Origin of the sequence: Gryllotalpicola ginsengisoli DSM 22003 (assembly GCF_000419445.1) — a bacterium.
Lineage (GTDB): Bacteria > Actinomycetota > Actinomycetes > Actinomycetales > Microbacteriaceae > Gryllotalpicola > Gryllotalpicola ginsengisoli.
Genome location: NZ_AULK01000001.1, coordinates 56,697 through 926,861, shown reverse-complemented (window position 1 = coordinate 926,861; position 870,165 = coordinate 56,697). Strand labels below are relative to the sequence as shown.

At 71.3% G+C, this 870,165-nt stretch carries 826 protein-coding genes, 21 tRNA genes, 2 other RNA genes, 4 pseudogenes and 3 riboswitches (1 of these 856 cut by a window edge); of the genes and pseudogenes, 526 read left to right on the top strand and 327 right to left on the bottom strand.

What is annotated here, in order from left to right; genetic code table 11:
- The 5 genes from H563_RS0104540 to H563_RS14955 all read right to left on the bottom strand — a co-directional run.
- The coding region (locus H563_RS0104540) for a DUF222 domain-containing protein (RefSeq protein ID WP_027479092.1) at positions 1-748 on the bottom strand (748 nt) is incomplete at its 3' end.
- 251 nt (positions 749-999) lie between these two features.
- The gene (locus H563_RS0104535; RefSeq protein WP_022881419.1) at positions 1,000-1,581 is read right to left on the bottom strand and encodes a GNAT family N-acetyltransferase; all 582 of its coding nucleotides are present in this window, start codon (positions 1,579-1,581) and stop codon (positions 1,000-1,002) included.
- Between the two features lie 48 nt (positions 1,582-1,629).
- The gene (locus tag H563_RS18270; RefSeq protein ID WP_022881418.1) at positions 1,630-2,421 is read right to left on the bottom strand and encodes a GNAT family N-acetyltransferase; all 792 of its coding nucleotides are present in this window, start codon (positions 2,419-2,421) and stop codon (positions 1,630-1,632) included.
- Entirely contained in the window at positions 2,418-3,803 is a 1,386-nt protein-coding gene (locus H563_RS18265) for an MFS transporter (RefSeq protein ID WP_022881417.1), read from the bottom strand. Before H563_RS18265 ends, H563_RS18270 begins: the two co-directional genes overlap by 4 nt.
- Positions 3,804-3,812: 9 nt before the next feature.
- On the bottom strand, positions 3,813-4,643 hold the full coding sequence (locus tag H563_RS14955) for a class I SAM-dependent methyltransferase (RefSeq protein ID WP_022881416.1): 831 nt from the start codon (positions 4,641-4,643) through the stop codon (positions 3,813-3,815).
- 100 nt (positions 4,644-4,743) lie between these two features.
- On the opposite strand from H563_RS14955, the gene H563_RS0104515 reads away from it, so the two are divergent.
- Positions 4,744-5,814, top strand: coding sequence for a 3-deoxy-7-phosphoheptulonate synthase (locus H563_RS0104515; protein WP_033209295.1), 1,071 nt, complete (start codon positions 4,744-4,746; stop codon positions 5,812-5,814).
- A gap of 96 nt (positions 5,815-5,910) precedes the next feature.
- Here the strand turns inward: H563_RS0104515 and H563_RS0104510 are convergent, their stop codons facing one another.
- Entirely contained in the window at positions 5,911-6,408 is a 498-nt protein-coding gene (locus tag H563_RS0104510; RefSeq protein ID WP_022881414.1) for a MarR family winged helix-turn-helix transcriptional regulator, read from the bottom strand.
- A 70-nt stretch (positions 6,409-6,478) separates the two neighbouring features.
- Here H563_RS0104510 and H563_RS0104505 point away from each other — a divergent pair.
- Positions 6,479-6,550 (top strand) — tRNA-Gln (locus tag H563_RS0104505).
- Between the two features lie 59 nt (positions 6,551-6,609).
- Positions 6,610-7,134: a universal stress protein gene (locus H563_RS0104500; RefSeq protein WP_022881413.1), complete on the top strand. Its 525-nt coding sequence runs from the start codon at positions 6,610-6,612 to the stop codon at positions 7,132-7,134.
- 25 nt (positions 7,135-7,159) lie between these two features.
- On the opposite strand, the gene H563_RS17225 is transcribed toward H563_RS0104500, so the two are convergent.
- Positions 7,160-7,861: a DUF2306 domain-containing protein gene (locus H563_RS17225; protein ID WP_022881412.1), complete on the bottom strand. Its 702-nt coding sequence runs from the start codon at positions 7,859-7,861 to the stop codon at positions 7,160-7,162.
- Positions 7,862-7,930: 69 nt separating this feature from the next.
- On the opposite strand from H563_RS17225, the gene H563_RS0104490 reads away from it, so the two are divergent.
- Positions 7,931-8,401 carry an S-ribosylhomocysteine lyase gene (locus H563_RS0104490; protein WP_022881411.1) on the top strand — a complete coding sequence of 157 codons (471 nt, stop codon included), beginning with the start codon at positions 7,931-7,933 and terminating at the stop codon, positions 8,399-8,401.
- On the top strand, positions 8,398-9,108 hold the full coding sequence (gene mtnN, locus H563_RS0104485) for a 5'-methylthioadenosine/S-adenosylhomocysteine nucleosidase (RefSeq protein ID WP_022881410.1): 711 nt from the start codon (positions 8,398-8,400) through the stop codon (positions 9,106-9,108). Before H563_RS0104490 ends, mtnN begins: the two co-directional genes overlap by 4 nt.
- A 25-nt stretch (positions 9,109-9,133) precedes the next feature.
- Here the strand turns inward: mtnN and H563_RS14945 are convergent, their stop codons facing one another.
- Positions 9,134-9,715, bottom strand: coding sequence for a type 1 glutamine amidotransferase domain-containing protein (locus H563_RS14945; protein ID WP_022881409.1), 582 nt, complete (start codon positions 9,713-9,715; stop codon positions 9,134-9,136).
- A gap of 118 nt (positions 9,716-9,833) precedes the next feature.
- Here H563_RS14945 and glmU point away from each other — a divergent pair, with 118 nt between their 5' ends.
- Genes glmU through H563_RS0104460 form a run of 4 tightly spaced genes read left to right on the top strand, consistent with a single transcriptional unit; the run spans position 9,834 to position 14,892 of the window.
- Positions 9,834-11,276: a bifunctional UDP-N-acetylglucosamine diphosphorylase/glucosamine-1-phosphate N-acetyltransferase GlmU gene (glmU, locus tag H563_RS0104475; protein WP_022881408.1), complete on the top strand. Its 1,443-nt coding sequence runs from the start codon at positions 9,834-9,836 to the stop codon at positions 11,274-11,276.
- Between the two features lie 13 nt (positions 11,277-11,289).
- Positions 11,290-12,267 carry a ribose-phosphate diphosphokinase gene (locus H563_RS0104470; protein WP_022881407.1) on the top strand — a complete coding sequence of 326 codons (978 nt, stop codon included), beginning with the start codon at positions 11,290-11,292 and terminating at the stop codon, positions 12,265-12,267.
- Positions 12,254-13,642, top strand: a complete 1,389-nt coding sequence (locus H563_RS18260; RefSeq protein ID WP_022881406.1) for a methyltransferase domain-containing protein — start codon at positions 12,254-12,256, stop codon at positions 13,640-13,642. Before H563_RS0104470 ends, H563_RS18260 begins: the two co-directional genes overlap by 14 nt.
- Positions 13,639-14,892: a chloride channel protein gene (locus H563_RS0104460; protein WP_022881405.1), complete on the top strand. Its 1,254-nt coding sequence runs from the start codon at positions 13,639-13,641 to the stop codon at positions 14,890-14,892. The genes H563_RS18260 and H563_RS0104460 overlap by 4 nt, the downstream gene beginning before the upstream one ends.
- A gap of 171 nt (positions 14,893-15,063) precedes the next feature.
- Here H563_RS0104460 and gndA read toward each other — a convergent pair whose 3' ends face one another.
- Complete coding sequence (gndA, locus tag H563_RS0104455) at positions 15,064-16,527, bottom strand: NADP-dependent phosphogluconate dehydrogenase (RefSeq protein ID WP_022881404.1); 1,464 nt, start codon at positions 16,525-16,527, stop codon at positions 15,064-15,066.
- A gap of 58 nt (positions 16,528-16,585) precedes the next feature.
- On the opposite strand from gndA, the gene H563_RS14940 reads away from it, so the two are divergent.
- Complete coding sequence (locus tag H563_RS14940; RefSeq protein ID WP_022881403.1) at positions 16,586-17,146, top strand: gluconokinase; 561 nt, start codon at positions 16,586-16,588, stop codon at positions 17,144-17,146.
- A gap of 3 nt (positions 17,147-17,149) precedes the next feature.
- Here the strand turns inward: H563_RS14940 and H563_RS0104445 are convergent, their stop codons facing one another.
- Positions 17,150-17,743, bottom strand: a complete 594-nt coding sequence (locus H563_RS0104445; RefSeq protein ID WP_022881402.1) for a TetR/AcrR family transcriptional regulator — start codon at positions 17,741-17,743, stop codon at positions 17,150-17,152.
- Between the two features lie 126 nt (positions 17,744-17,869).
- Here H563_RS0104445 and H563_RS0104440 point away from each other — a divergent pair, with 126 nt between their 5' ends.
- The 3 genes from H563_RS0104440 (at position 17,870) to H563_RS14930 (ending at position 20,818) form a co-directional block, all read left to right on the top strand.
- Positions 17,870-18,460 (top strand): DUF6230 family protein, encoded by a 591-nt coding sequence (locus H563_RS0104440; protein WP_022881401.1) that lies wholly within the window; start codon positions 17,870-17,872, stop codon positions 18,458-18,460.
- 6 nt (positions 18,461-18,466) lie between these two features.
- On the top strand, positions 18,467-19,819 hold the full coding sequence (locus tag H563_RS18175; protein WP_022881400.1) for a DUF6114 domain-containing protein: 1,353 nt from the start codon (positions 18,467-18,469) through the stop codon (positions 19,817-19,819).
- A 156-nt stretch (positions 19,820-19,975) separates the two neighbouring features.
- Positions 19,976-20,818, top strand: a complete 843-nt coding sequence (locus H563_RS14930; RefSeq protein WP_022881399.1) for a serine protein kinase RIO — start codon at positions 19,976-19,978, stop codon at positions 20,816-20,818.
- Positions 20,819-20,924: 106 nt separating this feature from the next.
- Here H563_RS14930 and H563_RS14925 read toward each other — a convergent pair whose 3' ends face one another.
- Entirely contained in the window at positions 20,925-21,173 is a 249-nt protein-coding gene (locus H563_RS14925) for an SHOCT domain-containing protein (protein WP_022881398.1), read from the bottom strand.
- Positions 21,174-21,316: 143 nt separating this feature from the next.
- On the opposite strand from H563_RS14925, the gene H563_RS14920 reads away from it, so the two are divergent.
- A complete protein-coding gene (locus tag H563_RS14920) occupies positions 21,317-22,180 on the top strand; it encodes an alpha/beta hydrolase family esterase (protein WP_022881397.1) in 864 nt (287 codons plus the stop codon).
- On the opposite strand, the gene H563_RS0104410 is transcribed toward H563_RS14920, so the two are convergent.
- Both H563_RS0104410 and H563_RS14915 read right to left on the bottom strand, forming a co-directional pair.
- Positions 22,156-22,806, bottom strand: a complete 651-nt coding sequence (locus H563_RS0104410) for a response regulator transcription factor (RefSeq protein ID WP_022881396.1) — start codon at positions 22,804-22,806, stop codon at positions 22,156-22,158. The two genes, H563_RS14920 and H563_RS0104410, sit on opposite strands and share 25 nt — an antisense overlap.
- Positions 22,803-24,008: a sensor histidine kinase gene (locus H563_RS14915; protein ID WP_022881395.1), complete on the bottom strand. Its 1,206-nt coding sequence runs from the start codon at positions 24,006-24,008 to the stop codon at positions 22,803-22,805. Before H563_RS14915 ends, H563_RS0104410 begins: the two co-directional genes overlap by 4 nt.
- A gap of 251 nt (positions 24,009-24,259) precedes the next feature.
- On the opposite strand from H563_RS14915, the gene H563_RS0104400 reads away from it, so the two are divergent.
- From H563_RS0104400 to H563_RS17220, 3 genes are all read left to right on the top strand, one after another.
- Positions 24,260-24,883 (top strand): 50S ribosomal protein L25/general stress protein Ctc, encoded by a 624-nt coding sequence (locus tag H563_RS0104400; protein ID WP_022881394.1) that lies wholly within the window; start codon positions 24,260-24,262, stop codon positions 24,881-24,883.
- A gap of 146 nt (positions 24,884-25,029) precedes the next feature.
- Positions 25,030-25,623 (top strand): aminoacyl-tRNA hydrolase, encoded by a 594-nt coding sequence (pth, locus tag H563_RS0104395; protein WP_022881393.1) that lies wholly within the window; start codon positions 25,030-25,032, stop codon positions 25,621-25,623.
- A gap of 136 nt (positions 25,624-25,759) precedes the next feature.
- Positions 25,760-26,449 (top strand): HAD family hydrolase, encoded by a 690-nt coding sequence (locus tag H563_RS17220; RefSeq protein ID WP_022881392.1) that lies wholly within the window; start codon positions 25,760-25,762, stop codon positions 26,447-26,449.
- On the opposite strand, the gene H563_RS0104385 is transcribed toward H563_RS17220, so the two are convergent.
- Positions 26,450-26,740 (bottom strand): Dabb family protein, encoded by a 291-nt coding sequence (locus H563_RS0104385; protein WP_027479090.1) that lies wholly within the window; start codon positions 26,738-26,740, stop codon positions 26,450-26,452. It lies immediately after the preceding gene.
- Positions 26,741-26,837: 97 nt separating this feature from the next.
- Here H563_RS0104385 and mfd point away from each other — a divergent pair, with 97 nt between their 5' ends.
- The gene (gene mfd, locus H563_RS0104380; protein ID WP_022881390.1) at positions 26,838-30,428 is read left to right on the top strand and encodes a transcription-repair coupling factor; all 3,591 of its coding nucleotides are present in this window, start codon (positions 26,838-26,840) and stop codon (positions 30,426-30,428) included.
- A gap of 110 nt (positions 30,429-30,538) precedes the next feature.
- Here mfd and H563_RS0104375 read toward each other — a convergent pair whose 3' ends face one another.
- Positions 30,539-31,144, bottom strand: a complete 606-nt coding sequence (locus H563_RS0104375; protein ID WP_022881389.1) for a VIT1/CCC1 transporter family protein — start codon at positions 31,142-31,144, stop codon at positions 30,539-30,541.
- 88 nt (positions 31,145-31,232) lie between these two features.
- On the bottom strand, positions 31,233-32,372 hold the full coding sequence (locus H563_RS0104370; RefSeq protein ID WP_022881388.1) for a Na+/H+ antiporter NhaA: 1,140 nt from the start codon (positions 32,370-32,372) through the stop codon (positions 31,233-31,235).
- 76 nt (positions 32,373-32,448) lie between these two features.
- On the opposite strand from H563_RS0104370, the gene H563_RS0104365 reads away from it, so the two are divergent.
- Complete coding sequence (locus H563_RS0104365; RefSeq protein WP_027479088.1) at positions 32,449-33,096, top strand: MazG family protein; 648 nt, start codon at positions 32,449-32,451, stop codon at positions 33,094-33,096.
- Here the strand turns inward: H563_RS0104365 and H563_RS0104360 are convergent.
- Positions 33,093-34,541: an MDR family MFS transporter gene (locus tag H563_RS0104360; RefSeq protein ID WP_027479087.1), complete on the bottom strand. Its 1,449-nt coding sequence runs from the start codon at positions 34,539-34,541 to the stop codon at positions 33,093-33,095. The two genes, H563_RS0104365 and H563_RS0104360, sit on opposite strands and share 4 nt — an antisense overlap.
- A 66-nt stretch (positions 34,542-34,607) precedes the next feature.
- Here H563_RS0104360 and hisS point away from each other — a divergent pair, with 66 nt between their 5' ends.
- The 7 genes from hisS (at position 34,608) to H563_RS0104325 (ending at position 41,427) form a co-directional block, all read left to right on the top strand.
- On the top strand, positions 34,608-35,885 hold the full coding sequence (hisS, locus tag H563_RS0104355; RefSeq protein ID WP_022881387.1) for a histidine--tRNA ligase: 1,278 nt from the start codon (positions 34,608-34,610) through the stop codon (positions 35,883-35,885).
- A 72-nt stretch (positions 35,886-35,957) separates the two neighbouring features.
- Complete coding sequence (eno, locus tag H563_RS0104350; RefSeq protein WP_022881386.1) at positions 35,958-37,238, top strand: phosphopyruvate hydratase; 1,281 nt, start codon at positions 35,958-35,960, stop codon at positions 37,236-37,238.
- Positions 37,239-37,436: 198 nt separating this feature from the next.
- The gene (locus H563_RS14905; RefSeq protein ID WP_022881385.1) at positions 37,437-37,985 is read left to right on the top strand and encodes an FtsB family cell division protein; all 549 of its coding nucleotides are present in this window, start codon (positions 37,437-37,439) and stop codon (positions 37,983-37,985) included.
- A gap of 19 nt (positions 37,986-38,004) precedes the next feature.
- Entirely contained in the window at positions 38,005-38,517 is a 513-nt protein-coding gene (locus tag H563_RS0104340; RefSeq protein ID WP_022881384.1) for a DUF501 domain-containing protein, read from the top strand.
- 52 nt (positions 38,518-38,569) lie between these two features.
- Positions 38,570-40,177, top strand: a complete 1,608-nt coding sequence (locus H563_RS14900; protein ID WP_022881383.1) for an NAD(P)/FAD-dependent oxidoreductase — start codon at positions 38,570-38,572, stop codon at positions 40,175-40,177.
- Between the two features lie 80 nt (positions 40,178-40,257).
- A tRNA-Leu gene (locus H563_RS0104330) sits at positions 40,258-40,331 on the top strand.
- A 565-nt stretch (positions 40,332-40,896) separates the two neighbouring features.
- Positions 40,897-41,427, top strand: a complete 531-nt coding sequence (locus H563_RS0104325; RefSeq protein WP_033209287.1) for a YdcF family protein — start codon at positions 40,897-40,899, stop codon at positions 41,425-41,427.
- A 34-nt stretch (positions 41,428-41,461) separates the two neighbouring features.
- Here the strand turns inward: H563_RS0104325 and H563_RS0104320 are convergent, their stop codons facing one another.
- Genes H563_RS0104320 through H563_RS0104305 form a run of 4 tightly spaced genes read right to left on the bottom strand, consistent with a single transcriptional unit; the run spans position 41,462 to position 46,191 of the window.
- Complete coding sequence (locus H563_RS0104320; RefSeq protein ID WP_022881381.1) at positions 41,462-44,035, bottom strand: DEAD/DEAH box helicase; 2,574 nt, start codon at positions 44,033-44,035, stop codon at positions 41,462-41,464.
- Between the two features lie 24 nt (positions 44,036-44,059).
- Entirely contained in the window at positions 44,060-44,794 is a 735-nt protein-coding gene (locus H563_RS0104315) for an ABC transporter permease (RefSeq protein WP_022881380.1), read from the bottom strand.
- On the bottom strand, positions 44,791-45,513 hold the full coding sequence (locus H563_RS0104310; RefSeq protein ID WP_022881379.1) for an ABC transporter ATP-binding protein: 723 nt from the start codon (positions 45,511-45,513) through the stop codon (positions 44,791-44,793). The genes H563_RS0104315 and H563_RS0104310 overlap by 4 nt, the downstream gene beginning before the upstream one ends.
- Before the next feature lie 60 nt (positions 45,514-45,573).
- The gene (locus H563_RS0104305; protein WP_022881378.1) at positions 45,574-46,191 is read right to left on the bottom strand and encodes a TetR/AcrR family transcriptional regulator; all 618 of its coding nucleotides are present in this window, start codon (positions 46,189-46,191) and stop codon (positions 45,574-45,576) included.
- Positions 46,192-46,351: 160 nt separating this feature from the next.
- On the opposite strand from H563_RS0104305, the gene H563_RS0104300 reads away from it, so the two are divergent.
- Positions 46,352-46,918, top strand: a complete 567-nt coding sequence (locus H563_RS0104300) for a LemA family protein (protein ID WP_027479084.1) — start codon at positions 46,352-46,354, stop codon at positions 46,916-46,918.
- 27 nt (positions 46,919-46,945) lie between these two features.
- On the top strand, positions 46,946-47,860 hold the full coding sequence (locus H563_RS0104295) for a M48 family metalloprotease (RefSeq protein ID WP_022881376.1): 915 nt from the start codon (positions 46,946-46,948) through the stop codon (positions 47,858-47,860).
- Positions 47,861-47,863: 3 nt separating this feature from the next.
- On the opposite strand, the gene H563_RS0104290 is transcribed toward H563_RS0104295, so the two are convergent.
- Positions 47,864-49,102 carry a winged helix-turn-helix domain-containing protein gene (locus H563_RS0104290; RefSeq protein ID WP_022881375.1) on the bottom strand — a complete coding sequence of 413 codons (1,239 nt, stop codon included), beginning with the start codon at positions 49,100-49,102 and terminating at the stop codon, positions 47,864-47,866.
- 61 nt (positions 49,103-49,163) lie between these two features.
- Between H563_RS0104290 and H563_RS0104285 the strand changes: the two genes are divergently transcribed.
- On the top strand, positions 49,164-50,408 hold the full coding sequence (locus tag H563_RS0104285) for an AI-2E family transporter (protein ID WP_022881374.1): 1,245 nt from the start codon (positions 49,164-49,166) through the stop codon (positions 50,406-50,408).
- 9 nt (positions 50,409-50,417) lie between these two features.
- Positions 50,418-51,680 carry a threonine ammonia-lyase gene (ilvA, locus tag H563_RS0104280; protein ID WP_027479083.1) on the top strand — a complete coding sequence of 421 codons (1,263 nt, stop codon included), beginning with the start codon at positions 50,418-50,420 and terminating at the stop codon, positions 51,678-51,680.
- 291 nt (positions 51,681-51,971) lie between these two features.
- On the opposite strand, the gene greA is transcribed toward ilvA, so the two are convergent.
- Together greA and H563_RS14895 are read right to left on the bottom strand one after the other, a co-directional pair.
- A complete protein-coding gene (greA, locus tag H563_RS0104275) occupies positions 51,972-52,463 on the bottom strand; it encodes a transcription elongation factor GreA (RefSeq protein WP_022881372.1) in 492 nt (163 codons plus the stop codon).
- 94 nt (positions 52,464-52,557) lie between these two features.
- Positions 52,558-52,965: a DUF4307 domain-containing protein gene (locus H563_RS14895; RefSeq protein ID WP_022881371.1), complete on the bottom strand. Its 408-nt coding sequence runs from the start codon at positions 52,963-52,965 to the stop codon at positions 52,558-52,560.
- A 90-nt stretch (positions 52,966-53,055) separates the two neighbouring features.
- Between H563_RS14895 and mca the strand changes: the two genes are divergently transcribed.
- On the top strand, positions 53,056-53,913 hold the full coding sequence (gene mca, locus H563_RS0104265) for a mycothiol conjugate amidase Mca (protein WP_033209284.1): 858 nt from the start codon (positions 53,056-53,058) through the stop codon (positions 53,911-53,913).
- A complete protein-coding gene (locus tag H563_RS0104260) occupies positions 53,910-54,179 on the top strand; it encodes a hypothetical protein (protein WP_022881369.1) in 270 nt (89 codons plus the stop codon). Before mca ends, H563_RS0104260 begins: the two co-directional genes overlap by 4 nt.
- A 94-nt stretch (positions 54,180-54,273) precedes the next feature.
- Here H563_RS0104260 and trhA read toward each other — a convergent pair whose 3' ends face one another.
- On the bottom strand, positions 54,274-54,978 hold the full coding sequence (trhA, locus tag H563_RS0104255) for a PAQR family membrane homeostasis protein TrhA (protein WP_022881368.1): 705 nt from the start codon (positions 54,976-54,978) through the stop codon (positions 54,274-54,276).
- 25 nt (positions 54,979-55,003) lie between these two features.
- Here trhA and H563_RS0104250 point away from each other — a divergent pair, with 25 nt between their 5' ends.
- From H563_RS0104250 to H563_RS0104240, 3 genes are all read left to right on the top strand, one after another.
- Positions 55,004-55,798, top strand: coding sequence for an isoprenyl transferase (locus H563_RS0104250; protein ID WP_027479082.1), 795 nt, complete (start codon positions 55,004-55,006; stop codon positions 55,796-55,798).
- A gap of 110 nt (positions 55,799-55,908) precedes the next feature.
- Positions 55,909-57,024, top strand: a complete 1,116-nt coding sequence (locus H563_RS0104245) for an aminotransferase class V-fold PLP-dependent enzyme (protein WP_022881366.1) — start codon at positions 55,909-55,911, stop codon at positions 57,022-57,024.
- 227 nt (positions 57,025-57,251) lie between these two features.
- Positions 57,252-58,601 carry a PhoH family protein gene (locus H563_RS0104240; RefSeq protein ID WP_027479081.1) on the top strand — a complete coding sequence of 450 codons (1,350 nt, stop codon included), beginning with the start codon at positions 57,252-57,254 and terminating at the stop codon, positions 58,599-58,601.
- A gap of 65 nt (positions 58,602-58,666) precedes the next feature.
- On the opposite strand, the gene H563_RS0104235 is transcribed toward H563_RS0104240, so the two are convergent.
- The 5 genes from H563_RS0104235 to xseA form a co-directional block, all read right to left on the bottom strand.
- Positions 58,667-60,067, bottom strand: coding sequence for a class II fumarate hydratase (locus H563_RS0104235; protein ID WP_022881364.1), 1,401 nt, complete (start codon positions 60,065-60,067; stop codon positions 58,667-58,669).
- Positions 60,068-60,136: 69 nt separating this feature from the next.
- Positions 60,137-60,775 (bottom strand): carbonic anhydrase, encoded by a 639-nt coding sequence (locus H563_RS0104230; protein ID WP_022881363.1) that lies wholly within the window; start codon positions 60,773-60,775, stop codon positions 60,137-60,139.
- Complete coding sequence (locus H563_RS0104225; protein WP_022881362.1) at positions 60,775-61,431, bottom strand: DUF4245 family protein; 657 nt, start codon at positions 61,429-61,431, stop codon at positions 60,775-60,777. Before H563_RS0104225 ends, H563_RS0104230 begins: the two co-directional genes overlap by 1 nt.
- Positions 61,428-61,679: an exodeoxyribonuclease VII small subunit gene (locus H563_RS0104220; protein WP_022881361.1), complete on the bottom strand. Its 252-nt coding sequence runs from the start codon at positions 61,677-61,679 to the stop codon at positions 61,428-61,430. Before H563_RS0104220 ends, H563_RS0104225 begins: the two co-directional genes overlap by 4 nt.
- A 1-nt stretch (position 61,680) precedes the next feature.
- Positions 61,681-62,910, bottom strand: a complete 1,230-nt coding sequence (gene xseA / locus H563_RS0104215; protein WP_022881360.1) for an exodeoxyribonuclease VII large subunit — start codon at positions 62,908-62,910, stop codon at positions 61,681-61,683.
- A gap of 77 nt (positions 62,911-62,987) precedes the next feature.
- Here xseA and H563_RS0104210 point away from each other — a divergent pair, with 77 nt between their 5' ends.
- From H563_RS0104210 to H563_RS0104200, 3 genes are read left to right on the top strand one after another with little or no spacing between them, the layout of a single operon-like run.
- Positions 62,988-64,019: a 4-hydroxy-3-methylbut-2-enyl diphosphate reductase gene (locus H563_RS0104210; protein ID WP_027479080.1), complete on the top strand. Its 1,032-nt coding sequence runs from the start codon at positions 62,988-62,990 to the stop codon at positions 64,017-64,019.
- Positions 64,016-64,684: a DUF6264 family protein gene (locus H563_RS0104205; RefSeq protein WP_022881358.1), complete on the top strand. Its 669-nt coding sequence runs from the start codon at positions 64,016-64,018 to the stop codon at positions 64,682-64,684. The genes H563_RS0104210 and H563_RS0104205 overlap by 4 nt, the downstream gene beginning before the upstream one ends.
- 29 nt (positions 64,685-64,713) lie before the next feature.
- Complete coding sequence (locus tag H563_RS0104200; protein ID WP_022881357.1) at positions 64,714-65,154, top strand: GNAT family N-acetyltransferase; 441 nt, start codon at positions 64,714-64,716, stop codon at positions 65,152-65,154.
- Positions 65,155-65,241: 87 nt separating this feature from the next.
- Here H563_RS0104200 and fbaA read toward each other — a convergent pair whose 3' ends face one another.
- The 3 genes from fbaA to H563_RS0104185 form a co-directional block, all read right to left on the bottom strand.
- Complete coding sequence (gene fbaA, locus H563_RS0104195; RefSeq protein WP_022881356.1) at positions 65,242-66,264, bottom strand: class II fructose-bisphosphate aldolase; 1,023 nt, start codon at positions 66,262-66,264, stop codon at positions 65,242-65,244.
- Between the two features lie 40 nt (positions 66,265-66,304).
- Positions 66,305-67,513: a DNA recombination protein RmuC gene (gene rmuC / locus H563_RS0104190; protein ID WP_022881355.1), complete on the bottom strand. Its 1,209-nt coding sequence runs from the start codon at positions 67,511-67,513 to the stop codon at positions 66,305-66,307.
- Between the two features lie 81 nt (positions 67,514-67,594).
- Positions 67,595-68,179, bottom strand: a complete 585-nt coding sequence (locus H563_RS0104185; RefSeq protein ID WP_022881354.1) for an exonuclease domain-containing protein — start codon at positions 68,177-68,179, stop codon at positions 67,595-67,597.
- A gap of 152 nt (positions 68,180-68,331) precedes the next feature.
- Between H563_RS0104185 and ychF the strand changes: the two genes are divergently transcribed.
- Both ychF and H563_RS14890 read left to right on the top strand, forming a co-directional pair.
- A complete protein-coding gene (gene ychF, locus H563_RS0104180) occupies positions 68,332-69,408 on the top strand; it encodes a redox-regulated ATPase YchF (protein ID WP_022881353.1) in 1,077 nt (358 codons plus the stop codon).
- Positions 69,409-69,461: 53 nt separating this feature from the next.
- Entirely contained in the window at positions 69,462-69,809 is a 348-nt protein-coding gene (locus tag H563_RS14890; RefSeq protein WP_155864990.1) for a hypothetical protein, read from the top strand.
- A gap of 87 nt (positions 69,810-69,896) precedes the next feature.
- Here H563_RS14890 and H563_RS14885 read toward each other — a convergent pair whose 3' ends face one another.
- The gene (locus H563_RS14885; protein ID WP_022881351.1) at positions 69,897-70,235 is read right to left on the bottom strand and encodes a hypothetical protein; all 339 of its coding nucleotides are present in this window, start codon (positions 70,233-70,235) and stop codon (positions 69,897-69,899) included.
- A 168-nt stretch (positions 70,236-70,403) separates the two neighbouring features.
- Between H563_RS14885 and H563_RS0104165 the strand changes: the two genes are divergently transcribed.
- The 3 genes from H563_RS0104165 (at position 70,404) to H563_RS0104155 (ending at position 72,440) form a co-directional block, all read left to right on the top strand.
- Positions 70,404-70,703, top strand: a complete 300-nt coding sequence (locus tag H563_RS0104165) for a DUF1905 domain-containing protein (protein WP_022881350.1) — start codon at positions 70,404-70,406, stop codon at positions 70,701-70,703.
- 101 nt (positions 70,704-70,804) lie between these two features.
- Positions 70,805-71,470, top strand: a complete 666-nt coding sequence (locus tag H563_RS0104160; RefSeq protein ID WP_022881349.1) for a CHAD domain-containing protein — start codon at positions 70,805-70,807, stop codon at positions 71,468-71,470.
- A 97-nt stretch (positions 71,471-71,567) separates the two neighbouring features.
- The gene (locus tag H563_RS0104155) at positions 71,568-72,440 is read left to right on the top strand and encodes a DUF929 family protein (protein WP_022881348.1); all 873 of its coding nucleotides are present in this window, start codon (positions 71,568-71,570) and stop codon (positions 72,438-72,440) included.
- A 2-nt stretch (positions 72,441-72,442) separates the two neighbouring features.
- Here the strand turns inward: H563_RS0104155 and H563_RS0104150 are convergent, their stop codons facing one another.
- Positions 72,443-73,291, bottom strand: a complete 849-nt coding sequence (locus H563_RS0104150) for a class I SAM-dependent methyltransferase (RefSeq protein ID WP_022881347.1) — start codon at positions 73,289-73,291, stop codon at positions 72,443-72,445.
- Positions 73,292-73,348: 57 nt separating this feature from the next.
- Between H563_RS0104150 and H563_RS0104145 the strand changes: the two genes are divergently transcribed.
- A complete protein-coding gene (locus tag H563_RS0104145) occupies positions 73,349-74,092 on the top strand; it encodes a class I SAM-dependent methyltransferase (protein WP_022881346.1) in 744 nt (247 codons plus the stop codon).
- A gap of 60 nt (positions 74,093-74,152) precedes the next feature.
- Complete coding sequence (locus H563_RS0104140; RefSeq protein ID WP_022881345.1) at positions 74,153-74,749, top strand: DinB family protein; 597 nt, start codon at positions 74,153-74,155, stop codon at positions 74,747-74,749.
- 54 nt (positions 74,750-74,803) lie between these two features.
- Here H563_RS0104140 and H563_RS0104135 read toward each other — a convergent pair whose 3' ends face one another.
- The 4 genes from H563_RS0104135 to H563_RS0104120 form a co-directional block, all read right to left on the bottom strand.
- Complete coding sequence (locus H563_RS0104135; protein WP_022881344.1) at positions 74,804-75,916, bottom strand: substrate-binding domain-containing protein; 1,113 nt, start codon at positions 75,914-75,916, stop codon at positions 74,804-74,806.
- 79 nt (positions 75,917-75,995) lie between these two features.
- Positions 75,996-77,282, bottom strand: a complete 1,287-nt coding sequence (mmsB, locus tag H563_RS0104130; protein WP_022881343.1) for a multiple monosaccharide ABC transporter permease — start codon at positions 77,280-77,282, stop codon at positions 75,996-75,998.
- Entirely contained in the window at positions 77,283-78,800 is a 1,518-nt protein-coding gene (gene mmsA / locus H563_RS0104125) for a multiple monosaccharide ABC transporter ATP-binding protein (protein WP_033209278.1), read from the bottom strand.
- Positions 78,801-78,996: 196 nt separating this feature from the next.
- A complete protein-coding gene (locus H563_RS0104120) occupies positions 78,997-80,010 on the bottom strand; it encodes a LacI family DNA-binding transcriptional regulator (RefSeq protein WP_022881341.1) in 1,014 nt (337 codons plus the stop codon).
- A 140-nt stretch (positions 80,011-80,150) separates the two neighbouring features.
- A riboswitch (glycine riboswitch) is annotated at positions 80,151-80,245 on the top strand.
- Positions 80,246-80,338: riboswitch (glycine riboswitch) on the top strand.
- Between the two features lie 28 nt (positions 80,339-80,366).
- Here H563_RS0104120 and gcvT point away from each other — a divergent pair.
- Genes gcvT through gcvP form a run of 3 tightly spaced genes read left to right on the top strand, consistent with a single transcriptional unit; the run spans position 80,367 to position 84,809 of the window.
- The gene (gene gcvT, locus H563_RS0104115; RefSeq protein ID WP_022881340.1) at positions 80,367-81,512 is read left to right on the top strand and encodes a glycine cleavage system aminomethyltransferase GcvT; all 1,146 of its coding nucleotides are present in this window, start codon (positions 80,367-80,369) and stop codon (positions 81,510-81,512) included.
- Positions 81,512-81,880 carry a glycine cleavage system protein GcvH gene (gene gcvH, locus H563_RS0104110; RefSeq protein ID WP_022881339.1) on the top strand — a complete coding sequence of 123 codons (369 nt, stop codon included), beginning with the start codon at positions 81,512-81,514 and terminating at the stop codon, positions 81,878-81,880. The genes gcvT and gcvH overlap by 1 nt, the downstream gene beginning before the upstream one ends.
- Before the next feature lie 4 nt (positions 81,881-81,884).
- Positions 81,885-84,809 (top strand): aminomethyl-transferring glycine dehydrogenase, encoded by a 2,925-nt coding sequence (gene gcvP / locus H563_RS0104105; protein WP_022881338.1) that lies wholly within the window; start codon positions 81,885-81,887, stop codon positions 84,807-84,809.
- Between the two features lie 23 nt (positions 84,810-84,832).
- Here gcvP and H563_RS0104100 read toward each other — a convergent pair whose 3' ends face one another.
- The gene (locus tag H563_RS0104100) at positions 84,833-85,579 is read right to left on the bottom strand and encodes a CPBP family intramembrane glutamic endopeptidase (protein ID WP_245556811.1); all 747 of its coding nucleotides are present in this window, start codon (positions 85,577-85,579) and stop codon (positions 84,833-84,835) included.
- A 170-nt stretch (positions 85,580-85,749) separates the two neighbouring features.
- Between H563_RS0104100 and H563_RS0104095 the strand changes: the two genes are divergently transcribed.
- The 3 genes from H563_RS0104095 to H563_RS0104085 all read left to right on the top strand — a co-directional run bounded on the left by H563_RS0104095 (position 85,750) and on the right by H563_RS0104085 (position 90,344).
- Entirely contained in the window at positions 85,750-87,519 is a 1,770-nt protein-coding gene (locus tag H563_RS0104095) for an ABC transporter family substrate-binding protein (RefSeq protein WP_022881336.1), read from the top strand.
- A gap of 204 nt (positions 87,520-87,723) precedes the next feature.
- A complete protein-coding gene (locus H563_RS0104090) occupies positions 87,724-89,271 on the top strand; it encodes an ABC transporter permease (protein WP_022881335.1) in 1,548 nt (515 codons plus the stop codon).
- A complete protein-coding gene (locus H563_RS0104085; RefSeq protein ID WP_027479074.1) occupies positions 89,268-90,344 on the top strand; it encodes an ABC transporter permease in 1,077 nt (358 codons plus the stop codon). Before H563_RS0104090 ends, H563_RS0104085 begins: the two co-directional genes overlap by 4 nt.
- 2 nt (positions 90,345-90,346) lie before the next feature.
- Here H563_RS0104085 and H563_RS14880 read toward each other — a convergent pair whose 3' ends face one another.
- Complete coding sequence (locus tag H563_RS14880) at positions 90,347-91,063, bottom strand: PH domain-containing protein (protein ID WP_022881334.1); 717 nt, start codon at positions 91,061-91,063, stop codon at positions 90,347-90,349.
- Between the two features lie 81 nt (positions 91,064-91,144).
- On the opposite strand from H563_RS14880, the gene H563_RS0104075 reads away from it, so the two are divergent.
- Together H563_RS0104075 and typA are read left to right on the top strand one after the other, a co-directional pair.
- The gene (locus H563_RS0104075; protein WP_022881333.1) at positions 91,145-92,815 is read left to right on the top strand and encodes a dipeptide ABC transporter ATP-binding protein; all 1,671 of its coding nucleotides are present in this window, start codon (positions 91,145-91,147) and stop codon (positions 92,813-92,815) included.
- A 135-nt stretch (positions 92,816-92,950) separates the two neighbouring features.
- Positions 92,951-94,870, top strand: coding sequence for a translational GTPase TypA (gene typA / locus H563_RS0104070; protein ID WP_022881332.1), 1,920 nt, complete (start codon positions 92,951-92,953; stop codon positions 94,868-94,870).
- Positions 94,871-94,987: 117 nt separating this feature from the next.
- Here typA and H563_RS14875 read toward each other — a convergent pair whose 3' ends face one another.
- Positions 94,988-95,974 carry a D-alanyl-D-alanine carboxypeptidase family protein gene (locus tag H563_RS14875; protein WP_022881331.1) on the bottom strand — a complete coding sequence of 329 codons (987 nt, stop codon included), beginning with the start codon at positions 95,972-95,974 and terminating at the stop codon, positions 94,988-94,990.
- An 86-nt stretch (positions 95,975-96,060) separates the two neighbouring features.
- Here H563_RS14875 and H563_RS0104060 point away from each other — a divergent pair, with 86 nt between their 5' ends.
- Both H563_RS0104060 and H563_RS0104055 read left to right on the top strand, forming a co-directional pair.
- The gene (locus tag H563_RS0104060) at positions 96,061-96,756 is read left to right on the top strand and encodes a response regulator transcription factor (RefSeq protein ID WP_022881330.1); all 696 of its coding nucleotides are present in this window, start codon (positions 96,061-96,063) and stop codon (positions 96,754-96,756) included.
- 10 nt (positions 96,757-96,766) lie between these two features.
- The gene (locus tag H563_RS0104055; protein WP_022881329.1) at positions 96,767-97,864 is read left to right on the top strand and encodes an ATP-binding protein; all 1,098 of its coding nucleotides are present in this window, start codon (positions 96,767-96,769) and stop codon (positions 97,862-97,864) included.
- A gap of 53 nt (positions 97,865-97,917) precedes the next feature.
- Here H563_RS0104055 and H563_RS14870 read toward each other — a convergent pair whose 3' ends face one another.
- The 4 genes from H563_RS14870 to efeU form a co-directional block, all read right to left on the bottom strand.
- Positions 97,918-98,523 (bottom strand): VanZ family protein, encoded by a 606-nt coding sequence (locus H563_RS14870; protein ID WP_245556810.1) that lies wholly within the window; start codon positions 98,521-98,523, stop codon positions 97,918-97,920.
- A gap of 101 nt (positions 98,524-98,624) precedes the next feature.
- Positions 98,625-99,911: a Dyp-type peroxidase gene (locus tag H563_RS0104045; protein ID WP_022881327.1), complete on the bottom strand. Its 1,287-nt coding sequence runs from the start codon at positions 99,909-99,911 to the stop codon at positions 98,625-98,627.
- A complete protein-coding gene (gene efeO / locus H563_RS0104040) occupies positions 99,911-101,161 on the bottom strand; it encodes an iron uptake system protein EfeO (protein WP_022881326.1) in 1,251 nt (416 codons plus the stop codon). Before efeO ends, H563_RS0104045 begins: the two co-directional genes overlap by 1 nt.
- Positions 101,148-102,797 (bottom strand): iron uptake transporter permease EfeU, encoded by a 1,650-nt coding sequence (gene efeU, locus H563_RS14865; protein ID WP_022881325.1) that lies wholly within the window; start codon positions 102,795-102,797, stop codon positions 101,148-101,150. Before efeU ends, efeO begins: the two co-directional genes overlap by 14 nt.
- 151 nt (positions 102,798-102,948) lie before the next feature.
- On the opposite strand from efeU, the gene H563_RS0104030 reads away from it, so the two are divergent.
- The 6 genes from H563_RS0104030 to adhP all read left to right on the top strand — a co-directional run bounded on the left by H563_RS0104030 (position 102,949) and on the right by adhP (position 108,421).
- Positions 102,949-103,311, top strand: a complete 363-nt coding sequence (locus H563_RS0104030; protein ID WP_022881324.1) for a hypothetical protein — start codon at positions 102,949-102,951, stop codon at positions 103,309-103,311.
- A gap of 9 nt (positions 103,312-103,320) precedes the next feature.
- The gene (fdxA, locus tag H563_RS0104025; protein WP_022881323.1) at positions 103,321-103,641 is read left to right on the top strand and encodes a ferredoxin; all 321 of its coding nucleotides are present in this window, start codon (positions 103,321-103,323) and stop codon (positions 103,639-103,641) included.
- Positions 103,642-103,650: 9 nt separating this feature from the next.
- Positions 103,651-104,754: a succinyldiaminopimelate transaminase gene (gene dapC / locus H563_RS0104020; RefSeq protein WP_022881322.1), complete on the top strand. Its 1,104-nt coding sequence runs from the start codon at positions 103,651-103,653 to the stop codon at positions 104,752-104,754.
- 60 nt (positions 104,755-104,814) lie between these two features.
- A complete protein-coding gene (locus H563_RS0104015; protein WP_407635312.1) occupies positions 104,815-106,104 on the top strand; it encodes a citrate synthase in 1,290 nt (429 codons plus the stop codon).
- A gap of 233 nt (positions 106,105-106,337) precedes the next feature.
- Positions 106,338-107,183 (top strand): endonuclease domain-containing protein, encoded by an 846-nt coding sequence (locus H563_RS0104010; protein WP_022881320.1) that lies wholly within the window; start codon positions 106,338-106,340, stop codon positions 107,181-107,183.
- A gap of 176 nt (positions 107,184-107,359) precedes the next feature.
- Complete coding sequence (gene adhP, locus H563_RS0104005) at positions 107,360-108,421, top strand: alcohol dehydrogenase AdhP (protein ID WP_022881319.1); 1,062 nt, start codon at positions 107,360-107,362, stop codon at positions 108,419-108,421.
- 17 nt (positions 108,422-108,438) lie between these two features.
- Here the strand turns inward: adhP and dapD are convergent, their stop codons facing one another.
- Positions 108,439-109,377 carry a 2,3,4,5-tetrahydropyridine-2,6-dicarboxylate N-succinyltransferase gene (dapD, locus tag H563_RS0104000; protein WP_022881318.1) on the bottom strand — a complete coding sequence of 313 codons (939 nt, stop codon included), beginning with the start codon at positions 109,375-109,377 and terminating at the stop codon, positions 108,439-108,441.
- A 17-nt stretch (positions 109,378-109,394) separates the two neighbouring features.
- On the opposite strand from dapD, the gene dapE reads away from it, so the two are divergent.
- The 3 genes from dapE (at position 109,395) to H563_RS17600 (ending at position 111,920) form a co-directional block, all read left to right on the top strand.
- Positions 109,395-110,465: a succinyl-diaminopimelate desuccinylase gene (gene dapE, locus H563_RS0103995; protein ID WP_022881317.1), complete on the top strand. Its 1,071-nt coding sequence runs from the start codon at positions 109,395-109,397 to the stop codon at positions 110,463-110,465.
- On the top strand, positions 110,453-111,685 hold the full coding sequence (locus H563_RS14860) for a hypothetical protein (protein WP_245556809.1): 1,233 nt from the start codon (positions 110,453-110,455) through the stop codon (positions 111,683-111,685). Before dapE ends, H563_RS14860 begins: the two co-directional genes overlap by 13 nt.
- A gap of 64 nt (positions 111,686-111,749) precedes the next feature.
- Positions 111,750-111,920, top strand: coding sequence for a DUF3117 domain-containing protein (locus H563_RS17600; protein WP_022881315.1), 171 nt, complete (start codon positions 111,750-111,752; stop codon positions 111,918-111,920).
- 77 nt (positions 111,921-111,997) lie between these two features.
- Here H563_RS17600 and H563_RS0103980 read toward each other — a convergent pair whose 3' ends face one another.
- Entirely contained in the window at positions 111,998-112,630 is a 633-nt protein-coding gene (locus tag H563_RS0103980) for an O-methyltransferase (RefSeq protein WP_022881314.1), read from the bottom strand.
- Positions 112,631-112,719: 89 nt separating this feature from the next.
- Here H563_RS0103980 and H563_RS0103975 point away from each other — a divergent pair, with 89 nt between their 5' ends.
- Positions 112,720-113,121, top strand: a complete 402-nt coding sequence (locus tag H563_RS0103975) for a Sec-independent protein translocase family protein (protein WP_022881313.1) — start codon at positions 112,720-112,722, stop codon at positions 113,119-113,121.
- A 15-nt stretch (positions 113,122-113,136) separates the two neighbouring features.
- Here the strand turns inward: H563_RS0103975 and H563_RS0103970 are convergent, their stop codons facing one another.
- From H563_RS0103970 to H563_RS0103960, 3 genes are read right to left on the bottom strand one after another with little or no spacing between them, the layout of a single operon-like run.
- Positions 113,137-114,270 carry an Mrp/NBP35 family ATP-binding protein gene (locus H563_RS0103970; RefSeq protein WP_022881312.1) on the bottom strand — a complete coding sequence of 378 codons (1,134 nt, stop codon included), beginning with the start codon at positions 114,268-114,270 and terminating at the stop codon, positions 113,137-113,139.
- A complete protein-coding gene (locus H563_RS0103965; protein ID WP_022881311.1) occupies positions 114,267-114,761 on the bottom strand; it encodes a DUF1003 domain-containing protein in 495 nt (164 codons plus the stop codon). Before H563_RS0103965 ends, H563_RS0103970 begins: the two co-directional genes overlap by 4 nt.
- A 3-nt stretch (positions 114,762-114,764) precedes the next feature.
- Positions 114,765-116,060: a magnesium transporter MgtE N-terminal domain-containing protein gene (locus H563_RS0103960; protein ID WP_022881310.1), complete on the bottom strand. Its 1,296-nt coding sequence runs from the start codon at positions 116,058-116,060 to the stop codon at positions 114,765-114,767.
- A gap of 54 nt (positions 116,061-116,114) precedes the next feature.
- Here H563_RS0103960 and H563_RS14855 point away from each other — a divergent pair, with 54 nt between their 5' ends.
- Positions 116,115-116,624, top strand: a complete 510-nt coding sequence (locus H563_RS14855) for a general stress protein (protein WP_051142602.1) — start codon at positions 116,115-116,117, stop codon at positions 116,622-116,624.
- 131 nt (positions 116,625-116,755) lie between these two features.
- Positions 116,756-117,115: a TIGR02611 family protein gene (locus H563_RS14850; protein ID WP_081416106.1), complete on the top strand. Its 360-nt coding sequence runs from the start codon at positions 116,756-116,758 to the stop codon at positions 117,113-117,115.
- A gap of 315 nt (positions 117,116-117,430) precedes the next feature.
- Here the strand turns inward: H563_RS14850 and H563_RS0103945 are convergent, their stop codons facing one another.
- Positions 117,431-118,900, bottom strand: coding sequence for an aminopeptidase P family protein (locus H563_RS0103945; RefSeq protein ID WP_022881308.1), 1,470 nt, complete (start codon positions 118,898-118,900; stop codon positions 117,431-117,433).
- A gap of 140 nt (positions 118,901-119,040) precedes the next feature.
- Between H563_RS0103945 and H563_RS0103940 the strand changes: the two genes are divergently transcribed.
- Complete coding sequence (locus H563_RS0103940; protein ID WP_033209270.1) at positions 119,041-119,892, top strand: PHP domain-containing protein; 852 nt, start codon at positions 119,041-119,043, stop codon at positions 119,890-119,892.
- A 153-nt stretch (positions 119,893-120,045) separates the two neighbouring features.
- On the opposite strand, the gene H563_RS0103935 is transcribed toward H563_RS0103940, so the two are convergent.
- Positions 120,046-121,473 (bottom strand): DEAD/DEAH box helicase, encoded by a 1,428-nt coding sequence (locus tag H563_RS0103935; RefSeq protein WP_022881306.1) that lies wholly within the window; start codon positions 121,471-121,473, stop codon positions 120,046-120,048.
- 94 nt (positions 121,474-121,567) lie between these two features.
- On the opposite strand from H563_RS0103935, the gene H563_RS0103930 reads away from it, so the two are divergent.
- Entirely contained in the window at positions 121,568-122,293 is a 726-nt protein-coding gene (locus H563_RS0103930; RefSeq protein WP_022881305.1) for a ferritin-like fold-containing protein, read from the top strand.
- Between the two features lie 38 nt (positions 122,294-122,331).
- Here the strand turns inward: H563_RS0103930 and H563_RS0103925 are convergent, their stop codons facing one another.
- Positions 122,332-122,637, bottom strand: a complete 306-nt coding sequence (locus H563_RS0103925) for a hypothetical protein (RefSeq protein WP_022881304.1) — start codon at positions 122,635-122,637, stop codon at positions 122,332-122,334.
- A 9-nt stretch (positions 122,638-122,646) separates the two neighbouring features.
- Positions 122,647-122,871 (bottom strand): DUF3107 domain-containing protein, encoded by a 225-nt coding sequence (locus tag H563_RS0103920; protein ID WP_027479069.1) that lies wholly within the window; start codon positions 122,869-122,871, stop codon positions 122,647-122,649.
- 118 nt (positions 122,872-122,989) lie between these two features.
- On the opposite strand from H563_RS0103920, the gene H563_RS0103915 reads away from it, so the two are divergent.
- Together H563_RS0103915 and H563_RS14845 are read left to right on the top strand one after the other, a co-directional pair.
- On the top strand, positions 122,990-126,043 hold the full coding sequence (locus H563_RS0103915) for a UrvD/REP family ATP-dependent DNA helicase (protein WP_245556808.1): 3,054 nt from the start codon (positions 122,990-122,992) through the stop codon (positions 126,041-126,043).
- Complete coding sequence (locus H563_RS14845) at positions 126,040-129,372, top strand: ATP-dependent helicase (RefSeq protein ID WP_022881302.1); 3,333 nt, start codon at positions 126,040-126,042, stop codon at positions 129,370-129,372. The genes H563_RS0103915 and H563_RS14845 overlap by 4 nt, the downstream gene beginning before the upstream one ends.
- On the opposite strand, the gene H563_RS14840 is transcribed toward H563_RS14845, so the two are convergent.
- On the bottom strand, positions 129,297-130,391 hold the full coding sequence (locus tag H563_RS14840; RefSeq protein ID WP_022881301.1) for a phosphotransferase: 1,095 nt from the start codon (positions 130,389-130,391) through the stop codon (positions 129,297-129,299). The genes H563_RS14845 and H563_RS14840 overlap by 76 nt on opposite strands.
- A 37-nt stretch (positions 130,392-130,428) precedes the next feature.
- On the opposite strand from H563_RS14840, the gene nudC reads away from it, so the two are divergent.
- Positions 130,429-131,382 (top strand): NAD(+) diphosphatase, encoded by a 954-nt coding sequence (gene nudC / locus H563_RS0103900; protein WP_022881300.1) that lies wholly within the window; start codon positions 130,429-130,431, stop codon positions 131,380-131,382.
- Complete coding sequence (locus H563_RS0103895; protein ID WP_022881299.1) at positions 131,379-133,082, top strand: ATP-dependent helicase; 1,704 nt, start codon at positions 131,379-131,381, stop codon at positions 133,080-133,082. Before nudC ends, H563_RS0103895 begins: the two co-directional genes overlap by 4 nt.
- Before the next feature lie 977 nt (positions 133,083-134,059).
- Here H563_RS0103895 and H563_RS0103885 read toward each other — a convergent pair.
- Together H563_RS0103885 and H563_RS0103880 are read right to left on the bottom strand one after the other, a co-directional pair.
- Positions 134,060-134,359, bottom strand: a complete 300-nt coding sequence (locus H563_RS0103885) for a GIY-YIG nuclease family protein (protein WP_027479067.1) — start codon at positions 134,357-134,359, stop codon at positions 134,060-134,062.
- Between the two features lie 221 nt (positions 134,360-134,580).
- Positions 134,581-135,927: a zinc-dependent metalloprotease gene (locus H563_RS0103880; protein ID WP_027479066.1), complete on the bottom strand. Its 1,347-nt coding sequence runs from the start codon at positions 135,925-135,927 to the stop codon at positions 134,581-134,583.
- 76 nt (positions 135,928-136,003) lie between these two features.
- Here H563_RS0103880 and H563_RS0103875 point away from each other — a divergent pair, with 76 nt between their 5' ends.
- Together H563_RS0103875 and H563_RS0103870 are read left to right on the top strand one after the other, a co-directional pair.
- Positions 136,004-137,131: a YlbL family protein gene (locus H563_RS0103875; protein ID WP_022881296.1), complete on the top strand. Its 1,128-nt coding sequence runs from the start codon at positions 136,004-136,006 to the stop codon at positions 137,129-137,131.
- A 9-nt stretch (positions 137,132-137,140) separates the two neighbouring features.
- Positions 137,141-140,095 carry a UPF0182 family membrane protein gene (locus H563_RS0103870; RefSeq protein WP_022881295.1) on the top strand — a complete coding sequence of 985 codons (2,955 nt, stop codon included), beginning with the start codon at positions 137,141-137,143 and terminating at the stop codon, positions 140,093-140,095.
- Between the two features lie 134 nt (positions 140,096-140,229).
- On the opposite strand, the gene H563_RS0103865 is transcribed toward H563_RS0103870, so the two are convergent.
- From H563_RS0103865 to H563_RS0103855, 3 genes are read right to left on the bottom strand one after another with little or no spacing between them, the layout of a single operon-like run.
- Positions 140,230-141,255 (bottom strand): agmatine deiminase family protein, encoded by a 1,026-nt coding sequence (locus tag H563_RS0103865; RefSeq protein WP_022881294.1) that lies wholly within the window; start codon positions 141,253-141,255, stop codon positions 140,230-140,232.
- A complete protein-coding gene (locus H563_RS14830) occupies positions 141,252-142,187 on the bottom strand; it encodes a nitrilase-related carbon-nitrogen hydrolase (protein WP_022881293.1) in 936 nt (311 codons plus the stop codon). The genes H563_RS0103865 and H563_RS14830 overlap by 4 nt, the downstream gene beginning before the upstream one ends.
- Before the next feature lie 36 nt (positions 142,188-142,223).
- The gene (locus tag H563_RS0103855) at positions 142,224-142,544 is read right to left on the bottom strand and encodes a hypothetical protein (RefSeq protein WP_022881292.1); all 321 of its coding nucleotides are present in this window, start codon (positions 142,542-142,544) and stop codon (positions 142,224-142,226) included.
- A gap of 72 nt (positions 142,545-142,616) precedes the next feature.
- Here H563_RS0103855 and H563_RS0103850 point away from each other — a divergent pair, with 72 nt between their 5' ends.
- Entirely contained in the window at positions 142,617-144,194 is a 1,578-nt protein-coding gene (locus H563_RS0103850; RefSeq protein WP_155864986.1) for a CHAP domain-containing protein, read from the top strand.
- Between the two features lie 57 nt (positions 144,195-144,251).
- Here the strand turns inward: H563_RS0103850 and H563_RS0103845 are convergent.
- Positions 144,252-144,325: transfer RNA gene (locus tag H563_RS0103845), tRNA-Met, on the bottom strand.
- A 106-nt stretch (positions 144,326-144,431) separates the two neighbouring features.
- Between H563_RS0103845 and H563_RS0103840 the strand changes: the two genes are divergently transcribed.
- Positions 144,432-145,244, top strand: coding sequence for a carbon-nitrogen hydrolase family protein (locus H563_RS0103840; RefSeq protein WP_022881290.1), 813 nt, complete (start codon positions 144,432-144,434; stop codon positions 145,242-145,244).
- On the opposite strand, the gene H563_RS0103835 is transcribed toward H563_RS0103840, so the two are convergent.
- Positions 145,214-146,416, bottom strand: a complete 1,203-nt coding sequence (locus H563_RS0103835) for a pyridoxal phosphate-dependent aminotransferase (RefSeq protein WP_022881289.1) — start codon at positions 146,414-146,416, stop codon at positions 145,214-145,216. The genes H563_RS0103840 and H563_RS0103835 overlap by 31 nt on opposite strands.
- A gap of 160 nt (positions 146,417-146,576) precedes the next feature.
- Here H563_RS0103835 and H563_RS14825 point away from each other — a divergent pair, with 160 nt between their 5' ends.
- Together H563_RS14825 and H563_RS0103825 are read left to right on the top strand one after the other, a co-directional pair.
- Positions 146,577-148,106: a S1C family serine protease gene (locus H563_RS14825; protein WP_051142601.1), complete on the top strand. Its 1,530-nt coding sequence runs from the start codon at positions 146,577-146,579 to the stop codon at positions 148,104-148,106.
- A gap of 74 nt (positions 148,107-148,180) precedes the next feature.
- On the top strand, positions 148,181-149,209 hold the full coding sequence (locus H563_RS0103825; protein WP_022881288.1) for a glycosyltransferase family 2 protein: 1,029 nt from the start codon (positions 148,181-148,183) through the stop codon (positions 149,207-149,209).
- Here H563_RS0103825 and H563_RS17595 read toward each other — a convergent pair.
- Positions 149,206-151,980, bottom strand: a complete 2,775-nt coding sequence (locus H563_RS17595) for a CDP-glycerol glycerophosphotransferase family protein (RefSeq protein WP_022881287.1) — start codon at positions 151,978-151,980, stop codon at positions 149,206-149,208. The genes H563_RS0103825 and H563_RS17595 overlap by 4 nt on opposite strands.
- A gap of 68 nt (positions 151,981-152,048) precedes the next feature.
- Here H563_RS17595 and H563_RS0103810 point away from each other — a divergent pair, with 68 nt between their 5' ends.
- Positions 152,049-153,302 carry a CDP-glycerol glycerophosphotransferase family protein gene (locus tag H563_RS0103810; protein WP_027479065.1) on the top strand — a complete coding sequence of 418 codons (1,254 nt, stop codon included), beginning with the start codon at positions 152,049-152,051 and terminating at the stop codon, positions 153,300-153,302.
- A 40-nt stretch (positions 153,303-153,342) separates the two neighbouring features.
- On the opposite strand, the gene H563_RS14815 is transcribed toward H563_RS0103810, so the two are convergent.
- Complete coding sequence (locus H563_RS14815; protein WP_022881285.1) at positions 153,343-154,125, bottom strand: hypothetical protein; 783 nt, start codon at positions 154,123-154,125, stop codon at positions 153,343-153,345.
- A gap of 120 nt (positions 154,126-154,245) precedes the next feature.
- Here H563_RS14815 and H563_RS14810 point away from each other — a divergent pair, with 120 nt between their 5' ends.
- Positions 154,246-154,515, top strand: a complete 270-nt coding sequence (locus tag H563_RS14810) for a helix-turn-helix domain-containing protein (RefSeq protein ID WP_051142600.1) — start codon at positions 154,246-154,248, stop codon at positions 154,513-154,515.
- Between the two features lie 95 nt (positions 154,516-154,610).
- Here the strand turns inward: H563_RS14810 and H563_RS0103795 are convergent, their stop codons facing one another.
- Together H563_RS0103795 and H563_RS0103790 are read right to left on the bottom strand one after the other, a co-directional pair.
- A complete protein-coding gene (locus H563_RS0103795) occupies positions 154,611-157,256 on the bottom strand; it encodes a site-specific DNA-methyltransferase (RefSeq protein WP_022881284.1) in 2,646 nt (881 codons plus the stop codon).
- Between the two features lie 53 nt (positions 157,257-157,309).
- Positions 157,310-160,387, bottom strand: coding sequence for a BPTD_3080 family restriction endonuclease (locus H563_RS0103790; protein ID WP_022881283.1), 3,078 nt, complete (start codon positions 160,385-160,387; stop codon positions 157,310-157,312).
- 111 nt (positions 160,388-160,498) lie between these two features.
- On the opposite strand from H563_RS0103790, the gene H563_RS0103785 reads away from it, so the two are divergent.
- Positions 160,499-160,822 carry a helix-turn-helix domain-containing protein gene (locus H563_RS0103785; protein WP_022881282.1) on the top strand — a complete coding sequence of 108 codons (324 nt, stop codon included), beginning with the start codon at positions 160,499-160,501 and terminating at the stop codon, positions 160,820-160,822.
- On the opposite strand, the gene H563_RS0103780 is transcribed toward H563_RS0103785, so the two are convergent.
- The 3 genes from H563_RS0103780 to H563_RS0103770 all read right to left on the bottom strand — a co-directional run bounded on the left by H563_RS0103780 (position 160,823) and on the right by H563_RS0103770 (position 162,809).
- Entirely contained in the window at positions 160,823-161,101 is a 279-nt protein-coding gene (locus H563_RS0103780) for a hypothetical protein (RefSeq protein ID WP_027479064.1), read from the bottom strand.
- 92 nt (positions 161,102-161,193) lie between these two features.
- Complete coding sequence (locus H563_RS0103775; RefSeq protein ID WP_022881280.1) at positions 161,194-161,991, bottom strand: ABC transporter ATP-binding protein; 798 nt, start codon at positions 161,989-161,991, stop codon at positions 161,194-161,196.
- Positions 161,991-162,809, bottom strand: coding sequence for an ABC transporter permease (locus H563_RS0103770; protein ID WP_022881279.1), 819 nt, complete (start codon positions 162,807-162,809; stop codon positions 161,991-161,993). Before H563_RS0103770 ends, H563_RS0103775 begins: the two co-directional genes overlap by 1 nt.
- 41 nt (positions 162,810-162,850) lie before the next feature.
- Here H563_RS0103770 and H563_RS0103765 point away from each other — a divergent pair, with 41 nt between their 5' ends.
- Positions 162,851-163,648 (top strand): LLM class F420-dependent oxidoreductase, encoded by a 798-nt coding sequence (locus tag H563_RS0103765; protein WP_022881278.1) that lies wholly within the window; start codon positions 162,851-162,853, stop codon positions 163,646-163,648.
- Here H563_RS0103765 and H563_RS0103760 read toward each other — a convergent pair.
- A complete protein-coding gene (locus H563_RS0103760; protein WP_022881277.1) occupies positions 163,645-164,334 on the bottom strand; it encodes a phosphonatase-like hydrolase in 690 nt (229 codons plus the stop codon). The genes H563_RS0103765 and H563_RS0103760 overlap by 4 nt on opposite strands.
- Positions 164,331-165,101, bottom strand: coding sequence for a GntR family transcriptional regulator (locus H563_RS0103755; protein WP_022881276.1), 771 nt, complete (start codon positions 165,099-165,101; stop codon positions 164,331-164,333). The genes H563_RS0103760 and H563_RS0103755 overlap by 4 nt, the downstream gene beginning before the upstream one ends.
- Before the next feature lie 153 nt (positions 165,102-165,254).
- Between H563_RS0103755 and H563_RS0103750 the strand changes: the two genes are divergently transcribed.
- From H563_RS0103750 to H563_RS0103730, 5 genes are all read left to right on the top strand, one after another.
- Positions 165,255-166,367 (top strand): TIGR03364 family FAD-dependent oxidoreductase, encoded by a 1,113-nt coding sequence (locus tag H563_RS0103750; RefSeq protein ID WP_022881275.1) that lies wholly within the window; start codon positions 165,255-165,257, stop codon positions 166,365-166,367.
- A 49-nt stretch (positions 166,368-166,416) separates the two neighbouring features.
- The gene (locus H563_RS0103745) at positions 166,417-167,592 is read left to right on the top strand and encodes an ABC transporter substrate-binding protein (protein ID WP_022881274.1); all 1,176 of its coding nucleotides are present in this window, start codon (positions 166,417-166,419) and stop codon (positions 167,590-167,592) included.
- Positions 167,593-167,722: 130 nt separating this feature from the next.
- Entirely contained in the window at positions 167,723-168,526 is an 804-nt protein-coding gene (locus tag H563_RS0103740) for an ABC transporter permease (RefSeq protein ID WP_245556807.1), read from the top strand.
- Positions 168,523-169,386 carry an ABC transporter permease gene (locus tag H563_RS14805; protein ID WP_022881272.1) on the top strand — a complete coding sequence of 288 codons (864 nt, stop codon included), beginning with the start codon at positions 168,523-168,525 and terminating at the stop codon, positions 169,384-169,386. The genes H563_RS0103740 and H563_RS14805 overlap by 4 nt, the downstream gene beginning before the upstream one ends.
- Positions 169,347-170,423 (top strand): ABC transporter ATP-binding protein, encoded by a 1,077-nt coding sequence (locus H563_RS0103730; RefSeq protein ID WP_022881271.1) that lies wholly within the window; start codon positions 169,347-169,349, stop codon positions 170,421-170,423. The genes H563_RS14805 and H563_RS0103730 overlap by 40 nt, the downstream gene beginning before the upstream one ends.
- Positions 170,424-170,505: 82 nt before the next feature.
- Here the strand turns inward: H563_RS0103730 and H563_RS0103725 are convergent, their stop codons facing one another.
- Entirely contained in the window at positions 170,506-171,210 is a 705-nt protein-coding gene (locus H563_RS0103725; protein WP_022881270.1) for a phosphocholine cytidylyltransferase family protein, read from the bottom strand.
- A 591-nt stretch (positions 171,211-171,801) separates the two neighbouring features.
- Between H563_RS0103725 and H563_RS18255 the strand changes: the two genes are divergently transcribed.
- Genes H563_RS18255 through H563_RS0103710 form a run of 3 tightly spaced genes read left to right on the top strand, consistent with a single transcriptional unit; the run spans position 171,802 to position 174,472 of the window.
- Positions 171,802-172,554: an ABC transporter ATP-binding protein gene (locus H563_RS18255; RefSeq protein ID WP_022881269.1), complete on the top strand. Its 753-nt coding sequence runs from the start codon at positions 171,802-171,804 to the stop codon at positions 172,552-172,554.
- Complete coding sequence (locus tag H563_RS0103715) at positions 172,551-174,176, top strand: hypothetical protein (protein ID WP_022881268.1); 1,626 nt, start codon at positions 172,551-172,553, stop codon at positions 174,174-174,176. The genes H563_RS18255 and H563_RS0103715 overlap by 4 nt, the downstream gene beginning before the upstream one ends.
- Before the next feature lie 20 nt (positions 174,177-174,196).
- Positions 174,197-174,472, top strand: a complete 276-nt coding sequence (locus H563_RS0103710) for a DUF3039 domain-containing protein (RefSeq protein WP_022881267.1) — start codon at positions 174,197-174,199, stop codon at positions 174,470-174,472.
- Between the two features lie 23 nt (positions 174,473-174,495).
- On the opposite strand, the gene H563_RS0103705 is transcribed toward H563_RS0103710, so the two are convergent.
- Positions 174,496-175,797, bottom strand: coding sequence for a nicotinate phosphoribosyltransferase (locus H563_RS0103705; protein ID WP_022881266.1), 1,302 nt, complete (start codon positions 175,795-175,797; stop codon positions 174,496-174,498).
- Positions 175,798-175,824: 27 nt separating this feature from the next.
- On the opposite strand from H563_RS0103705, the gene murI reads away from it, so the two are divergent.
- The 3 genes from murI to rdgB are packed head-to-tail and all read left to right on the top strand — an operon-like array spanning position 175,825 to position 177,988.
- Complete coding sequence (gene murI / locus H563_RS0103700; protein ID WP_022881265.1) at positions 175,825-176,655, top strand: glutamate racemase; 831 nt, start codon at positions 175,825-175,827, stop codon at positions 176,653-176,655.
- 2 nt (positions 176,656-176,657) lie between these two features.
- Positions 176,658-177,392, top strand: coding sequence for a ribonuclease PH (rph, locus tag H563_RS0103695; RefSeq protein ID WP_022881264.1), 735 nt, complete (start codon positions 176,658-176,660; stop codon positions 177,390-177,392).
- The gene (gene rdgB / locus H563_RS0103690; protein ID WP_027479095.1) at positions 177,389-177,988 is read left to right on the top strand and encodes an RdgB/HAM1 family non-canonical purine NTP pyrophosphatase; all 600 of its coding nucleotides are present in this window, start codon (positions 177,389-177,391) and stop codon (positions 177,986-177,988) included. Before rph ends, rdgB begins: the two co-directional genes overlap by 4 nt.
- Here rdgB and H563_RS0103685 read toward each other — a convergent pair.
- Both H563_RS0103685 and H563_RS0103680 read right to left on the bottom strand, forming a co-directional pair.
- On the bottom strand, positions 177,951-178,655 hold the full coding sequence (locus tag H563_RS0103685; RefSeq protein WP_022881263.1) for a DedA family protein: 705 nt from the start codon (positions 178,653-178,655) through the stop codon (positions 177,951-177,953). The two genes, rdgB and H563_RS0103685, sit on opposite strands and share 38 nt — an antisense overlap.
- Positions 178,656-178,696: 41 nt before the next feature.
- Positions 178,697-178,778: transfer RNA gene (locus H563_RS0103680), tRNA-Leu, on the bottom strand.
- 75 nt (positions 178,779-178,853) lie between these two features.
- Here H563_RS0103680 and H563_RS0103675 point away from each other — a divergent pair.
- The 12 genes from H563_RS0103675 (at position 178,854) to smpB (ending at position 189,101) form a co-directional block, all read left to right on the top strand.
- Positions 178,854-180,869 carry a beta-galactosidase gene (locus tag H563_RS0103675; protein ID WP_022881262.1) on the top strand — a complete coding sequence of 672 codons (2,016 nt, stop codon included), beginning with the start codon at positions 178,854-178,856 and terminating at the stop codon, positions 180,867-180,869.
- Positions 180,870-180,908: 39 nt separating this feature from the next.
- The gene (locus H563_RS0103670) at positions 180,909-182,135 is read left to right on the top strand and encodes a CpaF family protein (RefSeq protein ID WP_022881261.1); all 1,227 of its coding nucleotides are present in this window, start codon (positions 180,909-180,911) and stop codon (positions 182,133-182,135) included.
- Complete coding sequence (locus H563_RS0103665; RefSeq protein WP_022881260.1) at positions 182,132-182,995, top strand: type II secretion system F family protein; 864 nt, start codon at positions 182,132-182,134, stop codon at positions 182,993-182,995. The genes H563_RS0103670 and H563_RS0103665 overlap by 4 nt, the downstream gene beginning before the upstream one ends.
- Positions 182,992-183,924: a type II secretion system F family protein gene (locus H563_RS0103660; protein WP_022881259.1), complete on the top strand. Its 933-nt coding sequence runs from the start codon at positions 182,992-182,994 to the stop codon at positions 183,922-183,924. The genes H563_RS0103665 and H563_RS0103660 overlap by 4 nt, the downstream gene beginning before the upstream one ends.
- Before the next feature lie 17 nt (positions 183,925-183,941).
- Positions 183,942-184,124: a hypothetical protein gene (locus H563_RS0103655; protein ID WP_022881258.1), complete on the top strand. Its 183-nt coding sequence runs from the start codon at positions 183,942-183,944 to the stop codon at positions 184,122-184,124.
- A gap of 2 nt (positions 184,125-184,126) precedes the next feature.
- Complete coding sequence (locus H563_RS0103650; protein WP_033209263.1) at positions 184,127-184,513, top strand: TadE/TadG family type IV pilus assembly protein; 387 nt, start codon at positions 184,127-184,129, stop codon at positions 184,511-184,513.
- The gene (locus H563_RS17850; protein WP_022881256.1) at positions 184,491-184,916 is read left to right on the top strand and encodes a hypothetical protein; all 426 of its coding nucleotides are present in this window, start codon (positions 184,491-184,493) and stop codon (positions 184,914-184,916) included. Before H563_RS0103650 ends, H563_RS17850 begins: the two co-directional genes overlap by 23 nt.
- A 32-nt stretch (positions 184,917-184,948) precedes the next feature.
- On the top strand, positions 184,949-185,395 hold the full coding sequence (locus H563_RS0103640; protein WP_022881255.1) for a pilus assembly protein TadG-related protein: 447 nt from the start codon (positions 184,949-184,951) through the stop codon (positions 185,393-185,395).
- 26 nt (positions 185,396-185,421) lie between these two features.
- Positions 185,422-186,531, top strand: coding sequence for a peptide chain release factor 2 (prfB, locus tag H563_RS0103635; RefSeq protein ID WP_022881254.1), 1,110 nt, complete (start codon positions 185,422-185,424; stop codon positions 186,529-186,531).
- Between the two features lie 125 nt (positions 186,532-186,656).
- Positions 186,657-187,649, top strand: coding sequence for a cell division ATP-binding protein FtsE (ftsE, locus tag H563_RS14800; protein ID WP_022881253.1), 993 nt, complete (start codon positions 186,657-186,659; stop codon positions 187,647-187,649).
- Positions 187,649-188,563, top strand: coding sequence for a permease-like cell division protein FtsX (gene ftsX, locus H563_RS0103625; RefSeq protein ID WP_022881252.1), 915 nt, complete (start codon positions 187,649-187,651; stop codon positions 188,561-188,563). Before ftsE ends, ftsX begins: the two co-directional genes overlap by 1 nt.
- A gap of 61 nt (positions 188,564-188,624) precedes the next feature.
- A complete protein-coding gene (gene smpB / locus H563_RS0103620; RefSeq protein WP_022881251.1) occupies positions 188,625-189,101 on the top strand; it encodes an SsrA-binding protein SmpB in 477 nt (158 codons plus the stop codon).
- A 6-nt stretch (positions 189,102-189,107) separates the two neighbouring features.
- Here smpB and H563_RS0103615 read toward each other — a convergent pair whose 3' ends face one another.
- From H563_RS0103615 to H563_RS0103605, 3 genes are read right to left on the bottom strand one after another with little or no spacing between them, the layout of a single operon-like run.
- Complete coding sequence (locus tag H563_RS0103615; RefSeq protein ID WP_051142597.1) at positions 189,108-189,611, bottom strand: DUF2017 domain-containing protein; 504 nt, start codon at positions 189,609-189,611, stop codon at positions 189,108-189,110.
- 2 nt (positions 189,612-189,613) lie between these two features.
- The gene (gene clpS / locus H563_RS0103610; RefSeq protein ID WP_033209261.1) at positions 189,614-189,910 is read right to left on the bottom strand and encodes an ATP-dependent Clp protease adapter ClpS; all 297 of its coding nucleotides are present in this window, start codon (positions 189,908-189,910) and stop codon (positions 189,614-189,616) included.
- Positions 189,911-189,917: 7 nt separating this feature from the next.
- Positions 189,918-190,436 carry a GNAT family N-acetyltransferase gene (locus H563_RS0103605; RefSeq protein ID WP_027479057.1) on the bottom strand — a complete coding sequence of 173 codons (519 nt, stop codon included), beginning with the start codon at positions 190,434-190,436 and terminating at the stop codon, positions 189,918-189,920.
- 131 nt (positions 190,437-190,567) lie between these two features.
- On the opposite strand from H563_RS0103605, the gene ssrA reads away from it, so the two are divergent.
- Positions 190,568-190,958, top strand: a transfer-messenger RNA (tmRNA) gene (gene ssrA / locus H563_RS17585).
- A 217-nt stretch (positions 190,959-191,175) separates the two neighbouring features.
- Here ssrA and H563_RS0103600 read toward each other — a convergent pair.
- Positions 191,176-191,745, bottom strand: a complete 570-nt coding sequence (locus tag H563_RS0103600; RefSeq protein WP_022881247.1) for a TetR/AcrR family transcriptional regulator — start codon at positions 191,743-191,745, stop codon at positions 191,176-191,178.
- A gap of 84 nt (positions 191,746-191,829) precedes the next feature.
- Here H563_RS0103600 and H563_RS0103595 point away from each other — a divergent pair, with 84 nt between their 5' ends.
- Positions 191,830-192,732, top strand: a complete 903-nt coding sequence (locus H563_RS0103595; RefSeq protein ID WP_022881246.1) for an SDR family oxidoreductase — start codon at positions 191,830-191,832, stop codon at positions 192,730-192,732.
- A 114-nt stretch (positions 192,733-192,846) separates the two neighbouring features.
- Here H563_RS0103595 and H563_RS17210 read toward each other — a convergent pair whose 3' ends face one another.
- Positions 192,847-193,440, bottom strand: a complete 594-nt coding sequence (locus tag H563_RS17210) for a TetR/AcrR family transcriptional regulator (protein ID WP_022881245.1) — start codon at positions 193,438-193,440, stop codon at positions 192,847-192,849.
- Positions 193,441-193,532: 92 nt separating this feature from the next.
- Between H563_RS17210 and H563_RS0103585 the strand changes: the two genes are divergently transcribed.
- The 3 genes from H563_RS0103585 to H563_RS0103575 all read left to right on the top strand — a co-directional run bounded on the left by H563_RS0103585 (position 193,533) and on the right by H563_RS0103575 (position 197,041).
- Positions 193,533-194,600, top strand: a complete 1,068-nt coding sequence (locus H563_RS0103585) for an MBL fold metallo-hydrolase (RefSeq protein ID WP_162138918.1) — start codon at positions 193,533-193,535, stop codon at positions 194,598-194,600.
- A 141-nt stretch (positions 194,601-194,741) separates the two neighbouring features.
- The gene (locus H563_RS0103580) at positions 194,742-195,317 is read left to right on the top strand and encodes a PadR family transcriptional regulator (protein WP_022881243.1); all 576 of its coding nucleotides are present in this window, start codon (positions 194,742-194,744) and stop codon (positions 195,315-195,317) included.
- A 17-nt stretch (positions 195,318-195,334) separates the two neighbouring features.
- On the top strand, positions 195,335-197,041 hold the full coding sequence (locus H563_RS0103575; protein WP_022881242.1) for an ABC1 kinase family protein: 1,707 nt from the start codon (positions 195,335-195,337) through the stop codon (positions 197,039-197,041).
- 35 nt (positions 197,042-197,076) lie between these two features.
- On the opposite strand, the gene H563_RS0103570 is transcribed toward H563_RS0103575, so the two are convergent.
- The 8 genes from H563_RS0103570 to H563_RS0103535 all read right to left on the bottom strand — a co-directional run bounded on the left by H563_RS0103570 (position 197,077) and on the right by H563_RS0103535 (position 203,515).
- Positions 197,077-197,340, bottom strand: coding sequence for a ferredoxin (locus H563_RS0103570; RefSeq protein WP_022881241.1), 264 nt, complete (start codon positions 197,338-197,340; stop codon positions 197,077-197,079).
- Positions 197,341-197,368: 28 nt separating this feature from the next.
- The gene (locus tag H563_RS0103565; protein ID WP_022881240.1) at positions 197,369-198,604 is read right to left on the bottom strand and encodes an NADH-ubiquinone oxidoreductase-F iron-sulfur binding region domain-containing protein; all 1,236 of its coding nucleotides are present in this window, start codon (positions 198,602-198,604) and stop codon (positions 197,369-197,371) included.
- Positions 198,601-199,203: a ferric reductase-like transmembrane domain-containing protein gene (locus tag H563_RS14790; protein ID WP_022881239.1), complete on the bottom strand. Its 603-nt coding sequence runs from the start codon at positions 199,201-199,203 to the stop codon at positions 198,601-198,603. The genes H563_RS0103565 and H563_RS14790 overlap by 4 nt, the downstream gene beginning before the upstream one ends.
- Positions 199,193-200,152 (bottom strand): FAD:protein FMN transferase, encoded by a 960-nt coding sequence (locus H563_RS14785; protein ID WP_022881238.1) that lies wholly within the window; start codon positions 200,150-200,152, stop codon positions 199,193-199,195. Before H563_RS14785 ends, H563_RS14790 begins: the two co-directional genes overlap by 11 nt.
- Positions 200,149-200,499 carry a hypothetical protein gene (locus H563_RS0103550; RefSeq protein ID WP_022881237.1) on the bottom strand — a complete coding sequence of 117 codons (351 nt, stop codon included), beginning with the start codon at positions 200,497-200,499 and terminating at the stop codon, positions 200,149-200,151. Before H563_RS0103550 ends, H563_RS14785 begins: the two co-directional genes overlap by 4 nt.
- Before the next feature lie 93 nt (positions 200,500-200,592).
- A complete protein-coding gene (locus H563_RS0103545) occupies positions 200,593-201,849 on the bottom strand; it encodes a sensor histidine kinase (protein WP_022881236.1) in 1,257 nt (418 codons plus the stop codon).
- Complete coding sequence (locus H563_RS0103540; protein WP_022881235.1) at positions 201,846-202,517, bottom strand: response regulator transcription factor; 672 nt, start codon at positions 202,515-202,517, stop codon at positions 201,846-201,848. The genes H563_RS0103545 and H563_RS0103540 overlap by 4 nt, the downstream gene beginning before the upstream one ends.
- On the bottom strand, positions 202,514-203,515 hold the full coding sequence (locus H563_RS0103535) for a diacylglycerol/lipid kinase family protein (protein ID WP_022881234.1): 1,002 nt from the start codon (positions 203,513-203,515) through the stop codon (positions 202,514-202,516). Before H563_RS0103535 ends, H563_RS0103540 begins: the two co-directional genes overlap by 4 nt.
- Before the next feature lie 89 nt (positions 203,516-203,604).
- Here H563_RS0103535 and H563_RS0103530 point away from each other — a divergent pair, with 89 nt between their 5' ends.
- Together H563_RS0103530 and H563_RS0103525 are read left to right on the top strand one after the other, a co-directional pair.
- A complete protein-coding gene (locus H563_RS0103530; RefSeq protein ID WP_022881233.1) occupies positions 203,605-203,976 on the top strand; it encodes a VOC family protein in 372 nt (123 codons plus the stop codon).
- A 40-nt stretch (positions 203,977-204,016) separates the two neighbouring features.
- Positions 204,017-205,183, top strand: a complete 1,167-nt coding sequence (locus tag H563_RS0103525) for an SLC13 family permease (protein ID WP_022881232.1) — start codon at positions 204,017-204,019, stop codon at positions 205,181-205,183.
- A 33-nt stretch (positions 205,184-205,216) separates the two neighbouring features.
- Here H563_RS0103525 and H563_RS0103520 read toward each other — a convergent pair whose 3' ends face one another.
- The 7 genes from H563_RS0103520 to H563_RS14780 all read right to left on the bottom strand — a co-directional run bounded on the left by H563_RS0103520 (position 205,217) and on the right by H563_RS14780 (position 213,163).
- Entirely contained in the window at positions 205,217-206,680 is a 1,464-nt protein-coding gene (locus tag H563_RS0103520; protein WP_022881231.1) for an NAD-dependent succinate-semialdehyde dehydrogenase, read from the bottom strand.
- A 2-nt stretch (positions 206,681-206,682) separates the two neighbouring features.
- Entirely contained in the window at positions 206,683-207,468 is a 786-nt protein-coding gene (locus H563_RS0103515) for an HpcH/HpaI aldolase family protein (protein ID WP_022881230.1), read from the bottom strand.
- Positions 207,453-208,238 (bottom strand): 2-keto-4-pentenoate hydratase, encoded by a 786-nt coding sequence (locus H563_RS0103510; protein ID WP_022881229.1) that lies wholly within the window; start codon positions 208,236-208,238, stop codon positions 207,453-207,455. The genes H563_RS0103515 and H563_RS0103510 overlap by 16 nt, the downstream gene beginning before the upstream one ends.
- Before the next feature lie 17 nt (positions 208,239-208,255).
- Entirely contained in the window at positions 208,256-209,368 is a 1,113-nt protein-coding gene (gene hpaD / locus H563_RS0103505) for a 3,4-dihydroxyphenylacetate 2,3-dioxygenase (RefSeq protein WP_022881228.1), read from the bottom strand.
- 37 nt (positions 209,369-209,405) lie between these two features.
- Entirely contained in the window at positions 209,406-210,923 is a 1,518-nt protein-coding gene (hpaE, locus tag H563_RS0103500) for a 5-carboxymethyl-2-hydroxymuconate semialdehyde dehydrogenase (RefSeq protein ID WP_022881227.1), read from the bottom strand.
- 75 nt (positions 210,924-210,998) lie between these two features.
- Positions 210,999-211,652 carry a GntR family transcriptional regulator gene (locus H563_RS0103495; protein WP_022881226.1) on the bottom strand — a complete coding sequence of 218 codons (654 nt, stop codon included), beginning with the start codon at positions 211,650-211,652 and terminating at the stop codon, positions 210,999-211,001.
- On the bottom strand, positions 211,652-213,163 hold the full coding sequence (locus tag H563_RS14780; protein WP_022881225.1) for a fumarylacetoacetate hydrolase family protein: 1,512 nt from the start codon (positions 213,161-213,163) through the stop codon (positions 211,652-211,654). Before H563_RS14780 ends, H563_RS0103495 begins: the two co-directional genes overlap by 1 nt.
- A 158-nt stretch (positions 213,164-213,321) precedes the next feature.
- Between H563_RS14780 and H563_RS0103485 the strand changes: the two genes are divergently transcribed.
- On the top strand, positions 213,322-214,698 hold the full coding sequence (locus tag H563_RS0103485) for an MFS transporter (RefSeq protein ID WP_022881224.1): 1,377 nt from the start codon (positions 213,322-213,324) through the stop codon (positions 214,696-214,698).
- Positions 214,699-214,711: 13 nt separating this feature from the next.
- Here the strand turns inward: H563_RS0103485 and H563_RS0103480 are convergent, their stop codons facing one another.
- Positions 214,712-216,355 (bottom strand): thiamine pyrophosphate-binding protein, encoded by a 1,644-nt coding sequence (locus tag H563_RS0103480; protein WP_022881223.1) that lies wholly within the window; start codon positions 216,353-216,355, stop codon positions 214,712-214,714.
- 316 nt (positions 216,356-216,671) lie between these two features.
- Here H563_RS0103480 and H563_RS0103475 point away from each other — a divergent pair, with 316 nt between their 5' ends.
- Positions 216,672-218,588 carry an FAD-binding monooxygenase gene (locus tag H563_RS0103475; RefSeq protein WP_022881222.1) on the top strand — a complete coding sequence of 639 codons (1,917 nt, stop codon included), beginning with the start codon at positions 216,672-216,674 and terminating at the stop codon, positions 218,586-218,588.
- Positions 218,589-218,619: 31 nt separating this feature from the next.
- On the opposite strand, the gene H563_RS0103470 is transcribed toward H563_RS0103475, so the two are convergent.
- Together H563_RS0103470 and H563_RS14775 are read right to left on the bottom strand one after the other, a co-directional pair.
- Entirely contained in the window at positions 218,620-219,324 is a 705-nt protein-coding gene (locus H563_RS0103470) for an IclR family transcriptional regulator (RefSeq protein ID WP_022881221.1), read from the bottom strand.
- A 60-nt stretch (positions 219,325-219,384) separates the two neighbouring features.
- On the bottom strand, positions 219,385-220,515 hold the full coding sequence (locus H563_RS14775; RefSeq protein WP_022881220.1) for a glycosyltransferase: 1,131 nt from the start codon (positions 220,513-220,515) through the stop codon (positions 219,385-219,387).
- A gap of 109 nt (positions 220,516-220,624) precedes the next feature.
- On the opposite strand from H563_RS14775, the gene H563_RS0103460 reads away from it, so the two are divergent.
- Positions 220,625-221,041: a hypothetical protein gene (locus tag H563_RS0103460; protein WP_155864984.1), complete on the top strand. Its 417-nt coding sequence runs from the start codon at positions 220,625-220,627 to the stop codon at positions 221,039-221,041.
- Between the two features lie 269 nt (positions 221,042-221,310).
- Positions 221,311-221,649: a DUF7882 family protein gene (locus H563_RS0103455; protein ID WP_022881218.1), complete on the top strand. Its 339-nt coding sequence runs from the start codon at positions 221,311-221,313 to the stop codon at positions 221,647-221,649.
- A 31-nt stretch (positions 221,650-221,680) separates the two neighbouring features.
- On the opposite strand, the gene H563_RS0103450 is transcribed toward H563_RS0103455, so the two are convergent.
- Positions 221,681-223,147: a helix-turn-helix transcriptional regulator gene (locus H563_RS0103450; RefSeq protein WP_022881217.1), complete on the bottom strand. Its 1,467-nt coding sequence runs from the start codon at positions 223,145-223,147 to the stop codon at positions 221,681-221,683.
- Positions 223,148-223,282: 135 nt separating this feature from the next.
- Between H563_RS0103450 and aceA the strand changes: the two genes are divergently transcribed.
- A complete protein-coding gene (aceA, locus tag H563_RS0103445) occupies positions 223,283-224,596 on the top strand; it encodes an isocitrate lyase (RefSeq protein WP_022881216.1) in 1,314 nt (437 codons plus the stop codon).
- Positions 224,597-224,643: 47 nt separating this feature from the next.
- On the top strand, positions 224,644-226,281 hold the full coding sequence (aceB, locus tag H563_RS14770; protein WP_022881215.1) for a malate synthase A: 1,638 nt from the start codon (positions 224,644-224,646) through the stop codon (positions 226,279-226,281).
- A gap of 98 nt (positions 226,282-226,379) precedes the next feature.
- Here the strand turns inward: aceB and H563_RS0103435 are convergent, their stop codons facing one another.
- Positions 226,380-226,868, bottom strand: a complete 489-nt coding sequence (locus H563_RS0103435; RefSeq protein WP_022881214.1) for an FBP domain-containing protein — start codon at positions 226,866-226,868, stop codon at positions 226,380-226,382.
- A 133-nt stretch (positions 226,869-227,001) separates the two neighbouring features.
- On the opposite strand from H563_RS0103435, the gene H563_RS0103430 reads away from it, so the two are divergent.
- Entirely contained in the window at positions 227,002-227,781 is a 780-nt protein-coding gene (locus H563_RS0103430; RefSeq protein WP_022881213.1) for a sigma-70 family RNA polymerase sigma factor, read from the top strand.
- Here H563_RS0103430 and H563_RS0103425 read toward each other — a convergent pair.
- Positions 227,744-228,304 carry an antibiotic biosynthesis monooxygenase gene (locus H563_RS0103425; RefSeq protein ID WP_322785838.1) on the bottom strand — a complete coding sequence of 187 codons (561 nt, stop codon included), beginning with the start codon at positions 228,302-228,304 and terminating at the stop codon, positions 227,744-227,746. The genes H563_RS0103430 and H563_RS0103425 overlap by 38 nt on opposite strands.
- A gap of 138 nt (positions 228,305-228,442) precedes the next feature.
- Here H563_RS0103425 and H563_RS0103420 point away from each other — a divergent pair, with 138 nt between their 5' ends.
- The 3 genes from H563_RS0103420 to H563_RS0103410 are packed head-to-tail and all read left to right on the top strand — an operon-like array spanning position 228,443 to position 231,398.
- The gene (locus tag H563_RS0103420) at positions 228,443-229,894 is read left to right on the top strand and encodes a purine-cytosine permease family protein (RefSeq protein ID WP_022881211.1); all 1,452 of its coding nucleotides are present in this window, start codon (positions 228,443-228,445) and stop codon (positions 229,892-229,894) included.
- An 18-nt stretch (positions 229,895-229,912) separates the two neighbouring features.
- Positions 229,913-230,470 (top strand): cysteine hydrolase family protein, encoded by a 558-nt coding sequence (locus tag H563_RS0103415; protein WP_022881210.1) that lies wholly within the window; start codon positions 229,913-229,915, stop codon positions 230,468-230,470.
- 4 nt (positions 230,471-230,474) lie between these two features.
- Positions 230,475-231,398 carry an LLM class F420-dependent oxidoreductase gene (locus H563_RS0103410; RefSeq protein ID WP_022881209.1) on the top strand — a complete coding sequence of 308 codons (924 nt, stop codon included), beginning with the start codon at positions 230,475-230,477 and terminating at the stop codon, positions 231,396-231,398.
- Between the two features lie 126 nt (positions 231,399-231,524).
- Here the strand turns inward: H563_RS0103410 and H563_RS0103405 are convergent, their stop codons facing one another.
- The 4 genes from H563_RS0103405 to H563_RS0103390 are packed head-to-tail and all read right to left on the bottom strand — an operon-like array spanning position 231,525 to position 234,418.
- Positions 231,525-232,274, bottom strand: coding sequence for a siderophore-interacting protein (locus tag H563_RS0103405; RefSeq protein WP_022881208.1), 750 nt, complete (start codon positions 232,272-232,274; stop codon positions 231,525-231,527).
- A 4-nt stretch (positions 232,275-232,278) separates the two neighbouring features.
- Positions 232,279-232,677: a type II toxin-antitoxin system VapC family toxin gene (locus H563_RS0103400; RefSeq protein ID WP_022881207.1), complete on the bottom strand. Its 399-nt coding sequence runs from the start codon at positions 232,675-232,677 to the stop codon at positions 232,279-232,281.
- 2 nt (positions 232,678-232,679) lie between these two features.
- Positions 232,680-232,943, bottom strand: a complete 264-nt coding sequence (locus H563_RS0103395; protein ID WP_022881206.1) for a type II toxin-antitoxin system Phd/YefM family antitoxin — start codon at positions 232,941-232,943, stop codon at positions 232,680-232,682.
- 41 nt (positions 232,944-232,984) lie between these two features.
- The gene (locus tag H563_RS0103390) at positions 232,985-234,418 is read right to left on the bottom strand and encodes an NAD(P)/FAD-dependent oxidoreductase (protein WP_022881205.1); all 1,434 of its coding nucleotides are present in this window, start codon (positions 234,416-234,418) and stop codon (positions 232,985-232,987) included.
- Between the two features lie 89 nt (positions 234,419-234,507).
- On the opposite strand from H563_RS0103390, the gene H563_RS14765 reads away from it, so the two are divergent.
- From H563_RS14765 to H563_RS0103370, 4 genes are read left to right on the top strand one after another with little or no spacing between them, the layout of a single operon-like run.
- Positions 234,508-235,665 (top strand): ABC transporter ATP-binding protein, encoded by a 1,158-nt coding sequence (locus H563_RS14765; RefSeq protein ID WP_022881204.1) that lies wholly within the window; start codon positions 234,508-234,510, stop codon positions 235,663-235,665.
- Positions 235,662-236,906, top strand: coding sequence for a polyamine ABC transporter substrate-binding protein (locus H563_RS0103380; RefSeq protein WP_022881203.1), 1,245 nt, complete (start codon positions 235,662-235,664; stop codon positions 236,904-236,906). Before H563_RS14765 ends, H563_RS0103380 begins: the two co-directional genes overlap by 4 nt.
- A 13-nt stretch (positions 236,907-236,919) precedes the next feature.
- Positions 236,920-237,837, top strand: coding sequence for an ABC transporter permease (locus tag H563_RS0103375; protein WP_022881202.1), 918 nt, complete (start codon positions 236,920-236,922; stop codon positions 237,835-237,837).
- On the top strand, positions 237,834-238,688 hold the full coding sequence (locus H563_RS0103370; protein ID WP_022881201.1) for an ABC transporter permease: 855 nt from the start codon (positions 237,834-237,836) through the stop codon (positions 238,686-238,688). Before H563_RS0103375 ends, H563_RS0103370 begins: the two co-directional genes overlap by 4 nt.
- Here H563_RS0103370 and H563_RS14760 read toward each other — a convergent pair.
- Entirely contained in the window at positions 238,666-240,351 is a 1,686-nt protein-coding gene (locus H563_RS14760) for an APC family permease (protein WP_022881200.1), read from the bottom strand. The two genes, H563_RS0103370 and H563_RS14760, sit on opposite strands and share 23 nt — an antisense overlap.
- Before the next feature lie 176 nt (positions 240,352-240,527).
- Between H563_RS14760 and H563_RS0103360 the strand changes: the two genes are divergently transcribed.
- Positions 240,528-241,115, top strand: a complete 588-nt coding sequence (locus H563_RS0103360; protein WP_155864982.1) for a hypothetical protein — start codon at positions 240,528-240,530, stop codon at positions 241,113-241,115.
- A gap of 53 nt (positions 241,116-241,168) precedes the next feature.
- On the opposite strand, the gene H563_RS0103355 is transcribed toward H563_RS0103360, so the two are convergent.
- Genes H563_RS0103355 through H563_RS0103345 form a run of 3 tightly spaced genes read right to left on the bottom strand, consistent with a single transcriptional unit; the run spans position 241,169 to position 243,735 of the window.
- Positions 241,169-242,140 (bottom strand): hypothetical protein, encoded by a 972-nt coding sequence (locus H563_RS0103355; RefSeq protein WP_022881198.1) that lies wholly within the window; start codon positions 242,138-242,140, stop codon positions 241,169-241,171.
- Positions 242,141-242,188: 48 nt separating this feature from the next.
- Positions 242,189-242,959, bottom strand: a complete 771-nt coding sequence (locus H563_RS0103350) for an inositol monophosphatase family protein (RefSeq protein ID WP_022881197.1) — start codon at positions 242,957-242,959, stop codon at positions 242,189-242,191.
- A complete protein-coding gene (locus tag H563_RS0103345) occupies positions 242,956-243,735 on the bottom strand; it encodes a DUF72 domain-containing protein (RefSeq protein WP_027479048.1) in 780 nt (259 codons plus the stop codon). Before H563_RS0103345 ends, H563_RS0103350 begins: the two co-directional genes overlap by 4 nt.
- A gap of 83 nt (positions 243,736-243,818) precedes the next feature.
- Between H563_RS0103345 and H563_RS0103340 the strand changes: the two genes are divergently transcribed.
- The 3 genes and pseudogenes from H563_RS0103340 to H563_RS18440 all read left to right on the top strand — a co-directional run bounded on the left by H563_RS0103340 (position 243,819) and on the right by H563_RS18440 (position 246,157).
- Positions 243,819-243,894: transfer RNA gene (locus H563_RS0103340), tRNA-Lys, on the top strand.
- A 198-nt stretch (positions 243,895-244,092) separates the two neighbouring features.
- A complete protein-coding gene (locus tag H563_RS14750; RefSeq protein WP_051142595.1) occupies positions 244,093-244,575 on the top strand; it encodes an NAD-dependent epimerase/dehydratase family protein in 483 nt (160 codons plus the stop codon).
- Between the two features lie 117 nt (positions 244,576-244,692).
- A pseudogene (locus H563_RS18440) lies at positions 244,693-246,157 on the top strand (SulP family inorganic anion transporter).
- 206 nt (positions 246,158-246,363) lie between these two features.
- Here H563_RS18440 and H563_RS0103325 read toward each other — a convergent pair.
- From H563_RS0103325 to H563_RS0103315, 3 genes are all read right to left on the bottom strand, one after another.
- Positions 246,364-246,555 carry a hypothetical protein gene (locus tag H563_RS0103325; protein ID WP_155864980.1) on the bottom strand — a complete coding sequence of 64 codons (192 nt, stop codon included), beginning with the start codon at positions 246,553-246,555 and terminating at the stop codon, positions 246,364-246,366.
- Between the two features lie 32 nt (positions 246,556-246,587).
- Complete coding sequence (locus H563_RS14740) at positions 246,588-247,520, bottom strand: PfkB family carbohydrate kinase (protein WP_022881195.1); 933 nt, start codon at positions 247,518-247,520, stop codon at positions 246,588-246,590.
- A gap of 172 nt (positions 247,521-247,692) precedes the next feature.
- Entirely contained in the window at positions 247,693-248,337 is a 645-nt protein-coding gene (locus tag H563_RS0103315; protein WP_155864978.1) for a hypothetical protein, read from the bottom strand.
- A gap of 194 nt (positions 248,338-248,531) precedes the next feature.
- On the opposite strand from H563_RS0103315, the gene H563_RS0103310 reads away from it, so the two are divergent.
- The 5 genes from H563_RS0103310 to H563_RS0103290 all read left to right on the top strand — a co-directional run bounded on the left by H563_RS0103310 (position 248,532) and on the right by H563_RS0103290 (position 252,289).
- Positions 248,532-248,756 (top strand): hypothetical protein, encoded by a 225-nt coding sequence (locus H563_RS0103310; RefSeq protein WP_022881193.1) that lies wholly within the window; start codon positions 248,532-248,534, stop codon positions 248,754-248,756.
- 155 nt (positions 248,757-248,911) lie between these two features.
- On the top strand, positions 248,912-249,406 hold the full coding sequence (locus H563_RS14735; RefSeq protein WP_022881192.1) for a ferritin-like domain-containing protein: 495 nt from the start codon (positions 248,912-248,914) through the stop codon (positions 249,404-249,406).
- A complete protein-coding gene (locus H563_RS0103300) occupies positions 249,403-250,860 on the top strand; it encodes a phytoene desaturase family protein (RefSeq protein WP_022881191.1) in 1,458 nt (485 codons plus the stop codon). Before H563_RS14735 ends, H563_RS0103300 begins: the two co-directional genes overlap by 4 nt.
- The gene (locus tag H563_RS0103295) at positions 250,860-251,297 is read left to right on the top strand and encodes an SRPBCC family protein (RefSeq protein WP_022881190.1); all 438 of its coding nucleotides are present in this window, start codon (positions 250,860-250,862) and stop codon (positions 251,295-251,297) included. Before H563_RS0103300 ends, H563_RS0103295 begins: the two co-directional genes overlap by 1 nt.
- Positions 251,294-252,289, top strand: a complete 996-nt coding sequence (locus H563_RS0103290) for an SDR family oxidoreductase (RefSeq protein WP_022881189.1) — start codon at positions 251,294-251,296, stop codon at positions 252,287-252,289. Before H563_RS0103295 ends, H563_RS0103290 begins: the two co-directional genes overlap by 4 nt.
- A gap of 54 nt (positions 252,290-252,343) precedes the next feature.
- On the opposite strand, the gene H563_RS14730 is transcribed toward H563_RS0103290, so the two are convergent.
- From H563_RS14730 to H563_RS0103255, 7 genes are all read right to left on the bottom strand, one after another.
- Positions 252,344-253,888: an alpha-amylase family glycosyl hydrolase gene (locus H563_RS14730; RefSeq protein WP_022881188.1), complete on the bottom strand. Its 1,545-nt coding sequence runs from the start codon at positions 253,886-253,888 to the stop codon at positions 252,344-252,346.
- Complete coding sequence (locus H563_RS0103280; protein WP_022881187.1) at positions 253,885-254,724, bottom strand: SDR family oxidoreductase; 840 nt, start codon at positions 254,722-254,724, stop codon at positions 253,885-253,887. The genes H563_RS14730 and H563_RS0103280 overlap by 4 nt, the downstream gene beginning before the upstream one ends.
- Before the next feature lie 85 nt (positions 254,725-254,809).
- A complete protein-coding gene (locus H563_RS0103275; RefSeq protein ID WP_022881186.1) occupies positions 254,810-255,499 on the bottom strand; it encodes an ABC transporter ATP-binding protein in 690 nt (229 codons plus the stop codon).
- Entirely contained in the window at positions 255,496-256,368 is an 873-nt protein-coding gene (locus tag H563_RS0103270) for an ABC transporter ATP-binding protein (RefSeq protein ID WP_022881185.1), read from the bottom strand. The genes H563_RS0103275 and H563_RS0103270 overlap by 4 nt, the downstream gene beginning before the upstream one ends.
- Positions 256,365-259,067, bottom strand: coding sequence for an FtsX-like permease family protein (locus H563_RS0103265; RefSeq protein WP_155864976.1), 2,703 nt, complete (start codon positions 259,065-259,067; stop codon positions 256,365-256,367). The genes H563_RS0103270 and H563_RS0103265 overlap by 4 nt, the downstream gene beginning before the upstream one ends.
- The gene (locus tag H563_RS0103260) at positions 259,064-261,727 is read right to left on the bottom strand and encodes an FtsX-like permease family protein (protein WP_022881183.1); all 2,664 of its coding nucleotides are present in this window, start codon (positions 261,725-261,727) and stop codon (positions 259,064-259,066) included. Before H563_RS0103260 ends, H563_RS0103265 begins: the two co-directional genes overlap by 4 nt.
- Before the next feature lie 101 nt (positions 261,728-261,828).
- Entirely contained in the window at positions 261,829-262,635 is an 807-nt protein-coding gene (locus tag H563_RS0103255; RefSeq protein WP_022881182.1) for a class I SAM-dependent methyltransferase, read from the bottom strand.
- Between the two features lie 61 nt (positions 262,636-262,696).
- On the opposite strand from H563_RS0103255, the gene H563_RS0103250 reads away from it, so the two are divergent.
- Together H563_RS0103250 and H563_RS0103245 are read left to right on the top strand one after the other, a co-directional pair.
- On the top strand, positions 262,697-263,461 hold the full coding sequence (locus H563_RS0103250; protein WP_022881181.1) for an SDR family oxidoreductase: 765 nt from the start codon (positions 262,697-262,699) through the stop codon (positions 263,459-263,461).
- Between the two features lie 33 nt (positions 263,462-263,494).
- Positions 263,495-264,655 (top strand): AI-2E family transporter, encoded by a 1,161-nt coding sequence (locus tag H563_RS0103245; protein ID WP_022881180.1) that lies wholly within the window; start codon positions 263,495-263,497, stop codon positions 264,653-264,655.
- A 114-nt stretch (positions 264,656-264,769) separates the two neighbouring features.
- Here H563_RS0103245 and H563_RS14725 read toward each other — a convergent pair whose 3' ends face one another.
- The 6 genes from H563_RS14725 to H563_RS0103215 all read right to left on the bottom strand — a co-directional run bounded on the left by H563_RS14725 (position 264,770) and on the right by H563_RS0103215 (position 269,716).
- On the bottom strand, positions 264,770-266,479 hold the full coding sequence (locus tag H563_RS14725) for a class I adenylate-forming enzyme family protein (RefSeq protein ID WP_022881179.1): 1,710 nt from the start codon (positions 266,477-266,479) through the stop codon (positions 264,770-264,772).
- A gap of 35 nt (positions 266,480-266,514) precedes the next feature.
- Positions 266,515-266,709 carry a CsbD family protein gene (locus tag H563_RS0103235; RefSeq protein WP_022881178.1) on the bottom strand — a complete coding sequence of 65 codons (195 nt, stop codon included), beginning with the start codon at positions 266,707-266,709 and terminating at the stop codon, positions 266,515-266,517.
- Between the two features lie 120 nt (positions 266,710-266,829).
- Positions 266,830-267,258 carry a hypothetical protein gene (locus H563_RS0103230; RefSeq protein ID WP_022881177.1) on the bottom strand — a complete coding sequence of 143 codons (429 nt, stop codon included), beginning with the start codon at positions 267,256-267,258 and terminating at the stop codon, positions 266,830-266,832.
- A 9-nt stretch (positions 267,259-267,267) separates the two neighbouring features.
- Entirely contained in the window at positions 267,268-269,052 is a 1,785-nt protein-coding gene (locus H563_RS0103225; protein WP_022881176.1) for a glycoside hydrolase family 15 protein, read from the bottom strand.
- 14 nt (positions 269,053-269,066) lie between these two features.
- Positions 269,067-269,495, bottom strand: a complete 429-nt coding sequence (locus H563_RS0103220; RefSeq protein WP_033209243.1) for a hypothetical protein — start codon at positions 269,493-269,495, stop codon at positions 269,067-269,069.
- A gap of 20 nt (positions 269,496-269,515) precedes the next feature.
- Positions 269,516-269,716, bottom strand: coding sequence for a hypothetical protein (locus H563_RS0103215; protein ID WP_022881174.1), 201 nt, complete (start codon positions 269,714-269,716; stop codon positions 269,516-269,518).
- 123 nt (positions 269,717-269,839) lie between these two features.
- On the opposite strand from H563_RS0103215, the gene otsA reads away from it, so the two are divergent.
- The 6 genes from otsA (at position 269,840) to ilvC (ending at position 277,283) form a co-directional block, all read left to right on the top strand.
- Entirely contained in the window at positions 269,840-271,339 is a 1,500-nt protein-coding gene (gene otsA, locus H563_RS0103210; RefSeq protein ID WP_022881173.1) for an alpha,alpha-trehalose-phosphate synthase (UDP-forming), read from the top strand.
- Positions 271,329-272,111: a trehalose-phosphatase gene (otsB, locus tag H563_RS14720; protein WP_022881172.1), complete on the top strand. Its 783-nt coding sequence runs from the start codon at positions 271,329-271,331 to the stop codon at positions 272,109-272,111. Before otsA ends, otsB begins: the two co-directional genes overlap by 11 nt.
- A gap of 9 nt (positions 272,112-272,120) precedes the next feature.
- Positions 272,121-273,815 (top strand): dihydroxy-acid dehydratase, encoded by a 1,695-nt coding sequence (ilvD, locus tag H563_RS0103200; RefSeq protein WP_022881171.1) that lies wholly within the window; start codon positions 272,121-272,123, stop codon positions 273,813-273,815.
- Positions 273,816-273,862: 47 nt separating this feature from the next.
- Positions 273,863-275,677: an acetolactate synthase large subunit gene (locus H563_RS0103195; RefSeq protein WP_027479042.1), complete on the top strand. Its 1,815-nt coding sequence runs from the start codon at positions 273,863-273,865 to the stop codon at positions 275,675-275,677.
- Positions 275,678-275,679: 2 nt separating this feature from the next.
- The gene (gene ilvN, locus H563_RS0103190; RefSeq protein ID WP_022881169.1) at positions 275,680-276,189 is read left to right on the top strand and encodes an acetolactate synthase small subunit; all 510 of its coding nucleotides are present in this window, start codon (positions 275,680-275,682) and stop codon (positions 276,187-276,189) included.
- Between the two features lie 65 nt (positions 276,190-276,254).
- Positions 276,255-277,283: a ketol-acid reductoisomerase gene (gene ilvC, locus H563_RS0103185; RefSeq protein WP_022881168.1), complete on the top strand. Its 1,029-nt coding sequence runs from the start codon at positions 276,255-276,257 to the stop codon at positions 277,281-277,283.
- Positions 277,284-277,479: 196 nt separating this feature from the next.
- On the opposite strand, the gene H563_RS14715 is transcribed toward ilvC, so the two are convergent.
- A complete protein-coding gene (locus tag H563_RS14715; protein WP_022881167.1) occupies positions 277,480-278,394 on the bottom strand; it encodes a hypothetical protein in 915 nt (304 codons plus the stop codon).
- Positions 278,395-278,618: 224 nt separating this feature from the next.
- On the opposite strand from H563_RS14715, the gene H563_RS0103175 reads away from it, so the two are divergent.
- Positions 278,619-279,491, top strand: a complete 873-nt coding sequence (locus tag H563_RS0103175; protein WP_022881166.1) for a hypothetical protein — start codon at positions 278,619-278,621, stop codon at positions 279,489-279,491.
- Here the strand turns inward: H563_RS0103175 and H563_RS17205 are convergent.
- Positions 279,463-280,692, bottom strand: coding sequence for a sensor histidine kinase (locus H563_RS17205; protein WP_022881165.1), 1,230 nt, complete (start codon positions 280,690-280,692; stop codon positions 279,463-279,465). The two genes, H563_RS0103175 and H563_RS17205, sit on opposite strands and share 29 nt — an antisense overlap.
- A gap of 85 nt (positions 280,693-280,777) precedes the next feature.
- Between H563_RS17205 and serA the strand changes: the two genes are divergently transcribed.
- The 7 genes from serA to H563_RS14705 all read left to right on the top strand — a co-directional run bounded on the left by serA (position 280,778) and on the right by H563_RS14705 (position 287,901).
- Positions 280,778-282,370: a phosphoglycerate dehydrogenase gene (gene serA, locus H563_RS0103165; protein WP_022881164.1), complete on the top strand. Its 1,593-nt coding sequence runs from the start codon at positions 280,778-280,780 to the stop codon at positions 282,368-282,370.
- Between the two features lie 11 nt (positions 282,371-282,381).
- Entirely contained in the window at positions 282,382-283,224 is an 843-nt protein-coding gene (locus tag H563_RS0103160) for a PhzF family phenazine biosynthesis protein (RefSeq protein WP_022881163.1), read from the top strand.
- A gap of 99 nt (positions 283,225-283,323) precedes the next feature.
- Positions 283,324-283,722 carry a hypothetical protein gene (locus tag H563_RS0103155; protein ID WP_155864971.1) on the top strand — a complete coding sequence of 133 codons (399 nt, stop codon included), beginning with the start codon at positions 283,324-283,326 and terminating at the stop codon, positions 283,720-283,722.
- A 25-nt stretch (positions 283,723-283,747) separates the two neighbouring features.
- Entirely contained in the window at positions 283,748-284,794 is a 1,047-nt protein-coding gene (locus H563_RS0103150; RefSeq protein ID WP_022881161.1) for a 3-isopropylmalate dehydrogenase, read from the top strand.
- Between the two features lie 15 nt (positions 284,795-284,809).
- Positions 284,810-285,931 (top strand): branched-chain amino acid aminotransferase, encoded by a 1,122-nt coding sequence (locus tag H563_RS0103145; protein WP_022881160.1) that lies wholly within the window; start codon positions 284,810-284,812, stop codon positions 285,929-285,931.
- Positions 285,928-286,710, top strand: a complete 783-nt coding sequence (locus H563_RS0103140; protein ID WP_022881159.1) for a fumarylacetoacetate hydrolase family protein — start codon at positions 285,928-285,930, stop codon at positions 286,708-286,710. The genes H563_RS0103145 and H563_RS0103140 overlap by 4 nt, the downstream gene beginning before the upstream one ends.
- A 225-nt stretch (positions 286,711-286,935) precedes the next feature.
- On the top strand, positions 286,936-287,901 hold the full coding sequence (locus H563_RS14705) for an Ltp family lipoprotein (protein ID WP_022881158.1): 966 nt from the start codon (positions 286,936-286,938) through the stop codon (positions 287,899-287,901).
- Between the two features lie 90 nt (positions 287,902-287,991).
- On the opposite strand, the gene H563_RS0103130 is transcribed toward H563_RS14705, so the two are convergent.
- Complete coding sequence (locus H563_RS0103130; RefSeq protein WP_022881157.1) at positions 287,992-289,035, bottom strand: aminotransferase class V-fold PLP-dependent enzyme; 1,044 nt, start codon at positions 289,033-289,035, stop codon at positions 287,992-287,994.
- An 82-nt stretch (positions 289,036-289,117) separates the two neighbouring features.
- Here H563_RS0103130 and H563_RS0103125 point away from each other — a divergent pair, with 82 nt between their 5' ends.
- The 5 genes from H563_RS0103125 to H563_RS0103105 all read left to right on the top strand — a co-directional run bounded on the left by H563_RS0103125 (position 289,118) and on the right by H563_RS0103105 (position 293,026).
- On the top strand, positions 289,118-290,089 hold the full coding sequence (locus H563_RS0103125) for a LysR family transcriptional regulator (protein ID WP_022881156.1): 972 nt from the start codon (positions 289,118-289,120) through the stop codon (positions 290,087-290,089).
- Between the two features lie 12 nt (positions 290,090-290,101).
- Entirely contained in the window at positions 290,102-291,619 is a 1,518-nt protein-coding gene (gene gltX, locus H563_RS0103120) for a glutamate--tRNA ligase (RefSeq protein WP_022881155.1), read from the top strand.
- Positions 291,600-292,508 carry an NAD(P)/FAD-dependent oxidoreductase gene (locus H563_RS0103115; protein ID WP_022881154.1) on the top strand — a complete coding sequence of 303 codons (909 nt, stop codon included), beginning with the start codon at positions 291,600-291,602 and terminating at the stop codon, positions 292,506-292,508. The genes gltX and H563_RS0103115 overlap by 20 nt, the downstream gene beginning before the upstream one ends.
- Positions 292,509-292,598: 90 nt before the next feature.
- Positions 292,599-292,670, top strand: a tRNA-Gln gene (locus H563_RS0103110).
- 137 nt (positions 292,671-292,807) lie between these two features.
- Positions 292,808-293,026, top strand: coding sequence for a hypothetical protein (locus H563_RS0103105; protein WP_022881153.1), 219 nt, complete (start codon positions 292,808-292,810; stop codon positions 293,024-293,026).
- Here H563_RS0103105 and H563_RS14700 read toward each other — a convergent pair whose 3' ends face one another.
- Positions 293,027-294,340: a glycoside hydrolase family 6 protein gene (locus tag H563_RS14700; protein ID WP_081416098.1), complete on the bottom strand. Its 1,314-nt coding sequence runs from the start codon at positions 294,338-294,340 to the stop codon at positions 293,027-293,029.
- Between the two features lie 322 nt (positions 294,341-294,662).
- A complete protein-coding gene (locus tag H563_RS14695; protein ID WP_022881151.1) occupies positions 294,663-295,295 on the bottom strand; it encodes a ScbR family autoregulator-binding transcription factor in 633 nt (210 codons plus the stop codon).
- Between the two features lie 191 nt (positions 295,296-295,486).
- Here H563_RS14695 and H563_RS0103090 point away from each other — a divergent pair, with 191 nt between their 5' ends.
- Positions 295,487-296,281 (top strand): alpha/beta fold hydrolase, encoded by a 795-nt coding sequence (locus H563_RS0103090; RefSeq protein ID WP_027479040.1) that lies wholly within the window; start codon positions 295,487-295,489, stop codon positions 296,279-296,281.
- On the opposite strand, the gene H563_RS0103085 is transcribed toward H563_RS0103090, so the two are convergent.
- The gene (locus tag H563_RS0103085; protein WP_081416097.1) at positions 296,278-296,934 is read right to left on the bottom strand and encodes a LysE/ArgO family amino acid transporter; all 657 of its coding nucleotides are present in this window, start codon (positions 296,932-296,934) and stop codon (positions 296,278-296,280) included. The two genes, H563_RS0103090 and H563_RS0103085, sit on opposite strands and share 4 nt — an antisense overlap.
- A 51-nt stretch (positions 296,935-296,985) precedes the next feature.
- Between H563_RS0103085 and H563_RS0103080 the strand changes: the two genes are divergently transcribed.
- From H563_RS0103080 to H563_RS0103045, 8 genes are read left to right on the top strand one after another with little or no spacing between them, the layout of a single operon-like run.
- Positions 296,986-297,885 (top strand): LysR family transcriptional regulator ArgP, encoded by a 900-nt coding sequence (locus H563_RS0103080; RefSeq protein ID WP_022881149.1) that lies wholly within the window; start codon positions 296,986-296,988, stop codon positions 297,883-297,885.
- A 19-nt stretch (positions 297,886-297,904) separates the two neighbouring features.
- Positions 297,905-298,645 carry an HAD family hydrolase gene (locus H563_RS17200; RefSeq protein ID WP_022881148.1) on the top strand — a complete coding sequence of 247 codons (741 nt, stop codon included), beginning with the start codon at positions 297,905-297,907 and terminating at the stop codon, positions 298,643-298,645.
- Positions 298,646-298,668: 23 nt separating this feature from the next.
- Entirely contained in the window at positions 298,669-299,778 is a 1,110-nt protein-coding gene (locus tag H563_RS0103070) for an ABC transporter substrate-binding protein (RefSeq protein ID WP_022881147.1), read from the top strand.
- A 23-nt stretch (positions 299,779-299,801) separates the two neighbouring features.
- Positions 299,802-300,644 (top strand): ABC transporter ATP-binding protein, encoded by an 843-nt coding sequence (locus tag H563_RS0103065; RefSeq protein ID WP_022881146.1) that lies wholly within the window; start codon positions 299,802-299,804, stop codon positions 300,642-300,644.
- The gene (locus H563_RS0103060; protein ID WP_022881145.1) at positions 300,634-301,500 is read left to right on the top strand and encodes an ABC transporter permease; all 867 of its coding nucleotides are present in this window, start codon (positions 300,634-300,636) and stop codon (positions 301,498-301,500) included. Before H563_RS0103065 ends, H563_RS0103060 begins: the two co-directional genes overlap by 11 nt.
- Complete coding sequence (locus tag H563_RS14685; RefSeq protein ID WP_155864969.1) at positions 301,500-302,315, top strand: ABC transporter permease; 816 nt, start codon at positions 301,500-301,502, stop codon at positions 302,313-302,315. Before H563_RS0103060 ends, H563_RS14685 begins: the two co-directional genes overlap by 1 nt.
- Before the next feature lie 20 nt (positions 302,316-302,335).
- Positions 302,336-303,094, top strand: coding sequence for an HAD family hydrolase (locus H563_RS14680; RefSeq protein WP_155864966.1), 759 nt, complete (start codon positions 302,336-302,338; stop codon positions 303,092-303,094).
- Between the two features lie 10 nt (positions 303,095-303,104).
- Positions 303,105-305,348 (top strand): glycoside hydrolase family 3 C-terminal domain-containing protein, encoded by a 2,244-nt coding sequence (locus H563_RS0103045; protein ID WP_022881142.1) that lies wholly within the window; start codon positions 303,105-303,107, stop codon positions 305,346-305,348.
- Here the strand turns inward: H563_RS0103045 and H563_RS0103040 are convergent.
- Positions 305,335-305,793 carry a nitroreductase family deazaflavin-dependent oxidoreductase gene (locus H563_RS0103040; RefSeq protein ID WP_022881141.1) on the bottom strand — a complete coding sequence of 153 codons (459 nt, stop codon included), beginning with the start codon at positions 305,791-305,793 and terminating at the stop codon, positions 305,335-305,337. The two genes, H563_RS0103045 and H563_RS0103040, sit on opposite strands and share 14 nt — an antisense overlap.
- Positions 305,794-305,857: 64 nt before the next feature.
- Between H563_RS0103040 and H563_RS0103035 the strand changes: the two genes are divergently transcribed.
- Positions 305,858-306,907, top strand: a complete 1,050-nt coding sequence (locus H563_RS0103035; protein ID WP_022881140.1) for an aldo/keto reductase — start codon at positions 305,858-305,860, stop codon at positions 306,905-306,907.
- Here the strand turns inward: H563_RS0103035 and H563_RS0103030 are convergent.
- Complete coding sequence (locus H563_RS0103030; protein ID WP_022881139.1) at positions 306,904-307,704, bottom strand: alpha/beta fold hydrolase; 801 nt, start codon at positions 307,702-307,704, stop codon at positions 306,904-306,906. The genes H563_RS0103035 and H563_RS0103030 overlap by 4 nt on opposite strands.
- Before the next feature lie 40 nt (positions 307,705-307,744).
- On the opposite strand from H563_RS0103030, the gene H563_RS0103025 reads away from it, so the two are divergent.
- The 3 genes from H563_RS0103025 to H563_RS0103015 are packed head-to-tail and all read left to right on the top strand — an operon-like array spanning position 307,745 to position 310,583.
- On the top strand, positions 307,745-308,791 hold the full coding sequence (locus tag H563_RS0103025; protein ID WP_027479037.1) for an NAD-dependent epimerase/dehydratase family protein: 1,047 nt from the start codon (positions 307,745-307,747) through the stop codon (positions 308,789-308,791).
- Positions 308,788-309,477, top strand: a complete 690-nt coding sequence (locus H563_RS0103020) for a histidine phosphatase family protein (RefSeq protein WP_022881137.1) — start codon at positions 308,788-308,790, stop codon at positions 309,475-309,477. Before H563_RS0103025 ends, H563_RS0103020 begins: the two co-directional genes overlap by 4 nt.
- A complete protein-coding gene (locus H563_RS0103015) occupies positions 309,474-310,583 on the top strand; it encodes an FAD-dependent oxidoreductase (RefSeq protein WP_022881136.1) in 1,110 nt (369 codons plus the stop codon). Before H563_RS0103020 ends, H563_RS0103015 begins: the two co-directional genes overlap by 4 nt.
- Positions 310,584-310,588: 5 nt before the next feature.
- Here the strand turns inward: H563_RS0103015 and H563_RS0103010 are convergent, their stop codons facing one another.
- Positions 310,589-311,230, bottom strand: coding sequence for an MBL fold metallo-hydrolase (locus H563_RS0103010; protein WP_022881135.1), 642 nt, complete (start codon positions 311,228-311,230; stop codon positions 310,589-310,591).
- 39 nt (positions 311,231-311,269) lie between these two features.
- Here H563_RS0103010 and H563_RS0103005 point away from each other — a divergent pair, with 39 nt between their 5' ends.
- From H563_RS0103005 to H563_RS0102985, 5 genes are all read left to right on the top strand, one after another.
- The gene (locus H563_RS0103005; RefSeq protein ID WP_022881134.1) at positions 311,270-312,211 is read left to right on the top strand and encodes a diacylglycerol/lipid kinase family protein; all 942 of its coding nucleotides are present in this window, start codon (positions 311,270-311,272) and stop codon (positions 312,209-312,211) included.
- 48 nt (positions 312,212-312,259) lie between these two features.
- Positions 312,260-312,332: transfer RNA gene (locus H563_RS0103000), tRNA-Glu, on the top strand.
- Positions 312,333-312,460: 128 nt separating this feature from the next.
- Positions 312,461-313,180: a F420-0--gamma-glutamyl ligase gene (locus tag H563_RS18065; RefSeq protein WP_022881133.1), complete on the top strand. Its 720-nt coding sequence runs from the start codon at positions 312,461-312,463 to the stop codon at positions 313,178-313,180.
- Positions 313,177-314,523, top strand: coding sequence for a MurT ligase domain-containing protein (locus H563_RS0102990; protein ID WP_022881132.1), 1,347 nt, complete (start codon positions 313,177-313,179; stop codon positions 314,521-314,523). Before H563_RS18065 ends, H563_RS0102990 begins: the two co-directional genes overlap by 4 nt.
- Positions 314,516-315,259 carry a hypothetical protein gene (locus H563_RS0102985; RefSeq protein ID WP_022881131.1) on the top strand — a complete coding sequence of 248 codons (744 nt, stop codon included), beginning with the start codon at positions 314,516-314,518 and terminating at the stop codon, positions 315,257-315,259. The genes H563_RS0102990 and H563_RS0102985 overlap by 8 nt, the downstream gene beginning before the upstream one ends.
- A 10-nt stretch (positions 315,260-315,269) precedes the next feature.
- Here H563_RS0102985 and H563_RS0102980 read toward each other — a convergent pair whose 3' ends face one another.
- Positions 315,270-315,851 (bottom strand): GNAT family N-acetyltransferase, encoded by a 582-nt coding sequence (locus H563_RS0102980; protein WP_022881130.1) that lies wholly within the window; start codon positions 315,849-315,851, stop codon positions 315,270-315,272.
- A gap of 211 nt (positions 315,852-316,062) precedes the next feature.
- Here H563_RS0102980 and H563_RS0102975 point away from each other — a divergent pair, with 211 nt between their 5' ends.
- From H563_RS0102975 to H563_RS0102945, 7 genes are all read left to right on the top strand, one after another.
- Entirely contained in the window at positions 316,063-317,055 is a 993-nt protein-coding gene (locus H563_RS0102975; protein ID WP_022881129.1) for a TerC/Alx family metal homeostasis membrane protein, read from the top strand.
- 131 nt (positions 317,056-317,186) lie between these two features.
- Positions 317,187-318,656: a 3-isopropylmalate dehydratase large subunit gene (leuC, locus tag H563_RS0102970; protein WP_022881128.1), complete on the top strand. Its 1,470-nt coding sequence runs from the start codon at positions 317,187-317,189 to the stop codon at positions 318,654-318,656.
- Positions 318,656-319,258: a 3-isopropylmalate dehydratase small subunit gene (gene leuD, locus H563_RS0102965; protein ID WP_022881127.1), complete on the top strand. Its 603-nt coding sequence runs from the start codon at positions 318,656-318,658 to the stop codon at positions 319,256-319,258. The genes leuC and leuD overlap by 1 nt, the downstream gene beginning before the upstream one ends.
- Before the next feature lie 11 nt (positions 319,259-319,269).
- Positions 319,270-320,637 carry a UDP-N-acetylglucosamine 1-carboxyvinyltransferase gene (gene murA / locus H563_RS0102960; protein WP_022881126.1) on the top strand — a complete coding sequence of 456 codons (1,368 nt, stop codon included), beginning with the start codon at positions 319,270-319,272 and terminating at the stop codon, positions 320,635-320,637.
- A 49-nt stretch (positions 320,638-320,686) separates the two neighbouring features.
- A complete protein-coding gene (locus H563_RS0102955; protein ID WP_051142627.1) occupies positions 320,687-321,391 on the top strand; it encodes a lysophospholipid acyltransferase family protein in 705 nt (234 codons plus the stop codon).
- Positions 321,392-321,422: 31 nt separating this feature from the next.
- Positions 321,423-322,511 carry an NAD(P)H-dependent glycerol-3-phosphate dehydrogenase gene (locus tag H563_RS0102950; protein ID WP_155865006.1) on the top strand — a complete coding sequence of 363 codons (1,089 nt, stop codon included), beginning with the start codon at positions 321,423-321,425 and terminating at the stop codon, positions 322,509-322,511.
- A complete protein-coding gene (locus H563_RS0102945) occupies positions 322,414-323,511 on the top strand; it encodes a D-alanine--D-alanine ligase family protein (RefSeq protein WP_033209228.1) in 1,098 nt (365 codons plus the stop codon). The genes H563_RS0102950 and H563_RS0102945 overlap by 98 nt, the downstream gene beginning before the upstream one ends.
- A 46-nt stretch (positions 323,512-323,557) precedes the next feature.
- Here H563_RS0102945 and H563_RS14675 read toward each other — a convergent pair whose 3' ends face one another.
- Positions 323,558-324,049 carry a DUF3515 family protein gene (locus H563_RS14675; protein ID WP_022881122.1) on the bottom strand — a complete coding sequence of 164 codons (492 nt, stop codon included), beginning with the start codon at positions 324,047-324,049 and terminating at the stop codon, positions 323,558-323,560.
- Positions 324,050-324,075: 26 nt separating this feature from the next.
- Here H563_RS14675 and H563_RS0102935 point away from each other — a divergent pair, with 26 nt between their 5' ends.
- On the top strand, positions 324,076-325,050 hold the full coding sequence (locus H563_RS0102935) for a thiamine-phosphate kinase (protein WP_027479034.1): 975 nt from the start codon (positions 324,076-324,078) through the stop codon (positions 325,048-325,050).
- 22 nt (positions 325,051-325,072) lie between these two features.
- Here the strand turns inward: H563_RS0102935 and rsmD are convergent, their stop codons facing one another.
- Entirely contained in the window at positions 325,073-325,639 is a 567-nt protein-coding gene (gene rsmD / locus H563_RS0102930; RefSeq protein WP_022881120.1) for a 16S rRNA (guanine(966)-N(2))-methyltransferase RsmD, read from the bottom strand.
- Between the two features lie 59 nt (positions 325,640-325,698).
- On the opposite strand from rsmD, the gene H563_RS0102925 reads away from it, so the two are divergent.
- The 9 genes from H563_RS0102925 to mutM are packed head-to-tail and all read left to right on the top strand — an operon-like array spanning position 325,699 to position 335,448.
- Positions 325,699-327,885, top strand: coding sequence for an ATP-dependent DNA helicase RecG (locus H563_RS0102925; RefSeq protein ID WP_022881119.1), 2,187 nt, complete (start codon positions 325,699-325,701; stop codon positions 327,883-327,885).
- Positions 327,886-327,928: 43 nt separating this feature from the next.
- On the top strand, positions 327,929-328,417 hold the full coding sequence (coaD, locus tag H563_RS0102920) for a pantetheine-phosphate adenylyltransferase (protein ID WP_022881118.1): 489 nt from the start codon (positions 327,929-327,931) through the stop codon (positions 328,415-328,417).
- Complete coding sequence (locus H563_RS0102915) at positions 328,414-329,421, top strand: AAA family ATPase (RefSeq protein ID WP_022881117.1); 1,008 nt, start codon at positions 328,414-328,416, stop codon at positions 329,419-329,421. The genes coaD and H563_RS0102915 overlap by 4 nt, the downstream gene beginning before the upstream one ends.
- Positions 329,422-329,446: 25 nt before the next feature.
- On the top strand, positions 329,447-330,742 hold the full coding sequence (locus tag H563_RS14670; RefSeq protein WP_022881116.1) for a DUF58 domain-containing protein: 1,296 nt from the start codon (positions 329,447-329,449) through the stop codon (positions 330,740-330,742).
- Entirely contained in the window at positions 330,735-333,017 is a 2,283-nt protein-coding gene (locus H563_RS18250) for a transglutaminase family protein (RefSeq protein ID WP_022881115.1), read from the top strand. Before H563_RS14670 ends, H563_RS18250 begins: the two co-directional genes overlap by 8 nt.
- Before the next feature lie 11 nt (positions 333,018-333,028).
- Complete coding sequence (locus H563_RS18245) at positions 333,029-333,589, top strand: YceD family protein (RefSeq protein ID WP_022881114.1); 561 nt, start codon at positions 333,029-333,031, stop codon at positions 333,587-333,589.
- Between the two features lie 2 nt (positions 333,590-333,591).
- On the top strand, positions 333,592-333,795 hold the full coding sequence (rpmF, locus tag H563_RS0102895; RefSeq protein ID WP_022881113.1) for a 50S ribosomal protein L32: 204 nt from the start codon (positions 333,592-333,594) through the stop codon (positions 333,793-333,795).
- A gap of 5 nt (positions 333,796-333,800) precedes the next feature.
- Positions 333,801-334,517 (top strand): ribonuclease III, encoded by a 717-nt coding sequence (rnc, locus tag H563_RS0102890; RefSeq protein ID WP_022881112.1) that lies wholly within the window; start codon positions 333,801-333,803, stop codon positions 334,515-334,517.
- Entirely contained in the window at positions 334,510-335,448 is a 939-nt protein-coding gene (mutM, locus tag H563_RS0102885; RefSeq protein WP_022881111.1) for a bifunctional DNA-formamidopyrimidine glycosylase/DNA-(apurinic or apyrimidinic site) lyase, read from the top strand. The genes rnc and mutM overlap by 8 nt, the downstream gene beginning before the upstream one ends.
- Here the strand turns inward: mutM and H563_RS0102880 are convergent.
- Positions 335,445-336,494: a GNAT family N-acetyltransferase gene (locus H563_RS0102880; protein WP_022881110.1), complete on the bottom strand. Its 1,050-nt coding sequence runs from the start codon at positions 336,492-336,494 to the stop codon at positions 335,445-335,447. The genes mutM and H563_RS0102880 overlap by 4 nt on opposite strands.
- A 109-nt stretch (positions 336,495-336,603) precedes the next feature.
- Between H563_RS0102880 and smc the strand changes: the two genes are divergently transcribed.
- From smc to H563_RS0102775, 21 genes are all read left to right on the top strand, one after another.
- Positions 336,604-340,119 carry a chromosome segregation protein SMC gene (gene smc / locus H563_RS0102875; protein WP_022881109.1) on the top strand — a complete coding sequence of 1,172 codons (3,516 nt, stop codon included), beginning with the start codon at positions 336,604-336,606 and terminating at the stop codon, positions 340,117-340,119.
- 10 nt (positions 340,120-340,129) lie between these two features.
- Positions 340,130-341,014 carry a signal recognition particle-docking protein FtsY gene (gene ftsY / locus H563_RS0102870; protein ID WP_022881108.1) on the top strand — a complete coding sequence of 295 codons (885 nt, stop codon included), beginning with the start codon at positions 340,130-340,132 and terminating at the stop codon, positions 341,012-341,014.
- Complete coding sequence (locus tag H563_RS0102865) at positions 341,011-341,529, top strand: DUF2004 domain-containing protein (protein WP_022881107.1); 519 nt, start codon at positions 341,011-341,013, stop codon at positions 341,527-341,529. The genes ftsY and H563_RS0102865 overlap by 4 nt, the downstream gene beginning before the upstream one ends.
- A gap of 211 nt (positions 341,530-341,740) precedes the next feature.
- Entirely contained in the window at positions 341,741-343,294 is a 1,554-nt protein-coding gene (gene ffh, locus H563_RS0102860; RefSeq protein WP_022881106.1) for a signal recognition particle protein, read from the top strand.
- A gap of 64 nt (positions 343,295-343,358) precedes the next feature.
- A complete protein-coding gene (gene aroA, locus H563_RS0102855) occupies positions 343,359-346,460 on the top strand; it encodes a 3-phosphoshikimate 1-carboxyvinyltransferase (protein WP_022881105.1) in 3,102 nt (1,033 codons plus the stop codon).
- Positions 346,460-347,638, top strand: a complete 1,179-nt coding sequence (locus H563_RS0102850) for an acyl-CoA dehydrogenase family protein (RefSeq protein ID WP_022881104.1) — start codon at positions 346,460-346,462, stop codon at positions 347,636-347,638. The genes aroA and H563_RS0102850 overlap by 1 nt, the downstream gene beginning before the upstream one ends.
- On the top strand, positions 347,632-348,447 hold the full coding sequence (locus H563_RS0102845; protein WP_022881103.1) for an SDR family oxidoreductase: 816 nt from the start codon (positions 347,632-347,634) through the stop codon (positions 348,445-348,447). Before H563_RS0102850 ends, H563_RS0102845 begins: the two co-directional genes overlap by 7 nt.
- A gap of 33 nt (positions 348,448-348,480) precedes the next feature.
- Entirely contained in the window at positions 348,481-350,622 is a 2,142-nt protein-coding gene (locus H563_RS0102840; RefSeq protein WP_211212361.1) for an oxidoreductase, read from the top strand.
- Between the two features lie 158 nt (positions 350,623-350,780).
- Positions 350,781-351,200: a 30S ribosomal protein S16 gene (gene rpsP / locus H563_RS0102835; protein WP_022881101.1), complete on the top strand. Its 420-nt coding sequence runs from the start codon at positions 350,781-350,783 to the stop codon at positions 351,198-351,200.
- A gap of 12 nt (positions 351,201-351,212) precedes the next feature.
- Positions 351,213-351,449: an RNA-binding protein gene (locus H563_RS0102830; protein ID WP_022881100.1), complete on the top strand. Its 237-nt coding sequence runs from the start codon at positions 351,213-351,215 to the stop codon at positions 351,447-351,449.
- A complete protein-coding gene (rimM, locus tag H563_RS14660) occupies positions 351,449-351,997 on the top strand; it encodes a ribosome maturation factor RimM (protein WP_022881099.1) in 549 nt (182 codons plus the stop codon). Before H563_RS0102830 ends, rimM begins: the two co-directional genes overlap by 1 nt.
- A 121-nt stretch (positions 351,998-352,118) precedes the next feature.
- On the top strand, positions 352,119-352,886 hold the full coding sequence (locus tag H563_RS0102820) for a sirohydrochlorin chelatase (RefSeq protein ID WP_022881098.1): 768 nt from the start codon (positions 352,119-352,121) through the stop codon (positions 352,884-352,886).
- A 14-nt stretch (positions 352,887-352,900) separates the two neighbouring features.
- Positions 352,901-353,596 (top strand): tRNA (guanosine(37)-N1)-methyltransferase TrmD, encoded by a 696-nt coding sequence (gene trmD, locus H563_RS0102815; RefSeq protein WP_022881097.1) that lies wholly within the window; start codon positions 352,901-352,903, stop codon positions 353,594-353,596.
- Positions 353,597-353,747: 151 nt separating this feature from the next.
- Positions 353,748-354,095, top strand: coding sequence for a 50S ribosomal protein L19 (rplS, locus tag H563_RS0102810; RefSeq protein ID WP_022881096.1), 348 nt, complete (start codon positions 353,748-353,750; stop codon positions 354,093-354,095).
- A gap of 98 nt (positions 354,096-354,193) precedes the next feature.
- Entirely contained in the window at positions 354,194-354,970 is a 777-nt protein-coding gene (gene lepB / locus H563_RS0102805; protein WP_022881095.1) for a signal peptidase I, read from the top strand.
- Complete coding sequence (locus tag H563_RS0102800) at positions 354,967-355,620, top strand: ribonuclease HII (RefSeq protein ID WP_022881094.1); 654 nt, start codon at positions 354,967-354,969, stop codon at positions 355,618-355,620. The genes lepB and H563_RS0102800 overlap by 4 nt, the downstream gene beginning before the upstream one ends.
- 13 nt (positions 355,621-355,633) lie before the next feature.
- On the top strand, positions 355,634-355,957 hold the full coding sequence (locus H563_RS0102795; protein ID WP_022881093.1) for a DUF2469 family protein: 324 nt from the start codon (positions 355,634-355,636) through the stop codon (positions 355,955-355,957).
- Between the two features lie 97 nt (positions 355,958-356,054).
- Positions 356,055-356,411, top strand: coding sequence for a YraN family protein (locus H563_RS0102790; RefSeq protein ID WP_027479028.1), 357 nt, complete (start codon positions 356,055-356,057; stop codon positions 356,409-356,411).
- Positions 356,411-357,946, top strand: a complete 1,536-nt coding sequence (locus H563_RS0102785) for a YifB family Mg chelatase-like AAA ATPase (protein ID WP_022881091.1) — start codon at positions 356,411-356,413, stop codon at positions 357,944-357,946. The genes H563_RS0102790 and H563_RS0102785 overlap by 1 nt, the downstream gene beginning before the upstream one ends.
- Positions 357,943-359,217 (top strand): DNA-processing protein DprA, encoded by a 1,275-nt coding sequence (gene dprA / locus H563_RS0102780; protein WP_051142593.1) that lies wholly within the window; start codon positions 357,943-357,945, stop codon positions 359,215-359,217. The genes H563_RS0102785 and dprA overlap by 4 nt, the downstream gene beginning before the upstream one ends.
- A gap of 21 nt (positions 359,218-359,238) precedes the next feature.
- Positions 359,239-360,168 carry a tyrosine recombinase gene (locus tag H563_RS0102775; RefSeq protein ID WP_027479026.1) on the top strand — a complete coding sequence of 310 codons (930 nt, stop codon included), beginning with the start codon at positions 359,239-359,241 and terminating at the stop codon, positions 360,166-360,168.
- Here the strand turns inward: H563_RS0102775 and H563_RS0102770 are convergent, their stop codons facing one another.
- Positions 360,169-360,660: a murein hydrolase activator EnvC family protein gene (locus tag H563_RS0102770; protein WP_027479025.1), complete on the bottom strand. Its 492-nt coding sequence runs from the start codon at positions 360,658-360,660 to the stop codon at positions 360,169-360,171. It lies immediately after the preceding gene.
- A gap of 263 nt (positions 360,661-360,923) precedes the next feature.
- Between H563_RS0102770 and rpsB the strand changes: the two genes are divergently transcribed.
- The 9 genes from rpsB (at position 360,924) to H563_RS0102725 (ending at position 367,597) form a co-directional block, all read left to right on the top strand.
- On the top strand, positions 360,924-361,859 hold the full coding sequence (gene rpsB / locus H563_RS0102765; protein ID WP_022881089.1) for a 30S ribosomal protein S2: 936 nt from the start codon (positions 360,924-360,926) through the stop codon (positions 361,857-361,859).
- A gap of 57 nt (positions 361,860-361,916) precedes the next feature.
- Positions 361,917-362,744 carry a translation elongation factor Ts gene (tsf, locus tag H563_RS0102760; RefSeq protein WP_022881088.1) on the top strand — a complete coding sequence of 276 codons (828 nt, stop codon included), beginning with the start codon at positions 361,917-361,919 and terminating at the stop codon, positions 362,742-362,744.
- Positions 362,745-362,855: 111 nt separating this feature from the next.
- Positions 362,856-363,569 carry a UMP kinase gene (pyrH, locus tag H563_RS0102755; protein ID WP_022881087.1) on the top strand — a complete coding sequence of 238 codons (714 nt, stop codon included), beginning with the start codon at positions 362,856-362,858 and terminating at the stop codon, positions 363,567-363,569.
- 52 nt (positions 363,570-363,621) lie between these two features.
- Positions 363,622-364,176 (top strand): ribosome recycling factor, encoded by a 555-nt coding sequence (gene frr, locus H563_RS0102750; protein WP_022881086.1) that lies wholly within the window; start codon positions 363,622-363,624, stop codon positions 364,174-364,176.
- Between the two features lie 2 nt (positions 364,177-364,178).
- Complete coding sequence (locus H563_RS0102745) at positions 364,179-365,162, top strand: phosphatidate cytidylyltransferase (protein WP_081416092.1); 984 nt, start codon at positions 364,179-364,181, stop codon at positions 365,160-365,162.
- A gap of 28 nt (positions 365,163-365,190) precedes the next feature.
- Complete coding sequence (locus H563_RS0102740; protein ID WP_022881084.1) at positions 365,191-365,730, top strand: DivIVA domain-containing protein; 540 nt, start codon at positions 365,191-365,193, stop codon at positions 365,728-365,730.
- 147 nt (positions 365,731-365,877) lie between these two features.
- Positions 365,878-366,534 (top strand): aggregation-promoting factor C-terminal-like domain-containing protein, encoded by a 657-nt coding sequence (locus H563_RS18170; protein WP_033209513.1) that lies wholly within the window; start codon positions 365,878-365,880, stop codon positions 366,532-366,534.
- A gap of 22 nt (positions 366,535-366,556) precedes the next feature.
- Positions 366,557-366,859, top strand: a complete 303-nt coding sequence (locus tag H563_RS0102730) for a hypothetical protein (RefSeq protein WP_022881082.1) — start codon at positions 366,557-366,559, stop codon at positions 366,857-366,859.
- 12 nt (positions 366,860-366,871) lie between these two features.
- Entirely contained in the window at positions 366,872-367,597 is a 726-nt protein-coding gene (locus tag H563_RS0102725) for an alpha/beta hydrolase (RefSeq protein WP_022881081.1), read from the top strand.
- A gap of 4 nt (positions 367,598-367,601) precedes the next feature.
- Here the strand turns inward: H563_RS0102725 and H563_RS0102720 are convergent, their stop codons facing one another.
- Both H563_RS0102720 and H563_RS14655 read right to left on the bottom strand, forming a co-directional pair.
- Positions 367,602-368,642, bottom strand: coding sequence for an AI-2E family transporter (locus H563_RS0102720; RefSeq protein WP_022881080.1), 1,041 nt, complete (start codon positions 368,640-368,642; stop codon positions 367,602-367,604).
- Between the two features lie 9 nt (positions 368,643-368,651).
- Entirely contained in the window at positions 368,652-370,004 is a 1,353-nt protein-coding gene (locus tag H563_RS14655; RefSeq protein WP_022881079.1) for a DivIVA domain-containing protein, read from the bottom strand.
- 149 nt (positions 370,005-370,153) lie between these two features.
- On the opposite strand from H563_RS14655, the gene H563_RS0102710 reads away from it, so the two are divergent.
- Together H563_RS0102710 and H563_RS0102705 are read left to right on the top strand one after the other, a co-directional pair.
- Complete coding sequence (locus H563_RS0102710) at positions 370,154-371,944, top strand: hypothetical protein (RefSeq protein WP_022881078.1); 1,791 nt, start codon at positions 370,154-370,156, stop codon at positions 371,942-371,944.
- Positions 371,941-372,894 (top strand): tetratricopeptide repeat protein, encoded by a 954-nt coding sequence (locus H563_RS0102705; RefSeq protein ID WP_027479022.1) that lies wholly within the window; start codon positions 371,941-371,943, stop codon positions 372,892-372,894. Before H563_RS0102710 ends, H563_RS0102705 begins: the two co-directional genes overlap by 4 nt.
- Before the next feature lie 24 nt (positions 372,895-372,918).
- Here H563_RS0102705 and H563_RS18360 read toward each other — a convergent pair whose 3' ends face one another.
- From H563_RS18360 to H563_RS0102690, 3 genes are read right to left on the bottom strand one after another with little or no spacing between them, the layout of a single operon-like run.
- Positions 372,919-373,053, bottom strand: coding sequence for a hypothetical protein (locus H563_RS18360; RefSeq protein WP_281169770.1), 135 nt, complete (start codon positions 373,051-373,053; stop codon positions 372,919-372,921).
- 27 nt (positions 373,054-373,080) lie between these two features.
- A complete protein-coding gene (gene glgB, locus H563_RS0102695) occupies positions 373,081-375,285 on the bottom strand; it encodes a 1,4-alpha-glucan branching protein GlgB (protein WP_022881075.1) in 2,205 nt (734 codons plus the stop codon).
- The gene (locus H563_RS0102690; protein WP_022881074.1) at positions 375,285-377,303 is read right to left on the bottom strand and encodes an alpha-1,4-glucan--maltose-1-phosphate maltosyltransferase; all 2,019 of its coding nucleotides are present in this window, start codon (positions 377,301-377,303) and stop codon (positions 375,285-375,287) included. The genes glgB and H563_RS0102690 overlap by 1 nt, the downstream gene beginning before the upstream one ends.
- Before the next feature lie 67 nt (positions 377,304-377,370).
- On the opposite strand from H563_RS0102690, the gene glgP reads away from it, so the two are divergent.
- Complete coding sequence (gene glgP / locus H563_RS0102685; protein WP_022881073.1) at positions 377,371-379,932, top strand: alpha-glucan family phosphorylase; 2,562 nt, start codon at positions 377,371-377,373, stop codon at positions 379,930-379,932.
- A gap of 68 nt (positions 379,933-380,000) precedes the next feature.
- Here glgP and glgX read toward each other — a convergent pair whose 3' ends face one another.
- Positions 380,001-382,046, bottom strand: coding sequence for a glycogen debranching protein GlgX (glgX, locus tag H563_RS0102680; RefSeq protein ID WP_027479019.1), 2,046 nt, complete (start codon positions 382,044-382,046; stop codon positions 380,001-380,003).
- A gap of 19 nt (positions 382,047-382,065) precedes the next feature.
- On the opposite strand from glgX, the gene H563_RS0102675 reads away from it, so the two are divergent.
- Positions 382,066-383,238 (top strand): cysteine desulfurase family protein, encoded by a 1,173-nt coding sequence (locus H563_RS0102675; protein ID WP_022881071.1) that lies wholly within the window; start codon positions 382,066-382,068, stop codon positions 383,236-383,238.
- Between the two features lie 178 nt (positions 383,239-383,416).
- Here H563_RS0102675 and H563_RS0102670 read toward each other — a convergent pair whose 3' ends face one another.
- Positions 383,417-383,950 (bottom strand): EXPERA domain-containing protein, encoded by a 534-nt coding sequence (locus H563_RS0102670; protein WP_022881070.1) that lies wholly within the window; start codon positions 383,948-383,950, stop codon positions 383,417-383,419.
- A gap of 58 nt (positions 383,951-384,008) precedes the next feature.
- Between H563_RS0102670 and mnmA the strand changes: the two genes are divergently transcribed.
- The 6 genes from mnmA to gatB are packed head-to-tail and all read left to right on the top strand — an operon-like array spanning position 384,009 to position 391,559.
- Positions 384,009-385,115, top strand: a complete 1,107-nt coding sequence (gene mnmA / locus H563_RS0102665; protein WP_027479017.1) for a tRNA 2-thiouridine(34) synthase MnmA — start codon at positions 384,009-384,011, stop codon at positions 385,113-385,115.
- Complete coding sequence (locus H563_RS0102660; protein WP_022881068.1) at positions 385,112-385,864, top strand: aminoglycoside 3'-phosphotransferase; 753 nt, start codon at positions 385,112-385,114, stop codon at positions 385,862-385,864. The genes mnmA and H563_RS0102660 overlap by 4 nt, the downstream gene beginning before the upstream one ends.
- A gap of 34 nt (positions 385,865-385,898) precedes the next feature.
- Complete coding sequence (ligA, locus tag H563_RS0102655) at positions 385,899-388,190, top strand: NAD-dependent DNA ligase LigA (RefSeq protein ID WP_022881067.1); 2,292 nt, start codon at positions 385,899-385,901, stop codon at positions 388,188-388,190.
- 38 nt (positions 388,191-388,228) lie between these two features.
- Positions 388,229-388,528, top strand: a complete 300-nt coding sequence (gatC, locus tag H563_RS0102650; RefSeq protein ID WP_022881066.1) for an Asp-tRNA(Asn)/Glu-tRNA(Gln) amidotransferase subunit GatC — start codon at positions 388,229-388,231, stop codon at positions 388,526-388,528.
- Positions 388,529-388,533: 5 nt separating this feature from the next.
- Positions 388,534-390,060 (top strand): Asp-tRNA(Asn)/Glu-tRNA(Gln) amidotransferase subunit GatA, encoded by a 1,527-nt coding sequence (gatA, locus tag H563_RS0102645; protein ID WP_022881065.1) that lies wholly within the window; start codon positions 388,534-388,536, stop codon positions 390,058-390,060.
- The gene (gene gatB / locus H563_RS0102640; protein WP_022881064.1) at positions 390,060-391,559 is read left to right on the top strand and encodes an Asp-tRNA(Asn)/Glu-tRNA(Gln) amidotransferase subunit GatB; all 1,500 of its coding nucleotides are present in this window, start codon (positions 390,060-390,062) and stop codon (positions 391,557-391,559) included. The genes gatA and gatB overlap by 1 nt, the downstream gene beginning before the upstream one ends.
- Here the strand turns inward: gatB and H563_RS0102635 are convergent.
- The gene (locus H563_RS0102635) at positions 391,534-392,346 is read right to left on the bottom strand and encodes an AraC family transcriptional regulator (RefSeq protein ID WP_022881063.1); all 813 of its coding nucleotides are present in this window, start codon (positions 392,344-392,346) and stop codon (positions 391,534-391,536) included. The two genes, gatB and H563_RS0102635, sit on opposite strands and share 26 nt — an antisense overlap.
- A 65-nt stretch (positions 392,347-392,411) precedes the next feature.
- Between H563_RS0102635 and H563_RS0102630 the strand changes: the two genes are divergently transcribed.
- From H563_RS0102630 to H563_RS14650, 3 genes are all read left to right on the top strand, one after another.
- Complete coding sequence (locus H563_RS0102630; RefSeq protein WP_022881062.1) at positions 392,412-392,918, top strand: VOC family protein; 507 nt, start codon at positions 392,412-392,414, stop codon at positions 392,916-392,918.
- 73 nt (positions 392,919-392,991) lie between these two features.
- Complete coding sequence (locus H563_RS0102625; RefSeq protein WP_022881061.1) at positions 392,992-394,251, top strand: RNA polymerase sigma factor; 1,260 nt, start codon at positions 392,992-392,994, stop codon at positions 394,249-394,251.
- Positions 394,248-394,646, top strand: a complete 399-nt coding sequence (locus H563_RS14650; RefSeq protein WP_022881060.1) for a YciI family protein — start codon at positions 394,248-394,250, stop codon at positions 394,644-394,646. Before H563_RS0102625 ends, H563_RS14650 begins: the two co-directional genes overlap by 4 nt.
- A 119-nt stretch (positions 394,647-394,765) precedes the next feature.
- Here H563_RS14650 and H563_RS0102615 read toward each other — a convergent pair whose 3' ends face one another.
- Complete coding sequence (locus H563_RS0102615) at positions 394,766-395,638, bottom strand: alpha/beta fold hydrolase (RefSeq protein WP_022881059.1); 873 nt, start codon at positions 395,636-395,638, stop codon at positions 394,766-394,768.
- A 59-nt stretch (positions 395,639-395,697) separates the two neighbouring features.
- Between H563_RS0102615 and H563_RS0102610 the strand changes: the two genes are divergently transcribed.
- Both H563_RS0102610 and H563_RS0102605 read left to right on the top strand, forming a co-directional pair.
- Positions 395,698-397,227, top strand: coding sequence for a DUF7059 domain-containing protein (locus H563_RS0102610; RefSeq protein ID WP_022881058.1), 1,530 nt, complete (start codon positions 395,698-395,700; stop codon positions 397,225-397,227).
- Positions 397,228-397,261: 34 nt separating this feature from the next.
- Complete coding sequence (locus H563_RS0102605) at positions 397,262-397,711, top strand: DUF3054 domain-containing protein (protein ID WP_022881057.1); 450 nt, start codon at positions 397,262-397,264, stop codon at positions 397,709-397,711.
- Positions 397,712-398,076: 365 nt separating this feature from the next.
- On the opposite strand, the gene H563_RS0102600 is transcribed toward H563_RS0102605, so the two are convergent.
- A complete protein-coding gene (locus H563_RS0102600) occupies positions 398,077-398,736 on the bottom strand; it encodes a DUF1345 domain-containing protein (RefSeq protein ID WP_022881056.1) in 660 nt (219 codons plus the stop codon).
- 34 nt (positions 398,737-398,770) lie between these two features.
- On the opposite strand from H563_RS0102600, the gene H563_RS0102595 reads away from it, so the two are divergent.
- A complete protein-coding gene (locus H563_RS0102595) occupies positions 398,771-399,274 on the top strand; it encodes a PaaI family thioesterase (RefSeq protein ID WP_022881055.1) in 504 nt (167 codons plus the stop codon).
- On the opposite strand, the gene H563_RS0102590 is transcribed toward H563_RS0102595, so the two are convergent.
- From H563_RS0102590 to H563_RS0102570, 5 genes are all read right to left on the bottom strand, one after another.
- Positions 399,245-400,942, bottom strand: coding sequence for a long-chain-fatty-acid--CoA ligase (locus H563_RS0102590; RefSeq protein ID WP_022881054.1), 1,698 nt, complete (start codon positions 400,940-400,942; stop codon positions 399,245-399,247). The two genes, H563_RS0102595 and H563_RS0102590, sit on opposite strands and share 30 nt — an antisense overlap.
- A 10-nt stretch (positions 400,943-400,952) precedes the next feature.
- Positions 400,953-401,540 carry a TIGR03086 family metal-binding protein gene (locus H563_RS14645; protein ID WP_022881053.1) on the bottom strand — a complete coding sequence of 196 codons (588 nt, stop codon included), beginning with the start codon at positions 401,538-401,540 and terminating at the stop codon, positions 400,953-400,955.
- On the bottom strand, positions 401,537-402,205 hold the full coding sequence (locus tag H563_RS0102580; RefSeq protein ID WP_022881052.1) for an SDR family oxidoreductase: 669 nt from the start codon (positions 402,203-402,205) through the stop codon (positions 401,537-401,539). The genes H563_RS14645 and H563_RS0102580 overlap by 4 nt, the downstream gene beginning before the upstream one ends.
- A 38-nt stretch (positions 402,206-402,243) precedes the next feature.
- Entirely contained in the window at positions 402,244-404,019 is a 1,776-nt protein-coding gene (locus H563_RS0102575; RefSeq protein WP_022881051.1) for a MinD/ParA family ATP-binding protein, read from the bottom strand.
- Between the two features lie 132 nt (positions 404,020-404,151).
- Complete coding sequence (locus tag H563_RS0102570) at positions 404,152-405,156, bottom strand: aldo/keto reductase family protein (RefSeq protein WP_022881050.1); 1,005 nt, start codon at positions 405,154-405,156, stop codon at positions 404,152-404,154.
- Positions 405,157-405,205: 49 nt separating this feature from the next.
- Here H563_RS0102570 and H563_RS14640 point away from each other — a divergent pair, with 49 nt between their 5' ends.
- Positions 405,206-406,456 (top strand): DNA polymerase IV, encoded by a 1,251-nt coding sequence (locus tag H563_RS14640; protein WP_022881049.1) that lies wholly within the window; start codon positions 405,206-405,208, stop codon positions 406,454-406,456.
- Between the two features lie 35 nt (positions 406,457-406,491).
- Here the strand turns inward: H563_RS14640 and H563_RS0102560 are convergent, their stop codons facing one another.
- On the bottom strand, positions 406,492-407,409 hold the full coding sequence (locus tag H563_RS0102560) for an endonuclease/exonuclease/phosphatase family protein (RefSeq protein WP_162138917.1): 918 nt from the start codon (positions 407,407-407,409) through the stop codon (positions 406,492-406,494).
- An 80-nt stretch (positions 407,410-407,489) separates the two neighbouring features.
- On the opposite strand from H563_RS0102560, the gene H563_RS0102555 reads away from it, so the two are divergent.
- From H563_RS0102555 to H563_RS0102525, 6 genes are all read left to right on the top strand, one after another.
- A complete protein-coding gene (locus H563_RS0102555) occupies positions 407,490-407,822 on the top strand; it encodes a hypothetical protein (RefSeq protein ID WP_033209209.1) in 333 nt (110 codons plus the stop codon).
- 146 nt (positions 407,823-407,968) lie between these two features.
- A riboswitch (TPP riboswitch) is annotated at positions 407,969-408,069 on the top strand.
- Positions 408,070-408,104: 35 nt separating this feature from the next.
- Complete coding sequence (locus tag H563_RS0102545) at positions 408,105-408,734, top strand: ECF transporter S component (protein ID WP_022881045.1); 630 nt, start codon at positions 408,105-408,107, stop codon at positions 408,732-408,734.
- A gap of 6 nt (positions 408,735-408,740) precedes the next feature.
- The gene (locus H563_RS0102540) at positions 408,741-410,201 is read left to right on the top strand and encodes an ABC transporter ATP-binding protein (RefSeq protein WP_022881044.1); all 1,461 of its coding nucleotides are present in this window, start codon (positions 408,741-408,743) and stop codon (positions 410,199-410,201) included.
- On the top strand, positions 410,198-410,977 hold the full coding sequence (locus H563_RS0102535) for an energy-coupling factor transporter transmembrane component T family protein (RefSeq protein ID WP_027479008.1): 780 nt from the start codon (positions 410,198-410,200) through the stop codon (positions 410,975-410,977). Before H563_RS0102540 ends, H563_RS0102535 begins: the two co-directional genes overlap by 4 nt.
- On the top strand, positions 410,967-411,515 hold the full coding sequence (locus H563_RS0102530; protein WP_245556805.1) for an AAA family ATPase: 549 nt from the start codon (positions 410,967-410,969) through the stop codon (positions 411,513-411,515). The genes H563_RS0102535 and H563_RS0102530 overlap by 11 nt, the downstream gene beginning before the upstream one ends.
- A 32-nt stretch (positions 411,516-411,547) precedes the next feature.
- Entirely contained in the window at positions 411,548-411,805 is a 258-nt protein-coding gene (locus H563_RS0102525) for a hypothetical protein (RefSeq protein ID WP_022881041.1), read from the top strand.
- A gap of 36 nt (positions 411,806-411,841) precedes the next feature.
- Here H563_RS0102525 and H563_RS0102520 read toward each other — a convergent pair whose 3' ends face one another.
- The gene (locus H563_RS0102520; RefSeq protein WP_022881040.1) at positions 411,842-412,192 is read right to left on the bottom strand and encodes a metallopeptidase family protein; all 351 of its coding nucleotides are present in this window, start codon (positions 412,190-412,192) and stop codon (positions 411,842-411,844) included.
- A gap of 22 nt (positions 412,193-412,214) precedes the next feature.
- Between H563_RS0102520 and H563_RS0102515 the strand changes: the two genes are divergently transcribed.
- Complete coding sequence (locus H563_RS0102515) at positions 412,215-413,582, top strand: NAD(P)/FAD-dependent oxidoreductase (RefSeq protein WP_022881039.1); 1,368 nt, start codon at positions 412,215-412,217, stop codon at positions 413,580-413,582.
- A 16-nt stretch (positions 413,583-413,598) separates the two neighbouring features.
- On the opposite strand, the gene H563_RS0102510 is transcribed toward H563_RS0102515, so the two are convergent.
- Positions 413,599-414,228: a response regulator gene (locus tag H563_RS0102510; RefSeq protein ID WP_022881038.1), complete on the bottom strand. Its 630-nt coding sequence runs from the start codon at positions 414,226-414,228 to the stop codon at positions 413,599-413,601.
- Position 414,229: 1 nt separating this feature from the next.
- Entirely contained in the window at positions 414,230-414,577 is a 348-nt protein-coding gene (locus tag H563_RS18060) for a hypothetical protein (RefSeq protein ID WP_022881037.1), read from the bottom strand.
- 75 nt (positions 414,578-414,652) lie between these two features.
- Between H563_RS18060 and H563_RS14635 the strand changes: the two genes are divergently transcribed.
- Positions 414,653-416,128 (top strand): sensor histidine kinase, encoded by a 1,476-nt coding sequence (locus tag H563_RS14635; protein WP_022881036.1) that lies wholly within the window; start codon positions 414,653-414,655, stop codon positions 416,126-416,128.
- A gap of 56 nt (positions 416,129-416,184) precedes the next feature.
- Here H563_RS14635 and H563_RS0102495 read toward each other — a convergent pair whose 3' ends face one another.
- Positions 416,185-416,442 carry a DUF6458 family protein gene (locus H563_RS0102495; protein WP_022881035.1) on the bottom strand — a complete coding sequence of 86 codons (258 nt, stop codon included), beginning with the start codon at positions 416,440-416,442 and terminating at the stop codon, positions 416,185-416,187.
- Between the two features lie 230 nt (positions 416,443-416,672).
- Between H563_RS0102495 and H563_RS0102485 the strand changes: the two genes are divergently transcribed.
- Complete coding sequence (locus H563_RS0102485) at positions 416,673-416,945, top strand: phage holin family protein (protein WP_155864960.1); 273 nt, start codon at positions 416,673-416,675, stop codon at positions 416,943-416,945.
- Between the two features lie 6 nt (positions 416,946-416,951).
- On the opposite strand, the gene H563_RS0102480 is transcribed toward H563_RS0102485, so the two are convergent.
- From H563_RS0102480 to orn, 3 genes are all read right to left on the bottom strand, one after another.
- Positions 416,952-417,569, bottom strand: coding sequence for a phosphoribosyltransferase (locus H563_RS0102480; protein WP_033209206.1), 618 nt, complete (start codon positions 417,567-417,569; stop codon positions 416,952-416,954).
- Between the two features lie 13 nt (positions 417,570-417,582).
- Positions 417,583-417,658: transfer RNA gene (locus tag H563_RS0102475), tRNA-His, on the bottom strand.
- A gap of 46 nt (positions 417,659-417,704) precedes the next feature.
- Positions 417,705-418,325, bottom strand: coding sequence for an oligoribonuclease (orn, locus tag H563_RS0102470; protein WP_022881034.1), 621 nt, complete (start codon positions 418,323-418,325; stop codon positions 417,705-417,707).
- Positions 418,326-418,442: 117 nt separating this feature from the next.
- On the opposite strand from orn, the gene H563_RS17190 reads away from it, so the two are divergent.
- The 3 genes from H563_RS17190 (at position 418,443) to H563_RS0102450 (ending at position 419,590) form a co-directional block, all read left to right on the top strand.
- The gene (locus tag H563_RS17190; protein ID WP_022881032.1) at positions 418,443-419,210 is read left to right on the top strand and encodes a hypothetical protein; all 768 of its coding nucleotides are present in this window, start codon (positions 418,443-418,445) and stop codon (positions 419,208-419,210) included.
- A 4-nt stretch (positions 419,211-419,214) separates the two neighbouring features.
- Positions 419,215-419,475, top strand: a complete 261-nt coding sequence (locus H563_RS0102455; RefSeq protein WP_027479004.1) for a glutaredoxin family protein — start codon at positions 419,215-419,217, stop codon at positions 419,473-419,475.
- A gap of 42 nt (positions 419,476-419,517) precedes the next feature.
- Positions 419,518-419,590 (top strand) — tRNA-Arg (locus H563_RS0102450).
- Here H563_RS0102450 and H563_RS17835 read toward each other — a convergent pair.
- From H563_RS17835 to H563_RS14625, 4 genes are all read right to left on the bottom strand, one after another.
- Positions 419,572-420,018 carry a hypothetical protein gene (locus H563_RS17835; RefSeq protein WP_027479003.1) on the bottom strand — a complete coding sequence of 149 codons (447 nt, stop codon included), beginning with the start codon at positions 420,016-420,018 and terminating at the stop codon, positions 419,572-419,574. The genes H563_RS0102450 and H563_RS17835 overlap by 19 nt on opposite strands.
- A gap of 198 nt (positions 420,019-420,216) precedes the next feature.
- Positions 420,217-420,918, bottom strand: coding sequence for an aldehyde dehydrogenase family protein (locus H563_RS0102440; RefSeq protein ID WP_022881031.1), 702 nt, complete (start codon positions 420,916-420,918; stop codon positions 420,217-420,219).
- Between the two features lie 100 nt (positions 420,919-421,018).
- Positions 421,019-423,082, bottom strand: a complete 2,064-nt coding sequence (locus H563_RS0102435) for an NAD(+) synthase (RefSeq protein ID WP_022881030.1) — start codon at positions 423,080-423,082, stop codon at positions 421,019-421,021.
- 37 nt (positions 423,083-423,119) lie between these two features.
- Positions 423,120-423,848, bottom strand: a complete 729-nt coding sequence (locus tag H563_RS14625; RefSeq protein WP_022881029.1) for a hypothetical protein — start codon at positions 423,846-423,848, stop codon at positions 423,120-423,122.
- A gap of 95 nt (positions 423,849-423,943) precedes the next feature.
- On the opposite strand from H563_RS14625, the gene msrA reads away from it, so the two are divergent.
- The 5 genes from msrA (at position 423,944) to H563_RS0102405 (ending at position 428,072) form a co-directional block, all read left to right on the top strand.
- Complete coding sequence (msrA, locus tag H563_RS0102425) at positions 423,944-424,471, top strand: peptide-methionine (S)-S-oxide reductase MsrA (RefSeq protein ID WP_022881028.1); 528 nt, start codon at positions 423,944-423,946, stop codon at positions 424,469-424,471.
- Positions 424,472-424,603: 132 nt separating this feature from the next.
- Positions 424,604-425,248, top strand: coding sequence for a single-stranded DNA-binding protein (locus H563_RS14620; RefSeq protein ID WP_022881027.1), 645 nt, complete (start codon positions 424,604-424,606; stop codon positions 425,246-425,248).
- 102 nt (positions 425,249-425,350) lie between these two features.
- Positions 425,351-425,830 carry a DUF6993 domain-containing protein gene (locus tag H563_RS0102415; RefSeq protein WP_027479002.1) on the top strand — a complete coding sequence of 160 codons (480 nt, stop codon included), beginning with the start codon at positions 425,351-425,353 and terminating at the stop codon, positions 425,828-425,830.
- A gap of 59 nt (positions 425,831-425,889) precedes the next feature.
- Positions 425,890-427,572: an energy-dependent translational throttle protein EttA gene (ettA, locus tag H563_RS0102410; RefSeq protein ID WP_027479001.1), complete on the top strand. Its 1,683-nt coding sequence runs from the start codon at positions 425,890-425,892 to the stop codon at positions 427,570-427,572.
- A complete protein-coding gene (locus H563_RS0102405; protein ID WP_022881025.1) occupies positions 427,572-428,072 on the top strand; it encodes an acyl-CoA thioesterase in 501 nt (166 codons plus the stop codon). Before ettA ends, H563_RS0102405 begins: the two co-directional genes overlap by 1 nt.
- Before the next feature lie 51 nt (positions 428,073-428,123).
- Here the strand turns inward: H563_RS0102405 and H563_RS0102400 are convergent, their stop codons facing one another.
- Positions 428,124-429,011 carry an acyl-CoA thioesterase gene (locus tag H563_RS0102400; RefSeq protein WP_022881024.1) on the bottom strand — a complete coding sequence of 296 codons (888 nt, stop codon included), beginning with the start codon at positions 429,009-429,011 and terminating at the stop codon, positions 428,124-428,126.
- 22 nt (positions 429,012-429,033) lie between these two features.
- On the opposite strand from H563_RS0102400, the gene H563_RS0102395 reads away from it, so the two are divergent.
- Positions 429,034-429,693, top strand: coding sequence for a hypothetical protein (locus H563_RS0102395; protein WP_022881023.1), 660 nt, complete (start codon positions 429,034-429,036; stop codon positions 429,691-429,693).
- A gap of 55 nt (positions 429,694-429,748) precedes the next feature.
- Here the strand turns inward: H563_RS0102395 and H563_RS0102390 are convergent, their stop codons facing one another.
- The 9 genes from H563_RS0102390 to pepN form a co-directional block, all read right to left on the bottom strand.
- The gene (locus H563_RS0102390; protein WP_022881022.1) at positions 429,749-430,390 is read right to left on the bottom strand and encodes a maleylpyruvate isomerase family mycothiol-dependent enzyme; all 642 of its coding nucleotides are present in this window, start codon (positions 430,388-430,390) and stop codon (positions 429,749-429,751) included.
- Positions 430,391-430,426: 36 nt separating this feature from the next.
- The gene (locus H563_RS0102385; RefSeq protein ID WP_022881021.1) at positions 430,427-432,109 is read right to left on the bottom strand and encodes an FAD-binding dehydrogenase; all 1,683 of its coding nucleotides are present in this window, start codon (positions 432,107-432,109) and stop codon (positions 430,427-430,429) included.
- Entirely contained in the window at positions 432,106-432,516 is a 411-nt protein-coding gene (locus tag H563_RS0102380; protein ID WP_051142626.1) for a globin, read from the bottom strand. Before H563_RS0102380 ends, H563_RS0102385 begins: the two co-directional genes overlap by 4 nt.
- A gap of 68 nt (positions 432,517-432,584) precedes the next feature.
- Positions 432,585-433,682 carry a mechanosensitive ion channel family protein gene (locus H563_RS14615; protein ID WP_022881019.1) on the bottom strand — a complete coding sequence of 366 codons (1,098 nt, stop codon included), beginning with the start codon at positions 433,680-433,682 and terminating at the stop codon, positions 432,585-432,587.
- A 25-nt stretch (positions 433,683-433,707) separates the two neighbouring features.
- On the bottom strand, positions 433,708-434,316 hold the full coding sequence (locus tag H563_RS0102370) for a response regulator transcription factor (RefSeq protein WP_051142625.1): 609 nt from the start codon (positions 434,314-434,316) through the stop codon (positions 433,708-433,710).
- A 42-nt stretch (positions 434,317-434,358) separates the two neighbouring features.
- On the bottom strand, positions 434,359-435,633 hold the full coding sequence (locus H563_RS14610; protein ID WP_022881017.1) for a sensor histidine kinase: 1,275 nt from the start codon (positions 435,631-435,633) through the stop codon (positions 434,359-434,361).
- A complete protein-coding gene (locus H563_RS0102360) occupies positions 435,630-436,499 on the bottom strand; it encodes an ABC transporter permease subunit (RefSeq protein WP_022881016.1) in 870 nt (289 codons plus the stop codon). Before H563_RS0102360 ends, H563_RS14610 begins: the two co-directional genes overlap by 4 nt.
- Positions 436,496-437,407 (bottom strand): ABC transporter ATP-binding protein, encoded by a 912-nt coding sequence (locus H563_RS0102355; protein WP_022881015.1) that lies wholly within the window; start codon positions 437,405-437,407, stop codon positions 436,496-436,498. The genes H563_RS0102360 and H563_RS0102355 overlap by 4 nt, the downstream gene beginning before the upstream one ends.
- 154 nt (positions 437,408-437,561) lie before the next feature.
- The gene (gene pepN, locus H563_RS0102350) at positions 437,562-440,126 is read right to left on the bottom strand and encodes an aminopeptidase N (protein ID WP_022881014.1); all 2,565 of its coding nucleotides are present in this window, start codon (positions 440,124-440,126) and stop codon (positions 437,562-437,564) included.
- A 66-nt stretch (positions 440,127-440,192) separates the two neighbouring features.
- On the opposite strand from pepN, the gene H563_RS0102345 reads away from it, so the two are divergent.
- The 6 genes from H563_RS0102345 (at position 440,193) to H563_RS0102320 (ending at position 445,883) form a co-directional block, all read left to right on the top strand.
- Complete coding sequence (locus H563_RS0102345; RefSeq protein WP_022881013.1) at positions 440,193-440,795, top strand: mycothiol-dependent nitroreductase Rv2466c family protein; 603 nt, start codon at positions 440,193-440,195, stop codon at positions 440,793-440,795.
- Positions 440,796-440,874: 79 nt separating this feature from the next.
- Entirely contained in the window at positions 440,875-441,600 is a 726-nt protein-coding gene (locus H563_RS0102340; protein ID WP_022881012.1) for an ABC transporter ATP-binding protein, read from the top strand.
- Positions 441,597-442,928: an FtsX-like permease family protein gene (locus tag H563_RS0102335; RefSeq protein WP_022881011.1), complete on the top strand. Its 1,332-nt coding sequence runs from the start codon at positions 441,597-441,599 to the stop codon at positions 442,926-442,928. Before H563_RS0102340 ends, H563_RS0102335 begins: the two co-directional genes overlap by 4 nt.
- Before the next feature lie 20 nt (positions 442,929-442,948).
- Positions 442,949-443,437 (top strand): ribose-5-phosphate isomerase, encoded by a 489-nt coding sequence (locus H563_RS0102330; RefSeq protein WP_022881010.1) that lies wholly within the window; start codon positions 442,949-442,951, stop codon positions 443,435-443,437.
- A complete protein-coding gene (locus H563_RS0102325) occupies positions 443,437-444,438 on the top strand; it encodes an Fpg/Nei family DNA glycosylase (protein ID WP_022881009.1) in 1,002 nt (333 codons plus the stop codon). The genes H563_RS0102330 and H563_RS0102325 overlap by 1 nt, the downstream gene beginning before the upstream one ends.
- The gene (locus tag H563_RS0102320; RefSeq protein WP_027478998.1) at positions 444,426-445,883 is read left to right on the top strand and encodes an amidohydrolase; all 1,458 of its coding nucleotides are present in this window, start codon (positions 444,426-444,428) and stop codon (positions 445,881-445,883) included. Before H563_RS0102325 ends, H563_RS0102320 begins: the two co-directional genes overlap by 13 nt.
- On the opposite strand, the gene H563_RS17185 is transcribed toward H563_RS0102320, so the two are convergent.
- Together H563_RS17185 and H563_RS0102310 are read right to left on the bottom strand one after the other, a co-directional pair.
- Positions 445,865-446,527 carry a Pr6Pr family membrane protein gene (locus H563_RS17185; protein ID WP_022881007.1) on the bottom strand — a complete coding sequence of 221 codons (663 nt, stop codon included), beginning with the start codon at positions 446,525-446,527 and terminating at the stop codon, positions 445,865-445,867. The genes H563_RS0102320 and H563_RS17185 overlap by 19 nt on opposite strands.
- 10 nt (positions 446,528-446,537) lie before the next feature.
- Positions 446,538-447,074, bottom strand: coding sequence for a Dps family protein (locus tag H563_RS0102310; protein ID WP_022881006.1), 537 nt, complete (start codon positions 447,072-447,074; stop codon positions 446,538-446,540).
- Between the two features lie 209 nt (positions 447,075-447,283).
- Between H563_RS0102310 and H563_RS0102305 the strand changes: the two genes are divergently transcribed.
- From H563_RS0102305 to H563_RS0102270, 8 genes are all read left to right on the top strand, one after another.
- Positions 447,284-447,354, top strand: a tRNA-Gly gene (locus H563_RS0102305).
- Positions 447,355-447,386: 32 nt separating this feature from the next.
- A tRNA-Pro gene (locus H563_RS0102300) sits at positions 447,387-447,464 on the top strand.
- A gap of 52 nt (positions 447,465-447,516) precedes the next feature.
- Positions 447,517-448,908 (top strand): trigger factor, encoded by a 1,392-nt coding sequence (gene tig / locus H563_RS14600; RefSeq protein ID WP_022881005.1) that lies wholly within the window; start codon positions 447,517-447,519, stop codon positions 448,906-448,908.
- Positions 448,909-449,064: 156 nt separating this feature from the next.
- A complete protein-coding gene (locus H563_RS0102290; RefSeq protein WP_022881004.1) occupies positions 449,065-451,479 on the top strand; it encodes a hypothetical protein in 2,415 nt (804 codons plus the stop codon).
- Positions 451,480-451,579: 100 nt separating this feature from the next.
- A complete protein-coding gene (locus H563_RS0102285; protein ID WP_022881003.1) occupies positions 451,580-452,167 on the top strand; it encodes an ATP-dependent Clp protease proteolytic subunit in 588 nt (195 codons plus the stop codon).
- A gap of 29 nt (positions 452,168-452,196) precedes the next feature.
- Positions 452,197-452,865 (top strand): ATP-dependent Clp protease proteolytic subunit, encoded by a 669-nt coding sequence (locus H563_RS0102280; protein ID WP_022881002.1) that lies wholly within the window; start codon positions 452,197-452,199, stop codon positions 452,863-452,865.
- A 119-nt stretch (positions 452,866-452,984) separates the two neighbouring features.
- Positions 452,985-454,265 carry an ATP-dependent Clp protease ATP-binding subunit ClpX gene (clpX, locus tag H563_RS0102275; protein WP_022881001.1) on the top strand — a complete coding sequence of 427 codons (1,281 nt, stop codon included), beginning with the start codon at positions 452,985-452,987 and terminating at the stop codon, positions 454,263-454,265.
- Between the two features lie 48 nt (positions 454,266-454,313).
- On the top strand, positions 454,314-454,736 hold the full coding sequence (locus tag H563_RS0102270) for a hypothetical protein (RefSeq protein ID WP_022881000.1): 423 nt from the start codon (positions 454,314-454,316) through the stop codon (positions 454,734-454,736).
- Between the two features lie 4 nt (positions 454,737-454,740).
- Here H563_RS0102270 and H563_RS0102265 read toward each other — a convergent pair whose 3' ends face one another.
- Together H563_RS0102265 and H563_RS14595 are read right to left on the bottom strand one after the other, a co-directional pair.
- Positions 454,741-455,031, bottom strand: coding sequence for a hypothetical protein (locus tag H563_RS0102265; protein WP_022880999.1), 291 nt, complete (start codon positions 455,029-455,031; stop codon positions 454,741-454,743).
- A 69-nt stretch (positions 455,032-455,100) separates the two neighbouring features.
- Complete coding sequence (locus H563_RS14595; protein WP_022880998.1) at positions 455,101-457,146, bottom strand: M3 family metallopeptidase; 2,046 nt, start codon at positions 457,144-457,146, stop codon at positions 455,101-455,103.
- An 85-nt stretch (positions 457,147-457,231) separates the two neighbouring features.
- Between H563_RS14595 and H563_RS0102255 the strand changes: the two genes are divergently transcribed.
- Both H563_RS0102255 and H563_RS0102250 read left to right on the top strand, forming a co-directional pair.
- Entirely contained in the window at positions 457,232-457,825 is a 594-nt protein-coding gene (locus H563_RS0102255) for a winged helix-turn-helix domain-containing protein (RefSeq protein ID WP_022880997.1), read from the top strand.
- Positions 457,822-458,031: a hypothetical protein gene (locus H563_RS0102250; RefSeq protein ID WP_022880996.1), complete on the top strand. Its 210-nt coding sequence runs from the start codon at positions 457,822-457,824 to the stop codon at positions 458,029-458,031. The genes H563_RS0102255 and H563_RS0102250 overlap by 4 nt, the downstream gene beginning before the upstream one ends.
- 10 nt (positions 458,032-458,041) lie before the next feature.
- On the opposite strand, the gene H563_RS0102245 is transcribed toward H563_RS0102250, so the two are convergent.
- The 3 genes from H563_RS0102245 to valS form a co-directional block, all read right to left on the bottom strand.
- The gene (locus H563_RS0102245) at positions 458,042-458,305 is read right to left on the bottom strand and encodes a hypothetical protein (protein ID WP_022880995.1); all 264 of its coding nucleotides are present in this window, start codon (positions 458,303-458,305) and stop codon (positions 458,042-458,044) included.
- Between the two features lie 121 nt (positions 458,306-458,426).
- On the bottom strand, positions 458,427-458,771 hold the full coding sequence (locus H563_RS17050; RefSeq protein WP_051142590.1) for a GNAT family N-acetyltransferase: 345 nt from the start codon (positions 458,769-458,771) through the stop codon (positions 458,427-458,429).
- 41 nt (positions 458,772-458,812) lie between these two features.
- The gene (valS, locus tag H563_RS0102235) at positions 458,813-461,413 is read right to left on the bottom strand and encodes a valine--tRNA ligase (RefSeq protein WP_022880994.1); all 2,601 of its coding nucleotides are present in this window, start codon (positions 461,411-461,413) and stop codon (positions 458,813-458,815) included.
- A 345-nt stretch (positions 461,414-461,758) separates the two neighbouring features.
- On the opposite strand from valS, the gene ileS reads away from it, so the two are divergent.
- Genes ileS through ndk form a run of 4 tightly spaced genes read left to right on the top strand, consistent with a single transcriptional unit; the run spans position 461,759 to position 467,161 of the window.
- Complete coding sequence (gene ileS / locus H563_RS14585) at positions 461,759-464,983, top strand: isoleucine--tRNA ligase (RefSeq protein ID WP_022880993.1); 3,225 nt, start codon at positions 461,759-461,761, stop codon at positions 464,981-464,983.
- Positions 464,980-466,377: a bifunctional folylpolyglutamate synthase/dihydrofolate synthase gene (locus H563_RS14580; RefSeq protein ID WP_022880992.1), complete on the top strand. Its 1,398-nt coding sequence runs from the start codon at positions 464,980-464,982 to the stop codon at positions 466,375-466,377. Before ileS ends, H563_RS14580 begins: the two co-directional genes overlap by 4 nt.
- The gene (locus tag H563_RS18055; RefSeq protein WP_022880991.1) at positions 466,374-466,742 is read left to right on the top strand and encodes a DUF4233 domain-containing protein; all 369 of its coding nucleotides are present in this window, start codon (positions 466,374-466,376) and stop codon (positions 466,740-466,742) included. The genes H563_RS14580 and H563_RS18055 overlap by 4 nt, the downstream gene beginning before the upstream one ends.
- The gene (ndk, locus tag H563_RS0102215) at positions 466,739-467,161 is read left to right on the top strand and encodes a nucleoside-diphosphate kinase (RefSeq protein ID WP_022880990.1); all 423 of its coding nucleotides are present in this window, start codon (positions 466,739-466,741) and stop codon (positions 467,159-467,161) included. Before H563_RS18055 ends, ndk begins: the two co-directional genes overlap by 4 nt.
- 22 nt (positions 467,162-467,183) lie before the next feature.
- Here ndk and H563_RS0102210 read toward each other — a convergent pair whose 3' ends face one another.
- Entirely contained in the window at positions 467,184-467,786 is a 603-nt protein-coding gene (locus H563_RS0102210; protein WP_027478996.1) for a vitamin K epoxide reductase family protein, read from the bottom strand.
- Positions 467,787-468,043: 257 nt separating this feature from the next.
- On the opposite strand from H563_RS0102210, the gene H563_RS14570 reads away from it, so the two are divergent.
- Positions 468,044-470,602 carry an Rne/Rng family ribonuclease gene (locus H563_RS14570; RefSeq protein ID WP_022880988.1) on the top strand — a complete coding sequence of 853 codons (2,559 nt, stop codon included), beginning with the start codon at positions 468,044-468,046 and terminating at the stop codon, positions 470,600-470,602.
- 11 nt (positions 470,603-470,613) lie between these two features.
- On the opposite strand, the gene H563_RS0102200 is transcribed toward H563_RS14570, so the two are convergent.
- A complete protein-coding gene (locus H563_RS0102200; RefSeq protein ID WP_022880987.1) occupies positions 470,614-470,880 on the bottom strand; it encodes a DUF4031 domain-containing protein in 267 nt (88 codons plus the stop codon).
- A 212-nt stretch (positions 470,881-471,092) separates the two neighbouring features.
- On the opposite strand from H563_RS0102200, the gene rplU reads away from it, so the two are divergent.
- The 10 genes from rplU to H563_RS0102150 all read left to right on the top strand — a co-directional run bounded on the left by rplU (position 471,093) and on the right by H563_RS0102150 (position 477,159).
- Complete coding sequence (gene rplU / locus H563_RS0102195) at positions 471,093-471,401, top strand: 50S ribosomal protein L21 (RefSeq protein WP_022880986.1); 309 nt, start codon at positions 471,093-471,095, stop codon at positions 471,399-471,401.
- A 20-nt stretch (positions 471,402-471,421) separates the two neighbouring features.
- The gene (gene rpmA / locus H563_RS0102190) at positions 471,422-471,679 is read left to right on the top strand and encodes a 50S ribosomal protein L27 (protein ID WP_022880985.1); all 258 of its coding nucleotides are present in this window, start codon (positions 471,422-471,424) and stop codon (positions 471,677-471,679) included.
- A 68-nt stretch (positions 471,680-471,747) separates the two neighbouring features.
- Positions 471,748-473,286, top strand: coding sequence for a GTPase ObgE (obgE, locus tag H563_RS0102185; RefSeq protein ID WP_022880984.1), 1,539 nt, complete (start codon positions 471,748-471,750; stop codon positions 473,284-473,286).
- A 13-nt stretch (positions 473,287-473,299) separates the two neighbouring features.
- Positions 473,300-474,070, top strand: coding sequence for a glutamate 5-kinase (proB, locus tag H563_RS0102180; protein WP_245556804.1), 771 nt, complete (start codon positions 473,300-473,302; stop codon positions 474,068-474,070).
- Positions 474,071-474,155: 85 nt separating this feature from the next.
- Positions 474,156-474,386, top strand: a complete 231-nt coding sequence (locus H563_RS0102175) for a hypothetical protein (RefSeq protein WP_022880982.1) — start codon at positions 474,156-474,158, stop codon at positions 474,384-474,386.
- Between the two features lie 6 nt (positions 474,387-474,392).
- Entirely contained in the window at positions 474,393-474,995 is a 603-nt protein-coding gene (gene nadD / locus H563_RS0102170; protein WP_022880981.1) for a nicotinate-nucleotide adenylyltransferase, read from the top strand.
- Complete coding sequence (locus H563_RS17180; RefSeq protein ID WP_022880980.1) at positions 474,992-476,035, top strand: hypothetical protein; 1,044 nt, start codon at positions 474,992-474,994, stop codon at positions 476,033-476,035. The genes nadD and H563_RS17180 overlap by 4 nt, the downstream gene beginning before the upstream one ends.
- An 11-nt stretch (positions 476,036-476,046) precedes the next feature.
- The gene (gene rsfS, locus H563_RS0102160; protein WP_022880979.1) at positions 476,047-476,430 is read left to right on the top strand and encodes a ribosome silencing factor; all 384 of its coding nucleotides are present in this window, start codon (positions 476,047-476,049) and stop codon (positions 476,428-476,430) included.
- A 101-nt stretch (positions 476,431-476,531) separates the two neighbouring features.
- Positions 476,532-476,607: transfer RNA gene (locus H563_RS0102155), tRNA-Ala, on the top strand.
- Positions 476,608-476,664: 57 nt separating this feature from the next.
- Positions 476,665-477,159, top strand: a complete 495-nt coding sequence (locus H563_RS0102150) for an SRPBCC domain-containing protein (protein ID WP_022880978.1) — start codon at positions 476,665-476,667, stop codon at positions 477,157-477,159.
- Positions 477,160-477,190: 31 nt separating this feature from the next.
- On the opposite strand, the gene H563_RS0102145 is transcribed toward H563_RS0102150, so the two are convergent.
- The 3 genes from H563_RS0102145 to H563_RS0102135 all read right to left on the bottom strand — a co-directional run bounded on the left by H563_RS0102145 (position 477,191) and on the right by H563_RS0102135 (position 480,636).
- Positions 477,191-478,300, bottom strand: coding sequence for a coiled-coil domain-containing protein (locus tag H563_RS0102145; protein ID WP_155864956.1), 1,110 nt, complete (start codon positions 478,298-478,300; stop codon positions 477,191-477,193).
- Positions 478,301-478,502: 202 nt separating this feature from the next.
- Positions 478,503-479,540: an FUSC family protein gene (locus H563_RS0102140; protein ID WP_022880976.1), complete on the bottom strand. Its 1,038-nt coding sequence runs from the start codon at positions 479,538-479,540 to the stop codon at positions 478,503-478,505.
- A 25-nt stretch (positions 479,541-479,565) separates the two neighbouring features.
- Positions 479,566-480,636 carry an App1 family protein gene (locus H563_RS0102135; RefSeq protein WP_022880975.1) on the bottom strand — a complete coding sequence of 357 codons (1,071 nt, stop codon included), beginning with the start codon at positions 480,634-480,636 and terminating at the stop codon, positions 479,566-479,568.
- Between the two features lie 169 nt (positions 480,637-480,805).
- Here H563_RS0102135 and H563_RS0102130 point away from each other — a divergent pair, with 169 nt between their 5' ends.
- The 11 genes and pseudogenes from H563_RS0102130 (at position 480,806) to holA (ending at position 492,628) form a co-directional block, all read left to right on the top strand.
- The gene (locus tag H563_RS0102130; RefSeq protein WP_245556803.1) at positions 480,806-481,405 is read left to right on the top strand and encodes a TetR/AcrR family transcriptional regulator; all 600 of its coding nucleotides are present in this window, start codon (positions 480,806-480,808) and stop codon (positions 481,403-481,405) included.
- A gap of 66 nt (positions 481,406-481,471) precedes the next feature.
- Positions 481,472-481,777: pseudogene (locus H563_RS0102125) on the top strand (ATP-binding cassette domain-containing protein); the annotation flags it as partial.
- Between the two features lie 81 nt (positions 481,778-481,858).
- A protein-coding gene (locus H563_RS0102115; protein WP_087132324.1) for an IS3 family transposase occupies positions 481,859-483,009 on the top strand; the annotation gives its coding sequence in 2 pieces (ribosomal slippage) (positions 481,859-482,129 and positions 482,129-483,009; 1,152 coding nt in all).
- Positions 483,010-483,022: 13 nt separating this feature from the next.
- Positions 483,023-483,460, top strand: a pseudogene (locus H563_RS14560) (ATP-binding cassette domain-containing protein); the annotation flags it as partial.
- Between the two features lie 2 nt (positions 483,461-483,462).
- Positions 483,463-484,155 carry an ABC transporter permease gene (locus H563_RS14555; RefSeq protein ID WP_022880971.1) on the top strand — a complete coding sequence of 231 codons (693 nt, stop codon included), beginning with the start codon at positions 483,463-483,465 and terminating at the stop codon, positions 484,153-484,155.
- Complete coding sequence (locus H563_RS0102100) at positions 484,152-484,895, top strand: ABC transporter permease (protein ID WP_022880970.1); 744 nt, start codon at positions 484,152-484,154, stop codon at positions 484,893-484,895. Before H563_RS14555 ends, H563_RS0102100 begins: the two co-directional genes overlap by 4 nt.
- Complete coding sequence (locus tag H563_RS0102095) at positions 484,871-485,791, top strand: ABC transporter substrate-binding protein (RefSeq protein WP_027478989.1); 921 nt, start codon at positions 484,871-484,873, stop codon at positions 485,789-485,791. Before H563_RS0102100 ends, H563_RS0102095 begins: the two co-directional genes overlap by 25 nt.
- Positions 485,792-485,905: 114 nt before the next feature.
- A complete protein-coding gene (leuS, locus tag H563_RS0102090) occupies positions 485,906-488,476 on the top strand; it encodes a leucine--tRNA ligase (RefSeq protein ID WP_022880968.1) in 2,571 nt (856 codons plus the stop codon).
- A gap of 95 nt (positions 488,477-488,571) precedes the next feature.
- A complete protein-coding gene (locus H563_RS0102085; RefSeq protein ID WP_022880967.1) occupies positions 488,572-489,240 on the top strand; it encodes a ComEA family DNA-binding protein in 669 nt (222 codons plus the stop codon).
- The gene (locus H563_RS14550) at positions 489,237-491,579 is read left to right on the top strand and encodes a ComEC/Rec2 family competence protein (RefSeq protein ID WP_022880966.1); all 2,343 of its coding nucleotides are present in this window, start codon (positions 489,237-489,239) and stop codon (positions 491,577-491,579) included. The genes H563_RS0102085 and H563_RS14550 overlap by 4 nt, the downstream gene beginning before the upstream one ends.
- Positions 491,576-492,628: a DNA polymerase III subunit delta gene (gene holA, locus H563_RS0102075; RefSeq protein ID WP_051142619.1), complete on the top strand. Its 1,053-nt coding sequence runs from the start codon at positions 491,576-491,578 to the stop codon at positions 492,626-492,628. Before H563_RS14550 ends, holA begins: the two co-directional genes overlap by 4 nt.
- Before the next feature lie 98 nt (positions 492,629-492,726).
- On the opposite strand, the gene rpsT is transcribed toward holA, so the two are convergent.
- A complete protein-coding gene (gene rpsT, locus H563_RS0102070) occupies positions 492,727-492,987 on the bottom strand; it encodes a 30S ribosomal protein S20 (RefSeq protein ID WP_022880964.1) in 261 nt (86 codons plus the stop codon).
- Between the two features lie 151 nt (positions 492,988-493,138).
- Between rpsT and H563_RS0102065 the strand changes: the two genes are divergently transcribed.
- From H563_RS0102065 to hemW, 4 genes are read left to right on the top strand one after another with little or no spacing between them, the layout of a single operon-like run.
- Positions 493,139-494,281, top strand: a complete 1,143-nt coding sequence (locus tag H563_RS0102065) for a pyridoxal phosphate-dependent aminotransferase (RefSeq protein ID WP_022880963.1) — start codon at positions 493,139-493,141, stop codon at positions 494,279-494,281.
- Between the two features lie 15 nt (positions 494,282-494,296).
- On the top strand, positions 494,297-496,150 hold the full coding sequence (lepA, locus tag H563_RS0102060) for a translation elongation factor 4 (RefSeq protein ID WP_022880962.1): 1,854 nt from the start codon (positions 494,297-494,299) through the stop codon (positions 496,148-496,150).
- Entirely contained in the window at positions 496,147-496,812 is a 666-nt protein-coding gene (locus H563_RS0102055; protein ID WP_022880961.1) for a DUF1990 family protein, read from the top strand. Before lepA ends, H563_RS0102055 begins: the two co-directional genes overlap by 4 nt.
- A gap of 2 nt (positions 496,813-496,814) precedes the next feature.
- On the top strand, positions 496,815-498,038 hold the full coding sequence (gene hemW, locus H563_RS0102050; RefSeq protein WP_022880960.1) for a radical SAM family heme chaperone HemW: 1,224 nt from the start codon (positions 496,815-496,817) through the stop codon (positions 498,036-498,038).
- 22 nt (positions 498,039-498,060) lie between these two features.
- On the opposite strand, the gene H563_RS0102045 is transcribed toward hemW, so the two are convergent.
- Entirely contained in the window at positions 498,061-498,447 is a 387-nt protein-coding gene (locus H563_RS0102045) for a DUF4870 domain-containing protein (protein WP_022880959.1), read from the bottom strand.
- A 151-nt stretch (positions 498,448-498,598) separates the two neighbouring features.
- Here H563_RS0102045 and hrcA point away from each other — a divergent pair, with 151 nt between their 5' ends.
- The 9 genes from hrcA (at position 498,599) to leuA (ending at position 507,558) form a co-directional block, all read left to right on the top strand.
- Positions 498,599-499,636, top strand: a complete 1,038-nt coding sequence (gene hrcA, locus H563_RS0102040; protein ID WP_022880958.1) for a heat-inducible transcriptional repressor HrcA — start codon at positions 498,599-498,601, stop codon at positions 499,634-499,636.
- A gap of 43 nt (positions 499,637-499,679) precedes the next feature.
- Positions 499,680-500,789 (top strand): molecular chaperone DnaJ, encoded by a 1,110-nt coding sequence (dnaJ, locus tag H563_RS0102035; RefSeq protein ID WP_022880957.1) that lies wholly within the window; start codon positions 499,680-499,682, stop codon positions 500,787-500,789.
- A 10-nt stretch (positions 500,790-500,799) separates the two neighbouring features.
- On the top strand, positions 500,800-501,528 hold the full coding sequence (locus H563_RS0102030; RefSeq protein ID WP_022880956.1) for a 16S rRNA (uracil(1498)-N(3))-methyltransferase: 729 nt from the start codon (positions 500,800-500,802) through the stop codon (positions 501,526-501,528).
- A gap of 26 nt (positions 501,529-501,554) precedes the next feature.
- On the top strand, positions 501,555-501,905 hold the full coding sequence (locus tag H563_RS0102025; protein WP_022880955.1) for a histidine triad nucleotide-binding protein: 351 nt from the start codon (positions 501,555-501,557) through the stop codon (positions 501,903-501,905).
- 74 nt (positions 501,906-501,979) lie between these two features.
- Positions 501,980-502,987: a PhoH family protein gene (locus tag H563_RS0102020; protein WP_081416129.1), complete on the top strand. Its 1,008-nt coding sequence runs from the start codon at positions 501,980-501,982 to the stop codon at positions 502,985-502,987.
- Positions 502,984-503,445: an rRNA maturation RNase YbeY gene (gene ybeY / locus H563_RS0102015; RefSeq protein WP_022880953.1), complete on the top strand. Its 462-nt coding sequence runs from the start codon at positions 502,984-502,986 to the stop codon at positions 503,443-503,445. The genes H563_RS0102020 and ybeY overlap by 4 nt, the downstream gene beginning before the upstream one ends.
- Positions 503,446-503,451: 6 nt before the next feature.
- The gene (locus H563_RS14545; protein ID WP_022880952.1) at positions 503,452-504,657 is read left to right on the top strand and encodes a hemolysin family protein; all 1,206 of its coding nucleotides are present in this window, start codon (positions 503,452-503,454) and stop codon (positions 504,655-504,657) included.
- Positions 504,650-505,555 (top strand): GTPase Era, encoded by a 906-nt coding sequence (gene era / locus H563_RS0102005; RefSeq protein WP_022880951.1) that lies wholly within the window; start codon positions 504,650-504,652, stop codon positions 505,553-505,555. Before H563_RS14545 ends, era begins: the two co-directional genes overlap by 8 nt.
- A gap of 233 nt (positions 505,556-505,788) precedes the next feature.
- Positions 505,789-507,558 (top strand): 2-isopropylmalate synthase, encoded by a 1,770-nt coding sequence (gene leuA / locus H563_RS0102000; RefSeq protein ID WP_022880950.1) that lies wholly within the window; start codon positions 505,789-505,791, stop codon positions 507,556-507,558.
- Positions 507,559-507,713: 155 nt separating this feature from the next.
- On the opposite strand, the gene H563_RS14540 is transcribed toward leuA, so the two are convergent.
- Positions 507,714-508,487: a trimeric intracellular cation channel family protein gene (locus H563_RS14540; RefSeq protein ID WP_022880949.1), complete on the bottom strand. Its 774-nt coding sequence runs from the start codon at positions 508,485-508,487 to the stop codon at positions 507,714-507,716.
- Positions 508,488-508,556: 69 nt separating this feature from the next.
- Here H563_RS14540 and recO point away from each other — a divergent pair, with 69 nt between their 5' ends.
- The 5 genes from recO (at position 508,557) to H563_RS0101970 (ending at position 511,609) form a co-directional block, all read left to right on the top strand.
- Positions 508,557-509,297, top strand: coding sequence for a DNA repair protein RecO (gene recO, locus H563_RS0101990; RefSeq protein ID WP_022880948.1), 741 nt, complete (start codon positions 508,557-508,559; stop codon positions 509,295-509,297).
- Positions 509,294-510,103 (top strand): isoprenyl transferase, encoded by an 810-nt coding sequence (locus H563_RS0101985; RefSeq protein WP_022880947.1) that lies wholly within the window; start codon positions 509,294-509,296, stop codon positions 510,101-510,103. The genes recO and H563_RS0101985 overlap by 4 nt, the downstream gene beginning before the upstream one ends.
- Before the next feature lie 87 nt (positions 510,104-510,190).
- The gene (locus tag H563_RS14535; RefSeq protein ID WP_022880946.1) at positions 510,191-510,703 is read left to right on the top strand and encodes a GNAT family N-acetyltransferase; all 513 of its coding nucleotides are present in this window, start codon (positions 510,191-510,193) and stop codon (positions 510,701-510,703) included.
- 28 nt (positions 510,704-510,731) lie between these two features.
- Positions 510,732-511,418 (top strand): DsbA family oxidoreductase, encoded by a 687-nt coding sequence (locus H563_RS0101975; protein WP_022880945.1) that lies wholly within the window; start codon positions 510,732-510,734, stop codon positions 511,416-511,418.
- A complete protein-coding gene (locus H563_RS0101970) occupies positions 511,415-511,609 on the top strand; it encodes a hypothetical protein (protein WP_022880944.1) in 195 nt (64 codons plus the stop codon). Before H563_RS0101975 ends, H563_RS0101970 begins: the two co-directional genes overlap by 4 nt.
- 2 nt (positions 511,610-511,611) lie before the next feature.
- Here H563_RS0101970 and H563_RS0101965 read toward each other — a convergent pair whose 3' ends face one another.
- Complete coding sequence (locus tag H563_RS0101965; protein ID WP_022880943.1) at positions 511,612-512,100, bottom strand: aminoacyl-tRNA deacylase; 489 nt, start codon at positions 512,098-512,100, stop codon at positions 511,612-511,614.
- Between the two features lie 43 nt (positions 512,101-512,143).
- Here H563_RS0101965 and dusB point away from each other — a divergent pair, with 43 nt between their 5' ends.
- From dusB to H563_RS0101925, 8 genes are all read left to right on the top strand, one after another.
- Positions 512,144-513,307: a tRNA dihydrouridine synthase DusB gene (gene dusB / locus H563_RS0101960; RefSeq protein ID WP_022880942.1), complete on the top strand. Its 1,164-nt coding sequence runs from the start codon at positions 512,144-512,146 to the stop codon at positions 513,305-513,307.
- Positions 513,297-514,589 carry a deoxyguanosinetriphosphate triphosphohydrolase gene (locus H563_RS0101955; protein WP_022880941.1) on the top strand — a complete coding sequence of 431 codons (1,293 nt, stop codon included), beginning with the start codon at positions 513,297-513,299 and terminating at the stop codon, positions 514,587-514,589. The genes dusB and H563_RS0101955 overlap by 11 nt, the downstream gene beginning before the upstream one ends.
- Before the next feature lie 57 nt (positions 514,590-514,646).
- On the top strand, positions 514,647-516,518 hold the full coding sequence (gene dnaG / locus H563_RS0101950; protein WP_022880940.1) for a DNA primase: 1,872 nt from the start codon (positions 514,647-514,649) through the stop codon (positions 516,516-516,518).
- 153 nt (positions 516,519-516,671) lie between these two features.
- On the top strand, positions 516,672-518,288 hold the full coding sequence (locus tag H563_RS0101945; RefSeq protein WP_022880939.1) for an ABC transporter substrate-binding protein: 1,617 nt from the start codon (positions 516,672-516,674) through the stop codon (positions 518,286-518,288).
- A 72-nt stretch (positions 518,289-518,360) separates the two neighbouring features.
- Positions 518,361-519,461 (top strand): ABC transporter permease, encoded by a 1,101-nt coding sequence (locus H563_RS0101940; protein WP_022880938.1) that lies wholly within the window; start codon positions 518,361-518,363, stop codon positions 519,459-519,461.
- A complete protein-coding gene (locus tag H563_RS0101935; RefSeq protein ID WP_027478983.1) occupies positions 519,461-520,459 on the top strand; it encodes an ABC transporter permease in 999 nt (332 codons plus the stop codon). Before H563_RS0101940 ends, H563_RS0101935 begins: the two co-directional genes overlap by 1 nt.
- Positions 520,456-522,153: a dipeptide ABC transporter ATP-binding protein gene (locus H563_RS0101930; protein ID WP_027478982.1), complete on the top strand. Its 1,698-nt coding sequence runs from the start codon at positions 520,456-520,458 to the stop codon at positions 522,151-522,153. Before H563_RS0101935 ends, H563_RS0101930 begins: the two co-directional genes overlap by 4 nt.
- 9 nt (positions 522,154-522,162) lie before the next feature.
- Positions 522,163-522,978 (top strand): ATP-binding cassette domain-containing protein, encoded by an 816-nt coding sequence (locus H563_RS0101925; RefSeq protein WP_022880937.1) that lies wholly within the window; start codon positions 522,163-522,165, stop codon positions 522,976-522,978.
- A gap of 40 nt (positions 522,979-523,018) precedes the next feature.
- Here H563_RS0101925 and H563_RS0101920 read toward each other — a convergent pair.
- Both H563_RS0101920 and def read right to left on the bottom strand, forming a co-directional pair.
- Positions 523,019-523,091 (bottom strand) — tRNA-Asn (locus tag H563_RS0101920).
- An 88-nt stretch (positions 523,092-523,179) separates the two neighbouring features.
- Positions 523,180-523,743 (bottom strand): peptide deformylase, encoded by a 564-nt coding sequence (def, locus tag H563_RS0101915; RefSeq protein ID WP_022880936.1) that lies wholly within the window; start codon positions 523,741-523,743, stop codon positions 523,180-523,182.
- Between the two features lie 40 nt (positions 523,744-523,783).
- On the opposite strand from def, the gene H563_RS0101910 reads away from it, so the two are divergent.
- From H563_RS0101910 to H563_RS14510, 6 genes are all read left to right on the top strand, one after another.
- Complete coding sequence (locus H563_RS0101910) at positions 523,784-524,698, top strand: DMT family transporter (protein WP_022880935.1); 915 nt, start codon at positions 523,784-523,786, stop codon at positions 524,696-524,698.
- Positions 524,699-524,793: 95 nt separating this feature from the next.
- Positions 524,794-526,056, top strand: coding sequence for a glycosyltransferase (locus H563_RS17175; protein ID WP_245556802.1), 1,263 nt, complete (start codon positions 524,794-524,796; stop codon positions 526,054-526,056).
- Positions 526,047-526,120: transfer RNA gene (locus H563_RS0101900), tRNA-Ile, on the top strand. The genes H563_RS17175 and H563_RS0101900 overlap by 10 nt, the downstream gene beginning before the upstream one ends.
- Before the next feature lie 63 nt (positions 526,121-526,183).
- Positions 526,184-526,570: a VOC family protein gene (locus tag H563_RS17565; RefSeq protein WP_027478980.1), complete on the top strand. Its 387-nt coding sequence runs from the start codon at positions 526,184-526,186 to the stop codon at positions 526,568-526,570.
- Between the two features lie 146 nt (positions 526,571-526,716).
- On the top strand, positions 526,717-527,421 hold the full coding sequence (locus H563_RS14515; protein WP_022880934.1) for a PIG-L deacetylase family protein: 705 nt from the start codon (positions 526,717-526,719) through the stop codon (positions 527,419-527,421).
- Complete coding sequence (locus tag H563_RS14510; RefSeq protein WP_051142617.1) at positions 527,418-528,743, top strand: protoporphyrinogen/coproporphyrinogen oxidase; 1,326 nt, start codon at positions 527,418-527,420, stop codon at positions 528,741-528,743. Before H563_RS14515 ends, H563_RS14510 begins: the two co-directional genes overlap by 4 nt.
- Here H563_RS14510 and H563_RS0101880 read toward each other — a convergent pair.
- Positions 528,715-529,440, bottom strand: a complete 726-nt coding sequence (locus H563_RS0101880) for an SOS response-associated peptidase (RefSeq protein WP_022880932.1) — start codon at positions 529,438-529,440, stop codon at positions 528,715-528,717. The two genes, H563_RS14510 and H563_RS0101880, sit on opposite strands and share 29 nt — an antisense overlap.
- A 51-nt stretch (positions 529,441-529,491) precedes the next feature.
- Here H563_RS0101880 and H563_RS14505 point away from each other — a divergent pair, with 51 nt between their 5' ends.
- From H563_RS14505 to H563_RS0101860, 3 genes are all read left to right on the top strand, one after another.
- Positions 529,492-529,998, top strand: coding sequence for an AAA family ATPase (locus H563_RS14505; protein WP_022880931.1), 507 nt, complete (start codon positions 529,492-529,494; stop codon positions 529,996-529,998).
- Between the two features lie 34 nt (positions 529,999-530,032).
- Positions 530,033-531,709 (top strand): bifunctional 3'-5' exonuclease/DNA polymerase, encoded by a 1,677-nt coding sequence (locus H563_RS0101870; RefSeq protein ID WP_022880930.1) that lies wholly within the window; start codon positions 530,033-530,035, stop codon positions 531,707-531,709.
- Between the two features lie 138 nt (positions 531,710-531,847).
- A complete protein-coding gene (locus H563_RS0101860; protein ID WP_022880928.1) occupies positions 531,848-532,708 on the top strand; it encodes a DUF1684 domain-containing protein in 861 nt (286 codons plus the stop codon).
- On the opposite strand, the gene H563_RS0101855 is transcribed toward H563_RS0101860, so the two are convergent.
- Entirely contained in the window at positions 532,705-533,268 is a 564-nt protein-coding gene (locus H563_RS0101855; protein WP_022880927.1) for a PadR family transcriptional regulator, read from the bottom strand. The two genes, H563_RS0101860 and H563_RS0101855, sit on opposite strands and share 4 nt — an antisense overlap.
- A 164-nt stretch (positions 533,269-533,432) precedes the next feature.
- Between H563_RS0101855 and H563_RS0101850 the strand changes: the two genes are divergently transcribed.
- Positions 533,433-533,945 (top strand): DUF3145 domain-containing protein, encoded by a 513-nt coding sequence (locus H563_RS0101850; RefSeq protein ID WP_022880926.1) that lies wholly within the window; start codon positions 533,433-533,435, stop codon positions 533,943-533,945.
- Between the two features lie 107 nt (positions 533,946-534,052).
- On the opposite strand, the gene H563_RS0101845 is transcribed toward H563_RS0101850, so the two are convergent.
- From H563_RS0101845 to aceE, 5 genes are all read right to left on the bottom strand, one after another.
- A complete protein-coding gene (locus H563_RS0101845; protein ID WP_155864954.1) occupies positions 534,053-535,294 on the bottom strand; it encodes a beta-ketoacyl-[acyl-carrier-protein] synthase family protein in 1,242 nt (413 codons plus the stop codon).
- 110 nt (positions 535,295-535,404) lie between these two features.
- On the bottom strand, positions 535,405-535,653 hold the full coding sequence (locus H563_RS0101840) for an acyl carrier protein (protein ID WP_022880924.1): 249 nt from the start codon (positions 535,651-535,653) through the stop codon (positions 535,405-535,407).
- A 96-nt stretch (positions 535,654-535,749) separates the two neighbouring features.
- A complete protein-coding gene (locus H563_RS0101835) occupies positions 535,750-536,664 on the bottom strand; it encodes an ACP S-malonyltransferase (protein WP_022880923.1) in 915 nt (304 codons plus the stop codon).
- An 86-nt stretch (positions 536,665-536,750) separates the two neighbouring features.
- The gene (locus H563_RS0101830) at positions 536,751-537,971 is read right to left on the bottom strand and encodes a PucR family transcriptional regulator (protein ID WP_022880922.1); all 1,221 of its coding nucleotides are present in this window, start codon (positions 537,969-537,971) and stop codon (positions 536,751-536,753) included.
- Position 537,972: 1 nt separating this feature from the next.
- Positions 537,973-540,699 carry a pyruvate dehydrogenase (acetyl-transferring), homodimeric type gene (gene aceE, locus H563_RS0101825; protein ID WP_027478978.1) on the bottom strand — a complete coding sequence of 909 codons (2,727 nt, stop codon included), beginning with the start codon at positions 540,697-540,699 and terminating at the stop codon, positions 537,973-537,975.
- A 187-nt stretch (positions 540,700-540,886) separates the two neighbouring features.
- Here aceE and H563_RS0101820 point away from each other — a divergent pair, with 187 nt between their 5' ends.
- A complete protein-coding gene (locus H563_RS0101820) occupies positions 540,887-541,372 on the top strand; it encodes a peroxiredoxin (RefSeq protein WP_022880920.1) in 486 nt (161 codons plus the stop codon).
- 42 nt (positions 541,373-541,414) lie between these two features.
- Here H563_RS0101820 and H563_RS0101815 read toward each other — a convergent pair whose 3' ends face one another.
- Positions 541,415-542,314, bottom strand: coding sequence for a phosphotransferase enzyme family protein (locus tag H563_RS0101815; protein ID WP_022880919.1), 900 nt, complete (start codon positions 542,312-542,314; stop codon positions 541,415-541,417).
- Positions 542,315-542,385: 71 nt separating this feature from the next.
- Between H563_RS0101815 and H563_RS14500 the strand changes: the two genes are divergently transcribed.
- A complete protein-coding gene (locus H563_RS14500) occupies positions 542,386-542,916 on the top strand; it encodes a hypothetical protein (RefSeq protein ID WP_022880918.1) in 531 nt (176 codons plus the stop codon).
- 15 nt (positions 542,917-542,931) lie between these two features.
- Here the strand turns inward: H563_RS14500 and H563_RS0101805 are convergent, their stop codons facing one another.
- Positions 542,932-543,222 (bottom strand): (Fe-S)-cluster assembly protein, encoded by a 291-nt coding sequence (locus H563_RS0101805; protein ID WP_022880917.1) that lies wholly within the window; start codon positions 543,220-543,222, stop codon positions 542,932-542,934.
- A 150-nt stretch (positions 543,223-543,372) separates the two neighbouring features.
- Here H563_RS0101805 and H563_RS0101800 point away from each other — a divergent pair.
- Together H563_RS0101800 and H563_RS0101795 are read left to right on the top strand one after the other, a co-directional pair.
- Positions 543,373-543,448, top strand: a tRNA-Val gene (locus H563_RS0101800).
- Positions 543,448-543,828, top strand: a complete 381-nt coding sequence (locus tag H563_RS0101795; RefSeq protein WP_051142588.1) for a TraR/DksA family transcriptional regulator — start codon at positions 543,448-543,450, stop codon at positions 543,826-543,828. Before H563_RS0101800 ends, H563_RS0101795 begins: the two co-directional genes overlap by 1 nt.
- A 10-nt stretch (positions 543,829-543,838) precedes the next feature.
- On the opposite strand, the gene H563_RS0101790 is transcribed toward H563_RS0101795, so the two are convergent.
- From H563_RS0101790 to H563_RS0101770, 4 genes are all read right to left on the bottom strand, one after another.
- Complete coding sequence (locus H563_RS0101790; protein WP_022880916.1) at positions 543,839-544,561, bottom strand: HEAT repeat domain-containing protein; 723 nt, start codon at positions 544,559-544,561, stop codon at positions 543,839-543,841.
- Entirely contained in the window at positions 544,558-545,430 is an 873-nt protein-coding gene (locus H563_RS0101785; protein ID WP_022880915.1) for a universal stress protein, read from the bottom strand. Before H563_RS0101785 ends, H563_RS0101790 begins: the two co-directional genes overlap by 4 nt.
- A 151-nt stretch (positions 545,431-545,581) precedes the next feature.
- The gene (locus H563_RS0101775) at positions 545,582-546,085 is read right to left on the bottom strand and encodes a dihydrofolate reductase (RefSeq protein WP_022880913.1); all 504 of its coding nucleotides are present in this window, start codon (positions 546,083-546,085) and stop codon (positions 545,582-545,584) included.
- A complete protein-coding gene (locus tag H563_RS0101770; RefSeq protein ID WP_051142614.1) occupies positions 546,085-546,846 on the bottom strand; it encodes a thymidylate synthase in 762 nt (253 codons plus the stop codon). The genes H563_RS0101775 and H563_RS0101770 overlap by 1 nt, the downstream gene beginning before the upstream one ends.
- 119 nt (positions 546,847-546,965) lie before the next feature.
- Between H563_RS0101770 and H563_RS17170 the strand changes: the two genes are divergently transcribed.
- From H563_RS17170 to rnpB, 4 genes are all read left to right on the top strand, one after another.
- Positions 546,966-547,934, top strand: a complete 969-nt coding sequence (locus H563_RS17170; protein ID WP_022880911.1) for a hypothetical protein — start codon at positions 546,966-546,968, stop codon at positions 547,932-547,934.
- Positions 547,935-547,944: 10 nt separating this feature from the next.
- Positions 547,945-548,763, top strand: a complete 819-nt coding sequence (locus H563_RS0101760; protein WP_022880910.1) for a Nif3-like dinuclear metal center hexameric protein — start codon at positions 547,945-547,947, stop codon at positions 548,761-548,763.
- A 48-nt stretch (positions 548,764-548,811) separates the two neighbouring features.
- Positions 548,812-549,540 (top strand): zinc ribbon domain-containing protein, encoded by a 729-nt coding sequence (locus H563_RS0101755; protein ID WP_022880909.1) that lies wholly within the window; start codon positions 548,812-548,814, stop codon positions 549,538-549,540.
- Positions 549,541-549,556: 16 nt separating this feature from the next.
- Positions 549,557-549,947, top strand: an RNA gene (gene rnpB / locus H563_RS17230) — RNase P RNA component class A.
- Positions 549,948-550,606: 659 nt separating this feature from the next.
- On the opposite strand, the gene H563_RS0101750 is transcribed toward rnpB, so the two are convergent.
- The 3 genes from H563_RS0101750 to map form a co-directional block, all read right to left on the bottom strand.
- Positions 550,607-551,185, bottom strand: a complete 579-nt coding sequence (locus tag H563_RS0101750; protein WP_022880908.1) for a hypothetical protein — start codon at positions 551,183-551,185, stop codon at positions 550,607-550,609.
- 62 nt (positions 551,186-551,247) lie between these two features.
- The gene (gene ppgK / locus H563_RS14485; protein WP_022880907.1) at positions 551,248-552,042 is read right to left on the bottom strand and encodes a polyphosphate--glucose phosphotransferase; all 795 of its coding nucleotides are present in this window, start codon (positions 552,040-552,042) and stop codon (positions 551,248-551,250) included.
- Positions 552,043-552,073: 31 nt separating this feature from the next.
- Positions 552,074-552,940 carry a type I methionyl aminopeptidase gene (gene map, locus H563_RS0101740; protein ID WP_022880906.1) on the bottom strand — a complete coding sequence of 289 codons (867 nt, stop codon included), beginning with the start codon at positions 552,938-552,940 and terminating at the stop codon, positions 552,074-552,076.
- Between the two features lie 12 nt (positions 552,941-552,952).
- Here map and H563_RS0101735 point away from each other — a divergent pair, with 12 nt between their 5' ends.
- On the top strand, positions 552,953-553,150 hold the full coding sequence (locus tag H563_RS0101735) for an SPOR domain-containing protein (protein ID WP_027478973.1): 198 nt from the start codon (positions 552,953-552,955) through the stop codon (positions 553,148-553,150).
- 7 nt (positions 553,151-553,157) lie between these two features.
- On the opposite strand, the gene panB is transcribed toward H563_RS0101735, so the two are convergent.
- Positions 553,158-553,991: a 3-methyl-2-oxobutanoate hydroxymethyltransferase gene (gene panB / locus H563_RS0101730; protein WP_022880904.1), complete on the bottom strand. Its 834-nt coding sequence runs from the start codon at positions 553,989-553,991 to the stop codon at positions 553,158-553,160.
- A gap of 87 nt (positions 553,992-554,078) precedes the next feature.
- Here panB and glnA (H563_RS0101725) point away from each other — a divergent pair, with 87 nt between their 5' ends.
- The 5 genes from glnA (H563_RS0101725) to H563_RS0101705 all read left to right on the top strand — a co-directional run bounded on the left by glnA (H563_RS0101725) (position 554,079) and on the right by H563_RS0101705 (position 563,499).
- Positions 554,079-555,416 (top strand): type I glutamate--ammonia ligase, encoded by a 1,338-nt coding sequence (gene glnA, locus H563_RS0101725; RefSeq protein ID WP_022880903.1) that lies wholly within the window; start codon positions 554,079-554,081, stop codon positions 555,414-555,416.
- A gap of 28 nt (positions 555,417-555,444) precedes the next feature.
- Positions 555,445-558,432, top strand: coding sequence for a bifunctional [glutamine synthetase] adenylyltransferase/[glutamine synthetase]-adenylyl-L-tyrosine phosphorylase (locus tag H563_RS0101720; protein WP_022880902.1), 2,988 nt, complete (start codon positions 555,445-555,447; stop codon positions 558,430-558,432).
- A 484-nt stretch (positions 558,433-558,916) separates the two neighbouring features.
- The gene (locus tag H563_RS0101715) at positions 558,917-560,482 is read left to right on the top strand and encodes a glycosyltransferase (RefSeq protein WP_022880901.1); all 1,566 of its coding nucleotides are present in this window, start codon (positions 558,917-558,919) and stop codon (positions 560,480-560,482) included.
- A complete protein-coding gene (locus H563_RS0101710) occupies positions 560,475-562,052 on the top strand; it encodes a glycosyl hydrolase (RefSeq protein ID WP_022880900.1) in 1,578 nt (525 codons plus the stop codon). Before H563_RS0101715 ends, H563_RS0101710 begins: the two co-directional genes overlap by 8 nt.
- Positions 562,053-562,089: 37 nt before the next feature.
- A complete protein-coding gene (locus H563_RS0101705) occupies positions 562,090-563,499 on the top strand; it encodes a UDP-glucose dehydrogenase family protein (RefSeq protein WP_022880899.1) in 1,410 nt (469 codons plus the stop codon).
- Positions 563,500-563,567: 68 nt separating this feature from the next.
- Here the strand turns inward: H563_RS0101705 and glnA (H563_RS0101700) are convergent, their stop codons facing one another.
- The gene (gene glnA / locus H563_RS0101700) at positions 563,568-564,992 is read right to left on the bottom strand and encodes a type I glutamate--ammonia ligase (RefSeq protein ID WP_022880898.1); all 1,425 of its coding nucleotides are present in this window, start codon (positions 564,990-564,992) and stop codon (positions 563,568-563,570) included.
- A gap of 143 nt (positions 564,993-565,135) precedes the next feature.
- Here glnA (H563_RS0101700) and H563_RS0101695 point away from each other — a divergent pair, with 143 nt between their 5' ends.
- Entirely contained in the window at positions 565,136-565,543 is a 408-nt protein-coding gene (locus tag H563_RS0101695) for an RDD family protein (RefSeq protein WP_022880897.1), read from the top strand.
- On the opposite strand, the gene H563_RS0101690 is transcribed toward H563_RS0101695, so the two are convergent.
- From H563_RS0101690 to lipB, 3 genes and pseudogenes are all read right to left on the bottom strand, one after another.
- On the bottom strand, positions 565,540-566,250 hold the full coding sequence (locus H563_RS0101690) for a DUF4191 domain-containing protein (RefSeq protein ID WP_022880896.1): 711 nt from the start codon (positions 566,248-566,250) through the stop codon (positions 565,540-565,542). The two genes, H563_RS0101695 and H563_RS0101690, sit on opposite strands and share 4 nt — an antisense overlap.
- A 33-nt stretch (positions 566,251-566,283) precedes the next feature.
- Positions 566,284-567,171, bottom strand: a pseudogene (lipA, locus tag H563_RS14480) (lipoyl synthase); the annotation flags it as partial.
- 47 nt (positions 567,172-567,218) lie between these two features.
- Entirely contained in the window at positions 567,219-567,875 is a 657-nt protein-coding gene (gene lipB / locus H563_RS14475; RefSeq protein WP_022880894.1) for a lipoyl(octanoyl) transferase LipB, read from the bottom strand.
- 108 nt (positions 567,876-567,983) lie between these two features.
- Between lipB and H563_RS0101675 the strand changes: the two genes are divergently transcribed.
- Entirely contained in the window at positions 567,984-569,246 is a 1,263-nt protein-coding gene (locus tag H563_RS0101675; RefSeq protein ID WP_022880893.1) for a protein kinase family protein, read from the top strand.
- 115 nt (positions 569,247-569,361) lie between these two features.
- On the opposite strand, the gene sucB is transcribed toward H563_RS0101675, so the two are convergent.
- From sucB to H563_RS14470, 3 genes are all read right to left on the bottom strand, one after another.
- Positions 569,362-570,807, bottom strand: coding sequence for a 2-oxoglutarate dehydrogenase, E2 component, dihydrolipoamide succinyltransferase (sucB, locus tag H563_RS0101670; protein WP_022880892.1), 1,446 nt, complete (start codon positions 570,805-570,807; stop codon positions 569,362-569,364).
- A gap of 44 nt (positions 570,808-570,851) precedes the next feature.
- On the bottom strand, positions 570,852-572,225 hold the full coding sequence (gene lpdA / locus H563_RS0101665) for a dihydrolipoyl dehydrogenase (protein ID WP_022880891.1): 1,374 nt from the start codon (positions 572,223-572,225) through the stop codon (positions 570,852-570,854).
- Between the two features lie 78 nt (positions 572,226-572,303).
- Positions 572,304-573,779, bottom strand: coding sequence for a leucyl aminopeptidase (locus H563_RS14470; protein ID WP_022880890.1), 1,476 nt, complete (start codon positions 573,777-573,779; stop codon positions 572,304-572,306).
- A 93-nt stretch (positions 573,780-573,872) separates the two neighbouring features.
- Between H563_RS14470 and H563_RS0101655 the strand changes: the two genes are divergently transcribed.
- From H563_RS0101655 to H563_RS14465, 4 genes are all read left to right on the top strand, one after another.
- Entirely contained in the window at positions 573,873-574,793 is a 921-nt protein-coding gene (locus tag H563_RS0101655) for a proteasome assembly chaperone family protein (RefSeq protein WP_022880889.1), read from the top strand.
- A 234-nt stretch (positions 574,794-575,027) separates the two neighbouring features.
- Positions 575,028-576,401 (top strand): RNA polymerase sigma factor, encoded by a 1,374-nt coding sequence (locus tag H563_RS0101650; RefSeq protein ID WP_022880888.1) that lies wholly within the window; start codon positions 575,028-575,030, stop codon positions 576,399-576,401.
- Positions 576,402-576,405: 4 nt separating this feature from the next.
- Positions 576,406-577,383: an alanine racemase gene (locus H563_RS0101645; RefSeq protein WP_022880887.1), complete on the top strand. Its 978-nt coding sequence runs from the start codon at positions 576,406-576,408 to the stop codon at positions 577,381-577,383.
- Positions 577,380-578,498 carry an alanine racemase gene (locus tag H563_RS14465; protein WP_022880886.1) on the top strand — a complete coding sequence of 373 codons (1,119 nt, stop codon included), beginning with the start codon at positions 577,380-577,382 and terminating at the stop codon, positions 578,496-578,498. The genes H563_RS0101645 and H563_RS14465 overlap by 4 nt, the downstream gene beginning before the upstream one ends.
- Positions 578,499-578,577: 79 nt before the next feature.
- Here H563_RS14465 and H563_RS0101635 read toward each other — a convergent pair whose 3' ends face one another.
- Positions 578,578-578,808, bottom strand: coding sequence for a DUF7455 domain-containing protein (locus tag H563_RS0101635; RefSeq protein ID WP_022880885.1), 231 nt, complete (start codon positions 578,806-578,808; stop codon positions 578,578-578,580).
- Between the two features lie 189 nt (positions 578,809-578,997).
- On the opposite strand from H563_RS0101635, the gene H563_RS0101630 reads away from it, so the two are divergent.
- Positions 578,998-581,082 carry a DNA gyrase/topoisomerase IV subunit B gene (locus H563_RS0101630; RefSeq protein WP_022880884.1) on the top strand — a complete coding sequence of 695 codons (2,085 nt, stop codon included), beginning with the start codon at positions 578,998-579,000 and terminating at the stop codon, positions 581,080-581,082.
- A gap of 14 nt (positions 581,083-581,096) precedes the next feature.
- Here H563_RS0101630 and H563_RS14460 read toward each other — a convergent pair whose 3' ends face one another.
- Positions 581,097-583,634 (bottom strand): DNA gyrase/topoisomerase IV subunit A, encoded by a 2,538-nt coding sequence (locus H563_RS14460; RefSeq protein WP_022880883.1) that lies wholly within the window; start codon positions 583,632-583,634, stop codon positions 581,097-581,099.
- A gap of 55 nt (positions 583,635-583,689) precedes the next feature.
- Between H563_RS14460 and H563_RS0101620 the strand changes: the two genes are divergently transcribed.
- Positions 583,690-584,850, top strand: coding sequence for an alkaline phosphatase family protein (locus H563_RS0101620; protein WP_022880882.1), 1,161 nt, complete (start codon positions 583,690-583,692; stop codon positions 584,848-584,850).
- A 31-nt stretch (positions 584,851-584,881) separates the two neighbouring features.
- On the top strand, positions 584,882-585,388 hold the full coding sequence (locus H563_RS14455) for an NUDIX domain-containing protein (protein WP_155864950.1): 507 nt from the start codon (positions 584,882-584,884) through the stop codon (positions 585,386-585,388).
- 3 nt (positions 585,389-585,391) lie between these two features.
- Here H563_RS14455 and sepH read toward each other — a convergent pair whose 3' ends face one another.
- On the bottom strand, positions 585,392-586,426 hold the full coding sequence (gene sepH, locus H563_RS0101610; RefSeq protein WP_022880880.1) for a septation protein SepH: 1,035 nt from the start codon (positions 586,424-586,426) through the stop codon (positions 585,392-585,394).
- A 204-nt stretch (positions 586,427-586,630) separates the two neighbouring features.
- Between sepH and H563_RS0101605 the strand changes: the two genes are divergently transcribed.
- Entirely contained in the window at positions 586,631-586,921 is a 291-nt protein-coding gene (locus H563_RS0101605) for a DUF4193 domain-containing protein (protein ID WP_027478971.1), read from the top strand.
- Between the two features lie 104 nt (positions 586,922-587,025).
- Here the strand turns inward: H563_RS0101605 and H563_RS0101600 are convergent, their stop codons facing one another.
- Positions 587,026-587,469 (bottom strand): DUF3093 domain-containing protein, encoded by a 444-nt coding sequence (locus H563_RS0101600; RefSeq protein WP_027478970.1) that lies wholly within the window; start codon positions 587,467-587,469, stop codon positions 587,026-587,028.
- Positions 587,470-587,523: 54 nt separating this feature from the next.
- Between H563_RS0101600 and dut the strand changes: the two genes are divergently transcribed.
- The 5 genes from dut (at position 587,524) to dxs (ending at position 594,208) form a co-directional block, all read left to right on the top strand.
- A complete protein-coding gene (gene dut, locus H563_RS0101595) occupies positions 587,524-587,979 on the top strand; it encodes a dUTP diphosphatase (RefSeq protein WP_022880879.1) in 456 nt (151 codons plus the stop codon).
- Entirely contained in the window at positions 587,976-588,572 is a 597-nt protein-coding gene (locus H563_RS0101590) for a DUF3710 domain-containing protein (RefSeq protein WP_022880878.1), read from the top strand. Before dut ends, H563_RS0101590 begins: the two co-directional genes overlap by 4 nt.
- A complete protein-coding gene (locus H563_RS14450) occupies positions 588,569-589,312 on the top strand; it encodes a DUF3159 domain-containing protein (RefSeq protein ID WP_022880877.1) in 744 nt (247 codons plus the stop codon). Before H563_RS0101590 ends, H563_RS14450 begins: the two co-directional genes overlap by 4 nt.
- Positions 589,313-589,367: 55 nt before the next feature.
- Complete coding sequence (acnA, locus tag H563_RS0101580; RefSeq protein WP_022880876.1) at positions 589,368-592,202, top strand: aconitate hydratase AcnA; 2,835 nt, start codon at positions 589,368-589,370, stop codon at positions 592,200-592,202.
- Positions 592,203-592,264: 62 nt separating this feature from the next.
- Positions 592,265-594,208, top strand: a complete 1,944-nt coding sequence (gene dxs, locus H563_RS0101575; protein ID WP_022880875.1) for a 1-deoxy-D-xylulose-5-phosphate synthase — start codon at positions 592,265-592,267, stop codon at positions 594,206-594,208.
- Between the two features lie 127 nt (positions 594,209-594,335).
- On the opposite strand, the gene H563_RS14445 is transcribed toward dxs, so the two are convergent.
- The 4 genes from H563_RS14445 to H563_RS0101555 all read right to left on the bottom strand — a co-directional run bounded on the left by H563_RS14445 (position 594,336) and on the right by H563_RS0101555 (position 599,666).
- The gene (locus tag H563_RS14445; protein WP_022880874.1) at positions 594,336-596,528 is read right to left on the bottom strand and encodes a 3-hydroxyacyl-CoA dehydrogenase NAD-binding domain-containing protein; all 2,193 of its coding nucleotides are present in this window, start codon (positions 596,526-596,528) and stop codon (positions 594,336-594,338) included.
- Positions 596,529-596,566: 38 nt separating this feature from the next.
- Positions 596,567-597,760 carry a thiolase family protein gene (locus H563_RS0101565; RefSeq protein ID WP_027478967.1) on the bottom strand — a complete coding sequence of 398 codons (1,194 nt, stop codon included), beginning with the start codon at positions 597,758-597,760 and terminating at the stop codon, positions 596,567-596,569.
- An 81-nt stretch (positions 597,761-597,841) separates the two neighbouring features.
- Entirely contained in the window at positions 597,842-599,071 is a 1,230-nt protein-coding gene (locus H563_RS0101560) for an HRDC domain-containing protein (RefSeq protein WP_022880872.1), read from the bottom strand.
- Complete coding sequence (locus H563_RS0101555; RefSeq protein ID WP_022880871.1) at positions 599,064-599,666, bottom strand: DUF3000 domain-containing protein; 603 nt, start codon at positions 599,664-599,666, stop codon at positions 599,064-599,066. Before H563_RS0101555 ends, H563_RS0101560 begins: the two co-directional genes overlap by 8 nt.
- Positions 599,667-599,733: 67 nt before the next feature.
- Between H563_RS0101555 and H563_RS0101550 the strand changes: the two genes are divergently transcribed.
- Positions 599,734-600,957: an alpha/beta hydrolase family protein gene (locus H563_RS0101550; RefSeq protein WP_033209161.1), complete on the top strand. Its 1,224-nt coding sequence runs from the start codon at positions 599,734-599,736 to the stop codon at positions 600,955-600,957.
- Here the strand turns inward: H563_RS0101550 and H563_RS0101545 are convergent.
- Together H563_RS0101545 and H563_RS0101540 are read right to left on the bottom strand one after the other, a co-directional pair.
- Positions 600,938-601,381, bottom strand: coding sequence for a cysteine desulfuration protein SufE (locus H563_RS0101545; RefSeq protein WP_022880869.1), 444 nt, complete (start codon positions 601,379-601,381; stop codon positions 600,938-600,940). The genes H563_RS0101550 and H563_RS0101545 overlap by 20 nt on opposite strands.
- A 17-nt stretch (positions 601,382-601,398) precedes the next feature.
- On the bottom strand, positions 601,399-602,310 hold the full coding sequence (locus H563_RS0101540; RefSeq protein ID WP_022880868.1) for a sulfurtransferase: 912 nt from the start codon (positions 602,308-602,310) through the stop codon (positions 601,399-601,401).
- 129 nt (positions 602,311-602,439) lie between these two features.
- Between H563_RS0101540 and zapE the strand changes: the two genes are divergently transcribed.
- From zapE to H563_RS0101515, 5 genes are all read left to right on the top strand, one after another.
- Complete coding sequence (gene zapE, locus H563_RS0101535) at positions 602,440-603,507, top strand: cell division protein ZapE (protein ID WP_022880867.1); 1,068 nt, start codon at positions 602,440-602,442, stop codon at positions 603,505-603,507.
- A gap of 159 nt (positions 603,508-603,666) precedes the next feature.
- Complete coding sequence (locus H563_RS0101530) at positions 603,667-604,953, top strand: ammonium transporter (RefSeq protein WP_022880866.1); 1,287 nt, start codon at positions 603,667-603,669, stop codon at positions 604,951-604,953.
- A 165-nt stretch (positions 604,954-605,118) separates the two neighbouring features.
- Entirely contained in the window at positions 605,119-606,804 is a 1,686-nt protein-coding gene (locus tag H563_RS0101525) for a TIGR03767 family metallophosphoesterase (protein WP_022880865.1), read from the top strand.
- A 100-nt stretch (positions 606,805-606,904) separates the two neighbouring features.
- Positions 606,905-608,596 (top strand): TIGR03767 family metallophosphoesterase, encoded by a 1,692-nt coding sequence (locus H563_RS0101520; protein ID WP_022880864.1) that lies wholly within the window; start codon positions 606,905-606,907, stop codon positions 608,594-608,596.
- A 26-nt stretch (positions 608,597-608,622) separates the two neighbouring features.
- On the top strand, positions 608,623-609,210 hold the full coding sequence (locus tag H563_RS0101515) for a CG0192-related protein (protein ID WP_022880863.1): 588 nt from the start codon (positions 608,623-608,625) through the stop codon (positions 609,208-609,210).
- 6 nt (positions 609,211-609,216) lie between these two features.
- Here the strand turns inward: H563_RS0101515 and H563_RS0101510 are convergent, their stop codons facing one another.
- The 3 genes from H563_RS0101510 to H563_RS17165 all read right to left on the bottom strand — a co-directional run bounded on the left by H563_RS0101510 (position 609,217) and on the right by H563_RS17165 (position 612,352).
- Entirely contained in the window at positions 609,217-610,239 is a 1,023-nt protein-coding gene (locus H563_RS0101510) for an NADPH:quinone reductase (protein WP_022880862.1), read from the bottom strand.
- A 9-nt stretch (positions 610,240-610,248) separates the two neighbouring features.
- Positions 610,249-610,734 (bottom strand): DUF2127 domain-containing protein, encoded by a 486-nt coding sequence (locus tag H563_RS14440; protein ID WP_022880861.1) that lies wholly within the window; start codon positions 610,732-610,734, stop codon positions 610,249-610,251.
- Positions 610,735-610,804: 70 nt separating this feature from the next.
- A complete protein-coding gene (locus H563_RS17165; protein WP_022880860.1) occupies positions 610,805-612,352 on the bottom strand; it encodes a glycosyltransferase in 1,548 nt (515 codons plus the stop codon).
- Positions 612,353-612,547: 195 nt separating this feature from the next.
- Here H563_RS17165 and H563_RS17830 point away from each other — a divergent pair, with 195 nt between their 5' ends.
- The 3 genes from H563_RS17830 to H563_RS18130 all read left to right on the top strand — a co-directional run bounded on the left by H563_RS17830 (position 612,548) and on the right by H563_RS18130 (position 614,193).
- A complete protein-coding gene (locus tag H563_RS17830) occupies positions 612,548-612,922 on the top strand; it encodes an ArsR/SmtB family transcription factor (RefSeq protein ID WP_022880859.1) in 375 nt (124 codons plus the stop codon).
- Complete coding sequence (locus H563_RS0101490; protein ID WP_022880858.1) at positions 612,919-613,959, top strand: cation diffusion facilitator family transporter; 1,041 nt, start codon at positions 612,919-612,921, stop codon at positions 613,957-613,959. Before H563_RS17830 ends, H563_RS0101490 begins: the two co-directional genes overlap by 4 nt.
- Positions 613,960-614,052: 93 nt before the next feature.
- Complete coding sequence (locus H563_RS18130; protein WP_022880857.1) at positions 614,053-614,193, top strand: hypothetical protein; 141 nt, start codon at positions 614,053-614,055, stop codon at positions 614,191-614,193.
- A 60-nt stretch (positions 614,194-614,253) separates the two neighbouring features.
- On the opposite strand, the gene H563_RS0101480 is transcribed toward H563_RS18130, so the two are convergent.
- Positions 614,254-614,326: transfer RNA gene (locus H563_RS0101480), tRNA-Val, on the bottom strand.
- 144 nt (positions 614,327-614,470) lie between these two features.
- Here H563_RS0101480 and H563_RS0101475 point away from each other — a divergent pair.
- The 7 genes from H563_RS0101475 to pdxT all read left to right on the top strand — a co-directional run bounded on the left by H563_RS0101475 (position 614,471) and on the right by pdxT (position 619,072).
- Positions 614,471-614,543, top strand: a tRNA-Gly gene (locus H563_RS0101475).
- A gap of 38 nt (positions 614,544-614,581) precedes the next feature.
- Positions 614,582-614,655 (top strand) — tRNA-Cys (locus tag H563_RS0101470).
- Between the two features lie 47 nt (positions 614,656-614,702).
- Positions 614,703-614,777: transfer RNA gene (locus tag H563_RS0101465), tRNA-Val, on the top strand.
- 125 nt (positions 614,778-614,902) lie between these two features.
- On the top strand, positions 614,903-616,906 hold the full coding sequence (thrS, locus tag H563_RS14430; protein WP_022880856.1) for a threonine--tRNA ligase: 2,004 nt from the start codon (positions 614,903-614,905) through the stop codon (positions 616,904-616,906).
- Positions 616,907-616,916: 10 nt separating this feature from the next.
- On the top strand, positions 616,917-617,510 hold the full coding sequence (locus tag H563_RS0101455; protein ID WP_022880855.1) for an HIT family protein: 594 nt from the start codon (positions 616,917-616,919) through the stop codon (positions 617,508-617,510).
- A 60-nt stretch (positions 617,511-617,570) separates the two neighbouring features.
- The gene (gene pdxS, locus H563_RS0101450; RefSeq protein ID WP_022880854.1) at positions 617,571-618,476 is read left to right on the top strand and encodes a pyridoxal 5'-phosphate synthase lyase subunit PdxS; all 906 of its coding nucleotides are present in this window, start codon (positions 617,571-617,573) and stop codon (positions 618,474-618,476) included.
- Complete coding sequence (gene pdxT, locus H563_RS0101445; protein WP_022880853.1) at positions 618,476-619,072, top strand: pyridoxal 5'-phosphate synthase glutaminase subunit PdxT; 597 nt, start codon at positions 618,476-618,478, stop codon at positions 619,070-619,072. Before pdxS ends, pdxT begins: the two co-directional genes overlap by 1 nt.
- Here pdxT and H563_RS14425 read toward each other — a convergent pair.
- Together H563_RS14425 and H563_RS14420 are read right to left on the bottom strand one after the other, a co-directional pair.
- Positions 619,069-620,121 carry a sialidase family protein gene (locus tag H563_RS14425; RefSeq protein ID WP_022880852.1) on the bottom strand — a complete coding sequence of 351 codons (1,053 nt, stop codon included), beginning with the start codon at positions 620,119-620,121 and terminating at the stop codon, positions 619,069-619,071. The genes pdxT and H563_RS14425 overlap by 4 nt on opposite strands.
- A 58-nt stretch (positions 620,122-620,179) precedes the next feature.
- A complete protein-coding gene (locus H563_RS14420; RefSeq protein WP_022880851.1) occupies positions 620,180-620,992 on the bottom strand; it encodes an alpha/beta fold hydrolase in 813 nt (270 codons plus the stop codon).
- Between the two features lie 65 nt (positions 620,993-621,057).
- Between H563_RS14420 and H563_RS0101430 the strand changes: the two genes are divergently transcribed.
- From H563_RS0101430 to H563_RS0101395, 8 genes are all read left to right on the top strand, one after another.
- A complete protein-coding gene (locus H563_RS0101430) occupies positions 621,058-621,819 on the top strand; it encodes a YebC/PmpR family DNA-binding transcriptional regulator (protein ID WP_022880850.1) in 762 nt (253 codons plus the stop codon).
- Positions 621,820-621,825: 6 nt separating this feature from the next.
- Positions 621,826-622,410: a crossover junction endodeoxyribonuclease RuvC gene (ruvC, locus tag H563_RS0101425; RefSeq protein WP_022880849.1), complete on the top strand. Its 585-nt coding sequence runs from the start codon at positions 621,826-621,828 to the stop codon at positions 622,408-622,410.
- 68 nt (positions 622,411-622,478) lie between these two features.
- Positions 622,479-623,123, top strand: coding sequence for a Holliday junction branch migration protein RuvA (gene ruvA / locus H563_RS0101420; protein ID WP_022880848.1), 645 nt, complete (start codon positions 622,479-622,481; stop codon positions 623,121-623,123).
- Positions 623,120-624,184, top strand: coding sequence for a Holliday junction branch migration DNA helicase RuvB (gene ruvB / locus H563_RS0101415; RefSeq protein WP_022880847.1), 1,065 nt, complete (start codon positions 623,120-623,122; stop codon positions 624,182-624,184). Before ruvA ends, ruvB begins: the two co-directional genes overlap by 4 nt.
- Positions 624,185-624,265: 81 nt before the next feature.
- Entirely contained in the window at positions 624,266-624,688 is a 423-nt protein-coding gene (gene yajC / locus H563_RS14415; RefSeq protein WP_022880846.1) for a preprotein translocase subunit YajC, read from the top strand.
- A gap of 66 nt (positions 624,689-624,754) precedes the next feature.
- Positions 624,755-626,497 carry a protein translocase subunit SecD gene (gene secD / locus H563_RS0101405; RefSeq protein WP_022880845.1) on the top strand — a complete coding sequence of 581 codons (1,743 nt, stop codon included), beginning with the start codon at positions 624,755-624,757 and terminating at the stop codon, positions 626,495-626,497.
- On the top strand, positions 626,497-627,513 hold the full coding sequence (gene secF, locus H563_RS0101400) for a protein translocase subunit SecF (protein ID WP_022880844.1): 1,017 nt from the start codon (positions 626,497-626,499) through the stop codon (positions 627,511-627,513). The genes secD and secF overlap by 1 nt, the downstream gene beginning before the upstream one ends.
- Positions 627,514-627,534: 21 nt before the next feature.
- Entirely contained in the window at positions 627,535-629,784 is a 2,250-nt protein-coding gene (locus H563_RS0101395) for a RelA/SpoT family protein (RefSeq protein ID WP_022880843.1), read from the top strand.
- A 26-nt stretch (positions 629,785-629,810) separates the two neighbouring features.
- On the opposite strand, the gene H563_RS14410 is transcribed toward H563_RS0101395, so the two are convergent.
- The 3 genes from H563_RS14410 to H563_RS0101380 form a co-directional block, all read right to left on the bottom strand.
- Entirely contained in the window at positions 629,811-630,350 is a 540-nt protein-coding gene (locus H563_RS14410) for a type IV toxin-antitoxin system AbiEi family antitoxin (protein ID WP_022880842.1), read from the bottom strand.
- Positions 630,351-630,413: 63 nt separating this feature from the next.
- Positions 630,414-631,637 carry a DUF349 domain-containing protein gene (locus H563_RS0101385; RefSeq protein WP_022880841.1) on the bottom strand — a complete coding sequence of 408 codons (1,224 nt, stop codon included), beginning with the start codon at positions 631,635-631,637 and terminating at the stop codon, positions 630,414-630,416.
- Positions 631,638-631,741: 104 nt separating this feature from the next.
- Complete coding sequence (locus H563_RS0101380) at positions 631,742-632,602, bottom strand: peptidylprolyl isomerase (RefSeq protein ID WP_022880840.1); 861 nt, start codon at positions 632,600-632,602, stop codon at positions 631,742-631,744.
- A gap of 121 nt (positions 632,603-632,723) precedes the next feature.
- Here H563_RS0101380 and H563_RS0101375 point away from each other — a divergent pair, with 121 nt between their 5' ends.
- The 31 genes from H563_RS0101375 (at position 632,724) to H563_RS0101225 (ending at position 664,164) form a co-directional block, all read left to right on the top strand.
- The gene (locus tag H563_RS0101375) at positions 632,724-634,046 is read left to right on the top strand and encodes a replication-associated recombination protein A (RefSeq protein ID WP_022880839.1); all 1,323 of its coding nucleotides are present in this window, start codon (positions 632,724-632,726) and stop codon (positions 634,044-634,046) included.
- 160 nt (positions 634,047-634,206) lie between these two features.
- Entirely contained in the window at positions 634,207-634,830 is a 624-nt protein-coding gene (rpsD, locus tag H563_RS0101370) for a 30S ribosomal protein S4 (protein ID WP_022880838.1), read from the top strand.
- A 191-nt stretch (positions 634,831-635,021) separates the two neighbouring features.
- Positions 635,022-635,204: a hypothetical protein gene (locus tag H563_RS0101365; RefSeq protein ID WP_022880837.1), complete on the top strand. Its 183-nt coding sequence runs from the start codon at positions 635,022-635,024 to the stop codon at positions 635,202-635,204.
- A 25-nt stretch (positions 635,205-635,229) separates the two neighbouring features.
- Positions 635,230-637,884 carry an alanine--tRNA ligase gene (gene alaS, locus H563_RS0101360; protein WP_022880836.1) on the top strand — a complete coding sequence of 885 codons (2,655 nt, stop codon included), beginning with the start codon at positions 635,230-635,232 and terminating at the stop codon, positions 637,882-637,884.
- Between the two features lie 6 nt (positions 637,885-637,890).
- The gene (gene ruvX / locus H563_RS0101355) at positions 637,891-638,352 is read left to right on the top strand and encodes a Holliday junction resolvase RuvX (RefSeq protein WP_022880835.1); all 462 of its coding nucleotides are present in this window, start codon (positions 637,891-637,893) and stop codon (positions 638,350-638,352) included.
- A gap of 27 nt (positions 638,353-638,379) precedes the next feature.
- A complete protein-coding gene (gene mltG, locus H563_RS14405) occupies positions 638,380-639,858 on the top strand; it encodes an endolytic transglycosylase MltG (RefSeq protein ID WP_022880834.1) in 1,479 nt (492 codons plus the stop codon).
- Positions 639,855-640,739: a shikimate dehydrogenase gene (locus tag H563_RS0101345; protein ID WP_022880833.1), complete on the top strand. Its 885-nt coding sequence runs from the start codon at positions 639,855-639,857 to the stop codon at positions 640,737-640,739. Before mltG ends, H563_RS0101345 begins: the two co-directional genes overlap by 4 nt.
- Before the next feature lie 9 nt (positions 640,740-640,748).
- Complete coding sequence (gene aroC, locus H563_RS0101340; protein WP_022880832.1) at positions 640,749-641,966, top strand: chorismate synthase; 1,218 nt, start codon at positions 640,749-640,751, stop codon at positions 641,964-641,966.
- Positions 641,967-641,972: 6 nt separating this feature from the next.
- Positions 641,973-642,470: a shikimate kinase gene (locus tag H563_RS0101335; RefSeq protein ID WP_022880831.1), complete on the top strand. Its 498-nt coding sequence runs from the start codon at positions 641,973-641,975 to the stop codon at positions 642,468-642,470.
- Positions 642,467-643,552 carry a 3-dehydroquinate synthase gene (gene aroB / locus H563_RS0101330; protein ID WP_022880830.1) on the top strand — a complete coding sequence of 362 codons (1,086 nt, stop codon included), beginning with the start codon at positions 642,467-642,469 and terminating at the stop codon, positions 643,550-643,552. Before H563_RS0101335 ends, aroB begins: the two co-directional genes overlap by 4 nt.
- A gap of 70 nt (positions 643,553-643,622) precedes the next feature.
- The gene (locus H563_RS0101325) at positions 643,623-644,297 is read left to right on the top strand and encodes a TetR/AcrR family transcriptional regulator (RefSeq protein ID WP_022880829.1); all 675 of its coding nucleotides are present in this window, start codon (positions 643,623-643,625) and stop codon (positions 644,295-644,297) included.
- Positions 644,294-644,818: a hypothetical protein gene (locus H563_RS17825; protein ID WP_155864948.1), complete on the top strand. Its 525-nt coding sequence runs from the start codon at positions 644,294-644,296 to the stop codon at positions 644,816-644,818. The genes H563_RS0101325 and H563_RS17825 overlap by 4 nt, the downstream gene beginning before the upstream one ends.
- A 106-nt stretch (positions 644,819-644,924) precedes the next feature.
- On the top strand, positions 644,925-645,317 hold the full coding sequence (locus H563_RS0101315) for a hypothetical protein (RefSeq protein WP_022880827.1): 393 nt from the start codon (positions 644,925-644,927) through the stop codon (positions 645,315-645,317).
- 5 nt (positions 645,318-645,322) lie between these two features.
- On the top strand, positions 645,323-645,757 hold the full coding sequence (gene aroQ / locus H563_RS0101310; RefSeq protein ID WP_022880826.1) for a type II 3-dehydroquinate dehydratase: 435 nt from the start codon (positions 645,323-645,325) through the stop codon (positions 645,755-645,757).
- Between the two features lie 87 nt (positions 645,758-645,844).
- Positions 645,845-646,135, top strand: a complete 291-nt coding sequence (locus tag H563_RS0101305; RefSeq protein ID WP_022880825.1) for a GlsB/YeaQ/YmgE family stress response membrane protein — start codon at positions 645,845-645,847, stop codon at positions 646,133-646,135.
- Between the two features lie 130 nt (positions 646,136-646,265).
- Positions 646,266-646,829, top strand: a complete 564-nt coding sequence (gene efp / locus H563_RS0101300; protein ID WP_022880824.1) for an elongation factor P — start codon at positions 646,266-646,268, stop codon at positions 646,827-646,829.
- A 20-nt stretch (positions 646,830-646,849) separates the two neighbouring features.
- Entirely contained in the window at positions 646,850-647,269 is a 420-nt protein-coding gene (gene nusB, locus H563_RS0101295) for a transcription antitermination factor NusB (RefSeq protein ID WP_022880823.1), read from the top strand.
- Positions 647,270-647,332: 63 nt separating this feature from the next.
- Positions 647,333-647,878, top strand: a complete 546-nt coding sequence (gene pyrR, locus H563_RS0101290; RefSeq protein ID WP_022880822.1) for a bifunctional pyr operon transcriptional regulator/uracil phosphoribosyltransferase PyrR — start codon at positions 647,333-647,335, stop codon at positions 647,876-647,878.
- The gene (locus tag H563_RS0101285; RefSeq protein WP_022880821.1) at positions 647,878-648,825 is read left to right on the top strand and encodes an aspartate carbamoyltransferase catalytic subunit; all 948 of its coding nucleotides are present in this window, start codon (positions 647,878-647,880) and stop codon (positions 648,823-648,825) included. Before pyrR ends, H563_RS0101285 begins: the two co-directional genes overlap by 1 nt.
- A 1-nt stretch (position 648,826) precedes the next feature.
- On the top strand, positions 648,827-650,137 hold the full coding sequence (locus H563_RS0101280; RefSeq protein WP_022880820.1) for a dihydroorotase: 1,311 nt from the start codon (positions 648,827-648,829) through the stop codon (positions 650,135-650,137).
- On the top strand, positions 650,130-650,681 hold the full coding sequence (locus H563_RS0101275) for a PH-like domain-containing protein (protein ID WP_022880819.1): 552 nt from the start codon (positions 650,130-650,132) through the stop codon (positions 650,679-650,681). The genes H563_RS0101280 and H563_RS0101275 overlap by 8 nt, the downstream gene beginning before the upstream one ends.
- 1 nt (position 650,682) lies before the next feature.
- On the top strand, positions 650,683-651,888 hold the full coding sequence (gene carA, locus H563_RS0101270) for a glutamine-hydrolyzing carbamoyl-phosphate synthase small subunit (protein WP_022880818.1): 1,206 nt from the start codon (positions 650,683-650,685) through the stop codon (positions 651,886-651,888).
- A gap of 8 nt (positions 651,889-651,896) precedes the next feature.
- Positions 651,897-655,178 (top strand): carbamoyl-phosphate synthase large subunit, encoded by a 3,282-nt coding sequence (gene carB / locus H563_RS0101265; RefSeq protein ID WP_022880817.1) that lies wholly within the window; start codon positions 651,897-651,899, stop codon positions 655,176-655,178.
- Entirely contained in the window at positions 655,175-656,038 is an 864-nt protein-coding gene (gene pyrF, locus H563_RS18240) for an orotidine-5'-phosphate decarboxylase (RefSeq protein ID WP_022880816.1), read from the top strand. The genes carB and pyrF overlap by 4 nt, the downstream gene beginning before the upstream one ends.
- Positions 656,031-656,966: a guanylate kinase gene (gene gmk / locus H563_RS0101255; protein WP_022880815.1), complete on the top strand. Its 936-nt coding sequence runs from the start codon at positions 656,031-656,033 to the stop codon at positions 656,964-656,966. Before pyrF ends, gmk begins: the two co-directional genes overlap by 8 nt.
- Before the next feature lie 81 nt (positions 656,967-657,047).
- Entirely contained in the window at positions 657,048-657,308 is a 261-nt protein-coding gene (rpoZ, locus tag H563_RS0101250; protein ID WP_022880814.1) for a DNA-directed RNA polymerase subunit omega, read from the top strand.
- Between the two features lie 19 nt (positions 657,309-657,327).
- Entirely contained in the window at positions 657,328-658,626 is a 1,299-nt protein-coding gene (coaBC, locus tag H563_RS0101245; protein ID WP_027478959.1) for a bifunctional phosphopantothenoylcysteine decarboxylase/phosphopantothenate--cysteine ligase CoaBC, read from the top strand.
- 42 nt (positions 658,627-658,668) lie between these two features.
- Entirely contained in the window at positions 658,669-659,862 is a 1,194-nt protein-coding gene (gene metK / locus H563_RS0101240) for a methionine adenosyltransferase (protein ID WP_022880812.1), read from the top strand.
- A gap of 16 nt (positions 659,863-659,878) precedes the next feature.
- Positions 659,879-661,852: a primosomal protein N' family DNA-binding protein gene (locus tag H563_RS0101235; protein WP_022880811.1), complete on the top strand. Its 1,974-nt coding sequence runs from the start codon at positions 659,879-659,881 to the stop codon at positions 661,850-661,852.
- Between the two features lie 18 nt (positions 661,853-661,870).
- Complete coding sequence (locus H563_RS0101230; RefSeq protein WP_027478958.1) at positions 661,871-662,791, top strand: methionyl-tRNA formyltransferase; 921 nt, start codon at positions 661,871-661,873, stop codon at positions 662,789-662,791.
- Complete coding sequence (locus H563_RS0101225) at positions 662,788-664,164, top strand: RsmB/NOP family class I SAM-dependent RNA methyltransferase (RefSeq protein WP_022880809.1); 1,377 nt, start codon at positions 662,788-662,790, stop codon at positions 664,162-664,164. The genes H563_RS0101230 and H563_RS0101225 overlap by 4 nt, the downstream gene beginning before the upstream one ends.
- 26 nt (positions 664,165-664,190) lie before the next feature.
- On the opposite strand, the gene H563_RS0101220 is transcribed toward H563_RS0101225, so the two are convergent.
- Positions 664,191-664,676 (bottom strand): DUF2087 domain-containing protein, encoded by a 486-nt coding sequence (locus H563_RS0101220; RefSeq protein WP_022880808.1) that lies wholly within the window; start codon positions 664,674-664,676, stop codon positions 664,191-664,193.
- Between the two features lie 424 nt (positions 664,677-665,100).
- Here H563_RS0101220 and rpe point away from each other — a divergent pair, with 424 nt between their 5' ends.
- The 15 genes from rpe to pyk all read left to right on the top strand — a co-directional run bounded on the left by rpe (position 665,101) and on the right by pyk (position 682,126).
- On the top strand, positions 665,101-665,763 hold the full coding sequence (gene rpe, locus H563_RS0101215; RefSeq protein WP_022880807.1) for a ribulose-phosphate 3-epimerase: 663 nt from the start codon (positions 665,101-665,103) through the stop codon (positions 665,761-665,763).
- A 25-nt stretch (positions 665,764-665,788) separates the two neighbouring features.
- A complete protein-coding gene (locus H563_RS0101210; RefSeq protein WP_022880806.1) occupies positions 665,789-666,052 on the top strand; it encodes a phosphoribosyl-ATP diphosphatase in 264 nt (87 codons plus the stop codon).
- A gap of 49 nt (positions 666,053-666,101) precedes the next feature.
- Positions 666,102-666,941, top strand: a complete 840-nt coding sequence (hisG, locus tag H563_RS0101205; RefSeq protein ID WP_022880805.1) for an ATP phosphoribosyltransferase — start codon at positions 666,102-666,104, stop codon at positions 666,939-666,941.
- A gap of 9 nt (positions 666,942-666,950) precedes the next feature.
- Complete coding sequence (gene hisF / locus H563_RS0101200) at positions 666,951-667,715, top strand: imidazole glycerol phosphate synthase subunit HisF (protein WP_022880804.1); 765 nt, start codon at positions 666,951-666,953, stop codon at positions 667,713-667,715.
- Complete coding sequence (hisI, locus tag H563_RS14400) at positions 667,712-668,149, top strand: phosphoribosyl-AMP cyclohydrolase (protein WP_022880803.1); 438 nt, start codon at positions 667,712-667,714, stop codon at positions 668,147-668,149. Before hisF ends, hisI begins: the two co-directional genes overlap by 4 nt.
- Entirely contained in the window at positions 668,150-669,676 is a 1,527-nt protein-coding gene (locus tag H563_RS0101190; RefSeq protein ID WP_022880802.1) for an anthranilate synthase component I, read from the top strand.
- Positions 669,673-670,320: a Trp biosynthesis-associated membrane protein gene (locus H563_RS0101185; protein WP_022880801.1), complete on the top strand. Its 648-nt coding sequence runs from the start codon at positions 669,673-669,675 to the stop codon at positions 670,318-670,320. The genes H563_RS0101190 and H563_RS0101185 overlap by 4 nt, the downstream gene beginning before the upstream one ends.
- 42 nt (positions 670,321-670,362) lie before the next feature.
- A complete protein-coding gene (locus H563_RS0101180; protein WP_022880800.1) occupies positions 670,363-670,599 on the top strand; it encodes a DUF6704 family protein in 237 nt (78 codons plus the stop codon).
- Positions 670,600-670,604: 5 nt separating this feature from the next.
- Entirely contained in the window at positions 670,605-671,375 is a 771-nt protein-coding gene (trpC, locus tag H563_RS0101175; RefSeq protein ID WP_027478957.1) for an indole-3-glycerol phosphate synthase TrpC, read from the top strand.
- 85 nt (positions 671,376-671,460) lie between these two features.
- On the top strand, positions 671,461-672,615 hold the full coding sequence (gene trpB / locus H563_RS0101170) for a tryptophan synthase subunit beta (RefSeq protein WP_407635313.1): 1,155 nt from the start codon (positions 671,461-671,463) through the stop codon (positions 672,613-672,615).
- A complete protein-coding gene (trpA, locus tag H563_RS0101165) occupies positions 672,612-673,409 on the top strand; it encodes a tryptophan synthase subunit alpha (protein ID WP_022880797.1) in 798 nt (265 codons plus the stop codon). Before trpB ends, trpA begins: the two co-directional genes overlap by 4 nt.
- A gap of 102 nt (positions 673,410-673,511) precedes the next feature.
- Positions 673,512-674,495: a prolipoprotein diacylglyceryl transferase gene (gene lgt, locus H563_RS0101160; protein WP_027478954.1), complete on the top strand. Its 984-nt coding sequence runs from the start codon at positions 673,512-673,514 to the stop codon at positions 674,493-674,495.
- 90 nt (positions 674,496-674,585) lie between these two features.
- Positions 674,586-679,160: a glutamate synthase large subunit gene (gene gltB, locus H563_RS0101155; protein ID WP_022880795.1), complete on the top strand. Its 4,575-nt coding sequence runs from the start codon at positions 674,586-674,588 to the stop codon at positions 679,158-679,160.
- Complete coding sequence (locus H563_RS0101150) at positions 679,153-680,610, top strand: glutamate synthase subunit beta (protein ID WP_022880794.1); 1,458 nt, start codon at positions 679,153-679,155, stop codon at positions 680,608-680,610. The genes gltB and H563_RS0101150 overlap by 8 nt, the downstream gene beginning before the upstream one ends.
- Before the next feature lie 70 nt (positions 680,611-680,680).
- Positions 680,681-682,126 carry a pyruvate kinase gene (gene pyk / locus H563_RS0101145; RefSeq protein WP_022880793.1) on the top strand — a complete coding sequence of 482 codons (1,446 nt, stop codon included), beginning with the start codon at positions 680,681-680,683 and terminating at the stop codon, positions 682,124-682,126.
- Here pyk and H563_RS0101140 read toward each other — a convergent pair.
- Positions 682,090-682,578, bottom strand: coding sequence for a phosphoribosyltransferase family protein (locus H563_RS0101140; RefSeq protein WP_022880792.1), 489 nt, complete (start codon positions 682,576-682,578; stop codon positions 682,090-682,092). The two genes, pyk and H563_RS0101140, sit on opposite strands and share 37 nt — an antisense overlap.
- Before the next feature lie 101 nt (positions 682,579-682,679).
- Between H563_RS0101140 and H563_RS0101135 the strand changes: the two genes are divergently transcribed.
- The 6 genes from H563_RS0101135 to H563_RS0101110 are packed head-to-tail and all read left to right on the top strand — an operon-like array spanning position 682,680 to position 686,866.
- The gene (locus H563_RS0101135; protein ID WP_022880791.1) at positions 682,680-683,342 is read left to right on the top strand and encodes a histidine phosphatase family protein; all 663 of its coding nucleotides are present in this window, start codon (positions 682,680-682,682) and stop codon (positions 683,340-683,342) included.
- Positions 683,343-683,346: 4 nt separating this feature from the next.
- Positions 683,347-683,709 (top strand): hypothetical protein, encoded by a 363-nt coding sequence (locus H563_RS0101130; RefSeq protein ID WP_022880790.1) that lies wholly within the window; start codon positions 683,347-683,349, stop codon positions 683,707-683,709.
- Between the two features lie 48 nt (positions 683,710-683,757).
- Positions 683,758-684,594: an aldo/keto reductase gene (locus H563_RS0101125; RefSeq protein ID WP_022880789.1), complete on the top strand. Its 837-nt coding sequence runs from the start codon at positions 683,758-683,760 to the stop codon at positions 684,592-684,594.
- Between the two features lie 46 nt (positions 684,595-684,640).
- Entirely contained in the window at positions 684,641-685,354 is a 714-nt protein-coding gene (locus tag H563_RS14395; RefSeq protein ID WP_022880788.1) for an HAD family hydrolase, read from the top strand.
- Entirely contained in the window at positions 685,351-685,845 is a 495-nt protein-coding gene (locus H563_RS17160) for a DUF5946 family protein (protein WP_051142583.1), read from the top strand. The genes H563_RS14395 and H563_RS17160 overlap by 4 nt, the downstream gene beginning before the upstream one ends.
- 4 nt (positions 685,846-685,849) lie before the next feature.
- Positions 685,850-686,866, top strand: coding sequence for a DUF2804 domain-containing protein (locus tag H563_RS0101110; protein ID WP_027478953.1), 1,017 nt, complete (start codon positions 685,850-685,852; stop codon positions 686,864-686,866).
- Here H563_RS0101110 and rlmN read toward each other — a convergent pair whose 3' ends face one another.
- Entirely contained in the window at positions 686,867-688,108 is a 1,242-nt protein-coding gene (gene rlmN, locus H563_RS17045) for a 23S rRNA (adenine(2503)-C(2))-methyltransferase RlmN (RefSeq protein ID WP_022880785.1), read from the bottom strand. It lies immediately after the preceding gene.
- A gap of 46 nt (positions 688,109-688,154) precedes the next feature.
- Entirely contained in the window at positions 688,155-690,104 is a 1,950-nt protein-coding gene (locus H563_RS0101100; protein ID WP_022880784.1) for a S9 family peptidase, read from the bottom strand.
- Between the two features lie 86 nt (positions 690,105-690,190).
- Between H563_RS0101100 and H563_RS0101095 the strand changes: the two genes are divergently transcribed.
- Complete coding sequence (locus tag H563_RS0101095) at positions 690,191-690,580, top strand: OsmC family protein (protein ID WP_022880783.1); 390 nt, start codon at positions 690,191-690,193, stop codon at positions 690,578-690,580.
- 154 nt (positions 690,581-690,734) lie between these two features.
- On the opposite strand, the gene H563_RS0101090 is transcribed toward H563_RS0101095, so the two are convergent.
- A tRNA-Leu gene (locus tag H563_RS0101090) sits at positions 690,735-690,817 on the bottom strand.
- Between the two features lie 39 nt (positions 690,818-690,856).
- Here H563_RS0101090 and H563_RS0101085 point away from each other — a divergent pair.
- Positions 690,857-691,465, top strand: a complete 609-nt coding sequence (locus H563_RS0101085; RefSeq protein WP_022880782.1) for an ANTAR domain-containing response regulator — start codon at positions 690,857-690,859, stop codon at positions 691,463-691,465.
- A 96-nt stretch (positions 691,466-691,561) separates the two neighbouring features.
- Here H563_RS0101085 and H563_RS0101080 read toward each other — a convergent pair whose 3' ends face one another.
- From H563_RS0101080 to H563_RS0101065, 3 genes are all read right to left on the bottom strand, one after another.
- Entirely contained in the window at positions 691,562-692,131 is a 570-nt protein-coding gene (locus H563_RS0101080; RefSeq protein ID WP_155864944.1) for a hypothetical protein, read from the bottom strand.
- 226 nt (positions 692,132-692,357) lie between these two features.
- Entirely contained in the window at positions 692,358-692,936 is a 579-nt protein-coding gene (locus H563_RS0101075; protein ID WP_022880780.1) for a hypothetical protein, read from the bottom strand.
- A gap of 511 nt (positions 692,937-693,447) precedes the next feature.
- Positions 693,448-694,017 (bottom strand): dihydrofolate reductase family protein, encoded by a 570-nt coding sequence (locus H563_RS0101065; protein WP_027478952.1) that lies wholly within the window; start codon positions 694,015-694,017, stop codon positions 693,448-693,450.
- Positions 694,018-694,130: 113 nt separating this feature from the next.
- Here H563_RS0101065 and H563_RS0101060 point away from each other — a divergent pair, with 113 nt between their 5' ends.
- Complete coding sequence (locus H563_RS0101060) at positions 694,131-694,478, top strand: DUF952 domain-containing protein (protein WP_027478951.1); 348 nt, start codon at positions 694,131-694,133, stop codon at positions 694,476-694,478.
- A 42-nt stretch (positions 694,479-694,520) separates the two neighbouring features.
- Here H563_RS0101060 and H563_RS0101055 read toward each other — a convergent pair whose 3' ends face one another.
- Entirely contained in the window at positions 694,521-694,871 is a 351-nt protein-coding gene (locus tag H563_RS0101055; RefSeq protein ID WP_081416076.1) for a PaaI family thioesterase, read from the bottom strand.
- Positions 694,872-695,015: 144 nt separating this feature from the next.
- On the opposite strand from H563_RS0101055, the gene polA reads away from it, so the two are divergent.
- The 6 genes from polA (at position 695,016) to H563_RS0101025 (ending at position 704,421) form a co-directional block, all read left to right on the top strand.
- The gene (polA, locus tag H563_RS0101050) at positions 695,016-697,676 is read left to right on the top strand and encodes a DNA polymerase I (protein WP_022880775.1); all 2,661 of its coding nucleotides are present in this window, start codon (positions 695,016-695,018) and stop codon (positions 697,674-697,676) included.
- An 89-nt stretch (positions 697,677-697,765) separates the two neighbouring features.
- The gene (locus H563_RS0101045) at positions 697,766-699,430 is read left to right on the top strand and encodes a DUF885 domain-containing protein (RefSeq protein WP_022880774.1); all 1,665 of its coding nucleotides are present in this window, start codon (positions 697,766-697,768) and stop codon (positions 699,428-699,430) included.
- A gap of 180 nt (positions 699,431-699,610) precedes the next feature.
- Positions 699,611-701,065, top strand: a complete 1,455-nt coding sequence (rpsA, locus tag H563_RS0101040; protein WP_022880773.1) for a 30S ribosomal protein S1 — start codon at positions 699,611-699,613, stop codon at positions 701,063-701,065.
- A gap of 66 nt (positions 701,066-701,131) precedes the next feature.
- A complete protein-coding gene (coaE, locus tag H563_RS14385) occupies positions 701,132-701,773 on the top strand; it encodes a dephospho-CoA kinase (RefSeq protein ID WP_022880772.1) in 642 nt (213 codons plus the stop codon).
- 9 nt (positions 701,774-701,782) lie between these two features.
- Entirely contained in the window at positions 701,783-703,264 is a 1,482-nt protein-coding gene (locus H563_RS14380; protein ID WP_022880771.1) for a class I adenylate-forming enzyme family protein, read from the top strand.
- A complete protein-coding gene (locus H563_RS0101025) occupies positions 703,261-704,421 on the top strand; it encodes an acyltransferase (protein WP_022880770.1) in 1,161 nt (386 codons plus the stop codon). Before H563_RS14380 ends, H563_RS0101025 begins: the two co-directional genes overlap by 4 nt.
- On the opposite strand, the gene H563_RS14375 is transcribed toward H563_RS0101025, so the two are convergent.
- The 3 genes from H563_RS14375 to H563_RS0101010 form a co-directional block, all read right to left on the bottom strand.
- Positions 704,372-705,637: an MFS transporter gene (locus H563_RS14375; RefSeq protein WP_022880769.1), complete on the bottom strand. Its 1,266-nt coding sequence runs from the start codon at positions 705,635-705,637 to the stop codon at positions 704,372-704,374. The two genes, H563_RS0101025 and H563_RS14375, sit on opposite strands and share 50 nt — an antisense overlap.
- 162 nt (positions 705,638-705,799) lie before the next feature.
- Positions 705,800-706,501 carry a M56 family metallopeptidase gene (locus H563_RS14370; RefSeq protein ID WP_022880768.1) on the bottom strand — a complete coding sequence of 234 codons (702 nt, stop codon included), beginning with the start codon at positions 706,499-706,501 and terminating at the stop codon, positions 705,800-705,802.
- A 33-nt stretch (positions 706,502-706,534) separates the two neighbouring features.
- Complete coding sequence (locus H563_RS0101010) at positions 706,535-706,879, bottom strand: BlaI/MecI/CopY family transcriptional regulator (RefSeq protein ID WP_022880767.1); 345 nt, start codon at positions 706,877-706,879, stop codon at positions 706,535-706,537.
- Positions 706,880-706,978: 99 nt separating this feature from the next.
- Here H563_RS0101010 and H563_RS0101005 point away from each other — a divergent pair, with 99 nt between their 5' ends.
- From H563_RS0101005 to H563_RS0100965, 9 genes are all read left to right on the top strand, one after another.
- Positions 706,979-708,541 carry a cytochrome ubiquinol oxidase subunit I gene (locus tag H563_RS0101005; RefSeq protein ID WP_022880766.1) on the top strand — a complete coding sequence of 521 codons (1,563 nt, stop codon included), beginning with the start codon at positions 706,979-706,981 and terminating at the stop codon, positions 708,539-708,541.
- Positions 708,542-708,556: 15 nt separating this feature from the next.
- Positions 708,557-709,612, top strand: coding sequence for a cytochrome d ubiquinol oxidase subunit II (cydB, locus tag H563_RS0101000; RefSeq protein ID WP_022880765.1), 1,056 nt, complete (start codon positions 708,557-708,559; stop codon positions 709,610-709,612).
- The gene (gene cydC / locus H563_RS0100995; RefSeq protein WP_022880764.1) at positions 709,609-713,010 is read left to right on the top strand and encodes a thiol reductant ABC exporter subunit CydC; all 3,402 of its coding nucleotides are present in this window, start codon (positions 709,609-709,611) and stop codon (positions 713,008-713,010) included. The genes cydB and cydC overlap by 4 nt, the downstream gene beginning before the upstream one ends.
- 10 nt (positions 713,011-713,020) lie before the next feature.
- The gene (gene uvrB, locus H563_RS0100990; RefSeq protein ID WP_022880763.1) at positions 713,021-715,084 is read left to right on the top strand and encodes an excinuclease ABC subunit UvrB; all 2,064 of its coding nucleotides are present in this window, start codon (positions 713,021-713,023) and stop codon (positions 715,082-715,084) included.
- 107 nt (positions 715,085-715,191) lie between these two features.
- On the top strand, positions 715,192-715,815 hold the full coding sequence (locus H563_RS0100985; RefSeq protein WP_022880762.1) for a DUF4129 domain-containing protein: 624 nt from the start codon (positions 715,192-715,194) through the stop codon (positions 715,813-715,815).
- A 2-nt stretch (positions 715,816-715,817) separates the two neighbouring features.
- On the top strand, positions 715,818-716,303 hold the full coding sequence (locus H563_RS0100980; protein WP_033209126.1) for a hypothetical protein: 486 nt from the start codon (positions 715,818-715,820) through the stop codon (positions 716,301-716,303).
- Positions 716,300-717,283, top strand: a complete 984-nt coding sequence (locus tag H563_RS0100975) for an AAA family ATPase (RefSeq protein WP_022880760.1) — start codon at positions 716,300-716,302, stop codon at positions 717,281-717,283. The genes H563_RS0100980 and H563_RS0100975 overlap by 4 nt, the downstream gene beginning before the upstream one ends.
- On the top strand, positions 717,280-718,638 hold the full coding sequence (locus H563_RS0100970) for a DUF58 domain-containing protein (RefSeq protein WP_051142582.1): 1,359 nt from the start codon (positions 717,280-717,282) through the stop codon (positions 718,636-718,638). Before H563_RS0100975 ends, H563_RS0100970 begins: the two co-directional genes overlap by 4 nt.
- The gene (locus H563_RS0100965; protein ID WP_022880759.1) at positions 718,635-719,153 is read left to right on the top strand and encodes a hypothetical protein; all 519 of its coding nucleotides are present in this window, start codon (positions 718,635-718,637) and stop codon (positions 719,151-719,153) included. The genes H563_RS0100970 and H563_RS0100965 overlap by 4 nt, the downstream gene beginning before the upstream one ends.
- Before the next feature lie 43 nt (positions 719,154-719,196).
- Here H563_RS0100965 and H563_RS0100960 read toward each other — a convergent pair whose 3' ends face one another.
- Both H563_RS0100960 and add read right to left on the bottom strand, forming a co-directional pair.
- Complete coding sequence (locus H563_RS0100960; protein ID WP_022880758.1) at positions 719,197-720,768, bottom strand: ABC-F family ATP-binding cassette domain-containing protein; 1,572 nt, start codon at positions 720,766-720,768, stop codon at positions 719,197-719,199.
- Between the two features lie 189 nt (positions 720,769-720,957).
- Entirely contained in the window at positions 720,958-721,998 is a 1,041-nt protein-coding gene (gene add, locus H563_RS0100955; protein WP_022880757.1) for an adenosine deaminase, read from the bottom strand.
- A 133-nt stretch (positions 721,999-722,131) separates the two neighbouring features.
- Between add and uvrA the strand changes: the two genes are divergently transcribed.
- The 10 genes from uvrA (at position 722,132) to H563_RS0100905 (ending at position 733,465) form a co-directional block, all read left to right on the top strand.
- Positions 722,132-725,062 (top strand): excinuclease ABC subunit UvrA, encoded by a 2,931-nt coding sequence (uvrA, locus tag H563_RS0100950; protein WP_022880756.1) that lies wholly within the window; start codon positions 722,132-722,134, stop codon positions 725,060-725,062.
- Positions 725,063-725,065: 3 nt separating this feature from the next.
- Positions 725,066-726,982: an excinuclease ABC subunit UvrC gene (gene uvrC, locus H563_RS0100945; protein WP_022880755.1), complete on the top strand. Its 1,917-nt coding sequence runs from the start codon at positions 725,066-725,068 to the stop codon at positions 726,980-726,982.
- A gap of 16 nt (positions 726,983-726,998) precedes the next feature.
- Complete coding sequence (gene rapZ, locus H563_RS0100940; protein ID WP_022880754.1) at positions 726,999-727,874, top strand: RNase adapter RapZ; 876 nt, start codon at positions 726,999-727,001, stop codon at positions 727,872-727,874.
- Positions 727,875-727,895: 21 nt separating this feature from the next.
- Positions 727,896-728,873: a DNA-binding protein WhiA gene (gene whiA, locus H563_RS0100935; RefSeq protein WP_022880753.1), complete on the top strand. Its 978-nt coding sequence runs from the start codon at positions 727,896-727,898 to the stop codon at positions 728,871-728,873.
- A gap of 84 nt (positions 728,874-728,957) precedes the next feature.
- Positions 728,958-729,584, top strand: a complete 627-nt coding sequence (locus H563_RS0100930) for a superoxide dismutase (protein ID WP_022880752.1) — start codon at positions 728,958-728,960, stop codon at positions 729,582-729,584.
- A gap of 111 nt (positions 729,585-729,695) precedes the next feature.
- Positions 729,696-730,700, top strand: coding sequence for a type I glyceraldehyde-3-phosphate dehydrogenase (gap, locus tag H563_RS0100925; protein ID WP_022880751.1), 1,005 nt, complete (start codon positions 729,696-729,698; stop codon positions 730,698-730,700).
- A 19-nt stretch (positions 730,701-730,719) separates the two neighbouring features.
- Positions 730,720-731,943: a phosphoglycerate kinase gene (locus H563_RS0100920; protein WP_022880750.1), complete on the top strand. Its 1,224-nt coding sequence runs from the start codon at positions 730,720-730,722 to the stop codon at positions 731,941-731,943.
- Positions 731,940-732,731 carry a triose-phosphate isomerase gene (gene tpiA / locus H563_RS0100915; protein WP_022880749.1) on the top strand — a complete coding sequence of 264 codons (792 nt, stop codon included), beginning with the start codon at positions 731,940-731,942 and terminating at the stop codon, positions 732,729-732,731. Before H563_RS0100920 ends, tpiA begins: the two co-directional genes overlap by 4 nt.
- A 73-nt stretch (positions 732,732-732,804) precedes the next feature.
- Positions 732,805-733,050: a preprotein translocase subunit SecG gene (gene secG, locus H563_RS0100910; protein WP_022880748.1), complete on the top strand. Its 246-nt coding sequence runs from the start codon at positions 732,805-732,807 to the stop codon at positions 733,048-733,050.
- Positions 733,051-733,099: 49 nt separating this feature from the next.
- Positions 733,100-733,465: an RNA polymerase-binding protein RbpA gene (locus H563_RS0100905; RefSeq protein WP_022880747.1), complete on the top strand. Its 366-nt coding sequence runs from the start codon at positions 733,100-733,102 to the stop codon at positions 733,463-733,465.
- 390 nt (positions 733,466-733,855) lie between these two features.
- Here H563_RS0100905 and pgl read toward each other — a convergent pair whose 3' ends face one another.
- The 6 genes from pgl to tkt are packed head-to-tail and all read right to left on the bottom strand — an operon-like array spanning position 733,856 to position 742,035.
- Positions 733,856-734,629, bottom strand: coding sequence for a 6-phosphogluconolactonase (gene pgl / locus H563_RS0100900; protein ID WP_027478942.1), 774 nt, complete (start codon positions 734,627-734,629; stop codon positions 733,856-733,858).
- A 46-nt stretch (positions 734,630-734,675) separates the two neighbouring features.
- The gene (locus tag H563_RS0100895) at positions 734,676-735,617 is read right to left on the bottom strand and encodes a glucose-6-phosphate dehydrogenase assembly protein OpcA (RefSeq protein WP_022880745.1); all 942 of its coding nucleotides are present in this window, start codon (positions 735,615-735,617) and stop codon (positions 734,676-734,678) included.
- Complete coding sequence (gene zwf / locus H563_RS0100890) at positions 735,614-737,155, bottom strand: glucose-6-phosphate dehydrogenase (protein ID WP_027478941.1); 1,542 nt, start codon at positions 737,153-737,155, stop codon at positions 735,614-735,616. The genes H563_RS0100895 and zwf overlap by 4 nt, the downstream gene beginning before the upstream one ends.
- A 10-nt stretch (positions 737,156-737,165) precedes the next feature.
- Positions 737,166-738,779, bottom strand: a complete 1,614-nt coding sequence (locus tag H563_RS0100885; protein ID WP_022880743.1) for a glucose-6-phosphate isomerase — start codon at positions 738,777-738,779, stop codon at positions 737,166-737,168.
- Positions 738,776-739,894, bottom strand: coding sequence for a transaldolase (gene tal, locus H563_RS0100880; protein ID WP_022880742.1), 1,119 nt, complete (start codon positions 739,892-739,894; stop codon positions 738,776-738,778). The genes H563_RS0100885 and tal overlap by 4 nt, the downstream gene beginning before the upstream one ends.
- Before the next feature lie 32 nt (positions 739,895-739,926).
- Positions 739,927-742,035, bottom strand: a complete 2,109-nt coding sequence (tkt, locus tag H563_RS0100875; RefSeq protein WP_022880741.1) for a transketolase — start codon at positions 742,033-742,035, stop codon at positions 739,927-739,929.
- A 259-nt stretch (positions 742,036-742,294) separates the two neighbouring features.
- Between tkt and H563_RS0100870 the strand changes: the two genes are divergently transcribed.
- The 8 genes from H563_RS0100870 (at position 742,295) to abc-f (ending at position 749,964) form a co-directional block, all read left to right on the top strand.
- Entirely contained in the window at positions 742,295-743,218 is a 924-nt protein-coding gene (locus H563_RS0100870) for a heme o synthase (RefSeq protein ID WP_022880740.1), read from the top strand.
- Positions 743,218-744,192, top strand: a complete 975-nt coding sequence (locus H563_RS14365) for a COX15/CtaA family protein (RefSeq protein WP_155864942.1) — start codon at positions 743,218-743,220, stop codon at positions 744,190-744,192. Before H563_RS0100870 ends, H563_RS14365 begins: the two co-directional genes overlap by 1 nt.
- A 143-nt stretch (positions 744,193-744,335) precedes the next feature.
- Positions 744,336-745,754: a Fe-S cluster assembly protein SufB gene (gene sufB, locus H563_RS0100860; protein WP_022880738.1), complete on the top strand. Its 1,419-nt coding sequence runs from the start codon at positions 744,336-744,338 to the stop codon at positions 745,752-745,754.
- A 2-nt stretch (positions 745,755-745,756) separates the two neighbouring features.
- A complete protein-coding gene (gene sufD / locus H563_RS14360) occupies positions 745,757-746,908 on the top strand; it encodes a Fe-S cluster assembly protein SufD (RefSeq protein ID WP_022880737.1) in 1,152 nt (383 codons plus the stop codon).
- Positions 746,909-747,238 (top strand): non-heme iron oxygenase ferredoxin subunit, encoded by a 330-nt coding sequence (locus tag H563_RS0100850; RefSeq protein ID WP_022880736.1) that lies wholly within the window; start codon positions 746,909-746,911, stop codon positions 747,236-747,238. It begins immediately after the preceding gene.
- Positions 747,239-747,240: 2 nt separating this feature from the next.
- Positions 747,241-748,032, top strand: a complete 792-nt coding sequence (gene sufC, locus H563_RS0100845; protein WP_022880735.1) for a Fe-S cluster assembly ATPase SufC — start codon at positions 747,241-747,243, stop codon at positions 748,030-748,032.
- A gap of 4 nt (positions 748,033-748,036) precedes the next feature.
- Positions 748,037-748,366, top strand: a complete 330-nt coding sequence (locus tag H563_RS0100840; RefSeq protein ID WP_022880734.1) for a metal-sulfur cluster assembly factor — start codon at positions 748,037-748,039, stop codon at positions 748,364-748,366.
- Positions 748,366-749,964 carry a ribosomal protection-like ABC-F family protein gene (gene abc-f, locus H563_RS0100835; RefSeq protein WP_022880733.1) on the top strand — a complete coding sequence of 533 codons (1,599 nt, stop codon included), beginning with the start codon at positions 748,366-748,368 and terminating at the stop codon, positions 749,962-749,964. Before H563_RS0100840 ends, abc-f begins: the two co-directional genes overlap by 1 nt.
- An 8-nt stretch (positions 749,965-749,972) precedes the next feature.
- Here abc-f and H563_RS0100830 read toward each other — a convergent pair whose 3' ends face one another.
- From H563_RS0100830 to H563_RS14355, 3 genes are read right to left on the bottom strand one after another with little or no spacing between them, the layout of a single operon-like run.
- On the bottom strand, positions 749,973-750,839 hold the full coding sequence (locus H563_RS0100830) for an SURF1 family cytochrome oxidase biogenesis protein (RefSeq protein ID WP_022880732.1): 867 nt from the start codon (positions 750,837-750,839) through the stop codon (positions 749,973-749,975).
- Positions 750,836-751,060: a hypothetical protein gene (locus H563_RS0100825; protein ID WP_022880731.1), complete on the bottom strand. Its 225-nt coding sequence runs from the start codon at positions 751,058-751,060 to the stop codon at positions 750,836-750,838. The genes H563_RS0100830 and H563_RS0100825 overlap by 4 nt, the downstream gene beginning before the upstream one ends.
- A complete protein-coding gene (locus H563_RS14355; RefSeq protein ID WP_022880730.1) occupies positions 751,057-751,329 on the bottom strand; it encodes a DUF3099 domain-containing protein in 273 nt (90 codons plus the stop codon). Before H563_RS14355 ends, H563_RS0100825 begins: the two co-directional genes overlap by 4 nt.
- 45 nt (positions 751,330-751,374) lie before the next feature.
- On the opposite strand from H563_RS14355, the gene fabG reads away from it, so the two are divergent.
- A complete protein-coding gene (gene fabG, locus H563_RS0100815) occupies positions 751,375-752,091 on the top strand; it encodes a 3-oxoacyl-ACP reductase FabG (RefSeq protein ID WP_022880729.1) in 717 nt (238 codons plus the stop codon).
- A 176-nt stretch (positions 752,092-752,267) separates the two neighbouring features.
- On the opposite strand, the gene serB is transcribed toward fabG, so the two are convergent.
- Positions 752,268-752,927, bottom strand: coding sequence for a phosphoserine phosphatase SerB (gene serB, locus H563_RS0100810; protein WP_022880728.1), 660 nt, complete (start codon positions 752,925-752,927; stop codon positions 752,268-752,270).
- Entirely contained in the window at positions 752,924-754,168 is a 1,245-nt protein-coding gene (gene glgC / locus H563_RS0100805; RefSeq protein WP_022880727.1) for a glucose-1-phosphate adenylyltransferase, read from the bottom strand. The genes serB and glgC overlap by 4 nt, the downstream gene beginning before the upstream one ends.
- Positions 754,169-754,224: 56 nt before the next feature.
- Here glgC and glgA point away from each other — a divergent pair, with 56 nt between their 5' ends.
- The 3 genes from glgA (at position 754,225) to H563_RS0100790 (ending at position 756,596) form a co-directional block, all read left to right on the top strand.
- Positions 754,225-755,409 carry a glycogen synthase gene (glgA, locus tag H563_RS0100800; RefSeq protein ID WP_022880726.1) on the top strand — a complete coding sequence of 395 codons (1,185 nt, stop codon included), beginning with the start codon at positions 754,225-754,227 and terminating at the stop codon, positions 755,407-755,409.
- Positions 755,410-755,478: 69 nt separating this feature from the next.
- A complete protein-coding gene (locus tag H563_RS0100795; protein ID WP_027478940.1) occupies positions 755,479-756,243 on the top strand; it encodes an ABC transporter ATP-binding protein in 765 nt (254 codons plus the stop codon).
- A gap of 95 nt (positions 756,244-756,338) precedes the next feature.
- The gene (locus tag H563_RS0100790) at positions 756,339-756,596 is read left to right on the top strand and encodes a type B 50S ribosomal protein L31 (protein WP_022880724.1); all 258 of its coding nucleotides are present in this window, start codon (positions 756,339-756,341) and stop codon (positions 756,594-756,596) included.
- 96 nt (positions 756,597-756,692) lie between these two features.
- Here H563_RS0100790 and H563_RS0100785 read toward each other — a convergent pair whose 3' ends face one another.
- Entirely contained in the window at positions 756,693-757,400 is a 708-nt protein-coding gene (locus H563_RS0100785; protein WP_022880723.1) for an exonuclease domain-containing protein, read from the bottom strand.
- Between the two features lie 89 nt (positions 757,401-757,489).
- Positions 757,490-759,193 carry a maltose alpha-D-glucosyltransferase gene (gene treS, locus H563_RS0100780; RefSeq protein WP_022880722.1) on the bottom strand — a complete coding sequence of 568 codons (1,704 nt, stop codon included), beginning with the start codon at positions 759,191-759,193 and terminating at the stop codon, positions 757,490-757,492.
- 37 nt (positions 759,194-759,230) lie between these two features.
- Between treS and H563_RS0100775 the strand changes: the two genes are divergently transcribed.
- The gene (locus H563_RS0100775) at positions 759,231-760,088 is read left to right on the top strand and encodes an alpha/beta fold hydrolase (RefSeq protein WP_022880721.1); all 858 of its coding nucleotides are present in this window, start codon (positions 759,231-759,233) and stop codon (positions 760,086-760,088) included.
- Positions 760,085-761,197: a glycosyltransferase family 4 protein gene (locus tag H563_RS0100770; RefSeq protein ID WP_022880720.1), complete on the top strand. Its 1,113-nt coding sequence runs from the start codon at positions 760,085-760,087 to the stop codon at positions 761,195-761,197. Before H563_RS0100775 ends, H563_RS0100770 begins: the two co-directional genes overlap by 4 nt.
- On the opposite strand, the gene H563_RS14350 is transcribed toward H563_RS0100770, so the two are convergent.
- From H563_RS14350 to H563_RS0100755, 3 genes are read right to left on the bottom strand one after another with little or no spacing between them, the layout of a single operon-like run.
- Positions 761,194-761,670, bottom strand: a complete 477-nt coding sequence (locus tag H563_RS14350) for a GNAT family N-acetyltransferase (protein ID WP_022880719.1) — start codon at positions 761,668-761,670, stop codon at positions 761,194-761,196. The two genes, H563_RS0100770 and H563_RS14350, sit on opposite strands and share 4 nt — an antisense overlap.
- Positions 761,667-762,293: a histidine phosphatase family protein gene (locus H563_RS0100760; protein WP_022880718.1), complete on the bottom strand. Its 627-nt coding sequence runs from the start codon at positions 762,291-762,293 to the stop codon at positions 761,667-761,669. Before H563_RS0100760 ends, H563_RS14350 begins: the two co-directional genes overlap by 4 nt.
- Positions 762,290-763,126: a Sir2 family NAD-dependent protein deacetylase gene (locus tag H563_RS0100755; RefSeq protein ID WP_022880717.1), complete on the bottom strand. Its 837-nt coding sequence runs from the start codon at positions 763,124-763,126 to the stop codon at positions 762,290-762,292. Before H563_RS0100755 ends, H563_RS0100760 begins: the two co-directional genes overlap by 4 nt.
- Positions 763,127-763,175: 49 nt before the next feature.
- Here H563_RS0100755 and H563_RS0100750 point away from each other — a divergent pair, with 49 nt between their 5' ends.
- Both H563_RS0100750 and H563_RS0100745 read left to right on the top strand, forming a co-directional pair.
- On the top strand, positions 763,176-763,991 hold the full coding sequence (locus H563_RS0100750; RefSeq protein ID WP_022880716.1) for a TrmH family RNA methyltransferase: 816 nt from the start codon (positions 763,176-763,178) through the stop codon (positions 763,989-763,991).
- A gap of 21 nt (positions 763,992-764,012) precedes the next feature.
- Positions 764,013-765,299 carry a D-alanyl-D-alanine carboxypeptidase family protein gene (locus tag H563_RS0100745; protein WP_022880715.1) on the top strand — a complete coding sequence of 429 codons (1,287 nt, stop codon included), beginning with the start codon at positions 764,013-764,015 and terminating at the stop codon, positions 765,297-765,299.
- On the opposite strand, the gene H563_RS0100740 is transcribed toward H563_RS0100745, so the two are convergent.
- Positions 765,296-766,096 carry an SGNH/GDSL hydrolase family protein gene (locus H563_RS0100740; RefSeq protein WP_022880714.1) on the bottom strand — a complete coding sequence of 267 codons (801 nt, stop codon included), beginning with the start codon at positions 766,094-766,096 and terminating at the stop codon, positions 765,296-765,298. The two genes, H563_RS0100745 and H563_RS0100740, sit on opposite strands and share 4 nt — an antisense overlap.
- Before the next feature lie 126 nt (positions 766,097-766,222).
- Here H563_RS0100740 and H563_RS0100735 point away from each other — a divergent pair, with 126 nt between their 5' ends.
- Together H563_RS0100735 and H563_RS0100730 are read left to right on the top strand one after the other, a co-directional pair.
- Positions 766,223-768,019 (top strand): DEAD/DEAH box helicase, encoded by a 1,797-nt coding sequence (locus H563_RS0100735; protein ID WP_027478938.1) that lies wholly within the window; start codon positions 766,223-766,225, stop codon positions 768,017-768,019.
- Positions 768,020-768,197: 178 nt separating this feature from the next.
- The gene (locus tag H563_RS0100730) at positions 768,198-768,695 is read left to right on the top strand and encodes a DUF6328 family protein (RefSeq protein WP_022880712.1); all 498 of its coding nucleotides are present in this window, start codon (positions 768,198-768,200) and stop codon (positions 768,693-768,695) included.
- 246 nt (positions 768,696-768,941) lie between these two features.
- Here the strand turns inward: H563_RS0100730 and H563_RS0100725 are convergent, their stop codons facing one another.
- From H563_RS0100725 to H563_RS14345, 3 genes are read right to left on the bottom strand one after another with little or no spacing between them, the layout of a single operon-like run.
- On the bottom strand, positions 768,942-772,394 hold the full coding sequence (locus tag H563_RS0100725) for an error-prone DNA polymerase (RefSeq protein WP_022880711.1): 3,453 nt from the start codon (positions 772,392-772,394) through the stop codon (positions 768,942-768,944).
- Between the two features lie 13 nt (positions 772,395-772,407).
- On the bottom strand, positions 772,408-774,021 hold the full coding sequence (locus H563_RS0100720; RefSeq protein ID WP_022880710.1) for a DNA polymerase Y family protein: 1,614 nt from the start codon (positions 774,019-774,021) through the stop codon (positions 772,408-772,410).
- Positions 774,018-774,758 (bottom strand): hypothetical protein, encoded by a 741-nt coding sequence (locus H563_RS14345; RefSeq protein ID WP_022880709.1) that lies wholly within the window; start codon positions 774,756-774,758, stop codon positions 774,018-774,020. Before H563_RS14345 ends, H563_RS0100720 begins: the two co-directional genes overlap by 4 nt.
- A 166-nt stretch (positions 774,759-774,924) precedes the next feature.
- On the opposite strand from H563_RS14345, the gene H563_RS0100710 reads away from it, so the two are divergent.
- Positions 774,925-776,550: a SulP family inorganic anion transporter gene (locus H563_RS0100710; RefSeq protein WP_022880708.1), complete on the top strand. Its 1,626-nt coding sequence runs from the start codon at positions 774,925-774,927 to the stop codon at positions 776,548-776,550.
- Positions 776,551-776,575: 25 nt separating this feature from the next.
- On the top strand, positions 776,576-777,409 hold the full coding sequence (locus H563_RS0100705; RefSeq protein WP_022880707.1) for an undecaprenyl-diphosphate phosphatase: 834 nt from the start codon (positions 776,576-776,578) through the stop codon (positions 777,407-777,409).
- An 88-nt stretch (positions 777,410-777,497) separates the two neighbouring features.
- On the opposite strand, the gene H563_RS14340 is transcribed toward H563_RS0100705, so the two are convergent.
- Together H563_RS14340 and H563_RS0100695 are read right to left on the bottom strand one after the other, a co-directional pair.
- Positions 777,498-777,779, bottom strand: coding sequence for a hypothetical protein (locus tag H563_RS14340; RefSeq protein ID WP_155864940.1), 282 nt, complete (start codon positions 777,777-777,779; stop codon positions 777,498-777,500).
- Between the two features lie 92 nt (positions 777,780-777,871).
- A tRNA-Leu gene (locus tag H563_RS0100695) sits at positions 777,872-777,957 on the bottom strand.
- A 145-nt stretch (positions 777,958-778,102) separates the two neighbouring features.
- On the opposite strand from H563_RS0100695, the gene H563_RS0100690 reads away from it, so the two are divergent.
- Both H563_RS0100690 and mshC read left to right on the top strand, forming a co-directional pair.
- A complete protein-coding gene (locus H563_RS0100690) occupies positions 778,103-779,416 on the top strand; it encodes a M20/M25/M40 family metallo-hydrolase (RefSeq protein WP_022880705.1) in 1,314 nt (437 codons plus the stop codon).
- Positions 779,416-780,648 carry a cysteine--1-D-myo-inosityl 2-amino-2-deoxy-alpha-D-glucopyranoside ligase gene (gene mshC, locus H563_RS0100685; RefSeq protein ID WP_022880704.1) on the top strand — a complete coding sequence of 411 codons (1,233 nt, stop codon included), beginning with the start codon at positions 779,416-779,418 and terminating at the stop codon, positions 780,646-780,648. Before H563_RS0100690 ends, mshC begins: the two co-directional genes overlap by 1 nt.
- A gap of 10 nt (positions 780,649-780,658) precedes the next feature.
- Here mshC and H563_RS0100680 read toward each other — a convergent pair whose 3' ends face one another.
- The gene (locus H563_RS0100680) at positions 780,659-781,609 is read right to left on the bottom strand and encodes a proteasome assembly chaperone family protein (protein WP_022880703.1); all 951 of its coding nucleotides are present in this window, start codon (positions 781,607-781,609) and stop codon (positions 780,659-780,661) included.
- Positions 781,610-781,739: 130 nt separating this feature from the next.
- On the opposite strand from H563_RS0100680, the gene H563_RS0100675 reads away from it, so the two are divergent.
- The 10 genes from H563_RS0100675 (at position 781,740) to lnt (ending at position 792,320) form a co-directional block, all read left to right on the top strand.
- The gene (locus H563_RS0100675; RefSeq protein ID WP_022880702.1) at positions 781,740-782,411 is read left to right on the top strand and encodes an HAD family hydrolase; all 672 of its coding nucleotides are present in this window, start codon (positions 781,740-781,742) and stop codon (positions 782,409-782,411) included.
- Positions 782,408-783,445, top strand: a complete 1,038-nt coding sequence (locus H563_RS0100670) for a tRNA (adenine-N1)-methyltransferase (protein WP_022880701.1) — start codon at positions 782,408-782,410, stop codon at positions 783,443-783,445. Before H563_RS0100675 ends, H563_RS0100670 begins: the two co-directional genes overlap by 4 nt.
- A 56-nt stretch (positions 783,446-783,501) precedes the next feature.
- Complete coding sequence (locus tag H563_RS0100665) at positions 783,502-784,392, top strand: FKBP-type peptidyl-prolyl cis-trans isomerase (protein WP_022880700.1); 891 nt, start codon at positions 783,502-783,504, stop codon at positions 784,390-784,392.
- A gap of 37 nt (positions 784,393-784,429) precedes the next feature.
- Positions 784,430-785,425, top strand: coding sequence for a helix-turn-helix transcriptional regulator (locus H563_RS0100660; RefSeq protein WP_022880699.1), 996 nt, complete (start codon positions 784,430-784,432; stop codon positions 785,423-785,425).
- Positions 785,422-786,420 carry a helix-turn-helix transcriptional regulator gene (locus H563_RS0100655; RefSeq protein ID WP_022880698.1) on the top strand — a complete coding sequence of 333 codons (999 nt, stop codon included), beginning with the start codon at positions 785,422-785,424 and terminating at the stop codon, positions 786,418-786,420. The genes H563_RS0100660 and H563_RS0100655 overlap by 4 nt, the downstream gene beginning before the upstream one ends.
- A 66-nt stretch (positions 786,421-786,486) precedes the next feature.
- A complete protein-coding gene (tatA, locus tag H563_RS0100650; protein WP_022880697.1) occupies positions 786,487-786,735 on the top strand; it encodes a Sec-independent protein translocase subunit TatA in 249 nt (82 codons plus the stop codon).
- A gap of 3 nt (positions 786,736-786,738) precedes the next feature.
- Positions 786,739-787,536 (top strand): twin-arginine translocase subunit TatC, encoded by a 798-nt coding sequence (gene tatC / locus H563_RS0100645; RefSeq protein WP_245556801.1) that lies wholly within the window; start codon positions 786,739-786,741, stop codon positions 787,534-787,536.
- Between the two features lie 134 nt (positions 787,537-787,670).
- Positions 787,671-788,321 (top strand): hypothetical protein, encoded by a 651-nt coding sequence (locus tag H563_RS0100640; protein ID WP_022880695.1) that lies wholly within the window; start codon positions 787,671-787,673, stop codon positions 788,319-788,321.
- A 25-nt stretch (positions 788,322-788,346) separates the two neighbouring features.
- Positions 788,347-790,779: a DEAD/DEAH box helicase gene (locus tag H563_RS0100635; RefSeq protein WP_022880694.1), complete on the top strand. Its 2,433-nt coding sequence runs from the start codon at positions 788,347-788,349 to the stop codon at positions 790,777-790,779.
- A complete protein-coding gene (lnt, locus tag H563_RS0100630; protein WP_022880693.1) occupies positions 790,776-792,320 on the top strand; it encodes an apolipoprotein N-acyltransferase in 1,545 nt (514 codons plus the stop codon). The genes H563_RS0100635 and lnt overlap by 4 nt, the downstream gene beginning before the upstream one ends.
- Before the next feature lie 3 nt (positions 792,321-792,323).
- On the opposite strand, the gene H563_RS0100625 is transcribed toward lnt, so the two are convergent.
- The 4 genes from H563_RS0100625 to H563_RS14335 all read right to left on the bottom strand — a co-directional run bounded on the left by H563_RS0100625 (position 792,324) and on the right by H563_RS14335 (position 794,974).
- Complete coding sequence (locus H563_RS0100625; RefSeq protein WP_027478934.1) at positions 792,324-792,704, bottom strand: RNA polymerase-binding protein RbpA; 381 nt, start codon at positions 792,702-792,704, stop codon at positions 792,324-792,326.
- 96 nt (positions 792,705-792,800) lie between these two features.
- Positions 792,801-793,535 carry a glycerophosphodiester phosphodiesterase family protein gene (locus H563_RS0100620; RefSeq protein WP_022880691.1) on the bottom strand — a complete coding sequence of 245 codons (735 nt, stop codon included), beginning with the start codon at positions 793,533-793,535 and terminating at the stop codon, positions 792,801-792,803.
- Positions 793,536-793,589: 54 nt separating this feature from the next.
- Positions 793,590-794,510 (bottom strand): SPFH domain-containing protein, encoded by a 921-nt coding sequence (locus tag H563_RS0100615; protein ID WP_027478932.1) that lies wholly within the window; start codon positions 794,508-794,510, stop codon positions 793,590-793,592.
- Positions 794,507-794,974, bottom strand: a complete 468-nt coding sequence (locus H563_RS14335; RefSeq protein ID WP_022880689.1) for an NfeD family protein — start codon at positions 794,972-794,974, stop codon at positions 794,507-794,509. The genes H563_RS0100615 and H563_RS14335 overlap by 4 nt, the downstream gene beginning before the upstream one ends.
- A 74-nt stretch (positions 794,975-795,048) precedes the next feature.
- On the opposite strand from H563_RS14335, the gene H563_RS0100605 reads away from it, so the two are divergent.
- The 4 genes from H563_RS0100605 to H563_RS0100590 are packed head-to-tail and all read left to right on the top strand — an operon-like array spanning position 795,049 to position 799,031.
- Positions 795,049-795,813 (top strand): SDR family oxidoreductase, encoded by a 765-nt coding sequence (locus H563_RS0100605; protein ID WP_022880688.1) that lies wholly within the window; start codon positions 795,049-795,051, stop codon positions 795,811-795,813.
- A 2-nt stretch (positions 795,814-795,815) separates the two neighbouring features.
- Positions 795,816-797,810 carry a S9 family peptidase gene (locus H563_RS0100600; protein ID WP_027478931.1) on the top strand — a complete coding sequence of 665 codons (1,995 nt, stop codon included), beginning with the start codon at positions 795,816-795,818 and terminating at the stop codon, positions 797,808-797,810.
- A 25-nt stretch (positions 797,811-797,835) separates the two neighbouring features.
- On the top strand, positions 797,836-798,435 hold the full coding sequence (locus H563_RS14330) for a TetR/AcrR family transcriptional regulator (RefSeq protein WP_022880686.1): 600 nt from the start codon (positions 797,836-797,838) through the stop codon (positions 798,433-798,435).
- On the top strand, positions 798,432-799,031 hold the full coding sequence (locus H563_RS0100590) for a TetR/AcrR family transcriptional regulator (RefSeq protein ID WP_027478930.1): 600 nt from the start codon (positions 798,432-798,434) through the stop codon (positions 799,029-799,031). Before H563_RS14330 ends, H563_RS0100590 begins: the two co-directional genes overlap by 4 nt.
- 28 nt (positions 799,032-799,059) lie before the next feature.
- Here H563_RS0100590 and H563_RS17040 read toward each other — a convergent pair whose 3' ends face one another.
- Entirely contained in the window at positions 799,060-799,725 is a 666-nt protein-coding gene (locus tag H563_RS17040) for a VOC family protein (RefSeq protein WP_027478929.1), read from the bottom strand.
- Positions 799,726-799,788: 63 nt separating this feature from the next.
- Here H563_RS17040 and H563_RS0100580 point away from each other — a divergent pair, with 63 nt between their 5' ends.
- The 4 genes from H563_RS0100580 to H563_RS0100565 all read left to right on the top strand — a co-directional run bounded on the left by H563_RS0100580 (position 799,789) and on the right by H563_RS0100565 (position 803,652).
- Positions 799,789-802,134: an ATP-binding cassette domain-containing protein gene (locus H563_RS0100580; RefSeq protein WP_022880685.1), complete on the top strand. Its 2,346-nt coding sequence runs from the start codon at positions 799,789-799,791 to the stop codon at positions 802,132-802,134.
- Complete coding sequence (locus tag H563_RS14325) at positions 802,131-802,898, top strand: nucleotidyltransferase domain-containing protein (protein ID WP_022880684.1); 768 nt, start codon at positions 802,131-802,133, stop codon at positions 802,896-802,898. Before H563_RS0100580 ends, H563_RS14325 begins: the two co-directional genes overlap by 4 nt.
- Before the next feature lie 240 nt (positions 802,899-803,138).
- Positions 803,139-803,396 carry a type II toxin-antitoxin system Phd/YefM family antitoxin gene (locus H563_RS0100570; RefSeq protein WP_022880683.1) on the top strand — a complete coding sequence of 86 codons (258 nt, stop codon included), beginning with the start codon at positions 803,139-803,141 and terminating at the stop codon, positions 803,394-803,396.
- A 1-nt stretch (position 803,397) separates the two neighbouring features.
- Complete coding sequence (locus tag H563_RS0100565; RefSeq protein ID WP_022880682.1) at positions 803,398-803,652, top strand: Txe/YoeB family addiction module toxin; 255 nt, start codon at positions 803,398-803,400, stop codon at positions 803,650-803,652.
- Positions 803,653-803,671: 19 nt separating this feature from the next.
- Here the strand turns inward: H563_RS0100565 and H563_RS0100560 are convergent, their stop codons facing one another.
- Positions 803,672-803,944 (bottom strand): hypothetical protein, encoded by a 273-nt coding sequence (locus H563_RS0100560; RefSeq protein ID WP_022880681.1) that lies wholly within the window; start codon positions 803,942-803,944, stop codon positions 803,672-803,674.
- A gap of 104 nt (positions 803,945-804,048) precedes the next feature.
- Here H563_RS0100560 and H563_RS0100555 point away from each other — a divergent pair, with 104 nt between their 5' ends.
- Complete coding sequence (locus H563_RS0100555; protein ID WP_022880680.1) at positions 804,049-804,828, top strand: alpha/beta fold hydrolase; 780 nt, start codon at positions 804,049-804,051, stop codon at positions 804,826-804,828.
- A gap of 27 nt (positions 804,829-804,855) precedes the next feature.
- Here H563_RS0100555 and H563_RS0100550 read toward each other — a convergent pair whose 3' ends face one another.
- The 3 genes from H563_RS0100550 to H563_RS0100535 form a co-directional block, all read right to left on the bottom strand.
- On the bottom strand, positions 804,856-805,842 hold the full coding sequence (locus tag H563_RS0100550; RefSeq protein WP_022880679.1) for an NAD-dependent epimerase/dehydratase family protein: 987 nt from the start codon (positions 805,840-805,842) through the stop codon (positions 804,856-804,858).
- A complete protein-coding gene (locus H563_RS14320) occupies positions 805,839-806,279 on the bottom strand; it encodes a MerR family transcriptional regulator (protein WP_033209107.1) in 441 nt (146 codons plus the stop codon). Before H563_RS14320 ends, H563_RS0100550 begins: the two co-directional genes overlap by 4 nt.
- Positions 806,280-806,353: 74 nt before the next feature.
- The gene (locus tag H563_RS0100535) at positions 806,354-806,782 is read right to left on the bottom strand and encodes a MarR family winged helix-turn-helix transcriptional regulator (protein ID WP_022880676.1); all 429 of its coding nucleotides are present in this window, start codon (positions 806,780-806,782) and stop codon (positions 806,354-806,356) included.
- Positions 806,783-806,857: 75 nt separating this feature from the next.
- Between H563_RS0100535 and H563_RS0100530 the strand changes: the two genes are divergently transcribed.
- Complete coding sequence (locus H563_RS0100530; RefSeq protein ID WP_022880675.1) at positions 806,858-807,811, top strand: quinone oxidoreductase family protein; 954 nt, start codon at positions 806,858-806,860, stop codon at positions 807,809-807,811.
- 30 nt (positions 807,812-807,841) lie between these two features.
- Positions 807,842-808,333: a 2'-5' RNA ligase family protein gene (locus tag H563_RS14315; RefSeq protein WP_022880674.1), complete on the top strand. Its 492-nt coding sequence runs from the start codon at positions 807,842-807,844 to the stop codon at positions 808,331-808,333.
- 24 nt (positions 808,334-808,357) lie between these two features.
- Here the strand turns inward: H563_RS14315 and H563_RS0100520 are convergent, their stop codons facing one another.
- On the bottom strand, positions 808,358-809,326 hold the full coding sequence (locus H563_RS0100520; RefSeq protein ID WP_022880673.1) for a helix-turn-helix transcriptional regulator: 969 nt from the start codon (positions 809,324-809,326) through the stop codon (positions 808,358-808,360).
- A gap of 97 nt (positions 809,327-809,423) precedes the next feature.
- Between H563_RS0100520 and H563_RS0100515 the strand changes: the two genes are divergently transcribed.
- Positions 809,424-810,608 (top strand): epoxide hydrolase family protein, encoded by a 1,185-nt coding sequence (locus H563_RS0100515; RefSeq protein WP_022880672.1) that lies wholly within the window; start codon positions 809,424-809,426, stop codon positions 810,606-810,608.
- Here the strand turns inward: H563_RS0100515 and H563_RS0100510 are convergent.
- The 3 genes from H563_RS0100510 to H563_RS0100500 all read right to left on the bottom strand — a co-directional run bounded on the left by H563_RS0100510 (position 810,603) and on the right by H563_RS0100500 (position 812,544).
- Entirely contained in the window at positions 810,603-810,926 is a 324-nt protein-coding gene (locus H563_RS0100510; protein WP_022880671.1) for an ArsR/SmtB family transcription factor, read from the bottom strand. The two genes, H563_RS0100515 and H563_RS0100510, sit on opposite strands and share 6 nt — an antisense overlap.
- Positions 810,923-811,405, bottom strand: coding sequence for an SRPBCC domain-containing protein (locus H563_RS0100505; protein ID WP_022880670.1), 483 nt, complete (start codon positions 811,403-811,405; stop codon positions 810,923-810,925). The genes H563_RS0100510 and H563_RS0100505 overlap by 4 nt, the downstream gene beginning before the upstream one ends.
- Positions 811,406-811,485: 80 nt before the next feature.
- On the bottom strand, positions 811,486-812,544 hold the full coding sequence (locus H563_RS0100500) for an LLM class F420-dependent oxidoreductase (protein ID WP_022880669.1): 1,059 nt from the start codon (positions 812,542-812,544) through the stop codon (positions 811,486-811,488).
- A gap of 176 nt (positions 812,545-812,720) precedes the next feature.
- Here H563_RS0100500 and H563_RS0100495 point away from each other — a divergent pair, with 176 nt between their 5' ends.
- Together H563_RS0100495 and H563_RS0100490 are read left to right on the top strand one after the other, a co-directional pair.
- Complete coding sequence (locus H563_RS0100495; RefSeq protein ID WP_022880668.1) at positions 812,721-814,247, top strand: MFS transporter; 1,527 nt, start codon at positions 812,721-812,723, stop codon at positions 814,245-814,247.
- A 33-nt stretch (positions 814,248-814,280) separates the two neighbouring features.
- Positions 814,281-814,961 (top strand): TetR/AcrR family transcriptional regulator, encoded by a 681-nt coding sequence (locus H563_RS0100490; protein WP_022880667.1) that lies wholly within the window; start codon positions 814,281-814,283, stop codon positions 814,959-814,961.
- 21 nt (positions 814,962-814,982) lie between these two features.
- On the opposite strand, the gene H563_RS0100485 is transcribed toward H563_RS0100490, so the two are convergent.
- Complete coding sequence (locus tag H563_RS0100485; RefSeq protein WP_022880666.1) at positions 814,983-815,798, bottom strand: shikimate 5-dehydrogenase; 816 nt, start codon at positions 815,796-815,798, stop codon at positions 814,983-814,985.
- A gap of 61 nt (positions 815,799-815,859) precedes the next feature.
- On the bottom strand, positions 815,860-816,909 hold the full coding sequence (trpD, locus tag H563_RS0100480; protein ID WP_022880665.1) for an anthranilate phosphoribosyltransferase: 1,050 nt from the start codon (positions 816,907-816,909) through the stop codon (positions 815,860-815,862).
- 45 nt (positions 816,910-816,954) lie between these two features.
- Here trpD and ctaE point away from each other — a divergent pair, with 45 nt between their 5' ends.
- Genes ctaE through H563_RS0100455 form a run of 5 tightly spaced genes read left to right on the top strand, consistent with a single transcriptional unit; the run spans position 816,955 to position 822,117 of the window.
- On the top strand, positions 816,955-817,599 hold the full coding sequence (ctaE, locus tag H563_RS0100475) for an aa3-type cytochrome oxidase subunit III (protein WP_081416074.1): 645 nt from the start codon (positions 816,955-816,957) through the stop codon (positions 817,597-817,599).
- Positions 817,600-817,641: 42 nt separating this feature from the next.
- Entirely contained in the window at positions 817,642-818,469 is an 828-nt protein-coding gene (gene qcrC, locus H563_RS0100470; protein ID WP_022880663.1) for a cytochrome bc1 complex diheme cytochrome c subunit, read from the top strand.
- A 41-nt stretch (positions 818,470-818,510) separates the two neighbouring features.
- On the top strand, positions 818,511-819,602 hold the full coding sequence (gene qcrA / locus H563_RS0100465) for a cytochrome bc1 complex Rieske iron-sulfur subunit (protein WP_022880662.1): 1,092 nt from the start codon (positions 818,511-818,513) through the stop codon (positions 819,600-819,602).
- Complete coding sequence (qcrB, locus tag H563_RS14310) at positions 819,599-821,248, top strand: cytochrome bc1 complex cytochrome b subunit (RefSeq protein WP_022880661.1); 1,650 nt, start codon at positions 819,599-819,601, stop codon at positions 821,246-821,248. The genes qcrA and qcrB overlap by 4 nt, the downstream gene beginning before the upstream one ends.
- A gap of 26 nt (positions 821,249-821,274) precedes the next feature.
- Entirely contained in the window at positions 821,275-822,117 is an 843-nt protein-coding gene (locus H563_RS0100455) for a methyltransferase domain-containing protein (RefSeq protein WP_022880660.1), read from the top strand.
- Positions 822,118-822,178: 61 nt separating this feature from the next.
- On the opposite strand, the gene H563_RS0100450 is transcribed toward H563_RS0100455, so the two are convergent.
- From H563_RS0100450 to H563_RS0100430, 5 genes are all read right to left on the bottom strand, one after another.
- Positions 822,179-822,598 (bottom strand): cytochrome c oxidase subunit 4, encoded by a 420-nt coding sequence (locus H563_RS0100450; protein WP_022880659.1) that lies wholly within the window; start codon positions 822,596-822,598, stop codon positions 822,179-822,181.
- A gap of 5 nt (positions 822,599-822,603) precedes the next feature.
- Positions 822,604-824,328, bottom strand: a complete 1,725-nt coding sequence (gene ctaD, locus H563_RS0100445) for an aa3-type cytochrome oxidase subunit I (RefSeq protein WP_027478924.1) — start codon at positions 824,326-824,328, stop codon at positions 822,604-822,606.
- Positions 824,329-824,343: 15 nt separating this feature from the next.
- Positions 824,344-825,243, bottom strand: a complete 900-nt coding sequence (gene ctaC / locus H563_RS0100440) for an aa3-type cytochrome oxidase subunit II (RefSeq protein ID WP_022880657.1) — start codon at positions 825,241-825,243, stop codon at positions 824,344-824,346.
- Between the two features lie 177 nt (positions 825,244-825,420).
- Positions 825,421-825,780, bottom strand: coding sequence for an iron-sulfur cluster insertion protein ErpA (erpA, locus tag H563_RS0100435; RefSeq protein WP_022880656.1), 360 nt, complete (start codon positions 825,778-825,780; stop codon positions 825,421-825,423).
- Positions 825,781-825,820: 40 nt separating this feature from the next.
- A complete protein-coding gene (locus tag H563_RS0100430; RefSeq protein WP_027478923.1) occupies positions 825,821-827,251 on the bottom strand; it encodes a M20/M25/M40 family metallo-hydrolase in 1,431 nt (476 codons plus the stop codon).
- Between the two features lie 39 nt (positions 827,252-827,290).
- Between H563_RS0100430 and H563_RS0100425 the strand changes: the two genes are divergently transcribed.
- A complete protein-coding gene (locus tag H563_RS0100425; RefSeq protein WP_022880654.1) occupies positions 827,291-827,890 on the top strand; it encodes a DUF3043 domain-containing protein in 600 nt (199 codons plus the stop codon).
- A 10-nt stretch (positions 827,891-827,900) separates the two neighbouring features.
- A complete protein-coding gene (locus H563_RS0100420; protein WP_022880653.1) occupies positions 827,901-828,842 on the top strand; it encodes a ribonuclease HI family protein in 942 nt (313 codons plus the stop codon).
- 1 nt (position 828,843) lies between these two features.
- Here H563_RS0100420 and H563_RS0100415 read toward each other — a convergent pair whose 3' ends face one another.
- The 23 genes from H563_RS0100415 to H563_RS0100300 all read right to left on the bottom strand — a co-directional run bounded on the left by H563_RS0100415 (position 828,844) and on the right by H563_RS0100300 (position 854,213).
- Positions 828,844-829,881 (bottom strand): quinone-dependent dihydroorotate dehydrogenase, encoded by a 1,038-nt coding sequence (locus H563_RS0100415; protein WP_022880652.1) that lies wholly within the window; start codon positions 829,879-829,881, stop codon positions 828,844-828,846.
- Positions 829,882-829,928: 47 nt separating this feature from the next.
- Positions 829,929-830,393, bottom strand: a complete 465-nt coding sequence (nrdR, locus tag H563_RS0100410; protein ID WP_022880651.1) for a transcriptional regulator NrdR — start codon at positions 830,391-830,393, stop codon at positions 829,929-829,931.
- 47 nt (positions 830,394-830,440) lie between these two features.
- Positions 830,441-831,742 carry a histidinol dehydrogenase gene (gene hisD, locus H563_RS0100405; RefSeq protein ID WP_022880650.1) on the bottom strand — a complete coding sequence of 434 codons (1,302 nt, stop codon included), beginning with the start codon at positions 831,740-831,742 and terminating at the stop codon, positions 830,441-830,443.
- A 271-nt stretch (positions 831,743-832,013) separates the two neighbouring features.
- Positions 832,014-835,535, bottom strand: coding sequence for a DNA polymerase III subunit alpha (gene dnaE / locus H563_RS0100400; protein WP_022880649.1), 3,522 nt, complete (start codon positions 835,533-835,535; stop codon positions 832,014-832,016).
- Positions 835,536-835,595: 60 nt separating this feature from the next.
- Positions 835,596-836,513 (bottom strand): RluA family pseudouridine synthase, encoded by a 918-nt coding sequence (locus tag H563_RS0100395; RefSeq protein ID WP_027478921.1) that lies wholly within the window; start codon positions 836,511-836,513, stop codon positions 835,596-835,598.
- Positions 836,500-837,078, bottom strand: a complete 579-nt coding sequence (gene lspA, locus H563_RS14305) for a signal peptidase II (protein WP_022880647.1) — start codon at positions 837,076-837,078, stop codon at positions 836,500-836,502. The genes H563_RS0100395 and lspA overlap by 14 nt, the downstream gene beginning before the upstream one ends.
- A complete protein-coding gene (locus H563_RS0100385) occupies positions 837,068-837,748 on the bottom strand; it encodes a DivIVA domain-containing protein (protein ID WP_022880646.1) in 681 nt (226 codons plus the stop codon). The genes lspA and H563_RS0100385 overlap by 11 nt, the downstream gene beginning before the upstream one ends.
- Before the next feature lie 58 nt (positions 837,749-837,806).
- On the bottom strand, positions 837,807-838,109 hold the full coding sequence (locus tag H563_RS0100380) for a YggT family protein (protein WP_022880645.1): 303 nt from the start codon (positions 838,107-838,109) through the stop codon (positions 837,807-837,809).
- Positions 838,110-838,172: 63 nt separating this feature from the next.
- Entirely contained in the window at positions 838,173-838,664 is a 492-nt protein-coding gene (locus tag H563_RS0100375; RefSeq protein ID WP_022880644.1) for a cell division protein SepF, read from the bottom strand.
- Positions 838,665-838,716: 52 nt separating this feature from the next.
- Entirely contained in the window at positions 838,717-839,406 is a 690-nt protein-coding gene (locus H563_RS0100370; RefSeq protein ID WP_022880643.1) for a YggS family pyridoxal phosphate-dependent enzyme, read from the bottom strand.
- Positions 839,407-839,441: 35 nt separating this feature from the next.
- Complete coding sequence (gene ftsZ, locus H563_RS0100365) at positions 839,442-840,602, bottom strand: cell division protein FtsZ (protein WP_022880642.1); 1,161 nt, start codon at positions 840,600-840,602, stop codon at positions 839,442-839,444.
- A gap of 173 nt (positions 840,603-840,775) precedes the next feature.
- Entirely contained in the window at positions 840,776-841,750 is a 975-nt protein-coding gene (locus H563_RS0100360; protein WP_027478920.1) for an FtsQ-type POTRA domain-containing protein, read from the bottom strand.
- Between the two features lies 1 nt (position 841,751).
- Positions 841,752-843,152, bottom strand: a complete 1,401-nt coding sequence (murC, locus tag H563_RS0100355; protein ID WP_022880640.1) for a UDP-N-acetylmuramate--L-alanine ligase — start codon at positions 843,150-843,152, stop codon at positions 841,752-841,754.
- A 36-nt stretch (positions 843,153-843,188) separates the two neighbouring features.
- Positions 843,189-844,265 (bottom strand): UDP-N-acetylglucosamine--N-acetylmuramyl-(pentapeptide) pyrophosphoryl-undecaprenol N-acetylglucosamine transferase, encoded by a 1,077-nt coding sequence (locus tag H563_RS0100350; RefSeq protein WP_022880639.1) that lies wholly within the window; start codon positions 844,263-844,265, stop codon positions 843,189-843,191.
- Positions 844,262-845,491 (bottom strand): putative lipid II flippase FtsW, encoded by a 1,230-nt coding sequence (gene ftsW, locus H563_RS14300; protein WP_022880638.1) that lies wholly within the window; start codon positions 845,489-845,491, stop codon positions 844,262-844,264. The genes H563_RS0100350 and ftsW overlap by 4 nt, the downstream gene beginning before the upstream one ends.
- A gap of 58 nt (positions 845,492-845,549) precedes the next feature.
- Entirely contained in the window at positions 845,550-847,067 is a 1,518-nt protein-coding gene (gene murD / locus H563_RS14295; protein WP_022880637.1) for a UDP-N-acetylmuramoyl-L-alanine--D-glutamate ligase, read from the bottom strand.
- The gene (gene mraY, locus H563_RS0100335; RefSeq protein ID WP_022880636.1) at positions 847,067-848,182 is read right to left on the bottom strand and encodes a phospho-N-acetylmuramoyl-pentapeptide-transferase; all 1,116 of its coding nucleotides are present in this window, start codon (positions 848,180-848,182) and stop codon (positions 847,067-847,069) included. The genes murD and mraY overlap by 1 nt, the downstream gene beginning before the upstream one ends.
- Complete coding sequence (locus H563_RS0100330; protein ID WP_022880635.1) at positions 848,179-849,603, bottom strand: UDP-N-acetylmuramoyl-tripeptide--D-alanyl-D-alanine ligase; 1,425 nt, start codon at positions 849,601-849,603, stop codon at positions 848,179-848,181. Before H563_RS0100330 ends, mraY begins: the two co-directional genes overlap by 4 nt.
- Before the next feature lie 13 nt (positions 849,604-849,616).
- Positions 849,617-851,401: a peptidoglycan D,D-transpeptidase FtsI family protein gene (locus H563_RS0100325; protein WP_022880634.1), complete on the bottom strand. Its 1,785-nt coding sequence runs from the start codon at positions 851,399-851,401 to the stop codon at positions 849,617-849,619.
- Between the two features lie 43 nt (positions 851,402-851,444).
- Complete coding sequence (locus H563_RS14290; protein ID WP_022880633.1) at positions 851,445-852,113, bottom strand: hypothetical protein; 669 nt, start codon at positions 852,111-852,113, stop codon at positions 851,445-851,447.
- Positions 852,110-853,063, bottom strand: a complete 954-nt coding sequence (rsmH, locus tag H563_RS0100315; protein ID WP_022880632.1) for a 16S rRNA (cytosine(1402)-N(4))-methyltransferase RsmH — start codon at positions 853,061-853,063, stop codon at positions 852,110-852,112. The genes H563_RS14290 and rsmH overlap by 4 nt, the downstream gene beginning before the upstream one ends.
- Before the next feature lie 102 nt (positions 853,064-853,165).
- Positions 853,166-853,597 (bottom strand): division/cell wall cluster transcriptional repressor MraZ, encoded by a 432-nt coding sequence (mraZ, locus tag H563_RS0100305; RefSeq protein WP_022880630.1) that lies wholly within the window; start codon positions 853,595-853,597, stop codon positions 853,166-853,168.
- Positions 853,598-853,829: 232 nt separating this feature from the next.
- Positions 853,830-854,213, bottom strand: coding sequence for a DUF3040 domain-containing protein (locus tag H563_RS0100300; RefSeq protein ID WP_022880629.1), 384 nt, complete (start codon positions 854,211-854,213; stop codon positions 853,830-853,832).
- 93 nt (positions 854,214-854,306) lie between these two features.
- Between H563_RS0100300 and H563_RS0100295 the strand changes: the two genes are divergently transcribed.
- On the top strand, positions 854,307-855,410 hold the full coding sequence (locus H563_RS0100295; protein ID WP_022880628.1) for a polyprenyl synthetase family protein: 1,104 nt from the start codon (positions 854,307-854,309) through the stop codon (positions 855,408-855,410).
- Positions 855,411-855,446: 36 nt separating this feature from the next.
- Here the strand turns inward: H563_RS0100295 and H563_RS0100290 are convergent, their stop codons facing one another.
- Complete coding sequence (locus H563_RS0100290) at positions 855,447-855,788, bottom strand: Rv2175c family DNA-binding protein (RefSeq protein ID WP_022880627.1); 342 nt, start codon at positions 855,786-855,788, stop codon at positions 855,447-855,449.
- Positions 855,789-855,881: 93 nt separating this feature from the next.
- On the opposite strand from H563_RS0100290, the gene pknB reads away from it, so the two are divergent.
- A complete protein-coding gene (gene pknB, locus H563_RS0100285) occupies positions 855,882-857,885 on the top strand; it encodes a Stk1 family PASTA domain-containing Ser/Thr kinase (protein ID WP_022880626.1) in 2,004 nt (667 codons plus the stop codon).
- Between the two features lie 12 nt (positions 857,886-857,897).
- On the opposite strand, the gene H563_RS0100280 is transcribed toward pknB, so the two are convergent.
- The 3 genes from H563_RS0100280 to H563_RS0100270 are packed head-to-tail and all read right to left on the bottom strand — an operon-like array spanning position 857,898 to position 860,968.
- Positions 857,898-859,283 carry a class II 3-deoxy-7-phosphoheptulonate synthase gene (locus H563_RS0100280; RefSeq protein WP_022880625.1) on the bottom strand — a complete coding sequence of 462 codons (1,386 nt, stop codon included), beginning with the start codon at positions 859,281-859,283 and terminating at the stop codon, positions 857,898-857,900.
- Positions 859,284-859,294: 11 nt separating this feature from the next.
- Positions 859,295-859,990, bottom strand: coding sequence for a lysophospholipid acyltransferase family protein (locus tag H563_RS0100275; RefSeq protein ID WP_022880624.1), 696 nt, complete (start codon positions 859,988-859,990; stop codon positions 859,295-859,297).
- Between the two features lie 27 nt (positions 859,991-860,017).
- Positions 860,018-860,968, bottom strand: coding sequence for an ROK family glucokinase (locus H563_RS0100270; protein WP_022880623.1), 951 nt, complete (start codon positions 860,966-860,968; stop codon positions 860,018-860,020).
- Between the two features lie 140 nt (positions 860,969-861,108).
- Between H563_RS0100270 and H563_RS0100265 the strand changes: the two genes are divergently transcribed.
- Entirely contained in the window at positions 861,109-862,929 is a 1,821-nt protein-coding gene (locus H563_RS0100265) for an AMP-dependent synthetase/ligase (protein ID WP_022880622.1), read from the top strand.
- Here H563_RS0100265 and H563_RS0100260 read toward each other — a convergent pair.
- On the bottom strand, positions 862,926-863,417 hold the full coding sequence (locus tag H563_RS0100260) for a peptide deformylase (protein ID WP_022880621.1): 492 nt from the start codon (positions 863,415-863,417) through the stop codon (positions 862,926-862,928). The genes H563_RS0100265 and H563_RS0100260 overlap by 4 nt on opposite strands.
- A 50-nt stretch (positions 863,418-863,467) precedes the next feature.
- Positions 863,468-866,875, bottom strand: coding sequence for a pyruvate carboxylase (locus tag H563_RS0100255; protein ID WP_022880620.1), 3,408 nt, complete (start codon positions 866,873-866,875; stop codon positions 863,468-863,470).
- 76 nt (positions 866,876-866,951) lie between these two features.
- On the opposite strand from H563_RS0100255, the gene H563_RS14285 reads away from it, so the two are divergent.
- A complete protein-coding gene (locus tag H563_RS14285; protein WP_022880619.1) occupies positions 866,952-867,809 on the top strand; it encodes a ParA family protein in 858 nt (285 codons plus the stop codon).
- A 159-nt stretch (positions 867,810-867,968) separates the two neighbouring features.
- Here H563_RS14285 and H563_RS0100245 read toward each other — a convergent pair whose 3' ends face one another.
- The 3 genes from H563_RS0100245 to H563_RS0100235 all read right to left on the bottom strand — a co-directional run bounded on the left by H563_RS0100245 (position 867,969) and on the right by H563_RS0100235 (position 869,830).
- The gene (locus tag H563_RS0100245; protein WP_022880618.1) at positions 867,969-868,523 is read right to left on the bottom strand and encodes a MerR family transcriptional regulator; all 555 of its coding nucleotides are present in this window, start codon (positions 868,521-868,523) and stop codon (positions 867,969-867,971) included.
- A gap of 147 nt (positions 868,524-868,670) precedes the next feature.
- Positions 868,671-869,372 (bottom strand): transcriptional regulator FtsR, encoded by a 702-nt coding sequence (gene ftsR / locus H563_RS0100240; protein WP_022880617.1) that lies wholly within the window; start codon positions 869,370-869,372, stop codon positions 868,671-868,673.
- The gene (locus H563_RS0100235) at positions 869,372-869,830 is read right to left on the bottom strand and encodes an FHA domain-containing protein (protein WP_245556800.1); all 459 of its coding nucleotides are present in this window, start codon (positions 869,828-869,830) and stop codon (positions 869,372-869,374) included. The genes ftsR and H563_RS0100235 overlap by 1 nt, the downstream gene beginning before the upstream one ends.
- An 80-nt stretch (positions 869,831-869,910) precedes the next feature.
- Between H563_RS0100235 and H563_RS0100230 the strand changes: the two genes are divergently transcribed.
- A protein-coding gene (locus tag H563_RS0100230) for a DUF1295 domain-containing protein (protein WP_245556799.1) crosses the window boundary here: on the top strand, positions 869,911-870,165 show its beginning. Its footprint extends 543 nt past the window's final position; the window shows 255 of its 798 coding nt (coding positions 1-255); its start codon is at positions 869,911-869,913; its stop codon lies off the right edge, out of view.

The window sequence follows — 870,165 nt, the reverse complement described above, 5'->3', positions numbered from 1 at the left end:
TCCAGAACCTCTGGTCGGATTCCGGGTCCAGGAGCAGGTCGTAGCGGATCATCCCGTCCGCGCGTTCGGCGCGTTTCAACGACCTCGCCTCGAACCGGGCCTGCGCGTCACGTTCGGCGGTGCGGGCGTCCAGGCTCGCGCGGATGCGGCGGGCGGCGCGGGCGAGCTCCTCGGCCCGCCACCCCGATTCCCACGCTGCGTGGATCAGCTCGAGCACGGCGTCCCGCCACAGCGGGGCATGCTGCGGACCGGGTGGGGTGCCGAGGGCGGTGACGAGCGCGTCGCCGTCCGCGGCCGACAGCCAGCCGTTGCGCACCGCGACCCCCACCGGCGCGTCCCACGAGCCGGGCAGCCCCGCCAGGTACTCCACGGGCCGCTCGCGCGGTTCCGCGTCCGCATCCGGTGCGGCGGGGGCGACGTGCTGCGCGGTCTCCAACAACCCGCCGACCCGCACGAGTCTCGCCGCCTCACCCCGGCTGGTGCCGGTGACCTGCTGCACCAACTCCGCCCCACTGCGTAACCCCGAAGCTTGGGCGAGCCCGTCCTTGCCCAGCTCCCGGGCCGAACGGCGGTCGATCTCCGCCGCGCGCACCGCGATCGCGGCCGACAGGCGGGCCTGCACCCCGGATAGGGCGCGCACCTGCGCGGTCAGCTCGATGCCGGACAGGCCGGCCACTTCGCCGGCATCGGCCAGCACGGCGGCCACCTGGTCGTCCAGGTTCCGCAGCGCCTCCAGCATCGAACTCATGCCACACACTCTAAAAGCACCCACCGACATCCGAGACCCCGAACATCGAAGATGTGTACAACCCCGCGCAACCCCAGTCGAGTGTGCAAAATGACGTCAGCAGCCGCCTCGGACGACGCCGACCCAGCCGCCCCAGCCGCCCCAGCCGCCCCAGCCAGCCCAGCCGACACTGCCGACGCGTTGGCGCACAGCGCCGCCGCAGGGCCCCGCCCTCACCACCGCCACGCGCCGCCCCGCGTCACGACGACGCCTCAGGACCCGAAGAACTCCTCCGCCAGAATCCCCATCAGGATCTCGTCGTGGAAGGCTCCGTCGTGGAACACCACGTCGCGCCGTCGCCCCTCGACCACGAAGCCGGCCTTCTCGTACGCGCGCACCGCCCGGCTGTTGTACGCCCACGTGCTCAGCCCGATGCGGTTCAGCCCGAGTTCCCGGAACCCGTACCCGACCATCAGCCGCGCCGCCTCGGGGCCGTACCCCTGTGAGGCGAACTGCGGACCGAGCATGATGGCGAAGGTCGCCGCGCGCGCCGGCATCCGTGCGCCCCAGAGCGAGGTGTGCCCGATCAGCTGCTGCGTCGCGACCAGCTCGATGCTGAAGCCGGCTCCCGAGCCGTCCTTGCTGCCGCTCCACGTGCGGATCTGCTCGATCACGTCGGCCTGCGGCAGCGGCTGCACCCGCACCTGCTGCAGCACGCCCCACTCGGGCCGGTTGTACCAGTCGGCGAGCACCGGCAGGTCGTCCTCACGCGTCGCGCGCAGCCGCACCCGGTCGCCCACCAACAACTCTTCCCCGTAGCGGTATGCGTCGTCGCTGCCCGTCCACTGCGCCATGCGTCCGACCTTATCTGCGCCGATGCGCGCCGACGCAAGGCGGATCCCCTACCGGCACACGGCCACCGGCAGCGGCCGCTCCTTCCCGATCAGATACCGGTACCTCTCCACCTCGGTGAACCCGAAGCCCGAATACAGCGCGAGCGCCGCCTCATTGCGGGCGAGCACCTGCAGCCACGCATCCGTCACGCCGTGCGCCGCGCCCGCCGCCAACGCGCCCGCGACCACCTGCCGCGCCAGCCCGCGCCGACGGAACCGCGGCAGCGTCGCCACGCAGTACAGGCCGCCCCACGAGCCGACGAGCGCCACGCGCGCCACCGCCGCGACGACGCCGTCGACCGGCAGCGCGGCGTACAGCGCGGGCACCCCGGTCAGGATCGCCCGCGCCACCTCCCGCTCCGCAGGCCCGCCGCGGCCGTCCACGGCCCACCACGCATCGAGCCACTCCTCGGACGGCGTTCGGGTGACAGAGACGGATGCCGCGGCCGCCGGCTCCTCGCGCACCGGCGCCGCCATCACCACCGTCTCGTCGACCAGCGCGTACCCGCGACCGATCAGCCGCCGAGCCGCCGCCTCGTCGGCGCCGGTCAGCTGGAACACCGGGGGCAGGCCGCGCGCGCGGTAGGCCGCCTCGACCTCGGCGATGCCGCCGGCCGAGGCATCCGTCGCACCCGCGACTGCGCCCGAACCAGCACCCGCCCCGGCCTCGCCCGCCCACCACGCCGAGTTCGCCCGCTTGGTCACGCCGTGCGAGAACCGCGCCCGCCATCCGCCGACCTCGGCCCGCTCGAGGGCCGGCCACCCGGCGTCGGCGAGGGCCGCGTACGAGGGCCCGGTCACACCGCCTCCCTGAGCCGCTTCGCAGGCCGTGACGCGGCGACGGCCAATCCGACCGTGACCGCGGCGAGCACCGCCGTGACCCCGAAGCCGAGTGCGAGCAGCGCGGCGGGGGCCGCGCCGTCCGAGACGCCGAGCGAGTAGATGCCGCCGGTCAGCAGACCGCCGACCGCGACCGAGGCCGTCTCGGCGAATGCCGCCGCCGTCGCCACAGGGGTGACGTGGGCCGGGTCGAGCTCGTCGAAGTTGGCCGACGACTGCACGGGGTAGGCGAGGCCCATGCCGACGCCGATCAGCGCCGCCGCGCCGACCGCGACGCCGACGGCCACCGCGCCGGCGCCCCAGACCAGCACCGCGCCGAACGCGACCACGCCCACGAGGGTCAGCGCGGCGCCGATCGGCGCGCGCCCGAAGTGCCCCTGTGCCCGCCGCGCGGGCAGCAGTCCGAGCAGCGACCACGCCGTCGCCGCGACGCCGACCGTCGCCCCGCCGATCAGCACCGTGGAGTGCAGCGCGTCGATGATCGCCAGCGAGAAGACCGCGTCGGCCGAGGTGTACACGACGCACAGGCCGAAGAACGCGCCGAGCGTGACGAGCCGTCGCCGGTCCTCCGCCGCCCGGGCGAGCAGCACGATCGACAGGGCGACGGCCGCGGCGAACGCGACCACGTAGGCGACCAGCGCGGCGACCCCGTGCGCCGACGACGCCCAGGAGGCGACGCCGATCGAGGCGACCACGCCGAGCCCGATCCACGGGCTCACCCGCCGCTGCCCCGCCTGCTGCGGGATCACCGCCGAGTTCAGCGCGATCGCGATCCGCGCTGCGATCACGAGCACCGCGGGCCACACCATCGCCCAGCGCCATCCGACCGAGCCGGCGATCGCCGCGTTCACCGGCGGCCCGACGATCGACGGCACCAGCCACATGAAGGCGAACAGCCCGAACACCCGCGGCCGCAGCGCGTCCTCGTACAGCGAGGCGAGCGCCGAGTAGCCGAACCCGGCGACGACGCCCGCGCTCAGGCCGCGGATGACGCTGCCGACGAGGATCCACACCATCGCCGGCGCGAGCGCCGAGAGCGCGGCGCCGGCCGCGAACATGACCGTCGCGATGCCGAGCGCGCGGTTCAACCCCAGCCGCAGCAGCACGCCCGGCCCGAGCGCGAGCATGAAGACGCTGGCGAGCGTCGCGGCGGCGAGCGTCGCGCCGTACAGCTTCGAACCGTCGAGATCGGATGCCGCGAGCGGCAGCACCGTCGAATACGCGATGCCCTGCACCGCGGCGCCGAACTCGGCCAGCATCAGCGCCATCAGCAGCCGGCCGCGCCGGCCGGCGAAGACGGCACGCAGGCCCGGCGCATCCGTCGTCAGCTGCGGCCCCTCCACACGGCGAGCCTAGGCGCTACGTCTGACGCCACCGTCCCCGCGCCCCTGGCCCGGTTCCGAGCGGCGGCCGCGCGCGAGCTCGTCGAGCGTCGGCACCTCGCGGGTCTGGTCGAACATGTGCGACAGCTCGTCGACGTCGTCCGGCGCGAGCACCGGCGCCTCGGCCTCCTCGGGCTGCGCGGTGTCATACGAGACTTCGGCGTCGGCCGGCACGGCTACCGGCTTCGACCAGCGCAGGCGGTAGCGGCCGAGCAGGCCGCGGCGCAACTGCGCGCCGGGCAGCAGCTCGGCGACGGCGGCATGGACCTCGGCGAAGGTCTGCGTCGTCGCCGGGGCGTCCTCGGTCACGAACTCCGGCCGGTACATGCCGCGCCAGGAATAGAAGAGGCGCAGCCCCTCGGCCAAGGGCTCTGCGGCGGCGGCCCAGGCGGTGTCGAAGGGGGTGGCGGGGCGGGCGGTGCCGACCACGAGCAGCGAGCCGCCCGGCTTGAGCAGTTCCCGGGCGCGGAGCAGCGCCGGTCGTAGCGGCAGCTCCTGCAGCGTCGAGACCATCGTGATGACGTCGTAGCTCGACGGCTCGAGCCCCCACTCCGATGAGAACTCCGACACCTCCACCGCAGCCCCCGGCACGAACTGCAGCGTCTTGCGGGCCTGCCCGACGGCCACCGGATCCCGGTCGATTCCCACAACGGCATGCGACACCTCGGCCAGCCGGGCGACCAGCGTGCCGTCGCCGCACCCGACGTCGAGCACATCGCCGGCGTGCTCCGCGGCGATGCGGACGATCCAGGCGTGGTAGGCGGCGTCGCGGTTCCAGACGCCGCGCTCGTCGTGGGGCATGACCCCCATAGTGGGCACCCGGAGCACTGCGGCGGGCGAGACACGCCGCGCCCGGACGAATGCCTCCTGCGTGATAATCTCGGGCCGGAATCGAGGACCCATGAGCACCAAGGATCTGAACGTGGCCGCCTTCGAGGTGCTGCCCACTCCGCGAGAACTTCAGGCCGAGCTGCCCGTCAGCGCCGCCGCGGCCGCCGGCATCGCCGCCCACCGGGCCGCCATCGACGCGATCATGCAGGAGCAGGACGACCGCCTGCTCGTCGTCGTCGGCCCCTGCTCGGTGCACGACCCGGAGGCCGCCCTCGACTACGCGCGCCGCCTCGCCCCCGTCGCCGAGCGCCTCAAAGACGACATCCTCGTCGTCATGCGCGTCTACTTCGAGAAGCCGCGCTCGACCGGCGGGTGGAAGGGCCTGATCAACGACCCGCACCTGAACGGCACGCACGACATCTCGACGGGCCTCAGGGTCGCCCGCCGGCTGCTGCTCGACATCGTGGAGCTGGGCCTGCCCGTCGGCTGCGAGTTCCTCGAACCGGTCAGCCCCAACTACATCGCCGACCTCGTCAGCTGGGGCGCGATCGGCGCCCGCACCACCGAGAGCCAGATCCACCGCCAGATGGCCTCGGGCCTCGGCATGCCGATCGGCTTCAAGAACGCCACCGACGGCGACGTGCAGGTCGCGATCGACGGATGCACCGTCGCATCCCAGCAGCACACCTTCTTCGGCATCGACGAGGACGGCCGCGCCGCCATCGTCAACACCCGCGGCAACGACGCCGGGCACATCATCCTGCGCGGCGGCCGGTTCGGCCCGAACTACGGCACGAACAACGTCATCCACGCCGCCCGCCTGCTCGCCCGCGCCGGGTTCAGCCCGCGCATCATCGTCGACGCCAGCCACGCCAACAGCGGCAAGAGCCACATCCGCCAACTCGAGGTCGCGCACGAGCTGGCCGCGCAGATCGCCGACGGCGAGCCGATCGCGGGCGTCATGATCGAGAGCTTCATCGAGCCGGGCAGACAAGACCTGACGGATGCCGGGCTCGACGGCCTCACCTACGGGCAGTCCATCACCGACGCGTGCATCGGATGGGCCGACACCGAGGCGCTCCTCGACGACCTGGCCCGCGCCGCCCGGCGCGCGGCACGCTTGGAGCCGATCGACGTATAGGCCGTCGCGGTTCGTCACCGATCGCACGATTCGTCACCGACGCCGCCATGCTGCAGGGTGACAGATCCTGCGATCGGTGACGGATCGTGCGACGTCTTACGACTCGTCGAAGCCGACCGTGAGCTTGCGCAGCAGGGTTCCGAGCCGGGACTGATCGGCGACCGACAGCGAGCGCAGGATCTCGGCCTCGGCATCCACCAGCCGCGTGATGGCCGCGTCGACATGAGTGAGCCCCTGCCGGGTCATCCGCACCAGGATTCCGCGCCCGTCCGCCGGATCCTGCAGCCGCTCGACGAATCCGCGCTCGACGAGCCGGTCGATGCGGTTCGTCATCGTGCCGCTGGACACCAGCGTCTGCTGCAGCAGCGCCTTGGGGGAGAGCTGGTACGGAGCGCCGGCCCGGCGCAGCGCCGCGAGCACGTCGAACTCCCATGACTGCAGGCTCGAGCGGGTGAACGCCGCCTTGCGCGCGTTGTCGAGATGCCGCGAGAGCCGATCGACCCGCGAGAGCACCAGCAGCGGTGCGAAATCGAGGTCGGGGCGCTCGCGCACCCATGCCTCGACGATGCGGTCGACCTCGTCCTCTGCCGGCATGGGGTCATGCTATCCAGCGCCACGCCTCTGGCAGACTTGAGGGGCGCCGCGAGCGAGCGGCCCGGCGCGATCCGCGATGGTGTAACGGCAGCACGACGGCCTTTGGAGCCGTTAAGTCCTGGTTCGAATCCAGGTCGCGGAGCACCCGCACCCGCACCCGCACCCGCACCGCGTTACGCTCGCCGTAGCGAAGGAGCTCGGATGTCTGATCAGCCAGCGCATGGCTCGTGTCTCGTCGTCGGCGTCGTCACGGGCAGGGAGCATCAGCCGGATCACGTCGTGCAGGAGGCGGCCCTGCTGGCCCGGAAGCTCGGCGACGGGCTCGTGATCGCGACGGTCGATCCGGCCAGGTACGAGGTGCGCCGCAATCCGGACGGGTCCGTCGTGGCGTTCGACATCGACCCCGACCTCGGCGAGGAGGTGCGCGAAGAGTTCGACGCGTCAGCGGCGGATCACCTCGCGTCGCTGGTCGAGCCGACGGGCGTCCCTTACTCGTTGCGCGCACTCGCCGGCGAGCCGGCCACCGAACTCGCCGCACTCGCCGACGAAGTGGATGCGGATGCGATCGTCGTCGGCACCCGCAAGCCCGGCCTCCGCACCGGCGCCTACGAGTTCTTCAACGGCTCGGTGGCGGTCCACCTCGCGCACCGCCAGCACCGCCCCGTGATCGTCATCCCGCTCGACCCGGTCGCTCCGGGCGAGAAGCTGCCGTGGCACGAGCGCTGAGGCTCGAGCAGCACTGACGGATGCCTCACCGCCGCACCCGCACCGCCAGGCGGCCAGTGCCGCGCAGCCGCCGGGCGATGAGGATGCCGACGACGAGGTTCGGCACCCAGCCCAGCCATCCGAGCGTCGGGTAGAGCAGCTCGAACGTGCCGGTGCCGAACACCAGCAGCAGGCCGACCCACACCCGCAGCACGACCGCCGCGAAGGTCAGGGAGAAGTTCACCGTCATCCAGAACCGGTGCGCCGTCACCGAGCGGCGCACGGCCATCGCGTGCGCGGCGGCGACGAGCGTCACGACCCAGGTGGCGCCGAGGGTGAGGAATCCGCTCGTGACCATGACGCGCCCGCCCGGCAGCGTGCCGGCGTAAGCATGGAAGGCGACGACGATGCCGAACGCGGCCGAGATCGCCACCGAGCCGGTGTACGTCCATCCGATCACGCGGTGCGCACGCAGCCGCCGGTCCGCGGCCGCCGTCACGATGTTGACGGCCCCCGCGACGAGCGCCACCGAGCCGAAGAAGATGTGCACCGTCAGCGCTGCGTCCTCGGCGCTGAACGTCGCCGCCTGCTGCGAGAAGTAGTACCGGGCGACGACGGGGAAGAGAGGAATGACGACGAGGTGCACACCCCCGAACACGACCGCGACGAGGATGCTGGGCGCGAGGATGAGCGCGCCGGCGAGGGTCGCAGCGCGACGGCCTTTCTCGACTCGGGTGTCGAGTACCACGAGCGGAAGCTAGCACCGCTCCCACGGCGCGCAAAGACCCCGATGACATCGGTCTGGAAGAATCGACGCATGACCGATCAGCCCCGCATGAACGTCGAGTCCTTCAACCTCGATCACCGCACCGTCAAGGCTCCCTACGTGCGCCTCGCCGACCGCAAGCAGCTGCCGCACGGCGACGTCATCGTCAAGTACGACGTGCGCTTCACCCAGCCCAACTCCGGCCACCTCGACATGAAGACCGTGCACTCGGTCGAGCACCTCTTCGCCGAGAAGAGCCGCAATCACAGCTCGCAGGTCGTCGACTTCTCGCCGATGGGCTGCCAGACCGGCTTCTACCTGATCCTGCAGGGCGAGCCCTCCTATGAGGAGGTGCTCGATCTGATCGAGAAGACCCTGACCGACATCACCACCGCCGACGAGGTGCCCGCGGCCAACGAGGTGCAGTGCGGCTGGGGCGCCAATCACTCGCTCGAGGGCGCGCAGCAGGCCGCCGCCGGTTTCCTCGCCAAGCGCGACGAGTGGGCCCAGGTCACGGCGTGACCGACGCGCCCGCGCCGCGCGCCGCGATCCTCGTCGCGATGGAGGAGGAGGCGCAGCCCTTCCTCGACCGCGCCGAGCATCACGGCGAGACCTTCGCCCGCGAGCGGGGCCACGGCATGCGGCGCGACCTGGTCATCGACGGAATCCCCGTCGCGCTGATCCGCAGCGGCATCGGCTTCGCCAATGCGACGGCGGCCGCCGCGTACGCGTTCTACACCTTCGGCGCATCCGTGCCCCTGATCAGCGCCGGCACGGCGGGCGGGCTCGCCTCGGGCATCCGGGTGGGGCACGTGGTCGTGGGCGAGCGGTACGTGAACATGAACGCGGATGCCACGGCCTTCGGCTACTCGCTCGGCCAGGTTCCGGGCATGCCCGAGCACTACGCGGGCGACGAGGAACTGACCGCCCGGGCGATCGCCGCACCGCACGGCGACGACGTCGGCACGGGCGTGGTCGGATCGAGCGAGGTGTTCGTGACGGAGAAGCGTGCGCTGAAGTTCCGCGAGGACTTCCCCGACGTGGTCGCCGTCGACATGGAATCGGCCGCGATCGCGCAGTTCGCGCACACGCACGGGCAGGCGTTCGTGTCGGTGCGGGCGATCAGCGACCTGTGCGCGCCCGACGGCACGGAGTTCCTGACGCACGTCGACGGCGCCGCCGAGCGCTCGGCCGACGTGGTGGTCGGGTTGCTCCGAGCGCTCGGCTGACGCCGCCGAGAGGGCCGCAGGCGGGCTATCCGCTCACCGGCTGCGCGCTGCCCTGACCCACGAGCTCGCGCGCGATCGCCGGCACGAACTCGGACAGGTCGTCGGGGAAGCGCGAGGTGATCAGCGTCCAGCCGTCGGAGTCGTCGCGCACGAGCGGCGCGTCGACCCAGTCGCCGCCGGCGTTCTTGACGTCGGTCGACAGCGACTTGTACGAGGTCAGCCGCTTGCCGCGGGCGAGCCCGGTGTCGACCAGCAGCCACGGTGCGTGGCAGATCGCCGCGATGGGCTTGCCGGCCGCGGCGAACTCGGTCGCGATGCGGCGCGCATTCTCGTCGCCGCGCAGGGTGTCGGCGTTCAGCGTGCCGCCGGGCACCACCAGCACGTCGTACTGCGAGGTGTGCACATCGGCGAAGGTGGCGTCGGGCAGCACGTGCGGCCCCTCCGCGTCGTCCATGATCCGGGTGCGGATCTCCTCCGGGTTCGGCGCGGCGACGGTCACCTCCGCGCCGAGCTTCTGCAGCCCCTCGAGCGGCACCTGGAGCTCGTCGCGCTCGGTGCCGTAGTTGGTCGAGATGATGAGCACCTTCTTGCCGTTCAGTTCGGCCATGTCCAGCTCCTTTCCCTCGAACAGTCCTCGAACGGTTCCCCGGCCGGGCCTCGAACAGCCCCGGCCGATCGGGGCCCATCGGAAAGTGTGCCCAGCCGGAGATGGAATGATTGCCTGCGTGACCGACTCCCGCCTCGCCATCGTCGTCCTCGCAGCCGGTCAGGGCACGCGCATGAGGTCCGCGACGCCGAAGGTGCTGCACGAGCTCGCCGGGCTGCCGCTCATCGGCCACGTGTTGCACACGGCGCAGGCGCTCGACGCGGCGCACCTGCTCGTCGTGGTGCGGCACGAGCGCGACCGCGTCGCCGCCGCCGCGACCGAGCTCGCGCCGACCGCCGTGATCGTCGACCAGGACGAGATCCCCGGCACCGGCCGCGCCGTCGAGCAGGCCGTCGCCGCCATCCCCGCCGGCTTCGACGGCGACCTGCTCGTGCTCTCCGGCGACGTGCCGCTGCTCGACGCCGACACCCTCGCCCGGCTGCTCGAGGCGCACCGCGCGTCCGCCGCGGCCGGCACCCTGCTCTCCACGACCGTTCCCGACCCGACCGGCTACGGGCGCGTGGTCCGCGACGCCGAGGGGGCGCTGCAGCGCATCGTCGAGCACCAGGACGCGAGCGAGGCCGAGCGCGCCATCGACGAGATCAACTCGGGCGTCTACGTGTTCGGCGTGAATGCGCTGCGCGACCAGCTCGCGAGCCTGACCGTCGCGAACGCGCAGGGCGAGAAGTACCTCACCGACGTGATCGGCGCGCTGCGCGAGGCGGGCATGGACGTCTCGGCCGTGCCCACCCCCGACAGCTGGAAGCTCGAGGGCGTCAACGACCGCGCCCAGCTCTCCGCCGCCGCAGCCCGGCTCAACGCGCTGATCGTGCGCGGATGGCAGCTGGCGGGGGTGACGATCCAGGATCCCGAGACCACCTGGATCGACCTGCAGGTGCGGCTCGAGCCCGACGTCACGATCCTGCCCGGCACCCAGCTCAAGGGCGCCACCGTGGTCGCCGAGGGCGCGACCGTCGGCCCCGACTCGACGCTCACCGACACCGAGGTGGGCAGGGGGGCGACGGTGACGAGAACGGATGCCACCCTGGCGGTCATCGGAGACGGAGCATCCGTCGGCCCGTTCGCGTACCTCAGGCCCGGCGCGGAACTCGGCCCGGACGGCAAGATCGGCACCTTCGTCGAGGTGAAGAACGGGCGCATCGGCGCGGGCGCCAAGGTGCCGCACCTCAGCTACATCGGCGACGCCGAGATCGGTGCGGGGGCCAACATCGGCGCCGGCGGCATCACCGCCAACTACGACGGGGTGGACAAGCACCGCACCGTGATCGGGGCGGCGGTCAAGACCGGCGCGCACAACGTGTTCGTCGCGCCGGTTAGGATTGGGGACGGAGCCTACACGGGCGCAGGCACGACGATCCGCAAGGATGTGCCGGCGGGTGCGCTCGCGATCGACGTGGCTCCGCAGCGGAACCTGGACGGCTGGGTGCACACCCATCGACCCGGGAGCGCGGCCGATCTGGCTGCGCAACAGGCGATCGGTTCTGAGCACGCTCAGGACTAGGAGGGCAGAGTCGGTGTCGGGAATCAAGGCGACAGGTCAACGGCGGCTCGTGCTCGTGTCAGGGCGGGCGCACCCCGGACTCGCCGAAGACGTCGCCCGCGAGCTCGAGATCGAGCTGCTGCCCACCGATATCCGCACCTTCGCCGGCAGCGAGGTGTACACCCGCTTCGAGGAGAGCGTGCGCGGCGCCGACATCTTCGTCATCCAGTCGCACACCCGCCCCATCAACGAGTGGCTCATGGAGCAGCTCATCATGGTCGACGCGGCCAAGCGCGCCAGCGCCAAGCGCATCACCGTCGTCGCCCCCTACTACCCCTACGCCCGGCAGGATAAGAAGGGCCGCGGCCGCGAGCCCATCTCGGCCCGCCTCGTCGCCGACATGTTCAAGGTGGCCGGCGCCGACCGCATCATGTCGGTCGACCTCCACGCCGCGCAGATCCAGGGCTTCTTCGACGGCCCGGTCGACCACCTGTTCGCGATGCCGGTGCTCCTGCAGCACTTCCAGAGGTCGCTCGACCCCGAGACGCTCACCGTCGTCTCGCCCGACATGGGCCGGGTCAAGGTGGCGGATGCCTGGAGCGACAAGCTCGGCGCGCCGCTCGCGATCATCCACAAGCGCCGCGACCCGAAGGTGCACAACGACGTCTCGGTGCACGAGATCGTCGGCGACGTGCGCGGCCGGGTCTGCCTGCTCGTCGACGACATGATCGACTCGGGCCGCACCATCGTGAAGGCCGCCGAGGCTCTGAAGGACAGCGGCGCGACGGGCGTCGTCGTCGCCGCGACGCACGCCGTGTTCAGCGACCCGGCGGTGGAGATCCTGCAGAGCGAGTTCATCGACGAGGTCGTCGTCACCGACACGCTGCCGCTGCCGCCCGAGAAGCGCTGGGACCGCCTGACCGTCCTCTCGATCGCCCCGCTGCTCGCCCGCGCCATCCACGAGGTGTTCGAGGACGGCTCGGTCACCTCGATGTTCGATGGAGCCGCGTAGGTCTCGCGCGCTTTCCTGCGCCTACTTCGACGCCGGCGCCTGCCGGTCCTGCACGCTGCTCGACGTCCCCTACGACGACCAGCTGGCCGGCAAGCAGGCCCGCGCCCGCGAGCTGCTCGACCCGTTCGGAGACATCGCGTGGCTGCCGCCCGTCGCGAGCGCGGTGGGCGGGTTCCGCACGAAGGCCAAGATGGTCGTGGCCGGCACGACGGATGCCCCGACCCTCGGCATCCTCGACCACGATGGCCGCGGCGTCGATCTGGAAGGCTGCCCCATCGTCGCTCCTGCGATCACGGCGGTGCTGCCCGACCTCGCCGCGTTCATCACGCTCGCCCGGATCGTGCCCTACGACGTGCCGGCCCGCCGCGGCGAGCTCAAGCACCTGATCGTCACGGCCTCGTCGCGCGCCGAGCTCATGGTGCGCTTCGTGCTGCGCTCGACGGAGTCGCTGCCCCGGCTGCGCAAACACCTGCCGGCGCTCCTCGAGCGCGTGCCGCAGGCCGTCGTCGTCACGGCGAACCTGCTGCCGGAACACAAGGCCGTGCTCGAGGGGGAGGAGGAGATCGTCCTCACCGAGCGCAGCACCCTCGAGCTCCCCACGGGAGATGTGACGCTCGAGCTGCTGCCGAAGAGCTTCGTGCAGACCAACGAGGGCATCGCCGCGCAGCTCTACCGCACCGGCGCCGCCTGGGCCGCCGAGTCCGCCCCGCGCACGGTCTGGGACCTCTACTGCGGCGTCGGCGGCTTCGCCCTCCACGTCGCCGCCCTGCTGGCTGAGGAGGCCGCGCAGTCCTCTCCTTCGTCGGCTGAGGAGGCCGCGCAGCGGCCGTCTCGAAGCCCCCGCCCCCACCTCACCGGCGTCGAGCTCAGCCCCGACGCCGTCGAGAGCGCCCGGCGCGCAGCATCCGTCGCCGGCGTCGACGCCGAGTTCATCGCGGCCGACGCCACCGCCTGGGCGCGCGAAGCCGGCCCACGCTGGTCGACTCACGGCGAAGCCGGCCCACGCTGGTCGACTCACGGCGAAGCCGGCCCACGCTGGTCGACTCACGGCGAAGCCGGCTCGCGCTGGTCGACTCACGGCGAAGCCGGCTCACGCCGGTCGACTCACGGCGAAGCCGTGAATGGAGACCGAGCCCCCGATCTCGTGATCGTGAACCCGCCTCGCCGCGGCATCGGCCCCGAGCTCGCCGGCTGGCTCGAGTCGAGCGGGGTGCCGCGGGTGCTGTACTCGAGCTGCAACGCCGTCTCGCTCGCCCGCGACCTCGCCGCGATGCCGAGCCTGAGACCGGTGCGCGCGCAGCTGTTCGACATGTTCCCGCACACGACGCACTTCGAGACGCTGGTCCTGCTCGAGCGTGTAGCGTCGGGAACATGACCGCCCCCGCCAGACGGATCCTCCGCCTCGCGCTCGCGATCCTCGCCGTCGGCGTCGTCGTCGGCATCTCGTCGGGGCTGCTCAGCCTGCTGCTGCACGGCTTCGAGCAACTCGCCTTCGGCTACGTCGAAGACCACTCCACCCCGGGCGCCGAGGGGGCGCCGTGGTGGCGCCGGGGCGCCGCGGTGATCATCGGCGGCGTCATCGCCGCCGTCGCCTGGTGGCTGCTGCGCCGCGGACCGCGCGCCGTGCCGAGCGTCAAGGCCGCGGTCGACGGCGCCCGCATGCCCTGGTGGCAGACAATCGTGCACGCGGTGCTGCAGATCCTGATCGTCGGCACGGGGGCGCCGGTCGGCCGCGAGGTCGCCCCGCGCGAGCTCGGTGCCCTGGTCGGCGGATGGTTCACCTCCGCCTTCCGCATCGACGGCCGCGAGCGGGCCGTGATCGTCGCCGCCGGAGCCGGGGCGGGCCTGGCCGGCGTGTACAACATCCCGCTCGCAGGCGCCCTGTTCGCCGTCGAGATCCTGCTCGCCGAGCTCACCCTCGAGACCGCCGCCGTCGCCCTCGGCGTGTGCGCCGTCGCAGCGCTCGTCGCGAGCGTCGTCGAGGGCTACGAGCCCTTCTACGTGATCCATGGCGCGACGTCCTCCTGGTCGCTCGCGGTCTTCGCCGCGATCTTCGGACCGCTGTTCGGATTCCTCGGCTACTGGTTCTCGCACTGGGGAGCCTGGGCCGAGCGCCGCCGCGCAAAGGGCGCCACGATCCTGTGGCTGCTGCCCGCGGCATCCGTGCTGACGGCGGTCGTCGCGATCTGGCTGCCCGAGGTGATGGGCAACGGCCGCGCGGTCGCGCAGGCGGGCTTCAACACGGCCGACTACACGATGATCGGATGGCTCGTCGCCGCGTTCCTCGCCAAGGGCGTCGTCACCCTGGTGACCATCCGCAGCGGCGCCGCCGGGGGAGTGCTCACCCCGGCGATCGCGCTCGGCTCGTCGTCGGGGGCCGCCATCGGGGCGCTCTGGGTGCTGCTGTGGCCCGGCTCGTCGGTCACCGCGTTCGCGGTGGTGGGCGCCGCGGCCCTGCTCGCATCCAGCCAGAAGTCGCCCTTCACCGCGATCGCGATCGTGTTCGAGCTGACGCACGCCTCGCTCGAGTTCCTCGCGCCGCTCGGGGTCGCCGTCGGCGGGGCGATCCTGATCCGCCGCCTCCTCGACACCCGAGCCGACCGCATCCGGCAGCTGGACCTGTAGTCCTCCGTTTTCATCCGCCGATTCGTCGATAAGTGCGCCCCGCCCCGGGCCGACGCGCACTTTTCGACGAATCGCCGCCGGCACCCCATGCGATTCGTCGAAAAGCGACGGCGAGGGCGCCTTGACGAGCCGTTTGCGACGAATCGACGGGCGTCCGACCGCCGCCCGAGCCTAGTGCCAGCTGGGCTCGGTCTCGATCTCCGACCGGTCGCCCGACCACAGGGTGTGGAAGGTGCCCTCCTTGTCGACCCGCTTGTAGGTGTGCGCGCCGAAGAAGTCGCGCTGCGCCTGCACCAGCGAGGCCGGCAGGCGCTTCGCCCGCAGCCCGTCGTAGTACGCCAGCGACGACGAGAACGCCGGCGACGGGATGCCCGCCTCCGCCGCCGACACCACGATGCGCCGCCACGCGCCCTGCGCGCCCGCCACCGCGTCGCGGAAGTACGGCGCGAGCACGAGGGCCACCAGGTCCGGGTCCTGCTCGTACGCCTCGGTGATCCGCGAGAGGAAGCGCGCCCGGATGATGCATCCGGCCCGCCAGATCTTCGCGATCTCGCCCTTCTTGATGTCCCAGCCGAACTGCCGTGCCCCCGCGATGATCTCGTCGAAGCCCTGCGAGTAGGCGATGATCTTCGACGCGTACAGCGCCTGCCGCACGTCCTCGATGAACGCGTCGGGGTCGCTCGGCTTCCAGTCCTCGCTGTCGGGGCCGGGCAGATCGGATGCCGCCTGCCGCTGCTCCGGCTTCGACGACAGCGACCTCGCGAACACGGCCTCGGCGATGCCCGACACGGGAACGCCCAGGTCGAGCGCGTTCTGCACCGTCCAGGCGCCGGTGCCCTTGGCTCCGGCCTGGTCGAGGATGACGTCGACGAGGGGCTGCCCGGTCGAGGCATCCGTCTGGCGCAGCACCTGCGCCGTGATCTCGATCAGGTACGACTCGAGGTCGCCCTTGTTCCACTCGTCGAACACGTCGGCGATCTCGGCCGGCGTCTTGCCCGTGCCGCGGCGGATCAGGTCGTACGCCTCGGCGATGAGCTGCATGTCGGCGTACTCGATGCCGTTGTGCACCATCTTGACGAAGTGGCCGGCCCCGTCGGTGCCGACGTGGGTGACGCAGGGCGCGCCGTCGTCGGCGCGGGCGGCGATCGACTCGAGGATCGGGCCGAGGGTCTCGTAGGCCTCGTCCGAGCCGCCGGGCATGATCGACGGGCCGTTGAGCGCGCCCTCCTCGCCGCCGGAGATGCCGGTGCCGACGAAGTGGATGCCCGTCTCGCGGATCGCCTGCTCGCGGCGGATCGTGTCGTGGAAGTTGGCGTTGCCGCCGTCGACGATGATGTCGCCCGGCTCGAACACCTTGGTGAGCTCGTCGATCACCGCGTCGGTGCCGCGGCCGGCCTGCACCATGATGATCGCGGTGCGCGGGGTGGACAGCGACGCGGCGAACTCCTCGTAGCTCTTCGCCGGGATGAAGCCCGCCTCGGGATGCTCGGTGATGAGCGCCTCGGTGCGCTCCCAGGTGCGGTTGAAGACCGCCACCGTGTTGCCCTCGCGGCTGGCGAGGTTGCGGGCCAGGTTGGAACCCATCACCGCGAGGCCGACGACGCCGATGTTCGCTTTCTGCGACTGCTCTGTCATTCCTTCACCCTAGGGCGACGGATGCGCTCACGTCAGGTGCGTGGGGGAGGATGGGGCCATGAGCACCGCCAGCCCCGAGTTCTTCCCGCCCATCGTGCTGATGGGGGTCAGCGGCTCGGGCAAGAGCACGATCGGAGACCTGCTCGCCGAGCGGTCGGGGCGCATCTACATCGACGGCGACGACCTGCACCCGGAGTCCAACCGCGAGAAGCTGCGCGCCGGCATCCCGCTCACCGACGCGGACCGCGAGCCGTGGCTGCACAGCATCGGCCGGCGTCTCGCGGTGGGCGACGGGGTGATCATGGCGTGCTCCGCGCTCAAGCGCTCCTACCGGGACCTCCTGCGGTCCTATGCGAAAAATGCGTATTTTGCGCACCTCGACGGAAGCAGGGAGCTGCTGCTGCAGCGCCTCGGCTCACGGCACCACGAGTTCATGCCGGCGAGCCTGCTCGACTCGCAGCTGGCGACGCTCGAGCGGCTCCAGCCCGACGAGTTCGGGGGAGTGTTCGACATCGCGAAGACCCCGGAGGAGATCGTGACGGCGATCGGGGCCGCGCTCGCCGCGGGGCAGCCGGTCGACATCCAGGCGCCGGCGCCCGGCGACATCATCTGCGAGTGAACATCATCTGCGGGTGATCCGCACCACTTCATGCGCGCTGCGCTCGAGGAAGTCGACGAGCTCCTCCGGCGGCAGCTCGGCGTTCATCGCCCCGTCCACGAGCGCCTGCTCGGCGAGGGCGACCCACGCGCGCAGCGCCACGCGCAGCCGCGGTGTCGGCTCGGTGCCGAGGTCGGCGAACACGGCGAGGACGCGCTCGGTCTGCGCACTGCGCACCTCCTCGACGATCTGGCGCACGTTCTCGTCGCCGGCCGCGGCGCCGCGCACCAGCGAGTAGAAGGTGAGCCGGTGCTCGCGGGCGAACGAGACGAACCGCTCGAGGGTGTCGTGCAGCCGTTCCACCGGCGGCAGTTCGAGCCGCGGCTCGGTGGCGCGCATCAGGCTGTCCCGCGCCGTTCCCACGATCTGATGGTGCAGGCCCGTCTTCGAGCCGAAGTAGTAGAACAGCAGCCCCCGGGAGACGCCCGCCTCCGCGGCGAGGAACTCGATCGTGATCGCCTCGAGCGGCCGATCGGCCAGCGCGTTCACCCCGAGCGTGACGAGTTGCCGGCGCCGCTCGTCGGGGCTCAGCCGCGTGCGGCGGTCGGGGGAGGGCATGCCTCGAGCATATCCAGCGACACTCCGGGGCACCGGACTATTTGACTGACAGTCAGTAGCGTATGTAACCTCTTCGGGGAGTGACGACGACGTCACCCTTCCACGTTCTCAAGGGGGAGAAGATCAATGAAGCTCAGCAAGATGACCCGGTCGCGCGGAGGGCGCATCGCCCTCGCCGGCATCCCGGTGGGCATCGTCGCAGCGGTGCTGATGGGCGGGGTCGCCCAGGGTGCGGTCCCCGTGTCGTTCTCGATCTCGGGCACGTCGTTCACGATGGCCGGCACCGAGCTCGACGGCACCTCGTTCTCGCAGTACGGCGGCATCGCCAAGATGAAGGACGGCAAGGAGACCCCCGTCGCGATCGCGAACATCGGGCACGCCACCATCGCGAACCTCTGCCAGGCCGTGCAGACCGACTCTCCGCTGGGCAAGGTCGGCATCGTGATCACCGCCGGCCAGGACAAGCCGGTCGAGGCGACCGATCTGCAGATCGGCATGACCGACCTGCAGGGCAACGCGGTGTTCAAGAACGTGCGCATCGGCACGGATGCCGCGTCCGTGGTGACCGATGCGAAGGGCTCCGCCGGTGACTTCGCCCAGGATTCCGACGGCATCACGCTGACCGACTTCAAGCAGGTCGCCTACAGCACGACGGCGGCCACGCTGGCGCTGACCGGCATGCACATGAAGGTGGTCACCGACGGCAGCGGCTGCTGACCGATCGTGAACGCCCGTCGCTCGCGCGCTGAAGCGCGCCCGCAGACCAGGCGGTCCGGCTTCGCCGCCTGGCGTCGCGAGCGCCCGTTCTGGGGCGCCGTGCTGGTCGCACTGAGCGGCATCGAGCTGTTCTTCTCCGGCCAGCTCGACATCGGCAAGATCCACATCCAGCTGGGCCTCGAGGGTCTGCAGGCGTTCATCATCCCGATGGTGATCGTGCTGCTGGGCGTGCTGATCGCCCTCATGCCGGTGCACCGCATCTTCTACGGCGTGATCGCTCTCGCCCTGGCGCTGTACTCCCTGATCGGCGTGAACCTGGGCGGATTCATCATCGGCATGCTCCTCGGCGCCATCGGCGGCGTGCTCGCCGTGTCGTGGATGCCGCCGCAGCGCGAGCCCGAGCCCATGACCGCGACCGAGTCCGAGCCCGAGTCCGAGTCCGAGTCCGGTCAGGAGCGCTCCGACCCGCGCCCCGGGCAGCACCTCTACGACGAAGACGCCGAGCACCACGCCCAGCCCGTCATCCCCCCGTCGCTGCGCCGGCGCTCGGGCGTCCTGGCGGCCGTCGCGGCCGTCACGCTGGCTCTGGTCGGCACTGCGCCGCAGGCGGCCCGGGCCGCCGAGCCCGCGCATCCGTCTGCCGCTCAGGCCGGCTGCGTGCTGCTCATCTTCTGCTCGGGCGACGACTCGAGCAGCAGCCCGACGCCGAGCGCCAGCTCCACCCCGAGCCCGAGCGCCTCGTCCTCCTCCGACCCGACTTCCACCGCCGATCCGAGCGGCGGCGGCCTGATCACGACCGACCCCGACGGCGACACGACCGTGCAGGCGCCGGATTCCGACCGCGACTCGGCGCCCGACGACGGGCAGGAGCCGGTGACGAAGGCCGACGACTCGTCGCCCGCAGACGACACCCCGCTGGTCAGTCTCGGCGCCGACAACTCGCACGGCATCTTCACCCTGCCGTCCGCCGACGTGACGGCGAGCACGGCGCAGATCGGCGGCATCAGCAACGCGGGCATCGTCACCGTGCCGCTCGCCGACGGCACGCGCGCGACGGCGATCCGCGTCGAATGCTCGTCCGTGAAGATGGACGGCTTCGAGCTGAGCACGCTGAACCGCGGTGCCGGCGTGCAGCTCGACACCGACATGGTCATGAACGGGCACGTCGTGCTGTGGATCAACCGCGTCGGCACGAAGTGGGGCGACGGCGAGGGGCTCGAGCAGAGCCTGAAGGCGAATCCGCTCACCCTGCACCAGCTGCTCACCCTGTTCGGCCAGGGCAAGACGGTGATCGGGCTGCTCGGGGCTCAGGCCGACACGCTCACCTACACCCAGTTCCACGAGCAGGTGCACGGCTGAGCCGCGCACCTGCTAGCCTCGAGCCGATCCGCAGGCCTCCGACCCGGGAAGGGGTGATGACCATGACTGAGTTCTTCGGCGCCTCCATCACCCTCACTTCCCTCGAGGCCGCGCTCTAGTCGACCGCCGCGGCCTCCGCACTCATTGGAGACCGCAGTGTCCTACTTCGGCGACGACTTCGTCGTCCCCGCCTTCGCCGACGTCGAGCTCGGCGAAGGCCAGCGCTGGTCCACGTGGCCGGCCACCACCCCGACCGAGCGCGGCCCCGAGCCGCGGCCCGACTGGGTCGTCACCTCCGCCGGCGCCGTCGACACCGAGCTCGGCGTCGTCAAGTCCGGCAAGGAGGCCGAGCTGTACCTCATCGAGCGCGCGGTGCCCGGTGCGTCCGGCGAACGGCCGGGCGAGGCATCCGTGCTCGCCGCAAAGCGGTACCGCACCCCCGACAACAGCGACTTCCACCGCTCCTCGGCCTACACGGAAGGCCGCCGGGTGCGCCGCAGCCGCGACCGGCGCGCCATGGAGCGCAAGTCGAGCTACGGCCGCACCGTGGCGGCCGGTCAGTGGGCGGGCGCCGAGTTCGGTGCCCTGTGCTGGGCGTGGCAGCGCGGGCTGCCCGTGCCCTACCCGGTGCAGATCTCGCACACCGAGATCCTGATGGAGTTCATCGGCCGGGACGGGGTCGCGGCGCCCCGGCTCGCGAATGCGCCGCTCGAGCGCGACGAGCTGATCGGATGCTTCGACCAGGTCGTCGCGATCCTGCACGGTTTCGCTTCCGGTCAGTGCGCCCACGGCGACCTGTCGCCGTACAACCTGCTGGTGCACGACGGCCGGGTCGTGGTGATCGACCTGCCGCAGATCGTCGACGTGATCGGCAACCCGAACGGCTTCGAGCTGCTCGAGCGCGACGTGCGCAACGTGTGCACCTGGTTCGAGCGGCGCGGCGTGCCGAACGACCCCGACGCGCTGTTCGCCGAGCTGTGCGCCGATGCCTTCGGGTGACGGGACCCGCTGGTCTCCATTCGCCTGCGGCGAGTCGACCGACGGGTTCCGTCCGTTGGTCGACTCACGCGCAGCGTGAACGGAGACCCGCCGGCCCCGGGGAGACCTACGCCCGCGGCCCCGGCCGGTTCGCCCGCAGCACCTCGAGGCGCGCCCGGTACTCCTGCTCGTCGATGTCGCCGTTGGCGTACCGCTGCGCGAGCGTCTGCTCGGCCGAGGACGTCTGCGCCCCGTAGTGGTATCCCCACCAGGCGCGGCGCCGGCGGCCGAAGACGATCGCGAGCACGACGATGACGGCGATCCAGAACAGCGGGATGAACAGGAAGAAGGGCCAGAAGGCGGCGTGGTACATCATGAGCGTTCCTTTCTCGAACGGATGCCTCCAGCGTCGCCGCCGGACGGGCGCGGCGGATCCGCCGAAAGGAGTGATTCCCGCTACTCCGCCGGGACCAGGAGCCGAGAGCCCCGTAGGCTGTCGGCCGACGGGGGAGGGCGAGGATGCTCACGGAACGGATCGAGCTGCGATCAGGCGGCCGCATGCGCGCGGCGACCGCCGTACGGGCCGAGGAGAGCGCAGGCGGCGCCGTGTTCGTGGGCTTCCACGGCTCCGGCGGCACGGGCGAGCAGCTGCTCGGGGCGATGGCGGGTCAGCTCGACTTCTTCCTGCGGCACGGGGTGGCGGTCTTCCCCGACGCCTACGAGAAGCTGTGGAACGACTCCCGGCGGGGTTGGAACCCGCCGTCGCGCGCCGGCGGCGTCGACGACGTCGAGTTCACCCGGGCGCTCGCCCGCGAGGCGGCCGCGCGTTTCGGCGCCGACCCGGCGCGGCTCTACGTGTACGGGCACTCGAACGGCTCCTCGCTGGTCGTCCGGCTGCTGCACGAGGCTCCGGCCGAGCTCGCCGGCGCCGCGGTGATCGGCGCCGGGCTGCCCGTGCCGGACAACCTGCTCGCCGACGACCGCGGACCGGCGCCGGTGCCCGTCGCGATCCTGCACGGCACCCGCGACCGGCTGGTGCCGTACCGCGGCGGCCGCAACTCGATCTACGGCACCGGCTCCCGCGGCCGCACCGAGTCCATCCCCGAGACCGCCCGCTACTTCGCCGCCCGCAACGGGCTGCCCGTGACGCCCGCCGTCGACACCGTCGCCGGCGACGGGCGCATCGAGGTGGTGCGCACCGCGTACGGCCCGGGCACGGCGCATCCCGTGCACCTGTACACCTTCGCCGGCCTCGGCCACGTCATCCCCGGCGCGGGCCCGGGCAACCTGCTGCTCGGGCGCAACACCCGGGCGTTCCGCACCGTCGACGCGCTCGCCGAGGTGTGGGGCCTCGCCGCTCAGCCGACGAGCCCCGTCTCGTAGGCGGTGACCACGAGCTGCACCCGGTCGCGCGCGTCGAGCTTGGTCATGATCCGCGACACGTGCGTCTTCGCGGTCAGCGGGCTCAGGAACAGCTGCGCCCCGATCTCCTGATTGGTGAGGCCCCGGCCGACCAGGCGCAGCACCTCGCGCTCGCGCTCGGTGAGCGCGGCGAGCCGCGATTCGTCGATCGGATGCCTCCACCCGGCCGACACCCGATCGAGCAGCCGCTTCGTGACCCCGGGGGAGAGCAGCGCCTCGCCCGCCACGGCCACCCGCACGGCGCGGATCAGGTCGACCGGCTCGGTGTCCTTGACGAGGAAGCCCGCCGCGCCGGCCTTCAGCGCGCGGGCGACGTACTCGTCGAGCTCGAAGGTGGTCACGATGACGACGTGCACGGCCGCGAGCTCCGGGTCGGCGGCGATCCGCTCGGTCGCCCACAGGCCGTCGCCGTCGGGCATGCGGATGTCCATCAGCACGACGTCGGGCCGCTCCCGACGCACGACCTCGAGCACCTCGCGGCCGCTTCCCGCCTCGCCCACCACTTCGAGATCGGCTTCCGAGTCGATCAGGCTGCGGAAGCCGGCCCGGATGAGCGCCTGATCGTCGGCGACGACGACCCGGATCATCCCCGGCCCCCGATCGGCAGCCGCGCGAGGACCTCGAAGCCGCCCTCCGGCCGCGGGCCCGCCTCGAGCGCGCCGCCGAGCAGCTCGGCGCGCTCGCGCATGCCGAGCAGTCCGCGTCCGTCGACGGATGCCTGGGCCGCGCCCCCGACGCCGTCGTCGGTCACCCGCACCGCGAGCCGCCCATCCTCCTCGACGACCGCCACCTCCACGTGCCGCGCCCGCGCGTGCCGGCCGACGTTGGTCAGGGCCTCCTGCACGATGCGGTAGGCCGTCTGCTGCACGGGGAGCGGGATGCGCGAGGCATCCGTCACCTCGAGGCGCAGCGCGACGTCCGTGCCCGGCGTGCGCGCGCCCTCGGCCAGGGCGGGAAGGTGCGAGAGCTCGGGTTCGGGCGCGAGCGGCGCGTCGGCGCCGTCGCGCAGCACGCCGAGCACCTGGCGCACCTCGGCGAGCGCCGTCCTGCTCGAGTCCTTGATGCTGGCGAGCGCCTCGGCGGCCTTGCCGGGCTGCTGCTCGAAGAGGTGCAGCCCGACCGAGGCCTGCACGTTGATCTGGCTCAGCGAGTGGGCGAGCACGTCGTGCAGCTCGCGGGCGATGCGCACCCGCTCGGCCTGCGCCTGCTCGGCCTGCCGGGCGGCGGTCTCGCGCCGCCACTGCTCGCGGCGTTCGTGCCGCGAGCGCGCCGCCTCAGGGATCGCGAGCGAGGCGACCGACAGGATCGTCAGCGGCACGAGCCAGAACACCTCGAGCCGGTCGCCCGACAGCAGGGACGCCGCGGCGACCGCCAGCCAGTACGCGGTCACCCCGCCCCACGCCCATGGCCGGGCGCCGTGCAGCACGGCGATCGCGACCGCGAGGAACACCGAGAGGTAGAACGCGGCCCCGAGCCCCTGGGACGCCGAGAGTGTCACGCCGGCGATGGCGGCGGCGGAGACCGCGGCCGACAGCGGGCCCGGCCGGCGGCGGATGACGACCAGCACGGCCGGCCCCGCGAGCGCCAGCAGCACGAGGCCCGCCGCGACCCAGACCGAGACCGGCTGCGACGCGTTCAGGGGGCCGACGCCGGCGAACGACGAGCCGTGCCGCGCGCCCCAGCGGCCCGCGTGCAGGCCGATCGCGCCGAAGGTGCTGCCGAGCTGCACGAGCGCTGCGACGACGACCGGCACCCAGACGCGCACGGCTGATCGTCGCTGCTCCGGCATGCGCCCCAGCGTAGGAGTGCGAGGCGCCCGGCGGCATCCGCCCGCGGTGCGCAGACCGGCTACTCCCCAGGGAGTAGCGCCGCCGCGCTGATAGCATGGGCGGCGAACTTCGGCGAGGGACGCCCGGCTCGGGCATCCGTTATCGACGCGGTGGAGGTGGCTTCACGTCCTTTCCTCACGCTGTCCTGCGTTCGAGTTGAAAACCACATCAGACGTGGGCGCGAAGCCCACCGAATCTACGGAGCATTCACATGGCTGACGAACTCAAGCTGGTCGCGGAGGTCCGCGACTCCTTCGGCAAGGGCGCTGCGCGCAAGATCCGCGCCGCCAACAAGATCCCCGCCGTGGTCTACGGCCACGGCACCGAGCCGCGTCACGTCACCCTGCCGGGCCACGAGACGATGCTGCTCGTGCGCAAGGCGAACGCGGTCATCGAGCTCGACATCGCCGGCACCCCCGCGCTCGCGCTCGTGAAGGACGTGCAGCGCGACCCGGTGCGCCAGATCATCGAGCACGTCGACCTGATCGTCGTGCGCAAGGGCGAGAAGGTCACCGTCGACGTGCCGGTGCACGTCGAGGGCGAGCCGTTCGGCAGCGCCATCGCCGAGCTCGACCAGCAGACCCTGTCGGTCGAGGCCGAGGCCACCAACATCCCCGAGCGCCTGGTCGTCGACGTCGAGGGCAAGGAGGCCGGCACGCACATCACCGCCGGCGAGCTCGAGCTGCCCGCCGGGGTCAGCCTGCTCACCGACGCCGAGACCCTGGTCGTCGGCATCGTCGAGCCCGCCGCCCCGGCTGCGGAGGAGACGGAGGCCGCCGAAGGCGCCGCCGAGGCCGAGGCCGCCGAGGAGCCCGCGGAGGAGTCCGCCGAGTAGGTCCCCCGTTCGCTGAGGAGCGGCCGCAGGCCGCGTCCCCCGTTCGCTGAGGAGCGGCCGCAGGCCGCGTCTCGAAGCGCGCACGAACCCCGCGAAGGCGGTCGCCCCACCAGGGGCGGCCGCCTTTTCGCGTATCTTGGTGAGTCATGGCCCCAGCACGCGACCCGTGGCTCGTCGTCGGTCTCGGCAACCCCGGTCCGGCCTACGCGAACACCCGCCACAACGTCGGGCAGATGGTCGTCGACGAGCTCGCGGCCCGCGCATCCGCCTCGTTCAAGTCGCACAAGACCAACTCGCACGTCGCCGAGGGGCGCACCCGGCCCGGCGGCCCGAAGCTGATCCTCGCCAAGTCCAACGGCTACATGAACACCTCGGGCGGGCCGGTGTCGCAGCTGCTGCGCTTCTTCTCCCTGACCCCCGAGCAGCTCATCGTCGTGCACGACGAGCTCGACATCCCGTTCGACACCCTGAAGCTCAAGTTCGGCGGCGGCCACGGTGGCCACAACGGCCTGCGCGACATCATCAAGGCGATCGGAACGGGTGACTTCACGCGCGTGCGGGTCGGCGTGGGCCGCCCGCCCGGTTCGACGGATGCCGCGGACCACGTGCTGAAGCCGTTCTCGGCCGCCGAGCGCAAGACCCTGCCCATCCTCATCGCCGACGCCGCCGACGCGGTCGAGCTGATCACCACCGAGGGCCTGACCGCCGCCCAGTTGAGGTTCCACACCAAGACGGCGTGACCCGGGGGAGCGGCCCCGCGTAGGAACGGAGATCTCGCGCGACACGCCGTCCGCGGGCCCGGTCGGGACGGCGTGTCGCCCAGAATCTCCGTTCCTATGCATCCCGCTCGGCGAGCTCGTCCGGCAGAATGCCGACGTGACGGGGGAGCGCGCGACGATCTGGTGGGACTTCGACGGAACGCTTGCCTATCGTGACGGCCTGTGGTCGGCCGCGCTCATCGCTGCCCTCGACCGCGTGCATGCCGAGCATGGTCTCGCGGTCGACGATGTGGCCCTCGGTCTGTCGACCGGTTTCCCGTGGCACTCGCCCGAGGCACTTCACAACGAGTTGACGGATGCCGCGGACTGGTGGGCGCGGCTTCAGCCGGTGTTCCTCGCGGCATACGAGAGCGCGCGGGTCGATGCCGAGATCGCTGCAGACGCAGCGTTGCTCGTGCGCGAGATCTTCGTCGACGTCTCTGGCTGGCACCTCTTGGCAGGAGCACGAGACGCAGTGGAAGCGACCGCAGCTGAAGGCGTCCGTAACCTCATCGTCAGCAACCATGTGCCTGAACTGCCCCTGATCGTCGAAGGTCTAGGAATATCCGGCTGCTTTACGGCGATGGTTAATTCGGCGGTCGTCGGAGCTGAAAAGCCGCACCCGTTGATCTTCGAAGCCGCCCGCCGGGCATCGGTTCCTGATGCGCCGATCTGGATGGTGGGCGACAATCCGAAAGCCGACATCGAGGGTGCCGCCATGGTCGGCGTCCCCGGCATCCTCGTCGGTAAGAACTCGGAACTCACGGCGCTGGACGCCGCGCGCCGCATCATCACCGAACTCGGCTGACTACAGCAGCGTGTAGTCGATCTCGAGGAAGTCGGCGACCTCGCTCTGCCAGTGCTCGCGCACGAACGCCTCGTGCAGCGGGTGCGTGAAGTAGCCCTCGTACTCGGCCTGGGTGTCGAACTCCATCGACAGCCCGAAGGTGAAGTCGTTCTTGGCGCCGATCTGGCGCAGCCGCTCGAAGTCGCGCACCCCCGGAACGGCGACGAGCTCCGCGGCGGCGTCGAGGAACGCGGCCTCTTCGGCGGAACCCGCGGGATGGACGAGACGGAAGGCGACGGTGTGCCGGATCATGCCCACACCCTACGGGCGAGCGACCGGGCGCGTCGGCTGCTGCGCGACGAGTTCGCGGCGCAGCGCGGTGTCGGCACCCGCCCGTAGACTTGATCGAGTGGTACTCGAGGGATTGATCGAGGCGCTTTCGCGCGCCCAGACGTTCGACGACGCCCTCGCGTACGCGAGCCGCAGCGCCGACTTCTCGCTCACCGACGGCCTGCGCGCGCCGCTGCTGGCCGGGCTGATCGGCAAGCGCCCGCCCGAGGCGCGCGCGCTGCTCGTCGTGACCGCCACCGGCCGCGACTCCGAGGCGCTGCGCACGGCGCTTCCGCCGTTCCTGCCCGACGCCGAGATCGTCGATTTCCCCGCCTGGGAGACGATGCCGCACGAGCGGCTGAGCCCCTCCGCCGAGATCGTCGGGAAGCGCCTGACCGCCCTGCGCCGGCTGCAGCAATGGAGCAGGCAGCCCGGCGCGACGCATCCGATCGTCGTCGTCGCCAGCGTGCGCGCCGCGCTGCAGCCGGTCGCCGACAACCTCACCGAGATCGAGCCGATCGAGCTCGAGACGGGGCACCGCGGCTACGACCTCGACCGCATCACGCAGCGGCTGGTCGACCTCGCCTACTCGCGCGTCGACATGGTCACCCGGCGCGGAGAGTTCGCGGTGCGCGGCGGCATCCTCGACGTGTTCTCGCCGGTGGCGGAGCACCCGTACCGCATCGACTTCTTCGGCGACGAGGTCGACCAGATCCGCTGGTTCTCCGTCGCCGACCAGCGCTCGCTCGCCGAGCCCGTGCGCACCGCCGTGCTTCCGCCGAGCCGCGAACTGCTGCTCTCGGACTCGGTGCGGCAGCGGGCGCGCGAGATGCAGCACGAGTTCCCCGGGCTCGCGTCGATGCTCGAGAAGATCGGCCAGGGCATCCCCGTCGAGGGCATGGAGTCGCTCGCGCCCGCCCTCGTCGACCGGCTGGTGCCGATCACGCACTACCTGCCCGAGGGCGCCGCCGTCGCCGTCGTCGCGCCCGAGCGCGTCGCCACCCGCGCGGTGAGCCTCGCCGAGACGAACCGCGAGTTCCTGGCCGCCGCCTGGAGCGCCGCCACCGTCGGCGCCGCCGCCCCCATCGACCTCGACGCGGGCGACTTCCTCACCCTCGAGCAGCTGCGCGCGAGCAGGCCCGGCCAGGCCTGGTGGACGCTCTCGCAGTTCCACGCCGGCGAGGCGGCTGACGCCGTGCGCATCGACGCCGACGCGGTGCCCAGCTTCCAGGGCAACGTGTCCGGCGCGCTCGACCACGTGGGCGGGCTGCTCAAAGACGGATGGCGCGTGCTGATCGCCGCCGCCGGCCAGGGCCTCGTGGGCCGGGCCGCCGACGTGCTGGCCGAGGCGGGCCTGGCCGCCCGCGTCGTCGACGACTACCCGGCCGATGCCGAGCCGGGGGTCGCCTACCTGGTCAAGGCTCCGGTCGAGCACGGCTTCCAGCTGGCGGGGGAGGACGGCGGGCCGGGGCTCGCGCTGGTCGGCGAGACCGAGTTCTACGGCCGCACCGTCGGCTACGACAGCCGCCAGGTCAAGAAGCTCGGTAGCCGGCGCAAGAACGTCGTCGACCCGCTGCAGCTCAAGCCCGGCGACATCGTGGTGCACCAGACGCACGGCATCGGCAAGTTCGTCGAGCTGGTGCAGCGCGAGGTGTCCACCGGCGGGCGCAACGCCGTGAAGACCAAGCGCGAATACCTCGTGCTGGAGTACGCGCCGAGCAAGCGCGGCCGGCCCGGCGACAAGCTCTACGTGCCCACCGACCAGCTCGATCTGCTGACCCGCTACGTCGGCGGGGAGGAGCCGGCGCTGTCCAAGATGGGCGGCAGCGACTGGGCGGCGGCGAAGTCGAAGGCGCGCAAGGCGGTGCGCGACATCGCCGTCGAGCTGGTGAAGCTCTACTCGGCGCGGATGGCCGCGAAGGGCTTCGCGTTCCCGCCCGACACGCCCTGGCAGGCCGAGCTCGAGGAGGCGTTCCCCTTCGTCGAGACGCCCGACCAGCTGAAGACCATCCAGGAGGTGAAGGCCGACATGGAGCGGCCGATCCCGATGGACCGGCTGATCTCGGGCGACGTCGGCTTCGGCAAGACCGAGATCGCGGTGCGCGCCGCGTTCAAGGCGGTGCAGGGCGGCAAGCAGGTCGCCGTGCTCGTGCCCACGACGCTGCTCGTGAAGCAGCACTTCGAGACCTTCTCCGAGCGGTTCGCCGGGTTCCCCGTGCACCTGCGCCAGCTCTCCCGGTTCCAGAGCGACAAGGAGGCGAAGGAGACCCTAGACGGGCTCGCCGACGGCACCGTCGACGTCGTCATCGGCACGCACCGCCTGCTCACCCAGGGCGTCGTCTTCAAAGACCTGGGACTCGTGATCGTCGACGAGGAGCAGCGCTTCGGCGTCGAGCACAAGGACGCGCTGAAGAAGCTCAAGACCAACGTCGACGTGCTCGCGATGAGCGCCACCCCGATCCCGCGCACGCTCGAGATGGCGGTGACCGGCATCCGCGAGATGTCGACCCTGCAGACGCCGCCGGAGGACAGGCATCCGATTCTCACCTTCGTCGGCCCGTACTCGGACAAGCAGACCGCCGCGGCGATCCGGCGCGAGATCCTGCGCGAGGGCCAGGTGTTCTTCGTGCACAACCGGGTCTCCTCGATCAACCGGATCGCCACACACCTGGCCGAGTTGGTGCCCGAGGCGCGCATCGCCGTCGCGCACGGGCAGCTGCCCGAGCACGTGCTCGAGCAGATCGTCGTCGACTTCTGGGAGCGCAAGTTCGACGTGCTGGTCTGCACGACGATCATCGAGACCGGGCTCGACATCGCCAACGCGAACACGATCATCGTCGACCGCGCCGACAAGTACGGCCTGTCGCAGCTGCACCAGCTGCGCGGCCGGGTGGGCCGCGGTCGCGAGCGCGCGTACGCGTACTTCCTGTGGGATGAGAACAAGCCGCTGTCGGAGACGGCGCACGACCGGCTGTCGACCCTCGCGGCGAACAACGACCTCGGCTCGGGCATGCAGATCGCGCTGAAGGACCTCGAGATCCGCGGCGCCGGCAACCTGCTCGGCGGCGAGCAGTCGGGCCACATCGCCGGCGTCGGCTTCGACCTGTATCTGCGCATGATCGGCGAGGCGGTGGGCCAGTTCCGCGGCGAAGTGGCCGAGGGGCAGACCGAGCTGCGGCTCGAGCTGCCGGTGGACGCGCACATCCCCGAGGACTACGTCGACTCGGAGCGGCTGCGGCTCGAGGCGTACCAGAAGCTGTCTGCCGCGAGCGGCCCGGCCGCGAAGGACGACGCCATCGACCTCGTCGTCGAGGAGCTCACCGACCGCTACGGCGAACCGCCCGAGCCGGTCGCCAACCTCGTCGCCGTCGCCCGGCTGCGCCGCCACGCCCAGCTCGCCGGGCTGTCGGAGGTGGTCACGATGGGCTCGAACCTGCGCATCGCGCCCGCCGACCTGCCCGACTCGCGCCAGGTGCGGCTGCAGCGGATGTATCCGGGCTCGCGCCACTTCGCCCAGCAGCGGGCGATCTCGGTGCCGATCAAGCAGGTGAACGGGCAGCCGCTGCCCGACGCCGAGCTGATCGCGTGGGTGGGCGAGCTGCTGAACGCGATCTTCCCGCTGCCGGCGAAGGATGCGCAGGACGCCCCCGACGCGAAAGCGTCGGCGTAGCGCCGGCGGGGCCGCGAAGGCGTCGGCGTAGCGCCGGCGGGGCCGCGAAGGCGTCGGCGTAGCGCCGGCGGGGCCGCGAAGGCGTCGGCGTAGCGCCGGCGGTCTGCGACTCAGGCCGCGGTCGTGCCGAGCAGCGCGCCGATCACGAACGTCACGGCGAGGGCGATCGCGCCGCCCACCACGACCCGGATGGTCGCCCGCAGCGGGGGAGCGTCGCCGAACCGGGCGCCGAGCCAGCCGGTCAGCGCCAGGGCGAGCAGCACGGCGCCGAAGGTGACCGGGATGCGCGGCGGAACGGGCACCAGCACGATCGTGAGGAACGGCAGCAGGCCGCCGCAGAAGAACGCCAGCAGCGAGGCCAGCGCGGCATGCCACGGGCTCGTGTCCTCCGGGTCCTCGTCGGTCTGACCGCGTGCGGCGCGCGCCCGCAGTGCGTCGCGCTGCGAGCTCACCGAGACGTACTCGCCGAGCGCCATGGACAGTGCGCCGCCGACGAGGGCGGCCAGGCCCGCCAGGAGGATCGGATGGATCGCCTCGGTGCCGCCGGCGACGCCGACCACGACCGCGGCGACGGAAACGATGCCGTCGTTGGCGCCGAGCACTCCGGCGCGCAGCCAGTTGAGCCGGGAGGCGATGCTCCCGGGCTGCCCCGGCACGGCCTGGGCGGCGGGGGCGGTGCCCAGCAGTGCGCGTATGGGGGCGAGGACGGTCGGCATGCACTCATGGAACCACCGCCGACCGCCGCCTGTATAGCAAGGTGAGGCATGCCTAAACGCCTGGTCAGCGCGCGTTAGTGAGGCTGTCCTAAGACGTGATCGGATGCTCCCGCCGGTTGCGCCTCGCGAGCAGCGCCACGAGCACCGCGCTCACGACGATCGACACCGCGGAGCCGAGCAGTACTGCGAGCGTGCCCTGGTCCGCGACGGTGTGGTCGTCCGAGAACGCGAGCTCGTTCATCAGCAGCGACACGGTGAAGCCGATGCCGCCGAGCGCCCCGACGGCGACGAGCGCCCGCAGCGGCAGCGGTGGGTGCCCGCCGCCCCGGCCGACGAACGAGCCGATCCAGCCGCCGAAGGTGATGCCGATGATCTTCCCCACCGGCAGCGCGACGAGGATCGCCCAGAACGGGGCCGACAGGCCCGAGAGCCCGACGGCGGGCACCGTGACGAGTGCGGCCGAGAAGGCGAACAGGGGCAGCACCAGCCCGTTCGACCAGGGCTCGAGCCGGTGGGTGATGCGCCCGGCCGGCCGGCGTGCCATCACCGCGCCCAGCGCGACTCCTGCGATCGTGGCGTGGATGCCGGACTGGTAGGTGTACCACCAGGCGAGCACCCCGGCGATCACGAGCAGCACCAGGATCGGCAGCCGCAGCCCGCCCCGGCGCACGAGCAGCGAGAGCAGCCCGAAGGCGGCGACGCAGGCGGCCGCGGCGAGCAGCATCCCCGGGTCGACCCCGGTGGTGAAGAACACGGCGATGATGACGATCGCCATCAGGTCGTCGAGCACGGCCAGGGCGAGCAGGAAGACCCGCAGCCGGTTCGGCAGGCCGCGGCCGAAGACGGCGAGCACCCCGAGGGCGAAGGCGATGTCGGTGGCGGTCGGGATGGGCCATCCGTGCCCGAAGCCGTGCGGCGCCGCGATCAGCGCGTAGACGAGCGCCGGCACGACCACGCCGCACACGGCGGCGATCGCGGGCCTGACCGCCTTGTGCCACGAGTTCAGCTCGCCGGCGACGAACTCGTGCTTGAGCTCGACGGCGACGATGAAGAAGAAGATCGCGAGCAGCCCATCGCTGATCCAGTGGCCGACGCTCAGCGCGCCGAGCTGCGCATGCTGCACGTCGTGCAGGAACGGGCCCGCGCCAGTGTTGGCGAGGATGAGCCCGAGGGCGGCGGCCCCGAGCAGGAGCGCGGCGGCCGAGCGCTCGGATCGGATCAGACTCACGCTTGCCTCCAGGCAGGTCGGACGAGCGCCGACCAGACTTCCCGGCTCACCGGCCCTCAGCCTACAGAATGGGCGTATGCCGCAGACCGAGAGCGCCCTCGACGGCTTCGCCGCCGCCATGTCCGAGGTGATGGACCGCTGCGTGTGGACGCAGCGCGAGACGCACGAGAGTCTCGTGCCGTACCTGATCGAGGAGAGCTACGAGCTCGTCGACGCGATCGAGTCCGGCCGCCGCGACGACCTGCTCGAAGAGCTCGGCGACGTGCTGTGGCAGGTGGTCTTCCACGCCGAGATCGCCAAGCGCACCCCCGGCGAGGGCTTCGACATCGACGACGTCGCGGCGAACGTCACGGCCAAGATGGTGCGCCGGCACCCGCACGTCTTCGGCGACGAGGTCGCCGAGACTCCGGAGGACGTGGTGCGGTTGTGGACCGCCGCGAAGGCCGCCGAGAAGCGCGACCGCACGAGCGTGCTCGACGGCCTGCCGCAGCACCTGCCCGCGCTCGCGCTCGCCGACAAGATGATCGGGCGTGCCGGCCAGGTGGGCGTGACCGTGGCGACGGATGCCGCAGCCGAGGCATCCGTCGATGATGAGGCCGCCCTCGGCGACGCCCTGCTCGCCCTCGTCGCCCGCGCCCGCGCGCAGGGTCTCGACGCCGAGCGGGCCCTGCGCACCCGGCTGCGCGGCCTCGCCGACGAGGTGCGCGCGGCGGAGTCGGGCTAGGCCGGAACCGCTTCGGCCGCCTCGGCTCCCGCCTGCTGCCGGCGGTGGGCCGGCATGAAGAACACCGCAACGAGCAGCGCCACCGCGACGGCCGCGATCGACAGGTAGACGAGGTGCATGGCCGTCATCAGCCCCGGCCCCTCGGGCACGCCGGCCGCGTTGAGCCGCACGTGGCCGTTAACGACGGCGCCGAAGATCGCGACGCCGATGGCCGAGCCCATCGACCGGGCGAACATGTTCGATCCGGTGACCGCGCCGCGCTCGCTCCACGACGCGGAGGTCTGCGCGGCGATCAGGGTGGGCACGGCCGTGAGCCCCATGCCGGCGCCGATCACGAAGCAGAACAGCGCGACGAGCCAGATCGACGACTGCGCTCCGAGCGTGAGGGTGAGCAGCGCCCCGAGCAGCACGAGCGACGAGCCGATCACGGAGGTGACCCGGAAGCCGTGCCTCAGGTAGATGCGCCCCGCCTGCGAGGCCGACAGCGGCCAGCCGAGGGTGAGCGCCGCGAGCGCGAAACCGGCGATCAGCGCCGAGGCGCCGAGCACGTCCTGCGCGTAGATCGGCACGTACGTCGACAGCCCCATCACGATCACGCCGATCACGAGCGACGCGATCGTCGAGGCGGCGACGACGCGCCGCTTCAGCAGACCGAGCGAGAAGATCGGATGCTTCACCCGCAGCTCCACCGCCACGAACGTCCCGAGCAGCGCCGCCGCCGCGACGAAGATGCCGATCGAGACGGGGGAGTCCCACGCCCAGGAGGAACCGCCCTCGAGCAGGCCGAGCAGCAGCCCCGTCGTGCCGCCGGCGAGCAGCGCGGCGCCGAGGTAGTCGATGCCCTCCCGCTCGCCCTCGCCGTGTGCCTTCTCGAGGTAGGCGCGGATCAGCATGAACCCGGCGATCAGCGCGAGCGGGATGTTGATCCAGAAGATCCACCGCCACGCGCTGAGCTGGCTGAACAGGCCGCCGAGGGTGGGGCCGACGACCGAGGCGATGCCCCACACCGAGGCGAGGTACCCCTGCGTCTTCGCGCGCTCCTCGAGCGTGAAGATGTCGCTCGTGATGGTCATCGAGATGGGCAGCACGGCGCCCGCGCCGAGCCCCTGGATCACCCGCGCCCCGATCAGCACCGGCATCGACCAGGCGGCCCCGCACAGGATGGAGCCGAGCAGGAACAGCCCGATGCCCACCAGCAGCAGCCGCTTGCGGCCGAGCACGTCGGCCAGTCGCCCGTAGATCGGCACCGACACCGCCTGCGCGAGCAGGTAGACCGAGAACAGCCACGGCAGCTGCTGGAAGTGGCCCAGGTCTTTCGCGATCGAGGACGACGCGGTCGCGATGATCGTCGAGTCGAGGGCCACGAGGGCGGTGGCGAGCATGAGGGACAGCAGGATCGGGCCGCGCTCCGAGCGCAGGCCGACCCCGGCGGGTCGTTCGGGCATGCGACGTACAAGTGAGCGCCCTCCGGCGGATATTCCCGCCTCCGCGGGCCTGCCATCATGGGAGCTATGGCCCCTGACGTGAACCCGCCTCGCGGCATGCGCGATTTCCTGCCGGCAGAGAAGGCCAAGCGGGAGCAGCTGCTGTCCACGATCCGAGACCAGTACCGGGCCCGCGGCTTCGAGGAGATCGAGACGCCGGTCGTCGAGGACGCAGCCCGGCTGCACTCGGGGCTCGGCGGCGACAACGAGAAACTCGCCTTCGGCATCCTGAAGCGCGGCCTCGACGCCTCCGATGTGGCCCGCGCCGCGGCATCCGATGACCTCACCTCGCTCACCGACCTGGGGCTGCGCTTCGACCTGACCGTGCCGCTCGCGCGGTTCTACGCCACCAACCGGGCCAAGCTGCCGCCGGTGTTCAAGTCCATCCAGATCGCGCCGGTGTGGCGGGCCGAGCGCCCGCAGAAGGGCCGCTACCGCCAGTTCGTGCAGTGCGACATCGACATCATCGGCGAGGCCGGGCCGCTGGCCGAGATCGAGCTGATCACGGCGACGGCGGCGACGCTCACCGCGCTCGGGCTGCACGGATGCCGCATCCGCATCAACCACCGCGCGATCCTGCGCCACCTCATCGCCTCGTGGGGGGTCGCCGCGAAAGACACCGAGCGCGCCCTCATCACGATCGACAAGGAGGACAAGATCGGGGTCGACGGCGTCGTCGCCGAACTGACCGCCCTCGACATCCTGCCGGAGAGCACGGCGGAGCAGGCGCGCCTCGACCTCGGCGAACTCGCCGACGACGGCTGGGGGCTCGCGGGGGAGGGCGCGCCCGCCTGGCTCGACCAGTCCGCCTACGCCGAACTGCTCGGCATCCGCGACGCGGTGAAGGCGGCGGCCCCCGACGTGCCGCTGATCTTCTCGCACAACCTGGTGCGCGGCATGGGCTACTACACGGGGGCGATCTTCGAGATCCAGCACCCCGAGTTCGGGTACTCGCTCGGCGGCGGCGGCCGCTACGACGGCATGATCGGGCGCTTCCTCGGCAGCGACGTGCCGGCGGCCGGCTTCTCCATCGGCTTCGAGCGGATCGTCGACCTGATCCCCGACCCGGCGCCCTCGGGCGACGAGGCCGTGGTGCTCGTGCACGACAAGGACGTGCCGCCGCAGCGGCTGATCTCGCTGCAGGCCGAGCTCATCGCCCAGGGCCGGCGCGTGCGGCTCGAGAAGCGGGCGAAGAACGTCAAGGCGCTGCTCGCCCGCGCCGCGGAGTCCGGCTACGGCGCCTTCGCCAACGTGCACGCCGACACGGCCTCGGCCGATGAGCTGCAGCTTCGGCCCCTGGCGTGACCAGGCGCGCTCACTAGAGTTGACAGGGACCTGAGACCCGGGTCCGCCCGCCCCATCAGAAGGAGACGAAACGTGGCTGCAATCGAGGCCGTTGGCGCTCGCGAGATCCTGGACTCCCGTGGCAATCCGACCGTCGAGGTCGAGGTGCTGCTTGACGACGGAACGGTGTCGCGCGCGGCCGTCCCGTCCGGCGCGTCGACCGGCGCGTTCGAGGCCTACGAGCTGCGCGACGGCGACAAGGAGCGCTACCAGGGCAAGGGCGTGCGCAAGGCCGTCGACGCCGTGCTCGACGACCTCGGCCCCGCCGTCGAGGGCATCGAGGCGACCGAGCAGCGCATCGTCGACCAGACCCTGATCGAGACCGACGGCAGCGAGAACAAGTCGACCCTCGGCGCCAACGCCATCCTCGGCGTCTCACTCGCCGTCGCCCGGGCCGCGGCCGACTCCGTCGACCTGCCGCTCTACCAGTACCTCGGCGGGCCGAACGCCCACGTCCTGCCCGTGCCGCTGTTCAACGTGATCAACGGCGGCGAGCACGCCGACAACGGCATCGACTTCCAGGAGTTCTTCCTCGCCCCGATCGGTGCCGAGACCTTCTCGGATGCGCTGCGCTGGGGCGCCGAGACCTACCACGTGCTCAAGAGCGAGCTGAAGGCCGCCGGCTTCGCCACCGGCCTCGGCGACGAGGGCGGCTTCGCCCCCGACCTGCCCAGCAACCGCGAGGGCCTGGACTTCCTCGTCAAGGCGATCGAGAAGGCCGGCTTCACCCCCGGCTCCGACATCGCGGTGGGGCTCGACGTCGCGGCGACCGAGTTCTTCTCCGACGGCGTGTACCGCGTGGAGAACAAGGACTGGACGGCCGCGGAGCTCACCGACTACTTCGTCGGCCTCGTGAACGACTTCCCGATCGTCACGATCGAGGACGCCCTCGCCGAGGACGACTGGGAGAACTGGAAGACGCTCACCGACGCCCTCGGCGACAAGGTGCAGCTCGTCGGCGACGACCTGTTCGTCACCAACCCGACCCGGCTGGCCAAGGGCATCGAGCTCGGCGTCGCCAACTCGCTGCTGGTGAAGGTGAACCAGATCGGCACCCTCACCGAGACCTTCAACGCGGTCGAGCTGGCGCACCGCGCCGGGTACACCACGATGTTCTCGCACCGCTCGGGCGAGACGGAGGACACGACGATCGCCGACCTCGTCGTCGCCGTGAACTCCGGGCAGATCAAGAGCGGAGCCCCCGCCCGCAGCGAGCGCGTGGCGAAGTACAACCAGCTGCTGCGCATCGAGGAGGAGCTCGGCGACGCCGCGGTCTTCGCCGGCCGCACCGCCTTCCCCCGCTTCGGCAAGTAGCACCCGCCCCGCTGGTCGAGTAGCCGCATAGCGGCGTATCGAGACCCCGTTGGTCGAGTAGCCCGCATGCGGGCGTATCGAGACCCGTTGGTCGAGTAGCCGCATAGCGGCGTATCGAGACCTTCGAATTCCCCGAATCAGATCTCGATACGGCGCTTCGCGCCTACTCGATCAGCGGGTGCCCATACTCTGACTGACATGCCGAGCTCAGCACGACCCGCCGCGGATGCGCGCGGCTGGCTGCGAGGCATCCGCTTCTCGTGGTTCGCGTTCGTCATGCTCTGCGTGATCGTCATCGGCGTGCTGATCATCGCGCCGACCGCGCGCCTGTACGCCCAGCAGCAGGACCAGATCGCGAAGCTCGAGAGCCAGAACTCCGCCAAGAAGGCGAAGGTCGAGAGCCTGAAGAAGCAGGTCGACGACTGGGACGACCCGGCCTACATCCGCGCACAGGCCCGCGAGCGGCTGCTGTACGTGATGCCGGGGGAGACCAGCTACCTCATCATCGACGACCTGCCGGCCACCGCGAGCACCGCGAAGCCCACCGTGACCACGCAGGTGCAGGAGAAGACCGGCGACTGGGCGGGCACCCTGGTGCGCTCGATGCTGACCGGACCCGCCGAGCAGTACGCCAAGGAGCAGGCCGCGAAGAAGGCTGCCGCGAAGAAGGCCGCCGCGAAGAAGGCTGCAGAGCAGAAGGCGAAGGCGAAGCAGTCGGCCACGCCCAGCCCGGCGACGACCCAGTGAGTCTTGCGAGAATGGCGGGATGACCGCGCCCCAGTTCGAGCCCGCCACCGAGCGCGACGTCGCCGTCGTCACCGCCCAGCTGGGCCGCCCCGCCCGCGGCGTGCTGGGCATCGCCGCACGGTGCGTGTGCGGCAACCCGACCGTGGTCGCCACGGCGCCCCGCCTGCCGGGCGGAACCCCCTTCCCGACCCTCTACTACCTCACCCACCCGGCCGCGACCGCCGCCATGTCGCGCCTCGAGGCCGACCACGTGATGGCCGAATTCCAGGAGCTGGTCGAGACGGATGCCGCGGTGCATGCCGCGTACGAGGCGGCCCACCGCGCCTATCTCGCCGACCGGGAGTCGATCGAGGCCGTGGAGGAGATCCGGGGCTTCTCGGCCGGCGGAATGCCCGATCGGGTGAAGTGCCTGCACGCCCTCGCGGCCCACTCCCTGGCCGCCGGACCGGGCGTCAACCCCATCGGCGATCTCGCCCTGGAACGTGGGGATTGGTCGCCAAACGTCTGCGAGTGCGCCGATTACGGCCTCTGAATCACGGACTGTAGGCTAGGGCCACACCTGTTCTTCGAGGAGACGCATCACTGTGCCCAAGATCCTGATTGTCGGTGGCGGTTACGCCGGTTTCTACACCGCGTGGAAGCTGGAGAAGTCGCTTCGTAAGGGTGAGGCCGAGGTCACCATGGTCGACCCGCTCCCTTACATGACGTACCAGCCGTTCCTCCCCGAGGTCGCCGCGGGCTCCATCGACCCGCGTTACGCGGTGGTCAACCACCGCCGTCACCTCAAGACCACCAACATCATCTCGGGCCGCGTCACCTACGTGAACCACGCCGAGAAGAAGGCGACCATCACCCCGCTCGTGGGCGAGCCGTACGACGTCGACTACGACCACGTGGTGATCACCGCGGGCGCCGTGAGCCGCACCTTCCCGATCCCGGGCGTCGCCGACGAGGCCGTCGGTATGAAGAACATCGAGGAGGCCGTGTACGTGCGCGACCGCCTCATCACCAACTTCGACAAGGCGGCTGGCCTGCCCAAGGGCGACCCGCTGCGCGAGCGGCTGCTCACCGTCACCGTCGTCGGCGGCGGTTTCGCCGGCATCGAGGCGTACGCCGAGCTGCGTTCGGCCGCCTCGGCCCTGCTCAAGTACTACCCCGAGATCGAATTCGACGACATCAAGTTCCACTTGGTCGAGGCGATGGGCCGCATCATGCCCGAGGTGTCGCTCGAGACCAGCCACTGGGTCGTCAACCGCCTGGCCGAGCGAGGCGCCCCGATCCACCTCGACACGCAGCTCTCCAGCGCGGTCGGCGGCAAGATGGAGCTCTCCAACGGCGACAGCTTCGAGAGCGACCTGCTGATCTGGACGGCCGGCGTCATGGCCACCCCGACCGTCACCCGGCACACCGACCTTCCCGTCGAGGCGCGCGGCCGCATCACCACCGAGGCGAGCCTGCGCGTGATCGACGCCGACGGCACCCCGATCGAGGGCGCCTGGTCGGCCGGCGACGTCGCGGCCGTGCCCGACCTGACCGGGAAGGGCGTCGGCGGCTTCTGCGTGCCCAACGCCCAGCACGCCGTGCGCCAGGCCAAGCTGCTGGCGAAGAACCTCGTGGCCGTGCTGCGCGGCGAGGCGCCCAAGGACTACGTGCACAAGAGCCTCGGCGCGGTCGCCGGCCTCGGCCTCTACGACGGCGTCTTCCAGTCGGGCAACCTCGCCATCAAGGGCTTCGTCGCCTGGCTGATGCACCGCGGCTACCACGGTCTGGCGATGCCGACGTGGGAGCGCAAGTGGCGCGTGATCTTCGGCTGGATCGGCAACTTCTTCCTCGGCCGCGACTTCGCGACGCTCGCCGCCGTGCAGCAGCCGCGCGTGGCGTTCCAGGAGTTCGCGTCGCGCCCGAAGCCGCCGGCACCGGTGGCCGAGACCCCGGCTCCGGCCGCCGCGCCCGCCGCCGCTGCGGCGCCGGCCGCTGCTCCGGCTCCGGCCGCAGCGCCTGCCGCCGAGCCCGCTCCTGCGCCGGCCGCCGAGGCCGCTGCGACCGAGACCAAGCCGAGCGCCGCGACCGAGGAGGCCGCCGCGAAGAAGCCCGCGCCGCGCACGCGCGCCCCGCGCAAGACGGCCGCGCAGAGGGCCGCCGAGGCGGAGTCGGCCGAGAAGACCGAGCCCGCCGAGAAGCCGGCGGAGTAGGCATCCGATCTCACGACCGAGGGCTCGCCCGCTGAGGGCGGGCCCTCGTCGCGTCTAGCCTGGATGCCGGCGCGAGCCACGCCCCCGTAGCCCAATTGGCAGAGGCAGCGGACTTAAAATCCGCCCAGTGTCGGTTCGAACCCGACCGGGGGTACCGTCGGCGCCGCCCGTCGCACGATCGGGCGCACTTCGCACGATATGGCACCCGTTCTCAGCGATTTCGCCTGCGTTATCGTGCGATCTGCGCCAAAACGAGAACGGATGCCCCGCAGCGCCCCGCCCGCGCCGTCTCTCCTTCGGCTCGCGCTCGTAGACCACGGCCGACCAGTGGTTGTCCAGCTCGTCCCAAGCGGCCCGGCCGCCGTAGGTGAGGCCGAAGCGCAGGTTGAGCAGCGGCCCCAGCACGTCGAGCACATCGGGCACGAACGGCGTTCCGGGCGGGAAGCGCAGCCCGAAGCTGTGGATGATACCGTCGTCGGCCGCCCGCAACCACACGCCCCAACCCTGGTCGACGGGCGTGCTGACCACCCGGAACACCAGCGCGGGGTCGAAGTCGGCGGGCACGAGGTCGTCGGCATCGGTCATGCGGCCACGCTACACACCGGCCGCCCGCGACGCGGGTCTGGCGATCCCCGCCGTGCCCGGCGCAGACTGAAGGTGGGGCCGGCCGGCCTCGGCAGGATGCACAGCGCGGTGCCCCGAGCGAAAGGCGCCGTGACATGCCCAGACGTGCGGCCAGGGTGGCCCTGGCGATCGCCGCGACCGTCGCCGCGGTCGTCGCCGCGGGGCTGCCGCTCTACGTCTTCCCGCACAGCGACAAGCCGGCGAAGGCCGACGCCGTGATCATCCTCGGCCCCGGCTACGCCGATCGTCGTGCCGAGGCGCAGCGCCTCGTCGACGAGGGCTACGCGCCACGCATCTACCTGTCGGTGCCCGCCTCGCAGCTGCACGGCGGCGCCTGCTCCTCCGTCGACGTCACCTGCTTCGTCCCCGACCCGTTCACCACCCGGGGCGAGGCCCGCTTCACCGAGCGCATGGCGGCGCAGCAGCACTGGTCGCGCGTGATCGTCATCACCGGCGGCTACCACGCGACCCGGGCGCGCTACATCTTCGACAGCTGCGCCACCTCCGTGGACGTGCGGCTGATCGGCGTGCGCGAAGCGCTCGGCCCGCTGCACTGGGCGTACCAGTACGCCTATCAGACCGCGGCGTTCGGCAAGGCGTTCCTGCTCGGCTGCGCCGGCGCGTGAGCGCACGACTTACCCGGTGACGGATGCGCGCGCGTCAGATCCGCCCGATCCAGTCCACGTGCACCACGGCCTCGCCGGCCTCCTCCGACGCCGCGAGGTCGACCGTGGCGCGGATGCGCCAGTCGTGGTCGCCCGCCGGGTCGGCGAGCGTCTGCTCGACCTTCCACGCGCCGGCCTGCTCGTCGACCGCGAACAAGGCCGCCGATCTCGCCGCGCCGTCGGTGCCGATCTCGTCGTGCTCGGCGTAGTACGCGTCGAGGAACGCCGGCCAGTCCACGTCGGGGTCGAGCTCGGCGAGCTCCTCGTCGCGCTCAAGCGCGGCCAGCTGCACCCGGCGGAACAGCTCGTTGCGCACGAGCACGGTGAAGGCGCGCTTGTTGGTGAGAATGCTCGGGGGAGCGGGCGGCACGACCGGGGTGTCGTCCGTGACGACCGGGTTCGCCAGGTCGGCCCACTCGTCGACGAGCGACGAGTCGACCTGCCGCACCAGCTCTCCCAGCCACTCGATGATGTCGCGCAGCTCGTCGTCCTTGGCCTCGTCGGGCACGGTCTGGCGGATGGCGCGGTAGGCGTCCGACAGATACCGCAGCACGAGCCCCTCCGAGCGGGCCAGCTGGTAGTGCTGCACGTATTCGGCGAACGACATCGCCCGCTCGAACATGTCGCGCACGACCGACTTGGGGGAGAGCGAGAAGTCGCGCACCCACGGCTGCCCGGCCGCGAACACCTCGAACTGCTGCTCGAGCAGCTCCTCGAGCGGCTTGGGGTAGCTGATCTCCTCGAGGCGCTCCATGCGCTCCTCGTAGTCGATGCCCTCGCGCTTCATCGCCGCCACCGCCTCGCCGCGTGCCGCGAACTCCTGCTGCGAGAGGATCACCCGCGGGTCATCGAGCGTCGCCTCGATGATCGAGACCACGTCGAGCGCGTAGTGGCCGGTGCCGACTCCCGTGACTGCCGCTTGGTCTCGGTCTCCATTCACGCTGCGCGTGAGTCGACCCGCCGCATTCGCCTGCGGCGAGTCGACCGGCGGATGCGCCGGCTCGAGCAGCTCGATCGCGGCGAGGGCGAACGGCGAGAGCGGCTGATTCAGGGCGAAGTTGGGCTGCAGCTCGACGGTGAGGTGCACCCGGCCCGAGGCATCCGTCGCCACGACGCCCGCCGCGACCAGCGTGCGGTAGATCCCGAGCGCGCGCCGGGCCAGCTCGTACTGGCGCGCACGCGGCTGGTGGTTCTCGAAGATCAGCCGGCGCATGTTGGCGAGCGGATCGCCGCCGCGGGCGATGACGTTGATGAGCATCGCCGCCGTGACTTCGAAGTGCGGCACGAGCGGTTCGGGTTCGGCGGCGACCAGCCGCTCGAACGAGCCGCGGCCCCAGGTCACGAATCCGGCGGGCGGCTTCTTGCGCACCACCTTCTTGAGCTTCTTCGGATCGTCGCCGGCCTTGGGCAGCGCGGCGGCGTTCTCGATCTCGTGCTCGGGCGCCTCGACGACGACCGTGCCGGCCGTGTCGAAGCCGGCGCGGCCGGCGCGCCCCGCGATCTGATGGAACTCGCGGGCGGTCAGCTGGCGCATCCGCGTGCCGTCGAACTTCGACAGGCCCGTCAGCAGCACCGAGCGGATCGGCACGTTGATGCCCACGCCCAGCGTGTCGGTGCCGCAGATCACCGGCAGCAGCCCGCGCTGGGCGAGCGTCTCGACCAGCCGGCGGTAGCGCGGCAGCATGCCCGCGTGATGGACGCCGATGCCGGCGCGCACGAGCCGTGAGAGGGTTTTGCCGAACGAGGTGGTGAAGCGGAAGCCGCCGATCGCCTCCGCGATCTCGTCGCGCCGCTCGCGGCTCGCGATGCGCAGCGACGACAGCCCCTGCGCGAGCTCGAGGGCCGCCGCCTGCGAGAAGTGCACGACGTAGACCGGCGCCTCGCGATCCTCGAGCAGGCGCTGCACGGTCTCGTGCACCGGCGTGTCGACGTACTCGAACGACAGCGGCACCGGCCGCTCGACCCCGGTCACCTGCGCCACGTCGCGCCCGGTGCGCCGCTTCAGGTCCTCCACGATCGCGGTCACGTCGCCGAGCGTCGCCGACATCAGCACGAACTGCGCCCGCGGCAACTCGAGCAGCGGCACCTGCCACGCCCAGCCGCGGTCGGGGTCGCCGTAGTAGTGGAACTCGTCCATCACGACCTGGTCGACGGGCGCGTCGGCGCCCTGCCGCAGCGCCAGATTCGCCAGGATCTCGGCCGTGCAGCACACGATCGGCGCATCCGGGTTGACGCTCACGTCGCCCGTCACCATGCCCACGTTGTCAGCGCCGAATACCTCGGTGAGCGCGAAGAACTTCTCGCTGACCAGCGCCTTGATCGGGGCCGTGTAGTACGAGCGGCCGCCTTGGGCGACGGATGCCGCGTGCGCCGCCACCGCGACCAGAGACTTCCCCGTGCCGGTCGGGGTGGACAGCACGAGGTGGGAGCCGAGGAAGACCTCCATCACCGACTCGTCCTGGGCCGGGTAGAGGGTGATGCCGCGGTCTGCGGCCCAGGCGACGAATGCCTCGTACATCGCGCTCGGGTCGTAGGGGCCGGTCAGGCGCTCGAGCAGGCTCAGGGGCATCCGTCCCAGTCTAGGAGCGGGGTGTCACGCCGACCGCCGCCGCAGGGTGACCGCGCCCACGACGATCGCGCCGACCACCCAGGCGCCGATGAAGCCGATGCGGGTCCACACCCAGGCGTCGTCGTGGGTGCCCTGGGCCACGGCGGTCAGCGCGTCGATCGCGTGCGAGAGCGGCAGCCAGTCGCCGATCGTGTGCAGCACGTCGGGCATCTGGTCGCGCGGCACGAAGATGCCGCCGAGCAGGATCTGCGGGAAGATCAGCGCCGGCAGGAACTGCACCACTTGGAACTCGGTGCGGGCGAAGGCGCTCGCGAACAGCCCGAGCGCGGTGCCGAGCAGGGCGTCCACGACCGCCACCGCGAACAGCAGCCACATCGACCCGTCGATGTCGAGCCCGCACACCCATACCGCATACGACACGGCGACCGCCGTCTGCACCAGCCCGAGCAGCCCGAACGCGAGTGCATAGCCGACGATGAAGTCGCCCTTGCCGAGCGGCATCGCCAGCAGCCGCTCGAGGGTGCCGGTGCGCCGCTCGCGCAGCGTGGTGATGCTCGTGACCAGGAACATCACGATGAACGGGAACAGCGCGATCATCGCCGGGCCGATCGAGTCGAACACCCGGGTGTCGGTGAAGATCCAGGCGAGCAGCCCGATCAGCAGGCTCGGCACCACCACGAGCAGCGCGATCGTGCGCGGGTCGTGGCGGATCTGCGTCAGCACGCGACCCGCCGTCACGAAGGTGCGCCGGAAGCTCATCGCCCCGCCTCCTTGCTGCGGATGATCTCGAGGAACGCCGCCTCGGCGTCGGGCGCGCCGGTGGCGTGCAGCAGTCCTTGCGGGGTGTCGTCAGCGATGATCTCGCCGTCGCGCATCAGCAGCAGCCGGTCGCAGCGCGTCGCCTCGTCCATCACATGGCTCGAGACGAACAGGCTGACCCCCGACTCGGCCAGCTCGTGGAACAGGCTCCACAGCTCGAAGCGCAGCACCGGGTCGAGACCCACGGTCGGCTCGTCGAGCACGAGCAGCTCGGGCTCGCCGAGCAGCGCCGCCGCCAGCGACACCCGGTTGCGCTGGCCGCCGGAGAGGCTGTGCACGACCTGCCCGGCCTGCCCGGCGAGCCCGGTCTGCTCCAGCACCCGGTCGACGTCGCCGGCGGGCGCGCCGAGCACCCCGCGGAAGTAGCGCAGGTTCTCACGCACCGTCAGGTCGTCGTACACGCTCGCGGCCTGGGTGACGTAGCCGATCCGGCTGCGCAGCGCCCGGCTGCCGGCGGGCCGGCCCAACACGGTGACGCCACCGGCGGCGACGCGCTGCACCCCGACGACGCAGCGCATCAGCGTGGTCTTGCCGCTGCCGCTCGGGCCGAGCAGGCCGACGACCTGCCCGCGGGGCACCGTCACGGTGAGGTCGCGCAGCACCGTGGAACGCCCTCGGCGCACCGAGAGACCGTCGACGGCGATGGCAACGTCGTTCATCACGTGATGAATTATTGACTCGGATGCCCCGGGCGTCAACCCCTCGCCCGTGCCCGCCGCTCAGCCGAACAGGTGCCGCTGCACGACCGGTCCGACCCGCTCGACGAGCTCCTCGGGGGTCGCCGACGCCAACGGCTCGAGCTCGAGCACGTAGCGGGTGACCAGCAGGCCGACGATCTGGGAGGCGGCCAGCGTGGCGCGCAACTCCGCGTCCGGCGCATCCGTCACCCGCGCGAGCCGGCTGAGCACTTCGCGCGTGATGAACGCCTTGGCGAGCGTCGCCACGGGCTTGCCGGCCACGGCGGCGCGCACCAGGGCCACCGCCCGCTGACGGCGACGGCGATCCTCGAGCTGCGTCGTGATGAAGCGGATGATGCCCGCCCCGATCTCGTCCCGCGGCCCGGCGAAGAGCCGGTCGAGCTCCTGGTCGGGCCGCACCGGGAACTGCACGGCCGCGGCGAGCAGCCCCGCCTTGCCGTCGAAGTAGTGGTGCACGAGCGCGGGGTCGACCCCGGCCCGGCGCGCGACGGCGCGCAGCGAGGTGGCGTCGTAGCCGTTCTCGGCGAACTCCGCCATCGCCGCCTTCAGGATGCGACTGCGGGTATCGGCGGATGCGGCGGCCCGCGGCCGCCCACGCCGGCGTGGGGCGGCGGCATCCGTCTCAGGCTCGGCGGTCATGCCAGCAGGGTACGCGCCCGCAGGCGCCGCGCCGGTGAGGCGGGTTTCTTGGAGTGAGCCGACAAGGGCCCGGGAGCCGCCGATGGCATCGATAGGATGTCGCCAGCGCGGGGGATCGAGCCCCCGGGCACATCGTCCGTCCGAGGAGCTGCTCGCCATGCTGTCCTGGCTGATCCCCGTCATCGTCATCGTCGCGATCCTCGTGATCATCGGCATCTGGTACTGGGCCACCTACAACTCGCTGATCACCCTGAACGTCCGCGTGGACGAGGCGTGGAGCGACATCACCGTCCAGCTGAAGAGGCGCGCCGATCTGCTCCCGAACCTGATCGAGACGGTGAAGGGCTACGCCTCCCACGAGAAGTCCGTGTTCGAGGACGTCACGAAGGCGCGGGCGGAGACCCTGTCGGCGCAGGGGCCGGCCGAGGCATCCGTCGCGGAAGGCCACCTGCAGTCGGCGCTGAAGAGCATCTTCGCCGTCGCGGAGGCGTACCCGCAGCTGCAGGCCAGCCAGAACTTCCTGCGCCTGCAATCCGATCTCGTCGACACCGAGGACAAGATCCAGGCCGCCCGGCGCTTCTACAACGGCGGCGTGCGCGAGTACAACACGAAGATCAGGCAGTTCCCCTCCAACATCGTCGCCAAGAACATGCACTACACCGACCGCGAGTTCTTCGAGGTCCCCGACACCGCGGCGATCTCCGAGCCGCCGCGCGTGCAGTTCTAGCCGGCACCGGAGGCCGATCCGCCGCCGATGTACCGCGCCATCGCGCGAAACAAGCGCAACACCGTCTTCTTCATCCTGTTCTTCCTGGTGCTCGTGGGCGCCGTGTCGTACGCCGTGAGCTACCTGATGGGCGGCGGCTGGTCGATCGCGATCATCGCCATGGTCATCGCCCTCGCCTACGCCGTGCTGCAGTACTTCACGGCCGGCGCGCAGGCGGTCGCCATGGCGGGCGCCGTCGAGATCCAGAAGGCCGACCACCCCGTGCTGTGGCAGACGGTCGAGAACATCGCCATCTCGACCGGGATGCCCATGCCCAGGGTGTACATCGTCAACGATCCGGCGCCCAACGCCTTCGCCACCGGGCGCGACCCCGAGCACGCCGTGGTCGCGGCGACCACGGGGCTGCTCGAGATCATGAACCCCACCGAGCTGATGGCCGTCATGGCGCACGAGATGGGGCACGTGCGCAACTACGACATCCGCGTCTCGACCGTCGTGTTCGGGCTGGTCGTCGCGATCGGATTCATCGCCGACATCTTCATCCGCTTCGCCTTCTACGGCGCCGTCTTCGGCGGCGGCAACCGGCGCGACAACAACAACGGCGGCGGGGGAGGCGGCAACCCCGTCGTGCTCGTGCTCGGCCTCGTCGCCGTCGTGCTGGCGCCGGTCATCGCCGCCATGGTGCAGGCGGCCATCTCCCGGCAGCGCGAGTACCTCGCCGACGCGACGAGCGCCGAGATCACGCGCTACCCCGAGGGACTCGAGTCGGCGCTCGCGAAGCTCGGCGACTACGCCCGCCCGATGCGGCGCCAGAACACCTCCATGGCGCACCTGTGGATCGCCGACCCGCTGCGCCCGTCGCTGATGTCGCGGCTGTTCTCCACCCACCCGCCGATCCCCGACCGCATCGCCCGCCTCCAGCAGATCGGTCAGGGCTTTTAGGGGCTACGCCGCCGCTCGGGCGAGCTCCGCGGCGAGGGCGGGGGCCAGGTCGCCGCGGCCGACGACCGCGACATCCGTCAGACCCTGCCACTCGGCCGTCTCGCGCAGCAGCGGCGCCAGCCGCTCGGCGACCGGCCCCGGCGCGCGGCCCTCTTCGACCCACGCGCTCTGCACCCGCAGCACGCCGGCCTGCCGGTCGCTCTTCAGGTCGACGCGGCCGACGATCTCGTCGTCGACCAGCACCGGCAGCACGTAGTAGCCGAACACGCGCTTGGGCGCCGGCGTGTAGATCTCGATGCGGTAGTACATGCCGAACAGCCGCAGCAGCCGGTCACGCTCCCACACCACCGGGTCGAACGGCGACAGCAGCGCCGTCGCCGAGACCGCGCGGGGGGCGCGCGCCCCCGCGTCGAGGTACGCGGCCACGGGCCGCCCGGCGCTCTCCCACCCGCGCACGTGCACCCGCTCGACCTCGCCCGCCTCCACCAACTGCTCGAGCACGGCCTTCGTCGGGGCCACCGCGAGCCGGAAGTAGTCGGCGACGTGCCGCACCGTGCCCACGCCGAGCGCGACCACCGCGCGGCGCACCAGCTCGAGCCGCGCCTCGTCGTCGGGCACCGACGCCTCGAGAACGGATGCCGGCAGCACCTGTTCCGGCAGAGCGTAGCGCCGCTCGAACCGGGTGCGCCCGGCCGTCACCAGCTCGCCGGAGCGGAACATCACCTCGAGCCCCTGCTTCACCTCGGACCAGCCCCACCACGGCCCCTGGCGCACATTGGCGTCGTGCTCGATCTCGCTGGCCGCGAGCGGCCCCTTCTCGGCGAGCTCCCCGCGCAGCCACGCGATCGTCGACGCGCCCGCAGTGAGCCCCCAGCTGTCCTTCCCGGCCAGGTACTTCTCGGCGAATCGGCGCTGCCGGAATCGGAACAGCGGGTAGTCGGCGATCGGCACGAACGCCGCCTCGTGCGCCCACACCTCGGTGTACCCGGACGTCGAGCGGGGCGTCGTGGGCCGGAACAGCATGCGGTCGAGCAGCGCCCGGTCGTACCCGCCCAGGCGGGCGAAGGCGGGCAGGTAGTGCGAGCGCTCGAACACGTTCACCGAGTCGATCTGCAGCAGGCGCAGCCGGTCGAAGAGCAGATTCAGCTGCCGGGTGCCCACAACCGCGGGACGGGGCCGGCCGAAGCCCTGTGCGGCCAGGGCGATGCGCCGGGCGGCGGCCGGGCCGAGCGTCTGAGTCATCGCCGACCAAGCTACCGCGGGGCACCGACATCGCCCTCTCGCGGGGACCTAAGCTTCGAGCATGACCGCTCCTCGGCCATCCGATCGCACGCGCAGCGCGTTCCTCTCCCGCTTCGGCCGCAGCGACCTCGCCACGAGCGCGGACCACGAGATCGACCGCACCCTGCCGCGCGGCGTGCTGCTCGCCTCCGCGTGGTCGTGGCGTCTGCTGCTGATCGGGGCCGCGATCGCCGTGCTCGTCTTCGTCGTCATCCAGCTGCGGCTGATCGTGATCCCCGTGCTGGTCGCGATCCTGCTGTCCGCGCTGCTCGTGCCGCTGAAGGACCTGCTCGTACGCGCCCACGTGCCGCGCTGGGCGGCCATCGTCATCTGCATGATCGCGACCTTCGTCGTGATCTCCGGCCTGTTCTTCCTCGTCGGCCAGCAGGTGCGCGCCGAGTCCCACGAGCTGCGCCGGCAGACCCTGCTCGCTGTCGAGCACCTGCAGGTGTGGCTCACCGGTCCGCCGTTCAACCTCACCGACCAGCAGATCGGCGACTACGTCGACGGCATCACGCAGGCGGTGCAGACCGACAGCAAGGTGCTGATCAGCGGCGCGCTCTCCATCGGCTCGACCCTGGGGCACGTCGCCACCGGGCTGCTGCTGACCCTGTTCAGCACCCTGTTCATCCTGATCGACGGCGCCGGCATCTGGCGCTGGGTGGTCAGCGTCTTCCCGTGGCGAGCCCGTGCCGCCGCCGACGGTGCCGGCCGCGCCGGCTGGACCACGCTGCGCAGCTTCGTGCGGGTGCAGATCCTCGTCGCCTCCATCGACGCGCTCGGCATCGGGGTCGGCGCCTTCCTGCTCGGCCTGCCGCTCGCGGTCCCCGTGGCGGTGCTGGTCTTCCTCGGCTCCTTCATCCCCATCGTCGGTGCCGTCGTCACCGGCGCGCTCGCCGTGCTCATCGCCCTCGTCTACAAAGGGGTGTGGTTCGCGCTGGTCATGCTGGCCGTGGTGCTCTTCGTGCAGCAGCTCGAGGGGCACGTGCTGCAGCCGCTCATCATGGGCAGCGCCGTGAAGGTGCATCCGCTCGCCGTCGTGCTCGTCGTCGCCGCCGGGTCGCTGCTCGCGGGCATCCCCGGCGCGCTGTTCGCGGTCCCGATCGCTGCCGTGCTGAACACGATGATCGGATACGTCGCCGAAGGCCGCTGGAAGACCGAGCACGCACCCCCGCCGGCGCGCTCGCCCGTCGTGCTCTGGCAGGTGGTGCCGCGCGCGAGGGCGCGGCGCAGCGGCGCGGCCGGGTCGCCCGGAGCCCGCCCCTAAACTGTGCTGATGAGCAGCACCCCCGAGCCCTTCGCCGCCGTCTACGCCGGGCCGACGCTCGCCCAGATCGAGCACGCGCGCGAGGTGGTGGCGCAGGTGATCCAGGCCACGCCCATGGAGCACAGCGCCTATCTGGAACAGGTGCTGGGCGTGCCGGTGTGGCTCAAGGCGGAGAACCTGCAGCGCACGGGGTCGTACAAGATCCGCGGCGCCTACTACCGGCTCAGCCGGCTCGCCGAGGACGAGAGGGCGCGCGGTGTCGTCGCCGCCTCGGCGGGAAATCACGCCCAGGGCGTCGCGCTCGCCGCGCACCGGCTCGGCATCCGGGCCACCATCTTCATGCCGCAGGGCGTCGCCCTGCCCAAGCTGCAGGCGACGCGGGCCTACGGCGCAGACACCGTGCTGCACGGCCCGACGTTCACCGAAACCCTCGCCGCCGCCCTCGAGTTCGCCGAACGCACCGGCGCCGTGTTCATCCCGCCGTACGACCACGAGGACGTGATCACCGGCCAGGGCACCCTCGGCCTCGAGATCATGGACGAGGCGCCCGACGTCGACACGATCGTCGTCCCGATCGGAGGAGGCGGGCTGATCGCCGGCGTGGCGCGGGCGGCCAAGCTGCGAGCGGATGCCTCGGGCCGCAGCATCCGCATCGTGGGCGTGCAATCGGAGAACGCCGCCGCCTACCCGCCCTCGCTCGCGGCCGGCGAGCAGGTGGCGGTGCCGGTCGGGCCGACCATCGCCGACGGCATCGCGGTCGGCCGCCCCGGTGACCTGAACTTCCCGATCGTGCGCGAGCTCGTCGACGAGATCGTCACCGTCACCGACGACGACATCGCGCGGGCGATCCTCGTCCTGCTCGAGCGGGCGAAGCTCGTGGTCGAGCCGGCGGGCGCGGCGGGCGTCGCGGCGATCATCGCCGGCAAGGTGCGCGCGAGCGGGCCGACGGTGGCGGTGCTGTCGGGGGGCAACATCGACCCGCTGCTCATGCAGCGGGTGATCGCGCACGGGCTCGAGGCATCCGCTCGCTATCTCACCGTGCGGATCATGCTGCCGGACCGTCCCGGCCAGCTGGCGACGATCTCGCAGATCCTCGCCGAGGTGAGCGCGAACGTGGTCGAGGTGCTGCACACGCGGCACCACAACGGGCTGCAGATCAGCCAGGTCGCGATCGAGATCTCGGTCGAGACGCGCGGCCCCGAGCACCGCGAAGAGGTCATCCGCCACCTGCGCGAGGCCGGCTACGACCCCGAGGTCGAGTACACGGAGTAGGCGTGGCGATCGACCTGGTCGAGCCGGACGAGGAGCGCTGGGCGGCGCGGTGCGGCGGATGCGGCGACGGGCGCACCTTCTGCCGGAAAAGGTATGCCCGTGCGTGGCTTCGCCGCGCGACGTAGTGTGATCGCGTGAAGTGCGCGTCCGTCCCGAAGCGCGCCGGCACGACGTCGATCGCGACGACGCGTAGGGCGCAAAAAATCCGATAGGGCACGCGGATGCTTGGCAATCGCGTGCCCTATCGGACGAAGTGTGCCCGATCGTGCGAGGCGGTCGGGCGGGGCGCTGTTACTGGCCGGTCCAGGTCTCCACGTTCTTGATCTCGACGGAGATCTCCTTGCCGTTGGGCGCGGTGTAGGAGGTCGAGTCGCCGATCTTCAGGCCGAGGATGGCCGAACCGATCGGGCTCTGCTCGCTGTAGACCGAGTAGTCGCTGTCCTTCGCGATCTCGCGGTTGCCGATGACGAAGGTGTCCTCGCTGCCGGCGATCACCGCGGTGACCAGCGTGCCGGGCTCGACCACGCCGCTGCTCTCGGGCGCGACGCCGACCTTCGAGTTCTTCAGCAGGCTCTTCAGCGTCGCGATGCGCGCCTCCTGAACACCCTGCTGGTCCTTGGCGGCGTGGTAGCCGCCGTTCTCCTTGAGGTCGCCCTCCTCGCGCGCCGCTTCGATGCGCTTGGCGATCTCGGCGCGCCCCGTGGTCTCCAGATAGGTGAGCTCCTCGTGGAGGCGGTCGTACGCCTCCTGGGTCAGGAACGTGACCTGGGTCTCCTGGGACATGCTTGCTCCTTGCTCGGCGGCGTCGAGTGACGCCGCCTAGATCGGGATAAATACACGCCCCGACGATGAAGCGTCGAGGCGTTGACCTGAAAGTCTACGGCAACCAGCACTTGTCTAGCGAGCCTGAGACCCCCGGCTCGTACGTGACCAGGGTTTTCGTGACCTCGCGGCGGCCGCTCGCGCCGGTGTCGAGATGCACGACCGCGTACCCGACCACGGTGAAGTCGACGTTCTGCGCCTGCACCGCGCACGAGACCTTCGTGTGCGGGGGAGCGTCGACCGTGAAGCTCACCTGCACGTGGCTCGAGTCGACCACCTGGTTGGCGGTGTCGGTCGCCTGCAGCGACGCGGTGCTCGACCCGAGGCCCGAGCCCCACACCGCCCAGAGGATCATGACGAGCGCGATGAACGCGCCGAGCGAGATCAGCAGCCAGCGCATCCGACGGCCCTGTGCGGCGGTGCGGCCGTAGCGCCGGTCGATGGCAGGGCTGCCAGCGGGCATGTCGCTCCTTCGAAGTAGTCTGGACAACGATACGGCCCGAAGCTGAGGCGCCGATCACGAGCAGGAAGGCGGCGGGTGACGCGACGGCTGATGGCGGTTCACGCCCATCCCGACGACGAGTCGAGCAAGGGCGCTGCGACGTACGCGCGCTACCTCGCCGAGGGCGCCGAGGTCATGGTGGTCAGCTGCACCGGCGGGCAGCGCGGCGACATCCTCAACCCGGCGGTCGAAGACGTCCCCATGGCGCACCGCGACATCGCCGGGCTGCGCCGCATCGAGATGGCCGCCGCGCAGGCCGCGGTCGGCTTCGAGCACCGCTGGCTCGGCTACTTCGACTCCGGCCTGCCCGAGGCCGACGAGCCGCTGCCGGCCAACTGCTTCGCGCTGATCCCCGTCGAGATCTCGGCCGCGCCGCTCGTGCGGCTGATCCGCGAGTTCCGTCCGCACGTGCTCACGAGCTACGACGAGCAGGGCGGATACCCCCACCCTGACCACATCCGCAGCCACGATGTCGCGGCCTACGCGCTCGAGGCGGCCGCCGACCCCGAGCGCTACCCCGAGGCCGGTGAGCCGTGGCAGGTGCTCAAGTACTACTACGACCGGCTGTTCAGCACGCAGCGCGCCCGGGCGATCTACCAGCGGCTCACCGAAGTCGCCCCCGACTCGCCCCTCCTCGAGGAGTTCGCCAAGATGCGCCGCTGGATGGAGGAGACGCCGTACCTCGCCACCACCCGGGTGTACGTCGGCGACCACCTCGAGGCGCGCGACGCCGCGCTGCGGGCGCATGCGAGCCAGGTCGCACCCGACCACCCCTTCTTCTTCTGGCCCAATGACGTCGTGCGGGAGGCCTGGCCGACCGACGACTACCAGCTCATCGACGCGAAAGTTCCCGTAGTGACCCCTGAGACCGATCTGTTCGCCGGCATCCCCGAGGGAGAGGCCGAGTGAACGGCGCATCCGTGCTCACCTGGCTCGCCGCCGCGAGCCCCTCGCCCACGCCGAGCGTTCCCGCCGCCGACTCGGTGACGCCGGGGCCGTGGGGGTTCATCGCCATCTTCGGCGTCGCGCTGGTCGTGCTCGCCCTGATCTGGGACATGGTGCGCCGGGTGCGCCGCGTGCGTTACCGCGCCGAGGTCGCCGAGAAGCTCGACGCCGAGGAGCAGGCCGCGCGTGGCGGGAAGGCTGAGCAGTCGGGCTCCGACCACCGCGCGTAAGGCCGCAAGACGCTCTTAGAGGCGGCGACTTGTTCGCCGCCGAAGGCATGGACTGCCGGGGTCGACCGCGCCGCGCCGGGCGGGGACCGGCGCGCTAACCAGCGTTGAACGGAGGATCCAGCGCCAGCACGAGCATCGCGGCCCAGTGGCAGGAGAACGAGACGGCCGTGAGCGCGTGGAAGACCTCGTGGAAGCCGAAGCGCGTCGCTGTGCGGCCGGGCCACTTGAAGCCGTAGACCACGGCGCCGAGCATGTAGCTCAGGCCCCCGACCCCGATCAGGATGCCGGCCGCGATCGCGGCGGGCGTCACGAACGGGTTGAACCCGGTGGCGGCGCACACCGCGACGCCCACCCAACCGAGCACGAGGTAGAGCGGCACGTACAGCCAGCGCGGCGCGGTGATCCAGAAGATGCGGAAGAAGACGCCGGCGAGCGCGCCGGCCCAGACCACCGAGAGCACGAGGGCGCCCTGCCACACGAGCGGCAGCATGGTGAGCGCAGCCGGCGTGTAGGTGCCGGCGATGAGCAGGAAGATGTTGGCGTGGTCGACGCGTTTCAGCGTCAGCTTGACGGGCGGGCTCCAGTTGAAGCGGTGGTACAGCGCCGAATTGCCGAACAGGACGATCGAGGTCGCCATGAAGATCGCGGCGCCGGTCTTGGCGGCCGCGCCGTGCGCCAGGCAGATCAGCACGATGCCGGCGGCGACGGTGACGGGCGTGGTCGCGGCGTGGATCCAGCCGCGCCAGCTCGGCTTGACGTCGATGAGGGCGGGGGAGGGGCCCTGAGCTGCGGTCGTCATTTCGGCAGCCTAGTAAGTTGGGCCTGTGAGTGAGCGACGCGGTGCGGTGGGACGCGGGCTTCTCTACGGGCTTTACCAGAAACGACTGCGCCGCGAGCTCGCCGCCGTCGGCCCCGACGCCCTGCCGCATCACGTCGCCATGATCATCGACGGCAACCGGCGCTGGGCGAGGCAGCTGGGCTACTCCACGGCGGAGCACGGCCACCGGGCCGGCGCGGCGAAGATGATCGAGTTCGTCGAGTGGTGCGACGAGCTCGGCATCCGTGTCGTCACGCTCTACCTGCTGTCCTCCGACAATCTGAGCAACCGCTCCAGCGCCGAGCTCGACGCGCTGATGCGCATCATCGGCGAGCTCGCCCTCGACCTGTCGGGGTATCGCGACTGGCGGGTGCAGCACGTCGGGTCGTACGCGGGGCTGCCGGACGAGCTGGCCGAGGCGCTGCGCACCGCCGAGCAGGCCAGCCGCGACAAGCCGGGCCTGCACGTCAACCTCGCCGTCGGCTACGGCGGCCGCAAGGAGATCACGGATGCGATGCGCGCCATCGTCGCCGAGCACCACGCCGCCGGCCGCAGCCTCGAGGACCTGGCCGAGACGCTCACGCCCGACCTGATCGGCGAGCACCTGTACACCGGCGGCCAGCCCGACCCCGACCTGGTGATCCGCACCTCCGGCGAGCAGCGCCTCTCGGACTTCATGCTGTGGCAGAGCGCGCACAGCGAGTTCTACTTCGTCGAGGCGCTCGGCCCCGACCTGCGCGAGGTCGACTTCCTGCGCGCGCTGCGCGACTACACCCGGCGCGAGCGCAGGTACGGCGGCTGAGACGCGCGCGGCCCGGCGACGCAGTGGCGACGGGTGTCTGACACCGCGCCCCCGCCCCCGGTTAGGTCGGCTGCCATGGGTTCCGGCACAATCATCGCTGGGAGGCATCTGTGACTGACATCGACGATTACCGAGCGGGGTTCCTGGAAGAGCCGGGTTACCTCGACTACGGGCGGGTCGGGCCGATCTCGCGGGCCGTGCAGGGCGAGCTCCACGCGACCGCCGACATCTTCGCCCGGGCCCGGTTCGGGTCGCTGGCGAGCCTCGCGCACGAGGACGAGCGGGTGCGCGCCGCGGCATCCGCCCTCACCGGGTTCCCCGCCGACCGGATCGCCTTCCAGCCGTCGACGTCGCAGGCGCTGATGCAGGTGATGTTCGGGCTCACGGGCAAGGTGCTGCTGTCTCCCGCCGAGTTCCCGGCGCTGCCCTTCGCCGCGCAGCGGGCGGCCGAGGCGCTGCACGTGCTCGAGCCGGTGTGGCTCGGCACCGCCCACGGCAAGGTGACCCCGAGCGAGCTGCGCGAGCAGCTCACCGACGACGTCGTCGCGGTCGCCGTCAGTCTCGTCGACTCGCGCACCGGCTACGTCGCCGACCTCGACGGCATCCGCCAGGTGATCGGCGACCGGCTGCTCATCGTCGACGCGATCCAGGGCTTCGGCGTCGTCGACGCCCCGTGGGAGGTCGTCGACGTGCTCGCGACCGGCGGCCAGAAGTGGGTGCGCGCCGGGTGGGGCACCGGGTTCCTCGCGCTCAGCGAGCGGGCTCTCGGCGCGCTCACCCCGGTCTTCTCGGGCTGGGTCGGCACCGACGTCGCCGAGCCGTACGACATGCTCGTGCCCCCGGCGCACGCGGCGAGGGCGTTCACCGTGAGCCACCCCGACCGGGTCGCCCAGGCGTGCCTGGCTGCCGCGCTCGAGGAGATCGCCGCGGTCGGGGTGCCCGCCATCAACGCGGCCGTCGCCGAGGGCGTCGCCCGGGTGCTCGAACTGTGCGACGAGTTCAGCATCTACGTCGCCTCCTCCCGGGCGGTCAACGAGCGCGCCGGCATCGTCGTGCTGGAGCCCGAGCCCGAGGCGCTCACCCGGCTCACCGCATCGCTGTTCAACCACGGCATCACGGCGACGACGCGTGGCGGCGCCGTGCGGCTCAGCGTGCACGCGGCGACGAGCGAGGAGACGCTCGGCATGCTGCGCGGCGCGTTCACGTCGTACGGCAGCGCGTACTGACGAGAGGTGGGCGACGGATGCTGCGCAGCATCCGTCTCGCCCGTTAATGCGGGTGTAACAAAAACGTCGCGTGTCGGGGCTGGCGGATCGAATTACACCGACGTAACTTGTACCGCATCGGGCACGGCGCCCGGTCGGAGTGGCCACATAAGTTCACTTCGCGATCCTTACGGCCACTTCGCCAGAACAGTGAACCGAGCGCGGCCCAGGGGTCGCGTCGGACGGGAGTGGTTGTGGCTTCAGTTTCGACCAGACAGCCGGCATCGCACGAGAAGGGGGAGGTTCCGGGGCTCACCCGCCAGACGGAGAAGACATACGTTCTCGACACGTCTGTGCTGCTCTCGGATCCGCGGGCGATCTTCCGCTTCGCCGAGCACTCGGTCGTGATCCCGGTCGTGGTCATCAGCGAGCTCGAGGGCAAGCGGCACGACCCCGAGATCGGGTACTTCGCCCGCCAGGCGCTGCGGTTCCTCGACGATCTGCGCGTGGAGAACGGCAGGCTCGACTTCCCGGTGCCGGTGGGCGACGGGGGATCGCTTCGGGTGGAGCTCAACCACTCGAACATGACCGTGCTGCCGTCGGGCATGCAGCTCGGCGACAACGACTCGCGCATCCTCGCGGTCGCGATGAACCTCTCCAACGACGGGCTCGACGTGACGGTGGTGTCGAAGGACCTGCCCATGCGCGTCAAGGCGTCCTCGATCGGCCTCGCCGCGGAGGAGTACCGGGCCGAGCTGGCCGTCGACTCGGGCTACACCGGCATGGCCGACATCGACCTCTCGGCCACCGAGATGGCCGCGCTCTACGAGCACGAATCGCTCGAGACCGACACCGTCGACGGGCTGCCGGTCAACACGAGCCTCATCATCCACTCCGAGCGCGGTTCCGCACTGGGGCGGGTCACCGGGGAAGGCGCCATCCGTCTCGTGCGCGGCGACCGCGACGTCTTCGGCCTGCACGGCCGCTCGGCCGAGCAGCGGCTCGCGATCGACATGCTGCTCGACCCCGAGGTCGGCATCGTGTCCCTCGGCGGCCGGGCCGGCACCGGCAAGAGCGCCCTCGCCCTGTGCGCCGGCCTCGAGGCGGTGCTCGAGCGGCAGCAGCACAAGAAGATCATGGTCTTCCGGCCGCTGTTCGCCGTCGGCGGGCAGGAGCTCGGCTACCTGCCGGGCGACCAGCAGGAGAAGATGAACCCCTGGGGCCAGGCGGTGTTCGACACCCTCGGCGCACTCGTCTCCGACAACGTCCTCGACGAGGTCGTCGAGCGGGGCATCCTCGAGGTGCTGCCGCTGACGCACATCCGCGGCCGCTCGCTGCACGACGCGTTCGTGATCGTCGACGAGGCGCAGTCGCTCGAGCGCAACGTGCTGCTCACGGTGCTCTCCCGTGTCGGCCAGAACTCGCGGGTGGTGCTCACCCACGACGTGGCGCAGCGCGACAATCTGCGGGTCGGGCGCCACGACGGCGTCGCCGCCGTCATCGAGACGCTGAAGGGCCACCCGCTGTTCGGCCACATCACGCTCACCCGCTCCGAGCGGTCGGCGATCTCGGCACTGGTCACCGAGCTGCTGGAGTAGGGGACCACGAGCGAGGAAGGCCCCGCGCCTCACGCCGCGGGGCCTTCTCCTGTCGCGGGCGGATGCTACGGGTGGGTCATGCTCAGCACGTCGAGCTTCTCGTCGAGCTGCTCCTCCGTGATCTCGCCCCGCTCGACGTAGCCGAGCGCGACGACCGCCTCGCGGATCGTGATGCCCTCGGCGACCGCGTGCTTGGCGATCTTCGCCGCGGCCTCGTAGCCGATGATCTTGTTCAGCGGCGTCACGATCGACGGCGACGATTCGGCCAGCGCGCGGGCGCGGTCGAGGTTCGCCTCGAGGCCGCGGATGGTCTTGTCGGCGAGCGCGCGGGTGACGTTCGACAGCAGCCGGATCGACTCGAGCAGCGCCGACCCCATCACGGGGATCGCGACGTTCAGCTCGAACGCGCCGGATGCTCCGCTCCACGCGATGGTCGCGTCGTTGCCGATCACGCGGCTCGCGACCATCAGCGTCGCCTCGGGGATGACGGGGTTGACCTTGCCCGGCATGATCGACGAGCCCGGCTGCAGGTCGGGGATGTGCAGCTCGCCGAGGCCCGTGTTGGGACCGGAGCCCATCCAGCGCAGGTCGTTGCTGATCTTCGTCAGCGACACCGCGATGGTGCGCAGCGCGCCGGACGCCTCGACGAGCCCGTCTCGGTTGGCCTGGGCCTCGAAGTGGTCGCGCGCCTCAGTGATGGGCAGCTCGGTGTCGTCGACGATGAGCTGGATCACCTTCTGCGGGAAGCCCTTCGGAGTGTTGATGCCCGTGCCCACGGCGGTGCCGCCGAGCGGGACCTCGGCCACGCGCGGCAGCGCGGCGCGCACCCGCTCGATGCCGTAGCGGACCTGCGCGGCGTATCCGCCGAACTCCTGCCCGAGGGTGACGGGCGTCGCGTCCATCAAGTGGGTGCGGCCCGACTTCACCGCGTCCTTCCACAGCTCCGCCTTCTCCTCGAGGGCCACCGCGAGGTGGTCGAGGGCGGGGATGAGCTGGTCGATCAGCGCGCTGGTGACGGCGATGTGCACCGAGGTGGGGAACACGTCGTTGGAGGACTGCGACGCGTTCACGTGGTCGTTCGGGTGCACCGGGCTGCCGAGCCGGCGGCCGGCCAGGGTGGCGAGCACCTCGTTCATGTTCATGTTCGACGAGGTGCCGGAGCCGGTCTGGTACACGTCGACCGGGAACTCGCCGTCGTGCTTGCCCGCGATCACCTCGTCGGCGGCCCACGCGATCGCGTCGGCGATCTCGGGGGCGAGCGTGCCGAGCTCCTTGTTGGCCAGTGCGGCCGCCTTCTTGATCCGGGCCAGCGCCGCGATCTGCGCCGGCTCGAGACCCGTGCCCGAGATCGGAAAGTTCTCGACGGCCCGCTGCGTCTGGGCGGCGTAGAGGGCGTCCTTGGGGACCCTCACCTCGCCCATCGTGTCGTGCTCGATGCGGTACTCGATATCCGTTTCGCTGGCCACTTCTCTGTGTTCCTTCTTCGCTTTCCTTCGTCGTACGGGGCGGATGCCCCGCGCTCGTGTTCCTTGCGGCTACGAGAGCCCGATCAGCACGTCGGGCACGGCCGTGCCCTCGCGCAGCCGGTAGTTCGCCCCCACCACGCCCAGTTCGCCGTCGACCACCTTGCGGCTGATCAGCTCGCTGCCGGTGAGCAGGTCGGTGACGGTGTCGCGCAGGTGCTCGCGGCCCACCTCGTGCGCGTCGAGCGCCGCGGCGTCGACCGGCTCGTCGCCGCGCACCCGGGCGACGCGGCGCACCGCGGGCACGATGGGCGCGATGAGCTGCGAGATGTTGGGGCTGAGGGCCTCGGCATCCGCCGCCTGCGAGTCGATCGCGGCGCGCACGGCACCGCACTCGTCGTGCCCGAGCACGAGGATCAGCGAGACGCCGAGCACGCCGACGGCGTACTCGAGCGAGCCGAGCACCGAATCGGATGCGACCTGCCCGGCGTTGCGCACGACGAAGGCGTCGCCCAGCCCGAGGTCGAAGATGATCTCGGCGGCGAGCCGCGAGTCGGCGCATCCGAAGATCGCGACCACCGGGTGCTGGCCCGAGGCGAGGTCGCCGCGGCGCTCGACGTCTTGACGCGGATGCTGCGGCGTGCCCTCGACGAAACGCCGATTGCCGTCCTGCAGGATCTGCCATGCCTGCGCCGGGGTGGTGCGTGCCATTACTTCGTGCTCCCGCCCAGCTGGCCCGCCAGGGCGGTGGCCAGCTTCGTGAACTCGGACGGCTTGGCGGTGCCGGCGAGCACCGCCGTGCTCACGCCGTGCGTGGCCACCATGCCGTAGCTGAACTCGTCGGTCGTCGACTGACCGTCGCGGTTGTCGTAGACGACCCATTTCACGCCGTCGATGGTGCGCACGCCCGTGGCGCGCGCCTGATCGAGCTCGTCGGCGATCCAGGTGTCGTTCGCCTTGAAGCCCTGGTCGAGGCCGATGTACTGGTCGCTCGGCGTGATGAAGCCGATGTGCCACACGTCGACGCCGCCCGACTGGTCGCTCTCGCGCAGCTCGGCCGCGTTGGCGCTCCAGCTCTTCGGCAGATCCGGGTCGAGCAGCGGATCGGGCTCGGCGCCGGTGCCCTGGCTCGCGACGGAGCGCCAGTCGACCGGCTTCAGAGCGTCGCGCGGGGTGCTGCGCGGCACGAGCAGCACGATCACGAGCACGACGCCGAGGGTGACGATGAGCGAGAAGACGAGGTTGTTGATGGTCTGCCGCTGGCGGTGCAGCCGGCTCGACTCTGCCTTGCGGGCCGCTGTCTCGGCCGGGGTCTCGGGACGCCCGAGTTCGGCGACGACCGGACCGGCCGGCTTGTGGTCACTCATTCGGCCGACTCGACCGCCTCTGCCGGGCTCTGGCCGCTGCGCGCGGCGTCGAGGCGGGCCTTCGCCCCGATCAGCCACTCCTCGCAGCGGCGGGCGAGCGCTTCGCCGCGCTCCCACAGGGCCAGGGACTGCTCCAGGCTCACGTTGCCCTGCTCGAGCTCGGCGACGACGCGCACGAGCTCGTCGCGGGCCTGCTCGTACGTCAGCTCTGCGACGTCGGCGGGGGTGGGGGAGGGCACGGCGTTCATTCTACTTTTCTCCCTTCGAGGGGGCATGGCGCCCGGAGGAGACGGCGTCGAGGGCGCCGTCGGCGAGGGTGATCAGGAGCGGGGAGCCGGCGGGCGCGGCATCCGTGCTCTTCACCACGTGGCCGCCGGTCTGCACGATCGCGTAGCCGCGGTCGAGGGTCGACTGCGGCGAGAGGGCGCGCAGTCGCGCGGTGAGCTCGCGGGTGGTGTTCTCGGCCCGCTCGATCGCACGCTCGGCGAGCTCGGCGCCGCGGGCGACGTAGCGGGTGAGCTCCTCGGCGCGGGTGTCGACGATCCAGCTCGTGGTCGAGAGCGCCGGCCGGCTGCGCAGCTGCGCGAGCCGGTCGATCTCGTGGTTCAGCAGCCCGGTGACGCGCAGCTGCATGCGGGTGCGGGCCTGCTGCACGCGCACCAGCTCGTCGGAGACGTCGGGCACCACCCTCTTGGCCGCGTCGGTGGGGGTCGAGGCGCGCAGGTCGGCGACCTCGTCGAGCAGGGGGCGGTCGGCCTCGTGGCCGATCGCCGAGACGAGGGGCGTCTGCGCGGCCGCCGCGGTGCGCACCAGCGTCTCGTCGCTGAACGGCAGCAGGTTCTGGAAGTCGCCGCCGCCGCGGGCGACGATGATCACGTCGACCTCGGGGTCGGCGTCGAGCTCACGGATGGCGGCGGTGACCTCGGCCGCCGAGCGATCGCCCTGCACCGCCGCGTACACGGTACGGAAGCGCACCGCCGGCCAGCGCAGCAGCGCGTTCTTCTTCACGTCTTTCTCCGCGTCGGAGTCGCGGCCGGTGACCAGCCCGATCAAGTGCGGCAGGAACGGCAGCGGCTTCTTCCGCGCAGCGTCGAACAGCCCCTCGGCGGCCAGCTGCCGCTTGAGGCGCTCGAGGCGCTCGAGCAGGTCGCCGAGGCCCACGTGGCGCAGGTCGTAGACCACCATCGAGAGGGTGCCGCCCTTGACCCAGTAGTCGGGTTTGACGAGGGCGACGACGCGGTCGCCCTGGGAGAAGTCCTGCCCGAGGCGGGCGAACACGCTGGACCACAGGTTGAAGCCGACCGTGACGTCCTGGTCGAGGTCTTTGAGCTTGCCGTAGACGTTGCCGTTGCGCACGTTCCACTGGGTGAGCTCGCCCTCGATCCACACCGTGCCGAGCCGGTCGATGTACTCCTTGAGCTTGGTGGAGAGCAGGCGTACGGGCCACGGCGACTCGAGCGTGGCCGGTGCGTCTGACATCGCCGTCCTTTCTCAGGGTGGTGGTGAGCCCGCGACCTAGACTGAACGCCGTGAGCGACTCTTCGATCAGCCTGGGCATGCCGCGCGTCGCGTCTGCTCCGGGCCGGCTCAAGGATATCCCGGTGGTCGGACAGAAGCGGGTCCTGCTGGCGTCTCCGCGGGGCTACTGTGCAGGAGTCGACCGGGCCGTCGTGGCTGTGGAAAAAGCGCTCGAGCGCTACGGCGCGCCCGTCTACGTGCGCAAGCAGATCGTGCACAACAAGCACGTCGTGGCCACCCTGGAGAAGAAGGGCGCGGTCTTCGTCGACGAGGTCGACGAGGTGCCCGAGGGGGCGCACGTCGTCTTCAGCGCCCACGGGGTCGCGCCCTCCGTCGTCGACGCCGCCGCGGCGCGCGGACTGCAGGCCATCGACGCCACCTGCCCGCTCGTAACCAAGGTGCACCGCGAGGCCAAGCGCTTCGCCCGCGACGACTACGAGATCCTGCTCATCGGCCACACCGGCCACGAAGAGGTCGAGGGCACCGCCGGCGAGGCGCCCGACAACGTCACGGTCGTCAACAGCCCCGCCGACGTGGCGACCCTCGAGGTGAAGGACCCCGAGAAGGTCGTCTGGCTGTCGCAGACCACCCTCTCCGTCGACGAGACCATGGAGACGGTGCGGCGCCTGCGCGAGCGCTTCCCGCTGCTGCAGGACCCGCCCTCGGACGACATCTGCTACGCCACCCAGAACCGGCAGGTCGCGATCAAGAAGGTCGCGCAGGACGCCGACGTCGTCATCGTGGTCGGCAGCGCCAACTCCTCCAACTCGGTGCGTCTCGTCGAGGTCGCCCTGGAGAACGGCGCGAAGGCGGCGTACCGCGTCGACTACGCCAGCGAGGTCAAGCAGGAGTGGCTGGACGGTGCCGCGACCGTCGGCGTGACGAGCGGTGCCAGCGTACCCGAGGTGCTCGTGCAGGAGTTGCTCGACGACCTCGCCGACGCCGGCTACACCGAGGTCACCCCCGTGCAGACCGCCGAGGAGGACCTGATGTTCTCCCTGCCGCGCGAGCTGCGCACCGACCCGTCCGGCAACCGCGACGCCCGAGCCCTGGGCGGACGGGCGCGATGAGCGACGAGCATCCGCGCCCGCGCCCCCAGTACGGCGAGTACGCGACCCCCGAGGAGCAGCGCGCGGCGATCAAGAAGCCGTCGCCCGAGCAGCTGGGTGCGATGCAGTACGGCGAGGTGACGGATGCCGCGCCGCAGGCTCCCGGCACGACGCATCCGCCCCACCCGCCGGCCCCGTACCAGCCCGGCGCCTACCCGCCGCCCCCGCAGCAGAGCCCGTACCACCCGTATCAGCCCTACCAGCGCCCCTACCCCGAGAGCCGCCCGCAGGGCCCCGGCGTCGGCGACCGGATCGCGACGCTCCTGCTGCTGGGCTTCGGCCTGTACACGGTGCTCGACATGGTCGAGGTCGCGGTCGCGGGCGGGCCCCCGACCGAGGACATGGCCACCTCCGGGAGCGCAGAGCTGGCCGCCGCATTGCCCGGCTGGGTGTGGACCGGCGCCGCGGTCGTGTACGTGGTGGTCTGGTTCGTCGGCCTGTTCGCCTCGATCGGCGCGATCCGGGCACACCGGCGCGCGTTCTGGGTCCCGCTCGTCGCCGGCCTGGTCGCCGTGGTGCTGCTGCTCGCGCTGATGACCATCGCGATCGGCCAGGACCCGTCGATCCTGCAGCACGTGCCCACGACGCCGGATCAGGTTCCGAACGACACGGGCATGAACACCTGATCCGGAACGCCCCGGGTAGCGTGAGGCGCATGGCCGAGATCACGATCGAGGAAGTCACGCGGTTCGGGGACGAGATCGCCGAGACGATCGAACGGCTGCTGCCCGCCCTGTCGGAGAGCGCGGTCTACGACCGCGAGCTCGTGCGCCGCATCGTCGAGAGCGAGGCGACGCACCTGTACGCGGCGCGGCTCGACGGGCGGATGGCCGGGGTGGCCTCGCTCGTCGTGTATCCGATCCCCACCGGCATCCGTGCCCACGTCGAGGACGTCGTCGTGGACGGATCCGCGCGCGGGCGCGGGCTGTCCCGCCGGCTGCTCGCGCACCTGATCGAGGAGGCGAACGAGCGCTTCCATGCGCGCACCATCGACCTGACCTCGCGACCGAGCCGCGAGGCGGCGAACCACCTCTACGTGACGAGCGGCTTCGTCAAGCGCGACACGAACGTGTACCGCTGGCAGCCGGGCGCCTGAACAGCGCCGCCTCCCGCCGGTCGACTCGTCGCCGCGCCGGTCGACTCGCCGAAGGCGAATGGAGACCAAGCGGCCCCGACCGGGCCCTTACGCCGCCTTGCCCGCCGAGCCGAGCTGCTGCGTGGCCTCGATGACGCGCTTCGCCATGGCCGACTCGGCGACCTTGCCCCAGGAGCGCGGGTCGTAGCGCTTCTTGTCGCCGACCTCGCCGTCGATCTTCAGCACGCCGTCGTAGTTGGCGAACATGTACCCGGCGATCGAGCGGGTGAAGGCGTACTGCGTGTCGGTGTCGATGTTCATCTTCACGACGCCGTTGGAGACGGCCTCGGCGATCTCCTCCGCGCTGGAGCCCGAGCCGCCGTGGAAGACCAGGTCGAGCGGCTTGGGGCCGTGGCCGTACTTGGCGGCCAGCTCGACCTGGATGTTGCCCAGGATCTCGGGGCGCAGCTTGACGTTGCCCGGCTTGTACACGCCGTGCACGTTGCCGAAGGTGAGGGCGGCCATGTAGCGGCCGTTCTCGCCCCAGCCGAGCGTGTCGACGAGCTTGGATGCGTCCTCGAAGGTCGTGTAGAGCTTCTCGTTGATCTCGCCCTGCACGCCGTCCTCCTCGCCCCCGACGACGCCGACCTCGACCTCGAGGATCGCGCCGATGTTCTTGGTGCGCTGGATGACGTCGGCCGCGATGGCCATGTTCTCGGCCAGCGGCACCGCCGAGCCGTCCCACATGTGCGACTGGAAGATCGGCTCGCCGCCGGCCTTCACCTGCTCTTCGCTTGCCTGGAGGATCGGGAAGAGGAAGTCGTCGAGCGCGGGCTTCGGGCAGTGGTCGGTGTGCAGCGCGACGGTGATCGGGTACGACTTCGCGACCTCGGTGGCGAAGCGTGCCATGGCGATCGCGCCCGTCGCGCGGGCCTTCACGGTGTGGCCGGCGAAGTAGTCGGCGCCGCCCGTGGTGACCTGGATGATGCCGTTCGACCCCGCCTCGGTGAGGCCCTGCAGCACGGCGTTGATGGTCTGTGAGGACGAGACGTTGAAGGCGGGGTACGCGAACCCCTCCCGCTTGGCCTTGTCGAGCATCTCGGCGTACTGATCAGGGGTGGCGATGGGCATCCGCGTCTCCTTCGAACCGTAGTGGACTGCGTTTTTCAGCCTAGGGCGATTCGGTCAGTTCGAGGGCGGTCAGGGGGCGCGGAACTTCGTCGATTCTTTCCGGTTCGGGAAGGTCGGCGAGCTTCGCCGGGTCGATGCCCGGGAACTGGCGGGCGGTGACGAGCACGCGGGTCTCGAGCGCCCCGGCGAAGCGGTTGTACGAGTCGACGGTGCGCTCGATCGCCTTGCGCAGCGCATCGGCGTGGCCGGCGAGCGTGCCGATGCGCGAGTAGAGCGTGTTGCCGAGGTCGAAGAGCTTGCGGGCCTCATCGGTGACGGCCTGCTGCTGCCAGGTGACCGCGACCGTCTTGAGCACCGCCCACAGGTTCACCGGGGAGGCGAGGGCGACGCGCCGGCCGAAGGCGTAGTCGAGCAGCGCCGGGTCGGCCTCGAGGGCGGTGGAGAGCAGCGACTCGCTCGGCACGAACGCGATCACGAACTCGGGGCTCGCCTCCAGGCCCTCCCAATAGGCCTTCTTCGCCAGGGCGTCGATGTGCGAGCGCAGCGCCTTGACGTGCTGGCCGAGCAGCGCCGCGCGTCGCGCCGCATTCTCGCCGCCGGCCGTCTCGGGGATCGCGCTCGCCTCGAGATAGCTCTCCAGCGGCACCTTCGCGTCGACCGCCAACTGCTTCCCGCCGGGGAGACGGATGACCATGTCGGGCCGCAGCGTGCCGGCATCCGTCGTGATCGTCGCCTGCTCGGCGAAATCGACGTGCTCGATGAGGCCCGCCGCCTCGACGACCCGGCGCAGCTGCGTCTCGCCCCACACGCCGCGCGTCGAGTTGGAGCGCAGCGCCCCCGCCAGCGACTCGGTCGTGGCGCGCAGCTGCTCGTCGCTCGCGCGGGCGAGGCGCAGCTGCTCGGCGATCGACCCGTACTGCTGGGCGCGCTCGCGCTCGAGCTCGCCGACCTTCTGCTGCATCGCGGCGAGCGACTCGCGCACCGGGGCGAGCGCCTGCAGCACCTGGTTCTGCTGCCGCTCCCGCGCCTCGCGGGCGGCCTGGTCGGCGCGCAACTGCTCGGCCGCCTCGCGCTGGGCGGCGAGCTGCTCGCGCAGCGCCGACACGGTCGCCTCGGCGGCCGCGAGGTCTTCGCGCAGACGGATGCCGCCGGCGTCGGCCTCACGCCGCCGCATCAGCGCCAGCACCGCCAGCGCGCCGATGACGAGGCCCGCGGCGAGGCCGACGAGCAGGGCGATGGTCGGGTTCATGCCCTCAGTCTGCGGGCGACCGCCGACATCGGTCGTGAGGCGGGCTGGGCGGGCCCACGGTCCGGTTCCGCGGGCCGAGGGTCAGGCGGCGGCCCGCACCGCGCCGAGCTTGCCCACCTTGATGGCGCAGGCGCGGGCCAGCCCGATGATGTCGTCGACCCCGTGGCGCCGGGCGGCGTGCACCATGATCGCCGCGCAGGCCTCGGCGTCGGCGGCGGCGTTGTGGTGCTCGAAGTCCTCGAAGCCGGCGGCCATCGCGGCGCTCGGCAAGCGGTAGGAATCGAGGTGGTAGGTCTTGCGGGCGACCTGCAGGCTGCACACGTAATCGGCGACCGGCACCTCGAGCCCGGTGGCGGTGCACGCGCCGCGGATCACGCCCATGTCGAAGCCGGCGTTGTGCGCCACGAACGCGTCGCCGTCGGCGAAGGCGACCAGGTCGGGCAGCTGCTCGGCCCAGGTCGCGGCGCCGTACACGTCGGCGGCGCGGATGCCGTGGATGCGGATGTTCCACTCGAGGAACTCGTCGTGCCCGGCCGGTGGCCGGATCAGCCAGTAGGCCCGGTCGACCACCTTGCCGCCGCGCACCTTGACGAGGCCGACGCTGCAGGCGGATGCGCTGGAGGAGTTCGCGGTCTCGAAGTCGATGGCGGTGAAGTCCAGGGGCACGCGGTCATGTTCGCACGGGCACCTGACGGCGCCGTGACCGGGTGCGGCGTTTCCGTTCCGCAGGGCCTGACTTCCGCTGGTCGAGTAGGCGCGCAGCGCCGTATCGAGACCTCGGCCGGCTGCCCGGCATCCGCCCCGTAAACTCGTCACACGTGGCTCTCACTATCGGAATCGTCGGTCTTCCCAACGTCGGCAAATCGACCCTCTTCAATGCGCTGACCAAGAACGACGTGCTCGCGGCGAACTACCCGTTCGCGACGATCGAGCCGAACGTGGGCGTCGTGAACCTGCCCGACCCGCGCCTCGACAAGCTGGCCGAGCTGTTCCATAGCGAGCGGGTCGTGCCGGCGACCGTGTCGTTCGTCGACATCGCCGGCATCGTCAAGGGAGCCAGCGAGGGCGAGGGGCTCGGCAACCAGTTCCTCGCCAACATCCGCGAGGCCGACGCGATCGCGCAGGTCGTGCGCGGCTTCACCGACAGCGACGTGGTGCACGTCGCCGGCGAGGTCGACCCGCGCGGAGACCTCGACACGATCAACACCGAGCTGATCCTCGCCGACCTGCAGACCCTCGAGAAGGCCCAGCCGCGCCTGGAGAAGGAGGTGCGCGGCAAGAAGACGGATGCCTCGGTGCTCGCCGCCGTCAACGACGCGATCGCCGCCCTGTCGGAGGGCAAGGTGCTCTCGCACGTGCCCGGCCTCGATCTGGCTGCGCTGCGCGAGTTCGGGCTGCTGACCGCCAAGCCGGTCATCTACGTCTTCAACGTCGACGAGTCGGTGTTGACGGATGCCTCGCGCACGGCCGAACTCGAAGCGCTGGTCGCACCCGCCAAGGCGGTCTTCCTCGACGCGAAGATCGAGTCGGAGCTGATCGACCTCCCCGCCGACGAGGCGCTCGAGCTGCTGCAGTCCACCGGCCAGGAGGAGTCGGGCCTCGACCAGCTCGCCCGTGTCGGCTTCGACACCCTGGGGCTGCAGACCTATCTGACGGCCGGCCCGAAGGAGGCCCGCGCCTGGACGATCCACAAGGGCTGGAAGGCGCCACAGGCCGCCGGCGTGATCCACACCGACTTCGAGAAGGGCTTCATCAAGGCCGAGGTGATCTCGTTCGACGACCTGGTCTCGCTCGGCTCGGTCGCGGAGGCGCGCGCCCACGGCAAGGCCCGCCTCGAGGGTAAGGACTACGTCATGCAGGACGGCGACGTGGTCGAGTTCCGGTTCAACGTCTAGGGCTGGGCTGTAGATCGCATCAGGGGCTCACGTCTTGCGCAAGAACCTGCGCCGTGGGGCGCTTCGTCCGCCGTCACTCATACATCCGCGATGATGCAGCAATGGGATGGTTCGCAGTTCGTAGCGTCATCAAGTTCGACGATGTCTTCGAGGAGCGGATCGTCCTATTCTCGGCGCCCGGATTCGACTCCGCGTTGAAGCGCGCGGAAACCGAGGCACACGAGTATGCCGCCGAGGTCGGCTCCGGCGTCGTTCTCGACCTTCACCAGGCGTATGCGCTTTTCCAGGAGCGCATCGGGGACGGCACGGAGGTGTTCTCACTCATGCGTACGAGCGACCTTGATCCCCAGAGATACCTTTCGACCTACTTCGATACGGGTGACGAGCTCCAGCAGCACTGATACCGGGTCTCCGGAGATCGCTTCGCGAATCCTGCTCCGCCTGGCCTGCACCGCAGTGATCCTGCGTGCTGGTGCCTGACCGCCTCATCAGACGTCCCGCACGTACGCGAACGCCGCCTCGGCGAGCTCGACCGGGTCGAGCGCGGACTCGGGAGAGAGCACGAACCACTCCTTGAGCGGCCGGCTGCGCGTCGGGTCGAAGCGCACGCCCTCGCCGGCCCCGACGAGCTCGGCGACCGTCTCCCGCGGCAGCTTGAAGGTGAGCCCGCCGAACTTGGGCACCAGGGCGAAGATCTTGCCGTCGACCCGCAGCGAGTTGGCACCGAACGACCGCTTCGCCGGGTCGGGCGGGGTGACGCCGGGGCGCGTCGCGAAGAGGGCGACGAGCAGCGCGAGCTGCTCCTCGGCCGCGGCGTCCGTGCTCACCCGATCAGTGTGCTGCCGCCGGGGCGCCGCCGCCAGGGCGCAGACGTCACGATCGGGCACAACGGATGCACGGAAACCGTGCCCGATCGTTCCGTTTGTGCCCGCGCCGCCAGCCCACGGCCCCGCCCGCCTCGCCGCCGCCCGCGCCCCGGGCTAGGGTCACTCCCCATGGAACTGCGCTTCAGCGGCGAGATCATCTACTGGCGCGGGCCGGCGCCGTTCCTCTTCGTGCGCATCCCCGAGGCGGAGAGCGACGACATCGCCGCCGTCGCGCCGATGGTGACCTACGGCTGGGGTGCGATCCCGGTGAACGCGCGCATCGGCGGCACCGACTTCTACACGGCGCTGTTCCCCAAAGACGGCGCGTACCTGCTGCCCGTCAAGGTCGCCGTGCAGCGCGCCGAGGGCGTCGACGTCGGCGACGTGGTCGACGTCGAGCTGTCGGTCGGCGGCGCATCCCGGCGCTGACGCGGGCACCCGTTTGACGAAGGCCCTCGGCGGAGGCAGGCGCGCCTCCGTCCCGACCAACGCCGCTGCCGGCACCACCCCGACCCGGGTACGTTCCCCACATGGCCACCCGCAGCGACGTCGCCACCTGGATCGACGGCGTCATTGAAACCCTGCTCGCCCTCGAGGAACCCGTGCGCCGCGACGAACCCGACGCGGTGCACAAGGCGCGCACCGCCACCCGCCGCCTGCGCGTCGTGCTGCCGCTCGTGCCGGGCGAGGCATCCGCGCGGGCGCAGAAGCAGCTGCGGCGCTACGGGCACCGGCTCGGCGCGGCCCGCGACCTCGAGGTGCGCGCCGCGCTGGCCGAGCGGATGCTTCGCGAACTCGGCCGCACCCGCGGCAAGGCCGATGCCCGCCGCAGACTCGTCGACGAGGTGCGGCGCGAGTACGCGGCAGCGCACGGGCGCGTCGTCGGGTTCCTCGACGGGCCGGGCTACGGCAAGCTGCGGCGTGCGCTCGAGGAGGTGCGGGAGCCCGCGGCATCCGTCGACGAACTCGCCGTGCTACACGCCGCACGCAAGGCCGCGCGCGCCCTGCGCTACCTCGCCGAGGCCTACGGCGACCTGGAGAAGGCGGCGGCGGGCGAGGCCGTGCAGGATGCCCTCGGCGAGCACCGCGACAGCGAGCTGTTCGCCCGCGACCTCGACGGCGCCGACGACCCGGTCTCGGCGGAACTGTGCCGTCGGGCCCGCCGGCGCGCGAACGAGCTGGTCTCGAAGCAGTAGCCGGCCCGGCGGCCGCGCCGTCGGGGGCTCGGGCCGCGCCGCGCGAGTCGAGAGGCGACGCGACTCGCAATACCGCGCGATTGGGAATACTGGGGGAGTGGCCCAAGCCCTCTCCCGCGCCTCCCGCCGGCGCCGCACCGTGCTCCAGATCGTCGTCGGCGTCATCGTGCTCGCCGTCGCCGCGGCCCTCGTGCTCTCGCTGAGCCAGAGGTCCGGCACCACCGGCAGCGCGTCCGGCGCGACCCCGACCGCCACGGCCACCGCCACCGGCACTCCCGCGGCGGCCGCCGTCGCCCGCGACGTCGCCGACGTGCCGGCATCCGTCTTCGACCAGGTCGGGGTGGGAACCGCGCAGGCCGCCCCGACGCCGCTCAGCGACGCACCCGCGCTCACCTCCGACGGCAAGCCCGAGGTGCTCTACGTCGGCGGCGAGTTCTGCCCCTACTGCGCCGCCGAGCGCTGGGGCCTCGCGGTCGCCCTCGAGCGCTTCGGCGACCTGCACGACCTCGGCACGACCACTTCCTCGTCCAGCGACACGGATCCGAACACGGCGACGCTGGACTTCCACGGGGCGAGCTTCACGAGCGACTACCTCTCGTTCACCGGCAAGGAGACCGTCGATCGCGACCGCAACCCGCTCGACTCGCTCACCGGCGCCGAGCAGAAGATCGTCGACACCTACGACGCGCCGCCGTACACCGACCAGAAGGGCACCATCCCCTTCGTCGACATCGGCGGCGTCTACCTGCTGCACGGCGCGCAGTACGACCCGTCGCTGCTGCAGGGCAAGACGCACGCGCAGATCGCCGCCGCGCTCGACGACCCCGACTCGGCGATCGCCAAGGCGGTGATCGGCACCGCCAACACGCTGACGGTCGCGATCTGTGCGGCCACCGGCGACACGCCCGCCGCGGTGTGCGGCTCGTCGGGCGTGAAGGCGGCCGCGGCGGCGATGAAGGCGGCCGAGTAGCCTCAGCCGCGCGCCGCGATCGAGAAGGTTAGCGGCACCCGGTCCCGCCCCTCCGGCAGCACCCAGCGGCCGTCGGGCACGCCGTGCGAGTCGGTGAGCTCCACCATCCACGGCAGATACCGCCACGGCAGCGTGTCCTGCTCGCCGAACCCCTCGATCGCGAGGCCCGCGCCGAGCAGCGCGCCGACGATCTCCGAGAGCGGATGCGGCCACTGGTACGTCGTCGTATTGCGCAGTCGCGCGTCGCCGATGTAGCTGAAGTCCTCGTCGAAGCGCTGCGCGCCGCCCGTGCCGAAGTAGGGGTACCGCACGACGAGCAGCTCGTCGTCGCGCTGGTCGTCGAGCGCCGTCAGCATCGGATGCGCGTCGCGCACGTAGAACAACCCGCCCGGTTTCAACAGAGATCGAATGCTGCGCGCCCACGCCGCGAGATCCGGCAGCCACACGAGCGCCCCGATGCTCGTGTAGACCACGTCGAACCGCTCGCCCACCGCGTCGCCGGCCTCGTCGACCGTGCTGTGCACGAATGCCGCGTCGAGCCCGGCCCTCCCGGCGAGCTCGCGCGCCGCGGCGATGGCCGCGCCGGAGAAGTCCACGCCGGTCACCCGCGCGCCGAGCCGCGCCCAGCTCAGCGTGTCGGTGCCGATGTGGCACTGCAGGTGCAGGAGGGACAGCCCGGCGATCGAGCCGGCGGGCAGGTGCGGGGCCATCAGCGCGAGATCGTCGCGCACCACGGTCGACAGCCGTGTGGGGTCGGCGGCGAAGCCGTCGGCGTCGTAGGCCACCAGGTGCCCCGCCACCCGTTCGTCCCAGTTGAGCCGGTTGACCTCGACGTGTTCGCCGTGCGACATGCTGCGAGCGTATCCGCGCTCTGGCGTGACAGCGCCGACTTCCGTTAACGTCGATCCGTGCCTGACGACCTGGACAGTGACCATAGGGCCCGACTCGCCGCCGTCTACGACCCGCTCGACCCCGACCGGTCCGATCTCGAGGTCTACGCCGACATCGTCGCCGAGTTCCGCGCGCGCCGCGTGCTCGACGTGGGGTGCGGAACCGGCACCTTCGCCCTGATGCTGGCCGGGCGGGGCATCCGCGTCGTCGCGGTGGACCCGGACGAGGCATCCGTCGACCTCGCCCGCCACAAGCCCGGCGCCGACGCCGTCGAGTGGATCGTCGGCGACGCGACCACGCTGCCGGCGCTGTCGGTCGAACTCGCCACCATGACGGCGAACGTGGCGCAGGTGTTCCTCGACGACGCCGAGTGGGAGGCGACGCTGCGGGGGATCCGCGAGGCGCTCGTGCCGGGCGGCGTGCTCGTCTTCGAGTCGCGTCGGCCGGAGCGGCGCGCGTGGGAGGAGTGGACGCCCGAGCGCACCCGGGTGAGCGCCGAGGTCGAGGGCTACGGGCACGTGGAGGCGTGGAACGAGGTGCTCGAGGTCGCCGGGCCGCTCGTGACCTTCCGCTCGACGAACGCGTTCGACGACGGCACCACGCTCGTGGTCGAGGAGACGCTGCGCTGGCGCACTCGGGAGGAGCTCGAGGCGTCGCTCGCCGCCGCCGGCTTCGAGGTGCTCGAGGTGCGAGACGCGCCGGACCGGCCGGGCCGCGAATACGTGTTCATCGCCCGCGCGGTCGAGGGCGCCGAGGACTGAGCGGCGCTCGGAGCGCCCCGGCGCTCGCCGCGGGCCGCGGCGGGCACTAGCGTTCCGCCCATGGACGACGACGAGAAGGCGATGCTGCTGCACTACCTGCAGCGGCACCGCGACGCGATGGTGTGGAAGCTCGACGGGCTCACCGAGCGCGAGGCGCGCTGGCCGGCCACCCCGACCGGCACGAACCTGCTCGGCCTGGTCAAGCACCTCGCCCACGTCGAGTACGGATACTTCGGCCAGGTCTTCGACCGACCCGTCGACGACCCCCTGTTCCGCGATCTCGACGAGGCCGAGGTCAACGCCGACATGTGGGCGACGGCCGACGAGTCGAGGGATGACATCGTCGGCTTCTACCGCCGCGCCTGGGCGAACACGGATGCCGCGGTCGCGGCCCTCTCGCTCGACGCCGCCGGCTTCGTGCCGTGGTGGGGGCCGGAGCGCGGGCACGCGACGCTGCGCCGGGTCCTCGTGCACGTCGTCCAAGAGACCGCCCGCCACGCCGGTCACGCCGACATCGTGCGCGAGGGCCTCGACGGGCAGGCGGGCTTGTCGCCGGCGGTCTCCAACCTGCCGGAGCAGGACGCGGCGTGGTGGGCGGACTACGTGAGCCGGCTGAAAGTCGTCGCCGAGCAGGCGGGGCCGGGCCGCACGGAGTGAGGCCCCGAGCGCGAGGGCGCTCGGGGCCTCAGCACGGCGGCCGCAGCTGCCGGGCTACTCGCCGGCCTTGGCCAGCTTCTCCAGCGTGGCGTTGTTCTTGTACGCCTCGACGGCGTTCTCCTTGGTCACGAGCACGGGGGTGAGCTCGATGGCCGGCACGTTGAAGACGCCGTTGTTGTTGTTCTTGTCGTCGACGGTCTTGGGCTTCTCACCCTTGCTCAGGGTCGACACCAGGTCGATGGCGGCCTGCGCCTCCTTCTGGGTGTCCTTGTAGATCGTCGAGTACTGGGTGCCGTTCATGATCAGCGGGATCGAGTCGGTCTCCGAGTCCTGACCGGTCACGACCGGGTTGGGCAGGCCGGCCGACTTGGTGGCCTGCAGGATGGCGCGGGCCAGGGTGTCGTTCGGCGACAGCACGCCGTCGAGCTTGGTGCCCTTCGCGTAGTTGGCGGTGATCAGGTCGGTCATGCGCTTCTGCGCGTTCTGCGCCAGCCAGCCCTGGGTGACCGCCTTCTGGAACGTGGTCTGACCGGAGACGACCTTGAGGGTGCCGTCGTCGATCTTCGGCTGCAGCACGCTCATCGCGCCGTCGAAGAACACCTTGGCGTTGGCGTCGTCCGGGGAGCCGGCGAACACCTCGATGTTGTAGGGCCCGTCGCCCTTCTCTTTCTTGAGGCCGTCGAGCAGGGCCTGGCCCTGCAGCTCGCCGACGTGGAAGTTGTTGAAGGCGACGTAGTAGTCGACGTTCTTGGTGTTCAGGATGTTGCGGTCCCAGGCGATGACGACGGCGCCCGCCTTCTTCGCCGCGGCCACCTGCGTGCCCAGCTGCGATCCATCGGCTGCGCCGATGATGATGGCCTTCGCGCCCTTCGTGATCATGCTGTTGATCTCGGACTGCTGGCTGGGCACGGGGCTGGTGGCGTCCGCGTACTGGATGATCGACTTGAAGCCGGCCTTCGCGATCGACTTCTTGAAGTCGTCACCGGCGAGCACCCAGTTCTGCGAAGTCTTGGCGGGGAGGGCCACGCCGATCAGCGAGCCCTTCGGGATGGACGAGCCGGAACCGGAGTCCGAACCGGCGTCGGTGCGGCCGGTCGAGCAGCCGGTCAGGGCCAGCGCGGCCGCGGCCGCGACCGCGGCGACGCCGAGCATGTACTTCTTGCGCATGTAATTGCCTTTTCTCTCTTCATCGAGCCGGCGGGCGCCTATGGGCGGCCGCCGTTTTCTCCTGCCGCAGGTCGTGCGATTACGGCAGGGAGACCTTGGTCTGGTCGTCGATCGACTGCGGCTGCACGGCTTCGGCCGGCTCGCCCTCGCGACGACGGAACTGGTTGAACATGTTTCCGATCAGCGACGGACGGCCCTGAGTCTTCGAGTAGACGTCGAACGCGACCGCCAGCAGCAGCACCAGACCGCGGATGATCTGCTGCAGGTTCGATTCCACGTTGATCAGCTGCAGGCCGTTGGCCAGCAGCGCCATCACGAGGGCGCCGACGATCGAGCCGGCGACGGTGCCGATGCCGCCCGACACGGCGGCCCCGCCGACGAAGACGGCCGCGATGGCGTCGAGTTCCCAGCCGGTTCCGTCGGCCGGGCCGGAGGCGCCGGCGTAGCCGACGTAGACCATGCCGGCGACGGCGGCGAGCAGCGACATGTTCGCCATCACGAAGAAGTTGACCTTGCGGATGTTCACGCCCGACAGCGCCGCCGCGTTGGCGTTGCCGCCGACGGCGTACACCTGGCGGCCGAAGACGGTGTTCCGGGTGATGAAGCCGTACAGGATGGTCAGGATTCCGGTGATGATGGCGACGATCGGGAAGCTCGTTCCGGCCGAGCCGGCGGCGAACAGGTAGGTGCCGATCAGGGTGACGAGCACCAGGATGCCGGTGCGCACCACGCTCACCCACAGCGGGGGCAGCTCGGCGCGCATCTTGCGCCGGCGGGCGCGGCCGCGGGCCTCGACCCAGATCAGTGCGGCGATGGTGACGAGGCCCAGGATCAGGGTGCCGTTGCTGAACCCGGTGTTGGGGCCGAAGTCGGGGATGAACCCGCCGCCGATCTGCTGGTAGTCGTCGGGCACGGCGACCGAGGTCGAGTTGCCGATGAGCTGGTTGGCGCCGCGGAAGATGAGCTGCCCGGCGAGCGTCACGATGAACGCCGGAACGCGCACGAACGCGACCCAGAAGCCCTGCCACGCGCCGACCAGGGCGCCGATCACGAGGCCGAGCAGCACGGCCTGCCACCAGTCCCAGTGCCATTCGCTCATCGCCTGGGCGACGATGATGCCCACGAATGCGGCCACCGAACCGACCGAGAGGTCGATGTGCCCGGCGATGATCACCATCACCATCCCGAGCGCGAGGATCAGGATGTAGCAGTACTGCTGGAACACGTTGATGACGTTCGTGGGATTGAGCGTCAGGCCGTGCGTCAGCCCCTCGAAGATCGCGATGATCAGGATCAGCGCGATGATCATGCCGTACTGGCCCGGGTTGCCGCCGCGCGAGCCGAACAGTTGACGGAGGTGTTTCATTTAGATCAGTGCATCCTTCTTGACGCTGGTCATGCTGCGCATGAGGGTCTCGGGGTCCGCCTCCGCCGCGGGAAGCTCGTTGGTGATGGCGCCTTCGAAGATCGTGTAGATCCGGTCGGAGAGGCCGAGGAGTTCGGGAAGCTCGGAGGAGATCAGGATCACGCCCTTGCCCTGGTCGGCGAGCTGCTGGATGATCCGGTAGATCTCGAACTTGGCGCCGACGTCGATGCCGCGGGTGGGCTCGTCGAGGATCAGCAGGTCGGGGTCGGTGAACATCCACTTCGACAGCACGACCTTCTGCTGGTTGCCGCCGGAGAGCTTCGAGACGCCCTCCTCGACCGTCGGCACCTTGGTGCGCAGCCGCTTGCGGAACTCCTCGGCGACGTCGTACTCCTTCAGCGCGTCGACCACGCCGCCGCGCGAGATGCGCTTCAGGTCGGCGGAGACGGTGGAGCGCTTGACGGTGTCGAGCAGGTTCAGGCCGAGCGACTTGCGGTCCTCGCTGACGTAGCCGATGCCGTTCTCGATCGCCTGGCGCACGCTGTTCACCTTGATCTCGCGGCCGTCCTTGAAGATCTGTCCGGAGAGGTAGGTGCCGTAGGAGCGGCCGAAGATGCTCATCGCGAGCTCGGTGCGGCCGGCGCCCATCAGCCCGGCGAATCCGACGATCTCGCCGCGGCGCACGGTGAAGCTCTCGTTCTTGCACACCAGGCGAGACGGGTCGAGCGGATGCTGCACCGTCCAGTTCCTCACCTCGAAGAACACCTCGCCGATGTGGGGCGTGCGGTCGGGGAAGCGGCTCTCGAGGGAGCGGCCGACCATTCCGCGGATGATGCGGTCCTCGTCCACGCCGGTGTGCACGTCGAGCGTCTCGATGGTGCGCCCGTCGCGGAGGATCGTGATGTTGTCGGCCACCTGCTCGATCTCGTTCAGCTTGTGGCTGATGATGATCGAGGTCACGCCCTTCGTCTTCAGATCGACGATGAGGTTGAGCAGGTGCTGCGAGTCGGTCTCGTTGAGCGCCGCGGTGGGCTCGTCGAGGATGAGCAGCTTGACGTTCTTGTGCAGCGCCTTCGCGATCTCCACGAGCTGCTGCTTACCCACGCCGATGTTCTTGATCTGCGTGTCGGGGTCGTCGTCGAGGCCGACACGCTGCAGCAGCTCGCGGGCGCGCAGCTGCGCCTCCGTCCAGTCGATGACGCCGCGGCGCCCGATCTCGCTGCCGAGGAACAGGTTCTCGGTGATCGACAGCTCGGGGATCAGCGCGAGCTCCTGGTGGATGATGACGATGCCCGCCTCTTCGGACTGTTTGACGCCGTTGAAGCGCATGATCTCGCCCTGATAGACGATGTCGCCGCTGTAGGTTCCGTACGGGTAGACCCCGGACAGCACTTTCATGAGCGTCGACTTGCCTGCGCCGTTCTCACCGCAGATGGCGTGGATCTCGCCTTCCGCGACGGAGATGCTCACGTCGGACAGCGCCTTGACGCCCGGGAACTCCTTGGTGATGGAGCGCATCTCCAAGATGGTGGGTGTGGTCACCGTTGCTCTCACTCCTCGTCGTGCACGACCGCGACGGCGGGAGGCGGGTGAGGACTCCGTCGTCACGGTGGGGGTTCCGATGTGAACGATCACACGCAGAACGGTGGAGATATTACGCCGGAATCGGCGCGGCATGTCAATTCCGCATCCCCGGCGCGTCCAGACCGGTCGGTCACCGCCGCCTCGGCGCCGCGGTCGAGGCGCGGACGACGAGCTGCGGCTCGACGTCCCCGGGCGAGGCGTCGGTGCCGTCGACGAGCATGCGCACGCAGCGGCGGCCCAGCTCGTCGAAGTCCTGGCGCACCGTGGTCAGCGGGGGCCAGTAGTGCCGCGCCGACGGCACGTCGTCGAAGCCGACGACGCTGATGTCGCCGGGCACGTCGAGGCCGAGCTCATGGGCCGCGTGCATGACGCCGAACGCCATCTCGTCGTTGGAGCAGAAGAACGCGGTGCAGTCGCGCACGACCATCAGCTCGCGGCCGGCGTAGTACCCGAAGTCGCTCGTCCAGTCGCCCCGGATCGGCGGCAGCGTCGGCAGGTCGCGGTCAGACAGCTCGAGCAGGTAGCCCTGCATGCGCGCATCCGCTTCGATCCAGTCCTGCGGGCCCGCCAGGTGGCGGATGTACTCGTGGCCCTGCTCGGCGAGGTGCGCGACGGCGGCGCGCGCGCCGGCCATCTGGTCGACCCACAGCGCCCGCGGGTCGCCGTCGAGGCCGGAACGCAGCGTGACCGTGGGCGGCAGATCGGACATCGCCGCCAGGGTGTCGAACACCCGCTGCTGAGGCGCGATCACGATCAGGCCCTCGACGTCCTGGTCGATGAGGCGATCGATCGCGGCCGAGATCGTCTCCGTGTCGACCTCGGTGATGTGCGCCGTGCTGACGTACAGCCCCTCGGCCATGGCGGCCGACTCGATGGCCTGGATCGTGAGCGCCGGGCCGTAGGTGGCGCGAACGGATGCGAGAACGCCGATCATCCGCGAACGGCTGGTCTTCAGCGCCCTCGCGGCCCGGTTCGGCCGGTAGTGCAGCTGCTCCATGGCCGCGAGCACGCGTTCCCGCGTCTCGTCACGCAGCGCGGGGGAGTTGTTCACCACCCGCGACACGGTCTGGTAGGAGACTCCGGCGAGCTGTGCGACGTCGCGCATGTTGGGGGCGCGCACGCGCTGCGGCTCCGTGGCTGCCATCGCCCACCCCTCATCGGCTCGGTGCGGGATGTGGTCGTTCACATCCGCACGCCATTATGCACGCTCGCGGATGGCGGGCTTCGGCCCGAGGTTTTCGCTACGATGATCGCGGCAAGACCAGCAACCGAATATCGGGCCTATCGGTCGCCGCGGGAGAGCTCCTCGAACCAGGAGGGGCACCGAAGGAGCAAGTCCTCCCCGTCAATCTCTCAGGTACGCGTACCGCGGCGAACGGGCCACTCTGGAAAGTGGATTCGCTTCGCGGATCCCGCCGATGGTGAAAGCACTGCGGTGCGAATCTCTCAGGCCCAGCTACAGAGGGGGAGTTCCTTCCATTCTTCGGAAAAGAGAACTCTGTGTCTGATCGACTGTCCCCGCTGCACGAGGTGCACGCCGCAGCGGGTGCCGTGTTCACCGACTTCGCCGGCTGGCAGATGCCGGTGCGCTATTCCAGCGACCTCGCCGAGCACAAGGCGGTGCGCGAGGCGGCCGGCATCTTCGACCTCTCGCACATGGGCGAGATCCTGGTGGTCGGCCCCGGAGCGGCGGCCGCCCTCGACTACGCGGTCTCCGGCCGGATCTCGGCGCTCCAGCCCGGCCAGGCGAAGTACACGCTGCTGCTGAACGACGCCGGCGGCGTGCTCGACGACCTGATCGTGTACCGCACGGGGGAGGACCGCTTCCTCGTCGTGGCCAACGCGGCGAATGCCGGCACCGTGGCCGGCGAGCTGCGCGGGCGGGCCGACCGCTTCGACGCGCAGGTGCACGACGAGAGCGACGACGTCGCCCTCATCGCCGTGCAGGGGCCGCGGGCGCTCGAGGTCCTGCTGAACACGGAAGGGTTCGCGCTCGACGGCGGGCACCCCGACGGCGAGGACGTCGCCGACGCGCTCAGCTCGCTGCGCTACTACCGCGCGCTCGCCGGCAACTTCAACGGCAGCGCCGTGCTGTTCGCCCGCACCGGCTACACCGGCGAGGACGGCTTCGAGATCTTCGTCTCGCCCGATGCGGCGCGCGCGCTGTGGGGGGCCCTCGTCGAGGCCGGCGCCCCCTTCCACCTGGTGCCGGCCGGGCTCGCCGCCCGCGACACGCTGCGGCTCGAGGCGGGCATGCCCCTCTACGGCCACGAGCTCGACGCCGAGACGCTGCCCGTGCAGGCCGGCCTCGGCCGGGTCGTCGACCTGGGCAAGCCGGGCGACTTCGTGGGGCGCGCCGCGATCGAGAAGGGGCCGGCGCCCGAGGCATCCGTGCTCGTCGGCCTGCGCGGCGAGGGCAAGCGCGCCGCCCGCGCCGACTACCCGGTGCGCGACGAATCCGGCGCGACCATCGGCCGGGTCACCTCGGGCGCGCTCTCGCCCACCCTCGGCTTCCCCATCGCGATGGCGTACGTCGCTCCGAGCCACGCCGCCGAGGGAACCGTCGTCGCCGTCGATATCCGCGGCACGGCGCATCCGTACCTCGTCACCCCCCTTCCCTTCTACAAGCGAAAGAAGACCAGCTGATGGCCGCTCCGCAGAACCTCAAGTACACCGCCGACCACGAGTGGGTTCGGGTCGACGGCGACGTCGCGACCGTCGGCATCACCGACTACGCGCAGAGCGCCCTCGGCGACGTCGTCTTCGTCGAACTGCCCGACCTCGGCGAGGTGACCGCATCGAGCGTCATCGGCGAGATCGAGTCGACCAAGTCGGTGGGCGAGCTGTTCGCGCCGGTCACGGGCGAGATCATCGAGGTCAACGACGCGGTCGTGGCGAACCCCGAGCTCGTCAACTCCGACCCGTACGGCGACGGATGGCTCGTGCGGGTGCGCGTCGCCGAGCTGCCCGAGCTGCTCGACGCCGAGGCCTACGAGAAGCTCACGGGCGAGTAGCCGCATGACGATCGCCGACGCCGTCCGCACCGCACTTCCGTCCGCCCGCGAGCTGTTCGCCGACCGCCACATCGGCGCCGACGGCGACGAGCAGCGCACCATGCTCGAGGCCGTCGGGTACCCGAGCCTCGAGGCGCTCGTGCGCGCCGCCGTGCCCGAGTCGATCCAGCTCGACGAGCGCGCCGCCGCGCCGGGCTCGATCCCCCAGGCCGCCACCGAGCGCGAGGTGCTCGCCGAGCTGCGCCGCATCGCCTCGGCGAACACGGTGAACCGCTCCTTCCTCGGCCTCGGCTACTACGGCACGGTCACCCCGGCGGTGATCCAGCGCAACGTGCTCGAGAACCCGAGCTGGTACACCGCCTACACCCCCTATCAGCCGGAGATCTCGCAGGGCCGGTTGGAGGCGCTGATCAACTTCCAGCAGCTGGTCTGCGATCTCACCGGACTCGACATCGCGAACGCGTCCATGCTCGACGAGGGCACCGCGGTGGTCGAGGGCATGCTGCTCGCCCGCCGCGCGTCCAAATCGAAGTCGAACCGCTTCGTCGTCGATGCCGACGCATTCCCGCAGACCCTCGCGCTGCTCGAGGGCCGGGCGGCCGCGCTCGGCATCGACCTCGACGTGCTGCCGCTGGCCGAGACCGACCCCGCCGCGCTCGGCGACTGCTTCGGGGTGTTCGTGCAGTACCCCGGCGCGTCGGGGCGGCTGTGGGATCCGGCATCCGTCGTCGCCGCCGCGCACGAGCAGGGCGCGCTCGCCGTCGTCGCCGCCGACCTGCTCGCCCTCGCGCTGGTGAAGGCGCCGGGCGAGTACGGCGCCGACATCGCGGTCGGCACCTCGCAGCGCTTCGGCGTGCCGATGGGCTTCGGCGGCCCGCACGCCGGCTACATGGCGGTGCGCACCGGGCTCGAGCGACAGCTGCCGGGCCGCCTCGTGGGCGTGAGTCAGGACGCCGCAGGCAAACCCGCCTACCGGCTCACCCTGCAGACCCGCGAGCAGCACATCCGCCGCGAGAAGGCGACCTCCAACATCTGCACCGCGCAGGTGCTGCTGGCCGTGATGGCCTCCATGTACGCCGTCTACCACGGCCCGCGCGGCATCCGAGCCATCGCCCAGAAGGTGCACCTGACCGCCGCCCTCGCCGCCGAGCGCCTCCGCGGGGCCGGCCTCGAGGTCGTGCACGAGCACTTCTTCGACACGCTCGCGGTGCGCGTGCCCGGCCGGGCCGACGAACTGGTCGCCGCTGCGCACGAGGCCGGCGTGCTGATCCGGCGATCGGATGCCGACACCGTCGGCCTCTCCTTCGACGAGGTCTCCGCCTCCGACGCGGAGGCCGTGGGCGCGGCGCTCGCCGTGTTCGGGGTGTCCGACGCGGCCGTGCCGCTGACGGCGGCCGCACCCGGCGAGGGCGACGACGCGATCCCGCAGCCGCTCGTGCGGGAATCCGATTACCTCACCCACCCGGTGTTCAACTCGTATCACTCCGAGACGGCGATGATGCGGTACCTCAAGCTGCTCGCCGACCGCGACTACGCGCTCGACCGCGGCATGATCCCGCTCGGGTCGTGCACGATGAAGCTCAACGCGGCGACCGAGATGGCCGCGGTGACGTGGCCCGAGTTCGCCGAGCTGCACCCCTTCGCGCCCGCGTCCGATGTCGCGGGATACCTCGCCCTGATCGGGCAGCTCGAGACGTGGCTCGCCGAGCTGACCGGCTACGACACGGTGTCGCTGCAGCCGAACGCGGGCAGCCAGGGCGAGCTCGCGGGGCTGCTGGCCATCCGCGGGTACCATCGCTCGCGCGGCGACGACCGGCGCACGGTGTGCCTGATCCCGCAGTCGGCGCACGGCACCAACGCGGCATCCGCGGTGCTCGCGGGCCTGCGCGTCGTCGTCGTCGCGACCGACGAGAACGGCAACGTCGACCTCGCCGACCTGCGTGCCAAGGTCGAGCAGCACCGGGACGAGCTGGCCGCCCTGATGATCACCTACCCGTCCACGCACGGCGTGTACGAGCACGACGTGGTCGCGATCACGGATGCCGTGCACGAGGCCGGCGGGCAGGTGTACGTCGACGGAGCGAATCTCAACGCACTGCTCGGTTACGCCGAGTTCGGCCGCTTCGGCGGTGACGTCTCGCACCTGAACCTGCACAAGACGTTCTGCATCCCGCACGGCGGCGGCGGGCCGGGCGTCGGGCCGGTGGCGGCGAAGGCGCACCTCGCGCCGTTCCTGCCCGGGCATCCGATGGCGCAGTCGAACGAGCACGTGGGCCTCGCACACGGCGGCGCGCCGGTGTCGGCGGCGCCGTTCGGCTCGCCGAGCATCCTGCCGATCTCGTGGGCGTACGTGCGCCTGATGGGCGCAGACGGACTGGCGCGGGCGACCGGGTCGGCGGTGCTCGCGGCCAACTACGTCGCCGAGCGACTGCGCGGTCACTACCCGGTGCTGTACGCCGGGGAGAACGGGCTCGTGGCGCACGAGTGCATCCTCGATCTGCGGCCCTTGACGGGCGAGACGGGGGTCACGGTCGACGACGTGGCCAAGCGGCTGATCGACTACGGCTTCCACGCGCCGACGATGTCGTTCCCCGTGGCGGGCACGCTGATGGTCGAGCCCACCGAATCGGAGGACCTGGGCGAGCTCGACCGGTTCTGCGATGCGATGATCGCGATCGAGCGGGAGGCCCGGCGGGTGTTCGACGGCGAGTGGCCCGCCGACGACAATCCGCTGCGCGGGGCGCCGCACACCGCCGAGTCGGTCATCGCGGGGGAGTGGACCCACCCCTACTCCCGCGAGTCGGCCGTGTACCCGGCGGGGCAGGCGCAGGTGCGGGCGAAGTACTGGCCGCCCGTGCGCCGGATCGACCAGGCGTGGGGCGACCGCAACCTGTTCTGCGCGTGCCCGCCCCCGGAGGCGTTCGCGTAAGCGAACGCCTCCGGGGCGCGCCCCTACGTGAACACCCCCGGCCACAGCGCCACGGCCAGCGGGTAGCCGACGAAGGAGACCACGTCGAGCAGGGTGTGCGCCACGACGAGCGGCGCCGTGCGGCCCCACCGCGCGTACGTCCAGCCGAAGACGACGCCCATCACCGCGTTGCCGAAGAACGGGCCGATGCCCTGATAGAGGTGGTACGAGCCGCGCAGCACGGCCGACGCGACGATGGTCGCCCAGGTGCCCCAGCGCAGCTGCCGCAACCGGGTGAAGAGGTATCCGACGACGATGACCTCTTCCTGCAGCGCCGCCCGCACGGCCGACAGCACGAGGATCGGCACGGTCCACCAGTGCGTGTCGAGCGGCGCGGCCTGCACGTCGACGGTGATGCCGACCACCCGCCCGAGCGCATAGAAGGCGAGCCCGGGCACACCGATGCAGGCGGCGAGCAGCGCGCCCGCCCCCAGGTCGCGGCCGGGCCGCCGCCAGGTGAGCCCGATGCGTTCGAATCCGGACCGCCGCGGCTGCCACAGCAGGTACAGCGCGAGCGCGACGGGGAAGAGGTCGAAGAACACCCCGAGCAGCTGGTAGGTGAAGTCGAGCCACTCCACCGGCGACTGCGAGGCGTTGAGCGCGGTGGACTGCTCGGCGAGCGGCTTGCCCGAGCTCAGCAGATAGACGAGATCGACGAGGGCGTAGACGGCGGATGCTCCGAGCGAGAGCCCGAGCACGATGCCGGTCTCCCACCACAAACGCCGTCTCACCTGAGAATTCCTCGCTCCAAAGGGGCGTCTGTGTGCCGCGTTACGCACATGTAACGGTTTGTTCGCTGGTTTGGAGGGGCGGCAAGGGGTTGCATATCTTGCTTTCTATCAAGAGCGCCGCAGGGCCCCCAGGGCTTTGCTGTGTCTGCCGCATTCCTACAGGAGGAACATTGAAGATCAAGCGAATCGGGGTGGCGGCTGCAGCATTGGCGGCGACCGCCGCCCTGGCGCTGACGGGCTGCTCCAACAGCGGTTCGGGCGGTGACGACAACTCCGAGGTCAAGAAGGACGTCTCGATCACGGTCGCCCAGAACCAGCCGTTCGTCTCGTACAACTCAGGGTCCGCCAACGGCAACTCGACGTACAACTCCAACATCACCTACATGACGACGTCGAGCTTCAACTACTACAACAACAAGTCGCAGCTGGTGAAGAACACCAAGTTCGGCACCTACAAGGTCGAGTCGCAGGACCCGCTGACCATCAAGTACACGGTGAACAAGGGTGTCAAGTGGAGCGACGGCGACCAGGTGGGTGCCGCCGACCTGCTGCTCGACTGGGCGGTCGGCCAGAGCAAGTACAACAACGAGAAGGGCGTCAACTTCTCCTCCGCGACCGCGGGTCTGCTCGACCTCGTCTCGGAGGTTCCGACCGTCGGCGATGACGGCCGCTCCGTGACGATCAAGTACGACAAGCCGTACGTCGACTGGGAGACCAACTTCGGCGTCGGCCCCGTGGCCGCGCACGCGGCCTACGAGCAGGCGTTCCCCGGCACCAAGCCGGCCGACGCCGACAAGGCCGTCATCAAGGCGATCCAGGACAACGACACCGCGACGCTCACCAAGCTCGCCAAGTCGTGGTCGACCGCGTTCGACTTCCCCGGCGACCTGCCGAGCGACAAGAGCCTGTACCTCTCCGACGGCCCCTTCATCATCCAGAGCCTGAAGAAGGACCAGTACGTCACTCTGGTCAAGAACAAGGACTACAACTGGGGCCCGAAGCCGAAGGCGAGCAAGATCACGGTGCGGTTCATCACCGACCCGACCGCTCAGGTGCAGGCGCTCCAGAACGGTGAGATCGACATCACCTACAGCCAGGCCGACCAGGACACCGTCGCGGCTCTGAAGAAGCTGTCGGGCGTCACCACCTCGGTGAACTCGGCGTCGACCTACGAGCACATCGACCTGACGATGGACAACAAGGGGCCGTTCGACCCCGCGACCTACGGCGGTGACGCCGCCAAGGCGCTCGCGGCGCGCAAGGCGTTCCTGATGACGATCCCGCGCCAGCAGATCATCGACAACCTGATCAAGCCGATCCAGTCGGACGCCAAGCTCGATGACTCGCTCACCTACCTGCCCGGCTTCGACGGCTACGACGAGTCGGTCGCGCAGAACGGCATGAAGGCCTACGACAAGGTCGACATCGCGGGCGCCAAGGCCGAGCTGGCCAAGGCCGGCGTCTCGGGCTTCAAGGTGCGCTTCCTGTACGCCAAGAGCAACCCGCGCCGTGCGGCAGAGTTCGCGCTGATCAAGGCGTCGGCGGCCAAGGCCGGCATCACCGTGGTCGACGACGGCAACGACGACTGGAGCGAGATTCTCGGCAACGGCTCGTACGACGCCTCGCTGTTCGCCTGGTCGTTCAGCTCGACCGCGGTCACCGGCGGCGAGCAGCTCTTCGAGAGCACCGGCGGCGGCAACTACAGCGGCTACAAGAGCGCGACCGTCGACAAGCTGTACAGCGAGCTGGACGGCACATTCGACAAGTCGAAGCAGCAGGAGATCCTGCAGCAGATCGACAAGCAGCTCGTCTCCGACGGCTTCGGCACGACGCTGTTCCAGTTCCCCGACGTCACCGCGTGGAACAACAACGTCAAGGGCGTGAAGTACGCGCCGCTGACGCCGAACGTGTTCTGGAACTTCTGGGATTGGACCAAGTAGGGCTGACGTACCCTAATTGAGACGCCCGGTTCCGTCAGAACCGATCAGGGGGTGCCGGGGCGAGGACATCGCCCCGGCACCCCCGAATGTCAGCCGTCGCACAACCACCGGACACGATCCTGCAGTGCGTGTGCGCCGGATCGCAGAAAGAACAGCCATGAACACTCTCCTCGCCACTCGGCGTGAAGCACGGGGGATCGCCCCGTGCTGACCTTCCTCTCCCGGCGCCTCGTCGCGTCGATCATCGTGCTTCTGCTCGCGTCGTACCTCGTGTACATCCTCTCGGCCAACGCGGGCGACCCCCTCGCCGAACTCCGCGTCGGAACGGCGAAGAACCAAGAGGCCCTCATCCAGATGAGGGCGCACCAGCTGCACCTCGACATCCCCACGCCGCTGCGCTACTTCCTCTGGCTCGGCGGCATCCTCCAGGGCTTCGTCGGCCACTTCACCCTCGGCGTGAACGTGCAGGGCGAGCCGGTGACCGGCCAGATCGCCGACGCGGTCGTCGTCACCATCCAGCTGATCGTCGCGAGCACGATCCTCGCCATCGTCTTCGGAATCCTGATCGGCATCACGACGGCGCTGCGCCAGTACAGCGGCTACGACTACACCGTCACCTTCCTGTCGTTCCTGTTCTTCTCGCTCCCGTCCTTCTTCATCGCGGTCATCCTGAAGGCCTACGTCGGCATCGCGTTCAACAACTACCTGGCCGATCCGCACGTCGCGTGGTGGGCCTACGTGATCCTGCCGCTGGTCTCCGGCGGCATCTGGACCGGCATCATCGGCGGAAACGCGCGCCGCCGCTGGATGACCTTCGTGATCGCCACCCTCGCGACCCTGTTCGCCGTGGTGTTCGTCGCCGTCACCAATTGGCTCGAGACCCCGACGCTCGGCGCCGCGGACATCCTGCTGGTCGCGATCGTGGCCGGCGGTCTCGCCGTGCTGATCACCGCGCTCACCACGGGTCTCGAGAACCGCAAGTCCCTGTACACGGCTCTCACCACCGTGGCCGTCGGCGTCGCGCTCTACTTCCCGTTCCTCGCGATCTCGGACAGCCTCAACCTGCTGTCGCTGCTGGGGCTCGGCGTCGTCGCGGCAGCGGTGGGCCTGCTGATCGGATGGCTCTACGCGGGCTACGACCGCTGGCAGTCGGCCCGCACCGGCGCCATCGTCGCGGTCGTCACGGGCCTGGTCATCGTCGCGAACCGTCTGATGCGCTCGTGGCACACCTACGTCGAGTACGTCGCCAACGGCCGCCCGATCGCGACCGTCGGCGCCGTCACCCCGAACCTCGACGACATCTCGACCAACTTCTGGATCCACAGCCTGGACACGTTCACGCACCTGCTGCTGCCGACGATCTCGCTGTGCCTGATCTCGATCGCGAGCTACAGCCGGTACGCCCGGGCCAACCTGCTCGACGTGCTGAACTCCGACTACATCCGCACCGCGCGTGCCAAGGGCCTGAACCAGCGCACGATCGTCATGCGGCATGCGTTCCGCAACGCGCTCATCCCGCTGACCACGATCGTCGCGTTCGACATCGGCTCGCTGCTCGGCGGCGCGATCATCACGGAAACCGTCTTCAGCTGGTCGGGCATGGGCAACCTGTTCAACCAGGCGCTGAAGGTCGTCGACGTCAACACGCTGATGGGCTTCTTCGTCGTGACCGCCATCGCCGCGATCGTGTTCAACTTCCTGGCGGACCTCGCGTACTCCGCCCTCGACCCCCGGATTCGAGTCACCGCATGAGCAACATCCCTCCCATCGACCCGCAGTCCAACGAGGCGGCGACCAGCGTCGAGGTCGTCGAGAACCTCGAGCAGGCGCCGAGCGCCATCGAGCTCAAGGAGGTCGAAGGCCTCAGCCAGGGCCGGATCGTCCTGCGGCGCTTCCTGCGCCACCGCGGCGCCATGATCTCGTCGGGCGTGCTGATCTTCGTCATCCTGCTGGCCTACTCGGCGCAGGGGCTGCACCTGCCGGGCATCGACACCCCCGGCTGGTGGCCCTACAAGTTCACCGACACGGGGAACGTGATCAACGGCGGCGTGCCGTCGTGGAAGCATCCGTTCGGCCAGGACTCGCTCGGACGCGACATGTTCGCCATCGTCATGCGCGGCTGCCAGCAGTCCCTCATGATCGTCGCCGTGGTCGGCATCATCTCGACCTTCATCGGCGTCGTGGTGGGCGCGCTGAGCGGCTACTTCCGCGGCTGGATCGACACGCTGCTGATGCGCCTGACCGACGTGGTCATCATCATCCCGCTGATCGTGCTGACGGCCACCCTGGGCCGCAAGTACGGGGCATCCGGCGCCCTCGCCCTCGCCCTCGTGCTCGGGCTCGCCTCCTGGACCGGCCTCGCCCGACTGGTGCGCGGCGACGTGCTCGGCCTGCGCGAGCGCGAGTTCGTCGACGCGGCGCGCGTCGCCGGTGCTTCGCCGTGGCGCATCATGTTCGTGCACATCCTGCCGAACGCGATCGGCGTGATCATCGTGAACTCGACGCTGCTGATGTCTGCCACGATCCTCGTCGAGGCGGCGATCTCGTTCCTGAACTTCGGCGTGCAGCTGCCCGATGTGTCGCTCGGCAGCGTGATCGGCACCTACCAGGCCGCGTTCGCGACGCGGCCCTGGCTGTTCTTCTGGCCCGCCGGGTTCATCGTGATCATCGCCCTCACGATCAACTTCATCGGCGACGGTCTGCGCGACGCGTTCGACCCGCGGCAGAAGCGCCAGCTGAACAAGGCCGCCCGCAGGTCGGCGGCCGCGGCCCGCGAGAAGGCCGCCTCCGCCGCCCGCGCCGAGAAGGCGGCCACCGCCCAGTGAGGTCAGCGCACGAGAGCGAGGCAGAGCACCGTGATCGCCGCGAGGGCGGCCAGCACGGCGGCTTCGCCGCGCAGCCAGTGAGTGCGCACGCCGGTGCCCTCCACCCTTCCGGAGTCGAGGTAGCCGGCGTCGCGCAGCTCCTCCCAGTAGCGGCGCACGTAGAGCGCCGCGAGGCCCGAGTCGCTGGTCGGGATGTCGCTCGGACGGATGCTCCCGCCCGGTCCGAAGGTCGACTCCGGCAGGCCGCGCAGATCGCGCGAGCGGATGCGCGCCGAGTCGTCCTTCAGCATCGCGTCGGGGCGCACCACCGAGCCGCCGTGCGCACCGAACTCGGGGCCGACCGGGCGGGCCTGACCCGCCGCCCGCAGGCCGGCGAATCGGCTCGGCGCGGGGGCCGCCCACGCGGTCACCTTGCCGGCCGTCGTCTCGATCGTCAGGGCGTACTTCGTCTCGACGCCCTCGACCGCCGGCCAGCTGATGTCGTGGCGGCGCAGCAGGTTGCGCACCTCGACGCCCGCCAGCCCGATCGTCACACTCGGCGACCAGAACAGCAGCCACATCAGGAACGCCGCGAGCAGCACGAGCGGACCGAAGCGCAGCAGCTGCAGCCAGTAGCCGTACACGCCCATGCTCACGAGGGTCGCCGCGCAGACGGCCCACACCAGCACCGTGGCCACCAGCCCGAAGCGGGATCTGAGGGTCTTCGACTCTTCGGTCACTCGCATCCCACCATCGTCCCAGATCCGGCCGTGACCTCGGCCCGGCCGCCCCACGAGTAGAACTCCACGAGAGAAACATCCATGGCACACACCGACACTCCCGTCCTCGAAGTCACCGACCTCGGCGTCGACTTCTGGGTGGACGGCACCTGGTACCCCGCCGCGATCGGCATGACCTACGACGTGAAGCCGGGGGAGGTGCTCGCGATCGTCGGCGAGTCGGGAAGCGGCAAGAGCTCCAGCTCCATGGCGCTGCTCGGCCTGCTGCCGTCGAACGCCCGCGTGACGGGGTCGATCAAGCTGAACGGCCGTGAGCTCGCCGGCCTGACCGAGGGCCAGCTGCGCCAGATCCGCGGCAAGGACGTGTCGGTGATCTTCCAGGAGCCGATGACGGCGTTGAACCCCGTGTACACGGTGGGGTTCCAGATCGTCGAGTCGCTGCGCCTGCACCTGCACTTGAGCCCCGCCGACGCGAAGAAGCGGGCGATCGAGCTCCTCAAGATGGTCGAGATCCCGAACCCGGAACTCGCCTTCGACAAGTACCCGCATCAGTTCTCCGGCGGTCAGCGCCAGCGCGTCATGATCGCCATCGCGATCAGCTGCGACCCGCTGCTGCTCATCGCCGACGAGCCGACGACCGCGCTCGACGTGACGGTGCAGGCCGAGATCCTCGACCTGATGCGCAACCTGCGCACGCGGCTCAACAGCGCGATCGTGCTGATCACCCACGACATGGGCGTCGTGGCGGACCTGGCCGACAAGATCATCGTGATGAAGGACGGCGAGATCGTGGAGGCGGCGCCGATCCGGGAGATCTTCACCGCGCCCAAGCATCCGTATACGAAGCAGCTGCTCAGCGCGGTGCCCCGCCTGCAGGTCTCGGACCGCGCGCCGGGCACCGACCCGTTCGCAGGCGCCGAGACCGTGCTGAAGCTCGAGGACGTCGCGATCGAGTACCCGAAGCACGGCCGCATCCCCGCTTTCCGCGCCGCCGACGGCATCGACCTGGAGATCCGCAAGGGCGAGGTGGTGGGGCTGGTGGGCGAGTCGGGCTCGGGCAAGACCACGATCGGCCGTGCCGTCGTCGGCCTGCTGCCCGTCGTCAGCGGACGCCTCGAGGTGGCCGGCCGCGACTTGGCGGGCGCCACTGCCAAGGAACTGCGCGAGATCCGCAAGCAGATCGGCATCGTCTTCCAGGACCCGGGCTCGTCGCTGAACCCGCGCTTCCCGATCGGCCAGTGCATCGGCGAGCCGCTGCTGCTCTCCAAGCAGTTCGACAAGAAGGCCATCGACCGCCGCGTCGAAGAGCTGCTCGACCAGGTCGAGCTGCCCCGCTCGTTCCGCAACCGCTACCCGCACGAGCTCTCCGGCGGCCAGCGCCAGCGCGTCGGCATCGCCCGCGCCCTGGCCCTCAAGCCCAAGCTGCTCGTCGCCGACGAGCCCACCAGCGCCCTCGACGTGTCGGTGCAGGCGCGCTTCCTCGACCTGCTGCAGGAGCTGCAGGAGGAGCTGCAGTTCGGCTGCCTGTTCGTCAGCCACGACCTGGCCGTCGTCGACCTGCTGGCCGACCGCATCGCCGTGATGCACAAGGGCCGCCTGGTCGAGCAGGGCACCGCCGACCAGATCCTGCGCGCGCCGAAGGAGGCGTACACGCAGCGCCTCATCGCCGCCGTGCCGGTGCCCGACCCCGACGAGCAGCGCGCGCGCCGCGAGACCCGCTCGGCGCTGCTGTCGGCCGGGGCCGACGCGTAGAGCGCACCAGCTGTCAGGGCGCCCGGCGCCACCGCCGCTAGAATGAGGCGGCGGGCGCCGGGCGCCCTTTCTGCTGTGCGCCGCACACGCCCCCCATCTTCTTTTCCAGACTTCTTCTTCACGAACGGATGCTTCATGGCTATTCGCCCCCGTCACGATCTGCGCAACGTCGCGATCGTCGCCCACGTCGACCACGGCAAGACGACCCTGGTCGACGCGATGCTGAAGCAGACGGGCTCCTTCGGAGAGCACGCGCACGTCGAGGAGCGCGCCATGGACTCCAACGAGCTGGAGCGTGAGAAGGGCATCACGATCCTCGCCAAGAACACGGCGATCTCGTACAACGGCGCCCACGCCGCCGCCCACAACCCCGACGGCCCGATCACCATCAACGTCATCGACACCCCCGGCCACGCCGACTTCGGCGGCGAGGTCGAGCGCGGCCTGTCCATGGTCGACGGGGTCGTGCTGCTGGTCGACGCCTCCGAGGGGCCGCTGCCGCAGACCCGCTTCGTGCTGCGCAAGGCGCTCGAGGCGAAGCTGCCCGTGATCCTCGCCGTCAACAAGACCGACCGGCCCGACGCGCGCATCGACGAGGTCGTGGCGGAGGCGCAGGACCTGCTGCTCGGCCTCGCATCCGATCTCGCCGACGCCGTGCCCGACCTCGACGTCGACGCACTGCTCGACGTGCCCGTCGTGTACGCCTCGGGCAAGGCGGGCCGCGCCTCGCGCAACCAGCCCGCCGACGGCTCGCTGCCCGACAGCGAGGACCTCGAGCCGCTGTTCGAGGCGATCCTCGAGCACATCCCGGCACCGACCTACGACGACGAGGCGCCGCTGCAGGCGTGGGTGACCAACCTCGACGCCTCGCCGTTCCTCGGCCGCCTCGCGCTGCTGCGCATCTTCTCCGGCACCATCGCCAAGGGCCAGACCGTCACCCGCGTGCACCACGACGGATCGACCTCGAACGCGCGCATCACCGAGCTGCTGATGACGAAGGCCCTCGACCGCTTCCCGGCCGAGAAGGCGTCGGCGGGCGACATCGTCGCGGTCGCCGGCATCGAGGACATCATGATCGGCGAGACCCTCGCCGACCCCGACGATGTGCGGCCGCTGCCGGCGATCCACGTCGACGAGCCGGCGATCTCGATGACGATCGGCATCAACACCTCGCCGCTCGTGGGCAAGGTGAAGGGCCACAAGCTGACCGCCCGCATGGTGAAGGACCGCCTGGACCGCGAGCTGATCGGCAACGTGTCGCTGCGCGTCGTCGACACCGGCAACCCCGACTCGTGGGAGGTGCAGGGCCGCGGCGAGCTCGCGCTCGCGATCCTCGTCGAGCAGATGCGCCGCGAGGGCTTCGAGCTGACCGTCGGCAAGCCGCAGGTGGTCACCCGCAAGGTCGACGGCAAGGTGCACGAGCCCTACGAGCACCTCACCATCGACATCCCCGAGGAGTACCTCGGCGCCGTCACCCAGCTGCTCGCGGCGCGCAAGGGCCGCATGGAGAACATGTCGAACCACGGCACCGGCTGGGTGCGCATGGAGTTCATCGTGCCCTCCCGCGGCCTGATCGGCTTCCGCACCGAGTTCCTCACCACGACCCGCGGCACGGGCATCTCGAACGCCATCTCGCACGGCTACGACGAGTGGGCGGGCACGATCAACACCCGCAACAACGGCTCGATCGTCGCCGACCGCGCCGGCGTCGTGACGCCGTACGCGATCATCGGCCTGCAGGAGCGCATGACCTTCTTCGTCAACCCCGGCGACGAGGTGTACGAGGGCATGGTCATCGGCGAGAACAGCCGCGCCGACGACATGGACGTGAACATCACGCGCGAGAAGAAGCTGACCAACATGCGCTCGTCGACGGCGGACAGCTTCGAGTCGATGACCCCGTCGCGGCAGCTGTCGCTCGAGGAGTGCCTCGAGTTCGCCCGCGAGGACGAGTGCGTCGAGGTGACGCCCGAGACCGTTCGCATCCGCAAGGTGGAGCTCGACGCGACCGCCCGCGGCCGCGCCGCCGCCCGCGCCAAGCGTCAGGACGCGTAACTCTCCGTCTCGCTGGTTGACTCACGGCTACCGCCGACTCCGCTGGTCGACTCACGGCTACCGCCGACTCCGCTGGTCGACTCACGGCTACCGCCGTGAATGGAGACCTGGGACCCTCTACGGCCGCAGCCGCCCCGGCCGCCCCGTGGCCGGGGCATCGGATGCCTCGGCGATCGGCGCCACGTCGTCGGCGAGCTGCTGCGCCGCCTGCAGCCCGGCGCCGATGAGGCTCGACCCGCGCTGGCCGAGCACGACGCCGATGAGAGTGACCGTGCCGTTCGCGGTGTCCCGCTCGGCGCGGAACATGAAGCACCCGCCGGCGGCCTCGTCCGAGCCGGTCTTCATGCCCACGAATCCGTCGTGGCCGAGCAGGGAGTCGGTGTTCGTGATCTCGCCGGCGACGGGGATGGTGTAGCTGCGGGTCGCCATCATGGCGCTGAGCGTCGCGTCCTTCGCGACCACCTGAGCCAGCCGCAACTGGTCGAGCGCGGTGGAGACCGTGCCGGGGTCGTAGCCGCTCGGGTCGGTATACGTCGTCTGCGTCATCCCCAGCTCCTGCGCCGTTTCGTTCATCTCCTCGACGAAGGCGTCGACGCTGCCGTCCAACTCGCGGGCGACGAGCACCGCGACGTTGTTCGCCGATGGCAGCAGGATCGCCATCAGGGCGTCACGCTCGCTGAGCCGCTCGCCTGCGGCGACGGCGACCACCGACTGGCCCGCGCTGCGCCGCGCGGCCGTGTCGGCGACGTCGCCCTGTTCGACCGTGAACGTCACGCCGTCGTCGCCGTCCTGCAACGGATGCTTCTGCAGCACGAGGTACGCCGTCATCACCTTGGCCACGCTCGCGATCGGCACGGGCTTCTGGTCCGGGCTCGCCGCCGGTTCGCCGTTCCCGATCACGTACGCGCCCTGGCCCTCGGCGGGCCATCCGTTCGTCGACGCGTACGTCGTCGGGGCGTCGTGCGTGAGAAGACGTGGCACCGTCACGGCGGCGGCCACGGCGAGGGCAAGAACCAGGGCGAGAGCGAGCGGGCCCCTGGGCAGGCGCGCCGAGCGCCGGCGGTTCCCGTCGGGCCGGCTCGGATCGGAAAGGAGGGAGAGCATGGCCCCAGCCAACGCGGGCGCGTGTTGCCAGGCCGTATGCAGTCGTCGATATGCCGGCGATATGCCGGGCTTGAGAGGATCGGGTCGTGCGTGTGCTGATCGTCGAGGACGAGCTCTACCTGGCTGAGGCGATCCGCGACGGCCTGCGGCTCGAGGCGATCGCCGCCGACATCGCGGGCGACGGCGACACGGCGCTCGAGCTGCTCGACGTCAACGGCTACGACATCGCCGTGCTCGACCGCGACATCCCCGGCCCCTCAGGCGACGAGGTCGCCCGCCACATCGTCGAGTCGGGCAGCGGGATGCCGATCCTGATGCTCACCGCCGCCGACCGGCTCGACGACAAGGCGTCCGGCTTCGAGCTCGGCGCCGACGACTACCTCACCAAGCCGTTCGAGCTGCGCGAGCTGGTGCTGCGCCTGCGCGCCCTCGACCGCCGACGAGCGCAGAACCGGCCTCCCGTGCGCGAGCTCGCCGGGCTGCGGGTGGATCCGTTCCGGCGCGAGGTGTACCGCGACGGCCGCTACGTCGCACTGACGAGGAAGCAGTTCGCCGTGCTCGAGGTGCTGGTCTCCGCCGAGGGAGGCGTCGTCAGCGCCGAGGAGCTGCTGGAGAAGGCGTGGGACGAGAACGCCGACCCGTTCACGAACGCCGTGCGCATCACCGTGTCGTCGCTGCGCAAGCGGCTGGGGGAGCCGGGGCTGATCGCCACGGTTCCCGGAGTGGGGTACCGCATCGACACCGGCCGCGACACCGGCGCACAGCCCGGGCGGCATGCCTAGGCGGCGCGGGGTGAGCGTGCGCCTCAAGCTCACCTTCAGCTACGCCGGCTTCCTCCTGCTCGCCGGCGCCGCGCTCATCGCCGTCGTGTGGGTCTTCCTCCTGAGGTACGTGCCCGCGGAGGCGATCACGCTCGGCCGCGCACCCGGCGACGGGCGCGGGCAGGCCGGGCTGTTCATCCCCGGCCGGTCCGACCTGTGGAACGCGTTCGCACCCAAGGCGGCCCTCATGCTGGCGCTGCTGCTGGTGGTCGGCCTCGTAGGGGGCTGGATCCTGGCGGGGCGGATGCTCGCGCCGCTCCGGCGCATCACCGCGGCGACCCGTGCCGCCGGCAGGGGCGACCTCTCCCACCGCATCGAGCTGGAGGGCCGGCGCGACGAGTTCCGTGAGCTCGCCGACAGCTTCGACTCGATGCTCGCGCGCCTGGAGGCGCAGAACGCGGAGCAGCAGAGGTTCGCCGCCAACGCCTCGCACGAGCTGCGCACCCCGCTCGCGATCACGCAGACCCTGCTCGAGGTGGCGCGCAACGACCCGGATCGCGACAGCGCCGAGCTCGTGGAACGGCTGCACGCGGTCAACGCGCGCGCGATCGAGCTCACCGAGGCGCTGCTCACGCTCAGCCGCGCCGACCAGCGCTCGTTCAACCGAGAGCGGGTCGACCTGTCCCTCGTCGCCGAGGAGGCGGTGGAAGAGCTCCTGCCCCTGGCCCAGAAGCGCGCCGTGTCCATCGAACTCTCAGGGGAGGCCGCTCCCACGACAGGCTCGCAGCCGCTCCTGCTGCAACTGGTGACGAACCTCGTGCACAACGCGATCGTCCACAACCTGCCCCACGGCGGCACCGTGCGGGTCGCCACCGCGGCCGGCGCCCAGGGCGTCGAGGTCACGGTCGAGAACACCGGCGAGGAGCTCGCACCGGAGTTGCTCGCCACCCTCACTGAACCGTTCCGCCGCGGCACCGAGCGCATCCACACGGATCAGGCCGGCCTGGGCCTGGGGCTCGCCATCGCGAAGAGCATCGTCGGCGCCCACGACGGAACGCTGACCCTGGCCGCGCGCCCGGGCGGCGGTCTGCGCGCCACGGCGCGGTTCCCGGCCGCTCCCGCGCCCTGACCGGCGCGCCGGCCGCCGCTGCGGCGGTGCCGAAAGCGGGTGCGCGACCCTGGTTACGGGGCATCCGTCGGCAAAGCGCAGCTCACCTGCTGCGTCTCCGTGGTCCCGCGGTGCTGCAGGCCGCAGCCCGCCGGCCGCGCCGGCCCGCTGAAGCGGATCGGCGAGGCGAGGAAGGCGACGCTCGCCGCCAGCACGAGGGCGGTGCTCGCCAGGCAGATGCGTCTGACGGTCACGGCGCCGCTGATGCCGCGGGAACGCCGGATCAGGGCCACGGCGGCGAGACCCGCCGCGCCCCCGGCGGTGTTGGTGATGACATCCGTCACGTCGCAGCTGCCCACGGCGAACACGTACTGAGCGACCTCCATCGCCACGCTCGCGCCGCAGATCGTGAGCACCGTGCGCCACCACGGCCACGAGGCCCTGAGGTACCCCAGGTAGAGGCCGAACGGCACGAACAGCAGCACGTTCACGACGACCTCGGCGGGCGCGCTGCCGCCATGGCCGCCGGAGGCGACGAACGGCACGAGCTTGAGCTGCCGCGCCCCGTCGTCGCCGAGGTGCGGCACCCCGAGCTTCCACATCACGATCCAGACCAGCAGCACGAGGTAGATCGCGAACGACGCGGTGAGCAGGGGACGGCGGGAGGTCACGGGAGGCACGCGGTCACGCTATCCGGCGGGGGATATCGCGGGCGTATGGAGGCCACGCGTGGGTCTCCATTCACGGCTCCGCCGTGAGTCGACCAGCGCCGGCAGGTTCGCTAGGCGAAGAGGCCCTCGGCGAGGTAGTGGCCCTCGCGGGGCGCGGGCGGCACGAAGAAGATGGCCGATCCGATGTGCGAGATGTATTCGTTGAGCAGATCGGATGCCCCGAGCCGGGCCTGCAGCGTCTCGAAGTGCGCCGGGTCGTTCTGGTATGAGAGGAAGAGAAGGCCCGCGTCGAGCAGCCCGTACTGGTTGAGCCCGTCCGTGTAGTTGTAGCTGCGGCGCAGGATCTTCAGGCCCCCGTTGTTCTCGTGCGCGGCGAGGGCGATGTGCGCGGTGGGCGCGATCTTGGGCGAGCCATCCGATGCCGTCGCCGTGAAGTCGGGGGTGTCGAACTCCTTGGTGCCCGACAGCGGCGCCCCCTCGCTCTTGTCGCGGCCGATCACCCGGTTCTGGTCGCTGACCCGGTCGGCGTCCCAGTTCTCGATGTTCATCTGGATCTTGCGCACCACCTGGTACGTGCCGCCCTGCGTCCACGCGGGCCCGTCGTCGTCGACCCACACGAACTTCCGGTACTCGTCGTCGTCGCGGATGTTCCGGGTGCCGTCCTTGTACCCCATCAGGTTGCGCGGGGTGGTCTGCCCCTTTCCGGCCGAGGCGCGGCCGAAGCCCATCACCGTCCACCGGGTCGCCGCGGTGCCCTTGGCCATCCGGGCCAGGTCGCGGATCGCGTGGTAGGCGACCTGCGGGTCCTCCGCGCAGGCCTGCAGCGACAGGTCGCCGCCGGTGAGCGCAGGGTCGAGCGCGTCGGAGGGCAGCGCCTTCAGCTCGCGCATCAGGGCCGGCTTGCGCTCCGCGAGCCCGAACTCGTCGCCGAACACCTTGGGGCCGAGCCCCACCGTGACGGTGAGCCCGGCGGGGCCGAGGTCGAGCGCCTCGCCGGTGTCGAGGGCGACCCCGTCCGCCCGCGCCGGCTCGACCTGGCCGATACTCTTGCCCTTCATCAGCTGCGCGATCGCCCCCGACCAGCGGGCGAGCAGCACCTGCAAGTCGCCGGCCAGAGTCGAGGAGAGGTCGAAGGTCATGTAGACGCAGTACCGCTGCGGCGGGGTACGGATGCCGGCCTGTTCGGCGCTGCCGTAGAAGGCGTGCTGCGTGGTGAGGTCGACGACCTCCTCGTCGCCGTCACCCCCGGCCCCGCCGGTCGACTCACGCGCAGCGTGAATGGAGACCGCGGCCCCGGCCCCGCCGGCCGCGCCGACGACGAGGCCGCCCGCCGCGGCCGCCGATCCGATGATCAGCCCGCGGCGGGAGAGGCGGTCGTGACGCTCCTCCTCTGCCATCAGGCGGCGGTCGCCACCTTCTCCGCGATCGTCGACAGCGGCTCCTGCAGCGCCTGCACCGCGTGGCTCAGCTTGGAGGCATCCGTCTTCTTCAATGCGGGCGTGTAGTACACGTAGCCGCCGGGGATGTCGGGGTCGCGGTACCCGTCGAGCAGCGTGGTGATGTCGGTGAACCGGGCGCTGATCTGCTTCGTCAGGTCGGGGTCGATCTTCTTCAGCCCCGGCTCGAGGTAGGCGAACGCCTGCTGCGCGCCCTCGACGTTGGCCGCGAAGTCGATCAGGTCGGTGTGGCTGTACGCCTCCTCCTCGCCGGAGATCTTGCCCGACTGCACCTCTTCGAGCAGGCCCGCGGCGCCGTTGGCGAGGTCTTCGGGCCGGTAGCTCAGACCCTTGGCGAGCTGGGCGAGCTTTTGCACGTTCGTGTCGAGCTCGGCGGCCAGCTGCTTGGTCGAGGAGGTGATCTTGCCGCCCTGCCACAGGTCGCGCTCGATCGCGTGGAAGCCGTGCCAGCCCACCGCGGGGTCGAGGTTGGAGGCGCGCATGTCGATCAGATAGTCGAGGTTGCCCTTGTTGTCGGTGGCCTTGTAGCCGGGCAGCAGGAAGCCGTCGACGTCGGATTCGACCTTCTCGTAGAACGGGCGGGCGAGCGCGTACTTCGCCTTCGCGTCGGCGACGTCGCCCGAGTCGACGGCGCTCTTCAGGTTGCCGACGGCGGTGACCATGTCGGCGAGCACGCCGGCGACGTACGTGCCGTAGCCCTTGGTGCCCTCGGCCAGCACGGTCTGCACGCTGCCGGCGGCCTGCGTCGCGGCCTTGCCGGTGACGGTGAAGTCCTGCGTCTCGGTCTTCGCGCCCGGGCAGTACACCTGGTACGTGCCGCCGGTCAGGGTGAGGGTCAGCTTCGCGGCGCCGAGGCCGGGGGCGAGGTTCTCCTTCTCGCCGACGATGCGCTGCCCCTGCAGCAGCTCGACCTCGGTGATGGCGGTCGAGCTGACGTTCTCGACGGTGAACGTCACCGGGCCGGCCTTGGCCGAGGTGCTGGAGAGCTCGCACCGGTCGGCGTCGCCGCCGGTCATGGTGATCTTCACCTGGCTGGCGCCGTCCGACACGGGTGCCGCGGTGGAGCTCCCGCTCGGCGCGGACGACGACCCGCCCTGGTCGCCCGACGCGCAGGCGACGAGGGAGAGGGCGACTGCGGCGGCGAGGCCCGCGGCGGCGACGGCGCGCCGGGTGGCGCTAGTGGGCTGCATAACTCTGGCTCCTGGAGGGCGTCGCGGGCACGGCCGGCGACGTGGACGTGGGCGTGGGGGAGGTGGCGGAGGCCGGCGCGGGCGCGGGGACCGCGGCAGCGAGGGCGCGGCGCCGCGATCGGATGCCGGCGAGCAGCAGCGCCGCGGCGGCGATCGCCAGCGCGAGCGGCACCCAGCCCGCCCAGAGCTGCCGCTCGGCACGAGCCGCGGCGGCGCTCTCGACCGCCTGCTGGGCGGCCTGGGCCGCGTCGGGTGCGAGCGCCCACGCGGTCGGCGCATATGCCGCGGCGGCGGCGCCGGAGAGGCTGAGGGTCCGGCTGGTGGCGAGGCCACCGCCCGAGATCGTGAGGATCGACGTGACGGTCTGCTGCGCGTCGATCAGCACCCCGTCGGCGATCCACGCGGTGCGGGTGCCGTGCGTCGACCAGCTGGCGTGGAACGGGCCCGGGTTCTGCGCCGCGTTCACGCCGACGGGCAGGCGGCCGCCGGTCAGCTCGACCAGCTGATCGAGGGTGAGAGTGCTGGGCGCATCCGTGTCGCCGCCCGTGAGCGAGGTGGTCCACTTCTGTGCGGCGATGCCGTCGTGATCGTCGGCGCGGGCCGTGGCGGGGTCGAGCCGCCAGGTGTCGGTGTCGCCGCCGACCGTGTACCGCAGCGAGTCGCCGACGAGGCGCGCGGAGCCGACGGCCGAGGCATCAGTGCCGTCGCCGGCCAGCAGCTGCGCGCTGCCCGTGCGCGGCGCGGGCACGCCGGGGTAGCAGGCCACGAGGCCGATCGCGATCGCGGCGAGGCCGACGGCCACGCCCCACTGCACGTGCGCGACGCGGATGCCGGTGGCGCGGCGCCGGGCGGGCCAGTACACGAACAGCGCGACCGGCACGAGGAAGGCGGCCCAGCCGACGACCTCGATGAGCCGCGGGTCGGCGGGGATGCCGAGCACCCCGGTGATCAGGGCGGACTGCACCGTGCCCGGGGCGACGAGCCAGCCGAGGTCGATCACGCGCTGCTCGCCGGCGTTGAGCCAGCCCGCCTCGTGCGCGGTGCGCAGGGTGGTGATCACGAGGCCGGCCGCCACGAGGATGAGGAACGCGCCGGTGATGCGGAAGAACAGGGACAGGTTCAGGCGGATGCTGCCGGCGTAGATGCCCACCCCGATCGCCACGGCGGCGACGACGCCGATCACGGCGCCGGAGGCGGCCAGCGCCGCACTGGTGGATGCCGAGAAGGTGGCGAGCAGGAAGACGCTCGTCTCGAAGCCCTCCTTGAGCACCGCCAGGAACGCCATCACGGCCAGGGCGTAGGCGTGCGAGTCGTGCAGCGCCTCGGCGGCCTCGGCCTCGAGCTCGCGCTTCATGTTGCGCGAGTGCGCGTTCATCCAGACGATCATGCTGGTCACGAATGCGACGGCGACGGCGCCGATGATCGACTCCATGCCCTCTTGCGCCGCCTGCGGAAGTGCCCGCTCGACGAGCCGCAGCGCGACTCCGACGGCGATGCTGAGCGCCACGGCGAGGCCGACGCCGATCCACATGCCGGTGAGCGGGCGGCCGTTCTTGCGCAGGAACGCGGCGATGATGCCGACGATCAGCGCGGCCTCGAGGCCTTCGCGCAGGCCGATCACGAGGGTTGCGAGCACGCGGGTTCCTTCGGACGGTTCGGGTCGGTTCTGGTCGGTTCGGATCGAGGAGAAGTTGGTAAGGCTTACCTAACTGAGTAGACCCTAACCCCGGAGGCTGCGGCGCGCAAAGCCGGGATCAGGAGAAGGCCGGGATCAGTAGCATGGCCGCATGAACCGCGCCGCGCCCGCCTTCTTCTCCTTCGTTCTCGGGCTCGTGCTCGGCACGGTGGGCACCTTCGGGCACCGGGGCGTGATCGGCGTGGGAAGCGTGAACCTGTACTGGGGCATCGTCGTGGCGCTCATCGGCGCGGCGTGCTTCCTGGTCGGCCTGCGCCTCTACACCTCGAGCCGGATCGTCACGCTCGCCGGGGCGATCGGGCTGCTGGCGCCGATCGCGCTGTTCAGCGTGCAGGGCCCCGGAGGCAGCGTGGTCATCGCGCAGGGCACGCTCGGCTGGCTGTGGGAGCTCGGCCCGGCCGTCGTCGCCGTGCTGGTGCTCGCCTGGCCGAAGCTGCCGACGCGCGCCGCCTAAACTGAGTCCATGACCTACGTGATCGCCCTCCCGTGCGTCGACGTCAAGGACCGCGCCTGCGTCGACGAGTGTCCCGTCGACTGCATCTACGAGGGCGAGCGCTCGCTGTACATCCACCCCGACGAGTGCGTCGACTGCGGTGCGTGCGAGCCGGTGTGCCCCGTCGAGGCGATCTACTACGAGGACGACCTGCCCGGCGAGTGGGCTGACTACTACAAGGCCAACGTCGAGTTCTTCGACGAGATCGGCTCCCCGGGCGGCGCGGCCAAGATCGGCCCCCTGCCCAAGGACCACCCGATCATCGCCGCCCTTCCGCCGCAGAACCGCTGAGCCGCCGCGATGGCCATCACGGCGCTGCCCGACTACCCGTGGGACCTGATGGCCCCCTTCGCGGCCAAGGCGCGCGCGCATCCCGACGGCGTCGTCGACCTGTCCATCGGCTCCCCGGTCGATGAGACGCCGGCGCTGATCCGCGAGGCGCTCGCCAAGGCGACCGACGCCCACTCCTACCCGACCACGGCCGGCACCCCCGCGCTGCGCGAGGCGATCGTCGCGTGGTACGCCCGCCGGCGGGGCGTGACCGGGCTCACCCCGCAGCACGTGCTGCCGACCATCGGCTCGAAGGAACTGGTCGCCCTGCTGCCCCTGCTGCTCGGGCTGCGCACCGGCGACATCGTCGTGCACCCGCGCGCCGCCTACCCCACCTACGCCGTCGGGGCGGCGATAGCGGATGCTTCGGCCATCGCCTCCGACGACCCGGCGGAGTGGCCCGAGGGCACCCGGCTGATCTGGCTCAACTCGCCGGGCAACCCCGACGGCCGGGTGCTCGACACCGAGTTCCTCGCCGCCGCCGTCGCCCGGGCCCGCGAGCTCGGCGCCGTGATCGCGAACGACGAGTGCTACGCCGAGCTCGGCTGGGACGGCCGCTGGGCGAGCGAGAGAGTGCCGAGCATCCTCGACCCGCGCGTCATCGGCCAGGATCCGAGCGGCGTGCTGTCCGTGTACTCGCTCTCCAAGCAGTCGAACCTCGCCGGCTACCGCGCTGCGTTCCTCGCCGGCGACCCGTCGCTCGTCGAGACCCTGCTCACCCGGCGCAAGCACGCCGGGCTCATGCTGCCGGCGCCGCTGCAGGCCGCGATGGTCGTCGCCCTGGGCGACGACGCCCACGTCGCCGCCCAGAAGGAGCGGTACCGGAGGCGCCGACAGGTGCTGCGGCCGGCGCTCGAGGCATCCGGCTTCACCATCACGCACAGCGAGGCGGGCCTGTACCTGTGGGCGACCGAGGGGCGCGCGGCGTGGGAGACGATCGACCGCCTCGCCGGCCTCGGCATCATCGCCGGCCCCGGGGTGTTCTACGGCGAGCACTTCCCGCAGCACGTGCGCTTCTCGCTGACCGCGACCGATGAGCGCATCGAGCAGGCGGCGGTTCGGCTGAGGCCTTGACTGCCGTATAGGGTGAATGCGCGGGCGCTGCGGCCCGCCGTACCGATGAAGGAGATCTGCGTGCCTGAATCCGACGACCAGTTCGTGACGTTGTCCTACCCGGGGGGAGAGGCGCAGTTCCCGATCCGGAGCGCGGTCGACGGTCACTCGAGCATCGACATCTCGACCCTCACCAAGCAGACCGGGTACACGGCCCTCGACTACGGATTCGTCAATACCGCGTCGACCGCCTCGCAGATCACCTACATCGACGGCGACAACGGCGTGCTGCGCTACCGCGGGTACCCGATCGAGCAGCTCGCGGCGAACTCGACGTTCCTCGAGGTGGCCTGGCTGCTGATCTACGGCGAGCTGCCCACGCCGGAGGAGCTCGCCGCGTTCGACGGCCGCGTGCGCCGCCACACGCTGCTGCACGAAGACCTGAAGAACCTCTTCACCGCGATCCCGTACAACGCGCATCCGATGTCGATGCTGCAGTCGGCGGTCGCCGCGCTCGGCACCTACTACCCGGACGCGCTCAAGGTCGACGACCCCGAGGCCGTCGAGCTCTCCACGGTGCGTCTGCTCGCCAAGATGCCGGTCATCGCGGCGTACGCGCACAAGAAGAGCCTCGGCCAGGCGTTCCTGTACCCCGACAACTCGCTGAGCTACGTGGAGAACTTCCTGCGGCTCAACTTCGGCAACATGGCCGAGCCGTACGAGGCGAACCCGGTGGTGGCGAAGGCGCTCGACCGGCTGCTCATCCTGCACGCCGACCATGAGCAGAACGCCTCGACCTCGACCGTGCGGCTCGTCGGCTCGACCAAGGCGAACATCTTCTCGTCGATCTCGGCCGGCATCAGCGCCCTGTACGGCCCGCTGCACGGCGGCGCCAACGAGGCGGTGCTCGACATGCTCGCCGGCATCCAGGCCTCGGGCGAGGGCGTGAAGAAGTTCGTCGAGCGGGTCAAGAACAAGGAAGACGGGGTGAAGCTGATGGGCTTCGGCCACCGCGTCTACAAGAACTACGACCCACGCGCGAAGCTGGTCAAGGAGTCGGCCGACGCGGTGCTGGAGGAGCTCGGCGTGCACGACCCCCTGCTCGACATCGCCAAGGAGCTCGAGCAGACCGCCCTCGAGGACGACTACTTCGTCTCGCGTCGGCTGTACCCCAACGTCGACTTCTACACCGGGGTCATGTACAAGGCGATGGGCTTCCCGCCGCGCATGTTCACCGTGCTTTTCGCGATCGGCCGCCTGCCCGGCTGGATCGCCCAGTGGCGCGAGGCCAACGCCGACCCGGCGACCAAGATCGGCCGCCCGCAGCAGCTCTACATCGGCTCGCCCGAGCGGCCCTTCCCGCGCGGCTGACGGCGCGGCGGCGGCTCGGCGCGGCGGCTCGGCGCGCGAACACTCCCGAGCGGGCGCCGCGCGGCGACTCGTTCGAAGGGCACACGTTTTCGCGCAGAAGCTGCGCCGCAGCATCCGATCACCGCGCGCGTCCGTCTCGCACTTCCCCCGCACAGGCCGGTTGTCGTCGAGTTGCGCACAGTTGCGGCCGAGACCGGGTGATCGGATGACGCGGCGGCGGCATGCTGCCATGCATGTCTCCCGACCAGATCCTCGACATCAATATCGGCTTCGCGACGCGCGAGCAGCTCCGTGACGCGGGAATGTCGGCCGCGGCGCTGCGCCGTGCCATCGCCGCAGGCGCTCTCGTACCCGTCGGAAAGAGTGTCGTCGCCCGCAGCCGCGCCGATCCCGATCTCCTGCGTGCTGCGCGCGCGGGCGCGAGGGTCGCGTGCGTCTCGGCGGCGTTGAAGCTCGGCCTGTGGGCGGTCGATGACGGCCGCTTCCACGTTGCGCCACGCGTGTTGAACTCTCATGCGGGTGCGGACGGCGCCTCGCCCGACATGCTGCTGCACTGGACGCGGCACCCGGTCGACGCCGTCGGTGACCTCGTGGCTTTGGAATCGATGACGAACCTGCTCATGCACGTGGCGAAGTGCCAGCCCCTCGACTACGCCGTGGCCGTGTTCGACTCCGCGGTGCGCAGGGGGAAGATCATGCTCGGTGAGCTGCAGCAGCTCGCGCGGGTCCACGGCGGCCGTTTTCGGCGGGTCGTCGCGCTGACGACGGGACTCGCGGACTCGGGCGTCGAGTCCATCGCGAGGGTGCGTCTATGGCTGGCCGGGATCGTGACCCGACAGCAGGTGCGGATCGACGGGCACCCCGTCGACCTGCTGATCGGCGACCGCCTGGTCATCCAGCTGGACGGGAAGCAGCACGGCGAGGATCCACAGCTCGCCCGTGACCGCTGGCAGGACCGTCGCCTGCGGCGCCTGGGCTACACCGTGCTGCGGTACGGATATGCCGAGGTGCTTCACGGGTGGCAGCGCGTGCTCGACGAGATCGCCATGATGCTGGCGCAGCGGGCTCACCTGGGCTGAGCGGTGCCCGCACGGACGGGCACACGTTTCCGCCGAAAAGATGCGCCCGCGGCGCGTTCCGCCGCAGTGCTCCGGTACGCGCGGCGGCCTGCCTCGCGCGCCGCTCGGCTGCAGGACCAAGGGCCCTGGGCGCCCCGGCGCCGCAGCGCGATGCTGCTGGCATGTCAGTTGATTGCATGCGCGCCGCTGTCTCCCGCGCCTTCGGCCAGCCTCTCGAGTTCGACGAACGCCCCGTCCCGCTGCCGCACGGCCACGAGGCGCTGGTGCGGGTCGAGTACACCGGCGTCTGCCACACCGATCTGCACGCCATCAGCGGAGACTGGCCCGTCAAGCCGACTCCGCCGTTCATTCCCGGCCACGAGGGCATCGGCCGCGTCGTCGCGGTCGGCCACGAGGTCACCTCGCTGCGCATCGGCGACCGGGTCGGCAACGCCTGGCTGTGGAGCGCCTGCGGCGAGTGCGAGTTCTGCGTCAGCGGCCGTGAGACCCTGTGCCGCAGGCAGCGCAACGGTGGCTACTCCGTCGACGGCAGCTTCCAGGAGTACATGATCGTCGACTCCCGCTACGCCGCGCGGATTCCCGAGTCGCTCGACCCGGCTGAGGCGGCTCCGATCCTGTGCGCCGGCGTCACGGTGTACAAGGGCCTCAAGACCACCGAGGCGCGCCCGGGGCAGTGGGTGACCATCTCGGGCATCGGCGGCCTCGGCCACCTCGCCGTGCAGTACGCGGTCGCGATGGGTCTCAACGTGGTCGCCGTCGACGTGGCCGACGACAAGCTCGCGCTCGCCCGCGAGCTCGGCGCCGCGCTCACCGTCGACGCGACGACGACGGATGCCGCGGCCTATGTGCAGGCCGAGGTCGGCGGCACCCACGGGGTGCTGGTCACCGCGCCCAGCGAGCAGGCTTTCACCCAGGCGGTGGGCATGGTGCGGCGGGGCGGCACGGTGTCGCTCGTCGGCCTGCCGTCGGGCACCTTCCCGGTGAGCATCTTCGACACCGTGCTGAACGGCATCACCATCCGCGGCTCGATCGTCGGCACGCGCGCCGACCTGGCGGAGGCGCTCGACTTCGCCGGACGCGGCAAGGTGCGGGCGACGGTGACGACGCATCCGTTCGACGACGTCAATGCGGTCTTCGACGAGATGCGCGCCGGGAAGATCCTCGGCCGGGTCGTGCTCGAAGTCGGCGGCGCACTGCCGCGTGACGCCGGCTACCGTCCGGCGTACGCGGAAGCCTGAGCCGGGCCGCGCCCCCCTCAGGCGTGCAGCGCCGCGTTCAGTTCGATGCCGGCGCCGGCCCGCTGCACGGCCTCGACCGCGCCGCTGACCGAGTTGCGGCGGAACAGCAGCTTCGGCACTCCGGAGAGTTCGAGCGCCTTCACGGTCACCGGCTCGCCGTTCTCGTCGCGCTGCCCGACCAGGGTGACCTTCGTGCCGGCGGTGACGTACAGGCCGGCCTCGACCACCGAGTCCTCGCCGAGCGAGATGCCGACGCCGGCGTTCGCCCCGAGCAGCGCCCGGGCGCCGATCTCGATGCGCTGCGTGCCGCCGCCCGACAGGGTGCCCATGATCGATGCGCCGCCGCCGATGTCGGCTCCGTCGTGCACGACGACCCCCTGCGACACGCGGCCCTCGATCATCGACGAGCCGAGCGTTCCGGCGTTGTAGTTCACGAACCCCTCATGCATGACCGTCGTGCCGGGGGAGAGGTGCGCGCCGAGCCGCACCCTGGAGGCGTCGGCGATGCGCACCCGTTCGGGCGCCACATAGTCCAGCAGGCGGGGGAACTTGTCGATCGCGTAGGCCTGGATGCCCGCGCGGCGCAACGCGGGAAGCATCCGCTCGTAGTCGTCGACGGCGACCGGGCCCGCGTTCGTGAACGCGACGATCGGCAGGTGGGCGAAGATGCCGTCGAGGTTCACCGTGTTCGGGGCCACGACGAGGTGCGAGAGCAGGTGCAGGCGCAGGTACGCGTCGGAGGTCGAGCCGATGGGCTCGTCGAGGTCGACCTCGACCCGCACCTCGTCCACGTGCACCGCCCGCCGTTCGTCGGGCCCGGCCAGCGCGGTGTGCTCGGGCGCGAGCGCCGCCCCCTCGGGCAGCGGGCCGAGGCCGGGAGCGGGGAACCAGGTGTCCAGCACGGTTCCGGAGTTCGAGACGGTGGCGAGGCCGAGGCCGGAGGCGAGGCGGGGCATATCAGTACCCTAGGACAGTGCCTCTCGACCTCTCCGCGTCCTCGATCGACCTGACCCGCCAACTCGTGGACATCGAGTCGGTGAGCGGCGATGAACGCCGGATCGCCGACGAGATCGAGCAGGCGATGCGACGGATGCCCCACCTCGAGGTCACCCGCGACGCGGACCTCGTCGTCGCCCGCACCGACCTCGGCCGTGCCCGCCGCGTCGTGATCGCCGGCCACATCGACACCGTCCCGGTGAACCGGAACCTGCCGTCGCGCTTCGAGACCGAGGCCGGGGTCGACTACCTGTGGGGCCGCGGCACGGTCGACATGAAGGCCGGCGTCGCGGTGCAGCTGAAGCTCGCCGCCGAGCTCGCCGACCCGGCCGTCGACATCACCTGGCTCTGGTACGACCACGAGGAGGTCACGAGCGACCTGAACGGTCTCGCCCGCCTCGCGCGCACCCGGCCCGAGCTGCTCTCCGGCGACTTCGCGATCCTCGGCGAGCCGTCCGACGGCGCCGTCGAGGGCGGATGCAACGGCACCATGCGCTTCGACGTGGTCACCCGCGGGCGGCGCGCGCACAGCGCCCGCGCCTGGCTCGGCGAGAACGCGATCCACCAGGCGGCGCCCGTTCTGGAACTGCTCGCCGCCTACGAGCCGGAGACGGTCGAGGTGGAGGGGCTCGCGTACCGCGAGAGCCTCAACGCCGTGCTGATCGGCGGGGGAGTGGCGGGCAACGTCATCCCCGACGAGTGCGTGGTGCACGTCAACTACCGCTTCGCCCCGTCGTCGTCCGGCGAGCAGGCCGAGGCCAAGATGCGCGCCCTGTTCGAACCGCTCGGCGAGGTGCGCGTGGTCGACGTGGCGCCCGGCGCCCGCCCGGGCCTCGACGACCCGCTCGCCCGGCAGTTCGTCGCCGCCGTCGGCGCCGAGGCGAAGCCGAAGTACGGGTGGACGGACGTCGCGCGCTTCAGCGCCCTCGGCATCCCCGCGGTGAACTTCGGGCCGGGCGACCCGGGCCTCGCGCACACCGACGACGAGCGGGTGCCGCTCGCGCAGATCACCGCGTGCGAGAGCGCGCTGCGCACGTGGCTGGCCTGATCGGCTTCTGGCGCCGCCTGCCGTGGTGGGCGCGGGTGACGGCCGTCTTCGCGGGCGGCCGCACCATCGACACGGCCCTGCTGCTATGGATGGCCGCCATCGAGGGCCGCAACGCGTGGACCGCAGCGCACCCCGGCTACTTCGCCTTCGCGAACATCTGGGACGGCCGCTGGTACCAGATCATCGCCTCCGCCTACTCGCGCGCGCTGCCCTTCGGCAACTACCCGGTCACGCTGCCGTATGACACCGCCGGGCACGTGCAGCAGAACGCGTGGGCGTTCCTGCCCGGCTACCCGTACGTCGTCAAGGGGATGATGCTGCTCACCCGCCTGCCGTGGGAGCAGTCCGCCGTGATCGTGTCGCTGCTGTGCGCGTGGGGGGCGACGCTCGTCTTCTACAAGTTGATGCGATTGCGGCTGAGGCCGTCGACCGCGATGTACGCGACGGTGCTGTTCAGCGTCGCCCCGGTCGCCGCGCTGTTCCAGGTCGCCTATGCGGAGGCGATGTACGGCTTCCTCCTCGCGCTGATCCTCTACCTGCTGCTGCGTCGGCGCTACTGGCTCATGCTGCCGGTCATCGTCGTCGCCGCGTTCACCCGCCCGAGCGGTCTGGCCGTCGCGCTGACCCTGGGCCTGCACGTGCTCTGGCGGTTGTGGGCGAGGTGGCGCAGGGGCGACGAGTATCGGATGCCGCAGCTGGTGGCATCCGTCGTCGCCGTGCTCGTCGCCCTGGTCTCGGGAGTCGCCTGGCCGCTCATCGCCGCCCGCGTCACCGGCGTGCCCGACGCGTACACCGCGACCGAGCTGTCCTGGCGGGCGGCGTACACGGGCTGGGGCGGGCTCGTGCCGTTCGCGTCGTGGATCGACGGGGCGAAGTGGTGGTTCACGCTCTGGCTCGGCCTGCCCGCCTGGGTCGGCTACGTGGCGCTCGCCGCGCTCGTCGCGCTGTTCGCGCTGCTGCTGCTCTCGCCCGCCGCCAGGCGCCTGGGCGTCGACCTCCGGCTGTGGTCGGCGTCGTACGCGCTGTACGTGCTCGCCGTGTTCTTCCCGCAGTCGAGCACCTTCCGCATCCTGTTCCCGCTGTTCCCGATGCTCGGCATCCTCGCCCAGCCCCGCTCCCGGTGGTACCGGGTGGGCATGGTCGTGGCGTCGATCGCCGCCCAGCTCGGCTGGCTGCTGCTGTGCTGGACGATCGGCGACTACGACTGGTCACCCCCGTGACGGGTGATTTCGCGACCCCCCTGACCGTGCGGGATAATGAGAGAAACCACGAAAGGGGAGCTACATGGCGGCCATGAAGCCGAGAACCGGAGACGGACCCATGGAGGCTGTGAAGGAGGGGCGACTCATCATCGTGCGCGTTCCTCTGGAAGGCGGCGGCCGTCTGGTCGTGTCCGTCAACGACGACGAGGCCAAGGAGCTTCACGACGCGCTGGCTGCTGCCATCGGCAGCTGACATTCGCTTCTCGGTGGGCCGTCCCGGATGGGGCGGCCCACCGGCATGTCCGGGGGCCGTCGGCGAAGGCGCGCGGCTCAGGCGGTGAGCTTGGTGATCTGGAACAGTCCGTCGCCGACGATGGACAGCGCGCTCACCACGGCGCTCGAGCCGGAGATCTCGGTGATCAGGGTGCGGAAGCCGGTCGCCACGTCGTCGCGGTTGGCCGGGTTGCCCACCTTGCCGCCCCACAGGGCGTGCGCGACGAGCACGGTGCCGCCGGGCCGGGCGAGGCGCAGCCCGTGCTCGACGTACTCGATCACGGAGCCGGGATCGGCGTCGATGAAGACGATGTCGTAGGCGTTCTCGTTCATGCGCGGCAGCACGTCGCGCGCGCGGCCGCCGATGAGGCGCACCCGGGCCGGGGCGATGCCGGCCTCGGCGAAGAACTGCCGGGCGTGCTGCTGGTGGTCGACCTCGGTGTCGATCGAGGTGAGCTCCGCGTCCTCCCCGCCCTTGAGCAACCAGAGGCCCGAGACGCCGAGGCCGGTGCCGACCTCGATGATCTTGTTCGCGCCGGTGGCGGCGACGATGACGGATGCCTGGGCGCCGACCGCGGGAGGGATCGGAGTGACCCCGAGCTCCAGCGAATGCTGCCGTGCGCGCGCGATGACATCGTCCTCGACCACGACGTCGTTCGCGAACTTCCAGTTGATGTCGTTGTCTGACACGGTCCTCTTCTCGCTCAAGGCCTTCAGGATACTGAAACCCCGCCCTCGGGCCGGGCAGGCTCACGGTACGCGGGCATTACGCTGTACGCGTGAGCTTCGAGAAGTGGCTGGTGCTGGCCGCGATTGCAGCGATGTTGCTGGGTCCGCAGCGCCTCCCCCTGTACGCCGAGAAGCTCGGCGTGCTGGTGCGCAATCTGCGCAGCTACGCTGACAACGCCCGCGAGCGCATGCGCGACGAGATGGGCGCAGAGGTCTTCGACGAGATCGACTGGAAGAAGCTCGACCCGCGTCAGTACGACCCCCGCCGTATCATCCGCGACGCACTGCTCGACGACGACTCCGAGCCGGTCGTGAGCGCCCCCTCGGCGTCGACGGCCGAGGCGGCGGGCGAGGCGGCGACCGTGGTCGGGCTGTCGTCGGTGGCGACCAAGCCGGCGCCGGCGCGACTGACCGATGGAGAGCGGCCGCCCTTCGACTCCGAGGCCACCTAGCGGGCGCGCGTCGCCTCAGGCCGGGGCGACGCCCAGCTTCCGTCCCGCCAGGCCCCTCGGCCGGGTCGCGAGGCCCTCGGCGATGCGCGCGATGACCGCGGCGGCCGGGTCGGCGGGGTCGGCCAGCACGATCGGCGCCCCGGCGTCGCCCCCGGCGCGCAGCGCGACCGACAGCGGCACCGAGCCGAGCAGCGGCACCCCGAGCCGCGAGGCGACGGCGGCGCCGCCGCCCGAGCCGAACAGCTCGAGCACCGAGCCGTCCGGCTGCGGCAGTCCGGCCATGTTCTCGATCACCCCGTACACCTTCTGCCCGGTCTGCGCCGCGACGGTGCCGGAGCGCACCGCCACGTCGGCCGCCGCCGGCTGCGGGGTGGTGACCACCAGCACCTCGGCGTTCGGCAGCAGCTGGCCGACGGAGATCGCCACGTCGCCGGTGCCGGGCGGCAGATCCAGCAGCAGCACGTCGAGGTCGCCGAAGTACACGTCGGTGAGGAACTGCTGGATCGTGCGGTGCAGCATCGGCCCGCGCCAGGCGACCGCCGACGACTGCCCCTGGCCGCGCTCGGGGTCGAGGAACATGCCGATCGAGATGACCTTCACCCCGTGCGCGACCGGCGGCAGGATCAGCTGGTCGACCCGGGTCGGCCGCGCCGCGACGCCGTCGCGCACGAGCCCCAGCAGCCCGGGGATGGAAAAGCCGTGCACGTCGGCGTCGACGAGCCCGACCCGCAGGCCGCGGGCCGCGAGTGCCACCGCGAGGTTCGCCGTGAGCGTCGACTTGCCGACGCCGCCCTTGCCCGACGTCACCGCGTAGACCCGAGTGAGGGAATCGGGGCCGAATGGCATCGCCCGCGCCTTCCCCCCCCGCAGCCGCTCGGTCAGCGCCGCGCGCTCGGCGGGCGACATCACGTCGACGGCCACGTCGACCCTGGCGACGCCGGCCACGGATGCGGCGGCCCGGCGCACCTCGGATTCGATGCGCTCGGCGGCGGGGCATCCGATGATCGTCAGCTTGATGCCCACCCGGGCGTGCCCGCCCGCGTCGACCTCGACTCCCGAGACCATGTCGAGCTCGGTGATGGGGCGGCGGATCTCGGGGTCGAGGACGCCCGCGAGCGCCCGCGAGACCTCGGCGGCGAGATCGGTCAACTTCCGTCCTTCGCGGTGCCCTCGAGCTCCTCGAGCAGGGCGCGCAGCTCCTGCCGGATGAAGTCCTTCGACGGCACGTCGCGCAGCGCGAGCCGCAGCGCCACCACCTCGCGGGCGAGGTACTCGGTGTCGGCGAGGTTTCGCTCGGCCCGCTGCCGGTCCTGCTCGATCTGCACCCGGTCGCGGTCGTCCTGCCGGTTCTGCGCGAGCAGGATCAGCGGCGCCGCGTAGGAGGCCTGCAGCGACAGCACGAGGGTGAGCACCGTGAAGCCGTACTCCTGCGAGTCGAAGCGCAGCGACTCAGGCAGCACCGAGTTCCAGATCAGCCAGATCAGGCAGAACGCGGTGAGGCCGAGCAGGAACCACGGCGTGCCCATGGCGCGCGCGATCCACTCGGTGAACCGGCCGAAGCGGTCGCTGTCGCGGCGCGTGCGGATGCGCCCGGACAATCCCTTCGGCGCATCGAGATCCCGGTTGTCGGCCCTCGCCATGACTCACCTCCTGCCCGTCGTGCTCGTGCGTGCCGCCGCTGCGCGCCGCAGTGCGGCGTCCTCGCCGTCGCGACTTCGCCAGTCGTCGGGCAGCAGGTAGTCGAGGATGTCATCGATGGTCACCACCCCGACGAGTCGGTTCGCGTCGTCGACGACCGGCACCGAGACCAGGTTGTAGCTGGCGAGCGTGCGGGAGACCTCGGCGATCGAGGCGTGCACCTTGAGCGGCTCGAGGCCCTGGTCGATCAGCGCGCCGAGGCGCTCGTGCGGCGGGTGGCGCAGCATCCGCTGATAGTGCACGACGCCCAGGTAGCGCCCGGTGGGCGGCTCGTAGGGCGGCAGCGTGACGAACACGGCGGCGGCCAGCGCCGGCGCGAGCTCCTCGCGGCGGATCAGCGCCAGCGCCTCGGCGACGGTCGCGTCGGGGGAGAGGATGACCGGCTCGGTGGTCATCAGGCCGCCCGCCGAGTTGGGCGCGTAGTTGAGCAGCATGCGCACGTCCTGCGCCTCCTCGGGCTCCATCAGCTCGAGCAGGTGCTCCCGGTCGTCCTCGGGCAGCTGCGCGATCAGGTCGGCGGCGTCGTCGGGCTGCATGCGGTCGAGCACGGATGCGACGCGCTCATCGTCGAGGGCGTGCAGCAGCTCGACCTGGTCGTCCTCGCTCATCTCCTCGAGCGCGTCGGCCAGGCGGTCGTCGGGCAGCTCCGCGGCGACCTCGACGCGGCGCTCCTCGGGCAGCTCGAGCAGACTGTCGGCGAGGTCGGCGGCGCGCAGATCGGTGAAGGTGGCGATGAGGTGCTCCGCCGACTGGGGCTCGTCGGCCGGGGCATCCGTCTCTGTCACGTCGTCCCAGGCGACGAACTGGGTCGGCCCCTTCGCGAACGGGGATGCGGAGGTCTTGGGCCGGCGCACGAACAGCTGCGTCACGTCCCACAGCCCGCTCGGGCTCTGGGTGATGCCGACGTCTTCGATGACGGCGGTGCCGCTGCCGTCGCGGAAGCGCACCTGCCGGCCGAGGATCTCGGCGATGACGCGGGTCTCGCCGCCGCGCTGCTCGAAGCGGCGCACGTTGATCAGCCCGGTCGTGATCACCTGGCCGGCGCCGATCGAGGTGACGCGGGTGATCGAGACGAACACGCGGCGCTTGCCGGGGATCTCGACGACGAGGCCCACCACGCGCGGGGCGCCGTCGGAGCGGTAGACGACCACCACGTCGCGCACCTTGCCGACGCGGTCGCCGACCGGGTCGAACACCCCGCAACCGGCGAGGCGTGCGACGAAGACCCTCTGCGCGCTCACCCTTAAACCCTACCGTCGCGGCCCTGCGCGACACCCCCGTGGGACAATGCCGGAATGAGCACTCCGAACCCCCTCGGCAGCCGCGGCGCCCTGCCCTTCCCGACGGTTCCGAAGGGCGAGGTCGTCGCCCAGTACGAGAGCTACGTCGAGGCGCAGCAGACCGTCGACGTGCTCGCACACGCCGACTTCCCGGTCGACAAGGTGTCGATCATCGGCAACGACCTGAAGACCGTCGAGCACATCACCGGCCGGCTCTCCTGGGGGCGCGTGGCGCTCGCCGGCGCGGCGAGCGGCGCCTGGTTCGGCATCTTCCTCGGCGTCGTGCTGATGCTCTTCGGCGGCGCGCAGGAGGACTTCAGCCTCGTCATCGCGGCCGTGCTGCTCGGCGCGGGCTTCGGCATGCTGTTCAGCCTGGTCTCCTACGCCCTCACCCGGCGTCGCCGCGACTACACCTCGCAGACGCAGGTGCTCGCCACCAGCTACTCGGTGCTCGTCGACTCCGACATCGCCAACCGGGCGCGCAACGTGCTCGCCGAGAACGGACGCGGCACCGGGCTCGTCTGAGCGGGGTCGGCGGGTCGCTGCGGGCGTGGCGGGGTGCCCGTGCGGGTTGACCCTGGGATCGCTCCGGGGCGCCCCTGATCGCTCCCTGAACTGAAGGCCCGCGCGCCGCGTCACAGGCTTAGCGTGGAGCCATGACCACCGCTCCGCATCCGCTTCCGGGCCGGGACACCCCGGCCGGCCGTGAGGCCGAGCGGCGCGGGCAGCGCCTGCGGCGCCGGCTGCGGCAGCTGCGGGCACGGATGCGCCGCCACCCGGTGCTGCACGTCAGCTACCGCATCCTCGTGGCCGTCATCGGGGGAGCGATCGTGGTCGGCGGTCTGATCCTCGTGCCGCTGCCCGGGCCGGGCTGGCTCGTCGTGTTCATCGGCATCGCGGTGCTCGGCACCGAGTTCGAGTGGGCGAGGCGGCTGGGGCGCTGGGGGCGCAGGCAGCTGGATCGGGCGCTGGCCTGGTGGCGGCAGCGGCGGGCCCGGCGGGCTGCGGGGCGGTAGCCCAGGCATCCGTGCGGGGTGGCCCGGGCACAAACGTCACGATCGGGCACAGCTTCTGCGCAGGACGTGTGCCCGATCGCACCGTTTGTGCCCGGCGCGATTGGGTGCGGCGATGTGGCACCGGCATCCGTGCGGCGGCAGTACGCACGGGCACACGTTTGCGGCGAAAACGTGCGCCCGTGGCGCCGCCCTCCGCGTTCAGCCGGCCGGCTGACCAAGGTCGAAACATCCATCGCAAAACGCACGATGTGTCGCACGGATGCCGCCACCGGAGTGACGCATCGTGCGATCGGCGACCGACCGTGCGGTCGGCGGTCAGCCGCGCAGGCGCCGCACCCAGGCCTCGACCTCGTCGGCCGTCCGGGGGAGCGCGGCGGAGAGGTTCTCGACGCCGTCGGCGGTCACCAGCACGTCGTCCTCGATGCGCACGCCGATGCCGCGCAGCTGCTCCGGCACGGTGAGGTCGTCGGGCTGGAAGTACAGGCCGGGCTCGATCGTGAACACCATGCCGGGCTCGATCACGCCGTCGTAGTACATCTCGCGGCGGGCGGCGGCGCAGTCGTGCACGTCGAGGCCCAGGTGGTGGCTCGTGCCGTGCACCATGTACCGGCGGTGCTGCTGCTGGTCGGACTCGAGCGCCTCCTCGGCCGAGACGGGCAGCAGCCCCCACTCCGCGGTGCGGCGGGCGATCACCTCCATCGCCGCGGCGTGCACCTCGCGGAAGCGGATGCCGGGGCGCACCACGGCGAAGGCGGCATCCGCGGCCTCACGCACGGTCTCGTAGACGAGCCGCTGAGCATCCGTAAATGTGCCGTCGACCGGGATGGTGCGGGTGATGTCGGCGGTGTACAGGCTCTCGGCCTCCACGCCGGCGTCGATCAGGATCAGGTCGCCCGGCACCACCGGTCCGTCGTTGCGGGTCCAGTGCAGGATGCACGCGTGCGGGCCGGCGGCGGCGATCGTGTCGTAGCCGACCGCGTTGCCCTCGCCGCGGGCGCGCGTGTAGAAGACGCCCTCGACGATCCGCTCGCCGCGCCGGTGTGCGGTGATCTCGGGCAGCGCGCGGATCACGTCGTCGAAGCCCCGCTGTGTGGCGGCGATGGCCTCGCGCAGCTGCGCGATCTCATAGTCGTCCTTCACGAGCCGCAGCTCGGAGAGGGTCTGGGCGAGCTCCGCATCGAGATCGGATGCCTCGCCCCGCGCCGCGTCGACGGCGGCGGTGAGAGCCTCATCGGCCTCGCGCAGCAGCACCGTGTCGGCATCCGCCTTCTCGATCACGGCGTCCACCTCGGCGATGCCCGCCGTCGGCAGCGCGAGGTCCCCGGCGACCTGCGCGAGGGAGGGGCGGGCGCCGATCCAGAACTCACCGATCTGCGGGTTGGAGTAGAACTCGTCGGAGTCGCGCCCGGCGCGCTCGCGGAAGTACAGGGTGGCCTCGTGCCCGCCGTCGACGGGCTCCAGCACGAGCACGGAGTCGGGCTCGCTGTCGGCGCCCCAGCCGGTCAGCCAGGAGAACGCCGAGTGCGCCCGGAACGGGTAGTCGGTGTCGTTGCTGCGCACCTTCGCGCCGCCGGCCGGCACGATGATCCGCTTGCCGGGGTAGAGCGCCGAGAGCTTGGCGCGCCGCGCCGCGGCGAACGCGGCCTGCTCGCGGGCCGGCGGCACGACGTCGGCGCGCTCGGCCCAGCCCGATCCGATGTAGGCCTGGAACGACGCCGCAGGCGGCAGCGTCGAGCGGTTCGAGGTGGCGCGGGGCGCGGGGGTCGTCGTCGTGTCGCTGCTCATGGCGACTAGTCTTCCATCGCCGGGCGCTGCCCGGCGCAAATTGGCTCCGGCCCTCCATTGCCGGGCGCCGCCCGGCACGGCGGATCGACCCGGCCATTCCATCGACCGCCGACGCCCGCGCGCCAAACTAAACTGCCGCTGTGGCTTTTCGCACGCCCATCGATCTGCACACGCACTCCAGCGTGTCCGATGGCACGCAGACTCCGGCCGAGCTGATGCGCGCCGCGGCCGACGCCGGGCTCGGCACCGTCGCGCTGACCGACCACGACTCGACCGCCGGGTGGCAGGAGGCCCGCGCCGCGGCATCCGATCTCGGCATCGACCTGGTGCCCGGCATGGAGCTCTCGACCCGGTACGGGTGGAAGAGCGTGCACATGCTCGCCTACCTGTTCGACCCGGCCGACCCGGCGCTGACCGCCGAGACCGAGCGCATCCGCGACGCGCGGCGCACCCGGGCCGAGGCGATGGTCGCCCGGCTCGCCGAGGACTATGAGCTCACCTGGGAGGACGTGCTCGCCCACACCACGCCGGGCGCTTCGGTGGGGCGGCCGCACATCGCCGACGCGCTCGTGACGCGCGGGCACGTGACCAGCAGATCGGATGCCTTCGCGACGCTGCTGCACCCGCGCGGCGGCTACTTCGAGCCGCTGTACGCGCCGAGCCCGCTCGAGGGCGTCAAGCTGATCCGCGCCGCCGGGGGAGTGCCGGTGCTCGCGCACCCGGCCACCCGCGGCCGCGACAACGTGCTCGACCCCGCCTATCTGAAGGCGCTGGTCGGCGCCGGGCTCGCCGGGCTCGAGGTCGAGCATCGCGAGAACACGGATGACGGCAAGCAGTACCTGCTCGAATTCGCGGCGGCCCACGGCCTGATCGTCACCGGGTCCAGCGACTACCACGGCGCCGGCAAGCCGAACCGGCTCGGCGAGAACACGACGACGCCCGAGGCGCTGGAGCGGATCTGCGCGCTGTCGACGCATTCGCCCGTCGAGTAGGCGCGAAGCGCCGTATCGAGACCAGACGACGGTGCGGGTCTCGATACGCGGCTGCGCCGCTACTCGACCAGCGGGGGCGGAGGCTGCGCCGCTACTCGACCAGCGGAGGGCGGTGGGTGCGTCGCGGCCGAGTCGACCAGCGGAGGGCGGCGGCTAGGCGGTGGGGGCGGCGGGCTGACCGCCCGAGCGGCGGCGGCGCCGGCGGCGCTGCGGGGCGGCGTTGCCGTCGCGGTGCTCCGAGCCGTGACCGTCGTGCGTGCCGGCCGCCTCCTTCGAGGCGCCTGCGGCCTGGGCATCCGTGCCGCCCGAAGCCGGGCGGCTGCGCCGGCGGCGACGTGCGCCCTCGCCCTGCTCGCCGCCCTGCCGGGCCGCCTCGCGCTCCACCTTCGGCTTCGGGGTCGGCTTCAGCCGGCCTTTCGTGCCCTCGGGGATGTTCAGATCCGAGTACAGGTGCGGCGACGACGAGTAGGTCTCGGTCGGCTCGGGCTGCCCGAACTCGAGGGCGCGGTTGATGAGGGCCCACTTGTGCAGGTCCTCCCAGTCGACGAAGGTCACCGCGATACCGGTCTTGCCGGCCCGGCCGGTGCGGCCGGCGCGGTGCAGGTAGGTCTTCTCGTCCTCGGGGATCGTGTGGTTGATCACGTGGGTGACGTCGTCGACGTCGATGCCGCGGGCGGCAACGTCCGTCGCGATCAGGATCTCTTTCTTGCCCGACTTGAACGCCGCCATGTGCCGCTCGCGCTGCTCCTGGTTCAGGTCGCCGTGCACGCTGACGGCGGGGAAGCCGCGGTCGGTGAGCTCGTCCTGCAGCTTCGCCGCGGCGCGCTTCGTGCGGGTGAAGATGATCGTCTTGCCGCGGCCCTCGGCCTGCAGGATGCGCGCGATCACCTCGTCCTTGTCGAGGGCGTGCGCGCGGTAGATGAGGTGCTTGATGTTCGCCTGCGTGAGGCCCTCGTCGGGGTCGGTCGCGCGGATGTGGATCGGCTTTGACATGAAGCGGCGCGCGAGCGCGACGATCGGGCCCGGCATGGTCGCCGAGAACAGCATGGTGTGCCGGGCAGCCGGAAGCTGCTGGAAGATCTTCTCGATGTCGGGAAGGAAGCCGAGGTCGAGCATCTTGTCGGCCTCGTCGAGCACGACCTCGGTCACGTTGGAGAGGTTGAGCAGGCGCTGACCGGCGAGGTCGAGCAGTCGGCCCGGGGTGCCGACGACGATCTGCGCGCCGTCCTTGATCGCCGCGATCTGCCCCTCATAGGCCTTGCCGCCGTAGATGGCGACGACCTTGGTGTCGCGCTTCGAGGTCGCGAGCTCCATGTCTTCGCTGACCTGCACGGCCAGTTCTCGGGTGGGGGCGACGATGAGCGCCTTCACGCCCGGCTCGGGGTGGAGGCCGAGGCGCTGGATGACGGGGATGCCGAAGCCGAACGTCTTGCCGGTGCCGGTCTTGGCCTGGCCGATGATGTCCTGCCCGGAGAGGGCCAGCGGGATCGTCTGCTCCTGGATGGGGAAGGGCTCGATGATGCCCTTCTCGGCGAGCGCGTCGACGATGTCCTGGTCGATGTCGAGGTCTGTGAAAGTCACGAAGTCTGATACCTGTTCGGTGGTCGGGGCGCGAGATGAACGTCTGACACGCCGAAGGTGATTCTACCGGCCGCACCTCAATAGACTTTGCCGCGTGGCTTTCGCGTGGTTCCGGCGGCGGCGTCGCACGGCCGACGCCCCGACGCTGCGACCGCGCCGGGAACGCAGGCGGCCCGGTCCGCGGGTCGACGTCGCGGAGATCGCGCCCGAGCCACTGTCGTTCCTCGGCCACATCGCATGCGTGAAGCTGCATGCGTTCCAGACCCTCTCGGCGCTCGTCGCGGAGGTGCCGGACTGGTCGGCGCGTGAGGCGGTCAGCGCCGCCGCGGGCCGCGAGCTCGAGCGGCACCAGCGCGTGGTCGCCGAGATCCGCCGCCGTGACGCGGACCCCGGCGAGTGCATGCAGCCGTTCGCCCCGCTGGTCGCCCGCTTCGGCGAGGCGACCCGCGGCGCCGACTGGCTCGAGCGGCTGCTCGGCGCCCGCATCGCCGGCGGGCTGTTCGACGACTTCTTCGCCACCCTCGCTCCCGGCGTGCGCGACGACGGGTCCCGGGTGCTCGCGGCCCTCGTCGAGGCCGACCCGCACGAGGGCGACGCGCTCGACGCGGTGCTGTTGGATCAGATCGCCGCCGACCCGCAGCTCGGCTCGCGGCTCGCGTTGTGGGGGCGGCGCCTCGTGGGCGACGTGCTGCTCGTGGCGCGCGCGGGGATCAAGCTGACCGGCGACCCCGAGACCGACGAGTATCGCACCGAGCCGATCCTCACCGAGGTGATCGCCGCGCACACCCGCCGAATGGACAAGCTGGGCCTCACCGCCTGACGAGAGCGGGCTGAAGAGATCGGATGCCGCGGGTCGGGCTACTGCGCCGGCAGGCCGTTCTTCATGACGTGCGCCTCGAGCGCTGCATCCGATCGCCGGCGCACCGCGCCCACGAGAAGATCGACGACGGCGACGACCACGCCGGTGCCGATCAGGGCGATCCACCAGATCCAGCCGCCGTCCCACTTGAGGCCCGCCCAGGTGAGCGCCACCCAGAGCACGAGCGCGGCCATCGCGCCCACGCCCGGGACGAGCGCGGCGCCGTGGCGCAGCCGGTTCGGCAGGACGTACCGGCCGGCGAGGCCGATGATGACCCCGGCGAGGCCGATGAACATCAGCTCCATGGCACGGCCCTACGCGACGAAGCCGACGCGGCGCACTTCCTCGGCGCCGATCTGCACGTAGCCGATGTGGGCGACGGGCACGACGTAGACGGCGCCGTTCCGGTCTTTGAGCTCGACGAGCGGCTGGCCCTCGGAGATGGCGGCGCCGATCTTGCCGCTGATGTCGGCGGCCGGCTCGTCGGACTCGAAGCTAAGCTCGCGGGGAGCGTTGAGGATGCCGATGCGGATCTCCACCGTTGGTGCCTTTCGTGTCGTTGCTGGCTTCGAGCCTAGTGGGGTGCGGCGCGGCCGCTCGACGTGTTCGCTCAGAGGAGACCGGGCGGTGTCGGCGGCACGCACTACCGTGGCCACCGTGGATCTCGACCCTTCTCAGCAGGCCGTCCTCGACCTGCCCGCCGACGCGTCGGCGGCGGTGCTCGGCGCGCCGGGGACGGGCAAGACGGCGACCGTCGTCGAGCTCGTCGCCGACCGGGTGCACCGGCTCGGCTTCGACCCCGACGAGGTGCTCGTGCTGTGCGCGGGGCGGTCGGCGGCGACGGCTCTGCGCGACCGGCTGTCGCTGCGGCTCGGCGTCGCGACGCAGGGGCCTCGGGCACGCACCGCCAACTCGCTCGCCTTCGGCGTGCTGGCCGACCGCGCCGCGGCCGCGGGCGCGCCCGAGCCGAGGCTGCTCACCGGCGGCGAGCAGGATCAGATCATCGCCGACCTGATCGACGGCGACGCGGAGGAGGGGCGGATCCCGTGGCCCGAGCAGCTGCCGGCGGACGTGCGGCGCCTGTCGGGTTTCCGGGCCGAGCTGCGCGAGCTGATGGCGCGCATGGTCGAGCACGCCGTCACCCCGGAGCGGCTGCAGCAGCTGGGCCGCGAGCACGATCTGCCCGAGTGGGTGGCGGCCGGCGCGTTCATCCGCGAGTACCAGGACGCCGTGGATGCATTCCGCGACGGCTATGTGACGAGCGCCGAGCTGCTGGCGGATGCGGCGCGGCTGATCGCGGCGGGCGAGGTCGACCCGGGCATCCGTCTGCTCGTCGTCGACGACGTGCAGGAGTTCACGCGCGCCGGGCTCGACCTGCTGGCCGCGCTCGCCCGCCGCGGGGTGACCGTGGTGGCCTTCGGCGACCCCGACGTGGCGACGACGACGTTCCGGGGGGCCGACCCCGAGGCGGTGGCGCGGCTCGGCGAGCGGCTCGGGCTCGGCCGGCTCGAGCCGCTGGTGCTGCGCATCGCGCACCGGCAGCCCGCCGCGCTGCGCCGCGCCACGGCGGCGGTGACGGCGCGCATCGGCGCCGCGCTCGCGGGGCAGCAGCGGCAGGCGGCGGCGCCCGGCGAGGGCGGGCGGCTGCTGCGGGTGGTGGCCGGCAGCGCCTCCGACGAGTACGCCACCCTGGCGCGCGAGCTGCGCGAGCAGCACGTGTTCGCCGGCCGTCCGTGGAGCGACATGGCCGTCATCGTGCGATCCGGGGCGCAGGTGCCGGCCGTCGCGCGGGCGCTCGGCGTCGGCGAGGTGCCGACCCGCACGACGGCGGCCGGGCGGGCGCTGCGCGACGACTATGCGGCGGGGCACCTGATCGCGGCGGTGGGGGTCGTGCTCGGCCTGCGGCCGCTCGACGGGGCCACGGCCGCCGAACTGCTGCTCGGGCCGCTCGGCGGGCTCGACGCCGTCGCGCTGCGGCGGCTGCGGCTCGCGCTGCGGCACGAGGAGCTCGCCGGCGGCGGCTCGCGCCCGGGCGACGAGCTGCTGGCCGAGGCCCTCGCGGACCCGAACGCCCTCGCCACGATCGACATGCCGCCCGGGCATCGGGCGCGCCGGCTCGCCCAGACGCTCGCGGTCGCGCGCGAACAGGCCGCGAAGCGGGCCACGATCGAGGAGCTGCTGTGGACGGTGTGGGATCGCAGCCGCCTCGCCGACGCGTGGCTGGCGCAGACCCGCCGCGGCGGCATCCTCGCCGACGAGGCGAACCGCGACCTCGACGGCGTCGTCGCCCTGTTCACCGCGGCCAAGCGCTTCGTCGAGCGCGACCCCGAGCGCCCGGCCGCCGACTTCGTCACCGAGGTGCTCGGCTCGGCCGTGCCCGACGACACGCTGGCGCCCCAGGCGGCCTCCGACGCGGTGTTGGTGTGCACGCCGTCGGCCGCGGTCGGCCTCGAGTTCGGCGTCGTCGCCGTGGCGGCGCTGCAGGAGGGGACCTGGCCGAACATCCGGCTGCGCGGCACGCTGCTGCGGCCGCAGCTCGTCGGCGAGCTCGTGGCCGGCAGCCCGCACGCCGAGGTCGACGAGCGGCAGGCGGTGCTGCACGACGAGCTGCGCATGTTCGCCCTGGCCGTCTCCCGTGCGAGCGACACGCTGATCGTCGCGGCCGCCGAGGGCGAGGACGATCAGCCGTCGGCGCTGCTGGGGCTCGTCGGCGGCGACGAGGTGCCGCCGGCGCGGCATCCGTACACGCTGCGCGGTCTCACCGGCGAGCTGCGCCGCCGCCTGGCGTCGGGCGACCCGCGCGCCTCGGGTGCAGCCGCCTCGCTCGCGCAGCTGGCCGAGGCGGGCGTCGCGGGCGCGCACCCCGACGAGTGGTACGGGCTGCTCGAGCCGACGACGAGCGAGCCTCTCGTCGACCTGAACGACCCCGACGCGGTCGTCGCGGTGTCGCCGTCGAAGATCGAGGCGTTCGAGAAGAGCCCGCTGCAGTGGTTCGTCGACGTGATGTCCGGCGGCGGGGGCGGCGTGGCGACCGGGGTCGGCACCCTGCTGCACGCGGTCATGGAAGCGGCGGGCAGCGAGCCCGACGGCGACATCAGCGTCGCCCGCATCTGGGGCGACGTCGAGCGTCGCTGGGGCGAGCTGAACCTCGAGGAGGGCTGGGTGACGGAGCGCGAGAAGCGCCGGGTGCGGCAGATGGCCGAGGGCGTGCACGAGTACCTCGCCGACTTCCGCCGCTCCGGGTCCGTGCTGCTCGAGGCCGAGGGCGGCTTCGCGCTGCGGCTCGGCCAGGTGCAGCTGCGCGGCAAGATCGACCGCGTCGAGCGGCACCCCGACGGCACGATCGTGATCGTCGACCTCAAGACCGGCCGGCGCAACCCGCCCGCCGCCGAGATCCCCACACATGCGCAGCTGAGCGCCTACCAGCTCGCCTACCGCGAGGGTGCGATCTCCGTCGACGCGCCGCCCGAGGCGCTCGGCGGGGCGAAGCTCGTCTTCGTCGCGCCCGAGGCGACGACGAGCAGGAAGCGCTACCGCGATGTGCCACAGGCCCCGCTCGACGACGAGCAGGCCGCGGCGTTCCGTGAGCGGGTCGAGGCGGCCGGGCGCGGCATGGCAGGTGCCGTCTTCGTCGGCACCCGGGTGACGGATGGCTCGGGCGGCGGCGACTACACCTACCGCATCCACCTCGTGCCGGAGGTTTCCGCATGACGTTCGAGCAGGGCATGACGGCGTCCGAGCAGGGCATGAGCTCGTTCGGGCAGGCGGCGCACAGCGCGGTCGACGTCGCCCGGCTGCTCGGCCAGGGCTACGAGCCGACGCCGCAACAGCGCGCCGTGATCGAGGCCGGGTCCGAGCCGGCGCTCGTCGTCGCCGGCGCGGGCAGCGGCAAGACCGAGACGATGGCGGCGCGCGTGGTGTGGCTGATCGCCAACGGCATCGTGCGGCCGGGCGAGGTGCTCGGACTGACCTTCACGCGCAAGGCTGCCGGGGAGCTGGCCGAGCGCATCCGCCGCCAGCTGGGCAAGCTCGCCGCGGCCGGCCTCGCCTCCGCCGACGGCGGCGACGACCCGCTGGCGGCGCCCGCGGTGTCGACCTACAACTCCTTCGCCAACACGATCTTCCGCGAGAACGCGCTGCTGATCGGGCGCGAGCCCGACGGGGTCGTGCTGTCCGAGGCATCCGCCTGGCAGCTGGCCCGCCGGCTCGTGCGCGACAGCGACGACCCGCGCCTGCTCGCCACCGACAAGAGCCTCGACACCATCACGAGCGCCGTGGTCGACCTGGCGCACGCGCTCTCCGACAACGTGGTCGAGTCGACCGACGAGGTGCGCCGGCTGGTGCACGACTTCGAGGGCATCCTCGAGTTGCCGTCGGGCAGCCGGGTCACGCCGCTCGCCGACGCGGCGAAGGCGGTCGGCGCCATCTCGGCGCTGCCCGCCCTGCTCGACCTCGCCGACGCGTTCGCCGCGGAGAAGAAGCGGCGCGGCTTCATCGAGTTCAGCGACCAGGTCGCCTTCGCGCTGCAGGCGATCGCCCGGCAGCCGCGCATCGCCGCCGAGTACCGCGGCCGCTACCGGGTGGTACTGCTCGACGAGTACCAGGACACCTCGGTGGTGCAGACCGGGCTGCTGTCGCGGCTGTTCGCCGGGCATCCGGTGATGGCCGTCGGCGACCCGAACCAGTCCATCTACGGCTGGCGCGGGGCGAGCGCGGCGAACCTCGCGCGGTTCTCGCGCGACTTCACCGGCGCGGAGGCCGGCACCGAGGGCGGCGCGCGGGTGTTCGCGCTGTCCACGAGCTGGCGCAACCCGACCCGGGTGCTGGATGCGGCGAACGTGATCGCCGCCCCGCTGAACGCGCAGTCGGCGGTGGAGGTCGACCGGCTGCGCCCCCGCCCGGGCGCCGGCGCGGGCGACGTCGACGCGTACTTCGGCCAGACCGTGCTCGAGGAGGCGGATGCGGTCGCGCGCTGGTTCGCGCGCCGGCTGGCCGAGCCCGGCCCCGACGGCGGGGTGAAGACCGCCGCCATGCTGTGCCGTTCGGTCAAGCGCATCGACGCGTTCACCGCGGCGCTGCGCGAGCACGGGGTGCGCTACCACGTGCTCGGCATCGGCGGCCTGCTCGAGCAGCCGGCGGTCGTCGACCTGGTCTGCACGCTGCGCGTGCTGGTCGACCCGGATGCCGGCAGCGAGCTGCTGCGGCTGCTGGCAGGCGCCCGCTGGCGCATCGGCCCGAAAGACCTGCAGACGCTGCGCAAGCTCGCCGGCTGGCTCGAGAAGCGCGACTACCGCCAGCAGCAGCTCGGCCGCGACGTGGCCGAGGCGCTGCGCGGCTCCATCGCCGACGACGAGGGCGCCTCGATCGTCGAGGCCCTCGACTTCCTCGTCACCGCGAAGGACGACCACAGCGCCCTCGCCGAGTTCACGCCGGAGGGCCTCGCCCGGCTGCGGGCGGCCGGCGCCCAGCTCGCCTCCCTGCGCGGCCGGGTCGGGCTCGACCTACTCGACCTGGTCACGGTCGTGGTGCAGGCGCTGAACCTCGACATCGAGGTCGCCGCCAACGAGAGCGCCACCGCGGGCCGGGCGAGCCTCGACGCGTTCCTCGAGCTTGCCGCCGGCTACTCCATGACCGGCGGTTTCGACCGGGGCGACGCCGCCGAGAGCGGCGGCGGGCTGTCGGCGTTCCTCGGCTGGCTCTACGAGGCCGAGAAGATCGAGCGGCTGAGCCCGCGCACCGACCCGCCCGAGCCGGGCACCGTGCAGATCCTGACCATCCACGGCGCGAAGGGGCTGGAGTGGGACCTCGTCGCCGTGCCGCGGCTGGTCGACGACGAGCTGCCGAGCCGCTACCAGGACGGCCTCGGCTGGGTGCGGTTCGGCCAGCTGCCGAACGAATTCCGCGGCGACGCCGCCGAGCTGCCGGTGCTGAAGTGGCGCACCGCCGAGACGCAGAAGGAGTTCTGCACCGCGCTCGACGCCTTCCGCGACGAGTTGATCGCCCGGCACCTCGACGAGCAGCGCCGCCTGGCCTACGTGGCCCTGACCCGAGCCCGCGAGCGGCTGCTGCTGGCCGGTTCGTACTGGTCGACGCAGAGCAAGCCGCGGCAGCCGAGCACCTACCTGCGCGAACTGATCGACGCCGGCCTCGTTCCGGGCGACGTCGTGCCCGAGCTCGAGAGCGACGCCAACCCGGTCGGCGAGCTGCTCGTCGAGGCGATCGAGTGGCCGAAAGACCCGCTGGGGCAGCGCGCCGCCGGCGTGCGGGCCGCCGCCGACGAGGTGCGGCGCCGGCTCGAGCTCGGCCCGGGCGACCCGGCGCGCGCGGCGAGCGCGTGGGCGAAGGATGTGGAGCTGCTGCTGGCCGAGCGGGCCGCGCGCGAGGCATCCGTCGCGGCCGCCACGCCGCCGCCGCGCATCTCGGCGTCGCGATTCAAGGACTTCGTCACAGACCCGGCCGGCACCCTGGCCGGGCTGCGCCGGCCCATGCCCGAGCGCCCCTACCAGGCCACCCGGCTCGGCACCCTCTTCCATGCCTGGGTCGAGGCGCGCGGCACCGCCGCCGGAACGGTCGAGGCGCTCGACGCGGCGGCGTGGGAGCTCGACGACGAGGCGGCCGGCGGCCTCGACGCGGCGCGGCTGGCCGAACTGCAGGCCACCTTCGAGCGCAGCGAGTGGGCGGGGCGCAAGCCGGTCGACGTCGAGGTCGAGATCCACGCGCCGCTGGCCGGGCAGGTGTTCGTGTGCAAGCTCGACGCGGTGTACCGGCTGCCCGACGGGCGGTACCAGATCGTCGACTGGAAGACGGGCAAGGCGCCCGCGGATGCCGACGACCTGGAGCGCAAGCAGTTCCAGCTCGCCCTGTACCGGCACGCATACGCCAGCTGGAAGGGCGTGGACCCCGAGTCGATCGACGCGGTGTTCTACTTCGTCGCCGACGACCGGGTCATCCGGCCCGAGCGCATCTATTCGTCGTCCGAGCTCGCCGGCCTCTGGCTCTCGACGTTCTCGTCCTCCACGGGCTCGAAGCCGGGGGAGTGACCGCCGGTCGACTCGGCGCCCGGCGGCAGGTTCTCATAGGGCGTCTGGGCGAGCAGCTGCTCGACCTGCGAGGCGTCGAGCACGGGGCCGGTCTCGGCCTCGAGCGGCTCGACGCCGTTCTGGTGCACGCGGTCGACGAGGGTGTCCAGCATCCCCTCGGCGTCGGCGATGATCTGCCGGTCGTGCAGCTCGTGGCCGTGCAGCAGCCAGCGGGCCAGGTCGAGTTCGGCGTGCAGCAGGGCGCGCTGGCGCAGGCGGGGATCGGGCGCCATCTGCCGCGCCGACTCGTACCACGCGAACACCGCCTCGGCCGCATCCGGCTGCGCGCCGAGCGCCCACGCCAGGTCGCGGGCCGGGTCGCCGACCGACAGCGCCGACCAGCCGATGACGGCGACGACGCTGCCCTGATCGACCAGCAGCGAATCGGCCGAGAGCGCTCCGTTGATCACCGTGGGCTGGAAGCGCCACAGCGCCTCGTCGGTCGCCGCAGTGAACCAGCGGCTGCGCAGCGCGGCGGGCAGTGAGCCGGTCTGCTGGGCGCGGTCGATCACGCTCATCACCGTCCGCTGCGCCTCGTCGGCCTCCTGCTGCGGCAGCCCGGCGTCGTGCACGAACCCCGTCGGCAGCGCGTGGATCGCCGCGATCGCGCCGCCCGCCGAGGCGGCCGTGTCGCCGTGCACCTCGTCGAGCTGCAGCGGATGGCCCGGCAGGAAGTCGTAGACGACGGCGCGGGTGCCGTCGAACGGCGTCTGCCCGACCGGCTGCGGCACGTCGAACGGCAGCCTCGAGCGCACGCCGCTGCTGAGGGCCTGCAGCGCGATGAGGTCGGCCGCCTGCTCGGTCTCCGCCGCCTGCGTGCGCGGCACGCGCACGATCAGCTCGCGCCCGTCGCTCACGGTCAGCACCGCCGCGTCGTAATCCCCATGCTCCCCGGTCGTGTGCTCGCGCGTGGCGACCACGTCCAGCTCGGGAACCGCCGCCGTCGCGACCGCGGCTAGAGTGAATGGGGTTCTGGCCATGCCCCTCAGGGTAGGGCCCCCTGGCGGAGAGGAACGGATGACACGTCGCACGGCGCTCGAGCCGCTCACCGGTCTCGTCGTCGACCGCGACGCCGTGCGCCGCACCCGCCCAGAGCTGTTCGACGAGCTGCTCTCCGACCCTGCGACGCGGCTGCTTCCGCTCTGGCACGGCAAGGCTCTGATGACGGATGCCTCGGCCGGCGCCCTCGACCTCGTGACACCCGACCGCCAGTCCGCGGCCCTGGTGCGCGTCTACCTCGGGCGCACGCTGCTGGCCGGCCTCGAACCGGTCGGAACCCCCGTGATCGCGGTGACCCTCACCGACGCGGCGGCGGCCGAGCTCGAACCCGACGAGTCGCGCTGGGCCGACCTGCGCCGCGTCGGCACGGGGCTGTCCGAGCGGGACTACGCGCTGTTCTGCGAGGCCGTGGCCGTCGCCAACTGGCACGAGTCGCACACCCACTGCCCGCGCTGCGGCACCCCCACCGTGGTGGAGGCGGGCGGCTGGGTGCGGCGCTGCTTCGTCGACGGGCGCGAGGTGTTCCCGCGCACCGACCCGGCGATCATCGTGCGGGTGCTCGACGACCGGGACCGCATCCTGCTCGGCAGCAACGCGATGTGGGAGAACAATCGCTGGTCGATCCTCGCCGGCTTCGTCGAGCCGGGGGAGTCGTTCGAGGCGGCCGTGATCCGCGAGGTCGCGGAGGAGGCGGGCGTGCTCGTGACCGAGCCGCGCTTCCTCGGCTCGCAGCCGTGGCCGTTCCCGGCCTCGATCATGGTTGGCTACGAGGCGCGCGCCGTCGACGTCGGCGACGTCGCCCTCACCCCCGACGGCGAGGAGATCCTCGAGGTGCGCTGGTTCACGCGGGAGGAGCTGTGGGCTGAACGCGGCGACCTGCTGCTGCCGGGCGGCGCGTCGATCGCGCACGCCATCATCGCCGACTGGTACGGCGGCCCGCTCGACGGCCCACCGGGAGGCGCCGCGCGGTGACCCCCGACGAGCTGCTGGCGGGTCTCGACGCCGAGCAGCGGGTGGCGGCGGAAGCGCTGCTCGGGCCCGTGTGCATCCTCGCCGGCGCCGGCACCGGCAAGACCCGCGCGATCACCCACCGCATCGCCTACGGCGTGGCGACCGGCGCGTATGCGCCGAGCCGGGTCATGGCGCTCACCTTCACCAACCGCGCCGCCGCAGAGCTGCGCGGCCGGCTGCGCGCGCTCGGCGCCGCGGGGGTGCAGGCGCGCACCTTCCACTCGGCGGCGCTGTCGCAGCTCGGCTACTTCTGGCCGCTCGTGGTCGGCGGCCCGTCGCCCGAGGTGCTGCCCGGCAAGGCCCGCCTGCTCGGCCAGGCCGCGCAGGCGCTGAAGCTGAAGGTCGACACCGCCGCGCTGCGCGACGTGGCGGCCGAGATCGAATGGCGCAAGGTGAGCTCGCTCAGCATCGAGGCGTACGCGCGCCAGGGCCGCGCCGTGCCGGGGAAGCTGCGGCCCGAGGAGCTGCTCGACCTGATGCAGACGTACGAGCGGCTCAAGGACGAGCGCCGGCAGCTGGACTTCGAGGACGTGCTGCTGGTCACGGCGGGGATGATCGAGTCCGAGGCATCCGTCGCCCTGCACGTGCGCGAGCAGTACCGCTTCTTCGTCGTCGACGAGTACCAGGACGTCTCGCCGCTGCAGCAGCAGCTGCTCGAGCTGTGGCTCGGCGACCGCTCCGACGTGTGCGTGGTCGGCGACGCCAGCCAGACCATCTACTCGTTCGCGGGCGCCTCGAGCTCCTATCTGCTGGGCTTCGAGCGGCGCTGGCCGGAGGCGACCGTGGTGCGGCTGGAGCGCAACTACCGCTCCAGCGCGCCCGTGGTGGCGGCGGCGAACGAGCTGATGCGCGGCCGGGCGGGCTCGCTGACCCTGCACGCCGTCGCCGGCGAGCCCGCGCCCGTACCCACGCTCACCCGGCATCCCGACGACGCGGCCGAGGCCGAGGCGGTCGCGCGGCAGATCTCGGCCGCGATCGCCGCCGGGCAGCCGGCCGAGTCGATCGCCGTGCTCTACCGGGTCAACGGGCAGGCGGCCCAGCTCGAGTCCGCGCTGCAGGCGGCGGGCGTCAGCTACCGCGTGCACGGCGCGACCCGCTTCTTCGACCGGCCCGAGGTGCGCCAGGCCGTCATGTCGCTGCGCGCCGCGTCGGTGACGGTCAGCGGCGAGCCGCTGTTCAAGTCGGTCAGCGACGTGCTGCGCGGCCTCGGCTGGACGCAGGACCCGCCCGAGGCGGCCGGCGCCGTGCGCGAGCGGTGGGAGAGCCTGAACGCCCTGATGCGGCTCGCCGACCAGGCGCCGCCGGGCACCAGCTTCCGCCGCTTCACCGACGAGCTGCTCGAGCGGCAGGCGGGCCAGCACGAGCCGACGCTGCAGGCGGTGACGCTCGCCACGCTGCACAGCGCCAAGGGCCTGGAGTGGGACACGGTGCACATCGTGGGCCTCAGCGAGGGCCTGGTGCCGATCAGCTACGCCACCACCTTCGAGCAGGCCGACGAGGAGCGCCGCCTGCTCTACGTCGGCATCACCCGCGCCCGGCGGCGGCTGCACCTGAGCTGGGCCGAGACCGGCGGCCCTCGAGCCGCGCCACGCCAGCCGTCCCGGTTCCTGGCAGAGCTCGGCACCCGCATCGATCGTGGGGCGGGTGCCGCCGCACGCTGACCTCGCCGGTGCACCGGTCGAGCACCCTGCTCGCCCCGACCAGCTCGCTGCTGCCGGCGAGCAGGTGCGCCAGCAGCGCGTCGACGGCGCGCAGGGCGACGGATGCCGCGAACGGCGGCCGCTCGCTCGCCGCCCGCTTCGTGACCAGCTGCGTGCCGATCAGCGGCCAGGCCGGATCGTCGTCGGCGCGGGCGAGGTCGAGGCAGCGCAGGCAGGCGCCCTCGCCGGGGCGCACGAACGGGCCGATGCGGGCCTCGCGCTCGCCGAACACGACCGCCAGCTGCGGCACCTCGCGCAGCTGCCAGCGCCCGTACCGGGCGGGGGCGACGGCGTAGGAGCCGACCAGCACGACCGCGTCGATCGGCGCTCCGCCCGGCGACGGCGGCTCGGAGGCGAGCGCGGCGCCGAGGCCGCGCAGCACGGCGGCGATCGCGCGGGAGGTGGGCCCGTTGCCGTCGACCGCGAGCCGCAGCGACTCGGGGCCGCGCGCCGGCGGCGACGGGGGAGTGCTCAGGTCGAGCAGCGCCGGCCGCACCGCGTCCACGAGGCGCTCTGCCGCGCCCGGGTCGGCGCCGGCGTTCGAGGCGAGCACGGCGAGGGCGGACTGCGGTGTTCCGACGGCGAGCGCGGCGAGCATCCGCTCGGTCGCGGGCGTGGGGTCGTCGATCACGGCGATCGGATGCTCCGCCCCGAGCTGCACCGTCGTCGGGGAGCGCCACACCACCGGCACCGCCGGGTCGAGTCGCAGGATCATGCCCGCCAGTGTGCCCCGCTCCGCCCCACCCCGCCGCCGACTCTCCACAGCCGGTTCGCGCGCGCGTCCCGCCGGCTGAGGAGGCCCGCAGGGCCGTCTCGAAGCCGCCGCACCCCCTGTCCCGCCGGCTGAGGAGGCCCGCAGGGCCGTCTCGAAGCCCGCGCATCCCCCTTCTCGTTGGCTGAGGAGGCCCGCAGGGCCGTCTCGAAGCCCGGGCGACGCGTCAGTCCGGCGTCGCCTGACCCCCGCCCCGTCTGGCCAGCTTCTGCAACTGATTCCAGTCGCCTCTGATCAGCGCTTCCTTCTTCGCCCGGCTCCAGCCGTGAATACGCCGCTCCATGGCCCACGCATCGGCCACGCTGTCGAATTCGGCGACGAACACCAACTCGACGGGCATCCGCTTGCTTGTGTAGGCGGACCCCTTGCCTGCTCCGTGCTGGTCCATTCGCGCGTCGAGGTTGCTCGTACTGCCGACGTAGTAGCTTCCGTCCGCGCAGCGGAGCATATAGGTGTAGCCGCTCATGGCGACGAGTGTGACGGAGGCAGGGACGGGGCGAAGCGCGGTCTCCACAGGGCGGGCTTCGAGACGGCCCTTCGGGCCTCCTCAGCCGGCGGGGGCGCGTGGCTTCGAGACGGCCCTTCGGGCCTCCTCAGCCAGCGGGAGTCGAGGGCGCTTCGGGCCTCCTCAGCCAGCGGGAGTCGAGGGCCCTGGGGTCTCCTCGGCCACCTGCAGCGGCGGGCGCGCTACTCCTCGTGGGGGCGGTCGGTGGTGTCGTCGGCCAGGAGGTCCTCGATCGCCTGGTCGATCGCGTCCATCTCGGGATCGGCGGGGGCGTCGCCCTTGAGCCGCGCGATCAGCCGCTGCGGGTCGTCGATGTCCTCGCCGGTCGGCTGGATGTCGGGGTGCGACCACAGCTCGTCGCGGGCGGCCGGCCCCACCGCATCCGATACGGCTTGCCACATGGCGGCCGCCTCGCGCAGCCTGCGCGGCCGCAGCTCGAGCCCGACGAGCGTCGCGAACGCGCTCTCGGCCGGTCCGCCGGCGGCCCGGCGGCGGCGCACCATCTCGGCGATGCTGTCGGCCTTCGGCAGCCGGCCCGTGGCCTGGGCGGTCACCACGTCGACCCAGCCCTCGATCAGCGCCAGCTGGTTCTCGAGCCGGGCGAGCGCGGCCTGCTGCGCCTCGGTCTTCGGCGGGATCAGCGCGCCCGAGGCGAGCGCGTCGCGCAGCTCGTCGGGGTTGGACGGGTCGAAGGACGCGGCCACCTCTTCCAGGCGATCGGTGTCGATACGGATGCCGCGGGCGAACTCCGTGATGGCCGTGATGACCTGCAGCCGCAGCCACTTCGCGTGCCGGAACAGGCGCGCATGCGCGAGTTCGCGCACGGCGAGGTACAGCGCCACCTGGTCGTCCGGGATGTCGAGCCCCTCGCCGAAGGCGGCGACGTTCTGCGGCAGCAGCGCCGCCTGCCCGTCCTCCAGCAGCGGGATGCCGATGTCACCGCCCGAGACGACCTCCTGCGACAGCTGGCCCACGACCTGCCCCAGTTGCATGGCGAACAGCGTGCCGCCCACCGCGCGCACCATCTGGCCGGCGTTCTGCACCATGCCCTGCAGCTCTTCCGGCGCCTGGTCGCGCAGCACCCCGGTGAGCGCGTCGGCGATCGAGTTGGCGACCGGCTCGGCCAGCTGCGTCCACAGCGGCATGGTGCGCTTCACCCACTCGGCGCGCGTCAGCAGTGCGGGCTCGGAGGGCAGCGGACCCATGCCGGTGGCCTCGTCCAGCCAGAGATCGGCGACGTGGAACGCCTGGCCGAGCGCCGACAGCCGGCCTGGCGCGGTCTCCACCGAGGTCTGCATCGCGAGCTGGCGGCCCTGCTGCAGGGCGAGATCCCAGTTGATGGAGCCGTCGGCGTTGCCGCGCAGGGCTCCCTGCAGTTGCATGATCAGCTGCTGCAGTGCGGCCGGGTCGCTCGGCAGCCCCGCGGCCCCGGCGAGCTTCTGCGGGTCGATCCCGCCCGTGCCCGAGAGCATGTCCCGCAGCATGTCGCGCAGGGCGTCCTCGGGGCTCTTGTCGTCCTCGTCCGCCATTGCTCTCTCGGCCTTTCCTCGTCAGCGGCCCCGGTAGCATCGGGCCTGCTCCCACGCTAACCCGGAAAGAATCGCGATGACCTTGTTCCAGCAGCCCGACGACTACTCTCTGCGCGAACGTGACGAGCGGATGCCTCGCGGCAAGCGCGTGGGATGGTGGCTGCTCACCGCATCCGTCGTCGCCCTGCTGATCCTCGGCTTCGCGCCCTCGCCGTACGTGATCGAGCAGCCCGGGCCGGTGTTCAACACGCTCGGCGTCGACACGGCGATCGGCGCCTCGGGCGAGGGGGCGACCAAGCCCGTGCTGACCATCTCGGGCGCGAAGACCTACGCGACCAAGGGCGCCCTCGACCTGCTCACCGTGAACGTGGTCGGCAACCCGCAGCAGCTGCCGAGCTGGTTCCAGGTCGCCGAGGCGTGGTTCGAGAAGTCGAAGGCGATCGTCCCCGTCGAGGTGGAGTTCCCGGCGGGCCAGACCTCGCAGGAGGCCGACCAGGAGAACGCGCAGGAGATGTCGAGCTCGCAGCAGGACGCGACGGCGGCGGCGCTCAACGAGCTGGGCTACGACTTCACGCAGACGGTCGTCATCGCCGGCGTCGAGTCGGGCACCCCGGCCGACGGCAAGCTGAAGGCCAACGACCAGCTGAAATCGGTCGACGGCACGGCCGTGCACGGGGTGCAGGCGCTGCGCGATGCCGTGCAGAAGTCCGGCGGCAAGCCGGTCGACCTGGAGATCGTCCGCTCGGGCACCACCCGGCACGTCACCATCACTCCCTTCAAATCCGACGGCGCCTGGACGCTCGGCGTGTACGCGGGCATGCAGTACGGCACGATGCCCGTGAAGGTCGACTTCCAGCTGGCCGACATCGGCGGCCCCAGCGCCGGCCAGATGTTCGCGCTGGGGATCATCGACAAGCTCACGCCCGGCTACCTGAACGGCGGCAAGAAGGTCGCGGGCACCGGCACGATCGACAACGAGGGCGACGTGGGCGCCATCGGAGGCATCCGTCAGAAGATGTACGGGGCCCGCGCGGCCGGGGCCACCGTGTTCCTCGCGCCCGAGTCGAACTGCGACGAGGTGGTCGGCCATATCCCCGACGGATTGCACGTGTACGCGGTCTCCACGCTCGACGACTCCCTGAAAGTGCTGAAAGCCGTCTCGGCGGGAACCGGGACGGAATCCCTGCCGACCTGCCATCGATAGGCTGAAGCCGTGAGCTCCGCCGCTGCAGAATCCCGCCCTGCCCGAGGTGTAGATCGCCGCCGCCGTGCCGCGGTCTGGATCACCATCGGCGCGATCGTGCTGCTCGTCGTGCTCTTCTTCATCTTCGCCGGCGTCTTCACCGACGTGCTCTGGTACCGGCAGCTCGGCTACCTGGGCGTGCTCACCACCCAGTGGCGCTGGGGCCTCGGCATGTTCGCGGTAGGATTCCTCGGCATGGGCGCTCCGCTGTGGGTGTCGATCCAGCTCGCCTACCGGCTGCGTCCGGTGTACGCGAAGCTCAACACCCAGCTCGACCGCTACCAGCAGGTGGTGGAGCCGCTGCGGCGGCTCGCGGTGTGGGGCATCCCCATCGTGTTCGGCCTGTTCGCCGGCGTCGCCGCGGCCAGCAGGTGGCAGCTCGCGGCCGAGTGGCTGCACTCGACCCCGGCTGGAACGAAGGATCCGCAGTTCCACCTCGACACCTCGTTCTACCTCTTCCAGCTGCCGTTCCTGCACTCGGTCGTCGCCTTCGCCTCGGCGGTGCTGATCATCGCCTTCCTCGCCACGGTGGCGACCGCCTACCTGTACGGGTCCATCCGGGTGGCGGGGCGCGAAGTGCGGGTGTCGAAGTCGGCCCGGGTGCAGCTCGCCGTCATCGCCGCGGTCTACATGGCGGCGCAGGCGCTGAGCATCTGGCTGGACCGGTACGACACCCTGACCGACTCGAACGTCAACGACACGATCAACGGCGCCGCGTACACCGACGTGCACGCCACGATCCCGGCGCGGGCGATCCTGTCGGGCATCGCCGTGATCGTCGCCCTGCTGTTCGTCGTCACCGCCGTGATCGGCCGCTGGCGCTACCCGCTCGTCGGCCTCGGCCTGCTCATCGTGAGCGCGCTCGTGATCGGCACGCTCTATCCGTGGGGCGTGCAGAACCTCCAGGTGAAGCCGAGCGAGAAGACGCTCGAGTCGACGTATGTGGAGCGGGCGATCAAGGCGACCCGCACCGCGTACGGCGTCGACGACGTCGACGTGGAGAGCTACGACGCGTCGGCCACCGCCGAGCAGGGGGGCCTGCGGGAGGACGCCGACACGACGGCCAACATCCGCATCCTCGACCCGACGGTCGTGAGCCCGGCCTTCAGCCAGCTGCAGCAGTACCGGCAGTACTACCAGTTCCAGACCGACCTCGACGTCGACCGCTACACCGTCGACGGCAAGGTGCAGGACACGGTGGTCTCCGTGCGCGAGCTCGACCAGGACGGCCTCGGCTCGTCGTCGAAGAACTGGTACAACGACACCTTCGTGTACACGCACGGATACGGCCTGGTGGCGGCGTACGGGAACAAGCGCTCCGACGACGGCGCTCCGGAGTTCCTCGAGTCGGGTCTGCCGACCTCGCAGAACCTGGGCGACTACGAGCCGCGCATCTACTTCGGCGAGGACTCGCCGACGTACTCCATCGTCGGCGCGCCGAAGGGCAGCAAGCCCGTCGAGCTCGACTACCCGGCCGGCGAGAACGGCAGCCAGGCGACGTACAACACGTACACCGGCGACGGCGGCCCGAAGATCGGCAACTGGTTCGTGCGCCTGCTCTACGCGCTGAAGTTCCAGGACGAGCAGATCGTGCTCTCCGACCAGGTCAACTCCGACTCGCAGATCCTCTACGACCGAGACCCGGTCGAGCGGGTCGAGAAGGTCGCCCCGTACCTGACCCTCGACTCCGACCCGTACGCCTCGGTGGTCAACGGGCGCATCGTGTGGATCATCGACGGCTACACCACGAGCGACGACTACCCGTACTCGAAGTCGCAGTCGTTCAGCGACTCCATCGCCGACTCGCAGACCGAGAAGCAGCCGTACCCGATGGACGACATCAACTACATCCGCAACTCGGTCAAGGCGACTGTCGACGCCTACACGGGCAAGGTGACGCTGTACGCGTGGGATGCCTCCGACCCGATCCTCAAGACGTGGGAGAAGATCTTCCCGGGCACGGTCAAGCCGATCTCCGACATGAGCGGGGCCCTGATGAGCCACGTGCGCTACCCGGAGGACCTGTTCAAGGTGCAGCGCTCGATCCTCGGCTCGTTCCACGTGCAGGACGCGGGAGCGTTCTTCTCCAACGAAGACGTGTGGAAGGCGCCGCCGGACCCGTCGAAGGACAACACGACGGTGCAGCCCCCGTACTACCTGACGATGAAGCTGCCGGGGGAGACCTCGCCGGCGTACACGCTGTACTCCACGTACATACCGGCGTCGTCGTCGACCACCAGTCGCAACATCCTCAAGGGCTACCTCGCCGTCGACTCGGATGCCGGTGATCAGAAGGGCAAGGTGGCCAGCGGCTACGGCAAACTCACGCTGCTGACCATCCCATCCGACGACAATGTGTGGGGCCCCGGCCAGGTGCAGGCGACGGTCGAGGCCGATCCCACCATCTCTCAGAGCCTGAATCAGTTGCGCATCGGCGGATCCACGCAGGTGACCTACGGCAACCTGCTCACCATCCCCGTCGGCGGCGGCATGCTGTACGTCGAACCGGTGTACGTGAAATCGACCGGGTCCACGAGCTATCCGCTGCTGCAGGAGGTCGTCGTGTCGTTCGGCACGCGGATCACGATGCAGCCGACCCTGGACAAGGCGCTCGACGTGATCTTCGGCGGCAATTCCGGCGCCGATGCGGGCGATGCCGGTACGCAGCCGACGACGCCGGCCACGACCGGCGGCAGCGGTGGCGGCTCGACGTCCACGGCGACACCGACGCCTACGCCCACGCCGACGCCCAGCGCGACGTCCTCGTCCGGCACGGACTCGACCGTCAAACAGGCGATCAAGGACGCGCAGCAGGCCTACGACGACGAGCAGCAGGCCATGAAGGACGGCGACTGGACGGCGTACGGCGAGGCGCAGCAGCGACTCGAGGAGGCGCTGGAGCGCGCCGCCGCCGCGGAGAAGTAGCCCGCGCTTTCGGTGGCTGAGGAGCGCCGCAGGCGCGTCTCGAAGCCCCTCCTCAGGGACCGCCCTTCGAGACCGCCCTGCGGGCCTCCTCAGGGACCGGTGGCTGAGGAGCGCCGCAGGCGCGTCTCGAAGCCTTAGCGCCGGCTCGGCTGCTGCTGCGTGATGCAGTGGATCCCGCCGCCGCGCGCGAACAGCGGCCGCGCCTCGACCGAGACGACCCGGCGCCCCGGGTACGCCTCGGCGAGAATCGCGGCGGCCCGTTCGTCGGCCTCGCGGTCGCCGAACGCGCAGGCGATCACCCCTCCGTTCACGACGGCGTGGTTCACGTAGTTGTAGTCGACGGGCCCGTCGCCGTCGTCGAGCACGGATGGCGCGGGCAGTTCGACGACGTCGAACCGGCGGCCCGCGGCATCCGTCTGCTCGGAGAGGAACGCGCGCAGTGCACGCGTCACCTCGAAATCGGGGTGCGCCGGGTCCGGCTGGTGGTGCACGAGCAGCGTGCCGGCGGAGGGGATCGCGGCGACCATGTCGACGTGGCCGCGGGTGCCGAACTCCTCGTAGTCGCGGGTGAGGCCGCGCGGCAGCCAGATCACCTTGCGGGCGCCGAGGGTGCGGGCGAGTTCCGCCTCGACGCGCTCCTTCGTCGCATACGGATTGCGCCCGGGGTCGAGCTGCACCGTCTCGGTGACGAGCACCGTGCCCTCGCCGTCGACGTGGATCGCGCCGCCCTCGTTGACCAGCAGCGAGGAGACGACGGGCGTGCCGGCGTCGGCGGCGACGGTCTGCGCGATCAGCGCATCCTTGCCCCACGTCGCCCAGGCCGGGGCACCCCACCCGTTGAAGATCCAGTCGACGGCGGCGAGCGAGCCGTCGTCGGCGTGCACCCAGGTCGGCCCGATGTCGCGCATCCAGGCGTCGTCGAGCGGGGCGACCACCGTCTCGATGTCGCTGCGCAGGTAGCGGTGGGCCACCTCGACCTGGCTCGGGTCGACGACCACCGTGACGGGTTCGAAGTCGGCGGCTGCCGCCGCGACGGCCGCCCACGTGGAGCGCGCCTCGTGCGCGTCGGCCGCGGTCTCGCCGAGCGTGTAGCCACCGGTCGGGAAGGCCAGCCACAGCCGCTCGTGCGGGGCCGTCTCGGCCGGCATCAGGCGGCTCACGTGAGGCTCGCGTAGGTGTCGGGGCGGCGGGTGGCGAAGAACGGGAACAGCTCGAGCCATTCGCCGCGGCTCTTCAGGTCGAGGTCCGCCACGAGCACGGCCGACGCGTCGCGCGGCGCCTGGACGAGCACGCGGCCGAACGGGTCGGAGATGAAGCTCGTTCCGTAGAAAGTGAGGTCGCCCTCGTCGCCCCAGCGGTTGGGCACGACCATGAACAGCCCCGAGGTGATGCCGTTCGCCACGATCACCTTCTGCCACAGCGGGGCGGTGTCGAAGTGCGGGAAGTCGGGCTCGGAGCCGATCGCGGTGGGGTAGGCGAGGATGTCCGCGCCCGCCAGGCCGTAGGCGCGCGAAACCTCGGGGAACCACTCGTCCCAGCACGTCGGCAGCCCGAGCGTGGCCCCGCCGAGCGCCTCGACCGGATAGACGGGATACGGGTCGTCGGCGGGCCCGGGGCGGAAGTAGGTGTCTTCGTAGTACCCCGCCGTGACGGGGATGTGCGTCTTGCGGGTGCGGCCGATGAGCCGCCCGTCCGGTCCGAGGAGGATGGCGGTGTTGTAGCCGCGGGGGTCGTCGGGCCGGTCGTCCTCGGCCGGCCGCTCGTACAGGCTCGCGTGCACGACGACGTCGTGGTCTCGCGCCTGTCGGGACGCGAAGGCGAAGGTCGGTCCGCCGGTCAGGTCCTCGGCGGCGTCTTTGGGGGTGCCGCTCGCGCGCACGTTCGCCGGGTACTTCGACAGGGTCAACTCCGGGAGGAACACCGCCCTGGCTCCTGCCTGGGCGGCCGCGGCGATGCCCTCGGCGAGTTCGGCCTCGAGCGCCTCGCGGTCCGGCCGCCAGCGGTGCTGCACCAGGGCGACGCGCACCACTGGCCGGGGCGCGTCGTCGGTCTTCAGGGGCGCCTCGACGGGCCCGGCGGTGATCACGTGCATGGCAGCGATCATGCCAGGGCGGCGGTGACGGCGGTGTTACCGGAGCCCTTCCACGCTGACGCCGGGCAGCTCCCGCAGCCCGTCGAGCACCTTGGCGCGCACCATCCGCTCGACGTCGTGCCGCGGAGTGCCCGCTCGCGCCTGCTCGGTCGCGGCGCTGAGCGCGTCGTCGAGCACGCCGACGACGGCGTGGCGCACGGATGCCGCGGGCGAGTCCGCCTCGTCGATGAGCCGGTCGAGCGTGGCCGTCGCCTGGTCGAGTTTGCGCTGCGGCGCGAGCGCCGGGTCGGTGATGATTCCGACGAGCTTGTTCACCAGATCGCGTGAGACGTGCGCCACGCCGCGGGGTTCGGCCATGGCACCAGTCTGCCGCCACTTCGGGGGCGGGAACTATCGCTGACCGGGGCCGATGCCGCATGCTTGCGTGTTGTGACTACCAACGCATCCGCGGCTGCCGCTCGACGCATCCGTGCCCTTCTCGCCGGTCTCGTGGTCTGCGCCCTGCTGGCGGCCGCGCCCATGCTGCAGCCGCAGCGCGCGGAAGCCGCGAGCGCGGACACCCTGGATCACGTGGTCTCGCTCGCCGAGTCGACCCAGGGCGAGACCCTCGGCGAGCTCGAGAAGCAGTGGAACCCGACGGGATCTTGGGCGAACTTCAGCGCGGACTGGTGCGCCTGGTACGTCACGTACCTGCTGCGCAACAACGGCGTCGCGTTCACCGCGAAGGACTTCTTCGTGTCCGACCTGTGGAACACCTACGTGAAGGCGGGGCGGGCCCACTCGCTGCCCTACGGCGCGAAGCCCACCGTCGGCGCGCTCGTCTTCTACGGCACCGGGAATGCGCAGAGCCTGACCCACGTCGGCCTCGTGGTCGGCGTCTCCAAGTCGGGCCTGCCCCGCACCGTCGAGGGCAACACCGGCTTCTCCGCCAGCCATGTCGGCTATTACGGCGACAGCACCTCGTATGCGAACAGCAAGGTGAACACCTTCATGGGGCCGCACGACACGGTCTACGGATACGCGTACCCACGGTACGGCGCCTACGACTCCCTCTCCTCGACCGGCTCGACCGGGACAGCGATCGCCCAGGTGACCACGACGATGTCCTCGCACGAGGTCGCGCTGACCTCGAGCGCGTCCGACTTCTGGACCGTCGGCTCGAGCCGCAAGGACTGGCGCGCCCGGGTGCGCCCCGGTTCGAGCCCCTCGATCGCCGCCGTCAGCTCGGGCCACGAGACCGCCTTCGCCACGAACACCGACGACCTGTGGAGCCTCGGCGACGCGGGCAGCTACGACTGGGAGATGACGGTCGCGCCGAACACCTCGCCGTCGCTGACCGCGTACGGGTCCGGATACCAGATCGCCTTCGTCGGCAAGGACGGCACCCTCATCTCGGTCGGTGCGGCGGGCACGCGCAAATGGGGCGTCGCGGTGCGCGCCGGCACCAGCCCGGCCATCGCCGCGGTCTCCGGCGGATACGCGATCGCCTACGTCACCAAGGGCGGCGACCTGCGGGTCGTTCTCTCCCGCGACGGCTCGATCAAGGACTGGAACCGCGCGGTGCGCAGCGGCACGAATCCGGCGATCACCGCAACGCCGACGGGATATGAGGTGACCTACGTGACCTCGAGCGGCACGGTCTCCACCGTCGGGGCGCTGGGCACCCAGAACTGGCCCGTCGGCGTCGCGGCCGGAAGCAGCACGGCGGTCACTGCGGTCACCGGCGGATACGTGGTCGCGGTGCGCGCGTCCGGCGGCACGCTGATGACGTCGACCGTCGTGTTCTCCACCTCGGGTGCCACCCGCACGACGGTGAAGTGGGGGGTCGCGATGATGGCGGGCTCGTCGCCGTCGCTCGCCGCGGGCGACGGCACCGGCTTCACCGCCGCCGTGCGCGCCACCAGCGGCAACCTCGTCACCGCCACGGCGACCGCGGCGGGCGCCACCCGCACGGTGACCTGGGCGGCCAAGCTCGGCGCGGGAACCAGCCCGTCGATCACCGGCTGACCCGCCGCCAGGCAAAGGGAAAGGCCCGGAAAACCGTGGTTTTCCGGGCCTTTTTCGTTGCGGGGGCAGGATTTGAACCTACGACCTCTGGGTTATGAGCCCAGCGAGCTACCGAACTGCTCCACCCCGCGGCACAAGTAAAGAGACTAGCACGCGATACGACATGACTGAAATCGAGGGCCCCGATCGCGAGCTCCGTCCGGCCGTCGCGCGCTCTGCCTCTATAGGGTCGGGGATATGGCCGAACTGCAGCTCGCCGTCGCGCAATTCGCCCCCGGCTCCGACACCGAGGCGAACCTCGCGGCCATCCGCTCTCTGGCCCGCGCCGCGGTCGCGCGCGGTGCGCGTCTGGTCGTCTTCCCCGAGTACTCGTCGTTCTTCGTCAATCCGGTCGGCGCGCCGTTCCTCGACGCCGCCGAGACGCTCGACGGCACCTTCGTCACGGCCCTCGGGGCGCTCGCCGACGAGCTCGATGCGACCATCGTGGCGGGCATGGCGGAGCGGAGCGAGCAGCCGGGCCGGTTCTCGAACACCGTCGTCGCCCTCGCACCCGGCTCGGGCCTCGTGGCGAGCTACCGCAAGCAGCACCTCTACGACGCGTTCGGCGCACGGGAATCCGAGTGGGTCGCGCCCGGCGGGCTCGAGGAGCCCCAGCTGTTCGACGTCGACGGCGTGCGGATCGGCCTACAGACCTGCTACGACCTGCGCTTCCCCGAGGTCACCCGCCGCATCGTCGACGCCGGCGCCGAACTCGTGCTGGTGCCGAGCGAATGGGTGCGCGGCACCCTCAAAGAGCACCACTGGCGCACCCTGATCACGGCGCGCGCCATCGAGAACACCGTGTACGTCGCCGCCGCCGACCACGTGCCGCCGGTCGGCGTGGGCGCGTCGCTCATCGTCGACCCGGTGGGCGTGACGCTCGCCGAGCTCGGCGATGAGACGGATGCGGCCCTCGCAAGCCTCTCCACGCAGCGGCTGCACGAGGTGCGGCAGATGAACCCCGCCCTCGAGCTGCGCCGCTACACGGTGGTGCCCAAAGCCGCGAGCTGAACCGCGGCGGCCTCCAGCACTGCGGCCCTCTTGCAGAACGCGAAGCGCACCAGCGAGCGCGCGTCGCCGCGATGCTCCTCGCGGTAGAACGCCGACAGCGGGATCGCGACCACGCCCGCCCGGGCCGGCAGCTCGCGGCAGAACTCGACCGCGTCCGGGTAGCCGAGCGGCGCGGCGTCCGCGACCACGAAGTAAGAGCCGTGCGATTCGAACACGTCGAATCCGGCCTGGCGCAGACCGTCCGAGAGCAGGTCTCGCTTGTCCCGGAGCGCCGCCGCAGCATCCGCGAAGAACGCGTCCGGCAGCGCGAGCCCGGCCGCGATCGCCGGCTGGAACGGCGCCCCGTTCACGTAGGTCAGGAACTGCTTGACCGCGAGCACCGCGGTCACCAGCTCGTGCCGGGCGGTGAGCCATCCGATCTTCCATCCGGTCGTCGAGAACGTCTTGCCGCCGCTCGAGACGGTGATCGTGCGATCGGATGCGCCGGGCAGCGTCGCGACCGGCGTGTGCGGCCGGTCGAAGGTGAGGTGCTCGTACACCTCGTCGGTGAGGATGAGCGCGTCGTGCCGCTCGGCGAGCTCGACGATCGTCTCGAGCACCTCGCGGTCGAACACCGCGCCGGTCGGGTTGTGCGGGTTGTTGACGAGGATGACGCGGGTGCGGTCGGTGACCGCCGCGCGCAGTTCGTCGAGGTCGGGGCGGAAGTCGGGCGCGCGCAGCGGAACCGTGACGTGCCGGCCGCCGGCCAGCGCGATGAGTGCCCCGTAGGCGTCGTAGAACGGCTCGAAGGTCAGCACCTCGTCGCCCTCGTCGACGAGCGCGAGCAGGCTCGCCGCGAGGGCTTCCGTCGCGCCGGCCGTGACGAGCACCTCCCGGTCGGGGTCGACCTCGAGGCCGTAGAACCGGCGCTGGTGCGCGGCGATCGCCTGCCTGAGCTGCGCGGTGCCGATACCGGGCGGGTACTGGTTGACGCCCTCGCGGATGGCCCGGGCGGCGGCCTCGAGCACCTCGGCGGGTCCGTCTTCGTCGGGGAAGCCCTGACCCAGGTTGATCGCTCCGGTCTTCACCGCGAGGGCGCTCATCTCGGCGAAGATCGTCGACGCGATCGATCCGTCAGGGGCGAGCAGGCCGGCGCCGGCTGCGGCACGTTGCCAGGGTCCTCGAATGTGCATGGCCTTCACGCTACGCGCCGGCGCCGGTGCGTCGCTCGGATAGGCTGGCCCGAGCCCTCGGCGGCGTCCTCAACTGCGTTCGAGGGGGCTCTGAGGGCAGTCATAAGTTCCGCACAGCTTCGCGTCGGATGCTGGATGCGCTTGGAAAAGGAGCAGACCCATGAGCGACACGAACGGGCCCACGAATCCCCAGGGCGAGCAGCCGCGACAGGAAGCCCACACCCCTGACCAGGGTTGGCAGGCGCCGGCGGGAGGCGCGTTCGGCCAGCCCCCGCGCCCGGTGTACCACACGCCCCAGCAGGACGGCGCGACCCCCACCCACCCCAATCAGCCCTACCAGCAGGGTGTCGGCTACGGCCACCCCCAGCAGACCCAGCCGACGCAGCCCGTCGGCGGCCACCCCTACTACGCGCCCGGCGCGGCAGCGACGCCGCCGGGCGACACCGCGAAGCCCCGTAGGGAAAAGGAGTCGACCCTCAGCCGCAAGACGATCGTCCTCATCGTCGCCGGGCTCGTCGTCGGCGGCCTGGTCGGCGGCGGCGTCGGCGGCGGCATCGGCGCCGCTGTGGCGCACAACGACAGCACACCGGTGTCGGTCTCCGGCGGCGGCTCCGGCGCGTCGAACATCACCGTCAACGACCCGAAGACGGCCTCTCAGATCACGGCGGTGGCGGCGAAGGCGTCGCAGAGCGTCGTCACGATCAGCGTCACCTCCAGCTCGGAGTCCGGCACCGGTTCGGGCGTGATCCTCAGCGACGACGGCTACGTGCTCACCAACACCCACGTGGTGACCCTCGACGGCGAGGTCTCGAACGGCACCATCCAGGTGCAGACCAACGACGGCAAGCTGTACTCGGCGAAGGTCGTCGGCACCGACCCGACGGACGACCTCGCGGTGATCAAGCTCGAGGGCGCCTCCGGCCTCGAGCCGATCACGTTCGCCGACTCCTCGAAGCTCAACGTCGGCGACCAGGTCATCGCGATCGGCTCCCCGCTGGGCCTCAACGGCACCGTCACCGACGGCATCGTCAGCGCCCTGAACCGCAGCGTCTCGCTCGAGTCGAGCGCCCCGCAGGACAGCAGCGGCAGCGACAGCGACGAGAACCCGTTCGGCGACTGGGGCAACCTCGACCCGACCAACCCCTTCTCCGAGCAGCAGGAGGAGACCGATACGATCTCCGTTCCCGCGATCCAGACCGACGCGGCGATCAACCCCGGCAACTCGGGCGGTGCGCTGCTCAACGACAGCGGCGAGCTCGTCGGCATCAACGTCGCGATCGCGAGCACGGGGTCGTCGGATGGCTCGACCCAGAGCGGCAACATCGGCGTCGGCTTCGCCATCCCCTCGAACGTCGCCAAGCGCATCGGCGACGAGCTGCGCGACAAGGGCAAGGCCACCCACGGTCTGCTCGGCGCGACGGTCAGCAACGCGGCCGCGCAGGAGAACGCCACCACGGTCGGTGCCCGCATCGAGCAGGTCACCAGCGGCGGGGCCGCCGCGAAGGCGGGCCTCAAGGCCGGTGACATCATCACCAACATCGACGGAGTGCCGGTGACCAGCTCGACCGACCTGACCGCGCAGGTGCGCGCCGACGCGGCCGGTTCGAAGGTCAAGCTCACCTACGTGCGCGACGGCAAGACGTATCAGACCGAGGCCACCCTCGGCACGTACAACCCCGACTCGCAGTAGCGGGCGGCCCCGTCGTTCGGCGGGCCCCGGCATCCCCCTCGGTATGCTGGAGGTCCGCCGAACGACTGGACCACATGCCGCACGACCTCCGCGATCTGGGCGAGCTGCCCGGCGTCTCGTACGTGATGCCCGTCCTCAATGAAGCCGCTCACGTGGAAGCCGCGGTGGCGAGCCTTCTGGCGCAGGACTATCGGGGGCCCGCCGAGGTGGTCCTGGCGCTCGGGCCCAGCACGGACGACACCGACGAGGTGGTGGCCCGGCTCGCGGCATCCGATGCCCGCATCGTCAGCGTGCGCAACCCTGACGGGTCCACGCCAGCCGGGCTGAACCGGGCCATTCGCGCCTCGAGCAACCCCGTCGTCGTGCGCGTGGACGCGCACTCGATCCTGCCGCCCGACTACACCCGCCTCGCGGTCGAGACCCTGCGTCGCACCGGCGCCGACAACGTCGGCGGCGTGATGGACGCGCGAGGCGAGACGCCGTTCGAGCGGGCCGTCGCGTTCGCCTACGGCAGCCGGGTCGGCCTCGGCGGCACCCGCCACCACACCGGCGGCAAGGAGGGCCCGGCCGAGACCGTCTACTTGGGCGTGTTCCGGCGTGACAGCCTCGAGGCGGCGGGCCTGTTCGACGAGGGTTTCAAGCGCGGGCAGGACTGGGAGCTGAACCGCCGGCTGCGCACCCGCGGCGGCACCGTCTGGTTCACCCCACAACTGCGCGTGGGCTACCGGCCTCGCGCGAGCGTGGTCGACCTGGCGCGGCAGTTCTTCTCCACCGGCGTGTGGCGCGGCGAGCTCGCGAGGCGCTTCCCCGCCAACAACGGCGTGCGCTACTGGGTGCCGCCGGTCGTGGTCGTGCTGGTCGTGCTCGGCCTCGTCGCCGGCGCGCTCGCCGGGCTGAGCCCCTGGCTGCTGCTGGGCCTCATCGTGCCGGCCGGGTATCTGCTGGTCGTGCTCGCCTCGACGCTGCTCGCCCGCGACCGCGGTCTGCGCACCATGGCGTGGCTCGTGGTCGTGCTGCCGGTGATCCACTTCTGCTGGGGCACCGGCTTCATCCTCGGCTTCCTCAAGCTCACCCGGAACCTGGCCGAGTTCACCGGCCGCTAGAGGTACCCCTCGGCGTAGAGCCGCTCGACCACCCGGCGGCCCGCCTGCCCGTCGTCCTTCGGGTTGAATCGGCGCCGCCACTCGTCGTAACGCTGCGCGTGATCGGATGCGCCGGCTGCCGCCCCACGCACCGCCGCCACCAGCTCGGGCATGGTGGTCGTGATCGGCCCCGGCACCACCGGGAACGGGTCGAAGTTGAAGCCTCGGGTCTGGTCGCGGTACCGCTCGAGGTCCGGCATGTGGAAGAAGATCGGCTTGGCCGTCACCGTGAAGTCGAACATCACCGACGAGTAATCCGTCACCAGCATGTCGGCGGCGAGGTACAGCTCGCTGATGTCGGGATAGGAGGTGAGGTCGATGACGCCCTCGCCGACCACGGCGGCGCCGGGCCCGAGGGTGCGCGAGTGGCCGCGGATCAGCGTGACATACCCGTCGCCCAGTTCGCGCTGGAACTGCGCCACGTCGAGGTGGTCGACGACGCCGGGCCGGTCGTCGCGCCAGGTGGGCGCGTACAGCACCGCGGTCTGCTCGGGCGCGATGCCGAGCCGGGCACGCACCGCGTCGCGGTCGCCGGTGACGACCACGTCGTTGCGGGGGTAGCCCTCCTGCCAGATCGGGCCGCGGAAGGCGTAGGCGGAGCGGAACACGTCGGCGCTGAACGGGTTCTGCGCGAGCATCAGATCCCACCTGCGGCTCTCCCGCAGCACCGCCAGGCGTGCCCGGGGCCGGAAGCCGGGCTTGTCGAGCGCGAGCCGCTTGAGCGGCGTGCCGTGCCAGGTCTGCAGCACGTGCTGGCCGGGCCGCGGGTGCCAGCGCTTGCGCAGCCAGTCGTTGACGACGAGCAGGCGGCTGGCCGCGCGCGCGTGCCACCACTCCTCGCTGCCCTCGATGACGCGCACGGCGCCGGGCGGCACCTCGACGGAGGCGTCGGCGACGCTCCAGTACCGGGTGACCTCGGGGTGCAGCTCGGCCAGAGCGCGGTCGATGCCGAGCGGGTTGCAGGAGACGTTGCGGCCGAAGTAGCTCTCGAAGAACACCGCGTCCTCGAGCGGCGCGAACTCGGCGCGGTACTCGCCGAGCAGCCGGCGCTGGTTCGCGGCGCCCACCTCGTCGTCGGAGAGGGGGGCTGCGAGCGTGACCTGCACGACCCCGCGCTCCGCGTGCGCGGCGAGCCGGAACGCGTCCCCGTAGCGCCGGTCGGGCAGGGCGGCCGCGATCACGTCGAGGGCGAGCGGATGCCCGTCGGCGCCGGTCAGCCGCAGGGCGTAGTCGCCCGACCGCGGCGGCAGCCCCGGGCCGCTCCACCCCGGCACGACGAGGGGAATGCGGGCCCGCCAGCGGCCGCCCGCCTCGTCGACGCTGCCGGGCAGCACGGCGCGCGCGCCGGAGAGGGCGGCGCCGGCCGGCGCCGGGCCGGGGCCGACCGCGGTGAAGACGAAGCCGTCGTCGTGCTCCACGGCCAGGCCGTCCACGGTGAGGGCGTCGGGCTGCGCCGGGGGAGCGGGTGGCATGGCGTCGGCCTCGCCGGCGAGGCGGCGCCGGATCAGCTCGTGCACCCGCTGCGTGTTGCGGCCGTCGCGGAAGGCGTGGAAGCGGGAGGCGAGCCAGGCGGAATGCGCGACGAGCGGAGCCCGCGCCTCGGCATCCGTCAACACGGCGTCGAGTCGCGGCACGAGCGCCGCCCAACTCGACACCTCGCGGCCGCCGGAGAAGCCGTCGTACGGCTCGTAGACGCCGCGGCGGCCGGCGTAGTCGGCCACGTCGGGGGCGAGGAACAGGATGGGGCCGCCGACGAGCGCGAAGTCGAACGCGATCGACGAGTAGTCGGTGATCAGCGTGTCGACGGCGGGAAGCACCGGGGTGACGTCCGGAAGGAGGTCGGAGCCGAGCAGCGCGATCCGGTCGCTCGCGGCGGCGCCGGCGGCGAAGTCGCCGCGCCCGAGCGGGTGGGCGCGCACCAGCAGCAGCGCCCCGGCACGCTCGAGCAGGGCGTCGAGGGCGAGCCACTCCTCGACGGACGGCACGGCCGGGTGCCGTTGACCGTCGCGCCAGGTGGGGGCGTACATCACGATGCGCTCGGTCAGGGCGCGCGGGTCGTTGAGGCGCAGCGCGATCTGCTCGCGCGCGGCGCGCTCGCGGTCCTCCGCCGCGCCGCGCAGCAGCACGTCGTCTCGCGGGTCGCCGGTGATGACCGCCTGCCGCTTCGTGAGGGCGAAGGCGGTGCGGATGCGCGCAGCCGCGGCCTCGGAGGCGGTCGGGAAGAGCGCGATGCCCCGGCCGGCGCGCGCGTACGCGCGCTTCACCAGGGCGCGCACCCCGGGCACCCGGCCGACGAGCGGCACGCGCATCGCCTCGGGCGAGTCGATGCGGATGCGCTTGAACGGGATGCCGTGCCAGAGGTTCACCACGAAGGCGCCTCGCACGGCGAAGCGGTTCACGTCGCCGAATCCGTGCGTGACGACGACGACCTGCGCACGCAAGGTGAGCCGGAAGCCGCGCCAGGAGTGCTTCTGGGCGGCGGGGATGCCGAGGCGGCGGGCATCCGCCACATCGTGCTCGTCGCGGGCCAGCCACACCACCCGCGCCCGCGGGTCCGCGCGGCGCACCTCCTGCAGCAGGGGGAGCGCGCCCTCGCCGACCCCGGTTCCCGAGCCGAACGCCCACAGCCCGGGCCGACGCGGCGTGACGGCGGAGGCGAGGGCGCCGAGACCGTAGAGGGGAAGGGCCGCAATCTTGCGCAGATTGCCTGAGGCGAAGGTGAATCGGCCCATAGTGCTCCCAAGGTAGCAGCGGGCGCGAGGCGGGCCCGCCCAGCCCGGTTCGCTAGCCTGGACGGACCATGGGTATCGCACGCGATGTGACGGCAGCGGCGCGTTTGGTGCGCAATGCATTGCAGCAGCGCAAAGCACGCGCGGAGCTGCGGGAGATTCTGGGCCGGGCGGAACCGCTCCCTGCCGGGCGCTTCCGCATCGCCGTCTACTTCGCCGACGGCGAGGTCAACCTGTACCAGCTGCGGCAGTGGTACAAGCCCCTCGCCGAGCTCGCGAAGCTGTGGCCGGTGGTCATCATGTCGCGCGCGGCCACCGGGGCCGCGGCGCTGCTCAGGGAGAGCCCGGTGCCCGTAGCGTACGTGAAGACGATCCTCGACGTCGAGGAGTTCCTCGACCGGCAGGACATCCGCATCGTCCTCTACGTCAACCAGAACGCGCGCAACTTCCAGATGATGCGCTACGGGCGCCGCTGGCACGTGTTCATCAACCACGGCGAGAGCGACAAGATGTACATGACGACGAACCAGTTCAAGGCGTACGACTACGCTCTGGTCGCCGGCGACGCCGCCCTGAACCGCCTGTCGCGCGTGCTGTGGGACTACGACCTCGACAAGCGCGCCATCAAGATCGGACGCCCGCAGGCCGACCACTACTCGGGAACGCTGCCGTACACCCCCGATGAGCGCACTGTCGTGCTGTACGCGCCCACCTGGGAGGGCGACCGGCCCGCGGCCGCCTACGGCTCGGTGGTCACCCACGGCGTCGCGCTGGCCGAGGCGCTGCTTGCCGACCGGCGCTACCGGCTGATCTACCGGCCGCACCCCCGCAGCGGAGTGGTCGACCACGCCTACGGAGAGGCGAACCGGCGCATCATCCACGCGATCGCCGCCGCGAACCGCGCGGATCCTTCCGCACACCACGTGTACGACCACGGGGCGGAGCTCGGCTGGCAGCTCTCCGCCGCCGACGTGGCGATCGTCGACGTCTCGGCGATGGTCTACGACCGGCTGGCCGCCGGCAAGCCGCTGCTCGTCACCCGGCCGGTCCACCCCGACGCGGAGCTCGACGAGGGCGGGTATCTGTCGGATGCGGAGTGGCTGGAGGCATCCGATGCCCCCGCGATCACGCGGCGCCTCGAGGAGTTGAGCCACGACGAGCAGGCGGCGGTGCGCCTCGCCAAGTGGGTGGAGCACTACTTCGGCGACACGACGCCGGGGGCGACGACCCGCCGCTTCCACCAGGCGATCGCGCGGCTCATGGATGAGTGGGAGGAGTGGAACGCGCGCACCGCTGCGTCGTCGTCCACCCCTTCCGCCGGCTGAGGAGGCGCCAAAGGCGCCGTCTCGAAGCCTCGAAGCCTCGCTACCCCCGCACCTCGCGCTTCCGCAGCCGCTCCTCGTCGAGAACGACGACGTCGCCCTTGGCGGGCGGGAAGGCCGAGCGCGCCGCCTTGGTGATGCGGCGGCCGAGCACATTGTTGCCGACGCCGCCCACGACCGCGCCGATGCCGTAGGGCAGCGCGCGCCCGAGGATGCTGCCGGCCTGGTGCGTCGCGACCCGCTTGAGGAACGCGTTCTTCAGCCGGTTCAGCATCGGCGTGACGATGGCGTTCGGCATCTGCTCGCTGATGATCGTGCCCCAGTAGCCGGCGCGCGTGGCGTCTTCGTTGAGCGCCTCGAGGCCCCACTGGCGGATGATGTCGCTGCCCTCCTTGCCCAGCATGAGGGCGAGCACGAGGCCACGGGTGCGCTCGGGATCCTCCACGGTGATGCCGTGCAGCTCCGCGACCGACTGGGCGAACAGCGCGGTCGCCTCGAGGAATGCGACGGTCTCGGCCGCGGACAGCGCCAGCGCGGTCACGGTGCCGATCGCGGGTACGACCGCGGTCGCCCCCGTCGCGGCCCCGCTCGTCGTCACCGCGGCGAGGTAGCGGCGCTCGAGCACGTACTGCAGCTGCTCGACCGTCGCGTCGGGGTACTTGCGGCGGATGCGCTCGATGTGGGCCACGACCGCGGGGCGGTGGAAGCCCATCAGCGAGTCGACCGCCCGCTCGATGGTGTTGGGCACCAGTTTGCCCTTCACGACCTTGCCCTTGTCGGTCGTCACGATCGTCTTCGTCTTGTCGATCTTCGACTTGCGCGCCATTGCGTCAGTGTAAGTCGGGCGCCGCTGCGCCGCCGGATGATCTCGAAGGGGTTGCGCGATGCCGCCATCCGTGCCCTATGCTCATAGCGCCTTCATAGGGGCGTCTTCGGGGGAAGAGCGATGGCGATGGTGGTCGGGGGACACGACGGCGTGGAGCCGGCGGCGCTGTTCGGGGTGCGGCTGCGCCGGCTGCGGTCGTCGCTGGGCCTGACTCAGGAGCAGCTCGCCCTGCTCACCGGAATCAATCCGTCGAACCTCGGCAAGATCGAGCGCGGCACGGCCAACCCCAGCCTCGCCACGATGACCCGCATCGCCGTCGCGCTCGGCGTCGACCTCGGCACGCTGCTGAGCGGCGTGCCGCCCCTGCCCGAGCCCGACGCCGCCGACTGACCGCGCCCCTCAGCCGCGCCCCCGCCGGTCGACTCGCACGCGTCCCCTCGCTGGTCGACTCGCCCGAAGGGCGAATGGAGACCCGCGCACGCGACCTACACCGAGAACACCTTCATGACCTCATCGCCGTAGTCGTTGATGACCTTGACCGCGATCTTCCCCGTATCAGGTCGGTCGAACGGCATCGAGATGGTGCGATACAGCGCGCTCCACGCGTCCGGGTCGATGTCGGCTTTGAGTGCCGTCTTGAGGTTCTTGTACGGGTCGTTCTCGCCGGTGAAGTACGCGTGCCGCACGAAGAACGACTCCTCGTCATACCGGGTGTCGACCATCCAGAGCGCGATCTGAGTCGGCGCGCTGGAGCGCACCTCGCCGGTGTTCGGGTTGAACACGTCGACCCCGCGCAGTTCGACTTCGAGCTTGCCGTCGGGCAGCTCGCGCACCTCGATGTCGGGCTCGCCGAAGACGGTGAACAGGTTGCCGGCTCCGGTCTTCTTCAGGGCATCGATCATGAGCAGGTCCACGTTCATGCGCACCGCTTCGACACGGATGCGGCCGAGCTGACGCTCGCCCTCGACGTTGGGGTCGAATGCGAAGCCGAGCACGTACAGCACGTCGACGGCCGGGTCGAGCGCGTTGGCTTCCTTGAGCGCTTCTTTCACAAAGCCGGAACTCACCGTCCCGTATTGGGGGCCGATGGCGATGGCGACCCGAGTGGTGGGCGCGTCGACGGATGCCTCGGCCGAGTCGTCATCGTCGACGGCCAGCCGCTCACCCGTCGCCTGGATGAGCCTGCCCGCGTGCGGGTCGAGGCTCGCGAAGGTGAAGCGGCCCGACTTCGACCCGTTCTGGATGCCGGACTTCGCCAGATTCTCGAGAATCGACTGCTCGAAGGTGACAGCCTCCGGATCCTCGGCCGCGTGGCGCTCGCCTATCGACTCGCGGCTCGGGTCCGCCTCGTCAAAGGTGAGCGAGCGGTGCGGGCTGAGGCTCTCCATGGTGAACGGTCCACTCACCCGCACGACGTTCTTGTCGACCTTGGGCTTGTCATAGAGCAACTCGTACTCGGCGTGCCTCTTGATCGCCGCGTCGATCTCCTCGCGGCTCATGCCCTCGTGGATGTCGGGATTGTTCGCGATCGACTTCAGCGTGATGTGCTGCACCCGCTCGTACACGAAGCCCTTGTGGATGTCGCCCTTCGTGGTCGCCGGCGGCAGCCCCTCGAGCTTGCGCCCTTCGTCGGAGTCGGCCAGCACGTAGTACGGGAACCGGCCGCCCATGAGCCGCTGCCGCGCGAGCGCCAATGCAACGCGGGAGGTGTCGATCGTGATCCAGCGCCGCCCCCACTGCTCGGCGACATACGCCGTCGTGCCCGAGCCGCAGGTCGGGTCAAGCACGAGGTCGCCCGGATCGGTGCACATGAGCATGCACCGCTCGATCACCCGAGGTGCCGTTTGGACGACATAGACCTTCGCCTCGCCGAACCCACTCTGGCGCGTGTCATCCCAGGCGTTCGAAAATGCTTCGTACGGAAAGTCTTCGAAGTAGCGCTTGAATCCCAACGTCTTGCCGCTGGACATCAATCGATTGGCGAGCAGCAGGCGCTTCATACCGTCCGCGTTGGTCTTCCAGCCACCCTTTGCCGGCGTGAAGCGGTGCCCGCCAAACTCCACCTCAAAGCGCGTCGTGTCTCCGCCTGACTGTGAGGTCAGGGGATTCTGGCGGAGAAGGCGCGCACCAGTCCCGTACAGCTTGTCCTTCTCTGCTAACTCGTTTCGTGTCAGGGCTCGAACGACCCCGTCAATCTCGATCAATCGATAGTTGGCGTCATCAACCACAGAGCGCTCGACATAGAGGCTTCGGTACTTGGTTGCGTCGCGATTCCGACCGAACCACAGGATGTAGTCGACCGTGCCGGCGAGAAATTCGGAGGTCGCGCCCGTGGTTGTCCGATACGAAATCTGGCTCACGAAGTTCTCCGCCCCGAACACCTCGTCGAGCAGGCTGCGCACGAGGTGCACGTTCTCGTCGCCGATCTGCACGAAGACCGAGCCGGACTCGGTGAGCAGTTCCCGCGCGACGACGAGCCGGTCGCGCAGGTACGACAGGTAGGTGTGGATGCCGTCCTTCCAGGTGTCCCGGAAGGCCTTGATCTGCTCCGCCTCGCGCGCCGAGTCCTCACGCTTGCCGTCCTTCACGTCGCGCCGTGAGGTGCGCACCTGCCAGTTCGAGCCGAACTTGATGCCGTAGGGCGGGTCGATGTAGATCATCTGCACCTTGCCGCGTAGCGCCTCCCGCTCCGCGAGGGAGCCCATGACCTGCAGTGAATCGCCCAGGATCATGCGGTTGGTCCAGCGCGCGTCGTGCCGGTAGTACTCGATCGCATCTAGACCGTCGAGCCCGTCGAAGTCGTCGAACAGCGTCAGCTCGGGTTCCGGCTCACCCGCCTTCGCCGTCTCGCGCAGGTTCTCGATGAGCACCCGCGGGTCGATCTTCTCCTGGATGTAGATCGGGGGAGCGTCGACGACGAGGTCCTCGCCGTCCTCGGCATCCTTGCCGCGCCAGACCAGCTGCGGGTCGAGATCGGGGTTGCGCGGGTAGCGCAGCGGCGGCAGCGCGCTCGACTTCTCGTCGAAGTAGACCTCGGATCCTTCCGCGGTCGGAATGTTTGTGCGGGCGTCTTCGACGTGCCGGATCGCCTCGACGGGGGTCGGACCGCTGGGCCGTGCTGCGCGTGCCATGTCTGCTGTGCCTTACTGCTGTGCGAACGGGTGACGGATGCTTCGCGCCGGCGTCACGGGAACGCCGACAGCAGATCGGGGTCGCCGACGATGGGCTTGTCGGCGTACAAACTGTCGATCGCTTCGCGCAGCTGCACCTCGACGCCGACCATCGAGGTCAGCTCGATGTAGCCCCAGCGGCCGAATCCGCGGTGGTTGTTCACGGCGACGCACCAGCTGTTGCGGGCGGTGTCGGCTTTCTCGATCGTGGGTCCCGGGCTCTTCTGACCGCCGGAGACCTCGATCACGAGCATTCGTTGCACGTCGCCGTCGCGCCGCCGCAGCCGCACGATGAAGTCGGGCACGTACGCGTGCGTGCGCCCCTTGTGCACGTACGGGATCGTGAAACCCAGGTGGTCGTTCTTGACGTAGGCGGCGACATCGTCGATGAGCTCGAGCTGACTCGCCACCAGCTGCTCCCACGTGTTGCCGCCCTGGCCGTCGAGCACGACGTGGCTGATCTCGCTCTTGCGCGTCTCGTAGACCGCCTTGCGGGTGAGAAAACGGATGCCGCTCGTGTCGCCGATCGGATCGAAGCGGCGCAGCAGCGGTCGGATGCGTTGCACCCGGGACTCGTCGTCGCGCGCGCCGTACCGGGTGATGCCGTCCCAGATCGCCTCTGCCGCCTCGTGAAGGCGCTCGGTCGTGCGCAGCAGGTGTCGGATGTCGAAGCCGTCGTCATAGTCGACGCACTGCGTCAGGTACTCCGAAGCGATCTCGCGCAAGCGCGGGAAGGTCCACGGCTGGATGTCTTCGTCGCCGGACATGAAGTGCTGGCGGTAGACGTATTCGGCGATGCGGTAGGCGGCCCGCTGCTCCCGCGGGTCGCGCACGTCGTCTCTCACGACCTCGGACTCGCCGACATAGCCCTCGACGGTCACTTCGTCGGGCACCGTGCTCGGGCCGATGAGCAGGCGGCGGGCGTCGGACGGATCGAAGAAGAGGTGCTCGCTGGGGATCTCGAGGCGGTATCCGTCGAGCTTCGGGAAGGATATGCGGTACTCCTCCCGGCCCTCGACCGTGCCGACCTCGATCGCGGGCGGGGCGGGCGGCTTCTCGGTCGGCACCACGTCGCTCGGGATGAACGCGAACGGAATGCCGTACACGTTCGAGTACTCGGGCTCGAACCTGCCCTCGTCGTTCAACACATAGCTGCGGCGCCGCAGTCCGCGCCCGACAACCTGCTCGCAGAGCAGCTGCGAGCCGAAGGCGCGGATGCCGAGGATGTGGGTGACGGTGTTCGCGTCCCATCCTTCGGTGAGCATTGCGACGCTGACGATGCAGCGCACCTGCTCGCCGAGCTTGCCCTTCTTGCCGACGGTGTTGAGCACCTCGCGAAGGATGTCGGCGTCGCTCAGCTGATCGGCGTCCGCTCCCGGGCTGCTGCGGCGGTATGCATCTTTGAACGCTTCGATCTCCTCAGCGGCGGCGGACTTGAAATCGGCGCTCAGCGCATCGCCAGACTCGAGCTGAACCGAGTCGACGAGGATCGTCTGCGGCCGGGCGCGACGCCGCCCCAGCTCGGCGTTCGAGAAGAGCGGCAGCCTGCCCTCGGTGTGGATCGTCTGCTCGCCTTCGGTGATCTCTCGTCCCGCGATCCACTCGTAGACCAGCTTCGAGACCAGCGTGTTGGGGCAGACCACGATCATCACCGGAGGAGGCTCGCCGAGCGACGCGAGCTCGTCCTGCCAGCGCGCGAACGACTTCTCGTAGCTTCCGTAGAGGTTGTTGAGGGCGCCCTCCAGCTCGGCGGGAGGGTTCCACCCCGACGCATCCGTGATGACCGTGCTCTGCCGTTTCGGCAGCTTGTCGCCGATCTTCTGCCACAAGTCGAGGTAGGTGGGGGTGTCGTCGGCCGAGTCGTCGTTCACGGGAACGCGCGGCACCTTGACGATGCCGGCCTCGATCGCGTCCATCAGCGAGTAGTCGCTGACCACCCAGGGGAACAGGTACCCCTCGGTGTAGCCGGAACCGGAGAGGTAGAACGGCGTCGCCGAGAGGTCGAAGATGCGGGGGATGCGGTGCAGCTTCGCCGCCGCCTGGAGGCCCTTGAACCAGACGCGGGCGTCGGTATTCGCCGCTTCCTGCTCCTTGGTCAGCTTGATTCCGGCGGTGTGCTGGGGCTTGTCCTGGTAGCAGTGGTGCGCCTCGTCGTTGAAGACGACGATCGGCTCGTTCTTGCCGACCTTGCCGAAGTCGCGCAGCACCCGGCTCACGACCTCGCTCTCGCTCTCGTTGTAGAAGCCGGGGTCGTCACTCTCGCTCAGGATGTTCTTGGTGAGCGCGTTCACCCCTTGGAACTCGCGCCGCACGCGCGGCAGGAACGCGTGGTAGTTCGTGATCACCAGCTGGGCGGAGTTGAGCTGCTGACGCAGATCGGGCGGCACGATCTCGCGCTCGTCGTAGTAGTTGCCTTGCAGCGTTGGCTTGAGCACCTGAAGGCGGTCGCGGATCGTGATACCGGGAGCGACGAGCAGGAACTTCTGCGCCCACCGGTTCTGAGCGTTTCCTGACGCGTACTGGCGGTTCAGCGTCTGCCATGCGATGAGCATCGCCATGACTACCGTCTTTCCCGAGCCGGTCGCCAACTTCAGCGCGACCCGGGGAAGGCCGGAGTTGTATTCGGCATTGGCCTCGTCGAGGCTGCGGCTCCAGTCGCGATAGGTGCCCTTGCCTGCCGCCTCGGTGAGGAAGATCGCCGTCTCGGCGGCCTCGCGCTGACCGTAGAGGATCCGGTTCTCGCGAGTGGAGTCGGCCCAGTGCTGCAACAGCTTGCGACTGATGTGCGTGACGTGCTCGTAGCCGCGGGCCCGCCACAGCTCGACATCGTCCCGGAGCTGATTGATCAGCGAGTTGGCCTGGCGGCGCTCGCCGGTGAAGTCGAAATCGATCTCGACCAGGGTGTCGTCATGCGCTGCCTTCTTGCCGCGCTTCTTCGACTGCGGAATGGGAATGAACGACTCGCTCGGACGACGGCCCGCCTTGATCTCGCCCGTCGGCCCGTGCGGGCCGACGACGAAGTAGTGGGTCGGCGGGTCGTAGGGGGAGTTGATCACCGGGTTCTGAAGTGCGGCAGCCGCATCTGACGACATGAAGCACCCCCGGCGGAACGAACAGATAAGCGGGCAAAAACGCCCGTGGCATTAAAAGTAGGGGTGCATCTGCCCTCGGCCAAACGCGCGCGTTCATCCAGGTTTGGAGATATGCCGGATTCGCTCTCTTCTGCCACGAAGGAATTCGGCCGTCGACTGCGAGCGGAACGTGAAGAGCTGTGTGCGACACAACGTCAGGTGTCTGAGGCGGCAGAGATCGACGAGTCCACCTACCGCAAGATCGAACTCGGTCAGCGCAACCCGAACCTGCACAACATGATCCGCATCGCCGATGCCCTCGGAGTGGACCTGGCCGTGTTGACGGAGGGGCTGAACGCCGACATGGTCCCGCCGCCGCGAGAGCGCACTTCCCCGCGCGAACCGCTTGAAGAGTTGAAGCGTAAACGTGACGCCAAACGGCGCGCCCGCGCCTGATCAGAACGCCGCACGCCACAGGTATTCCTCGCCGTTCTCGCGCCGCCACCGCACGACGAGAAGCGTGTCTCGCGCCAGATCGGCTCCATGCACGGGAACCCAGAGCGTCTGGCCCGGCTCCACGTTCACCGGAAGCTGTAGCGGCAATGCGCCCGGGCCGAGAAGCGAACACCACACGTTCCGCAGCGTCTCGAGCGATGCGTTCTTCAACCCATACCGCGGCGCATAGTCGCGGATGAACAACCAGGGCACGGGGTAGGCGAGAGGCAGGTCAGGCATGCGGGGAACGGTAGAACCGGCATCCGACGCCCTCGCGAAAACGGGGGATAACCCGACCCGCACCCTACCTGTGCGGGGGAAGTCGCGCCTCGCTACTCCGCCGCCGGCCGCGACGGCGTGTTGTAGTCGGCGTTGTAGCGGTCGATGACCTCGTCGATGGGCCCGTCCATCACCAGCTCCCCCTTCTTCAGGTACAGCCCGCGCGTGCAGAAGCGCTTCAGGTCGCGCTCGGAGTGCGAGACGAAGAACAGCGTGCGGCCCTCGGAGAGCAGCTGGTCGATGCGGGCGTAGCACTTCTCGCGGAACGCCTTGTCGCCGACTGCGAGCACCTCGTCCACGATCAGGATCGGCTCCTCCAGCTGCGTGATCACGCTGAACGCGATGCGCACCTTCATGCCGGAGGACAGGTGCTTGTACGGCGTGTCGAGGAACCCGGGGATCTCGGCGAACTCGACGATCTCGTCGAACTTCGCGTCGACCTGCTTCTTCGTCATGCCGTGCAGGCCCGCGGTGAGGTACACGTTGTCGCGCACCGAGAGGTCGTCGACGAAGCCGCCGGTGATCTCGATCAGCGGCGCGACGCCCTGGTGCACGCGCACCGAGCCCTCGTCGGGGATGAGCACGCCGGCGATCAGCTTCAGCAGGGTCGACTTGCCCTGCCCGTTGCGGCCCACGACCCCGATCGCCTCGCCCTGGCGGATGCCGAACGTCACGTCGCGCAGCGCCCAGAACTCGTCCGGCCGCGCACGCCGCCGACGGCCGGCGAACAGGTCCTTGAACGACCGCTTGGCGCGCTTGTTGCGTTTGAAACGGATGCCGAGGCCGGAGACCTCGATGACGTAGCCGCTGCCGCCGGTGCCGGTGACGGGGGTGGAGTCGACCGCGACCATCACATCTCCTTCAGCACGGCGGGCACCGACCGGCGGAAGACGAGGGTGCCGACGCCGAGAATCACGAGCGAGCCGACCGCCGAGACGATCACGTGGCCCATCTCCAGCTCCTTCGGCCAGAAGGCGCAGCGGTAGAGGCCCATGATGCCGGTGAGCGGGTTGAGCTCGAGAATGCGGCCGACGGGGAAGCCGTGGAAGTCCTGCGGCCACTCATCCGGCGAGTACAGCACGGCCGAGGCGTAGAACAGCACGCGGAGGATGAGACGGATGGCCCGCTCGAGGTCCTTGTAGAAGACGGTGAGCGGCGCGACGATCAGCCCCAGTCCGTAGACGAGGATCGCCTGCAGCACGATGCCGAGCGGGAACCACACGACGTAGGCGGTCACGGGCGCGTGGTTGAGGACGGCGAAGATGACGAGCACGGCGAGCGAGGCGATGTACTCGATGCCCTTGGACAGCACGATGCGCGCCACCCACAGCGACTGCGGCAGCTTCACCGAGCGCACGAGCTTCGACTCCTTCGAGAACACGCGCGAGGCATCCGTGATCGTGCTGTTGAACCAGGTCCACGGCAGCAGACCCGCCATCAGGTACACGATGTACGGCTGGTCGCCCGTGCCGCCGCGGTGCATGACCAGCACGAACACGAAGAAGTAGATCAGCGACATGAGCAGCGGGTCGAGGATCGACCACACGTAGCCGAGCGCGTTCGTGGTGTACCGCACCGACAGGTCGCGCTTCGTCAGCAGCCACAGCGAATGGCGGTATCTGGCGAAGGGCGTGCGCTGCGCGGGGCGCACGGCCGTGGAGCTGGTCACGGCCTCAATGCTAGGGGTGCAGTCTGGATAAGTTGGGAGGCGTGACCTCCATCAGAATCGGCGTTCAGATCGCTCCGCAGCACGCCGGCTATCAGCAGATCCGCGACACGGTCGTCGAGCTCGAGCAGCTCGGCGTCGACGTGTTGTTCAACTGGGACCACTTCTTCCCGCTCTCCGGCGAGCCCGACGGGCTGCACTTCGAGGGCTGGACGATGCTCGGCGCGTGGGCGGAACAGACCACGCGGGTCGAGTTCGGGCCGCTGGTGACCTGCAACTCGTACCGCAATCCGGACGTGCTGGCCGACATGGCGCGCACCGTCGACCACATCTCGGCGCACGACGGCGGCCGGGGCCGGCTGATCTTCGGCATCGGCGCGGGCTGGTTCCAGCGCGACTACGACGAGTACGGCTTCGAGTTCGGCACCCCGGGCACCCGGCTCGCCGCGCTCGCCGAGGCGATGCCGCGCATCGAGGCGCGCTGGGCGAAGCTGAATCCGCCGCCCACCCGCGACATCCCCGTGATGATCGGCGGCGGGCGAGAGCGCAAGACGCTGCGCATCGTCGCCCAGCACGCCGACATCTGGCACAGCTTCAGCGACATCGAGACTCTGCGCCGCAAGAAGGGCATCCTCGCCGAGCACGCCGCCGCGGTCGGCCGCGACCTCTCCGAGATCTCCCTGTCGACGGAGGTGCGCATGCGCGACACGCTGCCGGAGGCCGAGCTCGCGCAACTGGTCGACGAGGGCGTCACCCTGTTCACGCACGGCATCTCCGCCCCCGACCTCGCGGGCGGCATCGAGCGCGTGAAGCGGCTGCTGGCCTGGCGCGACCGGCTCTAGGAGGGCAGCTCGCCCTCGCTGCGCAGCAGCGCCGGCAGCTGCGCCGCCGACGCCAGCAGATGCGTGTGGCGGTGCGTCCCGAGCTGCTCGGCCGTGTACGCGCCGGTCGTCACGCCGACCACGAAGCGCGCCCCGGCCGCGACGCCGGCGCCGAGGTCGTTGGCGGTGTCGCCCGCGGTGAGCACCTGCGCGACGTCGGTGACGCCGGTGGCCTCCATGGTGCGGAAGATCAGGAACGGAGCCGGCCGCGAGGCGGGCACCTCGTCGGAGGTGACCAGGGCGTCGATGTCGTCGCCGACCGCCCAGCCGACGGTCTCGAGCAGCGGCTCGGCGACGTCGCGCGAGTAGCCGGTCTGCAGGGCGACCTTGACGCCGGCCGCGCGCAGCTCGCCGACCGCCGCGCGCACCCCCGGGATCAGAGTGGGCGGATCGGCGGCGTATTCGGCCGCGAGCGTCTGCTTGAACACCTCGAACAGCGCGTCCTGGCGCGACACGTCTTCGCCGAGTTCGCTGAGCAGCCCGCCGATGGCGGCGTGCTTGCCCGTGCCGCCCCACCTCGAGAGCAGCTCGTCGCTGATCTGGCGGCCGGTGCTCTCCTCCACGGTGCGTCGCAGCACGGCGTAGACCGTGCCCTGCTCGGCGATGGTCGTGCCCGCCATGTCCAGCGAGGCGAGACGGATGGTCATGCCGTGGTCCCTTCTGGTGTGAGCCGGCGTACCTCGCTCGGCGCGGCGACGGCGGAGCGCGAACGGGAGTTGCGGATCGCGAGCCGCGCCCGGTCGGTGCGATAGCGGTCGTCAGCGTACTCGAGCACGACTCCGTCGCTCGAACTGGTGATGCGCTCGACCCGCAGCAGCGGTGTGCCGATCGGCACGTCCAGCTGTTCGGCGTCGAGTTCGTCGGCGGCGATCGCGGCGATCGTGTGGGTGCCGTGATCGAGCGGCACCCCGCGGGCGATGAGCTCGGCGAAGATCGAGCCGGCGTCGGGGTCGAAGGCGAAGATCTCCCGGCCCACCTGCTCGACGTACCAGCTGCGCTCCAGCATGACGGGCTCGCCGTCGATCGTGCGACGGCGCACGACCACGACGGCTTCATCGGATGCCTCGAGCCCCAGCCGCTCGGCGATGGCGGGTTCCGGCACCCGCCTCGCGATCTCGATGGTCTTCTGCCCGGGCGTGCGCCTCGACGACTGCACCCACGCCGTGAACGAGAAGAAGTCGTCGATCGACTGGGCCAGCGGCCTCGCCTGCACGGCGGGCACCCGGCCCTGACTGGTGGCGATCAGCCCCTCGCTGCGCAGCTGCGCGAGCGCCTGCCGCACCGGACCGCGCGACGAGCCGAACCGCGCGCACAACTCCGCCTCCGAGGGGAGCGGGGCGCCGACGGGCAGCGCCCCCGACGAGATCTGGTCCCGGATCCAATCGCCGATCACCGTGTGGAGAGGAACGCGCACCCTGACTATACAAGCGGTGCTCCTCGCACTCACGCGAAGGGTGTCCACGCTTGTTCACCCAGTGTTGTCCGCCGGTTTCGTGCGGTTGAACATCTGTTGACAAGTGCTCTGCCGGCTCGCTTCCGACCCCGTGCCGCCGCCACAGTGTCAAGCGTGGATTTCGACCTCGCGATCGTGGGCGCCGGCATCGTCGGCCTCGCGCATGCATGGCACGCCTCGCGCGCCGGGCTGCGGGTCGTCGTCCTCGAGCGCGACGGGTACGCCGTCGGTGCGAGCATCCGAAACTTCGGCCACATCTGCACGACCGCGCAGGACGACATCGCACTCGAGTACGCGCTGCGCGCCCGTCAGGAGTGGCTCACCCTGGCCCGCGAAGCGGGCATCCCGGTGCGCGCCGAAGGCACCGTCGTCGTCGCGCGGCGCGCCGAGGAGCTCGCCGTGCTCGAGCAGTTCGCCGCCGCGCGCGGCGCAGACCAGGTGACGATGCTCGATCCGGCCGGGGCATCCGATCGCCTCGGCTTCACGCCGCCCGGTCTGCTCGGCGCCGCCCACCTGCCGCTCGACCTGCGCGTCGACTCGCCGACCGCCGTGCCCGCTCTCGCCGCCCACCTGGCCGCACTCGGCGTCGACGTTCGCTTCGGCGTCAACGTCACGGGTGTCGAGAGCGGCCTCGTGCACACGACCCGCGGCGAGGTGCGTGCCGAGCGCGTGATCGTCGCGGTCGGCCACGACGTGGACCGGTTCTTCCCCGACCTCGCCGCCGAGCACGGCGTGACGCGGTGCCGGCTACGGATGCTCGAGGCCGACGCACCCCGCGGCGTCGACGTCGCCCCCGGCGTGCTCACCGGGCTGTCGCTGCTGCGTTATGACGGGTTCGCCCGGACCGCGGCCGCCGCGGAGCTGCGCGCGGCGATCGCGGCCGACGCCCCCGAACTCGTGGCGCGGGGGGTAAACCTGATGTTCACCCAGCGGCTGCCGCACTCCGAGGCGGCCGGCCGCTTGGTGCTCGGCGACACCCACCACTACGAGGACACCGAGAGCCCGTTCGAAGACGAGGAGTCGGACCAGCTGCTGCTCGAGGAGTTCCGTCGCCTGCTGGGCGCCGACGAGCTGCGGGTGCGCCGCCGCTGGCGCGGCGTCTACGCCTCGAGCCCACAGGGCCCGTACCTCGTCGCAGACCCCCTGCCCGGCGTCACCGCCGTCTCGGTCACGAGCGGCATCGGCATGACGACCGCGCTCGGGCTCGCGGCATCCGTTCTTCCCTGACCCAGATCCCCACCCCCGAAGAATCCCCCAACCAAGAGGAGACTCCCTGATGAAGTCCAAGATGCGGCGCGTCAGCACCGCGCTCGCGCTCGTCGCCGCCGCGGCGATCGCGCTCACGGGTTGCGCGAGCAACTCCGGCGGCAGTGATGCCGGCGCCAAGGCGAAGAACTGCAAGACCCTCACCACCGCCCAGGCTCAGAAGGCGACCAGCGCCGACGACTTCGGCGGTTTCGACTGCCTCGTCGCCGCCGCCGAGAAGGAGGGCCACCTCAACGTCATCACCCTGCCCCCGTCGTGGGCCAACTACGGCAAGATCATCGCCGGCTTCGAGAAGAAGTACCCGGGGATCAAGATCAACTCCGAGAACCCGGACGGCTCGTCGCAGGACGAGGTCGACGCGGCCAACAACGACAAGGGCCAGTCCACCGCCCCCGACGTGTTCGACATCGGCACCACCGTGCTCGAGCAGAACATGGACATCGTCACGCCCTACAAGGTGCAGAACTGGGATGACATCCCCACCGACTTCAAGGACCCCGACGGCAAGTGGTACTACGACTACACCGGCGTGATGTCGATCGGCTACGACTCGTCGAAGATCAAGACGGCGCCGAAGTCCCTGAACGACCTGCTCGGCTCGGAGTACAAGAACTCGGTCGCGATCAAGATGTCCCCGGTCAAGGCCAATGAGGCCCTGATGTCGGTCGTGCTCGCGGCGCTCGACAACGGCGGTTCGGCCGACAACCTGCAGCCGGGCGTCGACTGGTTCAAGAAGCTCAAGGACGCCGGCAACTACATCCCGACCGTCGCCTCGCAGGCGACCGTCAACAACGGTGAGACCCCGGTCGTCATCCAGTGGTCGTTCAACAACGTCGGCTGGGGCGACGAATCCCAGGGCGGCAACCCGAACTTCAAGACGGTGATCCCCTCCGGCCCTGCCGTCGGCTCGTACTACAACCAGGCCGTCGCCGCGTGGGGCCCCAACCCGGCGGCCGCCCGCCTGTGGGAGGAGTACCTCTACACGCCTGAGGTGCAGAACCTGTACCTTGCGGCCGGCGCCTTCCCCGCGACGCTCGACGCCATGACCAAGGCGGGCAAGGTCGACGAGGACGCCCTCAAGTCGGCCGGCGGCCAGCCGAGCTCGATCACGCTGCTCAGCGACGACCAGGCGACCAAGGCCGGAACCTTCATCGCGAAGGCCTGGCCGGCCGCGATGGGCCAGTAACGGTCAGCGCGTGTCCGCCGCATCCGCAGCGGTAGCAGGCCGGTCCGCCGGCGCCGGGGCGCGTAAGCCTCGGCGCCGGGGGGCCGGCTGGCTCGGGTTCACCCCCTTCGCCGCATACACCCTCGTCTTCATGGCCGTGCCGACCGTGCTCGCGGTCTGGGGCGGCGTCACCGCGGAGGACGGCTCGTTCACCCTCGCGAACTTCTCCGCGTTCGGCGACCGGTCGATCCTGAAGGCGTTCGAGAATTCGATCGTGCTGTCGCTCGCGGTCGCGGTCGCCTCCGCGATCCTCGGCGCGATCCTGTGCGTGATGCTTCTCGCCGCGAAGCCGAACGGCATCCTGCGGGTCGTGGTCGACGCGGCGAGCTCGGTGCTCGCCCAGTTCGGCGGCGTGATGCTGGCCTTCGCCTTCATCGCCACGATGGGCAGCTCGGGCATGTTCACCCTGTGGCTGCAGTCGACCTTCCACGTCGACCTGAACTCGCTGGCGCCCGACAAGACGGCCGGCCCGCTGCTCTACCAGCCCGCCGGCATGTTTTTCCCCTACCTCTACTTCTCCATCCCGCTGATGATCATCGCCTTCATGCCGGCCGTCGAGGGGCTGCGTCCGCAGTGGGGCGAGGCGGTCGCCACGCTCGGCGGCGGCCGGTTCAGCTACTGGCGCCACGTGGGTGCGCCGGTGCTCGCCCCATCGTTCTTCGGCGCCATGATCCTGATCTTCGCGAGCGCGTTCTCCTCGTTCGCGACCGCCGCCGCGCTCACCAACTCGGGCATCCTGATCCCGGTCGTCATGCAGCAGGACCTGTCGAGCGAGACGGCCTCGGGCGTGACCAACATCCCGGGCGTGCTCGCCATCGGCATGATCGTCATCATGGCGATCGTGATGTGGGCGTACTCGGTGCTGCAGCGCCGCGCCGCGAGGTGGCAGCGATGAGCCGCCGCGGCAGCGCCCGCGTCGGCGCCGCGCCGGGCCGCGCGACGGCCACGGTCGTGCTCGTGATCGCCGGGCTCGCGTTCCTGTACCCGCTCTACGCGCTCGCGGCGTTCGCGTTCCAGCCCGTCGGGCAGCACTCCGGCTTCACGCTCCAGCATCTGAAGGCGCTCACCGACCCTGTGCGCGCCTACCAGTACGACCAGTTGTGGGAGGGCATCCAGAACTCCCTGGTGATCGCTCTCGTGACGGTGCTGCTGATGCTGGTCTTCCTGCTTCCGGCGATGATCCTCGCCGAGCTGCGCTACCGCCGGGTGCGACAGGCGATCGAATTCGTGTGCCTGCTGCCGATCTCGATCCCCACCGTCGTGCTCGCGGTGGGATTCATCCCCGTCTACCAGGTCATGTGGCAGGCGACCGGCTCGGTCGCCTGGATCCTCGCCTTCGCGATCGGCATCATCTCGCTGCCGTACGCGTTCCGCCCCATCCAGTCCAACATGGCGGGCGTCGACATGGTCACCCTCCAAGAGGCCGCGCGCTCCCTCGGCGCCGGGTGGTTCCAGACGGTGTGGTCCGTGATCCTGCCCAACCTGCGCCGCGGGATCCTCTCGTCCGCCCTGCTCACGGTCTCGGTGGTGCTCGGCGAGTACACCATCGCCTCGTTCCTGCAGCAGAACACCTTCCAGACCGGCCTCGCGCTGCTCGAGCACGCCGACCCGTACGTCGCCTCGACGTTCGCGCTGGCCGCGCTGCTGTTCGTCTTCATCATCCTCGTGCTGATCGGCGCCGCGGGCACGATCCGCCGCAATCGAAAGGTTTCGACATGGTCGCCATCGACAGCAACGCTTCCGCCGGTTCGCTGACCGTCACGGGCACGAGCGTCGAGCTCGTCGACGTGGTGAAGACGTATTCGGGCCATGCCGCCCTCTCGGGCCTGGATCTGAAGGTCGAGCCGGGCGAGTTCGTGGCGCTGCTCGGCCCGTCGGGCTGCGGCAAGACGACCGCGCTGCGCGCCCTGTCGGGTCTCGAGGGGATCGACAGCGGAAGCATCCGGATCGGCGGCGTCGACGTCGTGGACGTCCCGGTGAACCGGCGCGACATCGGAATGGTGTTCCAGTCGTACTCGCTGTTCCCGCACATGACCGCGCAGCAGAACGTCGAGTTCGGGCTGCGCATGCGCAAGGTACCGGCCCAGCAGCGGCGCGCCCGCGCGAGCGAGGCCCTCGAGCTGGTCGGGCTCGGGCACCTCTCGGGCCGGTACGCGCACGAGCTCTCCGGCGGTCAGCAGCAGCGCGTCGCACTCGCCCGCGCGCTCGTCACCCGGCCGCGCGTGCTGCTGCTCGACGAACCGCTCTCAGCCCTCGACGCGAAGGTCCGGGTGCAGCTGCGCGAGGAGATCCGGCGCCTGCAGCAGGAGCTCGGCATCACCACGATCTTCGTCACCCACGACCAGGAGGAGGCGCTCGCCGTCGCCGACCGGGTCGCGGTGATGAATGCGGGAGACATCGAGCAGATCGGCACGCCGGAGGAGCTCTACCTGGCACCGCGCACGCCGTTCGTCGCCGACTTCGTGGGGCTGTCGAACAAGCTGGGCGGCACGCTGGTCGGGGGAGTGGTGACCGTGTACGGTCAGCCGCTGAACGTGCTGGGCGAGGCGCCCGAAGACGGTCCGGTGACGGCGTACGTGCGCCCCGAGGACGTCATCATCACGACGGATGCCGGGCTGCCGGCGACCGTCGTGTCGACCAGTTTCCTCGGCTCACTGCGCCGCACCTTCGTGCGCCTCGCGGACGACACGGTCGTCGCCGTGCAGCACGACGTGAGCGACCGCCCCGAGCCGGGGCAGCAGGTGGCGCTGCGCTTCAAGGGGCGGCCGGTCGCGGTCACGCGGCAGGGGTAGTCGGCGCCGTAGGTCTCCATTCACGTCTGCGACGTGAGTCGACCGACGGCGGTCTGCGGCGCCAGTCGACCGACGGGGTGGTTCAAGCGAAGAGGCCGTTGGCCCGCTCGAGGTCCTCGGCGAAGTCCACCTCGACCGCGTACAGGTCGGAGATGTCCATCGGCTCGACAAGGATGCGGTCCTTGGCGATGGAGAGCTCGAGCCCGGCCTCGAAGTAGTCCTGCGCGTCGACCTTGTCGAGGCTGCGGATGAAGCTGGCCTTGTCGCGGCTCGAGATGTAGTTGATGCCGACGGCCTCGCCCAGGGCGACCGCCGTGTCGACCTGCTTCGAGAGCTGATCGATGTATCCCTCGGCGCCGACCGTGTACTTGACCTCCTCGTCGCTCACCTTCGAGGTGTTCACGGTCACGAAGCTCTGGTCGCGGGCGACGAATTCCTTGGCCCGCACGAGCGCCTGCGGGTCGAAGACGACGTCGCCGTTCATCCACAGCACGCCGCCCTTATTGCTGGCGCGCAGCGCGCGCAGCAGGCTCTTGCTCGTGTTGGTCTGGTCGTACTTCTCGTTGTAGACGAACTGCGCGCGGTCGCCGAAGCGCTCCACGATGTCCTCCGCCCGGTAGCCGACGACGATCGTGACCTTGGCATCCTTGCCGAACGCGGTCTCGATGTTGTCGAACTGCTGGCGCATGATGGTGCGCCCGTCGACCAGCTCGGTCAGCGACTTCGGGAGCGCCCGGCCCAGTCGGCTGCCCATTCCGGCAGCCAGAATCACTACCTGAGTCGTCATGTCGTCTCCTCCAGTCAGTAGGCAACAGTTCACCCGCAGTTTACGCACTTCGCCTGAAAGAAGTCGCCTACGCCGCGCGGGGCGCGTGCTTCGTCACAGCGGGCACGTACGGGGCGGGCGGATGCCGGAGGTCCTTGCTAGCGTGGCCGCATGACCTCCCTCCCACAGCCGCCCGACGACGACGCCGCGCGGGAAGGTCGGTCGGCCGAGGCTGCCGGCGGGGAGGAAAAGCCCGCGTCAGATACGAAAAAGCCGGCGCGCAGCAGCTCCACCGCCCGCAAGCCGGCGACCACGCGCAGCGCCTCCGCGCGCAGCACGACGGCTCGTGGCGGTACCTCCCGCACCCGGGCCGCGGACTCGTCCGCGACCACGCGCCGACCGGCGTCCAAGCAGCCTGCGGCGAAAGAGGGGGCGGCCGAACAGGCGGCGACCAAGCAGACGACGGACAAACAGACGGCGGCCAAACAGGCAGCGGCCAAACAGGCAGCGGCCGGCCGCGCTCCGGCGAAGCCGCGCGCGCCGCGGCAGACCAAGTCCAAGGCAGCGGCCCCGCCCCCGCCCCCGCCTCCGCCTCCGCCGCCGAAGCCGACGGTGCTCGGCATCCGTCAGCTCTATAAGAGGTTCGGCACGACGGTCGCGCTCGACGGGGTCACGCTCGAGGTGCCCGAGGGATCGTTCTACGGCATCGTGGGCCCCAACGGCGCCGGCAAGACGACGATGCTGTCGATCGCCACCGGGCTGCTGAGGCCCGACTCCGGGCAGGTGGTGGTGCACGACGTCGACGTGTGGAAGGAACCGAACCGCGCCAAACGGATGATCGGGGTGCTGCCCGACCGGCTGCGTCTGTTCGACCGCCTCACCGGCGCGCAGTTCCTGCACTACGCCGGGGCGCTGCGCGGGCTCGACTCCCAGGCGGTGCGCACGCGCACCGCCGACCTGATCGAGGCGTTCGGTCTCGAGGCCGCGGTCGGCCGGCTGGTCGCCGACTACTCCGCGGGCATGACGAAGAAGATCGCGCTGGCGGCCGCGCTCATCCATTCGCCCAGGCTGCTCGTGCTCGACGAGCCGTTCGAGTCGGTCGACCCGGTGTCGGCGGCCAACCTCATCGAGATCCTGCAGAAGTACGTCGCCGCGGGCGGCACGGTCGTGATGTCCAGCCACAGCATGGATCTGATCCAGCGGGTCTGCGACCGCGTCGCAATCATCGTCTCCGGCGTGGTGCTCGACGCGGGCACTGCCGACGAGGTGCGCGGCGAGAAGACGCTCGAGGAGCGCTTCGTCGAGCTGGCAGGGGGGCGCAGGGCGGCGGAGGGGCTCGAATGGCTGCACAGTTTCTCCGAGTGACGCTTCCCCGCCCGTCCGCCCGGGGGGCCCGCGAACTGCTGCAGGACGCGCCGCTGCTGATGCGGCTCAAGCTCGCGCTGCTCGGCGGCGCGTTCCGGCGCAGCCCCTGGCAGGTGGTGGGGCTCGTCATCGCCTGCCTGTACGGCGCGTTCGCGACGGTGCTGCTGGTGGCGGGGCTGATCGCGGCGCGCCTGTTCGACGCCGACCCGGTGCGCAACGTGATCATCGTCGCCGGCACTGCGGTCACGACCGGCTTCCTGCTGCTGCCGCTCGTCTTCGGCGTCGACGACACCCTCGACCCGCGCCGCTTCGCGCCGTTCGGGATACCGACGGATCGCCTCGCGGCGGGACTCGCCGCGGCATCCGTCGTCTCGGTGCCGGCGGCCGTGACCGCCGTGTGCTCGCTCGCCACGGTCATCACCTGGTCGCGCGGGTTCTGGCTCGCGGTGCTCGCGCTGATCTGCGCCGCACTCGGGTTCGCGACCTGCGTGCTCGCCGCCCGCGTCGCCACGGCGGTCGCCGGGTTCGTGCTCGACACGCGCCGCGCGCGGGATCTCACCGGCGTGATCGGCGTGCTGCTCGTGGTGCTGATCTCTCCGCTCGTGCTCTCCCTCGTGAACGTCGACTGGAGCCGCGACGGGCTCTCGGCCGTCGGCGTGCTCGCGGACATCCTGCGCTGGTCGCCCATGGGCGCGGCGTGGGCGGTGCCTGCCGACACCGCGGCGGGGCACGGGGGAGCGGCGGCCGTGGAGCTGCTCATCGCCCTCGCCACCCCGGCCGCGCTGTGGCTCGCCTGGCGGGCGCTCGTCGCCCACATCATGGTGACCCCGGGCCGCTCCGCCGAGGTGAAGGTGTACCCGGGACTCGGCTGGTTCGGCGTGCTGCCCGCCAGGCCCTGGGGGGCGGTCGCGGCACGCAGCCTGAGCTACTGGATGCGCGACCCGCGGTACTGGGCGTCGCTCGTGATGATCCCCATCATCCCGGTGCTGATCCTCGGGGCCCTCGCGGTCGTGCACGCGGTTCCGACGCCGTACCTCGCGCTGTTGCCGCTGCCGATCATGATGGTGTTCCTCGGCTGGAGCGCGCACAACGACGTGGCGTACGACGGCACGGCGATCTGGCTGCACGTCGTGTCGGGAACGGCGGGCCTCGCCGACCGGGTCGGCCGGCTGTTCCCCGTGCTGCTGATCGGCGTGCCCGTCGTCGTGGTCGGCTCGATCGTGTCGGCTGCCTACTACGGCGACTGGCGCGTGCTGCCGGCCCTGATCGGGGTGTGCGCCGCCGAGCTGCTGGCCGGGCTCGGGCTGTCGAGCATCACCTCGGCGCTCGTGCCGTACCCGGTCCCGAAGCCCGGCGACAGCCCCTTCCAGCAGCCGCAGAGCGTGGGCGCCGCAGCGGCCTTCGTGCAGTCGTTCAGCCTGGTCGTGATCCTGATGCTGTCGGCTCCGGCGATCGTGTTCGCGGTGCTGGGCGTGTTCCAGGACCCGTCGTGGCTCGGGCTGTCGCTCGCCGCCGGCCTCGCGGTCGGCGTGCTGGCGCTCGCCGGCGGCGTCTTCGCAGGCGCGGCGATCTTCAATCGACGTGGCCCGCAGATCCTCGACGCGGCCGTGCGCGCCGCGTGACCCGCTCGTAAACTGGCGGCATGAGCATCTCCGAACCGGGCGGGCCCGCCGAGGGCGGCGGCACCGCGACACTCGACCGCGAGCTCGAGGAGCTGCTGAACTCCGAGCAGATCGAAGACGGCGACCACGACCGCTTCGCGCACTACGTGCGCAAAGAGGCGATCCTCGAGTCGGCGGTGACCGGCAAGCCGGTCAAGGCGCTGTGCGGCAAGGTCTGGACGCCGGGCCGAGACCCGGAGAAGTTCCCGGTCTGCCCGACGTGCAAGGAGATCTACGAGTCGCTGGCCTTGGAGTAGGGCCGGCTTCGGGACTGCTGTCGTCAGACGTAGATCGTCGGCAGGACCGGCTCGTCGGCGCCCAGCTTGAACGCCTCCTCGGGCAGCTCCTCGATGGCCTTCGCACGGTGGGCCCGCGCGGCGGCCACGCCGGAGTGGCCGAGGTACGAGGCATCCGCTTCGCCGTCCTGCATGAGCGTGACGAGCAGTTCGCGCCCCTCCTCGCGCGGCGGGCGCTGGGTGAGCACGTGCACCACCTCCGCCGTTGCGATTCCGGCCGCGTCGAGGTGGCGGATGGGGGCCTTGCGGCCGCCGACGGTCGCCTTGCCGTCCGACTTCTTCGCGACCGAGACCCACTCGCCCGCGTCGTCCTTGTGCGCCACGAGCTTGTACACCATGCCGGCCGCCGGCGCGCCCGAGCCGGTGACGACCGAGGTTCCGACCCCGAATGCGTCGACGGGGCTCGCCGACAGGGCCGCGATGGTGAACTCGTCGAGGTCGTTGGTGACGGTGATCTTCGTGTCTGTCGCGCCGAGCCGGTCGAGCTGGGCGCGGGCCTTGGCGACCAGCCGGGGCAGATCGCCCGAGTCGAGACGGATGCCGCCGAGCCCGGTTCCCGCCACCGCGATGGCGGTCTCGATGCCCTTCTCGACGTCGAAGGTGTCCACGAGCAGCGTGGTGCCGGTGCCCATGGCGGCCACTTGGGAGCGGAACGCCTCCTCTTCGCTCTCGTGCAGCAGCGTGAAGGCGTGGGCCGCCGTTCCCATCGTCGGGAGGCCCCACCGGCGCCCCGCCTCGAGGTTCGACGAGGCCTCGAAGCCCGCGATGTAGGCCGCCCGCGTGGCCGCGACGGCCGCGTCCTCGTTGGCGCGCCGAGAGCCCATCTCGGCGATCGGCCTCCCGAGCGCGGCGTGCACCATGCGGCTCGCGGCCGTCGCGACGGCCGAGTCGAAGTTCAGCACCGAGAGCACGAGCGTCTCGAGCAGCACGCCCTCGCCGAAGGGCGCCTCGACCGACAGCACGGGGGAGCCGGGGAAGTAGACCTCGCCTTCGCGATAGCCGGTGATCGTGCCGGTGAAGCGGTAGTCGGCGAGCCAGTCGAGCGTGGCATCGGAGACCACCTTCTCCTCGCGCAGCCACTCGAGCTCCGCGTCGCCGAAGCGGAACCGCTCGATCAGCTCCAGCAGGCGGCCGGTGCCGGCCAGCACCCCGTAGCGGCGGCCGAGCGGCAGCCGGCGCGCGAACACCTCGAACACGCACTCCCGCTGCGCGGTGCCGTCGGCCAGCGCCGCGTCCAACATGGTCAACTCGTAGCGGTCGGTGAGCAGCGCGGTCGAGGAGGTCACGTTTCTCAACCTACATAGAATCGATTCATGAGCGACGCGCCGATCGGCATCTTCGATTCCGGCGTCGGCGGCCTCACGGTGGCGCGCGCGGTGCGCGATCAGCTGCCCAACGAGTCCATCCTCTACGTGGGCGACACGCTGCACTCGCCCTACGGTCCGAAGCCCATCGCCGAGGTGCGCCGATACGGCCTCGAGGTGCTCGACTTCATGGTCGAGCAGGGCGTGAAGATGCTCGTGATCGCCTGCAACACCGCGAGCTCGGCGCTGCTGCGCGACGCGCGCGAGCGCTACGACGTTCCGGTCGTCGAGGTCATCCAGCCGGCCGTGCGCCGCGCCGTCGCGACCACCCGCAACCGGCGCATCGGCGTGATCGGCACGGTGGGCACGATCGCGTCCCGCGCCTACGAGGACGCCTTCGCCGCGGCCCCCGACCTGCGGCTGTTCACCGCGGCGTGCCCGCTGTTCGTCGACTACGTCGAGCGCGGGGTCACCAGCGGGCCGGAGCTGCTGGCCGTGGCATCCGATTACCTCGCCCCGCTGGGGCGGGCCGGCATCGACACGCTCGTGCTCGGCTGCACCCACTACCCGTTCCTCAAGGGAGCGATCTCGTACGTCATGGGCGACGACGTTTCGCTCGTCTCCAGCGACGCCGAGACGGCGGCCGACGTCTACCGCGTGCTCGTCGGGAGCGGGCTCGAGCGCCGCGCGGCGGGCGACCCCGTGATCCGCTACGAGGCGACGGGCGAGGACACGCTCGCGTTCCAGAGACTGGCTCATCGGATGCTCGGGCTCGACGTCTCCCGCGTCGACCTGGTGAGCACCGGCGTCATCGACCTTCCCCCGATCGAAAGGCATTGACCGTGGCAGAGACGACCCGCGCCGACGGGCGCACCCCCGACCAGTTGCGACCGGTCGTGATCGAGCGCGGCTGGAGCCGCCAGGCGGAGGGCAGCGCGCTGATCTCCTTCGGCGAGACGCGGGTGCTGTGCACCGCCTCGTTCACGAACGGCGTGCCGCGCTGGCTGACCGGGCAGGGCAAGGGCTGGGTGACGGCCGAGTACGCGATGCTGCCGCGGGCCACCAACTCGCGCAGCGACCGGGAGTCGGTCAAGGGCCGCATCGGCGGGCGCACGCACGAGATCAGCCGCCTGATCGGCCGATCGCTTCGCGCCATCGTCGACATCAACGCCCTCGGCGAGAACACGGTCGTGCTCGACTGCGACGTGCTGCAGGCCGACGGCGGAACCCGCACCGCCGCGATCACCGGCGCCTACGTCGCCCTCGCAGACGCGCTCGCGTGGGGCAAAGAGCAGGGCTTCCTCGCCAAGAAGGCGCAGCCGCTCAAGGACTCCGTGTCGGCCGTCTCGGTCGGCATCATCGACGGCGTTCCCATGCTCGATCTGGCATATGTCGAGGACGTGCGCGCCGAGACCGACATGAACGTGGTCGTCACCGGCTCCGGCGCTTTCGTGGAGGTGCAGGGCACGGCCGAGGGCGCGCCGTTCGACCGGGCGGAGCTGGACAGCCTGCTCGACCTCGCGCTCGCCGGCAACGCCGAGCTCGCGCAGCTGCAGCGCCAGGCGCTGGAGGGCTGAGCGTGCGCGTCGTGCTCGCCACCCACAACGCGCACAAGGCGGCCGAGTTCCAGCGCATCCTCGCCGCTGCGGTGCCAGGGCTCGAGATCGTCGCCTACGACGGGCCGGAGCCCGTCGAGGACGGCGCGAGCTTCGCGGAGAACGCGCTGATCAAGGCGCGGGCGGCGGCCCGGCACACCGGGCTGCCGGCGATGGCCGACGACTCGGGCATCTGCGTGGACGTCATGGGCGGGGCACCCGGCATCTTCTCCGCGCGGTGGTCGGGGCGGCACGGCGCCGACCGGGAGAACCTCGAGCTGCTGCTCGCGCAGCTCGCCGACGTGCCGGACCGGCTGCGCACCGGCCACTTCTCGTGCACCATCGCGCTGGTCTCGCGCGGCACCGAGCACGCCGTGGAGGGGGTGTGGCCGGGCACGATCGCCCGCGAGCCGCGCGGCGAGAACGGGTTCGGCTACGACCCGATCTTCCTGCCCGACGGCGAGGGCGGGCGGTCGGCCGCAGAGCTCGACCCGGAGCGCAAGAACGCGGTGAGCCACCGGGCCCGCGCGTTCGCGGCGATCATTCCGTCGCTGACGGCTTCGGCTTCGGCGAGCTGACGCCGCCGCCGCTCTGCGCGCGCTTGGCCTTGCGCTGCGCGTTCAGCAGGTGCAGCCCGGTCGGCACGACGCTGACCACGACCGCGCCGATCAGGATCACGTCGATGTAGTCCTCCACGAAGTGCTGCACCGGCGGGATGAAGTGCAGCACATAGCCGAGGTAGACGATGCCCGCGCCCCACAGCAGCGCGCCGATCGCGTTGTACAGCGTGTACTTGCGGTAGTCCATCTTGCCGACGCCGGCGGCGACCGGGGCGAAGGTGCGCACGACCGGCACGAACCGCGCGATGATCACCGCGGGCGCCCCGAAGCGGCTGAAGAACGCGTTCGTCCGATCCACGTTCTCCCTCGAGAAGAGGCCGGACTCCCGCCGCTCGAAGATCGGCGGACCCACCTTCCGGCCGATGAAGTAGCCGAGCTCGCCGCCGAGGAACGCGGCGATGCAGATGAACAGGGCCACCCAGTACACGTGCCAGTGGAAGGCGAGCACGGCGGGCGCGGACAGCACGCCGCTGATCAGCAGCAGCGTGTCGCCCGGCAGCACGAACCCGACGAGCAGACCGGTCTCGGCGAAGATGATGCCGCACACGACGAGGAGGGCCCAGGGACCCGCGGAGTGGATGATCGTCTGCGGGTCGAGGAACGAGAAGAGTGAGGCCTGGTGCAACGGATTCCTCGTGCTTTGGGTGATGCCTGAGCGGGTGGTCGTACGGGAGAAGGGGCTTGAACCCTCACGCCTTACGGCACAGGAACCTAAATCCTGCGTGTCTACCAGTTCCACCACTCCCGCAGGTGGTGCGAGTCTATCCGGCGGCGATGTGGCGAGTCTTCCGGGACGTCCCTGAGAAACGGCCAAGGTGGAGTCATGGCGGACGATCGGATGGCCCGGCTGCGGGAACGCCTCGGCGGGGTCGCCTTCGGTGGGGACTACAACCCCGAGCAGTGGGATCCCGCGGTGTGGCGGGAGGACGTCGAGCTGATGCGGCGGGCGGGGGTGAACCTCGTCACTGTCGGCGTGTTCGCGTGGGCGTCGCTCGAAGCTGAGCCCGGGGTGTTCACCTTCGACTGGCTCGACGAGGTGCTCGACCTGCTGCACTCGGGCGGCATCGCGGTCGACCTCGCCACCCCGACGATGGCGCCGCCCGTGTGGCTCTCCCACGGCCACCCCGAGGTGCTGCCGGTGCGCGAGGACGGCCAGCGCTTCGGCTTCGGCAACCGGCTGCACTACGACCCCGCGTCGCCCCGGTACCGGGAGGCGGCGGCGCGGATCACCGACGCGATCGCGGCGCGGTACGCGCAGCATCCGTCGGTCGCCATGTGGCACCTCAGCAACGAGTACGGGCCGGTGTCGTGGGGCGGGGCCAGCGCGGCGGCGTTCCGGGACTGGCTGCGCGAGCGCTACGGCGACCTCGAGGCGCTCAACGACGCCTGGTACACGCGGTTCTGGGGGCAGCGCTACACGGCGTGGGAGCAGGTCGAGCCGCCCGAGGTGCCGCGCAGCTGGTCGAATCCGACCCGCCGGCTCGACTTCTTGCGCTTCGCCTCCGACGTGCTGCTCGAGTGCTTCACGACGGAGCGCGACATCGTGCGCCGGTACAGCGAGCTGCCGATCACGACGAACTTCATGCGCTTCTACCGTCGCGCCGACTACTGGCGGTGGGCGCAGGAGGAGGACGTGGTCGCGCTCGACATCTACCCGAACCCGGGGGAGGCCGACTCGCGGGTGGCCGCGGCGCTGAACTTCGACCTGATGCGGTCGCTGAAGGGCGGCCCGTGGGTGCTCATGGAGCAGGCCGCGAGCGCCGTCTCGCAGTGGCCGGTGAACAACGTGAAGCGCCCCGGCATGATGCGCGCCGGCTCCTACCAGGCGATCGCGCACGGCGCGGACACCGTGCTGTTCTTCCAGTGGCGGGCCTCGCGCGGCGGGCACGAGCGCTTCCACTCGGCGATGCTGCCGCACTCGGGCACGCGGTCGCGCACGTGGCGCGAGATCGAGGCGCTCGGCGGCGAGCTGGGCCGCATCGCGGAGGTCACGGGCGCGACCTCGCGCGCCGACGTCGCCCTGGTCTTCGACTGGAACGCGTGGTGGGGGTTGATGGAGACGCACGGGCTGCCTCGCAACGACTTCGACTACGCCGAGCTCGAGACCTCGTGGTACCGCCCGCTGCTCGAGGCGCACCTCGCCGTCGACCTGGCCTCGTTCGAGAGCGCCCTCGACGGCTACCGCTGCGTGCTTGTGCCGAACGCCTACCTGGTCACGGATGCGTTCGCGCAGCGGCTCGCCCGCTTCGCCGAGGCCGGCGGCACGGTGGTCATCGGGTTCTTCTCGGGCGTGGTCGACGAGCGCAACCAGGTGCTCCAGCCCGCCTATCCCGGCGCGTTCCGGCAGTTGATCGGCGCCTACATCGACGAGTACTGGCCGGCGCGGGCCGGCGAGAGCTTCGGCGTGCGCTTCGCGTCCGGCGAGGAGGCTGTGGCCGACTGGTGGCAGGAGAGCATCGAGCTCGAGACGGGCGCCGCGCTTGCCGAATTCCGGAACGGACTGCTCGCCGGCCGGCCCGCCGTGGTGGAGAACCGGGTGGGCGAGGGGCGGGTGGTGTACGTCGGCACGCGGCTCGAGGCATCCGCTCTGGCGACGCTGCTGCTCGACACGGCGCACGCGGCCGGCGTCGCCTCCGTGGTCGCCGACGCACCCGCGCAGGTCGAGGCGACGATGCGGTCCAAGGGCGGCGCCGACTACCTGTTCCTGATCAACCATTCTGAGACGGATGCCGCGGCCGTCCGCCTGCCGCGCGCCGGCGTGGACCTGCTCACCGGCGCCGCCGTGTCGGGCACGCTCGAACTGGAGCCTCTCGGCGTCGCCGTCGTGCGCTGTGGATAATTCCCGCGGCTGATCCGCCCCGGTCGGCATCATGCTCGCATGACCGACGCCGTGCGCCTCATCACCGATCGCGTTCGCGAGCGCGTGCTGCAGGCGGGCGGCGACGGGGCCGGGCGGCCCGAGCGAGCCGCCGAGTACGCGCGCGACGAGGTGCGGCGCTACGCCGAGCTCGCGCTCGGCGGCACGGTGCCGCTGCTCGAGGACGAGCGGGCGGCCGAGGCGCAGGTGGTGGCCGCCGTCAGCGGTCTGGGCCCCCTGCAGCCCTACCTCGACGACCCCACCGTCGAGGAGATCTGGATCAACCAGCCGCACCGCGTGTTCATCGCGCGCGGCGGCGTCTCCGAACTGACTCCGCTGGTGCTGACGGAGGCTGAGGTCCGCGACCTGGTCGAGCGGATGCTTCAAGCATCCGGTCGCCGGGTCGACCTCAGCCAGCCGTTCGTCGACGCGTCGCTCGCCGACGGCTCGCGCCTGCACGTGGTCATCCCCGACGTCACGCGCTCATGGTCGGTCAATATCCGCAAGTTCAATGCCGCGATCCGCGAGCTGCCGCAGCTGGTCGCGCTCGGGTCGCTGACGCAGCAGGCGGCGGAGTTCCTGCGCATGTCGGTGCTCGCCGGGTGCAACGTGCTGGTCGCCGGGGCGACGCAGAGCGGCAAGACGACGCTGCTCGGCGCCCTGATGTCGGCGGTGCGCCGCACCGACCGGGTGGTGACGGTCGAGGAGACCTTCGAGCTCGACCTCGCCGTGCGCGACGTGGTCGGGATGCAGTGCCGGCAGCCCTCCTTGGAGGGAACCGGCGAGATCACGCTGCGCCGGCTGATCAAGGAGGCGCTGCGGATGCGCCCCGACCGGCTCGTCGTCGGCGAGGTGCGCGAGGCCGAGGCGCTCGATCTGCTGCTGGCCCTGAACGCCGGCATCCCGGGCGCCTGCTCCATCCACGCCAACAGCGCGCGCGACGCCCTGGTCAAGCTGTGCACCCTGCCGCTGCTGGCGGGGCGGAACATCGACGCGGGGTTCATCGTGCCGACCGTCGCGAACTGCCTGGACCTCGTCGTGTTCTGCGAGCTCGACCGGTCGGGCGCGCGGCACGTGACCGAGATCCTCGCGCTCACCGGCGCCGTGAACGCGGGAGTGATCGAGGCGAGCCCGATCTTCCGCCGGCAGGGCGGCTCGCTCGTGGCCACGGGCGGTCACCCGGCCAAGCTGGCGAAGTACCGGGCCGCCGGTTTCGACCCCGCGATCGTGCTGGGCGGTGCGGCGTGAACGCCGCCGCGCAGGGCGCGCTGCTCGGGGCGGTGCTCGGCACCGGGCTGCTGCTCATCGTGCTGCCCGCGCCGCGACGGCGGGCGCCCCGCCCGAGCAGGGCGGATCGGCTGCGCACCGTGCTGCTGCAGGCCGGGCTCGCCGACCTGAGCCCCGTCGCGTTCTGGACGCTGACCGCCCTCGGCTTCCTGCTCTGCGCCTCGCTGGCCGCCGCGGTGATCGCGGTGCCGGGCATCGCGCTGGCCGCGGGATGCGCGGGAGCTGCGGCGCCGTGGGCGGTCGTCTCGTGGCGGCTGCGGCGGCGCCGGTCCGCACAGCGGGCCGCATGGCCCGACGTCGTCGACCAGCTCGTCGCAGCAGCCCGCACCGGCATCGCCCTGCCCGACGCGGTGGCGGCGCTCGCCCACGCCGGGCCCGAGGCCACCCGGCCGGCGTTCGAGCGCTTCGGCCGGGAGTACCGCGCGACGGGGTCGTTCTCGCGCTGCGCCGACCGGCTCAAGGACGAGCTGGGCGACCCGGTCGGCGACCGGATCATCGAGACGCTGAAGATGGCCCGCGAGGTGGGCGGCACCGAGCTGGTCGGAGTGCTGCGCACGCTGGGGGCGGCACTGCGTGAGGATGCGGCGGCGCGCGCCGAGCTGCAGGCCCGGCAGTCGTGGATCGTCAACGCGGCCAGGCTCGGCGTCGCCGCACCGTGGGTGGTGCTCGCGCTGCTGACCACCCGCGCCGAGGGCCGGGCGGCCTACGCCACGCCCGCCGGCACGGTGATCGTCATCGTTGCCGCCGTGGTGAGCGTCATCGCCTACCGGGTGATGATCGCTCTCGGCCGGCTTCCCGAGGAGCGGCGGTGGTTCCGATGAGCACCATCGGCTGGGGTGTGCTGTGCGGGCTCGGTCTCGGCCTCGGCCTGTGGGCGATGATCGCCGCGCTGCCGGCGCTGCGACGCCCGCGCCTGGAGGCCCGCCTCGCCCCGTACCTCGTGGACGTCTCGCCCGCCGCGCGAGAGCTGGCGTGGCGGCGCCGGCCCGCCGCGCCGTTGCTCGGCGAGCTGTTCGGTCCGGCGGCGCTGGGGGCGCGCGATGCGGTGCTGAGGTGGATCGGCGGCGAGGCATCCGTCGCCCTCAGACTGCGCCAGGCGGGGTCGGCCCGCAGCGTCGAGGGGTTCCGGCTGTTGCAGCTCGGCGGAGTGCTCGCAGGCGGTGCGGCGGGGCTGCTGTGCGCGGCCGGGATCGCCGCGGCGAGGCCGGTGCCGGTGCTGGCGTGGGTCGCCCTGTCGGCGTCGTTCGCCGTGGCCGGGTTCGTGGCCTGCGACGCACTGCTGACCCGGGCGGCGGCCCGACGCCTTTCGCGCATCGCGGAGGAGTTCCCGACCGTCGCGGAGCTGCTCGCGCTGTCGCTGGCCGCGGGCGAGGGCGTGCACGACGCGATCCGCCGCGTCGCCCGCGCCTCGAGCGGCGAGCTCGGCGCGGAACTGCGCACCGTGGTCGCCGACGTGGGCGTCGGCGTTCCGCTGGCCGACGCGCTCGAACGGATGGCGCGGCAGCTGCGCCTGCCCGCCCTGGTCGGCTTCGTCGATGCGGTCACGGGAGCGCTCGAGCGCGGCGCCCCGCTCGCCGAGGTACTGCGCGCCCAGGCATCCGATGCGCGCGCGGAACGCAAACGCGACCTGCTCGAGCTCGCCGGGCGCAAAGAAGTGGCGATGCTGCTGCCGCTGATCTTCGGCGAGCTGCCGTTGACGGTGCTGATCGCGGTGTTTCCGGGCGTGTTCATCCTGCGCACGGGCATGTGAGCTGAAGGGGAGAAGACATGTTGAAGGTGCTGATCGCGCTGTTCGCGCGCACCCGGGCCGAGGAGCGCGGAGACGTGCCCGGATGGGTGTTGATCACGGCCATGACCGCGGGGCTCGTGATCGCCCTCTGGGCGCTCGCGGGCGACGCGCTCACGCAGGTGTTCCAGCACGCGATGGACTCCGTGCTGACGGGGCCGTGACGATGCGGCGGCTGCTTTCCGACCAGCGCGGCGCCGCACCCGCCGAGTTCGCGCTGGTCAGCGGCCTGCTGGCCCTGCTGCTGCTGGCCGTGCTGCAGTTCACGCTGGCGCTGCTCGTGCGCAACACCGTGCAGGACGCCGCGGCGCAGGGCGCACGGGTCGCCGCCTTCGCCGACGGCTCGCTCGCCGACGGCGCCGACCGCGCCCGCGAGCTCATCACGGCGGCCGTCGGCGCCCGGTACGCCCGGCACATCTCTGCCGACTACACCACGGTCGACGGCCTGCGGGTCGTCGAGATCCGCGTCGCCACGCCGCTGCCGCTCGCCGGACTGCTCGGCCCCGACCGCGGGCTGGAGGTGACCGGCCATGCGGCGCTGGCGGACGGATGAGGCCGGCAACGCCTCCCTCGAGTTCCTCACGGCGGGTGTGCTGCTGCTCGTGCCCCTCGTCTACCTCGCCCTCGCGCTCGCGACCATCCAGGGCGCCACGCTCGGCGTCGAGGGAGCGGCACGTGAGGCGGCGCGCGCCTACGTGCAGGCGGCGACGGATGCCTCAGGCCGCAGCTCCGCCGACGAATCGGTCACCGTCGCCCTCGCCGACCACCGCATCGACCGCGCCCCCGGCGACCTCGAGCTGCACTGCGACACCGGCGACGCCGACTGTCTCGCGGCGGGTCACCGCATCACCGCGACGGTGCGGGTCTCGGTCGCGCTTCCGCTCGTCCCGGTCGCCCGGGTGCCGGTGGAGGCGACGGCCAGTGCCCCGATCTTCCGCCTCGGGGCGGCGCCGTGATCGGGGCAGCACCGTGTGATGGGGGCGGCGTCGTGATCGGGAGGGCGCTGCGCGAACGCGAGGACGGGTCGATCCTGCCCCTGGTGTTCGGGTTCTTCGCCGTCGCGCTCGCCCTGGTGCTCGTCGCCACCGCGGCGACCTCGCTGTTCGTGGAGCGCTCGCGCCTGTACACCCTTGCCGACGGGGCGGCCCTCGCCGGGGCGGAGACCTTCGACGCGGCGGGGCTCTCCGCCGAGAGCGGGGGAGAGGTGGTGCCGCAGCTGGACTCTGAGGAGGTCAGGCACGGGGCATCCGTGTACCTGGACGCCGCGACCGCGGGCCGCAGCACGCCCGTCGCGCTCGTGTGGGCGGGCACCCGCGACGGCCGCAGCGCGACGGTGCGGCTCGCCGAGCAGTGGCGCCCGCCGGTCGTCTCGGCGTTCGTGCCCGCCGGGGTGCGCATCGAGGTGGAGGCAGCCTCGCGACCGGTCTTCTGGTAGCACGCCGCCGGTAGGCTGAGGGGGACATGATCGAACTCGACCTCTCCGGTGAGATCGCCTCCGTGCGCTCCACCTTCTCCGACATCCGCGCCGTCGTCGACGTCGACAACCTGAAGGCGCAGATCGCCGAACTCTCCGAGCGGGCCGGCGCCCCCGACCTGTGGGACGACCCCGAACAGGCCCAGAAGGTGACCAGCCGGCTCAGCCGCGCACAGGCAGAGCTCGCGAAGGTCGAGGGCATCGAGCGGCGCCTCGACGACCTCGAGGTGCTCATCGAGCTGGCGAACGACGAGGCCGACGACGAGAGCGCCGAGGAGGCCAAGCGCGAACTCTCCGAGCTGCAGAAGCTCGTCGGCGACCTCGAGGTGCAGACCCTGCTCGACGGGGAGTACGACGCGCTTCCGGCCGTCGTCACGATCCGCTCGGGAGCGGGCGGCGTCGACGCCGCCGACTTCGCCGAGATGCTGCTGCGCATGTACCTGCGCTACTGCGAGCGGCAGGGCTGGCCGACCAAGGTGATGGACACCTCCTACGCCGAGGAAGCGGGCATCAAGTCGGTCACCTTCCAGGTGGACGCGCCGTACGCCTTCGGCATCCTCTCCGTCGAGGCGGGCACGCACCGCCTCGCCCGCATCAGCCCATTCGGCGGCGCCGACAAGCGGCAGACCAGCTTCGCCGCCGTCGAGGTCATCCCGCTGCTGGAGGAGACCGGCGAGATCGAGATCCCCGAGACCGACATCCGCGTCGACGTGTTCCGCTCCTCCGGACCCGGCGGCCAGAGCGTCAACACCACCGACTCCGCGGTGCGCATCACCCACTTCCCGACGGGCATCGTCATCTCGATGCAGGACGAGAAGTCGCAGATCCAGAACCGCGCGGCCGCGATGGCGCTGCTGAAGAACCGGCTGCTGCTGCTCAAGCGCGAGGAGGAGGCGGCGAAGAAGAAGGAGCTGGCCGGCAACATCACCGCCAGCTGGGGCGACCAGATCCGCTCGTACTTCCTCTACGGCCAGCAGCTCGTCAAGGATCTGCGCACGGGCTACGAGGTGGGGAACCCGCAGACGGTCTTCGACGGCAACCTCGACGGGTTCATCGCGGCGGGCATCCGTTGGCGCAAGCGCAAGACGGAAGAATAGGTCTCCATTCGCCGAACGCGAGTCGACCAGCGGGCGGTGGCGCTGGCGAGTCGGGCGGCGCGATCTCCTCGTTGCGGCGAGTCGGGCGCCGTAATCGCGACGGGCCTGCCTAACCTGGCCCGGTCATGATCCGGTTCGATCACATCTCAAAGCAGTATCGCGGCACGTCGCGTCCGGCCCTCGGCGACGTGTCCTTCGAAGTGCAACGCGGCGAGTTCGTGTTCCTCGTCGGCGCCTCCGGGTCAGGCAAGTCGAGCTGCTTGCGCCTGATCCTCAAGGAGGAGAAGCCGACGAAGGGCAAGATCCACGTGCTCGGCCAGGACCTCGGCGCGATCTCGAGCCGCAAGGTCCCCTACTTCCGCCGCAACCTCGGCGTCGTGTTCCAGGACTTCCGGCTGCTGCCGAACAAGACCGTCTACCAGAACGTGGCCTTCACCCTGCAGGTGATCGGCAAGTCGCGCGGCTTCATCCAGGAGGCGGTGCCCGACGTGCTCAAGATGGTCGGCCTGGACGGCAAGGGGCAGCGGATGCCTCACGAGCTGTCCGGCGGCGAGCAGCAGCGCGTCGCCATCGCCCGCGCCGTGGTGAACAAGCCGCAGATCCTGCTGGCCGACGAGCCGACCGGAAACCTCGACCCGGCCACGAGTGCCGGGATCATGAGCGTGCTCGAGCGCATCAACGCCGGCGGTACCACCGTGATCATGGCCACCCACGAGGCATCCTTCGTCGATCAGATGAAGAAGCGCGTGATCGAGCTGTCGCAGGGCCGGATCGTGCGCGATGAGCGGCACGGCGGATACGGCGTCACCGCCGCCATCCCGATCCAGAAGAAGCGGCAGGAGGAGCCGGCGCAGCCGCAGGCCGTGCAGCTGCCGACCGGCGTCGTCGTCCCGGTCGCCGCGCCGGTGGGGGAGCAGCCGGTCCAGGTGGAGCCGGTCGCCGCGCCTGCCGCGCAGGCGCCTGCCGCGCAGCCCGACAACGTGCGCCCGATCACCCGCTCCAACCCCGTCGTGCGCCCCGCCGAGATCTCGCTCGCCGAGCGCCTCGGCCTGCGCGCGGCGAAGAACGGCACGGACGATCAGGACTTCGAAGACCAGAACGTGGGGCCGGTGAAGTAATGCGATTCGCGCTCATCTGGACCGAGGCGGCCAGCGGCCTGCGCCGCAACCTGTCGATGGTCGTCTCGGTGATCCTCGTCACCTTCATCTCGCTGACCTTCGTCGGCGCGGCCATCCTGATGCAGATGCAGATCGGCCAGATGAAGGGCTACTGGTACGACCGGGCCCAGGTGGCGGTGTACATGTGCACGGCCACCGACCAGAGCCAGACCTGCACGGGCAAGGACGCGACGAGCGCCCAGATCGCCGCCGTCAAGAAGGAGCTCGACTCGCCCGCCCTGGCGAAGTTCATCAAGCACTACGACTTCGAGGACCACAAGCAGGTCTACGCCGAGTTCAAGAAGCAGTTCAAGGACAACCCGGTCGCGGACTACGTCACGCCCGACCTGCTGAACCAGACCTTCTGGATCAACTTGAAGGACCCGAACCAGTCGGCCGTGATCGTGGAGAGCCTGTCGAGCATCCCCGGCGTGCAATCCGTCACCGACCAGCGCCAATACCTCGACCAGATCTTCTCGATGCTCAACGTCGCGAGCTTCACCGCGATCGGCATCGCCGTGCTGATGCTCGTCGCCGCCGCGCTGCTCATCGCCACGACGATCCGGCTCTCCGCGTTCTCCCGGCGACGGGAGCTCGGCATCATGCGGCTGGTCGGCGCGTCGAACAGGTTCATCCAGACCCCCTTCGTGCTCGAGGGCGTCTTCGCCTCGGTCGTCGGCTCCCTGCTGGCCGGCGCCGCGACCTGGGGCATCGTGAAGTTCTTCGTGCAGGGCTACCTGCAGCAGGCGGTTCCGTTCACGAGCTTCGTCGGCACCGACCAGGCGCTGATCGTGGTGCCGATCCTCGTGGTCGCCGGCATCGTGGTCGCCGCGATCGCGAGCAACATCGCGATCACCCGGTACCTGCGCGTGTAACGGCACCGGGTCTTCAGCCCGGTAAACTGGAAGTTCCGCCGAACGACCAGGAGAGTCATCCGTGCCCAGAGAACGTGGCCAGAAGGTCGTGGCCACCAATCGCAAGGCGCGCCACGACTACCTGATCGAAGACACCTATGAGGCGGGCCTGGTGCTCACCGGCACCGAGGTCAAGAGCCTGCGCGAGGGGCGTGCGTCGCTCGTCGACGGCTACGCCTTCATCGACGGCGGTGAGGCGTGGCTCGACGCCGTGTACATCCCCGAGTACCTCGACGGCACGTGGAACAATCACGCGCCGCGCCGCAAGCGGAAGCTGCTGCTGCACAAGCATCAGATCCTCAAGCTCGCGAGCAAGGTCAAGGAGGGCGGCTACACGATCGTCCCGCTGCAGCTGTACTTCAGCGACGGACGGGCGAAGGTCGAGATCGCGCTCGCGAAGGGCAAGCGCGAGTACGACAAGCGCCAGGCGCTGCGCGAGCGGCAGGACAAGCGCGAGGCCGAGCGGGCCATGCGGCAGCGCAACCTGATCGGGGAGTAGGGCGCCTCAGCCGGCGTGCGCTTCGAGCGCACGGATGAGGCGTTCCTGAAGCTCCCCGAGCCACCAGTACGCCGCCTTCGCCGGGGCGAGCTCCGGCGCGTCCGACCCTTCGTCCTCGTCGGTCTCGATGCCGAGCCGCGTGGCGAGCGCCAGCCGCAGATCGGTGAGCGTGCGCAGCCAGGGCAGCACCTCGCTCTCGGTGAGCACGACGGAGCCGTCGGCGGCGCCACGCGCCACGGTCAGCGCGTTGCCGGTCTTGAGCGCCAGCAGGTCGTCCTCGGTGAAGCGGCGGAACTCCGCGGCGGCGTCGGCGTCTTCGCGGTACGCGTCGGGCAGCAGCCGCTCCAGAGCGGGGTCGCGGGGCAGCGCCGGGTCCGCGGCGGCGTCGGGTCCGGCATCCGTCTGGGTCAGCAGGTCGACCAGCTCGTTCGTCAGCTGCGCGAGCATGTCGCGCTCGACCTCGTCGAACTCGGCGCGCACGCGGCCGTCGCGGGTGGGTCGGACGATCACGCTCAGCCCTCCGCCTTGTCGACGGTGGCCCACAGGCCGTACTCGTGCATGGCCTGCACGTGCCGCTCCATCTCTTCGCGGGTGCCCTCCGCGACGACCGCCTTGCCCTCGTGGTGCACGGCGAGCATGAGGCGGGTCGCCTTGTCTTCGCTGAAGCCGAAGTAGGAGCGGAAGACGTAGACGACATACGACATGAGGTTCACCGGGTCGTTCCAGACGACGGTGCGCCAGGGGGTGTCGAAGCGCGCCTCGGCGTCCAGCAGGTGCTCCAGCTCCTCGTCCACCTCGGGAAAAGCCATCACCCTTCTAGCGTGGCACAGGTGCCGGCGGGTCGACCTCGTCGGTCTGCAGGTCGCGCTGCAGCCAGGCGACGTCGTGCCAGGCGCCGTTCTTCCAGCCCACGCGGCGGTAGACGCCGCAGTCTTCGAAGCCGAAGGAGCGGTGCAGTCCGAGGCTCGCGTCGTTGGGCAGCGCCACCCCGGCGAACGCGCGCCGGTAGCCGCGCCGGGCGAGCACGTCGAGCAATTCCGTGTACAGCGCCCGGCCGATGCCGGCCCTGCGCCGCGCCGTGTCGACATAGATGCTCGTCTCGCACGACCAGTCGTAGGCGGCCCGGGCGCTGAAGCGGTGCCCGTAGGCATAGCCGAGCACCTCGCCGCCGCGCTCGGCCACGAGCCAGGCGTGGGCGGCGGATGCCTCGGCGATGCGCTCCTCGAACGCGTCGGCCGTCGGGGGCTCGGTCTCGAAGCTGATCACGGTGTCCGTGACGTAGGGGGCGTAGATGGCGGCACAGGCGGATGCGTCGGCGGCGGTGGCCGGGCGGATCGGGGGTGCGGCATCGGTCGTGCGGGAATCTTAGGGCGACGCATCCGTTGTATATTGGTGAGCCCGCGGCACGATCCGCGGGAGAAGCAACTGCAACAACTCGACAGCGTGTGGCAGCGCCCGCCACTCATGGGGATGATCGGTTTCGACATCGCCTGAGCGAGTCTGAGAAGCGGGCCGAGGATGCGGGGTTATCTCGTTAACGCCCCCTGCAAAATATAAGTGCCGATAACAAGGTCACTGCCAAGGCTGCTGACTTCGCCCTCGCGGCGTAGTTCCCAGTAGCTACTGAAATGGCCGTCAGTCCGGTTACTCGCCTTCAACCCGGTTCTGGCGTCAGCTAGAAGGCTTGCTCGATCGTCGTGTCTCAGGGCGATCGGGGACTTGCACTGAGGCTGGGCCCGTCGGGGTGGTGGCCGCCACCTAGCCCCGGGGCCGAGCAAAACGTCAAGCGCGGCTACGCCCGTAGAAGGCAGACGACCACAGCGATGGACGGGGGTTCAATTCCCCCCATCTCCACCATTCGGCTCTCATGAGAAACGCGGTCCACAAAGAGCGCGTGGAGGAACAGAGCCAGCGGCGCCGTCACACGCTTCGAGACCGAGAGGCGACCCGTTTGGGTCGCCTCTCGTGCATTGCGGGTGGCTTTCCTGCCACGACCGCCGCATGCGCGCTTCGATCGCGTCGGCCTTCTCCTGCCACACGAGCGCCTCCGTGTGCCGAGTGATGAGCCTCCGCGCTACAGCGCCGCGATGCGGCACAGGGAGGCCTGCGCTTCGGCGAGGAGTTCGCGCAGGGGTCGCGACTCGCTGGGCTCTGCCCACTGCTGCATGGCGGACTGGTGAATCGCCATGCCGGCGCGGGCGGCCAGTTGCGCGGTGGCGAGGTCGGTGCCACGGGCGCACAGGGCATCGGCGATCGCCTCGGTGAGCGCGGCGTGCTTCCGCAGTTCGCGCTCGCGCAGCTCGGGAGTGGCTTCCACCAAGTGCCTGCGGCGGATGACCACGTCGCGGCGGGGCTCAAACACCTGGTCCGCGGCGGTCTGGAGGCCGAATACGACGGCCCCCAGCACCGGAAATGCCGAAGGACTGTCGGCTATGCCAGAGACGACTGCGACCCGTTGGGCATCGGCGATAGGACCGAACAGCACCTCTCGCTTGTCAGCGAAGTGGTTGAAGAACGTCCGCTCGGTGAGCCCGGCCCGCTGGGCGATCTGCACGATCGTGGTGCGCTCGAATCCCTGTTCGGAGAACAGTGCGAACGCGGCCTCCTGTAGACGGCCAACCGCGTCCGGCTCCCATCGCGGCATGTCCGTCAGCGTAGTGAGTGCAGAGACTGAATTCGAGTCCTATGGTGATTGCAGATCATGTAATCATCCTGAAGGGTCCCTCGCATGCGCGTGTTCGTCACCGGAGCCTCCGGGCACATCGCCTCGGCCGTCATCCCCGAGCTGATCGAAGCCGGTCACGAGGTCAGCGGGCTGGCCCGGAGCGACCGTAGCGCCCAGGTCGTCGAGGCTCTCGGCGCGCGCACGGTGCGCGGCGACCTCAGCCGCCTCGACGTGCTCCGGCAGGCGGCCGGCGAGGCCGACGGAGTCGTCCACCTCGCCCTGTTCGACGCCGACGAGATGCGCGCCGGCAACATGGCCGGCGCCGGAGCCGCCGGTGCGAAGGCCGTGGCCGCGCTGGGCGACGCACTGGCGGGCACGGGCAAGCCGCTCATCTCCGCGGCCGCCATCGGCGCGCTCGGCCCGCAGGGCCGCCCGGCTGTCGAGTCCGACATCGCCCCGACGCAGGGCCCTGCCGCCGCCGAGTCGGTTGTGCTGGGTCTGGCCGAGCGCAGCGTACGCGCAGCCGTCGTGCGACTCCCGCTGATCACGCACAGCAGGCCGAACCGTCGCGGCTTTGCCGGCGCGCTGATCGACATCGCCCGACGCACCGGCATGTCTGGCTACGCGGGCGACGGCACCAACCGTTGGCCCGCCGTCCACACCATCGACGCCGGGCGCCTGTTCCGCCTCGCCCTTGAAGACGCCCCGGCGGGAACCCGCTGGCATGCCGTGCATGACGAGGGCGTTCCTCTGCGAGACGTGGCGGAGACCATCGGTGAACACCTCGGCCTGCCTGCCGTGAGCATTCCCGACGAGCAACTACCCCAGCACTTCGGCTTCCTCAGTACGCTGGTCGCCTTCGACCTGCCCGCCGTCAGCACTGCGACGCAAAGCCGTCTGCACTGGACGCCGACCCACCCGCGCCTCATGGACGATCTGGCCTACGACGACTTCTACACCGTCTGAGCGGCCGGGGTGTCGGCGGCGACTTCGAACGAGCGCGGACTGACCAGGCTAAAGGTGTTGCGCCGGACGTAGCACTGCGTAACAACACGGCCGATCACTGTCAGGGTCGACGGGTCATGCGAGAGGACCCTTCGCGGCAAGGGTCAGCGCTTCCCTCAGGCGAGAGACCCAGTCGTCGACCTGCCGCTCGGGGGTAAGCGGTTCGTATGCGATGGCCATCGCCGCGAAGAGGGCGAAGAGGTCCACGCGCCGCTTCTGGTCGGTCGTGGCGTGCGGCGGGGTGAGGAGTTCCGCCAGGTCCGCGATGCTGCTGCCGAGTGCAAGCGCGCCGGCGCCCCGGAGTTCCGGTTCGGCAAGGATCACCGCGCGCCGTCGTGCTTCGAGCTCGCGGTCTTCCGCCCTCAGCGCGCGGGCCGCCGCCTCGGTCGCCCTCAATGTGGCGGCGAGGGGGTCGCGGACGCCGGCGTCGGGGTCGAGGTGCTGCACGACCCTGCCGAGGAAAGCGTCTTTCCAGAAGATCCCGGCCTTGGAGCCGAAGGTGCGGAACACGGTGCGCTCCGCGACGCCGGAGCCGGCGGCGATCTGAGCCATCGATACCGCCGGGTAGCCGTGCTGTTCGCACAGCTCGATAGCGGCGCGGCGGATGGCCGATTCCTTGCGCGCGGCGTTGACCGCCCGGCGGCCGACACGTCCCGGAACGTCCTCCATGCTTCCGAAGCTAGCAAAAAGTGGCAGTTCATGACAGCATTGCCGAATCAAGAAAATGTCTGAAACTGTCACTTTGTATGGAGGCGGCAATCGTGAGCAGCAGGTTGAGCGAGTCCGGCGGTGCATCCGGCGGAAAGCGCATCTCCCGGCGGCAGGCGTTGGGAATCGGAGCCGGGGTCGCAGGCGCGGTCGTCGTCGGAGCAGCGGCGGGCGGCTACCTCGCATTCCTCACGCCGTCCGGCGACCTGAAGAACTACGCCGAGTACCTGGTCGACGATCAGCGAGAGCTGCACAGCGGGGAAGTGCGCGTCACATTCCTCGGCACCACGACGCTGCTGGTCGACGACGGCACGACCCAGCTGCTCTTCGACGCGTTCATCACGGACGTGTCACTCACTCGTGCGCTCTTCGGGACCCTCGCGACCGACCGCGCCAAGGTCGACACCGTGCTCTCTCGAGTCGGCGCGGATCGAGTGGAGAACATCTTCATCTCGCACTCGCACTACGACCACGTGTTGGACGCGGCCTACGTCGCCCGGCGCACCGGCGCCACACTGCACGGCTCGCCCTCCACGCTGAATGTCGGACGCGGCGGCGGGGTGCCGGAATCCCGGCTGCGCGGCTATGACCCGGGCGCCCCGATCCGAATCGGCGACTTCACCGTGACCGTCCTGCGCTCCAAGCACTCTCCGGGCACTGTCGGCGGGGACGGCACTCCGATCACGCATCCGCTCACGCAGCCCGCCAAAGCCCGCGACTACCTGGAAGGCGGGTCCTACGACTTCCTGGTCGAGCACGGCGCCGACTCCCTGTTGGTGAAGGCCTCAGCGGGATATCTGCACGGAGCGCTCGACGACGTCCATGCGGACGCCATGTTCTGCGGCACCGCGGGCGCATTCGGCAAGGACGCCGAATTCCGGCGCGCGTTCTACGAGGAGACCATCGCAAAGGTGCAGCCGAAGCTGTTCGTGCCGATGCACTGGAATGACTTCTTCATGCCGGTCACCGACCACCTCACGACCAACTTCAAAGCGATCGACGACGTCGCGGCCGGCTGGGACTTCCTCATTCGCAAGCTCAACGGCAGCCACGCCGAATTCGCTCCCATGGAGGGCTACAGCAGCATCGTCCTCTTCGGCCCGACCGGACGTGCTGCGTAGAGCGCGGCAGCGTCGCAGGTGCGCTTCGCTCCCGCGGAATCGCTGGTCGGCGCGGCCGTTCCCGCGACAAAGGACCGTCACCGGCATATCGTGAAACCGCGGCGACAACCCAGCCGCGTCACGTCAGACCGGGAGGTCGTCATGAGCACGTCGTTCACTGGCGCGGGCACGAGCTCGCGCGGCTTCGGAGGCGGGCGTCCCGGCGCCGGCCCGTCCCTCTCAGACGCATTCGACCAGCTGCGCTCCGCCGTCGAGCAGCGGCTCAGCCCGCGTGGCCGCCCCGGTCACGACGGGGATGTGCGGAGCGCCGTGCTCGCGCTGCTCGCCGAGAGGCCGATGCATGGGTACGAGCTGATCGCCGAGATCGGCGAGCGCAGCAACGGGTCGTGGAAGCCGACCGCCGGCGAGGTCTACCCGACGCTGCAGCTGCTCACCGACGAGGGCGTCATCGAGGCCGACGCAGCGGACGGCCGCAAGACCTACTCGCTGACCGCGGCCGGCAAGGCCGAAGCGGATGCCGCGGCTGAGCGCGCGCCGGGGCCGGAATCGCGCAAGCGTGATCTGTTCGGCATCGGACCGCTGCCCAAGGCGGGCATGGAGCTCGCCCAGGCCGCCGCTCAGGTGCAGCGCTCCGGCACGCCCGAGCAACAGCAGGAAGCCGCGAAGCTGCTCGACGAGGTGCGGCGCAAGCTGTACGCGATCCTCGCGCAGGAGTGACGCAGGGGACTGATCGGATGCCGCCGGCGAGCGGCCCCGGCACCGAGCCGCGCGGGCCCGCTGCCGGCGTCGAGCGCGCCCGGTACCGCCGCATCCTGCGCTTCGCCGGCCGGTTCCTGGTCGAGTCGTGGTGGTTCGAGCTGGTGCTGCCGCGGATCGGCTTCGGCGCGCTCGCCGAGCGCGGCCGCGCCGGGCGGCTGACCCGCATGGCCCAGCGCTTCCACCTGCTCGCCGTCGAACTCGGCGGCCTCATGATCAAGGTCGGGCAGTTCCTGTCGTCGCGGCTCGACGTCCTGCCGCCCGAGATCACGCGCGAGCTCGCCGGCTTGCAGGACGAGGTGCCTGCGGCCGGGTTCCCCGCGATCCGCGAACTCGCCGAAGGCGAGCTCGCCGTGCCGCTCGCGCAGGCGTTCGCCGCGTTCGACGAGGAGCCGGTGGCTGCGGCATCCCTCGGCCAGGCGCATCGCGCGCGCCTCGGCACGCGGGATGCGGCCGAGCTCGGTCAGGACGGCGTCGTCGTCAAGGTGCAGCGGCCGGGCATCCGCTCGATCGTCGACGTCGACCTGTCGGCATTGCGCCGCGTGGCGGGATGGCTCAGCCACCTCGATGTCGTGTCGCGTCACGTCGACCCGGTCGCACTCGTGCGCGAGTTCGCGCAGACGAGCCTCGAGGAGATCGACTACCTGCACGAGGCCGTCGCCGCCACCCGTTTCGCCACGGTCTTCGCGGACGACCCGCGCGTCGTGGTGCCCGCCGTCGTGTGGGAGCGCACGACCCGGCGCGTGCTGACCCTCGCCGACGTCACCGCGATCAAGATCGACGACGTCGACGCGCTGCGGGCGGCGGGCATCGACCCGCGCGAGGTGGCGGCGGTGTTCGCCGAGGTGATGTTCGAGCAGCTGCTCGGGCAGGGCTTCTTCCACGCCGACCCGCATCCCGGCAACGTGTTCGTGACCCCTGCACCCGGTGCGGCGCCCGGATTCCGGCTCACCTTCATCGACTTCGGCATGATGGGCGAGATCACCGACGAGCTGCGCGGCGCGCTGCGCCGAGTGCTGATCGCCGTGGCGGCGCGCGACGGCCGCCGGCTGATCGAGAGCATCAAGGAGGCCGGCATCCTGCTGCCCGCCGCCGACACCTCCGAGCTCGAGCGCGCGATGCTGACGCTCTTCGACCGCTTCGGCGGCATGGGCTTCGCCCAGCTGCGCCGCGTCGACCCGCGCGAGTTCCGCGAATTCGGGCAGGAGTTCGGCCGCGTCGTGCGCTCGCTGCCGTTCCAACTCCCCGAGGATTTCCTGCTGATCATCCGCTCGGCGTCGCTCACGTCCGGCGTCTGCAGCGCCCTCGACCCCGAGTTCAACATCTGGGACGCGATCGAGCCGTTCGCCGCGCGCCTGCTGCGCGAGCAGAGCGGCAACGTCGTGGCGGCCGCCGCCCGCGAGGTCGTCTCTGCGGCCGGCGTCTTCGCGCGCCTGCCCGGGCGCATCGACACCCTGATCACGCACGTGAACGACGGCGTCGTCACCGTTGCGACACCGGCCCTGGATCGCCGCCTCTCCCGTCTCGAGCGCCTGATCCGGCGCGCGGTGGGCGCGATCGTGTTCGCGGGATTCCTCGTCGGCGGCATCCTGCTGCTGGGTGCCGCCGCCCCGCTCGGCATCGTGCTGATGTGCGTCTCGGCGATCCCGCTCGGCTACGCCCTTCTCGGCGGGGGCCGCGGCTAGCGAGGGATCATGAGGCGGCCGGCCAGCGCGAGCCCTCAGCGCCGGGTGAGCCTCAGGGCGATCACCGGGCAGAGCGTGACGGCGTCGAGCGCGGCCTGCTCCAGCTCCGGCGGGACCGGCACATCCGAGCGGTCACTCAGCGAGCGGGCGATCGGGTAGCCCCACTCGTCGCGGTCGAGCAGCTCGGGCAGCAGCTCGGTGCACAGCCCACGACCGTCGCAGCGGGTCCAGTCGATGTGCAGGCGGGCCGCCGGGACGGGGGCGTCGGGGGATGCCCCGCGCGGGTCGAGCCGGGTCATCGTCGCATCCTCTCCTCCCACGGGCCGTTCACCGCGCCGCCCTGGCGCAGCCGCCGTGGGCGTGCAGCCGCAGATCGTCGGCGAACACGCGCTGGGCGCTGCGCACCATGCGGGCGGTGCCGTCGGGGTGGGCGCAGGCGCCGCGGCCGTCGACCGTGTCGGTCAGCTCCCACGCCCGGGCGGCCAGGCCCGAGTCGTGGGAGGCGTAGGCCAGCCGGTTCCACGTCTCCGCCAGCGCCGGCAGGCCGAAGCGGCACGGCCCGCACTGGCGGGCGGACTGGGCGGCGAGGTACGAGACGATGCCCGCCGTCGCCTCGACGCCGCAGCGGGTGCGGTCGAGGGCGAGCAGCACACCGGCGCCGGGGTGGGCGCCGAAGGGGGCGAGCCCGGCCGGCGACAGCGGTGCGTCGAGGGCGTCGGCGGGCAGCCACGCGCCGTGGTAGCCGCCGACCAGCACGGCGGCCAGCCGCGAGGTGTCCGCGCCCGCGGCGCGGAGCACCTCGGCGATGCGGGTGCCGCCGGCCACCTCGAGCACCTGCGGGAGGGCGACGTCGCCGGCGATCGTGACGAGCCTGGTTCCGGGGTCGTCCGCCGTGCCCACCGCGCGGAACCACGCCGCGCCGTAGCGGGCCACGAGCGCCAGCTGGGCGAGCGTCTCGACGTTGTGCAGCAGGGTCGGGCGGCCGCGCAAGCCCGACTCGCTGAGCCGGCGGGTGTGATCCCTGGGCAACGCGACGCCGTTCTCGATCGCGTTCACGACCGCCGTCGCTTGCCCCGCGATGAAGGCGTCCGGTGCGGCGACGAAGCGGATGCGGGCGGCATCCGCCCGCTCGGCCGCGGCGGCGCGCACGGCCTCGAGCCCCGGCTCGGCGGCGTACAGGTACGCGTCCGAGGCGCCGACGGCGGCCGCGGCCGCGAGCAATCCGTCGATCACGAGGTGCGGGGCGTGGCGCAGCAGCGTCGCGTCCTTGTGGCTGAGCGGTTCGCCCTCCGAGCCGTTGGCGATGACCACGGGGCGGGCGCCCGGGCGCCGGCCCGCCTCGAGGGTCGCGGCCAGCTTGCGCCAGGCGGCGAAACCGGCCCCGCCGCGGCCGCCGAGCCCTGAGGCCTCGAGCTCGGCCAGCAGCGTCGGGGCCGCCGCGGCCGCGTCCAGGGCGCCGAAGCGCGTCGCGTGCTGCGCCCAACGGGCGTCCGGGCCGGCCGCCAGCAGGCGGTCCACCCCGATCGCCCCCGACTCGGGCTCCACCATCGCCTCGACCGTCATGACACCCTCCTCAGTTCGGCGTCCGGCCGCTGCGGCGCGCGCAGTCGATCCGGTCCGCGCAGGCTCTGCGTCTCCAGGAATCCGTGCGAGAGGCGCCACGCGACGGCGGCGAGCACGGCGGCGGTGGCCAGGACGGTTCCGACCACGAACCAGGCGTCGGTGCCGTCGGTGCCGTCGAAGACCGAGTGCAGCACGGCGACCGGCCACATCGCATAGGTGAGCCAGTGCACGGCGCGGAACGCCTTCGTGCCGATCGCGCGCTGCAGCAGCGCGGTGGCGACGACGGCGACCAGCAGGTCGAAGGCGACCGTGCCGAGCCCCAACCAGAACGGCTTCTCGGCGCCGGCGAACGGCACGACCACATCGGCGATCGTGAGCTTCGCATACGGGTCGAGCAGCAGGGTCGCCACGTGCAGCACGAGGAACACGACCGCGAGCATCGAGACGTTGCGGTGCGCCAGCGACAGGGCGAAGCGCGGGATGCCCGGCAGGGGGCGGCCGGAGCGGGTGAGGATGCCGCCGAGCACCGCGACGGTCAGCAGCACCAGGTCGACGATGCCGCTGGCGCGGCCGAACGCCCACATCGTGTCATCGAACATCGACGGCCTCCTCAGGTTCGGGCGACGGGGTCGGCGCCGGCCAGGCGCCCGTGGTGTGCACGCGACCGGACGCGTCGACAAGCCGCCCGGCGACGCCGAGCTCGCGCATCCAGGCCAGGGCGCGCGGACCGCGCACGATGGCGGCGGTGCTCACCGCGTTGGCGCGCAGGCAGTCGCGCGCGACCGCGGTCACGCTGCGCCAGGTCTCGGGCGCCGGCAGTCCGCTGCGGGGGTCGAGGATGTGGTGCATCCGCCGCCCGCCGGCGCTCCAGCGCCGCTTCTGCGTGCTCGAGGTGGCGATCGCCCAGCCGGGGGAGAGCGAGACCTGCTGGGCGGGGTCCGCCGGCAGGTCCTGCACGCGCACCTGCCATCCGCCGTCGGGGCCCGGACCGGCGGTGGCGATGTCGCCGCCGAGGCCGACGAACGCCCCGCAGCCCAGCTCGGCCGCCACGCGCGCGGCGGCCCGGTCGGCGGCCACGGCCTTGGCGGTCGCGCCCAGGTCGAGCGCGAGGTCGTCGGGCACGGTGAGGCGGTCGCCGTCGAGACGGATGCGGCGCCATCCGTTTCTGCTCGCCGGCAGTGGGTGCACCTCTACCGCGATCTCCGCGTCGGCGCCCACGGCGGCGAGGTCGCGGTCGTAGCCGAGTTCGGCCAGCCGCAGACCGACCGTCGGGTCGACGTCGCCGTCGGTCCACGCGGCGGCGCGCAGCGCCGCATCGACGAGTGCGGCGAGGGTGCGCGAGACGGCGACTCCGCCGGCCATGCGGCCGCGAAGCAGGCTGAGCTCGGAGTCGGGGCGGAAGCGGCTGCACGCCCGCTCCACCTCGGCGAGGGTCTCGTCCACGAGACGGTGAGCGGTGCGGAGCCGGGACGGCTCGGTGATGACGAGCACGGCCTCGGTGCTCCAGATCGCCCAGCGGTCGCTCGCGGTCGCGTTCGTCGCGATCATGAGCCCGACGAGCTTCCGTGCATGCCGCCCGCGCCGGGGGCGACGCCCTGGGTGCCCTCGTCGCCGAAGGAGCCGAAGCCGCCGCTGTCCGAGCCGGAGTCCGTGGACCCGTCGCCCGTGGACCCCGAGTCCGTCGACCCGTCTCCCGTGGATCCCGAGTCGGACCCCGTCCCGGTGGATCCGGTGCCGGACACCCCGTCGTCGCCGGTGGTGCCGCTCGAGGAGGACTGGCTCGTCTCCTGGTGGAGGAAGAACACGCCGAACGCCGCAGTGGTGGCGAACGCCAGCGCGCCGATCGATCCGACGATCGCCGCCGCCGCGCGCGTTCCGCGGATGCGAAGGTTCATCTCGGCCCCTCTCGGTCGAAGTCTCTCTGACTCAACACTGGGCGGCGGATCTTCCAACATTCTTATTCGGGCTGGGTGGACGCCGAGCAGTCCCTATGCGCGGGCTATCGCGGGCAGCCGCACCCGCACCCGTGCTCCGCGGCCGCCGGTGTCGACGATCGCGACCGCGCCGCCGTGCCGATGCGCGACCTCGGCCACGAGCGCCAGCCCGAGCCCGTAGTGGCGCGGGCCCACGGCGTCCGGTTCCACCGGGCGGGCGCTCGCGAAGCGTTCGAAGGCGCGGTCGGCGACCGCCTGCGGGAACCCGGGACCGTCGTCCTCGACCTCGACCCACGCCTCGCCGGGGTGGGCGGACACCGTGACGGTGACCTGCGAGCGGGCGTGGTCGAGCGCGTTGGTGAGCAGGGCGGTGACGAGCCGGGTGAGCGACACGCGCACGCCGTTGACGAGAACCGGAGCGGGGGCGACGTTCTCCAGACGGATGCCGCGGCCGGCGGCATCCGATCGCAACGCCGCGCACGCCTCGGCCGCCACTGCCGCCACGTCGACCTCGCTGCGCTCGGCGTCGCGGCGCGGGTCGGCGGCGATCAGCAGGTCCTCGAGGATGCCGGTGAGCGTCTTGGCGTCGGCGACGATCTCGTCCAGCCCGGCGGTGAGGGCCTCGCGCGACAGGGGCTCCGACGGCGCCGCCGCGCCGGCCGCATCCGTCTCGTCGGCGGGGGAGGGCAGCGCCCGTCGCAGCAGTTGCGCGCGCGTGCTCAGCAGGGTCAGCGGCGTGCGCAGCTCGTGACCGGCGTCGGCGACGAAGCGCCGTTGCAGCGCGAGCGCCTCGGCCATCGGACGCATCGCCCGCAGCGACATCCACCACGCCGCGAGCGCCGCCCCGACGGCGACCGGCACCCCGGCCAGCGCCAGCGCCAGCAGCACCCGGCGCAGCTCGGCCTCGCTCTCGCTCTTGCCCACCGCCACCTGCACCACCCGGCCGGAGTCGGAGTCGGTGCGCACGACGTAGGCCTGGCCGCCGAAGCTCGCGGTGCGTTCGATCGCGGTGCCGGTGCGCTCCACTTCCTCGAAGTCGGACAGCTCGGGGAAGCCGCTCGGCGCGTCGGCGGACACGGAGACGGTGCCGTGCTGTGCCGCGATCGCGAGGTATGTGCCGCGCGGGGCGTCCCGCGGGGAATCGAGGTGCTCGGCGCTGATCAGCTGCCGCATCAGGGCCTCGTGCTGGGTGGTGGCCACCAGCACGACCACGACGCCGCCGACGATGAGGAACAACGCGACGATCAACGCCGCGAACCGCAGCGCGAGCCGGCGCGAGGCGCTGCGCAGATTGCCGGTCTCGGTGCTCACGGCAGCCGCCCGAGGGCGTAGCCGACGCCGCGCACGGTCAGCACGCACTCGCGGCCGAGCTTCTTGCGCAGGTGGTGGACGTAGCTGTCGACCACGCCGGTGTCGTCGGCGTCGGCGAACACGGAGTCGAGCAGTTCCTCACGGGTGAACACCTGCCGCGGCCGGCGGGCGAGCATCGCGAGCAGGTCGTTCTCCCGCTCCGACAGCACGACCGTGCGGCCTTCGCCGAGGTCGACCTGGTGGCGTTGCGGGTGAAGCACCCCGCCCGGCACCGCGAGCCCGCCGGTCGGCGCCGCGCTCTTGCGGCGCAGCACGCGCAGGCGCGCCAGCAGCTCGTCGATGTCGAACGGCTTGGCGAGGTAGTCCTCGGCGCCTCTGGTGAGGCCCTCGACCCGGTCCGACGGGTTGCCGAGTGCCGACAGGATGAGCGCCGGAACCGCGTTTCCCTGCGCCCTGAGGGCTTCCAGGACGTCGAGTCCGTCGCGCACCGGCAGGCCCCGGTCGAACAGCAGCAGGTCGAACGGCCGGGTCAGCACCGCGTGCAACGCCGCCTGCCCGTCGTGGGCGAGCACCACCTCGTACCCCTCAGAGCGCAGCAGCTGCTCGAGCATCGCCGCGAGGCGTCGATCATCCTCGGCGACCAGGATGCGGGTGCGCTCGTCGGTCACCGTCGCAGTATAGGGACGCGCAGCACGAGGGCCCGGGGCAGCACCCGGATGGAGGCGGCGGCGATGGCGCCCATGTCGTCGCCGTCGAGTTCGACCAGCTGCGGCTCGGTGAGGCGCACGTCGATGCGGCGCGCCCGGGCGAAGCGCAGGGCGCGCGGGCTGCGCAGCGCCCGCCGCAGCCGCATCCCGGTCGCGGTGCGGTGCAGGAACCGGGCGAACACGAGCCGCACGCCCACCTGCGCCCACCCCTTCACGCCCTGGGGGCGAAGCACGACGGCGTCGAGGATGCCGTCGTCGGGCCGGGCGTCGGGGATGAGCAGCACGTTCGCGGTCAGCGTGCCGCAGTTGCCCACGATCACCGTGTGGGCGCGCACGCCGCGGGGCGGGGCGCCGTCCACGGCGTAGTGGAAGGAGAACCGGTGGCCGGACATGATGGAGCGGCTGATCGGATCGGCGTAGGCCACCCAGCCCATCCGGGACTTGAGGGCGGCGCTCGTCTCGGCCGCCATCCGCGCGTCCAGCCCGATGCCGGCCATCACGACGAAGGCGTGCGAGCTGGTGCTGCCGTCGGGTCGGGTGAGCTCGGCGGTGGCCACGTCGATGCGCCGCTCCCGCTCGCTGAAGGCGGCGCGCACCGAGGCCTGCAGATCGTTCATGGGCAGCCCGAGGTTGCGGGCGAGCAGGTTGCCCGTGCCCGCGGGGACCACGGCGACCGGCACGGGCCGCCCGCCCAGTTCTTCGACGACCGCGCGCACGGTTCCGTCGCCGCCGGCGACGATGAGCACGGATGCGCCGCCCGCGAGGGCGCTGCGGACGGCGGAGTGGCCTGGGTCGTCCGGCGTCGTCTCGAACCACGCGGCCGGCTCCCAGCCGGCGTCGGCGGTGCTCTTCTCGACCGCCGCGCGGAGGCGGGGCAGGTCGACCTTGGTCGGGTTGCAGATCACGGCCGCACGCCGGTGCGCCCGCTCCGAGGGGTCGGTCTGCCGGCCATCGCTCACCCTGGGATCGTAAGCACACAGCGCCCGCGACGCGCTCGCCCGCCGACCCGTGTTGCGTGAATGTCGGCGGCGCGGGGCACGATCGCAGCATGAAGGTGAAGAAGCAGATCGTCGTGTTCGACACGGCGGACCTCGAGGCCGAGAGCTCGTTCTGGGCGGCGCTGCTCGGCGGCGAGGCCGAGACCGAGGTCGTCAAGGAAGACGACTGGCACACGCTGAGGGTCGGCGGCGAGCCGCGCATGGGCTTCCAGCTCGCGCCGAACCACGTCCGCCCCGAGTGGCCCGACGGGCAGCCGCAGCAGCTCCATCTCGACCTCTACGTCGACGACATCGCCGCGGCGGATGCGCACGCGCGGCAGGTCGGGGCCGAGCTGCTCAAGGCGGAGTACGAGCTCGACGCTCAGGAGGGCTTCCGGGTGTACGCCGACCCGGCGGGGCATCCGTTCTGCCTGTGCTGGTAGCGCACGGAGCACGGGGCGCGGGCGGGGCGAGACTGAAGGCGTGACCCGCCCGCTGCGCACCGCCCTGCTCGGCACGGTGCTGCTCGGGTGCGGCGCGATCGCGGTGGCGCTCGGCATCCTGCCGGCATCGGATGCCGCGGCCCTCGGCGCGCGCGTCTGGCCGGTGCTGCTCTTCGTCACCGCGATCACGGTGGTCGCCGAGCTCAGCACTGCCGCGGGGCTGTTCGACGCGATCGCCACGTGGGCGGCCCGCGCCGGCCGCGGCCGGGCGTGGCTGCTCTGGCTGCTCATCGCGGCCATCGCCACCGCGAGCACCGCGTTCCTCTCGCTCGACACGACCGCGGTGCTGCTTACCCCGATCGTGATCGTGCTCGCCCGGCGGGTGGGGCTCGACCCGCTGCCGTTCGCGCTCACGACGGTGTGGCTGGCGAACGCGGCATCCCTGCTGCTGCCCGTCTCCAACCTGACCAACCTGCTCGCCGAGCAGCACCTGGGCGGCATCGGCCCGGCCGCCTTCGCCCAGGCTTCCTGGCCGGCCGAGGCGGTCGGCGTCGCCGCGCCGTGCGCGCTCGTGGCGGTCCTGTTCCGTCGTGAGCTGTCCCGCAGCTATGCGCCGCCGACGCGGGTCGAGGTCGTCGATCAGCGCCTCGTCGTCATCGCGGCGGTCGTGCTGGTGCTGCTGGTCGCCGGGCTCCTCTCCGGGGTGCCGGTGTGGCTGCCGGCCGTGGCCGCCGCCCTCGTGCTCGGCGCCGCGTTCGCCGTGCTGCGGCCCCGCGAGCTGACCGTCGAGCTGCTGCCGTGGCCGCTGCTGCTGCTCAGCTGCGGCCTGTTCCTCGCCATGTCGGCCCTGGACGCGGCGGGGCTGACCGCCGTGCTCGAGCGCATCGTGCGCTCCGGCGACGGTCTGCCGGCGCTGCTCGGGGTCGCCGGAGTCGGGGCGGCAGCGGCGAACCTCGCCGACAACCTCCCCGCCTACCTGGCCCTCGAGCCCACCGCGCACGGTGCGGCGGCCACCTTCGCCCTGCTCGTCGGGGTCAATGCGGGGCCGCTCGTCACCCCGTGGGCGTCGTTGGCGACCCTGCTCTGGCACGAGCGGCTGACGCGGCTCGGGGTGCGGCTGCGCTGGGGGCGCTACCTCGCGCTCGGCGCGCTGCTGGCGCCCGTCACCGTCGCCGCGGCCGTCGGCGCGCTGTGGCTTGCGCGGTGACCGGCGGCGTGGACGCGCCGGCCACCGCACCGCTCACTCCACCGGCAGCAGCGTGTACTTCGTGGACAGGAACTCGTGGATGCCCTCGAGACCCCCCTCGCGGCCGACGCCCGACTGCTTCACCCCGCCGAACGGCGCCGCCGCATTCGAGACCACCCCGGCGTTCAGGCCCATCATGCCCGTCTCCAGCCGGTCGATCATGCGGTGCCCGCGGGCGAGGTCGCGCGTGTACACGTAGGAGACGAGGCCGTACTCCGTGCTGTTGGCGAGCCTGACCGCCTCGTCCTCGTCGCGGAAGGTCGCGACCGCGAGCACCGGGCCGAAGATCTCCTCCACGAGGATCGAGCTGCCCGGCTGCACGCCCGCGACCACGGTCGGCTCGTAGAACGTGCCCGGGCCCTCGAGGCGGCGGCCGCCGGTCACCACGGTGGCCCCGCGGCTCGCGGCATCCGTCACCAACTCGTCGGCCTTGGCGACCGCGTCGTCGTCGATGAGCGGGCCGATCGTGACGCCCTCCTCGGTGCCGCGCCCGACGCGCATGGCCTTGACGCGCTCCGTGACGCGCCGGGTGAACTCGTCGGCGACCGCCTCGTGCACGATGAAGCGGTTCGCCGCGGTGCACGCCTGGCCGATGTTGCGGAACTTCGCCGCCAGCGCCCCCTCGACCGCCTTGTCGAGGTCGGCGTCGTCGAAGACCAGGAACGGCGCGTTGCCGCCGAGCTCCATCGAGACGCGCAGCACGTTGTCGGCCGCCTGCGCGATCAGCTTGCGCCCCACCTCGGTCGAACCCGTGAAGGACAGCTTGCGCAGCCGGCTGTCGGCGATGATCGGCGCCGAGACGCGGCTGGAGGACGAGGAGGTCACGACGTTGACGACCCCGGCGGGCAGCCCCGCCTCCACCAGCAGCTGCGTGAAGAACAGGGTGGTCAGCGGCGTCAGCTGCGGCGGCTTGATCACCACGGTGCAGCCGGCCGCCAGGGCGGGCGCGATCTTCCGCGTCGCCATCGCGAACGGGAAGTTCCACGGCGTGATGAAGAACGACGGCCCGACCGGGTGCTGCGAGACGATCATGCGGCCGGTGCCCTCGGGGTTCAGCCCGTAGCGGCCCGAGATGCGCACCGCCTCCTCGCTGAACCAGCGCAGGAACTCGCCGCCGTAGGCGACCTCGCCGAGGGCCTCGGGAAGCGGCTTGCCCATCTCGATCGTCATCAGCAGCGCGAGGTCGTCCTTGCGCTCCTGCACGAGCTCCCACGCCCGGCGCAGGATGTCGCTGCGGGTGCGGGGAGCGGTGGCGGCCCACGCGTCCTGCGCGGCGACGGCCGCGTCCAGGGCACGGATGCCGTCGGCGGCGGTCGCGTCGGCGACCTCGCGCACCACCTCGGCGGTCGCGGGGTCGCGCACGGCGAAGGTGGCGGCGCCCTCGCCGTAGACCCATTCGCCGCCGATGAAGAGCCGGTTCGGCACGGAGGCCAGCAGCCGGGATTCGCGGTCGGTCATGTCTACTCCTTGGAGTCTGTGATGAAGTCGGCGGCGAGGCGCTCGGAGGCGCGGGCCACGAGCGCCACGTCGGCGCCGACCAGGATGAATCGGGCGCCCGCGTCGGCGTAGGCGCGGGCGGCGGCGGGGTCGAAGGCGTTCACGCCGACCGGCTTGCCGGCGGCGGCGACGCCGGCGAAGGCGCGATGCGCCGCCGCGACCACGTCGGGGTGCGTCTGCTGGCCGAGCAGGCCCATGGACGCGGCGAGGTCGCTCGGCCCGAGGAACACGCCGTCGACGCCCGGCGTGGCGGCGATCGCCTCCGCGTTGGCCACGCCCTCCTCCGTCTCGATCTGCACGAACACCGACACGTGGTCGGCGCCGTGCTGCAGGTATCCGTCGACCCGGCTCCACCGGCCGGAGCGGGCCAGCGCGCTGCCCACGCCGCGCACGCCGGCGGGCGGGTACTGCGCGGCCCGCGCCACCTGCTGCGCCTGCTCGGGGGTGGAGACCATCGGCACGAGGATGTTCTGCGCCCCGAGGTCGAGCACCTGCTTGATGATCACGGTGTCCCCGTCGGGCACGCGCACGACCGGCGTGGTGGGGTAGCCGGAGACGGCATACAGCTGGGCGAGGGTCGACTCGAGGCCGTTGGGCGCGTGCTCCATGTCGATGAGCACCCAGTCCAGGCCGGATCCGGCCATGATCTCGGCCATGACCGGCGAGCCGGAGCACACCCAGCCGCCGAACAGCGGCCGCCCGCTGTCGGCGAGGCGGTCGCGCAGGGTGGGGTTCAGACGAAGCGGCATGTCACGGTCCCCATCTCGGCGTAGTCGGCCAGCACGGTGTCGCCCTTCTCGACCCACATGGGGCGGGTGAACGAGCCGGCGAGCACGATCTCGCCGGCCTCGAGCCTGTCGCCGTGCTGCGCGAGCTTGTCGGCGAGCCAGGCCACGCCCATGGCGGGGTGCCCGAGCACCGCCGCGGCGACGCCCGACTCCTCGATCGTCTCGTTGCGGTACAGCAGCGCGGAGACCCGGCGCAGGTCGATCGCGTCGGGCGCGGTCGGGGTGCCGCCGTACACCATCGCCCCCATCGCGGCGTTGTCGCTGATGGTGTCGACGATGGTGCGGCCCTGCATCTCGATGCGGCTGGAGAGGATCTCCAGCGCCGGCACCACGTACTCGGTGGCGCGCAGCACGTCGAAGATCGTGGTGCCGGGGCCCTCGAGCGCGCTGCCGAGCACGAAGGCGAGCTCCACCTCGATGCGCACATTGGAGAACCGGCCGTGCTCGACGACGCGGCCGCTCTCGAACACCATGTCGGCGAAGATCGCCCCGTAGTCGGGCTCGGTGATGCCGGTGGCCGCCTGCATGACCTTCGAGGTCAGGCCGATCTTGCGGCCGACGGGGCGCCGGCCGGCCGCGATGCCGCGCCGGCGCCACTCGTTCTGCACCGCGTAGGCGTCCTCCACGGTCATGTCGGGGAACCGGGCGGTCAGCAGTGGGATCGTGCCCCGCTGCTGCTCCGCCGCCGCCAGCTCATCGGCGATGGCGATGATCTGCTGCTCTGGAAGCATCCGTCTCGTCGCCTCGCTCACAGCTGGTGGCCGAGCTTGTACTCGCCCTGCTTCCAGGACGGCAGCTCCGGCTCCTCCGGTCGCGTGTAGGAGAAGCCGTCGGCGCCGATGGTCACGTCCATCTCCCGATCCTCCGTGCGCGTGGTGAGCGGCTGCGGGTTGCCGTCGAGGTCGAGCACGAGGGATGCCTCGGTGTACCAGCTCGGCACCACCGGCGCTCCCCACCAGTCGCGGCGCTGGTTGTCGTGTACGTCCCACGTGACGACCGGGTTGTCGGGGTCGCCCGTGTAGTAGTCCTGCGTGTAGATCTCCACCCGGTGCCCGTCGGGGTCGCGCAGGTACAGGTAGAACGCGTTGGAGACGCCGTGCCGGCCGGGGCCGCGCTCGATCGCGTCGGAGCGGCGCAGGGCGCCGAGCTTGTCGCAGATCGCGATGATGTTGTGCTTCTCGTGGGTCGCGAAGGCGATGTGGTGCAGCCGGGGCCCGTCGCCGCCGGTCATGGCGGTGTCGTGCACGGTCGGCTTGCGGCGCATCCAGGCGGCGTACACGGTGCCCTTGTCGTCCTGGATGTCCTCGGTGGTGCGGAAGCCCAGGTCGGTCATGTACTTGACCGCGCGCGGCACGTCGGGGGTGACCTGGTTGAAGTGGTCCAGGCGCACGATCGCGCCCGCGCCGTACAGCTCGTAGTGCCAGGCCAGGCGCTCGACGTGCTCGACCTCGTAGAAGAACTCGTACGGGAAGCCGAGCGGGTCCTCCACGCGCACCGCGTCGCCGATGCCCTTGACGAAGCCCTCCTTGCGCCGCTCGACGCGGCAGCCGAGCTCGGTGTAGAACGCGACCGCCTTGTCGAGCTCCTCGGGGCTGCGCACCCGGTACGCGAATGCGGCGGCGGCCGCCACGGGGCCCTGGCGCAGCACCAGGTTGTGGTGGATGAACTCCTCGAGGGAGCGCAGGTAGACGGTGTTCTCGTCCTCCTCGGTGACGACGAGGCCGAGCACGTCGACGTAGAAGTCACGGGAGCGCTTCAGGTCGGTCACCTGCAGCTCGAGGTACGCGCAGCGCAGCACGTCCGGCGCCGGCGACGTCGGGGTGGGGATCGGGTTCGCGGGTGCGGGGATGGGATCGGTCATGGGTTCGTTCTCCTTGTCTGGCGCCTCTTCGCGCCGTTCACGCCTTGCCGAACGTGGGGTTGTGCACCTTGCCGAGCGTGATGTGCACGGCCTGCTGGTCGGTGTAGAAGTCGATCGAGCGGTAGCCGCCCTCGTGGCCGAGGCCCGAGGCCTTCACGCCGCCGAACGGGGTGCGCAGGTCGCGCACGTTGTTCGAGTTCAGCCACACCATGCCCGCCTCGACGGCCTGCGCGAAGTTGTGGGCGCGCTTCAGGTCGTTGGTCCAGATGTAGGCGGCGAGGCCGTACTTGGTGTTGTTGGCGAGCTCGAGCGCCTCCTGCTCGTCGTCGAAGGGGGTGATCGCGACGACGGGGCCGAAGATCTCCTCCTGGAAGATGCGGGCGTCGGGCTTCACGTCGGCGAACACGGTCGGGGCGACGAAGTTGCCCGTCTCGAAGCCCTCGGGGCGGCCGCCGCCGGCGACCAGCCGGCCCTCGCTCTTGCCGAGCTCGACGTAGCTCATGACCTTCTCGTAGTGCTCGGGGTGCACCAGCGCGCCGACCTCGGTGGCGGGGTCGTGCGGGTAGCCGACCTTGACCCGCTTCGCCTGGGCGGCATAGCGCTCGACGAACTCGTCGTACACCTCGCGCTGCACGAGGATGCGGCTGCCGGCGGTGCAGCGCTCCCCGTTCAGCGAGAAGACGCCGAAGATGGTCGCGTCGATGGCGGCGTCGAGGTCGGCGTCGGCGAACACGACGGCCGGCGACTTGCCGCCGAGCTCCATCGACAGGCCCTTCAGGTAGGGGGCCGCGTTGGCGAAGATGATCTGCCCGGTGCGGCTCTCGCCGGTGAAGGAGATGAGCGGCACATCCGGATGCTTCACCAGGGCGTCGCCCGCGTCCTCGCCGAGCCCGTTGACGAGGTTGAACACGCCCTCGGGCAGCCCGGCCTCCTCGAAGATGCCGGACCACAGCGAGGCCGACAGGGGCGTGAACTCGGCGGGCTTCAGCACGACGGTGTTGCCGGTGGCGAGCGCGGGGCCCAGCTTCCACGACTCGAGCATGAACGGCGTGTTCCACGGCGTGATGAGCCCGGCGACGCCGATCGGCTTGCGGTTGACGTAGTTGATCTGGCGGCCGGGCACCTTGAAGGTGTCGTCGGCCTGGGCGACGATCAGGTCGGCGAAGAAGCGGAAGTTCTCCGCCGCGCGCCGGGCCTGGCCGAGCGCCTGGGTGATGGGCAGGCCGGAGTCGTAGGACTCCATCTCGGCCAGCTGCTGGTCGCGGGACTCGACGATGTCGGCGATGCGGTGCAGCACGCGGGAGCGCTCGCGGGGCAGCAGCTTCGGCCACGGCCCCTCGAGGAACGCGGTGCGGGCGGCCTGCACGGCGCGGTCGATGTCGGCCTTCTTGCCGGCCGCCGCCTGCAGGTAGACCTCGTTCGTGACCGGGTCGAGCACGTCGAAGGTGTCGCCGTCGACGGAGTCGACGGACTTGCCGCCGATGTAGTGCTGGATGCGCTTCGGGAGGTCGGCGGGGATGCGCTGCGGGTCCGGTGCGATCTGGGTTTCTGACATGGTCTCCCTCGATTTCTTCTTGCTGACCGGGGTGGTCGGCGCGGGTGGGATGTCTCTGTCGGCTGGCCGCTGCGGTCAGCGCTGGCGGGACGCGAGATAGGTGTTCATGGTGCGCCAGCGGTGCTGGCGGGCGGCGAGCTCGATCTCGAGCGGATCCGCGCCGTCCCGGATGAGCTCGAGGATCTCCCGGTGCTCCCGCACCGAGTCGTGGGCGCGGCCCGGCACGAAGGCGAAGGTCGAGTCGCGCAGCCCGGACAACCTGGTCCAGCCGCGGTGCACGAGGTCGAGGAGGTGCGGGTTGGTGCACCGCTCGAACAGCACCGCGTGGAACTGCTGGTTGAGCCGGGTGAAGCGGTGGGCGTCGAAGTCGTCGAGCAGTCCGCGCAGGCGGCGGTTGACCTTGTCGGCGCGGTCGAGGTCGCTCTCGGTCAGGTGCGGGGCGGCCAGCGCGGTGGCGATCCCCTCGATGACACCGAGGGTCTGCATCGCGAACACGTATTCGTTCTCGTCGACGAGCGTCACCCGGGCGCCGACGTTGCGCTCGAAGGTGACGAGCCCCTCGGCCTCCAGCCGGCGGATCGCCTCGCGCACCGGCACGACGCTCATGTCGAGGTCGCGGGCGATGGAGCCGAGCACGAGCCGGTAGCCCGGCCCGAACTCGCGCGCGGAGATCTGGTCGCGGATCCACTCATAGGCCCGCTGCGACTTGCTCTCCGTGAGGGCCGGCATCACGCCCCCTGCCCGCCGGCGGAGTCGTTCCCGCCGGCCCGGGCGGCCTCGTAGCGGGCGCGCCATTCGGCGTTCATCGGAAACAGTCCGTCGACCGGGTGACCCGCCTCGACCTGCTCGGCGATCCAGGCGTCCTCCTCCTCCTGCGCGAGTGCTGCGTCGGCGACCTCCTCGGCCAGGGCGGGCGGGATGACGATGACGCCGTCGTCGTCGCCGACGATGATGTCGCCGGGCTGAACCGTCGCGCCGCCGCAGGCGACCGTCACGTTCACGTCCCACGGCACGTGGCGGCGGCCGAGCACCGCCGGGTGCGGCCCGGCGCCGAACACGGGCAGGTCGATGCCGGCCACGACGGCGGAGTCGCGCACGCCGCCGTCGGTGACGATCCCGGCCGCACCGCGCGCCTTGGCGCGCAGGGCGAGGATGTCGCCCAGGGTTCCCGAGCCGCGCTCGCCGCGGGCCTCGATGACGAGCACCTCGCCCTCCCCCACGGCGTCGAAGGCGCGCTTCTGCGCGTTGTAGCCGCCGCCGCGGGCGGCGAAGAGGTCCTCCCGGAACGGCACGAAGCGCAGGGTGGCGGCCGTGCCGACGAGCTTGACCCCCGGCCGCAGCGGGCGCACGCCGTCGATGGACACCGCGTCGAGCCCCCTCTTGCGCAGCTGCTGCGAGAGCCCGGCCACGGGCGCCGCCCGCAGCTTCTCCCGCAGGGCGGCCGAGAGCGCCGGGGCCGGGGCGGGCAGCCCGGCCGCCTCGCGCGACCCCCAGGCCTCCTCCCGCTGCAGGTCGTCGACCTGCGGCAGCGAGCCGAGGGCGGGGTCGAAGTCGCCGCGGCCCTCCACCACGGTGGTCACGAGCCGGCCCGAGGAGGGGGCGCCCGGGGCATCCGGTGCGTCCACCTCGACCTCGATCACGTCACCGGGCACGGCGACGGATGACCCGGCCGGCGTCCCCGTGAGGATGATGTCGCCGGGCTCGAGGGTGAGGTGCTGGGAGAGGTCGGCGACGATCTGCGCGAAGGGGAACAGGAGCCCGGCGGAGGTGTCCTCCTGCACGAGCTCGCCGCGCAGCCAGGTGCGCACCCGCACGCCGTCGGGGGAGACCTGCCGGGCGTCGATCAGGCCCGGGCCGATGGGGGTGTAGCCGTCGCGGCCCTTGTTGCGCAGGTTGGAGCCCTTGTCGTTGCTGCGCAGGTCGTACAGCCCGAGGTCGTTCGCCGCGGTGAGCCATCCGATGTGCCCCCAGGCCTCCTCGAGGGGCACGTACCGCGCCGCCGTGCCGACGATGAGCGCGACCTCGCCCTCGAACGCCAGCAACTCGGTGCCGGCCGGTCGCTCGACGACGGAACCGCTCGCCGCGAGCGAGCTCGCGGGCTTCAGGAAGTAGGACGGATGCTGCGGGCGCCGGCCGCGCTGAGCGGCCCGTGACGCGTAGCTGAGGTGCACCGCGATGATCTTGCCGGGAGGCAGGGGGAGTGCGGAGAATCGCGCATCGGCTGCGGTCTCGATGGTCATGGCGACGTTGCCCTTCCGTTCGTATCCGAAATCGTATATCTTCCCGTTTCCTCCGGCAAGCGTTCATCGCCGCCCTCAGGTAACCGCTACCTTTTCTGCAGGCATTGGCTACCCCCGATCGCCACCGCCCTACGCGACATCTCGACAAAGGAGTATTGATGTCAGCCACCCGCGATCCCCTGACCCCCACGGGGACCATCTCACTGAGCACCGACCGCCGGCGCGTGGCCATCGCCACCGTGATCGGCACGACGGTCGAGTGGTACGACTACTTCGTCTACGCCTCCGCCGCGGGCCTCGTCTTCGGCAAGCTCTTCTTCGAACCCGCCGGCCCGGCCGTCGCGACGATCCTCTCGTTCGCGACCGTCGGCATCAGCTTCCTGTTCCGACCCCTGGGCGCCTTCCTCGCCGGCCACTTCGGCGACAAGATCGGGCGCCGCCCTATGCTGATCATGACGCTCGTGCTGATGGGCGCCTGCACGACCCTGATCGGCCTGGTGCCCACCTATTCGGCCATCGGGCCGGTGGCTCCCGTGATCCTGATCCTGCTGCGCGTGCTGCAGGGCATCTCCGCCGGCGGCGAGTGGGGCGGCGCGGTGCTGATGGCCGTCGAGCACGCGCCGCGCGACCGGCGCGGTTTCTTCGGCGCGATGCCGCAGATCGGCGTGCCCATCGGCCTGCTGCTCTCCAGCGGCGTGCTCGCCGTGATGTCGGCGCTGTTCCCGGGCGACGCGTTCTACGGCTGGGGCTGGCGCATCCCGTTCCTGCTCAGCTTCCTGCTGATCATCGTCGGCTACTGGGTGCGGCGCCGCGTCGAGGAGAGCCCGGTGTTCCGCGAGATCGCCGCGCGCAAGGAGCAGACCCGGATCCCGATCGTGCGCGTGTTCGCCCGGTTCACCCCGCTCGTCATCCTCGCCGCGCTCGTCTTCGCCGGCGACAACGGGGTCGGCTACATGACCACCGGCGGCTTCATCCAGAACTACGCCACCGACCCCGACGGCTCCGTGGGCCTCGAGCGCGGGCCGGTGCTCTGGATCGTCGCGCTGAGCGCCGTCATGTGGCTGGTGTCGGCCTGGTTCGCGGGCTGGCTGACCGACAAGATCGGGCGCCGCACCACCTACATCATCGGATGGATCGTGCAGGGCGCCGGCGTGATCGCGCTGTTCCCCCTGGTGAACCTCGCGACCCTCGGAGCCCTCGCGGGAGCCCTGATCTTCCTCTCCATCGGCCTCGGCTTCACCTACGGGCCGCAAGCGGCCTGGTACACCGAGATGTTCCCGGCATCCGTGCGCTTCTCGGGCATCTCGATCTCCTACGCGATCGGGGCGGTGCTCGGCGGCGCGTTCGCGCCGACCATCGCGCAGGCGCTGCTGCAGCACACCCACACCTCGTCGTCGATCACGTGGTACCTGGTGCTGCTCACCGCGGTCGGCCTCGTGGCGACGCTGCTGCTGCGCGATCGGCGCGGCATCAACCTCCGCCCGGAGGCGGAGGAGGAGCAGGAGCGCGGCATCTACATCTGGCAGCAGAAGTAGCGCCCCAGCGCCGTCACGAGTTCACGCGGATGACCTCGTGCTGGTACGGCGCGATGACGCGAGGCGACACCCGCAGATCGAGCACGAGGAACTCGCGCTCGGCTGCGGGTGTCGCTGTCCAGGCGGCCAGGCGGTCGAGGTCGGCCAACTCGCGCACGACGACGCCCTCCGCCCCCACGGCCCGGCCGAGGGCGGCGAAGTCGACGTCGGGGATGAGCATCGGCTCCTCGACCACGCCCTTGAGGCCGTAGAGGTTCACCTCGGCTCCGTAGGCGCCGTCGTTCCAGACCACGCAGACGCCGCGCGATCCGGCCGTGCGCACCGCCGACTCGAGGTCGGCCAGGGCCATCAGCCCGCCGCCGTCGCCCGTGGTGAGCACGATCGTCGCCTCGGGGTCGGCCACGGCCGCGCCCGCGACGCTCGGTAAGCCCAGCCCGATGGACTGGTAGGCGGTGCCGACCATGACCATCCGGTTCGGCGCGGCGACCGGCCAGTACATGTTGGCCCAGGCGATGAAGTGGCCGCCGTCGCTGACCACGACGCGGTCCTGTGGCAGCAGTTCGCCGATCCGCGCCGCGACCGTGCGCGGGTCGAGCCGGCCGTCGGGGGCGACGCCCTCGCCCTGCTCGTAGCGGCGCAGCGCCGCGACGTCGACCCGGTCGCGCCAGCCGGAGGAGGGGCGGCCGGCCAGCGCGGAGGCGAGCGCCTCGGCGACGAGGCGCACGTCGCCGCGCACATAGTCGCCGACGCGCGGATGGCTCGCCGTCGGCGCCGTGTCGACCTGGACGACCCGCGTGGCGGGGGAGAACAGCTCGCCGAAGCGCATCGTGAACTGATTGAGGGAGGCGCCGAACACCACCGCCACGTCGGCCTCGCGCACGAGCTCCATCGCCCCGGGTGCGCCGAAGCCGCCCGCGACGCCGAGGTCGTGGGCGGTGTCGGGGAAGACGCCGCGGCCGAGCGCGGTCGAGGCCGTCACGGCGCCGGTCGCGTCGGCGAGGGCGCCGAGCGCTTCGGAGGCTCCGGCGAGCCAGGCGCCGCGGCCGGCCAGCAGGAGCGGGCGCTCCGCGTCGGCGAGCAGACCGGCCACGCGCTCGAGCGCGGCGGCGGCGTAGCCGGTGGGGGCGAGCGGCGCCGGCAGCCGGGGCTCGTCGGTGACCGGCACGGGGCCCGCCTCTAGGGTCGGCACGTCGTAGGGGATCGCGAGCACCACCGGCACCTTGTAGGTCAGGGCGTGCTCGATCGCGATGACCGTGGTCGCCGCCGCGTCGAGCCGGCCGACCGTGTAGGTGCGCACCCCGACGGCGGAGGCGAGGGCGATCTGGTCGACGTCCCAGGGGCGGGGACCCGAGGTGGGCTCGTCGCCGACGACGAGCACGAGGGGGACGTGGGCCTGCGCGGCCTCGGCCAGCGCGGTCAGCGTGTTCGTGAATCCCGCGCCGTAGGTCGTGGTGGCGGCCGCGAGGCGGCCGGAGACGCGGAAGTGGGCGTCGGCCGCGACGACGGCGCCCGCCTCGTGGCGCATGGGCGTGTACGAGGAATCCGTGTCACGGTGCAGGGAGTCGAGGAACCACGCGTTGCCGTTGCCCATCACCCCGAAGACGTGGTCGATGTGACGGGCGAGGGCGACGGCGACGTGCTGGGAGACGGTGGGCATGCTGCGGCCTTTCGAGACGGGACGGAGCGGATGACGGTTCCGTATGTGTCTCGCGCGTGGCCGGCACGGCTTCGTGCTCCTTTTTCGAGCACGGGCGGCGCGGCCGCCCGACGGGGCCAGCATAGCGAGGACGGCCTTCGAGCACGGGCGGCGCGGCCGCCCGACCGGGCCAGCATAGCGAGGACGGCGTCGGCGGTTGTGGTGGCGGCGGCCACCGCCTATGATCGCTCCGACCGATATACGAACGACCTGTTCGATAATCGAACGACAGCGACGTCGGTGTCCGAGTCGCTCACAAGGAAGTGAGGGATGCCTCGTGCAGTTCCACCACTACGGCTACGTCTCCGGGGACCCGCGCGTGCAGCCGGCGGCCGGCATCGGCCTGAACCGTCCCGACGAGCTGCCCGACGAGATGGACGTGCTCATCGTGGGCACGGGCCCGGCCGGCGTGATCACGGCGGCGCAGCTCGCGCAGTTCCCCGACGTGAACATGCGCATCATCGACCGCAGACCGGGCCGCCTCGAGGTCGGGCAGGCCGACGGCATCCAGGCGCGCAGCGTCGAGACGTTCCAGGCCTTCGGCTTCGCGAACCGCATCATCGAGGAGGCGTACCGGATCACCGAGATGGTGTTCTGGCGGCCGGACCCGGAGCACCCGGAGAACATCGTGCGCTCCGCGCGCACGCTCGACGACGAGACCGGCATCAGTGAGTTCCCGCACCTCATCGTCAACCAGGCGCGCGTGCTCGACTACTTCCTCGAGTCGATGGCGAGCTCGCCCACCCGCGCCAAGCCCGACTACGGCTGGGAGTTCCTCTCGCTCGAGGTCACCGAGGGCGAGGAGTACCCCGTCGCCGTCACCCTGCGGCGCACCGCCGGCCCCGACGAGGGCCGCGAGCGCGTGGTGCGGGCCAAGTACGTGGTGGGGGCCGACGGGGCCAAGAGCCGCGTGCGCCAGGCCATCGGCCGGAGACTCGAGGGCTCGCAGGCGTTCCACGCCTGGGGCGTCATGGACGTGCTCGCCGACACCGACTTCCCCGACATCCGCACTAAGGCGGCGATCCAGTCGCACGACGGCGGCAGCATCCTGCACATCCCGCGCGAGGGCAACTTCCTGTTCCGCATGTACGTCGACCTCGGCGAGGTGCCGCCCGACGACAACGGCGCGATCCGCCACACCCCGCAGGAGGTGGTCGAGGCGCGCGCCAACCAGATCCTGCATCCGTACACGCTGACGGTGAAGCACGTGGCCTGGCGCAGCGTCTACGAGGTGGGCCACCGCGTGACGGATCGCTTCGACGACGTGTCCGAGGCGGAGGTCGGCACCCGGAGCCCGCGCGTGTTCATCCTCGGCGACGCCTGCCACACCCACAGCGCCAAGGCCGGCCAGGGCATGAACGTGTCGATGCAGGACGGCTTCAACCTCGCCTGGAAGCTCGGCCACGTGCTGGAGGGGCGCGCGCCCGAGGCCCTGCTCGACACCTTCTCGGCCGAGCGGCACGAGGTCGCCGTCGACCTGATCGAGTTCGACCGCCAGTGGTCGACCCTGATGGCCGCCAAGCCCGAGGAGCTCGACGACCCCGACGCCGTCGAGGCGTTCTACGTCAAGACCTTCGAGTTCCCCGCCGGGTTCATGACCCAGTACAAGCCGTCGCTGATCACGGGCGAGCCCGCGCACCAGGCGCTCGCCGCCGGGTTCCCCATCGGCAAGCGCTTCAAGTCGCACCGCGTCACGCGCGTGTGCGACGCCAACATCGTGCACCTCGGCCACCACCACCGCGCCGACGGGCGCTGGCGCATCTACGTCTTCGCCGACGCGCCGGCCGCGGGGGAGCCGTCGCGCACGGCCGAGTTCGCCGAGTGGATCACCACCTCGCCCGACTCGCCCGTCGTGGCCTACACGCCCGCCGGCGCCGACGTCGACGCGTGGTTCGACGTGAAGGTGATCTACCAGCAGGACCACACCGCCGTGGAGATGAACCGGGTGCCCGCCGCGTTCCTGCCCAAGGTCGGCCCGTACCAGGTCGTCGACTACGAGAAGGTGTACTCCGCCCGACCCGGCGAGGACATCTTCGACGGGCGCGGCATCTCGCGCGACGGCGCGATCGTCGTCGTGCGCCCCGACCAGTACGTCGCGAACGTGCTGCCGCTCACCGACACGGCCGGTCTGAGCGCGTTCTTCGCGCGGTTCATGAGCACCGCGCGGGCCGCGGCGCAACCCGCGACGGTCTAGTCCGCTCGGGCCGGCTGCGGCCCGGTCATGGTCAGGCGCCCAGGGCGCGGGCCACGGCCCCGGCCGCCGTGCGCAGCCGCGCGGCGATCTCGGCCTCCTCGCGCGGCAGCGACACGTGGATCACCGCGATGGCCGCCGGCGGCTGGCCGGGCAGCTGCAGCGGCACCGCGACCGACCGCAGCGAGGGCACCACCTCGTCAGCGCTCACGGTGTAGCCGCGGGTGCGGGCCTGTGCGATCTCGCGCCGCAGCGCCGCGTCCGCCTCGGGGGGCCAGGCGTCGTCCGGCAGCTGCTGCAGGATCGCCTTGCCCGGCGCGCCGCGCGTGATCGGATGCCGGTGCCCCGGCCGGTACGAGACGACGGCGACGGTGCGGCGCGGTGCGGCACTGGCGAGCGTGACCGCCTCGTCGTGGTCGAGCAGCACGGCCAGCAGGCAGGTCATGCCCAGTTCGTTGGCGACCTCGGTCAGCTCGGGCAGTGCGGCCGTCTGCAGGTCGTGCGAGACGCCCGCGGCGAGCGCCGCGAGCCCGGCGCCCAGCGTGACGCGGCCCGTGCCCTCCCTGGTCACCAGGTCGTGGTCCTCGAGGGTGCGCAGCAGCCGGTAGGCGACCGAGCGGTGCACGTCGAGTGCGGCGGCGAGTTCGTCGATGGAGAGGTCGCGGCCCTCGGCGGCGAGGATCTCGAGAAGACGGATGCCGCGGCTCAGTGTCTGGGATCCGCTGCTGCCCGCCTGCATGCGCTCGATAGTAGAGCACGGCGTTCGATTATCGTCACCGCCGCCGCCTCGAGGGCTCGTTCAGCGGGGGCCATCCGCTCGTGCCGTCTCGCCCACGTCGTCGAACTTCGACTCGTCGATCTCGGCGAGCTGCCGGTAGACGACCTTCTCGTGGTAGGCGTAGCGCAGCAGGAACCCGGCGATGAGCAGCAGCCCCTGCGCGATGATCGAGTGGATGGGGGTGAGCTCGACCACCAGCCACAGCACGAAGGTGCGCACGGCCGTCTCCAGCGCGTTGAACCCCGCCGAGTGCGCGAAGCGCGACCACAGCTTCCGCGCGCCGGCGCGCAGGTCGTGGTAGAGCCACGCCTCCTGCGCGAGGAAGTTGCCGATGATCGTGACGACCCCGGCGACGATCGCCGCCGTCAGGTACCCGGTGCCGGCCGCCTCGAGCGCGGCCATGATCAGCAGGTTCGCGATGGCGCCGCAGAAGCCGATCAGCGCGAAGCCGGGCATGCGGCCGATGCGCAGCGCGACGATCTGCCGGGTCAGCCGCCACACCTGCTTGATGTCGGCCTTCGACTCGCCGCCGCCGCGCGGAGCGAGGGTGGCCGGCACCTCGACGACCTCCATCTGCCGGCGGCAGAGGATCTCGAGCAGGATCTTGAAGCCGCGCGGGTGCAGCTCGTCCAGGTCGATCGCGTCGAGCCGGACGGCGAAGAACCCCGACATCGGGTCGGTCGAGTCCCTGAGCTTGCGGGGGAACAGCAGCTTGGTCAGCCGCGTGGAGAAGTGGGTGAGGAAGACGCGCAGGCCGTCGGAGAGCCCCTCGGCCGAGCCGCCCTCGAGGAAGCGGGAGCCGGCGACGAGGTTCGCGCTGCCGCCGAGCGCCGTGTCGATGAGGCCGGGCAGCATCTCGGGCGGATGCTGCAGGTCGCCGTCCATGACGACCGCCCAGGTGCCGTTCGCCACCCGGAACCCTTCGAGCACGGCCCCGCCGAGCCCGTCGACGGGCTCCGCGCGGTGCACGAGCCGCACCGGCAGCCGGTGCCTGGCTGCGACCTGCCGGATCACCTCAGGCGTGTCGTCGGTGGAGTCGTCGACGAAGACGAGCTCGACGGCGCGGCCGTCGACGGCCTTCTCGGTTCGGGAGACGAGTTCTTCGACGTTCAACGACTCGTTGAAGGTCGGCACGATGATGGTGACGTCCATAGAAATATCCGCCGTTCAGGCTACCCGCCGAGTTCGCAAGAAACGTCCAAGGAACAACGGCGCCGGCTAAGGAGGAGTCGCGGGCGACCGGCGCGCCTACGCTGAGGGCATGAAGGGCGCAGCACGGATGGCTCGCACCTCGGCCGCCGCCGCGCTGGCCGTCGCCCTCGCCGGCTGCGCCCAGGGCGCACCCGCCCCGACCCCGTCCCCGGGAGGCACCGTGCCCGCCACCATCGGCCCCGTCCCGTCGCCCTCCGGCAGCGATCCCGCCGCCGTCGCCCGCTCCTGGCAGAGCCGCCTCGGGCGGCTGAAAGCCCCCGGCGGCGTGAGCGTCGTGCTGCTCTCGGCGGGTGCGACGCGCGTCACGGCGGGCTATCGCCTGCCGGGGTCGGAGACCTGCGAGGGCGACACGGCCGAGCTGCGGGAGCAGGTGGCGGCCGCGCTCGAGAAGCAGCTCGGGGTGCCGGTCACGGCGGTGTGCGTCGGCGCCGTGAAGCATCCGCAGACCGGCGGCGCAAGCGACTGAACCGTCTCCCGCGTCGCCTTGCGTCGGCGTTTGTCAACCCCCGGCCGCTTGGGTGGACATCGGGCGTCACGCGAGTAACGTGCCCAGGGATGTCCACCTTGTCGCCATTCGAAGACCCTGAGGGCGGCGACAGCCGCCTCGGTGAAGACGAGTGTCCCGTCTGTCACGGACCCCTTTCGACCAAGGGCGGATTGCCCTGGTGTCCGGAATGCGATCTGACTTTCACGCCCTGACGGGCTGCCGCGGACAACTCGTGCCATGCTGGGCGAATGGGCTATCTCGTCTACGGACCCGGTAACGAGTACGAGATCGACGACCGTGTGCTCGCGCATCTGAAGATCGCGATCGTCGCCAAGCTGCGGCTGCAGGAGTCGTTCCTCGTCAACTGGACGGTCACGCCCGAGCACGGCTCGGGCCGCATCAGCCTGTGGATGTCGCCGGGGATCCCGCTGCAGTTCCGCTTCTCGGGCAGCAAGCCGCCCGAGCTCAACCGGGTCTGGCTGGACGCGATGGCGCGTTCCTCGCATGGAATCCGCGGCATGGTCGTGATGAGCGAGGAGGAGGCCCAGGCCTACCTCGACGCGGCGGGCGCCCCCTCGGCGATGTGACGCCGGCTCTCCCTCACCCCTCGGGCGCGAGTCACCCCTCGGGCGCGTGCGCCTCGAGGAACTCGTAGACCGCGACCCGATCGACGCCCGTGAAGGTGCCGGTCGGCATCGCCGCCAGCAGCGAGGAGTTGAGCCGGGCGCTCGGCCACGCCTGATCGGCCCAGCGCTCGGCGAGGGCGGCGTCGGGGGTGCGGCAGCACGACGGGTCGGGGCATCCGCTCGTCAGCCGGCGGATGGTGTCGCGCCCGCGGAACCACTTCACGTCGGCGAAGCGGGTGCCGACGCTCACCGAGAACTCGCCGCTCGGGGTCGACTGGATGCTCGAGGTGCACCAGTAGGTGCCGACGGGCTTGTCGGTGTACTGGTGGTACGGCGACAGCCGGTCCTCGATCTCGAACACCTGCCGGGCGCTCCACCACCGGCACACCGGCTGCCCCTCGACGGCGCCGAGCGGGTCGGCGGGGAAGAGCACGCCGTCGTTCTCGTACGCCTTCGAGATGGCGCCGGAGGAGTGCACCTTGATGAAGTGCACCGGGATGCCGAGGTGCTGGGTGGCGAGGTTCGTGAATCGGTGCGCGGCCGTCTCGTAGGAGACCGCGAACGCGTCGCGCAGGTCTTCGACCGACAGCTCGCGGGCCTTCTTGGCTGACTGCAGCAGTTCGACGGCGCTCGCCTCGGGCACCATCAGGGCCCCGGCCAGGTAGTTGGTCTCCACCCGCTGGCGCAGCAGCTCGCCGAAGTCCTGCGGCTCCGGCCGGCCGAGCACGTGCGCGGCCAGGGCCTGCAGCAGCGCCGAGCGCGGGTCGGTGCCCGGCTGCCGGATCGGCAGGTAGATGCGCCCGTTGCGCCGGTCGGTGACGCTCCGGGTGGAGGCGGGCAGGTCGTGCACGTAGTGCAGGGTGAAGCCGAGGTGCGCGGCGAGCTCGGCGCTCATGCGCTGCGACAGCGGGCCGCCGCGGTGGCCGACCGCCTCGAGCAGCTCGCGGGCGGTGCGCTCGAGCTCGGGGTAGTAGTTGTTCCTGCGGCGCTGTTCGGCGCGCAGCTCGGTGTTGGCGCGGCGCGCCTCCTCCGGGGTGGCCGCCCGCTGCCGGTGCAGCCGCTCGAGCTCGCCGTGCAGCGCCAGGATCGTCTCGATCGCCTCGTCGGAGAGGCTCTTGCGCAGCGGCAGCGGCGCGAGCCCCAGCGAGGCGAACAGCGGCCCGCGCTGGGCGCGCTCGAGGGCGATCTCGAGCGCGGCGCGCCGGGTCGGGGCCTCCGGGTTCAGCAGCGTCTCGACCTCGGTGTCGAGGGCGCGGGCGAGGCGGTGCACCTCGCTCAGGCGCAACTCGCGGCGGCCGTTCTCGATCACGGAGAGCTGGCTGGGGGCGCGGCCGATCGCGGCGGCGAGGGCTTCCAGGGTCATCCCGCGTTCGATGCGCAGTTGACGGATGCGCCGTCCGAGGGTCAGGGCGTCGAGCACCTCTTCATCGTCGGTCTGGGCGGCGGCGGTGGCGTCCATGGAACCCAGCTTGCCAGCATCCGTTCTTCACCGTCGCAGAAATCGGGCGGTTTTTCTGTCGAGTCGGTCGGCACCGGCACGGATTGCGCGGCGCAGAGTCGTGACATCCGATCCGTTCCCGTCGAAGGAGACGACATGTTCAACGCACCCCGCCCCGGCGACCAGACCCAGACCGCTGCCGAGTTCGAGGCCGAGTGGGCCGCGGACCCGCGCTGGGCGAACATCCGCCGCGACTACTCCGCCGCCGACGTCATCGCCCTGCGCGGCCCCGTGCGCGAGGAGGCGACCCTCGCCCGGCGCGGCGCCGAACGGCTCTGGGAGCTGATCGAGCGCAACGGTGAGAACCCCGAGGCCTGGGTCGCCGCGCTCGGCGCTCTCACCGGCAACCAGGCCGTGCAGCAGGTCAAGGCCGGCCTCGAGGCGATCTACCTGTCGGGCTGGCAGGTCGCCGCCGACGCGAACCTCGCCGGGCAGACCTACCCCGACCAGAGCCTCTACCCGGCGAACTCCGTGCCCAACGTGGTGCGCCGCATCAACAACGCGCTGCTGCGGGCCGGCCAGATCGAGTACTCCCAGACCGGCGGCACGAGCCGGGAGTGGAACGTGCCGATCGTCGCCGACGCCGAGGCCGGGTTCGGCGGGCCGCTGAACGCGTACGAGCTGATGCAGGCGATGATCTCGGCCGGCGCCGCCGGCGTGCACTGGGAGGACCAGCTGGCCAGCGAGAAGAAGTGCGGCCACATGGGCGGCAAGGTGCTCGTGCCGACCGGCCAGCACGTGCGCACCCTGAACGCGGCGCGGCTCGCCGCCGACGTGGCCGGGGTGCCGACGATCATCATCGCCCGCACCGACGCCCTCGCCGCCACGCTGATCACGAGCGACGTCGACGAGCGCGACCGCCCGTTCCTCACCGGCACGCGCACGGCCGAGGGGTTCTACGAGGTCGAGAACGGCATCGAGCCGGTCATCGCGCGCGGGCTCGCCTACGCGCCCTACGCCGACCTGCTCTGGGTCGAGTCGAGCGAGCCCGACCTCGAGCTCGCCCGCACCTTCGCCGAGGCGGTGCACGCCGAGTTCCCGGACCAGAAGCTCGCCTACAACTGCTCGCCCAGCTTCAACTGGAAGCGGCACCTGGACGACGACACGATCGCCCGCTTCCAGCGCGAGCTGTCGGCGATGGGCTACGCGTTCCAGTTCATCACGCTGGCAGGCTTCCACGCCCTGAACTACTCGATGTTCGACCTCGCCGCCGGCTACAAGGAGCGGCAGATGGCCGCCTACGTGGAGCTGCAGGAGGCGGAGTTCGCGGCCGAGCCGCGCGGCTACACGGCCACCAAGCACCAGGCGGAGGTCGGCACCGGCTACTTCGACCGCATCGCCACGGCGCTCAACCCGGACGCGTCGACCCTGGCGCTGGTCGGCTCCACCGAGTCCGCCCAGTTCCACTGACCCGGTTCGCAAAATACGTATTTTTCGCAGATCACTGGAGAGCCATCATGACCACCACACGGATCGAGGTCGTCGGGCAGGCCACCGGCCGCGCCGACGAGATCCTCACCCCGGAGGCGCTGCGCTTCCTCACCCAATTGCACGACGTGTTCGGCGCCCGGCGCATCGAGCGGCTGCGGGAACGCCGCATCCGTCTCGACGACCTCGCCCGCGGGCAGGGCCTCGACTTCCCGCCCGAGACGAAGGCGGTGCGCGACGACCCCAGCTGGCGCGTCGCCGGCGCCGGGCCGGGCCTCGAGGACCGGCGCGTCGAGATCACCGGGCCGACCGACCGCAAGATGACCGTCAACGCGCTCAACTCGGGCGCGAAGGTGTGGCTCGCGGATGCCGAGGACGCCTCCGCCCCGAGCTGGGCGAACGTCATCGGCGGTCAGGCCAACCTGTACGACGCCATCCGGCGGCGGATCGACTTCACGACGCCGGAGGGCAAGGAGTACCGGCTGGGCGAGACGACGCCGACCATCGTGTTCCGGCCCCGCGGCTGGCACCTGCCCGAGCGGCACCTGCGCTACGTCGACCGCCCCGGCGGCGGTGCGCCGGCCTCGGGCAGCCTGGTCGACTTCGGGCTGTACGCGTTCCACAACGCGCGCGAGCTGATCGCGCGCGGCACGGGGCCGTACTTCTACCTGCCGAAGATCGAGAACCGGTTCGAGGCGCGGCTGTGGGACGACGTGTTCACCTTCACCGAGAACGCGCTCGGGCTCGAGCACGGCACCATCCGCGCGACCGTGCTGATCGAGACGATCACCGCAGCGTTCGAAATGGAGGAGATCCTCTACGAGTTGCGCGAGCACTGCGCGGGGCTGAACGCGGGCCGCTGGGACTACATCTTCAGCATCATCAAGAACTTCCGCGACCGCGGCCCCGAGTTCGTGCTGCCCGACCGGGCGCAGGTGACGATGACGGTGCCGTTCATGCGCGCCTACACCGAGCTGCTCGTGTCCACCTGCCACCGGCGCGGCGCCTTCGCGATCGGCGGCATGAGCGCGTTCATCCCGAGCCGGCGCGACCCGGCCGTGAACGAGCGGGCGATCGCGCAGGTCGCCGCCGACAAGCGGCGCGAGGCGCACGACGGATTCGACGGCTCCTGGGTCGCCCACCCCGACCTGGTGCCGGTCGCGCAGGCCGAGTTCGACGCGGTGCTGGGCGAGAAGCCGAACCAGGTCGATCGGATGCGCGACGACGTGCACGTCGAGCCCCGTCAGCTGCTCGACCTGCGCGTGCCGGGCGGCACGATCACCGACGCGGGCGTGCGCACCAACGTGTCGGTGGGGCTGCGCTACCTCGAGAGCTGGCTGCGCGGCAACGGCGCGGCCGCGATCGACAACCTGATGGAGGACGCGGCGACGGCCGAGATCAGCCGCTCGCAGCTGTGGCAGTGGATCCACCAGGGATGCGTCACCGCCGAGGGCACGCCGGTCACGGCCGAGCTCGTGGAGAGCGTGCTCGACGACGTGCTCGCGGAGCTGAAGCCGTTCGACGGCGACCGCTACGACGACGCCGCGCAAATCTTCCGCGAGGTGACGCTGGGGGAGGAGTTCCCCGCCTTCCTCACCCAGTCGGCCTACGCGCGGTACCTCGCGGCCGACGTGCCCGTCACCGGCGCCGTCCCCATCGCCGCCTGACGCTGGTCGACTCGCCGCGGAGCGGGCTGCGCTGGTCGACTCGCCGCGGAGCGGGCTGCGCTGGTCGACTCGCCGCGAAGCGGCGAATGGAGACCGGCTCAGGCGGTGCGCATCACATCCGCGGTGAAGTTCTGCACCCGCTGCAGCAGGTCGGCGCTCCGGCGCGCCACCTGCTGCGGCGGGTTCAGGTGCGCGGGCGCGCGACGGATCAGCAGCGAGCAGGCGAGGTCCTCGCAGATGTAGGTGCCGATGGTGTTGCCGTTGCGGCCGGCCTCCCCGGCGCGCGGCGTCGAAAACAGCCGCACCTGCGTCGCCGGCTGCGGCGAGTGGCAGAACGAGCACATCGCGGCGATGCCCGCCCGCATGCCGCCGCTCGCGGCGCGCACGACGATGCCCACCGGCGTCTGCTCGGCCTCGTCCCAGTGCACGAGATAGCCGAGGTGCGCGGCCTGCGGGTCGCGCCAGCCGAGAAATTCGCGCTCGTCCCACAGCGTCTCGTGCAACCCGGGAAGAGGCATCCGCTGGAGCTGCTCATCGGTCGCGTTCACGAATGCGCCGCGGATGTCGTCCTCGGTCAGAGCCCTCATGACCGCCCAGCCTAACCCGGGCGATCCGCCGGGCGATCCGCCTGCCCGCAGCCTGCGCGCGCCTGTTTAACCAGAAAAGGAGCGCTTCCGCAAGGCCCTTCTACGGGAGCGGGCGCTTTGGTTCTCTCGTGCCATGGACCTGATCACGAGTGAGCGCCGTGAGCGCAGCGAACGCACCACGCAGGCATTCGACCGCATGCGGGCAGCCGCTGCCTCAGAGCAGCAGCGGATCGGAAACACCGTCGTCGTCGAGCACCTCGAGCTCGCCGACGCCATCGCCCGGCGCTACCGCCGGGGCAACGAGGACTACAGCGACCTGAAGCAGGTCGCGATGCTCGGTCTGGTGAAGGCCGTGCGGCACTTCGACCCGAGCCGCGGCACGCCGTTCGTGCCCTACGCCGTGCCGACCATCAACGGCGAGCTGAAGCGGCACCTGCGCGACCACGGGTGGTTCGTCCGCCCCGGCCGGCAGCTGCAGGAGCTGTGCGCCCAGGTCACCTCGGCGCGCGGCCGGCTCGCCCAGAGCCTCGGCCGGGAGCCGAGCGACGAAGAGGTGGCCGAGGAGCTCGACACCACCGCAGAGGCCGTCGGCCAGGCGCGCACCTGCCTCGACGCGCAGCGGCCCGTGGCCGTCGACGCGCCGACGGACGACGACGACGCGCCGGTCGCGGTGCTCGCGGCGGAGGACGACGACTCCTTCGACCGCGCCGAGTTGCGCGTGACCCTCGCCGCGGCCCTGCAGCGGCTCTCGGAGCGGGAGGCGCACATCGTGCGCCGCCGCTTCGTCGACGACCGCACCCAGGCCGAGATCGGCCGCGAGCTGGGCATCACGCAGATGCAGGTCTCGCGCATCCTCTCGCAGGTGCTGCAGAAGCTCAGGGCCGAGCTGGAGCCGTACGCCCAGGCTTCGTGAGCCACGGTTTCAGCCACCCGGTCACGAGCGGCAGCACGAACGGCACCATGATCGGGCACAGGATCACGGTCGTGATGAGGCAGCGCAACCAGATCGGCAGCGCGCCGAACCCCGGCCAGATCCACGCCATGACATAGGTGAAGGCCGTGTTCACCGGGAAGAACCCGCACCAGATGGCGATCGTCTGCTTCCACGGCGGCGGCGTCACGGCCACCTCGCCGGCCTGAGGCGCGTCGAACCAGCCCTCGATGCCGGTGCGGCGCTCGGTACGCGCGTGCGTGACCAGGTCGCGGCCCTGCTCGAGCCAGGCCGCGCGCTCGGGCGAGTTCTCCCACGCGTCCAGCTGCTGCGGGGAGGCGAAGCGGTACAGCATGTGCCACTCCTCGCCATCCGCGGTGCCGCGCACCCACCCGGAGCCGAGGAAACCCGGGTAGCGGTTGGCGAGGTTCACGCCGGCCTGCACCCAGCGGGTGACCTCCGGGATCTTCTCGGGACGGACGATGCGGGTGATGCTGACGGTCACGGGTAGTGCGTCGACTCGCTGCTCTTGTGGAGGCATGGAGTCAGTATCGCCCGGCCCGATTTCGGGTTCGTTACCCCCGCGTTAGCAGGGCCCCGGCGGGCTATAGGCTTCGGTTGCACTTCACCTCAAGGAGCCGCCATGGCAGACACCCCCGACCCTGCACCCACCGGGCTCGCCGTCGAGCTGAACGCCCTGAACACCATCTCCGAGTCCGAGCGCAAGGGGCGCCCGGCGGGGCTGTTCTGGCCCTGGTTCGGGGCGAACGTGTCGGTGCTCGGCCTCGGCTACGGCGCCTACCTGCTCGGCTACGGGGTCTCCTTCGCGCAGGCGACGGTGGTCGGCATCCTCGGCGTCGTGATCTCGTTCCTGCTCTGCGGCTTCATCGCGGTGGCCGGCAAACGCGGCTCGGCGCCGACCATGGTGCTCAGCCGGGCCGCATTCGGGGTGAACGGCAACCGGCTGTCCTCCCTGATCTCGTGGGTGCTGACGGTGGGGTGGGAGACCGTGCTGGCCGCGCTCGCCGTGCTCTCGACCTCGACCGTGCTCGGCGAGCTCGGCTGGGGCGGCGGAACGCCGACCAAGATCGTCGCGCTCGCGGTGGTCGTCGTGCTGGTCATCGGCGCCGGCGTCTTCGGCTTCGACCTGGTCATGCGCCTGCAGGTCGTGATCACGGTCGTCACCGGCGTGCTCACGATCGTCTACTTCTTCCTCGTCGCCGGCCGCATCGACTGGGGCACCGTGACCGCGCTGCCGTCCGGCGACGCGCCCGCCGTCATCGGCGGGCTCGTGCTGATGATGACGGGCTTCGGCCTCGGCTGGGTCAACGCGGCGGCCGACTACTCGCGCTACCTGCCGCGCCGGGCCTCCGGCGGCGGCATCGTCTTCTGGACCACGCTCGGCGGGGCGGCCGCCCCGCTCGTGCTGTTCTTCTTCGGCATGCTGCTGGCCGGGTCGTCGACCTCGCTGAACAAGGCGATCAACAGCGACCCGATCGGCGCCCTGGCGACGATCCTGCCCACCTGGTTCCTGATCCCCTTCGCGATCGTGGCGGTGCTCGGCCTGATCGGCGGCGCAGCGCTCGACATCTACTCCTCCGGGCTGTCGCTGCTGTCCATCGGGGTGAAGATCCCGCGCTACGCGGCCGCCGGCGTCGACGGGGTGATCATGATCCTCGGCGCGATCTACATCGTCTTCTTCGCCGGCGACTTCATCTACACCTTCGAGGGGTTCCTGATCACGCTCGGCGTGCCCATCGCCGCGTGGGCGGGAGTGATGCTCGCCGACATCCTGCTGCGCCGCCGCGACTACGACGAGCCGTCGCTGTACGACCCGCGCGGGCGCTACGGCAGCGTGCGCTGGCTCGCCGTGGCCCTCGTCGTCGTCGGCACGGCGATCGGCTGGGGGCTCGTCACGAACACCTACGCCTCCTGGCTCACCTGGCAGGGCTACCTGCTCGGCCCGCTCGGGCTGGGCGGCGTCGACGGCGCCTGGGCGTACGCGAACCTGGGCGTGATCGTCGCGCTGCTGATCGGCTTCGTCGGCACCCTGTTCACGGCGCCGGCGATCCGCCGGCAGGAGGCGCGGGCCTGACATGACGACGGGCCTGACATGACGACGGATGCGTGGCTCGTCGTCATCGACGCGCAGAACGTGTTCGCATCCGGCAGCCCGTGGGCCTCGCCCGACTGGGAGGCGGCGGCGGGAGGCGTCCGTCGTCTCGTGCCCGCCTTCGGCGACCGGGTCGCGTACACGCGCTATGTCGCCCCTGCCGAGCCGCAGGGGGCGTGGCGGCCGTACTTCGAGCTGTGGCCGTTCGCGCTCGTGGCCGAGGACGACCCGCTCTACGCCTTCGCGCCCGGCATAGACCCGGGAGGTCACCCGGTGGTGACCGCGACCACCTTCGGCAAGTGGGGCGCCGAGTTGCAGGCGGCCACCGGCGGGGCGGGCGAGCTCGTGCTCGCCGGCGTCTCCACCGACTGCTGCGTGCTGTCGACCGCGCTCGCCGCCGCCGACGACGGCGTGCACGTGCGCGTCGTGACGGATGCGTGCGCCGGCGCCTCCCTCGAGGACCACCGCCGCGCTCTCGACGCCATGGCCCTGTACGCGCCGCTGATCGAACTCGTCACCGTCGACGAGGTGCTGGAGGAGGGCCGCCGCATAGGCTGAGGGCGTGGACTTCCGGATCTTCATCGAACCCCAGCAAGGCGCGAGCTACGAGGATCAGCTGCAGGTCGCCCAGGCGGCCGAGCGACTCGGCTTCAGCGCGTTCTTCCGCAGCGACCACTTCCTCAGCATGGGCGGTGACGGGCTGCCCGGGCCCACCGACTCGTGGGTGACGCTCGGCGCGATCGCGCGCGAGACCTCGACCATCCGGCTCGGCACCCTGGTCACCTCCGCGACCTTCCGCCACCCGGGCCTGCTCGCGATCCAGGTCGCGCAGGTCGACGCCATGTCGGCGGGGCGCGTCGAGCTCGGGCTCGGCGCCGGCTGGTTCGAGCAGGAGCACACCGCCTACGGATTCCCCTTCCCGACCCAGCGCTTCGGGATCCTCGAGGAGCAGCTCGCCGTGATCACCGGCCTGTGGTCGACGCCGGTGGGGGAGAGGTTCTCCTTCGCGGGGACGCACTACGTCCTCGCCGACTCGCCCGCGCTGCCGAAACCGGTGCAGAACCCGCTGCCGGTCATCCTTGGCGGGGCGGGCAAGCCGCGCAGCGCGGCGCTCGCGGTGAAGTACGCCGGCGAGTACAACTCGCCGTTCCTGCCCGACGACCAGCACGCCGAGGTGTTCGGCCGGGTGCGCCGCGCCGTCGAGGAGGCGGGCCGCGACGCCGACTCGCTCGTCTACTCGGTGGCCAAGACGACCGCCGTGGGCACGACGGATGCCGAGGCGAAGGCCCGGGCGGAGAGGATCGGCCGCGACCCGCAGCAGCTGCGCGAGGAGGGCCTCGGCGGCACGGTCGCCGAGGTGGTCGACCACCTCGGCCGCCTCTCGGAGCTCGGCGTCACCCGCGTCTACCTGCAGCTCCTCGACCTGCACGACCTCGACCACCTCGAGCTGATCGCCCGAGAGGTCGTGCCCGCGTTCGCCGGCTGACCGGCCGCCTTCCGCCGGTTGAGTAGCCGCCGCAGGCGGCGTGCGCTTTTCGCCGGTTGAGTAGCCGCCGCAGGCGGCGTGCGGTTTTCGCTGGTTGAGTAGCCGCCGCAGGCGGCGTATCGAAACCTAGTCCGGGTCGCTCGGGTCGACCGGCGCGTGGTGGTCGAGCCCGGCCACGCCGCGCTTCCAGTACCCCTGCACCTGCACCTGCTCCGGCGGCAGCCCCAGCTCGCGGCGCAGGTGCCGGCGCACCGGCACGAGCGCCGTCGCCTCGCCGGCCAGGAACAGGAACGTCGTCTCGTCGAACGGCTCGAGCGCGCGCACGGCCTCGTCGAGACCCTCGGCGGGCACGACGGTGACGGATGCGCCGGCGCCGGTCCCCTCGTCGAAGTAGGCGGTGTTCGAGGCATCCGTCGGCCAGAGCACGGCGTCGGTGCGCACGCCCTCCGGCGCCTGGCTCAGCCACCGGGCGGCGGCCGGGAACGCGGTCTCGTCCGCGGCGACGACCAGGCGCGTCATGCCGTCGGGGACGAGCTGGGAGCCGCGCGGGCCGGCGACGACGAGCGTGTCGCCCTCCCGGGCCCGGCTCGCCCAGGCGGAGGCGGGGCCCTCGTCGCCGTGCAGCACGAAGTCGAGGTCGAGCTCGGGCAGGCGCTCCTCGTCGCCGGCCCGGAACCGCGCCGGGGTGAAGTCGCGGGACTCCCCGGTGGGGAAGAACAGCTTCACGTGGTCGGCCGGCCCCGGGGAAGCGAAGCCGTGTAGCTCGGGGCCGGTGAGCGTGATGCGCGCGAAGCGCGGCGCAAGCCGGTCGGTGCGGGCGACGGTCAGGGTGCGGCGGGTCAGCTCGTGGCGCACCCGTTCTCTCGTGAGGGGCATACCCTCACGCTAACCCGGGCGCGCTGACCGTGACGCCGTTCAGTTGCGCGGCGGATGCCAGGCGCTCGTCGTAGACGACCATCGTCTCGAGGTCGTCGCCGAGGGCGAGGGCTGCGACGAGGTGCAGGGCGTCGGGGAATCGCAGCTCGTCGGGGCCGATGCGCCCGGCGGCGTCGAAGTCCGCCGCCGTCAGGTGCAGCAGGTCGATGCGCTCGAGCACGGTGTGCGCGAGGGCGGCGCGGTCGGGGTGCACGCGGCGGACGGCCCGGAGCAGTTCCGTTCGGGCGAGATCGCTCGAGATCAGCGACACGTCGGACCGCGCCGCCCACTCGCGGAGTGCGGCGGAGCCGGGCTCGTCGATTACGAACTTCACGAGCGCCGAGGTGTCGAGATAGTGCACCACCGTCAGTAGCGTTCCCCGTCGCGCAGCTCGCTCAGCTCGGGGGAGAGCGGGGCCCCCGGCTCAGGAGCGGGAAGATCGGCCACCCGGCCCCGGCCGCGGCGGATGCGGCCCGCGGCGGCAAGGTCGTCGAGCGGCGACGAGGGCAGCGGGCTCAGGCGCGCGACCGGGCGCCCCCGGTCGGTGATCGTCACGGTCTGGCCTTGGGCCACGTCCGCGATCACCGCGGACGCGTTCTGCTTCAGAGCACGGATGCCGACTTCCGTCATGTGCTACAGCGTAGAACACGCTGCGGCGCTCCGCACCGCCGTCAGCTGTCGAAGCCCATTCCCACTGCGTCGAGGGCGCGCAGGAGCATGCCGCGGCGGCCGCCGCGGTGGTCGGCGCGGTCCATCGCCCGACGCGTGGCCTGCACGCCGGCGAACGCGAACGGCTCGGGCGGGAACGGCAGCGGCATGCGCCGCACCATCTCGAGCTCGGTGCGCTCGGTGGCGAGGCCGGCGAGCCGGTCGAGCAGCACCTGGGCGGCGAAGTGCGTGGCGCCGACGCCGAGCCCGGTGAAGCCCGCCGCCGTCGCGACGCGGCCGCCGAGGTCCAGGCCGAAGAAGGCGCAGAACCTGCTCGAGGTGTCGATCGCGCCGGCCCAGCGGTGGCTGAACCGGATGCCCTCGAGCTGCGGGAAGGTGGTGAGGAAGTGCGAGGCGAGCTTGCGGAACGTCTCGGGCCGCTCCTCGTACGCGGCCCGCACCCGGCGGCCGTAGTGGTAGATCGCGTCGTAGCCGCCGAACAGGATGCGGTCGTCGGCGGTGAGCCGGTAGTAGTGGAACTGGTTCGCGAGGTCCGCCACGCCCTGCCGGCCCTCCCACCCGATGCTGCGCTTCTGCTCGGCGCTGAGCGGCTCGGTCATCAGCACGTAGTCGTAGACCGGCACGGTGTGCAGGCGGTAGCGGGCGAGCAGCGAAGGGAACGCGTTGGTCGCGAGCACGACCCGCCGGGCCGTCACCCGCCCGCCCGGCGTCGCCAGCGCGACGGGCCCGGTGCGCCTCTCGGCGCTGAGCGCGGTGACCGGTGAGCCCTCGAAGACCTCCACGCCCAGTTCGGCGGCGGCGCGGGCGAGCTCCTTCGCGAGCTTGGCGGGCTGCACCAGGGCCGTCGAGTCCCGGTGCCAGCGGCCGGCCAGATAGGTGGGCGAGTCGACGAGGGCGCGCACCTGGTCGGCCTCGAGATAGCCCGGAAGCTGCGGCTCCAGCCATTCCTTCTCGTGCTCCTCGACCGCCACGTCGATCGACCCCGTGCGCTCGAATCCGCAGTCGAGGCCGAGCCGGGCCACCTGCCGTTCGATCTCGTCGAGGTTCTCGTCGCCGAGCCGCCGCAGGGTGTCCATCTCGTCCGGCCATCGGGCCTCCCCGTTCGCGTCGCCATGGGTGAGGCTCGCCTCCACGAAGCCGCCGTTGCGGCCCGACGCCGCCCAGCCGACCCGCTTGGCCTCGAGCAGCACGACGCGGGCACCGGGGTCGCGCTGCTTCGCCTGCATCGCCGACCACAGGCCGAGGTATCCGCCGCCCACGACGGCGAGGTCGGCGCGCGTGTCGGCGGTGAGCGCGGGGTGGGCGGGCGCGTCGCCGGCGTCGTCGAGCCAGAACACGCGGTGCACGGATGCCGCGAGCGCGTGCTCCACCGCGGCCGGGTCCGCCGGGCTGCGCTCCCAGATGGTCGAAGTGGCCGGGGACGATGGAATCCGCATCTTCGTAGGCTTCTGACTCACGAATCCGTTGTCAACTTCATTCCGGTGTATTGAGACCGAAACAAACGCATGATTAGGATGCCGTCACCATGACGACAACGCAGCCTCACGGCCGCCCCGAGGGCCCCGGCGCCGCCATCACGCTCACGGGGGTCAGCCGCCGCTTCGGAGACGCCGTCGCCGTCGCGAACCTCGACCTCGAGCTGGCCCAGGGCGAGTTCTTCGCCCTGCTCGGCCCGTCGGGGTGCGGCAAGACCACCACGCTGCGGATGGTCGGCGGTTTCGAGCTGCCGACGACCGGGCGCATCCGTCTCGCCGGCGTCGACGTGACCGCCCTGCCGCCGCACAAGCGCGACGTGAACACCGTGTTCCAGTCCTACGCCCTGTTCCCGCACCTGACCGTGCTCGAGAACGTCACCTTCGGGCTGCGCCGCTCGGGCGTGGCGAAGGCGGAGGCCGTGCGCCGCAGCGAGGAGTACCTCGAGCTGGTCGGGCTCTCCGGCTACGGCCGCCGCCGGCCCGCGCAGCTCTCGGGCGGTCAGCAGCAGCGCGTCGCCCTGGCCCGCGCCCTCGTGAACCACCCCAAGGTGCTGCTGCTCGACGAGCCGATGGGGGCGCTCGACGCGAAGATCCGCAAGAGCATGCAGCTCGAGCTCAAGCGCATCCAGCGCGAGGTCGGCATCACCTTCCTCTACGTCACCCACGACCAGTCCGAGGCGATGTCGATGTCCGACCGGCTCGCCGTCATGAACGCCGGCCTCATCGAAGACCTGGGCACCCCGCAGCGCGTCTACGACCGCCCGGCCACGCAGTTCGTCGCCGAGTTCCTCGGCACCTGCAACATCATCCCGGTGACGACGGATGCCTCGGGCGCGCGCCTGCCCGACGGCAATCTCGTGGAGGCCGACGGGCAGCCGGCCCCGACCGGGGCGGGCTGGAAGGTCGGCATCCGCCCCGAGAAGCTCGACCTCGCCCCCGCCGGAACCGCGGGCGCCGGCCCCAACCGCACCACCGCCACGGTCACCGAGGTCACCTACCTCGGCGCGAGCACCGAGGCGCAGCTGACCACGCCGTGGGGCGGCCGGCTTCAGGCATACCGGCAGAACGCCGGAGCCGACACGATGCTGCGCCCCGGCGACGAGGTGGACGTCTCGTGGCGCGCCTCCCAGTGCTTCTTCCTGCCGCCCGCGCCCGGCGACGCCGTGCCGGCCGAGACCGCCGCACCCGACCACGAGGAGGCCGCATGACCGGCACCGAACGCCCGAGTCCCGCACTGCTGCGCGGACTCACCCAGACGCGGATGTCCCGCCGCTCGGTGCTGCGCGGCGCGGGCGCCGTGGGCGGGGCCGCCGCCGTGAGCGCACTGCTGGCCGCCTGCGGCATCCAGGGCACGAGCTCGAGCAGCAGCAGCGGAAGCAAGCAGATCGACTGGACCTCGTGGTGGGCCAAGCAGAAGAAGGCCGGGGTGCTCGACTTCGCCAACTGGCCGCTCTACATCGACCAGGACGACAACGGGAACAGCGCGTCGCTGGCCGCCTTCACCAAGAAGACCGGCATCAAGGTCAACTACAAGGAGGTCATCCAGGCCAACGACTCGTTCTACGCCAAGATCTCGCCGCTGCTGAAGAACGGGCAGTCGATCGGCTACGACCTGATCGTCATGACCAACGGCTGGGAGCTCACGGAGCTGATCGACAACGGCTGGGTGGCCCAGCTCGACCAGTCGAAGATCCCCAACTTCAAGGCGAACGCCGACCGCACGGTGCTCTCGCCGTCGTACGACCCCGGCGCCGCGCATTCGATGGTGTGGCAGACCGGCTTCACCGGGCTCGCCTACAACGAGAAGCTCACCGGCGGCCCGATCACGAGCTTCGAGGACCTGCTGGACCCGAAGTTCGCCGGGCACATCGGCATGTTCAGCGACACCACCGAGCTCGGCAGCGCCGCCCTCCTCGCCCTGGGCGTCGAGCCGACCCAGTCCACGCACGCCGACTGGAAGAAGGCGGCCGCGTGGCTGAAGAAGGTGCAGCCGGGCGTGGTCAAGTTCTACGACCAGGGCTACACGGATGCCCTGCAGAACGGCGACATCTGGATCAGCCAGGCCTGGTCGGGCGACATCTACCAGGTCCAGGCCGGCGGTCACGAGGAGATCAAGTACGTGACGCCGAAGGAGGGGCAGATGATGTGGCACGACAACATGCTGATCCCCATCACGGCGGAGCATCCGCTCGACGCCCTCACCTGGATGGACTACTACTACCAGCCCGCGGTGGCCGGGGTGATCGAGGACTACGTCAACTACGTGTGCCCCGTGCCGGCGGCGAAGGAGTACATCCTGAAGACGCTCGACGACCCCGCTGTGGCGAACAGCCCGCTCGTGTTCCCCTCCACCAGCGACCTGGCCGACTCGCACGAGTTCTACGTCTACAAGGACTACGACGACTACCAGACGTGGAACTCGACGTTCAACCCGATCGTGCAGTCGTAGCATCCGCTCGCCCATGACGACCGTCGACACCTCAGCCATCCCCGTCGCGGGCCGGGGCGGCGCGTCGGCCTCGCGCCGCGCCGCGCCGTACCTGCTCGCGTTCGTCGGCGCGGCGTGGCTCGTCGTGCTGTTCCTGGTGCCGCTCATCTCCGGGCTGCTCGTCTCGCTGATGACCGGCAACCCGGAGCAGGGCTACGCCCTGACCTGGAACTGGGCGATCTACCGCGACGTGATCGCCGGCGGGAACGTGCCGTACCTGCTCTTCCTCGGGCGGGCGCTGTTCTACGGCGCCACCGCGACGGTGCTGACCATCGTGATCGGCTACCCGATGGCGTACTTCATCGCGTTCCGCGTCTCGCAGCGGTGGAAGACGCCGCTGCTGTCGCTCGTGATGATCTCGTTCCTGGTCTCGTTCGTGCTGCGCATCAACATGTGGAAGTTCCTGCTCGGCAACGACGGGCCGGTGATCTCGGCGCTGCACGCGCTGCCGTTCGTGCCGGCCGACTTCCACATCCTCGGCACCTCGGCCGCGGTGATCGGCACGATGACCTACAACGACCTGGCGTTCATGGTGCTGCCGATCTACGTGGCGCTCGAGCGCATCGACCCGAGTCTGCACGAGGCGGCCCGCGACCTGTACGGCCACCGGCGCAGCGTGTTCCTGCGCGTCACCCTGCCGCTGTCCCGGGCGGGCATCTTCTCGGGCATCCTGCTGGTCTTCATCGACTGCGCCGGCGACCCGGTGAACTCGCAGATCATGGGCGGCACCGGCACGACCGTGATCGGGCAGGCCATCCAGACCGCGTACCTGACCAATCAGCAGTACAACGTGGCCGCCGCGCTGTCGACGATCCTCATGGTCGCGCTCGGCATCATCCTGTTCGCCTACGCCCGCGTGTTCGGCACCGACAACATCGAGGACCTCGTATGACGACCGCGACCTCGTCGCTCGCGCTCGCCGAGGCGGGCGTCGACCCGGAGCGGGTGCGGCCCGCCGGGCTGCGGGCCCGCCGGCGGCCCCTGCTGCCGATCATCTACTGGGTGGTCGTCGGGATCATGCTCGTGCCGATCCTCGCCATGGTGGTCTACAGCTTCAACGTCGCCCCCAACCACCGCATGAGCTACGTGTGGCACGGGTTCACCCTGAGCTACTACGCCCACCTGACCGACCTGTCGGGGCTGTGGCAGGCCTTCCTGCTCTCCATCGTGATCGCCGTGCTCTCGGGCGTCATCTCGGTGATCATCGCCGTGCCGCTGGCGCTCGCGCTGGAGCGGTACCGCTTCCTCGGGCGCACGCTGCTGTCGGGCGTTGTGTTCGTCGACATCGCCGCGCCGTCGATCGTGGTGGGCGCCTCGGCGCTGTCGTTCTTCCTCTCCATCGGGCTGCACACCGGGGTGCTCACGATCCTGCTCGTGCACATCACCTTCAACGTCGCCTACGCGGTGATCACGCTGCGAGCCCGGCTGTCGGGCAACGGCACCGCGCTGGAGGAGGCCGCCGCCGACCTCGGCGCGAGCCCGCTGTCCGCGTTCTTCCGCGTGACGCTGCCGATCCTCACGCCCGGCATCGTGGCGTCGTTCATGCTGGCGCTCGCGATGTCGATCGACGACTACGTGATCACCTCGTTCGTCGCCGGCAGCGCCACGACGTTCCCCCTGTTCGTCTACGGGGTGAAGACCGGGCTGCCGCCGCAGGTGCTGTGCATGGGCACGATCATCTTCGTCGTCGGGCTGCTGCTGGCGCTGCTCAACGGCGCGCTCAGTCGACGGGTGAGGGCGTAGCGCCGGGGCCCGAGGCATCCGTCGGGGCCGTCTCGTGGCCGCGGGCGCGGCGCTGCTCACGCATGTCCTCGATCACGGCGGGGTTGCGGCGCAGGTACGCGACGCCCGACTGGGTGCCCCAGACGTAGAGGGCGGCCGCGATCACGGCGACGATGATCGAGTCCCACGGGGAGGTGATGACCCCGGCGCCGCCGAAGTCGCCGATCGCCGACATGGCGTACAGCACGGCGAGGTAGACGACGAGCCAGATGCCGCCGGTGAGCTCCCCGGCCCCGTGCCGCTGCACCGCGAAGGTGACCGCGTACCAGACCAGCCCGACGGCGACGATCGGGATGGTGAGCACCAGCTCGTCCCACGGCACCCAGTAGATGACCAGGGCGCTGACGATGAACGCGAACGGCGCGATCACACTCATGCCCGGCAGCCGGTCGGCCGCGGCCGAGACGCCGGCGCGGCGGAAGGCGACCAGCGAGACCGAGCCGATGGAGAAGGTGAAGGCGATCAGCGTTCCCGTGACGCCGATGATGGCGTGCCAGCTGGGCAGCGGGAGCAGGAAGAGGATGCCGACGAGGAAGTTCGTCGCCAGCGCGCGGCGTGGCACGCCCGAGCGCTCATCGACCTTCGCGAACCAGGCGGGGAAGAACCGGTTCTTGGCCAGGCCGAACATGTTGCGCGCGTTCGACGCGGTGAACACGATGCCCGAGCCCGAGGGGGAGACCATCGAGTCGGCGATGAGCACCCAGTACAGCCAGGTCATGCCGACGAGCATCGCGAGCTGGGCGAACGGCGAGTCGAGGTCGATGCCGCTCCAGCCCTTGCCGAGCAGGTGCTGCGGCACCGCGAAGATGAACGCGGTCTGCAGCAGCAGGTAGAGCACGATCGCGGCGAGGATCGTGGTGACGAGGGATGCCGGGATGGTGCGGCGCGGATTGCGCACCTCGCCCGACAGCTCGACGATGTTGCGGAATCCCGTGTAGGCGAACACCATGCCGGCCGTGGCGATGGTGCCGAGCGCCGCACCGATGCCGTAGGGGGCGAAGCCGCCGCCGGCCTCGAAGTTGCCGGGGCCGCCGGCGCCGCCGGAGTGGGTGAATCCGCTGATCACGAGCATCACGACGCACAGGGTCGGGATGCACACCTTGACCGCGGTGACGATGTTGTTGCTGCGCGCGAACAGCTGCACGCCGAACCAGTTGACGACGACGAACACCGCCATCAGCGCCACGGCGATCACGATGCCGAGGAAGGTCAGCTCGTCGCCGCGGTACAGGCCGGGGATGTACGAGCTGGCGTACTGCACCACGCCGGCCGCCTCCGTGGGCGGGTTCGCGATGTAGGTGACCCACATGCTCCAGCCCACGATGCTCGCCGCCAGGCGGCCGTTGGAGTACAGCGGGTACCGCACGAGCCCGCCGGACTCGGGGTGGACCATGCCCAGCTCGGCGAAGACCAGCGCCACGGAGAGCATCACCGCGCCGCCGATCACCCAGGCGATCAGCGAGGCGGGGCCGGCCGACTGCGCGGCGTACATCGCCGAGAACAGCCAGCCCGACCCGATGACGCTGCCGATGCCGGTGGCGACCAGCGACCAGTAGCCGAGTCTCTGCTTGAGGTGCCGGTCTTCGTCGTGCGCGGACGAACCGGCCGTCGTGGTGGCACTCATGCCTTCCACGGTACCCACCCTCCGTGCGGGGTCGGGGAGCCGCGGGGCGTGCGGGGCGCGCGTGCTCAGGAACGGAGATCTTCCCCGGCACGCCGCGGCCGGGACGCAGGTCACCGGCGTGTCACGATCGATCTCCGTTGCTGTGCGGCGGCACCTCGCGTCGCTAGCCTGCGAGCATGCGAGGGGGACGCATCCGGGGCGGCGCGGCGGCCATTGCCGCTTCGGCGGTCGTGGCGCTCGCGGCGTGCGGGCAGACGGCGAGCGATCCGCCGCCCGATCACATCGAGATATCGGATGGCCCGTCCGCCGGCCCCTCGGCAGAGCCGCAGACCCTCGCCGCGAAGCTGCTCGCCGCCATCGTCCTTCCCGACGGCGCGCGCGTCGTGACCCGATCGCCGGATCCGCTGCTCGACCGGCCGGCGGAGCAACCGGTGTGCACGCCCCTCGTAGACGAGCACGAGTGGGCGATGGTCGACGACCAGTCGCCGGCCCGGCTGCAGACCTGGCTGCAGCAGGCGCAGCCCGGGGCGCTGCAGCTCGACGGAAGCGGCTCCTTGACCTCCTCGGGCGCCGTCGAACTGTCGACGATCAGCGGGAAGTGGACCGGCGACTATCCCGACTTCGCGGAAGGGCCGGAGACGGTCATCTCGATCGTCGCATCGGGAGGCGGTTCAGCGTTGCGCGCCGATGTCGAGATCGCGCCCGCCGGCGCGGGGTGCGCGCACAGCGGTTCCGGGGCAGGGGCGCAGAGCGGTTCCGGATAGCCGGAACCGACAGGCCGCACCGGCTCCCGCTGAGCGGCTACGCGCGGTTGCGGTCACGCCTGCGCGTCCCACCAGTCGAGCACGCGGGAGGCGTAGAAGGTGAGCCACTTCGACGGCTCGCCCTCGGGAGCGTCGACGTCGAACCAGACCCGGCCGGGGAGGGGCCGGCCCTGCAGCCACCTGCCGTCGGGCTGCCGCTGGGCCCGGATCAGCTCGATGGCGTCGGCCAGGCGCGGGTCGGGCGCTCCGCCGTCGTGCAGCCGCGCGGCACGGAAGTAGTCGGCGGCGGTGAGCACGTTGTAGCGCCAGCGGAACGGGTAGGCGAACTGGGTCACCCACTCGGCCACCGGCTCGCCGGTGCTCTTGCGGCGGATGAGGTGGCGCTCGAGGAGGTACTCCTCGCCGGCGAGGCGCGCCTCGCGCAGCGCATCCGTGCCGCCCGTCAGCTGCTCGTAGGCGAGCAGCCCCTTCAGCGCGTTGAGCGTGGAGTGGAACGATGACACCTGCGACCCGTCGACCCACTCGCAGTTCCAGCCGCCGTCGGCCATGCGGTGCTCGAGGAACCAGTCGGCGAGGCCGGTGACGTCGGCGCCGAGCCAGGCGCCGTTGGCGAGGGTGAAGGCGTTGATGCAGCAGTCGACCTCGCCGGCCCAGTAAGGGGAGCCGTCGTAGTCCCACCGGCTGTTCTCGGCGAGCCGCTCGGCGGTGTCTCCGAGCACGGCGGCGTCGAGCCCCCATTCCCGCAGCGCGTTCAACGACCAGGTGGTCGCCGTCCACGGCTGGCCTGCGCCCGGCTGCGCCTCGGGGCCGTGGAAGTCGAAGTCGGCGGGGAAGTACGAGCCGCCGGCCCACTGGCCGTCGGGATCCTGCAGGGCGAGCAGCCGTGCCCCGAACCCCTCGGTCGCCACCCGCGCGCGGGTCGCGCCCCACACCGGATCGGGCGCGCGTGCCAGGTCGCGCTCGACCTGCCAGCGCAGGACGGGATCGGAGTCGAGCAGCCAGTCGACGACGGCCTGTTCTGTCATGGCCGAAAGCTAGCGCCCACCACCGACATCCGCGACGGCCAGCCGGATTCAGGCGCGGATGCGCGACAGCAGCTCCTCGTGCAGGGCGCCGTTGCTCGCGAGCGAACTGCCGTGCCACGGCCCGGCCTCCCCGTCGGCGGAGGTGAACCGGCCGCCGGCCTCTTCGACGAGCACGACGAGCGGGGCGATGTCGTAGGCCTTCACCCCGAACTCGCTCACCGCGTCGAGGTACCCCTCGGCGACGAGCGTGTACGGCCACAGGTCGCCGTACGCCCGGTCGCGCCACACCGCGCGGCTCACCTCGATGAGCCGGTCGAGGCGCCCGGCCTGGTCCCACTGCTGGATGGACTGAAAACTGACGGATGACTCCTCCAGCGCCGCGACGGTCGAGACGTGCAGCCGGCGGGGCTCGCCGCCGTCGCTCGCCCACGCGCCCTCGCCGCGGGCGGCCCACCAGCGCTGGCCGATCGCCGGCATCGAGGCGACCCCGGCCACCACCTCGCCGCCCACCGCGAGCGCGATCAGCGTGCCCCACAGCGGCACGCCGCGCAGGTAGTTGGCGGTGCCGTCGATGGGGTCGACGATCCACTGCCGGTCGCTCTCGCCCTCGGTGCCGTACTCCTCGCCGAAGATCGAGTCCTGCGGGTGCTCGGCGGCGATCAGCTCGCGGATCGCCCGCTCGACGGCCTGGTCGGCGTCGGTCACGTGCGAGCGGTCGGCCTTCGTCGCGATGCGCAGGTCGTTGGCGCGGAAGCGGGCGGAGGAGATGGCGTCGGCGGCGTCGGCGAGCCGCAGGGCGAAGTCGAGGTCGGCACTCACCCCGTCAGGCTATCGGCGAACTCCTCGGCGTCGAACGGCGCCCGGCCGTCGGCGTCGTTGTCGAAGTAGACGTACGCGTCCCGCGGGGTGCGCCCCGCCCCGTCGGCGGTCGCGGCGCGCCTCACCCGGTCGATCCACCGCCGCATCGGGCGACCCGAGTAGCTGCCGTGGTACAGCTCGTCGGGCCCGTGCAGGCGCACGTAGACGAAGCCCGCGGTGGGTTCGTCGAAGAGGGGCCAGCGGCCCGCGCCATCCGATGTCACCAGCGCGATGCGGTGCCTGCGCAGGATCGCGCGTGCTTCGGGCGCCGAGAACGACGGATGCCTCGGCTCGATCGCATGCCGGATGCGGCGGTGCTGCACCGTGTGCGGCAGCGCGGCGCAGAACGCTTCGAAGCGCTCGGCCTCGAAGCCGCGCCGTTCGGGCAGCTGCCACAGGATCGGGCCGAGCTTGGCGCCGAGCAGCAGCACGCCGGAATCCCAGAAGCGCTGCAGGCCGTCGGCGGTCTGCTCGGGGGCGACCATGTGGGTGAGGTAGCGGCCGCCCTTGACCGCGAAGGTGAAGTCGCGCGGGGTCGCATCCCGCCAGCGCTCGTAGCTGGTCGGGCGCTGCAGGGAGTAGAAGGAGCCGTTGATCTCGACGCTGTTCATGCGGTGCGAGAGGTGCTCGAGTTCGAGGCGCTGGGGGAGGCCCTTGGGGTAGTAGTCGCCGCGCCACCTCGCGTACCGCCAGCCCGACGTGCCGACGAAGACACGGCCGCCTGTGGCGGGGTCGATGAGTGCGCCGCTGATTTTGGCCAGCCTTTCGCGAATGCTAAGGTTGATGCTCGTGCGGTTCCCGATCGGGAAGCCCGCGAAACGCGCCTCTAGCTCAATCGGCAGAGCAACTGACTCTTAATCAGTGGGTTCAGGGTTCAAGTCCCTGGGGGCGCACCACGAAGCCCGAGATCCTCGCGATCTCGGGCTTTTCTCGTGCCCGGGGCGACCGCGTCGGCGGGCGCAAACGGTGCGATCGGGCGTAGCTTCTGCGGCAGGGGCGTGCCCGATCGTGACGTCCGTGCCCGCGAGGGCCTGCGGCCGCCGCCGACTGCGCGCGCAACGGCCCGTGCCCGCGACCGAAGGGGGAAGCATCCGATGAAGCTCGTCATCGCCGGCGGCACCGGAACCGTCGGCCGCCACGTCGTGGCCGCGGCCGCCGCGCGAGGCCACCAGGTCGTCACGCTCTCGAGGCGCAGCGGCCACGACCTGACGGCCGGCACCGGGCTGCGCGAGGCGATGACCGGGGCGGACGCCGTCATCGACGTGACCAGCGTGCTCACGCTCGCGGCGAAGCCGTCCATCCGGTTCTTCGAGACGGTCACGCGCGCGCTCAGCGACGCGGAACGGCAGGCGGGCGTCGGCCACCACGTCGCGCTGTCGATCGTGGGCATCGACGGCGTCGACGCGGGCTATTACGCGGGCAAGCTCGCCCGGCGCCGCATCCTCGAACTCTCACTGCCCGGCCGCTACTGGCGCGCCGCCCGCTCGGGCGTGCTACGCGGAACCGCGGACGCGCCCCGCGGCACGATCACCTTCGACGACTGGCTGGAGTCGCCCGACCACACGCGACAGCGGTAGCAGGGCCCGCGCCCGGTCTGCAGACGGCCACCGCGCCGTCGATACGCTTGACGGATGCCGCCGAAACTGCACTCCTCGCCGCTCGACGCGGAACGCGACGAGCGGGGCCAGGTTCCGATGCGGGCTCTGCTCAGGCATCCGTCGTTCATCACGACCGAAGTGCTCGCCGGCATGGTCACCACGCTCGCGCTGATCCCCGAGGTGATCTCGTTCTCCATCATCTCGGGCGTCGGGCCGGACGTGGCGCTGATCGCCTCGGTCGTGCTGGCGGTGTCGATGTCGTTCCTCGGCGGGCGGCCCGCCATGGTGACCGCGGCCGCCGGCTCGGTCGCGCTGGTCGTCGGGCCGATGGTGAAGGAGCACGGCGTCGAGTACGTGCTGCCGACGGTGGTGCTGGCCGGGCTGATCCAGATCGCATTCGGGGCCGCCGGGCTCGCGCGGCTGGTGCGGTACATCCCGCGCTCGGTGATGATCGGCTTCGTCAACGCGCTCGGGGTGCTGATCTTCACCGCCCAGCTGCAGCACCTGATCGGGGTGCCGTGGGCGGTGTATCCGCTGGCGGCGGCGACGGTGCTGATCGTCGTGCTGCTGCCGCGTCTGACCGCGGCCGTGCCGGCGCCGCTGGTCGCGGTCGCGGTCGTGACCCTCGTCACGGTGCTGCTGGGCCTCGACGTGCCGAACGTCGGCGACGAGGGCGACGTGAGCGGAGGCCTGCCCGGCCTCACCCTCTTGCCTCTTGCACGTGCCGCTCGACCTCGAGACGCTGCGCATCGTCGCCCCGACCGCGCTGGCGGCCGCCTTCGTCGGCCTGCTCGAGACGCTGCTGACCGCGAAGCTCGTCGACGAGCTGACCGACAGCGGCTCCGACAAGGCGCGCGAGTCGTGGGGGCTGGGGGTCGCGAACATCCTCGCCGGGTTCTACGGCGGCATCGCGGGCTGCGCCATGATCGGGCAGACCGTGGTCAACGTGCGCATCGGCCGCGCTCGCACCCGGCTGTCGACCGTGGTCGCCGGGCTGTTCCTGCTGCTGCTCGTGGTCGGGCTCTCGCGCGTGATGGCGTTGATCCCGATGGCGTCGCTGGCGGCGGTGATGATCGTGGTGGCCCTGAGCACGATCGACTGGCACAGCGTGAAGCCCGCGACGCTCAAACGGATGCCGCTGCCGGAGACCCTCGTCATGCTGGCGACCGTCGGGGTCGTCGTCGCCACGAACAACCTCGCGACCGGGGTGGGGGTGGGCACGCTGCTCGCGGTCGTGTTCTTCGCGCGCCGCGTCGCCCGCGTCGTCAGCGTGGAGCGCACCCTCGCCCCCGACGGATCGCGCGCGCACTACCGGGTGCTCGGCCCGCTGTTCTTCGCCTCCAGCAACGACCTGCCCGACCAGTTCCGGTACGTCGAGGATCCGCCGCAGGTCACTGTCGACCTGAGCGCGTCACGGGTGTGGGACGCCTCCAGCGTCGCCGCGCTCGACGCCGTCGAGACCCGCTACCGGGAGCACGGCGCCGACGTCGAGATCATCGGCCTCGACGAGCTCAGCCGCCGCTTCCACGGGCACCTGACCGGGCGGCTCAGCGCGGAATAGGCCCGGGCGGGCGGGCGCGGTGTGCGCGGCGGCTGCCGGGCGCCGGGCGGCTGCGGGGCCCGGGACGGCTGCGGGGCGCCGGGCGGCTGCGGCGCGCAGGGCACAACCGGTGCGATCGGGCACCCGTTTTGCGGCAGGACCATGCCCGATCGTGACGTCTGTGCCCGCGCCGACCGCGATCGGGCGGGCGCCGGATGGGGCATCCGTCACTGGCCGCGGTGGCGGAAGCCGCCGCCGGTGTCGAGGTCGGGGCCGTCTTCGAGAATCGGACCCTCGGCCTGCGTGATGTCGATGTCCCAGTCGTGGGCTTCTTCGTCGAGCGGCTTCTCGCCGGGCTCCACCCGGTCGGCGGCCGTCTCGTACTCGGTCTCTTCGGGTTCGGTGTTCTCGTCGCTCATGCCGGTGAGGTACCCGCGAACAGCGCCGCCGCTCACCGCGCCGCGCCGGGGCGCAGGCCGGCGAGCTCGGGGTGCCCGCCCAGCCGGGCGACCGTGTCGGCCGCCGAGCGCGCGGCGAGCTGTGCGGCCTGCTCGGGGCCGAGGCCGTCGCGCACCCCGGTGACGAGTCCGGCGAGGAAGGCGTCGCCGGCGCCGGTCGGGTCGACCGGGTTCTCCTCCCCGAACGGCAGGAACACGCTTCCGCCCGGCCAGGCGACCAGGTCGCCGGCGCCCGGCACCCCGAGCGCGACCAGGCGCGGCCCCGCGTCGAGCAGGGCGGTCGCGGCGCGTTCGGCGTCGCCGCGGCTCGAGATACGGATGCCGGTGAGCAGCTGCGCCTCCTTCGCGTCGGCGCGCACCACCTCGGCCCGGCGCAGCAGCTCCTCGCGCACGGCGCCCTCCACCGCGCCGTCGAGCACGAGCCGGGCGCCGGCCTCCGAGGCGATGCGGGCGGCCTCGAGCAGGGCGTCGGGCGGCTGCTGCAGCTGCAGGCAGACGGTGTCGGCATCCGTCAGCTCGTCGCGCGCGGCGCGCACGTCTGCGACCGTCAGCAGCGCCTCGTCGGGAACGTGCTCGAGCAGGCGCCGGGTGCCGCCCGGCTCGACGACGTCGACGAGCAGTGCCGTCGTGCCGCGCCGGGTGACGGCCGCCGTGCCGATGCCGCTGTCGGCGGCCTGCTCGAGCACCCAGTCGCCGTCGCGGTCGTCGCCGGCGACGGCGACGAGGTCGACCGCGGCGCCCAGCTGGTGCAGCGCGAGCGCATGGTTGGCGCCCTTGCCGCCGAACAGCTCCCGGCGCTCGACGACGGGAGTGCTGCCGCCTGCCTCGGGCACGCCGCCGACGCAGAGCACGAGGTCGCGGGCGAGCTGCCCGACGACGGCTACGCGGGTGGTCGGGCGGGGCGGAGGGGTCGGGCTGCTGTTCACGTCCGCTCCGGTACCCGCTCGCTCCGAGTCGTCACTTTTCGACGGTGCAGGCCGAGCACGCGACTGAACGCGACGAATGGCACCGCTGCGCCACGGCGAGTGGTCGCTTTCCGCCCAGACCGCGCCGCGTTCCGTCCGACCGTGACGAATGGGCGCCGGGGCACCGCTGCGCTCACGGCCGGCCGAAGGACTCCAGGGCGTCGGCGTAGGCGAGGGGGTCGGCGCGGGTGCTGCGGGTCACGAGCAGGGCCGCCGGCGACAGCATCCGTGTGTAATCGCCCGTCGTCGGCAGCTCGATGATGCGCTCGAGCCCGCGCCGCCACGCCGCGGTCGTCGTGCGCAGGATCTCCCGCTCCGGATCGCGTTCGTGCACGAAGGCGTGCAAGGAGCGCCGCCAGGTCTCGAACGGCCCCCGCCAGGCCTCGAACTGGTCCACGTCACGCGGCCACGAACGGATGCGGTGCCTCCGCCGCACCTCCCGCTCCGCGGCCTGCCGCCCGACCGAGAAGCGCGGCGCGTCGAGCGCCGCCAGTGCTTCTTCCAGCCGACGCCGAGCCGCCAACGCGTCCGCCCAGGCACGCACCCAGCGCTGCTCGAGTTCGGCCCGGTCGTCGCCCGGCCGAACGCCGCGGCGGGCCAGCGGCGGCGGGTTCCAGATCGGCGGCGGCACGTCGCTGCCGCGCGGGTCGAGGTCGTGCGGGTCGAGGTCGAGGGCGTAGCGCACCCAGACGAGCTCTTCGAGGGCGCGGTCGTCGTCGACGGTGAGGACCATCTCGTGCGGCCACAGCGATCTCGGCATCGGGAAAGCGGCGCGCATCTTCCGCAGGCTAGGCCGCGACGCGACGACGCGCCACCCCCGGCCACGCACTCATAGGCGCACGCCAGCAGGACCGGCATCCGTGATCGGGAATCCGCTCCCGGGCACCGTCCCCTCGCGGCATGCGACCCCGTCGGCCGCACGCCGGGCCCGGTTCCCGGGCATCACGAGCAACGACGGGAGGAGGACGGATCATGGCGGACTTCGCAGGAGACATCGCCGACGACGGCGCCGAGGACCAGACCGAGGAGACCGTCGAGCGCGTCGCCGAAGACGTGCTGCAGGACGTCGAGCACGGGCGGCTCGACGGCGACACGGCGCAGGTGCTCGAAGAGCGGCTCGAGGCCGAGGGCGTCGAGCTCAGGGAGGAGGCGATCGAGTCGCTCGCCGACGACATCGAGCAGGAGGGATCCCGCTGAACCGGGCGCCGCCGATTCAGGCGCCCGATTCGGGCCGCCGATTCAGGCCGCCAATTCAGGCCGCTGATTCGAGTTGGCCGCCCCCGTGTCGCACTGCCCGACCACGGGTACCCACCCCGCACAACCGAACACGAACAGTCCAAGGAGGCAACCCGATGTTCGAACATTTCGACAAGCCGCAGGAGCTCTTCGAGTACAAGCTCGGCACCGCCCTGACGATGGAGCACGACTCGCTGAACGCGCTGCGCGAACTGGAGATGGCCTCGCAGTCCGAAGAGGTGCGGAACCTGTTCGCCCACCACCAGGGCGAGACGAAGCAGCAGATCGCCAACCTCGAGCAGGCGTTCCAGCTGCTCGGCGTCGAGCCCGACCAGTCGCCGTCGCCGACGACGAAGGGCCTGATGAAGGAGGGCGCCGCCCTCGTCGCCAAGACCGACAAGAGCCTCGTCGACAGCGTCACCCTCTCGGCGGCGCTCGAGAACGAGCACTACGAGATCGCGGCCTACCAGTCGCTGATCATCTCGGCCGAGGCGATGGGCGCCACGCAGGTGTGCGACCTGCTCAAGCAGAACCTCGATCAGGAGATGCACACCAGCGAGGAGTTGAACCAGGCCGCCCGCATGGCGGCGCACGCGATGCCCGCCGCATGAGCGACGACGAGGCGATCGTCGTCGGCTCGGGCCCGAACGGGCTCGCCGCCGCGGTCACCCTGGCCCGTGCAGGGCTCAGGGTGACCGTGCTCGAGCGGGCCGACCACCTGGGCGGCGGCGTCGCCACGCGCGAGCTGACCCTGCCCGGCTACCGGCACGACGTGTGCTCGGCGGTGCATCCGATGGCGCTCGTCTCCGAGTTCTTCCGCCGCTTCGGCCTCGAGAAGCGCGTGGAGATGATCGTGCCCGAGATCTCGTATGCCCAGCCGCTCGACGAGCGGCACGCCGCCGTGGCCTACCGCGATCTGCAGCGCACTGCCGACGGACTCGGCGCCGACGCCGAGGCGTGGCGGCGCCTGCTCGGCCCGCTGGTCGAGCAGGGCGACGCGCTCGCCGAGACCTTCGGCGACCCCATGATCCCCGTGCCCCGGCACATCGGCACCGCCATCTCGCTGGGCCTGCGCACCCTCGCGCAGGGCTCGCCCGTGTGGAACGCCCCGTTCCGCGAGCGGGACGCGCCGGCCCTGCTCTCCGGTGTCTTCGCGCACACCATCCAACGGATGCCCCGGCTGGGCTCCGCCGCGGCGGGTCTGGTGCTCGCCGCCCTCGCCCACACCGCCGGATGGCCCATCCCGCGCGGCGGCAGCGCCGCCATCGCCGAGGCACTCGCCGCCGACCTGCACGCCCACGGCGGTCGCGTCGAGACCGGCGTCGAGGTGCGCGACCTCGGGCTGCTGCGCAACGCCGGCATCGTCATGCTCGACGTCACCCCGACCGCGTTCCTCAGGATCGCCCGCGGCCGGCTGCCGGAGCGCTACCAGCGCGCGCTGCGCCGGTTCAGCTACGGCAGTGGCGTCGCCAAGGTCGACTTCGCCCTCTCCGAGCCCGTGCCGTGGAGCGCGCCCGAACTGCGCGAGGCGCTGACGGTGCACGTCGGCGGCACCCGCGAGGAGGTCGCCGGCAGCGAGGCCGACGTCGCCGAGGGGCGGCAGCCCGGGCATCCGTACGTGCTGGTCAACCAGCCCACCCTCGCCGACCCGACGCGCGCGCCCGACGGCGGCCACGTGCTCTGGGCGTACACGCACGTGCCCGCCGGAAGCGGGGAGGACCGCGCCGAGGCGGTCCTGGAGCGCATCGAGCAGTTCGCGCCCGGCTTCCGGGACACGATCCTCGCGGTCTCCTCGCGCACCGCGCAGGACGTGGAGCGGGAGAACCCCAACTACGTCGGCGGCGACATCGGCGCCGGCGCCGCATCGGCCTGGCAGCTGCTGTCGCGGCCGCGCCCGTCGGCCTCGCCGTGGCACACGCCGCTGCCGGGCGTCTACCTGTGCTCGGCCTCGACGGTGCCGGGCCCGGGTGTGCACGGCCAGTGCGGCTGGCACGCCGCCCGGCTCGCGCTCGAGCAGCGCGGCGTGGCCGTGCCCGACCTCGCCCCGGCGGAAGGAGCAGCCTGATGGCCGTCGCACATCGACTCGTGCACGCGAGCCCCGAGCGGGTGTTCGCGGTGCTCGCCGATGGCTGGTCGTACCCGGCCTGGGTCGTCGGCGCCTCGCGCATCCGCGCCGTCGACGCCGGCTGGCCGCAGCCGGGGGCGCGGCTGCACCATTCCTTCGGCGTGTGGCCGGTGCTGATCGACGACATCACGGTGATGCGCGAGTGGGATCCGCCGCGCCGGGCCGTGCTGCAGGCGCGCGGCGGCGCGGTCGGGCGCGCGAAGGTCGTATTGGAGACGCGCACGCGCGGCGACGGATGCGTCGTGCGCATGTTCGAGGACGTCGAGGAGGGCCCCGGGCACCTCGTGCCCCGGCCGGTGCGCGACGTGGCCGGCACCCCGCGGCTGGTCGAGACGCTGCGCCGCCTCGCGTTCCTCGCCGAGAGGAGGAGCGGATGACCGGGCGAGGCGTCGCCGTGGTGACAGGAGGCTCGGCCGGGCTCGGCCGGGCCATCGTGCGGGAGCTCGCGGCCCGCGGCTGGGATGTCGCGGTGATCGCGCGCGGCCCGGACGGCGTCGAGGCGGCCGCAGAGGAGGTGCGGGCGACCGGCCGGCGCGGGCTCGCCGTGACCGCGGATGTGGCCGAGTCTGCGCAGGTGGAGGCGGCCGCGGACCGCATCGAGTCGGAGCTCGGGCCGATCGAGCTGTGGGTGAACGACGCCATGACCGGCGTGTTCGCCGAGTTCCTCGACGTCGCCCCCGAGGACTACGAGCGGGTGACCCGCGTCGTGTACCTCGGCTGCGTGAACGGCACCCGGGCGGCGCTGTCCCGCATGGTGCCGCGCGGGCGCGGGCACGTAATCCAGGTCGGCTCGGCGCTCGCGCACCGCGGCATCCCGCTGCAGGCCGCGTACTGCGGCGCGAAGCACGCGATCTCCGGCTTCACCGAGTCGGTGCGCACCGAGCTCGAGCACCGGCGCAGCCCGGTGCGCATCTCGCAGGTCGACATGCCGGCGCTCAACACGCCGCAGTTCGACTGGGTGAAGAGCGCGCTGCCCGAGCATCCGCAACCCGTGCCGCCCGTGTTCCAGCCCGAGGTGGGCGCGCGCGCCGTCGCCGACGTCGCCGACCGGCCGCGCCGGCGCAGCTGGGTCGGCCTCTCCACGGTGGCCACGGTGCTCGGCAACCGGGTCTCCCCGTGGCTGCTCGACGAGTACCTCGCCCGCACCGGGTACCGCGGGCAGCAGGCGCCCGACAAGGGGCGGCAGAGCATGCCGCCGAACCTGTACGAGCCGGTGCCCGGCGACCACGGCGCCCACGGGTCCTTCGACGACAGGGCGAAGGGCGACTCGGTGCAGCAGTGGCTGGTGCGGCATCGCACCGCCCTGCTCGCGGGCGCCGGGGCCACGGCGGCGCTGGCCGCGGGGCTCGCCGGGCGCCGCAGCCGCTGAGGCGCGACGGCCCGGCCGGGCCGCGGGTGCCGGTCGCCGACGCGCCGCCCGCCGTCACTCCGCGGCGAGCCAGGCGAAGCCGTACGGGGCCAGGGTTCCGCCGTCCCACCCTTCGCCGAGCAGCATGCGGCCGGCGGCCTCCGGCACCTGCTGCGGCACGTCGCTGAGGTTGTGCAGCGTCGTGGTGCCGCCCGCGCCCAGGGCGACGACGCCCGGCGCGCCCGGCACGGCCCACGCCCGGGCGGCGAGCACGTCTCCGCACCGTTCGGCCCGCAGCCGGGCGAGCCGGCGGGCGAGCGCCAGGTTCGAGTCCGGGTCGGCCGCCTGCTCGGCGGCGTTCACGTGCGCGACGTCGAACGGCCCGTCGAGCTGCGCCGGCAGGATCAGCGGGGAGTGCGGGTCGTCGGAGAAGCCGGCGCCCGGGGCATCCGCCCACTGCATCACCGGCCGGCACGCGGACCGGTCGGGCGCGCCGAGATCGTCGCCCACGCCGAGCTCCTGGCCCTGCATCAGCAGCGGCAGACCCGGCAGCGCCATCAGCAGGCTGAGCGACATGCGGTAGCGCGGCCGCGGGGCCAGCAGCGGCGCCCACCCGCGGCGCAGCCCGCGGCCGTAGAGCAGCATCCGCTCGTCGGGCGCGAACGCGTCGAACACCTCGCGCCGCTCGTCGTCGTCCAACTGCTCGAGGTCGAGCTCGTCGACGTTGCGCACGAAGTTGACCCGCGCGACCGGCGGCACGTGGGCGTCGAGGCTCGCGAGCGCCTCGCGCAGGGGAGCGGCCTCGCCGCGCGCGAAGGCGAGGAACAGGTGGTTGTTGAGGGTGAAGTCGAGGATCGCGTCCATCCGGTCCGGCCCGAGCAGCGGGCCGACCTCGGCGGGCGGCACGTCCGCCTCCGCGACGAGGAACACGTCGTCGCCGAGTCCCGCGCGCAGCCGCCGGTACACCTCGACCGCGTCGGCCTGCGTGCCGGGCACGGTCTTGCCGCGCACGGCGGGTACGGCCGCGTCGATGCGGAACCCGTCGACGCCGCGCTCGCGCCAGAACCGGGCGATGCCGGTGACCGCCTCGACCACGTCGGGGTTGGCGAAGTTCAGGTCGGGCTGGAACGCGTAGAACTGGTGGTGGTAGTAGGCGTGCGCCTTCTCGTCCCAGTGCCACACGCCGTCCTCCTCGCCGGGGAAGACGTTCCGGTCGTCGGGGTCCTGCACCGGCTCGTCGGCCCAGACGTAGAACCGCCCGAGCCGCGAGCCGCGATCCTCGCGGGCGGCCAGGAACCACGGATGGCGGTCCGAGGTGTGGTGCACGACGAGATCCATGAGCACACGGATGCCTCGCGCATGGCACCCTCGCACCAGCTCGTCGAACTCGGCGAAGGTGCCGAGCCGGGGGTCGATGGCCTGATGGTCGTCGACGTCGTAGCCGTTGTCGCGGCGCGCGCTCGGGTAGATCGGCAGCAGCCACAGCCAGCTCACGCCGAGCTCGGCGAGATGGTCGAGCCGGTCGATGAGGCCGCGCAGGTCGCCGATGCCGTCGCCGTCCGAATCCCGGAACCGGGTGACGTCCACTCCGTAGACGAGGCCGGGCGGGTCGGCCGTCATAGGATCGGGCGGCCTCCGGTCACCGCGACGCGCGCGCCGGAGATGTAGCTGGCCTCGTCGGAGGCGAGCAGCACGTACACCGGCGCGAGCTCGGCGGGCTGGCCGGGGCGGCCGAGCGGTGTGTTGCCGCCGAACTCCTTGACGTGCTCGGCGGGCATCGTCGAGGGGATCAGCGGCGTCCAGACCGGCCCGGGCGCGACGCTGTTGGCGCGGATCCCCTTCTCACCGAGCAGCTGCGCGAGCGAGGCGGTCATGTTCGCGATCGCCGCCTTCGTCGCCGCGTACGGCAGCAGGGTGGGCGAGGGGGCGTCGGAGTTCACCGAGGAGGAGCCGATGATCGACGCGCCGGGCTTGAGGTGCGGCAGCGCCGCCTTCACCAGGTGGAAGAACGCGCTCAGGTTGGTGGCGATGGTGCGGTCCCACTCCTCGTCGCTGATCTCGGTGAGATCCTCGTGCGTCATCTGGAAGGCGGCGTTGTTGACCAGGATGTCGATGCCGCCGAGCTCGCTGACCGCCGTGTCGATGATCTTCCGGCAGTGCGCCGGGTCGGCGACGTCACCGGGCACGAGCACCGCCTTCCGGCCCGCATCCGTCACCCACTTCTCGGTGTCGCGCGCGTCCTCGTGCTCCTCGAGATAGGAGATCAGCACGTCGGCGCCCTCGCGGGCGTACGCGATGGCGACGGCCTTGCCGATGCCGCTGTCGGCGCCGGTGATGACGGCTTTCTTGCCGGTCAGCCGGCCCGAGCCGCGGTAGCTCTCTTCGCCGTGATCGGCCTTCGGGTTCAGCGCCTGCTCGGTGCCCGGCACGTCCTGCTGCTGCGGGGGAAGAGTCATGACCTCACGTCCTTCGGCGTTCCTTCGAAACGGATACGCGGGTCTCGGTACCCGGGCGAGGCCGGGCCATCTCACGCCGGAGCCGCTACGCCGCATGCCGCCCGGAGGCGAGGGCGCCCTCGCGCAGCTGCAGCACCCGGTCGGCGTGCTCGGCCATGCGCGGGTCGTGGGTGGAGACGATCGCGGCCACCCCGTGCTCGTGCACGAGCTCGGCGATCAGCGCCATCATCTGCGCCGCCGTGTGCGAGTCGAGCTGCCCCGTCGGCTCGTCGGCGATGAGCAGCCGCGGCCGGGCCGCGAGCGCCCGGGCGATGCCGACGCGCTGCTGCTGGCCGCCGGACAGCTCGTAGGGGCGCTGGTTGGCGTGGTCCGCGAGCCCGACGGCGGCCAGCAGCTCGGCCACGCGCGCGGTGCGCTCGGGCACGGGGGTGCGCAGGATGCGCAGCGGCACCTCGACGTTCTCGGCCGCCGACAGCACGGGCAGCAGCGCGAAGGACTGGAACACGAAGCCGATGTCGCGCCGGCGCACGGCCGCCAGCTCGTCCTCGCTCGCCGACGACAGCTCGACCCCGTCGAGCACGACCGTGCCGGAGGTCGGCCGGTCCAGGCCGCCGAGCAGGTTGAGCAGGGTCGTCTTGCCGCTGCCGGACGGCCCGCGCAGCAGCACCAGTTCGCCGGGGGAGAGCTCGAGCGACACGCCGGAGACGGCGTGCACCTGCGTCGCTCCGCTGCCGTAGCTGCGCACCAGCTCGTGCGCGGTGAGGATCGCGGTCACTCGTCGTCTCCCTTCCGCACCTCGACCCGGTCGGGTTCGAGGGAGAGCCGCACCCGCTCGCGCAGCTCGAGTGCGGCGACGTAGTCGGGCGGCAGCTGCAGCCGGCCGACCCGGTCGAGCACGGCGAACTCCTCGGCGACGTGCTGCTCCTCGCCGGCATCCGTCAGCTCGGTGCGCCGCAGCGTCTCGGTGGAGGTGCGGCCGTCGCGGATCTGCACCGTGCGGCGCACGTGCTCGGACACCCCGGGGTCGTGCGTGACGATCAGCACCGTCACCCCGAGCCGCTCGTTGACCCCGCGCATCGCCTCGAGCACGAGCGCCGAGTTGGCCTCGTCGAGCTCGCCGGTCGGCTCGTCGGCGAGCAGCACCTCGGGTTCGTTGGCGAGCGCGACCGCGATCGCGACGCGCTGCTGCTGGCCGCCCGACAGCTGCACGGGCAGCCGGTCGGCGAGCTCGCCGATGTCGAGCAGCTCGAGCAGTTCCTGTGCCCGGGCGCGGCGGTTCCGTCGGGGCACGCCGGCGACGGCGAGGGTGAGCGCGATGTTCTCGGTGGCCGTGAGGTAGGGGATCAGGTTGCGGGCGGTCTGCTGCCACACGAATCCGACCGTGTGCCGCCGGTAGGCGACCCGGTCGCGCTCGCGCATCGCGAGCAGGTCGTGGCCGGCCACGTGCGCCTGCCCGGCTGTCGGCACGTCGAGCCCCGACAGGATGTTCAGCAGTGTGGACTTGCCCGAGCCCGACGCGCCGACGATCGCGGTGAGCTCGCCGCGCTCGACGGTGAGGGTGAGGCCCTGCAGGGCCTGCACCTCGACCCCTTCGGCGGCGAAGATCCGCACGAGATCGCGGCACTGGATGGCGATGTCGCTCATTCCGCTCCCATCTTGACCGTGCGCGCCGGGTCGGCCCGGCGGGCGAGCAGCACGGCCACGAGCGTCGCGACGCCCGTCACCGCGAGGAATCCCAGGACGATGAGGCCTGCGCGGCCCCAGTCGGTGTGCACCGCGACCGGGCCCGTGCCGCCGGTGAACGGCGTGAGATCGGTGGTCGCGGTGACGAGCCGCGGCAGCGCGAGCCCGAGCGCGGCGCCGACCGCCGTCGCCGCGCACACGATGGGCACGAGCTCCCAGGCGACCAGGCCGAGCGCGCCGCGCGGCGCGAGGCCCATGGTGCGCAGCATGGCGACGGTGCGGTTCCGCGACGCGGAGGCGGCGGCCGAGCCCGCGAACACGGCGATCGCCGCCAGCAGGGCGCCCGCGGCGGCCGCGGCGAGCGTGCCGGTGAGCAGGCCGCCGTTCGCGGGTGCGGCGTGCGCGGCTGTGACGACGGATGCCGCATCCCTGACGACCGCCGCCGGCTGGGCCTTCTTCACGGCGGCGGCCGCGGCCGTGGCATCCGTCACGCTGTTCGTCGTGATCAGCAGCCGGTCCGGCTGGAAGCCGGTGGAGGCGAGCTCCTTCGCGAAGGCCGCGTCGGCGAGCACCCAGCTGCCGTCGGGGCCGAGCCGGGAGTCGTTCGGCGCCTCGCCGACGATGCGCACGTCGACGACGCCGAGGTGGCCGTCGCTGCCGATCGGATGCGCCTGCACGAGGTCGTGCGAGATCACGACCGGGATCTCCCCGTCGACGCGGCGGCCGAGGCCGCCCGGGACCGCCTGCCGAACGGCGTGCAGCGCGTCGGTGTCGGCGAGCAGGGCGGTGATGCCGTCGCTCTGGCCGTTTGGAACTCCGAGGCTCGTGGCGTCGGCGGGCCCGATCGCGGCCACGTGCGTGACGCCGCTCGTCCGGGCGACGGCGCTGCGGGCCGGGGCGTCGAACACCGCGCCGGTGGCGACCACATCCGCGCCGAGCTCGCTGAGCGCCGCGTGCTGCGTGCCGGCGTCGATGGTGGCGAGCACCCCGGAGGAGAACACGGCGACGCACACCCCGACCACGACGGCGAGGGCGGCGGAGACGCCGAGCGCCGGGTCGCGCACCGCGCGGGCGCTGCCGAGGAATCCGATCAGGCCGCGGCTGCGTCGGGCGGCGGTGTGCGCGACGCGCAACACGACGGGCAGCAGGCGCAGCACGAGCACGCTGACGGCGAGCGCGAGCAGCAGGGGGGTGAGCGCCAGCAGCGGGTCGAGACCGGCCTGGGCGATCGGTCCGCGGCGCACCAGCAGCAGCGCGGCGACGACGGCGAGTCCCACGACGACCGCCTCGACGATCAGCCGGCCCCGGCCCCGCCCGAGCGCGGAGAGGTCGCCGCGCGTGGTGCGGAACCCGCGATGCGCGCCGAGCAGGGCGAACAGCGCGGCGGGCACGAGACCTGCGGCGAGCGGCGCGAGCCAGGCCGCGGCGCCGCCGCCAGCGGGCAGCAGCAGGGCCGCGGCGACGGCGCCCAACACGGCGGCCGGCAGCCCCGTGGCGAGCCCCTCCAGGGCGGCCGCTGCGCGCAGCTGCCGCCCGCTCGCACCCCGCGCGGCGGCGAGCGTGTACGCGGCCGAGCGCCTGTCGACGACGGCCCGCACCCCGAGCGCGAACACCGCGATCACCACCCCGAGCGGCCCGGAGGCCAGCAGCGCCAGCAGCGACTCGGCCGTGCCGATGCGGGCGAGGCTCGCCGTCAGCGCGTCGTCGAGCTCGCTGCTGACGGGCGAGCGCAGCTGGTAGCCGACCGAGTCGGGCAGCTTGATCTGCGCCGCGGCGAGGGCACGGATGCCGTCGACGATGCCCTCCGCGCGCTGCGGCGTGACCGCGGCGGCCGCCACGGGGAACCACATGGTGATGCCGATGCCGAGGTGCACCGCCTCCAGCGCGCGGACCGTCGCCGGGTCGACGAAGCCGGTGCCGGTATACCTGTTGATGTCGTCGCCGTTGTCGTAGTGGTTGGCGACGGTCACCGTCGGCGTGTTGGCCCAGTAATCTCCGGAGGCGTCGACCGGGTCGAACAGGCCGCTCACCCGCACGCGCAGCGTCAGGCCGTCGTTCGACACGGTCAGCACGTCGCCGACCTGAAGGTGCATCGTGCGCGCGGTGGCCTCGGAGAGCACGAAGTCGACAGGAGCGTCCTTGCTGAGGTCGAGCACATAGCTCTGCGCGTCGGCCGCCTCGCTCGGCACCGTCCACGCCTTCGGGAGCTTCCCGCTGCGCAGCTTGATGTGGTCGCGGTAGTCGGGGTCGGCCGCGAACTCGACCTGCAGCTGACCGGGCGGGTCGGTGAGCCGCGCCGGCGGGTCTGCCGGCACGAACTCGCTGCGCATCACGGTGTGGGGGTCGCCGAGCAGCGCGCGCAGCGCCGGTGCCGCCTGCCGGCGCGTGCTCGCCAGGGTGTCGCCGAGCTCGGAGAACTCGGGCAGCGCCGCGCCGGTCGGCAGCGAGGTCGCCGAGGTCACGTCCCGCTGCGGCGCCGAGAGCGAATCGGCGGCATACCGCACCTCGTCGGCGCGCAGCGTGTCGAGGGCGCGCGGCACGAGCCCCGCCGCGCAGGCCAGCACGAGCGTGAGCACGGCGACGAGCACCGAGATCGACACGTCTGCGGCGACCGAGCGCACGAGCAGCCGCATGCCGCCCACATGGGAGCGCCGGGTCATCGCGCCGCCTCCCGCACGACGAGGGTGCGCGCCTGCCGGGCGACGCGGGCGCCGTAGAGCCCGATGACGACTGCGGTCGCCGCCGCCACCGCGAGGCCCGCCGCGGCGAGCCAGACCGGGTCGGCGCGCAGCACGACCGGCACGTACGCGAACGCGTCCGTCACCGCTGCCCGGGCCAGGTCGACGACCGTCAGCCCGGCCGCGAGGGCGCCGCCGGCGGCGCCCACGACGAGGGCCGCTGCGACCACCGCCACGAGCTCCGCGCGGCGCAGCCGGGCGACGCTCCGCGGCTCCAGTCCGAGCGCGCGCAGCACCCCGACCTCGTCGCCGCGCAACCGCAGCAGCTCGCCGGCCACCGCGGCGAGCGCGATCAGGGCGAGCAGCGCGCTGCCCGCGGCGCCGACCCAGAGCGCGGCGGGGGCGATCCGCAGCACGCCGCGCCCGGCATCCACGTCGGGGCCGGTCACCTGGGCGGCAGGCAGGGCGGCACGGATGCGCGCGGCGACCGCCGCGGGAGCATCCGTGCCCACCCACGCCCGCGTCGCCGTGAGCGCCGGCCCGCCCGACTGCACGCGCTGCGCCTGCACAGCCCGCAGGTCGGCGAGGGCCGCAACATCGCCGCTCGCCCCCGGCAGCTCGTCGAGCACGGCCGCGACCCTGCCGTCGAGCTGCCCGCCGGCGTCGAGGCCCACGCTCACGGTCTGGCCGACCTTCACCCCGAGCCGCGCGGCGGCCTGCCGCGACAGGGCGAGCGGCACCGGACGTCCGGCGGGGGAGAGCCTGACGTCGAGCGCGTCGACTGAGCCGCTTCCGACGAAGCCGGCGCCGTGCACGGAAGCCGCCGACGGGTCGCCGCCGGCCAGCACGTTGCGCGCCGTCCACCCCGAGCCGAGGTCGAGGGTGTGTGCGCCCACGGCGATGCCGTCGACCGTGAAGCCCATCTCGGGCTGCGGCAGCCCCACGGAGAGCTCGGCCGCCGACGCCGCCATGCGCACGTCGAGCGCGATCAGGGCGCGGCCCGAGCCGTCCGGCAGCGCGGCCGTGAAGTCGTGGCCGGAGCGGGCGAGCGGCACGCTTTCGACGTCGCCGTCGGCGTCGAGCACCGTGGCGGTGAGTGTCGGCGTCGGCCCGCTCCACGTGCCGGTCACCCGCAGGGCCGCGCCGCCGTCGGGCAGGGCGATGCCGACTGCACGCCCGCCGAGCGCGCTCGCGAGCGCCGCCGGGGCGACCGCCCCGTCCGCGTCCGAGACGGTGCGCGCGAGCTGCGGCGCCGGCACCGCCGTCAGCGGCACCTCCTCGTCGTCGCTGTCGGTCCACGAGGTGGTCACGACCGGGGCGGCCGCGTCGACGCCCTTCAGCGCGGCGAGGCGACGGATGCCCGCGGCATCCGTGCCCGTCACGACCAGGTCCGCGCCCGCGTGCAGCTGGTCCGTGCGCGTGGAGACCGTGCGCCACGTCGGCCCGTAGCTGCCCGCCAGCACGAGCCCGCCGACGGCGAGGGCCACGAGCACGAGCGGCGAGGCGACGAGCCGCACCCGGCGGGCGAGCTGCCGCGCCACCAGCACCGCGCCGAGGCGCGCGCCCCGCTCGGCGCGCCGCTCGACCAGCCCGACCACCAGCGGGAACGCGGCGACGCCGAGCACGGCGACGTCGGCGAGCACGAGCGCGGGTGCGAGCACGGCGATCGGATCCACGGCGCTGCCGGTGCGGGTCGGCGACAGCGGCGACCCGAACTGCAGGAACCGCCACAGCGCGACGGCGGCCGCGGCGGTGAGCACGACCAGCAGCCCGGGGCCGGCCAGGCGGCGGGCGCGGCCCGAGTCGTCGGCGCTCTCGCGCCGGAACGTGGTGCGCGCCGTGCCGTACGCGATGCCGGCGCCGAGGGCCACCGTCACCGCCACGACGGCCAGCACGATCGACGCGAGCGGCGCGAGCCCGAGCGGATGCGCGCCGAGCCCGAGCAGCACCGCCGTGGCAAGCGCCGCCCCGGCCGGTGCGCCGACGCCGGCGATGACGGCGAGCTCGGCCGCGGTGCCCGCCCCGACGCGGGCGGCGGAGGCGCCGCGGGAGCGCAGCAGCGCCGTCTCCCGCCGCCGCACCCCGTCGAGCAGGCGGGCGAGTTCGGCGACGGTCACCACGCCGATCGCGGCCACCAGCAGCAGCGGCACCGGCTCGATCGCCGCGAGCGGGGTGATCCGAGCGTTCAGCAGGCGCGCCTGCGTGGCCAGGCCGCCCGACTTCTCCACGCCCTGCGCCCCGACGACCCGGTCGGCGAGCAGGGCGTCGAGGATGCGCGTGCCGGAGCCGGCCAGCGTGGCGAGATCGGCGGGCACGAGCCGCCCCGACCTCGCCGTCACGGTCCACAGCAGGTCGCCGTCGCGCCGCGACAGGGCCACCGTGACGGGCACGCCGGCCAGCTCGCGGGCGATGATCGACCGCGCCCGCGCGTCCTGCGCCGCTGCATCCGCCCCCTCGGGCGCATCGAAGACGAGGCGGGAGGGCGCCCCGGCCAGCTGGGCGATGCCGCTGCGGGCGCCGTCGAGCGCGGCCGAGGAGAACCCGCCGACGAGCCCCGTGCCGAGACCGGCGAGCAGCGCCGCGACTCCGAGGATCGCGCCGAACAGCGCCGCATGTGCGCGGATGCGGCGGACGGCGATCATCGGCGAATCGTTACCTCGGGCGGGAGACGGACACTGCCGTCACCCTAGCGAGGCGAGATAACGGGCCGATTACGCGCCGCGGCCCGGCGCCTGCCGCGGCCTCAGCGGACGGGGCGGCGCGACAGCGGCTGCGGCGGGATGCGCAGCGGCGGGCCGGACGGCTGCCGGGGCGTCTTGAAACCGACCCAGATGTAGGTCGGGATGAGCGGCAGCAGCGCCGTGAGCACCTCCTTCGACGCGTGTCGCGCCCAGCCGGGCGCGAGGTCGTCGTTGGCGAACGCCTCCGGCTCGACGAGCACCGGGAAGGTGTAGTCCCAGACGTCGAAGTCCTTGACCAGCTTGCGCAGTTCGCCGCGGAACCGGAACTGCTCGTAGTAGTTGTCGCCCTTGCCCGTCGCCTGCATATACAGGTCGGCCGCCTTCTGCGGCAGCCAGGACAGGAACGGGAGCTTGTAGTGCGGCTCGATCACGACGAGCCGCTGCCCGAAACCGAAGTAGGCGATGCCGCTGGGCTTGAGCACGCGGCGGATCTGGGCGACCACGGCCTCGGGCGAGACGACGTGCTCGTAGATGTGGTTGAAGGTGACGAGGTCCATGCTCTCGTCGTCGTAGGGCAGCGCATCCCCGGAGGCGACCTGGAAGTCCACGTGGTGGCCGAAGCGCTGCGCTGCGCGCTGCACCCCCGGCTCGTCGATGTCGACCCCGTGCGCCTGGGCTCCCGCGTCGGCGAGCGAGTCGGCGAGGATGCCCGTCGAACAGCCGACGTCGAGCGCCGAGATGCCGTCGAGGTCGTCGCGACCGAGGGCGTGCTTCACGACCGAGAGGATCTTCTGCGCTTTGCGGCGCCGCGTCTCCTCGTTCTTGATCCGACCCGGAAGCTCGGAGTACCGCAGCTGCTCTTCGCGCATGGCTGCACTATAGAACATCGCCAGGGCGCGCCGGAGAACGCCATCGGTGCACCCTGGAGTCATGCAGATCAGCGGAAACACCATCTTCATCCCCGGCGCGACGAGCGGCATCGGCCTCGCCCTCGCGCTGCGTCTGAAAGACAAGGGCAACACGGTCATCGTCGGCGGGCGCCGCACCGAGGTGCTCGAGCAGCTCGCACGCGAGCACGGCTTCGACACGGTGCGCATCGACACGACGGATGCCGCCAGCATCGCCTCCGCCTCCGCGGAGGTGATCGCGAAGCATCCGTCGCTCAATGTGCTCGTCGCCATGGCCGGCATCATGCGCATCGAGGACTGGCACCGCCCTGACGGGTTCCTCGACGACGCCGAGCAGGTCGTCACGACCAACCTGCTCGGGCCGATCCGCCTCATCGCGGCGTTCATCGAGCAGCTGCAGGGGCAGCCCGACGCGACCATCGTCACGGTGTCCTCGGGTCTCGCGCACGCGCCGCTGCGCGTCACGCCGAGCTACAACGCGACCAAGGCGGCGATCCACATGCTCAGCGAGTCGGTCCGCCTGCAGCTCGCCGACACGAGCGTGAAGGTGATGGAGCTGGTGCCGCCGGCCGTCGCCACCGAGCTGCTGCCCGGCCAGTCCCGCAGCCCCGTTGCCGTGCCGCTGGACGCGTTCGTCGACGAGGTGATGCACCTCATCGAGACGCAGCCCGACGCGCACGAGATCCTCGTCGAGCGAGTCAAGTTCCTGCGCTTCGGTGAGGTGCGCGGCGACTACGACCAGGTCGTGCAGACGCTCAACTCCACCGATCCGCACGCGGCCTCCTGACCGGCACCCGGCGAGCTGGGTACTCTCTTGCGCATGGCACTGATGCGCAGGAGAGCCCAGGTCGCCGGGCAGCCCGAGTCGAACAGCGCGCTGCTGCGAGCCGCAGGGGAGCGGGCCGCGGCGCAGTGGGGTGACGGCTTCGGCCGGATCGCGACCCGGTGCGTGCAGATCATCGCCGTGCTCGTCGTCGCCTCGGCCCTCGTCTTCGTGGTCACCCAGGTCAGCCTGGTCTTCATCCCCGTCACCCTCGCGCTGATCCTCTCGTGCGCGATCCACCCGCTGCTGCACTGGATGCGCCGGCACGGCATGCCGTCGATGCTCGCGACCTGGATCGCGCTGCTCTCGGTCCTCGTCATCATCGGCGGGCTGACCACCCTCATCGTGTGGGCCGTGCGCAGCCAGTGGGACGACCTGGTCTCCTCGGCCACCGACGGCATCGGCGCTCTGCAGACCTACCTGAACCACCTGCCCGGCAACCTGGTCACGCAGCAGAACCTGAAGGACCTGCAGCAGTCGCTCCTGGACTTCCTCACCAGCGCCCAGTTCGGCCGCGGCGCCCTCGCCGGGGTGGGGGCGGCGGCCGAGGGCGTCACCGGGCTGTTCCTCACCATCGTGACGCTGTTCTTCTTCATGAAGGACGGCCCCAAGATCTGGGAGTTCCTGCTGCGCCCCTTCGAGGGCGAGAACTACGAGCGGGCGCGCCGGGTCGGCGACAAGACCGTGTCGGTGCTCGGCGGCTACGTGCGCGGCACGGCGACCGTGGCGGCAGCGGATGCGGTGGGCATCGGCATCGGGCTCGCGATCGTCGGCGTGCCGCTGGCGCTGCCGCTATCGGTCATCGTCTTCATCACCGCGTTCATCCCGATCGTCGGCGCCACCGTCGCCGGCGTGCTGGCCGCCCTCGTGGCGCTGGTCGCCAACGGGCCGCTCGCGGCGCTGATCGTGATCGCCATCGTCGTGTTCGTGAACCAGCTGGAGAGCCACCTGCTGCAGCCGCAGATCATGGGCCACTCGCTCAAGCTGCACCCGCTGATCATCCTGCTCGCCCTGGCGGCCGGGTCGATCATCGGCGGCATCGTCGGCGCGGTGCTCGCCGTGCCGATCGCCGCGACCGCGTGGGGCATCATCAGCGTCTGGAACGGCGAGCACGAGCCGGCCCACCCCGCCGCCCAGAAGCGCCCCGAGGTCGTCTGACCCCGTTCCCTGAGGAGCGCCGGAGGCGCGTCTCGAAGGGTGGTCCCTGAGGAGCGCCGGAGGCGCGTCTCGAAGGGTGGTCCCTGAGGAGCGCCGCAGGCGCGTCTCGAAGGGTCAGCCCCGCTTGCGGGGCGTGAGGAACCGCCCCTCGGCGGCATCCGTCTCGGTCTGCTTCTTCAGGATGAAATGCTGCTTCTTGCCGGTCGCGGTGTACGGCAGCTCGTCGACGAACGCGTAGCGCCGCGGCCGCTTGAAGTCGGCGAGCCCCGGATGCGCCCGGCAGTGCGCGTCGAGGTCGTCGGCCGCGGCCTGCGGATCCTCGAGCTGGCCGGGCTTGCGGCGCACATACGCGACCACCAGCTCGCCCCACTCCTCGTCCGCCAGGCCCGTCACGATCGAGTCGGCGACTCCCGGATGCTCGGCGAGGGCCTCCTCCACCTGCACGGGGTGCACGTTCTCGCCGCCGGAGATGAGCATGTCGTCCTTGCGCCCGACGATGGTCACGATCTCGTTCTCGTCCCAGGTGGCGAGATCGCCGGGGTACATCCACCCGTCGCGGAACTTCTCGGCGGTGCGCTCGGCGTCCGTGTAGGCATAGCCGGCCTTCACCGTGCGCATGATCACCTCACCGACAGTCTTGCCGTCCTTGGGCACGGTGTCGGACGGCTCGGCGAAGCGGTCCTCGTACACGTTCACGACGGCGACGTCGTCGTCGATGCAGGCGCGGCCGGCGCTGCCCGCGTGCTGCGGCAGGTCCTCGGGGCGCAGGAAGGTGTTCCAGAACGCCTCGGTCGTGCCGTAGCCGTTCATCAGCCGCGGGTTGAGGGTGCGCTGGTAGCGGATGGCGGCGGCCTTCTCGAGCGGCGCCCCCATGGTGACGATGCCGCGCAGCGAGGAGATGTCGCGCGGGCGCGCCTCCTGCTCGTCGGCGAGCCGCTCCAGGTTGGTGGGTGCGCCGATCACGTAGGTGAGCTTCGAGTTCTGCACCGCGTCCAGCACGACGGCCTCGTCGAAGCGGCGCAGGCAGACCACCTCCGCTCCGACGAAGAACGCGGGGTTGGGTCCGGCGCAGTACAGGCCGCCGCGGTGGAACCACGGCGACATGTTCATGGTCTTGTCGGTGGCGCCGAGCGGGAACGCCATGATCACGTCGTGCGCCGACAGCGTCTCGTTGAGCCCGGTCAGCGGCACGGCCTTCGGCATGCCGGTGGTGCCGCTCGTGTACAGCCGTGTGGTCTCGTCCCAGACGCTGCCGTCCGCGGGGGCGGTGAACGGCGGTGCGTCGGCCGCGAGCAGCTCTTCGAAGGGGATGGTGCCGGGCAGCAGCTCGCCGGTGCCGACGCCGGCGATGACGGCGGGCCGGTGCTCGGCGAGCTCGAGGGCCTTCGCGGTCTCCTGCGCCGACTCGCGCTCGTAGACGTACACGAGCGGCTCGGTGCGGTCGAGGATGAACGCGGTCTCACCGGGGGAGAGGCGGAAGTTCATCGGCGAACCGACCGCCCGCAGCCCCTGCGTGGCCGCGTAGAGGAACGCGAACTCGGGCCGGTTGGTCAGCTGGTAGGCGACGAAGTCGCCCACACCGACGCCGGCGCTCCGGAGCCCCTCGACGAGCCGCCCCGCGACCCTGCCGAGTTCGGCGTAGGTCCACGAGCGGCCCGTCTCGGGGTCCGAGAGCGCCGGACGGTTCGCGTATCGGTGGGTGTTGCGCTCGAAAGCGGTCGCCCAGGTGAAGTGGTGTTCGAAGACGCCGCGCAGCTGGCTGATGTCGTAGCCGGTGCCGTTCGCGGCGAGGTGCTGTGTCTCGGGTGACAGCGTCGTCGTCATAGCGCGAGTCTATGGCGACGCGGGCGGCGGGCCGCTCAGCGGTCGTCCGAGCCGGTGCCCTTGTCGAACGCCTCCTTCACCGAGTCGCCGGCCTGCTTCAGGTTGGCCTTGAGCTGGTCGGCGCGGCCCTCGTTCTCGAGCTTCTCGTCGTCGGTGACCTTGCCGGCCGTCTCCTTGCCCTTGCCCTGGGCCTCTTCGGCCGCGTGCTTGATCTTGTCGGACATCGACATGTCGCGTCCTCCTCTCGCGTTCCCGCGTTGATCGGTCGATCACGCGTCATCGACGCTACGAGCGGCGACGGATGCCTCGGAAGGGGGTTGACAGATGCGGCGGCGGCCGCCAGGAATGCCCTAGAAGCGCGGCTTCTCCGCGTATGCGGCGGCGGTGAGAGCCACGACGCTGGTCCACGCCATCAGCGTGACGGTGACCGCCTGCAGGATGACCTGCGCGATGGGCACGAGCGGCAGATCGGAGAACAGCACCCACAGCGCGGCGGCGATCAGGGGCAACACCCAGGCGAAGGTGCGGCGGGTGAACACGGCCACGGTGCCGACGAGCAGGGCGGCCACGGTGACCTGGAACAGCGGCAGACCCCAGCCGGGGTGGCTGGACCAGGTGGCCACGAGGCTCCACGCCCACACGAGGAACAGCAGGATGACCAGGACGGTGACGATCAGCGCACCGAGCGCCGCGGGGATGCGGGCGGCGAAGAAGCGGATGAGGGGGCTGTTCTGCTCGCCGTCTTCGTGGGTGACGGCCGGGATCGCGTGTTCGGTCACGTCGAGATCCTATCGGGTGACCCCGTCGGCGAGCGCGTTCACCGCGCGCACCAGCGCGAGGTGCGACAGCGCCTGCGGGGTGTTGCCCGCCTGGCGCCGCTCGGCCGGGGCGTACTCCTCGGAGAGCATGCCGACGTCGTTGGCGAGGGCGACCAGCCGGTCGAGCATCCGCTCGGCGTCGTCGCGTCGGCCGGAGCGCGCGTACTGCTCGGCGAGCCAGAACGAGCACGCGAGGAACGGGTTCTCGCCCGGCGGCAGGCCGTCCACCCCGGTCTCGGTGACGTAGCGGTGCACCAGCCCGTCATGCAGCAGTTCGCGCTCGATGCGGGCGACGGTCGCGAGCATCCGCGGGTCGTCGGGTTCGCAGAACCCGATCTGCGGCAGTTGCAGCAGCGCGGCGTCCACGTGCGATGCCCCGGCGTACTGCACGAAGGCTCCGTCGGAGGGGTCGACGTGGCGCGCGTCGATCTCGGCGCGGATGCGGTCGCGCAGCTCGCGCCACCGCTGCGCCGGGCCCTTCAGCCCGTACCGCTCGACGGCGCGCACGCCGCGGTCGAACGCCGCCCAGCACATCGCGCGCGAGTGGGTGAACTCGCGCGGCGTGCCGCGGATCTCCCAGATGCCCTCGTCGGGCCGATCCCACACCTTCTCGAGGTGCGCCAGCAGCGCCCGCTGCAGCCCCCAGGACACCTCGGACTCCTCGGTGCCCGCCTGCCGGGCCGAGTCGAGGGCGAGCAGCACCTCGCCGATGACGTCGGCCTGGAACTGCTCGCTGGCCGCGTTGCCGACCCGCACCGGCCGCGCCCCCTGGTAGCCGGGCAGGTGCGGCAGCTCCCGCTCGGGCAGATACCGCTCGCCGCCGAGCCCGTACATGATCTGCACGTCGGCCGGATCGCCGGCGACCGCCCGCAGCAGCCACTGCCGCCACCGCTCGACCTCGTCCTCGAAGCCGTGCCGGGTGAGCACGTCGATCGTCAGCGACGCGTCCCGCAGCCAGACGAAGCGGTAATCCCAGTTGCGCGGGCCCCCGAACTGCTCGGGCAGCGAGGTGGTCGCGGCGGCCGTGATGCCGCCCGTGTGCTCGTGGGTGAGGGCCCGCAGCACGAGCAGCGAGCGCTGCACGATCGGCTCGAAGCGGCTCTCCACCGGGTTGCGGTAGTGGCCGAGCCACTCCCGCCACCAGTCGCGGGTGCGCTCGAGCTGCGCGTCGACGTCGACGGCGGGCGGCGGCTCGCGGTGCGAGGGGTACCAGACCAGCGAGATGTCGACCGTCTCGCCCGCGGCCACGGTGAACACCCCGGAGTGCCGGCGGTCCGAGCCGGTCAGCGCCGGCCCGCGCACGATGACCGCGTTGGGTCCGGCGACGGCCACGAGCTCCGGCGGGTCCGCCTCGCGGTTCTGCGACATCCACGGCACGGTGGCGCCGTAGTCGAAGCGCAGGCGCAGCTCCTGGTGCAGCTCGACGCTGCCGGTCAGGCCCCGCACCCGCCGCACGAACTCGGCGCGGTGGTCGCCGACGGGCATGCAGTCGATCACCTCGACCTCGCCGGTCGGGGTCGTCCAGTGCGTCACCAGGGTGAAACCGGCGCCGTCGTAGCGGCGCTCGCTGGAGGCATCCGTCGACGTCGGCGCCAGCAGCCAGCGCCCGTTCTCCTCGCTGCCGAGCAGCGCGGAGAACACGCTGGGGGAGTCGAAGCGGGGCAGACAGAGCCAGTCGATGCTTCCGTCGCGTCCCACCAGGGCGCCGCTGAAGCAGTCGCCAACCAGGGCATAGTCCTCGATCGCCAGGGGCATGGCGCGAGACTAGATCACGCGGCTTTGTCGTCGCCGTCGGCGATCGCGACCGGGCCGGTCACGGGTCGCTTCAGGTCGGCCCAGCGGGTGATCGGCGCCGGCTCCCAGCGCAGGGCGGCCGGTTCGTCATCGGATGCCTCGGGCGCCGGCCTGGGCGAGGCCTTCGGCACGCGCAGTGCGGCGCGGGCACCCTCCTCGGTGTGCAGCGCCTCGCGCGCGGCGGCGACCCCCGAGGTCACGGCCGAGGCGAGGGAGTGCACGAACACGTCGTGGAAGAGCCGGTCGGCCTGCTCGCCGCTGCGGGGGACCACCGTCCAGTCGCCGTCGCTTCCGAACATGGCGTCGACCCGCGCGTGCACGGCCGCGAAGATCACCTCATCGGTGAGCTGCGGCACCGTCGGCGCCGCGACCACCGGGGCGGCATGCTTCCTACGACCGAACATGCCCCGATTTTCGCAAGCGGTCAGGGATTGCTCTGCCCGACACGCCGCGCGGACTCCTCGCGGACCGTCGCGACGGCGAGGGCGAGGCCGCCGGCCCACGCGAGCCAGAGCACCCAGTTGCGCTGGCCGAGCGGCGGACGGCGGGTGGCTTTGATGACGGGCACCACCGCGAGCGCGGACCCGACCAGCCGAGGGCTCAGCACGTACTTGCGAACGCTCATGACCCCACGGTAACCCCGGCCGGGCCGCGGCGGACCGGCTGGGGCACCCTCGCGGCCTGCTGATAGCCTGCGAAGACGGTACGGAGGTGTCTCATTCCCGGAGAGAACGAGCAGTACGAGTTGGTGATCGTGTCGAACCGCCTGCCGGTCGACCACGTCTCGGGCGAGGGGGAGGACGCCGTGTGGCGCACCTCGCCGGGCGGCCTCGTCGCCGCGCTCGAGCCGGTGATGCGCGCCCGCGACGGCGTGTGGATCGGCTGGCCGGGAATGGCCGACAAGAAGGTCGACCCCTTCGTCGCCGACGGGATCGACCTGATCCCCGTGCCGCTGTCGGCCAAGGAGGTCGAGGAGTACTACGAGGGCTTCAGCAACGACACCCTGTGGCCCCTGTACCACGACGTGATCTCCCCGCCCAGCTACCACCGGGAGTGGTGGGACGCCTACCAGCGCGTCAACCGCCGCTTCGCCGATGCCGCGCTCGCCGTGGCCGCCCCGAACGCGATCGTGTGGGTGCACGACTACCAGCTGCAGCTCGTGCCGAAGATGCTCCGCGACGCGCGCCCCGACCTGATCATCGGGTTCTTCAACCACATCCCGTTCCCGCCCTACGGCATCTACTCCCAGCTGCCCTGGCGCCGCCAGATCGTCGACGGGCTGCTCGGCAGCGACGTGATCGGCTTCCAGCGCGTGGCCGACGCCGGCAACTTCGCCCGGGCGGTGCGGCGCCTGTACAACTACGAGACGCGCGGCAACCTCATCTCGGTGCCGATCGACGAGTCGGCCGAGAAGCACGGCCAGCGCCATACCGCCGTCGGCCGCCGCGGGCATCCGGTCAGAACCGTGCTCGCCCGGCCGTTCCCGATCTCGATCGACGCGAGCATGTTCCAGCAGCTCGCGCACGACCCGGGCATCCAGGCCCGCGCGCGGGAGATCCGCGAGGAGCTCGGCAACCCGGGCACGGTGATGCTCGGCGTCGACCGGCTCGACTACACCAAGGGCATCCGGCACCGCATGAAGGCGTTCGGCGAGCTGCTCGCCGAGGGCACCGTGACCAGCGAGGACGTCTGCCTGGTGCAGGTCGCGAGCCCCAGCCGGGAGCGCGTCGAGGCGTACGCCCAGCTGCGCGACGAGGTGGAGATCACGGTCAGCCGCATCAACGGCGACTTCTCCCAGCTCGGCCACCCCGCCATCCACTACCTGCACCAGGGCTACCCGCGCGAGGAGATGGTCGCCCTGTACCTCGCCGCCGACGTCATGCTCGTCACGGCGCTGCGCGACGGCATGAACCTCGTCGCGAAGGAGTACGTGGCCAGCCGCATCGACCAGGACGGCGTGCTCGTGCTCTCCGAGTTCGCGGGCGCCTCCGACGAGCTGCGCCAGGCGCTGCTGGTGAACCCGCACGACATCGACGGGCTGAAGGGGGCGATGCTGCACGCGATCCGCATGCCGAAGCGAGATCGGATGCGCCGCATGCGCGCCATGCGCAAGCGGGTGCTCACCCACGACGTGCAGCGCTGGAGCGCCACCTTCCTCGACGCGCTCGTGCGCGAGGACCACAGTGACCCGGCCAACAACCTCGACATCCCGAAGCGGGTCATGCCCGCCGGCAGCTATGGCGAGTGAGCTGGAGCGCGTCGCGCAGGCCCCCGACCTGCTCGTCGCGCTGGACTTCGACGGCACCGTGAGCCCGCTGGTCGACGACCCTGCCGAGTCGCGCCTCGTGCCCGCGGCCGCCGCCGCGATCGCCCGGCTGCGCGCGCTGCCGCGCACCTGGGTGGCGTTCGTCTCGGGCCGGCCGCTCGCCTCGCTGGCGCGGGTCACCGGGGCCGACGACGACGCCCTGCTGATCGGCTCGCACGGGGTCGAGGTGCGCATCGGCGGCGCGATCGCCGACCTCGGCCTGTCGGCCGAGGAGCGCGGCCGGCTCGTGGCGCTGGAGAGCAAGCTCGCCCCGATCGTCGCCGGAGTGCCCGAGGCGTACCTGGAGCACAAGCCGGTCGGCTTCGGCGTGCACACCCGGCGAGTGCGGGACAAGTCGCTCGTGCCGGGCCTGCACGCGGCGGCCCGGACCGCCGCGGCCGACGTCGGCGGATTCACCGAGCGCGACGGCAAGGACATCCTCGAGTTCTCGGTGCGCGACGTGACGAAGGGCGACGGGGTGCGCGCCCTGCGCGAGCTGCTCGGCGACGAGGCGCAGGGCGACGTCACGGTCGTCTACGCCGGCGACGACGTCACCGACGAGGACGCGTTCGCGGTGCTCGGGCCCGGAGACCTGGGCGTGAAGGTGGGGCCGGGCGAGACCCGGGCGGCCGAGCGGGTGGCCGATGTGCCGGCGTTCGCCGAGTGGCTGACGCGGCTCGCGGATGCGCGCGAAGCATCCGTATCTGCTGACTAAGCTCGTTTCATGTCTGAAATCGACGTGAAACCTCGCAGTCGCATCGTCACCGACGGCATCGAGGCCACCACCAGCCGCGGCATGCTGCGCGCGGTGGGCATGGGCGACGCGGACTGGGACAAGCCGCAGATCGGCATCGCCAGCTCGTGGAACGAGATCACGCCGTGCAACCTCTCGCTCGACCGGCTCGCGCAGGCCGCCAAGGAGGGCGTGCACTCGGGCGGCGGCTATCCGCTGCAGTTCGGCACCATCTCCGTCTCCGACGGCATCTCGATGGGGCACGAGGGCATGCACTTCTCGCTCGTGTCGCGCGAGGTCATCGCCGACAGCGTCGAGACCGTGATGAACGCCGAACGGCTCGACGGCTCGGTGCTGCTCGCCGGCTGCGACAAGTCGATCCCGGGCATGCTGATGGCCGCGGCGCGGCTCGGGCTCTCCTCGGTGTTCCTGTACGCCGGGTCGATCGCGCCCGGCTGGGTGAAGCTCTCCGACGGCACCGAGAAGGAGATCACCATCATCGACTCGTTCGAGGCCGTCGGCGCCTGCAAGGCCGGGCTGATGAGCGAGGAGGACGCGAAGCGCATCGAGTGCTCCTTCGCCCCGGGAGAGGGCGCCTGCGGCGGCATGTACACCGCCAACACGATGGCGTCGGTCGCCGAGGCGCTCGGGCTGTCCATCCCGGGTTCCGCGTCGCCGCCGTCGGCCGACCGCCGCCGCGACTACTTCGCGCACCGCTCGGGGGAGGCCGTCGTGGAGATGCTGCGGCGCGGCATCACCGTGCGCGACATCCTGACCAAGGACGCGTTCGAGAACGCCATCGCCGTCGCCATGGCGCTGGGCGGCTCGACCAACGTCGTGCTGCACCTGCTCGCGATCGCGAAGGAGGCCGACGTCGACCTCACCCTCGACGACTTCAACCGCATCGGCTCGCGCGTGCCGCACATCGGCGACCTGAAGCCGTTCGGCAAGTACGTCATGAACGACGTCGACCGCCGCGGCGGCATCCCCGTCGTGATGAAGGCGCTGCTGGAGGCGGGGCTGCTGCACGGCGACGCCCTCACCGTCACCGGCAAGACCGTCGCCGAGAACCTCGCCGACATCGACCCGCCCGCCCTCGACGGCGACGTGCTGCACACCCTCGAGGACCCGATCCACCCCACCGGCGGGCTCACGATCCTGAAAGGTTCGCTGGCGCCGGAGGGCGCGGTGGTGAAGACCGCCGGCTTCGACGCCGAGGTGTTCGAGGGGCCGGCGCGCGTGTTCGAGCGCGAGCGCGAGGCCATGGACGCGCTCACCGAGGGGCGCATCCACCACGGCGACGTCGTGATCATCCGCTACGAGGGCCCCAAGGGCGGCCCGGGCATGCGCGAGATGCTGGCGATCACCGCCGCCATCAAGGGCGCGGGCCTCGGCAAGGATGTACTACTGTTGACGGACGGTCGATTCTCAGGCGGCACAACCGGCCTGTGCATCGGCCACATAGCTCCCGAAGCGGTCGACGCCGGTCCGATCGCCTTCGTGCGCGACGGCGACCTGATTCGGGTCGACATCGCCGCCCGCTCCCTCGACCTGATCGTCGACGAGGCGGAGCTGGAAGCCCGCCGTTCCGGCTGGCAGCCGCTTCCCCCGCGCTATACCCGTGGCGTTCTCGCGAAGTACTCCAAGCTCGTGCGCTCTGCCGCTCAGGGCGCCGTGACCTGGTGACGCACGTCTTCACCTGATCCTCACGCACCAAAGGGAGCCTCATACCCATGACCACGGATCCGAGGCCCGTGCCCGCGCCGCGCCCCGTGCCGGCGCCGCCCGCCTCCGCCCGCCGTCCCGAGCGGATCACCGGTTCCGCCGCGATCCTGCGCACCCTCGAGATGCTCGGCGTCACCGACGTGTTCGGCCTGCCCGGCGGCGCCGTCATCCCGCTCTACGACGAGCTCATGGCGCAGTCCGCCGTGCGGCACATCCTCGTGCGGCACGAGCAGGGCGCCGGCCACGCCGCCGAGGGCTACGCCGCGGCATCCGGCAAGGTGGGCGTCGCCGTCGCCACCAGCGGGCCGGGCGCCACCAACCTCGTCACCGCGATCGCCGACGCCTACATGGACTCGGTGCCGCTGCTGGCGATCACCGGCCAGGTCTTCTCCACCCTGATGGGCACGGATGCCTTCCAGGAGGCGGACATCGTGGGCATCACCATGCCCGTGACCAAGCACTCGTTCCTGGTCAAGACCGCCGAGGAGATCCCGAGCGCGATCGCCGCGGCGTACCACATCGCCTCCACCGGCCGCCCCGGCCCCGTGCTCGTGGACATCACGAAGGACGCCCAGCAGAACACCCTCGAGTTCTCCTGGCCGCCCGCGGTGGAGCTGCCCGGCTACCGCCCGGTCACCCGTGCGCACGGCAAGCAGGTCCAGGCCGCCGCGCAGCTGCTGGCCGAGGCGAAGCGGCCGGTACTCTACGTCGGCGGCGGCGTGATCCGGGCCAAGGCGTCGCAGGCGCTGTTCCAGCTCGCCGAGGCCACGGGCGCGCCCGTCGTCACGACGCTGATGGCGCGCGGCGCGTTCCCCGACTCGCATCCGCACCACCTCGGCATGCCGGGGATGCACGGCTCCGTTCCGGCGGTGCTGGCGTTGCAGGAATCCGATCTCATCGTCGCCCTCGGCGCGCGCTTCGACGACCGCGTCACCGGCAAGGTGAGCGAGTTCGCCCCCGACGCCAAGGTCGTGCACGTCGACGTCGACCCGGCCGAGATCTCGAAGATCCGCGTCGCCGACGTGCCCATCGTCGGCGACCTCGCCGAGGTGCTGCCCGACCTGACCGCCGCGTACCGGGAGGCGGCGGCGCAGGCCGCTCCCGAGCTGTCGGACTGGTGGACGCGGCTGGGCGGCCTGCGCCACGAGTTCCCGCTCGGCTTCGCTCCCACCAGCGACGGGCTGCTGGCCCCGCAGCAGGTGATCCGGCGCATCGGCGAGCTCACCGGCCCCGACGGCGTCTACGTCGCCGGCGTCGGCCAGCACCAGATGTGGGCGGCGCAGTTCATCTCCTACGAGCGCCCGAACTCGTGGCTCAACTCGGGCGGCGCGGGCACGATGGGCTATTCGGTGCCGGCCGCGATGGGCGCCAAGGTCGCCGAGCCCGACCGCGTGGTGTGGTCGATCGACGGCGACGGATGCTTCCAGATGACCAATCAGGAGCTCGCGACCTGCGTCATCAACGACATCCCGATCAAGGTGGCGATCATCAACAACTCCTCCCTCGGCATGGTCAAGCAGTGGCAGGCGCTGTTCTACGAGGGCCGCTTCTCGCAGACCGAGCTGCACACCGGCGCCGGCAGCAAGCAGGTGCCCGACTTCGTCAAGCTCGCGGAGGCGTACGGCGCGCTCGGCATCCGGGTCACGAAGGAGGAGGAGGTCGACGACGCGATCCGGCTCGCGCTCGAGACGAACGACCGGCCGGTCGTGATCGACTTCGTCGTCAGCTCCGACGCGATGGTGTGGCCGATGGTGCCGCAGGGCGTCAGCAACAGCTACGTGCAGTACGCCCGCGACCACAGCCCGGCCTGGGGGGAGGAGTAGCCATGAGCACTCACGTTCTCTCCCTCCTCGTCGAGGACAAGCCGGGTCTGCTGACCCGCGTCGCCGGCCTGTTCGCGCGGCGCGGCTTCAACATCGAATCGCTCGCCGTCGGCAAGACCGAGGTCGAGGGCCTCTCCCGCATCACGGTCGTCGTCGACGTCGAGGACCTGCCGCTCGAGCAGGTCACCAAGCAGCTCAACAAGCTGATCAACGTGATCAAGATCGTCGAGCTGGAGCCGTCGCAGTCGGTGCAGCGCGAACACCTGCTGATCAAGGTGCGGGTCGACAACCAGACCCGCTCGCAGGTGCTCGAGGCGGTCAACCTGTTCCGCGCCCGCGTCGTCGACGTCGCCACCGACTCGCTCGTGATCGAGGTCACCGGCGACTCGGGCAAGACCGGCGCGCTGCTGCGCGTGCTCGAGCCGTTCGGCATCCGCGAGCTCGCGCAGTCGGGCCTGCTGGCCATCGGCCGCGGCTCCAAGTCGGTCACCGACCGCGTGCTCAAGTCCTGACCACCCTTACGCGGGTCGACTCACGCGCAGCGTGAATGGAGACCCCCAACAGAAGAAGGCAAGCAATGGCAGAGATCTATTACGACAACGACGCCGACCTGAGCATCATCCAGGGCAAGAAGGTCGCGGTCATCGGCTACGGCTCGCAGGGCCACGCCCACGCGCAGAACCTGCGCGACTCGGGCGTCGAGGTCGTCATCGGCCTCAAGGAGGGTTCGAAGTCGGTGCAGAAGGCGACCGAGGCCGGGTTCGAGGTGAAGAGCAACGCGGATGCCGCGGCCTGGGCCGATGTGATCGTGATCCTCGCCCCCGACCAGGTGCAGCGGCATCTGTACGCCGACGACATCGCGCCCCAGCTGACCGAGGGCAAGGCGCTGCTGTTCGGGCACGGTTTCAACATCCGCTTCGGGTACATCCAGGCGCCCGAGGGCGTCGACGTCGTCATGGTCGCGCCCAAGGGCCCGGGCCACACCGTGCGCCGCGAGTATGTGGCAGGTCGCGGCGTGCCCGTGATCGTCGCCGTCGAGAAGGACGCCAGCGGCTCCGCCTGGCCGCTCGCCCTCTCGTACGCGGCGGCGATCGGCGGCCTGCGCGCCGGCGGCATCAAGACCACCTTCACCGAGGAGACCGAGACCGATCTGTTCGGCGAGCAGACCGTGCTCTGCGGCGGGGTGTCGCACCTCGTGCAGTACGGCTTCGAGACCCTCACCGAGGCGGGCTACCAGCCCGAGATCGCCTACTTCGAGGTGCTGCACGAGCTCAAGCTCATCGTCGACCTGATGTGGGAGGGCGGCATCGCCAAGCAGCGCTGGTCGGTCTCCGACACGGCGGAGTACGGCGACTACGTCTCCGGTCCGCGCGTCATCGACCCCGCGGTGAAGGAGCACATGCAGGAGGTGCTCGCCGACATCCGCAGCGGCGCCTTCGCCGAGCGGTTCATCGCCGACCAGGACGCCGGCGCCCCGGAGTTCCTGCGTCTGCGGGCCGAGGGCGAGCAGCATCCGATCGAGAAGACGGGTCGCGAGCTACGCGCCCTGTTCGCCTGGAACTCGAACACCGACGACGACTACATCGACGGCAGCGTCGCACGCTGACATCGACGTAGTCGTAGACGGCTCTGCTCGTCCGGTGCGCCGGTCCTCGCCCGGCGCACCTGTCGACGGCAGCGTCGCACGCTGACGTCGGCGTAGTCGTAGACGGCTCTGCTCGTAGTGCGCGGATGCGCACGCCGAGGCGACCCGTGATGGCCGTCAGCGCGTTCTGAACCCCATCACGGGTCGCCTCGGCAGGTCAGCCGCGCCATCCGCGCGAGACCAGGGCGGCGCGCACCATGCGACCGACGTCGGCGGCACTGTGGTGCTTGCGCACCCGCACGATCGTCCAGCCGAGGATGGAGAGCCGGTTGAACCGGTCGACGTCGATCAGGGAGCGCGCGTCCCGGTGCCATCGTTCGCCCTCGTACTCGATCAGCACCTTGTGCTGCGGGTAGACCAGGTCGCCGATGGCGACGAGCCTGCCGGAGCGGTCATAGATGCGCCGGTTTCGTTCGGGCTCGGGCAAGCCTGCGCGGAGGAGCACGAGACGGGTCCACGTCTCCTTCGGCGACCACACGTTCTCGCGCAGTTGGGGCAGGGCCTCGCGCAGGGCGCGGGCCCCTCGCCCGGAGCCGTGGGCGGCGACGGCGGCCTCGAGATGGTGCCGGGTCGTCAGCAGGAACGGTTTCTCCGACAGCATCCGATCACCCGCGGCGATCAATTCGTCGACCGTCAGCATCGGCGCCAACTCGCACCACAGTTCCGCGGGAACGCGCACCCGGTAGCCGAAGAATCGGCTCGTCTCCGCGTCGGGCGCGCAGTGGCCGTGCACGTCGCGGCCGCGGGGACGCGACCCCGGTGTGCGCGAGGTGACGTGCACCTCCGGCAGCTCGAGGCGGAGGGGCACCGGCACGCCGAGGATGCGGGCCGCGGTGACGTGGCTGAAGAACCAGCCGGGCGGCATCTTCGCGCTGTACGCCTTGCACAACAGCTCGAACTTGCCCGCGTCGTCGGCTGCGTCGAACACGTGCCGGGGGATGCGCACCGCCCGCAACGGGGCGGTCAGGTCGGCGGCCTGTAGGCGACCGCGGGCGATCCCGAAGGCATCGGCGTCCGCGACGGTGAACGGGGCGGCGGTCAGCGGTTCCGGTAGGGGGCGGGGTGTCTTCATAGCCGGCTACCTTGAACCGCTCGCGCGCCGGCGTTCCCCGACGGCGTGGGCAGTTGTGGCGAATCGGCCGCGACGTGTCTCTGTGCGGGGAGAGTGCACCCTGATTAGCTCCCTCGAGGCGACCCGGGAAGGCGTTATCCCGTGGCAAAGCACCATCAGGGGTCGGCTCGGGAGAGCGCGCGGCGACGTCGCGCGAGCGGGGGACCGCACGCTAGAAATGAGGCGTGACGGGCAGCGTGCGGGGGGACGGCGGCACTGACCGGGTGACGGATGCGCCGCCGGGCGGTTTCCGGCACCTCTTCGCCGTCGCGCGGGGCTGGCTCGGGCATCCGTCGCTCGCTGCGCGATGGTGGGTGCTCGCGGTCGCCACGGTCGGCGGCTGGGTCGCCGTCGCGCTGTGGCTGCCGACGCAGCACGGTCGCTTCGAGGGCGAGGAGAACCTCTGGCCGGTGGTGATCACGTGCGCGCTCGTCGGCTGCGCGCAGGCCTTCGCCCAGTTCGGCGGCGATGGCACCGTCGACCGTCGCGGCAAGAAGCACGACGCCCTGCTGCGCTGGTGGCAGGTCGCGCTCGTCATCGTGCTGCACATCGTGGTCACCAGCGTGATGGCCGCGTCGATCGTGCCGCCGGTCACCGCCGACAGCCGCAGCGACGCCGCGCTCGATGTGCTCCTCCTCGGCTTCTTCGCCTGGGCCCTCGGGCCGCTCATCGTGTTGCTGGCCGTGGTGGTGTTCATCGCGGAGATCGCCTTCACCGAGGGCGGCTTCACCGACCTGCAGAAGGCGTACCGGATGCCGCCCGGCCTGCCGCGCGCCCGGCTCGTCTCCAACGGCATCGCCCTGTTCGGTCTGGCGGTGGCGTTCGTCGCGCTGATCGTCGCGATCCCGTGGCTGGGCGTCTCCGGCGGTGGACGCGGCGCCGCGATCGCCGCGATCGTGATCCTGCTGCTGCAGTCGCTGCACGTGATTCCGGCACCGCCCGGCGTGTGGCCGGCGGTCGACCGCATCGCCTACCTGGTCGGCATCGTCGCCGCACTGCAGGCGGTGGTGTTCGCCCTGTGGCGGAAGCTCACCGGCCGCGCGGCAGACGCACCGTGAACACCGTGCCGCGCCCGAGCTCGCTGTCGATGTGCAGCGTTCCCCCATGCGCGGCCACGATGCTGCGCACCACGGTGAGCCCCAGGCCGATGCCGGGGATCGCGTGCGAGGTGGCGCTCGAGGCGCGGTAGAACCGCTCGCTCAGGTGCTCGAGCTCCTCGCGGGCGATGCCGATGCCGCTGTCCCGCACGCTGAGTTCGACGGCGTCCTCGTCCGCCCCGGTCGCGACGGTGACCGTGCCGCCCGCCGGGGTGAACTTGATCGCGTTCGAGATCAGGTTGTCGACGGCCTGGCCGAGACGCTCGGGGTCGGCGACGAGGGCGACGGATGCCGCGAGCTCGGTGCGCACTTGCACCCCCGCCTCCTCGGCCATCGGCCCGGCCGACTCGACCGCCTGCCCGACCACGTCGTTCAGGTCGATCTCCCGCTCGTCGAGACGGAACGCCCCCGCGCCCGCCTGCGCCGTGAACAGCAGGTCGCCGACGAGGTGCTGCAGCCGCTTGGCGTTCCGCTCCGCGACGTCGATGTAGCCGCGCTGCGCCTCCGTCAGCGGGTCGGGGGCGACGCGCAGCAGTTCGAGGTATCCGAGCACGCTGGTCAGCGGGTTGCGCAGCTCGTGCGAGACGAGCCCGAGGAACTCGTCCTTCACCCGCTCCCTCTCCTCGGCGGCCTCCCGCAGCCGGCGGGCCACCTCGTTGATGATCACGGCGGCGACGATGTACACGAACGGGGTGAGGAAGTCGCGGGCGATCGCCCACAGCGGCATCGCGTCGCCGCCCAGGTACTCGGGCACGAGCAGCGCGAAGCAGGTGCCGATGCCGGCGATCAGCGGATTCCACGCGCCGGGCTCCGACGCGACCCAGATCACCGGGATGATCAGCAGGGCCCCGAAGGGCGAATCCCCGCCCCCGGTGGCGAGCCGCAAGAGGGCGATCGCGACGAACGTCGCGCAGGGGATCAGGATCGACCAGCGCACGTCGAGCCGGTGCCAGGGCAGCAGCAGCGCCGCGGCGGTGGCGAGGGCCTCGAGCACGAGCGACCACGCCAGCGCGGGCTCCGACGCCACCGGCATCCGTGTGCAGGCGAGCACGACGAGCGCCGCCGCGAAGGTGACCACCGTCGGAATGTGCTTGACCCACGGCGTGAGCCGCCCCTCCGTCAGGCGGCGGAAGAGGGCGACGAACCATGAGGCGTCGGTCATCGCTCCATTCGTACACGATGGGCGCTCCCGGCCACGGCCGACGCGGCGGTTCAGGGCGATTGTTTCGGCCCGGTAAAGTCGAGGCATGTCGAACCCGGTCGTGCTGATCGCCGAAGAACTGTCCCCCGCCACGGTCGAGGCCCTCGGCCCCGACTTCGAGGTCCGTTCCGTCGACGGAACCGACCGCCCCGCGCTGCTGGCCGCCCTGGCCGACGCGAACGCCGTGCTGATCCGCTCCGCGACCAAGATGGACGCCGAGGCGATCGCCGCCGCGCCCCAGCTGCAGGTCATCGCCCGCGCCGGCGTCGGCCTCGACAACGTCGACATCGCCGCAGCGACGACCGCCGGGGTCATGGTCGTGAACGCGCCGACCTCGAACATCATCTCCGCCGCCGAGCTCACCATCGGCCACATCCTGAGCCTCGCCCGGCACATCCCCGCCGCGCACGCGTCGCTGGCCGCGGGGGAGTGGAAGCGCTCCAAGTACACCGGCGTCGAACTCTTCGAGAAGACGCTCGGCATCATCGGCCTCGGCCGCATCGGCACCCTCATCGCTCAGCGCATGCAGGCCTTCGGCGTCAAGGTGGTCGCCTACGACCCGTACGTCTCGGCCGCCCGGGCCCAGCAGCTCGGCGTCGAGCTGCTGCCGCTCGACGAGCTGCTGGCCGCGAGCGACTTCGTCACGATCCACATGCCGAAGACGCCCGAGACGACCGGCATGATCTCCACCGCGCAGCTGAAGCTGATGAAGCCGACCGCCTTCATCGTCAACGTCGCCCGCGGCGGCCTGATCGACGAGGCCGCGCTCGCCGAGGCGCTGAAGGCCGGCACGATCGCCGGCGCCGGCCTCGACGTGTTCACCAGCGAACCGCCCAAGGACGACACGCTCACCTCTCTGCCGAACGTCGTGGTCACCCCGCACCTCGGCGCCTCCACGGACGAGGCGCAGGAGAAGGCGGGCGTCTCGGTGGCCCGCTCGGTGCGCCTCGCCCTCGGCGGCGACCTCGTCCCCGATGCGGTGAACGTGGCGGGCGGCGTGATCGACCCGTTCGTGCGCCCCGGCATCGGCCTGGTCGAGAAGCTCGGCCAGGTGCTCGCCGGCCTCGCCGGCAAGGAGGCGCTGACCAGCCTCGAGGTCGACGTGCGCGGCGAGCTCGCCGGCTACGACGTGAGCGTGTATCGCTTGGCCGCCCTCAAGGGCTACTTCAGCAACATCGTGAGCGACCGGGTGTCGTACGTGAACGCGCCCCAGCTGGCCGAGCAGCGCGGCATCGAGGTGGCGCTGACGACCGCGGACGAGAGCCGCGACTACCGCAACCGCACCACCCTGCGGGGCATCCTCGCCGACGGCTCCGTCGTGCAGGTCGCGGGCACCCTGTCGGGCACCAAGATGGTCGAGAAGATCATCGGCATCGACGGCTGGGACATCGAGGTGCCGCTCGACCGGCACCACGTCGTCATGGTGTACGACGACCGCCCCGGCATCGTCGCCGTCTACGGTCAGGCGTTCGGCGAGGCGCAGATCAACATCGCCAACATGCAGATCGCGCGCGACGCTGCGGGCGGCAAGGCGCTGTCGGTGCTGACCGTCGACTCGCCGGTGCCCGCCGAGCTGCTCGATCGGGTGCGCACGACGATCGCCGCGGACCGCCTGATCGAGATCGACATCACCGAGTAGCGGGCACACGGATGCCTCGCCTGCGGCGCTACACCGAGGCCGACGTCTTCGGACGCCAGCCCCTGCGGGGCAATCCCGTCGCCGTGGTCGTCGACGCCGAGGGGCTCGACGACGGCGCGATGCAGCAATTCGCGACCTGGACGAACCTCTCCGAGACGACCTTCCTGCTGCCGCCCCAAGCCGAGGGCGCCGACTACCGGGTGCGCATCTTCACCCCGGGCGGCGAGCTGCCCTTCGCCGGGCATCCGACGCTCGGCTCCGCGCACGCGTGGCTCGAGGCGGGCGGGGCGCCCGCGCGCGAGGGCGTCGTGGTGCAGGAGTGCGGCATCGGCCTCGTCACGCTGCGGCGGGACGGCGAGGTGCTGTCGTTCGAGGCGCCCGCGCTGCGGCGCTCCGGCGCGGTCGACGAGGAGCTGCTGCAGGAGGCATCCGTCGCCCTCGGCATCGACCGCAGCGCGATCGTGTCGTCGCAGTGGGTGGACAACGGGCCCGGCTGGTTCGCCGTCGAGCTCGCGACCGTCGACGAGCTGCTCGCGCTCGAGCCGCGCTTCGACGCGTTCGGCGAGCACGGCGTCGGCGCCTTCGCACGCTATCTCGACGGCGACGAGCGCGCGATCGAGGTGCGGGCGTTCATCCCGCAGCTCGGGGTGACCGAAGACCCCGTGACCGGCTCGCTCAACGCGGGCCTGGCGCGCTGGCTGATCGAGTCGGGCCGGCTGGCCGCGCCGTACCTCGCCGGGCAGGGCCACGCCATCGGCCGCGACGGCCTGGTGCACGTATCGCTCGACGACGCGGGAACGATCTGGGTCGGCGGCGGCACCGCCACCGTGGTCGCCGGCGAAGTCGCCCTCTAGCCCGGTTCTCCCCAGCCCGTCGCCGCGCCCGGCTCGGCTTTTCCCCAGCCCCAGCACGAGTCGCCCGGGGCGGTTCGCAAAATGCGTATTTTTCGCAGCGTGCGCGAGCTGAGTTCTACCTGGGTTTCACGGCATTGGGCGGCCACCGCCGATGCCGCCTCCCGCGCGCCCGTCGTGGTGAGGAACCACCAACGGCGGCGCGTCGTCATCATGGACGAGGAACTGGCCGTCGCCTTCCTGAAGTGGTACCGCCAACAGGCGCCGCCGCACGATGCCGTGGAGGAGGCGGCCGCGGCGCTCGAGGAGCAGCAGGCCCGCACCGCCGACGAGCGGGCCGTCAAGCTGTTGCGCGCCAAGTTCAAAGCGCGCATGCCCAAGATCTGGACGGAGGCGCACCAGTCCATCGTGCAGGGCGAGGTGCCCGCCGACCGGGCCCAGTTCGAGGCGGTGATCGCCGAGTACGCCGATATGGAAGAGCCCTGGTGGGCCAACTGGTAGCGCGTGCGCCGATAGCCTGGACGACATGCCACGCACCATCGAACTCGCAGTCATCCCCGGCGACGGCATCGGACCGGAGGTGGTCGCCGAGGCGCTCAAGGTGCTCGACGCGGTCACCGCCGGCGAAGACGTCACCTTCGCCAAGACCGAGTACCGGCTCGGCGCCGGCCGCTACCTCGAAGACGGCCAGGTGCTGCCCGACGACGAGTTCGAGCGGATCAAGGGCGCCGACGCCATCCTGCTCGGCGCGGTCGGCGGCGTGCCGGGCGACCCGCGCCTCAAGGATGCGAACATCGAGCGCGGCCTGCTGCTGCGGCTGCGCTTCGAGCTCGACCACTACGTGAACCTGCGCCCGACGACGATCTACCCGAACGTGAGCAGCCCGCTGCGGGAGCCCGGCGACGTCGACTTCGTCGTCGTGCGCGAGGGCACCGAGGGCCCGTACGCGGGCAACGGCGGCATCATCCGCGCCGGCACGCCGCAGGAGATCGCGAACGAGGTGTCCGTGAACACGGCGTTCGGGGTGGAGCGGGTCGTGCGGTTCGCCTTCGCCCAGGCATCCGCTCGCCGCGGCAAGCTCACGCTCGTGCACAAGACCAACGTGCTCACCCACGCCGGCTCGCTGTGGCGGCGCACCGTCGACCGCGTCGCCGCCGAGTTCCCGGACGTCGCCGTCGACTACCTGCACGTCGACGCGGCGACGATCTTCCTCGTCACCGACCCGGCCCGCTTCGACGTGATCGTCACCGACAACCTCTTCGGCGACATCCTCACCGATCTCGCCGGCGCGATCAGCGGCGGCATCGGCCTCGCGCCGTCGGGCAACATCAATCCCGACGGCACCTTCCCGAGCATGTTCGAGCCGGTGCACGGCTCGGCGCCCGACATCGCCGGACGGCAGCTCGCCGACCCGACGGCGGCCATCCTGTCGGTCGGCCTGCTGCTCGACCATCTCGGGTTCACGGATGCCGCGGCCCTGGTCTCCGCCGCCGTGCGAGCCGACCTCGCCACCCGCGCCCCCGGCCGCTCCACCGCCGAGGTGGGCGACTCGATCGTCCGCCTGCTCGGTTAAGGTTTCATCATGCCCATGTCGCTCCCGCTCACCGACGTCACCGCGCAGCAGTTCGAGGTGCTGCGCAACCCCGCTCCCCGCTCCGACGAAGAGCGCGCCGAGATCCTCGCCGCCCCGGGCTTCGGGCAGTTCTTCACCGACCACATGGTCGAGATCCACTGGAGCGAGCGCGGTTCGTGGCACCGGCCGCGGGTGGAGCCCTACGGCAAGATCTCGCTCGACCCGGCGGCGGCAGTGCTGCACTACAGCCAGGAGATCTTCGAGGGGCTGAAGGCGTACCGGCATGCGGACGGCTCGATCTGGAGCTTCCGGCCCGACCAGAACGGGCTGCGCCTGCAGCGCTCGGCCCGGCGCCTCGCCCTTCCCGAGCTGCCGGTCGAGTTGTTCCTCGAGTCGCTGAAGCAACTCGTCGCGCAGGACGCCGCCTGGGTGCCGGGGGGCGGCGAGACCAGCCTGTATCTGCGCCCGTTCATGTTCGCGGCCGAGGCGTTCCTCGGCGTGCGCGCGGCGCGGAAGGTCTACTACTTCGTGATCGCCTCGCCGGCCGGCAGCTACTTCAAGGGCGGCGTGAAGCCGGTCTCGATCTGGCTCTCGACCGAGTACGCGCGCGCGGCCCACGGCGGCACCGGGGCGGCGAAGACCGGCGGCAACTACGCCGCGAGCCTGCTGCCGCAGCAGGAGGCGTACGAGCACGGATGCGACCAGGTGCTCTTCCTCGACGCGCTCGAGGGGAAGTACCTGGAGGAGCTCGGCGGCATGAACATCGTGCTCGTGAAGAAGGACGGCACCCTGCTCACCCCCGACTCCGACAGCATCCTCGCCGGCATCACCCGGGATTCGCTGCTGCAGCTGGCCGCCGACCGCGGCCACGCGATCGAGCGGCGGCCGATCACCGTCGACGAGTGGCGCGAGGGCGCCGAGAGCGGTGAGATCGTCGAGGCGTTCGCCTGCGGCACGGCCGCCGTGGTCAGTCCGATCGCGCAGCTGAAGGCAAAGGACTTCACCATCGGCTCGCCCGACGCCCCGGCCGGCGAGCTCACCATGTCGTTGCGCAAGGAGCTCACCGACATCCAGTACGGCCGCGCCGAGGATCGCCACGGCTGGCTGTACCGGCTGGATGCGGAGGCCTCGCGATGAAGGTCGGCCGGTTCAGCCACGAGGGCGCGCTCGCCTACGGCGTGCTCGACGAAGAGGCGCAGGAGTGGGTGCTGCTCAAGGGCGACCCGATGTTCGCCGGGTACGACACGACCGGCGAGCGGGCGAAGATCACCGAGGTCACGCTCGTCGCCCCGGTCATCCCGCGCTCGAAGGTCGTCGGCGTCGGCAAGAATTACCACGACCACGTCGCCGAGATGAAGAGCGTGACCGGAGGCGACGCGCCCAAGGAGCCGCTGCTGTTCCTCAAACCGAACACCGCGGTGATCGGCCCGAACGAGCCGATCGTGCTGCCCGCGATCTCGCAGCGGGTCGAGCACGAGGGCGAGCTCGTCGCCGTGATCGGCAAGGTCGCCAAGAACGTGCCCGTCGAGAAGGCGCTGGACTACGTGTTCGGCTACACGATCGGCAACGACGTGTCGGCGCGCGACCTGCAGGTCGGCGACGGCCAATGGGCCCGGGCGAAAGGCTTCGACACCTTCGCGCCGCTCGGCCCTGTGATCGAGACCGAGTTCGACCCGACGGATGCCGCGTTGCAGGTGCGCGTCAACGGCGAGATCCGGCAGGACGGCAACACCGGCGACCTGATCTTCGGCATCCCGCAGATCATCGCCCACGCCTCCGCCGCGTTCACCCTGCTGCCCGGCGATGTGATCATGACCGGCACGCCCGCCGGCGTCGGCCCCCTCGTCGCGGGCGACACGGTCGAGGTCGAGATCGAGGGCCTCGGCATCCTCCGCAACCCGGTCAAGGCTTCCTAGCCCCCGCCGGTCGACTCGCCGCGCAGCCCCTGAGATCGCCGGTCGACTCGCCGCGCAGCGGCGAATGGAGACCCGCCGGTCGCGCCGGTCGACTCGCCGCGCAGCGGCGAATGGAGACCCGCGAGCAGTTGGCACGTGAAGTGGGGGACGTGCGAAAAACACTCTGCGCGTAGCGTTTTCAATGCATTTGCTTAGCAACAAGCAATGTGTATTCGAAAGGCAGCAATGAGTCACACCACCCCCGTCGCCGGGCCGCCCGCACCGCAAGCACCGGTGCCCGAGGTTCCGCAGGCGCCGGAACCGAAGAAGTCCAAGGCCGTGCTCGGAACCTGGGCGGTTGTGCTCGGCGTCGTCGGCATCGTCTTCGCGCTCATCCCGCACGCTGCGGGCTTCGGGATCTTCCTCGCAGCCGTCGGCATTCTGCTCGGCGGCATCGGCCTGCTCCGCAAGGGGCGCCGCGTCCGCGCCGGCACCGGCCTCAGCATCGTCGCCCTCATCCTCGGCATCGTCTTCCTCAACGTGTACAGCGGCGAGGCGGCAAGCGATTCCCAGACGGATGCGGCCGCGACCGGCGCCTCGGCCGCGTCGGCAGCGCCTGCAGCCGAAGAGAGCGGCTCCGCCGCCGAGTCCGGCACTTCGAGCGCGCCGAAGGCGACCTCCGCCGCGAAGGCGACTTCTGCACCGAAGGCGACCTCCGCCGCCAAAAAGGCGAAAGCATCCGGCACCGCTTCCCAGTTGCAGGCGCTCACCGCCGCCGAGGCCTATCTGTCCTCCGGCATGGGCTTCTCCGAGCAGGGGCTGATCGACCAGCTGTCATCCTCGAGCGGCAACGGCTTCGCTGCAGCCGACGCACAGTGGGCCGTGGCGAACAGCGGTGCCGACTGGAATGACCAGGCGGTCACCTCCGCCAAGTCGTATCTGTCCTCCGGCATGGGCTTCTCCGAGCAGGGGCTGACCGATCAGCTGACGTCGTCCGCCGGCAGCAAGTTCACCGCCGCGCAAGCCCAGTACGCGGTGGCGCACTCCGGTGCCGACTGGAACGCGCAGGCCGTGGCCGCCGCGAAGGGATATATGTCCTCCGGAATCGGCTTCTCGCGCACTTCTCTCATCGATCAGCTGACGTCGTCCGCCGGCAGCAAGTTCACCGCCGCCCAGGCCAGCTACGCTGCGGACCAGGTCGGGCTGAACTAGCACGACACGAGCCACGAGCGCCCCGCGGCGAGGTTTCGCGGGGCGCTCGCTCGCTTCGAGGCGGGAAGAGGACAGGCTCGGCCCGAGGGACTACCGCACCGCGTCGACGACGCGGGCGACATCGCGCTCGTCGTTCCACAGGTGGAACGCGACCCGCACGTTGCCCGCGCGGCCCGACGCCACCAGCCCGGCGGCGGTGAGCGCCGCGAGCGCGCGGCCGTCCGGGTCGGCCCAGGTGATGATCGCCTGGCCGCGCTGCGGCAGACCGAGCGCATCGCAGAGCGCGTCGCCGAGTCCGGCGTCGTGGGCGTGCACCGCTGCGGCGTCGACGTCCGCGAACAGCTCGAGCGCCTCGGCGGCGCCCACCCAGGCCTGCCAGGCGGGGGAGACGTCGAACCGCCGGGCGTCGGCTGCGAGCTCGATCGAGGGGCCGTAGCAGGAGTCCCACACCGCCTCGCCCGCGTACCACCCCGCCTGCACGGAGGGGATCAGCGGCAGCATCCGATCGCCCACCGTCATCAGGCTCGCCCCGCGCGGCGCGCACAGCCACTTGTACGCGTGGGTCACGGTCACGTCGGCGCTGCTCGCGTCGAAGGGCAGCCAGCCGGCCGACTGGGTCAGGTCGACGAGCGTGCGGGCGCCGTGGCGAGCGGATGCCTCGAGCACCGCCTCGACGTCGGCGATCGCCCCGCTTGCCGACTGCACGAGCGAGAAGGCGACCAGCCAGGTGTCGCCGGCGACGGCGTCGGCCAGCCGTTCGAGCGGCACGTGCCGCACCCGCACGCCCCGCGCGGCCTGCTGCACGAAGGGGGTGACCACCGAGCTGAAGTCCCCGTCGACGCAGAGCACCTCGGCGCCGTCGGGGACGCCGGCGGCCACCTGGGCGACCTGCACCGAGACCTGCGACCCGATCGCGACCTGCCCGGCGGGCACGCCGACGAGCCGGCCGAACGCGGCGCGGCTGCGGGCGATCGCCTGCTCGTACCGCACCGCGGTGGCGCAGCCTGCGCCCCACAGCTCGAGGTCCTCGGCCAGCGCCCGCCGCACGCGCGCGGCGCCGAGGCCCATGGTGCAGGCGGAGAGGTAGCCCGTGTCGGCGGCGAATTCGGCCCGGGCGTCGGCGAGGGGGATCACCGCTCCAGCGTGACGGACCGGCAACACATCACACAAGAACAGCACCCGCATGGAATCCATAACGCGACGTTATAATCGCGGCATGACCCTCGTCGCCGACGACCTTCCCGAGCTCGACGCCCAGACCCTGCGCATCATCGGCGCGATCGCCGAGCACGGGTCGATCACCGCCGCCGCGGCGGCGCTCGGCTACAGCCAGCCCGCCATCAGCCAGCACCTGCGCCGCGCCGAGCAGCGGCTCGGACTGGCGCTGGCCGAACGGGTCGGCCGAGGCGTGCGCCTCACCGAGGCCGGTCAGGTGCTCGCCCGGCATGCGCGCGCGGTGACGACCGCGTTCGACGCGGCGGCCGGGGAGCTCGCCGACCTCGCCGGGCTGCGCAGCGGGCGGGTGCGCCTCGTCGGCTTCCCGACCGCGTCGGCGACGGTCGTCCCGCGGCTGCTGCAGGCGCTCACCTCGGCGCATCCCGGCCTCACCGTCAGCTACGTGGAGGACGAGCCGCCCGAGGCGGTCGAGGCCGTGCGCGCCGGCACCGCCGACCTCGCCGTCACGTTCAGCTACCCGGGCGACCGGGTGGATCCGCACCGCGACAGCGCGCAGGGGCTCGCCGTCGAGGCGCTCTGGCGCGACGAGATGCTGGCGGCCGTGCCATCCGATCACCCCGTCGCCTCGTGCCGGGCCGTGCCCGTGCGCGAACTGGCCGCCGCGGCGTGGATCGCCGGCTGCCCGCGCTGCCGCGGCCACCTGCTGCAGGTGGCGCAGGACGCCGACTTCGCCCCGCGCATCGCGTACGAGACCGACAACTTCGCCGCCGTGCTCGGCATGGTCGCCGCAGGCATCGGCGTCGCGCTCGTACCGCAGCTCGCGCTGGCGACCACGCGCGTGCCCGAGGGCGTGGTGCTGCGGCCGACGACGAACCGCGATCGGCGCACCATCCACGCGGTCACGACGGATGGCGCGTCCAAGGTGCCGGCGATCGCGGCGGCGCTGCACGCCCTGGCCGCGCTCGACGTCGCCCCGCTCCGGCTGGAGAAGCGGCGGGACGCCGCTCGGTAGACTTCGGGGCGTATGTCTGACACGGCCCCGTACCCCTTCTCGACCGCGACCGGCGCCGAGGTGCGCGTGCGGTTCTGCCCCTCACCGACCGGCACCCCGCACGTGGGCCTCATCCGCACCGCGCTGTTCAACTGGGCCTACGCCCGGCACACCGGCGGCAAGCTGATCTTCCGCATCGAAGACACCGACGCCGCCCGCGACTCGGAGGAGAGCTTCCAGCAGATCCTCGACGGGCTCGGCTGGCTCGGCATCGATTGGGACGAGGGCGTGAACGTCGGCGGCCCGCACGAGCCCTACCGGCAGTCGCAGCGCTACGACATCTACCGCGACGTCGTCGCGAAGCTGCTGGAGTCGGGTCACGCCTACGAGTCGTTCTCGACGGCGGAAGAGATCGACGCCCGCAACGACGCCAACGGCAGGCCGCGCGCACAGGGCTACGACAACTACGACCGCGACCTCACCGATGAGCAGAAGGCCGCGTTCCGCGCCGAGGGGCGGCAGCCGGCCATCCGCCTGCGCGTGCCCGACGACGTCGACTTCACCTTCACCGACCTGGTGCGCGGCGAGATCACCCTCCCGGCCGGGTCGTTCCCCGACTACGTGCTGGTGCGGCCCAACGGGCATCCGCTGTACCCGCTCGTGAACCCCGTCGACGACGCCCTGATGCAGGTCACCCACGTGCTGCGCGGGGAGGACCTGCTGCCGTCGACCGGCCGCCAGATCGCCCTCTACCGCGCGCTCATCGACGTCGGTGTCACGACGTTCATCCCGCAATTCGGGCACCTGCCGACGGTGCTCGGCGAGGGCAACAAGAAGCTGTCCAAGCGCAACCCCGAGTCGAACCTGTTCCACCACCGCGACCGCGGATTCATCCCCGAGGGCCTGGACAACTACCTCGCGCTGCTCGGCTGGGGCTTCTCGGCCGACTGCGACGTGTTCTCGCTCGAGGAGATGGTGGAGAAGTTCGACATCGTCGACGTGAATCCCAACCCGGCCCGCTTCGACCTGAAGAAGGCCGAGGCGATCAACGGCGACCACATCCGCATGCTCTCGGTCGAGGACTTCGCGCAGCGCACCGTGCCGTACCTGCAGGCCGCGGGCGTGCTCTCCGACCCGCCGACCGAGGCCGAACTCGGGGTGCTCGCCCAGGCCGCACCGCTCGTGCAGGAGCGCGTGCAGCTGCTCGGCGAGACGCCGGGCATGCTGGGCTTCCTGTTCGTCGAGTGGGGCGCGCTCGAATACGAGGACGACGCCCTCGCGGCGCTGCCCGCCGGCGCCATCGAGGCGCTCGCCGCCTCGATCGTCGCCCTCGAGCAGCTGACGAGCTGGACCCACGAGGAGATCGAGGTGGTCCTGCGCGCCGCGCTGATCGACGGCCTCGGCCTCAAGCCGCGCGTCGCCTTCGGCCCGCTGCGCGTCGCCGTCTCGGGCCGCCGCGTCTCGCCGCCGCTGTTCGAGTCGCTCGAGATCCTCGGCCGCGACGAGACCCTCGCCCGCCTGCGGAAGCTGCATGACCGACTCGCAGCCTGACGTCGTCGTGATCGGCGCGGGCCCGGCCGGTCTCACCGCCGGGCTCAACCTGGTGCGCGCCCGGCGCCGCGTGCTGATGGTCGACACCAATCGGCCCCGGCACGCTCCGACCCTGCACTCGCACGGCACGCTGGGGCTCGACGGCATCCCGCCGCTCGAGCTGCGCAGGCTCGGCCGCGAGCAGTTCCTCGCCTACGACGGCGCCGAGCACCTGACCGGGCGAGTCACCTCGGTCGGCGCCCGTCTCGAGGTGTCCATCGAGGGCCTGCGCGGCGCCGCCGACCGCACCGTGCGCCCGCGCGCCGTGCTGGTGGCCACCGGCCTGTCGGAGCAGCTGCCCGCCGTCGCCGACCTGCGCGCCTACTACGGCACGGCGCTGCACTCGTGCATCGAGTGCGACGCGTTCGAGAAGACCGGGAAGTCGGTCGCGCTGATCGGCTCGAGCGACGACCTGGCCGAGAGGGCGCGCGAGATCGCGCACTGGTCGCCGGATCTCGTGGTGTTCACGAACGGCGCCGAGGTCGTCTCGGCCGACGAGGAGGCGCGGCTCGCCGCGCGCGGCATCACGGTCGAGCGCGAACCCGTCGTGGCGATCGAGGGCGAGCGGGCCACCATGACCGGCGTGCGCCTCGCGTCGGGGCGGGTCGTCGCGCGCGAGGCCGGCTTCGTGGTGCCGACGTGGGTGCCGCAGGTGGGCTTCCTTGCGGGCACGGATGCCTCGCGCGACGCATCCGATCGCCTGATCGTCGACGCCGGGTTCCGCACCTCCGCGCGGGGGGTGTACGCGGCCGGCGACGTGATCTCGCGCGAGCCGATGCAGATCGCCGTCGCGGCGGGGGAGGGCGCGGTCGTCGCGCGTACGATCCACCGCGATCTGCTCGACGACTGACAACACGCCCGGCGGCCCCGTGCCGATTTCAGGCAGCGCGTCCGCATCGGGTATCGTGGTCTCTCGGCCCGGTCTTCGGGTCCACCGCCCTGGGGTATGGTGTAATTGGCAACACGGCTGATTCTGGTTCAGTTGTTCTTGGTTCGAGTCCAGGTACCCCAGCACTGTGTTGAGACAGTAACGAACCGAGGTTCGATAGCAAAGGCCCGAGAAATCGGGCCTTTTCTGTTGCCTGGGTGAACGCGGCGTTCCGCCCTAGGCGCGTGTCGCGCGGCGGTGCGGGTACCGATGTCAGCGTTATGAGCACCCTGAGGAACACCATCACATCGGCATTGGCGGTCTGCGCCCTCGCGGCGCTCGCCGGCTGCTCCACCGGCAGCGGCAACAACAAGGAGCCGTTCGTCGCCACGGATTCGCCCACCGCCGGCACCCCGACCGAGTCGTCGACCCCGGAGCCGTCGACGCCGACTCCGACCCCGACGGTCATGAGCGGCAGCCCGGCGACGACCGCTCCGTGATCAGCTGACGGCGCGGTTGCGCACGAGGCCCAACGCAGCCTGCGGGAACCAGGTGCCGGCGCCGGGGTCCTGCACGCCCCAGAGCGGGTCGAAGGTGCTGCGGGCGGCATCCGTCGTCGGCCAGCCGGAGGCCGAGTAGGCGGTGTAGTCCCACGCGCGCACCCCGCCGGCCGCGTCACACCGCCCGTCGGAGCTGCCGGGCGTCTTGACCCACAGGTACGCGTCGACGAGCGCGGGGCCGGGCTGCGCCTGCGGGGTCGCGCCGAGGCCCGCGTGGGGCGCGTTGCACCATGCGCCGGAGCGCAGCGTCGTCGTGACCGCGGCCGACTGGTCGTAGGGGGCGGAGGCGTACGCGTCCCAGTCCTCGGCCGCGCCGCCGTTGCGCGAGGTGTCGATCACGACGTGCGCCGTCGGCGTCGTCGTGCCGAGGCGGGCGGCGTACCACGCGTCGACGGTCGGCCAGGTCGACGGATCGGCCATGTTCGCCGGGTAGTACTGGCTCGGGCAGTCGGCGTACGCGCCGGCGTGCGCCGGCAGGGAACCGTAGGCGAGGCAGTCGGAGACCCAGCGGCCGTAGGCCGCCTGCTGCGCGGTCGGCAGGTAGTTGGAGACGTTGAGGAAGAGGCCCTGGGCCGCGGCGACGCCCGCCTGCGCGAGGCGCTGCGCGGCGATGCCGACCTTGAGCCAGTTGCTGTTGGTGCCGTCGAGATAGACGGCTGCGCCCGGCTGCTTCTCGAGCCGCGCGACCGCCGCCTTGAGCATGTACAGGCGGGCCGAGTCGCTCGGGCCGGTGTAGCTCGTGCCGCACGAGGAGGGCAGATTTCCGAGGCTGTCGGGCTCGAGCAGCACGATCGCGTGGGCGCTGCCGAGGCCGCTCGACAGCGCGCCGATCCACCCGGCGTACGCGGTGCCGTCGGTGGCGCCGCCGGCGGAATAGTGACCGCAGTCGCGCCCCGGGATGTTGTAGGCGACGAACACCGGCACGCTGCCCGCGGCCTGGGCCGCGGCGACGGTGGTGCGCACCGTGTTGTAGACCTGCGACTCAGTGCCGCCGGTCAGCCACACGGCCTGCGGCGTCGCGAGCATCGCGGCGAGGCCCGACGCATCGGATGCCTGACCCACGGCCTGCAGCTGCGCCAGCTGCTTCTCGGCGGCGGCCATCGGCGCCTTCACGTAGAACTGCGTGCCGGCCGCGGGGGAGCGGCCCGTGGTCGCCGCCTGGGCGGCGCCGGCCGACTGGGGGCCTGCGGCGAGGCCACCGGCGAACACGGCGACGGCCGCCGCCACGGCGAGGGCAGGGAGGAGTCTGGGCATGGGGGTACTCACAAGGCGCAAAGGGAGGAGGGCCGCGACCGCGGCGCAGGAAGGCGCATCGCCCGGCGCGGGGCGCCAGGGGCGCGATGCCCGTCGAGCATAGGCAGGCGGCTTCGGCGGCCATCATCCCCAGAGCTCGGGGCACCTGAGCGGGGGCGCGTCGGCCCTCAGCCCGCCCCCGCGCCGCGGGTACGACGAAGCCGCCTCCGGCTGGGGCACCCCCAATCGGCCCCAGACGGCGGCGGCCATCCGTCTACGAACCTAGACGGTTGTCTTGATTGATGCCAACCCCTGGAGCCAAATGTGCCCAGGTTGCGGGGGGTCAGTACGCGGCGGCGGCCGCCGCAAGCCGTTCGACGACACCGGCCGGATCGTCGACGCCCAGCCCCGGCAGGAACAGCAGCCAGTATCGGCGCACCCGATCGTCGATGTCGCGCGCGGAGGTGAGGCGGTGCGCGACCTGCTGCACGCCGGTGAACGCCTCGACGAGCACCTCGGCGGACTGCTCGGCATTCAGCGGCGGAGTCACCTGCTTCATCGCGACGGCCTCGGCCAGCAGGGCGCGGGTCATGGAGATCCAGCTGACGAACGGGGTCGGCAGGTCGACCCCGTGCAGTCCCGCGTCGTGCTGCAAGCGGATGCCCGCGCGCACCAGCACGTCGTCACGGAACCGTTTCGCCACGGCGAAGGAGAGCAGCACCATCGCATCCAGGCCGCGATTGCCGTCGCCGCGGATGCGGGTGAGCACGTCCTCCCATTGCGCGTACTGGCTCTCGACGACCTCGCGGGCCAGCGCCCCCTTGGAGGAGAAGTGGTAGCTCATCGCGCCCTTGGTCTTGCCCAGCCGCGACGCGATGCCCGACAGCGACGCTCCTGCGTAACCGTGCTCGTCGAATTCGGCCGCGGCGGCACGCACGATCTCGTCTCGGGTGCCCACGGCGCGCTCTTGTGTCATGACGGGCACAGCCTAGGGCCCGGCGCATATGCGTTCGCCGCATTTCGCTCCGCGGCGCAGACGCGGGTGCGCTCCCGGCTGTGCGCTACTCGCGTCCGCCGCGCGCGCCTCGGATCCGGGTCGCGCACTGCGGATCCGAGTAGCGCAACGCGGCGGGCGCCGGGGAGGGGCCGCACACGTAGGCTCGGGGCATGACGGATCGCGAGCGGCACGAGACGGAGGTGCGCGGCGCGCGCCTCAGCTGGACCGAGGACGGATCAGGCCCGACCGTGGTGTGGGCGCACGGGCTCACCTCGAGCGGCTGGGGTCAGGAGCGCGCCGGCATGTTCGACTGGAGCCCCGTCTCCGCCGCAGGTCACCGGCTGATCCGGTACGACGCGCGCGGTCACGGCCGCTCGCAGGGCACGGCCGACGAGGAGGCCTACACCTGGCCCGAGCTCGCGCAGGACCTGCTGGCCCTGCTCGACCGCGTCGCCCCCGGTGAGCAGGTCGACGGCATGGGCTCGTCGATGGGCACCGCCACCCTGATCTACGCGGCGCTGGCCGATCCCGGCCGCTTCCGCCGCCTGGTGCTCACTAGCGCGCCGACCGCCTGGCAGACCCGGGCGACCCAGAGCGCGGTCTACCTGAGCCTCGCGGCTCTCATCGAGCGGGGCGGTTACGAGGCGCTGCGCGAGGCGGCCGCAGAGGCGCCCGTCCCCGAGCCGTTCGAGGGAATGGAGCAGGTGACCGCGGATCCCGAGATCGACGAGGCGCTCGCTCCCACGGTGCTGCGCGGCGCGGCGCAGACCGACCTGCCGCCGATCGACGAGCTGCGCGGCCTCGACGTGCCCGTGCTGCTGCTGCCGTGGAGCGACGACCCGGGCCACCCGGTCGCCACCTCGGAGGCGCTGCTCGAGGCCTTCCCCGATGCGCGTCTCGAGCTCGGCAGGAGCCTCGCCGAGCTGCGCGCGTGGGGCGTGCGCGCCGCACAGTTCCTCGCCTAAGCCGCGGACACCAGCTTCAGCCCGAGCCCGACCATGAGCACGGCGATCGAGGCGTCGAGGACGCGCCACGCCTGCGGGCGGGAGAAGATCGGCCGCAGCATCCGTGCCCCGAAGCCCAACGCGAAGAACCACGCGAACGAGGCGGCGATCGCGCCCGCGACCCACCACCAGCGCTCGTCGTGGCCCTGCTGGTTGGCCACCGAGCCGAGGAACACGACGGTGTCGAGGTACACGTGCGGGTTGAGCCAGGTGAGCGCGGCGACCGTCGCGAGCGACGACGACAGACGGATGCCGCCGCCGGGCTGCGACGCCACCTGCAGCGCCTCGCCCTTCGGCCGCCACGCGCGGCGCGCCGCCATGAGCCCGTAGGCGAAGAGGAAGGCCGCGCCGACCACCCGCACCACGGTGAGCGCGGTGGGCGCGGCGTGTACGAGCGCGCCGATGCCGAGCGTTCCCGCGGTGATGAGCACGGCGTCGGAGAGGGCGCAGAGCAGCAGGACGGGCACGATGACGCGCGCGGTCGCGACGATGCCGAGGCGCAGCAGGTAGGCGTTCTGGGCGCCGATCGCGACGATGAGCGACAGTCCCGTGCCGAGTCCGAGCAGTGCGGGGAACAAGGTCTGGGAGAGTGTCACGGCCTCAACGCTAGGCATCGGGACCGCATCAGTACAGCTAAAGGATCTGAACATGCATAAGCTCGTCTTATGGTCGACTTCACCCCGGAGCAGCTGCGCACCCTGGTCGCCGTGATCGACGAGGGCACCTTCGACGCGGCCGCCGCACGGCTCCATGTCACGGCGTCGGCCGTCTCGCAGCGGATCAAGGCGCTCGAGCAGGCCGCAGGCCAAGTTCTCGTGCAGCGGGTCACCCCGGTCGAGCCGACGGAGGCCGGCCGGCACGTGCTGCGCCACGCGCGCGAGGTCGCGCTGCTCGGCGCCGAGCTGGAGCGCCGGCTCGCCTCGTCGGGTCGCGACGGCGAGGCCGTGTCCATCCCGATCGCGGTCAACGCCGACTCGCTCGCCACCTGGTTCCTGCCGGCCCTGATCGGCCTCGGCCCGCGCTCCGACGTGCTCTTCGACCTGCGCCGCGACGACCAGGAGCACACCGCCGAGCAGCTGCGCCGCGGCGAGGTGGTGGCCGCGGTCACGAGTGTGAAAGAACCGGTGCAGGGCGCCGTCAGCACGTCGCTCGGCGTCATGCGCTACCGCGCCGTGTGCAGCCCCGCCTATGTGGAGGCGCACCTCGGCGGCGTCGCCCACGTCAGCCGCATCGCCAATGCCCCCGTCGTCGACTTCGACCGCAAGGACATGCTGCAGCTGCGTCTCTACCGCGAGGTGACCGGGCGCGAGACGCGGGCGCCGCGGCACTTCGTGCCCACCTCGACCGACTTCGCCCGGGCCGTCGTCGGCGGCCTCGGCTGGGGCCTGCTGCCCGACCAGCAGTGCGCCGCCGAGCTCGAGCGCGGCGAGCTCGTGCGGCTCGGCGGCGCCCGCTCCGTGCGGGTCGCGCTGTACTGGCAGCGCTGGGCGATCGGCTCGTCGCTGCTGGCGGAGGTGACGGATGCGGTCGTCGCCGCCGCCCGGGCGACACTGCTGCGCCGCTGACGGCGGCTAGCATCGCCGCATGGACGAGCCCGACGCGCTGCTGCTCGACCTCGACGGCACGCTGATCGACTGGGTCGAGGCGCTCGAGGCCGGGGTGGCCGCCGGCGCGGCGCGGATCGCCGAGGCGCACGGACTCGACGCCGCCGAGATCACCGCGGCGACCCTCGCCTTCGAGGCCGAGGTGTACGAGTTGCACGCGACCGGCTGGCTGCTCGGCGGCGTCGGCACCGGCGAGCTGTACGGCGCCCTGTGGCGCCGGGCGCTCGAGGTGTACGGGCTCGACGAGCCGGCGGCCGGGGAACTGGCCGAGGCGCAGTGGGCGGCCGAGCTCGCCGCCTTCCGCGCCTACGACGACGTGGCCGGGCTGATCGAGCGGGCCGCCGGACGGGGCATCCGTCTCGCGCTCGTCACCAACGGCCCGTCCGTGGTGCAGCGCGCCAAGCTGGAGGCGACCGGTCTCGCCGACGCGTTCGATGCGGTCGTCATCTCGGCCGAGGCGGGAGTCGCCAAGCCGGAGCCGCGGATCTTCCGCACTGCGCTCGACGCGCTGGGGGTCGCGCCCGGGCGGGCGTGGCACGTCGGGGACAGCCTGGAGTACGACGTGGCGGGCGCCCAGGCGGCCGGAGTGCGCGGGGTGTGGCTGAACCGGCACGGCTGGGAGCACGGCCGGCACCAGCCCGAGCCCGGTCTCGAGATCCGGTCGTTCGACGAGCTGCTGGCACTGTGCGACAGCGGCAACAGCGCCGAAACCGCTCCGTAACGGGGCGCGGCTAGGTTCGCGCCATGACCTCGTCCGCCTTCACCCGCTCACAGCTCGACCGCCGCGGCTTCCTGCGCCTCGGCGGCGCCGGGGCGCTCGCCCTCGCCGGCTCGTCCTTCCTGGCCGCATGCTCCTCGTCATCCCCCTCGAGCGGCAGCTCGAGCGGCGGGAAGAAGGACTACGGCACGATCGCCCTGCAGCTCTCCTGGATCAAGAACATCGAGTTCGCCGGCGAGTACTTCGCCACCGAGAAGGGCTACTACAAAGACGCCGGGTTCAGCGGCGTCACCCTGATCGCCAACAGCGGCAGCACCACGGCGGAGGACGTCGTCGTCTCCGGTCAGGCGCTCGTGGGGCTGTCGTCGCCGTCGGCGACCGCGCCCGCGATCGCGAAGGGCGCCCCGCTCAAGACGATCGCCACGACCTATCAGAAGAACCCGTTCTGCCTGCTCTCGCTCAAGGAGAAGACGCCGATCTCGACGGTGGACGACCTCAAGGGCAAGACCGTGGGCGTGCAGTCCGGCGCCAACCAGGTGATCTGGGAGGGCTTCCTCAAGGCGAACGGCCTCTCCACCGACGACGTGAAGACGGTTGCGACGCAGTACAGCATCACGCCGCTCGAGTCCGGCAAGTACGACGCGCACTTCTCGTACCTGACCAACGAGCCGATCCTCGCCACCCAGGACGGCTACACCCCGGTCACGCTCGGCTTCGCCGACAACGGGCTGCCCTTCGTCGCCGAGACGTACATCGTCACGCAGGACACGATCGACAACAAGCGCGACCTGCTCAAGGCGTTCCTCGTCGCCGAGATCAAGGGCTGGACCGACGCGGTCAAGGACCCGGCGCAATCGGCCACCTACGCCGTGACCAAGTACGGCAAGGACCAGAAGCTCGACCAGACCGAGCAGACCAGCGAGGCGACCGCCCAGAACGGCCTGATCGTCACCGCGGACACCAACAAGAACGGCCTGTTCACCCTGACCCAGGACCTGATCGACGAGAACATCAAGTCCCTGGCCGCGATGGGCGTGACGACGACGGCCGACAAGCTGTTCGACACGAGCATCATCGACGAGGTCTACAAGGAGAACCCGGACCTCATCGTCTCGCTGCCCGTGCCGTCGGCATGAGCCGCGCCCGTACCCTTTAGAGCATGGCAACACCGTCCGCAGGCGTAGCGCAGGCCGCCACGACCGACCCCGCCGGATCGCCCGAGCTCGCGACCGGCATCAACATCCAGGGGCTGACGAAGACGTTCTCGATGGGCCGCCGGTCGGTGGAGGCGCTCGGCCGCATCGACCTCGGCACCAAGAAGGACAGCTTCCTGGCCCTGCTCGGGCCGTCGGGCTGCGGCAAGTCGACGATCCTGCGCATCCTCGCCGGACTCGAGTCGCCGACCGCCGGGCGGGTGACGATCAACGGCAAGTCGGCCGCCGACATCCAGCGCAGCCACGAGATCGGCATCGCCTTCCAGGATTCGGCGCTGCTGCCGTGGCGCACGGTCGCCAAGAACATCCGGCTTCCGCTCGAGGTGGCCGGCATCACGCCCGCGCCGGGACTGATCGACGAGCTGATCGGGCTCGTGGGGCTGAAAGGCTTCGAGAACGCCAAGCCCGCGCAGCTGTCCGGCGGCATGCGGCAGCGGGTCTCGATCGCCCGATGCCTGGCCGTGCAGCCGAGCATCATGCTGCTCGACGAGCCGTTCGGCGCGCTCGACGACATGACCAGGCAGCGGATGAACGTCGAGCTGCAGCGCATCGTCGGGGAGCGCCCGGCCACCACGCTGATGGTCACGCACGGCATCGCCGAGGCGATCTTCCTCTCCGACGTGGTCGCCGTGATGGGCGCGCGCCCGGGCCACATCGTCGAGATCGTCGAGATCGACCTGCCCCGCCCGCGCACGCCGGAGATCATGCGCACGCCCGAGTTCCACGCGTACCACGACCGGCTCTCCGAGATCCTGTTCGGGGCGCACGGGGCCGCGAATGTCGACTGAGCTCGACCACGAGCTCGGCGAGAGCATCGCGCTCGACGCCGAGACGGCGCGTGGCCGCGGGCGGGCACGGATGCTGGGATCGATGCGCTCTGCACCCCCGTGGGCCGGCGCCATCGTCGGCATCGTGCTGATCGTGCTCGTCTGGTGGGCCATCTCGGCGATCTTCTTCGCCCGCAGCCAGGCCGTGCCCTACCCCTCCTCGGTCGCGGTCGCCCTGGTGCGCGACCTCGCCGATCCCGTGTTCTGGAGCGCGATCGGCAACACGGCCGCCGCCGCGGGCTGGGGCTATCTGTGGGGCAACGTGATCGCCTTCGCACTGGCGTTCCTGGTGCTGCTGGTGCCGTGGCTCGACGGCCTCGCCACCCAGCTGGCGGTGGTGTGCTCGTGCGTGCCGCTCACCGCCATCGGCCCGATCGTCGCCATCATGACGCAGGTCGGCAGCCACGCCACCTCGATCTTCCTCGCCGCCATCAGCGTCGTCTTCACCTCCGTGGTGGGTGCGCTGCTCGGGCTGCGCGCGGCGAGCCGCAGCCAGCTCGACCTCGTGCGCGCCTACGGCGGCGGCGCCCTCACCGAGCTGATCAAGGTGCGCCTGGTCGCAGCCCTGCCGAGCATCTTCGCCGCCCTGAAGATCGCCGCCCCGGCCGCGTTCCTCGGCTCGGTGCTGGGGGAGTACTACCTGCTCAACGTCGACTCGGGCCTCGGCATCCAGCTGCTGGCCGCGCAGTCCGACAACGCGTCGGTGCGGCTGTGGGCGCTCGCGTTCACCTGCGCCGGCGTCGCCGGGTTCGCCTACTGGGCGATCGGGGCGATCGGGCGGCTCGTCAGCCCGTGGTCGAGCGGGGAGGCGCGCTGATGGCGTACGCGCTGCGCCGCATCGGCGTCACGGTGCTGACGATCGCGGCATCCCTCGTCATCTTCGGCCTGCTCTGGCAGCTCGCCCTGACGCTCATGCACGTGAACAGCTACGTCGGCAAGACGCCGCTGGACGTGTGGGACTACCTGTTCGTCGACAACCCGATGACGCCCGACCAGACCGCGGCGGACAACCGGGCGCACCTGTTCGGGCTGCTCTGGGTGACGCTCGGCCACGCCGCGCTCGGGTTCGTGTTCGGGGTCGGCGCATCCGTCGTCGTCGCCATCGTGTTCGCCCTCGCCCGCCCGATCGAGTTCATGTTCATGCCCATCGCCATGCTGCTGCGCACCGTGCCGCTGCTGGCGATGGCGCCGGTGATCTACCTGGTGTTCGGCAACGGGGCGGTCACGGCGGCGTTCATCGGCGGCGTCGTGGTGTTCTTCCCGCTGCTGGTGAACCTCGCGCTCGGCTTCCGCTCGGTCGGAGCCCAGGCGGTAGACCTCGTGCGCGTCTACGGGGGCAGCAGCTGGACGGTCATGCGCAAGGTGGCGATCCCGACCGCGCTGCCGCACTTCTTCGCCTCCATGCGCATCGCCGTGCCGGGGGCGATCACGGGCGCGATGCTCTACGAGTGGCTGTTCACCTTCCAGGGCCTCGGCGCGGGCATCGTCACCGCGAAGTCGCAGTCGGACTACCCGCAGCTGTGGACGATCGTCGTGTTCATCACGGTCGTCTCCATCGTGCTGTACACGATCGCAACCATCGTCGAGGCGGCCGTGCTGGCCAAGTGGGGCCCCGACGCCGGTCGCCGCTGACCGCCCGATAGGGTCGAAGCGTGACCTCTGCGTGCGTGCTGGTGTTCGACTTCGACGGCACCGTGAGCCTCGGCGACGAGCCGGTGGTCGCCTACGCCCGGCATCTCGACGAGGAGGCCGGCAGCGCCACGGGCCTGATCACCCGGGTCGTCTCGCGGTTCCTGCAGTGCGACGGGCGCCTCGACCGCGCCCTGGAGGGGCTCACCGACGCCGACCCGGTGTTCCTCGGCCTGCACGTGATCGACGGCGCCATCGACGGCTACGCGGCGGCTGCGCGCCTGGCGACCCTGATCGGCCTGCAGCAGGCGCAGATCGACGCCGCCTACACCGCAAGCCGCGCCGACCTCGCCGACGGGCTGATCTCGACCCGGGCCCCCGAGGGCTTCGCCTCCTTCCTGGCCGCCTTCCCGCCCGGCGCGCACCGGGTGCTGGTCAGCAACTCTCCGGCCAACGGCCTCATCGAGCAGATCGACAAGCTCGGGCTCACCCGCAGCTTCGACGAGGTGGTCACGAGCGCGAACAAGCCGGCCGGCCTGCCCGCGATCCTCGAGCGGCTGCTCGCCGAGCACGGCCTCGCCGACGCGCCCGACCGGCTGCTGTCGGTCGGCGACATCTGGGTCAACGATCTCGCGCCGGCGGCGCAACTCGGTGCGGCGACCGCGCTGATCGACCGCATGCCGGTTCCGGAGGGGGCCGCGCCGACCGTGCGCGCCCCGCAGATCGAGGAGCTGTACCCGTGGATGCTTGACTGGGCGTCCGGGCGGGCGGATCGCACGTAGGCTTCCGAGCATGGCGCCTTCGCACGATGACGTGATCTCCCGGCTGACCCTCGAGCAGAAGGCCGCGCTCACCGCGGGCGCCGACTTCTGGGGCACCGCCGCCTTCCCCGATGCGGGCGTGCGCCGCATCGTCACCGCCGACGGTCCGCACGGGCTGCGCGTGGTCTCCGACATCGGCATCGGCGGCGCCGCGCCCGCCACCTGCTTCCCGCCCGCGGTCGGCCTCGGCTCGAGCTGGAACCCCGAGCTGCAGCACGCCGTCGGCGCCGCGATCGGCCGGGAGGCGCTCGCCCTCGGCGTCGACGTGGTGCTCGGGCCCGGCATCAATATCAAGCGCTCGCCGCTCGGCGGCAGGAACTTCGAGTACGTCAGCGAGGACCCGCTGGTCTCCGGCGCCTTCGGCGCGGCCCTGGTGCAGGGCGTGCAGTCGGTCGGCGCAGGCACCTCCGTGAAGCACTTCGCCGTCAACAACCAGGAGACCGACCGCATGCACGTCTCCGCACAGGTCGACGAGCGCACCCTGCGCGAGATCTACCTGGCCGGGTTCGAGCGGGTCGTGAAGGAGGCCCGGCCGACGACCGTGATGGCCGCGTACAACCGGGTCAACGGAGAGTACGCGGCGCAGCATCCGTGGCTGCTCACGACGGTGCTGCGCGAGGAGTGGGGCTTCGACGGCGTCGTGGTCAGCGACTGGGGCGCGGTCACCGACCGGGTCGCCTCGCTCCGGGCCGGGCTCGACCTCAAGATGCCGCTGCCGGGCGGCGGCGACGAGGTGGTGCGGGCGGTGCGGGAGGGCCGGCTCGACGAGGCGGTGCTCGACCGGGCGGTCGGCCGCCTGCTCGAGCTCGCCGAGCGCACGGATGCCTCGCAGCACGGCCCCGCGGCCCCGGATCCAGGCGAGCACCACGGTCTCGCCGCATCCGCCGCCCGCGAGTCGGCCGTGCTGCTCAAGAACGAGAACGCCGCCCTGCCGCTGCCCGAGCGCGGCTCGAGCCGCATCGCCGTGATCGGGGAGTTCGCCCGCACCCCGCGCTACCAGGGCGCGGGAAGCTCGCAGGTGGTGCCCACTCGCCTGGACACGCCGCTTGACGCGCTGACCGACATCCTCGGCGACCGGGTCGGCTTCGCGCCGGGGTTCACCCTCGACGGCGACCAGGAGGAGGACGAGCGGCTGCTCGCGCAGGCGCACGCCCTCGCCGCCGGCGCCGACCACGTCGTGCTGTTCCTCGGCCTGCCCGACACGGCCGAGTCGGAGGGCTTCGATCGCACCGCGATCGAGCTGCCGGCGAACCAGCGGGCGCTCATCGAGGCCGTCGCGCGGGCCACCCGGCGCGTCGTCGTGGTGCTGAGCAACGGCGGCGTGGTCGAGACCGCCTCGTGGGAGGGGCGGGTGCGCGCGATCCTGGAGGGCTGGCTGCTCGGCCAGGCCGGTGGAACGGCCATCGCCGAGCTGCTGCTCGGCCGCGCCAACCCGAGCGGCAAGCTCACCGAGACGATCCCGGTGAAGCTCGCCGACACCCCCGCGCACCTGAACTTCCCCGGCGCCGAGGGCGAGGTCGTCTACGGGGAGCGCGTCTACGTCGGCTACCGGTACTACGACACCCTCGGGGTGCCGGTGTCGTACCCGTTCGGGCACGGGCTCAGCTACACGCGGTTCGCGTACTCCGACCTCGTCGTCGAGGGGCGCGGCGACGGGGCATCCGTCTCGTTCACGATCGCGAACACCGGCGACGTCGCCGGGGCGGAGGTGGCCCAGGTGTACCGCTCGGATGCGCACAGCGGCGTGGACCGGCCCGCCCACGAGCTGGTCGGGTTCCGCAAGGTGTTCCTCGAGCCGGGCGCCTCCGAGCGGGTGACGATCGAGCTCGGCTCCCGTGCCTTCGCCTACTGGTCGACCGCGCGCCGCGGCTGGGTCGTGGATGCGGGGGAGTTCACCCTCGAGGTCGGGGCCTCCAGCCGCGACATCCGTCTCACCGGCGCCGTCCACGTCGACGCGAGCGGTCCCGCCCGCCTGCTCACCCGGTTCTCGTCGATCGGCGAGTGGCTCGCCGACCCCGTCGGCGCGCAACTGCTGCAGGGCGCGCTCGCGCAGCTGCCCGGCACCGAGTCGTTCGGGCTCGACCCGAGCACGAACGAGGGCCGGATGTTCCTCGCCATCCCGCTCGGGCACATGCTCGGCTTCCTCCCCGGCGCGCCCGAGGGGGCCGCCGACCAGCTGGTGGCGGCCTACGAGCAGGCGGTCAGGGCTCGATAGTTCCGGGCTCGAGCGGCGTGAGCACGAAGACGGGGATCAGACGGTCGGTCTTGGCCTGGTAGTCGGCGTAGTCGGGCCAGGTGGCGACGGCGCGCTGCCACCACGCGTCGCGCTCGGGGCCGTCCTCCAGCTCGCGGGCCAGGTACTCCTTCTTCACGGCGCCGTCCTGCAATTCGACGTGGGGGTTCGCCACGAGGTTCCAGTACCAGGTCGGATGCTTCGGCGCGCCGCCCTTCGACGCGACGACGGCGTACCGGCCCTCGTGCTCGACCCGCATCAACGGCGTCTTGTAGAGCTTCCCGGACTTCGCCCCCAGGTGCGTCAGCACGATGATCGGGCGGCCGCGCAGTTCGTTCGCCTCGGTGCCGTTCGACGCCTCGTACCTCTCGGCCTGCGTGCGTGCCCACTGTTCCTTGCTCGGTGCGTACTCTCCCTGAAGCGGCATGCCCCCAGCCTAAAGAGGATGCGTCACTGGCAGGTCGAATCGATTCGGCTCTAGGCTCGAGAGCATGGAATACCGTCAGCTGGGATCATCTGGACTGCGCATCTCGACGCTCACCCTCGGCACGATGGGGTTCGGCGGCACCGGCTGGGCGACGCCCGTCGGGAACATCGACGTGGCGGGCGCCCGCCGCCAGCTCGACCTCGCCAAGGACGCGGGCGTCAACATCCTCGACACCGCCGACGTGTACTCGGCGGGCCTGTCGGAGTCGATCATCGGCGAGGCCCTCGCCGGCGACCGGGACGACTGGCTCATCGCGACCAAGGTGCGCATGACCATGGGCGAGGGGCCGAACGACGCCGGCGCCTCCCGCCACCACATCATCCGCGGCGCGGAGGACAGCCTGCGCCGCCTCAAGACCGACCACATCGACCTGTACCAGCTGCACGAATGGGACGGCCGCACCCCGCTCGAGGAGACCTGGGCCGCCCTCGACCACCTCGTGCAGTCCGGCAAGGTGCGCTACACCGGCATCTCCAACTACACCGGCTGGCAGACGATGAAGGCCGTCGCCGCGACCGAGAAGCACGGCTTCGCGAAGCCGGTGTCGACGCAGGTGTACTACTCGCTGCAGGCCCGCGACATCGAGAACGAGATCATCCCCGTCTCCATCGACCAGGGCCTCGGCATCCTCGTCTGGAGCCCGCTCGCCGGCGGCCTGCTGTCGGGCAAGTACCGCCGCGGGCAGGACGCGCCGGAAGGCTCGCGCCGCTTCCTCGGCTGGACGGAGCCGCCCGTGTACGACGAGGAGAAGCTCTACGACACCATCGACCTGCTGGTCGAGATCGGCGACGGGCACGGCGTCTCTGCGGCGCAGGTCGCGCTCGCCTGGACCCTCGGTCGCCCGCAGATCACCTCGCTGATCATCGCGGGACGCACCGAGGAGCAGCTCGCCGACAACCTCGCCGCGGCGAACCTCGAGCTCACCGCCGACGAGCGCGCCGCGCTCGACAAGGTCAGCCTGCCCGAGCTGCGCTACCCGTACTGGCACCAGCGCAACACCGCGACCGACCGGCTGTCGCCGGCCGACTGGTCACTGATCAGCCAGTACGTCTAGCCCTGATCGGCGAGCCACTGCCGCACCGCCGGCAGCGCGTCGGGGTGCCGCGGGGTGCGCCCGTGCGTCGCGCCGTCCAGCAGCCGCACGGGCATCCTGGGCAGCAGCGACTGCACCCGGGCCGCCGCGCGCACCCGGGAGTGGTCCTCGGTGCCGGCGATCATCAGCAGCGGCAGCGTGAGCGTCGACAGGGCGTGCACGGGCACCCCCGGGTCCTCCTCCGTCTTGCGCATGTACGCGGCGAGCGCCTTCCCGTCGTTGGCGAGTAGCGCCGCCTGCGTCGAGTTGTCGAGCGGATGCCCGAGGTGCTCGGCCCACCGGTCGACGAACGCCTGCATGCCCCTGGCCACGATCGTGTCGATGCAGCCGGGGAAGAAGGTGCGGTCGAACACGCCCTGCCCGGTGCGCGGCGACCCGCCGAGGGTAACCAGACTCGCGAGCCGGCCCGGATGCGACGCCGCGAGCTCGAAGCCGACCCGGCCGCCCAGCGAGTAGCCGATGTAGTGCGCGCTGCGCACCTCGAGCGTGTCGAGCACGGTGAGCACGTCGGCGACGAACAGCGCCTGGTCGTAGGCGTCCTCGTCGTAGGGCTTGTCGCTGCGGCCGTGCCCGCGCAGGTCGAGGGTGATGACCCGGTACTGCTGCTGCAGCTCGCGCACCCAGCCGAAGCCCCGCCAGATCGCCTGGCTGAGGGCCGTTCCGTGCACGAGCACGACGGCGGGAGCATCCGTCGCCCCGTCGCCGAACACGCGATAGCTGATGCGGGTGCCGTCCAACGGATTCTCGAGCAATTCCACCCCGCCAAGGTACCGGCACACGGCCGGTAGCATCGGTTCAGTGGCACGCGCTCTCATCCTCGGCGGCACCGGCGTCATCGGCCGCGCCGTCGCAGCGCACCTGCTGAGCCGCGGCTGGCAGGTCGACGTCACGGGACGCGACGCCGCGCACGTCCCGGCCGACCTCGCGGAGCGGGCCGGCTTGTCCTTCCTCGCCTCGGACCGCACGGATGCCGCAGACCTGCGCCGCGCGATCGGCGGCGGCGCCGACCTCGTGGTCGACTGCCTGTGCTTCACGGAAGACGACGCGCGCCTCGTGCTGCCCGTGCTCGCCGAAGCCGACGCGGCGGTCATGCTCTCCACCAAGGCGGTGTACGTCGACGAGTTCGGCCGCCACGCCAACTCGCCGGTTCCGCCGGTGTTCCCGGTCCCGATCCGCGAAACCGACCCGACCGTCGCCCCCGGCCGCGGCGACCCCCGCGGCCGCGACGGCTACGGGGCCAACAAGGTCGCCGCCGAGAACCTGCTGCTCGACTCGGGGCTGCCCGTCACCGTGCTGCGCGCCGGCAAGGTGCACGGCCCGGGCGCCGCACGTCCCCGCGAGTGGGTCTTCCTCAAGCGGGCGCTCGACGGGCGCGAGCAGCTCGTGCTCGCCCGCGAAGGACGCGGCGGCGACCACACCACCGCCGCGGCCAACATCGCGACGCTCGCCGAGGCCGCGGCGGCGCGGCCCGGCACGCGCATCCTCAACGCGGGCGACCCGGATGCGCCGACCGGTCTCGACATCGCGCGCGCCGTCGCCGCCCACGTCGGCCACCGCTTCGAGTTCGAGCTCGCCGACGACGGCGCCGCCCCGCAGTTCGGCGCCCACCCCTGGAACGTCGTGCCGCCGGTCGTGCTCGACCTCTCCGCCGCCCGCGAGCTGGGCTGGCAGCCGGCCGGCACCTTCGCGGAGACGGTCGGGGCCGAGCTCGACTGGCTGCGCGAGCAGCACGAGCAGGGGCTGACCGCCGCCTTCGACGACGACCCGTACTTCGTCCCGTTCCTCGACTACCGCGTCGAGGACGCCTACCTGCTGCTGCGCAGCCTCGAGAAAAGGAACGCATGACCCCCGTCGCACGCCTCACCGTCCGCTCGACCCGCCCCGGCGAGCCGATCTCCGAGCACGGCGGCGCCAACAAGGCGCAACTCGTGCTCGTGCGGCACGGCCAGACCGAGTGGAGCCTGTCGGGGCAGCACACCAGCGTGACCGATCTTCCGCTCACGGAGGCGGGGGAGGCCGAGGCCGCCGCCATCTCCGAGGTGCTCAACGACCACCCCTTCGGGCTCGTGCTCTCCAGCCCGCGCATCCGCGCCCGGCGCACCGCCGAGCTCGCCGGATACGGGCCGCAGGTGCAGATCGACGAGGATCTCGCCGAGTTCGACTACGGCGCCTACGAGGGGCTGACCACGAAGCAGATCATCGAGCAGCGCGGCGCGGCCTGGAACCTGTGGCGCAACGGTGTCCCCGCGGGCGACACCCCGGGTGAGAACGCCGCCGACGTGCAGAAGAGGGCGCAGAAGGTCATCGCCCGCGCGCTCGAGGTGATGTGGAACGGGCAGGACGTCATCTTCTTCGCCCACGGCCACGTGCTGCGCGCGATCGGCGCCGCCTGGCTCGGCCTGCGCCCGGAGGACGCCCAGATCTTCTCCCTCGCGACGGCCACCATCAGCGTGCTCGGCTTCGAGCACGCGATCCCCGTCATCAAGCGGTGGAACACGCCGCCCGGCCTGCTGCAGTTCTCCGCCTCATGAGGCAGCGCGCCGAGGTCGTCGTGGTCGGCGGCGGGGCGATGGGCTCCGCCGCCGCCTGGCACCTCGCGCGCGCCGGGCGGGAGGTGCTGCTCCTCGAGCGCTTCTCGCCCGGCCACACCGCCGGCTCCTCGCATGGCCCGAGCCGCAACTTCAACGTCGCCTACGAGCGGCAGCCGTACGTCGCCCTCCTGGTCGAGGCGCTGCGGTTGTGGCGGGAGCTCGAGGACGAGGCATCCGTGCGCCTGCTCGACCTGGTCGGCATGGTCACGCACGGCTCGAGCGCCTACCCGGAGCTGGATGCGACACGCGCCGCCGGCATCCCCGGCGAGATCCTGCCCGCCGCCGAGGCCGCGCGGCGCTGGCCGGGCATGCGCTTCGAGACCGACGTGCTCCATCAGCCCGAGGCGGGCCGGCTGGACGCCGACGCCGCGGTGGCCGCGCTGCAATCCGCCGCGGTGGCACGCGGGGCCGTGGTGCGGCACGACACCCCGGTGCTGGCGATCGAGCCGCGCGGCGAGGGGGCGGCCGTCGTCACCGAGGACGTGCGGTTCGAGGCATCCGTCGTGGTGGTCGCCGCGGGGGCGTGGACGCAGAAGCTGCTCGGCGGGCGCCTCGCCCTGCCGCCGCTCACGGTGACGCAGGAGCAGCCGGCGCACTTCGCCCTGCGGACTCCCGACCCCGATGCCGCCCGCACCTGGCCCGGCTTCAACCACCGGCCGGGGCCCGGCGACGAGTGGTGGCCGGCCGACATCTACGGCATGTACACGCCCGGCTTCGGCGTGAAGGCCGGATGGCACGGCGCGGGGCCCGTCGTCGACCCGGACCGCCGCAGCTTCCGCCCCGAGGCGGCGCAGCTGCGGCTGCTGCAGCGCTACGTGCGCGAGTGGCTGCCGGGGGCCGACCCGGCGCGGCTCGAGCCGATCAGCTGCATGTACACGACCACTCCCGACCACGACTTCGTCGTCGACCGCACCGGGCCGCTCGTCGTCGCCGCCGGCTTCAGCGGGCATGGTTTCAAGTTCACCCCCGCCATCGGCCGCCTGCTCGCCGACCTGGCGACGGGCGCCGCGGAGCGCGGGCCCGCCGCCTTCCGGCTCGGGCGCTGAGGCGGCTAGAGCTCGACCGTGTCGCCCGGCTCGAGGTCGAGCAGGCTGCCGGCGTTCTGCTCGGCGGCCCACGCGATGCGCGCCTTCGCCATCTGCTTGCCGAGCTCCGAGTTGATCATCTCGTGCGTCGGGAAGGCGCGGCGCGGCTTGACCGCCAGCACGAAGTCCATCGCCTCGCCGATCTTCAGCCACGGCGCGCTCGACGGCGCGGCCAGCACGTCGACCTCGACTCCCTCGGGCACCGCGTACGAGTCGCCCGGGAAGTAGACGGCGCCGCCGTCGATCACCACGCCCACGTTGTCGACGATCGGGATGCTGCGGTGGATCTCGTTGTGGCGCCCGCCGACGAAGTCGAGCTCGAACGGCCCCGCCGTCGCGTGGTCGCCGGGCTTCACGACGGTGACGTCGAAATCGGATGCGGCGTCCTTGACGCCCTGTGTGCCGAAGATCGCCACCCCCGGGTTCGCCGCGACGATCGCCTCGAGGTGCGGCGGATCCCAGTGGTCGGCGTGCTCGTGCGTGATCACGACGCCCGCCACATCGGATGGGTCGGGAACGGGGCGGGAGTAGTTGCCGGGGTCGACGACGAGCTTCGCGCCGTCCTTGTCGAGGACGAATGCGGCGTGTTCGAGTTTCGTGATGCGCATGTCGCCAGGCTATGCCGGGCTGCCCCATAATCAGGAGTCATGCCCACGGAGCCGAAGACGACCCTGCGCCGCATCGTCGTCGCCGTCAACCCGGCCGCCGCATTCGGCCGGCACGCCGGTGCAGGGGAGGCCGTCGCCGACGTGCTGGCCGCCGCGGGCCACACCGTCATCGAGCTGCGCCAACCCAACTACGAGCTGCTGCGGCGCGAGGTCGAGCACGCCGTCGACGCGCGCGGCGAGTGCCCCGCGGACGCCCTCGTCGTCGTCGGGGGAGACGGCATGGTGAGCCTCGGGTTGAACATCGTGGCCGAGACGGGCGTCGCGCTCGGCATCGTGCCGGCGGGAACCGGCAACGACGCGGCCCGCAGCCTCGGGCTGCCGCTCGACGACCCGCGCGACGCGGCCCGGGCGGTCGTCGAGGCGCTGCGCCGCGGCCCGCACGCCGCCGATGCGGGCCGGGTGCGGCACGGGGTGCACACCACCTGGGTGTTCGGCTCCGTCTCCGCCGGATTCGACGCCGCGGTCAACGAGCGGGCGAACCTGATGTCGTGGCCCAACAGCGAGCACAAGTACAAGCTCGCGGTGCTGCGCGAGCTGCTCACCTTCCGCGCGCCGCGCTACCGTCTCGTCGTCGACGGCGAGGCGCGCGAGCTGCGGGCCATGCTCGTCGCGGTCGCGAACCACTCGTCGATCGGAGGCGGCATGCGGATCGCCCCCGACGCACGCGTCGACGACGGATACTTCGACCTGTTCGTCGTCGACCGCATGCCGCGGCTGCGGTTCCTCACGCTGTTCCCGAAGGTGTTCCGCGGCCAGCACGCCGAGGAGCGCGAAGTGCACCTCGAGCACGCCAGGCGGGTGCGCATCGAGGCCGAGCATGTGGTCGCCTACGGCGACGGCGAACGCATCGGGCCGCTGCCCGTGGAGGTGGAGCTGGTGCCCGGGGTGCTGCAGCTGCTCGTCGATTTGGAACAGTCATGAACGTCTTGTAAACTCGAACCTGTTGCGCCGAGCACGGTGCAGCACCACGGCCCCATCGTTTAGCGGCCTAGGACGTCGCCCTCTCACGGCGGTAACGCGGGTTCAAATCCCGCTGGGGTCACATCAGCCCGCTTCCCTTGATCCGTCAAGGGAAGCGGGCTTTTTCGTCGGCCGCGGGGGCGCGCCGCGAGCGCTTCGCAGAGCAGCCAATAGACTTGCCGTGCACACCCGGAGTGATCAGGAGGATAGGTGGAGTTCTACGCCAACGACGGCAAGCAGGTCGAAATCGCCGTCAACGGCGCCACCTACCGGCGCCACGCCGTCAAGACGCACTTCGTGACCCCGAACGAGTCGTACCTCGGCCTGATCGAGCGCTACGTGCTGCCGGTGTTCGAGCGCGGCGACGTGCTGTTCTCGGCCTCCAAGATCGTCTCGATCGCGAGCGGCAACGTCATCGACCCGGCGGACATGAAGGTCGGCCGGCTCGCGAACTGGCTGTCGACGAAGGTCGCCGCAGACCCGAAGAAGGGCGCCGGGGTCGGCGTCCCGCTCAAGATGCAGTACGCGATCGACACCGTCGGCGTGCCCCGGATCCTGGCCGGCGCCGCCGCGAGCGTGATCGGCAAGAAGGTCTTCCACAAGAGCGGATGGTTCTACGTCGTCACCGGCCCGAAGGTGGTCGGCATCGACGGCTTCGGCGACGACTACGGCACCTCCGACGAGTTCCACCGTCAGGGCATCCCGCTGCCCGAGAACGCGCAAGAGCTCTGCGACGAAGTGCTCGTCAAACTCGGCGTCCCCCTCGTCATCACCGACACGAACGACTTCGGCGGAAGCCTGCTCGCCGCCTCCAAGTCGCTTCTGACGGTGCGGAAGGCGAAGGAGCTGCACGAGTTCGTGCGCGACAACCCCTACGGCCAGGGCCACCAGCAGACCCCGTTCGTCGTGGTCAAGGGAGTCGTGGCGTGAGCGCTCGGGACGCGATCGCGTTCCTGGCCGGCAAGACGGTGCTCGCGGGCATGCGGGCGTTCGGCAAATCCGGTTACCACATCCCCGGCATGCTCGCATTCCGCATCTCGCCCAGCGTGCTCGCGTACATCCGCAAGCCGGCCAAGACCGTGTTCATCACCGGAACCAACGGCAAGTCCACGACGACCGCGCTCGTCGGGCACATCCTGCGCGAATCGGGCCTGCGGGTCGCGTACAACACCGAATCCAACAACCAGCCCGGCATCATCGCGAGCCTGCTGAGGTACGCCTCGATCTTCAATCGGTCCCAGGCCGACTTCCTGGTGCTCGAGGTCGCCGAAGAGGCGCTGTCGAAGATCGTCCCGGTGATCCACCCGCAGTACCTGCTGATGACCAACGTCCAGAAGGACGTGCCGCAGGTGAACCAGAGCCCGAACTACGTGCGCGAGAAGATCTCGGGCGTCATCACCGACGACATGGAGTTGATCGTCAACAACGACGACCCGGATGTCTCGTCGATCGGGGCGAAGTGGCGGCGCGTGCACAGCTACGGCGTCGCGCGGAACCCGTACAGCCTGGAGCCCGACACCTCGAGGTTCGCGATCACGCGGCCGTGCCCGGTGTGCAGCGGCAAGCTCGTCTTCGACTACTTCAACCTGCCGAGCGTCGGCCGCTTCCGGTGCACCAAGTGCGGGTTCTCGTCGAAGGCGGATGCCGACTACACGGCCGACGCGTTCGATCTGGAGGCCGGAACCGTCACCATCGGCGGCCGGGTGTTCCCCATGCACTACAAGGCGGCGCACTTCGTCTACGACTACCTGCTCGCGTACGCATTCGCGAAGCAGATCGGCATCCAGGACGACGTGATCGCCCGCGCCTTCGACTCGTTCATCAACATCCAGGGGCGCCTCGAAGACCTGCGCACGGGCGGCAAGACCGTGCACTACGCGCGGTTCAAGCAGGAGACCCCCGACACGCTGGCCTCCGCCATCGAGAACGTCCGTCTCGACCCGAAGCCGAAGACGGTCGTCGTCGCGCTGGACCTGGTCGAGAACGCGTGGGGCCCCACCTACGCGAACACCTCGTACGGATTCGACGTCGACTTCGGCCGCCTCGCCGACGCGAACGTCGAGAAGTTCCTCTGCGTCGGGCGCGTCGTCGCCCATGACACCGCCAACATCCTGCGCTACGCCGGCGTGCCGCGCGAGAAGATCGTGGTCCGCGAGACGGGCGACCCGGAGGAGATCGCGGGACTGATCCGCGCCGAGGCGACCGACGACGTCCATGTGATCACCTGGCTGCACCATTACGAGGAGATCCGGAAGGCGATGAGCAATGGGTGACGCGGGCCGGCAGACCCTGACCGTGAACTGGATGTTCCCGGACCTGCTCTGGCTCAACGGCGACCGCGGCAATCTGATGGCGCTCGACCGGCTCGGTTCGCAACTCGGCCTCGACGTCGTGATCAACCGCATCGAGGACGTCTCCGAGCCGGTGCCGGCCGACCTCGCGGTGTTCGGCTCCGGCGACCTCGATGTGCTCGCCACCCTCGCCGAGGACGGCGACGCCCTGCGCGGATTCCTGTCCGGCAGCCGCCGCATCGTCGTGTTCGGCACCTCCGTCGCCCTCTTCGCGCGGACGACGACGCGGGTCGCGCACCCCGGCTTCGCCGGCCTGGGCCTCATCCCCGCCACGGCCGCCGAGCGCCCCACCGACGGTCACGAGTACGGCGACGACTACCTCGTCGAGTACGCGCCGGGAACCCCGCACCCCGTCGCCGCGGGCGTGTACGTCAAGACCGTCGCGGTCACGCTCGACGAGGGCGTTGCGCCGTTCGGGAAGGTGCTGTTCGGACTGGACAACACCGCGACGCACGTGCACTCCGGGTTCGACGGCGCCCGCCACGGCGGCGTCGTCTGGACCAACCTGCTGGGGCCCGCCTTCGTGCGCAACCCGTGGCTCGCCAGGGCGCTGATCGAGGAGGTGCTCGGGCCCCTGCCGGTCGATCTGGAGGAGGCCTGGGATCTGGAGCTCGCCTCCCTGGACGCCGTCCGCCGCTTCCTCGCGACCAAGCGCTGAGGCGGGAGAGCTACCGGCTGAGCGCCTCAACCTCGCGCCGCATCAGCTGCCGCTTCGTGCCGAGCGGTCGAACGTACTCGAATCCCTCGGCCTCGAACATCGACCGGGTGCCGCTGTACAGGAACGATGCCGAGATCTTCTTCTCCGGGTCGTTCTGCGGGTAGCCCTCGACCGAGCCGCCGCCCGCCGCCGCGACCAGCTGCAGCACGCCGGCCAGGGCGTCCCGTGCGACGCCGGACCGGCGGTGGTCCCGGTCGACGAAGAAGCACGTGATGCGGTACCGGGCGGGGTCGACGACGTTCGCCGCGTACTCCTTGCGGTGGTAGATGTTCGGCAACTCGGCGGGGGAGCCGTACTGCGCCCAGCCGATCGCCGCGTCGCCCTCGAACACGAGCGCCGCATGCGCGGCGCCCTCCTCGACGAAGAGACGCTTCAGGGTGCGCCCGTCGTGTCCGGCCTTCACCGTGGTCGGCGTGTCGCCGTGGAAGCTGCAGCACCAGCATCCGCCGAAGATGCCGTTGTGCTTCTCGACGAGCGCCGCGAAGGCATCCCAGGTCTGCGGCGCGAGCGGCCGGATCTCGCGCGCCGTCACGACTCCGCCGCCTGCATCGCGTCCATGCCCGAAGAGTAGGCCCGGCCGCCGACATCCGGTACGTCGGCTACGCTGGGGGCAGCGAAGGGGAGTATCCCGCAACAGCGCGCTCGTCATCACGGCCCGACTCGGCTCGGCCCGGGCGCGGGGCATCGCAGGAGCGGTGCGGGAGAGACTTTCGGAGCCGCCCAGCGACCCCGAAAGGCATCCGTTGCATCTCGACTTCCCCCTCTGGTTCGAGCTGACCAGCTACGCCGTCCTCGTGCTGATCCTCGCCGCCGACCTCACCCTCGCCTATCTGCGCCCGCACGTGCCGAGCGCTAAGGAGAGCGGGCTGTGGGTCGGCTTCTACGTCGGCCTCGCCCTGCTGTTCGCGCTCGCCCTGTGGGCGGTCGGCGGCCCCGAGCACGCCGGGCAGTTCATCGCCGGCTGGCTCACCGAATACTCCCTGTCGGTCGACAACCTCTTCGTCTTCGTGCTGATCATGGCGCGCTTCGCCGTGCCGCCGAAGTACCAGCAGGAGGCGCTGATGGTCGGCATCATCGTCGCCCTCGTCTTCCGCGGCGTGTTCATCGTGCTCGGCGCCTCGCTGATCGCCAACTTCAGCTGGATCTTCTACCTGTTCGGCGCGTTCCTGCTCTACACGGCCATCCGGCAGGCGACCGAGAGCGAGCAGAAGGAGGCCGAGCAGGAGGAGAGCAAGGACAGCGCGCTGGTGGCCTGGCTGCGCCACCACCTGCGCATCGGCGGCGTCTACGACGGCAACAGGCTGCACACCGTGGTCGCCGACCGGCGGGTCTTCACGCCGATGGTGCTCGTCTTCATCTCGCTCGGCACCACCGACCTCCTCTTCGCCCTCGACTCGATCCCGGCCATCTTCGGCATCACCACGAGCCCGTTCCTCGTCTTCTCGGCGAACGTGTTCGCCCTGATGGGCCTGCGGCAACTGTTCTTCCTGCTCGGCCACCTGCTCGAGAAGCTCGAGTACCTCAAATACGGCATCGCGGTGATCCTCGCGTTCATCGGCGTCAAGCTCGTGCTGCACGCGATGCACGAGAACGAGGTGCCCTTTATCAACGGCGGCCACGGCATCCATTGGGCGCCGGAGATCTCCACCTGGACCTCGCTCGGGGTCATCATCGTCACCATGGCCGCCGCCACCGTCGCCAGCCTCGCCCGCCTGCGCGCCCGCGAGCGAGGGTGATAGCCTCGGGACCGTGCCGGTAGTGCAGCTCCTCCTTAGCCGCCGCGACGGGGCCTAGTTTCATCAGGCCATCCCCGTCGCGGAGTCTCGTGTTGGGCTGAGCCATCCGAAGCATAGGAGTTCGAGCACCGATGACCGATACCACCGCGTCCGCACCGCGCACCCTCGCCGAGAAGGTCTGGGCCGACCACCTCGTCGTGAAGGGCGAGGGCGGCGAACCCGACCTCATCTACATCGACCTGCACCTGGTGCACGAGGTCACGAGCCCGCAGGCCTTCGACGGCCTGCGTCAGGCGGGCCGCCCCGTGCGCCGGCCCGACCTCACGATCGCGACCGAAGACCACAACACCCCCACGGTCGGCATCGACCGCCCCATCGCCGACCTCACCAGCCGCACGCAGATCGAGACCCTGCGGCGCAACGCCGAGGAGTTCGGCATCCGCCTGCACTCCCTCGGCGACCTCGAGCAGGGCATCGTGCACGTCGTCGGGCCGCAGCTCGGGCTCACCATGCCGGGCATCACCGTCGTGTGCGGCGACTCGCACACCTCCACGCACGGCGCGTTCGGCGCCATGGCGTTCGGCATCGGCACGAGCGAGGTCGAGCACGTGCTGGCCACGCAGACGCTGCCGCTCAAGCCGTTCAAGACCATGGCGATCAACGTCGAGGGCACGCTGCGGCCGGGCGTCACCGCGAAGGACATCATCCTCGCCGTGATCGCGAAGATCGGCACCGGCGGCGGGCAGGGCTACGTGCTCGAGTACCGCGGCAGCGCCATCCGCTCGCTCTCCATGGAGGGCCGGATGACGATCTGCAACATGTCGATCGAGGCCGGGGCGCGGGCCGGCATGGTCGCCCCCGACGAGACCACCTTCGCGTATCTCAAGGGCCGCCCGCACGCGCCGCAGGGCGCCGACTGGGATGCCGCCGTCGAGTACTGGAAGACGCTCGCCACCGACGAGGGCGCCGTCTTCGACGCCGAGGTCGACATCGACGCCGACGCGCTCGAGCCGTTCGTGACCTGGGGCACCAACCCGGGCCAGGGCGTCTCCCTCTCCGACGCCGTACCCGACCCGGCGGCCATCGCCGACCCCAACGAGCGCGCCGCCGCCGAGCGCGCGCTCGCGTACATGGACCTCGAGCCCGGCACCCGGATGAAGGACATCCGCATCGATGCCGTGTTCATGGGCTCGTGCACCAACAGCCGCATCGAAGACCTGCGCGCCTTCGCATCCGTCATCGAAGGCCGCAAGAAGGCCGACGGGGTGCGCGTCATGGTCGTGCCGGGGTCGGCGCGGGTGCGCATCCAGGCCGAGGCGGAGGGTCTCGACAAGGTGTTCCAGGAGTTCGGAGCCGAGTGGCGCTTCGCCGGCTGTTCGATGTGCCTCGGCATGAACCCCGACCAGCTCGCGCCGGGGGAGCGCTGTGCCTCCACCAGCAACCGCAACTTCGAGGGCCGGCAGGGCAAGGGCGGGCGCACGCACCTGGTCTCGCCGCTGGTCGCCGCCGCGACGGCGATCAGGGGCACGCTGTCGAGCCCATGGGATCTTGAGACGGATGCCGCGAGCCGCGGCCCCGTGGACGTGAAGGTGGGTGCCTGATGCAGAAGATCTCCGTGCTCACTGGGGTCGCCGCGCCGCTGAAGCGGTCGAACGTCGACACCGATCAGATCATCCCCGCCCAGTTCCTCAAGCGGGTCACCAAGACGGGCTTCGACGACGCGCTCTTCCACGCGTGGCGGCAGGACCCGGACTTCGTGCTGAACCGGCCGGCGTTCCAGAACGCGACGATCCTCGTCGCCGGCCCCGACTTCGGCACCGGCTCCTCCCGCGAGCACGCCGTGTGGGCGCTGCGGGACTTCGGCTTCACCGCTGTGATCAGCCCGCGCTTCGGCGACATCTTCCGCGGCAACGCGGGCAAGCAGGGGCTGCTCACCGCCGTGGTGCCCGAAGATGCCGTCGAGCGCATCTGGGCGGCCATCGATGCGCAGCCGGGAATGGAACTCACCGTCGACCTCGTTTCACGCGAAGTACGCGCCGAGGGCATTGCCGTTCCTTTCGAGATCGACGATTACACTCGGTGGCGTCTGATGGAAGGCCTCGACGACATCGGCCTCACGTTGCGAAACGAATCGCAGATCACCGAATTCGAGTCCCGCCGCGAAAGCTGGCGGCCCCGAACCCTCCCAGTGAAAGCCCAGTAGGTACCAGCGAAGTGAACACCCTCCTCGAAGACGCGCAGGCGGCAGGCGCCAGCGTCGGCCTCTCGGCCGAACGGATCACGATCAACGGCGGACGACCCCTGCGGGGCCGCATCGAGTTGAAGGGCGCGAAGAACCTCGTCACCAAGGCGATGGTCGCCTCGCTGCTCGGCGAGACGCCGAGCGAGCTGCGCAGCGTGCCGATCATCAGCGACGTGCGGATCGTGCGCAGCCTGCTCGAGGTGCACGGGGTGAAGGTCACGAACGTCGGCGAGGACACGCTGATCCTCGACCCGTCCAACGTCGAGAGCGCGCACTTCGCCGAGATCGACGCGTACGCGGGCTCCAGCCGCATCCCGATCCTGTTCTGCGGTCCGCTGCTGCACCGGCTCGGCGAGGCGTTCATCCCCGACCTGGGCGGCTGCCGCATCGGCGACCGGCCGATCGACTTCCACCTCGAGGGCCTGCGCCGCTTCGGCGCGGTCGTCGACAAGCAGCCGAACGGCATCCGCCTCACCGCGCCGAACGGGCTCAAGGGCGCGAAGATCGAGCTGCCCTACCCGAGCGTCGGCGCGACCGAGCAGGTGCTGCTCACCGCCGTGCGCGCCAAGGGCACGACCGAGCTGCGCGGCGCCGCCGTCGAGCCCGAGATCATGGACCTGATCAACATCCTGCAGAAGATGGGCGCCATCATCTCGGTCGACACCGACCGCGTCATCCGCATCGAGGGCGTCGACCGGCTCGACGGATACAGCCACACCGCCCTCTTCGACCGCAACGAGGCGGCCAGCTGGGCGGCCGCGGCGCTGGCCACCGAGGGCGACATCTTCGTCGGCGGGGCTCGCCAGTCGGAGATGCTCACCTTCCTCAACGTGTTCCGCAAGGTCGGCGGCGCGTTCGAGATCCAGGACGACGGCATCCGCTTCTACCACCCGGGCGGCAAGCTCAAGCCGGTCATCATCGAGACGGATGTGCACCCGGGCTTCATGACCGACTGGCAGCAGCCGCTCGTGGTCGCGCTGACCAAGGCGGAAGGCGTGTCGATCGTGCACGAGACGGTCTACGAGCAGCGCTTCGGCTTCACCGACGCGCTCGTCGACATGGGCGCCCAGATCCAGATCCACCGCGAGTGCCTCGGCGGCGCCGAGTGCCGCTTCGGCCAGCGCAACTTCAACCACTCCGCCGTGATCGTCGGCCCGACCGAGCTGAAGGCGGCCGACGTGGTCGTGCCCGACCTGCGCGGCGGATTCAGCCACCTCATCGCGGCGCTCAGCGCGCAGGGCCGCTCGACGGTCAGCAACGTGGGCATCATCGCGCGCGGCTACGAGAACTTCATCACGAAGCTGCGCCAGCTCGGCGCGGACTTCGTGATCGAAGGGTGAGGCGCGGGTGGCGCTGAAGGAGACCCATCGGCCGTCGATCTTCTGGCTGATGGCGCTCGTGTGCTTCGGCCTGCTCGGCGGCAGCGTCAAGTTCCGGGTCGCCCACCCCGAGCGCATCCCGGCGCGCGGCGCGTATGTGATCGCGCCGAATCACTACAGCGAGATCGATCCCGTGATCGTCGGGATGATGCTGTTCCGCGCGGGCCGGCAGCCGCGCTTCCTGGCGAAGGCGAGCCTGTTCAAGATCCCGGTGGTCGGATGGTTCCTGCGCCGCAGCGGCCAGATCCCGGTCGAGCGCACCGGCACGGCCGCCGGTGCGGCGTCGCCGCTCGCCGCGGCCCACGAACTGGTCGAGAAGCAGGGGATCGTCGTCGTCTACCCCGAGGGCACCCTCACCCGCGAGCCCGACATGTGGCCGATGCGCGGCAAGACCGGCGCGGCGCGCATCGCCCTCGAGCAGCACATCCCCGTGATCCCCGTCGCGCACTGGGGCACGCAGCAGCTGATGGGCCGCTACGCCAAGAAGGTCAGCCTGTTCCCGCGCAAGACGATCGACTTCTCCGTGGGCGAGCCCGTCGACCTCTCCGAGTTCGAGGGCCGGCCGATCGACCAGCACGTGCTCGCCGAGGCCACGGAGAAGATCATGGCCGCCATCACCGCCCAGCTCGAGGAGCTGCGCGGGCAGAAGGCGCCCGCCGGCCGGTGGGACCCCGTGGAGCAGGGCCAGAAGGAGACCGGCCGCTTTGAGTCCTAAGACCCCGCCGAAGCGGACGCGGCGCGTGGCGGTGCTCGGCTCGGGCAACTGGGGCACCGCCTTCGCGAAGGTCCTCGCCGACGGCGGCGCGCAGGTCACGATGTGGGCCAGGCGCCCCGAGATCGCCCGCGAGATCCGCGAGACGCACCGCAACACCAAGTACCTGCCCGGCATCAACCTGCCGCGCACGATCACGGCCACCAGCAGCCTGAAGGACGCCGTCAGGGGTGTCGAGCAGCTGTACCTGGCGGTGCCGAGCCAGGCGTTGCGCGACAACCTGGCGGTGCTGCGCCCGATGCTGCCGCCGGACGTTCCGGTGGTCAGCCTGATGAAGGGCGTCGAGCGGTCCACGAACCTGCGCATGAGCGAGGTGATCGCCGAGGTGCTGCAGCTCGGACCCGAGCGCATCGCCGTCGCATCCGGCCCGAACCTCGCCCTCGAGATCGCGAAGGAGCAGCCGACCGCGGCCGTCGTGTCCTCGGAGAGCCTGGAGACCGCGCAGGCGGTCGCGAGCGTGGCGACCAACCGCTATTTCCGCAGCTTCGTCAACACGGATGTCGTGGGCACGGAGTTCGGCGGAGTGCTGAAGAACCTCATCGCCGTCGCCATCGGCATCGTCGACGGCGTCGGCTACGGGGAGAACACGAAGGCGTCGATCATCACCCGCGGACTGGTCGAGATGACCGACTTCGCCGTCGCGTACGGCGCGCAGCCCGAGACGCTCTCCGGCCTCGCCGGCCTCGGCGACCTCATCGCCACCTGCCAGTCGCCGCTGTCGCGCAACAACACGGCCGGCCGGCTGCTCGGACAGGGCTACGCGCTGCACGAGGTGGTCAAGCAGATGGACCAGACGGCCGAAGGCCTGGCGTCGGTGGCGCCGGTGCTGGCCCTCGCGCGGGCGCGCGGCGTCGACATGCCCATCGTCGAGCAGGTGCACCAGGTGCTCGCCGGTACGCTCGAGCCGAAGGACATCGCGCCGCACCTCACCACCGACGACGAGCCCCAGGGCGAAAGGACCACCGATGACTCGCAAGCTCGCACTCGCTCTCCTCTTCGGCGGGCGCTCCAGCGAGCATTCGGTGTCCTGCGCGACGGCGGGGGGAGTGCTCGGGGCGCTTGACCCCGACAAATACGACGTGATCCCTGTCGGGATCACCCGCGACGGCGCCTACGTGCTCGCCTCCGGCGACCCGGCCGACTACGCGATGGACCCGGCGGCGATGCCGGAGATCCTGCCGAACGGCACCCGCGTCGAGTGGCCGGAAGACGCGACGAGTCACGCGCTGGCCGTCACGGATGCCTCCGGGCTGCGCCGCCACGTGCCCGTCGATGTGGTCTTCCCGATCCTGCACGGGCCCTGGGGTGAGGACGGCACGGTGCAGGGCATGCTCGACCTGGTCGACCTGCCCTACGTCGGCTCCGGTGTGCTCGCCGGCGCGCTCGGCATGGACAAGCACTTCATGAAGACGGTCTTCGCCCAGTCCGGGCTCACGGTCGCCCCGTGGGCGACGATCACCCGCGAGCAGTGGCGCGGCGACCCGGGATCGGTGCGCGAGGCGGCGGCCGCGCTCGGCTACCCCGTGTTCGTCAAGCCGGCCCGGGCGGGCTCGAGCGTCGGCGTGGCCAAGGCGACGGATGCCTCGCAGCTCGCCGCCGCCGTCGAGACCGCCCTCGCCGAAGACACCAAGGCGCTCATCGAGCCGGGCGTCGTCGGGCGGGAGATCGAGATCGCGGTGCTCGGCGGCCGCGCGGGGCAGCCGGCCCGGGCATCCGTCGCCGGCGAGGTCGTGGTGACCGGCCGCGACTTCTACGACTTCGAGGGCAAGTACCTCGGCGGGGCCGGCGTCGAGCTGGTCTGCCCGGCGCCCCTCACCGAGGCGGAGCTGGCCGAGATGCAGTCGCTCGCGGTGCGCGCCTTCGACGCGATCGGCGCCGCGGGCCTGTCGCGCGTCGACTTCTTCCTGACCGAGGCCGGCTGGGTGATCAACGAGATCAACACCATGCCCGGCTTCACGCCGATCTCGATGTACCCGAAGTGCTGGGAGGCCTCCGGGCTGCCCTACCCGGCGCTGATCGACGAACTGGTCACCCTCGCGCTCGACGGGCGCGGGCGGGACTGAGCCGGACCGCTCAGGCGGGCGGGCCCGCTTAGCCGGGTGGCCCCGTTCAGCCGGTCTGGCCGCTCGAGTCCACGCAGCTGTGCTGCGCCGACTGCGGGATCTCGGCGACCGCGTCTGCCAGGTCGGGCAGCACCGCCGCGTCGCTCGCGCCGCCGGATCCGTGCTGGATGTCGACCTCGACGGCCGGCGTGCGGCCGTAGGTGACGTAGCTGAGCACCTTGTCGTCGGGGTCGTTCAGCAGCACCCAGTCGATGTCGTTCACGGTGACGCACTGCTTGGTGGTGGGCCCGAGGGGGGTGACGCCGCAGCGCAGCTGCACCACGACCGGATCGCCCCACGCCCCCGTGGACTGCGCGTTGGTCCAGTCCCGCTTCTTGCCGTCGACGGTGTCGGGCAGGCGCACGATCACGTTCGCGCACTTCGGGTTGTTCGCGTCCTTCGCCGCCGTCATCGCCACGGTGGGAGTGCATCCGGCCAGCGCCGCGGTGAAGGCCACGGCCGCGGCGGCGGCGGGCAGGAGGCGGCGGGAGCGGGACATCTCGGCTCAACGCTAGCGTGGAGCGCATGGCAGAAGCTGAGCGCCCGACCGTCGCCGAGGTGGGGGAGGAGGCGGTGCTCGCCCGCATCTTCCCGAGGCTTCCGGCGACGGATGCCGCGCTGCTCGGCCCCGGCGACGACGCGGCGGTGCTCTCCGCGCCGGACGGCCGCTATGTCGTGACCACCGATCTGCTGGTGCACGGTCCCGACTTCCGCTGGGAGTTCAGCTCGCCCGTCGACCTCGGCTGGAAGGCGGCGGCGACCAACCTCTCCGACGTGGCCGCGATGGGCGCCCGGCCGACCGCGCTGGTGGTCGCGCTGGCGGCCCCGCAGAGCACGCCCGTCGCCGTGCTGGAGGGCGTCGCCGACGGCCTGCGCTACGCCTGCGGCGCGCTCGCTCCCGGCTGCGGCGTGGTCGGGGGCGACCTGTCGGCCTCTGAGGTGTTCACGATCGCGGTCACCGCCTTCGGAGACCTCGAGGGGCGTGCGCCGGTGACGCGCTCGGGCGCTCGCGCCGGGGACGTGGTGGCGGTCGCCGGCGAGCTCGGGGTGGCCGCGCGCGGCCTGCGCCTGCTGTTCGAGCGCGGGCTCGAGGCGGCGCGCGAGGCCGACCGGCACGCCGTGTCGCGGCAGTTGCAGCCGATGCCGCCGATCGCGCTGGGCCCGCTGGCCGCGCAGGCGGGTGCGAGCGCCATGCTCGACCTGAGCGACGGGCTGGCGCTCGACGCGCGGCGGCTCGCGCGGGCATCCGGCGTCGACGTCGACTTCGACGCCCGCGCGCTCGGTGACATGCCCGAAGCGGCATATGAGGCGCTCACGGGCGGCGAGGACCACGCGCTGCTGGCGACGTTCCCGCGGGCTGCGGCACTGCCGGCCGGCTTCCGGGCCATCGGCTCCGTCCGCGAGCCGCAGGGGGCGCCGCGGCTGCTCGTCGACGGCGCCGAGTTCGGCGAGCGAGGCGGGTGGGACCCCTACGCGCAGTGGGACGGGCGTCTTAGCTGACCGTCTCGAGAATTCGCCGGTGTCAGTCGTGCACGGCGAACCAGAGCGCGGTCTCGCCGTAGCCCTTCACGCGCTCCGGCACGAGCCCGGCCGGCCATGCGGGTTCGGGGGAGCGCGCGGAGCGCTCCACGACGACGAGGGCCCCGGGGGCGAGCAGGGGTGCGAGCGCGGCGAGGTCGGCGGCGACGTCGCTCTCGCCGAGCTCGTACGGCGGGTCGCTGAACACCAGGTCGAAGGGGCCGGCGGCGGAGCCGAAGTAGGAGCGCACGGGGGTGGTGCGCAGGGCGATCTGAGGGGCATCCGATCGCCCGAACGCCCGCGCCACGAGCCCCGCGTTCGTCTTCGCGACGCGGGCGGCGGCCGGGTTCTTCTCCACGAGCACGACGGATGCAGCGCCGCGGCTCGCGGCCTCGAGCCCTAGCGCGCCGGAGCCCGCGTACAGGTCAAGCACCCGCGCGCCGCGCAGCGCGTCGCGCGCCTCGAGCGTGGAGAACAGCGCCTCGCGCACCCGGTCGCTGGTGGGGCGGGTGCCCGCCTTCGGCACCGCGAGGGCCACGCGCCCGGCGGCGCCCGCGATGATCCTCGTCACCCTCCACACGCTAGCGGAGCCTCCCCGGCCGCGTCGTACCTCTGTTCTAGACTCGCCTCATGGTCGGCCTCGACTCCAAGCTCAGCGGCGCGGTGGGCGGGCGCACGGCCGCGATGCTGCACCGGGCCTTGGGGGTCGAGACGGTGGCCGACCTGCTCGGCATCTATCCCCGGCGCTACGCCCATCGCGGCGAGCCGACGCCCCTCGACTCGGTGCCCGAGGGCGAGGTGGTGACGATCGTCGGCACCGTCGTCTCGGTCAGCAGCCGCGGTTTCAAGAACCGGCGCGGCAGCGTGCAGACGGTCGTCATCGGCGACGGCAGGAGCGAGATGTCGGCAACCTTCTTCAACCAGCCGTGGCGGGTGGAGGCGCTGCCGCGCGGCGCGCGGGGCATGTTCTCGGGCAAGGTCACCCGCTTCCGCGGCGAGATGCAGCTCACCCACCCCGAGATCCGCATCTTCGGCGACGGCGACGACGACGTTCCCGACCCCGCGGTGGACGTGGAGCGCGCCAAGCGCTGGGCGCAGCAGCCGCTGCCGATCTACCCGGCCACCGCCTCGGTGCCGACCTGGAAGGTGGCCGACTCGATCGCCCACGCGCTCGACGTGCTCGAGCTCGACGAGGGCGACGACCCGATTCCGGAAGACGTGCGTGCCGCGCACGGCCTGCTGCCCTACGCCGAGGCGCTCGAGAAGCTGCACCGCCCCGCCGTCGACAACGACTGGCGGCGCGCGCGCGACACGCTGCGCTACCACGAGGCGTTCGTGCTGCAGGCCGCACTGCTGCAGCAGAAGGCGCTGAGCGCGCAGTCGCACACCATCCCGCGGCGGGCGGCCGACGGCGGCTACGCCGACCGCCTCGACGCCGAGCTGCCCTTCGAGCTGACCGCCGACCAGAGCCTGGTCGGGGCCGAGATCGCCTTCGACCTGGCCCGCGAGACGCCCATGAACCGGCTCGTGCAGGGCGAGGTCGGCAGCGGCAAGACCCTCGTCGCCGTGCGCGCCATGGCCGCGGTCGCCGACTCGGGCGGCCAGTCCGCGCTGCTGGCCCCGACCGAGGTGCTCGCCGCCCAGCACCTGCGCTCGATCGTGCGCACGCTGGGCCCCGAGCTGTCGGCCGAGCTGATGCCCACCCTGCTCACCGGCCAGTTGAGCGCCGCCGAGCGGCGGAAGGCGATGCTGCGCATCGTCAGCGGCCAGGCGAAGATCGTCGTCGGCACGCATGCGCTGCTCTCCGACCGGGTCGAGTTCTTCGATCTCGGCCTCGTCGTCGTCGACGAGCAGCACCGCTTCGGGGTGGAGCAGCGCGAGACGCTGCGGGCCAAGGGCAAGACGCCGCCGCACCTGCTCGTGATGACCGCCACGCCCATCCCGCGCACCGTCGCGATGACGGTCTTCGGCGACCTCGACATCTCGACGATCACCCAGCTGCCGGCGGGCCGGCAGGGCATCGACACCTTCGTCGTGCCGCTCGCCGAGCGGCCCGACTGGATCAACAACGTCTGGCGCCGCGCCCGCGAGGAGATCGCGGCCGGCCGGCAGGTGTTCGTCGTGTGCCCGGCGATCAGCGCGAAAGACATCGAGGAGGGCGACGACGTCGACGACGAGGCGACGGATGCCGCATCCCGCCCGCCGCGCGCGAACGTGGTCGAGCTCTACGAGAGCCTGAGCCGCAACCCGGTGCTCGACGGGGTGCGCATCGGCATGCTGCACGGCCGCATGAGCTCGGAGGAGAAAGACGCCGCCATGGGCGCCTTCGGCCGCCGCGAGCTCGACCTGCTCGTGGCGACCACGGTGATCGAGGTCGGCGTCGACGTGCCGAACGCGTCGGTCATGATCGTGCTCGACGCCGAGCTGTTCGGCGTCTCGCAGCTGCACCAGCTGCGCGGGCGGGTCGGCCGGGGCGGCGAGCCGGGACTATGCCTGCTGGTCACGCGGGCGCCGCGCGACTCCTTCGCCCGGGACCGGGTCGAGGCGGTCGCCGGCACGCTCGACGGCTTCGAGCTCGCCCAGATCGACCTCGAGCTGCGCCGGGAAGGCGATGTGCTCGGTGCCCGGCAGTCGGGCGGCCGGTCCTCGCTGCGGCTGCTGCGCGTGGCGACGGACGGGGAGCTGATCGGGCAGGCGCGGTCGGATGCGGCATCCGTGGTCGACGCCGACCCAACGCTCGCCGCCCACCCCGCCCTGCGCCGCGCGCTCGAGCGGCGGCTCGACGAGCAGGAGCGGCAGTTCCTGTCGAAAGGCTGAGTGCTGCTCGGCATCCGGACCGCGCGGCTATCGTAGGAGACCTATGAGCAGGATCGCCGTCGTCCCCGGCTCCTTCGACCCGGTCACCCTGGGGCACCTCGACGTCATCGAGCGCGCGGCGCGGCTCTTCGACCGGGTGCACGTGCTCGTCGTGCACAACCCCGACAAGCCGTCCGGGCTGTTTCCGCCCGAGGTGCGGGCGCAGGTGATCGAGAAGGCGGTGGCGGAGGCCGGGTTGCCCGACTCGATCACGGTCGGCACGATGGGCGGCGGCCTGCTCGCCGACTACTGCACCCGCGTGGGCGCGAGCGCGCTCGTCAAGGGATTGCGGTCCCACACCGATCTCGTCTACGAAACTCCCATGGCGATCGTCAACGAGCACCTTGCCGGGGTGGACACGGTCTTCGTGCTTCCGCGCCCGCAGAACGCCCAGGTCTCCAGCTCCCTGGTGCGGCAGGTGCTCGCCCTCGGCGGCGATGTCAGCCCATACGTCCCGTCCGCCGTCCTCGGCCAGGTGCGACAGCAGCCATGACCAGCATCCCCAGCGTCAGCACGGCGGACGCCCCCGCCGAGCGCATCGAGCTGTCCGAGCTGAGCCGGCTGGCCGGCTCGGTGATCGACAGCGTCGAGCGGGTCATCGACGGCAAGCACGACCAGGTCGTGACGGCGCTCACGGTGCTGCTGGCCGAGGGGCACCTGCTCATCGAAGACGTGCCCGGGGTGGGCAAGACGATGCTCGCCCGCAGCCTCGCCAAGGCGATCGCCGTATCCGTGAGCCGCATCCAGTTCACCCCCGACCTGCTGCCGTCGGACGTGACGGGCGTGTCGGTCTTCAACCAGGCCAGTCGGCAGTTCGAGTTCAAGCCCGGCGCCGTGTTCGCGAACATCGTCATCGGCGACGAGATCAACCGGGCGAGCCCCAAGACCCAGTCGGCGCTGCTGGAGTGCATGGAGGAGCGTCAGGTGTCCGTCGACGGCGGCACTTACGAGCTGATGCGGCCGTTCATCGTGGTGGCGACGCAGAACCCGATCGAGATGGAGGGCACCTACGCCCTTCCCGAGGCGCAGCGCGACCGCTTCATGGCCCGCATCGCGATGGGCTACCCCGATGCCGGCAGCGAGCTCGAGATGCTCGGCGCGCGCGACACGGTGAATCCGCTCGAGGCGCTCGAGCCGGTGATCGACGTGCCCACGCTGCTCGAGATGATGGAAGGGGTGCGGCACGTGTTCGCGTCCCCCGCCGTGAAGCAGTACGCGGTGGCGATCGCCCGGGCAACGCGGGAGGACGCCGACATCCGGCTCGGGGCGAGCCCCCGGGCGACCCTGCAGCTCGTGCGTGCGGCCAAGGCCCGGGCGGCGATCGCCGGCCGCGAGTTCGTGCTGCCCGACGACATCGACGCGCTCGCGGTGCCCGTGCTCGCCCACCGCCTGCTGCCCACGAGCCGGGCGCTCGGCAGGCAGCACGAGAGCGCCGACCTGCTGGGGGAGATCGTGACGCGCATCGTCGAGACGACGCCCGTCCCATCCGCCCGCTGAGACGCCGAAGAGACAGGAGCACCAGGTGCGCGGCCCGATCCCCACCCTGCGCGGTTGGGCCGTGGGGATCTGCGGCCTCGGCATGCTCTTCCTCGCCGGGTGGTTCGCCCGGGTCGACCTGCTGTTCGCCGGGGTGCTGCTCACCGTCGCCCCGCTCGCTGCCATGATCGCGATCGCCCTCGACCGCCCCTGGCTGACCGTGCACCGCAGCTACGCCCCCGACGTGGTGGCGGCCGGGGACGAGACGCAGGTGCGGCTCGAGGTGCGCAACCAGTCGGCGCGGCCGACGCCGGCGCTGCGCTGGGTCGACCGCGTGCCGGCGGAGATCGCGCAGGGTCCTGAACGCTCGCTGCCCTCGCTGGCCGGCCGCAGCGCGGGGCGCGGCGGCCGCTCCGACACGGCGGTGCTGCGGTACGCCGCCCGCACCCGTCGTCGCGGCCGCTATCTGCTCGGACCCATGCAGGTGGTGCGCACCGACCCTTTCGGCCTGGCCCAGACCGGCTACGCCGTGGGCGACCCGCGCGCGCTCACGGTCACCCCTCGCGTCTTCGCGCTCGAGCCCGGCGGCCCGGACGAGGCCAGGGGTGAGGGCGCCGAGCACGAACTGGTGCGGCACTCCATCCCGAGCGCCGACGAGGTGATCGCCCGCGACTATCGCGCCGGCGACCCGTTGCGCCGCGTGCACTGGCGGGCCACGGCCCGGCAGGACCGGCTGATGGTGCGCCAGGAGGAGCAGCGCAGCAACCCGCAGGCGTGGATCGCGCTCGACACGGTGCGGGAGCGGGGGCTGCTCGACCTGGCCCTGACCGCGCGGCAGCCCGGGGAGCCGTTCGAGCGGGCCGTGGAGCTCGCGGCGTCGATCGCGGTGCACCTGCTGCGCCTCGGCTATCTCGTCGGCGTGATCGAGACGGGGGAGCGGCAGCTGTCGGGCAGCTACGAGCAGCCCGGCGGCGACCGCGCCCTGATCGGCCAGCTCTCCGGCCTCGACCAGGTCGCCGAGGCGACGGCCGATCACGTCGGTCTGCTCACCGCCGCCGTGCGGCGCAGCAGCACCGGCACTCCCGTGTTCCTGATCCTGGTCGACGGGCCCGGTCCTGCGGAGTGGGCCGAGCCCGCCGCGATCGTTGCGGCGGCCGACCCCGCGGTCGCGTTCCTCGCCACCCCCGAGGCGCAAGCGGCCAGGCCCGCGCTCGAGGCGGCCGGCTGGCTGTGCGTCGACATCGACGGGCGCACGGATGCCCGGGGCGCATGGTCCGCGGCGACGGCGGCACACCAGGCCCGTCGTTCGCTGCGGCTGGACGGGACGACCGGCCGTGTTTGACCGCCGCCGCTCCGCCGTCACCCGCGTCGCCCGCGGGGCGTGGCCGCTCGCGGGCGCGCTGCTGCTGCTCGTCGCGGCGACCTCGGTGTCGATCATCGGGCTGATCCAGGGGGCCGGCTGGTGGTGGGCGCTGCTGTCGACGGCGGCGCTGATGCTGGCGGTGCCCGCTGCGCTGCGGTCGGCCGGGGTGCCGCGGTGGGCGGCATCCGTCATCGACCTCGCCGTCCTGGTCGCGCTCGTCGACCTGCTCTACGGCGGCGGCCACGCGCTGCTCGGGGTGATCCCCACGCCGAAGTCGGTGCAGCACGTCGCGCTGCTCGCGCAGCAGGCGCAGGCCGCGGTCGTGCATCAGGGCGTGCCCGCGCAGCCGCTGCCCGAGCTGATCTTCCTCGTGGTCGTGTTCGGGGGAGTGTTCGCCCTGCTGCTCGACGTCGTCGCGGTGTGGTTGCGGCTGCCTGCGCTGACGGCGCTCGCGGTGCTGGCCGTGCTCGTCGTGCCGGCGGTGCTGCAGACCGACGGGCTGTCGTTCTGGGCGCTGACGGCCTGCGCCGTCGCCTATTTCGCGGTGTTGCGGGCCGACGGCCGGCTGCGGTTCGGCTCCCGGGGCGGCGGCGCCGTCGCACTGTCGATCGGCGCGGCCAGCATCGTCGTCGCCCTCGTCGTCGCGACCACCGCGCCGGGCTTCGACCGCGTCGGTCGCGCCACCGACGCGGTCGGGCCCGTGTCGCTCGGCAGTTCGGTCAACCCGCTCGTCGACCTCGCGCAGGACCTGCGGCGTCCGGTCACGGTGCCCGTGCTGCAGTACACGACCGACGCGAAGCTGCCCACGTACCTGCAGCTGACCACGCTCGACTCGTTCAACGGCACCATCTGGCGGCACTCGTCGCAGCAGCAGCAGCCGCTGGTCGGCGGCACGCGCGTGAACTCCGACCCTCCCGGGCTCGACGGCGACGCGGACGTCCCCGCCGACAGCTTCACGACCGAGGTGCAGGTGCAGAACCTGGTCAGCTACTGGCTGCCCGCGCCGTACCCGGCCCAGCGCGTCTCCGGCGGCAGCGGCCTGTCCTGGTCGAGCGAGGACCTGACCCTGACCAGCCGCTCGCCGAACCTGCGCGGCGAGGAGTACAGCGTCACGAGCCTGGACGTCGAACCGACGACCAAGCAGCTCGCCGCCACCAGCATGGCCGCCGCCGGCAAGCTCCCCTTCGACGTGCAGCGCGACCTGTACCTGCCGGATCAGGTGCCCGACATCATCACCCGCACCGCACGGCAGGTGGCGCAGAGCGCCGACGGCAGCAGCGAGTTCGCGCTGGCACTCGCCCTGCAGGACTACTTCCAGTCGGCCGTCAACGGCTTCACCTACTCCACCGACACCCCGGATTCGCAGGACGGCTCGAGCCTCGACGTCGTCGCGGCGTTCCTCACGCAGAAGGAGGGGTACTGCGTGCACTTCGCCTCGGCGATGGCCGTGCTCGCGCGCGTGCTCGGCATCCCGAGCCGCATCGCGATCGGCTACCTGCCGGGTTCGGCCGTCTCGGTTGACGGCGACAAGACGACGTACGCGGTCGACTCGAGCGACCTGCACGCCTGGCCGCAGCTGTACTTCCCGGGCATCGGATGGCTCGCCTTCGAGCCGACCGTGACCCGCGGCAGCCTGCCGGCCTACACCATCCCCACCGCCGACCCGACGTCGCCGAGCTCAGAGCCGAGCGAGGCCGCGGCGGCCCCGAGCGCCAGCTCCTCCGCACAGGCGACGCTCCCGGCCGACCAGTCGGAGCAGCAGACCACGACCGCGGTCGCGGCGCAGAACCCGGGACCGGCACTGCTCGGCGGGCTGATCGCCGTCGCGCTGCTGCTCACCCCCTTCGGTGCCCGCCGCGGGCTGCGCGGATCGCGGCTGCGCAGGCTGCGCGAGCAGGGCGGGCCGCCCGCCCTCGCCTGGGCGGAGCTGCGCGACACGGCCAGAGACCTCGGCTACGCGGTCTCGGCCACCGAGACGCCGCGCGCCTTCGCCGCGCGGCTTGCCGCCGAGTGGCATCCGGGCGCCGGGGAGCGGGCCGACCTCGACGCCCTGCTCGAGCTGGTCGAGGAAGGAGAGTACGGACCGCCGCAGCCCTGGGCCCGCCACTACGAGCTGGCCGAGCTGACGGACCGCGTGGCCGTCGCGCTCGAGAGGTCGCGCGGCCGCGGCATCCGTGCCCGCGCCCTGTTCGCGCCCGTGTCGCTGCTCGCGCCGCTCCTGGCCCGGCGGGGGGACGCGCACGCCGCCGGGTAGACTGGAGGGTTGTGACCTCCGTCAAGAGCCCCTACGCGATCCCCGTCTACGACATCGTCCACCAGCCGGGGCAGCACCGCGAGCAGCAGCTCGAGTTCCCCGCTCCCGAGAAGCTGGGCGAGGGCGTCGTCTCCGTGCCCGCCGGAGCCGAGGTGAGCATCGAGCTGCGGCTCGAGTCGCTGCACGACGGGATCCTCGCGTCCGGGCGCGTCAGCACCACCGCCGAGGGGCAGTGCGTGCGCTGCCTGACCGACATCACCGAGGGTGTCGAAGTCGATTTCCAGGATCTTTTCGCGTACTCTAAGGACGAAGCTTTCGACTTCGAGGTTCACGACGACCACGTGGATCTTGAACCTCTGGTCAGGGATGCGGTGGTGCTGTCACTGCCGTTCCAGCCGGTGTGTCGCCCCGATTGCCCCGGTCTCGACCCCGAGACAGGTGAGCGATTGGCGGATCACCCGGATCGCGAGCCCCGAGAGATCACAGACCCCAGGTGGGCTGCGCTTGCGGATTTCCGAGCTTCCGAAGACACCGACGCCGGCGCATCCGGCACCGACACAGAAGAGAGATAGTCATGGCTGTTCCCAAGCGCAAGCAGTCGCGCGCCAACACCCGCGCCCGCCGCTCGCAGTGGAAGGCTGAGGTCCCGACCCTCGTCAAGACCGTCGAGAACGGCAAGGTCACCTACAGCCTCCCGCACCGTGCCAAGGTCGTCACCGACTCGCAGGGCACCGAGCTGTACCTCGAGTACAAGGGCCGCAAGGTCGCCGACGCGTAACCGCAATGCCTACCGGCACCACCGCTGAAGGGCGTCCCGATCTGGACGCCCTTCAGTCGCGTCTGGGCGTCGCCGTCGATCCTGAGCTGCTGACGCTGGCCCTCACGCACCGCTCGTACGCGTACGAGCACGGCGGCCTGCCGCACAACGAGCGCCTCGAGTTCCTCGGCGACTCGATCCTCGGCCAGGCCGTCACCGTGCGGCTGTTCCGCGACCACCCCGATCTCGACGAGGGCGAGCTGGCCAAGCGCCGCGCCGCCCTGGTCTCGGGCGTAGCGCTGGCGGAGGTCGCGCGCAGCCTCGAGCTCGGCCAGTTCCTGCTGCTCGGCCGCGGTGAGCAGCTCTCCGGCGGCCGCGAGAAGGTGTCGATCCTCGCCGACACCGTGGAGGCGATCATCGGCGCCACCTACCTCTCCGCCGGCCCCGACGAGGCGACGGCGCTCGTGCTGCGGCTGATCGGGCCGCTGATGGCCGACCCCGACCGCTTCGGCGCGGCGCTCGACCCGAAGACCGCCCTGCAGGAGCTCGCCGACCGCCGACGCGCCCCGGCCCCCGTCTACCAGGTCACCGGCACCGGCCCCGACCACAGCAAGAGGTTCCACGCCAAGGTGGTCGTGGAGGGGGTCACCACCGGGCTCGGCGAGGGAAGCAGCAAGAAGCACGCCGAGATGGCGGCTGCGCTCGACGCCTGGACCAAGGCCTCCACGCCCGCGGATGCCTGAACTGCCCGAGGTCGAGGTCGTGCGCCTCGGCCTCGCTCCGGCCGTCACCGGGGCGACCGTCACCGCGGTCGACGTGTTCGACGAGCGCGCCCTGACGCGGCACGACCGCGCCGCGGGCGACTTCGCCGAGCTGCTCAAAGGCAGACGGATGCAGGCGCCGCAGCGCCGCGGCAAATTCCTGTGGATCCCGCTGTCGCCGCCGGTCGACTCGGCGCAGCCGGATGCGGCGGGTCGACTTGCCGAAGGTGAATGGAGACCGGACCTGGCCCTCCTCGCCCACCTCGGCATGACCGGGCAGCTCCTGCTGCGCGAGGCGTGGGCGAGGCCGGAGCACGAGCGCAACGTGCGGGTGCGCCTCGAGCTCGAGCATCCGTCGCTCGGCGAACTCGCCGTGTTCTTCGTCGACCAGCGCACCTTCGGCTCGCTCGCCATCGACCGCCTCCAGCCCACGCCCGAAGGCGACGCGGCCCCGTCGCAGGTCGCGCACATCGCCCGCGACCCGCTCGACACGAGCTTCGACGACGTGCGTTTCCTTTCCGCTCTCGGCCGCAAGCGCAGCGCGATCAAGCGGGTGCTCCTCGACCAGACGGTGATCAGCGGCGTCGGCAACATCTACGCCGACGAGGCGCTGTGGGCCGCGCGCATCCACCCGGAGCAGCCGGCGGCGTCGCTGTCGCGCGCGCGAGCCCGGCTGCTGCTGGCCGAGATCCGCGTGGTGCTGGCCAAGGCGCTGACCGAGGGCGGCACGAGCTTCGACAGCCAGTACGTCAACGTGAACGGGCAGGCCGGCTACTTCGCGCACAGCCTGAACGCGTACGGGCGCGAGGGGGAGCCGTGCCCCCGATGCGGCCGGCCCATCGTGCGGGCGGCGTTCATGAACCGCTCGAGCCACTTCTGCCGCCGGTGTCAGCGGCTGCGCGCGCCGCGCTAGTCGAGCCGCTTGTGCCAGTTGCCGAGCAGGCCGCGCGGCGCGAAGCCGAGCGCCCGGTTGATGCGGCGCATCGGCGCATTGCCCGTTGCGGTCCAGGTGAGCACCGTCTGCGCCCGCGGAGCCGCCTCGGCGAGCCGCTTGAGGTTCGCGAGCTTCATCCACAGGCCGAGCCGGTGCCCGCGGTGCGGACCGATGACGAGCGTGTCGTGCTGCTCGACCTTGGCCGCGCCCTGCGGCACGGCGATCTCGGTGTAGCCGACCAGTTCGCCGCTCGCGACGTGCAGCGCCGCGGTGACGAGTGCGGGCCTGCCGCGCTCCGCGGCGCGCGCCTCCACCGCCCGCACCCGGGCGGCGTCCCAGCCGGCCCGTTCCACGACCAGGCCGTCGTGCGGGACATCGCGCGCCATCAGCGAGCGCAGCCGCGCATAACGGTCGAGGAACTCGTTAGGGGTGCGCCGCCACCACTGCACCAGCCGGTACTCCGGGTCGCCCACCGGGGCCTGCCGCCACAGCTCGCGCAGCACGAGCGGCGGCACGGGCAGCGCGAGCTCGTCCATCACCTGGGTCTGCGCCAGGCGGTAGCCGCGCCGGGCGAGGAATCGCGCGTCCCGGTCGCTCTCCGAGATGACGAACGGCGCCGACCGCTCGGTGAGCCGGTGCTGGGTGAAGCCCGCGACGTCGACGCGGCCGCCGGTGGCGATGAACTCCTCGCCGTGGGCCAGCAGCGCCGAGCCGATGCCCCGGCCGCGCGCGACCGGGACCACGTCGACGGCCAGCTCGGCGCCCGTGTCGGCCTCGTCCAGCGGGAAGGTGACGACCACCCGGCCCACCGGCAGCCCGTCGAGCTTCGCGAGCCACACGAAGCGCGAGTGGTGCGCGCTGCCCCGGAACATGCTCAGGGTCGCCTCGGGCGGGTACACGAACTCGTCGCCGCCCCAGGTCTCCACCTCGCTCGCGTTGGCGACGTCGCAGGACTCCACGAAGTCGGATGCCTCGGGCGCCGCCACGTCGGAGGGGATGGACACGCGCGTCACCTCGACCTTCACGCCGTTCCTCCTCCCGTTTGTCGCGAGCGTAATGTCACGCGCCGGGGTGCGTGAAGTCTCCGGTACCGTAAAGCCCAGCATCCGTTCGTGCGGGCGTAAGGAGATCGCGTTGCACCTGAAGAGCCTGACCCTCAAAGGGTTCAAGTCCTTCGCGCAGCCGACCACCTTCGCCTTCGAACCGGGCGTCACCTGCGTCGTCGGCCCGAACGGCTCGGGCAAGTCGAACGTCGTCGACGCGCTCGCCTGGGTGATGGGGGAGCAGGGCGCCAAGACGCTGCGCGGCGGCAAGATGGAGGACGTCATCTTCGCCGGCACCGCGACCCGCGGGCCGCTCGGCCGCGCCGAAGTCGTGCTCACGATCGACAACTCCGACGGCGCGCTGCCGATCGAGTACAGCGAGGTGACGATCTCGCGCACCCTGTTCCGCAACGGCGGCAGCGAGTACGCGATCAACGGCGAGTCCTGCCGCCTGCTCGACGTGCAGGAGCTGCTCTCCGACTCAGGCCTCGGGCGCGAGATGCACGTCATCGTCGGGCAGGGGCAGCTCGATCAGGTGCTGCATGCGACCGCCGACGAGCGGCGCGGATTCATCGAGGAGGCCGCGGGCATCCTCAAGCACCGCCGCCGCAAGGAGAAGACGCTCCGCAAGCTCGACGCGATGCAGACGAACCTCACCCGGCTGTCCGATCTCGCCGGCGAGATCCGCCGGCAGCTCAAGCCCCTCGGCAAGCAGGCCGAGATCGCGCGTGAGGCGCAGACGGTCGCCGCTGTGGTGCGCGACGCCCGCGCGCGCCTGCTCGCCGACGAGGTGGTGAGCCTGCGCCGGCAGCTCGACGACTACGGCCGCGACGAGCAGGCGCGGCACTCCGAGCGCATCGTGCTGCAGGAGCAGGTGGAGCAGAAGCGGCTGCGCATCGCCCGCCTCGAACAGGCCCAGGTCGGCGACGCCGTCGACCGGGCCCGCTCCGTCGCGCACGGCCTCGAGTCGGCGCAGGAGCACCTGCGCGGCCTGCACACGCTCGCCGCGCAGAAGATCGCGCTGCTCAGCGCCCAGGCGCAGGCCCCCGAGACGACGCCCGGCGTCACGCAGGCTGCCGTCGACGAGGCGCGCGCCGAGGCCGAGACGCTGCGCGAGGCGGTCGCCGAGGCGGAGGCCGCGCTCGCGGCCGCCCAGCACCGCACCCGGCAGACCCGCTCCAAACTCGACTCGATCGACGAGGAGATCGCCGCCCAGGCCGAGCTGATCTCGCGGCACGACCTCGAGCTCACCAAGCTGGCCGGTCAAGCGGATGCCGCGGCGCAGCGCCTGGCCGCGCTGCGCGGCGAAGTGCTGCGCCAGCAGAACCAGCTCGAGGCTGCGGCGCAGCGCCGCACGGCGGCGGAGGAGGCGCTCGCCGACGTCGAGGACGCCTCGCCGCTGGGGCCGGAGGCGCAGACCGAGCTCTCCGAGGCGTACGAGCTCGCCCAGGCCGCCGTGTTCGAGGCCGAGGCGGAGATCGACCGGCTGCGCGAGCAGCTGCGCACCCTCGAGCGCGAGCGCGACGCCCTCGCCGGCAAGGTCGGCGCGCTGACCCGCGCCCTCGAAGCACGAGACGGATCGGCCGCGTTGATCTCGGCCGGTCGCGACGGCGTCACCGGCCGGGTGGCGGATGCGCTCCGGGTGAAGCCCGGCTACGAGACCGCCATCGCCGCGGCGCTCGGCACCCTGGCCGACGCCGTGCTCGTCGAGAGCAGGGACGCCGCCGTCGACGCGGCCCGATTCGCCGCCGCCGAGAGGCTCGGGGCAGTCGAGGTGCTCGTCTCAGCCGACGGCACCCGCGACGAGGCGCCGGCATCCGTCGAGTCCCCGCCCGGAGCGCAGCCGGCCGTCGACCTGCTCGTCACCGCCCCGCCGAGCGTCGCCGCGCTCCTCGCCCGCACCCTCGTCGTCGACGACCTCGAGCAAGCGCAGGCGCTGTGGCCGTCCTACGCCGGCAGCGACGCCGTGCTGGTCACCCGGGCCGGCGAAGTGCTCTCGAGGTTCACCCTGCGCGGCGGCAGCGGTGAGGGCGCCGGCCGCATCGAGCTCCTCGCCGAGCGCGACGCGGCGGCGGCCCGCCTGGAGGAGCTCGAGTCCGCCATCGAGCGAGCCCGCCATGAGCACGACGAGCAGCGCGCCGCGCTGCAGTCCGCGAAGGAGTCGTCGGCCGCCGCGCTCACCCAGCTGCGCGCCTACGATGCGCAGCTCGCCGAGCACAGCGAGAAGGTGAGCCGCTTCACCGCGCAGCTCGAGGCCGCGAACGCCGAGTCGGAGCGACTGGCCCGGGGCCTCGCCGAGTCGGAGGCCAAGGTCGCCGAGGCGGAGCGCGCCGCGCAGGAGGCCAAGCGGGCGCACGAGACCGCCGCGTCGAAGCCTCGGCCGATCCTCGACGTGAGCGCCCGCGACGAGGTCGCCCTCGAGGTGGAGAAGGCCAGGGAGGCGGAGGTGCAGGCGCGCCTCGCCGTCGAGACCGCCCGCGAGCGGGTGCGCGCGCAGCTGCAGCGCGCCGAGCAGCTCGCGCAGCGGCAGAAGGCCGAGCGCGCCGCCGCCCAGGAGGCGGCCCGGCGCGCCGTCATCCGCCGTCATCAGCTCGAGGCCGCGCAGTCCGTCGCCGACGCACTGCCCGCCGTGCTCGAGTCGACCGAGCGATCCCTCGCGCAGGCGCGCCTCGAGCTCGCGAACGCCGAGCAGCAGCGCTCCAGCCAGAACGAGGAGCTGCAGACGCTGCGGCGCGAGGAGGCGCAGCTGCGGGAGCGGCTGCAGGCCGTCAGCGAGAGCGTGCACGGGCTCGAGCTGCAGATCTACGAGAAGAAGCTGCACCTGTCGAGCCTGCTCGAGCGTGCGGGCAGTGAGCTCGGCCTCGTCGAGGACGTGCTGATCGCCGAGTACGGGCCCGAGGTGCCGATCCCGGCCGAGGAGGAGGGCGGCGAGCCATCCGTGTTCGACCGTACCGAACAGCAGCGCCGCTACGAGAAGGCGCAGCGCGCGCTCGACCAGCTGGGCCGCGTGAACCCGCTCGCCCTCGAGGAGTTCGCCGCGCTCGAGCAGCGCCACCAGTTCCTCACCGAGCAGCTCACCGACCTGCAGAACACGCGCAAAGACCTGCTCACCATCATCGACGAGCTGGACCAGACCATGCAGACGGTGTTCCAGGCCGCGTTCGAGGACACCAAGGCGGCGTTCGCCGAGGTGTTCCCGATCCTGTTCCCGGGCGGCAGCGGCAGCATCCAGCTCACCGACCCCGACGACCTGCTGACGACCGGCATCGAGGTCTCCGTGCGGCCCGCGGGCAAGAAGATCGAACGGCTCTCCCTGCTGTCCGGCGGCGAGCGGTCCCTGGCGGCGGTCGCGTTCCTGGTGGCCATCTTCAAGGCGCGGCCGAGCCCGTTCTACATCATGGACGAGGTCGAGGCGGCGCTCGACGACGCGAACCTCGGCCGGCTGTTGTCGGTGTTCGAGGAACTGCGCGCCTCGAGCCAGCTGATCATCATCACCCATCAGAAGCGCACGATGGAGATCGCCGACGCGCTCTACGGCGTCTCGATGCGGCAGGACGGCGTCTCGGCGGTCGTCGGCCAGCGGGTCGGCACGGGCACCGCCGCTTAGACTGGCGGCTATGGCAGAAGCTCGTTCCTGGTCCTTCGGCGGCGCGCTGCGCGGCCTGTTCACCGGTCAGCAGAAGCGCCAGATCGACGAGGACACCTGGGACGAGCTCGAGGTCGCCCTCATCGGCGCCGACTTCGGCCCCGACGTGACCGAGGCCGTCATCGACGAGTTGAAGCAGAAGGTCGAGCGGTACCGCACCACCGACTACGCCGACCTGCAACGGATGCTGCGCGAAACGCTCGAGGAGAGGCTGGCGAAGTTCGACACCACCCTCCACCTCTCCGAGCGCCCTGCCGTGGTGCTCGTGTGCGGGGTGAACGGCGTGGGCAAGACGACGACGATCGGCAAGTTCGCCAAGTTCCTCACCAACTACGGGCGCTCGGTCGTGGTCGGCGCCGCGGACACCTTCCGTGCGGCGGCCGTCGAGCAGCTGGCCACCTGGGCCGACCGGGCCGGCGTGGGCATCGTCAAGCCGCAGCAGCAGGGCCAGGACCCGGCCTCGGTCGCGTTCCAGACGGTCGACCACGCCAAGCGCAACGGCGTCGAGATCGTGATCATCGACACGGCGGGGCGCCTGCACACCAAGGGCGGCCTGATGGACGAGCTGGCGAAGATCCGGCGCGTCGTCGAGAAGCAGGCGCCGATCGCCGAGGTGCTGCTGGTGCTCGACGCGACAACCGGGCAGAACGGCCTGCTGCAGGCCGAGGCGTTCCTCGAGCACGCCGGCGTCACCGGGCTGGTGCTCACCAAGCTCGACGGCTCCGCCAAGGGCGGTTTCGTGCTGTCGGTGCAGGAGAAGACCGGGCTGCCCGTGAAACTCGTCGGGCAGGGCGAGGGCATCGGCGACCTCACCGGGTTCACCCCGCACGTGTTCGCGCAGCAGCTGGTGGGGTGACCGCCGTGGCCATCGAGCACGACTTCTTCGGCCTCGTCGACTCGACGACGTCGGGCGGCCTGTTCTGGGACGACACGGTCGAGGTCGGCGACCAGGTCGTCGACGTGCAGCTGAGCGCCGACGACGAGGACGTCGTGAGCGCGGTGTCGCTCGACCTCGCCGCCGCGATGGTGCAGAACCTGGAGGCGTTCGACGACCGCGCCCGGGAGGCGCTCGTCGCCCAGCTCTCGGAGCGCCAGTCGGCGACCACCAGCTTCATCGACCGGCAGGTCGACTCCCGAGGCGAAGACCTGCAGACCCTGCTCGACCTGATGGTCGACAACTCGGGCGACATCGCGATCGACGTGCTCAAATCGCTGCAGCTCATCCGCGTCGCCCTGCTACCCGAGAACACCGAGGGCGACGACGCGTTCGCGATCTTCGACTACGCGATCGACCCCGACGAGTCCGACGAGCTGCTCGTGGTGTCGTTCGGCTCGGACGGCGACGTCATCGCCGTGGAAGACGTTCCGTAGGCGGCGCGCCGCGTTCGCAGCATCCGCCACCACGCAGCCCGGCGCCGCGAGCGGCTACGACCCGGTCAATGTCGGCCCCTGGTACGGCGGCTCCGCATGGGACAACCAGTCGCTGTTCGGCTGGGACGGGGTGCCGCTCGCATCGCTGCGCACCTTCCACGACGTCCGCACCGGCACTCACGGAGGGCGGCCCCGGTAGAATCGTCCCACCATGGCGATCTTCGGCTCACTCTCCGACCGGCTCACCGAGAGCCTCAAGAACCTCCGCACCAAGGGCAAGCTCTCGGCGAGCGACGTCGACGGCACCGTCCGCGAGATCCGCCGGGCCCTGCTCGAGGCCGACGTCGCGCTCGACGTCGTCAAGCGGTTCACCGCCAAGGTGCGCGAGCGGGCGCTCTCGGACGACGTCAACCGTGCGCTCAACCCCGCGCAGCAGGTCGTGCAGATCGTCAACGAGGAGCTCGTGGAGATCCTCGGCGGCCAGCAGCGGCGCCTCGAATTCGCGAAGACCCCGCCGACCGTCATCATGCTCGCCGGCCTGCAGGGCGCAGGAAAGACGACCCTCGCCGGAAAGCTCGCCAAGTGGCTCAAGAAGGACGGCCACACCCCGATGCTGGTGGCCGCCGACCTGCAGCGTCCCAACGCGGTCACCCAGCTCCAGGTGGTCGGGGAGCAGGCGGGCGTCGCCGTGTACGCCCCCGAGCCGGGCAACGGCGTGGGCAACCCCGTCAAGGTCGCCAAGAACGCGGTCGAGGAGGCCCGGCGCAAGCAGTACGACACCGTCATCATCGACACGGCCGGCCGTCTCGGCGTCGACGCCGAGCTGATGAAGCAGGCCGCCGACATCCGCAAGGCGACGAACCCCGACGAGGTGCTGTTCGTGATCGACGCGATGATCGGCCAGGACGCCGTCAACACCGCGAAGGCGTTCCAGGACGGCGTGGACTTCACCGGGGTCGTCCTCTCCAAGCTCGACGGCGACGCCCGCGGCGGTGCGGCGCTGTCCGTGGCATCCGTCACCGGCCGGCCCATCATCTTCGCGTCCACGGGTGAGGGCCTCGACGACTTCGAGCCGTTCCACCCCGACCGCATGGCCAGCCGCATCCTCGACCTGGGCGACATCCTCACCCTCATCGAGCAGGCGCAACAGGCCTTCGACGAGGAGGAGGCGCGTCAGGTCGCGGAGAAGTTCGCGACCGACACCTTCACGCTCGACGACTTCCTCAAGCAGATGCAGCAGCTGCGCAACATGGGCTCGATCAAGAAGATGATCGGGATGCTGCCGGGCGCCGGCGCCATGCGGCAGCAGCTCGACCAGTTCGACGAGCGCGAGATCGTGCGCACCGAGGCGATCATCCAGTCGATGACGCCCGCCGAGCGCCGCACCCCCAAGATCCTGAACGGCTCGCGTCGCCTGCGCATCGCCAAGGGCTCCGGCATGACCGTCACCGACGTCAACCAGCTCGTGAACCGCTTCGAGCAGGCGTCCAAGATGATGAAGACCGTCGCCAAGGGCGGCGTGCCCCAGGTGCCGGGCATGGGCCCGGTGCCGGGTGCTGGCTACGTCGGCAAGCCCAAGCCGCAGCAGAAGAAGAAGTCGCGCTCGGGCAACCCCGCCAAGCGGGCCGCCGAGAACGCGGCGCTCGCGGCCGGCACCCGTTCCGGCGCCGGCGCGCCGAGCGGATCCGGCTTCGGTCTCGGCGGCGCGAAGCAGCCCGCCCCGGCCGACCTCGAGCAGATCCAGAAGCTGTTCGGCCGCGGTTGACCGGGTTCTCGAGACCCCGGCGTGCATGCCCGCGGCGGCATCAAAGCGACGGTAGCGTGACATCGTGCAGTTGATCTCTAGAGGAACCGATCATCGTCTCGAGGGCACGCTGGAGATCCCGGTCTCCAAGTACCATGCGCATCGCGCGCTCGTGCTCGCCGCTCTGGCCGAAGGTACGAGTGTCATCAGAGGCATCTCGACCACTCGCCAGGTCGAATGGACCGTGAGCGTGCTGCGCGCGCTCGGCGTGGGCATCGAGATCACGGATGACTCGTACCTCGTGACCGGCGCCGGCGGGCGGTTCCACGGGGTCGAGCTCAACGAGCGGGGCTCCCGCGGCCTCGACGGCCTGCTCAACGTGGGGTCCTCGGGCACCACCCTGTACTTCATGACGGGCCTCGCGGCGCTCTCCGACCGACCGACCACCCTGACGGGCATGAAGTACTTCCGCCGCCGCCCGATCAAGGCCCTGCTGACCGCGCTGACCGAGATGGGCGTCGAGCTCGAGTCGACGAACGACTGCCCGCCCATCACCGTGCAGCCCAAGCGCCCCACGGGCGGCGACGTCGAGATCGCGGGCACCCTCTCGCAGTGGGTTTCCGGCCTGCTGCTGACGGCGCCGTTCGCCGAGACCGACACGACGATCCACATCACCGGCGGCCAGCTCAACGAGCAGCCCTACGTCGACCTCACCGTGCGCATGATGCGCCACTGGGGCTTCCAGGTCGAGGTGAGCGACGACTGGCTGACCTACACCGTGCCGGCGAACCAGACCGGGACCGCCGCCGACTACACGATCCCCGCCGACATCGGCTCGGCCGCCTTCGGCATCGCGGCCGCCGCCCTGCACCCCGCCGACGTCCTGTTCAAGGGCCTCTCCGCGGCGACCACCGCGGAGGTCGACCACCCCGAGGCCGAGTTCCTCGACATCGCCGCCTCGATGGGGGTGCCGATGACCATCGACGAGCAGACCGGCTGGGTGCGCATCAGGCACGACGGCATCACGCTCAAGCCCTTCGACGTCGATGCGACGCCGATCCCCGACCTGCTGCCGATCCTGTCGGTGATGGCCAACTTCGCCGAGGGCTCCAGTCACCTGCGCAACGTCGGCCACGTGCGGCTCAAGGAATCCGACCGCGTCGCGGCGATGCTGCAGCTCAACAAGATGGGCGGCGACGCCACCCAGGAGCCCACCGAGCTGCACATCAACGGCACCGCCGGCGCACGGGGCACCGGCGCCGCGCTGTCGAGCTTCAACGACCACCGCGTGCTCATGTCGCTCGCGATCGCCGGAACCAAGTGCGACGGCGAGACGAGCCTGACCTATCCGCGCGCCTACCGCATCTCCTACCCGACGTTCCTCGAGGCGATGACCTCCATCGGCCTCGACATCGACGTGGATGCGCCGTCGCGGGACACGGGGGAGGACGAGGAGCGCGAGGCCCCGGCATCCGCCCCGCTCGACGCCGAGCCGCTCGTGCTGCCGATCGCGGTGCGCGAGTACGCGAAGACGCAGCCCGACGCGCCCGCCGTGATCGAGGTGGGCGGCAGCGCGCCCGTCACCATGAGCTGGGGCAAGCTGCAGGACGAAGCCGACAAGGTGTCACAGCTGCTGCTCGAACTCGGCGTGACCAAGGGCGACGCCGTCGGCGTGCAGCTGCCGAACTGGAGCGAGTTCATCGCGATCTCGCTCGGCGCCATGCAGATCGGCGCCGTCGTGACCCCGATCATGCCGGTGTTCGGCCCGCGCGAGGTGGCCATGACGCTGTCGCGTTCGCGGGCGCGGGTGCTGTTCCTGCCCAACCTGTTCCGCAACCGCCGCGCGGCCGTCGAACTGGTGTCGGTCGCCGAAGAGGCGAAGCAGTCGGGTCGCCGGTTGCACCTCGAGCACGTCATCGTGCTGCAGGCCGAGAACCGAGACGGCGCCGAGTCGACGCACGTGCCGCCGATCCCCGACGCGGCTGTGGCGCGCGCCGAGGCGGCGAGCTGGACCTGGCGCTACTACGAGACGGCGCTCGCGAGCGTCACCCCCGACGCCGAGCTCATCGCGAGCCGGATGCCGGGACCCGACGACGTGTGCCAGCTGCTCTTCACCTCCGGCACCACGGGTGAGCCCAAGGGCGTGCAGCATCCGTACCGCACGCTCGGCCTCGCCACCGCGATGCACGTGCAGCGCTCCGGGCTGAACGACTCCGACCGGGTCTACATCCCGAGCCCGCTGGCCCACCAGACCGGCTTCCTGTACGGCATGCTGCTGGCCTGGCGCCTCGGCGTCGCCTCCGTCATCCAGCCCGTGTGGGACGGCAGCGTCGCCCTCGACCAGGCGTTCGGCGAGGCCCGCGCCTCGTTCGTGCAGGCGGCCACGCCGTTCCTGACCGACCTCGTCGACCTCGTCGAGAGCGGGCGGAAGCCGAAGCCGGAGTCGCTGCGCATCTTCGTCGCGACCGGTGCCGCGGTGCCGCGGGAGCTCGCCCGCAAGGCGACGACCGTGCTCGACACCGCCGTGCTCGGCGCCTTCGGCACGACCGAGACGTGCCTCGCGACCCTGTCGGGCCCGAACGATCCGCCCGAGAGCATGTGGGGCACCGACGGCCGCGCACTCGAGGGCATCACGCTGCGCATCGTCGACGACGAGGGCGTCGAGCTGCCCGTGGGCACCGAGGGCAACTACGAGTTCAGCTCGCCCACGCTGTTCGGCGGCTACCTCGAGCGCCCCGACCTCACCGCCGACGTGTTCACCGAGGACGGCTGGTACAAGACCGGCGACCTCGCCTTCATCGACGAGGCCGGCTACCTGCACGTCACCGGGCGGGTGAAGGACGTCATCAACCGCGGCGGCGAGAAGGTGCCGGTGGTCGAGATCGAGAACCTGCTGTACCAGCATCCGCTCGTCGCCGACATCGCGATCGTCGCCATGCCCGACCCCCGCCTCGGCGAGCGCGCCTGCGCCTTCGTCGTCCCCGCGCGCGAGGGTCAGCACCTCGAGTTCGCGGCGATGCAGGAGTACCTGAACGCGCACGGCGTGTCGAAGTACTACTGGCCCGAGCGGCTCGAGGCCATCGACGAGCTGCCGCGCAACGCCGTCGGCAAGATCCAGAAGAACGTGCTGCGCGAGAAGGCCGCCGCCCTCGTCGCCCAGGACGCCAACCAGAGCAAGGAGCGTTAGTGGCTGTCGCCGAAACCGACGAGGCGGAGTTCGCCGCCCTCAAATCCGAGATCGCCGAATGGGTCGCCGGCCCGGGCGAGCGGTGGGCGGAGAAGATCGAGGAGACCGGCGAGGTCCCTGCCGAGCTGTTCGACGAACTCAAGGGCAACGGATGGCTCAGCCTGGCCGCCCCCGTCGAGCTCGGCGGCCGCGGCATCCCGTTCAGCCGCTACCTGGAGTTGCTCGAGATCATCTCCAAGTCGCACGGCTCGATCCGCATGCTGGTGCACGTCATCAACGGCACCTGGCGCGCCATGGCCCCCTACGCGAGCCGCGAGCTGATCGAGGAGGTCGTCAAGCCCTCCGTCGCGGGCGACAAGCTCGTCGCGTTCACGCTCACCGAGCCCGACAACGGCACCGGCGCCGACATCCAGACCACGGTGCGCAGCGAGGGCGACGAGTACGTGATGAACGGTGTCAAGCACCTCATCACCTTCGGCGTGAAGGCGGACTATCTGCTCATCGCCGCCCGCCTCGAGGGCACCAAGGGCAACGACGGCACGGTCGCGTTCGCGATGCCGAACCGGCTGCCCGGCGCCGTCGTGATCGACGACTCCGACACCATGGGCGTGCGCGGCACCGACCACGCGATCCTCGAATTCCATGACACCCGCGTGCCCGCCAAGTACCGGCTGGGGGAGGAAGGGCAGGGCCTCGAGGTCGCCCTCGGCGGCTTCCTGCTGCCCAGCCGCGTCTCCGTCGCCATGAGCGCGGTCGGCCTGGCCGAGCGCGCACAGGAACTCGCGATCGCCTACGCCAACGAGCGCGAGACCTTCGGCAAGAAGCTCGCCGAGCGTCAGGCGATCCAGTTCTACCTCGCCGAGAACTACGCTCACATCGCCGCCGCCAAGGCGCTCATCATCCAGGCCGCCCGGGCCTACGAGAACGACGCCCCCGACGCCAGCGCGCTGTCCAGCGCGGCGAAGATGGTGGCCGTCGAGATGCTCGCCCAGGTGACGGACAACGCGCTGCAGGTGCACGGCGGGCGCGGCTACTGGAAGAAGCATCCGATCGAGCGCGTGTACCGCGATGCCCGAGCCCAGCGTTTCGAAGAGGGCACGAACGAGATCCAGAAGCTCGTCGTCGCCCGCGCCGCCCTGACCGGGCTGGCCAGCACGGAAGGATCCCTGACTTGGTAGAGACCGCTCCCCGCGTCGTCGTCATCACCGGCGCGAGCCGCGGCATCGGCCGCCTGCTCGCCGAGAAGCTCGGCGCCGAGGGCGCTCACGTGGTGATCAACTACAAGAAGAACGCCGACCTCGCCGACGAGAGCCTGGCCGCGGTGCGCGCCGCCGGCGGCGACGGCGTCACGGTGCAGGCCGACATCGAGACCGCCGAGGGCGTCGACGCGCTGTTCGCCGGCGTCGACGAGCACTACGACCGTATCGACGCCTTCGTCGCCAACGCCGCGGCGGCCGCGTTCAAGCCCATCAAGGACCTCAAGCTGCACCACCTCGACCGCAGCTACGCGATGAACGCGCGCAGCTTCGTGCTGGGTGCGCAGCGCGCGGCCGAGCGCATGAAGGACGGCGGGCGCATCCTCTACATCTCCAGCTACGGCTCGTTGCGCGCCTTCCCGACCTACGCCGCCCTGGGCGCCGCGAAGGCCATGGCCGAGCAGTACATGCGCTACATGGCCGCCGAGTTCGGCCCCCGCGGCATCACCGTGAACGCGGTGAACGGCGGCCTGATCGACACCGACTCGCTCGACTACTTCTACAACAAGGTGCCGGGCATGGCCCCGATGGACTCCGTGCTCTCGAAGCTGCCGCTGCAGCGCCCGGCGAAGGCCGACGACATGGCCGACGCAGCGCAGTTCCTGCTCTCGGAGAAGGCCGGCTACATCACCGGCCAGGTGCTCACCGTCGACGGCGGCCTGACGATCATCGCCCCGCCGTTCTGGTCCGACACCACCGGCGAGCTGCGCGCCGCCGTGTTCGGAGAGTGACCCCCGCTGGCTGAGGAGCGCAGCACGCCCGCGATGGCTGAGCAGCGCAGGCCGCCCACCCCGATGGCTGAGGAGCGCAGGCCGCCCACCCCGATGGCTGAGGAGCGCGCAGCGCGTCTCGAAGCCGCCGAGCAGGTGACCGAGCTCCCGCTCGTGCGCACCCCGTGGCGGCTCGGCCCCCTCGAGCTGCCGCACCGGGTGGTCATGGGCAGCATGCACACCGGTCTCGAGACGCGCGACGACGGCGGCGCGGCGCTGGCCGCGTTCTACCGGGAGCGGGTCGCCGGCGGTGCCGCCCTGATCATCACGGGCGGCGTCGCGGTGAGCGACGAGGCGCGGGGCGGCCCCGACTACGCCGTGATGACGGATGCGTCGTGCCGGCAGCGCTTCGCCGCCGCGACCGCGGCGGTGCACGAGGCGGGCGGGGTCATCGCCGCGCAGTTGTTCCACGCCGGCCGCTACGCGGTCGGCGACTGGGCGGTCGCGCCGAGCCCCGTGCCGTGGCGCGCCGCCCGCGGCCTCGTCCCGCGGGAGCTCAGCGCAGCCGACGTCGAGCGCACCGTCGCCGACTTCGCGGCCTCGGCCGCCGCCGCCCGTGAGGCCGGCTTCGACGCCGTCGAGCTGATGGCCTCCGAGGGTTACCTGCTGAACCAGTTCCTCTCCCCGCTGACCAACCTGCGCGAGGACGAGTGGGGAGGGGACGCGGCCGCGCGCATGCGCTTCCCGCTCGCCGTCTTCGACGCGGTGCGCCAGGCGGTCGGCGCCGACTTCCCCGTGACCGTGCGGGTGTCGGCGGCGGACCTGATGCCCGGTTCGACGACCGAGGACGAGGTGGATGCGTTCGCCCTGGCCCTCGCCGAGCGGGGCGTGGCCGCGCTCGGCATGGGGGTGGGCTGGCACGAATCCGTGGTGCCGACGGTGCAGGCATCCGTGCCGCACGGCGCCTGGATCGCCTACGGCGAGCGGCTCGCGGACGCCGTGCACGCCGCCCACCCGGAGGTGCCCGTCATCGCGAGCAACCGCGTCACCGACCTGCGGGACGCCGAGGCGATCCTCGCCCGCGGCAAGGTGGACGCGGTCGCGCTGGCCCGGCCGTTCCTCGCCGACCCCGAGCTCGTGAACCGCTCCTTCCGCGGCGACTACCTTCTCGTCAACAGCTGCATCGGCTGCGACCAGGCGTGCATCGACCGCTCGCTCGTGTTCCAGCCGATCTCGTGCCTGGTGAACCCGCGCGCGGGCCGCGAGCGCGAGTTCCCCGCCGGTGTGACGAACAACCGCCGCCGCGTCGCCGTCGTCGGGGGAGGCCCGGCGGGTCTCGCGGCGGCCGACGCCCTCGCCCGCCGTGGGCACGACGTGACCGTCTTCGAGGAGCGCGCCGCCCTCGGCGGCCAGTTCGCCCTCGCCGCGCGGGTGCCCGGCAAAGAGGACTACCGGCTCACGGTGCGCTCGGCCCAGCGGCGCCTCGAAGCGGCCGGCGCCACGCTGCGCCTCGGCGAGGCGCCCGATGTCGACGAGCTCGCCGGCTTCGACGGCGTGTTGCTGGCGACCGGCGTGCGGCCGCGCGAGGTCGAACTGCCCGGCGCCGAGCTGCCGCACGTGCTCAGCTACGAGCGCGCGATCCGTGAGGGAGTTCCGGACGGCAGCGTCGCGATCATCGGCGGCGGCGGCATCGGTGTCGACCTGGCCGCGTTCCTCGTCGAGAGCCACGACGAGAAGACCCGTGCCCTCGCCTTCCAGGCGCGCTTCGGCCTCACCGGCTCCGCCGAGTTCGCCCGCTCCCGCCCCACCCGGGCGCTGCACCGCCCGCGCCCTGGCGCTCTCGTGACGCTGATGCGGCGCAGCGGCAAGTTCGGCCAGGGCGTCGGCATCACCTCCCGTTGGGTCAACGTGGGCGCGCTCACGCATGCGGGGGTACGGATGCTCGCGGGCATCGCCTACCGCCGCATCACGCCCGACGGGGTCGAGGTGGAGCACCCCGACGGCGCCGTCGAGCTCGTTCCCGGCAGCACCGTCGTGCTGTGCGCCGGGCAGGTGGAGCACGATCCGCTCTCCGCGGAGCTCGAGGCACGCGGCATCCGTCACGAGATCGTCGGCGGTGCACGCGACGCGAGCCGCGTCGACGCGGTGCGCGCGACCAGCGAGGGGATCGCGGCGGCCCGGCGCCTCGCGGATTAGTCCGAGCGTCGGTTCGTCTGGCAGAATGGAACGTCGGGTTCCGTCGTTCCGACCCTCTATCCGAACGCGGGCCCTCCATTCAGACCTCCTGCACGGGTGTGCACCCCACAGCCCGGGCAGTCAGTTCGCTTCCAACATCGAATTCCTACAGGAGAACTGTGGCTGTCAAGATCCGCCTCAAGCGCCTGGGCAAGATCCGTGCCCCCTACTACCGTGTCGTCGTCGCCGACTCGCGCACCAAGCGCGACGGTCGCGTGATCGAGGAGATCGGCAAGTACCACCCCACCGAGCACCCCTCGCTCATCGAGATCGACTCGGACCGCGCGCAGTACTGGCTCGGCGTCGGCGCGCAGCCGACCGAGCAGGTCGCTGCGCTGCTGAAGCTCACCGGCGACTGGGCGAAGTTCAAGGGCGAGAAGGACACCGAGAGCAAGGTGCAGGCCCCCGAGGCCAAGCCCGCCTTCGTCGCCGACGAGAAGAAGAAGCCGGTGCTCAAGCCCAAGGCCGAGACGCCCGCCAAGGCCCAGGAGCCCGCTGAGGCGCCGGCCGAGGCCGAGGCCGCCGAGAGCGCCGAGTAGGTTCCACCCGCGATGCTCGACTCAGCCGTCTCGCACCTCGTCAAGGGGATCGTGGATCACCCGGACGACGTGCAGGTCGCCCAGAAGAGCTCGCCGCGCGGCGAGGTCCTCGAGGTGCGCGTCCACCCCGAGGACCTCGGCCGCGTCATCGGCCGCGGCGGTCGCACGGCCACCAGCCTGCGCACCGTCGTGGGCGCCCTCGCCGGCAGCAAGCGGGTGCGCGTCGACGTCGTCGACACCGACCGCTGATGGCGGGGAAGCAGACCGGAACCCAGCTCCGCGTCGGGCGCCTGACCAAGGCCCACGGGCTCAAGGGTGCGCTGAAGCTCGAGCTCTACACCGACGACCCCGAGCGCCGCTTCACTCCCGGTGCGATCTTCTCGCTGCAGGTGCCGCCCACATCGAAGTGGCACGGCAAGAACCTGGAGCTGAAGGAGTTGCGCTGGTACAACGGCCACCCCGTCGGCTTCTTCGTCGGCGTCGACGACCGTGACGAGGCCGAGTCGCTCGTGAAGGCGATCCTGTGGGTCGACGCCGACGACGACCCGGGCGAGGACGACGCGTGGTACGACCATCAGCTCGTCGGCCTCACCGTGCTGCGTGACGGGGCCGAGGTCGGCCGCGTGGCGCGCGTCGACCACCTGCCCGCGCAAGACCTCCTGGCGATCGAGACGCCCCGCGGCGAGGTGCTCGTGCCGTTCGTGTCGGCGATCGTCCCCGAGGTCGACGTCGCTGCCGGAACGCTCACGGTCACGCCGCCCGCGGGCTTGTTCGAGGACCTGCCCGACGAGGAGTGACCGCGGCTGACCCCCGAGCGGGGGCCGCGGTTTCACGCGCGTGAAACACGTCGGTGCACTCCGGCGAAACACGCCTCTCATAACTTCGGACCATGACCAGGTCGGCCCGGGGGAACCACCAGTGACGCTCGCGCCAGCCCCGTGGGGTCCCGGCGACCGGTCCGGTCGCACACCGTCGCGGCCGGCGCTGCTCGCGGTCGCGCAGGGGCCCAAAGAGCTCACGGATGACCCCGCCGTCGACACCCTGCTGCAGGCGGTCTCCCGCGCGGCGCCCGGACTGCACGTGGTCGGCTCGGTCGTCGACGTGCACCAGCCGGAGCTCGGAGCGACCATCGCCGAACAGCTCGCCCCCGGCGAACCCGTCGTCGTCGTGCCGCTGATGCTCTCGGCGGGCTTCCACGTGCACGGCGACCTCGCGCACGAGCTGGCGGCCCAGCGCACCCGCCGCACCGCGATCTCCCGGGCCCTCGGACCCGACGCCGTGATCGTCGAGCTGCTGGCCGCGAAACTGACCGAACTGGGGCTCGCCGCCGACGACGTGATCGTGCTCGCCGCCGCCGGCTCGAGCGACCACCGCGCCGTGCGCGACTGCATCGCCGTCGGCAGGCACCTCGCGGGGCTTCTGGAGCGCAACGTGACCGTCGGATTCCTCTCGGCGGCGGTGCCGCGCCTGGCATCCGCCGTCGACACCATGCGCCGGCTCCACCCGGGCAGCCGCGTGATCGTGGCGAGCTACCTGCTCTCGCCCGGGCGCTTCGCGGAGGTCACGGCCTCGGTCGGGGGCGATGTGGTCTCCGGTCCCTTGCTCGCCGCCGGACGCAGGCCGCCGCAGGCGCTGGTCGACCTGGTGCTCGCGCGCTACGAGGCGGGGGCGGCGCAACTGGCCTGAATAGACTTCCCGTCATGCGCATCGACATCGTGACGATCTTCCCGTCGTTCTTCGATGCGCTCGACATCTCGCTGCTCGGCAGGGCCCGCACCAGCGGGATCATCGATCTTGCGGTGCACGATCTGCGCGACTGGACGCACGACCGGCATCGCACCGTCGACGACACCCCGTACGGCGGGGGCGCCGGCATGGTCATGAAGCCGGAGCCGTGGGGCGAAGCCCTCGACGCGGTGCTCGAGGGCGCATCCGATCCGCTCGTCATCTTCCCGTCGCCGGCGGGCGAGGTGTTCACGCAGGCACGCGCGCGCGAGCTCGCGACCGAACAGCACCTCGTGTTCGGCTGCGGGCGCTACGAAGGCATCGACCAGCGCGTCTTCGACGAGTACGAGCAGCGTGCACGCGTGAAGCTCGTCAGCGTGGGCGACTACGTGCTGAACGGGGGAGAGGTCGCGGTGATGGCGATGATCGAGGCGATCGGACGCCTGATCCCCGGGGTCGTCGGCAACCCGGAGTCGCTCGTGGAGGAGAGCCACGAAGACGGCCTGCTCGAATACCCGAGCTACACGAAACCGGCCAGCTGGCGAGGGCGCGAGGTGCCGCCCGTGCTGCTGTCGGGCAACCACGGCGCCATCGCGGCATGGCGACGCGAGCAGCAGCTCGAGCGCACGCGGCGCGTGCGGCCGGACCTCCTGGAGCCGCGCGAACCCTGATTTGGCGCGCCGCTCCCCCTCTGGCAGAATAGGCAGTTGTGCCGCGTGCGGCCCTGCCACAGGGGAGCCCACATCCACGCGGAGACTCCCACTCTTACCGATCATCGATCGCGCCCGACCTGTGGCGGACGCAGAGAGCGCAGCTGAAGAAATGAACATCCTCGACCAGGTGGATGCCGCCAGCCTCAAGTCCGACGTCCCCGACTTCCGCCCCGGTGACACCGTCAAGGTGCACGTCAACATCGTCGAGGGCAACCGCTCGCGCATCCAGGTCTTCCAGGGCATCGTCCTCGGCCGCTCCGGCCACGGCGTGCGTGAGACCTTCACGGTCCGCAAGGTGAGCTTCCAGGTCGGCGTCGAGCGCACCTTCCCGGTGCACTCGCCGATCATCGACAAGATCGAGGTCGTCACCCGCGGTGACGTGCGTCGCGCGAAGCTCTACTACCTGCGCGAGCTGCGCGGCAAGAAGGCCAAGATCCGCGAGAAGCGCGAGGCGTAAGCCGCGCCTCTCGGCGAGTCCAGAGCCCCCGTCCCCCTACACTGGAGGGCGGGGGCTCTTCCCATCCGGGGCCTTCGCGGATCGCAGGCAAGGACGAGATGACTGACAGCACGGCAGACGGTCCCCCGACGACGAGGGCGGGATCTGCCGCCAAGCGTCGCTCGCGCAACATCGGCCTGTTCGTGCGCGACATCGTGGTCATCTTCCTGGTCGCGCTGCTCGTCTCGTTCCTGATCAAGACCTTCCTGATCCGCTCCTTCTACATCCCTTCGGCCTCGATGGAGAACACGCTGATGGGCGGCGCGAACGTCGCCGTCGACGACCGGATCATCGTCAACGAGCTCGAGCCGCGCATCATGCCGATCCACCGCGGCGACATCGTCGTGTTCAAGGACCCGGGCGGCTGGCTGAGCGACTCCGACGTGGTGAGCACGCCCGAGCCGACGAATCCGATCGCCAAGGCCGTCGACTGGTTCTTCACCTTCGTCGGACTCTCGTCGGCGGACAGCGACGACCACCTCGTCAAGCGGGTCATCGGCCTGCCCGGCGATCACGTGGTGTGCTGCAACGCCCTCAACCAGATCACCGTCAACGGCGTGCCGCTGAAGGAGCCGTACATCAACGTGCCCGACGGCGAACTTCACGCGGGACAGACTTTCGACGTGAACGTGCCGCCCGGCGAGCTGTGGGTGCTCGGCGACAACCGCCTGAATTCGCAGGACTCCAGCATGAACCAGGGCCTTCCCGACAAGGGCTTCGTGCCCGAGGACGACGTCGTCGGCCGCGCCATCCTGATCAGCTGGCCGATCTCGCGATGGTCGTGGCTGTCGAACTACCCCGAGGTGTTCCGCGGCGTGGAGGAGCGCGAGAAGTGACCCCGGGCCCCGCCGCGGTGCCCGACCTCGCCGTGGAGTTCGAGCTGCTCGCCGGGGGAGCTCGCTACATCGTCGGCGTCGACGAGGTGGGGCGTGGCGCCCTGGCCGGCCCGGTCGCGGTCGGCATGGTGGTCATCGACCGGGAGGTCGGCGAGCACCCGCAGGGTCTGCGGGACTCGAAACTGCTGGCCGAGCCGGTGCGCGAGCAGCTCGCGCCGCGGTGCCGCGAGTGGGTGCGCTTCAGCGCGGTCGGCGAGGCGACGCCCGCCGAGATCGACGAGCACGGCATCATGCAGGCGCTGGGCCTGGCCGGGTGGCGCGCGCTCACGGCGCTGCGCGAGGCGGGTGCGGCGCTCGACGAGGCCGCGCTGCTGCTAGACGGCAATTTCGACTACCTGAACCCCGTGCTCGAGCGGCCGATGACGTTGACCACGCGCGTCAAGGCCGACATGGCGTGCGCGAGCGTCGCCGCGGCATCCGTGATCGCCAAAGTGCACCGCGATCGGCACATGATCGAGCTGCACGGCGACCTGCCCGGGTACGGCTGGGCGTCGAACAAGGGGTACGGCAGCCCGGCGCACCTCGAGGCCATCACCCAGCTGGGGCCGAGCGCCCATCATCGGCTCACCTGGCTGCACGCCGCCGCGTAGACTCGACCTCACGATGGACGAAGACGAGTTCGACGACTACGACCGCGAGGTCGAGCTGGCGCTGTACCGCGAATACCGCGATGTCGTCAGCCAGTTCAAGTACGTGATCGAGACCGAGCGCCGGTTCTACCTGGCCAACGAGGTCGAGTTCGTGCGCCGTGACACCGAGAACGACTTCTACTTCGAGCTCACGATGCACGACGTCTGGGTGTGGGACGTCTACCGCGCCGACCGCTTCGTGAAATCCGTGCGCGTGCTCACCTTCAAGGACGTCAACATCGAGGAGCTGTCCACCAAGGAGTTCGAGCTGCCCAAGGAACTCGCGCTCGACGAGTAGCGCACTTCCCCCGCACAGCCGCGGGACCGGCCGTGTTCTCCACTGATCGGGCATCCGCGGCCCGCCGCGGTCGCACGCCTGCGCCATGCTGCCCGGCATGGCACTCAAAGACACGCTGGGCGCGGCCGGCGAGACCGTCGCGGCGCGGTATCTCGAATCCCTCGGGTACGACATCGTCGACCGCAATTGGCGCGGCACGCGCGGCGAGCTTGACATCGTCGCCCGGCACGGCGGCACGACGGTCTTCGTCGAGGTGAAGACGCGCAGCGGGCTGGGTTTCGGGCATCCGTTCGAGGCGATCACCCCGCGCAAGCTGGCCCGGCTGCGCCGGCTGGCGGCCGAGTGGTGCAGGGCGACGGATGCCGCGGCCGGCGCGATCCGGGTCGACGTCGTCGCCGTCATCGGCGGCCTCGACGGGCCCGCCCGCATCGAGCACCTGCGCGGGGTGAGCTGATGGCCGTCGCCCGCACCCTCTCCGTGGCGCTCGACGGCCTGAACGGCGCGCTCGTCGAGGTGGAGGCCTCCATCACCTCGGGCCTGCCGAAGTTCACGCTCATCGGCTTGCCCGACACGTCGCTCGCCGAGGCCGCGCATCGGGTGCTCGCCGCCACCGCCAACATCGGCTGCTCCCTGGCGCAGCACCGCCTCACCGCCAACCTGTCGCCCGCGATTCTGCCCAAGCACGGCTCCGCCTTCGATTTGGGGATAGCGCTGGCGGCCATGGCCGCCGCGGGCCGGGTCTCGGCGCGCTCCATCGCCGGCACCGTGCATCTCGGCGAGCTGGGGCTCGACGGCAGGGTGCGCCCGGTGCTCGGAGTGCTGCCGGCCGTGCACGCGGCCGTCGCCGCCGGCGCGCGGCGCATCATGGTGCCGGCCGGGAACCTGGCCGAGGCATCCCTCGTGCCGGGCGCCGAGGTGGTGCCGGTCGCGTCGTTGCGCGAGGCCGCGATCCGCCACGGCGGCGACTTCACCCCGCTCGAGGTCGAGCCGATCATGCCCGCGGCCCAGGCGGTGGCGAGCGAAGAGCAGCGCGACCTCTCCGACGTGATCGGCAACAGCGAGGCGGTGCGCGCGCTGCTCGTGGCTGCGGCAGGCGGGCATCATCTGTTCTTCATCGGCCCGCCGGGCTCGGGCAAGACCATGCTGGCCGAGCGGATGCCGGGGGTGCTGCCCGACCTCGACGAGCGCGCCTCGCTCGAGGCCACCGCGGTGCGGTCGCTCACGCAGCTCGGCGCGGTGACCTCGCTCGTCACCCGGCCGCCGTTCGAGGCGCCGCACCACTCGGCGAGCGAGGCGGCGATGGTGGGCGGCGGCAGCGGGCGCATCCGCCCGGGCGCGATCACGCGCGCCGATCACGGGGTGCTCTTCCTCGACGAGGCGCCGGAGTTCGGAAAGCACGTGCTGAACACGCTGCGTCAGCCCCTCGAGTCGGGGCGGATCACCATCGCGCGCGGCAATGGGAAGGCGGAGTTCCCGGCGAGGTTCCAGCTGGTGATGGCCGCCAATCCGTGCCCGTGCGGCTACTACGGGCTCCCGTCCGGGGAGTGCACCTGCCCGCCGCACCGACGGAGGGAGTACCTGGCGCGCGTGTCCGGCCCGCTCGCCGACCGACTCGACATCCAGCTCGTGCTGCACCGCATGTCGGTGGCGCAGCTGCGGCGCGCGGAGGAGTTGCGCGCGCCGACGACCGCCGAGGCGCGGGCGCTGGTGACGCGTGCGCGGGAGGCGGCCCGGCGCCGGCTCTCCGGCACGCCGTGGAGCAGCAATGCGCAGCTGCCGGGCCGCTGGCTGACCTCCGGGCGGTACCGGCTGCCGGACCCTGTGACGAAACCGCTCTACACGCGGATGAGCCGCGAGGGCCTGACGATGCGCGGCTTCCTCAAGATCCTCCGGCTGGCCTGGAGCATCGCGGACCTGGACGGGCTCCCGACGCCCGGCACCGAGCAGGTCGCGGAAGCGACCGCCATGCACGAGGGGGATGCCGCATGACCCGCCCATGGGAGTCCGAGGGCGCGCAGCTGCGATCCCTGCTCGACCGAGTGTTGCCGGCCGGTGTGGCGCGCGACGACGGCGCAGACGCGGAGCGGATCGCCCGCATCGTGTGGAGCATCATCGCCGAACCCGGCGACGGCGTGGTCGGCCGGCTCGTCGACGACCTGGGCGCCCGCGCGTCGCTCGAGGCGGTGTGGGACGACAAGGGAGGTCCCGCGATCGCCGGCAGGGAGCTGCGTCAGGCCGCGCACCTGGCGCAGGAGCGCGTGCTGCGCGCGTACCGCGGCCGCGGATTCGACGAGGCGCCCGACGGCGTCGCCGCGGGCTTCGCCCGCTGGCGCCCGCGCATGGGCCCGGCCGCCTCCGTGCAGGCCGTGCTCGAGATGGCCCGGGCCTCCGACGCGCTGCTGCTCACCCCCGACGACGAAGGGTGGCCGCTGCAGCTGGCGGATCTCGGCGAGCATTCCCCGTTGCTGCTCTGGGCGCGCGGCGACGCCGGCCTGCTGACCCGGGCTCCGATGATCGCCGTCGTGGGCGCCCGTGCGGCGACCGCCTACGGCACCCACGTGGCCACCGACTTGGCGGCCGAGCTGTGCGAGCACGGCTACACCGTCGTCTCCGGCGCCGCGTACGGCATCGACGCCGCGGCCCACCGGGCGGCGCTCGCGGCCAGTGGCGGCACGGTCGCCGTGCTCGCCGGGGGCGCCGACCGCTTCTACCCGTCCGGCAACGATGACCTCCTGCGGCGCATCGTGCGCCACGGGCTCGTCGTGGCCGAGGTGCCGTTCGACTCGCCGCCCACCCGGTGGCGGTTCCTGCAGCGCAACCGCGTCATCGCCGCCCTCGCCCAGGCGACCGTGGTGGTGGAGGCCGGCGAGCGCTCCGGCACGATCAACACCGCGGGTCACGCCGGCAAGCTCGGCCGCCCGCTCGGGGCGGTGCCGGGACCGGTGACGAGCCCGAGCTCTGCGGGATGCCACCGGCTGATGCGCGAGTACGGAGCCGAGTGCGTGACGGGCTGCGCCGACGTGCTGCGGCTCGTGGGCGGGCTGGACGCGGCGGCCGAGCCGCTGGCCGATCCGGAGGACCCGAGGTACATGCGCGCCCTCGACGCGCTGAGCGCGCGGAGCCCGCGGCCGCTCGACGAGGTCGCGCGGCGCAGCGGCATGGCCGCACCCGAGGTGGCCTCCCTGCTCGGAACGCTCCTGCTCGACGGGCGGGTACGCAAGACCGAGCGCGGCTGGGTGTCGGTGCCGCGGCGCAGCTGAGCGGGGGAGCATGCTGGGGGAATGAAGCTGCACTCGGCGATCGCTCGCTTCCTCGACCACGCGCGCTACGAGCGCGGGCTGTCGCCGGCCACCGTGCGGTCGTACCGCTCCGATCTCGCGGAGCTCGAGCGCTTCGCCGCAGAGGCGCAGGCTGCCGGTTCAGACGAGGTCGACCTCGAGGACGTCGACCTGGAACTGCTGCGGCAATGGCAATGGGCCGCCGCGCAGGCGGGCCTCGCGGCGACGACGCTCGCGCGGCGCAGTGCATCCGTTCGCGCGTTCACGTCGTGGGCCACGCGCACGGGGCTCATCCGGAACGACCCCGCCGCGCGCCTCAAGTCGCCGAAGACCGGCCGGCACCTGCCGCGCGTCGTCGCCGCCGAGCAGATGGCCGAGCTCCTGGATCGGGCCGCCGAGCGTGCCCGGAGCGGCGATCCCGGAGCGGTGCGCGACCGGGCCGTGCTGGAGCTGCTCTACGCCACCGGAGTGCGGGTGTCGGAGCTGGTCGGCCTCGACGTCGACGACGTCGACCTCGACCGGCTCACCATGCGGGTGACGGGCAAGGGGGACAAGCAGCGCACGGTGCCCTTCGGCGTGCCCGCCCTCGGAGCCCTCGTCGACTATCTGCGCACGGCCAGGCCCGTGCTGGCCGAGCGCGGGGCGGATGCCGCAGGCGACGCCCTGCTGCTCGGAACCGCGGGCAAGCGGCTCGGCGCCCGCACGGTCTACGCGCTGGTCTCCCGGCTGCTCGCGGACTACCCCGGCAGCGGCCCCCGCGGCCCGCACACCCTGCGGCACACAGCGGCAACGCACCTGCTCGACGGCGGCGCGGACCTGCGCGCGGTGCAAGAGCTCCTCGGCCACGCGAGCCTCGGCACGACCCAGATCTACACGCACGTCTCCATCGACCGGCTCAAGCAGAGCTACGCCCAGGCCCACCCGCGCGCCTGATCACCCGAGCGGCAGCAGCACCGCCGGGGGAACCCCCGAGAAGTACAGCAGCGGGTTGACGTACGCGCCGTTCACGCGCACGCCCACGTGCACGCAGTCGCCGTCGCAGTGGCCGCCCGCGGCGACATGGCCCAGCAGCTGACCGGCGGCGACGGGGTCGCCCTTGTCGAGATCGGATGCCACGGGCTCGAAGCTCACCAGCACGCCCGCCGACGTCTGAACGGTGATCAAAGGGCGATCGACCACCACGCCGGCGAAGGTGACGACCCCGGCCACCGGCGAGGTGACCTCGGTCCCTTCGGCGGCGGCCAGATCGATGCCGCGGTGACCGGCGGCGTAGGCCGACGGCGGCGCCTGATAGGCGGCCGTCACGTGCACCGGGGCCGGGACCGGCCACGGCCAGTGCTCCGCCGCCGCGGCATCCGTCTGCCCGATCGAAAGACCCACGGCCACCGCGGCCGCGACGACGACCCGCACCCATCGCGCTCTCATGCCCGGCAGGGTCGCACGGCCCGCGCGGCGGCCGGCGCCGGAAGGGGCGGAATTGTGCGGAAGAGGCGCCGTCGCGGCCCTGTGCGGAAAGCTCGGCGGGGCCCGCGGAACTGCTAGACTGGCCCGGCACCCCGCTCGTCGGGGTGACTACGCGTGCCCATCTGCCGGACCATCCGGCGGCACACCTTCCTCGGGTCCCGTTCCACGGGCGGAAGGTCGCCGGGCGCCAGGAAAAATCAACCTCAACGACAAAAGGAATCATCATGGCCGTCGTCACCATGCGCCAGCTGCTCGACAGCGGTGTCCACTTCGGGCACCAGACCCGCCGCTGGAACCCGAAGATGAAGCGCTTCATCCTCACCGAGCGCTCGGGCTCCTACATCATCGACCTGCAGCAGTCGCTCAACTACATCGACAAGGCGTACGAGTTCGTGAAGGAGACCGTCGCCCACGGCGGCACCATCCTCTTCGTCGGCACCAAGAAGCAGGCCCAGCAGGCCATCGCCGAGCAGGCCACGCGCGTCGGCCAGCCCTACGTGAACCAGCGCTGGCTGGGCGGCCTGCTCACCAACTTCAGCACCGTCTCCAAGCGCCTTGCCCGCATGAAGGAGCTCGAGGAGCTCGACTTCGAGGGCAACACCAGCGGCTTCACCAAGAAGGAGCTGCTGATCAAGAAGCGCGAACTGGACAAGCTGCACAAGTCGCTCGGCGGCATCCGCAACCTGAGCAAGACCCCGAGCGCCATCTGGATCGTCGACACCAAGAAGGAGCACCTCGCCATCGACGAGGCGCAGAAGCTCGGCATCCCCGTGGTCGCCATCCTCGACACCAACTGCGACCCCGACGAGGTCAACTACCCGATCCCGGGCAACGACGACGCGATCCGCTCCGTCGCGCTGCTGACCCGCATCGTCGCCGACGCGGTGGCCGAGGGCCTCATGCAGCGCCACGGCCAGACCGACGAGGGTGCCGAGGCCGAGCCGCTGGCCGAGTGGGAGCAGGAGCTGCTGGGCGCGGGCGAGACCCCTCAGGCCGCCGAGACCACCGCTGCCGAGACCTCCGCTGAGGAGACCAAGGCCGAGACCCCGGCCGAGGAGACCCCGGTCGACGAGGCCGCGGTGGAGGAGACCGTGCCGGCCCAGTCCAGCGCCGAGACCGAGAAGGTCGCGGACGCCGAGACCGCCGCGAGCGCCGAGTAACCTTCCGCACTTTTCCTCTTCGCCCACCCTCCATCACTCACGAGGAGTTCCATCAACATGGCAGATTTCAGCGTCGCCGACGTCAAGGCGCTGCGTGAGCAGCTCGGCACCGGCATGGTCGACACCAAGAACGCCCTGGTCGAGGCCGACGGCGACATCGAGAAGGCCACCGAGATCCTGCGCCTGAAGGGCGCCAAGGGCAACGCGAAGCGGGCCGACCGCTCGACGAGCGAGGGTCTCGTGGCCGCGCGCGCGAAGGACGGCGAGGCGTGGCTCATCGAGCTGGCGTGCGAGACCGACTTCGTCGCGAAGACCGACAAGTTCATCGCGCTGGCCGACGGTGTGCTCGAGGCCATCGTCCAAGCCGACGCGAAGACGCTCGAGGAGGCCCTCGCGGCCCCCGCAGCGACGAAGACCGTCGCCGAGGTGATCGAGGACGAAGCGGCCATCATCGGCGAGAAGGTCGAGCTGCGCCGCGTCGCCCACCTCACCGGCGACGCCTTCGCGATCTACCTGCACAAGACCTCGAAGGACCTGCCCCCGCAGGTCGGCGTGGTCGTCGCCTACGCCGGCAGCGACGCGGAGACCGCGCGCAGCATCGCCCAGCACATCTCGTTCGCCAACCCGGACTACCTCAGCCGTGAGGACGTGCCGGCCGAGAAGGTCGACAACGAGCGCCGCATCGTCGAGGAGATCTCCCGTCAGGAGGGCAAGCCCGAGGCGATCCTCCCGAAGATCGTCGAAGGGCGGCTCGGCGCCTACTACAAGCAGGTCGCGCTGCTCGAGCAGGAGTACGCGAAGGACAACACCCAGACGGTGGGCAAGGTCGCGAAGGACGCGGGCCTGACCATCCAGCAGTTCATCCGATTCAAGGTCGGGGCCTAGCGCCTCGTGAGGGAGTCCGGATCCGCTATCGGCGGATCCGGGCTCCTTTTTCATGCCCGCCACCCAGTACATTCGACAGCAGACACGACGACGGAAGGATCACACGAGCACATGGCCGACGACAGGAAGCGCAGGGTCCTTCTGAAGCTCTCGGGCGAGGCGTTCGGCGCCGGCTCTCTGGGCGTCAACCCGGACGTGATCGCGCAGCTGGCCCGCGAGATCGCGGATGCGGCGCGCAGCGTCGAGGTCGCCGTGGTCGTCGGCGGCGGCAACTTCTTCCGCGGGGCCGAGCTGTCGCAGCGCGGCATGGACCGCGGCCGCGCCGACTACATGGGCATGCTCGGCACCGTGATGAACGCGCTGGCCCTGCAGGACTTCCTGGAGCAGGCCGGCGCGGAGACCCGCGTGCAGAGCGCCATCGCGATGACCCAGGTCGCCGAGCCGTACATCCCGCGCCGTGCCGAGCGGCACCTCGAGAAGGGCCGGGTCGTGATCTTCGGCGCAGGGGCAGGCCTGCCGTACTTCTCCACCGACACAGTCGCAGCCCAGCGCGCCCTCGAGATCGGGGCCGACGCGGTGCTCGTGGCGAAGAACGGGGTCGACGGCGTCTACACCGCCGACCCGAAGCGCGACCCGAGCGCCACGCGCATCGACACCATCACCTACCTCGACGCGCTACAGCGCGGGCTGAAGGTCGTCGACTCGACGGCGTTCAGCCTCTGCATGGACAACGGAATGCCGATGCAGGTCTTCGGCATGCAGCCCGCCGGCAACGTCGCGAAGGCGATCCGCGGAGAGCGCATCGGCACGGTCGTCAGCAACTGACGGCACCCGGCGCCCCGATAGAATCGACCGAGAGTCTCACAAAGGAGCACACGTGATCGCTGATGTCCTGTCCGACGCGACGGAGCGCATGGCCAAGTCCGTCGACGCGGCGAAGGAGGACTTCTCCGAGGTCCGCACCGGCCGCGCCAACCCCGCGCTGTTCGCCCGGATCATGGTCGACTACTACGGCTCCCCGACCCCGCTGCAGCAGCTCGCCTCGCTGCAAGTGCCCGAGGCTCGCGTGATCCTGATCACCCCGTACGACAAGAGCGCGTTGAAGGACATCGAGAAGGCGATCGTGAACCGCCCGGACCTCGGCGTCACGCCCAACAACGACGGCAACATCATCCGCATCACCATGCCCGAGCTCACCCAGGATCGCCGCAAGGAGTACGTCAAGGTGGTGCGCGGCAAGGCGGAGGAGGCGCGGGTGTCGATCCGCAACATCCGCCGCCGGGCCAAGGACGACCTGGACGCGCTGAAGTCGGAGGTCGGCGACGACGACGTGGCGCGCGCCGAGAAGGAACTGGAGTCGCTCACGAAGAAGCACATCGACCAGATCGACGAGGCCCTGACCCGCAAGGAAGCCGAGCTTCTCGAGGTCTAGTGATGGCGCAGCGGCCCGAGGGTCCCGACTTCAAGGCGCAAGCACAGGCCGCACGCGCCGATCTCGAGCGACAGTTCGCCGAGACCCGCGCGCAATTCGATCAGGCGCGCGCGCAGTTCGACCAGGTGAATGAGCGGATCACCGCGCGCACCGGTCGCAACCTCGTCTTCGCGACGGCGATCGGCGTCGGCGTCGGTGCGGTGGTGCTGGCGAGCCTGATCTTCGTCAGCGCCCTGTTCATGGTCTTCGCGGCGGCCGCGTTCGCGCTGGCCGTCGTCGAGCTCGGCACCGCCCTGCGTGTCGCCGGCCGGGACATCCCCCGCACGGCCGGCGTCATCGCGGCCCTTGCCATGATCCCCGCGTCGTTCTACCTGACGGGGGACTGGCGCTGGTACGTGACGCTCGCCGGGATGGCGCTGGTCGTGATCTGGCGGCTCGTCGAATACGCCTGGCCCGGCCGCCGGGGCGGCGGCGACGCGCTCGTCCGCGACCTCGCCGCTTCCATTCTGGTTCAGGCATATATCCCCTTGCTCGGCAGCTTCGCCGTGCTCCTCGCGGCGCCCCAGAACGCGGATGGCCGGTGGTGGCTCGTCGCGATGCTGATCGTGGTCGTCGCGGTGGACACCGGCGCCTACGCCGCCGGCCTCAACTTCGGCCGGCACAAGATGGCGCCGACGATCAGCCCCGGAAAGACCTGGGAGGGGTTCGCGGGAGCGTTCGTCGCCGCGGCGGCGGCGGGCATACTGCTGTCGATCTTCATGCTGCACGTGCCGTGGTGGTTCGGCTTCATCTACGGCGGCGTACTGCTGCTCACGGCGACCGCGGGCGACCTCGCCGAGTCGCTGATCAAGCGCGACATCGGCGTGAAGGACATGAGCGGATGGCTGCCCGGGCACGGGGGAGTGCTCGATCGGCTGGACTCCATCCTTCCCTCGGCGGCCGCCGCATATGCTCTGTACGTGATCTTCCATCCGATCTTCTTCTGATCGGTTCCCGACGAGTCCGAGGACGACGATGGCCCACTTCCCGACCACCGGTGCGCGCCGACGCGGCTACGACCCGGAGCAGGTCGACCGCTTCCTGGAGAGGGCGCGCGCGGTGTTCGACGGCCGGGAGGACGGGCTGACGGCCGCGGACATCCGTCGCACCGCATTCGACCTGGTGCGCGACGGCTACGACGCGGCCACCGTCGACGCTGCGCTGGAACGGCTCGAGGACGTCTTCGCCGGACGCGAGCGCCGCGCCGCTCGGAGGGAACTCGGAGAGAAGGAATGGTTCGGTCGCGCCCGCGAGCTGGCGCAGGTGATCGTGAACCGGCTGAACCGCCCCGACCGCCAGAAATTCACTCGTGCCGGCTTCTTCACCCTGGGCTACAACATGGCCGAAGTCGACCGCTTCTCCGCCCGCCTGATCAGGTATTTCTCCGAGGGGAAGCCGATCACGGTCGAGGAGGTGCGCACCGTCGCGTTCCGCCCCCAGCTCGGCGGCTACTCCGAGGCGCAGGTCGACCTGCTGCTCGACAGCGTCACCGACGTGATGCTGGCCGTGCGCTGAGCGAAAGCACGTCGGTTTGGTAACCGGCCATGCCTCCGTTATGTTTTTGTGATCGTGGGTAGGCGAGCAACACACAGAATGGCCCCGGCGGCGAAGCGCACGAACCCGAGTGCGCTCGAGCCGGCGACCGGCCGACCCATCTCCACTATGCACAATTCTTTCAAGAACAAGACCCGTCCGATCGTCGTCCTCCTGGCCTTCGCGGCCGCAGCCGGCTTCTTCCTGGTGAACCTCGTGAACCCGAACAGCGGGGCCACCGCCGAAGCCAACATGCAGTTCGCGCACGTGCAGGACCGCTTCGCGGGCCAGCACCCTCAGGCGGTCGGCGTGACCGCCACCTATCAGCCGGTGTCCAACACCCGCGACAGCTACAGCGTCGCGGCGCCGACCCCGACGCCGACCCCCACCCCCACGCCGACCCAGACCGAGACTTCGGCGCCCGCCGCGACGACGCAGGCGGCCGCGCCCGTCCAGCAGGAGGTGGCCGCGGCCCCGACGCCCGACCCCGGCAGCGCGCAGGCGTACGCCAAGACGCTGCTCGCGTCCATGGGCCTCGGCGACGACGAGTACAACTGCCTCGTGCTGCTCTGGAACCGGGAGTCCGGGTGGAACGTGCACGCGAGCAACGCGAGCGGCGCCTACGGCATCCCGCAGGCGCTGCCGGGCAGCAAGATGTCGACCGCCGGTCCCGACTGGCAGAACAACTACGAGACCCAGATCAAGTGGGGCATGGGCTACATCCAGGGCCGGTACAGCACGCCGTGCGGCGCATGGGGCCACTCGCAGTCCACCGGCTGGTACTGATCGGCTCTTCTAGACTGGGCTCATGCCGCGCAGCAACCGTCCCCGAGGCCGAAGGCCCCGGGGCGGTTCTGTATCCGAGGAACTGGACGTCGAGCGCATCCTGCTCGGGGCGCGTCACACCGAGACGCGCCGGGGCACCGCGTGGACGGTGCAGCCCATCTCGGCCGCGAACGCCCAGAAGGACTACGTCTGCCCGGGCTGCGGCCGGCAGATCCCGCCCGGCATCGCGCACGTCGCGGTCTGGCGCGCCGACGGCGTGCTGGGCGACCTTGCGGACTTGGAGGGGCGGCGGCACTGGCACACCCACTGCTGGAGGATCGCATGAGCGTGAGCACGGATGCCTGAGCCGATCGAGATCCGCGGAGCGGTGGAGCTGCCCGCCGTGCGCGAGCCCATCGAGTTCGTCACCCTCGACGGCGTGAAGCTCGTCGGCGAGCTGGCGCTGCCCGAGGCGCGGCCACCCGTCGCGGCGCTCATCACGCTGCATCCGCTGCCCACCCACGGCGGGTTCATGGACTCGCACATTCTGCGCAAGGCGGCCGCGCGCCTGCCGGAACTCGCCGACCTGGCCGTGCTGCGCTTCAACACCCGCGGCACCTCCTCGCCGCGGGGCACCAGCGAGGGCGAATTCGGCGACGGGGTCACCGAACGCTTCGATCTCGAGGCGGCGGTGCGCTTCGCACGCGACCGCGGCCTGCCGGAACTGTGGCTCGTCGGCTGGTCGTTCGGCACCGAGATCGCGATCAAGTACGGGCTAGCGCACGATGACGTCGTCGGGGCGATCCTGCTGTCGCCGCCGCTGCACCGTGCGACGCAGGACGAGCTGGCCCGGTGGGCGGGCAGCGGCAAGCGCATGGTCGTGCTCGTGCCCGAGTTCGACGACTTCCTGCGCCCCGAGGAGGCGCGCGAACGCTTCTCCGCGGTGCCCGAGGCCGAGTTCATCGCCGTCGAGGGCGGCAAACACCTGTGGGTGGGCGAGACTCAGACCAGGCGCGTGCTGACCGAGATCGTGCGGGCCGTGAACCCCGCGGCGCTGCCGCTGCCGGAGACCTACGCGCCCTGAGTCGTCACAGCTCGTTCTGGCGGGGGATCACGACCTGGCGCACGATGAGCAGCACCGACGCGGCGAACGGGATCGCGATGACCGCCCCCAGCACACCGAGGAGAGATCCGCCGGCGAGTGCGGCGACGACGACGAGCGCGCCCGGCACGGAGACCGCGCGGTTCATGATGCGCGGGCTGAGCACATAGGCCTCGACCTGCATGTAGACGAGGTAGTAGATCGCGGCGACGAGCGCGGTGAGCGGAGAGCCGAGCAGCAGGGTGAGCAGCACGATGATGGACGAGCCTGTGAGCGTGCCGACGAGCGGCACCAGCGAGAAGAGCATCGCGATGACCGCGAGCAGCATCGGATACGGCGCGCGGATGATCGAGAGGAAGATGCCGCTCAGCACGCCGTTGACGAGCGCGAGGCTGACCTGCCCGATCACGTACTTGCCGACCGAGTCGGTGACCTGCTCGGCGATGTCGATGAAGCGCCGCCGTTTCGAGGCGGGCACCAGCGCGTAGGCGCCGCGCTTCATGCTGCGCATGCTGGCGGCGAAGTAGATCGTGAGGATGAGGACGATCAGCGCGCCGAAGACGCCGCTGACCAGCCCGATGCCGGCCTGCAGGACGCCGCCGGTGATCGTGCCCAGGTTCTTCTGCAGCTCCGACCACAGCTGCGCGACGGCGTTGTCGACGACGCCCGGTTCGAACTGGTTCTGCAGCCAGGAGTACCAGTCGTTGTAGGTGCCGTTGTTGACGAAGTCGGACACCGCGGTGACGAGAGCCGCGCCCTGTTCCACGAGGACCGGCACGATCGCGAGCACCACGCCGGCCGCGACGCCGAGGATCACGACGAAGACGATCACGATCGCCGCCCACCTGGGCACGCCGCGGCGCTCCAGGAATCCGATCAACGGCTCGATGCCGAGCGCGATGAACAGCGCCGCCCCGAGGTAGGTGATGATCGTCGACAGGGCGACGATCGACGTGAGGATGAGGATCCCGAGGCCGACGCCGAGCGTGCCGACGAGGCCGAGTCGGAACGCGTTCTGGATCTTCACGTGGGCGGCTTACTCACCGTGGGAGGTCGTGACGGCCTCGGCCTGCTGCAGCGCGCTGCGCAGCGATTCGAAATAGGCGGCGACGGACTCGCGCTCGGCGCGGATCTGCGCCAGCCGGTCCTCCGCGTCGTCGATGAGCTTCTTGCTGCGCGACTCGGCGTCTTCGATCAGCGCCTTGGCGCGATCCTCGGCGTCGCGGATGAGCGCGGAGGCGTCCTCCTCGGCCTGCCGCCGCTTCGCCCCGACCTCGGCGCGGGAGTCGCGCTCGATGGCCTTGGCCTCCTCGCGCGCCTCGGCCGCGCGCTGCAGCGCCTCGGCGAGCTCCTGGTTGGCGTCGTCGACGAAGCGCTGGGTCTGCGCCACCGCCTCCTCGTGGCGCGCGAGGTGCTCCTTCTCGGCCTCGTCACGCCGGGCGGCGAGCTCCACCTCGAGATCGATGCGGGCCTGTTCGGCCTCGCGGCGCTGCTGCTCGATCTCGGCCAGCGCCGCCTTGCGCGCCTCGGCGAGCTCCTCCTCGTGGGCGCGGCGGTCCTGCTCCTTCGCGGCGCGATGCTCGGCCAGTTCGGTCTGGATGAGGGTCGTCTGCTCCGCGTGCTGCTTGGCCAGCTGCTCGCGCTGGGCGATGGCCTCGGCCTCCAGCTCGGCCGCCTGGGCGGCGCGGGCCTCGGCGAGCTCCCGCTCGAGCTCGGCCCGGCGGCGCTCGGTCTCCACGTCGAGAGCGGCGGCGGCGGCGCGAGCCGCCTCGGCTTCGCGCTGAGCGGCCGCCCGCAGCTCGGCGGCCTCGCGCTCGGCATCCGATCGCGCAGCGGCAGCCTCGCGCTTGCTCGTCGCGCGCACCTCGGCGGCCTCGGTGGCGACCGCCCCGCGGATCGCGGCGGCCTCGCGCTGCGCGTCCTGCACGAGCTGCTCGGCGTCGCCGCGGGCGTCGGCGATGATCGAGTTCGCCTCGATCTGCGCGTCCTGGAGGAGCGAGGCCGAGCGCGCCTTCGCGTCGGCGATGAGCCGGTCCGCCTGATCCTGGGCCGCGGCGCGGATCTTCTCGGTCTCGGCGGCGACCGACGCGCGCAGCTTCTCGGCGTCGATGTCGGCCTGCGCGATCATGCGCGTGGACTGCTCCTCGGCCACGCGCAGCGTGTTCTCGAGCTTCGTGCCGAGGCCCGAGAAGGTCGGGCTGCCGACCTCTTCGATCTCGGCGTTCAACTCGTCGATGCGGGTGTTGAGGCGCTTGATCTCCTTCGCGGCGTCGGAGGCTTGCGTGTTCGCCTTGATGAGCTCGCGGCGCAGCTCTTGCATCGCCTTGTCCACCTCGGCCTTGTCGTAGCCGCGGAAGACCTGCGTGAACTCTGACTCCTCGGTGGTCACAAGGGAATCGTACAAGCCGCGCGGGCGGCCCCGGTCCGGCGCGCTCAGGCTTCGTCCTGGGTTCGCCCAGGGGGCATCGACTAGCCTGGAGTGTCTTTGACCTGGCCGGCGTACCGACGCCACTTCGCCGGCGGTCAGGAAGGATTCACGTGCGTTTCGTCTTCGCCATCGCGGCCTTCGTCGCCGCTGCGGCCCTGATCGGCCTGGGCTTCGCCCAGCGGACGATCTGGGCGCCGCCGCCCACCGTCTCAGCCTCCGCGTCCGTCGACTCCGGCGCCAAGTACGTGATCGTCGGGGGGAAGACCCTGAACTCGATCGAAGGGCAGCAGACGCTGTCGGTCTCCGGCGGCGCCGGCACCCCGTTCGTCGCCTACGGCCGCACGGCCGACGTCATCGGCTGGCTCGGCGACTCGCCCTACGAGCGACTGACCTACGACAAGACCGACGGTGACCTCAAGGCGCACCTCGTCAACGGCCCCGTCGACCAGGACGCGGCGACGCCGGACCCGCGCGGCTCGGATCTGTGGCTCGAGGAGTTCAGCGGCCAGGCGGCCGAGAAGACCCGCATGAACGTGCCCGACAGCGTCAGCGTGATCATCGCGACCGACGGCAAGAACCCGGCCCCCTCCCACGTTTCGCTCACCTGGCCGACCGACACGGCCACCCCGTGGGCGGGCCCGCTGATCGTGCTGGGCGGGGTGCTGCTCGTGGTCGGCATTGTGCTGTACGTGCTGGCGATCCGCCACGTGCGCCGCTCGCACGGCCCGCGCCGCGGCCAGCGCCGCGGCCGGCGGCTGCGTGCGCCGAAGCCGACGCCCGCGCTCGACGAGGCGGGCGGCATCCGTGGCCGCCGCGCCATCGGGCGCGCCTTCGTCGCGGTGCCGATCGTGCTGGCCGGCGCGCTCACGCTCGCCGGGTGCTCCTCCGACTACTGGCCGTCGTTCGGCGAGGCGTCGCCGTCGGCGACGGCCACGGCGACGCCCATCGCCACCGACGTGCCCGGCGAGGACAGCGACGACCCGGCCCCCGCCGTCACCGTGGCGCAGCTGAAGAACATCGTCGCCCGCATCTCCAAGACGGCCGCGGAGGCCGACAAGACCCGCGACGCCAAGCTCGCCGCGACCCGGTTCACGGGCGCGGCCCTGGCCGAGCGCACCGCGAACTACAAGATCCGCGCCAAGAAGACCGACTACGCGAAGCCGCAGGCGATCGCCGACGGAGAGTTGTACCCCGTGCTGCCGCAGGCCACGAGCAGCTGGCCCCGCTCGGTCGCCGTGCTCGACACCGACAAGACGAAGAAGAATGCGGCGCCGCTCTACCTCGTGCTCACCCAGGAGAGCCCGCGCGAGAACTACAAGATCGCCTACTCGGTGGTGGTGCTCGGCGGGGCGCGGGTTCCCGAGCTGCCGCCCGCCTCGATCGGCACGCCCCTGGTGAGCACGGACTCGAAGCTCGTCACGGTTCCGCCCGGCCGTCTCGCGCAGGACTACGCCGACGTGCTGGCGCGCGGGAAGCAGAGCAAGTCGTACTCCGAGTTCGATGAGAGCGACGACGCGCTGACCAAGATGAGCGGCGCCGACTACAAGGCGCAGCAGATCCGCGCGCTGCTGAAGGCGAAGAGCGCCGGCAGCCTGGCGTTCGCCGACCGGCCGGGCGACAGCGACCCGGTGGCCCTGGCGACCAACAAGGCGGGTGCGCTGGTGGCGACCTCGGTGCAGGAGTCCTCGTCCATCCGGCCCACCGACCCGCAGGCGACCGTGAGCGTGAAGAGCGACACCGCCACCGCTGCCCTGATCGGGAAGACCCAGAGCAGCACCGGCTTGGAGACCACCTACGGCTACCAGCTGCTCTTCTACGTGCCTCCCGCCGAATCCGGTGACAAGGTGCAGCTACTAGGCTTCACCCAGGCCGTGATCGGTGCGAGGGAGCTTCCGAAGTGAGTGATGAGAAGGTGAGCGCCGCCAGCCTGCGCGGCGCCGTCGACCTGTCCGCATTGGTGAACAACCGCGCGCAGAACCAGACCGGGGCGACGGATGCCTCAGCCGGGGCATCCGGCGGCAATCGGCTCGTCGTCGAGGGCACGGACCAGAACTTCGCGCAGCTGCTGGAGCTGTCGCGCCAGGTGCCCGTGCTCGTCGACCTGTGGGCGTCGTGGGCCGAGCAGAGCACCCGCTTGTCGGCGACGCTGACGAAGATCGTGACCGAGTACGCCGGCCGCATCGTGCTGGCCCGCATCGAGGCGGAGCGCAACCCGCAGCTCGCGCAGGCGTTCCAGGCGCAGCAGGTGCCCACCGTGGCCGCTGTGATCGGCGGCCGCCCGGTGGGGCTGTTCGTCGGCGAACTGCCCGAGGAGCAGGTGCGCGACGCGATCGAGCAGGTGCTGGCCTTCGCGGCGCAGAACGGGGTCACCGGCACGGTCGACCCGGGCGAGGCATCCGATGCCCCCGAGGCCGGAGGCGAGCCGGAGCCCGCGCCGCTGCCGCCGCTGCACCAGGAGGCGTACGACGCGATCGAGCGCGGCGACCTCGCGGCGGCGGTGGAGGCATACAAGAAGGCGATCGCGCAGAACCCCGCCGACGAGGACGCCAAGGCGGGACTCGCGCAGGTGAGCCTGCTGCAGCGCCTCCAGGGCAAGACCCTGGAGGGGATCCGGCAGGCCGCGGCGGACCGGCCGGACGACCTCGACGCGCAGCTCGACGTCGCCGACGCCGACCTCTCCGGCGGTCACGTCGAGGACGCCTTCGACCGGCTGTTGACGCTCTTCCCGAAGCTCGACGCGGCCGGCCGCGACCGGGTGCGCGAGCGCCTCGTGGAGCTGTTCGAGGTCGTCGGCACCACCGACCCGCGCGTCATCAAGGCGCGCGGGCGGCTGGCCAGCCTGCTCTACTGAGCGCCGCCCGAGCGGGCGCGGGCCTCAGCTGCCGCCGATCTCGCCGGCCGGGCCGAACCACCCCCAGGCGCGCGGCCGCACCTGCTCGAACGGCGTGAGCGGCGGCAGCTCGTCGGCTCCGGCCACCTCGTCGGCGGGGGTGTGCTCCGGCTCCGCCATCGCCGCCATGCGCTGCTCGGCGGCTCTTCAGGTCGGCTCGGCGGCCGCCGGTCGCAGGTAGACGACCCCCAGCGGCGGCAGGGTGAGCGACGCGGAGGCGGGGCGGCCGCCCCAGGGGCGGTCCTCCGCGCGCACCCGGCCGAGGTTCCCCACGCCGGAGCCGCCGAAGTCGGCGGCATCCGTGTTCACGATCTCGTCCCAGTCGCCGGCCTGCGGCAGCCCGATGCGGTAGTCGTAGTGCGGGTGCCCGGCGAAGTTCGCGACCACCGCGACAGGCCCGTCCTCGGCCCAGCGCAGGAACGCGATCACGTTGTGCTGCGCGTCGCCGCCCGCGATCCACTCGAAGCCGCGCGGCTCGGTGTCGTGCCGCCAGAGGGCCGGGTTGTCCCGGTAGACGCGGTTGAGCTCGCCGACGAGGGCGGCGAGCTGCGCGTGCTCGGGGCTGTCCATCAGGTGCCAGTCGAGTGAGGCGTCGGCGTTCCACTCCGCGTACTGCCCGAACTCCTGCCCCATGAACAGCAGTTGCTTGCCGGGGTGCGCCCACATGAACGCGAGGAACGCGCGCACGTTCGCCCGCTTCTGCCAGTGGTCGCCGGGCATCTTGCCGATCAGCGAGCCCTTGCCGTGCACGACCTCGTCGTGGCTGATCGGCAGGATGAAGTTCTCGCTGTACGCGTACACCATGGCGAAGGTCATCTCGTTGTGGTGGTACGCGCGGTAGGCGGGGTCGCGCTCGATGTACTGCAGCGAGTCGTGCATCCAGCCCATGTTCCACTTGAAGCCGAAGCCCAGCCCGCCCCGGCTGGTGGGGGCGGTGACCCCGTTCCAGCTCGTCGACTCCTCGGCGATCATCATGATGCCCGGGTTGCGCTTGTAGGCCGTGGCCGTGGTCTCCTGCAGGAACGCGATGGCCTCGAGGTATTCGCGCCCGCCGTGGATGTTCGGGATCCACTCGCCGTCGGCGCGGGAGTAGTCGCGGTACAGCATCGAGGCGACCGCGTCGACGCGCAGCCCGTCGACGTGGAACTCCTCGAGCCAGTACAGCGCGTTGGCGTAGAGGAAGTTGCGCACCTCGGTGCGGCCGAAGTCGAAGACGTAGGTGCCCCAGTCCTTCTGCTCGCCGAGCCTCGGGTCGGCGTGCTCGTAGAGCGGCCGGCCGTCGTAGCGGGCCAGCGCCCAGTCGTCCTTGGGGAAGTGGCCGGGCACCCAGTCCATGATCACGCCGATGCCGGCCTGGTGCAGGCGGTCGATCAGGTAGCGCAGGTCGTCGGGGTGGCCGAAGCGGCTGGAGGCGGCGTAGTAGCCGGTCACCTGGTACCCCCACGAACCCGAGAACGGATGCTCCGCGAGCGGCAGGAACTCGACGTGGGTGAAGCCGAGACCGGTGACGTACTCGATCAGCTGGTCGGCGGCCTCGCGGTAGCCGAGGCCGGGCCGCCAGGAGCCGAAGTGCAGCTCGTAGATCGACACGGGCCGGTCGTGATGGCTGTCCGGCCGCGACGCCATCCACTCGTCGTCGGCCCACTCGTGCCGGCTCACCCCGACCACGGAGGCGGTCGCCGGCGGAACCTCGGTGTACTGCGCAAGCGGGTCGATCTTGCGCACCCAGTCGCCCTCCGGGGTGCGCAGGTCGTACTTGTACAGCGCGCCCTCGCCGAGGCCCGGGACGAACAGCTCCCACACGCCCGAGGGCCCCATCGAGCGCATCGCGTGCATGGTGCCGTCCCAGCCGTTGAAGTCGCCCACCACCCGCACGGCCGTGGCGTTCGGCGCCCACACGGCGAAGGCCACCCCGGAGACGGGCGCGGAGACGCCCCAGTGCTCGCGCACGTGCGCGCCGAGCGCGTTCCACAGCTGCTCGTGCCGGCCCTGCTGGATCAGCCAGGTGTCGGCCTCGCCGAGGGTGGGGGAGAAGCGGTACGGGTCGTCGGCGGTATACACCGAGCCATCCGCGTACCTGGCCTCGATCACGTAGTCGGTCATGCCCGTGATCGACACGCCCTGCCAGATGCCGTGCCCGACGTGTGCGAGCGCGAGCCGGGCGCCCGAGGCGAGCACGGCGCTCACCGACTCGGCGAGCGGGCGCAGGGCGCGGATCACGGTGACCGGGTCGCCAACCTCGCCCGAGGCGAGCGGATGCTGGCCGAGGATCGCGTGCGGCTCGTGATGCCGCCCCTCGGCGACGGCCGCCAGGGTCTCCTCGGCGATGCGGGGCAGCGTCAGCTCGGTCATCAGCCGTTCTCCTTCACGTGCAGGATGTGCACCGGCTCGTAGAACGCGTCGAGTCGCACATAGTTGTGCGCGCCCCAGTTCCAGCGCTGGCCGGTGACGAGGTCGCGCACCTCGAATCCCTGCCCGTCCGGTACCCCGAATGACGCCGTGTCGAGGTGCACCATCGTCTCGCGCACCGAGTGCGGGTCCAGGTTGGCGACGACGATGATGGTGTCGGACTTGCCGGAGCGGGTGTACGCGCCGCCGAGGTGCTTCGAGTACACGAGCACCGCGTCGTCCTCGCTCGAGTGCAGGGTGAGGTTGCGCAGCTGGCGCAGCGCGGGGTGTGCGCCGCGCGCCTGGTTGAGCATGGTCAGGTAGGGGGCGAGCGAGTCGCCGGAGACGAGGGCGCGCTGGTAGTCGCGCGGTTTGAACTCGTACTTCTCGTTGTCGAGGTACTCCTCCGCGCCGGGCCGGGCGACCGACTCGTACAGCTCGAAGCCCGAGTAGACGCCCCACAGTGGGCCGGCCGTGGCGGCGATCGCGGCGCGGATCTTGAACGCGGGCCGGCCGCCGAACTGCAGGTACTCGGTGAGGATGTCGGGGGTGTTCACGAACAGATTGGGCCGGTAGTAAGCGGCCCAGTCGCGCGTGATCGTGGTGAGGAACTCCTCCAGCTCGGCGCGGGTGTTGCGCCAGGTGAAGTAGGAATACGACTGCTGGAACCCGGCCTTGGCGAGCGTCTGCATCACCGCGGGGCGGCTGAACGCCTCGGCGAGGAAGACGACCTCGGGGTGGGCGGCGTTCACCTCGTGGATCAGCCACTCCCAGAAGTACAGCGGCTTGGTGTGCGGGTTGTCGACGCGGAAGATCTTCACGCCCACGCCGATCCAGTACTCGACGATGCGCAGGATCTCGGCGCGCAGGCCCTCGTAGTCGTTGTCGAAGTTGATCGGGTAGATGTCCTGGTACTTCTTCGGCGGGTTCTCCGCGTACGCGATCGTGCCGTCGGGCAGGGTAGTGAACCACTCGGGGTGGGTCTTCACCCAGGGGTGGTCGGGGGAGGCGTTCAGGGCGAGGTCCAACGCCACCTCCAATCCCGACAGCTCGGCCTTGCCGAGGAAGTACTGGAAGTCCTCCACGGTGCCGAGCTCGGGGTGGATGGCGTCGTGGCCGCCCTCCTCCGCGCCGACCGCCCACGGCGAGCCGGGGTCGTTCGGGCCGGCGGTGAGCGCGTTGTTCGGCCCCTTGCGGAACGACCGGCCGATCGGGTGGATGGGCGGCAGGTAGACGACGTCGAAGCCCATCGCGGCGATCTCGGGCAGCCGCAGGGCGGCGGTGCGGAAGGTGCCCGACTGCCACGAGCCATCCGCTCGCTTCTTCGCGCCCACGGAGCGGGGGAAGAACTCGTACCAGGCGCCGACGCCCGCTCGGGTGCGTTCGACGACGATGCGGCGGGTGGCCGACAGGGTCTGCAGCGACACGACGGGGCGCTCGACCATGATCTGGGTGAGGCGGTCATCGGATGCCTGGGCCAGCCGCTCCTCCGCCGGCGTGGCGTCGTTCGCCAGCGCCTCGGCCACCTCGGAGAGGTAGCGCCGCTCGGCCTTCGGCCGCCGGGTGTCGCGGGCGGCGCGCTCGGCCAGCAGCGCGCCCTCTTGGAAGGTGACCGCGATGTCGACGCCGGCGGGGATCTTCTTGCCGGCGACGGCCCGCCAGGTGGCCCACTCGTCGGCCCACGCCTGCATGCGGAACCGCCACTCGCCTTCGGCGTCGAGCCGCACCAGGGCGCCCCAGCGGTCGGGGTGCTCGGGGCCGAGCGGGTGCATGCGGTGCGCGGTCTGCGCCCCGGTGGGGTCGAGCAGCAGCACGTCGACGCCGATGAGGTCGTGGCCTTCGCGGAACGCGGTGGCCTCGAACGGGACGACTTCGCCGGCGAACGCCTTCGCCGGCCACACGCCGCCGTCGACCTCGGGGGCGAGCTCGAGGATCGGGATCCTGCCCAGCACCGGTGAGAAAGCATCCGTGTCATCAGCCACGATGCGAACCTATCGCGTCCGCTCCGGGTTACCCCACGGAAACGTGCCGTCGCTAGGGTGAGGCGGTGTGAAGGCCATCCGCAGATTCACCGTCCGCGCCGTCATCCCCGAACCGCTCTCGGCACTGGAGGAACTGGCCCTCAACCTGCGCTGGTCGTGGCATCAGCCCACCCGGCGTCTGTTCCGCTCCATCTCGGCGGAGGCGTGGCATCAGACCCACGACCCGATCGCCGTGCTGGGCGCCGTGGAGCCGCAGCGGCTGGAGGAGCTCGCCGCCGACGACGCCTTCGTGCACGAGGCCAACGCGCTGCGCGACGAGTTGCGGCGCTACCTCTCCGAGCCGCGCTGGTATCAGGAGCAGGAGGGGGCGCCGGAATCCATCGCGTACTTCTCACCCGAGTTCGGCGTCGCCGCCGCGCTGCCCCAGTACTCGGGCGGCCTCGGCATCCTCGCCGGCGACCACCTGAAGTCGGCCAGCGACCTCGGCATCCCCCTGATCGGCGTCGGGCTGTTCTACCGCTCGGGCTACTTCGCCCAGTCGATCTCCGGCGACGGCTGGCAGCAGGAGTCCTACCCGGTGCTCGACCCCGACGGCCTGCCGCTGTCGGTGCTGCGCCAGCCCGACGGCATGGCCGCCCGCGTGAGCCTCGCCCTGCCCGACGGGCGCGACCTGTCGGCGCGCATCTGGCTCGCCGCCGTCGGCCGGGTGAAGCTGCTGCTGCTCGACACCAACATCCGCGAGAACGACGACGAGCTGCGCTCGGTCACCGACCGGCTGTACGGCGGCGGCGGCGAGCACCGGCTGCTGCAGGAGCTGCTGCTCGGCATCGGCGGCGTGCGGGCGCTCGGCCTTGCCACCGAGCTGCTCGGCGTGCCCACGCCCACCGTGTTCCACACCAACGAAGGGCACGCCGGGTTCCAGGGCCTCGAGCGCATCTCCGACCTGATCGGGGAGGGGCTCACCTTCGACGAGGCGCTGCAGGTGGTGCGCGCCGGCACGGTGTTCACGACGCACACGCCGGTTCCGGCCGGCATCGACCGCTTCGAGAAGCCGCTCATCGAGCGCTACTTCGCCACACCCGAGCTGCTGCCGGGCGTCTCGCTGGAGCAGGTCCTGGCGCTCGGCGCCGAGACGCAGCAGGGCGGCAATCCCGACGTGTTCAACATGGCGATCCTGGGGCTGCGGCTCGGCCAGCACGCCAACGGGGTGGCGAAGCTGCACGGCCAGGTGTCGCGGGCCATGTTCGCGAACCTGTGGCCGGGCTTCGACGTCGAAGAGGTGCCGATCACCTCCGTCACCAACGGCGTGCATGCGCCGACCTGGGTCGACTCGACCCTGGTCACGCTCGCCGAGGTGAAGCTCGGCACCGCCGACACCACGCGCGCCGACTGGCAGAGCGACGCTTTGACGGATGCCGAGCTGTGGGCCGCCCGCAACGAGATGCGCGCCGCCCTCGTCGCCGACGCGCGGCGCCGCGTCGCGGCGGCGCACGAGGTGACCGGCGGCCTCGCCCCGTCCTGGACCCAGCAGGTGCTCGACCCGAACACGCTGACCATCGGCTTCGCCCGCCGCGTGCCCACCTACAAGCGGCTCACCCTGATGCTGCACGACAAGGAGCGGCTCAAGCGCATCCTGCTCAACCCCGACCGGCCCGTGCAGATGGTCATCGCCGGCAAGTCGCACCCGGCCGACGACGGCGGCAAGCGGCTCATCCAGGAGCTGTACCAGTTCGCCTCCGACCCCGAGGTGCGCAGCCACATGGTGTTCCTGCCGAACTACGACATCACCATGGCGCAGACGCTGTACCCGGGCACCGACATCTGGCTGAACAACCCGCTGCGCCCGCTCGAGGCGTGCGGCACGAGCGGCATGAAGGCGGCGCTGAACGGGTCGCTGAACCTGTCCATCCTCGACGGCTGGTGGGACGAGTACTACGACGGCGAGAACGGCTGGGCGATCCCCTCCGCCGACGCGGCCGGCGACGCGGCCGAGCGCGACGCCCTCGAGGCCGCCGCGCTGTACGACCTGATCGAGAACCAGATCGCCCCGCTGTTCTACGACCGCGACGCCGACGGCACGCCGTCCCAGTGGCTCGGGCACGTGCGCTACTCGCTGAAGACGCTGTCGCCCGAGCTGTCGGCCGACCGCATGGTCAAGCAGTACGTGACGCGGCTCTACACGCCGGCGCACGGCTACGCCGTGAGGCTGACGGATGCCTCCTACCAGGCGGCCCGGGAGCTGGCGGCCTGGAAGGCGAGGGTGCAGGCGGCGTGGCCGCAGGTCGCGGTGTCGCTCGTCGAGTCCGGCGGGCTCGACGCGGTTCCCCAGGTCGGCGACGAGCTGCACGTGCGCGCCCACGTGGCGCTCGGCTCGCTCCAGCCCGACGACGTGCACGTGCAGGTCGTCTACGGCCACAGCGAGACCAGCGACGAGATCACCGGGCTGCGCTACCAGGACCTCGACCTCGACACCGCCGCCGCGGCGCAGGACGGCGCCGGCACCACGCCGTTCAGCGGCACGGTCGTGCTCGACCGGGCCGGCGCCTTCGGGTACACGGTGCGGGTGCTGCCGAAGAACGAGCTGCTCGCCTCCGACGCCGAGCTGGGCCTGGTCGCCTCGGCGACCTGAGGGCTGCGGCCTTCAGGCATCCGTCACACGCAGCCGCGCGTCGGGCGCAGCCGCACGCCAGGGACGCGTCAGGAGCAGCGGAACAGCTGCATCGACGCGGGCGAGACCGCGACCCGGTCGCCCGGCGCGTAGTCGCGCGTCTCGGTCTTCGGGGTCTCCTCGGCGCTGTCCCACAGCAGCGTGTAGCACCGCACCCCGGGGTGCACCGGGAGGGTCACCTCGATCGGGTCCTCGACGCCGTGCACGACGAGCAGGATGCGGTTGGGCGCCTCGCGTTCCGGCGTCGAGGAGGCGAGGTACTGCAGGGTGCGCGCCGACGGGTCCTGCCAGTCGTCGAGCTCCATGGTGTTGCCGCCGGCGTCGTACCAGTCCATCTGGCTCGCCTGCGGCACGTGCTCGCCCAGCTTGGCGTAGCGCCTCGGCCGCACGGCCGGGTTCTCGCGCCGCAGCCGGGTGAGCTCTGCGGTCACGGCGGTGAGGTGCTCGGCATCCGTGTCGCGCTCCCAGCTGACCCAGGTCAGCTCGTCGTCGTGGCAGTAGGCGTTGTTGTTGCCCTGCTGACTGCGGCCGAACTCGTCGCCGGCCGAGATCATCGGCACTCCGGCCGACAGCAGCAGGGTGCCGAGCAGGTTGCGCATCGCCTTGCGCCGGTCGGCGCGGATCTTCTCGTCGGTCGTGGGGCCCTCGGCCCCGTGGTTGAACGAGCGGTTGTTGTCGGTGCCGTCGCGGTTGAATTCGCCGTTGCCGAGGTTGTGCTTGGTGTCGTAGGAGACGAGGTCGGCGAGCGTGAACCCGTCGTGCGCGGTGACGAAGTTGACGGATGCGAGCGGGCCGCGCTCCGCGCTGAAGGTGTTGGCCGAGCCCGCGAGCCGGGTCGCGAAGCCGCCGATGCCCGTCGTGGCCTGGCCGCTGTGCCGGGCGTCGGCGATGTCGCGCAGCCAGAACTGCCGCACCCGGTCGCGGTAGCGGTCGTTCCACTCGCTCCAGCCGTCGGGGAAGTTGCCGGTCTGCCAGCCGCCGAGGCCGACATCCCACGGCTCGGCGATGAGCTTGACACCCTGCAGCTGCGGGTCGTTCACGAGGCCGTTCAGCAGCGGGTGCTCGCGGGTGTAGGCGCCCGTCTCGTCGCGGCCGAGCGTCGCGGCGAGGTCGAAGCGGAACCCGTCGACCTGGCAGGCGTTCGCCCAGTAGCGCACCGAGTCGAGCACCAGCTGCGGGGCGGCGTCCTGCCCGAAGTCGACCGTGTTGCCGCACCCGGTGACGTCGTAGTACGTGCCGTCGTCGAGCTGGCGGTAGTAGCTCGAGTTGTCGATGCCGCGGAAGCTCGTGCGCGGGCCGCCGATGCCCTCCTCCGAGGTGTGGTTGTAGACCACGTCGAGGATCACCTCGAGCCCCGCCTCGTGCAGCAGCTTCACCATGCCCTTGAACTCGCGCAGCACCGCGGTGGCGCCGGCGGCCTGGGCGGCCTTGGTCGCGTAGAGGGCGTGCGGTGCGAAGAATCCGACCGTGTTGTAGCCCCAGTAGTTGGTCAGGCCCTGCCGCACCAGGCGCTGCTCGCTGGAGAGGCTGTGGACGGGCAGCAGTTCGACGGCGGTGATGCCGAGGTTCTTCAGGTACTCGATCGTGACGGGGTGGGCGAGGCCGGCGTAGCTGCCGCGCAGCTCCTCGGGCAACTCGGGGTTGAGCTTGGTGAGGCCCTTGACGTGCGCCTCGTAGATGACGGTGCGGTCGAGGTCGTGGCCGGGCTTCGCGACGCCGCCCCAGTCGAAGGCGTCGTCGACCACGACCGCCCGCCACTCCTTGGCGCGCAGGCGCTGCACCCCGCGCGCGTACGGGTCGAGCAGGAAGGTGCTCGGGTCGAAGGCGTGGCGCGGGCCGTCGGGGCCGTCGACGCGCAGCGCGTAGCGCCGACCCGGCGTGAGCTTGGGCGAGGACCCCGACCAGACGTTCCCGGCCCCCTTGGTCAGCGGCACCGACTCGACCAGCCAGTCCGGATCCTTGTCGTCGAAGAGGCACAGCTCGATGCGTGTCGCGTTCGCGCTCCAGACGCCGATCGTCGCGCCCGTCGCGGTGCGCGTGACCCCCAGCGGCACCACGGGTGCGTCTTCAGCCATGGCGTCTACAGTAACGAGCATGCCGGTCTATCTTGACCACGCGGCGACCACCCCGATGCTCCCCGAGGCGATCGACGCGTACGCGCGAGCGCTCGCCGAAGTGGGCAACCCGTCGTCGATCCACTCGGCCGGGCAGCACGCGCGCCGGGTGCTCGAGGAGGCCCGCGAGCAGGTCGCCGCCTCGCTCGGCTGCGACCCCATCGAGGTCGTCTTCACCTCCGGCGGCACCGAGGCGATCAACCTCGCCCTGAAGGGCACGTTCTGGGCGCGGCCCGGCCACCGGGTGGTCGCGCCCGAGGGCGAGCACCACGCCACCCTCGACACGATCGAGTGGCTGGTCGCGCACGAGGGCGCCGAGGCGGCCCGGGTGCCGCTCGACGCCGACGGGTTCGTGCGCACGGATGCCTGGGCCGAGGCCCTCTCGACGGGCGACGTCGCCGTCGCCACCGCCCTGTGGGCGAACAACGAGGTCGGCACGATCGAGCCGGTGGATGCGTTGGCGGCGGCCGCCCGGGAGGCGGGGGTGCCGCTGCACCTGGACGCCGTGGCCGCGTACGGGCACCTGCCCATCGACTTCCGGTCGCTCGGGGTCGCCGCCCTGAGCGTCTCGGCGCACAAGATCGGCGGGCCGGTCGGAATCGGCGCGCTGGTGCTCTCCCGCACCGCGCCGGTCGTGCCGCTCGTGCACGGCGGCGGCCAGCAGCGCGGCGTGCGCTCCGGCACGCAGGACGTCGCGGCGGCGAGCGCGTTCGCGGTCGCGGCATCCGTCGCCGTGCGCGAACTCGCCGAGCGCAACGCGCGCCTCGCCGCCCTGCGGGACCGGCTCATCGCCGGGGTGCGGGCGGCCGTGCCGGCGGCGCGGCTGTCGGGGCCGGAGGGCGACGACCGGTTGTCGATGAATGCGCACTTCACGTTTCCCGGCGCGCAGGGCGACTCGCTGCTGTTCCTGCTCGATGCGGCAGGCGTCGCCGTGTCGACGGGGTCGGCCTGCCAGGCGGGCATCCCCGAGCCGTCCCACGTGGTGCTCGCGATGGGCCGCTCGGAGGAGGAGGCGCGCGGGGCGCTGCGCATCACTCTGGGGCACACCTCGACGGAGGCCGATGTCGACGCGTTCCTCGCGGCGCTGCCGTCGGCCTACGAGCGGGCGGCCGCGGCCGGGCTCTCGAACCGCGAGACGGTGCTCGGGCGGTAGCCGGGGTGGCTCGGGTCAGCCGGGTGCTGCCGGAGGGCTGGGTGCTGCCGGAGGGCTGGGTGCTGCCGGAGGGAAGGGAATCCGTGCGACACGCGGCGCCCGGGACGCAGGCATGGGCGCGTCGCGCTGATTCTCTTCCCTCGGTGCGATCAACAAGATCGGTTCACAGGAGCACCCGTCACCACCCCCGGGTGAAGGGGAGCGGCTTGCGCATGCGGATGAGCAGCAGCAGCGGGAACAGGATGTAGGGCGCGTTGAAGGCGAGGAACACGGCCGGGTTCGGGGTGGCCTGGCCGGCGGGGCCGAAGAACTCGACGCCGAAGATCGGGATGCCGGTGAGCGAGATGATCATCGTCGCGTAGATCACGCTCGGCAGCTGGATCCAGTTCCAGCCGCGCACGATGGCGAAGTCCAGCAGCACGTAGAAGATCACGTAGACGAACGCCGAGGTGCCCGAGATGAACCTCAGCCACAGCGGGTGCGACTGGTACAGCGGGTCGAAGTTGCTCGCGTACCAGTAGTTCCAGCGCACGAGCAGGTTCGGCGAATTCGCGACCTGGTCGAGGCCGAGCCCTTCGACCGAGTCGCTGATAATGCACGTCACGATGAAGACGCTGAAGATCACCAGGAACAGGATGTCGACGGGGCGCTCGCGCAGCGGCAGATTGGCGGGGCGCGCGGGGCGATCGGATGCGGCGACGGCGGTGCTCACGAGGCGACGCTAGTACGGGCTCAGGCCGCGTGCGGGCAGCGAAACGTACACTCGAGGCATGCGTGTTCTTGCAGCCATGAGCGGGGGAGTCGACTCCTCGGTCGCGGCCGCCCGCGCGAAGGACGCGGGACACGACGTCGTCGGCGTGCACCTCGCCCTCTCGCGCATGCCGGGAACCCTGCGCACCGGCAGCCGCGGCTGCTGCACCATCGAGGACGCGATGGACGCCCGGCGCGTGGCCGACCTGATCGGCATCCCCTTCTACGTGTGGGATTTCTCGGAGCGGTTCAAGGAGGACGTCGTCGACGACTTCATCTCCGAGTACCAAGCCGGCCGCACCCCGAACCCGTGCATGCGCTGCAACGAGCGCATCAAGTTCGCGGCGTTGCTGGAGAAGGCGCTCGCGCTCGGCTTCGACGCGGTGGTCACCGGGCACTACGCGTCGATCGTGACGGATGCGCACGGCAACCGTGAACTGCACCGCGCCGCCGCCTGGGCCAAGGACCAGAGCTATGTGCTGGGCGTGCTGACCGCCGAGCAGCTGAAGCACGCCATGTTCCCGCTCGGCGCCACGCCGTCGAAGGCCGAGGTGCGCGCCGAGGCCGAGGCCCGCGGCTTCGCGGTGGCGAAGAAGCCCGACAGCCACGACATCTGCTTCATCCCCGACGGCGACACCCGAGGCTGGCTCGGCGAGCACGTCGGCATCTCGAACGGCGCCATCGTCGACCGGTCCGGCGCGGTCGTGGGGGAGCACCAGGGCGCGCACGCCTACACCGTCGGCCAGCGCCGCGGGCTCAACCTCACCGTTCCCGCGCCCGACGGCCGGCCCCGCTTCGTGCTCGAGGTGAAGCCCCAGACCAACACCGTCGTCGTCGGACCGAAGGAGGCCCTCGACATCGCGCAGCTCGCCGGTTCGCGGTACACCTGGGCGGGCCGGGCGCCCGAGCACCCCGAGCGGGAGTTCGCCTGCGAGGTGCAGATCCGGGCGCACGCCGACCCGGTGCCGGCCCGCGCCGCCGTCCTCGGCGGCGAGCTGGTGATCACGCCGGAGCATCCGATCAACGGGGTCGCGCCCGGTCAGACGGCGGTCGTCTACGTCGGCACGCGCGTGCTCGGGCAGACCACGATCGACCGCACCGTCAGCGCCGTGCCCCTCGGCGCGTGACCTCGAAGGCCCTCGCCGGGCCGCCGCCCGCCGAGCCGGCTGTGCCGCAGGCGGTGCTCGCCTTCGCCGCGGGGGCGCCGCTGCGGGCCGTGTGGCAGAACGAGGCCGGCGGGCTCACCTACCGCGTCGACGCTCCTGAGGGCGCGCGGTTCGTGAAGTGGGATCCGCGCGGCTCGAGCGAGTCGCTGAGAGACGAGCGCGAGCGTCTCGAGTGGCTCGCCGGCCGGTTCCCGGCGCCTCGCGTGATCGCCGCCGGCGTGGACGAGACGGGGGAGTGGCTGGCGACGGAGGGCCTGGACGCGCTCTCCGCGGTCGTCCCGCCCTGGTCGCAGCGGCCCGAGCTCGCCGTGCGCGCGATCGCACAGGGCTTGCGGATGCTGCATGACACGCTCGACCCTGCCGAGTGCCCCTTCTCGTGGTCGGCCGAGCAGCGCGTCGCCGCCGCCGCACGCCGGGGGAACCCGGTGCCGGCCGAGCTGCGCCGCGCCCCCGGGATCGACCGTCTGGTGGTGTGCCACGGCGACCCGTGCTCGCCGAACACGCTCGTCGCGCGGAGCGGTGAATTCGCGGGCATCGTCGACGTGGGCCGCCTCGGCACGGCGGACCGCTGGGCGGACCTGGCGGTCGCGTCGGCGAGCCTCGAGTGGAACTACGGCGTCGGCTGGGACGGGCTGTTCTTCGAGACCTACGGCGTCGCACCCGACGCCGAACGCATCGCCTACTACCGCGCGCTGTGGGACGCCACCTAGCCCGGGCGTCGGCGGTGCTCGGTAGCCTGAGCACGTGGCAGAACTGACCCAGCAGCAGGCCGCCGCCGAGGTCGCAGAGCTGACCGAGCGGATCACCGCAGCGCGCGACGCCTACTACGGCGCGGACGCGTCGCTCGTCGACGACGCGACGTACGACGCGTGGATGCGGCGCCTGGAGGAGCTCGAGCGGCTGTTCCCCGAGCTGGCCAGCCAGGACTCTCCGACGCAGACCGTCGGCGCGGCCGAGGCGACCGAGCTCGAGACCATCGTGCACGCCGAGCGCATGCTCAGCCTCGACAACGTCTTCTCGATCGACGAGCTGCGCGAGTGGTGCGCCAAGACCGAAGAGCTGGCCGGCCGCAGGGTCGACTGGCTGACCGAGCTCAAGATCGACGGGCTGGCGATCAATCTGCGCTATGAGAACGGCGTGCTCACCTCCGCCGCCACGCGCGGCGACGGGCGGATCGGCGAGCTCGTGACCGAGAACGCGCTGCGCCTCGACGACATCCCCGAGCGGCTGTCGGGGTCGGGGCATCCGCCCGTCGTCGAGGTGCGCGGCGAGGTGTTCATCCCGGTGGTCGAGTTCGAGAAGCTCAACGAGCTGCAGGCGCAGCTGCGCGAGCGCTACGTCGCCGAGCTGCGCGCGCGACACGAGGCGCGGCACGGGGCGGGGCAGTTCGACGAGGAGAAGGCGAAGACCGCCGCCGGGCGGCGGTTCCCCGCGTTCGCCAATCCGCGCAACGCGGCCAGCGGGGGGCTGCGGCAGCAGCTCGACAAGAAGAAGACGGCGCTCGAGCGCGAGGCATCCGTCGCCCGCATCGAGTCGCTGCGCCTCTACGTGCACGGCATCGGCGCCTGGCCCGACCCGCCGGTCGCCGCGCAGAGCGAGATCTACGACCTCCTGAAGTCCTGGGGCCTGCCCACCAGCCCGCACACGGAGATCTGTCACAGCGTCGACGAGGTCGCCGCGTTCGTCGAGCGCTACGGCGAGAGGCGGCACTCGATCGAGCACGAGCTCGACGGCATCGTCGTCAAGGTCGACGAGCTCGCCCTGCACGACGAGCTGGGCGCGACGAGCCGGGCGCCGCGGTGGGCCATCGCGTTCAAGTACCCGCCGGAAGAGGTGCAGACCAAGCTGCTGAACATCGTCGTCTCGGTCGGGCGCACCGGGCGGGCGACGCCCTACGCCGTGATGGAGCCGGTGCGGGTCGCGGGCTCGGTCGTGCGGCAGGCGACGCTGCACAATCAGGACGTCGTGAAGGCGAAGGGCGTGCTGATCGGAGACACCGTCGTGCTGCGCAAGGCCGGCGACGTGATCCCCGAGGTGCTCGGGCCGGTGATCGAGCGTCGTGACGGCACCGAACGCGAATTCGTCATGCCCGCGAACTGCCCCGAGTGCGGCACCCCGCTCGCCCCCGCGAAGGAGGGTGACGTCGACCTGCGCTGCCCCAACGGCAAATCCTGCCCTGCGCAGGTGCGCGGCCGCGTGGAGCAGATCGGCAGCCGCGGCGCGCTCGACATCGAGGCGCTCGGCGAGGTCTCCGCCGCGGCACTCACCCAGCCCGAGCGCCCGGCCGTGCCGCCGCTCGTCACCGAGGCGGGCCTGTTCGACCTGACCGTCGACGACCTGCTGCCGGTCGAGGTCGTGGTGCGCGACGTCGAGACCGGCCTGCCGAAGCTCGACGAGGACGGCGAGGCGAAGCTGCGCACCCCGTTCCGCCGCAAGGACGGCCAGCCGTCGGCGCAGGCGCTCACCCTGCTCGACGAGCTCGAGCGGGCCAAGACCAAGGAGCTCTGGCGCATCCTCGTGGCCCTCAACATCCGGCACGTCGGGCCGGTCGCGGCCAGGGCGCTCGCGAGCTATTTCGGGTCGCTGGATGCGATCCGGCAGGCGAGCCTCGAGCAGCTGGCCGAGGTCGAGGGCGTGGGCCCGATCATCGCCCAGGCGGTGCTGGACTGGTTCGAGGTCGACTGGCACCGCGAGATCGTCGAGCGCTGGGCGGCCGCCGGGGTGCGGTTCGCCACGCCGGGGCACCCGGGCCCGGGGGCGAACGCGACCGAGGGCGGCGTGCTGTCCGGCCTCACGGTCGTGGCGACCGGGTCGCTGGAGGGCTTCACCCGTGACGAGGCGAAGGAGGCGATCATCGCCGCGGGCGGAAAGGCGGCTTCCAGCGTCTCCAAGAAGACCGACTTCGTGGCCGCCGGGCCCGGCGCCGGCTCCAAGCTCGCCAAGGCCGAGGAGCTCGGCATCCCCATCCTCGACGCCGCCCAGTTCGCCGTCCTCGTCACCCAGGGCCCGGCCGGGCTGAGCCGTCCCGCCGAATAGGATGGTGGGGTACCCGCCCGCACATCCGACGGAGCTCCATGTCTGAAATCAGCACCGATCTGGTGCGCCATCTCGCCTCGCTCGCGCGCATCGACCTCTCGGAGGGCGAGCTGCAGAGCCTGACCGGCGAACTGGCCCAGATCGTCGACAGCATCGCGAAGGTCAGCGAGGTCGCGACCCCCGACGTCCCCGCCACGAGCCACCCGATCCCGCTGCGCAACGTGTTCCGCCCCGACGAGGTGCGCCCCTCGCTCACCGTCGAGCAGGCGCTGTCGGGTGCCCCCGAGCGCGAGGGCGACCGCTTCAAGGTGAGCGCCATCCTGGACGAGGAGCAGTGAGACGGATGCCTGAGCTGATCCACCTCTCGGCCGCAGAACTGGCCGCCAAGCTCGCCTCCGGCGAGGTCACCAGCGTCGAGGCGACCCAGGCGCACCTCGACCGCATCGCCGCCGTCGACGGCGACGTGCACGCCTTCCTGCACGTCAGCGACACCGCGCTCGACACCGCCGCCGCGATCGACGCCCGCCGCGCCGCCGGCGAGGAGCTGGGGCCGCTCGCCGGAGTGCCGGTGGCCATCAAGGACGTGCTGGCCACCAAGGACATGCCCTCCACGTCGGGCTCGAAGATCCTCGAGGGGTGGCTGCCGCCCTACGACGCGACCGTCGTCGCCCGGCTGCGCGCGGCCGACCTGGTTCCCCTCGGCAAGACCAACATGGACGAGTTCGCGATGGGCTCGTCCACGGAGCACTCCGCGTTCGGGCCGAGCCACAACCCGTGGGATCTGACGCGCACCCCGGGCGGCTCGGGCGGCGGGTCCGCCGCCGCCGTGTCCGCCTTCGAGGCGCCGCTCGCGCTCGGGTCGGACACCGGCGGGAGCATCCGTCAGCCGGCGGCCGTGACCGGATCGGTCGGCGTCAAGCCCACCTACGGCGGGGTGAGCCGCTACGGCGCCATCGCGCTGGCCAGCTCGCTCGACCAGGTCGGGCCGGTCAGCCGCACCGTGCTCGACGCGGGCCTGCTGCACGACGTGATCTCAGGCCACGACCCGCTCGACTCGACCTCGCTCACCGACGAGTGGCCGTCGATGGCCGACGCCGCCCGCCGCGGCGGCACCGGGGAGGCGCTGACGGGCCTCAGGGTCGGCGTCGTGCGCGAGCTGTCCGGCGAGAACGGCGGCTTCCAGGCCGGCGTCAAGCAGCGCTTCGACGAGACGGTGGCCGCCCTCACCGCCGCCGGCGCCGAGGTCGTCGAGGTCGAGGCGCCCAGCTTCGAGTACGCGGTCGCCGCGTACTATCTGATCCTCCCGGCCGAGGCCTCCAGCAACCTCGCCCGCATGGACTCCGTGCGCTTCGGGCTGCGGGTGCGCCCCGACTCGGGCCCGGCGACCGTCGAGCGGGTGATGAGCGCGACCCGCGACGCCGGCTTCGGCGCCGAGGTGAAGCGCCGCATCATCCTCGGCACCTACGCCCTGTCGGCCGGCTACTACGACGCCTACTACGGCAGCGCGCAGAAGGTGCGCACCCTGATCCAGCAGGACTTCGCCCAGGCGTTCGACAAGGCCGACGTGCTGATCAGCCCGGCCGCGCCGACCACCGCGTTCGAGCTCGGGTCGCTCGTCGACGACCCGCTGGCGATGTACCTGAACGACGTCACCACCATCCCCGCCAACCTCGCCGGCATCCCCGGCATGTCGATCCCCATGGGCCTCGCCCCCGAGGACGGCCTGCCCACCGGACTGCAGCTGCTCGCCCCCGCGCACGCCGACGCCCGGCTGTACGAGGTGGGCGCCGCGATCGAGACGATGCTGACGGATGCCTGGGGCCACGACCTGCTCAGCCAGGCGCCCCTTCTCAAGGAGGCCGTGAAGTAATGGCGAAGGACAAGCTGCTCGACTTCGACAAGGCGATCGAGCTGTACGAGCCCGTGCTCGGCTTCGAGGTGCACGTCGAGCTGAACACGAAGACGAAGATGTTCTGCGGCTGCGCGAACGCGTTCGGGCAGGGTGCCAACACCAACACGTGCCCGACCTGCCTGGGGCTGCCGGGCGGGCTGCCGCAGGTCAACGAGAAGGCGATCGAGTCGAGCATCCGTCTCGGCCTCGCGCTCGGCTGCGAGATCGCGGAGAACTGCCGCTTCGCGCGCAAGCAGTACTTCTACCCGGACCTCGCGAAGAACTTCCAGACCTCGCAGTACGACGAGCCGATCGCGTTCGACGGGGAGCTCACGCTCGAGCTCGCCTCCGGCCGCGAGATCACGGTGCAGATCGAGCGGGCGCACATGGAGGAGGACGCCGGCAAGCTCACCCACGTGGGCGGCGCGACCGGGCGCATCCAGGGCGCGGAGTACTCGCTGGTCGACTTCAACCGCGGCGGCGTGCCGCTGGTCGAGATCGTGACGAAGATCATCGAGGGCGCCGAGGCGGATGCTCCGGAGGTCGGCCGCGCCTACGTGGGCGCCATCCGCGACATCGTGCGCGCCCTCGGCGTCTCGAACGCGCGCATGGAGGAGGGCAACATCCGCTGCGACGCGAACGTGTCGCTGCGCCCCCGCGGCTCGACCGTGCTCGGCACCCGCACCGAGACCAAGAACGTGAACTCGCTGCGCTCGGTGGAGCGCGCGGTGCGCTACGAGATCCAGCGTCAGGCGGCGATCCTCGAGGCCGGCGGCACGATCACGCAGGAGACCCGGCACTGGCACGAGGACACCGGCACCACGAGCGCCGGCCGGCCGAAGTCCGACGCCGACGACTACCGCTACTTCCCCGAGCCCGACCTGGTGCCCGTGGCGCCGAGCCGCGAGTGGGTGGAGGAGCTGCGCGCCACGCTGCCGGAGCCGCCGATGGCGCGCCGCAAGCGGCTGCGCGAGGCGTGGGGCTTCACCGCGCTCGAGTTCCAGGACGTGGTGAACGGCGAGCTGCTCGACGCGGTCGAGGCGACCGTCGCCGCCGGCGCGAGTCCCGCCGACGCGCGCAAGTGGTGGACGGGCGAGCTCACCCGCATCGCCAACGCGCGCGGCGTCGCCGCCGACACGCTGGTGACCCCGCAGCAGGTCGCCGAGCTGTCGGGCCTGATCGCGAGCGGCGAGCTGACCGACCGGCTGGCGCGGCAGGTGCTCGAGGGCGTCATCGCCGGCGAGGGCTCGCCCGCCGAGGTCGTGGAGAAGCGCGGGCTGAAGGTCGTCTCCGACGACGGCGCGCTCATCGCCGCGATCGACGAGGCGCTCGCCGCGCAGCCGGACGTGCTGGCGAAGATCCAGGACGGCAAGGTGCAGGCCGCCGGCGCCGTCATCGGCGCGGTGATGAAGGCGATGAAGGGCCAGGCCGACGCCGCCCGGGTGCGCGAGCTCATCCTCGAGCGCGCCGGGCAGTAGCGGCGAACGCGCGCGGCGTCGCCCCGACCGTGGCGGCGAAGTCGCGGCTGAAGTGCGGGTAGTCGGCGTAGCCGAGCTCGGCGGCGAGGGCGCTGAGGTCGGCGCCGGGCCGCGCGCGCAGTCGGTGCGCGGCCTCCTGCAGCCGGCGGCGCTGGATCAGCCACTTGGGCGACAGCCCGATGTAGCGGGCGGCGAGCCGTTCGAGGCGCCGCTCGCTCAGCCCGAACCGTGCCGCGAGCTGGTCGACGCGGGTGACGCCGGCGTCGGCCTCGACCCGCGCGCAGATCGCATCGATCAGTTCGTCGTCGGGCTGCGGGGCGGGCAAGCGGGCGAGCAGCCACCGCTCGAAGGCGGCGATGGCGAGCGGATGCCGCGCCGCGGCGTCGCCCGCACCCGCCAGCGCCGCCCCCACCTCGGCCGCCGGGCCGTCGTCGAGCGGCAGGGGTGCGCCGGCGAGCTCGGACAGTAGGCGGCCCGCGAGGCGGTGCCCGGCCGACGGCTGCAGCAGCGCACCGAACGCGCGGCCTTCGCCGCGGAGCTGCTTGACCGACAGCTCGGCCACCGGCGGGTAGAGGGTGACGGCGCCGCCTTCGACGACGAGGTTGGAAGCGGGGTAGACGAGGACCGGGATCTCGACGCTCCCGCCCTCGGGCAGCGACCACTCGGGGATCCAGTAGTGCCGCACGAGAGCCGCCGCCGCGCCGGCGGCCGGGTAACGGGCGACCCGCACCGGCCCGGCGACCGGGGCGAGCGGGCCCTTGCTGACCACGTCCTCGTGCTGCGCCATGGGAGCCAGACTAGGTGTCGGAAAAGTTCAAGACGAGGCATCCGTCGCCTGCCTAGCGTGCACGCATGAGCAACTCGAACGCCGGCCGCCCGCCCGGCTACACCGCACTCACCCCCTACCTCGTCGTCGACGGCGCGGACGCCGCGATCGCCTTCTATCAGCAGGTGTTCGGCGCGACCCTCGTGAACCGGCTCGACGGCGTCACGCCCGACGGCACCCCGTATGTCGGGCAGGCCGAGCTCGACTTCGGAGGATCGGGCCGCCTGCAGCTCTCCGACCCGCAACCCGGGTTCGGGCTCGTCGCCCCCGACCCGGCCGCCGAGGGCGTCTCGCAGTCGATCGTCGTGTACGTCGACGACGTCGACGCGGTGGTCGCCCGTGCGCTCGAGCGGGGCGCGGAGGTCAAGGAGCAGCCCTCCGACTTCGTCTCCGGCGACCGCTTCGCCGCCTTCGTCGACCCGTTCGGCCGCCGCTGGAGCGTCATGACCCGCGACCCGGCCGTCTCTCCGGAGGAGTCGTGGCGCCGCGTCGAGGACTGGTGGCGCAGCATGATCGGCGGCACAGTGTCGTAATTGTCGATCCGCCGCTGTCGGCTCCGACCCTCACGTGACAGCCTGAATCGCTGACACGCAAGGGAGGGCGCAGATGGCCGCCGGAACCGACACGATCTTCGACGCCAACGTGCGCGCCGTGATCCCGCTGGTGACCGGCGCCCTCGCGCGCCGCTACGGCAACCTCGCCGACTGCGAGGACGCCGTGCAGGAGGCGCTGGTCGAGGCATCCGTCAGCTGGCCCGTCGACGGCCGGCCCCGCGACGTGCGCGCCTGGCTGCTCACGGTCGCGCGCCGCCGCTACATCGACGCGGTGCGATCGGATGCCGCGCGCCGCGCTCGCGAGGAGCGCGATGCCGTGCTCGACGTCGGCGGCGCCGAGGGCTCCGCGCGCGACGACTCCCTGGCGCTGCTGGTGCTCTGCTGCCACCCGGCGCTGCGGCCCGCCGCGCAGGTCGCGCTCACGCTGCGCGCGGTCTGCGGGCTGACCACGGAGCAGATCGCGGCCGCCTTCTACACGACGCCCACGACGATGGCGCAGCGCATCACCCGCGCCAAGCGCACCATCGACGAAGCGGGCCGGCGCTTCGTCTGGCCCGGGCCCGGCGAGGTCGCCGAGCGCGCCGCTGCGGTGCGCACCGCCCTGTACCTGATGTTCAACGAGGGCTACGCGCCCACCGGGGGAGAGCTGCCGGTGCACGGCGAGCTCGTCGCCGAGGCGATCCGCCTGACCCGCCTGCTGCATGCCGCGCTGCCCGCCGACCCGGAGACGACGGCGTTGCTCGCGCTGATGCTGCTCACCGACGCGCGCACGGCCGCCCGGGTCGACGCGCACGGCGACCCCGTGGCGCTGCCCGACCAGGACCGCGCGCTGTGGGACGCGGCGAAGCTCGCCGAGGGCCGCCGCCTGGCTGCGCGGGCGCTGGTCGGAGGACCGGCGTCGCCGCTCGCGGTGCAGGCCGCCGTCGCCGCCGTGCACGCCGCGGCACCGAACGCGGCGGCGACCGACTGGGAGCAGATCCTCGGCCTGTACGACGTGCTGGTGCGGCTGCAGCCCGGGCCGGCGGCCCGCCTCGCCCGCGCCGCGGCGGTCGGTATGGCGCGGGGGCCGCTGGCCGGGCTGGCGGAACTCGCCGAACTCGAAACCGACGAACGCCTCGCCCGCAGCCACCGGCTGCTCTCCGTGCGGGCCGGGCTGCTCGAGCAGGCCGGCGCCCTCGAGGCCGCAGGGGCCGCGTATTCCGAGGCGGGCATGAAGACGTCCAACGCCGCGGAACGGCGCTGGCTCGAGGCGCAGGCGCGCCGGCTGGACCACCAGAAGGATCGACCGAAAGAAGAGGAGGGCGCATCATGACCGACGCCACCACGCACTACCTGCTGCTCTACACGGATGCGCCGGACGGCGAACCGTGGAGCGAGGAGTCCGACGACATCGCCGACTGGCTCGAGTCCGTCGCAGACGGCATCCGGATCACGGGCGAGCGGCTGACCGGCGCCACCGAGGCCCGCCGCATCACGAAGCGGGCCGGCGAGGTCACCCAGGTCGACGGGCCGTTCCCCGAGTTCAAGGAGTGGTTCGCCGGCTTCGACCTCGTCGCCGCCCCCGACCTCGAGACGGCGAGCGAGATCGGCTCGCGGCATCCGTGCGCCCGCTTCGGCCGGGTCTACGTGCTGCCGCTCAGGCACGTCCTGCAGCCCAACGAGCTGCTGCTCGCGACCGTGCGGGCGCGCGGAAGCGCCGCGGTCTGAGCGGGCGGGGTGACCGGCCCGAGCCGGCCACCCCGGCAGCTGGCGGCGGTGGCCGCGCATCGGTACCGTGCTGGACCCGGACCGCTGACGCAGCGACGGGCGGAACGGCGCATGCGACGTCACGCCCGGGTTCGCGCGGCGAGCCAGGCGAGCGCCTCCGGTGCGGTGTCGAGCGCCGTGATGTGTCCCGCGTCGGCGACGAGACGCAGTTCGGCGGTGGGACAGTGCGCGGCGAGCCACCGGCCGTGCGCGGGCGGGACCATCCTGTCCGTCTCGCCGTGCACGATCAAGACCGGCACGCGGATCGCCTCGGGCCGGAAGCCCCACGGCCGGACGCCGGCCAGGGTGTCTTCCAGCTGGCCCTCGTCGCCCTGCTCCATCGCCTGACCGGCCACGCCGGCCAGCCACTCCCAGTCGCCGCCGAGGGCCGCCACGTCGGCGTCGGTGAAGAAGGCGCTCATCTCCTCGGGTTCGGCCGCCGCCCAGTGCGCCGCCAGCGCCGCGCGCCCCTGGATCGCCGCTCGGTTCTCCGCCGCGATGCCCGGCGACCAGCCCGCGAACCAGTCCAGGCCGTCCGCATCGATCGGCGCCGGCGCGGAGACGCTCACGGCCGCGGTGACCCGCTCCGGCAGCAGCGCGGCGCAGGCGAGCGCGTGCGGGCCGCCGCCGGAGTGCCCGAGCACGGCGAAGCTGTCCAGGCCCAGCGCGTCGGCGATCGCGGCCACATCCGCCGCGGCCGAGGCGACGGTGCGGCCCTCGTGCGGGCTCGACCCGCCGTAGCCGGGGCGGTCGTAGGAGACCCAGCGCAGGCCGAGCGCCTCGGCCGCGGCGAACAGCGGCTCGGGCGGCGACCCGAGGTTGGGCGAGCCGTGCAGCCAGAACACCGGGAACGGCGATCCGGCCGCGCCGTCGCCGCGGCCCGTGCCGGTCAGCGCGTCGTAGACGCGCAGGATGCGGCCGTCGGGCAGCGTGAGGTCGGCTTCGGTCACCACGTCCGGCAGCCTAGGGGCCGCCCGGCCCGCGGCCCAGCCCGGCCTGGGATGATCGAAGGATGCCGAGACTCGACGACGCCCTGATCACCCCGCTCCGCGACGACCTCGGGGCCGCCGGCTTCACCGTCGACGGCGTGCGCGCCCTGTGGAGCGACGCGGCCGGGGCCGCGCTCACCCGCTCGCACCGGCTGCCGGCCGAGCGGGAGCTCGCGGCGGGCCGGGAAGCGGGGGAGCTTTCGGCCGCCGGCACCCTGGCGTGGCTGTTCGTGCTCGGGCTGCAGGTTTCGGAAGCGGAGCTGGAGGGGGCGCTGCCGCGCACCGGGGTGCGAGGGGCTCTCGGGCTCGGGCTGGTGGCGGCCGAGGCATCCGATCGCCTGCGCCCGCTCGTGGACCTGCGGCCGTACGCCTTCACCGACGGCGTCGGCTCCGCGCAGTGGTGGGTCTCCAGCGACCTCGGCGAGCTCGCGCTCGGCCACGCGCTCGAGGCCGACCACGTGCTCGGCATCGGGGGAGCCTCGAGCACCCTGTCCGGGCTGATCGTGCCACGGCCGGCCCGCCGTGCCCTCGACCTCGGCACCGGATGCGGCATCCAGGCGATGCACGTCGCCCGGTACGCGGGCAGCGTCGTCGCCACGGACATCTCGCCGCGCGCCCTCGAGTACGCCGCGTTCAACGCGGCGCTGAACGGCATCGGCAACATCGAGTTCCTGCTCGGGTCGCTGTTCGACCCGGTGGCGGGGGAGCGCTTCGACCACATCGTCAGCAACCCGCCGTTCGTGATCACTCCGCGCGTGGAGGAGGTGCCCGAGTACGAGTACCGCGACGGCGGGTTCGCCGGGGACGAGCTCGTCGAGCGGGTCGTGCGCGAGACGGGCGCGCACCTCGAGCCGGGCGGCATCGCCCAGCTGCTCGGCAACTGGGAGTACCGCGCCGGCGCCGACGGCCTGGACCGGGTGCGGCGGTGGACCGAGGGGCTCGACGCGTGGGTCGTCGAGCGCGAGCTGCAGGACGCGCCGCAGTACGCCGAGACCTGGATCCGCGACGGCGGCACCCGCCCGGGCGACGCCGCCTACGAGCGCTGGTACGCCGCCTGGCTCGACGACTTCGCCCGCCGAGACGTCGACTACGTCGGATTCGGCTATCTCACCCTGCGCCGGCCCGCCGACGGCGCGCCCACGCTCGCCCGCTTCGAGCAGGTCGAGACGAGCGGCGCGAACGAGGCCGGGCTGGGCGCGCACCTGGACGGTGCACTGGCCGCGCACGACCGCCTGGCCGGCATGACGGATGCCGCGCTCTCCGCCGCCCGTCTCGTCGTGTCGCGCGACGTCACCGAGGAGCGGCACTCCTGGCCCGGAGACGAGAACCCGACCGTGATCGTGCTGCACCAGGGCGGCGGGTTCGGCCGCGCCGTGCAGGCCGACCCGGCCCTGGCGGGGTTCGTCGGCGCCTGCGACGGGGAGCTCGCGGCCGGGCAGATCGTGGACGCGTTGGCGACGATCTTCGAGGTGGACGCCGGGGAGCTCGGCGCGCAGCTGCTGCCGGCCGTGCGCGAGCTCGTCTTCACGGGGTTCCTGGGCTTCGCCGAATGACCGACGCCCAGCCTGGGTCTGTGAGGATGGGAGCATGAGTTCTTCGCCCGCCGCCCGCCCCGATCCCCTGACCGACGACCCGCAGCGCTGGGTGTTCCTGTCGATCGTGCTCGACGTGGTGCTGGTGCTGCTCTTCGTGGTGATCGGCCGCGTCAGCCACGGCGAAGACCTCGGCGTCGCAGGGGTGATGCAGACGGCGTGGCCGTTCCTGGTCGGCGCGCTGCTCGGCTGGGCCGTGTCGCTCGCCTGGCGGCGCCCGATGGCGCTGCTGCGCACCGGTGTGCCGGTGTGGGTCGCCGCCGTCGCGATCGGCATGCTGCTGCGGGTCGCGAGCGAGCAGGGCGTCGAGACGAGCTTCGTCGTCGTCGCATCGATCGTGCTCGGCGTGTTCCTGCTCGGGTGGCGGGCGCTCGTCGCGCCGCTGATCCGCCGCCGCGCCCGCCGGGCCGCCGTGACCCGGGCCTCCGAGCGCGCGCGGCAGTAGCGCCTCCGCCCCGGCACGTCTGCCAGCCCCTGCTCCGCTCCCCATTCGTCGATTTGTGCTGCGCCAGGCCCGGTCTCGCGCCTCTATCGACGACTCGCCACCCCGGTCGCCGGCCATTCGTCGAATTGTGCTTGCCATGGTCGACCGGGGGACCATTCGTGACGAATGACCTGCAGGGCCGGCGGTTCGTCGATTCGTGCTCTGTCTGGGCCGACGCTGCGCCATTAGTGACGAATGGCTCGCGCGAGCACGGATGATTCGTCGAACTGTGCTCCCGCACCGCCGATCGCGCGCAGAAAGTGACGAATCGGCGGCGGGCGCGTCGGTTAGCGCCTCCGCCCCGGGCCGCCGGGCCGCGCCGCCCGTCAGCTGCCGAGGCCGACGACGAGGTTGATCGTCGAGGCGAGGATCACCGTGCCGAACAGGTAGGACAGCAGCGTGTGCCGCAGCACGATCGCCCGCAGCTTGCGCGAGCGCAGCGTCGTGTCCGAGATCTGGTACGTCATGCCGAGGTCGAAGGACAGGTATGCGAAGTCGGTGAAGACCGGGTCCTCGTCTTCCTCCGACGGGAAGTCGATGCCGCCCTCGGGGTGCCCGTAGTACTCGCGCGCGTACCGCTGCGCGTACAGCGTGTGCACGAGGAACCACGAGAGCGCGACGCTCACCAGCGCGACGGCCGCCGACACCGCCTGCACGGCCCCCTGGTCGTGGCTGGCGCGCAGCAGGATGATCGCCACCGCGCCGAGCGACGCGATGCTCGCTCCGATGATCAGCAGGTCGCCGACGACGATGCCCGGGTCCTCCCGGGTGGCGTGGTCGCGCAGCGCATCCGAGTCCATCCGGTACAGGTGCAGCCAGACCCACAGGGTGTACACCGTGCAGGCCGCGATCCAGCCGACGACCCCGGCGTACCACCACGAGGAGAGCAGCCCCGTGCCGACCCCAACGACCGCTCCGACCGCGAGCATCACCCCGACGCGTCGCGCGGCGAGGCTGCTGGGCCGGTCGTGTCTCGTCGAAGTCACGACACGATGCTCCCACCTGCCCTAGGCTCGGCTCATGACTGACACGGGGGTCGATCGCAAGCTGCTCGTCGAGTGGGAGGACCCGGCACCCGCCGCGGCCCGCATCCCGACCATGCCGGGCATCGACTACGTCAGGGGCTTCCTCGACGGCAGCTTCCCGATGCCGCCCATCGCGCGCCTGCTGGGCTTCGAGCTGACCGAGGCCGAACCGGGCCGGGTCGTGCTCGAGTGCGAGGCGGGCGAGCAGCACTACAACCTGATCGGCACCGTGCACGGGGGCCTCGCCTGCACCCTGCTCGACTCGGCGCTCGGCTGCGCGGTGCAGACCACGCTGCAGCAGGGCCAGGGCTACACCTCGATCGACATCGACGTGCGGTTCCTGCGCCCCATCCTCGCCGGCAGCGGCCGCCTGCGCTGCGAGGGCACGGTCACCAAGCCCGGCAGCCGGGTCGCCTTCGCCGAGGCGACGCTCGTCGACGGGCAGGGCCGTCTGGTCGCGACCGCGACCTCAAGCCTGGCGGTCTTCGCGCTGCAGTAGCAGCTCGCGCACCTTCTTGCGCAGCACCTTCCCGATCAGGTTGCGGGGCAGCTCGTCGAGCTGCACGATCTCCCGCGGCACCTTGTACGGGGTGAGCGAGTCGCGCAGGGCCGCCCGCAGGGCCGCCGGGTCGAACGGGGCGCCCGGCGCCATGACCACGGCGGCGACCACCCGTTCGCCGCTGTGCTCGTCGGGCAGGCCGACGACCGCGGCATCCGTCACGCCCTCGAGCGCGATGACCGCCTCCTCGACCTCCGACGGCGACACGTTGAAGCCCCCGGTGATGATGAGCTCCTTCTTGCGGTCGACGATGCGCACGAAGCCCGACTCGTCCATCACGGCGAGGTCGCCGGTGCGGAACCACCCGTCGCGCAGCGCCGCCGCCGTCTCGTCCGGGCGCTTCCAGTACCCGGCGAAGACCTGCGGGCCGGAGACGACCAGCTCGCCCTCCTGTCCGAACGGCAGCTCCTGCTCCGGGTCGTCGCGGTCGACGATCTTCGCCATGGTGCTCGAGACGGGGATGCCGATGCTGCCGCCCCGGCGCTCGTCGGTGAGCGGGTTGATGCACAGGATCGGCGAGGTCTCGGACAGCCCGTAGCCCTCGATCAGCATGCCGCCCGTGGCCTGCTCCCACTTCGCGACCATGGCCGGGTCGAGCGACATGCCGCCCGAGATGCCGAGGCGGATGCCCGCGAGCGACACCTTCTTCTCCGCCGCGCGCGCCAGCAGCCGGGCGATGATCGGCGGCACCGCGGGCAGGAAGGTGGCGGGGTGCCGTTTGTGCGCCTTCAGCACGAGGTCGGGGTCGAAGGCGGGGAACAGCACGAGGCGGGCGCCCATCGTCATCGCGAAGGTGAGCCCGAGGGTGAGCCCGTAGGCGTGGAAGACGGGAAGCATCGCGTAGACGACGCTCTCGCCCTTCTTCACGTCCGGGATCCAGGCGCGGCACTGCAGCGTGTTCGAGATCAGGTTGGCGTGCGTGAGCATCGCGCCCTTGGGCGTGCCGGTCGTGCCGCTGGTGTACTGGATGACGGCGAGATCGGATGCTCCGGGCCCCGGCACCTTCTTCGAGATGCGCCGGTGCTTCAGCAGCTCCGGCCAGGCGATCGCCGCCTTGGGCTTCTTCGCCCACAGCTTGTCCTTCGCCTCCCTGGCCTTCGCGACGGGAAGCTTCAGGGCGAGGCGCTGCGAGCGGGGCATGCCCTGCGTGATGTCGATCGAGACGACGGCGCGCACCTCGAGGTCGGCCGGCAGATCGAGCACCTTCTGGGCGACCTTCTGCCACACGATCGCGAACCTCGCGCCGTGGTCTTCGAACTGGTGCCGCAGCTCGCGGGCGGTGTAGAGCGGGTTGTGCTCCACCACGACCGCGCCGAGGCGCAGCACGGCGTAGAACGCGGCGATGTGCTCGGGGCAGTTGGGCAGCACGAGGGCCACCCGGTCGCCCTTCTTCACCCCGAGCCTGCGCAGCCCCTCGGCGGCGCGGTCGATCTGCTCGCCAAGCTGCCGGTACGTCGTCTCGCGTCCGAAGAAGTCGAGCGCGACGTTCCTCGGCCATTCGGCCACGGTGTCGGCGATGAGGTCGGGCAGGGATTCCGTCACGGGCGGGATCTCGGTGACCACGCCGGGGGCGTAGTGCGCGATCCACGGCTTCTGGGCCGAAGTCATGGCCCCCAGCCTATTGGGGCGGCTCTGCGGCGGCGACCGCGATGCGGCGACCGGTGAGGGCGAGCAGGCGGGTCTGCAGCGGCGCGTCCTCGGGCACCGGCACGGCGGGCGCGTAGAGACCGGATGCCTGCAGCGTGTCCTGCTGCGGTTCGAGCACGCTCCAGGCCGCCTCGACGAGCTCGCCCGGCAGCTGTTCGTCGGCGCCGATCGCCCGCGCCAGATCCCAGGTGTGCACCGTCACGTCGCAGACCTGCTCGGCGAGGTACTGCCGGGCGGGCACGGCGTCGTAGCTGAGCTGCACCACGGCGTCGAGGTCCGCGGCGGCCCAGGCCTCGGCGGCCCGGGCCGAGTACCGCGCCCACTCGGCGACCAGGTCGGCGCGCAGCGGCTCGATGCGGCTGCGTGCCTCGGCGATCGTGCGTCCGGCCAGCAGCGGCGGCACCCACTGCTGCTCCTCGATGACGTGGCTGACCAGCTGGCGCACGTTCCACTCCGTGTCGGGGGTCGGCGCCGTCCAGTCGGTGACGCGCGCGAGCCGGTCGGCGAAGGTGCGGTGCGCGAGGGTCTGCAGGGCCCGCCAGTCGGGGGTGTCGCTCATACCGACCTCGCAACGGCTTCGGCGATCGGGGTGTTCCCGCCGGTCAGCTCCCACTGCTTGCCGATGCTGCCGTCCTCGCCCAGCACGGCGATGATCGTGGCGGCGACGTCGGCGCGGGGGATGCGCCCGGACTCCCGGTCCACGTGCTCGCCCAGCTCGATCAGCCCGGTGCCCTCGTCGAGGGTCAGCGCCGTCGGGCGCAGGATCGTCCACTCCAGCCCGCTGTCGCGCAGCGCCGCGTCCGCGTCGCGCTTGGCCTCCACGTACGCCGCCCACTGCGGGTCGGGCGAGGCCTGGGCGGTGGCCGGGTCGTCGACGCCGGCCGCCGACACCTGCACGAAGCGACGGATGCCCGCCGCCTTCGCCGCCTCGATCGACAGCACCGAGGCGCCGTAGTCCACGGTCCGCTTGCGCGGCACCCCGCTCCCGGCGCCGGCGCCCGCGGTGAAGACCAGCGCGTCGGCGCCGCGAATCGCGTCGGCCAGGGCTGCGGCATCCGTCGCCTCGAGGTCGAGCCGCACGCCCTCGCCGCCGAGCCGGTAGATGTCTTCGGCGTGTTCCTCGCCGCGCACGATCCCGATGAAGTCGTCGCCCGCGTCGTACAGCTGCCGCATGAGCTGCTGGCCGACCTTGCCGTGTGCGCCGATGATCGCGATCCTCGCCATGCCTCCATCCTGGCACCGGCGTGTGCGGGTCAGGCGGGTCAGAGCCCTTCGGCGACCGTCGCGGCCACGTCGAGCCACGCCTCCCGGGTGTTCCTCGACAGCAGGTCGAAGTTGATCGCGCCGCCGTCGACGAGCGCTACGTCGTGGGGCACGTCGAGCACCGCGCGGGTCAGCGAGCCGAAGTGGCCGTGCAGGCGACGGGAGAGCTGCGGGTCGGTCTGGGCCGAGGTGGCCGACAGCACGGTGACCGCGTCGCGCACCTTGTCGCCCAGGCCCTTCTCGCGCAGGCCGTCGACGAGCCAGGCGGCGCTTGCCGCGGTGTCCTCTCGCACGGTCGAGACGATGACGAGCTGGTCGGCGGCCTCGACCGCGGCCAGCCAGTTGGCGGCGCGCATGTTGTTGCCGGTGTCGATCAGGATCACCCGGTAGAAGCGCTGCAGCGTCTCGTGCAGCCGCCGGAACGCGTCGGCGTCGATGCGGTCGGTGGCCATCGGGTCCTCGTCGGAGGCGAGGACGTCGAACTGCGCGGAGCCCTGGGAGCGCACGTAGTCGTCGAGGTCGCCCACGCGGGCGCGGGTCGGATCGGCGAAGCGGTCGAGATCGTGCAGCAGCGACACGGCGGTGTTGCTGTGCGCCGCCGGCAGCGCGCGCCAGCCGAGCGTGCCGCGGGTCTCGTTGTTGTCCCAGGCGAGCGTGTAGCCGCCGCGGTACTGGCCGAAGGTGGAGGCCAGCAGCATCGTCGCGGTGGTCTTGTGCGCGCCGCCCTTGGGGTTGATCACGACGACCGTGCGCGGGCCGGAGAAGGACCGCTGCACCGCCTCGACGGCCTTGCGGTGCGCGAGCTCGGCGGCGCCGGGCGCCGGGTTGATCAGGCCGCCGCTGAGGCGGCGCAGCGCACCCTGCCAGCCGCGCTCGGCGGGGCTCATCGGCGACTCGGGGCGGGTGGCCATGAAGTCGGAGAGCGTGGGCAGGTGCTCGGGCGGGGTCGGCGTGGCGGGCTCGGGCTCGCGCAGCCGGGCGACGGGGTCGAAGGACGGCGTGCGGTCGGTGGTCGGGGCGGCGGGGGTCGTCGGGGTCGCGGCCGCCGCGGGGGTCGGGGTCGCGGCCGGGGTCGCGGGGGCGGCACTCGAAGCGGAGGCGGCCGTCGCACCCGCTGCCGCGGCCGGGGCGGCCAGCGCCGGGGCGGATGCCGCGGGCGGCGGCGTCGTCGCGGCGGAGTGCGCCGGGGCCGCCGTCGGGGTGACGCGCGGTGCGTAGCTCGGCATCGTCGGGATGCGGGTGGTGGGCTGCGGGTCGGCCGCCAGGCTCGTCGCGGCGCTGACCGGGGAGGCATCCGTGACCTCGTCGACGTCATCGTCGTCGTCGTCCTGCGAGTGGAACAGGTACTCGAGGTCGGGGATCGCGGAGCCGCGCCGCGAGGACCGGGGCAGGGTGTCGTCGTCGGAGACGGGCCCCTGGCCGGTGTTGCGGCCCGGGTCGACGATCGCGTCGAAGTCGAGCCCGCCGTCGGGGGCGGAGGTGGCGGGGGCGGCGGGGGTGACCGGGGTGAGCGCCTCGGTGTAGCCGTCGGGGTTGACCGACACGGTCTGCACCCCCAGGCTGTCGCGGGCGACGAGCCGCACCGGGTGGGACAGGCGCTGGGCGACGCCCGCCACGGCTCGGATGATGTCGCGGCGGACGCCGTCCTCCGTGCGTCCCTCGACCGTCGAGACGGCGCCGTCGACCGAGATGTGGCCGATGTACGGCCCCTCGGCGCTGCGCACGACGGTGGCTTCGATGTGAGGCGACTGGGTGGTGGGCGTGGTGTCCGTCATCGGGTTCCCTCCGCTTCGGCTCGGGCACAGGCGGAACGGGGGTCGCGGCCCTGTGCCCCTAACGGGGGTCGATCGTACCCGATCAGACGGGATATCCCTAAGTCGGCCTCACTATCGCTGCCGGCGCCCCGGTCAGGCGACGCGCGTCGCCGGCGACTGCGTGAGGGTCGGGTCGGTCTCCGCCACGCCGCCGAGCAGTTCGTCGATACGGCCGAGCACGGATGCGTCGAGCTTGATGCCCGACGCTGCCGCGTTGGAGGCGATCTGCTCCGGGCGGCTCGCGCCGACGATCGCGCCGGCCACGTTCGGGTTCTGCAGCACCCACGCCACGGCCAGCTGCGCCTGGGTGATGCCCAGCTCGTCGGCGATCGGCTTCAGCCCCTGCACGGCGGTGAGGATGTCGTCGCGCATCCACCGGGCGATCATGTCCTTCCCGCCCTTGTCGTCGGTCGCGCGGCTGCCCTCGGGCAGCGGCTGGCCCGGCACGTACTTGCCGGTGAGCACGCCCTGCGCGATCGGGGAGAAGACGATCTGCGAGATGCCGAGCTCCTGCGAGGTCGGCACGACCTCCTGCTCGATGACCCGCCAGAGCATGTTGTACTGCGGCTGGTTCGAGATGAGCTGGAACCCGAGCTCCTTGGCCAGCTTGTGCCCGGCGCGCAGCTGGTCGGCGTTCCACTCGCTGACGCCGATGTACAGCGCCTTGCCGGCGCGCACGATGTCGGCGAAGGCCTGCATCGTCTCCTCGATCGGCGTCTCGTAGTCGAAGCGGTGCGCCTGGTAGAGGTCGACGTAGTCGGTGCCGAGCCGGGAGAGCGAGCCGTCGATCGACTCCATGATGTGCTTGCGGGACAGGCCGGTGTCGTTCTTGCCCTTCGGGCCGGTCGGCCAGTACACCTTGGTGAAGATCTCCAGGCTCTCCCGGCGCTGCCCCTTGAGGGCGTCGCCGAGCACGACCTCGGCGGCCGTGTTCGCGTAGGCGTCCGCCGTGTCGAAGGAGCTGATGCCCGCGTCGAGGGCGGCGTGGATGCACTTCGTCGCGGTGTCGTTGTCCACCTGAGAGGCGTGCGTCAGCCAGTTGCCGTAGATGATCTCGGAGATCTTGAAGCCGGAGTTGCCGAGGTATCTGAATTCCATGCTGCAAACCTACCCACCGGCGGCACGGCGCAACCGCGACAATGGGGGAGTGGGAAAGGCGGACGGCAGCGACCGGCAGGTGACCACCGGGCCCGTGGACGACACCGGGGCGCACATCCTGCACGTCGACATGGACGCCTTCTACGCCTCCGTCGAGGTGCTCGACCACCCCGAGTACGCCGGCAAGCCGCTGATCGTCGGGCACGCCACCGGCCGGTCCGTCGTCTCCAGCGCGTCCTATGAAGCGCGCCGCTTCGGCGTGCGCTCGGCGATGCCGGTGGCCCAGGCGCTGCGGCTGTGCCCGGACGCGATCACCGTCGGCCCGCGCATGGAGCGCTACGCCGAGCTGTCGAGGCAGGTCATGCAGATCTTCCAGCGCGCCACGCCGCTCGTGGAACCCGTGTCGATCGACGAGGCGTTCCTCGACGTCGCCGGAGCGCGGAAGCTGCTCGGCAGCCCGGCGCAGGTGGCCGCGCGGGTGCGGCAGTGGGTGCGGGAGGAGACCGGGCTGCCCTGCTCGGTCGGGGTGGCGGGCACGAAGTTCGTCGCCAAGCTCGCCTCGGGGCGGGCGAAGCCGGACGGCCTGCTCGTGGTTCCGGTCTCCGAGACGCTCGGGTTCCTGCATCCGTTGCCCGTCGGCGCCCTGTGGGGCGTCGGCCCCTCGACGCAGTCCACCCTCGCGAATCTCGGGCTGCGCACGGTCGCCGATCTCGCCGCCACCCCGGTCGAGGTGCTCGAGCGGCGGCTCGGCGCGGGCGGCCGGCGCCTGTGGGAGCTGGCGAACGGCATCGACGTGCGCCCCGTCGAGACGCAGCGGGTCGAGAAGTCGATCGGGCACGAGCAGACCTTCGAGCACGACGTGACGGATGCCTCGACGCTGCGGCGCGAGCTGCTGCGCATGTCGCAGCAGGCGGCGCACCGGCTGCGCTCGGCGGGCGCCGTGGGGCGCACCATCTCGCTCAAGCTGCGCTATTCGGACTTCCGCACCATCTCGCGCTCCCGCACCATCGGGGAACCGACGGCGGTCGGCAAGCGGATCTACGAGGAGGTCGCCGGCCTGCTCGGCGAGGCGTGGCGGCCCGGCGACCGGGTGCGGCTGATCGGGGTGCGTGTCGAGCAGCTGGAGCCGGACGCGCGCAGCCCGCTGCTCTGGGACCCGGACGAGGACTGGCGCGATGCGGAGCGCGCCGTGGACGACGTGAGCGCCAAGTTCGGCCCCGGCGTGGTCGCCCCCGCCTCCCTGCTGGGCACGAGGCCCCGGCAGGTCGGCGAGAGCGACCACTACCGCGACCGCGGATAGGGCGCCGGGCGGCGGGCGCTCCCCGCCGGCGGGCCTCAGCGCAGCCCGACCTCGATGCCGCGGTGGTCGCTGCCGTTGGCCGGCAGCACCCGGCTCGAGACGACGGTCAGACCCCGCTCCAGCACGTGGTCGACGCGCGCCACGGGCAGGGCGGCCGGCCAGGTGAAGCCGAAGCCGAACGACGACGTGTGCGGCTCGTGCACCGTGCTGAGCAGCTCCGTGAACGCGCGATCCGTGCTGGCCGCGTTGAAGTCGCCGAGGGCGATCAGCCGCTTGGCGTCGTCGGCGCGCAGGGTGCGGCCGAGATTGTCGAGCATCTCGTCGCGCTGGCGGAATTCGCCCGGGCGCAGCGAGGCGGCGTGCAGCGAGTAGAGGCGCACCACGCCGGCGCGGGTGACCACGTCGACGCGCAGCGCCCGCTTCCAGCCGAGCCCGAGGGTCAGGGACTGCTCGCCGGTCAGCGGCAGGGTGCTCCACACGCCGACCGTGCCGACGAGCACGTGATGCGGGTAGCGCCCCTCGAGCGCCTTCACGACGACGGGGCTCGTGGCCGAGGTCAGCTCCTGCAGGGCGATGACGTCGGGGTGCCGGTCGGCGATGGCGCGCACGGTGGCGGCCGGGTCGCCGTTGCCGGCGTCGAGGTTCTCGCTGATCACGGTGACCGATGCGCGCCCCGAGTTCTCCTCGGGCATCAGCTGCGGCACGAACACCGCCGCCCACACGATCGCCGACACGAGCGCGCCGACCCCGATGAACGCCGAGCGCCGCACGGCGGCCAGCACGCCGAAGAACAGGATCACCAGGGCGAACCAGGGCAGCACCGACTCGAGCAGCCCCATCACCCCCTCGACGTCGGGGATCGCCCGGTGCCACAGCAGCAGGGCGCCGACGGCGAGGGCCACCAGACCGAGGCAGGCGTTGGCCGAGAAAGCGGCGCGTCGTCTCGCAGGCATCATCTGATTATCCCGAACCGTCGGACCCCCGCCTGGGAGCGGGCCTGGTGTGCACCGGGCGCGACGCGTAGCGTGACGGCATGAGCCTTGTGGAGAGATTGGCCGATACCGTCATGGGCATCGGAGTGAAGAACGTCTACGGCGAGCCGACCGAGCTCAACGGGGTCCACATCGTCCCGGTCGCACTGAGCGTGCACAGCTTCGGCGCCGGCGAGGGCAAGGGCCCGAAGGACACCGGCGAGGGCGACGGCGGCGGGGGGTTCGTGGCGAGCGTGCCGATCGGCGCGTACGTGCGCGACATCCGGGGCTTGCGCTTCGAGCCGAACCTGGTCAGCCTGCTGGCCGTCGGCATCCCGTTCGTGTGGGTGACGGGCCGGGTGCTGGCGCGGCTGCTGAAGATCGCGAAGAAGTAGCGGCCCGCGGCATCCGTCGTCAGCGTCGCCGTCGCCGACGGCGCTGCTGCCAGATGAGCACGCGCAGCAGCACCAGCAGGGCGATCACCAGCGCGATGACCGGGGCGAACGGAGCCACGCCGCCCAGCCTATAATCGGGCTCAGTACACGGGAGTCCGGTGAGCCGGGCTGAGAGGAAGGTTCTCAACCTTCGACCGTCGAACCTGATCCGGGTCATGCCGGCGCAGGGAGGCTGACATTCTCTTTTCCCGTGCCTCGTTCCACGACGGAAGGATAAGACGAGTGCACGCAACGATCTCTTCGACGACGGATGCCGCGGCGCGGCGCACCCCGGACCCGCGCTGGCGCCCCGTCGACATCATCGTGGCCGCCGTGCTGGCGGTCGCGGCGGGTGTCGTGTTCTGGGTGTGGGATCTCGTATCCAACCCCGTCGGCGCCCCCATCGAGGCCGCGCTGCCCGGCCTGCAGGGCATCATCAACGGGCCGTGGCTGTTCGCCGGCGTGCTCGTGGGGCTGGTGGTGCGCAAGCCAGGCGCCGCGCTGTTCGGCGAACTCGTGGCCGCGAGCGTCTCGGCGCTGCTCGGCACGGTGTGGGGGCCGCTGACCCTCGTCTCGGGCCTGGTGCAGGGCGCCGGAGCCGAGGCGCTGTTCGCGCTGCTGCTGTACCGGCGCTGGGGGCTCGGCGCCGCCCTGCTCGGCGGGCTCGGCGCCGGCATCGGCGAGTCGATCCTCGACCTGACCGTGTGGTACCCCGGCGCGAAGCCGCTGTTCGACGTGCTCTACGCCGCGACCACGATGCTGTCGGGAACCGTGATCGCCGGGCTCGGGTCGTGGCTGCTGGTGCGGGCCTTGGCGAGGACCGGGGCGCTCAGCCGCTTCGCCTCCGGCCGCGAAGCCCGGGCGCGGGCCTAGCCGCCGGTGACGGCCGCACGGGCCGCCGGGGTGCGCGCGGCCGGCTGGGGGTGGCGGCACGCCGGCCGCCGGGCGTGGGCGGTGCGCGAGCTCGACCTCGACATCGCGCCGGGCGAGCGGGTGCTGCTGCTCGGCGCCTCCGGCTCGGGCAAGTCGACGCTGCTGGCCGCTCTCGCCGGCGTGCTCGGCGGGGCGGACGAGGGCGAGGAGCGCGGCGCGCTGCTCGTCGACGGCCGCCGGCCCGAGGAGCAGCGCGGGCGGATCGGACTCGTGCTGCAGGACCCGGACGCGCAGCAGGTGCTGGCGCGCGTCGGCGACGACGTCGCGTTCGGGCTGGAGAACCTCGGCGTGCCGCGTGACGAGCTGTGGCGGCGGGTGCAGGACGCGCTCGACGCGGTCGGCCTCGCGGTGCCGCTGCGCCGCTCCAGCGCCGAGCTCTCCGGCGGGCAGAAGCAGCGGCTGGCGCTGGCCGGGGTGATCGCGATGCGGCCGGGGCTGCTGCTGCTCGACGAGCCGACCGCGAACCTCGACCCGCACGGCGTCGCGGAGGTGCGCGAGGCGGTGGAGCGGGTGGCCGACGACACCGGGGCTACGGTCCTGGTGGTCGAGCACCGGGTGGAGGTGTGGCAGGACTTCGCCACCCGCGTCATCGTGCTCGGCGGCGACGGTGAGCTGCAGGCCGACGGCGACCCGGCCCGTGTGCTGGTGGAGCGCGCCGACGAACTGGCCGCCGCGGGCGTCTGGCTGCCCGGGCGGCGCGTGCTGGACGAGCCGTCGCAGCGCCCCGTCGGCGCGCCGCTGCTGACCGCGCACGCGCTCGCCGTGGGCCACGGGCGCACGCCGGTGGCGTCCGGGCTGTCGCTCACGCTCGGCGCGGGCGAGGCGGTGGTCGTCACCGGACCGAACGGGTCGGGCAAGAGCACCACGGCCCTCACCCTCGGGGGGCTGCTGCGCCCGCTCGGGGGCGAGGTGGCTGCTGCGCCCGCACTCGCCGGAGACGCCGGACCCGCGCCGATCGCCTGGTCGTCGCGGCAGCTGCTGACGCGGATCGGGAGCGTGTTCCAGAATCCGGAGCACCAGCTGCTCGCGGCATCCGTGCGCGGCGAACTCGCGGTCGGCCCGCGTGCGCTCGGCCTGCCCGATGCGGAGGTCGCTTCCCGCGTGGAGGAGCTGCTCGCGCGCCTGCGGCTCGACCCGCTCGCCGACGCGAACCCGTACACCCTCTCGGGCGGGCAGAAGCGGCGGCTCACGGTCGGCACCGCGCTCGCGACCCGCCCGCAGCTGCTGCTGCTCGACGAGCCGACCTTCGGGCAGGACGCGGTCACCTGGGCCGAGCTCGTGCTGCTGCTGCGCGAGCTCGCCGACGCCGGCGACGCGATCCTCGCGGTCAGCCACGACCCCGAACTCGCGCGGGCGCTGGGCGCGCGCGAATGGCCGCTGGCCGCGCGAGAGGCGGCGGCCCGATGAGCCTGCTGCCCGCGCTGCGCACCGGCGCCCTCGCCCGCGTCAACCCCGTCACCAAGCTGGGCTGCGCCCTGCTCGTCGCCTTCACCCTGCTCGCCACCGTCGACTGGGTCTCGGCCGCCGTGGCCGCCGTGCTCGAGACGGCCGTACTCGCCGCGACCCGGCTGCCCTGGCGCACGGTGCTGCCGCGGCTCGCGCCGCTCGGCGTCGCCGCGCTGCTCGCCGGCATCACGACCACCCTGTACGGCGTCCCCGCGGGACGGGTCTGGTGGCACTGGGGCGTCGTCGAGATCACCGACGGCTCGATCGCGTTCGCCGTGGCCACCGCCCTGCGCATCGCCGCGATCGGGGTGCCCTCCGTGGTGCTGTTCCTCACCATCGACCCCACCGAGCTCGCCGACGGGCTGGCCCAGCTCGTGCGGCTGCCGGCCCGCTTCGTGATCGGGGCGCTGGCCGCCCTGCGGCTGGTCGGACTGTTCTTCGACGACTGGCGCGCGCTCGAGCTGGCGCGCCGGGCCCGCGGGGTCGCCGACCGCGGCCGGGTGCGCCGCTGGGCGGGCCTCGTGTTCGCGCTGCTGGTGCTCGCGATCCGCCGCGGCAGCAAGCTCGCCACCGCGATGGAGGCCCGCGGCTTCGGCGCCCCCGGCCCGCGCAGCTGGGCGCGCCCGTCCACGCTGGGCCGCCCCGATGCAGCGGCCGCCGCGATCGGCATCGCGATCGCGGCGCTGGCGGTCATCGTCTCCGTCGCCACGGGAAGCTGGCACTGGGTTGTCTCCTGAGCAGCGGGTGCTCGCCGCCGTGGCCGCGCTCGACGCACCCGCGCCGGTGGTGCTGATCGACGGGCCGAGCGGGGCCGGCAAATCGACGCTCGCCGACGCGCTGGTCGCGCACTGGCCGGGCGATCGGATGCCGCAGCTCGTGCGCCTCGACGACCTGTACCCCGGCTGGTCCGGGCTCGAGGCCGGCAGCCGGCAGGTCGTCGACGAGCTGCTGCGGCCCTTGCGTGAGCACGGGACCGGCCGGTGGCGGCGCTGGGACTGGGCGGCGGGGCGGCCCGCGGAGTGGCACGAGGTCACCGCGGCCGCGCCGCTCGTGGTGGAGGGCTGCGGCGCGCTGAGCCGGGCGGCCGCCGCCTGCGCCGAGCTGCGGGTGTGGCTCACCGCCGACGACGAGGTGCGCAAGGCCCGCGCGCTGGCACGCGACCGGGGGGCGTTCGACGCGCACTGGGAGATGTGGGACCGGCAGTTCGATGAGTTCGTGCGCGCGCAGCATCCGATCGCCCTCGCCGACCTCGTGATCGACCAGGCCGCGCCCTGACCGGCACGGACGATCCGGGTACCGTCTCAGGCATGAGCACCGAGAAGCAGTACATCACCGAGTTCGTGGACGGCCCGCTCGCGGGGACGACGGAGGGCCGCGACTACATCGACGGGGAGTACGAGAAGGAGCTCGACGTCTACGTCGCGGTCGAGGGTCTGCCGTCGCAGATGCACTACGTCGCCTCAGACACCCGGCAGGTGGGCGACACGCTGTTCGTGCGCTACCGCTTCGACCGGGCCGACAGCGACCCGATCGAGACCGACGACCAGGACAGCAACGCCATGTAGCGCCGCGGTCTCGACCCCGCGGCCCGGGCCCGCGGCTCACGCCCAGCCGAGGCGGTGCAGCTCGGCGTCGTCGATGCCGTAGTAGTGCGCGATCTCGTGCACGAGGGTCACGTGGATCTCGTCGCGCAGCTCCTCCATGCTCTCGCACGCGGCCAGGTGCGGCTCGCGGTAGAGCACGATGCGGTCGGGCAGCTCGCCGAAGCCGTACCGGTCGCGCTCGGTCACGTCCACGCCGTCGTACTCGGCGAGCAGGTCGAGGGATCCGTCGGGCGGACGGTCCTCGACGAGGAACACGACGTTCTCGAGTCCGTCGACCATGTCGTCCGGCAGCTGATCCAGCTCCTCCACCACGAGCGCCTCGAACGCGTCGCGGGTCAACTCGAGCACGCGCTCACGATACCGTTGGCCGATGAGGAACGGCGAGGTCTCGTTCTGGTGGTCGCAGCTCGGCCTGCCCGCCCCGACCGAGCCGCTCGACGGCTCCATCCGGGCCGATGTGTGCATCGTCGGCGGCGGCTACACGGGCCTGTGGACCGCGTACTACCTGAAGCGCGCGCAGCCGGGCCTGCGCGTGGTGGTGCTCGAGCAGCGCTTCGCCGGCTACGGCGCCTCGGGCCGCAACGGCGGCTGGCTCGCCAACTCGATCACGGGGGGCCGCGAGCGGTACCTCGCCTCGCACGGGCGGGAGGCGGTGGCGCGGTTCCAGGCGGCGGCGAACGACGCCGTCGACGAGGTGATCCGGGTCGCCGCGGCGGAGGGCATCGACGCCGACATACATAAGGGCGGCGAGTTCCTCGTCGCGTACGACGCGCCGCAGCTCGAGCGGCTGATCGCCTTCGCGCGCTCCGAGCAGCAGTGGGCCGAGACGGACCTCGAGCTGTACTCGGCCGAGGAGGCGCGGCGGCGCATCGACGTGGCCGGCACCATGGGCGCCGCGTGGCATCCGCACACTGCGCGGCTGCACCCGGCGAAGCTCGCCGCCGGCCTGCGCCGGACCGTGCTCGAGCTCGGCGTCGAGCTGTACGAGGGCACGTGCGTGACCGAGCTGCGCCCTTTCGCCGCCATCACCGACAGGGGGGTCGTGCAGGCGGCGGCGATCGTGCGGGCCACCGAGGGCTTCACGGCCGGGCTCGCCGGGGCGCACCGCGACTGGCTTCCGCTGAACTCCTCGCTCGTGGTCACCGAGCCGCTGCCCCCGCAGGTCTGGGAGGACATCGGCTGGGCGGGCCGCGAGACCCTCGGCGACATGGCGCACGCGTACATGTACGCGCAGCGCACCGCCGACGACCGCATCGCCTTCGGCGGTCGCGGCCGCCCCTACCGGTACGGCTCCAAGATCGACACGGATGGCGCCACGCCCGGCTCCACGGTGCGCCGCTTGCGCGAGCTGATCGAGAGGTTCTGGCCCGTGCTGCGCGGGGTGCGGCTGGACCACGCCTGGTCGGGCGTGCTGGGCGTGCCGCGGGACTGGTCGGCCACCGTGGGCCTCGACCGCGCGACGGGCATCGGGTGGGCCGGCGGTTACGTCGGCACCGGCGTCGCCTCGACCAACCTCGCCGGTCGCACCCTCACGGACCTGATCCTCGAGCGCGACACCGAGCTCGTCACCCTGCCCTGGGTCGACCACCGGGTGCGGCGGTGGGAGCCGGAGCCGCTGCGCTGGGTGGCGGTGCAGGCGCTGTACGCGATGTACTACGCCGCCGACCGCGCGGAGCTCGACCGCCGCCAGACCACCTCGCCGCTCGCGCGGCTCGCCGACCTGGTATCCGGCCACTAGCCGGGCGCCGGCGAGGTCAGCGGGCCGTGCCCTGCACCTGCAGCAGCGCCGCCTGCGTGCGGCTCTCGAGGCCGAGCTTGGCCAGCAGCGATGACACGTAGTTCTTCACGGTCTTCTCGGCGAGCCCGAGTTCGGCGCCGATCTGCCGATTGCTCAGGCCGTCGGCGACGAGCGAGAGCACCTGCTTCTCCCGGGTGGTGAGCATGTCGAAGCGGGGGTCGTCGGCGCCGTGCCGCATCCGCTCGGTGACCCGGTGGCGGGTCGCGGCGTCGATCAGCGTCGCGCCGGCCGCCGCGCGGCGCACGCTGTCGACCAGCCGGTTGCCGCGGATGTCCTTGAGCACATAGCCGACCGCGCCCGCCAGCACGGCGGCGTAGACCGCCTCGTCGTCGTCATACGCCGTGAGCATGATGCATCGCGCCTGCGGCATGGCCGCGAGGACCTCCCGGCACAGGTCGATGCCGTTGCCGTCCGGCAGCCGCACGTCGAGCAACACCACGTCGGGCCGGGTGGCGAGAATGCGGCCGAGCGCGTGGGCGGCGCCGTCGCACTCGCCGACCACCTCGATGTCGTTCTCGCGATCCAACAGGTCGGCGACGCCGCGCCGCACCACCTCGTGGTCGTCCACGAGGAACACCCTGGTCATCTCACTCCCTCCCGCCGGTGGCCCGGTCGCCGGCGGCCGCCGCGAGCAGCAGCGCGGCCGCCTCGTCCCACAGCAGCGAGTGACCGCAGTCCTTCGCCTTCTCCGGCACGGTCCCGGCGAGGGCCACATAGGCGTGCCCGTCGCGGTGGATCCAGCCGCGCATCCGCCCGTCGACGTAGATGGCGCAGGTGTCGAGATCGACCTCCCGCGCGACGAGCTCGACCGACTCCGTGCGTGCGGAGGAGGAGTCCGCGCGGTCCTGCGCGGGCACGCGCACCGTGGCCAGCATGCTGCCGTGGGTGCCGAGCACCTCGGCGCTGCGCGGGTGCGGCGGCTCGAGCATCAACATGGCGCCAGCCTTCCTCCGGCGAAGGGGACTCCACAGGGCAGAAAGTCCCGCTTCCCGCAGGCTACGCTTCGGCACGTGCCCGATCCAGCCCCGCGCGCCGACGCGGAACCCGCCCTGCCCGAGCAGCGGCTGCGCGCCCTGCTGCGCGCCAACGCGCAGGTCGTCGGAGAGCTCGACCTGTCGGCGGTGCTGCGCCGCGTCGTCGAGGTCGCCATCGAGCTGGTCGGCGCGCGCTACGGCGCGCTCGGCGTGATCGGGCCGGACCGCCGACTCGAGCGGTTCATCTACGTGGGCCTGAGCGAGACGGATGCCGCGGCGATCGGCCACCTGCCCGAAGGGCACGGCCTGCTCGGCGCGCTGATCGCCGACCCGCGGCCGATCCGCATCGACGACATCGGCGCCGACGCCCGCGCCTCGGGCTTCCCGGCCCACCACCCGCCGATGCGCGAGTTCCTCGGGGTGCCCATCCGCTCCCGGGACACCGTCTTCGGCAACCTGTACCTGACCGGGCGCGACGGCGGGTTCACCGCGCAGGACGAGGAGATCGTGATCGGCCTCGCCGCGACGGCGGGGCTCGCGATCGAGAACGCCCGGCTGTTCGGCGAGGTCGCCACCCGGCACGCGTGGGCGGCGGCGTCGGCCGAGCTCACGGCCCAGCTGCAGCGGGTCGCGCCGGAGGCGCAGCTGGAGCTGGTGCGCAGCGCCCTGCAGGAGCTGGCCCCGGGGTCGCGCATCAGCGTGAGCCAGCACCCGCCGCGCACACCGGCGGGCCTGCTCCTGCCGGTGACGGCGGGCGAGCAGGAACTCGGCGTGATCGAGCTCGTGCCCGAGGAACGCGGCCGGGAGTACACGGCGACGGAGGTCGAGGTGGCGAGGGACTTCGTGCGCCAGGCGTCCGTCGCCATCACCCTCGCCCGGGCGCGCGACGCCGAGGCTCGGCTCGCGCTGATGGAGGACCGGCGGCGGATCGCCCGCGACCTGCACGACCACGTCATCCAGCAGCTGTTCGGGGCGGGGCTCGCGCTGCAGAGCCTCGCCGCCGCGGACGCGCCGGAGCACTACGTCGACAGGGTCCGCGCGATCACCGAGGCCCTCGACGACGCCATCGGGCGCATCCGCCTCGCGATCTTCGCCATCACCCCGGCGCAGGGCGGCGCCCCGTCGGTGCGGCACCGCCTGCTCGACCTCGTCGAGGAGTACCGCGACGTGTGGCCCTCCGCGCCCCGCGTCGAGTTCCGCGGCGTGATCGACAGCGCCGTGACCGGCGCCCTCGCCGACGACGTCGAGGCCGTGGCGCGCGAGGCGATGGCCAATGCGGCACGCCACGCGCAGGCGAAGTCGGTCACCGTCACGGTCACGGCCGACGGCGAGCGCGTCGACGTGGAGGTGGCCGACGACGGACGCGGGGGAGTCGCGGCGGTCTCACGGCGCAGCGGGCTCGCGAACCTCGCGGAACGGGCGGCCGCGCGCGGCGGCGAGCTGCAACTCGACTCCTCCGACGCGGGCACGCGGCTGCGCTGGTGGGCGCCGCTTTCGGCTGCCCGGGAGTGAAGAAGGCCCTGCCCGGCCGGCGTGCGCCGGCGCGGGACGAATGCGCGGCCGAAGCGCTACACCATCGGGTCGATGTCGTCGCTGCGGTCGGCGCGCGAAACGCGCTGCCCGTCGGCGGTGTAGCCGTCACGGGTCACCACGGTGGACCGGCGGCGCCGGAACAGCAGGGCGATGCCGATGATGAGGATGACCAGGCCGGCGAACATGAAGATGTAGCCGACCAGGTCGAGGTTCAGCCACGCCACCTGCACGTTCAACGCGAACGTGAGGATCGCGCCGACGACGATCAGGAAGATTCCGCCTCCGATACTCATGGCGGTGCCGGTACCCGGACCGCGGGAGCGGCATGAGCAGCCCGGGCCCTCATGGGCGGCCGCGATCGCGGGTACGCCCCGGGCGAGACGCGATAACCCGCGAGGCGAAAGGGGAGGCCCGATGAGCGACGAGCGTGCGCAGAACCAGGAGCAGGAGCACGAGGAGGACATCGGCGAGGCGCCGACCGAGCAGAAGCCGTCGCAGGCCGAGGGCGACGAGGGCGACAGCGATGACGGGTGACCCCAGGCAGCAGGGCGCGCCGCGCCCGAGCAACGGTGTCGCCATGTTCGTGATCGGCGGCGTCCTGCTGCTGATCTGGCTGGTGTTCACCGTGCTGTTCTGGGTCGACCGTCCCGACAGCGCCGCGGGGCGCGCCGCCTGGGAGCTGATCACCTGGTGGGGCGCCAACATCGCCGGCGCCGTGGGCGTGCTGCTGATCGCGCTCGGGTTCACGCGACGCGCCCGGCTGCGGGCGCGGCAGCGGCAGGAGCGGCCGGATTGAGCCGGATCAGCCGGCCAGCAGCCGCCGCACCTCGGCATCCGTCGTCTGCGTGAAATCTGCGTAGGCCTGCCCGACGCCGAGGAACGTGGGCGGGAACCACCGGCAGATCAGTTCGTCGACGGATGCGCCGAGCAGTTGCCGCGCGCCCGTGAGCGCCACCGGCACCGCCGCGACGACGCGCGCGGGCTCGAGCGTGCGCACCGCGTCGGCGGCGGCGCGCATGGTCGCCCCGGTGGCGATGCCGTCGTCGACCAGCACGACGGTGCGGCCCTCGACATCGAGCGGCGGCCGGTCGCCGCGGTACTCGCGCACCCGGCGCCGCAGTTCGGCGGTCTCGTGTTCGAGCACGTCCTGCCAGCCGTCGTGCGGCACGTCGTCGTTGGAGACGACGGCGAGCTCTCCGCCCACCGAGGCGATCGCGCCCATGGCGACCTCGGGGGAGAGCGGCATGCCGAGCTTGCGCACGACGACGACGTCGAGCGGCGCGGCGAGGGCCCGCGCGACCTCGGCGGCGACCGGGACGCCGCCGCGCGGCAGGCCGAGCACCGAGGCATCCGTGCCGCCCAGGCGCTCGCGCACCGCTTCGGCCAGCACCCGGCCGGCGTCTACTCGGTCGGAGTACATCGCGACTCGCAAATGGGGTGAATGACGGGGCTTGAACCCGCGACCCCCTGGACCACAACCAGGTGCTCTACCAACTGAGCTACATCCACCATGGGCTTCCGCTGACGTCATCGAGCGGGCAACCAGACAAGTGTATTACATGCGTGAAGACCACTCGTCCACGACGCGGGCGGCCACCTCGTGGGCCTCGTCGGAGGTCGGGCCGGGCTCGGCCACGAACACCGCCTTGCGGTAGTAGTCGAGCTCGCGCACCGACTCGAGGATGTCGGCGAGCGCCCGGTGGCCGCCCGCCTTCTCCGGCGCCTGGAAGTAGACGCGGGGGAACCAGCGCCGGGCGAGCTCCTTGATCGAGCTCACGTCGATCGACCGGTAGTGCAGGTGCTGGTCGAGGCGGGGCATGTACTTGGCGATGAACATGCGGTCGGTGCCGATCGTGTTCCCGGCCAGCGGCGCGCGGCCCTCTTCCGGCACCCGGGCGAGCACGTACTCCATCACCTCGTACTCGGCTTCCGCGAGGCTCTTGCCGTGCGGGATCTCGTCGATGAGGCCGCTCGTCGTGTGCATGCCCACGACGAACTCGCCCATCCCGGCGATCGCCTCGTCGCTCGCCTTGATGACGATGTCGATCCCCTCGTCGACCGGCTTCAGATCGAAGTCGGTGATCACCACCGCGATCTCGACCAGTTCGTCCTTCTCGGGGTCGAGCCCCGTCATCTCGCAGTCGATCCAGACGAGTCGATCGGTGGCAGTTGACATGCTGTCGATCCTATTCGGCCTGCTCGGCCTGCTCGGGTTGATCGGCCTGCTCGGTCTGTCCAGCCTCTTCGGCGCAGGCGGCCTGTCCAGCGCAGGCGACCGATAGCCTTGTCGACCATGGAGCCGCATGCCGTCGTCGCTCAGCTCATCGCATGGGCGGAGCGCACGGAGTGGGTGGAGACGCTGGAGCTCGGCGGCTCCCTCGGCCGCGACGCCGGCGACGCCTGGTCCGACGTCGACGCGGGTGCCGGTCTCGCCGCCGGCGAGACGGTCGCCGGCCGGCTCGACGAGGTGCGAGCGGATGTCTCGCGCTTCGGCCCCGTCGCCGGCTTCGCCATCGAGGAGTTCGGCGCCGGCGCCGTGCACCTCTCGGTGCTGTACCGCGCGGGGCTCGAGCTGTCCCTCGTGGTGACGGAGGCGGGGGAGCGGCGGGGACTGGCGCCACAGACGCGGGCGCTGGTCGATAAGTGCGGCAGGCTCGCCGAGACGCTGCCGGCTGAGCGGTGGCAGCCGTCGGAGCAGACCGCCGCCCTGTGGGGCTATCAGGCGTGGACCCTGTGCAAGGACGCGGCGCGGCACGCGGTGCGCGGCCGAGGGTGGCGCTCGCTCGACGCGCTCACGAAGGCGCGGGAGCGGGTCTGGCGGCTGTGGGCGGCGCGGCAGGGGCTCGTGTACCCGCAGTTCGGCGCGGTGACGGTCGAGAACGCGGACGCGGCGGAGCCGGAGGGCATCGCGGCGACGCATCCGTCGACCCTGGAACCGGTCGAGCTCGTGCGCGCCACGCGCGCGGTGACGGCCCTGCTGCGGGCGCTGTCGATCGGCGAGCCCGCGGTCGCGGATGCCGTCGAGCGGCGCATCGCGGAGGTCACCGCGGGCGTAGCCTGAAAAGGTGCGACTGACCCTCTACACCTCCGCATTCTGCGGGCCGTGCATGGCGACGCGCGCCGTCGTGGCCGAGGCCGGCCGGCTGATCCCGGGCGCGCAGGTCGTCGAGAAGGACGTGGTGCGCGACGAGGCGGAGGCCGCCGCAGCCGGCATCCGCTCGACCCCGACGGTCGTGGTGACGGATGCCTCGGGCGCGGAGGTCTTCCGCGCCGAGGGCGTGCCCACCCTGAACCAGGTGCTGGCCGCCGCCGCAAAGGCGGTGTGACGGGGGTTCGGACCTGCGGTCGGATACGCTATTGGCGACCTTCCCCCCGTAGCTCAGTGGACAGAGCAGGCGGTTTCTACCCGCTTGGTCGGGGGTTCAAATCCCTCCGGGGGGGCCGTTCAGGTACGCGTTGTGCCAGTCGTGCTCACGTCGCTTCACCGTCTCGATCATGTGGCAGTTCGCGCACCGCACTTCGCACTTCGCGATTTCGGACTCGATAGTTCTGAGCGACGCGCCGCGACGGATCATGGTGCTGATCGCCATCACTTTCGTTCCTCGCACGTGGTCGAACTGCAGGGCGCGGATGTCGGAAAAGCCGCAGTCGACGCAACCCTGTTTCAGGTGCTCGTAGACGACCGATCGGATATGTGCCAAGCGGAGGACTGCCGTGCGCCTGACGTTGCGATAGTGGCGCTCGTAGTTGCTTCGATAGTGCGCCTTATGGCAGTCGCGACAGTAGCTGTGAAGACCGTCCTTGTTCTTGGAAGACCGATTGAACTCGGAATGAGGCTTGCATTCTTTGCACCGCGCGCACGTTTTCATGCGCGCATGATGCCGGCCACCACCGACATCAGCCGATGCGGGTCGCCTGACGGACCGTGCCCGGTGCGGCCAGTCGCCGAGACGACTCGAGATGACGTTCTGCCCCCCACGATAAGGCCGTTTCTGAACGCTTCGATGGGGACAGCCGAGGCGGACGACGTGCCGTGATCGGCGAGAGGGCCGCCGATCACCTGCTGGCTACCGGCTCGTGATGACGACCGGCACCGAGACCGACTTCAAGCCCTCGATGCCGAACTCGAGCCCGTACCCCGAGCCCTTGATGCCGCCGAACGGCACGAGCGGGTGGATGCCGCCGTGCTTGTTGATCCAGACCGTGCCCGCTTCGAGCCGCAGCGCCACCTCGCGCGCCGCTGTCGCGTCGTCCGACCAAACGCTCGCGCCGAGGGCGGCCTCGAGGCGGTTCGCGGAGCGGATGGCGTCGTCGAGGTCGGTGTACTTGATGATCGGCAGCGCGGGGCCGAACTGCTCCTCGTCGACGATGGGGTCGCCGTCCTTGACATCCGCGATGATCGTCGCCTGGAAGAAGAGCGGGCCGAGCTCGGTCGCCGGTTCGCCGCCGGTGACGATGCGGGCGCCGCGCGCCCGCGCGTCGTTCAGCGGTTTGCCCTGCTCGCGGGAGACGAGGGCGGCGAGCTCATCCGCATGCGCCTCGATCCGTTCCGCGGCGGCGTGCAGCAGTTCGCCGCGCTCGGCCATGCTGCGCGCGGCCCAGGCGGGCTGCGCGGCGGCGGCGCGTTCGACCATCTCGTCGAGGTCGTCGACGCTCTGCTCGACGGTGCGGCCGATGATCTCGCCGGTCGCGGCGTCCGGGATCTCCCGGCCGTCGGCGACGCTGACGCGGTCGAGAAGGCTGGTTGACGTGGTCGTGGGGGTGCTCATCGGTTCTCCTCGTGGCGAAAGCTCTGGTGCACAGTCTGGGCGAACGGATGCCGCAGCGGTTGGTCCTCGGTGCACGTCGGCTGCCTCCGCGCGCAGAACCTCAGGCGCCCCGCGGGTACGCCGCGCGCAACTCGTCGAGCCACGCACGAGGCGACGAATCGGATGGCGCCCGCCAGTCCCCGCGCGGAGACAGCGAACCGCCCGCCGCGACCTTCGGCCCGTTCGGCATCGCGGAGCGCTTGAACTGGGCGAAGCCGAAGAACCGCTTCAGGAATACCTCGAGCCAGTGCACGATCTCGTCGGTCGTGTACGCGACCTTGGCGTCGTCGGGGAAGCCGGGCGGCCACTCTCCCGAGGCGGCGTCGTTCCACGCCCAGGAGGCGAGCCACGCGATCTTGCTCGGCCGCAGCCCGTAGCGCAGCACGTAGTACAGGGCGAAGTCGTGCAGCGCGTACGGCCCGATCGTCTTCTCCGTCGACTGCGCCTCGCCGTCCTCGCCGACCGGCACCAGCTCGGGCGTGATCTCGGTGCCGAGCACCCGGTCGAGGATCTCGGAGACCTCGCCCGAGAACAGGCCAGAGCCGCTCACCCAGCGGATCAGGTGCTGCATCAGCGTCTTCGGCACGCCCGTGTTCACGGCGTAGTGCGACATCTGGTCGCCGACTCCGTAGGTGGCCCAGCCGAGCGCGAACTCGGACAGATCGCCGGTGCCCACCACGATGCCGCCGCGCTGGTTGGCGATGCGGAACAGGAAGTCGGTGCGCAGACCGGCCTGCACGTTCTCGAAGGTCACGTCGTACACCGGCTCGCCGCCGGCGAACGGGTGCCCGAGGCGCGAGAGCAGCTCGGTCGCGGCCGGTTTGATGTCGAGCTCCTCGAAGGTCACGCCGAGGGCGTGCGCGAGCGCGGTGGCATTGGCCTTGGTCGCATCCGATGTCGCGAAACCCGGCATCGTGAACGCGAGGATGTCGCTGCGCGGCCGGCCGAGCCGGTCCATCGCCTGCGCGCACACGAGCAGCGCGTGCGTCGAGTCGAGGCCGCCCGAGACGCCGATCACGAGCTTGGGGCCGCCGATCGCCGCCATCCGCTGCTCGAGGCCCGAGACCTGGATGTTGTACGCCTCGTAGCAGTCCTGGGCGAGCCGGGCCGGGTCGTCGGGCACGAACGGGTAGCGGTCGACCTGCCGCTCCAGCCCGATCTCGCCGCGCGGCGGGGCGAGCTCGAAGCGCACGGTGCGGAACCCGGCGATGCGATCCGCGTGGGTGCGCCGGTTGTCGTCGAAGGTGCCCTGGCGGATGCGCTCCTGCCGCAGCACGTCGAGGTCGATGTCGGCGACCGCCGCGCGCGGCCCGTCGGGGAACCGGTCGGTGGCCGCCAGGCGCGTGCCGCGCTCGTAGACGAGGGTCTGGCCGTCCCAGGAGAGGTCGTTGCTCGACTCGCCCATGCCCGCCGCCGCGTACACGTACGCGGCCAGGCACCGCGCCGAGGCGGATGCCGCGAGCAGTTCGCGCTCGTCGGCGCGGCCGATGGTGATGGGGGAGCCGGAGAGGTTCGCGAGCACCGTGGCGCCGGCGAGCGCGGCCTCGGCGCTCGGCGGGATCGGCACCCACATGTCCTCGCAGACCTCGACGTGCAGCACGAGGCCGGGCAGATCGGATGCCTCGAACAGCAGGTCCGTGCCGAAGGGGGCCGCGCGCCCCGCCACGGCGATCGAGCCGCCGCGCTGATCGTCGCCCGGGGCGTACCAGCGGCGCTCGTAGAACTCCCGGTAGGTCGGCAGGTACGCCTTGGGCGCCACGCCGAGGATCTCGCCGCGGTGGATCACGACGGCGCAGTTGTACAGCCGGGTGCCGTGCCGCAGCGGCGCGCCGACCACGAGCACGGGAAGCAGCTCGCGGCTGGCGTCGGCGATGCGGCCGAGCTGCTCGTCGACGGCGTCGAGCACGGGATCCTGCAGCACGAGGTCGTCGATCGCGTAGCCGCTGAGGCACAGCTCCGTGAAGACGGCGACGCCCACTGCGCGGTCGTGCAGTTCGCGCGCCTGGGCGAGCAGCCGGTCGGCGTTGGCGACCGGATCCGCGATGGCGATCGGGAACGTCGCGGCAGCCACCCGCGCGAATCCGTGCGCGTACGCGCCGAGCGCGCCCAGCCAGTCGTCGGTCATGCAGCCAGTCTGTCAGACCGGGTGGCGCAGGCCGCGGCTACGCGCTGTACCGCTGGGCGTGCTGCTGGTTCTGCTCCTCGCGGGCGTGCAGGAAGTCCGGGGCCTTGGGCAGGTCGCCGGTGTCGGGCTGCGGCACCGGCGCCGGCATCGCCGCGGTGGGCAGCTCGGCGGCGGCCGCGCGGGCCGTCTGCTGCGCCGGAGCGCGGGTGTCGTTCTGCTGCCGGGCGGCCCAGCTCTGCTGCTCCGCGTCGCCGGCCGCCTCGGGCGCGTCCGGGGCGAAGCTCCACCGCTCCAGATCGGCCGCGAAGATGCGCTTGGCCCGGCCGGGCTTGTTCTGCCACTCGATCAGCCGGTCGCGGAACTCGGCGACCGCCGGGTCGAGCTGGTAGCCGAAGGTGGCGGAGGCCCGCTTCAACTCGGCCAGCTGGTGGGAGGCCCAAGTGGCGGCGAGCGCCGCCCCGCGCACCGGCAGCAGACGCACCTGGATGTCGGCCTGGCCGACCGCCCGGTCGCTCATCACCTGCTCGGCCGGCGTGAGCGAGTTCCAGACAGATGCCTCGGTCGCGGCGTCCACCAGGGCCGCGATGGCCGCGGCCTTCTGCTGCCGGTCGGTGCGCTGCAGCAGTCCGCGGACGGTGCCTCGCGCGATCCAGGCGGCGATCAGGCCGGAGACGACGATGCCGACGAACAGCACCACCGTGACGAAGACGACGGGCTCGGCGTCCTGTGACGTGAACCAGTCCACGAAGTCGTTCCATAGCTGCATGCGGCGAGAGTAGGTCGGTCTCCCGATCCGCCCGGGGAACGAACGGCGGCGCGCCGCGGTTTGGAAGTATGGATTCGATAACGAAAGGGGTCCACATGCAGACCTTCGTCCTCGCCGGCGGGTGCTTCTGGTGTCTCGATGCCGTCTACCGCACGCTGCGCGGCGTCACCGATGTCGTCAGCGGCTACACCGGCGGCACGGTCGCCGACCCGAGCTACGAGCTCGTGTGCACCGGCACCACCGACCACGCCGAGGCGGTCGCCGTCACCTTCGACGAGACCGTCATCCCGGCCGACATCATCCTCGACGCGTTCTTCACCCTGCACGACCCGCGCCAGCTGAACCGGCAGGGCGCCGACGTCGGCACCCAGTACCGCTCGGCGATGTTCTATGCCGACGAGGAGCAGAAGAAACTGTTCCAGGCCGCCATCGAGCGGGCGAACGACATCTGGGGCGGCGGCGTCGTCACGCAGCTCGAGCCGCTCGGCCCGTTCTACCGGGCCGAGGAGTACCACCAGGACTTCTTCGCCAAGAACCCGGGCCAGGGCTACTGCCTCGCGGTGGCCGTGCCCAAGGTGAACAAGGTGCGCAAGGCGTTCGCCGAGTACGTGGCGGCCGCCTAGCCACTTCCCCCGCACAGGCCGCCGATCGTGTCCGTTCTCCACGATCGGCGGCCTTCGTCGTACGAGCGGATGCCTCGGCCGGTCACACTCGTCGCACGCGGCCGCCCGGCCGCACCGATGAGGAGGAAACAGATGAGCGCCACCATCACGCTGCGCGGCTTCGTCGCCACGCCGCCCAAGTTCACCGCCACGAGCAAGCCGGCCCCGGACGGCACGGCGCGCACGCTCGAGATCACGAGCTTCCGGGTCGGGGCATCCGATCGCCGCTTCAACCGCGTCACCGGTCAGTGGGAGAGCGGGCCGGTCAGCTGGTACAGCGTCTCGTGCTTCCGCAAGCTCGCGCTGAACGTGTACGCCTCGATCCACAAGGGCGAACCGGTGGTGATCACCGGCCGGCTGCGGGTGCGCGAGTGGTCCGCCGGCGACAAGAGCGGGCTCGATGTGGAGGTCGAGGCCGAGGCCGTGGGGCACGACCTGACCTTCGGGAAGGAGCGCGGCTTCGACCGCAACCCGCAGTCCGGCTCCGCGGGATCGGGCGACGACGAGCACGGCGAGATCCAGCCGAGCGAGCCCGACGACGCCCTCTCCGCGGCGGCCGCGCCGCTGACGCCGGGGTGGTTCTCGGCGACGAGCGCGGAGGCCGGCTCGCCCCTGACGTTCCCGGAGTCGGCGGATTCGGCCGGGCCCGCCGAGATCGACCTCGACCTCGGCGACGAGGCGGACGACGAGGCGACCGAGGTGGACGAGTCGACGGGGGAGGTGCGCGCCCCGTTCTGACTCCGGGCCGATGCACCCGGCACGATGCAACCGACCCGATGGGCCCGACCCGTAGACTCGTGGCGAGGTCCGCCCCCGGCGCGGACCGGCGAAGGGGGTTGCGTGCGTTCGGTTCGCGCAGGCGCTGCGGCGCTCGTCGCACTGGGGGTCGCAGCCTCGCTCGCAGCCTGCACGTCCGCGGACGACCGGGCTTCGACCCAGCCGACGCCGTCGGAGTGGAGCTACGGCTCGAGCACCTCGACCGCGTCCGCATCCGCAACGCCGGCGCCTGCGACGTTCGACCCGAAGGCGTCGGCTGCGGCGAACCGCGCCTTCTTCGACAGCGTGAACCGCAAGACGCTCTCCGGTCACCCGACCGCGTCGGGCAAGTCTGTGACCCGCGCGCTCGTGGCGGCCGGGTTCCCGTCGTCGGCTCTCGAGGTGAGCGCCAGCAAGACCTCGGCGAACCTCGAGCCGGGGTCGATCCTCGTCGCCGTGAAGCTGCACGGGCAGTGCCTGATCGGGCAGTGGGGCTCCGCCGTCGACGGCTACCACTCCACGGTCGCGAAGCCGCTCGCGACGGGCAAGTGCCTGGTCGGGTGAGCCCGAGCCGGGGGCCGGGTCGGGTCCTGGCCGTCGTGGCGGCCAAATAGACTGGGCGCATGGCCGAATACATCTACTCCATGGTCCGCGCCCGGAAGGCCGTGGGCGACAAGGTGATCCTCGACGACGTCACGATGGCGTTCCTGCCCGGCGCGAAGATCGGTGTGGTCGGCCCCAACGGTGCCGGGAAGTCCACGATCCTCAAGATCATGGCCGGCCGCGACCAGCCGAGCAACGGCGAAGCGCGCCTCTCGCCCGGCTACAGCGTCGGCATCCTGATGCAGGAGCCCGAGCTCGACGAGGACAAGACGGTGCTCGAGAACGTGCAGCAGGGCGTCGGGCCGATCAAGGCCAAGGTCGACCGGTTCAACGAGATCTCCGCCGCCATGGCCGACCCCGACGCCGACTTCGACTCCCTGCTCGCCGAGATGGGCACGCTGCAGGAGGAGATCGACGCGGCCGACGCGTGGGATCTCGACTCGCAGCTCGAGCAGGCGATGGACGCGCTGCGCTGCCCGCCCGGCGACGCGCCGGTCAGCGTGCTCTCCGGAGGCGAGAAGCGTCGCGTCGCTCTGTGCAAGCTGCTGCTGGAGAAGCCCGACCTGCTGCTGCTCGACGAGCCGACCAACCACCTCGACGCCGAGAGCGTGCTGTGGCTCGAGCAGCACCTGGCCAAGTACCCCGGCGCCGTGCTCGCCGTCACCCACGACCGGTACTTCCTCGACCACGTCGCCGGCTGGATCTGCGAGGTCGACCGCGGCCGCCTGTACCCGTACGAGGGCAACTACTCGACCTACCTGGAGAAGAAGGCAGAGCGCCTCGAGATCCAGGGCAAGAAGGACGCCAAGCTCGCCAAGCGGCTGAGCGAGGAGCTCGACTGGGTGCGCTCCAACGCGAAGGGCCGCCAGGCCAAGTCGAAGGCGCGCCTGGCCCGCTACGAGGAGATGGCGGCCGAGGCCGAGCGCACCAGGAAGCTCGACTTCGAGGAGATCCAGATCCCCGCGGGTCCCCGCCTCGGCGACATCGTCATCGAGGCGCACGACCTGAAGAAGGGCTTCGGCGACCGGATGCTGATCGACGGGCTGAGCTTCACGCTGCCGCGCAACGGCATCGTCGGCGTGATCGGCCCGAACGGCGTCGGCAAGACCACCCTGTTCAAGACCATCGTCGGCCTCGAGCCGCTCGACGGCGGCACCCTGAAGGTCGGCGAGACGGTCAAGATCTCCTACGTCGACCAGACCCGCTCCAACATCGACCCGAACAAGACTCTGTGGGAGGTCGTCTCCGACGGCCTCGACTACATCCAGGTCGGCAAGACGGAGGTGCCGAGCCGGGCATACGTCTCCACCTTCGGCTTCAAGGGCCCGGACCAGCAGAAGAAAGCCGGCGTGCTCTCCGGCGGCGAACGCAACCGGCTCAACCTGGCGCTCACCCTGAAGGAGGGCGGCAACCTGCTGCTGCTCGACGAGCCGACCAACGACCTCGACGTCGAGACCCTCTCCAGCCTCGAGAACGCGCTGCTCGAGTTCCCCGGCTGCGCCGTCGTGATCACGCACGACCGGTGGTTCCTCGACCGCATCGCCACGCACATCCTCGCCTACGAAGGCACCGAGGAGGAACCGGCGAAGTGGTACTGGTTCGAGGGCAACTTCGAGGCCTACGAGGAGAACAAGGTGCAGCGGCTCGGCGCCGACGCCGCGAAGCCGCACCGCTCGGTGTACCGGAAGCTGGCGCGCGACTGATGGGGGAGCGCATCCACGTCCCCACGGTCATGCGCTTCTCCGACCTCGACGCGTACGGGCACGTCAACAACGTCGCCATGCTGCGCTTCTTCGAGGACGCGCGCGTGCAGGCGTTCTGGGCCGGCGACCCCGACCACGACGGCGACGACGTGGGCCGCTTCGCCGACACGGCCGTGCTCGACTCGAAGCCGGGCGCCGGCACCTTGACCGTGATGGCGCACCAGGAGATCGAGTACCTGGCGCAGGTGCCGTTCATGCGCGCGCCGCTCGACATCCAGCTCTGGGTGGGCCGCATCGGCGGCGCCAGCATCGAGGTGTTCTACGAGGTGTACTCGCCGGTGACGGCGAAGGAGAAGACCCTGTACGCCCGGGCGGCGACGACCCTCGTGCTCGTCGACGCGGCCACCGGCCGGCCCCGGCGCATCACGGACTCGGAGCGAGCGGCGTGGGAGCCGTACGTCGGCGAGCCGGTCCGGTTCCGCCGCGGATCCGGCAGCTGAGGATCGGGCAGCTGAGGATCGGGCAGCTGAGGATCGGGCAGCTGAGCAGGGCTACCCGCGGCCGGCGTCGCCGGGCACGCGCAGCATCCCCTGCTGCGAGACGGATGCGACGAGCGTGCCGTCCTGCCGGAAGATGCGGGCGTGCGCGAGTCCGCGCCCGCCCTCCGCGCTCGGCGACTCGCCCACGTACAGCAGCCATTCGTCGGCGCGCGCCGGCCGGTGCCACCACATCGCGTGGTCGAGGCTCGCCATCTTGAGCCCGGGCGTGGACCAGGCGACGCCGTGCCGGCGCAGCACCGGCTCGAGGATCGTGTAGTCGCTGGCGTACGCCATGGCGGCGCGGTGGATCACCGGGTCGTCGGGGAGGGGCGCTTTCGACTTGAGCCACACCGACTGGTGGGCGATCCGCTCACCCGTGTCGCCGGTGGGCAGGTAGACCGGCTTCTCCACATAGCGGATGTCGAAGGGGCGCGCCTCGGTCCAGAACTGCGCGGCCGGGTGCTGGATGCCGGCGAGATGGTCGCTGACCGTCGGCAGCGACTCGGGTTCGGGCACGCCCTCCGGCATGGGGACGGCGTGGTCGACGCCGTCCTGCTCGACCTGGAACGAGGCGATCAGCGACATGATCGGCACGCCGTCCTGATAGGTCTGCACGCGGCGGGTGGAGAACGAGCGGCCGTCGTGGATGCGGTCCACGCCGAGCGTCACCCCGAGCGCCACGTCGCCGGGCCGCAGGAAGTAGCCGTGCAGCGAGTGGATGAGACGGTCGTCGGGCAGCGTGCGCGAGGCGGCGACGATCGACTGCGCGAGCACCTGGCCGCCGAAGACCCGGCCGTGCGGCATCCACTGGCTGGGCCCGGTGAAGATGTCCTCGCTGGTGCGCGCTCCGGTGTCGGTGAGATCCAGGGTCTGCAGCATCGCGGTCACCGGGTCGGCCATGGAAAGTAGTCTAAAGGGGCCCATGGATCAGACGTTCTCGCTGGTCGACGGCCTCGCCGTCTCCGACCTCCAGGTGTACCTCTCACGTGCGGGCCGGGTCGAAGACGGCTCGGTGCGCCTCGTCGCGCGCGGGGGAGTGCTCGCCGCCTACACCGCGGTGCTCTACCCGCACGGCCTGCTCGACCGCACCCCCACGGTGCTCGGCCTGCGCACCTTCGAGACCGCCCCCGACGCGGAGTTCGACGCGGTCGTGCCGACCCGCTCGCTGCTGGACCGGCTGGCGCGCGCCGGCGACCCGGCCGCCATCCGGCTGCCGCTGGAGGTGTCGACGGTGACCTGGGCGGGCATCTCGCCGCCGCGCGGCGGGTGGTCACAGGTCGGCGGCACCACCTCGGCCGTGCTGCGCCGGGTCGCCTCCGAAGGGGTCGCCGAGGTCGCCCGCGCGGTGCCGGAGGGCACGGGCGAGCAGCTGGTGTGGCGGGTGCGCGGCTCGGTGTGGGGCGCCCCGATCGAGGAGGTCGGGGACGTGCCGGCCGGGGTCGCGTTCGCCGCCGACTCGCTCGGCTTCCTCGGCCCGGAATTCGAGCCGGTGCCCATCTTCGAGACCGGCACCTGGACGCGCCTCTCCCTGCGCCGCGGGCACGTGCTCGTCAAGCGCGCCGCCTGGTCGCTGCGCGGCTGACGGGCGTGCCGCGCGCCCCGCCCCGCGCGCCCTGCCCCGCGCGCCGGTCGGCGGCTCAGCGGTGCAGGCGCCCCTCGAGACCGGCGACGCCGGGGCCGTCGAGCTCGGCGAGGTAGGCGCTGCGCCCGGCCATGACCATCACCAGCGCGAGCGTCGACCCGCGCACCAGCGGGCCGTCCCCGGCGGCGAAGTCGCCGTCGCTCGCCTCCACGCGGAAGCCGGACACCACTTTGCGGCTCGGCACGGCGAAGTTCGTGGTCGCGTAGAACCGGGCGACGGTCTCGGTGACCTCGGCGGGGAACGCGCGCGTCAGGCCGAGCGGCCGCCGGATGTCCTCGGAGTGCACGACGATCTCGCCGAGCCATGCCGTCACGGGCCCGGGCGCCGCGGTCGTGCTCGTGACGACGGCGCGGAACCGCGCGAGCGTCTCAGCCGGGGAGGAGCCGAGGTGCTCGAGCATCCGCCGCTGATTGTGCAGATCGAAGTCGAAGCGCGCGCCGACGACGCTCGCGAACCAGCGCGCGGGACCGAGGGTCGCGGACGCGGTGAGGTGGGCGACGACCTGCTCGACGCTCCAGTCTGAGCACAGCGACCGCGCCTGCCACTGATCGCCGTCGAGCCCGGCGACGTCGTCGGCGAGTGCGGTGCGCTCGGCGTGGATCGCCGCCCACAGCGCGCTCCGGGTCGTGAGCGTCACGGATGCGCCTCCCGTCCGTCCCTCATCACACGGCCGTCACACCGCGGCCGCGGCGGCGCGCCCGGCGGTGCGCCCGCTGAACAGGCAGCCGCCGAGGAAGGTGCCCTCCAGCGACCGGTAGCCGTGCATGCCGCCGCCGCCGAAGCCGGCCACCTCGCCCGCGGCGTAGAGCCCGTCGAGCACCTCGCCCGCGGGCGTCAGCACCCGGGCGTCGAGGTCGGTCTCGAGCCCGCCGAGGCTCTTGCGGGTGAGGAGGTGCAGCTTGACCGCGATGAGCGGGCCGGCCTTGGGGTCGAGGATGCGGTGCGGCGCGGCCACCCGCCCGAGCCGGTCGCCCGGGTACCGGCGCGCGTCGCGGATCGCCGCCAGCTGCGGATCTTTGCTGTACGGATTCGCCAGCTCCCGGTCGCGCTCGACGATGTGCCGCTCGACGCGGGTGACGTCGAGCGGCGCATCCGTCTTGGCCAGCATGCCCGTGAGCAGTTCGGGCAGCGTGTCGGCGACCACGAAGTCGGCGCCGTTGCGCTTGAACGCCTCCACCGGGCCGGGCGCCCCGGGCAGCACCCGCCGCAGCACCTGCCGCACGCTCTTGCCGGTCAGGTCGGGATTCTGCTCGCTGCCGGAGAGCGCGAACTCCTTCTCGATGATCTTCTGCGTGAGCACGAACCAGGTGTGGTCGTACCCGGTGCGGCCGATGTGCTCGAGCGTCGCGAGCGTGTCGAAGCCGGGGAAGTTCGGGGCGGGCAGCCGGTTGCCGACCGCGTCGAACCACAGCGACGACGGGCCGGGCAGGATACGGATGCCGTGCCTGGCCCAGATCGGATCCCAGTTGGCGATGCCCTCGGTGTAGTGCCACATGCGGTCGCCGTTGATCGGATGCGCGCCGGCCCCCTGCGCGATTGCGAGCATGCGCCCGTCGACGTGCGCCGGAACCCCGGAGAGCATCTCCTGCGGCGGCGACCCGAGCCGCTCCGGCCACGCCGCGCGGACGAGGTCGTGATTGCCGCCGATGCCGCCCGTGGCGAGGATCACGGCGCCGGCGCGCAGCTCGAACTCGCCCACGACCTCGCGGCTGGAGGCCTCGCCGCGGCGGATCGGCGCGTCGGCCAGCACCGCGCCGCGCACGCCGCAGGCACGGCCCTGTTCGACGATCAGCTCGTCGACCCGGTGCCGGTGGCGCAGGGTCAGCAGGCCGGCCCGGGCGGCAGCCATGATGCGCTCGGCGAAGGGCGCGATCACGCCGGGGCCGGTGCCCCAGGCGATGTGGAACCGGGGCACCGAGTTGCCGTGGCCGCCGGCGGAGGAGCCGCCGCGCTCGGCCCAGCCGACCAGGGGGAAGATGCGGATGCCCTTCTCCCGCAGCCACGCGCGCTTCTCGCCGGCGGCGAACTCGAGGTACGCCTCGGCCCAGCGGCGCGGCCAGGCGTCCTCCTCCCGGTCGAAGCCGGCGGAGCCGAACCAGTCCTGCCGGGCCAGTTCTAGCGAGTCGTGCACCCCGAGCCGCCGCTGCTCGGGAGAGTCGACGAGGAACAGCCCGCCGAACGACCAGAACGCCTGCCCGCCGAGGGCGACCGCGGGCTCCTGGTCGACGATGGTCACCCGCTTGCCGCGGTCGAGCAGCTCGCAGGCGGCGACCAGGCCGGCCAGGCCGTGGCCGACGATGATGGCGTCGGAGGTCAGATCGGGGGAAGGGGAGCTCGTCGTCGAGGCATCCGTCATGCCTCGAAAGTATTCACCATCGCGTGTGCGGCGCGCTCGAGGTAGCCCCAGAGAGTCGCATCCTGCAACGGCGGCAGGTGCAGCTCGTCGACGGCATGCCGCATGTGCCCGAGCCAGCGGTCGCGCGCCTCGGGGTTCACCTTGAACGGCAGGTGGCGCATGCGCAGGCGCGGGTGGCCGCGCTGCTCGCCGTACGTGCCGGGGCCGCCCCAGTACTGCTCGAGGAACATGCGCAGCCGCTCCTCGGCGGGGCCGAGGTCGGCCTCGGGGTACATGGGCCGCAGCACCTCGTCGCCGGCGACGCCCTCGTAGAAGACGTGCACCAGCTTGGCGAAGACGGGCGCGCCGCCGACCTGCTCGTAGAACGAGCCGCCCGCCTGCTCGCCGCCCTCGCTGCGCCGCAGCATGAGCGGCTGGGCGGCCGGCGGCTGGGCGGCCGGCGGCTGCGCCTCGGGTGCCGGAGGGGTCTCGTCGGTCACGGCTGCTCCTCCTCGCCGGGCACCTGGCCCAGCAGCGGCTTGCGGCGCAGCACGCGGCCGCGCTTGGGCTTCGGCTGCTCGCCGACGGCGGGCGTGGGCCGGGTCTGCGGCGGGTTCGCGCCGTTCACCGACGAGGCGGTCTCGAAGCCCTGGAGGATCGGATTCTCCAGCTTCGGCACGCGCACGCCGAGCTCCGTGGCGGCGGCGAACAGGCGGCGGTTGAGCTCGCGGGCCACGTCGTCGCGGGCGTTCGGGCCGGTCTTCGCGACCACCCGAAGCACGACGATGTCGTCGGAGATCGACTGGATGCCCCACACCTCGGGCCGCTCGACGATGCGCGTGCGCCACTTCGCCTCGGAGGCGAGGCCGACGGCCACCTCGAGCAGCTTCTGCTGCACCGTGTCGATGTCGGTGTCGTACGGCACGGCGACGTCGGTGATGACCCGGGTCCAGCCCTGGGACATGTTGCCGACGCGCAGGATCTCGCCGTTGCGCACGTACCAGATCGTGCCGTTCACGTCCCGCACCTGGGTGATGCGGATGCCGACCGCCTCGATCACGCCCGTCGTGGGCATGCCGGCGACCCCGGCCTCGACGATGTCGCCCACGCCGATCTGGTCCTCGATGACGAGGAAGATGCCGTTCAGCACGTCCTTCACGATGTTCTGCGCGCCGAAGCCGAGGCCGGCGCCGACGGCGGCCGAGAGCAGCGCGAGCGAGCCGAGGATCTGCTGGTTGAGCGTGTTGACGATGAGCAGCAGGGCGATCACGGTGATGGTCACGTTGGCGACGTTGGTGAGCACCGTGCCGAGCGTGCGGGTGCGCTGCACGATGCGCACCGAGGTGATGGGGGAGATCTGCAGCGCCTGCGTCGTCTCGACGTTCTGGGCGCGCTTGACCGAGTTGACGATGCGCGCGACGACGTGCCGGATCAGGATGTGCACGATCCAGGTCGCCAGGATCGCGAAGGCGATGATCAGTGCGACGCCGATCGCCTTGCCCAGGATCTCGCCGAGGAACGTGCGGGTGAAGAAGTCGTGCACCTCGTCGAGAACATCGGTCGCGGTCGTGGTGAGGGCGCCAGTGATCTTCATCGGCCCCATCCTAGGAAGGCGGCCCTTACAGGCCCCTGAGCAGGCCGTGCTCGTAGGCGTAGATGACCGCGTGCACCCGGTCGCGCAGCCCGAGCTTCGCGAGCACCCGGCCCACGTGCGTCTTCACGGTCGACTCGGTGAGGAACAGCTCGGCGGCGATCTCGGGGTTCGACAGCCCCCGCCCGATGGCCACGAGGATCTCCCGCTCGCGCGGCGTGAGCCCTTCGGCCGGGTCCGCCCGTCGGCCCTCGGGCAGCTCGTGCCCGAACAGCTCGAGCAGCCGCCTGGTCACGCGCGGCGCGACGACGGCGTCGCCGGCGGCGACCGCGCGGATCGCGCCCAGCAGGTCCTCCGGCCGCGCATCCTTGAGCAGGAACCCGCTCGCGCCGGCCCGCAGCGCGCCGAACGCGTACTCGTCGAGGTCGAAGGTGGTCAGCACGAGCACGCGGGTCGCGGGCAGCTCGGCGAGGATCGCGGAGGTCGCGGCGATGCCGTCCACGTTCGGCATGCGCACGTCCATGAGCACGACGTCGGGCCGGGTGCGGCGGGCGAGTTCGATCGCCTCGGCCCCATCGGATGCTTCACCGATCACCTCGAGATCGGGGTGTGCGTCGAGCACCATGCGGAACCCCATCCGCACCAGCGCCTGATCGTCGGCGATCGCCACTCGGATCACTCAGACCTCCTCCTTCTGCGCCGCCCGTGCGGTACCGCGGGCGCCGGGCAGCACCGCCGAGACCCGCCAGCCGCGGCCGTCGCGCGGACCGGCGGCGAGCGAGCCGCCGAGCGCGGCGACCCTCTCCGCCATGCCGATGATGCCGCGGCCGGCGCCGACCGACGGCGTGGGGATGCCGGGCAGCCCGTCGTCCTCGACGGTGATGACGACCGGGTCGCCGTCGGCGTCGATGCGCACCGCGACCTCGGTCGGGCCGTGCGCGTAGCGCAGCGCGTTGGTCAGCGACTCCTGCACGACCCGGTGCACGGCCAGCTGCACCGCCGGGTCGGGGGCGAGCTCCCCGTCGACGCGGAGCGTGACCGGCAGCCCGAGGTCGCGGAAGCGCTCGGCGAGCGCCGGCAGCTCGGCCGCCGTGGGCTGCGGGGCGAGGGCGGCCTCTCCGTCGCCGCCGAGCACGCCGAGCATCCGTCTCATGTCGCTGAGCGCGGCGCGGCCGGTCTCGGCGACCTGGCGCATCGCGTCGGCGGCACGGCGCGGGTCGGCCTCGGCCGAGAACGCGGAGCCCTCGGCGAGGGTCACCATGACGGTGAGCGAATGCGACACGACGTCGTGCATCTCGCGGGCGATGCGCGCCCGCTCGGCGGCCGCGGAGAGCTGCGCCTGCTGGTCGCGCTCGCGGGCGAGCTGGTGGGCGCGGTCGATCAGGGCGGCCAGGTAGCGTTTGCGGCCGCCGACCGTCGTGCCGAGCAGCAGCGCGACGAGCAGTTCGATCGCCAGCACGGCGGCCCACTGCAGCGGCGAGCGGGCGAGCGTGTGCTCCTGCAGGCCCGGCCACGCCGCCCACGCGTAGAGCGTCGAGCCGAGCTCGAGGGCGGCGGCGCCGATCCAGGCGGTCGCGTTCGAGCGGTACACCGCCAGGCTGTAGATGCCGAACACGGGCAGCAGCTGGCCGGGGCTCTGGGCGGTGAACACCGACGGCAGCAGGGCGATCGCGAGCAGACAGACGGCGAGGATCGGCCGGGTGCGGCGCACGAAGAAGCCCACGGATGCCCCGGTGATCGCGAGCGCGCCGATGAGCGCGCCCCACGGCCCGAGCGTCGCGGCACGGCCGCCCGTGGGCAGCAGGGTCGCGACCGTGATGAGCAGTGCGGGCAGCCCCCAGAACAGCGCGATCAGCGCGTCGGCGAGCCGCGGGTGCCTGGCCCAGAACTGCCGGACGACCCCCGGCGGCCGCGGCAGCCGGAGGTCGTCCTGATTCGACGGGGGAAGGCTCACGCGTCCCGGCGCTTGGCGAGCACGGTGGCGACGGCCCCGACCAGGAAGGTCAGCCCCGCGGTGACGCCGAAGGCGGACCATCCGTTCAGCTGGATCACGTCGCCGCCGGTGTCGGCGCCGGACGCGCCGCTGCCGGCGTCGTAGCTGTACAGCTCGCGGCCGGCCTCCGAGGGCAGGAACTGGTTCACGTCGAGCAGCCAGTTCGCGTCCATCAGCCCGCCGATCACCTGCAGCATCGTCGGCACCACGAGCAGCAGCCCGAGGGTGATGGCGATGCCGCCGGCGGTGGTGCGCACGAGCAGCCCGATGCCGAAGGCGAGCAGCGCGAGCAGGGTGACATAGACGCTCGAGCCGAGGATCGGCAGCACCACGGCGGACTCGCCGAGGTTCACCGCCACGCCCTTGCCTTCGAGGGTCGGCGCGGCGAGCGCGACCCCGATCCAAGTGGAGGCGGCACTGAGCACGAAGGTGGTGACCGCGAGCACGAGCGCCTTGGCGAACACGGCGCCGAGCCGGCCCGGGTCGGCGGTGAAGGTGGCGCGGATCATGCCCGTCGTGTACTCACCGGTCATGATCAGCACCCCGAGCACCGCGACGACGAGCGAGGTGAGGTTCACGCCGAGCGTGGCCACCTGCACCACGACCGCGTTGGCGGCGTCGCCCGTGAGGCCCTTCCCGTCGCCGAGGTGGCCCACGGCGGAGACGAGCACGGGCAGGCCCACGTTCAGCACGAAGAGGATCGCGAAGCACCAGACCGTGGAGCGGATGGTACGCAGCTTGATCCACTCGCTGCGCACGAGGCGGGGGAAGGTCAGTCGCACACCGGTCAGGTCTGCGGGCGCCTGCGGCGCGGCCACTGCGGTCATCGGGTCACCTCTGAGTGGTATTCGACCTCGTCCTGGGTCAGTTCGAGGTAGGCCTCTTCGAGGCTTGCGGAAACGGGGGTCAGCTCGTGCAGCACGACGCCGGCGCCGGCCGCGGCCTCGCCGATCTGCGCCGCGCCGATGCCGGCGACCGAGAGCGAGCCGTCGGCTCCCTGCTCGACGGTCACGTCGGGGCCCGAGATCACCTCGACGAGGCGCTGCGGGGTCGGCGTGCGCACGGTGACGCGCTGCCCGGTCGCGCCGGAGAGGATCGATGCGATCGGGGCATCCGCCAGCACGCGGCCGCGGCCGAGCACGATGACGTGGTCCGCGGTCTGCGCCATCTCGCTCATCAGGTGGCTGGAGAGGAAGACGGTGCGCCCCTGCGAGGCGAGGTAGCGGGTGAGCTGGCGCACCCACAGCACGCCCTCGGGGTCGAGGCCGTTGACGGGCTCGTCGAGGATGAGCGTCTGCGGGTCGCCGAGCAGCGCGGCGGCGATGCCGAGGCGCTGGCCCATGCCGAGGGAGAAACCGCCGACGCGCTTGCCGGCCACCTTCTCGAGGCCGGTCATCTCGATCACCTCGCCGACGCGCGCCTTCGGGATGCCGTGGGTGGCGGCGAGGGCGAGCAGGTGGTTGTAGGCGCTGCGGCCGGTGTGCACCGCCTTCGCCTCGAGCAGCGCGCCGACCTGCCGCAGCGGGTCGCGGTGCTCGGGGTAGTGCTTCCCGTTCACGGTGACGGTTCCGGTCGTCGGCCGGTCGAGACCCATGATCATGCGCATGGTCGTCGACTTGCCCGCGCCGTTGGGGCCGAGGAACCCGGTCACGATGCCGGGGCGGACGGTGAACGACACGTCGTCCACCGCGAGCTTGGATCCGTACCTCTTGCTGAGGTGCTGGAGTTCGATCATGCGGGCAACGCTACGGAAGAAGGGCCTCGGCGCACATCGTGCGCGAGGCCCTTCTTGCGGTACGGATGCATCAGACCCAGGTACTACGCCGCCCGCTGGTCGACTCACGCGCCGCCGCTGGTCGACTCACGCGAAGCGTGAATGGAGACCAGTGCTACGCCGCATCCGCCGCCTGCACCTTGAGCGCGCGCTCCACGCGCGCGAGGTTCTCCACGACGAGGCGGCGCAGGGCGGCCGGCTCGGGGTTCTCGGCGAGCCAGGCCCGGGTCGCCTCGGCCAGCTCCTCGTTCGCGAGCGTGAACGGGTACATGCCGTTGATCAGGCCGGCGGCGATCGCGTAGCTGCGGGTCTCCCAGAGCTCGCGCAGCGCGGCGAAGTACTTGCCCACGTACGGCTCGAGCAGCCCGTGGTCGCGGGCCCGCTGGAAGCCGAGGCCGGTGGCGCGCACGATCAGGTTCGGCGCGCCCGCCTGCTCGACCACCGACGCCCACGCGGCGGCCTTGCCCTCGGCGGTCGGCAGCGCCGCGCGGGCGTGCGCGGCCGACTGCTGCCCGCTGGCGGTGTTGTCCGCGTCGAGGGCCGCGTCGATCTCGTCGGCGCCGGCCTTGCCACCGACGACCAGCGACTGCAGCAGCTCCCAGGCGAGGTCGGTGTCGACGCTCAGCCCGGCCAGCTCGACCGAGCCGTCGCGCAGGCCCGCCACCGCGGCGAGCTGCTCGTCGGTCTGCGCGAGCTGCGCGAAGGTCTTCACGAACTGGAACTGGGCGTCGCTGCCCGGCTCGGCCTGCTGCGCGAGCGCCCAAAGCGCGTCGGCCGCGGCGATTCCGGCCGCCTGGCGCTTCTCGGGCGCGACGTACGCGCCGACCGACAGCACCAGCTGTCCGAGCGCGGTGCGCATCGTGGTCGAGCCGGTTTCGGCGCCGATGTTGTTCAGCACGAGCCGCACGAAGTCGCTGGCCTTCGCCTCGGCGTCGCGCGTGGCGTCCCACACGGCGCCCCAGATCACGGCGCGCGCCAGCTCGCTGTCGATCTTGCCGAGGTGCGCGACGGCGGTGGCGAGCGAGCGCCCGTCGAGGCGGATCTTGGCGTAGGCCAGGTCGTCGTCGTTGAGCAGCACGAGGTCGGGCTGCTCGAGGCCGACGAGCTCGGCGACCTCGGTCCGCTCGCCGTCCACGTCGAGTTCGACGCGGTGCGTGCGGCTCAGGGTGTCGCCCGAGAGGGTGTAGAAGCCGATCGCGAGCCGGTGCGGGCGGATCGTCGGGTAGTCGGCCGAAGCGGACTGCAGCACCGCGAATGAGGTGATGCGGCCGGAGGCATCCGTCTCGATCTCGGGTCGCAGCGTGTTGACGCCGGCGGTCTCGAGCCACTTCTTCGACCAGTCGCCGAGGTCGCGGCCGCTGGTCGCCTCGAGCTCGACCAGCAGGTCCTTCAGTTCGGTGTTCGAGTAGGCGTGCTTCTCGAAGTACTCGTGCACGCCGGCGAGGAACGCGTCCTGCCCGACCCAGGCGACCAGCTGCTTGAGCACCGAGGCGCCCTTGGCGTAGGTGATGCCGTCGAAGTTGACCTGTACGTCCTCGAGGTCGCGGATGTCGGCGACGATCGGATGCGTCGATGGCAGCTGGTCCTGGTTGTACGCCCAGCTCTTCTCGGTCGAGGCGAAGGTCGCCCACGCCTCGGTCCACTCGGTGGCCTCGGCCGTGGCGAGGGTGGAGGCGTACTCGGCGAACGACTCGTTGAGCCACAGGTCGTTCCACCATTTCATGGTGACCAGGTCGCCGAACCACATGTGCGCGAGCTCGTGCAGGATCGTGACCACCCGGCGCTCGCGCACCGCGTCGGCGACCTTGGAGCGGAACACGTACGCCTCGGTGTGCGTCACGGCGCCCGCGTTCTCCATGGCGCCCGCGTTGAACTCGGGCACGAACAGCTGGTCGTACTTGGCGAACGGATACGGCCGGCCGAACTTCGACTCGAAGAAGGCGAAGCCCTGCCGGGTCTTCTCGAAGATGTAGTCGGCGTCGAGGTAGGGGAACAGCGACTTGCGCGCGTACGCGCCGAGCGGGATGGTGCGGCCGTCGGTGCTGGTCAGCTCGCTGAACGCCCCCTGGTACGGGCCGGCGACGATCGCGGTGATGTATGAGGACAGCGGCGGGGTGGGGTCGAACACCCAGGTGCGGGTGTCCTTCAGCGAGGCGCCGTCGACCGGGCCGGAGAAGATCGGCTCGGGGGTGGGGGAGTTGCTGACCACGACCCAGTCCGCCGGCGCCGTCACCGTGAACCGGTAGGTCGCCTTGAGGTCGGGCTGCTCGAACACGGCGAAGACGCGCCGCGCGTCGGGCACCTCGAACTGCGAGTACAGGTACACCTCGCCGTCGACGGGGTCGACGAAGCGGTGCAGGCCCTCGCCGGTGTTGGTGTACATCGCGTCGGCGACCACCACGAGCGTGTTCTCTGCGGCCAGCTCGGGAAGCTGGATGCGCACGCCGTCGTTCACGGATGCCACCTCCAGCGCCTGCCCGTTGAGCGTCACCGAATGCACCGTCTTGGAGATCAGGTCGATGAACGTCGAGGCGCCCGCCGTGGCCGAGAACGTCACCTTGGTCTCGCTGCGGAAGACCTCCGGCCCGGTCGTGAGGTCGAGCTTGATCTCGTACGAGTGGGGCGAGACGACGGCTTTGCGTTCGGCGGCTTCGACGCGGGTGAGGTTCTCTCCGGGCACGGTTCTCCTTCGGCGTGGGGCGGGCGGCGCGCCCGCGGATCCCACCTTACGGAGTAGAACTGGGGCATGCCGACTTCCGTTGACTTCTGGTTCGACCCCTCCTGTCCGTGGGCCTGGATGGCCTCCCGCTGGGTGGACGAGGTGAGCGCGCACCGCGACCTCGAGGTCACCTGGCACATCATGAGCCTCGCCGTGCTGAACGAGGACAAGGACGTGCCCGACAGCTACCGCGCCAACTTCCCGCGCTATCTGAAGTACGCGCGCCTCGTCACCGCGGCCTGGCAGCTGCACGGGCAGCAGGCGGTGAAGCCGCTCTACGACGCGCTCGGCACCCGCATCCACCCCGGCGGGCAGAAGGACGCCGACGCGGTGATCCCCGCCGCGCTCGAGGAGGCCGGGCTGCCGGCCGCCCTCGCCGGCTACGCCGACTCCGACGAGTTCGACGCCGAGCTGCGGGCCAGCCACAACGACGGCATCGAGCGCGTCGGGCAGGAGGTCGGCACCCCGATCATCTCGGTCGAGGGCACCGCGTTCTTCGGCCCCGTGATCTCCCCGGCCCCGACCGGCGAGCAGGCGCTCGCCCTCTGGGACGGCGTGGTCGCGGTGGCGGCGTACGACGGATTCTTCGAGCTGAAGCGCACCCGCACCCGGGGCCCGATCTTCGGCTGAGAGAAGTCCCCCTGCGGTACGACCGCAGTCGGCACCGGCGGCCGATGTGCGCGGCCGGCCCGGCCGTGAGGCTGGGAACATGCGAACCCTCATCGAGGCCCGCGGCCTCACCAAGACCTTCGGAGCCACCCCGGCGCTGCGCGGCGTCGACCTCGACGTCTCGACCGGCGAGTCAGTGGCCGTGATGGGCCCCTCCGGCAGTGGCAAGACGACTCTGCTGCATGTGCTGGCGGGCATCACGCGGCCCGATGCCGGAACCGTGCGCCTGCACCGCGGCGCGGGCGTCGTCGACCTCGGCGCCGCGGGGGAGAAGCGGCGCTCCGAGCTGCGGCGCACCTCGTTCGGCTTCGTCTTCCAGCAGGGCCTGCTCGTGCCCGAGCTCACCGTGCTCGAGAACGTGGCGCTGCCGCTGCTACTGAACGGCGTGGCGAGAACGGATGCCGCGGCCGAGGCGCTTCGCCTGCTCGCGTCGCTCGGTATCGGCGAGACGGGCGAGCGTCGCGTCGGCGAGCTTTCGGGCGGTCAGCAGCAGCGCGTGGCCATCGCCCGCGCCCAGGCGGTGCGACCGGCCGTGGTGTTCGCCGACGAGCCGACCGGCGCACTCGACTCCGTCACCTCGGGCGAGGTGATGACGGCGTTGCTCGCGTCCACCGTCAACTCGGGGCGTGCGCTCATCGTGGTGACCCACGACGAAGCGGTCGCGGCCCGCTGCGGCCGCGTGCTGCGGATGCGCGACGGCATGGTCGTCGCAGAGTCGGGCGCGCCCGCGCCCGCAGCTGCAGGCGAACAGGAGCCGGTGCGATGACGCTCGTGAGCCTGGTGCGGCTCTTCGGTCGGCGCGGCGTCGGTGACCCGGCGACGGTAGCGCTGCCCGCGATCGCCTTCGCCGTGGTCACGCTCTGCGTCACGGTCGTGGCAGGGGGAGTGCACGCGTTCTTCGCGCTTCCGGGCGACCAGGCGCTCGTGTACCGCATCCTGTCGCTCATCGCGCTCGTGCTGCTCGGGGTGCCGCTTGCGACGCTGGGCGCCTCGGCGGCCCGCCTGGCCGCGCGCCGGCGTGACGAGCGACTCTCCACGCTGCGGCTGCTCGGCGCCTCCACTCGACTCGTCTCTGCGCTGACGGTGGTCGAGGCCACGACGGTGGCGCTCGCCGGCGCCCTCGCGGGGGCGGTCGCCTCTCTCGCCGCGCTGCCGTTCGGGGCGCTGCTGCGCTTCGACGGCCAGGCGCTCGGAGCTGCGATCTGGCCGCCGCTATGGGCATACCCGGGCGTCGTCGCCGGCGTCATGCTGCTTGCAGCCGCCAGTGCCGCGATCGGCCTGCGCCGAGTGATGCTCACCCCGCTCGGAGTGCGCACGCGCACGGTCGTGCCGCGTGTTCGACGCATCCGTGCGGTCATCGCCGTCCTCGTCATCGCGGCCGCCGCGGCGGCGATGTCCCGGCTCGGCCTGTTCGGCAGCATCGCAGTCGTGATCGCGGTCATGCTCGGCTGCTTCGCCGCCGTGCTGGCGGTGCTCGGCCTCGTCGGCCCGCTCGTGCTGCGCGGCTTCGCCCGCGGGTGGTTGCGCCGCGCCCGCACCGCGGGCAGGCTGCTGGCCGCCCGCAGCGTGCTCGACGACCCCAAGGCCGCGTGGCGGCAGGTGAGCGGCGTGGCGATGGTGAGCTTCGTGGCGGTGTTCGCCGGAGTCGGCGCAGCATTCGCCGAGGCGTCGGCGAGCGGGGGCGACCCGGTCGCCCGCACGCTCGCGGCAGACATCCGTTCGGGCGTGCTGATCACCCTGATCATGTCGTTCGCGATGGTCGCCTGCGCGGTCGGCGTGAACCAGGCGGCGGCGGTGCTCGACCGCCGGGCGCTCTACGTCGCCCTCGACCGAGCGGGCATGCCTGCGCGCGTGATGCACGCGGCGCGCTCGCGGGCGGTGCTCGCTCCGCTGCTGGTCGTCACGATCGGCGCAGCGGTCTGCGCCGCCGTGGTGGTGCTGCCGTTGACGGGCATCGCGCTGTTCCTCGAGCCGCTCACGCTGCTCGTGATCGCGGGCTGCTTGGCGGCCGGCATCGGCCTCGTCTGGGCGGGGCTCCTGGCCACTCGGCCGGTGCTCGCCGGCGTGCTCGCCGCCGGGCTCGTGGAGGTTTGAGCCTCAATAGGATTGACGGCATGCGCATCCACATCGCCACGGACCACGCCGGACTCGAGCTCAGCCAGCACATCCAGACGCATCTGCGCGAGCAGGGTCACGAGGTCGTGGACCACGGGCCCACGTCGTACGACCCGCTCGACGACTACCCGGCGTTCTGCATCAACGCAGCCCAGGCCGTGGTGAAGGATCAGCGGGCCGGGGTGCGCTCCCTCGGCGTCGTCTTCGGTGGCAGCGGGAACGGCGAGCAGATCGCGGCGAACAAGGTCAAGGGCATCCGCGCCGCGCTGGTGTGGAACGAGTCGACGGCGCTCTTGGCCCGGCAGCACAACGACGCCAACGTGATCTCGATCGGCGCCCGCCAGCACACCGAGGAGGAGGCGCTGCGCTTCATCGACCTGTTCATCGCCGAGCCGTTCAGCGAGGAGGAGCGCCACGTGCGCCGCATCGCCCAGCTGGCCGAGTTCGAGGCCACCGGCGACATCGCCGGCAAGGGCGTCGATCACTGATGCCCGAAGGGCATTCGGTCCACCGCATCGCCCGCCAGTTCGCGCGCAACTTCGTGGGCAAGCAGGTGGCGGTCTCGAGCCCGCAGGGCCGCTTCGCCTCGGGCGCGAAGATGATCGACGGCGCCGTGATGAAGCGGGCCACCGCCGTCGGCAAGCAGATGTTCCTCGAGTTCGACAACGGCCTGTGGCTGCGCGTGCACCTGGGCCTGTACGGCGCGTGGGATTTCGCGGGCGAGATCACGACGGATGCCACGATCCGATCCGCCGGCGGACGGATGGGCCAGACCAACCAGCGCGGAACCCTGCTCGAGACCGACGCCGACTACCTGAACGACCGCGCGGGGGAGGACTCGGTGCGCTCCATCGGCGCCCCGCGCCGCGCCCGGCTGCACATGGCCGAGTCTGAGAAGGAGAACGACGAGCCCGACTTCGAGTTCCCGCCGCCTCCGGTCGGACAGGTGCGGGTGCGCCTCCTCACCGACACGGCCTGCGCCGACCTGCGCGGCCCCACCAAGTGCGAGGTGCTGAGCCCGCACGAGGTGCAGCAGGTCATCGACCGGCTCGGCCCCGCCCCGCTGAACGACGCGTCGCCCGAGGCCGAGGAGCGTGTCGTGGCTGCCATCCGCCGCAGCGGCCAGCCGATCGGGCAGCTGCTGATGGACCAGTCCGTGGTCAGCGGCATCGGCAACGTGTACCGGGCCGAGCTGCTGTTCCGAGCCAGGCAGAACCCGTTCACGCCGGGCAAGCAGGTGCCGGAGGAGACCGCGCGGGCGCTGTGGCGCGACTGGGTGCACCTGCTCGACGTCGGGGTGCGCACCGGCCAGATGATGACCATGGACGACCTGAGCGACGAGGACTACCGCAAGGCCATGGCGAGCCGGGCCGACCGGCACTGGGTGTACCACCGCACCGGCGAGCCGTGCCGCGTCTGCGGCACCCCCATCGCCATGAAGGAGATGGCGAACCGCAAGCTGTACTGGTGCCCGACATGCCAGGCCTGACCTTCACCGGCGCGCGCCTGCTCGACGGGCGCCTCGTCGACGTCACCGTCACCGGCCCGGTGATCTCCGCCGTGACGCCGGCCGGCGAGCTGGACGCGCCCGGCGAGCACATCCCCCTCGACGGGCACCTGCTGATCCCCGGCCTGTGGGACCGGCACGTGCACTTCACCCAGTGGGCGCTGGCCGCTCGCCGCGTGCCGCTCGATGGTGCGCAGTCCGCCGCCGAGGCCGCGTTCATCCTCCGCGAGTGGGCCGACGCGCACCCCGACGGCGACGTGATCGGCGTCGGCTACCACGACGGGCTGTGGCCGGATGCCCCGCACGTCGCCCTCCTCGACGACGTCGCCGCGGACCGCCGCGTGATCGCCGTGAACGGCGACCTGCACAGCGTCTGGCTGAACTCCGCCGCGCTCAAGGCGCACGGCCTGCACGACCACCCGACCGGGGTGCTGCGCGAGGAGGACGCCTTCGCCGTGGTCCGCCGCCTGGCCGGAGAGCCCGACGAGGCGCGGCTCGACGAGTGGGCGCACCGGGCCGGCGAGGAGGCGGCCGCGCGCGGCGTCGTCGGCATCGTCGACTTCGAGATGAGCTGGAACATTCCGGTCTGGCAGCGCCGCTTCGCCGCCGGGTTCGACGAGCTGCGGGTCGAGGCATCCGTCTACCCGGCCGAGTTGGAGCGCGCGCTCGAGCTCGGCCTGCGCAGCGGTCAGAGCCTCGACGAGTCGGGGCTGCTCACCATGGGGCCGCTCAAGGTCATCAGCGACGGATCGCTCGGCACCCGCACCGCCTACTGCTTCGACCCGTACCCGGGCCGTACCGGCGCCGACGCGCACGGGCTGCTCACCGTGCCGCCCGATCGGCTCGTCCCGCTGCTGCGGCGCGCGCACGGCGCCGGGCTGCGCGCGGCCGTGCACGCCATCGGCGACCACGCCGCCTCGCTCGCGCTCGACGCGTTCGCCGTGACCGGTGCGCAGGGCTCGATCGAGCACGCCCAGCTGCTGCGGCCCGACGACCTCGGCCGCTTCGCCGAGCTCGGACTGGTCGCGAGCGTGCAGCCCGAGCACGCGCTCGACGACCGCGACATGGCCGAGACGCACTGGCCGGGGCGGTCCGACCGCGCCTTCCCGCTGCGCTCCCTGCTCGACGCGGGCGCCGTGCTCGCGCTCGGCTCGGACGCCCCGGTGGCCCCGCTCGACCCGTGGGTCGCGATCTCCGCCGCCGTGTTCCGCACCCGCGACGACCGGCCCGCGTGGCACCCGGAGCAGAGCATCACCCTGGCCGAGGCGGTCGCGGCCTCGACGCGCAGCACGATCGCGGTGGGCCGGCCGGCCGACCTGGTCGTGCTCGGCTCCGACCCGCGCGAGGCCGATGCCGCCGCGCTGCGCGAGCTGCCCGTGGCCGCGACGATGGTCGCCGGCCGGTTCAGCTACGACGCGATCCGCTGAGGGGCCACGAGCCCGGCCCCGCTCGGCTCGGGCGCACCCGTGAGCACCAGCCCCCGGTAGCGGCTCGCGCCCCACGCGGCGACTCCGACGGCCCCGGCGATCGCGACGATCGCACCGCAGTACACCGACACACTCGCGTACCCGCTCGCCGGATCGAGGAACGGATACGGCACCCACCCGTCGCTCGCGCCGCGCGTGAGCGTGACCGCGAGCCAGAGCAGCCCGTACGGGAAGATCACCCAGTAGTTGCGCCACTTGAGCGGCGCCCGGTCGCCGACCAGCAGCCAGTCCAGCACCGCGTACGCGGGCACGATGCCGTGCACGACGTCATTGGTCCACGGGATCGGGTTGGGGCTCGTGGCGGCCAGCAGCGTCCAGTACACGACGCCCACGATGAAGATGTACGTGGTCACCGCGCCGCGCAGGTATTCGACCCAGCGGATGCGCCGCCCCTGCAGCATCCCGATCGCGGCGGCGACCAGGCCGAAGCCCTCGGCCAGGTTGTTCTGGTTGGTGAAGTAGCCGAAGTAGTCCCACGGCCAGGTGTCGCCGTGGGTGAACCACGTGTGCAGGTACGAGGTGGTCACCGCAGACAGCATCAGCGCCGCCACGGCGAACCGGGCGGCGCTGATGCTGTATTTCACGTGACGGATGCTACGCCGCGATGTGCGCGACGAGGAACCATCGGTCCTTGGTGAGTCCGCGCTCGATCTCGGTGGCCACATCCTGGCTGTTCGGGTCGATCTCGTCGAGGCCCTCGACGGCCTTCCGCACGGTGGCCAGGGCCGCGTCGATCGAGTCGACGAGGGTGGCGATCACGTCATTGGACTGCTGGAAGCCGTCGGCCATGGGCGGCAGGGTGTTCTTCGCCGCGACCGTCTCGATGCGGGCGTCGACCGGCAGCCCGAGGGCCACGACACGCTCGGCAGCGAGGTCGGCGAACTCGCGGGCGTGGTCGACCACGTCGTCGATGAGTTCGTGCACGGCGATGAAGTTGAGCCCGCGCACATGCCAGTGCGCCTGCTTGCCGTTGATGGAGAGCGCCTCGAGGTCGATGACGACCGGGCTGAGGTACTGGGCGACACTGCTGGCGGTCTCGGTGTCGACGCTGGCGACGGTCGGCTCGGCGACGGCGACGTCGGACTTGGTGGCGGTCTCGGCCTTGGTGGACTTGGCGGTCTTGGTGGCCATGGTGCTCCTTCCGATCCGAGCCGGCGGGGCACGCCGGCTGCTGGTTGATCCAACGCTAGGAGGGCGGTGCCATTCCGCAAGGGGGTTCAGCTGCGCGCATCCGTTCTGCTATGCGGCACGCGGGCCCGACGGGCCGCCCGGGTTCGAGGGCCGAGAGGCCATGCCGTATGCTGGAGCGGCTGCCTTCGGGCGGTCAGAAACACCTTTGCGGGGGTGTAGCTCAATGGTAGAGCCTCAGTCTTCCAAACTGATTACGCGGGTTCGATTCCCGTCACCCCCTCGCGGTCATACCGTGCGGATCCTCCGGCGATCCGGGGCGTAGCTCAGCTTGGCTAGAGCGCCCGCTTTGGGGGCGGGAGGTCGCAGGTTCGAATCCTGTCGCCCCGACCATTCGGTCGGGCACGCACGCCGTACGAAACGTCCACCAACAGGAGATCCACGAGTGACAACCACGGTCGAACAGCTGAGCCCCACCCGCGTGAAGCTCACCACCACGGTGACCCCGGAGCAGCTCAAGCCCAGCATCACCCACGCGTACGAGCACATCGCCGGAGAAGTGACCATCCCCGGTTTCCGCAAGGGCAAGGTGCCGCCGGCCATCATCGACAGCCGGGTGGGCAAGGCGACCGTGCTCGAGCACGCGATCAACGACGCGCTCGAGCCCGCCTACCGCGAGGCGATCACGGAGACCAAGGTGCGCCCGCTCGGCCGCCCCGAGGCCGACATCGCCTCGGTCCCCGACGCCAAGACCTTCGAGGGTGACCTGGTCGTCACCTTCGAGGTGGACGTGCGGCCGCAGATCACGGTTCCCGACTACGACAAGCTGCCCATCACCGTCGAGGCGGCCGAGGTCACCGACGAGGACGTCGAGGCCGAACTCGACCGTCTGCGCAGCCGCTTCGGCACGCTGGTCACCGTCGACCGCCCCGCCAAGGCCGGCGACTTCGTGCAGATCGACCTCTCGGCCAAGATCGGCGACGAGACCGTCGACACCGCTGAGAACATCTCCTACGAAGTCGGCAGCGGCGAGCTGATCGAGGGCATCGACGAGGCGATCGACTCGCTGACCGCGGGGGAGACCACCACCTTCACCTCCAAGCTGCTCGGCGGCGACCACGAGGGCGAGGACGCCGAGATCACCGTGACGATCAATTCGGTCAAGGAGCGCGAGCTGCCCGAGGCCGACGACGACTTCGCGCAGATCTCCAGCGAGTACGACACCATCGCCGAGCTGCGCGAGGGCCTCAAGGCCGAGGCGGCGCGGGCGAAGGCCTTCCAGCAGGGCAACGAGGCGCGCACCAAGCTCGTCGACACGCTGCTCGAGAAGGTCGAGATCCCCGTGCCCGAGGCCGTGATCGAAGACGAGATCCACCGCCACCTCGAGGCCGAGAACCGCCTGGAGGACGAGGAGCACCGCGCCGAGGTCAAGGAGGCGAGCGAGAAGGCCCTGCGCACGCAGATCCTCTTCGACGAGATCGCCGAGGCCGAGAAGGTCACCGTCAGCCAGAACGAGCTGACCAGCTACCTCGTGCAGGCCAGCCAGCAGTACGGCATGGATCCGAACGAGTTCGTGAAGATCCTCTCCGACAACGGCCAGATCCCGCAGATGGTCGGCGAGGTGGCCCGCAACAAGGCCATCGCGATCGCCCTCGGCAAGGCGACGGTCACCGACACCAACGGCGCGCCGGTCGACCTGAGCGAGTTCACCGCCGTGCAGAACGACGACGACTCCGACATCATCCTCGAGGCCAGCGACGAGACCGAGGCGACCGAGGAGGGCGTCGCCGAGACGACCGAGACGCTCGAGAAGCTGAACGCCGATCGCGGCGAGTAGGCGCTCGGCTCTTCGCGAAGGGGGCGGTCCGCTGCGGCGGGTCGCCCCCTTTTTCGCGCCTGCCGCCGGGGGTTGCCTATTGCGCGATCGGATGCATCGCCGATTGAATGGCGCCCACGGGGGAATCGACCGTTCCGGGGGGAAACGATGAGCGATGTGAGCGACGCGCAGCCGCAGCCGGAATCCGAGGCGGCGGCGGCGCCGCCACCGGCGCCCGAGGCGCCGGCATCGACCGCGGAGGCGCCGGCATCGGGCGTGCCGCCGACGGCGCCGCCCGCGCCGACGGGCGGCGGCTGGACGCGGCCGGAGTGGGCCGGCCCCCGGCTGCTCTACTCGGGCCTCATCCACGCCGGGGTCGGCCTCGGCGCCGGCCTCGTCATCTCCATCGTGGTGGCCGTGCTCGTCGCGGTCGCGATCGCCGCCGGCGCGTTCTCCTCGCTCGGCGCCGACTACTCCGGCCTCGTGGGCGGCAGCGATTCCGGCACGGATGCCTCGGCCGGCTCCTCCTCGTCCGTGGCGTTCAACCCGCTCTCGGTCTTCACCGGATTGTTCCTGATCTTCGGCATGAGCCTGTGGGGGCACGTCTCCGCGAAGTTCACGGCCGACATCTCCGGGGTGCACATCGAAGCCCACGGGGGAGTGACGGCGGTGCCGATCGTCGTGACCGTCGCGCTGCTCGCCGCTCTCGTGGTGTGGGGCTGGCTCGTGGAGCGACGCAGGCCCTCCGGCGGCGCGCCCGCGCGCATCGCCGCGGCCCTGATCACGGGGGCCGCCTACGCGATCGTGCTCACCCTGCTGTCGCTCGCGTGCAGCTTCTATCTGAAGGTCGACCCGGTCGCGCTCTGGCTCACCACCGCCGGGTGGCGCCTGCTGCTCGGCGCCTTCGTGCTCGGCACCGTCTCGGCCTGGCTCGGGCGCGAGTTCGCCGCCGCCGGCCCGGGCGGGGGGTTCTGGGCCGCCGGCCGGGCCTGGCTCGGCGGCGTGCACCCGCTGGTGCGGGAGGTCACCGCCGTCGCGGCCTCGGGCACGGTGCTGTTCGGTCTGGCCGTGCTCGTGGCAACGGCCGTCGCCGGCGCCCACGTCGGCTACGCGACGCTGCTGCCGACCCTGCCGCTCTGGTTCGGCAACGCCGTGGTCTTCGCCGCCTCCCTGGGCCAGCTGGGCGGGATCCGCGGCAGCTCGACGGGCTCGCACGCCGAGACCCTCTCCGTCTTCAACCCCGGCGACTTCGCGCCGTGGCTGTGGGTGACCATCGTCCTCGCCGTGATCGCGGCCGTCATCGCCGGCGTGCGCATCGGCCTGGAACGCCCCGCCGAGTCGCGACGCGAGCTGCGTTCCGCGTGGCTGCTGCCCACCGCGATCGCCGTGCTCTGGGCGGCGCTGCCCTGGGTGTTCGACGCGCCGGGGGTGAGCATCACCGGCATCCCGGTCATCGGCGACCTGCACGCGGGCGTCACGGTCGCATGGTGGACCTTCCTCACCTCGCTCGTCTTCGGGGCGATCACCGAGGCGACGGCCCGGTTCGCGGTGCCGGTGCTGCAGGCATCCGCCCCTCGCCTGGTCGCCGTGGTCGGCGCGGGCCGCACGACCGCGGCAGGCGGCGTCGTGCCGCTGTCGCGGGTCGGCCGCCGCGTCGTCGCCGGCTCCGCGATCGGCCTCGGCGTCCTGTGCGTGCTGGCGATGGTCGGCTCGCTCGTCATCACCGGGGTGGCCAACACGCTGTACTCGCCCAAGGTGGTGGCCGAGCGGTACCTCGACGACCTCGCCGCCGGCCACGTCGACGCGTCCGCGGCCGACGACGCGGGGATTTCGAAGGCCAAGGGCGTGCTGCTCACCGAGGACGCCCTCAAGGGCGCGAAGTCACTGCTGAAGAACCCGAAGGTGACCTCCGTGTCGACGAGCGGGAACAGCGCCTACGCCTCGGTGTCGTTCACCGTCGGAGGGAAGAAGGAGACCGGCGAGGTGCAGCTGAAGCGCGACGGCACGGTCGGGCTCCTCTTCCCGGACTGGAAGATCAGCAAGCCGCTGACGACCGCCGTGATCGTCTCCGCGCCGGACGTGTCCAAGGTCACCATCGGCTCGGTCTCGGTCGACGTGCCGGACTCCGGCCAGGTCGACGTGTACGCCTATCCGGGCGTGTACGAGGTCGACGCGGACGCGGGGAAGTACTTCGCCGCTCCGACGCAGGAGCTCGTCGCCGGCGGCAGCTCGGCGATCGTGTCGCTCGAGGTCCAGCCCACCGACGCGCTGGCCGACGAGCTGAACGCGCGGGCCAAGAAGCTGCTCGACGGATGCGCCGCGCAGCACGTCGTCGCACCGACCGACTGCCCCTTCGAGGAGTACGCCTTCGGCGACACCTCCCACGTGACCTGGAAGATCACGAAGTACCCGACCTTCACCATCAACGCGGACGGCACGTTCTACCCGGACGACGTGGGCGAAGCGCACGTGGAGTACACCGAGAGCTACTTCGGCGAGACCGAGCAGGAGTCTGACGACGTGTCGATCTATCTGGGCGGCAAGGTGACCGTCGACGGCGACGACCTCACGGTCGAGTGGGAGTCGTACTGAGGCCTCCCGCACCGGCCTCTGCCGTGGGCGAACAGCGTCCGTCTGCCGTGCGCGGCCCCGATAGATTCGTTTCCAGGCACAAGGAAACGGAGCATCACACATGGCCGAACCGACACTGCAGCCCAGTGTTTTCGATCGACTGCTGAGGGACCGGATCGTCTGGCTCGGCGAGGAAGTGCGCGACGACAACGCGAACGAGATCGCTGCGAAGCTGCTGCTCTTGGCCGCTGAGGATCCGAAGAAGGACATCTACCTCTACATCAACTCGCCCGGCGGCTCGATCACGGCAGGCATGGCGATCTACGACACGATGCAGTTCGTGCCCAACGACATCGTCACCGTCGGCATCGGCATGGCCGCTTCGATGGGCCAGCTGCTGCTGACCGCGGGCACGAAGGGCAAGCGGTACATCACCCCCAACGCGCGCGTGCTGCTGCACCAGCCGCACGGCGGCTTCGGCGGCACCGCGAGCGACATCCAGACCCAGGCGCAGCTCATCGTCGACATGCGCACCCGCCTGTTCGAGATCACCGCCGAGGCGACGGGCAAGACCGTCGAGCAGGTCACCGCCGACGGCGACCGGGACCACTGGTTCAACGCCCAGGAGGCGCTCGAGTACGGATTCGTGGACCACATCCGCGACACCGCCACCGAGGTCTCCGGCGGCGGCGGCACGGACCAGCAGTAGGACTGACGGCGAGAGACAAGGAACCCCAGATGGAAACCCCCACCTTCACCGCCGGCGGCAACGCTCTGCACCTGCCGTCGTCCCGGTACATCCTGCCCAGCTTCGAGGAGCGCACGGCCTACGGCTACAAGCGGCAGGACCCGTACGCGAAGCTGTTCGAGGACCGCATCATCTTCCTCGGCGTGCAGGTCGACGACGCGAGCGCCGACGACATCATGGCGCAGCTGCTCGTGCTCGAGAGCCAGGACCCGGACCGCGACATCGTCATGTACATCAACTCGCCGGGCGGCTCGTTCACGGCCATGACGGCGATCTACGACACCATGCTGTACATCCGGCCGCAGATCCAGACGGTCGTGCTCGGCCAGGCCGCGTCGGCGGCGGCCGTGCTGACCGCCGCGGGCACGCCCGGCAAGCGCCTCGCGCTGCCCAACGCGCGCATCCTCATCCACCAGCCGGCGATCGGCGAGGCCGGTCACGGCCAGGCCTCCGACATCGAGATCCAGGCCGCCGAGATCCTGCGCATGCGCACCTGGCTGGAGGAGACGCTGGCGAAGCACTCCAACCGCTCCCCGGAGCAGGTCAACAAGGACATCGATCGGGACAAGATCCTGTCGGCCGAGGAGGCGCGGGACTACGGCCTGATCGACCAGGTGCTCTCGAGCCGCAAGACCGTGCCGGCGGCGCTGACCAAGTAGCGCGAGCCGGGCGACGCAGCAGGGGCCGACATCGGGGCGCAGATCCCCGCCGATGTCGGCCCCTCGCGTTAGGCTTTCGAGAAAGCGGACCCCGCGAGCCCCGCAGACGGAGGAGACGAATGGCACGCATCGGAGAGAGCGCCGACCTGCTGAAGTGCTCGTTCTGCGGCAAGAGCCAGAAGCAGGTGGTGCAGCTCATCGCCGGACCGGGTGTCTACATCTGCGACGAGTGCGTCGAGCTCTGCAACGAGATCATCGAAGAGCGGATGGCCGACGCCGAGGCCGCCGGGTCCGGTGAGTTCGAGCTGCCGAAGCCCAAGGAGATCTACAACTTCCTCGAGGAGTACGTGATCGGGCAGGACGCGGCGAAGCGGGCTCTCGCCGTCGCCGTCTACAACCACTACAAGCGGGTGCGCGCCCGCAACAGCATCGGCCCGGCCGACGTGAAGGCGGACGAGGTCGAGATCGCCAAGTCCAACATCCTGCTGATCGGTCCGACGGGCTGCGGCAAGACCTATCTGGCGCAGACCCTCGCGAAGCGGCTCAATGTGCCGTTCGCCGTCGCCGACGCGACCGCGCTCACCGAGGCGGGCTACGTCGGCGAAGACGTCGAGAACATCCTGCTGAAGCTGATCCAGGCCGCCGACTACGACGTCAAGCGCGCCGAGACCGGCATCATCTACATCGACGAGGTCGACAAGATCGCCCGCAAGGCCGAGAACCCGTCGATCACCCGCGACGTCTCCGGCGAGGGCGTGCAGCAGGCGCTGCTGAAGATCCTCGAGGGCACGGTCGCCTCCGTGCCGCCGCAGGGCGGGCGCAAGCACCCGCACCAGGAGTTCATCCAGATCGACACGACCAACGTGCTGTTCATCGTGGCGGGCGCCTTCGCCGGGCTCGAAGACATCATCAGCGCGCGGGCCGGGAAGAAGGGCATCGGCTTCGGCGCCCCGCTGCACTCCAAAGGCGACGATCTCAATCTCTTCAGCGAGGTGCTGCCCGAAGACCTGCACAAGTTCGGCTTGATCCCTGAGTTCATCGGCCGCCTGCCCGTCGTCACGACGGTGACGCCTCTCGACCGCGAGGCGCTGATGCAGATCCTCACCGTTCCGAAGAACGCGCTGGTGCGGCAGTACCAGCGCATGTTCGAGCTCGACGGGGTCGAGCTGGAGTTCGAGCCGGGCGCGCTCGAGGCGATCGCCGACCTCGCCGTGCTGCGCCAGACCGGCGCGCGTGGGCTGCGCGCCATCATGGAAGAGGTGCTGGGCCCGGTGATGTTCGAGGTCCCCTCCACCGACGAGGTGGCGCGGGTGGTCATCACCCGCGAGTCCGTCGAGTCGAACGCCGCGCCGACCATCGTGCCGCACCGTGCCCCGCGCCGGGAAGAGAAGTCGGCGTAGGCCGAGGGCCCCCTTCCGGCCTCGCGCAGGCCGACCTACCATGCCGACATGACCACTATGAGCGACATGATGACGAGCATGTCCCACGACATGGAGGGCATGGACATGCCCGCGATGCCGATGGACACGGCGATGGTTCAGTCCTGTATCGAGGCGTGCTCCGCCTGCGAGATGGCGTGCACGATGTGCTCCGACGCCGACATGGGGGAGGGCATGGCGCGCTGCGGCTCGCTGTGCTCGACCTGCGCCGACATGTGCAACACGACCATGCGCATGCTGATGCGCCCCATGGGGTTCGACGCCACCGCGACGAAGGCGATGCTGCAGGCGTGCGCCGCCATGTGCTCCGCATGCGGCGACGAGTGCGCGAGCCACGCGGACATGAGCGAGAGTTGCGCGATGTGCGCTCAGGCGTGCAAGACGTGCATGGATGCGTGCATGAAGCTCGCCGACGCGATGACGATGGCGTGACGGCTTAGCGGGCCACCGCCACGTTGTACCGCTCGCCGCCCGCGGCGAGCACGTGGAAGGCGTCGTGCAGCGCGACCGGCGCTCCCGCCTCGACGTCGACACCCTCGTGGTTCCACACGCGCAGGCGCGACCGGCCGTCGAGGGTGGCCAGCGTGAGCCATCCGTCGCCGTCGACCTGCGTCACGATCGCGTCGATCCATCGGCTCGGCGTGGCGCGCGCCAGCCGGTCCTGCATCACGGAGAGCCCGTGCCCGGCGTGGACGGATGCGCAGAGGTGCTCGGTCGGCGTGTCCATGGCCGCAACGCTACGGGCCGGCTCCGCTGCGGCGGAAGCCGGCCCGTAACGTTCGGTCACACGCGCCGCTCAGTCCTCGGTGAGGCCGCGCCGACGCAGCAGCGGCTCCAGTTCCGCGGTGCGGCCGCGGAAGTCGACGAACGCCTCGATCGGATCCTTGGTGCCGCCGACGCCGAGCAGCCGCGAGCGGAACCGGTCGCCGTTCTCGCGCGTCAGGCCGCCGTTCTGCTTGAACCACTCGACGGTGTCGGCGTCGAGCACCTCGCTCCAGATGTATGAGTAGTACTGGGCGTCGTAGCCGCCGGAGAAGGTGTGCGCGAAGTAGGTGCTGGAATAGCGCGGCGGCACGGGTGCGAAGTCCAGGCCGACGTCGGCGAGAGCGGATGCCTCGAACGCCGCCACATCCGTCACCTCGTCGGCCTGCTCGGCCGAGAGCACGTGCCAGGCCTGGTCGAGCAGCGCCGCGCCCAGGTACTCGCTGGTCTTGAAGCCCTCGTTGAACGTCTCGGAGGCGTGGATGCGGTCGACGATCTCCTGCGGGATGGGCTCGCCGGTCTGGTAGTGCTTGGCGTAGTTGGCGAGCACCTCGGGCCAGAGCATCCACATCTCGTTCACCTGAGAGGGGAACTCGACGAAGTCGCGGTGCACGCTCGTGCCCGCGAACCGCGGGTACGTGGCCGAGCCGAAGAGGCCGTGCAGCGCGTGGCCGAACTCGTGGAACAGCGTGCCCACCTCGTCGAAGGTGAGCAGCGTCGGCTCGCCGGGGGCGGGCTTCGGCACGTTGTGGTTGTTGACGACCACCGAGTGCTTCACGCCGAGCAGCGCCGACTCGTCGACGAGCGAGTTCATCCACGCCCCGCCCCGCTTCGAGTCGCGGGTGTACAGGTCGTACAGGAACAGCCCGAGCGGCGAGCCGTCTTCGTTGAACACCTCGAAGACGCGCACGTCGGGGTGGTATCCGGCCAGGTCGTGCCGCTCGGTGAACGTGATGCCGTACAGCTTCGTCGCGGCGAAGAACACACCGTCCTTGAGCACCCGCTCGGCCTCGAAGTACGGCCGCAGTGCGGCGGTGTCGACGTCGTACTCGGCGGAGCGCACCTTCTCGGCCCAGTAGGCCCAGTCCGCCGCGGTGACCGGTGCCCCGGCCAGCTTCTCGAGCGCGGCGTGCTCGCGGCGCGCGTTGCGGGCGGCGGGCGGGGCGAGCCGTCCGAGCATGTCGGCGACGTTGGCGGCGCTGCCGGCGGTCTGGCCCGCGGTGACGTAGTCGGCGTGGCTCGCGAAGCCGAGCAGCCGGGCGCGCCGGGCGCGCAGCTTCACCAGCTCCAGCAGCACCTCGCGGTTGTCGTTCGCGCCGCCGCGGCCGCCGCGGGAGCGTGAGGCTTCCATGATCCGCGCGCGCACCTCGGGCCGGGTCAGCGAGGCGAGCCACGGATGCCCCGTCGGCAGCACGAGCGTGACCAGGTACTTCCCCTCCAGCCCCCGCTCCCGCGCGGCCTCGGCGGCGGCCGAGAGTTCGCCCTCGCCGAGCCCCTCGAGCTCCGCGGCGTCGTCGAAGACGACGGCGAGGTCGTTCGTGTCGGCCAGCAGCTGCTTTTCGAAGCGCGCCTGCAGGGCCGAGATGCGCTGGTTCAGTTCGGAGAGCTGCGACTTCGCCGCGTCGTCCAGGCCGGCTCCGGCGAGCGTCATGTCGATGTGGTACCGCTCGACCAGGTAGCGGGATTCGGGGTCGAGGTCGAGCTCGTCCAGGCGCTCGTACACCGCCTCGATGCGCGCGTAGAGCGCCGCGTTGAGGGTGATCGCGTCCTGATGCGCGGCCAGCTTCGGCGCGAGCTTCTCCTCGAGCGCATTGGTCGTGTCGTTGCTGTCGGCGGAGCTCTTGTTGAAGAACACGTATGCGGCGCGGCGCAGCGTCTGCCCCGAGCGCTCGAGGGGGATGAGCGTGTTCTCGAAGGTCGCCGGTTCCGGGTTCGAGGTGATGGCCTCGATCTCGGCCAGTTGCTCGGCGAAGCCGACCTCGAAGGCCGGTTCGTAGTGCTCGTCGGCGATGGAGGCGAACGGCGGCAGGCGATAGTCGAGGTTGCTCTCGGCCAGCAGCGGGTTGGGTGCGTCGGACATGTCTGCACCCTATCGGGAATCCGAGCAAAGAATGCGCTGCAAAGAAACAGTTGCAAAGCTGTTTTTGCGAACGTATGCTGCTGCCATGACTCCCCAGCCGGCCTCGCCCCGGGTTCTCGACCTCGCGGCGATGAAGGGCCTCTCCCACCCTTTGCGCGTGCAGCTCTTCGATCGCCTCTCGTCCCTGGGGCCCGCGACCGCGAGCATGCTCGCCGAGCAGCTCGGCGAGTCCAGCGGTGCCACCAGCTATCACCTGCGCCAGCTGGCCAAGCACGGGCTCGTGCGCGAGGTCGAGGGCAAGGGCACTGCCCGCGAGCGATGGTGGGAGCGCGTGCCCGGCTCGGTCAGCCTCAACGACCGCGGCGAGAACGACACCCCTGCCGCGCGCCAGGCGGTGGCCGAGATCTCGCGCCAGTGGAACGAATTGCACGCGCAGAACATCCGCGACTACCTGCGCTACGCCGAGGAGAGGCTCCCCGAGGAGTGGCAGGAGGGCGAGTTCAGCACCGCGAACCAGTACCTCCCCATCGACGTGTTCCGAGACTTCATCGACCGCTACACCGCACTCGTCGAAGAAGTGCTCGGGCCCTATCGCGGCACCCGCCTCCCGGGCACCCGCCCCGTTCAGATCCAGTTCAACGCATTCGCCCTCGTCGACGGAGAGGAGGTGACGGAATGACCGCCATCACCCTCCGCAGGGCGCAGGCCGCGCCATCCGATCGGATGCTCGAGCGCATCGGCATCGCCATGGTGCGCTACGCGCGCACCCGCTCCGAGCGCCGTGCCCGAGCCATCCGCCGCGAAACGGCCCTGCTCGCCGACCAGCGGCGACGCGAGCGCTATGCCGAGCTCGCCGCCCGCGAGTCGCGACTCGGTCTGCGCTGAACCCCCGACCTCAGGCCAGCGCGTCGGCGTCGTCGTCGAACGCCGTCGACCCGGTGGTCGCGGTGTCGTAGACCGGGTCGTAACGGATGACCGTGCCGTCGTCGAGCTCGACGACCGGCCGCCCCTCCAGCCAGGTGAGGGTCCACCGCCAGGTCGAGGCGTCGACGCCCTCGGCGTCGAGCTCCTCCTCCACGGCGCGGATCGCGCCGCGCACGACGCCGGGCAGTGACGGGGGAGTGACGGACCCCACCGGCCAGCGGGTGCCCAATTGCATGTCGGCTCCGTTCAGGCGGGCTGGGCGACGGCCTGCAGCTCGTGCACGACGAGTTCCGTGGGCCGGTCGCTGTCGGCGAGGGGGGCGGGGGTCTGCTCGCCGGGCGCCGCGGTCCACTGGATCACGGTTGCGCCGAGGCCTGCGGCGGCCTCGCGCAGCGCGGCGAGCAGCTGGTCCCCGGCTCCTCGGGAGCATCCGGCGCCACATGGAAGGCGTCGACGAACACGCCGAAGTCGCCGTCGAGGGGCCGGGGGAACGAGCGGAAGTGCGCGAGGCCGACGAGGCCCGCTTCGTCGTCGACGGCGACGAGGGCGCGCTCGACGTTGGCGGGGTCCGTCAGCCAGGTCCACAACAGGAGGGCCTTCTGCTCGGTGAGCTCGACGCCGCGGGCGGCGGCGTACCCCTCGTACAGGGTGAGCCACGGGAAGAAGTCGCTGTCCCGGGGGTCACGGATCACGATGGACATGTCGGGCCTCCTTAGTGCCGAGCGTAGCGCGATTGTCCTGATCAGGCGAGATCTCCGAGCACCACGTCGCGCACCCCGACGGTCTCCGCCTCGGCGTAGCTCAGCTCGCCGATCCGCCCGACCGCCCTGAGGTCGGCCTCGGCGGCGCGGATGGCGGCGAGCGCGTCGGCCGGGCCCGCGATGGTGGCGGAGACGATGGGCGTCTTCTGCGAGACCTTCGCGTCGGTCTTCGCGCGACGGATGCCGACGAGCGCGGCGCCCGTCTGCGCGAGCACGGGCAGCTCGGAGCCGGCTCCCGCGGCGAGCTCGGCGGCGGCCGGCCACGGCGCGGTGTGCACCGAGCCGGAGTTGAACCAGCTCCAGGCCTCCTCCGTGGCGAAGGGCAGCACGGGGGCGAACAGGCGGAGGAGCACCGACAGCGCCGTGCGCAGCGCGGCGGCCGCAGACGCCTGGCCCGCGGCATCCGTCGCCCCGTGCGCCCGCTCCTTGACCAGCTCGAGGTAGTCGTCGCAGAACGTCCAGAAGAAGGTCTCGGTGACCTCGAGGGCGCGCGCGTGGTCGTACGCCTCGAACGCGGCCGTGGCCTCCTCGACGACGCCGGCGAGGTCGCGCAGCATCGACCGGTCGAGCTCCTCGGTCACCTCGGCGTCGTCGGCGTGCGAGAAGCCGAGCGCGAACTTCGCGGCGTTGAGGATCTTGATCGCGAGCCTGCGCCCGATCTTGATCTGGGTCGGGTTCTGCACGTCGAAGGCGGCGTCGGAGCCGAGCCGGCTCGAGGCCGCCCAGTACCGGGTCGCGTCGGAGCCGTGCTGCTCGAGGATCGCGGCCGGCGTGACCACGTTGCCCTTCGACTTGGACATCTTCTTGCGGTCGGGGTCGACGATGAAGCCGGAGATGGCCGCGTGGCGCCACGGTGCTGCGCCCGTCTCCTGCAGTGAGCGCAGCATGGTCGAGAACAGCCAGGTGCGGATGATGTCCTGCCCCTGCGGGCGCAGGTCGAAGGGGAACAGCGCCCGGAACAGCTCGGGGTCGCGCTGCCAGCCGGCCGCGATCTGCGGGGTGAGCGAGGAGGTCATCCAGGTGTCCATGATGTCCACCTCGCCGACGAAGCCGCCCGCCTTCCCGCGCTGCGACTCGTCGAAGCCCGGCGCCGGGTCGGAGGACGGGTCCACCGGAAGCTGCGCGGCGTCGGGCAGGATCACCTCGTCGTAGCGCGTCTCGCCGCTCTCGTCCACCCGATACCAGACCGGGATCGGCACGCCGAAGAAGCGCTGCCGCGAGATCAGCCAGTCGCCCGCGAGCCCGTTCACCCAGTTCTCGTAGCGCACCCGCATGAAGTCGGGGTGCCAGCCGAGCTGCCGCCCGGCCTCGATCAGCCGCTCGCGCAGCTCGGCGTCCTTGCCGCCGTTCTTCACGTACCACTGGCGGGTCGAGACGATCTCGAGCGGGCGGTCGCCCTTCTCGTAGAACTTCACCGGGTGCTGGATAGGCTTCGGGTCGCCGATCAGCTCGCCGGTCTCGCCCAGCAACTCGACCACCGTCTTCTTCGCCGTGAACACTGTGGTGCCCGCGATCTTCGCGAACGCGGCGCGGCCCGCCTCGCTCGTGATCGCCTCCGGCGCCTCGGCCACGATGCGGCCGTCGAAGCCGAGGATCGCGCGGGTGGGCAGCTGCAACTCGCGCCACCAGGTCACGTCGGTGACGTCACCGAAGGTGCAGACCATGGCGATGCCCGTGCCCTTGTCCGGCTGCGCCAGGTGGTGGGCCAGCACCGGCACCTCCACGTCGAACAGGGGGGTGCGGACGGTCTTGCCGAACAGCGGCCGGTAGCGCTCGTCGTCGGGGTGCGCCACGAGCGCCACGCACGCGGCGAGCAGCTCGGGGCGGGTCGTCTCGATGAACACATCGCCCTCCGGCCCGTGGAAGGCGAGGCGGTGGTAGGCGCCGGGCTGCTCCCGGTCCTCCAGCTCGGCCTGCGCCACCGCGGAGCGGAAGGTCACGTCCCACAGCGTGGGCGCCCAGTCCTGGTACGCCTCGCCGCGCTCGACGTTGCGCAGGAACGCGAGCTGGGAGGCGCGGATCGACTCCGGGGCAATGGTGCGGTACGTCTGCGACCAGTCGACGGACAGCCCCAGCATTCGCCACAGCGCCTCGAACTGCTTCTCGTCCTCTTCGGTGAGGCGCTCGCACAGCTCGATGAAGTTGCGCCGCGAGACGGGCACCTGGTCGGCGGGCTTGACGGCCTTGTCGGTGCCCTGGAACGGCGGCGTGAAGTCGGGGTCGTACGGCAGCGACGGGTCGCAGCGCACGCCGTAGTAGTTCTGCACGCGGCGCTCGGTGGGCAGGCCGTTGTCGTCCCATCCGATCGGGTAGAACACCGTCTTGCCGCGCATCCGCTGGAACCGCGCGATGACGTCGGTGTGGGTGTAGCTGAACACGTGGCCGATGTGCAGCGAGCCGCTCGCGGTCGGCGGCGGGGTGTCGATCGCGTACACGCAGCTGCGATCGGCGGCCTCGAGCGCCGCCCTGCGGTCGAACGCGTAGGTGCCCTGCTGCTGCCAGACCTCACCCCACTTGGATTCGAGGCCCTCCAGCGCGGGCTTGTCGGGAATGGTGCGCGTGGGCGCGTCGGTGTCCGTCATGAGTGCCTCGTTCCGATATGTGCGGCACCGCGTCATAAGGGTGCCTGAGTGTGGGATGTGCGCCCAGTCTACGGGCTAAGATGGCCGCAACGACAGCGATCCGGCCATCACCGGGGAGTCTTCGGAAGAACGGTGTCTTCCGTTGGTCGACTCAGGCGCAGCCTGACCGGAAACCACGGGAAGCCCAAGTAGAACCGAACGGGTCGGGCCCGTCACAGCCTAGGAACGAGGGGATGCGGACGGGATTTCTTCGGGAATCCCCGCCCCGCATCAATCGAGGTGGTACCGCGCGGCACGTGTCGCGTCCTCGGCTTCAGACGCCCACGCATTTTCAGGAGCCGAAAGTTGCCGTACCCCAAGTCCGACCAGCCCGAGGTGTCGCCGAGCCCGCGCTTCCCCGACATCGAGCAGCAGGTGCTCGCGTTCTGGAAGAAGGACGACACCTTCCAGGCGTCGATCGACCAGCGCGACGGATGCCCCGAGTGGGTGTTCTACGACGGGCCGCCGTTCGCGAACGGCCTGCCCCACTACGGGCACCTGCTCACCGGCTACGCCAAGGACCTCTTCCCCCGCTTCCAGACCATGCGCGGCAAGCAGGTCAAGCGCGTCTTCGGCTGGGACACCCACGGCCTGCCCGCCGAACTTGAGGCCGAGCGGCAGCTGGGCATCAACGGCAAGGCCGACATCGAGAAGATGGGGCTCGCCGCGTTCAACCGCGCGGCGCGGGAGTCGGTGCTCAAATACGTCGGCGAGTGGCAGGAGTACGTCACCCGTCAGGCGCGCTGGGTCGACTTCGAGCACGGCTACAAGACCCTTGACCTGAGCTTCATGGAGAGCGTGCTGTGGGCGTTCAAGCAGCTCTTCGACAAGGGCCTCGCCTACGAGGGCTACCGGGTGCTGCCGTACTGCTGGCGCGACGAGACGCCGCTGTCGAACCACGAGCTGCGCATGGACGACGACGTCTACAAGATGCGCCAGGACCAGACGGTCACCGTCACCTTCCCGCTCGTCGGCGAGAAGGCCGAGGCGCTGGGGCTGACCGCCGTGCGGGCGCTGGCCTGGACGACCACCCCGTGGACGCTGCCGACCAACCTGGCCCTCGCCGTCGGGCCGGAGATCGAGTACGCCGTCGTGCCCGCCGGGCCGGCCGGCGCCGCCGACACGCCGGAGGAGGCGGGGGAGTACCTGCTCGCCCTCGACCTCGTCGGCGCGTACGCGAAGGACCTCGGCTACGCCGACGCCGAGTCGGCGCGCGCCGCGGTCGTGAAGACCGTCACCGGCGCCGAGCTCGCCGGGGTGCAGTACGCCCGGCTCTGGGACTTCTACGCCGACGCCGAGACCTACGGCACGCAGAACGCCTGGCGCATCCTGGTCGACGACTACGTGTCGACCACCGAGGGCACCGGCATCGTGCACCAGGCCCCCGCCTATGGCGAAGACGACCAGCGCGTGTGCGAGGCCAATGGCATCCCGGTCATCGTGTCCGTCGACGACGGCGGCCGCTTCCTGCCGCAGGTCGCGCCCGTCGCCGGGCAGCAGGTGTTCGACGCCAACAAGCCCCTCACCCAGCTGCTGCGCGCCGAGCGCCGGCTGCTGCGCCAGGCGAGCTACGAGCACTCGTACCCGCACTGCTGGCGGTGCCGCAACCCGCTGATCTACAAGGCGGTCTCCAGCTGGTTCGTCCGCGTGACCGAGTTCCGCGACCGGATGGTCGAGCTGAACCGGCAGATCGACTGGGTGCCGGAGAACGTGAAGGACGGCCAGTTCGGCAAGTGGCTCGAGGGAGCCCGCGACTGGTCGATCAGCCGCAACCGGTTCTGGGGGTCGCCGATCCCGGTGTGGAAGAGCGACGACCCGGAGCATCCGCGCATCGACGTGTATGGTTCGCTCGCCGAGCTGGAGCGCGACTTCGGCCGCCTGCCGCGCAACGAGCAGGGAGAGGTCGACCTGCACCGGCCGTGGATCGACGAGCTCACCCGGCCCAACCCGGACGACCCGACCGGCAGGTCGACGATGCGGCGCATCACCGACGTCTTCGACGTGTGGTTCGACTCCGGCTCGATGCCGTTCGCGCAGGTGCACTACCCGTTCGAGAACCGGGACTGGTTCGACACCCACAACCCGGCCGACTACATCGTCGAGTACATCGGGCAGACCCGCGGCTGGTTCTACGTGCAGCACGTGCTCGCCACGGCCCTGTTCGACCGGCCCGCGTTCCGCAGCGCGCTCAGCCACGGCATCGTGCTCGGCTCTGACGGGCAGAAGATGTCCAAGAGCCTGCGCAACTACCCCGACGTCAGCGAGGTGTTCGACCGCGACGGGTCCGACGCCATGCGCTGGTTCCTGATGTCGAGTTCCGTGATCCGCGGCGGCAACCTCGTGGTCACCGAGGAGGGCATCCGCTCGGGGGTGCGCGAGCTGCTCCTGCCGCTGTGGAACAGCTACTACTTCTTCACCCTGTACGCGAATGCGAGCGGATACGAGGCGAAGCGGTCCACCGCATCGACCAACGAGCTCGACCGGTACATCCTCGCCAAGACCCGCGACCTGATCGAGGCGGTCACCGCCGAGCTCGAGGGGCTCGACAGCCCCATGGCCGCCGCCAGGCTGCGCGACTTCGCCGACGTGCTCACCAACTGGTTCGTGCGCCGCTCACGCGACCGCTTCTGGGTCGGCGTCACCGACGACGGCGAGAACGCCGGGGCCTTCGACACGCTGTACACGGTGCTCGAGACCCTTTGTCGGCTCGCCGCACCGCTGCTGCCGCTCGTCTGCGAGCACGTCTGGCAGGGCCTCACCGGCGGCCGCAGCGTGCACCTGACCGATTGGCCGGAGGCGGCGGAGTTCCCCGCCGACGACGCGCTCGTCGCCGCCATGGACCGCGTGCGCGAGATCTCCTCGGTCGCCCTCTCGCTGCGCAAGGCCAACGGCCTGCGCGTGCGCCTGCCGCTGGCCAGGCTCACGGTCGTGGTGCCCGAGGCCGAGGCGCTGGCCGGCTTCGAGCCGATCCTGCGCGACGAGCTGAACGTGAAGGCTATCGAACTGGTCCCCGAGTCCGAGACGAGCGCCGCCGACTACGGCATCACCCGCCGCCTCGCCGTCAACGCGCGCGCGGCGGGGCCGCGTCTCGGCAAGCAGGTGCAGGAGGCGATCAAGGCCGCCCGGTCCGGCGACTGGGCGGAGGTCGACGGCCTCGTGACCGCGGGCGGCATCGCCCTCGAACCCGGCGAATACGAGCTCGTGCTCGAGGTCGCCGACGCCGCCGCGTCGGGCGAGGCGCTCGCCCTCCTGCCCGGCGGCGGCTTCGTGCTGCTCGAGACCACGCTCACCCGCGAACTCGAGGCCGAGGGCGTGGCCCGCGACCTCGTGCGCAGCGTGCAGGACGCGCGCAAGGCCGCCGGGCTCGACGTGAGCGACCGGATCCGGCTCACGCTGGCCGTGAGCGAGACGGATGCCGCGGCGGCGCGCGCCCACAAGGACCTGATCGCCGCCGAGACGCTGGCCCGCGAGCTGACGGTCGAGGTCACCGCCGGCGAGCCCCGCATCGAGGTCGAGAAGGTGGACGCATGACCGACGCCGACGCACACCGCCAGGCCGCCGACGCGGTCTACGCCGAGCTCCTCGAGCGCCTCGGCGAGGCGCATCCCGAGCGCCGGCTCGAAGCCACGCGCCGCGCCGTCGAGGTGCTCGGCGACCCGCAGAAGGCCTTCCCGATCATCCACGTCACCGGAACGAACGGGAAGACCTCGACGAGCCGCATCGCCGAGAGCATCCTGCGCTCCTACGGCCTGCGCACCGGGCTGTTCACGAGCCCGCACCTCGAGCGGTTCAACGAGCGCTTCCTCATCGACGGCGAGCCCATCTCCGACGAGGCGCTCGCCCGCAACTGGTCCGAGATCAAGCCCTACATCGAGATCGTCGACGCCGAGCTGAAGGCGGCCGGAAAGCCCCGGCTCACCTTCTTCGAGGCCGTCACCGTGCTCGGCTTCGCCTGCTTCGCGGATGCCCCGGTGGACGTCGCGGTCATCGAGGTCGGCATGGGCGGGGAGTGGGACTCGACCAACGTCGCCGACGGACAGGTCGCCGTCATCACCCCGATCTCGCTCGACCACACCGCGAGCCTCGGCGGAACCGTCGCCGAGATCGCCCGCACCAAGGCCGGCATCATCAAGGAGGGCGCCACGGTCGTCACCGCCGCTCAGGAGCCCTCCGCGATGCGCGAGCTGCAGGCCGCGGCATCCGCTCGCCACGCCCAGCTCGTCGCCCAGCCGGCGCAGTTCGACGTGGTCTCCGCGCAGGTCGCGGTCGGCGGGCAGCTGGTGTCGCTGCGCGGCCTCGCCGGCACCTACGAGAGCCTGACGCTGCCGCTCTACGGCGAGCACCAGGCGCAGAACGCGGCCGTCGCCGTCGCGGCCGTCGAGGCCTTCCTCGGCGGCGGCGCCCAGCCCCTGAACGGTGAGCTGCTCGAGGAGGGACTGAGTGCCGCCTCCTCGCCCGGCCGTCTGCAGCTCGTCGGCACCGAGCCCACCGTGCTGGTCGACGCCGCCCACAACCCGGCCGGCGCCGGCAGCCTCGCCGCCGCCCTGCGGACCTTCTTCGACTTCGACGAGATCGCGTTCGTGCTCGGGATCCTGAAAGACAAGGACGCCCGGGGGATCGTCGCACAGCTCGCGCCCATCGCGGCCCAGCTGTTCGTGACCCAGTCGCACTCCGAGCGGGCCCGCCCGAGCGAGGAGCTGGCCGAGGACGTCTACGAATGGACCGGCGCCCGCGCCGAGGAGACCGACGACCTCGGCGACGCGATCGAGGCCGCGCGCGCCTGGGCGGCGGAGGGCGAGAAGCGGGCCGTCGTCGTGACCGGATCGATCACGCTCGTCGGCGAGACGATCACGATGGCCGCCGACCGCGGCTGGAAGGCGCCGCGCGTCGACGAACTGCCCGAGCAGCCGGAGGGCGAGGCGTGAGCCGCGAGCGGGGCATCCGCGAGTCGCTCGGGTCGATCGTGCTCGGTTTCGAGCTCGTCATCCTGTTCCTCGGCGCGCTCGTCGCCTTCGGCCTCAAGGTCGCCCCCGCACCGGTCGCGCTCGGCGGGGGAGCGGTGCTGATCGTCCTCTCCGTCGCCGCCATCGCCCTGATGCGGCACCTCGTCGGCGTTTGGCTCGGCTGGCTGGTGCAGCTTCTCGCACTCGTCAGCGGCATCTGGGTGCACATGATGTTCGTCGTGGGGCTGATCTTCCTCGCCATCTGGACGTACTGCATGGTGACGGCTGGCAAGATCGAGAGGCAGAAGTCCGCACAACGGAACGACCGAACGGAGAACCCCACGTGAGCACCCCCGTCGAAGAGACCCTCGTCCTCGTCAAGCCGGACGGCGTCGCCCGCGGCTTGACCGGCGAGATCCTGCGCCGCATCGAGGCCAAGGGCTACAGCCTGGTCGACATCAAGATGGTCGAGGCCGACCTCGAGCTGCTGGCGAAGCACTACGAGGAGCACCAGGGCAAGCCGTTCTACGAGCCGCTCGTCGAGTTCATGCAGTCCGGGCCGATCGTCGCCATCCGCGTCGCCGGCGACCGGGTGATCGAGGGCTTCCGGTCGCTCGCCGGAACCACCGACCCGACCACCGCCGCGCCCGGCACCATCCGCGGCGACCTCGCCCGCGACTGGGGGCTGAAGGTGCAGCAGAACCTCGTGCACGGCTCGGACTCGCCCGAGTCGGCGCAGCGCGAGCTCGCCCTCTGGTTCGGCTAGAGCGCCGCGCCGGCCGTCGCCGTCACAGCTGGCTCAGCCAGTTCAGCTCGAGCTGGGCCAGCACGGCGACGACCACATAGCTCACCAGCGTGATCACCGGCGTCCACGTGTACGCGGCCGCGAAGAACGCGCGCACGGATGCCGGCAGCGGAATGGTCCCCGACTTCAGGTTGTACAGCGTCGTCGCCCAGAACGTCGGGATCGTCACACTCCAGGTGAGCATGCACCAGGGGCACAGCGTGTGGATGTCGTAGACGCTTGCGTGGATGAGGTAGATCACCAGCACGAGTGCGCCGACCACGCCGAGGTTGAAGAGAAGCCAGAACCAGCGCGCGATCGTGCCCCGCACCGCCCAGACGATCGCGCCCATCGCGACGGTCGCCGTCCACCCGCCGAGCCCCAGCAGCGGGTTCGGGAAGCCCAGCACCGCGCCCTGGTGCGACTGCAGGTTCGCGGTGCACTGCACCAGCACGCTGTAGTTGCAGTCGAGCGAGGCCTTCGGGTTCTCCAGCACGTCGAACTTGTCGAGGGTGAGCCGGAAGGCCGCCCACAGGCCGATGAGGCCGGCGATGATGAGCCAGGTGGCGAGGGCGTACGGGGGTCTCGCGGGGCGCGGGTCTGACACGTCGTGCAGTATCGCACGGCGGCCGATGGGCACGGCGGCAGCTCTGACACGCCGTGCGATAATGGAGCGCAAGCCACTCCGCCGGGCGGACGATGGCGAGGAAAGAACAAGGTTTTCGCGACCACCTGAGTCGGCCGCGAGCGGACGGGCCGAGATGGCCCGTCGGACGAAGGATTTCCGGTGCGGCACGCGCCCACCGCAGAGAGTTCCCGGGCGAAGGAGCGTTCCTGCCGCTCGGTACAAGGAGTGCACCAGAGATGGTGGAAAAAGATGAATATGCAGGCAATCAGGAGTCACCGAAGCGCCGCGGGCGCCTGTTCGGCGGGCGTCGCAGGCGGAACGAGCCGGAACTGACCCCCACCGGTTCGCACGAGGAGACGCCGACCACCCCGGCTTCGACCGACACGCCGGCGGGTTCCGCGGACGCACCGGCCGCACCCGCCGACCCGGCGGAGGCACCGTCCCGGTCGGCTCCGGAACCGGCCCAGCCTGCACCGGCACAGTCGGCACCGGCTACGACAGCCCCGGTGCCCCCCGTGGTCGACGCCCCCGCGCTGCCGCAGCCTCTCACCAGCCCGGTTCCGGTCGTGGGAACGCAGAACCTCGACGCCTTCGCCGGCTCGATGTCGACCACGACCCTCCTCTTCCAGGCCCCGCCGGTGCTGCCCGAGGCGGCGTTCGACGAGCCGGACGAACCGGAGGAGCCCGCCGGCGGCCGCAAGCGCCGTCGCCGCGGGGGGAACGGCGGCGGCGAAGCATCCGATGACCAGCCACGACAGCGGCAGAAGCCCAAGCCCGAGCCCGAGCTGATCACCGAGCCGCAGAAGGTGAAGGGCTCGACCCGCCTCGAGGCCAAGAAGCAGCGCCGCCGCGACGGCCGCGACGCCGGCCGGCGGCGGGCCGTGATCACCGAGGCCGAATTCCTCGCCCGGCGCGAGGCCGTGGACCGCACCATGGTGGTGCGCTCCCGCGGCGGTCGCATCCAGATCGGGGTGCTGGAGGACAAGGTGCTCGTCGAGCACTACGTGGCCAAGAGCCAGGAGGCCTCACTCATCGGCAACGTGTACCTGGGCAAGGTGCAGAACGTGCTGCCCAGCATGGAGGCCGCCTTCGTCGACATCGGCCGCGGCCGCAATGCCGTGCTCTACTCCGGCGAGGTCGACTGGGAGGCCGCGCAGGCGGAGAGCGGAGAGAAGAACCAGCCGCGCCGCATCGAGCTGGCGCTTAAGCCCGGCGACAAGGTCCTCGTGCAGGTCACGAAGGACCCGGTCGGCCACAAGGGCGCCCGGCTCACCAGCCAGATCTCGCTGCCCGGCCGCTACCTCGTCTACGTCCCCGGCGGGTCGATGAACGGCATCAGCCGCAAACTGCCCGACACCGAGCGCGCCCGGCTCAAGAAGATCCTCAAGGAGGTGCTGCCCGAAGGCGTGGGCGTCATCGTGCGCACCGCGGCGGAAGGCGCAACCGAGGAGCAGCTGAAGCTCGACGTCACCCGTCTTACCGCCCAGTGGGCCGAGATCCAGCGCGCCGTCGAGAAGGTGCAGGCGCCCGCCCTGCTGCACAGCGAGCCCGACCTGCTGATCAAGATCGTGCGCGACGTGTTCAACGAGGACTTCCAGCGACTCGTCATCCAGGGCGACGACGCGCAGCAGACGATCGAGACCTATCTCGGCCAGGTCGCCCCCGACCTGCTCGACCGCGTCGAGCGGTACGCCGGCGACAAGGACGATGCGTTCGACGAGTTCCGCATCAGCGAGCAGATCGAGAAGGCCCTCGACCGCAAGGTGTGGCTGCCCTCCGGCGGCTCCCTGATCATCGACCGCACCGAGGCGATGACCGTGATCGACGTGAACACGGGCAAGTTCGTCGGTTCCGGCGGCAACCTCGAAGAGACCGTGACGAAGAACAACCTCGAGGCCGCCGAGGAGATCGTGCGCCAGCTCCGGCTGCGCGACATCGGCGGCATCATCGTCGTGGACTTCATCGACATGGTGCTCGAATCCAACCGCGACCTCGTGCTGCGCCGACTCGTCGAGTGCCTGAGCCGAGACCGCACGAAGCACCAGGTCGCCGAGGTGACCTCGCTCGGTCTCGTGCAGATGACGCGCAAGAAGCTGGGACTCGGGCTGCTCGAGACCTTCAGCGAGCCGTGCGAGGTCTGCGCCGGCCGCGGCGTCATCGTGCACCACGACCCGGTCGTCAAGCACCGCGCGCAGCAGCCGGAGCGGGGTTCGTCGCGCCGCCGAGGCGGGAACGGCAACGGCAGTGGCAACGGCAACTCCGGCGGAAACGGTGGCGCGCCCGTGCATGAGGGCACCCACCAGATCACCGAGGAGGTCAAGAGCTCGCTGGCCCGCATCGCCGCGAGCACGATCGGCCACCCGACCACCGGCCAGGTCGCGGTCGTCACGTCGGAGACCACGGCGACGACGGAGACGACGGAGAGTTCCGAGCCGGCTCGAGAGGCGGGACCGGCGGACGATCGCACGGACGAGACGCGGCCGCGCCGGTCCCGTTCCCGCCGGGCGCGGTCGTCGGGCACGGATGCGGGCGCCCAGCCCGCCGACGAGGCATCCGTCGCCCCCGCCCCGGTCGCACCGCTGGTCGACCTGCCGCCCGTGCCTGCGCGCGAGCCGCGGGAGATCGACCGCGAGGCCGCCGCGCACCTGCTCGACTCGGTGCTCGAGGCCCTGCCGCCGGGGCCCGGAAGCGAAGCTCCGGCGCCCAGTCGCCCGCGGCGCCGTCGCGTGACCACGAGCGCTCTGAGCGGAACGATCGTGACGCCAGAGGAGCCGCGACCCGGCGACGACGCCTGAGCGGGCTGCGGTCAGCGCCGGTCGACGGCCTTCACCCGCAGCCCGCTGGCGCGCAGCCGGAGCACGAGTTCGCGCATCGACACCGGCACCGCACCCCGTTCGACGAGTTCGTCGTACCGCTCCGCCGGCACGTCGTAGTGGTCGAGATCGAACGCGCGGCGTGGCACGCCGGCCGCGTCGGCGAACTCGTGCAATTCTGTCAGTGACGCATCGCTGACCAGGTGCGACCAGAGCGTGCCGTGTGCCGGCCACACGGGTCGGTCGATCAGCACGGTCACGGGCGTCAACCCTATCGCGGCGAGGTCGGAGCCGGTTTGACCGCCCTGCCACCATCAAGTAACCTTGAGTGTTGGCGTGCGCGGCCGTAATCGGGCCGAATGATCGCCGCGGTTTCCCGGGCCCATGCGAGTTCGTCTCGCCCTGTCAGAGGCCGGCACCCCAGAAATCAAGCATCGGAGCGACTTCGCTCCCCGGAGAAGTAGGTACTGAAGTGGTTTACGCAGTTGTGCGCGCCGGCGGGCGGCAGGAGAAGGTCGAGGTCGGCACCATCGTGACCCTCGACCGCATCCAGGCGGACGAGAACGGCACCATCGAGCTGGCCCCCGTGCTGCTCGTCGACGGCGACAAGATCACCTCCGCAGCCGAGGAGCTGGCGAAGGTGAAGGTGACCGCTGAGGTGCTCGGCGACCTCCGCGGCCCGAAGATCGTCATCCAGAAGTTCAAGAACAAGACCGGCTACCGCAAGCGTCAGGGCCACCGTCAGGACCTGACCCGCGTCAAGGTCACCGGCATCAAGTAAGTCGCGAGAGGCACACAGAGATGGCACACAAGAAGGGCGCGAGCTCGACTCGCAACGGCCGTGACTCGAACGCTCAGCGCCTCGGCGTGAAGCGCTTCGGCGGCGAGAAGGTCAACGCCGGCGAGATCATCGTCCGCCAGCGCGGCACCCACTTCCACCCCGGGGCCAACGTCGGCCGCGGTGGCGACGACACCCTGTTCGCCCTCGCCGCCGGTTCGGTCGAGTTCGGCACCAAGGGCCGCCGCAAGGTGGTCAACATCGTCGCCGCCGAGGCGTAAGCGGCGTCGCATTAGCATCGGAAGGGCGGGCTTCGGCCCGCCCTTCCTCATTTCACCCAGGAGACCCCATGGCGACATTCGTCGACCACGTGACATTGCACCTGCGCGCAGGTCACGGCGGCAACGGCTGCGTCTCCGTGCGCCGCGAGAAGTTCAAGCCGCTCGCCGGCCCCGACGGCGGCAACGGCGGACACGGTGGCGACATCGTGCTCGTCGCCGACCCGCAGGTGACGACCCTCCTGGCCTATCACCGTCGCCCGCACCAGGCCAGCGAGAACGGCGGCTTCGGCATGGGCGACAACCGTCACGGTGCGCGCGGCGCCGACCTCGAACTCCCGGTCCCCGTCGGCACCGTCGTCAAGTCGGCCGACGGCGAGCAGCTGGTCGACCTGAACGAGCCCGGGATGCGATTCGTCGCGGCGGAGGGCGGTGTCGGCGGGCTCGGCAACGCGGCGCTCGCGAGCCCGAAGCGCAAGGCCCCCGGTTTCGCACTGCTCGGCACTCCCGGCTGGGAGGGCGACGTCGAGCTCGAACTGAAGACGATGGCGGATGTCGCGCTCGTCGGCTTCCCGTCGGCCGGCAAGTCATCCCTCGTGGCGGCGCTCTCCGCGGCGAAACCGAAGATCGCGGACTATCCGTTCACGACCCTCACCCCGAATCTCGGCGTCGTGCAGGCCGGCGACGTGCGTTACACCATCGCCGACGTGCCGGGCCTGATCGAGGGCGCGAGCGAAGGCAAGGGCCTCGGTCTCGAATTCCTGCGCCACGTGGAGCGGTGCAGCGCACTGCTGCACGTCATCGACTGCGCCACTCTCGAGCCGGGCCGCGACCCCTTGAGCGACCTGGACGTGATCCTGAACGAACTCGGCGACTACCCGGTGCCGGCCGGTCAGACGCCGCTGCTCGACCGCCCGCAGCTCGTCGCGCTGAACAAGCTGGACGTGCCCGAGGCGCGCGACCTCGCCGAGTATGTGCGGCCCGAACTCGAGAAGCGCGGCTACCGCGTGTTCGAGATCTCCACCGTGAGCCGCGCCGGCCTGCGTGCGCTCTCGTTCGCCCTGGCCGAGGTCGTCGCCGCCGAACGCGAGCGCACGGCCGAGGCCGAGCAGACCGCACCGCGGATCGTGCTGCGCCCGAAGGCGGTCGACGAGGCACCCTTCACCGTGCGGGCCGAAGGCGGCAGCGACGGCACCTACTACCGGGTACTCGGCCGCAAGCCCGAGCAGTGGGTCGCGCAGACCGACTTCCAGAACGACGAGGCCGTCGGATTCCTCGCCGACCGGCTCGCGAAGCTGGGCGTCGAAGACGGACTGTTCGCGGCGGGGGCGGTCGCGGGCGACACCGTCGTCATCGGGCCGGGCTCGGGCGTCGTGTTCGACTGGGAGCCGACGCTGACCTCCACCGCCGAGCTCATCGCCGCACCGCGCGGAGCCGACGAGCGCATCTCCGGCTCCAGCCGCGCCACGCGACGGGAACGGCGCCAGGAGTACTTCGACCGCATGGACGGGAAGGCGGCGGCGCGCGCTGAACTGGAATCCGAGCGTGCCGCCGGCCTGTGGCGGGAGGACCACGACGGAGAGAACGACGCGGACGGGAGCGACGACTAGGGTGCGGGAGCTCGTGGCGGACGCCAAGCGCGTCGTGGTGAAGGTCGGCTCATCGTCGATCAGCGGCGACAACGCCTGGCAGATCGCTCCGCTCGTGCTGGCCCTCGCCACCGCTCATCGCAAGGGGGTCGAGGTCGTGCTCGTCTCCTCCGGAGCCATCGCAACCGGCATGCCGTTCCTCGAGCTCTCCAGTCGGCCGACCGACCTGGCGACGCAACAGGCGGCCGCCGCCGTCGGCCAGAGCGTGCTGGTGCACCGCTATCAGGCCAGCCTCGACCCGTACGGCATCGTCGCCGGCCAGGTGCTGCTCACGGCGAGCGACATCGACAACCCGACGCACCGAGGCAATGCGAAGCGCGCCATGGAGCGCCTGCTGGCGCTGCGCATCCTCCCCATCGTGAACGAGAACGACACGGTGGCCACGCACGAGATCCGCTTCGGCGACAACGACCGGTTGGCCGCGCTCGTGGCGCGCATGATCGGGGCGGACGTGCTCGTGCTGCTCTCCGACGTGGACGCGCTGTACACCAAGCCGCCGCAGCAGCCCGGAGCCGAACCGATCGCCCACGTCGCGCCGGACGATCCGCTGGCCGAGGTGGAGATCGGCTCGATCGGATCCGCCGGCGTCGGCAGCGGGGGAGCGCGGACCAAGGTGTCGGCCGCCCGCCACGCAGCCGAGGCCGGTACGGCGGTGGTCATCACCTCCACGGCCCTGGTGAGCGAGGCGCTGGCCGGGGCGGAAGTCGGGACGTATTTTTCCCCCGCGCCTCGCGCAGGCGCGTGACCGCAGCGCGGGGGAGTGACGTCGGCCCCTCGCATCCGTCGATAGACTGACGGGGACGCCCGCCGTCGAAAGGATGACCCACGACATGACGCTTCTGTCCGCCATCGCCGCAGCCGAGGCCGAGCACCCGCTGCCGATCCCCGCCATCGCCTACGGCATCATCGCCGCGATCGTGTTCATCTTCCTCGCGGTCGTCCTGTGGAGCTACCGCGATGTGTCGGCGCGGCACCTCGATCCGGCCGATCCGGATGCGGCCCAGCACATGACGTCGACCGGGTCCGAGACGCACGGCAGCGGCCACGGGGTCCGCCACTAGCGCCGGATGGTAGCGCCGAGCAGCGGCCGCCGACGAGTGGGGGTGATGGGCGGCACCTTCGATCCGATCCATCATGGCCACCTGGTCGCCGCGAGCGAGGTCGCGCAGTCGTTCGGTCTGGACGAGGTCGTCTTCGTCCCCACCGGGCAACCCTGGCAGAAGGGCGCAGTGACCCCGGCGGAGCACCGCTACCTGATGACGGTCATCGCGACCGCATCCAACCCGCGCTTCACCGTCAGCCGGGTCGACATCGACCGGCCCGGCCCGACCTACACGATCGACACGCTCCGCGACATCAAGGCGCAGCGGCCGGATGACGAGCTGTTCTTCATCTCCGGCGCCGACGCCATCGCCCAGATCCTCACCTGGCGCGACGTGGACCGGCTCTGGGAGCTCGCGCACTTCGTCGCTGTGAGTCGTCCCGGACATGAATTGAGCATTACGGGATTGCCGCGCCGGGACGTAAGCTTGTTGGAGGTTCCGGCGCTGGCGATTTCGTCGACGGATTGCCGCAGCCGGGTGAGAAGGGGATTCCCGGTCTGGTACTTGGTGCCGGACGGAGTCGTCCAGTACATCACCAAACACCATCTGTATCGGAGCGTGGCATGACGTTGAGGCAGGATCAACAGCAGCCGCTCACGCGACGCCAACTGCGCGAGGCCGAGCGTGCCGCGGCAGCAGCCGCCGCCGCACAGGCCCAGCAGGTCCCCCCCGTCCAACTGCCTTTCACCGGCACCAGCGTCGACGAGGTGCCCGCGACGTTCCGCGGACCCGAGACGCAGACCGAGCAACCCGCATCCGCGGCGCCCACCATCCCGGCACCGGCCGATGTGCGCCCTGTGCTTTCCGAGCAGAAGTCCGACGAGCAGACGGCCGGCGGCGCCCCGAGCAGCGAGCAACCGACCGGCAGCCCTGCGGCGGCGCCGGTGCAACCCTTGACCCGCCGCCAGCTGCGGGCGCTGCTGCAGGCACAGCAGAGCGCGAACAGCGGGTCGGCGCAGGCCCCCGCCCCGATCGCACAGGCTCCCGTCGAGCAGCGGGCGCCAGAGACATCCGTGCCCACCCCGCCCGTCATCGCCGAGGCGCCGGCGCCCGAGCCGACCCCGCCCACGGTGGCATCGCCCCCCGTCATCGACGAGGCGCCGGTGCAGCCGACGACCGGCGAGATCCGCGCGTACCAGCCACCGGCCGGGCACTGGTCGCTCGGGAACACCGACGACTTCGACGAACTCGTCGCGCCCGACACGACCGGCGGGTCCTCGACCTCGAGCGCGCTGATCATGCCGGTGGTGCCGTCCGCCGCCGACATGACCGGCCCGCTCAACGCCACCGGCGAGATCCTGCTCACCGGCTCGATCGACCTGCCCCGTTCACTGGGTTCGACCGGCCAGATCCAAGGGCGCTTCGACGGCGTCGAGCTCGACCGGATGATCGACCAGCACGAAGGCGACGCCCCCGACTCCTCGAGCGTCGAGCCCGTCGCCGCCACCCGCGCCATCAGCACGCACGCGCCGGCCAGCTCGGTCATCACCCCGCCGAAGCAGACCGGCCACCGGGTCGGGGCCATCGTCGGGTCCGTCGCGGGCGGCGTCGCCGCCCTCGCCGCGGCGGGGCTGCTGGTCGCCGGCTTCGTCTTCCACGCCTTCTGAGAGGTCACTGCATGACGGCATCCGAACACGCCAAAGAGTTGCTGCAGCTGGCAGCGGTCGCAGCGGACTCGAAGGCGGGTGAGGATCTCGTCGCCCTCGACGTGAGCGAGCCGCTGCCGTTCGCCGACATCTTCCTGCTCGTCTCCGGCAACTCGGAGCGCAACGTCGTGGCGATCGCGGGCGAGGTCGAAGACCGGCTGACGGAGGCCGGCGCCAAGGCGCTGCGCCGCGAGGGCCGGGAGCAGGGGCGATGGGTGCTGCTCGATTTCGGCGACCTCGTCGTCCACGTCTTCCACCAGGAGGACCGGCAGTACTACTCGCTGGAGCGGCTCTGGCGGGACTGCCCGGTCGTGCCGTTCCAGCTGCCGCAACCCGCCTCCGCAGAGCACGCGTGAGCCCGTCTCGATTTCACCGGCGCCGCGTTCGTGTAGTACTCTGAACGGGTTGCCGCGAGAGCGGAAACACCGCCTGAACGGCCCGCCGTTCGAGCGAATCCGGGTCTGTGGCGCAGCTGGTAGCGCACCTGCATGGCATGCAGGGGGTCAGGGGTTCGAGTCCCCTCAGATCCACCACGGGAAGCCCCGGCCGGTCGGCCGGGGCTTCTTGCGTCTCCGTGGCAGAGTGATCGGATGACGCATCCGATCGCCCCTCGCACCGTCATCGGCACGGTCGAGGAGAGCGTCCTGGTCGGCGTGGAAGCCGGCGACGTCTGGGCCGCCTTCGCCGAGCTCGAGCGCCGCGCGCAATGGTTTCGCATGCCCGGTACGCAGGAGACGCACGTGCTCGACTTCCGCATCGGCGGCGAGGAGCGGCTCGAGGCGGTCTTCTCGGCCGCGGAACGCGTGGAGCGCATCGACTACCGCAGCCGGTTCCTCGACCTTGTGCCGCAAGAGCGCATCGTCGCCGCCACCGAGCTGCGGCTCGACGACGTGCTGCGCGTCGTCACCCTCGACGCCGTCGAATTGGACAGCGCGGACGACGGCACGCGGATCCGCCTCACCCAGCAGTACCAGTCGCTGCATCCCGTGGGGGACGGCCGCGACGATCGCGGCGAGCGACGCGGCGGGGCGCGCTTCCTGCTCAGGCGCCTCGCCCTCTACCTGGAGAACACCCGCCAGGTCTGACGTGCGGCCGCGACGCGCCCCCGTCCGCGGCTCAGTACCAGTACGGGGTGTGCGACGTCTCGAAGTTCAGCGCGCCGCACGGGGTGGAGTACGAGCTGCGGATGTAGTCCAGCCCCCAGTTGATCTGCGTCACGTAGCTGGTCATCCAGTCGCTGCCGTAGGTCGCCATCTTGGTCGCCGGCAGAGCCTGCGGAATGCCGTAGGCGGCACTGGAGGGGTTGTAGGCGTTCACCCGCCATCCCGACTCGATCGTCCACAGCTGGTACAGGCAGCTCCACTGGTCACTGCCCCAGCCGTAGGAGGCGAGCCGCCCGCGCGCGTAGGCCTGCGCCGCTGCCGGGTCCGCGTTGATGCCCTGCGCGACGAGGTACAGGCGATCCGCGCTGCCGTTGGCGGCGGCCTTCGCGGCCTGCGCCGCCTGACGGGCGGCCGCCTCGGCCTTCGCCTTCGCGACGGCGGCACGATAGGCGACGCCTTCCTGGTACTTCTTCTCGACCGCATCGGACTTGCCCTGCAGCACGGCGGCGAGGTGGTAGAGCTCTTCGCTCTTCTTCTTCTGCGCGGCCACCGCCTCTTGCGCGCGCTGCGTTGCGGCCTGCGCCGCGGCCAGCTTCTTCTGCGCGTCGGCGGCGAGCCCGGTGCGCACCTGTTCCGCCTTCGCCGCCTGCTTCGACAGCGACCCCGCGAGGTTGGCCTTCTGCTCGGCTTCGTTCTGCAGCGTGGAGCTCTGCGCGGTGAGCTGCTTCATCGTGCCGAGCTTCTGCAGCAGGTCGTCGCTGGAGCCCGGTTGCAGGAGCAACTGGGTGGTCACGTTCTGGCCGCCGGTGACGTACATCTGCGACACGAGGCGGCCGTAGCGCTTCGACGCCTCCGAGGAGGCCTGCTTCGCGTCATCCGCTTGAGCCTGCAGATCGTCGGCCTTCTTCGTCGCCGCCTGCAGCGCCTGCTCGGCGATCGTGTACTCGACCTGCTTCTTCAGCTGGTCGGCTGCGGCCTCGGTCGCGGCCTCCTGCAGTCCCTGCAGAGCGGCGGTGATGCGGGCGTACTCGGCCTTCGCCGCGGCGGCGTTGCCCTTGGCCTTCTTGACCTCGTCGAGGGTCGGGTACTTGTGGTCGTCGGCGCCGAGCGCGGGGGACATCATCAACGTCCCGCCCAACAGGGCCGCGGCGCTCACCGCGGCGATCGCTCCGACAAGTCGCTTTCTGCGCACAGGTCTCCCGGGGGTCGGTGGTCACAGTCCCAGCACAAACTAGCCGAACCTTCAGGTAATGGTCGAGACATCCGCCGCGTGGCGAGCAGGGACGCCGAGCGCGGCGACGGATGCGCGGGCTGCGCCGGGCGCGTCAGAGGGCGTCTTCGCCGGTGATCTCCTCGCGGATCCGCCTCAGGTCCTCGAGCAGCGAGCCGATCAGGATCCAATGCGTGGGGTCGGGCGTCGAGACGACGAGCGGCCGAGTCAGGGCGGGCGGCTCTTCGGGCCGGCTCTCGCCGGCGGCGGCGCGGTCGAGCCGGAGCAGCCGCAGGTCGTGGGCGGCGCGGCGCGCCTCCTCGGCGATGGCCGAGACCTCGGGCTCCTCGACGAGGTCCGTCCGGTACCGGTCGTGCAGCGTCCGCGTCATCGGGACCACGCGCGCGACGAGCCGCGCGCCGCGGTCGCGCAGTTCGCGCGCCTCGGCGAGGCGGGCCTCGTGCCGGGAGCGCAGCGGATTGATCGACAGGGACTCCTCGGCGGCGGCGATGGCCGCGTTCGCCTTCTCCTGCATGGGGCGCAGCAGCCGCGCGAGCACGAGCAGCTCGTCGAGCTGCTGCGCCGTCTGCGGGGCGCTGAGCGCGGCGGCGAGGGCGTCCAGCCGCTCGGCGATCTCGCCGATCAGCGCGTCGACCGAATCCCGTGCGGGCGCCACCTGCACCGGCGGCACGATCGCCACGTTGACGATCACGCCGATCGCGGCGCCGATCAGAGTGTCGATGATGCGGTCGACGGCGTAGGAGCTGGTGTTCGCGCCGACGGAGAGGACGAGCATCGCGCTGATCGCGACCTGCGTGCTGGAGGTGGCGGTGAGCCGCAACGCCCACGCGACGCCGATCGCGACGACGATGGTGAGCAGGACGATCCAGTAGTCGTCGCCGAAGGCCAGCCCGATGAGGAAGGCGACGAGCACGCCGGCGATGACGCCGAGGCTGCGCTCGATCGCGCGGGAGAGCGACTGGCCGAGACTCGGCTGCACGACGAGCAGTGCCGCGATGCCGGCGAACACGGGCAGCTGGGAACGCACGAGGGCGCCGGCGATCATCCAGGCCAGCACCGTGGCGATCGCCGACTTGGCCGCCTGCAGCAGCGGGACGCGGGAGGACGCGCGCAGCGCGGCGAGGTAGTGCACGCCTTCTACGCTAACGAGCCGGCGGTCAGACGCGTTTGTCCTCGTCGTGCCGCGCGCTGATGATGCCGAGGTCGCGCAGCTGCTTGTAGAGGCTCATGCCGTCCGGCCCGTACACCCACGGCACGCCCACCGCCTCGCTGCGCACCTGCGCCTTGGACCGTCCGCCGGCGAGCACCGCCTCGGTGAAGTAGAGCTGACGGATCGCGACCGCCACCACCGACCCGGGGTGCTGGGCGATGAAGGTGCTGTAGATCTCCTCGTCGTGCTGGCCGTCGTCGCCGAACAACAGCCACTTCATGCCGGGGAACTCGGCCGCGAGCCGCTGCAGGTTCTGCTCCTTGTGCACGCGGCCACTGCGGAAGAAGCGGTCGTGGGTCGGCCCCCAGTCGGTGAGCAGCAGCGGGCCGGACGGGAACAGGTTGCGGGTCAGGAACCGACGCAGCGTGGGCGCGACGTTCCACGGACCCGTGGAGAGATAGATGAAGGGCGACGACGGATGCTCGGTCCGCACCCGCTCGTAGAGCACGGCCATCCCCGGGGTGGAGACCCGGGCGTGCTCGTCGAGCACGAAGGTGTTCCAGCCCGCCAGCAGCGGACGCGGCAGCCAGGTGACCATGACGGTGTCGTCGACGTCGCTGACGACCCCGAACTCCACCGCCGGGTCGACGATGAGCAGGGGAGCGGTGCTGACCGAGTCGGAGCCGTGCGGGCGCAGCAGCACGTCATGACGGCCGGGCGGCAGGTCGATGGGGATGACCTCGTCGATGACTCCGCCGCGGTCCGGGTGCAGCACATGCTCGACCCCTTCGATCTCGGCGACGACGGGCACATCGCCGACCGGCACGCTGGTGAAGCTGCGCCAGCCCCGCACGCTCTCTTCGCGGCGCCGGTAGAGCCGGTCGGTGCGGCTGCCGGGCCGGGGCTCCTTCGCCAGCACGACACGGCCCAGGATGCGCGCCCAGGTGGGTGCGCCGTACCCCGCATACGGCAGCACGGTCGGCAGATACCCCTTGCCGCGCGCTCGCCGGGCGCGCCAGCGATTGACGGCGTCGTCGATGCGGGCGGCGCGATGCATCTCGCGGGTCGGCTCGGACATCGCTTACGAGTCTTGCAGACGCGGGGACGCGCCGTAGCCCCAAACGCTGAGGATCCGTCCGGTCTCTGCCCGGGGGGTCTAGACTCCATGCGAGCCTGACACAAAGGAGATCCGACGAGTGCCGATTCACGACCTCGCGAAAGACCCTGAACGATCCTTGGCCGCACTGGTGCGCACGGAGCCCATCCAGGAGCGCAGCGCCGCTCGAGTGGACGCTCTGCTGGATGCCGCGGCCGCGGTGGTCGACGAGATCGGTTTCGACCGGTTGACCACCGCCATGGTCGCCGAACGGGCCGATGCCTCGATCGGAACCGTCTACCGCTACTTCCCCGACCGCATCGCGCTGCTGCAGGGTCTGCGTGAGCGCGCGATCGCCCGCTACCGCCTCGCCGTCGTCTCGCGGCTTGAGGAGGTCAGCCCGCCGACCTGGCTCGGCGCGGTCGACTGCGCGATCGACGCGTTCGTCTCGATGTACCGCACCGAGAGCGGCTTCCGGATCATCCGCTTCGCCGACGACGAGCGCGGGAACGTCGACGGTGACGAGTTCACGAGCGAGACCGAAGAGTTCGCCGCGGCGCTGGCCGAGGTGCTCGTGCACGACTACGGCCTGCCGGAAGGGGAGGAACTGGTCTTCCGCCTCGGCATCGCGATCGAGATCGGCGACGCGCTCGTCAGCCGGGCGTTCGTGGGCGGCGGCGACGGCGACGAGAAGTACATCGACGAGGCCCGCGCGGTGATCGGCGCGTACCTCGCGCGCTACTACAACTGAGCCGGCCGCTTTCGCTGCTGACGTAAGTCGTTGCCGGGTGTCGGTGGTGCATGCTCGGATGGTGCGGTGATCGAATTCCGCGGTGTCATGAAGAGGTTCCCCGACGGCACCGTCGCGGTGACCGGCCTCGACCTGGTGATCCCGGCGCGGCAGGTGACCGTGTTCGGGGGCTCGTCGGGCAGCGGCAAGACGACCGTGCTGCGCATGATCAACCGCATGGTCGACCCGACGCGCGGCGAGGTCCTGATCGACGGGAAGGACGTCGCCGGCCTCGATCCGGTGAAGCTGCGCCGCTCGATCGGCTATGTCATGCAGAACTCCGGGCTGTTGCCGCACCGCACGGTCCTCGACAACATCGCCACGGTCCCCGTGGGCTGACCCCGTTTCGTAGGTCCAGTCGTTATGAGAGTCGTCCTGTTGTCCGCGGTCGCGGGCAGGGAGACTGGTCAGATCATGACGAACAGCAGGAAGCGTCACACCCCGGAGCAGGTCGTCCGTAAGCTCGGGCAGGCCGACAGGATGCTCGCCGACGGTCAGGACGTCGCGGCGGTGTGCCGGGAGCTCGTGGTGTCCGAGCAGACGTACTACCGGTGGCGGAACCAGTACGGCGGCCTCAAGGCCGACGACGCAAAGCGCCTGAAGGAGCTGGAGAAGCAGAATGCGACCCTGAAGCGTCTGCTCGCGGAAGCGGAGCTGGAGAAGGCCGCGCTCAAGGAGCTGGCTGAGGGAAACTTCTAAGCCCGGACAGGCGCCGCGCCGCCGTCGATCACCTCAAGCGCAAGCTGCGGGTGAGCGAACGGATGGCGTGCCGTCTGGTCGGGCTGAGCCGCTCCGCGTATCGGCGACCGCTCAAGGGCGACACGGTCGCGGACCCGGATCGGGCGTTCAGGGAGTGGCTGCGCGCCTGGGCGAAGGACCATCCCCGCTACGGGTACCGGCGGGCGTATCACGACGCCCGCGCCGAGGGGTGGGTGGTGAACCACAAGAAGATCCAACGCCTGTGGCGTGACGAAGGGCTCCGGGTCCCGCAGCGGCGTCGACGCAAGCGCGTCGGGTCCTCGACCGTCGACGCGCCGACGGCGGACGCGCCGAACGTGGTGTGGGCGGTGGACTTTCAGTTCGACGCCGACGAGCACGGCCGACCGATCAAGATCTGCTCGATCGTCGACGAACACACCCGGGAGTGCATCGGCGGCCTCGTGGAGCGCTCGATTACCGCCGACCGACTCACCGCCCACCTCGAGGACCTCGTCGCCGCCCGGGGCGCCCCGGCGGTGCTCAGGTCGGACAACGGGCCGGAGTTCATCAGCGAGGCGATGGCCGACTGGGCCGGCACCCGCACCGGCCTGTCCTACATCCCTCCGGGCTCGCCGTGGCGCAACGGGTACGTCGAGTCGTTCAACAGCCGGATCCGCGACGAGTGCCTCAACATCAACAGCTTCTACTCGCTGCTGCACGCGCAGGTCATCATCGGCGACTGGAAGGACGAGTACAACCACCACCGCCGGCACTCCTCGCTCGGCTACCTACCCCCAGCCGAGTACGCTCGACAGTGCACCCATCAAATGGAAACCGACGACTCACAGAACGTCCGGACCGAATGAAGGGGGCGGCTCACCCGTCTTGCGCGGCGAGAAGCGCGCCGCAGCTCGCGAGCGGGCGCGCGAGCTGATGGACGTGGTCGGGCTCGACCGTTCCCTCGCAGGCCGCTACACCGCCCAGCTCTCGGGCGGGCAGCAGCAGCGCGTGGGGGTGGCCCGCGGGCTGGCCGCCGACCCGGACATCCTGCTGATGGACGAGCCGTTCGGCGCGGTCGATCCGTTGGTGCGTCTCGAGCTGCAGACCGAGCTGAAGCGGCTGCAGCAGGAGCTCGACAAGACGGTCGTCTTCGTCACCCACGACATCGACGAGGCGTTCCTGCTCGGCGATCAGGTCGTGCTGTTCCGCCCCGGCGGGACCGTGGCCCAGGTCGGCCCACCCGTCGAGTTGCTCGAGCGCCCCGCCGACGAGTTCGTGGCCGGGTTCGTCGACGCCGGGCGGCCGCGGAGCATCCTGCGGTGAACTGGGTCTCCGGCAACTGGGCGCAGATCGCGCAGTACGGTCTCGCGCACGTGTGGCTCTCGGTGCCGCCCATCGTGATCGGCTTCGCCCTGTCGGTGCCGCTCGGCTGGCTCGCCAACCGGTTCGCGCTCTCGCGCGGGCTGCTGCTGACGCTCGGGGGCCTGCTGTACGCCGTGCCCTCCCTTCCGCTGTTCACCGTGCTGCCGTCGTTGATCGGCACTCGCATCCTCGACCCGTTGAACGTCGAGATCGCACTCACGCTGTACGCACTGGCGCTGATGCTGCGCACCGCCGCCGACGGCCTGGCGTCCGTCGACGCCGACGTGAAGCTGTCCGCCTCGGCGGTCGGGTTCAGCAGCTGGCGACGCTTCTGGGGCGTCGAGTTTCCCCTCGCCGGGCCGGTGCTGCTGGCCGGGCTGCGGGTCGTCTCGGTGAGCACCGTGTCGCTGGTCAGCGTCGGCTCGGTCATCGGCGTCAACAGCCTCGGCTTCTTCTTCCTCGACGGATACCAGCGGTCCTTCCCGCTCGAGGTGTGGGTCGGCGTGATCGGAACCGTGCTGATCGCCCTCGTGTTCGACGGCCTGCTCGTGCTGGCGGGGCGCGCCCTGCTGCCCTGGACGCGCACCGGAAGGCGGCCGCGCGGCATAGTGCCCGCCACCCTCCCGGGCGGCGAGGTGGTGCTGCGATGAACTCCTACTCGCAGGCGTTCGCCTGGCTCGCGGCGCCGGGCCATTGGGCCGGCCCGAGCGGCATTCCGCAGCGCATCCTCGAACACCTCGGCTACACCGGCCTCACCCTGCTCATCGCGATCGCGATCGCATTGCCCGTCGGGCTGTACATCGGGCACACCGGCCGCGGCCGCGACGTGATCGTGCCGCTGACCGGGGCGATGCGCGCCCTTCCGACGCTCGGCATCGTGATCCTGCTCGCCCTCTGGATCGGCGGCATCGGCATCCAGGCGCCCCTGATCGCGCTCGTCGTCCTGGCACTGCCGCCGGTCATCGCCGGCGCGTACGCCGGGCTGGAATCCGTGGACCGCAGCGTGATCGACGCGGCGCGGTCGATCGGATTCACGGGGTGGCAGGTGCTGTGGCAGGTGGAGGTGCCGCTCGCCCTCCCGCTCATCGTCGGAGGCATCCGCTCTGCCTGCCTGCAGGTGATCGCGACGTGGACGGTGGCGGCCTACCTGCCGGTCGGCGGTCTCGGCCGCTTTCTTTACGACGCTTTGCCGAATCAGGATTACGCGCAGATGCTCGCCGGTTCACTCATCGTGATCGTGCTCGCCCTGCTCGCCGACGGGCTGTTCGCCCTGGTGCAGCGCCTGGCCACCCCGCGCGGGGTCGCCGCCGGCCGAACTCCCGACGTCGGAACCGCGACACGGTCACCCACTCGAAAGGATCAGACATGGCTCGCACCAGAAGAGGCCTGATCGGCGCGCTCGGCGCCCTCGCGCTCGGCGCCCTCGCGCTCACCGGATGCTCGTCCGGCAACCCGCTCGCCGACGACACCTCGACGGCGTCGTCGGACACCGTCGTCGTGGGTTCGGCGAACTTCCCCGAAAGCGAGATCCTCGCCTACATCTACGCCGACGCGCTCAGCGACAACGGCATCAAGACCGATGTGAAACCCAACATCGGCGAACGCGACCGGTACATCGCGGCGCTGAAGAACGGCGAGATCGACCTGGTGCCCGAATACACGGGCAACCTGCTGCAGTTCTTCGACTCGAAAGCGACCGCGCAGTCCAGCGACGAGGTCTACTCGGCGCTGCAGAAGGCGACGCCGACCGGCTTCGAGGTGCTCGACCAGTCCCCGGGTCAGGACGCCGACTCGTACAACGTGACCAAGCAATTCAGTCAGAAGTACAAGGTGACGAGCCTCGCCGACCTGAAGAAGGTCTCCGTGCCGTTGAAGGTGGGCGCGAACTCGGAGTTCGCGACGCGGCCGTACGGGATTCCGGGGCTCAAGAAGGTGTACGGCGTCACCGCGACGCTCGTGCCGATCGCCGACAGCGGCGGCCCGAACACGCTCTCGGCGCTGCTCAAGAACCAGGTGCAGCTCGCCGACATCTACTCCACGACGCCGTCGATCAAGCAGAACCACCTCGTGACCCTCGCCGACCCCGAGCACATGATCCTCGCGCAGAACGTGGTGCCGCTGATCTCATCGGCGAAGGCGAGCGACAAGGTCGCCTCGGTGCTGAACACCGTGTCGAAGGCGGTGACGACCGACGAGCTCATCGAGATGAACACGAAGAGCTCGGTCGACAAGGAGTCGGCGCAGCAGATCGCCAAGGAGTGGCTCGCCGAGAAGAAGCTCTTCTGACCGGCGATCCGCGCCCAGCCCGCTCGCGGACGGCGCCGGAAACCTTCCAGTAATCTGGAGGTTCGGCGCGATCCGCGCCGCGCACCCCAAGCCGCACGACAGGACGGGACACACGTGTCAGACCCCGAGCAGACGGTGACGCGCGAGAGCGTCGACGCGAGGTACGACTTCGCCGCGATCCAGGAGAAGTGGGCCCCGGTGTGGGAGCGACTTCAGCCGTTCGCGACGGACGACCCCGCCGACACGCGCCCACGCAAGTACGTGCTCGACATGTTCCCGTACCCCTCCGGCGACCTGCACATGGGCCACGCGGAGGCCTTCGGCTTCGGGGACATCGTGGCGCGGTACTGGCGTCAGCAGGGCTTCAACGTGCTGCATCCGATCGGCTGGGACTCGTTCGGCCTGCCCGCCGAGAACGCCGCGATCAAGCGCGGCGTCGATCCTCGTGAGTGGACGTACGCCAACATCGCCCAGCAGAAGGCGAGCTTCAAGATCTACGCGCCCAGCTTCGACTGGTCGCGAGAGCTGCACACGAGCGACCCCGAGTACTACAAGTGGAACCAGTGGCTGTTCCTCAAGCTGTACGAGAAGGGGCTCGCCTACCGCAAGGAGGGCAGCGTCAACTGGTGCCCCAACGACCAGACCGTGCTGGCCAACGAGCAGGTCGTCGACGGGCACTGCGAGCGCTGCGGGGCGCAGGTCACGAAGAAGAAGCTGACGCAGTGGTACTTCCGCGTCACCGACTACGCCGACCGGCTGCTGGACGACCTGAAGCAGCTGGAGGCGACCTGGCCGTCACGCGTGCTGACCATGCAGCGCAACTGGATCGGGCGCTCGGTCGGCGCCGACGTGCGGTTCAAGATCGAGGGCCGCGACGAGCCGGTGTCGGTGTACACGACCCGGCCCGACACGCTGTACGGCGTGACGTTCATGGTGGTCGCGCCCGACTCCGAGCTGGCGGCCGAGCTGGTCGAGGGGGCGGGCGACGAGGTGAAGGCGGAGTTCGCCGCCTACCTCGAGAAGGTGCGGCAGTCGTCGGAGATCGAGCGCCTGTCGACCGAGCGGGAGAAGACGGGCGTGTTCCTCGGCCGTTATGCGCTCAACCCGCTGACCGGCGAGCGGCTGCCGATCTGGGCCGCCGACTACGTGCTCGCCGAATACGGCCACGGCGCCATCATGGCGGTCCCCGCGCACGACCAGCGCGACCTCGACTTCGCCCGCGCCTTCGGCCTGCCGGTGCGCGTCGTCGTCGACGTCAACGCTCCGGTGACCGGCGCCATCCCCGTCATCACCGGCGACACCGCCCCCGACGACCTGCCGCCCGTGCTGCCCGACCCGGCGCAGACCGGCGAGGCGCTGGTGGGCAACGGCCGGCTCGTGAACTCGGGCCCGTTCAACGGGCTGAGCAAGACGACGGCCATCCAGAAGGTCACCGAGGCGCTCGAGGCCTCGGGCATCGGCGGACCGGCGAAAAACTACCGTCTGCGCGACTGGCTGATCTCCCGGCAGCGCTACTGGGGCACCCCGATCCCGATCATCCACTGCGAGACGTGCGGCGAGGTGCCGGTACCGGAGGACCAGCTGCCGGTGACGCTGCCCGACGCGGCGGGCCTCGACCTGCGGCCGAAGGGATCGAGCCCGCTGGGCGCGGCCGAGGAGTGGGTGAACGTGAGCTGCCCGAGCTGCGGCGGCCCCGCCAAGCGCGACAGCGACACGATGGACACCTTCGTCGACTCGTCCTGGTACTTCCTGCGGTTCCTGTCCGCCACCGACGACACGAAGCCCTTCGACCCCGCGGAGGCGGCGAAGTGGGCACCGGTCGACCAGTACGTGGGCGGCGTAGAGCACGCCATCCTGCACCTGCTCTACGCCCGATTCGTGACCAAGGTGCTCTTCGACCTGGGGCTCGTGGACTTCACCGAGCCGTTCACCTCGCTGCTCAACCAGGGCCAGGTGCTGATGGACGGCTCCGCCATGAGCAAGAGCAAGGGCAACCTGGTCGAGTTCGCCTCGCAGCTGCGCGAGTACGGCGCCGACGCGCTGCGCGTGACCATGGCGTTCGCGGGTCCGCCCGAAGACGACATCGACTGGGCGGATGTCTCGGCCACCGGCTCCTCGAAGTTCCTGGCCCGCGCCTGGCGCGTCGCCCGCGACGTGACCAGCGCGCCGGACGTCATCTGGAAGGACGGCGACGTGGCGCTGCGTCGGCACACGCACCGCTTCCTCGCCGACGCGCCTGGCCTGGTCGAGTCGTTCAAGTTCAACGTCGTGGTGGCGCGCCTGATCGAACTGGTGAACGTGACCCGGAAGGCGATCGACTCCGGTCCCGGCCCGGCCGACCCGGCCGTGCGCGAGGCCGCCGAGGTGATCGCGATGGCGCTGAACCTGTTCGCCCCGTACACCGCCGAAGACATGTGGCAGCTGCTCGGCTACGAGCCGACGGTGGCGCTGGTGCAGTGGCGCAAGCCCGACCCCACCCTGCTGATCGAGGACACCGTGACCGCGGTGGTCCAGGTCAACGGCAAGGTGCGGGACCGCCTCGAGGTGCCGGCGAAGATCGCTGCGGACGAGCTCGAGCAGCTCGCGCGGTCGTCGGCCGCGGTGGCTCGCGCCGTCGGCGAGCAGCAGATCGTGAATGTGATCGTGCGGGCGCCGAAGCTCGTCAACATCGCCACCAAGCCGTAGCGACTGCGCCCGCACAGGCGGCGAGGCGGGCCGGTTCTCCCCGGAACCGGGCGACGCCGCATCCGTCGCCACCGGCGCCCTCCTAGCCTCGGCGGGTGACCGAATCGACCCCGGAACCGGACGGCGCGCTCGCTGCGCCGGCGCGCTCCCCGCGCCTGCGCGTCGGCGTGGGGGCGGCGGTGGCGCTGCTCGTGCTGGGCGTCGGCGCGGCGGTGCTGGCCGGCTTGCTCGGCGGCGGCGGGGGAGTGCAGTCGGTCGCCGAGCTGTCACCGTCGGCAGGGGCGGTCGTCACGCCCGCCCCGACGACGGCCACCGCCTCCGCGACGGTCATCGTGCACGTGCTCGGGCAGGTGCGGCGGCCCGGCGTGTACGAGCTGCCGGCGGAGAGCCGGGTGATCGACGCGGTGGCGGCGGCCGGCGGCTTCTCGGCCCATGCCGACCAGTCGGCGCTCAACCTCGCCCGCAAGCTCGTCGACGGCGAACAGGTGCTCGTGCCCCAGCCGGGGCAGGCGGTTCCGGCGACGACTAGTCAGGCAACGGCGCCGGCGGCGGCCGGCGAGACGTCCGGGGCCAAGATCGACCTGAACACGGCGACGGAGGAGCAGCTCGAGACGCTGCCGCGCGTCGGGCCGGCCCTGGCGCAGCGGATCCTCGACTGGAGGCAGCAGAACGGCGGCTTCGCCAGCGTCGAGGACCTGAAGAACGTCTCCGGCATCGGCGACAAGACCTTCGCGGAGCTGGAGGATCTGGTGACGGTCGGATGAGCGCGGGCCGCGCCGATCTGAGGCTCGCACCGGCCGCGCTGGCCGCGTGGCTCTCCGCGGGTGTGCTCGTCGCCGTGCCGGAAGCGGCGTGGTGGTGCGCCGCAGCCGCCGGCGTCGCGATCGCTGTCGCGGTCGTCGCGGCGCCACGCGGATGGCGGGGATCGGCGGTGCTCGCGCTCACGGCCGCCGCCCTCGCGGCGGCCGCCGTGGGCTGGACGGCCCCCGCCCGGCACCCGTCCGCGCTGGCCGACGCAGACGGGCATGCGGTGCGGGTCGTGGCGACCGTCGCCTCGGTCGCGCAGGCGGCCCGGACGAGCGGCGACGCCGCGGGGCAGGAGCGCATCTCGTTCCAGGCGACGGCGACCGATGTCGCCGTCGGGAGCACGCACGTCGTCGGGCGGATGCCGCTGCTCGTCTACGCCGACAGCGACGCTCGCGTGCCCGCGATCGGATCGGCCGTGCAACTCACCGGCACCGCGAAGGTGAACCCGAGCGCCGACGACACCTCGCTGCTGCTCTATGCCGACGGCGTGCGCACGACGGGCACCGCTCCGCCGTGGCTCGGCTGGGCGAACAGCCTGCGGGCGCGATTCGACGCGGCATCCGCCCGCCTGCCTGGCGACGGCGGCGCGCTGCTGCCCGGCCTCGCCCTCGGCGACGAGTCCCGGGTGGGGGTGCAGCTCGACGCCGACATGAAGGCCTCCTCGCTCAGCCATCTGACCGCCGTCTCGGGCTCGAACTGCGCCGTGATCGTCGGCGGCGTGCTCGCCCTCGGCGCAGCGTGCGGGCTCGGCCGGCGCGGCCGTGTCGCGGTCGCGCTGAGCGCCCTGGGCGGATTCGTCGTGCTCGTGACCCCCGGCGCGAGCGTGCTGCGGGCCGCCGTGATGGCGACGATCGTCGTGCTGGGCACCGCGATGGGGCGTCCCGGCCGCGCCGTGCCCGCCCTGGCGCTCGCCTGCCTGGTGCTGCTGGTGCACGACCCGTGGCTCGCGCGCGACTACGGATTCGCCCTCTCCGTCGCGGCCACCGCGGCACTGCTGCTGCTCGCCCCACCGCTCGCGCGCGGCCTCGCCCGCTGGCTGCCGCGGTGGCTCGCGATCGGCCTGTCGGTTCCGATCGCGGCGCAGCTGGCGTGCCAGCCCATCCTCACGATGCTGAACCCGACCGTGCCGCTGTACGGCGTCGTCGCGAACGTGCTCGCCGAGCCCGCCGCCGCGCCCGCCACGGTGATCGGCGTCATCGGATGCCTCGTGCTCCCGTTCTCCGCGCAGCTGGCGGCCCCGCTGCTCTGGCTCGCGTGGCTGCCTGCGGCGTGGATCGCGCAGGTGGCGCACACGGTCGTCGGGCTGCCCGGCAGCGCGCTGCCGTGGGCGGGAGGGGCGGCCGGGGTGCTGCTCGCCGTCGCCCCGATGGCGGCGGTCGCGGTGGCGATGGCGCGCCCGCGGGCGCGATCGGTGCGGCGGGTGCGTGCCGCGTTCGGAGCGCTCTGCGCCGTCGCGCTGGCGGTCACGGTCGGCGCCCAGGCCGGTCCGGCGATCGCCGCGCGGGCCGGCATGCCGGACGACTGGGTGGTCGGCCTGTGCGACGTCGGCCAGGGTGATGCGATCGTGCTGCACTCCGGGTCCGCGTACGGACTCATCGACACCGGCCCCGACCCCGACCCGCTCACCGCATGCCTGAAACGGCTCGGCATCGGTCACCTCGACCTGCTGGTGCTCACGCACTACGACCAGGACCACGTCGGCGGCCTCGAGGCCGTGGCGGGGGAGACTGCCACGGCGCTGGTCGGGCACCCCGACGACGCATCCGCCCTCGCCCGACTCGAGCTGCTGCAGCAGGGCGGTGCCGCGGTGCACCTCGCCGAACGCGGCGACACCGGCACGCTGGGCGCGCTGCACTGGAGCGTGCTGTGGCCCGACGAGGCGCACCCCGAGATGGCGACGAGCAACGAGGGCGGCGTGACCCTGCTGGTCGACCGGGGAGGGCCCCGCATGCTCTTCCTCGCCGACCTCGACGCCGAGGCGCAGGACGCGGTGATCGACGACGGCGGCCTCGGCCCGGTGGATATCGTCAAGGTCGCGCATCACGGCTCGGCCGAACAGAGCAGCCGCATCTACGGGCTGGTGCGCGCCCGCCTCGGGCTGATCTCGTGCGGGGCGGGAAACGACTACGGGCATCCGCGGGCGCAGGCCCTCGAACTGCTGCGCGCGGCCGGCACCCAGGTCGCCCGCACCGACCTGGAGGGCACGGTGCTCGTCACCGACCGCGGCGGCGAGCTGGGGCTGTGGACCACCAAGCGGGCCTCCGAGTCGGCGCTGTGGACGCCGGCGCAGGGATGACGGTGCGCGCCGATACGCTGGGGAGGCAAGGAGGACGAGTGGCAGTCAAGACGGCGATCCCGCAGCTGACGTGGACCCAGGTGCGGCCGGCACCGGTGGTGCTCGTCACGGGCCCCGAGACCCTGCTCGCCGAGCGCGCCATCCGCTCGCTGCGCGACACGCTCAAAGCCGCGGACCCGAGCCTCGAGGTGAACGACCTCGACGCCGGCGACTACGCCCCCGGCGAGCTGCTGACGCTCGCGAGCCCGTCGCTGTTCGGCGAGCCGCGGCTGATCCGCGTGCAGGGCGTCGAGAAGCTCACCGAGGCGTTCCTCGCCGAGACGCTCGACTACCTGAGGGCTCCAGACCCCGACACCGTGCTCGTGCTGCGGCACGGCGGCGGCGTGCGCGGCAAGAAGCTGCTCGACGCGATCCGGTCCGGCGCGGGCGGCGGAATCGAGATCGTCTGCGCCGAGCTGAAGCGGGACTCCGACAAGCACGACTTCGCCCGCGACGAATTCCGTCGAGCGGGCAAGCGCATCACCCCTGGGGCGCTGCGCAAGGTGGTCAGCGCCTTCGCCGACGACCTCGCCGAGCTCGCCTCGGCATGCCAGCAGCTGATCAGCGACAGCTCGAGCGAGATCGACGAACAGGTCGTCGACCGCTACTACGGCGGCCGCGTCGAGGTGAACGCGTTCGCCGTGGCGGATGCGGCGATCGCCGGGCGCTACGGCGAGGCGCTGATCACCCTGCGCCACGCTCTCGCGTCCGGGGCCGACCCGGTGCCGATGGTCGCCGCATTCGCCAGCAAGATCCGCACCATGGCCAAGCTGAAGGGCGCGCGCGGCGCCGACGGCCAGCTGGCCGGCACCTTCGGGCTGTCGCCGTGGCAGGTGCGGCGGGCCCGCGAGGACCTGCAGGGGTGGGAGGAGGCGGGTCTCGCCGCCGCGATCCGGGCCCTCGCCGCAGCGGACCACGAGGTCAAGGGCGCCGGGCGTGACCCGGTCTTCGCCCTCGAGCGGCTGGTACGGGTCGTCGCCGCCAAGGGCCGCACCGCCGCCCGCACATAGTGATGGGCCCCGCCGAAGCGGGGCCCATCACTACTGAAGACCGATGCTGCAGAAGACCTGTGCTGCTGAAGACCCGTGCGGCCCGCGCAGCCGGAGGATCAGAGCGAGTTGACCAGCTTGGCGATGCCCGACTTGCGGTTCGCGGCCTGGTTCTTGTGGATGACGCCCTTGCTCGCGGCCTTGTCGAGCTTCTTCGCCGCCACCTTGAGGGCGGCGGCCGCCTTGTCCTTGTCGCCGGCGGCGACCGCGGTGCGGGTCGCACGGATGGCGGTCTTGAGCTCGCTCTTGACGGCCTTGTTGCGCTCTTCGCGCTTCTTGTTGGTCTTGATGCGCTTGATCTGCGACTTGATGTTTGCCACGGAGTGCCTTTTCGTTTCGTACGGACTGGTTGGGCCGCTCGGTGGTAGAGGGACACCGCGCGGCGATTCGCGCGGTGTGGGAATCGCGCGCAAGCCGACTTCCCATGCTAGCAGAGCCGCCGGGCCCTTCAGCGCCCCGTAGGCTCCTGTCATGCCCGAGCTCGCCCGGCACGTCGACGCCGTCCCGCCCTCCGGAATCCGCCGCGTATACGAACTCGCCGTGCAGCTGCCCGACGTGCTCATGCTCGCCATCGGAGAGCCCGACGTCGAGCCCGCCGAGCACATCGCCCGGGCGGCGCAGCGGGCCTGGGACGAGGGCGCCACCGACTACACGCCCAACGGCGGCATCCCGGCGTTCCGGCAGGCCGTGGTCGACAAGCTCGCCCGGGACAACGGCCTGCGCGTCGACGTGGAGCAGGTCTGGAGCACCGTCGGCGCGACCCAGGCGCTGTTCCAGGCGCTCGGCCTCGTACTCGACGCCGGCGACGAGGTGCTGATCCCGGACCCGGGCTACACGACCTTCCCGATGGGGGCACGGATGCTGCACGCCGAGCCCGTCCGCTACGCGCTGCGCCCCGAGCACGGGTTCCTGCCCGACGTCGCCGAACTCGAGACCCTCGTCACCGAGCGCACCCGCGCCCTCATCGTCAACACCCCGTCGAACCCGTTGGGCGTGGTGTTCCCCGAGGCGACGGTACGCGAGCTGCTCGCCTTCGCGCGCCGCCACGACCTGTGGGTCATCAGCGACGAGGTCTACGAGCGCTTCGCGCACACCCGAGCGCACGTGAGCCCCGCGGCGCTCGATGAGGACGACCGGGTCCTGTCGGTCTTCTCGCTGTCGAAGACCTACGCGATGACCGGCATCCGGGCCGGCTGGCTGGTCACCCCGCCCGGGCTGACCGAGGTGATGCGGCGGGTGCAGGAGGCGCAGATCAGCTGCATCAACACCCCGGCGCAGTACGCGGCGGTCGCCGCGCTCACCGGACCTCAGGACGCGGTGGGCGTGGCGGCGGCGCACTATCGCGAGAACATCCGCCTGGCGACGCAGCTGCTGCGGCAGCGGGGCATCCGTCACCACGAGCCGGAAGGCGCGTTCTACCTGTGGATCGACGTGTCGCACGTCTCGGGCGGCGACGTCGCCGCGTGGGCGGAGCGGTTCGTGCTCGAGCAGCGCGTCGCCGTCGCGCCGGGCAGCGCCTTCGGCCGCACGGGCGAGGGCTGGATCCGGGTGTGCGCGGCCAGCCCCACCGAGACGCTGCTCGAAGGTCTGCGCCGACTCCCATCCCCCGTCTGAGAGAATCCCGGTGAAATGTCACCACGAGCTGTGCGGCCCCTCGAGCCTGCCGCGACCGATCCGGCGCGCATCCGCAACTTCTGCATCATCGCCCACATCGACCACGGCAAGTCGACCCTGGCCGACCGCATGCTGCAGATCACCGGCATCGTGCAGGAGCGCGACATGCGCGCCCAGTACCTGGACCGGATGGACATCGAGCGCGAACGCGGCATCACCATCAAGAGCCAGGCGGTGCGCATGCCGTGGGAGGTCGACGGCGAGACCTTCGCGCTGAACATGATCGACACCCCCGGCCACGTCGACTTCAGTTACGAGGTCTCCCGCAGCCTCGCCGCGTGCGAAGGCGCCATCCTGCTGGTCGACGCGGCGCAGGGCATCGAGGCGCAGACGCTCGCGAACCTGTACCTGGCGCTCGAGAACGACCTCGAGATCATCCCGGTGCTGAACAAGATCGACCTGCCGGCCGCCGACCCCGAGAAGTACGCGGCGGAGCTTGCGAACCTGATCGGCGGCAGCCCCGACGACGTGCTGCGCGTCTCGGGCAAGACCGGCCAGGGCGTCGAAGAGCTGCTCGACCGGGTCGTGCAGCGCATCCCCGCCCCGAAGGGCGAGGCCGACGCGCCCGCACGCGCCATGATCTTCGACTCGGTCTACGACGCGTACCGCGGCGTCGTCACCTACGTGCGCATGGTGGACGGCAAGCTCGCGCCGCGGCAGAAGATCCAGATGATGTCGACCCGGGCGCAGCACGAACTGCTCGAGATCGGCGTGAGCGCGCCGGAGCCGACCCCGACGAAGGGCCTCGGCGTGGGCGAGGTGGGCTATCTCATCACGGGCGTGAAAGACGTGCGGCAGTCGAAGGTGGGCGACACGGTGACGGATGCGGCGAAGCCGGCGACCGAGCCGCTGCCGGGCTACACCGACCCGAAGCCCATGGTGTTCTCCGGCCTGTACCCGATCGACGCGAGCGACTACCCGGAGCTGCGCGAGGCACTCGACAAGCTCAAGCTCTCGGACGCCGCGCTGAACTACGAGCCGGAGACCTCGGTCGCGCTCGGCTTCGGGTTCCGCTGCGGATTCCTCGGGCTGCTGCACCTCGAGATCGTCACCGAGCGGCTCGAGCGCGAGTTCGGGCTCGACATCATCACCACCGCCCCCAGCGTGGTGTACGAGGTGACCACCGAGGACAAGAAGACCGTGAGGGTCACCAACCCGTCGGAGTTCCCGGCGGGCAAGATCGACAGCGTGCGCGAGCCGATGGTGCGGGCCGCGATCCTCGCCCCCAAGGACTACGTCGGCACTATCATGGAGCTGTGCCAGAGCCGGCGCGGCACGCTCATCGGCATGGACTACCTGAGCGAGGACCGGGTCGAGATCAAGTACCAGATCCCCCTCGGCGAGATCGTCTTCGACTTCTTCGACCAGCTGAAGAGCCGCACCCAGGGCTACGCCAGCCTCGACTACGAGCCCGCAGGCGAGCAGGAGTCCGACCTGGTCAAGGTCGACATCCTGCTGCAGGGCGAGACGGTCGACGCCTTCAGCGCGATCGTGCACCGGGACAAGGCCTACCAGTACGGCGTGCTGATGACGGGCCGGCTGAAGGAGCTCATCCCGCGGCAGCAGTTCGAGGTGCCGGTGCAGGCGGCGATCGGCGCGCGGATCATCGCCCGCGAGTCGATCCGCGCCATGCGCAAGGACGTGCTCGCCAAGTGCTATGGCGGCGACATCACCCGCAAGCGCAAGCTGCTCGAGAAGCAGAAGGAGGGCAAGAAGCGCATGAAGATGGTGGGCCGGGTGGAGGTGCCCCAGGAGGCGTTCATCGCCGCGCTCTCCGGCGACACGGAGCGGAAGGACAAGGACAAGTGACCGCCGCCGCCCGCCGGGGCCGCCCCGGCGCCGACGCCGCCCCCGTCACCTACGGGGCGATCGGCGCGACCCAGGCGCCCGATCTGCTGCAGTACCCGCCGCGCGGCTTCAAGCCCGTCGAGCGCAGCATCCGGCTGGGCAGCGGCGAGGAGCGCTGGCAGACCTCGCGCAGCGCCCTGTTGTCGTGGGGGGTGCAGCGTGGAGCCGGGCTCGAGGTGCGCGACATCGACCTGGGGACGGGCGAGCAGTACGCCGGCATCCGCTACAACGACGACGGCACGCCGGCCGGCATGCGCGAGGTCGGGCGCGCGGAGGACGTGTACGACGAGTCCGGGGAGCCGCAGATCTCCAACGGCATGTCGGCGGTGCTGCGCATGCACCTCGGCCCGTTCACGGTCGACGCGCCCGTGCGGGTCGTCTACGTCGTCGAAGACGAGAACCGCGTCGGCTTCGCCTACGGCACCCTGGCCGGGCACCCCGAGAGCGGTGAGGAGGCGTTCATGCTGGAGCGCCGCGCTGACGACTCGGTGTGGCTCACCGTGCGCGCCTTCTCGCGCCCGGCGAGCTTCGGGTGGAGGCTCCTTTCGCCCGTCCTGCGGCAGGTGCAGAAGAACATGACGGCGAAGTACCTGCGGGCGCTGCATCCGATCTCGGCGGCGTAGCCGTGCCCTCCGCGCTGCCGCTCGGCGACCCCGCGCCGGCCGACGGGCTGCTGCCCGCCTCCGCCGCCGACGGCGCAGGCGAGCGCGACTTCGGCGTGTACGTGCACGTGCCGTTCTGCCGGGTGCGCTGCGGCTACTGCGACTTCAACACCTACACGGCCACCGAGCTGCGCGGAGTGAAGCAGACCGACTACGCCGATCAGGCGATCGCCGAGATCGGCTTCGCCGCGCGCGCGCTCGAGCGCTCCGGCGTGGCGGGCAGGGCCGCCGCGACGGTGTTCTTCGGGGGCGGGACCCCGACCCTGCTTCCGCCCGGCGACCTGGCACGGATGCTTGACGCCGTGCGCGCCGAGTGGGGCATCGCCCCCGGCGCCGAGGTCACCACCGAGGCCAACCCCGACTCGGTCGGCCCGGGCGACCTCGCCCGCCTCGCCGAGGCGGGCTTCACCCGGGTCAGCTTCGGCATGCAGTCGGCGGTGCCGCACGTGCTGCGCACCCTCGAGCGCACCCACGACCCGGAGCGCGTGCCCCTCGTCGTCGAGTGGGCGCGGCAGGCCGGCCTCGACGTGAGCCTCGACCTGATCTACGGCACCCCGGGGGAGAGCCTCGCCGACTGGCGCCGCTCGCTCGAGGCCGCGCTCGCGTGCGAGCCCGACCACCTGAGCGCCTACGCGCTCATCGTCGAAGAGGGCACCAAGCTCGCCCGGCAGATCCGCCGCGGCGAGGTCGCCGAGCCCGACGACGACCTCGAGGCCGACATGTACGAGCTGGCCGACGAGCTGCTCGGCGCGGCCGGCTACGGCTGGTACGAGGTCTCCAACTGGGCGACGGGGCCCGCGCACGTCTCCCGGCACAACCTCGGCTACTGGCGGGGTGCCGACTGGTGGGGCGTCGGCCCCGGGGCGCACAGCCACGTCGGGGGAGTGCGCTGGTGGAACGTCAAGCACCCCGCCGCGTACGCCGCCCGGGTGCTCGCCGGCGACTCGCCCGCCGCCGGCCGCGAGATCCTCGACGCCGAGACGCGCCGGGTCGAGCGGGTGCTGCTCCAGGTGCGCATCGTCGACGGCCTACCCGTCGCCGAGCTGGCCGAGTCGGGTCGCCGCGAGGTGGCCGGCCTCATCGCCGACGGGCTGATCGACGGCGCCGCGGCCCTCGGCGGAGTCATCCGTCTCACCCGTGCCGGGCGCCTGCTGGCCGACGCGGTCGTGCGGCGCCTGACCGCCTGACCCCCTGACCGGCTGACCCGCGCTACTTGACGAACTTGATCGCCACGGGGATCTCGTAGAAGGCGCCCTCGTTGGCGCGCACCGCGGCGATGATGCCGAAGATGACCTGGAAGATGGGCGGCACGATGAAGAGGATGCCCAGCAGCCCGATGGTGACCACCGTGAGGATCGTCGCCGCGATGTAGGCGGCGACGATGGTGAGCTGGAAGTTCAGCTCGGTCGTCAGATGCTGCCGCACGAACGGCCCCCGGTCCTTGTACATGAGGTAGCCGATGAGGGCGCTGATCCAGCTGAAGAAGATGCCGAGCACGTGGAACACCGTGGACGTGCTCCTCTCGGCCATCGGGTCGAGCGGCGGCTGCGGGCTGGAGTAGGGCGAACCGCCCGCGGGCGGCGGGGTGTACGACATGGGTGCGACCTCCGGACCGATACGTTGGGATCAGCGTAGCCGCGGTAGGATTGGCAGTCATAGGCCCTGAGTGCTAACAGGACTGAGTGCTGATAGGCCCTGAGTGCTGACCGCCGGCGATGCCGGCGATGCGGAAGGAGGCGAAGGACCGATGGTGTCGGAGCGGGGACTGGCCGTGCTGCGCGCGATCGTCCAGGACTACGTCGCCACACGCGAACCGGTCGGGTCGAAGACGATCGTCGACAAGCACCGTTTCGGGGTGTCCGCCGCGACGATCCGCAACGACATGGCGGCGCTGGAGGACGAGGAGCTGATCGCCGCGCCGCACACCTCGTCGGGTCGCGTGCCCACCGACAAGGGCTACCGCCTGTTCGTCGACCAGCTGGCCGACGTGCGGCCGCTGTCGGCGGCGCAGCGGCGTGCGATCGAGGTCTTCCTCGGCGAATCCGTCGACATGGACGACGTGCTCTCGCGCACGGTCCGCGCGCTCGCGCAGCTCACCCACCAGGTGGCGCTCATCCAGTACCCGTCCACCTCGCGCGCCAAGGTGCAGCACATCGAGTTCGTCGCGATCGCACCCCGCCGCGTGCTCGTCGTCGTGATCGCCGACTCGGGCGTCGTGGAGCAGCGCGTCGTCGACCTGCCCGTCGACCATGAGGAGTCGACGCTGCGCGCGCTGCGCGACGCGGCCAACGCGGCGATGGCGGGCAAGAAGATGACGGATGCCGCACCCGAGCTGCGCGGGCTCGCATCGCGCTTCGCCGAGGAGTCGCGCCCGCTCGTCGACGAGCTGGCCTCCGCCCTGGCGTCGATCATCGAGTCGACCCGGCAGGAGCGGCTGATCATGGCCGGCACCGCCAACCTGGTGCGCACCGAGCACGACTTCAGCGGCAGCATCTACCCGATCATCGAGGCGATCGAGGAGCAGGTCGAACTGCTCAAGCTGTTCGGCGAGATGGCCGCCGAGCAGCACGGCGTCGCGGGCAACCGCGACGTGTCGGTGTCGATCGGCCGGGAGAACGAGCCGTTCGGCCTCCCGGAGACCTCCGTGCTCACCTCGGGCTACGGCCCGACCGGCGAAGGCGTCGCGCGGCTCGGCGTGCTCGGCCCGACCCGGATGGACTACCAGGCCAACATGGCCGCCGTCCGCGCGGTGGCCCGCTACCTGAGCCGCTCGCTCGGCGAGTGACGCCGTCCCCACCCGTCCGACCACTACGTGAGGAGCCGCCCGCGTGGCTGCAGACCATTACGAGGTGCTGGGCGTCGACCGCGACGCCAGCCCCGAGGAGATCAAGAAGGCCTACCGGCGCCTGGCGCGCGAGCTGCACCCGGATGTGAACCCGAGCGCCGAGGCGGCGGAGCGGTTCAAGCTCGTCACCCACGCCTACGACGTGCTCTCCGACCCCGAGCAGCGCCAGCAGTACGACCTGGGCCCGCAGGCGGGCCCAGGCTTCGCCTCGGCCGGGTTCGGCGGCTTCGAGGACATCTTCAACACCTTCTTCGGCGGCACGGCCGGCGGCCGCGGGCCCAAGTCGCGCCGCGAGCGCGGCCAGGACGCCCTGCTGCGCGTCGAGGTCGAGCTCGGCGAGGTGATCTTCGGCGCCCACCGCGACCTCGAAGTCGACACCGCCGTCGTGTGCGAGCGCTGCGGCGGCTCCTGCTGCGAGCCCGGCACGCACCCGGTGACCTGCGACATCTGCCACGGCACCGGCTCCATCCAGCGCTCCGTGCGCTCGCTGCTCGGCAATGTGATGACCTCGAGCCCGTGCGGCACCTGCCGCGGCTACGGCACGATCATCGCCACCCCGTGCGTCACCTGCCAGGGGCAGGGCCGGGTGCGGGCGCGCAAGAAGATCCCCCTCGACATCCCGGCCGGCGTCGACACGGGGCTGCGCCTGCAGCTGCCGGGCCAGGGCGAGGCGGGCCCCGCCGGCGGCCCGAACGGAGACCTGTACCTCGAGATCAAGGTCAAGCACCACGACGTGTTCAGCCGCGACGGCGACGACCTGCTGGCCACCCTCGAGGTGTCCATGACCGACGCCATCCTCGGCACCGACGTCACCTTCGACGCGCTCGACGGCCCGGTCGAGCTCGAGCTGCGGCCCGGCACCCAGAGCGCCGAGATCATCACCGTCAAGGGCCGCGGCATCACCCGGCTGCGCGGCACCGGCCGCGGCGACCTGCGCATCGGCGTGCAGGTGGTCACCCCGACCAAGCTCAGCCGCGGGGAGCGGGAGCTGATCGAGAAGTTCGCGAAGCAGTACCGGCCCGAGAAGCCGCGGCTGTCGCAGTTCCAGCAGGGCATCTTCGCGAAGCTTCGCGATCGCTTCCTGAACCTCTGACCTCCCGCACGTGGCGAACTTCTACCTGCGCGAAGACCTGGCGGATGCATCCGTCGGCGGCGTCGTCGAACTGGTCGGAGCCGAGGCGCGGCACATCGCGACCGTCGCCCGCACCCGCCCCGGCGAGCGGCTGCTCGTCGGCAACGGCGCGGGCCTCGTCGTGGGCGGACTGGCCGAGTCCGTCGCTGCGGCCGCCGTCACGCTCCGCGTCGACGCGGTGCGTCGCGAGAGCCCGCCGAGCCCCAGCGTGACGCTCGTGCAGGCGCTGGCGAAAGGCGACCGCGACGAGCTCGCCGTGCAGGCCGCGACCGAGCTCGGCGTGGACGCGGTGGTGCCGTGGCAGGCCGAGCGGTCGGTGTCGCGGTGGGCGGGGCCGAAGGCCGAGAAGGGTCGTGAGCGGTGGGCGGCGATCGTGCGCGAGGCGGCCAAGCAGTCGATGCGCCCCTGGCTGCCGGGGGTCGAGGAGCTGGCGACCACGAGGAGGCTCGGCGATCTGGCCGAGCGGGCACGGATGCTGGTGCTGGAGCCCGGCGCGGAGCATCCGCTCACCGCGCTCGAGCCCGACGGGCGCGACCTCGTGCTCGTCGTGGGGCCGGAAGGCGGCATCTCGCCCGCCGAGCTCGAGGCGCTCGACGCGGCGGGTGCCGAGCCCGTGCGGCTGGGGCCGGAGGTGCTGCGCACCTCCACCGCGGGCCCTGCGGCGCTCGCGGTGCTGAATGCGAAGCTCCACCGCTGGTGACGGCGCCCTTCCGTAGACTTGAGCGCATGAGCGAGACCCCGTCGATCTTCTCCCGCATCATCGCGGGTGAGGTGCCCGCCGACATCGTGTACGACTCCGAGCGCGTGATCGCGTTCAAGGACATCAACCCGCAGGCGCCCGTGCACCTCCTCGTCGTGCCCAAGACGGAGGAGTACGCGAACGTCGCCGAGCTCGCCGCCGGCGACCCCGCGCTGCTCGCCGAGATCGTGACCACCGCGCAGAAGCTGGCGTTCGAGCACATGAACGGCCAGTACCGCCTCATCTTCAACACCGGCCGCGACGCCGGCCAGACCGTCTACCACGTGCACGCCCATGTGCTCGGCGGCGGACTTTCGGAAGGATCCCTCGCCTCTTGAGTGACAACCCCGCCGCCGTCCCCGGCGGCATTCCGCCCGCAGCCACGGAGCGGATCACGGTCGACGGCGTCGCCATGGTGCGGCTGCTCGGCCCCCAGGATCGCTTGCTGACCACCCTCGAGAAGCAGTACCCGCAGCTGCAGGTGCTGGTGCGCAGCAACGAGATCACCCTGAGCGGCGCGCCCGACCAGGTCGCGAGCGCCCGCACCCTGATCGACGAGCTGCTCGCCCTCGTGCGCAGCGGCCACGACCTGAGCGCCGCCGAGGTCAGCCGCGGCCGCAGCATGGTCGACGGCGGCCTCAGCCCCTCGGCGGTGCTGGGGGAGTCGATCCTGCAGGTGCGCGGCAAGACCATCCGCCCCATGACCGCGGGACAGGCCGAGTACGTGCACGCGATCGACGAGAACACGATCGTCTTCGGCATCGGCCCGGCCGGCACCGGTAAGACCTACCTCGCCATGGCCAAGGCCGTGCAGGCCCTGCAGCGCAAGGAGGTCGACCGGATCATCCTCTCCCGTCCCGCCATCGAGGCGGGGGAGCGGCTGGGCTATCTGCCCGGCACCCTCACCGACAAAATCGATCCCTACCTCAGGCCGCTGTACGACGCACTCAACGAGATGATGGACCCGGAGATCGTGCCCAAGCTGCTGGCGGCCGGCACGATCGAGGTCGCGCCGCTGGCCTACATGCGCGGCCGCACCCTGAACAGCTCGTTCGTCGTGCTCGACGAGGCGCAGAACACCACGCCCGAGCAGATGAAGATGTTCCTCACCCGGCTGGGCTTCGGCTCCCGCATGGTCATCACGGGCGACGTCACCCAGATCGACCTGCCCGCCGGCGCCTCCGGCCTGCGGCTCGTCACGCGGGTGCTCAAGGATGTCGACGACATCCATTTCTCGACCCTCACCAGTGACGACGTGGTGCGGCACAGCCTCGTCGGCCGGATCATCGACGCCTATACCGAGTACGACCAGAAGCAGCAGGCGAAGCACTTCGAGCGCGAGCAGGCGCGCGAGTTCGCCAACCGCGCCGAGCGGCGCGCCGCCGACCCGACCCTCCGACCCCGAAGGCCCCGCGCGTGAGCATCGAAGTCAACAACGAGTCCGCCGTCGCCGTCGACGAGTCCGTGCTGCAGCGGCTCGCGGCTTACGCGCTCGACGCCATGCACGTCAGCCCCGAGGCGGAGCTCGCGATCCTGCTCGTCGACGAAGCCGCGATGGAGCAGCTGCACGTGCAGTGGATGGACGAGCCCGGCCCCACCGACGTGCTGAGCTTCCCGATGGACGAGCTGCGCCCCGGCACCGACGACCAGCCCGCGCCCCCCGGACTGCTCGGCGACGTCGTGCTCTGCCCGCAGGTGGCGCAGGCGCAGGCCGACAGCGCGGGGCACACCCTGCTCGAGGAGCTTCTGCTGCTGACCGCGCACGGCATCCTGCACCTGCTCGGCTTCGACCACGCCGAACCGGCCGAGGAGCGCGAGATGTTCGGCATCCAGCGCGACATCCTCGTCGGCTTCGCCCTGGAAGAGCGGCGGCGGTAGGCCCGCGTGGTCGTCGCCGTCTTCTTCATCGTCGCGCTGCTGCTGGTCGCCTTCGGCGGCTACATGGCCGCGATCGAGGCGGCCCTCGGCATCACCGGGGGCGACCTGCGCGACCAGAACGCGGTCGGCTTCGTGCGCATCACCTCGGAGACGACCGCGGCGGTGCTGGTGACGCTCGCATTCGTGATCGTCTTCGACCACTGGTGGCTCGCCCTCATCGTGAGCGCGGCGATCATGACCGGCGCGAGCTTCGTGCTGGTCGGCACCTCGCCGCGCAGCGTCGGGCGGGAGCATCCGGTCGGCCTGCTCAGATCGGCCGGCCCGCTCATCCGCGTGCTGCGGGCCGTGCTCGGGCCTCTCGCCGGCGCCCTCGTCGCGCTCGGCGACCGCGTCACGCCCAAGCGGGCGCGCTCCGCCGTCGGCAGCGAGGAGCAGCTGCTCAATCTGATCGACGACGCGGCCGAGCACGACGTGCTGGAGGAGCAGGACGCGGAGCTCATCCACTCGGTGTTCGAGTTCACCGACACGGTGGTGCGCGAGGTCATGGTGCCGCGCACCGACATGGTGACCATCGACGCCGACGCCACCGTCGCCGCCGCCATGAGCGTCTTCCTCGGCCGCGGCGTCTCCCGCGTGCCGGTCGTGGAGGGCGACGTCGACGACGCGACCGGCGTGATCTACCTGCGCGACGTAGCCCGGCTCGTGTACGAGCGCCCCGCAGAGGCCGACGACACGATCGTGCGCACCCTGCAGAAGCCGGCGATCTTCGTGCCCGAGTCGAAGAACGCCGCCGAGCTGCTGCGCCAGATGCAGCGCGAGTCGAACCACCTCGCGCTGATCGTCGACGAGTACGGCGGCATCGCCGGCCTGGTCACCCTGGAGGACCTCATCGAGGAGCTCGTGGGCGACATCAGCGACGAGTACGACAAGGACGCACCCCTCGTCGAGGAGCTCGAGGGCGAGCCGGGCGCCTACCGGGTGGCAGCGAGGCTCGCCACCGACGAGCTCGGCGAACTGTTCGGGCTCGAGCTCGACGACGAAGACGTCGACTCGGTCGGCGGGCTGCTGGCCAAGGCGCTCGGCAAGATCCCGGAGGTCGGCGACGCGGCGCGGGTCGGCGGGGTGGAGCTCACCGCCGAGCGCACCGAGGGCCGCCGCGGCCGGCTGAGCACCGTGCTCGTGCGCCGTGCGACGATGGACGACGATGAGTGACGAGCCGGACGACGGATTCCGCGCGGGATTCGTGAGCTTCGTGGGCCGCCCGAACGTGGGCAAGTCCACCCTGACGAACGCCCTGGTCGGGCAGAAGGTGGCGATCACCTCCTCCAAGCCGCAGACCACCCGGCGGGCCATCCGCGGCATCGTGAACCGGCCCGACGCGCAGCTGATCATCGTCGACACGCCGGGCGTGCACCGCCCGCGCACCCTGCTCGGCGAGCGCCTCAACGCGCTCGTGCAGGACACCCTCGCCGACGTCGACGTGATCGGCATGTGCGTGCCCGCCGGCGAGAAGATCGGGCCGGGCGACCGCTTCATCAACGAGCAGCTGGACGGCAATCCGCGTGCCAAGAAGGTCGCGATCGTGACCAAGACGGATGCCGCGGGCAAGGCCGCGGTCGCCGAGCAGCTGCTCGCCGTCTCCCGGTTGCGCGACTGGGACGCGATCGTGCCCATCTCCGCCGTGAAGGGCCGTCAGCTCGACGAGCTCGTCGACGAGCTCGTGGGCCTGCTGCCCGCCTCGCCGCCGCTGTACCCGCGCGACCAGCTCACCGACGAGGAGGCGGTCGACCGGATCGCCGAATTCGTGCGCGAAGCCGTGCTCGAAGAGGCCCGGGAGGAGCTGCCGCACTCCCTCGCCGTCACCATCGACGACGTCGTGGAGCGCGAGGACAAGGACCTCGTCGAGGTGTACGCGAACCTGTTCGTGGAGCGCGACAGCCAGAAGGCGATCGTGATCGGCCGCGCGGGCAGCAGGCTCAAGCAGATCGGCCAGGTCGCGCGGGAGCAGATCGAGGGCCTGCTCGGGCGCAAGGTGTTCCTCTCCATCCACGTGAAGGTCGCGAAGGACTGGCAGAGCGACCCGAAGCAGCTCGGGCGGCTCGGTTTTTGATCCCGCCGGTCCCCGCCCGGCGCGAGTCGCTGCGCGACGCGCCGTACACGCCGCCGCGTCGCTATGGCTGGTTCGCTGCGGCAGACGCGCCCGCGGTGCGCGTGTTAGCCTGAGCGCGATGTTCGGCCAGCTCCTCCTTAGCTGCCGCGACGAGTCCTCGATCTAAGAGGCCAGGCCCGTCGCGGAGTCTCGTCGTCGGCTTCTTCCCTTCGAGAACACAAGCGAGTAGAGCGATGAAGAACACCCAGCAGCCCAGCGGAATGCCGACCCACCGGTACCGCCCCTTCCACGAGCAGATCCGCGTCGACCTGCCCGACCGCACCTGGCCCGGCAAGCGCATCGAGCGCGCGCCGCGCTGGTGCGCCGTCGACCTGCGCGACGGCAACCAGGCCCTGATCGACCCGATGAGCCCCGAGCGCAAGCGCATCATGTTCGACCTGCTGGTCGGCATGGGCTACAAGGAGATCGAGGTCGGCTTCCCCTCCGCCAGCCAGACCGACTTCGACTTCGTGCGCAGCCTCATCGAGGAGGGGGCGATCCCCGAGGATGTCACCATCCAGGTGCTGACCCAGGCCCGGGAACACCTGATCCAGCGCACCTACGAGGCGATCCGCGGCGCCAAGCAGGCGATCGTGCACCTCTACAACTCCACGAGCGTGCTGCAGCGCGAGGTCGTCTTCAAGACCGACCGGCAGGGCATCATCGACATCGCCCTGAACGGGGCCCGGCTGTGCAAGCAGTACGAGGCCACCGTGCCCGGCACCACCGTCTACTACGAGTACTCGCCGGAGAGCTACACCGGCACCGAGCTCGAGTTCGCCGCCGAGATCTGCAACCGGGTGCTCGAGGTGTTCGAGCCGACCCCCGACCGCAAGGTCATCATCAACCTGCCCGCTACCGTCGAGATGGCGACCCCCAACGTGTACGCCGACTCGATCGAGTGGATGGGCCGGCACCTCGACCACCGCGAGAACGTCATCCTCTCGCTGCACCCGCACAACGACCGCGGCACCGCCGTCGCCGCCGCCGAGCTCGGCTACCTGGCCGGCGCCGACCGCATCGAGGGCTGCCTGTTCGGCAACGGCGAGCGCACCGGGAACGTCGACCTGGTCACCCTCGGCGTCAACCTGTTCACGCAGGGCATCGACCCGCAGATCGACTTCAGCGACATCGACGAGGTCAAGCGCACCGTCGAGTACTGCAACCAGCTCCCGGTGCACGAGCGCACCCCCTGGGGCGGCGACCTGGTCTTCACCGCGTTCTCCGGCTCGCACCAGGACGCGATCAAGAAGGGCTTCGAGAAGATGGCGGCGGATGCCTCGGCCCGCGGCGTCTCCGTCGACGAGCTCGAGTGGGCCGTGCCGTACCTGCCGGTCGACCCGAAGGATCTAGGCCGCACCTACGAGGCGGTCATCCGCGTCAACTCGCAGTCGGGCAAGGGCGGCGTCGCCTACCTGCTCAAGACCGACCACGCGCTCGACCTGCCCCGCAAGCTGCAGATCGAGTTCAGCGGGGTCGTGCAGGCGAAGACGGATGCCGAGGGCGGAGAGGTCTCCAGCGAGCAGCTGTGGGCCGTGTTCCAGGACGAGTACCTGCCCGCGCAGGCGCCCGAGGCGAAGTGGGGCCGCTTCGAGCTGCTCGGCACGAGCGTCGAGAGCGACGAGTCCGGAGTCTCGTTCCGGGCCCGGCTGCGGGACGGCGACGAGGTCGCGGTGGCCGAGGGGCGGGGCAATGGGCCGATCGACGCGTTCATCCGGGTGCTGTCGGAACGGGGCATCCGTGTCTCGCTGTACGACTACGTCGAGCACGCGATGAGCGCCGGCGGCGACGCGCAGGCGGCCTCGTACGTCGACCTCGACGTGAACGGCAGGCGGCTGTGGGGCGTCGGCATCGACGACAACACGCAGACCGCGTCGCTGAAGGCGATCGTGTCGGCGGTGAACCGGGCGATCCGCGCCGACCAGACCGCGTCGGCCGGCGAGCCCGAGCTCGTCGGGGCCTAGTCGCAGGTCTCCATTCAGCCGCCGCGCGGCTGAGTCGACCAGCGGGGGCGAGCGCCGCTCGGTCGACTCACGGGCAGCGTGAACGGAGACCAGCGGGGGCGAGCGCCCGCGGGTCGACTCACGCGCAGCGTGAATGGAGACCAGCGGGGCGCGCGTCAGCCGGCCGGCGGCTCGCCGCCGTCGCCGCGCGGCACCACCTTGTACGTGGTGATGGTGCCGGTGGCAGTGTCGACGTACTCGCGCGGGGCGATCTGACGCCGGCGCAGCAGCCCGAAGCCGACGTTCGCGCGGCTGAGCTCGAGGGTGCGCTGCTCGGGCAGGCTCCAGCCGAAGGCGACGGCGAGCAGGCGCACGGCGAAGGTCACCGCCGCGCTCACGGATGCCGCCACGAACACCGGCACGTCGAGATCGTGCAGCACGACGAGCGTCACCGTGCCGATGCCCGCCGCCACGGCGTAGAACGACCCGACGTGCATCACCGTGATGGGCATGTTCAGCAGGATGTCGCGCAGCACGCCGCCGCCGACGGCGGCCAGAACCCCGACGAACGCCGCCGGGATCTCGGGCAGGCCGTACGCGAGCGCCTTTGACGTGCCGATGGCGCCGAACAGCCCGAGCGTGAGCGCGTCGAGCACCGTGATCGCGGTGTCGAAGCGGGTGAAGACGCTGGCCAGCAGCATGCCGATGAGCGCCGCGGCGACCGCGGCGGGGATGTATCCGTCGCTGCGCAGGGCGACCAGCTGGGTCGACAGGGCGATGTCGCGCAGCACCCCGCCGCCGAGGCCGGTCGCGACGCCGATCACGGCGACGCCGAACAGGTCGATGCGGCGCTCCCGGAAGCCCGTGGCGTAGGCGGCGCCCTGGATGCCGCCGATCGCGATCGCCGCGTACTCGGCCCAGACCGGGATTGCGAAAGTGGCGCCGCTCATCGCCCCCGATTCTCCCATGCGCTGCCGCGCCGCCAGGCCGATGACAGCGCCGGCGGCCATAATTGGCGGGTGCCCGTCTATCGCGACGAGGCGGTCGTGCTGCGCACCCACAAATTGGGCGAGGCCGACCGCATCGTCACCATGCTCTCCCGCCGGCACGGCAAGATCCGCGCCGTGGCCAAGGGGGTGCGACGCACCGCGTCCAAGTTCGGATCGCGGCTGGAGCCGTTCATGGTCGCCGACGTGCAGCTGTACGAGGGCCGCAGCCTCGACGTGATCCAGCAGGCCGAGACGCTCGGAGCGTACGGGGCCGACATCGCCGCCGACTACGCCTCGTACACGGCGGCCAACGCCATGGTCGAGACGGCCGACCGCCTCACCGAGGCCGAGGGCTCCCTGCAGCAGTTCCTGCTGCTCGTCGGCGCGCTCCGGTCGCTTGCGCGCCGCGAGCATGCGCCGGGGCTCACCCTCGACTCCTACCTGCTGCGGTCGCTGTCCATCGCCGGCTGGGCGCCGTCGTTCGGGCAGTGCTCGCGCTGCGGCGCCCCTGGCCCGCACGGACGCGTCGTGGTGCAGCTCGGCGGGGTCGTCTGCGACGACTGCGCCCCGGCCGGCACCGCGCAGCTCGACGCGTCCACGCTCGGGCTGCTCGGGGCGCTGCTGGCCGGCGACTGGCCGAGCGCCGAGGCATCCGATGACCGCACCCGCGCGAAGGCGAGCGGCATCGTCTCCGCGTATCTGCAGTGGCACCTGGAGCGCGGGCTGCGCTCGCTCACCCACGTGTCCAGAGAGGTTCCGCCCGCGTCATGACCCCCAAGCCCCACACGCACAAGGACGCCGTGGAGTACCGCCCGGTCGACTGGACCGGGCTGTACCCGCCCGAGCTGCCGGCCTCCGCCGTGCCGAACCACGTGGCCGTGGTCATGGACGGCAACGGCCGCTGGGCGAACCGTCGGGGTCTGCCGCGCATCGAGGGCCACCGGGCGGGGGAGGCGGCGCTGCTCGACGTCGTCGCCGGCGCTCTGCAGATCGGAATCAAGCACCTGTCGGTGTACGCGTTCTCCACCGAGAACTGGGTGCGCTCGCCCGACGAGGTGCGCTTCCTGATGGGCTTCAACCGTGACGTGCTGCACCGCCGCCGCGACCAGCTCAACGAGTGGGGGGTGCGGGTGCGCTGGGCGGGCCGCACACCCAGGCTGTGGCGCTCGGTGATCAAGGAGCTGCGGTTCGCCGAGCAGCTCACCGCCGACAACGACGCGCTGACCCTCACCATGTGCGTCAACTACGGCGGGCGCACCGAGATCGCCGACGCCGTGCGCTCCATCGCCGAGGACGTGGCGGCCGGGCGCGTGCGGCCGAACGCCGTGAACGAGCGGATGCTGGCGCGGCGGCTCTACCTGCCCGACATGCCCGACGTGGACCTGTTCGTCCGCTCCTCGGGAGAGCAGCGCACCTCCAACTTCCTGCTCTGGCAGTCGGCGTACGCCGAGATGGTGTTCCTCGACACGCTCTGGCCCGACTTCAGCCGCGAGGACCTGTGGCGCGCCGTCGAGATCTTCGCCGGCCGCAACCGCCGCTTCGGCGGCGCCGTCGACGCCCCGGAGGGCACCGGATGATGGTGCGGTTCGAGGAGCACGACCGCACACCCGCGCACTGACCGTTCCCGTCACCTCGCCGACACACCGGGCGAATATGCTGGTCACGTGGAGATCAGGTTGCGGACGGATGCCGACATCCCGGCGCTGCTCGCAGCGCTGAAAGCCACCCACGAGGTCGACCAGTATCCGGTGCTGCCGACCAACATCTCCCGGGAGTGGCTGCTCGAGGGCGACGACGGCATGGCGTGGGTCGCCGAGCACGACGGCGAGGTGGTCGGCCACATCGCGGTCGCCGCGGCCGAAGAGGACGAGTACGCCCTGGCCATGCACCGGCTCTTCGTGCGGCCCGACGCCCGCGGCCGCGGGGCGGCATCCGCTCTGCTCACGACGGTCGAGACCTACGCGCGCCTGCTCGGACAGGATCTCTTCCTCGAGGTGGTGAGTCACAACACCGACGCCATCAACCTGTATACGAAGCGCGGCTGGCGGCGGGTCGGCGGGTACATAGCCACCTGGCGGGCGCCCGACGGCACCCACCCCGAGATCATCCTCTTCGCCGCGCCGCACAACGATCAGCGGCGCGTGCTCCCGGTCGGCACCGGCAAACCCACGGAATAGCGTCGCGCGGGGGCGGGTTGGCACCGGCATGAGCTCCGATCCGATCAAGGTCGACATCTGGTCCGACATCGCCTGCCCGTGGTGCTACATCGGCAAGCGCAAGTTCGAAGCGGGCAGCGGCCTGTTCACGGGCGCCGACGCGGAGCGCCGCGTCGAGGTGGAGTACCACTCCTTCGAGCTGAGCCCCGACACGCCCGTCGACTTCGAGGGCAACGAGGCCGACTTCCTGGCACGGCACAAGGGCATCTCGCCCGAGCAGGCGCAGCAGATGCTCGACCGGGTCTCGGGCATCGCCGCCCAGGTCGGCCTGCACTACGACTACGAGCACATGCAGCACACCAACACCGTGCTCGCCCACGAGGCGATCCACTTCGCCAAGGCGCACGGCCGGCAGCTCGAGATGGAGGAGCGGCTGTTCTCCGCCTACTTCCTCGAGGGCAGGCACGTCGGCAAGGTCGCCGAGCTCGCCGCCCTCGGCGCCGACATCGGCCTCGACCCGCAGGAGCTGACGCAGGCGCTCGAGCAGCACACCTTCCTCGACGCCGTGCGCGCCGACCAGCGCACCGCAGCCGAGTACGGGATCCAGGGCGTGCCGTTCTTCGTCATCGACGGCAAGTACGGGGTCTCCGGCGCGCAGGAGGCGCAGACCTTCGCGCAGGTGCTCGAGCAGGTCTGGCAGCTGCGCGAGCAGGAGGGCGAGGAGGTGCCGGCATGAGCGAGGCGAAGCCGCTCGTGAGCCTGGGGGATCCGGACGCGGTCGTCTGCGCGGGGGATGTCTGCGAGGTGCCGCAGGTCTCCATTCACGCGAAGCGTGAGTCGACCAGCGGAGCGGCGGAGCGTGAGTCGACCAGCGGAGCGGCGCCGGTCGACTCGGCTGCGCAGCAGCCGAATGGAGACCCGGCCTAGCGCTACTCCGGCTCGGTGATGTCGGCGACCGTGGCCCCGAAGGCCGCGATCAGCGCATCCGCGTCGACGAAGGCGCTGTAGCCGTGATCGCCCGCGCCGAGGGCGATCTCCCGCCCCGGCACGGTCGCATCGGCGAACACCGGCCACTCGCGCGCCGTGCCGAGCGGCGTGATCGTGCCGCGCTCGTAGCCGGTGGCCTCCAGGGCGACGGATGCGTCGGGCAGCTGCAGCTTGTTGACGCCGACGACCGCCCGCAGCTTGGGCCAGGAGATCTTGCGCCCGCCGGGCACCAGCGCGAGCAGGAAGTCGCCGTCGTGGCGCTTCACCACGAGGGTCTTCACGATGTCGGCGGGTTCGATGCCGAGCAGGCTCGCGGCCTGCTCCAGCGAGCGGGCCACGGGGCGCACGACGATGCGCACCGAGAGGCCGCGCGCCGCGGCATCCGCTTCGACCCGCGCCGTACCGCTCAGACCCTCGAACCGGTCCTGCACGCTCTCACCCGCCCTTCCCGCCCGATCTGAGAGAATCGAGACGATGTCCACCGCAACCCTAACCGCCGCCGCGCCCCTCCGACTGGGCGACCACCGGGTCGACGTGCCCGTCGTGCTGGCGCCGATGGCGGGCATCACCAACACGGCGTTCCGGCGGCTGTGCCGCGAGTTCGGCGCCGGGCTCTACGTGAGCGAGATGATCACGAGCCGCGCACTGGTCGAGCGCACGCCCGAGACGATGCGGCTGATCGGGCACCACCCGAGCGAGACCTTCCGCTCCATCCAGCTGTACACGACCGACCCCGACACGGTGCGCGAGGCGGTCACGATCCTCGTCGCCGAAGATCGCGCCGACCACATCGACCTGAACTTCGGATGCCCCGTGCCGAAGGTGACGCGCAAGGGCGGCGGCAGCGCGCTGCCGTGGAAGACGGGGCTGTTCCGCGAGATCGTCGAGAACGCGGTGCGCGCCGCGGGCCCGCTGCCGCTCACCGTGAAGATGCGCAAGGGCATCGACGACGACCACCTGACCTATCTCGAGGCCGGCCGCATCGCACAGGATGCGGGCGCCGCCTACGTGGCGCTGCACGGCCGCACCGCCGCCGACATGTACTCGGGCCACGCCGACTGGGGCGCGATCGCCCGGCTGAAGGAGGCGCTCGACATCCCGGTGCTCGGCAACGGCGACATCTGGTCCGCCGACGACGCGCTGCGCATGATGCGCGAGACCGGCGTCGACGGCGTCGTCGTGGGGCGCGGATGCCTCGGCCGGCCGTGGCTCTTCGGCGACCTCGCGGCCGCCATGCGCGGGCAGTGGAGCGAAGGCTCCGGCTACCACCCCGACCTCGGCACGGTCGCCCGGGCGTTCCGCCGGCACGCGGAGCTGCTCGTGGAGTTCTTCGAGGACGAGGGGCGCGGCTGCCGCGACATCCGCAAGCACGTGGCCTGGTACTTCAAGGGCTACCCGGTCGGCGGCGAGCTGCGCGCGAAACTCGCGACCGCCTCCAGCCTGGCCGAGATCGACGAGCTGCTCGGCACCCTCGACTGGTCCCTGCCGTATCCGGGCGAGGGCGCCGAGGGGGCGCGCGGGCGGCAGGGCGGTCCGCGCACGCCGGCGCTGCGGGACGGCTGGCTGGACAGCCGCGACGTCGACGGCGTCACCCGGGCGGACATGTCGGCCAACGAGGCGCACAACAGTGGCGGCTGAGCTCCACGAGGCGCTCGGCCGGCCCGCGCTGCCGTCGTCGCTGCGCGCGTACTCGGAGTTCGACCGCGAGCGCTGGCTGCCGGAGGAGCACTCGACGCGGCGCAGCGACTTCGCCCGCGACCGGGGCCGGCTGTTCCACTCCAGCGCGCTGCGGCGGCTCGCCGCGAAGACGCAGGTGCTGAGCCCGACGGCGGGCCTCGACTTCGCCCGCAACCGGCTCACGCACTCGCTCGAGGTGGCGCAGATCGGCCGGGAGCTCGCGACCAACCTGGGCCTCAACCCGGACGTGGTCGACACGGCGTGCCTCGCGCACGACCTCGGGCATCCGCCGTTCGGGCACAACGGCGAGAAAGCGCTGTCGGACTGGGCGGCCGACGTCGGCGGCTTCGAGGGCAACGCGCAGACGCTGCGCCTGCTCACCCGCCTCGAGCCCAAGGTGTTCGGCCCCGACGGCCGCCCCTACGGGCTCAACCTGACCCGGGCCAGCCTCGACGCGAGCTGCAAGTATCCCTGGCCGATCCAGCACGCGATCGCCGACCCGTCGGGGCGGGCCAAGTTCGGCTTCTACGAGGACGACACGCCCGTGTTCGAGTGGCTGCGGCACGGCGCGCCCGAGCGGGTGCGCTGCATCGAGGCCGAGGTGATGGACCTCTCCGACGACATCGCCTACTCCGTGCACGACTTCGAGGACGCCATCGTGAACGGCTACATCGACGTCGCCGCGCTGTCCGCACGCGTGGATCACGAGGAGCTGATCGCCGCCGTGCAGGAGTGGGCGGGCGACGAGTTCGACGCCGCCGAGCTCGCCGAGGCCTTCGACCGGCTGGCCGCCATGGACGTCTGGATCGACCGGTGGGACGGCTCCCGGTACGCGCAGGCGCAGCTGAAGAACCTCACCAGCCAGCTGATCGGCCGCTTCGCGCGCGCGGCGACGCGCGCCACCCGCTCCGCCTACCCGAGGCCGAGCCTGACCCGGTACGGCGCCTCCATCATCGTGCCCCGCGAGGTGCGCGCCGAGATCGAGGTGATGAAGGGCATCACCGCCGCGTTCGTGATGTCGAAGAACACGAGGCAGCCGATCTACCGGCGCCAGCGGGAGCTGCTCACCGCCCTGCTCGACGCGCTGGTGGCGGGGGAGGGGCGCGACCTCGATCCCGGGTTCGCGGAGGACTGGCGGCACGCATCCGATGACCGCGCCCGCAAGCGGGTCGTGCTCGACCAGGTCGCCTCGCTCACCGACCAGAGCGCGATCTCGTGGTTCGAGCGGCTCGTGCAGCAGTGATGCACAGGCGCAAAGCCCGGGGCCGCCCGGCGCACCGGCGACCGTAGGATTGAGCGCATGCCCGGCCTCATCCGACACTCCGACGTCGAAGAGGTCAAGGCGCGCACCAACATCGCCGACGTCATCGGCGAATACGTCGCCCTCAAGCCCGCCGGCATCGGCTCGCTGAAGGGCCTGTGCCCCTTCCACGACGAGCGCAGCCCGAGCTTCCACGTGCGGCCGCAGCTCGGCTACTACCACTGCTTCGGCTGCGGCGAATCGGGCGACGTGTACTCGTTCCTGCGCGCGATGGACCACGTCACCTTCGCCGAGGCGGTGGAGCGGCTGGCCGCCCGCATCGGCTACCCGCTGACCTATGAGGAAGGCGGGGGACGCAGCGAGGAGGAGCGCGGCTCCCGCGCCCGGATCCTCGCGGCGAACAAGGAGGCCGAGCAGTTCTTCGCCGGCCGCCTCACCGCGCCCGACGCCGAGGCCGGGCGCCGCTTCCTCGGCGAGCGGGGCTTCGATGCGGCCGCGGCGGTGCACTTCGGCGTCGGCTACGCGCCCAAGAGCTGGGACGAACTGACCAAGCACCTGCACGGGCGCGGGTTCCGCGACGACGAGCTGCTGGCCGCGGGCCTCGTCTCGCAGGGCAGCCGCGGGGTGTACGACCGCTTCCGGGGCCGGGTGGTGTGGCCCATCCGCGACGTCACCGGCACCACGGTCGGCTTCGGCGCCAGGCGCCTCTTCGACGACGACGAGGGGCCGAAGTACCTGAACACGCCCGAGACCCCGGTGTTCCACAAGGCACAGGTGCTCTACGGCCTCGACATCGCCAAGCGCGACATCTCCCGCGGCAAGCAGGTGATCGTCGTCGAGGGATACACCGACGTGATGGCCTGCCACCTCGCCGGCGTCACCACCGCGGTCGCCACCTGCGGCACCGCGTTCGGCCCCGACCACGTGCGACTGCTGCGCCGCATCCTCGGCGAAGACGGCGCCGAGAGCCAGGTGGTGTTCACCTTCGACCCCGACGCCGCCGGCCAGAAGGCGGCCGAGCGGTCCTTCGCCGTGCTGCAGGAGCAGCGCATCGCCGCGCAGACCTACGTGGCCGTCGGCCCCGACGGGCTCGACCCGTGCGACCTGCGGCTGGCGCAGGGCGACGACGCCGTGCGCCGCATGATCGACGCCAAGAAGCCGATGTTCGAGTTCATGCTGCGCCAGCTCGTGCGCCGCTACGACCTCGACACCGTGGAGGGCCGCGTGGCCGCGCTGCGCGCTGCCGCGCCGATCGTCGTCGGCATCCGCGACCCCGCGCTGCGGCCCGGCTACACGCGCGAGCTCGCCCGCATGACCGGCAGCGAGCTCGCCGAGGCGCAGAGCGCGGTGCGGGCCGCAGGCGGCAACAGGGCGAGGGGCACGGATGCGTCGCAGCGGCCGCCGCGGGAGGCATCCGTCGACCCCGCCTCGCCCCCGTCGGTCACCATCGCGGACCTCGGCAACGACCCCGTCACCACGACCGAGCGGTTCGCCCTGATGGCCGTGCTGCAGCTGCCGGAGGCCATCGGCGCGCAGCTCGTCGGCCGGGCGATGCAGGCCAAGCTGTTCAACCCGACGCTCAACCTCGTGAAGGACGCGATCGCCGCGAACGTCGACGCGTTCGGCACCAGGGACTGGTTCTCGCGCATCCTCGCCGACCTGCCCGAGCCGTTCCGGCCGCTGCTGCAGCAGCTCGCCGTCGCGCCGATCCCGGAGCGCAACGAGGAGGCGGCCAGGGTGTGGGCGCGCGCCATCGTGGTCTCGCTCATCGAGAAGGACATGGTGGGGCTGAAGGCGGAGCTGCAGAGCCGGCTGCAGCGCACCGATCCGGCCGACGCCGAGACCCGCGCGGCGATCAGCCGCGCCATGGCCGACCTCGAGGTGGAACGCCGCCGGCTGCGTGGCGAGTGAACCCGGTCGATTTGCAGGGCCGTCACGGCGCGCAATACAGTTCACGGCTAAGAAGCATCCTCGTGTGAGGCATGATTCTGCGTCCGACGACGGATTCCGTCGTCAGCACCCGGACGTCCTTGTCCATTCCTGAAGGAAAGTGAGTCCAACGGCATGAAATCCGTTTCGGCTCGGCGTGCCCGCCTGCTCGGCGCCGCAGCGGCCCTCGCGGCCACCGCGCTCGTCCTCGCCGGATGCGCCAGCGGCAACAGCGGCTCGTCCAGCAAGACCATCACCATCGGCACGACCGACAAGATCACCTCGCTCGACCCGGCCGGCGCGTACGACAACGGTTCCTTCGCCGTGATGACGCAGGTGTACCCCTTCCTCTTCGACACCCCGTACGGCAGCCCCGACGTGAAGCCCGACATCGCCGAGAGCGGCACCTTCACCGACCCGAACACCTTCGAGGTCAAGCTGAAGACCGGCCTGAAGTTCGCGAACGGCCACAAGCTCACCTCCTCCGACGTGAAGTTCACCTTCGACCGCCAGCTGAAGATCGCCGACCCCAACGGCCCCTCCTCGCTGCTCGGCAACCTCGCGAGCGTCACCACGCCCGACGACACCACGGTCGACTTCCACCTGAAGACCGCGAACGACCAGACCTTCGAGCAGGTGCTCTCCAGCCCTGCCGGCCCGATCGTCGACGAGCAGGTCTTCTCGGCCGACAAGGTCACCCCAGACGACGACATCGTCAAGGGCGAGGCGTTCGCCGGCCAGTACAAGATCACCTCGTACAAGGTCAACCAGCTCATCCAGTACCAGGCGTTCTCCGGCTACAAGGGCCTGCTCGCGCCGGCGAAGACCAAGACGATCGACGTCAAGTACTACGCCAACGCGTCCAACCTGAAGCTCGACGTGCAGAAGGGCGCCGTCGACGTGGCCTACCGCTCGCTCGCGGCGACCGACATCGCCAGCCTGCGCAAGGACAAGAACGTCAAGGTGGTCGACGGCCCGGGCGGCGAGATCCGCTACATCGTGTTCAACTTCGACACCATGCCGTTCGGCGCGAAGACCGCCGACGCCGACGCCAAGAAGGCGCTGGCGGTGCGCCAGGCCGTCGCCGACGTGGTCGACCGTCAGGCGATCGCGACGCAGGTGTTCAAGGACACCTACACCCCGCTGTACTCGTACGTGCCCGACGGTCTGACCGGCGCGACCAAGTCGCTCGAGACGATGTACGGCGACGGCAAGGGCGGCCCCGACGTCGACAAGGCGAAGGCCACGCTCGCCGCGGCCGGCATCACCGGCAAGGTGAAGCTCAATATCCAGTTCACGACGGACCACTACGGCCCGTCGTCGCAGGACGAGTACGACCTGATCGTCGACCAGCTGAACAAGAGCGGACTGTTCACCGCGACGGACGACTCCACGGAGTACGTGCAGTACTCCAAGGACCGCGTCAACGACGTGTACCCCGAGTACCAGCTCGGCTGGTTCCCCGACTACTCCGACGCCGACAACTACCTCACCCCGTTCTTCTCCAAGGACAACTTCGTCGCGAACCACTACGACGACGCCGAGGTGCAGAAGCTGATCACCGAGGAGATCGGCACCACGGATTCGGATGCCCGCACCAAGCTGATCGAGGAGATCCAGGACAAGGTCGCCGCCGAGCTGCCCACCCTTCCCCTGCTGCAGGGCTCGCAGGTCGCCGTCGTGGGCAAGGATGTGAAGGGCGCCACGCTCGACGCCTCCTTCAAGTTCCGCTACGCGACGCTGAGCAAGTAGTCACGGCACCGTGCGAGGGGCGGTCCGCATGGCGGGCCGCCCCTCGCACTGCCCCTCGAACGATTGGTCCACATGACGACATCGGTCGACACCGTTCCGGCCCCCGACGCGCCCGCGTCGATCCAGCCTTCCGGCACCGCATCCCGCCAGGGCGGCGGCTTGATCCGCTACCTCATCGTGCGGTTCCTGCTGATCTTCCCGACGATCTTCATCCTCGTCACCCTCGTCTTCTTCCTGATGCGGGCAACGGGCGACCCGATCACCGCCGCGCAGGGCGGCCACGTGCCGCCCGCGCAGCTGAAGCACCTCATCCACGAGGCCGGATACGACCGGCCGCTGATCGTGCAGTACCTGCAGTACCTCGGGCAGATCGCCCGCGGCGACTTCGGCACCACCTTCACCGACCACCAGAAGGTGACCACCGTGCTGCTGACGTACGGCTCGGCGACGCTCGAGCTCGCGTTCTACGCGCTCATCGTGGCGTTCCTGGTGGGCATCCCGCTCGGACTGCTGGCCGCGTACATCCGCGACCGCTGGGGCGACGCCGTGCTGCGCATCCTCGCCGTGCTGTTCTACGCCACGCCCGTGTTCTTCTCCGGGCTGCTGCTGAAGCTGATCTTCGCCTCGTGGCTCGACGTGCTCCCGGTCGCCGGGCGTGCCTCCACGAGCGTGGAGCTCGAGATGCAGCTACTGCCGCACCCGACGGGCATCTACCTGATCGACGCGTTCCGCACCGGCGATCCGGCGGCGGTGCCCGACGTGCTGGAGCACGCGGTGCTCCCCGCGGTCGCCCTGGGGCTGCTCACGGCGGGCGTGTTCCTCCGGCTCGTGCGCACCAACGTGATCGGAACGTTCAACACCCAGTACGTCGACGCCGCCCGCTCCCGCGGGGTGGGCGAGTTCCGGCTCGTGACCAAACATGCGTACAAGCCGGCGCTCATCCCGATCATCACCGTGATCGGACTGCAGATCGCCCTGCTGCTCGGCGGCGCGGTGCTGACCGAGACCACCTTCGAGTGGAAGGGTCTCGGGTTCCAGCTGAACGCCTATCTCGGTTCCCGCGACTTCGTGGCCGTGCAGGGCATCGTCGCGCTGCTCGCGGTGATCGTCGCCGTGGTGAACTTCATCGTCGACGTGATCGCCGCCCTCATCGACCCGAGAGTGAGGTTCTGATGTCCACGGCATCCGTTCTCGCACAACCCCGCAAGCGGTCGCTGCTTCGCCGCCTGCCCATCGTCGCGCAGCTGAACCAGAGCGTCGGCGTGCAGCGCTTCATGCTGCTGACAGGCGTGATCATCACCTCCGTGTACGTGCTCGTCGCGATCTTCGCGGACGTCATCGCCCCGTACAGCTACAGCGCGCTCAGCGGCGCCGACGGCCGCAACTTCGGTTCGCAGCAACCGCCCGGCGCCGCGCACCTGTGGGGCACCACTGTCGGCGGGCTCGACGTGTTCAGCCGCACCATCTACGGCGCGCGCACCGCGCTCATCGTGGTGGTCGTCGCGGTGGTGCTCTCGATGGTCATCGGCGTGCTGCTCGGGCTGCTCTCCGGCTACTTCGGCGGCCCGCTCGACCGGGTGCTCGTCGTGATCTGCGACGCGATCTACGCATTCCCGTCGCTGCTGCTCGCGATCGTCATCTCCATCATGATCTCGGGCGGCCAGTCGACGTTCTGGAGCGGCATCCTCTCCGCCGCCTTCTCGATCACGGTCGTCTACGTACCGCAGTACTTCCGCGTCGTGCGCGCCGAGGTGGTGCGGGTCAAGGCGGAGGCCTTCGTCGAATCCGCGAAGGTGATCGGCGCCCGCCACAGCCGAATCCTGTTCCGGCACGTGCTGCGCAACTCGATCCGCACGCTGCCGCTGATCATCACGCTGAACGCGACCGAGGCGTTCGAGACCCTCGCCGGCCTCGGCTTCCTCGGCTTCGGCATCGCCCCGTCGGCGGCGGGCGAGTGGGGCTACGACCTGCAGAAGGCCCTGGCCGACGTGACGAGCGGCATCTGGTGGACGGCCCTGTTCCCCGGCCTCGCCATCGTGTTCCTCGCCCTCGGCATCTCGCTCATGGGCGAGAGCCTGAACGACCTGGCCGACCCGCGCCTGCGGCGGCGCCAGGCCGACGCGGGCGAGTCCGCCGTGCCCGCCGAGACCGTCGTGGAGGCGCAGTCATGAGCAACGTGGTCGACATCGAGAACCTTTCGGTGCGCTTCGCGACGGATGCCGGCGCCGTCACCGCCGTCGACGGCGTGAGCCTGTCCGTGGGGGAGCGCGAGATCCTCGCCATCGTGGGCGAGTCGGGCTCCGGCAAGTCGGTGACGAGCAAGACCATCCTCGGTCTGCTGCCCGAGACGGCGACGGTGCGCGGGGCCGTGGTGCTGCGCGGCCGCGGGCGCGACGCCGGCGTCGACATCGTCACGCTGGGCAAGAAGGAGCTGCGCGAGGTGCGCGGCCGTGACGTGGCCATGGTCTTCCAGGAGCCGTCGAGCGTGCTCAACCCCGTGTATCCGATCTGGTGGCAGATCGCGGAAGGGCTGCGCGCGCACGGCAAGGTGAGCCGGGCCGAGGCGCGCCGCCGGGCCGTCGAGGTGCTCGAGCGGGTCGGCATCCCCGAGCCCGAGAAGCGCATCGACCACTACCCGCACGAGTTCTCCGGCGGCCAGAAGCAGCGCATCGTGATCGCCATGGCGCTCGTGCTCAACCCCGGCCTGATCGTGGCCGACGAGCCGACGACCGCGCTCGACGTCACGGTGCAGGCCGAGATCCTCGACCTGCTGCGCTGGTGTCGCGACGAGTTCGGCTCCTCGATCATCCTGATCACCCACAACATGGGCGTGGTCGCCGACCTCGCCGACCGGGTCGCGGTCATGTACCGGGGGCGCATCGTCGAAGAGGCCGACGTGGCCGCGCTGTTCTCCGCGCCGCAGCATCCGTACACCCGCGACCTGCTCGCCGCGGTACCGCGCGTGGGCGGCGGGCACTCGGCGACGGCCCTGAGCCGCGAGGCGACGGATGCCTCCGCCGAGGTCCCCCGCGAACCCGTCGTCGCCGCCCGCGGGCTCGAGGTCACCTACCCGGGGCGGCTCGGCCGCTCCGGATTCCGCGCCGTGCGCGGCGTGGACTTCGAGATCGGCGCGGGCGAGGTGCTCGGGCTCGTCGGAGAGTCGGGCTCGGGCAAGACCACGATCGGGCGCGCCATCGCGGGCCTAACGAAGGTGACCGGGGGCTCGCTGCGGGTGCTCGGGCACGAGATGCGCGGCATCCGCGAGCGCGCCTTCCGGCCGGTGCGCAGCGATCTCGGCTTCGTGTTCCAGGATCCCGGCACGAGTTTCAACCCGCTGCTCACGATCGGCGAGGCGATCGCGGAGCCGATGGTCGTGCACGGGCGCGCCGCGTCGCCCGACGACGCCCGGGGCCGGGTCGAGGAGCTGCTCGAGGCCGTGCAGCTGCCGCGCGACTACGCCGACCGCTTCCCGCACGAGCTGTCGGGCGGGCAGCGTCAACGCGTGTCGCTGGCGCGCGCACTCGCCCTCGAGCCGACGCTCGTGGTGTTCGACGAGCCGACCTCGGCGCTCGATGTGTCGGTGCAGGCGCGCGTGCTCGAGCTGATCCGCGAGCTGCAGCAGCGCTTCGGCTTCGCCGGCCTGTTCATCAGCCACGACCTCGCGGTCGTCGACCTGCTGGCCACGCGCATCGCGGTGATGTACCGGGGCAAGCTGGTCGAGACGGGTCCGAACTCGCAGGTGCTCGGCGCGCCGCGCGACCCGTACACGCAGCGGTTGCTGGCGTCCCTGCCGGTGCCCGACCCAGCCGAGCAGGCGGCACGCCGCGAGGCCCTGCACGCGCTCGCGCACGCCGACGGAGCCTAGGCTCGAACGGTGAGCTCCACCCCCTCCGCCGACCTGCCGATCGTCGTCGACGACCTCTCCGCCTGGTACGAGGTGCGCGGGCGCACGGGGGCGCAGGCTCTCGACGGCGTGAGCGTCACGGTGCGCCAGGGCGAGGTGCTCGGCGTGATGGGCGAGAGCGGCAGCGGCAAGTCGACCCTGGCCCGCGTGCTGGCGGGCGAGCTGAAGCGGAGGGGACCGGGCGGGTACGAGTTGCGCATCTCGGGCGGCGACGCGTTCGTGCATGGAACGGCGCTGCGCTCGCTCTCGCCCGGGAAGCGGAACCGGCTGACGTTCCACACCGCCTACCTGCCGCAGGACGCGCAGGACCGGCTCGAGCGCACCGACACTGTCGCCGAGCTGATCGCCGCCCCGATCTTCGCGCGCGACAAGCACTTCGATCGGCGCAGCGCCGAGAACCGGGTCGCCGCCGTGCTGGACGCGGTCGGGCTGCCGCTGGCGACCATGGAGCGCTACCCCTATGAGCTCTCGGACGGGCAGCGGCAGCGGGTCGCGATCGCCCGCTCGCTCGTGCTCGGCCCGAACGTGCTGATCGCCGACGAGCCGACGGCCGGCATCGACGTCACCGTCCGCAACGCGGTCGTGAACGTGGTGGCGCGGCTGCGGGAGGACCCGCGATTCGCCGGACTGCTGGTCACCCACGACGTCGCGGTGCTGAAGCAGCTGAACGCCACCGTGCTGGTGCTGCACCAGGGGGCGGTGGCGGGGTACGGGCCGCTCGACGAGGTGTTCCGATCGCCGGAGCATCCGTACCTCGCGCGGCTCGCGCACGCGTTGCAGCTGTAACGCCAGCGGAGGCGCGCTCGGAGAGGGGGGAGAGAAGAAGCTCCCCGGCTTGGACTCGAACCAAGAACCTATCGGTTAACAGCCGATTGCTCTGCCAATTGAGCTACCGAGGATCACTGCCCGACCGAGCGGGCAACGGGAGCCAGCTTAATGCCTCACCGGGGCGTGCTCCAAATCGCCCAGGTCCGCCCCGGCTCGGGCTCAGCCCTCGAGGTCGTCGACCCCCGGCAGCCACTGCCGGCCCGGCACGCCCCAGCCGCGCTTGCGGCTGATCTTGGGCCAGTCGCGGTCGAACGGACGCGGCAGCCGGTCCAGGTACAGGGTGCCGTCGAGATGGTCGTATTCGTGCTGGAAGATGCGGGCGAGCCATCCCTCGGCGCGGATCTCGAACGGCTGCTCGTCGAGGTCGACCGCCTGCAGGATGGCGCGCGCGCCGCGGCGCAGCGGGAACCGCTCACCGGGGAAGGAGAGGCAGCCCTCGGACTCCTCGTCCTCGTCGGCCTCGCCGGTCGGCGCGGGCGTGATCCAGAGCTCCGGGTTGATCGCGACCCCGCGGTGCTCCACGTCGTCGTCCGTCCAGCCGAAGACGAACAGGCGCTTGGCGACGCCGACCTGCGGCGCGGCCAGCCCGACGCCCGGGGCGGCGTCCATGGTCTCGTACATGTCTTCCACCAGGCGCCGCAGCTCGTCGTCGAAGACCGTGACCGGATCGGCGGGGGAGTGGAGGACGGGATCGCCCTGGATACGGATGGGGAGCACGGCCATTCGCCCAGGATATCGGCCGGCCGTCAGGTACCTTACGAGGGTGCTCGCCGCCCCTGCCCTGGACGCCCTTGCGCTGAACCCGACGCAGTTCCTCGGCATCCCGCTCGCACTGATCGGCGCGGTGTTCCTCTCCATCGGAGCGCAGCTGCAGCACCGCGGGGTGGCGAAGGTCGACGACGCGTCCGCGGGCGACGCCGCCGCGGGCGGCCTCGATTTCGCGCAGTTGCGGATGCTGCTGCAGCGGCCCAGCTGGGTGACCGGCACCCTCATGCTCGGCGCCGCGATCGTGCTGCAGCTGACCAGCCTCGCCTTCGCGCCGCTCATCGTCGTGCAGCCGCTCGGCGCGTTCGCCCTCGTGGTCACCTCGATCGTCAACGCCCGCGTCACCCGCTCGGCGCTCAACCGGCTCAGCGTGCTCGCGATTTGCCTGTGCGTGGCCGGCGTCGGCGCGTTCGTGCTGATCGCCGCGTTCCAGGCGCGCGAGGTGCCGATCCAGGAGCGCGAACTGGTCGAGGTGCTGTCGATCCTCGGCGCGGTGCTCGTGCTCTTCGCCCTGGGCTTCGCGGCGATGCGCCGTCATATGCGCGCGCTGGTATACGTCGTCGGCGCGGGGGTGCTGTACGGCTTCGTCGCCACCCTGGCCAAGGTCGTCATCGCCCGTCTCGAGCAGCGGGACGTCGACTGGCTCACCGCGGTGTGCGTCGTGGCGCTCGTGGCAGCCGTGGTCCTCGGGGCCTACTTCGTGCAGAACGCCTACGCGTCGGGCCCGCCCGATCTCGTCATCGCCGGGCTGACGGTGATCGACCCGATGGTCGCGGTGACGATCGGGATCGCGATCCTCAATGAGGCGGCGCAGGCGCAGTTCTGGGCGGTGATCGTCTGGCCGCTGACGGGCGTGCTCGCCATCGCCGGCGTGGTGCTGCTGGCGCGGCATCACCCGCAGGTGAAGCCCTGATCCGACACCCCGCGTCACCCCCGGAGCACCGGGAAACGGCGCGCCTAGACTGGGTGGTCAACACCCCTGACAACCTTGACGCGAGGTAACACGACGTGAACGATACGAGCGCCGCGCACCCCGAGCCGCTGACGATCCTGCTGGGTTGCGACACCTTCGCCCCCGACGTCAACGGAGCGGCGCGGTTCGCGGAGCGGCTCGCCGCCGGCCTGGTCGCGCGCGGCCACGAGGTGCACGTGATCGCGCCCGCCTACGACGGCGTCGGCGAGCGTGACGAGGTGCACGAGGGCGCGACGATGCGCGTGCACCGCCTGTTCAGCCTGCGCTGGCTGCCGCACGACTGGCTGCGCTTCATGATGCCGTGGACGATGGAGCGCAATTCGGGCCGCATCCTCGACCGGGTCAAGCCCGACGTGGTGCACTTCCAGTCTCACTTCGTGGTGGGGCGCGGACTCTCCGTCGCGGCCGTGCGCCGAGGCATCCGTGTCGTCGCCACCAACCACACCATGCCCGAGAACATGCTCGAGTACACGCTGGTGCCGAAGTTCCTGCAGCCGATCCTGCTCAAGTGGTCCTGGTGGGACGCGGGCCGCATCATGCGCCGCGCCTGCGCGGTGACCACGCCGACGCAGCGGGCCGCGGAGTACCTGACCGCCGGCACCGGGATCCCGAACGTGCTCGCCGTCGGCAACGGCGTACGGGTGGCCGAGTACACGCCGAACTTCGCGCCGCGCACCGAGAACCGCATCCTGTTCGTCGGCCGCGTTACGGGCGAGAAGCGCATCGACGTGCTGCTGCGCGCGATCCCGCTGCTGCCTGAGTCACTCGACGTCAAGGTCGAGATCGTCGGCGACGGCGACCAGAAGCATCATCTCGAGCGGATGGCGCAGCAGCTCAGCATCGCCGACCGGGTGACCTTCAGCGGCCATGTCGACGAGGCCGAGCTGAAGCGCGCGTACACGCGCGCGACCGTGCTCGCCATGCCCTCGACCGCCGAACTGCAGTCGATCGTCACGATGGAGGCGATGTCGTCGGGGCTGCCGGTCGTGGCAGCGGATGCGATGGCGCTGCCGCACCTCGTGCACGACGGCGAGAACGGCTACCTGTTCCGCCCCGACGACGAGCACGACCTGGCGGCGAAACTCGAGAAGCTGCTCACCCTGCCGCCCGCGGAGTTCACCGCGATGAAGATGGCGTCGCTGCGGCTCATCCAGATCCACGACATCGACCGCACCCTCGACACCTTCGAGTGTCTGTATCGTGGACTCCCGGTGGCCGACGCCCTCGCAGAACCCGACCTCGGCGAGGTCGCGGAAGAAGGCGAGGTCGCCGGAGAAGACGCCACCGCGGGGCGGTAGCTCAGCCGGTTAGAGCAGTGGACTCATAATCCATCGGTCACGGGTTCAAGTCCCGTCCGCCCTACACGTGCCGAAGGCGGCTCGCCGCCCGTTCCGGCGGGAGCCCGCCGCGAGTACGGTCTGCCGCATGACGAGCATCTGGCCTTTTCTCGCGGCGGGCGACGTCGACGCCGCGGTCGCTTTCTATATTGAGGCGTTCGGCGCGGTCGAGGAGTCGGAGCGGTTCCGCTCCGATGACGGTTCGCAGGTCGCCGTGCTGTCGATCGACGGATTCTCCGTGGGGGTCGCCACGGAAAGCGCGGAGTTCCGCACCCCGAGCCCGCAGTCCGTGGGCGGCACGATGGTCCGCATCCACCTGGACGTGGACGACCCGGACGCCGTGGCGGCGCGGGCGATCGCGGCGGGCGCGGAGGAGATGTTCCCCGTCGCCGACCAGCCCTACGGGGTGCGCCAGGGGCGGGTCGTCGACCCGTTCGGCCACCACTGGCTGGTCAGCGGCCCGCTGAAGGCCTGAGCCGGCTCGACGCTGCGGGTGGCGCCGGCCACCGCACCTGTTCCTTTCGTGAAACAAAGTGCCGCTATGGTGTCCTCCATAAGGGGGGCAACCCGACCGGCCGCCCCCGTGATCTCACCGGCCTACCCAGGTTGAAGGACACGCCCATGCCCGCACGACGCGTGCTCGCGATCGGAGCACACCCCGACGACATCGAACTCGGCTGCGGCGGCGCGCTCGCGCGGCACGTCGCCGACGGCGACGAGGTCGGCATGCTCGTGGTCACCCGCGGCGAGGTGGGGCCGGGGGAGACGCTCCAGCGGGTCGCCGAGCAGCACCGCGCCGTCGACGTGCTCGGCGTGCAGACGCTGATCTGGGGCCGCGACATCGCCGACTGCCAGGTGAGCCTGCACGAGCTGGAGTTGGTGCATCAGATCGAGGACGCGATCGCCCGCGTGCAGGCCGACATCGTGTACACCCACTCGGTCAACGACAGCCACCAGGATCATCGGGCGGTGGCGTTGTGCACCACCGGCGCCGCGCGGCACGTCTCGACCGTGCTGAGCTACGGCGCCCCCTCAGCGCTCGCGTTCACCCCGACGACCTTCGTCGACATCACCGAGGTGCTCGAGGTGAAGATCGAGGCGCTGCTGTGCCACGCGACCCAGGTGCAGGCCAGCGAGATGGTGAGCGCCTCGCGCGTGCGCAGCACCGCCGAGCACTGGGGCCACCAGTGCCGGCGGCCGTTCGCCGAGGGCTTCGAGCCGGTGCGGGCCATGGTCTTCGAGCCCGTGCGCGACATGGCCGAGCCGCCGGCTGCGTCGCGGATCGCCGGGGCGGACCCGGAGTGGGATCGCGCGGTCGCCTCATGACCCAGGTCCGCTTCCTCGTCATCGGAGCGGGTCCGACGGGTGTGGGCGCGGCCGCGCGGCTCGTCGAGTTGGGGGAGGACCACCTGGTGGTCGACTCCGCCGACCGGGTGGGAGGTGCCGCGGCATCCGTCATCGACGACGCCGGCTTCACCTGGGATCTCGGCGGTCACGTGATCCACAGCCATTTCGCCGCATTCGACGACGCGGTCGCCTCGAGCGGCGTCGCGCTGAACCGCGTCGAACGGGCGGGCCGCGTCTTCATCGACGGATGCCTCGTGCCGGCGCCCATCCAGCAGCAACTCGACGCCCTCCCCGCCGACCTGCGGCCGGAGGCGCCGGCCGCGAATCTCGCCGAGTACTACCGCAATTGCTTCGGCGATGAGCTCTACCGGCGGTTCTTCGCGCCGTTCAACCGCAAGATGTGGACGGCCCCGCTGGAGCTGGTCGACCACGACTGGACCAGCCTGCGCAGCGGCAGCGCCGCGCCGAACGTGCCCGCCCTGGGGCTCGCGCGCGACTTCGTCCCGGCCCGCGAGACGTTCCCGTACCCCGTCGGCGGCACCGGCGCGCTGTGGCAGGGCATCGCCGAGCGGCTGCTCGACCCGCACCGGCTGCGCCTCGGCGCGCGTGTCGTGTCGGTCGACGTGCCGCGGCGCCGCGCCGTGCTCGACGACGGGCAGGCCGTCGACTACGAGTTCTGCATCTCCTCCGCACCGGTGACCGCCGCGGCCGCGTGGGCCGGCCGCCCCGACCTCACCGCCGGGCTGCGCGCGAGCCGGGTGCTGGCCGTCGGCCTCGGCTTCGATGGCGTGCCGCCCGAGCCTCTCGCCGCCGCGACGTGGATCTACAGCCCCGACGCCGACGTGCCGTGGTACCGGCTCACCGTGCTCTCCAACTACGACCAGGGGCTCGCAGGCTCCGGCCGGTGGAGCGTGCTGGGCGAGGTGCCGCTGTTCCCCGGCGAGGAGGTCGATGTCCGGGCCGCGGTGGAGGCGACGGTCGGTTCTGTCGCGCGGCTGGCCGGGGCATCCGTCGCCCCCGTGTCGACGTGGACGCGCAAGTTGAGCACGGGCTACCCGGTGCCCACGCTCGGGCGCGACGTGGCCCTGCGGGCGATCGACGAGCTGCTGTCGGCGCACGGATTCTTCAGCCGGGGCCGCTTCGGCGGCTGGCGCTACGAGTCGTGCAACCAGGACTACGCCTACCAGCAGGGGCGCGACGCGGTCGATGCCGCGCTCGGCGGCGCCGCGGAGGACGCGTACTGGCGGCCCGAACGGTTCCGCGCGACCGAGCTCAACCCTCCTGTTCCAGCGGCCGGATGAGCTCGGGGCCGTCGCCCTTCACCGGCCCGACCCGGGTGAACTCGAGCCCCGAGGCGACCTCGAGCGACGCCGCGACGGCCTCGTCGAGCAGCCGCTGGTCGCCGACCACCGTCGGGTCGATCCAGTGCTCCCACAGCTCGCGCGGCAGCATCACCGGGTTGCGGTCATGGATATCGGCGAGCGTCTGCACCGTGTCGGCCGTGAGGATCGTCGCCGTCAGCAGCCACCGGTCGGGGTCGTCCTTGTCATAGGCGGGGTCGGCCCACCACGAGTACAGCCCGGCCATGCCGAGCAGCTCGTCGCCAGGGGGATGGATGAAGTACGGCGTCTTGGTCTTGCCCACCGTCTGCCACTCGTAATAGCCGTTGGCGGGGATGATCGCCCGCTTGGAGACCACCGACGGCTTGAACATCGCCTTCTCGGCCGCCGTCTCGGCCCGCGCGTTGAAGGTGGGGAACTTGAGCTTCTTCTCCTTCGACCACGACGGGATCAGCGACCAGTACGCCGTCTCGAACCGCCGCTGCGGCGGCGCGTCCCCCTTCTTCGTCTCGAGGATCACCCCGATGCGGTCGGTGGGGCTGATGTTCCACGACGGCACCCAGCTGGCGGGCACGTAGTCGTCGAGCCGCCCGCCCGACATCACGAAGTCGGTGATCAGCTGGTTGACCTTGTCGTCCAGCGCGAAGCGTCCGCACATGCCCCCATCATGCCGCGCCGCGCCGACACCGCGGATCGCTAGCATCGCTGCATGCTCATCGCGATGGCAGGCCTTCCCGGCGCCGGCAAGAGCGCGGTGGCGACCGAGCTGGCACGGATGCTTCCCGCAGTGCACCTCGTCGTCGACGAGTTCGAGGACGCGATGCTGCGCGCGGGCCTGCGCGCGAGCTATGAGACGGGCCTCGCCGCCTATCTCGCGGTCGAGGCCGCCGCCCGCACCAACCTCGCGGCCGGCGCGCACGTCGTGGTCGACGCGGTCAACGACCACCCGTACGCGCGCGGCCAGTGGGAGCGCCTGGCTCAGTGGATGCGGGTTCCGCTGCACTTCGTCGAGGTGGTCTGCTCGGACGAGACGCTGCACCGCACGCGGCTCGAAGGCCGCAGCCGCCCGTTCCAGGCCCTCCCGGAGCCGACGTGGGGGTCGCTGCTGCCGCGCCGCGCGATGCTCGCCGAGTGGCGGGGGGAGCGGATCGTGCTCGACAGCGCCCTGGCCGGGCCATCCGATCTCGCCAAACGGGTGCTCGCGCTCGTGCGCTGACCGCGGTGTCGGCGCCGACCGGGAGAATGAGGGCGTGCACATCGTCCTCGACCGCGGGCCGGGCGGCGCGGTCGTGGCCACCGAGTTCGACGCCGACGGCGGCGCGCTCGGCAGCACCGAGCTGGCCGCATCCGCTCTGCCTGCGTTCGTGCGCGAGCGCGAGGCCGCGCACCCGCGCTGGGTGTGGTCGAGCACGGCGCGCTGGTACCCCGAGCTGCTGGCCGCCGGCGTGCGGGTGCGGCGCTGCGTCGACCTCGTGCTGTGCCACCGCATCCTGCGCGCCTCGCTGCTCACCGCCGGAACCGAGCTCGCCCGCGCCTCCGATGGGCCGTGGGACCGTCTCGCCGCCGCCGTCACCGCTCCCGCCTCGGCCGACGCGCCGCCGGCGCTCTTCGACGTCGTCGCCGACAGCGCCGATGAGCCGGATGCCGTGAGCGAGTTCTCCCGCCAGCAGGCCGCCGTCGCCGCATCCGTGCAACCCGGCCGGATCCGGCTGCTGGTGGCCGCAGAGTCTGCCGGAGCTCTGATCGCCGAGGAGATGCGCTTCGCCGGAATGCCGTGGCGCGCCGACGTGCACGACCGTGTGCTCACCGAGGCGCTCGGGCCGCGGGTGCCGCACGGGCGCCGGCCCGCGAAGCTCGAGGCCATGGCCGAGCAGGTGCGCGAGCTGCTCGGCGCTCCGGCGCTCAACGTCGACTCGCAGCCCGAACTGCTCGCCGCGCTGCGCCGGGCCGGGCTCGACGTGCAGTCCACTCGGAAGTGGGAGCTGCGCGACCTCAACCACCCGGTGATCGCGCCGCTGCTGGAGTACAAGGCGCGCTCCCGGCTGCTCACCGCCAACGGCTGGGCGTGGCTCGACTCCTGGGTCCGCGACGGCCGGTTCCATCCCGACTATGTCGTCGGCGGGGTCGTCACGGGGCGCTGGGCCACGAGCGGCGGCGGAGCGCTGCAGTTGCCGAAGAACATCCGCCGCGCCGTGGTGGCCGACGCGGGCTGGAAGCTGGTGGTCGCCGACGCGGCGCAGCTCGAACCGCGCGTGCTCGCCGGGCTCGCCGGCGATCAGGGCATGGCGGATGCCGGGCGCGGCCGCGACCTCTACGACTCGGTCGTGCGCGCCGGCGTCGTCGCCAGTCGGCACGAGGCGAAGGTGGCCATGCTCGGCGCGATGTACGGAGCCACCACGGGCGACAGCGCCCGGCTCAAGCCGCGGCTCGCGCGCGCGTTCCCGCGAGCGCTCGCGCTCGTGGACGGCGCCGCCGCGCAGGGCGAGCGGGGCGAGCAGGTGATGAGCCGGCTGGGGCGCACCTCGCCGCTGCCCGCAGGAAGCTGGCGCGAGGTGCAGGAGCGCGCATCCCAGCCGAACGCGTCGGCTGCCGACGAGCGCCGCGCCCGCGCCCAATCGCGCGACTGGGGCCGCTTCACGCGCAACTTCGTGGTGCAGGCGTCGGCGGCCGAGTGGGCGCTGTGCTGGATGGCCGAGGTGCGGCTGCGGCTCGCCGAGCTGGGATCCGGCCGCTTCGACGACTCGCCGCACCTCGTGTTCTTCCTGCACGACGAGATCATGGTGCACACGCCCGAGGCGTTCGCCGCCGACGTGGAGCGGATCGTGCGCCGTGCCGCGCTGGATGCCGGGCGGCTGCTGTTCGGAGAGTTCCCCGTCGACTTCCCGGTGACGGTGGCGGTCGTCGACAGCTACGCCGACGCGAAGTAGCCGAGCCCTCCGGCCCCCGCCGGCTGAGGAGCGCGCAGCGCGTCTCGAAGCCCCGTGTCGCACTCCGCACCCCGCCGGCTGAGGAGCGCGTAGCGCGTCTCGAAGCCCGTGTCGCACCCCCGACCTAGGATGAACCGCATGACCGACACCGCCACGCAGACCCCGGCTCAGCCCACTCCCGAAGAGCGCCTCGCGAGCTTCCGCCGCCGCCGCGAGGAATCGGTCAAACAGCCGCAGGGCAGCCTCGCGCTGGTCAACACGCAGTGGATCACGGGCGATCCCGAGCAGGCGCAGACGGTCTACGGGGTGCCCGGCACGTGGTATCCGCTGCCGGCCGGTGAGAAGGGGCTGCGCCTCGTGGCCACCGCCGCCGACGGCATCCGTGTCGACGGCGATCTCGTCGACGGTGAGGTGGTCGTGCGCGCCCGCGACGTCGAGCAGCCGAGTTCGATCGTCTTCGACGACCACACCACGGGCACGGTCATCGTCAACGAGGCGGGCACCGAGTACGCGCTGCGCGTGTGGGATGCGCAGGCCGACGACCTGCTCGCCTTCGGCGGCATCGACGCTTACGACTACAACCCCGAGTGGGTGATCAACGCGAGGTTCCGGCCGGTGGAGGGGCTCACGGTCGGCTTCGAGCACATCAAGGACGAGGGCGAGGAGCGCGAAACGGCGATCCCGGGAGAGATCGTTTTCGAGAAGGACGGCGTCAACTACAACCTGGCCGCGTTCAAGTCGGGCCGCGCCCTGCAGCTGGTGTTCGGCGATGCGACGAACGGGGAGGAGACCTATTCGGTCGGCCGCTTCCTGTTCGTGGCACCCAACCCCGACGGCACCATCACGCTCGACTTCAACCTGGCCGTGCTGCCGCCGTGCGCCTTCAGCTACCAGTTCAACTGCCCGATGCCGCCGAAGCAGAACCGCTTCGCCGTGCCCATCCGCGCCGGTGAGAAGCAGGCGCTGAACACCTCGGGCGGCCTGCTGCACGAGTTCTAGGCCGTCACCGCCTTCTTCGCGGGGCGTCCGCGTTTCGGCAGCGTCGTCGCATTTCCGGACGGCGCGATCTCGTCGGCCGACTCGCGCACGCGCGCTATCCAGGCGCTCTGCGCGTCGAGGTCGTGGATCGCGGCGGACAGCGCGAGCCTTCGGGCTGGGCTGGCCTCCGCCATCGCGGCGGCCAGCTCGCGCCGCCTGGCGTCGATCCAGGCCTCCTGCACGGCGAGCAGGCTCTCGATGTCCCGGCCGGGCAGGCTCAAGGCCATCACGCATTTCATCGCGAACTCGTCGCGCGCCCCCGACCCCGTCACCGGGGAGGAGAACCAGTCCGTGAGTGCGCCGCGCCCGGCATCCGTGATCTCGAACAGTTCGCGGCCCTCGGCGTCGGCGGCGCCGCGAGCGGCAAGTCCGTCGCGCACCAGGCGCGTCAGCGTCGTGTAGACCTGACCGACGTTGACGGGCCACGCCGACCCGGTACGACGCTCGAACTCGACCTTCAGTTGGAATCCGTAGCACGGGCCGACGCTGAGGATCGCGAGCAGGCTGTTGCGTACGGACACGTACGAATCCAATACCCGGTAAGCGTTATTCGCGCTGCGACACGCCTGCCCGCCTAATTACAGGCTTGGCATTCCAGCGGATGCTATGCCACCATGACTCTTGTCGACATCGACGCCGTTCATCGGTCGGAGGGGAAGCCGTACCGGACGAACGGAGGAATGCGATGGCGACGGCAACTGCAAAAGCCCGGGGAGTGCTGTTCGTGCACTCCTCACCTCGTGCGCTCTGCCCCCACCTCGAATGGGCGACCGGGCGCGTGCTCGGTCGTGCCGTGAACTTCGACTGGACCGAGCAGCCGGTGCTGCCCGGAACCCAGCGCACCGAGTTCTACTGGGAGGCCGACGCCGGCACCGGCGCGGCCCTCGCCTCCGCGCTGCGCGGATGGGAGGACGTGCGCTTCGAGGTCACGCAGGACCCGACGGCGCAGACCGACGGCGCGCGGTACCTGCACACTCCGGCGCTCGGCATCCACTATGCGCAGACCGACACGGCAGGGAACGTCGTGGTGCCGGAGGACCGGATGCGCTACGCCATGGAGGTCGCCGGCGCCGACCCGGTCGCGCTGCACCGCGAGTTGCGGCTGGCCCTCGGGCAGGCGTGGGACGACGAACTGGAGCCGTTCCGTCACGCGAGCGACGACACCCCGGTCATCTGGCTGCACACCTTCGCGGGGTAGCAGGAAGGGGGCCCGTCTCGGTCTCCATTCACGCTGCGCGTGAGTCGACCAGCGGGCCCCGCAGCCGGCTGGTCGACTCACGGCGAAGCCGTAAATGGAGACCCGGCCTACACCGTCTTGAACGCGACGACCGCGTTGTGGCCGCCGAAGCCGAACGAGTTGCTCACCGCCGCCAGGTCTCCGTCGCCGAGCGGGCGCGGCGAGGTGACCACGTCGAGGTCGATCTCCGGATCCGGGTTGTCGAGGTTGATCGTCGGCGGAGCGGTGCGTTCGTGCAGCGCGAGCACGGTGAAGATCGCCTCGAGGGCGCCGGTGCCGCCGAGCAGGTGGCCGGTCGACGACTTGGTCGCCGTGACGGCGATGTCGTCGAGATGGTCGCCGAAGATGGCGCGCAGCGCCTTGTACTCCGCGATGTCGCCGACGCCCGTCGAGGTCGCGTGCGCGTTGACGTGACGGATGTCGCCGGGCGCGAGCCCCGCCTGCTCGAGCGCGATCCGGGTGGCGCGCGTCGCGCCGAGACCCTCGGGGTCGGGGGCGGTGATGTGGTACGAGTCGCTGGTGACGCCGGCTCCGGCGATCTCGGCGTAGATCTTCGCGCCGCGCGCCTTGGCGTGCTCCTCGGTCTCGAGCACGAGTGCGGCGCCGCCCTCGCCCATCACGAAGCCGTCGCGGTCGGTGTCGTACGGCCGCGACGCACGGGCCGGGTCGTCGTTGCGCTTGGAGAGCGCCTGCATGCTCGAGAACGCGGCGACCGTCACCGCGTGGATGCACGACTCGGAGCCGCCGGCGATGACCACGTCGGCGAGGCCCTGCTGCAGGTGGTCGTACGCGTTCGCCAGCGACTCCGTGCTGGAGGCGCACGCCGACACGACGGTGCGCGCGCCGGCCCGGGCGCCCAGTGCCATCGAGATGGCGGCGGCGGGGCTGTTCGGCATGATCATCGGAACCGTCATCGGCATCACCCGGCGCGGGCCGCGGTCGCGCAGCGTGTCCCACGCGTCGAGCAGGGTCCACACCCCGCCGATTCCGGTCGCCCAGTCGACGAGCAGCCGCTCGGGCTCGACCTCGGGGGCGCCGGCGTCGGCCCAGGCCTCACGCGCGGCGATCAGCGCGAACTGGCTGGAGGGGTCGAGCCGCTTCAGCTCGACGCGCTCCAGGACCTCTTCGGGCCGCACCAGCGCCTCGGCGGCGAAGGTGACCGGCAGCTCGTACATGGTCACCCATTCGTGCTGCATGGTGCGGGCGCCGGACCGGCCGGCCAGCAGCGCCTGCCACGAGTCCTGCGCGGTGCCGGCGAGCGGCGTGGTCGCACCGATGCCGGTGACGACGATCTTCTTCGGTCCCACGATGATCCTTTACTGCCGAGCGCACGGTGCCCCGCGGCATCCGTGCGCAAACGAGCACGCGGCCGGCCTGACCGGCTGTCAGACGCCGACCGCGTGCCGCGAGTACGGGTGTCTCAGGCCTGCGCCTTGACGATGTAGTCGACGGCGTCGCCCACGGTCTTGAGATTCTTGACCTCGTCGTCGGGGATCTTCACGTCGAACTTGTCCTCAGCGTTGACCACGATCGTCATCATCGAGATCGAGTCGATGTCGAGGTCGTCGGTGAACGACTTGTCCAGCTGAACCGAGTCGGTGGCGATGCCGGTCTCGTCGTTGATCAGCTCGGCCAGGCCGGCAAGGACTTCTTCGGTGGACAGTGCCATGTTGGTTTTCTCCTCAAGAGGTGTCGTGTGACCGCCCACCAGTCTAGTGAACGGCCGGGGTCGGTCAGGGCAGCGCCGCAGGCCGGGCTGCGGCGGTCAGGCGGCGCCCCCGATCAGCTCGAGCGCGGCCGGGATGTCGTCGGGGGTCTTGATGCCGACGGTCGAGGTGCCCTTCAGGCCGCGCTTGGCGAGGCCGGTCAGCGCGCCGGCCGGGGCGAGCTCGACGAGGCCGGTGACGCCGGCGTCGGCGAAGGCCTGCATGTCCAGGTCCCAGCGCACGGGGCTCGCGACCTGGCCGACGATCAGGTCGAGGAATTCGGCACCGCTGGTCACCTTGGAGCCGTCCTTGTTGGTCCAGATGGCGAGCTGTGGGTCGGCGGGGGTGAAATCGGATGCCGCCTGCCGCAGCGCCTCCCGCGCGGGCGCCATGTAGCGGCTGTGGAACGCCCCGGCGACCTGCAGCGGCACGACGCGGGTGCCGCGCAGCGGCTGCTCGGCGAGCTGTGCCAGGGCGTCCAGCGCCCCGGCGACGACGATCTGGCCGCCCCCGTTGTAATTGGCCGGCTCGAGGCCGAGGGCGGTGATGTGCTCGACGACGGCGTCGGGGTCTGTGCCGAGGACGGCGCTCATGCCGGTCGGTGTCTGGGCCGCGGCATCCGCCATCGCGTCGGCGCGGATGCGCACGAGCCGCAGGGCGTCCTGCTCGCTGAGGATGCCGGCGATCGCGGCGGCCGTGACCTCGCCGACGGAGTGGCCGGCGACGGCGCCGAGCGAGGCGCCCGCCTGGCGCAGCGCACGGGCGGTGAGCAGCCCGGCGGCGACGATGAGGGGCTGGGCGATCGCCGTGTCGCGGATCGTCTCGGCGTCGCTCACGGTGCCGTGCGTGACCAGGTCGACCTCGATCAGCTGCGACCACTCGTCGACCAGCTCGCGCGCGCCGGGGTCGGCGAGCCACGGCTCGAGGAATCCGGGGGTCTGGGAGCCCTGGCCGGGCGCGACGAAGACGATCACATCCCCATCCTGCCGAGCGTGCCGATGCGCCCTGTGGAGCGACAGGACCAAGAAACCGCGAGACCTTTGGAGGTGTCCTACTACCCTCAGCGCAGCGCGCGCCGGCGGCCTGCGCCGTCGGGCTCGGCGATCGCGCCGATGACGAGCGCGGACTGCAGGATCAGCGCCTCGCGCGCCCCGGTCGCATCCCAGCCGATCACGTCGGTGACGCGCTTGAGGCGGTAGCGCACGGTGTTCGGGTGCACGAACAGCTCGCGCGCGGTGGCCTCGAGGGAGCGGCCGTTGTCGAGGTAGCACCACAGCGTGTTCAGCAGCTCGGGGGAGTGCGCCTTGAGCGGCTGGTAGATGCGCCCCACCAGCGTGGCGCGGGCGAGGCTGTCGCCGGCGAACGCCCGCTCGGGCAGCAGGTCGTCGGCGTGCACGGGGCGGGGGCAGTTGCGCCACGCCTTCGCGACGGCGAAACCGGCCAGCGCCGCCTTGGCGCTCTTCGATGCGTCGACGATGCTCGGCACCGCGTGGCCGAGCACGAGGTAGCCGGATCCGAAGTTCGGCTCGAGCGCGGTAGCGATCTCGAGGAAGTCGATGGGGGTGACCTGCACGGATGCCTCACCCTCGGCTCCTGCGGGCTCGGCGGGCTGCGGCGCCCCGGCCCGCCCGATCACCACGACGAGCCGGCTGCCCTGCACGCCGATCAGCACGTCCGCCCGCATGTGCCGGGCGGTGCGGCGGATCTGGTCGACGTCGAGCATGCGCGGGGCGGTGCCGACCAGCACGGAGACCTCGCCGTGCCCGTGCCAGCCGAGCGCGGCGATGCGGCTCGGCAGCTCGTCGTCGTACTCGCCGGTGAGGATGGAGTCGACGACGAGCGCCTCGAGGCGCGCATCCCACAGGCCCCTGGCCTCGGCCGCGCGGGCGTAGACGTCCGCCGAGGCGAAGGCGATCTCGCGGGAGTAGAGCAGGATCGCGTCCCGCAGGATCTCGCCGCCGTCCTTCGCACGGTCCTCGACCACGGAGACGACGACGCGGATCAGCTGCAGCGTCTGCTGCAGGCTGATCGACCTCAGCAGCTCACGGGGTGCGGCGCCGAACACGTCGCTGGCCACCCATGGCGTCGCCGTCGGGTCCTCGAACCAGTCGATGAACGACGTGATGCCCGCCTGGGCGACCAGCCCGACCGCCGACCGGCGGCCGGGCGGCATCTCGCTGAACCACGGCAGCGTCTCTTCCAGACGGCGAAGCGTCGCCGTGGAGAGCTCGCCCGAGATCTTCCGCAGCCAGGCGAGCGTCTCCTCCTTGGTGCGCGGCACCCTAGCTCTCGCCGCCGGCGTTGCCCGAGGTGCCGGCGTTGACGTCGAACAGGCGGTACTGCTCGATCGCGCGCGCCGGGGCGCCCGGGTCGATCTTGCCCTGCTTGGCGAGCAGCTCGAGCGTGCGCACCACCACCGACGGGCCGTCGATGAAGAAGTACCGGCGGGCGGCGGGGCGGGTGTCGGCGAAGCCGAACTCGTCGGCGCCGAGCGTTGCGAAGTCGTTCGGCACGAACTGGCGGATCTGGTCGGGCACCTGGTGCGAGTAGTCGGTGACGGCCACCACGGGACCCTCGGCGTCCTGCAGCTTGCTCGTCACGTAGGGCACCTGCGGCTCTTCGCTGGGGTAGAGGAAGTTGTGCTTCTCGGCCGCAAGCCCGTCGCGCCGCAGCTCGTTCCAGGAGGTGACGGACCAGACATCCGCTGCCACGCCCCAGTCGCGGGCCAGCAGCTGCTGCGCCTCGAGCGCCCACGGCACGGCGACGCCGGAGGCGAGGATCTGGCTCTTCACACCCTCGTTCTCGGCCGCCTTGAGCTTGTAGATGCCCTTGATGACTCCGTCGACGTCGAGGCCCTCCGGCTCGGCCGGCTGCACGATCGGCTCGTTGTACACCGTCAGGTAGTACATGACGTTCGGGTCCGGGTGCTGCCCGCCGTACATGCGCTCGATGCCGCTGCGCACGATGTGCCCGATCTCGTAGCCGTATGCGGGGTCGTAGCTGACCACCGCCGGGTTCATCGCGGCGAGGATGGGCGACTGGCCGTCGGCGTGCTGCGTGCCCTCACCGGTGAGCGTCGTGCGACCGGCGGTCGCGCCGATCACGAAGCCGCGCGTCATCTGGTCGCCGGCCGCCCAGAAGGCGTCACCCGTGCGCTGGAAGCCGAACATCGAGTAGAAGATGTAGACCGGGATGAGCGGCTCGCCGTGCGTCGAGTACGAGGTGCCGATGGCGGTGAAGGCGGCGGCGGCGCCGGCCTCGTTGATGCCGACGTGCAGCAGCTGGCCCTGGGCGCTCTCCTTGTAGCTGAGCAGCAGCTCGCGGTCGACGGAGGTGTAGTGCTGGCCGTTCGGGTTGTAGATCTTCGCGTTCGGGAAGAACGCGTCCATGCCGAAGGTGCGCGCCTCGTCGGGGATGATCGGCACGATGCGCTGGCCCCACTGCTTGTCGCGCAGCAGGTCCTTGAGCATCCGCACGAAGGCCATCGTCGTGGCCACTTCCTGCTGGCCCGAGCCGCGGGCGGCGATCGCGTACGCCTTCTGGTCGGGAACCCCGAGGTCGACGTACGTGCTGCGGCGCTCGGGCACGTAACCGCCGAGCGCGCGGCGGCGCTCCTGCAGGTACTGGATCGCCTCGTCCTGCTGGCCCGGGTGGTAGTAGGGCGGCTGGTACGGGTTCGCCTCGAGGTCCGCGTCGGCGATCGGGATCTGCATCGCGTCGCGGAACTTCTTCAGGTCGTCGAGGGTCATCTTCTTCATCTGGTGGGTCGCGTTGCGGCCCTCGAAGTGCGGCCCGAGGCCGTAGCCCTTGATGGTGTGGGCGAGGATGACGGTCGGCTGCCCCTTGTGCTCGACGGCGGCCTTGAACGCCGCATAGACCTTCTTGTAGTCGTGCCCGCCGCGCTTGAGGCCCCAGATCTGGTCGTCGGTGTAGTCCTTGACCAGTTCGAGGGCGCGCGGGTCGCGGCCGAAGAAGTTCTCGCGCACGTAGGCGCCGTTCTCGGCCTTGTAGGTCTGGAAGTCGCCGTCGGGGGTGACGTTCATCAGGTTCAGCAGGGCGCCCTCGGTGTCGCGGGCGAGCAGGTCGTCCCACTCGCGGCCCCAGATCACCTTGATGACGTTCCAGCCGGCACCGCGGAAGAAGCTCTCCAGCTCCTGGATGATCTTCCCGTTGCCGCGGACGGGACCGTCGAGCCGCTGCAGATTGCAGTTCACCACGAAGGTGAGGTTGTCGAGGCCCTCGTTCGCGGCGACCTGGAGCTGGCCGCGGCTCTCCACCTCGTCCATCTCGCCGTCGCCGAGGAACGCCCACACGTGCTGGTCGGAGGCGTCCTTGATGCCGCGGTTGGTCAGGTACTTGTTCAGCTGTGCCTGGTAGATCGCGTTGATCGGCCCGAGGCCCATGGAGACGGTCGGGAACTGCCAGAAGTCCGGCATCATGCGCGGGTGCGGGTAGGAGGGCAGGCCGTTCGGGGCGTGCGACTTCTCCTGCCGGAACCCGTCGAGCTGGTCGGCGGTGAGCCGCCCCTCGAGGAACGCGCGCGCGTAGGGGCCGGGGGAGGCGTGGCCCTGGATGAACACCTGGTCGCCGCCGCCGGGGTGGTCGTGACCGCGGAAGAAGTGGTTGAAGCCGACCTCGTACAGCGCGGCGCTCGAGGCGTAGGTGGAGATGTGGCCGCCGACCGCGATGCCGGGCCTCTGCGCACGGTGCACGAGGATCGCCGCGTTCCACCGGATCCAGCGCCGGTAGCGCCGCTCGAGCTCCTCATCGCCGGGGAACTCGGGCTCGTCTGCCGCCGAGATGGTGTTGATGTAGTCCGTCGTCGGCACCTGCGGCACGCCCAGGTGCAGCTCCTTCGAGCGCCCGAGCAGGCTCACCATGATCTCGCGGGCCCGTTCGGGGCCTGCGGCCTTCACCAGATCGTCGAGGGATTCCCGCCACTCGGCGGTCTCCTCCGGGTCCGAGTCGACGGCCGGAACCGCATACGGATCCTGGTGGTTAACAGTCACTTCGACCTCTTCCTTGTACCGGTCAGCACGTCTGTCGGGCGCTTCGTTGTCGGGTCGCGACAGCAGCAGCACCGTGGATCAGCCTAGTCACCTCCGAACCGGTTCGGCGCGCGGCGGCACAGGCGGTCGTATGCTGGTGCGCTGTGCGGGCAAAGAAGCATCACGACCGCACGAGGAGGATGCCCAGATGGCCCTGGAGAACGACACGCTGGCCCCTGATTTCGAGCTGCCCAACCAGTTCGGCGAGCCGATCCGCCTGAGCGACTACCGCGGCCGGAAGGCCGTGGCGCTCGTCTTCTTCCCGCTCGCGTTCTCGGGCACCTGTACCGGCGAGCTGTGCACGCTGCGCGACAATCTCGGGCTGTTCGCCGACGCCGGCGTGGAGGTCCTCGCGGTCTCCGTCGACTCGAAGTGGAGCCTGCGGGCCTGGGCCGAGCAGCAGGGCTACGACTTCAATCTGCTGGCCGACTTCTGGCCGCACGGCGAGATCGCCAAGGACTACGGGGTGTTCCTGCCCGAGCGGGGCTTCGCCAATCGGGCCACGTTCCTCATCGACGAGCGCGGGGTCATCCGCGCGAGCTTCATCACCGCGCCCGGGGAGGCGCGACCGCTGTCGGCGTACCGGGCGGCGCTCGAGGAGCTCAAGGCGATGCGCCACGCGCCGGCGGCCTGAGGCATCCGTTCTCTTCTTTTCTCTCCGGCGTCGCGGTCGCGTTCAGCCGAGCCGCTCGAGCGCGTAGGCCAGGAACGCGTCGCGCCGCTGCCGCAGCAGCTCGGCGGTGAGATCCGGCCGGTGCGTCATGCCCGCGATGGCGGGGGCGAACCAGGCGATGTCCGGCGGCGTCGACAGCGCGGCCACCGCATCCCAGTAGGCGAGCGCCTCGGGCTCGCGGCTCGCCTCGCGCCGCCATCCGGCGAGCACGTGATCGGATGCCTCGAGGCCGTACTGCATCGCCGCGTCGCAGCGCAGCGAGCCGAGGTCGACGCCGGCGGGGCCGATGCCGGCGCAGTCCCAGTCGAGCACCGCGACCAGCTCGTCGCCGCGCCACAGCGTGTTGCCCGACCACAGGTCGCCGTGCACGAAGCCGGTCGGCCCCTCGGCGGTGATCTCGGCGAGCCGCCGCTCGGCCTCCTCCAGCAGGGGCTGAGGCTCGCCTTCCGCGCGCATCGCCGCGAAGTCGACCACGGGGATCGGCCGGTCGACGCGCGGCAGGTCCGCATCGCCGGGGTTCACCACGCTGATCTGCACGGCCAGCGCGCCGAGCGCCTCGAGCCGGTCGACGCGCGGCTCGGCGGGTTGCGCGCTCGATCCGTCGATGTGCTCGATCAGCAGCAGGGACGAGGCATCGTCGAGCCGCGCGCCGAGCACGTTCGGCACGGGGATCCCCTGCCGGTCGGCCAGCTGCATCGCCACCGTCTCCCGAGTTTGGGACTCCGCCTGCTGCGCGGACCCGACGCGCATCACGGCGAGGGCCTCGACGCCGTCGTCGTCGAGGTAGCGCAGCAGCCAGGGTGCGCCGCCGCTGCGCATGCCGGTCACCTCGACGAGCCCGCTCGCATCCAGCACCTGGAGGGCCCAGCGCAGCTGTTCGGGATCGGGTCGGGCATCCGTCATATCGCTCACGTCGCTCACGCTAGCGGCGGTACCCGGCGGCGCGGGGGAGCGCGCCTTGTGAGGATGGGCAGGTGAGCTACGACGCGACCGAGACCGTGACCGGCTACGGCGCCGCGCGCATCGCACTGACGACGAACGCGCGGTTCGAGGCTCTCGTCGCCGCGTTCGAGCAGGCGGTGCCCGCCCTCGGCGACCGGGAGGCGCTCGCCCGCCTGGCGGAGGACGGCGATTGGGCGGGCTTCACCCGGGGGCTGCAGTGGGAGTCGCCGAGCGGGTTCGTCGCGGTCTGGTCGTCGCGCCCGGGCGAGCTGATGCGCTACGCCGGCAGCCGCGTGCCGAGCGCGCTGTGGCTGATCGTGAATCACGCGATCGGGGCGCGCCTGTTCCGGCACGATCCGGCGGCCATGCTGTATTCGCCGGTGCGCCTCGAGCTGCACGCGGCGCGCGATGCCGGCTCGGTGCTGGTGTTCGACCAGCCGAGCGCCCGGCTGAAGAGCTTCGGCATCAACAAGATCACCCAGGGCGGGTCCGAGCTGGACCGCGCCCTGGGTGATCTCATCGAAGAACTCGGGCTGCCGCGCCCCACCGCGCTGCGGCGGTGACGCGGCGTCGCCGAGCTAGACGGCGGGCTGCTCCGCGATGGAGAAGCGCACGTTGCCCTCGGCGCTGACATCGGCGTCGAGGACCTTGTCGTCGAGCGAGGTCGCGGCATTCGGCTCGAGGAACACCCGAGCACCGCCCTCCTCGACGATCGTGTCAGCAGACTGAGGGGCGGGCGCCACCTCCACGGCGTACTCGCGCGAAGCCGGGTCCTGGCTGCTGATGCGCAGTCCGCCCTCCTCGCTCGTGCCACCGCGGGTGGTCAGCGTCTTCACGACGGTGCTGGCGTTCTCGGTGAGGGTGAGCATCGGGCTCTCCTTCCGTAGGCGTTCAGTTGCTTTCACGGTTCCCGGTGTGCGCGGATGCCTCAAGCACATCGGCCCGACACTCACGCGATTGCCAGGTCGAGCATCGCTCGGCTCAGGGGCATGCGAACCGCTCCCGTACAATCGCGGCGAGGGCCTTTAGCTCAGTTGGTAGAGCACTGCGTTTACACCGCAGGTGTCGTCGGTTCGAGCCCGGCAGGGCCCACCATGTGCGGCACCGACCCCGACTTCGCGCGCTTCGAGCGGATGCTTCGCGACCGCCGCCGCGCGGTGGCGGCGGACCTCTCGGCCCTCGACGCCCGTCTGGCCGGCATCGGCGCGCTGCGCGACGGGAACGCCGACGACGAGCACGACCCGGATGGAGCTCCGGTCTCGGGGGAGTGGTCCCGGCTGTACGGGGCACGGCGTGAGGCATCCGCCGAACTCGTGTCGATCGATGGCGCGCTCGCGCGCATCGCGGACGGAAGCTACGGGAGGTGCGCGAACTGCGCGCGCCCGATCGCGCCGGCTCGGCTCGAGGCCCGCCCCGCTGCCGAGCTGTGCATCGAGTGCGCCGCCGGCGACCGGCGCGGCCGGTCCGTGAGGTGAGCAGTCCGCCTCAGCTCCGGGCCAGCAGCCGCTGCAGGCGCGCCTTCTTCAGGTTCTCGCTGACGATCCAGTCGACGTCGCGGTCGCTGCCGGCGCGCTCGCGCAGCTCGGCGAACTTCTTCAGCCCGGGCTCGGGCGCGGCGGCCACCGCGACCGACCAGCAGTAGCCGAGCGCCTGCCGCAGCGTGCGCACGTCGTCGGCGCGGCGGCGTTCGAGCGGGACCGCCCGCACGTGGTCGGTGGCCCGTTCGCAGGCCGCCAGCGCGGCATCCGCCATCTCGGGGCTGCGCAGCAGACGCGGCTCGCAGATGCCGGCGACGGCGGCCCGCACGACGCGCGAGGAGTCCGAGCCGAGCCAGTCGGCCACGAGCCGGCGCAGCAACGCGGGGTCGGCGTCGCCGATGCGCTGCAGCGCCATGGCGACGCCTTCGCGCACCCTCCAGTCGTCGTCTCTCGCGGCGCGCAGCATGAGCTCGACGAGCTGCGCGCCGCCTGGCTTCTCGAGGTAGAGCCTGCCGAGCGCGGCCGTGCCGCACAGGCGGCGGAACTCGTCGGGCGAGCCGGCCAGCTGCAGGATCATCTCCTCGGCGGCGACGTCGGCGAACGCGTCCACGAGGGTGAGGTTGGCGCGCGGCCCGGGCAGCCCCGAGTTCTCATCGAGGTACTGCAGCAGATGCAGCGGTTTGTGCCGCAGCGCGCGCAGGTCGTCCTGCGCGTCGGTGCGCGCGGTCACTGCGGCCTCTGCGGCACCACGAGGGTCGGGCCCTCCAGGTTGAGGGCGATGGTGTGGCTGACGGACCCGAGGAAGAACCGCTGGATGCCGCGCAGCCCGTGATTGCCGACCACCAGCAGCGACCCGTCGGCGGCCTGGTCGAGCAGCCCCCAGGGCGCGAGTCCGTGCACGAGCCGCTTGGTGATGACGAGCTCGGGCCAGTCGTCGGCGAAGGCGGCGACCGACTGGTCGAGCACGTCCTGGTGCACCTTCTGCAGCGAGTCGAGGAACGCGTCGTCGGGCGGCAGGTACGCGTCCTGCCAGGGTGTCGGCTCCTGCCACACGTGGACGACGATGAGCTCTTCGCCGCCGCGCGAGAGGGCGATGCGAGCGGCGACCCGCGCGGCCGCGATGGAGGCGGGCGTGCCGTCCACCCCGACGACGACGCCCTTGCCCTGGCGCAGTTCGCCGTGCGGGATGAGCGCGACCGGCCCCTTGGCTCGCGCCGCCAGCCGCACGCCGAAGGAGAACGCGTACTTGACGCTCATGCCGCGGCGGCGGTCGGTGCCGACGACGACGAGGGTGCGCGGACCGGTGCGCTCGGCGAGCAGCTGGGGCGGGTCGCCGTCGACGAGTTGGGTACGGACCTCGATCGACGGATGCTGCACCCGGACGCGCTGCGCCACCTCGTCGACCGCCGCCTGGACCTCGGACCGCCTGGCCTCGTCCACCTGCTTGTGCGGGTCGAAGACCACGAGCAACGTCAGCGGGCAGTTCAGGCGGTCGATGCGCTGCAGGGTCCAGTCCAGGGCCGCGCCGGCGGATTCCGTGGGCTTCCAGCCCACCACCACCTCGTCGACCTCGAAGGTGCGCTGCGCCTGCTCCGACATGCCACTAGGCAACCGCCGCGGCGCACCCGAGTCAAGGAGTCTGAGATACTCGGTGCATGGTCGAAATCGTGCTCTGGTCCGTCATCGGCGTCATCGGGTTCGTGGGTCTCGTGCTGGGCATCGCCTCGGCCGTCGCGATGGGCTCGAGCGCCTACCGCAAGTAGCGCGCGAAGCGGTACCGCAGCCCCTCCGGGCTCTCCAGCCACGCGGCATCCGCGCCCTCCCCGGACTCGCGCCACTCCGCCCCGATCATCGGCGCGTACGCGTCCCCCGGCGCATCCAGCTCCACGTAGGTCACCTCGAGCCGGTCGGCCATCCCGATGGTCTGCGCATACAGCTGCGCCCCGCCGATGCACCACGCCTGCCTGGACGGGTCGGCGGCCTGCAGCGCCGCCTCGATCGAGTGCACGACGGTGGCGCCATCCGCTCGGAAATCGGTCTGTCGCGTCACCACGATGTTGTCGCGGCCCGGAAGCGGGCGCACGCGGGCCGGCAGCGACTCCCACGTCGCCCGGCCCATGATCACGGTGCCGCCCGCGGTGAGCTCTTTGAAGCGGCGCTGCTCGCCCGGGATGTGCCACGGGATCGCGCCGGCGCCGCCGATCACTCCCGCGGTCGTCTGCGCCCAGATCAGTGCGAGCGACGGCGTCGCCATCAGACCGCGACGGCGGCGCGGATCGCCGGGTGGTGCTGGTAGCCGACCACCTCGAAGTCCTCGTAGCGGTAGTCGAAGATCGACTCGGGCGTGCGGGTGAGCTTCAGCGTCGGGTACGGGAAGGGCGCCCGGGAGAGCTGCTCGGCGACCTGCTCGACGTGGTTGTCGTAGATGTGGCAGTCGCCGCCGGTCCAGACGAAGTCGCCGACCTCGAGCCCGGTCTGCTGGGCGACCATGTGGGTCAGCAGCGCGTAGCTGGCGATGTTGAACGGCACGCCGAGGAACAGGTCGGCGCTGCGCTGGTAGAGCTGGCAGCTGAGCCTGCCGTCGGCCACGTAGAACTGGAACAGCGCGTGGCACGGCATCAGCGCCATCCGATCCAGCTCGGCGACGTTCCAGGCCGAGACGATGATGCGGCGCGAGTCGGGCGTCGTCTTCAACTGCTCGATCACCCGCGCGATCTGGTCGATGTGCTGGCCCGACGGCGTCGGCCACGAGCGCCACTGCACGCCGTAGACCGGGCCGAGGTCGCCGTTCTCGTCGGCCCATTCGTCCCAGATGGTGACCCCGTTGTCGCGCAGCCACTGCACGTTGCTCTCGCCGCGCAGGAACCAGAGCAGCTCGTAGGCGATGGACTTGAAGTGCACCCGCTTGGTCGTGATGAGCGGGAAACCCTGGGAGAGGTCGTAGCGCAACTGGCGGCCGAACACGCTGCGGGTGCCGGTGCCGGTGCGGTCGCTCTTGTGCGCCCCCGTCGCCATGACGTCGCGCAGCAGGTCTTCGTACGGGGTCTCGATCAGGGCGGTCACGGCTCCAGGGTACGGCCCGCCGCCGACGCCCGCCCCGCTCGGGCATAGCTCCGGGCCGATACGCTGGTCACGTGCAGAAAAACGGGGACGACGGCGTGTCGCAAGGGCGCGAGCCCGAGCAGCACGACGCGTCCGAGGCGGAGGCCGATCCCGAGGTCGCCGCGATCGGCCGCTCGCTGGACGAGACCGGCGACACGCTCGGTGCGATCGAGCAGCTCGAGCAGCTGATCGTGCGCCGTACCGGCCAGATCCCGGTCGTGACCCCCGAGATGCTCGCCGCGGCCGCCGCGGCGAAGCGCGCCGCTGAGGAGCCGCCGCCGCTCGCCGACACCGCGCCGCAGCCTCCTCTGCTGCACACCCCGCCCGCGGAGCCCGAGCCAGAGCCGGGGCAGGAACCGGAGCCGGAACCGGCCGAGGCCCCGCCCACCGTCGACCCCGACCGGGTCGACTTCTCGATCCCCGCCCCGGTGCCCCTCGACCCGGCGCCCGGCTTCAGCCCCTGGGTCGATCCCGCGCAGGTCGCCGCCGCGCAATCCCTCACCACGGGTCGCGAGTACACGGATGTCTCCACCGCGGTCTTCGCGGTGTTCTCGGCCGACCGTGACGAGGAGCCGGAGGCCGCGCCCGCGCCCGCGGAACCCGCGCGTCCGGAAGCCGCGGAACCCGCGCGTCCGGAACCTGAGGCCGCGCCCGCGCCCGCGGAACCCGCGCTGCCGGAACCGGAGGCCGCCCAGTCCGCGCCCGCGGAACCCGCCCTTCCGGAACCGGAGGCCGCGGTCCCCGCCGAGCCGTCGCCCGTCACCATCGGCCCGCTCGCCCCGGACGACGAGGACGACGAGTTCGACCGGGACGTGGTCGACGACGCCGACGACGTCGCCGTGCACGCGGCCGAGTTCGAGCCGCGGCCGAGCGCGGCGGCGGCGGCCCGCTTCGACCCTGCACCGCCGGCGCCGCCCGAGGCTCCCGACCGTGTCGACGCCGCCCAGGCACCGTCGGGACACAAGAAGCGCCGCCGTCTCTGGCCGTTCGGCCGCCGGTAGGCTGGCGGCTATGCCGTATCCGCTCGCCGAGGTCCTCTCCGTCACCGAGAAGCTCTGGCCCGTGGCCGGCGCCGAGGGCTGGGATGCGCCGGGGCTCGTGACCGGCTCGCCCGACCAACAGGTGTCGTCGATCCACCTCGTGGTCGACGCCGTCGCCGAGTCACTCGACGAGGCGGTCGCCGCCGGGGCCGACCTCGTGATCGCCCACCACCCGCTGCTGCTGCGCGGCGTCACCTCGGTCGCCGAGACGCAGTACAAGGGCGCGGCGGTCGCGACGCTGATCCGCGCGGGCGTCGCGCTGCTCTCGGCGCACACGAACGCCGACGTCGTCGCCGACGGCACGAGCGCCGTGTTCGCGCGCAAGCTCGGACTCGAGTCGCTGCGCCCGATCGTCCCCGGCGCCGCCGACGGCACCGGCATCGGCAGGGTCGGCACGCTCGCGAAGGCGACCACCCTCGGCCGCCTGGCGCGCCAGGTCGCCGAGCTGTTGCCGCCGACGGCCGGGGGAGTGCGTGTCGCCGGATCGTACGAGCTTCCCGTGCGTGAGATCGCGCTGTGCGGCGGAGCGGGAGATGCCTACCTGGCCGAGCCGGCGGTGCGTGCGGCGGACGTGTACATCACCTCCGACCTGCGCCACCATCCCGCCTCCGAAGCGCGCGAACAGCACCTGCGCGGTGCGGGGCCGGCACTGATCGACGTATCGCACTGGGCGAGCGAGTGGTTGTGGCTCGAGACCGCGGCCGATCAGCTGCGCGGTGCGCTGCCCGAGGCATCCGTCACGGTCAGCGAACTGCGCACCGACCCGTGGGACTTCGCCGTCGTGCAGTGAGCCCGCTGCACCCGGACCCGAAAGACGCAACGAGACGGAACGAGACGAATGAAGGCGACCCCCGCTCAGCAGAAGGATCTGCTGCGATTGCAGGAGCAGGACACGCGGTTGGCGCGCATCCAGCACACGATGACGCATCTGCCGCAGGACGCGAAGCTCGCCGAGTTGCGCGCCGCGGCCGAGCCGTTGCGCCGCCGCCTGGCCGACGCCACCGGTGCGCTCGAAGACGCGCAGGCCGAGCAGCGCCGCCTCGAGTCGGACGTCAAGCTGGTCGAACAGCGGCTCGCCCGCGACACCGAGCGCCTGCAGGCCTCCTCATCCACCAAGGACATCGACGGCCTCGAATCCGAGATCGCGTCGCTGACCAGGCGCCGTGTCGCCCTTGAGGACGCCGAACTCGAGGTCATGGAGCGCGCCGAGGCCGCCGAGAAGGAGCTCGCCGCCGTGCGCGCCGAGCAGGCGGAGCTCGAAGCCCGGACGGCCGAGCTGACCGAGGCGCGCGCCGCCGAGCTGGAACGGCTCGAGCGCGAGCGCGACGACGCCAAGGCAGATCGGATGGTCGTGGCCCAGGGCATCCCGCAGGAGCTGCTCGACCTCTACGAGACGCAGCGCGCGCGCTACGGCATCGGCGCCGCCGCGCTGCGCGGGGGCGTGAACCTCGGCAGCAACATGACGCTGTCGCCGAGCGATCTGGCCGCCGCGCGTGCCGCCGCCCCCGACGACGTCATCATCGACGGCGACTCGGGCGCGATTCTGGTGCGCGACGAGACCTCGTAGACTCTCCTGGCAGGAGTGGGTCGGCAAGACGGTCGCGTCGCATGGTTCGCCAGGCGCCGAGGAACGTCCGGGCTCCACAGAGCAGGGCGGTGGGTAACACCCACCCGGGGCAACCCGCGAGACAGTGCCACAGAGAACAGACCGCCCGCGCCGCAGTGCTCGTGAGCACCGCTGCCGCGGGTAAGGGTGAAACGGTGGGGTAAGAGCCCACCAGCGACCGGGGTGACCCGGCCGGCTCGGCAAACCTCGCCCGGAGCAAGGTCAGACAGGGGACCATGAGGCTGCTCGTCTCGTCCCCGGGTAGACCGCTGGAGCGGCACGGCAACGTGTCGCCGAGAGAGATGGCCGTCCAAGGCCGGCGTCCGCGCCGGCCCCAACAGAACCCGGCGTATCAGCCGGCCCACTCCCGCCCCTGCCGCCGCCGTCGCGCCGCCCGTCCCGCAGCCCCCGCATCGCGTACCGTCGCGGGTGCGGCGGCGTCGACGCTCATGTCGCGAACACTCTCCGAACGCAAGAAATCCGGTTGCCCGCCGTGCGGGCCGCGGCGCCCTCCGGCAGGGGCCGCGCTCGCCTGTCAGCCGAACGTTGCGCTGACTGAGCGATGCTGCGGCGCCTACGGAAGGTTGCGGCGCCCGCGCGATGTTGCGGCGCCCGCGCGATGTTGCGGCGCCCGCGCGAGGTTGCGGCGCCCGCGCGAGGTTGCGGCGCCCACGGGAGGTTGCGGCGCCCGCGCGATGTTGCGCCCGCGTGCACGCGGTTGTGGCCCCACGCAGTGCCCGCACAGCTTCCGTGCCGTTTCCCTTGCGCTCGGAGAACACGCTGTGCGGTCCGTTCTTCCTGGCCAGGTGCGGGCCCTGCACAGCACGCGCGCCGCTTCTTCGCGCTCGGAGAACACGCTTTGCGACCTGCTTTTCCTGGCCGCGTGCGGGGCCCTGCAGAGCATGCGGCCCGCTCTTCTTGCGCTCGGAGAACGCGCTGCGCGACGTTCTCTTCTCTTGGATCGCGTGGGGGCTCTGCACATCAAGAGCGCCACTTCTCTTGCGCTCGGAGAGCGAGCGCGGGCGACCTAGAGTCGCGCTGCACGCAACCGCTGGCGCACGCGCCGCGATGCGCCGCGCAAGACGTCATCCACCGCATCGGACGGCAGGAGCGCGCGTGCCGCTTCAGCTGCAGCCAGCGCGAGCTCGGGCTCGAGGCACCTCAGCGCCTGACTGAGCGCGTCGAGCGGCGCGACCATCGCGCGCGAGGGCACCTGTCGACGTTGCCGGAACAGACGCTGTGTCTCTTCGATCGTGGGCAACGGCACTCGAAGCCGCGACCAGTGCGTGCGCACCGGCGCGGCGACCGCATCCGGAGCCGGACGATTGCGCCGCCCTCCGGCGTGCATCCGCACGTGCAGCACGCCGTCCGTCGGCACGTCGGCACCGGCGGCGCGCAGCGCCGACACGCAGTCGAGCAGGCCGCCGCAGCGCAGCGCGTCGAGCTCATCCGCGGTCAGGTGAGAGCAGGCGTAGCCGCCGCGACGGATGCGCATGATGCCGGGGCTGGTCTGATAGACGTCAACCATCGAGTCCTGGCGCATCTCGAACTCGAGGATCTGCGCGGTCGTAGCGACGTGGCCGAAGCGGCAGACGGTCAGAGCCATCCGATCACGGTGCCACAAGCGGCGGGCGCACACTGCAGCCGTCCACAGGGCAGCCGACGCGGCTACTTCTTCTCCTGCTCCTTGGCGGGGTTCTCGGGGCTCGTCTTCTGCTTCGCGGCAAGCGCGGCGGCCCCGAGGATGCCGGCGTTGTTGAGGAACTTCGCCGGGACCAGCTCCGTCTCGATCTCGACGTACCCGCTCCACTCGGAGAAGTTCTTGCTCACCCCGCCCCCGACGATGAACAGGTCCGGGGAGAACAGCGCCTCGAGCGTGCGGTAGTACCTGGTCAGGCGCTTGCCCCACTTCTCCCAGCTGAGGTCCTCGCGCTCCTTGGCCGAGTAGGCGGCCTTCTTCTCGGCGTCCTTGCCGTCGATCTCGAGGTGGCCGAGCTCGGTGTTCGGCACGAGCAGGCCGTCGATGATCAGCGCGGTTCCGATACCCGTGCCGAGAGTGGTCAGCATGATAAGTCCGTCGCGGCCCTTCGCCGCGCCGTACTCGCTCTCGGCGTAGCCGGCCGCGTCCGCGTCGTTGACGAACAGGATCTGCCGGCCGAGCGCCTTCTCGAAGAACGCCTCGGCTTCGAAGCCGATCCACTTCTTCGACACGTTCGCCGCCGACATGGTGCGCCCGTGCTTGACGACGGCGGGGAAGTCCACCCCGATCGGCAGCGACGGATCGGCGTCGAGTTGCTCGAGCACGGCCTTCGTGGTCTCGGCGATGTCGTCGGGCTTGCCGCCCTCGGGAGTCGACAGCTTGACCCGGGGGGTGATCATCTCGCCGGTGGTGAGGTCGACGACCCCGCCCTTGATCCCCGTTCCGCCGATGTCGATGCCGATGGCCGTCTTCGCCTGGGTCATGCCCGCCACATTACCGTGGCGGCGCGGCCGCTCACGGCAGCGTCAGCACCTCTGCGCCGCGCTCGGTGACGACGAGCGTGTGCTCGAACTGCGCGGTGATCGACTTGTCGCGCGTCGTCACGGTCCAGTCGTCGTCCCACATGTCCCAGGCGATGCCGCCGAGCGTGAGCATCGGCTCGATCGTGAACACCATGCCCGGCTCCATGACGGTGTCGTAGAGCGGAGCCGAGTCGTAGTGCGGGATGATCAGGCCGCTGTGGAACGCCCGGCCGACGCCGTGCCCGGTGAAGTCGCGCACCACGCCGTAGCCGAAGCGCTTCGCGTACGCCTCGATCGCCCGGCCGACCACGTTCACCTGACGACCCGGCGCGACCGCCTTGATTCCTCGGTTCAGCGCCTCCCGGGTGCGTTCCACCAGGTCGCGCACCTCGGGCTTCGCCTCGCCGACGATGAAGGTCTGGTTGCTGTCACCGTGCACGCCGTCCTTGTACGCCGTGATGTCGACATTGACGATGTCGCCGTCCTCGAGCACCGTGTCGTCGGGGATCCCGTGGCAGATCACCTCGTTCACCGAGGTGCAGACCGACTTCGGGAAACCCCGGTAGCCGAGCGTGGACGGGTAGGCGCCGTGGGCGACGAGGTACTCGTGGCCGATCCGGTCGAGCTCGTCGGTCGTGACGCCCGGTCGGGCGTGTTCGCCGACCAGCTCGATCGCGTGAGCCGCAATCCGTCCCGCCGCGCGGATCCGCTCGACCTCCTCCGGCGTGTACATGTCGCCGCCGGTATATTTCTCCGGCCCCGACTTGCCGACGTACTCGGGTCGGGGGATGCCGCCGGGCACCGTCCTTCGCGGGGAGATGCGGCCGGGGATCAGGTGTCCAGCGGAATCCTTGGGCATAGCATCAAGCTTATGAGCGATGGCATGGGCCCCGACGCCGAGCACAAGTACTGGTACAACATGCGCACGGGTGCGGTCGAGCAGGGTTTCGTCTCGCCGTCCTACGACCGGGTCGGTCCGTTCGACACCCGCGAAGAAGCCGCGCACGCGCTCGAGAAGCTGCGCGCCAACAGCGCCAAGTGGGCCGAGGAAGACGCCCGCGAGGACTGATCCTCCGCTAGTACGAGTTCTCCACCCCCGGGTACACGCCGCCCTCGACGTCCGCCTTCCACGCGCGAGCGGCCTCGCGCAGGGTCTGTCCGATCTGCGCGTACTGCTTGACGAACTTGGGGATGCGCCCCTGCGTCAGCCCCGCCCAGTCCGTCCACACGAGCAGCTGGCCGTCGCAGTGCGGGCCGGCGCCCACGCTGATGGTGGGGATCGACAGTTCCGCGGTGACCTTTCGCGCAGCATCCGCTGGAACCATCTCGAGCACGACCGCGAACGCGCCCGCCGCCTCGACCGCCCGCGCGTCGGCGAGCAGTTGGTCCTCGCCGGCGCCGCGGCCCTGGATGACGTGCCCGCCGAGCTGGTGCTCGCTCTGCGGAGTGAAGCCGATGTGCGCCATCACGGGCACTCCGGCGTCCACGATGCGCCGGATCTGCTCGGCCGACCGCTCGCCGCCCTCGAGCTTGACCGCGTGCGCACCGGTCTCCTTCATCATCCGTATGGCGGTGTGCACGGCGTCGTCGGAGTTGGTCTCGTACGAGCCGAACGGCAGGTCGGCGATCACGAACGCGCGGCTCACGGCTCCCGCGACGGCGCGCGCGAGCGGGATCAGCTCGTCGACGGTGACCGGCAGCGTGGTCTCGTAGCCGAGGACGTTGTTGGCCGCCGAGTCGCCGACCAGCAGGAAGTCGATGCCTGCCTCGTCGAAGATGCGGGCGGTGAGCTGGTCGTAGCTCGTGAGCCCCGTGATCTTGATCCCGGTGCGCTTGGCGTTCTGGAAGTGCCGGGTGCGCACGCGCTTGAGGTTCTGGGGAGCCCCGCCGTACGGCGCCTCTTCGCGCATGGGGGAGGAGGCGGGAGTGTCCTGTGTCATGCGGCAAGTTTATGGACGGGCGATCCACTAGCCTGATCACACGAGGGAAAGGGAGCCATGGACAAGCAGCGTGACTTCGTTCTGCGCACCATCGAGGAGCGCGGCGTCAAGTTCGTCCGACTCTGGTTCACCGACGTGGTGGGCACGCTCAAGTCGGTGGCGCTCGCCCCCGCCGAGGTCGAAGGCGCCTTCACGGAGGGCCTCGGATTCGACGGCTCGGCGATCGAAGGTCTGACCCGGGCCTACGAGTCCGACCTGCTCGCGCACCCTGACCCGACGACGTTTCAGATCCTGCCCTGGCGCGGCGAGATCGACCCGACCGCGCGCATGTTCTGCGACATCACGACGCCCGACGGCGAGCCGGCGGTGGCCGACCCGCGCAACGTGCTCAAGCGCACCCTCGAGAAGGCGGCCGAGGCCGGGTTCACCTTCTACACCCACCCCGAGATCGAGTTCTACCTGCTCAAGTCGGCGCACTTCGGCGAGGACGGTCCCGAGCCCGTCGACTCGGCCGGCTACTTCGACAACGTGCCGGGCGGCACCGCGCACGACTTCCGGCGCCGGGCGGTACGGATGCTGGAAGACCTCGGCATCTCCGTCGAGTTCAGCCACCACGAGGTCGGCCCCGGCCAGAATGAGATCGACCTGCGCTACGCGGACGCGCTGACGACGGCGGACAACATCATGACCTTCCGCACCGTCGTCAAGGAGGTCGCGATCGAGCAGGGCGTCTACGCGACGTTCATGCCGAAGCCCCTATCGGGGCATCCCGGCAGCGGCATGCACACGCACATGTCCCTGTTCGAGGGCGACACCAACGCCTTCTTCGAGGCGGGCGCCGAGTACCAGCTGTCGCGGACCGCGCGGAAGTTCATCGCGGGCCTGCTGCGCCACGGCCCGGAGATCTCCGCCGTCACCAACCAGTTCGTCAACTCGTACAAGCGGCTGTGGTCGGGCGACGAGGCGCCGAGCTACGTCAGCTGGGGGCACAACAACCGCTCGGCGCTGGTCCGCGTCCCGCTGTACAAGCCGAGCAAGGGCCAGAGCGCGCGCGTGGAGTACCGCGCGATCGACTCGGCGGCGAACCCCTACCTCGCCTACGCGCTGCTGCTGGCGGCGGGCCTCAAGGGCGTGCAGGAGGACTACGAACTCCCGGCCGAGGCCACCGAGGACGTCTGGGCGCTGACCGACGCCGAGCGGCGCGCGCTCGGCTACGAGGCGCTGCCCTACAACCTCGATCACGCGATCGCGCTGATGGAGGAGTCGGAGCTGGTCGCCGAGACGCTCGGCGAACAGGTGCTGCAGAACGTCATCCGCAACAAGCGGCACGAGTGGGCCGAATACCGCGCCCAGGTCACGCCCTACGAGCTGCGCGCCAACCTCGAGATCCTCTGACCCCTGCCCCGTCGGGGCAACGCCGCCCATGCGCGTCGAACAACCGCTCTCACTGACCGCCCTCGCCCGGGCGGGATTCACCGACCTCGACGCGGTGCGCGGGCGGCTGGCGGAGTTCGAGGCTGCCTGCGGGCTCGCCGCCCCGGACGCGCTGGCGCTCTTCCGGGCGGCCGCCGACCCCGATGCCGCCATCGAGCGCGCCCTCGGCCTGCTGCGCCGCGATCCGGACCGCTTCGGCCGCGCCTTCGCCGATGCCGCTGTGGCCCGGCGCCTCGTGCGCGTGATCGGCGCCTCCCAGGGGCTCGCCGACTTCCTGCAGCGCCGGCCCGGCGAGGTCGACGCGCTGCGGCATCCGATCTCGGCGCCGTTCGACGCCGCCTTCGCCCGCACCGACCTGCTGGAGGCGGTGGGGGCCGACCCGGCCGACGACGCGCCCGTCGCCGCCCTCGTCGAGGAGGAGGGGTGGGCGGCGCTGCGGGTGCGCTACCGTCGCCGGCTGCTGCAGCTGGCCGACTACGACCTCGGGCAGGAGGATCCGGTGGCCGGGCTCGACGCCGTGGCCGCGTGCCTCGCCGACCTCGCGGGCGCGGTGCTGGAAGCCTCCCTCGCCGTCGCCCGCGCCACGGCCCGGGGCACCGGGCCGGGCCGGTTCGCGGAGCAGCGGGTCGCCGACACCCGCCTCGCGATCCTCGGCATGGGCAAGGCCGGCGCGCGCGAGCTCAACTACGTCAGCGACGTCGATGTCATCTTCGTCTGCGAGGGCGACGTCGACGTCGCCACCCGGCTCGCGGTGCTCACCATGCGCGGGGCGGATGCCCCGGCCGTGGAGCCCGGCCTGTGGCAGGTCGACGCGAACCTGCGGCCCGAGGGCAAGGACGGCGCACTCGTGCGCACGCTGGCCTCGCACCTGGCGTACTACGAGCGCTGGGCTCAGACGTGGGAGTTCCAGGCGCTGCTGAAGGCGAGGCCGCTCGCTGGGGACGCCGAGCTCGGCGCGCGCTACGTGTCGGCGCTCGCGCCGCAGGTGTGGTCGAGCTCGCAGCGCGACGGGTTCGTCGAGTCGGTGCAGCGGATGCGCGAGCGGGTGCTCGACCACATCGCGCCGGCGGACGTGGACTACGAGCTGAAGCTCGGGCCGGGCGGCCTGCGCGACATCGAGTTCACCGTGCAGCTGCTGCAGCTCGTGCACGGCTACACCGACGAGCGTGTGCGCCAGCGCGCCACCCTCGACGCGCTGGCCGCGCTCGTCGCCGGCGGGTACGTCGGGCGGGAGCCGGGCGCGCGCCTCGACCGCGACTACCGCACCCTGCGCCTCATGGAGCACCGGCTGCAGCTCGAGCGGCTGAGCCGCACCCACCTCATGCCGCGCGACGAGCGACGCCAACGGGTGCTCGCCCGCGCCACGGGGCTGGCGGTCGGGGCGGCCGCCCTGGTGGCGGAGTGGCAGGGGATCAAGCGCACGGTCCGCGGCCTGCACGAGCAGCTGTTCTACCGGCCGCTGCTGTCGGCCGTCGCCGCGCTCTCCCCGGCCGACCGGCTCACGGGGGAGCGCGCGCTCTCGCCGCAGCAGGCCCAGGCGCGGCTCGCCGCGATCGGGTTCCGCGATCCTCGAGGCGCTCTGGCGCACCTCGCCGCTCTCACGGAGGGCGTCTCGCGCGCCGCGACGATCCAGCGCACGCTGCTGCCCGTGCTGCTGCAGTGGCTCTCGGAAGGAGCGGATCCGGACTACGGCCTGCTGACCTTCCGTCGGCTCTCGGAGGACCTTGGGTCCTCGCACTGGTTCCTGCGCATGCTGCGCGACTCCTCGGGCGCCGCCCAGCGGCTCAGCCGCCTCATTTCCGGCTCGCGGTTCGTCGGCGAGCTGCTCGGCGCCCTGCCCGAAGCGGTGGCCTGGCTCGACTCGGACGAGGATCTGCGCCCCCGCCCTCGTCGCGTGCTGGAGGAGGAGCGCGACGCCGTGCTCGCCCGGCACGAGACCGCGGATGCCGTGGCCCAAGCGCTGCGTTCGGCGCGGCGGCGGGAGGTGCTGCGGCTCGCCTTCGCCGGCATTCTCGGCGTCATCACGATCGACGAGCTGGCCCGCGGCCTGACCGACATCGTCGACGTCCTGCTCGAGGGCGTGCTCGCGGCACTGCGCCGCGAACGCCGGGGGAGCGAGCCGCACGGCTTCCGGTTCGCCGTCATCGCGATGGGGCGTTACGGCGGGCGCGAGCTCGGCTTCGGGTCGGACGCGGACGTGATGTACGTCTACCGCTCGGCCGACGGCGCCGGGGGACCGGAGGCGCTGCGGCTGGCCGCCGAGATCTCCCGGCTGACCGCGGACCCGCGCCTCCCGCTCGATCTCGACGCCGGGCTGCGCCCCGAGGGACGCAACGGACCGCTGGCGCGCTCGCTCGAGGCGTACGCCGCGTATTACGCCCGCTGGTCGCTGACCTGGGAGGCGCAGGCGCTGCTGCGCGCCCGCGGCGCCGCCGGCGACCGGCACCTCATCGCCGACTTCGAGGCGCTGGCCGACCGCACCCGGTATCCGGAGACATTCGGCCCGGCCGAGCTGCGCGAGGTGCGGCGCATCAAAGCCCGAGTGGAGTCGGAGCGCCTGCCGCAGGGCGCCGATCCGGCGCGCCACCTCAAGCTCGGCCGCGGATCGCTCAGCGACGTCGAGTGGTACGTGCAACTGCTGCAGCTGCAGCACGCCGCCCGGATACCGGCGCTGCGCACCACCTCGACGCTCGAGGCGCTGGCCGCCGAAGTCGAGGCCGGGCTCGTACCGGAGGACGACGCGCAGCGCCTGCGCGCGGCCTGGTTGTTCGCCTCGCGGGCGCGCTCGGCGATGACGCTGTGGACCGCCCGCACCTCCGATGTCCTCCCGTCCGACCGCACGGCCCTCGACGGCGTCGCACGCCTCATGGAGTACCCGCCCAGATCCGCCGCCCGGCTCGAGGAGGATTACCTGGCCGTCACCCGGCGCGCCCGTGCCGTCTTCGAGCGCGGCTTCTATGGCGACGGGTCGGCGTGACGCCCGCCCGCTTAGTTGAGCCCGATTCGGCTATCGCGCCGCGCGGGTGTCCCGTGCGTCGCGAGCGTGTTACGCAGCAGTAAATCTTCGACTTCTTTCTCGACGGTCTTTAGCCGGTGCACAGCCCTGTTCACCTGCCCCATCGCAGAGCGACCGTCGCGCGGGTGATAGTTGCCGATTGCGAACGACCACTAAGAACGGCTCTGACCTGGGATTTGATTAGACCGTCGGCCCTGTGGGAGCCGCCCGGAGAGGCATCCGTCAGACCCTCGGCCGGCGGCCCCGAGCGCCGCCAGCGCCTCGCCGACACGCCCGAGAAGCGGTTCAAAGTGACGTTTGTTCCAGTTGCGTCCCCCCTTTGGGGGATGCATATCCTCGACTCGCCAGCTCGTCCTCGATGGTGCGGACGTTCCACCCCAACCGCAACCAACCCCCGGCCGTCGCCCCCACGGCAGCCGCAACACGAGGAAACGGAGGTCGTGGCGTGTTCATCTTCATCCTGCAGATGCGTCATCTGGTCGAGGGCTACGAGGAGATCTACCTTTTCGCGGTCTACTCGGCGCTCGTCTGGGTGCTGTGGCTCCTCAAGATGGTGCTCTCGGCGTTCTACCGCCCATACACCGAGCCGTACCGGGTCTCCACCAGCGTGGTCGTGCCGGTGGTCGACGAGCCGGAAGACCTCTTCCGCGACGTCATCGGCCGCATGGTGGCCCAGAAGCCCGACGAGATCATCGTCGTCATCAACGGCGCGCCGAACCCGGCGCTCGAGCGCATCTGCGACGAATTCGCGCCCCTGGTGCGCTGGGTGCACACCCCGATCCCGGGCAAGCGCAACGCCGTCAAGGTGGGCACCGAGCTCTCCCGCGGCGAGATCACCGTGCTCGTCGACTCCGACACCGTCTGGACCGAGGGCACGCTCGAGGAGCTGGTCAAGCCGTTCAAGGACCAGTCGGTCGGAGGCGTCACCACCCGTCAGCGCATCCTGGAGCCCGAGCGCAGCTGGATCACCCGCTGGGCGGACTGGCTCGAGAACTCCCGCGCGCTGTACTCGATGCCCGCGCAGTCGGTGCTCGGCCAGATCGGCTGCCTGCCGGGCCGCACCATCGCCTTCCGCCGCAACATCCTGATGCGCGTCATGGACAAGTTCATGACCGAGAAGTTCCTCGGCGTGTTCCTCGAGGTCAGCGACGACCGCACGCTCACCAACCTGACGCTCAAAGAGGGCTACCGCACCGTCTACCAGTACACGAGCCTCGTCTACACGGATGCTCCGCTGAAGATCAAGAAGCTGTTCAAGCAGCAGCTGCGCTGGGCTCGCGGCAGCCAGTACAACACGCTGCGCATGCTGCCCTGGATGCTCGGCCACGCCCCGGTGCTCGCGTTCTTCTTCGTGACCGACATCATCATGCCGTTCCTGCTCTTCGGCGTGATCGCCGGATGGGTGTATCGCGCCCTCACCCACCAGGGCGTGAACCTCTACCAGGGCTTCCTGCAGGAGTACGGCCTGAAGGACGGCCTGCTGATGATCATCGCGATCATGCTGCTGTCGACCGTGATCAGCATGGGCATCCGCCAGATGCGCCACCTCGCCGAGAAGCCGAGCGACTTCTTCCGGCTGCCGATGTTCATCATCGTCTCGACGTTCTTCCTGATGCCCATCCGTCTGATCGGCTTCTTCCGCCTCGCCCACGTCGCGGGCTGGGGAACGCGCGCCGGGGCCTACGCCGGAAGCGCAACCGACGAGCAGTTCACGCTCACCGGCACCGCCGTGCCGGCATCCGATCAGCCCGTCGCCGGAGCCGGCGCGAGCCCGCAGCCGCAGACGCGGCGTGACGCACGGATGCTGTCGCCGGAGGCCCAGGTCGACGCGGGCACCGTCGCGACCGAGGTCGCCGAGCCGAACGAGACCGACGCCATCCTCGAACTCGAGCAGGCGTTCCACGAGCCGGCGGCGCGCAAGCCGCTGCGCCGCCGCCCGAACCCCCTCGCGGCGATCCCATACCTCATCGGGTTCGCCATCCTGACCCTGGAGGCATTCTTCATTGTCTAGTGCAACGTTCTCCTGGTGGGCCAGCAGCAAGCGCAACGCCCGCTGGACGGCCGTCGCCGCGGCCGCCCTCGTCACCGTCCTCGCGCTCCTCTCCGCCTTCGTGTGGATGTCGCCGAGCGACCTCGCCAAGCACGTCTCCGATGCCGCGAAGAGCGCCACCGAGGCGCTCTCGCCGGCGGAGAAGAAGAACGCGGAGCTCACCGCCCAGATCGCCCAGCTGAACGCCGAGCTCGACTCCGTGCAGAAGAAGCTCGACCAGGCCGCGGCGCAGCGCGACCACGCGAAGGCCGACCTGACCACCGCGCAGGCGGGCAACGAGTCGCTCAAGTCGCAGCTCAAGCAGCTGCAGACGGCGAAGAGCCAGCTGAAGGGCCAGCTCGACGCGCTCAAGGCCGACTCCAGCGCCAGCACCGAGGCGCTGCGCCAGCAGGTGACCACCCAGCAGAGCGAGCTGCAGAACGCGTGGCGCGCCGGATCGAGCAGCAGCTCCGGCACCGGCTCGAGCACCGGCACCAACCCGGCCGGCACGCCCGTCACCCCTGCGAACACCCCGATCGAGGCGCCGTCGAAGGCCGAGCTGCTCTCACCGGCGGGCCGCTACTGGGGCGTCTACGAGGAGCAGGCGCCGTTCAGCATGTCCGAGGTGAACGACACCGCGGCCAAGGTCGGCTACACGCCGACCGTGGTCGGCTACTTCCAAGGCTGGGACAAGGACTTCCGCGCGGACGCCGTGCAGGACGCCTGGAAGAACGGCATGGTTCCGCTGCTGACCTGGGAGTCGCGGCCGATCGATGACGCGAACAACGTCACCGATCGCCCGGAGTACTCGCTGAAGAACATCATCGACGGCAACTTCGACGCGTACCTGACCAAGTACGCGAAGGCCATCGCCCAGACCAAGCTGCCCATGATCATCCGCCTGGACCAGGAGATGAACGGCAGCTGGTACCCGTGGGCGGAGAGCGACGCCAGCGGCAACTCGGTGAACGGCAACAGCCCCGGCGAGTTCGCCAAGATGTGGCAGCACGTCTGGAACATCTTCGAGGCCAACGGCGCGAACAACTACGTGATCTGGAACTGGGCCCCGAACATCGTGAACACCATCGGCGCTCACGGCGGGGTGCAGTCGTACGACACCTTCGCCGAGACCTACCCCGGCGACAAGTACGTCGACCTGGTCGGCCTCGACGGCTACCTGCGCTCGCCCGCCACGGCCGACAAGGCGAGCTTCGACGCCACCTACGGCACGACGCTCTCCTACCTGCGCAAGCTCGCGCCGAACCGCAACATCTTCTTCTCGGAGATCGGAGCGACCGACGACGGCAGCACGGAGCAGTCGGGCGGCTACAAGGCCCAATGGATCAACTCGTTCTTCCAGGCGATGCAGGACCCGGCGAACGCCGACATCATGGGCTTCTCCTGGCTCGACGAGGCCGTGACGAGCTACACGCAGGGCGTGCGCAACACCAACGACTGGCGCATCGCCTCGTCGAGCGAGGCGCTCGACGCCTTCAAGGCAGGCCTGTCGGCCAAGGCGTCGGACTACATGCTCAACCCCGTCGATCAGTGACCCCCCGCTGACACGGAGCAACGAGAGAGGACATCAAGTGGACGAATCCGTCGAGACGGTCCGCCCGCGCGTGAGCGTGATCGGCACCGGTTACCTGGGCGCGACCCACGCCGCCGCCGTCGCCGAGATGGGCTTCGAGGTCATCGGCGTCGACACCGACCAGAGCAAGGTCGACGCGCTCTCCAGCGGCATCGTGCCGTTCTACGAGCCGGGCCTGCCCGAACTGCTGGTCAAGCACGTGAACACGGGCCGCCTGCGCTTCACGACCGACCTGGCCGAGGCGGTCGCGGTCAGCGACGTGCACTTCATCTGCGTCGGCACCCCGCAGCTGCCCGGCAGCCACGCCGCGAACACCGGCTACGTCGAGCAGGCGGTCGGCGACGTGGTGGATGCGCTGACCCACGACGGCATCATCGTCGGCAAGTCGACGGTGCCGGTGGGCACCGCGGCCCGGCTGCGCGAGCTGGTCGCCGGCCGGCTGCGCGACGGGCTGTCGGCCGAGCTGGTCTGGAACCCCGAGTTCCTGCGCGAGGGCAAGGCCGTGCATGACACGCTCACCCCCGACCGCATCGTGCTCGGCGGCGTCAGCGAGCGCTCGGAGCGCGTGTTGCGCGAGATCTACGCCGACCCCATCTCGACCGGCATCCCGGTGATCGTCACCGATCTGCCGACGGCCGAGCTGGTGAAGGTCAGCGCCAACGCGTTCCTGGCCACCAAGATCTCCTTCATCAACGCGATCGCCGAGATTTGCGACGCGGCCGGCGCCGACGTGACGACGCTCGCCGACGCGATCGGCTTCGACGACCGCATCGGGCGCAAGTTCCTGAACGCGGGCCTCGGCTTCGGCGGCGGCTGCCTGCCCAAGGACATCCGCGCACTGATGGCCCGCGCCGGCGAGCTCGGCGCCTCGAGCGTCACCGGGCTGCTGCAGCAGGTCGACGAGATCAACGTGCGCCTGCGCCAGCGCGTCATCGACGGCGCGACCGCCGCCGTCGGAGGCAGCGTGCTGAACAAGAACATCGCCGTCCTCGGCGCCGCGTTCAAGCCGCTGACGGACGACGTGCGCGACTCGCCCGCGCTCAACGTGGCGGCCGCCCTGCACCTCAAGGGCGCGCTCGTGGCGGTCTACGACCCGGAGGCGGCCGTCCCGGCCAAGCGCACCTTCCCGACGCTCAGCTACGTCGACTCGCTGGAGGAGGCCGTGAAGGGCGCCGAGGTCGTGCTGCTGCTGACCGAGTGGGACGAGTTCATCTCCGCCGATCCGGTGCGCCTCGGCGAGCTGGTGAAGAACAAGGTCATCATCGACGCCCGCAACTGCCTCGACCCCGCGGCTTACAAGGCGGCCGGGTGGACGTACTCGGGTCTCGGCCAGAACGGCGCGCTCACCCTGTCGACGCGAACGGATGCGGCCCCGGCGGCTCCCCGCCGCGAGGGTGTTCCGGCCTGAGCCATCCGATCGCCTGATATGGAGAAGGCCCCCGCAGGAATGCGGGGGCCTTCTCCTGTCCGGCGGACTTACACGCCGTAGTACAGCTCGTACTCGAACGGGTGCGGGCGCTGCGCAAGCGGCTTGATCTCCTTCTCGCGCTTGTACTCGATCCAGGTCTCGATGAGCTCTTCGGTGAACACGCCGCCCTTGGTGAGGAACTCGTGGTCGGCCTCGAGCGCTTCGAGCGCGGCGTCGAGCGAGGCGGGCACCTGCGGGATCGCCTTCGCCTCCTCGGGCGGAAGCTCGTAGAGGTCCTTGTCGACCGGCTCGTGCGGCTCGATGCGGTTCTGGATGCCGTCGAGGCCCGCCATCATCTGCGCGGCGAAGGCGAGGTACGGGTTGCCCGACGAGTCGGGGGCGCGGAACTCGATGCGCTTGGCCTTCGGGTTCGAGCCGGTGATCGGGATGCGGATCGAGGCGGAGCGGTTGCCGGCCGAGTAGACCAGGTTCACGGGGGCCTCGAAGCCGGGCACCAGGCGGTGGTACGAGTTCACGGTCGGGTTGGTGAAGGCGAGCACCGCGGGCGCGTGGGCGAGCAGGCCGCCGATGTACCAGCGGGCGATGTCGGAAAGCCCGCCGTAGCCCGCCTCGTCGTAGAACAGGGGCGTGCTGCCGTTCCACAGCGACTGGTGGGTGTGCATGCCGGACCCGTTGTCGCCGAACAGCGGCTTCGGCATGAAGGTCGCGGTCTTGCCCCACAGCTCGGCGGTGTTCTTGACGATGTACTTGAACTTCAGGATGTCGTCGGCCGCGTGGACCATCGTGTTGAACTTGTAGTTGATCTCGGCCTGGCCGCCGGTGCCCACCTCGTGGTGCGCGCGCTCGACCTCGAGGCCCGCGTCGATCAGCTTCAGCACGATGTCGTCGCGCAGGTCGGCCTGTTTGTCGGTGGGGGAGACGGGGAAGTAGCCGCCCTTGTACGGGGTCTTGTTGCCCAGGTTGCCGCCCTCTTCGGCGCGGCCGCTGTTCCAGGCGCCCTCTTCCGAATCGACGGCGTAGAAGGAGCCGTTCTGCTTCACCTCGTAGCGCACGTCGTCGAAGATGTAGAACTCGGCCTCGGGGGCGAAGAACGCCGTGTCGGCGATGCCCGTCGAGGCGAGGTACTTCTCGGCCTTCTTGGCGACCTGGCGCGGGTCCTTGCTGTAGATCTCGCCGTTGCGCGGGTTGTAGATGTCGAACAGCATCACGAGCGTCGTCTCCGCGCGGAACGGGTCCACGTAGGCCGTCGTCACATCCGGGATCAGCTGCATGTCCGACTCGTGGATGTTCGCGAAGCCACGGATCGACGAGCCGTCGAACAGCTGGCCGACCGTGAAGAAGTCTTCATCGACGGTGGAAGCGGGGATGTTGAAGTGCTGCTGCACGCCGGGGAGGTCGGTGAAGCGGATATCGAGGAACTTGACGTCTTCGTTCCTGATGAACTCCAGCACCTCGGAAGAATCCTTGAACATTAAGGCTCCAAAAGGCTGACGGAAGGATGCGAACGCAACCCAATCGCAGGCTAGGGGGAGGCGGTTTCCCGGCCGTGACTGGACTGTTTCCGGCGTGTTACGCGGCCAGTATTCGCCTGGGGTCGCTCGCCTAGACTTGAGCAGTGACGAGCCCGACGGATGCCCCGCCCAGCCGCTATCCGGGAGAGCGCATCGGCCTCCCCGAGTCCGGCCCCGGGTCGGTCGCCCGCCTCGGCCGCCGCGTCGCCGGGCTGTTCCTCGACTGGTTCATCGCCCTCGGCCTGTCCTGGGCCGTGTTCCACCAGGGCGACTGGGTCGTGTATCCGGTCTTCGCGCTGCTGCAGATCCTCGCGATCTGGGCCCTCGGCGGGTCCATCGGCCACCGCGTCTTCGGGCTGCGCCTGTCGGCGCTGCCCGGCTACCGGCCGGCGTTCTGGCGCCCGATCGTGCGCAGCGTGCTGCTCACCCTGGTGATCCCGGCGCTGGTGTGGGACTCCGACCAGCGCGGCTTCCACGACAAGGTCGCCGGCACCGTGCTGATACGCGCCTAACGCGGCTGCCGGGGGGCTCGCATGCGCATGGGGTCGACGCCCTTGGGGATGGGCAGCGCGGTCTGCAGCGACGAGAGCCGGTTGTCGACGGCGGCGATCTCGGTCTTGGTCAGCGTCGGCTTGATCTTGGTGAGGGTGCTCGCGACCCGGTGCAGGGGCACCGAGTCGGCGTCGGGGCCGACGCTGATCGTCGTCACCGCGACGTTGGGAACGGTCCGGTTCACCTTGCGGCGCTCTTCCTCGAGCATCCGTGCCGTGCGAGTCTTCGGGCCCTCGCTGATCAGCACCACGCCCCCGCGGCCGACGGCCCGGTAGACCGCGTCGCGGGTCTTGCTGTTCACGGCGACGGGCATCTCGCTGCCGCGCCAGCCGCGGCGCAGCGACGAGCGCAGCACGGCCCCCACGGCGCCCGGCTGACCCTCGATCTGCGAGTAGGCGGCGCGCTCGGCCCGGCGGCCGAGGATGACGATGGCGAGCAGCACGCCCGCGAGCACTCCGGCGACGATCCACAGCACCCGCGTGAAGACGTTGCTGGAGAACAGCAGCGCCAGCACGACGCCCACGATGACCGGTGCGACGAACGCCAGGATCATGTACAGCAGCGCACGCGAGTCGTACCGCCGCGTCATCTGGAACACGTCCCACATCTGCTTGAGACGGCCGGGTTCGGCAGCCGCCTGCGAGGCGGGCGAAGTGTTGCGAGCCATGGTCTCCAGACTACCGGAACGCGGCTGTCAGCTCGCCCGCACGGCCTGCGCCCAGAGGCGCCCCGCACGGTACGAGGAACGCACCAGGGGGCCCGACATCACGCCGGCGAATCCGATCTCCTCCGCCTGCTCGGCGAACGCGACGAACTCCTCGGGATGCACCCAGCGCGCGACCGGCAGGTGCCGGGGGCTGGGCCTCAGGTACTGGGTGATCGTGATGAGGTCGGTGCCCGCGTCGTGCAGGTCCTGCAGCGCCTGGGTGACCTCCTCGGGCTCCTCGCCCATGCCGAGGATCAGGTTCGACTTGGTGATCAGCCCGGCCTCCTTCGCCTGCGTCAGCACGCCGAGCGAGCGCTCGTAGCGGAAGGCGGGGCGGATGCGCTTGAAGATGCGCGGCACCGTCTCGACGTTGTGCGCGAACACCTCGGGGCGCGCGCCGAACACCTCGGCGAGGTGGGCCGGGTTGCCCGAGAAGTCCGGGACGAGGATCTCGACCCCGGTGCCGGGCGACTGACGGTGGATCTCCCGGATCGTCTCGGCGTACAGCCACGCGCCCTCGTCCTCCAGGTCGTCGCGCGCGACGCCGGTGACCGTCGCGTAGCGCAGCTGCATGCGCACGACCGACTCCGCGACACGCCTGGGCTCGTCGGTGTCGTAGTCGGCCGGCTTGCCCGTGTCGATCTGGCAGAAGTCGCAGCGTCTCGTGCACGCCGAGCCGCCGATCAGGAAGGTCGCCTCGCGGTCCTCCCAGCACTCGAAGATGTTGGGGCAGCCTGCCTCCTGGCAGACGGTGTGCAGCTGCTCGGTCTTCACGAGCTCCTGCAGCTGGCGGTACTCGGGGCCCATCTTCGCCCGGGTCTTGATCCAGGACGGCTTCTTCTCGATCGGGGTCTGGGCATTGCGCACCTCGAGCCGCAGCATTCGCCGGCCCTGCGTGTCGTGCGCCGCCGCGGCGCCGTTGGTGATGGTCACGCGGCCACCTCCGCGAACGCGGCGTCGAGGTGCCGCTGCACGATCGGCGCGGCGTCCTCCGGCGTGACGGTGCGGCCCAGCTCCCGGCTCACGGTCGTCACGCCGGCGTCGCGGATGCCGCAGGCGACGATCTTCTCGTACGGTTCGAGGCTGTTGCTGAGGTTCAGCGCGAAGCCGTGCATGGTGACGCCCTCGGCGACCCGAAGCCCGATCGCAGCGATCTTCGCGTCGGGGGCGGGGCGGCCGGAGGCATCCGTCTGCGACACCCACACGCCGCTGCGCCCGTCGACCCGGTGGCCGGAGACGCCGAGTTCGGCGAGCACGTCGATGAGCACGCCCTCGAGGCGGCGCACGAAGGCGACGACGTCGATGGGATCGGCAAGCCGCAGGATCGGGTACCCGACCAGCTGCCCCGGCCCGTGCCACGTGATCTTGCCGCCGCGGTCGACGTCGATGACGGGGGTTCCATCGACGGGCCGCTCGGAGGGCTCGGTGCGCTTGCCCGCCGTGTAGACGGAGGGGTGCGTGAGCAGCATGACGGTGTCGGGCGCCGACCCGCGAACCACGGCAGCGTGCGTCGCACGCTGGAGTTCGAGGGCCTCGAGGTACGGCACGGAATTGGCGCTTAGTCCCGTGACGATGTACTGAGGCATGTGTCCAGCAATCGGCTTTCTGTGTGAGGTTGTGCAGCCAGCCTAAGTTATCCACCGGCCGCGCGGTCGCCCCGGCCGGCTCGGAGCGGCTCGGGCAGGATGACCGGCATGACCAGCACGATGACGCCTGAGGCGACGGATGCCTCGGCCTTCGACCGCGAGGCCGCGGCGCTGCTCTCCGCCGACAGCCCGCACCTGCCGCGCGTGCTCGACGTCGTCGCGCTGGGGGAGCACCGCGAGCTGCTGCTCGAGCCGCTCGACGGCCCGAACCTGGACGAGCTGCTCGCCCGCCGCCGGCGGCTCACCGAGGCAGAGGCGGTCACGGTCGTGATCGGCGTGGTGCGGGCGGTCGCGGCGCTGCACGCCGCCGGCTTCGCAGGGGCCGTGGTCGACGCGGTGCGCTTCGACTCGGCGGCGCGGCCGGTGCTCGTGGGCACGTCGACGCTGGTCGAGATCGTCGCGGCGGGCCGCACCGCGGCCGATGACGACTGGCGCGCCGTCGCCGAGCTCGCGGTGCGCCTCGGGCTGCTCGCCCGCGGCCGGTCGGGCGGCCCGGCGCACACCGGGCTCGGGCTGGCGTTCGCCACACTGACCGCGAGCGAGACGACTCACACGCTGGACCAGCTCGAAGAGGCGCTGTTCGAGCTCGCCGAGCCGGCGCCGGTGCGGCTCATGGCAGCGGCCGAGCCGCCCCCGCCTCCGCCGACGCTCGCGCCGGGCTCCCGGGCCGGCACCCGCCCCAGCGGCCGTCCTCGCAAGGCGCACCGCAAGCCCTCGGGTTCCGCGCTGGTCGAGGCCTTCGACGCGGGGCCATCGGCGCTGCTCGCCGAGCCGATCGGCCGCCTGCGGGAGCGCGTGGCGGTCGCTGCCGGCTTGCTCAGCGGGCGCGGCCGCCTGCTCGTGGTCGGCGGCCTCGTGGCCGCCGTGCTCGTGGTGGCCGCCGTCGTGCTGATGCCGGACGAGGGGCGCCAGGCGGCGCATCCGTCGACGCCGGCGAGCGGGCGGGCCGTCTCGTCGCCTGCCCGCGCGTCCGGCTCCGCGTCACCGACGGCGGACGCCGACGCCGCGGTCCTGCGCGGGGACGACCCGGTCGGGGCGGCGACGGTGCTGCTCGACCGGCGCGACGCGTGTCTGGCCGCCTCGGACGAGCGACGGGCCGCATGCCTCGCGCCGCTCGCCGACGGCGAGGCATCCGATCTCGCCACCCCGGCGCGACCGCTCGCCGCGCTGACGCCGTCATTGCTCGAGCGCACGGGCGACTCGGCGCTCGTGGCGCTCACGCCCAAGCAGGGCACGGACATGGCTCCGGCCTCGGCCCTGCTGATGAGGACCGAGGCCGGATGGCGGCTCCGACAGCTCTACGAGAACTGACGGCTCTTCCGATATCGCACGATGTGGCCGCCTCGCCGGCCACCAGCGAAGCGGCGACTCGAGCGCCGCTGAGCGGCACGACTCGCGCCGGGCGAGGACCGGCGCGACGATGCACTCAGATGCCGAGGTCGCCCTCGAACGCGCCTTCCTCCAGACGCGCCTTGACGGCGGTCAGGTAGCGCGCCGCGTCCGCGCCCGCGATGGTGCGGTGGTCGTAGGACAGTGCGAGGTACACGGTCGAGCGGATCGCGATCGCGTCCTGCCCGTCGACGGTGACCACGACGGGCTCCTTCTGCACGGTGCCCGTGCCGAGGATCGCCGACTGCGGCAGGAACACGACCGGGGTGTCGAAGAGCGCCCCGCGCGAGCCGGTGTTGGTCAGCGTGAACGTGCCGCCGGCCAGCTCGTCGGGCTTGAGCTTGTTCTCGCGGGTGCGGCCGGCGAGGTCGGCGATCTGCGCGGCCAGGCCGGCGATGTCGAGCGTGCTCGCGTCCTTGATCACCGGGGTGAGCAGGCCGCGGTCGGTGTCGACCGCGATGGCGAGGTTCTCGGTGGCCGGGTAGGTGATCGTCTCACCGTCGAACGTGGAGTTGATGATCGGGTACGCCTGCAGCGCCTCGAGGGCCGCCTTGGCGAAGAACGGCAGGAAGGACAGCTTGTTGCCGGTCTTGGCCTGGAAGTCGGCCTTCACCTTGTCGCGCAGCGCGGCGACCTTGGTGACGTCCACCTTCACGACGGTGGTGAGCTGCGCGGTCTGCTGCATCGACTCGACGGCGCGCTGCGACATCACCTTGGTCAGGCGCGACGCCGGAGCGGTGGTGCCGCGCAGCGGGGAGACCTCGAGCTTGACGGGCGCGGCGGGGGCGCTCGGTGCGGCGGGCGCCGAGGCGGCGTCGAGCACGTCCTGCTTGCGGATGCGGCCGCCGACGCCCGTACCCGTGACCGAGTCGAGGTCGACGCCCTGCTCGGCCGCGAGCTTGCGCACGATGGGGGTCACGTAGCCGCCGCCGGCGTGGGCGCCGCCGGACGGCTCGGCGCCGGTGGGGGCGGATGCCGCGGGCGCCGCCGCTGCGGGAACCGGCGCTGCCGGGGCCGGAGCCGAGGGGGCCGGCTCGGGCTGCGGCGCTGCCGCGGGCTGCGGCGCGGGCTCGGGCTCGGGCTCGGGAGCCGCCTCGGGCTGCGCGGCGGGCGCCGGCTCCGGGGGTGCGACCGGCTCGGGCGTCGGAGCGGGCACAGGCTCCGCCGGAGCCGCCTCCTCGGCGGCCGGGGCCTCCTCGGCGGGAGCCTCCTGCGGCGCGGACTCCGCCGGTGCGGCGGCGCCGCTGCCGTCGCCGATCCTCACGAGCGCAGTGCCCACCTCGACCGTCTCGTCCTCCTGCACCAGGATCTCCTCGACCACGCCGGCGACGGGGGAGGGGATCTCGGTGTCGACCTTGTCGGTCGACACCTCCAGCAGGGGCTCGTCGACCTCGACGCGGTCGCCGACGTTCTTCAGCCAGCGGGTGACCGTGCCCTCCGTGACACTCTCGCCGAGTGCAGGCAGGCTGACGGATTCGCTCATGAGACTGTCTCCTTAGACCTCAACTTGAGAAATAGCTTATTGGCTTACAGGGCGTGCAGCGGCTTGCCCGCAAGCTTCAGGAACGCCTCGCCCAGCGCTTCGTTCTGGGTGGGGTGCGCGTGCACCAGCGGCGCGATGTCCTCCGGGTACGCCTCCCAGTTCACGGCGAGCTGCGCCTCGCCGATCAGTTCGCCCACCCGCGCGCCGATCAGGTGCACGCCCACGACCGGCCCGCCCTTCACGCGCACCACCTTCACCGTGCCGTTCGTGCCGAGGATCTCGCTGCGCCCGTTGCCGGCGAGGCCGTACTCGTACGCCTCGACGGCGTCGGCGCCGTACTGCTCGGCGGCCTTCGCCTGGGTGAGGCCGACGGACGCGACCTCCGGCTCGCAGTAGGTGACCTTCGGGATGTTCGCGTCGGGGATGACCACGGGCGACAGCCCGGCGATCTCCTCGGCGACGAAGACGCCCTGCTGGAACCCGCGATGGGCCAACTGAAGCCCTGGCACGATGTCGCCGACCGCCCACACGCCGGGAACCGAGGTGCGCAGCCGCTCGTCGGCGACCACGAAGCCGCGGTCCAGCCGCACGCCCACCTCCTCGAAGCCGAGACCGGCGGTGGCCGGCCCTCGGCCGACGGCGACCAGGAGGTAGTCCGCCTCCACGGTGTCGCCGTTCTCGAGGCTGACGACGACCCCGTCGTCCGACTGCGTGACGCCGGAGAAGCGAACCCCGAGCCGGAAGTCGATGCCGCGGCGGCGGAAAGCGCGCTCCAGGCCCTTGCTGATCGCCTCGTCCTCGTTGGGCACGAGGTGCGGCAGGGCCTCGATGATGCTCACCTCGGCGCCGAAGGAACGCCAGATGCTCGCGAACTCGACGCCGATGACGCCGCCGCCGAGCACGACGACGTGCTCGGGCACGACGTCGAGCTGCAGCGCCTGCTCGCTCGTGATGACTCGGCCGCCGAGTTCCAGACCCGGCAGCGACCGGGAGTAGGAGCCGGTGGCGAGCACGACGTTCGCGCCGGTGTAGCGGTCGTCGCCGACCTGCACCGAGTTGGGGGAGACGAGGCGGCCCGCTCCGGACACGGTCGTCACCCCGCGCGCCTTCAGCAGGCCCTCGAGCCCCTTGAACTTCTTCGCGACGATGCCCTCGCGGTACCGCGCGACGCCCTCGACGTCGACGCCCTCGAAGGTTGTGCGGATGCCGCGCTTCTCGGCGCCTCGCGCATAGTCGGCCACCTCGGCGGCGTGCAGCAGGGCCTTGGTGGGGATGCAGCCGCGGTGCAGGCAGGTGCCGCCGACCTTGTCCTTCTCGATCAGAGCGACGCTCGAGCCGAGCTCCGCCGCGCGCAGCGCGGCTGCGTATCCGCCGCTGCCGCCGCCCAGCACGACGAGATCGAAGTTCTGCTCGGGCATCGGGCTGGGGTCCCTCCTCGCGGTCGGCCTCGGCGGGCGCACATGAATCAGGCGGACCGTGTCCGCCAGAAATCGACCCTATACCTGGGCGGCGCCGCCATCCGACGCGGCAAGGGCGACGCGCTCCGCGTGGCGCAGCAGCATGCGCACCGCGACGCCCGTCGGGCCCTTGCCGGTGAATCCGTACGGGCCGCCCTTGTTCTCCTCGCTTCCGGCGATGTCGAGGTGCGCCCAGGCGATGCCCTCGCCGACGAACTCCCGCAGGAAGACGCCGGCCAGCAGCATGCCGCCCGCCGGGACGCCGGGGTTCGCGTTCGCGATGTCGGCGATCGGCGACGAGATGGTGCTGCGCAGTTCGGCCGGCAGCGGCATCGGCCAGAACAGCTCGCCCGTCTCGGCCGCCGCCTCGCGCAGCTGCTCGAGCAGGGCGTCGTCGCCCATCAGCGCCGAGTACCGGGTGCCCAGCGCGGTCACCTTCGCGCCGGTGAGCGTCGCGATGTCGATGAGCTGGTCGGGCTGCTCCTCGCTGGCGGCGACGAGCCCGTCGGCCATCACGAGCCGCCCCTCCGCGTCTGTGTTGAGCACCTCGACGGTCTTGCCGCCGTACATCCGCAGCACGTCGCCGGGCCGGATCGCCGTGCCCGACGGCATGTTCTCCGCCAGGCACAGCCAGGCGGTGATCCGCACCGGCAGCCCGAGTTCCGCCGCCGCGACGGTGACGGCGAGGGCGACCGCCGCGCCCGTCATATCGCCCTTCATGCCGATCATGCCGGTCGGCTGCTTGAGCGACAGGCCGCCGGAGTCGAAGGTGATGCCCTTGCCCACGAGGGCGAGGTGCCTTTCTGCGCCGTCAGGCGTGTAGCTCAGCTTCACGAGCCGCGGCGGCCGGCTCGAGCCCTGCCCGACGCCGAGGATGCCGCCGAAGCCCGAGGCTTTCAGCGCCGCCTCGTCGAACACGTCGACGTCGACGGGGAGGTCGCCCACGGCGTCCGCCGCCGCCTGCGCGAAGGTCTGCGGATACAGGTCGAGCGCCGGCTGGTTGAAGAGGTCCTTGACGAGGGCGACGGCGCGGGCCTCGATGGCGGCGCGGGCGGCCTCGGCCGAGGCATCCGTGCCCGCCACCACGTGGATCTCGGCGACCGGCGCCTTCTGCTCGTCGGATGACGAGCGGTACGCCGTGTAGGCGTAGGAGCCGAGCGCGGCGCCGGTCAGCACCGCCTGCAGCGCGCCGTCCGCGTCGACCGGCAGGACGAGGGCGACGGATGCCGCGCCCGCCAGCTGCCGGACCGCCGATCCCGCCGCATACCGCAGCGCGTCGACGCTCGCTTCCTTGGCGACGCCGATCACGGCGTAGCGCCGCCCGTCGATCACGACCCGGGCCAGCTCGTCGGTGCCGCCGCCGAAGCCGATCAGCGGCAACTGCTCGGCGAGGGCTGCCGGCGCCGAGTCGGCACCCAGCAGTTCGGGGGCGGACGACGCGGTCGCGGCGAACACCGTGATCTCGGCGTCGGCCGCGGCGGCGTCGGGGATGACGTGCAGCGCGGGAGAGGTCATGCCAGCACCCTATCCAGCGTCCGCCGCCCTGTTCGCTACAGGCATCTGCGCCCGAGCCGGGCTCGTGCGCACGGCGCGTTTACAGTGGATGACATGCGCAACCCCCGCGAACTCTACGAGCTGACCGCGGCTGCCATGGACGTGCCTGCGGGGCTGCACCTCGTCGCGGGTCTGACCGGCTTCGCCGACGCGGGCGGGGCGGTCTCCCAGCTCGGTGCGTACACCCTCGAGAACCTCGGCGGCTACGAGGTCGTGGCCACCTTCGACAACGACATCCTGCTCGACTACCGTGCCCGGCGCCCGACGCTCACCTTCGAGCAGGACCACCTGACCGACTACCAGCCGCCGCGCCTCGCGCTGTACCTCGTCTCCGACGAGGTGGGCCGGCCCTTCCTGTTCCTGCACGGCTACGAGCCCGACTTCGAGTGGGAGGCCTTCGCGCAGGCGATCCTCGGCTTCGTCGACACCTTCGAGATCGCGAGCGTGACGTGGGTGCATGCGATCCCCATGCCGGTGCCGCACACCCGGCCGCTCGGGGTGACGGTCAGCGGCAACAACCGCGCTCTGATCGAGCAGCTGTCGGTCTGGCGTCCGCGCACGAAGGCGCCCGCGACCGCGATGCACTTGATCGAGCACCGCCTGGTCGAGCAGGGGCACTCCACCGCGGGCCTCGTCGTGCTCGTGCCGCACTACCTCGCCGACACCGAGTACCCGGCCGCGCTGATCACCGCACTGCAGAGCATCGCCGCCGCGACGGGCCTGATCTTCCCCACCGACGACGTGCGCGCCGACGACCGCGACTTCGTGAAGAACATCGACGAGCAGGTGGCCGGCAATGCGGAGCTGGAGCGACTGGTGGGTGCGCTCGAGCAGCGGCACGACAGCTACATGCAGGACAACCCGGCGCGGCAGACCGACATCGCGAACCTGCCGACGGCCGACGAGATCGCCGCCGAGCTCGAGCAGTTCCTCGCCCACCAGCGCCGCAACGGCGACGACGGGCAGCGGGGCTGAGCCCGCGCGGAAAGAGGTGCCCCGCGGAATACGCGGGTACCGGCATCCGTTGTGTCCAGGGTGCCGCGATGTGCGTTTCGGGCGATCGGTCCCCGGATCCGTTGCGGTTATAATTGTGACTTCGGACCCGGTCATCTCCGCGGGGCGTCAGTTGAATGACAACGGCGCCGCACCTCGCGCGGACTTGACATGGGCCCTTGTAATGTCCGCGCATACGGACGGAAGGTGACCTCAATGGCCTCACGAACCGCTACGGCGTCCGACGCCGTCGAAGACAAGAAGGCGGCCTCGGCTCCCGCCACCGCCGCCAAGAAGGCGACGACCAAGGGCACTGCGAAGAAGACGGCGGCCAAGGCCCCCGCGAAGACCGCAGGCAAGGCGGCGCTGAAGGCGACCTCGAAGCGCGCCGGAACCAAGAAGGCGCAGGGCGAGGCCGTCGAGGCCGACGACGACGTGGAGCTCGACACCGAGCTGGACGACACGGAGCTCGAGGGCGGCGACGCCGCCGCGGACGTCGCCGAGGCGGGCGAGACCGCCGCTGCGGGCACGGATGACGCGGCTGCGGACTCCTCCGACGACGAAGAGGGCAAGGCCGCACCGGTCGTCGAGGAGCCGCTGCCCACCGGCGCCATCGTGCTGCGCAACACCGACGACGAGGACGAGATCCCGGTCTACTCGGCGACCATCACCGGCGCCACGGCCGACCCCGTCAAGGACTACCTCAAGCAGATCGGCAAGGTCGCGCTGCTCAACGCCGAGCAGGAGGTCGAGCTCGCGATGCGCATCGAGGCCGGCCTGTTCGCCGAAGAGAAGCTCAGCCACATGGACGAGAAGGAGAAGCGCAGCCAGCTCGGCCGCGAGCTCGCCTGGGTCGCGCGTGACGGCCAGCGCGCCAAGAGCCACCTGCTCGGGGCGAACCTGCGCCTGGTGGTCTCCCTCGCCAAGCGCTACACGGGCCGCGGCATGCAGTTCCTCGACCTCATCCAGGAAGGCAACCTGGGCCTGATCCGCGCCGTCGAGAAGTTCGACTACACCAAGGGCTTCAAGTTCTCCACCTACGCGACGTGGTGGATCCGCCAGGCGATCACCCGCGCGATGGCCGACCAGGCGCGCACCATCCGCATCCCGGTGCACATGGTCGAGGTCATCAACAAGCTCGCCCGCGTGCAGCGCCAGATGCTGCAGGACCTGGGCCGCGAGCCTACTCCCGAGGAACTGAGCCGCGAGCTCGACATGACGCCCGAGAAGGTCATCGAGGTGCAGAAGTACGGCCGCGAGCCGATCTCGCTGCACACCCCGCTCGGCGAGGACGGCGACAGCGAGTTCGGCGACCTGATCGAGGACACCGAGGCGGTCGTGCCGGCCGACGCGGTGGGCTTCACCATGCTGCAGAAGCAGCTGGAGAGCCTGCTCGACAGCCTCTCCGAGCGCGAGGCGGGCGTCATCCGCATGCGCTTCGGCCTGGGCGACGGCCAGCCGAAGACGCTTGACCAGATCGGCGACACCTTCGGGGTCACCCGCGAGCGCATCCGGCAGATCGAGTCCAAGACGATGGCGAAGCTGCGGCACCCGTCGCGTTCGCAGTCGCTGCGGGACTACCTCGAGTAGGCCGGTGAGCGCTCAGCCCCACCCGCCCGCTCCCGTTCCCTTCCGCGAAATCACGCTTGACCTCGAGCAGCTCGAGGCGAACGTCGCGCGCTTCCGCGAACTCACCGAGGGCGCGCCCCTTTTCGTCGATGTGGGGGCGGATGCCTGGGGCCACGGCCTCGACGTCGTCGTGCCCGCCCTCGTCCGCCTCGGCGCCCAGGCCCTGGTCACCGCGCGCCTCGACGAGGCGCGCCGCGTGCGCGCCCTCGCCCCGGAGACCCTCCTCGTCACCACGCAGCACGCCGTCGACGAGGACTTCCGCGCGGCCGCCGAGCTCGGCGTCGCACCGCTCGTGCGCACCGCGGGCGAGTTCGCGCGCGCCGTCGGCGGGGGAGTGACCGGCGTCGTCCTCGCCGAGGACACCGGCGACGGACTTCCCGGCCTCGCGCCGGACGAGCTCGACGCGCTGACGGCGGAGGCCGAGCGCCGCGGCATCGCCGTGCTCGTCGACTCCGCCTTCCCCGTGATCGGATGCGAGCTGCTCGGGGTCAGCGAACAGGACCTCGACGTGTCCGGGCAGTTCCCCCCGGTGCTCAGCCTGTGGGCGCCGATCGCCGCCACCAAGCGGGTGGGCCCCGACGAGGGCGTCAGCTACGGATACACCTACCGCACCACCGGCGAGACGACGCTCGCCCTCGTGACCCTCGGCTACGGGGACGGGCTCTCCCGGGCGGCGGGCAACCGGGTCGAGGCATCCGTGCCCCTGGGTGACGAGACGGTGCGGCGCACCATCGCCGGCCGCGTCGCCATGGACGCGTTCATGCTCGATCTGGGCGACGTGCCCGAGCCGCTGCTCGGCACGCCGGTCACGGTGCTCGGCGACGCGCGCCGCGGCGAGCCGGCCGTGTTCGCCCACGCCCGCGCGCTCGGCACCCACAGCGCCGAGATCACCACCCGGCTGTCGCCTCGGCCCCGTCGCCGCCCGACGGAGGGCGACGCGTGACCCGCCCGCTGGTCGAGGCGGTCATCGATCTCGACGCCCTCGCCCACAACATCGCCCACCTGAAGGCCACGGTCGCCCCGGCCGAGCTGATGGTCGTCGTCAAGGCCGACGCGTACGGCCACGGCCGCGTGCAGACGGCGACGCAGGCGGTGCGATGCGGCATCCGCGCGATCGGTGCCCTCGACCTCGACACGGCGGTCGAACTGCGCGAGGCGGGGATCGGCCCCGAGGTCACGGTGCTCTCCTGGCTCTACCCGCCGGGGGAGGACTTCGGCCGGGCCATCCGCGCGCGCGTGGATCTCGGCGTCTCGAGCCTCGCCGAGCTCGCCGCCATCGCCGACGCGGCCCGCGCCCTGCGGCAGCGGCCGGCATTCCTCGCCCCGCGCCTGCATCTCAAACTCGACACCGGCCTGCACCGCAACGGCGCCACGGCCGAGGTCTGGCCGGCCCTGGTCTCGGCGGCCGTCGCGGCCGAGCGGGAGGGACTCGTGCGCACACACGCGGTCTGGACCCACATCGCCGAAGCGTCGGAGGAGGAGGACACCCGCGCCCTCGAACGCTTCCTCGACGGCGTGTCGGTCGCGCGCCGCCTCGGCGCCACCGTGAACGTGCGGCACCTCGCCGCCAGCAGCGCCGGATTCCGCCGCGACGACGTACGCCTCGACCTGGTGCGCATGGGCGGGCACTGCTGGGGCATCCCGTCGTTCGACACGACGCCGGACGAGATGGGCGTGATCCCCGTCATGACACTGCGCGCACAGGTGCTCGCCGTGCGCCAGACCGCCGACGGGCGCACGCTCGGCTACGTCAGCGCCGGGTACGGCGACGGCGTGCCGCGCAATGTGGCGGGCAGGACCGCGGTCGCGGTGCGACGGATGCAGCATCCGATCGTCGCCGTGGAACGCGACCACCTCGTGATCGACGCCACCGGCTCGCACCTGGCCGCCGGCGACGACGCGGTGCTCTTCGGCAGCGGCGCGGAGGGCGAGCAGACGGTGCGCCGGTGGGGCGAGCTGTCGGGCACCCTCGGCGACGAGATCACCACGCGCATCGCGGCGCGCGTGCCGCGGCGCTACGTGGGCGGCGCACAGACGCAGGAGGCGCAGACCCGGTAGGCGCGGTCGCCGAGGGCACCGCGGACATAGAGAAAGGGCCAGGCGATCGCCTGGCCCTTCTCCACGTCTCTGTCGGCGCTTACGCCCGCGATTCCTCGAGCAGTCTCGAGGACTCGTCGTGCCAGCTGGATGCGACTGCCTCGAGCTTCTCCTGGTGCTTCTTGGCGTGGTGAGCGCAGAACAACAGCTCGGTGCCGTTCACCGTCACGCGCACGTATGCCTGCGCACCGCAGGCGTCGCAACGGTCGGCCGCGGTCAGCTGCGGCTCGGCCCGGAGGTCGTCGTCGGTCGGGTTGCTGTGGAACGACATTTCAGGTACCTCCTACGTATCGAACGTCTCGAACCGCTTCGCGATGAATCCAGTAGAGCACGGCATGGCGACATTCGGCGCTTTGACGTCGGGGATTTCGCCTGTGGCGTACCGTGCGGCTTCTGGGGCCCTCCCCAGCCTGGGGTGTCCTACCGGGAACTCGGATCCGCGGCACGTAGGTTGTAACCCGTGGCGAGCTCTGATTATTCTGCGCGGCATCTCTCCGTCCTCGAGGGGCTCGAGGCCGTCCGCAAGCGGCCGGGCATGTACATCGGCTCGACCGACGAGCGCGGCCTGATGCACTGCCTGTGGGAGATCATCGACAACTCGGTCGACGAGGCCCTCGGCGGCCACGGCGACCAGATCGAGGTCGTGCTGCACCCCGACGACAGCGTGGAGGTGCGCGACACCGCCCGCGGGATCCCCGTCGACATCGAGCCGAAGACCGGGCTCTCGGGGGTCGAGGTCGTCTTCACCAAGCTGCACGCCGGCGGCAAGTTCGGCGGCGGCTCGTACGCCGCCTCCGGCGGACTGCACGGCGTGGGCGCCTCGGTGGTCAACGCGCTCTCCGAGCGGCTCGACGTCGAGGTCGACCGGGACGGCAAGACGTGGGCGATGAGCTTCCACCGCGGCGAGCCGGGCGTGTTCGCCGACACGGGGGAGCCGCGGCCCGACGCGCCGTTCACCCCGTTCGAGTCCCGCAGCGAGCTGCGGGTGGTGGGCAAGGTGAAGAAGGGCGTCACCGGCACACGCATCCGTTACTGGGCCGACCGGCAGATCTTCGGGCGCGACGCGACCTTCCAGCCCGACGGCCTGGTCGCGCGGGCGCGTCAAACGGCGTTCCTGGTGCCGGGTCTCAAGATCGTCATCGACGACCGGCGCAGCCCCGAGGGCGAGCGGGTCGAGTTCCAGTACGACGGCGGCATCTCCCAGTTCGCCGAGTACCTCGCGCCCGATCCCGGCATCACCGAGACCTGGCGCATCCAGGGCGAGGGTCACTTCACCGAGACGGTTCCGGTGCTGCACGAGAACGGCAATATGGTGCCCACCGATGTCAAGCGCACCTGCCACGTCGACATCGCGATGCGCTGGGGCACCGGGTACGAGACGGTGCTGAAGAGCTTCGTCAACATCATCGCGACGCCGAAGGGCGGCACGCATCAGAGCGGCTTCGAGCAGGGGCTGATGAAGTTCTTCAAGGCCCAGGTGGAGCAGAACGCCCGCCGGCTCAAGGTCGGCGCGAACGAGAAGCTCGAGAAGGACGACATCCTCGCCGGGCTCACCGCGGTGGTGAACGTCAGCCTTCCCGAGCCGCAGTTCGAGGGGCAGACCAAGGAGGTGCTCGGCACCCCGGCCGTGCGCAACATCGTCGCGAACGTCATCGGCAAGGGCCTCGCCGAGCGCTTCGGGTCGAGCAAGCGCGACGACAAGGCGCAGACGGCGCTCGTGCTCGACAAGGTGGTCAGCGAGATGAAGTCGCGCATCTCGGCCCGCGCCCACAAGGAGACGCAGCGGCGCAAGAACGCGCTCGAGTCGTCCTCGCTCCCGGCGAAGCTGGTCGACTGCCGTTCCACCGACGTCCGGCAGTCCGAGCTGTTCATCGTCGAGGGCGACTCGGCGCTCGGCACCGCCCGCCGCGCCCGCGACAGCGAGTATCAGGCGCTGCTGCCGATCCGCGGCAAGATCCTCAACGTGCAGAAGGCGTCGGTCTCCGACATGCTCTCCAACGCCGAGTGCGCGGCGATCATCCAGGTGATCGGCGCGGGCTCCGGCCGGACCTTCGACCTCGAGGCGGCCCGGTACGGCAAGGTCATCATCATGTCTGACGCCGACGTCGACGGCGCGCACATCCGCACCCTGCTGCTGACGCTGTTCTTCCGCTACATGCGGCCGATGATCGAGGACGGCCGGGTGTTCGCCGCCGTTCCGCCGCTGCACCGGGTGGTGACGGTGGGCCGCGGCTCGCGCGCATCCGAGACGATCTACACCTACTCGGAGGCCGAGCTGCACGCGGTGCTCGCCGACCTCAAGAAGCGCAACATCGCCTACAAGGACCCGATCCAGCGGTACAAGGGGCTGGGCGAGATGGACGCGGACCAGCTCGCGTCGACGACGATGGACAAGCGCAATCGGATGCTGCGCCGCGTGCGCCTCACGGACGCCGAGGAGGCGGCGAAGGTGTTCGAGATGCTCATGGGCAACGAGGTGCCGCCGCGCAAGGAGTTCATCATCGACTCCGCCGACCGGCTCTCGCGCGACCGCATCGACGCCTAGACGAGGGCGACGCGCTAGAAGAGCGTGTCGCCGTCGGCGGACGCCTCGGCGGTCGACGCGGCGGCCGGCAGCACGAGGCGCTCGGCCCCCACGGCGGCGCCGACCGAGGCGATCAGGTTGTCGAGCGGCTGCCCGCTCGCGTCGCGCTTGGCGAGGGTCTCGGGCAGCTGGCGCGCCGCCCCGTCCGAGGCGACGGCGCGGGCCGGCGCCGGGCCCGCCCAGGCGAGCGAGAGCATGCCCTCGCCCTTGAGGAACGCGTGGGCGCGCACGCCTCCGGTGGCCCGGCCCTTGCCGGGGAACTCGGCGAAGGACGTCACCTTGCCGCGCCCGGGGTCGGTGCCCGGCAGCGTCGCGGCCGGAACCGAGACGGTCACCACGACGTTCTCCGTCTCGGGGTCGACGACCGAGAAGGCGACGGCCCGCGCCTCGGCGCCGAGCTTGATGCCGGCCATGCCGCCGGCGGCCGCGCCCTGGGGACGCACGGCGGCGGCGGCGAAGTGCAGCAGCTGGGCGTCGGAGGAGACGAACACGAGCTCGCGCCCGTCCGGCGCCTCGGCGGCGCCGATCACCTCGTCGCCCGGCTTGAGCGCGATGACCTCGAACTCGGGCCGGTTCGGCCAGGCCCCGGAGGCGACCCGCTTGACCACGCCCTGCGCGGTGCCGAGGGCCAGCGGCGCGCCATCCGCCTGCAGCGAGAACACGGCGAGCACGCGCTCGCCCTTGCCGAGCCCGCCGAGGTATTCGGCGATGCGCGCGCCGGCGGCGAGGTGGATCGAGTTGGCGGGCACGACCGGCAGGTCGACGGGCGAGAAGCGGATGGCGCGGCCCAGGTTCGTGACGGCCGCGATCTCCGCCCGGCTCGTGGTCACCAGCGCCGACAGCACCGCATCGTGCTTGGACCGGCGGGGGGCGACGGCCGGCGGCTCGGCGCCGGGTGCGAGGTCGACCCGCACGGCTCGGCCCGTCGTGGAGAGGTAGACGATGGTGGGGGAGTCCGCGATCTCCAGCGCGGCGCCCGCGCCGGCCGCCGCCTTCTTGCCGACCTTGGCGATCGACGGCGGCGCCTCGGTGAGCAGCGTGCGCCGCGGGGTGCCGTACTTCTCGGCGACCGCGTCGAGCTCCTCGGCGACGACCTCGCGGATGCGCGCCTCGGAGGCGAGGATCGCCTCCAGCTCGGCGATCTCGGCCTGCAGCTGGTCGCGCTCGGCCTCGAGCTCGATCCGGCTGAACTTGGTGAGGCGGCGCAGCCGCAGCTCGAGGATGTACTCGGCCTGCAGTTGCGACAGGTCGAACACCTGCTGCAGTCGGCTCGCGGCCTGGGCCGAGTCGTCCGAGGTGCGGATGACCTGGATGACCTCGTCGATGTCGAGGATCGCGATGAGCAGCCCCTCCACCAGGTGCAGGCGCTCCTGCCGGCGGGCGAGGCGGAAGCGCGAGCGGCGGGTGACCACCTCGACCCGGTGGTCGAGGTAGACGCGCAGCAGGTCCTTCAGGCCGAGCGTCTGCGGGCCGCCGTCGACGAGGGCGACGTTGTTGATCGAGAAGCCGTCTTCGAGCGGGGTCTGCTTGTACAGCTGCTCGAGCACGGCCTCGGGGTTGAAGCCGGTCTTGATCCCGATGACGAGGCGCAGCCCATGCTGCCGGTCGGACAGGTCGGTGACGTCGGAGATGCCGTTCAGCTTCTTCGCGTTGACGCCGTCCTTGATCTTCTCGATCACCTTCTCCGGGCCGACGAGGTAGGGCAGCTCGGTGATCACGATGCCGGACTTGCGCGCGGTGATCTGCTCGACGCGGGCCTTCGCCCGGGTGCGGAAGCTGCCGCGGCCGGTTTCGTACGCCTCGCGGATGCCGGACAGGCCCACGATGGTGCCGCCGCCCGGCAGGTCGGGGCCCGGCAGGTACGCCATCAGCTCGTCGAGCGTGGCCTCCGGGTTCTCCAGCAGGTGCTTGGCGGCCCCGACGACCTCGATCAGATTGTGCGGCGCCATGTTGGTCGCCATGCCGACGGCGATGCCGCTCGCGCCGTTGACCAGCAGGTTGGGGATGGCGCTCGGCAGCACCACCGGCTCCTGCAGCTGGGCGTCGTAGTTGGGGCGGAAATCGACGGTGTCCTCGTCGATGTCGGCCGTCATCTCGAGCGCGACGGCGGCGAGCCGCGCCTCCGTGTACCGGGAGGCCGCCGGACCGTCGTCGAGCGAGCCGAAGTTGCCGTGGCCGTCGACGAGCGGCACCCGCAGGGTGAAGTCCTGCGCCATGCGCACGAGCGCGTCGTAGATGGCGCCGTCGCCGTGCGGGTGCAGCTTGCCCATCACCTCGCCCGTGACGCGGGCCGACTTCACGTGACCGCGATCGGGGCGCAGCCCCATCTCGCTCATCATGTAGAGGATGCGCCGCTGCACCGGCTTCAGACCGTCCCGCGCGTCCGGCAGGGCCCGCGCGTAGATCACGGAGTAGGCGTACTCGAGGTACGAGCCCTGCATCTCGGTCGAGACGTCGACGTCTTCGATGCGTTCTGCGATCTCGTCGGGGGGAGTGCGGTCTGCTGGGCTCATTCGTGCAATCTGTCGGTCAACCGGAGGCGCCCGGGCCGCATGGCAGACTGGGCGCATGGCGATGCTACCGACCGCGTATGCGGGATCTGTGAGCCTCGCCGCAGTGCTCGCCGGTTGCCTCGCCGCCATCGAGCGGCGCGAGGGCGAGCTCCCGTTCCCGGTCGCCTCCCGCGGCGTCGACCGGGCGGTGGTGGTGCTCGTCGACGGGCTCGGCGCGCAGCTGCTCAAGGCCCGCGGCGGGCACGCCCGCACGCTCGCCCCGCGGCTGAACCGCGGCACGACCATCGACAGCGGGTTCCCCACCACGACCGCCGTCGCCCTCGCGAACCTCTGCACCGGGGCCTACCCGGGGCAGCACGGAATGGTCGGGTACGAGGTCGTCGACCCGGCATCCGATCGCGTGTTCAACCAGCTGAGCGGATGGCGCGGCGAGCCGTCCCCGGAGAGCTGGCAGCTGCGCCCCACCGTCTTCGAGCGCGCCCAGGCGGCCGGGGTTCCCGCGTACGTGATCGGCGACGCCAAGTACGCCGACTCGAGCCTCACCCGCGCCATCCACCGCGGCGCCGCCTACGTCTCCGCCGGTTCGATGGCCGATCGCGTCGACGAGGCGCTGAAGATCTTCGCCGAGGGCGGCCGGCGGCTCGTCTACCTCTACGTTCCCGAGCTCGACATGGCCTCGCACCAGTACGGCTGGCAGTCGACGCAGTGGACGGCGGCGCTCGAGGAGCTCGACGCGGCCGTCGCCCGGCTCGACGCCGGCCTGCGGCCCGGCGAGGGCGCGCTCGTCACCGCCGATCACGGCTCGGTCGACATCGCCCCCGGCGGCAAGGTCTTCTTCGATCGCGTTCCGGAGCTGATCGAGGGGGTGCGGCACGTGGCCGGCGACTACCGCTGCCCGCAGCTGCACCTCGAGCACGGCGCGAGCGACGGCGACCTCGCGCGCCTCGCCGCCGCGTGGCGCGAAGCGGAGGGCCACCGCGCGTGGGTCGCCACGCGCGACGAGGCGGTCGCCAACGGATGGTTCGGACCGGACGGCGTCGGCGACGCAGTGCTGCCCCGCATCGGCGACCTCCTCATCGCCGCGCGCGCCCAGGTCGTGTACTACGACACGAGGTCGTCGAGCGAGCAGGCCTGGGCGATGGTCGGCCAGCACGGCTCGTTCAGCCCCGAAGAGGTCAAGGTGCCCCTGATCGGATTCGGCGCCTTCGCCGCCTGATGGCCGCCGCGGGGTATCTGTAGGGGAGCGCGTGACCGACATCTTTTCGGACGATCGAAACCGTCAGGACGACAGGGCGTTGCGCTCCCTTGGCCCGATTGCTGTCCCAAGACCTGATCGGGTCACCTCGGTCGCAGTAGTTCCGATCGATGTGGATTCTGGCCTGATGCTCGCCGTCGTCCTGACAGACCGCGGCATCGACATCCCTGGCGGTCACACACAGCGCAGCGACGCGACGTCCGAGGACACCGCCCGAAGAGAGTGCCTCGAGGAGGCGGGCATTGAACTCGGCGCGCTCTGGCTCGTCGACGTCGTCGAGTCCGACTACTACGGCTCGTCACCGCGCGAGCTGACGTACATGCTCATCTTTGGCGCTGAAATCAGCCGTTTGCTGCCCTTCACTCCGTCGTCGGAGTCGACCGCCCGCGAAGCGATGGAGCCATCACGCTTTCTTGATCGCTACACCGCCGGCGATAAGGACTTGATGGAGAGCTGGGTCCGAGCGGCGTTCACGCGAGTCCGCGCTCGCACCAACTGACCGTCAGGCCGGGTTGTTGCCGTCGTCGTCGCCGCGAGGGCCGAAGACGATCTCGTCCCAGCTGGGCATCGAGGCGCGCCCGCGCCGGCGGCTGCCGAGGGGGCCGGTGTCGTTGCGGGTGTAGCCGCCGGCGTTCGCCGCCACCGGGGCGGGGCCAGAATCGGGCGCCGGCTCACCGCTTCCGGAGCGCGGCTCGTCGGCGGGCGGCATGTCGAGCTCGATCGGCTGCGAGTCCTCCTTCGCGGCCTCCCGCTCGCCGCGGCGGCGCCGCAGCGCCTCCAGCAGGTCGGCGGTGTTCTGCACGTCCTTGGGCTCGCCGTCGTCGCTGCGCTTGACGGTGCCCGTCGCGGGCAGTTGCGGCACCGCCTCGGGGCGCCGTGGCTCGACGAACTCGAACTGACCGCTGTCGAACTTCGCGTCGTCGGAGACGATCGGGGTGACGGCGCGCAGGCGGGGGATGAGTCCGTGCTGGGGCAGCTCGCCCTGCTGGGACAGAGTGGTCGCCTCGGCGTTCGCGGGGGAGAGGGACGACTTGCGCGGGTCGTAGTTCCAGCGGGCGTCGTGGTCGATGTCGTCGGAGGTGAAGGACAGCTTGACGACCCAGCCGCCGTCCTCCTCCTTCCAGCTCGCCCAGCGCTCGCCGGTCGCCCCGAGCGCCTCGAGCCGCTCCCGCACCACGCTGCCGAAGGTGGTCACCTCGTCGCCGAGCACGTCGACGTCGCTGGTCGTGCGCACCGGCACCGCGAGGGCCTGGGCCACGATGTGCTCGCGCTCGGCGATGATCGGGCCCTCGAAGCGCTGCACGTACTCCAGGCTGGCGCCCGTGAGCTGCGCCACGTCCTCGGCGGACATTCCGCCGCGGATGTGCGCCTGGATCTCGCGCGGCGAGATCTTCACGCCGCCGGGCTGCTGCTCGACCCGGAGCTGCTTGAGCTTCGACTGCAGCACCTCGTCGATGGCGATGCGGTATCGCTCGCCGTCGTCGTTCGCAGCGAGAAGGGCGCCGCTCTCGACTCCGATGACCTTCAAATCCTGCATGTGCACACGCCTTCCGAGCTGACTGGGTACGTTCCGCAGGATGCCACGGAATGACCCCGCGACCCGGGAATACCGTGGGCGTGCCGCGAGTTTGGAAAGCGTCACCGCCGAACGGGTCGAATCGGTTTGATTTCCACCGGCGGATGATGCAAACTGTCGCCGCCGATCCGCTGATCGGCGCGCAATTTCGAAAAGTGGATGGGCATGGCAACCGACTACGACGCACCTCGTAAGAACGAAGACGAATCAGAATCGATCGAGGCGCTGAAGGAGCGGGTACCCGACAAAGGCTCTGCCGTCATCGATGAAGACCCCGACAACCCCTCGGGCTTCGAGCTGCAGGGTGCGGACCTCTCCGACCTCGACCTCGACGTGGTCGTCCTCCCGCCGCAGGCTGACGAGTTCACGTGCGTCAGCTGCTTCCTCGTGAAGCACCGCTCCCAGCTGGACCACGAGACCAAGCTCGGTCCGATCTGCATGGAGTGCGCTGCCTGAGCGCGACCTCGCCGCGAGAGATCACAGCGAACAACAGACAGGGCTACGGCATTCGCCGCAGCCCTTTTCTGTGTGCGCGTCCCTTCCGGGTGCAGGGGGATGCCTCACGCCGCCGCATGCAGCGAGTTCAGCACCTCGGCCAGCTGATGGGGACGGCGGGTCGACACGAGCCAGTAGGGCACCGGGTCGTCGGCATCCGTGATCTCGACCTTGACCACCGGGAGCGAGCCGCGCAGCAGCAGCCAGGCGCGCGCGTCCAGCCGCACCCCGCGCTGCGCCCGGGCCTCGGCGCCGGTGAACGGCTGCACCGAGCCCACGAACTCCCGCTCGACGCTGGCCCGGCCGGCCCGGAACTCGGCGTCGGTGACCTCGAGCACGGGCGCCGAGGCGAGCAGCGCGGCCACGATCGCGAGGTACATCAGCACCGCGAGCACGACGCCCACCGTGGGGTTGATCGGCAGGAACACGAGCAGCACGGCGGGGACGACGAGGAAGCAGGCGGCGAACAGCCAAGGCGCGGCATAGAGCCGCTCGCGGTACAGCGTCATACGCCCATTCAAGCGGAGCCGGCTGTGAGGCGATCTGCACTAGCCTCTCCTTCTGTGACCGAATCCGTCGACGTGCCGATCATCGCGTCATCCGTGCCCGTGTACGCGCATCCGGGAGACGCCGGCGCCGATCTGACGGCGGCGGAGGCGGTGCGGATCGAGCCGGGCCAGCGGGTCACCGTGGGCACCGGCGTGCGCGTCGCCCTTCCCGAGGGGTTCGCCGGGTTCGTCGTGCCGCGCAGCGGCCTGGCCGCCAGGCACGGCATCACGATCGTCAACGCGCCCGGCACCGTCGACGCCGGCTACCGCGGCGAGATCAAGGTCACACTGCTGAACACCGACCTGTCGGAGCCCTACGACGTCGCCGTCGGCGATCGCATCGCCCAGCTCGTCCTGGTGCCGATCGCGCAAGCGACCTTCCTGCCGGCGACCGCGCTGCCCGAGAGCGCGCGCGGCGAGGGCGGCTTCGGCTCGACGGGCTACTCGCACCAGTCTGGAGTCACCGCGTGAGCGACAACGAACCGATCGACTACGAGAAGTCGGCGCCCGAGGACCGCGCGACGGAGGGTCCCCTCGACGACACCGAGGCCAACCCCGTGCGCCCCTACATCGACCTGGGCGGGGTGAAGGTGCTGCCGCGCGAAGGCCTGCACCTGCGCCTCGAGGTCGAGGAGGAGACGCAGCGGGTCGTGGCCGTCGGCCTCGACTACGCGAACTCGACGCTGCAGGTGCAGCCGTTCGCCGCGCCCCGGTCGTCGGGGCTGTGGCACGAGATCCGCGAGCAGATCGGCCAGCAGGTCGCGGCGCAGGGCGGCCGGGTCACCGAGCGCGACGGGGCGTTCGGGCCCGAGCTGCTGGCCGAGATCCCGGTCGCCGGGGGGATGCCCGGCGAGACCCGCATCGCCCGGTTCATCGGCGTCGACGGGCCGCGCTGGTTCCTGCGCGGCGTCATCGCCGGGGACGCGGCCGTGCGGCCCGAGGCGGCCGCCGCCGTGGAAGACCTGTTCCGCAGCATCGTCGTGGTGCGCGGGTCGGCGCCCATGCCGCCGCGCGACCTCATCCCGCTGAAGATGCCTGCGACGCCCACCGCGCCCACCGCATGAGCGACGACGAGCGCGAGTCGCCCGACCTGCGAGAGGCGATCGGCGCGGCCGCCGCGAAGAACACCGGTCTCGGCGCCGTGGCGGGGGAGGACGCGCCCAGCGGCGCCGCGCTGCTGAAGGCGATGGGCGGCGTGCGCGGCCTGTGCGAGTCGGTGCTGCCGGGGCTCGCGTTCATCGTGCTCTACACGGTGCTGATCACCCCCGCGCCCGACGCCTCCGTGCCCGTCGCGCTCGGCGCATCCGTGCTCATCGCCCTCGTCTTCACCCTGTGGCGGGTGTTCGCGAAGGAGAACGCGACGCAGGCGGTCGCGGGCCTCGTCGGGGTCGCCGCCTCGGCCGTGCTCGCCATCGCGACCCACAAGCCGAGCGCCAACTTCTGGCTCGGGCTCGGCATCGACGGCCTCTACGGGGTCGTCTTCCTGATCTCCGCGCTCGTGCGCTGGCCGCTGATCGGGCTCGTCGTGGGGTACCTGTACGGCGACGGGATCGCATGGAAGAAGGACAAGGCGAAGTACCGGGTGGCGTTGTGGGCGACGCTGCTCTGGGTCGCGCTGTTCGCCGCCCGGCTCGTGGTCCAGCTCCCGATGGCGATCCGGGACGACACCGCGGCCCTCGCCATCGCCCACCTGCTCATGGGCGTTCCGCTATATGTGCCCGTGCTGCTCGTCACCTGGCTGCTCGTGCGCAGCGTGTACGCTCAGCCGAAGGGGGCCGACGCGTCCGATCCGACGTCATCCTGACCCTGGCAGCGCTGCTAGAGTTATCTCGACGTCAAGATAAATTTGACCGTTTCCGATGAAGGAGGCCGATACCGTGTCAGCAGTCAACAGCTTCGGCGCGAAGACGACACTGACGGTCGGTGGCACCGACTACGAGATCTTCAAGATCGCGAACGTCCCGGGGTATGAGAAGCTGCCGTTCAGCCTCAAGATCCTGCTCGAGAACCTGCTGCGCACGGAGGACGGCGCGAACGTCACCAAGGAGCAGATCGAAGCCCTCGGGGGCTGGGTGCCGCAGGCCGAGCCCGACACCGAGATCCAGTTCACCCCCGCCCGCGTGGTCATGCAGGACTTCACCGGCGTGCCCTGCATCGTCGACCTCGCCACCATGCGCGAGGCCGTCGCCCAGCTCGGCGGCGACCCCAAGAAGATCAACCCGCTGGCGCCGGCCGAGATGGTCATCGACCACTCCGTGATCGCCGACCTGTTCGGGCGCGAGGACGCGTTCGAGCGCAACGTCGAGATCGAGTACGAGCGCAACGGCGAGCGGTACCAGTTCCTGCGCTGGGGCCAGACCGCGTTCGACGACTTCAAGGTCGTGCCGCCCGGCACCGGCATCGTGCACCAGGTCAACATCGAATACCTCGCCCGGGTCACCTTCACCCGTGAGGTCGACGGCGTGCTGCAGGCCTACCCCGACACGCTGGTCGGCACCGACTCGCACACCACCATGGTCAACGGCCTCGGGGTGCTGGGCTGGGGCGTCGGCGGCATCGAGGCCGAGGCGGCCATGCTCGGCCAGCCCGTCTCGATGCTCATCCCGCGCGTCGTCGGCTTCAAGCTCACCGGCTCCATCCCGACCGGCGTCACCGCGACCGACGTGGTGCTCACGATCACCGACATGCTGCGCAAGCACGGCGTGGTCGGGAAGTTCGTGGAGTTCTACGGCGAGGGCGTCGCATCCGTGCCCCTCGCCAACCGCGCGACCATCGGCAACATGAGCCCCGAGTTCGGCTCCACCGCCGCGATCTTCCCCATCGACGACGTCACCCTCGACTACCTGCGCCTCACCGGCCGCGGCGAGGAGCAGGTCGCGCTCGTCGAGGCGTACTCCAAGGAGCAGTCGCTCTGGCACGACCCGTCCGTCGAGGCCGAGTACAGCGAGTACCTGGAACTCGACCTGTCGACGGTCGTGCCGTCGATCGCCGGCCCGAAGCGCCCGCAGGACCGCATCGCGCTCTCCGAGGCGAAGGAGCGGTTCGAGGCCGACCTGCTGAACTACGCCGACCCGGCCCCCGAGACCGACGTCGACGAGGCGGTCGCCGAGACCTTCCCCGCCTCCGACCCGATCGCGGTCGGCGCGCACTCCCACAACGGCGCCGTGCACCACGACGAGCACCGCAGCAACCCGCCGCAGGCCGTCTCGAAGCCCTCGCCGGTGAAACTGCCCGACGGCACGTCGTTCACGCTCGACCACGGCGCGGTCACCATCGCGGCCATCACCTCGTGCACCAACACCTCGAACCCGTCGGTCATGCTCGCCGCCGGCCTGCTCGCCCGCAACGCGGTGAAGAAGGGCCTGAAGGCCAAGCCGTGGGTGAAGACGACGCTCGCTCCCGGATCCCGCGTGGTCACCGAGTACTACGAGAAGGCCGGCCTCACCGACGACCTCGAGCAGCTCGGCTTCTACACCGTCGGCTACGGCTGCACCACCTGCATCGGCAACTCCGGCCCCCTCATCGAGGAGGTCTCGCAGGCGGTGAACGAGAACGACCTCGCCGTCACCGCGGTGCTCTCCGGCAACCGCAACTTCGAGGGCCGCATCAACCCCGACGTGAAGATGAACTACCTCGCGTCGCCGCCGCTCGTCGTCGCCTACGCCCTCGCCGGCTCGATGGACTTCGACTTCGAGAACGAGCCGCTGGGCACGGACTCCGACGGCAACCCGGTGTTCCTCAAGGACATCTGGCCGGCCGCCGACGAGGTGCAGAGCACCATCGACCACTCGATCAACAACGAGATGTTCACCCGCAACTATGCGTCCGTGTTCGAGGGCGACGACCGCTGGAAGAACCTGCCCACCCCGACCGGAGCCACCTTCGAGTGGAACGAGGAGTCGACCTACGTGCGCAAGCCCCCGTACTTCGAGGGCATGACGCTCGAGCCCGCGCCCGTGGTCGACATCACGGATGCACGCGTGCTGGCCAAGCTCGGCGACTCCGTCACCACCGACCACATCAGCCCCGCCGGTTCGATCAAGGCCGACAGCCCGGCGGGCCGCTACCTGGCCGAGCACGGGGTGGAGTTCAAGGACTTCAACTCCTACGGCTCCCGCCGCGGCAACCACGAGGTGATGATCCGCGGCACCTTCGCGAACATCCGCCTGAAGAACCAGCTGCTGAACGGCGTCGAGGGCGGCTACACCCGCGACTTCACCAAGCCGGACGGCCCGCAGGCGTTCATCTACGACGCGGCGATGAACTACCAGGCGCAGGGCACCCCGCTGGTCATCTTCGGCGGCAAGGAGTACGGCTCCGGTTCCAGCCGCGACTGGGCGGCGAAGGGCACCAACCTGCTCGGCGTCAAGGCGGTCATCGCCGAGAGCTTCGAGCGCATCCACCGCTCGAACCTGATCGGCATGGGCGTCGTCCCGCTGCAGTTCCCGGACGGCCAGTCGGCCGACTCGCTGGGCCTGGACGGCACCGAGGTCATCTCGATCGAGGGCCTGACGCAGCTCAACGAGGGCGCCACGCCCAAGACCGTGCACGTGACCGCCACGCCGAGCGAGCACTCGCCCGAGGGCAAGCAGCCGGTCGAGTTCGACGCGGTGGTGCGCATCGACACGCCGGGTGAGGCCGACTACTACCGCAACGGCGGCATCCTGCAGTACGTGCTGCGGTCGCTCGTCTAGGAAGGAACCGCGCGCCGCGGCATCCGTCAGGCTCTCGGATGCCGCGGCGTACGCTTTCACTCATGTCCCTGCTGGAACAGATCCGCGACCCGCGCGACCTCGACCGCCTCAGCGACGAGCAGCTCGCCGACCTCGCGGGCGAGATCAGGGCCTTCCTCATCGCCAACGTCGCGCGCACCGGCGGGCACCTCGGCCCCAACCTGGGCGTGGTGGAGCTGACCATCGCGATCCACCGGGTGTTCGACAGTCCGAAGGACCCGATCGTCTTCGATACCGGCCACCAGGCCTACGTGCACAAGCTGCTCACCGGCCGGCACGACTTCGCTCACCTGCGCCAGCGCGGGGGGATGGCCGGCTATCCGCAGCGCTCGGAGTCGGAGCACGACATCGTCGAGAGCTCGCACGCCTCGAGCTCCCTCTCCTGGGCCGACGGCATCAGCCGCGCCTTCACCGTGACCGGCCAGAGCGACCGGCACGTCGTCGCCGTCGTGGGCGACGGCGCGCTCACGGGCGGCATGACCTGGGAGGCGCTCAACAACATCACCGACGACAACGACCGCAACCTGGTCATCGTCGTCAACGACAACGGCCGCTCCTACGCCCCGACCATCGGCGGGATGGCGCGCTTCCTCAACGGCGTGCGCACGCAGGCGCTGTACCGCGACCTGTATCTCAAGTCACGCAGCGCGGCCGCCCGCGTCGGCGGGCCGGCCCAGGCGCTCTACCGCGGCGTGCGCGGCGCCCTGCACGGATTCCTCTCCCGCGCTGTCAACAACGACCAGCTGTACTCCAACCTCGACATCAAGTACATCGGGCCGGTGAACGGGCACGACATCGCCGCGATGGAGGAGGCGCTGCGCCAGGCCAAGAACTACGGCGCCCCCGTACTCGTGCATGCCATCACGCAGAAGGGCCGCGGCTACCAGCCCGCCCTCGACGACGAGGCCGACCAGTTCCACGCCGTCGGCCAGATCGACCCGGAGACGGGCGCCCCGGTCGCACAGCCGGCGTCCGGGCCGTCCTGGCCGAGCGTCTTCGCCGACGAGATCCTCGCGCTGGCCGAGCAGAACCCGCGGATCGTCGGCATCACGGCGGCGATGATGCGCTCGGTGGGACTGCACAAGCTCGCCGAGCGCTACCCGGAGCGCGTGCACGACGTGGGCATCGCCGAACAGCACGCGGTCACGAGCGCGGCCGGGCTCGCCTACGGCGGCCTCCACCCCGTGGTCGCCGTGTACGCTACGTTCATGAACCGCGCCTTCGATCAGGCGCTGATGGATGTCGCCCTGCACCGGGCCGGCGTCACCTTCGTGCTGCCGAGCTCGGGCGTCACCGGGCCCGACGGCCCGAGCCACCACGGCATGTGGGATCTGGCGCTGCTGCAGATCATCCCCGGGATGCGCCTCGCCGCACCGCGCGACGCCGCGCGGCTGCGCGAGGAGCTCGCCGAGGCCGTGGCCGTCGACGACGGCCCGACCGCGGTGCGCTTCCCGAAGGGCGCGGTCGGCGACGACATCCCGGCACTGCGCCGACTCGACGACGGGGTCGATCTGCTGCGCGAATCCGATCGCAAGGACGTGCTCTTCGTGCCGGTCGGCCCGTTCGCGCGCACCGCGCTGCGTGCGGCCGAGCTGCTCTCGGCGCAGGGCATCGGCTCGACGGTCGTCGACCCGCGCTGGGTCGTGCCGATCCCGCGCAGCATCGTCGCCCTGTCGGCCGAGCACCGCATCGTGATCACGATCGAAGACGGCATCCGCGTCGGCGGCATCGGCACCAGGCTGCGGCAGGACCTGCGCGCCGCCGGCATCGACACGGCCGTCGACGAGCTGGGCCTGCCCGACGACTTCCTCGCGCACGGCACCCGCGACGAGATCCTCGCCCAGGCGGGGCTCACCCCGCAGCGCATCGCCCGCGACGTGGTCGAACAGGTGCTCGGAAGCAAGGTTCCCCGCGCCCGCGCCGCAGAGGACACCGACACCGGCGCGGTGCCGCAGCACCGCGGCTGACGGCAGCCGCCCGGGCACGACCGGACCGCGCAGACCGAACGGCACAGACAGGACGATCGGGCACAGCCTCCGTGCGGAAGCCGTGCCCGATCGTCACATCTGCGCCCTGGGGGCGCGGCCGAAGGCGTCAGCCGACCAGCTGCTGCTCCTGCGGCGCCTCCTGCTGCGAGCGGCTCGCCGCCCCGAGGATCATCGGCGAGTGGAAGGTGCCGCCGAACACGCGCCGGCTCGCACCCACGCGGTCCAGGTAGGGCGTCAGGCCACCCATGTGGAACGGGTAGCCCGCGCCGAGGATGAGCGCCAGGTCGATGTCCTCAGGTGCGGAGACGACGCCCTCCTCGAGCATCCGATGCACCTCGTCGGCGAAGCCGTCCTGCACCGCCTGCAGCACCTGCTCCTTGGTGTGCGGCGTGGCCCCCGGGTTGAGGTTCGCCTTGACGATGCGCTCGGCCTCCTTGCTGATGCCCTTCACCTTGCCCTTGGCGTCCTTCTCGAGCAGCGGGCCGGCATCGGCCACCCGGTGCAGGTTGTCGGAGCGGTAGAAGCGGTCCGGCCAGGCGGCGTGGTGCGTGTCGAGCACGTGAGCGCCGACCTTCAGGCCGACCAGATCGAGCAGCACGGATGGCGGCATCGGCAGCCCGAGCGGGGCGAGCGCTTCGTCCACCACGGAGAACGGCGTGCCGTCGTCGACCGCGCGCATCGCCTCGCCGAGCACCTTCGCCAGCACGCGGTTGACGACGAACCCGGTCGAGTCGGTGGTGATGATGGCGTTCTTCTTCAGGTTCTTCGCCACCTGCATGGCCGTGGCGAGCGTCGCCTCGTCGGTCTTGGGCGCGTTCACGACCTCGACCAGCGGCATCACCGCGACCGGGTTGAAGAAGTGGAAGCCGACGAGCCGCTCGGGGTGCTCGAGCTTCGCACCGATCTTGTCGACGGACAGCGACGAGGTGTTGGTGGCGAACACCGTCTCGGGGGAGACGATCTTCTCGAAGTCGGCGAACACGTCCTGCTTCACCGAGAGCTCCTCGAACACGGCCTCGATCACCCAGTCGCAGTCCGCGTAGAGCGAGCGGTCGGTGGTGCCGGTGATGAGCGACTTCAGCTTGCTCAGCTGGTCCGGGTTGAGCCGGCCCTTGTCGGCGAGCTTCTGCAGCTCGTCGTGGATGTAGGCGAGGCCTTTGTCGACGCGCTCCTGGTCGAGGTCGGTGATCACGACCGGCACCTCGAGGCGGCGCAGGAACAGCAGCGCGAACTGGCTGGCCATGAGTCCGGCGCCGATCACGCCGACCTTCGTCACCTTCTTGGCCAGCGACTTGTCGGGCGCGCCCACCGGCTTCTTTGCGCGGTGCTGCACGAGGTTGAACGCGTAGATCGACGCCGCGAACTGGTCGCCGGAGATCAACTCGGCCAGCGCCTCGTCCTCACGGGCGAAACCGGCCTCGATGTCGTTGTCCTTTGCCTTGGCGAGCAGCTCGAGTGCGGCGTACGGGGCCTTGGGGACGAGGCCGATGCGGCTCTCCAGGCTCTCCCGGGCGATCTTGATGGCGACCGGCCACTTGACCGTGCGCTCGATGCGGCCCGGGGCGTTCGGGCGCTCGACCTTCACGCTGCCGCCGAGCACGCCGTCGGCCCACTTCAGCGAGTCCTCGAGGTAGTTGACGGCCGGGAAGATCGCGTCGACGATGCCGAAGTCCGCGACCTCCTGCGGCTTCAGCATCCGATTCATCTTCAGCGGGTTCTCGATGATCACCTTGAGGGCGTTCTCGATGCCGATCAGGTTGGGCAGCAGCGTGGCACCGCCCCAGCCGGGGATGATGCCGAGGAAGACCTCGGGGAAGGCGACCGCGGCGGCCGAGGCGTCGATGGTGCGGTAGGTGCAGTTCAGCGCCACCTCGAGGCCGCCGCCGAGGGCGAGGCCGTTGATGAAGCCGAACGACGGCACGCCCAGCTTGCCGAACTTGCCGAAGGTGGCGTGGCCGAGCTGGGCGAGCAGCTTCGCGGCCTCCTTGCTGGGGATGTCGTTGACCTTGCTCAGGTCGGCGCCGGCCGCCAGGATGAACGGCTTGCCGGTGATGGCGACCGCGTCGATCTCACCGGCGCCCGCGCGGCGGGTGAGCTCGTCGAGCACGCCGGAGAGCTCGAAGAGCGTCGCCGGGCCGAGCGTGTTCGGCCGGGTGTGGTCGCGGCCGTTGTCGAGGGTGATCAGGGCGAGCGTCTTGCCGCTGGGCAGGCGCACGTCTTTCACGTAGGAGTGGGAGACGACCTCGTCGCCGCTGAACTCGAGCAGCGGGGTGAAGTCGATGGTGCTGTAGTCCGTCATCGGGCGTGCAGTCCTTTCGTGTCGTCCTTGGGGCCCGCTCAGCGGCCGTTCCAGTTCGGGTTCTCCCAGATCACCGAGCCGCCCTGGCCGAGGCCGACGCACATGGCGGTCAACCCGTAGCGCACCTCGGGGTGCTCGGCGAACTGGCGGGCCAGCTGCATCATGAGGCGGGGGCCGGATGCGGCCAACGGGTGCCCGATCGCGATCGCGCCGCCCCACGGGTTCACGCGCGGGTCGTCGTCGTCGATGCCGAAGTGGTCGAGGAAGGAGAGCACCTGCACGCTGAACGCCTCGTTCAGCTCGAACAGGCCGATGTCGTCGATCGTGAGGCCGGCCTTGGCCAGCGCCTTCTCGGTGGCCGGGATGGGGCCCACGCCCATGACCTCGGGCTGCACGCCGGCGAACGCGTAGCCGACGAGCCGCATCTTCGGGGTGAGACCGTACTTCTTCACGGCGCCTTCGCCGGCCAGGAGCGACATCGTCGCGCCGTCGGTCAGCGGCGAGGAGTTGCCCGCGGTGACCTTGCCGTGCGGGCGGAACGGGGTCTTGAGCGTGGCGAGGACGTCCATCGTGGTGTCCGGGCGGCGGCCCTCGTCCTCGGTGGCGAGCCCCCAGCCGGCCTCGCTGCGAATGGCGACGGAGACGAGGTCGGGCTGGATCTTGCCGGCCTGGTACGCCGCCTCGACCTTCTGCTGGCTGCGCATGCCGTAGTAGTCGCTGCGCTCCTTGGTCAGCTCGGGGAAGCGGTCGTGCAGGCGCTCGGCGGTCTTGCCCATGAACAGGGCGTCCTCGCTCACGATCTTCTCGGAGACGAAACGCGGGTTCGGGTCGGCGTCGAGGCCCATCGGGTGGTGGCCCATGTGCTCCACACCACCGGCGAGGGCGACGTCGTACGCGCCGAACGCGATTCCGGACGCCATGGTGGTCACCGAGGTCATGCCGCCGGCGCACATGCGGTCGATGGCGAAGCCGGGCACCGACTCGGGCAGGCCCGCGAGGATCGCGGCCGTGCGGCCGAGGGTCAGCCCCTGGTCGCCCTGCTGGGTGGTGGCGGCGATGGCGACGTCGTCGATCGCGTCCTTGGGCACATTCGGGTTGCGCTCGAGCAGCCCCACGATCGTCTTCACCGCCAGGTCGTCCGCCCTGGTGTTCCAGTACATGCCCTTCTCACCGGCGCGCCCGAACGGAGTCCGGGTTCCATCGACGAAATACACCTCGGATGTCATGGCCACATTGCCCCTTCTTCGAACCGTGGAAATCTGCCTCGATCCTAGGAAGCCCGGTTCACGGCGGCTCAATTCGACTGTGTGAACCTACGAAGCGTCGTCGTCGGCCTCGCGAGGCGCTTGGTCGGCCTCGACAAAAGCGGATGCGATCAGTTCGGCGGTCGCCTCGATCTGCCACGGCCGCGCGCCGCCGTCCCCGAGGAACGCCGCGACCGACTCGGTGGTGACCGGCTGCGGCGGCTCCCAGGCGACCCGGCGCAGCAGCTCCGGCGTGAGCACGTTCTCCACGGGGAACGAGTGCTCCTGGGCGTACTCCTGCACGCGCTCCCTGGCGCGCTTGTACCTCGCGTCGGCGGCCGGGTTCCGGTCGGCCCATGCGCGCACCGGGGGGATGCTGTCGCCGTTGGACCGGGGCACCGGGAGGTCCTCCGTGGTGCGCCCGGCCTCGATCGCCGCCCACCAGCGGTCCAGCTCGCTGCGGCTCGCGCGCCCGGTGAACTCCTTCAACCCCGCGAGCTCCCGCTTCGACGCGGGCATCGCCTTCGCCACGGCCGTCAGCGCGGCATCCGGCACGAGCCGGCCCGGGGAGGAGTCGCGCTCCCGGGCGAGCGCGTCGCGGGCGAGCCACAGCTCGCGGGCGACCGCGAGATTGCGGATGCCCCGGATCGAGTGGATCCCGGACAGCCGGCGCCACGGCTCCGCGCGCGGCGCCTTGGCCTCCTTCACGAGCTCCCAGTGGAACTCCTGCTCGGCGATCTCGAGCTTGCCCTGCTCGACGAGCAGTTTCTCCACCTCGTCCCGCAGGTCGACGAGCAGCTCGACGTCGAGCGCCGCGTAGGTCAGCCAGGCCTGCGGCAGCGGCCGTGTCGACCAGTCGGCGGCCGAGTGCTCCTTGGCCAGGTGGATGCCGAGCAGGCTCTCCGTCAGCGGGCCGAGGCCGACGCGCGGCAGGCCGAGCAGGCGCGCGGCGAGTTCGGTGTCGAAGATGCGCGCGGGATCGAGGCCGACCTCGCGCAGGCAGGCGAGGTCCTGGCTCGCCGCATGCAGCACCCACTCCTCGCCGACGAGCGCCTGCTGCAAGGCGGTCAGCTGCGGGCCGACCGCGTCGGTGAGCGCGATGGGGTCGAACAGGAAGACGCCCGCGTCGCGCCGGAACATCTGAATCAGGTAGGCGCGCTGCGAATAGCGGAAGCCGCTCGCGCGCTCCGCGTCGACGGCCACGGGGCCGCTGCCCGCAGCGAGCGCCGCGACCGCCGCCTCGTACTCGGCGACCGTCGCGGTGACCGCGTATTCGGTCTCGACGCTGTTCTCACGCACGCTTGCTCTTGGGCCTCCGTAGCGAGAGTACGCTCACTCCCTCGGCCGTGGGCGGGATGCCCGCCAGCATGCACAGCAGGTCGCCCCACGCCTCGACGTGCGCACCGAGGTCGGCGTCGCCCGGGCTCCACGACGCGCGCAGCTCGATCTGGGCGCCGTCGCCCTGCTTCGCGAGCTCGCCGAAGCCCGTGGAGATGATCTTCGTCGCCGTGCCCGAGGCCGCCGTGTAGGCGGCGCCTCGCGCCGCGAGCGCGTCGACGAGCCACGACCAGGTGACGTCCGCGAGGAACGGGTCGAGCCCGATGTCCGTCTCCAGCGGAGCCTGCGCGAAGCACACCACCCGGAACCGGCCGCCCCACTCCTCGGGCTCCTCCGCGTCGTGCAGCAGCACGAAGCGTCCGGTGCCCAGTTCCGAGTCGGCGCCGTGCCGCGCGGGCGACACGTCCGCCGCCAGTGCGTACGCCTCCGGGGCGAGCTGGCCGGGCGCCGGAATCGGGGTCAGCACCAGCTCGGGCCGGATGACGGCCCGGTTGATCGAGTCCAACGCAGCGGTGAACTCGGCACTGGCCGCAGGGCCGGACGGTGTGGGGGACACATCATGGAGATTAGAGTTCTGAGCGGGGGCACAGCGAGAGGCACGCCGCGCGAAGGAGGTCGAACCCATGGCCGGATGGCGCAGCAGATTGGGCTTTCCCCTGGTGTTCGCCGCGCTCGGCGCGGCGACGTTCGCCGTCGCGGCGGCCGGCACGACGGTGTTCATCGCCCGCAAGGTGCTGACTCCGCCGCGCCGCCGGGACGAGGACGTGCAGGTCAAGGCGGTCTCGCCCGACGCATCCGTCATCACCCTCTCGGTCACGCCCGACACGCTGCTGCGCGGCGACTACAGCTTCTGGTTCAACCACGACGCCGGGCATGCCCGCATCGGCGCGATCCTCTCCCGCAGCGGCGTCTCGGTCACCCGGCGCGTCGAGCGGGTCAGCTTCGGCGACCTGACCCGCGCCAAGCGCGGCCGGATCAGCGGCTGGTGGTACGTGCGCCCCGAGGAGCTCGGTCTGCCGGTGAAGTCGGTCGGGATCGAGACCGACGGGGGAGTGGCGCCCGCCTGGCGCTTCAACGCGCCGAAGGGCGACGACGGCGAGAAGAGCACCAAATGGGCGATCCACGTGCACGGCCGGGGCACGCAGCGCCAGGAGTGCCTGCGCGCGGTGCCGACCTTCCGCGAGCACGGCTGGACGAGCCTCGTCATCTCCTACCGCAACGACGGCGACGGCCCGCGTAGCGACGACGGCCGGTACGGGCTCGGCTCCACCGAGTGGCGCGACGTCGAGGCGGCGATCGAGTACGCGGTCGACCACGGCGCGACCGACATCGTGCTGATGGGCTGGTCGATGGGCGGCGCCATCGTGCTGCAGGCGGCCACCCGGTCGATGCACGCGGGCCTGATCCGCGGCGTGGTGCTCGAGTCACCGGTGATCGACTGGGTCGACACGCTGCGCTACCAGGCCGGCGCCCTGCACATGCCCGACCCGATCACCGAGAGCGCCCTCAAGCTGCTGGACGCCCCGTGGGGCGGCCGGCTCACCGGGCAGTCGGCGCCGATCGGCCTGCCCGAGCTCGACTTCGTGCGCCGGGCGGATGTGCTGACGACGCCGATCCTCCTGCTGCACAGCGACGACGACGGCTACGTACCGGCGTACGCGTCGCGGGCACTGGCGGCCCGCCGCCCCGACATCGTCACCTTCGTGCGCTTCACGCGCGCCCGGCACACCAAACTGTGGAACTTCGACCCGAAGAAGTGGACGAAGGCGATCTCGAAGTGGCTGGACGCGCTCGAGGCCGGCGAGCTCGACGAGGACGCCGAGGGCGCTACGCGGCCGTCCGCTTGAGCTGCACCTGGTGCTTGGTGCGCCCGATCAGCGCCGCCATGCCGCGCAGCCGCAGCGGCGACACCGCCCGGGTGAGCCCGATCGTCTGCGGGTAGTCGTCGGGGACCGCGAGCACCTCGGCGCTGGTCAGCCCCGCGAGCCCCTGCACGAGGATCGAGGCGAACCCCCGGGTCGTCGGCGCCTCGCGCGGGGCCGTGACGAAGAGGTGCACGACGTCCGCCTCGTCGACCTCGACGAAGAGGTAGACCGGGCTCTGGCACTCGGCGACCCGCTCGAACAGGTCGGGGTGGTCGCGGTACCGCTCCGGCAGTTCCGGCAGTTCGTTCGCGAATTCGAGCAGCAGCTGCAGGCGCTCGTTCTGGTCGAGCGCGAGGAACTCCTCGCGGATCTCGCGCAGCTGCTCGGGCAGGTCGATCTCGCTCACCCCTCGATTCTGCTCCATCACGCGCCGGGCGCGCCGGGCACCTCGCCCGGCTCGGGGCCCTGCACGATGGGCACGCGCACCGCCGAGCCCCACTCCGTCCACGACCCGTCGTAGTTCTTCACGTTCTCGAACCCGAGCAGGTGCGTCAGCACGAACCAGGTGTGGCTCGACCGCTCGCCGATGCGGCAGTAGGCGATGACGTCGTCGCCCGGCTTCAGGCCGGCCTCGGCGAGGTAGACGTCCTCGAGCTCCGCGCGGGTCTTGAACGTCGCGTCGGGCGCGGCCGCCTTCGCCCACGGCACGGATGCGGCGGACGGGATGTGCCCAGGCCGCAGCGCGCCCTCGGTGGGGTAGCCGGGGATCTCGGTGCGCTCGCCCGAGTACTCCTCCGGGGAGCGCACGTCGATGAGCGGGCCGTGGCCGAGGTGCGCGAGCACGTCCTCCTTGAAGGCGCGGATGCGGGCGTCGTCACGGGGCACGACGGGGTAGTCGGCCGGGGTGACGGCCGGGGCATCCGTCGTCAACTCGCGGCCCTCGGCGATCCACTTGTCGCGCCCGCCGTCGAGCAGCCGCACGTCGGGGTGCCCGAAGAGGGTGAACACCCACAGCGCGTACGCCGCCCACCAGTTGTTGCGGTCGCCGTAGATGACCACGGTGTCCTCGCGCGAGATGCCTTTGGAGCCGAGCACCTGCGCGAACCGCTCGCCGTCGACGTAGTCGCGCACGACCGGATCGTTCAGGTCGGTGTGCCAGTCGACCTTGACGGCGCCGGGGATGTGGCCGGTCTCGTACAGCAGCACGTCCTCGTCGGACTCGACCACCTTGAGGCCCGGCTCGCCCAGGTGCTCCGCCAGCCACCGCGTGCTCACCAGTCGCTCGGGGTGGGCGTAGTCGGCGAACTTCGGGTCGGGGTCGGCGGCAAGGGCCATCTGATGCTCCTCATCTAGGCTGCTGTCAGTGCTTCCGATGTCAACGCTACGGGCCCCGGGTCTGTGCCGGGGCGACACCGGTAAGACTTCGACACAGTGCCCACGATCAACCTCGAGGCGGATCCCCGAATGACGACCGACGCCCCAGGCGGCGCACCCCTGACCAGCCTGACCCAGCTCGATCCGCCGATCACGGGGCAGCAGATCGCCGCCAGCCTGGTGCCGCCCGCGCAGTTCGCGCACGCGAGCTTCGACAACTACCGGCCCGACCCCGACTACCCCTCGCAGCAGGAGGCGGTGCAGGCGCTGCGCGTGTTCTCCGCCGCCGCGCCCGGCAGCGGCAAGCCCGGCGGATTCTTCTCCTTCGGCAGGCGCAAGAAGACCGTCGACGAGACGAAGCCCGGCGTGTACCTCGACGGCGGCTTCGGCGTCGGCAAGACCCACCTGCTCGCGGCGCTCTGGCACGCGGCATCCGGCCGCAAATACTTCGGCACGTTCATCGAGTACACGGCGCTCGTGGGCGCGCTGGGCTACGCGGGCGCCGTCGAGCTCCTGAAGGGCAGCGCGCTGATCTGCATCGACGAGTTCGAGCTCGACGACCCGGGCGACACGATGATGATGACGCGCCTCATCGGCGACCTCGTGACCGGCGGCACGCGCTTCGCGGCCACGAGCAACACGCCGCCGAACGCGCTGGGGGAGGGGCGCTTCGCCGCCGGCGACTTCCTGCGCGAGATCCACGCCATGGCCGGCAACTTCGACACCATCCGCATCGACGGGCTCGACTACCGCCGCCGGGCCACGACGGGCGAGGCGGTGGTGACGGATGCCGCGAGGATCGGTCGCATCGTCGCCGCTGAGCGGGCCCGCGGCAAGGTCGCCACGCAGGACGACTTCCTGGCGCTGATCGACCATCTGGCCACGGTGCATCCGTCGCGCTACATCCGCATGGTCGAAGGCGTCGACCTGATCGCGCTCACCGACGTCGTGCAGCTGCATGACCAGATGCAGGCGCTGCGGCTCGTGGCGTTCATCGACCGCGCCTACGACGCGGAGCTGCCGATCGTCGCCTCCGGCGTGCCGCTGTCGGACGTGTTCGACGAGGCGATGCTGCAGGGCGGGTTCCGCAAGAAGTACCTGCGCTCGATCTCGCGGATGATCGCCCTGACCTCGGGCGATCTGCCGCCCGGCGATTAGCTGCCGTCTTGCCACTGTTTTCCGGGCGCGCGGAAACGTGATGTTTACATTGCCGTTTTCGACGTAACCGACGCGAAACAGAACCCCATCACGAGTGAAACGTCACCTCGGGAGACTGTGCAGGTCCCTGCAACCCGAAGAGAGAGGTGACCGGTCTCCATGGTCCTCGCCGCAGACTCCGCCACAACGGTGGACGTCAATTCCCTGTGGCTGCTCGTCGCAGCCGCACTCGTCCTGCTCATGACGCCCGGCGTCGCCTTCTTCTACGGCGGCATGGTGCGAGCCAAGAGCGTCATCTCGATGATGATGATGAGCTTCGGCGCCATCGCCCTCATCGCCGTGCTGTGGGTCCTCTACGGCTATTCGATGTCCTTCTCTTCCGGTACCGACTGGGTGATCCCGCACGTGCTGGCCAACCCGTTCCACAACGCCGGCCTGCTGAACCTGATCAACCCGCTCTCCGACGGCACCGGCGGCGACCTCAACGGCCTCGCCTTCGCCGGCTTCCAGGCGACCTTCGCGATCATCACCGTGGCGCTGATCTCGGGCGCCATCGCCGACCGCGCGCGGTTCGGCGCGTGGATGGTGTTCGCCGGATTCTGGGCGACCATCGTCTACTTCCCGGTCGCCAGCTGGGTGTTCAACTTCACGCTCGGTGACAAGGGACTCACCGACGGCGGCTGGATCGTCTACAACCTCGGCGTGAACGACTTCGCGGGCGGCACGGCGGTGCACATCAACGCCGGTGCGGCGGGTCTCGCCCTCGCACTCGTGCTCGGCAAGCGCGTCGGCTTCGCGAAGGGCATGGCCAAGCCGCACAACGTGCCGCTCACCCTGCTCGGCGCCTCGCTGCTGTGGTTCGGCTGGTTCGGCTTCAACGCCGGTTCCGAGGCGGGTGTCGACGGCGTCGCCGCCCTCGCCTGGATCAACACCCTGGCCGCCCCGGCGGCCGCGACGCTCGGCTGGCTCGTCGCCGAGAAGATCAAGGACGGCAAGCCCACGTCGATCGGCGCCGCCTCCGGCGCGGTCGCCGGCCTCGTCGCGATCACGCCGGCCTGTAACATCCTCACGCCGTTCTGGGGCATGGTGCTCGGCGTGGTCACCGGCTTCGTGTGCGCCTACGCGATCGACCTGAAGTTCAAGCTCGGCTTCGACGACGCGCTCGACGTGGTCGGCATCCATTTCATCGGCGGCTGGATCGGCACGCTGTGGATCGGCATCTTCGGCACCGGCATCGGCCTGATCGACTCGCACTCGCTGAAGCAGTTCGCGATGCAGTTCCTCGGCGCCGCGGCGGTCTCGATCTGGTCCTTCGGCTGGGCCTGGATCATCGGCACGGTCATCCAGAAGACGATGGGCTTCCGCATCACGAGCGAGGACGAGGTCGCCGGCGTCGACACCGTCGTGCACGGCGAAGAAGGCTACGTGCTCGACGCCACCGCCTAGCGCCGCACCTCAGCGCACCACACACAGCACCCGAAGGGGCCGCCGGTTCGTCCGGCGGCCCCTTCGTCGTGCGTTCACCCCGGCGACAGACCGGCGCATGCGATGTTCATGCGACACCAACGACGAGGTCACCGCCGATCCACCCGGCGTCGCGAACCTGACCGCGTGCGCAAGCTCTCACGCCGGACCGTTCTGATCGGCGGCGCCGGGGCGCTGGCCCTGGCCCTCGGCCCGCGCGACGCGACCACCGACCGCGCCGCCGCCGACACCGCGAGGCGCGCCCTGTACACCGAGGGCACCACGCTCGCCGAGGTCGCCGCGCAGGCCGCCGGCACCGGCTACCGCCGGCTCACCGCCGGGCCCGGCTACCCGCTCGTCGTGCGCGAGGAGCTGCAGCCCGGCGCATCCGCCCGCGCCTCGCAGACCGCGCTCGCCTCGCTCGTGCAGCTCACCGACCTGCACCTCGCCGACGCCCAGTCGCCGGCGCGGTTCGAGCTGTTCGCGGCGAGCAACGGCTCGGCGTTCCGGCCGCAAGAGGCCCTCGGCACGCACGGCGCCGCCCGGTTGATCGCGCGCGTCAACAGCCTCGCCCGCGGCCCCTTCGGCGGCCGCGCCTTCGACTGCGTCGTCTCGACCGGCGACGACACCGACAACGCCGAGACCGTGGAGCTCGACTGGCGGTTCGCCGTGCTGAACGGCGGCACGATCACTGCCGATACGGGCTCCCGCGAGCGGTGGGAGGGCGTGCAGACCAGCGACGACGAGCTCTACTACACGCCCGAGCGCCGCCCGGCCGGGCGCTGGGCGCAGTTCCCGGAACTGCCCGGGTTCTTCGGCCGCGCCGTCGCCCCGCACACCGGCGACGGCCTCGCGGTGCCGTGGTACGCCGTGTTCGGCAATCACGACGACAGCGTGAGCGGATCGCTGCCGGGGCTGCACACCGGCTGGCAGGACGTCTACACGGGCGGCGTGAAATTCACCGGATTCGTCTCGGATGCCGCGAACCGCGCCCTGGCGCAGCTGTGGAGCTCCGGCGCCACGAGCGAGCAGGCGGTCGCCGCGGTCCCGGTGCTCGCGCATCCGCCCGCCCTCAAGCCCGACTGGCAGGTCACCCCCGACGAGCGCCGGCGCCCGTTCACCCGCGCCGAGTACCTGGCGGCGCACCTCGACCCGGCCCGCACGGGACCGGGGCCGGCCGGCCACGGATTCACCGCGGAGGCGGTGGCCGCCGATCGCGGCTACTACGACTTCCCGATCGCGCCCGGGGTGGTCGGCATCTCGCTCGACTCGACGAACCCCGCCGGCCTCTCGCACGGCTCCCTCGACGACGCCCAGTTCCAGTGGCTCGGCCGCACGCTCGCCGCCCATGCCGACGCGTACGTCCTCGTCTTCAGCCACCATCCGTCGTGGAGCATGGACAGCCCGCTGCCCGACCCGGTCCGCCCCGACGCCCCGCGGCACTCGGGTGCGGAGGTACTCGAGCTGCTGCACCGGCACCCCCAGGTCGCGGCATGGATCAACGGCCACACCCATGCCAACCACATCACGCCGCGCCGCGGCAGCGACGCGCGGCACAGCCTGTGGGAGATCAACACCGCGAGCCACACCGACTTCCCCCAGCAGGCGCGCATCGTCGAGTTGGTGAAGAACGGCGACGGCACGCTTTCGCTTTTCACCACCCTGATCGAGTCGGATGCCCCGTACCAGGCCCCCTACGACGACGGCAGCCAGACCTCCCTCGCCTCCCTCTACCGAGAGCTCTCCTTCAACGACCCGCACCGCAACGACGGCCACGCAGGCCGCGCCGAGGACCGCAACGCCGAGCTGCTGCTCGCCGACCCGTTCGCGTGAGAGGCCGTCACGTGCGGCGTACCGCCGGTTAAGCATCCGTTCACGGGCAGCCCGCGGACGCGTCGGGTTCGGGCAACGCGCTCTCGGCAGTGTGCCTCGTATGGGTCACATCTCGCGCAGATCGCTGCTGGTCGGCGGCACCGGCGCCGCCGCCGTCGCCGTCCTCACCCCGTCGCTCGTCGCCTCCCGCCGCGACGCCGCCCTGGCCGAGACGGCCGAGCGCGCGATCACCACGACGGGCACGACGCTCGAGGCCGTCGCCGCGCCGAGCGGCACGAGCGGCTACCGCCGGCTGGTGGCGGGCCCGGGGTACGCGCTCGTGGTGCGGGAGGACCTGGCGGCCGCGCAGGCCGGCCGGGACGACCGCCGTGAGGGCATCGCCTCGATCGTGCATTTCACCGACCTGCACATCACCGACGCCCAGTCGCCCGCGCGCTTCGAGTTCCTCGTCGAGTACAACGGCTCGGCGTTCCGCCCGCACGAGGCGCTCGGCTCGCAGGGCGCGTCGCGTCTCGTGGCGCGGGTGAACGAGCTCGCGGCCGGCCCGTTCACCGGCCGCGCCTTCGACTGCGTCGTGTCCACGGGCGACAACAGCGACAACAACGAGTCGATCGAGCTGGAGTGGTTCCTCACGGTGCTGAACGGGGGAGAGGTCCAGGCCAACACCGGCTCGACCACGCTGTGGGAGGGCGTGCAGAGCTCCGGCGACACCCTGTACTGGAACCCGGAGCTGCCGGTCGCGGACCGGTACAAGAACGCCGGGTTCCCCGAGCTCCCCGGCTACTTCGGCCGCGCCATCGCACCGCACACGAGCCCCGGCCTGAACACCCCCTGGTACTCCGTGTTCGGCAACCATGACGACGACGTCAGCGGCACCCTCGCCAACGTGCGCGGGTCGTGGAACAGCCTCTACACCGGCGACGTCAAGTTCACCGGCTTCGCCTCGAGCACGGCGAACGCGGCGCTCAAGGCGGCCATCAGCTCCCCGGCCGCGTCGCTCGACCTCTCGCTGCTGCTCGCCCTGCCCACCATCAAGACGGACTGGATCGTCACCCCCGACGCTCGGCGCGTGCCGTTCACGAAGACCGAGTACGTGCGCAAGCACCTCGAGGCCGCGCACACCGGACCCGGCCCGGTCGGCCACGGCTTCCAGGCCGACGACGTGGACGCGGGCCGCAGCTACTACAGCTGGCAGCTGGCGCCCGGCGTCGTCGGCATCTCGATGGACTCCACCAACGCCGCCGGCCTCTCCGACGGCTCGCTGCGCGACTCGCAGTGGCTCTGGCTGAAGGAGCAGCTCACCGCCCACGCGGACCAGTACGTGGTGCTGTTCAGCCATCACACGAGCGGCACCATGGAGATGACGCAGCCCGACCCCGAGCATCCGCTCGAACTGCGCCACTCGGGAAGCGAGCTGGTCGACCTGCTGCACGAGCACCCGAACGTCGTCGCCTGGGTGAACGGGCACACGCATGTGAACGCGATCACGCCGCAGCCCGGTGACACTCCGCAGCAGTCGTTCTGGGAGATCAACACGGCGAGCCACACCGACTTCCCGCAGCAGGCGCGCATCGTCGAACTCGTCAAGAACGGCGACGGCACGCTCTCGCTTTTCACCACCCTGATCGAATCGGATGCCCCGTACCAGGCCCCCTACGACGACGGCAGCCAGACCTCCCTCGCCTCCCTCTACCGAGAGCTCTCCTTCAACGACCTCGGCTACGACGCGACCCGCGCCGGCACGGCGGCCGACCGCAACGCCGAGCTGCTGCTCGTCGACCCGTTCGCGTGACGGATGCGCCGCGGTAGCGTCGAGGCATGGCCCTCCTGCACAAAGCGACCCTGACGCCGACCAAGCTCGAGCTGATCGCCGGCTGGCTGCCGTCGCAGCCGTGGTTCCCCTCCTCGGCGACGCCGGGAGTGCCCGAGCAGCTCGGCGCCTTCCGCTTCGACGACCCCGCCGGAAAGGTCGGGGTGGAGACCCTGATCGTGCGGCTGCCCGGCACGGCGCCGCTGCAGGTGCCGCTCAGCTACCGCGAGGAGCCGCTGGCCGGCGCCGAGGCGTGGCTGATCGGCACCGCCGAGCACTCGGTGCTCGGCACCAGGTGGGTGTACGACGCGACCGGCGACCCGGTCTACGTCGGCGAGCTGGCGAAGGCGATCCTGCAGGGCGGCACCGAGGTGGAGCAGTTCCGGGAGACCGACGAGGGCCGCGTTTCCGTGCCGGCCACCGCACACGTGCGGGGGAGCGGCGAGCCGGGATCGGCCATCCCCGTCGACCGAGACCTCGAGGTGGAGGTGATCCGCGTGCTCGACGGCACGACGAACCCGGGCACCGCCATGACCCTGACCGGCACCTGGGCCGGCCAGGAGGAACCGGTGCTGCTCGCCACGCTGATGTTCTAGCCCGCCTCAGGCGACGTCGATCAGCACCTTCCCGACGGCGCCCTGCTCGACGGCGTCGTGCGCGGCCGCCGTCTGCTCGAGCGGGTAGTGGTGCAGCGGCAGCCCGGACTGCTCGCCGACCCGCACGGCGCCGACCGCGACCGCGGCGGTGACGTCCTCGACGGCGGCTTCGAGCAGCTCGGGCGCGAGCGTGTAGAGCAGCAGCCCCTGGTAGCGCAGGTTCAGGGCGAAGGCGGCCCGCACCTCGAGCGAGAGCCGGTCGCCGCCGTTGTTCGCGTAGAACGCGATCGTCGCGCCGTTGGCCGCCACGGCGTGGTCGAGCGCGGCATTCACGGCCGGCGCGACCTCGACGATCAGGTCGACGCCGTTCGGCGCGAGGGCACGGATGCCTGCCGCGGCGTCGCTCGCCCGGTAGTCGACCACGTGGTGGGCTCCCGCGGCGGTCGCCAGCGCGCCCTTCTCGGGGCTGCTCACGGTGCTGATCACCGTGGCCCCCGACCAGACCGCGAGCTGGATCGCGGCGTTGCCGACGGCGCCCGCGCCGCCCTGTACGAGCACGGTGCTGCCGGACAGGGTGCCCGGCCCGAGCCGCGGCACCTCGCCGGAGGTGAGCGCGCGGTGCGCGGTGACGGCGGGCACCCCGAGGCACGCGCCGAGGTCGAAGGCATCCGTCTCGCTCACCGTGCTCGGCAGGCGCACCGCGCGCGCGGCGGGCACGACGACGTACTCGGCGGCCGTGCCGTACGGCCGGCCGTGCTGGGCCAGGTAGAGCCACACCTGGTCGCCGGCGGCGACCTCGGTCACGCCGGAGCCGACCGCGTCGACGACGCCCGCGCCGTCCTGCCCAGGCACGACCTCGGGGAACTCCATGGCGGAGGTCGCGCCGCTGCGCGCCTTCCAGTCGGTGGGGTTCACTCCGACGCGCACGAGCTTCACCCGCGCTTCGCCCGGCGCGGGCTCGGGGATCGGCCGGTCCTCCACCCTGAGCACGCTCGACGGGCCCTTCTCGCTGTAGACGACTGCACGCATGTCTCGAGCCTAGGTTCTCGCGGTCGCGTTGCGCCGGAACACCCAGCGGACAGTGCCGCGCATCGTTTCGTGCAGGGTGCGCCCGTGGCGCCACTCCCGCCAGGTGAGCGCGACGATGGCGGCGTCGAAGACGGTGAGCAGGACGAGACCGGCAGACGGGCCGACGACGAGCTCGTAGACCTGGAAGACCACGAATGCGATGAGAGCGGCGATCGCCCACGGGTAGATCCGGCGCGAGCCGAGCACGAGCGCGACGACGATCGCGGCTTTCACGACGCCGTGGACCAGCAGGTAGACGGCCAGGAAGCCGACGTCGCCGGCGCCGAGGTGGGCGACACCGTGCACCAGGAGGTTGGCGAGGATGTCGTGCGGATCCTCGGCCAGCTCCCGCGCCGTCACCGCCTGGGCGGCCCCGCGCAGCTGCGCCGGGGTGACGACGAGGAGCACCGCGCCGCCGACGAGCTCCGCCAGCCCGTCGACGCCCTTGAACAGCACCCCGATGAGGAAGACCAGGTCGAGAACGCGTTCCCTCAGCGCAGCCCACCCCCTCGGTTCAGCCTGTCGTTCACGTGCGCGAGGCGTGACGGATGCGCGCGGCCGCTCGTCGCAGCCGGCGTGCGCCGGCGCGTGCCCGGCCGCCGCCCACCATGCGGGCGATCCTTCTCGCCGGGCTGAACTCGCGCCACAGTACAACGCTCCACTGCTCGGTCACCGCCTCGTCCGAGTACCGGGCGACCGTGGCGCGCGCCCGCGCGCGCAACTGCTCGAGCGCCCGCGCATCCGTCTGCGCCAGCCGATCGATCGTCTTGGCCAGTGCCGCGATGTCCGCCTCGGGCACGAGGTACCCGTTGACGCCGTCGTCGATGATGTCGGCCGGACCGTAGGGGATGTCGTAGGCGATCGGGATGCACCCTTCGGCCATCGCCTCCAGCAGGACCAGCCCGAAGCCCTCCGAGCGGGAGGTCAGCAGCAGCATCGAGGCCTCGGCGAGCCGGCGTCGCGCATCGGGCACATGACCGGCGAAGCTCACGAACTCGCGGGCGCCGAGACGTGCCACGAGGTCTTCGAGCTTGTCCCGCTGCGGCCCGTCGCCGATCACCGTGAGGGATCCGGTCCAGGCGCCGCTCGCGCGGGCTCCGGCGGCGGCGCGGATCGCGTGGCTGACGCGCTTGCGCGGGATCAGCGAGGCGACGACCGCGATGTCGTGCGCGGCCGGGCGCCCGTGCGGCTCGGCGGATGCGGGCGCCACGGCGTTCGGGATGGTCACGAGGTTGCGGGCGCGGGGGAGCAGCGTCTGGATGTCCCGCCGCTGCGTCTCTGTGGGCGTCACGACGAGGTCGAAGTCGGGCAGCCGCCGGAACGCCGTGCGTCGCGTCTCGCGCAGCCCGTCGTGCCGGTCGTTGAGGTGGGAGCCGTGCAGGATGTGCACGATCACGGTGTTGCGGCGCCGGTAGTCGAGCATGACGTCGGCGACGGTCTTGCTGTCGACGAGCATGATGCTGCGCCGGCCGCCGCGCAGCCGGTCGAGCCAGTACGCGTACAGCCCGCGCGCGCCCGTCCAGCTGCGCACCGGCGTGCCGTCCGGGTCGCAGAGCACGAGGCTCCGGCCGCCGAGGATGCCGCGCTCGGCGCAGTCACGGCGATCGCTGACGAGCAGGGACCCGTCGGAGCGGTAGTGGTCGAGCTGCAGCACCGTGCCGTCGGCGCCCGTGCGGGTACGGGTCAGCACCTCGCCGTCGCGCTCGGCGGTCACGTGATCTGTCGCCGGGGCCAGCGGTGTGAACACGCCGGGCGCCGGCCGCCTGCCCGCGCCCGTTTCCTGGTTGTCGCGCAGCCAGTCCCAGAGGTTGATGATCCGCGCCGTCGGGCTCAGCAGCCCCCGCTCGCGCAGGCTGTCCTGCAGTGCCGGGTAATGCAGTCGGGGGTCGAAGGTCAGCACGTCTGCGGTCTGCCCGCCGAGTCGCTCGAAGGCGAGATTCCGCCGCAGGAACGCGGTCGTCATGCCCGCGAAGTCGGCCGGGATCTCCCAGGTGAGTGAGAAGTACCGCGCGGGCGGCAGCGCGACGCGGTGACCGGGCGCGGTGACGCCCGTCGACTCGGCGCGAGTGTGCATGGGACCTCCTCGGGTACGACGGGTGCGACCTCCGATTCGCCCCGCCGGTGCAGACGGATTGCCCACGTTGGTGTACGCGCTCTAAGACGGCTCTGAGCAAGAGGGGTCGGCAAGAGGGGTCGGCAAGACGGCAGGGCAAGCCGGGCCCGTGCAGGCCGGCGAGGGCCGGGAGGGATACCGTGTTTTAATCTGCGCGTGAATGCAGATAAGCAACTATGCGGGCTCGACCCCGATTCGGAGTACGTGGAGCTCGCCGTCGAGGTGTTCTCGATGCTGGCCGACGCGACGCGGGTGCGGATCGTGCTGGCGCTCCGCAATGCGGAAGAGCTGTCGGTGAACCATCTGGCCGACATCGTGGGCAAGTCCCCGGCCGCCGTGTCCCAGCACTTGGCGAAGCTCCGGCTCGCCCGGATGGTGACCACGCGGCAGCACGGCACCCGGGTCTTCTACCGGCTGGCCGACGAGCACGCCTCGGACCTCGTGACGGATGCCGTCAAGCAGGCCGAGCACTCGATCTCGAACGGCACGACCTTGCGCCACCACCACCCGAAGGTCGAGACGACGGCGTGAGCGGCGCGCACGACCACGAGCACGATCACGGGCACGAGCACGATCACGGGCACGCTCATGAGCATCACGCGCACGACCACGACCACGAGCACCCGCACGGCGGAGTGAAGGGCTTCCTCTACGACCTGTTCGTGCCGCACACGCACGACGCCGCAGACTCCGTCGACGATGCACTCGAGGCGAGCCGGGCGGGAGTCAACGCCGTGAAGATCTCGATGTTCGCGCTGCTCGGCACGACCGTCCTGCAGTTCGTGCTCGTCCTGTTCACCGGCTCGGTCGCACTGCTGGCCGACACGATCCACAACTTCGCGGACGCGCTCACCGCCGTCCCGCTCTGGATCGCCTTCGTCCTCGGCCGCCGCGCCGCCACCCGGCGGTACACCTACGGCTACGGACGCGCGGAGGACCTCGCCGGACTGTTCATCGTGTTCGTCGTCGCCCTGTCCGCCGTGGTCGCGGGGTGGGAAGCGGTCGACCGATTCATCCATCCCCGGCCCGTGGAGAACGCGTGGTGGCTGGTCGCGGCCGGCTTCATCGGATTCGCCGGCAATGAGCTCGTCGCGATCTACCGCATCCGCATCGGGCAGCGCATCGGCTCCGCGGCGCTCGTCGCCGACGGCGTGCACGCCCGACTGGACGGCATCACGTCGCTGTCCGTCGTGCTCGGCGCGATCGGCGTGATGGTCGGATTCCCGCTGGCCGACCCGATCATCGGCCTGCTCATCGCCGTCTCGATCCTGATCCTGCTCTGGGGCACGGTGAAAGCGATCGGCGGCCGGCTGATGGATGCCGTCGACCCGGAGCTCGTGCACCGGGTGGAGCATGCCCTCGAGCGAGTGGACGGCGTCGCCGCCGTGTCCGACGTCCGGCTCCGGTGGGTGGGCCACCGCCTCACGGGTTCCGCCACGGTCGCCGCTGAGGCGCCCGACCTGCATCGGGCCGTGCACGTGGCCGAGCACGCGTCGGCCCGGGTGCGCGCCGAACTGCGCAACGTCGATCAATTCGTGGTCGCACTGGCCGAACGGGACCACTCGTGAGAGCCGTTTTCGCCACAGCTTCACGGTTTCCTTCGCGGGGAGCCTATGCTCGCCTCACAGGGTCACCGTGGCTCTCGATGGAGGGCAAGACCGATGGGTGATAAATCCGCTCGCAAGAGCACCAGCAAGACACCCGCAGCAAGAACGCTGAAGGAGAAGCGGCTCGACAAGGCCGACAAGAAGGCACGCGTGCTTCGCGAGGAACATGCCGACGTGACCGCGAAGAAGCGCTGAATCGGCGCCCGAGCCGGAAACGAAGAAGACCCCTGATCGATCAGGGGTCTTCACTCTCGGTGGGCGATGCCAGGCTCGAACTGACGACCTCTTCCGTGTGAAGGAAGCGCGCTACCAACTGCGCCAATCGCCCGCGACGGTGCCCTCCGATGGTAGCCGACAGGCCCGCTTTTTCACGAATCGACGCAGGGCCCGAGCCGATTTGGAGTCGGTGCGAGACATCGGTTATGGTTTCTAAGTCAGCGCGACGGCCCCTCGGGGCGACAGCGACGACAACGCGGATGTGGCGCAGTTGGTAGCGCATCACCTTGCCAAGGTGAGGGTCGCGAGTTCGAGTCTCGTCATCCGCTCGAGTGTGAGTCGGCATCGGCTGTATCACTGCAGGCCTGGTGGCGTGGCCGAGAGGCGAGGCAGCGGCCTGCAAAGCCGTATACACGGGTTCGAATCCCGTCGCCACCTCCACACTCAGTCCGACTTTTCGCTCTGGTTCGCTAGAGTGTTCAGTCAGGGCGCGATTGGCGCAGCGGTAGCGCGCTTCCCTGACACGGAAGAGGTCACTGGTTCGATCCCAGTATCGCGCACCACTTTGAGCCCCGCTTCGGCGGGGCTCTTCTCGTTCCGGGGCCGGGCCGCGCGCCCGGTCGCCGCACCGCGCGCCGACTAGAGTGGGCTGCGATCCCCTTCCCACCGGCACCAACAGGAGTAACACGTGGCCGACGGCTTCGAGCTCTATCCCGATCGAAACGTTGTCGCGATCCGCGTCAACGGCGAGCTGAAGGACAAAGCCGCGACGACGACGCCCGACGACGTGGTCGAGCCCGTCACCATCGACTCGCCGGATGGCCTGAACATCCTGCGCCACTCGACCGCGCACGTGCTCGCCCAGGCGGTGCAGCAGGTGAACCCCGACGCCAAGCTCGGCATCGGCCCGCCGATCACCGACGGGTTCTACTACGACTTCGGTGTCGCCGAGGCCTTCACCCCGGAGGCGCTGAAGGATCTCGAGAAGGCGATGCTGCGCATCGTCAACCAGGGTCAGCGCTTCGTGCGCCGCGTCGTCAGCGACGACGAGGCCCGCACCGAGCTCGCCGCCGAGCCGTACAAGCTCGAGCTGATCGGGCTCAAGGGCAACGCCGCGAAGGGCGGCGAGAACGAGTCCGTCGAGGTCGGCGCCGGCGAGCTCACCATCTATGACAACGTCGACCCGAAGACCGGCGAGACCGTCTGGAAGGACCTCTGCCGCGGGCCGCACTTGCCCGACACCAAGCTGATCGGCAACGGCTTCGCCTTGACGCGCGTCGCGGCCGCGTACTGGCGCGGCAGCGAGAAGAACCCCCAGCTGCAGCGCATCTACGGCACTGCCTGGCCGAGCAAGGAGGAGTTGCGCGACTACCAGGAGCGGCTGGCCGAGGCCGAGCGCCGCGACCACCGCAAGCTCGGCAAGGAGCTCGACCTGTTCTCGTTCCCCGACGAGATCGGTTCGGGCCTGTCGGTCTGGCACCCCAAGGGCGGCATCGTGCGCTACGAGATGGAGCAGCACGCCCGCAAGCGCCACCTCGAGGAGGGCTACTCGGTCGTCTACACCCCCCACCTCGCGAAGTCCGACCTGTTCGCGATCTCCGGGCACCTGCAGACCTACGCCGACGGCATCTGGCCGCCCATCCGCATGGACGAGGAACGCGACGACGCGGGCAACATCGTCAAGCAGGGCGCCGACTACTACCTGAAGCCGATGAACTGCCCGATGCACATCCTGATCTACCGGGAGCGGGCCCGCAGCTACCGCGACCTGCCGCTGCGCCTGTCCGAGAACGGCACCGTCTACCGCAACGAGCTGTCCGGCGCCCTGCACGGCCTGACCCGCGTGCGCGGCTTCACCCAGGACGACGCGCACCTGTTCGTCACCCCCGAGCAGATCGAGGAGGAGAGCGGCAAGGTGCTCGCCTTCGTCATCTCCCTGCTGAAGGACTTCGGCTTGACCGAGTTCAAGCTCGAGCTGTCGATGCGGGACGACGAGAAGTCGAAGTGGATCGGCGACGAGCAGCACTGGCAAGACGCGACCGACGCCCTGCGCCGCGTCGCCTTGGCGAGCGGCCTGGAGCTCACCGAGCAGCCCGGCGAGGCGGCCTTCTACGGCCCGAAGATCGACCTGAAGACCACGGATGCGCTGGGCCGCAGCTGGCAGCTGTCGACCGTGCAGCTGGACTTCAACCTACCCGAGCGCTTCGACCTCGAGTACACCGCTCCCGACGGCAGCAAGCAGCGCCCGGTGATGATCCACCGCGCCCTCTTCGGCTCGGTTGAGCGGTTCTTCGCGATCCTGCTCGAGCACTACGCCGGCGCGTTCCCCGCCTGGCTCGCCCCCGTGCAGGTGGTCGGCATCCCCGTCGCCGACGAGTACGCGCCGTACCTCGACGAGATCGTCGCGAAGCTCACCGCGCGCGGCGTCCGCGCGGAGGTCGACCACTCCGACGACCGCATGCAGAAGAAGATCCGCAACGCGACCAAGTCGAAGGTTCCGTTCCAGCTCATCGCGGGGGAGGAGGACCGCTCGAAGGGCACGGTCAGCTTCCGCTTCCGCGACGGCAGCCAGCTGAACGGCGTGCCCATCGACGACGCCGTGGCGAAGATCGTCGACGCGATCGCGGCGCACGAGCAGGTCGACACGGCATGGGCCGGTGCGGCCCCGGCCGAGCCGGCCGCGGCGCAGTAGGGCGAGACGGATGGCGCGGCTGACGCTCGACGACTACGGGGACGACGGGGGGCAGGAGCACGGGGCATCCGTGCGCGTCGACGACCCGTCGCACCTCGCCGGCGTGCCCGACGAGTTCCAGCGGCTGTGGACCCCGCACCGCATGGTCTACATCAAGCAGGGTCAGCAGCAGCCGCACGGCGACGACTGCCCGTTCTGCGCGGCACCCGGCCTGCCCGACGACGAGTCCTTGATCGTGCACCGCGGGGCGACCGCGTACGCGCTGCTCAACCTGTTCCCCTACAACAGCGGGCACCTGCTGGTATGCCCGTACCGGCATATTTCGACCTACGACCAGGCGAGCCCCGAGGAGGTGCTGGAGATCGGCCAGATCACACAGACCGCGATGCGGGTGATCAAAGAGGTGAGCCGCAACGACGGCTACAACATCGGCATGAACCAGGGCGAGATCGCGGGCGCCGGCATCGCCAGCCACCTGCACCAGCACGTCGTGCCGCGCTGGGCCGCCGACTCCAATTTCCTGCCGATCATCGCGAAGACGAAGGCGCTGCCGCAGTTGCTGGGCGAGGTCAGGGCGGCCATCGCGGACGCGTGGCCGGAGTAGGTGGGCGCCGCCCCCTCGTCGGCGCCGAGCGGTGCGCCGATCAAATAGACTCTGAAGACTATGACTTCCACCAACCCGAACACCGGTGAGATCGGTTCGAGCCGAGTCAAGCGCGGACTCGCCGAGATGTTGAAGGGCGGCGTCATCATGGACGTCGTCACCGCCGAGCAGGCGCGCATCGCCGAGGACGCCGGCGCCGTCGCCGTCATGGCGCTCGAGCGCGTGCCCGCCGACATCCGCGCTCAAGGCGGCGTCGCCCGGATGAGCGACCCCGACCTCATCGACCAGATCATCTCGGCCGTCTCCATCCCGGTCATGGCCAAGGCGCGCATCGGCCACTTCGTCGAGGCCCAGGTGCTGCAGGCGCTCGGCGTCGACTACATCGACGAGTCCGAGGTGCTGTCGCCGGCCGACTACGTGAACCACATCGACAAGTGGGAGTTCACGGTGCCGTTCGTCTGCGGCGCGACCAACCTCGGCGAGGCGCTGCGCCGCATCAACGAGGGCGCGGCGATGATCCGCTCCAAGGGCGAGGCGGGCACCGGCGACGTCTCCGAGGCGACCAAGCACATCCGCAAGATCACGAGCGAGATCAACGCCCTCAAGGCGATGACGAAGGACGAGCTGTACGTCGCCGCCAAGGAGCTGCAGGCGCCCTACGAGCTCGTCGCCGAGGTCGCTGCGACCGGCAAGCTGCCCGTCGTGCTGTTCACCGCGGGCGGCGTGGCCACACCCGCCGACGCCGCGATGATGATGCAGCTCGGCGCCGACGGCGTGTTCGTCGGCAGCGGCATCTTCAAGTCGGGCGACCCCGCCAAGCGCGCCGCCGCGATCGTCAAGGCGACGACCATGTACGACGACCCGCAGACGATCGCCGAGGTCAGCCGTGGGCTCGGCGAGGCCATGGTCGGCATCAACGTCGGCGACCTGCCCGCCCCGCACCGGCTGGCGGAGCGCGGCTGGTAGTGGCGGCCAGCACCCCCAAGGTCGGCGTTCTCGCCCTGCAGGGCGACTTCCGCGAGCACCTCGCCGTGCTCGGCGAGCTGGGGGCCGAGGCCGTGCCGGTGCGCCGCCCCGCCGAACTCGCCGAGGTGCAGGGACTCGTGATCCCCGGCGGCGAGTCGACCGTCATGGACAAGCTGTCGCGCGCCTTCGGCCTGCGCGAGCCGGTGCAGCGGGCGATCTCCGCCGGGCTGCCCGTCTACGGCACCTGCGCGGGGCTGATCATGCTGGCCGACCGGGTCCTCGACGCGATCGACGGGCAGCTGACCCTCGGCGGGCTCGACGTCACCGTGCGGCGCAACGCGTTCGGGTCGCAGGTCGACAGCTTCGAGACCGACCTGCCCATGCCGGTGCTCGGTGACGAGCCGGTGCACGCCGTGTTCATCCGCGCCCCCATCGTGGAAGAGGTGGGCGCGGCGGCGACGCCGATCGGCACGCTGGCGGACGGCCGCGTGGTCGCCGTCGAGCAGGGCAATCTGCTCGGCACCTCGTTCCACCCGGAGGTCACCGGCGACTACCGGTTCCACGACTACTTCCTGCAGAAGGTCCGCGCGGCCTAGCCTTCGGGCACCTCGACTTCGGCGCGGCCGAAGACGATCGCGCCGTCGGCCTCGTACAGGATGCCGGCGCTGCCGTCGGGCAGCAGCGCGGTGTCCGCGTACCCCGCGGCCTGGGGCCGCACCAGGGCGCCGCGCCCCCAGGTGGCGCCGCCGTCGAAGGACGGCCGCAGGGTCAGGCCGCGCCGCGAGGTGCGGTGGGCGTGGTGGACCGCGAGAAGCGCCCCGCCGCCGACGTGCAGGATGTCGCCGTGGCAGGCCGGCCCGGGGAACGGCATGCGCCGCGGGGGGCCGAAGCTGCGGCCGCGGTTGCCGCTGACCGCCAGCCATTTGCCGCCGCGCAGCTGGTCGCGCATGTAGAGCACGACCCGGCCGTCGTCGAGCTGGGCCTGCTGCGCCTCGTTCGACCCGGTCACGTCGGCGATGCCGCCGATCGCCCAGGTCTCGCCCCCGTCGTCGGAGTAGAACACGTGCGAGCGGTACGGCTCGTCGCCCCCGTAGGACGGGTCGGAGTGGTTCGCCGGGATCAGCACGCGGCCGTTCGCCAGCGGCTCGACCGACCCGGGACCCGTCGCGTACCAGCGCCAGCCCGGCAGCTTCACCTGCGAGGTGATCTCCACCCGGTCGCTCCAGGTGCGCCCGCCGTCCGCGCTGTGCTGCAGGAACACCCGCCGGGTGTCCTGCGAGGTGCCGTCGAGGATGGCCTGCTCCGTGTCGGCGGCCAGGTTCCAGGTGCTCACGAGCAGGATGCGCCCGTCCGGCAGTTGCACGGGCACCGGGTTGCCGCAGGTGTTGGCGCCGTCGCCGGAGACGACCTGGACCGGGCCCCAGCTCTCGCCGGCATCCGTCGAGCGGCGCACGCCGATCGTGATGTAGCCCGCGTCACCCGGCTGGGCGCGCAGCTCGGCGAACGCGAGCAGGGATCCGTCGGCGCAAACCAGCAGCGCGGGGATGCGCGTGGTGGGCGCGTGGCGGCCGCTCTCGAAGACGATCCGCTCGGCGCCGTGCTCGTACTCGACGGCGCCGCTGACGGGGGTCTGTGACAGGGTCATCGCCACGACGGTAACAGCCCGGGCTGTCAGAATCCGGCAGGCGCCGCCCGCCGGAGGCTCATCTGCGGCCGGTGACCGCCCACTGCTCCCGCACCATGCCGGCGACGGCATCCGGGTCCTCCAGCGGGGCGATGTTGCGCACGCCGTAGAGCGTGCGGGTGCGCCCGTTGGCCATCCGGTCGGTGACCGCCTCGGCCTGGGCCGGGCCCCAGCCCAGGCGGTCGTCGCCCGCGACGAACACCGACGGCGCCTCGACCTCGAGCGCCGCCGCCTCCAGCGAGGGCCGATCGAGCACGAACGACTTCGCCGCGCGGATGAAACCGCTCCGGTCGACGTGCTCGAACCCCTCGGTGACGATGCGCGTGGCCACCGGGTCGACCGCGATGGTGCGGTCGTTGAGGATCGAGTGCAGCAGCCGGCGCCGGATCCACCCGGGGAACCCGAAGGCGCGGATCAGCGGCAGCGCGGAGGCCAGGCCCCGCCGTTCCCGGCCGGCGAGCGGCGGCGTGGGCGCGCCGATGGCGACGAGAGATCGGATGCGCCGCGGCATCGCGACCGCGGCGGCGATGCCGACCTGACCGCCCCAGCCGTTGCCCACCCAGTCGACGCGGTCGATGCCGAGCGCGTCGAGCACGTCGAAGGCGGCGAGGGCGCACTCCTCGATCGTGCTGCGGCGGGTGAGCGGGTCGCTCGCGCCGAACGACGGACCGTCGATGAGCACGAGCGTGCGCATCTGCGACAGCACAGGCACGACGCGGTCCCAGCTGTGCGAGTCGACGAAGAAACTGTGCCAGAGCACGGCGGTCTGGGTCGGCCCCTCCACGACCCTGACCCCCAGCCGACCGAGACGGGTCGAGAGGGAAACGGGCATAGCAGAAACCCTATGCCTGCGGCCTCTCGTAGAATCGACCGAACGCATATCTACTCAGGAGACGCATGTCCGGGCATTCCAAGTGGGCGACCACGAAGCACAAGAAGGCGGTCATCGACCAGCGCCGAGCCAAGTCGTTCGCGAAGCTGATCAAGAACATCGAGGTCGCGGCCAAGATCGGCGGCGCCGACATCGCCGGCAACCCGACCCTCGCCGACGCCGTGCAGAAGGCGAAGAAGACCTCGGTCCCCAACGACAACATCGACCGCGCCATCAAGCGCGGCGCGGGCCTCACCGGCGAGACCGTCGACTACGCGACGATCATGTACGAGGGGTACGCCTCGGGCGGCGTGGCCCTGCTGGTCGAGTGCCTCACCGACAACAAGAACCGCGCGGCCGCCGAGGTGCGCACGGCGATGTCGCGCAACGGCGGCACCCTGGCCGACCCCGGTTCGGTCGCCTACAACTTCAGCCGCAAGGGCGTCATCGTCGTGCCCGGCGAGGGCGTGACGGAGGACGACGTGCTGGCCGCGGTGCTCGACGCCGGAGCCGAGGAGGTCACCGCCCAGGGCGACGGGTTCGAGGTGATCACCGAGCCGAGCGAGCTCGTCGCGACGCGCACGGCGCTGCAGGAGGCGGGGATCGACTACGACTCGGCGGACGTCGAGTTCGTCGCATCCGTCAAGGTCGAGGCCGATGCGGAGACCGCCCGCAAGGTGTTCAAGCTCATCGACGCGCTGGAGGACAGCGACGACGTGCAGAACGTCTACACCAACCTCGACCTGTCGCCCGAGGTGCAGGCCGAGCTCGAGGACGACGAGGACTAGCAGCCCATGCCGCTGCGGGTGCTCGGGATCGACCCGGGACTCACGCGCTGCGGATACGGGGTGATCGACGCCGGCCGCGCACCCGAACTGGTACGGGTCGGCGTCGTGCGTACGCCGTCGGACATGGAGCACGGGCAGCGGCTGGTCACCATCCTGGCCGGGCTGCGCGAAGTCATCGCCGACACGGAGCCCGACGTCATGGCGCTCGAGCGGGTCTTCGCGAACAACCAGCGCAACACCGTCATGGGCGTCGCCCAGGTGTCCGGGCTCGTCATCCACGAGGCCGCGAGCTCCGGCACTCCGCTCGAGCTGTTCACGCCGAGCGAGGTGAAGAACGCCGTGACCGGCTACGGCGGGGCCGAGAAGGCGCAGGTCGGCGAGATGGTGCGGCGCATCCTGCGGCTGCAGGCGGTGCCCAAGCCTGCGGATGCGGCGGATGCGCTCGCCCTCGCCATCGCGGCGTCGTGGCGCTCGGCCCGCGCCATCCCGACGGATGCCTCGCGCCGCACCCCGCGCGCAGCCGCGGGCGCCCTCACCCCCGCGCAGCGCGCCTGGCTCGACGCCGAGAAGTCGGTGCGCAAGCAGTTCTGACAACCCTCGTTCATGTGTTCGAGTGTCGCTGCGCCGCCTCGGCGCTGCGCGCCCGTAGCCTGGGGGACATGATCAGCTCGCTCCGCGGCACCGTGCTGCGCGCATCCGGCTCCGCCCTCGTGCTCGAGGTCTCGGGGGTGGGCTATCTCGTGAACGTCACGCCCGAGCACGCGCTCTCGCTGCGCGTCGGCGACGAGGCCTTCGTGCACACCTCGTTGGTGGTGCGGGAGGATGCGCTCAGCCTGTTCGGCTTCGAGGACGCGGAGCGGCTCGAGGTGTTCGAGCTGCTGCTCGGGGTGAACGGCGTCGGGCCGAAGTCGGCCCTCGGCGTCCTCGCCGCGCTCACCCCCGACCAGATCGCCGCCGCGGTGCAGGCCGACGACGACTCGGCGTTCCGAAAGGTGAGCGGCATCGGCCCGAAGACCGCCAAGCTCATCGTCGTCTCGCTCGCCGGGAAGCTGCACGTCACCACCCGGGTCGCCGCGGCGCCCGCGACCGCCGCTCCGTCGACGTCCGTCGCCGACGACGTGCGGATCGCGCTGGTCGGGCTCGGCTGGCCGGAGAAGACCGCCGCCCAGGCCGTGGCCGACGTCTTCGAGGAGCTGGGCGACGCCGCATCCGATGCCGCCGCGTCGAGCGTGCCCGCGCTGCTGCGCCGCGCGCTCGCGCTGCTCGGCCCCGCCGCACAGCACCCCGCGGGGGCGCGCCGGTGAGCGACGACCTGACCGCGCCGCAGGCCCAGGGCGAGGCGGAGCTCGCCTTCGAGGGCGCGCTGCGGCCGAAGACCCTCACCGAGTTCGTGGGCCAGGCCAAGGTGCGCGGGCAGCTGCAGCTGCTGCTCACGGCCGCGCGCCTGCAGGAGCGCACCGCCGACCACATCCTGCTCGCCGGCCCCCCTGGGCTCGGCAAGACGACGCTCGCGATGATCGTGGCGGCGGAGAGCGACCGGCCGCTGCGCATGTCCAGCGGCCCCGCCATCCAGCACGCCGGCGACCTGGCGGCGGTGCTCTCCTCGCTCGTGCCCGGCGAGGTGCTCTTCATCGACGAGATCCACCGCATGGCGCGCAGCGCGGAGGAGATGCTCTACCTCGCCATGGAGGACTTCCGCATCGACATCATGGTCGGCAAGGGCGCCGGCGCCACGAGCATCCCGCTCGACCTCGCGCCGTTCACCCTGGTGGGCGCGACGACCCGCTCGGGTCTGCTGCCGAATCCGCTGCGCGACCGGTTCGGGTTCACCGCGCATCTCGAGTTCTACTCCGACGAGGAGCTCGAGCAGGTGCTCGACCGCGCCGCCGGCATGCTCGAGCTCGACATCGACAAGCGCGCGCTGGCCGAGATCGCCCGCCGCAGCCGCGGCACCCCGCGCATCGCGAACCGGCTGCTGCGCCGCGTGCGCGACTACGCGCTCGTGCACGGCCAGGCGCCGTCGGGGCGCGACGCAGCCCGGGCGGATCTGGCCGCCGTGCAGGCCGCGCTCGAGCTGTACGACGTCGACCCGCTGGGTCTCGACCGGCTCGACCGCGCGGTGATGGAGACGATCCTGACGCGTTTCGACGGAGGACCCGTCGGGCTGTCCACCCTCGCCGTCTCGGTGGGGGAGGAGGCGGAGACGATCGAGTCGGTGGTCGAGCCGTTCCTCGTGCGCATCGGCCTCGTCTCCCGCACGCCGCGCGGTCGCGTGGCCACGGCGCAGGCGTGGCGGCACTTCGGACTCGAGCCCGGGCGGGGCCCGTCCGGCGCCCAGCAGCCGCTGTTCACCGATAACCTATAATCGCCACCAGGCCGATCGGCCGAGGCAACACCCGAGCGTGAGGTGAGTGCTTCCCTCACATCGAAAGGACTTCCCCTCTTCATGGGCGACAACACCTTCTTGATCGTCGCGATGTTCGTGATCATCGCGTTCTTCTTCTTCTGGACGTGGCGGAACAACCGCAAACGCCAGGCCGCCGAGGCCGAGAAGGCTGCGAAGCTGCAGCCCGGGGTCGAGGTGATGACCAACTTCGGGCTGTTCGGCACGGTGAAGTCCGTCGACGCCGAGAACAACAAGGTCGTGCTCGAGGTGAGCCCGGGCAATCTCGCCACGGTGCACCGCCAGACCATCGCCCGCATCGAGGAGCCGAAGCCGGAGGAGCCGACCGCCGCCGCAGCCGACAGCGCGACGTCGACCAGCGCCGTCGACGACGCGAACGCCGCGGCGCAGAAGCAGGCCGCCGACGCCGGCGGCGCGCCCGAGTTCGGCGAGCGGATCACCCCGACGACCAAGAACGACGAATAAGACCGTCCCGACCATCCGCTCGCGAGAGTCCCTGGCTCTCACGGGAAGAAAGCTGAGTTCCCGCCCATGGCGAAGTCGTCCCCCGTACGGCACGCATCGCGCTCCCTGATCTGGCTGGGGGTGATCATCGTCGCCCTCGTGGCCGCCCTCGCCGGGGGCGTGCTGTGGGGAGGGGCCACGATCGCCCCCAAGCTCGGCCTCGATCTCCAGGGCGGCACCGAGGTGATCCTGACCCCCGCGCTCGAGCACGGAAAGCACGTCACGAGCGACGAGCTGGACCAGGCGGTGTCGATCATCCGCCAGCGCGTGGACGCGTCCGGCGTCTCGGAGGCGACCGTGTCGACCCAGGGCAACGACAACATCGTGGTCGACGTTCCGGGCAAGCTCGACGAGGCGACCCGGGAGCGCATCGAAGCCTCCTCCAAGATGGAGCTGCGCCCCGTGCTGCTCGCCGAGTCGCCCGCCACGACGAGCTTCACCGGCGACGACGGCAAGGAGACGCCGTACCCGACGCCCGCCCCGACGCTCGCCAACACCCCGACCGCAAAGCCGACCGACGCGAGCGACCTGAACTACGTCACCCCATACCTCGAGGCGGAGTACGAGTCGTTCGACTGCTCTTCGCTGAAGAACGCGGACACCAACGTCGCTCCCGCCTCCAAGCCGCTCGTCACCTGCGACAGCGACGGCACGACCAAGTACCTGCTCGGCCCGGTCGAGGTCGAGGGCAGCCACATCACGGATGCCTCGGCCGGCACCGTCACGAGCTCCCAGGGCGTCTCCACGGGTCAGTGGGCGGTCAATCTGACCTTCGACAAGAAGGGCGCAGCGGCCTTCGACAAGGTCAGCCAGCGGCTCTACAACTACTACGAGGCCGCCGAAGAGGCCGGCACCTCCGACGCGCGTTCCCAGTTCGCGTTCGTGCTCGACGGCAAGGTGCTCGAGGCGCCGCAGATGCAGGGCGTCATCACGGGCAACACCTCGCAGATCACGGGCTCCTTCACGCAGGAATCCGCTCAGGCGCTGGCCGACCAGCTGAAGTTCGGCGCCCTGCCGGTCAGCTTCAAGGTGCAGAGCTCCGACACCATCTCGGCCACCCTCGGCTCGACGCAGCTGCTGTCGGGCATGATCGCCGGCGCGATCGGTCTGCTGCTGGTGTTCATCTACACGCTGTTCCAGTACCGCACGCTCGGCTTCGTGACGATCTTCTCGCTCGTCATCGCCGCGGCCCTCAGCTACCTGTCGATCGCGGTGCTGTCCTGGGAGATGGGCTACCGCCTGTCGCTGGCGGGCGTCGCGGGTCTGATCGTCGCGATCGGATTCACCGCCGACTCGTTCATCGTCTACTTCGAGCGCATCAGGGATGAGCTGCGCGGCGGTCGCGAGCTGATCTCCGCCGTGGAGGCGGGATGGAAGCGGGCCCGGGCCACCATCTACGCGGCCAAGAGCACGAACCTGCTGTCGGCGATCGTGCTGTACTTCCTCGCCGTCGGCAACGTGCAGGGCTTCGCGTTCACCCTCGGCCTCACGACGATCATCGACGTCATCGTGGTCGTCATGTTCACGCATCCGATCCTGCGGCTGCTCGCCCGCACCCCGTTCTTCGCCTCCGGCCACAAGCTCTCCGGTCTCGACCCCAGCGCCCTCGGCGCCGTCTACCGCGGAGCCGGGCAGTTCCGGCCGCCCGTGGCGGTGAGCTCGGCCAAGCTGGCCGGCGCCCGCAAGGAGGCGGCCAAGCGCCAGACGATCGCAGAGCGCAAGGCGGCCCTGCAGAACGCCGGCGGCGCCGGCGACGGAAAGGACGACTGATGCCTTCGCGTTTCCAGCAGTTCGGCAACGACCTCTTCACCGGCGCCCGGTCGATCGACTTCGTCGGCCGCCGCAGGCTGTGGCTCGGGATCTCCGCGGTGCTGATGGTGGTGTGCATCCTCGTGCCGATCGTGGGCGGCGGCTTCAACTGGGGCATCGACTTCCGCGGCGGCTCGCAGTTCGAGGTCTCGCACACCAAGTCCACCAACCAGAACATCGCCATCGCGGCGGTGCACGACGTCAAGTCCGACGCGGTCGTGCAGACCACCGTCGTCAACGGCGACGGCGTGCGCGTCACGACGGACCAGCTGACCACGAACCAGACCAAGAAGGTCACCCAGGAACTGGCCGACGGCTACAAGGTCGACGAGGACGACATCACCTCGTCGTACATCGGGCCGGCCTGGGGCCAGGACGTCAGCCGGAAGGCGCTGCAGGGCCTCGGCGTGTTCCTGATCCTCGCCTTCATCGGCATGGCGCTGTACTTCCGCACCTGGAAGATGTCGCTCGCCGCGATCATCACGCTCTTCCACGACCTGATCTTCACCGCCGGCGTCTACGCGCTCACCGGCTTCGAGATCACGCCGGCGACGGTCATCGGATTCCTCACCATCCTCGGCTACTCGCTGTACGACACGGTCGTCGTGTTCGACAAGGTGCGCGAGAACACGGGGGAGGACAAGTCGCGCCTCAGCCGCACCTTCGGCGAGTCGGTCAACCTCGCCGTCAACCAGACCCTGGTGCGGTCCATCAACACCGCCGTCATCGCGGCGCTGCCGGTCGCGGGCATCCTCTTCATCGGATCGTTCGTGCTCGGCGCGGCGACCCTGGAGGACATCTCCCTCTCCCTGTTCGTCGGCATCCTGATCGGCACCTACTCGAGCGTGTTCGTCGCCGCCCCGCTCTACGCCTGGCTGCGCGAGAACGAGCCCGAGATCGCCAAGCACGATCGCCGGGTGCGCTCCGCACGGGCCAAGGCACCGGTCGACGCGGAGAGTGCCGCCGTCACGCGATAATGGGGCGAGGAGGCGGTCACCATGGTCGATACGACAACGAGCAATCAGACCGCCTCGCTGCGCCGTCTGGTGCCCCGGCTGTTCTCCCGGGCGCAGCAGGGCGGCGCCCTCGACATGCTGCTGCGCACCGTGCGCCAGCACCACCCCAAAGCGGATGTGGGTCTGATCGAACGCGCCTACCGCGCCGCTGAGCTCGCACACCAGGGGCAGACCCGGCGCAGCGGGGAGCCGTACATCACGCATCCGCTCGCCGTCGCGCAGATCCTCGCCGACCTGGGCATCGGGGCGAAGACGATCGCCGCGGCGCTGCTCCACGACACCGTCGAGGACACCGACTACACGCTCGACCAGCTCACCCAGGACTTCGGCAGCGAGATCGCGATGCTCGTCGACGGCGTCACCAAGCTCGACAAGGTGAAGTACGGCGACAGCGCGCAGGCCGAGACCGTGCGCAAGATGATCATCGCGATGTCGAAGGACATCCGGGTGCTGGTCATCAAGCTCGCGGACCGCCTGCACAACGCCCGCACCTGGGGCTTCATGCCCAAGCAGAACGCCGAGCGGAAGGCGAAGGAGACGCTCGAGATCTACGCGCCGCTCGCGCACCGGCTCGGCATCCAGACCATCAAGAGCGAGCTCGAGGACCTGAGCTTCGCGGTGCTGCAGCCGAAGCTGTACGTCGAGATCGAGAACCTCGTCAAGCAGCGCTCGCCCGAACGCGAGCGGGTCGTGCAGCAGGTGATCGACGCGATCGACGAAGACCTGAAGGCCGCGCGCATCCGCGGAAAGGTCGTCGGCCGGCCCAAGCAGTACTACTCGATCTACCAGAAGATGGTCGTGCGGGGACGCGAGTTCGACGAGATCTACGACCTGGTCGGCATCCGCGTGCTCGTGACGACGGTGCGCGACTGCTACGCGGTGCTGGGCCAGATTCACGCCAGGTGGACGCCCATGCCGGGGCGGTTCAAGGACTACATCGCGACCCCGAAGTACAACCTGTACCAGTCGCTGCACACCACCGTCATCGGCCCCGGCGGCCGCGCGGTCGAGATCCAGATCCGCACCGAGGAGATGCACCAGCGCGCCGAGTACGGCGTCGCCGCGCACTTCAAATACAAGGAGCGCGCCGCCGGTGCGAAGGACGACAAGCGGCAGGTCGACGCCGACCTGACCTGGCTCGCCCACATCACCGACTGGCAGGCCGAGACCGACGACCCGAGCGAGTTCCTCGACTCGCTGCGCTACGAGATCGGCGCCAAGGAGGTCTACGTCTTCACCCCCAAGGGCAAGGTGATCGGCCTGCCGCAGGGGGCGACCCCGGTCGACTTCGCGTACGCGGTGCACACCGAGGTCGGCCACCGCACCATGGGCGCGAAGGTGAACGGCCGCCTGGTGCCGCTCGACTCCGAGCTCGCAACGGGCGACGTCGTCGAGGTGTTCACCTCGAAGAACCCGGATGCGGGCCCCAGCCAGGACTGGCTGAACTTCGTCAAGAGCCCGCGCGCGCGCAGCAAGATCAAGCAGTGGTTCACCAAGGAGCGCCGCGACGAGGCTGTCGAGCAGGGCAAGGACGCGATCGCGCGCGCCATGCGCAAGCAGAACCTGCCGCTGACCCGCCTGATGAGCACCGAGTCGCTGACGGATGTCGCGACCCAGCTGCACCTGGACAGCGTGGAGGCGCTCTACGCCGCCGTCGGCGAGGGGCACGTGTCGACGCAGTCCGTGCTCGAGAAGCTCATGGCCGGGCTGCAGCAGGACGAGGAGGAGAGCCCCGCCCCCGATCTGCCCCCCGCCGGCCGGCGCCGGGTGCGCTCCTCGAGCGACTCGGGCGTGCTCGTGCGCGGGGCCCCCGACATCCTCGTCAAGCTCGCCAAGTGCTGCACCCCGGTGCCCGGGGACCCGATCGTCGGCTTCATCACCCGCGGCTCCGGCGTATCGGTGCACCAGGCGGACTGCCACAACGTGAAGGGCCTCATGGCCGAGCCCGACCGGATGATCGACGTCGAGTGGGCCGAGGAGAACAAGGGCGTGTTCCTGGTGCAGATCCAGGTGGAGGCGCTCGACCGCTCCGGACTGCTCAGCGACATCACCCGGGTGCTGTCGGAGCACCACGTCAACATCCTCTCCGCGAGCGTGCAGACGACGAGCGACCGGCTGGCCCTGTCGCGGTACGTCTTCGAGATGGGCGACACCACCCACCTCGACCGCGTGCTCAACGCGGTGCGCCGCATCGACGCCGTCTACGACGTCTACCGCGTCAGCGCGGGCTAGCGCGCGTCGGCGCCGGTCGGCTCCGGTCAGCGCGACCATTCGCCGATCGTGCGCAGGGCGCGGGCCTTGCCCGGCACCCGGCCGAGCGAGCGCAGCAGCTCGACCGCGGCATCGGTGACGCCGGGGGAGCCGGCCAGCCGCCTCGCCCCGGAGGCGACCTGCGGTGCGAGCACGGGCTGCTGGGCCAGGTCGAGCAGGGTGCGGGCGGGCGAGGTCAGTCGCAGGCCCTCCAGCTCGATCACCTCGGCGTCCGAGATGACGACCTCTCGCACGCCGACGCGCGGCGTGGGCACGAGACGCAGCCCGCGCAGCTCGCGGGGGAGGGCGGCCGTGTGCGTGAGGGGCGGATGCGGCAGGCATCCGTGCACCCACAGCGCCGAGTCGCGCTCGGCGATCAGCCGCGGCCCCAGCACCCCGGTCAGCGCCCGGGCGCGGCTGGCCGGCCAGTCGGGTTCGTCGACGACGATGACCGCCTCGTCGAGCGGGAACGCGTCGCCGTCGAGCAGCAGCGCCGACAGCTCGGCGACGGGGAGGTCGTGGCGGGTGAGCACCGCGGGCATTCGCATCCCGACATGGTGCCCCGGGCGCCCGCGGCCGCGGCCGCGGCCCGACGCCGCTGTGGAGAACGGCTAACGCAGCGCGTTCAGCCAGGCGCGGCGGGCTTCGATGGCCTCCTGCGCCTCCGCGACCGCCTTGGCGTCCCCGGCGGCCTGCGCCTCGGCCAACTCGGCCTCGAGCCGCTCGATCGCCTCGCTGAGCTGGGCGGCGAGACCCGCGCTGCGCGCCTGCTTCTCGGGGTTGTTGGCCCGCCAGTGCTCCTCGTCGAGTTTGCGGACGGCCGCCTCGACGCGCCGCAGCCGGTCCTCGATCTGGCGCACCTGGTCGCGCGGCACCCGCCCGATCTGGTCCCAGCGGGTCTGGATGTCGAGCAGCTTGGCCTTGGCGCTGTCGCGGTCGGTCGCGTTCAGCAGCGGCTCCGCCTCGGCGAGCAGCGCGAGCTTCGCCTCGAGGTTCGCCTGGTACTCCTCGTTCTCGACCGCATCGATCTGCGCCTTCGCGGCGTAGATCGCGTCGCCGGCGGCCTTGAACCGGGCCCACAGGGCATCGTCGTCGCGCTTGCCGGCGCGGCCGGCGCGCTTCCACTCCTCGAGCAGCGCCCGGTACTCGGGAATCGCGTCGGGACCGCGCGGGACGAGCGCCTCCGCGCGTTCGATGAGCGCCGTCTTGGCGGCTCGGGCCTCGCGGTGCTGGGCGTCGAGCTCGGCGAAGAACGCCTTGCGGTTGTGCTCGATGGTGCTGCGCGCGGCGCGGAAGCGGTGCCAGAGCTCGTTCGCCTCGTTCTTCGGCAGGCGCGGGCCCTCCTTCTGGTGCTGCTGCCAGCGGGCGAAGAGCTCGTCGAGCCGGGCGCTGGTGCGCTTCCACTGCGTCTTGGCCGGGTCCTCCGCTGCGAGGGCCTCGGCCTCGGCGACGATGCCCTCCCGCACGGCGAGAGCCTCGGCGATGGCGGCCTTCGCCTCCTCGGTCTGCTGCTGGGTCAGCTCCTCGACGGTGCCGCCGAGCTTGTCGAGGCGGGCGACGAGGGAGGCGAGGTCGCCGACGGCGTTGGCGCCCACGACGTTCTGCTTTAGCGATGCCACCGACTTGGCGATGTCCGCCGCCGGGGCGCCGCGCCGGGCGCGCTGCTCGAGCAACCCGACCTGGCCCGCGAGGTCCGCGTACTTGCGCTCGAAGTAGGCCAGCGCCTCTTCCGGGGTGGCGCCCGGGAACTCGCCCACGGCGCGCTCCCCGTCGCCCTCGCGCACATACACGGTGCCGTCTTCGGCCACGCGGCCCCACGGATTCGGATTGGACAAGATGCTCCACCTTGCGAACGGATCGGCCGAGCCCGCGGCCGATGCTGACACTCTCCGTGCAGCCTATTGCACGGGCGCCCGGGCGGCGACGGACCGGGGGCGCGCTACTTGAGGGTGAACGCGGTGATCTTGGTCGCGACCTTCGGCGTGCCGTCGTTCGGGGTCGACGAGTCGGAGGGGGTGAGGCCCTTGTCGGCGATCTTGGACACCAGCTGGTCGAGCCCGCTCGTCACGGTGCCGATCACGGTGTAGCCGCCGGCCGCGTCGTTCGGGATGGTCGTGTCGCCGTAGACGATGAAGAACTGGCTGCCCATGCTGTTCGCGTCGCCGGAGCTGCGCGCCATGGCGATGGTGCCGGCCTTGTACTTCGCCGAGCCGTACGGGTTGCTGTCCGTCTTCGACCCGGAGATCGTCTTCGGGGCGTTCTCGATCGGGCCGTAGCTGTACCCCGGACCGCCGGTCGGCCCGTCGGCGACGGTCTTCGCGCCGCCGCACTGGAGCACCTTGAACGTGTCGGCGTTGGTCAGGCGATGGCACACCGTGCCGATGTAGAAGCCGGACTGCACCAGAGAGATGGTCGACGAGACGGCCTGCGGCGCCGCCTTGCCGTCGAGCTTGACGCCCAGCTTCACGTTCTTGTTGAGCGTGAGCGTGCCGGTCCAGGTGCGGTTCTTCGCGATGCTCTTCGAGGGCACCGAGCCCGACGTGGTGGGGCTCGGAGTGGGCGAGGCCGAGGAGCTCGGCGCCGACGTCGACTTCGCCTTCGGCGCACCCGGCCCGACGCCGAAGTAGGTCAGCTGCAGCGCGACCGCGGCTGCGGCCACGACGACGACGGCGATCCCCGCGATCCAGTTGTCCCGGCGCCGGCGCTTCTTACCGCGCTCGTGCACCGCTTGGCGGGCCTGGTAGGCGCGCAGGCGCTCGCGGGCGATGCGGGCTTCGCGGTCGTTCTTCGAGGGGGCCAAGCTGCGATCCTTTCGCGTCGTCGGCTCGCACTTTATCGGGTCGCGTGATGCGAGCGTGAATCACGTGCGCCACGACGGATGCGTGACCGCCGTGTCACCGCCGACTCGTATTCTTGTTCGCATGACGGACGCGCGGGTCGGGCTGCACACCGGGGCGACCCCGCTCGCGGTGCGCATGCGCCCGAAGAGCCTCGACGAGGTCGCCGGGCAGCGGCACCTGCTCACCCCGGGCTCGCCGCTGCGCGCGCTCGCGAGCGACAAGACGGGGGAGCGCGGCTCGGTGTCCGTGATCCTCTGGGGCCCGCCCGGGACGGGCAAGACCACGCTCGCCCAGGCCATCGCCCACTCCTCGGGCCGTCGCTTCGTCGAACTCTCCGCCGTCACCGCCGGCGTCAAGGACGTGCGCGGGGTCATGGAGGAGGCGATGAGCAACCGCGACCTCTACGGCATCTCCACCGTGCTGTTCCTCGACGAGATCCACCGCTTCACCAAGGCCCAGCAGGACGCGCTGCTGCCCGGCGTCGAGAACGGCTGGGTCATCCTCGTCGCGGCGACCACCGAGAACCCGTCCTTCTCGGTGATCTCGCCATTGCTGTCCCGCTCCCTGCTGCTCACCCTCGAACCGCTCTCCGACGACGACCTGGGCGTGCTCGTGGATCGCGCGGTCTCCGACCCGCGCGGGCTCGGCGGGCGCTTCCGGCTCGAGGCCGAGGCGCGCAGCGCGCTGATCCAGCTCGCCTCCGGCGACGCCCGCCGGGCGCTGACCGCGCTCGAGGCCGCGTCGGTCACCGCCGACAGCGAACAGCAGGACACCATCACCGCCGAGATGGTCTCGCGCGCCGTCGACCGCGCGCTGCTGCGCTACGACCGCGACGGCGACGAGCACTACGACGTGATCAGCGCGTTCATCAAGTCGATCCGCGGCTCCGACGTCGACGCCGCCCTGCACTACCTCGCGCGCATGATCGAGGCGGGGGAGGACCCGCGCTTCATCGCGCGCCGGCTGATCGTGTCCGCGTCGGAGGACATCGGCATGGCGGACCCGACCGCGCTCGGCGTCGCGGTCGCCGCCGCCGACGCGGTGCAGTTCATCGGCATGCCGGAGGGGCGCATCCCGCTCGCGCAGGCGACGGTGCACCTCGCATCCGCCCCCAAGTCGAATGCCGCCTACCTGGCGCTCGACGCCGCGATCGCCGACGTGCGCGCCGGCCGCGGCGGCCGGGTGCCGAAGCACCTGCGCGACGCGCACTATCCCGGCGCGAAGCGGCTCGGGCACGGCAAGGGCTACGTGTACCCGCACGACGACGAGCTCGGGGTCGTCGCCCAGCAGTACCTGCCCGATCCCATCAAGAACGCCGAGTACTACCAGCCGACCGAGCACGGCCACGAGCGCGAGATCGCCGCCAGGTGGGAGAAGCTGAAGCGGATCATCCGGCGACGGTGAGAGGCATCCGTCGCCTCTGGTAAGCTTGCGTGGTTGCATGAGCGCTTCGCGCCGTGCCGCCGAATCCCATTAGACGATGACCGCCCGCAGAGTCGGGCGGTTCACGTGCGCCCAGGGCGCACGCGCTCCATCGTGAGATCACAGAATCGAAAGGAACCACGTGTCCTCGCAGTCACGTAGCAAGACCCGCCTCTCCCGCGCGCTCGGCGTCGCCCTGACCCCGAAGGCCGCGCGCTACATGGAGAAGCGCCCGTACGCCCCCGGCGAGCACGGCCGCACCAAGCGCAAGGCCGACTCCGACTACGCCGTCCGTCTGCGCGAGAAGCAGCGCCTGCGCGCCCAGTACGGCCTCGGTGAGAAGCAGCTGCGCATCACCTTCAACGAGGCGCACCGCAAGGGCGGCATGACCGGTGACAACCTGGTCGAGATCCTCGAGACCCGCCTGGACGCCCTCGTGCTGCGCGCCGGCTTCGCCCGCACCACCGCGCAGGCCCGCCAGTTCGTCGTGCACCGCCACATCCTCGTCGACGGCAAGATCGTCGACCGCCCCTCCTTCCGTGTGAAGCCGGGCCAGCTCATCCACGTCAAGGCCCGTTCGGAGGGCACCGAGCCGTTCCAGGTCGCCGCCGCCGGCGGTCACGTCGACGTGCTGCCCAAGACCCCCGGCTACCTCGAGGTCGAGCTCGACAAGCTGCAGGCCCGCCTGGTGCGCGCCCCCAAGCGCGCCGAGGTGCCGATCCAGTGCGAGACCCAGCTGGTCGTCGAGTACTACGCGGCCCGCTAGGGTCGCGTACCCGCGCCGCCGAAGCGGCGGCGCTTGAAAATACAGACCGCTAGGGTCGCGTACCCGCGCCGCCGAAGCGGCGGCGCTCGACAGTGCGGCGTCAGCCAGCACGGCTACCGATAGTCTGGAGAGCGGGGTGCCCACGGGCCCCCGCTCTCTGGCTGTTAACCACCGATCTCACGGAGAACACCATGAAGACCTTCTTCGCGTTCGTGCTCGGCGTCGCGCTGGGTTTCGTCGCCGCCCACCAGGCCAACAAGACCGAGCAGGGCAAGCGCTTCTTCTCCGACCTCGAGGCCAAGGCCCGCGATTTCGGCGCCGCCGTGGCGGACGGGTATCACGCCCGTGAGGCCGAACTGCGCAACAACGACTGACAGAACCAGGTAGAAGCCCCCTTCGATGCAGACCGCTGAGATCCACCGCCGTTTCCTCGACTTCTTCGCGTCGCGCGACCACACGATCGTGCCATCCGCGTCGCTGATCAGCGACGACCCGTCGCTGATGTTCACGATCGCCGGCATGGTGCCGTGGGTGCCGTACCTGACGGGGGTGGAGCCGGCCCCGTTCCCGCGCGTGGCCGACGTGCAGAAGTGCGTGCGCACCCTCGACATCGAAGAGGTCGGCAAGACGCCGCGCCACGGCACCTTCTTCCAGATGCTGGGGAACTGGTCGTTCGGCGACTACTTCAAGGACGGCGCGATCCGCTATGCGTGGGAGCTGCTGCTGACCGAGGAGTCGAAGGGCGGTCTCGGCTTCGACGAGAAGGACCTCTGGTTCACCATCTACGAAGACGACGACGAGGCCTACCAGGAGTGGCTGAAGGTCGGCGCGAGCCCCAGCCGCATCCAGCGCCTCGGCCGCGACACGAACTACTGGTCGACCGGGCAGCCCGGCCCCGCCGGCCCCTGCTCCGAGATCTTCTTCGACCGCGGCCCCGCATACGGCATCGACGGGGGGCCCGCGACCGACGACGACCGCTACGTCGAGATCTGGAACCTCGTCTTCATGCAGTACCTGATCTCGGACGTGCGCTCGAAGATCGACTTCGAGATCGTCGGCGAGCTGCCGAAGAAGAACATCGACACCGGCTCCGGTCTCGAGCGCGTCGCCTTCATCAAGCAGGGCGTCGAGAACATCTACGAGACCGACCAGGTGCGCCCGGTCCTCGACCGCGCCGCCGAGATCGCCGGCAAGCGCTACGGCGCCGACCACGACGACGACGTGCGCCTGCGGGTCGTCGCCGACCACGTGCGCAGCTCCCTCATGCTCATCGGCGACGGCGTCACCCCCTCGAACGACGGGCGCGGCTACGTGCTGCGCCGGCTGCTGCGCCGCACGGTGCGCGCGATGCGGCTGATGGGGGTGGACACCGCGACGTTCCCCGAGCTGTTCGCCGCGTCGCGGGACGCGATGAAGGATGCCTACCCCGAGGTGCAGTCGGACTACGAGCGCATCTCGCACACCGCCCTCGCCGAGGAGGAGACGTTCCTGCGCACCCTCGAGGGCGGCACGACGATCCTCGACACCGCGGTCGCCGAGACCAAGGCGGCGGGCAAGACGTCGCTGCCGGGCGACACGGCGTTCCTCCTGCACGACACCTGGGGCTTCCCGATCGACCTGACCCTGGAGATCGCCGACGAGGCCGGCCTCACGGTCGACCGCGAGGCCTTCGACCGGCTCATGCAGGAGCAGCGGGCGCGGGCCAAGGCCGACGCGAAGGCGAAGAAGGGCGCGATCGCCGACCTCTCGGTGTACAGCCCGTTCCGCTCGCTGGGCGAGACCGTGTTCACCGGGTACACCGAGTTCGAGACCGAATCCGAGGTGCTCGGCATCATCGTCGACGGCCGCCCGGTCGCCGCCGCGGGCGAGGGCCAGATCGCCGAGGTGATCCTGAAGGAGACCTCGCTGTACGCCGAGTCGGGCGGCCAGGACGCCGACCAGGGCGCCATCGTCGGCTCCGGCTTCGAGCTCGAGGTGCTCGACGTGCAGCGCCCCGTGCGCGGACTGATCAGCCACACCGTGCGCGTCAAGGTGGGCGAGGTGTCGGTGGGCGCCGCGGCCACGAGCGTCGTCGACCGCGACTACCGCCGCGGTGCGAACCAGGCGCACTCCGGCACCCACATCGTGCACGCCGCGCTGCGCCAGCTGCTCGGCCCGAACGCGCACCAGTCCGGTTCGTACAACAAGGCCGGTTATCTGCGCCTCGACTTCTCCTGGAACAAGCCGCTGTCGCCCGAGACGCGCAGTGAGCTCGAGGAGATCTCGAACAACGCGATCCGCGACAACTTGCCGGTGACGGTGCGGGAGATGCCGCTCGCCGACGCGAAGGCGCTCGGCGCCATGGCGCTGTTCGGGGAGAAGTACGGCGACGTGGTGCGCATGGTCGAGATCGGCGGCCCGTGGAGCCGGGAGCTGTGCGGCGGCACGCACGTCGCCTCGAGCGCCGAGATCGGCCTGATCAACCTCATCGGCGAGTCGTCGGTCGGCTCCAGCAACCGCCGCGTCGAGTCCCTCGTCGGCATCGACGCGTTCCGCGACCTGGCCGCCGAGCGCGCCATCGTCGCCGAGCTGACGGCGAATCTCAAGACCCCGCGGGAGAAGCTGCCCGAGCGCATCTCGGAGCTCGTGGCGAACCTCAAGGCGGCCGAGAAGAAGATCGCCGCCTACGAGTCGAAGCAGCTGCTCGAGAAGGTCCCGGGCCTCGTCGAGACGGTCACCCGCACCGGCGCCGTGCGCCTGGTCGCGCAGAACGTGGGCGCACTCGGCTCGAGCGACGAGCTGCGCCGCCTGGCCATGGCCGTGCGCGAGCGGCTCGGCAGCGACGCGGCGGTCGTCGCGCTCGTCGCGACGGTCGGGGAACGGCCTCTCGTCGTCGTGGCGACCAACGCGGCGGCCCGCGAGGCGGGTGCGAAGGCCGGATCCCTCGTCGGCGTCGCCGCCGGAGTGCTCGGGGGCCGCGGCGGCGGCAAGGACGACTTCGCGCAAGGCGGCGGCAGCGACGCGCAGGCCGCGGACGCGGCGCTCGCCGCCGTCGCGGGCGCGCTGGCAGGTTAGGCGGCCGTGCGCCCCGGCATCCGCATCGGTGTCGACGTCGGCACGGTGCGCATCGGCGTCAGCCGCAGCGACCCGTCGGGCTTCCTGGCCTCGCCGTTCGAGACGGTGGCGAGATCGGATGACGGGGCCGACGTCGCCCGGATCGCGGCCGTCGTCGCGGAGCACGAGGCCATCGAGGTGATCGTCGGCCTGCCGCTGTCGCTCTCCGGGCGCAGCACGCGGTCGACCGAGGACGCGGAAGAGTTCGCGGCGCGGCTCGCCGCGGCGGTGACGGTGCCGGTGCGGCTCGTCGACGAGCGGCTCTCGACGGTCACCGCGACCGCGGCGCTGCGCCAGGGCGGACGGAACACCAAGAAGTCGCGTACGGTAGTAGACCAGTCAGCGGCTGCCGTGATCCTGCAGCACGCGCTCGACGCCGAGCGGTCGACCGGCCGTGCGGCCGGAACCGTGGTCGACGCGACCGCGTGAGACAGATCTGAAGGAGCCAGCCCCTCCGTGACGCCTCCAGCCACGCCATCCGATCGCCGCGACGGGCTCGACCTCGACGACCCCTTCGCGCCGCTCGCCGATGCCGCACCTGCTGGGGGGCAGGAGAGCGCGAGCCGGCCGATGACCCGCCGCGAGGCGCGCGCCGCCCGTGAGGCGCTCGAGGCCGGCCGCCGGTCGCAGCGTAAGCCGGTCGTGCCCGCCGTGCGGCAGGAGCCGTCGCGCGCGGCCGAGCGCCCGGAGCGCCCCGGGCAGCAGGAGCAACCCCGGCAGCAGCAAGAGCGACCACAGCGGGACCAGCACGAACACCACGAGCATCCGCTCGGCGCGCTCGGCTGGCACCACCACGAGACGCAGTGGGGCGGCGACGGGGGAGACGGGCCGTCCGGGCCCCGCCGCCGCGCCCCCGGCCGCGCCCGCCGGGTCTGGACCCGCATCATCGTCACCGTCGTCGTGCTCGCTCTCATCGGGGGCGGCGGCTGGTACGCCTGGCAGACCTTCCAGCCCCAGGTGCAGTCGGTGATGAAACTGCTGCACCCGGAGCCCACCGACTACACCGGCAAGGGCACCGGCGAGGTCAAGGTCACCATCAAGAACGGCGACTCGGGCGAGACGATCGCCAAGACCCTCGCGAATGCGGGGGTCACCAAGACCTCCCAGGCGTTCTACTCGCTGCTGCTGCAGACCAAACCCGACCCGGTGTTCCAGCCGGGCGTCTACAAGCTGCGCAAGCACATGAGCGCCAAGGCCGCGCTCGCGCTGCTGCAGGACCCCAAGTCGCACCTCGCGAATGCGCTGCTGGTGCGCGAGGGCGAGACCGAGGCCACCGTGCTGGCCGACGCGGCGGCGGCGACCAAGATCCCGCTCGCCGAGCTCAAGGCGGCCGCCAAGGACCCGCAGGCGTACGGGCTGCCGGCGAAGGCGACGAGCCTCGAGGGCTTCCTGTTCCCCGCCACCTACACCCTCGACCCCGACAGCGACGCGAAGGGTGTGATCACGACGCTCGTCGACCGCGCCAAGGAGGCGTTCGCCGAGGACGGCATCCCGAGCTCGAAGCTGTGGGACACCGTCATCCTGGCGTCGATCGTGCAGAAGGAGGCCGGGCCGAACCCGCAGGACCTGCCGAAGATCGCCGGGGTCTTCCAGAACCGCCTCGACAAGGGCATGCCGCTGCAGTCGGACGCCACGGTCGCGTACGGCACCGGCCACACCGACACCGTGTGGACCACCGACGCCGAGCGGAAGAACGCCAAGAACCCGTACAACACCTACGTGCACAAGGGGCTGCCGGTCGGGCCGATCAGCAATCCGGGCGACGCGGCCCTGCGCGCGGCGATGAACCCGCAGGGCGACTACCTGTACTTCACCGTCGTGAACCTGCGCACCGGCGAGACGGCGTTCGCCACGACCGAGGCGCAGCACGAGAAGAACGTCAAGCAGCTGCAGGACTGGTGCGCCCAGAGCGAGAACAAGGACTACTGCTCGTGACGGATGCCGCGGGCCGCACCCGGCTCGCCGTGCTCGGCAAGCCGATCGCCCATTCCAAGTCGCCGACGCTGCACGCCGCCGCCTACCGCGTGCTCGGGCTGCCGTGGAGCTACGAGCGGGCCGAGGTCGACGAGACCGCGCTGCTCGGCTTCGTCGCCTCGTGCGGCCCCGAATGGCGCGGCCTGTCGCTGACCATGCCGCTGAAGCAGACGGTGCAGCCGCTGCTCGACCGGGTCGACGAGCTCGGCACGCTCACCGGCTCGGTCAACACGGTGCTGTTCACGGATGACCCGGCCAGGGCGCCCCGCCGCGAAGGGTTCAACACCGACGTGCCCGGCATCGTGCGCGCCCTCCAGGGCGCCGGGGTGCGCGCCGTGCGCCACGTGCAGATCCTCGGCGGCGGCGCCACCGCGGCCAGCGCGATCGTCGCGGCGGGGGAGCTGGGCGCCGAGAGCGTGCACCTGAGCGTCCGCGCGCCGGAGCGCGCGGCGGGGCTGCTGCCGCTCGCGGCATCCGTGGGGCTCGCCGCCTCGGTCGGCACCTTCGACACGCCCCGCGACGACGACGCGACCGACCTGCTGGTGAGCACGCTGCCCGGCGGCGTCGACACGCCTGTCTCCTTCGACGCGCGCTTCCGGGCGCGGGTGCCGCTGCTCGACGTCGCCTACGACCCGTGGCCGACGCCGCTCGGCGCGGCGTGGGCGCAGGCGGGCGGCACGGTGCTGAGCGGGCTGCCGATGCTCGTGCACCAGGCCCTGCTGCAGGTGCGGATCTTCCTCTCGGGCGACCCCTTCGCGCCGCTGCCGGACGAGGCATCCGTGCTGGCCGCCATGCTCGCCTCGGTCGGCCTGCGCGACGACGGCACGCCGCCGCCCAAGTAGGCTGGAGGCATGCTTCGCTGGCTGACCGCAGGGGAATCGCACGGACCCGAGTTGATCGCGGTGCTCGAGGGACTGCCCGCGGGGGTGCCGGTGCGGATCGCGGACATCCAGGCCGATCTGGCCCGCCGCAAGCTCGGCTACGGGCGCGGCGCGCGGATGAAGTTCGAGCAGGACGAGCTCACCCTCTCCGGCGGGGTGCGGCACGGGTTCAGCATGGGCGGCCCCGTCGCGCTGCGGATCGGGAACACCGAGTGGCCCAAGTGGGTCGACGTGATGAGCCCGGAGCCGGTGGACCCGGAGGTGCTGAAGACCGGTCGCGGGGCGCCGCTGACCCGGCCCCGGCCGGGCCACGCCGACCTGGTCGGCATGCAGAAGTACGGCTTCGACGAGGCCCGGCCCGTGCTCGAGCGCGCCAGCGCCCGCGAGACCGCCGCGCGGGTCGCGCTCGGCGCGGTGGCCAAGTCGTTCCTGCGCGAGCTCGGCATCGAGACCGTCGCGCACACCCTCTCCATCGGGCCGGTGCGGGTGCCCGACGGCTCCCGGCTGCCGCAGCCGGCGGACGTGGAGGCCATCGACGCCGACCCGCTGCGCTGCTTCGACCCGGCCACGAGCGCGCTCATGGTCGCCGAGGTCGACGCCGCGCACAAGGACGGCGACACCCTCGGCGGCGTCGTCGAGGTGCTCGCCTACGGGGTGCCGGCCGGCCTCGGCTCGCACGTGCAGTGGGACCGCAGGCTGGACGGCCGGCTCGCGCAGGCGCTGATGAGCATCCAGGCGATCAAGGGCGTCGAGCTCGGCGACGGATTCGAGACCACGCGCCGCCGCGGCTCGCAGGCGCACGACGAGCTGGTGCCCGGCGACGGGCTCATCGAGCGCACCAGCGACCGCGCCGGCGGCACCGAGGGCGGCATGTCCACCGGCACCGTGCTGCGGGTGCGCGCCGGCATGAAGCCGATCGCGACGGTGCCCCACGCGCTGCGCTCCATCGACGTCACCACCGGCGAGCCGGCACCCGCGCACCACCAGCGCTCCGACGTCTCGGCCGTTCCGGCCGCCGGTGTCGTCGCCGAGGCGATGGTCGCGCTCGTGCTCGCCGACGCCGTGCTGGAGAAGTTCGGCGGCGACTCCCTGGCCGAGACGACGCGCAACCTCGAAGGCTACCTCGCCGCCATCCCGGAGACCCTGCGCACGGCCGTGGCCCGCCCGGCGGCGCACAGCGAGGCGTAGCGCCCCGTGCCGATCGTGCTCATCGGGCCGCCCGCGAGCGGCAAGTCCCGCGTCGGCAGGCGGGTGGCGAAACTGCTCGGCAAGACCTTCATCGACACCGACGCGCTCATCGTGCAGCGGCACGGGCCCATCCCCGAGATCTTCGCCCAGCACGGCGAGGCGCACTTCCGCCGGCTCGAGCGGGACGCCGTCGTCGAGGCGCTCGCGCAGGACGCGGTGGTGTCCTTCGGCGGGGGAGCGGTGCTGGATCCCGAGACGCAGCGCGACCTCGCATCCGCTCGCGTCGTGATGCTCGATGTGACCCGCGAGGCGGTCGAGGCGCGGCTCGACGCCGGCCGCCCCCTCGTCAAGGACCTCGAGGGCTGGGCCGCCCTCGTCGAGGCCCGCCGTCCGCTCTACGAGCGGCTCGCCGATGTGCGCATCGACACGAGCCGCACCCCCATGACCCGGGTCGCCGACGACATCGTCGCCTGGGTGCACCGAACGAGGGAGCTCACCGAATGACCGACGCCCGTGACATCACCGAGATCGCCGTGGCGGGTCTCGACCCGTACACCGTCACCGTGGGCTACGGCCTGCGGCACCGCCTCGCCGAGCAGCTCGGCGAGGGCGTCGCGAAGGTGCTGATCGTGCACCCGCCGACCCTCGCGCGCGCGGCCGAGGAGCTGCGCGAGAGCCTCGCCGACCGCTACCAGGTGCTGCTGGCCGAGGTGCCCGACGCCGAGGCGGCCAAGCGCGTCGAGGTCGCCTCGTTCTGCTGGCAGATCCTCGGCCAGGCCGACTTCACCCGCTCCGACGCGGTGATCGGCTTCGGCGGCGGAGCCGTCACCGACCTCGCCGGGTTCGTCGCCGCCACCTGGCTGCGCGGGGTCAAGCTGGTGCAGGTGCCGACCACGGTGCTCGGCATGGTCGACGCGGCCGTCGGCGGCAAGACCGGCATCAACACCGCCGAGGGCAAGAACCTCGTCGGGGCGTTCTACGCCCCGGCCGCCGTCGTGGCCGACCTCGACACGATCTCGAGCCTCGGCCGCAACGAGGTGCTCGCCGGCTTCGCCGAGATCGTCAAGTGCGGCTTCATCGCCGAACCCGAGATCCTCGACCTGCTCGAGGCCGACGTCGACGGCACCACCGACCCGGCCTCCGACGCGTTCCGCCGCGTCGTGGAGCTCTCCATCGGCGTCAAGGCGCGCGTCGTCGGCCAGGACTTCAAGGAGTCGGGGTTGCGCGAGATCCTCAACTACGGGCACACCCTCGGGCACGCCATCGAGCACGCCGAGCGGTACCAGTGGCGGCACGGCGCCGCCGTGTCGATCGGCATGGTCTACGCCGCGGAGCTCTCACGGCTCGCCGGCCGGCTTCCCGACGCCGTCGTCGAGCGCCACCGCGCGATCCTCGAGTCGCTCACCCTGCCGACGAGCTACCCGGCGGGCCGCTGGCAGACGCTGCTTTCGACCATGCGCCGCGACAAGAAGGCCCGGGGCGCCATGCTGCGCTTCATCGTGCTCGACGACGTGGCCCGGCCGACCGTGCTGCAGGCGCCCGACGAATCGCTGCTGTTCGCGGCATACCAGGAGATCGCGTCGTAGGCTCAGGGGCTCACGCGAGTGACCGCTGCCGACCATTGCGGCGAGTGCTTTGCGCACGTAGTTTTTGAACGTGTTCAAAAATGCGGATGCGGGCACGAAAGCCGCGCAGACGAGGGAGGCGATCCGTGCGGCGGCCCTGCGTTCCTTCCGCGAGGAGGGTTTCGACGCGACGACTATGCGCCGCATCGCCGCAGAGTCCGGCGTCTCGCTGGGAAATGCGTACTACTACTTCCCGACGAAGAACCACCTCGTGCAAGAGCTGTACCTCGAGGTGCAGGAGGCTCACCGGGCGGCGGCAGCGGCCGCTCTCGCCGATACGGACGACCTGATCTCCCGGATCCGCATCGTCCTGCGCACCGGTCTGGCTCAGCTCACACCATTCCATGCCTTCGCGTCGGGCTTCCTCACAGCCATGGTCGCCCCGGACTCGCCGCTCAACCCGATGTCTCCGGAGTCCGCACCGGCGCGACGGGTCGTCGTCGGCCTCTTCCGAGACGCGCTCGAAGGAGCGCGTCAAGCTCTTCCCGCCGACGTTCGGCCACGAATGCCTCATGCTCTGTGGTTGGTGTACCTGCTGGTCTGCCTGTACTGGAGCTACGACCGGTCGCCGGGGCAGCGGAACACAGAACGCCTGGTCGACCACGCTCTGCGCCTGTGCGCCGCCGTGCTGCCGTTCCTACGTGTGCCGGTCGTGCGCGCACCGCTGCGTGCCCTTCTGGAGCTCGCCGGCGAGGTCGGCGCATGAGCGCCGTCGAGGCACGATACGGGGTTCGTCCAACACCTCGGACGGAGCAATCACCGCGGGCGTTCACGGGCGGCGAGTTCGCGCGGGGAGCGGCGTTCGCATTGCTCTGGTTCCAGCCGATTGCATTCGCGTCGGCCTGGATCGCCAGTCTCGCTTCGGGCGCCGAACCAGGATTCGTCATCGTCTATTTGATCTTCGGGTTCCCGCTGACGTTGGCCGCAACGCTGGCCGGTTCGCCGCTCGCCCTTGTGCTCGGACGCGTGCTGCGCCGCCAGCGGCGCGACCTCGTCCACGTGCTCGCATTCGCACTGTACGGCGCGGCGTGGGGCTATGCCGTGCAGGCGCTGGTGTTCGGATTCGGATCCGCAATGGCCGCTCTCACCCTCGCTTACACCATCGCCACATCGATCGCCGTGGCGGGCGGCTGGTGGACGACCTCTCGCATCGCGCTGGCGCGAGACAGACAGCGACTGCAGCCGCAATCCGACGTCGACGCCCTGGTCGCGGCCGACGAGGAGTGAGCTCGACGCGACGGATCGGCGCAACGGCGCACGTTTCGCGCAACAACGTGCGCCCCTGCGCGCATTCGCCGCACCGCCCGGCTCAGAGGGCACTAGTGTCAGCCCCATGGCCGACACGGTTGCCGAGCACCTGCAGGTGAAGAAGGGCGAGAGCATCGCCATCGTCGGGGCGAGCCCCGAACAGCGCGAGCTGCTGATGCCGTTGCCGCAGGGCTCGGCCGAGGCATCCGTCGACGACGCCGCCGGCGTCTTCGTCTTCTCGCCCACCCTCGCCGCGCTGCACGACGACCTCACCGCCCTGCTGCCCCGGCTCGCCCGGGCGCGCGTGGTGTGGATCTGCTACCCCAAGGGCGGCCGCAGCGAACTGAACCGCGACGTCATCGCCCGCGCCGTGCAGGAGCACGGCTGGCGCGGCATCGGCAACCGCCCGCTGGGCGACGAGTGGTCCGCGGTGCGCGTGCGGCCGCTGCGAGCGGACGAAGAGGCGCCGCTAAGGTAACGAGGGTGGCGCACATCCTCGTCCTGAACGGCCCCAACCTCGGCACGCTCGGCACCCGCGAACCCGAGATCTACGGCTCGGCCACGCTCGCCGACCTCGCCGACACGCTGGCGACGGATGCCGCGGCCGGCGGCCACACCGTCGAGGTGCGCCAGACCGACCACGAGGGAGAGTTGCTCGGCTGGCTGCACCGGGCGGCGCAGGAACGCGTCCCGGTGGTGCTCAACGCCGGCGCCTGGACGCACTACTCCTATGCGCTCCGCGACGCGGTGCAGTACGTGACCTCCTCCGGCGTGCCCGTGGTCGAGGTGCACCTCTCCAACCCGCACGCCCGCGAGGAGTTCCGGCACACGAGCGTCATCTCCCCGGTGGTCAGCGGCGTCATCGCGGGCTTCGGCTTCGACTCCTACCGGCTGGCTCTCGCGCAGCTGACCAGGTGACGGCCATGATGCGGCTGTGAGGCTCCCGAACCGGGTACCGGATCGGTCGGGACCTTGACCGCAGGGTCGACCACAGGGAGGAACACCATGCTCGGAACGATCCTCTGGATCATCATCGGCGGCATCATCATCGGCCTGATCGCGAAGTGGATCGTGCCGTCGAACCGCGACAACATCCCGTTCTGGCTGACGATCGTATGCGGCATCCTCGGCATCCTCGTCGGCAACTGGATCTACGCGGCGCTGTTCCACAACGGCCAGTTCGTGGAGACCTCCGGCTTCGACTGGTGGCGGCACATCTGGCAGGTGGCCGTCGCGATCGTGTTCGTGATCATCGCCTCGGCGATCACCGCCGGCTCGCGCGGCCGCCGCGTGTAGCCGCGCCGGGCGCCCGGGGCCGCTCGACCCCGGGCGCCTGGGAGGGGCCCGGGAGGGGCGCTGGTAGGATGCGAGAAGGCCAATTGCGGCCGCGCATCTTCCTTTCCCCGATATCGAAACGGATACATCCATGGCCTCTACCGCGGACATCAAGAACGGCGTCGTCCTCAACATCGACGGCCAGCTCTGGAGCGTCGTCGAGTTCCAGCACGTGAAGCCGGGCAAGGGCGGCGCCTTCGTCCGCACCAAGCTGAAGAACGTCGTCACGGGCAAGGTCGTCGACAAGACGTACAACGCCGGCGCCAAGGTCGACATCGAGACGGTCGACCGCCGCGACTACCAGTACCTGTACAACGACGGCGACTCGTTCGTCTTCATGGACCAGACCGACTACGACCAGATCAACGTTCCCGCCGCCACCGTCGGCGACGCGGCGAACTACATGCTCGAGAACCAGAGCGTGACGATCGCGATGAACAACGGGAACCCGCTCTACGTCGAGCTGCCCGCATCCGTCGTGCTCGAGGTCACCTACACCGAGCCGGGCCTGCAGGGCGACCGCTCCAGCGCCGGCACCAAGCCGGCCACCCTCGAGACCGGCTACGAGATCCAGGTGCCGCTGTTCCTCGAGACCGGCACCAAGGTCAAGGTCGACACCCGCACGGGCGAGTACCTCGGCCGCGTGAACGACTAGCGCTCGCTGGTCGCCGAACCATGAGCGCACGTACCAAGGCCCGCAAGCGGGCCCTCGACATCCTCTACGTCGCCGACCTGCGCGAGATCCCGATCGAGCAGGCGCTGGCCGCCGAGGCGGAGCGGGCCGCGAACGAGCCGGCCCGAGAGGCCTCGTGGCTGTACGCCCGGGAGATCGTCGACGGCGTGCGCGACCACCGCGCCGAGATCGACGAGCTGATCGAGACCTACGCGCAGGGCTGGACGCTCGCGCGCATGCCGCTCGTCGACCGCGCGATTCTGCGCATCGGCATCTGGGAGCTGCTGTACAACCCGCAGGTGCCCACGGGCGTCGCGATCTCGGAGGCGGTCGAGGCGGCGACGCTGCTGTCGACCGACGACTCGTCGGGGTTCATCAACGGGCTGCTGGCGAAGATCGCGCAGACCGCTCCCTCGCCCTGATAGGCTCGAGGCTCGAAGGCACTCTTTAAGACCGTCCCGTGAGGCGGAGAAGGGAGTCGGCGGATGAGCGCACGCATCGTGCTCCAGGAAGCTGACATCGCCCGGGCGTTGACTCGGATCTCCCACGAGATCCTGGAGTCCAACCGCGGCACGCAGAATCTGGTGATCCTGGGCATTCCCACCCGCGGCGTCACCCTCGGCCGGCGCATCGCCGCCAACATCGCCCGCATCGAGCCGGGCAGCGACGTCTTCGCCGGCAGCCTCGACGTCACCATGTACCGCGACGACCTGTCACACACCCGCACCCGCACGCCCGGCCGCACCGAGGTGCCCGCCTCCATCGACGGGGCGACCGTGGTGCTGGTCGACGACGTGCTGTTCTCCGGCCGCACCATCCGCGCCGCCCTCGACGCGCTGAACGACATCGGCCGCCCGCGCATCGTGCGGCTCGCCGCACTCGTCGACCGCGGCCACCGCGAGCTGCCGATCCGCGCCGACTTCGTGGGCAAGAACCTGCCCTCCGCCCTCGACGAGCGCATCAACGTGCACGTACGCGAGGTCGACGGCGACGAGTACGTGTCGATCGAGTCGGCGCGAGGGGAGGCGTGATGCGGCACCTGCTGTCGACCAAGGACCTGCGCCGCGACCAGGCCATCGAACTGCTCGACATCGCGGAGGACATGGCGCAGGTGCAGGGCCGGGAGGTCAAGAAGCTGCCCACGCTGCGCGGCAAGACGGTCGTGAACCTGTTCTTCGAGGACTCCACCCGCACCCGCATCAGCTTCGAGGCCGCCGCCAAGCGCCTCTCCGCCGACGTCATCAACTTCAGCGCCAAGGGCTCCAGCGTCTCCAAGGGCGAGAGCCTGAAGGACACCGCCCAGACCCTGCAGGCGATGGGCGCGGACGGCGTCGTCATCCGCCACTCGGCCTCCGGCGCTCCGTTCACCCTCGCCACCAGCGGCTGGATCTCCGCCGGCGTCGTCAACGCGGGCGACGGCATGCACGAGCATCCGACCCAGGCCCTGCTCGACGCGTTCACGATGCGCCGCCGCCTGCACGGCGCGGCCAGCCGCGGCAAGGCGCTCGACGGCGTGGCCGTGACGATCGTCGGCGACATCCTGCACTCGCGCGTCGCTCGCTCCAACGTGTGGCTGCTCGCCACCCTCGGCGCCGAGGTCACCCTCGTGGCGCCGCCGACCCTGCTGCCGGTCGATACGAGCACCTGGCCGGTACAGCTCGAGTACGACCTCGACGCCGCGATCGACGGCCTGCCCGACGTGATCATGATGCTGCGCATCCAGTCGGAGCGCATGAACGCCGCGTTCTTCCCGACCGAGCGCGAGTACGCCCGCACCTGGGGACTCGACGACGAGCGGCTCGCCAGACTGCCCGCGGATACGATCGTGATGCACCCCGGCCCCATGAACCGCGGTCTCGAGATCTCGGCGGCCGCCGCAGACTCGCCCCAGTCCACCGTGCGCGAGCAGGTGGCGAACGGCGTCTCGGTGCGCATGGCCGCCCTGTATCTGCTTCTGGCCGGCGAGGAGGGCGACTGACATGACCGCATACCTGATCACCGGCGCGACGCTGCCGGACGGCACGCGCGCCGACATCCTGATCGAGGACGGCACGATCACCGAGGTGGGCACGGGCCTGACGCGATCGGATGCCTCGCGCATCGACGCCGACGGACTCCTCGCCCTGCCCGGCCTGGTCGACCTGCACACGCACCTGCGGGAGCCGGGCTACGAGCAGTCCGAGACGGTGCTCACCGGTACCCGGGCCGCGGCGGCCGGCGGCTACACGGCGGTGTTCGCGATGGCGAACACCTCGCCCGTCGCCGACACGGCGGGCGTGGTCGAGCAGGTGCTCAGCCTCGGCGAGGCCGCCGGCTACGCCACCGTGCGGCCCATCGGCGCCGTCACCGTGGGGCTCAAGGGGGAGCGGCTGGCCGAGCTCGGCGCGATGGCGACGAGCCGCGCCCGGGTGCGGGTGTTCTCCGACGACGGGTTCTGCGTCGCCGACCCGCTGCTGATGCGCCGCGCCCTCGAATACGTCAAGGCCTTCGACGGGGTGATCGCCCAGCACGCCCAGGAGCCGCGGCTGACCGCCGGCGCCCAGATGAACGAGGGGGTGCTCTCGGGCGAGCTCGGGCTCGCCGGCTGGCCCGCCATGGCGGAGGAGTCGATCATCGCCCGCGACGTGCTGCTCGCCGAGCACGTGGGGAGCCGGCTGCACGTCTGCCACATCTCCACGGCCGGCTCGGTCGACGTGATCCGGTGGGCGAAGGCGCGGGGCATCCGCGTCACCGCCGAGGTCACCCCGCACCACCTGATGCTCACCGAGGACCTCGTGCGCGGCTACGACGCCCGCTACAAGGTGAACCCTCCGCTGCGCACCCGCGACGACGTCGAGGCGCTGCGCGCGGCGCTCGCGGACGGCACGATCGACATCGTCGCCACCGACCACGCCCCGCACCCGGTGGAGGCGAAGGACACCGAGTGGGACGCCGCCGCCAACGGCATGGTCGGGCTCGAGTCGGCGCTCCCGGTCGTGCACGCCGCCGTCGTCGCCGACGGCCGGCTGGAGTGGAGCGACGTCGCCCGGGTGATGAGCGCCAGGCCCGCCGAGATCGGCCGGCTCGACGGCTACGCCGCCGGCATCGCGCCCGGCGCGCCCGCCAACCTGGTGCTGTACGACCCCGAGGCGAGCCGCACCTTCTCCACCGACGACCTGAAGGGCAAGGGCGTGAACTCGCCCTACCTCGGGCTCGAGCTGCCCGGCGCCGTGGTGCACACGCTGCACGACGGCCGCCCCACCGTCGCCGACGGCGAGCTCGTCGACCCCGCGGAGGTGGCCCGTGCCTGAGTGGGCGTCCACGCTGATCGTCCTGGCGGTGCTGCTGCTGGTGTTCCTCGGCATGTGGGCCGGATGGCGCCGCCGGGTGCGGCGCGACGCGGGGCTCGCGCCGGTGCACGAGGTGCCGGCGGGGCTCGGGGAGCCGCGGGCCGAGGCATCCGTGCTCTACGTCGCCACCACGGCGCACGACGCGCCGCTCGAGCGTCTCGCGATCCGCGGGCTCGGCTTCCGCGCCCAGGGGCGGATCGCCGTGTTCGGCGCCGGCGCGCTGATCGAGCTGGACGGCTCCGAGCCGGTCTGGGTCGGCGCAGCCGAGGTCGTCGGCGCCCGGCCCGCCCAGCTCGCCATCGACAAGGCGGTCGAGAAGGACGGCCTGCTGTGCCTCGCCTGGCGCCTCTCGGGCCGCGTCGTCGACTCCTACTTCCGCGTCCGCGAGCCGGAGTCCTCCGGCGCGCTGTACGACGCGATCGCATCCATCTCCACTCCCGCAGGCTTCGAGGGGCAGGCGTCGCCTGCTCCTCAGCCGACGGATCATCACGAAAGCGAGGTCTGACGTGGCAGTTCCCACGCCCGCCGTCCTGGTGCTCGAAGACGGGACCCGCTACGCGGGCCGCGCCTACGGAGCGCAGGGGCGCACCCTCGGCGAGCTCGTCTTCGCCACCGGCATGACCGGCTACCAGGAGACCCTGACCGACCCGTCCTATGCCGGCCAGATCGTCATCCAGACCGCGCCGCACATCGGCAACACCGGCATGAACGACGAAGACATGGAGTCGCGCCGCATCTGGGTCGCCGGCTACGTCGTGCGCGACCCCAGCCGCATCGTCTCCAACCACCGCTCGCAGCGCAGCCTCGACGAGGAGCTCGTCGCCACGGGCATCGTGGGCATCGCGGGCATCGACACGCGGGCCGTCACCCGCCACATCCGCGACCTCGGCGCCATGCGCGCGGGCATCTTCTCCGGCGAGGACGCGGGGCTGTCGGAGGAGCAGCAGCTCGACATCGTGCGCAGCGGCCGCGAGATGAGCGGCCTGAACCTCTCGGCCGAGGTCTCGGTGACGGATGCCGCGGTGACCGCCGCCGTAGGGGAGAAGATCGGCAACCTCGCCGTGCTCGACCTGGGCGTCAAGCAGTCCACGATCGACAACCTCGCCCGCCGCGGCTTCGAGGTGCACGTGCTGCCGGCGACCTCCACGCTCGAGCAGATCCTCGCCGTCGACCCGGTGGCCGTGTTCTACTCCAACGGCCCCGGCGACCCGGCGGCCTCCGACAGCCAGGTCGAGGTGCTGCGCGGCGTGCTCGACGAGGGGCTGCCGTTCTTCGGCATCTGCTTCGGCAACCAGCTGCTCGGCCGCGCGCTGGGGCTCGAGACCTACAAGCTGCCGTTCGGCCACCGCGGCATCAACCAGCCGGTCATCGACCGCAGCACCGGCAAGGTCGAGATCACCGCGCACAACCACGGATTCGCCGTCAAGGCTCCGCTCGACGGGCCGTTCGAGTCGCCGAACGGCTACGGGCGCCTCGAGGTCAGCCACGTCGACCTGAACGACGACGTCGTCGAGGGGCTCAACGCCCTCGACATCCCCGCCTTCTCGGTGCAGTACCACCCGGAGGCGGCCGCCGGCCCGCACGACGCCAACTACCTGTTCGATCGATTCGCGGACCTCGTGCGCACGCACGCGGGCCGCGGGTCGAGTAGCGGCGACGCCGCGTATCGAGACCCAGTGATCTCGCCCGACTCCCACCGGAAGGACGCGTAACCACCGACATGCCCAAGCGCGACGACATCAACAGCGTCCTCGTCATCGGCTCCGGCCCGATCGTGATCGGCCAGGCCGTCGAGTTCGACTACTCCGGAACCCAGGCCTGCCGCGTGCTGCGCGCCGAAGGGGTGCGCGTCATCCTCGTGAACTCCAACCCGGCGACCATCATGACCGACCCGGACTTCGCCGACGCGACCTACGTCGAGCCGATCAGCCCCGAGGTGATCGAGACGATCATCGCCAAGGAGAAGCCCGACGCGATCCTGCCCACCCTGGGCGGCCAGACCGCGCTGAACGCCGCCATGCAGCTGCACGAGCGCGGCATCCTCGACAAGTACGGCGTCGAGCTGATCGGCGCGAAGGTCGACGCCATCCGCAAGGGCGAGGATCGCCAAGCGTTCAAGGAGTTGGTCGTCGCGGCCGGCGCCGACGTCGCCCGCTCGCACATCGCGCACACCGTCGAGGAGGCGAAGGAGTTCGCCAAGGACCTCGGCTACCCGCTCGTGGTGCGGCCCTCGTTCACCATGGGCGGCCTCGGCTCGGGCTTCGCCTACACCGAGGAGGAGCTCGTCCGCATCGCCGGCGCGGGTCTGCACGACAGCCCCACCCACGAGGTGCTGCTCGAGGAGTCGATCCTCGGCTGGAAGGAGTACGAGCTCGAGCTGATGCGCGACCAGGCCGACAACACGGTCGTGGTCTGCTCCATCGAGAACGTCGACCCGGTCGGCGTGCACACGGGCGACTCGATCACGGTCGCCCCGGCGCTCACGCTCACCGACCGCGAGTACCAGAACCTGCGCAACATCGGCATCGACATCATCCGCTCCGTCGGGGTGGACACCGGCGGCTGCAACATCCAGTTCGCCGTCGACCCGGCCACCGGGCGCGTCATCGTCATCGAGATGAACCCGCGCGTCTCGCGCTCCTCCGCGCTCGCGTCCAAGGCGACCGGCTTCCCGATCGCGAAGATCGCCGCGAAGCTCGCCATCGGCTACCGGCTCGACGAGATCCCCAACGACATCACCAAGGTCACCCCGGCGAGCTTCGAGCCGACGCTCGACTACATCGTCGTGAAGGTGCCCCGCTTCGCGTTCGAGAAGTTCCCCGCCGCCGACCCGACGCTGACCACCACCATGAAGTCGGTCGGCGAGGCGATGGCGATCGGGCGCAACTTCAGCACCGCTCTGCAGAAGGCGCTGCGCAGCCTCGAGAAGCGCGGCTCGTCTTTCCACTGGGGGGAGGAGCCGCGCTCGGCGGAGGAGCTGCTCGAGGCGGCGAAGACCCCGACCGACGGCCGGATCGTGCTCGTGCAGCAGGCGCTGCGGAAGGGCGCATCCGTTCAGGACGCGTTCGAGGCGACCAAGATCGACCCGTGGTTCCTCGACCAGATCGCGCAGATCAACGAGGTGGCCGACGACATCGCCGCGGCCGCGACCCTCGACACCGCGACGATGCGCTGGGCGAAGGAGCACGGGTTCTCGGACGCGCAGATCGGCGAGCTGCGGGGCCTGCGCGAGTCGGATGCGCGCGAGGTTCGGCACATCCTCGGCGTGCGGCCCGTGTACAAGACGGTGGACACCTGCGCCGGCGAGTTCCCCGCGCTCACCCCCTACCACTACTCGAGCTACGACCAGGAGACCGAGGTCGAGCCGAGCCGGAGGCGCAAGGTCGTCATCCTCGGCTCCGGCCCGAACCGCATCGGGCAGGGCGTCGAGTTCGACTACTCCTGCGTGCACGCCTCGTTCGCCCTGCACGACGCGGGCTTCGAGACGATCATGATCAACTGCAACCCCGAGACCGTCTCGACCGACTACGACACGAGCGACCGGCTGTACTTCGAGCCGCTCACGCTCGAGGACGTGCTCGAGGTCATCCACGCCGAGTCGCAGTCCGGCGAGCTGGTCGGCGTCATCGTGCAGCTCGGCGGCCAGACCGCGCTCGGCCTCGCCAAGGGGCTCGAGGAGGCGGGCGTGCCGATCCTCGGCACCAGCCCGTCGGCGATCGACCTCGCCGAGGAGCGCGGCCTGTTCGCGCAGATCCTCGAGCAGGCCCAGCTGCTCGCGCCCCGCAACGGCACCGCGTACGACCTCGCGGGCGCGCAGCAGGTGGCGGCGCAGATCGGATACCCCGTGCTCGTGCGCCCCAGCTACGTGCTCGGCGGCCGCGGCATGGAGATCGTGTTCTCCGAGGAGCAGCTCGTCGACTACTTCGGCCGCATCGGCGACCAGGGAATCGTCGGCCCGAGCCATCCGCTTCTCGTCGACCGGTTCCTCGACGACGCGACCGAGATCGACGTCGACGCGCTGTACGACGGCGAGCGGCTGTACATCGGCGGCGTGATGGAGCACATCGAGGAGGCGGGCGTGCACTCCGGCGACTCGAGCTGCACCCTGCCGCCGGTCACCCTGGGCCGCACCGACATCGCCAAGGTCGTCGAGGCGACGCGGAAGATCGCCGAGGGCGTCGGCGTGCGCGGCCTGCTCAACGTGCAGTTCGCCATCGGCGCCGGCGTGCTCTACGTGCTCGAGGCGAACCCGCGCGCGAGCCGCACGGTGCCGTTCGTCTCCAAGGCGCTCGGCATCCCGCTCGCCAAGGCGGCCAGCCGCGTGATGACGGGCGAGTCGATCGACGCGCTGATCGCCGAGGGGCTGCTGCCGGAGGCCGACGGATCGATCGTGCCGCTCGACGCCCCGGTCGCGGTCAAGGAGGCGGTGCTGCCGTTCAAGCGCTTCCGCACCCGCGACGGGCAGGTCGTCGACTCGCTGCTCGGGCCGGAGATGCGCTCCACCGGCGAGGTGATGGGCATCGACCGCGACTTCCCGCGGGCGTTCGCCAAGAGCCAGGCGGCCGCCTACGGCGGCATCCCCGAATCGGGCACGGTGTTCGTCTCGGTCGCCGACCGCGACAAGCGGGCCGTCGTGCTGCCCGTGCTGCGCCTGACCGAGCTCGGCTACCGGGTGGTCGCGACCGAGGGCACGGGCGAGGTGCTCGCCCGCAACGGCATCGCGAGCGAGACGGTGCGCAAGTACAGCGAGACCGACAAGCCGGGCGAGTCGGTCGTCGACATGCTGAACCGCGGCGAGGTGGACATGGTGATCAACACCCCCACCGGCGGTGCCGCCCGCCACGACGGCTACGAGATCCGCGCCGCGGCGGTCGCCGCCGACAAGCCGCTGTTCACCACGATCAGCGAGCTGTCCGCGGCGGTCGGCTCGATCGAGGCGGTGCGCCGCGGCTTCGACGTGAAGAGCCTGCAGGACTACCAGCGGGAAAGGGACGCGCGATGACCGATCTGTCGTTCGGGGGAGTGCTGCACTCGGCGATCGAGGCGTTCGGCCCGCTGTGCGTCGGCATCGACCCGCACGACTTCCTGCTCGAGCAGTGGGGCCTGCCCTCCTCGGCCGCGGGCGTGCGCGAGTTCGGGCTGCGCGCGGTCGACGCCGCCGCCGGGCGCGCCGGCGTGGTGAAGCCGCAGGTCGCCTTCTTCGAGCGGTTCGGCTCGGCCGGGTTCGCCGCGCTGGAGGAGGTGCTCGCCTCCGCCCGCGCGGCGGGGATCATCACGATCGCCGACGCCAAGCGCGGCGACATCGGCACCACCCTGGCCGGCTACGCGGAGGCGTGGCTCACCCCGGGCAGCCCGCTCGAGGCCGACGCCGTCACCCTGAACCCGTTCCAGGGCGTCGGCTCGCTCGCCGACGCGCTGCGGTACGCCGTCGACAACGGCAAGGGCGCGTTCGTGCTCGCCGCCACGAGCAACCCCGAGGCCCGCCGGATACAGAATGCCCAGATCAGCGGCCCGCTTGCGACGGTTACGGTCTCTCGTGCCATCATCGATGATGTGACCGCATTCAATGCGAGCAGCACCGGCGCCGCCGCCGTGGGTTCGATCGGCGTCGTACTGGGCGCCACGGTCGATCTCCCCGGCTCCGGCATCGACGTGCACGCCGCCCACGCGCCCGCGCTGCCGGTGCTCGCCCCCGGCTTCGGCCATCAGGGCGCGCTGGCCACGCGCGTGCGCGAGCTGTTCGGCGCGCTCACCCCGTTCACGCTCGTCAGCGAGTCGCGCAGCCTGCTTCAGGCCGGCCCGGCCGGCCTGGCCCCGGCCATCGAGGAGCGCGCCGCGGAACTGCGAGCGGCCCTTGTCTGAGGCCCGCGCCGCGCAGACCGCGACCAGCCGGCCCACCCCGCCCGAGGTGGACCGCGTCGCGGCATCCCGCGCCGCCGTCGCCGCGCGCCGCGCCCGCGCCGCCCTGAAAGCGCAGATCGCATCGGGGGAGCGCACTCCCGAGTCGGTGCTCGACCAGGGCGCCCGCGAACCCGACGGCCCTGCTGGCACGCTGCGGGTCACCGACTTCCTGCTCTCCATCCCCGCCATCGGCGTCACGAAGATGAACGCGACGCTCGAGAAGCTGCAGATCTCCCCGGTCAAGCGCGTCGGCGGCCTCGGCCGGCACCAGCGCGAGCGGCTGCGGGAGTTCCTGCGCGAGCGGGCCAAGCTGTCCTCGCGCAGCCGCGGCAAGAGCCGCCTGGTCGTGCTCGCCGGGCCGACGGCCGTCGGCAAGGGCAGCGTCTCCGCCTACATCCGCGAGCACTACCCCGAGGTGCACTTCTCCGTTTCCGCGACCACCCGCAAGCCGCGGCCGGGCGAGATCGACGGCGTGCACTACTACTTCGTCGACGATGCCGAGTTCGATCGGATGATCCGTGACGGCGAGCTGCTGGAGTGGGCGGTCGTGCACAACCAGAGCCGCTACGGCACCCCCCGCGGGCCGGTGCAGCGCGCGCTCGACGAGGGCCGCAGCGTGCTGCTGGAGATCGACCTGCAGGGCGCCCGCCAGGTGCGCCGCGCGATGCCGGAGGCGACCCTCGTCTTCCTCGCCCCGCCCAGCTGGGACGAACTGGTGCGGCGGCTCATCGGCCGCGGCACCGAGACCAGCGACGAGCAGCAGCGGCGCCTGGAGACCGCGAAGGTCGAGCTGGCCGCCGAGCACGAGTTCGACAAGACCGTCGTCAACGCGAGCGTGCCGGAGGCCGCCCGCGAGGTCGTAGAATTGATGGCACTGCCCTCGCACTGATCGCAGTTCCGTCCCGCCGCCGACAGCGGCGCCGCGCGCCCGAGGGCGCAGCAGACTTCCCATCCCCGACAGGAGGACCCCATGGCCACGTCCCAGAAGGGCATCATCGATCCGCCCATCGACGAGCTGCTCAGCAAGGTCGAGTCGAAGTACGCGCTGGTGATCTTCGCCAGCAAGCGCGCCCGCCAGATCAACGACTACTACGCCGACCTGCACGAGGGCAGCCTGTTCGACAACGTCGGCCCGCTGGTCGACTCGTCCGTGGACGACAAGCCGCTGTCCGTCGCGCTGCACGAGATCAACGAGAACAAGCTCGTCCTCAAGCCCGCCGCCGCCGAGTAGAGACCTCAGGCCAGCCGCAGTGACTCCAGATGCCGCCGGGCCCCGCGCGACGATCGTCGTCGGGGTGACCGGCGGCATCGCCGCATACAAGGCCGTCTCGCTGGTGCGCACGCTCGTGCTCGCCGGGCACGACGTGCACGTCGTGCCGACCGAGGCGGCGCTGCGCTTCGTCGGCGCCCCCACCTGGGAGGCGATCAGCCGCAACCCGGTCACGACGCAGCTCTACGAGGGCGTCGACCAGGTGCGCCACGTGGCCCTCGGCCAGCTGGCCGAGCTGATCGTCATCGCCCCCGCCACCGCCAACACGCTCGCCAAGCTCGCGCACGGCCTCGTCGACGACCTGCTGACCAACACGGTGCTCGCCTCCAACGCCCCGGTCGTCGTGGCGCCGGCGATGCACACCGAGATGTGGCGCAACGCCGCCACCCAGGCCAACGTCGCCACCCTGCGCGAGCGCGGAGTGACATTCGTCGGGCCGGCGAGCGGCCGCCTCACCGGCAACGACACCGGCGCCGGCCGCATGGCCGAGCCCGACGAGATCGCCGAGACCGCCCTCGCCGCGCTGAAGCGGCGCGGCCGCGGCCCCCGGTCGCGGCGGGCGAGAATCGACGAGGCATCCGATGCCGGCCGCCTCGACCTCGACGGCCTGCGCCTCGTCGTCACGGCCGGCGGCACACGCGAGCCGTTCGACCCGGTGCGGTTCCTCGGCAACCGGTCCTCGGGCAAGCAGGGCATGGCCATCGCCGCCGCCGCCGCCGCGCGCGGGGCATCCGTCACGCTCATCGCCGCCAACATCGGCACCGACGCGCTGCCGGCGACCATCGACGTGGTCGACGTGAGCACGACCCTCGAGCTCGAGAAGGCCGTGACGGATGCCGCGGCCGGCGCCGACGCCGTCGTGATGGCCGCCGCGGTGGCCGACTACCGCCCCGCGCAGGTGCAGCAGGGCAAGATCAAGAAGGAGCACACCGGGGAACGGCTCACGGTCGAGTTCGTGGTGAACCCCGACATCCTCGCCGAGCTGTCCGCGGCCAAGCGGGAGGGGCAGACCGTGATCGGCTTCGCCGCCGAGACCGAATCCGACCCGGCCACGCTGCTCGAACTGGGGCGGAAGAAGATCGCGCGCAAGGGCTGCGACTTCCTCGTCGTCAACAACGTGGGGTGGAACCACGGGTTCGCCACAGACGACAACGACATCGTCGTGCTGAACAGGGCCGGCGATATAGTGATGGAGGCCTCGGGGAGCAAGCTCTCCGTGGCCGATCGGATCCTCGACGCGACGCTTTCCGGCCGCGAGGAATCCACCCGTCACGCCTGACGCGCCGTTCGGCGCGGCGGCCCGACCCCGAAAGGGAACGCGATGACCGAGCTGCGCCTGTTCACCTCCGAGTCGGTGACCGAGGGGCACCCCGACAAGATCTGCGACCAGATCTCCGACGGCATCCTCGACGCCCTGCTCACCGCCGACCCGGCCTCACGGGTCGCGGTCGAGACGATGGTGACGACGGGCCTGGTGCACGTGGCCGGCGAGGTGACCACCTCCGGCTACGTCGAGATCCCGCAGATCGTGCGCGACACCATCACCGGCATCGGCTACACCTCCTCCGACGTCTGGTTCGACGGCCGCAGCTGCGGGGTGTCCATCTCGATCGGCTCGCAGTCGCCCGACATCGCCCAGGGCGTCGACGACGCGTACGAGACCCGCGAGGAGGCCAGCGTCGACGCGCTCGACCGGCAGGGCGCCGGCGACCAGGGCATCATGTTCGGCTTCGCCACCACCGAGACCCCGCAGCTCATGCCGCTGCCGATCTGGCTCTCGCACCGGCTCTCCGAGCGTCTCGCCGAGGTGCGCAAGACGGGCGTGCTCGACTTCCTGCGGCCCGACGGCAAGACGCAGGTGACCGTCGGCTACGACGGCTTCACCCCCAAGACCATCGACACGGTCGTGCTCTCCACCCAGCACTCGCCCGAGATCTCGATGCCGGCGCTGCGCGAGGCCGTCGCCGAGACCGTGATCCGGCCCGTGCTCGAGACCGTCGACCTCGACACGTCGAACGTCCGCATGCTGATCAACCCGACCGGCAAGTTCGAGATCGGCGGCCCGCACGGCGACGCCGGCCTCACCGGCCGCAAGATCATCGTCGACACCTACGGCGGCGCGAGCCGGCACGGTGGCGGCGCGTTCAGCGGCAAGGACCCGTCGAAGGTCGACCGCTCCGCCGCCTACGCCATGCGCTGGGTGGCCAAGAACGCCGTCGCCGCGGGCTTCGCCGACCGGCTCGAGGTGCAGGTCGCGTACGCGATCGGCTCGGCGCACCCGGTCGGCCTGTACGTGGAGACCTTCGGCACCGCCAAGCTGCCGGAGGAGCAGATCATCCGCGCCATCCGCGAGGTGTTCGACCTGCGCCCCGCGGCGATCATCCGCGACCTCGACCTGCTGCGCCCGATCTACGCGCAGACCGCGAGCTACGGCCACTTCGGCCGCGAGCTGCCCGACTTCGGGTGGGAGAAGCTCGACCGCGTCGACGCGCTGCGGTCGGCCGTCGGCTTCTGACGGGCGGCGACGGGGCGTGGCATCCGTCGCGCGCGTCCTGATCGACTCGCCCCTGCCGCAGCTCGACCGGCTGTTCGACTACGCCATCCCGCCGGCGCTGGCCGAACAGGCCGTCCCCGGCGTGCGGGTGACGGTGCCGCTCAAGAGCGAGCGGCGGGTCGCCGACGGGCTGATCGTCGAGGTCGGCGACGACAGCGCCTTCGCGGGCGCCCTCGCCCCGCTCGAGGGCGTCGTCTCCGCGGCCCGCGTGCTCGCACCGGAGGTGTGGGCGCTGGCCAGGCGGGTCGCCGACCGCCAGGCGGGCAGCGCGAGCGACGTGCTGCGCCTGGCGATCCCGCCGCGCTCCGTCGCCGTGGAGAAGAAGTGGCTGGAGCGCGGCGCGCCCTCCGAGCTGCCGCAGGCGGTGCATCCGATCGACGGCTACGGGGCCGGGGTCGTCGAGGGCGCGATCGAGGGCGCTGAGCGGATCGCGCTGCGCTCGCTGCCGGGCGTCGCGCGGCTGCCCGACGGCCGTTGGGCCGGGCGCTGGGCGGTCACGCTCGCCCAGGCGGCGGCGGCCACGCTCGCCCGCGGTCGGAGCGCGATCCTCGCGGTGCCCGACTACCGCGACCTCGAGCAGCTGGAGGCGGCGCTGGCCGCCGTCGCCCCGCCCGCCGCGATCGCCTCCCTCGACGCGAAGCGCACCAACGCGCAGCGCTACGCCGCGTTCCTCTCCTGCCTCGGCGACGAGCCGCGCATCATCGTCGGCAACCGCTCGGCCGTGTACGCGCCGGCCCGCCGCCTCGGCCTCATCGCCCTGTACGACGACGGCGACCCCCTGTTCGCCGAACCGCTCGCGCCCTACGCCCACGCCCGCGACGTCGCCTTGATCCGGCAGGAGCAGCAGGGCGGCGCGCTCCTGTTCGCCGGGCACACCCGCTCGGTCGAGGTGCAGCGGCTCGTCGAGCTGCGGTTCCTGCGCGACGTGGCGCCGGACCCGGTCGTCACGCCGAAGGTGGTGCTCACCGCCGCGCAGGGCGCCGGCGGCGAGGGCGGGCGGATGCCCAGCACGGCGTTCCGCGCGGCGGGGGAGGCGCTCACCCGCGGCCCCGTGCTGGTGCAGGTCGCCCGGCCCGGCTACGTGTCGCTGCTCGCCTGCCGCCGCTGCGGTCAGGCCGCGCGCTGCACGGTCTGCCAGGGGCCGCTGCGCATCCCCGCCGCGGGCCGCGCGCCGGCCTGCGCCTGGTGCGGCGCCCTCGCCGGGCACTGGGCGTGCTCGGCGTGCGGGCACGACGGCTTCCGGATGGTGACCCGCGGCTCGGGCCGCACCGCCGAGGAGCTCGGCCGCGCCTTCCCCGGCGCGCGCGTCGTGGTGAGCGACGGGGAGCGTCCGCTCACCCGCCTCGACGGCGCGCCGCGCACCCTGGTCGTCGCGACCCGGGGCGCCGAACCGCTCGCCGACGGCGGGTACGCGGCGGTCGTGCTGCTCGACGGCGATCGGATGCTGCAGCGCGAGGGCCTGCACGTCGGCGACGACTGCCTGCGCTGGTGGTCGAACGCGGCGGCGCTGGCGGCGCCCGGCGCCCCGACGGTCCTCGTCGGCGTCGGCGGCGCGCTCGCCCAGTCCCTCGCCCTGTGGCAGCAGCCCGGCTGGGCGGCCGCGCAGCTCGCCGACCGTCGCGCCCTCGGGTTCCCGCCGGCGGTGCGCATCGCATCCGTCACGGGGAAGCCGGAGGTGGTGGCCCGCGCGCTCGAGGCGCTCGACGGCGTGCCGATCCGCGACGTGCTGGGGCCCGCACCCGTCGAGCCCGAGGGGCCCAGGGCGCGGGACGACGGGCTGGTTCGCGCCGTGGTGCGCTTCGACTACGCGGCCGGGCAGGAGGTCGCGACCGCGCTGCGCGGAGCGATCGTGCGCCAGGCGACCGGGGGCAGGCGCCCGCCCGCCGGCGATCGGCGACGCCGCCCGGCGCCCACGCTGCGGGTGCGGTTCGACGACCCAGATATCCTGTAGCGGATGCCCGCACCTTCCCTGCGCCTCGTGTTCGCCGGAACCCCGCCCGTGGCGGTGCCCGCCCTCGACGCCCTCGCCGCGTCGCGCCACGAGATCGCCGCCGTGCTCACCCGCGACGACGCGCCGCTCGGCCGCAAGCGGGTGATGACCCCCTCGCCCGTCGCCGCGCGCGCCGCCGAGCTCGGACTCGAGGTGATCAAGGCGAACCGGCCCCGCGAGGCCGAGACCGACGCCGTGCGCGCGCTCGCCCCCGACCTCGGCGTGGTCGTCGCCTACGGCGCCCTGCTGCGGCCGGCGATGCTCACCGCCCCGCGGCTCGGCTGGGTCAACCTGCACTTCTCCCTGCTGCCGCGCTGGCGCGGCGCCGCCCCCGTGCAGCGCGCGGTGATGGCCGGCGACCGCGAGACGGGCTCGGCGGTGTTCCGGCTCGTGGAGGAGCTCGACGCGGGCGACGTCTTCTCGCTCGAGCATCGCCCGATCGGCCCCGACGAGACCGCGGGCGAGGTGCTCGCCGCCCTCGCCGGGACCGGCGCCGCGCAGCTGGCCGGAGTCGTCGACGCCCTCGCCGACGGCACCGCCCGCGCCGAGCCGCAGCGCGGCGAGGTCACGCTCGCCCCCAAGCTCACGCTCGACGACGCGCACCTCCGGCTGAGGGATGCGGGCGACGCGGTGTACGCGCAGCTGCGCGGGGTCACCCCCGAGCCGGGCGCGTTCGTGCTGCTCGACGGCGAGCGGTTCAAGATCCACGCCGCCCGGCTCGCCCGCGGCGCCGAACGGCTGGAGCCCGGCCGCATCGGGCTCTCCGGCGGCCGGGTGTACCTCGGCACCGGCACGCATCCGCTGCAGCTGGTGACCGTGCAGCCAGCCGGCCGCAAGCCCATGCCGGCCGCCGACTGGTGGCGCGGCCTGCAGCGCCCCGACGAGGCGAGGGCGGAATGAGGGCGCCGACGGGGCCGACCGCCCGCCTGGTCGCCTTCGACGTGCTCTCGGCGGTGCGCGACTCCGACGCGTACGCCAACCTGCTGCTGCCGGTGCGCATCGAGCGCGCCCGGCTCTCGCCTGCCGACGCGGGCCTCGCGACCGAGCTGACCTACGGCACGCTGCGCCTGCGCGGCTACTACGACGCCGTCATCCGGCAGGCGGCCGGGCGGGAGCTGGACCAGATCGACCCGCCCGTGGCCGACCTGCTGCGCCTCGGCGCCCACCAGCTGCTGTCGATGCGCGTGCCGAGCCACGCCGCCGTGAACGAGACGGTGCGCCTGGCCGCGCAGACGCTCGGGCGCAGCAAGACCGGATTCGTGAACGCGGTGCTGCGCAACATCGCCCGCACCGCGCCGGAGAAGTGGCGGGCGCGGGTCGCAGCCGCCGCCGACGGCGACGACCGGATCGCCGCCCTCACCTCGCACCCCGCCTGGATCGTGCGCGCGTTCCGGCAGGCGCTCACGGCGGAGCGGCGCCGCGGAGGCGACGTCGAGGCAGAGCTGCAGCAGCTGCTCGACGCGGACAATGCCGCGCCCCGGGTGAACCTTGTCGCGCTGCCCGGGGTCGGCGAGGTTCCCGAGGAGGCCGAGCCGGACCGCTTCTCGCCGTACGGATTCACCCTGCCGGGAGACCCGTTCCCGCGGGTGCGCGCCTCCCGCGGCACGCTGCGGGTGCAGGACGAGGGCTCCCAGCTCGCCGCGCTGGCGCTGGTCGCCGCCCGGCCCGTGGAGGCGGGCGAGCAGTGGCTCGACCTGTGCGCCGGGCCCGGCGGCAAGGCGGCGCTGCTCGGCGCCGAGGCGCTGCGCGGGGGAGCGCGCCTGCTCGCGAACGAGGTCGTGCCCGCCCGGGTCGGACTCGTGCGCAACGCGGTCGCTCCCGTCGCCGACGCCGTCGAGGTCGTGGAGGGCGACGGGCGGGCCTTCGGCGACACCCACCGCGGGCGGTTCGACCGCATCCTGCTGGACGCACCGTGCACGGGCCTCGGCGCGCTGCGCCGCCGTCCCGAGGCGCGCTGGCGCAAGCATCCGCGCGACGTCGCCGAGCTCACGCGCCTGCAGGCCGCGCTGCTCGACTCGGCCATCCGCGCGCTGAAGCCCGGCGGAGTGCTCGCCTACGTGACCTGCTCGCCGCACCTGGGCGAGACGCGGGTGGCGATCGCCGACGCGCTCAAGCACCATCCGGGCGAGCTCGACGAGCTGCCGACGCAGGAGATCGTGCAGTCGACGGCCGCGGCGCCGCTCGAGCTGGCCGGCGACCCGGCGCAGGCGCAGCTGTGGCCGCACCGGCACGGCACCGACGCGATGTTCATCGCGCTGCTGCAGAAGCGGTAGTCGGAAGCGCTCGTCGGAAGCGGTGGTCATTCGGCCGGCGCGTATGACGACCCCGAGCGGGTGCGCACGAGCAGCCCGTGGTCGACCAGGTAGCGGCGCAGCACGGCGACGTCGTCGTGGAAGGCCGCGAGCCGTTCGCCGACCTCGGCCTCGGTGAGCACCTCGCCGGGGCGGAACGCGCGGCGGGCGACGAGGGCGAGCAGCTCGGCGCGCTCCGCCGCGTTCGCGGGGTACCGGTCGATGCGCCCGCCGCGCAGGAACCTCTCCACGCCCTTCGGCTGCGGCGCGACGGGAGCGGCCGCGAGCAGCTCGCGGAACACCGAGCCGCGGGCGGCGCCCGCGTCGTCGACGAGGCCCGCCCCGCGCAGGGTCTCGAGCGCCCTGCGCGCCCGGGCCGCCGACAGCCCCGCGACCGCCGCCGTGGCATCCGTGCCCGAAGCGAGCCTCGCCCAGACGAGCCGGGCGTCGTCGTTCGCGAGCGCCGCGACCGCCGGCCGCCACTCCTCCGCCATGCCCCAACGCTAGCGGCGGCCCGCTGCAGACGGTGCGCTATTCCGGTCAACCGGTGCAGCCGCCCTGCGGGGCGCGCCGGCCGGAGCCGCGCGTCCGCCGCGCCGCCCTGTCCCCGGGCCGAGGCCGCTGGCCGTTCGTCGCTTTCGGCTCAGATCCTCGCCGCGCCGAGCACTTTTCGACGAGTCGAAGGAAGGCCTCAGCTCGAGTCGTCGCAAAGTGCCCGCGCGCCCGGTGAAGCGAGCAAGAACTGACGAACGGATGCCCCGCCGGGCGCCGCCCTCCCTCCGCAGCGCATCCGCCCGGATCGATTCGTCGCGTTGTGCTCGCCGCAGGAGCGAAGCGAGCGAAAAGTGACGAACGGATGCCCCGCCGAGGCGTGCCGCGCGCGGCACCTCCGGCGACAGCGCTCACTAGGCTGAAGCCATGCCCGCCCGCATCAACCCGAGCATCCTCTCCGCCGACTTCGTCAACATGCAGCGCGACCTGGAGCGCATCGCGGGCGCCGACCTGGTGCACGTCGACGTGATGGACAACCACTTCGTGCCCAACCTCACCTTCGGCCCGCAGATGGTCGAGCGGGTGCAGGCCACGAGCCCGGTGCCGCTCGACGTGCACCTCATGATCGACGACCCCGACCGCTGGGCGCCCCGGTACGCCGAGATCGGATGCTTCAGCGTCACCTTCCACGCCGAGGCGGCCGGCGCCCCCCTCACGCTCGCCCGCACCCTGCGCAAGCTGGGCGCCCGCGCGGGAGTCGCCCTCAGCCCGAAGACCGACGTCGGCGCCTACCTCGAGCTGCTGCCCGAGTTCGACCAGGTGCTCGTGATGACCGTCGAGCCGGGCTTCGGCGGGCAGAAGTTCCTGCCGCACGTGCTCTCCAAGCTCACCCGGCTGCGTGAGGCGGCCGAGCGGCAGGGCGTCGAGGTGTGGCTCGAGGTCGACGGCGGCGTCAACGAGCAGACCATCGTGCAGGCGGCCGAGGCCGGCGCGGACACCTTCGTCGCCGGCTCCAGCGTGTTCGGCGCCGACGACGCGGGCGCCGCGATCGAGGCGCTGCGCGCCGCCGCCGCCCCGCACGTGCACTGAGCGCGCCGCCGGTAGGCTGGAGCGCGTGAAGACCTTCGACGACCTCTTCGCCGAACTGCGCGAGAAGGCCGAGACCCGCCCGGCCGGCTCCGGCACCGTCGCGGAGCTCGACGCGGGCGTGCATCAGATCGGCAAGAAGATCGTCGAGGAGGCCGCCGAGGTGTGGATGGCCGCCGAGTACCAGTCGGACGACGAGCTCGCCGCCGAGATCTCCCAGCTCATCTACCACGTGCAGGTCGCGATGGTCGCCAAGGGCCTGACCCCGGAGGACGTCTGGCGACATCTGTGATCGGATGCCCCGTCCCGATCACCCCCGACCGAAAGCGAACCTCCACCCCATGCTCCGAATCGCCGTGCCCAACAAGGGCTCGCTCTCCGAGACGGCCGCCGAGTACCTGAGGGAAGCCGGCTACCACGGCCGGCGCGACCCGAAGGAGCTCATCGTCTCCGACCCCCGCAACGACGTCGAGTTCTTCTACCTGCGCCCGCGCGACATCGCCACCTACGTCGGCTCCGGCGCCCTCGACGTCGGCATCACCGGCCGCGACCTGCTCATCGACTCCGGCTCCGAGGCCCGCGAGCTGGCGCCGCTCGGCTTCGCCGCCTCCACGTTCCGCTTCGCCGGCCCGGCCGAGGCGTTCCACGACCTGTCCGACCTCGTCGGCCGCCGCGTCGCCACCAGCTACCCGGGCCTCGTCGGCGGATTCCTCGCCGACCACGGCGTCCAGGTCAAGCTCGTGAAGCTCGACGGCGCGGTCGAGTCGGCCGTTCGGCTCGGCGTCGCCGACGCGGTCGCCGACGTGGTCGAGACCGGGTCGACGCTGCGCAAGCAGGGGCTGGAGATCTTCGGCCCCGTCATCCTGCAGTCCGAGGCGGTGCTCATCACCGGGCCCGACACGCCGGCCGGCCTCGACGTGCTGCACCGCCGCCTGCAGGGCGTGATGGTCGCCCGGCAGTACGTGATGATGGACTACGACCTGCCCGCCCACCTCGTCGACGAGGCGGCGCAGATCGCCGGGGGCATCGAGTCGCCCACCGTCTCGCCGATGCGCGACCCCGCCTGGGTCGCGGTGCGGGTGATGGTGCCGCGCGAGCAGACCAACGACGTGATGGACCGGCTCTACGAGCTGGGCGCCCGCGCCATCCTCGTCACGCCGATCCACGCAGCGCGGCTCTAGGAGGCATCCGTGAGCGTCGCCGTGCGTGTCATCCCGTGTCTCGACGTGGCCGACGGCCGTGTCGTCAAGGGCGTCAATTTCCTGAACCTGGCGGATGCCGGGGACCCGGTCGAGCTCGCCCGCCGCTACTTCGAGCAGGGCGCCGACGAGATCACCTTCCTCGACGTGACCGCGACCGTCGAGGGGCGGGCCACCACCTACGACATGGTGCGCCGCACCGCCGAGCAGGTGTTCGTGCCGCTGACCGTCGGCGGGGGAGTGCGCTCCACGGAGGACGTCGACCGGTTGCTCGCCTCCGGTGCGGACAAGATCGGCGTGAACTCGGCCGCGATCGCCCGGCCGGCGCTGATCGGCGAGATCGCCGACCGCTTCGGCGCGCAGGTGTGCGTGCTGTCGCTCGACGTCAAGCGCAGCCCGAAGACGCCCTCGGGCTTCGTCGTCACCACCCACGGCGGCCGCACCGAGACCGAGCTCGACGCGCTCGCCTGGGCGAAGCAGGCCATCGAGCTCGGCGCGGGAGAGCTGCTCGTCAACTCGATCGACGCCGACGGCACGAAGGCCGGCTTCGACCTGGAGCTCACCCGCGCCATGCGCGAGCTGTCCACCGTGCCCGTGATCGCCTCGGGCGGCGCCGGAAAGCTCGGCGACTTCGCCCCCGCCATCGCCGCCGGCGCCGACGCCGTGCTCGCGGCGAGCGTGTTCCACTACGGCGAGCTCACCGTCGGCGAGGTCAAGGACGAACTGCGCGAGGCAGGACTGGAGGTGCGGCCGTGACGGCTCCCGATGTGGACGCGATCCTCGCCCGGGTGCGCTTCGGCGCCGACGGGCTGCTGCCGGCGGTGATCCAGCAGCACGACACCCGCGAGGTGCTCATGCTCGGCTACATGGACGCCGAGGCGCTCACCCGCACGCTCACCGAGGGCCGGGTCACCTTCTGGTCGCGCAGCCGCCGCGAGTACTGGCGCAAGGGCGACACCAGCGGGAACGTGCAGTACGTCAAGCAGGCCGCCCTCGACTGCGACGGCGACACCCTGCTCGTGCAGGTCGAGCAGGTCGGCGCCGCCTGCCACACCGGCACCCGCAGCTGCTTCGACGCCGACACGCTCGACCCGGTCGTGGGCGACGAGACGGATGGTTTCGACAAGCTCAACCCGGCGGGTTTCGACAAGCTCAACCCGGCGGCCCCGACCGGAGGTGACGCGCACTAGATGCCCTCCACCACCCGCGCGCAGTTCGACGCCCTGCTGTCCGGCCACCGCGTCGTGCCGGTCGTGCGCGAGCTCTTCGCCGACGGCGAGACCCCGGTCGGCGTCTACCGCAAGCTCGCCGCCGGCCGCCCCGGCACCTTCCTGCTCGAGTCGGCTGAGCAGGGCGGCATCTGGTCGCGGTACTCCTTCGTCGGGGTGCGATCGTTCGGGGTGCTCACCCAGCAGGGGGACCGGGCCCTGTGGCTCGACCACGGCCTGTCGGAGGAGCGGGCGTTCGGCGCATCCGTCTCGCAGCTCGGCGCGCCGCTCGAGGCGCTCGACGCGCTCTACCAGCGCTGGCAGACGCCGCGCATCGGCGGACTGCCGCCGCTGACCGGCGGCCTCGTCGGCTTCGTCGGCTGGGAGGCCGTGCGCCAGCTGGAGCGGCTGCCGGACCGCCCGCCCGCCGACTACGAGGTGCCCGGGCAGGCGCTCTGCTTCGTCGCCGAGCTCGTCGTCCTCGACCACCGCACCGGTTCGGTGCAGCTCATCGCCACCGCGCTGGCCGACGGCGCCGAGACCCCCGACGAGCTGTGGGCCGACGCGCAGGCGCGCCTCGACCGCATGCAGTCGCAGCTCGCGCAGCCGCTTCCGGCGTACCTCGCCGAGGCCGACCTGGGCACTGCGCCTGTGCCCGAGCAGCGCACCCCGCCCGGCGAGTTCCCGCGCGCCGTGGAGCGCGCCAAGGAGTTCGTCGTCGCGGGCGACGTCTTCCAGGTGGTCCTCTCGCAGCGCTTCCAGCAGCCGGTCACCGCCGACCCGGTCGACGTGTACCGGGTGCTGCGGGCGCTGAACCCCAGCCCGTACATGTACCTGCTGCAGCTTCAGGCGCCGGGCGGCGAGCCGTACACGGTGGTCGGGTCGAGCCCGGAGGCGCTGGTGAAGGTCACGGGCGGCCGCGCGTTCTCGCACCCGATCGCCGGAAGCCGGCCTCGCGGCGCGACGCCGGAGGCCGACGCGGAGCTCGAGGCGAGCCTGCTGGCCGACCCGAAGGAGCGCGCCGAGCACCTCATGCTCGTCGACCTCGCCCGCAACGACCTGGCGAAGGTGTGCCGGGCCGGCAGCGTCGAGGTCACCGAGTTCATGCGGGTCGAGCGGTTCAGCCACATCATGCACCTGGTCTCGAGCGTGGAGGGCGACGTGCGCCCGGGCGCCTCCGCGGTCGACGTGTTCCGCGCGACCTTCCCCGCCGGCACGCTCTCCGGCGCCCCGAAGCCGCGGGCGCTGCAGATCATCGACGAGCTCGAGCCGGCCCAGCGCGGCGTGTACGGGGGAGTGGTCGGCTACTTCGGCTTCGCCGGCGACGCCGACCTCGCGATCGCCATCCGCACCGCGACCCTGATCGGCGGCATGGCGTACGTGCAAGCAGGCGCGGGGCTCGTGGCCGACTCCGACCCGGCCTCGGAGGACGAGGAGTGCCGCAACAAGGCCGCCGCCCCGCTGCGCGCCGTCGCGGTCGCGAACGCGATGCGGAGGGTCACGGCATGAGGAACGGCCGCTCCCTGAAGCTCGCGACCATCGTCGCGGTGATCGTCGGCGCCGGCATCGGCCTGTCGGCGGCGACGCAGACCTGGTACACGGTGCACCTGACGCGCGCGGCGAACCACACGGCGCCGGTCGTCGTCGACGGCTCCACCGCCTCGCCGGCGCTCACAGCACTCTCGCTCGCCGGGCTCGCCCTCGCCCTGGCCCTCGCGATCGCCGGCCGGATCGCCCGCATCGTGGTCGGCGTGCTCGGCATCGCCGTCGGCGCGTGCATCGTGCTCGCCGCCGCCGGCTCGCCCGCCGACAGCTCGGGCGTGCGCGACACGATCTCGCAGGCGACCGGCATCGCGGGCACCGACGCGCTGCGCGCGCTCATCGCGAGCACGGATGCCTCGGCCTGGCCCGCCCTCGCGATCGCCGGCGGCGTCCTCATCGGCCTCGGCGCGCTGGCGGCCGTCCTCACCGGGCGGCTCTGGCCCGGCGGCTCGAAGCGGTACGACGCCGTGCGGTTCGAGCATCCGGAGGCGCCCGCCGGCTCGGCCGGGCCCGCGGCCGACGAGCCCGCCCGCCGCCCGGCCGAGCGCCCCGGCGACGCCGCCGTCGACGACTGGGACGACCTCACCCGCGGCGAGGACCCGACCCGCTAGCCCGATAGACTTGACCGGTCCCCTTCGAGAAGCAGGAGAGCCATGAGCACCACTGAGACGCACGACGACCTCGGGCACGGCCACTCGCCGGCCGCGTGGACGGCGGTGATCATCATGCTGGTGGCCTTCGCACTGGGCACGGTCTTCTTCTGGCTCGACCAGCCGTGGCTCGTCGTCGCGTGCGGCGTGCTGCTCGTGATCGGCCTCATCGTCGGGTGGATCATGAAGCGCGCCGGCTACGGCGTCGGCGGCGACAAGTACCAGCCCAAGGGCCACTAGTGTCCCTGCTGACCGAGCTGATCTCCGGCGCGGTCGAGGACGCCGCCGCCCGCCGCGCCACCCGGCCGCTCGCGGCCGTCGAGGCCGCCGCCCGCGAGGCCGCGCCTCCGCTCGACGCCCTCGAGGCGCTCGCCCCGGCGGACCGGGTCAAGATCATCGCCGAGGTCAAGCGCGCGAGCCCTTCCCGCGGCGATCTCGCCCAGATCGCCGACCCCGCCGCCCTCGCGGTCTCGTACCAGACGGGCGGCGCGAGCGCCATCAGCGTGCTCACCGAGCAGCGTCGCTTCAAGGGCTCGCTCGACGACCTCGAGGCCGTGCGCGCCGCGGTCGAGCTGCCGGTGCTGCGCAAAGACTTCATCGCCGACCCGTACCAGGTGTTCGAGGCCCGCGCCGCGGGCGCCGACCTGGTGCTCCTCATCGTCGCCGCGCTCGACCAGCCGACCCTGCTCGAGCTGCACGGCCTCGTGCGCGAGCTCGGCATGACCGCGCTCGTCGAGGCCCACTCGGCGGAGGAGATCGACCGGGCGCTCGACGCCGGCGCCGGTCTCGTGGGCGTCAACGCCCGCGACCTGACCAACTTCGAACTCGACCGCGACCTGTTCGGCCGGCTCGCCGACCGCATCCCCGCCGGGGTCACCCGCGTCGCCGAGTCGGCGGTGCTGCGGCCCGCCGACGTGGCGCACTACCGCGACGCCGGCGCCGACGTGGTGCTCGTCGGCGAGGCGCTCGTCACGAGCGACCCGGTGCGCACGCTCGAAGAGTTCCTTCACGTCTGACGGCCCCGCCGTCGTGGAAAGGGGAGTCCCTTTGACCCTGAGAGAGCAGGTGGGCCCCGACTTCGGCGCCTACGGCGGGCGCTACATGCCCGAGTCGCTGATCGCCGCGCTCGACGAGTTGACGGATGCCTGGCAGGCCGCCAAGCAGGATCCGGGGTTCGCCGCCGAGCTGGCCGCGCTGCACAAGAGCTACACCGGCCGGCCGTCGATCGTGACCGAGGTGCCGCGCTTCGCCGAGCACGCCGGCGGCGCACGGGTGCTCCTCAAGCGCGAGGACCTGAACCACACCGGCAGCCACAAGATCAACAACGTGCTCGGCCAGGCGCTGCTCGTGAAGCGGCTCGGCAAGACCCGGCTCATCGCCGAGACCGGCGCCGGCCAGCACGGCGTCGCGACCGCGACCGCGGCCGCGCTGTTCGGCATGGAGTGCACCATCTACATGGGCGAGGTCGACACCGAGCGGCAGGCGCTGAACGTCGCCCGCATGCGGCTGCTCGGCGCCGAGGTCGTGCCCGTGAAGACCGGCTCCCGCACGCTCAAGGACGCGATCAACGAGGCGTTCCGCGACTGGGTGGCCAATGTCGAGACCACCCACTACCTGCTCGGCACGGTCAACGGCCCGCACCCGTTCCCGACCATGGTCCGCGACTTCCACAAGGTCATCGGCGAGGAGGCCCGCGCCCAGGTGCTCGAGCTGACCGGCCGGCTGCCCGACGCGGTGGCCGCCTGCGTCGGCGGCGGCTCGAACGCGATCGGCATCTTCCACGCTTTCCTCGACGACCGCGAGGTGAAGCTGTTCGGCTTCGAGCCGGGCGGCCGCGGCCTCGCCAGCGGCGAGCACGGCGCGACCCTCGAGGAGGGCCGGCCCGGGGTGCTGCACGGCACGAAGACCTATGTGCTGCAGGACGAGGACGGCCAGACCCTCGAGTCGCATTCCATCTCGGCGGGCCTGGACTACCCGGGTGTCGGGCCCGAGCACGCGTGGCTGAAGGACCTCGGCCGGGCCGAGTACCGCGCGATCACCGACGACGAGGCGATGCAGGCGCTGCGGCTGTTGAGCCGCACCGAGGGCATCATCCCGGCCATCGAGTCGGCGCACGCCCTCGCCGGCGCCCTCAAACTCGGCGTCGAGCTGGGGCCCGAGGCGCTCATCCTGGTCAATCTCTCCGGGCGCGGCGACAAGGACATGACCACCGCGGGCCGGTACTTCGGGCTGCTCGACGAGGGGGCGCAGGGATGACCGAGACCATCGTCTCGCCGGTGCAGGCGGCCATCCGGGCCGCGGGCTCCGAGCGCAAGGGCGCCCTGATCGGGTACCTGCCCATCGGCTTCCCCGACCTCGCGACCTCGGTCGACGCGGCCGTCGCCCTCGTCGAGGCCGGCGTCGACGTGCTCGAGCTCGGCCTGCCCTACTCCGACCCGGTGATGGACGGCCCGGTGATCCAGTCCGCCACCCAGCAGGCGCTGGCCGCCGGCTTCCGGGTGCGCGACGTGTTCACGGCGGTGCGCGCCGTGCGCGAGCGGGTCGACGCGCCCGCGCTGGTGATGACCTACTGGAACCCCGTGCTGCAGTACGGGGTCGACCGCTTCGCCGACGAGCTGAAGGCCGCCGGGGGAGCGGGGCTGATCACCCCCGACATCACCCCCGACCAGGCCGCCGAGTGGATCGCCGCCAGCGACAGAACCGGCCTCGAGCGCGTCTTCCTCGCCGCGCCCACGTCGAGCGACGAGCGGCTGCGGCTGGCGGCGCGGTCCTCGCGCGGCTTCGTCTACGCCGTCTCCACCATGGGCGTCACGAGCGCCCGCGCGAGCGTCGACGCCGCCGCGCACGTGCTCGCCGGCAGGCTGACGGATGCCGGGGCCGACACCGTCTGCGTCGGCATCGGCATCTCCACCGCCGCCCAGGTCTCCGACGTGCTGGGCTACGCCGACGGGGCGATCGTCGGCTCCCTGCTGGTCAAGGCGCTGGGCGACGGCGGCGTCGAGGGGGTGCGGCGGGCGGCATCCGATCTCGCCCGCGGCACGCGCGCGTGATCCGGCCGAGGCCGTCACTCGCACCTAAGTCGGCACCGTAGACTGTGCCCCGGCCCGGATCGGGCCGGCGCGAACCCCACCACGGAAGGCACCACCACTTTGCTGGCAGCATTCGTCTCGAGCATCCCCAGCCCGTCCCCGGCCTGGCAGCAGCTCACCATCGGCCCGCTGACGATCCGCTACTACGCGCTGCTCATCCTGCTCGGCATCGTGCTGGCCGCCTGGTGGACCCACCGGCGCCTCACCGCCCGCGGCGGCGAGCCCGGCATCGTGCTCGACGTCGTGCTGTGGACCGTGCCGCTCGGCATCATCGGGGCGCGGGCGTACCACGTGCTCACGCATCCGAACGACTACTTCTACTCCGGCGCGAACCTGTGGAACGTGTTCGCCATCTGGGAGGGCGGCAACGCCATCTTCGGCGCCCTGATCGGCGGCGCGGTCGGCCTGTGGCTCGCGTGCGTCACCCCGAAGCACAAGCTGCGGTTCATGTCGTTCGCCGACGCGCTGGTGCCCGGCCTGCTGCTGGCCCAGTCGATCGGCCGGCTCGGCAACTACGTCAACAACGAGCTGTTCGGCCTGCCGACCAAGCTGCCGTGGGGCCTCGAGATCTCCAGCGACAACAAGGCCTTCCCGGCCGGGCTGCCGGAGGGCACCCTGTTCCACCCGCTGTTCCTCTACGAGATCATCTGGAACGTGCTCGGCATCGTGGTGCTCCTGGCGATCGAGCGCAAGTGGAAGCCGCGCTGGGGCGTCTTCTTCGGCATGTACCTGGTCTGGTACGGCGCCGGCCGCAGCTACCTCGAGTCGATCCGCATCGACCCGAGCGAGTACTCGTTCCTCGGCATCCCGGCCAACGTGTGGGCCGCGTTCGGCGCGGTCGTGCTCGGCCTCGTCATCATCGTGGTGCAGACCCGGCGCCACCCGGGCCTCGAGACCAGCGTGTACCGGCCCGGCTACGAATGGACCGGCGACGACGCTGCTGTAGACTCGCAGGACTCCGACTCGGACGAGCAGATCGACGGCGACGCAGCCGCTGCCGAGACCGACTCGGGCGCAGCCCCGGCCACAAGCTCCACCGGCTCGTAAAAACCCGCACAGTCGCAACACCGACTCGCCTCATGGGCCGACGACGTCCCTAAAGTCTTGATCTCCCCATCACGTGAGGACGGTTGCACCATGACCCCCACGCCCGCTTTCACCCGGTTCAGCTCCGTACCCGCCGCCCAGGGCCTGTACGACCCTGCCGCCGAGAAGGACGCGTGCGGCCTCGCCATGGTCGCGACGCTGCGCGGCACGCCCGGGCACGACATCATCGACGGCGCTCTGAACGCGCTGCGCCACCTCGAGCACCGCGGCGCCGTCGGCTCCGACGCGGGAACCGGCGACGGCGCCGGCATCATCACGCAGATCCCCGACGCGTTCCTGCGCGAGGTGGTCGGCTTCGAGCTGCCGCCCGCGGGCCGCTACGCGGTCGGCAACGCCTTCCTGCCCCTCGACCCCGAGCAGCGCGAGGACGTGAAGCTCGCGATCGAGCAGATCGCGCTCGACGAGCAGCTGACGGTGATCGGATGGCGCGAGGTGCCGGTCCGCCCGGAGGAGATCGGCACCCTCGCCCGTGCCGCGATGCCCGCCATCGAGCAGCTCTTCGTCACCAGCGAGCACCCCGGCGAGGACCGCCGGCCGCGCACCGGCATCGCCCTCGACCGCCTCGCGTTCCGCCTGCGCAAGCGCGTGGAGCGCGAGCTCGAGGTGTACTTCCCCTCGCTGTCGGCGCGCACCCTCGTCTACAAGGGCATGGTGACGACGCTCCAGCTCGAGCCGTTCTACCCCGACCTGTCCGACGAGCGCTTCGCGTCGAAGCTCGCGATCGTCCACTCGCGCTACTCGACCAACACCTTCCCGTCCTGGCCGCTCGCCCAGCCGTTCCGCATGCTCGCGCACAACGGCGAGATCAACACGGTGCAGGGCAACCGCAACTGGATGCGCGCGCGGCAGTCGCAGCTGAAGAGCGAGGTGCTCGGCGACCTGCGCCCGCTGTTCCCGATCGTCACCGACGGCGCCAGCGACTCGGCGAGCTTCGACGAGACGCTCGAACTGCTCACCCTCGCGGGCCGCTCACTGCCGCACGCCGTGATGATGATGGTGCCGGAGGCGTGGGAGAACGCGACCGAGGTCGACCCGGCGCGCAAGGCGTTCTACGAGTTCCACTCCGCGCTGATGGAGCCGTGGGACGGCCCGGCCGCTCTGCTGTTCACCGACGGCACCCTCGTCGGCGGCACCCTCGACCGCAACGGGCTGCGCCCGGCGCGCTACCTGGTGACCGACGACGGGCTCATCGTGCTCGGCTCCGAGACGGGGGTGCTCGACATCGACCCGAGCAAGGTCGTGCGCAAGGGCCGGCTGCGCCCGGGGCGCATGTTCCTCGTCGACACCGCCGAGGGCCGCATCATCGAGGACGACGAGATCAAGACCCAGCTCGCCGCCGCGCAGCCGTACGCCGAGTGGCTGAAGAACTCGATCAACCTCGCCGACCTGCCCGAGCGGGAGCACATCGTGCACACTCCGGCCTCCGTGCGGCGGCGTCAGCGCACCTTCGGCTACACCGAGGAGGAGGTGCGCATCCTGCTCACCCCGATGGCGAAGAACGGCGCCGAGCCGCTCGGCGCCATGGGCTCCGACACGCCCATCGCGGTGCTGTCCAAGCGGCCGCGGCTGCTGTTCGACTACTTCACCCAGCAGTTCGCGCAGGTCACCAACCCGCCGCTCGACTCGATCCGCGAGGAGGTCGTCACCTCGCTGCGGCTCGGGCTCGGACCTGAGCGCAACCTGCTCTCGGCCGGCCCGCAGCACGCGCGCCAGGTGGTGCTCGACTTCCCGGTGATCGACAACGACGAGCTGGCGAAGATCCAGCACATCGACCCGCGGCCCGGCAGCCGGCTGACCACGACGATCCGCGGGCTGTACCGGCCCGACGCCGGCGAGCAGGCGCTCGAGGAGCGGCTGAAGGCGATGTGCGACGAGGTCGACGACGCCATCGAGGACGGCGCCGAGTTCATCGTGCTCTCCGACCGCGACTCCAACAAGGACCTCGCCCCGATCCCGTCGCTGCTGATGGTCTCGGCCGTGCACCACCACCTGATCCGCACCGAGAACCGCATGAAGGTCGGCCTCGTCGTCGAGGCGGGCGATGTGCGCGAGGTGCACCACGTGGCGCTGCTCATCGGCTACGGCGCATCCGCCGTCAACCCGTACCTCGCCATGGAGAGCGTCGAAGAGCTCGTGCGCGCCGGCATGATCCAGGGCATCACCGTCGAGAAGGCGGTGAAGAACCTGATCAAGGCGCTCGGCAAGGGCGTGCTGAAGATCATGTCGAAGATGGGCATCTCGACGGTCAGCTCCTACGCGGGCGCGCAGGCGTTCGAGGCGGTCGGGCTGTCGCAGGAGTTCGTCGACGCGTACTTCACCGGCACCGTCAGCAAGCTCGGCGGCGTCGGCATCGACGTGATCGCCGCCGAGAACCTGGCCAGGCACCGGCAGGCCTACCCCGCGGAGGACGCGGTCACGGTGCACCAGCGCCTGAACACGGGCGGCGAGTACCAGTGGCGCCGCGACGGCAGCCCGCACCTGTTCAACCCGGAGACGGTGTTCCGGCTGCAGCACTCGACGCGCACCCGCCGCTTCGACGTGTTCCGGCAGTACACGAAGCTCGTCGACGACCAGTCCGAGCAGCTGATGACGCTGCGCGGCATGTTCCGGCTGAAGACCGGGCAGCGCCCGCCTGTGCCGATCGACGAGGTCGAGCCGATCGAGTCGATCGTGAAGCGGTTCTCGACCGGGGCGATGAGCTACGGCTCCATTTCCCGCGAGGCGCACGAGACGCTCGCGATCGCCATGAACCGCCTCGGCGGCAAGTCGAACACCGGTGAGGGCGGCGAGGACCCGGAGCGCCTGCTCGACCCCGAGCGCCGCAGCGCGATCAAGCAGGTCGCCTCCGGCCGCTTCGGCGTCACCAGCCTGTACCTGACGCACGCCGACGACATCCAGATCAAGCTCGCCCAGGGCGCCAAGCCCGGCGAGGGCGGCCAGCTGATGGCGCAGAAGGTGTACCCGTGGATCGCGCGCACCCGGCACGCGACCGCCGGCGTGGGGCTCATCTCGCCGCCGCCGCACCACGACATCTACTCGATCGAAGACCTGAAGCAGCTGATCTTCGACCTGAAGCGCGCCAACCCGAACGCCCGCATCCACACCAAGCTGGTGAGCGAGAACGGCATCGGCGCGGTCGCGGCGGGCGTCGCCAAGGCGCTCTCCGACGTCATCCTCGTGTCGGGTCACGACGGCGGCACCGGCGCGAGCCCGCTGAACTCGCTGAAGCACGCGGGCACCCCGTGGGAGCTGGGCCTGGCCGAGACGCAGCAGACGCTGATGCTCAACGGCATGCGCGACCGGGTCGTGGTGCAGGTCGACGGCCAGCTGAAGACCGGCCGTGACGTGATCGTCGGCGCCCTGCTCGGCGCCGAGGAGTTCGGCTTCGCAACCGCCCCGCTGGTGGTCTCGGGCTGCGTCATGATGCGCGTGTGCCACCTCGACACCTGCCCCGTGGGCGTGGCCACGCAGAACCCGGTGCTGCGCGAGCGGTTCTCGGGCAAGCCCGAGTTCGTCGTGAACTTCTTCGAGTTCATCGCGCAGGAGGTGCGCGAGTACCTCGCCGAGCTGGGCTTCCGCTCCCTCGACGAGGCGATCGGCCACCACGAGCTGCTCGACGTCGAGCGCGCCATCGAGCACTGGAAGGCGTCCGGCCTCGACCTGACCCCGATCCTCGAGGGGCCCCGGTTCCGCGACGACGAGCCGCGCAAGAACCTGCGCGGGCAGAACCACGAGATCGACAAGCACTTCGACAACGTGCTGATCGCGGCGGCGACGGATGCGCTGAACGGCGGCGCCCCCGTCGAGCTGCGGTACGAGATCCGCAACACGGAACGCGCGGTCGGCACGCTGCTCGGGCACGAGGTGACCGTGCGGCACGGCGAGAACGGCCTGCCCGCCGGCACCATCGACGTCACGCTCACCGGTTCCGCCGGGCAGTCGTTCGGCGCGTTCCTGCCCGCCGGCATCACGCTGCGCCTGGAGGGCGACGCCAACGACTACGTCGGCAAGGGCCTGTCCGGCGGCCAGCTCGTCGTGCGCCCCGACCGCTCCGCGCTGTTCCGCGCCGAGCAGAACGTGATCGCCGGCAACGTCATCGGCTACGGCGCCACCCAGGGCACCATGTTCATCCGCGGCATCGTGGGCGAGCGGTTCCTGGTGCGCAACTCCGGCGCCACGGCGGTCGTCGAGGGCGTGGGCGACCACGCGCTCGAGTACATGACAGGCGGCCTCGCGGTGATCCTGGGCTCCACCGGCCGCAACCTCGGCGCCGGCATGTCCGGCGGCACCGCCTACGTCTACGACCTGAAGCCCGAGCGGGTCAACGCCCAGTCGCTGGCCGCCGGCGAGCTCGGGCTCACCCCGCTCGACGGCGTCGACCGGGAGATCTTGCACGACCTGCTCGAGAAGCACGTCGCCGAGACCGACTCGAGCCTCGCCACGCATTTCCTGTCCGACTTCGACGCCCACGCCGAGCGCTTCGTCAAGGTCCTCCCGCGCGACTACGCGGCGGTGCTGGAGACCCGGCAGCAGGCCGTCAGCGAGGGGCTCGACCCCGACGGCGATGTCGTCTGGACCCGGATTCTGGAGGCCACCAATGGCTGACCCGAAGGGTTTTCTGAAAGTCACCGAGCGCGAGCTGCCCAAGCGCAGGCCGGTGTCGGTGCGCCTGATGGACTGGAAAGAGGTCTACGAGCAGGGCGACCCCACCCAGCTGCGCCGTCAGGCCGGCCGCTGCATGGACTGCGGCATCCCGTTCTGCCACCAGGGCTGCCCGCTGGGCAACCTCATCCCGGAGTGGAACGACCTGGTCTGGCGCGGGGAGGGGCGGCAGGCGATCGAGCGGCTGCACGCGACCAACAACTTCCCCGAGTTCACCGGCACGCTGTGCCCGGCGCCGTGCGAGTCGTCGTGCGTGCTCGGCATCAACCAGCCGGCCGTGACGATCAAGCAGGTCGAGGTCTCGATCATCGACGAGGCGTGGAGCAAGGGCTGGGTGGAACCGCACCCGCCGCAGCGGCTCACCGGCAAGACGGTCGCCGTCGTCGGCTCGGGCCCCGCCGGCCTCGCCGCCGCGCAGCAGCTCACCCGCGCCGGCCACACGGTGGCCGTGTACGAGCGCGACGACCGTATCGGCGGCCTGCTGCGCTACGGCATCCCGGACTTCAAGATGGAGAAGCGGCGTCTCGACCAGCGCCTCGCGCAGATGACGGCCGAGGGCACCCGGTTCCGCGCCGGCATCGAGATCGGCAAGGACATCGGCTGGGCGGAGCTGCGGCAGCGCTACGACGCGGTCGTCATCGCCACCGGCGCCGTGGTGCCGCGCGACCTGCCGATCCCGGGCCGCGAGCTGCCCGGCGTGCACCTCGCGATGGAGTACCTGACCCAGCAGAACAAGGTCGGCGCGGGCGACAGCGTGCCGAACCAGATCACCGCAGAGGGCAAGCACGTGGTGGTCATCGGCGGCGGCGACACGGGGGCGGACTGCATCGGCACCGCGCACCGACAGGGCGCCGCATCCGTCACCAACCTCGCCATCGGCTCCCGCCCGCCGCTCGCCCGCACCGAGCACGAGCCGTGGCCGATGGACCCGAAGCTGTTCGAGGTATCGAGCGCCCACGAGGAGGGCGGCAAGCGCGAGTTCCTCGCCACGACCGTCGAGTTCCTGCGCAACGAGGCCGGCGAGGTGCGCGCGCTGCGGGTCGCCGAGACCGAGTTCGTCGACGGGCGCCGCGTGCCGAAGTCGGGCACGGAGCGCGAGATCCCCGCCGACCTGGTGCTGCTCGCGCTGGGCTTCACCGGGCCCGAGCAGCAGTTCCTCGCCGACCAGCTCGGCCTGCGGTTCGACGCGCGCGGGAACGTGGCCCGCGACGAGGACTTCGAGACCGGCGAGCCCGGCGTCTTCGTGGCCGGCGACGCCGGCCGCGGCCAGTCGCTGATCGTCTGGGCGATCGCCGAGGGCCGCGCCGCGGCCGCCGCCGTCGACCGCTTCCTGGAGGGCGAGACGGAGCTGCCGGCGCCTATCAAGCCCACCGACCGAGGCATTAGCCTGTAGGGGTGGGCGTGCGCGATCCGCGCCGCCCGCCCCTCTGCAGGCGAGTTACGAAAGCTGAATACGTAAAGACATGAGACGAGCCAAGATCGTCGCAACACTCGGTCCCGCCACTTCGAGCTACGAGAACATCCGAGCCATCATCGAGGCCGGTGTCGACGTGGCCCGCATGAATCTCAGCCACGGCAGCTACGACGTCCACGAGGCCGTCTACGCCAACGTGCGCAAGGCGGCGGACGACGTCGGCAAGCCCGTGGCCGTCATGGTCGACCTGCAGGGGCCGAAGATCCGCCTCGGCAAGTTCGCGGCCGGCCCCCACGACCTCGCCGAGGGCGACATCTTCACCATCACCACCGAAGACGTGCTCGGCACCAAGGAGCTCTGCTCGACCACCTTCAAGGGCCTTCCCGACGACGTCAAGCCGGGCGACCCGCTGCTCATCGACGACGGCAAGGTCGCGCTGCGCGTGCTCGAGGTCGACGGCCCGCGGGTGAAGACCGAGGTGGTCGTGCCCGGCCCCGTCTCCAACAACAAGGGCATCAACCTGCCCGGCGTCGCCGTCAACGTGCCCGCGCTCAGCGACAAGGACGAAGCCGACCTGCGCTGGGGTCTGCGCCTCGGCGCCGACTACATCGCGCTGTCCTTCGTGCGCTCCGCCGCCGACATCGACCGGGTGCACGAGATCATGGCCGAAGAGGGCCGCAAGGTGCCGGTGATCGCCAAGATCGAGAAGCCGCAGGCCGTCGACGCCCTCGAGGAGATCATCGACGCCTTCGACGCGATCATGGTCGCCCGCGGCGACCTGGGTGTGGAGCTGCCGCTCGAGGCGGTGCCGATCGTGCAGAAGCACGCGGTCGAGCTGGCCCGCCGCATGGCCAAGCCCGTCATCGTCGCCACGCAGGTGCTCGAGTCGATGATCTCGAGCCCCCGCCCGACCCGCGCCGAGGCCTCCGACTGCGCCAACGCCATCCTCGACGGCGCCGACGCGGTCATGCTCTCGGGCGAGACCAGCGTGGGCGAGTTCCCGATCATCACCGTGCAGACCATGGCGAAGATCATCGAGTCGACCGAGGAGCACGGCCTCGAGCGCGTCCCGCCGCTCGGCACCAAGCCGCGCACCCAGGGCGGCGCGCTGACCCTGGCGGCCGCCGAGGTGGCCGAGTTCGTGGGCGCAAAGTACGTGTGCATCTTCACCGAGTCGGGCGACACCGCCCGCCGGATGTCCCGCCTGCGGGTGAAGATCCCGATGCGCGCCTTCGCCACCGACCCGGCGATCCAGCGCCGCATGGCGCTGACCTGGGGCGTGCAGTCGCACCTCGTCGACCCGGTGACCTACACCGACGAGTACTTCCGCCAGGTCGACGACGCGCTCGTCGGCGAGGGGCTGGCCACCTACGGCGACAAGGTCGTCGTGATCTCCGGATCCCCTCCTGGGGTGCCGGGCACGACCAACGACATGCGCGTGTACATCATCGGCCACGCTCACAACGAGGTCGCGCCGGCGTACGCCCAGTCCTGACCGCGCAGCGCCGCCCGGGCCTGCCGCTCGCTGACCGGCGGGAACTCGTCGTACCACCGCTCCGCGGGGCCGGCCGGCACGGGCCGCGCCACGCAGTACAGGTCGGCGGCGAGCCGCCCGGGCGTCCAGCGCGGGGGAGCGGTGGGCGCGGCCAGCACGATCCGCTTCGGGTTCAGCGCCGCGACCGTGCGGCACGCGGCGAGCAGCGGCTCGCCGGTCTCGATCGCGTCGTCGACGAGCACGATCAGGCGATCGGATGCCTCGGCCGAGGCATCCGTCGTCACCCGATCGCCCCGCACCCGGCCGAGCGGCGCGCCGAGCCGCGCCGCGACGTGCGCGGCGACCACGGCCCCGCCCGGCGAGACGGCCAGCACGAGCGGCTTGTCGCCGGCGAGGTTCAGCAGCAGGTCGGCGAGCCGTTCGCCCGCCTCGTCGCGGTCGTGGAAGAGCACGGCGGCAGGCTACGCCGCGCCGGCCCGATGCGGCAGTGCGACCGGCTGTGAATCGGCTAAGGCCGCTCTCCGGCCGCCCGCCGTCGGTTAGTTTCGAGAGCGTGCGACTGCTTCTCATCCGACACGGCCAGACCCCCGCGAACGTCCGCGGCGAGCTCGACACCGCGGCCCCCGGGCCGGGTCTGACGGAACTGGGGGAGCGGCAGGCCGAGGCGGTGCCCGAGGCGCTGCGCGACGAGAACATCCAGGGCATCTACGCCTCGCGGCTGATCCGCACCCAGCTCACCGCCGCGCCGCTCAGCCGCGAGCGGGGGCTGGAGGTCGTCGTTCACGACGGCCTGCACGAGATCGAGGCGGGCGAGCTCGAGGGCAAGAGCGACGAGCAGTCGGTGAAGGCGTACATCGGCACGGTGCTGGCCTGGGGGACGGGCGATCTCAGCGCGCGCATGCCGGGCGCCTTCGACGGCCACGCCTTCTTCGACCGGTTCGACCGGGCGATCGCCGAGATCGCCGCCGCACACGACGACACGGCGGTCCTGTTCAGCCACGGTGCGGCGATCCGCGCCTGGGTCGGCTCGCGGGCCCTCAACGTGAGCGGCGAGTTCACGCTGCACAATCCGATCGACAACACCGGCGTCGCGATCCTCGAAGGCTCGCCAGCGGCCGGCTGGAAGCTGATCAGCTGGGCGGGCGCGCCGGTCGGCGGCCCGCAGCTGGAGGACGCGGCGGCGCCCGACCCCACGGGCGAGGCCGTCGCCGGGTGACGCGGTGATCGACTTCGCGGAGGAGGGCCGCCGGGCAGGACGCGAGCTGTGGCCGGCGGGCGCCTCCTGGGTGCCCGAGGAGGTGAACGCCCGCTTCGAGGAGCTGCTGGAGCGGCATCCGTCGCCCGACCCCGAGGCGGCCCGAGCCGAGTTCCTCAACACGGCCCGGAACGCCCGGAAGTCGGCGCCGACGCAGGCTGAGGCCGCCGGCCGCGCCGAGCTGCTGGCGCGGCTGCGGGAGCGGAACGCGGCCCGCACGGCGGCCGAGCGCGCCCGGCACGAGGCGGAGGGCGTTCCGATCCACCCGGAGGCGGCGGCGATCGCCCGCCGCCGCCGCGCTTCGCTCGAGCGGCGCCGGCGCGCGTAGCGGGCCCGATCCGGGTACCCATCTCCTCGAGAGACGAGGAGGACCCCCATGGTCGGAACGGTGCAACAGGATGCGATGCGGCTGAACGACGGGACGACGATCCCGCGGATCGGCCTCGGGGTGTTCCGCATGAGCCCGGCCGAAGCCGAGACGGCGGTGCGCGAGGCGTACGGGCTGGGCTACCGGCTGTTCGACACGGCGGCGCGGTACGGGAACGAGGAGGCCGTGGGCCGGGCCCTCGCCGCCGTCGACACCGCGCGCGAGTCGCTCGTGACCACCAAGCTGCCCAGCGAGATGCAGGGCTACGACAGCACCCTGCGCGCCTTCGACGAGTCGGCCCGCCTGCTCGGCCGCGACGTGGTCGACCTGTACCTGATCCACTGGCCGTCGCCCGGGCGCGGCCTGTACGTCGACACCTGGCGCGCCCTGGTCAAGCTCAAGGACGAGGGCCGGGTGCGCTCCATCGGCGTCAGCAACTTCCTGCCCGAGCATCTGGACCGCATCGCCGACGCCACCGGGGTGCTGCCCGCCGTGAACCAGATCGAGCTGCACCCGTTCCTGCAGCAGCGCGAGTTGCGCGCGTACCACCACAAGTACGGCATCGCGACCGAGGCGTGGGCGCCGCTCGGGGCGGGCAACGGGGTGCTGGAGCATCCGGTGATCGTCGAGGTCGCGCGCGAGCTGTCGCTCACCCCGGCGCAGGCCGTGCTCGCCTGGCACCTGACCATCGACGACGTCGTCATCCCCAAGTCGACGCATCCCGAGCGGATGCGGGAGAACCTGCGCACCCTCGAACTCGTCGGCCTCGCCGAGGCGGCCATGGACGTCTTCGACAGCCTCGACGTGGGCACCCGCTTCGGCCCGGACCCGCGCGAGCTGTACTGAGCGCGCCTGGCGACGGCGGGCGCCGGGCTCGGCTACGCTCGGCGCCATGGCGGGGATCGTCCTGTTCGACTTCGACGGCACGCTGGCGCGCCGCCCCTGGATCAGCTTCGGCCGCATCATGCTCGACGTGATCCGGCAGGAGGACCCGGACACCGGGGTCACCACGTCCGACCTTTGGGCGGGGCTGGAGGACGGCTTCCCCTGGCACCATCCCGAGGTCTCGCATCCCGAGCTGAACGGGCACCCCGACGCGTGGTGGGCCCGGCTCGAGCCGGTGCTGCTGATGGCGTGCATCTACGCGGGCGTCGACCTGCCGCTCGCCGAACGCGCCGTCGCGGCGGTCCGGCCCCGGTTCTCCGACCCGACCGAGTGGGAGCTCTTCCCCGAGACGGTCGACGCGCTCGAGGCGCTACAGGAGGAGGGCTGGCGGCTCGCGATCGTGAGCAACGCGGTGCCCGAGCTGACCCGCATCGTCGAGGGTCTCGGCATCGCCCCGTACTTCGACGCGATCATCGCCAGCGCGGAGGTCGGCTACGAGAAGGGGCACCCGGAGATCTTCCGCATCGCGCTGCGCGCCCTCGGCGAGGCGACACCGTCTGACCCGGTGTGGATGGTCGGCGACAACGTCGAGGCCGACATCGAGGCGGCGACCCGGCTCGGATTCGGCGCGGTGCTGGTGCATGCCGAGGGCGAGGGCGGGGTGGCGCACGACCTGCGCGACGCCGCCTACATCATCCTGATGGCGGCCGAGCGCGCGTGAGCACCTGCCCGGGCTGCGGCCTCGTGCGGCCCGACGATCCGGCGGCGGTCCCGGCCGACGGCCTCGACGCGAGCGCGGAGTGCTGGGCCGTCTACGGCGAGGTGACGGCGCGCGCGATCAGCGAGCCGCGACTCGCCCCGTGGCACCAGCTCGCCGTCGACGCGTATGCGGCGCAGCATCCGCTCGCCTCGGCGAAGCCGATCCGCACCGCCTTCGCCCTGATCGGCCTGCTCCTTGCCGTCGAGCGGGGCGCGTCCGGCTTCGAGGTGCGGGCCGCGCACAAGCGGCTCGCCGACGCACGCCGCGACTGGCCGGCCTTCGCCCGCCCCGCCGCCCTCGACGAGGTGCGCCTCACCGTGGCCGAGGTGCGCGCCGCGACCGACCCGGCCGCCCACATCGCCGCGCTGCAGACCTGGGCCGCCGCCGTCTGGGCGGCGTGGCGGCCTGCGGCGGGAGATGCGGTCGCCGGCCTCCTCGAGCCGCTACGGTAGCGGCATGCCGACTCCCGACAGCGTCGTCGAGAACGGGACCCGCCTCTGGGGCCGCCTCGACGACCGCCCCCGCACCGTCAACCCGCTCGACGCCTACTCCGGCCCCGCCCGCGCCTGGCACGCCTTCCGCCTCAAGGAGTGGGTCGGCTTCACGCTCGCGCACGGCGAGCTGTTCAGCGCGATGATCATGCAGGACGCGAAGTACCTCGCCTCCAGCGAGTTCTACGTCTACGACCGCGAGTGGCGCACCCTGCACGAGTACGCGGGCTCCGCGCGGGGCGGCTCGCTCGCGCTGCCCGCCGACCTGCTGCACGGCGGCGCGTGCCGCTTCGCGTCCGACGGCTACCGCATCGACTACGACTTCGACACGGATGCCGGCTGCCACCGCATCCGCATCGACATCGCCGCCTCGGCGAAGGCGCCCGCGGTGCGCGGCGAGCTGCTGCTCGACGCAGCCGGCGCCTCCGCTCCGCTGTCGGTCAGCGCCCGGCTCGGCGGGGGAGGGACGATGTACACGCACAAGGCGGTCTTCCCCGCCTCGGGCACCCTGACCGTCGGCGGCCACGAGTACCGCTTCGACCCGCAGCGGGATTTCGCGATCCTCGACGAGCACCGCTCCGAGCTGCCCTACCGCAGTACGTGGACCTGGGGCACCTTCGCGCAGCGTTGCGCCGACGGGTCGATCGCCGCGGCGAACTTCTGCGCCCGCCCGCAGCCCGACGGCGAAGAGGAGGAGTCGGGGCTGTGGCTCGACGGGAGGGCGGAGCCGCTGTCCGACGTGACCTTCGAACCGGCGTCCGACGACCCGCTCGCGCCCATCGCGGTGCGCTCGGCCGACGGCCGGCTCGACGTCGAGTTCGTGCCGGAGGGACGCAAAGGCGTGCGGCAGAACTTCGGCGTCGTCGCCGTGCGGTATCACCAGCTGTTCGGCGCCTACCGCGGCCGGATCGGCGCCGGCGAGGCGGCCCGCAGCATCGACGGCGCGCACGGCGTCGTCGAGCGCATGCTCATGCGCGCGTGACTACTCCGCCGCCGCGAGCTGCCCGCAGGCGCCGTCGATCTCCTTGCCGCGCGTGTCGCGCAGCGTCGTCGGGATCCCCGCCGCCTCGAGCCGCCGGATGAACTCGTCCGTCACCTCGCGCTCGGAGGCGGTCCAGATCGAGCCCGGGGTCGGGTTCAGCGGGATCGGGTTCACGTGCACCCAGCCGCGGCCGCGCGCGTTCAGCTTCTCGGCGAGCAGGTCGGCGCGCCAGGCGTGGTCGTTCATGTCCTTGATCAGGGCGTACTCGATCGACACCCGCCGCCCGGTCTTCTCGAAGTAGTACCGGGCCGCGTCCAGCGCCTCGTCGACCTTCCACCGGTCGTTGACCGGGATCAGCTCGTCGCGCAGCGTGTCGTCGGGCGCGTGCAGACTGAGCGCGAAGGTGAGCGGCAGATCCTCGTCGGCCAGCTTGCGGATGGCCGGCACGAGGCCGACGGTCGACACGGTGATGTGCCGCGCGCTCATGCCGAGCCCCTCGGGCGCCGGCGCGACCATGCGTCGGATCGCGGTCATCAGCCGCTTGTAGTTGGCGAGCGGCTCGCCCATGCCCATGAACACGATGTTGGTCACCCGCTCGGCGTCGTGCCCGCCGTCGCGGCGCAGCCCGCCCAGCTCGCCGTTCGCGATGGCGAGGTTGGCGGCGCGCACCTGGTCGACGATCTCGGCGGCCGACAGGTTGCGGGTGAGCCCCGCCTGGCCGGTGGCGCAGAACGGGCAGTTCATGCCGCAGCCGGCCTGGCTCGACACGCACAGGGTGACCCGGCCGGGGTAGCGCATCAGCACCGACTCCACCAGGGCGCCGTCGAACAGCTTCCAGAGGAACTTGATCGTGTCGCCGCCGTCGGTGCGCAGCCGCCGCACCTCGGTGAGCAGCGGCGGCAGCATCGCCTCGACGAGCTGCCGGCGCTGACCGGCCGGCAGGTCGGTCATCTGCTCGGGGTCGAGGGTGTAGTGCTCGAAGTAGTGGGTGCTCAGCTGCGCGGCGCGGAAGGCGGGGAAGCCGAGCCCGGCGACCTTGGCCTTGCGCTCGGCGAGGGTCAGGTCGGCCAGGTGCGTCTCGGGCTGGGTGCGGCGGGGGCTCGCGAACTGCAGGAGCGGCCGGCCGCCGGCATCCGTCTGCTGGGTCCAGCCCTCGGTGGCGGGCCGCACCTGCGGGCGCGACGCGTTCGTCGGCCCGGCGTGCGGGCGCGCGCGGTGCGCGGCGGTCGTGTGCTCGGTCATGCCTCAATCATCGCAGCCACCGCCTGGGCGAGCGGCAGGTGGGGGATCACCGGTGCTCCGGTCGCTGCAACTCGATCACGGGCACCCCCGGCGGGGCGAAGCCGAGCACCTGCCCGTAGAACGACAGCTCCGACTCCCGCGCGTCGATCTGCGTCTCCGCCTTGCGGAACCCGTGCGACTCGCCCCCATAGAACCGGAACGCGTACGGGATCCCCTTCGTCTCGAGCGCCGCGATGAACCTCTCGGCCTGCGCAGGGGGCACGATCGGGTCGTCGAGGCCCTGCAGCAGCAGCACGGGCGTGGCCAGCCGATCCACGTTGGTGAGGGGAGCACGCGATTCATAGAGATCGGATGCCTCCGGCAGCGGTCCGATCAGGCCGTCGAGGTACCTGGACTCGAAGTCATGGGTCTCCTTCGCGAACTCAGTCAGTTCGGCGACGCCGAAGTACGAGGCGCCGGCGGCGAACGCATCCGATTGCGTCAGCGCGGAAAGGACCGTCCACCCACCCGCCGACCCGCCCTTGATGAGCAGGCGGCCGCCGTCGGCGATGCCCGCCTCGGCGAGCCCGCGCACGGCGGCGATCGTGTCCTCGACGTCGACGACGCCCCACTGGCCACGCAGCCGGTCGCGGTATTCGCGCCCGTACCCGGTCGAGCCGCCGTAGTTCACGTCGATCACGCCGATGCCGCGGCTCGTCCAGTAGGCGGTACCGAGGTTCAGCTCGGGGTAGCTGTGTCCGGTCGGGCCGCCGTGCACAAGGGCGATGAACGGCGGCAGCTCGCCCTCCGGCGCAAGGTAGCGGGGATTCTTCGGCCGGTACACGACGGCGTGCACCTCGCGTTCGGGGCCGTGGAAGGTGATCACTTCGGCGTCGGGAAGGTGAGCCGCGTCGGGCAGCTCGCCGCCTTCCAGGCGCACGTCGTTGACCCGTCCATCGGGGTGCAGCAGCCGGATGCCGCTGGGGGCGACTGCGCTTCCCGACACGACCAGCAACGTCCCGTCATGCTCGCCGCGCACGCGGATCTGGTCGAACGGGGTGTCGATCTGCGTCGCGGTGCCGAGTTCGGGGTCGATGCGGACGAGCCGGTCCACGCCGCGGGTCGCCGTCGCGGCGATCGCGCCGTCAGGCAGCACCTCATACCAACGTCCGTCGAGTCTCCACAGCGCGCCGCCGAGGTCTTCCTCGAGCGGTGCTACGGGGAACGGAGCGCCGTCTTCGGCGTCGAGACGGTAGAGGTTCCACCAGCCGGTGCGGTCGCTCAGCGCGTACAGTGTCGCGTCGTCGCGCCACTCGGGCTGCAGCACCGACTCGTCCCGGCCGCCGAGCAGCGTGCGCCACTGCGCGACCCGCCCGTCGGGGCCGACGTCTCCGACCCGCAACTGCGTGCCGTCCCACGGCATGTTCGGGTGGTCCCAGGCGATCCACGCGAGCTTCGACCCGTCGGGAGAGTAGGCGGGCTGGGCGAGAAAGTGCGACCCGGCGACCACGGAGGTGATGGCCGAGGCATCCGTCGCCGCCGACCCGTCGAGCGGAACGAGGACGACGTCGCGGGTCAGGTCGCTCGGCCCGTCGCCGGTGTGGGTCTCTCGAATGGCGAGCACGGCGTCGCCGTGTACCGAGATGCCGCCGAACCGGAAACCGCGGTCCGCCGGGGTGAGCGGCGTCGGCTCGCCGCCCGGGGTCAGGCGATACAGCCGCTGGTCGGTGAATTCCACGAACACGAGGTCGCCGTCGGCGGCCGCCCACGCGCCGCCGCCGTACTCGTGCACCCGGCTGCGGGCGTTCCACGGGGCGGGCAGAAGATCTTCCGGTTCGCCGCCGGGTGCCCGGCGGCGCACGCTCGCCCGGCCGCCTTCTTCGGGAACGAGTTCGAGCCACCACACCTCATCGCCGACGAAGGCCGGTTCGCCGACCGATCCGCTGACGCGCGCGACGTCCGCCGCGCCGATGGGCGATTCCCACTCGCCGTATGGCGCGATGATCCGTTCTGTCATGGGCTCAGGCTAGTCAGGGCCCGGCCGGCTCACGGCGACGTCCCGGATAGCTGGACGCCGCGCCGCCCCGGTGCCACCATTCGCGCATGGGCGAATTCGAGGTGGCGGTCGCCGCCGGCGCGCTGCGCAGCACGGATGCCGGAGCCGTGAACTTCCCGCACCGCTGGACGCCCGACGGCGTGACGGTCGAGGCCGCCTTCACCGGAGCCCACCTGCTGCACCTGGCCGCGGCCGGGTGCGTGCTCAACGACGTCTACCGCGAAGCCCAGGGCCTCGGCATCGAGGTGCGCGGCGCGCGGGTGACCGCGACGGGCGACTTCGACCCGGGCTGGCGCTCGGCCGGCATCGGCTACACGGTGGAGGTCGACTCGCCCGCGGCCCCCGCCGACCTCGAGGCGCTTCTCACGAGGGTCGACGAGATGGCCGAAATCCCGAAGGCGCTGCGCGCCGGCGCGCAGGTCGAGCGCATCCGCTGAACGGATGCCGCGCCGCATCCGTCACGCCCGCTCGGCGGTACTCGTTGCGATCGGGCACAAGTTCTGCCCGGAATCTATGCCCGATCGCACCATCTATGCCCGCCGGCACGGCCGAGCCTCAAGAACGCTTCATCCCTCAGTGGCGGTGGCTCAGTGCCGGTGGTGGGACTCGAACCCACACGCCCTCTCGGACAAAGCATTTTGAGTGCTCCGCGTCTGCCATTCCGCCACACCGGCCTGCGTCGTGCGCATCCGACCATATCGTAGGCTGGAACGGTGAGTGACCAGCAGGAAGCAGCCGCAGCCCCGCGCCGCGTCGTCGTGGCCGAAGACGAATCCCTCATCCGCCTCGACATCGTCGAGACCCTGCGTGACAACGGGTTCGAGGTCGTCGGAGAGGCCGGCGACGGCGAGACCGCGGTGGCGCTCGCGACCGAGCTGCGCCCCGACCTCGTCGTCATGGACGTGCGCATGCCGAAGATGGACGGCATCGAGGCCGCCGACCGCCTCGCGAAGAACCACATCGCGCCCGTCGTGCTGCTGACCGCCTTCAGCCAGAAGGAGCTCGTCGAGCGCGCCTCCGAGGCCGGAGCCCTGGCCTACGTCGTCAAGCCGTTCACTCCCAACGACCTGCTGCCGGCCATCGAGATCGCCCTGGCCCGCTACCAGCAGATCATCGCCCTCGAGGCCGAGGTCAGCGACCTCGCCGAGCGCTTCGAGACCCGCAAGCTGGTCGACCGCGCCAAGGGCCTGCTCAACGAGAAGATGGGTCTGACCGAGCCCGAGGCGTTCCGCTGGATCCAGAAGGCCTCCATGGACCGCCGCCTCACCATGCACGACGTCGCGAAGGCGATCATCGAGCAGCTCGCGCCAAGCAAGAAGTAGACGGCTCGCCGACATTCGAGAGCGGATGCCTCGGCGTCACCTCTTCGTCCGCCTATGGCTCGCATACTCGTGACCGCACGGTTCACCGTCGGCAATTCACACGACGGTGTAACTGACATCTGCGAACTCGCGCACCTCTTCGCGTAGCTCGTTCGCGAGGTGAAGGCCTTCGGCCACCCAGGCCGGACGCGCGGCCTCGTCTCGCCATGGGCCGAACTCCGTCGCCTGCGCGGCCCAGGTTGCGACCCACGCTTCGAGCCTTCGGGTAAGGCCGACGGACAAGCCGTAACGGCCCGGCCACATCGCGCCCTCGGCTTCCCAGAGCGGCCACGGCCACCCCCAGTCCACGTTGAACTCGATCTCCGTTCTGCCGTTCTCGCGAGCATCGGCGCATCCCTCGTCGAGTCTGGGCGCCTCACCACCGTCCCAGCCGACGAACAGTTCGTCGATCGAAACGCGCAGCAGGTACAACCAGTCCTCCACGGTGGCAACGCGACTCCACACGAAGGGATTGGGTCGCCGAGAGCTCGGCAGCGGAACCTCGACGGCGACCGGCCGAATAAGCCGGTCGTATTCGCTTCCTCCAATGACATAGCGGCGAGAGCCGTCGACCTCACGAGTCACATCCCCGGGGGCGCGGCTGTGGAGACGCACGGTGAGCACCATCTGATCTCCGTCGCGTCTGACGCGGTCGACTCGGAATGTATCCGAAGTGAGCCCGACGGCCGCGGACAAAACCGCCTCGTCGGATACGGAGGGGGAAGTCATCGCCTCAGTGTGCCAGCAACAGGCGCTCCCATGAGTGGCTCAGCGATGGGCCCACGTCCGCGTACCGGAGATGGGCCGAGCGGAGCATCGGCTGCCACGCCTGCACTCGACATCGGAGGATCTCTCACCGGAACAAGCTGAGCGCCTGTCGATAGCGTTTCTCGTCAGCGCGGGTGTCGGCGGTGACGAGCAGCGCGTGCGCACCGATCCGGCGCGTGAAGGTCCCGCGGCAGGGGATCTCGACAATCTTCGTCAGGGCGGCTTGCCATGCGGGGATCACGGCATCGAGGAGCGACCGTTCCACATCGCGCGACGCGCGACGCTGCTGATCGACTTCGCTGTTCTCCCACTCGCGTCGGCTATCGGCATACGCCTCGGATCCGAACCTGTCACGCCAGCTCGGCCCGCGCAGTTGGAGGAAGAGAGCATGGCGCTCCTCCGTGCTCAGGGCGGTGCGATGGAGGCGGCTGACGAGGTCATCGTCCTGCTGAGTCCCGGCGTGGTTGAGGCACGCGGCCCACACCTCGGGCCAGCCGGCCGACCACCTGGCAAGAGGCGCCGCGGCGCGCGCGGCCGCTCCGACAGGCTCCGGCGTCACCGTGAGCGCGGGCGGCAGGTCACCGCCTCGCGGCTGCAGGCCCCAGGCCTGTCGAATCCAGAGCAGGTCGAGCAGAGTGTGCGGGGTGTCGATGGTGAGCACCATGTCGTGCGGCCACGGACTCCCGGGAATCGGACTCGACGCGCGATTGCTTCACTCGGGCAGCACGGCGGTGACGGCGGCGTGGGGCATACCTTGATCCTGTCAGCGGCCGCTGGACCTTGCGCGCTAGGCCTCAGGGGCTCCGGGCAATGCGTCGCGTGAACGCGCTGGGCGATCCCTTTTGGGCGTCTCGGATACTTCCTCGTGAGTGGTCCTCGACGCTCTCAGAGGTTGCGTTTCGCCATCCAGCGAGCCACGAAGAAGGCCGCGATTCCCAGGACGGTTAGCCCGACACCGATGAAGAAGAGGCCCGTTGAACTGCGGTCGCTGGGCCAGCTGAGACTGCCGACGATGAACGAGACGCCGACGAGAATACCGAGAACCGCTAGCACTAGGCGGATTCCTGCTGGACCGTATGGGTATCTCTTGAATCGTTTCGGCTCGCGGTCCCGCATAAACACGCCCACGCGGACAGCCTGCTCCTCGGTCTGCGCCCCGTGCAATCGCGGATCGGCTACCGCGCACCCTGGCTCGCGGCGACCGTGTAACTGACATCGACGAACTGGCCATGCTGCGTCACCGATGCCAGCCTCACGTCGCTGCTTTCGAGCCTGCGTGGGAAGACCGCCGAACCCGCCGCGAGCGCCACGGGCGCCAGCGTGAGTTCAATGCGATTGAGTGCGCCGATATCGGCGAACTGTCCGGCGAGGTCGCCTCCGCCGGTCACCCAGACGTTTTTGCCGTCGGCCGCCGCGATGATCTCGGCCAGGACATCGCGGACGGGCCCGGCGACGAAGCGCACGTCTGCGCCGGCCGGCACTGTCAATCGGCGCGTAGTGAACACATACGTGGGTCGGTCTCCGTAGAACTCACGCCACTGGCCGGGTCGCTGCAATACCTCCGTGTGTGCCAGGACCCATTCGTAGGTGGTCGACCCTTCGACGATCACGCCGACGCGCTGAAGAAATGATGATGCGTCGGGAACATCGGAGTGATCGACCGCGAACAACCAATCCAGCGAATTCGACTCGTCCGCGATGAATCCGTTGAAACTCACCGCGGTCCGATAGATCACTTCAGTCACAAGACATCACGCTAAGGACGAGCACCGACACTCTCTGGGCCAAGCGACAACAGTGAGCCCGATCACCGATCGGCGTACACGCATCCGCCATGTCGCACTACGAGACTCAGCGGGTGACGATCTGGCACCTGGCGCACCGTGACGACTGGCGGGCTGCTCTCGACTCGGGCGAGTACCGGATATCGACGAGAGGGGCGACGCTCGACGACGTCGGTTTCATCCACGCGTCGTATTCGGAGCAGTTGTCCCGCGTCGCTGAGTTCGTCTATGCCGACGACGACCGCGAACTGTGCGTGCTCGTTCTGGACGAGAACCGAATTCGCGCGGACGGTGTTCTCGTTGCCGACGAGGACGGCGGCGACGGAGAACTGTTCCCGCACATCTACGGGCCGATCAAGCCGAGCTGGGTCCTCGAGGTGCGCGAGGCCGGCTTCGACGCAGACAAGAAGTTCCGGTGCTGAGGGCCGAGCCGCCCGAGACGACGCCGCGTCAAACCGAATAAGTCAGTTCTTCGCCTGCCGGATCATGTTCGTGATCCGGATCGTGGAGCACCGCCGCCCGCCCTCATCGGTCACCGCGATCTCGTGCACGGTCAGCGACTTGCCGACGTGGATCGGGCGGCACACTCCGGTCACCCAGCCGCTGGTCGCCGACCCGGTGTGCGTGGCGTTGATGTCCACGCCCACGGCGAAGCGTCCCTCGCCGGCCAGGTAGTTGGCGTGCATCGACCCGAGCGACTCTCCGAGCACGCAGTAGGCCCCGCCGTGCAGCAGCCCGAGCGGCTGCGTGTTGCCCTCCACCGGCATGCGCGCGACGGCGTGTTCGCGGTCGAACTCGAGGATCTCGATGCCCATCCGATCGGCCAGGGTGCCCTGCCCTCTGGAGGTGTACCAATCCACGTCGTCAACGCTCACGAAGGGCCCTTCCTTCAGCCGGTCCGGGTGTCGGCGGCCGCCGCTAGGCTGGCAGCCGTGTCAGACGCCCAGAAGCCTACCTTGATGATCATCGACGGCCATTCGCTGGCCTTCCGGGCGTTCTTCGCACTGCTGCCGGCCGGCCGTTTCGTCACCGATGACGGCCAGCACACCGAGGCGATCCACGGCTTCATCTCGATGCTGCTGAAGCTCATGAAAGACCATGAGCCCACCCACGTCGGCGTCGCTTTCGACCTGTCCCGCTTCTCCTTCCGCACCCGCGAGTACCCCGAGTACAAGGGCGGCCGGGCCGAGACGCCGCCCGAGTTCATCGGCCAGGTGCCTCTGCTCGAAGAGGCGCTGCACGCGATGAACATCACGACCATCACGAAAGAGGACTACGAGGCCGACGACATCCTCGCCACGCTCGCCAAGCAGGGCGGCGAGCAGGGCTTCGACGTGCTGGTCGTCTCGGGCGACCGCGACAGCTTCCAGCTCGTCGACGACCACACCACCGTGCTCTACCCGAGCGTGCTCGGGGTGAGCGAGCTGAAGCGCTACGACGCGCAGGCCGTCTACGACAAGTACGAGGTGTGGCCGCACCAGTACCCCGAGCTCGCCGCGCTCACGGGCGAGAAGGCCGACAACCTGCCCGGCATCGACAAGGTCGGGCCGAAGACCGCGGCGAAGTGGATCGCCAAGTGGGGCACCGTCGAGGAGATCATCGCCCACGCCGACGAGATCAAGGGCGTCGTCGGCGAGCGCCTGCGCGAGCAGAAGGAGAACGCGCTGCGCAACCGCCGCCTGAACGCCCTCGTGCGCGATCTGGAACTGCCCGTCGGCCCCGCCGACCTGGTCCGCCGCCCCGTCGACGAGGCGAAGGTGCGCGAGGTGTTCGGCCGGCTCCAGTTCCGCACCCTGCTCGACCGCGTGCTGAAGCTCGGCACCGACGGCGCGGCCGCCGGCCTGGAGGTCGGCGAGTCGGCCGAAGAGACCGCCGAGGCGGCGCCCGCCGTGAAGACCCTCGCCGACGAAGAGCTCGCGCACTGGCTCGAGAAGGCCTCCTCGGGCGGCGCGCCGGTCGCCGTGCAGCTCGACCACGGCCCCGCCGGCATCGCCGGCTTCGGGCTCGCCACTCCCGACGACAGCGCGTACGTGCCGTTCAAGCCCGGCACGGGCGATTACGCCGCGTTCGAGGCATGGCTGACGGATGCGTCGAAGCCGAAGTACTTCTTCAACGCGAAGCCGCAGCTCGAGGCATCCGATCGGGCCGGCCTGCCCATCCACGGCGTCGCCGCCGACACGCGCGTCGCGGGGGCGATCCTCAATCCGACCAAGGCACCCGCGAGCCTCGCCGACCAGGTCTACGAGGTGCTCGGCGAGTCGCTGCCGCAGCCCGACCCCAACCAGCTCGTGCCCGACAGCGAGCCCGTGAGCGCCGCGACGCAGGCGTGGTACGTGCTGCGCATCGCCCGCGACCTCGACCTCGCCTTCGCCGAGGGCACGAAGCGGGTCTACGAGACCATCGAGGTGCCGCTCGTCGAGGTGCTCGCCCGCATGGAACTCACGGGCATCGCCGTCGACTCGGCCGTGCTCGCGCAGCTGCGCGAGGAGCTCACCGGCTGGGCCGAAACCTACCAGCAGGCGGCCTATGCCGCGATCGGGCGCGAGGTCAACATGGGCAGCCCGAAGCAGCTGCAGACCGTGCTCTTCGACGAGCTGCACCTGCCCTTCACTCGCAAGACGAAGACGGGATACTCGACCGACGCCGAGTCGCTCGCCGACCTCAAGGAGCAGGTCGACGAAGACACCGCGGGCTACGTGTTCCTCGACGCGCTGCTGAAGCACCGCGACGCCACGAAGCTCAAGCAGATGATCGAGACCCTCGAGAAGGCGGTCGACTCCACCGGCCGCATCCACACCACCTACGACCAGGTGGGCGCCGCCACCGGGCGCATCTCCTCGAACGACCCGAACCTGCAGAACATCCCGGTGCGCTCCGACACCGGCAAGCGCATCCGCTCGGCCTTCGTCGCGGGTGAGGGCTACGAGTGCCTGCTCACCGCCGACTATTCGCAGATCGAGATGCGCATCATGGCGCACCTCTCCGGCGACGAGGGCCTGATCGCCGCGTTCAACGAGGGGGAGGACCTGCACCGCTTCGTCGGCAGCCACGTCTTCAACGTCGCCCCGGAGGACGTCACGCCCCAGATGCGCTCCAAGGTGAAGGCCATGTCGTACGGCCTCGCCTACGGCCTCGGGCCCTTCGGCCTCGCCAAGCAGCTGCGCATCTCTCAGGGCGAGGCGAAGCAGCTGATGGCCGAATACTTCGAGCGCTTCGGCGGCGTGCGCGACTACCTGCGCGACGTCGTCGCCAAGGCGAAGGTCGACGGATACACCGAGACGATCTTCGGCCGCCGCCGCCCGTTCCCCGACCTGAACAGCCTGAACCGCGTGCTGCGCGACAACGCCGAGCGGGCCGCCCTCAACTCGCCCATCCAGGGCTCCGCCGCCGACATCATGAAGATCGCGATGCTGAACGTCGCAAGAGACATGACGGATGCCTCGTTGCGCTCGCGCATGCTGCTGCAGGTGCACGACGAGCTGATCTTCGAGGTGGCGCCGGGGGAGTGGGACGCACTCGAGCAGATCGTCACCCACCGCATGTCGACGGCCGCCGAGCTGCGGGTGCCGCTGACCGTGCAGGTCGGCCGCGGCGCCAACTGGGACCAGGCGGCGCACTAGATTCGTAACCACACCGTCGGTCGACTCACCGCGCAGCGGCGAATGGAGACCGGGCCCCGCTCCACGATGCGCTCCACGAGAGGACACCCATGACCGATCAACGCCAACCCACCCCCATCGACGCCATCGCTGAGCGCTGGTTCGACACCCAGCTCGACCTCTACCCCGAGTTCCGCGTGTACGTCGGCCGCCCCGGCCGAGAGGGCGAGTACGGGGACTGGTCGCCCGCCGGCCACGAAGCCGAGGCCGAGGCCGCCCGCGCCGCGCTCACCGAGATCGAGTCGGCCGAGCCCGTCGACGACGTCGACGTCGTCACCAAGCTCGACCTGACCCGTGAGCTGCAGCTCGAGCTCGACAAGCACGAGGCCGGGTTCTGGCAGCGCGATCTGAACAACATCGCCTCCCCGCTGCAGAACTTCCGCGACATCTTCGACCTCTCGCCGACCTCGTCGGCCGACGACTGGAGCGTCATCGCCAAGCGGATGTCGAACCTTCCCGCGGCCATCCGCGGCTACATCGAGTCGCTGCGCGTCGGCATGTCGAACGGAAACGTGCCGGCCGTGCGCCAGGTGAAGCTCGGCATCGAGCAGGCCGACGCGCTGAACGCCAAGGACGGCTTCTTCTTCAAGCTCGCCGAGCAGGCCGGCGCCGACGGCGCACTGCCCGAGAGCCTCAAGGCGGAGCTGCAGAAGAACGCCGGGGCCGCGGCAGCCGCCTACGGCGAGCTGTCCTACTTCCTCGACGACGAGCTCGCGCACCTCGCCCCGAGCGACGACGCCGTCGGCCGCGAGCTGTACTCCATCGCGAGCCGCAGCTTCCTCGGCGCGACGGTCGACCTCGACGAGACCTACGAGTGGGGCATCGAGGAGCTGCGCCGCATGGCCGAGGAGCAGGAGGCGATCGCGCGCGAGATCAAGCCCGGCGCATCCGTCGAAGAGGCCATCGCGTTCCTCGACGAGGATCCCGGTCGCAAGCTGCACGGCACCGACGCGCTGAAGGCGTGGATGCAGGAGACCAGCGACCGCGCCGTCGCCGAGCTCGGCCGCACGCACTTCGACATCCCGGATGAGATCCGCACCCTGGAGTGCATGATCGCCCCCACCCAGAACGGCGGCATCTACTACACCCCGCCCGCCGACGACTTCTCCCGGCCGGGCCGGATGTGGTGGAGCGTGCCGCCGGGGGTCACCGAGTTCGCCACCTGGCGCCAGCGCACCACCGTGTACCACGAGGGCGTCCCGGGCCACCACCTGCAGCTCGCGACCGCCGTGTACAACAAGGCGCAGCTGAACACCTGGCGCCGTTTCGCCGGCACCTCGGGCCACGCGGAGGGGTGGGCCCTCTACGCGGAGCGGCTCATGGAGCAGCTCGGGTACCTCGACGACCCGGCCGACCGGCTCGGCATGCTCGACGGGCAGCGGATGCGCGCGACCCGCGTCGTGCTCGACATCGGCGTGCACCTGAAGAAGCCCATGCCCGACGGCTCGGGCACCTGGACCGGTGACGCCGCGTTCGACTTCTTCAACCAGAACGTGCACGACGACGAGGCGTTCAACCGCTTCGAGGTGAACCGGTACCTCGGCTGGCCGGGGCAGGCGCCGTCGTACAAGATCGGCCAGCGCGTGTGGGAGCAGATCCGCGACGAGCTGAAGCGCCGCGAGGGCGACGCGTTCGACATCAAGTCGTTCCACAAGCGCGCCCTCGACATGGGCGGAGTCGGTCTCGACACCCTCAAGACGGCACTGCTCGGCTGAGCCCCGAACGGCCTGGAACGCCCGTCCCGACGTGGGAATCCCCGCGTTGAGGCGGGCGTTTCAAATCGGGTAAGCTAGAACGTCACTTCTGTGACTTCCCTATCCGCTCGCCTGAAGCGGGAACACACCGATCCCCGGCCTTCAGGCCTGATTCATGTCCATATCTGGAGTATCCACTCAATGACTACCGCTACGACCGACAAGGCAACCAAGCAGGTCGCGATCAACGACATCGGTTCTGCTGAGGACTTTCTTGCCGCGGTCGAGAAGACTCTGAAGTTCTTCAACGACGGCGACCTCATCGAAGGCACCGTTGTGAAGGTCGACCGCGACGAGGTCCTCCTCGACGTCGGTTACAAGACCGAGGGTGTCATCCCCTCGCGCGAACTTTCCATCAAGCACGACGTCGACCCGTCCGAGGTCGTCGGCGTCGGCGACACCGTCGAGGCGCTCGTTCTCCAGAAGGAGGACAAGGAAGGCCGTCTGATCCTGTCGAAGAAGCGGGCTCAGTACGAGCGCGCCTGGGGCGACGTGGAGAAGATCAAGGAGGCCGACGGCGTCGTGACCGGCCAGGTCATCGAGGTCGTCAAGGGCGGCCTGATCGTCGACATCGGCCTGCGCGGCTTCCTGCCCGCCTCGCTGATCGAGCTGCGCCGGGTGCGCGACCTGACCCCGTACCTCGGCCAGGAGATCGAGGCCAAGATCCTCGAGCTCGACAAGAACCGCAACAACGTGGTCCTCTCGCGTCGCGCCCTGCTCGAGCAGACGCAGTCCGAGAGCCGCACCACCTTCCTCAACAACCTGCACAAGGGCCAGGTCCGCAAGGGCGTCGTGTCCTCGATCGTCAACTTCGGCGCATTCGTCGATCTGGGCGGCGTCGACGGCCTGGTGCACGTCTCCGAGCTCAGCTGGAAGCACATCGAGCACGCCAGCGAGGTCGTCGAGGTGGGCCAGGAGGTCACCGTCGAGATCCTCGAGGTCGACCTCGACCGCGAGCGCGTCTCGCTGTCGCTGAAGGCGACGCAGGAGGACCCGTGGCAGGTCTTCGCCCGCACCCACGCGATCGGCCAGGTCGCCCCGGGCAAGGTCACCAAGCTCGTCCCGTTCGGCGCGTTCGTCCGCGTCGCCGACGGCATCGAGGGCCTCGTGCACATCTCCGAGCTCTCCGGCAAGCACGTCGAGCTGGCCGAGCAGGTCGTCTCGGTGGGCGAGGAGGTCTTCGTCAAGGTCATCGACATCGACCTCGAGCGTCGCCGCATCAGCCTCTCGCTGAAGCAGGCCAACGAGGGCGTCGACCCCGACGGCACCGAGTTCGACCCGGCTCTCTACGGCATGGTCACCGAGTACGACGAGCAGGGGAACTACAAGTACCCCGAGGGCTTCGACCCGGAGACCAACGAGTGGAAGGAAGGCTTCGAGGCCGAGCGCGAGAAGTGGGAGCAGGAGTACGCCGCTGCCCAGGCTCGCTGGGAGGCCCACAAGAAGCAGGTCGCCCGTCAGCTGGAGGAGGAGGCGAACCAGACCGGCGCTCCGTCCGGCCAGGCCACGTTCTCGACCGAGTCGGCCGCCGGCGGCACCCTCGCCGACGACGAGTCGCTCGCCGCGCTGCGTGAGCGCCTCAGCTCGAACAGCTAGTCGACGCATCCGTCGCACCCGGAAGGCCGGCCCCCTGGGCCGGCCTTCCGCCGTTAACGTGGAGACGTGCAGATCATCGCGCTCACCGGCGGCATCGCCTCGGGCAAGTCCACCGTCTCCGCCCGCCTCGCCGAGCACGGCGCCGTCGTCGTCGACGCCGACCGGCTCGCGCGCGAGGTCGTGGAACCGGGGCAGCCGGCCCTGGCGCGCATCGCCGACGAGTTCGGGGCGGGCGTGCTGCGCCCCGACGGCTCGCTCGACCGCGCCGCGCTCGGCGCCGTCGTCTTCGCCGACGATCAGGCCAGGCTGAAGCTCAACGCCATCACCCACCCGGCCGTCTGGCGGCGCGCGACGGAGCTCTTCGCCGCCGCGGAAGCCGCCGACCCGGACGCGATCGTCGTGTACGACGTGCCGCTGCTCGTCGAGGCCTCGGGTGAGCGGCCCCTGCGCTTCGACCGGGTCGTCGTGGTCAACACGCGGCGGGAGGAGAGGCTGCGCCGCCTCATGGAGGAGCGCGGCATGAGCCGGGCGGACGCCGAGGCGCGGCTCGGCGCGCAGGCGACGGATGCGGAACGACTGGCCGTCGCCGACGTGGTGCTCGACAACGACGGGTCGAAGGAGGAGCTGCTCGCCGCGGTCGACGAGCTGTGGACCTCTTTGATCGGGCGCACACGCGCAACGGAGGAGGCGCTCGGGACCAGCGACTAACCTGGACAGGTGGCGGACAGCAATACTTCCGAGAGCATTCAGGTCACCGTCGCGGCGCTGATCGCCGCCCAGGCGGAGGCCCGGCCCGAGGCCGTCTTCCTCGAAGACGCGCGCAGCGAGCGCACGGTCACGTTCGGCGACCTGAGGCGTCAGGTCGATCGGGCCGGCGCGGCACTGGCCGCCGCGGGCGTCAGCAGCGACGGCGCCGTGATGGTCGCGCTCGAAGACCCGCTGGACTTCGCCGTCGCCTGGCTCGCCACCCTCGCCGCCGGTCTGCGAGCGGTGCCGCTCGATCCCTCGTCATCGGACGAGGCGGTGCTCACGCTGCGGGGGCAGTTCCGGGGCACCGTGGCCCTGGTCGCCGAGGGACGCGAGATCGACGGCATCCCCACGCTCACGCCCGCCGATCTCGATCGCGAGCGGCCGCGGGCCGCGCGCTCGGGCGACTCCGCGAGCAGTCTGCTCTTCACCTCCGGCTCCACCGGCACGCCGAAGGGCGTCGAGCTCGGCGAGGCGCAGCTGCTGCACGTCGCACGGGCCGTGGCGCGGCACAACGCGCTCACCCCCGACGATCGCGGCTTCAACCCGCTGCCGCTGTTCCACATCAACGCCGAGGTCGTCGCCGTGCTCGCGAGCCTCATCGCCGGCAGCGCCCTCGTGCTCGACCGCCGGTTCCGCCGCACCGGGTTCTGGCAGCTGATGGCCGAGCGCCGCATCACGTGGATCAACGCGGTGCCCGCGATCCTCGCGATCCTCGCGAGCGAGGGAGACGTCACCCCGACACCCGAGCTGCGCTTCATCCGCAGCGCCTCGGCGCCCCTGCCCGAGCCGACCCGCCTCGCGTTCTCCGACGTCGACCTCGTGATCAGCTACGGGATGACCGAGGCGGCGAGCCAGATCACGGCGACGCCGCTCGGGGGAGAGGCTCCGTCGGGCTCGGTGGGCCGGCCCGTGGAGACCGAGGTGGAGGTGCGGGACGACGACGGGCGGCCGCTGCCGGAGGCATCCGTCGGCCAGGTGTGGATCCGGGGGCCCGGCGTGGTGCGCCGCTACTTCGGGGGCGCCGCGGCCGACCGCTTCGACGCCGACGGCTGGCTGCGCACCGGCGACCTCGGCTCGTTCGACTCCGACGGGTACCTGACCCTCGTGGGGCGCAGCGACGACGTCATCAACCGGGGCGGTGAACTGGTCTACCCCGGAGACGTCGAAGAGGCCCTGCTCACGGACCCGCGGGTGCGCGAGGCCGTCGTCGTCGGCAAGCCGGACCACGTGCTCGGTCAGGTGCCGGTCGCATTCATCGTTCCCGCAGGCGACCTCGACGAGACGGATGCCGCGGCTCTCGCCTCCGCGTTGCGCGAGCTGGCCGCCGCGCGGCTGTCCCGCGCCCAGCGGCCCGTCGAGATCACCGTCGGCACCGATCTGCCGCGGGCCGCCACGGGCAAGGTGCAGCGTGCACGGCTGCGGGCCTCCCTCGAGGAGAGGGCCGAGTGAGCCGGGAGCAGACGGCGCAGGCGGCGGGCCACGCGCACCCGCCCGCGGTGCGCCGGCACATCCACGAGATCGACGTCGTGCGCATCTTCACCTTCGCCTCGGTGATCGCGGTGCACACGACGAGCCACACGGCGCCCGCCGACGCGGTCGGCGAGCACATCCTCCTCGCCCTCGTGCACTTCACGCGTGAACCGTTCTTCTGGATCACCGGATTCGTGCTGATGTGGAGCTACTTCCACAAGCCGGTGCCGATGCGGCGGTTCTGGCCGCGCAGGTTCCTGCTGGTCGGCGTGCCGTACCTGGTCTGGTCGCTCGTCTACCAGGTGGTCTACGACTATCCGCGCACCCACGCCGACCCGTCGTTCGGCGGCTTCGTGCTCGACTACCTGCGCTCCGTGGCGACCGGCGAGGCGTGGTACCACCTGTACTTCCTGCTCGTGACCATGCAGGTGTACCTGCTCGTGCCGGTGATCGCGTGGGTCGTGCGGAAGACCCGCGGCCACCAGATCACGCTGCTGGTCGTGGCCGCCGTCGTGCAGATGGGGCTGATGAGCTGGTACCACTACTGGCCCGACGTGCTGCCCGGTTTCGTCGCCTTCGACAAGCAGTACTTCTTCAGCTACAGCTTCTTCATCCTCGCCGGAGCGGTGTGCGCGGACCACGGCACGGAGTTCTTCGCCTGGATCGCCCGGCACCGCGGACGGGTGGCCCTGATCTCGCTGGCCTGCGCAGTCGTCTTCCTCGGCGTCTTCGCGATCCAGTACGCCGCGGGGGAGAGCCTGTACGCGGCCGGCTCGCCGGTGCAGCCGGCCATCGTCGTCTGGGGCATCGGCGTGGGGCTCGGCTTCACGGCCATCGGCAGCGTGTGGGCCGAGCGCCGCACGCCGGGCACCCTCCTCTCCCGCGCCGTGGACACGGCGACCGACCGCTCCTTCGGCATCTTCCTGTCGCATCCGCTCGTGCTGTGGACGCTGCTGTGGGCCGGCGACGGATGGCTCGAACGGGTGCTGCCGAGCCCCTGGCTGACGGTGTGCGCCTACCTGATCGTGGTGCTCGGGGCGATCGGCATCACCGAGCTGGCGCGGCGCAGCCCGGTCAGCCTCGCGCTCACCGGACGTCCTCGACGCCGCGCGGCAGCACGCGCCGGGGGTTCATGAACCCGGCCACCAGCGCCGCAGCGGCGAGCAGCGCCACCGAGAGGCCGAACGGCCACTGCCAGCCGACGGTGTCGACCATGGCGCCGAACACGATCGGCGAGAAGATGCCCGCCAGGCCGAAGCCGGTGTTCATCATGCCGCTCGCGGTGCCGGACCACTCGGGCGCGACATCCATCGGGATCGCCCAGAGCGTGGCGTTGCACAGCTCGAGGAAGAAGAACGACAGCGCCAGCGCGATCGTCGCGACCGTCATCGACTGAGCGAACAGCAGCGGGATCAGGCACACCAGCGAGCCGATCAAGCCCGTGAGCAGCACCGTGCGGCGCGAGAAGCGCAGGTTGCCGGTGCGGCGCAGCAGCCGGTCGGCGAACACGCCGCCCGCCGTGTCGCCGACGACCCCGGCGCAGAGCACGAGCGAGGTGAACAGCGCGTACTTCTGCAGCGGCATGTCGTAGACGTCGGCGAGGAACCCGGGGATCCAGGTGAGGAACACCCACAGCACCCACCCGTAGCCGAAGTCGACGATCGTCACCGGCAGGATGCTGCGGATCAGGCGGCCCCACGGGACGGCCGGGCGGGCCGCCTTCTCGAGCTCGCGGGGGATCTCGGAGAGCTCCTGCGTGCCGACGCGGGGGTGGTCGGCGGGGCGGTCGCGGTAGGAGATCATCCACAGCAGCGCCCAGACGGCACTGAGCAGGCCCACCAGCAGGAAGGACACCTGCCACCCGGCGAGCGCCGTGTTCAGGCTGTCGCCCCAGATGATCAGGGCCCCGACGAGGATCGGCGCGACGGCGTTGCCGAGACGGGACGCCGAGTGCACGATGCCCTGCGCGAAGCCGTTGCGGTCCGGCGGCACCCAGCGCGCCATGGCGCTGGTCGCGGTCGGGAACGCCGCCGACTCCGTGAGGCCGAGCAGCAGACGGGCGCCGACGAGCGAGGCGAGGCCCACCGAGAAGCCGGTGGCGATGGTGGCGACGCCCCAGAGCACGCCGATCCAGAACAGCGACTTGCGCGCGCCGAAGCGCTCGCCGATGTTGCCGCCGAAGATCTGCAGCAGGGCGTAGGGGATGGAGAACGCGGAGACGGCGATGCCGAACTGCGTCGAGTCGAGGTGCAGGGCCTTCATCATGGTCGGGCCCGCGGTCGAGATGTTGGTGCGGTCGAGGTACGAAATCGCGTACATCACGCACAGCATCAGCAGCACGCGGCCGCGCACCCGATGCATGATCGGCGACGCGTGCTCGCGCGGAGCTGCCTGGGTTTCGTGGACAGTGATGACGGCCTCCGATCGGTCGTGCGTCGGGCCCGTGCGACCCCCGCGTCATCTACTTTGTACCCGACAGCGCCGCTCGGGGGTCATCATTCGTTCAGAATTCGTTCAAGATCCTGCGCGTGAGAGTCTCGCCAGGCGGGGTGCGACGCTCGACGCATCCGTGCCCGCGACCCGCTCGACGGCCGAGGCGAGCACCTCGTCGGGCACGACCTGGCGCGCGTCGTCGTCGGCGAGCAGTTCGACGAGCAGGGCGACCGCCTCTTCGGCGCGGCTCGCGATCGGGAACCACGGCAGCGCCGTGTGCCACGCCTTGAACGCCATCAGCACGACGTGGTGGTGCTGGGTCACGTGCGCCCGCTCGTGCGCGACGACGGCCGCCAGCTCGTCGTCGGAGAGCAGGCGCACGAGCCCGTCGGAGAGCACGGTCACCGACCGGGGCGCGCCCGGCAGGCAGTACGCGACGGGCGCCTCGTTCTCGATCAGGCGAGTGTTCGGCCGGTCGGGCATGGGGGAGGAGAGCAGCTCGACGAGCTGACGGTGCCGGCGCCGCTGCCGCGACGTGCCGACCGCAGTGAGCCCGAGGTTGAGCAGCAGGTGCAGCGCGAGCAGCACGGCCGCGCCGCGGGAGAGGGACCAGAGAGCGCCGATCATCGAGAAGCCGCCCGCGACGGCGATGCCCTGCCAGCACACCATGGCGATCACGGGACGGCGCAGCGTCCAGCGCGCGCGGGCGAGGGCGATCGGCACGGGCCAGGCGAGCAGGACGGCGACGGCGCCGAGCCCCAGCGAGATCGGATGGATCAGCACGCGGCTCCCGGGACCTTGGTCACTACCCGGGCCTCAGCCCTGTCCGAGAAGCTTGCGCAAGTGGTCGGTCTCGCTCTTGCTCACCCGCCCCAGGAAGCGTGCCAGCACGGCCTCGCGATCGGGGGCGGAGCCCAGCACCTCGTGCATCAGCTCGGCCATGTAGTCGTCCCGGGTCATCGCGGCCCGGAACAGATGCGGTCGCTTGGCGCGGTCGCGGGTGACGAAGCCCTTGGCCTCGAGGCGGCTGAGCACGGTGAGCACGGTCGTGATCGCCGGGTCTCCGGCGAGCTCGTCGCGCAGCTCGGTCGCCGCGCACGGCCCGTCGGAGCGCCAGAGCACGTCCATGACCTGACGTTCCAGTTCCCCAAGAGATGCCACGCGGTTATTCTACGCGTGGTAGAAAGATTGTTGTTCTACGTCACGTAGAAGTCGGCGCAGCCGGCACCCTTTCTCATCCGCCGTCCGAGAGGACACGCAGTGCACACCGCAGCACTCGACCCCCTGCTCATCGCCCGCTGGCAATTCGGCATCACGACCGTGTACCACTTCTGGATGGTGCCGCTCACCCTGGGCCTCGGGCCCGTGGTGGCCTACTTCCAGGTGCGCTGGTACCGCTCCGGTGACGAGCGCTTCTACCGGGCCACCAAGTTCTGGGGAAAGCTCTACCTGATCAACTTCATCATGGGCGTCGCCACGGGCATCGTGCAGGAGTTCCAGTTCGGTCTCGCCTGGAGCCAGTACTCCCGCTTCGTGGGCGACATCTTCGGCGCCCCGCTCGCGATGGAGGCGCTGCTGGCGTTCTTCCTCGAGTCGACCTTCCTCGGCCTGTGGATCTTCGGCTGGGGCCGGCTCGGGCCGAAGGCGCACACGGTCGTGCTGTGCATGGCCATCGGCGGCTCGGTGCTGTCGGCGTACTTCATCATCGTCGCGAACTCGTGGATGCAGCATCCGGTCGGCGTGAAACTCGTCGACGGGCATCCGGTCATGTACGACGTGTGGGCGGTGCTCGGCAACAACACCGCCGTCTGGGCGTTCACGCACACCGTGTTCGGGTCGCTGATGGTCGGCGGCATGTTCCTGCTCGGCATCAGCTGGTACCAGCTGTGGCAGCGCCGCAAGGACGGCATCGACACGGTCGGCGCCGACGGCCGCGCCGTGCCGGGTGAGAACGCGGAGATCCCCGGCCGGGACGTGCGCGACCACGCGCTGTGGCTGCATTCGCTGCGCGTCGGCGCCTGGGTGGCGATCGTCGCGTTCGCGCTCGTCTTCGTCACCGGCGACCAGCAGGGCAAGCTGATGTTCCAGCAGCAGCCCATGAAGATGGCCGCCGCTGAGGCCGCCTGCGACACGACCACCGACTTCTCGGTGCTCTCCTACGGCGCCTGGAACGCGGAGAGCTGCCACACCGTGCGCGACGTCATCGAGGTGCCCGGCGTGCTCTCCTTCCTCGCCAACTCGAACTTCACCACGCCCGTGAAGGGCATCAACGAGTTGATCCCGGAGTACGAGAAGAAGTACGGCACCACCGCCTCCGACGGCAGCAAGATCAACTACGTGCCCCTGATGCCGGTGACCTACTGGGGCTTCCGGGTGATGATCACGCTCGGCGGCATCGCGGCCTTCGCCGCGCTGGTGGCGCTCTGGCTCACCCGCAAGGGCACCGTGCCGCGCTCGAGGCCCCTGATGCTGCTCGCCGTGGTCGGCATCCTCGCCCCGTTCGCCGCGAACACGGCCGGCTGGGTCTTCACGGAGATGGGCCGCCAGCCGTTCGTGGTGGCGCCGAACCCGACCGGGGTCGACGGCGTGTACCTCTTCACCCAGGCCGCCGTCTCGCCGAACGTCACCGCCGGCGAGCTGCTCTTCTCGCTCATCTCGCTGGGCTGCGTGTACCTCGGCTTGATGGTCGTCGAGGTGGCGCTGCTGATCAAGTACACCCGCGGCGGCGTGGCGAGCGCGATCCCCGAGCTCGGCAAGAAACCCGACGACACGGATGCCTCGGGCGGCAGGTCGCCCGACGACGTGCTGGCCTTCGCCTACTAGGACCAGGAGACGATCATGAGCGACTTCCTGCCCACCCTCTGGTTCATCCTCATCGCCGTGCTGTGGATCGGCTACCTCTTCCTCGAGGGCTTCGACCTCGGCGTCGGCATGCACATGGTGGTCTCCGCCCGCGACGAGCGCGAGCGCCGCCTCATGCTCAACACCATCGGCCCCGTGTGGGACGGCAACGAGGTGTGGCTGATCACGGCCGGCGGAGCGCTGTTCGCGGCGTATCCGTTCTGGTACGCCTCGCTGTTCTCGGCCCTCTACATCCCGCTCGTGGCGGTGCTGCTCGGGCTCATCTTCCGCGCCGTCGCCATCGAGTACCGCGGCAAGGGCCACACCGAGCGCTGGACGATGTTCTGGACCTGGGCGATCGGGCTCGGCTCGTTCGTCTCGGCGTTCGGCGTCGGCGCGGCCCTGGCGCTCACCTCGACCGGCCTGCCGCTCGACAAGAACGGCGACATGACCGGCGGCCCGTTCGCGTGGCTGAACGGCTGGGCGGTGCTCGGCGGGCTCGCGGTCGTCGGCTTCGCCCTGCTGCACGCCGCGAACTTCCTGGCCCTGAAGACGGAGGGGCCGGTGCGCGAGCGGGCGGGGCGGTTCGCGTGGCCGTGGGGCGTGGTGTGCCTGCTTCCGGTCGCGGTGTGGGCGATCGCGGTCGTCGTGCGCGGCGGCTCGGCGCTCGCCTGGGTGCTGCTCGTGCTCGCCGTGGTCGCGGTCGTGTGGTGGGCGATCGCCGCGCGGGCGGGTCGAGAGGGCCTCGCGTTCGCGACCCTCGGCGCGTTCCTCGTGCTGGGCGCGGCGGCGATCTTCGCGTCGATGTACCCCGTGGTGCTGCCCTCGACGACGAACCACGCGTGGGACCTCACCGTGCAGAACGCCTCCAGCGCCCCGTACACCCTCGGCGTCATGTCGGTCGTCGCGGCGTTCGGAGTGCCGATCGTGCTGGCCTACCAGGCGTGGACGTACTGGGTGTTCCGCAAGCGGCTCTCCAGCGACCACATCCCGGCGAACGCCCCCTTCTCGCCGGCCGTGGCGCCCGCCGCGCCGCAGCCGTTCGCCAAGTGAAGCCGATCCTCGCCGACCTGGGGCGGCGGCAGCTCTACCTGCTCGGGCTGCTCGGCGCCCTCAAGGCGGCGGGCCTCGTGCTCGTCGCCGAGGGCGTGGCCACCGGGCTCGCGGCGCTGCTCGCGCACGGCGACGGATGGCGCGGCGCCGTGTGGCTCGGCCTCGCCGGCGCGCTCGTGCGCGGAGCCTCGACGTGGGCGCTGCAGGTCGCCGCGGCGCGCGTCGGCGCGAGTGTGAAGGAGCGGCTGCGCGCCCGACTGCTGCGGCGGGCGGTGTCTGCCGGCTCGGGCGGCGTCGGGGCCACGACGACGCTCGCGACGACCGGGCTCGACGAGCTCGACCGGTACTACACGGTGTTCCTGCCGACGCTGGTCGGCGCGGCCACGGTGCCGGTGCTGGTCGGGGCGCGCATCCTCGCCGCCGACTGGGTCTCGGCGCTGATCATCGTGCTCACCGTGCCGCTCATCCCGGTCTTCATGGCGCTCATCGGCCTGCACACCCGCGAGCGCGTGGCGGAGGCCACCGACGCCCTCGCCCGGCTCTCCGACCACCTCGTCGAGCTGGCCCGCGGCCTGCCCGTGCTGGTCGGGCTCGGCCGGGTGCGCGAGCAGACCGCGGCGCTGCGCGACATCTCCGAAGACTGGCGGCGCACCTCGGTGGCGACGCTGCGCACCGCGTTCCTCTCCGCGCTCGCCCTCGAGCTGATCTCGACCATGTCGGTGGCCGTGGTCGCCGTGTTCGTCGGGGTGCGGCTCGTGGCCGGCACCATGCCGCTGGAGGCGGGACTCGTCGCCCTGCTGCTCGCGCCGGAGTGCTACGCGCCGTTCCGCGACATCGGCGCCGCGTTCCACGCTTCGCAGACCGGCGTCGACGCGCGGCGGCGGGTCGAGGAGGCGCTGGGCGAGGCGGCCGGGGCGGGGGAGCCGGAGTCGGGGGAGCCGGAGTCGGGGGCGGGGGCCGAGCGGCGGGAGACCGATGCCGGGCTCCGCGTGGAGGGGCTGACGGTGACCCACGCGAGGCGGGACGGGGCATCCGTCGCCGGCCTGTCGTTCGAGGTCGCCGCCGGCGAGCTCGCGAGCCTCGACGGGCCGAGCGGCGCGGGCAAGAGCACGGTGCTGCAGCTGCTCGCCGGACGCGGTGCGGCGCTCGAGGCGGGGGCGCGGGTGGCGGGGCGCGTCGCGGTGCCCGCGCGGGTGGCGCTGCTGCCGCAGCATCCGCAGTTCGCGTCGGCGAGCGCGGCGGGCGAGCTCAGGGCCTATGGCGCGACGGATGCCTCGGCCGGCCGCCTGCTCGCCGCGGTCGGCCTCGCGGGTGCGGCCGGGGCCGATCCTGCGCGGCTGTCGCCGGGGGAGCAGCGGCGCCTCGCCTTCGCGCGGGTGCTCGCCCGGGTCGAGGCGGGCGCGCGGCTCGTGCTGCTCGACGAGCCGACCGCGCACCTCGACCCCGCCTCGGCCGAGTTGGTGCGCGGCTTGATCGCCGGACTGCCGGGGCGCGGGGCCGCCGTGCTCGTGGCCACCCACGACCCCGAGGTGCGGGCGCTCGCCGCCCGGCACATCCCGGTCGCCCCCGGTCGATTCGTCACGTTCGGCTCTCCGACCACGGCCCGACGAGCAGAAATCGACGAATCGGAGGCAACTGCCGCCGGGGCAGCCGCCGATTCGTCGGAAAGTGCTCCCGAGACCACCCCGAGAGGACCGAAATCGACGAATGGGCACCGCGCCGCACTCGCCGAGCTCGGGCGGCTGCTCGCACCGGTGCGAGGGCGGATGGCCGGGGCGGCGGCGGTCGGGTCGCTGGCGGCTCTGTTCGCCGCCGCCCTCACCGCGCTCTCGGGCTGGCTGATCGTGCGCGCGGCCGAGCACCCGCACATCCTCTTCCTCGAGGTGGCGATCGTGGGAGTGCGCTTCTTCGGCATCGGCCGCGCCGCGCTGCGCTACAGCGAGCGGCTGCTCACCCACGACGCGGTGTTCGCCGCGCTCACCGAGCTGCGGATGCGGCTCTGGCGCGGGCTCGCCGCCCAGGGTCCCGCCGGCCGCGACCGGCTGAGCGCGGCGAACACGCTCGACCGGCTGATCGGCGATGCCGACAAGGTGCGCGACCTGGCGCCGCGCGTCGTCGTGCCGCTGGTCTCGGGCCTCGCCGCGGTGATCGCGGCGGTCGTGGCGCTGTGCATCCTGTGGACGCCGGCCGGGCTGCTGCTGCTCGCCGCGTGCGCCGTCGCGCTGGTCGGCGGGGCGGCCGTCGCCGTCTCCGCCGACGCCCGGGCCACCCGGGTGCGCGACCGGCACCGCTCCGCGCTGCTGCGCCGGGTTGCCGGGGTGCTGCAGGCCCGCGACGACCTCGCCGGCAACGGTGTCGCCCAGCCGGCCCTGGCCGCCGTGGCGCGGCTCGACGCCCGGGCGGCACGGTCGGCGCGGCGCTCGGCGTGGGCGCTGGGGGCGGGGAACGGGGTGGTCGCGGCGGTGGCGGCCGCGGCATCCGTGCTCATGATCGTGCTCGCCCAGCCGCTCACCGTGCACGGCCCGCTGCCGGTGCCGCTCGCCGCGGTGTTCGCGTTCACCCCGCTCGCGCTGATCGACCCGCTGCTCGAGGCGGTCGCCGCCGCGCAGCGCTGGCCCGAGCTGGCGCAGGTGCTGCAGCGCATCGCTCCGGTCACCCGCGCCGCCGACGACGCGGACCACGCGCAGCCCGGCGCCCCGATCGAGCGGGTGCGCGAGCTGCGGCTCGAGCGGGTCGGCTACCGCTACCCGGGCGCCGCCGTCGACGCCCTGCGCGACGTCGACGCCGGCGTCGGCGCGGGGGAGTGGCTCGTGGTCACCGGCCCCTCCGGCAGCGGCAAGACGACGCTGCTCGGGGTGCTGCTGCGGTACCTCGCGCCCACGCGCGGCCGCTATCTGATCGACGAGACGGATGCCTCGTCCCTCGACCCCGACGCCGTGCGGCGGCGCATCGCCTGGTGCCCGCAGGAGGGGCACCTCTTCGACTCGACCCTGCGCGGCAATCTCGCGATCGCCCGCGGCCGGGACGACGCGCCGGACGACGCGGAGCTCGAGGCGGTGCTCGACCGGGTGGGCCTCGGCGGGCTGCTGGCCGAACTGCCGCTGGGGCTCGACACGCCGATCGGGGCCGGGGGCGCGTTCCTCTCCGGCGGCCAGCGGCAGCGGGTGGCGGTCGCCCGCACCCTGCTCGCCGGCGGCGACGCGGTGCTGCTCGACGAGCCGACCGCGCACCTCGACGAGCAGGCGGCGGAGGCGCTGTTGGGCGACCTGCGTCGCGCGCTCGAGGGGCGCACCACGGTGCTCGTGACGCACCACGCCACCGGGGTGCGCGCGGACGACGTGCGGCTGGAGCTGGGCGCGGGGCGCCTCGCCCCCGCCGATGTCGTACGTCCTTCCTAGACTGGCGGGTATGCAACCCACACGTGCCGTGCGCCCCTTCGAGGTGGTCAGCGAGTACTCCCCGAGCGGCGACCAGCCGCAGGCGATCGAGGAGCTCGCGGCGCGCATCAACGCGGGCGAGACCGACGTGGTGCTGCTCGGCGCGACCGGCACGGGCAAGTCGGCCACGACGGCGTGGCTGATCGAGCGGGTGCAGCGGCCAACGCTGGTGCTCGCGCACAACAAGACGCTCGCCGCGCAGCTGGCCAACGAGTTCCGCGAACTCCTGCCGAACAACGCGGTCGAGTACTTCGTCTCCTACTACGACTACTACCAGCCCGAGGCGTACGTGCCGCAGACCGACACCTTCATCGAGAAGGACTCGTCGATCAACGCCGAGGTCGAGCGGCTGCGGCACTCGACCACCAACGCGCTGCTGTCGCGGCGCGACGTCGTCGTGGTCTCGACCGTGTCGTGCATCTACGGCCTGGGCGCCGTCGACGAGTACCTCGGGGCGATGACGGTGCTGCAGGTCGGCGACGTGGTCGGCCGCGACCGGCTGATCCGCACCTTCGTCGACGCGCAGTACGAGCGCAACGACATCGACTTCTCCCGCGGCAAGTTCAGGGTGCGCGGCGACACGATCGAGATCATCCCGATCTACGACGAGAACGCGATCCGCATCGAGCTGTTCGGCGACGAGGTCGAGGCGATGTACCTGCTGCATCCGCTCACCGGGCAGATCCTGCAGAAGCTCGACTCGGTCTCCATCGCCCCGGCCACGCAGTACGCGGCGAGCCAGGCGGCGGTGCACCGGGCGATCGGCACGATCCGGGAGGAGCTCGCGGAGCGGCTCGAGGAGCTCGAGCGGCAGGGCAAGCTGCTCGAGGCGCAGCGGCTGCGCATGCGCACCACCTTCGACCTCGAGATGCTCGAGCAGATCGGCTTCTGCTCCGGCATCGAGAACTACTCGCGGCACCTCGACGGGCGCAAGCCGGGCGAGCCGCCGACCTGCCTGCTCGACTACTTCCCCGACGACTTCCTCGTCGTCATCGATGAGTCGCACCAGACCGTGCCGCAGATCGGGGCGATGTACGAGGGCGACGCGAGCCGCAAGCGCACCCTCGTCGAGCACGGATTCCGGCTGCCGAGCGCCCTCGACAACCGCCCGCTCACCTGGGACGAGTTCAAGGCCCGCGTCGGCCAGACCGTCTACCTCTCGGCGACGCCCGGCCGCTACGAGCTCAGTGTGGCCGACGGCATCGTCGAGCAGATCATCCGCCCCACGGGCCTCGTCGACCCGAAGGTCGTCGTGAAGCCCACCAAGGGCCAGATCGACGACCTGCTCGAGGAGATCCGGGTGCGGGTCGACCGCGACGAGCGGGTGCTGGTCACGACGCTCACGAAGAAGATGGCGGAGGAGCTCACCGACTTCCTCACCGAGGCGGGCGTGCGGGTGCGCTACCTGCACTCCGACGTCGACACTCTGCGCCGGGTCGAGCTGCTCACCGAGCTGCGGCAGGGCGTGTTCGACGTGCTGGTCGGCATCAACCTGCTGCGCGAGGGCCTCGACCTGCCCGAGGTGTCGCTCGTGGCGATCCTCGACGCCGACAAGGAGGGCTTCCTGCGCTCCGACACCTCGCTCATCCAGACCATCGGCCGCGCCGCCCGCAACGTCTCCGGAGAGGTGCACATGTACGCCGACACGCTCACCGAGTCGATGAAGCGGGCCATCGACGAGACCGACCGGCGCCGCGAGAAGCAGATCGCCTACAACAAAGAGCACGGCATCGACCCGCAGCCGCTGCGCAAGCGCATCGCCGACATCACCGACGTTCTCGCCCGCGAAGAGGCCGACACCGCCAAGATGCTCGAGGGCCGCGACCGCGGCAAGGGCGGCAAGGGCAAGAAGACCGAGCGGGTCGGCATCGCCGCGCAGGGCGCGAACGAGCTCGAGCAGCTCATCGCCGACCTCAACACCCAGATGCTCGAGGCGGCGGCCGAGCTCAAGTTCGAGCTGGCGGCCCGGCTGCGCGACGAGCTGGCCGACCTGAAGAAGGAGCTGCGGCAGATGGAGAAGGCGGGGCACGCCTGAACCGCGCCGGCCGGTACGCGACGACGATCGGATGCGCCGGGCTCGGCGTCGTCCTGATCGCCGCCGCCCTGCTCGCCGGCGCGCCGGCCCTGTCGGGTCCGCGCTGGGTGCCGGACTTCGCCCAGTCGTCCGTGCCGAACCCGCTCTCCGGCCAGAGCGAGACGGCCGAGCCGAACCCGCTTCCGGCCGCCTCCGGCCACCAGGGGTCGCTGGTCGAGCAGCTGCTGATCGCCGCGGCCGCCGTCGCGGCGGCGTTCCTCATCTGGTGGGTGCTGCGCGGCCTCGCGCGGCGGCGCGGCCGGCGCATCGGCCTGCCGCAGCTGGGCGAGGTCTCCGCGGCGGAGGGGCTCGGCTGGCAGGTGAGCGGAACGGAACCCGAGGCGGAGCCCGACGCCCCGACCGTCGCCCGCGGGCTGCGCCGCGCGCTCGACCTGCTCGAGGAACAGCGCGAGCCGGCCGACGCGGTCGTCGCAGCCTGGCTCGGGCTGCAGCAGGCGGCCGAGGAGTCGGGGGTCGAGCGGCGCCCGGCCGAGACGCCGACCGAGTTCACCGAGCGGGTGATCGCGCGCGTGCGCGCCGACCGCGACGCCGCGGGCCGGCTCGTCGACGTGTACCAGGCGGTGCGCTTCGGCGGCCGCGCCGTGACGCCGGCCGACGTCGAGGCGGCGCGGGGCGCCATCCGCGCCCTGCTCGACTCGTGGCACGAGCCGGCCGTCGGGCGCAGGCGGTAGCCGTGCGCGGAGTGCTGACGCGCGGCCGCATCGCCGGCGCCGCCGTGGTCGGGGTGCTGGTGGGCGTGGGCGCCTGGTACTTCGGCGCCGAGTGGGGGTACGGGGTGCTGGTCGGGGCGGCGGCCGCCGCGGGGGTGGCCGCGTGGGCGGCGGCGCCGCAGCCGGAGCATCCGATCTGGCCGCGCCCTGAGGCGACGATGCCGCCCGGCGGCCGCGACGACGTGCTGATGCTGAGCTGGGTGCTCACCGCGCGGCGCGGGCGGGTGCAGCTGCGGGCGGTGCAGCGGGTGCGGGGGATCGCGGCCGAGCGGCTGGCGCGGCGCGGGCTCGAACTGGACGCGGCATCCGATCGACCCGCCGTCGTCGCCCTGCTGGGGGAGCGCGCGTACGCGACGCTGCACAGTACGGTGAATGACACGATCACCCAGACGGCGCTGCTGGGCTGCATCGACGCGGTCGACGCGCTGGGGCGGAAGGAGCACGCATGACCGACACGCGGGCGGGGCTGCCCGTCGCCGAGATCTCCGAGCTGGCGGGCCGGGTGCTCGACCGGGTGGGCGAGGCGGTCGTCGGCATGCGCGAACCGCTGGAGCTCGCCCTCGCCACGATCCTCGCCGGCGGCCACGTGCTGTTCGAAGACGTGCCGGGGCTCGGCAAGACGCTCGCGGCGCGCAGCATCGCCACGGCGCTCGGGCTGGACTTCCGGCGGCTGCAGTGTACGCCCGACCTGCTGCCCTCCGACATCACGGGCTCCTTCGTGTACCGGCCGGGCAGCGGCGAGTTCGTGTTCCGGGAGGGCCCGATCTTCACCGGCCTGTTCCTCGCCGACGAGATCAACCGCACCTCGCCGAAGACCCAGTCGGCCCTGCTCGAGGCGATGGCCGAGGGGCAGGTGACCGTCGAGGGGCGCCGGTTCCCGCTGCCGGCGCCGTTCCACGTGGTCGCCACAAGCAACCCGATCGAGTACGAGGGCACCTACGCGCTGCCCGAGGCGCAGCTCGACCGCTTCATGGTGCGCCTCGCCGTCGGCTACCCCGAGCGCGACGGAGAGCGGCAGGTGCTGCTCGCCCGCGTCGCACGCAGGCACGAGGTGGCAGCCGTCGAGCCCGTGATCGACGCCGCCACGCTCACGGCCATGCAGGCCGGCGTCGAGACGGTGCACGTCGACCCCGACATCGCCGGATACTGCGTCGACCTGGCGGCGGCCACCCGGCGGCATCCCTCGGTGCAGGTGGGCGCCTCGCCGCGCGGCTCGCAGGGCCTCATGCTCGTCGCCCGCTCGCGCGCCGTGATCGCCGGCCGCGAGTTCGTCACGCCCGACGACGTGAAGGCGGTCGCGGTCCCCGTGCTCGCACACCGGCTGTCGCTGACGGCGCAGGCCTGGGCGACCGGGGTCAACCCGCGCGACGTGGTCGCCGAGCTCGTGGCGCAGGTCGCCGGCCCGCCGGCCGTCGGCGTCCGGCCGTGAGCGCGCCGCCGCCCCCGGCCGCGCCCCGGTGGCGGCTGACGGCGGTGCAGCTCGGCGCCGTCGTCGCCGGGCTGCTGCTCGCCGCCGCGGGCGCCGTGACCGGCCGCGCCGACGTCGTGGTGCTCGGCCTGCCCCTGCTCGCCCTGGCCGCGTGGGCCTGGGATCGCCGGCCGCCCGGCACCGACGGGGGCAGGGCGACGGATGACGCGGTCGCCGCCGCCCCGGAGGTGTCGCTGACCGCGGGCCACGGCCCCGTCGAGGGTGCGCTCGGCTACTGGCTGCGCCTCGTCCCGCCCGAGGGGGTCGAGGCGGTGCAGCTGCGCACCCGTCCGCTCGGCGACCGGGCGCGGCTCGACGTGCTGGCGGTGCGTCCGGGCCGACCCGTCGAGGTGCACGGCACCGTGCCGGTGCCGCACTCGGGGCCGCAGACCGTGCTGATCGCCGAGTGGCGGCTCGTCGCGACCGGGGGAGCGCTGCTGACCGACGTCTCGCCCGAGCTGACGGTCGAGCGGGTCATCTCCCCGCCGTTCGCGCCGCTGTCGGCGCTGCCGCTGCCGCGCCGGCTGACCGGCCTCACCGGCACGCGCGACTCCTCCCGCCCCGGCGACGGGGGCGACTTCCACGACATCGACCGGTTCCGGCCCGGCGACCGGCTGCGGCGCATCGACTGGAAGGCGACGGCACGGCTCGCCCGGCAGGAGGGCGAGCTGTACGTGCGGCGCACCCTCGCGCAGTCCGACACGACCGTGGTCGTGGTCGTCGACAGCGCCGTCGACGTGGGCGAGAACGTCGCCGACTGGGTCCGGCACGCTCCGCTCACGAGCGGCGTCACCTCACTCGACATCGCGCGCTCCGCCGCGTCGTCGATCGCCGCCGGCTACCTGCGGGCCGGCGACCGGGTCGGATTCGCCGACCTGTCGGCTCCGCGCCGTGCAGTGCCGCCCGGGGCCGGGTCCCGGCACCTGAGCCGGCTGCTGACGCACATCGCGGCCACCGGGCCGGTCGCCGAGCGGGCCGCGAGCCGCCGGCCGCCGCTCGTCACGGGCGGCGCCCAGGTGTTCCTCCTCTCCGCCTTCCTCGACGCGCACCCGGCGAACACCGCGCTGGTGCTTGCGGCCGCCGGCCACCGCGTGGTCGCCGTCGACGTGCTGCCCGCGCCGGCCACGGACGAACTCACTCCCGAGCGGCGGCTCGCGCATCGCGTGCTAATGATGGAGCGCGACGACCAGCTCGCCGAGCTGGCGGGTGGCGGGGTCGACCTGCTGCGCTGGGGCCACGACGTGCACGATACCGGGCGCGACGCCGCCCTGCTGGCGCTGGCCCGTCCGCAGCGGCTCGGCGGAGTCATCCGATGACGGCCGTCGCCACCCTCGCCGGCGGGGGCCGTGCCGTGCCCGCCTGGTCGCTGCGCGTCGCGTTCCTGCTGGTCGGCGCAGCGCTGGTGGCGACCCGGCCGCTCGATCCGGCGACGGTCGCCGCGGGCGGCCTCGTGGTGCTCGCCGCGGCGGTCCCGTGGGCGGGCGTCGCGTGGGCGGCGATCGCGGTGTTCGGCCTCGATCAGCTCGGCGATGCGGCGAGCGTCGGCGGCTGGCATCCGTACGTTCTGCTGCCTGGCCTGGTCGCCCTGCACCTGCTCGCCTCGCAGTTCGCGATCACGCCGGTGTCTGCCCGCTTCGCCCTCGCCGCACTGCGCCGGCCGGCTGTGCGCGCGGGCGTAGTCACCGCCGCCGGGGAGGCCGCTCTCGCCGTCGCGCTCTGGGCGCAGGCGGGCGTGCACCTCGGCTGGAGCCCGGCCGCCGTCATCGCAGCCGCGGCCCTGCTCGCCCTCGCCGGGCTGCTCTTCCTCCGGCTCCTCAGCCGCCGCCGGTAGGTGCACGGTGGTCACGAGGGTCGGGTCACCCGGCGACCCGCGCTCAAAGCCCCACCTGCCGCAGCACCCCGCCCGGCTCCAGCCGCAGCTCGGCGTCGAGTCCCAGCCGGTCGAGGAAGCGCCGGTCGTGGCTGACCACCAGCAGGCCGCCCCGGTAGGCCGCGAGTGCCTCCACGAGCCGATCGACCGAGTCGAGGTCGAGGTTGTTGGTCGGCTCGTCGAGCACGAGCAGCTGCGCCGGCGGCTCGGCGAGCAGCAGCCGCGCGAGCGCGACCCGGAACCGTTCGCCGCCGGACAGGCTCGCGACCGGCCGGTCGACCGCCGCGCCGCGGATCAGGAACCGCGCGAGCCGGTTGCGCAGCTCGCCCGGCGGCACGGTCGGCGCGCCGGCCCGCACGTTCTCGAGCACGCTGCGGTCCTCCTCGAGCGTGTCGATGCGCTGGGTGAGATACGCGACCCGGTCGGTGGCGAGGCCACGCCCGGCCACGAGCGCCTCGAGCAGCGTCGTCTTGCCCACGCCGTTCGGCCCGGTGAGGGCAACCCGCTCCGGCCCCTGCAGCACGAACTCGCGGCCGTCGGCGCCGGTCAGCACCGCCAGCCGCCGCCCGCGCGCCACCCGCGGGTCGGGCAGGTCGACCGTGATCCGGTCGTCGTCGCGCACGAGCCGCTCCGCCTCCTCCACGGCGGCCCGGGCCTCGGCCTCCCGGTCGGCGTGCATGCCGCGGATCTTCGCTCCCGACTTCTCGCCCGAGTTCTTCATCGCGTCGAACGCCGCCTTGCCGAAGTCGCCCGAGGCGCGCTTCTTCCGCCCGTCGCGGGCGCTGCGCGCCACCTTCGCCTCGGCCGCGATCCGGTCGCGCCTCTCGACCCGCAGCCGCTGCTCCGCGGTCCGCAGCACCTGCCGGGCCGCGTCCTGCTGCTCCTCGAGCCAGGCGCGGTACGCGCTGTACGGCCCGCCGAAGACGGTCAGCCCGCCGCCGCGCAGCTCGGCCGTGTCGTCCATCAGCTCGAGCAGCTCGAGGTCGTGGCTGACGACGATCAGCGTGCCGCGCCAGCCGCGCACGAGCTCGTACAGCCGGGCGCGCGCGTCGCCGTCGAGGTTGTTGGTGGGCTCGTCGAGCAGGGCGACGGATGCGCGGCGCAACAGCACCCCGACGACGCCGGCCAGCATCGCCTCGCCGCCGGAGAGCTCAGCGACCCGACGGTCGACGTCGGCGGGCAGCCCGGCCTGCGCGAGCGCCGCCTCCGCCCGCTCCTCGACGTCCCAGCCGTCGCCGATGACGTCGAACAGCTCCGGGGATGCGTCGCCGGAGGCGACGGCGCGCACGGCGTCGAGCTGCGGGCGGATGCCGAGAAGCTCGCCGACCGAGGCATCCGTCGCCAGGGTCAGGTGCTGCGGCAGGTGGTCGACCGTGCCGTGCACGCTCACGCTGCCCGAGGTGGGCGAGAGCTGCCCGGCGATGAGCTTCAGCAGGGTCGATTTGCCGGCGCCGTTCGCGCCGATGAGGCCGGTGCGGCCGCGGCCGAAGGCGCCCGAGACGCCGTCGAGGGCGGGGGTTCCGTCCGGCCAGGAAAAGCTGAGGTCGTGCAGCACGACCGAGGGGGAGGAGGGCATGGAAAAGCTCCGGTTCGTGTCGATGCGCCGACACGGCGGAGCCCTGCTCACGGAATGCGGGGACGGACGCCGGTGTCAGCGCGAGGGGATCGCGTGACCGGTGCTGTCCGTCATCGAAGCGCCTTCCGATTCGCCCCCTGGCATCTGCGGTTCGTCCGCGAGGGCGGTCTCATTGTGGCACGCGCGCGGTCAGGGGGCGAGCGCCGCGTCGAGCGCGAGGAAGCCGGCCGTGAAGTCGGCCCGCAGCCGGGCCTTCTCGTCCTCGTCGCAGAAGGCGCCGTCGATGCCGGCGAGCGCGATCGCCTTCGCCCCCTCGGCGTCGATGCCGAAGTCGTGCAGCGCCTCCGCGTACTCGCGGCCGAGATCGGTGCGGAAGAACACGCCGTCGTCGGTGGACACCGAGACGTTGAGCCCCGCCCGGATCATCCGCGCGATGCGGTGGTCGGGGTCGAGCGGCCAGCCCGACAGCACATTGGTCGAGACGGGCGTCGTCGCGAACGGCACCCGCTCCTCGCGCACCCGCGCGACCAGCCCGGGGTCGTCGAGCACCCGGTAGCCGTGGTCGATGCGGTCCACGCCCAGCACGTCGAGGGCGACCCGGACGTCCTCGGCCGACGCCGTCTCGGTCTCGCCGGCGTGCGCGGTCGTCTTCAGCCCGTGCCGTTTCGCGAGGGCGTAGGCCTCCGCGAAGCGGCCCGGGTCCTCGGTGCCCTTCGGCGTGAGATCGTCCTGGCCGAGGGCGACGACGTCGGGGTACGGATGCTCCAGCATCCGCTCGACGAGCTCGACGGCCGCCCGCGCGCTCTCTCGCCGGTTGATGGCGATCACGATGCGGTAGCCCACGCCGAGGTCCCGCTCGGCGGCGCGCAGCCCGTCGCGGATCGGGTCGAGCAGCTCGGTGTACCCGATGCCGCGCTGCGCGAAGTACTGCGGGTTCACGCCGTACTCGCGGTAGAGCAGGTTGCCCGCGGCGACCGCGGCCCGCACGCCGTCGTAGGCGGTCTGGGCGAGGTCGGCGGGGGAGCGCAGCACGTCGGTCGCGGCGCGGAAGGCGACCAGGAAGTCGGCCAGGTCGTCGTAGTCGAACAGCTCGTCGGGGTCGGTCGTCGGCAGGGCGACGCCGTACTGGTCGGCCAGCGCGATCAGCCGCGCCGGCTCGAGGGTGGAGACGAAGTGGCAGTGCAGCTCGGCCTTGGGCAGCAGCCGCAGGTAGTCGCGCAGGGTGATCACCCGCTCATCCTGCCGCACGGCCGGGCGGCGCCCGCCGGGCCCCGCCGCCGGGCGCCCGCCGGGCCGTGCCGCCCGGCGCCTGCCGCCCGGCGCCCGTGAGCGCGATGTCGGAGGTCGAACCTAGACTCGAGGCGTGACGTCTGAGAGCCCCCGATCCGCCTTCGGGCACGTGCATCCCGTCGACACCCACGCCAAGCTGAGCGTGCGCGGCGCGCGGGTGCACAACCTGCGCGACGTCGACCTCGAGATCCCGCGCGATGCGCTCGTGGTGTTCACCGGGCTGTCCGGCTCCGGCAAGTCCTCGCTCGCCTTCGACACGATCTTCGCCGAGGGCCAGCGCCGCTACGTCGAGTCGCTCTCCGCATATGCGCGCCAGTTCCTCGGCCAGGTCGACCGGCCCGACGTCGACTTCATCGAGGGCCTCAGCCCCGCCGTGTCGATCGACCAGAAGTCGACGAACCGCAACCCGCGCTCCACCGTCGGCACCATCACCGAGATCTACGACTACATGCGCCTGCTCTGGGCGCGCATCGGCGTCGCCCACTGCCCCGAGTGCGGCGAGCCGATCCAGCGCCAGACGGTGCAGCAGATCGCCGACCGCCTGATGGAGCTGCCGGAGCGCACCCGCTACCAGGTCGTCGCGCCGGTCGTGAAGCAGAAGAAGGGCGAGTTCGTCGACCTCTTCGCCGAGCTGAGCGCAAAGGGCTTCGCCCGCGTGCTCGTCGACGGCGAGCAGTACCAGCTCTCCGAGCCGCCGACCCTGAAGAAGTCGTACAAGCACGACATTTCGGTCATCGTCGACCGGCTGGTCGCCGGCCCCGAGATCCTCGGCCGGCTCACCGACTCGATCGAGACGGCGCTGGGCCTCACCGACGGCCTGATCGACGTGAACTTCGTCGACGAGCCCGCCGATTCCCCCGACTCGTGGGTGCGGTTCAGCGAGAAGCTGGCCTGCCCGAACGGGCACCCGATCCAGCTCACCGAGATCGAGCCGCGCACCTTCTCCTTCAACGCGCCGTTCGGCGCGTGCCCCGAGTGCTCGGGCCTCGGCGTGCGCATGGCCGTGGACGAAGACCTGCTGCTCGGCGACCCCGACGCGAGCATCGCCGACGGCGTCATCATCCCGTGGACCAGCCAGGGCAAGAGCCTGTACCAGTACTACGAGAAGCTGCTGGCCGGCCTCGCCCGCGACCTCGACTTCGACCTCGACACCCCGTGGAAGCGGCTGCCCGAGCGGGTGCGCCGCGCCGTCATGCACGGCGAGAACTTCGAGGTGAAGGTCAAGTGGCGCAACCGCTTCGGCCGCGAGATGAGCTACACCTCCGGCTTCGAGGGCGTCGTGCCGTACATCGAGCGGCAGTACGCCCAGGCCGAGACCGACACCCAGCGCCAGCGCTGGGCCGAGTACCTGCGCGAGGTGCCCTGCCCGGTCTGCGATGGCAAGCGGCTCAAGCCCGAGGTGCTCGCCGTGCTGATCCACGGGCACTCCATCGCCGACGTCGCCGAGCTCAGCCTCACCGACGCCCGCGAGTTCATGAACAAGCTCACGCTCACCGACCGCGAGGCCATGATCGCCGCCCAGGTGCTGCGCGAGATCAAGGTGCGCCTCGACTTCCTCATCCAGGTCGGCCTCGGCTACCTCAACATGGCGCGCGCGGCCGGCACGCTCTCCGGCGGCGAAGCCCAGCGCATCCGTCTCGCCACCCAGATCGGGTCGGGCCTGACCGGCGTGCTGTACGTGCTCGACGAGCCGTCGATCGGCCTGCACCAGCGCGACAACCGGCGGCTGATCGAGACGCTCGTCGCGCTGCGCGACCTCGGCAACACGCTGATCGTGGTCGAGCACGACGAAGACACCATCCGCACCGCCGACTGGATCGTCGACATCGGCCCGGGCGCCGGCGTGAACGGCGGCCGGGTGGTGCACTCGGGCACCTACGACTCGCTGGTCGAGAACCGCGACTCGCTCACCGGCGACTACCTGGCCGGGCGGCGCGCCATCGAGACGCCGAAGAAGCGGCGCAAGATCGACAAGAAGCGGATGCTGACGGTCGTCGGCGCCAACGCCAACAACCTCAAGGACATCTCGGTCGAGTTCCCGCTCGGCGTATTCACCGCCGTCACCGGGGTGTCGGGCTCGGGCAAGTCGACCCTCGTCAACGACATCCTCTACCGGGTGCTCGCCCAGCGCCTCAACGGCGCCCGCAAGGTGGCGGCCAAGCACACCCGCGTCACCGGCGTCGAGAACCTCGACAAGGTGGTGCACGTCGACCAGGCCCCGATCGGCCGCACGCCCCGCTCCAACCCGGCCACCTACACGGGCGTGTTCGACAAGATCCGCACCCTGTTCAGCGAGACAGCCGAGGCGAAGGCGCGAGGCTACCAGCCCGGCCGGTTCAGCTTCAACGTCAAGGGCGGCCGCTGCGAGAACTGCCAGGGCGACGGCACGATCAAGATCGAGATGAACTTCCTGCCCGACGTGTACGTCGCCTGCGAGGTATGCCACGGCGCCCGGTACAACCGCGACACCCTGCAGGTGCACTACAAGGGCAAGAACATCGCCGAGGTGCTCGACATGCCGATCGCCGAGGCGGCCGAGTTCTTCGAGCCGATCAGCGCCATCCACCGCTACCTGAAGACCCTGGTCGACGTGGGCCTCGGCTACGTGCGGCTCGGCCAGTCGGCCACGACGCTGTCCGGCGGCGAGGCGCAGCGCGTCAAGCTCGCCACCGAGCTGCAGCGGCGCACCAACGGCCGCAGCGTGTACGTGCTCGACGAGCCGACCACGGGCCTGCACTTCGAGGACGTGCGCAAGCTGCTGCTGGTGCTCGGCGGCCTCGTCGACAAGGGCAACACCGTGATCGTGATCGAGCACAATCTCGACGTGATCAAGAGCGCCGACTGGATCATCGACCTCGGCCCCGAGGGCGGTGCAGGCGGCGGCACCGTCATCGCCACCGGAACGCCCGAGCAGGTGGCCCGCGTCGAGCAGAGCCACACCGGCCGGTTCCTGCGCGAGATGCTCGGCATCGACGTTCCGGCCGGGGCGCGGGCGACCGCCTAGCCCATGGCGAGGCAGACCACGCAGACCGTCCCGTACCGGCCGAAGACGGGCGAGATCCCCACCCGGCCGGGCGTGTACCGGTTCCGCGACGCCTCCGGCCGGGTGCTGTACGTCGGCAAGGCGAAGAACCTGCGCGCCCGGCTGCAGAACTACTTCCAGCCGCTGTGGAACCTGCACGAGCGCACCCGGCGCATGGTCACCACCGCGGCCGGCGTGGACTGGACGGTGGTCGGCAACGAGTTCGAGGCGCTCGCGCTCGAGTACACCTGGATCAAGGAGTTCAACCCGCCGTTCAACGTCGTCTTCAAAGACGACAAGACCTACCCGTACCTCGCCGTGACCCTCGGCGAGGAGGTGCCGCGGGCGATGATCACCCGCAACCGGCGCGACAAGACGGCGCGCTATTTCGGCCCGTACACGAAGGTGTGGGCGATCCGCGAGACCCTCGACCTGATGCTCAAGGCGTTCCCGATGCGCTCCTGCTCGCCCGGCGTGTACCGCCGCGCCGAGCTCACCGGCCGCCCCTGCCTGCTCGCCGACATCGGCAAGTGCGTCGCCCCCTGCGTCGGCCGGGTGACGAAGGAGGAGCATCGGGAGGTCGCGAACCAGTTCGTCGACTTCATGTCCGGCAGCGACCAGCGCTACCTGCGCGAGCTGACCCGCGAGATGCAGCAGGCCTCCGCCGAGCTGAACTTCGAGTCGGCCGCCCGCTACCGCGACCGCATCCAGGCGCTGACCGCCGTGATGGAGAAGACCGCCGTCGTGCTGCCCGACAACGTCGACGCCGACGTGTTCGGCATCGCCGACGACGAGCTGGCCGCGTCGGTGCAGCAGTTCATCGTGCGCGGCGGCCGCATCCGCGGCGTGCGCAGTTGGGTGCTCGACAAAGAGCTCGACCTCGAGCGCGGCGAGCTGGTCGACACGGTGCTGCAGAACGCCTACGACGCCGACTTCACCCCGCCCCGCGAGGTGCTCGTGCCCGAGCTGCCCGACGACGCCGAGGCGCTCGAGCAGTGGCTCACCGCCCGCCGGGCCGAGAGCGTCGAGGCGAACCGCGGCGGCCGGGTGCAGCTGCGGGTCGCGCAGCGCGGCGAGAAGGCCCAGCTGGCCGCCACCGCCGAGCTGAACGCGAAGGGCGCGCTCGCCCTGTACAAGACCCGGCGCTCGGCCGACTTCACCACGAGATCGCAGGCGCTGAACGACATTCGCGACGCGCTCGGCATGACGGATGCCCCGCTGCGCATCGAGTGCTACGACGTCTCGCACCTGCAGGGCACCAACGTCGTCGCCTCGATGGTCGTGATGGAGGACGGACTGCCGCGCAAAGACCAGTACCGGCGCTTCTCCATCCCCGAGACCACCGACGACACCGACTCGATCTACCAGGTGCTCACCCGACGCCTCGCCTACCTGAAGGACGAGGCCGCCGCCCCGGTCGCCGAGCGCGACGACGAGACGGGGGAGACCCGCCGCAAGAAGTTCGCCTACGCCCCTCAGCTGCTGCTCGTCGACGGCGGCCAGCCGCAGGTGAACGCCGCCAAGCGCGCCCTCGACGAGTCCGGGGTGACCGGCATCCAGCTCGCCGGGATCGCGAAGCGCCTCGAGGAGATCTGGCTGCCCGACAGCGACTTCCCGGTGATCCTGCCGCGCAACTCCGACGCGCTGTTCCTCATCCAGCGCATCCGCGACGAGGCGCACCGCTTCGCCATCACCTACCAGCGCAGCCGCCGCAAGCGCGACATCTCCACCGTGCTGGGCGAGATCCCGGGCCTGGGGCCGTCTCGGGTGAAGCAGCTGCTCGGCCACTTCGGCTCCGTGAAGCGGCTGCGCGAGGCATCCGTCGACGACATCGCCGCCGTGCGCGGGCTCGGCCCGTCGCTGGCCGCGGCGGTCCACGACGCCCTGCACGCGGGCGACTAACGCCTAGGCTGGTGCCGTGACGGCCCCTGAACCGCTGCAGGATGTCCTCATCGTGACCGGCATGTCCGGCGCGGGCAGGTCGACCGTGGCACACGCCCTGGAAGACCTGGACTGGTTCGTCGTCGACAACCTGCCGCCGCAGATGATGCGGCCGCTGCTCGACCTCGCCTCCGCCTCCAGCGGCACCACCTCGCGGGTCGCTATCGTGGTCGACGTGCGCGGCCGGGACTTCTTCCGCGAACTGCAGGATCTGCTGCCGCAACTGCACGACGACGTGCGGCTGTCGGTGCTGTTCCTCGACGCCTCCGACGCGACCCTCGTGCGCCGCTTCGAGTCGGTGCGCCGGCCGCACCCGCTGCAGGGCAATGGCACGATCCTCGACGGGATCATGGAGGAGCGCACCCGGGTCGGCCAGCTGCGCGAGTACGCCGACCTCGTGCTCGACACGACCGACCTCAACGTGCACCAGCTCACGAACGCCGTGCACGAGCGGTTCGCCTCCGAGCAGACCCCCGGGGTGTCGGTGACGCTGTCCAGCTTCGGCTTCAAGTACGGCCTGCCATCCGACGCCGACATGGTCGCCGACGTGCGCTTCCTGCCCAACCCGTACTGGCAGCCCGAGCTGCGCCCGTTGACCGGTCAGGACGGCGCGGTGCGCGACTACGTCTTCGCGCAAGACGGCGCCCTGGCCTTCATCGACGCGTACCGGCAGGCGCTGAGCGTGGTGCTCGCCGGGTACCAGCACGAGAACAAGAGGCACGCGATGATCGCGGTAGGCTGCACTGGCGGCAAGCACCGCTCGGTGGCGATCGTCGAAGAGCTCGCACAGCGTCTCGCCGAGCTTCCGGGCGTGGCCGTCAACGTGAAGCATCGCGATCTCGGCCGAGAGTGACGTCCGGCCTGAAGGGACACCATGGCACTCACCGCGGACGTGAAGGACGAACTGCTCTCCGTCGAGGTCGGCAAGACCACCGTACGATCGGCTGAGCTGGCCACCATCCTTCGCCTCGCGGGCGGCCTGCACGTCATCTCCGGGCGCATCGCCGTCGAGAGCGAGCTCGACAGCCCCCAGCTCGCCCGCCACGTGCGCAAGGCCATCGCCGAGATCTACGGCGTGCGAGCGGATGTCACGGTGATCGCCGCGGGAGGCTCGCGCCGCTCCGACCAATACCTGGTGCGGGTGCTCGACGGCGGCGAAACCCTCGCCCGCCAGGCCGGGCTGCTGGACGCCCGACGCCGCCCCATCCGCGGCCTGCCGAACCGGCTCACCACGGGGTCGAAGGAGGACCTGGCCGCCGTGTGGCGCGGCGCCTTCCTCGCCGCCGGCTCCCTCACCGACCCGGGCCGCTCGGCCGCGCTCGAGATCACGACCCCGGGCAACGAGACCGCGATGGCCCTCGTCGGCGCCGCGGGGCGCCTCGGCGTCGCCGCCAAGGCCCGCGAGGTGCGCGGCGTGCACCGCGTCGTCATCCGCGAGGGCGAGGCGATCAGCGCCATGCTCGCCGCGATGGGCGCCCACGAGACCGTGAAGAGCTGGGAGGAGCTGCGCCAGCGCCGCGAGGTGCGCGCCACCGCCAACCGGCTCGTCAACTTCGACGATGCCAACCTGCGCCGCAGCGCGCAGGCCGCGGTGGCCGCCTGCGCGCGCGTCGAGCGGGCCCTGGAGATCCTCGGCCCGGACCTGCCCGAGCACCTGCGCTACGCCGGTGAGCTGCGGCTCAAGTACCGCGACGCGAGCCTCGACGAGCTGGGGCACCACGCCGATCCGCCGATGACCAAGGACGCGGTGGCGGGACGCATCCGTCGCCTGCTCGCGATGGCCGACAAGCGCGCCTCCGACCTCGGCATCCCGGGCACGGAATCGAACCTGCCGGCCGACCTCGACGCGTGAGCGCGGGGCCCGGAATAGTCCTTAGCCGAGGGCGGTAATGCTCACTAGAGTGAAAACGTCGCTCAACCCGTAAGGAGTATGTGAATGGCTGAATACACGCTCGTCGATCTGCCCTACGACTACTCGGCTCTCGAGCCGAACATCTCGGGCCGGATCATGGAGCTCCATCACGACAAGCACCACAAGACCTACGTCGACGGTGCGAACACCGCGCTGGCCAAGCTGGCCGAGGCGCGCGACGGCGGCGACCTGACCTACGTCAACAAGCTGCAGAAGGACCTCGCCTTCAACCTCGCCGGCCACGTCAACCACACGGTGTTCTGGAACAACCTCTCCCCGGACGGCGGCGCGAAGCCCGAGGGCGAGCTCGCGGCGGCGATCGACGAGTTCTTCGGCTCCTTCGAGAAGTTCCAGGCGCACTTCACCGCCTCGGCCCTCGGCATCCAGGGCTCCGGCTGGTCGATCCTCGCGTGGGACTCGCTCGGCCAGAAGCTGATCATCGAGCAGCTCTACGACCACCAGGGCAACCTCGCCGCGGCGACCGTGCCGCTGCTGATGCTCGACATGTGGGAGCACGCCTTCTACCTCGACTACGTCAACGTCAAGGCCGACTACGTCAAGGCGTTCTGGAACATCGTGAACTGGCCCGACGTCGCGGCCCGGTTCGAGAAGGCCCGGTCGACCACTTCTGGCCTGCTGCTACTGTCGTAGCGGGATCGGCGGCCCGGCCGGTTTCCGCCGGCACGGGCCGCCGCTCAGCACTCCTTTCCCACCACCTGCGCCGGCTGCGTAAGGCCGGCGCCGAACCACTGGAGACCTTCCGTGCCTGTAAAGATCGGCATCAACGGGTTCGGCCGCATCGGCCGCAACTTCTTCCGCGCAGCCCTGGAGAAGGGCACCGACCTCGACATCGTCGCGGTCAATGACCTGACGGATGCGAAGACCCTGGCGCACCTGCTCAAGTACGACTCGATCCTGGGTGCGCTGGCCGAGGAGGTCTCCGTCGAGGGCGACTCGATCGTCGTCAACGGCAAGAGCATCAAGGTGCTCGCCGACCGCGACCCCGCCAACCTGCCGTGGGGCGAGCTGGGCGTCGAGATCGTCGTCGAGTCCACCGGGTTCTTCACCGACGGCGCGAAGGCGAAGGCCCACCTCGACGCCGGCGCCAAGAAGGTCATCATCTCCGCCCCGGCCAAGAACGAGGACGGCACCTTCGTCATCGGCGTGAACGAGCACACCTACGACCCGGCCAACCACCACATCATCTCCAACGCCTCCTGCACCACCAACTGCCTCGCGCCGCTCGCGAAGGTGTTCAACGACACCTTCGGCATCGAGCGCGGCCTGATGACGACGGTGCACGCGTACACCGCCGACCAGAACCTGCAGGACGGCCCCCACAAGGACCTGCGCCGCGCCCGCGCCGCCGCCCTGTCGATCATCCCGACCACGACCGGCGCCGCGAAGGCCATCGGCCTGGTGCTCCCCGAGCTGCAGGGCAAGCTCGACGGCTTCGCGCTGCGCGTGCCGACCCCGACCGGCTCGATCACCGACCTGACCGTCACCACCAAGTCCGCGGTGACCGTCGACGAGATCAAGGCCGCGTACAAGGCGGCGGCCGACGGGCCGCTGAAGGGCATCCTCGAGTACACCGAGGACGAGATCGTCTCGCGCGACATCGTGGGCAACCCGCACTCCTCGATCTTCGACGCGGGCCTCGTGCGCGTCATCGGCGACCAGGTCAAGCTGTCGGCGTGGTACGACAACGAGTGGGGCTACTCGCGCCGCCTCGTCGACCTCACCGACTACGTGGCCGAGCGCCTCTAGCCCGGCGCAGGGGAGAGCAGTGTCGCTTCGCACTCTGGAATCACTGGGCTCGCTCGCCGGCAAGAGGGTCGTGGTGCGCTGCGACCTGAACGTGCCGCTGAAGGACGGCGTCATCACCGATGACGGCCGCGTGCAGGCGTCCCTGCCCACCCTCAACGCGCTCATCAACCAGGGCGCCCGGGTCGTGGTGATCAGCCACCTCGGGCGCCCGAAGGGCGAGCCCGACCCGCAGTACTCGCTGGAGCCCGTCGCGCAGCGCCTGTCCGAGCTGCTCGGCAAGCCGGTGGTGTTCGCCGGCGACACCGTCGGCGACGCGGCGAAGGAGGCGGTGGACGGCCTGCAGGACGGCGACGTCGCCCTGCTCGAGAACCTCCGCTTCAACCCGGGGGAGACGAGCAAGGACGACGCGGAGCGCGCCGAGTTCGCCGGCCGGCTCGCGGCGTTCGGCGACGCGTTCGTGTCCGACGGCTTCGGCGTGGTGCATCGCAAGCAGGCATCCGTCTACGAACTCGCCCAGGCGCTGCCCAGCGCGGCCGGCCTGCTCATCGCCGCCGAGCTCGACGTGCTCGACCGGCTCACCGAGAACCCCGAGCGCCCGTACACGGTGGTGCTCGGCGGGTCGAAGGTGAGCGACAAGCTGGGCGTCATCGGCCACCTGCTGCCGCGCGTGGACGCGCTGTGCATCGGCGGCGGCATGCTGTTCACCTTCCTCGCCGCGCAGGGCCACAAGGTCGGCGCGAGCCTGCTCGAGGCCGACCAGATCGACACGGTGCGCTCGTACCTCGCGAAGGCCGACGAGCTGGGCGTCGAGATCGTGCTGCCGAGCGACGTGGTCGTCGCCGAGGCGTTTTCAGCGGATGCTGCGCACGAGGTGCGGCCCGCAGACGACATCGAGGGCTCCCCGTGGGGGGAGAAGGGCATCGGGCTCGACATCGGCCCCGAAACGGCGGCGGTGTTCGCCGCCAAGATCGCCGGGGCTCGAACGGTGTTCTGGAACGGGCCGATGGGCGTCTTCGAGCTCGCGCCCTTCGCGGCCGGCACGAAGGCGGTCGCCCAGGCGCTGACCGAGGTCGACGGTCTCGCGGTCGTCGGCGGCGGCGACTCGGCCGCCGCGGTGCGGGCGCTCGGCTTCTCCGACGAGCAGTTCGGGCACATCTCGACCGGCGGCGGCGCGAGCCTCGAGTTCCTCGAGGGCAAGGCGCTGCCCGGCCTCGAGGCCCTCGGCTGGGAGCCCGCCTCGTGACCGAGGCGCAGCGCACGCCGCTGATCGCCGGCAACTGGAAGATGAACTTCGACCACCTGCAGGCGATCGCGTTCGTGCAGAAGCTCGCGTGGATGCTCGGCGACGCGAAGCACGACTTCGACGACGTCGAGGTCGCGGTGTTCCCGCCGTTCACCGACCTGCGCAGCGTGCAGACCCTCGTGCAGGCCGACAAGCTGCCGATCGCGTACGGCGGCCAGGACCTGTCGACGCACGCGCTCGGCGCGTACACGGGTGAGATCTCCGGCCGGTTCCTCAAGAAGCTGGACTGCACCTACTGCATCGTCGGCCACTCCGAGCGACGCTACCGGCACGTGGAGAGCGACGAGACCGTCGCCGCGAAGACCAAGGCCGCGCTGGAGGCGGAGCTGGTGCCGCTGATCTGCGTCGGCGAGACCGCGAAGGACCTCGAGCGCCACGAGCCGAGCGCGGTGCCGGCCAACCAGCTGCGCGGCGCCCTGCTCGACGTGAAGCCCGGCACCGACTTCGTGGTCGCCTACGAGCCGGTCTGGGCGATCGGCTCGGGGGCGCCGGCGACGCCCGAGCAGGCGCAGAACGTCGCATCCGTGCTGCGCAGGGTCATCGCCCAGAGCCTCGACGAGGAGACGGCGGCGAAGACGCGCATCCTGTACGGCGGGTCGGTGAAACCCGACAACATCGTCGGCTTCATGAAGTGCCCGGACATCGACGGGGCGCTGGTCGGCACGGCGAGCCTCGACGTCGACGCGTTCGCTTCGATCGTGCGCTACAAGAAGCACGCCACCTACTGAAGCCCCCGTATACTGGCAGACGGTGCCACGGCCCGTGTCGCGGCCCACCCGAAGCTTCGAAAGGCCCGTCATCGTGCAAATCCTCCAGGTCGTGCTGCAGGTGCTCCTCGGCATCACCAGCCTCCTGCTGACCCTGTTGATCCTGCTGCACAAGGGCCGCGGCGGCGGCCTGTCCGACATGTTCGGCGGCGGCGTGACCTCCAGCCTCGGCGCCTCGGGAGTGGCCGAACGGAACCTGAACCGCATCACGGTGATCCTCGGCCTGATCTGGGTGATCTGCATCGTCGTCCTCGGCCTGATCACCAAGTTCACGGCCTGACCCGGGTCTCGCACACCCGTCGACATCGACCGAACAGCTAGGAGGAGCAATGGTTTCCGGAGGCAGCGCCATCCGAGGGTCCCGCGTCGGTGCGGGCCCCATGGGGGAGCAGGACCACGGCCACCACGCCGACCGCATCGCGGTCTCGTACTGGGACGCGCTCGGCAACGAGACCGTCCGCTACTTCGCCGCGAACCTGCCGGAGGAGGAGATCCCCGAGATCATCGACTGCCCGTCGTCGGGTCTGCCCGCCGGACGCGACAAGGCGAACCCGCCGGCCGTGGCGAAGAACGAGCCGTACAAGACGCACCTGGCCTACGTGAAGGAGCGCCGCACCGAGGAAGAGGCGGCGCAACTGCTCGAGGAGGCGCTGCAGAAGCTGCGCGAGCGCCGCGGCACGGTCGCGAGCTCCTGACCAGTGAACACGAAGAAGGCCCCGCTCCGGCGGGGCCTTCTCGTATCTCGGCGGCTCCCATTGTGGGATGTCGCGCGGCGGAGGGAACCTGCCGCATAGTTGGTGCATGGCCCCAGGCCCACGTCGACGCAGTCTCGCCAGATGGTGGCGCGAGATGACCCTGGTTCCGCGGGTCTTGTGGCTGGGACTCGCCGGCGGAGCGGTTGCCGGAGCCCTCTTCGGCTTCGGGGTGGAAATCTTCTGGTATCACCAGCCCGCGCTCGTGGATTCGCCGCCGCGATTGCGGCAGACGCCGTCACGGGCGCACTTTTTTCGCGCAGACGTGCGCCCTGGCCAGAATCAGCCGCTTTCATGGCGGCCATGCAGCGGCTGACTTGCCGCGAGCACAGCTCAGTACGTGTCGGCGATGAGGTTCTCGGGAACCTCCGCCGCGGCGTCCTGATCCACGAAGTACACGGTGCGGCGCCGCCCCTTGGCGCCCGCCGCCGGAACCTCGGTGTAGGACGCGCCGGCGAGGGCGAGCCCGAGCGCGGAGGCTTTGTCGGTGCCGGACAGCACCAGCCACACGCGCTCGGAGGAGTTGATCACGGGACGCGTCAGCGAGAGCCGCTCGGGGGGCGGCTTCGGCGAATTGCGCACGGCGATGACCGGCGCATCCGTCACCCTGATGCCCGCCATCTCGGGGAACAGCGACGCGATGTGTCCGTCAGGGCCGACGCCGAGGAAGGTGATGTCGAAGCGCGGCCACTGGCCGCCGTCGGGGGAGAAGCGGGCCAGCTCCTCCGTGTACCGGGCGACGCCCTCCTCGAGGGTGTCGACCTCGTCGCTGGCCGCGAAGGCGTGGATGTTGCCCGCGGGCACCGCGATGTGGTCGAGCAGGGCCTCGCGCGCCTGCAGCTCGTTGCGTTCCGGGTCGCCCTTCGGCACGAACCGCTCGTCGCCCCACCAGAAGTGCACCTTCGACCAGTCGACGGTGTCGCGGGCGGGGGAGGCGTTGACGGCCGCGAGCGAGGCGATGCCGATCGTGCCGCCCGTGAGCACCACGTGCGCGTCGCCGTAGTCCGCGATGATGTCGGAGGTCTTGGTCAGGAACCGCGCCGCGACCGAGGCGGCGAGTGCTTGCTTGTCCGGGTGTACAAGCACCCGCCGTTCGGTGGTCGTCATCGTCTGGTGGAACTCCTCGGGTCTCGCTTCGAGCGTCACGCCCACTCTACTGTTCGAGCAGAGCAAGGCCCTTCGTGATCACCTGGCCGTAGAGCTCGTCGGGGTCGAGGCGGCGCAGCTCCTCGGCGAGGCAGTCGCGCAGCCCGCGGCGCGGCAGCGCCAGGTCGTGCGTCGGCTGGCCGGGCTGCTTGAGCGTGGCCACATCGGGCACGTCGCGCTCGAGCTCGATGTCGCCCGAGGGGCGGCGCAGGCGCACGCCGTGGATGCCGCTCGAGCCGTTCGCCCGCGTGGTGATGCCGTGGTTCACCGGCGCGTCCAGCGCCATGCGCAGCCAGGCCGCGAGCAGCACCGTCGAGGGCGAGTCCTCGGCGCCGGTGACCTCGATCTCGCTGACCGGCTCGTACGGCGGCTGGTCGAGGGCCGCGGCGAGCTGGGCCCGCCAGAGCGTCAGACGCGTCCAGGCGAAGTCGGTGTCGCCGGGGGCGTAGGTCTTCGCGTTGTGGCGGATCGCGGCCGCCGGGTCGGGCTGGGTCGAGGCATCCGTGATGCGGCGCGTGGCGATGCGGCCGAGCGGCGACTCCGAGACGACCTCGGGCGTCTCGCCGGGCCACCAGGCCACGACGGGGGCGTCGGGCAGCAGCAGCGCCGTGACCAGGCCCTCCTCGTCGTCGCCGACGGCGCCGTACGCGCGCAGGATGATGACCTCGCTGGCGCCGGCGTCCGCGCCGACGCGGATCTGCGCGTCGAGCCGGTCACCGACCGTCGAGGACGGCGCGTCGGCGCCCGCCTTCGAGATCACGATGACGCGCATCGGATGCTCGCGCGAGGCGTCGTTCGCGGCCTCGATGGCCTCTTCCTCTTCGCCCAGCGTGGTCGAGATGACCAGGGTCAGCACGCGGCCGAGGGTGACCACGCCGCCCTCGTCGCGGATCTTGACCAGCGCCTTGGCGACGCCGTTGGTGGTGGTGTCGGACAGGTCGACGATCATGGACGCCTCCAGCTGCGGCCGTCGCGGGCCAGCATCTCATCTGCGGACTTCGGACCCCAGGAGCCGGGCTTGTACTGCTCCGGCTGCCCTTGGGTCGCCCAGAACTCCTCGATCGGGTCGAGGATCTTCCAGGAGAGCTCGACCTCCTCGTGCCGCGGGAACAGGGGCGGGTCGCCGAGCAGCACGTCGAGGATGAGCCGCTCGTATGCCTCGGGGCTCGCCTCGGTGAACGAGTGGCCGTAGCCGAAGTCCATGGTGACGTCGCGCACGACCATGCCCGCGCCCGGCACCTTGGAGCCGAAGCGGATGGTCACGCCCTCGTCGGGCTGCACGCGGATCACCAGCGCGTTCTGACCGAGCGCCTGGGTCTGCGCGCCGCCGAAGAGCTGCTGCGGGGCGCGCTTGAACACGACCGCGATCTCGGTGACGCGGCGGCCGAGCCGCTTGCCGGTGCGCAGGTAGAACGGTACGCCGGCCCAACGGCGGGTGCCGATCTGGAGCTTGATGGCCGCGAAGGTCTCGGTGGTGGAGTGCGGGTCCATGCCCTCCTCCTCCAGGAATCCGAGCACCTTCTCGCCGCCCTGCCAGCCGCCCGCGTACTGGCCGCGCGCGGTGGAGGCGGCGAGATCCTCAGGCAGGCGGACCGCCGCGAGCACCTTCTCCTTCTCCGCCCGCAGGTCCTTCGCGTCGAAGGAGATGGGCTCCTCCATCGCCGTCAGGGCCAGCAGTTGCAGCAGGTGGTTCTGGATGACGTCGCGCGCCGCGCCGATGCCGTCGTAGTAGCCGGCGCGGCCGGCCACGCCGATGTCCTCGGCCATGGTGATCTGCACGTGGTCGACGTAGTTCGCGTTCCAGATCGGCTCGTACAGCTCGTTGGCGAAGCGCAGGGCCAGGATGTTCTGGACCGTCTCCTTGCCGAGGTAGTGGTCGATGCGGAACACCGAATCGGGCGGGAAGACCGACTCGACGACGTCGTTCAGCTCGCGCGCCGTCTTCAGGTCGCTTCCGAACGGCTTCTCGATCACGACGCGGCGCCACTGGCCGTCGCGCTGCTCGGCGAGGCCGGACTTCTTCAGCTGCTCGGTGACGAGCGGGAACGCCTTCGGCGGGATGGACAGGTAGAAGGCGTGGTTGCCGCCCGTGCCGCGCGTCTCGTCGAGTTCGTGGATGGTGTCGGCGAGGCGCTTGAACGCCTCGTCGTCGCCGAACTCGCCCGGCACGAAACGGATGCCCTGCGCCAGCTGCTTCCACACCTCGTCGTGGAACGGGGTGCGCGCGTGCTGCTTGACCGACTCGTACACGACCTTCTCGAAGTCCTGCCCCTCCCAGTCGCGGCGGGCGAAGCCCACGAGCGCGAATCCGGGCGGCAGCAGGCCGCGGTTGGCCAGGTCGTACACCGCCGGCATCAGCTTCTTGCGGGACAGGTCGCCCGTCACGCCGAAGATGATGAGGCCGGAGGGACCTGCGATGCGATTGAGCCGCTGATCGGAGGGCAACCGCAACGGGTTGAACTCCTTGGTGATCTCCACCGGGGACATTGAACTCGCTTTACTCGTTGATCGCGCCGAACAGGGTGGCGACGTTCGCCTCCGGGTCGGTCAGGGTGAGGGTCAGCACCGGGCGGCCGTGTTCGGCGAGCACGGCGGCGTCGCCGCCGGCCTGCGCCTGGATGAGCTGGCCGAAGGTGAACGGCCGGTCGGGGATCTGCAGGTCCTGCGCGGGGGTGGCGGTGATCTGCAGGAAGACGCCGACCGCCGGGCCGCCCTTGTGGAACTGGCCTGTGGAGTGCAGGAAACGCGGACCCCAGCCGAAGGTGACCGGGCGGTGGGCGCGTGCCGCGAGCAGGTCGCGGACGCCGGCGAGCTGCGGCAGGGCGAGCCGGTCGACGTACGCCTGCACGGCCACGTACCCGTCCGCGCCGAGCTGGCCGAGGAGCGCCTCGATCGCGCCGCTCAGCGTCGTCGCATCCGCCAGCAGGCCGTCGGTGGCGCGCACCTCGATGCCGTCGGCGACGAAAGCCGGCGCCACGGGCTCGGGCGTCTGGTCGAGCAGGGCGCGGGCCGCGGCCTTGGCCGCCTCGACGTCGGGCTGGTCGAACGGGTTGATGCCGAGCAGGCGCCCCGCGACGGCGGTCGCGAACTCCCAGACCACGAACTGCGAGCCGAGCGAGCCGGACACGAGGATCTCGCCCTCGTGGCGCGCCGACGGGAACAGGTGCAGCTGCGTGGCGTCCTCGACGATGCGCACGACCTGCAGGTCGGCGGGCTTCTCGTCGAGCTCGGGCGCCTCGGTGCCGAGCACGACCGGCAGCAGGCCGGTGCCGAGCTTGCCGGTGGATTCGGCGATCAGCTGCTCCGCCCAGTCGCCGAAGCCGACGAGCGGAGTGCCGTCGGAGACGATGCCGAGCTTGTTCTTCAGCGGCTTCGATCCGGCGATCGCGGCGCCGAGCACGAGGCCCGGGTTGCGCTCGTCGTCGATGGCGAGTTCGCGCAAAGCGGCCTCGGCCTCGACGAGCAGCTCCTCGAGGTCGACCCCGGCCAGGCCCGAAGGGACCAGGCCGAACGCGGTCAGGGCGGAGTAGCGGCCGCCGACGTTCGGGTCGGCGTTGAACACCGTGTACCCCTCGGCGCGCGCGCTGGAGTCCAGCGGCGATCCGGGGTCGGTCACGATGACGATGCGCTCGAGCGGGTCGATGCCGGCGTCGCGGAACGACTTCTCGTAGATGCGGCGGTGGCTGTCGGTCTCGAGCGTGGAACCCGACTTCGACGACACCACGACGGCGGTGGTCTCGAGGCGGTCGTTGATCGCCGCGAGCACCTGGCCCGGGTCGGTGGTGTCGAGGATCGTCAGCTCCACGCCGCGCGTGTTCGTGATGACCTCGGGCGCGAGCGACGAGCCGCCCATGCCGCCGAGCACGAAGTGGTTCACCCCGGCCGCGCGCAGCTTGTCGCGCAGCGCGTAGATCTCGGGGATCAGCGGGCGCGAGATGTTCACGGCGTCGATCCAGCCGAGGCGCTTGCTCGCCTCCGACTCGGCGTCGGGGCCCCACAGGGTCGGGTCCTGGGCGAAGATGCCCGACGCCACGAGGTCCTTCACGAGGGCAGGGAGAGCCGCGTCAACGGCCTCCTTCGCGGCGCCGCTGACGTGGATCTGGAAGCTCACTTCGCGGCCTCCAGCGAGGCCTCGAGCGCGCCCTGCACCGACTCGACGAGCTCGTTCCAGGAGGCGATGAACTTCTCCACGCCCTCCTTCTCGAGCACGGCGGTGACGTCGTCGTAGTCGACGCCCACCTTGGCCAGGCCGTCGAGCACGGCGTTCGCCTCGTCGTAGTGGCCGGTGATGGTGTCGCCCTCGACCACGCCGTGGTCGAAGGTCGCCTCGAGGGTCTTCTCGGGCATGGTGTTCACGACGCCCTTGGCGACCAGCCCGGTCACGTAGAGCGTGTCGGGCAGCGACGGGTCCTTGACGCCGGTCGAGGCCCACAGCGGGCGCTGCAGGTTGGCGCCGGCGGCGAGCAGGGCCTTGGCGCGCTCGGTGGCGAACTCCTGCTCGAACACCTGGTAGGCGAGCTGGGCGTTGGCGATGCCGGCCTTGCTCTTCAGGGCGAGGGCCTCGTCGGTGCCGATCGCCGCGAGGCGCTTGTCGATCTCGGTGTCGACGCGCGAGACGAAGAACGAGGCGACCGACTGGATGCCGGAGAGGTCGATGCCGTTGGCCTTGGCGGTCTCGAGACCGGTCAGGTAGGCGTTGATGACCTCGCGGTAGCGCTGCAGCGAGAAGATCAGCGTGACGTTGACGCTGATGCCCTTGCCGATCACGGCCGCGATCGCCTCGAGGCCCTCGACGGTGGCGGGGATCTTGATCAGCGCGTTGGGGCGGCCGACCTTCTTGGCGAGCTCCTCGGCCTGGGCGATGGTGCCCGCGGCGTCGTGCGCGAGGCCGGGCTCGACCTCGATCGACACGCGGCCGTCGACGCCGCCGGTGGACTCGAAGATGGGGGCGAAGATGTCCGACGCATCCGCCACGTCAGCGGTGGTCAGCTCGAAGATCGCCTCGGTGGCGCTCTTGCCGGCGCGGGCCAGCTCGGCCAGCTTCTCCTGGTAGCCCTCGCCCTTGCCGATGGCGGCGGCGAAGATGGTCGGGTTCGTCGTCACGCCGACCACGTTCTTCTCGTCGATCAGCTTCTTGAGGCCGCCGGAGGTGATCCGGGTGCGCGACAGGTCGTCGAGCCAGATGCTGACGCCGGCTGCGCTGAGTTCCGCGGTAGGAGTAGTCATGTCGGTTTCTTCTTTCCTTGAGATCTCTCGGGTCACAGCGAGGGGGTCAGCGCCGCGAGCGATTCCTTCGCGGCGGCGACGACGGCCTCGGTGGTGATGCCGAACTTCTCGAACAGGGTCTTGTAGTCGGCCGAGGCGCCGAAGTGCTCGATCGAGACGATTCGTCCCTTGTCGCCCACCCAGCTGTGCCACGGCATGGCGATACCCGCCTCGACCGCGACACGTGCGGTGACGGATGCCGGGAGCACCGCTTCCTTGTACTCGTCGCTCTGCTCGGCGAACCACTCCTGGCTCGGCACCGACACGACGCGCGCGTTGACGCCCTCCTTGGCCAGCTCGGCGCGGGCGTTCACGGCGAGCTGCAGCTCGCTGCCGGTGGCGAGGATGATCACGTCCGGGGTGCCGTTCGGCGCCTCGGCGAGCACGTACGCGCCCTTGCCGACGAACTTCGCGGAGGCGAAGGTCTCACCGGAGGCCTCGCCCTCGCCGCGCTCGAAGGTCGGGATGTTCTGGCGGGTCAGCGCGATACCGACCGGGCCGTCCTGGCGCTTCAGGATCTCGAGCCAGGCGTACGCGGTCTCGTTCGCGTCGCCGGGGCGCACGACCGCCAGCTGGGGGATGGCCCGCAGCGCGGCGAGGTGCTCGACCGGCTGGTGCGTCGGGCCGTCCTCGCCGAGGGCGACGGAGTCGTGGGTCCAGACGAAGATCGAGGGGATCTTCATCAGCGCGGCGAGGCGCACGGCCGGGCGCATGTAGTCGGCGAACTGAAGGAAGGTGCCGCCGAAGGCGCGGGTCTTGCCGTGCAGCACGATGCCGTTCAGGATCGCGCCCATCGCGTGCTCGCGGATGCCGAAGTGCAGGATGCGGCCGTAGGGGTTGCCCTGGCCCCACTCGGGAGTGGTGATCGAGGCGGGCAGGAAGGAGCCACCGCCCTCGATGGTCGTGTTGTTCGACTCGGCCAGGTCGGCCGACCCGCCCCACAGCTCGGGCAGCCGGCCCGCGAGCGCGTTGATGACCTTGCCGCTGGCGGCGCGGGTCGAGACGTCCTTGCCGGCCTCGAAGGCGGGCAGCGCGGCCTCGAGGTCCTCGGGCAGCTCGCCCGCCTCGAGACGGTCGAACAGCGCCTTGCGCTCGGGGTTCGCCGCGGCCCAGGCGTCGAACGCCTGCTGCCACTCGGCGCGCTGCTGCTTGCCGCGCTCGACGGCCTTGCGGGTGTGCGCCAGCACCTCGGGGTCGACCTCGAAGCTCTTCTCGGGGTCGAAGCCGAGCACCTTCTTGATCGCGGCGACCTCCTCGGCGCCCAGCTTCGAGCCGTGCACCTTGCCGGTGCCCTGCTTGGTGGGGGCGGGCCAGCCGATGATGGTCTTGAGGATGATGATCGACGGCTTGTCGGTGACGGCCTTCGCCGCCTCGATCGCGTCGAAGAGCTCCTGCACGTCCTCCACGTACTCGCCGGTCTTCTTCCAGTCGACCGTCTGCACGTGCCATCCGTACGCCTCGTAGCGCTTGGCGGTGTCCTCCGACAGGGCGATGTCGGTGTTGTCCTCGATGGAGATGTGGTTCTTGTCGTAGATGACGACGAGGTTGCCGAGCTGCTGGGTGCCGGCGAGCTGGCCGGCCTCGCTGGTGACGCCCTCCTCGATGTCGCCGTCGCCGGCCATCACGTAGACGTAGTGGTCGAAGGGCGAGGTGCCGGGCGCGGCGTCCGGGTCGAACAGGCCGCGCTCGTAACGCTGCGCGTAGGCGAAGCCGACGGCCGAGGCGAGGCCCTGGCCCAGCGGGCCGGTGGTGATCTCGACGCCCTTGGTGTGCCCGTACTCGGGGTGGCCGGGGGTGAGCGAGCCCCAGGTGCGCAGCGCCTTGATGTCGTCGAGCTCGAGGCCGTATCCGCCCAGGTAGAGCTGGATGTACTGCGTCAGGGAGCTGTGGCCGATCGACAGGATGAAGCGGTCGCGGCCGATCCACTGGTCATCGCTCGGGTCGCGCCGCATGACCTTCTGCCAGAGCAGGTAGGCGGCGGGGGCCAGGCTCATGGCGGTCCCGGGATGCCCGTTTCCGACCTTCTCCACGGCGTCGGCCGCGAGGACGCGGACCGTGTCGACCGCCTTGTTGTCAATGGGATCCCATTGCAGAGCTGCCACTGAATTTGACCTTTCCCACTATTCGTGCGGGCGGGCCGTTCAGATCACCCGCCGCTATATCGGTTGTGCGCGCCGCAGACGTCTTCGGCACCCGCGGCGGTTCGCAGACTTCTCCCAGCCGTGAGGTCGGAGTGTTTTAGATGTCTGTGCGAAGCCCCGGAAGGCGAGCACTCTCAAGCATAGTCGCGCACGCGCCCCCGTTGGGGGTCGGCCCCCGTCATCTAGACTGAGGCGCGCAAGCCGACGTTACGAAGGAGCCATGGGGATCACCGTAGAGAGCCCGGTCGAGCGCCCCGAGCGCACCGGGCTGCGACGCAAGGCGCTCGCCTATGTCGCACTCACCAAGCCGCGTGTCATGGAGCTGCTGCTGGTGACCACGATCCCCGTGATGATCCTCGCCGCCGACGGCCTTCCGAACCTCTGGCTCGTGATCGCGACGGTCGTGGGGGGCGCCCTGTCCGCCGGCAGCGCCGCCGCGTTCAACATGTACATCGACCGCGACATCGACGCGGTCATGAAGCGCACCAAGAACCGGCCGCTGGTGACCGGTGAGGTCACGCCGCGCGAGGGCCTCGTGTTCGCGTGGATCCTCGGCGTCGTCTCCACGGTGTGGCTGGCGCTCACCACCAACCTGCTCGCCGCCGGCCTGTCCGTCGCGGCGATCCTGTTCTACGTCTTCGTCTACACGCTCTGGCTCAAGCGCCGCACCGCGCAGAACATCATCTGGGGAGGCATCGCCGGATGCTTCCCGGTGCTGATCGGGTGGAGCGCGGTGACCGACGGCCTGAGCTGGGCACCGTTCATCCTGTTCGCGGTCGTGTTCCTGTGGACGCCGCCGCACTACTGGCCGCTGTCGATGAAGTACCGCGACGACTACAAGCAGGTCGGCGTGCCCATGCTCGGCGTGGTGCGCGGCCGCGCCGCCGTCGGCCTGCAGGTCATCCTGTACGCGTGGGCCACGGTGGTCTGCTCGCTGCTGCTCGTGCCGGTCGCCCACATGGGCGTCGTCTACACCATCGGCGCCCTCGCGGCGGGCGGCTGGTTCGTCTACGAGACGCACCGGCTGTACCACCTGGCGATCCGGCACGAGGACGTGTCGCCGATGCGCGTGTTCCACGGCTCGATCACGTACCTGTCGATCCTGTTCCTCGCGGTCGCCATCGACCCGCTGATGCCGTTCTGATGGCGCTGCGCACCCCGCTCGGCTGGGCCGCCGACCGCTGGACCCTCTCGCCCCGCAGCCTGCGCTGGGCGACCACGGCCGCCCTCGTGGTGAGCATCCTGATCATCCTGACCGGGGGAGTGGTGCGCGTGACCGGCTCCGGCCTCGGCTGCCCCACCTGGCCCACCTGCGACGGCCAGTACGTCATCGATCCGATCTCGCCCGACCTGCACCGCATGATCGAGCAGACCAACCGCATGATCACCGGCTGCATCGTCGTCGTGGTCGGGTGGGTGATCGTCGCCGCGCGGCTGCAGAAGCCGCGGGTGCGCAGCATCACGAGGCTCGCCTGGAGCCAGTTCTGGCTCGTCGTCGCCAACGCCGTCATCGGCGGCATGAGCGTGCTGGCCGACCTCAACCCGTACGTCGTGGCCCTGCACTTCGTCACCGCGATCGCGCTGCTGACCACGACCGCGCTCACCTGGCACCGCGTGCACGAGCAGCCGACGGACTATCGGCCCACCGCCCGCGTCCGCGCCCTGAGCTGGTGGCTGATCGCGCTCACGACCGTGCTGGTCGTCGTCGGCACGCTCGTCTCCGGCTCCGGCCCGCACTCGGGCGACTCGAGCGACGTGCCGCGCATGGGCTTCGACTGGGTCGGCATCACGGTCGCGCACGCGGTGCTCGGCACGGCCACGCTCGCGCTGGGCGTCGTGCTGTGGCTGGCTCTCAGGGGCACGGATGCCGCGGTGCCGCGGCTGCGCGCCGCCGTGTTCGTCGTGGTGGTCGTCGCGCAGGCGCTCCTCGGCGTGGTGCAGTCCGTGACGCACCTGCCCGAGGCGCTGGTGGCGCTGCATCTGCTCGGCGCGGCGCTGGTGTGGGTGGGGGCGCTGCGGGTGCTGCTCGACGTGAATCCGACGCTGTTCCCGAGCGTGCACACGGCCCAGGCATCCGTCACGGCGGTTTCACCGGCGCCGCGCGCATCAGTTCTGTAGACTTTCCTGGTTCAGGGGTGCGCGGCGCGCGCCCGCCAGCCATCCGCACAATCGTCTACCGCGGGGGTCGACTCGTGACCTTCCGCAGCAGGGGACGAGCCGGTCTGATAACCGGTCACGGGCGGCAGTAAGCGAGGTTAGATATGTCAGACGTTCTCATCGACCGTCCTGAGCTCGAGGGCCTCGGCCAGTACGAGTTCGGCTGGTCGGACCCGGACGCCGCAGGTGCGTCCGCCCGCCGCGGTCTCTCCACGGAGGTCGTCAGCGACATCTCGGCTCTGAAGAACGAGCCGGAATGGATGCTGCAGCGGCGACTGAAGGCGCTCGACGTCTTCCGCCGCAAGCCGATGCCCACCTGGGGCGCCGACCTGTCGGAGATCGACTTCGACAACATCAAGTACTTCGTCCGCTCCACCGAGAAGCAGGCGACCAGCTGGGAAGAGCTGCCGGAGGACATCCGGAACACCTACGAGAAGCTCGGCATCCCCGAGGCCGAGCGCCAGCGCCTCGTCGCCGGCGTGGCCGCCCAGTACGAGTCCGAGGTGGTCTACCACCAGATCCGCGAGGACCTCGAGAAGCAGGGCGTGATCTTCCTCGACACCGACACGGCGCTGCGCGAGCACCCGGAGTTCTTCGAGGAGTACTTCGGCACCGTCATCCCCGCCGGCGACAACAAGTTCGCAGCGCTGAACACCGCGGTGTGGTCGGGCGGCTCCTTCGTGTACGTGCCGAAGGGGGTGCACGTCGAGATCCCGCTGCAGGCCTACTTCCGCATCAACACGGAGAACATGGGCCAGTTCGAGCGCACGCTGATCATCGCCGACGAGGGCAGCTACGTGCACTACATCGAGGGCTGCACGGCACCGATCTACAAGAGCGACTCCCTGCACTCGGCCGTGGTCGAGATCATCGTGAAGAAGAACGCCCGCGTGCGCTACACGACGATCCAGAACTGGTCGAACAACGTCTACAACCTGGTCACCAAGCGCGCCGTCGCCCACGAGGGCGCGACCATGGAGTGGATCGACGGCAACATCGGCTCGAAGGTGACGATGAAGTACCCGTCGATCTACCTGATGGGCGAGCACGCCAAGGGCGAGACCCTGTCCGTCGCCTTCGCCGGCCCCGGCCAGCACCAGGACGCGGGCGCGAAGATGATCCACATGGCGCCGTACACGCAGTCGTCGATCGTCTCCAAGTCGATCGCCCGCGGCGGCGGCCGCGCCGGCTACCGCGGCGAGGTGCGGGTCGACGCCAAGGCGCACCACTCGGCCAACACGGTGCGCTGCGACGCGCTGCTGGTGGACACGATCTCCCGCTCGGACACCTACCCCGCCATCGACATCCGCGTCGACGACGTGCAGCTCGGCCACGAGGCGACCGTCTCGAAGGTCAGCGAGGAGCAGCTGTTCTACCTGATGAGCCGCGGCCTGCCCGAGGACGAGGCGATGGCCATGATCGTGCGCGGATTCATCGAGCCGATCGCGCGCGAGCTGCCGATGGAGTACGCACTCGAGTTGAACAAGCTCATCGAGATGGGCATGGAAGGATCGGTCGGCTAAGAGTGAGCACCTACATCGAGACGGAGCCCAGCTTCGTTCCCGTCCAGACCCGCTCCGAGCGCCCGACCTCGTACGACCCAGCCGACTTCGATGCCCCCACGGGCCGCGAGGTGGACTGGAAGTTCAGCGACGTCGCGCGCCTCTCGCCGCTGTTCGAGGACGCCGACGGGGACCCGCAGGCGATCGACTACGAGATCGAGCCGGAAGCCTTCGTGCAGGCGCCCCTCGCGCCCGGCCAGGCTCCCCGCGGCGAGGCCTTCCACCCCGAGGACCTGCCCAGCGCGATCGCGTGGAAGCGCACCGCCGAGGCGCTGCACCTCGTCATCCCGGCGGGCCTCGAGACGCAGGAGCCCGTCCGCGTCTCGATCCGAGGGCTCGGCGCGCAGCTGCGCGGCCACGCGCACCTCGTCATCGAGGCGCAGGAGCGTTCCCGCGCGATCGTCGTGCTCGAGCACACCGGCAGCGCCCGCTTCGCCGAGAACGTCGAGGTGCTCGTGCGCGACCACGCCGCCCTCACCCTGATCACGGTGCAGGAGTGGGAGGACGACGCGATCCACGCGTCCGCCCACCAGGCCGTCATCGGCACCGGCGCGAGCCTCAAGCACGTCGTCGTCTCGCTCGGCGGCGCCGTGGTGCGGGTGAACCCGAGCGTGCGGCTGGCGGGCGAGCACTCGGAGGCGCAGCTGCTCGGCGCGTACTTCGCCGACGCCGGGCAGCACCTCGAGTCGCAGGTGTACGTCTACCACGAGGGCCGCAACACGAAGGGCCGCGTGCTCTACAAGGGCGCCCTGCAGGGCGCTAGCGCGCACACGGTGTGGATCGGCGACGTGCTGATCGGCCGCGACGCGGTCGGCACCGACAGCTACGAGCAGAACCGCAACCTGGTGCTCACCGACGGCGCCCGCGCCGACTCAGTGCCGAACCTGGAGATCGAGACCGGCGACATCGAGGGCGCCGGCCACGCGAGCGCCACCGGGCGCTTCGACGACGAGCAGCTGTTCTACCTGCAGTCGCGCGGCATCACCGAGGAGGAGGCCCGCCGCCTCGTCGTGCGCGGATTCCTCCTGGAGATCGTGCAGCAGATCGGCGTCGAGTCGCTCGCAGAGCGGCTCGCCCAGGCGATCGAGGCGGAGCTGTCCGGGGGTGCCAGCTAAGTGGCATCCGTCAAGGTCTGCGCGCTCGACGAGCTCGCGGTGAATCAGGCCAAGCGCGTCGTCGTCGACGGCGTGCCGATCGCGGTGGTGCGCGACGCCGACGACAACGTCTACGCCATCGGCGACACGTGCACGCACGGCGACATCTCTCTCTCCGAGGGCTTCGTCGAGGGCCAGACCATCGAGTGCTGGGCGCACGGCTCGCAGTTCTCGCTGACCAGCGGAAAGCCCCTCAATCTTCCGGCCTACGAGCCGGTCCCCGTTTTCGAGGTCGAGATCGCCGACGGCGAAGTGCTCATCGACCCGTCCAAGAAGAAGGAAAGCGTCTAGTCATGTCCGTTCTCGAGATCCGAGACCTCCAGACCACGGTGGAGACCGAGCAGGGCACCAAGCAGATCCTGCGCGGCGTCGACCTCACCGTGAAGACCGGTGAGATCCACGCCATCATGGGGCCCAACGGCTCCGGCAAGTCGACCCTCGCCTACACGATCGCCGGCCACCCGAAGTACACCGTCACCGGCGGCACGATCACGCTCGACGGCGAGGACGTCCTCGCGATGACCGTCGACGAGCGCGCCCGCGCCGGCCTGTTCCTGGCCATGCAGTACCCGGTCGAGATCCCCGGCGTCACCAACACCAACTTCCTGCGCACCGCGAAGACCGCGATCGACGGCGAGGCGCCGTCCATCCGCACCTGGTCGAAGGACGTGAAGGAGGCCATGACGCGGCTGCGCATGGACTCCTCGTTCGCGGCCCGCAACGTCAACGAGGGCTTCTCCGGCGGTGAGAAGAAGCGCAACGAGATCCTGCAGCTCGAGCTGCTGAAGCCCCGGTTCGCCGTGCTCGACGAGACCGACTCCGGCCTCGACGTCGACGCGCTGAAGATCGTCTCGGAGGGCGTGAACCGCGCCCACGAGGCGACCGACCTCGGCATCCTGCTGATCACGCACTACACGCGGATCCTGCGCTACATCAAGCCCGACTTCGTGCACGTCTTCGTCGCCGGGAAGGTGGCGGAGGAGGGCGGCCCCGACCTGGCCGAGCGCCTGGAGGAAGAGGGCTACGACCGCTACCAGGTCGCCGAGTCCGCGGCGGACGGCGCGGACGCCCTGAACGTAGGCTAGGGACATGCCAGTTTCACTCGAACCGGCGCTCTTCGACCGGGTGGTCGAGGCGCTGAAGGACGTGATGGACCCGGAGCTCGGCATCAATGTCGTCGACCTGGGTCTCATCTACGACCTCGCCTGGGACGAGGAGAACGACGCGCTGATCATCTCCATGACCCTGACCAGCGCGGGATGCCCGCTCACCGACGTGCTCGAGGAGCAGACCGGTGAGGCCCTCGACGGCATCGTCGAGCGGTTCCGCATCAACTGGGTGTGGATGCCGCCGTGGGGGCCGGAGCGGATCACGGACGACGGGCGCGACATGATGCGCGCGCTCGGCTTCGCGATCTGATGCTGGCGGTCTCAGGCCTGGAGATCCGAGTCGGCGCCCGCACCCTCATGTCGGGTGTCGACTTCCGCGTGCAGCGCGGCGACAAGATCGGCCTCGTCGGGCGCAACGGCGCCGGCAAGACGACGCTGACGAAGGTGCTCGCCGGCGACCTGCCGCCCACCGACGGCAAGGTGGAGCGCAGCGGGCAGCTCGGCTACCTGCCTCAGGACCCGCGCTCCGGCGACCCGGAGATGCTGGCGCGCACCCGCATCCTCGACGCGCGCGGGCTCGGCACCCTGAACCTGCAGATCACCGAGGCGACCGAGAAGATGGCGGATGCCGACCCGGCGGTCGCCGAGAAGGCGATGCGCCGCTACGCGAACCTCCAGGAGCGCTTCGAACAGCTCGGCGGCTACGCGGCGGAGGCGGAGGCGGCGTCGATCGCCTCGAACCTGAACCTGCCCGACCGCATCCTCGACCAGCCGCTGAAGACGCTCTCCGGCGGTCAGCGGCGCCGCATCGAGCTCGCCCGCATCCTATTCTCGGACGCCGAGACGATGATCCTCGACGAGCCGACCAACCACCTCGACGCCGACTCGGTGGTCTGGCTGCGCGAGTTCCTGAAGGGCTACCAGGGCGGATTCATCGTCATCTCGCACGACGTGCAGCTGGTCGAGGAGGCCGTCAACAGGGTCTTCTACCTGGACGCGAACCGCGCGGTGATCGACATCTACAACATGGGCTGGAAGAAGTACCTGGCCCAGCGCGCCGCCGACGAGGAGCGCCGCAAGAAGGAGCGCGCCAACGCCGAGAAGAAGGCGTCAGCGCTGCAGCTGCAGGCCGCGAAGTTCGGTGCCAAGGCGACCAAGGCCGCCGCCGCGCATCAGATGATGGCGCGCGCGGAGAGACTGCTGTCCGGGCTGGACGAGGTGCGGCAGGCCGACCGCGTGGCCAAGCTGCGGTTCCCGGAGCCGGCGCCGGTGGGGAAGACGCCGCTGAAGGCATCCGATCTCTCGAAGTCGTACGGCTCGCTCGAGATCTTCACCGCCGTCGACCTCGCGATCGACCGCGGATCGAAGGTCGTCATCCTCGGGCTGAACGGCGCCGGGAAGACGACCCTGCTGCGCATCCTGGCCGGAGTGGACACGCCCGACACCGGCGTCATCGAGGCCGGGCACGGCCTCAAGATCGGCTACTACGCGCAGGAGCACGAGACGCTCGACGTCTCGCGCTCGGTACTGCAGAACATGGTGTCGGCCTCCCCGCAGCTGACCGAGACCGAGGCGCGCCGCGTGCTCGGCTCGTTCCTGTTCACGGGCGACGACGTGCACAAGCCCGCCGGCGTGCTGTCGGGCGGCGAGAAGACCAGGCTGGCGCTGGCGATGCTCGTGGTGTCGGCGGCCAACCTGCTGCTGCTCGACGAGCCGACCAACAACCTCGACCCGGCCTCGCGCGAGGAGATCCTCGACGCGCTCGCGCACTACTCCGGCGCCGTCGTGCTCGTCTCCCACGACCCCGGGGCGATCGAGGCGCTGAACCCCGAGCGGGTGCTGATCATGCCGGAAGGCACCGAGGACCTGTGGACCCCTGACTACGCCGAGCTCGTGGAGCTGGCGTAACGCGGCGGCTACCGCCCCTGGGCGTCGAGGAGCTGGTCCTCGATCGCGGCATCCGTCTTGGCCCGGCGCGCGGCGCGCCTCGCGGCCCGCGCCGCGTCGCGCTCGCTGTCGCGGCGCACGAACGACGGATCGCCCTCGACCTGCTTGCGGTACTCGAGCCGCACGGCGTAGCCGAGGCCGAAGAACCCGATCGCGGCGAAGATCAGCCACTGGATCATGTACGACCAGTGCATGCCCGTGTCGGCGACCGGCGGATCGGACACGACCGGGGTGAGCTCGTTCGCCGCGCGCGGCGTCTCCGAGTCGAGCTGGCCGTAGGCGTGGTCGTACACGTCGCCGCCGATGAGCTTCGCGAGGGTCGGCAGGTTGATCGTGCCGACCGAGTGGCCGTCGACGGATTGCCCCCGCAGCACCGGCTCGGAGGGCTGCAGCCGCACCACCGCGGTCACGGTGCCCGACGGGGGAGCGGGCACCGACTTCGGCAGCACCCCGCTGTCGGGCGAGGGCACCCAGCCGCGATCGACGAGGAACACCGAGCCGTCCGCCAGCCGCATCGGCGTGATCACCTCGAGGCCGGGCCCGGAGTCGTTGGCGCGGTTGCGCACCAGGTACTGGTCGGCGGTGTCGTAGACGCCCGTGACGGTCACGCGCTTCCACTGCTGGTTCGGAGAGTACGCGTGCGTCGAGGAGAGCACCGAGGTCAGCGGCACCGGGTCGGAGTCGAAGTTGCGCGCCACGAGCTCGTTCGCGTGCTGCGCCTCCAGCCCCCGGTCGTGCTGCCAGTTGGAGAGGAACCCGCAGGCGACGGCGAAGATCACCGCCGCGGCGAAGTACGCGAGCCAGCGGCGGTGGAAGACGAAGGTCCAGTGCCTCATGAGGCGGGGTCCTCCGCGTGCAGCGGGCTCACCTCGAGCGGGAAGCCGCGCGTGACGAGGAATCCCTCGAGGTAGTCGCGGTGCTCGTCGCAGGCCAGCCACGTCTTGCGCCGCCCCGCGGCGTGGATGCGGGGGTTGCTCCAGTCGATGCGCCAGGAGGCCTGAGCCGTGCAGGCCGCGCGGGAGCAGGCGAATCGCTCCGGCCCGCCGAAGAGGCTCACTCGTCACCCCGGTAGCGCTCGATCGACCCGGGCCGCTCGACGCTGCCGCTCGGCTGCGAGCGGGCCGCGTTGGCGACCACGACGGCGAAGTAGGGCAGGAACACCGCCCCGAGGGCGGGGATGATCAGCCACCAGCCGCGCACCCAGATGCAGGCCACCACGCACAGCAGTCGCACGCCCATCATGATCGAGTACTCGATCATGCGTCGGTGCCGCTCCTGGTCCGGAGACGGGGGCAGCGAGGTGATGGTGTGGGGGGAGCTCTTCATGGCCGTCGTCCCAGCCTACGACCGGCCCGACCATAGGATTCCTGTATGGCAGATTTCACCCCTCGCACCGTGCTCGTCACCGGCGGAAACCGTGGCATCGGCTTCGCCATCGCGCAGGAGTTCGTGAGCAGGGGGCACCGGGTCGCCGTCACCGCGCGCAGCGGGGAAGGGCCGGAGGGCACGCTCACCGTGCGCGCCGATGTGACGGATGCCGCAGCCGTCGACGCCGCGTTCACCGAGGTCGAGTCGGCCCTCGGCCCCGTCGAGGTGCTCATCGCCAACGCCGGCATCACCCGCGACCAGCTGCTGCTGCGCATGACGGAGGAGGACTTCGACGCCGTCGTCGACACCAACCTCGGCGGCTCCTTCCGCGTCATCAAGCGCGCCTCGAAAGGCATGCTGCGCGCCAAGTACGGCCGCATCGTCCTCATCTCCTCGGTGAGCGGCCTGTTCGGCAACGCGGGCCAGGTCAACTACGCCGCCTCGAAGGCGGGGCTGATCGGCATGGCCCGCTCGCTCACCCGCGAGCTCGGCGGCCGCGGCATCACCGCCAACGTGGTCGCCCCCGGCTTCATCGAGACCGACATGACCGCCGAGCTGCCCGAGGAGCAGCAGGCCGAGTACCGCAAGGCCATCCCGGTCGGCCGCTACGGCACCGCGCAAGAGGTGGCGCAGGCCGTCGCCTGGATCGCGAGCGACGAGGCGGCCTACATCTCCGGCGCCGTCATCCCCGTCGACGGCGGCCTGGGCATGGGGCACTGACGGCGGCGCGGGTCTCCATTCACGCTTCGCGTGAGTCGACCAGCGTCGGGTCACGCTTCGCGTGAGTCGACCAGCGTCGGGTCACGCTTCGCGTGAGTCGACCAGCGTCGGGTCACGCTTCGCGTGAGTCGACCAGCGTCGGGTCACGCTTCGCGTGAGTCGACCGGCGTAGGGGCTCAGCCCCTCAGGCCCAGCAGGGGCAGCACCTGCGAGAGGTCGGGCACGTCGATCGCCACATCGGCCGCCTCGCGCACCTTCGGCTTCGCGTTGAAGGCGACCGACAGCCCGGCTTCGCGCATCATCTCGAGGTCGTTGGCGCCGTCGCCCACGGCGACCGTGCGCTTCAGACGGATGCCCGCGGCATCCGCCCACTCGAGCAGCGCCGCCGCCTTCGCATGGGCGTCGACGACCGTGCCCTCGACGCGTCCCGTCAGCCGCCCGTCCGCGGTCTCGAAGCGGTTGGCCCGCCAGAAGTCGAGTCCGAGCTCGCCGGCGATCGGGTCGAGCACCTCGTGGAACCCTCCCGAGACGACGCCGACGCGCCCGCCGGTCTCGTGCACGCGCGCGATCAGCTCCCGCGCCCCGGGGGTGACCGTCACGCGGGCGCGCACCTCGGCGAGCGCATCCGTCGACAGGCCGGCGAGCGTGCCCACGCGCTCGCGCAACGACGCCGCGAAGTCGAGCTCGCCGCGCATCGCCCGCTCGGTGATGTCGGCGACCTGCGCGGTCGTGCCGGCGTGGTCGGCGATGAGCTCGATGACCTCGTCGGCGAAGAGCGTGGAGTCCGCGTCGAGCACGACCAGGAAGGGGACGGTGGCCGACGCGAGTGCGCTCATGGGACGACGTGGACTCCCTTTCCGACGACGGTGATGCCGGACTCGGTGACGTTCAGGCCGCGCGCCCGATCCCGCGCGAGGTCGATGCCGATCTGGGCGCCCGCCTCGACCACGACATCCTTGTCGAGGATAGCGCGGCGCACCAGCGCCCCCGGGCCGACCTTCACCCGGTCGAAGACGACCGCGTCGGTGAGGTTGGCGCCGGAGTCGACCAGGGTCCACGGCCCGAGCACGCTGCGCTCGACGTGCGAGCCGGAGATCACGGTGCCCAGGGAGATGATCGAGTCGATCGTCGTGCCGATCGAGCCGCGGGCGTCGCGCACGATCTTCGCCGGCGGCGAGTTGAGCTCCTGCGAGTAGATCGGCCACTCGGAGTTGTACAGGTTGAACACCGGCAGCACCGAGATCAGGTCCTGGTGCGCTTCGAAGAATGAGTCGATGGTGCCCACGTCGCGCCAGTACGCGCGGTCGCGCTCCGTGGATCCGGGCACCTCGTTGTCTTTGAAGTCGTACACGGCCGCGTCGCCGCGCTCCACGAAGTCGGGGATGACGTCGCCGCCCATGTCGTGGTTGGACTCGGGCTTCTCGCCGTCGCGGGTGACCGCCTCGATGAGCGCATCCACGTCGAACACGTAGTTGCCCATCGACGCGAGCACCTCGTGCGGGGCGTCGGGCAGCCCCTGCGGCTCCGACGGCTTCTCGAGGAACGCCTTGATGCGCCGGGGGTCCTCCGGGTCGACCTCGATCACGCCGAACTGGTTGGCGAGCCCGATCGGCTGGCGGATGGCGGCGACCGTGGCGCCTGCGCCGGATTCGATATGCGCCTCGATCATCTGGGCGAAGTCCATGCGGTAGACGTGGTCGGCGCCGACCACGACGACGATGTCGGGCCGCGAGTCGCGCAGCAGGTTGAGGTTCTGCAGGATCGCGTCGGCGGAGCCGGAGAACCAGCGCTTGCCGAGCCGCTGCTGCGCGGGCACCGACGACACGTAGGAGTTGAGCAGCTGCGGCAGGCGCCAGGTCTGCGAGATGTGACGGTCGAGGGAGTGCGACTTGTACTGGGTCAGCACCACGATCTGCCGCAGGTCGGAGTTGACCAGGTTGGACAGCGCGAAGTCGATGAGCCGGTACTGCCCCCCGAACGGCACCGCGGGCTTCGCCCGGTCTGCGGTCAGCGGCATCAGGCGCTTTCCCTCTCCACCAGCGAGCACGACGCCGAAGATCTTCCTGCCTGACCTCATGTCTCGACACTAGTTGCCATTACCTGCGCTGACCAGGCTGTACTACGGTCGACGACATGAGAGTCGACCTCATGACGCGCGAGTACCCGCCCGAGGTCTACGGGGGCGCCGGCGTGCACGTCGCGGAACTGGTCGCCGCGCTCCGCTCGCACCTCGAGGTGCGGGTGCGGTCGTTCGGCAAGCCGCGCGACGAGGAGGGGGTCTGGTCGTACGGGGTGCCGCAGGAACTCGCATCCGCCAACGCCGCCCTCACCACGCTCGGGGTCGACCTGCAGATGGCGCAGGACGCGGCCGGCGCCGACCTGGTGCACTCGCACACCTGGTACGCCAACGGCGCCGGGCACCTCGCCAAGCTGCTGCACGGGGTGCCGCACGTGGTGACCGCGCACAGCCTCGAGCCGTTGCGGCCGTGGAAGGCCGAGCAGCTGGGCGGCGGCTACCGGGTCTCGTCATGGATCGAGAAGACAGCGTACGAGGCGGCGGATGCGGTGATCGCCGTGTCCGAGGGCATGCGTCAGGACATCCTGCGCTCGTACCCGGCCATCGACCCGGCGAAGACGCACGTCGTCTACAACGGCATCGACCTCGAGACCTGGCACCCGAACCACGACCCCGGCACGGTCCGCGCCCTCGGCGTCGACCCCGACCGGCCCGCCGTGATCTTCGTCGGCCGCATCACCCGGCAGAAGGGGCTGCCGTACCTGCTGCGCGCCGCGCGCTCCCTGCCGGCCGAGGCGCAGCTCGTGCTGTGCGCGGGCGCCCCGGACACCCCGGAGATCCTCGCGGAGGTGCAGGGTCTCGTCGCCGAGCTGCAGGCGACCCGCGCCGGCGTGGTCTGGATCGAGGAGATCCTGCCGCGCGACAAGCTCACCGCGCTGCTGACCGCCGCGACCGTGTTCGTGTGCCCGTCGGTGTACGAGCCGCTCGGCATCGTGAACCTCGAGGCGATGGCCTGCGGCCTTCCGGTGGTCGGCACCGCCACCGGCGGCATCCCCGAGGTCGTCGTCGACGGCGAGACCGGCCGGCTCGTGCCGATCGACCAGGCGCAGGACGGCACCGGCACGCCGCTCGACCCCGACCGCTACGTCGCCGACCTCGCGGCGGGGCTCGCCGACGTGCTGGCCGACCCCGAGCGGGCCGCGCGCATGGGGCAGGCGGGCCACGAGCGCGCCCGCGAGGTGTTCTCGTGGCAGTCGATCGCCGTGCAGACACGCGAGATCTACGCGTCGCTGGTCCGGTGAGCGCCGATCCGCTGACTCGCCGATCCGAGTGCCGATAGGGTTGGAGTCATGTCGAGCGTCGTCGTCAGCATGGAGTCCGCTTCTGTAGAACGCGAGGGCCAGACGGTCCTCACCGGCATCGACTGGCAGGTGACCAGCGACCAGCGCTGGGTCGTGCTCGGCCCCAACGGTGCCGGCAAGACGACCCTGCTGCAGCTGGCCGCCGCGCAGCTCAAGCCGAGCTCCGGAACCGTCAAGCTGCTCGACGAGGACGTCTCCGACACCGACCCCGGCGAGCTGCGCCCCCACATCGGCTTCGCCTCCAGCGCCCTGTCGCGCCGGCTGCCGTACGGCGAGACCGTGCTCAACGTCGTGCTCACCGCCGCCTACGGCCTCACCGGGCGGTGGAAGGAGGAGTACGAGGACATCGACGAGCGCCGCGCCCACCGCGTGCTGACCGAGTGGAAGGTCGACCACCTCGCCGACCGCCGCTTCGGCGAGCTCTCCGACGGCGAGCAGAAGCGGGTGCAGATCGCCCGCTCCGTGATGGCCGACCCCGAGATGCTGCTGCTCGACGAACCCGCCGCCTCGCTCGACCTCGGCGCCCGCGAAGAGCTCGTGCGCCTGCTCGGCGGCTACGCCGGCTCGCCCTCGAGCCCGGCGATCATCATGGTCACCCACCACGTCGAGGAGATCCCGACCGGATTCACCCACGCGCTCGTGCTGGCGAAGGGCTCGGTCGCGGCGGCCGGCCCGATCGCGGAGACCATCACGGCCGAGAAGCTCAGCGCCGCGTTCGGCGTCGACGTCGAGGTCACCGAGACCGACGGCCGGTTCGCGGCCCGCGCCCGCTAGCTGTTAGACTCTCTCTTTGGCCCCCTTTGTTGATGGCGTGATCGCCGTCCGGGCCGACGTTTTCACCAATCCACTCGTTTTCAAAGGCACCCATCATGAAGGCTGACATCCACCCGAACTACGCACCGGTGGTCTTCCGCGACCTGGCTTCGGGCGCGACGTTCCTCACCCGGTCGACCGTGACCAGCGACAAGACCATCGAGTGGGAGGACGGCAACACCTACCCGGTCATCGAGGTCGAGATCTCCTCCGAGTCGCACCCGTTCTACACGGGCAAGCAGCGCATCATGGACTCGGCCGGCCGCGTCGAGAAGTTCAACCAGCGCTTCAAGGGCTTCGGCGGCGCCAAGTAAGGCACCCCGGCTTTTCGGGCCCCGGCTTCGGCCGGGGCCCTTTTGCGTGCACGGATGCCTCCCGCGGCGGCCCCGCGCACGCATCCGTACAGCCGGCTAAAGCTCGGGAAGCACCCGCACCGGCCAGGCGCCCCGCGGGGTGAAGTTCACGTCGCCGAGCTTGGTGCGGCGGAACTCCGCGTAGCTCTCCTCCTGCTCGCGGAACCAGGCGACCTGGCGCTCGTGCAGCTCGGCGGCGGTCATGCCGAGGTCGGCGGCGAACTTGGCGGCCAGCGCCTGCGCCACCCGGCCGGCGGCGATCGCGTCGGAGCCGGCGTCGTGGGCGTCGTCGCCGAGCTCGACGCCGTAGAAGCGCGCCGTCACCTCGAGGGTGCGCTTGCCCTTGCGGTACCGGTCCACGGCCTTGTCGATGACCAGCGGGTCGACGACCGGCGCCGGGTCCTCCAGCGGCACGATGCCGTGCCGGTGCGCCTCGCGGTTCAGAACGGTGAAGTCGTACGGCGCGTTATACGCCACGACCGGCACGCCCCGCTCGAAGAGCACGCGCAGAGCGGCGACGATCTCGGCGACCCCCGTCGCCGCGTCCATGCCCTCGAGCCGCACCCGCTCCGTGGTGTAGCCGTGCACGGCCGCCGCGGCGTCCGGGATCTCGATCATGGGGTCGAGCACCCAGTCCTGCCGGGAGGTCACGATGCCGCTCTCGTTGATCACGCCGACGTGGGCGGTGACGATGCGCGCGGTCTCGGTGTTCACCCCGGTGGTCTCGAGATCGAAGACGCCCAGTTCCTCATGCCATCCGCTCATGCTCCCAGGGTAGGCGGGGCCGCCGACACGGCCGGTCAATGGCGCACCGCCGGTCAGCGGGGCACCGCCGGTCAGCGGCGCACCGCCGGTCAGCGGCGCACGGCCTTCAGCCAGAAGAAGCCCTGGGTGCCGAGCGTGAGGTGCAGCCGCCCGTCGTCGTCGATGCTGGGGAAGCGGTGGCCGCCGAACAGGTCGAACAGCTCCGCTCCCGCGAATCCGGGGGCGTCGATCGTCACCGCGACGGGGTTGTGCGCGAAGGAGAACACGCACAGCACGTCTTCGGGCTGGTCGCCGACGGGCGTTCCCGCGCCGGCGTAGGAGCGCACGAAGGCGAGCACCGCCGGGTTGTCGGTGTCGAGCACCTCGATCGAGCCGAGGCCGAAGACGGGGTGGGCCTTGCGCACGTGGATGACGTTGCGGATCCAGTGCAGCAGCGACCGGGACTGCGCCAGCTGCGACTCGACGTTCACCTGCGAGTAGTGGTACACGAGCGACTGCACGACCGGCAGGTATAGCTTGCCCGGGTCGGCGGAGGAGAACCCGGCGTTGCGGTCGGGGGTCCACTGCATGGGCGTGCGCGAGGAGTCGCGGTCGGGCAGCCAGATGTTGTCGCCCATGCCGATCTCGTCGCCGTAGTACAGGAACGGGGACCCGGGCAGCGCGAACAGCAGGGCGTGCGCGAGCTCCAGCTCGGCGCGGGAGTTGTCGAGGAGCGTCGCCAGCCTGCGCCGGATGCCGACGTTCACGCGCATCCGCGGGTCGTAGGCGTACCAGCCGTACATCGCCTGCCGGTACTCCTCGCTGACCATCTCGAGCGTGAGCTCGTCGTGGTTGCGCAGGAACACGCCCCACGCCGCCCAGCTCGGCACGTCGGTCGTCTCCGACAGCACGGCGACCAGCTCGTCGGCCGACTGCGAGCGCAGCGAGTAGAAGATGCGCGGCATGACGGGGAAGTCGAAGGCCATGTGGCACTCGGGTTCCTCGTCCGTGCCGAAGAACGCGGCGACCTCCCGGGGCCACTGGTTCGCCTCGGCGATCATGATGCGGCCCGGATAGTCGCGGTCGACGATCGCTCGCAGCTTCTTGATGAACTCGTGCGTCTCGGGCTCGCCCTCGCCGTTGCCCTCGTCGGACTCGTACAGGTACGGGATCGCATCGAGCCGGAACCCGTCGACGCCGAGGTCGAGCCAGAACCGCACCACGTCGATCACCGCCTCGTGCACGCGCGGGTTGGTGAAGTTCAGGTCGGGCTGGTGCGAGAAGAAGCGGTGGAAGTAGAACTGCCGCCGCACGCTGTCGAACGCCCAGTTCGAGTCCTCGTAGTCGGGGAAGATGATCCGGATGTCGGGCCACTTCTCATCCGTGTCGCTCCACACGTAGAAGTCGCCGTACGGCCCGTCGGGGTCGCTGCGCGAGGCCTGGAACCAGGGGTGCTGGTCGCTCGTGTGGTTCAGCGGCAGGTCGATGACGATGCGCATGTTGCGCTCGTGCGCCTTCGTGACCAGCTCGCGGAACTCGTCGAGGGTGCCGAACTCGGGCAGGATCTGCGTGTAGTCGGCGACGTCGTAGCCGCCATCGCGCAGCGGCGAGGCGAAGAACGGCGGCAGCCACAGCGCGTCCACGCCGAGCCACTGCAGGTAGTCGAGCCGGGAGATCAGGCCGGCGAGGTCGCCGGAGCCGTCGCCGTTGCTGTCATAGAACGAGCGGACCATCACCTCGTAGAACACGCTGCGGCGGTACCACTGCAGGTCGAGGGTGAGTCCGGGCAGGGTGATCGGTGCGGTGAACGTCACCCGTCCCACTTTATTGGCCCGCCTACACTGAGGGGCGATGGGCGAGTTCGAGCTGCCGGGCGGCACGACGAGGTGGTGGGCGTACGGCACGGATGCCCCGGGCGAGTCGGGCACGATCGTGGCGGTGCACGGCTTCCGCGGCGACCACCACGGGCTCGAGAGGGTGGCCGGGCACCTCGCCGGCCGGCGCATCGTCATGCCCGACCTGCCCGGCTTCGGGGCATCGGATGCGTTCGCCGACCGCCCCCACGACATCGACGGGTACGCGCGCTGGGTGGGGGAGTTCCTCGAGGCGCTGCGGCCGGCCGGGCCCGTGACGCTGCTCGGGCACTCCTTCGGCTCCGTCGTGGTGGCGGCCGCGCTCGCGCAGGGGTTCGCCGAGGCATCCGATCTCGTGCTCGTGAACCCGATCGGCGCGCCGGCGCTGAAGGGCCCCAAGGCGATCGGCACGGCAGCCGCGGTCTTCTACTACTGGCTGGCGAAGGCGCTGCCGGCCGGGGCGGGCAACGGCCTGCTGCGCAACCGGGCGATCGTGCGGGCGATGAGCATCGCGATGGCGACCACGCGAGACCCCGAGCTGCGGCGGTGGATCCACGCCCAGCACGACGCGTACTTCTCGCTGTTCGCCGACCGGTCGAGCCTGCTCGAGGCGTTCCGCGCCTCGGTGTCGCACGACGTGAGCGAGTACGCGGCGCGCATCCGCACCCGCACGCTGCTGGTCGCCGCCGCCCAGGACCAGATCACGCCGGTGGCCGCCGAGCGGCGGCTCGCGGGGCTGTTCCCGGACGCCAGGCTCGAGGTGATCGACGGGGTGGGGCACCTCATCCACTACGAGAAGGCCGCGGAGGCCGCCGCGCTGATCGAGTCGTTCCTCGCGGCGGAGCGCGCGGCGTGAGGGTCTTCTTCGACTGCCGCTACGTGCGCACCGGGCGCCCCGACGGCATCACCCGGTACACGGTGTCGCTGCTCGCCGAGTTCGCGAAGCTGCACCCCGTGACGATGCTGGTCAGCTCGCGCGAGCAGCTCGCGGTGCTGCCGGGTCTGCCGTGGGAGCTCATCCCGAGCCAGACCTCGCCGCTGGAGCCGTGGGTCGCCTACCGGGTGAACCGGCTGCAGCCCGACATCGTGTTCAGCCCGATGCAGACGATGGGGTCGCGGGGGCGCCGATACGCGCTCGTGCTCACCGTGCACGACCTGATCTACTACACGCACCGCACGCCGCCGCGGGACCTGCCCTGGTTCGTGCGCGGCGCGTGGCGGCTCTACCACCTGGCCTGGTGGCCGCAGCGGATGCTGCTGAACGGGGCCGACCAGATCGTCGCGGTCTCCCAGACCACGAAGGAGCTGATCCTGCGCAAGCGGCTCGCCCGCCGGCCGGTGTCGGTCGTGCACAACTCGGCGGGGGAGCCGGCGCCCGAGGTGCACGAGTTCGCGCTGCACCGCGCCCCGCCGCGCGGCACGCCGCGGCAGCTCGTGCACATGGGCCAGTTCCTGCCCTACAAGAACGTCGACGCGCTGGTGCGGGCGATGGCGTTCCTGCCCGGCTACGAGCTGCACCTGATGAGCCCCGTGACGGATGCCGAGCGGGAGCGGCTGCGGGCGCTGGCGCCGGGCGCCGCGCTCGTGTTCCGGAACGGGGCGAGCGACGCCGAGTACGAGGACGCCCTGCTCGGGGCGCACGCCCTCGTCACGACCTCGTGGGACGAGGGCTTCGGCATCCCCGTGCTTGAGGCGATGCGGGTGGGCACGCCGGTGGTCGCGAGCGACATCCCGATCTTCCGCGAGGTCGGGGGAGAGGCGGCGGTGTTCGCGGACCCCTCCTCGCCCGAGGACGTGGCACGCGGCATCCGCTCGCTCGAAGACCCGGATGCCTGGGTCGCGGCCTCGCGCGCCGGGATCGCCCAGGCCGCGCGGTTCAGCTGGGCCGCTTCGGCGCAGCACCTGCTCACGGTGCTGACGGCGGCGCACGCGCGGTGGCTGGCGCGCTCCGCCCGGAGACGCTAGGGCCGGGGCATCCGCTCTGCGTCGATCGCCATCTCGATGTGCGGGATGCCGTCTTCGAGGTACTCCTCGCCGTGCGGGCGGAAGCCGTGCCGGCCGTAGAAGCGCTGCAGGTGCGCCTGCGCCGAGATCCGGTTCCCGAGCCCGGGGTACAGCTCGGCCGCCTTGCGCAGGCCTTCGGCGACGAGCAGATGGCCGGCGCCGGTGCCCCGGGCGTGCGGCGCCACGACGACGCGGCCGAGCGACGGCTCGGCGTGCTTCGCCCCGGGCGGCACGAGCCGCAGCGCCGCGACGACCCGGCCTTCCGCGTCGTGGCCGGTGAGGTGCCAGGAGACGGGGTCGAAGTCGTCCGGGTCGGGGTAGACGCAGTCCTGCTCGACGACGAACACGTCGCTGCGCAGTCGCAGGTAGGCGAACAGGGTGAGCGGCGCGAACCCGTCGAGCCGCTGCCACCGCCAGCCGATGCCGCCGCTCACGCCGCGCCCGCGGCTTCGTCGTCGTCGGGCGCGTCGTCGACGAGCGCGAGCTCGGAGGCCGGCACGTTGAAGCGCCGCAGGGCGAGCCCGGCATCCGTGTACTCGAACTCGTGCACGGAGCCGTTGTGGATCACCTCGCCGCGGGCGGGCCGCGCGCCGTCGGTCGCCTGCCGCACGAGGGCGCCGATCACGCCGCCGTGGGCGACCACGAGGATGCTCTCGCCGGGGTGCGCCGCAGCCAGCGACGACAGGGCGGCATGCACCCGCAAGAGCAGCGACTCGTCGTCCTCCCACTCGGGCACCCGGCTGCGATCCGCGCCCCACGACGCCTCGATCTCGGGTCCGGTGAGGCCCTCGGCCAGGCCGTAGCTGCGCTCCTCCAGACCGCGCACGGGCACCGGCTCCGGCATCCCCAGCTCGCCGGCGATGATCTGCGCCGTCTCGAACGCGCGCCGCAGCGGCGAGGCGTAGACGCCGTCGAAGCGGCGCCCCTTGAGCGCCCGCCCGGTCTCGCGCGCCTGGGCGCGGCCCGTGTCGTTGAGGGGGATGTCGCTGCGGCCCTGGATGCGCTTGTCCCGGTTCCAGTCGGTCTGCCCGTGTCGGACGAGTGAGATCGAGGTCACCGAGTCAGTCTGGCAGCCAGCGCTGTGAGGTTCTCCGTGGTGCCGCCGTCGATCTTCACCGTGGCCCGCTGGTCGCCCTTCGTGACGCCGCGGTTGATCACCACGATGGGCAGGCGGCGCCTGCGCGCCTGCTCGATGAGACGGATGCCCGTGTTGACGACCAGGGACGAGCCGGCCACGAGCAGCGCGTCGGCCGACGCGATCAGCGCCTTCGCCTCGTCGAAGCGGTCGACCGGCACGAACTCGCCGAAGAACACGACGTCGGGCTTCAGCGGGCCGCCGCACACGGTGCAGTCGGGCACGACGAAGTCGTCGACGTCGCTCACCTCGGCGTCGCCGTCGGGGTTGATCGTGACCGCGTCGGGCTTGGCGAGCCACGGGTTCGCGGCCTCGATGCGCGCGGAGATGTCGGGGCGGGCGAACACCTGCCCGCAGCTCAGGCACAGGACCCGGTCCATGCTGCCGTGCAGCGGCACCACCCGCCGCGACCCGGCGCGCACGTGCAGCCCGTCGACGTTCTGGGTGATCACGCCGTTCACGATGCCCGCGGCCTCGAGTTCGGCGAGCGCGCGGTGCCCGGCGTTCGGCCGGGCGGCGTCGAAGAGCGGATACCCGAGGTGGGAGCCGGCCCAGTACCGTTTGCGCGCCCGGGGGGAGGAGAGGAACTGCTCGATCGTCATCGGCGTGCGCTTCGGCGCGCCCTCGCCGCGGTAGTCGGGGATGCCCGAGTCGGTGCTGATGCCCGCCCCGGTGAGCACGGCGACGGTGCGGCCCGCGAGGGCGTCGACGGCGGCGTCGAGGGACGTTCCGACCGTCTGCGCCCAGGCCTCCACCGCTCACCTCCGCACCGTTTCCCTCCAGCGTAACCGGCAGGATGGGGGCATGGACGTGCGCCCGATCGACTCGCTGGACGACCCGGCGCTGGCCGACTACTCGCGCCTGACCGACGTCGCCCTGCGCCGCGTGACGGAGCCTGCGGGCGGCCTCTACATCGCCGAGTCGACGAAGGTGATCGGCCGGGCGCTGGCGGCCGGTCACCGGCCGCGCTCGGTGCTGCTGCAGGAGCAGTGGCTTTCCGACGTGGAGCCGCTGCTCGCCCCGTTCCCCGACGTGCCGGTGTTCGTGGGCGACGCGCCGCTGCTCGAGCAGCTGACCGGCTACCACCTGCACCGCGGGGCGCTGGCGGCCATGCACCGCCCCGCCCTCCCCGCGGTGCCCGAGCTCGTGGCGGATGCCTCGCGCGTGGTCGTGCTCGACGGCCTCGTCGACCACACCAACGTCGGCGCCATCTTCCGCTCGGTCGCCGGCCTCGGCGCCGACGCGGTGCTCGTCACCCCCACCTGCGCCGACCCGCTCTACCGGCGCAGCGTGCGCGTCTCCATGGGCACCGTGCTGCAGGTGCCGTGGACGAGGCTGCCGGACTGGAAGGCGGGCGCCGCCGAGCTGCTGCACGCCTCCGGCTTCCACATCGCCGCCCTCGCCCTCTCGGACGATGCCGTTACCCTCGACGCCTTCGCCGCCGACCCGCCCGAGCGGGTGGCGATCGTGATGGGCGCCGAGGGCGACGGCCTCTCCCGCCGCGCCCTGGCCGCCGCCGATACCGTCGTCACGATCCCCATGCGGCACGGCGTCGACTCGCTGAACGTCGCCTCAGCGAGCGCGGTCGCCCTGTGGGCATTGCGCAACGTTCGCCCATAGTCCTCACGTAACATCCCTGTCGTGACCTTCGCCGCCGACCTCGAGCCCGGGCCGCCGGCCCCCGCGACGGCCCGTCCGCGCCCGCGGTACTGGCTGCGCAGGCTGATCGCCTCGGGCTTCGCCGTGATCGTGCTGGCACTGGTCGCCTACGTGGGCGTCGTGGCGGTGCATCCGCTGCCCGCGGTCGCCGCGGTCGTGCCCGACAGCGTCACCAAGCAGATCGTCGCCGAGGCGGTCGACCCCGCCTGGCCCGAGCACGGCAGCGCCGCCGTCGGGCTCGTCGGCACCGACGGGCTGCTCGGCGAGCACGGTAGCCAGAAGAGCGTGCCGATCGCGAGCATGGCGAAGACGCTCACCGCGCTGGTGCTGCTCGACCAGCATCCCGTGAAGGACGGCGGTGAGGGTCCGACCATCACCTTCACCGACGCCGACGTCGCGATCCTGCACAAGGTGTGGTCCGAGGGCGGGTCGTGGGCGAACGTCGAGGCCGGTGAGAAGCTCACCCTCAAGCAGGCGCTGACCGCGATGCTGCTGCCGAGCGCCAACAACTACGCGCTGTCGCTGGCCCGCTGGTCGAGCGGCTCGACGAGCGCCTTCGTGAAGCAGGCCAACGCGTGGTTCACCGAGCACGGCTTCACCCACACGCACATGTCCGACCCGTCCGGCTTCGACCCGGGCACGGTCAGCACCCCGGCCGACCTGGTGGGGATCGCGAAGCTGATCGTCGCCAACCCGGTGCTCAGCGCCGTGGTGCGGACGCAGCACGCGAAGCTGCCGGGCGCCGGCGAGGTCACCAACACCAACAAGCTGCTCGGGCACGACGGCGTGATCGGCATCAAGACCGGGTTCACCACGCAGGCCGGCCACTGCCTGCTGTTCGCGCAGAAGGTGCAGATCGCCGGCGCGACGCGCACCATGGTCGGGGTCGTGCTGGGGCAGCCCGACTACGACGACCTGTGGCAGGGCGTGCCGAAGCTGCTGAAGAGCTTCGCCGCCGGCTTCCACAGCCTCGACCTCACCGACTCGGGCAAGACGGTCTACGGCAGCTACACCACCGCGTGGGGCGCGACGACCGAGCTGGTCGCGGCGCAGCAGCCGATCGCCTCCGTCTACTCCGACGCGCCGGTGACCGTCACGGTGCACACCGACCCGATCGCCACCATCACCGGGCAGGCGCGGGCGGGCACGGTCACCTTCCGGTACGACGGCAAGACGGTCACGGTGCCGCTCAAGACGACCGACCCGGTCGACGGGCCGGGGCTGTGGTGGAAGCTCACCCACCCCGAAGAGGTCTTCTCCCGCTCTTAGTCGCGATCCTCGAGCGGGGACAGCGGCGAGAGCGGCGCCAGCGAGGGACGCTTGGGCGGCAGCCCGTCGCCGCTGGAGACCCGCTTGATGCGCCGCACCACCCACGGCAGCGCGTACTCGCGCGCCCAGTGCAGGTCCTCCACGCGGGCCTCGCGCCACGAGCGCTCCGGAACGGGCTCCGGCTCGAGCACCGGCAGGTCGTTCGGCACGCGCAGGGTGCGCAGCACCATGCGGGCCACGGCCTGGTGGCCCAGCGGCGACATGTGCAGGCGGTCCACCGACCACATCCGCTGGTCGTGGATCTCCTTCAGACCCCACTGGTCGGCGACGAGGCATCCGTACCTGTCGGCGATGGCGCGCACGTTCTCGTTGTAGATCGCGACCTTGCCGCGGATCGCCTTGAAGGTGCCCGACCAGCCCACGTCGACGGCGGTGAACGCGACGATCGTCGCGCCGGTGCGGGCGAGGCGCGAGATCGCCTGCTCGAACACCGCCGCGATCTCATCGGGATCGGTGCCGGGGCGGATGACGTCGTTGCCGCCGGCGGAGATCGTGATCAGGTCGGGGCCGAGTTCGACGGCCGGCTCGACCTGGTCGGCGAGCACCTGGCGCACGAGCTTTCCGCGCACGGCCAGGTTCGCGTACGCGAAATCGGATGTCTGGGCCGCCAGCACCTCGGCGACCCGGTCCGCCCAGCCGCGGAACCCGCGCGCCGGGTCCGGGTAGGGGTCGCCGAGCCCCTCGGTGAAGCTGTCTCCCAGCGCGACGTATCGGGTGTACGGAACTAGTTCGGGCATGGTAACTATTCTGCTCCTCCCCGCGCGGTCTCCGACACGCCCGGCCGCGTCGGTGCGGGCGGTTAGAGTCGTATCCGCATGTCTCTCCAGTCCGCCGCCGACCCGCACGACCAGAGCCCAGCGAACATGCCAGATCACACGCCCGGAACCTTCGCCGCCGAGCACCTGTCGCCGGCGTTCCCGGCCCGCGCGCCGTGGGGGACCGCGACGAGGCTTCGTGCCTGGCAACAGGAGGCGCTGGACGAGTATTTCCGCACCGAGCCGCGCGACTTCCTCGCCGCGGCGACCCCCGGCGCCGGCAAGACGACCTTCGCGCTGCGGCTGGCGACCGAGTTGCTCGGCCGCCGCACCGTCGAGCGGGTGATCGTCGTCGCTCCGACCGAGCACCTGAAGCGGCAGTGGGCCGAGGCCGCCGAGCGGGTCGGCCTGCGCCTGGACCCGGAGTTCAAGAACTCGCAGCGCCGCTACGGGCGGCACTACCGCGGCATCGCCGTCACCTACGCCCAGGTGGCCGCCAAGGCGTCGCTGCACAAGGAGCTCACCGAGGAGTACAAGACCCTCGTCATCCTCGACGAGGTGCACCACGGCGGCGACGCGCTCTCGTGGGGCGACGCGGTGCGGGAGGCGTACGAGCGGGCCACCCGCCGGCTCGCCCTGACCGGCACGCCGTTCCGCAGCGACACCGCGCCCATCCCGTTCGTGACCTACCTGCCCGACGAGAAGGGCATCCGCGTCTCGCGCACCGACTACAGCTACGGCTACGGCCGGGCGCTGGCCGACGGGGTGGTGCGGCCCGTGCTGTTCATGGTCTACGCCGGGCACATGCGCTGGCGCACCCGGGCCGGCGACGAGATGGAGGCCCGGCTCGGGGAGGGCAACACCAAAGACGTCACCGCGCAGGCGTGGCGCACCGCTCTCGACCCGGAGGGGGACTGGATCCCCGCGGTGTTCCGCGCCGCCACCCGGCGGCTCGACGAGGTGCGGCAGCAGATCCCCGACGCGGGCGGCCTCGTCATCGCGACCGACAAGGAGCAGGCGCGCGCCTACGCCGCGCTGCTCGAGGCGCTGACGGGGGAGCGCGCCACGGTGGTGCTCTCCGACGAGAAGGAGGCCTCGGACCGGATCGCCCGGTTCGCGGCATCCGATGACAAATGGATGGTCGCCGTGCGCATGGTCTCGGAGGGCGTCGACGTGCCGCGCCTCGCCGTCGGCGTCTACGCGACCAACTCGTCGACCCCGCTGTTCTTCGCGCAGGCGATCGGCCGCTTCGTGCGGGCTAGGCGCCGCGGCGAGACCGCCTCGATCTTCCTGCCCGACGTCGAGCCGCTGATCGCGCTCGCGCAGGCGCTGGAGCTGGAGCGCGACCACGCCCTCGACCGCGACGTCTCGGCCGAGGCCGGCGACCTCTACAACCCCGAGGACGCGATGATGCAGGCGGCCGAGCGGGAGGAGAAGGCCTCCGACGGGCTCGAGGGCGAGTTCTCCTACCAGGCGCTCGGATCGCAGGCGGCGTTCGACCGGGTGCTCTTCGACGGCACCGACTACGGCGGGTACGCCGAGCCGCAGACCGAGGAGGAGCTCGACTTCATCGGCATCCCCGGGCTGCTCGAGCCCGAGCAGGTGCACGAGCTGCTGATGACCCGGCAGGCGAGGCAGGCCAAGCGCGCCGCCTCGCGCCCGGCGCCCCCGCCCGACGAGCCTCCCTCGCAGGCCGCCCCGCTGCCGCTGTACCGCACGCTGAAGGAGCAGCGCTCGCTGCTCAACTCGCTGGTCGGGCTGTACGCCCGGGTGCACGACCAGCCGCACGGGCTCGTGCACGCCGAGCTGCGGCGCGTATGCGGCGGGCCGCCGGTCGCCAAGGCGTCGATGACGCAGCTGGAGGCGCGCATCCAGTGGCTGCGCAAGAAGCTCGGGCACGCGTAGCGCACGGCCGCACGCCCTCGCCGGTCGACTCGCCCGCAGGGTCTCCGCCGGTCGACTCGCCCGCAGGGTCTCCGCCGGTCGACTCGCCCGCAGGGCCTCCGCCGGTCGACTCGCCCGCAGGGTCTCCGCGGGTCGACTCGCCCGCAGGGCGAATGGAGACCCCGGGTACCCTCCCGCTATGAGCGAGAACCTGCCCGACGAACAGGTGCGCCCCGGCGAGTCCTCGGCCCAGCGCTACGACCGCAACTGGGAGGAGATCCTGCAGGAGCTGCGGGTGACGCAGACCGGCACGCAGATCCTCACCGGCTTCCTGCTGGCGCTGGCGTTCCAGCAGCGGTTCCGCGAGGTCGACCGCTACGAGCTCGTCGTCTACCTGGTGCTGGTGGGGCTGGCGTGCGTGGCGACGGCGCTGGCGCTCGCGCCGGTCTCGCTGCACAGGTGGCTGTTCCAGCGGAAGGCGAAGCGTCAGGTGGTGCTGATCGGCAACCGCATCCTGCGCGCCAACCTGATCGCCGTCGCCCTGCTCGTCGTCGGCGTGGTGCTGTTCGTGTTCGACTTCGTCGTCGGATTCTGGGCCGGATTCGTCGCCGGCGTGGTCGCCGCGCTGGTGGTGGCGGCCCTGTGGGTGCTGCTGCCGTTCGACGTGCGCCGCCACGGTCCCGCCGAGGTGGACTGAGCAGGCGTTGCGCGGCTTTCGCCCGTGCCCTGGCTGCTCCCATTCGTCACTTCTGGCTCGTGCGGCCCGCCCAGGCAGCACTTTTCGACGAATCGTTGTGAGCAGGGAGATCGATTCGTCGATATCGGTCAGGGCGCCGTGCAGGAGCAGCACTTTTCGACGAATCGCGTCGCACTCGAGTCGGCTCGACCACCTGCACTGACGGATGGACTGACGGATGCTTCGACGAAGCTCAGCACAGGTGCCTCAGCCGAAGTCGCGCGACTTCGTCTTGGCCGCGAGCGGCAGCCGGTCGAGGCGGTCCGCGACGACGCTGACCACGCCCTCGGGGCTGCGCTCGAGGATGCCCCGGATGATCATCGCCGGCGCCTCGCGCGCCACCCGCCGGTACTTCTGCCACACCCCGACCGAGACGATCACGTTGACGAGCCCGGTCTCGTCCTCGAGGTTCAGGAAGGTGACGCCCGCCGCGGTGGCGGGGCGCTGCCGGTGCGTGACCACCCCGCCGATGAGCACCCGCCGCCCGGTCTCGTGCGTGTCCAGGTCGACGGCGCTGAGCACCCCGGCCGCCTGCAGCCGCTCGCGCACGTGCCGGATCGGGTGATCGCCGGGCGCGACGCCCGTCGCCCACAGGTCGTACACCACCTGCTCGGCCGGGGTGAGCATCGGCAGCAGCGGCGGCTGCACCACGACGGCGGTGCCGGGCAGGTAGTCGCGCCGCTCCCGCGCGGCGGAGCCCGCCTGCCAGAGCGCCTCGCGGCGGGTGAGCCCCAGTGATTCGAAGGCCCCGGCGGCCGCGAGCGCCTCGAGCTGCCCGGCCGACAGACCCACCCGGCGGGCGAGGTCGTGCAGGTCGGTGAAGGGGGCGGCCGACCGCTCGGCGACGATCCGCTCGGCCACCGCCTCGCCGATGCCGTTCACCTCGGCGAGCCCGAGGCGCACCGCGAAGCGCCCGTCGCGCCGGTGCGCGGCCGACTCGTCGGGCGCCTCCGGGTCGAACGGCGGCGCCTCGTCGAGCACGTCGGGGTCGCCCGAGCCGGTGGCCTGCCAGTGCAGGCACGACTCCCTTCCCGTCTGGCCGACGCCCGCGGCATCCGTCGCCTCGAGGTCGGCGTGCACGCCCGAGCGCACCAGGTCGACGTTCAGCACCTCGACCCCGTGCCGCACGGCGTCGCCGGTGAGCGTCTGCGCCGAGTAGAACCCCATCGGCTGCGCCCGCAGCAGCCCGGCCAGGAACGCGGCGGGGTAGTGCAGCTTGAGCCAGGAGCTGGCGTAGACGAGCAGCGCGAAGCTCAGCGAGTGGCTCTCGGCGAAGCCGAAGCCCGCGAACGCCTCGATCTTCTCGTAGATGCCCACGGCGTCGTCGCCGGTGATGCCGTTGGCGGCCATGCCGGCGAACAGCTTCTCGCGCAGCGAGTCGATCTTCTCGACCCCGCGCTTGGAGCCCATGGCGCGGCGCAGCTGGTCGGCGTCCGCGGCGGTGCATCCGCCGACGGCCATCGCCATCTGCATGATCTGCTCCTGGAACAGCGGGATGCCGAGGGTGCGGCGCAGCACCGGCTCGAGCTTCGGGTGCAGGTAGGAGACCGGCTCGGCGCCGGTGCGGCGGCGCAGGTACGGGTGCACCGCCCCGCCCTGGATCGGCCCGGGCCGGATCAGCGCCACCTCGATCACCAGGTCGTAGAAGCGGCGGGGCTTCAGCCTCGGCAGCGTGCCGAGCTGCGCGCGCGACTCGACCTGGAACACGCCGATCGCGTCGGCCCGGCAGAGCATGTCGTAGACGGCGGGCTCCTCCTTGGGCAGCGAGGCGAGCGTCCACTCCTCGCCGACCCGCTCGCGCACCAGGTCGAGCATGTACTGGATCGCCTCGAGCATGCCGAGGCCGAGCAGGTCGAACTTGACCAGGCCCATCCACTCGATGTCGTTCTTGTCCCACTGCAGCACGGTGCGGCCGTCCATGCGCGCATGCTCGATCGGGCATACTTCGCCGATCGGGCGCTCGGTGAGCACCATGCCGCCGGAATGGATGCCGAGGTGGCGGGGCGCGTTCATCAGCTTCTGCGCCAGCTCGACGACGGATGCCGGGATGTCGTGCCCCTCGTCGCTCGAGACGTGCGCGCCCCAGCCCTCGACCTGCTTCGTCCAGGCGTCCTGCTGGCCGGGGGAGTGCCCGAGCGCCTTGGCCATGTCGCGCACCGCGGCCTTCGGCCGGTAGCTGATCACGTTGGCGACCTGCGCGGCGTTGCGCCGGCCGTACTTCTCGAAGACGTACTGGATGATCTCCTCGCGCCGCTTCGAGTCGAAGTCGACGTCGATGTCGGGCTCCTCCTCGCGCAGGGAAGAGAGGAAGCGCTCGAAGGGCAGGTTGAAGAAGATCGCGTCGACCGCCGTGATGCCGAGCACGTAGCACACCGCCGAGTTCGCCGCCGAACCGCGCCCCTGGCACAGGATGCCCCGCCGCCGGGCTTCCTGCACGATGTCGTGCACGATGAGGAAGTAGCCGGGGAAGTCCTTCTCCTCGATCACCGCGAGCTCCTTGCGCATGCGCGCGTGCACCTCGTCGAGGAAGCCCGGGTAGCGCTCCTCGGGGTAGCGCTCGGCGACGCCGCGCTCGACGAGCACGCGCAGCCAGCTCATCGGCGTGTGCCCGGCGGGCACCTCGAGCCTGGGCAGGCGCGGTTTCGCGTTGCGCAGTTCGAAGGCGAGATCGGATGCGACCTCCACGGTCGTCTCGACGGCGCCGGGGTAGCGGGCGAAGAGCCTCGCCATCTCCGCCCCGCTGCGCAGGTGCGCGGCGCCTGCGGCCGGCAGCCAGCCGTCGAGCTCGTCGAGGCTGCGCCTGGCCCGTACCGCGGCGACGGCGGTGGCGAGCGGCCGGTCGGCGGGGGTCGCGTAGTGCACGTTGCCGGTGGCCACCACCGGCAGCCGGCGCCGCTGGGCGAGCTCGTAGAGGGCGTCGTTGTAGGCGCTCGCGAGCGGCTCGCCGTGGTCGAACAGCTCGACCAGCACGTTCTGCCGGCCGAAGAGCTCGATCAGGCGGTCGAGCTCGCGGCCCGCGGCATCCGTGCCCCCGCCCTCCGCGGCGAGCGCCTGCCGCACCGCGCCCTTGCGGCAGCCGGTGAGCACGAGCCAGTCGCCGCCCGCCGCGTCGGAGAGCGCGCCGAGGTCGTAGACCGGGCGGCCCTTCTCGGCGCCGGGGGCCAGTTGCGCGTCGGTGATCGCGGCGGCGAGCCGGTGATAGCCGGCCTGACCGCGGGCGAGCACGAGCAGGTGGGACCCCTCGGGGTCGGCCACGCCGTTCTGCGGGGCGGTGAGCCCGAGCGAAAGCTCGGCGCCGAACACGGTCGCGACACTGCCGTACGCCTCGGCGGCCTCGGCCATGCGCACCACGCCGTACAGCCCGTCGTGGTCGGTGATCGCGAGCGCCGACAGGCGCAGCCGGGCCGCCTCCTCGAGCAGCGCCTCGGGTTCGCTCGCCCCGTCGAGGAAGCTGAAGTCGGAGTGCGCGTGCAGTTCGGCGTAGGGCACGTAGGGGCCGGTGTCGAGCGCGAGGTCGCGCGGCCGCACCGGCTGCCGGTGCCGGCTCCAGGCGGGCGAGTCGCCGCCGTCGGCGTCCCGGTCGGGGCCGCCCGGGCGGCGCCGGCCCGAGAGCCGCCGCTCGAACTCCGACCAGGGGATCGGCGGGTTGTTGAAGCCCATCTACGCCCGCCCTTCAGTCATACCGGGCCTCCGCGGCCCAGCCCTCGCCGTCGTGGATCAGCAGCCAGGCCGTGCCGTCGGCGTCGACGACGCTGAAGCGGTGCACCCGGCTGGCGCCGGCGGCGTCCCACCAGCGCTCGTCGACGGTCCACGGGCCGGCCCAGGCCGTGATCGGCCGGGCGAGCCGCCTGGCCTCGGCGGCCGAGCCGATCGGGCGGGCGCCGGGGGCCGCGGCGAACAGGGCCGGCTCGCCCTCGACGAAGCCGCGCTCGGAGACCGCGACCGGCTCGCCGTCGTCGGCGAGCAGCGCGACGGCCACGTGCGGCAGGAACACGGTCGCCGGAAGCGGATCGGGCAGCGCGCCCGGCCAGGGCTGGGCGGCGCGGGCGGCGGTGCCCTCCGGCTCGCGGTCGCCCCACGGCACGAGCACCTGGCGGTCCTCGAGCATCCGCCCGCCGCCGAGCGCCGCGGTCACCACGGCGTCGTGCCCGAGCATGCTCTGCACGCGGGAGAGCGCGTGGTGCACCCGCTCGTCGGGGGCGCCGCCCCACAGGCCCTGCTCGTGGTGGTGCGCCGCGTCGACGCTCTCGGGCGCGATCGTCACGCGCGTCACCGGCGCCGTGAGCGCGCCCGTGCCCGGCCCCACGCCCTGCAGCTGCCAGCGCACCCGGTCGACGAGGTCGACGGCGGTGAACCAGCGCGGGTGCAGCCAGGTTCGGGGGCGTTCACCTCCGTCACCTGTGCTGAGCCCCGTCGAAGCATCCGTCTCGATCGTCACCGTGACCGCGGTCGCGACCAGCTTCGCCGCCGCGAGCGCCGCGATGACGTCGTCGGCCGTCTGGCGCACGGCGAAGGCGATCTGGTCGACCCGGTCGAGCCCGTCGTCGAACGCGACGGAGCGCTCGAGCGCCCGCTGCGGCGCCCGGGGCACGACGGTCGCGGCGTCGCGCCCGGTCACGAGCGCGAAGACGCGCAGCCCGGTCTCGCCGAAGCGCTCGACGAGTTCGGCCTCGCCGAAGCCGGCGAGCGCCCCGAGGGTGGCGAGCCCGAGCCTGCGGCACAGTGCCGTGAAGGCGGCGTCGCCCATCACGTCGACGGGCAGCTCCGCGAGGAACGCGGGCGACTCGCCCTCGGCGACGATCACGACGGGTTCGGGCGACGGATGCCTGGCCGCCTGCTCGGCGGCGAACGGCCCGTCGGCGACCCCGGCCCGCGCGTCGTCGACCCCGTGCTCGGCGAGCACCCCGAGCAGCGTCCGGGCCGCCTCGCGCTCGCCGCCGTAGTACCGGGCGGGGCCGCGGGCGCGCAGCGCGCACATGCCGGGGCGGATCGGCTGCACCCCCGGCACCGTCTGCTCGATCGCCGCCAGCAGCGGCTCGAAGAAGCGGGCGTCGGCGGCCGGATCGTGCGGCAGCACGACGAGCTCGGGGCAGCGCGCCTGCGCCTCGCGCACCCGCAGGCCCCGGCGCACGCCCGCCGCCCGGGCCGCCGCCGAGCAGGCGAAGACGAGCCCCTTCTCGATGAGTGCGATCGGGTCGGCGGCCGCGATCGACGGGTACTTCCGCAGCGCCGCCCGCACCGGCCAGTCGGGGCACCACAGCACGATGGAGCGGGTGAGCGCGCTCACGAGACCCGCTCCAGCCGCAGCAGGGGCGCCGCCTGCGGGGCGGTGCCGCCCAGGTAGTCGCCGGGCAGCCGCAGCTGCACGATCCGGGGCCGGCCGCTTGCGACGTCGGCGCGCACGGTGACCAGCCGCTCGCGCGGGTAGCCGTGGCCGCGGCCGATGCCGCTCCAGCGGCTCTCGGTGACGGTGAGCCGCGCCTGGGCGCCGGGCCAGGCGGTGGGCGGGGCCGCGAGCAACAGCTCGGGCTCGAAGGAGATCAGGACGGCCCCGCGCTGCCGCAGCCGCGCCGCGAGCTTCGCCGCGTCGGCGTCGCCGACCCGCTCGAAGGGCCGGGTGACGACGACGGTCAGCGCGTCGGCGAGCGCCGCGGTCACGGCGAGCCAGGAGCGGCCGGGCCGCGGCACCAGCACGAGCCGGGAGAGGTCGATGCCGAAGCGGGTCGCGGCCTCGGCGCCGAATTCGGGCACGCCGACGACGCCGCACCAGGCGCCGGCCTGGCTGGCGCCTGAGAGCAGCCCCATCAGCAGGGTCATCGACCCGCCGACCGAGTAGGCGCAGCCCGCCTGCAGCGCGCCGCCCGGCAGCAGGGAGGAGAAGGCGGGCAGGGTCGCGATCGACCGGGTCTCGAGCCGGGTGCGCTCCATGCCCGCGATGCGCGACTTCAGCTCGCGGATGCGCTCGAGATCGGCGGCGGCCTTCTCGAGGGCGCCGCCGGAGCCGGAAGCGAGGGATGCGGACATGGTTCTATGTTCGAACTTCCATTCGATGAAATCAAGGCGGGGAATCCGCCTTCATCGAACATCAACCGAACGTCCAGGAGGCGCACACCAGCCTGGCACGAGCCGCTGACACGGGCGCGGCCACGGGCGCCGCCACGACCGCCTGGCGCGCGGCCAGAATGAGGCCATGGCACTGCTGGCGGGAACGACGCGGCGCAGCTGGCGCGGCGACGCACTGCGGGGCATCCCGCTCGCCGCGACCGCCGCGCCGGTCGCCATGGCCTTCGCGCAGTTCGCCGGGCTCCCGGCCGCCGCGGGTCTGTACGCCCTCATCGTCCCGGGCATCCTCTTCGCCCTGTTCGCAGGCGCCGGCCGGCTCACCGCCGCACCCGACGCCCTGCTCGTCGTGCTCGTCGCCGCGACCCTCACCCCGCTCGCCCGCCCCGGCACGGGGGAGTACCTGCGCCTGGCCGCCGCCCAGGCGATCGTCGCCGCCGGCGTGCTCGCCCTGCTCGCCCTGCTGCGCGCGAACGCCGTCGCGAACCTGCTTCCGCGCCCCGCCCTGCTCGGCGTGGGCGCAGCCGTCGCGCTCGACCTCGTGGTGCGCGAGATCGCGGCGATGTTCGGCATCCGCCTCGCCGACACGGTGACGGATACCTCGACCCAGTCCTTCCTGCAGCACGTCGCCGCGCTCCTCACCGGCCTGCCGCGCGCCGACGCCTGGGGGCTGCTCCTCGCCGCGATCGCCCTCGTGGTGCTGCTCGTGGGGCGGCGCATCCTGCGCCTCTTCCCGTGGGAGCTCGCCGTCATGGCCGCGACGATCGCCGCCTACGAGGTGTTCGGCCTCGCAGGCCACGGTGTCTCCGTCGTCGGGGGAGCGCCCCACGGGGTCGGCCTCGCGTGGCCCGCCCAGGCCGCCGGCCAGTGGGCCGAGGTGGTGCCCGGCGCGGTCGTGCTCGCCCTGACGGCGCTCGCCCTGCAGCTCGACGCCGATCCCGCCCGCGCCGTGCCGTCGGGCCGGCACGGCCTCGTGCTCGGCGTCGCGAACGCGGCCTCCGGGCTCGGCGGAGGGTTCGCGATCGGGCCGTCGCAGGTGCACCGGCGGCGCCTCGACGAGCTGGGGGCGAGCGGACAGCTGCCGACCCTGGTCGCCGCCCTGCTCGTGCTGCTGACCGCACTGCTCGCCCCCGACGCGCTCGCCGCCCTGCCGACGCCGGCGCTCGGCGCGATCGCCGTCGTGGCGACCTGGCCGCTGCTGCGCGCAGGGGAGGCGCGGGCGCTGTGGCGCGGCGCTCCCGGCGAATTCCTGTTCGCCGCGGCATGCTTCGCCGCGGTGCTGGCGCTCGGCCCGCTGCCCGGCCTGGGGGTCGCCGCCGCGCTGTCGCTGCTGCGCCTGCTGGGGCGGGCCTCCGAGCCGCCGATCGACGTCGTCGACGCCGACGGGCGCCCCATCGCGTCGCTGCGGAAGGGGGCGCCGCCGCCGCGCACGAGCGCCCCCGGGGTCGTCATCGTGCGCTACGCCGCGCGGATCGACTCCGCGGGGGCGGGGGCGCTGGCGCGGGGCATCCGTGCCGCAGTCGCCGCCGAGGGGCAGGGCGTGACCCGGCTCGTGCTCGACTGCGAGGCGGTCACCGGCATCGACGCGACGGGGGCGGCGGTGCTGCGCGACGCGCGGGCGTGGGCCGCCGAACGCGGCGTCGCCGTCGACTACAGCCGGGCGCGCGCCGTGCTGCGCGTCGAGCTCGAGCGGCACGGGCTGCTCGGCACGAGCCGCGTCTTCCGCACCAACCGCGACGCCCTTGGAGAAGTCTGAGGACGCGCTCCGATAGCCTCGGCAGGTGAACTTCCTGCAGGCCGTCCTCCTCGGCATCGTCGAGGGCATCACCGAGTTCCTGCCCGTCTCCAGCACCGGGCACCTCACCATCGTCGAGAAGCTCCTCGGGCTGTCCGTGGACGACAACGGGGTGACCGCGTTCACCGCGATCATCCAGGTGGGCGCGATCATCGCGGTGATCGTCTACTTCTGGCGCGACATCGTGCGCCTCATCACGGCCTGGTTCCGCGGCCTGGCGAACCGCGCGGCCCGCGATCAGGACTACCGCCTGGCCTGGTTCGTCATCATCGGCTCGATCCCGATCGGCATCATCGGCCTGCTCGCCCGGCACCTCATCTCGGGTCCGCTGCGCAACCTCTGGGTGGTCGCCGTCGCCCTCGTGGTGTGGAGCGCCGTGATGTGGTTCGCCGAGCGCGTCGCCCTGAAACAGCGCAACGAGGAGCGGATGAACCTGACCGACGCGATCTTCATCGGCGTCGTGCAGTGCTTCAGCCTCGTCCCCGGCGTCTCCCGCTCCGGCGCGACGATCAGCGCGGGCCTGTTCCGCGGGCTCGACCGCGTGGCGGCCACCCGCATCTCCTTCTTCCTCTCCATCCCGGCGCTCGTCGCCGCCGGCGGCTTCGAGGCGGCCAGTTCCGCCTCCGACATCAGCGCCTCGGTCGGCTGGGGGGCGACCGCGATCGGCACGCTGGTCAGCCTCATCGTCGCCTACGTGTCGATCGCGTGGCTGCTGCGGCTGGTCGCGCGGCACCCCATCAGCGTGTTCATCTGGTACCGCATCCTGGTCGCGGTCGTGGTGGCGATCCTGCTCGCGACCGGCGTCATCACAGCGCAGTAGACGTCGGGGCAGTAGACGCCGGGCGAGAGACGTGCGGGTGACGGATGCTTCGCGCATCCGCCACCCGCCCCGTGTCCGTCACCCGGCCCTAGTCCGGCTCCTCCAGCGTCGCCCCGGGCTCGAGGTCGCCCTCGGGCTCGGCCCGCCGCGCCTCGACGACCAGCTGGTCGAACGTGACGTCGTCGACCTCGAGGCCGGTCTCGTCGAGCCGCTGGCGCAGCAGCACCTCCACGTCCACGCCGTCGTTCGATGCGGCCTCCGACTGCACCTGGCTGAGGATGCCGCGCAGCTGCTCCTCGAGCGTCGCATCCAGGGCGCCGTCCATCACGGGGCCGGTCTGGAAGGGTTCGCGGTTCGTCGCGTCGGTCATGCCGATCACCTCCTGGCAGCGAGGTGCCCGCGGCCGCGGCATCCGTAACGCGCAAAGAAAAGAACCCCTGGTCTCCCAGGGGTTCTCCGGTGTGCGCGAGGGGGGACTTGAACCCCCACGCCCTAATACGGGCACTAGCACCTCAAGCTAGCGCGTCTGCCTATTCCGCCACCCGCGCGCTGCGGTGAGAGCAGCTTGCGCTGCAACCGCCGAAGAGAGACTTTAGCACGGATCCCGGCGCCTCCCGCGCAGGCCGGCGGCCCCGGGGCGGGCACCCGCCGGGTGCCGCCACGGGTGCCGCGGGCGCCCGGTAGCGTAGGCGTATGACCGACGCCGCCGCACGCCCGGAACCCGACGAGACCGCGACCATCGCGAGCGAGCTGATCCGCTTCGACACCTCCAACTTCGGCGACGGGAAGTCGAACGGCGAGACCGAGGCGGCGCAGTACGTCGCGGCGAAGCTCGAGGCGCTGGGGCTCGCGCCGCAGTCCTTCGACGCCGAGCCGGGCCGCACGAGCGTCGTCGCGCGCGTGCCCGGCCGCGACTCCTCCAAGCCCGCGCTCGTCGTGCACGGCCACCTCGACGTGGTGCCCGCGGACCCGGCGCAGTGGAGCGTCGACCCGTTCGGCGGCGAGATCCGCGACGGCCTGCTCTGGGGCCGCGGCGCCGTCGACATGAAGAACATGGACGCGATGATCCTGACCGCCCTCGGCGACGTGCTGGCCGGCGGCGGCCAGCCCGAGCGCGACCTCGTCATCGCGTTCTTCGCCGACGAGGAGAACGGCGGCATCTACGGCTCCCACTTCCTGGTGCGCGAGCACCCCGAGCTGTTCGCCGGCGCGACCGAGGCGATCAGCGAGGTCGGCGGCTACTCGATCGACGTCGAGGGGCGCCGCGCCTACCTGCTGCAGACGGGGGAGAAGGCGCTCATCTGGGCGCGGCTCGTGGCCACCGCGCCCGCCGCGCACGGCTCGCGGCTCGTGCGCGACAACGCCGTGACCAAGCTGGCCAAGGCGGTGGCCGCGATCGGCCAGTTGGAGTGGCCCGTGCAGCTCACCGACACCACGCAGGAGCTGATCGGCGAGCTCGGCCGCATGCTCGGCACCGACCCCGAGCAGGTCGGCCCCGACGAGATCGTGCTGCGCACCGGCTCGGCCGCGGGCTTCATCCTCGCCACCCTGCGCACCACCACCAATCCGACGGTGCTGTCGGCCGGGTACAAGGCCAACGTCATTCCCGAGCGCGCCGAGGCGCGCATCGACATCCGGCCGCTGCCCGGGCAGGAGGACGACATCCTCGCCGCGCTGCACGAGGTCGTCGGCGACGAGGTCGAGCTGCAGATCACGCACCGGGACATCGGGCTGGAGCATCCGTTCACGGGTCCGCTCGTCGACGCGATGACCGCCTCGCTCGGCGCGCACGACCCGGGCGTGCCGGTGCTGCCCTACCTCATGCCCGGCGGAACCGACAACAAGGCGCTCTCGCTGCTCGGCATCACCGGGTACGGCTTCGCGCCGCTCAGGCTTCCGGCCGAGCTCGACTTCCCCGGCATGTTCCACGGCATCGACGAGCGCGTGCCGGTCGACGCGCTCGCGTTCGGCCGGGCGGTGCTCGCCGATCTGCTGAAGACCTACTGATGCGCGCGTGGGATCGCCCGGCACTGCCCGAGGTGCCGGGCCGTTCCGAGCCCCCGCTGCTGTGGGACAGCGCGACCGGCGGCCTCGTGCCCGCGGCGCCCGGCGGCGATGTCGCGACGCTGTACGTGTGCGGCATCACGCCGTACGACGCCACGCACCTCGGCCACGCCGCCACCTACATCGCCTTCGACACGCTGCAGCGGGTGTGGCGCGATGCGGGCTTCGAGGTGCGCTACGCGCAGAACGTCACCGACGTCGACGACCCGCTGCTCGAGCGGGCCGCACGCGACGGCGTCGACTGGCGCGAGCTCGCCCGCACCGAGGTCGACGGCTACCGGGCCGACATGGCCGCGCTCTCGGTGATCCCGCCCGACGCGTTCGTGGCGGTCACCGACATCGTGGGGCCGATCGGCGGGGCGGTGGCCGAACTGGTCGCGCGGGGACTCGCGTACGCGGTGCCGGCGCCCGAGGCATCCGATGACGGCGTCGACGTGTACTTCGACGCGACCGCGGCGGCCGACGTGTCGCCGTGGGCTCTGGGTGCCGAGAGCGGGCTCGATCGCGAGCGGATGCTTCCCCTGTTCGCCGAACGCGGCGGAGACCCCGACCGCGAGGGCAAGCGCGACCGGCTCGACCCGCTGCTGTGGCGCGCCGCGAGGCCCGGGGAGCCGTCGTGGCCGTCGCCCGTGGGGGAGGGCCGGCCCGGGTGGCACATCGAGTGCGCGGTCATCGCGCTCGACGAGCTGGGCGAGGAGATCACGGTGCAGGCCGGCGGCTCCGACCTGCTGTTCCCGCACCACGAGTTCAGCTCGGGGCACGCCGCCGCGCTCACCGGCCGTCCGTTCGCGCGGGTGAACGCGCACGCCGGCATGGTCGCCTACCGGGGCGAGAAGATGTCCAAGTCGCTGGGCAACCTGGTGAAGGTCTCCGAGCTGGTCGGCCGCGGCGTCGACCCGCGGGCGATCCGGCTCGCGGTGCTCGCGCACCGCTACCGGGACGACTGGGAGTGGACCGACGCCGGCCTCGCCGAAGCCGAGGCCCGGCTCGCCGCGTGGCGGACGGCCCCCGTCACGGGCGGCGAGGAGGGCGAACTGTTCGAGTTGCGCGAGGCCCTGCACCACGACCTCGACACGCCTCGGGCCCTTGCCGCGGTGGACGCCGCGGTCGCCCGGGGCGGTCTCTCGCCCGAGCTGCGCGCCGCCGTGCACCTGCTGCTCGGCGTGCAGCTGTAGGCGCCACCCCTCAGTTGTTCGGGCGCCAGGGCTCGTTCGGGCCGGGGCCGCCGCCGGCGGTCCCGCCGTCGCCGCGGTCCGTGCGGCGGCGCAGGTATCGCTCGAACTCCTGCGCGATCGCCTCCCCGCTCGCCTCGGGCGAGTCCACCGTGTCGCGCGCCTGCTCGAGCTGCTCGATGTAGGCGGCCATGTCCTCGTCCTCGCCGGCCAGCGCGTCGATGCCGCGCTCCCACTCGGCGGCCTCCTCGACGAGGTCGCCGCGCGGGATCGTCACGTCGATCAGCTCCTCGAGCTTGTCGATGATCGCCAGCACGGCCTTGGGCGAAGGGGCGTTGTGCACGTAGTGCGGCACCGACGCCCAGATCGACAGGGTCGGGATGCCGACCTCCTCGGCGGCCTGGCCGAGCACGCCGAGGATGCCGGTGGGGCCCTCGTAGCTCGACCGCTCGACGTCGAGCTCGCGGCGCAGCGCCGGGTTGTCGCTCGAGACGTACACCGAGATGGGCCGGGTGTGCGGCACGTCGGCGAGCATCGCGCCGAGGAACACGATGGTCTCGATGTCCGCGGCGAGCGCGGCGTCGAGCAGTTCGGCGGAGAACGCCTTCCACGCCCGCGAGGGCTCGGTGCCGAGCAGCAGGTAGATGTTGCCGGAGTTCGCGCCCGACACCCGCAGCTGGGCGTCCTCGGCGAGGGGGCGCGGCTGCTCGTCCGGCCGTGCCGGGCCGTAGAGCACGGCGCCCGGCCACTCCAGCACCCGCCGGCCGTCCTCGTCGAACTTGGTGACCGGCCGGGTGAATTGGAAGTCGTAGTACAGCTCGGGATCGATCTCGGCCAGGGGAACCATGTCGAGCACGTCTTTCAGAGCCCGCACCGCACCGGTCGCCGCCTCGCCCGCGTCGTTCCAGCCCTCGAAGGCCACGACCAGGATCCGGCCGCCCAGAACACCCCTGTCAGAAGTCAAACGCCACCTCGTCACCGCATCGGGTCCATCGCGTCCCACCAGGATAGGCCCGACGGCACTCCCGCGCCGGGGCGCCGGGCCGGTCGCGCACGCCGGGCCGGCGGGGCTGCCGCCGATAGACTCGTACCCCGTGACCAGCCTGCCCCAGGCCGTCCTCTTCGACATGGACGGCACCCTCGTCGACACCGAGCCGTACTGGATGCGGGCCGAGAGCGAGCTCGTGCACGCCTACGGCGGCACCTGGACGCACGACGACGGGCTGAGCCTGGTCGGCAACGGCCTCGAGGTGTCGGCGGCCGTGCTGCAGGCGCGCGGCGTCGACCTCGACATCCCGACCGTCATCGACCGGCTCACCGACAAGGTCACCGAGCAGCTCGCCGAGGCCGGCGTGCCGTGGCGCCCCGGCGCGCAGGAGCTGCTGCGCAGCGTGCGCGAGGCGGGCATCAAGACCGCGCTGGTCACCATGTCGTACCGGCGCATGGCCGAGCAGATCGCCAGCTACATCCCCTTCGACCCGTTCGACGCGATCGTGGCCGGCGACATGGTGGAGCACCCCAAGCCGCACCCCGAGGCGTACCTCGAGGCCGCCCGCCGGCTGGGCGTCGACCCGACCCGCTCGGTCGCGTTCGAGGACTCGCTCGGCGGCCTCGCCGCCGCCGTCGCGGCCGGCACCATCGCGGTCGGCGTGCCGCACCTCGTGCCGCTCCCCGAGACGGGGGAGCACACGCTGTGGCCGACGCTCGAGGGCCGCAGCGTCGCCGACGTGCGCGAGCTCGCCGAGGCGAAGGCGGGTGCCGCGTGAGCGAGGCGAGCGAGGCCGTCAACACCCCGGCGTTCTCCGGCCCGTTCCGCGCCGGCGACCGGGTGCAGCTCACCGGCCCCAAGGGCCGGCTGAACACGATCACCCTCGTGCCCGGCGAGCGGTTCCACACCGCGCGCGGCTTCATCTCCCACGACGACCTGATCGGGCAGCCCGACGGGGTCGTCGTCGCCAACTCCAGCGGAGAGCAGCACCTCGCCCTGCGCCCCCTGCTCAAGGACTTCGTCATGTCGATGCCGCGCGGCGCGGCCATCGTCTACCCGAAGGACGCGGCGCAGATCCTCGCCCGCGCCGACATCTTCCCGGGCGCCACCGTGATCGAGGCGGGCGTCGGCTCCGGGGCGCTCAGCCTGTGGCTGCTGCGCGCCATCGGCCCGGCCGGGCGACTGGCGAGCTTCGAGCGCCGCGAGGAGTTCGCCGACATCGCCGCGGGCAACGTCTCCGCGTTCTTCGGCTACCGGCCCGACAACTGGTCCGTGACCGTCGGCGACCTGACCGACGCGCTGCCCGAGCGGTTCGGCGAGGCATCCGTCGACCGGGTCGTGCTCGACATGCTCGCCCCGTGGGAGACGCTGCCCGCCGTCGCCGCCGCGCTCAAGCCGGGCGGGGTGCTCATCGCCTACGTCGCGACCGTCACGCAGCTCAGCCGCACCGCCGAGGCGATCCGGGCGATCGGATGCTTCACGCATCCGGACGCCGACGAGACCATCGTGCGCGGCTGGCATGTCGAGGGCCTCGCGGTGCGCCCCGACCACCGCATGGTCGGTCACACCGGGTTCCTCGTCACCGCGCGGCGCCTCGCGCCGGGCGCCGTGCTGCCCGAGCCGAAGCGCCGCGCGAGCAAGACGAGCTACACCGACGAGGACGTCGAGGCGTGGACGCCGGGCGCGCTCGGCGAGCGCGGGAAGAGCGCCAAGGTGCTGCGCAAGAAGGCCCGCGAGGCGCAGCGCATCGCCGACGCCCGGCAGCTCGGCGAGGTGGGGGAGCCCGACGAGGCCGACCCGCAGGGCACATAATCCGATCCGTTAGAGTGTCACCCGCCCAACGCAAGTCCCGAATCGAAAGAGCATCCGTGCGCCGCAGCGTCCCCGCCCTGATCGTCATCGCCGCTCTCGCCGGCGCCGCCCTGACCGGCTGCGCCTCGTCGGGTTCCGACCAGTCCTGCTCGGTGAAGAGCGGTGCCGCCTCGGAGGCGATCACGGCCACCGGGAAGTTCGGCAAGGACCCGAAGGCGACGGTCCCGTCGCCGCTGAACGCGAAGAAGACCCAGGCCACCACGCTGATCAAGGGAGACGGCGCCAAGGTCGAAGAGGGCAGCGCCGCCGAGCTTTCCGTCACGCTGTACAACCCGGCGAACGGCGAGCCGGGGCAGACCGAATCGGGGTACTTCGCCGTGGCCACCGACCAGATCGGCAAGGGCCTGACCCACGCGCTGGAGTGCGCCACAGCCGGTTCCCGACTCGCGGTCGTGATCTCTCCGAACGACGGCGCCTCCGATCTCGGCGCGGCCAAGGGCCAGTCCATCGCCGCCGTGGTCGACGTGGAGGCGGCGGTGCCGGGCCGGGCGACCGGCGACGCGCGCCCCGCCACGCCGGGCTTCCCGACGGTCGTGCTCGACACCGACGGGCGCCCCGGCATCGTGATCCCGGCCGACCAGGCCGAGCCGAAGAAGCTGCAGACCGCCGTGCTCAAGAAGGGCGACGGGGCGAAGACCAAGAAGTCCGACACGCTGCTCGTCCAGACGCAGACCGTGACCTGGAGCGACAAGACCAGCGCGACCGGAACCTGGGAGAGCGGATCGCCGGCCGCGCAGCAGCTGAATGACGGCACGGCCTTGTCGAAGGCGCTCATCGGGCAGACGATCGGCTCCCAGGTGGAGGTGCTGATCCCGGCATCGAAGTCGGACGACGGCGAGGCCGAGGTGACCGTCGTCGACCTGCTCGGCGTGCTGCCCGCCAGCTGACCGACCGGGGCGCACGGGCGCTCCTAGAATCGAGACCGTGCCCCGAATCATCCCGCCGGAGGAGCGCCAGTTCTCCCTGGTGCTGGCGCTGCTGGCGACCGAGCACGGCCTGACCAAGGAGCAGATCCTCTCCACCGTCGACGGATACGCGCAGAAGTACGACCCGGACGGCCCCAACGCAAACCTCGAGCGCCAGTTCGAGCGCGACAAGGACGCGCTGCGCGAGCTGGGGCTGCCGCTCGAGACCGTCGACCCGCCGGGGGAGCCGGGCAACAACCAGCTGCAGCGCTACCGCATCCCGAAGGGCGACTACGAGCTGCCCGGCGACGTCACCTTCACCCCGACCGAGCTCGGCCTGCTGCAGCTGGCCGGCGCCGTCTGGCGCGAGGGCACCCTCTCGGGCGACTCGCGGCGGGCGCTGATCAAGCTGCGCGCGCTCGGCGTCGAGCCCGACGGGGTGATGCTCGGCTACGCGCCGCGGCTGCGCGCCCTCGAGCCGGCTTTCGCGCCGCTCACCGAGGCGATCGAGCGGCACGAGATCGTCACCTTCCCCTACCTGCGCCCCGGGCGCACCTCGGCCCGCCCGCACACCATCAAGCCGCTCGCGGTGTTCCAGTTCCGCGGCCGCTGGCTGTTCCAGGGCCTCGACCACGCCGACCGGCCGCTCACCTTCCTGCTCTCGCGCATCGTCGGCGAGGTGAAGGGCACCAAGACCTACTTCGAGCCGCCGGCCGGCGACCAGGCGGCGCGGGCCGTCGCCGACCTGCAGCGCGTCTGGGACCGCCAGACCGCGACCGTCGAGGTGGTTCCGGGCAGTGACGCGGCCGCCCGGCTCGGCAGGCGCTTCGGGGGAGACGACCCCGAGGCCACCGTGCTCACGGTGCACTACTCCGACCTGGCGCTGCTCGCTGACGAGCTCGCCGGCTACGGCCCCGAGGCTCTCGTGATCGAGCCCGAGCACCTGAAGCAGGCGGTGGTCTCGCGCCTCGAGGCGATCCTCTGGCAGCACGCCGAGGCGGAGGGCGCCGCATGAGCGCCGCCGGACCCACCAGACCCGCCTTCGCCCAGGATCGCCTCGCGTTCCTGCTCTCCTTCGTGCCCTACCTCATCGACCACCCCGGCGTGAAGGTCGCCGACGCCGCCGCGCACTTCGGCGTGGGGGAGGAGGAGCTGCGCGCCCAGGTCGAGCGCATCACCGGCCTCGGCGTGCCCGGGGCGACCGCGACCTACGGGCCCGAGGACCTCTTCGACATCGACTGGGACGCCCTCGACGACGCCGACGAGATCTACCTGACCAACCGGGTGGCGATCGACGACGCGCCCAAGTTCTCGGCCCGCGAGGCCGCCGCCCTGATCGCCGGGCTGCAGTACCTGCAGGCGCTGCCGGGCCGCGCCGACGGGGCCGCCATCGCCACCCTGATGGCCAAGCTGTCCCGGGGCGCCTCGGCGACGCCGCCGGCCGTGGCGATCGACCGGGGGGTCGCCGACGCGGCGCTCGGGGTAATCCGCGCCGCCCTCGACACGGGCACCCGGGTCGAGTTCGACTACCTCAACTCGCGCGGCGAGCACGAGCGGCGCCCGGTCGACCCGCTGCGGCTGGAGAGCCGCGACGACACCTGGTACCTGCGCGGGTGGTGCCACCTGCGCGGCGATGTCCGCATCTTCCGGGTCGATCGGATGCAGCATCCGATCGCCACCGGAGAGAAGGTGCAGCACACCCCCGAGGACGTGGCCCTGTCGGAGACGCTGTTCGACCCGAGCGCCGACGACCTGTGGGTGGGCCTGCGCATCGCCGAGAGCGCGATTCCGACGGTGGCGGAGTACCTGACCGCCGAGTCGAAGCTCGTCCCCGACGGCGAGGGACGGGTGCGCACCCGCATCCGTGTCGCCCACTATCACGGCCTCAAACGCCTGGTCGCCTCGCTGCCGGGCCTGCTCGAGGTGACCGATCCGCCCGAGGCGCGGAAGGCGGTCGCGGACTGGGCGCAAGCCGCGCTCGACCGGTATCGGTCGAGGGGGCGCGCGTGAGGTTAGACTTTGCGGGATGCGCGGACCCTGCCCGCGCACTCGGAACAACATAAGGACGTGTGAACCATGGGTTTCCTCCGTGACCTGGGCGGCTGGCATCTGCTGATCATCCTCGTGATCATCGTGCTGCTGTTCGGTGCGAGCCGCCTTCCGGCGGTCTCCAAGAGCCTGGGCCAGTCGATGCGCATCTTCCGCAAGGAGGTCAAAGGCCTCAAGGACGACGCGAAGGCCGACGAGGCCAAGGACGGCGAGCCGTCGCGCGAGGGCAGCGCCGCCCCCGCCGACAAGCAGACCACCCCCGACGACAAGCTGTAGGTCGTGAGCCCGTCTGCCAAGGCCGGGCGAGCCCCCAAGAACGACGAAGGGCGCATGTCGCTCGGCGAGCACCTCGTCGAGTTGCGCAATCGCGGGCTCATCGCCGCCGCCGGCGTCGTGGTCGCCGCGATCGCCGGCTGGTTCATCGAGCCGTTCATCTGGGATGCGCTCCGCGCTCCGATCCAGGAGATCGCCCGCGAACGGCACGCGCAACTGAACTACCCGACTCTCACCTCCGCGTTCGACCTGCGCATGCAGCTGTCCTTCTACGTCGGCCTGGTGGGCTCGAGTCCGCTGTGGCTGTACGAGATCTTCGCGTTCCTCACCCCCGGGCTCACCGGCCGCGAGAAGCGGTACGTGTTCGGGTTCTTCTTCTCGGCGGTGCCGCTCTTCCTCGGCGGCTGCGTGTTCGGCTGGTACGTGACCCCGCACATCGTGACCCTGTTCGCGAGCTTCGCCCCCGACCAGGACGCCACCATCCTGAACGCGAGCGACTACTTCGCCTTCGTGCTGAAGCTGATCATCGCGGTCGGCATCGGATTCGTCTCGCCGGTGTTCATCGTCCTGCTGAACATGGTCGGCGTGATGTCGGCGGCGTCGATCCTCAAGGCGTGGCGGTGGGCGGTGCTCGCCGCGGTGCTGTTCGCGGCGCTCACCACGCCGTCGACCGACATCGTGTCGATGTTCATCCTCGCCGTGCCGCTGATCGTGCTGTACTTCGCCGCCGCCGGTGTCGCCTGGCTGCACGACAGGCGCGCCTCGCGCATGGCCGACAAGCTCGAGGCCGACCTGGCGACCTGACCCCCCGCTTGGGGGTATCACTCTGCGGCGCGACCCGCCACTCTTCTGAGAACTGCATTCGCTTCTCCTAGACGGGGCACGGCGTGGAACGGAGAGCACCGATGCCAGCGCGGCGTTCGCACCCAGCCGCGCTGATGCTCGCTGCCGCCGCGCTCGCGGCTTCGGCCGTGTTGACCGGGTGCGCCGCACGTGCGGGCGGGGCGGCCGGCGCAGAAGCCGCGTCGGATGCCGCCTCGACCGTGCTGCACACGGACGGCTGCCGGACGAGCTATTCCGGTTCCTCGGCGTCCGACGCGAAGGCGGACGCCGCCACCGAAGACGCCGCCCAGAAGCTGATCGATCTGGTGGATCCGACCCAGGGCGGCGAGCTGGTCACGGCGGATGGCGAGGACTACGGCTTCGCGGGCACCGTCATGTCGGGTTCCGATCTCCATGTGTTCTGGGTCGGGAAGGTGCCCTCGAACGTCCAGCAGCTCCTCGCCCCCGCGGGCTCACACGTCCACCTGCACGAGGCGCAGTGGACGCTGTTCGAGCAAGAGCGCGCCGGCAACCGCGTCGGAGCAGAACTCGCAGAAATCGACTCACGGATCCAGCTCGTCGGCCCGATAGCCGGTCAGGGCATCTGCCTTTCCATCGCCGTCGATGACGGAACCGCCGTTCCGACCGCCGTGCTGGAGAAGGCGGAGCGCATCGCCGGCATGCCCGTGGCGGCGCAGGCCATCGGGGCGGGCGGCATCGCGTTCCAGCCGGGCACGGCCACTCGGACCCCGACGCCCAGCCGCTGAGGCGCCCGGCGCATAGCATGGACGGGTGACCGACCAGCTCTCGCCGGCGCAGCGGTATGCGGCATCCCGCCGCCGCTCCCACACCCCCCGGCTCGACGAGTTCCGGTCGGTGGTGCGCTTCGACCTCGACCCGTTCCAGTACGACGCGTGCGCCAGCCTCGAAGAGGGCCGCAGCGTGCTGGTCGCCGCCCCGACCGGCGCGGGCAAGACGGCGGTCGCCGAGTTCGCGGTGCACCTGGCCATGGCCACCCCGCACGAGAAGGTGTTCTACACGGCGCCGATGAAGGCGCTGTCGAACCAGAAGTTCAACGAGTTCGTCGAGCGCTACGGCGCCGACGACGTCGGCCTGCTCACGGGCGACACCAACGTCAACTCGCGCGCCCGCATCGTGGTCATGACGACCGAGGTGCTGCGCAACATGCTCTACGCCGACAGCGACCTGCTCGCCGACCTCGCCTACGTCGTGATGGACGAGGTGCACTACCTCGCCGACCGGTTCCGCGGCGCGGTGTGGGAGGAGGTCATCATCCACCTGCCGCAGCAGGTGCGGCTGGTCTCGCTCTCGGCGACGGTGTCGAACGCCGAGGAGTTCGGCGACTGGCTGCAGGCGGTGCGCGGCGACACCGACGTGATCGTCTCCGAGGAGCGGCCGGTGCCGCTCGAGCAGCACGTGCTGGTGCGCGGCAAGCTCGTCGACCTGTTCGAGGGAGCCGGTCGGGATTCGGCGATCAAGGTGAACCCCGAGCTGGTGCAGCTGGCCCGCGCCGGCGGGCGGCCCTCCGGCTCCCGTGACCGCAGCGACCGGGGAAGGCGCCGCGGCGGCCGCGGCAACGGCTTCGGATTCCGCCTCGACCGGCCCGACGTCGTGCAGCTGCTCGAGCACCGCAGGCTGCTGCCGGCGATCTTCTTCGTGTTCAGCCGCGCCGGGTGCGATCAGGCCGTGCAGCAGGTGATGCGCTCGGGCATCCGTCTCACCGAGTCGGGCGAGCGCGAGGAGATCCGCCAGATCGTCGAAGAGCGCACCCGCACGCTGCTCGACGAAGACCTCGCCGTGCTCGGCTACTGGGAGTGGCTCGAAGGCCTGCAGCGCGGCGTCGCCGCGCACCACGCGGGGCTGCTGCCGGCCTTCAAGGAGGTCGTGGAGGAGCTGTTCCAGAAGAAGCTCGTCAAGGTCGTCTTCGCGACCGAGACGCTCGCGCTCGGCATCAACATGCCCGCCCGCACGGTCGTGCTCGAGCGGCTGGAGAAGTTCAACGGCGAGGCGCGCGTGCCGATCACGCCGGGGGAGTACACGCAGCTCACCGGCCGGGCCGGTCGGCGCGGCATCGACGTCGAGGGTCACTCGGTCATCCAGTGGGTCGACGGGCTCGACCCGCAGGCCGTCGCCGCCCTCGCCTCCCGCCGCACGTACCCGCTCAACTCGAGCTTCCGGCCCACCTACAACATGGCCGTGAACCTGATCGAGCAGTTCGGCCGCCACCGCACACGCGAGATCCTCGAGTCGTCGTTCGCGCAGTTCCAGGCCGACCGGGCCGTCGTCGACCTCGCCCGCACGGTGCGGAAGCGGGAGGAGAGCCTGGCCGGCTACGCCGAGGCGATGCGCTGCCACCTGGGCGACTTCTCCGAGTACGCCGCGCTGCGCCGCCAGGTCAGCGACCTGGAGAAGGCGAACAGCCGCATGCACGGCCAGTCGAACGCGGCGAAGGCGAAGGTGCAGCGCGAGCTCGCCGACCTGCGCACGCGGATGCGCAGGCACCCCTGCCACGGCTGCGCCGAGCGCGAGCAGCACGCCCGTTGGGCCGAGCGGTGGTGGCGGCTGAAGCGCGAGACCGACCAGCTCAACTCGCAGATCCGCAACCGCACCGGCGCCGTCGCCCGCGTCTTCGACCGGGTCACCGACGTGCTGCTGCGCATCGACTACCTGCGCGCCGACGAGAGCGGCGAGGTGGCGTTGACGGATGCCGGGCGCAGCCTGCGGCGCATCTACGGCGAGCGCGACCTGCTGGTGGCCGAGAGCCTGCGCCGCGGGCTGTGGAACGAGCTCGACGTGCCGTCGCTCGCGGCCATGGCCTGCGCGATCGTCTTCGAGCCGCGGCGCGACGAGGTGAACCCGCCCGACTACTACCTGCCCAAGGGCCCGTTCCGCCGCGCGCTCGACGAGACGCAGAAGCTGTGGGCCGAGCTCGACGACATCGAGCGCGAGGCGAAGCTGCCCGGCAGCGATCCGCTGTCGATCGGCCTCGTGCCGGCGATGCACGCATGGGCGCGCGGCAACCACCTCGAGGGCGTGCTCGACCAGGCCGAGCTCGCCGCGGGCGACTTCGTGCGCTGGGCGAAGCAGACCATCGACCTGCTCGACCAGCTCTCGGTGGTCGCCGAGGGCGAGGTCGGCGTGCGGGCGCGACTGGCGATCGACGCGGTGCGACGGGGGATCGTCGCCTACTCGAGCGTCGCGTGAGCGGCAGGCCCGTTCCGCTCTGGGCGGCCGTGCTGCTCTCGGCCGCCGGAGGGGTCGTGTACGACGGGGCGTTCCCCGACCACTACTGGTGGATCCTCGTCTTCCCGGGCCTCGCCCTGCTGCTCTACGCGCAGCAGGGCCGCTCGGCGTGGGGCGCGCTGCTGACCGGCTTCGCCGGCGGCATCGCCTTCTACTTCGCCCACATCAACTGGACGGCGCTCTATCTCGGCCCGATCCCGTGGCTCGCCCTGTCGATCACCGAGGCGGCGTTCTGGGCGGTGGCCGGCTTGCTCTTCACGCTCGCCTACCGCTGGGGGCCGCGCGCCTGGCCGGGGCGGTGGGGCCGCATCGGCGCGCTGCCGGTCGTGATCGCCGGGCTGTGGACCCTGCGCGAGCTCGTCACCGACCATTGGCCGTTCACCGGGTTCGCCTGGGGCCGCGCCGCCTACTCGCAGTCCGAGAGCCCCTTCACGCACCTCGTGGCCTGGGTGGGCGTGGCGGGCCTCAGCTTCCTGCTCGTCTGGCTCTCCGCGCTGGCTCTCGCGTGCGTGCAGGCCGGCGACGTGGCACGGATGACCCGGCTGATCGTGCCCCTGCTCGCCGCATCCGTCGTGCTGGCGGTGCCCGCCTGGCCCACCCCGACCCAGGGCACCACGCGCGTCGCGGCCGTGCAGGGCGACGGTCCGGCCGGGTACTTCCAGCCGCACGACCTCGGCGACGTGGAGAACGCGCAGATCAAAGCGACCGAGAAGCTGATCGGCACCGGCAAATACGACATGGTGGTCTGGCCCGAGGGCAGCGCCGACCTCGACCCGCTGGAGTACCCCGACAGCGCCAAGGTGCTCAGCGAGCTCTCGCAGGCGCTCGGCGCGCCGCTCGTCGTCGGGGCGATCACCGAGCACGGCGACAAGACGTACAACGCGTCGCTGCTCTGGGACGCTGATCAAGGACTCGAGGCCGAGTACGACAAGCAGCTGCCGGTGCCGTTCGGCGAGTACATCCCCGACCGCGCGTTCTTCCACGCCATCGCCCCGAGTCTCGTCGACCTCGTGCAGCGCGACTACACGCCCGGCACCAAGCCCAACGTGTTCTCAATCGGCGACATCACCGCGGGCATCTCCATCTGCTTCGACATCATCGACGATCGGCAGCTGCCGCAGATGATCGACGGGGGAGCGCAGCTGATCCTCGCCCAGACCAACAACGCCGACTTCGGCGAGACCAAGGAGAACGTGCAGCAGCTCGCGATCGCGCGGATGCGCGCGGTGGAGGCGGGCCGGTCGGTGGTGAACATCTCCACGGTCGGCACGAGCCAGATCATCGGCCCCGACGGCCGCACCATCACGTCGATCCCCGCCTACAAGCCGGGGCAGCTGGTGGGGGACGTGCCGCTCGCGACGGGCATCACCCCGGCCATCCGTGATGCGCAGCCGATCGAAGTGGCGTGCGCGACGGCGGGCGCGCTCGGGCTGCTGCTCGCCGCGGCGGCCGCGCTGATACGGAAAAGGCCGGACCCGATGGGTCCGGCCGTGATCCGCTGACGCCTACGCGTCGATGGTGTTCTTGGTGCCCTTGCCCTGGCCGCGGCGCGAGCGCAGGTACTCGAGGCGCTCCTGCAGCAGCTCCTCCAGCTCTGCCTCGGTACGGCGCTCCAGCAGCATGTCCCAGTGGCTGCGCGGCGCCTTCGCGTCGGCCTTGTCGACCTCGACGGGCTTGTCGTCGACGATGAGCGTCGCCTCGCGACCGCAGTACTTGCACTCCCAGACGTCGGGGGCTTCGGCCTCGGCGGCGAAGACCATGGACGTCTCGCGGCCGCAGTGCGCACACGCGTAGGTGTAGGTGACACGCGGCGAGAAGCTGACGCCCTCTTCACTCTGCAGGCTCTGGGCCCCCAGCCTCATGCCGCGCAAGCTTCGATCTGCCATGGTGGTCTCCTTGCTTGACACGTATCCGTGCATGTCTAACGCCCTCAGGTACCCGCCCGTTCCCGGCGGCATCGCCGTCACAGGGACTTGCCAGTCTCACCCGGCGGCGAGCTCGCGCACCACCGCGACGGCCACGTCGGCGCGGTCGGTGACGATGCCGTCCACGCCGTGCGACAGGAGCCGGCGCATCGTGGCCTCGTCGTTGACCGTCCACACGTGCACCTCGACGCCGGCGCGATGCACGGCGTCGAGGAACCGGGGGCCGACGACGCGGATGCGCCCCATCCGCTCCGGCACCTGCACCGCGTCGACGTCGTCCAAGGCCCGCCGCACGAGGAACGGCAGGCCGAGCCACGCTCCGAGCAGCGCCCCGATCACCCCGCGGCGCGATGCCGAGGTGGCGACCCGGTGTTCGCCGCCGAGTGCCCGCAGCGTCGCGCGCCGGGTCGCGTCGTCGAAGCTCGTCACGAGCACGCGCCCCAGCGCGCCCGCGGCACGGATGGCCCGGGCCGCCGGCTCCGCGGCATCCCGGCTCTTCACGTCGATGTTGAAGCGCGCGTCGGGGAACGCCGTCAGCGCGTCCTCGAGCGTCGTGTACGTCTGCCCGGCGCCGAGGTCGACGCCGGCGAGCTCCACGGCGGTGAGCAGGCGGATCGCCGCCTTCCGGCCAGCCACCCGGCCGAGATCGGGGTCGTGGCTGATGATCGCCACGCCGTCTGAGCTCGCGTGCACGTCGGTCTCCAGGTACGCCGCACCGGCCTCCAGCGCGTTCGCGAAGGCGAGCAGCGTGTTCTCCGGCGAGCTCGTGGCGAGGCCCCGGTGCGCCAGCACCCGCGGCGGGGCGGGGGAGAAGAAGCCGCCGTCGCGGCCGGCCCGGCCCAGGAGCTACTCCGCGGTCGTGCCGCCGGCGGCCTTGTCGGCGGCGGCCTTCGCCCCGAACGCGTCGCCGATGCCGTTCAGCGCCTTCGTCAGCTCGGAGGGGATCATCCACACCTTGTTGGCCTGGCCGTTGGCGATCAGCGGCAGCGTCTGCAGGTACTGGTAGGCCAGCAGCAGATCGTCGGGCTTGCCCTCGTGGATGGCGCTGAACACCGTGGCGATGGCCTGCGCCTCGCCTTCGGCCCGCAGGATCGCGGCCTGCTTGTCGCCCTCCGCCTTGAGGATCGCGGACTGCTTGAACCCTTCCGCGTTCAGGATCTCGGACTGCTTCGTGCCCTCGGCGGTGAGGATCGCGGCGCGGCGGGAGCGCTCGGCGCGCATCTGCTGTTCCATCGAGTCCTGGATGGAGGCGGGCGGGTCGATCGACTTGAGCTCGACCCGGCCGACACGGATGCCCCACTTGCCGGTCGCCTCGTCGAGCACGACCCGCAGCTGCGAGTTGATGTTGTCGCGGCTGGTGAGCACTTCTTCGAGGTTCATGCCGCCGACCACGTTGCGCAGCGTGGTGGTGGTGAGCTGTTCCACGGCCGCGAGGTAGTTCGCGATCTCGTAGGTGGCGGCACGGGCATCCGTCACCTGGAAGTAGATGACGGTGTCGATCGAGACGACCAGGTTGTCCTCCGTGATCACCGGCTGGGGCGGGAAGGACACCACCTGCTCGCGCAGGTCGATCAGCGGGCGCAGCCGGTCGATGTACGGCACCAGCAGGTTGAGGCCCGGCAGCAGCGTCTTGTGGTAGCGGCCCAGCCGCTCCACGACACCGGCGCGGGCCTGCGGCACGATCCGGATCGCCCGGAAGATCGTCACCAGCACGAAGATGATGACGATGATCACGACGATCGTCACGAACACGCCACTTGCGGTCATTGCTTCCCCCTCACGGCGTCATGCGACGCCTCGATGACGACGGATGCCCCGTCGACGGCCACCACCCGCACCTCGGTGCCGGGCGCGAGATCCCCCGGATGGTCCGGCGCGAGCCTGGCGCTCCAGGTCTCGCCGTTGACGAGCTTCACCTGGCCGCCCGTGCCGGTCACGGCGAGCGTGACTCGCCCGGTCGAGCCGATGATCGCGTCGATGTTGCTCTTGGCCGGGTCGGCGCCCCGCCGCAGGCGCCGCAGCAGCGGCGGGCGCAGCAGGAAGATGCCGAGCACGGCGACGGCGGCGGCGATCAGGAAGGCGAGCCACCACGGCGCGCCGGCCAGCTCGGCGACGAGCCCGGCGAGGCTGCCGAGGGCGAGCATCATGAAGGTGAACTCGCCGGCGACCATCTCGATGACGGCGAAGAGGATCACGAGCCCCGCCCAGATGATCCACTCGTACCCGCCCATGGGGGCAACCTTAGTGGCTTGCTAGGCTCGGCGGTGGCCCTTTTTTCTCGGCCCATCAGCACCAAGGAGCACACGTGACGAACCCCCTCGCCCCCGGATCACTCGCTGGAAAACGGGCTCTCGTGACGGGGTCGAGCCGGGGCATCGGCGCCGACACAGTGGGCTACTTCGCCGAGGCGGGCGCGAAGGTCGTCATCAACTACCGCAACAAGGAGGCGCGGGCGCTGAAGCTGCAGGCCGCCCTGGCCGAGAAGGGCGCACAGGCGCTCGTGATCGGGGCGGACCTCACCGACGAGGCATCCGTCGCCGCCATGTTCGACCGCGTACGGCAGGAGTGGGGCGGCCTCGACATCCTCGTGCTGAACGCCTCCGGCGGCATGGAGTCGGGCATGGGCGAGGACTACGCGCTCAAGCTCAACCGCGACGCGCAGGTGAGCGTGCTGAGCGCGGCGCTGCCGCTGCTCGGCGAGGGCGCGCGCGTCGTGTTCGTCACGAGCCACCAGGCGCACTTCATCCGCACCACCCCGACCATGCCCGAGTACGAGCCGGTCGCCCGCTCCAAGCGCGCGGGGGAGGACGCGCTGCGCGAGCTGATCCCTGCGCTCGAGGCCAAGGGCGTCGGCTTCGTCGTCGTCTCGGGTGACATGATCGAGGGAACGATCACCGCGACCCTGCTGAACCGGCTCAACCCGGGCGCCATCGACGAGCGGCGCAAGTCGGCGGGCAAGCTGTACAACGTGGCCGAGTTCGCCGCCGAGGTGGCGCAGGCGGCCGTCGACCCGATCCCCGCCGACCACACCCGATTGGTCGGCGACACCTCCGAATTCACCGAGGAGTGAGCGTGAAGCCCGCCGATCTGCCCCTGCTGAACTCCGTCTCGCAGCCGTCCGTGCATCCGCGCGGCTCGGTCGCCGTCGTCTCGGTCACCCGCCCCGACCTCGACGCCGACTCCTACGTCGGGCAGTTGTGGATCGTGCCGCTCGGCGCGCACGCGGGCGGCGCGTTCCGCCTCACCCGCGGCTTCCGCGACACCGCCCCGCAGTACTCGCCCGACGGCACGCTGATCGCATTCCTGCGCGCACAGCCGCAGGGCCCGGCGCAGCTGTACGTCGTCGACGCCGGCGGCGGGGAACCGGTGCAGGTCACCGACCGCAAGCTCGGCGTGGGCGCCTTCGCCTGGGCGCCGGACGGCACGACCCTCGCGTTCTCGAGCCGCGAGCCCGAGCAGGGCCGGTACGGCACGGTCGAGGGCGTGGGGGCGGATGCCGAGCCGCCGCGCCGCTTCGACACCTTCCGCCGCACCGCCAACGGCCTCGGCTACTACCGCGACCGGCCGAACCACGTCTTCGTGGTTCCGGTGCCCGACGTGCAGGCCGAGCCGATCGTGCAGCCCGTCGCATCCGTGGACGGCCCGGCCGAGCCGCGCCCCGCGGTGGCCGAGCCGCGTCAGGTGACCAGCGCGCCCGTCGACCACGGCGACTTCTCCTTCTCGCCCGACGGCGGCACGCTCGCCGTCGTCGCCGCCGTGCACGAGACCCGCGACACCGACCTGCGCTCGAGCGTGCTGCTCGTGCCCGTCGCGGGCGGCGAGGCGGTCGACGCGACGCTGCAGCACGGTGACTTCTCCATCGACGCGGTCGAGTACGCACCCGACGGCCGGCTGTTCTTCCTCGCCGGCGAGGTGGGGGAGAGCGGCACCGACTTCGTGGGCCGCAACTCGTCCCTCTACGTCATCGACGAGCCGGGTGTCGCACCGCGCCGCCTGACCGACCCCGACGCCTACGACATCGGCGGCGGCGGCATGTATGGCACGATCGTGCCGCGCGGCGACGGGTCCGCTCTCGTCATCGAGTCCCGGCGCGGCACCCACCAGCTGCTGCACATCGACGCGGCCGGCGCCGTCACCGCCCTGACCGAGGGGGATCTCGAGGTGACCGGTGTCGACGCGGCCGGCGCGAGCATCGTCGTCTCCTACCAGGACCCGCAGACCTTCGGCGACGTCGCCGTCGTGGAGCCCGGCTCGCTGCGCACCCTCACCGACTTCTCCGCCGCCGTGCGCGAGGCCGGCATGGTGCTGCCGACCGAGCTCACCGTGCCGAGCAAGGACCGCTACCCGGTGCACGGCTGGGTGGCGGTTCCCGAGGGCGAGGGCCCGCACCCGGTGCTGCTGATGATCCACGGCGGCCCGTTCGCCGAGTACGGCGTGCACGCCTTCGACGAGACGCAGGTGTTCGCCGGCGCCGGCTACGCGGTGGTGTACTGCAACCCGCGCGGCTCCCGCAGCTACGGGCAGGAGCACGGCCGGGCCATCCGTCACGCCATGGGCACCGTCGACCTCGACGACGTGCTCGCGTTCCTCGACGGCGCGGTCGCCGCAGACAGCCGGCTCGACGGGTCACGGGTGGGAATCATGGGCGGCTCCTACGGCGGCTACCTGACCGCGTGGACCATCGCGCACGACCACCGCTGGAAGGGCGCGATCGTCGAGCGCGGCTTCCTCGACCCCGCGTACTTCGAGGGCACGAGCGACATCGGGTCGTTCTTCGGCGCCGAGTACGTGGGGGAGGACCCGGAGCGCATCGCCGAGCAGAGCCCGCAGGCGAAGGTCGGCCAGGTGACCACGCCGACGCTCGTGCTGCACTCGGAGCAGGATCTGCGCTGCCCGCTGGGTCAGGCCGAGCGCTACTACCACTCGCTGAAGAAGAACGGCGTGGAGACCGAGCTGGTCGTCTTCCCCGGTGAGAACCACGAGCTGAGCCGCGGCGGGCGCCCCCGGCACCGGGTGCAGCGCTTCGACGTGATGCTGGACTGGTGGCGCGCGCGTCTTCCGGTCTGACCGGGCACGGTGTACATCTGAGGGCGTGAGGCTGCGCGAACCGAGGCAGACGACCGCTGCCGACGAGCGGCGCTTCGAGATCATCGACAGCGCGACGCTCGTGTTCAGCGAGGTCGGCTTCCGGTCGGCGTCGATGCGCAAGATCGCGGAGCTCTCCGGACTGTCGACCGGTGCCGTCTCGCGCATCTTCCGCGACAAGGAGGAGCTGCTGACCGCGGTGCTCGAGCACCGCGACGAGATCGATGACGAGCGCATACAGCTCGACCGGCACAGCGGCATCCAGGCGCTGCGGCAACTGCTCGGCCTCGTCGTGCTGAACGCCACCCGCCGGCGCATCGTCGAACTGTTCGTCATCCTCTCCGCCGAGGCCACGGCGGCCGACCACCCCGCGCACGACTTCTTCGTCGAGCGCTACGAGAGGCTGCGCGGCGGCATCGAACGCGCCTACCGGCGCGCGGCGACCGAGGGCACTCTCAAGCCCGGGATCGACCCCGTGCGTGCGTCCATCCAGCTGACGGCGCTGATGGACGGCCTGCAGGTGCAGTGGCTGCTCTCGGACGGCGCGCTCGACATGGTGGCCGCGTTCCGCGCGCACCTGCAGAATCAAGTGACGGAGGTGCTGTGAACGCGACCGACACGCAGGCGATGACCGCGATGCGCCGCCGGATCCTGGACGCCGCGACGGAGGCGTTCCGTCTCGCCGGCTACAACGGCGCGACCATGGTGCGCGTCGCCGCGCTCGCGGGCGTCACCTACGCCCAGCTGCACGCCGAGTTCCCCAACAAGGAGGCCCTGCTGCACGAGGTCCTCGACCGCGGCGGCGCCGGAGACGACGACCTGCCGGACCCGGACTCGGTCCAGGACCCCTGCCGAGCGCTGGAGGCGATGGTCGGCCTCGTCGACTACAACACCGCCCATCGCAGCGCCGTCGAACTGTTCACGGTGCTCGTCGGCGAGGCCGCCACGAATCCCGAGCACCCGGCGCACGGGTATTTCGCCGAGCGGTACCGGCAGAGGCTCGACGTCGTCACCCGCACCTACCGGCGCGCCCACGACGCCGGCGTGCTGCGGCCCGGGTGCGACCCGGCGACCGCCGCCGGCGAGCTCCTCGCCCTCATCGACGGGCTGCGCACGCAGTGGCTGCTGCTCGGCAGCGCGGTCGACATGGGTGCCGTCGTGCGCGCCCACCTCTCGCGCCAGCTCGTCGAGCCCCACGCCTGAGCGGCCTTCCGGTAGCGTCGGCGGTCGCTCAGCCGGTCCAGGAGTCCATCCACGGCGCCACGTCGACCTCGTTGCCCTCGGGGTCGGCGAGGGTCCACCAGTACGGCGCGTGCGCGTCGGTCACGAGGCTGCCGCCGGCCGCCAGCGCGGCATCCACCCGCGCCTGCGCCAGCTGCGCGGGAACGGAGACGTCGACGTGGATGCGGTTCCGCTGGGGCCGCGGCCCGTCCATCTGCTGGAACGAGATGCCCGGCGCGAATGCCCCCGGGTCCACCACGTCGCCGTCGCCGCGCTCCGTGTAGCCGAGCACGGCCGCCCAGAACGGTCGGACCTTCTCGATGTCGAGCGCGTCGATGGTGAGCTGGAACGTCTGCACCTTGGTCGGGTCGGTGGCGACGCCGAGCTCCCGTGCCGCCTCCGAGATCTGCGCGGCGAGCGCCGCGTCGCGGTCGCTCAGCAGCGCCTCGGGCATCACCTCGTGCGTGGTCAGGCGCACGAGCACCCCGGGGTAGCGCAGATCGACGTCGGGGTGATGGTTCGCCGCATCCGCCAGCTCGGCGATCTTGGCGACCAGCTGGGCGCCGACGGCGAACGATCCGGTGGCGAAGTAGGCGGACGCGCCGCCGAAGACGACCCGCCAGTCCTCGACGCCGGGGGAGGAGTGGAACCGCTGCGGTGAGATGGCTTCGACCATGCGGCCGAGGCTACTGCCGCGGCTGCCCGCCCGCCATGCCCCGCCCGCCGCTAGCCTGGCGGCATGAGTGCCGCCGACAGCCATGACGTCATCCGCGTGCAGGGCGCGCGCGAGAACAACCTCAAGAACGTCAGCCTCGAGATCCCGAAGCGCAGGCTCACGGTGTTCACCGGGGTGTCGGGCTCGGGCAAGAGCTCGCTGGTCTTCGACACGATCGCCGCGGAGTCGCAGCGGATGATCAACGAGACCTACAGCGCGTTCGTGCAGGGCTTCATGCCGACGCTCGCCCGGCCCGACGTCGACCGGCTCGAAGGCCTCACCACCGCGATCCTCGTCGACCAGGAGCGCCTCGGCGCCAACCCCAGGTCCACCGTCGGCACCGTGACCGACGCCAACGCCATCCTGCGCGTGCTGTTCAGCCGGCTCGGCGAGCCGCGCATCGGCCCGCCCACCGCGTTCTCCTTCAACGTGCCGCAGCGCACCGCCAGCGGTGTCATGACCTCGTCCACCGGCGAGAAGCAGGTGGTCCGCAATGCCGTGTACTACGGCGGCATGTGCCCGGAGTGCGAGGGCCGCGGCACGGTCTCCGACCTCGACCTGACCCAGGTGATCGACGAGTCCAAGTCGATCCTCGACGGCGGCATCCTCGTGCCCGGCTACAGCGGGGGAGGGTGGAACTCGCGGCTCTACGCCGAGTCCGGCTTCTTCGACCCGGCCAAGCCGATCGGGCGGTTCACCGATGCCGAGCGGCAGGACTTCCTCTACCACGAGCCCGTGCGCATGAAGATCGCAGGCATCAACCAGACCTACGAGGGCCTCATCCCGCGCATCCAGAAGTCCATGCTCTCCAAGGACGTCGCCTCGCTGCAGCCGCACATCCGCGCCTTCGTCGAGCGGGTGGCGACGTTCACGGCGTGCCCCGTGTGCGGCGGAACGCGCCTCAGCGAGTCGGCGCGCTCGTCGAAGATCGACGGCAAGAACATCGCCGACGTGTGCGCCATGCAGATCACCGACCTCGCCGAGTGGGTGCGGGGCCTGAAGGCGCCCGGGGTGGCGCCGCTCGTGCGCGCGCTGGGGGAGAACCTCGATGCCTTCGTCGAGCTCGGTCTCGGCTACCTGAGCCTCGACCGTCCCTCCGGCACGCTGTCGGGCGGCGAGTCGCAGCGCATCAAGATGCTGCGCCACCTCGGCTCGGCCCTCACCGACATCACCTACGTCTTCGACGAGCCGACCGTCGGGCTGCACCCGCACGACATCCAGCGGATGAACGGGCTGCTGCTGCGCCTGCGCGACAAGGGCAACACGGTGCTCGTGGTCGAGCACAAGCCCGAGACCATCGAGATCGCCGACCACGTCGTCGACCTGGGGCCGGGCGCGGGAGCGGCTGGGGGAGAGGTGACCTTCCAGGGCACGGTCGAGGGGCTGCGGGCGAGCGACACGCTCACCGGGCGGCACCTGAGCGATCGGGCGGCATTGAAGCGAAGCATCCGTTCGCCGCGCGGCGCGATCGAGGTGAGAGGGGCGGATGCGCACAACCTGCAGCACGTCGACGTCGACATCCCGCTCGGCGTGCTCGTCGTGATCACCGGGGTCGCCGGGTCGGGCAAGAGCTCGCTCATCCGCGGCTCGGTATCGCCGCGCGAGGGGGTCGTGACCGTCGACCAGAGCGCCATCAAGGGGTCGCGCCGCAGCAACCCGGCGACCTACACGGGTCTGCTCGAGCCGATCCGCAAGGCGTTCGCGAAGGCCAACGGGGTCAAGCCCGCGCTGTTCTCCGCCAACTCGGAGGGCGCGTGCCCGACCTGCAACGGCAACGGGGTGATCTACACGGAGCTCGGCTTCATGGAGACCGTGGCGACGCCGTGCGAGGACTGCGGCGGCAAGCGCTTCCAGCCCGCGGTGCTCGACTACAAGCTCGGCGGCCTCGACATCGCCCAGGTGCTCGATCTGTCGGTCGCCGAGGCGCACGCGCTGTTCTCCGCCGGTGAGGCCAAGACGCCCGCCGCGGCGACGATCCTGCGTCGGCTGGAGGACGTGGGTCTGGGTTATGTCAAGATCGGTCAGCCGCTGACGACCCTGTCGGGCGGGGAGCGGCAGCGCCTGAAGCTCGCCGTGCACATGGCCGAGGAGGGCGGCGTGTACGTGCTCGACGAGCCGACCGCGGGCCTGCACCTCGCCGACGTCGAGCAGCTGCTCGGCCTGCTCGACCGTCTCGTCGACGGTGGGAAGTCGGTGATCGTCATCGAGCACCATCAGGCCGTCATGGCGCACGCCGACTGGATCATCGATCTGGGGCCGGGTGCAGGCCACGACGGCGGCCGCGTGGTCTTCGAGGGGACGCCCGCCGATCTCGTGGCGGCGCGCTCGACGCTCACCGGCCAGCACCTGGCGGAGTACGTGGGGGCGTGACCGTGTTCGATCCTGCCGAACGCCAAGCAATCCGGACCGCTCTGATCGACCGGGCCAGGGAGGATCCGGCCATCGCCGCGGCCGCGCTGGTGGGCTCGGCCGCGCGCGACGCAGAAGACGAGTGGTCCGACATCGACCTCGTGCTGCAGCTGGCTCCCGACACGGACGAAGCCACGACCGTACGCGAGTGGACCGGCTACCTCAGCACCCTCAGCCCGGTCGCCGACACATTCGACGTATTCGCCGTCGGGGTGCGCTACCGCGTCTTCCTCCTCGAGTCGTCTCTGCAGATCGATCTGTCGTTCTGGCCGTTCGAGCAGTTCCGGGCGACCGAGGCTCCGTTCCGGCTGCTCTTCGGCACGCCCGCGACGGCGACGGAGCCGGCGCCTCCTGATCCGGACCGCATCATCGGCATGGGCTGGCTGTATGTGCTGCACGCACGATCCGCGGTGGCGCGGGGGACGCTCTGGCAGGCGACGATCATGCTCGACGAGCTGCGCGACACGGTCGTAGCCCTGATGTGCATCCGTAACGGGTTGTCGTATTGGCATGGTCGCGGAGTCGATCGATTGCCGGACGGCGATCTATCGCAACTGGAGTCCAGCAGAGCGGCACACGTGAACCGCGCCGAGCTCGACTCCAGTCGGCGCCAACTCACGCGGCTGTTCCTCGAAGAGATCCGACGCGTCGACGATGCGCGTGCTGCCCGGCTTCAGGCCGCGTTCGACGAGCTTCTGACACCGCTGCCCGTTCCCGGCACCTGAGCTCCGATAATGTCAGTTATGTCAATAGAGCTGGTCCCGGCCGACGCTCCTATCCCGATGACCAACCGACATACAGGGCGTGCAAGCCAGAGGATCCGACGAGTGGCCTCCCCCGGTCGCGCCACCGCCCGTGCGTCAGATCGGCGAGGCAGGACAGCTCACGCCGATTTCGCGTCTGTCTCTCCCGCCCTTCGGCGCAAGCACTCGCATGACGTACAGTTTTCCGTACAGGAGGTCGTGATGAAGACGATGAGCTACACCGAGTCCAGGGCGAACTACGCAGAGGTGCTCGATTCAGTGGTCAATGACCGCGAAGAAGTCATCATCACGCGGGCCGGGCACGAACCGGTCGTCCTCGTCTCGCTCGAAGACTATGAGTCGCTGCGGGAGACCGCCTACCTGTTGCGTTCTCCCGCCAACGCGCGGCGGCTGCTGGATGCGATGGAGCGCTTGGAAGCCGGCCAGGGCCAGGCGCACGAGTTGATCGAGACCGACTGACGTGCGACTCGTCTGGGACGAGAACGGCTGGGAAGACTACCTGTGGTGGCAAGCTCAGGATCGCAAGGTGCTGAAGCGGATCAACGCCCTACTCGCCGACATCCAGCGCAACGGCAACGAAGGCATCGGCAAACCGGAGGCGCTCAAGCATGACTTCGCCGGCTATTGGTCCCGACGCATCACAGACGAACACCGCCTGGTCTACAAAGTCGTCGGTGACGACGTCCGTATCGCCGCCTGCAGATATCACTACTGACGAGTCATCCTGAGCGCCGTCACTCGCCGTACTCCCCCTCGTGCACGGGCGCTCCCGGGATCTCCCGCTCCAGCGAGGCGCGGTAGGCGACGCATCCGCGCATGAACTGCGGCCACGGCGGCACGGCGATCTCCGCCTCGGACGTCTCCGGCAGCGTCGCCCACAGCGCCGGGTGGTACCAGCACAGCTCGTGCCCGGAACTGTCACGGTGCTCACGGATCGCCGCGCGCAGTTTGCGCACCTCCGCGATCAACTCGTCGCGATCCATCGCGAGCAGGTCGTCGTCCAGCATGCCGACATCATCCTCCGCCGGCCGGCCCCGCGCGATCAGGCTGCCTGGTGTTCTTCACCTGCGCAGACCTTGACGGATGCCTCGCCGAGGGCCACTCTCGACGCGTGGCACGCGCAACGTCGGCGGACGGCACCGGGATCGCCTTCGACTCCGTCGGAGACGGCGCCGCCGTGGTCATCGTCAACGGCGCGTTCTCCACGGCCGCCGACGCGGCGGAGTTCGCCGCGGAGCTCGCGCTGGCAGGATTCCGCGCGGTCACCTTCGACCGCAGGGCGCGGGCCGGCAGCGGTGACACCTCCCCCTATGCCCCCGAGCGGGAAGCCGAAGACCTCGCGGCGGTCATCGCCGCGGCGGGCGGCACGGCGGGCGTCGTCGGGCACTCCTCCGGCGCGGTGCTGGCGCTCTTCGCCGCCTCCCTCGGCGTTCCCACCGGCCACCTGTTTCTGTCCGAACCGCCGTTCCGCTTCGGCGAGGGCGAACCTCCGGCCGATCTTCCCGAGCGCATGCAGGCCCTGATCGACGAGGGCCGCCCCGACGAGGCGGTCGTCGCCTTCCAGCTCGAGGCCGTCGGAATGCCCCAGCCCGTGATCGATCAGGTGCGCGCGAGCCCGATGTTCGCCTCCCTCGTCGCGCTCGCGCAGTCGGCGGTGTACGACGCGACCCTCGCCCGCGCCGTGTCGACCCCGACCGACGCGATGCTCGCGGTCGCCGCACCGGTCACGGTCGTCTCGGGCGCCGAGACCATCCCGTTCCTGCGGGTCTCCGCCGAGCGGCTGGCCGGGCTCATCGCCGGCGCCGAGTTCGTCGAGGTCCCCGAGTCGGTCGGCCACCGCCTCGACCCGGCCGCCACGACCCGCGTCATCGCGGAGCGGCTGCCCAGTTAGGCGAAGAGGAGCGGCGCGGTCACCACGTCAAGGCCGGCGTTGCGCCTCGCCGTTCCCGAGCATCCCCAGGTCGCGCAGGCTCTCGGCCGTCTCGACGATCGTCGTCTCGGCCGGCCGCGGCGCGAAACCCAGCTCTCGCTTCGCACGCTCGTTGTGGATCACCAACGGGGCCGGCTCCTCTCCCGGCACCTCCGCGGTCGGCACCTTTTCGGCGAGCGCGCCGAGGTGCGCCCGCAGCGTGTTCGCGACGTCGAGGAACGTCATCGTCGGCCCGTCGGCCAGGGCCAGGTACCGTTTGCCTGCCGCTTCAGGCGTCGCCATCGCCCTCACGTGGAGCTCAGCGACGTCGCGCACGTCGGCGATGCCGAACCGCTGCCGCGGCACGGCCGGGATGACCCCGGTGAGCATGCCGAGGAACAGCTGCAGCGACGAGCGCGCCTCGGTCGTCAGAGTGGGCCCCGCGATCCAGGTCGGGTTGATCACAACCAGCTCCGTGTCGCCGCCTTCGCGCTCCACGAAGTCCCAGGCCGCGCGCTCGGCAACCGTCTTGGAGAGCGGATAGGCGGCCAGGCCCGGCGTCGCCGGATTCGTCCAATCCTCCTCCGTGTAGTCGCGCACGGGCTTCGGCGAGTAGCCGATGGCCGCGAATGACGAGGTCAGCACCACGCGCCGGGTTCCCGCGTCGCGGGCTGCGCGCAGCACGCGCAGGGCACCGTCGCGCGCGGGCACCACGACCTCATCGGGGTCGGTCGCCTGGATCATCGGCGAGGCCAGGTGAAAGACCTCCTCGACGCCCGACGCCGCGCCGCGCCATCCGTCGTCGTCGGTCAGGCTCGCCACGACCAGGTCGAGGCCGGCGTCGTCTGCTCCCCCACGGCGCACCGCCTCGCGGATCTGCGCTTCGCGATCCAGGGACCTGACGGTCGCGCGCACCTCGGCGCCGCCGCGCAGCAGGTCGGCGATGACGCGCGTGGCGAGGTAACCGGAGCCGCCGGTCACGAGGACCGGGCTCATCGCAGCACCGCCTCGAGGGCCGGGATGACCTCGTTCACCCGATCGCTCGCGGCACGCTCCTCGGCCGCGTCCTGCCGTTCGCGCGCGTCCCACAGCGCGGCCTTCGCCTGCAAGTAGTCGAGATGCACGTACAGCGTCGCGATCTCGGTGCGGATGCGCTCGGCGTGGCGCAGCAGAAGGTCGCGCTGCTCGCCCGCCGCAGCGCGCCCGCGCGCCCGGTTCGCCTGATAGGTGCGCATGTCGTCGATGCCGACGCCCATGCCGCGCAGACAGGCGAGAGCCTGCAACGTGTCGAGGTCGCTTTCGCGATAGCGGCGATGTCCGCTGCTCTCATCTCGCGCGATCGGGCCGATGAGGCCGACCCCTTCGTAGTAGCGCAGCGTCGGCTCGCTGAGCCCCGTGCGCCGCGAGACGTCCTGGATAGTCAACATGGTCATGAGGCTAGGAGAGCAGACTTCAAGCGCTTGAAGTCAAGACGAGATCGGATGCCGCGGTCCCCGCCTCAGAGCGGCTACGGTTCCAGCATCCGCTCGAGAAGGGCGCGCAGCCTGCCCTGCTCCCCTGCGCTCAACGCCGCGGTCAGCGCCGCGAGCTCGCGGGCGACCGCGCCGGAGACGGTTTCGGCGAGTTCCAGGCCGGCCGCGCTCAGGTAGACGTCGACGGCGCGGCGGTCGTCGGGGTTGGCCGCGCGCTCGACCAGTCCCCTCTTCTCCGCGCGCGCCATCAGCCCGGTCAGCGTCGACTTCTCCAGGCCCAGGTACTCGGCGAGCCGGCTCATGGTGACGCGGCGGTCGCGCAGGATTCCGAACACCCTCAGCTGGGTCAGCGACAGATCGTGCTCCGCGGCCACGCGCGAGAGCACCGCCATCACCGCGTACGAGGTGCGCGCGAGCGCGTCGACGAGCGAGCCGTCGCCGTTGTCCTGTGCTGAGTCGGCCATGTCGCAAGCATAGTTGATCAAGTACGCGCTGCGAACTATATTAGTTTGTATCGCGAACTATTTTGGGAGATCATCATGAAGGCCGCCGTCGTCACCTCGTTCGACACCCCGCCCCGTTACGCCGACTTCGCCGACCCGGTTCCCGCCGAGGGCGAGCTCGTGCTCGACGTCGTCGCCGCGGGCCTGCACCCGCGGGTGCGCTCGCAGGCGGACGGCTCGCACTACACCAGCCCGGGCGAGCTGCCCTTCGTGCCCGGTGTCGACGGCGTCGGCCGCGACGACGAAGGCACGCTGCGCTACTTCGTGCTCGACGACACCGCCTTCGGCTCGATGGCCGAGCGCGTGGCCGTCGACGCGCGCCGCAGCATCGTGCTGCCGGGCGGCACCGACCCGGTCGCCGTCGCCGCCGCGATGAACCCCGCGATGTCGTCCTGGGTGTCCCTGCGCAGCCGCATCGACTTCGAGCCCGGCCAGAGCGTGCTCATCCTCGGCGCGACCGGCAACGCGGGGCGCATGGCGATCCGTTCCGCCAAGCTGCTCGGCGCGAGCCGCGTGGTGGCCGCCGGCCGCGACGCGCAGAAGCTCGCCGAGCTGACCGCCTTCGGTGCCGACGACACCGTGCGATTCGACGGTACCGGCGAGGCGTCGAAGGAGCTGGCGGCGAAGGCATCCGAGGTCGACGTCGTCATCGACTACGTATGGGGCGAGCAGACGCCCGCGGCGATGGTCGCGATCGTCACCGCCCGCCCCGACCGGCGCAAGCCGCTCACCTGGATCGAGGTCGGGTCGGTCGCCGGCCTCACGGCCGAGCTGCCCTCCGCCGCCTTCCGCGCCGCGCGCCTGCAGCTCGTCGGCAGCGGCCAGGGCTCGCTCACCCCGCGCGAGTACCTCGAGCACCTGCCCGAGCTCGCCGGCCACATCTCGCGCGGCGCCTTCGACGTCGACGTGCGCGCGGTCCCGCTCGCCGAGGCCGAGCAGGCGTGGGCGGATGCCGCGACCGAGCGGCGCCGCATCGTGCTGGTCCCGTAGCAGCGCGCTCCCCCGCCTAGCCTGGGAGCCATGCGCTCCTACGTCGTCGTGCTGCCGCTCGCCCCGCTCCAGGCCGGTGCCGAGTTCCGCCGTGATGCGTGGCCGCCACACGTCACGCTGATCCCGCCGTTCGAGACGGATGCTCCGCCCGAGGCCGTGCTCGAGGGCATCCGCGCCGCCGCCCAGGGCCACGAGCCGGTGCCCGCAGTGGCCGGGCCACGGGCGGGGTTCGGCCGCCGCGGCGACGTGCCGGTGACGACCATCGAGCCGAGCGAGGAACTCGAGGCGCTGCACGTCGACGTGCTCGGCGCCGTCGACCGGTTCCTGCGGCCCGGGGTGCGGCTGAGCCACGTCGGGCCCGGGAACTACCGCCCGCACGTCACGGATCAGCACGCGGGCGGGCTCGAGCCCGGCGCATCCGTCACCCTCGCCCAGCTCGCGGTGGTCGACATGCGCCCGGAGGGCGACGCGCGCCGCCGCCGGGTCGTCGCGGCGATCCCGCTCGGCGGGGCTTTCGACTGAAGCCGGCCAGGGCCGCGCGGCCGGTCAGCGTGCAGCATCCGCTGCCCGCGCGTACCGCTCGGACAGCCGCCGCAGCTGGGCGATGAGCTCCGGCGGGCCGGTCACCTCGAAGTCGGCGCCGAGCATGCCGAGATACAGCGCGAGCACCTCGACGTTCTCGGCCCCCGTCGACAGGCGCGCGCTCGACGGGCCGAGCGCCTCGATAGGGCCGACGGCCGGCGGCACGCGGGCAGCCACCGCGGATGCGGGTGCGCGCACGACGACCCGAGCCGTGACACCGAACCCCGCCGTCGCGATGTCGCGGGCGACCGCGGTGGCGATGTCGTCGGGCACCTCGCGCGGCGTGAACCGCGGGCCGAGCGGGCTGCGGATGTGCCCGATCCGGTCGACGCGGAATCGGCGCCAATCGTGACGGTCTAGGTCCCAGGCGAGCAGGTACCAGCGCCGGTCCCAGACCACGAGCCGCTGGGGCTCGGTGCGGCGCACGGTCGCCTGGCCGCCGTGGGCCGTGTAGTCGAAGCGGGCGAGCTGGTGGGAGCGCGCCGCGGTCGCCAGGGTCGAGAGGGTCTCCGTGTCGATTTCGGCGACCGCGAAGTCGGGCGGGATCGCCACGGTGGTCTCGGCGAGCGCCGCGACCTGCGCACGCAGCAGCGGCGGCATCACCTGCTGCAGCTTGGCCAGCGCGCGAAGAGCGGACTCGGCCATGCCGGTCACGGCGGCCCGGGTGGTCGTGCTGAGGGCAACGGCGATCGCCACCGCCTCGTCGTCGTCGAGCAGCAGCGGGGGCATCGCGCTGCCGGCCGCCAGCCGATACCCGCCGACCGGGCCGCGCCTCGCGTCGATCGGATAGCCGAGCTCGCGCAGCCGGTCCACGTCGCGTCGCACGGTGCGCTCGCTGACCTCGAGCCGCCCGGCCAGTTCGGGGCCCGTCCAGTCCCGCTGCACCTGCAGCAGCCCGAGCAGCCTGAGCAGGCGCCGCGCCGTCTCCGCCATGCCCTCCATGATCCTCCCGATCAGGACGGAACCTGGCCTGATGACGCACGAGCATCGCCATCGAACGATCACCCGATCGGCGAAAAGGGGTTCTTCGATGAGCGACAAGCAGCAACTCGTGACGACCGGCGACACCATGACGGATGCCGGTGCGGCCGTCACGCCCTTCACGGTCCGGTTCGATCCCGCGGAGATCGACGAACTGCGGGCCAGACTCTCCCGCACCCGCTGGCCGGTCGAGCCGACGGGAACGGGCGCCGACTGGGGCATGCCCGCCGCGACGGTGCGCGCCTGGGCCGATCGCTGGCGCGACGGCTTCGACTTCGACGCCGCGCAGCGCCGGCTGAACGCGTTCCCCCAGTTCACGACGCAGCTCGAGGGGCAGACGATGCACTTCTGGCACGTGCGCTCGAGCGAGCCGGGTGCTCTGCCGCTCGTGCTCATGCACGGCTGGCCGGCCACCGTGCTCGAGTTCGAGCACGTGGTGGGCCTCCTCACCGAACCGGCTGCACACGGGGCGCCGGGAGCGCCGGCGTTCCATGTCGTCGTGCCCTCGGCGCCGGGCTTCGGTTTCGGCGGCCCGACGACCGGCCTCGGCTGGGATGCGGCACGGCACGCGCGCGTGACCGCCGAGCTGATGCGGCGGCTCGGCTATGCGCGCTGGGGCGCGGCGGGCAAGGACATCGGCGCGCTGACTGGCCGTGAGCTCGGCGCGCTCGCACCCGACGGCCTGGTGGGCGTGCACCTGATGCAGGTGTTCGCGTTCCCCACCGGCGACCCCGGCGAGCGCGCGAGACTCACCGACGCCGACCTGGCCAGCCTCTCCACGGGATCCACCGCCGAGTTCCGGTCGAAGGCCGGCTATCAGAGCATCCACCAGACCCGCCCGCAGACCCTGGCCTACGCGCTGGAGGACTCCCCTGCCGGCCTGCTGGCCTGGAACGCCGAGCTGTGGAGCGGCTTCGGCGAGTACGCCGCATACGTCGACGTCGACAGCTATCTCACCCACCTCAGCGTGTACTGGTTCACGCGCACGGCGGGATCGGCGGCGCGCAGCTACCGGGAGAACTCCCTCACCGGCGCCGGCTACCGTGACGTTCCGGTCAGCGTGCCGACGGCGGTGGCGGTGTTCCCGCAGGACTTCCGCACCATCCGCGCCTGCGTCGAGCGCTCGATGAACCTCGTGCGCTACACCGAGATGCCCTCGGGCGGGCACTTCGCCTACCAGACCGACCCCGAGCTGATCGTCGCGGACCTGCGTGAGTTCTTCGCCGGGCTATGAGGGGGGTGCCGCGCCCTCCGCCGCGCGCTTCAGCGCACCGAGCTGCCCCTGCCACGACTCCGCGAGCGATTCCAGCCAGCGCGCCGTGCCGACCAGGGCCTCCGGCCGCGCGGCGAACACGTGCTCGCGCCCGCGGCGGGAGCGGCCGACCAGCCCGGCCGACTCGAGCGCGGTCAGATGCTTGACGAGCGCCTGCCGGGTCAGCGGCATCCGTTCGGCCAGTCGCGACGCGCTCGCCGGACCGCTCGTCGCCAGCTCGTTCAGCACGGCTCGCTTCGACGGCTCGGCCAGCGCGGTCAAGACGGCGACGGCGTTCATATCGCGCCGGCGCGCTCGGCGGCCGTGCGCAGCGCGGCGAGCTCCTGACCCCATCCCTCGGTGTTCTCCCGGTGGTTCGCGGCGATGCTCTCGGCCGGGATGGGCAGCGCGGCGAAGCCCGTCTCGTTGACCTCGACGGTCACGGTGCCGCCCAATTCGGCGAGGGTGAACTCGACCAGCGTCGACCCGTGCGGCCCGGTGGCGTCGCGCTCGGCGGCCGGGTGCGGCGCCCAGCGGAACGCGGCGAACTCGTTCTGCCGCAGCTCGACGACCGCGACGCGCCAGGCGCCGTGCGCCCTGCTGTGCACCGTCGCCACCACACCCCCGTCGCCGGTCGTCTCGGTCTCGATGCGATGCTGCTCGAGCTCGCCGTCATTGATCCACCAGCCCGGCTCGCTGACGAGCGCCCAGACGGTCTCGAGGGGCGCGTCGATCTCGACGCGCGCCGTGATGCGGTCCTTCACTTCCGTGGTCGACATGGCGACCTCCCTTCACGTGCAACCACAGAGTTGCACTTATCGGATGCTGCCGCAAGGGCTCCCCGCATCCTTCGCCCTCTTCAGCGATCGAGGATCTCCCGCAGCACGCGCAGCGCCTCCACCCGCTCCTCATGCGTGCGGTCGAGCGGCTGCACCGACAGCGTGGTCGCCCCGGCCGCGAGCAGCGCCTCGACCCGCTCCTCCACCTCGTCCCTCGAGCCGATGAGCGAAACGGCGCGGGCCAGCTCCTCCGGCACCGCGAACGCCGCGTCGTCCTTCTCGCCGGCGAGGAAGAGGGACTGGATCTGCGCCGCCTCCTGCTCGTAGCCGTAGCGCACCGCCAGGTCGTAGTAGAAGTTGCGGCCGCGGGCCCCCATGCCGCCGACGTAGAGCGCGATCTGCTGCCGCACGCCCATCAGCGCGTAGTCGGTGAACTCGCCGAGGTAGAGCGGCACCGGCACGATCACGTCGAGCTTCCCGAGCTCGGGCGAGCGCTTGGCGGCGCCCTTCGCCAACGCGTCTCCCCAGACGGAGGCCGCCCGCTCGGGGTGGTAGAAGATCGGCGTCCAGCCGTCGGCGATCTCGGCGGCCTGCGCGACCGACTTCGGCGACAGCGCGGCGATGTGCACCGGCACGGCGGGGCGGTCGGGGTGGTTGATCAGCCGCAGCGCCTTGCCGGCGCCGACGGCGCCGGGCGCAGAGGGAGGCAGCGGCAGCTCGTAGTACCTGCCGTGGTGCTCGAGCGTCTCGCGGCGCCACACCTTCCGGCAGATCTCGATGATCTCCCGCGTGCGCCCGAGCGGCGCGTCGAACGGCACGCCGTGGAATCCCTCGACGACCTGGGCGCCGCTCGAGCCGAGACCGAGCTCGAAACGACCGCCGGTGAGATGGTCGAGCCCCGCCGCCGTCATGGCGAGCAGCGCGGGCGTGCGCGAGTAGATCGGCAGGATGTCGCTCGCCAGCGCCGCGGACTTCGTCAGCGCGGCGAGGTAGCCGAGCTGGCTCACGGCGTCGAAGGAGTAGGTCTCGCTCACCCCGAAGAGCTCGACCCCGGCCGCTTCGAAGTCGGGCACCTCCTGCGCCACCTGCAGGAAGTCCTGCGCGTACCCGAGCATCACACCCAGCCTGGCTCGCCCCATCGCGATCTCCTCTCCCGCCGACGGCCCACGTCGGTCAGTCGAGACCCCATCGAAGCACGGATGAGACTCCCAGCCGAGCCGGGGGCGGAATATCCGCTCGGGCCCTACCGTTATCCGGAGCCAGTTCCTCCACTAAATCCCCTCGAATCCCCGTCATCCAGTCTCCGGGAGCCCTCATGTCTTCGACCACCCAGGCCGCGCCCGTCGCGCCGCCCGACCCGCACGCGGAGCACCACCACGCGCGCCGCTGGATTATCCTCGTCGTGCTGGCGCTGAGCCAGCTCATGGTCATCCTCGACTCCACCGTCGTCAACATCGCCCTGCCCACCGCCCAGAAGGCGCTCGACTTCTCCGACAGCGACCGCCAGTGGATCATCACCGGCTACACCCTCGCCTTCGGCAGCCTGCTGCTCTTCGCCGGGCGCCTCGCCGACCTGTTCGGCCGCAAGTGGGCACTCATCATCGGCCTCGCCGGCTTCGCCGCGGCATCCGCTCTCGGCGGTGCCGCAGACAGCTTCACCACGCTCGTCGTCGCCCGCGTCGTGCAAGGCGCATTCGGCGCGATCCTCGCCCCCGCCGTGCTCGCCATCCTCACCACGACGTTCCGCGACGGCCGCGAACGCGGCCGCGCCTTCGGCATCTTCGGCGCGATCGGCGGCGGCGGCGCGGCGCTCGGCCTGCTGCTCGGCGGCGTGCTCACCGAGTACTTCTCCTGGCGGGCCACCATGTTCGTCAACATCTTCTTCGCCGTGCCCGCCCTGATCGGCGCCTTCGTGCTGCTGCGGCACAGCGCCAGCGGCTCACGCGCCAAGCTCGACCTGCCGGGCGCCCTGACGATCACCGCGGGGCTGTTCGCTCTGGTCTACGGGTTCTCGCACGCCGACACCGACGGCTGGGGCGACCCGGTCACGGTCGGCATGCTCATCGCCGCCGGCGTGCTGCTGATCGCATTCGTCGTCATCGAGCGATTCTCGCAACACGCCCTGCTGCCGCTGCGCATCCTGCTCGACCGCACCCGCGGCGGCGGCCTCATCGCGATGTTCCTCGCCACCACCGGCATGTTCGGCGTGTTCCTGTTCATGACCTACTACCTGCAGGCCAACCTGGGCTACAGCGCCGTCAAGACGGGAGTCGCGTTCCTCCCGATGCCCGCCGCGATCGTGTTCATGGCGGCGATCATCATCCCGCGCATCCAGCGCCGCGTCAGCCCGAAGATCCTCGTGCCGGCCGGCATGCTGCTCGGTGCGATCGCCCTCGCGCTGCTCACCCGCATCGGCGTCACCGGCCACTACACGGCCGACGTGCTGCCGAGCCTCATCCTGCTCGGCCTCGGCATGGGCACCCTGTTCTCGATCGCGATGAGCGTCTCGACCCTCGGCGTCGCCCCCTCCGACGCCGGCGTCGCCTCGGCCACGGTGAACACGATGCAGCAGGTCGGCGGATCCATCGGCACCGCCCTGCTCAACACCATCGCGACCACCGCCGTCACCGGGTACATCACCGATCACCTCGCGCAGGCCACCGACAAGGCCGGGCAGCTCGCGGTGCAGGCGGAAGGCGCGGTGCACGGCTACTCGGTCGCGTTCTGGGTCGCCGCGGCGATCTTCTTGGGCGGCGCCGTCGTGACCGGCATCGTGCTGCGCCGCGGCGTGCCGGAGCAGTTCCTGCACTCCAGCGCCGAACCCGAGATAATCCACGCATAGGGTCGCGACGTCGCGGCCGGGAAGGAGGACGGGGTGTCCCAGACCTCGGATCGATCCACCCGGCCGCTACGTCGGGACGCGGCCCGAAACCGCCGCCTGCTGCTCGACGCGGGACGCGAGGTGTTCGCCACCCGCGGCCTCGACGCGACCCTCGACGACGTCGCCCGACACGCGGGGGTCGGCGTCGGAACCGCCTACCGCCACTTCGCGAACAAGCAGGAGCTCGCCGCGGCGATCTTCAGCGACGACTTCGACAAGCTGATCCAGAGCGCGCGCGACGCGCTCGCGGCCGACGACCCGTGGGAGGGGCTGGTCGGATTCCTCGAGACGACCGCCGCCCGGCAGGCGAACGACCGCGGCCTCTACGAACTGCTCACGGCGCGCGGCGCGACGGAGGCACCGCCAGAAGCCCCCGCGGCCAAGGCCGCCGAGCTGCGCGAGGCCCTCGTCGTGCCGCTGACCGAACTGGTCGAACGGGCGAAGGCGCGCGGCTGCGTCCGCGCCGACTGCGCGCCCACCGACCTGGGCGCCATCCTGGTGATGCTCGGCAACGCCTACGCCATGAGCGAGGCCACCGGCCGGCCGATCTGGCACCGGTACCTGTGGCTGCTGCTGGACGGGCTGCGCGCCACCGACCGGCCGCCGCTTCCGGGCGCGCCCCTCGAGCCCGGCGAGTTCGACAACGCCATGGCCGCCGCCAAGCACCCGCACTGAGGCGCGGAGCGGAGGGCGGACTCAGGCGCTCGCGTACTCCTCGGCCTCGGCGACCTGCTCCGGCGTCGGGGTGACGCCCGTGTAGAGGCGGAACTGCTCCGCCGCCTGCAGCGCGATCACCTCGCCGCCGGTCACGACGTGCTTGCCCGCCGCGCGCGCGGCACGGATGAGCGGCGTCTCCGCCGGCAGGGCCACCACGTCGAAGACGACGGATGCGGCGGCCACCGCTTCGTCCGGGAACGACTGCACCGCGGCATCCGCCCTCTGCATGCCGAGCGGGGTGACGTTCACGATCAGCGGCGCCGTCAGCCCGTCGGGCCGCGCCGCCCACGCCCAGCCGAGCTCGTCGGCGAGCCGCGGGCCGGCCACCGGGTTGCGCGCGACGATCGTGCCGGAGAAGCCCGCGTCGCGGAACGCGGCGGCGACCGCCCGGCCCATGCCGCCGCTGCCGCGCAGCAGCACGGGCAGGCCGGGGTCGAGCTCGTGCCGGTGGATCAGCTGCCGGATCGCCAGGTAGTCCGTGTTCGACGCGGTGAGCACCCCGTCGTCGTTCACGATCGTGTTGACGGACTGGATCGCCTCCGCCGACGCGTCGAGCCTGTCCACCAGCGGAATGACGGCCTCCTTCCACGGCATCGACACGGAGCATCCGCGGATGCCGAGCGCCCGCACCCCGCCGATCGCCGCCTCGATGTCGCTCGTCGTCATCGCCTTGTAGACGAAGTCGAGCCCGAGCAGCTCGTACAGCCGGTTGTGGAACCGGGTGCCGTGGTTGCTCGGCCGCGCCGCGAGCGAGATGCACAACCGGGTGTCCTTGTTGAGTTCGGGCCTGGTCATATCGCTCCCCGGGTGAGTCCGCTCTCGACCAGTTCGCGCGGCGGAGGCGCTGCGGAGCCGCTCACTTCGCGGCGGCGATCCACTGCTCGAGCTTGGCGGCCGCCTGGCCCGAGTCGATCGCATGGGCGGCGAGCTCCAGCTTGTCGCGGAAGCGCTGCAGGATGGGCGTCTGACCGCTCTGCGGCTCGGTCGCGAGCTGGTAGGCGATCATCCCGGCGGCGGCGTTCAGCAGCACGATGTCGCGCACGGGCCCAGGCTCGCCGGCGAGGGTGCGACGCACCACCTCGGCGTTGTGCTGCGGGTCGCCGCCGGTGAGGTCAGCGATGCCGGCGCGCGGGATGCCGAGGTCGCGGGGGTCGAGGTCGTGCTCGGTCACGAGGCCGCCGGAGACCTCCCAGATGCGGCTGTGCCCGGTGGTGGACAGCTCGTCGAGGCCGTCGTCGCCGCGGAACACCAGGGCCGTCGCCCCGCGGATCTGGAACACGCCGACGATGAGCGGCACGCGGTCTAGGCTCGCCACCCCGACCGCCGACGCCTCCGGCCGGGCCGGGTTGCACAGCGGCCCCAGGAAGTTGAAGACGGTGGGCACCCCGAGGTCGCCGCGGGTCTTGGCGGCATTGCCGAAGCCGGGGTGGAACGCGGAGGCGAAGGCGAAGGTGATGCCGGCCGCGCGGAAGGTCTCGGCGACCTTCTCGGGGCTGCCGGAGACGTCGATGCCGAGCGCCGACAGCACGTCGGAGGACCCGGACGACGAACTCACCGCGCGGTTGCCGTGCTTGATCACCGGCACCCCGGCGGCGGCGCACACGATGGCCGCCATGGTCGAGACGTTCACGGTGTGGAACCGGTCGCCGCCGGTGCCGACGATGTCGAGCGCCCGCGGGTCGAGCGGCAGCGGCCTGGCGTGCTCGAGGATCGCGTCGCGGAAGCCCACGATCTCGTCGACCGTCTCGCCCTTGAGCCGCAGGGCGACGAGGAAGCCGGCGATCTGCGCATCCGTGGCCGTGCCCTCCATGATCTGCGTCATGGCCCAGGTCGCCTCGGTGATGCTCAGATCCTCCCCCTCCAGCAGCGCCGTGATGATCGCCGGCCAGGTGAGGGAATCCGCCATGCCGAGAATCCTACCGAGCGCAGGGCCCCTCCGGATTCCGACATAATGGGGTGTGTGACGAGCACCTCCATCTCCCCCAACTCAGCGGCTCCGGTCGTCTCCCGCCCGAATGTGGTGGCTGTCGGCACGATCGTCTGGCTCGGCAGCGAGGTGATGTTCTTCGCGGGACTGTTCGCGATCTACTTCACGCTCCGCTCGACCTCGCCGGGTCTGTGGGGGGCCGAGACGGAGAAACTCAACGTCTCGTGGGCGCTCGGCAACACGATCATCCTGGTGCTCTCCTCGGTGACCTGCCAGTTCGGCGTGTTCGCCGCGGAGCGCCTGCAGGGCCGCAAGACGGGCGGTGCCTTCAACCTCGCGAAGTGGGGCATGGCGGAGTGGTTCCTGCTCAGCTACGCGCTCGGCGCGATCTTCGTCTGCGGTCAGATCGTCGAGTACGCGAACCTGGTGCACGACGGCGTGGCCATCTCCTCGAACGCGTACGGCTCGGCGTTCTACCTCACCACCGGCTTCCACGCCATGCACGTCACGGGCGGTCTGATCGCGTTCCTGCTCACCATCGGGCGCGCCTTCGCCGTCAAGAAGTTCGGGCACAAGGAGGCGACGACCGCGATCGTCGTCTCCTACTACTGGCACTTCGTCGACGTGGTGTGGATCGGCCTGTTCCTGGTCATCTACATCCTCAAGTAACGGCTCGGACAGGCAAGAGACGGAAAGAAGACCCCCACAGACATGGCAAAGCTGAATCAGCCGAAGGCCGCCTCCGAGCGCTCGTCGCGCAAGCGTGGCCGCCGTCACCCCTTCGCCACCTTCGCCCTGATCGCCATCGGGCTGGGCCTCACCGGCGGCGTGTACGCCGCGGCGACGGCCGTGCCCGCCGCGGCGTCCGCCGAGACCACGGCCTCCTCCCAGGCCGACGTCGACGCCGGGCAGAAGCTGTTCCAGGCGAACTGCGCCACCTGCCACGGCCTCTCCGCCGAGGGCACCGACAGCGCGCCGAGCCTCATCGGCGTCGGCGCCGCGGCCGTCGACTTCCAGGTCGGCACGGGCCGCATGCCGATGGCGATGGACGGCCCGCAGGCGCAGGAGAAGACGCCGCAGTTCACCGACAAGGAGACCAAGCAGCTGGCGGCCTATGTCGCCTCGCTCGCCCCCGGGCCCTCGATCCCGGCCTCCGAGTACACCGACGGCAAGGGCGACGCCGCCGAGGGCGCCGAGCTGTTCCGCATCAACTGCGCCATGTGCCACAACGTCGCCGGCGCGGGCGGCGCGCTCACCGAGGGCAAGTACGCCCCGGCCCTCAAGGGCGTGACGGGCACGCACATCTACGAGGCCATGGTCACGGGCCCGCAGAACATGCCGGTGTTCAACGACCAGAACATCACGCCCCAGCAGAAGGCCGACATCATCACCTACCTGGACTACATCCAGAAGAACCCGTCGCCCGGCGGCTTCGCCCTCGGCGACCTCGGCCCCGTCGCCGAGGGTCTGTTCCTCTGGATCTTCGGTCTCGGCTCGATCGTCGCGCTCGCCGTGTGGATCACGGCGAAGGCCAACTGATCGCATGAGCCCAACCGCATCGCAGCGTACGAAGGAGAGCAATGGCACAGGACGATAACGGCGGCATCGAGCTCGCCGAGACGTCGTCGACAGCCCTCGAAGAGCACGGCCTCGGCGACGGCCGCATCGGTGATCCCGGAACGGCGGTGGTGCTCGACGACGCCCCGGTCAACCCGGGCTTCCCCGAGCACCGGCTGCGCATCACCGATCGCGACCCGAAGCACAACCGCCGCGCCGAGCGCACGGTGTACACGCTCTTCTACCTCTCCATCGCCGGCAGCGTCTGGGCGATCGCGGCCTACCTCGCGTTCCCCATCGAGTCGGGCAAGATCAGCGACCTGCGCCTGTCGACGATGCTGATCGGCCTCGGCATGGTGCTCGCCCTCCTCGGCATCGGCATCGGCGCGATCCACTGGTCGAAGCAGATCATGGCCGACAAGGAGGGCATCGACATCCGGCACCCGGTCAGGGGCACGGATGACACCCGCGAGCGTTCCATCGAGATCTTCGAGCAGGCCAACGAGGAGTCCGGCTTCGGCCGCCGCACGCTGATCCGCAACTCCCTGATTGGCGCCCTGGTCGCCTTCCCGCTGCCCGCCGTCGTGCTCTTCCGCGGTCTCGCGCCGCAGAACGAGGACCCGGTGAAGGACCTCAAGCACACCATGTGGAAGGCCGGGATGCGGCTGACCAAGGATCCGACGGGACTGCCGATCAAGGCATCCGATGTCACGCTCGGCTCGGTGTTCCACGTGATCCCCGAGGGGCTCGACGACACCGACGACGTGCTCGACGAGAAGGCCAAGGCGGCGGTGCTGCTGATGCGCCTGAAGCCGGAGGACCTGCACGTCAGCAAGGGCCGTGAGAACTGGAACTACGACGGCATCGTCGCGTACTCCAAGATCTGCACGCACGTCGGCTGCCCGGTCGCGCTGTACGAGCAGCAGACCCACCACCTGCTGTGCCCGTGCCACCAGTCGCAGTTCGACATCACGCACGAGGCGCGCGTGATCTTCGGGCCGGCCAGCCGCCCGCTGCCGCAGTTGCCGATCACCGTCGACGACGAGGGCTACCTCGTGGCCCGCAGCGACTTCCACGAACCCGTCGGCCCGAGCTTCTGGGAGCGGAACTCATGAGCACCAGCACCGATACGCCCCGCCTGAAGCGCACGGGCTTCACCGCTGCGGCGGCGAACTACCTCGACGAGCGCACGAGCATCTCGGCGGTCGTCAAGGAGTTCGGCCGCAAGATCTTCCCCGACCACTGGTCGTTCCTGCTCGGCGAGGTCGCGCTCTACAGCTTCGTCGTCATCCTGATCACCGGCACCTTCCTGACGTTCTTCTTCCAGGCGTCGATGGCCGAGGTCGTCTACAACGGCTCGTGGGTGCCGCTCAAGGGCATCGAGATGTCGAGCGCCCTGCAGTCGACCCTGCACATCACCTTCGATGTGCGCGGCGGCCTGCTGGTGCGCCAGATCCACCACTGGGCGGCCCTGCTGTTCGTGGCCTCGATCGGCCTGCACATGATGCGCATCTTCTTCACGGGCGCCTTCCGCAAGCCGCGCGAGCTGAACTGGGTGATCGGCTTCCTGCTCTTCGTGCTCGCCATCGCCGAGGGCTTCACCGGCTACTCGCTGCCCGACGACCTGCTCTCCGGCAACGGCCTGCGCATCATCGACGGCCTGATCAAGGGCCTGCCGCTCGTGGGCACGTGGATCTCGTTCCTGCTGTTCGGCGGAGAGTTCCCCGGCACCGCGATCGTCGGCCGCCTGTACACGCTGCACATCCTGCTGCTGCCGGCCATGGTGCTCGCCTTCATCGCGCTGCACCTCGTGTTCGTGGTCGTGCACAAGCACACCCAGTACGCGGGCCCGGGCCGCACCCAGCAGAACGTGGTCGGCTACCCGATCCTGCCGGTGTACGCGGCGAAGGCTGGCGGATTCTTCTTCGTCGTCTTCGGCGTGATCGTGCTGATCGCCTCGCTCTTCACGATCAACCCGATCTGGGAGTACGGACCGTACGACCCCTCCCCCGTCTCCGCGGGCACCCAGCCCGACTGGTACGTCGGATTCGCGGACGGCATGCTGCGCCTGATCCCGCCGCACTGGGAGTTCGAGTGGCTCGGCCGCACCTGGTCGTTCAACATCATCGTGCCGGTGCTGATCCTCGTGATCTTCCTCGCCCTGGCGGCCCTGTACCCGTTCATCGAGGCCTGGGTCACCGGCGACAAGCGCGAGCACCACATCGCCGACCGCCCGCGCAACAACGCGACCCGCACCGCCATCGGCGCGGCCGGCGTGGTGTTCTACGCCGACATGTGGGCGGCCGCCTCGGGTGACCTCATCGCCACGCACTTCAAGCTCTCCATCGAGAGCGTGACGCACACGATGCAGCTGGCCCTGATCTTCGGCCCGATCATCGCGTACTTCGTCACCAAGCGCATCTGCATCGCCCTGCAGAAGAAGGACCGCTCGCTCGCCCTGCACGGCTACGAGTCCGGCCGCATCGTGCGCCTGCCCGGCGGCGAGTACATCGAGGTGCACCAGCCGATCAGCGAGTACGACCGGTGGCGGCTGGTCAGCCAGGAGAGCTACGCGCCGCTCATGCTGCGCCCCGACTCCCGCGGCCGCATCACGATGTCGCAGCGCCTGCGCGCCGCGCTGTCGCGCTGGTTCTACGAAGACCGGCTCACCCCGCTGACGCAGACCGAGATCGAGGCGGCCGCCCACCACGGCCACGGCGACGCGCAGCCGGAGCTCGAGGAAGCCGGCCCCCAGCACTAGCGCACCGCGCGCCGTTCGGGCATCGCATGTCTGTGCAGACTCTCGCTGCATGGCTGCGGTGCCCGAACTGCTTTCTCGACCTGTTCGAGGTCACGGATGCCCCGTCGGCGGTCCTCGGCTGCGCATCCGGTCATCGTTTCGACGTCAATCGACGGGGCTACGTCACGCTGCTGCCCCCGCGCTCGAAGGTCGTGGGCGATTCGCCCGAGATGCTCGACGCACGCGAGGCGCTGCTCGCTTCCGGCGCCTACGCGCCAATCCGGGACGCGCTGATCGCCGCCGTTCGGCCCGCTGCGCCGACGCGGGTGCTCGATTCCGGAACAGGCACCGGCTGGTACCTGCACGGACTGCTCGACGCGCTCGGGTCCGGGGCGCGGGGCCTCGCCTCCGACCTCTCCCCCGTAGCCGTCGCCCGCGCCGCCCGCGGCCGCCCGGAGATCGACGGGCTCGTCGCCGATGTGCACGCGCCGCTGCCCGTACGCGCCGGCGTCGCCGACGCGGTGACCGTGGTGTTCGCACCGCGCAACGCGGCGGAGTTCGCGCGCGTACTGCGCCCGGGCGGACTGCTCGCGATCGTGACGCCGCGGGCCGACCATCTGGCCGAGCTGCGCGAGCGCAGCGGAATGCTCGACGTGCCCGCCGGCAAGGCCGAGGCGCTCACTGTCGACCTCGACCTGTGGTTCTCCCCCGCCTCATCCGAGCACGTCCGCTACGCGCTGCCGGTCGACGAGGCGCGCGCCCGTCAGCTGGTGGGCATGGGCCCGTCGGCGCGGCATGCGGCCGCAGCATCCGCACTCACCTCGACCGCTGGCGCGCTGCCGCCCGCCGTGACGGTGTCGGTCGACGTGCTGGCGTTCACGCGGCGCTGAGCCAGGCACAGCACAGCGCCCCCGAGCCGAAGCTCAAGGGGCGCCGATGCGTGCGACGGACCTACCGCGCGAAGTATCCGCGGTAGTACTCGTACACCCAGCCCACCAGGGCGACGAGCAGGATCGGGACGCCGATGAAGGCGATCCAGACGCCGACCGCGAGGCCGAGCGCCATGATGCCGACCGCGCCGCCGAGGAAGAACGGCCACCAGCTCCACGGGCTGAAGTGCCCGATCTCGGGGTCGCCGTCGTCGATGTTGGCGTCGAGCCGGTCCTCGGGAAGCACCCCGCCGAATCCCTTGGCGGTGCGGCCCAGGAAGAAGGCGAGGAACACGCCGAGGATCGCCGACAGGATGAGCGCGACCGTGCCCACCCACTCGATCTTGCCGTCGTAGTAAATCCAGGCCCAGAAGGTGTACCCGGCGGCCGACAGCGCGAAGAAGACCGCGAGGATCCAGAACAGAATCGAATTTGCGCGCATGTGACCTACTTCAGCTTCTCGTCTGCCGTGTCGTACACGGGGGCGTCAGGGGCGTCGGACACCGGGCCCACCCCGACCGGGACGCCGGCCTCGGGGTGGTTCAGGTCGAACGCCGGAGACTCCGAACGGATGCGCGGGATCGACGTGAAGTTGTGCCGCGGCGGCGGGCAGCTGGTCGCCCACTCAAGCGAGCGGCCGTAGCCCCACGGGTCGTTGACGGTCACCTTGGGCGCCGTGCGGGCGGTGATGTAGACGTTCAGGAAGAACGGCAGCATCGACACGGCGATCAGCATGGCGCCGACGGTCGAGACCTGGTTCATCCACGTGAAGCCATCGGATGCCGCATACGTGTAGTAGCGGCGCGGCATGCCGACCACGCCCAGCCAGTGCTGGATGAGGAAGGTGGTGTGGAAGCCGATGAACAGCAGCCAGAAGTGCCACACGCCGAGCTTCTCGTTGAGCATCTTGCCGGTCCACTTCGGCCACCAGAAGTAGAAGCCCGAGAACATCGCGAACACCACGGTGCCGAACACCACGTAGTGGAAGTGGGCCACCACGAAGTACGAGTCGGAGACGTGGAAGTCGAGCGGCGGGGAGGCGAGGATGACGCCGGTGAGACCACCGAAGGTGAAGGTGATCAGGAAGCCGATCGCGAACAGCATCGGCGTCTCGAAGGTCAGAGAGCCGCGCCACATGGTGCCGACCCAGTTGAAGATCTTCACCCCGGTCGGAACCGCGATCAGCATCGTCATCAGGGAGAAGAACGGCAGCAGCACCGCGCCGGTGACGTACATGTGGTGCGCCCACACCGTCACCGACAGCGCCGCGATGGCGATGGTGGCGTAGATCAGCGTCTTGTAGCCGAAGATCGGCTTGCGGCTGAAGACCGGGAACACCTCGGAGACGATGCCGAAGAACGGCAGCGCGATGATGTACACCTCGGGGTGGCCGAAGAACCAGAACAGGTGCTGCCACAGCAGCGCCCCGCCGTTGGCCGCGTCGAAGATGTGCGCTCCGAACACGCGGTCGGCGCCGGCGGCGAAGATCGCGGCGGCCAGCACCGGGAAGGCCATCAGCACGAGGATCGAGGTCACCAGGGTGTTCCAGGTGAAGATCGGCATGCGGAACATGGTCATGCCCGGCGCGCGCAGCGTGATGATCGTCGTGATGAAGTTCACGGCGCCGAGGATGGTGCCGAAGCCGGAGATGCCGAGGCCGAAGAACCAGAGGTTCCCCCCGATGCCTGGAGAGAACGTCTCGCTGGCGAGCGGCTGGTAGGCGAACCATCCGAAGCTCGCGGCGCCCTGCGGGGTGAGGAAGCCGGCGACGGCGATCATCGAGCCGAACAGGTAGAGCCAGAAGGCGAGGCCGTTCAGACGCGGGAACGCGACGTCCGGGGCGCCGATCTGCAGCGGCATGATCGCGTTGGCGAAGCCGGCGAACAGAGGCGTCGCGAACATCAGCAGCATGATCGTGCCGTGCATGGTGAACAGCTGGTTGTACTGCTCGCGAGTCGGCACGACCGTCAGGCCGGGCTCGAACAGCTGGGCGCGGATGACCAGGGCCATCACGCCGCCGATGCAGAAGAACACGAACGAGGCGATCAGGTACATGTTCCCGATCGTCTTGTGGTCGGTCGAGGTGATCCAGTTGACGAGGACGTTGCCCTTGCGCTCGAACTGATTCTTCGAGTACGGCACCGCCGTCGGGGTGGCTGTTGCTGTAGTCATGTCTTCGTCGCGCCCTTAGTCGTTCCCGCCGGAGGTGGGGGCACCCGTGCCGGGCAGGTTGTTGTTGCGGTTGTAGTCGTCACCGAGGGAACCGGTGTACCCCTTGGCCTTCAGCTCGGCGATGTGGGCCTCGTAGTCGGCCTCGGAGACCACCTTGACCTGGAAGAGCATCGCCGAGTGGTACTCGCCGCACAGCTCTGCGCAATCGCCCTTGTAGGTGCCGATGCGGGTCGGGGTGACGTACATATGGTTCGTGTGCCCCGGGATCACGTCCTTCTTGTAGAGGAAGGCGGGGACCCAGAACGAGTGGATGACGTCGCGCGACTTGAGCGTGATGTCGATCTTCTTGTCGACCGGCAGGTACAGGGTCGGCAGCTCGGACTCGACGACGTCGCCCTGCGTGGAGCTGTCGCCGGTGTCCGCGACCGCCTGGGCCTGGATGCCCGGGTCGTAGGCGTCGTCGTCGGTGTAGTCCCAGTCCCACGCCCACTGCTTGGCGTAGACGGTGACGTGCAGGTCGGGGTTGGCGTACGGCTTCTCGATCGCGTCCTGGTCGCGGGCCGTGAAGGCGAAGAATCCGATGATCAGGATGAACGGCACGATCGTGTAGAAGACCTCGATCGGCATGTTGTAGCGCAGCTGGACGGGAAGGCCCGTCTGGCCCTTGCGGCGGCGGTACACGACGACCGCCCAGATCACCAGGGCCCACACGATGATGCCCACGACCAGCAGCACGATCCAGCTCGTCACCCACAGGCCAGAGACCATCTCGGTCTTCGTGGTGACCGGCTTCTCGCCGGATTTGAAGCCGGGCAGGAAGCCGTGCAGCTGTGCGTCAGAACATCCGGCCAGGACGAACGTGACGGCCGCTGCGATCGGGATCGCGGCCCATCGGAGACGACGAGTGTGACGCACCGGTGACCTTTCGTGTGGAACGTTGGTTGACCTTCACTTAGCCTAGCGCGCTCGCCGAGGCCGTCGGACGCGGCACGGGCGGGCCAGCGCGTCGCCGCTCAGGCCTTAAATGCGTTCAGACCGCCCCGAAAGGCGGTCTGAACGGCGGATTCATGTTGCTGCGAGCAACGCCTTGGATCAGTGGAACGAGTCGCCACAGGCGCAGCTGCCCGTCGCGTTCGGGTTGTCGATCGTGAAGCCCTGCTTCTGGATCGAGTCCTCGAAGTCGATCGTGGCGCCGTCGAGGTACGGCTCGCTCATCTTGTCGACGACGACCTCGACGCCGTCGAAGTCGACCGTGAGGTCGCCGTCGAGCAGGCGCTCGTCGAAGTACAGCTGATAGATCAGGCCGGAGCAGCCGCCGGGCTGCACGGCCAGGCGCAGGCGCAGGTCGTCGCGGCCCTCCTGCTCGAGCAGGCTCTTCACCTTGGCGGCGGCCGCGTCGGTCAGCTGCACGCCGTGCGCCTTGGTCTCGGGCGCCAGAGCGGTGTCGGTCATGACCCCTCCTTCTGTGTCGTACGGGAAGTCTTGCGACAGTTTAGGCAGACGATGCTGTTTTCCGGTTCAGCCGGGCCAGCAGCAGCGCCTCGGTCAGGATCGCCCGCTTGAACACCCCGAGGTGCAGCGACTCGTTGGGGCTGTGCGCCCGCGTGTCTGGGTCTTCGACGCCGGTGACGAGGATCTGCGCGTCGGGGAACACGCGCACGAGGTCGGCGACGAACGGGATCGAGCCGCCGATGCCGGCCTCGACCGGGGCCTTGCCCCAGGCATCCGTCATCGCCCGCTTCGTCTCGGCGACCGCCCACCCGCTCGTGTCGACGAGGAACGGGTCGCCGACCTCGAAGTCGTGGAAGTCGAGGTGCGCGCCGAACGGCGCGTTGGCCTTCAGGTGCGCGATGAGCGCGTCGCGCGCCTCGGCGGATGCCTGGCCCGGCGCCACCCGCATGCTGATGCGCACCGTGACCTGCGGGCTGAGCGTGTTCGAGGCGTTGGCGATCGAGGGCGCGTCGATGCCCGTCACGGTGATGGACGGCTGGAACCACAAGCGGCTGAGCACGCTGCCGTCGCCGATCGCTGCGACGCCGGGTTTGAAGGCGGCGGATGCCGCGAGCTCGGCCTCCTCGAATGCGGGCGTCTCGGCGTCGTATCGGGCGAGGCCCGGCACCGCGACCGAGCCGTTGTCGTCCCACAGGGTCGACAGCAGCTTGATGGCGGCGAGCATCGCGTCGGGCGCGGCCCCGCCCCACATGCCGGAGTGGGAGGCGTGCTCGAGGGTGGAGACGGTCATGTTGAAGGCGCACGCGCCGCGCAGGGCCACGGTGAGGTTCGGCGTCTCGACGTCCCAGTTGTCGCTGTCAGCGACGATGATGAGGTCGGCGTCCAGGGCCTCCTTGTTGTCCTCGAGGAAGTTCACGAAGGAGTGCGAGCCGTGCTCCTCCTCGCCCTCGATGAAGACGGCGAGCCCGACCTCGAGGTCGTCGATCACCTCGGCGACGGCGCGCACGGCGGCGACGTGGGCGAGCACCCCCGCCTTGTCGTCGGCGGCGCCGCGGCCGTACAGCCGGTCGCCCTTCACGACGGGCTCGTAGGGGCTGGTCTCCCAGTCCTCGTCCTTGCCGGGCGGCTGCACGTCGTGGTGCGCGTACAGCAGCACGGTGGGCCGGCCGTTCTTCGCCCTGCGGGTGGCGAGCACGGCGGGGTGCCCGAGCTCGCCGTCGGGGAAGCCGGCCTTCTGCGCCTGCTTCACCTCGACCGTCTCGAACACGCCGGTGCCCTCGAGCAGGGCCGCGACGGCGGCGGCGCTCTCGTGCACGAAGGCCGGATCGAACGCCGGCCAGGACACCGACGGGATCTTCACGAGCGAGGTCAGGTCGGCGATCGCGGCGGGCAGACCGCCGGCGACGGCTTCCGCCACCGCGGCGTCGCGGGGGTCTTCCTGGGGGTCTGGGGAAAGGGGGGCATCGGCCATGCGGCTAAGCTTATTCAGATAGGAATGACGAGGATTTCCGTGCCCAATCGATCGAACAACCAGGCCTCCCCCACCGCGAACGACGAAGCTCGCGCACAGGCCGAGGCCGTCGCCGCAGGCAAGGGCCGCGCCACGCCCAGCCGGCGCGAGCGCGAGGCCGCCCGCAAGCGGCCCCTGGTGCCCGCCGACCGCAAGGCCGCCCGCGCCGCCGAACGCGAGCGCCTGCGCCTCGAGCGCGAGCGGCAGCAGGCCGGCATGGCCGCCGGCGACGAGCGCTACCTGCCCGCCCGCGACCGGGGCCCGCAGCGCCGCTACGCGCGCGACTACGTCGACGCCCGGTGGAGCGTCGGGGAGTTCCTGATCCCGGTCGTCGTGCTGCTGCTCCTCTCCACCTTCCTGCCCCTTTCTCAGAGCATCGCCACGACGGTGCAGAGCTACGCGCTGATCGCCGTGTGGTGCTTCTTCGCCCTCACCGTGCTCGACTGCATCGTCATGGGGTTCATGCTGAAGCGTCGCCTCGACGAGAAGTTCGGCTCCATGGAGCGCGGCATCCGCTGGTACTCGTCGATGCGCACGATCCAGTTCCGGCCGATCCGCATGCCCAAGCCGCAGGTCAAGCGCGGGCACTACCCCGAGTGACGGCCGCCGCGTGACCATCGTCGCCGCCGCCGACGGCTCGGCCCTCGGCAACCCCGGCCCGGCCGGCTGGGCCTGGTACGTCGACGACGGATGCTGGGCCTCCGGCGGCTGGCCGCACGGCACCAACAACCAGGGCGAGCTGATGGCCGTCATCGACCTGCTCGAGCAGACCGCCGCGGCGGGCCTGGCCGACGAGCCGCTCAAGGTGCTCTGCGACAGCCAGTACGTGATCAACACGATCACCAAGTGGATGCCGGGCTGGAAGCGCAAGGGCTGGCGCAAGGCCGACGGCTCCCCCGTCATGAACCTCGAGCTCGTGCAGCGCCTCGACCGGCTGGTCGCGGGCCGCGACGTCGCCTTCGAGTGGGTGAAGGGCCACGCCGGCCACTCGCTGAACGAGGCGGCCGACCTGCGCGCCCGGGCGGTCGCGACCGCGTACCAGCGCGGGGCGGAGATCCCGACCGGCCCGGGGTGGACGAAGGGTGTGACGGATGCCTCGGGCGAGGCATCCCCGGCCCCCGTCACCCTGCCCGCCAGCCGCGACGAGTTCGGCGACGCGCTGCCGCCCGCGCTCTTCGACCACCTCGGCGAGGAGGCCGCGGAGAGCGACGAGGACGCCGTGGTGCGACTCGAGCGGGCGCTGCTGCGCACGCAGGTGCGCGCCGACCCGTCGCGGGTGGCCGAGCTGCTGCACCCCGAGTTCGAGGAGATCGGCTCCTCCGGCCGGCACTGGGATCGTGAGACCACGCTGCAGACCCTGGCCGAAGCGCCGGAGTCGGAGGCCGAGCTCACCGCGGTGCTCGGGGTCTCCCGGGTCGCCGACGGTGCGCTGCTGCTGCTCTACGAGGCGACGGACGCCCGCGGCGCCTCGCGCCGCAGCTCGCTCTGGGTCCAGACCGCGACGGGCTGGCGGTTGCGCTTCCACCAGGGCACGCCGCTCGCCGACGGCTGAGTCATTTCTTCAGCAGCTTGTCGAGGCCGCGGTTGATGCGCCGCACCCACAGCGGTCCGGAGTAGATGAACTCGGTGTAGCCCTGCACGAGGGTGGCCCCGGCGGCGAGCCGCTCGGCGACGTCGGCGGCGGTGCGCACTCCCCCGACCGAGATGACGCACAGCGACGGGGGCACGTTCTGCCGGATGAGCTTCAGCACCTCGAGCGAGCGCCGGGCCAGCGGCGCGCCCGAGAGGCCGCCGGGGCCGAGGGAGGCGACGTAGGAGGCATCCGTCTTGAGCCCGAGCCCCTCGCGCTCGATGGTCGTGTTGGTCGCGATGATCCCGTCGAGCCCGAGCTCGACCACGAGCTGGGCGATACGCACGATCTCGTCGTCGCTCAAGTCGGGGGCGATCTTCACCAGCAGCGGGGTGCCCGCGGCGTGCTCCTTGACGGTGGAAAGCAACGGCGCGAGCCGGTCGAGCTCCTGCAGGCCGCGCAGCCCCGGCGTGTTCGGAGACGACACGTTGACGACGAGGTAGTCGGCGACCGGAGACAGCAGCGAGGCCGAGGCGCGGTAGTCGGGCAGCGCGTCGTCGACCTCGACCACGCGGCTCTTGCCGATGTTGACGCCCAGCACCGGCCGCGGGCGCAGGCGCTCCACGTGCCGCAGGCGCTGCGCCGCGGCATCCGCCCCCTCGTTGTTGAAGCCCATGCGGTTGATCAGCGCACGGTCGGCGATGAGCCGGAACAGGCGCGGTCTCGGGTTCCCCGGCTGCGCGATCGCGGTGAGCGTGCCGACCTCGACGTGGCCGAAGCCGAGGCCGCCGAGCCCCATCACGATCTTGCCGTCCTTGTCGAAGCCGGCGGCGAGGCCGAACGGCGTCTCGAAGGTCCGGCCGAGGGTGCGCACCGTGAGGTCGGTGCGGGGACGGGTGAAGTCGTGCAGCAGCTTGCTGAGGCCGAGGGCCTGGATCACCTGGATGAACAGGTAGGCGAGATGGTGGGCCCGTTCAGGGTCCATGCGCTTGAAGACGAGGTCGAAGACGAGCCGGTACATGCCGCGCTCAGCATATCGGGCGGGTGTCAGCGATCACCGTGCGCCCCTCAGCCGGCCGTGCTCGCCTGGTGGTCGCGGCGCAGCTGCGCGATCGCGGCCTCGAAGTCGTCGAGCGAGTCGAACGCCTGGTAGACGCTCGCGAAACGCAGGTACGCGACCTCGTCGAGCTCGCGCAGCTCGGGCAGCACCGCGATGCCGATGTCGTTGGCGTCGATCTGCGAGGCGCCGGTCGCGCGGATCGTCTCCTCCACCTTCTGCGCGAGCACCGCGAGGTCGCTGTCGGTCACCGGCCGGCCCTGGCACGCCTTGCGCACCCCGGCGATCACCTTCTCCCGGCTGAACGGCTCGACCACTCCCGACCGCTTGATCACGTTCAGGCTCGCGGTCTCGATCGTCGAGAAGCGGCGCCCGCACTCCGGGCACTGCCGGCGGCGCCGGATGGAGAGCCCGTCGTCACTGGTCCGGGAGTCGACGACGCGGGAGTCCGGGTGGCGGCAGAACGGGCAGAACATGCAGAAACACTACCTACTCGCGCCAGGCGGATGCGCCGTGCCGCGTGTCACTCGAAGCGGATCGATACCGCCTCGCCGTGCGCCGGCAGGTGCTCGGCCTCCGCGAGGGCGACGATCGGCTCGCGCACCGCCTGCAGCGCGCCCCGGTCGTAGGAGATGATCTGCTGCGCGCGCAGGAACGCGTAGGCGCCGAGCGCGGCGGAGTGGCGGGCCGCTCCCCCGGTCGGCAGCACGTGGTTGCTGCCCGCCAGGTAGTCGCCGAGGCTCACCGGCGACGACGCGCCGAGGAAGATCGCGCCGGCGTTCTCGATGCCGGCGAGCGTCTCCTGCGGGTCGGCGGTCTGCAGCTCGAGGTGCTCGGGCGCGTACGCATTGCTGAACGCGACCGCCGCGGCCTCGTCGTCGACGAGCACGATCGCCGACTGCGGGCCCGTGAGGGCGACGGCGGCGCGTTCGCGGTTCTCGGTCGTGAGCACCTGCCGCTCCACCTCGGCGTCGACCGCCGCGGCGAGGTCGGCCGAGTCGGTGACGAGCACGGATGCCGCGGCCTCGTCGTGCTCCGCCTGGCTGAGCAGGTCGGCGGCCACGAGGCGCGCGTCGGCGGAGGCATCCGCGATCACGAGGATCTCGGTGGTGCCCGCCTCGGCGTCGATGCCCACCTGGCCGCGCACCAGGCGCTTCGCGGCGGCGACGTAGATGTTGCCCGGGCCGGTGATGACCTGCACCGGCGCGATCCCCGCGTCGGGCACGCCGTAGGCGAGCGCGCCGATCGCTCCGGCGCCGCCCATGGCGTACACCTCGTCGACGCCGAGCAGCCCGGCCGCGGCCAGGATCGTGGGGTGCACCGAGCCGCCGAACTCCTTCTGCGCCGGGCTCGCGAGCGCGACCTGGGCGACGCCGGCGACCTGCGCGGGCACGACGTTCATCACGACACTCGACGGGTAGACCGCCTTGCCGCCCGGCACGTACAGCCCGGCTCGCGCCACCGGCTGCCAGCGCTGGGTGACGGATGCCCCGGGCCCGAGCTGCGTCGTCGCGGGCGGCGGCACCTGCGCCGCCGTCGCCTGACGCACCCGGTCGATCGCCTGCTCGAGCGCGTAGCGCAGGGCGGGCTCGAGCCCCGCGACGGCCTCGTCGATCTCGGCGTGCGGCACGCGCAGCGCGACGGGGCGCACGCCGTCGAACCGCTCGGACTGCGCGAGCAGCGCGGCGGAGCCATCCGATCTCACCTCGTCGATCAGCGCCGCCGCCGCCTCGGACGCGACCGAGACGTCGACGACCGGGCGCGGAACGGCGGTGGCGAATTCGGCGGAGTCGGAAGGGACGCCGCGCAGGTCGATGGTGCGCATCTGTGCCAGTTTAGGTGTGCTGGCCCCTGCCCGGCGCACCGCAGTCGGCGTGAGCAGGCCACACGTACGCGGGCGACCAAGTCGCCCGCTCCCAGAGCGTCGCACGTCGGATTCGTGCGCGGGTCCGCGCACAGCGGCGGCTCGCGCCTGCGGCGCACGTTCTGCGCCAGAACGTGCGCCCTATGAGGCTTTCGCGCATGAGCAGAGCACGAGGAAGTGGGGCGGCCGCACTCGCCGCGGTAGATGGAACCGCTCCACTCCGCGAATCCGCTCACACGAGGCAGGACGGCCCGAGGAGCGCCTTCAACTCGCCGAACAGGTCGGGGCTGACAGCCACCTTGTACGGCAGCTCGAAGACCCGCGCCGTGCTGCCCTTCACGAGCCGCAGGCGCACTTCGTTGTCGCCGGCGTGACGGATCAGCATGTCGCCGAGCTCGGTCACCACGTCGGTCGTCGCCCGCTGGTCGGGCATCGAGATGACGAGCGGCCCGCTCGGGCCGGTCGCCTGGCCGAAGTCGTGCGTGATCAGGTTGTAGGCGTGCAGGTTCATGCCGTCGTCGCGCAGCGACACGCGCCCGCGCACCGACACGATGGTGTCGGCGACGAGCGCCGGGGCGAACTCCTGGTACGCCTTGCCCATGAACATGACGGTGATCTCGCCGCCGAAGTCTTCGACGGTGATCATGCCGTACTGGTTGCCGGACTGCTTGGCGACCCGGTGCTGCACGCTCGTGACGAGGCCGGCGATGGTGACCTGGTCGCCGTCCTGGGTCGCCTCCGAGCCGGTCAGGTCGGCGATGGAGGTCGACGCGGCCTTGGCCAGCTCGAGTTCGAGGCCGGCCAGCGGGTGGTCAGAGACGTAGAGGCCGAGCATCTCGCGCTCGAAGGCGAGCTTGTCGCGCTTGTTCCACTCCGGCCGCTCGGGCACCACGGAGATCGGGCCGGTGTCGGCGGCATCCGTCAGCAGCGAGTCGAAGTCGAAGCCCATCTGGCCCGTCGCCTCGACCCGCTTGTGGCTCACCACCGACTCGACGGCGCCCTCATGGATCTCGAGCAGAGCCCGGCGCGAGTGCCCGAAGGAGTCGAACGCACCGGCCTTGATCAGCGACTCGATGGTGCGCTTGTTGGCCACGTGCAGGGGCACCTTCTTGAGGAAGTCGTGGAACGACTCGAAGCGCCCCTTCTCCTGCCGGGCCGCGACGATGCCGTCGACGACGTTCATGCCGACGTTGCGCACGGCGCCGAGACCGAAGCGGATGTCCGAGCCGACGGCCGCGAAGAATCCGATCGACTCGTTCACGTCGGGCGGCAGCACCCTGATGCCCATGTGGCGGCACTCGTTGAGGTAGACCGCCATCTTGTCCTTCGAGTCGCCGACGCTGGTCAGCAGCGCGGCCATGTACTCGGCCGGATAGTGCGCCTTCAGGTACGCCGTCCAGTACGAGACGACGCCGTACGCCGCCGAGTGCGCCTTGTTGAACGCGTAGTCGGAGAACGGCAGCAGGATGTCCCAGAGCGTCTTGATCGCGGCATCCGAGAAGCCGTTGTCCTTCATGCCCTGCTCGAAGCCGGCGTACTGCTTGTCGAGCTCGGCCTTCTTCTTCTTGCCCATCGCGCGGCGCAGGATGTCCGCTTGACCGAGCGAGAAGCCCGCGACGCGCTGGGCGATCGCCATCACCTGCTCCTGGTAGATGATCAGGCCGTAGGTGGTGTCGAGGATGTCTTTCAGAGGCTCGGCGAGCTCGGGGTGGATCGGCGTGATCTCCTGCAGCCCGTTCTTGCGCAGCGCGTAGTTGATGTGCGAGTTCGCGCCCATCGGGCCCGGCCGGTACAGGGCGATGAGCGCGGAGATGTCCTCGAAGTTGTCGGGCTTCATCTGCCGCAGCAGCGAGCGCATCGGCCCGCCGTCGAGCTGGAACACGCCGAGGGTGTCGCCCTTGGCCAGCAGATCGTAGGCGGCGCGGTCGTCGAGGGCGAGCGACTCGAGGTCGAGCTCGGTGCCGGTGTTCGCCTTGATGTTGTCGAGGGCGTCGCTGATGATCGTGAGGTTCCTGAGGCCCAGGAAGTCCATCTTGATCAGGCCGAGCGACTCGGCGGCCGGGTAGTCGAACTGGGTGACGATCTGGCCGTCCTGTTCCCGCTTCATGATCGGGATGACGTCCATGATCGGATGGCTCGACATGATCACGCCCGCGGCGTGCACGCCCCACTGCCGCTTCAGCCCCTCCAGGCCCAGCGCCGTGTCGAACACGGTCTTCGCCTCGGGGTCGTTCTCGACCACCGCTCTGATCTCGACGGCCTCCTTGTAGCGGGGGCTGTCCTTGTCGAAGATCTGGGACAGCGGGATGTCCTTGCCCATCACCGCGGGCGGCATCGCCTTGGTGAGCTTCTCCCCCATGGAGAACGGGAAGCCGAGCACGCGGCCCGCGTCCTTCAGCGCCTGCTTCGCCTTGATGGTGCCGTAGGTGACGATCTGCGCCACGCGCTCGGAGCCGTACTTCTCGGTGACGTACTTCACCGCCTCGAGGCGGCGGCGGTCGTCGAAGTCGACGTCGAAGTCGGGCATCGAGACGCGGTCGGGGTTGAGGAAGCGCTCGAAGATGAGGCCGTGCTCGAGGGGGTCGAGGTCGGTGATGCGCATCGCGTACGCCGCCATCGACCCGGCGCCGGAGCCGCGGCCGGGGCCGACTCGGATGCCGTTGCGCTTGGACCAGTTGATGAAGTCGGCGACCACGAGGAAGTAGCCCGGGAAGCCCATCTGGGTGATGATGCCGATCTCGTAGTCGGCCTGCTTGCGCACCTTCTCGGGGATGCCGTCCGGGTAGCGCCGCTCGAGGCCCGCGTTGACCTCCTTGACGAACCAGCTGGCCTCGGTCTCGCCCTCCGGCACCGGGAAGCGGGGCATGTAGTTCGCGCCGGTGTCGAACTGCACCTCGCAGCGCTCGGCGATGGCGAGCGTGTTGTCGCACGCCTCGGGGTGGTCGTGGAACAGCTGCCGCATCTGCTCGGGCGTCTTCAGGTAGAACTCGTCGGCGTCGAACTTGAAGCGGCCCGGGTCGTTCAGCGTCGAGCCCGACTGCACGCACAGCAGCGCCGCGTGGGCGCCGGCGTCGGAGGCGTGCGTGTAGTGCAGGTCGTTGGTGGCCACGAGCGGCAGGCCGAGGTCTTTGGCGAGCCTGATCAGGTCGCCCATGACGCGGCGCTCGATGCCGAGCCCGTGGTCCATGATCTCGGCGAAGAAGTTCTCCTTGCCGAAGATGTCGCGGAACTCGGCCGCCGCGGCGACCGCCTCCTTGTACTGCCCGAGCCGCAGTCGGGTCTGCACCTCCCCCGACGGGCAGCCGGTCGTCGCGATGATCCCCTTCGCGTAGCGGTGCAGCAGCTCGCGGTCCATGCGCGGCTTGAAGTAGTAGCCCTCGATGCTCGCCAGCGACGACAGCCGGAACAGGTTGTGCATGCCCTCGGTCGTCTCGGCGAACATGGTCATGTGCGTGTAGGCGCCCGAGCCCGACACGTCGTCGCCGCCCCCGTCGCCCCAGCGCACGCGGGTCTTGTAGGTGCGGTGCGTGCCCGGCGTCAGGTACGCCTCGGTGCCGATGATGGGCTTGATGCCCGCCCCGGTCGCGGTCTTCCAGAAGTCGAACGCGCCGAACATGTTGCCGTGGTCGGTGACCGCCACGGCCGGCATGCCCTGTTCGATCGCGGCGTCGACGAGCGGTTTGATGCGGGCCGCGCCGTCCAGCATCGAGTACTCGCTGTGCACGTGCAGGTGGACGAAGGAGTCTGACGCCATGCATCCGATTCTCTCCCGAACCGGCGACGTGCACGGCAGCACGCGCGGATGCCCGGCGCCTCAGTCGCGAAGGACGTCGAGGGCGTGCTGCAGGTCGCCGGGGTAGTCGGTGCGGAACCGCACCCACTCCCCCGTCGCCGGGTGATCGAAGCCGAGCGAGACCGCGTGCAGCCACTGCCGGGTGAGCGACAGCCGCGCCGACAGCGTCGGGTCGGCGCCGTACAGCGTGTCGCCGACGCAGGGGTGCCGCTGCGCCGCCATGTGCACCCGGATCTGGTGCGTGCGCCCGGTCTCGAGATGGATCTCGAGCAGGCTCGCCGCCGGGAACGCCTCGATCGTCTCGTAGTGGGTGACGGATGCCTTGCCGTCGGCGACGACCGCGAACTTCCAGTCCGAGCGCGGATGCCGCCCGATCGGCGCGTCGATCGTGCCGGCCAGCGGATCCGGGTGCCCCTGCACGACCGCGTGGTAGATCTTCTCGACCGTGCGGTCGTGGAAGGCGCGCTTGAGCACCGTGTAGGCGTGCTCGCTCTTGGCCACGACCATCAGGCCGGAGGTGCCGGCGTCGAGCCGGTGCACGATGCCCTGCCGCTCGGCCGCACCGGAGGTGGAGATGCGGTAGCCGGCTGCGGCGAGGGCGCCGACGACCGTCGGGCCCTCCCAGCCGACCGAGGGGTGCGCGGCGACCCCGAACGGCTTGTCGACGACGACGATGTGGTCGTCGTCGTGCACGATCCTGAGCTCCGGCACGGGGATCGCCTCGACCACGGGACCGCGACGCTCCTCCCAGGTCACCTCGAGCCAGGAGCCGGCGGTGAGCTTGTCGCTCTTGCCGACGATGCGGCCGTCGAGCGCGACGCCGCCGCCTTCGGCCACCTCGGCGGCGAAGGAGCGCGAGAAGCCGAGCAGCTTCGCGACGCCCGCGTCGACGCGGGTGCCGTCGAGGCCGTCCGGCACGGGGTAGCTACGAGCGGGGATCGCCGTCCTCCGGAACATCCGCCGCGACATCCGTCGGCTGCGGGGCGTCGGCGGGCACGGGCCGGTGGCCGTCCAGGCTCACGCCGCGCAGGGTGAGGATCAGGAACAGCGCCATCGCGGCCACGATCGCCGAGTCGGCGAGGTTGAAGATCGCCGGCAGCAGCGGGATCTTGATGAAGTCGACCACCTCGCCCTGGCCGAGGGCCGGCGGGCGGAACAGGCGGTCGCAGAGGTTGCCGAGCAGACCGCCGAGCAGCAGGCCGAACACGACCGACCACGCGATCGAGCGGATGCGCCGGGCGTACCACAGCACGAAGACCAGCACCGCGATGGCGATGATGGTGAAGATCCAGGTCGAACCTGTGCCGATCGAGAAGGCCGCGCCCGGGTTCAGCACATAACGCAGGACGAGCAGGTCACCGATGACGTTGACCTGCTCGCCCTGTGCGAGGTGGGCGACCACGAGCGCCTTCGCCACCTGGTCCGCGATGAAGACGCAGACGGCGACGACGGCCAAGACGAGGATCGCCCGAACGCTGACCTTGGCCGGGGCGCTAGGCTCCAAAGCCCTGGAAGCTTGAGGCCGGCTGCTGGGCGCCCTCGCCGGAGGGGACGGAGCCGGTGGCCGGGGCCGCGGCGCCCTGCGCCTCGAGGTCGCGCAGCTGGCCCTCGATGTAGGACTTCAGCTTGGCGCGGTAGTCGCGCTCGAAGGTGCGCAGCTCGTCGATCTTCGACTGCAGCGCGGCGCGCTCCTTCTCGAGGATCGCGATCTGCTCCTTCTGCTTCGTCTCCGCCTCGGCGACGAGGCGGGCGGCGGTGGCGTGGCCCTCGGCGATCAGCTCGTCGCGCTTGGCCTTGCCCTCGGCGACGTGCTCCTCGTGCAGGCGGCGGGCCAGCTGCAGCAGGTTGTTGGTGCTCTGGGTCTCGTCGACGGGGGTGGGCTCGACGACCGGCACCGCGGTGGTGGCGGCCGGGGCGGCCGGCGCCGCGGCGGGCTCGGGCGCCTGAGCCGGGGCGGCCTCAGCGGGGGCGGCCGAACCGCTGCGCTGCAGCTCGGCGACGCGCGACTCGGCGGCGGCCAGGCGCTGCTTGAGCTCCTCGTTCTCCTGGTTCAGGCGACGCAGTTCGACGACCACCTCGTCGAGGAAGTCGTCGACCTCGTCCTGGTCGTAGCCCTCGCGGAACTTCGTCGGCTGGAAGCGCTTGTTGACTACGTCTTCCGGAGTAAGCGCCATGGCTGTCGCCCCTTAGATGTCTATCGGTGGTGGAACGTGGTGCGTCTAACGTAGCAAATCACAAAGCCATGAGTTGCCCGGCGACGTACATCAGGACGATGCAGCACAGCATGGTGATGGGCCAGCCGAAGTCGAGGGCGACGGGCCCCATGCCGACCGGCGGCATGAGCCGGCGGAAGAGCCGGATCGGCGGGTCCGTCACCGTGTAGACGGCCTCCGCCGCGACCAGGCTGACCCCTCGGGGCCGCCAGCCGCGGCGGAGTTGCCGCACCAGGTCGAGCACGAAACGCGCCCACATGGTGAGGAAGTAGATGAGCAGCAGGTAGTAGACGACGGTCGCGAAGATCGAGACGACGAGCACGGGTTCAGTATCGCGGAGGCCGGCGCCGTGAGCCTGGGGACTGCCTGGCCGCGGCGCCGCGGCTCACGCCTGCGCGAAGAAGCTCTCGGCGTCGCCTGCGGCGCTCTTCTGCTCGCCGAGCACCGACACGTGCTGCGGCGAGAGCAGGAACACCTTGTTGGTGACGCGCTCGATCTTGCCGAGCAGGCCCTGCGACAGGCCGCTGGCGAAGTCGATGAGGCGGCGCGCGTCGCCGTCGTTCATCTGCGAGAGGTTGATGATCACGGGGATGCCGTCGCGGAACGCCTCGGCGATCGCCTGCGCGTCGCGGTACTGGCGCGGATGCACCGTCAGGATCTCGTTCATTTCCGGCACCACCTGGGCCTTGACGTTGTTGGACTTGCTGCGGATCGGTACGACGGGGGCGCGATCGGCGCGGGGCTGGGGCGCCGGGGCGACCGGCGCGGGGGCCGGCTGGGGCGCAGGAGCACTCTCGCGCGCGTGCTCCTCCTCGTACTCGAACTCCTCGTCGGCGAGGCCGAGGTAGACCATCGTCTTCTTGAGCGGGTTCGCCATCTCTTCCTCCGTACTGGTTGCCCGTGCGCCAGATCTCCCTGACCGGGCCAGATTAACGCGGGGTCGGCCGCGATCCCGTGATTGCCGTGCCGATGCGAAGGTGTGTCGCGCCTTCGAGGATCGCCTCGCGGAAGTCGCCGGACATGCCCGCCGAGATCGCGCGCGCGTCGGGCGCGAGCGAGCGCAGACGATCGGATGCCTCGCGCACCCGCGCGAACGCCGCGCGGGGCTCCTCGCCCAGAGGCGCGACCGCCATCACCCCGCGCACCCGCAGGCCCGGCGCGCGCAGGGCGTGCTCGGCGAGGGCCTCGAGCCGCTCGGGCGCGACGCCGCCGCGTGCGGGGTCGTCGGTGAGGTTGAGCTGGAGGAACACCTCCACCACCTCGTCCTCGGGGTCGCCGTCGCGGCGCGCGAGCGCGTCGACGAGCGCCGGGCGGTCGACCGAGTGCACGATGTGCGAGTAGCGCTTCACCTGCCGGGCCTTGTTGCTCTGCAGCTGCCCGATGAAGTGCCAGGTCAGGTCGTCGAGCGCGGCGAGTTCCGCGGCCTTGGCCTGCGCCTCCTGGTGCCGGTTCTCCCCCACGTCGCGCACGCCGAGGGCGTGCAGCTCGCGCACGAGCGACGCGGGGTGGAACTTGGTGACGACGATGGTGGTGAGCTCGGACGCGTCGCGGCCGGCCGCCCGTGCGGCATCCGTGATCTCGGAGCGCACGGCGGCCAGCCGCTCGGCGAGTTCGCGCACCTACTTCAGGCCCTGGCCGGGCAGGCCAGCCTTGCTCATTTCAGAAAATCAGGGATGTCGATGCCGTCGGCGTCGTCGAAGTCGCTGTCGGCCGGAAGCCGCGGCGTCTCGGCGGGGACGGTGGGCTCCCACGCGGCGACCGGCAGCTCCTCGGGGGCGAGGGCCGCCGTGTCCTCGAGCACCGGGGCGGGCTCGTCGGCTGCGCCGATGGCATCGGCGCGGTGGCTCGGCTCGACCTTGGCGTTCGGTTCGCCGCCGTCGAAGCCGGCGGCGATGACGGTGACGCGCACCTCGTCGCCGAGCGTGTCGTCGATCACGGTTCCGAAGATGATGTTCGCCTCGGGGTGCACGACCTCCTGCACCAGGCGGGCCGCGTCGTTGATCTCGAAGATGCCGAGGTTGCTGCCGCCCTGGATGGAGAGCAGCACGCCGCGGGCGCCTTCGATGCTCGCCTCGAGCAGGGGGCTCGCGACCGCGAGCTCGGCGGCCTTGATCGCCCGGTCGGCGCCCCGCGAGGAGCCGATGCCCATCAGGGCGCTTCCGGCGCCCTGCATGACGGACTTGACGTCGGCGAAGTCGAGGTTGATCAAACCGGGCGTGGTGATCAGGTCGGTGATGCCCTGCACTCCGGCCAGCAGCACCTGGTCGGCCGTGGTGAAGGCCTCCATCATGCTGATGCCGCGGTCGCTGATCTCGAGCAGCCGGTCGTTCGGCACGACGATGAGGGTGTCGACCTCTTCCTTGAGGCGCGCGACGCCGGCGGCGGCGGAGTCGGCGCGGCGCTTGCCCTCGAAGCTGAACGGCTTGGTGACGACGCCGATCGTCAGCGCGCCGATGGACTTCGCGATGCGGGCCACGACCGGCGCGCCGCCGGTGCCCGTGCCGCCGCCTTCGCCGGCGGTGACGAACACCATGTCGGCGCCGGCCAGCGCCTCCTCGATCTCCTCGGCGTGGTCCTCCGCCGCGCGGCGGCCGACCTCGGGGTCGGCGCCCGCGCCGAGGCCGCGGGTGATCTCGCGGCCCACGTCGAGCTTGACGTCGGCGTCGCTCATGAGCAGCGCCTGGGCGTCGGTGTTGATGGCGATGAACTCGACCCCGCGCAGGCCGAGCTCGATCATGCGGTTGACGGCGTTGACGCCGCCGCCGCCGATGCCGACCACCTTGATGACGGCGAGATAGTTCTGGTTTGTGCTCACGCTCTGGCCTCCGCTGGGAACCTTCAACCTCAACTAGAAGGTAAAAGTTTTGCTCGGTATGCAATTCCTTGACCCGAGAGTAGGGCCCGGCCCGTGGCAGCCGGACGCGTGCGTGCGCGTGTCGCCGATTTGCCGTGAAGATCGGGGGCTGCCGGGCCGGCGGCGCACCGGCGTCACTTGGTGACGGGGCTCGTCGGGCTCGAGACGTCGTAGCGCGAGGCGTTCGGCGCGCCCTTCAACAGCGCGCTGAGCACCTCCGCCTTGAGCTCCGCGTCGTCCGCGCCGCCCCAGACGACGGTCTTCCCGCCGTGCAGCGTGAGGGTCACCGCGTTGGCCGACGAGGCGCTCGCCGTCGTGACCTTGTCGCTCACGGAGTCCGGCAGCGCCGTCAGCACGTCGCCGATGGCCGCGAAGATCGGCGACGTCTGCGGCGACTGGCCCTTCGCCAGGCTGATCAGCGGGTACCCGGACGGCTGCTTCGCGCTCTGCGAGATGACGACACCCGCCTGGTCGACGAGCTGGTAGCCGGTGCCCGCCTTGACCGACCCGATCGGCGTGCGCTCGGTGATGCGCACCACGATCGTCGACGGGGGCTGCAGCTGGGTGGAATACGACTCGATGAGCCGGAAGTCGTCGAGGTCGTGCTGCACGTCGGAGTCGCGCACGAGTGGCAGCGGGGTGCCGAGCTCGTGCTTGAGAGCCGCGACCACGTCGGCGGACTTGATGCGATGGGTGCCCACCACCTCGATGTGGCGCAGCGCCATCAGCGGCGAGAAGGCCGTCGCCACCGCTCCCCCGATGACGACCACGACGACGGCGGTGCCGATCAGCCAGGCCAGGCGCAGTCGGCGAACCCTGGCCGTGAACCGGCGCGCCTCCCTGCGCTCCACACGCCGGCGGGCGCGCGCGGCGGCCTGCACCGTGCGCCACGCCTCGAAGCGGCCGATCAGCGGCTCGTGCGGAAGGCGATCGGGCGCGGCATCCGTCGTCTTCTGCTGCCCGCGGTCGGTCTCGAGCGGCTCGACGACCTCGGTGATCTGCTCGTCGTCGACGAGCACGGATGCCTCCCGCCGGTCCTCCTCGACGGGACGCGGCCGCGGCCCCGGGGCGGGCGCCGGGCGCGCTGCGGGAGCGGTGGGGCGCCTCACCTCAGGCCCCCTTCGCCGTGTGCAGCGCGTCGAGGAGCTGCGGGACGATCAGGTTCACGTTCCCGCAGCCGAGGGTGAGCACGATGTCGCCTGCCTGCGCGTGCTCGGCCGTGTAGTCGGCGGCCTGCTGCCAGTCGGCGATGAACGCGACCTTCTGCGGGTCGCGGAAGCGCGCCGAGACCAGCTCGCCGGTGACGCCGGGGACCGGGTCCTCCCGGGCGCCGAACACGTCGAGCACGACGGTCTCGTCGGCGTAGTCCTCGAGCACCTCGGCGAACTCCTGCGCCAGGCGCTGGGTGCGGCTGTAGGTGTGCGGCTGGTGCACGGCGATGATGCGCCCCGTGCCGACGACGCTGCGGGCGGCCTGCAGCACGGCCTGCACCTCGGCCGGGTGGTGCGCGTAGTCGTCGTAGACGCTCACTCCCCCGACGGTGCCGTGCAGCTCGAAGCGCCGGTGGGTGCCGCCGAACCGGGCGAGGGCGTCCACGACGGCCGAGGGGTCGAAGCCGAGGCCGGTCAGCACGGCGAAGGCGGCGGCCGCGTTGAACGCGTTGTGCCGGCCCGGCACCTTCAGCTGCACCCGGTGTGCGGCCCCGCCGAGGGTGAGCGTGAACGCGACCGGCCCCTCGGTGGACACGTCGCCGACTCGCACGTCCGCCTCGGCGGCTTCGCCGAAGGTGACCACGTTCGGGTGCGCGAGGCGCGCCGCGACGGCCTGCGCGCCCGGGTCGTCGGCGTTGATCACGACGAACTCGCGGGCGGCGTCGGCGAAGGTGACGAAGGCGTCCTCCACGGCGCCGTAGCTGCCGTAGTGGTCGAGGTGGTCGTCGTCGACGTTGGTGATGAGGGCGACGGCGGTGTCGTACAGCAGGAACGAGCCGTCCGATTCGTCGGCCTCGATGACGAACAGATCCGACTCGCCGTGCCCGGCGCTGGTCTCGACCCCCTCGATCACGGCGCCGTTCACGAAGCTGGGGTCGGCGCCGAGCTGCAGCAGCGCGGTGGCGAGCATGCCCGTGGTGGTCGACTTGCCGTGTGCGCCGGCGACGGCGACCAGGCGGCTGCCGCGGGTGAGCCAGGCGAGCGCCTGGGAGCGGTGCAGCACCGGGATGCCGTGCGCGAGCGCGTACTGGTACTCGGGGTTGTCCTGCCACAGCGCGCCGGTGACCACGAGCGTGTCGGCGTCGCCGACGTTCGCCGCGTCGTGGCCGATCGCGATCTTCGCGCCGAGCCGCCGCAGCGCCTGCGTGTACTCGCTCTCCACCCGGTCGCTCCCGGTCACGCGGATGCCGGCGGCGAGGAAGAGCCGGGCGATGCCGTTCATGCCCGAACCGCCGATTCCCACGAAGTGCGCCGTGCCGATCGTCTCGGGCAGGGGCTGGGAGAGGTCGGGCTTGATCACGGGGTCCAGTATCGCCGCCGGTGCTGGATGATCCGGTCAGGCACGCCCTTCCCGCGCCTCGTCGATCAGGGCGACGAGGCGGGCGGCGCCGTCGCGCACGCCGACGGAGGCCGCGGCATCCGCCATGATCATGCAGCGCCCCTCGTCGACCAGCAGCGGCACCAGCTGCGTGCGCACCCAGTCGTCGGTGAACCGGGCGTCGTCCACCAGCAGGCCGCCGCCGGCCTTCACCACGTCGGCGGCGTTGAAGCGCTGCTCGCCGTTGCCGACCGGGTAGGGCACATAGACGGCGGGCAGCCCCAGCGCGGTCAGCTCGCTGACGGTCGCGGCGCCGGCGCGGCTCACGACGAAGTCGGCCGCGGCGAGGGCCTGATGCATGTCGTCGCAGTAGTCGATGAGGTGGTAACCGGGCAGTCCCGGGTCGTCGAACTCGTGCGCGTTGCCCTGGATGTGCAGCACCTGGTACCCGGCGTCGAGCACGGCCCGGGCCGCGGCGAGCATGGTGCGGTTGATGCGCCGGGCGCCGAGCGATCCGCCGGTGACGAGCAGCACGGGGCGCTCGTCGAGGTCGAAGGCGTTGCGGGCGTGCACGCGCACCTCGTGGCGGTTGAGCGTCTCGATCTCGGCGCGCAGCGGCATGCCGACGAAGCGGGCGTGCGGCAGGCGGGTGTTGTGGAACGCGACGCCGACGTACCGGGTGAAGCGGGCCCCGAGCCGGTTGGCCAGGCCCGGCATCGCGTTCGCCTCGTGCAGCACGAGCGGCGTGCCGGTGCGGCGGGCCGCCTGATAGGCGGGGGCGGATGCGTAGCCGCCGAAGCCGACGACGACATCGACGCCCCGCTCGCGGATCATCTCCTCCACCCGCTTCACCGAGGCGCTCCAGGCGGCGGGGAAGCGCAGCGCCGCAAGGTTCGGCCGGCGCGGGAAGGGCAGCTTCGGGACCGTCAGCAGTTCGTAGCCGCGCTGCGGCACGAGCCGCGCCTCGAGGCCCTCGGCGGTGCCGAGCACCAGCGCCTGCGCGTCGGAGTGGGTTTCGCGGAGCTTGTCCGCGGTGGCCAGCAGCGGGTTGACGTGGCCGGCGGTGCCTCCGCCGGCGAGCAGGTAGGTGGTCACCGCTTGAGGCTAGCGCGGGCCGCTGAGCGCTCCTGACGGGCGAAGGAGAGCACGATGCCGAGCGCGGCGAGCGTCGAGATGAGCGCCGTGCCGCCCGAGGAGATGAGCGGCAACGGCACCCCGAGCACGGGGAACAGGCCGAGCACGACCGCCACGTTGACCATCGCCTGGCCGATGAGCCAGACGAGCACGCCGCCGGTGACGACGCGGGCGAAGGTCGTGGGCGCCGCCCGCACGATGCGCATCAGCACGAAGGCCAGCGCGACGAACAGCAGCAGCACGAGTACCGCGCCGATCAGCCCGAGCTCCTCGGCCGTGATGGCGAAGATGAAGTCGGTGGAGGAGGCGGGCAGCCAGTTCCACTTCGACTGCGAGTTGCCGAGGCCGACGCCGAAGATGCCGCCGTTGGCCATTCCCCACTTGCCCTGCAGCACCTGGTAGCCGGTTCCGTTCGGGTCGGCCGCGTCGGGGTGCAGGAACGCCATGATGCGGTGCACGCGGTTCTGCGAGGAGAAGGCGAGCGCGAACGCGCCCGCGCCCGCCACGGCCCCGACGACCAGCAGCTGCCAGACCGGGATTCCCGCGAAGAACAGCGCGCCCATGATCAGCAGGCCCATGATCATGACCGTGCCGAGGTCCTCTCCCTTCATCACCAGCGCGAGCGGGACCAGCGCGACGATGAGCGCCGGCAGCAGCGCGAAGCGGAACTCCTTCAGCCGCGCCTCTTTCTTGGCGAGGAACATGCCGAGCCAGATCACGAGCGCGATCTTGATCAGCTCGGACGGCTGGAACATGACCGGGCCGAGCCGGAGCCAGTTGACGTTGTTGTTGATGCCGTAGCCCAGGGGGGTGAAGACGACGAGCAGTTGCAGCGCGCTCGTGGCGACGAGCCCGATCCACGCCCAGCGCTCCCAGAACCGCTGCGGGATCCGCGAGACGAAGAGCATCAGCGGCACGCCGATCAGCGCGTACGAGCCCTGGGAGAGGAAGTTGGAGAGGAAGCTCGAGCCGTCCGCGTGCGCATGCACGTAGGACGACGAGAGCACCATGAGCAGGCCGAAGCAGACCATGAACAGGGTGAGCCCGAGCAGCAGGAAGTAGTTCGACGACTCGGCCTCGAACGCCCGGCCCAGCGAGATGCGCGCCGAGTGCATCGCGGCGCGCGCACGTTCGGCGCCGTCCGCGTACGGATGCGCTGACTGCTCGCGGTTCGCCTCGGTCGTCACCCGGCCATCCTCACAAACGGATGCCGCGGCCCGGCGCCCGGCACGCCGTCGGCGCCCCTCACGAGTCGATCGACAGGTGCGCGCGCACGGCGTCGGCGAAGCGCCGGCCCCGCTCGGCGTAGTCGGCGAACTGGTCCATCGACGCGGCGGCGGGTGCGAGCAGCACGGTGTCGCCGTCCTGCGCGACCGACGCGGCGTAGCGCACGACGGCCGGCATCACCTCGGCGTCGGGAGCGTCGACCTCGAACACCGTCACGCCCGGCGCGTGGGCGGCGAAGGCCTGCCGCAGCCGCTCGCGGTCGCGTCCGATCAGGATGGCCGCCCGGAGCCGGCCCGCGTGGGCGGCGACGAGCTCGTCGACCTCGACGCCCTTGAGCAGTCCGCCGGCGACCCAGACCACCGACGGGTAGGCCCTCAGCGACGCATCCGCTGCGTGCGGGTTGGTCGCCTTGGAGTCGTCGACCCAGGCGACGCCGTCGCTCGTGGCGACGAGTTCGATGCGGTGGGAGTCGAGCCGGAAGGTCTTCAGCGCGTCGTGGATCACGCCGGTCTCCACGCCGTAGGAGCGCGCGAGCGCGGCGGCCGCGAGGACGTTCGCGACGAGGTGCGGGGCGGCGAGCCCGGCGTCGGCGAGCTCGGCGACGGTGGTCAGCTCGAGCGCGCTCGTGCGCCGCTCGTCGAGGAAGGCCCGGTCGACGAGGATGCCGTCGATGATCCCGAAGTCGCTCGGGCCGGGCACGCCGAGGCCGAAGCCGATCGCGCGGGCGCCCTCCTCGACGTCGGCCTCCTCGACCATGTGCAGCGTCTCGTCGTCGGCCTTGTTGTAGACGCACGCCACCCGGGTGTTGTCGTACACGCGAGCCTTGGCGGCGCGGTAGGCGTCGAACGAGCCGTGCCACTCGAGGTGGTCCTCGGCGATGTTGAGGCAGACGCTCGCCCACGGGCGCAGCTCGCCGCCCGGGTGCCGGTTCACGTGGTGCAGCTGGTGGCTCGACAGCTCCACGACGAGCACGTCGAAGCCCTGCGGGTCGCGGATCGCGTCGAGCACTGGGACGCCGATGTTGCCGGCGGGCGCGGCCCGTAGGCCGGCCGCGGCGAGGAAGGTGGCGGTGAGCCGGGTCGTGGTGGTCTTCCCGTTGGTGCCGGTGATGAGGATCCAGTCGGCCGGGCCACCGCTCTTCGCGTTCGCCACCTTGTCGCGCAGACGCCACGCGAGTTCGATGTCGCCCCACACCGGCAGTCCCGCCTGCTGCGCCCAGCGCAGGATCGGGTGGCTGGGCGGGAAGCCGGGGTTCGCGACCACGAGGTCGGGCTCGAACTCGAGCAGGCGCGCGGGGGCCTCGGCGAGCGTCTCGTCGACGACCAGCTCGGCGCCGATCACCTCGAGCAGCCTGCTGCGCTCCTCGTCGGCCTGCTGGGTGACGACCAGCACCTCGCTGCCGAGCTCGACGAGCGTGTCGGCCACCGAGAAGCCGGTCTTGCCGAGGCCGAACACGGCGACCTTGAGCCCCTTCCAGCCCGCGGCGTACCAGCTGGTCAGGGCGGCGAGGTCGGGTTCGCGCACGTGCCGCCCCATCAGGCGCTCTTGCTCAGCCACTCGAGGTAGAAGGTGCCGATGCCGGCGGCGACCAGCAGCCCGGCGATGATCCAGAACCGCACCACGATGGTGACCTCCGGCCAGTTCATCAGCTCGAAGGTGTGGTGGATCGGCGTCATCAGGAAGATCCGCTTGCCGTGGGTCGCCTTGAAGTAGGCGCGCTGGATGATCACGGATCCCGCTTCCATGACGAACAGGCCGCCGATCAGCACGAGCAGCAGCTCGGTGTGCGTGAGCACGGCCAGGGCGCAGAGGGCCCCGCCGAGGCCGAGCGACCCGGTGTCGCCCATCATGATCTTCGCCGGGTTGGTGTTCCACCACAGGAAGCCGACGAGCGCGCCGCAGATGGCCGCGGCCACGATCGCGAGTGACAGCGGGTCCTGCGTCGGGTAGCACGCGGCGAGGTTGTCGCTGTCGAGCGTCTCGCTGAAGCAGGACTGGTTGAACTGCCAGAAGCCGATCAGGACGTAGGAGCCGATCGCGAGGATCGAGGCGCCGCCGGCGAGGCCGTCGAGGCCGTCGGTGAGGTTGACCCCGTTCGTGGTCGCCGCGGCGAGGAAGTTGATCCAGATCAGGTAGAGCACGATGCCGACGGCCGGCACGATGAGCGCCAGCTTGCCGATGTCGAGCGCCGGCACGTCGCGGATGGCCGAGATGGCGAGCGACGCCGGGGTGTACCCCTCGCGGTTCGGGAACTGGATCGCGAGGATGCCGAACACGGTGGCGACGATCACCTGGCCGGCGATCTTCGCCCAGCCGCCCAGGCCGAGCGAGCGCTGGTTGCGCACCTTGAGGAAGTCGTCGACGAACCCGACGATGCCCATTCCGACCATCATGAACAGCACGAGCAGCGACGGCGCGGAGATGCCGTCCCCGCCGTTCAGCAGCGCGGAGACGAAGAAGCCGAACAGGGTGGCGAGGAAGATGACGATCCCGCCCATGGTGGGCGTGCCGCGCTTGGCGTGGTGCGACTGCGGACCGTCATCCCGGATGAACTGGCCGAGCTCGAGGCGGCGGAACAACCGCACGAAGAGCGGCGTGAGGAAGAGGGAGAAGGCCAGGGCCAGCCCGCCGGCGGTCAGCAGTGTTCTCACGAGAAGGATTCTCCCAGTCGGTCGCCCAAGAACCGCAATCCGGCGACCTTGGAGCTCTTCACGAGGATCGTGTCCCCCGGCTCGGCCATGGCCATCACGAGGTCGTACGCCTCGTCGGCCGTCTCCACATACTGCGACTCATCGGAGAAGAAGGTGCCCTCGCGCATGGCCGAGACATGCATGCGCCGCGCGCCCGGGCCGACCACGACGAGCCGGTCGATGCCGAGCACCACGACGTCGAGGCCGACCTTGTCGTGCTCGGGGCCCGACAGCTCCCCCAGCTCGGCCATCTCGCCCAGCACGGCGATCGCCCGGTGGCCCGGCTTCTTGATCTTCGCGAGGGTGCGCAGGGCCGCCGCCATGGAGTCGGGGCTCGCGTTGTACGCGTCATTGATCACGGTGATGCCGTCACGGCCGCCGAGCACCTCCATGCGCCAGCGCTCGGCGCGGCTGACGGCCTGCAGGCCCGCCAGGATGTCGTCCAGGTCCACGCCGAGGGCGTGGGCGACGGATGCCGCGGCCAGCGCGTTCATCACGTGGTGTTCGCCGATCACCTTGAAGGCGACGCGAGCGGATGCGTTCCCCGGCAGCACGAGCGTGAACGAGGTCCCCTCGGCGCCGACCTCGATGTCGCGGGCCGTGACCTGCGCCCCCTCGCCGAGTCCGAACCAGAGCACCTGGCCGGCCGTGGTCTTCTCGGCCATGGCCGCCACGCGCGGGTCGTCGATGTTGAGCACGGCGAGCCCGTCGGCCGGCAGATCGGTGACCATCTCGCTCTTGGCGCGGGCGGTGTACTCGATCCCGCCGTACTCCCCCGCGTGGGCGAGCCCGACCTTCAGCACGACGCCGATGTCGGGCCGGGCCATCTTCACGAGGCGCGCGATGTCTCCCATGTGCGCGGCACCCATCTCCGAGACGAGGAAGCGCGTGGTATCCGTCACCTCGAGCATCGTGATCGGGGCGCCGACCTCGTTGTTGAAGGACTCGCGGGGCGCGACGGTCTCGCCGACCCGCTCGAGGATGCTGCGCAGCAGGTTCTTGGTGGTGGTCTTCCCGTTCGACCCCGTGATGCCGACCACCTTCAGGGCGCCGCGCGCGTGCACGCGGGCGACCACCTCGGTGGCGAGCGCCCCGAGCGCGGCGACGGTGTCGGCCACGACGAGCTGCGGGGTGGCCGCGAGCTCCGGAAGCGGGCGCTCGACCACGAGCAGCGCGGCGCCGTTCTGCACGGCCTGCGGAGCGTAGAGGTGACCGTCGGTCGCCTCGCCGCGCTTGGCGAAGAAGATGCCGCCGGGCCGCACCTCTCGCGAGTCGGTGTAGGACAGGCCGGAGACAACCGTGTCGGCCGTGGCCGCCGAGCCGTCCAGGAGTAGGGTTCCCGACACCGCCTGGGCGATCTCGGTCAGGGTCAATTCGATCATTCGGGTATCAGAATCAGAAGTAGGGCGACAGCATGGACGGGGCGCTCTTCGACGGGGCCACCCGATAGGTCTTAAGCACCTGGCTCATCACGGTGTGGAACAGCGGTGCTGCCGCGGACGACATCTTGATCTTAGTCGGGTAGCCGATGTTGACCGACACGAGGTACTGAGGGTCGTCGACCGGCGCGACGCCCATCACGGAGACGTAGTACACGCCCTCCTTGTACCCCACACCGTTCTCATTGGGCTCCTGGGCGGTTCCCGTCTTCGCCGCGATGCGGTACCCGGGCGTCTTCAGCACGGAGGAGTTCTCGCCCTGCTGCACGACCGACTCCAACATGTCGAGCACGGTCTTGGAGGTCGACGCCTTGACCACCCGCGTCGAGGTCTTCTTCGGCACGTCGATCATGGTGCCGTCGCTCAGCTTGCAGCCCTTGACGATCGACAGCGGAACCTTCACCCCGCCGTTCGCGAGCGCCTGGTACGCCTGCAGCATCTGCGCCTGGGTCGCGGAGACGCCCTGGCCGAACAGGGTCGTGTACTTCGTCAGATCGTCCCAGCTGCTCGGCTTCGCGAGGATTCCCGACTGCTCGGCGGGGAAGTCCACGGCCGTGGGCGTGCCGATGCCGAACTTCTTGTAGTACTCGTAGCGCACCTCGTCGGACATGTTCTGGCCGAGCAGAGACATGCCCACGTTGGACGAGTTCATCAGTACGCCGGTGAGCGTCATGTTCTCCGTCGCGTGGTACTCGGCGTCGTAGATCTTCGCGCCGTTCGGGGTGGTGAACTCGTAGGGGACGACCACGTGCGAGTTCGGCGTGGCGTAGCCGGTGTCGATCATCGCCGCCGCCGACAGCGCCTTGAAGGTCGAGCCGGGCTCGTACATGTTGGAGAACAGCATGGCCGTGCTGCGGTACTCCGCCGGCACCCCGTCGACGTTGTTCGGGTCCACCGACGGGTACTGGGCCGCGGCCTTGATCTCGCCCGTCTTCACGTCGACGACCGAGATCTGGCCGAACTGCGCGCCGAGGTCCTTGACCGTCTCGGCCAGGTTCTGGTCGAGGAACCAGGTGAGATCGGCGTCGAGCGTGGTCACGAGCGTGCCGCCCTGCTTGGCCGCCTTGGTCACCTTGGTGCTTCCGGGGATGGGCACGCCGTCCTCGCTGCGCTGGTAGGTCTCCTCGCCGTCCTCGCCCGCGAGGCACTGCTGGTACTTCTGCTCCAGCCCCTCCGCGCCCTCGCCGTCCGAGTTCACGTACCCGACCACGTTGCCGGCCACGGCGCCGTCGGGGTAGGTGCGTGCGGGGTGGCTGACCGGGGCCAGCCAGGGGATGTCGAGGGCCTGGATCTTCTCGTAGGTGGGCACGTCGACGCTCTTCACGAGCGGCGCGTACTGCGAGTCGGGGTTCTCCTTGAGCGCCGCCTTGATCTGCTTCTCGTAGCCGGCCGCGCTGTCGCCGGTGATCGCGGCGAGCTCCTTGAGGGCCTCGGCCCGCGTCACCTTCTCGGACTTCCCGCTCTTCGAGGTGCGCTCGAAGGTCGAGGCGTCCTTCGGCGAGGCGATGAAGTCGTAGCGCAGCACGCTGCCGGCGAGCACCGTGCCGTCGGCGGCGACGATCTCCCCGCGAGCGCCGTACGTCGTGATCACCGTGCCGCGGTGGGCGGCCGCCTCGGCGTCGAGCGCCTTGGCGTCGACGACCTGGATGTCGACGAGCTTGTAGACCAGGCTCGCCACGATGGCGAGCACGACGACGAAGGCGAACGAGGTGCGCCGTCTCATCGACCGTCTGATCTTCACTGCTACGCCTTCCCTCTCTCCGACCGGCCGGGCCGCGAGACGCTCAGTGGGTGTCGGGCGACGGCAGCGGCCCGTCCCACGCTACGGGGCCGGTCGACTCGGTCTTCGATTTCGCGGCCGGTGTCGTGGACTTCTTGCCGGGAGTCTGCTGGGAGGCCTCGGTCTTCGAGGCGCTCGGCGTCGCGGCATCCGTCACCGCCTGCGACGGCTTCTCGCCCTTCTGGGTCACGAGCGGCACGCCCGTGAGCAGCTGGTTCGGCACGAGCTGCTTCTTGTCGGGCGCGGTGGTCGAGGTCGGGGCGGGCTCGCCGATCACCTTGCCGTCGGAGAGGCGCAGGTACACCGGCGACCCGCCGGAGACCATGCCGAGCGCGGCCGCGTTGGCCGCGAGGTTCTGCGGGCTGGACAGCTTCTGCGCCGCCTCGCTCGCGGCCTGGTAGTCGCGGCTGAGCTGCTTCTGCTCCGCCTGCAGCGAGCTGACGCGGTATGCGCCGTTCGAGACGAGGATGCTCAGCACGAGCTGCGCCGCGACGATCAGCAGCACCGTGCCGACGGCGACCGCGCCGTAGAACAGCTTGGGCCGCTGCCTGCGGCCGACGGGCGTCTCGACGGGAGCGAGCAGGCCCCTGCGGCGTTCCTCGGGGCGCGGCTGCGGCAGGTCCGAGACCCACGGGTTGCCCTCGGCGATGACCGCGGTCGTGTTCATGCTCATGCCGCCTCCCTCACTCGTTCCACGGCGCGCAGGCGCACGGGTGCGCTGCGCGGGTTCCTGGCCTTCTCCTCCTCGCCCGCGAGCTCGGCGCCGCGCGTCAGCAGCGTGAGCTCCGGGCGGTGCTCGGGCAGCTCGACGGGCAGCCCGGCCGGCGCGGTCGACCTCGACCGGGCCTGGAAGATCCTCTTGACGATGCGGTCCTCGAGGGACTGGTACGACATCACCACGAGCCGCCCGCCGAGCTTCAGCGCGTCGATCGCGCGCGGGATGGCCCGCTCGAGCACGGCCAGCTCCTGATTGACCTCGATGCGCAGCGCCTGGAAGACGCGCTTGGCCGGGTGGCCCTGTCGGCTCAGCGCGGCGGGGGTGGCGGCCTGCAGCAGGTCGACCAGCTCGCCGGTGCGGGTGATCGGATGCGTCGCGCGGTCGCGCACGATGCGCTGCGCGTAGCGCTGCGCCAGCTTCTCCTCGCCGTACTCGCGGAAGATGCGGGCGAGCTCGCGTTCGGAGTACTCCGCGACGATGCGCGCCGCCGTCAGCTCCTGGGTCGGGTCCATGCGCATGTCGAGCGGCGCGTCCTTGGCGTAGGAGAAGCCCCGCTCGGGCAGATCGAGCTGCATCGAGCTGACGCCGAGGTCGTAGAGCGCTCCGTCGACGGCGGCGATGCCGAGCTCGGCGATGGCCCGGTCGATGCCGTCGTAGGTGGTGTGCACGAGGTGCACCCGGTCCGCGAAGCGGGCGAGGCGCTCCCCCGCGAGGCGCAGGGCCTCCGCATCGCGGTCGAGGCCGACGAGCGTCAGCTCGGGGAACCGCTCGAGCATGGCCTCGGCGTGGCCGCCGAGGCCGAGCGTGCCGTCCACGACCACGGCGCCCGGGCGGCCGATGGCCGGGGCGAGCAGCTCGAGGCAGCGCTCGAGCATGACGGGGATGTGCAGTTCGGATGCGTTCATGGCGGAAAAGGGCCTGCCGCCGGTCCTGATCCCCATCCATCCTGACGTGGCCGCGGGGAAGTCGGTCACGGCAGCGGATGGCTGGGAGTCGGGGCCTGCGGGCTAGAACAGCCCGGGGATCACCTCCTCGGCGGTGTCGGCGAACGCGGACTCCTGCTCGGCGAGGTACGCCTCCCAGGCCTTCGCGTCCCAGATCTCGGCGCGGCTTCCCGCGCCGATCACGGCGAGCTCCTTCTCGAGCCCCGCGTAGGCGCGCAGCGCCGGCGGGATCGTGATGCGGTTCTGCGTGTCGGGTTCCTCGTCGCTCGCGCCGGAGAGGAACACGCGCAGGTAGTCGCGGGCCTGCTTGCTGGTCACCGGGGCCTGGCGGATCTTCTCGTGCATCGCCTGGAACTCCTCCCGGCTGAACACGTAGATGCACCGCTCCTGGCCACGGGTGAGCACGACGCCGCCGGCGAGTTCGGCGCGGAACTTCGCCGGCAGGATGACGCGCCCTTTGTCGTCGAGCTTGGGGGCGTAGGTGCCGAGGAACATGCGGCGCCTCCCTTCCCCGAGCTCGCCTGACCAATTGCCCCCACGATACTCCACTCTCCTCCACAATCAAGCACTCAGAACCCGTTTTGGGTACATCGAGCCGCCCGACTTCCGCGAGATGACGCGGAAGTCGGGCAGTGGAGGACGGTGGAGGAACAGGGCCGACGGAGGGCGGTGCTCGGGCAAACAAAAAAGGCCGACCCCGAAGGGTCGGCCTGATGGTCCGGAAAGGCTAGTGCTCGCCGTCCTGGCGCTTGTCCCACCTCTCGCCGAGGCGGTCCATGAAGTCGGGCTTGGCGCCGCGGTCCTTCGGCGCATCCTCGGCGGGCTGGAACATCTTCGCGGCGCCGCGGCCGCGACCGGGGGTGATGGCCAGCAGCACGCCGGCGAACATGACGACGAAGCCGAGGATGCCGACGATCGGGATCTGCACGAACACCCCGGTGATCAGCGCGGCGACGCCGACCACGGCGACGAGCACGCCCAGCACGATGGACCGGTACGCCGGCTTCTGTCGCGGCGCCGAACTGATATTGGCCACGAAGTCCGCATCGTTCTGGTAGAGGTTGCGCTCCATCTCGTCGAGGAGACGCTGCTCGTGTTCCGAAAGCGGCATCCCGATCCCCTCTTCTCACAGCTGCGATGCGTGCTGGTGTCGCCCAAGTGTAATCGCGGCCTGGCCTCCCGGCTAGGCCGGTACGCTGGGTTTGTGGCGGACAGCGTGAAACTGGTGGATCTCGTCCAAGCCAGGATCGACCGGTTCCTCGATGACCGTGCCTCCATTGTCTCCAGCGTCGGCGTCGACGTAACGTCCCTGGTCGACTTCTCGCGGCAGTTTCTCAGCGGTGGCAAGCGGTTCCGGGCCCAGTTCTGCCACTGGGGGTGGCGGGCGGTCGCAGCGGTCCGTGACGAGCCCATCACGCAGCGCGAGCTCGACGTCGTCGTCGGCGTCGCGAGCGCGCTGGAGATCTTCCACGCCGCCGCCCTCGTGCACGACGACGTCATCGACCGTTCCGACACCCGCCGCGGGGCGGCCAGCGCCCACCGCCGCTTCGCGCAACTGCACACCGCCGGCCGCTGGGCGGGCGACCCCGACGCCTTCGGGCAGAGCGCGGCGATCCTGCTCGGCGACCTTCTGCTCGGGTGGAGCGACGAGCTGCTCGACGAGTCCCTGGCCGAGTCGGGCGCGCCGGCGCGCGCCCGCGCTGCCCGCCGGCAGTTCAACACCATGCGCACCGACGTCACCGCCGGCCAGTATCTCGACGTGCTCGAGGAGAACGCGTGGGTGGACCGCGACGAGCAGGAGCTGCTGGCCGCCGCCGAGCGCGTCATCGTCTTCAAGTCGGCGAAGTACTCCATCGAGGCGCCGCTGCTGATCGGCGCGGCGATCGCGGGCGCCCGGGAGGGCCAGCTGGAGACGCTGAGCGGCTTCGGCCTGCCGCTCGGCATCGCCTTCCAGCTGCGCGACGACCTGCTCGGCGTCTTCGGAGACGCGTCGGTCACGGGCAAGCCGAGCGGCGACGACCTGCGCGAGGGCAAGCGCACCGTGCTCATCGCGCTCGCCCGCGCCCGGGTTCCCGCCTCGGTGCGGCGAGCCGTCGACGAGCTGCTGGGCGATCCCGAGCTCACCGCCGAGCAGGTGCTCATGCTGCAGGGGGCGATCCGCGACTCCGGCGCGGTCGACGAGGTGGAGCGCATGATCGCCCGCAACGTCGACCGCGCCAACGCGGCCCTCGACGAGTCCGATCTGGACGAGACGTCCGTGGCGGCCCTGCGCCGCCTGACGCACCGGGTCACCGACCGCGAGGCGTGAGCCGATCGGATGCGGCATCCGATCGCCCCCGACCCGCTAGCCGAGCGCCTGCGCGACGCGCCTGACCTCGGTCTTCCTGCCGGAGCGCAGGGCGTCGATCGGGGCGACGCCGAGGCTCTCCTCGGGTTCCAGCAGCCACTCCATCGCCTCGTCGTCGGTGAACCCCGCGTCGCCCAGCACGATCAGCGTGCCGCGCAACTCGGGCAGCGGCTGATCGCCGGAGAGGAAGTCCTCCGGGACGCGCAGCACGCCGTCGACCTTGACGGCGAGCAGCTGGCGGTCTTCGATGAGCCGACGGATGCGCGAGGGGGTCAGCCCGAGGCGCTCGACGAGCTCGGGCATGGTCAGCCAGGTGCGGTCTGAAGACGGTTCTGCCACGGGGCAATCGTGCCATGAGTGGGCTATGCGGTGTTCACGGTATTCCCACGTGTCGGGCGGCCTGCGGGAGACATCGCTACCTAGACTCGTCGCGTGCCCAACGCGAGCCAGACCGACCCCCTGCTCGGCCGTCTCATCGACGGCCGATACCAGGTGCGCTCGCGGATCGCCCGCGGCGGAATGGCGACCGTCTACCTGGCCACCGACCTGCGTCTCGAGCGCCGCGTGGCGCTCAAGGTGATGCACAGTCACCTCGCCGACGACACGAACTTCAAGACGCGCTTCGTGCAGGAGGCCCGCTCCGCCGCCCGGCTCGCCCACCCGAACGTGGTGAACGTGTTCGACCAGGGCCAGGACGACGACATGGCCTATCTGGTCATGGAGTACCTGCCCGGGATCACCCTGCGCGACCTGCTGCGCGACTACGGCAAGCTCACCCCCGAGCAGGCGATCGACATCATGGAGTCGGTGCTGTCCGGCCTCGCCGCCGCCCACAAGGCCGGCATCGTGCACCGCGACCTGAAGCCCGAGAACGTCATGCTGGCCGACGACGGCCGCATCAAGCTCGGGGACTTCGGTCTCGCCCGCGCCGCCACCGCCGCCACCGGCACCGGCCAGGCGCTGCTCGGCACGATCGCGTACCTCTCCCCCGAGCTCGTCACGCGCGGCATCGCCGACACCCGCAGCGACATCTACGCCGTCGGCATCATGCTCTACGAGATGCTCACCGGCGAGCAGCCGTTCCAGGGCGAGCAGCCGATGCAGATCGCCTACCAGCACGCCAACGACACCGTTCCGCGGCCGAGCATCAAGAACCCGCTCGTGCCGCCGCAACTCGACGAGCTGGTGCTGTGGGCGACGAACCGCGACCCCGAGAAGCGGCCCGCCGACGCCCGCGAGCTGCTCGAGCGGCTGTACGAGGTCGAGCGCGCCGTGCACGCCGGGATCGGCGCCGATGCGGGGCTGGACGCGACGATGGTGATCGCGCCCGCCGCATCCGATGCCCGCGACACCACGGTGATCTCGCCCGACGCGCTGCTCACGACGCAGCTGAGCGGGCCGGCCACGCAGGTGCGCAGCGAAGCGACCGCGACCGACGCCGTCTCGAAGCTCGCGACCGTCAGCCGCAACCGGCGCGGCCGGGGCTGGTGGCTGTTCGCCCTGGTGCTGCTGCTCGCCGGTGCGGCGGCGGGAACCGGGTGGTACTTCGGCTCGGGGCCCGGGGCGCTCGTCGCGGTGCCCGCGGTCGTGGACCAGAACGCGACGCAGGCGGTGCACAAGCTGAAGGACGCCGAGTTCGTCGTGGCGAAGAACCCCGTCTACAGCTGCGCCGCATCCGAGGGCACCGTCACCGCCTCGCATCCGAGTGCGGGCACGGCGCTGCACAAGGGCGCCAAGGTGACGATCGACGTCTCGCGCGGCCACAAGCCGAACCGGATCCCGAAGCTCGGCGGGCTCAGCGTGAGCGATGCCCGCGCCGCGATCAAGAAGGCGAAGTCGCTGGTCGGCACGACCATCGACACGCAGTTCAACGCGCAGGTCCCGAAGGACGCGGTGATCTCGGCGACGCGGGCCGGCGACAACAACTCCGACATCACGAACGGCGGCACCTACGCCGAGTGCGAGACGGTGAACCTCGTGGTCTCCAGCGGGCCGGTCCCCGACGTGACGGGCCTGCCGCTCGCGGAGGCGCAGAAGAAGCTCGCGGCCGTCGGCCTGCACGACGGCCAGGGCCAGGCCCGCTACGACGACACCGTGCCCAAGGGGTCCGTGATCGCCCAGACGCCCGCCGACCCCAGCGGCCCGGTGCGGCCAGGCGACACGATCCTGCTCGACGTCTCGGAGGGTCCGCAGCTGTTCGCGGTGCCCGACGTGGTCGGCGAGACCTGGGACAAGGCGAAGAAGGAACTGCAGAGCGCCGACGGGCAGTTCACACTCGACTACCCCAAGTCGGGCGGGCCGTTCGGCCTCGTTCCGACCGACTCGTATGCGAGCAGCTTCACGGTGACGAAGATCACTCCCGGCGCCAACACGAAGCAGCGCAAGGGCACGAAGATCAAGGTGGAACTCGAGTTCCACGACCCGGATGCGGGCTAGCGAGCGGATGCCTCAGCGGCGCCGCGACGCCGCGGTCAGCTCCTCGGCGACGAGGAACGCGAGCTCGAGCGACTGCATGTGGTTCAGCCGCGGGTCGCACAGCGACTCGTAGCGCGTCGCGAGCGTCGCCTCGTCGATCATCTCGCTGCCGCCGAGGCACTCGGTGACGTCGTCGCCGGTGAGCTCGACGTGGATGCCGCCGGGGTGCGTGCCCGCCGCGCGATGCGCCTCGAAGAACCCCTTCACCTCGTCGACGACGTCGTCGAAGCGGCGGGTCTTGTATCCGGTCGGCGTCGTGATGCCGTTGCCGTGCATGGGGTCGGTCACCCACAGCGGGTTCGCGTCGGACTGCTTGACGGCCTCGAGCAGCGGCGGCAGCGCGTCGCGGATGCGGCCTGCGCCCATGCGGGTGATGAAGGTGAGCCGGCCCGGTTCCCGGTGCGGGTCGAGCTTCTCGATGAGCGCGAAGACCTCGTCGGGCGTCGTCGACGGCCCGAGCTTCACGCCGATCGGGTTGCGCACCCGGGAGAGGAAGTCGACGTGGGCGCCGTCGATGTCGCGGGTGCGCTCGCCGATCCAGAGGAAGTGGCCGGAGACGTCGTAGGGCGTGCCGGTGCGCGAGTCGATGCGCGTCATCGGCCGCTCGTAGTCCATCAGCAGCGCCTCGTGGCTCGCGTAGAACTCGACGCCCCGGATCTCGTCGAAGTTCGCGCCGCAGGCCTCCATGAACTTGATGGCGCGGTCGATCTCGCGCGCCATCCCCTCGTAGCGCGCGTTGGCGGGGTTCTCGGCGAAGCCCTTGTTCCAGCTGTGCACCTGGCGCAGGTCGGCGAAGCCGCCCTGCGTGAAGGCGCGGATCAGGTTCAGCGTCGAGGCGGCAGTGTGGTACCCCTTCACGAGCCGGGCCGGGTCGGCGCGGCGGGACTCGGGGGTGAAGTCGTACCCGTTGACGATGTCGCCCCGGTAGGCCGGCAGCGTCACGCCGCCGCGGGTCTCGGTGTCGCTGGAGCGCGGCTTGGCGAACTGCCCGGCCATGCGGCCCATCTTGATGACGGGCATCGAGGCCCCGTAGGTGAGCACGACGGCCATCTGCAGCACGGTCTTCACCCGGTTGCGGATCTGGTCGGCGGTGGCCCCGGCGAACGTCTCGGCGCAGTCGCCGCCCTGCAGCAGGAACGCCTGCCCGGCGGCGGCCGCCGCGAGCCGCTCGCGCAGCTGGTCGACCTCGCCGGCGAACACCAGCGGCGGCAGCGTCGCCAGCTCATTGCTCGCGGCCTGCGCGGCCTCCGGATCGGGCCACTGGGGCTGCTGCTTGATCGGCAGGGTGCGCCAGTGGTCGAGGCCCGCGAGCACGAAGGGGTCTGGCGCGGCGACGGAGCTCTCGGCGACGGAGGTCATGACCTCCCAGCCTAGCGGTTGAGGCTCGGGCGGGTGGCCTTGACCGTGCTCGCGTACACGTCGTCGTAGCGCTGCCCCGACAGCCGCATCAGCTCGTAGACGATCTCGTCGGTGACCGAGCGCAGGATGAAGCGGTCGCCCTCGAGCCCGGAGAAGCGGGAGAAGTCCAGCGGCTTCCCGACGACGATGCCGACGCGGCGGATGCGCGGCAGCTTCGCCCCCATCGGCATGAGCTGGGTCGTGCCGATCATCGCGACCGGGATCACCGGCACGTTGGCCTCGAGCACCATGCGGGCGATGCCGGTGCGCCCCCGGTAGAGGGTGCCGTCGGGGCTGCGCGTGCCCTCCGGGTAGATGCCGAGCAGATCCCCGTCGGCGAGCACCCGTAGGCCGGCGTTGAGGGACGCCTCCGACGCCTTCCCGCCGGAGCGGTCGATGGGCAGCTGGCCCGTGCCGAGCATGAACAGGCGGGTCGCCCAGCCCTTGAGCCCGCGCCCCGTGAAGTACTCGCTCTTGGCGAGGAACGACACCCGCCGCTCGGTCATCAGCGGCAGGAAGATCGAGTCGAAGAAGGACAGGTGGTTGCTGGCCAGGATCGCCGGTCCCTCCTTCGGGATGTTCTCGGCGCCGATGATCCACGGCCGCCAGATCGCTTTGAGGAGCGGGCCGAGGAACACGTATTTCAGAAGCCAGAAGAAGAGGTTCATCGGATGCCTCGCGCTGATGCCCGCAGCTCAGATCGCGGCCGCGTGCACGCGGGCCAGATCGGCGGCGCCGACGACGCCGGCGTCGTTGACGAGTTCGGCGATGACGAACTCGGGCTCGGGGTGGTAGCCCCGGGCGGGCAGGGTGGAGAGGAACGCCTGGCGGATGGGCGCGAGCAGGCGGTCGCCGACCTGGGCGACGCCGCCGCCGAAGACGAACACCTGCGGGTCGAGGATCGCGTCCAGGCTGGCGCAGGCCTGGCCGAGCCAGTCGCCGAGCTGCCGGAAGGCCTGCAGGGCGCCGGGGTCGTCCTCGAGCGCGAGCGCCGAGATGTCCTTGCCGTGCAGGTGGCCGCCGCTCTTGGAGCGCACGTCCGCCAGGCGCTGGCCGATGCCCCCGGCATCCGCCAGGGTGTTCGCGTACCGCTGCAGCGCGCGACCCGAGCCGTACTGCTCGATGCACCCGTTGGCGCCGCACCCGCAGGGCAGGCCGTTCGGGACGATGCGCATGTGGCCGAGCTCGGCGCCCGCGCCGAACCCGCCGCGGAACAGGGTCGCATCGGAGACCACGGCGCCGCCGACGCCAGTGCCGATGGTGAGCATCACCATGTCGGTGCTGAGCCGGCCGGCGCCGAAGCGGAACTCGGCCCAGCCGGCCGCGTTGGCGTCGTTCTCGATGATGACCGGCACGCCGACGCGCGACTCGAGCGCGGTGCGCAGCGGCTCGTGGCGCCAGGGCACGTTCGGCGTGTAGTAGACGATCGACTGGGTGGCGTCGATGAATCCGGGGGCCGCCACGCCCGCCGCCACGGCGTCGGTGCCGTCGGCGAGCTCGTTGATCATGTCGACGACGATCGACTTGAGGGCGTCGGAGTCGCCGTCGGGCGTCGGCGTGCGCAGCTGCGAGACGATCGTGCCCGACTCGTCGACGAGAGCGCCTGCGATCTTGGTCCCGCCGATGTCGATCCCGATCGCGTGCACGCGCTCACGCCTTTCTGTTGGGTGATGAAACTCGGTGTCAGCGCTTCGGCGGACAACGCCGCCCGGACACACCGTCTAAAGTGTATGCAGCCAGACACTCGCCTGCCATTTGGCGGGCGTTCGGTACCGAAGGAGCTACCGTGCGCGAATCCGCGATTCCTGCCCTCGTCCCCGCCGACCCCGAGGCGAACACCACCGACCTGCTCATCGAGCGGGTCCGGCAGACGCCGGACAAGGTGCTGTTCGGCATTCCGGAGGGCGACGGCTGGCGCGACGTGACCGCCGCCGAGTTCCTCGAGCAGGTCACGGCGCTCGCGAAGGGCTTCGTCGCCGCGGGCGTCCAGCCGGGCGACAAGGTGGGCATCATGAGCCGCACCCGGTACGAGTGGGTGCTCGTCGACTTCGCGATGTGGTTCGCCGGCGGCGTGCTCGTGCCGGTGTACGAGACCAGCTCGCCGAGCCAGGTGCTGTGGAACCTCACCGACTCGGGGGCGATGTCGGTGATCCTCGAGTCGCGCACCCACTACGCGGCGTTCGACGAGGTCGCCGGCGAGCTGCCGAACATCCGCAACGTGTGGAAGATCGACCTCGGCGACCTCGACGAGCTCGCCGAGTCGGGCGCCGACGTGCCGGACGAGGAGATCGAGCGGCGCCGCCGCATCGCCAAGGGATCCGACGTCGCGACCCTCATCTACTCCTCGGGCACGATGGGCAAGCCGAAGGGCGTCGTGCTCACCCACTCGAACTTCGTCGAGCTGAGCCGCAACGCCGCCCGCGCGCTCGACTACGTGCTCGAGGACGACGCCTCGACCGTGCTTTTCATCACCATCGCGCACGTGTTCGCGCGCTTCATCTCGGTCGTCTCGGTGCACGCCGGCGTCCGGGTCGGCCACCAGGCCGACACGAAGCTGCTGATGGAGTCGCTGCAGTCCTTCCGGCCCACCTTCCTGCTGATGGTGCCGCGGGTGTTCGAGAAGGTCTACAACACCGCCGAGCAGATCGCGGAGTCGGGCGGCAAGGGGCGCATCTTCCGGGCGGCGGCCGACACCGCCGTGCAGTACTCCGAGGCGAAGGCGAAGGGCAAGGTCGGTCTCGGTCTGAACCTCAAGTTCAAGCTGTTCGACGCACTGGTGTTCCGCACCCTCAAAGCGAAGATGGGCGGCCGGGTGAAGTACGCGGTCTCCGGCTCCGCTCCCCTCTCCACGCGCCTCGGCCACTTCTTCAACGCCCTGGGCGTCGAGATCCTCGAGGGCTACGGCCTCACCGAGACGACGGCACCGGTGTCGGTCAACCTGCCCGGCCGGTACAAGATCGGAACCGTCGGCCCCGCGCTGCCCGGCAATGCGATCCGCATCGCCGACGACGGCGAGATCGAGATCAAGGGCGTGTGCGTGTTCCGCGAGTACTGGCGCAACCCCGAGCTCACCCAGGAGGCGTTCGACGACGGCTGGTTCAGGACCGGCGACCTCGGCTCGCTCGATGACGACGGATACCTCTCCATCACGGGCCGGAAGAAGGAGATCATCGTCACCGCGGGCGGCAAGAACGTGGCGCCGGCCGTGCTCGAGGACCGGGCCCGCTCCAACCCGCTGATCGACCAGATCGTAGTCGTCGGCGACCAGCGGCCGTTCATCGGGGCGCTGGTCACCCTCGACACCGAGATGCTGCCGGTGTGGCTGAAGAACAACGGACAGGACGAGAACCTGAGCCTGGCCGAGGCCGCGCAGAACGAGGCCGTGCTGGCCGAAGTGCAGAAGGCCATCGATCACGCCAACGAGGCCGTGTCGCGGGCAGAGTCGATCCGCAAGTTCACCATCCTGCCCACCCAGTTCACCGAGGCGAGCGGGCACTTGACGCCCAAGCTGTCGATCAAGCGCAATGTGATCGTGAAGGACTTCGCCGCGGAGATCGACGCGCTCTACGAGGGTGTCCCCACCCGGCAGATGTCACTGCAGGGCTAGAACCAGTCGGATTCCCGGATCTGCTTCATCGCCTCGCGCCGCGCCGGCTTCTCGAGGCGGTCGAGGTAGAGCAGTCCGTCGAGGTGGTCGGTCTCGTGCTGCAGGGCCTGCGCCAGGGTGCCCTCGCCCTGCACCTCGAGCTCGTTCCCGTCGACGTCGAAGCCGACGGCCCGGGCCCACGGATGCCGGGGCGTGTCGAACCAGAGGCCGGGCACGCTCAGGCATCCCTCGCCCGTCGGCTGCTTCTCGCCGCGCACCTCGACGACGCGCGGGTTGATCAGGTAGCCGATCTTCCCGTCCACGTTGTAGCTGAACACCCGCAGCGTCGACCCGATCTGGTTGGCCGCGACGCCCGCGCGGCCGGGTAGCTGCACCGAGTCGAGCAGGTCCTTCACGAGGGCACGGACGCCTTCGTCGAAGTCGACGACGGGATCGCACACGGTCTTCAGCACGGGGTCGCCGAACAGGCGGATGGGGCGCACGGTCACCGAAAAAGCCTATCGGCCGCGGGCTGCGGCGCCTTCGCAGCGGCGCCTTCTCAGAGCGGCGCGATGACGACGAGCAGGTCGCCCGCGTCCACCTGCTGCGTCGCCGGCACGGCCAGCCGCTCGACCACGCCCGCGACCGGCGCCGTGATGGCGGCCTCCATCTTCATCGCCTCGATGGAGGCGACGGTCTGGCCGGCGCGCACGGCCTCGCCCGGGGAGACCCGCTGCGACACCACCCCGGAGAACGGGGCGGCGACGTGCCCCGGCTTGGAGGGATCCGCTTTCTCGGCCGCGGCGGTGGCCACGTCGATGTGCCGGTCGCGCACGAAGACCGGGCGCAGCGACCCGTTCAGCTTCGCCATCACCGTGCGCATGCCCTTGGCGTCGGCGTCGCCGATCGCCTCGAGACCGACGTAGAGCTGCACGCCGGGCGCCACGTCGACGCGGTGCTCCTGGCCGGGGACGAGGCCGTACAGGTAGTCGGAGGTGTCGACGACGGACAGGTCGCCGAACAGCTCCCGGATCTCCTCGAACTGGCGGGTCGGGCCGGGGAACAGCAGCCGGTTCAGGGTCTGCTGCCGGGCGCGTCCGGGCTCGGCGAGCAGGGCGCGGTCGGCGTCGCCGACCGGCTTCACGCCGACGTGCACCTCGCGCCCGGCGAGCACCTTGCTGCGGAACGGCTCCGGCCAGCCGTGCGGCAGCTCGCCGAGCTCGCCGGCCATGAACGAGATCACGGAGTCGGGGATGTCGTAGTTCTGCGGGTTGGCCTCGAAGTCGGCCGGGTCGGCGTGCGCGGCGGCGAGCTGCAGGGCGAGGTCGCCGACCACCTTCGACGACGGCGTGACCTTCGGGATGCGCCCCAGGATGCGGTCGGCCGCCGCGTACATGTCCTCGATCAGCTCGAAGTCGTCGGCGAGCCCGAGCGCGATGGCCTGCTGACGCAGATTGGAGAGCTGGCCGCCGGGGATCTCGTGCCGGTACACGCGGCCGGTCGGCGCGGGGAGCCCCGACTCGAATGGCGCGTACAGCCCGCGCACGGCCGCCCAGTACGGCTCGAGCGCGGCGACGTTCTCGAAGTCGAGCTCCGTCTCGCGCTCGGTGTGGGCGAGGGCGGCGACGAGCGCGCTCGCCGACGGCTGGCTCGTGGTTCCCGACATGGGGGCGGATGCGACGTCCACGGCGTCCGCTCCCGCGCGGGCGGCCGCGAGCAGCGTCGCCAGCTGGCCGCCCGCCGTGTCGTGGGTGTGCACGTGCACGGGCAGTTCGAACTCGGAGCGCAGGGCGGCGACGAGCTTCTCGGCCGCGGCGGGCCGCAGCAGCCCGGCCATGTCCTTGACGGCGAGGATGTGCGCGCCGGCGCCGACCACTCGCTCCGCCAGGCGCAGGTAGTAGTCGAGGGTGTAGAAGTCCTCGGCCGGGTCGGCCAGGTCTCCGGTGTAGCAGAGGACGCCCTCGGCGACCGCGGTGCCGGTCGCCAGCACGGCCTCGATGGCGGGTCGCATCTGCTCCACGTCGTTCAGCGCGTCGAACACCCGGAACACGTCGACCCCGGTGTCCACGGCCTCCTGCACGAAGGCATCCGTCACCTCGGTCGGGTACGGCGTGTAGCCGACCGTGTTGCGCCCGCGCAGCAGCATCTGGATCGCGATGTTCGGCAGGGCCTCGCGCAGCGCGGCCAGCCGCTCCCACGGGTCTTCGCCGAGGAACCGCAGAGCCACGTCGTAGGTCGCGCCGCCCCACGCCTCGACCGAGAACAGGCCGGGGGTCAGCCGGGCGACGTGCGGGGCGACCGCGAGCAGGTCCTTCGTGCGCACCCGGGTCGCCAGCAGGCTCTGGTGGGCGTCGCGGAACGTGGTGTCGGTGACCGCGAGGGCGGTCTGCGCCCGCAGCGCCGCCGCGAACGCGGCCGGCCCGAGCTCGAGCAGCCGCTGCCGGGAGCCATCCGGCGCGGGCGCCTCCAGATCGACCGCGGGCAGCTTCAGGGCCGGCTCGATGAGGCCGGCCGGGCGCTCGCCGTGCGGCCGGTTGACCGTCACATCGGCCAGCCAGTTCAGGATCTTCGTGCCGCGGTCCTGCGAGGACCGGGCGCGCAGCAGCCCCGGGCGGCGCTCGATGAAGTCGGTGGCGATGTCGCCCGCGATGAACTCCGGCTCGTCGACCAGGGCCTGCAGGAACGGGATGTTCGTGGCGACGCCGCGGATGCGGAACTCGGCCAGGGCCCGCCGGGCCCGGCTGACGGCCATGGGGAAGGTGCGGCCGCGGCAGGTGAGCTTCACGAGCATCGAGTCGAAGTGCGGGCTCACCTCGCTGCCGGTTCCCATCGACCCGCCGTCGAGACGGATGCCTCCTCCGCCGGGCGACCGGTAGGTGGTGATCGTGCCCGTGTCGGGCCGGAAGCCCGCCGTGGGATCCTCGGTCGTGATGCGGCACTGCAGCGCGAAGCCGTTCACGTGCAGGGTGTCCTGCGCGAGTCCGAGCTGGGCGAGCGTCTCCCCGGCCGCGATGCGCAGCTGCGCCTGCACCAGGTCGACGTCGGTGACCTCCTCGGTGACGGTGTGCTCCACCTGGATGCGCGGGTTCATCTCGATGAAGACGTGCTGGCCGGCGCGCTCGCCCGCGGCCTCGACCAGGAATTCGACGGTGCCCGCGTTGACGTATCCGATCGACTTCGCGAACGCGACGGCGTCGCGGTAGAGGGCCTGCCGCACGTTGTCGTCCAGCTTCGGCGCCGGGGCGATCTCGACCACCTTCTGGTGCCGGCGCTGCACCGAGCAGTCGCGCTCGAAGAGGTGCAGCGTCTCCCCCGTCTGGTCGGCGAGGATCTGCACCTCGATGTGCCGGGGCTTCAGCACCGCCTGTTCCAGGAACATCGTCGGGTCGCCGAAGGCGCTGTCGGCCTCGCGCATCGCCTCTTCGAGCGCCGGCCGCAGCTCGGCCGCGCTGTTCACCCGGCGCATGCCGCGGCCCCCGCCGCCGGCGACGGCCTTGGCGAAGATCGGGAAGCCCACCTGGTCGGCCGCGGCGACCAGCTCGTCGAGGTCGCGCGACGGCGGGGTGGAGCGCAGCACCGGCACGCCGGCGGCGATCGCGTGCTCTTTGGCGGTCACCTTGTTGCCCGCCATCTCGAGCACTTCCTTGGGCGGCCCGATGAAGGCGATGCCGGCCTGGCGCGCCGCCTCCGCGAGCTCGGGGTTCTCGGAGAGGAAGCCGTAGCCCGGGTAGATGGCGTCGGCGCCCGACAGCCGGGCCACGCGGATGATCTCCGACACGTCGAGGTAGGCACGCACCGCACGGCCCGGCGTGCCGATCTGGTAGGCCTCATCCGCCTTCATGCGGTGCAGCGAATTGCGGTCTTCGTAGGCGAAGACGGCCACGGTCCTGGCCCCGAGTTCGTAAGCGGCGCGGAAGGCACGGATGGCGATCTCACCGCGGTTGGCGACCAGGATCTTGCGGAACAAACGGGCCTCCCGACGAGCCTTGCCGACTCAGCGAATGGTTAGGTTCCACAAGACTACTGACGGTAAGTTTCTGCACGTGCATGTTCTCAGCGTCAGTTCCCTCAAGGGTGGTGTCGGCAAGACCACGGTGACGTTGGGTCTCGCCTCTGCCGCTTTCGCCAAGGGCCTGCGCACGCTGGTGATCGACCTCGACCCGCAATCCGACGTGTCGACCGGCATGGACATCTCGGTAGCCGGCCATCTCAATGTCGCCGACGTGCTGGCCAGCCCCAAGGAGAAGATCGTGCGTGCCGCTCTCGCGCCGAGCGGCTGGATCCGGGGCCGCCCGGGCAAGGTCGACGTGATGATCGGCTCCCCGTCGGCGATCAACTTCGACGGCCCGCATCCGTCGGTCAAGGACCTGTGGAAGCTCGAGGACGCGCTGGTGCACCTCGAGGACGAGTACGACCTCACGCTCGTCGACTGCGCACCCAGCCTGAACGCCCTCACCCGCACCGCCTGGGCCGCCTCCGACCGCGTGGCCGTCGTGACGGAGCCCGGCCTGTTCTCGGTCGCGGCGGCCGACCGCGCGTTGCGCGCAGTGGAGGAGATCCGGCGCGGTCTCGCCCCCCGCCTGCAGCCCCTCGGCATCATCGTCAACCGCGCCCGCATGCAGTCGCTCGAGCACCAGTTCCGCATCAAGGAGCTGCGCGACATGTTCGGCCCGCTCGTGCTCTCACCCCAGCTGCCCGAGCGCACCTCGCTGCAGCAGGCGCAGGGGGCGGCGAAGCCGCTGCACGTCTGGCCGGGCGAGAGCGCCCAGGAGATGGCGCACAACTTCGACCTGCTGCTGGAGCGCGTGCTGCGCACCGCGAAGATCGGCGAGTACGCGACGCAAGGCGCCGGCACGCCGTCGGTCGCCGAAGCGGCGCCGCACCAGAGCATCGAAGGATAGCCCTTCGAGACGCGCCTTCGGCGCTCCTCAGGGACCACCCTTCGAGACGCGCCTTCGGCGCTCCTCAGGGACCACCCTTCGAGACGCGCCTGACGGCGCTCCTCAGGGACCACCCTTCGAGACGCGCCTTCGGCGCTCCTCAGGAACGAGCCCCTCAGGTCAGGAGACCTGCTTGCGGCGGGCGCGCCGTGCGGCGAGTTCGTCCTGCGGATCGCCGGCGCCGTCGCTCGGATCGATCTCGACGAGGCTCGCCTCGACCTCGCGCAGCACGCGGCCGACGGCGATGCCGAAGACGCCCTGCCCCTGGCTGACCAGGTCGATCACCTCGTCGTTGGAGGTGCACAGGTAGACCGAGGCGCCGTCGCTCATCAGGGTCGTCTCGGCGAGGTCGGTGACGCCCGACTCTCGCAGCTGGTTCACCGCGACGCGGATCTGCTGCAGCGAGATGCCCGTGTCGAGCAGCCGCTTGACGAGCTTGAGCACGAGGATGTCGCGGAACCCGTAGAGACGCTGCGAGCCCGAGCCGGAGGCGCCGCGCACCGTCGGCTCGACGAGCCCCGTGCGCGCCCAGTAGTCCAGCTGGCGATAGCTGATGCCGGCAGCCCGCGCCGCGACCGCACCCTTGTAACCCACCTCGTCGGCCATGTCGGGCAGGCCGTCGGTGAAGAGGTACTGCAGGTCGAGGCGCCCCTCGGGGCCAACGGCTTCGCTCATGCGCGTACCTTCCATCTGTTTCGGTGCCGGTGCGATCGGCGCAGGTTCCACGGTACCCACGGCCGGCGAGACCGGCAATCACATCCGTGTAGTCCGGGGCGGCGTGTCGTGACTTTCACCCTCAGGTTGAAGGTGAGGGCCGGGCCGCTACGGCAGCAGCCGGTCGAGGCCGGCCCGCAGCATGTTCGCGCGCACGATGTCGAGCTGACGCGAGATGTCCTGCGCCGTGTCGGCCGCCTTGGCGCGGCTCGAGGCGTCGCGGCGCCGGGCGATCGGGGCGATCGCCGACTCGATCAGCCCGAGCTCGCGCTCGACCGCGGCGCGTACCGTGCGCAGGTGCCGCGGCTCGATGCCGCGCTGCTGCAGGTCGACCAGGGCGCGCAGCACCTGCAGCGCGTCCTCGCCGTAGACATCGGATGCCTGGATGAGCGATGCGCTCACCGCATCCGTCAGCAGCTGAGTGCTCGCGCCCGCCTCGCGCAGCAGGTCGTCCCTCGTGTACTTGCGGCTCGTGGCGAGCATCGACGGGCGCGCGGGCGCGACCTTGCCGCCCGGCAGCATGGGGCTGAGGCCGGCGTCGAGGTCGGCGAGGTGGTCGCGGATGACCTTGAGCGGCAGGTAGTGGTCGCGCTGCATGGTGAGCACGAGCTGCACCCGCTCGAGGTCTTTCGGGGAGAACTTGCGGTACCCCGACGGGGTGCGACTCGGCGAGACGAGGCCCTGCTCTTCGAGGAAGCGCAGCTTGGACGGCGTGAGATCGGGGAAATCCGGGGTGAGCTTCGCCAGCACCTGCCCGATCGACAGCAGAACGGGCCCGGCGTCCTTCGCCTGGGCGGTGGACCGCGCCACTACTTCTTGCCCAGGTCGGCCCGCGACGCGTAGAACGTGAAGCGGTACTTTCCGATCTGGACCTCGGCCCCGTCGACCAGCAGCGCCGACTCGATGCGCACGCCGTCGTAGTAGGTGCCGTTCAACGACCCGAGGTCGCGCACTTCGAAGAGCGTGCCGTGCCGCGTGAACTCCGCGTGCCGGCGGCTGACGGTGACGTCGTCGAGGAAGACGTCGGCGTCGGGGTGCCGGCCGGCGACGGTCACGTCGGCGTCGAGCAGGAATCGTGCGCCGGTGTTCGGCCCGCGGCGGACGATCAGCAGCGCGGAGCCGGACGGCAGAGCATTGATGGCCTCGAGCTCGTCGGCGGTCACGCCGGAGCCGTCGACGTTCATGGCCTGGGCGAATTCCTCGCCGAAGCGCGCCGTCGTCGCCTCATTGGCTCTCGCCGGCTGGCGCAGCGGGTTCTCGTCGGCCACCATCGTCCTCCTTCAGCTGTCAAGCGTATCGGATCGGCCACGCCGAGGAACGGGGTGCACGGCTGTTTACAATGCCCACTGTGCCCCCTCTTCACGTGGATCTTCTGATCCTCGTCGGCGTGTGCGCCCTGACCTGGGGGTTGTCCCTCGTGACACGGGAGTACTCCTGGGTGGATCGCATCTGGTCGATCGTTCCGGTCGTCTACGTCTGGGTGTTCGCCGCGGCGCTGGGATTGCGCGACGCCCGCCTCGACGCGATGGCCGTGCTCGTGACTCTATGGGGCGCGCGGCTGACCTTCAACTTCGCCCGCAAGGGCGGCTACGCGCGCGGGGGC

Bases quoted from the DNA above. Each gene is read 5' to 3' on its own strand.
- H563_RS0104535 (WP_022881419.1), bottom strand. From the start codon at position 1,581: ATGGCGCAGTGGACGGGCAGCGACGACGCATACCGCTACGGGGAAGAG.
- H563_RS14955 (WP_022881416.1), bottom strand. From the start codon at position 4,643: ATGCCCCACGACGAGCGCGGCGTCTGGAACCGCGACGCCGCCTACCAC.
- H563_RS0104515 (WP_033209295.1), top strand. From the start codon at position 4,744: ATGAGCACCAAGGATCTGAACGTGGCCGCCTTCGAGGTGCTGCCCACT.
- H563_RS0104510 (WP_022881414.1), bottom strand. From the start codon at position 6,408: ATGCCGGCAGAGGACGAGGTCGACCGCATCGTCGAGGCATGGGTGCGC.
- H563_RS0104500 (WP_022881413.1), top strand. From the start codon at position 6,610: ATGTCTGATCAGCCAGCGCATGGCTCGTGTCTCGTCGTCGGCGTCGTC.
- H563_RS0104490 (WP_022881411.1), top strand. From the start codon at position 7,931: ATGACCGATCAGCCCCGCATGAACGTCGAGTCCTTCAACCTCGATCAC.
- H563_RS14945 (WP_022881409.1), bottom strand. From the start codon at position 9,715: ATGGCCGAACTGAACGGCAAGAAGGTGCTCATCATCTCGACCAACTAC.
- H563_RS18260 (WP_022881406.1), top strand. From the start codon at position 12,254: ATGGAGCCGCGTAGGTCTCGCGCGCTTTCCTGCGCCTACTTCGACGCC.
- H563_RS0104460 (WP_022881405.1), top strand. From the start codon at position 13,639: ATGACCGCCCCCGCCAGACGGATCCTCCGCCTCGCGCTCGCGATCCTC.
- gndA (WP_022881404.1), bottom strand. From the start codon at position 16,527: ATGACAGAGCAGTCGCAGAAAGCGAACATCGGCGTCGTCGGCCTCGCG.
- H563_RS14940 (WP_022881403.1), top strand. From the start codon at position 16,586: ATGAGCACCGCCAGCCCCGAGTTCTTCCCGCCCATCGTGCTGATGGGG.
- H563_RS0104445 (WP_022881402.1), bottom strand. From the start codon at position 17,743: ATGCCCTCCCCCGACCGCCGCACGCGGCTGAGCCCCGACGAGCGGCGC.
- H563_RS0104440 (WP_022881401.1), top strand. From the start codon at position 17,870: ATGAAGCTCAGCAAGATGACCCGGTCGCGCGGAGGGCGCATCGCCCTC.
- H563_RS14925 (WP_022881398.1), bottom strand. From the start codon at position 21,173: ATGATGTACCACGCCGCCTTCTGGCCCTTCTTCCTGTTCATCCCGCTG.
- H563_RS14920 (WP_022881397.1), top strand. From the start codon at position 21,317: ATGCTCACGGAACGGATCGAGCTGCGATCAGGCGGCCGCATGCGCGCG.
- H563_RS0104410 (WP_022881396.1), bottom strand. From the start codon at position 22,806: ATGATCCGGGTCGTCGTCGCCGACGATCAGGCGCTCATCCGGGCCGGC.
- H563_RS14915 (WP_022881395.1), bottom strand. From the start codon at position 24,008: ATGCCGGAGCAGCGACGATCAGCCGTGCGCGTCTGGGTGCCGGTCGTC.
- H563_RS0104400 (WP_022881394.1), top strand. From the start codon at position 24,260: ATGGCTGACGAACTCAAGCTGGTCGCGGAGGTCCGCGACTCCTTCGGC.
- pth (WP_022881393.1), top strand. From the start codon at position 25,030: ATGGCCCCAGCACGCGACCCGTGGCTCGTCGTCGGTCTCGGCAACCCC.
- H563_RS0104385 (WP_027479090.1), bottom strand. From the start codon at position 26,740: ATGATCCGGCACACCGTCGCCTTCCGTCTCGTCCATCCCGCGGGTTCC.
- H563_RS0104375 (WP_022881389.1), bottom strand. From the start codon at position 31,144: ATGCCGACCGTCCTCGCCCCCATACGCGCACTGCTGGGCACCGCCCCC.
- H563_RS0104365 (WP_027479088.1), top strand. From the start codon at position 32,449: ATGCCGCAGACCGAGAGCGCCCTCGACGGCTTCGCCGCCGCCATGTCC.
- H563_RS0104360 (WP_027479087.1), bottom strand. From the start codon at position 34,541: ATGCCCGAACGACCCGCCGGGGTCGGCCTGCGCTCGGAGCGCGGCCCG.
- hisS (WP_022881387.1), top strand. From the start codon at position 34,608: ATGGCCCCTGACGTGAACCCGCCTCGCGGCATGCGCGATTTCCTGCCG.
- H563_RS14905 (WP_022881385.1), top strand. From the start codon at position 37,437: ATGCCGAGCTCAGCACGACCCGCCGCGGATGCGCGCGGCTGGCTGCGA.
- H563_RS0104340 (WP_022881384.1), top strand. From the start codon at position 38,005: ATGACCGCGCCCCAGTTCGAGCCCGCCACCGAGCGCGACGTCGCCGTC.
- H563_RS0104325 (WP_033209287.1), top strand. From the start codon at position 40,897: ATGCCCAGACGTGCGGCCAGGGTGGCCCTGGCGATCGCCGCGACCGTC.
- H563_RS0104320 (WP_022881381.1), bottom strand. From the start codon at position 44,035: ATGCCCCTGAGCCTGCTCGAGCGCCTGACCGGCCCCTACGACCCGAGC.
- H563_RS0104315 (WP_022881380.1), bottom strand. From the start codon at position 44,794: ATGAGCTTCCGGCGCACCTTCGTGACGGCGGGTCGCGTGCTGACGCAG.
- H563_RS0104310 (WP_022881379.1), bottom strand. From the start codon at position 45,513: ATGAACGACGTTGCCATCGCCGTCGACGGTCTCTCGGTGCGCCGAGGG.
- H563_RS0104305 (WP_022881378.1), bottom strand. From the start codon at position 46,191: ATGACCGCCGAGCCTGAGACGGATGCCGCCGCCCCACGCCGGCGTGGG.
- H563_RS0104295 (WP_022881376.1), top strand. From the start codon at position 46,946: ATGTACCGCGCCATCGCGCGAAACAAGCGCAACACCGTCTTCTTCATC.
- H563_RS0104290 (WP_022881375.1), bottom strand. From the start codon at position 49,102: ATGACTCAGACGCTCGGCCCGGCCGCCGCCCGGCGCATCGCCCTGGCC.
- H563_RS0104285 (WP_022881374.1), top strand. From the start codon at position 49,164: ATGACCGCTCCTCGGCCATCCGATCGCACGCGCAGCGCGTTCCTCTCC.
- ilvA (WP_027479083.1), top strand. From the start codon at position 50,418: ATGAGCAGCACCCCCGAGCCCTTCGCCGCCGTCTACGCCGGGCCGACG.
- greA (WP_022881372.1), bottom strand. From the start codon at position 52,463: ATGTCCCAGGAGACCCAGGTCACGTTCCTGACCCAGGAGGCGTACGAC.
- H563_RS14895 (WP_022881371.1), bottom strand. From the start codon at position 52,965: ATGCCCGCTGGCAGCCCTGCCATCGACCGGCGCTACGGCCGCACCGCC.
- mca (WP_033209284.1), top strand. From the start codon at position 53,056: ATGGCGGTTCACGCCCATCCCGACGACGAGTCGAGCAAGGGCGCTGCG.
- trhA (WP_022881368.1), bottom strand. From the start codon at position 54,978: ATGACGACCGCAGCTCAGGGCCCCTCCCCCGCCCTCATCGACGTCAAG.
- H563_RS0104230 (WP_022881363.1), bottom strand. From the start codon at position 60,775: ATGGCACGCACCACCCCGGCGCAGGCATGGCAGATCCTGCAGGACGGC.
- H563_RS0104225 (WP_022881362.1), bottom strand. From the start codon at position 61,431: ATGAGTGACCACAAGCCGGCCGGTCCGGTCGTCGCCGAACTCGGGCGT.
- H563_RS0104220 (WP_022881361.1), bottom strand. From the start codon at position 61,679: ATGAACGCCGTGCCCTCCCCCACCCCCGCCGACGTCGCAGAGCTGACG.
- xseA (WP_022881360.1), bottom strand. From the start codon at position 62,910: ATGTCAGACGCACCGGCCACGCTCGAGTCGCCGTGGCCCGTACGCCTG.
- H563_RS0104210 (WP_027479080.1), top strand. From the start codon at position 62,988: ATGCCGCGCGTCGCGTCTGCTCCGGGCCGGCTCAAGGATATCCCGGTG.
- H563_RS0104205 (WP_022881358.1), top strand. From the start codon at position 64,016: ATGAGCGACGAGCATCCGCGCCCGCGCCCCCAGTACGGCGAGTACGCG.
- H563_RS0104200 (WP_022881357.1), top strand. From the start codon at position 64,714: ATGGCCGAGATCACGATCGAGGAAGTCACGCGGTTCGGGGACGAGATC.
- fbaA (WP_022881356.1), bottom strand. From the start codon at position 66,264: ATGCCCATCGCCACCCCTGATCAGTACGCCGAGATGCTCGACAAGGCC.
- rmuC (WP_022881355.1), bottom strand. From the start codon at position 67,513: ATGAACCCGACCATCGCCCTGCTCGTCGGCCTCGCCGCGGGCCTCGTC.
- H563_RS0104165 (WP_022881350.1), top strand. From the start codon at position 70,404: ATGGAACTGCGCTTCAGCGGCGAGATCATCTACTGGCGCGGGCCGGCG.
- H563_RS0104160 (WP_022881349.1), top strand. From the start codon at position 70,805: ATGGCCACCCGCAGCGACGTCGCCACCTGGATCGACGGCGTCATTGAA.
- H563_RS0104150 (WP_022881347.1), bottom strand. From the start codon at position 73,291: ATGTCGCACGGCGAACACGTCGAGGTCAACCGGCTCAACTGGGACGAA.
- H563_RS0104140 (WP_022881345.1), top strand. From the start codon at position 74,153: ATGGACGACGACGAGAAGGCGATGCTGCTGCACTACCTGCAGCGGCAC.
- H563_RS0104135 (WP_022881344.1), bottom strand. From the start codon at position 75,916: ATGCGCAAGAAGTACATGCTCGGCGTCGCCGCGGTCGCGGCCGCGGCC.
- mmsB (WP_022881343.1), bottom strand. From the start codon at position 77,282: ATGAAACACCTCCGTCAACTGTTCGGCTCGCGCGGCGGCAACCCGGGC.
- mmsA (WP_033209278.1), bottom strand. From the start codon at position 78,800: ATGCGCTCCATCACCAAGGAGTTCCCGGGCGTCAAGGCGCTGTCCGAC.
- H563_RS0104120 (WP_022881341.1), bottom strand. From the start codon at position 80,010: ATGGCAGCCACGGAGCCGCAGCGCGTGCGCGCCCCCAACATGCGCGAC.
- gcvH (WP_022881339.1), top strand. From the start codon at position 81,512: ATGGCCGCTCCGCAGAACCTCAAGTACACCGCCGACCACGAGTGGGTT.
- gcvP (WP_022881338.1), top strand. From the start codon at position 81,885: ATGACGATCGCCGACGCCGTCCGCACCGCACTTCCGTCCGCCCGCGAG.
- H563_RS0104085 (WP_027479074.1), top strand. From the start codon at position 89,268: ATGAGCAACATCCCTCCCATCGACCCGCAGTCCAACGAGGCGGCGACC.
- H563_RS0104075 (WP_022881333.1), top strand. From the start codon at position 91,145: ATGGCACACACCGACACTCCCGTCCTCGAAGTCACCGACCTCGGCGTC.
- typA (WP_022881332.1), top strand. From the start codon at position 92,951: ATGGCTATTCGCCCCCGTCACGATCTGCGCAACGTCGCGATCGTCGCC.
- H563_RS14875 (WP_022881331.1), bottom strand. From the start codon at position 95,974: ATGCTCTCCCTCCTTTCCGATCCGAGCCGGCCCGACGGGAACCGCCGG.
- H563_RS0104045 (WP_022881327.1), bottom strand. From the start codon at position 99,911: ATGGCAGAGGAGGAGCGTCACGACCGCCTCTCCCGCCGCGGGCTGATC.
- efeO (WP_022881326.1), bottom strand. From the start codon at position 101,161: ATGCAGCCCACTAGCGCCACCCGGCGCGCCGTCGCCGCCGCGGGCCTC.
- H563_RS0104030 (WP_022881324.1), top strand. From the start codon at position 102,949: ATGAACCGCGCCGCGCCCGCCTTCTTCTCCTTCGTTCTCGGGCTCGTG.
- fdxA (WP_022881323.1), top strand. From the start codon at position 103,321: ATGACCTACGTGATCGCCCTCCCGTGCGTCGACGTCAAGGACCGCGCC.
- dapC (WP_022881322.1), top strand. From the start codon at position 103,651: ATGGCCATCACGGCGCTGCCCGACTACCCGTGGGACCTGATGGCCCCC.
- H563_RS0104010 (WP_022881320.1), top strand. From the start codon at position 106,338: ATGTCTCCCGACCAGATCCTCGACATCAATATCGGCTTCGCGACGCGC.
- adhP (WP_022881319.1), top strand. From the start codon at position 107,360: ATGCGCGCCGCTGTCTCCCGCGCCTTCGGCCAGCCTCTCGAGTTCGAC.
- dapD (WP_022881318.1), bottom strand. From the start codon at position 109,377: ATGCCCCGCCTCGCCTCCGGCCTCGGCCTCGCCACCGTCTCGAACTCC.
- H563_RS17600 (WP_022881315.1), top strand. From the start codon at position 111,750: ATGGCGGCCATGAAGCCGAGAACCGGAGACGGACCCATGGAGGCTGTG.
- H563_RS0103965 (WP_022881311.1), bottom strand. From the start codon at position 114,761: ATGGCGAGGGCCGACAACCGGGATCTCGATGCGCCGAAGGGATTGTCC.
- H563_RS14855 (WP_051142602.1), top strand. From the start codon at position 116,115: ATGAGCACTCCGAACCCCCTCGGCAGCCGCGGCGCCCTGCCCTTCCCG.
- H563_RS14850 (WP_081416106.1), top strand. From the start codon at position 116,756: ATGACCACCGCTCCGCATCCGCTTCCGGGCCGGGACACCCCGGCCGGC.
- H563_RS0103945 (WP_022881308.1), bottom strand. From the start codon at position 118,900: ATGAGCAGCGACACGACGACGACCCCCGCGCCCCGCGCCACCTCGAAC.
- H563_RS0103925 (WP_022881304.1), bottom strand. From the start codon at position 122,637: ATGGAGCTGATGTTCATCGGCCTCGCCGGGGTCATCATCGGCCTCGCC.
- H563_RS14845 (WP_022881302.1), top strand. From the start codon at position 126,040: ATGACGTTCGAGCAGGGCATGACGGCGTCCGAGCAGGGCATGAGCTCG.
- H563_RS14840 (WP_022881301.1), bottom strand. From the start codon at position 130,391: ATGGCCAGAACCCCATTCACTCTAGCCGCGGTCGCGACGGCGGCGGTT.
- nudC (WP_022881300.1), top strand. From the start codon at position 130,429: ATGACACGTCGCACGGCGCTCGAGCCGCTCACCGGTCTCGTCGTCGAC.
- H563_RS0103885 (WP_027479067.1), bottom strand. From the start codon at position 134,359: ATGAGCGGCTACACCTATATGCTCCGCTGCGCGGACGGAAGCTACTAC.
- H563_RS0103880 (WP_027479066.1), bottom strand. From the start codon at position 135,927: ATGGCGGACGAGGACGACAAGAGCCCCGAGGACGCCCTGCGCGACATG.
- H563_RS0103875 (WP_022881296.1), top strand. From the start codon at position 136,004: ATGACCTTGTTCCAGCAGCCCGACGACTACTCTCTGCGCGAACGTGAC.
- H563_RS14830 (WP_022881293.1), bottom strand. From the start codon at position 142,187: ATGCACGTGATCACCGCCGGGCCCGTCGAGGCGCCCCTGAAGACCGAC.
- H563_RS0103855 (WP_022881292.1), bottom strand. From the start codon at position 142,544: ATGGCCGAACCCCGCGGCGTGGCGCACGTCTCACGCGATCTGGTGAAC.
- H563_RS0103840 (WP_022881290.1), top strand. From the start codon at position 144,432: ATGGCCGAACTGCAGCTCGCCGTCGCGCAATTCGCCCCCGGCTCCGAC.
- H563_RS0103835 (WP_022881289.1), bottom strand. From the start codon at position 146,416: ATGCACATTCGAGGACCCTGGCAACGTGCCGCAGCCGGCGCCGGCCTG.
- H563_RS14825 (WP_051142601.1), top strand. From the start codon at position 146,577: ATGAGCGACACGAACGGGCCCACGAATCCCCAGGGCGAGCAGCCGCGA.
- H563_RS0103825 (WP_022881288.1), top strand. From the start codon at position 148,181: ATGCCGCACGACCTCCGCGATCTGGGCGAGCTGCCCGGCGTCTCGTAC.
- H563_RS17595 (WP_022881287.1), bottom strand. From the start codon at position 151,980: ATGGGCCGATTCACCTTCGCCTCAGGCAATCTGCGCAAGATTGCGGCC.
- H563_RS0103810 (WP_027479065.1), top strand. From the start codon at position 152,049: ATGGGTATCGCACGCGATGTGACGGCAGCGGCGCGTTTGGTGCGCAAT.
- H563_RS14815 (WP_022881285.1), bottom strand. From the start codon at position 154,125: ATGGCGCGCAAGTCGAAGATCGACAAGACGAAGACGATCGTGACGACC.
- H563_RS14810 (WP_051142600.1), top strand. From the start codon at position 154,246: ATGGCGATGGTGGTCGGGGGACACGACGGCGTGGAGCCGGCGGCGCTG.
- H563_RS0103795 (WP_022881284.1), bottom strand. From the start codon at position 157,256: ATGGCACGCGCAGCACGGCCCAGCGGTCCGACCCCCGTCGAGGCGATC.
- H563_RS0103790 (WP_022881283.1), bottom strand. From the start codon at position 160,387: ATGTCGTCAGATGCGGCTGCCGCACTTCAGAACCCGGTGATCAACTCC.
- H563_RS0103785 (WP_022881282.1), top strand. From the start codon at position 160,499: ATGCCGGATTCGCTCTCTTCTGCCACGAAGGAATTCGGCCGTCGACTG.
- H563_RS0103780 (WP_027479064.1), bottom strand. From the start codon at position 161,101: ATGCCTGACCTGCCTCTCGCCTACCCCGTGCCCTGGTTGTTCATCCGC.
- H563_RS0103775 (WP_022881280.1), bottom strand. From the start codon at position 161,991: ATGGTCGCGGTCGACTCCACCCCCGTCACCGGCACCGGCGGCAGCGGC.
- H563_RS0103760 (WP_022881277.1), bottom strand. From the start codon at position 164,334: ATGACCATCCGTCTCGCCTCGCTGGACATGGCGGGCACGACCATCGCC.
- H563_RS0103745 (WP_022881274.1), top strand. From the start codon at position 166,417: ATGAAGTCCAAGATGCGGCGCGTCAGCACCGCGCTCGCGCTCGTCGCC.
- H563_RS0103740 (WP_245556807.1), top strand. From the start codon at position 167,723: ATGGCCGTGCCGACCGTGCTCGCGGTCTGGGGCGGCGTCACCGCGGAG.
- H563_RS14805 (WP_022881272.1), top strand. From the start codon at position 168,523: ATGAGCCGCCGCGGCAGCGCCCGCGTCGGCGCCGCGCCGGGCCGCGCG.
- H563_RS0103730 (WP_022881271.1), top strand. From the start codon at position 169,347: ATGGTCGCCATCGACAGCAACGCTTCCGCCGGTTCGCTGACCGTCACG.
- H563_RS0103725 (WP_022881270.1), bottom strand. From the start codon at position 171,210: ATGACGACTCAGGTAGTGATTCTGGCTGCCGGAATGGGCAGCCGACTG.
- H563_RS0103710 (WP_022881267.1), top strand. From the start codon at position 174,197: ATGAGCATCTCCGAACCGGGCGGGCCCGCCGAGGGCGGCGGCACCGCG.
- murI (WP_022881265.1), top strand. From the start codon at position 175,825: ATGAGCGACGCGCCGATCGGCATCTTCGATTCCGGCGTCGGCGGCCTC.
- H563_RS0103675 (WP_022881262.1), top strand. From the start codon at position 178,854: ATGGCGGACGATCGGATGGCCCGGCTGCGGGAACGCCTCGGCGGGGTC.
- H563_RS0103670 (WP_022881261.1), top strand. From the start codon at position 180,909: ATGACCGACGCCGTGCGCCTCATCACCGATCGCGTTCGCGAGCGCGTG.
- H563_RS0103660 (WP_022881259.1), top strand. From the start codon at position 182,992: ATGAGCACCATCGGCTGGGGTGTGCTGTGCGGGCTCGGTCTCGGCCTC.
- H563_RS0103655 (WP_022881258.1), top strand. From the start codon at position 183,942: ATGTTGAAGGTGCTGATCGCGCTGTTCGCGCGCACCCGGGCCGAGGAG.
- H563_RS0103650 (WP_033209263.1), top strand. From the start codon at position 184,127: ATGCGGCGGCTGCTTTCCGACCAGCGCGGCGCCGCACCCGCCGAGTTC.
- H563_RS17850 (WP_022881256.1), top strand. From the start codon at position 184,491: ATGCGGCGCTGGCGGACGGATGAGGCCGGCAACGCCTCCCTCGAGTTC.
- prfB (WP_022881254.1), top strand. From the start codon at position 185,422: ATGATCGAACTCGACCTCTCCGGTGAGATCGCCTCCGTGCGCTCCACC.
- ftsE (WP_022881253.1), top strand. From the start codon at position 186,657: ATGATCCGGTTCGATCACATCTCAAAGCAGTATCGCGGCACGTCGCGT.
- ftsX (WP_022881252.1), top strand. From the start codon at position 187,649: ATGCGATTCGCGCTCATCTGGACCGAGGCGGCCAGCGGCCTGCGCCGC.
- clpS (WP_033209261.1), bottom strand. From the start codon at position 189,910: ATGGCTTTTCCCGAGGTGGACGAGGAGCTGGAGCACCTGCTGGACGCC.
- H563_RS0103600 (WP_022881247.1), bottom strand. From the start codon at position 191,745: ATGCCGCGATGGGAGCCGGACGCGGTTGGCCGTCTACAGGAGGCCGCG.
- H563_RS0103595 (WP_022881246.1), top strand. From the start codon at position 191,830: ATGCGCGTGTTCGTCACCGGAGCCTCCGGGCACATCGCCTCGGCCGTC.
- H563_RS17210 (WP_022881245.1), bottom strand. From the start codon at position 193,440: ATGGAGGACGTTCCGGGACGTGTCGGCCGCCGGGCGGTCAACGCCGCG.
- H563_RS0103580 (WP_022881243.1), top strand. From the start codon at position 194,742: ATGAGCACGTCGTTCACTGGCGCGGGCACGAGCTCGCGCGGCTTCGGA.
- H563_RS0103575 (WP_022881242.1), top strand. From the start codon at position 195,335: ATGCCGCCGGCGAGCGGCCCCGGCACCGAGCCGCGCGGGCCCGCTGCC.
- H563_RS0103570 (WP_022881241.1), bottom strand. From the start codon at position 197,340: ATGACCCGGCTCGACCCGCGCGGGGCATCCCCCGACGCCCCCGTCCCG.
- H563_RS0103565 (WP_022881240.1), bottom strand. From the start codon at position 198,604: ATGACGGTCGAGGCGATGGTGGAGCCCGAGTCGGGGGCGATCGGGGTG.
- H563_RS14790 (WP_022881239.1), bottom strand. From the start codon at position 199,203: ATGTTCGATGACACGATGTGGGCGTTCGGCCGCGCCAGCGGCATCGTC.
- H563_RS14785 (WP_022881238.1), bottom strand. From the start codon at position 200,152: ATGATCGCGACGAACGCGACCGCGAGCGACCGCTGGGCGATCTGGAGC.
- H563_RS0103550 (WP_022881237.1), bottom strand. From the start codon at position 200,499: ATGAACCTTCGCATCCGCGGAACGCGCGCGGCGGCGGCGATCGTCGGA.
- H563_RS0103530 (WP_022881233.1), top strand. From the start codon at position 203,605: ATGAAGGTGAAGAAGCAGATCGTCGTGTTCGACACGGCGGACCTCGAG.
- H563_RS0103520 (WP_022881231.1), bottom strand. From the start codon at position 206,680: ATGACCGACCGCGAATCCCGGCTGCTGGCCTCCGTGCCGAACCGGCTC.
- H563_RS0103515 (WP_022881230.1), bottom strand. From the start codon at position 207,468: ATGCCGCTTCGTCTGAACCCCACCCTGCGCGACCGCCTCGCCGACAGC.
- H563_RS0103510 (WP_022881229.1), bottom strand. From the start codon at position 208,238: ATGCTTCCAGAGCAGCAGATCATCGCCATCGCCGATGAGCTGGCGGCG.
- hpaD (WP_022881228.1), bottom strand. From the start codon at position 209,368: ATGACCGATCCCATCCCCGCACCCGCGAACCCGATCCCCACCCCGACG.
- hpaE (WP_022881227.1), bottom strand. From the start codon at position 210,923: ATGTCAGAAACCCAGATCGCACCGGACCCGCAGCGCATCCCCGCCGAC.
- H563_RS0103495 (WP_022881226.1), bottom strand. From the start codon at position 211,652: ATGCCGGCCCTCACGGAGAGCAAGTCGCAGCGGGCCTATGAGTGGATC.
- H563_RS14780 (WP_022881225.1), bottom strand. From the start codon at position 213,163: ATGACCATCGAGACCGCAGCCGATGCGCGATTCTCCGCACTCCCCCTG.
- H563_RS0103485 (WP_022881224.1), top strand. From the start codon at position 213,322: ATGTCAGCCACCCGCGATCCCCTGACCCCCACGGGGACCATCTCACTG.
- H563_RS0103480 (WP_022881223.1), bottom strand. From the start codon at position 216,355: ATGCCCACCGTCTCCCAGCACGTCGCCGTCGCCCTCGCCCGTCACATC.
- H563_RS0103470 (WP_022881221.1), bottom strand. From the start codon at position 219,324: ATGCAGGCGGGCAGCAGCGGATCCCAGACACTGAGCCGCGGCATCCGT.
- H563_RS14775 (WP_022881220.1), bottom strand. From the start codon at position 220,515: ATGGACGTCACCATCATCGTGCCGACCTTCAACGAGTCGTTGAACGTC.
- H563_RS0103460 (WP_155864984.1), top strand. From the start codon at position 220,625: ATGAAGGGCGCAGCACGGATGGCTCGCACCTCGGCCGCCGCCGCGCTG.
- H563_RS0103455 (WP_022881218.1), top strand. From the start codon at position 221,311: ATGGGCTATCTCGTCTACGGACCCGGTAACGAGTACGAGATCGACGAC.
- H563_RS0103450 (WP_022881217.1), bottom strand. From the start codon at position 223,147: ATGGACGCCACCGCCGCCGCCCAGACCGACGATGAAGAGGTGCTCGAC.
- aceA (WP_022881216.1), top strand. From the start codon at position 223,283: ATGTTCAACGCACCCCGCCCCGGCGACCAGACCCAGACCGCTGCCGAG.
- aceB (WP_022881215.1), top strand. From the start codon at position 224,644: ATGACCACCACACGGATCGAGGTCGTCGGGCAGGCCACCGGCCGCGCC.
- H563_RS0103435 (WP_022881214.1), bottom strand. From the start codon at position 226,868: ATGAGGGCTCTGACCGAGGACGACATCCGCGGCGCATTCGTGAACGCG.
- H563_RS0103430 (WP_022881213.1), top strand. From the start codon at position 227,002: ATGGACCTGATCACGAGTGAGCGCCGTGAGCGCAGCGAACGCACCACG.
- H563_RS0103420 (WP_022881211.1), top strand. From the start codon at position 228,443: ATGGCAGACACCCCCGACCCTGCACCCACCGGGCTCGCCGTCGAGCTG.
- H563_RS0103415 (WP_022881210.1), top strand. From the start codon at position 229,913: ATGACGACGGATGCGTGGCTCGTCGTCATCGACGCGCAGAACGTGTTC.
- H563_RS0103405 (WP_022881208.1), bottom strand. From the start codon at position 232,274: ATGCCCCTCACGAGAGAACGGGTGCGCCACGAGCTGACCCGCCGCACC.
- H563_RS0103395 (WP_022881206.1), bottom strand. From the start codon at position 232,943: ATGACGGAAGTCGGCATCCGTGCTCTGAAGCAGAACGCGTCCGCGGTG.
- H563_RS0103390 (WP_022881205.1), bottom strand. From the start codon at position 234,418: ATGCGGATTCCATCGTCCCCGGCCACTTCGACCATCTGGGAGCGCAGC.
- H563_RS14765 (WP_022881204.1), top strand. From the start codon at position 234,508: ATGACGACAACGCAGCCTCACGGCCGCCCCGAGGGCCCCGGCGCCGCC.
- H563_RS0103380 (WP_022881203.1), top strand. From the start codon at position 235,662: ATGACCGGCACCGAACGCCCGAGTCCCGCACTGCTGCGCGGACTCACC.
- H563_RS0103375 (WP_022881202.1), top strand. From the start codon at position 236,920: ATGACGACCGTCGACACCTCAGCCATCCCCGTCGCGGGCCGGGGCGGC.
- H563_RS0103370 (WP_022881201.1), top strand. From the start codon at position 237,834: ATGACGACCGCGACCTCGTCGCTCGCGCTCGCCGAGGCGGGCGTCGAC.
- H563_RS14760 (WP_022881200.1), bottom strand. From the start codon at position 240,351: ATGAGTGCCACCACGACGGCCGGTTCGTCCGCGCACGACGAAGACCGG.
- H563_RS0103360 (WP_155864982.1), top strand. From the start codon at position 240,528: ATGCGAGGGGGACGCATCCGGGGCGGCGCGGCGGCCATTGCCGCTTCG.
- H563_RS0103355 (WP_022881198.1), bottom strand. From the start codon at position 242,140: ATGACAGAACAGGCCGTCGTCGACTGGCTGCTCGACTCCGATCCCGTC.
- H563_RS14750 (WP_051142595.1), top strand. From the start codon at position 244,093: ATGAAGCTCGTCATCGCCGGCGGCACCGGAACCGTCGGCCGCCACGTC.
- H563_RS0103325 (WP_155864980.1), bottom strand. From the start codon at position 246,555: ATGAGCGACGAGAACACCGAACCCGAAGAGACCGAGTACGAGACGGCC.
- H563_RS0103315 (WP_155864978.1), bottom strand. From the start codon at position 248,337: ATGCGCGCCGCTTTCCCGATGCCGAGATCGCTGTGGCCGCACGAGATG.
- H563_RS0103310 (WP_022881193.1), top strand. From the start codon at position 248,532: ATGGCGGACTTCGCAGGAGACATCGCCGACGACGGCGCCGAGGACCAG.
- H563_RS14735 (WP_022881192.1), top strand. From the start codon at position 248,912: ATGTTCGAACATTTCGACAAGCCGCAGGAGCTCTTCGAGTACAAGCTC.
- H563_RS0103300 (WP_022881191.1), top strand. From the start codon at position 249,403: ATGAGCGACGACGAGGCGATCGTCGTCGGCTCGGGCCCGAACGGGCTC.
- H563_RS0103295 (WP_022881190.1), top strand. From the start codon at position 250,860: ATGGCCGTCGCACATCGACTCGTGCACGCGAGCCCCGAGCGGGTGTTC.
- H563_RS0103290 (WP_022881189.1), top strand. From the start codon at position 251,294: ATGACCGGGCGAGGCGTCGCCGTGGTGACAGGAGGCTCGGCCGGGCTC.
- H563_RS14730 (WP_022881188.1), bottom strand. From the start codon at position 253,888: ATGACGGCCGACCCGCCCGGCCTCGTCTACGGAGTGGACGTCACCCGG.
- H563_RS0103280 (WP_022881187.1), bottom strand. From the start codon at position 254,724: ATGACTCTTCCCCCGCAGCAGCAGGACGTGCCGGGCACCGAGCAGGCG.
- H563_RS0103270 (WP_022881185.1), bottom strand. From the start codon at position 256,368: ATGAGCGACATCGCCATCCAGTGCCGCGATCTCGTGCGGATCTTCGCC.
- H563_RS0103265 (WP_155864976.1), bottom strand. From the start codon at position 259,067: ATGACCCGGCGCTCCCATGTGGGCGGCATGCGGCTGCTCGTGCGCTCG.
- H563_RS0103260 (WP_022881183.1), bottom strand. From the start codon at position 261,727: ATGATCGCCGTCCGCCGCATCCGCGCACATGCGGCGCTGTTCGGCGCG.
- H563_RS0103255 (WP_022881182.1), bottom strand. From the start codon at position 262,635: ATGCGCGAAGAGCAGCTGCGGTACTCCGAGCTTCCGGGTCGGATCAAG.
- H563_RS0103250 (WP_022881181.1), top strand. From the start codon at position 262,697: ATGCAGATCAGCGGAAACACCATCTTCATCCCCGGCGCGACGAGCGGC.
- H563_RS0103245 (WP_022881180.1), top strand. From the start codon at position 263,495: ATGGCACTGATGCGCAGGAGAGCCCAGGTCGCCGGGCAGCCCGAGTCG.
- H563_RS14725 (WP_022881179.1), bottom strand. From the start codon at position 266,479: ATGACGACGACGCTGTCACCCGAGACACAGCACCTCGCCGCGAACGGC.
- H563_RS0103235 (WP_022881178.1), bottom strand. From the start codon at position 266,709: ATGTCGATGTCCGACAAGATCAAGCACGCGGCCGAAGAGGCCCAGGGC.
- H563_RS0103225 (WP_022881176.1), bottom strand. From the start codon at position 269,052: ATGCCCCTGGCGATCGAGGACTATGCCCTGGTTGGCGACTGCTTCAGC.
- H563_RS0103220 (WP_033209243.1), bottom strand. From the start codon at position 269,495: ATGTTCGGTCGTAGGAAGCATGCCGCCCCGGTGGTCGCGGCGCCGACG.
- H563_RS0103215 (WP_022881174.1), bottom strand. From the start codon at position 269,716: ATGAGCGTTCGCAAGTACGTGCTGAGCCCTCGGCTGGTCGGGTCCGCG.
- otsB (WP_022881172.1), top strand. From the start codon at position 271,329: ATGGCGAGTGAGCTGGAGCGCGTCGCGCAGGCCCCCGACCTGCTCGTC.
- ilvD (WP_022881171.1), top strand. From the start codon at position 272,121: ATGTCTGAAATCGACGTGAAACCTCGCAGTCGCATCGTCACCGACGGC.
- H563_RS0103195 (WP_027479042.1), top strand. From the start codon at position 273,863: ATGACCACGGATCCGAGGCCCGTGCCCGCGCCGCGCCCCGTGCCGGCG.
- ilvN (WP_022881169.1), top strand. From the start codon at position 275,680: ATGAGCACTCACGTTCTCTCCCTCCTCGTCGAGGACAAGCCGGGTCTG.
- ilvC (WP_022881168.1), top strand. From the start codon at position 276,255: ATGGCAGAGATCTATTACGACAACGACGCCGACCTGAGCATCATCCAG.
- H563_RS14715 (WP_022881167.1), bottom strand. From the start codon at position 278,394: ATGAAGACACCCCGCCCCCTACCGGAACCGCTGACCGCCGCCCCGTTC.
- H563_RS17205 (WP_022881165.1), bottom strand. From the start codon at position 280,692: ATGACCGACGCCTCATGGTTCGTCGCCCTCTTCCGCCGCCTGACGGAG.
- serA (WP_022881164.1), top strand. From the start codon at position 280,778: ATGTCGAACCCGGTCGTGCTGATCGCCGAAGAACTGTCCCCCGCCACG.
- H563_RS0103160 (WP_022881163.1), top strand. From the start codon at position 282,382: ATGCCTCGCCTGCGGCGCTACACCGAGGCCGACGTCTTCGGACGCCAG.
- H563_RS0103150 (WP_022881161.1), top strand. From the start codon at position 283,748: ATGCCACGCACCATCGAACTCGCAGTCATCCCCGGCGACGGCATCGGA.
- H563_RS0103145 (WP_022881160.1), top strand. From the start codon at position 284,810: ATGTCGCTCCCGCTCACCGACGTCACCGCGCAGCAGTTCGAGGTGCTG.
- H563_RS0103140 (WP_022881159.1), top strand. From the start codon at position 285,928: ATGAAGGTCGGCCGGTTCAGCCACGAGGGCGCGCTCGCCTACGGCGTG.
- H563_RS14705 (WP_022881158.1), top strand. From the start codon at position 286,936: ATGAGTCACACCACCCCCGTCGCCGGGCCGCCCGCACCGCAAGCACCG.
- H563_RS0103125 (WP_022881156.1), top strand. From the start codon at position 289,118: ATGACCCTCGTCGCCGACGACCTTCCCGAGCTCGACGCCCAGACCCTG.
- gltX (WP_022881155.1), top strand. From the start codon at position 290,102: ATGTCTGACACGGCCCCGTACCCCTTCTCGACCGCGACCGGCGCCGAG.
- H563_RS0103115 (WP_022881154.1), top strand. From the start codon at position 291,600: ATGACCGACTCGCAGCCTGACGTCGTCGTGATCGGCGCGGGCCCGGCC.
- H563_RS0103105 (WP_022881153.1), top strand. From the start codon at position 292,808: ATGAGCACCCTGAGGAACACCATCACATCGGCATTGGCGGTCTGCGCC.
- H563_RS14700 (WP_081416098.1), bottom strand. From the start codon at position 294,340: ATGCCCAGACTCCTCCCTGCCCTCGCCGTGGCGGCGGCCGTCGCCGTG.
- H563_RS14695 (WP_022881151.1), bottom strand. From the start codon at position 295,295: ATGACACAAGAGCGCGCCGTGGGCACCCGAGACGAGATCGTGCGTGCC.
- H563_RS0103090 (WP_027479040.1), top strand. From the start codon at position 295,487: ATGACGGATCGCGAGCGGCACGAGACGGAGGTGCGCGGCGCGCGCCTC.
- H563_RS0103085 (WP_081416097.1), bottom strand. From the start codon at position 296,934: ATGCCTAGCGTTGAGGCCGTGACACTCTCCCAGACCTTGTTCCCCGCA.
- H563_RS0103080 (WP_022881149.1), top strand. From the start codon at position 296,986: ATGGTCGACTTCACCCCGGAGCAGCTGCGCACCCTGGTCGCCGTGATC.
- H563_RS17200 (WP_022881148.1), top strand. From the start codon at position 297,905: ATGGACGAGCCCGACGCGCTGCTGCTCGACCTCGACGGCACGCTGATC.
- H563_RS0103070 (WP_022881147.1), top strand. From the start codon at position 298,669: ATGACCTCGTCCGCCTTCACCCGCTCACAGCTCGACCGCCGCGGCTTC.
- H563_RS0103065 (WP_022881146.1), top strand. From the start codon at position 299,802: ATGGCAACACCGTCCGCAGGCGTAGCGCAGGCCGCCACGACCGACCCC.
- H563_RS0103060 (WP_022881145.1), top strand. From the start codon at position 300,634: ATGTCGACTGAGCTCGACCACGAGCTCGGCGAGAGCATCGCGCTCGAC.
- H563_RS14685 (WP_155864969.1), top strand. From the start codon at position 301,500: ATGGCGTACGCGCTGCGCCGCATCGGCGTCACGGTGCTGACGATCGCG.
- H563_RS0103045 (WP_022881142.1), top strand. From the start codon at position 303,105: ATGGCGCCTTCGCACGATGACGTGATCTCCCGGCTGACCCTCGAGCAG.
- H563_RS0103040 (WP_022881141.1), bottom strand. From the start codon at position 305,793: ATGCCGCTTCAGGGAGAGTACGCACCGAGCAAGGAACAGTGGGCACGC.
- H563_RS0103035 (WP_022881140.1), top strand. From the start codon at position 305,858: ATGGAATACCGTCAGCTGGGATCATCTGGACTGCGCATCTCGACGCTC.
- H563_RS0103020 (WP_022881137.1), top strand. From the start codon at position 308,788: ATGACCCCCGTCGCACGCCTCACCGTCCGCTCGACCCGCCCCGGCGAG.
- H563_RS0103015 (WP_022881136.1), top strand. From the start codon at position 309,474: ATGAGGCAGCGCGCCGAGGTCGTCGTGGTCGGCGGCGGGGCGATGGGC.
- H563_RS0103010 (WP_022881135.1), bottom strand. From the start codon at position 311,230: ATGCGCATCACGAAACTCGAACACGCCGCATTCGTCCTCGACAAGGAC.
- H563_RS0103005 (WP_022881134.1), top strand. From the start codon at position 311,270: ATGCCCACGGAGCCGAAGACGACCCTGCGCCGCATCGTCGTCGCCGTC.
- H563_RS0102985 (WP_022881131.1), top strand. From the start codon at position 314,516: ATGGGTGACGCGGGCCGGCAGACCCTGACCGTGAACTGGATGTTCCCG.
- leuC (WP_022881128.1), top strand. From the start codon at position 317,187: ATGACCGATACCACCGCGTCCGCACCGCGCACCCTCGCCGAGAAGGTC.
- leuD (WP_022881127.1), top strand. From the start codon at position 318,656: ATGCAGAAGATCTCCGTGCTCACTGGGGTCGCCGCGCCGCTGAAGCGG.
- H563_RS0102955 (WP_051142627.1), top strand. From the start codon at position 320,687: ATGGCGCTCGTGTGCTTCGGCCTGCTCGGCGGCAGCGTCAAGTTCCGG.
- H563_RS0102945 (WP_033209228.1), top strand. From the start codon at position 322,414: ATGACTCGCAAGCTCGCACTCGCTCTCCTCTTCGGCGGGCGCTCCAGC.
- H563_RS14675 (WP_022881122.1), bottom strand. From the start codon at position 324,049: ATGTCCCGCTCCCGCCGCCTCCTGCCCGCCGCCGCCGCGGCCGTGGCC.
- H563_RS0102935 (WP_027479034.1), top strand. From the start codon at position 324,076: ATGGCAGAAGCTGAGCGCCCGACCGTCGCCGAGGTGGGGGAGGAGGCG.
- H563_RS0102925 (WP_022881119.1), top strand. From the start codon at position 325,699: ATGGTCGGCCTCGACTCCAAGCTCAGCGGCGCGGTGGGCGGGCGCACG.
- coaD (WP_022881118.1), top strand. From the start codon at position 327,929: ATGAGCAGGATCGCCGTCGTCCCCGGCTCCTTCGACCCGGTCACCCTG.
- H563_RS0102915 (WP_022881117.1), top strand. From the start codon at position 328,414: ATGACCAGCATCCCCAGCGTCAGCACGGCGGACGCCCCCGCCGAGCGC.
- rpmF (WP_022881113.1), top strand. From the start codon at position 333,592: ATGGCTGTTCCCAAGCGCAAGCAGTCGCGCGCCAACACCCGCGCCCGC.
- rnc (WP_022881112.1), top strand. From the start codon at position 333,801: ATGCCTACCGGCACCACCGCTGAAGGGCGTCCCGATCTGGACGCCCTT.
- mutM (WP_022881111.1), top strand. From the start codon at position 334,510: ATGCCTGAACTGCCCGAGGTCGAGGTCGTGCGCCTCGGCCTCGCTCCG.
- ftsY (WP_022881108.1), top strand. From the start codon at position 340,130: ATGGCAGAAGCTCGTTCCTGGTCCTTCGGCGGCGCGCTGCGCGGCCTG.
- ffh (WP_022881106.1), top strand. From the start codon at position 341,741: ATGGCGATCTTCGGCTCACTCTCCGACCGGCTCACCGAGAGCCTCAAG.
- H563_RS0102840 (WP_211212361.1), top strand. From the start codon at position 348,481: ATGGCTGAGCAGCGCAGGCCGCCCACCCCGATGGCTGAGGAGCGCAGG.
- H563_RS0102830 (WP_022881100.1), top strand. From the start codon at position 351,213: ATGCTCGACTCAGCCGTCTCGCACCTCGTCAAGGGGATCGTGGATCAC.
- rimM (WP_022881099.1), top strand. From the start codon at position 351,449: ATGGCGGGGAAGCAGACCGGAACCCAGCTCCGCGTCGGGCGCCTGACC.
- trmD (WP_022881097.1), top strand. From the start codon at position 352,901: ATGCGCATCGACATCGTGACGATCTTCCCGTCGTTCTTCGATGCGCTC.
- rplS (WP_022881096.1), top strand. From the start codon at position 353,748: ATGAACATCCTCGACCAGGTGGATGCCGCCAGCCTCAAGTCCGACGTC.
- lepB (WP_022881095.1), top strand. From the start codon at position 354,194: ATGACTGACAGCACGGCAGACGGTCCCCCGACGACGAGGGCGGGATCT.
- H563_RS0102795 (WP_022881093.1), top strand. From the start codon at position 355,634: ATGGACGAAGACGAGTTCGACGACTACGACCGCGAGGTCGAGCTGGCG.
- H563_RS0102790 (WP_027479028.1), top strand. From the start codon at position 356,055: ATGGCACTCAAAGACACGCTGGGCGCGGCCGGCGAGACCGTCGCGGCG.
- H563_RS0102785 (WP_022881091.1), top strand. From the start codon at position 356,411: ATGGCCGTCGCCCGCACCCTCTCCGTGGCGCTCGACGGCCTGAACGGC.
- dprA (WP_051142593.1), top strand. From the start codon at position 357,943: ATGACCCGCCCATGGGAGTCCGAGGGCGCGCAGCTGCGATCCCTGCTC.
- H563_RS0102775 (WP_027479026.1), top strand. From the start codon at position 359,239: ATGAAGCTGCACTCGGCGATCGCTCGCTTCCTCGACCACGCGCGCTAC.
- H563_RS0102770 (WP_027479025.1), bottom strand. From the start codon at position 360,660: ATGAGAGCGCGATGGGTGCGGGTCGTCGTCGCGGCCGCGGTGGCCGTG.
- rpsB (WP_022881089.1), top strand. From the start codon at position 360,924: ATGGCCGTCGTCACCATGCGCCAGCTGCTCGACAGCGGTGTCCACTTC.
- tsf (WP_022881088.1), top strand. From the start codon at position 361,917: ATGGCAGATTTCAGCGTCGCCGACGTCAAGGCGCTGCGTGAGCAGCTC.
- pyrH (WP_022881087.1), top strand. From the start codon at position 362,856: ATGGCCGACGACAGGAAGCGCAGGGTCCTTCTGAAGCTCTCGGGCGAG.
- H563_RS0102745 (WP_081416092.1), top strand. From the start codon at position 364,179: ATGGCGCAGCGGCCCGAGGGTCCCGACTTCAAGGCGCAAGCACAGGCC.
- H563_RS0102740 (WP_022881084.1), top strand. From the start codon at position 365,191: ATGGCCCACTTCCCGACCACCGGTGCGCGCCGACGCGGCTACGACCCG.
- H563_RS18170 (WP_033209513.1), top strand. From the start codon at position 365,878: ATGCACAATTCTTTCAAGAACAAGACCCGTCCGATCGTCGTCCTCCTG.
- H563_RS0102730 (WP_022881082.1), top strand. From the start codon at position 366,557: ATGCCGCGCAGCAACCGTCCCCGAGGCCGAAGGCCCCGGGGCGGTTCT.
- H563_RS0102725 (WP_022881081.1), top strand. From the start codon at position 366,872: ATGCCTGAGCCGATCGAGATCCGCGGAGCGGTGGAGCTGCCCGCCGTG.
- H563_RS18360 (WP_281169770.1), bottom strand. From the start codon at position 373,053: ATGGCGGAGCCGGAGCACACCCCCGCCGACGAGGTGGCCGGAGCCGAC.
- glgB (WP_022881075.1), bottom strand. From the start codon at position 375,285: ATGACCGAGCTGACGCTGCCCCGCATCGCCGAGGAGACCCTGGCGGCC.
- glgX (WP_027479019.1), bottom strand. From the start codon at position 382,046: ATGGCTGAAGACGCACCCGTGGTGCCGCTGGGGGTCACGCGCACCGCG.
- H563_RS0102675 (WP_022881071.1), top strand. From the start codon at position 382,066: ATGCCGGTCTATCTTGACCACGCGGCGACCACCCCGATGCTCCCCGAG.
- mnmA (WP_027479017.1), top strand. From the start codon at position 384,009: ATGCGTGTTCTTGCAGCCATGAGCGGGGGAGTCGACTCCTCGGTCGCG.
- gatC (WP_022881066.1), top strand. From the start codon at position 388,229: ATGTCTGAAATCAGCACCGATCTGGTGCGCCATCTCGCCTCGCTCGCG.
- gatA (WP_022881065.1), top strand. From the start codon at position 388,534: ATGCCTGAGCTGATCCACCTCTCGGCCGCAGAACTGGCCGCCAAGCTC.
- gatB (WP_022881064.1), top strand. From the start codon at position 390,060: ATGGCGAAGGACAAGCTGCTCGACTTCGACAAGGCGATCGAGCTGTAC.
- H563_RS0102635 (WP_022881063.1), bottom strand. From the start codon at position 392,346: ATGGCGCAGCACGAGGACGTGGTCAGCAAGGGCCCGCTCGCCCCGGTC.
- H563_RS0102630 (WP_022881062.1), top strand. From the start codon at position 392,412: ATGAGCAACTCGAACGCCGGCCGCCCGCCCGGCTACACCGCACTCACC.
- H563_RS0102625 (WP_022881061.1), top strand. From the start codon at position 392,992: ATGGCCGCCGGAACCGACACGATCTTCGACGCCAACGTGCGCGCCGTG.
- H563_RS14650 (WP_022881060.1), top strand. From the start codon at position 394,248: ATGACCGACGCCACCACGCACTACCTGCTGCTCTACACGGATGCGCCG.
- H563_RS0102610 (WP_022881058.1), top strand. From the start codon at position 395,698: ATGCCGAGACTCGACGACGCCCTGATCACCCCGCTCCGCGACGACCTC.
- H563_RS0102605 (WP_022881057.1), top strand. From the start codon at position 397,262: ATGAGTTCTTCGCCCGCCGCCCGCCCCGATCCCCTGACCGACGACCCG.
- H563_RS0102595 (WP_022881055.1), top strand. From the start codon at position 398,771: ATGACTGACACGGGGGTCGATCGCAAGCTGCTCGTCGAGTGGGAGGAC.
- H563_RS0102590 (WP_022881054.1), bottom strand. From the start codon at position 400,942: ATGACTTCGGCCCAGAAGCCGTGGATCGCGCACTACGCCCCCGGCGTG.
- H563_RS14645 (WP_022881053.1), bottom strand. From the start codon at position 401,540: ATGAGCGACACCCCCGACTGGCGGGCCCTGCAGACCCTCGCGCACCGC.
- H563_RS0102580 (WP_022881052.1), bottom strand. From the start codon at position 402,205: ATGGCGAGGATCGCGATCATCGGCGCACACGGCAAGGTCGGCCAGCAG.
- H563_RS0102575 (WP_022881051.1), bottom strand. From the start codon at position 404,019: ATGACGGACACCACGCCCACCACCCAGTCGCCTCACATCGAAGCCACC.
- H563_RS0102570 (WP_022881050.1), bottom strand. From the start codon at position 405,156: ATGGAATTCAGATACCTCGGCAACTCCGGCTTCAAGATCTCCGAGATC.
- H563_RS0102560 (WP_162138917.1), bottom strand. From the start codon at position 407,409: ATGCCTGCGAGACGACGCGCCGCTTTCTCGGCCAACGCCTGCCTCGGT.
- H563_RS0102555 (WP_033209209.1), top strand. From the start codon at position 407,490: ATGAGCCTTGTGGAGAGATTGGCCGATACCGTCATGGGCATCGGAGTG.
- H563_RS0102535 (WP_027479008.1), top strand. From the start codon at position 410,198: ATGAGCCTGCTGCCCGCGCTGCGCACCGGCGCCCTCGCCCGCGTCAAC.
- H563_RS0102525 (WP_022881041.1), top strand. From the start codon at position 411,548: ATGAGCACCGAGAAGCAGTACATCACCGAGTTCGTGGACGGCCCGCTC.
- H563_RS0102515 (WP_022881039.1), top strand. From the start codon at position 412,215: ATGAGGAACGGCGAGGTCTCGTTCTGGTGGTCGCAGCTCGGCCTGCCC.
- H563_RS0102510 (WP_022881038.1), bottom strand. From the start codon at position 414,228: ATGACCAGGGTGTTCCTCGTGGACGACCACGAGGTGGTGCGGCGCGGC.
- H563_RS18060 (WP_022881037.1), bottom strand. From the start codon at position 414,577: ATGTTGATGCTCGAGCCGCCGCACCCGCGCAGCGCCGAGGTGCTCGGC.
- H563_RS0102495 (WP_022881035.1), bottom strand. From the start codon at position 416,442: ATGAGTATCGGAGGCGGAATCTTCCTGATCGTCGTCGGCGCGATCCTC.
- H563_RS0102485 (WP_155864960.1), top strand. From the start codon at position 416,673: ATGACGGGTGACCCCAGGCAGCAGGGCGCGCCGCGCCCGAGCAACGGT.
- H563_RS0102480 (WP_033209206.1), bottom strand. From the start codon at position 417,569: ATGTACTCCGACCGAGTAGACGCCGGCCGGGTGCTGGCCGAAGCGGTG.
- orn (WP_022881034.1), bottom strand. From the start codon at position 418,325: ATGTCAACTGCCACCGATCGACTCGTCTGGATCGACTGCGAGATGACG.
- H563_RS17190 (WP_022881032.1), top strand. From the start codon at position 418,443: ATGGAGCCGCATGCCGTCGTCGCTCAGCTCATCGCATGGGCGGAGCGC.
- H563_RS17835 (WP_027479003.1), bottom strand. From the start codon at position 420,018: ATGAAAACGTGCGCGCGGTGCAAAGAATGCAAGCCTCATTCCGAGTTC.
- H563_RS0102440 (WP_022881031.1), bottom strand. From the start codon at position 420,918: ATGAGCACCCCCACGACCACGTCAACCAGCCTTCTCGACCGCGTCAGC.
- H563_RS0102435 (WP_022881030.1), bottom strand. From the start codon at position 423,082: ATGACCGACGACTGGCTGGGCGCGCTCGGCGCGTACGCGCACGGATTC.
- H563_RS14625 (WP_022881029.1), bottom strand. From the start codon at position 423,848: ATGCAGCTATGGAACGACTTCGTGGACTGGTTCACGTCACAGGACGCC.
- msrA (WP_022881028.1), top strand. From the start codon at position 423,944: ATGCAGACCTTCGTCCTCGCCGGCGGGTGCTTCTGGTGTCTCGATGCC.
- H563_RS14620 (WP_022881027.1), top strand. From the start codon at position 424,604: ATGAGCGCCACCATCACGCTGCGCGGCTTCGTCGCCACGCCGCCCAAG.
- ettA (WP_027479001.1), top strand. From the start codon at position 425,890: ATGGCCGAATACATCTACTCCATGGTCCGCGCCCGGAAGGCCGTGGGC.
- H563_RS0102405 (WP_022881025.1), top strand. From the start codon at position 427,572: ATGGGGGAGCGCATCCACGTCCCCACGGTCATGCGCTTCTCCGACCTC.
- H563_RS0102400 (WP_022881024.1), bottom strand. From the start codon at position 429,011: ATGGCCGACCCGGTGACCGCGATGCTGCAGACCCTGGATCTCACCGAC.
- H563_RS0102395 (WP_022881023.1), top strand. From the start codon at position 429,034: ATGGATCAGACGTTCTCGCTGGTCGACGGCCTCGCCGTCTCCGACCTC.
- H563_RS0102385 (WP_022881021.1), bottom strand. From the start codon at position 432,109: ATGACGGATGCCTCGACGACGAGCTCCCCTTCCCCCGATCTGACCTCC.
- H563_RS0102380 (WP_051142626.1), bottom strand. From the start codon at position 432,516: ATGCTGCGGCGCAGCGAGGGCGGCGAGCAGGCGGGCGGCTCGTTCTAC.
- H563_RS14615 (WP_022881019.1), bottom strand. From the start codon at position 433,682: ATGAAGATCACTGGCGCCCTCACCACGACCGCGACCGATGTTCTCGAC.
- H563_RS0102370 (WP_051142625.1), bottom strand. From the start codon at position 434,316: ATGGGGTTCCGCATGGTGCTCGACGCACACCCCGATCTCGAGGTGATC.
- H563_RS0102360 (WP_022881016.1), bottom strand. From the start codon at position 436,499: ATGACCGCAGTGGCCGCGCCGCAGGCGCCCGCAGACCTGACCGGTGTG.
- H563_RS0102355 (WP_022881015.1), bottom strand. From the start codon at position 437,407: ATGATCGAACTCCAGCACCTCAGCAAGAGGTACGGATCCAAGCTCGCG.
- H563_RS0102345 (WP_022881013.1), top strand. From the start codon at position 440,193: ATGCCGACTTCCGTTGACTTCTGGTTCGACCCCTCCTGTCCGTGGGCC.
- H563_RS0102340 (WP_022881012.1), top strand. From the start codon at position 440,875: ATGCGAACCCTCATCGAGGCCCGCGGCCTCACCAAGACCTTCGGAGCC.
- H563_RS0102335 (WP_022881011.1), top strand. From the start codon at position 441,597: ATGACGCTCGTGAGCCTGGTGCGGCTCTTCGGTCGGCGCGGCGTCGGT.
- H563_RS0102330 (WP_022881010.1), top strand. From the start codon at position 442,949: ATGCGCATCCACATCGCCACGGACCACGCCGGACTCGAGCTCAGCCAG.
- H563_RS0102325 (WP_022881009.1), top strand. From the start codon at position 443,437: ATGCCCGAAGGGCATTCGGTCCACCGCATCGCCCGCCAGTTCGCGCGC.
- H563_RS0102320 (WP_027478998.1), top strand. From the start codon at position 444,426: ATGCCAGGCCTGACCTTCACCGGCGCGCGCCTGCTCGACGGGCGCCTC.
- H563_RS0102310 (WP_022881006.1), bottom strand. From the start codon at position 447,074: ATGGCCACCAAGACCGCCAAGTCCACCAAGGCCGAGACCGCCACCAAG.
- H563_RS0102285 (WP_022881003.1), top strand. From the start codon at position 451,580: ATGGCCGAACCGACACTGCAGCCCAGTGTTTTCGATCGACTGCTGAGG.
- H563_RS0102280 (WP_022881002.1), top strand. From the start codon at position 452,197: ATGGAAACCCCCACCTTCACCGCCGGCGGCAACGCTCTGCACCTGCCG.
- clpX (WP_022881001.1), top strand. From the start codon at position 452,985: ATGGCACGCATCGGAGAGAGCGCCGACCTGCTGAAGTGCTCGTTCTGC.
- H563_RS0102270 (WP_022881000.1), top strand. From the start codon at position 454,314: ATGACCACTATGAGCGACATGATGACGAGCATGTCCCACGACATGGAG.
- H563_RS0102265 (WP_022880999.1), bottom strand. From the start codon at position 455,031: ATGGACACGCCGACCGAGCACCTCTGCGCATCCGTCCACGCCGGGCAC.
- H563_RS14595 (WP_022880998.1), bottom strand. From the start codon at position 457,146: ATGTCCGACGCACCCAACCCGCTGCTGGCCGAGAGCAACCTCGACTAT.
- H563_RS0102255 (WP_022880997.1), top strand. From the start codon at position 457,232: ATGACTCCCCAGCCGGCCTCGCCCCGGGTTCTCGACCTCGCGGCGATG.
- H563_RS0102250 (WP_022880996.1), top strand. From the start codon at position 457,822: ATGACCGCCATCACCCTCCGCAGGGCGCAGGCCGCGCCATCCGATCGG.
- H563_RS0102245 (WP_022880995.1), bottom strand. From the start codon at position 458,305: ATGCAATTGGGCACCCGCTGGCCGGTGGGGTCCGTCACTCCCCCGTCA.
- H563_RS17050 (WP_051142590.1), bottom strand. From the start codon at position 458,771: ATGTCCATCGTGATCCGTGACCCCCGGGACAGCGACTTCTTCCCGTGG.
- valS (WP_022880994.1), bottom strand. From the start codon at position 461,413: ATGACGGACACCGACGCGCCCACGCGCACCATTCCCGACAAGCCCGCG.
- H563_RS14580 (WP_022880992.1), top strand. From the start codon at position 464,980: ATGACCGACGCCGACGCACACCGCCAGGCCGCCGACGCGGTCTACGCC.
- H563_RS14570 (WP_022880988.1), top strand. From the start codon at position 468,044: ATGGTGGAAAAAGATGAATATGCAGGCAATCAGGAGTCACCGAAGCGC.
- rpmA (WP_022880985.1), top strand. From the start codon at position 471,422: ATGGCACACAAGAAGGGCGCGAGCTCGACTCGCAACGGCCGTGACTCG.
- obgE (WP_022880984.1), top strand. From the start codon at position 471,748: ATGGCGACATTCGTCGACCACGTGACATTGCACCTGCGCGCAGGTCAC.
- H563_RS0102175 (WP_022880982.1), top strand. From the start codon at position 474,156: ATGACGCTTCTGTCCGCCATCGCCGCAGCCGAGGCCGAGCACCCGCTG.
- nadD (WP_022880981.1), top strand. From the start codon at position 474,393: ATGGTAGCGCCGAGCAGCGGCCGCCGACGAGTGGGGGTGATGGGCGGC.
- H563_RS17180 (WP_022880980.1), top strand. From the start codon at position 474,992: ATGACGTTGAGGCAGGATCAACAGCAGCCGCTCACGCGACGCCAACTG.
- rsfS (WP_022880979.1), top strand. From the start codon at position 476,047: ATGACGGCATCCGAACACGCCAAAGAGTTGCTGCAGCTGGCAGCGGTC.
- H563_RS0102150 (WP_022880978.1), top strand. From the start codon at position 476,665: ATGACGCATCCGATCGCCCCTCGCACCGTCATCGGCACGGTCGAGGAG.
- H563_RS0102145 (WP_155864956.1), bottom strand. From the start codon at position 478,300: ATGATGTCCCCCGCGCTCGGCGCCGACGACCACAAGTACCCGACCCTC.
- H563_RS0102135 (WP_022880975.1), bottom strand. From the start codon at position 480,636: ATGTCCGAGCCGACCCGCGAGATGCATCGCGCCGCCCGCATCGACGAC.
- H563_RS0102100 (WP_022880970.1), top strand. From the start codon at position 484,152: ATGAACTCCTACTCGCAGGCGTTCGCCTGGCTCGCGGCGCCGGGCCAT.
- H563_RS0102095 (WP_027478989.1), top strand. From the start codon at position 484,871: ATGGCTCGCACCAGAAGAGGCCTGATCGGCGCGCTCGGCGCCCTCGCG.
- H563_RS14550 (WP_022880966.1), top strand. From the start codon at position 489,237: ATGAGCGCGGGCCGCGCCGATCTGAGGCTCGCACCGGCCGCGCTGGCC.
- holA (WP_051142619.1), top strand. From the start codon at position 491,576: ATGACGGTGCGCGCCGATACGCTGGGGAGGCAAGGAGGACGAGTGGCA.
- H563_RS0102065 (WP_022880963.1), top strand. From the start codon at position 493,139: ATGCCCGAGCTCGCCCGGCACGTCGACGCCGTCCCGCCCTCCGGAATC.
- lepA (WP_022880962.1), top strand. From the start codon at position 494,297: ATGTCACCACGAGCTGTGCGGCCCCTCGAGCCTGCCGCGACCGATCCG.
- H563_RS0102045 (WP_022880959.1), bottom strand. From the start codon at position 498,447: ATGTCGTACACCCCGCCGCCCGCGGGCGGTTCGCCCTACTCCAGCCCG.
- hrcA (WP_022880958.1), top strand. From the start codon at position 498,599: ATGGTGTCGGAGCGGGGACTGGCCGTGCTGCGCGCGATCGTCCAGGAC.
- H563_RS0102025 (WP_022880955.1), top strand. From the start codon at position 501,555: ATGAGCGAGACCCCGTCGATCTTCTCCCGCATCATCGCGGGTGAGGTG.
- H563_RS0102020 (WP_081416129.1), top strand. From the start codon at position 501,980: ATGGTGCGGCTGCTCGGCCCCCAGGATCGCTTGCTGACCACCCTCGAG.
- era (WP_022880951.1), top strand. From the start codon at position 504,650: ATGAGTGACGAGCCGGACGACGGATTCCGCGCGGGATTCGTGAGCTTC.
- leuA (WP_022880950.1), top strand. From the start codon at position 505,789: ATGAAGAACACCCAGCAGCCCAGCGGAATGCCGACCCACCGGTACCGC.
- H563_RS14540 (WP_022880949.1), bottom strand. From the start codon at position 508,487: ATGAGCGGCGCCACTTTCGCAATCCCGGTCTGGGCCGAGTACGCGGCG.
- H563_RS0101985 (WP_022880947.1), top strand. From the start codon at position 509,294: ATGACCCCCAAGCCCCACACGCACAAGGACGCCGTGGAGTACCGCCCG.
- H563_RS0101975 (WP_022880945.1), top strand. From the start codon at position 510,732: ATGAGCTCCGATCCGATCAAGGTCGACATCTGGTCCGACATCGCCTGC.
- H563_RS0101970 (WP_022880944.1), top strand. From the start codon at position 511,415: ATGAGCGAGGCGAAGCCGCTCGTGAGCCTGGGGGATCCGGACGCGGTC.
- dusB (WP_022880942.1), top strand. From the start codon at position 512,144: ATGTCCACCGCAACCCTAACCGCCGCCGCGCCCCTCCGACTGGGCGAC.
- dnaG (WP_022880940.1), top strand. From the start codon at position 514,647: ATGCCCGGCCTCATCCGACACTCCGACGTCGAAGAGGTCAAGGCGCGC.
- H563_RS0101945 (WP_022880939.1), top strand. From the start codon at position 516,672: ATGAAATCCGTTTCGGCTCGGCGTGCCCGCCTGCTCGGCGCCGCAGCG.
- H563_RS0101940 (WP_022880938.1), top strand. From the start codon at position 518,361: ATGACGACATCGGTCGACACCGTTCCGGCCCCCGACGCGCCCGCGTCG.
- H563_RS0101935 (WP_027478983.1), top strand. From the start codon at position 519,461: ATGTCCACGGCATCCGTTCTCGCACAACCCCGCAAGCGGTCGCTGCTT.
- H563_RS0101930 (WP_027478982.1), top strand. From the start codon at position 520,456: ATGAGCAACGTGGTCGACATCGAGAACCTTTCGGTGCGCTTCGCGACG.
- def (WP_022880936.1), bottom strand. From the start codon at position 523,743: ATGGCCGTGCTCCCCATCCGTATCCAGGGCGATCCCGTCCTCCACTCC.
- H563_RS17565 (WP_027478980.1), top strand. From the start codon at position 526,184: ATGACGAGCATCTGGCCTTTTCTCGCGGCGGGCGACGTCGACGCCGCG.
- H563_RS14515 (WP_022880934.1), top strand. From the start codon at position 526,717: ATGCCCGCACGACGCGTGCTCGCGATCGGAGCACACCCCGACGACATC.
- H563_RS14510 (WP_051142617.1), top strand. From the start codon at position 527,418: ATGACCCAGGTCCGCTTCCTCGTCATCGGAGCGGGTCCGACGGGTGTG.
- H563_RS0101880 (WP_022880932.1), bottom strand. From the start codon at position 529,440: ATGTGCGGACGCTTCGCGCTGGACGACAAGGTCAACCAGCTGATCACC.
- H563_RS14505 (WP_022880931.1), top strand. From the start codon at position 529,492: ATGCTCATCGCGATGGCAGGCCTTCCCGGCGCCGGCAAGAGCGCGGTG.
- H563_RS0101860 (WP_022880928.1), top strand. From the start codon at position 531,848: ATGACCGACACCGCCACGCAGACCCCGGCTCAGCCCACTCCCGAAGAG.
- H563_RS0101850 (WP_022880926.1), top strand. From the start codon at position 533,433: ATGGCGACGGCAACTGCAAAAGCCCGGGGAGTGCTGTTCGTGCACTCC.
- H563_RS0101840 (WP_022880924.1), bottom strand. From the start codon at position 535,653: ATGGCACTGTCCACCGAAGAAGTCCTTGCCGGCCTGGCCGAGCTGATC.
- H563_RS0101820 (WP_022880920.1), top strand. From the start codon at position 540,887: ATGGCCCTGGAGAACGACACGCTGGCCCCTGATTTCGAGCTGCCCAAC.
- H563_RS0101815 (WP_022880919.1), bottom strand. From the start codon at position 542,314: ATGACGGATGCCCGACCCGATCCCGAACAGCTGCGCTGGGCCCTCCAG.
- H563_RS0101805 (WP_022880917.1), bottom strand. From the start codon at position 543,222: ATGCTCACCCTCACCGAGAACGCCAGCACCGTCGTGAAGACGCTGACC.
- H563_RS0101795 (WP_051142588.1), top strand. From the start codon at position 543,448: ATGTGCGGCACCGACCCCGACTTCGCGCGCTTCGAGCGGATGCTTCGC.
- H563_RS0101785 (WP_022880915.1), bottom strand. From the start codon at position 545,430: ATGTCGGAGCAGGCGCAGCGCACCTTCGAGGTCGACGAGGTGGTGGTG.
- H563_RS0101775 (WP_022880913.1), bottom strand. From the start codon at position 546,085: ATGGCGACGCCGTCGCTCGCACTGATCTGGGCGCAGACGACCGCGGGA.
- H563_RS0101770 (WP_051142614.1), bottom strand. From the start codon at position 546,846: ATGGCGACGGGGGCGCACAAGAGCGACCGCACCGGCACCGGCACCCGC.
- H563_RS0101760 (WP_022880910.1), top strand. From the start codon at position 547,945: ATGCCGTATCCGCTCGCCGAGGTCCTCTCCGTCACCGAGAAGCTCTGG.
- H563_RS0101755 (WP_022880909.1), top strand. From the start codon at position 548,812: ATGAAGGCGACCCCCGCTCAGCAGAAGGATCTGCTGCGATTGCAGGAG.
- H563_RS0101750 (WP_022880908.1), bottom strand. From the start codon at position 551,185: ATGGCTCTGACCGTCTGCCGCTTCGGCCACGTCGCTACGACCGCGCAG.
- ppgK (WP_022880907.1), bottom strand. From the start codon at position 552,042: ATGACCCAGGCGAAGACGGCCATCGGCATCGACATCGGCGGAACGGGG.
- map (WP_022880906.1), bottom strand. From the start codon at position 552,940: ATGCCCAAGGATTCCGCTGGACACCTGATCCCCGGCCGCATCTCCCCG.
- H563_RS0101735 (WP_027478973.1), top strand. From the start codon at position 552,953: ATGAGCGATGGCATGGGCCCCGACGCCGAGCACAAGTACTGGTACAAC.
- panB (WP_022880904.1), bottom strand. From the start codon at position 553,991: ATGCGCGAAGAGGCGCCGTACGGCGGGGCTCCCCAGAACCTCAAGCGC.
- glnA (WP_022880903.1), top strand. From the start codon at position 554,079: ATGGACAAGCAGCGTGACTTCGTTCTGCGCACCATCGAGGAGCGCGGC.
- H563_RS0101720 (WP_022880902.1), top strand. From the start codon at position 555,445: ATGCGCGTCGAACAACCGCTCTCACTGACCGCCCTCGCCCGGGCGGGA.
- glnA (WP_022880898.1), bottom strand. From the start codon at position 564,992: ATGTTCAAGGATTCTTCCGAGGTGCTGGAGTTCATCAGGAACGAAGAC.
- H563_RS0101690 (WP_022880896.1), bottom strand. From the start codon at position 566,250: ATGGCTCGCAACACTTCGCCCGCCTCGCAGGCGGCTGCCGAACCCGGC.
- lipB (WP_022880894.1), bottom strand. From the start codon at position 567,875: ATGCCTCAGTACATCGTCACGGGACTAAGCGCCAATTCCGTGCCGTAC.
- H563_RS0101675 (WP_022880893.1), top strand. From the start codon at position 567,984: ATGACCAGCACGATGACGCCTGAGGCGACGGATGCCTCGGCCTTCGAC.
- sucB (WP_022880892.1), bottom strand. From the start codon at position 570,807: ATGAGCGAATCCGTCAGCCTGCCTGCACTCGGCGAGAGTGTCACGGAG.
- lpdA (WP_022880891.1), bottom strand. From the start codon at position 572,225: ATGCCCGAGCAGAACTTCGATCTCGTCGTGCTGGGCGGCGGCAGCGGC.
- H563_RS14470 (WP_022880890.1), bottom strand. From the start codon at position 573,779: ATGACCTCTCCCGCGCTGCACGTCATCCCCGACGCCGCCGCGGCCGAC.
- H563_RS0101655 (WP_022880889.1), top strand. From the start codon at position 573,873: ATGCGCAACCCCCGCGAACTCTACGAGCTGACCGCGGCTGCCATGGAC.
- H563_RS0101650 (WP_022880888.1), top strand. From the start codon at position 575,028: ATGGCCTCACGAACCGCTACGGCGTCCGACGCCGTCGAAGACAAGAAG.
- H563_RS0101635 (WP_022880885.1), bottom strand. From the start codon at position 578,808: ATGTCGTTCCACAGCAACCCGACCGACGACGACCTCCGGGCCGAGCCG.
- H563_RS14460 (WP_022880883.1), bottom strand. From the start codon at position 583,634: ATGAGCCCAGCAGACCGCACTCCCCCCGACGAGATCGCAGAACGCATC.
- H563_RS0101620 (WP_022880882.1), top strand. From the start codon at position 583,690: ATGGCGATGCTACCGACCGCGTATGCGGGATCTGTGAGCCTCGCCGCA.
- sepH (WP_022880880.1), bottom strand. From the start codon at position 586,426: ATGCAGGATTTGAAGGTCATCGGAGTCGAGAGCGGCGCCCTTCTCGCT.
- H563_RS0101605 (WP_027478971.1), top strand. From the start codon at position 586,631: ATGGCAACCGACTACGACGCACCTCGTAAGAACGAAGACGAATCAGAA.
- H563_RS0101600 (WP_027478970.1), bottom strand. From the start codon at position 587,469: ATGACGCTGTACCGCGAGCGGCTCTATGCCGCGCCTTGGCTGTTCGCC.
- H563_RS14450 (WP_022880877.1), top strand. From the start codon at position 588,569: ATGAGCGACGACGAGCGCGAGTCGCCCGACCTGCGAGAGGCGATCGGC.
- acnA (WP_022880876.1), top strand. From the start codon at position 589,368: ATGAAGGAGGCCGATACCGTGTCAGCAGTCAACAGCTTCGGCGCGAAG.
- dxs (WP_022880875.1), top strand. From the start codon at position 592,265: ATGTCCCTGCTGGAACAGATCCGCGACCCGCGCGACCTCGACCGCCTC.
- H563_RS14445 (WP_022880874.1), bottom strand. From the start codon at position 596,528: ATGACGGACTACAGCACCATCGACTTCACCCCGCTGCTCGAGTTCAGC.
- H563_RS0101550 (WP_033209161.1), top strand. From the start codon at position 599,734: ATGGCCGGATGGCGCAGCAGATTGGGCTTTCCCCTGGTGTTCGCCGCG.
- H563_RS0101540 (WP_022880868.1), bottom strand. From the start codon at position 602,310: ATGGCCCTTGCCGCCGACCCCGACCCGAAGTTCGCCGACTACGCCCAC.
- zapE (WP_022880867.1), top strand. From the start codon at position 602,440: ATGACGACCGACGCCCCAGGCGGCGCACCCCTGACCAGCCTGACCCAG.
- H563_RS0101530 (WP_022880866.1), top strand. From the start codon at position 603,667: ATGGTCCTCGCCGCAGACTCCGCCACAACGGTGGACGTCAATTCCCTG.
- H563_RS0101520 (WP_022880864.1), top strand. From the start codon at position 606,905: ATGGGTCACATCTCGCGCAGATCGCTGCTGGTCGGCGGCACCGGCGCC.
- H563_RS0101515 (WP_022880863.1), top strand. From the start codon at position 608,623: ATGGCCCTCCTGCACAAAGCGACCCTGACGCCGACCAAGCTCGAGCTG.
- H563_RS0101510 (WP_022880862.1), bottom strand. From the start codon at position 610,239: ATGCGTGCAGTCGTCTACAGCGAGAAGGGCCCGTCGAGCGTGCTCAGG.
- H563_RS17165 (WP_022880860.1), bottom strand. From the start codon at position 612,352: ATGCACACTCGCGCCGAGTCGACGGGCGTCACCGCGCCCGGTCACCGC.
- H563_RS18130 (WP_022880857.1), top strand. From the start codon at position 614,053: ATGGGTGATAAATCCGCTCGCAAGAGCACCAGCAAGACACCCGCAGCA.
- H563_RS0101455 (WP_022880855.1), top strand. From the start codon at position 616,917: ATGGCGCGGCTGACGCTCGACGACTACGGGGACGACGGGGGGCAGGAG.
- pdxS (WP_022880854.1), top strand. From the start codon at position 617,571: ATGACTTCCACCAACCCGAACACCGGTGAGATCGGTTCGAGCCGAGTC.
- H563_RS14425 (WP_022880852.1), bottom strand. From the start codon at position 620,121: ATGACCCTGTCACAGACCCCCGTCAGCGGCGCCGTCGAGTACGAGCAC.
- H563_RS14420 (WP_022880851.1), bottom strand. From the start codon at position 620,992: ATGCCCGTTTCCCTCTCGACCCGTCTCGGTCGGCTGGGGGTCAGGGTC.
- H563_RS0101430 (WP_022880850.1), top strand. From the start codon at position 621,058: ATGTCCGGGCATTCCAAGTGGGCGACCACGAAGCACAAGAAGGCGGTC.
- ruvC (WP_022880849.1), top strand. From the start codon at position 621,826: ATGCCGCTGCGGGTGCTCGGGATCGACCCGGGACTCACGCGCTGCGGA.
- ruvA (WP_022880848.1), top strand. From the start codon at position 622,479: ATGATCAGCTCGCTCCGCGGCACCGTGCTGCGCGCATCCGGCTCCGCC.
- yajC (WP_022880846.1), top strand. From the start codon at position 624,266: ATGGGCGACAACACCTTCTTGATCGTCGCGATGTTCGTGATCATCGCG.
- secD (WP_022880845.1), top strand. From the start codon at position 624,755: ATGGCGAAGTCGTCCCCCGTACGGCACGCATCGCGCTCCCTGATCTGG.
- secF (WP_022880844.1), top strand. From the start codon at position 626,497: ATGCCTTCGCGTTTCCAGCAGTTCGGCAACGACCTCTTCACCGGCGCC.
- H563_RS0101395 (WP_022880843.1), top strand. From the start codon at position 627,535: ATGGTCGATACGACAACGAGCAATCAGACCGCCTCGCTGCGCCGTCTG.
- H563_RS14410 (WP_022880842.1), bottom strand. From the start codon at position 630,350: ATGCGAATGCCCGCGGTGCTCACCCGCCACGACCTCCCCGTCGCCGAG.
- H563_RS0101375 (WP_022880839.1), top strand. From the start codon at position 632,724: ATGACGGACGCGCGGGTCGGGCTGCACACCGGGGCGACCCCGCTCGCG.
- H563_RS0101365 (WP_022880837.1), top strand. From the start codon at position 635,022: ATGAAGACCTTCTTCGCGTTCGTGCTCGGCGTCGCGCTGGGTTTCGTC.
- alaS (WP_022880836.1), top strand. From the start codon at position 635,230: ATGCAGACCGCTGAGATCCACCGCCGTTTCCTCGACTTCTTCGCGTCG.
- aroC (WP_022880832.1), top strand. From the start codon at position 640,749: ATGCTTCGCTGGCTGACCGCAGGGGAATCGCACGGACCCGAGTTGATC.
- aroB (WP_022880830.1), top strand. From the start codon at position 642,467: ATGACCGACGCCCGTGACATCACCGAGATCGCCGTGGCGGGTCTCGAC.
- H563_RS17825 (WP_155864948.1), top strand. From the start codon at position 644,294: ATGAGCGCCGTCGAGGCACGATACGGGGTTCGTCCAACACCTCGGACG.
- H563_RS0101315 (WP_022880827.1), top strand. From the start codon at position 644,925: ATGGCCGACACGGTTGCCGAGCACCTGCAGGTGAAGAAGGGCGAGAGC.
- H563_RS0101305 (WP_022880825.1), top strand. From the start codon at position 645,845: ATGCTCGGAACGATCCTCTGGATCATCATCGGCGGCATCATCATCGGC.
- efp (WP_022880824.1), top strand. From the start codon at position 646,266: ATGGCCTCTACCGCGGACATCAAGAACGGCGTCGTCCTCAACATCGAC.
- nusB (WP_022880823.1), top strand. From the start codon at position 646,850: ATGAGCGCACGTACCAAGGCCCGCAAGCGGGCCCTCGACATCCTCTAC.
- pyrR (WP_022880822.1), top strand. From the start codon at position 647,333: ATGAGCGCACGCATCGTGCTCCAGGAAGCTGACATCGCCCGGGCGTTG.
- H563_RS0101285 (WP_022880821.1), top strand. From the start codon at position 647,878: ATGCGGCACCTGCTGTCGACCAAGGACCTGCGCCGCGACCAGGCCATC.
- H563_RS0101280 (WP_022880820.1), top strand. From the start codon at position 648,827: ATGACCGCATACCTGATCACCGGCGCGACGCTGCCGGACGGCACGCGC.
- carB (WP_022880817.1), top strand. From the start codon at position 651,897: ATGCCCAAGCGCGACGACATCAACAGCGTCCTCGTCATCGGCTCCGGC.
- pyrF (WP_022880816.1), top strand. From the start codon at position 655,175: ATGACCGATCTGTCGTTCGGGGGAGTGCTGCACTCGGCGATCGAGGCG.
- rpoZ (WP_022880814.1), top strand. From the start codon at position 657,048: ATGGCCACGTCCCAGAAGGGCATCATCGATCCGCCCATCGACGAGCTG.
- metK (WP_022880812.1), top strand. From the start codon at position 658,669: ATGACCGAGCTGCGCCTGTTCACCTCCGAGTCGGTGACCGAGGGGCAC.
- H563_RS0101225 (WP_022880809.1), top strand. From the start codon at position 662,788: ATGAGGGCGCCGACGGGGCCGACCGCCCGCCTGGTCGCCTTCGACGTG.
- H563_RS0101220 (WP_022880808.1), bottom strand. From the start codon at position 664,676: ATGGCGGAGGAGTGGCGGCCGGCGGTCGCGGCGCTCGCGAACGACGAC.
- rpe (WP_022880807.1), top strand. From the start codon at position 665,101: ATGCCCGCCCGCATCAACCCGAGCATCCTCTCCGCCGACTTCGTCAAC.
- hisG (WP_022880805.1), top strand. From the start codon at position 666,102: ATGCTCCGAATCGCCGTGCCCAACAAGGGCTCGCTCTCCGAGACGGCC.
- H563_RS0101190 (WP_022880802.1), top strand. From the start codon at position 668,150: ATGCCCTCCACCACCCGCGCGCAGTTCGACGCCCTGCTGTCCGGCCAC.
- H563_RS0101185 (WP_022880801.1), top strand. From the start codon at position 669,673: ATGAGGAACGGCCGCTCCCTGAAGCTCGCGACCATCGTCGCGGTGATC.
- H563_RS0101180 (WP_022880800.1), top strand. From the start codon at position 670,363: ATGAGCACCACTGAGACGCACGACGACCTCGGGCACGGCCACTCGCCG.
- trpB (WP_407635313.1), top strand. From the start codon at position 671,461: ATGCCCGAGTCGCTGATCGCCGCGCTCGACGAGTTGACGGATGCCTGG.
- trpA (WP_022880797.1), top strand. From the start codon at position 672,612: ATGACCGAGACCATCGTCTCGCCGGTGCAGGCGGCCATCCGGGCCGCG.
- gltB (WP_022880795.1), top strand. From the start codon at position 674,586: ATGACCCCCACGCCCGCTTTCACCCGGTTCAGCTCCGTACCCGCCGCC.
- H563_RS0101150 (WP_022880794.1), top strand. From the start codon at position 679,153: ATGGCTGACCCGAAGGGTTTTCTGAAAGTCACCGAGCGCGAGCTGCCC.
- pyk (WP_022880793.1), top strand. From the start codon at position 680,681: ATGAGACGAGCCAAGATCGTCGCAACACTCGGTCCCGCCACTTCGAGC.
- H563_RS0101125 (WP_022880789.1), top strand. From the start codon at position 683,758: ATGGTCGGAACGGTGCAACAGGATGCGATGCGGCTGAACGACGGGACG.
- H563_RS14395 (WP_022880788.1), top strand. From the start codon at position 684,641: ATGGCGGGGATCGTCCTGTTCGACTTCGACGGCACGCTGGCGCGCCGC.
- H563_RS0101110 (WP_027478953.1), top strand. From the start codon at position 685,850: ATGCCGACTCCCGACAGCGTCGTCGAGAACGGGACCCGCCTCTGGGGC.
- rlmN (WP_022880785.1), bottom strand. From the start codon at position 688,108: ATGACCGAGCACACGACCGCCGCGCACCGCGCGCGCCCGCACGCCGGG.
- H563_RS0101100 (WP_022880784.1), bottom strand. From the start codon at position 690,104: ATGACAGAACGGATCATCGCGCCATACGGCGAGTGGGAATCGCCCATC.
- H563_RS0101095 (WP_022880783.1), top strand. From the start codon at position 690,191: ATGGGCGAATTCGAGGTGGCGGTCGCCGCCGGCGCGCTGCGCAGCACG.
- H563_RS0101080 (WP_155864944.1), bottom strand. From the start codon at position 692,131: ATGGTGCTCACCGTGCGTCTCCACAGCCGCGCCCCCGGGGATGTGACT.
- H563_RS0101075 (WP_022880780.1), bottom strand. From the start codon at position 692,936: ATGGTGCTCACCATCGACACCCCGCACACTCTGCTCGACCTGCTCTGG.
- H563_RS0101055 (WP_081416076.1), bottom strand. From the start codon at position 694,871: ATGGGCATCGAGATCCTCGAGTTCGACCGCGAACACGCCGTCGCGCGC.
- polA (WP_022880775.1), top strand. From the start codon at position 695,016: ATGATCATCGACGGCCATTCGCTGGCCTTCCGGGCGTTCTTCGCACTG.
- H563_RS0101045 (WP_022880774.1), top strand. From the start codon at position 697,766: ATGACCGATCAACGCCAACCCACCCCCATCGACGCCATCGCTGAGCGC.
- rpsA (WP_022880773.1), top strand. From the start codon at position 699,611: ATGACTACCGCTACGACCGACAAGGCAACCAAGCAGGTCGCGATCAAC.
- cydB (WP_022880765.1), top strand. From the start codon at position 708,557: ATGAGCGACTTCCTGCCCACCCTCTGGTTCATCCTCATCGCCGTGCTG.
- uvrB (WP_022880763.1), top strand. From the start codon at position 713,021: ATGCAACCCACACGTGCCGTGCGCCCCTTCGAGGTGGTCAGCGAGTAC.
- H563_RS0100975 (WP_022880760.1), top strand. From the start codon at position 716,300: ATGACCGACACGCGGGCGGGGCTGCCCGTCGCCGAGATCTCCGAGCTG.
- H563_RS0100965 (WP_022880759.1), top strand. From the start codon at position 718,635: ATGACGGCCGTCGCCACCCTCGCCGGCGGGGGCCGTGCCGTGCCCGCC.
- H563_RS0100960 (WP_022880758.1), bottom strand. From the start codon at position 720,768: ATGCCCTCCTCCCCCTCGGTCGTGCTGCACGACCTCAGCTTTTCCTGG.
- uvrC (WP_022880755.1), top strand. From the start codon at position 725,066: ATGGCGAGGCAGACCACGCAGACCGTCCCGTACCGGCCGAAGACGGGC.
- whiA (WP_022880753.1), top strand. From the start codon at position 727,896: ATGGCACTCACCGCGGACGTGAAGGACGAACTGCTCTCCGTCGAGGTC.
- H563_RS0100930 (WP_022880752.1), top strand. From the start codon at position 728,958: ATGGCTGAATACACGCTCGTCGATCTGCCCTACGACTACTCGGCTCTC.
- H563_RS0100905 (WP_022880747.1), top strand. From the start codon at position 733,100: ATGGTTTCCGGAGGCAGCGCCATCCGAGGGTCCCGCGTCGGTGCGGGC.
- pgl (WP_027478942.1), bottom strand. From the start codon at position 734,629: ATGACGACCACCGAACGGCGGGTGCTTGTACACCCGGACAAGCAAGCA.
- H563_RS0100895 (WP_022880745.1), bottom strand. From the start codon at position 735,617: ATGATCGTCGACCTGTCCGACACCACCACCAACGGCGTCGCCAAGGCG.
- zwf (WP_027478941.1), bottom strand. From the start codon at position 737,155: ATGTCCCCGGTGGAGATCACCAAGGAGTTCAACCCGTTGCGGTTGCCC.
- tal (WP_022880742.1), bottom strand. From the start codon at position 739,894: ATGACTACTCCTACCGCGGAACTCAGCGCAGCCGGCGTCAGCATCTGG.
- H563_RS0100870 (WP_022880740.1), top strand. From the start codon at position 742,295: ATGGGGATCACCGTAGAGAGCCCGGTCGAGCGCCCCGAGCGCACCGGG.
- H563_RS14365 (WP_155864942.1), top strand. From the start codon at position 743,218: ATGGCGCTGCGCACCCCGCTCGGCTGGGCCGCCGACCGCTGGACCCTC.
- sufB (WP_022880738.1), top strand. From the start codon at position 744,336: ATGTCAGACGTTCTCATCGACCGTCCTGAGCTCGAGGGCCTCGGCCAG.
- sufC (WP_022880735.1), top strand. From the start codon at position 747,241: ATGTCCGTTCTCGAGATCCGAGACCTCCAGACCACGGTGGAGACCGAG.
- H563_RS0100840 (WP_022880734.1), top strand. From the start codon at position 748,037: ATGCCAGTTTCACTCGAACCGGCGCTCTTCGACCGGGTGGTCGAGGCG.
- abc-f (WP_022880733.1), top strand. From the start codon at position 748,366: ATGCTGGCGGTCTCAGGCCTGGAGATCCGAGTCGGCGCCCGCACCCTC.
- H563_RS0100830 (WP_022880732.1), bottom strand. From the start codon at position 750,839: ATGAGGCACTGGACCTTCGTCTTCCACCGCCGCTGGCTCGCGTACTTC.
- H563_RS14355 (WP_022880730.1), bottom strand. From the start codon at position 751,329: ATGAAGAGCTCCCCCCACACCATCACCTCGCTGCCCCCGTCTCCGGAC.
- fabG (WP_022880729.1), top strand. From the start codon at position 751,375: ATGGCAGATTTCACCCCTCGCACCGTGCTCGTCACCGGCGGAAACCGT.
- serB (WP_022880728.1), bottom strand. From the start codon at position 752,927: ATGAGCGCACTCGCGTCGGCCACCGTCCCCTTCCTGGTCGTGCTCGAC.
- glgC (WP_022880727.1), bottom strand. From the start codon at position 754,168: ATGAGGTCAGGCAGGAAGATCTTCGGCGTCGTGCTCGCTGGTGGAGAG.
- glgA (WP_022880726.1), top strand. From the start codon at position 754,225: ATGAGAGTCGACCTCATGACGCGCGAGTACCCGCCCGAGGTCTACGGG.
- H563_RS0100795 (WP_027478940.1), top strand. From the start codon at position 755,479: ATGGAGTCCGCTTCTGTAGAACGCGAGGGCCAGACGGTCCTCACCGGC.
- H563_RS0100790 (WP_022880724.1), top strand. From the start codon at position 756,339: ATGAAGGCTGACATCCACCCGAACTACGCACCGGTGGTCTTCCGCGAC.
- H563_RS0100785 (WP_022880723.1), bottom strand. From the start codon at position 757,400: ATGAGCGGATGGCATGAGGAACTGGGCGTCTTCGATCTCGAGACCACC.
- H563_RS0100775 (WP_022880721.1), top strand. From the start codon at position 759,231: ATGGGCGAGTTCGAGCTGCCGGGCGGCACGACGAGGTGGTGGGCGTAC.
- H563_RS0100750 (WP_022880716.1), top strand. From the start codon at position 763,176: ATGGACGTGCGCCCGATCGACTCGCTGGACGACCCGGCGCTGGCCGAC.
- H563_RS0100740 (WP_022880714.1), bottom strand. From the start codon at position 766,096: ATGCCCGAACTAGTTCCGTACACCCGATACGTCGCGCTGGGAGACAGC.
- H563_RS0100735 (WP_027478938.1), top strand. From the start codon at position 766,223: ATGCCAGATCACACGCCCGGAACCTTCGCCGCCGAGCACCTGTCGCCG.
- H563_RS0100730 (WP_022880712.1), top strand. From the start codon at position 768,198: ATGAGCGAGAACCTGCCCGACGAACAGGTGCGCCCCGGCGAGTCCTCG.
- H563_RS0100725 (WP_022880711.1), bottom strand. From the start codon at position 772,394: ATGGGCTTCAACAACCCGCCGATCCCCTGGTCGGAGTTCGAGCGGCGG.
- H563_RS14345 (WP_022880709.1), bottom strand. From the start codon at position 774,758: ATGTCCGCATCCCTCGCTTCCGGCTCCGGCGGCGCCCTCGAGAAGGCC.
- H563_RS0100710 (WP_022880708.1), top strand. From the start codon at position 774,925: ATGGCACTGCTGGCGGGAACGACGCGGCGCAGCTGGCGCGGCGACGCA.
- H563_RS14340 (WP_155864940.1), bottom strand. From the start codon at position 777,779: ATGACCGACGCGACGAACCGCGAACCCTTCCAGACCGGCCCCGTGATG.
- H563_RS0100690 (WP_022880705.1), top strand. From the start codon at position 778,103: ATGACCGACGCCGCCGCACGCCCGGAACCCGACGAGACCGCGACCATC.
- mshC (WP_022880704.1), top strand. From the start codon at position 779,416: ATGCGCGCGTGGGATCGCCCGGCACTGCCCGAGGTGCCGGGCCGTTCC.
- H563_RS0100655 (WP_022880698.1), top strand. From the start codon at position 785,422: ATGAGCGCCGCCGGACCCACCAGACCCGCCTTCGCCCAGGATCGCCTC.
- tatA (WP_022880697.1), top strand. From the start codon at position 786,487: ATGGGTTTCCTCCGTGACCTGGGCGGCTGGCATCTGCTGATCATCCTC.
- H563_RS0100640 (WP_022880695.1), top strand. From the start codon at position 787,671: ATGCTCGCTGCCGCCGCGCTCGCGGCTTCGGCCGTGTTGACCGGGTGC.
- H563_RS0100625 (WP_027478934.1), bottom strand. From the start codon at position 792,704: ATGGCAGATCGAAGCTTGCGCGGCATGAGGCTGGGGGCCCAGAGCCTG.
- H563_RS0100615 (WP_027478932.1), bottom strand. From the start codon at position 794,510: ATGACCGCAAGTGGCGTGTTCGTGACGATCGTCGTGATCATCGTCATC.
- H563_RS14335 (WP_022880689.1), bottom strand. From the start codon at position 794,974: ATGGGCGGGTACGAGTGGATCATCTGGGCGGGGCTCGTGATCCTCTTC.
- H563_RS17040 (WP_027478929.1), bottom strand. From the start codon at position 799,725: ATGGTCGAAGCCATCTCACCGCAGCGGTTCCACTCCTCCCCCGGCGTC.
- H563_RS0100580 (WP_022880685.1), top strand. From the start codon at position 799,789: ATGAGTGCCGCCGACAGCCATGACGTCATCCGCGTGCAGGGCGCGCGC.
- H563_RS0100570 (WP_022880683.1), top strand. From the start codon at position 803,139: ATGAAGACGATGAGCTACACCGAGTCCAGGGCGAACTACGCAGAGGTG.
- H563_RS0100560 (WP_022880681.1), bottom strand. From the start codon at position 803,944: ATGCTGGACGACGACCTGCTCGCGATGGATCGCGACGAGTTGATCGCG.
- H563_RS0100550 (WP_022880679.1), bottom strand. From the start codon at position 805,842: ATGAGCCCGGTCCTCGTGACCGGCGGCTCCGGTTACCTCGCCACGCGC.
- H563_RS14320 (WP_033209107.1), bottom strand. From the start codon at position 806,279: ATGACCATGTTGACTATCCAGGACGTCTCGCGGCGCACGGGGCTCAGC.
- H563_RS0100535 (WP_022880676.1), bottom strand. From the start codon at position 806,782: ATGGCCGACTCAGCACAGGACAACGGCGACGGCTCGCTCGTCGACGCG.
- H563_RS0100530 (WP_022880675.1), top strand. From the start codon at position 806,858: ATGAAGGCCGCCGTCGTCACCTCGTTCGACACCCCGCCCCGTTACGCC.
- H563_RS14315 (WP_022880674.1), top strand. From the start codon at position 807,842: ATGCGCTCCTACGTCGTCGTGCTGCCGCTCGCCCCGCTCCAGGCCGGT.
- H563_RS0100520 (WP_022880673.1), bottom strand. From the start codon at position 809,326: ATGGCGGAGACGGCGCGGCGCCTGCTCAGGCTGCTCGGGCTGCTGCAG.
- H563_RS0100515 (WP_022880672.1), top strand. From the start codon at position 809,424: ATGAGCGACAAGCAGCAACTCGTGACGACCGGCGACACCATGACGGAT.
- H563_RS0100510 (WP_022880671.1), bottom strand. From the start codon at position 810,926: ATGAACGCCGTCGCCGTCTTGACCGCGCTGGCCGAGCCGTCGAAGCGA.
- H563_RS0100505 (WP_022880670.1), bottom strand. From the start codon at position 811,405: ATGTCGACCACGGAAGTGAAGGACCGCATCACGGCGCGCGTCGAGATC.
- H563_RS0100500 (WP_022880669.1), bottom strand. From the start codon at position 812,544: ATGGGGCGAGCCAGGCTGGGTGTGATGCTCGGGTACGCGCAGGACTTC.
- H563_RS0100495 (WP_022880668.1), top strand. From the start codon at position 812,721: ATGTCTTCGACCACCCAGGCCGCGCCCGTCGCGCCGCCCGACCCGCAC.
- H563_RS0100485 (WP_022880666.1), bottom strand. From the start codon at position 815,798: ATGACCAGGCCCGAACTCAACAAGGACACCCGGTTGTGCATCTCGCTC.
- trpD (WP_022880665.1), bottom strand. From the start codon at position 816,909: ATGGCGGATTCCCTCACCTGGCCGGCGATCATCACGGCGCTGCTGGAG.
- ctaE (WP_081416074.1), top strand. From the start codon at position 816,955: ATGGGGTGTGTGACGAGCACCTCCATCTCCCCCAACTCAGCGGCTCCG.
- qcrC (WP_022880663.1), top strand. From the start codon at position 817,642: ATGGCAAAGCTGAATCAGCCGAAGGCCGCCTCCGAGCGCTCGTCGCGC.
- qcrA (WP_022880662.1), top strand. From the start codon at position 818,511: ATGGCACAGGACGATAACGGCGGCATCGAGCTCGCCGAGACGTCGTCG.
- qcrB (WP_022880661.1), top strand. From the start codon at position 819,599: ATGAGCACCAGCACCGATACGCCCCGCCTGAAGCGCACGGGCTTCACC.
- H563_RS0100455 (WP_022880660.1), top strand. From the start codon at position 821,275: ATGTCTGTGCAGACTCTCGCTGCATGGCTGCGGTGCCCGAACTGCTTT.
- H563_RS0100450 (WP_022880659.1), bottom strand. From the start codon at position 822,598: ATGCGCGCAAATTCGATTCTGTTCTGGATCCTCGCGGTCTTCTTCGCG.
- ctaD (WP_027478924.1), bottom strand. From the start codon at position 824,328: ATGACTACAGCAACAGCCACCCCGACGGCGGTGCCGTACTCGAAGAAT.
- erpA (WP_022880656.1), bottom strand. From the start codon at position 825,780: ATGACCGACACCGCTCTGGCGCCCGAGACCAAGGCGCACGGCGTGCAG.
- H563_RS0100430 (WP_027478923.1), bottom strand. From the start codon at position 827,251: ATGGCCGATGCCCCCCTTTCCCCAGACCCCCAGGAAGACCCCCGCGAC.
- H563_RS0100415 (WP_022880652.1), bottom strand. From the start codon at position 829,881: ATGTACCGGCTCGTCTTCGACCTCGTCTTCAAGCGCATGGACCCTGAA.
- nrdR (WP_022880651.1), bottom strand. From the start codon at position 830,393: ATGTTCTGCCCGTTCTGCCGCCACCCGGACTCCCGCGTCGTCGACTCC.
- hisD (WP_022880650.1), bottom strand. From the start codon at position 831,742: ATGCGCACCATCGACCTGCGCGGCGTCCCTTCCGACTCCGCCGAATTC.
- dnaE (WP_022880649.1), bottom strand. From the start codon at position 835,535: ATGGCGTCAGACTCCTTCGTCCACCTGCACGTGCACAGCGAGTACTCG.
- H563_RS0100385 (WP_022880646.1), bottom strand. From the start codon at position 837,748: ATGGCGCTTACTCCGGAAGACGTAGTCAACAAGCGCTTCCAGCCGACG.
- H563_RS0100375 (WP_022880644.1), bottom strand. From the start codon at position 838,664: ATGGCGAACCCGCTCAAGAAGACGATGGTCTACCTCGGCCTCGCCGAC.
- murD (WP_022880637.1), bottom strand. From the start codon at position 847,067: ATGGGGCGGCACGTGCGCGAACCCGACCTCGCCGCCCTGACCAGCTGG.
- H563_RS0100330 (WP_022880635.1), bottom strand. From the start codon at position 849,603: ATGATCGAATTGACCCTGACCGAGATCGCCCAGGCGGTGTCGGGAACC.
- H563_RS14290 (WP_022880633.1), bottom strand. From the start codon at position 852,113: ATGAGCATGAACACGACCGCGGTCATCGCCGAGGGCAACCCGTGGGTC.
- rsmH (WP_022880632.1), bottom strand. From the start codon at position 853,063: ATGAACGCATCCGAACTGCACATCCCCGTCATGCTCGAGCGCTGCCTC.
- mraZ (WP_022880630.1), bottom strand. From the start codon at position 853,597: ATGTTCCTCGGCACCTACGCCCCCAAGCTCGACGACAAAGGGCGCGTC.
- H563_RS0100300 (WP_022880629.1), bottom strand. From the start codon at position 854,213: ATGCCGCTTTCGGAACACGAGCAGCGTCTCCTCGACGAGATGGAGCGC.
- H563_RS0100280 (WP_022880625.1), bottom strand. From the start codon at position 859,283: ATGACCTCCGTCGCCGAGAGCTCCGTCGCCGCGCCAGACCCCTTCGTG.
- H563_RS0100275 (WP_022880624.1), bottom strand. From the start codon at position 859,990: ATGAACCTCTTCTTCTGGCTTCTGAAATACGTGTTCCTCGGCCCGCTC.
- H563_RS0100245 (WP_022880618.1), bottom strand. From the start codon at position 868,523: ATGAGCGAAGCCGTTGGCCCCGAGGGGCGCCTCGACCTGCAGTACCTC.